Source organism: Pseudomonas hygromyciniae, assembly GCF_016925675.1.
Classification (GTDB): domain Bacteria; phylum Pseudomonadota; class Gammaproteobacteria; order Pseudomonadales; family Pseudomonadaceae; genus Aquipseudomonas; species Aquipseudomonas hygromyciniae.
In genome coordinates this window covers 2,189,239-3,111,984 of the sequence record NZ_CP070506.1, presented here as the reverse complement: position 1 = coordinate 3,111,984, position 922,746 = coordinate 2,189,239, and the positions used below count along the sequence as shown (strand labels likewise).

The 922,746-nt window shown below is 60.6% G+C and carries 686 protein-coding genes, 3 tRNA genes, 91 pseudogenes and 2 riboswitches (2 of these 782 cut by a window edge); of the genes and pseudogenes, 371 read left to right on the top strand and 409 right to left on the bottom strand.

Annotated elements, in window-relative coordinates; genetic code table 11:
- Window positions 1-1,392 (bottom strand): annotated as a pseudogene (locus tag JTY93_RS13605) (multidrug efflux RND transporter permease subunit) (it extends 1,703 nt beyond the left edge of the window).
- An 18-nt stretch (window positions 1,393-1,410) separates the two neighbouring features.
- Entirely contained in the window at window positions 1,411-2,568 is a 1,158-nt protein-coding gene (locus JTY93_RS13600; RefSeq protein ID WP_205480742.1) for an efflux RND transporter periplasmic adaptor subunit, read from the bottom strand.
- A 305-nt stretch (window positions 2,569-2,873) separates the two neighbouring features.
- Here JTY93_RS13600 and JTY93_RS13595 point away from each other — a divergent pair, with 305 nt between their 5' ends.
- The 5 genes and pseudogenes from JTY93_RS13595 to nudC all read left to right on the top strand — a co-directional run bounded on the left by JTY93_RS13595 (window position 2,874) and on the right by nudC (window position 8,108).
- The gene (locus tag JTY93_RS13595) at window positions 2,874-3,575 is read left to right on the top strand and encodes a response regulator (RefSeq protein ID WP_205480744.1); all 702 of its coding nucleotides are present in this window, start codon (window positions 2,874-2,876) and stop codon (window positions 3,573-3,575) included.
- A gap of 4 nt (window positions 3,576-3,579) precedes the next feature.
- Window positions 3,580-4,875 (top strand): ATP-binding protein, encoded by a 1,296-nt coding sequence (locus JTY93_RS13590; protein WP_205480746.1) that lies wholly within the window; start codon window positions 3,580-3,582, stop codon window positions 4,873-4,875.
- A 145-nt stretch (window positions 4,876-5,020) separates the two neighbouring features.
- Window positions 5,021-6,171: pseudogene (locus tag JTY93_RS13585) on the top strand (integrase core domain-containing protein).
- Between the two features lie 284 nt (window positions 6,172-6,455).
- Window positions 6,456-7,268, top strand: a complete 813-nt coding sequence (locus tag JTY93_RS13580) for a crotonase/enoyl-CoA hydratase family protein (RefSeq protein WP_205480306.1) — start codon at window positions 6,456-6,458, stop codon at window positions 7,266-7,268.
- 6 nt (window positions 7,269-7,274) lie between these two features.
- The gene (nudC, locus tag JTY93_RS13575) at window positions 7,275-8,108 is read left to right on the top strand and encodes an NAD(+) diphosphatase (RefSeq protein ID WP_205480322.1); all 834 of its coding nucleotides are present in this window, start codon (window positions 7,275-7,277) and stop codon (window positions 8,106-8,108) included.
- On the opposite strand, the gene JTY93_RS13570 is transcribed toward nudC, so the two are convergent.
- Entirely contained in the window at window positions 8,076-8,855 is a 780-nt protein-coding gene (locus tag JTY93_RS13570) for a TSUP family transporter (protein ID WP_169995397.1), read from the bottom strand. The two genes, nudC and JTY93_RS13570, sit on opposite strands and share 33 nt — an antisense overlap.
- Before the next feature lie 268 nt (window positions 8,856-9,123).
- Here JTY93_RS13570 and sfnG point away from each other — a divergent pair.
- A pseudogene (gene sfnG, locus JTY93_RS13565) lies at window positions 9,124-10,238 on the top strand (dimethylsulfone monooxygenase SfnG).
- On the opposite strand, the gene JTY93_RS13560 reads toward sfnG, so the two are convergent.
- The gene (locus JTY93_RS13560) at window positions 10,227-11,318 is read right to left on the bottom strand and encodes a GNAT family N-acetyltransferase/peptidase C39 family protein (RefSeq protein WP_205480324.1); all 1,092 of its coding nucleotides are present in this window, start codon (window positions 11,316-11,318) and stop codon (window positions 10,227-10,229) included. The pseudogene sfnG and the gene JTY93_RS13560 sit on opposite strands and share 12 nt — an antisense overlap.
- A gap of 92 nt (window positions 11,319-11,410) precedes the next feature.
- On the opposite strand from JTY93_RS13560, the gene JTY93_RS13555 reads away from it, so the two are divergent.
- Window positions 11,411-12,997, top strand: a complete 1,587-nt coding sequence (locus tag JTY93_RS13555) for a RimK family ATP-grasp domain-containing protein (protein ID WP_240344649.1) — start codon at window positions 11,411-11,413, stop codon at window positions 12,995-12,997.
- 220 nt (window positions 12,998-13,217) lie between these two features.
- Here JTY93_RS13555 and map read toward each other — a convergent pair whose 3' ends face one another.
- Both map and JTY93_RS13545 read right to left on the bottom strand, forming a co-directional pair.
- Complete coding sequence (map, locus tag JTY93_RS13550) at window positions 13,218-13,973, bottom strand: type I methionyl aminopeptidase (protein ID WP_205480333.1); 756 nt, start codon at window positions 13,971-13,973, stop codon at window positions 13,218-13,220.
- Window positions 13,970-14,173, bottom strand: coding sequence for a ParD-like family protein (locus JTY93_RS13545; protein ID WP_205480343.1), 204 nt, complete (start codon window positions 14,171-14,173; stop codon window positions 13,970-13,972). Before JTY93_RS13545 ends, map begins: the two co-directional genes overlap by 4 nt.
- Window positions 14,174-14,423: 250 nt before the next feature.
- Between JTY93_RS13545 and ilvA the strand changes: the two genes are divergently transcribed.
- The gene (gene ilvA, locus JTY93_RS13540; RefSeq protein ID WP_205518862.1) at window positions 14,424-15,440 is read left to right on the top strand and encodes a threonine ammonia-lyase, biosynthetic; all 1,017 of its coding nucleotides are present in this window, start codon (window positions 14,424-14,426) and stop codon (window positions 15,438-15,440) included.
- A 180-nt stretch (window positions 15,441-15,620) separates the two neighbouring features.
- Here the strand turns inward: ilvA and eco are convergent, their stop codons facing one another.
- The gene (gene eco / locus JTY93_RS13535; protein WP_205477635.1) at window positions 15,621-16,103 is read right to left on the bottom strand and encodes a serine protease inhibitor ecotin; all 483 of its coding nucleotides are present in this window, start codon (window positions 16,101-16,103) and stop codon (window positions 15,621-15,623) included.
- A 268-nt stretch (window positions 16,104-16,371) separates the two neighbouring features.
- On the opposite strand from eco, the gene JTY93_RS13530 reads away from it, so the two are divergent.
- A complete protein-coding gene (locus JTY93_RS13530) occupies window positions 16,372-16,629 on the top strand; it encodes a DUF1652 domain-containing protein (protein WP_029291551.1) in 258 nt (85 codons plus the stop codon).
- On the opposite strand, the pseudogene JTY93_RS13525 reads toward JTY93_RS13530, so the two are convergent.
- Window positions 16,630-16,815 (bottom strand): annotated as a pseudogene (locus JTY93_RS13525) (hypothetical protein); the annotation flags it as partial.
- 91 nt (window positions 16,816-16,906) lie between these two features.
- On the opposite strand from JTY93_RS13525, the gene aqpZ reads away from it, so the two are divergent.
- A complete protein-coding gene (gene aqpZ / locus JTY93_RS13520; protein WP_205477636.1) occupies window positions 16,907-17,596 on the top strand; it encodes an aquaporin Z in 690 nt (229 codons plus the stop codon).
- 13 nt (window positions 17,597-17,609) lie between these two features.
- On the opposite strand, the gene JTY93_RS13515 is transcribed toward aqpZ, so the two are convergent.
- The 10 genes and pseudogenes from JTY93_RS13515 to JTY93_RS13470 form a co-directional block, all read right to left on the bottom strand.
- The gene (locus JTY93_RS13515; protein ID WP_205477637.1) at window positions 17,610-18,551 is read right to left on the bottom strand and encodes a carbohydrate kinase family protein; all 942 of its coding nucleotides are present in this window, start codon (window positions 18,549-18,551) and stop codon (window positions 17,610-17,612) included.
- Window positions 18,552-18,563: 12 nt separating this feature from the next.
- Window positions 18,564-20,046: pseudogene (xylB, locus tag JTY93_RS13510) on the bottom strand (xylulokinase).
- Window positions 20,047-20,183: 137 nt separating this feature from the next.
- Window positions 20,184-21,665, bottom strand: a complete 1,482-nt coding sequence (locus JTY93_RS13505) for a mannitol dehydrogenase family protein (protein WP_205477639.1) — start codon at window positions 21,663-21,665, stop codon at window positions 20,184-20,186.
- A gap of 17 nt (window positions 21,666-21,682) precedes the next feature.
- Window positions 21,683-22,786, bottom strand: a complete 1,104-nt coding sequence (locus tag JTY93_RS13500) for an ABC transporter ATP-binding protein (protein WP_205477640.1) — start codon at window positions 22,784-22,786, stop codon at window positions 21,683-21,685.
- Between the two features lie 26 nt (window positions 22,787-22,812).
- Window positions 22,813-23,643: a carbohydrate ABC transporter permease gene (locus JTY93_RS13495; RefSeq protein WP_169904489.1), complete on the bottom strand. Its 831-nt coding sequence runs from the start codon at window positions 23,641-23,643 to the stop codon at window positions 22,813-22,815.
- Between the two features lie 10 nt (window positions 23,644-23,653).
- Entirely contained in the window at window positions 23,654-24,541 is an 888-nt protein-coding gene (locus JTY93_RS13490) for a carbohydrate ABC transporter permease (protein WP_205477641.1), read from the bottom strand.
- A gap of 160 nt (window positions 24,542-24,701) precedes the next feature.
- Window positions 24,702-26,012 (bottom strand): ABC transporter substrate-binding protein, encoded by a 1,311-nt coding sequence (locus JTY93_RS13485; protein WP_205477642.1) that lies wholly within the window; start codon window positions 26,010-26,012, stop codon window positions 24,702-24,704.
- Window positions 26,013-26,252: 240 nt separating this feature from the next.
- Entirely contained in the window at window positions 26,253-30,884 is a 4,632-nt protein-coding gene (locus tag JTY93_RS13480; RefSeq protein WP_205477643.1) for a dermonecrotic toxin domain-containing protein, read from the bottom strand.
- Window positions 30,885-31,274: 390 nt separating this feature from the next.
- Window positions 31,275-32,259: pseudogene (locus tag JTY93_RS13475) on the bottom strand (AraC family transcriptional regulator).
- Between the two features lie 66 nt (window positions 32,260-32,325).
- The gene (locus JTY93_RS13470) at window positions 32,326-33,618 is read right to left on the bottom strand and encodes a glycosyltransferase (RefSeq protein ID WP_205477644.1); all 1,293 of its coding nucleotides are present in this window, start codon (window positions 33,616-33,618) and stop codon (window positions 32,326-32,328) included.
- A 168-nt stretch (window positions 33,619-33,786) separates the two neighbouring features.
- On the opposite strand from JTY93_RS13470, the gene tpx reads away from it, so the two are divergent.
- From tpx to JTY93_RS13435, 7 genes and pseudogenes are all read left to right on the top strand, one after another.
- On the top strand, window positions 33,787-34,287 hold the full coding sequence (tpx, locus tag JTY93_RS13465) for a thiol peroxidase (protein WP_205477645.1): 501 nt from the start codon (window positions 33,787-33,789) through the stop codon (window positions 34,285-34,287).
- Between the two features lie 233 nt (window positions 34,288-34,520).
- Entirely contained in the window at window positions 34,521-35,825 is a 1,305-nt protein-coding gene (locus JTY93_RS13460) for an MdtA/MuxA family multidrug efflux RND transporter periplasmic adaptor subunit (RefSeq protein WP_205477646.1), read from the top strand.
- Window positions 35,822-38,923 carry an MdtB/MuxB family multidrug efflux RND transporter permease subunit gene (locus JTY93_RS13455; protein ID WP_205477647.1) on the top strand — a complete coding sequence of 1,034 codons (3,102 nt, stop codon included), beginning with the start codon at window positions 35,822-35,824 and terminating at the stop codon, window positions 38,921-38,923. The genes JTY93_RS13460 and JTY93_RS13455 overlap by 4 nt, the downstream gene beginning before the upstream one ends.
- A pseudogene (locus tag JTY93_RS13450) lies at window positions 38,920-42,028 on the top strand (efflux RND transporter permease subunit). The gene JTY93_RS13455 and the pseudogene JTY93_RS13450 overlap by 4 nt, the downstream one beginning before the upstream one ends.
- Entirely contained in the window at window positions 42,025-43,551 is a 1,527-nt protein-coding gene (locus tag JTY93_RS13445) for an efflux transporter outer membrane subunit (protein WP_311136314.1), read from the top strand. The pseudogene JTY93_RS13450 and the gene JTY93_RS13445 overlap by 4 nt, the downstream one beginning before the upstream one ends.
- Window positions 43,552-43,933: 382 nt before the next feature.
- Window positions 43,934-46,027: pseudogene (locus tag JTY93_RS13440) on the top strand (putative bifunctional diguanylate cyclase/phosphodiesterase).
- Window positions 46,028-46,114: 87 nt separating this feature from the next.
- Entirely contained in the window at window positions 46,115-46,861 is a 747-nt protein-coding gene (locus JTY93_RS13435) for an SDR family oxidoreductase (RefSeq protein ID WP_205477650.1), read from the top strand.
- 902 nt (window positions 46,862-47,763) lie between these two features.
- Here JTY93_RS13435 and JTY93_RS13430 read toward each other — a convergent pair.
- The 5 genes from JTY93_RS13430 to JTY93_RS13410 form a co-directional block, all read right to left on the bottom strand.
- Window positions 47,764-48,042: a hypothetical protein gene (locus JTY93_RS13430; RefSeq protein WP_240357212.1), complete on the bottom strand. Its 279-nt coding sequence runs from the start codon at window positions 48,040-48,042 to the stop codon at window positions 47,764-47,766.
- A 267-nt stretch (window positions 48,043-48,309) separates the two neighbouring features.
- On the bottom strand, window positions 48,310-49,719 hold the full coding sequence (gene mapR, locus JTY93_RS13425; RefSeq protein WP_205478426.1) for a GntR family transcriptional regulator MpaR: 1,410 nt from the start codon (window positions 49,717-49,719) through the stop codon (window positions 48,310-48,312).
- A 126-nt stretch (window positions 49,720-49,845) separates the two neighbouring features.
- Entirely contained in the window at window positions 49,846-51,261 is a 1,416-nt protein-coding gene (ccoG, locus tag JTY93_RS13420; protein ID WP_205478431.1) for a cytochrome c oxidase accessory protein CcoG, read from the bottom strand.
- A gap of 196 nt (window positions 51,262-51,457) precedes the next feature.
- Window positions 51,458-51,697, bottom strand: coding sequence for a DUF3203 family protein (locus JTY93_RS13415; RefSeq protein WP_205478432.1), 240 nt, complete (start codon window positions 51,695-51,697; stop codon window positions 51,458-51,460).
- A gap of 167 nt (window positions 51,698-51,864) precedes the next feature.
- Complete coding sequence (locus tag JTY93_RS13410; RefSeq protein ID WP_166647845.1) at window positions 51,865-52,023, bottom strand: hypothetical protein; 159 nt, start codon at window positions 52,021-52,023, stop codon at window positions 51,865-51,867.
- 200 nt (window positions 52,024-52,223) lie between these two features.
- Here JTY93_RS13410 and JTY93_RS13405 point away from each other — a divergent pair.
- The 5 genes and pseudogenes from JTY93_RS13405 to JTY93_RS13385 all read left to right on the top strand — a co-directional run bounded on the left by JTY93_RS13405 (window position 52,224) and on the right by JTY93_RS13385 (window position 64,281).
- Window positions 52,224-54,196 (top strand): annotated as a pseudogene (locus tag JTY93_RS13405) (alpha-1,4-glucan--maltose-1-phosphate maltosyltransferase).
- A 155-nt stretch (window positions 54,197-54,351) separates the two neighbouring features.
- Complete coding sequence (gene treS, locus JTY93_RS13400) at window positions 54,352-57,669, top strand: maltose alpha-D-glucosyltransferase (protein ID WP_205478434.1); 3,318 nt, start codon at window positions 54,352-54,354, stop codon at window positions 57,667-57,669.
- A 52-nt stretch (window positions 57,670-57,721) separates the two neighbouring features.
- Complete coding sequence (gene glgB / locus JTY93_RS13395; RefSeq protein WP_205478435.1) at window positions 57,722-59,950, top strand: 1,4-alpha-glucan branching protein GlgB; 2,229 nt, start codon at window positions 57,722-57,724, stop codon at window positions 59,948-59,950.
- Between the two features lie 163 nt (window positions 59,951-60,113).
- Window positions 60,114-63,686, top strand: coding sequence for a hypothetical protein (locus tag JTY93_RS13390; RefSeq protein WP_205518861.1), 3,573 nt, complete (start codon window positions 60,114-60,116; stop codon window positions 63,684-63,686).
- Window positions 63,637-64,281, top strand: coding sequence for a hypothetical protein (locus JTY93_RS13385; protein ID WP_205518860.1), 645 nt, complete (start codon window positions 63,637-63,639; stop codon window positions 64,279-64,281). Before JTY93_RS13390 ends, JTY93_RS13385 begins: the two co-directional genes overlap by 50 nt.
- Before the next feature lie 9 nt (window positions 64,282-64,290).
- Here the strand turns inward: JTY93_RS13385 and JTY93_RS13380 are convergent, their stop codons facing one another.
- From JTY93_RS13380 to JTY93_RS13315, 14 genes and pseudogenes are all read right to left on the bottom strand, one after another.
- Entirely contained in the window at window positions 64,291-66,873 is a 2,583-nt protein-coding gene (locus JTY93_RS13380; RefSeq protein ID WP_205478438.1) for an autotransporter family protein, read from the bottom strand.
- 241 nt (window positions 66,874-67,114) lie between these two features.
- Window positions 67,115-67,876 (bottom strand): PIG-L deacetylase family protein, encoded by a 762-nt coding sequence (locus JTY93_RS13375; protein WP_205478452.1) that lies wholly within the window; start codon window positions 67,874-67,876, stop codon window positions 67,115-67,117.
- Between the two features lie 174 nt (window positions 67,877-68,050).
- Window positions 68,051-68,710, bottom strand: coding sequence for a glycosyltransferase family 2 protein (locus JTY93_RS13370; RefSeq protein ID WP_205478439.1), 660 nt, complete (start codon window positions 68,708-68,710; stop codon window positions 68,051-68,053).
- Window positions 68,707-69,306: an SAM-dependent methyltransferase gene (locus tag JTY93_RS13365; RefSeq protein WP_205478441.1), complete on the bottom strand. Its 600-nt coding sequence runs from the start codon at window positions 69,304-69,306 to the stop codon at window positions 68,707-68,709. The genes JTY93_RS13370 and JTY93_RS13365 overlap by 4 nt, the downstream gene beginning before the upstream one ends.
- Window positions 69,303-70,063, bottom strand: a pseudogene (locus JTY93_RS13360) (PIG-L deacetylase family protein). The gene JTY93_RS13365 and the pseudogene JTY93_RS13360 overlap by 4 nt, the downstream one beginning before the upstream one ends.
- Window positions 70,060-71,062: pseudogene (locus tag JTY93_RS13355) on the bottom strand (acyl-CoA dehydrogenase family protein). Before JTY93_RS13355 ends, JTY93_RS13360 begins: the two co-directional pseudogenes overlap by 4 nt.
- Before the next feature lies 1 nt (window position 71,063).
- Window positions 71,064-73,204, bottom strand: a pseudogene (gene glgX / locus JTY93_RS13350) (glycogen debranching protein GlgX).
- A 117-nt stretch (window positions 73,205-73,321) separates the two neighbouring features.
- A pseudogene (locus JTY93_RS13345) lies at window positions 73,322-73,553 on the bottom strand (DUF2934 domain-containing protein).
- 23 nt (window positions 73,554-73,576) lie between these two features.
- Window positions 73,577-76,321: pseudogene (locus JTY93_RS13340) on the bottom strand (malto-oligosyltrehalose synthase).
- Window positions 76,318-78,402 carry a 4-alpha-glucanotransferase gene (gene malQ / locus JTY93_RS13335; RefSeq protein WP_205478121.1) on the bottom strand — a complete coding sequence of 695 codons (2,085 nt, stop codon included), beginning with the start codon at window positions 78,400-78,402 and terminating at the stop codon, window positions 76,318-76,320. Before malQ ends, JTY93_RS13340 begins: the two are co-directional and overlap by 4 nt.
- A pseudogene (treZ, locus tag JTY93_RS13330) lies at window positions 78,399-80,157 on the bottom strand (malto-oligosyltrehalose trehalohydrolase). The gene malQ and the pseudogene treZ overlap by 4 nt, the downstream one beginning before the upstream one ends.
- Before the next feature lie 14 nt (window positions 80,158-80,171).
- Window positions 80,172-81,735 (bottom strand): annotated as a pseudogene (glgA, locus tag JTY93_RS13325) (glycogen synthase GlgA).
- Window positions 81,736-82,277: 542 nt separating this feature from the next.
- Window positions 82,278-83,231 (bottom strand): D-2-hydroxyacid dehydrogenase family protein, encoded by a 954-nt coding sequence (locus JTY93_RS13320; RefSeq protein WP_205478118.1) that lies wholly within the window; start codon window positions 83,229-83,231, stop codon window positions 82,278-82,280.
- A 26-nt stretch (window positions 83,232-83,257) separates the two neighbouring features.
- Window positions 83,258-83,783 (bottom strand): annotated as a pseudogene (locus JTY93_RS13315) (alpha/beta fold hydrolase); the annotation flags it as partial.
- A 65-nt stretch (window positions 83,784-83,848) separates the two neighbouring features.
- Between JTY93_RS13315 and JTY93_RS13310 the strand changes: the two are divergent.
- Both JTY93_RS13310 and JTY93_RS13305 read left to right on the top strand, forming a co-directional pair.
- Complete coding sequence (locus JTY93_RS13310) at window positions 83,849-84,121, top strand: CopG family ribbon-helix-helix protein (protein ID WP_205478117.1); 273 nt, start codon at window positions 83,849-83,851, stop codon at window positions 84,119-84,121.
- Window positions 84,121-84,396 (top strand): type II toxin-antitoxin system RelE/ParE family toxin, encoded by a 276-nt coding sequence (locus JTY93_RS13305; protein ID WP_205478116.1) that lies wholly within the window; start codon window positions 84,121-84,123, stop codon window positions 84,394-84,396. Before JTY93_RS13310 ends, JTY93_RS13305 begins: the two co-directional genes overlap by 1 nt.
- An 11-nt stretch (window positions 84,397-84,407) precedes the next feature.
- Here the strand turns inward: JTY93_RS13305 and JTY93_RS13300 are convergent, their stop codons facing one another.
- The 3 genes from JTY93_RS13300 to JTY93_RS13290 form a co-directional block, all read right to left on the bottom strand.
- The gene (locus tag JTY93_RS13300) at window positions 84,408-84,839 is read right to left on the bottom strand and encodes a YqaA family protein (RefSeq protein ID WP_205478115.1); all 432 of its coding nucleotides are present in this window, start codon (window positions 84,837-84,839) and stop codon (window positions 84,408-84,410) included.
- Window positions 84,840-84,842: 3 nt separating this feature from the next.
- Window positions 84,843-85,289 (bottom strand): DUF411 domain-containing protein, encoded by a 447-nt coding sequence (locus tag JTY93_RS13295; protein WP_169995498.1) that lies wholly within the window; start codon window positions 85,287-85,289, stop codon window positions 84,843-84,845.
- Window positions 85,290-85,455: 166 nt separating this feature from the next.
- On the bottom strand, window positions 85,456-85,905 hold the full coding sequence (locus tag JTY93_RS13290; protein WP_205478114.1) for an SRPBCC family protein: 450 nt from the start codon (window positions 85,903-85,905) through the stop codon (window positions 85,456-85,458).
- Window positions 85,906-86,175: 270 nt separating this feature from the next.
- On the opposite strand from JTY93_RS13290, the gene JTY93_RS13285 reads away from it, so the two are divergent.
- Window positions 86,176-86,601, top strand: coding sequence for a hypothetical protein (locus JTY93_RS13285; protein WP_205478113.1), 426 nt, complete (start codon window positions 86,176-86,178; stop codon window positions 86,599-86,601).
- Window positions 86,602-86,655: 54 nt separating this feature from the next.
- Here the strand turns inward: JTY93_RS13285 and JTY93_RS13280 are convergent.
- From JTY93_RS13280 to arnC, 12 genes and pseudogenes are all read right to left on the bottom strand, one after another.
- Window positions 86,656-87,808, bottom strand: a pseudogene (locus tag JTY93_RS13280) (acyl-CoA dehydrogenase family protein).
- Window positions 87,809-87,811: 3 nt separating this feature from the next.
- Entirely contained in the window at window positions 87,812-88,918 is a 1,107-nt protein-coding gene (locus JTY93_RS13275) for an enoyl-CoA hydratase/isomerase family protein (protein ID WP_205478111.1), read from the bottom strand.
- A 159-nt stretch (window positions 88,919-89,077) separates the two neighbouring features.
- Complete coding sequence (locus JTY93_RS13270) at window positions 89,078-89,782, bottom strand: HPP family protein (RefSeq protein WP_169995508.1); 705 nt, start codon at window positions 89,780-89,782, stop codon at window positions 89,078-89,080.
- A 223-nt stretch (window positions 89,783-90,005) separates the two neighbouring features.
- Window positions 90,006-90,224 (bottom strand): type VI secretion system contractile sheath small subunit, encoded by a 219-nt coding sequence (locus JTY93_RS13265; protein WP_240357211.1) that lies wholly within the window; start codon window positions 90,222-90,224, stop codon window positions 90,006-90,008.
- 152 nt (window positions 90,225-90,376) lie between these two features.
- Entirely contained in the window at window positions 90,377-91,984 is a 1,608-nt protein-coding gene (locus JTY93_RS13260) for an ArnT family glycosyltransferase (RefSeq protein WP_205478110.1), read from the bottom strand.
- Window positions 91,985-91,987: 3 nt separating this feature from the next.
- On the bottom strand, window positions 91,988-93,361 hold the full coding sequence (locus JTY93_RS13255; RefSeq protein WP_205478109.1) for a UDP-glucose dehydrogenase family protein: 1,374 nt from the start codon (window positions 93,359-93,361) through the stop codon (window positions 91,988-91,990).
- Complete coding sequence (gene arnF, locus JTY93_RS13250) at window positions 93,358-93,771, bottom strand: 4-amino-4-deoxy-L-arabinose-phosphoundecaprenol flippase subunit ArnF (RefSeq protein WP_205478108.1); 414 nt, start codon at window positions 93,769-93,771, stop codon at window positions 93,358-93,360. Before arnF ends, JTY93_RS13255 begins: the two co-directional genes overlap by 4 nt.
- Complete coding sequence (gene arnE, locus JTY93_RS13245; RefSeq protein WP_205478107.1) at window positions 93,768-94,115, bottom strand: 4-amino-4-deoxy-L-arabinose-phosphoundecaprenol flippase subunit ArnE; 348 nt, start codon at window positions 94,113-94,115, stop codon at window positions 93,768-93,770. Before arnE ends, arnF begins: the two co-directional genes overlap by 4 nt.
- A complete protein-coding gene (gene arnT / locus JTY93_RS13240; RefSeq protein WP_205478106.1) occupies window positions 94,112-95,767 on the bottom strand; it encodes a lipid IV(A) 4-amino-4-deoxy-L-arabinosyltransferase in 1,656 nt (551 codons plus the stop codon). Before arnT ends, arnE begins: the two co-directional genes overlap by 4 nt.
- Window positions 95,764-96,651 (bottom strand): 4-deoxy-4-formamido-L-arabinose-phosphoundecaprenol deformylase, encoded by an 888-nt coding sequence (gene arnD, locus JTY93_RS13235; RefSeq protein WP_375373160.1) that lies wholly within the window; start codon window positions 96,649-96,651, stop codon window positions 95,764-95,766. The genes arnT and arnD overlap by 4 nt, the downstream gene beginning before the upstream one ends.
- Entirely contained in the window at window positions 96,648-98,651 is a 2,004-nt protein-coding gene (gene arnA, locus JTY93_RS13230; RefSeq protein ID WP_205478104.1) for a bifunctional UDP-4-amino-4-deoxy-L-arabinose formyltransferase/UDP-glucuronic acid oxidase ArnA, read from the bottom strand. Before arnA ends, arnD begins: the two co-directional genes overlap by 4 nt.
- Window positions 98,648-99,682 carry an undecaprenyl-phosphate 4-deoxy-4-formamido-L-arabinose transferase gene (gene arnC, locus JTY93_RS13225; protein ID WP_205478103.1) on the bottom strand — a complete coding sequence of 345 codons (1,035 nt, stop codon included), beginning with the start codon at window positions 99,680-99,682 and terminating at the stop codon, window positions 98,648-98,650. Before arnC ends, arnA begins: the two co-directional genes overlap by 4 nt.
- Before the next feature lie 453 nt (window positions 99,683-100,135).
- On the opposite strand from arnC, the gene JTY93_RS13220 reads away from it, so the two are divergent.
- Together JTY93_RS13220 and JTY93_RS13215 are read left to right on the top strand one after the other, a co-directional pair.
- Entirely contained in the window at window positions 100,136-100,936 is an 801-nt protein-coding gene (locus JTY93_RS13220; RefSeq protein ID WP_205478102.1) for a M949_RS01915 family surface polysaccharide biosynthesis protein, read from the top strand.
- A gap of 108 nt (window positions 100,937-101,044) precedes the next feature.
- Entirely contained in the window at window positions 101,045-101,959 is a 915-nt protein-coding gene (locus tag JTY93_RS13215) for a site-specific integrase (protein WP_205478101.1), read from the top strand.
- A gap of 850 nt (window positions 101,960-102,809) precedes the next feature.
- Here JTY93_RS13215 and JTY93_RS13210 read toward each other — a convergent pair.
- Together JTY93_RS13210 and JTY93_RS13205 are read right to left on the bottom strand one after the other, a co-directional pair.
- Window positions 102,810-105,377: a fimbria/pilus outer membrane usher protein gene (locus JTY93_RS13210; RefSeq protein ID WP_205478100.1), complete on the bottom strand. Its 2,568-nt coding sequence runs from the start codon at window positions 105,375-105,377 to the stop codon at window positions 102,810-102,812.
- Window positions 105,378-105,465: 88 nt separating this feature from the next.
- Entirely contained in the window at window positions 105,466-105,762 is a 297-nt protein-coding gene (locus JTY93_RS13205) for a fimbrial biogenesis chaperone (protein ID WP_375373159.1), read from the bottom strand.
- Window position 105,763: 1 nt separating this feature from the next.
- Between JTY93_RS13205 and JTY93_RS13200 the strand changes: the two genes are divergently transcribed.
- Window positions 105,764-106,792 carry an IS30-like element ISShes10 family transposase gene (locus tag JTY93_RS13200; RefSeq protein WP_011711660.1) on the top strand — a complete coding sequence of 343 codons (1,029 nt, stop codon included), beginning with the start codon at window positions 105,764-105,766 and terminating at the stop codon, window positions 106,790-106,792.
- Between the two features lie 29 nt (window positions 106,793-106,821).
- On the opposite strand, the pseudogene JTY93_RS13195 reads toward JTY93_RS13200, so the two are convergent.
- The 12 genes and pseudogenes from JTY93_RS13195 to JTY93_RS13145 all read right to left on the bottom strand — a co-directional run.
- Window positions 106,822-107,328 (bottom strand): annotated as a pseudogene (locus JTY93_RS13195) (fimbrial biogenesis chaperone); the annotation flags it as partial.
- A gap of 73 nt (window positions 107,329-107,401) precedes the next feature.
- Window positions 107,402-107,998, bottom strand: coding sequence for a fimbrial protein (locus JTY93_RS13190; RefSeq protein WP_205479894.1), 597 nt, complete (start codon window positions 107,996-107,998; stop codon window positions 107,402-107,404).
- Between the two features lie 147 nt (window positions 107,999-108,145).
- Window positions 108,146-108,793 (bottom strand): response regulator, encoded by a 648-nt coding sequence (locus tag JTY93_RS13185; protein ID WP_205479896.1) that lies wholly within the window; start codon window positions 108,791-108,793, stop codon window positions 108,146-108,148.
- Window positions 108,794-108,833: 40 nt separating this feature from the next.
- The gene (locus tag JTY93_RS13180; RefSeq protein WP_205479898.1) at window positions 108,834-112,016 is read right to left on the bottom strand and encodes a hybrid sensor histidine kinase/response regulator; all 3,183 of its coding nucleotides are present in this window, start codon (window positions 112,014-112,016) and stop codon (window positions 108,834-108,836) included.
- Window positions 112,017-112,098: 82 nt separating this feature from the next.
- Window positions 112,099-113,292, bottom strand: coding sequence for a response regulator cyclic di-GMP phosphodiesterase PvrR (gene pvrR / locus JTY93_RS13175; RefSeq protein WP_205479900.1), 1,194 nt, complete (start codon window positions 113,290-113,292; stop codon window positions 112,099-112,101).
- Window positions 113,279-116,089 (bottom strand): ATP-binding protein, encoded by a 2,811-nt coding sequence (locus JTY93_RS13170; RefSeq protein WP_205479907.1) that lies wholly within the window; start codon window positions 116,087-116,089, stop codon window positions 113,279-113,281. Before JTY93_RS13170 ends, pvrR begins: the two co-directional genes overlap by 14 nt.
- A gap of 64 nt (window positions 116,090-116,153) precedes the next feature.
- A complete protein-coding gene (locus JTY93_RS13165; protein WP_205479909.1) occupies window positions 116,154-117,140 on the bottom strand; it encodes a fimbrial protein in 987 nt (328 codons plus the stop codon).
- A gap of 23 nt (window positions 117,141-117,163) precedes the next feature.
- Window positions 117,164-117,700, bottom strand: coding sequence for a fimbrial biogenesis chaperone (locus JTY93_RS13160; RefSeq protein ID WP_240357297.1), 537 nt, complete (start codon window positions 117,698-117,700; stop codon window positions 117,164-117,166).
- Between the two features lie 7 nt (window positions 117,701-117,707).
- A complete protein-coding gene (locus JTY93_RS29080; protein WP_240357296.1) occupies window positions 117,708-117,890 on the bottom strand; it encodes a fimbrial biogenesis chaperone in 183 nt (60 codons plus the stop codon).
- Window positions 117,891-118,201: 311 nt separating this feature from the next.
- Window positions 118,202-118,591, bottom strand: coding sequence for a DUF4238 domain-containing protein (locus JTY93_RS29585; protein WP_205479912.1), 390 nt, complete (start codon window positions 118,589-118,591; stop codon window positions 118,202-118,204).
- On the bottom strand, window positions 118,548-119,057 hold the full coding sequence (locus tag JTY93_RS29580; protein ID WP_205519030.1) for a DUF4238 domain-containing protein: 510 nt from the start codon (window positions 119,055-119,057) through the stop codon (window positions 118,548-118,550). The genes JTY93_RS29585 and JTY93_RS29580 overlap by 44 nt, the downstream gene beginning before the upstream one ends.
- A 167-nt stretch (window positions 119,058-119,224) precedes the next feature.
- Window positions 119,225-120,235, bottom strand: a complete 1,011-nt coding sequence (locus JTY93_RS13145; RefSeq protein WP_149278425.1) for a site-specific integrase — start codon at window positions 120,233-120,235, stop codon at window positions 119,225-119,227.
- A 186-nt stretch (window positions 120,236-120,421) separates the two neighbouring features.
- Between JTY93_RS13145 and JTY93_RS29960 the strand changes: the two are divergent.
- The 4 genes and pseudogenes from JTY93_RS29960 to cysN form a co-directional block, all read left to right on the top strand.
- A pseudogene (locus tag JTY93_RS29960) lies at window positions 120,422-120,529 on the top strand (DNA-binding protein); the annotation flags it as partial.
- Between the two features lie 209 nt (window positions 120,530-120,738).
- Window positions 120,739-121,461, top strand: coding sequence for a coiled-coil domain-containing protein (locus tag JTY93_RS29070; protein ID WP_240357295.1), 723 nt, complete (start codon window positions 120,739-120,741; stop codon window positions 121,459-121,461).
- Window positions 121,462-121,655: 194 nt separating this feature from the next.
- A complete protein-coding gene (gene cysD / locus JTY93_RS13135; protein WP_149278422.1) occupies window positions 121,656-122,573 on the top strand; it encodes a sulfate adenylyltransferase subunit CysD in 918 nt (305 codons plus the stop codon).
- Window positions 122,574-122,585: 12 nt separating this feature from the next.
- The gene (gene cysN, locus JTY93_RS13130) at window positions 122,586-124,517 is read left to right on the top strand and encodes a sulfate adenylyltransferase subunit CysN (protein ID WP_126325322.1); all 1,932 of its coding nucleotides are present in this window, start codon (window positions 122,586-122,588) and stop codon (window positions 124,515-124,517) included.
- A gap of 269 nt (window positions 124,518-124,786) precedes the next feature.
- Here cysN and nhaR read toward each other — a convergent pair.
- Window positions 124,787-125,700: pseudogene (gene nhaR / locus JTY93_RS13125) on the bottom strand (transcriptional activator NhaR).
- Window positions 125,701-125,824: 124 nt separating this feature from the next.
- Here nhaR and hpf point away from each other — a divergent pair.
- The 13 genes from hpf to JTY93_RS13055 all read left to right on the top strand — a co-directional run bounded on the left by hpf (window position 125,825) and on the right by JTY93_RS13055 (window position 136,492).
- Window positions 125,825-126,148, top strand: a complete 324-nt coding sequence (gene hpf, locus JTY93_RS13120) for a ribosome hibernation-promoting factor, HPF/YfiA family (RefSeq protein WP_205477296.1) — start codon at window positions 125,825-125,827, stop codon at window positions 126,146-126,148.
- Window positions 126,149-126,248: 100 nt separating this feature from the next.
- A complete protein-coding gene (locus JTY93_RS13115; protein WP_205477297.1) occupies window positions 126,249-126,779 on the top strand; it encodes a hypothetical protein in 531 nt (176 codons plus the stop codon).
- 62 nt (window positions 126,780-126,841) lie between these two features.
- Entirely contained in the window at window positions 126,842-127,801 is a 960-nt protein-coding gene (locus tag JTY93_RS13110) for a TerC family protein (RefSeq protein ID WP_205477298.1), read from the top strand.
- A 1-nt stretch (window position 127,802) separates the two neighbouring features.
- Window positions 127,803-128,657: a DUF6671 family protein gene (locus tag JTY93_RS13105; RefSeq protein ID WP_205477299.1), complete on the top strand. Its 855-nt coding sequence runs from the start codon at window positions 127,803-127,805 to the stop codon at window positions 128,655-128,657.
- A gap of 10 nt (window positions 128,658-128,667) precedes the next feature.
- A complete protein-coding gene (gene pyrC, locus JTY93_RS13100) occupies window positions 128,668-129,729 on the top strand; it encodes a dihydroorotase (protein WP_205477300.1) in 1,062 nt (353 codons plus the stop codon).
- An 85-nt stretch (window positions 129,730-129,814) separates the two neighbouring features.
- Window positions 129,815-131,494: a dihydroxy-acid dehydratase gene (ilvD, locus tag JTY93_RS13095; RefSeq protein ID WP_205477301.1), complete on the top strand. Its 1,680-nt coding sequence runs from the start codon at window positions 129,815-129,817 to the stop codon at window positions 131,492-131,494.
- A 9-nt stretch (window positions 131,495-131,503) separates the two neighbouring features.
- Window positions 131,504-131,767 carry a hypothetical protein gene (locus JTY93_RS13090; RefSeq protein ID WP_126325320.1) on the top strand — a complete coding sequence of 88 codons (264 nt, stop codon included), beginning with the start codon at window positions 131,504-131,506 and terminating at the stop codon, window positions 131,765-131,767.
- Between the two features lie 88 nt (window positions 131,768-131,855).
- Entirely contained in the window at window positions 131,856-132,851 is a 996-nt protein-coding gene (locus JTY93_RS13085; RefSeq protein ID WP_126325319.1) for an L-threonylcarbamoyladenylate synthase, read from the top strand.
- Window positions 132,848-133,369 carry a hypothetical protein gene (locus JTY93_RS13080; RefSeq protein ID WP_205477302.1) on the top strand — a complete coding sequence of 174 codons (522 nt, stop codon included), beginning with the start codon at window positions 132,848-132,850 and terminating at the stop codon, window positions 133,367-133,369. The genes JTY93_RS13085 and JTY93_RS13080 overlap by 4 nt, the downstream gene beginning before the upstream one ends.
- Window positions 133,366-133,659: a Mur ligase domain-containing protein gene (locus JTY93_RS13075; protein WP_205519028.1), complete on the top strand. Its 294-nt coding sequence runs from the start codon at window positions 133,366-133,368 to the stop codon at window positions 133,657-133,659. The genes JTY93_RS13080 and JTY93_RS13075 overlap by 4 nt, the downstream gene beginning before the upstream one ends.
- A gap of 74 nt (window positions 133,660-133,733) precedes the next feature.
- Window positions 133,734-134,747 (top strand): UDP-N-acetylmuramoyl-tripeptide--D-alanyl-D-alanine ligase, encoded by a 1,014-nt coding sequence (locus JTY93_RS13070; RefSeq protein ID WP_205519034.1) that lies wholly within the window; start codon window positions 133,734-133,736, stop codon window positions 134,745-134,747.
- Complete coding sequence (locus JTY93_RS30270; RefSeq protein ID WP_240357294.1) at window positions 134,747-136,006, top strand: sodium-dependent bicarbonate transport family permease; 1,260 nt, start codon at window positions 134,747-134,749, stop codon at window positions 136,004-136,006. The genes JTY93_RS13070 and JTY93_RS30270 overlap by 1 nt, the downstream gene beginning before the upstream one ends.
- 279 nt (window positions 136,007-136,285) lie before the next feature.
- Window positions 136,286-136,492 (top strand): hypothetical protein, encoded by a 207-nt coding sequence (locus JTY93_RS13055; RefSeq protein ID WP_126325314.1) that lies wholly within the window; start codon window positions 136,286-136,288, stop codon window positions 136,490-136,492.
- A gap of 202 nt (window positions 136,493-136,694) precedes the next feature.
- Here JTY93_RS13055 and JTY93_RS13050 read toward each other — a convergent pair whose 3' ends face one another.
- From JTY93_RS13050 to JTY93_RS13030, 5 genes and pseudogenes are all read right to left on the bottom strand, one after another.
- The gene (locus tag JTY93_RS13050) at window positions 136,695-137,054 is read right to left on the bottom strand and encodes a hypothetical protein (protein ID WP_126325313.1); all 360 of its coding nucleotides are present in this window, start codon (window positions 137,052-137,054) and stop codon (window positions 136,695-136,697) included.
- Between the two features lie 230 nt (window positions 137,055-137,284).
- Entirely contained in the window at window positions 137,285-137,647 is a 363-nt protein-coding gene (gene tnpC / locus JTY93_RS13045; protein ID WP_126325312.1) for a Tn3 family transposase post-transcriptional regulator TnpC, read from the bottom strand.
- Window positions 137,644-140,663: pseudogene (locus tag JTY93_RS13040) on the bottom strand (Tn3 family transposase). Before JTY93_RS13040 ends, tnpC begins: the two are co-directional and overlap by 4 nt.
- A gap of 364 nt (window positions 140,664-141,027) precedes the next feature.
- The gene (locus JTY93_RS13035; RefSeq protein ID WP_205478167.1) at window positions 141,028-142,368 is read right to left on the bottom strand and encodes a sensor histidine kinase; all 1,341 of its coding nucleotides are present in this window, start codon (window positions 142,366-142,368) and stop codon (window positions 141,028-141,030) included.
- Complete coding sequence (locus tag JTY93_RS13030; RefSeq protein WP_205478166.1) at window positions 142,365-143,024, bottom strand: response regulator transcription factor; 660 nt, start codon at window positions 143,022-143,024, stop codon at window positions 142,365-142,367. Before JTY93_RS13030 ends, JTY93_RS13035 begins: the two co-directional genes overlap by 4 nt.
- Before the next feature lie 131 nt (window positions 143,025-143,155).
- Between JTY93_RS13030 and JTY93_RS13025 the strand changes: the two are divergent.
- The 8 genes and pseudogenes from JTY93_RS13025 to JTY93_RS12990 all read left to right on the top strand — a co-directional run bounded on the left by JTY93_RS13025 (window position 143,156) and on the right by JTY93_RS12990 (window position 149,417).
- A pseudogene (locus JTY93_RS13025) lies at window positions 143,156-143,481 on the top strand (PepSY domain-containing protein).
- A gap of 85 nt (window positions 143,482-143,566) precedes the next feature.
- Complete coding sequence (locus tag JTY93_RS13020; RefSeq protein ID WP_205478164.1) at window positions 143,567-144,037, top strand: DUF2271 domain-containing protein; 471 nt, start codon at window positions 143,567-143,569, stop codon at window positions 144,035-144,037.
- Window positions 144,038-144,062: 25 nt separating this feature from the next.
- Window positions 144,063-146,243: a PepSY domain-containing protein gene (locus JTY93_RS13015; RefSeq protein WP_205478163.1), complete on the top strand. Its 2,181-nt coding sequence runs from the start codon at window positions 144,063-144,065 to the stop codon at window positions 146,241-146,243.
- Window positions 146,233-147,231, top strand: coding sequence for an FAD:protein FMN transferase (locus JTY93_RS13010; protein WP_205478169.1), 999 nt, complete (start codon window positions 146,233-146,235; stop codon window positions 147,229-147,231). Before JTY93_RS13015 ends, JTY93_RS13010 begins: the two co-directional genes overlap by 11 nt.
- A 3-nt stretch (window positions 147,232-147,234) precedes the next feature.
- A complete protein-coding gene (locus JTY93_RS13005) occupies window positions 147,235-147,936 on the top strand; it encodes a VIT1/CCC1 transporter family protein (RefSeq protein WP_205478162.1) in 702 nt (233 codons plus the stop codon).
- 95 nt (window positions 147,937-148,031) lie between these two features.
- Window positions 148,032-148,478 (top strand): annotated as a pseudogene (locus tag JTY93_RS13000) (pyridine nucleotide-disulfide oxidoreductase); the annotation flags it as partial.
- Between the two features lie 82 nt (window positions 148,479-148,560).
- Window positions 148,561-148,995: a YeeE/YedE family protein gene (locus JTY93_RS12995; protein WP_205478161.1), complete on the top strand. Its 435-nt coding sequence runs from the start codon at window positions 148,561-148,563 to the stop codon at window positions 148,993-148,995.
- Window positions 148,996-148,997: 2 nt separating this feature from the next.
- The gene (locus JTY93_RS12990; RefSeq protein ID WP_205478168.1) at window positions 148,998-149,417 is read left to right on the top strand and encodes a DUF6691 family protein; all 420 of its coding nucleotides are present in this window, start codon (window positions 148,998-149,000) and stop codon (window positions 149,415-149,417) included.
- 230 nt (window positions 149,418-149,647) lie between these two features.
- Here the strand turns inward: JTY93_RS12990 and JTY93_RS12985 are convergent, their stop codons facing one another.
- Window positions 149,648-155,590, bottom strand: a complete 5,943-nt coding sequence (locus JTY93_RS12985) for a peroxidase family protein (protein WP_205478160.1) — start codon at window positions 155,588-155,590, stop codon at window positions 149,648-149,650.
- A 73-nt stretch (window positions 155,591-155,663) separates the two neighbouring features.
- Here JTY93_RS12985 and JTY93_RS12980 point away from each other — a divergent pair.
- Window positions 155,664-157,153: pseudogene (locus JTY93_RS12980) on the top strand (sensor histidine kinase).
- Here JTY93_RS12980 and JTY93_RS12975 read toward each other — a convergent pair.
- Window positions 157,154-157,849: pseudogene (locus JTY93_RS12975) on the bottom strand (response regulator).
- Between the two features lie 313 nt (window positions 157,850-158,162).
- Between JTY93_RS12975 and JTY93_RS12970 the strand changes: the two are divergent.
- The 3 genes and pseudogenes from JTY93_RS12970 (at window position 158,163) to JTY93_RS12960 (ending at window position 162,588) form a co-directional block, all read left to right on the top strand.
- On the top strand, window positions 158,163-159,920 hold the full coding sequence (locus JTY93_RS12970) for a type I secretion system permease/ATPase (RefSeq protein ID WP_205519027.1): 1,758 nt from the start codon (window positions 158,163-158,165) through the stop codon (window positions 159,918-159,920).
- Window positions 159,914-161,249, top strand: a pseudogene (locus JTY93_RS12965) (HlyD family type I secretion periplasmic adaptor subunit). Before JTY93_RS12970 ends, JTY93_RS12965 begins: the two are co-directional and overlap by 7 nt.
- A 1-nt stretch (window position 161,250) precedes the next feature.
- Window positions 161,251-162,588 (top strand): TolC family outer membrane protein, encoded by a 1,338-nt coding sequence (locus JTY93_RS12960; protein ID WP_205478157.1) that lies wholly within the window; start codon window positions 161,251-161,253, stop codon window positions 162,586-162,588.
- 198 nt (window positions 162,589-162,786) lie between these two features.
- Here the strand turns inward: JTY93_RS12960 and JTY93_RS12955 are convergent, their stop codons facing one another.
- From JTY93_RS12955 to JTY93_RS12940, 4 genes are all read right to left on the bottom strand, one after another.
- Window positions 162,787-164,052, bottom strand: a complete 1,266-nt coding sequence (locus JTY93_RS12955; protein WP_205478156.1) for an MFS transporter — start codon at window positions 164,050-164,052, stop codon at window positions 162,787-162,789.
- 15 nt (window positions 164,053-164,067) lie between these two features.
- Window positions 164,068-164,352 carry an Atu1372/SO_1960 family protein gene (locus JTY93_RS12950; protein WP_205478155.1) on the bottom strand — a complete coding sequence of 95 codons (285 nt, stop codon included), beginning with the start codon at window positions 164,350-164,352 and terminating at the stop codon, window positions 164,068-164,070.
- Window positions 164,353-164,906: 554 nt separating this feature from the next.
- On the bottom strand, window positions 164,907-165,527 hold the full coding sequence (locus tag JTY93_RS12945; RefSeq protein ID WP_205478154.1) for a dTMP kinase: 621 nt from the start codon (window positions 165,525-165,527) through the stop codon (window positions 164,907-164,909).
- Complete coding sequence (locus tag JTY93_RS12940; RefSeq protein ID WP_205478153.1) at window positions 165,524-165,865, bottom strand: lysozyme inhibitor LprI family protein; 342 nt, start codon at window positions 165,863-165,865, stop codon at window positions 165,524-165,526. The genes JTY93_RS12945 and JTY93_RS12940 overlap by 4 nt, the downstream gene beginning before the upstream one ends.
- Before the next feature lie 112 nt (window positions 165,866-165,977).
- Between JTY93_RS12940 and JTY93_RS12935 the strand changes: the two genes are divergently transcribed.
- Window positions 165,978-166,631, top strand: coding sequence for a TetR/AcrR family transcriptional regulator (locus JTY93_RS12935; protein WP_205478152.1), 654 nt, complete (start codon window positions 165,978-165,980; stop codon window positions 166,629-166,631).
- A gap of 10 nt (window positions 166,632-166,641) precedes the next feature.
- Here JTY93_RS12935 and JTY93_RS12930 read toward each other — a convergent pair whose 3' ends face one another.
- The 3 genes from JTY93_RS12930 to JTY93_RS12920 all read right to left on the bottom strand — a co-directional run bounded on the left by JTY93_RS12930 (window position 166,642) and on the right by JTY93_RS12920 (window position 168,507).
- On the bottom strand, window positions 166,642-167,109 hold the full coding sequence (locus JTY93_RS12930; protein WP_205478151.1) for an Atu1372/SO_1960 family protein: 468 nt from the start codon (window positions 167,107-167,109) through the stop codon (window positions 166,642-166,644).
- 25 nt (window positions 167,110-167,134) lie between these two features.
- On the bottom strand, window positions 167,135-167,938 hold the full coding sequence (locus JTY93_RS12925; protein ID WP_205478150.1) for a glycine betaine ABC transporter substrate-binding protein: 804 nt from the start codon (window positions 167,936-167,938) through the stop codon (window positions 167,135-167,137).
- 98 nt (window positions 167,939-168,036) lie between these two features.
- Window positions 168,037-168,507, bottom strand: a complete 471-nt coding sequence (locus tag JTY93_RS12920; RefSeq protein ID WP_205478149.1) for a VOC family protein — start codon at window positions 168,505-168,507, stop codon at window positions 168,037-168,039.
- 140 nt (window positions 168,508-168,647) lie between these two features.
- Here JTY93_RS12920 and JTY93_RS12915 point away from each other — a divergent pair, with 140 nt between their 5' ends.
- Together JTY93_RS12915 and JTY93_RS12910 are read left to right on the top strand one after the other, a co-directional pair.
- Complete coding sequence (locus tag JTY93_RS12915) at window positions 168,648-169,028, top strand: RidA family protein (protein WP_169870955.1); 381 nt, start codon at window positions 168,648-168,650, stop codon at window positions 169,026-169,028.
- A 94-nt stretch (window positions 169,029-169,122) separates the two neighbouring features.
- Window positions 169,123-171,127: pseudogene (locus tag JTY93_RS12910) on the top strand (peptidase U32 family protein).
- A gap of 72 nt (window positions 171,128-171,199) precedes the next feature.
- On the opposite strand, the pseudogene JTY93_RS12905 reads toward JTY93_RS12910, so the two are convergent.
- Window positions 171,200-171,527 (bottom strand): annotated as a pseudogene (locus tag JTY93_RS12905) (EamA family transporter); the annotation flags it as partial.
- Window positions 171,528-171,613: 86 nt separating this feature from the next.
- Between JTY93_RS12905 and JTY93_RS12900 the strand changes: the two are divergent.
- Window positions 171,614-172,060 carry an Lrp/AsnC family transcriptional regulator gene (locus JTY93_RS12900; RefSeq protein ID WP_205480493.1) on the top strand — a complete coding sequence of 149 codons (447 nt, stop codon included), beginning with the start codon at window positions 171,614-171,616 and terminating at the stop codon, window positions 172,058-172,060.
- 117 nt (window positions 172,061-172,177) lie between these two features.
- Window positions 172,178-176,029: a hypothetical protein gene (locus JTY93_RS12895; RefSeq protein WP_205480496.1), complete on the top strand. Its 3,852-nt coding sequence runs from the start codon at window positions 172,178-172,180 to the stop codon at window positions 176,027-176,029.
- Between the two features lie 30 nt (window positions 176,030-176,059).
- Here the strand turns inward: JTY93_RS12895 and JTY93_RS12890 are convergent, their stop codons facing one another.
- Window positions 176,060-176,605 (bottom strand): hypothetical protein, encoded by a 546-nt coding sequence (locus JTY93_RS12890; protein ID WP_205480498.1) that lies wholly within the window; start codon window positions 176,603-176,605, stop codon window positions 176,060-176,062.
- A gap of 375 nt (window positions 176,606-176,980) precedes the next feature.
- Here JTY93_RS12890 and JTY93_RS12885 point away from each other — a divergent pair, with 375 nt between their 5' ends.
- The 3 genes from JTY93_RS12885 to JTY93_RS12875 all read left to right on the top strand — a co-directional run bounded on the left by JTY93_RS12885 (window position 176,981) and on the right by JTY93_RS12875 (window position 180,806).
- Complete coding sequence (locus tag JTY93_RS12885; protein ID WP_205480501.1) at window positions 176,981-178,390, top strand: circularly permuted type 2 ATP-grasp protein; 1,410 nt, start codon at window positions 176,981-176,983, stop codon at window positions 178,388-178,390.
- A 2-nt stretch (window positions 178,391-178,392) separates the two neighbouring features.
- Complete coding sequence (locus tag JTY93_RS12880; RefSeq protein ID WP_092236664.1) at window positions 178,393-179,343, top strand: alpha-E domain-containing protein; 951 nt, start codon at window positions 178,393-178,395, stop codon at window positions 179,341-179,343.
- 1,043 nt (window positions 179,344-180,386) lie between these two features.
- Window positions 180,387-180,806 carry a nuclear transport factor 2 family protein gene (locus JTY93_RS12875; RefSeq protein ID WP_205480551.1) on the top strand — a complete coding sequence of 140 codons (420 nt, stop codon included), beginning with the start codon at window positions 180,387-180,389 and terminating at the stop codon, window positions 180,804-180,806.
- Here JTY93_RS12875 and JTY93_RS12870 read toward each other — a convergent pair.
- The 3 genes and pseudogenes from JTY93_RS12870 to JTY93_RS12860 form a co-directional block, all read right to left on the bottom strand.
- Window positions 180,803-181,738, bottom strand: coding sequence for an alpha/beta fold hydrolase (locus JTY93_RS12870; protein ID WP_205480548.1), 936 nt, complete (start codon window positions 181,736-181,738; stop codon window positions 180,803-180,805). The genes JTY93_RS12875 and JTY93_RS12870 overlap by 4 nt on opposite strands.
- Window positions 181,739-181,817: 79 nt before the next feature.
- Window positions 181,818-184,070: an ATP-dependent DNA helicase gene (locus JTY93_RS12865; protein ID WP_205480545.1), complete on the bottom strand. Its 2,253-nt coding sequence runs from the start codon at window positions 184,068-184,070 to the stop codon at window positions 181,818-181,820.
- Window positions 184,067-185,717: pseudogene (locus JTY93_RS12860) on the bottom strand (VRR-NUC domain-containing protein). The gene JTY93_RS12865 and the pseudogene JTY93_RS12860 overlap by 4 nt, the downstream one beginning before the upstream one ends.
- A gap of 188 nt (window positions 185,718-185,905) precedes the next feature.
- Here JTY93_RS12860 and JTY93_RS12855 point away from each other — a divergent pair.
- Entirely contained in the window at window positions 185,906-186,130 is a 225-nt protein-coding gene (locus tag JTY93_RS12855; RefSeq protein ID WP_205480534.1) for a YgdI/YgdR family lipoprotein, read from the top strand.
- A 43-nt stretch (window positions 186,131-186,173) separates the two neighbouring features.
- Here the strand turns inward: JTY93_RS12855 and JTY93_RS12850 are convergent.
- The 10 genes and pseudogenes from JTY93_RS12850 to JTY93_RS12805 all read right to left on the bottom strand — a co-directional run bounded on the left by JTY93_RS12850 (window position 186,174) and on the right by JTY93_RS12805 (window position 204,278).
- Window positions 186,174-188,023 (bottom strand): annotated as a pseudogene (locus JTY93_RS12850) (polyurethane esterase).
- A gap of 484 nt (window positions 188,024-188,507) precedes the next feature.
- Window positions 188,508-191,587: pseudogene (locus JTY93_RS12845) on the bottom strand (autotransporter outer membrane beta-barrel domain-containing protein).
- A gap of 85 nt (window positions 191,588-191,672) precedes the next feature.
- A complete protein-coding gene (eprS, locus tag JTY93_RS12840; protein WP_205479252.1) occupies window positions 191,673-194,597 on the bottom strand; it encodes an autotransporter serine peptidase EprS in 2,925 nt (974 codons plus the stop codon).
- Window positions 194,598-194,663: 66 nt separating this feature from the next.
- Entirely contained in the window at window positions 194,664-196,001 is a 1,338-nt protein-coding gene (locus tag JTY93_RS12835) for a TolC family outer membrane protein (protein ID WP_205479230.1), read from the bottom strand.
- 2 nt (window positions 196,002-196,003) lie between these two features.
- Window positions 196,004-197,326: an HlyD family type I secretion periplasmic adaptor subunit gene (locus JTY93_RS12830; RefSeq protein WP_205479232.1), complete on the bottom strand. Its 1,323-nt coding sequence runs from the start codon at window positions 197,324-197,326 to the stop codon at window positions 196,004-196,006.
- Window positions 197,323-199,074 (bottom strand): type I secretion system permease/ATPase, encoded by a 1,752-nt coding sequence (locus JTY93_RS12825; protein WP_205479235.1) that lies wholly within the window; start codon window positions 199,072-199,074, stop codon window positions 197,323-197,325. Before JTY93_RS12825 ends, JTY93_RS12830 begins: the two co-directional genes overlap by 4 nt.
- A gap of 177 nt (window positions 199,075-199,251) precedes the next feature.
- Window positions 199,252-199,620, bottom strand: coding sequence for an AprI/Inh family metalloprotease inhibitor (locus JTY93_RS12820; protein WP_205479237.1), 369 nt, complete (start codon window positions 199,618-199,620; stop codon window positions 199,252-199,254).
- 221 nt (window positions 199,621-199,841) lie between these two features.
- On the bottom strand, window positions 199,842-201,290 hold the full coding sequence (locus JTY93_RS12815; protein WP_205479240.1) for a serralysin family metalloprotease: 1,449 nt from the start codon (window positions 201,288-201,290) through the stop codon (window positions 199,842-199,844).
- 520 nt (window positions 201,291-201,810) lie between these two features.
- Window positions 201,811-202,905: a DmpA family aminopeptidase gene (locus tag JTY93_RS12810; protein WP_205479242.1), complete on the bottom strand. Its 1,095-nt coding sequence runs from the start codon at window positions 202,903-202,905 to the stop codon at window positions 201,811-201,813.
- Between the two features lie 9 nt (window positions 202,906-202,914).
- Window positions 202,915-204,278 (bottom strand): annotated as a pseudogene (locus JTY93_RS12805) (APC family permease).
- A 289-nt stretch (window positions 204,279-204,567) separates the two neighbouring features.
- Here JTY93_RS12805 and JTY93_RS12800 point away from each other — a divergent pair.
- A complete protein-coding gene (locus JTY93_RS12800; protein WP_205479244.1) occupies window positions 204,568-205,362 on the top strand; it encodes a helix-turn-helix transcriptional regulator in 795 nt (264 codons plus the stop codon).
- A gap of 159 nt (window positions 205,363-205,521) precedes the next feature.
- Here JTY93_RS12800 and JTY93_RS12795 read toward each other — a convergent pair whose 3' ends face one another.
- From JTY93_RS12795 to JTY93_RS12780, 4 genes are read right to left on the bottom strand one after another with little or no spacing between them, the layout of a single operon-like run.
- On the bottom strand, window positions 205,522-206,601 hold the full coding sequence (locus tag JTY93_RS12795) for a polyamine ABC transporter substrate-binding protein (RefSeq protein WP_205478306.1): 1,080 nt from the start codon (window positions 206,599-206,601) through the stop codon (window positions 205,522-205,524).
- A gap of 60 nt (window positions 206,602-206,661) precedes the next feature.
- A complete protein-coding gene (locus JTY93_RS12790) occupies window positions 206,662-207,003 on the bottom strand; it encodes a cupin domain-containing protein (RefSeq protein ID WP_205478307.1) in 342 nt (113 codons plus the stop codon).
- A 27-nt stretch (window positions 207,004-207,030) separates the two neighbouring features.
- Entirely contained in the window at window positions 207,031-208,437 is a 1,407-nt protein-coding gene (locus JTY93_RS12785; RefSeq protein ID WP_205478308.1) for an NAD(P)/FAD-dependent oxidoreductase, read from the bottom strand.
- A 49-nt stretch (window positions 208,438-208,486) separates the two neighbouring features.
- Entirely contained in the window at window positions 208,487-209,311 is an 825-nt protein-coding gene (locus JTY93_RS12780; protein ID WP_169997375.1) for a helix-turn-helix domain-containing protein, read from the bottom strand.
- A 257-nt stretch (window positions 209,312-209,568) separates the two neighbouring features.
- Here JTY93_RS12780 and JTY93_RS12775 point away from each other — a divergent pair, with 257 nt between their 5' ends.
- Window positions 209,569-209,841: a DUF1652 domain-containing protein gene (locus JTY93_RS12775; protein WP_205478309.1), complete on the top strand. Its 273-nt coding sequence runs from the start codon at window positions 209,569-209,571 to the stop codon at window positions 209,839-209,841.
- Window positions 209,842-210,070: 229 nt separating this feature from the next.
- On the opposite strand, the pseudogene JTY93_RS12770 reads toward JTY93_RS12775, so the two are convergent.
- A pseudogene (locus tag JTY93_RS12770) lies at window positions 210,071-212,539 on the bottom strand (UvrD-helicase domain-containing protein).
- A gap of 226 nt (window positions 212,540-212,765) precedes the next feature.
- Between JTY93_RS12770 and JTY93_RS12765 the strand changes: the two are divergent.
- Complete coding sequence (locus tag JTY93_RS12765; protein ID WP_205478313.1) at window positions 212,766-213,461, top strand: pirin family protein; 696 nt, start codon at window positions 212,766-212,768, stop codon at window positions 213,459-213,461.
- A gap of 77 nt (window positions 213,462-213,538) precedes the next feature.
- Here the strand turns inward: JTY93_RS12765 and pgm are convergent.
- The 4 genes and pseudogenes from pgm to JTY93_RS12745 form a co-directional block, all read right to left on the bottom strand.
- Window positions 213,539-215,186, bottom strand: a pseudogene (gene pgm / locus JTY93_RS12760) (phosphoglucomutase (alpha-D-glucose-1,6-bisphosphate-dependent)).
- A 114-nt stretch (window positions 215,187-215,300) separates the two neighbouring features.
- Window positions 215,301-216,701 (bottom strand): aminotransferase-like domain-containing protein, encoded by a 1,401-nt coding sequence (locus tag JTY93_RS12755; protein ID WP_205478329.1) that lies wholly within the window; start codon window positions 216,699-216,701, stop codon window positions 215,301-215,303.
- 43 nt (window positions 216,702-216,744) lie between these two features.
- Window positions 216,745-218,154 carry a hypothetical protein gene (locus JTY93_RS12750; RefSeq protein WP_205478318.1) on the bottom strand — a complete coding sequence of 470 codons (1,410 nt, stop codon included), beginning with the start codon at window positions 218,152-218,154 and terminating at the stop codon, window positions 216,745-216,747.
- 701 nt (window positions 218,155-218,855) lie between these two features.
- On the bottom strand, window positions 218,856-219,878 hold the full coding sequence (locus tag JTY93_RS12745; RefSeq protein WP_205478320.1) for a zinc-dependent alcohol dehydrogenase family protein: 1,023 nt from the start codon (window positions 219,876-219,878) through the stop codon (window positions 218,856-218,858).
- Between the two features lie 247 nt (window positions 219,879-220,125).
- On the opposite strand from JTY93_RS12745, the pseudogene JTY93_RS12740 reads away from it, so the two are divergent.
- The 11 genes and pseudogenes from JTY93_RS12740 (at window position 220,126) to JTY93_RS12695 (ending at window position 233,679) form a co-directional block, all read left to right on the top strand.
- A pseudogene (locus JTY93_RS12740) lies at window positions 220,126-221,041 on the top strand (LysR family transcriptional regulator).
- Window positions 221,042-221,657: 616 nt separating this feature from the next.
- A complete protein-coding gene (locus JTY93_RS29060; RefSeq protein ID WP_240357290.1) occupies window positions 221,658-222,113 on the top strand; it encodes a hypothetical protein in 456 nt (151 codons plus the stop codon).
- A gap of 406 nt (window positions 222,114-222,519) precedes the next feature.
- Window positions 222,520-224,277, top strand: coding sequence for a PD-(D/E)XK nuclease family protein (locus JTY93_RS12735; protein WP_240357289.1), 1,758 nt, complete (start codon window positions 222,520-222,522; stop codon window positions 224,275-224,277).
- Window positions 224,277-227,450: a UvrD-helicase domain-containing protein gene (locus tag JTY93_RS12730; RefSeq protein WP_205478322.1), complete on the top strand. Its 3,174-nt coding sequence runs from the start codon at window positions 224,277-224,279 to the stop codon at window positions 227,448-227,450. The genes JTY93_RS12735 and JTY93_RS12730 overlap by 1 nt, the downstream gene beginning before the upstream one ends.
- A gap of 54 nt (window positions 227,451-227,504) precedes the next feature.
- Window positions 227,505-228,716: a phospholipase D family protein gene (locus JTY93_RS12725; protein WP_205478324.1), complete on the top strand. Its 1,212-nt coding sequence runs from the start codon at window positions 227,505-227,507 to the stop codon at window positions 228,714-228,716.
- Window positions 228,717-229,075: 359 nt separating this feature from the next.
- Window positions 229,076-230,305 (top strand): ABC-three component system protein, encoded by a 1,230-nt coding sequence (locus JTY93_RS12720; RefSeq protein WP_205478325.1) that lies wholly within the window; start codon window positions 229,076-229,078, stop codon window positions 230,303-230,305.
- The gene (locus JTY93_RS12715) at window positions 230,295-230,960 is read left to right on the top strand and encodes an ABC-three component system middle component 1 (RefSeq protein WP_205478326.1); all 666 of its coding nucleotides are present in this window, start codon (window positions 230,295-230,297) and stop codon (window positions 230,958-230,960) included. The genes JTY93_RS12720 and JTY93_RS12715 overlap by 11 nt, the downstream gene beginning before the upstream one ends.
- The gene (locus JTY93_RS29940; RefSeq protein ID WP_205519026.1) at window positions 230,935-231,129 is read left to right on the top strand and encodes an AAA family ATPase; all 195 of its coding nucleotides are present in this window, start codon (window positions 230,935-230,937) and stop codon (window positions 231,127-231,129) included. Before JTY93_RS12715 ends, JTY93_RS29940 begins: the two co-directional genes overlap by 26 nt.
- The gene (locus JTY93_RS12705) at window positions 231,129-232,145 is read left to right on the top strand and encodes a hypothetical protein (RefSeq protein WP_205519025.1); all 1,017 of its coding nucleotides are present in this window, start codon (window positions 231,129-231,131) and stop codon (window positions 232,143-232,145) included. The genes JTY93_RS29940 and JTY93_RS12705 overlap by 1 nt, the downstream gene beginning before the upstream one ends.
- The gene (locus JTY93_RS12700; RefSeq protein WP_205519024.1) at window positions 232,138-232,509 is read left to right on the top strand and encodes a hypothetical protein; all 372 of its coding nucleotides are present in this window, start codon (window positions 232,138-232,140) and stop codon (window positions 232,507-232,509) included. The genes JTY93_RS12705 and JTY93_RS12700 overlap by 8 nt, the downstream gene beginning before the upstream one ends.
- Before the next feature lie 18 nt (window positions 232,510-232,527).
- Window positions 232,528-233,679: pseudogene (locus JTY93_RS12695) on the top strand (IS3 family transposase).
- A gap of 547 nt (window positions 233,680-234,226) precedes the next feature.
- On the opposite strand, the gene JTY93_RS12690 reads toward JTY93_RS12695, so the two are convergent.
- Together JTY93_RS12690 and JTY93_RS12685 are read right to left on the bottom strand one after the other, a co-directional pair.
- Window positions 234,227-237,892 carry a hypothetical protein gene (locus JTY93_RS12690; protein ID WP_205477597.1) on the bottom strand — a complete coding sequence of 1,222 codons (3,666 nt, stop codon included), beginning with the start codon at window positions 237,890-237,892 and terminating at the stop codon, window positions 234,227-234,229.
- A 181-nt stretch (window positions 237,893-238,073) separates the two neighbouring features.
- A pseudogene (locus JTY93_RS12685) lies at window positions 238,074-238,357 on the bottom strand (IS5/IS1182 family transposase); the annotation flags it as partial.
- Between the two features lie 743 nt (window positions 238,358-239,100).
- Here JTY93_RS12685 and JTY93_RS12680 point away from each other — a divergent pair.
- Window positions 239,101-240,699, top strand: coding sequence for a hypothetical protein (locus JTY93_RS12680; RefSeq protein ID WP_205477596.1), 1,599 nt, complete (start codon window positions 239,101-239,103; stop codon window positions 240,697-240,699).
- Window positions 240,700-240,738: 39 nt separating this feature from the next.
- Here JTY93_RS12680 and JTY93_RS12675 read toward each other — a convergent pair whose 3' ends face one another.
- Complete coding sequence (locus JTY93_RS12675; protein WP_205477595.1) at window positions 240,739-241,986, bottom strand: MFS transporter; 1,248 nt, start codon at window positions 241,984-241,986, stop codon at window positions 240,739-240,741.
- Window positions 241,987-242,089: 103 nt separating this feature from the next.
- On the opposite strand from JTY93_RS12675, the gene JTY93_RS12670 reads away from it, so the two are divergent.
- Window positions 242,090-243,058 carry an AraC family transcriptional regulator gene (locus tag JTY93_RS12670; RefSeq protein WP_205477594.1) on the top strand — a complete coding sequence of 323 codons (969 nt, stop codon included), beginning with the start codon at window positions 242,090-242,092 and terminating at the stop codon, window positions 243,056-243,058.
- Window positions 243,059-243,086: 28 nt separating this feature from the next.
- Here JTY93_RS12670 and JTY93_RS12665 read toward each other — a convergent pair whose 3' ends face one another.
- From JTY93_RS12665 to JTY93_RS12645, 5 genes and pseudogenes are all read right to left on the bottom strand, one after another.
- Window positions 243,087-243,848 carry an SDR family oxidoreductase gene (locus JTY93_RS12665; protein WP_092236603.1) on the bottom strand — a complete coding sequence of 254 codons (762 nt, stop codon included), beginning with the start codon at window positions 243,846-243,848 and terminating at the stop codon, window positions 243,087-243,089.
- Between the two features lie 29 nt (window positions 243,849-243,877).
- Window positions 243,878-244,704: pseudogene (locus tag JTY93_RS12660) on the bottom strand (EamA family transporter).
- A 74-nt stretch (window positions 244,705-244,778) separates the two neighbouring features.
- A pseudogene (gene gcvA, locus JTY93_RS12655) lies at window positions 244,779-245,685 on the bottom strand (transcriptional regulator GcvA).
- 57 nt (window positions 245,686-245,742) lie between these two features.
- A complete protein-coding gene (locus JTY93_RS12650; RefSeq protein ID WP_205477593.1) occupies window positions 245,743-246,939 on the bottom strand; it encodes a GGDEF domain-containing protein in 1,197 nt (398 codons plus the stop codon).
- A 108-nt stretch (window positions 246,940-247,047) separates the two neighbouring features.
- Complete coding sequence (locus JTY93_RS12645; protein ID WP_070994912.1) at window positions 247,048-247,530, bottom strand: Lrp/AsnC family transcriptional regulator; 483 nt, start codon at window positions 247,528-247,530, stop codon at window positions 247,048-247,050.
- 195 nt (window positions 247,531-247,725) lie between these two features.
- Between JTY93_RS12645 and JTY93_RS12640 the strand changes: the two genes are divergently transcribed.
- Entirely contained in the window at window positions 247,726-248,766 is a 1,041-nt protein-coding gene (locus JTY93_RS12640) for a zinc-dependent alcohol dehydrogenase family protein (RefSeq protein WP_205477592.1), read from the top strand.
- A 57-nt stretch (window positions 248,767-248,823) separates the two neighbouring features.
- Here JTY93_RS12640 and JTY93_RS12635 read toward each other — a convergent pair whose 3' ends face one another.
- Window positions 248,824-249,759 carry an AraC-like ligand-binding domain-containing protein gene (locus tag JTY93_RS12635; RefSeq protein WP_070994914.1) on the bottom strand — a complete coding sequence of 312 codons (936 nt, stop codon included), beginning with the start codon at window positions 249,757-249,759 and terminating at the stop codon, window positions 248,824-248,826.
- Window positions 249,760-250,281: 522 nt separating this feature from the next.
- Between JTY93_RS12635 and oxdA the strand changes: the two genes are divergently transcribed.
- The 10 genes and pseudogenes from oxdA to JTY93_RS12590 all read left to right on the top strand — a co-directional run bounded on the left by oxdA (window position 250,282) and on the right by JTY93_RS12590 (window position 260,079).
- On the top strand, window positions 250,282-251,349 hold the full coding sequence (gene oxdA, locus JTY93_RS12630; RefSeq protein WP_205477591.1) for an aliphatic aldoxime dehydratase: 1,068 nt from the start codon (window positions 250,282-250,284) through the stop codon (window positions 251,347-251,349).
- Window positions 251,346-252,215: a transporter gene (locus JTY93_RS12625; RefSeq protein ID WP_205477590.1), complete on the top strand. Its 870-nt coding sequence runs from the start codon at window positions 251,346-251,348 to the stop codon at window positions 252,213-252,215. Before oxdA ends, JTY93_RS12625 begins: the two co-directional genes overlap by 4 nt.
- Before the next feature lie 117 nt (window positions 252,216-252,332).
- A complete protein-coding gene (locus JTY93_RS12620) occupies window positions 252,333-253,847 on the top strand; it encodes an amidase (RefSeq protein WP_205477589.1) in 1,515 nt (504 codons plus the stop codon).
- 80 nt (window positions 253,848-253,927) lie between these two features.
- The gene (nthA, locus tag JTY93_RS12615) at window positions 253,928-254,530 is read left to right on the top strand and encodes a nitrile hydratase subunit alpha (RefSeq protein WP_205477588.1); all 603 of its coding nucleotides are present in this window, start codon (window positions 253,928-253,930) and stop codon (window positions 254,528-254,530) included.
- A 39-nt stretch (window positions 254,531-254,569) separates the two neighbouring features.
- Complete coding sequence (nthB, locus tag JTY93_RS12610) at window positions 254,570-255,232, top strand: nitrile hydratase subunit beta (protein WP_205477587.1); 663 nt, start codon at window positions 254,570-254,572, stop codon at window positions 255,230-255,232.
- Window positions 255,229-256,479 (top strand): GTP-binding protein, encoded by a 1,251-nt coding sequence (locus tag JTY93_RS12605; RefSeq protein WP_205477586.1) that lies wholly within the window; start codon window positions 255,229-255,231, stop codon window positions 256,477-256,479. Before nthB ends, JTY93_RS12605 begins: the two co-directional genes overlap by 4 nt.
- Window positions 256,480-256,507: 28 nt before the next feature.
- Window positions 256,508-257,440: pseudogene (locus JTY93_RS29575) on the top strand (PAS domain-containing protein); the annotation flags it as partial.
- 48 nt (window positions 257,441-257,488) lie between these two features.
- Window positions 257,489-257,758 (top strand): annotated as a pseudogene (locus tag JTY93_RS29935) (methyl-accepting chemotaxis protein); the annotation flags it as partial.
- Window positions 257,759-257,851: 93 nt separating this feature from the next.
- Window positions 257,852-259,492 carry an AMP-binding protein gene (locus tag JTY93_RS12595; RefSeq protein ID WP_205477584.1) on the top strand — a complete coding sequence of 547 codons (1,641 nt, stop codon included), beginning with the start codon at window positions 257,852-257,854 and terminating at the stop codon, window positions 259,490-259,492.
- Window positions 259,489-260,079 (top strand): TetR/AcrR family transcriptional regulator, encoded by a 591-nt coding sequence (locus tag JTY93_RS12590; protein ID WP_479560604.1) that lies wholly within the window; start codon window positions 259,489-259,491, stop codon window positions 260,077-260,079. The genes JTY93_RS12595 and JTY93_RS12590 overlap by 4 nt, the downstream gene beginning before the upstream one ends.
- 22 nt (window positions 260,080-260,101) lie before the next feature.
- On the opposite strand, the gene JTY93_RS12585 is transcribed toward JTY93_RS12590, so the two are convergent.
- The 9 genes from JTY93_RS12585 to JTY93_RS12545 all read right to left on the bottom strand — a co-directional run bounded on the left by JTY93_RS12585 (window position 260,102) and on the right by JTY93_RS12545 (window position 271,866).
- Window positions 260,102-261,520: an aldehyde dehydrogenase family protein gene (locus JTY93_RS12585; RefSeq protein WP_205477583.1), complete on the bottom strand. Its 1,419-nt coding sequence runs from the start codon at window positions 261,518-261,520 to the stop codon at window positions 260,102-260,104.
- A 14-nt stretch (window positions 261,521-261,534) separates the two neighbouring features.
- Window positions 261,535-262,860, bottom strand: coding sequence for an omega-aminotransferase AptA (gene aptA / locus JTY93_RS12580; RefSeq protein ID WP_154905869.1), 1,326 nt, complete (start codon window positions 262,858-262,860; stop codon window positions 261,535-261,537).
- Entirely contained in the window at window positions 262,857-264,374 is a 1,518-nt protein-coding gene (locus JTY93_RS12575) for a serine hydrolase domain-containing protein (protein ID WP_205477582.1), read from the bottom strand. Before JTY93_RS12575 ends, aptA begins: the two co-directional genes overlap by 4 nt.
- Window positions 264,375-264,441: 67 nt before the next feature.
- The gene (locus JTY93_RS12570; protein WP_205477581.1) at window positions 264,442-265,722 is read right to left on the bottom strand and encodes an OprD family porin; all 1,281 of its coding nucleotides are present in this window, start codon (window positions 265,720-265,722) and stop codon (window positions 264,442-264,444) included.
- Between the two features lie 130 nt (window positions 265,723-265,852).
- Window positions 265,853-267,484, bottom strand: a complete 1,632-nt coding sequence (locus tag JTY93_RS12565) for an ABC transporter ATP-binding protein (RefSeq protein ID WP_205477580.1) — start codon at window positions 267,482-267,484, stop codon at window positions 265,853-265,855.
- 2 nt (window positions 267,485-267,486) lie between these two features.
- Window positions 267,487-268,356: an ABC transporter permease gene (locus tag JTY93_RS12560; RefSeq protein ID WP_205477579.1), complete on the bottom strand. Its 870-nt coding sequence runs from the start codon at window positions 268,354-268,356 to the stop codon at window positions 267,487-267,489.
- A complete protein-coding gene (locus tag JTY93_RS12555; protein ID WP_169997442.1) occupies window positions 268,353-269,294 on the bottom strand; it encodes an ABC transporter permease in 942 nt (313 codons plus the stop codon). The genes JTY93_RS12560 and JTY93_RS12555 overlap by 4 nt, the downstream gene beginning before the upstream one ends.
- 11 nt (window positions 269,295-269,305) lie before the next feature.
- Window positions 269,306-270,874 (bottom strand): ABC transporter substrate-binding protein, encoded by a 1,569-nt coding sequence (locus JTY93_RS12550; RefSeq protein ID WP_205477578.1) that lies wholly within the window; start codon window positions 270,872-270,874, stop codon window positions 269,306-269,308.
- A 125-nt stretch (window positions 270,875-270,999) separates the two neighbouring features.
- Entirely contained in the window at window positions 271,000-271,866 is an 867-nt protein-coding gene (locus JTY93_RS12545; RefSeq protein ID WP_205477577.1) for an alpha/beta hydrolase family protein, read from the bottom strand.
- Between the two features lie 131 nt (window positions 271,867-271,997).
- On the opposite strand from JTY93_RS12545, the gene JTY93_RS12540 reads away from it, so the two are divergent.
- Window positions 271,998-272,876, top strand: coding sequence for a LysR family transcriptional regulator (locus JTY93_RS12540; protein ID WP_205477576.1), 879 nt, complete (start codon window positions 271,998-272,000; stop codon window positions 272,874-272,876).
- Between the two features lie 113 nt (window positions 272,877-272,989).
- On the top strand, window positions 272,990-273,556 hold the full coding sequence (locus JTY93_RS12535) for an apolipoprotein L family protein (protein ID WP_205477575.1): 567 nt from the start codon (window positions 272,990-272,992) through the stop codon (window positions 273,554-273,556).
- A gap of 87 nt (window positions 273,557-273,643) precedes the next feature.
- On the opposite strand, the gene JTY93_RS12530 is transcribed toward JTY93_RS12535, so the two are convergent.
- The 6 genes from JTY93_RS12530 to JTY93_RS12505 all read right to left on the bottom strand — a co-directional run bounded on the left by JTY93_RS12530 (window position 273,644) and on the right by JTY93_RS12505 (window position 279,640).
- Complete coding sequence (locus JTY93_RS12530; RefSeq protein ID WP_205477574.1) at window positions 273,644-274,405, bottom strand: 1,6-dihydroxycyclohexa-2,4-diene-1-carboxylate dehydrogenase; 762 nt, start codon at window positions 274,403-274,405, stop codon at window positions 273,644-273,646.
- A 10-nt stretch (window positions 274,406-274,415) separates the two neighbouring features.
- Complete coding sequence (gene benC, locus JTY93_RS12525) at window positions 274,416-275,438, bottom strand: benzoate 1,2-dioxygenase electron transfer component BenC (RefSeq protein ID WP_205477573.1); 1,023 nt, start codon at window positions 275,436-275,438, stop codon at window positions 274,416-274,418.
- A gap of 10 nt (window positions 275,439-275,448) precedes the next feature.
- Window positions 275,449-275,937, bottom strand: a complete 489-nt coding sequence (gene benB, locus JTY93_RS12520) for a benzoate 1,2-dioxygenase small subunit (protein WP_169871501.1) — start codon at window positions 275,935-275,937, stop codon at window positions 275,449-275,451.
- Window positions 275,934-277,310 carry a Rieske 2Fe-2S domain-containing protein gene (locus JTY93_RS12515; protein WP_205477572.1) on the bottom strand — a complete coding sequence of 459 codons (1,377 nt, stop codon included), beginning with the start codon at window positions 277,308-277,310 and terminating at the stop codon, window positions 275,934-275,936. The genes benB and JTY93_RS12515 overlap by 4 nt, the downstream gene beginning before the upstream one ends.
- A gap of 107 nt (window positions 277,311-277,417) precedes the next feature.
- On the bottom strand, window positions 277,418-278,365 hold the full coding sequence (locus JTY93_RS12510; RefSeq protein ID WP_205477571.1) for an AraC family transcriptional regulator: 948 nt from the start codon (window positions 278,363-278,365) through the stop codon (window positions 277,418-277,420).
- A gap of 699 nt (window positions 278,366-279,064) precedes the next feature.
- Window positions 279,065-279,640 (bottom strand): TetR/AcrR family transcriptional regulator, encoded by a 576-nt coding sequence (locus JTY93_RS12505; protein ID WP_205477441.1) that lies wholly within the window; start codon window positions 279,638-279,640, stop codon window positions 279,065-279,067.
- Window positions 279,641-279,818: 178 nt separating this feature from the next.
- Here JTY93_RS12505 and JTY93_RS12500 point away from each other — a divergent pair, with 178 nt between their 5' ends.
- Both JTY93_RS12500 and JTY93_RS12495 read left to right on the top strand, forming a co-directional pair.
- On the top strand, window positions 279,819-280,607 hold the full coding sequence (locus JTY93_RS12500) for an SDR family NAD(P)-dependent oxidoreductase (protein WP_154905860.1): 789 nt from the start codon (window positions 279,819-279,821) through the stop codon (window positions 280,605-280,607).
- A gap of 60 nt (window positions 280,608-280,667) precedes the next feature.
- Entirely contained in the window at window positions 280,668-281,666 is a 999-nt protein-coding gene (locus JTY93_RS12495; protein WP_205477442.1) for an NADP-dependent oxidoreductase, read from the top strand.
- A 7-nt stretch (window positions 281,667-281,673) separates the two neighbouring features.
- On the opposite strand, the gene JTY93_RS29045 is transcribed toward JTY93_RS12495, so the two are convergent.
- Both JTY93_RS29045 and JTY93_RS12490 read right to left on the bottom strand, forming a co-directional pair.
- Window positions 281,674-282,213, bottom strand: a complete 540-nt coding sequence (locus JTY93_RS29045) for a P-loop NTPase family protein (protein ID WP_240344411.1) — start codon at window positions 282,211-282,213, stop codon at window positions 281,674-281,676.
- A gap of 28 nt (window positions 282,214-282,241) precedes the next feature.
- Window positions 282,242-283,225 carry an Lrp/AsnC family transcriptional regulator gene (locus JTY93_RS12490; RefSeq protein WP_205477443.1) on the bottom strand — a complete coding sequence of 328 codons (984 nt, stop codon included), beginning with the start codon at window positions 283,223-283,225 and terminating at the stop codon, window positions 282,242-282,244.
- A gap of 97 nt (window positions 283,226-283,322) precedes the next feature.
- Here JTY93_RS12490 and JTY93_RS12485 point away from each other — a divergent pair, with 97 nt between their 5' ends.
- The gene (locus JTY93_RS12485) at window positions 283,323-284,612 is read left to right on the top strand and encodes an MFS transporter (protein WP_070996232.1); all 1,290 of its coding nucleotides are present in this window, start codon (window positions 283,323-283,325) and stop codon (window positions 284,610-284,612) included.
- Window positions 284,613-284,696: 84 nt separating this feature from the next.
- Window positions 284,697-286,109 carry an amidase gene (locus JTY93_RS12480; RefSeq protein ID WP_205477445.1) on the top strand — a complete coding sequence of 471 codons (1,413 nt, stop codon included), beginning with the start codon at window positions 284,697-284,699 and terminating at the stop codon, window positions 286,107-286,109.
- A gap of 170 nt (window positions 286,110-286,279) precedes the next feature.
- On the opposite strand, the gene JTY93_RS12475 is transcribed toward JTY93_RS12480, so the two are convergent.
- Window positions 286,280-286,810 carry a hypothetical protein gene (locus JTY93_RS12475; RefSeq protein WP_205477446.1) on the bottom strand — a complete coding sequence of 177 codons (531 nt, stop codon included), beginning with the start codon at window positions 286,808-286,810 and terminating at the stop codon, window positions 286,280-286,282.
- A 50-nt stretch (window positions 286,811-286,860) separates the two neighbouring features.
- Complete coding sequence (locus tag JTY93_RS12470; RefSeq protein WP_205477447.1) at window positions 286,861-287,301, bottom strand: PACE efflux transporter; 441 nt, start codon at window positions 287,299-287,301, stop codon at window positions 286,861-286,863.
- Window positions 287,302-287,416: 115 nt separating this feature from the next.
- Between JTY93_RS12470 and JTY93_RS12465 the strand changes: the two genes are divergently transcribed.
- Window positions 287,417-288,310, top strand: coding sequence for a LysR substrate-binding domain-containing protein (locus JTY93_RS12465; protein ID WP_205477448.1), 894 nt, complete (start codon window positions 287,417-287,419; stop codon window positions 288,308-288,310).
- A 101-nt stretch (window positions 288,311-288,411) separates the two neighbouring features.
- On the opposite strand, the gene JTY93_RS12460 is transcribed toward JTY93_RS12465, so the two are convergent.
- Complete coding sequence (locus JTY93_RS12460; RefSeq protein ID WP_205477449.1) at window positions 288,412-289,302, bottom strand: LysR substrate-binding domain-containing protein; 891 nt, start codon at window positions 289,300-289,302, stop codon at window positions 288,412-288,414.
- Window positions 289,303-289,431: 129 nt separating this feature from the next.
- Here JTY93_RS12460 and JTY93_RS12455 point away from each other — a divergent pair, with 129 nt between their 5' ends.
- Window positions 289,432-290,829, top strand: coding sequence for an MFS transporter (locus JTY93_RS12455; protein WP_205477450.1), 1,398 nt, complete (start codon window positions 289,432-289,434; stop codon window positions 290,827-290,829).
- A gap of 50 nt (window positions 290,830-290,879) precedes the next feature.
- Here the strand turns inward: JTY93_RS12455 and JTY93_RS12450 are convergent, their stop codons facing one another.
- Together JTY93_RS12450 and JTY93_RS12445 are read right to left on the bottom strand one after the other, a co-directional pair.
- Window positions 290,880-292,025 (bottom strand): serine hydrolase domain-containing protein, encoded by a 1,146-nt coding sequence (locus JTY93_RS12450; RefSeq protein ID WP_205477451.1) that lies wholly within the window; start codon window positions 292,023-292,025, stop codon window positions 290,880-290,882.
- Between the two features lie 130 nt (window positions 292,026-292,155).
- Window positions 292,156-293,225: pseudogene (locus JTY93_RS12445) on the bottom strand (fatty acid desaturase).
- A gap of 317 nt (window positions 293,226-293,542) precedes the next feature.
- Between JTY93_RS12445 and JTY93_RS12440 the strand changes: the two are divergent.
- Both JTY93_RS12440 and JTY93_RS12435 read left to right on the top strand, forming a co-directional pair.
- Window positions 293,543-294,106 (top strand): recombinase family protein, encoded by a 564-nt coding sequence (locus JTY93_RS12440; RefSeq protein WP_205477453.1) that lies wholly within the window; start codon window positions 293,543-293,545, stop codon window positions 294,104-294,106.
- Between the two features lie 163 nt (window positions 294,107-294,269).
- Entirely contained in the window at window positions 294,270-295,250 is a 981-nt protein-coding gene (locus tag JTY93_RS12435; RefSeq protein WP_240344412.1) for an NAD-dependent epimerase/dehydratase family protein, read from the top strand.
- Here the strand turns inward: JTY93_RS12435 and JTY93_RS12430 are convergent.
- Complete coding sequence (locus JTY93_RS12430; protein ID WP_205477454.1) at window positions 295,216-295,605, bottom strand: MerR family transcriptional regulator; 390 nt, start codon at window positions 295,603-295,605, stop codon at window positions 295,216-295,218. The genes JTY93_RS12435 and JTY93_RS12430 overlap by 35 nt on opposite strands.
- Window positions 295,606-295,846: 241 nt before the next feature.
- Here JTY93_RS12430 and JTY93_RS12425 point away from each other — a divergent pair, with 241 nt between their 5' ends.
- From JTY93_RS12425 to JTY93_RS12415, 3 genes are all read left to right on the top strand, one after another.
- Complete coding sequence (locus tag JTY93_RS12425) at window positions 295,847-296,362, top strand: sigma-70 family RNA polymerase sigma factor (protein ID WP_240357288.1); 516 nt, start codon at window positions 295,847-295,849, stop codon at window positions 296,360-296,362.
- Window positions 296,359-297,321: a FecR domain-containing protein gene (locus JTY93_RS12420; RefSeq protein ID WP_205477456.1), complete on the top strand. Its 963-nt coding sequence runs from the start codon at window positions 296,359-296,361 to the stop codon at window positions 297,319-297,321. Before JTY93_RS12425 ends, JTY93_RS12420 begins: the two co-directional genes overlap by 4 nt.
- Before the next feature lie 97 nt (window positions 297,322-297,418).
- Window positions 297,419-299,884, top strand: coding sequence for a TonB-dependent siderophore receptor (locus JTY93_RS12415; protein ID WP_205477457.1), 2,466 nt, complete (start codon window positions 297,419-297,421; stop codon window positions 299,882-299,884).
- 128 nt (window positions 299,885-300,012) lie between these two features.
- Here JTY93_RS12415 and JTY93_RS12410 read toward each other — a convergent pair whose 3' ends face one another.
- The 5 genes from JTY93_RS12410 to JTY93_RS12390 are packed head-to-tail and all read right to left on the bottom strand — an operon-like array spanning window position 300,013 to window position 304,772.
- Window positions 300,013-302,040: an LTA synthase family protein gene (locus JTY93_RS12410; RefSeq protein WP_205477458.1), complete on the bottom strand. Its 2,028-nt coding sequence runs from the start codon at window positions 302,038-302,040 to the stop codon at window positions 300,013-300,015.
- Window positions 302,040-302,624, bottom strand: a complete 585-nt coding sequence (locus JTY93_RS12405; RefSeq protein ID WP_205477459.1) for a hypothetical protein — start codon at window positions 302,622-302,624, stop codon at window positions 302,040-302,042. Before JTY93_RS12405 ends, JTY93_RS12410 begins: the two co-directional genes overlap by 1 nt.
- Entirely contained in the window at window positions 302,624-303,910 is a 1,287-nt protein-coding gene (locus JTY93_RS12400) for a sialidase family protein (protein WP_205477460.1), read from the bottom strand. Before JTY93_RS12400 ends, JTY93_RS12405 begins: the two co-directional genes overlap by 1 nt.
- A gap of 50 nt (window positions 303,911-303,960) precedes the next feature.
- The gene (locus JTY93_RS12395; RefSeq protein WP_205477461.1) at window positions 303,961-304,506 is read right to left on the bottom strand and encodes a cytochrome b/b6 domain-containing protein; all 546 of its coding nucleotides are present in this window, start codon (window positions 304,504-304,506) and stop codon (window positions 303,961-303,963) included.
- Window positions 304,506-304,772 carry a PepSY domain-containing protein gene (locus JTY93_RS12390; RefSeq protein WP_065894972.1) on the bottom strand — a complete coding sequence of 89 codons (267 nt, stop codon included), beginning with the start codon at window positions 304,770-304,772 and terminating at the stop codon, window positions 304,506-304,508. The genes JTY93_RS12395 and JTY93_RS12390 overlap by 1 nt, the downstream gene beginning before the upstream one ends.
- Before the next feature lie 158 nt (window positions 304,773-304,930).
- Here JTY93_RS12390 and JTY93_RS12385 point away from each other — a divergent pair, with 158 nt between their 5' ends.
- The 5 genes from JTY93_RS12385 to JTY93_RS12365 all read left to right on the top strand — a co-directional run bounded on the left by JTY93_RS12385 (window position 304,931) and on the right by JTY93_RS12365 (window position 311,056).
- Window positions 304,931-305,593: a response regulator gene (locus JTY93_RS12385; RefSeq protein ID WP_092236509.1), complete on the top strand. Its 663-nt coding sequence runs from the start codon at window positions 304,931-304,933 to the stop codon at window positions 305,591-305,593.
- Window positions 305,590-306,975, top strand: coding sequence for a sensor histidine kinase (locus JTY93_RS12380; protein ID WP_205477462.1), 1,386 nt, complete (start codon window positions 305,590-305,592; stop codon window positions 306,973-306,975). Before JTY93_RS12385 ends, JTY93_RS12380 begins: the two co-directional genes overlap by 4 nt.
- 52 nt (window positions 306,976-307,027) lie before the next feature.
- Window positions 307,028-307,199, top strand: a riboswitch (yybP-ykoY riboswitch).
- Between the two features lie 6 nt (window positions 307,200-307,205).
- The gene (gene mntP / locus JTY93_RS12375; protein ID WP_205477463.1) at window positions 307,206-307,769 is read left to right on the top strand and encodes a manganese efflux pump MntP; all 564 of its coding nucleotides are present in this window, start codon (window positions 307,206-307,208) and stop codon (window positions 307,767-307,769) included.
- A gap of 131 nt (window positions 307,770-307,900) precedes the next feature.
- The gene (locus tag JTY93_RS12370; RefSeq protein ID WP_205477464.1) at window positions 307,901-310,306 is read left to right on the top strand and encodes a glucose/quinate/shikimate family membrane-bound PQQ-dependent dehydrogenase; all 2,406 of its coding nucleotides are present in this window, start codon (window positions 307,901-307,903) and stop codon (window positions 310,304-310,306) included.
- Window positions 310,307-310,429: 123 nt separating this feature from the next.
- Window positions 310,430-311,056: a LysE family translocator gene (locus tag JTY93_RS12365; protein ID WP_169997484.1), complete on the top strand. Its 627-nt coding sequence runs from the start codon at window positions 310,430-310,432 to the stop codon at window positions 311,054-311,056.
- A 21-nt stretch (window positions 311,057-311,077) separates the two neighbouring features.
- On the opposite strand, the gene JTY93_RS12360 is transcribed toward JTY93_RS12365, so the two are convergent.
- The gene (locus tag JTY93_RS12360) at window positions 311,078-312,082 is read right to left on the bottom strand and encodes a hypothetical protein (RefSeq protein ID WP_240344413.1); all 1,005 of its coding nucleotides are present in this window, start codon (window positions 312,080-312,082) and stop codon (window positions 311,078-311,080) included.
- A gap of 100 nt (window positions 312,083-312,182) precedes the next feature.
- On the opposite strand from JTY93_RS12360, the gene JTY93_RS12355 reads away from it, so the two are divergent.
- Together JTY93_RS12355 and JTY93_RS12350 are read left to right on the top strand one after the other, a co-directional pair.
- On the top strand, window positions 312,183-313,274 hold the full coding sequence (locus JTY93_RS12355; RefSeq protein ID WP_205477465.1) for a helix-turn-helix transcriptional regulator: 1,092 nt from the start codon (window positions 312,183-312,185) through the stop codon (window positions 313,272-313,274).
- A complete protein-coding gene (locus tag JTY93_RS12350) occupies window positions 313,271-314,230 on the top strand; it encodes an arsenic resistance protein (protein WP_205477466.1) in 960 nt (319 codons plus the stop codon). Before JTY93_RS12355 ends, JTY93_RS12350 begins: the two co-directional genes overlap by 4 nt.
- Here JTY93_RS12350 and yddG read toward each other — a convergent pair.
- Entirely contained in the window at window positions 314,227-315,117 is an 891-nt protein-coding gene (gene yddG, locus JTY93_RS12345) for an aromatic amino acid DMT transporter YddG (RefSeq protein ID WP_205477467.1), read from the bottom strand. The genes JTY93_RS12350 and yddG overlap by 4 nt on opposite strands.
- A 499-nt stretch (window positions 315,118-315,616) precedes the next feature.
- Between yddG and mexE the strand changes: the two genes are divergently transcribed.
- Genes mexE through JTY93_RS12330 form a run of 3 tightly spaced genes read left to right on the top strand, consistent with a single transcriptional unit; the run spans window position 315,617 to window position 321,468 of the window.
- A complete protein-coding gene (gene mexE, locus JTY93_RS12340; RefSeq protein WP_205477468.1) occupies window positions 315,617-316,861 on the top strand; it encodes a multidrug efflux RND transporter periplasmic adaptor subunit MexE in 1,245 nt (414 codons plus the stop codon).
- Between the two features lie 15 nt (window positions 316,862-316,876).
- The gene (locus JTY93_RS12335) at window positions 316,877-320,056 is read left to right on the top strand and encodes an efflux RND transporter permease subunit (protein WP_205477469.1); all 3,180 of its coding nucleotides are present in this window, start codon (window positions 316,877-316,879) and stop codon (window positions 320,054-320,056) included.
- Window positions 320,053-321,468, top strand: a complete 1,416-nt coding sequence (locus tag JTY93_RS12330) for an efflux transporter outer membrane subunit (protein ID WP_205477470.1) — start codon at window positions 320,053-320,055, stop codon at window positions 321,466-321,468. Before JTY93_RS12335 ends, JTY93_RS12330 begins: the two co-directional genes overlap by 4 nt.
- Before the next feature lie 290 nt (window positions 321,469-321,758).
- Here the strand turns inward: JTY93_RS12330 and JTY93_RS12325 are convergent, their stop codons facing one another.
- Window positions 321,759-322,775: an AraC family transcriptional regulator gene (locus JTY93_RS12325; RefSeq protein ID WP_205477471.1), complete on the bottom strand. Its 1,017-nt coding sequence runs from the start codon at window positions 322,773-322,775 to the stop codon at window positions 321,759-321,761.
- 209 nt (window positions 322,776-322,984) lie between these two features.
- Here JTY93_RS12325 and efeU point away from each other — a divergent pair, with 209 nt between their 5' ends.
- The 6 genes and pseudogenes from efeU (at window position 322,985) to JTY93_RS12295 (ending at window position 329,814) form a co-directional block, all read left to right on the top strand.
- Window positions 322,985-323,818, top strand: coding sequence for an iron uptake transporter permease EfeU (gene efeU / locus JTY93_RS12320; protein WP_205477472.1), 834 nt, complete (start codon window positions 322,985-322,987; stop codon window positions 323,816-323,818).
- A gap of 85 nt (window positions 323,819-323,903) precedes the next feature.
- Window positions 323,904-325,031 (top strand): iron uptake system protein EfeO, encoded by a 1,128-nt coding sequence (gene efeO / locus JTY93_RS12315; protein ID WP_240357287.1) that lies wholly within the window; start codon window positions 323,904-323,906, stop codon window positions 325,029-325,031.
- A 14-nt stretch (window positions 325,032-325,045) separates the two neighbouring features.
- Window positions 325,046-326,336 (top strand): annotated as a pseudogene (gene efeB, locus JTY93_RS12310) (iron uptake transporter deferrochelatase/peroxidase subunit).
- A 25-nt stretch (window positions 326,337-326,361) separates the two neighbouring features.
- Entirely contained in the window at window positions 326,362-327,174 is an 813-nt protein-coding gene (efeO, locus tag JTY93_RS12305; RefSeq protein WP_205477475.1) for an iron uptake system protein EfeO, read from the top strand.
- Between the two features lie 313 nt (window positions 327,175-327,487).
- A complete protein-coding gene (locus JTY93_RS12300) occupies window positions 327,488-328,450 on the top strand; it encodes an IS110 family transposase (protein WP_205518957.1) in 963 nt (320 codons plus the stop codon).
- Between the two features lie 164 nt (window positions 328,451-328,614).
- Window positions 328,615-329,814 (top strand): MFS transporter, encoded by a 1,200-nt coding sequence (locus JTY93_RS12295; protein ID WP_205477147.1) that lies wholly within the window; start codon window positions 328,615-328,617, stop codon window positions 329,812-329,814.
- A gap of 29 nt (window positions 329,815-329,843) precedes the next feature.
- Here the strand turns inward: JTY93_RS12295 and JTY93_RS12290 are convergent, their stop codons facing one another.
- From JTY93_RS12290 to pssA, 4 genes are all read right to left on the bottom strand, one after another.
- Window positions 329,844-331,061 carry a hypothetical protein gene (locus JTY93_RS12290; RefSeq protein WP_205519023.1) on the bottom strand — a complete coding sequence of 406 codons (1,218 nt, stop codon included), beginning with the start codon at window positions 331,059-331,061 and terminating at the stop codon, window positions 329,844-329,846.
- Window positions 331,021-331,818, bottom strand: coding sequence for a hypothetical protein (locus JTY93_RS12285; RefSeq protein ID WP_205519022.1), 798 nt, complete (start codon window positions 331,816-331,818; stop codon window positions 331,021-331,023). Before JTY93_RS12285 ends, JTY93_RS12290 begins: the two co-directional genes overlap by 41 nt.
- A gap of 22 nt (window positions 331,819-331,840) precedes the next feature.
- On the bottom strand, window positions 331,841-333,685 hold the full coding sequence (locus JTY93_RS12280) for a hypothetical protein (RefSeq protein ID WP_205519021.1): 1,845 nt from the start codon (window positions 333,683-333,685) through the stop codon (window positions 331,841-331,843).
- A gap of 158 nt (window positions 333,686-333,843) precedes the next feature.
- The gene (pssA, locus tag JTY93_RS12275) at window positions 333,844-335,187 is read right to left on the bottom strand and encodes a CDP-diacylglycerol--serine O-phosphatidyltransferase (RefSeq protein ID WP_205477146.1); all 1,344 of its coding nucleotides are present in this window, start codon (window positions 335,185-335,187) and stop codon (window positions 333,844-333,846) included.
- Between the two features lie 123 nt (window positions 335,188-335,310).
- Here pssA and JTY93_RS12270 point away from each other — a divergent pair, with 123 nt between their 5' ends.
- On the top strand, window positions 335,311-335,874 hold the full coding sequence (locus tag JTY93_RS12270) for a TetR/AcrR family transcriptional regulator (protein WP_205477145.1): 564 nt from the start codon (window positions 335,311-335,313) through the stop codon (window positions 335,872-335,874).
- A gap of 31 nt (window positions 335,875-335,905) precedes the next feature.
- Window positions 335,906-336,385 (top strand): nuclear transport factor 2 family protein, encoded by a 480-nt coding sequence (locus JTY93_RS12265; protein WP_169996973.1) that lies wholly within the window; start codon window positions 335,906-335,908, stop codon window positions 336,383-336,385.
- Window positions 336,386-336,415: 30 nt separating this feature from the next.
- Here the strand turns inward: JTY93_RS12265 and JTY93_RS12260 are convergent, their stop codons facing one another.
- From JTY93_RS12260 to JTY93_RS12245, 4 genes are all read right to left on the bottom strand, one after another.
- Complete coding sequence (locus JTY93_RS12260) at window positions 336,416-337,573, bottom strand: PQQ-dependent sugar dehydrogenase (protein ID WP_205519020.1); 1,158 nt, start codon at window positions 337,571-337,573, stop codon at window positions 336,416-336,418.
- 19 nt (window positions 337,574-337,592) lie between these two features.
- Window positions 337,593-337,910 (bottom strand): hypothetical protein, encoded by a 318-nt coding sequence (locus tag JTY93_RS12255; protein WP_205477143.1) that lies wholly within the window; start codon window positions 337,908-337,910, stop codon window positions 337,593-337,595.
- Between the two features lie 145 nt (window positions 337,911-338,055).
- On the bottom strand, window positions 338,056-338,955 hold the full coding sequence (gene lpxO / locus JTY93_RS12250) for a lipid A hydroxylase LpxO (protein ID WP_205477142.1): 900 nt from the start codon (window positions 338,953-338,955) through the stop codon (window positions 338,056-338,058).
- 279 nt (window positions 338,956-339,234) lie between these two features.
- Window positions 339,235-340,578 (bottom strand): Wzz/FepE/Etk N-terminal domain-containing protein, encoded by a 1,344-nt coding sequence (locus tag JTY93_RS12245; RefSeq protein ID WP_205477141.1) that lies wholly within the window; start codon window positions 340,576-340,578, stop codon window positions 339,235-339,237.
- 401 nt (window positions 340,579-340,979) lie between these two features.
- On the opposite strand from JTY93_RS12245, the gene JTY93_RS12240 reads away from it, so the two are divergent.
- Complete coding sequence (locus JTY93_RS12240) at window positions 340,980-341,390, top strand: TIGR03067 domain-containing protein (protein ID WP_205477140.1); 411 nt, start codon at window positions 340,980-340,982, stop codon at window positions 341,388-341,390.
- A 126-nt stretch (window positions 341,391-341,516) separates the two neighbouring features.
- On the opposite strand, the gene JTY93_RS12235 is transcribed toward JTY93_RS12240, so the two are convergent.
- On the bottom strand, window positions 341,517-342,329 hold the full coding sequence (locus JTY93_RS12235) for a class I SAM-dependent methyltransferase (RefSeq protein ID WP_205477139.1): 813 nt from the start codon (window positions 342,327-342,329) through the stop codon (window positions 341,517-341,519).
- Between the two features lie 468 nt (window positions 342,330-342,797).
- Between JTY93_RS12235 and JTY93_RS12230 the strand changes: the two genes are divergently transcribed.
- Both JTY93_RS12230 and JTY93_RS12225 read left to right on the top strand, forming a co-directional pair.
- Window positions 342,798-344,384, top strand: a complete 1,587-nt coding sequence (locus JTY93_RS12230; protein ID WP_071610063.1) for an ABC-F family ATPase — start codon at window positions 342,798-342,800, stop codon at window positions 344,382-344,384.
- A gap of 496 nt (window positions 344,385-344,880) precedes the next feature.
- Window positions 344,881-346,055, top strand: a pseudogene (locus tag JTY93_RS12225) (MFS transporter).
- On the opposite strand, the gene JTY93_RS12220 reads toward JTY93_RS12225, so the two are convergent.
- Both JTY93_RS12220 and JTY93_RS12215 read right to left on the bottom strand, forming a co-directional pair.
- Window positions 346,049-347,086, bottom strand: coding sequence for an alpha/beta hydrolase family protein (locus JTY93_RS12220; protein ID WP_205477138.1), 1,038 nt, complete (start codon window positions 347,084-347,086; stop codon window positions 346,049-346,051). The pseudogene JTY93_RS12225 and the gene JTY93_RS12220 overlap by 7 nt on opposite strands.
- Before the next feature lie 201 nt (window positions 347,087-347,287).
- On the bottom strand, window positions 347,288-347,899 hold the full coding sequence (locus JTY93_RS12215) for an FMN-dependent NADH-azoreductase (RefSeq protein WP_205477137.1): 612 nt from the start codon (window positions 347,897-347,899) through the stop codon (window positions 347,288-347,290).
- Between the two features lie 126 nt (window positions 347,900-348,025).
- Here JTY93_RS12215 and JTY93_RS12210 point away from each other — a divergent pair, with 126 nt between their 5' ends.
- Together JTY93_RS12210 and JTY93_RS12205 are read left to right on the top strand one after the other, a co-directional pair.
- On the top strand, window positions 348,026-348,934 hold the full coding sequence (locus JTY93_RS12210; RefSeq protein ID WP_205477136.1) for a LysR substrate-binding domain-containing protein: 909 nt from the start codon (window positions 348,026-348,028) through the stop codon (window positions 348,932-348,934).
- A gap of 11 nt (window positions 348,935-348,945) precedes the next feature.
- On the top strand, window positions 348,946-349,293 hold the full coding sequence (locus JTY93_RS12205) for an MmcQ/YjbR family DNA-binding protein (RefSeq protein WP_169906923.1): 348 nt from the start codon (window positions 348,946-348,948) through the stop codon (window positions 349,291-349,293).
- A gap of 11 nt (window positions 349,294-349,304) precedes the next feature.
- Here JTY93_RS12205 and JTY93_RS12200 read toward each other — a convergent pair whose 3' ends face one another.
- Window positions 349,305-349,688 (bottom strand): DUF1294 domain-containing protein, encoded by a 384-nt coding sequence (locus tag JTY93_RS12200; RefSeq protein WP_205477135.1) that lies wholly within the window; start codon window positions 349,686-349,688, stop codon window positions 349,305-349,307.
- The gene (locus JTY93_RS12195) at window positions 349,688-350,518 is read right to left on the bottom strand and encodes an undecaprenyl-diphosphate phosphatase (RefSeq protein ID WP_205477134.1); all 831 of its coding nucleotides are present in this window, start codon (window positions 350,516-350,518) and stop codon (window positions 349,688-349,690) included. Before JTY93_RS12195 ends, JTY93_RS12200 begins: the two co-directional genes overlap by 1 nt.
- Window positions 350,519-350,768: 250 nt before the next feature.
- Here JTY93_RS12195 and JTY93_RS12190 point away from each other — a divergent pair.
- From JTY93_RS12190 to JTY93_RS12180, 3 genes and pseudogenes are all read left to right on the top strand, one after another.
- Window positions 350,769-352,404: pseudogene (locus tag JTY93_RS12190) on the top strand (methyl-accepting chemotaxis protein).
- Window positions 352,405-353,298: 894 nt separating this feature from the next.
- Window positions 353,299-353,862: a nicotinamide riboside transporter PnuC gene (gene pnuC / locus JTY93_RS12185; RefSeq protein WP_169997002.1), complete on the top strand. Its 564-nt coding sequence runs from the start codon at window positions 353,299-353,301 to the stop codon at window positions 353,860-353,862.
- Window positions 353,859-354,383, top strand: coding sequence for an AAA family ATPase (locus JTY93_RS12180; RefSeq protein WP_169997195.1), 525 nt, complete (start codon window positions 353,859-353,861; stop codon window positions 354,381-354,383). The genes pnuC and JTY93_RS12180 overlap by 4 nt, the downstream gene beginning before the upstream one ends.
- 5 nt (window positions 354,384-354,388) lie before the next feature.
- On the opposite strand, the gene pvdQ is transcribed toward JTY93_RS12180, so the two are convergent.
- Entirely contained in the window at window positions 354,389-356,689 is a 2,301-nt protein-coding gene (gene pvdQ / locus JTY93_RS12175; RefSeq protein ID WP_205477132.1) for a bifunctional acylase PvdQ, read from the bottom strand.
- Window positions 356,690-356,941: 252 nt separating this feature from the next.
- On the opposite strand from pvdQ, the gene JTY93_RS12170 reads away from it, so the two are divergent.
- Complete coding sequence (locus JTY93_RS12170; RefSeq protein WP_205477131.1) at window positions 356,942-357,334, top strand: fe2+ zn2+ uptake regulation protein; 393 nt, start codon at window positions 356,942-356,944, stop codon at window positions 357,332-357,334.
- Here the strand turns inward: JTY93_RS12170 and JTY93_RS12165 are convergent.
- Window positions 357,324-357,518 carry a hypothetical protein gene (locus JTY93_RS12165; RefSeq protein ID WP_038441147.1) on the bottom strand — a complete coding sequence of 65 codons (195 nt, stop codon included), beginning with the start codon at window positions 357,516-357,518 and terminating at the stop codon, window positions 357,324-357,326. The two genes, JTY93_RS12170 and JTY93_RS12165, sit on opposite strands and share 11 nt — an antisense overlap.
- Before the next feature lie 466 nt (window positions 357,519-357,984).
- Between JTY93_RS12165 and JTY93_RS12160 the strand changes: the two genes are divergently transcribed.
- Window positions 357,985-361,329, top strand: a complete 3,345-nt coding sequence (locus JTY93_RS12160; RefSeq protein WP_205477130.1) for a TraB/GumN family protein — start codon at window positions 357,985-357,987, stop codon at window positions 361,327-361,329.
- Window positions 361,330-361,375: 46 nt separating this feature from the next.
- Here the strand turns inward: JTY93_RS12160 and JTY93_RS12155 are convergent, their stop codons facing one another.
- From JTY93_RS12155 to JTY93_RS12135, 5 genes and pseudogenes are all read right to left on the bottom strand, one after another.
- Window positions 361,376-362,149 (bottom strand): enoyl-CoA hydratase, encoded by a 774-nt coding sequence (locus tag JTY93_RS12155; protein WP_169997012.1) that lies wholly within the window; start codon window positions 362,147-362,149, stop codon window positions 361,376-361,378.
- A 14-nt stretch (window positions 362,150-362,163) separates the two neighbouring features.
- A pseudogene (locus tag JTY93_RS12150) lies at window positions 362,164-363,292 on the bottom strand (acyl-CoA dehydrogenase).
- Between the two features lie 9 nt (window positions 363,293-363,301).
- Window positions 363,302-364,495 carry an acetyl-CoA C-acyltransferase gene (locus JTY93_RS12145; RefSeq protein ID WP_205477128.1) on the bottom strand — a complete coding sequence of 398 codons (1,194 nt, stop codon included), beginning with the start codon at window positions 364,493-364,495 and terminating at the stop codon, window positions 363,302-363,304.
- Window positions 364,496-364,507: 12 nt separating this feature from the next.
- On the bottom strand, window positions 364,508-365,275 hold the full coding sequence (locus JTY93_RS12140) for an SDR family NAD(P)-dependent oxidoreductase (protein WP_205477127.1): 768 nt from the start codon (window positions 365,273-365,275) through the stop codon (window positions 364,508-364,510).
- Between the two features lie 21 nt (window positions 365,276-365,296).
- Window positions 365,297-366,950 (bottom strand): annotated as a pseudogene (locus JTY93_RS12135) (AMP-binding protein).
- A gap of 415 nt (window positions 366,951-367,365) precedes the next feature.
- Here JTY93_RS12135 and JTY93_RS12130 point away from each other — a divergent pair.
- From JTY93_RS12130 to JTY93_RS12115, 4 genes and pseudogenes are all read left to right on the top strand, one after another.
- Window positions 367,366-368,259, top strand: a complete 894-nt coding sequence (locus JTY93_RS12130) for a bestrophin family protein (RefSeq protein ID WP_205477125.1) — start codon at window positions 367,366-367,368, stop codon at window positions 368,257-368,259.
- A 75-nt stretch (window positions 368,260-368,334) separates the two neighbouring features.
- Complete coding sequence (locus JTY93_RS12125) at window positions 368,335-369,393, top strand: tetratricopeptide repeat protein (RefSeq protein ID WP_205477124.1); 1,059 nt, start codon at window positions 368,335-368,337, stop codon at window positions 369,391-369,393.
- A gap of 142 nt (window positions 369,394-369,535) precedes the next feature.
- A pseudogene (locus JTY93_RS12120) lies at window positions 369,536-371,039 on the top strand (ATPase domain-containing protein).
- Entirely contained in the window at window positions 371,036-372,706 is a 1,671-nt protein-coding gene (locus JTY93_RS12115; RefSeq protein ID WP_205477122.1) for an ATP-binding protein, read from the top strand. The pseudogene JTY93_RS12120 and the gene JTY93_RS12115 overlap by 4 nt, the downstream one beginning before the upstream one ends.
- Before the next feature lie 56 nt (window positions 372,707-372,762).
- Here JTY93_RS12115 and JTY93_RS12110 read toward each other — a convergent pair whose 3' ends face one another.
- The 6 genes from JTY93_RS12110 to JTY93_RS12085 all read right to left on the bottom strand — a co-directional run bounded on the left by JTY93_RS12110 (window position 372,763) and on the right by JTY93_RS12085 (window position 380,070).
- Window positions 372,763-373,323, bottom strand: coding sequence for a DUF8038 domain-containing protein (locus JTY93_RS12110; RefSeq protein ID WP_205477121.1), 561 nt, complete (start codon window positions 373,321-373,323; stop codon window positions 372,763-372,765).
- A 185-nt stretch (window positions 373,324-373,508) separates the two neighbouring features.
- A complete protein-coding gene (locus tag JTY93_RS12105) occupies window positions 373,509-373,886 on the bottom strand; it encodes a response regulator (protein WP_169997032.1) in 378 nt (125 codons plus the stop codon).
- 78 nt (window positions 373,887-373,964) lie between these two features.
- Window positions 373,965-375,158, bottom strand: coding sequence for a hybrid sensor histidine kinase/response regulator (locus JTY93_RS12100; RefSeq protein ID WP_170060956.1), 1,194 nt, complete (start codon window positions 375,156-375,158; stop codon window positions 373,965-373,967).
- On the bottom strand, window positions 375,152-375,757 hold the full coding sequence (locus tag JTY93_RS12095) for a chemotaxis protein CheB (RefSeq protein ID WP_205477120.1): 606 nt from the start codon (window positions 375,755-375,757) through the stop codon (window positions 375,152-375,154). The genes JTY93_RS12100 and JTY93_RS12095 overlap by 7 nt, the downstream gene beginning before the upstream one ends.
- On the bottom strand, window positions 375,754-376,569 hold the full coding sequence (locus JTY93_RS12090) for a CheR family methyltransferase (protein ID WP_205477119.1): 816 nt from the start codon (window positions 376,567-376,569) through the stop codon (window positions 375,754-375,756). The genes JTY93_RS12095 and JTY93_RS12090 overlap by 4 nt, the downstream gene beginning before the upstream one ends.
- The gene (locus JTY93_RS12085; protein WP_205477118.1) at window positions 376,570-380,070 is read right to left on the bottom strand and encodes a response regulator; all 3,501 of its coding nucleotides are present in this window, start codon (window positions 380,068-380,070) and stop codon (window positions 376,570-376,572) included.
- A 225-nt stretch (window positions 380,071-380,295) separates the two neighbouring features.
- Between JTY93_RS12085 and JTY93_RS12080 the strand changes: the two genes are divergently transcribed.
- Window positions 380,296-380,658 (top strand): response regulator, encoded by a 363-nt coding sequence (locus JTY93_RS12080; RefSeq protein WP_205477117.1) that lies wholly within the window; start codon window positions 380,296-380,298, stop codon window positions 380,656-380,658.
- A 168-nt stretch (window positions 380,659-380,826) separates the two neighbouring features.
- Here JTY93_RS12080 and JTY93_RS12075 read toward each other — a convergent pair whose 3' ends face one another.
- From JTY93_RS12075 to nirA, 3 genes are all read right to left on the bottom strand, one after another.
- Window positions 380,827-381,504: a DUF3313 domain-containing protein gene (locus JTY93_RS12075; RefSeq protein ID WP_205477116.1), complete on the bottom strand. Its 678-nt coding sequence runs from the start codon at window positions 381,502-381,504 to the stop codon at window positions 380,827-380,829.
- Window positions 381,505-381,600: 96 nt separating this feature from the next.
- Entirely contained in the window at window positions 381,601-382,095 is a 495-nt protein-coding gene (locus JTY93_RS12070; RefSeq protein WP_205477115.1) for a DUF934 domain-containing protein, read from the bottom strand.
- Window positions 382,092-383,762 (bottom strand): nitrite reductase NirA, encoded by a 1,671-nt coding sequence (gene nirA / locus JTY93_RS12065; RefSeq protein ID WP_205477114.1) that lies wholly within the window; start codon window positions 383,760-383,762, stop codon window positions 382,092-382,094. Before nirA ends, JTY93_RS12070 begins: the two co-directional genes overlap by 4 nt.
- A gap of 239 nt (window positions 383,763-384,001) precedes the next feature.
- On the opposite strand from nirA, the gene ccoN reads away from it, so the two are divergent.
- Together ccoN and JTY93_RS12055 are read left to right on the top strand one after the other, a co-directional pair.
- Window positions 384,002-385,429, top strand: coding sequence for a cytochrome-c oxidase, cbb3-type subunit I (gene ccoN, locus JTY93_RS12060; RefSeq protein ID WP_205477113.1), 1,428 nt, complete (start codon window positions 384,002-384,004; stop codon window positions 385,427-385,429).
- A complete protein-coding gene (locus tag JTY93_RS12055) occupies window positions 385,429-385,650 on the top strand; it encodes a cbb3-type cytochrome c oxidase subunit 3 (RefSeq protein ID WP_205477112.1) in 222 nt (73 codons plus the stop codon). Before ccoN ends, JTY93_RS12055 begins: the two co-directional genes overlap by 1 nt.
- Window positions 385,651-385,769: 119 nt before the next feature.
- Here JTY93_RS12055 and JTY93_RS12050 read toward each other — a convergent pair whose 3' ends face one another.
- Window positions 385,770-386,264: a hypothetical protein gene (locus JTY93_RS12050; protein WP_205480788.1), complete on the bottom strand. Its 495-nt coding sequence runs from the start codon at window positions 386,262-386,264 to the stop codon at window positions 385,770-385,772.
- 119 nt (window positions 386,265-386,383) lie between these two features.
- Between JTY93_RS12050 and JTY93_RS12045 the strand changes: the two genes are divergently transcribed.
- A complete protein-coding gene (locus JTY93_RS12045) occupies window positions 386,384-387,085 on the top strand; it encodes an aspartate/glutamate racemase family protein (protein WP_205480790.1) in 702 nt (233 codons plus the stop codon).
- Here JTY93_RS12045 and JTY93_RS12040 read toward each other — a convergent pair.
- The 3 genes and pseudogenes from JTY93_RS12040 to JTY93_RS12030 form a co-directional block, all read right to left on the bottom strand.
- Window positions 387,073-387,586: pseudogene (locus JTY93_RS12040) on the bottom strand (GNAT family N-acetyltransferase). The gene JTY93_RS12045 and the pseudogene JTY93_RS12040 overlap by 13 nt on opposite strands.
- Window positions 387,587-387,646: 60 nt before the next feature.
- Window positions 387,647-388,795: a glycerate kinase gene (locus JTY93_RS12035; RefSeq protein WP_205480776.1), complete on the bottom strand. Its 1,149-nt coding sequence runs from the start codon at window positions 388,793-388,795 to the stop codon at window positions 387,647-387,649.
- 156 nt (window positions 388,796-388,951) lie between these two features.
- Window positions 388,952-390,059, bottom strand: a pseudogene (locus JTY93_RS12030) (sugar diacid recognition domain-containing protein).
- Between the two features lie 170 nt (window positions 390,060-390,229).
- On the opposite strand from JTY93_RS12030, the gene JTY93_RS12025 reads away from it, so the two are divergent.
- A complete protein-coding gene (locus JTY93_RS12025; RefSeq protein ID WP_205480771.1) occupies window positions 390,230-391,540 on the top strand; it encodes an MFS transporter in 1,311 nt (436 codons plus the stop codon).
- Between the two features lie 151 nt (window positions 391,541-391,691).
- On the opposite strand, the pseudogene JTY93_RS12020 reads toward JTY93_RS12025, so the two are convergent.
- Window positions 391,692-392,400, bottom strand: a pseudogene (locus tag JTY93_RS12020) (SDR family oxidoreductase).
- Between the two features lie 101 nt (window positions 392,401-392,501).
- On the opposite strand from JTY93_RS12020, the gene JTY93_RS12015 reads away from it, so the two are divergent.
- From JTY93_RS12015 to JTY93_RS11970, 10 genes are all read left to right on the top strand, one after another.
- Window positions 392,502-393,404, top strand: a complete 903-nt coding sequence (locus tag JTY93_RS12015; RefSeq protein ID WP_205479713.1) for a LysR family transcriptional regulator — start codon at window positions 392,502-392,504, stop codon at window positions 393,402-393,404.
- A gap of 233 nt (window positions 393,405-393,637) precedes the next feature.
- Entirely contained in the window at window positions 393,638-395,767 is a 2,130-nt protein-coding gene (locus tag JTY93_RS12010) for a TonB-dependent receptor family protein (protein ID WP_240344627.1), read from the top strand.
- Window positions 395,768-395,783: 16 nt separating this feature from the next.
- Window positions 395,784-397,496, top strand: a complete 1,713-nt coding sequence (locus JTY93_RS12005) for an ABC transporter substrate-binding protein (RefSeq protein WP_205479711.1) — start codon at window positions 395,784-395,786, stop codon at window positions 397,494-397,496.
- Window positions 397,493-398,416, top strand: coding sequence for an ABC transporter permease (locus JTY93_RS12000; RefSeq protein WP_205479709.1), 924 nt, complete (start codon window positions 397,493-397,495; stop codon window positions 398,414-398,416). Before JTY93_RS12005 ends, JTY93_RS12000 begins: the two co-directional genes overlap by 4 nt.
- A gap of 163 nt (window positions 398,417-398,579) precedes the next feature.
- On the top strand, window positions 398,580-399,821 hold the full coding sequence (locus tag JTY93_RS11995) for an acyl-CoA dehydrogenase family protein (RefSeq protein WP_205479700.1): 1,242 nt from the start codon (window positions 398,580-398,582) through the stop codon (window positions 399,819-399,821).
- A gap of 14 nt (window positions 399,822-399,835) precedes the next feature.
- Window positions 399,836-401,164 (top strand): LLM class flavin-dependent oxidoreductase, encoded by a 1,329-nt coding sequence (locus JTY93_RS11990; RefSeq protein WP_205479697.1) that lies wholly within the window; start codon window positions 399,836-399,838, stop codon window positions 401,162-401,164.
- Window positions 401,161-402,012: an ABC transporter permease gene (locus tag JTY93_RS11985; protein WP_205479695.1), complete on the top strand. Its 852-nt coding sequence runs from the start codon at window positions 401,161-401,163 to the stop codon at window positions 402,010-402,012. The genes JTY93_RS11990 and JTY93_RS11985 overlap by 4 nt, the downstream gene beginning before the upstream one ends.
- Entirely contained in the window at window positions 402,009-403,649 is a 1,641-nt protein-coding gene (locus JTY93_RS11980; RefSeq protein WP_205479693.1) for a dipeptide ABC transporter ATP-binding protein, read from the top strand. Before JTY93_RS11985 ends, JTY93_RS11980 begins: the two co-directional genes overlap by 4 nt.
- Window positions 403,650-403,657: 8 nt before the next feature.
- Window positions 403,658-404,830 (top strand): acyl-CoA dehydrogenase family protein, encoded by a 1,173-nt coding sequence (locus JTY93_RS11975; RefSeq protein WP_205479691.1) that lies wholly within the window; start codon window positions 403,658-403,660, stop codon window positions 404,828-404,830.
- Between the two features lie 54 nt (window positions 404,831-404,884).
- A complete protein-coding gene (locus JTY93_RS11970; protein WP_205479689.1) occupies window positions 404,885-405,892 on the top strand; it encodes an aldo/keto reductase in 1,008 nt (335 codons plus the stop codon).
- A 1,428-nt stretch (window positions 405,893-407,320) separates the two neighbouring features.
- Here the strand turns inward: JTY93_RS11970 and JTY93_RS11965 are convergent.
- On the bottom strand, window positions 407,321-407,797 hold the full coding sequence (locus JTY93_RS11965) for an Lrp/AsnC family transcriptional regulator (protein ID WP_205476486.1): 477 nt from the start codon (window positions 407,795-407,797) through the stop codon (window positions 407,321-407,323).
- A 133-nt stretch (window positions 407,798-407,930) separates the two neighbouring features.
- Between JTY93_RS11965 and rarD the strand changes: the two genes are divergently transcribed.
- Window positions 407,931-408,812 (top strand): EamA family transporter RarD, encoded by an 882-nt coding sequence (gene rarD / locus JTY93_RS11960; protein WP_205476485.1) that lies wholly within the window; start codon window positions 407,931-407,933, stop codon window positions 408,810-408,812.
- A 47-nt stretch (window positions 408,813-408,859) separates the two neighbouring features.
- Here rarD and hppD read toward each other — a convergent pair whose 3' ends face one another.
- Window positions 408,860-409,936, bottom strand: coding sequence for a 4-hydroxyphenylpyruvate dioxygenase (gene hppD, locus JTY93_RS11955; protein WP_169997085.1), 1,077 nt, complete (start codon window positions 409,934-409,936; stop codon window positions 408,860-408,862).
- 309 nt (window positions 409,937-410,245) lie between these two features.
- Between hppD and JTY93_RS11950 the strand changes: the two genes are divergently transcribed.
- From JTY93_RS11950 to JTY93_RS11940, 3 genes and pseudogenes are all read left to right on the top strand, one after another.
- The gene (locus tag JTY93_RS11950) at window positions 410,246-410,440 is read left to right on the top strand and encodes a hypothetical protein (RefSeq protein ID WP_205476489.1); all 195 of its coding nucleotides are present in this window, start codon (window positions 410,246-410,248) and stop codon (window positions 410,438-410,440) included.
- Between the two features lie 210 nt (window positions 410,441-410,650).
- A pseudogene (locus JTY93_RS11945) lies at window positions 410,651-412,193 on the top strand (EAL domain-containing protein).
- Between the two features lie 198 nt (window positions 412,194-412,391).
- Window positions 412,392-412,758, top strand: a pseudogene (locus tag JTY93_RS11940) (histone-like nucleoid-structuring protein, MvaT/MvaU family).
- A 201-nt stretch (window positions 412,759-412,959) separates the two neighbouring features.
- Here JTY93_RS11940 and JTY93_RS11935 read toward each other — a convergent pair.
- Entirely contained in the window at window positions 412,960-413,496 is a 537-nt protein-coding gene (locus JTY93_RS11935; RefSeq protein WP_205476482.1) for a DUF4946 domain-containing protein, read from the bottom strand.
- 192 nt (window positions 413,497-413,688) lie between these two features.
- On the opposite strand from JTY93_RS11935, the gene gloA reads away from it, so the two are divergent.
- Window positions 413,689-414,210, top strand: a complete 522-nt coding sequence (gene gloA, locus JTY93_RS11930) for a lactoylglutathione lyase (RefSeq protein ID WP_169997091.1) — start codon at window positions 413,689-413,691, stop codon at window positions 414,208-414,210.
- 123 nt (window positions 414,211-414,333) lie between these two features.
- Here the strand turns inward: gloA and ahpF are convergent, their stop codons facing one another.
- The 3 genes from ahpF to JTY93_RS11915 all read right to left on the bottom strand — a co-directional run bounded on the left by ahpF (window position 414,334) and on the right by JTY93_RS11915 (window position 417,643).
- Window positions 414,334-415,887: an alkyl hydroperoxide reductase subunit F gene (gene ahpF, locus JTY93_RS11925; protein ID WP_205476481.1), complete on the bottom strand. Its 1,554-nt coding sequence runs from the start codon at window positions 415,885-415,887 to the stop codon at window positions 414,334-414,336.
- Window positions 415,888-416,014: 127 nt separating this feature from the next.
- Window positions 416,015-416,578, bottom strand: coding sequence for an alkyl hydroperoxide reductase subunit C (ahpC, locus tag JTY93_RS11920; protein WP_010210361.1), 564 nt, complete (start codon window positions 416,576-416,578; stop codon window positions 416,015-416,017).
- A gap of 132 nt (window positions 416,579-416,710) precedes the next feature.
- The gene (locus JTY93_RS11915) at window positions 416,711-417,643 is read right to left on the bottom strand and encodes a site-specific integrase (protein ID WP_205476480.1); all 933 of its coding nucleotides are present in this window, start codon (window positions 417,641-417,643) and stop codon (window positions 416,711-416,713) included.
- 198 nt (window positions 417,644-417,841) lie between these two features.
- Here JTY93_RS11915 and JTY93_RS11910 point away from each other — a divergent pair, with 198 nt between their 5' ends.
- Window positions 417,842-418,849 carry a DNA-binding protein gene (locus JTY93_RS11910; protein ID WP_205476479.1) on the top strand — a complete coding sequence of 336 codons (1,008 nt, stop codon included), beginning with the start codon at window positions 417,842-417,844 and terminating at the stop codon, window positions 418,847-418,849.
- Here the strand turns inward: JTY93_RS11910 and gorA are convergent, their stop codons facing one another.
- The gene (gorA, locus tag JTY93_RS11905) at window positions 418,850-420,208 is read right to left on the bottom strand and encodes a glutathione-disulfide reductase (RefSeq protein ID WP_205476478.1); all 1,359 of its coding nucleotides are present in this window, start codon (window positions 420,206-420,208) and stop codon (window positions 418,850-418,852) included.
- Between the two features lie 101 nt (window positions 420,209-420,309).
- Window positions 420,310-421,149, bottom strand: a complete 840-nt coding sequence (galU, locus tag JTY93_RS11900) for a UTP--glucose-1-phosphate uridylyltransferase GalU (protein WP_029294645.1) — start codon at window positions 421,147-421,149, stop codon at window positions 420,310-420,312.
- Window positions 421,150-421,458: 309 nt separating this feature from the next.
- On the opposite strand from galU, the gene JTY93_RS11895 reads away from it, so the two are divergent.
- Window positions 421,459-421,644 (top strand): hypothetical protein, encoded by a 186-nt coding sequence (locus tag JTY93_RS11895; RefSeq protein WP_029294643.1) that lies wholly within the window; start codon window positions 421,459-421,461, stop codon window positions 421,642-421,644.
- 145 nt (window positions 421,645-421,789) lie between these two features.
- Window positions 421,790-422,071 carry a YgdI/YgdR family lipoprotein gene (locus tag JTY93_RS11890; RefSeq protein WP_169997101.1) on the top strand — a complete coding sequence of 94 codons (282 nt, stop codon included), beginning with the start codon at window positions 421,790-421,792 and terminating at the stop codon, window positions 422,069-422,071.
- Window positions 422,072-422,080: 9 nt separating this feature from the next.
- Here the strand turns inward: JTY93_RS11890 and JTY93_RS11885 are convergent, their stop codons facing one another.
- The 4 genes and pseudogenes from JTY93_RS11885 to JTY93_RS11870 form a co-directional block, all read right to left on the bottom strand.
- Complete coding sequence (locus JTY93_RS11885; RefSeq protein ID WP_169997103.1) at window positions 422,081-422,311, bottom strand: hypothetical protein; 231 nt, start codon at window positions 422,309-422,311, stop codon at window positions 422,081-422,083.
- 74 nt (window positions 422,312-422,385) lie between these two features.
- A complete protein-coding gene (locus tag JTY93_RS11880; protein WP_205476477.1) occupies window positions 422,386-423,309 on the bottom strand; it encodes a c-type cytochrome in 924 nt (307 codons plus the stop codon).
- Window positions 423,306-423,957 (bottom strand): annotated as a pseudogene (locus JTY93_RS11875) (c-type cytochrome). The gene JTY93_RS11880 and the pseudogene JTY93_RS11875 overlap by 4 nt, the downstream one beginning before the upstream one ends.
- A 183-nt stretch (window positions 423,958-424,140) precedes the next feature.
- Window positions 424,141-424,491, bottom strand: a complete 351-nt coding sequence (locus JTY93_RS11870) for a hypothetical protein (RefSeq protein WP_029294633.1) — start codon at window positions 424,489-424,491, stop codon at window positions 424,141-424,143.
- Between the two features lie 213 nt (window positions 424,492-424,704).
- Between JTY93_RS11870 and JTY93_RS11865 the strand changes: the two genes are divergently transcribed.
- The 11 genes and pseudogenes from JTY93_RS11865 to JTY93_RS11815 all read left to right on the top strand — a co-directional run bounded on the left by JTY93_RS11865 (window position 424,705) and on the right by JTY93_RS11815 (window position 435,045).
- Window positions 424,705-425,007, top strand: a complete 303-nt coding sequence (locus JTY93_RS11865) for a DUF1883 domain-containing protein (protein WP_003173824.1) — start codon at window positions 424,705-424,707, stop codon at window positions 425,005-425,007.
- Window positions 425,008-425,035: 28 nt separating this feature from the next.
- On the top strand, window positions 425,036-425,203 hold the full coding sequence (locus JTY93_RS11860; protein WP_205476475.1) for a hypothetical protein: 168 nt from the start codon (window positions 425,036-425,038) through the stop codon (window positions 425,201-425,203).
- A 32-nt stretch (window positions 425,204-425,235) separates the two neighbouring features.
- A complete protein-coding gene (gene alkB, locus JTY93_RS11855; RefSeq protein WP_205476474.1) occupies window positions 425,236-425,904 on the top strand; it encodes a DNA oxidative demethylase AlkB in 669 nt (222 codons plus the stop codon).
- A gap of 523 nt (window positions 425,905-426,427) precedes the next feature.
- A complete protein-coding gene (ada, locus tag JTY93_RS11850; RefSeq protein ID WP_205476473.1) occupies window positions 426,428-427,504 on the top strand; it encodes a bifunctional DNA-binding transcriptional regulator/O6-methylguanine-DNA methyltransferase Ada in 1,077 nt (358 codons plus the stop codon).
- A 70-nt stretch (window positions 427,505-427,574) separates the two neighbouring features.
- Window positions 427,575-428,640: pseudogene (locus tag JTY93_RS11845) on the top strand (NAD(P)H-dependent flavin oxidoreductase).
- A gap of 113 nt (window positions 428,641-428,753) precedes the next feature.
- A complete protein-coding gene (gene modA / locus JTY93_RS11840) occupies window positions 428,754-429,509 on the top strand; it encodes a molybdate ABC transporter substrate-binding protein (protein ID WP_375373139.1) in 756 nt (251 codons plus the stop codon).
- Window positions 429,510-430,190: a molybdate ABC transporter permease subunit gene (gene modB / locus JTY93_RS11835; RefSeq protein ID WP_205476470.1), complete on the top strand. Its 681-nt coding sequence runs from the start codon at window positions 429,510-429,512 to the stop codon at window positions 430,188-430,190.
- Between the two features lie 5 nt (window positions 430,191-430,195).
- Window positions 430,196-431,275 carry a molybdenum ABC transporter ATP-binding protein gene (gene modC / locus JTY93_RS11830; protein ID WP_205476488.1) on the top strand — a complete coding sequence of 360 codons (1,080 nt, stop codon included), beginning with the start codon at window positions 430,196-430,198 and terminating at the stop codon, window positions 431,273-431,275.
- A gap of 66 nt (window positions 431,276-431,341) precedes the next feature.
- Entirely contained in the window at window positions 431,342-432,358 is a 1,017-nt protein-coding gene (locus JTY93_RS11825; RefSeq protein ID WP_205476469.1) for a DNA topoisomerase IB, read from the top strand.
- Window positions 432,359-432,625: 267 nt separating this feature from the next.
- Window positions 432,626-434,260, top strand: a complete 1,635-nt coding sequence (locus JTY93_RS11820; protein WP_205476468.1) for an ABC-F family ATP-binding cassette domain-containing protein — start codon at window positions 432,626-432,628, stop codon at window positions 434,258-434,260.
- A gap of 80 nt (window positions 434,261-434,340) precedes the next feature.
- Window positions 434,341-435,045 (top strand): YoaK family protein, encoded by a 705-nt coding sequence (locus JTY93_RS11815; protein ID WP_205476467.1) that lies wholly within the window; start codon window positions 434,341-434,343, stop codon window positions 435,043-435,045.
- A 137-nt stretch (window positions 435,046-435,182) separates the two neighbouring features.
- Here the strand turns inward: JTY93_RS11815 and JTY93_RS11810 are convergent, their stop codons facing one another.
- The 4 genes from JTY93_RS11810 to JTY93_RS11795 form a co-directional block, all read right to left on the bottom strand.
- On the bottom strand, window positions 435,183-435,536 hold the full coding sequence (locus JTY93_RS11810; RefSeq protein ID WP_205476466.1) for a hypothetical protein: 354 nt from the start codon (window positions 435,534-435,536) through the stop codon (window positions 435,183-435,185).
- A gap of 81 nt (window positions 435,537-435,617) precedes the next feature.
- The gene (locus tag JTY93_RS11805; protein ID WP_205476465.1) at window positions 435,618-435,929 is read right to left on the bottom strand and encodes a branched-chain amino acid transport AzlD family protein; all 312 of its coding nucleotides are present in this window, start codon (window positions 435,927-435,929) and stop codon (window positions 435,618-435,620) included.
- Window positions 435,926-436,621: an AzlC family ABC transporter permease gene (locus JTY93_RS11800; protein ID WP_205476464.1), complete on the bottom strand. Its 696-nt coding sequence runs from the start codon at window positions 436,619-436,621 to the stop codon at window positions 435,926-435,928. The genes JTY93_RS11805 and JTY93_RS11800 overlap by 4 nt, the downstream gene beginning before the upstream one ends.
- A gap of 91 nt (window positions 436,622-436,712) precedes the next feature.
- Window positions 436,713-436,928, bottom strand: a complete 216-nt coding sequence (locus JTY93_RS11795; RefSeq protein ID WP_003212603.1) for a hypothetical protein — start codon at window positions 436,926-436,928, stop codon at window positions 436,713-436,715.
- Window positions 436,929-437,102: 174 nt separating this feature from the next.
- Here JTY93_RS11795 and JTY93_RS11790 point away from each other — a divergent pair, with 174 nt between their 5' ends.
- The 8 genes and pseudogenes from JTY93_RS11790 (at window position 437,103) to JTY93_RS11755 (ending at window position 445,308) form a co-directional block, all read left to right on the top strand.
- Window positions 437,103-437,459, top strand: a complete 357-nt coding sequence (locus tag JTY93_RS11790; RefSeq protein WP_205476463.1) for a metalloregulator ArsR/SmtB family transcription factor — start codon at window positions 437,103-437,105, stop codon at window positions 437,457-437,459.
- A gap of 18 nt (window positions 437,460-437,477) precedes the next feature.
- On the top strand, window positions 437,478-438,761 hold the full coding sequence (locus JTY93_RS11785) for an arsenic transporter (protein WP_169997141.1): 1,284 nt from the start codon (window positions 437,478-437,480) through the stop codon (window positions 438,759-438,761).
- Window positions 438,762-438,773: 12 nt separating this feature from the next.
- The gene (locus tag JTY93_RS11780) at window positions 438,774-439,244 is read left to right on the top strand and encodes an arsenate reductase ArsC (protein WP_205476462.1); all 471 of its coding nucleotides are present in this window, start codon (window positions 438,774-438,776) and stop codon (window positions 439,242-439,244) included.
- A 94-nt stretch (window positions 439,245-439,338) separates the two neighbouring features.
- Window positions 439,339-440,166 carry a helix-turn-helix domain-containing protein gene (locus JTY93_RS11775; RefSeq protein WP_205476461.1) on the top strand — a complete coding sequence of 276 codons (828 nt, stop codon included), beginning with the start codon at window positions 439,339-439,341 and terminating at the stop codon, window positions 440,164-440,166.
- A gap of 44 nt (window positions 440,167-440,210) precedes the next feature.
- The gene (locus tag JTY93_RS11770; RefSeq protein ID WP_205476460.1) at window positions 440,211-440,822 is read left to right on the top strand and encodes a LysE family translocator; all 612 of its coding nucleotides are present in this window, start codon (window positions 440,211-440,213) and stop codon (window positions 440,820-440,822) included.
- A gap of 309 nt (window positions 440,823-441,131) precedes the next feature.
- Entirely contained in the window at window positions 441,132-441,416 is a 285-nt protein-coding gene (locus tag JTY93_RS11765) for a hypothetical protein (protein WP_205476459.1), read from the top strand.
- Between the two features lie 203 nt (window positions 441,417-441,619).
- A complete protein-coding gene (gene mgtA / locus JTY93_RS11760; protein WP_205476458.1) occupies window positions 441,620-444,331 on the top strand; it encodes a magnesium-translocating P-type ATPase in 2,712 nt (903 codons plus the stop codon).
- A gap of 247 nt (window positions 444,332-444,578) precedes the next feature.
- A pseudogene (locus JTY93_RS11755) lies at window positions 444,579-445,308 on the top strand (PA4824 family protein).
- 52 nt (window positions 445,309-445,360) lie between these two features.
- Here the strand turns inward: JTY93_RS11755 and JTY93_RS11750 are convergent.
- Entirely contained in the window at window positions 445,361-446,095 is a 735-nt protein-coding gene (locus JTY93_RS11750; RefSeq protein ID WP_205476456.1) for a tellurite resistance TerB family protein, read from the bottom strand.
- 295 nt (window positions 446,096-446,390) lie between these two features.
- On the opposite strand from JTY93_RS11750, the gene JTY93_RS11745 reads away from it, so the two are divergent.
- On the top strand, window positions 446,391-446,675 hold the full coding sequence (locus JTY93_RS11745; protein WP_205476455.1) for a hypothetical protein: 285 nt from the start codon (window positions 446,391-446,393) through the stop codon (window positions 446,673-446,675).
- On the opposite strand, the gene JTY93_RS11740 is transcribed toward JTY93_RS11745, so the two are convergent.
- Window positions 446,672-447,565 carry a LysR substrate-binding domain-containing protein gene (locus tag JTY93_RS11740; protein WP_205476454.1) on the bottom strand — a complete coding sequence of 298 codons (894 nt, stop codon included), beginning with the start codon at window positions 447,563-447,565 and terminating at the stop codon, window positions 446,672-446,674. The genes JTY93_RS11745 and JTY93_RS11740 overlap by 4 nt on opposite strands.
- Before the next feature lie 107 nt (window positions 447,566-447,672).
- On the opposite strand from JTY93_RS11740, the gene JTY93_RS11735 reads away from it, so the two are divergent.
- Window positions 447,673-448,275: a glutathione S-transferase family protein gene (locus tag JTY93_RS11735; RefSeq protein WP_205476453.1), complete on the top strand. Its 603-nt coding sequence runs from the start codon at window positions 447,673-447,675 to the stop codon at window positions 448,273-448,275.
- On the opposite strand, the gene JTY93_RS11730 is transcribed toward JTY93_RS11735, so the two are convergent.
- Both JTY93_RS11730 and JTY93_RS11725 read right to left on the bottom strand, forming a co-directional pair.
- On the bottom strand, window positions 448,268-448,696 hold the full coding sequence (locus tag JTY93_RS11730; protein WP_205476452.1) for an MAPEG family protein: 429 nt from the start codon (window positions 448,694-448,696) through the stop codon (window positions 448,268-448,270). The genes JTY93_RS11735 and JTY93_RS11730 overlap by 8 nt on opposite strands.
- Window positions 448,693-449,004, bottom strand: a complete 312-nt coding sequence (locus JTY93_RS11725) for a DUF2834 domain-containing protein (RefSeq protein WP_205476451.1) — start codon at window positions 449,002-449,004, stop codon at window positions 448,693-448,695. The genes JTY93_RS11730 and JTY93_RS11725 overlap by 4 nt, the downstream gene beginning before the upstream one ends.
- Window positions 449,005-449,188: 184 nt before the next feature.
- On the opposite strand from JTY93_RS11725, the gene JTY93_RS11720 reads away from it, so the two are divergent.
- Window positions 449,189-449,998 (top strand): helix-turn-helix domain-containing protein, encoded by an 810-nt coding sequence (locus JTY93_RS11720; protein WP_205476450.1) that lies wholly within the window; start codon window positions 449,189-449,191, stop codon window positions 449,996-449,998.
- Between the two features lie 115 nt (window positions 449,999-450,113).
- Here JTY93_RS11720 and JTY93_RS11715 read toward each other — a convergent pair whose 3' ends face one another.
- From JTY93_RS11715 to eutH, 8 genes and pseudogenes are all read right to left on the bottom strand, one after another.
- A complete protein-coding gene (locus JTY93_RS11715; RefSeq protein WP_205476449.1) occupies window positions 450,114-452,951 on the bottom strand; it encodes a TonB-dependent receptor in 2,838 nt (945 codons plus the stop codon).
- 97 nt (window positions 452,952-453,048) lie between these two features.
- Window positions 453,049-454,015, bottom strand: a pseudogene (locus JTY93_RS29740) (FecR domain-containing protein).
- Window positions 454,012-454,519, bottom strand: a pseudogene (locus JTY93_RS11705) (sigma-70 family RNA polymerase sigma factor). The pseudogenes JTY93_RS29740 and JTY93_RS11705 overlap by 4 nt, the downstream one beginning before the upstream one ends.
- Before the next feature lie 75 nt (window positions 454,520-454,594).
- On the bottom strand, window positions 454,595-455,620 hold the full coding sequence (locus JTY93_RS11700) for an LLM class oxidoreductase (RefSeq protein WP_205476447.1): 1,026 nt from the start codon (window positions 455,618-455,620) through the stop codon (window positions 454,595-454,597).
- A gap of 23 nt (window positions 455,621-455,643) precedes the next feature.
- A complete protein-coding gene (locus JTY93_RS11695) occupies window positions 455,644-456,279 on the bottom strand; it encodes a glutathione S-transferase family protein (RefSeq protein WP_205476446.1) in 636 nt (211 codons plus the stop codon).
- Window positions 456,280-456,517: 238 nt separating this feature from the next.
- Window positions 456,518-457,369, bottom strand: coding sequence for an urea carboxylase-associated family protein (locus JTY93_RS11690; protein ID WP_205476445.1), 852 nt, complete (start codon window positions 457,367-457,369; stop codon window positions 456,518-456,520).
- 164 nt (window positions 457,370-457,533) lie between these two features.
- The gene (locus JTY93_RS11685) at window positions 457,534-457,890 is read right to left on the bottom strand and encodes a DUF1937 family protein (protein ID WP_169999434.1); all 357 of its coding nucleotides are present in this window, start codon (window positions 457,888-457,890) and stop codon (window positions 457,534-457,536) included.
- A gap of 56 nt (window positions 457,891-457,946) precedes the next feature.
- On the bottom strand, window positions 457,947-459,191 hold the full coding sequence (eutH, locus tag JTY93_RS11680) for an ethanolamine utilization protein EutH (protein WP_205476444.1): 1,245 nt from the start codon (window positions 459,189-459,191) through the stop codon (window positions 457,947-457,949).
- 386 nt (window positions 459,192-459,577) lie between these two features.
- Here eutH and JTY93_RS11675 point away from each other — a divergent pair, with 386 nt between their 5' ends.
- Window positions 459,578-460,357: a DeoR/GlpR family DNA-binding transcription regulator gene (locus JTY93_RS11675; protein ID WP_169999432.1), complete on the top strand. Its 780-nt coding sequence runs from the start codon at window positions 459,578-459,580 to the stop codon at window positions 460,355-460,357.
- 4 nt (window positions 460,358-460,361) lie between these two features.
- Here JTY93_RS11675 and JTY93_RS11670 read toward each other — a convergent pair whose 3' ends face one another.
- Genes JTY93_RS11670 through JTY93_RS11660 form a run of 3 tightly spaced genes read right to left on the bottom strand, consistent with a single transcriptional unit; the run spans window position 460,362 to window position 464,437 of the window.
- Window positions 460,362-461,777, bottom strand: coding sequence for an FGGY family carbohydrate kinase (locus JTY93_RS11670; protein ID WP_104912215.1), 1,416 nt, complete (start codon window positions 461,775-461,777; stop codon window positions 460,362-460,364).
- 25 nt (window positions 461,778-461,802) lie between these two features.
- Complete coding sequence (locus JTY93_RS11665; RefSeq protein ID WP_240344241.1) at window positions 461,803-463,041, bottom strand: NAD(P)/FAD-dependent oxidoreductase; 1,239 nt, start codon at window positions 463,039-463,041, stop codon at window positions 461,803-461,805.
- Entirely contained in the window at window positions 463,028-464,437 is a 1,410-nt protein-coding gene (locus tag JTY93_RS11660) for an NAD(P)/FAD-dependent oxidoreductase (RefSeq protein WP_205476443.1), read from the bottom strand. Before JTY93_RS11660 ends, JTY93_RS11665 begins: the two co-directional genes overlap by 14 nt.
- Window positions 464,438-465,220: 783 nt before the next feature.
- On the opposite strand from JTY93_RS11660, the gene JTY93_RS11655 reads away from it, so the two are divergent.
- A complete protein-coding gene (locus JTY93_RS11655; protein WP_205476442.1) occupies window positions 465,221-470,224 on the top strand; it encodes a glycosyltransferase in 5,004 nt (1,667 codons plus the stop codon).
- 90 nt (window positions 470,225-470,314) lie between these two features.
- Here the strand turns inward: JTY93_RS11655 and JTY93_RS11650 are convergent, their stop codons facing one another.
- Window positions 470,315-471,643, bottom strand: a complete 1,329-nt coding sequence (locus tag JTY93_RS11650) for an aminotransferase-like domain-containing protein (protein ID WP_205476441.1) — start codon at window positions 471,641-471,643, stop codon at window positions 470,315-470,317.
- 94 nt (window positions 471,644-471,737) lie between these two features.
- Here JTY93_RS11650 and JTY93_RS11645 point away from each other — a divergent pair.
- The 3 genes and pseudogenes from JTY93_RS11645 (at window position 471,738) to yghX (ending at window position 474,109) form a co-directional block, all read left to right on the top strand.
- Window positions 471,738-472,629: pseudogene (locus JTY93_RS11645) on the top strand (DMT family transporter).
- Window positions 472,630-472,681: 52 nt separating this feature from the next.
- On the top strand, window positions 472,682-473,176 hold the full coding sequence (locus tag JTY93_RS11640; RefSeq protein ID WP_205476439.1) for a PaaI family thioesterase: 495 nt from the start codon (window positions 472,682-472,684) through the stop codon (window positions 473,174-473,176).
- A gap of 45 nt (window positions 473,177-473,221) precedes the next feature.
- Complete coding sequence (gene yghX, locus JTY93_RS11635) at window positions 473,222-474,109, top strand: YghX family hydrolase (RefSeq protein WP_205476438.1); 888 nt, start codon at window positions 473,222-473,224, stop codon at window positions 474,107-474,109.
- 226 nt (window positions 474,110-474,335) lie between these two features.
- Here yghX and JTY93_RS11630 read toward each other — a convergent pair whose 3' ends face one another.
- Window positions 474,336-475,220 (bottom strand): LysR family transcriptional regulator, encoded by an 885-nt coding sequence (locus tag JTY93_RS11630; protein WP_205476437.1) that lies wholly within the window; start codon window positions 475,218-475,220, stop codon window positions 474,336-474,338.
- A gap of 132 nt (window positions 475,221-475,352) precedes the next feature.
- Here JTY93_RS11630 and ampC point away from each other — a divergent pair, with 132 nt between their 5' ends.
- Window positions 475,353-476,495, top strand: a complete 1,143-nt coding sequence (ampC, locus tag JTY93_RS11625; RefSeq protein WP_205476436.1) for a class C beta-lactamase — start codon at window positions 475,353-475,355, stop codon at window positions 476,493-476,495.
- A gap of 252 nt (window positions 476,496-476,747) precedes the next feature.
- Here the strand turns inward: ampC and ubiT are convergent, their stop codons facing one another.
- The 7 genes and pseudogenes from ubiT to norR form a co-directional block, all read right to left on the bottom strand.
- Entirely contained in the window at window positions 476,748-477,224 is a 477-nt protein-coding gene (gene ubiT / locus JTY93_RS11620) for a ubiquinone anaerobic biosynthesis accessory factor UbiT (protein ID WP_205476435.1), read from the bottom strand.
- Window positions 477,218-478,108, bottom strand: coding sequence for a U32 family peptidase (locus JTY93_RS11615; RefSeq protein WP_205476434.1), 891 nt, complete (start codon window positions 478,106-478,108; stop codon window positions 477,218-477,220). The genes ubiT and JTY93_RS11615 overlap by 7 nt, the downstream gene beginning before the upstream one ends.
- 10 nt (window positions 478,109-478,118) lie before the next feature.
- The gene (gene ubiU / locus JTY93_RS11610) at window positions 478,119-479,114 is read right to left on the bottom strand and encodes a ubiquinone anaerobic biosynthesis protein UbiU (protein ID WP_029294516.1); all 996 of its coding nucleotides are present in this window, start codon (window positions 479,112-479,114) and stop codon (window positions 478,119-478,121) included.
- A gap of 55 nt (window positions 479,115-479,169) precedes the next feature.
- On the bottom strand, window positions 479,170-480,405 hold the full coding sequence (locus JTY93_RS11605; RefSeq protein WP_205476433.1) for a molybdopterin molybdotransferase MoeA: 1,236 nt from the start codon (window positions 480,403-480,405) through the stop codon (window positions 479,170-479,172).
- On the bottom strand, window positions 480,402-480,956 hold the full coding sequence (gene moaB / locus JTY93_RS11600; protein WP_169999419.1) for a molybdenum cofactor biosynthesis protein B: 555 nt from the start codon (window positions 480,954-480,956) through the stop codon (window positions 480,402-480,404). Before moaB ends, JTY93_RS11605 begins: the two co-directional genes overlap by 4 nt.
- A gap of 92 nt (window positions 480,957-481,048) precedes the next feature.
- A complete protein-coding gene (gene pdxH / locus JTY93_RS11595) occupies window positions 481,049-481,696 on the bottom strand; it encodes a pyridoxamine 5'-phosphate oxidase (protein ID WP_205476432.1) in 648 nt (215 codons plus the stop codon).
- A gap of 100 nt (window positions 481,697-481,796) precedes the next feature.
- Window positions 481,797-483,315: pseudogene (gene norR / locus JTY93_RS11590) on the bottom strand (nitric oxide reductase transcriptional regulator NorR).
- Between the two features lie 190 nt (window positions 483,316-483,505).
- Here norR and JTY93_RS11585 point away from each other — a divergent pair.
- Window positions 483,506-483,943 (top strand): annotated as a pseudogene (locus JTY93_RS11585) (hemerythrin domain-containing protein); the annotation flags it as partial.
- 124 nt (window positions 483,944-484,067) lie between these two features.
- Here the strand turns inward: JTY93_RS11585 and JTY93_RS11580 are convergent.
- Both JTY93_RS11580 and JTY93_RS11575 read right to left on the bottom strand, forming a co-directional pair.
- Window positions 484,068-484,499 carry a hypothetical protein gene (locus JTY93_RS11580; RefSeq protein ID WP_205476429.1) on the bottom strand — a complete coding sequence of 144 codons (432 nt, stop codon included), beginning with the start codon at window positions 484,497-484,499 and terminating at the stop codon, window positions 484,068-484,070.
- A gap of 10 nt (window positions 484,500-484,509) precedes the next feature.
- Window positions 484,510-485,697 carry an NnrS family protein gene (locus tag JTY93_RS11575; RefSeq protein ID WP_205476428.1) on the bottom strand — a complete coding sequence of 396 codons (1,188 nt, stop codon included), beginning with the start codon at window positions 485,695-485,697 and terminating at the stop codon, window positions 484,510-484,512.
- A gap of 514 nt (window positions 485,698-486,211) precedes the next feature.
- Between JTY93_RS11575 and JTY93_RS11570 the strand changes: the two genes are divergently transcribed.
- Together JTY93_RS11570 and JTY93_RS11565 are read left to right on the top strand one after the other, a co-directional pair.
- Window positions 486,212-486,913, top strand: coding sequence for a Crp/Fnr family transcriptional regulator (locus JTY93_RS11570; protein WP_029294499.1), 702 nt, complete (start codon window positions 486,212-486,214; stop codon window positions 486,911-486,913).
- A complete protein-coding gene (locus JTY93_RS11565) occupies window positions 486,910-487,110 on the top strand; it encodes a protein DnrP (RefSeq protein WP_170058035.1) in 201 nt (66 codons plus the stop codon). Before JTY93_RS11570 ends, JTY93_RS11565 begins: the two co-directional genes overlap by 4 nt.
- Here the strand turns inward: JTY93_RS11565 and JTY93_RS11560 are convergent.
- The 4 genes and pseudogenes from JTY93_RS11560 to JTY93_RS11545 all read right to left on the bottom strand — a co-directional run bounded on the left by JTY93_RS11560 (window position 487,104) and on the right by JTY93_RS11545 (window position 491,541).
- Window positions 487,104-488,946 (bottom strand): annotated as a pseudogene (locus JTY93_RS11560) (nitric oxide reductase activation protein NorD). The gene JTY93_RS11565 and the pseudogene JTY93_RS11560 sit on opposite strands and share 7 nt — an antisense overlap.
- Window positions 488,947-489,005: 59 nt before the next feature.
- Window positions 489,006-490,442, bottom strand: coding sequence for a cbb3-type cytochrome c oxidase subunit I (locus tag JTY93_RS11555; protein ID WP_205519017.1), 1,437 nt, complete (start codon window positions 490,440-490,442; stop codon window positions 489,006-489,008).
- 3 nt (window positions 490,443-490,445) lie between these two features.
- Entirely contained in the window at window positions 490,446-490,886 is a 441-nt protein-coding gene (locus JTY93_RS11550; RefSeq protein ID WP_029294425.1) for a c-type cytochrome, read from the bottom strand.
- Between the two features lie 187 nt (window positions 490,887-491,073).
- On the bottom strand, window positions 491,074-491,541 hold the full coding sequence (locus JTY93_RS11545) for a GNAT family N-acetyltransferase (protein WP_205476425.1): 468 nt from the start codon (window positions 491,539-491,541) through the stop codon (window positions 491,074-491,076).
- Between the two features lie 223 nt (window positions 491,542-491,764).
- Here JTY93_RS11545 and JTY93_RS11540 point away from each other — a divergent pair.
- Window positions 491,765-493,018, top strand: a pseudogene (locus JTY93_RS11540) (ribonucleotide-diphosphate reductase subunit beta).
- 135 nt (window positions 493,019-493,153) lie between these two features.
- Here JTY93_RS11540 and JTY93_RS11535 read toward each other — a convergent pair.
- A complete protein-coding gene (locus tag JTY93_RS11535) occupies window positions 493,154-493,453 on the bottom strand; it encodes a putative quinol monooxygenase (RefSeq protein ID WP_205479778.1) in 300 nt (99 codons plus the stop codon).
- Window positions 493,454-493,536: 83 nt separating this feature from the next.
- Window positions 493,537-494,547, bottom strand: coding sequence for a zinc-binding alcohol dehydrogenase family protein (locus JTY93_RS11530; protein ID WP_205479781.1), 1,011 nt, complete (start codon window positions 494,545-494,547; stop codon window positions 493,537-493,539).
- A 112-nt stretch (window positions 494,548-494,659) separates the two neighbouring features.
- Between JTY93_RS11530 and JTY93_RS11525 the strand changes: the two genes are divergently transcribed.
- The 3 genes and pseudogenes from JTY93_RS11525 to JTY93_RS29030 all read left to right on the top strand — a co-directional run.
- Window positions 494,660-495,550, top strand: a complete 891-nt coding sequence (locus tag JTY93_RS11525) for a LysR family transcriptional regulator (RefSeq protein ID WP_169998878.1) — start codon at window positions 494,660-494,662, stop codon at window positions 495,548-495,550.
- Between the two features lie 36 nt (window positions 495,551-495,586).
- Entirely contained in the window at window positions 495,587-496,075 is a 489-nt protein-coding gene (locus tag JTY93_RS11520; protein ID WP_169998876.1) for a DUF1289 domain-containing protein, read from the top strand.
- A gap of 395 nt (window positions 496,076-496,470) precedes the next feature.
- A pseudogene (locus JTY93_RS29030) lies at window positions 496,471-496,569 on the top strand (DUF1289 domain-containing protein); the annotation flags it as partial.
- Window positions 496,570-496,700: 131 nt separating this feature from the next.
- Here the strand turns inward: JTY93_RS29030 and mdeB are convergent.
- Window positions 496,701-499,380 (bottom strand): annotated as a pseudogene (gene mdeB / locus JTY93_RS11515) (alpha-ketoglutarate dehydrogenase).
- 192 nt (window positions 499,381-499,572) lie between these two features.
- Between mdeB and JTY93_RS11510 the strand changes: the two are divergent.
- Both JTY93_RS11510 and pcsA read left to right on the top strand, forming a co-directional pair.
- Window positions 499,573-500,511, top strand: coding sequence for a class I SAM-dependent methyltransferase (locus tag JTY93_RS11510; RefSeq protein WP_205479788.1), 939 nt, complete (start codon window positions 499,573-499,575; stop codon window positions 500,509-500,511).
- Window positions 500,512-500,661: 150 nt separating this feature from the next.
- Entirely contained in the window at window positions 500,662-501,384 is a 723-nt protein-coding gene (gene pcsA, locus JTY93_RS11505) for a phosphatidylcholine synthase (RefSeq protein ID WP_029295130.1), read from the top strand.
- 193 nt (window positions 501,385-501,577) lie between these two features.
- Here pcsA and JTY93_RS11500 read toward each other — a convergent pair whose 3' ends face one another.
- Window positions 501,578-502,363, bottom strand: a complete 786-nt coding sequence (locus JTY93_RS11500) for a sulfite exporter TauE/SafE family protein (RefSeq protein WP_205479790.1) — start codon at window positions 502,361-502,363, stop codon at window positions 501,578-501,580.
- Window positions 502,364-502,566: 203 nt separating this feature from the next.
- On the opposite strand from JTY93_RS11500, the gene JTY93_RS11495 reads away from it, so the two are divergent.
- The 6 genes from JTY93_RS11495 to JTY93_RS11470 all read left to right on the top strand — a co-directional run bounded on the left by JTY93_RS11495 (window position 502,567) and on the right by JTY93_RS11470 (window position 506,842).
- A complete protein-coding gene (locus JTY93_RS11495) occupies window positions 502,567-503,088 on the top strand; it encodes a DUF3455 domain-containing protein (RefSeq protein WP_205479800.1) in 522 nt (173 codons plus the stop codon).
- 90 nt (window positions 503,089-503,178) lie between these two features.
- Window positions 503,179-503,718 carry a sigma-70 family RNA polymerase sigma factor gene (locus JTY93_RS11490; protein ID WP_205479801.1) on the top strand — a complete coding sequence of 180 codons (540 nt, stop codon included), beginning with the start codon at window positions 503,179-503,181 and terminating at the stop codon, window positions 503,716-503,718.
- Window positions 503,715-504,407: an anti-sigma factor gene (locus tag JTY93_RS11485; RefSeq protein WP_205479804.1), complete on the top strand. Its 693-nt coding sequence runs from the start codon at window positions 503,715-503,717 to the stop codon at window positions 504,405-504,407. Before JTY93_RS11490 ends, JTY93_RS11485 begins: the two co-directional genes overlap by 4 nt.
- An 84-nt stretch (window positions 504,408-504,491) precedes the next feature.
- The gene (locus JTY93_RS11480) at window positions 504,492-505,049 is read left to right on the top strand and encodes a UPF0149 family protein (protein WP_205479806.1); all 558 of its coding nucleotides are present in this window, start codon (window positions 504,492-504,494) and stop codon (window positions 505,047-505,049) included.
- A 102-nt stretch (window positions 505,050-505,151) separates the two neighbouring features.
- Window positions 505,152-506,408, top strand: a complete 1,257-nt coding sequence (aroA, locus tag JTY93_RS11475) for a 3-phosphoshikimate 1-carboxyvinyltransferase (RefSeq protein ID WP_205479808.1) — start codon at window positions 505,152-505,154, stop codon at window positions 506,406-506,408.
- A gap of 32 nt (window positions 506,409-506,440) precedes the next feature.
- Window positions 506,441-506,842 carry a hypothetical protein gene (locus tag JTY93_RS11470; RefSeq protein WP_205479810.1) on the top strand — a complete coding sequence of 134 codons (402 nt, stop codon included), beginning with the start codon at window positions 506,441-506,443 and terminating at the stop codon, window positions 506,840-506,842.
- Between the two features lie 448 nt (window positions 506,843-507,290).
- On the opposite strand, the pseudogene JTY93_RS11465 reads toward JTY93_RS11470, so the two are convergent.
- Window positions 507,291-507,972 (bottom strand): annotated as a pseudogene (locus tag JTY93_RS11465) (GNAT family N-acetyltransferase).
- 28 nt (window positions 507,973-508,000) lie between these two features.
- Complete coding sequence (locus tag JTY93_RS11460) at window positions 508,001-508,906, bottom strand: LysR family transcriptional regulator (protein ID WP_205477676.1); 906 nt, start codon at window positions 508,904-508,906, stop codon at window positions 508,001-508,003.
- Window positions 508,907-509,024: 118 nt separating this feature from the next.
- Here JTY93_RS11460 and JTY93_RS11455 point away from each other — a divergent pair, with 118 nt between their 5' ends.
- The 6 genes from JTY93_RS11455 to JTY93_RS11430 all read left to right on the top strand — a co-directional run bounded on the left by JTY93_RS11455 (window position 509,025) and on the right by JTY93_RS11430 (window position 516,951).
- Complete coding sequence (locus tag JTY93_RS11455; protein WP_205477677.1) at window positions 509,025-510,245, top strand: MFS transporter; 1,221 nt, start codon at window positions 509,025-509,027, stop codon at window positions 510,243-510,245.
- A 54-nt stretch (window positions 510,246-510,299) separates the two neighbouring features.
- Entirely contained in the window at window positions 510,300-511,010 is a 711-nt protein-coding gene (locus tag JTY93_RS11450) for a FadR/GntR family transcriptional regulator (protein WP_205477678.1), read from the top strand.
- 109 nt (window positions 511,011-511,119) lie between these two features.
- Window positions 511,120-512,313 (top strand): L-2-hydroxyglutarate dehydrogenase, encoded by a 1,194-nt coding sequence (lhgD, locus tag JTY93_RS11445; RefSeq protein WP_205477679.1) that lies wholly within the window; start codon window positions 511,120-511,122, stop codon window positions 512,311-512,313.
- A 105-nt stretch (window positions 512,314-512,418) separates the two neighbouring features.
- The gene (locus JTY93_RS11440; RefSeq protein ID WP_029295104.1) at window positions 512,419-513,747 is read left to right on the top strand and encodes an MFS transporter; all 1,329 of its coding nucleotides are present in this window, start codon (window positions 512,419-512,421) and stop codon (window positions 513,745-513,747) included.
- Window positions 513,748-513,827: 80 nt separating this feature from the next.
- On the top strand, window positions 513,828-514,679 hold the full coding sequence (locus JTY93_RS11435; RefSeq protein WP_205477680.1) for a CAP domain-containing protein: 852 nt from the start codon (window positions 513,828-513,830) through the stop codon (window positions 514,677-514,679).
- A gap of 85 nt (window positions 514,680-514,764) precedes the next feature.
- The gene (locus JTY93_RS11430; protein ID WP_205477681.1) at window positions 514,765-516,951 is read left to right on the top strand and encodes a response regulator; all 2,187 of its coding nucleotides are present in this window, start codon (window positions 514,765-514,767) and stop codon (window positions 516,949-516,951) included.
- A 2-nt stretch (window positions 516,952-516,953) separates the two neighbouring features.
- On the opposite strand, the gene JTY93_RS11425 is transcribed toward JTY93_RS11430, so the two are convergent.
- Both JTY93_RS11425 and JTY93_RS11420 read right to left on the bottom strand, forming a co-directional pair.
- Complete coding sequence (locus JTY93_RS11425) at window positions 516,954-518,081, bottom strand: GGDEF domain-containing protein (RefSeq protein ID WP_205477682.1); 1,128 nt, start codon at window positions 518,079-518,081, stop codon at window positions 516,954-516,956.
- A gap of 145 nt (window positions 518,082-518,226) precedes the next feature.
- Window positions 518,227-518,454, bottom strand: a pseudogene (locus JTY93_RS11420) (amino acid transporter); the annotation flags it as partial.
- A gap of 154 nt (window positions 518,455-518,608) precedes the next feature.
- Here JTY93_RS11420 and JTY93_RS11415 point away from each other — a divergent pair.
- The gene (locus JTY93_RS11415) at window positions 518,609-519,151 is read left to right on the top strand and encodes a hypothetical protein (RefSeq protein WP_205477683.1); all 543 of its coding nucleotides are present in this window, start codon (window positions 518,609-518,611) and stop codon (window positions 519,149-519,151) included.
- A 196-nt stretch (window positions 519,152-519,347) separates the two neighbouring features.
- On the opposite strand, the gene JTY93_RS11410 is transcribed toward JTY93_RS11415, so the two are convergent.
- Window positions 519,348-519,830, bottom strand: coding sequence for a VOC family protein (locus JTY93_RS11410; RefSeq protein ID WP_205477684.1), 483 nt, complete (start codon window positions 519,828-519,830; stop codon window positions 519,348-519,350).
- Between the two features lie 55 nt (window positions 519,831-519,885).
- Window positions 519,886-521,097: an EAL domain-containing response regulator gene (locus tag JTY93_RS11405; protein WP_205477685.1), complete on the bottom strand. Its 1,212-nt coding sequence runs from the start codon at window positions 521,095-521,097 to the stop codon at window positions 519,886-519,888.
- Between the two features lie 386 nt (window positions 521,098-521,483).
- Here JTY93_RS11405 and JTY93_RS11400 point away from each other — a divergent pair, with 386 nt between their 5' ends.
- Together JTY93_RS11400 and JTY93_RS11395 are read left to right on the top strand one after the other, a co-directional pair.
- Window positions 521,484-522,704, top strand: a complete 1,221-nt coding sequence (locus tag JTY93_RS11400) for a multidrug effflux MFS transporter (protein WP_205477686.1) — start codon at window positions 521,484-521,486, stop codon at window positions 522,702-522,704.
- 15 nt (window positions 522,705-522,719) lie between these two features.
- A complete protein-coding gene (locus JTY93_RS11395; RefSeq protein ID WP_205477687.1) occupies window positions 522,720-523,331 on the top strand; it encodes a TetR/AcrR family transcriptional regulator in 612 nt (203 codons plus the stop codon).
- Window positions 523,332-523,516: 185 nt separating this feature from the next.
- Here JTY93_RS11395 and JTY93_RS11390 read toward each other — a convergent pair whose 3' ends face one another.
- Complete coding sequence (locus JTY93_RS11390; RefSeq protein WP_029295077.1) at window positions 523,517-523,870, bottom strand: PM1101 family membrane protein; 354 nt, start codon at window positions 523,868-523,870, stop codon at window positions 523,517-523,519.
- Between the two features lie 301 nt (window positions 523,871-524,171).
- Between JTY93_RS11390 and JTY93_RS11385 the strand changes: the two genes are divergently transcribed.
- From JTY93_RS11385 to JTY93_RS11380, 3 genes are all read left to right on the top strand, one after another.
- Window positions 524,172-524,258 (top strand) — tRNA-Leu (locus JTY93_RS11385).
- Window positions 524,259-524,480: 222 nt separating this feature from the next.
- Complete coding sequence (locus tag JTY93_RS29025; protein ID WP_375373155.1) at window positions 524,481-524,618, top strand: N-acetyltransferase; 138 nt, start codon at window positions 524,481-524,483, stop codon at window positions 524,616-524,618.
- A 120-nt stretch (window positions 524,619-524,738) separates the two neighbouring features.
- Entirely contained in the window at window positions 524,739-525,176 is a 438-nt protein-coding gene (locus JTY93_RS11380) for a hypothetical protein (protein ID WP_205477688.1), read from the top strand.
- 123 nt (window positions 525,177-525,299) lie between these two features.
- Here the strand turns inward: JTY93_RS11380 and JTY93_RS11375 are convergent, their stop codons facing one another.
- The 3 genes from JTY93_RS11375 to JTY93_RS11365 all read right to left on the bottom strand — a co-directional run bounded on the left by JTY93_RS11375 (window position 525,300) and on the right by JTY93_RS11365 (window position 528,723).
- Entirely contained in the window at window positions 525,300-526,553 is a 1,254-nt protein-coding gene (locus JTY93_RS11375) for a ferredoxin reductase family protein (RefSeq protein ID WP_169999352.1), read from the bottom strand.
- Window positions 526,554-526,736: 183 nt separating this feature from the next.
- A complete protein-coding gene (locus JTY93_RS11370) occupies window positions 526,737-528,056 on the bottom strand; it encodes a sensor histidine kinase (RefSeq protein ID WP_205477689.1) in 1,320 nt (439 codons plus the stop codon).
- Window positions 528,049-528,723, bottom strand: a complete 675-nt coding sequence (locus tag JTY93_RS11365) for a response regulator transcription factor (protein WP_205477690.1) — start codon at window positions 528,721-528,723, stop codon at window positions 528,049-528,051. The genes JTY93_RS11370 and JTY93_RS11365 overlap by 8 nt, the downstream gene beginning before the upstream one ends.
- A 270-nt stretch (window positions 528,724-528,993) precedes the next feature.
- On the opposite strand from JTY93_RS11365, the gene JTY93_RS29020 reads away from it, so the two are divergent.
- The gene (locus JTY93_RS29020; RefSeq protein WP_240344436.1) at window positions 528,994-529,383 is read left to right on the top strand and encodes a hypothetical protein; all 390 of its coding nucleotides are present in this window, start codon (window positions 528,994-528,996) and stop codon (window positions 529,381-529,383) included.
- A 276-nt stretch (window positions 529,384-529,659) separates the two neighbouring features.
- On the opposite strand, the gene JTY93_RS11355 is transcribed toward JTY93_RS29020, so the two are convergent.
- On the bottom strand, window positions 529,660-530,268 hold the full coding sequence (locus JTY93_RS11355) for a LysE family translocator (RefSeq protein WP_169999349.1): 609 nt from the start codon (window positions 530,266-530,268) through the stop codon (window positions 529,660-529,662).
- A gap of 181 nt (window positions 530,269-530,449) precedes the next feature.
- Here JTY93_RS11355 and JTY93_RS11350 point away from each other — a divergent pair, with 181 nt between their 5' ends.
- Both JTY93_RS11350 and JTY93_RS11345 read left to right on the top strand, forming a co-directional pair.
- On the top strand, window positions 530,450-530,716 hold the full coding sequence (locus tag JTY93_RS11350; RefSeq protein ID WP_205477691.1) for a hypothetical protein: 267 nt from the start codon (window positions 530,450-530,452) through the stop codon (window positions 530,714-530,716).
- Between the two features lie 53 nt (window positions 530,717-530,769).
- Window positions 530,770-531,654 carry a LysR family transcriptional regulator gene (locus JTY93_RS11345; protein ID WP_205477692.1) on the top strand — a complete coding sequence of 295 codons (885 nt, stop codon included), beginning with the start codon at window positions 530,770-530,772 and terminating at the stop codon, window positions 531,652-531,654.
- A gap of 32 nt (window positions 531,655-531,686) precedes the next feature.
- Here the strand turns inward: JTY93_RS11345 and JTY93_RS11340 are convergent, their stop codons facing one another.
- Window positions 531,687-532,796 (bottom strand): alkene reductase, encoded by a 1,110-nt coding sequence (locus JTY93_RS11340; RefSeq protein WP_205477693.1) that lies wholly within the window; start codon window positions 532,794-532,796, stop codon window positions 531,687-531,689.
- A 314-nt stretch (window positions 532,797-533,110) separates the two neighbouring features.
- Window positions 533,111-533,515: a hypothetical protein gene (locus JTY93_RS11335; RefSeq protein ID WP_205477694.1), complete on the bottom strand. Its 405-nt coding sequence runs from the start codon at window positions 533,513-533,515 to the stop codon at window positions 533,111-533,113.
- A gap of 220 nt (window positions 533,516-533,735) precedes the next feature.
- Between JTY93_RS11335 and JTY93_RS11330 the strand changes: the two genes are divergently transcribed.
- Window positions 533,736-534,134 (top strand): VOC family protein, encoded by a 399-nt coding sequence (locus JTY93_RS11330; protein ID WP_205477695.1) that lies wholly within the window; start codon window positions 533,736-533,738, stop codon window positions 534,132-534,134.
- A gap of 59 nt (window positions 534,135-534,193) precedes the next feature.
- On the opposite strand, the gene JTY93_RS11325 is transcribed toward JTY93_RS11330, so the two are convergent.
- Window positions 534,194-534,472 (bottom strand): hypothetical protein, encoded by a 279-nt coding sequence (locus JTY93_RS11325; protein WP_240357285.1) that lies wholly within the window; start codon window positions 534,470-534,472, stop codon window positions 534,194-534,196.
- Between the two features lie 304 nt (window positions 534,473-534,776).
- Here JTY93_RS11325 and JTY93_RS11320 point away from each other — a divergent pair, with 304 nt between their 5' ends.
- The gene (locus JTY93_RS11320; RefSeq protein WP_205477696.1) at window positions 534,777-535,397 is read left to right on the top strand and encodes a LysE family translocator; all 621 of its coding nucleotides are present in this window, start codon (window positions 534,777-534,779) and stop codon (window positions 535,395-535,397) included.
- Between the two features lie 111 nt (window positions 535,398-535,508).
- On the opposite strand, the gene JTY93_RS11315 is transcribed toward JTY93_RS11320, so the two are convergent.
- Window positions 535,509-536,399 carry a LysR family transcriptional regulator gene (locus JTY93_RS11315; RefSeq protein ID WP_029294881.1) on the bottom strand — a complete coding sequence of 297 codons (891 nt, stop codon included), beginning with the start codon at window positions 536,397-536,399 and terminating at the stop codon, window positions 535,509-535,511.
- A gap of 165 nt (window positions 536,400-536,564) precedes the next feature.
- Here JTY93_RS11315 and JTY93_RS11310 point away from each other — a divergent pair, with 165 nt between their 5' ends.
- The 5 genes from JTY93_RS11310 (at window position 536,565) to JTY93_RS29930 (ending at window position 542,035) form a co-directional block, all read left to right on the top strand.
- A complete protein-coding gene (locus JTY93_RS11310; RefSeq protein WP_169999339.1) occupies window positions 536,565-537,647 on the top strand; it encodes a 4-oxalomesaconate tautomerase in 1,083 nt (360 codons plus the stop codon).
- Between the two features lie 43 nt (window positions 537,648-537,690).
- Window positions 537,691-539,004, top strand: coding sequence for a dicarboxylate/amino acid:cation symporter (locus tag JTY93_RS11305; RefSeq protein ID WP_205477697.1), 1,314 nt, complete (start codon window positions 537,691-537,693; stop codon window positions 539,002-539,004).
- Between the two features lie 133 nt (window positions 539,005-539,137).
- The gene (locus JTY93_RS11300) at window positions 539,138-540,442 is read left to right on the top strand and encodes a CitMHS family transporter (protein ID WP_205477698.1); all 1,305 of its coding nucleotides are present in this window, start codon (window positions 539,138-539,140) and stop codon (window positions 540,440-540,442) included.
- Window positions 540,443-540,537: 95 nt separating this feature from the next.
- Window positions 540,538-541,782, top strand: a complete 1,245-nt coding sequence (locus JTY93_RS11295; RefSeq protein ID WP_375373156.1) for an OprD family porin — start codon at window positions 540,538-540,540, stop codon at window positions 541,780-541,782.
- Window positions 541,706-542,035, top strand: a complete 330-nt coding sequence (locus tag JTY93_RS29930) for a DUF6124 family protein (protein WP_375373785.1) — start codon at window positions 541,706-541,708, stop codon at window positions 542,033-542,035. The genes JTY93_RS11295 and JTY93_RS29930 overlap by 77 nt, the downstream gene beginning before the upstream one ends.
- Window positions 542,036-542,105: 70 nt before the next feature.
- Here the strand turns inward: JTY93_RS29930 and JTY93_RS11290 are convergent, their stop codons facing one another.
- Together JTY93_RS11290 and JTY93_RS11285 are read right to left on the bottom strand one after the other, a co-directional pair.
- Window positions 542,106-542,429, bottom strand: coding sequence for a hypothetical protein (locus tag JTY93_RS11290; RefSeq protein ID WP_205519016.1), 324 nt, complete (start codon window positions 542,427-542,429; stop codon window positions 542,106-542,108).
- Complete coding sequence (locus JTY93_RS11285) at window positions 542,422-542,679, bottom strand: hypothetical protein (RefSeq protein ID WP_205519015.1); 258 nt, start codon at window positions 542,677-542,679, stop codon at window positions 542,422-542,424. Before JTY93_RS11285 ends, JTY93_RS11290 begins: the two co-directional genes overlap by 8 nt.
- A gap of 550 nt (window positions 542,680-543,229) precedes the next feature.
- Here JTY93_RS11285 and JTY93_RS30265 point away from each other — a divergent pair.
- Window positions 543,230-545,224 carry a methyl-accepting chemotaxis protein gene (locus tag JTY93_RS30265; RefSeq protein WP_205477701.1) on the top strand — a complete coding sequence of 665 codons (1,995 nt, stop codon included), beginning with the start codon at window positions 543,230-543,232 and terminating at the stop codon, window positions 545,222-545,224.
- 152 nt (window positions 545,225-545,376) lie between these two features.
- Here JTY93_RS30265 and JTY93_RS29915 read toward each other — a convergent pair.
- Window positions 545,377-545,529 (bottom strand): annotated as a pseudogene (locus JTY93_RS29915) (DNA polymerase V subunit UmuC); the annotation flags it as partial.
- 72 nt (window positions 545,530-545,601) lie between these two features.
- Between JTY93_RS29915 and JTY93_RS11275 the strand changes: the two are divergent.
- From JTY93_RS11275 to JTY93_RS11265, 3 genes and pseudogenes are all read left to right on the top strand, one after another.
- Window positions 545,602-546,846, top strand: coding sequence for a M20/M25/M40 family metallo-hydrolase (locus tag JTY93_RS11275; RefSeq protein ID WP_205477702.1), 1,245 nt, complete (start codon window positions 545,602-545,604; stop codon window positions 546,844-546,846).
- Window positions 546,847-547,099: 253 nt separating this feature from the next.
- Window positions 547,100-547,324 (top strand): annotated as a pseudogene (locus tag JTY93_RS11270) (SOS response-associated peptidase family protein); the annotation flags it as partial.
- Window positions 547,325-547,861: 537 nt separating this feature from the next.
- Window positions 547,862-548,161 (top strand): hypothetical protein, encoded by a 300-nt coding sequence (locus JTY93_RS11265; RefSeq protein WP_205477703.1) that lies wholly within the window; start codon window positions 547,862-547,864, stop codon window positions 548,159-548,161.
- A 760-nt stretch (window positions 548,162-548,921) separates the two neighbouring features.
- On the opposite strand, the gene JTY93_RS11260 is transcribed toward JTY93_RS11265, so the two are convergent.
- Together JTY93_RS11260 and JTY93_RS11255 are read right to left on the bottom strand one after the other, a co-directional pair.
- Entirely contained in the window at window positions 548,922-549,443 is a 522-nt protein-coding gene (locus JTY93_RS11260; RefSeq protein ID WP_205477704.1) for a DUF2846 domain-containing protein, read from the bottom strand.
- Window positions 549,444-549,508: 65 nt separating this feature from the next.
- The gene (locus JTY93_RS11255) at window positions 549,509-550,111 is read right to left on the bottom strand and encodes a hypothetical protein (protein ID WP_205477705.1); all 603 of its coding nucleotides are present in this window, start codon (window positions 550,109-550,111) and stop codon (window positions 549,509-549,511) included.
- Between the two features lie 143 nt (window positions 550,112-550,254).
- Here JTY93_RS11255 and JTY93_RS29005 point away from each other — a divergent pair, with 143 nt between their 5' ends.
- Entirely contained in the window at window positions 550,255-550,449 is a 195-nt protein-coding gene (locus JTY93_RS29005) for a DUF6124 family protein (protein ID WP_240357301.1), read from the top strand.
- Window positions 550,450-550,494: 45 nt separating this feature from the next.
- Here the strand turns inward: JTY93_RS29005 and JTY93_RS11245 are convergent, their stop codons facing one another.
- The 3 genes from JTY93_RS11245 to JTY93_RS11235 form a co-directional block, all read right to left on the bottom strand.
- Window positions 550,495-550,695 carry a hypothetical protein gene (locus JTY93_RS11245; RefSeq protein ID WP_205477707.1) on the bottom strand — a complete coding sequence of 67 codons (201 nt, stop codon included), beginning with the start codon at window positions 550,693-550,695 and terminating at the stop codon, window positions 550,495-550,497.
- A 32-nt stretch (window positions 550,696-550,727) separates the two neighbouring features.
- Window positions 550,728-551,297 (bottom strand): DJ-1/PfpI family protein, encoded by a 570-nt coding sequence (locus tag JTY93_RS11240; RefSeq protein WP_205519014.1) that lies wholly within the window; start codon window positions 551,295-551,297, stop codon window positions 550,728-550,730.
- Window positions 551,298-551,437: 140 nt separating this feature from the next.
- On the bottom strand, window positions 551,438-551,890 hold the full coding sequence (locus tag JTY93_RS11235; RefSeq protein WP_205480229.1) for a hypothetical protein: 453 nt from the start codon (window positions 551,888-551,890) through the stop codon (window positions 551,438-551,440).
- A 500-nt stretch (window positions 551,891-552,390) separates the two neighbouring features.
- Here JTY93_RS11235 and dapF point away from each other — a divergent pair, with 500 nt between their 5' ends.
- From dapF to JTY93_RS11190, 9 genes are all read left to right on the top strand, one after another.
- The gene (gene dapF / locus JTY93_RS11230) at window positions 552,391-553,206 is read left to right on the top strand and encodes a diaminopimelate epimerase (RefSeq protein ID WP_205480230.1); all 816 of its coding nucleotides are present in this window, start codon (window positions 552,391-552,393) and stop codon (window positions 553,204-553,206) included.
- Between the two features lie 786 nt (window positions 553,207-553,992).
- Window positions 553,993-554,199, top strand: coding sequence for a hypothetical protein (locus tag JTY93_RS11225; protein ID WP_205480228.1), 207 nt, complete (start codon window positions 553,993-553,995; stop codon window positions 554,197-554,199).
- Between the two features lie 262 nt (window positions 554,200-554,461).
- Window positions 554,462-556,471 carry an AAA family ATPase gene (locus JTY93_RS11220; RefSeq protein WP_205480227.1) on the top strand — a complete coding sequence of 670 codons (2,010 nt, stop codon included), beginning with the start codon at window positions 554,462-554,464 and terminating at the stop codon, window positions 556,469-556,471.
- A gap of 310 nt (window positions 556,472-556,781) precedes the next feature.
- Window positions 556,782-557,237, top strand: a complete 456-nt coding sequence (locus JTY93_RS11215; protein WP_205519013.1) for a hypothetical protein — start codon at window positions 556,782-556,784, stop codon at window positions 557,235-557,237.
- 191 nt (window positions 557,238-557,428) lie between these two features.
- The gene (locus JTY93_RS11210; protein WP_205480223.1) at window positions 557,429-557,965 is read left to right on the top strand and encodes a DUF6998 domain-containing protein; all 537 of its coding nucleotides are present in this window, start codon (window positions 557,429-557,431) and stop codon (window positions 557,963-557,965) included.
- A 23-nt stretch (window positions 557,966-557,988) separates the two neighbouring features.
- Entirely contained in the window at window positions 557,989-558,228 is a 240-nt protein-coding gene (locus JTY93_RS11205) for a hypothetical protein (protein WP_205519012.1), read from the top strand.
- Between the two features lie 88 nt (window positions 558,229-558,316).
- Window positions 558,317-558,862, top strand: a complete 546-nt coding sequence (locus JTY93_RS11200; RefSeq protein ID WP_205519011.1) for a hypothetical protein — start codon at window positions 558,317-558,319, stop codon at window positions 558,860-558,862.
- A gap of 208 nt (window positions 558,863-559,070) precedes the next feature.
- Window positions 559,071-559,172, top strand: a tRNA-Ser gene (locus tag JTY93_RS11195).
- 770 nt (window positions 559,173-559,942) lie between these two features.
- The gene (locus JTY93_RS11190; protein ID WP_205519010.1) at window positions 559,943-560,116 is read left to right on the top strand and encodes a hypothetical protein; all 174 of its coding nucleotides are present in this window, start codon (window positions 559,943-559,945) and stop codon (window positions 560,114-560,116) included.
- A gap of 210 nt (window positions 560,117-560,326) precedes the next feature.
- On the opposite strand, the gene JTY93_RS11185 is transcribed toward JTY93_RS11190, so the two are convergent.
- The gene (locus JTY93_RS11185; protein WP_205480210.1) at window positions 560,327-560,536 is read right to left on the bottom strand and encodes a hypothetical protein; all 210 of its coding nucleotides are present in this window, start codon (window positions 560,534-560,536) and stop codon (window positions 560,327-560,329) included.
- A 489-nt stretch (window positions 560,537-561,025) separates the two neighbouring features.
- Here JTY93_RS11185 and JTY93_RS11180 point away from each other — a divergent pair, with 489 nt between their 5' ends.
- The 3 genes from JTY93_RS11180 to JTY93_RS11170 are packed head-to-tail and all read left to right on the top strand — an operon-like array spanning window position 561,026 to window position 562,960.
- Window positions 561,026-561,370, top strand: coding sequence for a hypothetical protein (locus JTY93_RS11180; protein WP_205480208.1), 345 nt, complete (start codon window positions 561,026-561,028; stop codon window positions 561,368-561,370).
- Window positions 561,371-561,407: 37 nt separating this feature from the next.
- Complete coding sequence (locus tag JTY93_RS11175) at window positions 561,408-562,436, top strand: IS30-like element ISShes10 family transposase (RefSeq protein ID WP_011711660.1); 1,029 nt, start codon at window positions 561,408-561,410, stop codon at window positions 562,434-562,436.
- A gap of 56 nt (window positions 562,437-562,492) precedes the next feature.
- Window positions 562,493-562,960, top strand: a complete 468-nt coding sequence (locus tag JTY93_RS11170) for a hypothetical protein (protein WP_205477752.1) — start codon at window positions 562,493-562,495, stop codon at window positions 562,958-562,960.
- A gap of 9 nt (window positions 562,961-562,969) precedes the next feature.
- On the opposite strand, the gene umuC is transcribed toward JTY93_RS11170, so the two are convergent.
- Complete coding sequence (umuC, locus tag JTY93_RS11165; protein ID WP_205477751.1) at window positions 562,970-564,244, bottom strand: translesion error-prone DNA polymerase V subunit UmuC; 1,275 nt, start codon at window positions 564,242-564,244, stop codon at window positions 562,970-562,972.
- Window positions 564,237-564,662: a LexA family protein gene (locus JTY93_RS11160; protein WP_205477750.1), complete on the bottom strand. Its 426-nt coding sequence runs from the start codon at window positions 564,660-564,662 to the stop codon at window positions 564,237-564,239. Before JTY93_RS11160 ends, umuC begins: the two co-directional genes overlap by 8 nt.
- A 101-nt stretch (window positions 564,663-564,763) precedes the next feature.
- Between JTY93_RS11160 and JTY93_RS11155 the strand changes: the two genes are divergently transcribed.
- On the top strand, window positions 564,764-565,465 hold the full coding sequence (locus tag JTY93_RS11155; protein ID WP_205477749.1) for an SOS response-associated peptidase family protein: 702 nt from the start codon (window positions 564,764-564,766) through the stop codon (window positions 565,463-565,465).
- On the opposite strand, the gene JTY93_RS11150 is transcribed toward JTY93_RS11155, so the two are convergent.
- The 37 genes and pseudogenes from JTY93_RS11150 to JTY93_RS10975 form a co-directional block, all read right to left on the bottom strand.
- The gene (locus tag JTY93_RS11150) at window positions 565,462-565,647 is read right to left on the bottom strand and encodes a hypothetical protein (protein ID WP_205477748.1); all 186 of its coding nucleotides are present in this window, start codon (window positions 565,645-565,647) and stop codon (window positions 565,462-565,464) included. The two genes, JTY93_RS11155 and JTY93_RS11150, sit on opposite strands and share 4 nt — an antisense overlap.
- A gap of 84 nt (window positions 565,648-565,731) precedes the next feature.
- Window positions 565,732-566,526, bottom strand: coding sequence for a DNA adenine methylase (locus JTY93_RS11145; RefSeq protein ID WP_205477747.1), 795 nt, complete (start codon window positions 566,524-566,526; stop codon window positions 565,732-565,734).
- 149 nt (window positions 566,527-566,675) lie between these two features.
- Window positions 566,676-567,188 (bottom strand): lysis system i-spanin subunit Rz, encoded by a 513-nt coding sequence (locus tag JTY93_RS11140; RefSeq protein WP_205477746.1) that lies wholly within the window; start codon window positions 567,186-567,188, stop codon window positions 566,676-566,678.
- The gene (locus tag JTY93_RS11135) at window positions 567,185-567,718 is read right to left on the bottom strand and encodes a glycoside hydrolase family 19 protein (protein WP_205477745.1); all 534 of its coding nucleotides are present in this window, start codon (window positions 567,716-567,718) and stop codon (window positions 567,185-567,187) included. The genes JTY93_RS11140 and JTY93_RS11135 overlap by 4 nt, the downstream gene beginning before the upstream one ends.
- A 51-nt stretch (window positions 567,719-567,769) precedes the next feature.
- Entirely contained in the window at window positions 567,770-568,147 is a 378-nt protein-coding gene (locus JTY93_RS11130) for a tail fiber assembly protein (protein WP_205477744.1), read from the bottom strand.
- Window positions 568,144-569,322, bottom strand: a complete 1,179-nt coding sequence (locus tag JTY93_RS11125) for a hypothetical protein (RefSeq protein ID WP_205519009.1) — start codon at window positions 569,320-569,322, stop codon at window positions 568,144-568,146. The genes JTY93_RS11130 and JTY93_RS11125 overlap by 4 nt, the downstream gene beginning before the upstream one ends.
- A gap of 181 nt (window positions 569,323-569,503) precedes the next feature.
- Window positions 569,504-569,713 (bottom strand): annotated as a pseudogene (locus JTY93_RS29000) (phage tail protein); the annotation flags it as partial.
- A gap of 11 nt (window positions 569,714-569,724) precedes the next feature.
- Window positions 569,725-570,324, bottom strand: a complete 600-nt coding sequence (locus tag JTY93_RS11115) for a YmfQ family protein (protein WP_170060901.1) — start codon at window positions 570,322-570,324, stop codon at window positions 569,725-569,727.
- Entirely contained in the window at window positions 570,312-571,352 is a 1,041-nt protein-coding gene (locus tag JTY93_RS11110) for a baseplate J/gp47 family protein (RefSeq protein ID WP_205477743.1), read from the bottom strand. Before JTY93_RS11110 ends, JTY93_RS11115 begins: the two co-directional genes overlap by 13 nt.
- Window positions 571,342-571,740, bottom strand: a complete 399-nt coding sequence (locus tag JTY93_RS11105) for a phage GP46 family protein (protein WP_205477742.1) — start codon at window positions 571,738-571,740, stop codon at window positions 571,342-571,344. Before JTY93_RS11105 ends, JTY93_RS11110 begins: the two co-directional genes overlap by 11 nt.
- Window positions 571,737-572,249, bottom strand: coding sequence for a phage baseplate assembly protein V (locus JTY93_RS11100; protein WP_205477741.1), 513 nt, complete (start codon window positions 572,247-572,249; stop codon window positions 571,737-571,739). The genes JTY93_RS11105 and JTY93_RS11100 overlap by 4 nt, the downstream gene beginning before the upstream one ends.
- Entirely contained in the window at window positions 572,246-573,361 is a 1,116-nt protein-coding gene (locus JTY93_RS11095) for a phage baseplate assembly protein (RefSeq protein ID WP_205477740.1), read from the bottom strand. Before JTY93_RS11095 ends, JTY93_RS11100 begins: the two co-directional genes overlap by 4 nt.
- Before the next feature lie 3 nt (window positions 573,362-573,364).
- Window positions 573,365-574,675, bottom strand: a complete 1,311-nt coding sequence (locus JTY93_RS11090) for a DNA circularization protein (RefSeq protein WP_205477739.1) — start codon at window positions 574,673-574,675, stop codon at window positions 573,365-573,367.
- Entirely contained in the window at window positions 574,672-576,795 is a 2,124-nt protein-coding gene (locus JTY93_RS11085) for a phage tail tape measure protein (RefSeq protein ID WP_205477738.1), read from the bottom strand. Before JTY93_RS11085 ends, JTY93_RS11090 begins: the two co-directional genes overlap by 4 nt.
- 130 nt (window positions 576,796-576,925) lie before the next feature.
- Window positions 576,926-577,222 (bottom strand): phage tail assembly protein, encoded by a 297-nt coding sequence (locus JTY93_RS11080; protein WP_205477737.1) that lies wholly within the window; start codon window positions 577,220-577,222, stop codon window positions 576,926-576,928.
- Complete coding sequence (locus JTY93_RS11075) at window positions 577,219-577,566, bottom strand: phage tail tube protein (protein ID WP_169889953.1); 348 nt, start codon at window positions 577,564-577,566, stop codon at window positions 577,219-577,221. Before JTY93_RS11075 ends, JTY93_RS11080 begins: the two co-directional genes overlap by 4 nt.
- Window positions 577,567-577,625: 59 nt before the next feature.
- Window positions 577,626-579,122 (bottom strand): phage tail sheath subtilisin-like domain-containing protein, encoded by a 1,497-nt coding sequence (locus JTY93_RS11070; RefSeq protein ID WP_205519007.1) that lies wholly within the window; start codon window positions 579,120-579,122, stop codon window positions 577,626-577,628.
- Window positions 579,122-579,304, bottom strand: a complete 183-nt coding sequence (locus JTY93_RS11065; RefSeq protein ID WP_205477735.1) for a DUF2635 domain-containing protein — start codon at window positions 579,302-579,304, stop codon at window positions 579,122-579,124. The genes JTY93_RS11070 and JTY93_RS11065 overlap by 1 nt, the downstream gene beginning before the upstream one ends.
- On the bottom strand, window positions 579,301-579,891 hold the full coding sequence (locus JTY93_RS11060) for a phage tail terminator protein (RefSeq protein WP_205477734.1): 591 nt from the start codon (window positions 579,889-579,891) through the stop codon (window positions 579,301-579,303). Before JTY93_RS11060 ends, JTY93_RS11065 begins: the two co-directional genes overlap by 4 nt.
- Window positions 579,892-579,951: 60 nt before the next feature.
- A complete protein-coding gene (locus JTY93_RS11055) occupies window positions 579,952-580,476 on the bottom strand; it encodes a hypothetical protein (protein WP_205477733.1) in 525 nt (174 codons plus the stop codon).
- The gene (locus JTY93_RS11050) at window positions 580,469-580,831 is read right to left on the bottom strand and encodes a phage head closure protein (protein WP_169889942.1); all 363 of its coding nucleotides are present in this window, start codon (window positions 580,829-580,831) and stop codon (window positions 580,469-580,471) included. Before JTY93_RS11050 ends, JTY93_RS11055 begins: the two co-directional genes overlap by 8 nt.
- A gap of 1 nt (window position 580,832) precedes the next feature.
- Complete coding sequence (locus JTY93_RS11045) at window positions 580,833-581,420, bottom strand: hypothetical protein (RefSeq protein ID WP_205477732.1); 588 nt, start codon at window positions 581,418-581,420, stop codon at window positions 580,833-580,835.
- A 2-nt stretch (window positions 581,421-581,422) separates the two neighbouring features.
- Entirely contained in the window at window positions 581,423-581,785 is a 363-nt protein-coding gene (locus JTY93_RS11040; protein WP_205477755.1) for a hypothetical protein, read from the bottom strand.
- A 59-nt stretch (window positions 581,786-581,844) separates the two neighbouring features.
- Window positions 581,845-582,507, bottom strand: a complete 663-nt coding sequence (locus JTY93_RS29570; RefSeq protein ID WP_275899798.1) for a phage major capsid protein — start codon at window positions 582,505-582,507, stop codon at window positions 581,845-581,847.
- Complete coding sequence (locus JTY93_RS29565) at window positions 582,491-583,162, bottom strand: phage major capsid protein (RefSeq protein WP_275899797.1); 672 nt, start codon at window positions 583,160-583,162, stop codon at window positions 582,491-582,493. The genes JTY93_RS29570 and JTY93_RS29565 overlap by 17 nt, the downstream gene beginning before the upstream one ends.
- 78 nt (window positions 583,163-583,240) lie before the next feature.
- Window positions 583,241-584,224: a S49 family peptidase gene (locus JTY93_RS11030; protein WP_205477730.1), complete on the bottom strand. Its 984-nt coding sequence runs from the start codon at window positions 584,222-584,224 to the stop codon at window positions 583,241-583,243.
- A complete protein-coding gene (locus tag JTY93_RS11025) occupies window positions 584,221-585,492 on the bottom strand; it encodes a phage portal protein (RefSeq protein ID WP_205477729.1) in 1,272 nt (423 codons plus the stop codon). The genes JTY93_RS11030 and JTY93_RS11025 overlap by 4 nt, the downstream gene beginning before the upstream one ends.
- 2 nt (window positions 585,493-585,494) lie before the next feature.
- Entirely contained in the window at window positions 585,495-585,683 is a 189-nt protein-coding gene (locus tag JTY93_RS11020) for a hypothetical protein (RefSeq protein ID WP_205477728.1), read from the bottom strand.
- Window positions 585,680-587,503 carry a terminase large subunit gene (locus tag JTY93_RS11015; protein ID WP_205477727.1) on the bottom strand — a complete coding sequence of 608 codons (1,824 nt, stop codon included), beginning with the start codon at window positions 587,501-587,503 and terminating at the stop codon, window positions 585,680-585,682. The genes JTY93_RS11020 and JTY93_RS11015 overlap by 4 nt, the downstream gene beginning before the upstream one ends.
- On the bottom strand, window positions 587,466-587,999 hold the full coding sequence (locus tag JTY93_RS11010; RefSeq protein WP_169990309.1) for a P27 family phage terminase small subunit: 534 nt from the start codon (window positions 587,997-587,999) through the stop codon (window positions 587,466-587,468). Before JTY93_RS11010 ends, JTY93_RS11015 begins: the two co-directional genes overlap by 38 nt.
- 171 nt (window positions 588,000-588,170) lie before the next feature.
- A pseudogene (locus JTY93_RS11005) lies at window positions 588,171-588,490 on the bottom strand (HNH endonuclease).
- Window positions 588,478-588,825, bottom strand: a complete 348-nt coding sequence (locus tag JTY93_RS11000) for a phage holin family protein (RefSeq protein ID WP_205477726.1) — start codon at window positions 588,823-588,825, stop codon at window positions 588,478-588,480. The pseudogene JTY93_RS11005 and the gene JTY93_RS11000 overlap by 13 nt, the downstream one beginning before the upstream one ends.
- Before the next feature lie 646 nt (window positions 588,826-589,471).
- Entirely contained in the window at window positions 589,472-589,960 is a 489-nt protein-coding gene (locus JTY93_RS10995; RefSeq protein ID WP_205477725.1) for a hypothetical protein, read from the bottom strand.
- Window positions 589,961-590,288: 328 nt separating this feature from the next.
- Window positions 590,289-592,979, bottom strand: coding sequence for a bifunctional DNA primase/polymerase (locus JTY93_RS10990; RefSeq protein ID WP_205477724.1), 2,691 nt, complete (start codon window positions 592,977-592,979; stop codon window positions 590,289-590,291).
- A complete protein-coding gene (locus JTY93_RS10985) occupies window positions 592,976-593,179 on the bottom strand; it encodes a TraR/DksA C4-type zinc finger protein (protein ID WP_060767181.1) in 204 nt (67 codons plus the stop codon). Before JTY93_RS10985 ends, JTY93_RS10990 begins: the two co-directional genes overlap by 4 nt.
- The gene (locus JTY93_RS10980; protein ID WP_205477723.1) at window positions 593,172-593,660 is read right to left on the bottom strand and encodes a phage regulatory CII family protein; all 489 of its coding nucleotides are present in this window, start codon (window positions 593,658-593,660) and stop codon (window positions 593,172-593,174) included. The genes JTY93_RS10985 and JTY93_RS10980 overlap by 8 nt, the downstream gene beginning before the upstream one ends.
- 140 nt (window positions 593,661-593,800) lie before the next feature.
- Complete coding sequence (locus tag JTY93_RS10975; protein ID WP_205477722.1) at window positions 593,801-593,998, bottom strand: helix-turn-helix domain-containing protein; 198 nt, start codon at window positions 593,996-593,998, stop codon at window positions 593,801-593,803.
- 101 nt (window positions 593,999-594,099) lie between these two features.
- Here JTY93_RS10975 and JTY93_RS10970 point away from each other — a divergent pair, with 101 nt between their 5' ends.
- From JTY93_RS10970 to JTY93_RS10915, 12 genes are all read left to right on the top strand, one after another.
- A complete protein-coding gene (locus tag JTY93_RS10970) occupies window positions 594,100-594,780 on the top strand; it encodes a LexA family protein (protein ID WP_205477721.1) in 681 nt (226 codons plus the stop codon).
- Between the two features lie 138 nt (window positions 594,781-594,918).
- Entirely contained in the window at window positions 594,919-595,119 is a 201-nt protein-coding gene (locus tag JTY93_RS10965; protein WP_205477720.1) for a hypothetical protein, read from the top strand.
- Window positions 595,116-595,697: a deoxynucleotide monophosphate kinase family protein gene (locus tag JTY93_RS10960; RefSeq protein ID WP_205477719.1), complete on the top strand. Its 582-nt coding sequence runs from the start codon at window positions 595,116-595,118 to the stop codon at window positions 595,695-595,697. Before JTY93_RS10965 ends, JTY93_RS10960 begins: the two co-directional genes overlap by 4 nt.
- 11 nt (window positions 595,698-595,708) lie before the next feature.
- On the top strand, window positions 595,709-595,984 hold the full coding sequence (locus JTY93_RS10955; RefSeq protein ID WP_057024004.1) for a hypothetical protein: 276 nt from the start codon (window positions 595,709-595,711) through the stop codon (window positions 595,982-595,984).
- Complete coding sequence (locus tag JTY93_RS10950) at window positions 595,981-596,358, top strand: hypothetical protein (protein WP_205477718.1); 378 nt, start codon at window positions 595,981-595,983, stop codon at window positions 596,356-596,358. The genes JTY93_RS10955 and JTY93_RS10950 overlap by 4 nt, the downstream gene beginning before the upstream one ends.
- Window positions 596,355-596,597, top strand: a complete 243-nt coding sequence (locus JTY93_RS10945) for a pyocin activator PrtN family protein (RefSeq protein ID WP_205477717.1) — start codon at window positions 596,355-596,357, stop codon at window positions 596,595-596,597. The genes JTY93_RS10950 and JTY93_RS10945 overlap by 4 nt, the downstream gene beginning before the upstream one ends.
- A 60-nt stretch (window positions 596,598-596,657) precedes the next feature.
- Window positions 596,658-597,008: a YfdP family phage-associated protein gene (locus JTY93_RS10940; protein ID WP_205477716.1), complete on the top strand. Its 351-nt coding sequence runs from the start codon at window positions 596,658-596,660 to the stop codon at window positions 597,006-597,008.
- Between the two features lie 45 nt (window positions 597,009-597,053).
- Window positions 597,054-597,863: a DUF2303 family protein gene (locus JTY93_RS10935; RefSeq protein WP_205477715.1), complete on the top strand. Its 810-nt coding sequence runs from the start codon at window positions 597,054-597,056 to the stop codon at window positions 597,861-597,863.
- 73 nt (window positions 597,864-597,936) lie between these two features.
- On the top strand, window positions 597,937-598,287 hold the full coding sequence (locus JTY93_RS10930; protein WP_205477714.1) for a hypothetical protein: 351 nt from the start codon (window positions 597,937-597,939) through the stop codon (window positions 598,285-598,287).
- On the top strand, window positions 598,284-600,365 hold the full coding sequence (locus JTY93_RS10925) for a DNA cytosine methyltransferase (protein ID WP_205477713.1): 2,082 nt from the start codon (window positions 598,284-598,286) through the stop codon (window positions 600,363-600,365). Before JTY93_RS10930 ends, JTY93_RS10925 begins: the two co-directional genes overlap by 4 nt.
- Window positions 600,365-600,601: a DUF4224 domain-containing protein gene (locus JTY93_RS10920; RefSeq protein WP_205477753.1), complete on the top strand. Its 237-nt coding sequence runs from the start codon at window positions 600,365-600,367 to the stop codon at window positions 600,599-600,601. Before JTY93_RS10925 ends, JTY93_RS10920 begins: the two co-directional genes overlap by 1 nt.
- A gap of 3 nt (window positions 600,602-600,604) precedes the next feature.
- On the top strand, window positions 600,605-601,669 hold the full coding sequence (locus tag JTY93_RS10915; protein ID WP_205477712.1) for a tyrosine-type recombinase/integrase: 1,065 nt from the start codon (window positions 600,605-600,607) through the stop codon (window positions 601,667-601,669).
- Window positions 601,670-601,687: 18 nt separating this feature from the next.
- On the opposite strand, the gene JTY93_RS10910 is transcribed toward JTY93_RS10915, so the two are convergent.
- The 3 genes from JTY93_RS10910 to ggt all read right to left on the bottom strand — a co-directional run bounded on the left by JTY93_RS10910 (window position 601,688) and on the right by ggt (window position 604,905).
- Window positions 601,688-602,605, bottom strand: a complete 918-nt coding sequence (locus JTY93_RS10910) for an AbiTii domain-containing protein (RefSeq protein ID WP_205477711.1) — start codon at window positions 602,603-602,605, stop codon at window positions 601,688-601,690.
- 272 nt (window positions 602,606-602,877) lie between these two features.
- Window positions 602,878-602,951 (bottom strand) — tRNA-Cys (locus JTY93_RS10905).
- A gap of 229 nt (window positions 602,952-603,180) precedes the next feature.
- On the bottom strand, window positions 603,181-604,905 hold the full coding sequence (gene ggt / locus JTY93_RS10900) for a gamma-glutamyltransferase (RefSeq protein WP_205477710.1): 1,725 nt from the start codon (window positions 604,903-604,905) through the stop codon (window positions 603,181-603,183).
- Window positions 604,906-605,050: 145 nt separating this feature from the next.
- On the opposite strand from ggt, the gene JTY93_RS10895 reads away from it, so the two are divergent.
- The gene (locus tag JTY93_RS10895; protein WP_205477709.1) at window positions 605,051-606,337 is read left to right on the top strand and encodes an MFS transporter; all 1,287 of its coding nucleotides are present in this window, start codon (window positions 605,051-605,053) and stop codon (window positions 606,335-606,337) included.
- A 333-nt stretch (window positions 606,338-606,670) separates the two neighbouring features.
- Here JTY93_RS10895 and JTY93_RS10890 read toward each other — a convergent pair whose 3' ends face one another.
- The 6 genes from JTY93_RS10890 to nosR form a co-directional block, all read right to left on the bottom strand.
- Window positions 606,671-607,174 carry a nitrous oxide reductase accessory protein NosL gene (locus tag JTY93_RS10890; protein ID WP_205480468.1) on the bottom strand — a complete coding sequence of 168 codons (504 nt, stop codon included), beginning with the start codon at window positions 607,172-607,174 and terminating at the stop codon, window positions 606,671-606,673.
- A 25-nt stretch (window positions 607,175-607,199) separates the two neighbouring features.
- Window positions 607,200-608,030 carry an ABC transporter permease gene (locus JTY93_RS10885; protein WP_205480466.1) on the bottom strand — a complete coding sequence of 277 codons (831 nt, stop codon included), beginning with the start codon at window positions 608,028-608,030 and terminating at the stop codon, window positions 607,200-607,202.
- Window positions 608,027-608,938: an ABC transporter ATP-binding protein gene (locus JTY93_RS10880; protein ID WP_205480470.1), complete on the bottom strand. Its 912-nt coding sequence runs from the start codon at window positions 608,936-608,938 to the stop codon at window positions 608,027-608,029. The genes JTY93_RS10885 and JTY93_RS10880 overlap by 4 nt, the downstream gene beginning before the upstream one ends.
- Window positions 608,938-610,197 (bottom strand): nitrous oxide reductase family maturation protein NosD, encoded by a 1,260-nt coding sequence (locus JTY93_RS10875; RefSeq protein WP_240344655.1) that lies wholly within the window; start codon window positions 610,195-610,197, stop codon window positions 608,938-608,940. Before JTY93_RS10875 ends, JTY93_RS10880 begins: the two co-directional genes overlap by 1 nt.
- A 137-nt stretch (window positions 610,198-610,334) precedes the next feature.
- The gene (gene nosZ / locus JTY93_RS10870; RefSeq protein WP_205480462.1) at window positions 610,335-612,257 is read right to left on the bottom strand and encodes a TAT-dependent nitrous-oxide reductase; all 1,923 of its coding nucleotides are present in this window, start codon (window positions 612,255-612,257) and stop codon (window positions 610,335-610,337) included.
- 38 nt (window positions 612,258-612,295) lie between these two features.
- On the bottom strand, window positions 612,296-614,476 hold the full coding sequence (gene nosR / locus JTY93_RS10865) for a transcriptional regulator NosR (protein ID WP_205480460.1): 2,181 nt from the start codon (window positions 614,474-614,476) through the stop codon (window positions 612,296-612,298).
- Window positions 614,477-614,699: 223 nt separating this feature from the next.
- Between nosR and JTY93_RS10860 the strand changes: the two genes are divergently transcribed.
- Window positions 614,700-615,491 (top strand): MipA/OmpV family protein, encoded by a 792-nt coding sequence (locus JTY93_RS10860; protein WP_205480458.1) that lies wholly within the window; start codon window positions 614,700-614,702, stop codon window positions 615,489-615,491.
- A 256-nt stretch (window positions 615,492-615,747) separates the two neighbouring features.
- On the opposite strand, the gene JTY93_RS10855 is transcribed toward JTY93_RS10860, so the two are convergent.
- From JTY93_RS10855 to JTY93_RS10845, 3 genes are all read right to left on the bottom strand, one after another.
- On the bottom strand, window positions 615,748-617,031 hold the full coding sequence (locus JTY93_RS10855) for an ATP-binding protein (protein ID WP_205480669.1): 1,284 nt from the start codon (window positions 617,029-617,031) through the stop codon (window positions 615,748-615,750).
- A 4-nt stretch (window positions 617,032-617,035) separates the two neighbouring features.
- Window positions 617,036-617,743 (bottom strand): winged helix-turn-helix domain-containing protein, encoded by a 708-nt coding sequence (locus JTY93_RS10850; RefSeq protein ID WP_205480670.1) that lies wholly within the window; start codon window positions 617,741-617,743, stop codon window positions 617,036-617,038.
- A gap of 149 nt (window positions 617,744-617,892) precedes the next feature.
- Window positions 617,893-618,495 carry a MiaE family protein gene (locus JTY93_RS10845; RefSeq protein ID WP_029294839.1) on the bottom strand — a complete coding sequence of 201 codons (603 nt, stop codon included), beginning with the start codon at window positions 618,493-618,495 and terminating at the stop codon, window positions 617,893-617,895.
- Between the two features lie 154 nt (window positions 618,496-618,649).
- Between JTY93_RS10845 and uspL the strand changes: the two genes are divergently transcribed.
- Window positions 618,650-619,513: a universal stress protein UspL gene (gene uspL, locus JTY93_RS10840; protein ID WP_205480679.1), complete on the top strand. Its 864-nt coding sequence runs from the start codon at window positions 618,650-618,652 to the stop codon at window positions 619,511-619,513.
- 251 nt (window positions 619,514-619,764) lie between these two features.
- Here uspL and JTY93_RS10835 read toward each other — a convergent pair whose 3' ends face one another.
- Window positions 619,765-620,235, bottom strand: a complete 471-nt coding sequence (locus tag JTY93_RS10835) for a DUF1289 domain-containing protein (protein WP_029294834.1) — start codon at window positions 620,233-620,235, stop codon at window positions 619,765-619,767.
- 395 nt (window positions 620,236-620,630) lie between these two features.
- Between JTY93_RS10835 and acnB the strand changes: the two genes are divergently transcribed.
- Window positions 620,631-623,240, top strand: a complete 2,610-nt coding sequence (acnB, locus tag JTY93_RS10830; protein WP_029294832.1) for a bifunctional aconitate hydratase 2/2-methylisocitrate dehydratase — start codon at window positions 620,631-620,633, stop codon at window positions 623,238-623,240.
- Between the two features lie 399 nt (window positions 623,241-623,639).
- On the opposite strand, the gene JTY93_RS10825 is transcribed toward acnB, so the two are convergent.
- Entirely contained in the window at window positions 623,640-624,917 is a 1,278-nt protein-coding gene (locus JTY93_RS10825) for an HAAAP family serine/threonine permease (protein ID WP_205479283.1), read from the bottom strand.
- 633 nt (window positions 624,918-625,550) lie between these two features.
- Here JTY93_RS10825 and JTY93_RS10820 point away from each other — a divergent pair.
- The 3 genes and pseudogenes from JTY93_RS10820 to JTY93_RS10810 all read left to right on the top strand — a co-directional run bounded on the left by JTY93_RS10820 (window position 625,551) and on the right by JTY93_RS10810 (window position 628,486).
- Window positions 625,551-626,505, top strand: a pseudogene (locus tag JTY93_RS10820) (2-hydroxyacid dehydrogenase).
- Window positions 626,506-626,634: 129 nt separating this feature from the next.
- On the top strand, window positions 626,635-627,702 hold the full coding sequence (locus JTY93_RS10815) for a phosphotransferase family protein (protein ID WP_205479290.1): 1,068 nt from the start codon (window positions 626,635-626,637) through the stop codon (window positions 627,700-627,702).
- A 16-nt stretch (window positions 627,703-627,718) separates the two neighbouring features.
- On the top strand, window positions 627,719-628,486 hold the full coding sequence (locus JTY93_RS10810; RefSeq protein WP_104912158.1) for an SDR family oxidoreductase: 768 nt from the start codon (window positions 627,719-627,721) through the stop codon (window positions 628,484-628,486).
- 97 nt (window positions 628,487-628,583) lie between these two features.
- Here JTY93_RS10810 and JTY93_RS10805 read toward each other — a convergent pair whose 3' ends face one another.
- From JTY93_RS10805 to JTY93_RS10795, 3 genes are all read right to left on the bottom strand, one after another.
- Complete coding sequence (locus JTY93_RS10805) at window positions 628,584-630,257, bottom strand: hypothetical protein (RefSeq protein WP_205519006.1); 1,674 nt, start codon at window positions 630,255-630,257, stop codon at window positions 628,584-628,586.
- A gap of 100 nt (window positions 630,258-630,357) precedes the next feature.
- Complete coding sequence (locus JTY93_RS10800) at window positions 630,358-633,723, bottom strand: calcium-binding protein (RefSeq protein WP_205479294.1); 3,366 nt, start codon at window positions 633,721-633,723, stop codon at window positions 630,358-630,360.
- Window positions 633,724-633,841: 118 nt separating this feature from the next.
- Window positions 633,842-634,282, bottom strand: a complete 441-nt coding sequence (locus JTY93_RS10795) for a carboxymuconolactone decarboxylase family protein (RefSeq protein ID WP_205479296.1) — start codon at window positions 634,280-634,282, stop codon at window positions 633,842-633,844.
- Between the two features lie 163 nt (window positions 634,283-634,445).
- On the opposite strand from JTY93_RS10795, the pseudogene JTY93_RS29910 reads away from it, so the two are divergent.
- From JTY93_RS29910 to JTY93_RS10785, 3 genes and pseudogenes are all read left to right on the top strand, one after another.
- Window positions 634,446-634,675, top strand: a pseudogene (locus JTY93_RS29910) (GntR family transcriptional regulator); the annotation flags it as partial.
- An 80-nt stretch (window positions 634,676-634,755) separates the two neighbouring features.
- Window positions 634,756-635,881: pseudogene (locus JTY93_RS10790) on the top strand (aminotransferase-like domain-containing protein); the annotation flags it as partial.
- A gap of 83 nt (window positions 635,882-635,964) precedes the next feature.
- A complete protein-coding gene (locus JTY93_RS10785) occupies window positions 635,965-636,372 on the top strand; it encodes a cupin domain-containing protein (protein WP_205479306.1) in 408 nt (135 codons plus the stop codon).
- Window positions 636,373-636,375: 3 nt separating this feature from the next.
- Here the strand turns inward: JTY93_RS10785 and JTY93_RS10780 are convergent, their stop codons facing one another.
- Window positions 636,376-637,038 (bottom strand): DNA-3-methyladenine glycosylase I, encoded by a 663-nt coding sequence (locus JTY93_RS10780; RefSeq protein ID WP_205479308.1) that lies wholly within the window; start codon window positions 637,036-637,038, stop codon window positions 636,376-636,378.
- A 232-nt stretch (window positions 637,039-637,270) separates the two neighbouring features.
- Here JTY93_RS10780 and JTY93_RS10775 point away from each other — a divergent pair, with 232 nt between their 5' ends.
- Window positions 637,271-638,581, top strand: coding sequence for a C4-dicarboxylate transporter DctA (locus JTY93_RS10775; RefSeq protein ID WP_240344600.1), 1,311 nt, complete (start codon window positions 637,271-637,273; stop codon window positions 638,579-638,581).
- Between the two features lie 12 nt (window positions 638,582-638,593).
- On the opposite strand, the pseudogene JTY93_RS28995 reads toward JTY93_RS10775, so the two are convergent.
- Window positions 638,594-638,719, bottom strand: a pseudogene (locus JTY93_RS28995) (outer membrane lipoprotein carrier protein LolA); the annotation flags it as partial.
- Between the two features lie 12 nt (window positions 638,720-638,731).
- Here JTY93_RS28995 and JTY93_RS10770 point away from each other — a divergent pair.
- The gene (locus JTY93_RS10770) at window positions 638,732-639,433 is read left to right on the top strand and encodes a FadR/GntR family transcriptional regulator (RefSeq protein WP_169998685.1); all 702 of its coding nucleotides are present in this window, start codon (window positions 638,732-638,734) and stop codon (window positions 639,431-639,433) included.
- Between the two features lie 15 nt (window positions 639,434-639,448).
- A complete protein-coding gene (locus tag JTY93_RS10765) occupies window positions 639,449-640,126 on the top strand; it encodes a GntR family transcriptional regulator (protein WP_205479310.1) in 678 nt (225 codons plus the stop codon).
- Window positions 640,127-640,398: 272 nt separating this feature from the next.
- Here JTY93_RS10765 and JTY93_RS10760 read toward each other — a convergent pair.
- A pseudogene (locus tag JTY93_RS10760) lies at window positions 640,399-641,623 on the bottom strand (IS3 family transposase).
- Between the two features lie 120 nt (window positions 641,624-641,743).
- Window positions 641,744-646,603, bottom strand: coding sequence for an NAD-glutamate dehydrogenase (locus JTY93_RS10755; protein WP_169998681.1), 4,860 nt, complete (start codon window positions 646,601-646,603; stop codon window positions 641,744-641,746).
- 511 nt (window positions 646,604-647,114) lie between these two features.
- Here JTY93_RS10755 and JTY93_RS10750 point away from each other — a divergent pair.
- The 13 genes and pseudogenes from JTY93_RS10750 (at window position 647,115) to JTY93_RS10690 (ending at window position 667,076) form a co-directional block, all read left to right on the top strand.
- Window positions 647,115-648,809 (top strand): dermonecrotic toxin domain-containing protein, encoded by a 1,695-nt coding sequence (locus tag JTY93_RS10750; RefSeq protein WP_205480685.1) that lies wholly within the window; start codon window positions 647,115-647,117, stop codon window positions 648,807-648,809.
- Window positions 648,810-648,990: 181 nt separating this feature from the next.
- Window positions 648,991-649,344, top strand: a complete 354-nt coding sequence (locus tag JTY93_RS10745) for a hypothetical protein (RefSeq protein ID WP_205480682.1) — start codon at window positions 648,991-648,993, stop codon at window positions 649,342-649,344.
- Between the two features lie 257 nt (window positions 649,345-649,601).
- Window positions 649,602-650,561 carry an AAA family ATPase gene (locus JTY93_RS10740; RefSeq protein ID WP_003218556.1) on the top strand — a complete coding sequence of 320 codons (960 nt, stop codon included), beginning with the start codon at window positions 649,602-649,604 and terminating at the stop codon, window positions 650,559-650,561.
- 5 nt (window positions 650,562-650,566) lie between these two features.
- The gene (locus JTY93_RS10735; RefSeq protein WP_205480136.1) at window positions 650,567-651,499 is read left to right on the top strand and encodes a DUF58 domain-containing protein; all 933 of its coding nucleotides are present in this window, start codon (window positions 650,567-650,569) and stop codon (window positions 651,497-651,499) included.
- Window positions 651,496-651,991 (top strand): annotated as a pseudogene (locus JTY93_RS10730) (DUF4381 domain-containing protein). The gene JTY93_RS10735 and the pseudogene JTY93_RS10730 overlap by 4 nt, the downstream one beginning before the upstream one ends.
- Window positions 651,984-653,072 (top strand): vWA domain-containing protein, encoded by a 1,089-nt coding sequence (locus JTY93_RS10725; RefSeq protein ID WP_205480133.1) that lies wholly within the window; start codon window positions 651,984-651,986, stop codon window positions 653,070-653,072. Before JTY93_RS10730 ends, JTY93_RS10725 begins: the two are co-directional and overlap by 8 nt.
- Window positions 653,069-654,805 (top strand): tetratricopeptide repeat protein, encoded by a 1,737-nt coding sequence (locus tag JTY93_RS10720; RefSeq protein WP_205480131.1) that lies wholly within the window; start codon window positions 653,069-653,071, stop codon window positions 654,803-654,805. The genes JTY93_RS10725 and JTY93_RS10720 overlap by 4 nt, the downstream gene beginning before the upstream one ends.
- Complete coding sequence (locus JTY93_RS10715) at window positions 654,802-656,442, top strand: BatD family protein (RefSeq protein ID WP_205480129.1); 1,641 nt, start codon at window positions 654,802-654,804, stop codon at window positions 656,440-656,442. The genes JTY93_RS10720 and JTY93_RS10715 overlap by 4 nt, the downstream gene beginning before the upstream one ends.
- Window positions 656,443-656,622: 180 nt before the next feature.
- On the top strand, window positions 656,623-660,498 hold the full coding sequence (locus JTY93_RS10710; RefSeq protein ID WP_205480128.1) for an immunoglobulin-like domain-containing protein: 3,876 nt from the start codon (window positions 656,623-656,625) through the stop codon (window positions 660,496-660,498).
- A 540-nt stretch (window positions 660,499-661,038) separates the two neighbouring features.
- Window positions 661,039-661,341, top strand: coding sequence for a DUF6124 family protein (locus JTY93_RS10705; protein WP_169852582.1), 303 nt, complete (start codon window positions 661,039-661,041; stop codon window positions 661,339-661,341).
- Window positions 661,342-661,596: 255 nt separating this feature from the next.
- Window positions 661,597-662,839, top strand: a pseudogene (locus JTY93_RS10700) (exonuclease SbcCD subunit D C-terminal domain-containing protein).
- The gene (locus JTY93_RS10695; RefSeq protein ID WP_205477857.1) at window positions 662,836-666,474 is read left to right on the top strand and encodes an AAA family ATPase; all 3,639 of its coding nucleotides are present in this window, start codon (window positions 662,836-662,838) and stop codon (window positions 666,472-666,474) included. Before JTY93_RS10700 ends, JTY93_RS10695 begins: the two are co-directional and overlap by 4 nt.
- Window positions 666,471-667,076 (top strand): glutathione S-transferase, encoded by a 606-nt coding sequence (locus tag JTY93_RS10690; protein WP_205477856.1) that lies wholly within the window; start codon window positions 666,471-666,473, stop codon window positions 667,074-667,076. Before JTY93_RS10695 ends, JTY93_RS10690 begins: the two co-directional genes overlap by 4 nt.
- 212 nt (window positions 667,077-667,288) lie before the next feature.
- Here JTY93_RS10690 and JTY93_RS10685 read toward each other — a convergent pair whose 3' ends face one another.
- The 3 genes from JTY93_RS10685 to JTY93_RS10675 all read right to left on the bottom strand — a co-directional run bounded on the left by JTY93_RS10685 (window position 667,289) and on the right by JTY93_RS10675 (window position 669,067).
- Window positions 667,289-667,468 carry a hypothetical protein gene (locus JTY93_RS10685; protein ID WP_092235762.1) on the bottom strand — a complete coding sequence of 60 codons (180 nt, stop codon included), beginning with the start codon at window positions 667,466-667,468 and terminating at the stop codon, window positions 667,289-667,291.
- A gap of 161 nt (window positions 667,469-667,629) precedes the next feature.
- The gene (locus tag JTY93_RS10680) at window positions 667,630-668,793 is read right to left on the bottom strand and encodes a lactonase family protein (RefSeq protein WP_205477855.1); all 1,164 of its coding nucleotides are present in this window, start codon (window positions 668,791-668,793) and stop codon (window positions 667,630-667,632) included.
- On the bottom strand, window positions 668,780-669,067 hold the full coding sequence (locus JTY93_RS10675; protein ID WP_205477854.1) for a DUF5629 family protein: 288 nt from the start codon (window positions 669,065-669,067) through the stop codon (window positions 668,780-668,782). Before JTY93_RS10675 ends, JTY93_RS10680 begins: the two co-directional genes overlap by 14 nt.
- Window positions 669,068-669,220: 153 nt before the next feature.
- On the opposite strand from JTY93_RS10675, the gene JTY93_RS10670 reads away from it, so the two are divergent.
- Together JTY93_RS10670 and JTY93_RS10665 are read left to right on the top strand one after the other, a co-directional pair.
- The gene (locus tag JTY93_RS10670; protein ID WP_205477853.1) at window positions 669,221-673,867 is read left to right on the top strand and encodes a hypothetical protein; all 4,647 of its coding nucleotides are present in this window, start codon (window positions 669,221-669,223) and stop codon (window positions 673,865-673,867) included.
- Between the two features lie 182 nt (window positions 673,868-674,049).
- On the top strand, window positions 674,050-678,954 hold the full coding sequence (locus JTY93_RS10665) for a hypothetical protein (protein ID WP_205477852.1): 4,905 nt from the start codon (window positions 674,050-674,052) through the stop codon (window positions 678,952-678,954).
- 100 nt (window positions 678,955-679,054) lie between these two features.
- Here the strand turns inward: JTY93_RS10665 and JTY93_RS10660 are convergent, their stop codons facing one another.
- The gene (locus JTY93_RS10660; protein ID WP_169998647.1) at window positions 679,055-681,430 is read right to left on the bottom strand and encodes an efflux RND transporter permease subunit; all 2,376 of its coding nucleotides are present in this window, start codon (window positions 681,428-681,430) and stop codon (window positions 679,055-679,057) included.
- A 15-nt stretch (window positions 681,431-681,445) separates the two neighbouring features.
- Complete coding sequence (locus JTY93_RS10655) at window positions 681,446-682,486, bottom strand: WD40/YVTN/BNR-like repeat-containing protein (RefSeq protein WP_205477859.1); 1,041 nt, start codon at window positions 682,484-682,486, stop codon at window positions 681,446-681,448.
- Between the two features lie 429 nt (window positions 682,487-682,915).
- Between JTY93_RS10655 and JTY93_RS10650 the strand changes: the two genes are divergently transcribed.
- Window positions 682,916-684,031, top strand: coding sequence for a Gfo/Idh/MocA family protein (locus JTY93_RS10650; protein ID WP_205477851.1), 1,116 nt, complete (start codon window positions 682,916-682,918; stop codon window positions 684,029-684,031).
- Window positions 684,032-684,153: 122 nt separating this feature from the next.
- Here JTY93_RS10650 and JTY93_RS10645 read toward each other — a convergent pair whose 3' ends face one another.
- The 10 genes and pseudogenes from JTY93_RS10645 to JTY93_RS10600 form a co-directional block, all read right to left on the bottom strand.
- On the bottom strand, window positions 684,154-685,857 hold the full coding sequence (locus JTY93_RS10645) for an AMP-binding protein (RefSeq protein WP_169996315.1): 1,704 nt from the start codon (window positions 685,855-685,857) through the stop codon (window positions 684,154-684,156).
- 30 nt (window positions 685,858-685,887) lie between these two features.
- Window positions 685,888-687,195, bottom strand: a pseudogene (locus tag JTY93_RS10640) (acetyl-CoA C-acetyltransferase).
- Window positions 687,192-688,094 carry a MaoC/PaaZ C-terminal domain-containing protein gene (locus tag JTY93_RS10635; protein WP_205477850.1) on the bottom strand — a complete coding sequence of 301 codons (903 nt, stop codon included), beginning with the start codon at window positions 688,092-688,094 and terminating at the stop codon, window positions 687,192-687,194. Before JTY93_RS10635 ends, JTY93_RS10640 begins: the two are co-directional and overlap by 4 nt.
- A 2-nt stretch (window positions 688,095-688,096) precedes the next feature.
- Window positions 688,097-689,440, bottom strand: coding sequence for a 3-oxoacyl-ACP reductase (locus JTY93_RS10630; RefSeq protein ID WP_205477849.1), 1,344 nt, complete (start codon window positions 689,438-689,440; stop codon window positions 688,097-688,099).
- An 82-nt stretch (window positions 689,441-689,522) separates the two neighbouring features.
- The gene (locus JTY93_RS10625) at window positions 689,523-692,048 is read right to left on the bottom strand and encodes an acyl-CoA dehydrogenase (protein WP_205477848.1); all 2,526 of its coding nucleotides are present in this window, start codon (window positions 692,046-692,048) and stop codon (window positions 689,523-689,525) included.
- Window positions 692,049-692,353: 305 nt separating this feature from the next.
- Window positions 692,354-693,793, bottom strand: coding sequence for an outer membrane protein transport protein (locus JTY93_RS10620; protein WP_205477847.1), 1,440 nt, complete (start codon window positions 693,791-693,793; stop codon window positions 692,354-692,356).
- Between the two features lie 128 nt (window positions 693,794-693,921).
- Window positions 693,922-694,431, bottom strand: coding sequence for an alkane oxidation protein activator PraB (praB, locus tag JTY93_RS10615; protein WP_205477846.1), 510 nt, complete (start codon window positions 694,429-694,431; stop codon window positions 693,922-693,924).
- 129 nt (window positions 694,432-694,560) lie between these two features.
- Complete coding sequence (gene praA / locus JTY93_RS10610) at window positions 694,561-695,055, bottom strand: alkane oxidation protein activator PraA (RefSeq protein WP_169996329.1); 495 nt, start codon at window positions 695,053-695,055, stop codon at window positions 694,561-694,563.
- A 146-nt stretch (window positions 695,056-695,201) separates the two neighbouring features.
- Window positions 695,202-696,479, bottom strand: a complete 1,278-nt coding sequence (locus JTY93_RS10605) for an alkane 1-monooxygenase (protein ID WP_205477845.1) — start codon at window positions 696,477-696,479, stop codon at window positions 695,202-695,204.
- 326 nt (window positions 696,480-696,805) lie between these two features.
- Window positions 696,806-697,804, bottom strand: coding sequence for an alpha/beta fold hydrolase (locus JTY93_RS10600; protein ID WP_240344451.1), 999 nt, complete (start codon window positions 697,802-697,804; stop codon window positions 696,806-696,808).
- A 303-nt stretch (window positions 697,805-698,107) separates the two neighbouring features.
- On the opposite strand from JTY93_RS10600, the gene JTY93_RS10595 reads away from it, so the two are divergent.
- The 3 genes from JTY93_RS10595 to JTY93_RS10585 are packed head-to-tail and all read left to right on the top strand — an operon-like array spanning window position 698,108 to window position 701,393.
- Window positions 698,108-699,664, top strand: a complete 1,557-nt coding sequence (locus JTY93_RS10595) for a flavin-containing monooxygenase (RefSeq protein WP_205477843.1) — start codon at window positions 698,108-698,110, stop codon at window positions 699,662-699,664.
- Window positions 699,661-700,557 carry an SDR family NAD(P)-dependent oxidoreductase gene (locus tag JTY93_RS10590; RefSeq protein WP_205477842.1) on the top strand — a complete coding sequence of 299 codons (897 nt, stop codon included), beginning with the start codon at window positions 699,661-699,663 and terminating at the stop codon, window positions 700,555-700,557. The genes JTY93_RS10595 and JTY93_RS10590 overlap by 4 nt, the downstream gene beginning before the upstream one ends.
- Entirely contained in the window at window positions 700,557-701,393 is an 837-nt protein-coding gene (locus tag JTY93_RS10585; RefSeq protein ID WP_205477841.1) for a metal-dependent hydrolase, read from the top strand. The genes JTY93_RS10590 and JTY93_RS10585 overlap by 1 nt, the downstream gene beginning before the upstream one ends.
- 188 nt (window positions 701,394-701,581) lie before the next feature.
- Here JTY93_RS10585 and hemN read toward each other — a convergent pair whose 3' ends face one another.
- The 3 genes and pseudogenes from hemN to JTY93_RS10570 all read right to left on the bottom strand — a co-directional run bounded on the left by hemN (window position 701,582) and on the right by JTY93_RS10570 (window position 704,807).
- Complete coding sequence (hemN, locus tag JTY93_RS10580) at window positions 701,582-702,967, bottom strand: oxygen-independent coproporphyrinogen III oxidase (protein WP_240344569.1); 1,386 nt, start codon at window positions 702,965-702,967, stop codon at window positions 701,582-701,584.
- Window positions 702,954-704,281: pseudogene (locus JTY93_RS10575) on the bottom strand (oxygen-independent coproporphyrinogen III oxidase). The gene hemN and the pseudogene JTY93_RS10575 overlap by 14 nt, the downstream one beginning before the upstream one ends.
- 82 nt (window positions 704,282-704,363) lie before the next feature.
- Window positions 704,364-704,807, bottom strand: coding sequence for a CopD family copper resistance protein (locus tag JTY93_RS10570; RefSeq protein WP_205478908.1), 444 nt, complete (start codon window positions 704,805-704,807; stop codon window positions 704,364-704,366).
- Between the two features lie 320 nt (window positions 704,808-705,127).
- On the opposite strand from JTY93_RS10570, the gene JTY93_RS10565 reads away from it, so the two are divergent.
- Together JTY93_RS10565 and JTY93_RS10560 are read left to right on the top strand one after the other, a co-directional pair.
- Window positions 705,128-705,733, top strand: a complete 606-nt coding sequence (locus JTY93_RS10565) for an SCO family protein (protein WP_169996344.1) — start codon at window positions 705,128-705,130, stop codon at window positions 705,731-705,733.
- On the top strand, window positions 705,733-706,203 hold the full coding sequence (locus tag JTY93_RS10560) for a copper chaperone PCu(A)C (protein WP_205478906.1): 471 nt from the start codon (window positions 705,733-705,735) through the stop codon (window positions 706,201-706,203). The genes JTY93_RS10565 and JTY93_RS10560 overlap by 1 nt, the downstream gene beginning before the upstream one ends.
- Before the next feature lie 393 nt (window positions 706,204-706,596).
- On the opposite strand, the pseudogene JTY93_RS10555 reads toward JTY93_RS10560, so the two are convergent.
- Window positions 706,597-706,925, bottom strand: a pseudogene (locus JTY93_RS10555) (DHCW motif cupin fold protein).
- Window positions 706,926-707,019: 94 nt separating this feature from the next.
- Here JTY93_RS10555 and JTY93_RS10550 point away from each other — a divergent pair.
- A complete protein-coding gene (locus JTY93_RS10550; protein WP_205478913.1) occupies window positions 707,020-707,178 on the top strand; it encodes a hypothetical protein in 159 nt (52 codons plus the stop codon).
- On the opposite strand, the gene JTY93_RS10545 is transcribed toward JTY93_RS10550, so the two are convergent.
- Complete coding sequence (locus tag JTY93_RS10545; RefSeq protein WP_205478904.1) at window positions 707,159-707,629, bottom strand: GNAT family N-acetyltransferase; 471 nt, start codon at window positions 707,627-707,629, stop codon at window positions 707,159-707,161. The two genes, JTY93_RS10550 and JTY93_RS10545, sit on opposite strands and share 20 nt — an antisense overlap.
- A 193-nt stretch (window positions 707,630-707,822) precedes the next feature.
- Between JTY93_RS10545 and JTY93_RS10540 the strand changes: the two genes are divergently transcribed.
- Window positions 707,823-708,158, top strand: a complete 336-nt coding sequence (locus tag JTY93_RS10540) for a hypothetical protein (RefSeq protein WP_169996354.1) — start codon at window positions 707,823-707,825, stop codon at window positions 708,156-708,158.
- On the opposite strand, the gene JTY93_RS10535 is transcribed toward JTY93_RS10540, so the two are convergent.
- Window positions 708,148-709,761, bottom strand: coding sequence for an ATP-binding response regulator (locus JTY93_RS10535; RefSeq protein WP_205478902.1), 1,614 nt, complete (start codon window positions 709,759-709,761; stop codon window positions 708,148-708,150). The two genes, JTY93_RS10540 and JTY93_RS10535, sit on opposite strands and share 11 nt — an antisense overlap.
- A gap of 113 nt (window positions 709,762-709,874) precedes the next feature.
- Here JTY93_RS10535 and JTY93_RS10530 point away from each other — a divergent pair, with 113 nt between their 5' ends.
- Together JTY93_RS10530 and JTY93_RS10525 are read left to right on the top strand one after the other, a co-directional pair.
- Entirely contained in the window at window positions 709,875-710,477 is a 603-nt protein-coding gene (locus JTY93_RS10530; RefSeq protein WP_205478900.1) for a LuxR C-terminal-related transcriptional regulator, read from the top strand.
- Window positions 710,478-710,820: 343 nt separating this feature from the next.
- On the top strand, window positions 710,821-711,312 hold the full coding sequence (locus tag JTY93_RS10525) for a GNAT family N-acetyltransferase (RefSeq protein ID WP_205478898.1): 492 nt from the start codon (window positions 710,821-710,823) through the stop codon (window positions 711,310-711,312).
- Between the two features lie 14 nt (window positions 711,313-711,326).
- Here JTY93_RS10525 and JTY93_RS10520 read toward each other — a convergent pair.
- Window positions 711,327-712,539 (bottom strand): annotated as a pseudogene (locus JTY93_RS10520) (TPM domain-containing protein).
- 131 nt (window positions 712,540-712,670) lie between these two features.
- On the opposite strand from JTY93_RS10520, the gene JTY93_RS10515 reads away from it, so the two are divergent.
- The gene (locus JTY93_RS10515) at window positions 712,671-713,486 is read left to right on the top strand and encodes an alpha/beta fold hydrolase (protein WP_205478894.1); all 816 of its coding nucleotides are present in this window, start codon (window positions 712,671-712,673) and stop codon (window positions 713,484-713,486) included.
- Window positions 713,476-714,657 (top strand): PAS domain-containing sensor histidine kinase, encoded by a 1,182-nt coding sequence (locus tag JTY93_RS10510; RefSeq protein WP_205478892.1) that lies wholly within the window; start codon window positions 713,476-713,478, stop codon window positions 714,655-714,657. Before JTY93_RS10515 ends, JTY93_RS10510 begins: the two co-directional genes overlap by 11 nt.
- Here JTY93_RS10510 and JTY93_RS10505 read toward each other — a convergent pair.
- The gene (locus JTY93_RS10505; protein WP_205478889.1) at window positions 714,648-715,031 is read right to left on the bottom strand and encodes a fimbrial protein; all 384 of its coding nucleotides are present in this window, start codon (window positions 715,029-715,031) and stop codon (window positions 714,648-714,650) included. The genes JTY93_RS10510 and JTY93_RS10505 overlap by 10 nt on opposite strands.
- A 147-nt stretch (window positions 715,032-715,178) precedes the next feature.
- The gene (locus JTY93_RS10500; RefSeq protein WP_205478885.1) at window positions 715,179-716,744 is read right to left on the bottom strand and encodes a L,D-transpeptidase family protein; all 1,566 of its coding nucleotides are present in this window, start codon (window positions 716,742-716,744) and stop codon (window positions 715,179-715,181) included.
- Between the two features lie 37 nt (window positions 716,745-716,781).
- Between JTY93_RS10500 and JTY93_RS10495 the strand changes: the two genes are divergently transcribed.
- From JTY93_RS10495 to JTY93_RS10485, 3 genes are read left to right on the top strand one after another with little or no spacing between them, the layout of a single operon-like run.
- Entirely contained in the window at window positions 716,782-717,480 is a 699-nt protein-coding gene (locus tag JTY93_RS10495) for a murein L,D-transpeptidase catalytic domain family protein (RefSeq protein ID WP_169996371.1), read from the top strand.
- Between the two features lie 44 nt (window positions 717,481-717,524).
- The gene (locus JTY93_RS10490) at window positions 717,525-718,274 is read left to right on the top strand and encodes a creatininase family protein (protein WP_205478884.1); all 750 of its coding nucleotides are present in this window, start codon (window positions 717,525-717,527) and stop codon (window positions 718,272-718,274) included.
- Window positions 718,275-718,332: 58 nt separating this feature from the next.
- Window positions 718,333-718,608 (top strand): hypothetical protein, encoded by a 276-nt coding sequence (locus JTY93_RS10485; protein ID WP_205478882.1) that lies wholly within the window; start codon window positions 718,333-718,335, stop codon window positions 718,606-718,608.
- On the opposite strand, the gene yfcF is transcribed toward JTY93_RS10485, so the two are convergent.
- Window positions 718,583-719,200: a glutathione transferase gene (gene yfcF / locus JTY93_RS10480; protein WP_240344570.1), complete on the bottom strand. Its 618-nt coding sequence runs from the start codon at window positions 719,198-719,200 to the stop codon at window positions 718,583-718,585. The genes JTY93_RS10485 and yfcF overlap by 26 nt on opposite strands.
- A gap of 124 nt (window positions 719,201-719,324) precedes the next feature.
- The gene (locus JTY93_RS10475; RefSeq protein WP_205478880.1) at window positions 719,325-719,870 is read right to left on the bottom strand and encodes a DUF924 family protein; all 546 of its coding nucleotides are present in this window, start codon (window positions 719,868-719,870) and stop codon (window positions 719,325-719,327) included.
- Window positions 719,871-720,003: 133 nt separating this feature from the next.
- Here JTY93_RS10475 and JTY93_RS10470 point away from each other — a divergent pair, with 133 nt between their 5' ends.
- The gene (locus JTY93_RS10470) at window positions 720,004-721,155 is read left to right on the top strand and encodes an acetyltransferase domain-containing protein (protein ID WP_205478879.1); all 1,152 of its coding nucleotides are present in this window, start codon (window positions 720,004-720,006) and stop codon (window positions 721,153-721,155) included.
- A gap of 424 nt (window positions 721,156-721,579) precedes the next feature.
- Here JTY93_RS10470 and metE read toward each other — a convergent pair whose 3' ends face one another.
- Both metE and JTY93_RS10460 read right to left on the bottom strand, forming a co-directional pair.
- Complete coding sequence (metE, locus tag JTY93_RS10465; RefSeq protein ID WP_205479314.1) at window positions 721,580-723,868, bottom strand: 5-methyltetrahydropteroyltriglutamate--homocysteine S-methyltransferase; 2,289 nt, start codon at window positions 723,866-723,868, stop codon at window positions 721,580-721,582.
- A 119-nt stretch (window positions 723,869-723,987) separates the two neighbouring features.
- On the bottom strand, window positions 723,988-724,893 hold the full coding sequence (locus JTY93_RS10460) for a hypothetical protein (RefSeq protein ID WP_205479316.1): 906 nt from the start codon (window positions 724,891-724,893) through the stop codon (window positions 723,988-723,990).
- A 206-nt stretch (window positions 724,894-725,099) separates the two neighbouring features.
- Between JTY93_RS10460 and JTY93_RS10455 the strand changes: the two genes are divergently transcribed.
- On the top strand, window positions 725,100-726,197 hold the full coding sequence (locus JTY93_RS10455) for a carboxynorspermidine decarboxylase (RefSeq protein WP_169996387.1): 1,098 nt from the start codon (window positions 725,100-725,102) through the stop codon (window positions 726,195-726,197).
- 29 nt (window positions 726,198-726,226) lie between these two features.
- Window positions 726,227-727,471 (top strand): saccharopine dehydrogenase family protein, encoded by a 1,245-nt coding sequence (locus JTY93_RS10450; RefSeq protein WP_169996389.1) that lies wholly within the window; start codon window positions 726,227-726,229, stop codon window positions 727,469-727,471.
- A gap of 75 nt (window positions 727,472-727,546) precedes the next feature.
- Here the strand turns inward: JTY93_RS10450 and JTY93_RS10445 are convergent, their stop codons facing one another.
- A complete protein-coding gene (locus JTY93_RS10445; protein WP_205479326.1) occupies window positions 727,547-730,528 on the bottom strand; it encodes an amino acid adenylation domain-containing protein in 2,982 nt (993 codons plus the stop codon).
- Window positions 730,529-730,803: 275 nt separating this feature from the next.
- Here JTY93_RS10445 and JTY93_RS10440 point away from each other — a divergent pair, with 275 nt between their 5' ends.
- From JTY93_RS10440 to JTY93_RS10430, 3 genes and pseudogenes are all read left to right on the top strand, one after another.
- Complete coding sequence (locus tag JTY93_RS10440; protein ID WP_205479328.1) at window positions 730,804-731,310, top strand: sigma-70 family RNA polymerase sigma factor; 507 nt, start codon at window positions 730,804-730,806, stop codon at window positions 731,308-731,310.
- A pseudogene (locus JTY93_RS10435) lies at window positions 731,307-732,267 on the top strand (FecR domain-containing protein). The gene JTY93_RS10440 and the pseudogene JTY93_RS10435 overlap by 4 nt, the downstream one beginning before the upstream one ends.
- A gap of 102 nt (window positions 732,268-732,369) precedes the next feature.
- Complete coding sequence (locus JTY93_RS10430; RefSeq protein ID WP_205479332.1) at window positions 732,370-734,814, top strand: TonB-dependent siderophore receptor; 2,445 nt, start codon at window positions 732,370-732,372, stop codon at window positions 734,812-734,814.
- 206 nt (window positions 734,815-735,020) lie between these two features.
- On the opposite strand, the gene JTY93_RS10425 is transcribed toward JTY93_RS10430, so the two are convergent.
- Together JTY93_RS10425 and JTY93_RS10420 are read right to left on the bottom strand one after the other, a co-directional pair.
- Window positions 735,021-736,202 (bottom strand): sugar transporter, encoded by a 1,182-nt coding sequence (locus tag JTY93_RS10425; RefSeq protein ID WP_205479334.1) that lies wholly within the window; start codon window positions 736,200-736,202, stop codon window positions 735,021-735,023.
- Window positions 736,203-736,289: 87 nt separating this feature from the next.
- Window positions 736,290-737,288, bottom strand: a complete 999-nt coding sequence (locus tag JTY93_RS10420; RefSeq protein WP_169996402.1) for a bile acid:sodium symporter family protein — start codon at window positions 737,286-737,288, stop codon at window positions 736,290-736,292.
- 85 nt (window positions 737,289-737,373) lie between these two features.
- Here JTY93_RS10420 and JTY93_RS10415 point away from each other — a divergent pair.
- Window positions 737,374-738,156, top strand: a pseudogene (locus tag JTY93_RS10415) (AraC family transcriptional regulator); the annotation flags it as partial.
- 324 nt (window positions 738,157-738,480) lie between these two features.
- Here JTY93_RS10415 and JTY93_RS10410 read toward each other — a convergent pair.
- Complete coding sequence (locus tag JTY93_RS10410) at window positions 738,481-739,509, bottom strand: LacI family DNA-binding transcriptional regulator (protein WP_205478539.1); 1,029 nt, start codon at window positions 739,507-739,509, stop codon at window positions 738,481-738,483.
- 214 nt (window positions 739,510-739,723) lie between these two features.
- Between JTY93_RS10410 and JTY93_RS10405 the strand changes: the two genes are divergently transcribed.
- Window positions 739,724-741,055: an MFS transporter gene (locus tag JTY93_RS10405; RefSeq protein WP_169996409.1), complete on the top strand. Its 1,332-nt coding sequence runs from the start codon at window positions 739,724-739,726 to the stop codon at window positions 741,053-741,055.
- A gap of 13 nt (window positions 741,056-741,068) precedes the next feature.
- Complete coding sequence (locus JTY93_RS10400; RefSeq protein ID WP_205478537.1) at window positions 741,069-742,436, top strand: amidase; 1,368 nt, start codon at window positions 741,069-741,071, stop codon at window positions 742,434-742,436.
- A gap of 303 nt (window positions 742,437-742,739) precedes the next feature.
- On the opposite strand, the gene JTY93_RS10395 is transcribed toward JTY93_RS10400, so the two are convergent.
- From JTY93_RS10395 to JTY93_RS10365, 7 genes are all read right to left on the bottom strand, one after another.
- The gene (locus JTY93_RS10395) at window positions 742,740-743,975 is read right to left on the bottom strand and encodes a Zn-dependent hydrolase (protein WP_205478535.1); all 1,236 of its coding nucleotides are present in this window, start codon (window positions 743,973-743,975) and stop codon (window positions 742,740-742,742) included.
- Window positions 743,972-744,463 carry an L-2-amino-thiazoline-4-carboxylic acid hydrolase gene (locus tag JTY93_RS10390; protein WP_029292963.1) on the bottom strand — a complete coding sequence of 164 codons (492 nt, stop codon included), beginning with the start codon at window positions 744,461-744,463 and terminating at the stop codon, window positions 743,972-743,974. The genes JTY93_RS10395 and JTY93_RS10390 overlap by 4 nt, the downstream gene beginning before the upstream one ends.
- 186 nt (window positions 744,464-744,649) lie before the next feature.
- Window positions 744,650-745,789, bottom strand: a complete 1,140-nt coding sequence (locus tag JTY93_RS10385) for a branched-chain amino acid ABC transporter substrate-binding protein (protein ID WP_205478533.1) — start codon at window positions 745,787-745,789, stop codon at window positions 744,650-744,652.
- An 84-nt stretch (window positions 745,790-745,873) separates the two neighbouring features.
- Entirely contained in the window at window positions 745,874-746,590 is a 717-nt protein-coding gene (locus tag JTY93_RS10380; protein WP_092235636.1) for an ABC transporter ATP-binding protein, read from the bottom strand.
- On the bottom strand, window positions 746,583-747,356 hold the full coding sequence (locus JTY93_RS10375) for an ABC transporter ATP-binding protein (protein WP_029292970.1): 774 nt from the start codon (window positions 747,354-747,356) through the stop codon (window positions 746,583-746,585). Before JTY93_RS10375 ends, JTY93_RS10380 begins: the two co-directional genes overlap by 8 nt.
- Window positions 747,353-748,453 carry an ABC transporter permease subunit gene (locus tag JTY93_RS10370; protein ID WP_169996423.1) on the bottom strand — a complete coding sequence of 367 codons (1,101 nt, stop codon included), beginning with the start codon at window positions 748,451-748,453 and terminating at the stop codon, window positions 747,353-747,355. Before JTY93_RS10370 ends, JTY93_RS10375 begins: the two co-directional genes overlap by 4 nt.
- A complete protein-coding gene (locus JTY93_RS10365; RefSeq protein WP_205478542.1) occupies window positions 748,450-749,397 on the bottom strand; it encodes a branched-chain amino acid ABC transporter permease in 948 nt (315 codons plus the stop codon). Before JTY93_RS10365 ends, JTY93_RS10370 begins: the two co-directional genes overlap by 4 nt.
- 208 nt (window positions 749,398-749,605) lie before the next feature.
- Between JTY93_RS10365 and JTY93_RS10360 the strand changes: the two genes are divergently transcribed.
- The 3 genes and pseudogenes from JTY93_RS10360 to JTY93_RS10350 all read left to right on the top strand — a co-directional run bounded on the left by JTY93_RS10360 (window position 749,606) and on the right by JTY93_RS10350 (window position 751,534).
- Window positions 749,606-750,511, top strand: coding sequence for a LysR substrate-binding domain-containing protein (locus tag JTY93_RS10360; protein WP_205478530.1), 906 nt, complete (start codon window positions 749,606-749,608; stop codon window positions 750,509-750,511).
- A 73-nt stretch (window positions 750,512-750,584) separates the two neighbouring features.
- Window positions 750,585-751,038, top strand: a pseudogene (locus JTY93_RS10355) (thiol-disulfide oxidoreductase DCC family protein).
- Between the two features lie 67 nt (window positions 751,039-751,105).
- Entirely contained in the window at window positions 751,106-751,534 is a 429-nt protein-coding gene (locus JTY93_RS10350) for a hypothetical protein (protein WP_169996427.1), read from the top strand.
- Window positions 751,535-751,670: 136 nt separating this feature from the next.
- Here the strand turns inward: JTY93_RS10350 and JTY93_RS10345 are convergent, their stop codons facing one another.
- Entirely contained in the window at window positions 751,671-752,150 is a 480-nt protein-coding gene (locus tag JTY93_RS10345) for an Lrp/AsnC family transcriptional regulator (protein WP_029292979.1), read from the bottom strand.
- A 161-nt stretch (window positions 752,151-752,311) separates the two neighbouring features.
- Here JTY93_RS10345 and JTY93_RS10340 point away from each other — a divergent pair, with 161 nt between their 5' ends.
- From JTY93_RS10340 to JTY93_RS29905, 10 genes are all read left to right on the top strand, one after another.
- Window positions 752,312-754,126, top strand: coding sequence for a tyrosinase family protein (locus JTY93_RS10340; protein ID WP_205478527.1), 1,815 nt, complete (start codon window positions 752,312-752,314; stop codon window positions 754,124-754,126).
- Window positions 754,123-755,868, top strand: coding sequence for a DUF8225 domain-containing protein (locus JTY93_RS10335; RefSeq protein ID WP_205478526.1), 1,746 nt, complete (start codon window positions 754,123-754,125; stop codon window positions 755,866-755,868). Before JTY93_RS10340 ends, JTY93_RS10335 begins: the two co-directional genes overlap by 4 nt.
- Before the next feature lie 158 nt (window positions 755,869-756,026).
- Window positions 756,027-757,625, top strand: a complete 1,599-nt coding sequence (locus JTY93_RS10330; RefSeq protein WP_205478525.1) for a hypothetical protein — start codon at window positions 756,027-756,029, stop codon at window positions 757,623-757,625.
- On the top strand, window positions 757,622-758,443 hold the full coding sequence (locus JTY93_RS10325) for a hypothetical protein (protein ID WP_169996435.1): 822 nt from the start codon (window positions 757,622-757,624) through the stop codon (window positions 758,441-758,443). Before JTY93_RS10330 ends, JTY93_RS10325 begins: the two co-directional genes overlap by 4 nt.
- A gap of 176 nt (window positions 758,444-758,619) precedes the next feature.
- Window positions 758,620-759,339, top strand: coding sequence for a response regulator transcription factor (locus JTY93_RS10320; protein WP_205478524.1), 720 nt, complete (start codon window positions 758,620-758,622; stop codon window positions 759,337-759,339).
- Window positions 759,336-760,676: a sensor histidine kinase gene (locus JTY93_RS10315; RefSeq protein WP_205478523.1), complete on the top strand. Its 1,341-nt coding sequence runs from the start codon at window positions 759,336-759,338 to the stop codon at window positions 760,674-760,676. The genes JTY93_RS10320 and JTY93_RS10315 overlap by 4 nt, the downstream gene beginning before the upstream one ends.
- A 194-nt stretch (window positions 760,677-760,870) precedes the next feature.
- Window positions 760,871-761,158 (top strand): iron transporter, encoded by a 288-nt coding sequence (locus JTY93_RS10310; protein ID WP_205478522.1) that lies wholly within the window; start codon window positions 760,871-760,873, stop codon window positions 761,156-761,158.
- The gene (locus JTY93_RS10305) at window positions 761,155-762,693 is read left to right on the top strand and encodes a PepSY-associated TM helix domain-containing protein (RefSeq protein ID WP_205478520.1); all 1,539 of its coding nucleotides are present in this window, start codon (window positions 761,155-761,157) and stop codon (window positions 762,691-762,693) included. The genes JTY93_RS10310 and JTY93_RS10305 overlap by 4 nt, the downstream gene beginning before the upstream one ends.
- A 1-nt stretch (window position 762,694) precedes the next feature.
- Entirely contained in the window at window positions 762,695-762,931 is a 237-nt protein-coding gene (locus JTY93_RS10300) for a DUF3325 domain-containing protein (RefSeq protein WP_311136339.1), read from the top strand.
- The gene (locus tag JTY93_RS29905) at window positions 762,909-762,965 is read left to right on the top strand and encodes a hypothetical protein (protein WP_375373787.1); all 57 of its coding nucleotides are present in this window, start codon (window positions 762,909-762,911) and stop codon (window positions 762,963-762,965) included. The genes JTY93_RS10300 and JTY93_RS29905 overlap by 23 nt, the downstream gene beginning before the upstream one ends.
- Window positions 762,966-763,238: 273 nt before the next feature.
- On the opposite strand, the gene JTY93_RS10295 is transcribed toward JTY93_RS29905, so the two are convergent.
- The 8 genes from JTY93_RS10295 to JTY93_RS10260 all read right to left on the bottom strand — a co-directional run bounded on the left by JTY93_RS10295 (window position 763,239) and on the right by JTY93_RS10260 (window position 773,095).
- The gene (locus JTY93_RS10295) at window positions 763,239-764,306 is read right to left on the bottom strand and encodes an NAD(P)-dependent alcohol dehydrogenase (RefSeq protein WP_205479004.1); all 1,068 of its coding nucleotides are present in this window, start codon (window positions 764,304-764,306) and stop codon (window positions 763,239-763,241) included.
- A gap of 114 nt (window positions 764,307-764,420) precedes the next feature.
- Complete coding sequence (locus JTY93_RS10290; protein ID WP_169996450.1) at window positions 764,421-764,927, bottom strand: GNAT family N-acetyltransferase; 507 nt, start codon at window positions 764,925-764,927, stop codon at window positions 764,421-764,423.
- Window positions 764,928-764,986: 59 nt separating this feature from the next.
- The gene (locus JTY93_RS10285; protein ID WP_205479006.1) at window positions 764,987-765,997 is read right to left on the bottom strand and encodes a PLP-dependent cysteine synthase family protein; all 1,011 of its coding nucleotides are present in this window, start codon (window positions 765,995-765,997) and stop codon (window positions 764,987-764,989) included.
- 37 nt (window positions 765,998-766,034) lie between these two features.
- Window positions 766,035-767,156: a histidinol-phosphate transaminase gene (gene hisC, locus JTY93_RS10280; protein WP_240344583.1), complete on the bottom strand. Its 1,122-nt coding sequence runs from the start codon at window positions 767,154-767,156 to the stop codon at window positions 766,035-766,037.
- Between the two features lie 14 nt (window positions 767,157-767,170).
- On the bottom strand, window positions 767,171-768,562 hold the full coding sequence (locus JTY93_RS10275; RefSeq protein WP_205479010.1) for an MATE family efflux transporter: 1,392 nt from the start codon (window positions 768,560-768,562) through the stop codon (window positions 767,171-767,173).
- On the bottom strand, window positions 768,550-769,554 hold the full coding sequence (locus tag JTY93_RS10270) for a hypothetical protein (RefSeq protein WP_205479012.1): 1,005 nt from the start codon (window positions 769,552-769,554) through the stop codon (window positions 768,550-768,552). The genes JTY93_RS10275 and JTY93_RS10270 overlap by 13 nt, the downstream gene beginning before the upstream one ends.
- Before the next feature lie 30 nt (window positions 769,555-769,584).
- Entirely contained in the window at window positions 769,585-770,931 is a 1,347-nt protein-coding gene (locus JTY93_RS10265) for an alanine racemase (protein ID WP_205479021.1), read from the bottom strand.
- Window positions 770,932-770,935: 4 nt separating this feature from the next.
- A complete protein-coding gene (locus JTY93_RS10260) occupies window positions 770,936-773,095 on the bottom strand; it encodes a TonB-dependent siderophore receptor (RefSeq protein ID WP_205479023.1) in 2,160 nt (719 codons plus the stop codon).
- A 179-nt stretch (window positions 773,096-773,274) separates the two neighbouring features.
- Here JTY93_RS10260 and JTY93_RS10255 point away from each other — a divergent pair, with 179 nt between their 5' ends.
- Window positions 773,275-773,643, top strand: a complete 369-nt coding sequence (locus tag JTY93_RS10255; RefSeq protein ID WP_205479037.1) for a cupin domain-containing protein — start codon at window positions 773,275-773,277, stop codon at window positions 773,641-773,643.
- Here the strand turns inward: JTY93_RS10255 and JTY93_RS10250 are convergent.
- The gene (locus JTY93_RS10250) at window positions 773,640-774,203 is read right to left on the bottom strand and encodes a helix-turn-helix domain-containing protein (protein ID WP_205479025.1); all 564 of its coding nucleotides are present in this window, start codon (window positions 774,201-774,203) and stop codon (window positions 773,640-773,642) included. The two genes, JTY93_RS10255 and JTY93_RS10250, sit on opposite strands and share 4 nt — an antisense overlap.
- A gap of 92 nt (window positions 774,204-774,295) precedes the next feature.
- Between JTY93_RS10250 and JTY93_RS10245 the strand changes: the two genes are divergently transcribed.
- The 7 genes from JTY93_RS10245 to JTY93_RS10215 all read left to right on the top strand — a co-directional run bounded on the left by JTY93_RS10245 (window position 774,296) and on the right by JTY93_RS10215 (window position 781,475).
- Window positions 774,296-775,219 carry a DMT family transporter gene (locus JTY93_RS10245; protein ID WP_205479027.1) on the top strand — a complete coding sequence of 308 codons (924 nt, stop codon included), beginning with the start codon at window positions 774,296-774,298 and terminating at the stop codon, window positions 775,217-775,219.
- Window positions 775,220-775,399: 180 nt separating this feature from the next.
- Entirely contained in the window at window positions 775,400-778,327 is a 2,928-nt protein-coding gene (locus JTY93_RS10240) for a monovalent cation/H+ antiporter subunit A (protein ID WP_205479029.1), read from the top strand.
- Window positions 778,327-778,671: a Na+/H+ antiporter subunit C gene (locus JTY93_RS10235; RefSeq protein ID WP_003202835.1), complete on the top strand. Its 345-nt coding sequence runs from the start codon at window positions 778,327-778,329 to the stop codon at window positions 778,669-778,671. Before JTY93_RS10240 ends, JTY93_RS10235 begins: the two co-directional genes overlap by 1 nt.
- Window positions 778,668-780,350: a monovalent cation/H+ antiporter subunit D gene (locus JTY93_RS10230; protein WP_205479032.1), complete on the top strand. Its 1,683-nt coding sequence runs from the start codon at window positions 778,668-778,670 to the stop codon at window positions 780,348-780,350. The genes JTY93_RS10235 and JTY93_RS10230 overlap by 4 nt, the downstream gene beginning before the upstream one ends.
- Complete coding sequence (locus JTY93_RS10225; protein ID WP_205479034.1) at window positions 780,347-780,835, top strand: Na+/H+ antiporter subunit E; 489 nt, start codon at window positions 780,347-780,349, stop codon at window positions 780,833-780,835. The genes JTY93_RS10230 and JTY93_RS10225 overlap by 4 nt, the downstream gene beginning before the upstream one ends.
- Window positions 780,832-781,110 carry a K+/H+ antiporter subunit F gene (locus tag JTY93_RS10220; protein WP_017527140.1) on the top strand — a complete coding sequence of 93 codons (279 nt, stop codon included), beginning with the start codon at window positions 780,832-780,834 and terminating at the stop codon, window positions 781,108-781,110. The genes JTY93_RS10225 and JTY93_RS10220 overlap by 4 nt, the downstream gene beginning before the upstream one ends.
- Entirely contained in the window at window positions 781,107-781,475 is a 369-nt protein-coding gene (locus JTY93_RS10215) for a Na+/H+ antiporter subunit G (protein ID WP_169996472.1), read from the top strand. Before JTY93_RS10220 ends, JTY93_RS10215 begins: the two co-directional genes overlap by 4 nt.
- Window positions 781,476-781,611: 136 nt before the next feature.
- Here the strand turns inward: JTY93_RS10215 and JTY93_RS10210 are convergent, their stop codons facing one another.
- Window positions 781,612-782,049 (bottom strand): DUF3995 domain-containing protein, encoded by a 438-nt coding sequence (locus JTY93_RS10210; protein ID WP_205476336.1) that lies wholly within the window; start codon window positions 782,047-782,049, stop codon window positions 781,612-781,614.
- 90 nt (window positions 782,050-782,139) lie between these two features.
- On the opposite strand from JTY93_RS10210, the gene JTY93_RS10205 reads away from it, so the two are divergent.
- Window positions 782,140-782,529 carry a DUF2946 family protein gene (locus JTY93_RS10205; protein WP_205476335.1) on the top strand — a complete coding sequence of 130 codons (390 nt, stop codon included), beginning with the start codon at window positions 782,140-782,142 and terminating at the stop codon, window positions 782,527-782,529.
- Window positions 782,530-782,624: 95 nt separating this feature from the next.
- Complete coding sequence (locus tag JTY93_RS10200) at window positions 782,625-784,739, top strand: TonB-dependent receptor (RefSeq protein WP_205476334.1); 2,115 nt, start codon at window positions 782,625-782,627, stop codon at window positions 784,737-784,739.
- A gap of 146 nt (window positions 784,740-784,885) precedes the next feature.
- Here the strand turns inward: JTY93_RS10200 and JTY93_RS10195 are convergent, their stop codons facing one another.
- The 3 genes from JTY93_RS10195 to JTY93_RS10185 form a co-directional block, all read right to left on the bottom strand.
- Window positions 784,886-785,902, bottom strand: coding sequence for an ABC transporter substrate-binding protein (locus JTY93_RS10195; protein WP_205476333.1), 1,017 nt, complete (start codon window positions 785,900-785,902; stop codon window positions 784,886-784,888).
- 116 nt (window positions 785,903-786,018) lie between these two features.
- Window positions 786,019-786,216 (bottom strand): hypothetical protein, encoded by a 198-nt coding sequence (locus JTY93_RS10190; RefSeq protein ID WP_169996480.1) that lies wholly within the window; start codon window positions 786,214-786,216, stop codon window positions 786,019-786,021.
- On the bottom strand, window positions 786,216-786,665 hold the full coding sequence (locus tag JTY93_RS10185) for a hypothetical protein (RefSeq protein ID WP_205476338.1): 450 nt from the start codon (window positions 786,663-786,665) through the stop codon (window positions 786,216-786,218). Before JTY93_RS10185 ends, JTY93_RS10190 begins: the two co-directional genes overlap by 1 nt.
- 390 nt (window positions 786,666-787,055) lie before the next feature.
- On the opposite strand from JTY93_RS10185, the gene JTY93_RS10180 reads away from it, so the two are divergent.
- Window positions 787,056-787,322, top strand: a complete 267-nt coding sequence (locus JTY93_RS10180; protein WP_169996313.1) for a hypothetical protein — start codon at window positions 787,056-787,058, stop codon at window positions 787,320-787,322.
- Window positions 787,323-787,389: 67 nt separating this feature from the next.
- Window positions 787,390-787,626, top strand: a complete 237-nt coding sequence (locus JTY93_RS10175; RefSeq protein WP_205476332.1) for a DUF2789 domain-containing protein — start codon at window positions 787,390-787,392, stop codon at window positions 787,624-787,626.
- Window positions 787,627-787,633: 7 nt separating this feature from the next.
- Here the strand turns inward: JTY93_RS10175 and JTY93_RS10170 are convergent, their stop codons facing one another.
- From JTY93_RS10170 to JTY93_RS10155, 4 genes and pseudogenes are all read right to left on the bottom strand, one after another.
- On the bottom strand, window positions 787,634-787,837 hold the full coding sequence (locus JTY93_RS10170; RefSeq protein WP_029293050.1) for a hypothetical protein: 204 nt from the start codon (window positions 787,835-787,837) through the stop codon (window positions 787,634-787,636).
- 125 nt (window positions 787,838-787,962) lie between these two features.
- Window positions 787,963-789,183: a methyl-accepting chemotaxis protein gene (locus tag JTY93_RS10165; RefSeq protein ID WP_375373137.1), complete on the bottom strand. Its 1,221-nt coding sequence runs from the start codon at window positions 789,181-789,183 to the stop codon at window positions 787,963-787,965.
- A gap of 630 nt (window positions 789,184-789,813) precedes the next feature.
- A complete protein-coding gene (locus JTY93_RS10160; protein WP_010173153.1) occupies window positions 789,814-790,218 on the bottom strand; it encodes a TraR/DksA family transcriptional regulator in 405 nt (134 codons plus the stop codon).
- 439 nt (window positions 790,219-790,657) lie between these two features.
- Window positions 790,658-791,567 (bottom strand): annotated as a pseudogene (locus JTY93_RS10155) (ABC transporter permease).
- Between JTY93_RS10155 and JTY93_RS28980 the strand changes: the two are divergent.
- Window positions 791,449-791,721, top strand: a complete 273-nt coding sequence (locus tag JTY93_RS28980; RefSeq protein WP_240357307.1) for a hypothetical protein — start codon at window positions 791,449-791,451, stop codon at window positions 791,719-791,721. The pseudogene JTY93_RS10155 and the gene JTY93_RS28980 sit on opposite strands and share 119 nt — an antisense overlap.
- Here JTY93_RS28980 and JTY93_RS10150 read toward each other — a convergent pair.
- The 9 genes from JTY93_RS10150 to JTY93_RS10110 all read right to left on the bottom strand — a co-directional run bounded on the left by JTY93_RS10150 (window position 791,718) and on the right by JTY93_RS10110 (window position 802,472).
- Window positions 791,718-793,256 carry a sugar ABC transporter ATP-binding protein gene (locus JTY93_RS10150; RefSeq protein ID WP_205476329.1) on the bottom strand — a complete coding sequence of 513 codons (1,539 nt, stop codon included), beginning with the start codon at window positions 793,254-793,256 and terminating at the stop codon, window positions 791,718-791,720. The two genes, JTY93_RS28980 and JTY93_RS10150, sit on opposite strands and share 4 nt — an antisense overlap.
- A gap of 62 nt (window positions 793,257-793,318) precedes the next feature.
- Window positions 793,319-794,254, bottom strand: coding sequence for a sugar ABC transporter substrate-binding protein (locus tag JTY93_RS10145; protein WP_205476328.1), 936 nt, complete (start codon window positions 794,252-794,254; stop codon window positions 793,319-793,321).
- Window positions 794,255-794,302: 48 nt separating this feature from the next.
- A complete protein-coding gene (locus tag JTY93_RS10140) occupies window positions 794,303-794,476 on the bottom strand; it encodes a hypothetical protein (RefSeq protein WP_166647900.1) in 174 nt (57 codons plus the stop codon).
- 144 nt (window positions 794,477-794,620) lie between these two features.
- On the bottom strand, window positions 794,621-795,667 hold the full coding sequence (locus JTY93_RS10135; RefSeq protein WP_205476327.1) for a Gfo/Idh/MocA family protein: 1,047 nt from the start codon (window positions 795,665-795,667) through the stop codon (window positions 794,621-794,623).
- Window positions 795,668-795,716: 49 nt separating this feature from the next.
- Window positions 795,717-796,727, bottom strand: coding sequence for a bifunctional inositol 2-dehydrogenase/D-chiro-inositol 1-dehydrogenase (iolG, locus tag JTY93_RS10130; protein ID WP_205476326.1), 1,011 nt, complete (start codon window positions 796,725-796,727; stop codon window positions 795,717-795,719).
- Between the two features lie 19 nt (window positions 796,728-796,746).
- Window positions 796,747-798,678: a 3D-(3,5/4)-trihydroxycyclohexane-1,2-dione acylhydrolase (decyclizing) gene (gene iolD, locus JTY93_RS10125; RefSeq protein WP_205476325.1), complete on the bottom strand. Its 1,932-nt coding sequence runs from the start codon at window positions 798,676-798,678 to the stop codon at window positions 796,747-796,749.
- 33 nt (window positions 798,679-798,711) lie between these two features.
- Window positions 798,712-799,506, bottom strand: coding sequence for a 5-deoxy-glucuronate isomerase (iolB, locus tag JTY93_RS10120; RefSeq protein ID WP_205519005.1), 795 nt, complete (start codon window positions 799,504-799,506; stop codon window positions 798,712-798,714).
- Window positions 799,503-800,396, bottom strand: coding sequence for a myo-inosose-2 dehydratase (gene iolE / locus JTY93_RS10115; protein WP_205476323.1), 894 nt, complete (start codon window positions 800,394-800,396; stop codon window positions 799,503-799,505). Before iolE ends, iolB begins: the two co-directional genes overlap by 4 nt.
- Window positions 800,397-800,534: 138 nt before the next feature.
- A complete protein-coding gene (locus tag JTY93_RS10110; protein WP_205476322.1) occupies window positions 800,535-802,472 on the bottom strand; it encodes a bifunctional 5-dehydro-2-deoxygluconokinase/5-dehydro-2-deoxyphosphogluconate aldolase in 1,938 nt (645 codons plus the stop codon).
- A gap of 242 nt (window positions 802,473-802,714) precedes the next feature.
- Here JTY93_RS10110 and JTY93_RS10105 point away from each other — a divergent pair, with 242 nt between their 5' ends.
- Window positions 802,715-803,635, top strand: a complete 921-nt coding sequence (locus JTY93_RS10105) for a MurR/RpiR family transcriptional regulator (protein WP_169996503.1) — start codon at window positions 802,715-802,717, stop codon at window positions 803,633-803,635.
- Window positions 803,636-803,779: 144 nt separating this feature from the next.
- On the opposite strand, the gene JTY93_RS10100 is transcribed toward JTY93_RS10105, so the two are convergent.
- Window positions 803,780-804,667, bottom strand: coding sequence for a hypothetical protein (locus JTY93_RS10100; RefSeq protein WP_205476321.1), 888 nt, complete (start codon window positions 804,665-804,667; stop codon window positions 803,780-803,782).
- Between the two features lie 388 nt (window positions 804,668-805,055).
- On the opposite strand from JTY93_RS10100, the gene JTY93_RS10095 reads away from it, so the two are divergent.
- Both JTY93_RS10095 and JTY93_RS10090 read left to right on the top strand, forming a co-directional pair.
- Window positions 805,056-805,739 (top strand): response regulator transcription factor, encoded by a 684-nt coding sequence (locus JTY93_RS10095; RefSeq protein ID WP_092235523.1) that lies wholly within the window; start codon window positions 805,056-805,058, stop codon window positions 805,737-805,739.
- Window positions 805,717-807,105 (top strand): sensor histidine kinase, encoded by a 1,389-nt coding sequence (locus JTY93_RS10090; protein ID WP_169996506.1) that lies wholly within the window; start codon window positions 805,717-805,719, stop codon window positions 807,103-807,105. Before JTY93_RS10095 ends, JTY93_RS10090 begins: the two co-directional genes overlap by 23 nt.
- An 18-nt stretch (window positions 807,106-807,123) precedes the next feature.
- Here JTY93_RS10090 and JTY93_RS10085 read toward each other — a convergent pair whose 3' ends face one another.
- The 3 genes from JTY93_RS10085 to JTY93_RS10075 all read right to left on the bottom strand — a co-directional run bounded on the left by JTY93_RS10085 (window position 807,124) and on the right by JTY93_RS10075 (window position 808,547).
- Complete coding sequence (locus tag JTY93_RS10085) at window positions 807,124-807,540, bottom strand: SRPBCC family protein (protein ID WP_104912077.1); 417 nt, start codon at window positions 807,538-807,540, stop codon at window positions 807,124-807,126.
- 70 nt (window positions 807,541-807,610) lie between these two features.
- On the bottom strand, window positions 807,611-808,066 hold the full coding sequence (locus tag JTY93_RS10080; RefSeq protein ID WP_169996508.1) for a DMT family transporter: 456 nt from the start codon (window positions 808,064-808,066) through the stop codon (window positions 807,611-807,613).
- Window positions 808,067-808,070: 4 nt separating this feature from the next.
- A complete protein-coding gene (locus JTY93_RS10075) occupies window positions 808,071-808,547 on the bottom strand; it encodes a DMT family transporter (protein ID WP_169996510.1) in 477 nt (158 codons plus the stop codon).
- Between the two features lie 116 nt (window positions 808,548-808,663).
- Between JTY93_RS10075 and JTY93_RS10070 the strand changes: the two are divergent.
- Window positions 808,664-809,597: pseudogene (locus tag JTY93_RS10070) on the top strand (LysR family transcriptional regulator).
- Between the two features lies 1 nt (window position 809,598).
- Here the strand turns inward: JTY93_RS10070 and JTY93_RS10065 are convergent.
- Together JTY93_RS10065 and JTY93_RS10060 are read right to left on the bottom strand one after the other, a co-directional pair.
- Window positions 809,599-810,918, bottom strand: a complete 1,320-nt coding sequence (locus JTY93_RS10065; protein WP_205476319.1) for an Nramp family divalent metal transporter — start codon at window positions 810,916-810,918, stop codon at window positions 809,599-809,601.
- Between the two features lie 113 nt (window positions 810,919-811,031).
- Window positions 811,032-812,607, bottom strand: a pseudogene (locus JTY93_RS10060) (DUF726 domain-containing protein).
- A gap of 181 nt (window positions 812,608-812,788) precedes the next feature.
- Here JTY93_RS10060 and JTY93_RS10055 point away from each other — a divergent pair.
- The gene (locus JTY93_RS10055; protein ID WP_205519004.1) at window positions 812,789-814,597 is read left to right on the top strand and encodes a monovalent cation:proton antiporter-2 (CPA2) family protein; all 1,809 of its coding nucleotides are present in this window, start codon (window positions 812,789-812,791) and stop codon (window positions 814,595-814,597) included.
- A 73-nt stretch (window positions 814,598-814,670) separates the two neighbouring features.
- Entirely contained in the window at window positions 814,671-815,255 is a 585-nt protein-coding gene (locus tag JTY93_RS10050) for a DcrB/PsbP domain-containing protein (RefSeq protein WP_205476316.1), read from the top strand.
- A 151-nt stretch (window positions 815,256-815,406) separates the two neighbouring features.
- On the opposite strand, the gene cobF is transcribed toward JTY93_RS10050, so the two are convergent.
- Entirely contained in the window at window positions 815,407-816,162 is a 756-nt protein-coding gene (gene cobF / locus JTY93_RS10045; RefSeq protein ID WP_205476315.1) for a precorrin-6A synthase (deacetylating), read from the bottom strand.
- Window positions 816,163-816,209: 47 nt separating this feature from the next.
- Window positions 816,210-816,761, bottom strand: coding sequence for a histidine phosphatase family protein (locus JTY93_RS10040; protein WP_205476337.1), 552 nt, complete (start codon window positions 816,759-816,761; stop codon window positions 816,210-816,212).
- Window positions 816,762-816,863: 102 nt separating this feature from the next.
- Window positions 816,864-817,068: riboswitch (cobalamin riboswitch) on the top strand.
- Window positions 817,069-817,160: 92 nt separating this feature from the next.
- Here JTY93_RS10040 and JTY93_RS10035 point away from each other — a divergent pair.
- The 3 genes and pseudogenes from JTY93_RS10035 (at window position 817,161) to JTY93_RS10025 (ending at window position 820,375) form a co-directional block, all read left to right on the top strand.
- On the top strand, window positions 817,161-819,101 hold the full coding sequence (locus tag JTY93_RS10035) for a TonB-dependent receptor plug domain-containing protein (protein WP_205476314.1): 1,941 nt from the start codon (window positions 817,161-817,163) through the stop codon (window positions 819,099-819,101).
- Window positions 819,101-819,460: a (2Fe-2S) ferredoxin domain-containing protein gene (locus JTY93_RS10030; protein WP_205476313.1), complete on the top strand. Its 360-nt coding sequence runs from the start codon at window positions 819,101-819,103 to the stop codon at window positions 819,458-819,460. The genes JTY93_RS10035 and JTY93_RS10030 overlap by 1 nt, the downstream gene beginning before the upstream one ends.
- A pseudogene (locus JTY93_RS10025) lies at window positions 819,457-820,375 on the top strand (ABC transporter substrate-binding protein). The gene JTY93_RS10030 and the pseudogene JTY93_RS10025 overlap by 4 nt, the downstream one beginning before the upstream one ends.
- Before the next feature lie 195 nt (window positions 820,376-820,570).
- Here JTY93_RS10025 and JTY93_RS10020 read toward each other — a convergent pair.
- From JTY93_RS10020 to JTY93_RS10000, 5 genes are all read right to left on the bottom strand, one after another.
- Window positions 820,571-821,002 carry a chemotaxis protein CheY gene (locus tag JTY93_RS10020; RefSeq protein ID WP_205476311.1) on the bottom strand — a complete coding sequence of 144 codons (432 nt, stop codon included), beginning with the start codon at window positions 821,000-821,002 and terminating at the stop codon, window positions 820,571-820,573.
- Window positions 821,003-821,123: 121 nt separating this feature from the next.
- On the bottom strand, window positions 821,124-824,762 hold the full coding sequence (locus JTY93_RS10015; RefSeq protein WP_205476310.1) for a transporter substrate-binding domain-containing protein: 3,639 nt from the start codon (window positions 824,760-824,762) through the stop codon (window positions 821,124-821,126).
- Between the two features lies 1 nt (window position 824,763).
- Complete coding sequence (locus JTY93_RS10010) at window positions 824,764-825,390, bottom strand: response regulator transcription factor (RefSeq protein ID WP_169996537.1); 627 nt, start codon at window positions 825,388-825,390, stop codon at window positions 824,764-824,766.
- A 596-nt stretch (window positions 825,391-825,986) separates the two neighbouring features.
- The gene (locus JTY93_RS10005; RefSeq protein ID WP_029293117.1) at window positions 825,987-826,703 is read right to left on the bottom strand and encodes an MgtC/SapB family protein; all 717 of its coding nucleotides are present in this window, start codon (window positions 826,701-826,703) and stop codon (window positions 825,987-825,989) included.
- A gap of 323 nt (window positions 826,704-827,026) precedes the next feature.
- Window positions 827,027-828,364: a lysine N(6)-hydroxylase/L-ornithine N(5)-oxygenase family protein gene (locus tag JTY93_RS10000; RefSeq protein WP_205476309.1), complete on the bottom strand. Its 1,338-nt coding sequence runs from the start codon at window positions 828,362-828,364 to the stop codon at window positions 827,027-827,029.
- Between the two features lie 385 nt (window positions 828,365-828,749).
- Here JTY93_RS10000 and JTY93_RS09995 point away from each other — a divergent pair, with 385 nt between their 5' ends.
- Genes JTY93_RS09995 through JTY93_RS09985 form a run of 3 tightly spaced genes read left to right on the top strand, consistent with a single transcriptional unit; the run spans window position 828,750 to window position 833,322 of the window.
- Complete coding sequence (locus tag JTY93_RS09995) at window positions 828,750-829,922, top strand: efflux RND transporter periplasmic adaptor subunit (RefSeq protein WP_205476308.1); 1,173 nt, start codon at window positions 828,750-828,752, stop codon at window positions 829,920-829,922.
- Entirely contained in the window at window positions 829,923-831,896 is a 1,974-nt protein-coding gene (locus JTY93_RS09990) for a MacB family efflux pump subunit (RefSeq protein ID WP_205476307.1), read from the top strand. It begins immediately after the preceding gene.
- Between the two features lie 7 nt (window positions 831,897-831,903).
- Window positions 831,904-833,322 carry an efflux transporter outer membrane subunit gene (locus JTY93_RS09985; RefSeq protein ID WP_205476306.1) on the top strand — a complete coding sequence of 473 codons (1,419 nt, stop codon included), beginning with the start codon at window positions 831,904-831,906 and terminating at the stop codon, window positions 833,320-833,322.
- Between the two features lie 303 nt (window positions 833,323-833,625).
- Here JTY93_RS09985 and pvdP read toward each other — a convergent pair whose 3' ends face one another.
- A complete protein-coding gene (gene pvdP, locus JTY93_RS09980) occupies window positions 833,626-835,254 on the bottom strand; it encodes a pyoverdine maturation tyrosinase PvdP (protein WP_205476305.1) in 1,629 nt (542 codons plus the stop codon).
- Window positions 835,255-835,448: 194 nt separating this feature from the next.
- Between pvdP and pvdM the strand changes: the two genes are divergently transcribed.
- The 7 genes from pvdM (at window position 835,449) to JTY93_RS09945 (ending at window position 866,276) form a co-directional block, all read left to right on the top strand.
- Window positions 835,449-836,810, top strand: a complete 1,362-nt coding sequence (gene pvdM / locus JTY93_RS09975; RefSeq protein ID WP_205476304.1) for a dipeptidase — start codon at window positions 835,449-835,451, stop codon at window positions 836,808-836,810.
- Entirely contained in the window at window positions 836,807-838,066 is a 1,260-nt protein-coding gene (gene pvdN / locus JTY93_RS09970; protein ID WP_205476303.1) for a pyoverdine-tailoring periplasmic protein PvdN, read from the top strand. Before pvdM ends, pvdN begins: the two co-directional genes overlap by 4 nt.
- 28 nt (window positions 838,067-838,094) lie before the next feature.
- Window positions 838,095-838,973: a dihydropyoverdine dehydrogenase gene (gene pvdO / locus JTY93_RS09965; RefSeq protein ID WP_205476302.1), complete on the top strand. Its 879-nt coding sequence runs from the start codon at window positions 838,095-838,097 to the stop codon at window positions 838,971-838,973.
- 138 nt (window positions 838,974-839,111) lie between these two features.
- Window positions 839,112-840,761, top strand: a complete 1,650-nt coding sequence (locus tag JTY93_RS09960; RefSeq protein WP_205476301.1) for a cyclic peptide export ABC transporter — start codon at window positions 839,112-839,114, stop codon at window positions 840,759-840,761.
- A 370-nt stretch (window positions 840,762-841,131) separates the two neighbouring features.
- Entirely contained in the window at window positions 841,132-853,449 is a 12,318-nt protein-coding gene (locus tag JTY93_RS09955; protein ID WP_205476300.1) for a non-ribosomal peptide synthase/polyketide synthase, read from the top strand.
- Complete coding sequence (locus tag JTY93_RS09950) at window positions 853,449-865,256, top strand: non-ribosomal peptide synthetase (protein WP_205476299.1); 11,808 nt, start codon at window positions 853,449-853,451, stop codon at window positions 865,254-865,256. Before JTY93_RS09955 ends, JTY93_RS09950 begins: the two co-directional genes overlap by 1 nt.
- Before the next feature lie 57 nt (window positions 865,257-865,313).
- The gene (locus tag JTY93_RS09945) at window positions 865,314-866,276 is read left to right on the top strand and encodes an alpha/beta hydrolase (protein ID WP_205476298.1); all 963 of its coding nucleotides are present in this window, start codon (window positions 865,314-865,316) and stop codon (window positions 866,274-866,276) included.
- A 71-nt stretch (window positions 866,277-866,347) separates the two neighbouring features.
- Here JTY93_RS09945 and JTY93_RS09940 read toward each other — a convergent pair whose 3' ends face one another.
- The 9 genes from JTY93_RS09940 to JTY93_RS09905 all read right to left on the bottom strand — a co-directional run bounded on the left by JTY93_RS09940 (window position 866,348) and on the right by JTY93_RS09905 (window position 894,570).
- Window positions 866,348-868,882 carry a TonB-dependent siderophore receptor gene (locus tag JTY93_RS09940; RefSeq protein WP_240357284.1) on the bottom strand — a complete coding sequence of 845 codons (2,535 nt, stop codon included), beginning with the start codon at window positions 868,880-868,882 and terminating at the stop codon, window positions 866,348-866,350.
- A 310-nt stretch (window positions 868,883-869,192) separates the two neighbouring features.
- Window positions 869,193-871,328 (bottom strand): TonB-dependent siderophore receptor, encoded by a 2,136-nt coding sequence (locus tag JTY93_RS09935; protein WP_240357283.1) that lies wholly within the window; start codon window positions 871,326-871,328, stop codon window positions 869,193-869,195.
- Complete coding sequence (locus JTY93_RS28975) at window positions 871,325-871,720, bottom strand: STN domain-containing protein (protein ID WP_240357282.1); 396 nt, start codon at window positions 871,718-871,720, stop codon at window positions 871,325-871,327. Before JTY93_RS28975 ends, JTY93_RS09935 begins: the two co-directional genes overlap by 4 nt.
- Before the next feature lie 107 nt (window positions 871,721-871,827).
- Entirely contained in the window at window positions 871,828-872,760 is a 933-nt protein-coding gene (locus JTY93_RS09930) for a FecR family protein (protein ID WP_205478424.1), read from the bottom strand.
- On the bottom strand, window positions 872,757-873,263 hold the full coding sequence (locus JTY93_RS09925) for an RNA polymerase sigma factor (protein ID WP_205478422.1): 507 nt from the start codon (window positions 873,261-873,263) through the stop codon (window positions 872,757-872,759). Before JTY93_RS09925 ends, JTY93_RS09930 begins: the two co-directional genes overlap by 4 nt.
- A 126-nt stretch (window positions 873,264-873,389) precedes the next feature.
- On the bottom strand, window positions 873,390-876,560 hold the full coding sequence (locus tag JTY93_RS09920) for a non-ribosomal peptide synthetase (protein ID WP_205478419.1): 3,171 nt from the start codon (window positions 876,558-876,560) through the stop codon (window positions 873,390-873,392).
- A complete protein-coding gene (locus tag JTY93_RS09915) occupies window positions 876,557-880,885 on the bottom strand; it encodes a non-ribosomal peptide synthetase (RefSeq protein WP_205519003.1) in 4,329 nt (1,442 codons plus the stop codon). The genes JTY93_RS09920 and JTY93_RS09915 overlap by 4 nt, the downstream gene beginning before the upstream one ends.
- Complete coding sequence (locus tag JTY93_RS09910; protein WP_205519002.1) at window positions 880,782-882,293, bottom strand: condensation domain-containing protein; 1,512 nt, start codon at window positions 882,291-882,293, stop codon at window positions 880,782-880,784. The genes JTY93_RS09915 and JTY93_RS09910 overlap by 104 nt, the downstream gene beginning before the upstream one ends.
- The gene (locus tag JTY93_RS09905) at window positions 882,286-894,570 is read right to left on the bottom strand and encodes a non-ribosomal peptide synthase/polyketide synthase (RefSeq protein WP_205478412.1); all 12,285 of its coding nucleotides are present in this window, start codon (window positions 894,568-894,570) and stop codon (window positions 882,286-882,288) included. The genes JTY93_RS09910 and JTY93_RS09905 overlap by 8 nt, the downstream gene beginning before the upstream one ends.
- 196 nt (window positions 894,571-894,766) lie before the next feature.
- Between JTY93_RS09905 and JTY93_RS09900 the strand changes: the two genes are divergently transcribed.
- Together JTY93_RS09900 and JTY93_RS09895 are read left to right on the top strand one after the other, a co-directional pair.
- The gene (locus tag JTY93_RS09900) at window positions 894,767-895,018 is read left to right on the top strand and encodes a type II toxin-antitoxin system HicA family toxin (RefSeq protein WP_169997548.1); all 252 of its coding nucleotides are present in this window, start codon (window positions 894,767-894,769) and stop codon (window positions 895,016-895,018) included.
- Window positions 895,015-895,380 carry a type II toxin-antitoxin system HicB family antitoxin gene (locus tag JTY93_RS09895; RefSeq protein ID WP_205478406.1) on the top strand — a complete coding sequence of 122 codons (366 nt, stop codon included), beginning with the start codon at window positions 895,015-895,017 and terminating at the stop codon, window positions 895,378-895,380. Before JTY93_RS09900 ends, JTY93_RS09895 begins: the two co-directional genes overlap by 4 nt.
- A 1-nt stretch (window position 895,381) precedes the next feature.
- Here the strand turns inward: JTY93_RS09895 and JTY93_RS09890 are convergent, their stop codons facing one another.
- Window positions 895,382-896,554: an MFS transporter gene (locus JTY93_RS09890; RefSeq protein WP_205478404.1), complete on the bottom strand. Its 1,173-nt coding sequence runs from the start codon at window positions 896,552-896,554 to the stop codon at window positions 895,382-895,384.
- Window positions 896,555-896,696: 142 nt separating this feature from the next.
- Between JTY93_RS09890 and JTY93_RS09885 the strand changes: the two genes are divergently transcribed.
- The gene (locus tag JTY93_RS09885; RefSeq protein WP_205478401.1) at window positions 896,697-897,281 is read left to right on the top strand and encodes a TetR/AcrR family transcriptional regulator; all 585 of its coding nucleotides are present in this window, start codon (window positions 896,697-896,699) and stop codon (window positions 897,279-897,281) included.
- Window positions 897,282-897,473: 192 nt separating this feature from the next.
- Here the strand turns inward: JTY93_RS09885 and JTY93_RS09880 are convergent, their stop codons facing one another.
- The 4 genes from JTY93_RS09880 to JTY93_RS09865 form a co-directional block, all read right to left on the bottom strand.
- On the bottom strand, window positions 897,474-898,997 hold the full coding sequence (locus JTY93_RS09880) for an MDR family MFS transporter (RefSeq protein ID WP_205477786.1): 1,524 nt from the start codon (window positions 898,995-898,997) through the stop codon (window positions 897,474-897,476).
- A complete protein-coding gene (locus JTY93_RS09875) occupies window positions 898,987-900,138 on the bottom strand; it encodes an HlyD family secretion protein (protein ID WP_205477785.1) in 1,152 nt (383 codons plus the stop codon). The genes JTY93_RS09880 and JTY93_RS09875 overlap by 11 nt, the downstream gene beginning before the upstream one ends.
- Entirely contained in the window at window positions 900,135-901,613 is a 1,479-nt protein-coding gene (locus JTY93_RS09870; protein WP_205477784.1) for an efflux transporter outer membrane subunit, read from the bottom strand. Before JTY93_RS09870 ends, JTY93_RS09875 begins: the two co-directional genes overlap by 4 nt.
- Window positions 901,614-901,727: 114 nt before the next feature.
- Complete coding sequence (locus JTY93_RS09865) at window positions 901,728-902,474, bottom strand: AraC family transcriptional regulator (protein WP_205477783.1); 747 nt, start codon at window positions 902,472-902,474, stop codon at window positions 901,728-901,730.
- A gap of 162 nt (window positions 902,475-902,636) precedes the next feature.
- Here JTY93_RS09865 and JTY93_RS09860 point away from each other — a divergent pair, with 162 nt between their 5' ends.
- From JTY93_RS09860 to JTY93_RS09850, 3 genes are all read left to right on the top strand, one after another.
- Entirely contained in the window at window positions 902,637-903,437 is an 801-nt protein-coding gene (locus JTY93_RS09860) for a glucose 1-dehydrogenase (protein WP_205519001.1), read from the top strand.
- Window positions 903,430-905,256 carry a glycoside hydrolase family 15 protein gene (locus tag JTY93_RS09855; protein ID WP_205477781.1) on the top strand — a complete coding sequence of 609 codons (1,827 nt, stop codon included), beginning with the start codon at window positions 903,430-903,432 and terminating at the stop codon, window positions 905,254-905,256. Before JTY93_RS09860 ends, JTY93_RS09855 begins: the two co-directional genes overlap by 8 nt.
- 327 nt (window positions 905,257-905,583) lie before the next feature.
- Entirely contained in the window at window positions 905,584-906,120 is a 537-nt protein-coding gene (locus JTY93_RS09850) for a GNAT family N-acetyltransferase (RefSeq protein ID WP_205477780.1), read from the top strand.
- Window positions 906,121-906,126: 6 nt separating this feature from the next.
- Here JTY93_RS09850 and JTY93_RS09845 read toward each other — a convergent pair whose 3' ends face one another.
- A complete protein-coding gene (locus JTY93_RS09845; protein ID WP_205477779.1) occupies window positions 906,127-907,095 on the bottom strand; it encodes a GlxA family transcriptional regulator in 969 nt (322 codons plus the stop codon).
- Between the two features lie 91 nt (window positions 907,096-907,186).
- Between JTY93_RS09845 and inhA the strand changes: the two genes are divergently transcribed.
- Window positions 907,187-907,867 (top strand): isonitrile hydratase, encoded by a 681-nt coding sequence (gene inhA / locus JTY93_RS09840; protein ID WP_205477778.1) that lies wholly within the window; start codon window positions 907,187-907,189, stop codon window positions 907,865-907,867.
- 124 nt (window positions 907,868-907,991) lie between these two features.
- Here inhA and JTY93_RS09835 read toward each other — a convergent pair.
- Window positions 907,992-908,622, bottom strand: a pseudogene (locus JTY93_RS09835) (LysE family translocator).
- Window positions 908,623-908,781: 159 nt separating this feature from the next.
- On the opposite strand from JTY93_RS09835, the gene JTY93_RS09830 reads away from it, so the two are divergent.
- The 11 genes from JTY93_RS09830 to JTY93_RS09780 form a co-directional block, all read left to right on the top strand.
- A complete protein-coding gene (locus JTY93_RS09830; RefSeq protein WP_205477776.1) occupies window positions 908,782-909,297 on the top strand; it encodes a sigma-70 family RNA polymerase sigma factor in 516 nt (171 codons plus the stop codon).
- Complete coding sequence (locus JTY93_RS09825) at window positions 909,284-910,252, top strand: FecR domain-containing protein (RefSeq protein ID WP_205477775.1); 969 nt, start codon at window positions 909,284-909,286, stop codon at window positions 910,250-910,252. The genes JTY93_RS09830 and JTY93_RS09825 overlap by 14 nt, the downstream gene beginning before the upstream one ends.
- Before the next feature lie 98 nt (window positions 910,253-910,350).
- Window positions 910,351-912,834, top strand: a complete 2,484-nt coding sequence (locus JTY93_RS09820) for a TonB-dependent siderophore receptor (RefSeq protein ID WP_205477774.1) — start codon at window positions 910,351-910,353, stop codon at window positions 912,832-912,834.
- A gap of 400 nt (window positions 912,835-913,234) precedes the next feature.
- Window positions 913,235-914,674 carry an undecaprenyl-phosphate glucose phosphotransferase gene (locus tag JTY93_RS09815; protein WP_169997582.1) on the top strand — a complete coding sequence of 480 codons (1,440 nt, stop codon included), beginning with the start codon at window positions 913,235-913,237 and terminating at the stop codon, window positions 914,672-914,674.
- Window positions 914,674-916,137, top strand: coding sequence for a mannose-1-phosphate guanylyltransferase/mannose-6-phosphate isomerase (locus JTY93_RS09810; protein ID WP_205477773.1), 1,464 nt, complete (start codon window positions 914,674-914,676; stop codon window positions 916,135-916,137). The genes JTY93_RS09815 and JTY93_RS09810 overlap by 1 nt, the downstream gene beginning before the upstream one ends.
- A complete protein-coding gene (locus tag JTY93_RS09805; RefSeq protein ID WP_205477772.1) occupies window positions 916,137-917,048 on the top strand; it encodes a glycosyltransferase family 2 protein in 912 nt (303 codons plus the stop codon). The genes JTY93_RS09810 and JTY93_RS09805 overlap by 1 nt, the downstream gene beginning before the upstream one ends.
- Before the next feature lie 6 nt (window positions 917,049-917,054).
- The gene (locus JTY93_RS09800; RefSeq protein WP_205477771.1) at window positions 917,055-917,870 is read left to right on the top strand and encodes a polysaccharide biosynthesis/export family protein; all 816 of its coding nucleotides are present in this window, start codon (window positions 917,055-917,057) and stop codon (window positions 917,868-917,870) included.
- A gap of 64 nt (window positions 917,871-917,934) precedes the next feature.
- Window positions 917,935-919,914 carry a GumC family protein gene (locus JTY93_RS09795; RefSeq protein WP_205477770.1) on the top strand — a complete coding sequence of 660 codons (1,980 nt, stop codon included), beginning with the start codon at window positions 917,935-917,937 and terminating at the stop codon, window positions 919,912-919,914.
- On the top strand, window positions 919,914-921,095 hold the full coding sequence (locus JTY93_RS09790; RefSeq protein WP_205477769.1) for a glycosyltransferase: 1,182 nt from the start codon (window positions 919,914-919,916) through the stop codon (window positions 921,093-921,095). Before JTY93_RS09795 ends, JTY93_RS09790 begins: the two co-directional genes overlap by 1 nt.
- On the top strand, window positions 921,092-922,432 hold the full coding sequence (locus JTY93_RS09785; protein ID WP_205477768.1) for an alpha-amylase family protein: 1,341 nt from the start codon (window positions 921,092-921,094) through the stop codon (window positions 922,430-922,432). The genes JTY93_RS09790 and JTY93_RS09785 overlap by 4 nt, the downstream gene beginning before the upstream one ends.
- A gap of 25 nt (window positions 922,433-922,457) precedes the next feature.
- Window positions 922,458-922,746, top strand: partial view of a glycosyltransferase family 4 protein gene (locus tag JTY93_RS09780; RefSeq protein ID WP_205477767.1) — the 5' portion only. Its footprint extends 926 nt past the window's final position; the window shows 289 of its 1,215 coding nt (coding positions 1-289); the start codon lies at window positions 922,458-922,460; the stop codon falls past the right edge of the window.

Here is a 922,746-nt window from a genome sequence, read left to right as displayed (position 1 = left end):
CACCCCCACCGAGCCGGGCATAAAGGCCATCGGCAGGAATACCGCCACCAGCACCAGGGTTATCCCGATGATCGCGCCGGTGATCTGGCCCATGGCCTTGCGCGTGGCTTCCTTGGGCGACAGGCCCTCGGTGACCATGATCCGCTCGACGTTCTCCACCACCACGATTGCATCGTCCACCAGGATACCGATGGCCAACACCATGCCAAACATGGTCAGCACGTTGATCGAGAACCCCAGCAACAGCATGGTGGCGAAGGTGCCCATCAGCGCAATCGGCACCACCAGCGTCGGGATCAGGGTGTAGCGGATGTTCTGCAAGAACAGGAACATCACCGCAAACACCAGCGCCATCGCCTCCAGCAGGGTGTAGATCACTTTGGTGATCGAGACCTTGACGAACGGAGAGGTGTCGTACGGGATCTTGTACTCGACATTGGCCGGGAAATAGCGCGACAGCTCATCCATCTTCGCCCGCACCAGGGTCGCAGTGCTCAAGGCGTTGGCGCCCGGCGACAGCTGCACGCTGACGGCGGTAGACGGCTTGCCGTTCAACCGCGTGGAGAACTGGTATTCCTGGCTGCCGATCTCGACCCGCGCCACATCGCCAATGCGCACGGTGGAGCCGTCCGGGTTGGCCTTGAGCACAATGTCGGCAAATTCGGCTGGGGTGGAGAGCTGGCCCTTGACCAGAATCGAGGCGGTGATTTCCTGGGTGTTGGTGCCCGGCAAGTCACCAATGCTGCCCGCCGAAACCTGGGCGTTCTGCGCGGTGATCGCGGCATTCACGTCGGCCGGGGTCAGGTTGAAACCGATGAGTTTCTGCGGGTCGATCCAGATCCGCATCGCCCGTTCGGCGCCATACAACTGGGCCTTGCCCACCCCGTCCAGGCGCTTGAGCTCGTTCATCACGTTGCGCGCCAGGTAATCGCTGAGCGCCACGTCGTCGAGCTTGCCGTCACTGGAGGTGAGGGTCACCAGCAGCAGGAAACCGGCGGACACTTTCTCCACCTGCAGGCCTTGCTGGGTCACGGCTTGCGGCAGGCGCGGCTCCACGGCCTTGAGGCGGTTCTGCACATCGACCTGGGCCATTTCCGGGTTGGTGCCTGGCTGGAAGGTCGCGGTGATGGTGGCCGAGCCGAGGCTGCTCTGGGATTCGAAATACAACAAGTGGTCGGCACCGTTGAGCTCCTGCTCGATCAGGCTGACCACGCTTTCGTCCAGGGTCTGCGCCGAAGCGCCCGGGTACACCGCGTAGATTTCCACCTTCGGTGGTGCGACGTTGGGGTACTGCGCCACCGGCAACTGCGGGATGGCGAGGGCGCCCGCCAGCAGGATAAACAGGGCGACCACCCAGGCGAAGATCGGGCGGTCAATAAAGAACTGCGGCATTGTCTCTGATCCCTTTGATTACTGGCCGGCTGCCTGAGCAACAGGCTCGGGGCTGGCATCCACTTCGACTTTTTCACCGGGGCGCGCATGTTGCAGGCCTTCGACGATGATGCGGTCACCGGCCTTCAGGCCGCTGTTGACCACCCAGCGATCGTTGACCGCAGCGCCCAACTCCACCGGTTGCTGGCTGACGTTCTGTTCGGCATCCACCAGCAACACCATGGGGATACCGGCGCTGTCGCGGGTGATTGCGCGCTGCGGCACGCTCAGGCCTTGCTGGTCGACCGCCTGCTCCAGGCGCACACGGATAAAGCTGCCGGGCAACAGGTCGAGGTCCGGGTTGGGGAATTCGCTGCGCAGGTTGATCTGCCCGGTACCGGGGTCCACGGAAATCTCCGCGAACAGCAACTTGCCCGGCAGCGGGTACAGGCTACCGTCATCCTGGATCAGCGTGGCCTTGGCCTGGTCATGGCCCACTTGTTTCAAATGCCCGGCGCGAAAGGCCCGGCGCAGGTCATTGAGCTCGCGGGTGGACTGGGTGAGGTCCGCGTGGATCGGGTCCAGTTGCTGGATCAATGCCATGGGCGTGGCTTCGTTCTGGCCCACCAGTGCGCCTTCGGTCACCAGCGCCCGGCCGATGCGCCCGGAGATCGGCGCTGTCACCGTGGCATAGCCGAGGTTGAGCTTGGCGCGTTGCACCGCGGCCTGGTTGGCCGCGACATCGGCGGCAGTCTGCCGGGCGGCGGCGCGGGCGTTGTCGTAGTCTTGGGCGCTGATGGCATTGCCTTCGACCAACTGGCTATAGCGCTGCTCTTGCAGGCGCGCCTGGAAGGCATTGGCTTCGGCCTTGCGCAGGCTCGCCTGGGCGCTGTCGAGGTCAGCCTTGAAGGGCGCCGGGTCGATACGAAACAGCACGTCGCCCTGTTTCACGTCGTGGCCTTCGTTGAACACCCGCTGCAAGACCACGCCGGCGACCCGTGCGCGCACCTCGGCAATGCGCGGTGCGGCAATTCGCCCGCTCAGTTCACTGCTGATGGACAGGGGTTTGGCTTCGAGGGTTTCGATCCGTACCTTGGCGAGGGGCATTTGCGGGGCCTCGTCCGCGGAGTTGCCACAGGCACCCAGGGCCAACGTCAGTGCCAGCAGGCAAAACGGCGCAAACAGATTCTTTGACATGCTCTTATCCCAATATTGACTGGCGCATCCTACGGGCGCGCCCGGCTCAGTGCTGTGAAGCTGTGTAGGCGGTGTGTGAAGAAATGTAAGGTGCGGCGCACGCCGAGGCGCGTGCGTATATCCTTCACGGCTGCGGATCCTAACAAGCTCTTCTGATCAATGACGATCTAATGTAGGAGCGGGCTTGCCCGCGATAGCGCTGTATCAGTCGCCGGATGTATCAACTGACACACTGCTATCGCGGGCAAGCCCGCTCCCACATTGGATTTGTGTACGACAAAAAAACCGTATTAATTGGAAACACCATGCCCAATATCCTCCTGGTCGAAGACGACGCCGCGCTGTCCGAGCTGATTGCCAGTTACCTTGAACGCAATGGCTATCATGTCAATGTGCTCAGCCGGGGCGACCATGTGCGCGAACGGGCCAGGCTCAATCCACCGGACCTGGTCATCCTCGACCTGATGCTGCCTGGCCTTGACGGCCTGCAAGTCTGCCGCCTGCTGCGCGCCGACTCGGCGGGCCTGCCGATCCTGATGCTGACCGCGCGCGATGACAGCCATGACCAAGTGTTGGGCCTGGAAATGGGCGCCGATGACTACGTGACCAAACCCTGCGAGCCACGGGTATTGTTGGCCCGGGTACGCACCTTGTTGCGCCGAAGCAGCCTCAGCGAGCCGCAGGCGGCCAATGACCAGATCCTGATGGGCAACCTGTGCATCGACCTGTCGGAGCGCTCCGTGACCTGGCGCGACCAGTCAGTAGAGCTGTCCAGCGGCGAGTACAACCTGCTGGTGGTGCTGGCCCGGCATGCCGGCGAAGTGCTCAGCCGCGACCAGATCCTGCAACGCCTGCGCGGTATCGAGTTCAACGGCACCGACCGTTCGGTGGATGTGGCCATTTCCAAGCTGCGCCGCAAATTCGACGACCATGCCGGCGAGGCCCGTAAGATCAAGACAGTGTGGGGCAAGGGCTACCTGTTCAGCCGCTCCGAGTGGGAATGCTGACACTATGTTCCGCGTCCTGATCCGCCTCTACCTGCTGACCATCGTGACCTACAGCGCGGCTATCTACCTGATTCCCATGGGCATCATCGAGGTCTTCCACAACCGCTACATGAACTACAACATCGAGCAATCCCGGGGCTTGCAGAGCCTGATCGTGCGCCAGTACCACAGCCGTCCGGTGGAGCGCTGGTCGGAGGTCACCGCCCAGTTGGGCCGGGACTTCGCGCCGTTGAAGGTGCAATTGCTGCATCGCCAGGACGCCCGCTACACCCCAGCCGAGGAGCGGTTGCTGGAGCAGGGCAAACCGGTGATCCGCCTGGGGGAGTGGGGCTGGATGGAAGAAATCAGCTCGCCACTCAATGAGCAGTTGGCGGTCAAGCTGACCATCCCCCCCGACCCGATGGACATGAACCTGCTGTATTGGAGCATCAACGTATTGATCGGCGCGGCGTTGCTGGGTGGGCTGTTGATCTGGCTGCGCCCGCACTGGCGCGACCTGGAACGCCTCAAGGCCACTGCCGCGCAACTGGGCCGTGGCCATCTGGAAGAACGCACGCACATTCCGGCGAGCTCCAACATCGGCAGCCTGGCGGCGGTGTTCGACACCATGGCCAACGATATCGAACACCTGCTTAATCAGCAGCGCGACTTGCTCAACGCCGTCTCCCACGAACTGCGCACCCCGCTGACCCGCCTGGATTTTGGCCTGGCCCTGGCGTTGTCCGAAGACCAGCCGGCCGCCAGCCGCGAACGCCTGCAAGGCCTGGTGGCGCACATCCGTGAACTGGATGAACTGGTGCTGGAACTGCTGTCCTACAGCCGCCTGCAAAACCCGGCGCAACTGCCCGAACGGGTGGACGTGGTGCTCGATGAGTTTATCGACAGCATCCTAGGCAGCATCGACGATGAGCTGGAAAACCCCGAGATCGTGATTGATGTGGTGCTTGATTGCGCCGTGGAGCGTTTTACCCTCGACCCACGCCTTACCGCCCGCGCCCTGCAAAACCTGCTGCGCAATGCCATGCGCTATTGCGAACGGCGCATCCAGATTGGCGTCAAGGTCTGCGCCAAGGGCTGCGAAATCTGGGTGGATGACGATGGGATTGGCATCCCCGAAGAACAGCGCGCACGGGTTTTCGAGCCGTTCTACCGCCTGGACCGTAGCCGCGACCGTGCCACCGGTGGCTTCGGCCTGGGCCTGGCAATCAGCCGCCGGGCCGTCGAGGCGCAGGGTGGCACACTCACCGTACAAGCCTCGCCACTGGGCGGCGCGCGGATGCGCCTGTGGTTGCCTACCTGAGCAGTGTGGCCAGAGGGCTTGTTGTGGTTAGGCGCGCTTGTTGTGGCGAGGGGGCTTGTCCCGGTACAAACCGGGGACATCGTTTACATTTCTAACCGGGGACATGGTTTACAGGTTAATACGCATGGTCAGGAGGTATCTGATCATGCCCTGGAACCAAGAGTCCCCCATGAACCAACGAATCAAACTGGTCGCTGACTGGCTTTCTGGCAACTACACGAAAACCCAGTTGGCACACCGATTCAATGTGAGTCGGCCTACCGTCGATAAATGGATTGCCCGGCATGACGGCGATTTGAAGTCGTTGTCCGAGCTCTCCCGACGACCTCATAACAGTCCAAACAAAACCGACGATGAGATCTTGGCCCGCGTGGTGGCCATGAAGGAAGCCCACGATAAATGGGGGCCGAAGAAGCTTCTCGAGCTATTGCGAATCGAGGATCCAACCATCACCTGGCCTGCCCCCCAGCACGGCAGGGCAATGGCTTGATCGGCTTGGATTGGTCAGCAAACGGCGCTTCAAGCGTCGACACGGCACTTCCCACGCCCCCAATGCGAGAAGCCAACGAGCCCAACAAGACGTGGTGTGCTGACTACAAAGGGCAGTTCAAGATGCTTAACGGGCAGATGTGCTTTCCTTTGACCGTGACTGACCACGCATCGCGCCTGATTCTGGCGTGCAGGGCCCACCCCAAGATCATGACACAGCCTGTAAAACAGGCATTTGAGAGGCTTTTTCAGGAATACGGCATGCCGCAAGTCATTCGTTCTGACAACGGTGTTCCATTTGCCTCTCCTGGTCTGGCAAGAATGTCTACATTGGCGGTTTGGTGGATCCGTCTGGGCATCTACCCCGAGCGAATCATGCCTGGAAGACCCGCGCAGAACGGTCGCCACGAGCGAATGCACCGCAGCTTGAAATTCGAGTTGCCTTTAGGACGCGACTTGCTTGAGCAACAGCTGTTGCTGGAGCATTTCAGGAATGAATTCAATTATATACGACCACACGAAGCGCTCGGCATGAAACGTCCGGGAGAGTTGTATGTGCCATCTACTCGGCCTTACCCCGGATGCTTACCCGCCGTGGAATATCCGGCAGACATGCAGGTTCGAAGTGTCAGACAGGACGGCTCTATCTTGTGGAAGAACAAGCTGATATTTGTCAGCGAGGCTTTATCTGGAGAACGGATAGGGCTTAAAGAGGCTGAAGAGGATGTTTGGGATCTGTACCTATGTGACTATCCCTTAGGCAGACTTGGACGCGGCAAGAGCCGCATCCAAGCTTCAAATGTGTAAACGATGTCCCCGGTTTCAGATGTAAAGGATGTCTACGGTTCTACACCCCCGTTGGGCTGCGTAGCAGCCCCAGTCCCTCAAGCTCTCCGAGTTTTTTCAGACAAATAGAGGTGGCTGGTTTTGGGGCTGCTGCGCAGCCCAACGGGGGACAAGCCCCCTCACCACAACACGCCCACGGCGTGCAGTTATGCAGTCCTGCTTTTGGCATATGCGCAGCCTTACCGCCCCTGACGCACCCTTGCTATAGTTCGGGCCTTATCAGCCGCCAGCCAAGGATCACTGCCATGTCCGAATACCAAGCCTTTGTCGTCGAACTCCACGGCAACGTCGCCCATGTGCAGATTAATCGCCCAGAAAAAATCAATGCTATGAACGCGGCGTTCTGGAGCGAAATCATTGAGATTTTCCAGTGGGTCGAAGACACCGACGCCGTGCGCGCGGTGGTGTTGAGTGGCGCAGGCAAGCATTTCTCCTCGGGCATCGACCTGATGATGCTGGCCTCAGTGGCCAATGAGTTTGGCAAAGACGTGGGGCGCAATGCGCGCTTGCTGCGGCGCAAGATCCTGCAATTGCAGGCCTCGTTCAATGCCGTCGACAACTGCCGCAAGCCGGTCCTGGCGGCGATTCAGGGCTACTGCATCGGCGGCGCCATCGACCTGATCAGCGCCTGTGATATGCGCTACGCCGCTGACGACGCGCAGTTCTCGATCAAGGAAATCGACATTGGCATGGCCGCCGACGTCGGCACCTTGCAACGCTTGCCGCGCATCATCGGCGACGGCATGTTGCGGGAGTTGGCCTACACCGGTCGCACCTTCGGCGCCGAAGAGGCGCGCAGTATCGGCCTGGTCAACCGCACCTTTGCCGATCACGAAAGCCTGCTGGCCGGGGTCATGGAGCTTGCCGCGCAAATCGCCGCCAAATCACCGATTGCTGTGACCGGCACCAAGGCCATGATCAGCTACATGCGTGACCACAGTATCAACGATGGCCTGGAATACGTTGCCACCTGGAACGCTGCTATGTTGCAATCCAACGACCTGCGCGTGGCCATTGCGGCCCATATGAGTAAGCAGAAACCCGAATTCGTGGATTGACTGAACATGACCCCAGGCTGGATTACCACAACGCTGCTGGACAACGACGCCCCTGGCGGCTGGGCTGTGGCCCGTAGTCGCGAAGGTTTTTTACTCGATGACAACGGACCGCTGTTTCCCAGGGAATGGCTCAAGCGCCAGGACCTTTCGGTGTTGGCCGAGCACGGCATTGGCCATCTGGACGGTGAGCCCGTGTATCTGCTGGAACTGAACAGTCCAGGCGATGTGCCAGGGTGTCGCTGGCACGGCTTGCGGGCTTTTATGCTGCAAGGCGACCACCGTTTGTACAAAGTCCTGGGCTATGCCGCGCAAATCGGTACCTGGGCCCGCGAACATCGGTTTTGCGGCAGTTGCGGTCAGGCGATGGTGCAGGTGCCCCGGGAGCGCGCGATGTTCTGCCAGGCCTGCGACCTGCGCAGCTACCCGCGTATTTCCCCGAGCATGATTGTGCTGATCACCCGTGGCGATGAGATTCTGCTGGCCCGTTCACCGCGTTTCGTCACCGGGGTCTACAGCACCCTGGCCGGGTTTGCCGAGCCGGGGGAATCTGCCGAAGACTGCCTGATCCGCGAAGTGCGCGAGGAAGTGCAGGTCGAGGTGCAGAACATCCAGTATGTGGGCAGCCAGTGCTGGCCGTTTCCCCACTCCATGATGTTGGGCTTTCACGCCGAGTATGCCGGGGGTGAGATCGTGCCCCAGGCCGATGAGATTGAGGATGCGCAGTGGTTCAACATCCACCAGTTGCCACCGCTGCCGGCGTCGCGCTCGATTGCCCGCTACCTGATCGACCTGTATGTGGCGCGCCGCTTAGGCCACGCTGAACCAGTGCTGCCAGGCTAGGCGCACGGTCAGGCCGAGGACCACGGTGATAAACACCGGGCGAATGAATTTGGCGCCGCCGCTGATGGCACTGCGGGCGCCAAAGAACGCACCGACCATCACCGACAGGCCCATGCTCAGGCCGACAATCCAGTCTACCGAACCATTGAAGATAAACACCGACAGCGCTGCGGCGTTACTGACGAAGTTCATGCTGCGTGCCACACCGCTGGCCTTGACCAGGTCGACGGGGTACATCAGCAGGGTGCTGACGGTCCAGAACGCGCCGGTGCCGGGGCCGGCCACGCCATCATAAAAGCCCAGGCCGAAGCCCTGGGTTGATTGCCATTTCTTCTTGATCGGCGCATCAGCGTCCAGCGGCGCCTTGGGCGTGCCGCCAAACAACAGGTAGATGCCGCACGCGAAGACAATCACCGGCAGCATCTTGTTCAGCCATTCGGCGGGCAGGTAGTGGGCGACAATGGCCCCCACCAGCGCGCCGACCAGGGTGCCAACAATGGCATGCACCCATTGGCGCGGGTGGAACAGCTTGCGCCGGTAGAAGGTGAAACTGGCGGTGGCCGAGCCAAAGGTTGAACTCAATTTGTTGGTGCCCAGTACCAGATGGGGCGGCATGCCGGCGGTGAGCAAGGCCGGGGTGGTGAGCAAACCGCCACCGCCGGCAATGGCATCGATAAAACCGGCGATAAAGGCAACCACGGCGAGAATGGCCAGGGTGGTGAGGTCAACGCTGAGTTCAAAAGGCATGGAGTCGACTTATTTTCGGCGAGGCGCAGAAAGGGGCTGCGCGAAAGTTCCATAGCTTACCCATAACCAATTGTTACGGCGACTGTTGCAACACACCATCACCTGAAAGTGTTGTGCCAGCAACAGTGATCCAACAAATTCTCCACCGGGGCAACATTGCCCCGTCAGGGCTCGGAGTGGCCGCACGCGCCTGCCACGGGGCTTTGCCCACGATGGCACGGTTGCTGCTCCATAACCTGCACCATCCCTGTGTGCGAGGTACCGAACGATGACTCAGCAAGCCGTGAAATTCGCCTATTGGGTGCCCAATGTCAGTGGTGGCCTGGTGGTGAGCAAGGTCGAACAACGCACCGACTGGGGCATCGACTACAACCGCAAACTGGCCCAGTTGGCGGAGGAAGCGGGGTTTGAGTACGCCTTGACGCAAATCCGCTTCACCGCCGGCTACGGCGCCGAGTACCAGCATGAATCCGTGGCCTTCAGCCACGCGTTGCTCGCCGCCACCAGCAAACTCAAGGTCATCGCGGCGATCCTGCCGGGGGCCCCTGGCAGCCGGCGCTGGCGGCCAAGCAACTGGCGACCATCGATCAACTGACCCATGGCCGGGTGGCGGTAAATATCGTCAGTGGCTGGTTCAAGGGCGAGTTCCAGGCCATTGGTGAACACTGGCTGGAGCATGACGAGCGCTACCGGCGTTCCGAGGAGTTCATCCGCGCCTTGAAAGGCATCTGGACCCAGGACGACTTCACCTTCAAGGGCGATTTCTACCGTTTCAACAATTACAGCCTCAAACCCAAACCCCTGGGCCAACCGCACCCGGAGATTTTCCAGGGGGGCAGCTCCCGTGCGGCCCGGGATATGGCGGCGCGGGTGTCGGATTGGTATTTCACCAATGGCAACACGCCGGAGGGGATCAAGGCCCAGGTCGACGATATCCGCGCCAAGGCGGCGGCCAATAACCATTCGGTCAAAGTCGGGGTCAATGCGTTTGTGATCGCCCGAGACACCGAGCAAGAGGCTCAGGCGGTGTTGGCCGAGATCATCGACAAGGCCGACCCGCAAGCGGTCAATGCCTTCGGTGATGCCGCCAAACAAGCGGGCAAGGCATCGCCGGAAGGCGAGGGCAACTGGGCCAAGTCCAGTTTCGCCGACCTGGTGCAGTACAACGACGGTTTCAAGACCAACCTGATCGGCACGCCACGGCAGATTGCCGAGCGTATCGTTGCGCTCAAGGCGGTGGGCGTGGACCTGGTGCTGGCGGGCTTCCTGCACTTCCAGGAGGAGGTGGAGTATTTCGGCCAGCGCGTGTTGCCCCTGGTGCGTGAGCTGGAAGCCAAGGCCGCGGCGACCGGCAACGCCAGGCCGGTGGCGTTACCGGTATAGCACCAGCGCCGCCCGTAGCTGGTTATTGCCAAAGCGGCACATCCGCTCGAACTCCCCGTGGCTGACCGGCAAATGCTGGCAGTCCATGGGCTGGCGGTGCTGGCTATGGTCCACGTCCGGATCATGCAGGTAGACAAACTCTTGATCGCAGTCGGTCACGATCACCCAGTGCGGTGACTTGGAACGCGTCAGCCGGTAGCTGCTGATCAGCACCAGGGGCTGACCACCGGCGTTCAGGACCTGCGACAGATCCAACGCGCCGCCAAACACCTGCTGCACATCACTATTGGCCAACTCTTCCTCGAACCCCTCATGTACCAGGCGCATGACCTCTTTTTTATGCGGGTCGCGCACCCCATCGAGAAACAGCGGCCCACGGACGTTGACCTGCATGTGCACGCGAAAGCCCCGGCGCCAGGCGGCCAAGGCCAGGCCCTGGGGGCTGCAACCGCCGTGGCCGGCGGTCATGAACACGGTGGTTGCCTCGCGCCAGATCTGCAGTTCTTCGCGGCGCACAGACTCACGCCCAGGTACCAGGGCGCCCATGGCCATCAGCAGGCAGGCGGCGCCGCAGGTGAAGTCGGTGGTCTGCTGGTAGTAGGGCACGCTCAAGGCCCGCGCGTCAGCGTGCTGAAGGATACGTTTCTCCAGGCGCAGGGCGTCGGTATGGTCGGCGTAATAATCGTTGATCAAGGCAAAGCGCCGGTAGCCACTGCGTTCATACAGCGCGATGGCACCTGGGTTATCGGTACGCACCTCAAGGCGCAGGTACGCACAGTCGTGCGCCAGCGCGCAGGCTTCGATGCGCGCCAGCAATTGCTTGCCCAGGCCCATGCCCCGAGCCGGCGCGGCGATGGCCAGGGAGTACAGGCGCGCCAATGAGGTACCGCGATGGAACAGCACCAGGGCATAACCCAGCAATTGTCCGGCGTTTTCAGCCACCAGTAACTGCGCGTGGGCGCGGCTGATCATCCACTGGAAACTGCGGGAAGACAGCCGGTCTGTGGTGAAACAGTGCTGTTCCAAGGCCACCAGTGCTGGCAAGTCATCAAGGGTTGCAACGCGAAAAGAAAGAGTCATATAACCGCCGTAAAAGTTGCGTAACTAAACGAGACTTCTCTGAAAGATCGTGCTTAATAGAAAAGGTCAAGTTCTCTAGCGGATCAATCAATATGTCAGCGGTACACAGTCATTGGCGAGAAGTATCCGAGCAAACTGTCGCGGCGACAATCACCTCCGGCGGATATTTTTCTACACCGCCCAAGAGTGCAAGCCAAGTGGTGATTATTGTTGAACGCAAGGAAGATTGGGCCTCGTACTTCCCCAGTGAAGATATTGTCACTGCCCAGGAGTACCTCGAACACCCCCGGGAGAACGAGGCCGGCAAACGGGTGCAGGTCATCAACCTGTGCCGCAGCTACAAGTACCTGGGGCACGGTTACTACTGCTCGCTGCTGGCCGAGGCGCGGGGGCACAAGGTAATTCCGTCGGTGCGCACCATCAGCGAATTGACGAAAAAATCCTTGTATGGCCTGGCCCTGGACGACCTGGATAAAACCCTCGATAAAGCATTGAGCCATCACCTTTACAGTAATACCGAAGGTTTTACCCTGACACTTTATTTTGGTCGAACCAATATCGATCCGTTGCAGGATTTAGCCCGGCAGTTGTTTGAAGCCTTTCCGTGTCCGATTTTGTTAGTTGAGTTTCGCAAGAATAACGGCTGGCATATCGAAGGCATCAAGTCCGGGGTGTTACATAAGTTGCGTGATGACCAGGAAGATCAATTCGCCCATGCGCTGGACAACTTCAGCCGCAGGATCTGGCGTCAACCGCGTTCCCGGCGCCTGGCCCGTTATGACCTGGCGATCCTGCATGATCCCCAGGAGCAGTTGCCACCGTCCAATGCCAAGGCCCTGGAAAATTTCGTGCGGGTGGGCAAGGGCCTGGGCATCGATGTGGAGCTGATCGAACGCAAGGATTACGCGCGCCTGGCCGAATACGACGCCTTGTTGATCCGCGAGACCACCAGTGTCGACAACCACACCTATCGTTTCGCCAAGAAAGCCGAAAGTGAAGGGCTGGTGGTGATGGACGACCCGGCGTCGATCCTGCGCTGCACCAATAAGGTCTACCTCACGGATATGCTCAAGAGCCATCAATTGGGCATGCCCGCCACCGAGATTCTGTACAAGGAGCGACCGGAAGATTTCGAACGGGTGGGTGAACGCCTGGGCTTCCCTCTGGTGCTGAAAATCCCTGACGGCTGTTTCTCCCGGGGGGTGATCAAGGTGGAAAGCCAGGAGGCGCTGCTGGCCGCCACCGCCGAGCTGTTCGAACATTCGGTGTTGCTGCTGGCCCAGGAATTTTTCTATACCGAGTACGACTGGCGCATTGGCGTACTCAACCGCAAGCCGATCTTTGCCTGCCAGTACTTCATGTCCAAAGGCCATTGGCAGATCTACAACCACAAGGCCATCGGCCAGGACATCAACGGCGAGTGCCGGACCCTGGCGGTGCACGAGGCCCCCAAGGCCGTGGTGGAACTGGCCGTCAAGACCGCCAACCTGATTGGCGATGGGTTGTACGGCGTGGACTTGAAGCAGTCCGGCGACAAGGTGGTGGTGATCGAAGTCAACGACAACCCGAACATGGATGCCGGGATCGAAGACGCCTACCTGCAAGACGACCTGTACTCCTTGGTGCTCGAAGAGTTCGTGCGCCGCCTGGAGCTCAAGCGCCAGGGCCAGGTCTGGTGATCCGCTTTGAACTCAACGAGGGCGCCCTGCGCCGCACCTAGCGCGAAAGTGCCGAGATCCTGCTGTTCAACAATCCTGACAGCGATGAGCGTGAGTGATTTCGCGAACGCTACACCGTTGATGAGCACGCGCGGGGAATGGTGCTGGGGCTCCGGCGGATTGCCAGGGGCGGCGGCAAAGCGGGGTGACAGGCCCCCACATTTGCGCCGGTGCTGGGGGTTTAGGCGTTCGCTTGCAGGGTCAGCACTTCAAAACCATCAGCGGTGACGGCCACCGTATGTTCCCACTGGGCCGACAGGTTGTTGTCGCGGGTCACCACGGTCCAGCCGTCCTTGAGGCTGCGCACCTTGGCGCTGCCCTGGTTGAGCATCGGCTCGATGGTGAACACCATGCCTTCGCGCAGGGTCAGGCCTGTGCCCGGGCGGCCGAAGTGCAGGATTTGCGGCTCTTCGTGCATTTCCCGGCCAATCCCATGGCCGCAATACTCGCGCACTACGCTGTAGCCGTTGGCCTGGGCGTGGCTCTGGATCGCATAGCCGATATCCCCCAGGCGGGCGCCGGGTTTGACCTGGCGGATACCGGCCCACATCGCTTCGAAGGTCTGCTCCACCAGGCGCCGGGCCTTGGGTGCGACGGCGCCGATCATGTACATCTTGCTGGAGTCGGCGATAAACCCGCCTTTTTCCAGGGTGATGTCGATATTGACGATGTCGCCATCCTTCAACACATCCTTGGCATTGGGCATGCCATGGCACACCACTTCGTTGATGGACGTGTTGATGCTGAAGGGATAGTCGTATTGCCCAAGGCTGGCGGGGCGTGCTTGCAGGTCATTGCGGATAAACGCCTCGACCGCCGCATCCAGTTCCAGGGTGCTCTGGCCGGCGCCGACCCGGTTGTCGAGCATGCTGAATACCTGGCCCAGCAGGCGCCCGGCTTCGCGCATCACGGCAATCTGTGTAGGGGTTTTGATCATTGGCTGCGCCCCCGGATCAGGTCGGGTTTGTCGAGCAACAGTTTGTTGATCAAGTCGTTGTAGGCCAGGTGCGGGTTGAGCTCGGCCAACAGGCCGATCTTGATCCAGAACTCTGCCTGGGCGTTGATGGAGCGGTCCATGGTGGCGCTGGCCAGACGGATTTGCTCATGCAAGTGATCAGTAATTTTGACGATGCCCATGAGCTTCACTGTGTAGGGTGGATATACAAAGCGTATATGTTTCGTATATCGCAAGTAAACCCCGCAGTTGACTTGTAATAGGCCGACGGTTAGTTTCGTTGCATGACATTTCAAACCTATCGTTCCCAGCCAAGCATTATTACCGCCATTCCTCATATGGCGGGATAGCGTTCGGCTGTACCCAAACCCGCCCTAGAGGCGGGTTTTGTTTTTCCGTCTCCAGGGCTCTGTCAAACGCCAGGAGACACCCATGAGTAGCCCACTGCCGCAGTCCACGCTCGACGATGGCTTGCTTGAGCATTACGTAAAGAAAATCCTCGCCGCGCCGGTCTACGACCTGGCGGTACGCACACCGTTGCAGCCGGCCCCGGCGTTATCGGCGTTGCTGGGCAATCAGATCCTGCTCAAGCGCGAAGACCTGCAGCCGACGTTTTCCTTCAAGATCCGCGGTGCCTATAACAAGCTGGTGCAGCTTAGCGATGAGCAAAAGGCCTGCGGGGTGGTCACTGCGTCTGCTGGCAACCATGCCCAGGGCGTAGCCCTGGCGGCGCGTGAACTGGGGATCAAGGCGACGATTGTGATGCCCAGCAGCACCCCCGAATTGAAAGTATTGGGCGTGCGCTCCAGGGGTGCCGACGCCGTGCTGCACGGGGCCAGTTTCCCGTTCGCCCTGGCCCATGCATTGCAGTTGGCCGAACAGTCGGGCGCTACCTTTGTGTCGCCCTTCGATGATCCCGACGTCATTGCGGGACAGGGCACCGTCGCCATGGAAATCCTGCGCCAGCAACAAGGCGCACTGGACGCGATCTTCGTACCGGTGGGTGGAGGCGGGTTGATCGCCGGCATCGCGGCATACATCAAGTATCTGCGCCCCGAGGTGCGGGTCATTGGCGTGGAGCCTGAAGGCTCCAGCTGCCTGCTGGCGGCCTTGCGTGCAGGCGAGCGGGTGATATTGCCCAGCGTGGACAGCTTTGCCGATGGTACCGCCGTGGCACAGATCGGCGCCTACGGCTTTGAAATCTGCCGCCAGCATGTCGATGAAGTCATCACCGTCAGCAACGATGAACTGTGCAGCGCGATCAAGCTGATCTACGACGATACCCGTTCCATCACCGAACCCTCAGGCGCCCTGGCGGTTGCCGGAATCCGCCGCTATGTGCAACGCAACGGGGTGCTGGGGCAGACGTTGGTGGCGATCAACTCCGGGGCCAATATCAACTTCGATAGTTTGCGCCACGTGGCTGAGCGGGTGGCGGCACAAGCCTGACGCCCCCCCTTGTGGCGAGCGGGCTTGTCGGAACGCCGCATCGCCCGCGCTGGGCTGCGAAGCAGCCCCAAACCAGGCGCTACGGAGAATCTGATACAGCGCATTCGGCTGAGGGGGGCTGCTTCGCCGCCCAGCGCGGGCGATGCGGCGTTCCGACAAGCCCGCTCGCCACAGAAGGCGTTACTGCTCGCTGGCCTTCTCGACCGTGGTCGATGCCGACCAGATGCGGTAACGCACTTCGACATCTTTTGGAACATATACAACGATGGGCAACTTGCTGTTGTAGCGCAGCACAAAACCGTCGCCGACCACCGGCACAAAGTCCTCGCGGGTCTTGCCATCGGGGCAGGCCATCATCGTGCTCATGGGGCCGCTGACCTTCTCCAGCCGGTAAAACGGGTAGCCCCAGCCTTCGAGGTTTTTCTCTTCCAGAACACCGCCCAGGCGCTGCTGGTTGCAGTCCACCAGCAAGGTTTTGCCGGCGAGGATTTCGACCTTGAAGTCCTGTTCCTGGGGCTTTGCCGGCAAGTGGATGACCTGGCGAACATGCCCGGCGTCGGCCTTGGGGTAGGGCGCGATATCTTCAAGTTTGGCGGCATTGGCCTGGGCGGCCAGCACGCTCATGGCCAGTACCGAAAGGAGGTTGAGAGCAGAAGAGGTCATGGGACTTCCTTATCTTAGGGGGTAATAAAACAGCGGCTGCCACGATGCACGCCAACGTCCGGCAGTGCAAACCGGCAGCAACTTATATAAGGGTTGCTGGTGCTTATGAGGAAAGGATCCTACGCCGACAGACACAAGGAGTAGGCTTTGCAGTTGAAAGCGCCTGCCAGGGTTGGCAAGGCGTGAAGTCAACCGTCCTGACGCGGCGGTCAGACTATTGATATCTATAAAAATTCATTGGCGGTCTCAAAAAAGGAGAGGTTTAGCCATGCTTTCTGAATTGGAATTACGCGGCCTTATTGAAGGCAGCTTCCTGCCCAGACGTTGTGAATGCATCAAGGCACAGGATGCGTCGTTGACCATCAAAATCTACGATGACGACGGTACGGATGTCACCTTCACCGGCATCCAGGCCCACGAACTCAACAGCAGCCGAGCCATCTGCAACCTGATCACCGAGCTGCGTGAGGATCTCAAGCATGCCCATGCCCCGGCTCCGCGCAGAGCGGGGGCGAGGTTGTACTGATCAGCTTACGGCAGGATTGCGGGCCTGGATAAACCCCAGGCCCAGCAGCAACTCTGTGCCCACGGCCAGCAAAATCCCTGGGCCGGCATGGCCATTGAGCCATTCGCCGATCCCCAGCACCGCCAACCCCAGGCAACCGACGGTAAACCCTGAAACCAGTGCGCTGCGCGTGGGGGGATGGGGGGCGTGTGGCAAGCCTCAGACAAATCCGATACGGCGCCGCCCGCTTGCGCTGCTACTGTCCAGCCACATCTGTCGCCAGTGGCTGAGGTAGGGCGTGCAACAAAAAATCGCAGCAGAGTTTCTCGGCACTTTCTGGCTGACCTTCGGCGGCTGTGGCAGCGCCATTCTGTCGGCCGCATTTCCCGGCCTGGGCATTGGGTTTGCCGGGGTGGCCCTGGCGTTTGGCCTGAGTGTGCTGACCATGTCCTACGCGGTGGGCAGCATCAGTGGCGCACATTTCAACCCGGCGATCACGGTCGGCCTGTGGGTTGGAGGACGACTGCCGGGAATGGATGTTCTGCCCTACCTCATTGCTCAGGTCGCTGGGGCAACAGTCGCGGCGGCGATCCTCGCGCTGGTCGCCAGCGGTCGGCCGGGCTTTGCACTCGGCGAGTTTGCCGCCAATGGCTACGGTGCGCTGAGTCCGGGGCAGTACAGCCTGCTGGCCGCCATGGTGGTAGAGAGCGTGGGGACGTTCTTCCTGGTGTTTATCGTCATGCGAGTGACCGCGCCAGGTGCCGCGCCAGGGTTTGCGTCGATCGCCGTGGGCCTGACGCTGACCCTGATTCACCTGGTGTCGATGCCCGTCACCAACACCTCGGTCAACCCGGCGCGCAGTACCGGGACGGCGCTGTTTGCCGGTACCGAGTACCTGATGCAGCTCTGGTTGTTCTGGCTGGCGCCCCTGATCGGCGGCATCCTCGGCGCCTGGGTGGCCCGAGGCGTGCGAGTGACGACGAAGTGAAATTGCGCGGGGTTTACTCGTTTAATTGATGACGATAGGGCAGGTCTGGCCCGGTCTTGCCGCAGGTCAGCGCGGCGGCGCGAATGGCGAACTTGAGCATGCCGTCAATCTGCTCCCGGCCCAAGCCCTGCACACCTTCCACCGAATCCAGCTGCTGCTCGGTGAGCCAGGCGATCAAGGCCGCCTGGAAGGTGTCGCCAGCACCCACCGTATCGGCCATCACCACCTTGACCGCCGGTGCCGACCATGTGCCGTGCTGGCGACTGAACACGCTCGCACCATCGCCGCCACGGGTCAGGAAAATCAACTGGCAGCGGTGCTGTAGCCAACCCTGCAACACGCTTTCCGGCGCCTGGCCGGGGTAAAGCAGGTGCAAGTCTTCATCGCTGACCTTGATCAGGTCGGCGTAGCGCACCAGTTCAGCCACCCGCTGGCGCCACAGCTCGATATTCGGCTCGGGGTTCAGGCGCACATTAGGATCAAGGCTGATCAAGCGCTTGCCGCTTTCCCGGCGGATCAGGGCCAACAGGCTGTCAGCGACCGGCTGCACCACCAGGGAAAACGAACCAAAATGCAGACCGCGTACGCGCCCATCGAGCACCGGCAGATGTTCGATCTGCAACTGCCGATCGGCACAGCCTGCGCCGCGAAAGCTGTACTTCGGGGAACCGTTGGCCCCCAGGGCAACCATTGCCAGGGTGGTCGGCGCGGCAAACTCGACCAAGTAATCGTCGCGTACCCCTTCATCCTTGAGAACCTGGCGCAGGCGCTGGCCCAGGTAATCGCTGGACAGCCCGGCGAACAACCCGGCTTCGATCCCCAGGCGGCGCAGGCCCACGGCGACATTGAACGGCGAACCGCCGGCAATCGCCTTGAAATTGACGTGGGACGCCGGTGCGCTGGCATCCTCTTGGCTGAAAAAATCAAACAGCGCTTCGCCACACACTAGATACATAGTTATTCGCTCTTAAAGGGTTGCCACAAGCTGTTGATAGCGCTCATAGGCCTGCTGATAAGCCCTGACGCTGGCGGCGACGGGTTGAGTGCGGCTGGCCGGGTCGACGCTGACGCAGCGTGCACACAGCGCCTGCAGGCTTTCGCCAGACTGACACCACGCGGCCTGGATTGCCGCGCCCAGGGCCGCCGCTTCGCTTTGTTCGGTACACACCACTTCGGTGTCCATGATATCGGCGATCATCTGCCGCCACACCGGGCTTTTCGAACCGCCGCCGGTCAGGCGGATGCTGTGACTTTGCAGGCCAGTCTGGCGCAACAGGTCCAGGCCTTGGCGCAAGCCAAAGGTGGTGCCTTCGACCACTGCGCGGCACAGGTTGCCACGGGTCAGGTTGGTCATGGTCAAGCCATGCAGGCTGCCGGTGGCGTGGGGCAGGGCGGGCACGCGCTCGCCATTGAGGAACGGCAGCATGCTGACGCCCTCGGCGCCAATCGGGGCCTGGGCCACCAGGGCATTGAACGCTACCAGGTCCAGCTCGAACAATTCGCGGATGACCCCGGTGGCATTGGTCAGGTTCATGGTGCAGATCAGCGGCAGCCAGCCACCGCTGGAGGAACAGAACGTCGCCACTGCAGCCTCGGCGCTGACCGTCGGTTGATCGGCAAACGCATACACGGTGCCCGACGAACCAAGGCTCATGGTAAACACCCCCGGCACGATGTTGCCGGTGCCAATCGCCCCCATCATATTGTCGCCGCCGCCACTGGACACAATGGCCCCAGGGTTGATCCCCAGGCGTTCGGCGATGGCCGGCAGAATGCTGCCCACGGGCTGGTCGGCCTCGATCAGCGCTGGCAAAGCCGCCTCCAGGCGCCCGCCGGCATCGATGTGACGCAGTAACCCAAGGTCCCATTGGCGGGTGCGCACATTGAAATAGCCGGTGCCCGAGGCGTCGCCGTACTCGGCGCAGGCGCGGCCAGTGAGCCAAAAGTTGAGGTAATCGTGGGGCAGCAGGATGTGGGCGATGCGCGCAAAAACATCCGGGTGTTGTTCCAGTGTCCATAACAACTTGGACACGGTATAGCCCGGAGCAATCGCGACGCCCAGCCGCTCCAGGGAGCCGCTTTCACCGCCCAGGTGCTCGAGTAAACGGGCGTTTTCGGCGCTGGTTTCGGTGTCACACCACAGCTTGGCCGGGCGCAGTACCTGGCCGTGCTCGTCGAGCAGCACCAGGCCGTGTTGCTGGCCGGAAACCCCGATGCCGAGGATGTCCTGGCCGTCCACGCCTGCTTGTTGCAAGGCGCGGTGGGTGGCCTCGGTAAAGGCGTCCAGCCACTCCTGAGTGTGCTGCTCGCGCCGGCCATTGGCGCCGCTGATCAGGGGTGTGGGCAGCCGCGCCCAGGCCCAGCACCTTACCGCTGGCGGCGTCGAGGACGATGGCCTTGGTGCCTTGGGTGCCGCAGTCGATGCCGAGGAATAGAGATTGCCGGGTCATAGTTATCGCTCAATGGAACGCGGTCAAAATGTGGGAGCGGGCTTGCTCGCGAAAGCGGCGTATCAGCCAAACATCTATCAACTGACCCACTGCTTTCGCGAGCAAGCCCGCTCCCACATTATTTTGCTCAAGTTGTGTCAGTGAAGGTTGGCGAGCAGCTGCTTCAGGGTCTCTGCGACACCTTTGTCACGCAAACTGGCAAAACACCGCTCAAACGCTGCCACAAACTCAGGTGAGTTGGGAATCGCCTGGCCAAAAATCTCTTCCACACTCAACAGCCGCTGACTGACGCAAGCGTCATCCACCACCAGTGCCCGGCAGAAGTCGGCGCGCGGGTCGGGGATGCGGTAGCGCACGCCGTTCTCGTCCACACCTTGCAGGTACAAGGCCCAGGCCGCCACCACCAGCGCTGCTCGCTCGGTGTCGCGACCCTCGGCAATCAGGCGGTTGATGGTCGGTACGGTGAACTTGGGAAACTTCGACGAACCATCGGAACAGACCCGCTCCAGTTGATCGGCAATCGCTTGATTGGAGAAGCGCTCCACCAAGGTCTGCTTGTACTGGTCCAGATCGATGCCCGGCACCGGCGCCAGGTTGGGGGTCACGTCCAGGTCCATATAGGCGCGCATATACGCGACAAACAGCGGGTCGTTCATGGTCTCGTGGACAAACCGGTAACCCTTGAGAAACCCCAGGTAGGTCAGGGCCAGGTGACTGCCGTTGAGCAAGCCGATCTTCATTTCCTCATAAGGTGTGACGTCGTCGGTGAACTGCACACCCACCTGCTCCCAGGCTGGCCGGCCGTTGACAAACTTGTCTTCCAGTACCCATTGCACAAAGGGTTCGCACACCACCGGCCAGGCATCATCGATGCCGTGTTCATCATGCAGTTGCAGGCGGTGGGCGGTACTGGTCATGGGCGTGATGCGGTCGACCATGGCATTGGGGAAACTCACGTTGGCCTGAATCCAGTCATGCAGATCGGCATCGCGCAACGCGGCGAACGCCAGCAGCGCCTTGCGGGTCACAGCACCGTTGTGCGGCAGGTTATCGCAGGACATCACGGTAAAAGCCCGCACACCTGCAGCACGGCGCTGGCTCAGGGCTGCGCAGATAAAACCGAATACCGTCTGCGGCGCGGTAGGGTGAGCCAGGTCATGCTGGATCTGCGGCAGGTGGGCCATGAACTCACCGTTGCTGTCGTCGATGCAGTAGCCGCCCTCGGTAATGGTCAGCGACACGATGCGGATTTCAGGGCTGGCCAGTTTGTCGATCACGGCCTGGGCGCTGTCCTGCGCCAGGAGCATGTCGCTGATGGCGCCGATCACTCGCACTTCGGTGTCGTCGGTGTCGCCCAGTTCATACAGGGTGAACAGATAGTCCTGGCCGGCCAGGTCATCCCGCGCCTTGCGGTCTTCGGCGCGCAGGCCAATGCCGCAGATGCTCCAGTCCAGGCCGACACCGGTGTTCATCAGGGCGTCGGTGTAATAGGCCTGGTGTGCGCGGTGGAAACCGCCGACGCCGATATGGGCGATGCCCTGGCGCGTGTCGGCGAGGGCGTAGGTCGGCAGGCGCACTTCAGGTGCCAACACGTTGAGGTTGTGTTTATTGAGTTTCATCAAAAGCTCTCGCGAAATCAGGCGGCAGCGCGCAGTGGGCGGGCCACCGCAACACCGTCGGTGTCGAACAGATGGCAGTGCGCCGGGTCCAGGTGCAATTGCAGGGTCTCGCCATACTGGCTGGCCATGTCGCCACGGATCCGCATGGTCAGCGGCTCGCCACTGGCGGTGAGCACATGGCAGAACGTGTCGCTGCCCAGGCGCTCGCCAACGTCGGCGGTGACGGTGAGGGTGGTATCGCCCGGTGCGGCCAGTTCCAGGTGCTCGGGGCGAATGCCCAGGGTCACGGCACTGCCCACGCTCAAGCTGGCACTGTGCAACGGCAGGCTGATCAAGGTGCCGGCATCCAGTTGTACTTCGCAGCCTTGGCCTTCGACCCCGGTGACCTTGCCCTTGAGAAAGCCCATTTTCGGCGTGCCCAAAAAGCCCGCGACAAACAGGTTGGCTGGTTGGTGATACAGCTCCAGTGGCGAGCCGACTTGTTCGATGCGCCCACTGTTGAGCACCACCACCTTGTCGGCCAGGGTCATGGCTTCGACCTGGTCGTGGGTTACGTAGATCATCGTCGCTTGCAGTTCTTTATGCAGGCGCGCCAGTTCCAGGCGCATTTGCACGCGTAGGGCGGCGTCGAGGTTGGACAGCGGCTCGTCGAACAGGAAGATTTTCGGGTTGCGCACGATCGCCCGGCCAATGGCCACCCGCTGGCGCTGCCCGCCAGACAACTGCTTGGGCTTGCGCTCCAGCAGCGGGCCCAACTCCAGGATACGTGCGGCCTCACTGACTTTGCTGTCGACGATCTGCCTGTCCACGCCCGCCAAATCCAGGGCAAACGACATGTTCTTGCGCACGCTCATATGCGGGTACAGGGCGTAGGTCTGGAACACCATGGCCAAGTCGCGCTTGGCCGGGGTCACCTCGGTGATATCGCGGCCATCGAGTTCGATGGTGCCTTCGCTGACTTCCTCAAGGCCGGCAATCAGGCGCAGCAGCGTGGACTTGCCACAGCCCGAAGGCCCGACAAAGACCACGAACTCCTTGTCGTTCACTTGCAGGTCGATGCCCTTGATGATGGAGAAACCTTCGAAGCCTTTTTGCAGATTCTTGATTTTCAGGTTGGCCATGATGGGCCTCCTTTTATAAGGGGTCGTTATTTCACTGCGCCAAAGGACAAACCGCGCACCAACTGCTTCTGGCTGATCCAGCCGAAGATCAGGATCGGCGCGCAGGCCAGGGTCGAGACGGCGGACAATTTGGCCCAGAACAAACCTTCGGGGCTGGAGTAGGAGGCGATCAGCGCGGTCAAGGGCGCGGCGTTCGACGAGGTCAGGTTCAGCGACCAGAACGCTTCGTTCCAGCACAGGATCAGCGACAGCAACACCGTGGAAGCCAGGCCGCCCTTGGCGATGGGCAGCAGCACCCGCACCATTTCCTGCCACAGGGTGGCGCCATCCAGGCGTGCGGCTTCGAGGATGTCCTTGGGAATGTCCTTGAAGTAGGTGTAAACCATCCACACCACAATCGGCAGGTTGATCAGGGTGTAGATGATGATCAGCGCGATGCGCGTATCCAGCAGCCCCATGCTCTTGGCCAGCAGGTAGATCGGCATCAGCACACCCACTGGGGGCAGCATCTTGGTCGACAGCATCCACAGCAGCGTGCCCTTGGTACGCTGGGTTTCGTAGAACGCCATGGAGTAGGCCGCCGGCACTGCAATCAGCAGGCACAAGGCGGTAGCGCTGAAGGAAATCACCACCGAGTTCCAGGCGAAGCTGAAGTAGTTACTGCGCTCGTTGATGTGCAGGTAGTTCTCAAGGGTTGGCGTGAAAATGAACTGCGGCGGCGTGGCAAACGCGTCGATTTCGGTCTTGAAACTGGTAAGTACCATCCAGAAGATCGGGAAGAAAATCACGATCGCGATGGCCCAGGCCAGGGTGCCGAGCAACAGGCTTTGCAGGCGGCGGGATTGTTGAAGCGTCATGGCGCGGCCCTCAAGGTTTGTCAGTCAGGTTTTTGCCGAGCATCCGTACCAGGATGATCGCCGCGATGTTGGCAATGACCACGGCAATCAAGCCGCCGGCCGAAGCCATGCCCACGTCGAACTGCACCAGCGCCTGGTTGTAGATCAGGTAGGCGAGGTTGGTCGAGGCGTAGCCGGGGCCGCCGTTGGTGGTGGTGAAGATTTCGGCGAACACCGAGAGCAGGAAAATCGTCTCGATCATCACCACCACGGCGATGGGCCGGGCCAGGTGCGGCAGGGTCAGGTGCCAGAAGATCGCAATCGGGCCGGCACCGTCCAGGCGCGCGGCCTCTTTCTGTTCCTGGTCCAGGGACTGCATGGCGGTCATCAGGATCAGGATGGCGAAGGGCAGCCATTGCCAGGACACAATGATGATGATCGACAGCAGCGGGTAGTGCGCCAGCCAATCCACCGGCTGCGCGCCAAACAGCTTCCACACCGCCGCCAGCACGCCGGACACCGGGTGGAAAATCAGGTTCTTCCAGATCAGCGCACCCACGGTGGGCATGATGAAGAACGGCGAGATCAGCAACACCCTTACCAACCCGCGACCGAAAAACTCGCTGGCCTCCAGCAAGGCGCTGATCAAGACGCCCAGTACCACACTGATCAGCAGCACGCTGCCCACCAGCAACAGGGTGTTGGTGGCGCCGGGCAGGAAGCCGGAATCGGTGATGAAGTAGGTGAAGTTCTCCAGGCCCACGAATTGGTTTTCGCCGGGGTAAAGCAGGTTGTAGCGGATCAGCGAAAAGTACAGGGTCATGCCCAGGGGCACGATCATCCACAGCAGCAACAGGGCCACCGAGGGGCTGACGAGGAACCAGCCGGGGTTGAGCAGGCGGCTTTTAGACGTATTCATGGCAATCAAAACCCAATGGAGGCAGACAGAACCCGCCTTGAAATGCAGTCAATGTGGGAGCTGGCTTGCCTGCGATAGCGGCCTGTCAGTGGATGAAAGTTGACTGATCGACCGCTATCGCTGGCAAGCCAGCTCCTACATTTACGGGGGTGAGGCTGGGTTATTTGGGATAGCCGGCGCGCTTCATTTCCCGCTCGGTGGTGGTTTGCGCGGCCGCCAGGGCCTGGTCCACTGTCTGCTGGCCGGTCAGGGCGCCGGAAAAGAACTTGCCCACCTGGGTGCCAATCGCCTGGAACTCAGGAATGGTCACCAACTGGATACCGATATACGGTACCGGCTTGAGGGTTGGCTTGGTCGGATCCGCGACCTTCAACGACTCCAGCGTGACCTTGGCAAAGGGCGCGGCCTGCATGTACTCCTCGCTGTAGGTCGAGGCGCGAGTGCCCGGCGGCACGTTGGCGATACCGTCGGTCTTGGCCACCAGCGCGCCGTACTCCTTGGAAGTGGCCCAGGCACTGAAGAGCTTGGCCGCGTCCTTGGCCTTGGAGCTGGTCGGGATCGCCAGGGACCAGGAATACAGCCACGAGGTGCCCTTGTCGGTGACCTGCTGAGGGGCAAAGGTGAAGCCGACGTGCTCGGCGACCTTGCTCTGGGTCTTGTCGGTAACAAACGAGCCGGCGACGCTGGCATCTACCCAGATCGCGCACTTGCCGCTGTTGAACAGCGCGAGATTTTCATTGAAACCATTGCTAGACGCACCCGGTGGGCCGGATTTCTTCATGTTGTCGACGTAGAAGTTCAGTGCATCCTTCCATTCGGGCCCGTTGAATTGCGGTTGCCACTTTTCATCGAACCAGCGTGCGCCATAACCGTTGGCCAGGGTGCCGATCAGTGCCATGTTCTCGCCCCAGCCGGCCTTGCCGCGCAGGCACAGGCCGTATTGCTCCTTGCTCTTGTCGGTGAGTTTTTCGGCAAACTCGCCAATCTGCACCCAGGTCGGATGCTCAGGCATGGTCAACCCGGCCTGCTTGAACAGGTCGGTACGGTAGTAAGTGATGGAGCTTTCTGCATAAAACGGTAGGGCGTACAGCGTGCCCTTGACGGAAAGGCCGTCGCGCACGGAAGGGAACACATCGTCCAGGTCGTAGGACGCCGGCAGATCCTTCATCGGTTCCAGCCAGCCCTTGGCGCCCCAGAGTGCGGCTTCGTACATGCCGATGGTCAGCACATCGAACTGCCCGCCCTGGGTGGCGATATCGGTGGTCAGGCGTTGACGCAGGACGTTTTCTTCCAGTACCACCCAGTTCAACTTGATCTGCGGATGCTCGGCTTCGAAGGTTTTCGACAGCTTTTGCATGCGGATCATGTCGCTGTTGTTGACGGTGGCAATGGTCAGGGTCTGTGCGCCCAGGCTGGCGGCGCTGAGGGTCATGCAGGTACAGGCAAGCAGTGCTTTTGCTGGGAAAGTCATCGCGCACTCCGTTTCTGCGCCCAAGGGCTACAGAAGGACAGTTATTGTTGTTGTGTCTTCCATGGCTGCAGGAAGAGTGTGCGTTGATTACAGCCTTCTAAAGGCGTGGTGACAAATCCTTGAGCGCACTTGAACTGATACTTTTTTGCACTCTATTGCGCAGCAATAGAGATGCTTGATGGGGACCTGGAAATGCAGCAGGCGTTACCGTTGCCTGCTGCAGCTGCGGTGTTAGGCGAATTATTCGGCGAAGTCGAACACGTTTTTGATCATGGGTTGAGTGAAAGTGCCCTTACCGGTCCCCTCGATCAGCTTGTAAGTACCATCGGGATTGATATCCACACCCAGTGAGCTGGCGATGATGGTCTCCACGCCCGGCTTCTTAAGTATTTCTAACAGCGGTTTTCTACCTTGGACCTCCTGCCCCAATACGACCCCCATGCCGACGGATGATTGAGAGTCCACACCGCCTACGAATATGACCTTGCCGCCTTTGGCTAATGACTTCTCCAACTCATCCACTGCCTGGGCGGCGTTTGCGTCGAACAGGCCAAACTCCAGGTTGCTGCCGGTCAGGTGCATTAATGTGCGCTTTTGATAAACCCCATCTTTTAGGTCTGTCAGCACGGCAAGGGCGGAGCAGTCTGTCAGACTACGGGTCGATAGTACCGAGGTTGAATTTTCGATGGTGTGAGAGTAGCCCATCAGCACTTCTATCGGTTTCACCGGTGCCGTTTTGGTTTTCGGATTTCCAAAGGTACGAGGCTGATAATCGACCCGTGTTCTATAAAGCACAGGCTTTTCATCGCTGCCTATATTAATTTCAATTTCCGTGCCGTTATCTTTGTTGATGTTGAAGTCGAGGTCACGCCCCGCAAGCTTGCGGTTCAGTTCTTTTTCGGCCAAGAGATGAATATCACTGTCACTGAGGGCTGGATATTGTTGGTGATAGCGTTTCGATGCATCTTCGTAGATCAAAAACGGGTCTTCACCGTCAACACCTTTGTAATCTACGATAATCTCCTTACGGAAGCCTTTGACGCGCACGCCCGTGAGCGTCTGAAGCTGCGCGGCAAGTGATTGATCACCGCCACTGCTGGAATAACAGGATAACAGCCGTACCTCGCTGTAGTTTCGAATGTCTATGCCGCGGGCCAGCAATTCCTGGTTGATATCTTCAGCTGCGTAACTTTTGTTATCTTCTCCTAAAATGCGCGATGCCCCGTCCCCACTTGGCTCCTCGGCGTGGCCCATGATGTTAAGACGCTGCTCGCCTTTGTAAGTATCCACGAAGACTTGAATATCACCAGGCAGCGGTTTGATATCCACCGGTCCTCCCAAGACAATGCGGTTTTTTGCCGGTGCTGCAGTAGTTGCCACTTCATCAATTAACATGCTTGTGCTATGTGGCGCTCGAGTCGAGCCGCCGAGGGCACGCTCGCTCGATGAGCGTACTTTGAAGTGAATCAATAAAGACGCAAGGTTTACCAGCAGATCAGTTAGGGCCGCCTCTTTGTTTTTCACGTCATCAGCGCTCAGGACGTGTGCGTCGTTGAGGATACCGTCAGCTTGTAGCAGCACACCCAGTGTGGCACCGGGGCCACGCATCGCTGGCAGTAGAGCATTGAGTAATAGAAACCCACCCTCTTTCAGGGACGCCCAGCGGCTTTCTGCATCGGATGTCGATTGTTGTTTAGCCAGTGTTATCAAGTTCTGAGCGTTAGCCGTGTACAGGTATTCAATCAATTTACCGTCGTGCAGCGCTTGCTGCAGACGATCATCCACCGCGAGGGGAATGGTTGTATTCAGGCTCGTAGATCCAAGGTTGTAACCGAACAGCACTACGTTGGGGTGTGTGAAACCGTTGCCGCGGTAAAGCTGTCGCGTGCTTTCGTCAGGTAGCCACGCGAGGGTGTCGGTTTGCAGTTTGCCTCTCTTTTGTATGGCTTCCAGCAACGCCTGGCGAGAAGGGAACTGCATAAGTGGTGCATCGGCAATCAACGGCCGATATAAGATATGGGGGCCGGTGGCACTGTCCTTGGGTTCGATCAGGTAGGCACCCTCGACCACATCGATTTTCCCATTGGCCGTGTTATCAAAAGCCAGCGGACGGATCACGATTTCCTTGCCGTCAACCATCCTTGGGGCGGGCCCCGGGTTGAGTATTTCCTGGATGAAACGAAAACCTGTAGTGGTAACCCCGGCTGTTCCCTTTATGCTCAACTCCAGTGCTTTCATCTGCAGTTCGATCGGCACTTGCTGTGCGAAAAGCGCTTGACGCTCTGCGGTTTTGACGGGCTCGTCGAGCAACTTTTGTTTCAGCAAAGCAGGATAGGTTTTGCCGATATCAAGATCGTCGATCATTTGTTTGAGCACTCCCTCTTTTTCCAGCTGGGGAACCCTGACTTTTATGTCGACTCCATTTTCCTTGAGCCCTGTCTTGGCGAATACTTCTATCTGGCCATTCGGCAGCCCCGACAAGTTCTTCAGCATCATGTCGGTCAGGCTCATTGACTGGCGATCGATAAAGCCTGCGGTCATTGGTGCGCCATAGGGCACTTTGAAGACCACCTCCAGTTGATTGGCGGCATACCGGGTTAATTTGTTTTTTTTAGGCAACCTGTCGAACTTCTCCTCTGCGAAGGTGCGGATGTCCTTGATATCGCTGTTGTACGTTTGTCCCTTGTTCAATAGCAGGAAGTTAGCTAACTCGAGGCTGAGTTCATGGAACACAAAACGTTGTGCGTCGCCGGCTTTACTCATCCAATCGGGCAGCTTGGTTTTAGATTTGTCGTCATATAGCGGTGGGGCGGCGGACAAGCTGTTCCCTTGATGCTGTTTGATAAGAGCGTCGGCCTGCGCATCGAAGGTATTGCCGTTTTGAATTGTCAGGTTCCGTCTTGCGTACGGTAGGTCGTCCCAGGCGTTATAAGCGGTGATTTTTCCGCTGGGTTCCACTAACAGGAGTATCTCGCGGTGGGGTTGCGACAAGTAGCGATGAATCAGTATGTTCGGTATGGGGCCAGGGGCGGCATAGACGTCGGCGCCAGAGTTTGTGGGGTCAAGGGGGAGGGCGCGCGTCGAACCGTTCGGACGCATCGTGACCATGGCCACGGTTTTACGTTGTTCATCATCCAGGCCAGGTTGCTTCAGGCCAGCTTGCTGCAGGTTGCTACGCAATATGCTGCTAATCAAGTCACGGTGGCTGCCGGGAAAGGCGGTGCCATTAGCAGTTGGGGTACTGAAGGCCGGTTTATTCCAATAGGCTTGTGAATCGACGGTTAACGCCTCGTTCAGTTGGGTTGGCAGTGCGCGCAGTGCCGCGCTGAGTGCCGGTAAATCCAGGCTCAGTGGGACGCCAGTATCGTTGCCTGTATGCTCCAGCAGGTTCGGGCGGGTATCAAACGCTCGATGGCCATTGGTGAAGTCGGGTGCAGGGCCGCCAGCCAGGTAGTCCATGACCAGTGTCATCAGTTGCGTTTTCTTGAACTGCCCTGGATGTTGCGGGTCGGGTGTGGCAATGGCGATCTGGTTGGCGTCGACATCCAGTCCAGGAGCTATCGCTTTTATCCTGTCGCTGACCAATTGGGAGGTCACCGAATGCAACGTAGGCTCACGGCTAAACTGGCTGCGTGCGAGATCGGCCATAGGATTAATGGCCTGGGCTGGTTTGTCAGTGGGTAAGACGGGGTTGGCGAGCCGTTGGATAGCGGCATCTTGCCGTCGTCGGACCGCAACGGAGCGTTTATCAGTTGGCGGATCGGCTTTGCTCAACGCGTGAAAGCCTTGGCGTGTGAGTGATGAGGTATGTTTGAGCGCGCCTTCCAATGTGCCATCGCTGGCCGGTTCGCCATAGAACCTACCGATCCAGTCGAGTGTCAGTCGGGTGTCTTTACCACGCGGCTGCGTTGAGTTGCGCAGGGTTTGCCCAAGTGTTGAGTGTTCAGGTATTTCAGACACCGACAAAGTCGCGCGCGGTGCATTACCCAGGTGCCCCATTTCCGGTCTGAGGCTAAGTGCGGCTCTCCCGTACAACCGTGCTAACGCCAAGTCGGCTTCCTCAACTGACGACTTTGGATTGGGGGCGGCGAGTGAAAACCGTTGTGGATCGGCTGCAACTTTTGCAGATAACGCCTCTATTGCCTTTTCTTGCTGCTGGCGGACCGGCAAATGTGTGGGACGGTTGAACGCAGGCGCTGTGGAGTCCGGTTCGCGCAGAGCGTCGAACGAGCCATGCTGGTTCTGCAGGGCGATTAGATAAAGCTTATCGGCTTGCGTGCCGTTGTTGCGTGCGGCATAGAAATCACCAATCACCTCTGCGGGCGCACTAGTTGCGCCGGTGTATTCAACGTCCAGCTTGAGTGTCGGGGTAAGCGCCCGAGCGGCCTCTGTCACTGCTGCGGTAGCCTTCCACCAGCCAGGCGTGTATTGCGAAAAAGAGGCAGGTTTTCCGTCTGCAATACAATCAAGCGTCCATCCATCGCGAGTGTTCAGCCGTAGGGTGCCTGGCTCGATCTTGTGTACCCTGGCGAAAGTCGCAAATGGCTCGCTTTGAATGGCTTGGGTAAGCTGACTCCAGGCCATACCGAATGTGGATAAGGGTGGAATATTCGACACCGTTTTGCCAGCTGGCTTTGCTTCCCCGTCGGCGGGGCTAGCGAGGATTTGTTCCATTAATGCAGCATTGAGTTGGTAAGCGAGCGTCGCGTCGCCCGACCTGATGAGTTCGGTGGCAAGTTTTTTGTTCTCTTGGGTTATTGCCTGATTCGTACGTTTGACACGTATTAACCCAGGAGCGGTATTTTCAAACGCAGAGTCGGTGGTATTTGCAATAGGGGAAGTTACGGGCGTACGCAATGATTCGACTTTCATGAGTAGTAACTACCATTGAAGGGAAATAATGATAAGGGTGAAATAATCAAAGTTTGAAACAGGCGTTTTGTTTAATCAGTGAAGTCGAGTTTCTCTCTAATCATATCTGTGCTTGCGCCTGCAATAGTGCCTCTCTCGGTACTATCCAGCGTTGGGTATTACTCGGTTTGAGGGCGCAGGAAAAGCCTGGACATCCTTGTGCCCCTTATAAAGGGCTTGGATAGTTTGGGGCGTCACTGAATCGGTATTGCCGGGAAGTGGGTTTAGTTTGTTCGGGGGGAGAAGAGGGGGGGATGTATGACGGATTAATGCTGATCATGGGGCTGCCTCCTACCAGGTCATTTCATAAATACCCCGTCGGTTAGGCGAGCGAGGTACTTAGATACGTGGTCAAGGCTTCGCTGATCGTTCCTGTATCGGAGAGTGAAATGCCTGCGTGATCTGTAAGAAATCGTTTGGGGCGTGTATTTTGGACAGGTTCTGCTCTGTGAGCCGCTGGACCGCCAGGCGCCGATAATGGGAAGGTGTCATGCCCTTGAGTTGCTGAAAGCGCCGGTTGAAGTTGGAGATATTGTTGAAACCCGATTCAAAGCACACATCGGTGACGGCCTTGTCACCATCGGCCAGCAGCTCACAGGATTTACTGATGCGCAGGCGGTTGACGAACTCGATGAAAGTACGCCCGGTCGCCTGTTTGAACACCCTGGAAAAGTACGTCGGCTTCATTCCTAGATGGTCGGCCACTTCTTCCAGGGGCAACTCCCGGCCGTAGTGGGCGAAGATATAGTCCACCGCGCGGTTGGTGCGGTCGATGCTGTGCTCATCGGCCAACTGCGGCGTGGTCACCCCAGACAGCAACTGGTAATCCTCACAGGCACTCAACACTTCCAGCAGGATAAAAAAGTGCCCTAGCCGCGCCACGCCGCGCGCGTTTTCGATCTGCTGCATCAGCGTCATGGCCTGGGCGATGGTGTGCTTGCAGCGAAACTCGATGCCGTACTTCGCCCGCTCCAGCAGCGGCGCCACAGCCTTGAGCTCACTGGAAGACCGGAACCGCGCTATCAAACAACTCGTCGGTAAAGTTCACCAGCATGTCGCGCTTGGGCACCACCTCATCTTCGGCCACCTGGCTGATCCAGTTATGGGGCAGGTTGGGCCCGGTGAGGAACAGGCTTTCGGGATAGAAGTTGCCGATGTAGTCGCCAATAAACACTTTGCCGCAGCTGGCAATAATCAGGTGCAGCTCGTATTCCTTATGGAAATGCCAGCGCACCAGCGGGCAGGGGAAACCGTGCTGGCGATAGATGATGGACAGGCCATTGTGGTCGTCCATCAATTCATAGGAGGGGTCGGTGATTCGCGCGGCTCGAGTCATGCTGGCATCGCTTTTATTGTGGTCGCGTAACCGATAATGCCCCGTTGCGCAGCACCTCGCCAGTATTTAGCGCGTGCGGTTTTTTGCCTCGATCCACTGCGCCATGTATTGGGTACTTTTATGCAGATGATGGCGCAACATGCTGCCGGTAAAATTGTTGCGCCGATGTTGTGCCAGTTCGTCACGGCAGTGCTGCAGGCGTTCGACCAGCGCAGGGCCGTGGAGTGACGCGCTATAGCGCTGGGCGAGCAGCAGGCGGCCATGTTCCTGCGCCTCGGTCCAGGCTTGCCGGTCCTGGTACAAGGCCACGGCGGCATCGGCCAGGGCCGTGGCACTCTGGGCGATCAGCCCTGGCCACGGTTGTTCGTCGGTCATGCCTTCGGCGCCGATGGGCGTGGTGATACTGGGCGTGCCACAGAGCATGCCGTCGGCCAGCTTGCCCTTGATTCCGGCGCCGAAGCGCAATGGGGCCAGGCAGATGCGGGCGCCTGACATGACTTGCAACGCGTCTTCTGCCCAGTTCATCACATGAAAGCCCTGGGCCGGGTTATGCAGCGCAGTGGCCTTGGGCGGTGTGTAGGCGCCATAGATATGCAACTGGGCACCGGGCAAGCGCTGGCGAATCAATGGCCAGATGCCGTTTTTCATCCATAACACCGTGTCCCAGTTGGGCGCATGGCGGAAATTGCCGATGCTCAGGAAATGCGCGCGGTCTTCATAAGGCACAAACGCCTCGGTGGCCGGCGCGACCATCAACGGGCACCAGTGGAGCAGGGCAGCGGGCACCTTGAAGTGTTCGGTCAGCAACTGGATCTCCACATCGGAAATCATCAGGCTGATATCGCAGCGGTAGATCGCGGCGATTTCGCGCTTGGCCAGGTCGGTATCTGCCATCAGCTGGAATTCGGCGTCCAGGGCCGGGGCGAATAGCGGGCCGAAGTCATCTGCCGCCGGATGGTCCTTCAGGTAATCCTTCAAGCGCTGCTGGCGGGCATCGCGCAGGCTCTGCAAATCGGAGGTTTCCAGCACGCGCAAGGCATCTGGGCACTGCTTCTCGACACGCCAGCCGAACTGCTCTTCCATCATGAAGCGATCGAACAGCACGATATCCGGGGCCAGTTCCCGGATAAATTCGTCGAAACTGCTGTTATTGAGCTCAATGGCGCATTCGCGAATGCCCAGTGCGCCGAGGTCCGCCTTGTGTTCGCCGATCGCTGCCGGGCTGCCGAAGGTTATTTCCCAGCCTTGAGTAAGAAAACTCTCAAGGATCTGCATCATATGCCCGCCCGCAGCCGAGGAGCGGGGCTCGGGCCAGACATAACCAATGACCAGAACGCGGGTGGCAGACGGATTGTTCAACGATGAATTCCTTCAAGGGCAGGGCAAAAGCGGCGCAATTAAACCACAGCCGCCCGGCCCGGGCGCAGTCATGACATTTTGTGTTCGGCCATAGGTGTCAATCGCACTTTGTGGTTAACTTCGGCCTTTCGAATTCGTTTCATCTAACCCAGCATAAGGATTCCGTTCATGGCTCAAGTCACCCTCAAAGGCAACCCGGTCCAGGTTGAAGGCGAGTTGCCGCAAGTTGGCACCCAGGCCCTCGACTTTTCCCTGACCGCAGGCGATCTGTCGGACGTCACCCTGGCGACCTTCGCCGGCAAGCGCAAAGTACTGAACATCTTCCCAAGCGTTGACACCCCGACCTGCGCGACTTCGGTGCGCAAGTTCAACGCCCAGGCCAACGACCTGAACAACACCGTTGTACTGTGCATCTCCAGCGACCTGCCATTCGCCCAGGCGCGCTTCTGCGGTGCCGAAGGCCTGGAAAACGTGAAGAGCCTGTCGGACTTCCGCAACGCCGATTTTGCCGTTGACTACGGTGTATCCATTGCCGAAGGCGCCCTCATGGGCCTGACCGCCCGCGCCGTGGTGGTCCTGGATGAAAACGACAAAGTGCTGCACAGCGAACTGGTTGGCGAGATCGGCAATGAGCCAAACTACGACGCGGCCCTGGCTGTGCTGAAGTAATTGTTCCGGCGCGTTACTGTCGCTTTGCAGTAACACGTATGATGCATGCTTGCGGCCTGGCCTAGTCCAGGCCGTTTTTATTTGTGCTTCAGCGGTTTAGCCCAAATTGCTGAGGTTTCACCTCGAAAAGTAAATGTTTGTAAGCCCGAAGGTAAATAGCCGGTAAAGGCGCTTTTCTTAACGCGCCTCAGTGCTTATCTTTCAGCCTCCCAAAGAAGAAGCCCTCGCATCCAATGGTTGATCAATCCATGCAATCGTCTCCCCGTAGTTCCCGCCGCTGGCTGTTTGGCTTGTTTGTCCTGTTGGTGATTGCCGGCCTGTGCTGGAAGTTCTGGCCCACAGGCTCTGCCCAGAAAGAGGCCCCGGCGGCCAGGACCAGCAAGACGGGGATGATGCGTCCCGGCTTCGGCGGCTCCGGTGCTGCGGTGCCCGTGCGAGTCGCACCGGCGGTCACTGGCGATTTCCCGGTGTACTACAAGGCGCTTGGCACCGTGACGGCGCTGAACACCATCAATGTGCGCAGCCGGGTCGGGGGAGAGCTGGTCAAGATCGCGTTTGAAGAAGGGCAGATGGTCAAGGCCGGCGACCTGCTGGCGCAAATCGATCCGCGCAGCTACCAGAACGCCTTGCTCCAGGCCCAGGGCACGCTGCTGCAAAACCAGGCCCAATTGAAAAACGCCCAGGTCGACCTTGAGCGTTATCGCGGCCTGTATGAACAAGACAGTATTGCCAAGCAGACCCTGGACACCGCCGCCGCGTTGGTCCTGCAATACCAGGGCACAGTCAAGACCAACCAGGGCGCGGTGGATGACGCCAAGCTCAACCTTGAATTCACCCAGATCCGCGCGCCGATCTCCGGCCGTGTCGGCCTGCGCCAACTGGACGTCGGCAACCTGGTGGCAGCCAACGACACCACCGCCCTGGCAATCATCACCCAGACCCAACCGATCAGCGTGGCCTTTACTTTGCCGGAGAACAGCCTGCAAACCGTGCTGGCCCGCTATCGCACCGGCAACAAGCTGCCGGTGCAGGCCTGGGACCGTGGTGACCTGCAACTACAGGCCACCGGCGTACTGCAGAGCCTGGACAACCAGATCGACGTCGCCACCGGCACCCTGAAATTCAAGGCCCGTTTCGATAACCAGGACCAGGTGCTGTTCCCCAACCAGTTCGTCAACGTGCGTCTGTTGGCCGACACCCTGAAAAATGTAGTGCTGGTGCCGTCGGCGGCAATCCAGTTCGGCACCAACGGCACTTTTGTCTATGCCCTGGACGGTGACAAGAAGGTCAAGATCCGCACGCTGGTCATTGGTGATACCGATGGCCAGAACACCGTGGTCAAGGACGGCCTGGCTGCGGGCGACCGCGTGGTGCTGGAAGGCACCGACCGCCTGAAGGACGGCACCGACGTGGAAGTGGTCAACGACAGCAACCAGGTGCCCACCACACCCACTGAACATTTGCAGGGCAAGCCCGCGGCACAAGGCGAAAGCAGCCCGGCGGCGGATGCCGGCAAGGCGCAAAAGGCCGGCGCATGAACCTGTCACGGCTGTTCATCCTCAGGCCCGTCGCCACCACCCTGAGCATGCTGGCCATTGTCCTGGCTGGCCTGATCGCCTATCGCTTGATGCCGGTGTCAGCCTTGCCCCAGGTGGATTACCCGACCATCCGCGTCATGACCCTGTACCCCGGCGCCAGCCCGGACGTGATGACCAGCGCGGTCACCGCGCCCCTGGAGCGCCAGTTCGGGCAAATGCCCGGCCTGACGCAGATGGCCTCGACCAGTTCCGGTGGCGCCTCGGTGCTGACCCTGCGCTTCAACCTCGACGTCAATATGGACGTCGCCGAGCAACAGGTGCAGGCGGCGATCAACGCGGCGAGCAACCTGCTGCCCTCGGACCTGCCGGCGCCCCCGGTGTACAACAAGGTCAACCCGGCCGACACCCCGGTGCTGACCCTGGCCATCACCTCCAAGACCATGCTGTTGCCCAAGCTTAATGACCTGGTCGATACGCGCATGGCGCAAAAAATCGCGCAGATCAGCGGTGTCGGCATGGTCAGCATCGCCGGCGGCCAGCGCCAGGCGGTACGGATCAAAGTCAATCCCGAGGCCCTCGCCGCCAACGGCTTGAACCTGGCGGACGTGCGCAGCCTGATCGCCGCCTCCAACGTCAACCAGCCCAAGGGTAACTTCGACGGCCCGACACGGGTGTCGATGCTCGATGCCAACGACCAGTTGGTATCGCCCGAACAGTACGCCGAATTGATCCTGGCCTACAGCAACGGTGCGCCACTGCGCCTCAAAGACGTCGCGCAGATCGTCGATGGCGCCGAGAACGAGCGCCTTGCTGCCTGGGCCAATGAAAACCAGGCCGTGCTGCTCAATATCCAGCGCCAGCCGGGGGCCAACGTGATCGAGGTGGTGGACCGGATCAAGGCGCTGCTGCCCAGCATCACCGACAACCTGCCCGCGGGCCTCGACGTGACGGTGCTCACCGACCGCACCCAGACCATCCGCGCCTCGGTCACCGATGTGCAACATGAATTGCTGATCGCCATTGCCTTGGTGGTGATGGTGACGTTCCTGTTCCTGCGCCGCTTCAGCGCCACCATCATTCCGTCGATTGCCGTGCCGCTGTCCCTGATCGGCACCTTTGGCGTGATGTACCTGGCCGGTTTCTCCATCAACAACCTGACCCTGATGGCCCTGACCATCGCCACCGGGTTCGTGGTGGACGATGCCATCGTGATGCTGGAGAACATTTCCCGCTACATCGAGGAAGGCGAAACGCCACTGGCGGCCGCACTCAAGGGCGCCAAGCAGATCGGTTTCACCCTGATTTCCCTGACCCTGTCGCTGATTGCGGTATTGATCCCGCTGCTGTTCATGGCCGATGTGGTCGGGCGGCTGTTCCGCGAGTTTGCCATCACCCTGGCGGTGGCGATCCTGATTTCCCTGGTGGTGTCCCTGACCCTGACGCCGATGATGTGCGCGCGCCTGCTCAAGCGCGAACCCAAGGAAGAAGAACAGGGCCGCTTCTACAAGGCCAGCGGCGCCTGGATCGACTGGCTGGTGGCTGCCTACGGGCGCAAGCTGCAATGGGTGCTCAAGCATCAACCGCTGACCCTGCTGGTGGCCATCGCCACCCTGGGCCTGACGGTGGTGCTGTACCTGGTGGTGCCCAAGGGCTTCTTCCCGGTGCAGGACACCGGGGTGATCCAGGGCATTTCCGAGGCGCCGCAGTCGATTTCCTTTGCCGCCATGAGCCAGCGCCAGCAAGAACTGGCGAAGATCATCCTCGAAGATCCTGCGGTGGAAAGCCTGTCGTCCTACATCGGGGTAGATGGCGATAATGCCACCCTCAACAGTGGCCGCCTGCTGATCAACCTCAAGCCCCATAAAGAGCGGGACTTGAGCGCCGTCGAGGTGATTGCGCGCCTGCAGCCGACGCTGGACAAGCTGGTGGGCATCCGCCTGTTCATGCAGCCGGTGCAGGACCTGACCATCGAAGACCGCGTCAGTCGTACCCAGTACCAGTTCAGCATGTCCTCCCCGGATGCCGAGCTGTTGGCGCTGTGGAGTGGCAAGCTGGTACAGGCCCTGAGCCAGTATCCGGAACTCACCGATGTGGCCAGTGACCTGCAGGACAAAGGCTTGCAGGTATACATGGTGATCGACCGCGATGCCGCCTCGCGCCTGGGCGTGTCGGTAGCCAATATCACCGATGCGCTCTACGACGCCTTCGGCCAGCGGCAGATTTCCACGATCTACACCCAGGCCAGCCAGTACCGCGTGGTGCTGCAGGCCCAGTCCGGCGAAACCCTGGGGCCGGATGCGCTGAACCAGATTCATGTGAAAACCACCGATGGCGGCCAGGTACGCCTGTCGAGCCTGGCCCGCATCGAGCAGCGCCAGGCCCAGTTGGCGATCACCCATATCGGCCAGTTCCCGGCGGTGATGATGTCGTTCAACCTGGCTCCCGGCGTGGCCCTGGGCAAGGGCGTGGAACTGATCAACCAGGTGCAGAAGGACATTGGCATGCCGGTCGGCGTGCAGACCCAGTTCCAGGGCGCCGCCCAAGCGTTCGAAGCTTCGCTGTCGAGCACCTTGCTGCTGATTCTGGCGGCGGTAGTGACCATGTACATCGTGCTTGGCGTGTTGTACGAGAGCTACATCCACCCCATTACCATCCTCTCGACCCTGCCATCGGCAGCGGTGGGGGCCCTGTTGGCGCTGCTGCTCACGGGCAACGACCTGGGGATGATCGCGATCATCGGCATCATCCTGCTGATCGGCATCGTGAAGAAGAACGCGATCATGATGATCGACTTCGCCCTCGATGCCGAACGCAACCAGGGCCTGGACCCGCAGACTGCGATCTACCAGGCGGCGCTGCTGCGCTTCCGGCCAATCTTGATGACCACCCTGGCGGCGCTGTTCGGTGCGGTGCCCCTGATGCTGGCCACCGGTTCCGGCGCCGAGTTGCGCCAGCCCCTGGGCCTGGTGATGGTCGGCGGCTTGCTGTTGAGCCAGATCCTTACCCTGTTCACCACGCCGGTGATTTACCTGTACTTCGACCGCCTTGGCCGTCGCTGGCGCAAGGCGCCAGAAACGCTGGAGCCGGTTGAACCATGAACCTGTCCGGACCTTTTATTCGCCGGCCGGTAGCCACCATGCTGCTGAGCCTGGCGATCATGTTGCTGGGGGGCGTCAGTTTCAACCTGCTGCCGGTGTCGCCCTTGCCGCAGATCGACTTCCCGGTGATTGTGGTCTCCGCCAGCCTGCCTGGCGCGAGCCCGGAAGTAATGGCGTCTACCGTGGCGACGCCCCTGGAGCGCTCCTTCGGTTCGATTGCCGGGGTCACCACCCTGAGCAGTTCGTCCAGCCAGGGCTCGACCCGGGTGATCCTGGCATTTGATTCCGACCGCGATATCAACGGCGCGGCGCGGGAAGTGCAGGCCGCGATCAACGCCTCGCGCAACCTGTTGCCCAGCGGCATGCGCAGCATGCCCACCTACCGCAAGATCAACCCGTCCCAGGCACCGATCATGGTGCTGTCGCTGACCTCGGACGTGTTGCCCAAGGGCCAGCTGTATGACCTGGCCTCCACCATCCTCTCCCAAAGCCTGTCCCAGGTGCCGGGTGTGGGCGAAGTGCAGATCGGCGGCAGCTCCCTGCCGGCGGTGCGTATCGAACTGGAGCCCAAGGCCCTCGACCAGTACGGCGTATCCCTGGATGAAGTACGCGACACCATCGCCAATGCCAACGTGCGCCGGCCCAAGGGCTCGGTAGAAGATGGCGAGCGTAACTGGCAGATCCAGGCCAATGACCAGCTGGAAAAGGCCAAGGACTATGAGCCGCTGCTGATCCGCTACCAGGACGGTGCAGCGTTGCGCCTCAGTGACGTGGCGAAGATCAGCGATGGCGTCGAAGACCGCTACAACAGCGGCTTCTTCAACAACGATGCGGCGGTGTTGCTGGTGATCAACCGCCAGTCCGGCGCCAATATCATCGAGACTGTCAAGCAGATCAAGGCGCAGTTGCCGGCGTTGCAGGCGGTGCTGCCGTCCAGCGTCAAGCTCAACCTGGCCATGGACCGCTCGCCGGTGATCACCGCCACCCTGCATGAGGCGGAAATGACCCTGCTGATTGCCGTGGCCCTGGTGATCCTGGTGGTGTACCTGTTCCTCGGCAATTTCCGCGCCTCGCTGATCCCGACCCTGGCGGTACCGGTGTCGCTGGTGGGCACCTTTGCGATCATGTACTTGTACGGTTTTTCCTTGAACAACCTGTCGCTGATGGCCCTGATCCTGGCCACCGGCCTGGTGGTGGATGATGCCATCGTGGTGCTGGAGAACATCTCGCGGCATATCGACGACGGTATCGCGCCGATGAAGGCGGCGTACCTGGGGGCCAAGGAGGTCGGTTTTACCCTGCTGTCGATGAACGTGTCGCTGGTGGCGGTGTTCCTGTCGATCCTGTTTATGGGCGGGATCGTCACCAGCCTGTTCCGTGAGTTTTCCATCACCCTGGCGGCGGCGATCATCGTTTCGCTGGTGGTCTCGTTGACCTTGACTCCGATGCTCTGCGCACGCTGGCTCAAGCCTCATGACAAAGGGCAGCAGACTGGCTTGCAGCGCTGGAGCCAGAAGGTCAACGACCATATGGTCGCTGGTTACGCGCGCAGCCTGGATTGGGTGCTGCGGCACAAACGCCTGACTCTGCTCAGCCTGTTTGTGACCATCGGGGTGAACATCGCGCTGTATGTGGTGGTGCCAAAAACCTTTATGCCGCAACAGGACACCGGGCAACTGATCGGTTTTGTACGCGGCGACGACGGCCTGTCATTTAGCGTCATGCAGCCGAAGATGGAGATTTTCCGCAAGGCTGTGTTGAAGGACCCCGCAGTAGAGAGCGTGGCCGGCTTTATCGGGGGCAGCAACGGCACCAACAACGCCGTGATGTTGGTGCGGCTCAAACCGATCAAGGAGCGCAAGCTGTCGGCCCAGGCGGTGATCGAGCGCCTGCGTAAAGAAGTGCCTCTGGTGCCTGGTGGCCGCTTGATGCTGATGGCCGACCAGGACCTGCAATTTGGCGGTGGCCGCGACCAGACGTCCTCACAATATTCCTACATCCTGCAAAGTGGCGACCTGGCCGCCTTGCGCCTGTGGTACCCGAAAGTGGTCGCCGCGCTGCGTGAACTGCCGGAACTGACCGCCATCGACGCCCGCGAAGGCCGTGGCGCGCAACAGGTGACGCTGATTGTCGATCGCGACCAGGCCAAGCGCCTGGGCGTCGACATGAACATGGTCACCTCGGTGCTGAACAACGCCTACAGCCAGCGGCAGATTTCCACTATCTATGACAGCCTCAACCAGTACCGGGTGGTGATGGAAGTCAATCCGAAATACGCCCAGGACCCGATCACCCTCAATCAGGTGCAGGTGATTACCGCCGACGGCGCACGGATTCCGCTGTCGACCATCGCCCACTACGAAAACAGCCTGGCCGACGACCGCGTCAGCCACGAAGGGCAGTTCGCCTCCGAAGACATTGCCTTCGACATGGCCCCCGGGGTCACGGTGGAGCAGGGCACGGCCGCTATCGAGCGGGCGATTGCCAAGGTCGGCTTGCCCGAAGACGTCATCGCCAAGATGGCCGGCACCGCCGATGCCTTTGCCGCCACCCAGAAAAGCCAGCCGTTCATGATCCTTGGCGCGTTGGTGGCGGTGTATTTGGTGCTGGGGATTCTGTATGAGAGCTACATCCACCCGCTGACCATCCTCTCGACCCTGCCGTCGGCCGGGGTCGGCGCGCTGTTGTCGATCTATGTGCTGGGCGGCGAGTTCAGCCTGATCTCGCTGTTGGGCCTGTTTCTGCTGATTGGCGTGGTGAAGAAAAACGCGATCCTGATGATCGACCTGGCGCTGCAACTGGAGCGCAAGGAAGGCATGCAGCCTCTGGAATCCATACGCAGCGCATGCCTGCTGCGCTTGCGACCGATCCTGATGACCACCCTGGCGGCAATCCTCGGCGCCTTGCCTTTGCTGCTGAGCACCGCCGAAGGCGCGGAAATGCGCCAGCCCCTGGGCCTGACGATTATCGGCGGCCTGGTGTTCAGCCAGATCCTGACCCTTTACACCACTCCTGTGGTTTACCTCTATCTCGACCGCCTGCGCCACCGTTTCAACGGCTGGCGCGGGGGTGCGTACCGACGCTGCCCTGGACACTCCGCTATGACCGCAACGCACCTGCCTGTAGGCGCTGGCTTGCCAGCGAAAATCTCCAACGAAAACGCTGGGCACCTGACTCACCGCCGCGCCCTCAGGTTTTTCGCGAGCAAGCTCGCTCCTACAGTGTTTTGCGCCATGCTCCTGAGTGCCTGCGCCATTGGCCCGGATTACCAGCGCCCACAAGTGGCTGAGCCGGCGCAGTACAAAGAAGCCCAGGGCTGGCGCCAGGCCGCGCCCAGCGATGCCCTGGCCCGTGGCGCCTGGTGGGAGTTGTATGGCGACCAGCAACTCAACAACCTGGTGGACAAGCTCAACAACGCCAACCAGACCGTGGCCCAGGCCGAAGCCCGCTACCGTCAGGCCCAGGCTACTGCGCGCAGTTCCCGTGGCGCCTTTTTCCCCACGGTCGACCTGAGCGCCGGTAAAACCCGCGCCAGCCAGGGCACCGGTAGCAGCAATGCAAGCCTGAGCAGCTCCAGCAGCGGTATCCGCGACACCCTCAACACCCAGTTGGGTGTCAGTTGGGAAGCGGATATCTGGGGCAAGTTGCGCCGAGGCCTGGAAGCCAGCAACGCCAGCGAACAAGCCAGCGCCGCCGACCTGGCCGCCATGCGTTTGAGCCAGCAGTCGGAGTTGGTGCAGAACTACCTGCAACTGCGGGTCATGGACGAACAGACCCGCCTGCTGCAAAGCACCGTCGAGACTTACCAGCGCTCGCTGCAAATGACTGAAAACCAATATCGCGCCGGTGTCTCCGGCAAGGACGCTGTGGCCCAGGCCCAAACCCAGCTTAAAAGCACCCAGGCCAGCATGATTGACCTGATCTGGCAGCGCGCACAGCTGGAAAACGCCATTGCGGTGTTAATTGGCGAGCCTCCCGCCACGTTCAACCTGGCGGTGAGCAAGGAAATTCCCGCTTTGCCGCAGATCCCTGCCAGCCTGCCATCACAATTGCTGGAGCGCCGCCCGGATATCGCCTCGGCCGAGCGTGCGGTGATCGCTGCCAACGCCAATATCGGCGTAGCCAAAACCGCCTACTACCCCGACCTGACCCTGAGCCTGGCCGGTGGTTATTCCAGCAGCACCTACGCCGACTGGATCAGCCTGCCCAACCGTTTCTGGTCGGTGGGGCCAAAACTGGCGATGACCCTGTTCGACGGCGGGCAGCGCTCGGCGGAAGTTGACCGCGCCGAAGCCTCCTACGACGAAACCGTGGCCAAGTACCGCCAGACCGTGCTCGATGGCTTCCGCGAGGTGGAAAACTACATGGTCCAGCTCAAGGTCCTGGAAGACGAGGCCGGCGTGAGCAACCAAGCCCTGGAATCTGCCCGTGAATCCCTGCGCCTGACCCAGAATCAGTACAAGGCTGGCCTGATTGCCTATCTGGATGTGGTTAACGTCCAGGCCACGGCATTGAGCAACGAACGCACCGTGTTGACTTTGTTGCAGACCCGGCTGGTGGCCAGCGTGCAGTTGATCGCCGCATTGGGCGGCGGATGGGACGGCCAGATGCAGCCACGCGAAGAGTAATCGGTATCTCTGACAGCAGTTGGTGAGATCCAGCGCGGGGCACAAAAAGTCAGCGTTGCGCAGCAAACTCCAGGCTGCCACCCCCCCTGTGGCGAGGGGGGCTAGTCCCCCCGTTGGGTGGCGAAGCCGCCCCAAAACCATCCCCCCTCGGTCTATCTGACAGCAGTTGGGTGAGGCCATTGGGGCGGCTTCGCCACCCAGCGCGGGGCAAGCCCGCTCGCCACCGACAAGAGCGCTCGCCACAGAGAAGGTTGTTCGTCAAAGGGCGATTTCAGGTGATGGCCTTGTGACAATATTTCACCTGTCCAAGAATTTTTGTCGCTACAATCCCGGCTTTTCCCGGCATGGATGCCGCTCGCACTGTCATCCCTAGAGAAGCCCCATGCTTACCGGCAGTTATTCCCCCCGCACTGGTCCTGATTTCCCTACTGGTGGCGATCCTAGCTTCCTATACCGCCCTTGACTTGACCGGCCGCATTGCCACGGCCAAGGGGCGGGCGGTGTACCTGTGGATGGCCGGCGGGGCACTGGCCATGGGCTGTGGCGTATGGTCGATGCATTTTATCGGGATGTTGGCGTTTAGCCTGCCCATCAGCCTGGGCTACGACATCGGCATTACCGCGCTGTCGCTGCTGATCGCCATGCTGTCCAGCGGCTTTGCCCTCTGGCTGGTCAATCAGCCGCGCTTGCCGGCCTGGCAACTGGGCTTCGGCGCCTTGATCATGGGCGCCGGCATCAGCGCCATGCACTACACCGGCATGGCCGCCATGCGCATGACCCCGGGGATCGACTACGACCCCACTTTGTTCGGTGCCTCGCTGCTGATCGCCGTCGGTGCTTCGGCAGCTGCCCTGTGGATTGCCTTCAACCTGCGGCGCAATACCCCTATGTACGCCTGGCGCGGGGCGGCGCGGCAGTGGTGATGGGCGTGGCCATCGTCGGCATGCACTACACCGGCATGGCGGCAGCCCGTTTTGCCGATGGCAGCTTTTGCGGGGCGTCGGTGGACGGCCTGAGCGGCAGCGGCCTGGATAACCTGGTACTGGTGACCACCCTGGCGGTGCTGGCCATCGCGCTGTTGACCTCGTTGCTCGACGCGCGTCTGGAAGCCCGTACCGCCTTGTTGGCCGATTCCCTGTCCCAGGCCAACCAGGAACTCACCCATCTGGCCCTGCACGACCCACTCACCGGCTTGCCAAACCGTACGCTGCTGGCCGATCGCATTCAGCAGGCGATGCAGTTGGTGGCGGAGCAGGGCGGCTGTTTTGCCCTGATGTTTATCGACCTGGACGGTTTCAAGCCGGTCAACGATGCCTTTGGCCATCATCTGGGCGACCAATTGTTGCGCGAAGTGGGCCTGCGCCTGCGTGAAGACCTGCGCAGCCAGGACACCCTGGCCCGGATCGGTGGCGATGAGTTCGTGTTGCTCGTGCAATTGAGCCAGCCCGACGATGCACTGCGCCTGGCCGAGCGCCAGGTGGGCCTGATCAACAAGTCGTTCCGGGTGGCCGAGCATGACTTGAACATCTCTGCCAGCGTCGGTATCGCTCTATTCCCCGGCAACGGTGCAACGCCCCAGGAACTGCTGATGAATGCCGATGCGGCGATGTATCACGCCAAGAGCATGGGCAAGAACGGCTACAGCTTTTTTGATGTATCGATGAACACCAACGCGCGCCGGCAGCTGCAACTGTTGCAGGATTTGCGTAATGCGGTGGAGCAACAGCAGCTGCGCCTGCATTACCAACCCAAGTTCGACGCCCTCAGTGGCCGCGCTGTCGGTGCCGAGGCCCTGTTGCGCTGGGAGCATCCACAACATGGCTTGTTGCTGCCGGACAAGTTTATCGAGCTGGCGGAAAAGACCGGGGTGATCATTGCCATCGGCGACTGGGTACTCAACGAAGCGTGCCGGCAAATGCAGGTGTGGTACGCCCAGGGGTACCGGGACTGGCGCATCGCGGTCAATCTGTCGGCCCTGCAGTTCTGCCATGCCGGGCTGGTCTCCAGTGTGGCCAACGCCCTGCAACGTCACCAGTTGCCGGCCAATAGCCTGACCCTGGAAATCACCGAAACCACCGCCATGAGCGATGCCGATGCGAGCATGACGGTGTTGCAGAAGCTCTCTGAAATGGGCGTGGACCTGTCCATCGACGACTTTGGCACCGGTTATTCCAGCCTGATGTACCTCAAGCGCCTGCCGGCCAACGAGCTAAAGATCGACCGTGGTTTTGTGCGGGACCTAGAGCATGACAGTGATGATGCCGCCATCGTCTCGGCCATTGTCGCCCTGGGCCAGGCCCTCGGCCTGCGCATCGTCGCCGAAGGGGTCGAGACCGACATGCAACAGGATTTCCTTACGCGTCTGGGCTGTGATTCGTTGCAAGGCTATCACCTGGGCCACCCGCTGCCGCCGGATACCTTCATGAGCGCGATCATGGCCAAGGAGCAATTGCCCCCGCCGCCTACCCAACCCTGAGATCAATTGACCCCGGTCCATGCAAAACCTGGCAGGCGCAGGTATTCTTGGATCCAACAGCTCAGGTTGAACGGGGAGTCAGTACACATGGACAAAGTCGTCATCATCACCGGTGGCAGTCGTGGGATCGGGGCCGCCACGGCGTTGCTGGCGGCCCGCCAGGGCTATCGCATCTGCATCAATTTCCAGTCTGACGAAGAAGCCGCCCTGCGTGTGCTGGAGCAGGTCCGCGCACTTGGCGCCCAGGCCATCGCGGTGCGCGCCGACGTGAGCATCGAAGACGAAGTGATCAGCCTGTTCCACCGCGTCGATACCGAGTTGGGGCGCGTCACCGCGCTGGTCAACAATGCCGGCACCGTGGGGCATAAGTCGCGGGTCGATGAGATGTCCGAGTTCCGTATCCTGAAAATCCTCAAGACCAATGTGTTGGGCCCGATCCTGTGTGCCAAGCATGCATTGCTGCGCATGTCACCCAAGCACGGTGGGCAGGGAGGCAGCATCGTCAATGTGTCCTCGGTGGCGGCACGCCTGGGGTCACCCGGTGAGTACGTGGACTATGCAGCCTCCAAGGGCGCGCTGGACAGTTTCACCATTGGTTTATCCAAGGAAGTGGCGGGCGAGGGGATCCGGGTCAACGCGGTGCGTCCGGGTTATATCTTTACTGACTTCCATGCCTTGAGCGGCGACCCGGATCGGGTCAGCAAGCTTGAATCAGGCATCCCCATGGCCCGTGGCGGGCGTCCGGACGAAGTGGCCGAAGCCATCATCTGGTTACTGTCGGACAAGGCCTCGTATACCACCGGGACCTTTCTTGATCTGGGCGGCGGTCGCTGATCCTGCCTGGGTGCTGAGAGCCCCCCAACAAAGGGGGGGCTACCTGGCTTTTCGTGGCGAGCGGGCTTGCCCCGCGCTGGGTGGCGAAGCCACCCCAATCGCCTCACCACGTTGTGCCAGATATACCGAAGTGGCTGGTTTTGGGGCCGCTGCGCAGCCCAGCGGGGTACAAGCCCCCTCGCCACAGGGGGCGTTGCAGCAGGTGGGAACTTACTGTGGATCGCAGACTTTCTGTGGCGAGCGGGCTTGCCCCCGCGCTGGGTGGCGAAGCCGCCCCGATAGCCTCACCACGTTGTGCCAGATATACCGAAGTGGCTGGTTTTGGGGCCGCTGCGCAGCCCAGCGGGGGACAAGCCCCCTCGCCACAGGGGGCGTTGCAGCAGGTGGGAACTTACTGTGGATCGCAGACTTTCTGTGGCGAGCGGGCTTGCCCCGCGCTGGGTGGCGAAGCCGCCCCAATCGCCTCACCACGTTGTGCCAGATACACCGAAGTGGCTGGTTTTGGGGCCGCTGCGCAGCCCAGCGGGGGACAAGCCCCCTCGCCACAGGGGGCGTTGCAGCAGGTGGGAACTTACTGTGGATCGCAGATTTTCTGTGGCGAGCGGGCTTGCCCCGCGCTGGGTGGCGAAGTCGCCCCAATCGCCTCACCACGTTGTGCCAGATATACCGAAGTGGCTGGTTTTGGGGCCGCTGCGCAGCCCAGCGGGGGACAAGCCCCCTCGCCACAGGGGGCGTTGCAGCAGGTGGGAACTTACTGTGGATTGCAGATTTTCTGTGGCGAGCGGGCTTGCCCCGCGCTGGGTGGCGAAGCCGCCCCAATAGCCTCACCACGTTGTGCCAGATATACCGAAGTGGCTAGTTTCCCAGCGGGAGCGCCCTCTCACCAACGACACGAGCCTGTGTCAGAAGCTGCCTAACGCCTGATACCCCTGGCGCGCAAACTGGTCCAGGCGGTCTGCCTCCGAGTCATGCAGGATGGTGACGCCCAAGTCGGAAAACCCGTCGATCTTGCCGTTACGTTCCTCGCTGCCCTTGAGCTTGTCTTCGTCCAGGTTATCAATGAAGCGCAGCACTTTTTCCAGGTTGTAGGCCGCATCGGCGCGGGCCTGGGGGTCTTTGTTGGCCTGCGTCCAGTCCCCCCACGTGGCGCTTGAGGTCCGGCTGGAGCTGAAAGCGATCATTGCCTGCAAGGAAGTCCCTGAGCACCGGGCTCTGTTCGATAATCCTTTCTGCCGAACGATGGTCACCTGTCGGGCGCCCGGTTGGCCCGTTCAACTGGCGAACTTCGCGCTGTTCAGCCACCCGCATGTAGTTGGGTGGGAGCGGCAGCGGAAGATGGAAGAAGGGCGGCAGTACACCTCGCATGAAACGTTTCCTTAGCTATGGAGAAAATGGACCCTCCTACGTGGTACGTTTCAGTGTTTGGTTCCATGTTCAAGTACCGGCCCTTAAAACGAACGCACAATGCGCCCCAACGTTTCCATGGCTTTTTCCGCCGCCTCATCCCACGGACTGCCGTAATTCAAGCGAATGCAGTTGCGAAAGCGTTGTGTCGGCGAAAAAATCGGCCCCGGCGCGATGCTGATACCTTGGGCCAGGGCCATCTGGAACAGTTTCAACGAGTCGGTCTGTTCTGGCAGTTCCAGCCACAGGAAATAGCCGCCAGCGGGCTGGCTGACCCGGGTTTGCGGCGGAAAGTAGCGACCGATGGCCGCGAGCATGGCACTTTGCTGCTCTTCCAGGGCATAGCGCAATTTGCGCAGGTGCCGGTCGTAGCCGCCGTGTTGCAAGTAATCGGCAATCGCCGCCTGGGCGGGCATCGAGGCGCATAGCGAGGTCATCAGTTTCAAGCGTTCGATTTTTTGTGCATAACGACCTGCCGCCACCCAACCTACACGGTAGCCAGGGGCCAGGCTCTTGGCGAATGAACCGCAGTGCATCACCAGGCCTTCGGTGTCGAACGCCTTGGCTGGCTTGGGCGCCTGTTGGCCGTAATACAACTCGGCGTATACGTCGTCCTCGATCAGCGGCACCTGATGGCCGCGCAACAACTCAACCAACGCCTGCTTCTTGGCCTCGGGCATCGTTGCACCCATGGGGTTCTGGAAACTGGTCATACACCAGCAGGCCTTGATCGGGTAACGCTCCAGGGTCTGGGCCAGCGCCTGCAGGTCGATGCCATCGCGTGGGTGTACGGGGATTTCCACGGCCTTGAGCTTCAAACGCTCAAGCACTTGCAGGCAGGCATAAAACGCCGGGGCCTCGATGGCCACCAGGTCGCCCGGTTCGGTCACCGCCTGCAGGCACAGGTTCAGCGCTTCGAGGGCGCCGTTGGTGATCAGCAATTCCTCCATGGGCAGCATCAAGCCGCCGACCATATAGCGCAGGGCAATTTGCCGGCGCAGTTGCGGGTTGCCTGGCGACATGTCGGTGACCACCATGCGCGGGTCCATCTCGCGGCTGGCGCTGGCCAGGGAGCGGGCCAGACGTTGCAGGGGGAACAGCATCGGGCTGGGGAAGGCCGAGCCGAAGGGCACGGTCTGAGGGTCCTTGATCGAATCGAGTACCGAAAACACCAGCTCACTGACGTCCACCTCAGTGGACTCGTGGACATGGGCGCTGACCGCCGGCTCCGAAAACGGGCTGGGGGCATGGGTATTGACGAAATACCCGGAGCGCGGCCGCGCGCGGATCAGGCCACGGCGCTCCAGCAGGTAATAGGCCTGGAACACCGTGGATGGGCTGACGCCGTACGTCTGGCTGGCATAGCGCACCGACGGCACGCGCTGGCCCGGTCCGAGGACACCGGAGCGGATCAGTTCAGCGATGTCGTCGGCAAATTTCTCGTAGCGTTTCATCGTGATCCTAGGTCTACACAGGTCAAAGTGTGGGAGCGGGCTTGCCCGCGATTGCGGTGTATCAGTAGCAGATAGTTCGACTGACACACCGCTATCGCGGGCAAGCCCGCTCCCACAGGGGGGGTATCAGCGGTTCAGCGGCGCCACAAAACGGCTGTCGGCGACACTATAAACACTTGGCTCATCCATATCCGTCACCTTGAAACGGATGGTTTGCGAGCTGCTGCTCGGTTTGTCACGGGTCAACGCCACCGAAACCGGCAGATCCGTGATTTCCCCTGGCGCCAGGCTGACCTCGGTCTTGCCCTGCAGCTCGAAGCCCTCGCCATCTATCAGCTCCACGCGGTAATCCTGGCGCTGTTGGGTCTTGTTGATGATCTTCAGGCTGTAGATGTTCTCGATCAGCCCCTGACTGTTTTCCCGGAACATCCCACGGTCCTTGGTCACGTCAAGCGAGACCATTGGCCGCTGCACCAGCGCCATTACCAATGCGGCGATCATCACCAACAGCACCGCACTGTAGCCGATCAAACGCGGTCGCAGCAGGTGGGTCTTGCCACCCTGCAACTGATGTTCGGAGGTGTAGCTCACCAAGCCGCGGGCATAGCCCATTTTGTCCATGATCGAATCACAGGCGTCGATGCAGGCGGCGCAGCCGATACATTCCATCTGCAGGCCGTCGCGGATATCAATGCCGGTAGGGCAGACCTGTACGCACAAGTGACAGTCGATGCAATCGCCCAGGCCGACCTCGGCCGGGTTCACATCACGTTTGCGCGGGCCACGGCTTTCGCCACGGGCAGCGTCGTAGGAAATGGTCAGGGTGTCCTTGTCGAACATCACGCTCTGGAACCGCGCATACGGGCACATGTGCATGCACACCGCTTCACGCAGCCAGCCGGCATTGATGTAGGTGGCGCCGGTAAAGAACAGCACCCAGAACAGGCTGACACCGCCCATCTGCCAGGTCAGCAGCTCTTCGGCCAAAGGCCGGATCGGGGTGAAGTAGCCGACAAAGGTCAAGCCGGTCAGTACGCTGATCGCCAGCCACAGCGTGTGCTTGGCGGCGCGGCGCGCCAGTTTGTTCACGCCCCAGGGCGCAGCCTGTAGCTTGATCCTTTGGTTGCGCTCGCCTTCGGTGACTTTCTCGCACCACATGAACAGCCAGGTAAACGAGCTTTGCGGACAGGTGTAACCGCACCAGACGCGGCCGGCAAACACCGTGATCGCAAACAGGCCAAAGGCACAGATGATCAACAATGCCGACAACAGGATGAAGTCCTGGGGCCAGAAGGTCGCGCCAAAGATATGAAACTTGCTTTCAGCCAGGTCCCACAACACCGCCTGGCGCGAGTCCCAGTTCAGCCACACGGTGCCAAAAAACGCCAGGAACAAAAAGCCTGCGCCACTGATACGCAAGTTGCGGAACAGGCCGCTGAAACTGCGGGTGTGGATCTGGTTGTCGCTGGATTTGGCCTTCATCTTCTTTGGATGTGCAGGCTCGAAATTTTCTACTAATCGGACGGGGATTCTATCGCTCATGGTCTTTCGCTCATCAGCCTCCATCAGGCGGATGAACTATGGGCCCCGATCTGTTTGCATAACAGGCTCAGGTAAATCGATAAAAAGCGGATCAGATGGGTTTTTACGCCGGCCCTGCGACAATGTGCAGCACCCCCGCAAGCCGTGGGGCCGGTGCCTGGATCAACAGTGCCCACAGCATGCTGATCCAGATCAATCAAATCACCGAATCACCGTCGGTGGCCTTGAGGTGCTTACGCCCATCGATGGCGCCGGCGACGGTCAAGGCGTCGGCTTCAGCCTCGGTGATATAAATCCGTTGGCCGTCGATCTCCACTGCAGACATGGATTTATCACTGTCGGTGATCACCATCACATCCCCCACAGGAAGGCTGCGCTCTTCGCCGCTGTCATCGATCTTGAAGTAACTGGTCTGGTTTTCGGTACGTACGGGCATGGTGTTCTCCTGGTTGCAGGGCTCTGTTCTTTAGGTCCCGGCCCCTGGTCAATGGTTCGGCGCAACTGACTGGCGGTCGTTGCTGTCCATCTCCTATCCGCCCATGAAAATGTTCAGCGTGATGCCAAGGATTGTGAAGCTATTGGACAAACCTTAGCTGCAGGCTCCTACACGATAACCGGCGGCATCGTCGTCGGCGGCTCTTCCTTTGCCGGTGGCACGCTTTCTGGAGGTTCCTGCTCAGGAATCGGCTCAGGCTCGGTCGGCGGCAGGGTGGGTTTGTCGATATTCGGATCTGGGGTTTCAGCTGGAATCGGGATGTTCATCGCAGTGGCCTCGTTTGTGCTTTGCTCAGTCGGTGGACAACCGTCATGGCCGTTTGATTCCCGCCCGGTGGCGGTACATCCACCTGAACTTTTCCAAGGCCACCGGGCTCGGACCATATGTAGCCGGCTCAGGAAGAGCCCGCTTGCGGCACTGACAATCAAGCACAAGAGCGTCCATGGGGCGTAAGGGGAGATGCTCGATGACTGCTGAAAGACCCGCACTACCACTGTCCCAGGCACTGTTGCTGCCCAGGATCGCCATTGAAGACACCACCCCTGTGATCGACGCCGGCGCCTTTGCGGTCAAGGCGGTGCAAGGCCAGCGTATCCAGGTGACGAGCAACGTGTTTGCCGATGGCCATGACCAGTTGGCGGTCGTGATCCGCTGGCGGGCCTTGAGTGAGGACGACTGGCACCGCGTGCCCATGAGTGACCAGGGCAACAATGCCTGGCAGGGCGCGTTCAGCGTGATCGAGCAAGGCCCCCACCAGTATTGCGTCGAAGCCTGGATCGATCATTTCGCCAGTTTCTGCTACGAGTTGGGCAAAAAACACATGGCCGGCGTCCCCGTCAGCCTGGAACTGCAGGAAGGTCGCAACCAGGTCCTGCAAGCCGCTGAACGCAGCGAAGGCGAGTTGCAGGAGCACCTGCAGCAATTACACCAGCAGCTCTCTGGGCTGCTGGAAACCGAGCAGGTCGCGCTGTTTCTGCACGAAGACAGTGCACAGTTGATGGCCCAGGCTGATTTGCGCCCCTACCTGAGTATCAGCCCGGTGTATGCGCTGGATGTGGAGCGCCCACAGGCACTGTTTGCCAGTTGGTACGAGCTGTTCCCTCGCTCGATCACTGACGACCCAGCGCGCCACGGCACCTTCAATGACGTGCATTCGCGCCTGGCGATGATCCACGACATGGGTTTTGACGTGCTGTACTTCCCGCCAATCCACCCCATTGGCCGTAGCCACCGCAAGGGCAAGAACAACTCATTGAGCGCCGGCCCCGATGATCCCGGCAGCCCGTATGCCATCGGCAGCGAGGAGGGGGGCCACGACGCAATCCATTCGCAACTGGGTACCCGCGAGGATTTCCGCCGCTTGGTCGCGGCCGCCGCCGAGCATGGCCTGGAGATCGCCCTGGACTTTGCCATCCAGTGCTCCCAAGACCACCCGTGGCTCAAACAACACCCCGGCTGGTTCAACTGGCGCCCGGACGGCACGATCAAATACGCGGAAAACCCGCCGAAAAAATACCAGGACATCGTCAACGTCGACTTCTATGCCGCCGATGCGATCCCCAGCCTCTGGCTGGAGTTACGCGATATCGTGCTGGGCTGGGTCGAGGAGGGGGTCAAGACCTTCCGCGTCGATAATCCCCACACCAAGCCGCTGCCATTTTGGCAATGGCTGATCAGTGACGTACGGGCCCAGCACCCTGAGGTGATCTTCCTCGCCGAAGCCTTCACCACGCCGGCGATGATGGCGCGCCTGGGCAAGGTCGGTTACTCCCAGAGCTACACCTATTTCACCTGGCGCAACACCAAGGCCGAACTCAGCGAGTACTTCACCCAACTGAACCAGTCGCCCTGGCGCGAATGCTACCGGCCGAACTTTTTCGTCAATACCCCGGACATCAACCCAGGCTTCTTGCATGAATCCGGCCGCCCGGGCTTTTGATCCGCGCCGCGCTGGCCACCATGGGCTCGGGCCTGTGGGGTATGTATTCGGGCTTTGAACTGTGTGAAAGCGCACCCGTACCGGGCAAGGAAGAGTACCTGGACTCGGAAAAGTACGAGATCCGCCCCCGGGACTTCAGCGCCCCCGGCAACATCATTGCCGAGATCGCCCAACTCAACCGCATCCGCCGGCAAAACCCGGCGCTGCAGACACACCTGGGCCTGACGCTCTACAACGCCTTCAACGACAACATCCTGTACTTCGGCAAGCGCAACGAGGATGGCAGCAACTTCATCCTGATCGCCGTCAACCTCGACCCGTTCAACGCCCAGGAAGCCCATTTCGAGTTGCCGCTGTGGGAGATGGGCTTGCCGGACGACGCCCAGGTCCAGGGCGAAGACCTGATGAATGGCCATCGCTGGACCTGGTACGGCAAGACCCAATGGATGCGCATCGAGCCTCACATGCCGTTTGGCATCTGGCGCATCACCCATTCTTGATGCTGGCGGCGATCAAATGTGGGAGCGGGCTTGCTCGCGAAGGCGGTGTGTCAGTCAAGTATCAACTCACTGATCAACCGCCTTCGCGAGCAAGCCCGCTCCCACCTAGATCGAGCCCAGTGTCTGAGTTTTTTTGAATTTTCCAGGAGTTTCCAATGGCGAAGAAACCCAAGGCTGCCACCTTTATCAAAGACCCGCTCTGGTACAAGGACGCGGTGATTTACCAGGTTCACGTCAAATCCTATTTCGACTCCAACAACGACGGCATCGGTGACTTCCCCGGGCTGATCGCCAAACTCGACTACATCGCCGACCTGGGCGTGAATACCATCTGGCTGCTGCCGTTCTATCCCTCGCCACGGCGTGACGACGGCTATGACATCGCCGAATACCGTGGCGTACACAGCGACTACGGGACCATGGCCGACGCCAAGCGCTTTATCGCCGAGGCGCACAAGCGCGGCCTGCGGGTGATCACTGAACTGGTGATCAACCACACGTCCGACCAGCATCCCTGGTTCCAGCGGGCACGCAAGGCCAAGCCCGGCTCCAGTGCGCGGGACTTTTACGTGTGGTCCGATGACGACCAGAAATACGACGGCACCCGCATCATTTTCCTCGACACCGAAAAATCCAACTGGACCTGGGACCCGGTCGCCGGCCAATACTTCTGGCACCGTTTCTATTCCCACCAACCGGACCTCAACTTCGATAACCCGCAAGTCATGAAAGCCGTGCTGTCGGTGATGCGCTACTGGCTGGACATGGGCATCGACGGCCTGCGCCTAGACGCCATTCCCTACCTGATCGAGCGCGACGGCACCAACAACGAAAACCTCCCCGAAACCCACGATGTGCTCAAGCAGATCCGTGCCGAGATCGACGCCAACTACCCCGACCGCATGCTGCTGGCCGAAGCCAACCAGTGGCCGGAAGATACCCAGCTGTACTTTGGCGACCAGAAGGGCGATGACGGCGATGAATGCCACATGGCCTTCCACTTCCCGCTGATGCCGCGCATGTATATGGCCCTGGCCCAGGAAGATCGCTTTCCGATCACCGACATCCTGCGCCAGACCCCGGAAATTCCCGCCAACTGCCAATGGGCGATTTTCCTGCGCAACCATGATGAGCTGACCCTGGAAATGGTCACCGACAAGGAGCGCGACTACCTGTGGAACTACTACGCCGCCGACCGCCGCGCGCGTATCAATCTGGGTATTCGTCGACGCCTGGCGCCATTGATGGAGCGCGACCGCCGACGCATCGAGCTGCTCAACAGCCTACTGCTGTCGATGCCCGGCACGCCGACCCTGTATTACGGGGATGAAATCGGCATGGGCGACAACATCTACCTGGGTGACCGCGACGGCGTGCGTACGCCGATGCAATGGTCCATCGACCGCAATGGCGGGTTTTCCCGCGCCGATCCGGCCAGCCTGGTGCTACCGCCGATCATGGACCCGCTCTACGGTTACCAGTCGGTCAACGTCGAAACCCAGGCCCAGGACCCACACTCACTGCTGAACTGGACCCGCCGCATGTTGGCGATCCGCAAGCAGTCCAAGGCATTTGGCCGTGGCAGCCTGAAAATGCTCTCACCGAGCAATCGCCGGATCCTCGCCTACACCCGCGAATACACCGGCGCCGACGGCAAGCACGAAATCATCCTGTGCGTGGCCAATGTGTCGCGCACCGCCCAGGCGGCGGAGCTGGACCTGTCAGCCTTCGCCGGCATGGTTCCGGTGGAAATGCTCGGTGGCAATGCATTCCCACCCATTGGCCAGCTGAATTTCCTGCTGACCCTGGCGCCCTATGGCTTCTACTGGTTCGTGCTCGCCACCGAAAACCAAATGCCCAGCTGGCATGTGGAACCGGCCCAAAGCCTGCCGGATTTCCCCACCCTGGTCCTGAAAAAACGCCTCGAAGAGTTGCTCGAAGCGCCATCGCGCACCACCCTGGAGCAAACCTCGTTGCCTACCTGGCTGCCCAAGCGGCGCTGGTTTGCCAATAAGGACGCGGCCATAGACAGTGTGCGCATCGCCTATGGCGTGCGGTTTGGCGATGCGCAGCACCCGGTGCTGCTCAGCGAGATAGAAGTGACCAGCGCCGGGCAGACCAGCCGTTACCAATTGCCCTTTGGCCTGCTGGGCGAAGACCAGTTCACCAGCGCCTTGCCGCAACAACTGGCCCTGGCGCGGGTCCGCCGGGTGCGCCAGGTGGGCTTGATCACCGATGCTTTCAGCCTCGACAGCTATATCCGCGCCGTTATCGAAGGCCTGCGTGCGCAGACCGTACTCAGCAGCAGCGATGGCGAGATTCGTTTCGAGCCGACCCCGCAATTGGCCGATCTGCCGGTGGGGGACGAGTTGCAAGTGCGCTACCTGGCGGCTGAACAATCCAACAGTTCGGTGGTGGTGGGCGAAAGCCTGGTGCTGAAGTTGATTCGCAAAGTCAGCGCCGGGGTCCACCCGGAACTGGAAATGGGTGCCTACCTGACCGCCGCCGGCTACGCGCATATCTCGCCCTTGCTGGGCTCGGTGATCCGTCGCGATGCCGAGGGCCAGGACAATCTGTTGATGATTGCCCAGGGCTATCTCAGCAACCAGGGCGATGCCTGGAGCTGGACCCAGAACAACCTGGAGCGGGCGATCCGCGACGAACTGGCCCAAGCCATTTCCGAACAGGAACAGCACTACAACGCCCTCGGTGAACTGGCCGACTTCGCCGGGTTGCTGGGGCAGCGGCTGGGGGAGATGCACAACGTCCTGGCCGCGACTACGAGCAATCCGGACTTCCAGCCTGAAGTCACCTCGGCCAAGGACTGCCAGGGTTGGGCCAAGCAAGTGGGGGCCCAGGTCGAGCGCGCCCTGCAACTGCTCAAACAGCATCAAAGCCAATTGAACCCTGACGATCAGGCGTTGGTCACTCAACTGCTGGCACAGAAAAAGTTCATCGCCAGCCATGTGCAGGATTTAGCGAAAGCCACCCTGGGCGGTTTGCGCATTCGTGTGCATGGGGATTTGCACCTGGGCCAGGTGCTGGTGGTCAAGGGCGATGCCTACCTGATCGACTTCGAAGGCGAGCCTGCCCGGCCGCTGCACGAGCGCCGGGGCAAGCACAGCCCGTACAAGGACGTCAGCGGTGTGTTGCGTTCGTTCGACTATGCCGCCGCCATGGCCCTGAATGTGCAAGCACAAGGCCTGGATCACTCGGCCGACGCCGATGCGGCACGCCTGCGGGTCGCCGATCGTTACCGCAGTGAAGCGCAACAGGCATTTATCCAAGCGTATCAACAGGCTACGTCTACACTGGCGCATGATTGGCAGAATGCCAAAGGGGCGCAGGCGGCATTGGCGTTGTTCAGCCTGGAGAAGGCTGCGTACGAAGTGGCCTACGAAGCGCAGAACCGTCCGACCTGGTTGGCGGTGCCATTGCGTGGGTTGCATGGGTTGTTGGCCAGCCACATTTAGGAGGCTTCCTGTGTCAGACCCTTATTCAAAACCGCAAGCAGTGGGAGAAATCATGAGTTTTACACACAAAGAACCGCTGCAATCGACGTTCAAGATCATGCCTGCCCCCAAGGATATCGAAGCCCTGGTGCGAGCCGAGCACCCGGATCCGTTCGCGATCCTCGGGCCCCATGAGGACGAGGCGGGCGGTCAGGTCATCCGCGCGTTTTTGCCCGAAGCCCTGAGCGTCGAGGTGCTGGCGCGTGGCAGTCACGAGGTCCTCGGCAGCCTCGACGCCACCCCGGTCCCAGGTTTGTTCATTGGGCATTTCGCCACACGCCAGGGCTACCTGCTGAAGATCCAGTGGGCCGGCGGCGAGCAGATCACCGAAGACCCCTACAGCTTTGGCCAGTTGCTCGGGGAAATGGACCTGTACCTGTTTGCCGAAGGCAATCACCGCGACCTGAGCAACTGCCTCGGCGCCCAGGTGATGAGCGTTGACGGCATTCAGGGCGTGCGTTTTGCGGTGTGGGCGCCGAATGCGCGGCGGGTCTCGGTGGTGGGCGATTTCAATATCTGGGACGGGCGCCGCTACCCGATGCGCCTGCGTCATCCGGCCGGGGTGTGGGAGATCTTTATCCCGCGTCTGCAACCGGGGGCGGCCTACAAGTACGAAATCCTCGGCGCCAGCGGCATCTTGCCGCTCAAGGCCGACCCCATGGCCCTGGCCACGCAACTGCCGCCCGACACCGCGTCGAAAGTCGCCGCACCGTTGCAGGTGCAATGGGCAGATGAGGCGTGGATGCAAGCCCGGGGTGAGCGCCAGGCGGCCAGCGCGCCGCTGTCGATCTACGAACTGCACGTCGGCTCCTGGCAATGCGAACTCGACGAGTTGGGCGAAGTGGCGCGCCAGTACAGTTGGCGCGAGCTGGGCGAGCGGCTGATTCCCTATGTGCAGGAACTGGGTTTTACCCATATCGAGTTGATGCCGATCATGGAGCACCCCTTCGGTGGCTCCTGGGGCTATCAGCCGCTGTCGCAATTTGCGCCCAGCGCGCGCTTCGGCTCGCCCGATGACTTTGGCGCGTTCGTCAACGCCTGCCATCAGGCGGATATCGGCATCATTCTCGACTGGGTGCCCGCGCATTTCCCCACCGACACCCACGGCCTGGCGCAGTTTGATGGCACTGCACTGTACGAATATGGCAACCCGCTGGAAGGCTTCCATCAGGATTGGGACACCCTGATCTACAACCTGGGGCGTACCGAGGTTCACGGTTTCATGCTGGCCTCGGCGTTGCACTGGCTCAAGCATTTCCATATCGATGGGCTGCGGGTGGATGCGGTGGCGTCGATGCTGTATCGCGACTATTCGCGCAAGGCCGGCGAGTGGGTGCCCAATCGCCACGGCGGGCGTGAGAACCTGGAAGCCATCGACTTCCTGCGCCATTTGAACGATGTGGTGGCGCTGGAGGCCCCTGGTGCCCTGGTGATTGCCGAGGAATCCACGGCCTGGCCCGGTGTCAGCCAGCCGACCCAGCAGGGCGGCCTGGGCTTCAACTACAAATGGAACATGGGCTGGATGCACGACTCGCTGCATTACATCCAGCAAGACCCGGTGTACCGCGCCCACCATCACAATGAACTGAGTTTCGGCCTGGTGTATGCCTGGTCCGAGCGCTTTGTACTGCCGATCTCCCATGATGAAGTGGTGCACGGCAAACACTCGCTGATCGACAAAATGCCCGGCGATCGCTGGCAGAAATTCGCCAACCTGCGCGCCTACCTGAGCTTTATGTGGATGCATCCGGGCAAAAAACTGTTGTTCATGGGCTGTGAGTTCGGCCAATGGCGCGAATGGAATCACGACCAGCAACTGGATTGGTACCTGCTGCAATACCCCGAACACCGGGGCGTGCAGAAACTGGTGGGCGACCTCAATCGGCTGTACCGCGAAGAACCGGCACTGCATGAACAAGACGATGCGCCGCAAGGCTTTCAGTGGTTGATTGGTGACGATGCGATCAACAGCGTGTATGCCTGGCTGCGTTGGGGCAAAAGCGGCAAGCCCGTGTTGGTGGTGGCCAACTTCACCCCAGTGCCCCGTGAGGCGTACAAGGTGGGCGTGCCCCTGGCCGGCCGCTGGAAAGAGCTGATCAACAGTGATGCCGACACCTATTCCGGTTCCAACTACGGCAATGGCGGCGAAGCCTTTACCCAGGACGAGCCGCTCCATGGGCAGGCGGTATCACTGTCGTTGAATCTGCCGCCATTGGCGGTGCTGATTTTGCGTCAGGAGTAAGCACCAAGGAGCCGGCTTGCCGGCTCCTACAAATACAGTTACCACTCTCTTTGGAACATTTTCCTACGTCAGATCCACACATTCGTGCCGGTGATCAAGCGTAGGTTCCTACTTCCCTCGTACGTCGCCGTGTCTGTGTATCACTGCCGGAGACGAACACACCATGACGTCAGTCCACCTCAACGCGCCACGTACGGCCGTGACTCCTCTCAACGTGCAACCCGTAGCCACCCACGACAAGCCTGGCTTGGCGTTGATAGCGCCAGCCGAGCAACCCAGCGGTTGGCAACGGGCCGCGGTGCGCGGAAAGCTGGCGGACCTGGACGAGATATTGAGGGTTCTACACGAGCTGAAAGCCTCGAAGGATCCCGGTGGCTTTTCCAAAAAACATTTGTTTCTCAACAAAGACTCACCGCTGATACCGCCCAATGGCTCTACCCAGCCTGGCACCAACCGCCTCGACAACATGCTCAAGTTCTACGGCGTGGTGCCGTCCGCCCCCAACACCCCCGCTCAAGTGCAGGCGGCAATTGATGCCGCGCAAGATGCCCGCAGCGAAATTGCCTTGGGCCTGGACGATCATTCGAGCGATGTGGACGGCTTGCTGCAGCAGAAAAATGACGGCGCAATTGCCCAATGGGTGAGTGAGCTGGAGACAAAGTACAAAAAGCCTTTGCTCGGCCTTTTGACCGAAGGCCTTTCCCCCCAGACGCTTGCCAACGCCCAGGGCACGCCCGCTGCGGTGCTGGAACAAATACTCAAGTCACCCAAGGCCGATGATCTGATTCAACAGTTACTGAGGAAGCTGAGCGGGACGGGGCCTGCGTTGGATGGCATTGTCGCGCCAGAGGTCAAGATCAAGTTATTGATCAAGGCGCTGGCCCTAAGCCTGGACCCGGTGCCGGGGCGTAAAAACGCGCAGATTGCCGGCTTTGATCTGGCGTCCAGCGCCCATTGGAGCCAGGGCTACCCGGCGATCAATGCGCAGTTCAGGCAACACCTGGTCGATTCAAAGCAACTATCTGCCGAACAGGCGTATCTGGCGGCCTATCTTCTGCGGCCACAGTTTCCGGCCGACTTTGCCGTGCGCGATATTCCTGCAGACCTGCCGTACAAAGGAACCGCCGTATCCGTGAACTTTCAGCACGGTGTCAGACTGGCCGAAGCCCTTGAACCGGGTTCATCGCGACGCATGGGGTTTCAAGCGCTGGTTGATCTGCCTGGCAAGCTCAGCCAACAAGCGACCACCGACGAGCAATGGTCGCTTATCGCCTCGACCCGCATTCCGGCGACGTTGGACTGGGCTGTGGCGCAAGGTGTACTGCCACAAAAGGCCGACTATTCGTCGCAAGAGATTAACCAGGCGGTTGAGGCATTTGATGCCCATGTCGATACGGTGGTAGAAGCTACCCAGCAACTGGGGGCTGACGTGCCCATGCGCAAAAATTATTTCGAACGCATGGCAAAGGGCACCTCACGCACTGAAGTGCTGTCCCTGGTAAGTCCGCTTTTTGCCCTATACAGGTATCTCAGTGGCGAAAAACTCACCCCTGCCGAAGTCCGCTATCAATACCCTGTTTATGACGAAGACACATTCAAGGCGAAGTTTGACAAATACCTGGCCGATACCAAGACAGCCTATGGAAAACTGGTTTGCAGTTACTTGTCCCAGTTGCCAGTACAGGACCGCAGGGCGATTGAACAGGGTGACGTTACGGTTTATGCACTGCGCACCAAACCCGGCTCCGACAATGAAAGCGATGACGAGAAAAAGGCGGCAGTGACGCGCCCGGCGTTTGTGCTCAAGACGGTGCATGAGGGCGAAACGAGCTATTACGAAGTCAATCCGGTCAAGGGCATTGCCCGGCGTCGCGACGACTTGAAACCTATTCTCGAATCCTACAATCACGCCGATAAAAGCTATGGCAAAGACTTCATTTCAATCGAACACACCACCGAGGGCGAACCGTCTGAAGAGTTGGTGGTGCGCAATACCAGCCCAGACAGCAAGGCCAGGTTCAAGGCGCAGTGGGCGGCCTACAAGGCAGGCATTGGCCCTAAACCCCCAAGTTTTTCTATCGTTGTGCCACAGCAGCTCGCACACTTTTCGGCGTCGTCCGCCCAATCTAACAGTGCAATGCCGCAAACCCTGACGTCCGAACGGTCTGCGGCAATCGCGGTGACCGTTACTGAAAAATTGTTTTATGTCGATCCAGACACTTTAAAGGCATGGGCAGCGTCGGACCCCGAAAGGGAAAGCGAGGCGCAGAAAAATGATGAGATGTTCTGGCAGCGCGTCAAAGGGACTGCCCAGATGGTTATTCCGTTCTGGAGTGGCATTGAAAGCCTGGTCAACGGTGATACCAAGCAGGGTATTTTGGATCTCGCCGGCGATGGACTGATGACGTTTGCGGGCCCAGCGGGCAAGTTTGCTGCGGGTTCGGTGCGCCTTGTATCCACCGCGGGCAACATCGGTTTACGTGCACTGCTGCCAAAGTTTGGGCCGCTGGTAAAGAAGTTCGCAGTTTCAGTCGTGCGCAATTTGAATCCCCTTGATCCGGTAATGCCCGCTTTCAACACCAAGGCAGGCAACTTTCTCAGGTTCAAGGGCGCGGATATCAAAAGTATTCAGGCTGGCATCACCCAGTTCAAACAATCCGCCGCTCTCAAGTTGCCCGGCAGGGGCCGTTACGACATTACCCCGCACATTGCCTTGACGCCCAGGCCCTTGGCGCATGGGCAGACCTTGCGCGTGGCCGAAGGTCTCTCCAGCGATCAGGTGCGCGTGTTGACGCGACACAAGTACAGCGACGTCATCGTGGGCGATGACGTTTATCGCTATAACCCGGAAAAGCCCGAGAGCCTGATCAAACTTGGCGGCGCGGATCATACCGGGCCGCTCGAAGACTTGGTGCCAACCTGTGGCGCTGGGGGCAAGAGGTCCAGGCGTGACGTCAATGACCTGTGCTACACCAAGCAGATCGAGCCTGGCGGAACCTCAGTATTCCAGGACGCCCAGGCACTTGAACATCGACGCCTGATTCCCGGTGCCGGGCAGGCCAACGGGCCACGGACCGTGATTCATGAGCACCGCCGTTACCGCGTCAACGAAGCGGGCAACCAGGAACTGTTGCCGCTGGCGAGTGCGCAACCTGTGGCCTACAAGGCGCGTACCACCGGGACCCTGGTCAACGAGCCGGATTTTGGCTACGACGACTTTGGTCTGCCCCGGGCGATCAACCGCGAAACCGTGGTGATCAAGATGGATGTGATCAGCGACTTGAGCAACGATCAGCGGGTTGTCAGAGGTTTCAAGATCAACCATGACAATCGCCAATACGTGGTGGTCGAGGCCGATACCGGTGTGCATTACTACAGCGAACTCAATGGTAACGGCCAACTTGATTTTCATCGCATGACCCGTAACGACCCGCTGGACGTTGAATTCATCAAACAGTACGACCAATACAAGGATATTTACGGTTTTGTGGCCCAAGGCCTTCCAGACAATCCGTTGGTGGTATTGCCCAGCCTTGAGAGCCTGATCAAGAAAATCGTTGCCGACGAACCCATGTCGCCCGCAGAAATCAGCCATCTTGCCAACGTCTTGAAGGGGCTTTCCCCCGAGAAACAGCGCGAAGTCCTGATGGGGGGTGTACGCGGCGGGAAGCAACCCCGGACATGTGGTGGTCGCGGCAAAACCGATTCGACTTGCGCCGATCAAGAAACCGGCTGACTTCGCCCAGTTGCCGGTCGAACAACAGAATCGCGTGTATGCACAAGAGGCCAGGGCAGCGGTTGACGAGCAGTTCCAGGCCACTGGCATCCGCTCAGCCAATCAACAGGTTCCCGGACTTGCCGGTGAGGTCGTGCGTAGCGAGACGGCAACGCAAATGGTGGGTTGGCTTTACACCCGCACGGGCGCGCCGAACTATAGCGAAATGGTGCTCAAGACCGGTGCCGGCAATTGTGACCAGATGGCCAAAGTCGCGGTTGATACGATCAATGCCAGTGGTGGCCGTGCACGGATCGCCCAGGTCAAAGGCCATACCTTCGCGATTGTCGGCGGCCCACCGGGGCAGCCGCGCAGCAAAGGCTTTGTGGGGACGGAGTGGGACGACGCCTGGGTCGTCGATCCCTGGGCCGGTATCACCTGCCGGGCAGCAGATTATCCCGCCGCGTTCAAGGCGCGGATGCAGGAGTGGAGCCAGTCGGGCAGGCGCATCCTGATCAGTGATGGAGGGACGCCACCGCGTTCGGTATGGAGCGATCCCATGGAGCCGCGCTGGATAAGCGCAACCGTCGATGGCGAAGCCCAAGTGTTCCAATAACCCTGCGCCCTAGAACTCCATCCTGACGCCAACGGTGCCCTTGCGCCCATCCAGGGCATTGCTGTCCAGATTGCGCTCATAGCCCAACTGGCCATACAGGCTGATCTGCTCGGACACCTGCAGGGTGGCGCCTGCACTCAGGTCCAGGGTGGTGGATTTTTGCTCGGTATCGATATCCGTCACACCGTTGAAACGCACCCGATTGGTTCCTGAGGAGGCATGCCAGACATCGGCGCGCAGGTAGGGCTGGACCGGCATCGAGGCCAGGGTATAACTGCCTCGCAGCCTGGCGCCGAGCCGGGTGGTGATGGCGGTATCGGCGGAAAACGACACGTCGGAGACCCCGTCATTCTGGCGATCGAGCCGGGTTTTATTGGCGATCACCTGCAATTGCGGCTCCAGCACCCAGTTTGGCGCGACGGGCAGCGGTATGCCCACTTCCACCGAACCCAGGACATCGTGACCCTTGGTCTTGAGCTTGAGGCCCCGATCAGACTCGCTGCTGCCATGGAGGCGGGTGCCCATCAGCACGGCATCGACGTACCAGCCATACGGGTCGATCAAGGTCCAATACACGCCCAGGCTATCGCCACGCAAGGTGGTGTTGCCGGCATCCAGATGCTGCCAGCCGCGGTTGAAACCATCGATATTGCCCCGCAGGCGGCTATGGCCGACGAAGAAACCTACACGCTGTGTCTGGCCGTTGGCCGTGCTCCAGGCATGCAGGTCGCTGCCCACCTGGAAGCCTGTGACCGAGCTGTCCAAGCGCGGGCTGACCGTGCCGGCATAGGCCTGGCGGCTGCTATTACCATAGACCCGGCCCCAGCCCGCCGGGAATGAACCGCTGGCGGTCTGGCGCGCCTGGTCGCCCATGCGCTCATGGTAGGTGCCGAGCATGGCCCGCACCGTCTGCTGCGCCGCCGGAAACAGTGCCGAATACACCGGGACTTCGGGGCGATAGATCGGGATCGGCGCGTCACCGGGAACCGGCGTTGGCAAGTCCACCGGCGTGCCTTCGCCGGGAACCGGCACCGGCAATGGCTCCACAGGCTCCTCGGGGGTGGGGAGCGGAGCCGCCACAATGGCCGAGCGCAAATACCACTGCTGCTCGGAGCCTGCGCTGACACCGCCTTTGAACAGAAAGTACTCGTACGCCCCAGCCGACACTGAGCCTCCCGCCAGGCTGAAGGCCCGATCGCTCCCCGTCGCCCCGTTGAGTGCTTCGACCACCTGGATGCCGTTGCTCAGGGTTTCGGCGCCAGCCCCACCCAGATTGCTGACGTTGAGGGTGGTGCTGCCCTGTAGCGTGCCCAGGTTCACCACCAGTTTGTCACTGGCCGAGCCATCGCCGGCCAACACACTTTGCAGCGCCATCTGGCCATTGTTGCCGGTGTAGTTGCCATTGACCGTCAAGCTGTCGGTGGCGCTGGTGCTACCGCTGGTCATATCGATCAGGCCGCTGTTGTTGAGGGTGGCCAACTGCCCGGCAGTGATGGGGCTGATGGCGCCCAGGCTGACCGACAGCACACTGCTGCCGTCGATATTCAAGGCGCCGGTACCGGTGCCGGTATCGCCGAGCTTGAAATCCCCAGCCAGGGTAAAGCGCGAGCCATTGTCCAGGTTGACCTGTTCCCAGTTGGCGTAGCGCTCGGCGTTGGTGGCCTGGGTGTTGTCAAAGGTCAAGGTATCGAGGCCCAGGCCGCCATCGATCAGGGGCGTCGCGGCGAGGGTGGCTTGCGTCAGGTTCTGCAGCAGCGCGGTGTCGTTGTCCGGGCCCATATTGACCGTCGAATTGATCGTGCCGGCGCCGATCCAGTTGAACTGGTCGTTGCCAAAGCTCATGAGCACCTGGCCGTTGACCACGCCGCCGGTCAGGGTGAACAAGTCGTTGCCGCCGCTGACACTGACGTTGCCGCCGATATAGCCCCCGGAAATGCTGATGGTGTCCAGGCCAAACCCGGTCACCAGGTTGCCGTTGATCCGCCCTCCCAGCAGGGTGTAGAAGTTGTTGTCGAGCTTCATGTCGACCCGGCCGATAGTGCCCGCCGATTGGGTGGCCACATCGCCATCTTCAAACGCCCCCACGATCTCGCCGCCACTCATATTGAACGTATCTCGACCGTCGCCCTGGGCCAGGCTGGCGACACGACCGCCGCTTTGTGCGTAGGCATCGATGCCATCGCCCTGGCTGATCGCGCCAACAGTGCCGCCGCTGACTTGGATGCTATCGGCCCCGTCGCCCTGGGTTACTGCGCCCACGACCGCATCCAGTTCCACCCGGAAAATATTCGCCCCGTTGCCCATGTTCAGCGCGCCCATGCTGCCCGAATGCGCTTGTACCAGATCGTGGCCGTCGCCAAATGTCACGGCGCTGGTAATTGCGCCATTGCCACCGGCAGGCAGGTTGAGAGTGTTATTGCCGTTGAGATCGGTAAAGCCGGGCGTAGTGCCACTGTCGCAGGTGGTGGTGTCGTCGCCGACCGTGATCACAGGTGTACAGGCCGCGTAGGCCGGTAGCGAGAGGGTTGTCATCAGGGTCGCGCTGGCCGTCCAGGCGCTCAGGTGCAGCAGAGAATATCGCCGTGTGCTCATGATCCATCCTCGGTCGATGGCAGCTGACATCCCGTCGCCTGCAGGGGGCAGGCACGGTACGGACCATGGCAACAGGAAGCACGATAACGATAAGGGACGGCTGGTTCCGTTTCGTAAAACATCGCCAATGCAAGGGGTTGGCATGGCTTTCTCGACTGCACCTGAACCTGTGCAGTGCTTGTTCCACGTTAGCAACAGCCGCAAAGGGCTGCCACTGTCAGAATTAACAGGTATAGACCAGTTACAGGAACACAATCTCGTAGGGCTCGCGCATCCGCTCCAGCAACACCGGTGGCAGCATCGGCGCCAGGCCGATCAACGGATCGCCCAGCAATTGGCTGGCGTAGGCATGGGCGGCGTGGCGTTTGCGCGCCACGCTCCAGGTGTCGAGGCGCACCTTGCGCGCGCACTGCCAAGGCATGCGCCCGGCCTCGCGGGCGGGCCGATGCCAGGCCCAGATCGGCAACTCCAGCAGACGCGCGCCGGTCAGCGCACAGGCAATGGCGGTGGCGCGACCGACGGCATCGTGGTCGTCATTGCCGTCATTGCGCCAGGTGGTAAACACCGCATCGCCAGGTTGCAGGTAGCGGGCGATGAATTGGCTCAAGAGCTGTTCGCGACCGGCCAGGTCGTTGTCGCCAAAGCCACCGCGAATCCACTTCAGGCTGTGCAGCGGCAAGCCAAGGCGACGCAGGGCCTCGACACTTTCCTGGGGGCGAAACACGCTCAGGCGTTGCGCCGACCACTGGTTGGAACCCGGATGACTGGCACTGCCGTCGGTGATCGAGATCAACTTCAAGGGATAGTCAAGGGCACTGAGCAGTTGCAGCAAACCACCGCAGGCCAGCACTTCGTCACCCGGGTGTGGGGCGACTACCACCACCCGTGAGCCGGCAGGTACCAAGAGGGAAGGGCTGATGGTGGGGATTTGTGCCAGTTGCGGCGCGCTGTTCCAGATTTGCGCCGGCGTAGGGCGACCGTCGTTCAAAGTGGCGGGTTTGATCAATGTCACATCCTTGTCCTGATGATGCAGGTCGTGCCCCGTTAACGGGTCGACTCTCCTTTTTTATCGCGCAGGCACCAAGGCCTGAGCGGCACACTGGCACTTCGAATCCTGAATTGCCGTGCATTAGTATTGTTCATCAGCCGGATTTCGCCGAGTAAAGTTGCAATTTTTTCAAGATGGCTGCATCAGGCCTTTCAAATAGTCGCCAAAACCGCCCTGTGCGCGGCAGTCCAGGCGCGCACTGGTGATGACTTGGGGCGCATGGCTCCAGGCAATGGTTGCGCCACAACGCTCCAGTTGGCGAACCAATTGCACGTCTTCATGACAGGGCAGGGGCTCAAACCCGCCGGCGCGCACATAGGCACCGGCACTCACGCCCAGGTTGGCCCCATGGATATGTCGATGCCCATCACAGGCTTGGTAGGCCTGGTGGTAGCGAATCTGTGCCGTCTGGTCAAAGCCTTCGCTCCAGGCATCCACCGTGACCGTGCCGCAGACCGCATCTACGCCCAGGGCCAGTTGCGCCACCAGCCAATCGGCGGCGACGCGGCTGTCGGCATCGGTGCACGAGATCCAGCGGGCGCCATGGTTGAGCAGGTATCGCGCACCCACCCCGCGTACTTGGCCGACATTACGGGCTTCCACGCAGAGGCTGTGCACCCCGAACGCCTGGGCAATGGCGCTGCTGCGGTCGGTGCAGCTGTCGAGAACCACCAGGATCTGCACCTCCTCGCCGAGCAATCCCGGATGGCTGGCGGCGATCATCGCGGCCTTCAGGCACTCGGGCAACAGCGCCTCTTCGTTGTGCACCGGGATCAGAATGCCGATCATCGCAGGCCCTCACGGTGGGCGACCGAGGCGCTTTCGCGGGACCACAGGTCGAGTAGGAAATCACTGTCAGCCACCTGCGCCACGCGCGACATGCCCAGGCGTTGGTGCAACAACTGGTGGACCTGTTCCGCCGTCTGTGGGCAGCCGTCGATAGGCGGGCGCCAGTGGCAGGCCAGCACCTGCCCATCGTGGGTCAACGCCGCCAGGACCTGCTCGATCAACACGCACAGGTCGTCGTGGTCGAGGTAATAGCACCACTCACTGAGCACGATCAGCTCGAATCGACCTTCCGGCCACTGTGCCGGCAAGCGGCTCTGGCGCACCTGGGCGTGGGCAAAGCCCTGCAGGCGCGCCCGGGCCAGGGCCACCGCCTGGGCTGCGGTGTCGCAACACAACAGCTGATCGCAGCGCGGCGCCAGTTCGGCGCTCAATTCGCCATTGGCGCAGCCGGGTTCGAAGATCGACGTATAACGGGGTTTGCTCAGCAATCCCAGGGTCAAGGCGCGTTTGCGCTGTTCATACCAGCGCTGGCGAAAGGCCCAAGGGTCGTCATTGTCAATAAACAGCTGGTCGAAATAGGCGGTGGCAACACTCATACAAACACCACTTCAAAAGGTTGCAATAGCCGCTCCAGCACATGGGGCGGCAATACGGGCGGCAAGTCGATCTGTGGGTCACCCTCCAATTGGCTGGTGAACGCGTGCAAAGCATGGCACTTGCGCGCTACGGCAGCGGGCGCCAGGGCGATTTTGTGCGCACGGTGCCACGGCACCCGTGGGTCCTCGGGGGTTGCCCAGTGCCAGGTCCACACCGGCAATTCGATCAACTGTGCGCCCACGGCCCGAGCGGCCTGGGCACTGGCGCGGCCCACGGCTTCGTGGTCGCAATGGCCATCTTCGCGCCAGGTGGTGAACACCACGTCCGTGGGCTGCAGGTGCTGCTGGATAAACTGCGCCAATGCCGGTTCCCGCGCCTGTACCTGGCTGTCGGAGAAACCGCCGCGCAGCCAGGTCAGGCGCTGTTGCGGCCAACCCAGGCGTTGCAGCGCCTCGGCGGACTCCAGGGGGCGCACCTCGCGTAAGCGCTGGCGGGGGCCAGCGGGCCGAGCCGGGGTGGCTGGCGCAACCATCGGTCACCGACACCAGCAACAATTCGCGCCCCAGCGCGGCCAGGCCTTCTAACAGGGCCGCCGCAGCCCAGCACTTCATCATCCGGATGGGGCGCGATGATCACTGCGCGTGCGCCTTCGGGCACCAACTGCGCCACGTTGACCAGCGGTAGCGCGGCGACCCGCGCTGAATCTTGCCAGGCGCGCAGTGGGGTGCCCTGGCCGACAATCGGGTTGGCTTTCACAGTTGCCACGTTCCTGCAGATTGCTGCGACAGCTGCTGGCCGAGGGCCGCCAGGTCTCGCTCGGCATGGCTTTGGCGCAAGTACACCGGCAAGTCGGCGATCAACTGGGCAAAGTGCGGGTCCAGGCAATATGGCCCGGCCCCCATGGCCCGCCCAACATGATGGATGACCTCGTTGGCGGCGGCTTCAATTGCTGCCCGCGTGCGGCGTGCCAGCAATTGGGCATTGGCCAGGGGCTGATCGTCGATCTGCCGTGCAGCCTTACGCAACACGGTCGCGGCGGCGTACAACGCCATATCCACCGCGCCCAGATGCGCCAGTGCATGGGGCTCCTCGCGACGGTGACAGTGTTCGCGCAGCGCTTCGGCCAAACGTTGCGCCGCGCCGTACCAACACGCGGCGATGCCGACCCCGCCTTGCCAGAACCCCGGGCGCTGCAGGTAATCCCCGGGCCCGCCGACGGCAACCGCGACGGCGTTGTCGAAAACCACCTCGACACTCGCACAGGCCCCTCATGCCCACGGCTTGCCAGCCGTCGCCGGTCACGTCTACACCCGGCTGATCCATCGCCACCGCGACCAGCTGCTGGCGTTGCTGCTCATCCCAGGTGGTCAATAATCCATGGCTGACCACCGCAGCGCCGGAGCACCAGGCCTTGCGGCCCACCAGCCGCAGTTGGGTGCCAACAGGTCTGACCTGCACCCGTGCCGCCGGCGGTTCGGCGGCCCACATGCCCCAGGTGCTGCCCGCTGGTGGGGCTTGGGCATTGAGTTCGGCCATGATTGCCAGCGCGTCTGTGTGCCCTTCATACAGCTTGCACAGGCTCAAGTTGTGGCCGGCCACCTGGGCCAACTGACTGAAGCGCAGCAGCGTTTGCCCGCCACCGGGGCGCGGCAATTGGTCAAGGCCAGCGTCCACCATGGCTTTGAGCGTCAGGCCAACGCCCTCGATGTCAGCCAGTTCGTGGCGATTGAGTTGGAGAAAATCGTGCAACGCCATTTCACACCTCTTCCTCATGTTGTAGCTCGAACAGTAGCAGCGAGCGTCCGGTCACGGCGTATTCGTGATCAAAGTCGAAACGTTCCTGGCCGCGCACGGCCGGCTGGTTGGTGTCGACCATGCAAGTCCAGAAGCCGCCATCGGGCACTTGGGGCAAACGGAAATTCACCAGGTCATGGTGCGCGTTCACCACCAGCAGCAGCGTGGCATCGGCCCCTGGCCGGCGAATCCCGGTTTCCTGGGCGCGGCCATCCATCAACATCCCCAGGCAACGGCCCTGGCTGTCCTCCCACTGTTCGATGGTCATTTCGTTGCCATCGGGAGCCAGCCAGGTCACATCCTTGACCCCGATGTCTTCGTTGTAGTCGCCCACCAGGAAACGCCCGCGACGCAGAATGGGGTAGGCCAGGCGCAGCTTGATCAGGCGCTTGACGAACTTGAGCAAGGACTTGCCATCTTCATCCAGCTCCCAGTTGACCCAGCCGATTTCGCTGTCCTGGCAATAGGCGTTGTTGTTGCCGTGCTGGGTGCGTGCGAACTCGTCCCCGGCCACCAGCATCGGCGTGCCCTGGGCCAGCAACAGGGTGGCGAAGAAGTTGCGCATCTGGCGCAGGCGCAGTGCGTTGATCTCGGGGTCTTCGGTGGGGCCTTCGACGCCGTGGTTCCACGACAGGTTGTTATTGCTGCCGTCCTGGTTGTTCTCGTCGTTGGCTTCGTTGTGCTTGTCGTTGTAGGACACCAGGTCGTGGAGGGTGAAGCCATCGTGGGCGGTGATGAAGTTCACCGAACTGTAGGGGCGCCGCCCGCGCTGGTTGAACATTTCGCCGGAAGCGGTCATGCGCCCGGCAAAGTCGGCCAGTTGCCCATCATCGCCTTTCCAGAACGCGCGCACGGTGTCGCGGAAACGGTCATTCCATTCCACCCAGCCTGGCGGGAACTTACCAACCTGATAACCGCCGGGGCCCACATCCCAGGGTTCGGCGATCATTTTCACCTGGCGCAGCACCGGGTCCTGGCGGCAGGCGACCAGGAAGCTGTGGCGCTCGTCGAAACCACCGTGATAACGCCCGAGAATGGTCGCCAGGTCGAAGCGGAAACCATCCACATGCATCTCCGTGGCCCAGTAGCGCAGGGAGTCGGTGACCATTTGCAGCACGCAGGGATGGCTCAGGTCGAGGGTGTTGCCGGTCCCGGAGTCGTTGATGTAGAAGCGCTTGTCGTCGGGCATCAGGCGGTAGTAGGAGGCATTGTCGATGCCGCGCATGGACAGCGTCGGGCCCTGCTCGTTGCCTTCGGCGGTGTGGTTGTAGACCACATCGAGGATCACCTCCAGCTTGGCTTCGTGCAGGTGCGCGACCATTTCCTTAAATTCGGCGATCTTGCCACTGGCCAGGTAGCGCGGGTCGGGGGCAAAGAACGCGATGCTGTTGTAGCCCCAATAGTTGGTCATGCCTTTTTGCAGCAGGTGCTGGTCATTGACGAAGGCGTGGATCGGCAGCAGTTCCACCGATGACACGCCCAGTTGGCGAATGTGCTTGAGCACATCGTCGACCATCAGCCCGGCGCAGGTGCCGCGCACAGCCTCAGGGACCGAAGGATGGCGCATGCTGATGCCGCGCAGGTGGGTCTCGTAGATGATGGTGCGGTCCCACGGTGTGCGCACGGGCTGGTCGTTGCCCCAGGTGTGGGCCGGGTCAATGACTTTGCATTTGGGCACGAAGGGTGCGCTGTCGCGCTCATCAAAGCTCAGGTCGGCATCCGGGTGGCCGATGGTGTAGCCAAACAGGGCTTCGGACCACTTGAGCTCGCCCACCAGTTGCTTGGCGTAGGGGTCGATCAACAATTTGTGATGGTTGAAACGATGGCCATTGGCAGGATCGTAGGCGCCGTAGACGCGGTAGCCGTAGATCAGCCCCGGGTGGGCGTCGGGCAAGTAGCCGTGGAAGGTCTCGTCGGTGTATTCCGGTAGTTCGATGCGCTCAAGTTCCACTTCGCCGGTATCGTCGAACAGGCACAGCTCGACTTTGGTGGCGTTGGCCGAGAACAGTGCGAAATTGACCCCAGACCGTCCCAGGTCGCGCCGAGGGGGAAGGGCAAGCCTTCACGAATCCGCGATGGCTCGGTATCGGGTGTCTTGGTCATAGTGGTGTTGCTCCTGCAAAGTTTTTTCGGGCCGAACGGGGCCGTGCTGACATCAGGTCAGATCAATCGTTGAGCTGTTTTGTAGGAGCCGGTGCGCCGGCTCCTACGGGAGGGTGGTCAGCCGACGGGCTTGCGTGGGGCTCGGGGCTTTTTGGCGGCGGCGGGTTTTTTCAGCCGCAGGTTTTGCCTTGGCCTTGGTGCCGGCCTTGGGTTTGGTGGGGGTCAGTGCCTCGGCTTCGGCCAGTTTGCGGGCCATTTCCCAGTGACGGGCTTCCTGGCCTTCGGGCTTACCTTCGGACTCCCAGATCTGATACGCGAATTCACGGACGCGCTTGTCTTCGGTGCTCATCGCAATGCTCCTCACAGAAAATTTCAGCTTTCTCGATCGTCAGAATGGATAAAGACATTCACCGACATCCCCCAGGGCTGCGCTGATCAGTAGCTCCTTGTTGGGTGTGACTACACCTGTTTGCAAAAGTCCCTTCCAATTTTGCATCGTGGCGTCGAACGGTAATTGGATCCGGGTATCGCCCCAAACCTGCGCATCCACCCGGGGTTGGGCGCTGTTTTCAAGCAGCGCGTGGGTCCAGCGCGGCACCACCACCAACAGCCATTGGCCCTGATACTCGCGACTGAAGGCAACCACCCGTTGGGCATGCCTGCCCAGCACTTGCAGTGGTTCATAGCGGCCCCTGGCAAACAACAGTGGGTGGGCCTTGCGCAGGTTCAGCACCTGGGCAATCAACGCCTGTTTCAGGTGCCCGTCACGCCAGCGCTCAAGCAAGTCGCCCGGTTCTGCCGCCAGTGCCCGTTGCCGGGCGCTGAAGTCCACCGGCCGCCGGTTGTCCGGATCCACCAGGCTCAAGTCCCAGAATTCGTCGCCCTGGTACAGGTCCGGCACACCTGGCACGGTGTTGCGCAGCAAGGATTGCGCCAGCCCGTTCAGTGCTCCGGCGGGGCGTGATGGCCTCGGCGGCAGCGTGGATCGCCGTGCGCAAGGGCAGGCCGATCGGGTCGAGCAACAGGCGCGTGAGGAACGCTTCGACACCCTGCTCATAGAGGTCGTTGGGCGCGCTCCAACTGCTGTGCAATTTGGCTTCGCGCAGGGCTTTTTGTTGCCATTGCCAGAGGCGTTGCTGGTAGTCGTCGATGTCTTGCAGGTCCAGGGGCCAACTGCCCAGCAGCACCTGGTAGAGGATCAGCTCATCGCCGGCCGAAGGAATGCCCGGATCTTCGCGCAACGGCATAGCCAGCCGGCGCCAATGCTGCACCTGCTCGACATACCACGGCGCACATTCACTGAGCACCGCCAGGCGCGCGCGGCTGTCTTCGCCGCGCTTGTGGTCATGGGTGGCGGTGGCCAGCAGGTTATCGGGGAAGGTCTGCAGGCGCTGCTGATTGGCGGCATGAAAGTCAGCCAGGGGCGCGCTGAACTGCTCGGTACTGAAGCCTACGTCATTGCGCGAGAGCAATACCGCCGAGCGGTAGAAGGCGGTGTCTTCCACGGCCTTGGCGGCCGCCGGCGAGGTCAGTTGCTGGAAGCGCACGCAGGCGTGCTTGAGGATCTTGCGCGGTTGCCCCACGGGACGCTCGCGCCAGGGTTGGCCACCGAGCCATTGTTGCAGGCAGTCGAGCACTGGCCAGTCGGCTTCGCTCAAGGTCCCTCGGGCGCCGGCCAGGGCCTGCTGGAACACGCTTTCGTCAGCGGCACCACGGCCACAGGCGCTGATATAGGTGCGGTATACCGGAAAATGTACGACCAGTTCCTGTAAGGCGCGGCGGATCGCGCCCAAGGTCAGGTCACGGCTCATCACGTCCGCACGGGCCACTTGCAGCAGGGCCTGGGCCACGCTTTCAAAATCCCCGGCCAGGGAGCCGTTGAGGACCTGTTGCCGGGCCAGCCAGGCTTCCTCGATAAATGCCGAAGGCCGTTCAGTGGCCTCGCGCCAGAGCCGGGCCAAGGCGTCGAAACCCTGTGGGTCGTGCTGCACCAGCGACACCTGGTTCATGAATTCATAGCCGGTGGTGCCATCTACCCGCCAGTCTTCGCGCAGGGTTTCGCCGGCGCCGAGGATCTTCTCGACAAAGATCGGCAAGTGGCGATCTGGTGACAATCCATCCACGCGCCGCCGCAACTTGCGGCAGTAACCCCGTGGATCGGCCAGGCCGTCGATATGGTCGATGCGCAGGCCGTCCACCAGGCCCTCGCTGATCAGTTGGAAGATCTTGCTATGGGTGGCCTCGAACACCGTGGTGCGCTCCACCCGCAGGCCGCCGAGCTCGTTGACGTCGAAAAAGCGCCGCCAGTTGATGTCATCCGCTGCCGTGCGCCAACTGGCCAGGCGATAGGCTTGTTGTTCGAGCAACTGATGCAGGCGGGCAAAACCCTGGGGGTGGCGCGCATCAAATATTTCCAGGGCCTGTTCGATGGCCGTCAGGGTCAGTGGGTCCTGCGCCCGCTGCGCCAGTGCCTGTTTCAGGCTGGCGGCCTGGGGCCAGGCATCGGCCTGATACGCCAGGGCGCTGAAGCGGTCGGCCAAGTCTTTGAGGGGGGATGGGCGCGCAGGATATCGCCGTAGTCACTGGGGCAGATCGGGAAGCGGTGTTCGTAGTGTTCGACAAAAAACTGCCCTGGGCTGGGTCAAAACCCAGGGGCAGCGCGCCGCTTTGCAGGGCTTCGCCGTAGTCGCTACCGAGGAAGGGCATCAACAGTTGGCCCTTGAGCAGCGGGTCCGGTGAGTGCCACTGGATATCGAAGAACTCGCTGTAGGGACTCAGGCGCCCCCATTCCAGCAGGTCCAGCCACCAGGGGTTGTCGCTGCCGCCGACGGCCATGTGGTTGGACACGATGTCCAGAATCAGGCCCATGTCGTGTGCCCGCAGGGCGGCCACCAGGCGGCGTAGCGCCGGTTCGCCGCCAAGCTCTGGGTTGACGGTGGTCGGGTCGACCACATCGTAGCCATGCATCGAGCCAGCGCGGGCCTTGAGCAGGGGCGAGGCGTACAGGTGGCTGATGCCCAGGCTGGCGAAATACGGCACCAGCGGCACCGCATCATCGAGGGTAAAGCCCTTATGGAACTGCAGGCGCTGGGTGGCCCGTAGCAACACGGCGTTCATCGGTCACGCTCTAGGGCCTGATTGCGCGCCACAGCCAGCAACTCCAGGCGCCGCGAGGCGTTTTCATCTTCGAGCAACTGCGCAGCATCCCTCGGCAAGCGCCGGCGCCAGTTGGGATGGGTGTCGATGGTGCCGGGCAGGTTGGCTTGCTCTTCGACGCCCAGGGCATCTTCCAGGGGCAGCAACACCAGCGGCGCACGGGTGTGGCCGAGGTAGCGCACGCTGGCATCAAGCATCTGGTCGGTTTCGTTGCGCAGTTCATCGCGCAAATTTTGCGGGTCTTGCACCAGGGCCTGGCGCAGTGCCTCGCGCTCACGCTGACGGTGTTCGCTCCATTGTTCCACCGTGGGCGTGTCGATCAGCCCCAATTGCACATTCCAGTCGATATCGCGGCTGTGCCACCAGCCATAGAGTGTCGGCAGGTCATGGGTGCTGGTGGTGGCCAGGGCGTTGTCCGGCCAGTCGAGGATCGGCGTGAAGCGCCCGCCATGGTCCTGTTCAAACAACAGCACGCGCATGCCAAGCATGGCGCGGGCGCTGAGTTTTTCCCGCAGACCCTCGGGCACCGTGCCCAGGTCTTCGCCCAGCACAATCGCGCGATGCCGGCTGGATTCCAGAGCCAGCAGGCGCAGCAAATCGTCTACCGGGTAATACAGGTATGCGCCATGTTTGGGCGAGGCGCCCTTAGGGATGACCCATAGCCGTTGCAGGCCCATCACATGGTCGATACGCAAACCGCCGGCATGGGCGAAGTTGGCCCGCAGCATTTCGATAAACGCCCGGAAGCCATTGCGCTTCAGGCCTTCGGGGGAAAACGCGGAGATGCCCCAGCCTTGGCCGGCACGGTTGAGGATATCCGGTGGTGCGCCCACGGTAAGGTCGGCCAGCAGTTCATCCTGCCGGCTCCAGGCCTGGCTGCCGGCACCGTCGGCGCCCACGGCCAGGTCGGCAATCAGGCCGATACCCATGCCACTGCCCCGTGCAGCTTGCTGCGCACGTTCAAGGCAGCGGGCGATCAGCCATTGGTTGAAGACATAAAAACCGATCGCCTCGGCCTGTTCGGCGGCAAAGTGTGCCAACGCGGCGCTACCGGGGTCGCGCCATTCCTCGGGCCACTGGCGCCAGTCGAGGCTTTCACCGTTGGCGGCGCGTACGGCCTGCACGGCTTCAAAGCGGCAATGGTTTTCCAGGGCCTCGCCACCGGCCTGACGGAAACTCTGGAAGTCCGCCTGCTGCGGGTGTTCGCCCTGGCAGAAGTCCTCGTACAGGGCCCGCAGTAGGCGTTGCTTGGCCTTGGCGGCGGCGGGCCAGTCGATCAGGCTTTGTTGTTCCAGTTCTTGCAGTTCATCGGCCAGCCCCGTGGATTCGATGGCGCTGCGCAATGCGCGTTCGCCGAGGATGCAGCCGGGGGAGGCATACAGGCTGTTGAGGAACAGGCGACTGGACGGTGAATAGGGGCTATAGCGCTCGGTATCGGCACCGAACATCGCGTGCAGCGGGCTGATCGCCAGGGCATCGACGCCCCGTTCAGCCGCGGCGCGGGCCAGTTGCTCCAGGGCCTGGGTGTCACCGAACCCACCGTCGCCGCTGCGGCGCAAGGCATATAGCTGGGCGCTCAGGCCCCAGGCGCGGGCGGGCTGACTGTCCACCGCCTCGGCGACACTGAAACACTGATGAGGGGCAACGGCCAGGGTGAAGGACTGGTCGGCGATATGCACCTGGTGGTAGCCCACGGGCAGGACGCCGGGCAGTGTGGCTTCGGCATCCAGCGTCAAGCTTTGGGTGTTGCCGTCTTCAAGGTGAACCTGGCACGGCGTGTGGGGGGTGAAGTAAGCCGCCAGGTCAAGGCCGCTGCCAACGTCCACGGTCAACAGCGGCGCCAGGTGCCTGTCTTGCTGCACGCGCTCGAGGTCTTGCAGGCTGGCGGCGATGGCGGCATCGGTGTCGGCGGGGTGGCCGAGGCCTTGGAGTACGGCGCGCAACGCGTCGGCACTGACATGCTGCGGGCGGCCGTTGGCGTCGATCCAGTCCACCGCCAGGCCCGCACGGCTGGCGAGTATTTCCAATTGCGCTTCGCTCAAGAGTGCTCTCCAACAGATGATGAGGTGTCACCCGGCGTCAGGCTGACGCGGGCAGAGAAGGGCGTGAGTAACTTAGGGTCGCTGCTGGTGCTGAACAGTTCGTGGATGCCGGCCGGGTGATGCAGGGTGGCCGGGCTCAGGTTGAGATCGATCTGCAACAGGCGGCCGTTGCCCAGGCGCCAGCGTGCCGACACCGCGCCCTTGCCCAGGATTTGCACGCCGAGGGCGGTGCTGCCGGGCAGATGGGGGCACGATATGCTGCCGGCGCAGGCCCAGTAGTTGCCGATACAGCACCGCCGGCGCCTGGGTAAACCGTGGCATGGAGCGCTCAAAGGTCTGCAGCGCGTTGGGGTCGGGAATCTGCGCACGGCGTGCGGGGTCACTGAAGGCGGCGAATTCAGCAAATTCATTGCGCCGGCCTTCGCGCACCGCCTCGGCCAGTTCGCCGTGATGGTCGGTGAAAAACAGAAACGGCTGTGGGGCGTTGACTTCATCCCCCATGAACAGCAGCGGGATCATCGGCGACATTAATAGCAGCGTGGTTGCCGCCTCCAAGGCCTGGGGCGAACACAGTTGGTGCAAGCGCTCGCCAAGGGCGCGGTTGCCGATCTGGTCGTGATTCTGCAAAAACAACACAAAGGCGCTGGGCGGCAAATGAGCGCTGGGCTCGCCGCGCCGGGTACCGTGGCGCGTGGTTTCGCCCTGGTAGATAAAACCTTCGCCCAGGCAGCGGGCCAGTTTGGCGGTGGGGTCGTCGGCAAAGTCGGCGTAGTAGGCGTCCGTCTCGCCGGTCAACAGCACGTGCAGGGCGTTATGCCCGTCATCGTTCCATTGCGCGTCGAAGCCCTGCTGCAACAGGCCGGCCTGGTTGAATTCGTTTTCCAGCACCAGCCACACGTGGCGCCCCGGGTCTACCTGCTCACGTATCCGTTGGGCCAGCGCCGTCAGGAACGTCGGATCGTTGATGGCATGCACCGCGTCCAGGCGCAGACCGTCGAAGCGGTAGTCCATAAGCCACATCAGGGCGTTGTCGATAAAGAAGTCGCGCACTTCGCGGCGGCGAAAGTCGATGCCGGCGCCCCACGGGGTGTGGCTGTCTTCGCGGAAAAAGCCTTTGGCATACTGGCCCAGGTAATTGCCGTCGGGACCAAAGTGGTTGTAGACCACGTCGAGGATCACCGCCAGGCCATGCTCATGGGCCGTGTCGATCAGGTGTTGCAACTGCTCGGGTGTGCCCAGGGATGCCTGTGGTGCGTAGGGCAAGACCCCGTCGTAGCCCCAGTTGCGTTCACCGGGGCATTGGGCCAAGGGCATCAGCTCGATGGCGGTAACGCCCAGCTCTGCCAGGCGTGGCAGGTGCTGCTCCACAGCGGCGTAGCCACCCAGTATCCCCACATGCAGCTCGTAGATCACCGCTTCATGCCAGGGCCGGCCTTGCCAAGTGCTGTGGCGCCAGGAGTAGGCCTGGGGATCGACCACCACGCTGTCGCCATGCACATCAGCATGCTGCAGGCGTGAAGCAGGGTCCGGCACGTCCCGCTCACCATCAACGGTGTAGTGGTAGCGGGTGCCGGCCCCACAGCGTACATGGGCGACAAACCAGCCCTCTGCCTGGGGCAGCATGGGCACTGACTGACCATTGTGCAGCTGGACGCTGACATCAGACGCATCAGGCGCCCACAGGGCGAAGCGGGTATGTTGCGCATCCTGCATGATCGCGCCGTGGGGCCATGTTTCCAGAGTCCGTAACGGCATCTATTCCAACCTCTTTATGCTTTCGCTGATTTTCCCAGCGCTTTCGCTACCAGTTGCTCGTAAAGTTCCGCATAGGGTTCTACCGCCTGGCACCAGTTGAACGGCGCGGCCATGGCTCGGCAGCGCATGGCGTTGAACAGGCCTGGGAAGGCAAACACCTTGAAGGCGCGGGCGAGGGCGGCTTCGTAGCTTTGCACGGTGGATTCGTCGAACAAAAAGCCGGTCACGCCGTCTTCGATGGTGTCAGCCAGGCCGCCGGTATTGCGCGCCACCGGCAGCGAGCCGAAGCGCTGGGCGTACATCTGGCTCAGGCCGCAAGGCTCGTAGCGCGAGGGCATCAACAAAAAGTCGCTGCCGGCAAACATGCGGCGGGCATCGGTTTCGTTAAAGCCGATTCGTACCCCAATGCGCCCGGGGAACCTCAGGGCCAAGGCACGCATGGCTTGTTCTTCTTCCGGCTCGCCACGGCCGATAATCGCGATCTGCCCACCGTTTTCCACAATAAAGCCGGCGACGGCCTCGGTCAGGTCCAGGCCTTTCTGGTACACCAGGCGCGACACCACGGCGAACAGCGGGCCGGTGGACGCGTCCAGGCCGAATAGCTTGCGCACATGGCTGGCGTTGACCGCCTTGCCTTGCCAATCGCCGATATTGAAGGGGTGATCCAGGTGCGGGTCGGTGGACGACTCCCAGCTTTCATCGATGCCGTTGGGAATACCACTGAGCAGACCTTGCTGGGTCTTGCTGGCAAGGAAGCCATCCAGGCCGCAACCGAACTCGGGGGTGGTGATCTCCCGGGCGTAGGTGGCGCTGACCGTGGTGATATGGCTGGAATACGCCATGCCGGCCTTGAGGAAGGACATCTTGCCGTAGAACTCCATGCCTTCCTGTTGCAAGGCATGTTCGGGAATCCCCAGCTCCGGGGTCGAGGCCAGGCTCACCACACCCTGGTAAGCCAGGTTATGAATGGTGAACAGGGTGGGGGGTGCGTGACCCACGCCAGTGCATATAGGCCGGCGCCAGGCCGGCTGGCCAGTCATGGGCGTGCACCAGGTCCGGGCACCAGTGGATTTGCGCGAGGTTGGCGGCAATATCAGCGGCGGCCAGGCCCAGGCGGGCGAAGCGGATGTGGTTGTCAGGCCAGTCGCGACCGTTGTTGGCGCCATACGGCGTGCCTTCGCGCTCGTACAGTTCGGGGCAGATCAGGACATAGATGACCAAGCCATCCTTGAGGTCCATGCGCCCGATCTTGCACGGCGGCAGCGCAGCATGGCCGCCGAGTTCGCCGATGATATGGATCGGGTTGTCGCTGTCCAGCACCTGGCGGTAGCCCGGAATCAGCACGCGCACATCGTGTAGGTGCGCCATGGCCCGGGGCAGGGCTGCGGACACATCTCCCAGGCCACCGGTTTTCACCAGATCGGCCAGTTCCGAGGTTACAAACAGGACTTTCTTGCGATTGGGGTTTTGAGACGAGACCGGCCGCACCACTGTGCCAGGCAGGTCAACCAAGGCGGTTGGCCCCTCGACCGGCTGACTGAAACGCTGTCCCTGAATTCCCGAAGTGGCACTGATCATAATTCTCTCCCATGTGTGAGTCAGCCGAGAGCCTGGCGCCCTCAGCGAAAGTCAACCGCGTCCTGCGGTCACGCGCACTAGCACTGCACAGACTGGCAAGGCTTATGCCAATTGCACCGAACTGATAAATAGATTGGATGGGCGGACGTCCGGCTGGCGCCGGTAGCGTGCGTCCTACCTTAAACCTGACCTACGGCAGAGTTGGAAAGTTTAGATTTATTGCGGGGGCTTTTATTCTGATCGTGACCCATCGGTCATGAGTCTAGGGCACAGGCCAGAGCACGCAAGGGCTGTAGGATAATGCTGTAGGACAATTTTATTTTTTCAGCCGGGCGCTTCCCTTGCCGGCGCTGAGGCCTTCGTCAACGGCGCACTTCTCAAGGTCGCCATCGCCGGCAAGCCGGCTCCTACAGGGAAATGCCTCTTCGTGGGGCATCGGGGTTGGGCTGCTCGATAGAGTGCAGTCGCCTACTTAAAGTGATTTGTTAAGAGTTTATATCTATATAAATCAATATCTTACTATATGTACTTAAAGTAAATAATCAGATCAGGCTGCGCAATGCCTGCCCACTGGCCCACGCCTGGATGTCGTCGATCATCTGCCCATAGAACTGCCGGTAGTTGTGCTCGCTGACATAGCCCACATGGGGTGTGGCCAATACATTGGGCAGATGGCGAAACGGGTGATCGACTGGCAACGGCTCATGTGCGAACACATCCAGCGCCGCGCCCGCCAATCGCCCATGGCGCAGCGCATCGATCAACGCCGCCTCATCGACGATCGGCCCGCGTGCGGTGTTGACCAGGCGCGCGCTGGGTTTCATCCAGCCCAGGGCCTGGGCATCTACCAGGCCACGGCTGCGCTCGCTGAGTACCAGGTGAATCGACAGAACATCTGCCTGCTCGAACAGCTCGCGCTTGCTGACCCAGGTCACCCCGACAGCCGCCGCCCGTTCTATGGTGAGGTTTTCACTCCACGCAATCACGCGCATGCCAAACACTTGGCCAAACTGCGCCACGCGCTGGCCGATGCTGCCCAAACCGAGGATGCCCAGGGTCTTGCCATGTAGATCGCCGCCCAGCCCTTGCTGCCACTGGCCGGCGCGCAAGGAATTCGCTTCGGCCAGTAGATTGCGGGTGGAAGCCATGATCAGGGCCCAGGTCAGCTCGGGCGCCGCGTGTTTGTAGCTGTCGGTGCCACACACCTGGATGCCCAGGGCCTTGGCGGCGGCGAGGTCGATGGCCGCGTTGCGCATGCCGCCGGTGACCAGCAATTTAAGGGCCGGCAGTCCCTGCAACAGCGCCTTGTCGAAGGTTGTGCGCTCACGCATCAGGCAAATCACCTCAAAACCCTGCAAACGCTCGATCAGGGTCGCGGTGTCGGCGGGATAGTCATGCAGGAAGTGCACCTTGCCGATCGCTTCCAGGGCGGACCAATCCACTACGTCACGTGCCACATTTTGCCAATCGTCAATGACTGCTATCTGTACTGACATGCACACCTGCCTAGGGTTAAGTGGAATTAGAGCGCCTTGAGTCCTTGCAACAGCGCCTGGTGAAAGTGCGCGGGTTCTTCCATCTGCGGGGCATGGCCCAGGCCTGGGAACTCCACCAGCGTTGAATGGGGAATGAGCTTGGCCACCTGCTTGCCCAGTTCGTTGTAGCGGCCGATCCTGGCCTTGACCTCGGGCGGTGCGTTATCACTACCGATGGCGGTGATATCAAACGTACCAATCAGCAGCAGGGTGGGCATCTGCAGGTCCTTGAACTCGTAGTACACCGGCTGGGTGAAGATCATGTCGTAAATCAACGCCGAGTTCCACGCCCCTCGTTTGTGGCCAGAGTGTTGATTGCCAGCTGCTGGAAGCTGTACTGATAGTGCTCGGGCTTGCTGGAGGTGCAGAAGCCGATCTGGTACGGCGCGATCAACCCGGTAACCGGCTTCACCGACGCCTCCCAAGTCGCGCCACAGAAGTTCTTGTCGTGCATCAGCGGTCATTGGCAGGGCTTTTGGCGGGCACGTCCATATACGTCAACCTGACGGCGCGCTTGACGATGTAGAATTATTTACTACGATTAACTTTGAATCGATTAACTATCAGGAGCCTCTATCATGGCAACCCCAGGGAAAACCCGATCTGTCACGGCTCACGTCCCTGAGCAACTGGCCCAAAAAGTCGATTTGATGGCAGAACGCCTGGAGCGCTCCAAAAACTGGATCGTCAGACAGGCGCTCTCCGCTTGGATCGACCAGGAAGAAGAACGTAGCCGACTGACACGCGAAGCCTTGGCAGATGTTGACGCTGGACGCGTCATTGATCACCAAGCAGTCCAAGCCTGGGCGGACAGCCTAAGCACCGACGCGCCATTGCCGGTACCACGCTAATGGAGTTGAAGTGGACGAGCAGCGCGCTGTCCGACATTAGCCGGCTTTATGAGTTTCTGGCCGCGGTGAATCAATCTGCCGCCGCACACGCCGTGCAGCGCCTCACAGCCGCGCCAACGACGCTGTTGGCCAACCCACGCATCGGCGAACGTCTGGAAGAGTTCGAAGCAAGGGATGTGCGCCGAATTCAGATCGGCCAGTATGAGATGCGCTACGAAATAGTGGACTCCACAATCTATCTACTGCGCCTGTGGCACACCCGGGAGGATCGGTAACCTGTTAACTGTTACATCCAGTGCAGCGTCAGCATTGCCACCACGGCATAACGAGCCGCCTTGGCCAGGCTGACGATTAACAAAAAACGCCATAGCGGCTCCTTCATCACCCCGGCCACCAGGGTCAGTGGATCGCCAATGATCGGTACCCAACTGAGCAGCAGCGACCAATGTCCCCAGCGTCGATAGTGGCTACGGGCCTTTTCCAGTTGTGCGGTGCTGACGGGAAACCAGCGGCGGTCCTTGAACACTTCGACCGAGCGCCCCAACAACCAGTTGACCAACGAGCCCAAGACATTGCCCAGGGTCGCGATCCCCAGCAGCAACCCTACCGAGTAGTTGCCATTGAGCAGCAGCGCGACGAGTACCGCTTCCGATTGCAGTGGCAACAGCGTGGCGGCGCCGAAGGCGCTGAAAAACAGCCCTGCATAGCCTGCGAGCATCAATCAGTGGGCCGGGTATTCGGCGACCACTACATCTTTGCCTTCGCGGGTCAGGCCAATGACTTGATAGGCGTCGCTCATGCCATCCATTTCCATGCCCGGCGAGCCCATGGGCATGCCCGGTGCGGCGATGCCCAGCAGGTCGTCACGCTTGCGCAGGGCCAATACCTGATCGGCGGGTACGTGGCCTTCGACGAATTTGCCGTCGATCACCGCGGTATGGCAGGACGCCAGGCGGGGTGCTACGCCCAGTCGCTGTTTGACCGAACTCATATCGGCTTCAACATGGTCGTTGACCTTGAAGCCGTTGCTTTCCAGGTGGCTGATCCACTTCTTGCAGCAGCCGCAATTGGCATCACGGTGCACGTCAATCGGGATCAACTCGGCGGCCTGGGCCAGGGTGGATATGAACAGGGCCGACAGCAACGTCAGGCGCAGGGTGGTTTTCATAGACGGGTCCCATGGGGTACGGAGTGCGCAAAGAGGGCGCATTGTCCGCGCTTTTGCGCAGCAGGTCAGGTGGTTATGTTTCGAAATTATACGAGCACGCGACAGCCCTGCAGCTTAGTGCCCGCAGCTTTCAGCAAGCTGAGAGAAACATGACAAGTTTGTCAGTTCAGGAGGTTTCCAGGCGCTGCTTGAGCTGGTCCAGGGCCTTGTCAGACAGCTCAATCATGCGTATTCGCAAGGTTGCCAGCTGCAGTTCGGTGTCATAGCTCAGGACACGTTTGAACAAGGTGCCACTGCCATGGGGCTGGAGGAAGTAGTGAATGCAGCCGTCGACGACAAGGGAAGTGAACACGGTCTTGAACTCCCGTGGCCGCACCGCAATCTGCACTCGGTAACTCATGGTGACACGTACCCCCATCAGGTCGATGACCTCAGTAAACCGCTGGCCGGCGGGTAATGAACCGCTGGTGCCGGTGTCTGCGCTCAGGGAGGTGGGGTGCCATTCGTGCCAGCGGTCGGGCTGGGTGACGTAGTCGTAGACGGTTTCGATGGGGGCTTGGATGAAGCGTTCCTGGCTGATTAGCTCGACGCGGCGCGAGTGCTCGACTGCATTCATGACACACCTCCTGTGTGGCTAGGAACTGTCAGAATAGTCGCACTTGCCAAGAGTGCGCGGTGTGATCGGCTTTTATTGCTGGCTGATAATGATGCGGGGCGGCGGGTAGAACCTGCGCAAGATGAGTCATCTGATTGCACCCTGCGCCTGTAGAATCGCAATTAAAAATGCACTTTTTAGACTGTCATATCTGACAGTTTCAATTAACGGTGACTCGCCTTTTAATAAGCATGTTCCTCATTTGCCCAACCATCATGCAGGGTGAGAAAAATGCCTACTAATGCGCGTCCGGAAATCAAGAGCAGCGAAGTTAAATCAAATGGCACCATGGAAGGTGAGGTTTTCATCGACACCGTTTATAGCTATCCATTCAAGGCGAACTTTGTTCATTACGTGAACAATCAGTCCCTCATACAACTGTATGGCAGCCAAGGGGAGTCACAGGACAGCACAATTATTGCTGTATCACTAAGAGCGAGAACCCCCTCAGGCTTTTATGAGTTTGATGGGCCGGAAATCACCGATATGAGCTATTCCCCACCGAGTGGAGAAGACCCATGGATGGTGACCGGTGGTGGCCTCGCCGTCACATTTAATGAAGATGGAAAACGGGCTAGCGGAACCCTGCAAGTTTTGGCCAAGCGTGGATCTAAAAAACTGGATGCGACGGTGAAGTTCAATATAAGCAATCAATGAAAAACACCTTGAGTGATGATTGTTCCCGATCAAGAGGACAATCATCAATTTCGCTCAGATCTGATAGTTCTTCAGTTCCCGTGCAATCACCATCCGCTGGATCTCACTAGTCCCCTCATAGATCTGGGTAATCCGCGCATCCCGGTAGTAGCGTTCTACTGGGTAGTCTTCCAGGTAGCCATAGCCGCCATGGATCTGCATCGCCGAAGAGCAGACCTTCTCGGCCATTTCCGAAGCGAACAGCTTGGCCTGGGAGGCCTCCGACAGACACGGCTTGCCGGCACTGCGCAAGCGCGCGGCATGCAGGATCAGCAGGCGCGCCGCATTGAGCCGGGTCTGCATGTCGGCCAGCAGGTTGGCCACGCTTTGGTGCTCGATGATGGCCTTGTCGAACTGCACCCGGTCACGGGCGTAGGCCAACGCGGCTTCAAAGGCCGCACGGGCGATGCCCAGGGCCTGGGCGGCGATGCCGATGCGCCCGCCTTCCAGGTTGGACAGGGCAATGGCCAGGCCCTTGCCGCGTTCGCCCAGCAGGTTGGCTTCGGGAACTGTGCACTGGTTGAGGGTCACTGCGCAGGTGTCCGAGGCGCGGATGCCCATCTTGTGTTCGGTGCGGTCCACGGTAAAGCCTGGGGTGTCAGTGGGGACGAGGAACGCCGAAATACCTTTCTTACCCAACTCTGGGTCGGTCACCGCGAACACGATTGCCAATTTGGCACGCTTGCCGTTGCTGACAAACTGTTTGGCGCCGTTGATCACCCACTGGCCATCACGCAGTTCGGCACGGGTGCGCAGGTTGTGGGCTTCGGAGCCGGCCTGGGGCTCGGTCAGGCAGAAGCAACCGATGGCCTGGCCACTGGCGAGCTGGGCCAGCCAGGTCCCTTTCTGTGCAGGTGTGCCGTAGTTGAGGATTGGGCCGCAACCCACTGAATTATGGATACTCATCAGCGCGCCTACCGCACCGTCACCCGCCGAAATTTCCTCGACGGCCAAGGCGTAGGCCACGTAGTCCACGTAGGTGCCACCCCCATTCTTCCGGTACCACCATACCCAGCAGACCCAGCTCGCCCATCTTGGCCACCAGGCCATCATCGATCCAGCCGGCTTTTTCAAAGGCCTGGGCATGGGGAGCGATTTCGCCTCGGGCAAAGTCGCGCGCCATGTCGCGAATCATGACTTGTTCTTCTGTAAATTCAATATCTTGCATAAGTTAGTTTCCGTTCTTCGCGAAGTCTTGGAAGAAGCTGTCGACGTGGTTCTGGTCCAATGCCGCTAACGTTGGCGGGTTCCAGCGCGGGGATTTATCCTTGTCGATCAATAACGCACGCACGCCTTCGATCAGGTCGCCACGGGCAAACCATTGGCGGTCCAGGTGCAGTTCCAGCGCAAAGCAGTCCGCTAGAGGCAGGCGCCGGCCACGTCGCAGCATCTGCAGGGTAACGGCCATGGCCAACGGGGAGCGAGTCTGCATCAACTGGGCGGTAGTCACGGCCCATTCATGGCTGTCGGCGACGGTCACTTGCTGCAATTGCTCGACAATGCTCGGCACGTCCGGCTGGGCAAAGAAGTGATCGATGGCCGGGCGCAGGGCGGCCAGCGGCGCATCGGGCAGTTGTTGCACCGCAAGCTTGGCCAGCAGGCCTTGCAAGTCCTTGAGCGCTGAGTCGTTCCATTGCAGGTGGTCAAGTTTCTGGTCCAGCTCCGCAAGCTTCGCGCTGTCCAGGTACCAATCGGCGAGCCCGCAATACAACGCGTCGGCGGCGCGGATCTGCACGCCAGTCACGCCCAGGTAAATCCCCAGCTCACCGGGAATGCGCGGCAGGAAATAGCTGCCGCCCACATCCGGGAAATAACCGATGGCCACTTCCGGCATGGCCAGGCGACTGCGCTCGGTCACCACCCGCAGATCGGCGCCCTGGACCAGGCCCATGCCACCGCCCAGGACAAAGCCGTCCATCAGGGCAAGGACTGGCTTGGGGTAGTGATGAATGGCCAGGTCGAGGGCATATTCTTCGACAAAGAAGTCTTCATGCAGCGTGTCGCCGCTCTTGAAGCTGTCGTACAGCGAGCGGATGTCGCCACCGGCGCAGAACGCCTTTTCACCGGCGCCGCGCAGTACCACCGCGTGCACCTGGGGATCAGCGGCCCAGGCGTGCAAATATCTCGACAGGCTACGGACCATATCCAGGGTGATGGCGTTGAGGCCGGCGGGGCGGTTGAGGGTCAGGTGGCCGATATGGTTGCGTACTTCGGCCAGGACGCTGTCCTGGGAGGACTCGGTGCTGCGTGTCGCCTGGGACTGAGCCTGAGCAGTCATCTGTAACTCCCTGCTTTTATTGTTCTTTATCAAAATGTTCGCGGGCGAACCCTCTCCGGATCGTACCAGTGCAAATTTGCCCAGTACAAGCCGGAATCCTGCAGGTCATCTTTGCATTTATGCAGGGGGGTATTCGATAAAAAACCAGGGGCGCCGCGTTTAGACCCGGCTGGCCAGTACCTGGCCAATGCTACGGCGGCGGGCATGGTCTTCGGCGATATGGATCAGCTCTTCGAGCTCGGTGGGGGTGACGTCGAAAAACTGCTCCATTTGCGCCAGCGCCTGCTCCAGGTCCACTGCGGTGATTTTTGCATCCACCTGCGGCGACGCCGAAGGCACCATCACCGGCGCCTCGGCGGGGCCCTTGGGGTAGCGGGTGCGCGTCAGGTTGTTATAGGCCAGGGCCGAGAGCAATAACGTGGCAGCGCCCAGCATGACCGGCCCGACTTCTTGCCAGCCCAGGGCGATGGTGGCCGGGTCCGCCAGGACCAGGGTCATGGCCAGGCCACCCGAAGGCGGGTGCAGACAGCGCAGCCAGCACATCAGGATCAAGGCCATGCCCGCTGCGAGGCAGGCGCTGCCCAGAGTCCGTCCCAGTACGCGGGCCACCAGCAAAGCCACCACGGTGGCGCACAGGTAGCTGCCGATGATCGACCACGGCTGGGCGAGGGCGCCCGATGACACGGCGAACAACAGCACAGCGGAGGCGCCCAACGGGCCCAGCAGGTGCATGGCCACTTCCAGGCCATACACCTGGGCGCAGAGCCATACGGTAAACAGGGTGCCCAGGGCGATGCCGATGGCGGCACGGCTCCATTCGGCGGGACGGGTATTGATGGCAGCGGGTAACCAGCGAGCGAGCATTGCGGGGCAGTCCAATCTTAAAAGGCGATCAAAAACGATGCGGGCCAGCGCCTCCAGTAGGTTTGTGCATAACTGAGTGGCATCGGGCAAAAAAAGGGCTTTGCGGTGTTCCGCAAAGCCCTTCGAAAGTTCCAACATTTGGGGGAGGAACCGGTGCAGTGTGCCGTTCAAACAAAACTGCCGCCAATGCATATTAATGCAGGTTAAGTGCAGTAATTTTGCATCAAACCGGCTCGTGCCCTGGGCCGACCTTGCCCAATACACGGTCGTGGTTTTCGGTGCTGTCCAGCGACTTCTGCACGCTTTCCCGCAGCCGTGGGTCGCTGGCCAAGGGCCCCTTGAGGGCGACAAGGGCGTCGCGCAGCTCCATCAACCGAGCGAGGGTGGGTAGCGGGATATAGCCGATGTGTACCGGCTCGATAGGCAAGGGCTCGTCAGGCACGGCAGCAATCCTCTGAGGCGTCTTTTTGAACGCCGACGGTAACTATGTGGCGCAATGTAAAACGAGTGTAACCCTGGGGTCATAGGGCTGATAGAGGCGCTGCTACCGGCATTTACGGATACAAACGTAGGAGCTTTCTTGATAAATGGCCCTCAGTCAGCAACCCGCTCCAAATGCAGCAACACATAGGTGTTTTTATCGAACTGCCCTGTGAGAACCGGCGTCAACCCGTGCCAGCGCGGCTCGTCGAGACGCATAAAGTCCGCCTTGTCCATCACCAGCCATGCTGGCACCGGCAGCGCAGCCAGGTCGGCAGGGGTCTGGGTGAACAGCGGCACCCGATCACACTCCACATTGACCATGAACTTGATGGCCTTGGCGTCTTTACCCAGGCCATGCAATACCAACGGCGCCGGTTGTTGCCGGATCAGCGCATGAGCCGCGCGGGAAAAGGTGCGGGTGTCGTACAAGCGCCGCTCCAGGGGTTCGACCACCAGGATATACACGCTCCACACCGCCAGCACCGCACAAAACGCCGGCGCGACCGGGCGCCAGCGCCATTTGAGGAGTATCCCGGCGACAAGGATCTGCAAGCCCATCAACAGGCCCAGCACGCTGTTGAAATGCTCCAGCTGCGCACCAAAGCGATGGCGCGCTACCAGCAGCGCACCGATCAACAGCCCCGGGGTCAATGCCCATAACCCCAGCATCAAGCCCCGCAGCCCTTTGAACAGACGCCCATTGGCCGTATGGAACGGGTACGCGGCGATGATCGCCACCATGGGCATCATGGGCAACACATAACGGGCTTTCTTCGCCTCGGGGATCGACAGGCCGAGCATCACGATCAAGCCCGCCGCGGTACAGCCCACCAGCAGCTGCCAGCCGCTATCAGTCGTGCGCCGGCCATTGAACAGCACCGCAAGCAGCGCCAGCAGGGCCAACGGGTATGCCAGGGCGTAGTTGCCCAGGGAGCTGGTGAAGTAATACAGCACGCTGCTGGAACCTTCGCGGCCATCCATGCGCCCGAGGAACTGCATGCGGATCACGTCCTGCATAAAGGCCTCACCGCCACTGACCTTGGCCAGCAACAGCAGCAGGCCCACGCATGCCACCAGCAACGCCAGGGCCAGCAGGCCGAAGCTGAACAACCGGCGCCACTGGCGGTTGAGCAGGTAATAGCTGCACAACACGCCAGTCGGGATCACCAGGCCGATGGGCCCGCGAATCGCGAAACCGAGCAATAACAGGAGCAATAGCCACGGCAGGCGCCGGGGGCTGGCGAAGTGATCGTGGGCATAGCCCAGGTAAAACACTGCCAGGGTCACCGCCGCCAACATCTGGTCCAGGGATACCGAGCGGGTTTCGCTGATAAATGTGCTGCTGAGCAACAGCAACGCAACACTCAGCAACGCCCAGCGCCGGGAGTAGGGCGCGGTCAGGCGGTAGACCAGGGCGACGATGAGTGCCGACGCAATCGCCGTCGGCAACCAGGCACTGAGGCTGGTGACGCGCCCCAGGGGCAGCGACAACAGCCAGGTCAACAGGGTTGAGGTGGACAGGTAATCGGCATACGGCTGGCCATAGGTCGTGGGGAAAAACCCTGGCCCATAGCGCAGCATTTCCTGGGCGAACAGCACGAAGCGCGAGTCGAAGCCGATAATCGACTGGTCCCAGTTGCCGGCGATAAACAGCAGCAGTGCCAGCAGCCCGACGGCCCAGGACTGGCGGCGCAGGGTTGCGCCGAGCAGGTTGTCCACGCCTCAGACCTCCGCCAACTGTGGCGTCCACTGTTGTTGCGGGATCGGCAAGTCGCACGATTGCCCACGGCCCATGGGGAAGTAATGGAAGCCCTTGCGCGCCAGGCGCTCGGCGTCATACAGGTTGCGCCCGTCAAAGATCACCGGCGCCTTGAGGCGTGCGTGCAGCAGGTTGAAGTCCGGCGCCTTGAATTGCTGCCACTCGGTGCAGATGATCAAGGCATCGGCCCCGCCCAGGGTCGATTCCGGGGTGCCCATCAGCATCAGCCGCGGGTCATCGCCGTAGAGTTTCTGGGTTTCCTGCATGGCCTCGGGGTCAAAGGCGCGTACGTTGGCGCCGGCGGCCCATAGCGACTCCATCAGCACCCGGCTCGGCGCGTCGCGCATGTCGTCGGTATTGGGCTTGAAGGCCAGGCCCCATAAGGCGAAGGTCTTGCCGCGCAATTCGCCTTTGTAGAACGCGCGGATCCGCTCGAACAGCTTGCTTTTCTGCCGCTGGTTGATGGCTTCCACCGCTTCGAGCAGGTCACTGGAGCAATTGGCTTGGCGGGCGCTGTGGATCAGCGCGCGCATGTCCTTGGGGAAGCACGAGCCACCGTAGCCGCAGCCAGGGTAGATAAAGTGGTAGCCGATCCGCGAATCGGCACCGATGCCCAGTCGCACCGACTCGATATCGGCCCCCAGGTGCTCGGCCAGTTCGGCGATCTGGTTGATAAAGCTGATTTTCGTGGCCAGCATGCAGTTGGCGGCGTATTTGGTCAGCTCGGCGCTACGCACATCCATGAAGATGATGCGGTCATGGTTGCGGTTGAACGGCGCGTACAGGTCGCGCATCGTATCGCGCACCTCTTCGCGTTCGCAGCCGATGATGATCCGGTCGGGGCGCCGGCAGTCGGCCACCGCAGAGCCTTCCTTGAGGAATTCCGGGTTGGAGACGATATCGAACACCAGGCTGCGCCCGGCCAAAGCCTTGTCGATATGCGCACGCAAGGTGTCGCCGGTACCCACCGGGACCGTGGACTTCTCCACCAGGATCACCGGCTCGACACGATGACGGGCCACCGCATCGCCCACCGACAGCACGTACTTCAAATCGGCCGAGCCGTCTTCGTCCGAAGGCGTGCCGACCGCAATAAACAGCACTTCGCCATGCTCGACCGCGAGTTTTTCCTCGCTGGTAAAGGTCAACCGGCCATTCTCCAGGTTTTCCCGGACCAGGCTGGCAAGCCCCGGCTCGAAAATGCTCACATGGCCCTGTTGCAGCAGGCGCACCTTGTTTTCGTCAACGTCCATGCAGATCACATCGTGACCGACCTCGGCCAATACGGTGGCCTGTACCAGGCCAACGTAACCACTACCAAATACGCTGATTTTCATGGGGCATTCCTGGGGCTTGTGTTGCCAATACGACGGGAGTTGATTGTCAGGACGCCGAGGATGACCAGTGCCACCCCCAAGGTCCGCGACAGGGAAAAGGGTTCGTTGAAGCCCGGCAGACAGACCGCCAGCAGGTACACCAGGACGTAGCTGATACTCAGCAACGAATAGGCACGTCCCAGGGGCAGGTGCTGCAGTGCGCCGAGCCAGCAGAGCATCGACAGCGCGTAGGCCACAATCGCCATGGCCACTATGCCCAACGCCAGCGGATCCACGGTGGCGTTGCCGAGCGCAGTGAGCCAGTCGGCGGGCAAGGGCAGGCGCGTCATGCTCCAGCGCATGCCCAACTGGGCGACGCTGACCAGCGCCACGCTGGATAACGCCAAGGTAAAACCGCGCAACCGGCTCATACCTGGCCTCCCAGCAGCAGCACGCCCGCCATCACCAGGGCCACGCCAAGCCAGTGGCGGCGATCCACCGCTTCATGGAACACAAAGCGCGCCACTAGGGTGATCAAGACAAAATTCAGGCTGAGCATCGGGTAGGCAATCCCCACCTCCAGGCGTTGCAGCACCAGCAGCCACACCAGCAGGCCCAGACCCAGGCACAGCAGGGCCAGCCACAACCAGGGCGAGCGCAGTTTCAAGGCCCAGCCCGCGGGCAACTCACGCCAGCCTTCGACGGCATACTTTTGTGCGATCTGGCCCAGGCAGGTCAGCAGGCACGCGGCCAGAAGCAGCAGCAAGGTGATCACGGCACCACCTGTGGGAACACCAGGATCACCATGTTGCCTTGCTCATAGCGTTTGCCATCTTTGGGCAGCAACTCGACTTCGCGTACTTCACTTTCACCCTTGACGCGCATCACCACGCCCACCGAGCCCTGTTGGCGGGCCTCGGTCATCCATTGCTGGACTTGAGTGGTGTCGACCCGGCGCTCGGCGCTGTCGGGGTAGGCCAGGCCGTATTTGACTTCGCCCTGGGCGTCGTACAGCGTCACGTCCGGGCGCTTGAGCCGCCACGCCAAGGCTGACGCTGCGCCCAGGTCGTTACTCAGCAAACGGTTGGTACCTGCCAATTCTTGGGCATGATCATTAATGAACGGGTCCGGTGTCTTGTTATTGACCACCGAATGCGGCAACGCCGCTGGCACCAGGGCCACCAGCAACCAACTGCCCAGTGCCGGCGCCGCCCACAGGCGCAACGGGCGTGCCGCCTGCAGCAGGTTGGCGATGATCCAGCCCAGCAGCACGATAAACACCAGCACCAGGCTCGACAGTTCCTGCTGGTGGGCATAGATCGGCTTCTTCAATTGGAAGTACACGATTGCCAGCAGGCCCAGCACCCCGAGGATCAGGTTGAGCCAGCCATTGATCCGCAACACCCGGCCACGGGCCTGGGCCAGTTTGTCGGCCAGGGTATAGCCCATCAGCAATGCCAGCGGCAGCAGGCACGGCAGGATATAAGCCGGCAGCTTGCCCTTGCTCAGGCTGAAAAACGCCAGGGGCATCAGCAGCCACAACAGCACAAAGCCGGTCTTGTGGGAGCGTTTGTCCTGCCACGCCTGTTTCAGGGCGCAGGGCAGCAGGGCCAGCCATGGCAGGCTGAACGCCGCCAGCAACGGCAGGTAGTACCACCAGGCTTCTTCGTGTTGGGCATCTTCACCGGCAAAACGCTGGATGTGTTCGTGCCAGAAAAAGAAGTTCCAGTAGTCGGGCTCCTGGGCATGCACCATCAGCGCCCAGGGCAGGCTGACCACAATTGCCACCACCACCGCGACCAAACCATAGGTCAGCAACTCACGAAAGCGTTTTTGCCAGACCATATAGGGCAGGGCGACCAGCACCGGCAGCAGCCACGCCAAAAAACCCTTGGTCATAAAGCCCATGGCGCAGGCAAATCCCAGCAACGCCCAGGCGCCAAGCCGGGCGCGCCGGCTGCGGCTGTCGATACACAGCCACAAGGCCACGCCGCTGAGGTTGACCCAGAAACTGAACTGCGGGTCGAGATTGGCGTAGCCACCGGACATCGCCACACTGACGAAACTCATGTACAGCACAGCGCTGACCAGGCTCTTGCGTGGGTCATTCCACAGGCGTCGGGCCATGAAGTAGACCAAAAGGATGCTCAAGCCGGTGGCCAGCGCAGAGGCCACGCGCACACCAAACAGGTTTTGCCCGAACAGGGCCTGGCCGAGGGCGATCATCCAATAACCGGCTGCCGGTTTTTCGAAATAACGGATGCCCATAAAGTGTGGCGACGCCCACTTGCCGGTCAGCAGCATTTCCTGGCTGATCTGCGCATAGCGGGTTTCGTCCGGGATCCACAGGCCATGGGTCACCATCGGCAACAGGTAGCACAGGCCGAAGACCAATAGGAGCAGGGGCAGGGCCCAACGTCGGATCATGCCTGTTGTACTCCCAGCCAGCCTTCGCGGCCGCCGAGTACGCCGCGTGTCAGATGCGCCTGGGGCAGGCTCGCCGGGTCGGCCGGCAACAAGTTGCCCAAGGGCTGGAATTGGATGCCGCGCTGCCCTGCCTGGGCAAGCAACTGGCGAAATTCGTTGGCCATCAGAATCCCTTCTACTTCTGCGTGGATCGTATAGACGTTGAGTGTCGATTCGGTGAACCGATCAAGAATGAAGCCGTTGAAGTCCTTGGCCGCGACCTGTGGCCCAACCACCTCGTCGAAGGTCGGCAAGTCCACCGGGATCTGTGGCGTGCCGGCACTGCCGTCGGCGAGTGTCGGGCGAAACAGGCTGGTGCCGCGACAATCGCTGTTGTAGCGCAAGCCAAAGCCTTGCTTGGCCTGCACCACACGCTCGTCGGCGCGCCAGCCAGCAGCGGCGGAACACTCCACCGGGGTACCGAGGATATCCCTCAGGGTGTCGAGCCCACGGCGTACCTGTTCCACCAGTTGCGCATCGCTCCAACGCCCGGCGTTGGCCTGCCAGCCATGGTGATCCCAGGCGTGCAGGCCCACTTCGTGCCCGGCGGCCTTGGCCTGGCGCATCAGGTGCCCCAGGTCGCGGCCAATGGGCTTGCCCGGCCAGGCGGTGCCGGCCAGCAGGATGTCCCAGCCGTATAGCCCGGCCGCGTTGGAACGCAGCATCTTCCACAGGAACTGCGGGCGGATCAGGCGCCACAAATGTCGGCCCATGTTGTCCGGGCCGACACTGAAGAAGAACGTCGCCTTGATGCCGGCCTCGTCCAATAACTCCAGCAACCTTGGCACCCCATCACGGGTGCCTCGGTAGGTGTCGACGTCAATGCGCAGACCTGCCTTCATTATTTGCCTGCTTCGCTGGACTGGGCGATTTCCAGCATCGCTTCACGCAGGAAGAAGTCCAGGGTGTTGCCGATGGTTTCGCTCATTTCCACGCTCGGCTCCCAGTTCAGCAGGCGCTTGGCGTTGGCAATGCTTGGCTTGCGGTGCGCCACGTCCTGATACCCGGCGCCGTAGAACGCCTTGCTTTCCACTTCGCGAAAGCCGGCGAACGGTGGGAAGTTGCCACGCAGCGGGTGGGCCTCGAACTGGCGCAGCAGCTCTTCGCCCAACTGGCGGATGCTGGCTTCGTTGTCCGGGTTGCCGATGTTGATGATCTGGCCGTTGCACGCATCGTTATCGTTGTCGATGATCCGCGCCAGGGCCTCGATGCCATCGGCGATATCGGTGAAGCAACGTTTTTGTTCGCCGCCGTCAAACAGGCGGATCGGCGTACCTTCCACCAGGTTGAGGATCAACTGGGTGATCGCCCGAGAGCTGCCGATACGCGCAGAGTCCAGGCGATCCAGGCGCGGGCCCATCCAGTTGAATGGGCGGAACAGGGTGAAATTCAGGCCCTTGGCGCCATAAGCCCAGATCACCCGGTCCAGCAGTTGCTTGGAGACCGAGTAGATCCAACGCTGCTTGTTGATCGGCCCCACCACCAGGTTGGAGGTGTCTTCGTCGAAGTTCTGGTCCTGGCACATGCCATAGACTTCGGAGGTCGACGGGAAAATCACGCGCTTGTTGTACTTGACGCAGTAGCGCACCAGCTTGAGGTTTTCTTCGAAATCCAGCTCGAACACGCGCAGCGGGTTGCGGGTGTATTCGATTGGCGTGGCGATGGCCACCAGCGGCAGGACCACGTCGCATTTCTTGATGTGGTACTCGATCCACTCGGAGTGAATGCTGATATCGCCTTCCACATAATGGAAGTTGGGGTGGCTGCGCAGGCGCTCGATAGCGTCGCAGCCGATATCCAGGCCGTAGACTTCGTAGCGATCATCACGCAACAGGCGCTCGGACAGGTGATTGCCGATAAAGCCGTTGACGCCCAGGATCAGCACGCGGGTACGCCGTGGCTTGCGGCCCGACTCGGCGCCACGCAGCAACGAGCCATCCACCAGACCCAGTTCGTCCGCCAGGGCAGGGCCTGTGAGGTACAGGCCGTGGTCATTGCGCTGGCCGAAGTTGATCACCAGGGAATCTTCACCGCAGGCAATGCGCAGCGGGTTGACGCTGATCACGCGGCCGGGCGCCTGGCCTTCGTTGCCCTGGACCACCTCGGCTTGCCACACGATCAGTTTGTGCTCGCCCACGGCACAGAAAGCACCGGGGTATGGCTGGGTCACGGCGCGCACCAGGTTGAACAGCTCTTCTGCGGGCTTGCTCCACACCAGCTTGCCGTCTGCGGCGGTGCGGCGACCAAAGCAGGTGGCCTGGCTTTCGTCCTGGGCGGTTTCGCTCAGCTTGCCCTGGGCCAGTTGCGGCAGCGCATCGCGCAGCAACTGGGTGGCCGCCTCGCGCAGTTTGGCGTGGAGGGTCAGACCGGTGTCGCTGCGCTCGATCATGACCTTTTGCTGGGCGAGAATCGCGCCGGCATCGGCACGCTTGACCATGCGGTGCAGGGTCACGCCGGTTTCGGTTTCACCGTTGACCAGCACCCAATTGGCCGGCGCGCGGCCACGGTATTTGGGCAACAGGGAGCCATGCAGGTTGAATGCGCCCTGGCGTGCGGTGGCCAACAGCGCCTCGCCCAGCAGGTTGCGGTAGTAGAACGAGAAGATGAAGTCTGGGTTCAGCTTGGCGACACGCTCGACCCACAATGGATGGTTGGCGTCTTCCGGCGCGTGCACCGGGATGCCGTGGCGTGCGCACAACTGGGCGACCGAGCCGTAGAAGGTGGTTTCTTTGGGATCGTCGGCATGGGTGAACACTGCCGCAATGTCGTAACCCGTAGCAAGCAGGGCTTCAATGCCTGCACAGCCAATATCGTGGTAAGCGAAGACAACAGCTTTTGAACTCATGACGGAACCTGACTGGAAGGTGAAGTGGAAGACTGGGAGGAGGGCAGGCCATCGACTATGACCACCGGCGCGGGTGCTGCTGGCTCATTGCGCAGCACCTTTTCAATAAAAAAGCGTGGGCGGGCGCGCACATCGCTGTACATGCGTCCCAGGTACTCGCCCAGCAGGCCCATGCCGATGAACTGGCCGCCGGTAAACACAAACAGCACGGCGAACAGCACGAACAGGCCATCGCCGGCCCAATCGGCACCAAAGGCCAGGCGCATGACGATCAGGGCGAACGCAAACAGCATGCCCAGGGCCGCTAGGCTGAAGCCGACGATGGACAGCAGGCGCAGGGGCGTGGTGGTCATGCAGGTCAGCAGGTCGAACATCAGGCTGATCAGGCGCATGGGGCTGTATTTGGATTCGCCGTGTTCGCGCTCGGCGTGGTGGACCGGGATCTCAGTGGTATGGCGCGCAAAGCCGTTGGCCAGGATCGGAATAAAGGTACTGCGTTCACGGCAGGCGAGCATGGCGTCGACGATGGTGCGCCGGTAAGCACGCAGCATGCAGCCGTAATCGGTCATGGCCACCCCGGTGGAGCGCTGCACGGCCAGGTTGATCAGACGCGAAGGCCAGCGACGGAAGGCTGAGTCCTGGCGGTTGTTGCGCACGGTGGCGACCACGTCGTAGCCCAGGGCGGCTTGCTCGACCAGGCGCGGAATCTCTTCGGGTGGGTTTTGCAGGTCGGCGTCGAGGGTAATCACCACCTCGCCCCGGCATTGTTCGAAACCGGCCATGATTGCCGCGTGCTGGCCGTAGTTGCGGTTCAGGATCACGGCGACCACAGGGCTGCCTGGCTCGCTTGCCGCGTCTTCCAGCAATTGAGCGGAACTGTCACGGCTGCCGTCGTCCACCAGGATGATTTCGTACTCATAGGCCAACTGCTTGCACGCAGCACGGGTACGACGCAGCAATTCGGGCAAGCTCTGTTCTTCGTTGTAGACCGGAATAACGATCGACACGCAATGAATAGGGTAGGGTTTCAAAGATTCATGACCTCGGGTTAGAGCAACTTTGAGCGCAGAAATGACAACAAGCAGCGGATGAAAGTGCGGGCGACTCAATAAAAAAGAGCCGCTTGCAGAAAGCACCCTGAGTAAAGCCCATAACGGCCAAAGGTAAAGCTTTATCAAAGGGTTAGTCAGCAAAATCCGACTTGCCCCAAGTAATGCGGGCAAGATTAAGCGCAAATGTGTCCAACGAATATGAAAGGCAGATGAAAAACTCGTTTATTTGGTGGGCAGACAGCTAGTGTTCAGCTAGACAATAGCAACGCAGACAAACGATAACTGTTTGCACTGTAGTCAGTATCTGTAAGTGCCTTAGTGCGTATTCACGTTGAATTAACCCGCTTTTTTAATTCATGGTGCCTGCAGAATCTTCTCTGCATCCCCCTGCCAGTCCCGGTAAAGTAAGCGGTCTCTTGCCTGGGTAGTCGGATGAATAGCGTGCAGTTTTTACGCGGCCAGTTACGGTCGGTCTTGGTGTTGGTGTGGATGACGCTCGGGGTCGCGCATACAGCTGCGGCGGACGAGGAAACACGGCTGACGCCGCTGGACCAGGTTCCGCTCGGGGTCGAGGTCCGGGGCAAGCAGGTGGCAGCATATAGCTGGGACGATCGGCAGGGCCGCAACCTGCTGGTATTGGCCGAACAGGAAGCCGGCGAGCGCGATGATGACGGTACGCAGTCGGCGTCCATCTATGCCGCCCAGTATCTGTTGGAGGGGGATCGCCCCAAGCGCCTGTGGATGCTGCATGACGATGTGCAGCGCTGCGAATTCGACGCCAGCCTGCACTTCGATAACACCGCGACCCGCGTCACCGACCTGCTGGGTGACGGCCTGAGCCAAGTGACCGTGGGCTACGCGCGCACGTGCACCAGCGATGTCAGCCCCCGTGAGTTCAAGCTGATCATGCACATCGGCAAGTCACACAAATACGGGCTGCGCGGTGTTGACCGCTATGGTGCCAGTTGGTGGGACGAAGAGGCCGGCGCGCTGCGCGGCATGCCGCTGCCCACCGATTGCAGCGTTGCCGGGCAGCAGGCGTTGGTCAGTCAATACAAGGAGCAGGGCACCGACCTGCCTTTGCCAGGCTGCTACACCGACGAGCAAGACTTCGCCAAGGCGCCCGCCAAGCTGTTGGCGTTCATGCGCCAGCAGTGGTTTGCGTTGATGCAAAAACAAGACGCTGACTGGAGCCAGCAGCAAAGCCCGGCACCGGCCGAGGATGAGCCCTAGTTTGGTATGCAGCGCCGACCTGCGTTAGACTCGGCGCTCGCCAAACCACTAAATATCGAGATTAAACATAGGCTTAGTCTCGATATTTAATCTCAAGGCTGATCTATTTTGACCGAGATTTCCCGCAATCCCCTGACCCTGTATCTCGCGCGCCTGGCGCCTTCCAGCCAACTGACCATGCGCTACGTGCTGCAAGATGCTGCCGACCGCCTGGGTTTCGAAGAGATCAACCTGGAAGATATCGACTGGCACCTGCTGCAACCGGAACACGTGATGGCCTTGGTCGCCGTGCTGCGTGAAGACGGGTACGCGCCCAACACGTCATCGCTGTACGTCAATGCCGTGCGCGGGGTAATGAATGAAGCCTGGCGCATCAGCCTGATCAGCCAGGAACACCTGCTGAAGATGCGCTCGGTCAAAGCCACCGCCGGCACGCGCTTGAGCCAGGGGCGCAACCTGCGCCGCACCTTGATCCGCGAGTTGATGGACGTCTGCGCCGCCGATCCAAGGCCACAAGGCCTAAGGGATGCGGCCGTGATCGGGATCCTGTATGGCTCGGGGATGCGCAAGTCAGAGTCGGTCAACCTCGACCTGGCCCAGGTGAACTTTGCAGAACGCAGCCTGCGGGTGATGGGCAAGGGCAATAAAGAGTTGATCAAGTACGCGCCCGCCTGGGCGTTTGCCAAGTTGCAGGCCTGGCTGGAGTTTCGCCGCGAGCATTTAAAGGAAGGGGAACAGGACGATACCTTCCTGTTCAACCGCATCCGCCGGGGCAGCCATATCACCCGCGAACGCATTACCAAACATGCGATTTACTACATCGCCCGCCAACGTGGCGAACAAGTGGGCGTAAAGATCATGCCCCATGATTTCCGGCGCTCGTTTATTACCCGGGTGATCGAGGAACATGACTTGTCGATTGCGCAGAAACTGGCGCACCACACCAATATCCAGACCACCGCCAGCTATGACGTGCGTGATGATAACGAGCGGCGGCGGGCAATTGATCGGTTTGATCTTTGATCGCTGGAGAGCGAACACCCCCCTTGTGGCGAGCGGGCTTGCCCCGCGCTGGGTGGCGAAGCCGCCCCAATAGCCTCACCCCGTTCTGCCAGGTACACCGAGGTGGCTGGTTTTGGGGCTGCTGCGCAGCCCATCGGGGGACAAGCCCCCTCGCCACAAGGGGGAGTTTTAGCAGTCTGAAACCTGTTGTAGACCGCTAGCTTTTTGTGGCGAGCGGGCTTGCCCCGCGCTGGGTGGCGAAGCCGCCCCAATAGCCTCACCCCGTTCTGCCAGGTACACCGAGGTGGCTGGTTTTGGGGCTGCTGCGCAGCCCATCGGGGGACAAGCCCCCTCGCCACAAGGGGGAGTTTTAGCAGTCTGAAACCTGTTGTAGACCGCTAGCTTTTTGTGGCGAGCGGGCTTGCCCCGCGCCGGGTGGCGAAGCCGCCCCAATAGCCTCACCCCGTTCTGCCAGGTACACCGAGGTGGCTGGTTTTGGGGCTGCTGCGCAGCCCATCGGGGACAAGCCCCCTCGCCACAAGGGGAGCTTTAGCAGTCTGAAACCTGTTGTAGACCGCTAGCTTTTTGTGGCGAGCGGGCTTGTCCCGCGCTGGGTGGCGAAGCCGCCCCAATAGCCTCACCCCGTTCTGCCAGATACACCGAGGTGGCTGGTTTTGGGGCTGCTGCGCAGCCCATCGGGGGACAAGCCCCCTCGCCACAAGTGGGAGCTTTAGCAGTCTGAAACCTGTTGTAGACCGCTAGCTTTTTGTGGCGAGCGGGCTTGCCCCGCGCTGGGTGGCGAAGCCGCCCCAACAGCTTCACCCCGTTCTGCCACAGCGCTCCCACTTAACCATGAGCCAAAAGCTGCTTTTTAAAGACCTTGAACGCTGTGGCACACCAATGCCTGGCGCTCGTAGTTCAGCGCCCTGTTTTGTTCGGGCAATGCATACGACGCAGTGCATTGCTTATCATCCCACTTGATCGTCAGGCTGCCCTGGTCCTCTTCGACCAGTACCAAGGCATTGCCGCTGGGGTCGGCGATGGCCAACTGCTTGCCGCTAGCGTCTTCCAGTGAGGCGCCGAACGCCATGGGCTGGTGCTGTGCATCAAACAGTTCAAACAGCACGCGCCGCCCGGTTTTGCCGCTGTAGCGGGCCAATACCACCGCACCGCGGCGCGGCACCAACTGCTGCGTGGCCTGGGTGATTTCAACATCACCGCCCAAGTCACGGGTGTCGAGGCTGATCCAGTTCACCCGATAAGGCTGTGCCGAGGGCACGACGGCATAGCCGTTGCGCCCGGTTTCAACCCCGCTGTAGCTGCTGACTTTAGCCCCGCTGATGCCCGGCACCTGGACCAAGGCAAAGGTTTCGCTGACGGTCTGCCCCAGGTTGATACCACCGGCGTGCGCCACCACCGAGCCGGCAACGTTAAGGTTTTGTGCGTCATACCCACGGCCCTGGCTATACCCCAGGCTGATATCGGCCATGGACGTGCGGCTGTTAATGTTGGCCGATCCCGATTGGCCACCCGTTCGGCTATGCCCGGCCTGGACCGAATAGAACACATCGCTGGTATCGGCCACATAGCCGTTGATACCTGCCTGGGTGCTGGTGTCGCCTCGCTGCGTGCTGGTGGTGACGAATGCGCGCGGCGCCCGAGGCTGACTGCCCAGGGGGAACGAAAAAGACAGGTTGAACTGCGTGTCGGAGTCGGGTGCCCCCCAACTGACAATTTGCTTGGTGCGGGTCACGCCCAGGTTGTAGCTCAGATCGCCCCAGTTGTTGTTGTACCCAGCCGAAAAGCTTTGGGAGCCGCCACGGTTCCAATAGCGCTGGTCGCTGGCGTTTAAGTAGAGGCTACCGAACTCGCGGTTGCGCCCGATGCTTTGGTTGATCGTCAGGTCGGTGCGGGTTTTCGAGTTGCCCGTACGCTTGACGGCATCTTCACTGGTGTCCTCGACGTGGTCGGTCAGGGTGCGGTAACCCTCGGTCGAGTAACGATAGGCGGCCAGGGTGAAGTTGGTGTCGGTACCGGCAAAGGTCTTGGCATACAACGCGCGCACGCTGTTGCCCTGGGTCGTTTGCCCTTGGGCAGCGCTTGAGGAGTGAGTGACGTCCATCGACACGGCGCCCAGGGATGTGTTCCTGCCAACACCCAGGGAAAGCGCCTTGTAGTCTTCGCTGACTTGCAGGCCGACAATCGCGCTCAGGTTGCTGGTAACGCCGTAGGCGAGGGTGCTGCTGACAAACTGCGGGCTCGCCAAGCCGTCAGCATTGCTGCTGAATTTACCGGCCGACACGCTGTATTTGACCTGGCCTTCACGCACCATGATCGGCAGGCTGGAGAACGCCTGGGTGGTCACGCGCCGACGGCCGTCGGCCTCGATGATGGTGATTTCCAGGTCGCCGTTCGAGCCGCTGGGGTAGATATCGTTGATTTCGAAGGGCCCGGGCGCGACGTTGGCGGTGTAGAGGATGTAGTCGTTCTGGCGGATTTCTACCGTGGCGTTGGTCTGCGCCACGCCCCGAATCACCGGCGCATAACCGCGCTCGCTGTCGGCGCGCATGCCTTCATCGGACGCCAGTTTCAGGCCTCGGTATCGCACGCTGTCGAACAGGTCGGTATCGGAAAAGATCTCACCGGCACTGAACTGGCCCTTGAGCGCCGTCACGTCATGCTGCACATAGCTGCGGTTGCTGGTGAAAGTGCTCGGCCGCCCGGTGCCGCTGCTCAGGTTCGATTCGTTACGCAAGCGCCACGCGCCCAGGTTGATGCCGTTGCGCAGCCCCAGGTTGTTGTTGATGCGCGTCTCGTAGTCACCACCTGTGCGGCTGCTGTTGAGTTGATAGTTGATAAACGCCGCAGGCACGCCTTCGTCCCAAAGCTCTGGGTCGACATAGCCGCGTATACCCCGTTGCATCGCAACCTGCGGAATGCTCGCCGCCAGGCGCAGGCGACTGGCGTCATAGCGCAGGGTGGCCTGGTCGATCAGCGTCGGTAGGTCATAGCAGTCCTGGGGCTGGCTGGAGTCGAGCTTGCCTTGGGTTTGCAAGAGGGTCAGGTCGATCCCCAGTTGCTTGAGCAAGTCCACCGTCAGGCACGCATCGACCCGGCCAGTCTGTGGGTTGCGCTTGAAGTCGATGTCGCGACGGCCCACCAGCACTTCGTTGCTGTACAGGTCAACCCGGTAGTTACCGGGCAGCACGCTGTTGGCCGACAGCAGTTGCTGCAGGTCTACCGACGATTGTGCGCCCTGCAAAAAGGTGGTGTTGAACATTTTCAGGGACGGCTCATCGGCAATGGCCCAAGCGGGCGAGCCGACAAGAATGGCCAGTGACAGCGTACTCAACTTAAGTGAAGTGCAAGTTGAGTACGCGCGTATCGTGCGCTCGCTAGATAGGTAATGATTGGGCCTGCTGCCTGGAAGAAAAAACATGCAAAGAACCTATATCATCTCTGTTTATCGGACAGGCGAGGCTCGCGAGTACGCACTCGAATCGAACCTGAGGAATTAACGGGAATACTTATTGCCTGATACGCGTCTCAGTGGCCTTGGCCGCGGTGCGCGTCGAAAGTTGCGCGCTGTATTTATCTTGTGCGCCATAGTCGTTAATACTGGAAAAAGACAGCTGTAAAGTATCGTGGCCTTTCAGCTGTTTAACGCTGAACTGTTTTTCGGCGCCCGGCGCAATCATTGTCGAGTCGCTAGCCAGTTCCGATTGTTGCCCGGCCTGCAGTTTTATATCGGCCATGGATACGTGATACAGGGCGGCCGCAAAAACTGAGTGCAACACCTGACCTTTCCGGTACGGTGCTGCCACTATGTCCTATCACGAACTCAGTATCCCCGAACGTGCGACCCTTCAACTCGGCCTTGCCCAAGGTTTCAGCCAGCGGCGAATTGCCCGGATGCTCGGCCGCTCCCCCTCGACCATCAGCCGGGAGCTGCGCCGCAACCGGGCCCCTGGCACCCGCTACCAGGCCTGTGCTGCCCAGCAGCAGATGCAGGTCCGCCGCCAGGTCTGCAGGCCTCAGTGCAAGCTGCTGCCGGGCAGTGAGCGCTTCGAGCTGGTCGTCCATATGCTGCGTGAGGGTTTGTCTCCCGAGCAGATTGCCGGCAAGCTGCGCAGCATGAACATACCCAGCCTCAGAGAGGCCTACGTCTGCCGCGAGACGATCTATAACGCGATCTACGCCCTGCCGGTCGGTGGCCTGCGCAAGGAGCTGATCATCTGCCTGCGCCAGGGCAAGACGAGTCGCAGGCCGCGCTCTGGCGGCGTCGATCGGCGCGGCCAGATCCCTGAAATGCTCAGCATCCACGTGCGCCCGCCGGAGGTCGAAGACCGGCTGATGCCAGGCCATTGGGAGGGCGACCTGATCAAGGGCAAGGCCAATGCCTCGGCGGTGGGCACCTTGGTGGAGCGTACCAGCGGCTACCTGATGCTGATCAAGATGGCCGACGCGACGGCGACCTCGGCGCTGGAGGGCTTCAGTGCGGCGCTCAATGGCATGCCGCTGGCGGTGCGCAAGAGCATGACCTACGACCAGGGCCGGGAGATGGCGCGGCACGCCGAGATCACCCAGCGGACCGGGGTGGCGATCTACTTCTGCGACCCGCACAGCCCCTGGCAACGCGGCAGCAATGAGAACATCAATGGACTGATCCGCCAGTACCTGCCCAAGGGCACGGACTTGTCGGTGCATAGTCAGGAAGCCCTGGACGCCATCGCTTTGCAACTGAATATGCGACCGCGCAAACGCTTCGACTTCAAATGCCCGATCGAGGTGATGGGCGAAGTGATGCAAGAAGCCGTGGTGATGCGGCATGATGCTCCCGCTTCAATTCAATAACCGTGTTGCACTCAGATCCTGCAACCGCCCAGGGTCGGGTTTTTTACCGTCAGCAACGACTCTGCGCCGCGCTTGACCAGTTGCCACTCCAGTTGCGTGGGGGCCACCAAGGCACTGCCTGGCAAACCGGCGGGGCGGAAAAAAATCTTGATGCGCTGGCGTACCGCCAACTGCAAGGTGTTTTCGGTGGTAGCGGCCTGCGGAATTTCCTGCACATTGAGCCAAACCACTGACTCACGATCCGTCGGCATGCCTGCACCCTCGTAGAGAATGCGCAGCAGTTGCTGCTCCTTGGCAAATATCCGCGCCAACGGCGGGGTCACGGCGAAGGGAGCTGCATTGGCTTGGGCATCACTGGCGTCGACCCAGGATTGAATCAATACATCCTGATTGCCGTTACGCACGGTGATATTGGCTTCCTTATGATCGCCATCGAAGACGATACGGGTGGAACTCAATGAAATGCTGGCGGCGACCTGAGTGGCCACAAGCAGAGTCAACAGCCCCAGGCCTGCGGCAATGGAACGAGGCAACATGATGTCTACCGTTTGGTGGTCGGATGAAGAGCGAGGCCCGAAGGCCCCGCATGTGTCGGGTAACGCGTGGGGTTTATTCGTATTGCAGGATGAACGGCAGGGTGGCATCACCGCGACCAGCCGTGGAGGCGCCGGCTGCACCGGTGGTGACGTAGGCTGCGGCAAAGCTCAAGGTTGCGTCGCCGCCCTCGGTGCCTTGGCCGTGAATGCCGCTTTCGATGCGCGCGGTCGCCGCAGAGCTGAGGTCGATCAGTGCGCCTTTGCTGTCAAGCAGGGCGATACCGACGTTGCTTGCGCTGCCGTTACCCGGAGTCAGAGCGAGGACCTTTTTACCAGTGACCAGGCCCGAGCCGCCGCTGTTGGCGTCAAAGATCATCGCCACTTTGGTGCCCTTGTTGCAGTTAATGCTGAGATTGAAGTCCTTGGCTGTCACGCGGCCCGCTGCCGGGTTTTCAGCGGTGCCCATGTCTTTGATCGAGACCGCGCCCATGTCTACCGAGATCTCGCGAGCGGCGTTGGCACCGTCAACCGAGCAAGCGTCGTTGTTGATCACGCCGGTGAAGGTGATTTTGCCGCTGCCGCCCAGGGTAGGGGTCGACGTGCCGTCGGCAAATGCACTGGCGCTAGCAATAACTGACACAGCGATAAGGGCCAGGGAAAACTTCTTCATGATGATGTCCGTTAGTGTTGGTTGTAGAGAGGGGTTGAAACTGCCAACGAACAATAGTGATTCTGTGCCTTAGAGAGAATAAGACGATTCTTATAAAGCACTGCGGGGTGAATTAGTTAAAGGCGGCAATACTTGATAAAGCGCGGACTAGTTGAAGATATTTTGCGCCAGGCAATAAGCTAACAAGTCCTGATCACTACTAACTTCAAGTTTGCGCATGGCGGAAATTTTTTGCGCACTGATAGTCTTTGAGCTTCTATTCTGGCTGCGCGCTATATCACTGACACTTCTGCCTGAAATAAACAAACGCAATATCTCGAATTCCTTCGGCGATAGAGTCGAGAAGCGCTCATCGATCGCGGTCATCGACTCGACAACCGAAGTCTTGGCCGGCTCCAGGCTGCGATATAACGCCTGTTGCGCAATTGACTTGAGGGCCACCTGGATTTCGGTATGCAACTGGCTTTTCTGGATGACGCCCACCACGCCCATCTCTTGTAGACGGGTCAGGATCAGATGATTGGAGATCATGGTCAGGATCAGAATCTGCACCTGGGGGAAATGCCGCTTAAGGTATTCCACCAGTTTTAAACCATCGCCGTAGGGTGAATCGCCGGGCATGTTGTAATCAGTAATCACGATGTCGATGGGCTGCTGTTCAAGCAAGCCGATGAGGCCCGCCGAACAGACCGCTTCGCCAACCACTTGAAAGCGCGCGTCTCGCTCGACGAGCTCTCGCACCCCCAGGAGCACGATGGGGTGATCGTCCGCAATAACCACAGTGAAGGTTTTCATAAGGGGTGCCCGTAATGCTGGTTCTGTAAGTGAGAAAGGCTCATGGCTGCACGCTGAGCAAGGCTGAAAGTCTACTGCTGACCTGGTTTATGCGCATCTCCAGCGCGGGGTTGAGCCGGCCGCAGGCCAACTGGCTTTCCAGTTCGATACACGCCTGGGCCAGATCCAGCGCTTGCACCGCCCCCAAGGCGCCGGCCACTGAGTGCAAGGTTTCGGCCAGGCGCCGGCAATCGCGTTGCTCAAGTGCGGCGCTGATGCGCTGCAGATCGTGCTGCACGCTGCTGACAAACAGCGGGCGCATTTTTTCCGACATCTGCACCGTGTCGATCACCGCTGGCAAGACGCGTATCGTCGGTTTGCACAGCTTGATCAATTGCGCGCGCAGGGTTTGCAGGCTCAAGGGCTTGACCAGCCACGCATTCATCCCGACTGCCAGGCAACGCACGCCTTCTTCGCGCATGGCATTGGCGGTGACACCGATGATCGGCAACTGAGGGTCGTGCTCCCTGAGGGTGCGGGCCAGTTCGTAGCCATTCATCAACGGCATGTTGACGTCCGTCAGCACCAGGTCGAAAGCCTGGGGTTGCCACAGGTGCATGGCCTGCTCGCCATTGTCTGCCAAGGTTACGGTGCAGCCCAGCGCTTCCAGTTGCTCCTGGATGATGGCCTGGTTCACCGGATTGTCCTCGGCGACCAGAATACGCAGTTGCAACTGCCCGGCGCTCTGTTGTTCGGCGTGCTGCACGGCCTCCCGCTTACCCTGCTGCGCCAGCGAGACCACCGAGGCAATGGCACGTACATCATGTATATCCACTTCCCAGCCTTTGGCAGTATGCAGCGGTGGGCTGTGCGCGCCCGCCACACACAATACCCGCGGCCCGGCCCAGGCCAATGGCGGGCCTGCGGGCAACATATCCACCAGCACGGCCTGCAGACTCTGTTGGGCCAGGGGCAGCCCTGCCACTGAGGCCTGGATACCCAGGCGGCCGAGCCAGGCGCACAGCGACTCTGCCAGCTCGCGCACCGGCGCCTGCACATACACCGGCGTAGTGCTCGGTTCAAGAGGCGTTAGCCCCGGCAACTCCCCCCGGCCTAACGGCAAGCTCATCTTCAGGGTGAAACTGCTACCCAGGCCAGGTTCGCTGACGACCTTGATCTGGCCGTCCATCATCTCGGCGAGCCAGCGGCAAATCGGCAGGCCCAGTCCGGCGCCGCCTTTGCCGGCGGTGTCCGGAGCCTGGTAGAACAAGTCGAACAGCTTGGCTTGCTGCGCCTGGCTGATGCCCACGCCAGAGTCGGTCACTTGCCACTCCAGATCCACGCTATCGGCCCCTCGGCGAAGCGCCCGGGCGCGAATCACCACGCGCCCTATGTCGGTAAATTTGAGCGCGTTGCTTACCAGGTTGTTGAGAATCTGGCGGATACGCATCGGGTCGCCGACCACGCAGTCCGGCAACTGCGCATCGATGCAGCCATACAATTGCAGGCCCTTGCGCTGAGCGAAGGCGGTGTAGGTGTGCAAGGTGTCTTCGAGCATGTCCAGCGGGCAAAACTCGATGGATTCGATTGCCATCTGCCCGGATTCGATTTTCGACACGTCGAGCACATCACTGATCAGTTGGAACAACGTGGCAGATGAGCGTTGGATGGTGTGCAGGTAGGTTTTCTGGCGCGGGTCCAGGGCCGTCAACCCGAGCAGCTCCAGGGTGCCGAGCACACCGTACAAAGGTGTGCGGATTTCATGGCTCATGGTTGCCAGGAACAGCGTCTTGGCTTCATTGGCCGCATCGGCGGCGCGCCGGGCATCTTCCAGGGCCAAGGCATCCTCAATATGCCGGGTGACGTCATTGAACGCATAAAGCCGCACATCCTGGCCTTGATAACGGGTCGAAACAAAGCCGACCTGCAGGTGCCGGCCTTCGATTTCCAGGTGGGTTTCGCCACTGTCGGCGCTGTCGTGGACACGGCTGAGGGCCGCCACCAACCTGGCGGTGCCGGGCCATTGTTGGGCGCGCTGGTTCTCGATCAATACCTGGCCATCGGCGCGGCCCACCACACACAGGCCGGTAGGCGCGGTGTCGATAATCACCCGACTGAACGCTACGCTTTCGGCAATACGCTCATGGGCCTGGCGCGCCGGACGAATCACTTGCTTGCGATACCAGCGAGTGCCCGCCCAGACGATGGCCAGCACTGCACAGAGAAACAGCGCGAGGCTGGTCAGCGGCCACACGGCATAGCGGAAGAAATGTTTGTAGCTGACCCCATAAATCGCAGTCCACTGCGACTCGCCATTGCCGGTCATTTTGAACTCCAGGCCGCTGGTGCGCAGATTCAGCCCTTCGCTAAGGGACGACGCCAGAACCTGGGGCCCCGTCAGCGTCTGCCCGGCAGGGGAGATCAGGCTGAACCGATCGTAGATGGACGACTCCATGGTGCGTTCCACATCGTTGACGTGCGCCATATCCAGCAAAGTGGCAACCACCACCTGGTTATTGCCTTGACCCGCGCGTATTACCTGGGGGTTCAGGGTTACGCCGATATACGCCAATAACTGCGGAGTCGCAGGGGCCTTCTCGGAGGGGGTGTAGGCTTCCCAGTAAAGTCGGTCATCCACCCGGGGCAACTGCTCAAGCCTTTGCTGCACTGCGTCGGCCTGTTCGGCCGTGGGGCCATTGAACGGGGTTTTGCCGCCACGCTGGTAGCCGACCGCAGGCACCGCAATGTGGTAGTTGACCAGACGGTTGAGGATAAAGACGTGGGGCGATGCGTAAGGCGACGATGACCAGAAAGCGCTGTAATAGCTGGCCAGGTGCACCCCAAGGGCAAAGATTTTCTGCTGTTCGCCAGGCGTGACCCGTTGCGCCTCGAACCGCACACTGAAGGGCACCGAAAAGGCGAACTCGCGACCTTCATAGAGGGTGTCGTGCATGTCCAGGCGTTGGCTCTGAAGGCTGGCCTGGGTGTTTTTGTCGCTGATCAGTTCCCGTTGGATAGCCGGCTGCGCCAGGACCCGGAGAAAGGTTTCCTGCTCCTGGATGTTTTCCATCAGCCGGGCAAAATGAAACCCCACGGCGGCATACTGTTCATCGACGATCCGCTGCAGCGCCCAATAACTGGTGCCTGCCAGCAAAAACGCGACGCCGAGCACCCCCATGAGCCCTTTGTTCAAGCGCAGTGAGCTGCGGGTGAATGCTTCCAGGATCGCGTTGTTGTGCTTCATTGATGGTTTTCGCAGGCGGCTGAGAAATCGGCGCTGGATGGAGTTTACTCCTTATACAGGTTAGACAAATCCGGGGCGTGGGCTAATGAGATATCGCTGGGCCATCATTGTTCAACAGTTGTTGAAATTGTTCTGACGACACCGCGTGGGAAATCAGAAAACCCTGCACCTGGGTGCAATCGATTTTGCGCAGCAGTGCCAGTTGCTGGGGTGTTTCCACACCTTCGGCCACGACAGTAAGACCCAGTTTGCGGCCCAGTGCGATGATGCTGGCCAGGGCCGAAGCCATGCCTTCGTTGTCATGGCAGCCCTGCACCAGCGCCTGGTCGATCTTGAGTTCGGTAAACGGGGTCGACACCAGGTTCAGGTAAGAGCTGTAGCCCTTGCCGAAATCGTCCTGGGACAGGCCAAAACCCTTGATGCGCAGGCGGCAGGCGCCGGCGTAGAAGTTGCTGATGTCCTGGGGCACCGAGCATTCCATCAGCTCGAAGCAGATCATCCCCGGGATGCCTTGGTGGTCCAGGACGAACGCCAGCAGGCGGTCTGCCAAGTCATGGCTGTTGAGCAGGTGGGTCGGCAAGTTGATCGACACTGGAATCTCATAGCCGCGCTGGCGCCAGCGTTCCTGGGCATGGATCGCCTGTTTGAGCACCAGCCATAGCAGGCGTTCTTCCAGGTCGAAGGTCTTGATCGCCGGTAAAAACGCGGCGGGCAACATCACCCCTTGCTCGGGGTTCATCCACCGCACCAGCGCTTCAGCGGCGACAATCCGGCCGTTGGCCAAGGATTTTTTCGGTTGGAACCAGGCCTGGATCTGCCCGTTGCCCATGGCCTGGAGGAGGGTGTGCCGGTCAATGGCCGGCGGCGTAGCTGGCGCGGGGGACGGGCTGCGATCCTTGTGGTTGAGCTGGCTGACCAGGCTGCGCAAGGCGTCGGCCGCGACCGGCTTGGAAATCAGGCCGATGACTTTCACATCGAGATTTTTCGCCACCAGGCTGGCCGCCATCAACATACGCCGAGAGGCGGCACTCATGATGGCCAGGGCAGGCTTGCAACGCAGGGTCGCCAGGCTCTGGATAAATTGCACACCATCCATGCCCGGCATCAGCAGATCGGTCAGCACCAGATCGAAATCACGCTGTCGCAATCGCTCCAGTGCCTCGTTCCCATCCTGGGCAGACTCCAGCATAAAGTCGCCCAATTCATTGAGCAGGTTCTGCAGGTACAGGTGCTGCAGGGGATGGTCCTCGACGATCAAAATACTATAGGGCTTCATGGGGGATCCGTGTGTAGGGCTCCAGGTAGTTGAAGAGGGCCCGCAACGCAAAGGGTTTGACCAGGCAATGGTTCATTCCGGCGGCCAGGCACAAGTCAGCCTCGCCGCGCATGGCGTTGGCGGTTGCGCCGATGATGGGCAGCGCGCAACCTTGGCTGCGCAACTGCCTGGCTAATTCATAGCCGTTGACTCTGGGCATATTCACATCCGTCAGTACCACATCGAAGTTGGAGGCCTTGCACAACTGCAGCGCTTCATGACCATCGCAGGCCAACTCCACGGTGCAACCCAGCTCCTCAAGCTGGTCACGCAAAATCAGTTGATTGATAACGTTGTCCTCGGCCACCAGCACATGCAGGTCGAGCTTGCGCAGTTCGCGCTTTTGCACCTGCTCGTCGACCCGGGCGACCCACAATCCTTGAGCCTGGCTGACCGCCTGGTGAATTGCGCTTAGTTGGTTGAGGTTGGCATGCCACGCGCCGGTCTCGGCGTTCTGGCCATTGCTGCTGTTGCCACTGACCAGGATTACGGGGCCAGGCCAGTCGGGCATCAGGGGCTGTTCGATGGCGCCGGGATGCAGCTCTAGCAGCAGTTGACCGTCGGGGTGGGTGGGTTGGCCGGTCTGGGCCCGGGCGCCCCAGCGACGCAACCAACCGCTGATGGATTGAGCGAGTTCGGGAATCGGCGAAACCACGTAAATCGTCTCTGCGAGCAAGCTGCCCATGGGCGCGCAGGGCGCCACTTCGAGGGGCAGGGTCAGGCTGAAACTGCTGCCCAGGCCCAGTTCGCTGACCATGCGGATATGCCCATTCATCAATTGCGTCAGGCGCTGGCAAATCGGCAGACCAAGCCCGGTGCCGGCCACGACGTTGGTGTTGCCTTCGCTTTGATAGAACGGCTCGAAAATCATCGCCTGGTCTTCCTGGGCAATGCCTTTGCCGGTGTCGGACACTTGCCACAACACGCTGGAGCGCTCGTCGTCGCGGTCGAGCAACTTGACCCGTAGCACCACGCGCCCGTAGTCGGTGAATTTCACCGCGTTGCTCAATAGGTTGTTGAGGATCTGCCGCAGGCGGGTGACATCGCCCATCAGCCGTTCGGGTAACTTGGGGTCAAAGCAGGCGTAGAGCTGCAAACCCTTGCCCATTGCTGCCGCGGCGTAGCCTTGGATGATTTCATTGACCAGGTCCAGGGGCGAGAACTCGCTCAGTTCCAGCGCCAATTGCCCCGCCTCGATCTTCGACACATCCAGCACATCGCAGATCAGTTGCAGCAAGGTGGCCGAAGAACCCTCTATGGCATGCAGATAGTCTTTTTGCTGGGCATCGAGGCTGGTACGGGCCAACAATTCCAGGGTGCCCAACACGCCGTACAGCGGTGTACGGATTTCGTGACTCATGGTCGCCAGGAACAGGGTTTTCGCGGCATTTGCCGCGTCAGCTGACTGTCGGGCTTCTTCCAGGGCCGCTTCCACTTGTTTGCGCGCACTGATGTCGCTGAATGCACAAAACAGCACGTCCTCACCTCGATAGCGGGTGGGTGCGCTGCTGAGATAAAGGTGGCGGCCGTCGATGGTCTCGAAGTAGTCACAGTCTCCGGAGGGCTCACCATCGAATGCCTGGCGGATCCAGCCGGCGCACAGTGTTTCACGCTCCAGGCCGTTCCCCAGCCACTGCTGGGCCAGGGTGTTTTCCAGCACCACTTGGCCGTCGGTGCGACGCAGCACGCACAAGGCCACCGGCGCAGTCTGGATCACGTCGCGCCCGAAGGCTTCGCTTTCAATCAGCGCCTGGATGCTATTGATTGACGGAATGATGAAGCGTTGATTGACCCGGCGCATCAGCAGCCAGATCAACGTTACGCTGAACAGGCAAAACACCAGCGACCCGAGCAACTCACGCCATAACCCCCGCACCACATCGCGCAGGTTGATCGTGTACATCAGTTGCCAGTCCGAAGATTTCAGTTGCTTGCGGATCACCAGGTGATCCGGCACCAGGCCATCGCCGACAAAACCGAAAAAATTCTCGCCCTTGGGCTTGAGCAAGGACTGGTCCTGCCGTGGGTCATGGCTATTGGTAAACACCAGCATGCCCTGGGAGTTGAGCATCATAAATTCGCCCGCACTCTGGTCATTGAGGGTCGTGGAGACCTCTTGGCTTTCCATCTCCAGGCCCAGCCAGCCGGAGTCGGGGTCGCGCTCATCCAGCAAAATGAACAGGTAGAGGTGGGAGTGCCCCTCGGTCTGATCACTGAGCCAGAGTTCGCCGGGGTCCAGTGGGTTGTGTTGCTTCAACGCCCTGAGGCGGTTAAGCATGCACTTGGAAAACGGCAGTACCTGCGGCGTCGAGTCGTAGAGCCGGGTCAGTTGCGGATTGGGGCCGGCAGTCACGTAGAGCAGGTTGACCTGCTTGGTCTTTAGGTAACTGCGCATGCGCGAGGTCAGCCAGATGCTCCACTGATGGCTTGGTGTGTTGCCCAGCAGCAGACGCTGCTCTTCGCTGGAGGCTGGATAAACCTGGGCCTTGGCCTGGGTGGATTTGCGCACCGCCGACAGGCTCAGGCTTTCGAGCAGTGCTTCACGGGTGGTGAAAAAAGTATGAGCCTCGGCAATGGCGCTACTCATATAGCCACGCCGCTGGGAGATGTCATTGTTGAAGGTGGAGAGCAGGAACGTGTAGACACCGCTCAAGATGCCGACCAGTAAAACGGCGGCAAAAAGACGAAGCAGCCTTCTGGCTGCTTCGGGACGGGACAGGACGGGATTGATCTGCAGCAGATAACTTTTAAATCGCATCGGCGGATTTTAATCGGCCACCCAGTGCCTGGGCATAAGACGATCCTTAAAAGCCGCCGCGCTCTTACTTGTAAAACATATCGACCACGACCGCTGCATCGAACGCACCGGGAACGGGCAGGGTGCGCCACTTCAAGTCAGCCCTGAAGTCTTGGCGAGTGGTTTGGTTGGCACCCTTCATCTGGGCCAGGGGGAACCACTCATTGAAGGGTAGGTTCTGGTTCGTATAGTCCCAGGACAACGCGATGCCCACGGAGCTGTTATTGGCGGGCACCAACAAGCCATTGATCACGTTACCGCCGCCCGGGGTGGTGGCGAAGCGTGCGCTCACCGTATATGGGGTATCGCAGGCTTTACGCAGGCTCAAGCTGAAGGCAGCGGTGCTGGCCACTTCGCCGATCTGCGCCTTGCGCGAGGGCTTGGGGAAGCTCACCACATTGGGCGTTATCGTCAGGTCGGGGGTGCAAGGCACGAAGCGGATGTCGTTTACGCCGGTGACGATGTAGTTGAGGTTGCTGTTGGGGCGGTTGTTGAGACCGGTAATACCGTCCAGTTGAAACACCCGGTATTGCGACAGGGTACTGGCCTGACCGTTTTGTGGGGTGGTACCAAATTTCTCGATAAACACGCTGAAGTTGAGGGTGAACCGGGCCTTGTCCCAACCGACGCAATTTGACAGGGTGCAACCGCGGTCGGAGTAGAACCCAGTCCCGTACTTGCCACTGCTTTGGGTGATGGGCACCGAGTTATAGCGAATCCCGGCGCGAATGCCCTGGCCAATACTGACGCTTGCCGGGTTCAGGTAAAAATACACTTCCTCGCGCCCATGGTTAAAGTCGTCCTTGCAAATCACATTGACCGAGCGTGGGCCCGACTCCCAGATAATCGTGCCATCTGGCGCATCGGCCGCCACCGCCAATGCGGTACCCAGGGGGGCGGTGTCGGCGACCGAGCCGCTACCGTCCACCCGGCAGGCCAACGCGTAGCTGGTAGCGGGGAGGGCGGCGCTGGCAAGCAGGGTGGCTACGAGCAAGTATTTAAGAGGTGACATAGGTCGGTATTCCCCGCGATCTATCACTTGAGGGCCGCACGATGGCGGGCCTGCAAGCCGATATCGGTGATTTCGGTAAAGTTGATTTGGCTTCCGGCGCTGATGGGGGCCTTGGTGGTGAAGACTTTGCGTTCACCGGGCTTGAGCAATATGTAGTCATCCAGCGCCTGAACCTGGCCGCCGGAATCGCTCTGCACATCCACCAGGGACAGATGAAACGCGGTTGGATTGGTGACGGTTACCGATTGCTCATCGGCGCGGCTCCACACCAATTGCTGCACGGCCTCGGACGAGCTTCCCACAAGCCCAGGCGGGCGATAGAACAGCTTGAGGCGCTGGCGCACGGCAAATTGCACGCTGTCGGCGGCTTCCGGTTTCAGCGGGATTTCCATGACGTTGAGCAGGAACATCGATTCCACGTCGCCGGGCAAGCCTTCGCCGGCGTACAGAATGCGCAGCAGGTGGTGCTGTTGAGCATCCAGGCGAACCAGCGGCTGAACCACGGCGAAGGGCACCGGCAGGGTCCCGTCATCGTTCTCGCGAGTGACCCAGCTTTGCACCACCAATTCACTGGGGGGACTGATTGACGATATTGATGCTGGCTTCTTTATATTGGCCGAAGTAAATCAGGCGCGTGCCTTCAATCTTGACCGCCGCCTGCGCACACGGCGCCAAGGCCAGCAGCGCGGTAAACAGCGCGCTGATCCAGAGCAGGGAGCGGCACAATGGCAAATGGTTGAGAGGTGACATGAGGGCCCGTAGCTTTCGGAGTGGCTTCGGGGGGCATGTTAGGAGGTGGATGCCGGGGATTCTCTCAGGCGATTCTTAAAAGGGAGAATTGCAGGCTCAGGGCTGGGGTGCTTTCTGCTTGACACCACCTCCCGACGGGCGCATCAGGCATCTGCTCGATAAAGCCAATGGCTGCCGGCTCGCGTTTCTGCAGTGCACCCAAGCCAAAGCACAGGGCCTTGAGCCGTTGACCTAAACCTATTATAACTAAACTAAACGACTATTTAGTTTAGTTATAATTGAAAGGAATATGTCCAGCGGGAGAGGGCACCTCAAAGAACTTTCGGCAGTTCCGTGCCATTCAGCATCTTATTGCCTGGGCCTATGAATTCGAATTCATCGCTGTAAGCGTAAATTTGTCTAGTGGCATTGCGAATAGTGCTGCTATTAAGTGCAGCAACAGCTTCTCTGTCTAATGAAATTATTCTTTCTGTTGCCTCATAATCACCGATTACAGCAAAATTCTTATTCAGTGGAATAAATACGCTCACATCTTTTAATGCAAAACCGAGCCCCCAACCATCGTCAATTCGAGATGGGTGAGGTATTAGGTTTACGGGGTAATCTGAGGTGACAAACCCTGGTGAATCTTCGCCAGCTTTAAGGAAAATCCATTTTCTATCGAGTAGGCATTGATGAATATCTCCAATAATATTCAGCATCCAGTGATGCATGTTTAGATGTATTCATCTCTAAGGCAGCAGCAGCCCCTGGTGATTTCAAACCGTCCTGTCCCAAAGCCGAGATAATAAGTATCTGGTTAAGAGGTTGGACGCTCTCCGCAAATGATTGCCTATCACGTGGGTTTCTAGTCGCGAAAAGTGAAAAAAGTAGCAGGACAGCCTCACGATCCAACGCATTTGAAAAATTACCACATTCTAAAACTCGCTTGAGTGCACTAAGTGAAGGTCCCTCAAGCTCATTTGCATAGGTTGTCTCAAGAATATTGGGATCTGGATGGCCGTCTAGCCGGTTAAAGTGATCCTCTCCGGCGACCTTTTTTACGTTTTGCGGAAATCCTTTTTTGGCATCCAGGTCAACGCAATGGACGACATAATGCTTTCCTGATTTCGCAAAGCCTCTCAAATATCCAGCTGAAACATAGTGGTGGTAGATCGGTTCGTTCATATCAGACTCATGGTCGTGCCATTCGATGTGTTGAAGGTAACTGGGGTTGTGCCGAGATAAAGGAAATTTAGGACATTCGTCCTGTAAATGCCTGTAATTACGTTGTTTTTTGTTTGTTCTATTTGCGGCTTAAGCCAATGCCTAAAGGGCTGTCATCCCGTATCTAGCTATGGCTTGCGCCGCAGTAACGAGCCAGCCGCATTCTCCTCGAAGGCTCTAGCCTCTTCGATATAGCCGTGGACGGTGCTGTCGTGCCGCCAGCCACCCTGACGCTTGATCTCCAGAAAGTCCGCCCCAGCCCGATGGGCGCTGGTGGCCAGTCCACGGCGCAGACTGTGGCTGCTCATCTTGGGCACATACGACAGCCCCGCTGCTTCGGCACGGGCCGACAGGATGGTATTAACGCTACCCTCGTGCAGCGCCACCTCGCCGATCACGCCCCAGCGACTGATGCGCCGGAACAGTGGCCCCTGCTCAATCTGAGCGGCATCCAACCAACACCGTAGCGCCTTTGCCGGGCAGCAGACGCAGTCGCCGAACGGAATCGCCTTGTCCAGTCCCTCGCCCTCCTGATCGGTCTTGGAGCGCGGCAGCGTGATCCGCAGACCTTCCCGCTCCCACTGAAGGTATTGCACCTCCAGCGTGACCAGCTCGCTGCGGCGGAACGCACCGAAGTACCCCACCTGTAGCAATGCGCTGTCACGCAGCGCGGCGAGCCCTTCGAGCGCGTCCAGATGCGTCACGATGAGCTCGAGATCCTCCAGCAGCAGCGCCTTGGCTTTGTGTCGCGGCCGCCCATGGACTCGCTCAATCCCGCGCATGGTCTTGCGGACGGTGGCGCTGGCGGCCGGATCGGGAAAGCCCTGATAGCGGTGCCATTGCGACAGCGCGGTGAGGCGCAGCGCCAGGGTCCGCGGGTTCAACACTACCGCGAAGGCCAGCAGGTAGCGAATCAGCGCCGCTTCATCGCACGGCAGGACGCCGCCCCAGGCCTGAAAGTGGCGGATCGCCGAGCGGTAGGTGCGTCGGGTGTTGTCGGAGGTGGCCGCCGCAAGAAAACGCTGGTGTTGCTGGGCCAACTGCTCGGGCGTGGCAAGCGTACCGGAGGTACGCGCCGGCCCCGCTGGTTCGTCGAGTGGTAGCGAAGGGAGGTTTTCGTCGTGATTGCTGGTCTTCATCCAGAAACGCCTGTTTAGGCCGTGTGTACCGCAGATTATAGGCGCGAACATTGATCGTGAGTATTTAACCCACGATAACTGAGCTTATCGTGGCTTAGCTGGCGGTCTCACCGGGCTTAGCTATTCTGTACTTAAACCGATGTATTACGTTGTCCGTAATACGGTACGAAAAAATCCGAGGTAGTGATGGCCCGTTCTGGCGTCCTTTATGTGCATGTCGCCCAGGCGGCGGCCCGGCTCGTGGCCGCGGGCCACAGCCCGACGATCGACCGCATCCGCGCCGACCTGGGCGGGACCGGCAGCAAAAGCACGATTGCCCCCCTTGTTAAAACGCTGGAAAAGCGCGCATCCCGGCACGGTCGCGCAGGCCGAACTGGGATTGCCGGCGGAGCTCGTCCTGGCGGTGAAAGGGGTGTACGAAAAAAGTTCAGGCGGATGCGGTCCTGCAAGTCGAGCAGGCTGAGCAGATTCATCAGGCCGCCACCGCGGCATTGCAGGAGCAGTTGCAACAAGCTTTCGTGGAGCACGACGCGTTACTCACCGTTCAGGCGCAACAGGCCCAGGCGTTTATTGAGGCAAACGCGCGCATCCAGGTGCTGGCTGAAACTGTGCACCGTCAGGAGATTGCTCTAGCGAGCCTGGGCAGTGAGAAGCTCGGATTCGAACAGCGCCTGACTGATCGCGCCTGCGAGGTGGCCTCACTGACCCAACAACTGCAGCAAGCGCAGGTGCAATCTGAGCATTACCAGGTATCGGTTGCTCAGCAACGCGCCGACGAGCGCCAGAGCGCTGAACAACGCCACAATCACCTGGAACAAGAATTGAGTGCGCTCCGGCAACGCCTGCTCGCTCAGCAAGCACGTCTGGGCGAGCTGCAAGCTCAGGAACAACGCTTGGCACAAGACAACGATCGCCTACAGAGCGCCCTGCTCACGACCCAGGACTCGCTGACGCAGAGCCGCAGCGCGCATGAGCAGGCAGCGTTTCAGCTCACCGAGCTGAAACGAATCCATCAGGCACTAGAGCAGCATCATGGCGCTAATGAGCAGCGTTTGGCTGAGAAACGGACGAGCCTGGCTGTGACCGAGAAGGAACGGAGTCTTCTGGCAGAACGCTTAACCCGAGCTGAAACCCAACTGACCGAGGTGACCACAGACAAGCAGCTCCTCCTGCAAGAGAAAGCTGTGCTGTCCAGTCAACTCGCGGAATTCAGAGCGCAGCCGTGAGCGGTCTTGTATGGCTAATGGCGCGCTCACTAGGCATGCGCCACAACGGAGCGAAAGAGGCTCGACGCAATGGCATAAATATAGATATTTATGATCTAAGCAGTCGTCCATTTAGAAGATTGTGCCGTGCTAGAGTCCTCACGCTCACGCTCACGCCCCGCAAGCCGTAACCCAAAAGAAATCTGAGAGTAGCCATGCTCGATAAACTGACCCACCTGAAACAGCTGGAGACGGAAAGTATCCACATCATTCGTGAAGTGGCCGCCGAATTCGACAACCCGGTGATGCTCTACTCCATTGGTAAAGACTCCGCCGTGATGCTGCATCTGGCACGCAAGGCATTCTTTCCCGGCAAGCTGCCGTTCCCCGTGCTGCATGTCGATACCACATGGAAATTTCAGGAAATGTACCGTTTTCGCGCAAAGATGACTGCCGAGATGGGGCTGGATTTACTGGTGCACATTAACCAGGACGGTGTGGCGCAGAACATCAACCCCTTCACCCACGGCAGCGCCAAGCACACCGACATCATGAAGACCGAGGGCTTGAAGCAGGCCCTGGACAAGTATGGTTTCGATGCCGCCTTCGGCGGTGCCCGTCGCGATGAAGAGAAATCCCGCGCCAAGGAACGCGTGTACTCGTTCCGCGACAGCAAGCACCGCTGGGACCCGAAGAACCAGCGCCCCGAGCTGTGGAACGTCTACAACGGCAAGGTCAAGAAGGGCGAGTCGATCCGTGTGTTCCCGCTGTCCAACTGGACCGAGCTGGACATCTGGCAGTACATCTACCTGGAGCAGATCCCGATCGTGCCGCTGTACTTCGCCGCCGAGCGCGAAGTGATCGAGAAGAACGGCACGCTGATCATGATCGACGACGAGCGCATCCTCGAGCACCTGTCGGACGAGGAGAAAGCCCGTATCACCAAGAAAATGGTGCGTTTCCGCACCCTCGGCTGCTACCCGCTGACCGGCGCGGTGGAGTCCACTGCGACCACGCTGACCGACATCATTCAGGAAATGCTCCTGACCCGTACTTCCGAGCGTCAGGGCCGCGTCATCGATCACGATGGGGCCGGTTCCATGGAAGAGAAAAAACGTCAGGGCTATTTCTAAGCAGGGGTTAATATGTCGCACCAATCCGATCTGATCAGCGAAGACATCCTCGCCTACCTGGCCCAGCACGAGCGCAAGGAATTGTTGCGTTTCCTCACCTGCGGCAACGTCGACGACGGCAAGAGCACCCTGATCGGCCGCCTGCTGCACGACTCGAAGATGATCTACGAAGACCATCTGGAAGCCATCACCCGTGACTCGAAGAAAGTCGGCACCACCGGTGATGATATCGACCTGGCATTGCTGGTCGACGGTCTGCAGGCCGAGCGCGAGCAGGGCATCACCATCGACGTGGCGTACCGCTACTTCAGCACCGCCAGGCGCAAATTTATCATCGCCGACACCCCCGGCCATGAGCAGTACACCCGCAATATGGCCACCGGTGCTTCCACCTGCGACCTGGCGATCATCCTGATCGACGCCCGCTACGGCGTGCAGACCCAGACCAAGCGCCACAGCTTTATCGCCAGCCTGTTGGGCATCAAACACATCGTTGTGGCCATCAACAAGATGGACCTCAAGGGCTTCGATCAGGGCGTGTTCGAGCAGATCAAGGCCGATTACCTGCAGTTCGCCGAGGGCATTTCGCTCAAGCCGAGCTCGCTGCACTTCGTGCCGATGTCGGCGCTGAAGGGCGACAACGTGGTGAACAAGAGCGAGCGTTCGCCTTGGTACACCGGCCAGTCGCTGATGGAAATCCTCGAGACCGTGGAAGTCGCCGGTGACCGTAATTTCACCGATCTGCGTTTCCCGGTGCAGTACGTCAACCGTCCGAACCTGAACTTCCGTGGTTTTGCCGGCACCCTGGCCAGCGGCATCGTGCGCAAGGGCGACGAAGTTATCGCCCTGCCGTCGGGCAAGGGCAGCAAGGTCAAATCCATCGTCACCTACGAAGGTGAGCTGGAGCAGGCCGGTCCGGGTCAGGCGATCACCATCACCCTGGAAGATGAGATCGACGTATCGCGCGGCGACATGCTGGTGCATGGCGACAACCGCCCGCAGGTGGTCGATAGCTTCGACGCCATGCTGGTGTGGATGGCCGAGGAGCCGATGCTGCCGGGCAAGAAGTACGACATCAAATGCGCCACCAGCTACGTGCCGGGCTCGATTGCCAGCATCAATCACCGGGTCGAGGTGAATACCCTGGAAGAGGGCGCGGCGAGCAGCCTGCAGTTCAACGAAATCGGCCAGGTGCGCATCGCTCTGGATGCACCGATCGCGCTGGACGGCTACGCGCATAACCGCACCACCGGCTCCTTTATCGTCATCGATCGCCTGACCAATGGCACCGTCGGTGCCGGTATGATCATCGCCGAACCAGTAGGTGCTCAGGGTTCTGGCGGCCATCACGGCAAGCTGACTCACGTTTCCACCGAAGAGCGCGTCAGCCGTTTCGGTCAGCAGCCCGCCACCGTGCTGTTCAGCGGCCTGTCCGGCGCTGGCAAGAGCACCCTGGCTTACTCCGTGGAGCGCAAGCTGTTCGATATGGGTCGTGCGGTCTATGTCCTGGATGGCCAGAACCTGCGTCATGACCTGAACAAGGGCCTGCCGCAGGACCGTGCCGGGCGTACCGAGAACTGGCGTCGTGCCGCCCACGTGGCGCGTCAGTTCAACGAAGCTGGCCTGCTGACCCTGGCCGCGTTCGTCGCCCCGGATGCCGAAGACCGTGAGCAGGCCAAGGCGCTGATCGGTGCCGAGCGTCTGATCACCGTGTATGTGCAGGCTTCGCCGCAAGTCTGCTCCGAGCGTGACCCGCAAGGCCTGTACGCAGCTGGTGTCGACAATATCCCGGGTGAGTCCTTCCCCTATGACGTGCCGCTGAATGCCGATCTGGTGATCGACACGCAGAGCCTGTCGGTGGAAGAAGGCGTCAAGCAGGTGTTGGCGCTGCTACGTTCGCGCGGGGTCATCGGATCAACACACCTTCTGGATCAAACCGTGTAAAAGACCGACAAAAGGCATTCAGCAAATGGCTCGACGTGTTCGAGCCATTTGCTTTTCCCCTTGAGCAACGAACAATCACTGATCCTCGCCCAACGTATTGACTGATCGTTCGGGATCGTAGGCCTCTAGAGTCAGGTTTACTTCCGTACAGGCGCTCTTCAATGTTGCAAAAAGTTCGTGTCGCCTTTTGATATCGAGCCAGACACACGACAGAAACTCGCGCTGAGGGAGCGTGAGCTAAAGCGAACACCACACTCAAGAACACCACGCTACCGAACAGGATCGCCTTCGACGAACAAGGATTGCTTCGCCGCCTCACTAACCGCCACGACGGCGGGATGGGTCAGTCTGCGCTCAATGGAGATTGCGTAGTAGCGCACCATGACCTCATGGGCGCAGCCTATGACCTCGACCCCATACTGATCCCCAATTTCATTGCTCAGTATTGCCGGCGCAGGGAAAATGCCGGCACCGGCCTTGCCGAAGGCTTTCATCAGTGCGCTGTCGTCGAACTTACCGATGATGTGTGGCTGGATCTGTTGCTCGTTAAACCAGCGCGTCAGCGGTGCCTGCACCGCCACCTTATCTCCCGGAAGTAAAAAAAGGGGCACCGTCCAGGGAGCGCGGAAAAAGTCGATCGGTAGCGCGCGGCCAGTTCCGGCACCGCATAAAAGGCGACGGTGCATCGCCCCAGCTCGTGGTTATAGCCTTTCACCCCCAGCTCGGAGGGCAACGGCCGATCAGCGATCACCAGGTCGAGTTGGTGGATGGCCAGTTCTGCGAACAATCGCTCTAACTTGTCCTCGTAGCATATGAGACGCACAGGCTCTGCGAGTGCCATTGCTGGTGCCAACAACTGATAGGCGAGCGATTTGGGCACGGCGTCGGCAACCCCCACCCGAAACGACTGTTCTCCGCTGCCGGCACCACTGCGTAACGATTGTTCGAGTTCGTTGCCTATCTGGAAGATCTCGTCGGCATGGGACAGCGCCAGTTTTCCCGCAGACGTCAGTTCGAGACGCCTACCAATACGGCGGAACAGATCCGTGCCCAATGAACGCTCAAGCTCGGCGAGCTGACCACTAATCGTCTGGGGAGTGAGATGCAGCCGTTCGGCGGCACGCGTGATGCTTCCGGCCTTAGCGACGTTCCAAAAATAGTGAAGCTGTTTGTAGTTCAGCATGGGCAGTGAGGCTCACTATCAGTCTGTGGCGAATTAATCGCAAAGAATAATCTGCTTTTCTTGATGCAGAAGCAAACCTAGGATTACCCCATGTAACCCCGCATTGGGGTTAAAGGAGTATGGGATGCAAATCGACATCCAGACCCGCGATATCACGCTGACCGAGGAGTTGCGTGCCCATGTAGAGCGACGGTTGCAGTTCGCCCTAAGTCGCTTTCAGGATCAGGGGCTGCTGATCACCGTCTGCCTGTCCGGCGTGAGCGGGGGCAGCGGGGAGGATCGCCACTGTTACCTGCAAATTCGTGCCGAGGGCTGCCCCGATGTCTCCATCGAAGACACCGAGGCAGACCTCTATATCGCGATCAATCGCGCAGTGGAGCGCGCCGGACGAATGCTGGAGCGCCAGTGGCAGTGTGCCCACAATCATTTGAATGGCCCGTTTCAGTGAGGTTGATATGAGTGGATTTGATAGGCCTGGATTTCTTGCGCAAGTGGCATTGAGTTTTAAGCGAATACGGGCGCGCACCTGGCTGATTCTGGCGGCGGTGATGCTTGCTTTAATCGGCCTGCTGGTTTGGGCTGGCATTGCGCTCCTGTCCTGGTTGTGGACTCAGGGGTCGGTCGTGACCGACGCGGGCAAGCGTTTCGCCGGTGACGCCATGACCCAGGTCGAACAGGTTGCGCCCGGGCTGCGAGAGCAGGCCGAGCAGTGGGTGCCTGCGGGGGTGAAGGAACAGGCAGGCAAGTGGTTGCCAGGGCTAGGCACGGATCTGCCAGCGAATGACGTCAGTGGCAACGACGTCGGGCCAGTGTCGCGTTTCCCCGGCTTGGTGCGCAGCCACTTTGCGCGCGACGGGCAGACCGTCGAGGTGCGCTACGCAGGGGGCGCGCCATTCGAAGCGGTGTTGGCGCACTACGTCGCAGGCTTCGCCGCAGCCGGGTATGCCCAAGAGGTGATGTCCGCTACCACCGAGGGCGAGCAACACCGCTTCAGTCGTGGCGAGGAATCTATCGACCTCTCACTGCTGCGTCACCGCAGTGGCCAGGTAGAGGTTCGTTTGAAACTGTCGTCACCGTGATTTTTGAGGTGCTCTATGCGATGCGCGAAAGCCCTCTTTGAAAAACAACCCAGGACTTTGATATGAGCCCTACTATCTCCATCGGCGAACCCTGGATGTGGGCCGTCTTCATCGCTTTCGTTCTGATCATGCTGGCGCTGGATCTGTTCGTGTTCGGCGGCAACAAGGCGCACAAGGTGAGCGTCAAGGAAGCGGGTGCCTGGACGCTGGCCTGGGTGAGTCTCGCGCTCGCGTTCGGCGTCGGCCTGTGGTGGCATTTGAACGGCACGGTGGGGCCGGAGATCGCCGACCAGAAGGCGCTGGAATTTCTCACCGGCTATCTGATCGAGTGGTCGCTATCGGTGGACAACGTGTTTGTCTTCCTGCTGATCTTCACGGCCTTCCACGTCCCAGCCGAATACCAGCGCCGGGTGCTCATCTACGGTGTGCTCGGTGCCATTGTCATGCGCGCCATCATGATCCTCGCCGGAGCCTGGGTGGTGCGCGAGTATTCCTGGGTGCTCTATATCTTCGGTGCCTTCCTACTGATCACCGGCATACGCATGCTGGTCATGGCGGAGAAAGTGCCCGATCTGGAGCAGAACCCGGTTCTCAAGTTCGCGCGCCGGCATCTGCGCATTACCGAAGACTATCACGGCGAAAAATTCAGCGTGCTCAAGGATGGCGTGCGCTATGTCACGCCGCTGTTCCTGGTGCTGATCATGATCGAGGTCACCGACCTGGTGTTCGCGGTGGATTCCATTCCAGCCATCTTCGCCATCACCACCGACCCCTTCATCGTCTTCACCTCCAACATCTTCGCCATCATGGGCCTGCGCGCGCTGTATTTCCTACTCGCTGACGTGGCGGATCGTTTCCATCTACTGAAATACGGCCTGGCCATGGTGCTCACCTTCATCGGTGCCAAGATGCTGATCGCGCCCTGGTATCACGTACCGGTGCAGGCTTCGCTCGGCATCGTCGTGATCTTGATCGGCTCGAGCGTAATTGCCAGTTTGGTCGCCACGCGCAGAGCAAACTGATATGCACTTTACCCACCATCTCTACCGGGGTCAGCGCGTCGCGCTGCTCACCCAGCACGGCAAGGAAAAGGTGCTCGCGCCAGTGCTGGAACTCGCGCTCGGTTGCAGGGTGGAGCTTGTCACCGGGTATGACACCGACCTGTTAGGTACCTTCACCCGCGACATCCCCCGTGCTGGTTCGCAGATAGAAGCTGTGCGCCAGAAGGCGCGTATCGGCATGCAGATTTCCGGACTGCCACTGGGGCTTGCCAGCGAAGGCTCCTTTGGCCCTGATCCGTTCGCGGGAATGTTTCCCTGGAACATGGAATTGCTGATTTTCATAGACGATATCCGCGCAATCGAGGTGGTCGGCGTCGCCCAGGGCAATGCAAAGAGCGCCCACCTGCTGACGGCCAGCTGGGCTGAGGCCGAATCCTTCGCCCACCAAACGGGATTTCCCGAGCACCATCTGGTGCTGCGTCCTGACAGCGAGGCCGATCCGCGTATTCGCAAAGGCATCGCCTCTTGGGCGACGCTGGAGGCCGCCTTTGCCTGGGCGCGGGAGCAATCGGCCAGCGGCAGGGTTTTTCTCGAAACCGACGGGCGCGCCCATGCCAATCCCACGCGTATGGAGAATATCCGCCGTGCGGCTGAGGATCTGGCAAAAAAGCTCTGCTCGCTGTGTCCAGCCTGCAGTACGCCGGGGTTCTGGATCGTCGAGCGCGTGCCTGGGCTGCGTTGTACGGACTGTGATGCGCCGACCCGCGAAACCCGCGCCGAGGTTCATGGATGCCTCAAGTGCGCGCATCGCGAGACCCGCGAGCGCACCGACCGGCAATACGCCGATCCGCGCTATTGCGACTACTGCAATCCCTGAGGAGCCATCCATGAGTAAGACGCGCCTGACCTTGACCCGCCCCGATGACTGGCACCTGCATCTACGCGATGGTGACGTACTGGCCTCGGTACTCCCCGACACGGCGCGGCGGTTTGCGCGCGCCATCGTCATGCCCAACCTCAAGCCGGCCGTGATAACCACGGCGCAGGCGCTGGCTTACCGCGAGCGCATCCTGGCGGCGTTGCCGGCGGGGATGTCATTCGAGCCGCTGATGACGCTCTACCTCACCGAGGCCACGCCGCCCGAGGAGATCGCACGGGCCAAGGCGAGTGGTGTCGTGCATGCGGTCAAGTATTACCCGGCCGGCGCGACGACCAACTCCTCAAGCGGTGTGAGCGACCTGAAACGCATCTACTCGGTGCTCGCGGCAATGGAGCGGCACGACCTGCCGCTGCTTATGCACGGCGAGGTGACCTCAGCGGACGTCGACACCTTCGACCGCGAAGCGGTGTTTATCGAGCGCCATCTGGAACCACTGGTGCGTGAGTTCACCGGCCTGCGCATGGTGCTGGAGCACATCACCACCGCTACGGCCGCCGATTTCGTCAGCGAGGCCCCGGAAAACCTCGCAGCGACCATCACTGCGCACCATCTACTGCTTAACCGCAACGCGATGTTCGAGGGGGGCTTGTGGCCGCACCATTACTGCTTGCCGCTGCTGAAACGCGAGACGCACCGTCGCGCGCTGGTTGCCGCTGCCACCGGAGGCAGCCCGAAGTTTTTTCTCGGCACCGACAGCGCGCCGCACTCGCGTCACGCCAAGGAGTCCGCTTGCGGCTGCGCGGGCATTTATACCGCGCACGCTGCGATCGAGCTCTACGCCGAGGTCTTCGAGCAAGCTGCAGCGCTCGAGCGGCTGGAGGCGTTCGCCAGCTTCCATGGGCCTGACTTCTACCGGCTACCGCGCAACAGCGACAGCATCACCCTGGAGAAGCAGAGTTGGACTGTGCCCGAAACGGTCCGTTTCGGGAATGAAACGGGCCTACCATTGCGCGCCGGGGGAACGATTGCGTGGAGACTCATCGAAGCATTGCCTATGCAGGCGAGATGATGTGGGACGTGCTCGCTGCTAGCAGCCTGTTGAGCCAGCGCGGCATGCCTGTATGCTCGCGATAACCACTTCAAGGATTTTCGAGATGACTGAGATCACTGACAACATGCGCAAATATTCCTCCCTGGTGGTGGATGGCGTCGAGGCCGCCCCGGCGCGCGCCATGTTGCGCGCCGTCGGCTTCACGGATGATGACTTCAAGAAGCCGCAGATCGGCATCGCCTCGACCTGGGCCAATGTCACGCCCTGCAACATGCACATCAACAAGCTCGCGGAAGAAGCCGAGAAAGGCGCGAATGCGGCCGGCGGCAAGGGTGTGATCTTCAACACCATCACCATATCGGACGGCATCGCCAATGGCACCGAGGGCATGAAGTATTCGTTGGTGTCGCGTGAGGTCATCGCCGACTCCATCGAAACCGTGGTCGGCTGCGAAGGCTTCGACGGTCTGGTCGCCGTGGGTGGCTGCGACAAGAACATGCCCGGCTGCCTGATCGGCATGGCACGGCTGAACCGACCCGCAATCTTCGTCTATGGCGGCACCATCAAGCCCGGCTACGGCCACACCGATATTATCTCGGTGTTCGAGGCCGTAGGGCAGCATGCCAAGGGCGACATCGACCTGCTCCAGCTTAAGCAGATCGAAGATACTGCGATTCCGGGCCCAGGCTCCTGCGGCGGCATGTACACCGCCAATACCATGGCCTCGGCCATCGAAGCCATGGGTATGTCGCTCCCTGGCTCCTCCGCGCAAAACGCCATCTCGGCTGACAAGGCCTCGGACTGCTTCCGTGCCGGCCAGCAGGTGCTGGAACTGCTCGCGCGCGACATCAAACCGCGCGACATCATGACCCGCAAGGCCTTCGAGAACGCCATCTGCGTCATCATCGCGCTGGCCGGCTCCACCAACGGCGTGCTGCACTTGTTGGCCATGGCCCACGCCGTGGGTGTGAAATTGACCCTTGATGACTTTATCGAGATCGGCAAGACCACGCCGGTGCTGGCCGACCTGCGTCCTTCTGGCCAGTACATGATGTCCGAACTGGTCGCCATCGGTGGCATCCAGCCGCTGATGAAGCGCCTGCTCGATGCAGGCCTGTTGCATGGCGATGTGCTCACCGTCACCGGCAAGACCCTGGCCGAGAACCTCGCCGACGTCGCCGACTATCCGGTCGATCAGGACATCATTCGCCCCTTCGACAACCCGATCAAGAAGGACTCGCACCTGGTCATTCTGCACGGCAACCTGTCGCCGACCGGTGCGGTGGCCAAGATCACCGGCAAGGAAGGTCTGCGCTTCGAAGGTACTGCTCGCGTCTACCACGGCGAGGAAGCCGCGTTGGCCGGCATCCTCAACGGCGAAGTGGTCGCCGGCGATGTCATCGTGATCCGTTACGAAGGCCCCAGGGGTGGCCCGGGCATGCGCGAAATGCTGTCGCCGACCTCGGCTGTGATGGGCAAGGGGCTCGGCAAGGAAGTCGCACTCATTACCGATGGCCGCTTCTCCGGCGGCTCACACGGTTTCGTGGTCGGTCACATTACACCGGAAGCCTTTGATGGCGGTCCGATTGCACTGGTCGAGAACGGGGATGCCATCACCATCGATGCCGAAACCCGCGAGATCAGCGTTGCTGTGTCGGATGCCGTGCTGGCCGAACGCCGTGCACACTGGACACAACCGGCACCGCTCTACACCCGAGGCGTGCTGGCCAAGTACGCCAAGCTGGTATCCAGCGCATCGGAAGGTGCCGTCACCGACAAGTAAGAGGTTGCCATGAATAACTGCAGCGTTTGGACGACGGCCTTGGCGCTTGAGGCTATTGGTTATGCACGCAATGCCAGAGTGGATAAGGGTGATTTTCTGTCGGCTGAAGGACGTGGCGGGGGCTTGTTCTCCGTTGCTGACGAACGAATTGATGCGGACCGAGCCAAGGCCTGGCAGGGCTCTTCGGCCGGGTTTGAGATAGCCCCGCTCTTGGCTCAGATGACAATCTACATAAATGAAAAGGTGCAGTTATGGCCCCGAAAACACTGGTAGTTGATATGGGCGAACCCCTGGAAGAGGGGCTGGAAATTTGGGTCACGTGCGGAGTGCACAGTTCCCTGACGTTCACTGGAGTCTGAGCATGACGCTGTATGGAAGTATCCGGGAAGAAATATTGTACGCCGCCGGAGTTTTGCGCGGCGGCGGCTTGGTAGCCTTCCCCACCGAGACCGTCTACGGCTTGGGGGCAGACGCCGCCAACGAGCGCGCTGTGGCGAACATTTTCACTGCGAAGGGCCGCCCCGCAGATCACCCCCTCATTGTCCACCTTGCCGCGGCCGATGAGATCGAGCGCTGGGCGCGGGATATCCCCGACTCAGCCTGGAAGCTCGCAGAACGCTTCTGGCCCGGTCCGCTCACGCTGATCCTCAAGCGCGCGCCGGGCGTGCTGGACGCGGTGACCGGTGGCCAAGACACGATTGGGCTGCGAGTGCCGGATCACCCCGTGGCGCTGGCGTTACTCAAAGCGTTCGGCGGTGGCATCGCCGCACCGTCGGCCAACCGCTTCGGCCGCGTCAGCCCCACCTCGGCAGCCCACGTGATCGCAGAGTTTGGAGATGCGGTGGACTGCGTCATCGACGGTGGTTCGTGCAAGGTGGGCTTGGAGTCCACCATCCTCGACCTCAGTGGGGAGTACCCGCGCGTGCTGCGTCCCGGGGCGGTGATGCCCAACGTGCTTACTCGTGTCCTCGGCGAATTGCTCACCGTGAGCGCGGGCGGTGGCCCACGGGCACCGGGTTGCCTGGCCTCTCATTACGCCCCGGATACCCCGCTGCAACTAATAGATGCGACGGAAATCGAGGCAGCGGCCCAGTCGTTTCTGAACTTCGGACAATCGGTTGCAGTTCTGTCAATGCATCCGCCGGCAACCAACGAGGTCGGCTGCCGCTGGCTAATGATGCCCGCCGATCCCAAAGAGTACGGGCAGGTGCTTTATGCGCTCCTGCGCGAAATCGATACCTGGGATTGTCACTGTGCTCTAGTCGAATTACCGCCCGCCAAAATGGAGTGGGAAGCGGTGCGCGATCGCTTGAAGCGTGCTGCTGGCGGCAGGCAGGCCGAACGGGGTTGCGCATGAGCATGTTGATGCTGGTTCGCAGCTTGGAGGATTTGGCGTGTAGCTGTATTGAGCTGAACGACTTCTTCTCATTTAGACGCAAATACTATCCGGAAACGGTTCTCGAAACGCTGCTGGGGATATGGATCGATCCGCGCACGGCGGCGGAACCTCCGGGCGCACTGCTGCATAACCAAGCCGCCTATCGCCCCGTTCGCATCAGGGAAACCGTCGGGCTACAGGCCATCTGGACGCTTTGCTGGCTTGAGACGCCAGCCGGAGAAGACCGCGGCGAGGTGTCCCGCCGCGATCTCTTGGGCGCGTTGATTGAGTCAGCCAGCCTGTGGCAGGACGGTATGCCGTCAGGGCGCTTCATTCCTGTATTCCCCAGCGAAGCACCTTCGTCTGAAGCGCAAATCGAGATGCGGAGTCTGCTGGCGCGGTACTCGCAGCACCTGATGTCACCCTGGTTTCAAGACTCTGCCACGGGACTGCTGATCCATCCGGATGTGTACGACACTGCGCAGGAGGGGATATGAATAGCCGAGGGTTGCGTTTATCCGAAGTCGCGCACTGGTTTGGTGTTACGACACCTGAGCCGGATGCGTTTGTGCGAGGCGTGTGCATCGATAGTCGGTGTGTGCGGCGCGGCGATTTGTTTGTTGCACTGCCGGGTAAGCAGCATGACGGCCATGATTTCTTGACTGAGGCCAAGCGTCGAGGTGCGGTCGCCGCAGTGGTCAATCGGCAAGGGCATGCCGATTTCTGCCAGTTAGTGGTGCCCGATACTGTATCGGCGCTGGGGGCTGATGGCTCGCGCGTGGCGTAGCAGATTCGAGATTCCGTTGATCGCGGTCGCCGGGAGCAACGGGAAAACCACCGTTAAGGAGATGCTGGGGGGCAATCCTGCGCAGGGCCGCCTCGGTTGCGGTTTTAGTGACACACGGCAATCTCAATAACGAGATCGGCGTTCCGCTGACCTTATTGCGCTTGCGCGATCGACACCGTTTCGCGGTGATCGAACTGGGTGCCAACCACCCCGGTGAGATCGCGTTGCTAGCCGACCTCGCCCGCCCCACCCTTGGGTTGATTACTAACGCAGGACTGGACCATATCGCGGGCTTTGGTGGTTCGGAGGGGGCGGCACGGGCCAACGGCGAGATGTTCGCGGCGATGGATGACGCCGGAATTGCGCTGCTCAACGCCGACGACCCTTGCTTCCCTATCTGGACAGCACTGGCGAACGGACGTCGGATCATCGGTTATAGCCTGTCGAGCGCGCAAGTCGATGTACAGGGGGCGTGGCATTCCACGGCATACGGCGGGCGGCTCGTGATCCAATCACCGTGGGGGGGCCTCGACATCGAACTGGCGCTGACTGGCCGACACAATGCTGCCAACGCCCTGGCGGCTGCTACCGCGGCGCTGGTGCTTGGGGTGCCCGCGAACGTGATCGCGGCGGGGCTTGCCGAGGTACAGCCCATCAAGGGACGGATGCAGCCACTGGTTGGTTTGCACGGCGCCCGACTGATCGACGACAGCTACAATGCCAACCCTTCATCGTTGCATGCGGCCTTGGCCGTGCTCGCCGACACCCAGGGAGAGCGGGTGCTGGTACTGGGGGACATGGCCGAGTTGGGTGAGACGGCCATGGAGTGGCATTGTCAAGCGGGGCGATCCGCCCGCGCTGCGGGCGTCAACCGATTGTTCGCCCTCGGGGAGTTGTCGCGACATGCCGTTGACACCTTCGGGCAGGGCGCGCGGCACTTCCAGAGCCACGAAGCGTTGGCGTCCGCGCTGCGCGACACCCTGCATGCCAATATCACCGCCTTAATCAAAGGATCACGCTGCATGCATATGGAGAATCTAGTCGACGACTTAATTTCACATCCATCGAAACGAAATAGAGAACAGTAATGAATGTAATCGATCCTATTATCCTGTTTTTTCTGCTGGGTCTCGTCGCCGGTCTGCTGCGCTCGGAGCTGCGTCTTCCGGCCGCGATTTACGAGTTCGTGAGCATTCTGTTGCTGCTCTCCATCGGCCTCAAGGGTGGTATCGAACTCGCCAAGCAGCCGTTCGGTGACTTGCTGCCGGATATGCTGGCCGTCGTGGCGATGGGCTTTTTCCTGGCGCTGCTTGCCTTTCCCGTGCTTCGTTACGTGGGCCGTTTCAAGCGCGCAGATGCGGCCTCGATCGCAGCTCATTACGGCTCGGTGAGCGTCGGTACCTACGCCGTCGCGGTTGCCTATCTTGGCTCCCGCCAGATTGCCTTCGAAGAGCACATGCCACTGCTTCTGGTGTTGCTGGAGATTCCCGCCATTCTAGTCGGCATCATACTGGCGCGCGGCCTGTCACGGCAGACGCGATGGAGTGAGGTTGCCCATGAAGTGTTCCTGGGGAAAAGCATCGTGTTGCTGGTCGGCGGCCTGCTTATCGGCTGGGCAGCCGGACCTGACGGATTGTCTTCGATCAAGCCGTTGTTCTTCGATCTCTTCAAGGGCATTCTGGCCCTGTTCCTGCTGGAGATGGGCTTGATCACCGCGACACAGGTGGGCAGCCTACGCCGGTACGGGCTATTTTTGGTTGCCTTTGGCATTGGCATGCCCCTGTTTTCTTCGCTAGTGGGCATCGGGCTGGGGCTGGCACTGGGCTTGTCCGTCGGGGGGATAGCCATGCTTGCCACGCTGGCCGCCAGTGCTTCTTACATCGCGGTACCCGCCGCCATGCGCATATCGGTGCCCGAGGCCAACCCCCACCTTGTCGCTGGCCGCTTCGCTGGGCGTCACATTCCCGTTCAATGTCTTGGTGGGTATCCCAATTTATTATGCGCTCGCCGTGTGGGCGCACACGTCCCTGGGAGGATGAAACTAATGGAAGGACATACGCGCAAGCTGTTGACCATCGTCACAGAAGCAGCAGTCGAGGGCACTCTGATCCGGGATATCGAGCGGTTAGGTGCCCACGGATACACCATCACCGACGCTCGTGGCAAAGGCGGTCGTGGCGTTCGCAATGCCGGCTGGGAGGCGAGCGGTAACATCCGCATTGAGGTGGTGTGCGATGCCGATACAGCCTCAACAATCGCCACCTACCTGCAGACGCATTACTACGACAATTACGCCATGATCTTGTTCGTGAGCAGCATCGACGTGCTACGGTCAGAAAAATTCTGAGCGAGAAGGGTAAGGGCTGTCGTGGTGACGGGATGGCACGAAAGTATACGCATGTGTTACAGCAGCGCTTTCGTGCTCGGAGCTTTGACTTGATTGATCTTTAGTATCAATTACTTAAGGTTGTTTTGGCGGTTTTGGCGCGAATCCCGGCCAACCCTCAGGCTGAGCCATGGCAACGTTGCTTGGTCGCTGATGGCCCATCCGAGACACTGGCTGTCACCATTGCGGCCATCACCCGTGAGACGTGGGCATTCACAACCTGAATTGGAGAAGGCCACCATGTCGCCGAAAGAACTCAAGGTTGATCGGGAGTTCCTCGGAGACGGTTCCGTCGCTTACAAACTGCGCGATGTCGAGATGGGTGAACTGGGACACATTCTGTTGCAGCCCACCCATCAGGGCGACTGCAATGCATACGAAATGATTTACCTTACCGATGGACACTTCGAAGAGAGGAAAGCAATTCTGCCCCCATCGATACCGTAATGGCAGCTTTGAAGATGACCCGCCGCCAGCTCCGAAATCTTAGCGGGCGCAGAGCATCACATGGAGTTCAGAGCAGTCACCGGCCATGGAGGCCAGCACGAAAACGACGCCCTCCTCAGTAGTTCCGAAGGATCGCCGCCATTCGGGGTAGCGCTTCTGCTCGGGGTTGGAAACAGCAAACCAGTGAATCTTACTTGCTCATCTACTTAGTCTTGAAGGGTAGCAATGTCGAATGCGGCAGAGGGTATCCCTCGACCGCTGCAAAAACTTGATCGAGCACGTCCTCGGGAGCATCGAGTGTGCCTAGGATCACGTAGAGTTCGGATAGCAGCTTGCCTTTGGCCGCTCGGTCGAAACCCGCATCGCCACCGACTGATTCAGCACCATCGAAGGCCTTGGACACCGTGTCTTCGGCAATTAGGTAACGGGCCCCGCAGTCACAGAGGAAGGGGTGTTTGGCGTTGTAAAACCGATCCTGAGCCTCCCAGCCATGCAGTCTGATTTCTATGGGTTTTCCGCACTGGGGGCAGAAGGTTGGTTGGACGTCCGTGAGATAGAGCATATGTAGTGGCAATACCTTTCCTGGTTCGCCCCCTCTGAGTTGGAGGACGACGCGATACGCGGTATTGTCGAGCGCCTGCTTTAGCCATGTCTAGGAAAGGTACAAATGTCCCTCACGATAGGGGCTCCTGAGGCGGCGAAAGCTAATTGAACTTCGTCGAGCACCTCCTGCGAAATGCTTGCTGAGCCCTACGTCATGCGGCGCCGTTGTAGTTGCCTATTTCCAAGGGCTTACTGCTCATGGTCGGGTGTTAGATTGACCAAAGGGGATATCGCTGCTTGGGCAGAATGCACCCACCCAGCGAGGGCCTCAAGATCCTGTTGTAGCGATTCGGCCTCCGACCAGATGCAGGCATTCTCAGTAGGTACAGTCAGTGGAGCGCCCTCTACAAGGGTTAGGGTCATCGCGTGGAGCTTCAGCAACTCATCACGGACAGCCACAACTCCACCCAGCTCAGCCAGACAGGTATCCAGTCGATCCACCAACAGCAGAATCTGGGAGGTGTCAAAGCTATCTCGCAACCTGTCCAGTGCAGCGGCATCCACTTCGCCGTAGGGCGTCACTCGAAACGAAGCGGGTGGAATGTGCATCAGTTCGTCTCCTCAACTCTGTTATTGGGCATCGTTTGTCCACGAATTGAACCCGCGGCCTGCTGGAAAATGGAATCCTTGATCCAGGGTTCCGGTGGACGCTTGAGGCTGAGATTGAATTCGCCAAAGCGTTTGACGTTGCTGGTCAGGTAAGGGCTGAGAAACGATACGTCTTCATCGGTAAACTGCCAACCATCACGGGCTAGCTTCTGCAGGATCCGCATCATGTCGACGGTGTTCTGCAAGATCACCGAGGAAGCGATCATATCGTTGTAACGCAAGCGCTTCTGTTGCTCATCTGGATCGTTCTCGGCGATGACATCGCCGCCGAAGGATAGCCACTTCGAGAAACCGTTGTAGGACTCGATCTTGTTGGTATTGGCGGTTACTTCTTGGCGCAACTCTCGGTTGCCGATCCATTTGAGCAGGAAAATGGTCCGGATCACACATCCCAGCTCCTGCGCTGCATGGTAGAGCTTGTTGCGCCGACTGTAAGAACCGAGTTTACGCAGCAGCATTGGCGAAGATATTTTGCCGGCCTGAATCGACAGCGCCACCTGCATCAGATCCTGCCAATGGGTTTCTATTTGGCTCCAGTTGACGGTATCAGTGAAGAGGCTGTTGATATGCTTGTACTTGGCCGAGCGATCGGGCCGATACATGACCAGGTTGCGCCAGTTGCGGATGCGAGGCATTAGATTGATGCCCAGCAAATGGGTGAACGCAAACACTGTTGCGGACTGGCCTTGGGTGTCTGAATAGACCGTATCGACTTCAACGCTATGATCCGCTTTCAACAGGCCCTCGATGACATAGATGGCTTCCCAGATGCCAGGTGGAATGAAGTGCTGAAAGACTGCGATGTAGTTATTTGCCACATGTCGGTAGGCGACTGCGCCCATCTTCCGGTAACGGAAGTGGTAGCCGGCGAGCAAGTTTTCATCGTAGAAGTCGAATTGAGTCCCGTCGGCCGCGACCGCCTTGCCGTCACCCCAGAGCTTGGGCAGATCGAGCTGGAGATAAAGTTCGACCAACTCCCGGTTGGCCTTATCCAGCTTGTCGAGTGGCAGGTGCCGACGATTGGTGTAAGACAACATGTGCGGGGTCACGTTACCCGCCAGGTGGCGAGCGGCCTGGTTCGGCCCTAGGTTGCAGCCCATGGCGAAGATCGTCATCAGGTAGCGCTCGGCCGGCTCCTTCAGTTTGGGATCGCTGCCGGACATCGGCCCGAAATGCCGGGTGAACTGAATCCAGTGTTCGATGTTGGCCATGATGTCGAGCACATGCCTGGCAGGCATACGCTGTGTGATAGCCGTTTGTAGCGAGATTGCTGAAGGCGGGATGTCACGGGCGACCACTCGGCGCAGCACAGGATCACCGGCCTCATTAATCGACACATCACCGCGGCAACTGGGAAACTTGTCATCCAACTGCTGAGCGGTACTCTCAAGTTGCTCCTTCAAGCTGGCGACAAACTCTTTGGCGGTACTCGGCAGGCCAACCTTTGCGCAGTACTCCGGCAGACGCGCCAGACACTCATCCCAAGGCAGTAACTGTTTGCGGTAGTCAGCAAACGACTCCGAGCCAAGTACACAGATATCACCCGAGCGAAGCTCATTGGCCAGATGGGAAAAAACGCAGACTTCCAGGAAGCGCCGATTGGTCGGTGGCCCTTCGCTGGCGGCGCGACGCACAACTTTGATCCAACGATCCGAGGCGAACGCCAGGTCCACATGCTCGTCGATCCATTCCCTATGCAGGATCTCGTTGGCCTGGACCAAGTGCAGCGCCTCGATAAGCGAGCGATCCTGGGTGGTTGGCTCCAGTTGCAACAGAAGACTCAGGCGGAACAGCAGTGATCGATGGGATTTGAAGTGCTTCCAGAGTAGTGGGAGATAGTTACTGCCGCCTGTGGCCTGGACTTCGGCGCAGGCCTCGCGAAGGTGATCAAGACTCCCTTCGGGAGACAGATACTCGCGAATCAAGCTGCCGGCTTCCTGATCACTTGGTTCTTGGCTGAGAATTTGAATCACGCCATCCAAGGTGGCCACGAGCAACTCTAGCTTTTTGCGCTGACGTAGCTGGATTTGCTCCAACTCTTCCTTGGCTCGCTTGTGAATCGTCGCGATTCGCTTGATGAACATCTCAGCAAGGTGATCCCGTGCTCGTACACGCATCAGGTAGATCAGAGCCAGCATCAAAGTGTAGCGCTTTGGAAGCGAACAATCCTTAAGCTCTGAAACATCCGTTTTCTCCGCTTGATTCGCAAAAAACCAAATCTTGGTATCAACGATTCCCTCAAAGATGGCGTCGAGGTCACCGAATCCCCCCAACCAACTTAAGTGGTCGATCAATATCTCCAAGTGTTTGCGAGAGGGCTTCTTGGGGACCTGCTTCAGGGCATTGAAATCGCTTTGGCAACGACCGAAATCGGTGTCAAGAAGCTCTCTGAGACGGTAGATCACATCTATCGGAGCTCTATCGACGACTCGATTGAAAATCTTTTCCTGGAGAGCAACTTGGGCGTCTTCAGCTGCGTCATTGAGCGTCGAGTAGGCCGGGAGTTCGTAGCCTCGCTCAAGCAGCTCGCCAATCAGGACATTGATGACATCAACGCGCTGATCAAGGACCTCCGCCGCTTCGTGGGCAGTTTTCTCGGCAATTTTCAGAGCATCGCTCCCATAAAACAGGGGTGATCTGTAGATATTGACGGATAGCTGTTTGATGGCGATACAAGGTTCGGGGGGTTCGCATAACGAGGCGCTATACGAACCCCGTAACGGAGGCAAGACCTGACATGATTGACGATTTCAGTTGGAATCTCTTCAAGACTGGGGAAGTAATGAAGCTGTTGGAATGTTTTCAGCAGAACGGCTAACCCAATGGTAAGAGCAGGGCTTTTAGCCGTTCTAGAGAGCCATTCGAGCTCAAATTCTGAGAGCGAATAGCACTGATGAAGTTCTTTCGTCGACAGGTGCGCTGGCAGCTTCGGATAGGCTGTGCGCTCCAGAGAGGCCATAGGGTTCGTCCCTCAAGGAAAAGCAAAAGCTTCAGCATAGACGGCTAAACTTGGGACGAGGAAAGGCAACACAGAAAAATATTTAAATCCTAGCAACATCATAAGGTTACAGAGCGAATGTCCTAATTTTCCCTTATCTCGGCATGACCCCTAATTCATGTCCCCCCGATTTTCGCGTCCGCGAAAACGCCGGTGTGAGCCAGTGCCAAGCTTCAAATCTGACCGCCAGAGCCCCCCAGCTCCGTACATGATGGTTCGCATAATGTATATTATGTTAAACGATAGCTCATATCATGGATGTCCATGAGCTGCCTAAGCCACTGACTCGCGACTGTCTGTGCTTTGTCTCTATAAAGAATGCTGATCAGCGCTCATTTTTTGTATCTGCACAAAACTGGACCCTCACTTCAAAACCCTCCTCCCTTCCAGTCGCCGGCGAAACCAAGGTCATGGTGGCGCCAACACCTTGCACAATGGTTTTAGCAATCGCCAATCCCAATCCGGAACCGCTGACTTCGCTGCGCCCCCGAACAAAGCGCTCCGTCAATTGCTGCAATACCGACTCGGGCACTACTGGGCCACCATTGACCACACGCAGCAGCGCCTGTCCCGTGATGCTGACTTCGACCGGTTGGTTCACAGCGCCGTACTTCAAGGCGTTCTCGATCAAGTTGCGCACCAGAATGCCGAAGGCATCTGGATCAATCGCCGAGTACACACTGGCCTCGTCTGGCAGTTGCAACCCGATCCGGTGCCCGTTGCTATGGTTCCACTCATCGACCACATGGGCCAACAATGGGATCAAGTCCTGGGGCGCTTCGGCCAACAGCCCGCCGCCCTCGGCCTTGGCCAGTTGCATGAGTTTTTCCGAAAGCCGCGCCAGGTCACGCAGCGAGTTTTCGATCTTTGCCGCTCGCAACCGCAACGATCCTTCGGGCGCTTCGTGATGCAGTCTCTGGATTTGTGCCAACGTCGCCGCCAGCGGTGTACGCAGTTCATGGGCGCTGTTGGCCGTGAAGCTTCGCTCGGCCTCCAATGCCTTGCGCAAACGCTCCAGCAGGTGATTGACCGCGTCAGCCAAGGGGTCGATTTCTGCCGGCAGTCGCGCCACTTTGATCGGTGACAGGTCGCCGGCACCTCGTGCTTCCACGGCACGACGATAGGCCAACACGCTGCGCAGACTGATGCGGACAAATAACCACGTGCCCAACAGGCTGATGGGGATCAGCGCCAACAATGGCAACAGCAAGGCAAACAGGGCTTCGCGCGCCGCTTCACGACGATGCCCGAGAGGTTCGGCGATCTCGATAAACAGTGTCCCTCGCAGCGCTGAAGCAGCGTACAGACGGTACTTTTCAGTGGTGGAAAATCCTTCGCGCAGTTGTTTGTTGAAGATCTTCGGGTTGGCGTCATGGGACTGCATCAGAATCTCGCCTTTGGCGTCGCGGACCAGGTAGGTCAGATATTCCTTATGCACTTTCAGGGTGGCGATGTGTTGGGCCTCTCGGGACTCCTCACGGTTGCTGATTTCGAGCACCGCCAAGGGCAGGATGCGTTGCGCGGTCTCTTCGAGCGCGCTGTCGAACGCCTCGTTCAACTCATGCTGCACGACCAACCAGGCACCGACGGTCGCCCCCAGCCAGAGCAAGGTCATGCCCAGTGTCAAACCCAGGCCCAGGCGCTTTTGCAGGCTTGAGGACTTCATACAGGCATCAACCGATAACCCATGCCGCGCACGGTTTCAATCAGCTCGCGCCCAAGCTTTTTGCGCAGGCGACTGATATAGACCTCGATGGTATTGCTCTCGATTTCGGCGCCAAAGGCATACAGGCGTTCCTCGAGTTGCGACTTCGACAGCAATGCCTTAGGGCGCTGGACAAAGGCTTCAAACAGCGCCCACTCTCGGGCCGTCAGGTCCACGGTAGCACCGGCACGCTGTACCGTGCGGGCGCTCATATCAACCTGCAAATCACCGAGCCTGATCTGCGGGTTGGGATTACCGCTGTAGCGTCGCGCAACAGCGGCCACCCGGGCCGAGAGTTCGAACAGGTCAAACGGTTTGACCAGGTAGTCGTCGGCTCCCGCATTGAGCCCGGCGATGCGATCGGAGATCTGATCCTGCGCGGTCAGGATGATCACCGGGGTCACGTCTCCGCCAGAACGCTGCTGCCGCAAGAAATCCAGTCCGCGACCATCCGGCAGCATCAGGTCCAGCAAAATCAGATCGTATGGCGTGGTGCGCACGCTATTGCGAGCATGTTCCAGACGCTGCACCCAATCCACGGCGTGGCCGTCATCAGCGATCTGCTCGCGCACCGCCTCCCCTAGCCCAGGCGCATCCTCGACCAATAAAACCCGCATCTGACTCCTCCTGTGATGGTTGTCGTGCAGCACCCTAACTGCCTTACCTGACGCGAATCTGAAGATTCAGCTGGTTGTCAGGAATGCTCCTTAGGGTATGCCACTGACGCCGAGACGGCAGGAGACAGATCATGAAATCAGCGTTTATCGCCAGTACCGCTCTGTTGAGCGCGCTGCTCAGCGGTTATGCCTTGGCCGATGACGATTGCAGCGACCCGGTCAGCGACTGGCAGCCGCGCGAAATCTTGCGCCAGCAGGTGGAGCAGCAATGGGGCTGGAGCGTACAGCGCATCAAGGTCGACGACGGTTGCTACAAGCTCAAGGGCGCCGACCGCAAGGGGCAACACCATCGAAGCCCGCTACGCCCCCCGCCTCCCTGCGGTTACGCACGTTGCAAATCAATTTCGGCGATGACGGCGACGCCCGGGACTACCTCGCCCGCCCTGCCCGCGAATGATCATTGCTGATGGTTCACGGCTGTTCAGGTTGCTGTCAGCCAGCAGGTTCAGGCTCTAGCCATATCTCACATACAGGACATCCCAATGAAAAAGATCATCGCTGCAACCTGCCTGCTCGGAGCCATTGCCCTGCCTGGCTTGGCCCAGGCCCGTGAAGTAACCCTGACGACCCAACTGAAAAACTACAGCGGGAACGATGCGTACCTGGCGATCTACGTCACCGACGCCAATGGCCAATACCAGAAGACCCTTTGGGTGGCCGGCAAGAAGGCCAAGTACTACCGGCACTTGACTGACTGGGCTCGTGGCAGCGGCATGAATCCGAGTGAATTTGACGGCCTCAGCGGCGCGAGTGTTGGTAGCGGGCAGACGCTCAAGGTCAGCGTTGAACTGGCAGACACCTTGATTGATGCCGGCTACCAGATCCGCATCGACAGCGCCGTGGAGGACAAGCGTGACGCCCGAGCCGACATCAGCGTGCCTCTGACTTCCAAAGGTTCGGGCACACCGGCGACGGGCAGCACTTACGTCGATGCCTTTACCTACGACCTGTAGTTCCTGCAACCACTGGAGGCTGAACATGCTTCGTCAGTTCCATTCTCTGCCCGGGCTGATTGCTGCCCTGCTGGTCATGTTATTGGCCATCAGCGGTGCGGTAATGTCCGTCAATCCAGCACTGGAACGCCTGCAAAGCACGCCGGCGGCCGCCGGCCAACTGAACGTCGGCCAGTTGGCCGGGCGCGTCGCCACGTACTTTCCCGGTGCGGAACAAATCCAGCGCACCGCCTCAGGAACCGTCATCGTCTACTACAACCAGGACGGTCGGTCCGGGGCCGAAAGGGTCGATCCAATGACCGGCCAAGGCCTGGGCACTTATCAACCATCTGCCTTCTCACGCTGGATGAAAGACCTGCACCGCTCGCTGTTCATGGGGACACCGGGCCACGGGGTATCGGGCTTGGGTGCGCTGTTCATGTTGATCCTGTCGGTGTCCGGCGCTGGGCTGCTGGCCCGACGTCTGGGCGGCTGGCGCAATCTGCTGCGGCCACTGCGCGGTACGTTCAGCCAGCGCTGGCATGCTGAAGTCGGCCGCCTGGCCCTGCTCGGGCTGTTATTGTCGGCCTTAAGCGGCCTCTATATGTCCGCCACCACCTTCGGTCTGATCCCTGACGGCACTCAGAACGAGCCAGCCTTCCCCACTCACATTAGCACCGGCCAGGCAGTGTCGGTGGCGAACCTGCAAGCCTTGCAAGCCACCGACCTGAAGGACCTGCGTGAACTGGTCTACCCGAGCCCCGGCAACCCACAAGACGTGTTCTCATTGCGCACCAGCCAGGGCGACGGTTATGTGGACCCGGTCAGCGGCACCTTGTTGTCCTGGCAGGCTCACGACTCGATGCACAACGCTTACGAACTGATCTACCAGTTGCACACCGGTGAAGGCCTTTGGTGGCTGGGCCTGCTGCTCGGGCTCTGCGCGCTCTGTGTACCGTTGATGAGTGTGACCGGCATCTTGCTCTGGTGGCGCCGCCGCAAATCCGTCCCGAACATCCGCCACAACAGCCCCGCGCACTCCGCCGACAGCGTGATTCTGGTGGGCACTGAAAACAACAGCACGTGGGGCTTTGCCAACACCTTGCATGAAGCGCTGCTCCACGCCGGGCATCGCGTCCACAGTGCGGCAATGAATGATTGGCAAGGCGATTACCGCAGCGCCGAACGGCTGTTCATCCTTACTGCAACCCATGGCGACGGAGATGCGCCGGCCTCGGCGTCGCAATTCCTGACACGACTGAGCAAAGTCGGCGCCAAGCCTGGCCTGCCGTTCGCGGTACTGGGTTTTGGGGACCGACAGTTTCCACAATTCTGTCAGTACGCCCTTGAAGTGGAGGACGCGCTGGTTCAGGCCGGTGGCACGGCACTATTGGGGCTGGAAAAAATAAATCGTCAGTCCCCTCAAGAATTTTCGCGGTGGGGCCATGCGGTGGGTAGTGCACTGGGACATGATCTGACCCTGGTCCATACCCCGGAGCAACCGCGTACCCATCAACTGGCGTTGCAGGAATGCATTGTCTACGGTGAGCAGGTCAATGCGCCGACTCACATTCTGCGCTTCACGGCACCGGGCGAGATGCCGGCCTTTCAGGCTGGGGATCTGGTTGGGGTACTGCCGCCGGGGAGCGCTGTCCCACGCTTCTACTCATTGGCCAGCGGCTCCGACGACGACGTGCTGGAAATCTGCGTGCGCAAACACGAAGGCGGTCTGTGCTCGACATTCTTGCATGGCCTGAAAATTGGTGCGTCGATTGAAGCGTTCATTCAGCCCAACCCACAATTTCGACCAGCTTCGGGCACGCACCCGGTGATCCTGATTGGCGCCGGCACCGGGATAGGTCCCTTGGCCGGGTTCATCCGTAACAACAAGTCCCGACACCCGATGCATTTGTATTGGGGCGGACGCAACCCCGACTCGGATTTTCTCTACGAACCGGAGCTCAACCGCTATCTGGCGGATCGACGCCTGACTGCTTTACGCGCCGCGTTCTCACAAGTCCAGGACCGCAGTTACGTGCAAGACCGGTTGATCAGTGATGCCCTGGCCTTGCGTCGGCTGATTGAAAAAGGTGCTCAGGTGTTGGTGTGTGGCAGCCGCGAAATGGCCAAAGGCGTGATGCATGCTCTGGATGAAGTGTTGGCGCCGCTCAACCTGAGTGTGCTGACCCTCAAGTCACAAGGACGCTACCGTGAAGATGTCTACTGAGGTGCAACGCTACAGCCTGAACGGCGAGACCATGGGCACCCGCTACACCGCGCTGTTCTACGCCAATGCGGGCATCGATACCGACGAAGTCGGCCGTCGTCTGGCCCAAGCGGTCGACCGTGTGGACCAGCAAATGTCTAGTTGGCGAGCCGATTCCGACCTCAACCGCCTCAACGCAGCCCCCGAACAGGAGTGGTTGGCGGTGCACAAAGAACTGATCACGGTGCTGGCTGCCGCGCTGCGGGTCAGTCAGCAATCAAGCGGCGCTTTCGACATCGCTGTGGGTGATCTGGTGGACGCTTGGGGATTTGGTCCCGGCCAACAGTCGATCACCGAGCAGGCAATGGCGTCAGCTCCACCGCGCGCCCGGATGTCTGCCAGCGCTGCGTTGGTGGTGGACCTGCAACGTAATCAGGTGCGCAAACGTGCGCCGCTGCACCTTGATCTGAATGGCATCGCCAAGGGCTTCGGCGTCGATGAGCTGGCACGCTGCCTGGAGGGCTTTGGCATCACTCGCTACCTGGTTGGCATCGACGGCGAGATGCGCGCCCGCGGCCTCAAGCCTGATGCACAACCCTGGGTGGTGGCCATAGAAAGGCCCTGCCGGGGCGCGCGTGAAGTTATGGGTGTGATGGAACTTAGTGACGCCGCCATCGCGACGTCTGGAGACTATCGACAGTGGGTTGATGTGGGTGGGCAAACCTATGCCCACACCATGAACCCGGCCACCGGCGCCCCGCTGCGCAACCCATTGGCGGCAGTCAGTGTGGTGGCGTCCACGTGCATGCTCGCCGATGCCTGGGCCACGGCGCTATTGGTGCTGGGCGAAATCGAAGGCCCGCGGCTGGCTCAGGAGCGTGGGATGGACGCGTTGTTCGTGCTGCACGACGGTGACCAGTTCAAGGAAATTTCTATAGTCGGCGGCCGATTGCAGGCGCACATTGAACACCGTCCGATTGATCCGTCCAACGACAGTGAGTCCCGCTAAACCATGAAATTCACGTACAGGCACACCGAGTCTCATCGCAGCGATCGTATCGGCTGGCTGCGCGCCGCCGTTTTGGGGGCCAACGACGGGATTGTGTCAACCGCCAGCCTGTTGATCGGCGTCGCTGCCGCTAACGCCAGTCACTCCACTTTGCTGGTCACCGGGATGGCCGGGCTGGTCGCGGGCGCCATGTCCATGGCGGCGGGGGAATACGTCTCGGTGCATTCCCAGGCGGATACCGAGCAAGCCGACCTGTCTCGGGAACGGGCCGAATTAGCGAGCAACCCAAAGGCCGAACACATTGAACTGGCGAACATTTACATCCATCGCGGCGTATCGCCCGAACTGGCGCATCAAGTGGCCGATCAACTCATGGCCCATGACGCGCTGGGCTCCCACGCCCGGGACGAACTGGGCATCAGCGAGGCTCTCACGGCCAAACCGCTACAGGCCGCCCTCGCCTCGGCTGCCAGTTTCGTGGTCGGCGCAGCATTGCCGCTGGCGGTGACCTTCATCACCCCAGCAAACAGCGTTGTGCCTTGGATTGGCGGCATGTCGCTGGTTTTTCTCGGCAGTCTGGGGGCGATTGCGGCCAGGGCTGGCGGTGCCAGCGTGGTGACTGGTGCCTGGCGCGTGACGTTGTGGGGCGTGTTGGCCATGGGCATCACGGCGCTGGTGGGGTCGTTGTTCGGGGCTGTGGTCTAGAACACCGCCGCTTGAGCAACATCAACAAACGTGCGCTTCGAATGGATTAACTTAACCTGACTTTCGCTGACCCAAGGAGTCCCCATGCCTGCCAGAGACGAGTGCTATTCGAACGCGCCACCGAGCGCTGGAAAGCGCAGCTCGCCGGCATTGTCATTGAACAACCCGTGGGTGGCTTGGGCGATATCGTGATGGTGCCGCCAGTCGTCGAGGCTCGGGAGCGCGGCGTGCTGCACGCGGTGCGGCCGTTCGTGCGTTTTACCGAGACCGGCGTGATATGGGCTGATGGCTCGCAAACGCCGTTCGACGCGGTGATCTGGTGCACCGGCTTCCGCCCTGCCCTCGGCTATCTGGAATCACTGGGCGTGTGTACCGCCGACGGGCGCGTGGCCGTCAACGGTACGCATTCGATTCAAGAACCGCGTTTGTGGCTGGTGGGTTATGGCGACTGGACAGGCGCCGCTTCCGCGACACTGATTGGCGTGACCCGAACGGCGCGCAGTACCGTTGCGCAAATCGAGCGCTTTTTGATGGAACAGTGAGTCGGCGCACCTCAGTTCAGTCAACGCTTATTTACGTCAGTATCAACGTCCTTTATCAGCACTTCTGCGCAGGAGACGCAAAATGAGCATTGATTGGGTCAACTTTACGCCATGGTCATCCCTGGGCGGAGGAGCCTTGATTGGCCTGGCCGCTAGCTTGTTCGTTCTCGTAAATGGTCGCATCGCAGGCATCAGTGGTTTGATTGGAAGCGTGATGCAATTGAGCAGCGAAGGTTGGAAAGAGAAGGCGCTATTTCTTCTTGGTCTGTTGCTTGCGCCATTGTTGTGGGGAGCATTTACCGTGTTGCCGGAGATAGCGATTAGCGCAGAGTGGCCCACGCTGATTATTGCGGGGCTGCTCGTGGGCGTGGGAACCCGTTATGGCTCCGGCTGTACTAGCGGTCATGGAGTTTGTGGGATCTCTCGGCTGTCAGCCCGATCCATCACGGCAACGATGTGCTTCATGTTCGCCGGCTTTGCAACTGTGTACATCATTCGTCATGTGGTGGCAGCATGAAATTGATCAAGTTGACCGCGTTTTTTGCCGGCCTGATCTTCGGCGTTGGTCTTCTCCTGGCAGGCATGGCGAACCCCGCCAAAGTATTGGCTTTTCTTGATGTGGCCGGGGCCTGGGATCCGTCGCTCGCACTGGTGATGGGTGGGGCCATCGCAGTAGCGCTTATCCCCCTGAATTGGGCGCGTAAGAGCAAGCAGTCTTTGCTAGGTGCCCCCATGCAGCTACCGATGAAAAGAGAGTTGGATGCCCGCTTGATCGGCGGCAGTCTTATGTTCGGTATAGGTTGGGGAATTGCGGGAATCTGCCCCGGGCCAGCGGTCGCTATTTTGCTGACAGGGCACGCACAGATCATCATATTCGTATTGGCCATGTTAGCCGGTATGTACTTGTTCTCTTTATTGGAACGTCGACGCACGACCTGATCAGGCGATCCCCGTGAAAGCGAGTGACGCAAGCGCAATCAGGCTTTTACACCCGCTGAGATGACAACGGCCCGACCGGCTAAGCCTGGCGCGTGACATTGTGGGGCGTATTGGCGATGGGTATCACGGCGCCGGTGGGGTCGTTGTTCGGGGCTGTGATCTAGAACACCGCCGCTGCTCGATAAAAAAGGCGCCCGATCCTCGATGGGGCGCCTTGGTTGCGTTGACGACTAGACCACGCCGACGAAATCGCTCGCGGTCAGCGCGATATGCCCGACCAGATCGATCTGGATATCGGCCGCATTGCCAGTGTTGACGTTGCCCTCCACATACGTGTGATCGACCCCGCCGACATTGACGAAGTGGTACTTCAATTGCGCCTGGTTGTTGAATTCGTTGCCGGCGCCATTCCACTCGCCAAGGAAGGTGAAGTCCTGATTGCCTGCCGCTCCAGCGCCGGAGGTCCGAGCATCGATCAAAGACAGATCGATGTGGTCGGTTCCGTGCACAAAGTCGGTGATCACGTCGCGGCTTGCGGTCGATGTACCCGAGTCGTTGACCGAGCTGAACACAAACATGTCCGCCCCTGCGCCACCGGTCAACGTATCGCGGTTGCCATTACCGGTCAGCGTGTCGGCGCCGCCACCGCCGCTCAAGGTGTCGATGCCACCCTGGCCGGTCAAGGCGTTAGCGTTGTTGTCGCCGGTCAAACTGTTGGTGCCACTGCTGCCGATGACATTTTCCACGCCGACCAAAGTGTCGTTACCGGTTTGCGAACTGCTGGCCAGGCCGGTGCCCAGGTTGACCGTGGCGTTGGACGAAGTGCCCGACAGGTCGTAGGTGTCGGTGCCAGCGCCGCCGTCATAGGTGTCGTTGCCATCGTTGACCGACGCCAGGAAGGCGTCATTGCCCAGTCCGCCGTACACATTGTCCAGGCCTTGCCCACCGACGAGGGTGTCATCACCACTGCCGCCGTCGATCCAGTCGTTGCCGCCCTGCCCCTGCACCAGGTTGCTGGCCGCATCGCCCTGGATATGGTCGCTGCCCGAGCTGCCAGTGACGTTCTCGATTCCGGTCAGGCTGTCGCTGCCGGTCTGCGCGCTGGCTGACGTGGCGGCCTGCAAGTCCACCGTGGCCGCCGCCGAGGTAGCCGACAGGTCGTACGTGTCGGCGCCCGAACCACCGTCGTAGTGGTCGTTGCCATCATTGATCGACGCCAGCAGCGTGTCGTTGCCCGCTTCGCCGAAGACGAAGTCATTGCCCGCCAGACCGCTCAACAGGTTGTTCCCACTGTTGCCATGGATGGCGTTATCCAGTGCGTTACCCGTGCCGTTGATGTTGTTCGAACCGAGCAGGGTCAGGTTTTCGACGTTGGCGCCCAAGGTGTAGCTGAGCGACGACATGACAGTGTCGGTGCCCTCGTTCAGATTCTCCTGCACCACGTCGCCATTGGCATCGACCATGTAGATGTCATTGCCGGCATTGCCGCGCATGGTGTCGTTGCCGGTACCGCCGTCCAGCAGGTCGGAACCGAGGCCGCCATTGAGCACATCGTTACCCGAGTAGCCCATCAGGATGTCCTGATAGTTGGTGCCATTGAGTGTGTTACTGAAGAAGTTGGTGCCCTCGATGAAGCGTCCAACCGCCTCCGACGGGTCGGACGTGAGTTGCTCCACCGTGCCGTTGTTATCGGTGTAGGTCGTGACCACCCGCAGTTGCTGACCAAACTGTGCCGCGGTCGGCGCAAAGGTCGACGCATTTGCCCCGGCGATACTCAGCCAGGGGGCTCCTACCAGCGCTTGCCACTGATAGGAAAACCCACTTGGCCCGGGCAAACCGTCGGCGTCCTGGATCGCCGAAGTGTTGGCGGTCAGTCGGTATTGTGCAGGCACCGGACGACCGGGGGTGGTCGGCGCAGTGGCAAAGCCCGCCAACTGCACATTGCCAGTCGGCAGATGGTTGGTGATGTTCAGGTTGATCGTGCGGTCGGCGAAACGCAGCTTTTCCACACCAATCACGATGTCGGTGCCATCGACATTCGCTGCGCCCACCCGCAAATCGACAACTTTGAACGCAGTGATGAGTTCACCGCCGGGGCGCGTGTCAGTGAATTTGGTGATGCTGTAGTCGGCAAAATTGCCACTGTACAGCGCCGCATCCGCAGCGCCGTCAGCGGTGCCGGCGGCTGCATGGTTGTCACCCAGAATGAAATCAGGGCGAGTCGATTGCAGGCCAGTAAAGTGTTGGGCAAAGCCCTGACTGGCGAGCAAATGGTTCAGATCGGCCAGCTTGATCGAGTCACCGACGATCACGTCATTGCCGCCATTGCCTTGGGAAACATCATCACCACTGCCGCCAATCAGCCAGTTCTCCGTGGCATTGCCGATCAGACCCGCCAGAGGATTGGCCGGGGTAACCATGTTCGGCCGGCTATCACTGAAGTGCGAACCGATAAGCCCTTCGACATCCGTCAGCAAGGCGTTGAACGGCTGGAACAGCACGCCCGTACCCGGTGCCGCCACGACGTTCTGATTGTTCAGGTCAGCCGCCGCGTCCAGTGCAATATTCACATCGCTGAACGCCGCAATATCGAAACCGACATCCCCAATCGCTTCGTCACCATCGCCCTGGCCGGGTGCACCGCCGAGGCCCGGCAACAGAATGTCGTCACCGGCACCACCGAACTCCTGGTCACCCGTGGAGCCACCGGAAATGATGTCGTCGCCGTCTTCACCGAACAGAATGTCCGGGCCGTCACCGCCGTAGATCTCATCGTTGCCGTCACCGCCATGCACCAGGTCGGTGTCGCCACCGGCATCGATGTAGTCATTGCCGGCGCCACCATATAGTTCGTCAATTCCGGCTTCGCCATAGAGGTGATCGTTACCGCCACCGCCAATCACCACATCCAGCACACCGGCGCTGGTCCCGGCATAAATGGTGTCGTCCCCTTCCCCGCCATCGAGGAAGTCTTCGATGTCACCGCCGTAGATCACGTCGTTGCCGTCGCCGCCGTAGATATGGTCGGCGCCGGACTTGCCGTCAAGGATATCGTCGCCACCTTCGCCGTAAATCGTGTCATCGCCATCACCGGCGTCGAGCCAATCGTTGTAGTCGGTGCCCACCAACACTTCGTGGGAGTTGTAGCCCACTGCGGCCGTGCCGTCGGGGTTCTGCCCTTGGTCTGGACGATAGTCGCGGATGTAGGTTTGCGCCACATGGGTTTCCGGGTTGGCCAGACTCATCAGCAGACCGTTGCCGCCGATACCGCCGCTGCCGCCAGTGGAATAAACGCCTACATGGTTGGCTGCGATCAGGGTGCCGTACTTGTGCTCGCTCTTGTACGCGGTGGCACTGGCGCCGGAATCGGTGTAGCTCAGTTCGATGTAGCTGTCGGCATAGCCGAACACATCACCGGCCAGGTGCCGGGCGTCGGTGGTGCGCTCGATAATGTCCTTGAATTGCTCGGTGACCACCTGCTCGTTAAGGTTGGTCATCGCTGGCAACCCGAGATCGAGGCGGTACAGGTAGTAGAAGCGGTCGCCGTCCATCAACCGTTCCATTTGATCTTCGAAGATCGCGTTGAAGGTGGTGCCGAGTTGACCGGTGTAGACATGTTTTTCCGCCAGGCCACCGATCCACAGGTCGATCGCGTTGTAGCCGTCATAACCGGCCACGTGATTGCCGTTGGCGTCCGCCGCGCCGGAAAGGAAATACGCCGCCTGTTCGGCCGTGACGCTGCCGCCGGCATAGTTGACGGTGAGCCCTGAAATATCAGCATCGATAATCGCCTGGGCGTGGGCTTTATCACCGTCGAAGGAATATGCAGCGATGAAGTTCACCAGGGATTCAGGATGAATCATGTTGTTGGCGAAGTCGCTCCAACTGGTATAGGGCGTCAGGCCATCGACAATCAGGTTGGTGTGATGCTGCGCCCCGGCCGGAGAGGCGCGCTCGGCAATCAGTGCGTCGTGAATCTGCTGGCGTGCCTGGTTCAGGGTCGGCAGACCCAAATCGCGACCACGAGCCAGGTTGATGGTCGCCAGGTCCAGTGGCTGGCCGAGCAAACCCTGTTGCAGCGCCGGAGTCACGAACTCGTCGATTTCGTTGCTGATCTGCCGGGTCATGCCCAGGGCAATCGCGGTCGGCCCCACTTCGGCAAAACCGCCAGGATTAAGGAACGCCTGTTCCAGTGCGTAGTGGGTAATCGCACCGGTCAGGTCGTAGCCTCCGCTGGCATTTTTCTCTAGGGCATCGATGGTTTCGCGCAGTTGCGAGTGGCCGAAGCGGAATGCGGCCTGACCATATTCCAGCGAGATATTGGTGTTGATGCCCGAGTCGTAGGTCACGAACTCAGGCAGGTCCGGGGTGATCAGGCGTGCGTACTGGTCGATCGCCACGTGCTGGTATTCCATTTCTACGGTGAGCTTGGCGGCATAGAACAACTTGTCCTGATCCCACGACACGGTGACGCCGTCAGCCAGGGTGAAGTTGCCGTTGGCATCGCTGTAGAAACCACCGCTGCCGTTGCTCACTTGCACCTGCCAGTTGTGCCGCACCGTGGCATCGGCTTGTGCCAGCACCTCGTGCTGCAGGTTGATCAGTTGCACGTTGTGGTCTTCGTGGAAGACGTGGTGAATGGCGGTCAGGCCGAAGTTTTCGTTTACCCGACCGTCACCGGCAATATAGTGATCGCCCACCGATTGCAGCAGCAACTCGTTGGCCACGGCGAAATCGGCACTGCCGGTGGCGCTGATCGAGAAGTCGGCGAAGTTGACGAAACTGAACAGGTTCTTCGGCCCGGAGTTGTCGTAGTTGAAGACCATGCCGTAAGGGTTGTTCGCGTCGAAAGTGATGCTGGTGATGTGCGCATCCAGCGACATCAGTTTCGCCTGATCGATGTGCGCATCGTCGAAGTGCGGGTTCATGTCCAGCAAGATGGCTTCGCGGGTGTAAACGGCCTGCACACCGGCAGTGGTTGGGTTGGCATCGAGCACATGCCCATGGGCATCGCGCACACGGAAGTTGGCGATGTCGTCCCAGGTCAGGTCGTCACGACCGGTGGCCAGGACATGGGCGCGCAATTCGCTCAAGGTCGGCAACGTCTGGTGCGTCACCACGCCATTGAGCGTCCAGGCTGCTTCGTCACTGAGCGTAGTGCCGTCGAACAGCGCCGCCCCGGCAATGAATTGACCAGGATGATTAGGGTCCGCCACCCACTGGCGCAGCAATTGGGTCACGGCGTCGTTGGCACCGTAAGTCTGGTTCTGATCGATGTAGGGCGAGTCGAGGTTGACGTATTGCGCCTGGCCTTGGCCGTCCACTTCGCTGACCGTCGCGCGATGAACCTTGATCGAATACACCGGTTGACCATCTGGGCCGATGGAGCCGTACAGCGGATCATTCGGGGCCAGAGGAATGGTGATCGTCGCGTTCTGGTTCGGTTTGTTGATGAAGTCCAGGCCATGGTCGAAAAACTGCCCGAACAGGGTGAACCAGCCGGTGGTAGACGGGTCGCCCGACACCGTGTTCTGGTTACGAATGTAGTACTGGCCGGAGTCCGGCGACGTGGTATCGAGTTCGCCGATGGCGCCGAGAATGCCAGGATCGGTGACGATCGCCACACCCGTTGCAGTGTGCTGGATGTGCCCATTGGCATCAGTGGCGAACGTCACCCCGCCACTGACAATCGTCTGGCTGATCATCCGGGGCGTGTAGTCCACCAATGAGGCTGTCGGATCGCTATACAGTGAACTATTGTCAGTCATGAGTGTGGCGCCGACAGGTACGCCCTGCCCGGTCAACGCCGCGTTGCTCAGATTCTGATGGACGTAGTGCGTGTAGTCGGCATGGGTCAGGCGAATGAAATCCTGGCCAAAACTGCCCCAGGCTTGGCCATCCTGGGTCAAGTTGTTGAAGTGCCCGGAAACGTTGCGCAGGCCGATCGGGTCGCGCGCGCCGTTGTACCAACTGGTTTCACCAGGCGGAACATCCAGCGGGTTGAAGCTGCCCAGCAGACCGAGCACATGCACGTTGCCATCGGAACCGTCGTAGCCATACAGCGGCTCACCCGCAGTGTTGTAGCCCACGATGTGGATGGTCGGGAAAGACACCTGCTGCTCAAGGAACGAAATATCGTTTTGATTGAGGGTGAAGCGCTTTAGCTCATACATGGCAATCTCCAGATATCCGCTGAGTAGCGAGGTATTCCAACCGACTTATCACGATCATCACGGAACCGACGTCATGGCAAAAGATGCAAAAGTCGAATCAAAAAAGCAGACTTTTGTCGGTGATCAGACTGAGACTTTGGTCCAGCCCGCCGCTGCTGTCGGGGCCGGCAACACCCGTCACTGGTTCCAACGAATCAAGACCCAGACGCGCAACCTGAGCCGCTCCACCCAGTTCGTGATTGCCGCCGCACTGATCCTCGGACTGACGATGTTTTTCGTCGGCAAATTGGTCAGCACAAGGATCGAACGGGCAGCCGTGCAAAGCGCAGCCGAGGCCGGCGCCCACTACATGGAGGCGTTTCTGGAGCCCTACGTGCAGGAGATGAGCCGCGATAACGGGCTGTCGCCTCTCAGTATCAAATCCCTGGACCGGCTCATGGAAAGCCGTTCGCTGAAGCGCCACATTGTCTCGATCAAGATCTGGCGAGCCGACGGCACGGTGGTGTACAGCAGACAAATCGATCACCAATCGCAAGTTCCCGATGGACGAGATCGCCGAGGCACTCAAGGGCAACGTGGTCACGGACCTCGAGGATCTGGATCAGGAAGAAAACGAATTCGAACGCCGGATGAACGTGCCGCTTTATGAAATTTATGCGCCGCTGCGCGAGTTCAACACCGGAAAAATTATCGCGGTGGGAGAGTTCTATGAACGAGCCGAGAGCCTCGAGCAGGAAATCAACCGGGTGCGCCAGCAGGTCTGGATGGTGGTAGGCGCCGCAACCCTGGCGATGCTGATGCTGCTTTTTTTCCTGGTAAGAGGCGGAGACAAGATCATCCAGCGTCAGCAAGTGGCGTTGCGCCTGCGTCTGCTGGAACAAACCCGGTTGCACGTCAGCAATGCCGCACTACAGCGCAAGATGACCACCGCGACTCAGGAGTTTTCACGGATCAACGAACTGACCCTGCGCCGTATCGGCGCGGACTTGCACGACGGCCCGGCACAGTTGCTGACACTGATTCTGATCCGGCTTGACGACCTGGCCGAGAATTGCTCGGAGGTCGATCAGGAGTCGATGGAAACCATTCGCGGCGCGGCGACCGATGCGTTGCGCGAGGTGCGGGACTTGTCTCGTGGACTGGCCCTGCCAGAAATCAATGAACTGACGCTGCGCGAGGAATTGCAGTTGGTGGCCCAGCGGCACGAGCAGCGCACTGGCACCAAGGTCGAACTGATACTGGGGCCGCTGCCCGATACCGCGCCCCTGCCGCTGAAACTGTGCATCTACCGGTTTGTGCAGGAAACCTTGAACAACGCCTATCGGCATGCGCAGGGCCAAGGGCAGGTCGTGAGTGGGAACCATCTCAACGGCAAGTTGATGGTGACGGTCAAGGACGACGGCCCGGGCATGGCCGCTGACGCGCTGCTGATCGACCCTCACGGCCGGACGCGGCTGGGGCTGGCGGGTTTGCGTTATCGTGTCGAATCGCTGGGGGGGGCAATTCAGCGTTGATTCATCCCCCGGCAAAGGCACCTCGGTGAACGCACAACTCAAGCTGTAGTCAGGACCCCCTGCGTGCGTCCATAGGCGTCGCCGCACTGATGTGCAGCCGGTCAATGGCTTCGTGTTCCCAATAGCGGCGCAGGGCAGTGACGGCTTCCACCCGATTGCGCGCATGCAGCTTCTGCATCACACAGGTCATGTAGTATTTGACGGTTTTTTTCGCTGATCAACAACTTGGACGCGACTTCCTTGTTAGTCAGGCCTTTTGAGACTTCACGAATGATCTGCTCCTCCCGATGGGTCAGGTCGATCTTGTGTACTTGCGCTTCATGTTTTTGAAATTGCTCAGCAACTTGTTGGCGAACTCCGGGGTGATGTAGGTATCGCCCCGGGCGACCGAGCGGATCGCCAGCACCAGGTCCGGCCCACTCACGCCTTTCAAAACATAGCCGCGCGCCCCGGCTTCCAGCGCGGCGTAAGCATCATCCTCAGACTCGGACACCGTCAGCATCAGCACCTTGACGTCCGGCAACTGCGTGGCAATGAACCTCACTGTGCCAAACACATCCCCCGGCATATTGACGTCCATCAGCATCACATCCGGACGCGAATGCATCGCAATAGTCCGGGCATCGTCGGCACTGGCGCCCTGCTCCACCACTTGCAGGTCTGTTCTTTTTCTCAAGGTATTGGCCACACCCTCACGCAACAACGGATGGTCATCAACAATGCCGATACGGATAAACGGGTTCATGACGCGCTCCTGGGCGGGCAAGTGTGCGGACACCATTGATTAATAGCAGCTAACCCGCCCGAATGTGAGGCGTTTGTCGGAGAAGCCGGGGCTCGGGGCTTGGAAAATTAGACTTAGGTCGCACGAAATTTTCCCGCCAAACATCCGTCTTCCTGACAATTTTGTGAAACAAACGCTGGCAACTCTCTGTTTATCAAGGATCTAAAAACCGCCAATAAAACGCCGCCAACACAAACCCGGCCCGCGCGCCCATCCGACCAACAGTCGCTCTCCTACGCTGAGGGACATAAAACCTCAGCATTGGAAACTTCCGATGGACAAGAAAACCCGCCCGAGATCCGAGCTTGCCGAGGTGCTTTTCCGGTTGCGCCACACCTTCTATGCGCTTGCCGGGTTCAGCGGTGTGATCAATCTGCTGATGCTAGCGCCGGCCATCTACATGCTGCAGGTGTATGACCGGGCATTGGTCAGCAGCAACCTCACCACGTTGCTGATGCTGACGATCTTGATGATCGGGTTGTACACCCTGCTGGCGATGCTGGAGGTGGTGCGCACGCGCGTGTTGATCCGGGTCGGCAATCGACTGGACATGGCCCTGAACCGGCGGGTGTTCAACGCTTCGTTCGAACGCAACTTGCAACGAGCTGGCGGCAGCCCGGCGCAGGCTCTGCAAGATCTGGCGCAAGTACGCCAGTTTCTCACTGGCAACGGACTGTTCGCGTTCTTCGACGCACCGTGGACACCGATTTACCTGTTTGTCGCCTACTTGATTCACCCCCTGCTCGGAATCGTAACCCTGTGCGGGTCGCTGATCCTGGTGGCCCTCACCTGGCTCACCGAAATCGCCACCAAAAAACCGTTGGCCGAGGCCGGGCTGGCCGCGCAAGTTTCCGGCACATTCGCCAACAACAACCTTCGCAACGCTGAAGTGATCGAAGCCATGGGCATGTTGCCGGCGATCACCCAACGCTGGTTCGCCAGCCACCTGCGAATCCTGGAAATGCAAACCCTGGCCTCAGACCGGGCGGCCTATATCAGTGGCCTGGGGCGTTTCGTGCGGATCACCCTGCAATCACTGATTCTCGGCACGGGCGCTCTACTGGCGATCGAAGGCTCGATCACCCCCGGTATGATGATCGCGTGCTCGATCCTCAGCGGCCGGGCGCTGGCACCGGTCGAACAACTGATTGGCGCATGGAAACAGTTGCTGACCAGCCGCCGCGCCTGGTCGCGGCTCAAGCACCTGCTGCAAGAATTTCCGTCCCGCGCCGATGCGATGAAGCTGCAACGACCGTTGGGCATGCTCACGGTGGAGCACCTGCACGCCGGGGCGCCGGGCATGAGCCAATCGATCATTCGCGGCCCGCACTTCAATCTGTCGCCCGGTGAGTCTCTGGGCATCATCGGCCCCTCCGCCTCGGGCAAATCGACTCTGGCGCGGTTGCTGGTGGGCATCTGGCCGCCGCAAAGCGGAAAGGTGCGCCTCGATGGTGTCGACGTTTACCTCTGGAACAAGGAAGAGCTCGGCCCTTGGGTCGGTTATTTGCCCCAGGATGTGGAATTGTTCGAAGGCAGCATCGCCGACAACATCGCCCGCTTCGGCGAGGTCGACAGTGACGCCGTGATCGTCGCGGCAAAACGGGCCGGCGTGCACGATATGATCCTGCGCTTGGCCCACGGTTACGACACAACCCTGGATGTGGACGGCAACCCGTTGTCCGGCGGGCAGCGCCAGCGCATCGGCCTGGCCCGAGCGCTTTACGGCGAGCCCGCAATCATCGTGCTCGACGAGCCGAACGCCAACCTCGACGACGCCGGGGAAAAAGCCCTGATCGAGGTCCTTGAAGATCTGAAGATTCGGGGGTGCACCACGGTGCTGATCTCCCATCGTCCGAGCATCCTAGGCACCGTCGATAAAGTTTTGATGCTGCGTGAGGGCAGCACCCAACTGTTCGGCCCCCGCGAGGAAGTGTTTGCCACGCTGCGCCAGACCAGTGTGCTGCCGACCGTGGGCGCCCCCCACCCTGTCAGCCGTTCGCGGGAGAGAATAAATGAGCGCCTTGAGTGTTGATCCTCGCGGCCAGGAACTGGTGCGCGCGGGGGGCCAATATTGATGTCGATGACCATCGCCCGGCGCGCTGGGGCGTGTTGTTGGTGATCCTCGGGTTTGGCGGTTTCCTGCTCTGGTCGTGGCTGGCGCCGCTGGACGCGGGCATCGTCGCCAACGCTACCGTCAAAGTGACCAGCAACCGTAAGACCATCCAGCACCTCACGGGCGGCAGCGTCGAAGCGATCCTGGTGCGCGAAGGTGACAACGTCAGCAAAGACCAGGAACTGGTGCGGCTCGACGCCACACAAGCACTCTCGGAACAAGGGGGTGGTCAACGCGCAGTTCATCGCCACCATGACCATGGAAAACCGTTTGGAAGCGGAGCGTGACGGCTTGCCTGACGTGGTATTCGCCCCGGCGATGTTGCAGCGCTTCGCCGGCAATGAACACCTTAACAACGCCATCAACCTGCAACGTCATCTGTTCACCACGCGCCGCACCAGCCTGGAGGGTGAGGTTGGCATCCTGCGCGAGTCGCTCATTTCCGCCGAAACGCAGATCAAGGGTTTGCAGCGCATCTACGGTGCCCGTTCGGCGCAGATCGGGTTTCTCAATCAGGAACTGGTCGGAGTGCGCCAACTGGCGGCCGAAGGCTATGTGCCGCGCAACCGGATGCTGGAACTGGAACGCGCCGGTTCGGACCTCAATGCCTCCCAGGCTGACAACCTCAACAACATCGCTCGGGCCAAGGGCCAGGTGGCCGACATCAAGTTGCGCATCCTTCAGCGCGAGTTCGATTACCGCAAGGAGGTGCAGTCGATGCTCGCCGATGTGCAAAAGGAAAACAGCGCCCTCACTGACCGCTTGCAGGCCCTGGATTATCAGGTGCGGCACACGGTGATCCGTTCGCCTATCGACGGCATGGTCCAGGGGTTGAGCATCTCTACCATCGGTGGCGTGATCGCCCCCGGTTTCAAGATCATGGAAATCGTTCCGGCCCACGAACCGTTGCAGATCGACGCGATGATCCCCGTGCAAGCCATCGACCGCATGACGCCGGGTCTGCCGGTGATGATTTCGTTCCCGGCGTTCAACCATGTGCAAACACCCAGCATCCCGGGGAAGGTGCTGACCATCTCCGCCGACCGCTTGCTGAACGAGGAAAACAAGCAGCCGTTTTACCTGGCGCAAATAGAAGTGACGCCGGCCGGCATGGCCATGCTCGGCAGCAACCACATCCGCGCCGGCATGCCCGCGTCGGTCACCATCAAAACCGGTGAGCGCAACATGCTGAGCTATCTGCTCAAACCACTGCTCGACCGCGTCAATAGCGCCTTCAAGGAGCAATGACATGCCCGACGCCCGCCTGCTCATCGCTGTTTTGGTTTGCGCGGCATCGTCTGCTCAGGCGCTGGACCTGCGCGAAGCCTGGAACTTGATGCAGTTTCAGGGTCCGACTTACCTGTCCGCCGGGCACGAACGCGATGCCGCCCTGGAAAACCGAGCCATTGGCCATTCCGGGGTGCTGCCCAAAATCGGCATCACCGCCTTCGACAACCACATCAACGGCACGCAACAACAGCCGGACTTTTACGGCAACAGCCACACCAACGACCTGAACTACAATTCCCGTGGCGCGACCCTGCAATTGCGCCAAACCCTATTTAACAAACAGAAAATGGCTGAGTACCGCCAAGTCGAGTACCAGGCCGACTACGGCGTGGCAGTGTTCGATGGCAAAGCGCAAGATGCGGCGGTGAAACTGGCCGGGCGCTATTTCGACGTGCTGCTGGCCCACGAAACCGTGGAGCTGTCGATGGCCAAACTCAAATCGTTCAACGAGCAAGTGGCCTCGACCCAACGGCGTAAAGACCTCGGCGATGGCACCATCACCGACGTAGACGAAGCGGCCGCCCGACGCGACCTGGCCCAGGCTGAACTGATCGAGGCCGAGGACAGCGTCACCGTGGCCCGACGCCTTCTGCAGGAATACCTCGGCCAGCCGCCCGAAGACATCGCCACACTGCAGGACACGTTTCCGACCCCGCCCCTGCAACCGGACAACTTGCAGGAATGGATCATCCGCGCCGGCACCGACAGCCCTTCGATCCGTGCCCGGCGCTTGAACGTCAACACCGCCGACGAAGAAGTCGCCAAGGCCAAGGCCGGGCACTGGCCAACCCTTGATCTGGTGCTGGGTTACACCGCCGCCGACAGCGAAACCCTGTCCACCCAAAACCAGCGCAACCGCTACACCTCGGCCGGGCTGGAGTTGAACATTCCACTGTACAGCGGCGGCTACGTCAGCGCCCGCGCCCGGCAAAGCGTCGCGACCCGTGATCAGGCCGAAGAAGACTTGAACGCCACCCGCGAAGAAATTATCTCCAGCACCACCCGGGAGTTTCACGGCGTACAAAGCGGCGAAGCGCGCATCCACGCCTTGGAAAAAGCGGTCAAATCCAGCGAACGCTCACTGGACTCCTCGAAAAAGGGTTTCCTGGCCGGCAGCAGTACCAACGTCGACATCCTCAATGCCCAAGAGCAGATCTACACCGCTCGCCGCGACCTATTCGAAGCCAAGCTGCGTTACCTGCTGACCAAATTGCGGCTGGCGGCCAATGTTGGTGCCCTGGGAGACGATGACATCGCCAGTGCCAATGCTTATCTGGGACCGAAACTAGCGTTTTGAGCCTATTCACGGGATGCTTGGGTAACATCAATAAGTACCCGCTCCCTAAGGATTACGTCCCCGATACTGCATGGCCAGCATCACCGCAAGGCACATGGCGCCTGAATACGTATTAGTGACCAGAACATCGAAGTGCTGTGGGGCTTGCACAGCAACTCCTTCTGCCTCGGGGTACGCAAGTGGGTGCAACTCCCCCCATCAGTTTGGCGCCTCAAGCACATCCGGACGGTACCCTCCGCGTTGGCGTGAGTAGAGCCACAGACTGGCAAAGGCGATGATAAGCACCCCCGGCAGTAAGGCGACCACCAACAACGCCCTAGCTGTGTCGTATTGATCCATTAACGAACCGATTGCCGGTACAGCGACCATCACCGACAGCATTCCCGCGCCGCCCATCAGGTTGATTAACAACGCTCCGCCCTTGGGCAGCAATTCGCTGGTTATGGCGAGCATGGTCGGCCAGAAGAAGGTTTTGCCAACTCCGAACGCCGTTACGCAGAACAGCGCCACGGCGCCCGTCCACCTGCCCTGCAGAGCGCTTTGTCCTGACAAACCGAGGCCGAGCAAGCCTGCCAATGTCAGTACCGCACTCAGGGTCAACACAGCAAAGGGCGAGTAGCGCGCGAAGATCCAACCCGATGCGTATTGCCTGAGAATGAACATCAAGCCTGCGGTGTACACCAAGAGCAGGATGCTGTTGCTGCCTAATTGAGGTAGCAGGTCAACCATGATTTTCGCGAACCATTGGTCAGGCGCCAATTCGGTTGCCGCCGTCACCCACATCAGCAGCATCAGCAAAATGAACAGCGGACGCTTGATTTGGGCGAACATAACCGCGCTGGACACCCTGGCGCTGACCCGTTCGGTACTGGGGTACTGCAAAGGAATGACCAACATCAGGTAACCAAGGGTCGGCAAGGTCACCACCGCCAATTTGACCTGCCAGGACAGGCCCAACTGCCCTAGGGCCCAGGCGATCAAGCCACCCACAATCAGGCCCATCGGCCACCAGGCATGCAGCCGGGTGAGCATGCGGCGTTTGTCACGCTTGAACAGCGTAGCGACCAGCGGATTGGTCACGCCTTCCACAATGCCCTGGGCAATACCCGTGAGCAGAAACCCCAAATACAGCACGGTAGTGCCCGTGGCCGCAAACACATCGTCAATGGGTTGGCCGCTGCTGTTGGCCGGAGCCAGTAGAATCAAGGCAATACCCAGCAGATAACCCAGCCCTGACGCGATATGCAGGCACTTCATCCCCAACCAATCGACAATCAGGGCGCAGAAAATAATACCCAGGGTAAAGCCCCAAAACACCGATGAAATCGTCAAGCCGATCATCGCGTTGGACAAGTGGTAGTCGGCGCTGATCGATTGCAGTACGTCCGCGCGGATGGAAAAAATCATTGAAGTCACCAGGAGCGACAAGCAACTGGCGAAGAACAGTTTATTGGCCTGAATCATGGTCCCGCCTCCTGTTCACTGAGCTTCTATTTCGGCAAGCCGGTAGGCCAGGCAAAAGCCGTCCATGGGCATCACCGGGCAGCCCCCAATCATGCGTGTATGCCGGGCGTGTTCGGCAAGGATCTCGACGAACAGGTCCGAAGCACCGTCAAGGACCTTGCTCGTGGGAAACTGTCCGGAGGTCATCAGCGTGTTACCTACAATGTTCCAGGGCACACCGTTGCCCAGCACAGGTGCCGGGCGTGGCTGGTGTAAGTCGGGGGCCTGCAGGCGTAGTTCGGGTGTATTGAGAATATTCATGGTGAGGTCCTATGCTGTTGTTATTGTCAAGCACGCCGACGACGCGCCTGGACGCTATACCGAGGTAAACTCTGTTGCTGATTAGCTAAGTGGGACGAGCCAGCAGAACTGCAAGGACGACGCCGCCCTGCAACACTTGCGCAATGACGCAATGATCTGAGGGATGAGTCGCCCAAGAAACACGCCCCCCAACGATTGCAACCGCAATTGGACCTGATCCAGCCCTTCACAACGCAACGACATGTGGTCGAGCTGTAACGCGCCCATGGCTTTTCCTGGCATTGATTGAGCGACGAGTTGAAGCGCCGGCGCATGGCATGGGCTGCGCGGATCGACAATTAATTATCGGTCGATAAATAAAATAGGGCAACAAGTTATCTATTGATAATTTATATCGGCAGTATGAAAACACTCCCATCCGTGGGTATTCGGGATGGGAGCCGCTTAGATGGAGTCAGCGCCTGGGGCGTAGGAAGATTGTCGTCGGCCACTGGACGCGCGCAGTACCACGGTTAAGCAGGCTGAACTGATCCAGTTTTGCGCTGCAGTTGCGGTCAAGCCCGGATGGCAAGCACGCGATAAATCTCAGAAACCACCTGCGCCGTTGCGTTTTCGATTGTTCCTTCATTACGACATGAAACCCAACCATGATCTGCGACCGCTCGCTCGAACGTCTCGGTACAAGCAACATGTTCTTCCAGCCTATGGATCACCGTACTGTTCAGCCCACGCCGTCGCGCCGCAGCCCTCGCCCATGAAATATCCGGGGCGGTGACAATCCCCACATGCAGGTCTGGCACTTGCACGTTTCGATCAATGTTCAATTGCAGAATCTCTGCAAACGGGATTATCCGGCGGAATGCGGCATCAGATGGGTACCAGCGATCAATCAGCACAATGCTATCGGGTGGCTGTTTAGCCAGCACGTGTTGGGAGATCCACGCACGGCTGTCAGCGAGGCGCGCACAAATCTCCCACTCCAGGTCCTGGGAGGGATTTCTGATGAGTCTGTTAACGAGGGTCATTGTCGCCCCCCTAAAGGGATCGCTTTTTTTCTCGCAAAGTCGGATCACCTTTTTGTCATCGGCCCTCAATACTTGCGTAACGGCTTCTAGCAGTGTGGTTTTGCCGGTGCCCTTGGGGCCATCCAGAGCTACAAACAGCGCACGACTCATTGTCGCAGTTCAACCAACCGCTGGTTGTAGCTGTCACGTACGCACGCCTGTTTGTCGTCTGCCTTCCAGCAATCGTTGCGCCCCTTGATCCAGCCACGTTGCTCCGCCTTGAGCCGCTTGGCCTGGCTGCCGGCCTTTTCAAGGGCTGCGCTGTAGGTGCTCGCCATTTGGCGATCCAGGATGGAAAGCGCTTCGCTGCCACAAATCAGTGTCTCTATTGAACTGGACAGGTTCGCGCTGCAATTGAACGAAGGTCCCGTCTGGGCTTGTGCGTTGAGGGCCAATCCTGCTGCGAGCATGGCCACTGGTAACAGCGCCGTCCGGGTAATTGAATGCATAATGGTGTTCCTGTAAGGGTGTGAATGAGCGGCGCGATACGGGCCCACGGTGGCGGCTGCAACGCGTATGATTCTTGCACGCTTTCTATATGTGGCACTGCATAGGTCGACAATGGCAAAAATCAGCGTTAGCAACAAGGCGACCACGCCAAGCCGAAAAAATCTCGCGGCCGCCGATCGTCAGCAGCAGATGGTCGAACGGGCGATCACCCTCTTCGCCCAGAAAGGCTTCGCGCTGACTACCCGTGAGTTGGCTGAGGGGCTGCAGGTGACCCAACCCCTGCTCTATCGCTACTTTCCCAGCAAGCAATTACTGATCGAGCAGGTGTACCAGCAGGTGTTCATGAACCGCTGGGAGCCTGAGCTGGAGCAGCAGCTCAAGGACCGTACGCGTCCTTTAAGGGAGCGGCTGATTGATTACTTTATCGGTTACACCCGGACCATCCTGAGCAATGAATGGGTGCGGATCTTCCTGTACGCAGGCCTGCAGGACCCGGAGTTGAACCAGCGCTATCTCAAACAATTGCACGAGACGGTGTTCCTGACGATCATCGAAGAACTGCGTCATCAGAAGCAACTGACTGCACCGCTGGATAAACATGCGCTGAGTCTTGAGATTGAAGTGCTGTGGGGCTTCCACAGCAGCTTCTTTTACCTGGGGGTGCGTAAGTGGGTGTATCAGATGCCTGTCCCTGAGGATCTGCCCGAGCTGATTACCCTGCGGGTCAATGCTTTCCTCGATGGTGCCCTGCATAACAAGGCCTAGTGAAGGCTGTTTACGGGGCTTCGATTTCCGCAAAGAGATACACCAGGCAAAAGCCATCCATGGGTATGACCGGGTTAGTCCAGATCATGCGCGAATGCCGGGCTTGTTCGGCGAAGATTTCGACCAGCACGTCAGACGCGCCATCCAGAGCTTTGGGATGCTCATGGAAGTCCTCCGCCACATTCAGTACACCTTCCAGCCGATACACCTGGCGGATACGGCTCAAATCTCCCACCGCATCCTTGAGCTGGGCAATTGCATTCAATGCCGCCAGGCGGCAGGCCGCGTACCCTTGCTCCAGGTTCAGGTCGCGGCCCAGGCGTCCACGGTACAGCAGCCGGCCATCAATCCAGGGGAATTGCCCGGAGGTCATCAGCGTATTGCCAACAATGCTCCAGGGCACGTAGTTACCGAGGGCCGGGGCGGGAACGGGCAAGCTGATGCCGGCGGCCTGCATTCGCGATTCAGGGGTGATCATGATGTTTTCCTGTTTTTTTTTGTGTTCAGGCCAATGGAGCCAGCCAGGAGGCAAGAGTCTGCGGGTTGTTCAGTAGCCAGGCCTCAGCCGCCTGGTCCGCACTTTTACCCTGGCGACTGATGGCGTAATCCAACTCGGCGACAATTGCATTGCTCAGACGAATATTATCGAGCACCTGCAGTTGCGCCTCGCTGAACCGCCCCAGACGATCAACCCGTGCCAACAGCACCGCGCGGTCGACACTGCCCAGCAGCCCTTTGGGGTCCTTGAGATCGCGGATTCGATGACGGAAATGCAGGAACTGTGGATGCCAAAGTGGCACCACGCCCCATCTGCCCTCCTCGACCAGCGCCTCGAACGCCGCCACGCATTCTTCCTGGGTGCCGGTGCGAAACTGGTAGCCCGCCGCCCTAAGGCCGTAGTCCTCCATCATCCGCAACGAAAATCGGGTAATCCCGGCGCCCGGTCCAATCCCCTGGATCAGCGTGCGCATACGGGCGATAACCTCGGGCTTGCGCAGGTCGTCCACATAGTCCACCTCTGACACAGGCACATAGTCGGGCACTCCCCACAACGCATACGGGGTGTAATGCAGGCCCAACTCGCGGGTGGCGACCACCTCTTCCACACGGGCTTTGTACATCCCGTGGCTGGACGGAATCCACGCCGAGGCAATCATGTCGATACTGCCAGCGCGCAACTGCTCGAAATTGGCCTCGTGCAGCGCATACGAACGCTCCACCATAAAACCCATACGCTGCAACACCGAAGCAACCACCGCAGCGGTCGCGCGATGAAAGGACAGGTCAGTCACACCGAGTCGCACCATGGCTGGGTTCCTCTGAGGGTTATTGCCACGGGCCAGCAGCGGCGCCAATAGCGCTGCGCTGCCTAAGGCTTGAATAACACGTCGACGTTTGAAGTCCATCAGCAACGTTCCGCAGACGGGCCAATGGCAAGGCTCGCCATGGCTTCGCCGACAATCCGGGTCCCCGGCACATAGTCAAAGATCATCTCGATGGTGATGCCGTTGGGGTCTTCAAGAAACAGCTGGTGCTCTCCAATCTGCGGAATCACCCGTTCACGAAAGGCGATGCCCATCGATTGCAGGCGGTTCTGGACGGTTTCCAGCCCTTCGCAACGCAGCGATACATGATCGAGGGCGCCCGACCCGTAGCCACCCTGCTTGTCACCCAGATAGGCCTGCAGGTCCTTGTCACCGCCCACCACACTGGCGATATGCAGGAGTGGACGGCCGCCGGCATACATCCAACAGCCGGGGAAACGAAAATCCGGGCGGGGCCCAGGTGACAGGCCAATCACACGCTCAAAAAACTCGGCGGTCTTGCCCCACTGTTCAGTGCGAATGGTGAAATGGTCGAGCGCTATTACTCCCATGTTCCCTCCTGGCGTTACGGATCAGAGACGTTGTGGTTGTATATTTTATCATCCGATAACTTATTTCAAGAGGTAATTTATCAACCGATAACTTGTGCCCAGGGTTTACTATCACGCTGTTCATTCATCTAGAGTTCCCCATGGCCAACCACGACCTCAGCTTCACCCCCGACCTCGATCCCGACTCGATCTCTTCCGACGTCATTGGCTTCAACGGCATCCTGGTCTCCACACAGATTCCGGTGCGCGCCGATGGCAGCCTGGAACTAGGCGATATCACCGCGCAAAGCGAATGCACCCTGCAAGCCCTCAAAGTCGCGCTAGAACGCGCCGGCAGCAGCATGGACCGGGTCATGCACTTGACCATCTACCTCACCGACATGGCCGACCGCGCCGCATTCAACGAGGTGTACAAGCGCTTCTTCGCCAAACCCTGGCCAGTCCGCGCGGCAGTTGGCGTGGCGGCATTGGCGGTGGACGGCATGCGCGTAGAAGTCACGGCGATGGCGGCCAAGGGCTGAGCCCAGCGCGCCATTGGGCATCCAGCGGGTGCCCACCCGGCAATTCACGGCTACAATGCGCGCCTCAACCGTGACAAGCCTGACTAAAAAAACTATGTCCTTGCCCAAGCATCACCTGGAATTGCTCAGCCCTGCCCGCGATGTCGCCATCGCGCGCGAGGCTATCCTGCACGGCGCCGACGCCGTGTACATCGGCGGCCCAAGCTTCGGTGCGCGCCACAACGCCTGCAACGACGTGAGCGAGATCGCCCAACTGGTGGAGTTCGCCCGTCGCTATCACGCCCGGGTGTTCACCACCATCAACACCATCCTGCATGACGACGAACTGGAGCCGGCCCGCAAGCTGATCCACCAGTTATACGATGCCGGGGTTGATGCGCTGATCGTCCAGGACCTGGGCGTGATGGAGCTGGATATCCCGCCCATCGAACTGCATGCCAGCACCCAGACCGACATCCGCACCCTGGCCCGGGCCAAGTTCCTCGATCAGGCCGGGTTCTCCCAACTGGTGCTGGCCCGCGAGCTGAACCTGCAGGAAATCCGCGCGATTGCCGATGAAACCGATGCCGCCATCGAGTTCTTCATCCACGGCGCGTTGTGCGTGGCGTTCTCCGGGCAGTGCAATATTTCCCATGCGCAAAATGGCCGCAGCGCCAACCGTGGCGATTGCTCCCAGGCCTGCCGCCTGCCCTACACCCTCAAGGATGACCAGGGCCGCGTTGTTGCCTTTGAAAAACACCTGCTGTCGATGAAAGACAACAACCAGAGCGCCAACCTGCGCGCCCTGGTAGATGCCGGCGTGCGCTCGTTCAAGATCGAGGGCCGCTACAAAGACATGGGCTATGTGAAGAACATCACCGCCTATTACCGCCAGCGCCTGGACGAAATCCTCGAGGACCGCCCGGACCTGGCTCGTGCCTCCAGCGGCCGCACTGCGCATTTCTTCCTGCCGGACCCGGAAAAGACCTTCCACCGGGGGCAGTACCGACTACTTTGTCAGTGACCGCAAAATCGATATCGGCGCCTTCGACACCCCGACCTTTACCGGCCTGCCAGTTGGCGTAGTGGAAAAAGCCGGCAAGCGCGACTTGCAGGTCATCACCCATGAGCCGCTGTCCAACGGTGACGGTCTGAACGTGCTGATCAAGCGCGAAGTCGTGGGTTTTCGCGCCAATATCGCCGAGCCCAAGGGTGAGTTCGAAGAAGACGGTGCAAAACGCTACCGCTACCGCGTCGAGCCCAACGAGATGCCGGCGGGCCTGCACCAGTTGCGGCCCAATCACCCGCTCAACCGCAACCTGGACCATAACTGGCAGCAAGCGTTGCTCAAGACCTCCGCCGAGCGCCGGATTGGTGTGTCCTGGCAAGCCTGCCTGCGCGAAGACCAGTTGCAACTGACCGCCACCAGTGAAGAGGGTGTGAGTGCCAGCACCACCCTGCCCGGCCCGTTCGGCGTGGCCAACAAGCCGGAACAGGCGCTGGACACCTTGCGCGACCTGCTCGGCCAACTGGGCACCACCCAGTATCACGCCACAGCCATCGAGCTGGATGCGCCGCAGGCGTACTTCATCCCCAACTCGCAGCTCAAGGCCATGCGCCGCGATGTGATCGAAGCGCTGACAGTGGCCCGTGTCGAGGCCCATCCCCGTGGTGGCCGCAAAGCTGAAACCACACCGCCACCGGTGTACCCGGAGTCGCACCTGTCGTTCCTGGCCAACGTGTACAACCAGAAGGCCCGCGATTTTTACCACCGCCATGGCGTGAAGCTGATCGACGCGGCCTACGAGGCCCACGAAGAAACCGGTGAAGTGCCGGTGATGATCACCAAGCATTGCCTGCGCTTCTCCTTCAACCTGTGCCCCAAGCAGGCCAAGGGCGTGACCGGTGTACGCACCAAGGTTGCGCCGATGCAGCTGATTCATGGCGATGAGGTCCTGACCCTGAAGTTCGACTGCAAGCCTTGCGAAATGCACGTGGTCGGCAAGATCAAGGGCCATATCCTCGACTTGCCATTACCGGGCAGCGGTGTGCAGCAACAGGTCGTGGGGCATATCAGCCCGGCCGACCTGCTCAAGACCATCCCCCGCGCGCCACATTGAGTAAACCCACGTCCCTGTAGGTGCCGGTTCGCCGGCGCCTACAGGGGGGCGTTTGGATGGCGCCAACTCTGGCTTGACACGCCACCACCAACCCCGCTGCAACCCCGCCGCCGCTAGCAATATCGCCGCAACCCCCCAGCCATTGTGCCCAGCCCAAGCGATGCCCGTAGGCCATCCAATCAATCAGGATCGCCGCAATCGGGTAGATGAACGACAGCGCCCCGGTCAATGCCGTCGGCAGCTTTTGGATCGCCCCATAGAGCAGCACATACATCAGTCCCGTATGCACCACACCCAGCGTCAACAGCGCACCCCAAGCATCGACGGGCGCCGATAGGCTGTGCCACGAAACCAGCGGCACCAGCAATACCGCACCGGTACTCACTTGAATCAGCGCCAAACAGGCTCCAGCGCCTGTAGAAGGCAAAAGGTGATCCTTACCTATTCTTATTAGGCAAAACCGCAAATCTGCTTAAGGAGCCCAGGATGATTGATGTTATCGACCAACAACTGATCGCCGCCCTGATGGACGACTCGCGCTGCTCGCTCAAGACCCTGGCGGGCATTACCGGCCTGTCCTCGCCCAGCGTGGGCGAACGTTTGCGACGCCTGGAGGAGCGCGGAGTCCTGAAGGGCTACACCGTGGATATCGACCCGAAACACTTTGGCTATATGTTGCAAGCCATCGTGCGCATCCGCCCCCTGCCCGGCCAATTGCAGGAGGTGGAACGCCAGATCCAGGCGATTCCGGAGTTTACCGAGTGCGACAAAGTCACTGGCGATGACTGCTTTATCGCGCGACTGCACGTACGCACCATGGACCAGTTGGATACCTTGCTCGATCGTCTCAACGCTTACGCCGAAACCAACACCGCCATCGTCAAGAAAACCCCGGTCAAGCGCCGGCTGCCGCCGTTGGCCGACGGGCGTTAGCCGTCCAGACCTGGGCGTAACCACGGAAAACCCCTGCGACAATAACGCTGGAATCCAAAGTCAGGTTCACGTCACACATCGCTTTTGCAACGTGTGGAAGTGAACATGGCAATGGAAATGTCGAATACCGCAGCACCTCAAGGAACACAGGAACCACCCCAAGGATTGGGCGCCATCCCCGGGCAAGACGCCACGCCAAGGGAAGCGGCAGATAGAGAACTGGCGCAGCTCTATGCCCGGCAACTATTGGAATGCGCCCGGGTCCAGGAAGTGGTCGATCCGGGCGCGTGGGTTTTACTCGCCCTACCGCCCGGCTCAGCCTTCGCGCAGTGGCAAGCGCACCTGCATGCACTGCTTTACAGCGACCCCTTTAAAGTCTGGGCCGATGAGCAGCAGGTTGACCTATCCAAAACCATCCGGCTCGACAGTCAATCGGGACACATCGCCTTTAACGTCAACGGCACTGACAAGCTGTTTGGCGACCCGGCCAGCGATGTCCCCTTGCCTGCAATCTGGCCGCTGCTGGCCAGTACTGCCCAGGCGTTCGGTGCAGGCAGCTTTGTGCTGCCGGCGGACCCTCGCGCCAAAGGTGCATCCCTCGCTGCCGTCGGTCATTTTTATCAAGTGCCGGTCATGACGACCAAGACCGAACTCGAGCAGCAGGCAGCGCTGGTGAGCCATCGCGACTTTACGCCCTCGGCCACTCTCCAGGCGGCAAGATCCGAAGAGGCCTTCGCCGAGGCACAGCGAACATTCGGTGATCTACTTAACCTGCATACGCTATCTGTGCAGCTTGCGGCCCTGGCGCAAAACGCCAGCCCCTTGCCCGACAGCTTGAAATCCACGCTGTTTACTCTGGCCGCCCACTCTTCTGCGCTGAGTCGGGAACCGCTGGCGCCTGGTATGTCTTCCAGCCTGCAACGGTTTATCGAACGCAGCGGCTTTTTACAGCCGCAGAACGCGGCGCAGTTGATCAATCTTGCCAGTTACCTAAAGCGCCCGCCGCTGAGTAGCCCCGAGCATGGCAACTTTGGCGGCGCTCTCGCCTGGCCGATTCCGCCCAACGAAACCCAACGCCGCGAATGGATTGAACGCCTGCAACAAAGCGCTCATTACACCCCGGGAAATGGCGTACTCGATTACCTGGCAACCCACGTCACGCCTGGCGCTCCCGCAACCCTGCACGCCACCCGCAGCTGGCTTGGCCGCATGCTGCGCAGCGCCGAGGCAAAGACTTTGGGCGAAACGTTCCAGGGTATCTCGCTGCTTTCGCCCGACACTGACCTGTTACTCGCGGCGATCAGTGCAGACCTTGATCGCCAGACTGACGTCGATGGCAAACCAGGACGAAATATCGTCGCCGGGTTTGACCTGGCCCAAAGCACGCACGGGTGCGCCCACCCCTCAAGCGTGGTCGATAACTTGCTGGAGCACCTGATTGGCAAACGCTCGATGACCCGTGACAAGGCGCCCATTGCAGTCTGCTTGTTGCTGTCTCACCGAGCGCCCGCCTTTCTCGTCAAGGAAATCCCCCGGCATGTAACCTGCGGCTCCCACACATGGGCCACCTTCTCAACCGCCGTCGCCCGTATCGAAGCGCAGGCTCCTGGGGCGTCGGCGGCCATGGTTTTCTCCCAGGTCATGGCCTGGGCGGACCTGGCACCTGTCACCGCGCAGCAGGCAGCGGTTGAGCAAGCCGCCCAGCGCGTGGCGCTCAAGGACTGGGGCGTGGCCCAGGGATTGCTGGCACACAATGCCCAGGACAACTACACCGACGACCAGCTTGAGTCCCTGCGCGAGGCGTTCAATCGGCAGCTCGACGAACTGAAAGCGGCCTCCACCGCCCTGCAGATCGGCATGCCCCAGCGCAGGAAGATGGCCTTGGCCGAGCTGCAAAAGGTGTTCGGCGAACAGATCCCCTTTGACGACAAATGCATCACCGACGCCGGGGCACATCGCGACTATCGCGGGCCATATTCGGTACTGGACCTCTACATGGCCGGGAAACTGGACCGTCCCAAAGGCATCATCACTGCGCGTCAGGCCGGCCTCGGCGCCCTTGGCACGGCATCACAGCACACGCGCTTGAGCCTCAACTACTGGGTTTCTTCCAAGGCTGGCGTGGATATCAGCAGGATCCTGGCATCCCGTGCGCAGTTGCCGGACGTCGACCGCTTGTTCCGCCTGGCCTTTTACGCCTACAAACCGACACTCAGAAAAAACTTGCCCGTCATCGGCAAGCACCTGATATCGCGTTTGCCCCTGGACGCACGCCGGCGCCTGGAGTTCGGCAAGCTGCAACTGTTCAAAGTCAGCAAAGCCACAAAACAGCCTTCCCTGCATATTTCCAGCAGCCCCATCTACCACTACGCCCTTGAGCCGCATCGTCTGTTGCTAAAAACCACCCTTGCCGGCGTTGCGCAAATGTTCGAGTACGACGTCAAGCAGCAGAGCATCGTGCGCCGCCCCGAGATGGACAACGCCCAGCGCGGGCTGCTGAACGAATACAGCAAGGACACTCTCTATCTGCAACCGTTTCACCCCCAAGGTGCATTTGCCCCTCCTATCACCCAGGCAACCCCCGACACAGGCCTGGTACCTTCCAGCTATTTCAGTGCCAGGACGGCGTACATCGCCGCTGCAATGGTCCAGGAACGGGCACTCAACACGATGCAGGCCCAGGCAAAAGGCCTGACCACGTTTGACACGGAATTCAACGCCGCCAAGTTTCTTCACAACACCATCATGAGCTTGATTCCGCTGCGATCGGCCATCGCCAACTTCCAAGAAGGCAACGTCGGCGCAGGGCTGGTGGATCTGTTCCTGGATATCTTTGGCCTGGTGATGGCGATCAGCAGCGCTGGTGCTTCGCTGGGCGCCAGGGCCACGATCAACCACGGGCCCAAGGTCATTCGGCTGCTCAACAGTGCAAAACGAGTCGCTCTGGTGACGATCAACGTCCTTAACCCCCTCGGCGGTGTAGATGATCTGGGCCGGTTGATTATCTGGGGAAGCAAACAGGCGTGGTTCTGCGCCGGCAAACTGGCCGGGAAAGTCGCCGATATCAGCGGGCTGACCGGGCAGGCGCGGCGGTTGGGGGCCCTGGAAAAATACGACTTGCTCGCCGCGAGTAAACGTTTTGATGCGGCGGCCACCGGCAACTTCAAGGTCATCGATGAGCTGTTCGAAGGTACGGCGGTATTTCATGCCGGCAAGTGGTTTGCCTACAACCCCGTCACCCGCGCGCCCTATGGCAAGCCCCTGGCCGTGTTCAACCCGAAAAGCCTGGCCATGGGCGGTACCGTCAAAGAAGTCCGGGCCTTGGGCGAAGGTTTTCTGATGTTTGAAGATATCCACCGGGGTTGTCGTCGTTTAAGCCTGGACGCCCATGGCGTCATCGCGCCGGGCCATGAGGCGGCCTCGATGAAAATCAATGGCGAACTCATGAGCCCCAACGAGATGCTCGACTACCTGAAGGCCTGCGGGGTGAAAATTGATCACTATGACGAAATACGCCTGACGGTATGCGACTCGGCAACCGGTGGCGAACAATCCTTTGCCGCACGCCTGGCACGGCAGATAAAAAAACCGGTCAAGGGCTACGAGGGTTCTATGTATGTCGATCCCAATCTTGAATCAATCCACCTGGACAATTTCGTCAACCGTGCGGCACGCCGGGATTACCTGGAGCGCACCTTCCTCGACACACCACGTAAGGTGCAAAACAAGTATGTGGAAATTGGTCGGCTAGACGATGGGGTCATGAAATACCATCCCGACCCCCGTTACAAACCGGTGAACTTTTCACCTGAGGGGGTCGCACTGCCCAGGAAAAAACGGGCCTCAAGGCCAATGACCGAAGGGGAAATTGAGCAACACGAGCGCCGATTGGCCGCAGCGAACAAGCAGCACGACGAGCTCAACAACAACATCACGGATTTCAGCGAGTACGACGACTTCAACCGTTAAAACATCGTCCGGGCGCTGCTGGTCAACCGGTCACGCCCCCGGATTATCCACCTGGATATAAAACGCAAACGCCGCCAGCAGCATCCAGAACACCGTGAACAACCAGGGTGTACGCACCGAAAACAGCAACGACTTGCGATAGCCCTTGTGCGACGACTCGGTCTCGCAGAACAACGGCGATTCATCGTAAGCCAGGCCCATCACCGGTTCACTGCGCAACAGTTCGCTTTGCTTGAAGTGCCAATGGTCAATGATGTCGTAGGCCGCACGAATGCCGGGCCAGGCGTTGAGCGAGCTGAACACGCCGAGCATCGCCAACAACAGCGGCACCACCAGGGTAAACAGCTTGCCCCACTCGGGGTTGAGGTTGCCCATGCAGGACACAAAGGCAATCACCAGGAACGACTGCGCCGTCAGGTAGGCATCGGTGCGGTTGGCAAGGATGGAGGTTTCGTATTGGATTTCCCGGCGATAGAAATCCAGGCGGTCCTTGGGCGAACCAAAAATCTTGGCGTCGTGTTCGGTATGGTCGGTCAGCGCCGATTCGGGGCTATGGGGGGAGATGATCCTGGGCACGATCGGTAATCCTTACGCTGCGTAATCCCCTTAGAAGAACCGGCGATGCCCGAAGTTCAGGTCAATTGCCCGCACCGTTGTGGAGCATGGCGCATGCCTGGCGCGCACTGCACTTGCGCAGGCCGCCCCGATATCGGGCTGGTACACCGTTTAATCCCTATAAACGCGGTTTCGGCACAGCCATTGCTTTACTCCTCAAACCCCCTGCCTGCCCAGGTGAACACAGGAGCAAACGTTACCCCCCGACTCAGAGCCGACTCCAAAAGAAAGTAAGGACAAGGTCCGTTGGCGCCAAAAGCCACGGGCTCATAACAATGCGGTTTTTAAAGCGGCAGTGCCTGCAACGCTACACCCGGCACTGACAAGGTAATTGGAATGGCTCGATCTTTCTTTGACGAAATGAATGACGCAAATGGCGTGTGCCGTGCGCACTACCAGGATTTTTCCCGCTGGCTGGCCAACACCCCACCGGAACTGCTGGCCCAGCGCCGTCGCGAGGCCGACCTGCTGTTCCACCGCGCCGGGATCACCTTCACCTTGTACGGTGACGAGCAAGACACCGAACGCCTGATTCCCTTCGACATCATCCCGCGCAGCATCCCCGCCAGTGAGTGGAGCGTGATCGAGCACGGCTGTATCCAACGGGTCAATGCGCTGAACATGTTCCTCGCCGATATCTACCACGACCAGCGCATTATCAAGGCCGGGATCATTCCCGCTGAGCAGGTGCTGGGCAATGAAGGCTATCAAAAAGCCATGGTCGGCCTTGACCTGCACCGCGATATCTATTCCCATATTTCCGGGGTCGACCTGGTGCGTGATGGCGACGGCACCTACTACGTCCTCGAAGACAATTTGCGCACGCCCAGCGGCGTGAGCTACATGCTCGAAGATCGCAAAATGATGATGCGCCTGTTCCCGGAAGTGTTTGCCAAACAGCGCATCGCGCCCGTGGATCACTACCCCAACCTGCTGCTCAAGACCCTGAAAAGCGCGAGCCGCCTGGACAACCCCAATGTCGTGGTGCTGACCCCTGGGCGCTTTAACAGTGCGTTTTTCGAGCACGCGTTCCTGGCCCGGGAAATGGGGGTGGAACTGGTAGAAGGCGCCGACCTGTTCGTGCACGACCTCAAGGTGTTCATGCGCACCACCGATGGCCCGAAAGCGGTGGATGTGATCTACCGGCGCATCGACGACGCCTTCCTTGACCCCCAGGCCTTCAACCCAGAATCCATGCTCGGCGTCCCCGGCCTGGTCGCTGCCTACTGCGCCGGCAACGTAGTGCTGGCCAATGCCATCGGCACCGGCGTGGCCGACGACAAATCCATCTACCCCTATGTGCCGGAGATGATCCGCTTTTATCTGGATGAAGAACCGGTGCTGCAGAACGTGCCGACCTTCCAATGCCGCAAGCCCGCTGAGCTGTCCCATGTCCTGGCGCACTTGCCCGAACTGGTGGTCAAGGAAACCCAGGGCTCCGGCGGCTACGGCATGCTGGTGGGCCCGGCCGCCTCGGCTGCCGAAATCGAGGACTTCCGCCAACGCATCAAGGCCCGGCCCCATGCCTATATCGCCCAGCCGACGTTGAGCCTGTCCACCTGCCCGACTTTTGTCGAAAACGGCATCGCACCACGGCATATCGACCTGCGCCCATTCGTGCTATCGGGCAAGGAAACCCGCCTGGTGCCGGGCGGCCTGACCCGAGTAGCGCTGCGCGAAGGTTCATTGATCGTCAACTCGTCGCAAGGCGGCGGAACCAAGGACACCTGGGTGGTGGAGGGCTGAGTATGCTGAGTAGAACCGCCGCAGATCTGTATTGGATGTCGCGCTACCTGGAGCGCGCGGAAAACCTGGCGCGCATGCTGGAGGTCAGCTACTCGCTGTCGTTGATGCCCCAGGCCGGACGCAGTGATGGCCTGGACGAACTGGCGATGTCGCTGCTCAGCAGCGGCACCCTGGACAGCTATCTGGAGCGCCATCAACAGCTGGACGCCGAGCGCATGCTGCACTTTTTCGCCCTCGACGAGGAAAACCCGGCCAGCATCTACAACTGCCTGCGCGCTGCCCGGGGCAATGCCCATGCGGTGCGCGGGCGGATCACTGCCGACATGTGGGAAAACCTCAACGCCACCTGGCTGGAAATGCGCAGCATCGCCGCCGGCGGCCTGGCGCGCCATGGCATCAGCCACTTCTGTGACTGGGTCAAACAGCGCTCGCACCTGTTTCGTGGCGCCACCTCCGGCACCATCATGCGCAACGATGCCTATCGTTTTATCCGCCTGGGCACCTTTGTCGAACGCGCCGACAACACCTTGCGCCTGCTGGATGCGCGCTACGAGATGTTTGGTGAAGAGTCCGAAGAAGTCAGCGACCTGTCCGCCCGCGGTTACTACCAGTGGAGCGCCCTGCTCCGTGCCTTGTCGTCGTTCGAGGCCTATACCGAGTTGTACCCCAATGCGCTGAATGCGCGCTCGGTGTCGGAGCTGCTGCTATTGCGCAGCGACGTACCGCGCTCGTTGCATGCGTGTATCGAGGAGTTGAGCCATATCCTCGCGGATCTGCCGGGCAGTTACGGCCGCACGGCCCAGCGTCTGGCTGCGGAGTTTGAAGCGCGGCTGCGTTACACCGGTATCGACGAGATCCTCGAAGAAGGCCTGCACACCCGGTTGACGGAGTTTATCGACACCGTGCGCGAACTGGCGCGGGCCATCCACAGTTCGTACCTGGAAGTGGTGTAGGCATCGCTTCGCCTTGTAGAAGCGGGCTTGCCTGCGATGGCCATGAGTATCTACACAACTCTTTGGTGGTTTTTGGGGTTGGGTACATATCCGTTGCTGCGGTCATGGCGGCTATGGGTTCCGCCCTTACGGCGGGTCACTTTTGGAAAAGAGCCCGGAGTGCCGGCCCAGCCAAAAGTAACCAAAAGGGCTCTTGCCCCACCACTCGGCACCTCGCCTAGGCTCGGTGTGCCCGTAATCCGACATTGATTTGGGGGGCCGCCGCGATGGGCCATCCATGGCCCAGCGCGGCTAAACCGGCGTCCTGCCGGTTTACCCCCCAAATCAATATCGGATTGCGGCCAGCGTGGTTTGATGGGGCGCCTAAGATCAAAATCACAAGCAAAACGAGGCGGCCTGACAGCCGACCTGATCGTCGAAGCGTGCGCGTACCCTTGTGGGAGCGGGCTTGCTCGCGAATGCAGTCTGTCAGTTGATAAATGTATTGACTGACACTCCGCATTCGCGAGCAAGTCGAATCGTCGCACCGCCGCTCCCACAGGGGAAAGCAGCTCCGCGCTCTGGCGTTGCTGTTGCTGTTGCTCTGTTTTTGATCTTGGGCGCCCCGTCAAACCACGCTGGCCGCAGGCAGGTATTGCGCAGTGGGCACCCCGGCAGGATGCCGGGGTAGCCGCGACACGGCCATGGATGGCCGATCGCGGCGGGCCCACGGAGCAATGCCTGACTGCGGGCATGCCGAGCCTAGGCGAGGCACCAAGTGGTGGGGCAAGAGCGTTTTGCTTACTTTGGACTGGGCCGGCACTCCGGCTCTACAAAAGTGAGCCGCCGTAAGGGCGGAACCAATAGCCGCCGTAACCGCAGCAACGGATATGTACCCAACCCCAAAAACCACCAAAGAGTTGTGCAGATACTCATGCCCATCGCGATCAAGTCCACACAGCTCTGCTGTTTGCTCCAGCCATATAACTGTCAGTTTGGATCATTGATCCCCCCTCGCAGCTGCTCTTATGGTTGCTCAACACTCATAAGAACAGGTACAGACCATGTCCGAAGCTCTGCAATTATCCCCTGGGGCCGCCCATACCCTGAAGCGCTGGCACACCATGCTGGCCACTGCCGACCTCAAGGCCCTGCCCGAACTGCTGGCGCCTGACGCGGTGTTTCGCTCGCCGATGGCCCACACCCCCTACCCCGGCGCCGCCGTCGTTTCGATGATCCTCAACACCGTGTTTACCGTATTTGAGGACTTCCGCTACCACCGTGAACTGGCCAGCGCCGACGGCCACAGTGTGGTACTGGAGTTCAGCGCGCGAGTGGGCGACAAACAGCTCAAGGGCATCGACCTGATCCGCTTCAACGAAGAGGGGCAGATCATCGAATTTGAAGTGATGGTCCGCCCGTTGAGCGGCCTCCAGGCCCTTGGTGAGGAAATGGGCCGACGTCTAGCGCCTTCCAAGGGCTAACTCTGCAGGAACGCCAGCATCAACGTATTGACCTGCGCGCCCTGCTCCACCTGGATCCAGTGCCCGCAGTTGGCAAGCACCTGCTGCTCCAACTGTGGCACCACCTCGGGCATGCGCTTGAGGGTGTGCGCCTCAAACACGCCCACTGGATCACGGTCGCCGATCAAAAACAGCGTCGGTTGCAACACCTGCCGGCCCGCCAGAAACTCGGTGCGCTGCCAGTTGCGCTCGAAGTTGCGATACCAGTTCAGCGGCCCGCGAAAGCCATTGGCAAAGGTTTGCACATAGATATCCAGATCCTGCCGGCTGCACCAGGCCGGCAAGGCACCCGGCAGCGCGACGCCGTCCAGCAAGGTGGCGGTGGCCGGCTTTTGTTGCAGGAATACATCCTGATCCTGCATGAACAGACGCAAGGTGCGTTCGATATCGGCTTCCAGTTCCTGCTCCGCCACGCCGGGTTGCTGGAAGTACAGGATGTAGTTGAACCGGTCGGCATACAGCTCGCGCATGATCTCGATCACCGGTCTGCGGGGGCGACCGGCGAAGGGCACCGACATCGTGACCAGGGCGCTGATGCGTTCTGGTTCCAGCAAGGCCAGGTGCCAGGCCACCACTGCGCCCCAGTCATGGCCGACCATCGCTACCCGGTGGTGGCCGAACAGGTCCATGGCCCCCTGGATATCCGCGCACAGGGTCAACAGGTCGTAGTCGGCAATCTCGGCAGGCGCGCTGCTGCGCCCATAGCCCCGCATTTCAGGCACAAATACGCGATACCCGGCGGCTGCCAGCACGGGGATCTGCTGGCGCCAGGAGTGCCAGCATTCGGGAAAGCCATGGAGCAGCCACACGGGCGGGCCGCTCTCGGGGCCGGCGATATGCAGGCTCAATTGAATGCCGTTGACCTGGATCGTCTGTTGTTCGATAGCACTCATCACACAGCTCCATGGGGGGACTGCTGCAGACTGCCCCACCGGCGCACCCCGCGCCAGCATCATTGACGGAGCAAATACCTCAGGTCACCGACCACCAGCGCGGCAGCAATGGCCGTACCTTGGGTTCGGCAAAACGGTCATCGATCAGCATCACCACCCCTTGGTCCTGCTGGGTGCGAATCACCCGGCCTGCCGCCTGCACCACCTTCTGGATCCCGGGATACAGGTAGGTGTAGTCATACCCCGCCCCGAACATCGCACCCATGCGCAGTTTCATCTGCTCGTTGACCGGGTTGAGTTGCGCCAGGCCCAGGGTGGCGATAAAGGCGCCAATCAGGCGCGCGCCAGGCAAGTCGATACCCTCGCCGAACGCCCCGCCCAGCACGGCAAACCCCACACCCTGGCTGTGCTGGGTGAACTGGTCAAGGAAGGCCTGGCGCTCGGCCTCGGCCATGCCCCGTGATTGATGCCAGGTAGGAATCGACGGATGCCGTTCAGCCAGCAACTGCGCCACTTGCTGCTGGTAATCGAAACTGCTGAAAAACGCCAGGTAGTTGCCCGGCGTACGTTCGAACTGCTCGGCGATCAGCGCGACGATGGGCGCCAGGGACGCTTGGCGATGCACAAAGCGCGTGGAGATGCGGTCGATGATGTGTACCTGCAACTGTGCGGCATCGAATGGCGATTCCACGTCGACCCATGCGGTATCCAGCGGCAAGCCCAGCAGGTTGGCATAGTAATGCCGGGGGCTCAGGGTCGCGGAAAACAGCACGCTGCTACGGGCCGCCGTCAAGCGTGGGCGGATAAATTCGGCCGGCACCACGTTACGCAGGCTCAAGCGTGAGAAACGCCGCTTGGCCTGTGGATCGCGCTGAGCGATATCAAAAATAAACTGCTCGTTGAACAGCTCCGCCACCTTGGCGAACTGCAACGCCTCGAAGTAAAAGCCTTGCAGCTCGCCCGTGAGCGCCTGGGGGTGATCATTGAAATACTCGCCCATGGCACTGGTACACAGGGCCAGGGCCTGCAACAGCTTGTCCGGTTTGCTGGCATAGGCCTGATACACCTTGACCTGCTCCTTGTGCAGCGCATTCCATTCACGGTTGAGCCGCTGCAACGGTTTTTTCAACGGCTCGGGGGCGGCATCGCGCAAGGTCTTGAGGGAAAATTGATCGAGGTCGGCGCTGTACATCGCGCGGCCCCGCTCCACCAGGTTATGGGCTTCGTCCACCAGCACCGCGACCCGCCATTGGTTGAGCTGGGCCAGGCCAAACAGCATCGCGCCAAAATCGAAGTAATAGTTGTAGTCGGCGACCACCATGTCGCACCAGCGCGCCATCTCCTGGCTCAGGTAATACGGGCACACCCCATGGGCCAGTGCCACCTCGCGTAGATTGCGTTGGTCCAGCAACCGGACCTTGGCTGCCGCCTCGCGCGCGGCCGGCAGGCGATCATAAAAGCCCTTGGCCAGCGGGCAGGAGTCACCGTGACAGGCTTTGTCCAGGTGCTCGCAGGCCTTGTCCCGTGCCACCAGCTCCAGCACGTGCAATGGCAGGTCGGCACTGGCGTGCAGTATCTGCACTGCGTCCAGCGCCAGTTTGCGGCCAGGGGTCTTGGCCGTCAGAAAGAACAGCTTGTCCAACTGCTGCGGCGCCATGGCCTTGAGTATCGGAAACACCGTGCCAATGGTCTTGCCGATCCCCGTGGGCGCCTGCGCCATCAGGCAGCGCCCGGTGCTGACGGCCTTGTACACCGACTCGGCGAGGGTACGCTGGCCCAGGCGAAAGGCCGCGTGGGGAAAAGCCAGGGCGGTGGCGCCGGCGTCGCGGGCCAGTCGCCGTTGCGCCTGCTGCTCGGCCCAGCCGAGAAACAACGCACACTGGCGATTGAAGAACGTCTCCAGGTCATCAACCGCACACACTTGGCTTACTACGGTTTCGCGCTCGCTGACGATATCGAAATACACCAGCGCCAGCCCGATCTCGGGCAGCCCCAGCTTGCTGCACATCAGCCAGCCATAGACTTTGGCCTGGGCCCAGTGCAGTAGCCGATGGTTGGCCGGCTGGGCATCCAGGTCGCCACGGTAGGTCTTGACCTCTTCCAGCACATTGCGATCCGGATCATAGCCATCGGCGCGGCCGCGTACGGTCAACTGCTGGTAGAGGCCTTCCAGGGCCACTTCACTCTGGTAGTGCGCGCTACGGCGGGACGCCACGGTACGGTGGCCGAGCATGCCTTCCTGGGCACTGGGTGAGGGGGTGAACCGCAGATCAAGATCACCCACCTTGGCGGTAAACTCGCACAATGCCCGTACCGCAACGGTGTAGCTCAAGCGCCCTGCTCCGCCCAGCGTACATAGCACACGGTAACCGGCATCTGGTGCTCGCTGCAGAACTCCAGCCAGCGCAATTGGTTGTCCTGCAGGCGGTCGCCCGGGCCTTTGACTTCGATCATGCGGTAGGTTTTTTGCGCCGGCCAGAACTGGATCAGATCCGGCATGCCGGCACGATTGGCGCGGATATCCAGCAACAGGCGGTCGAACCAATGCCGCAGGTGCGCGGCAGGCAGGCAATCGAGCGCCTGCTCGAGCAACTCTTCGCTCAACACATTCCAGAACACAAAGGGCGACTGGATCCCCCACTTTTCGGCGTAGCGCTGGCGGATCGTGGTTTTGTAGCGCTGGTCATGCAGTTGGTCCAGGCAGGCGGCGAACAGGTCGGCGCGGCGCTGCTGGAAGTCTTCACTGTGCAAATCCACCGGCCCGCGCTGGAACGGGTGAAAGAACGAGCCAGGCAACGGCGCGAAGATCGCCGGCCAGCACAACAGGCCGAACAGCGAGTTGATCAGGGGTGTTCTCGACGTAGTGCACCGGCCCCGCTTCATCCTCCAGATGCGCCTGCACGCAGAACTCGACGGCGGCCACCGGTTCCGGGAATGGCAGTTCCAGGTCCAGGCGCTGGATCACCTGGGGTTTGGGCTTGGGCTGCGCCGGCTCGCCCAGTTTGCGCCGCAACCGCGGCAGGACCCGCAACAGGTGCTGCTGCTCGGCCGCGCTTTGTGGCGCGGCCTGGGCCTCCAGGGCCAGGACCATCGCCTGGGCGAAATGCTCCTGACGCTCGAGCACCCGGATCAGCCGTGCGCGGGCGCCGGGATAGGCACACTCGCGATAGATCACCTCGGCCAGGGCCAGTTCAGCAAGCCGTTCGCAATGCTGGCCAACCTGGAACAGCAGCTTGGCCCGACGTTTCTCCAGCCAGGGGTTATCGGTGCTCAGCGTGGCAATCTGCGCCAGCACCTCTTCCAGCGGTTCGCCCGCCTCGAAGGTCTGCTGGCATTGATGCAGGAACAGCAGGCCAGACACATCGTCACGATGGCGCAGCCCCCGGGACTCGGCACAGAACTCAACCTTTTCGTAGGTGTAGATCCCCAAGTCCGCCAACACAAATTCCGACCAGTCCTGGTACAGGTTGCCGAAGAACATCAGGCGCAGGCGGTCACACAGGTCCATCACCGTCAGGCTGTAAAGGCGCTCGTCCAATTGCGGGCACCACTGTGCAAACGTCCGTGGCTCGGTGAACCGCGTCGATAAGCCGGGTAGCCAATCGGATTTCTTGCCCCTGGGCAGCTCGATCCAGGGCTTGAACGCCTGCAGAACCTCGCCTTTTTGCAATTGCCCCCACACCTCTTCAATCGACAGCAGGCCCTGCTCACTGACCCAACCGTGGGCCAGCAACGGCTGCACGGCCAAATCAGCCGGGCCGATCTCGACGTAATTGAGCTTGCTTGCCCGAAAATGCACGCCCTTGCGCATCACCATGCGCACCAGCAACGCTTGGGCCGGTTGCGGCAACTGGCTGAACCGCGCAATGAAACGCTGTTCTTCATCATCCAGCACGTCGGCATAGCGTTGCCCGAGCCAGTCGAGCACTTGCTGGAAGTTATGCAGGTAGTAGAACGGGTCTTCGAGGGGGTTGGACATGACGGGCACTTGGGCAAACACTGGTTATGCATACAGAGTGCCGTCGCCAGGCCCGCGTTGCAATCGCTAATAGATCAGTGGCGCACGCAACTTTTTGTATAAAAGTGATCAGATGGGGGTGGATCCGCGTAACATTTGTTGCCCGCAGCCGTTGAGCACGGGGTTTTCGAAAGATGAGAGTAAGGGTTATGAACATGAAGAACTGGTGCCTGCCGCTGGCTGTGATGACGTTTCTGGCATTGGCCGGTTGCTCGACGCCGACCGTCGTAACCTTGCAGAACGGTACTCAGTACCTGACCACAGACACGCCGAATGCCAAGACGCCTGATGGTTTTTACGAATTCACCGATATCGCCGGCAAGCGCGTACGGGTCAAGGCGGCGGATGTCGCGACGGTGCGCAAGGAAGACTGACCGAACACTGTAGGAGCCGGCTTGCCGACTCCTACAGTTTGTTTTAGGTGATGACGAACGCCTGCGCCGACAGGCTGCCAAGTCCCACTCCCACCAGCGTCACCGAGTTATCGCCGAATGTCAGCAGCGTATCGCTGCCCACGGCCTTGGCATGGTCGAGGTAGTTGTACTGCCCGTCCACCCCCCCGCCAACCCCATGAACACCAGCTTGTCCGTCGACTGATAGCCCAGGATCCGGTCCTGGCCGAAGTCGCCGTCGAACAGGAAGGTATTGCGCCCGCCGCCCCCTTCCAGCAGGTCATTGCCGGCACCGCCCACCAGTACATCATTGCCCTTGCCGCCGATCAGGTGGTCATTACCCTCCAGGCCAAACAGCCACTGCCCGCCATCGCCCGCCTTGAGCACATTGGCGCCGGTATCGCCCTTGAGCGACGTCGCATAGCCCGTCAGGTCCTTACCCGCCAGCAGCCCTTTGTCGGTCACGCTGTGGGTCACATCCTTGCTCAACAGCAACAGATAGCTTTCCTTGCTCACTAGCGCGCCCATGTCGCGGGTCAGGCTGATGCCGCCTTGGCCGTCGCGGATATACAGGGTGCCCGCGCCATCGTTGGCCACCTCGACGTTTTTCAGCGACTGCTGCAAGTCCAGGGTATTGAACCCCGAGCCGCCGAGCAGGATGTTGTAGCCACCGCCATCACGAAAAGTATCGTTGCCTGCACGGCCCTCCAGGTAATCGTTGCCCCGGCCGCCCTGGATCAGGTCATTGCCGTCGCTGCCGATAATGAACGTGCTGCCCTGGTGGGCTTCGGCGTTGCGATTGAGGTCCTGCACCCAGGTATTAGCGCGGGCCGGGTCGGACAGATTGGCGACGACGATCGTCGAGTCGCGGCTGGTCAGTTCATAGAACTTCGACTCAAGGATGCGGCTCATGCCATCGCCATAACCCGTGGGTAAATGGGAGATCCACGTCGGCAGGTTGAGGATGGAAAACGGCAGGATGTTCCACAGCGTCGAGGCGTAATGGTCGTTGAAGCTGACGATGTTGTCGGCACTGGAGGCGTGCGGTTGGTCGTGCACGCCCAGGGACGACAGATTGAACGCCGAACCGTCGAGGGCGCGATAAACCGGGTCGTTTTCGTAGCCGATGTTCAGCACCTTGTCGCCACTGCTCTGGGTCGGCGAGGCGTAGGCGACATAGTTGGCGTCCTGGTAGAACCCCGCCCAGGTGTGGTTGCTCAAGTCCGCCATGCTATTGACCGCCAGGCCACCGAGGCTATGGCCGCTGACCAGTACATCCTGGCCGCTCAGCCCCTGCGCGCTGGCATACGCGGCGACTTTGCCCAGCAAGGTGCCAAACGCCTCGCCTGCGTAGTTTTTGGCATAGTCCGCCGGCCCGAACGCGGCCAGTAAGTCACTGATCACATCGCCGATAGAGTCGACAATCAGGTTCTCCCTGGGGCCCGATGTGCCACGGAAGGCGATGCCGATTTCCAGCAGTTTGCCGGCGTCATCGTATTTGCCCAGGACCTCGACCTGGGCACTGGTATAACCGGCTTTCTCGCCAAAGAAAGTGCCTCGGGCATCGACCTTGCCGGCATAGTCCAGGGTGCTGGCGCTGATGGGCGTCCAACCGGCCTTTTGTACCGCGTCGAGGGCGGCTTTTTCCGAGTCCGGGTTCCACGGGATGCCGGGGATCACGCCCTGGGAGTCGGTGCTGCCCAGCAACGCCTGCACCAGGGTGGCCGGCAAGCCCAGGCCGAAGCCGTTTTGCTGATAACCCACGGCAAAGCCGTTATCCAGGTTGTGGTAGGAGTACAACGTGATCGCCATGGCGTCGGCGAACAGGGCTTTGGAGTCTTCGGTGGTTAGGTTTTTGTAGTCATAGACACCCATGGTATTGCCTCTCTTTTGTTGGAATTGTCGAGAAAGCCAAGACAGCTGGAATGCGGTAATAGTGGGGGCTGCGGTGCGACTTGCCCGCGATGGCCATGTATCTGCACAACTCTTTGATGGTTTTTGGGGGGGGTGTACATATCCGTTGCTGCGGTTACGGCGGCTATTGGTTCCGCCCTTACGGCGGCTCACTTTTGTAGAGCGCAAAAGTAAGCAAAACGCTCTTGCCCCACCACTCGGTGCCTCGCCTAGGCTCGGCATGCCCGCAGTCAGGCATTGCTCCGTGGGCCCGCCGCGATCGGCCATCCATGGCCGTGTCGCGGCTACCCCGGCATCCTGCCGGGGTGCCCACTGCGCAATACCTGTCTGCGGCCAGCGTGGTTTGACGGGGCGCCTAAGATCAAAAGCCAGATCAAAAGCTGAGCAACAGCAACAGCAGAGCCAGAGTGCGCAGCTGTTCCCACATTTTTTGGATCTTCAGGGTCTAGAACGCCCAGTCGAGGCTCAAGCCCACGCCATGGATTTTTCTCCTTGCTGGCCAGCAGGCCGTTGTAGTCAACGTTAAGCCGCGCATCCTTGCTCAGCGCCAGGCTGGCCCGTGCGCCGACCAATGCGGCATCGCGCACCATCGGTGAGCTTTCCACGGCAAACGCGGTGCTGCCCGAGGCAAACGCCAGGTGGCGCTCGGAATCGGTGGCGCTGAGGTTGTGCTGCCAGCCCAGGGTGCCGGAAACGTCCAGAGCGTGATGGTCGCTGGGGTTGAAGGTCTTCAAAGCACGCACGCCGAGGGTGCTGAGCACCAGGTCGCGGGTGTCATCGCCGCCCTTGAGCGCCGCCGCATCGCCTTTCTCGCTGAAGCCGTCGCTGTCCAAGTGCACATAGGCCAGGTTGGCGAATGGCTCCAGCGCCAGCGGTTGCAGGTTCAGGCGATAAGCCGCTTCGGTGAAGAGCTGGGTGCTGCGGGCATCGACCTTGGCTTTCTGCTTGCCGGCGACTTCGCCGTATTGCAGCTCACGCTTTACATCGGCGCGATGCCAGCTGTAGGTCGCCCCGCCGCTCAGGCGCCAGGCGCCGATTTCGTGCCCGGCATAGGCGCCAAAGTGGTAGCTGTCCACCGATGCCCGCGAATGGGTGCCATCGCCCATGTTCAGCGAGGTATCGCTGTAGCCGGCGACCAGCCCCAGGCGTGTGTCTTCATCCAGTGCACCGTCCACACCCGCGAGCAATCCGCCGATGGAAGTGGTGTAGCCCGCCGTGTCGCTGCTGCTGTCGGTTTTACCCCAGGCGCCAAGGGCCTTGACCCAGACATTGCCGCGGGTGTCGATGGTTTGTGGCGAGGCGCCCATTTCACCCTGCTGTAGACGTTCGCCCACCGCTTCGCGCAGGTAGCGGTTGTCATTGATCAGGGCGGTTTCCAGGGCCGGGTAGATTTCCCCTGACAACTGTTGGAACGCCCCTTGCGCCGAGGCCGCACTCGGCGCCAGCAGCAGGCTTTCATAGACGCCATTACCCGCGCCCAGTTGTTCGGCAGCGCCCGCCACGGCGCGCTGGTTATCGGTTGCCGCCACACTGGCGAAACTGTTGGCGGTCCGCGCGACATCCAGTTGCACGCCGTTGGCGCCATAGTTCAGGTTGCCGCCCACAAACAGGTAGTTGGGCAACACCTGCGCGAAGCTGCCGGTAACTCCCCCAGCCGCCTGCAGGATGTTGTACTGGCGACCGATCAGGCTTTGCGCCTCGGGCTGGCTGAGCAGTGTCGGGCTGTTTTCCAGGGCCAGGGTCACGGTGCCGCCGTTGAGGGTGGCCTTGCCACCGGCGACGATACGGTCGCTGCTGCTATTGGACAGCTCTACCGCATAGGTGGAGCCGGCGTCGAAGTTGATATCCCCGGCCACGTTCAATGTGCCGATGGAGTTGCCCGGCGCTACCGTACCGCCGTTTTTCGCGTGCAGCGCGCCGATGCTGCCGGAGCCGCCCAACACGCCGCTGTTGCTCACAGTGACCTGCGATGCCAGCGAGCCATTGACCGCCAGCAGGCCTTGATTGACCAGGGTCGGCCCGCTGTAGGTGTTGTTGCCGGTCAGCACCAGCGTACCGATGCCCTGCTTGGTCAGGCCACCATGCCCGGAAATGTCATTGCTCCACACATCCCGCCCGCAGTGCACATCGTCACACAGGCGCTGGGTGGGCTTGCCGGCGTCGACCACCGCCCCTACCCCCCGGCAAGTCCGCGACAAACTGGCCGCTGCCGTAGCCGCCCTCGACGCGGAATTCGGCCGGAATGTCCTCGGCAGTGATGAACATCCCCGGCCCGCTGACCGCCTTGCCCAGGTTGATCATGCCCCAACCGTATAGCGCGTCGATGCCCGGCGCCCCCAGGTCGGTGGCGGTGGTCTTGAGCAGCGTGGAAATCTGCTCGCCGCTCATATACGGGAAACGCTCCATCAACACGGCGGCGGCGCCTGCCACGTGGGGTGCGGCCATGGAGGTACCGTTTTTGTTGTTCCAGCCCAGGGTCATGTTATCGACCGTGGTGCCCACCATCACCGAGCTGTAAATCGCCGTGCCGGGGGCCGACACACAGAAGCTGGCGGCATAGCCGCAACGGGACGAGAACGTGCTGATCACATAAGGGTTGGGGCTGTTAGTGTCCGCGTTGCGTTGCAATGCCGCCACCGACAGCCAATTGGGCGTGATCTCGGGTACGAAGTACGCCAGACCGGAAATCGCATCGGGGTTGTTCAGGTTGTAGTCGTTGCCGGCCGCGAAGATCGTCAGCACCCCGCTGCGCGCCGCGTTGATCGCCCCGGTGTAAGCGCCACCTGGCGCGGTGCCCAATAACGGCTTGATCTGGTCGAACTGGGCCTGCGCGTCGCTCAGGCCGAAATGGGGGAACGCTGGATCCTTGCCACCCTTGGCAAACTGATCGCCAATGCCGATGCCCCAGCTGTTGTTGATGATGCGTGCGCCGTTGGCCACCAGGCTGTCCCAGCCGGCCTGGTACACCGCACCGTCGTTGCCCAGGATGATCCCGTCTTCGGGGCCCGGGTCGCCGTTCTCGGCACTGAGGATCTGCGCGTTATAGGCCACGCCGTGCATCGGCCCGCCGTTGCGATCGCCAGCGGCGATGCCACCGACATGGGTGCCGTGGTCGCCCAGCTTTCCGTTGGAGCCCTGGGACGGTGTGCCGTCATAGCGGAACGGGTCACCGGCCTTCACTGGGATATAGGGGTCGGTGTATTGGCGGATCCCTTCAGTGACCAGGGTCTGCACCTTGCCCGGGCTGGAAAACTCGGGATGCAGGGCATATACCGGCTGATCGAAAATCCCCAGCTTCACGCCCTTGCCACTGTAACCGGCGGCATACGCCACATCGGCATTCACCGCCCCCAGGCCCCAGTCGGCCTTGAATTCATTGCTGCGCCAACTGGCGACATCCCCCAGTTTGCCGGTTTCGACGTAGGGTGCGGCCTGGGCGGTACCCAGGCTGGCCAGGCAACACAGCAACGCGCCGTATGGCACGCGACTCAAGGCTTTGAGCGGGTAGCCCGGGCCTGTTGGGATGGCGGAGTGAAACCCTCGTTGTTTTGCGTTCACGGTGACCTTCCTTAGTTTTGTTGCGTTTGTTGTTCTTGTTGTTGGAGCCGATTCAGAACTGCCAGTCGAGGCTCAGCCCCACCCCTTGATTGTTTTCCTTCGCGCCCAGTTGGCCGTTGTAATCGAGGTTGACCCGCGTGGTGTCACTCAATGCCAGGCTGGCTTTCAAGCCCACCAACGCGGCGTCGCGCTGCAACGGTGTGCTGCGCACGGCAAACGAGGGGCCGCCAGCGACAAAGGCCAGATGTTCCTCGGACTCAACCGGCGTAAGGCTGTGCTGCCAGCCCAGGGATCCGGAGAGTTCCACTTGCTGCTGGTCATTCAGAGACAGGGTTTTGAGGGCGCGCAGGCCCAGGGTGCCAAGGGTGGCGTCGCGCCGATCACTGCCGCGTTGCAGGGCTGCGCCAGCGCCTTTTTCATGGAACCGTTCGCTGTCCAGGTGTACGTAGGCCAGGTTGGCGAACGGTTCCAGGGCCAGGGCTTGCAGGTCCAGGCGATAGGCCGCCTCGGTGAACACCTGAAGGCTGCGCGCATCCAGCTTGGTTTTTTGCTTGGCGCTGACGTCAGCGTATTGCAGGTCACGCTGCACATCGCCGCGATGCCAGCTGTAGGCACCGCCCAGGCTGACGCGCCAGTTACCCAGCTCACGCCCGGCATAGGTGCCCAGGTGATAGCTGTCGACATCGGCCGACGAATGCGTGCCATCGCCCATGTTCAGCGAACTGTCGCTATAGCCCGCCATCACACCCACACGGGTCTGCTCGTCCCACTGGCCATCGACCCCCAGCAACATCCCGCCGATAGAGCGGGTGTAACCGGCGTATTCGCTTTGGCTGTCGGCCTTGCCCCAGGCACCGAGGGCCTTGATCCACAGGTTGCTTTCGCCCGTGACAGGCACATGGCGCAAGCGCTCACCGACGGCATCGCGTACATGGCGGCTGTCGTTGATCAACATGGCGCCCACCGCCGGGTAGATCTCGCCAGACAACTGCTGGAAGGCTTGGCGGGCAACCACGCTGGAATCACTACTCAGCACGCTTTCATACACTGGGTTGCCAGCCCCCAACTGCTCGGCAGCCGCGGCCACGGCGCGCTGGTTGCGGGTCGCCGCGACGCTGGCAAAGCTCGCATCATTGCGGGCGATCGCCAGTTGCACGCCGTTGCCGGTGTAATCGAGGTCGCCACCGAGAAAAAGGTAGTTGGGCATTACCGCAGCAAAACTTCCGGTGATACCGCCCGCCGCCTGCAAAATGGTGTACTGGCGACCGATCAGGCTTTGCGCCTGAGGCTGGCTGAGCAAGGTCGGGCTGTTTTCCAGGGCCAGGGTCACGGTGCCGCCGTTGAGGGTGGCTCTGCCGTCGGCAACGATACGATCACTGCTGGCGTTCGACAGCTCCACGGCATAGGTGGAACCAGCGTTGAAGCTCACATCGCCACTCACGTTCAAGGTGCCGATGGAGTTGCCCGGCGCCACCACGCTGCCGCTATTGGCCTGCAACGCGCCAATGCGTCCGGAGCCGCCCAAGGTCCCGCCATTGTTGACCGTGACCGCCGAGGTCAACGAACCATCAACCTTCAACACTCCGCCATTGACCGTGGTCGGGCCGCGATAAGTGCTGTCGCCACTGAGCACCAGGCTGCCGCCGCCGGACTTGATCAGGCTGCCTTGATACACACGCAGGGCGCCAGCCGCATCACGGGCCATGCCCACCGCGTAGTCCGTCTGTTCCTGCTGGCTGGCGCCGGCGCCGATGCCATTTCCCCAGCCCTTGTCCTGCAAGGTCTGTTGCCAGGCCAGGTGTTCGGCGCGGTCTTCGGCCTGGCGCTGCAGCAGCGCCTTGTCGGAGATGCCATTGCTCCACACATCGCCCTGCCCGACAGCCAGGTTGACGTCCATGGGGCCGAGCAACTGCCCTGGCCCATGCATCGCCCGGCCAAGGTCCGGCACGCCCCAGCCGACCTTGGCGGTCGGCGCGTCGGTCAGCGAACCATCCAGTTGCGTGGCCGTTGTCAACAACACCTGCAAGGCCTGCTCGTTGTTCAAGTACGGGTAGCGCTCCATCACCAGCGCCAAGGCGCCCGTAGCATGGGGGGCCGACATCGAGGTGCCGGATTTGACCGCGTAACCGCCGCCGGGAATGGTGCTGTCGATCTTCGCGCCGGGGGTGGAGATGCACCAATACTTGGCGATGCCACACTGGTTGTACTTCTGGTTATTGGCCTGGTCCAGGCCCGACACCGCCAGCCAATGGCCTTCGAGTTCCGGTTCAAAGTACGGCAAGGCTGAGCGCACGCTGGCGTTGGCGTAGCCGCTGTTGCCGGCGCTGAACACATTGATCACCCCGGCCCGGGCCACATCGGCAGCGGCTTCCAGCCAGGTACCCTGGTTGAAGTGTTGGGCGTAGGCCGCGTGCAGGTCGCCCAGGGTCTGGTAGCTGACATCCTTGGGCTGGCTGCCCCAGCTGTTGTTGATCGCGCGCACCCCGGAATCGACCATGGCGCTGTACACCGCCTTGAAATACTGGGGATCGGGCGTCGGGCCAAACAGAAAGCTGTCGTTGGCGTTGGTATTGCCCACATAGAGCTGCGCGTTGTAGGCCACGCCATGCATGCCAATGCCATCACGCGCAGCGCCCATGGTGCCGGTGACGTGGGTGCCGTGGGAGTCGTTGTTGGGGCTCAACGCACCGGTGGTGGAGAACGGGCTGCCATCCACATAGGTGCCGTTGGCTGTCACCGGGTGAAAGCGCTCCGGGGACGCTTCGGGGTGGCTGGCATCGAAGCCCGAGTCCAGCGCGCCAATCTTGACCCCGGCACCGCTGATACCCGCCGCATAGGCTTGATCGGCCTGCATGCGCCCCAGGCCCCAGTCCCTTTGATACTCCGCCGAGCGCCAACTGGCGGGGTCGCCCGGCTTGCCGGTTTCCACATAGGGCGCGGCCTGGGCAGTGCCCAGGCTGGCCAGCCCACACAGCATGACGCAGTGATAGCCTCGTTGTTTCGCGCTCACGGTGACCGTCCTCACTTTTCTTGTGTTTTTTATTCAGCGCGGGGCTGGGCCGAAGGCTTCGTCGACCTTGGCCAGGTCGGTGTCGCGCAGGTTGCCCGCGTAGTAATGCAACTTGGTCCAGGCCATCAGGTAGTCGTAACGGGCCTGGGCCAGGTCGCGGCGGGTGCTGTACAGCTGCTGCTCGGCGTTGAGGGCATCGAGATTGACGCGCTCGCCGCCGAGGATGCTTTGCTTGGTGGACACCACCAGCGCTTCGGCCGAGGTCAGGGCTTTTTGATAGGCGCGCAGCTTGCTGACCCCCGACAGGCAGGCACTGAACTGGCGTCGCAACTCGATCAGGGTCTCGCGGGTCTTGCCCTCCAGTTCGTACTCGGCCTGCTCCATGGAGCGACTGGCCTGGCGGGTGGACGCCGATACGCCACCCCCGGCATACAGCGGCACGCTGACTTCAATGCCGATGGTGTTGGTGTCGTAGCGCTGGTTGTAGGTGTTGCCGCTGTCGGATTCCTGCTGGCGCGAACTGGCATACGCAGTGATCCGCGGCAGGTGCCCGGCGCGGTTGCGTTCCACTTCATAGCGCGCCACTTCCACGGCCTGGCGCTGGGAGGCCAGGGTCGGGTTGTTGGTCAGCGCCAGTTCGTGCCAGCTGTCGTAGTTGGCCGGGGCCAGGGTGAAGGCGGCAAAGTCGCGGCTCAGTGGCGCCAGGTCGGCGATATCGACGCTCTGTACGCCAAGCAATGCGCCCAGTTCGCGCAGTGACGCGTCCTGCTCGTCAAGCGCCTGGATCTCTTCGGCGGTCGCCAGTTCATAACGGGATTCGGCCTCCAGAATGTCGGTACGGGTGCCCTCGCCTTGCTGGAACAGGTGCTGGTTCTGCTGGAACTGCTGCTCGTAGGCTTTCTTTTTTGCCCGGGCGATATCGATCTGGTCCTGGGCGAACAGGGCCTGGGTGTAATACGTCAGCACCCGCACCAACAGTGCCTGGCTTTTGTCGCGAAAACTCTCGTCGGCAAACAGCGCCTGGGCCACGCCCTTGCGGTAGTTGGCATAGGCTTCGTAGTCGAACAGCGGCTGTTGCAGGGTGAAGGTCGAGCCGAAGCTGTTGTAGTTGCGGTCGTCGTGATAGTGGCCGCCACGGCCATCGGGCAGGTTGGCCTGGGAGTTGTTGCGACCCTTGTTGTAGTTGTACGACAGCCGGGGCAACAGGCCGGCGCGGCCAATGGTGCGGTTTTCCAGGCCGGCGTCACGCTCCTTGATCGCACCGAGGAACACTGGATCGTTTCGCAGGGCCAGTTCATACACATCGAACGGGCCCATGGCGGCCTGGGCGCTGCTGCAGGCGAGGAGCAAGGCGATGAACAGTGGCTTCATGCTCATTCCTCGGTCAACGCCGAGCCGGCACGGTCGAGCAGCGGCTTGAACAGGTAGTTGAGCAACGAGCGTTCGCCGGTACGCACAAACATCTCGGCAGGCATGCCCGGCTTGATCACCAGGCCCTGGAGTTTTTCCAGGGAGGCATCGCTGACCGTGGTGCGCAGCACGTAATACGGCGCGCCGGTTTTTTCATCGAGCAACTGGTCGGCGGAGATCAGGCTCACTTCTCCCGGCACTCGAGGCGTGCGGCTCTGATTGAAGGCGGTGAACAGAATGTCCACGGGCAGATGGCTGCCGACCTTGTCCACCAGGTTCACCGGCAAACGCCCTTCCACTTCCAGGCGCGTGTCCTGGGGCACGATTTCCAGCAGGGTTTCCCCGGCTCGCACCACGGCACCCTCGGTATGCACCCCGAGGTTGACTGCGATGCCATCGGCCGGCGCGTTGATTTCACTGTGTTGCAGGTCAAAGCCGGCGGAGGTCAACTGCTGCTCCAGGGTCAGGCTGCGTAGCTGCGCGTCGGCCAGTTGGCTGCGCACTTCCTTCTGGTACTCCTCGCTGTGCTGTTGCAACTTGAGGCGCGATTCGAGAATGCCCTGCTCCAGGCGCCCGCTTTCGCCGCTGTTCTGCGCCAGGTCCTGCTGCACCTGGGACAGTTGACGCTGGTACTCCAGCAAGCGGTTGCGCGGGATGTAGCCGTTGTCGGCCAAGGGTTGCAGGTTGGCCAGTTGATCACGCAGCGATTGCGCCTGGGCGCTCAGGTCAGTGCGGGCGCGGCGCATGCCGTTGAGTTGGGCGCTGGCGCCTTCGATGCTGGCGCGGATCCCCGATTGCTCGCGGGCAAAGGCATCGCGCCGGCTGCTGAACAACTGGCGCTGGCCTTCAAGCACCAAGGCCAGCGCAGGATCGGCGGCGCTACTCAGTTCAGCGGGAAAGACCACCGCCGGTAAGTTATCGCGCTCGCTCTGCCAACGGGCGACGCTGGCCCAGGCCATGCGGTATTGGGCTTGCAGGGAATGCACGTCGGCCTGGCTTTGGGTCTGGTCGAGGCGAAACAGCGGCTGGCCCTGTTTGACCACCTCGCCTTCGCGCACCAGGATCCGGCTGACCACGCCGGGGCTCAGGGTTTGCACGGCCTTGCGCTTGCCGGACACCACCACTGTGCCCTGCACCGGGATCCCCTGGTCCAGCGGCGCGAGGCTGGCCCAGAGGAAGAATCCCCCCGCGCCGACCACCGTCATTACCCAGCCCAAACGGGAGAAAAAGCGCGCATCGCGCTCGGGAAAGGTCTGCTCTGGTTGCAGGCTGTTCTTGGTACTCATTGGCCTGGATTCCTTGCCGCAGGATATTGACGGTTCAAGCTGACGCCGGCCTTTTCACGGGGTGGCTCCGCTTGCCCGGACAGCGCCCGCAGCACCTCTTGGCTGGGGCCAAACGCTTGCAGGCGGCCTTCGTTGAGCACCAGCAGCTTGTCGGCCTGGGCCAGCGCCGAAGAGCGGTGGGTCACCAGGATCACGCTGCTGCCCTGGGCTTTCATCTGCATGATGGCGCTGGCCAAAGCGGCCTCGCCCACGGTGTCGAGGTTGGAATTGGGTTCGTCGAGCACAATCAGGCGCGGCCCGCCATACAGCGCACGGGCCAGGGCCACCCGTTGTTTCTGCCCGCCAGACAGGCCGCTGCCGTCGTCGCCCAACACCGTGTCGTAGCCTTGGGGCAAGCGAAGAATCAGGTCATGCACCCCGGCTTGCTGGGCGGCCTGCACCACCCGCTCCGGGTCAGCCTGGCGAAAACGCGCGATGTTGTCGGCGATGCTGCCGCTGAACAGTTCGATGTCCTGGGGCAAGTAACCGATATGGGGGCCGAGGTCGTCGCGGTCCCAGCGATGGATATCGGCACCGTCCAGGCGCACCGTGCCAGCCAGGGTTGGCCACACGCCCACCAGCACCCGCGCCAGGGTCGATTTGCCGGACCCGGAAGCCCCCAACACCCCCAGCACTTCACCGGCCGCGAGGTTGAAACTGACCTGATGCAAGGTGGCTACGCGCCGCCCCGGAGGGCCGGCGCTGACCTGCTCGAAACTCACCTGGCCCTTGGGCGGCGGCAACGCCATGGCCTGCGCCCCGGGCGGGAACGCCTGCAACAGCTCATCCAGGCGCTGGTAGGCCAGCTTGGCCGAGCTCCATTGCTTCCATACGGCAATCAACTGGTCGATGGGACTCAACACTCGGCCCATCAGGATGGTCCCGGCAATCATCATCCCGGCGGTCATCTGGCCCTTGATCACCAACAAGGCACCGAGCCCCAGCACCAGCGATTGCAGGAGCAGGCGCAAGGACTTGCTCAGGGAGCTGATCACCGAACCGGTGTCGCTGGCCTGGTTCTGCAAGCCGAGAAACCGCGAATGCACCTGGAACCAACGAGCGCGCAGCGCCCCCAGCATGCCCATGGCCTGGATAGTCTCGGCATTGTGCAAGTGGCTGGTGGCCAATTGGGTGGACTGTTGCGAGTAGCCGCTGGCTTCGCGCAACGGCTTTTTGGTGAGGTATTCGTTAAGGCATGCCAGCGCAATCAACAGCACAGCCCCAGCCGTGGCCAACACCCCAAGCCACACGTTAAACAGGAAGATCACCAGCAAGTAGATCGGGAACCACGGCGCATCGAAGAACGCAAACAACGCCGGCCCGGTGAGGAACTGGCGGATATGGGTCAAATCCCCCAAGGATTGCCCGGCGTGACCTTCGCCCTGTTGCAGGTTGCGCTCGAAGGCGGCCTTGTAGACCTGCAGGTTGAACCGACGCTCCAACTGGCTGCCGATGCGGATCACGATAAAGCTGCGCACCACTTCCAGGGTGCCGATAAAGGCGAAGAACCCCACCACCATCAGGGTCAACATCACCAAGGTGGTTTCGTTCTGCGATGACAGTACCCGGTCATAGACTTGCAGCATATAAATGGACGGCACCAGCATCAGCAGATTGATCAACGCAGTGAAGCAACCGACGCTGATCAGGATACTTTTATAATCGCCGAGGGCTTTAAACAGTGGAGCAGTGGGAGTGGTCTTCGCCATGTTGCCTGATCTTCCCTGAGCTGAAATACGCGCAATAGTCTGCCGAGCGCCCCAAACAAGGGGGCGGGCAACTATTTCAATAGTGCTTGATATGTTGGAAGTGACAGGCCGATATAGGTCGCGACCAACAAATACATCTATATCTGGCAGTTATAAGCCTATAACCGCATTACTTGATTATTGTGTGCGTTGCAGTAACAGCTCTAATCCAGAAGCAGAACGCGCGGTATATTCGCCTTCTTTCTGCCGATTCAAATGGGTTATACCGGTGCCCTCGGCATTCATCAGCCAGATACCGTCCGGGGTGGGTAACCAGGTCAGGGGTTTTTGCCCCAGCCACTGTTGCGCACAATCAATATCACCGGCCAGGCTGTTGGGTTGGGCGATCAGATCCAGCTCGCAGACCTGCTCCTGCTGGCGCAGTTGCCAGTGTCCAGCCAGTTGATCGGTGCTGGGTAAAACAAGGCTGCTTGCCATTGCGTGGGCTCCTGCCGACACGAGCAACGCCGGGATCAACCAGGCGGTTGCGTTACGAAAAATAGTCATCACCGTTACCTGTTTGCGATGAGCGAGGCTGTTGTGGTGAGCGGGGCTTGTTGTGGCGAGGGGGCTTGTCCCCCGGTTGGACGGCGTAGCAGTCCCATTTTTTAGGGCCGCTTCGCGCCCCAGCGCGGGGCAAGCCCGCTCGCCACAACAAGCCCCATTGCCACAACAAACAAGCCCTCCCACAACAACAAACCCCGCTCACCACAGGTCCTACGCCTTGATCAAGCCACGATATCGCTATAGGCCGCCTGGCCTACGGTGGTGACGAGGAAATCCGCCACGCCGTGCCCGGAAAAGTCCACCGCCAACGTGCCCAGGTTGGTACCCGAGGCATAGGTCAACACAGCATCACCGGCAGCACCAGTAAAGGCGTTGACGAAATGCAGGCCACCGCCTTTGGTGATGCCGGTCAGGTCGATCTTGTCCGAACCCGAGGTGAAGTCAAGGATCTGGTCCGCCGCACCTGGCCGGGAATCAGAGCTGGCACCAAACACAAAGGTGTCCGAGCCCGCGCCGCCCCATAGCTTGTCGGCCCCGCCACCGCCGTAGATCAGGTCGTTACCGGCACCACCCTTGAGGGTGTTGGCCACTGCGTTGCCGATCAGCAGGTCGTTGCCCGAACCGCCAAAGGCGTTTTCCACGGTCACGCCCTGGGCAATCGACACGTTACCCACCAGGCCGCCCACGTCGGAGAACGACGTCTCGTTGAGGTTGATTTTCTGGTTCTGGGTAAAGCCGGAGAAGTCCAGGGTGTCGTTGCCGCCACCGTCCCACACCGAGAACACCAGCTTGTCGGCATTGGAAGTGGCGCTGAGGTGATCACGCCCGGTGTTGGAGTTGAAACCGTAGGTGGTGTCACCGGCACGGGTGTTGTAGTTGGCACCGTAGAGCTTCTGGATCGCCGCGATATCATCGATCAGCGGGCCGGACGCATAGGCCTCTACCCCGCCTTTGGTGAAGTTCTGGTTGGTGTTGTTTTCACCCCAGTAGCTCATCACGCTGTAGCCACGGGTGTCCTGGCCGTAGTCCGCATCTTTGTAAGACGGGTTGCCGGTCCCGGCGTTGTAGTCGCCAGGGTGATCCAGGCCCAGGGTATGGCCGATCTCGTGGGTCAGGGTCTGGCGCCCGTAGTTGTTCAGGCCAGGGTTGATGTTGGCGGTGTAGCTGTTGTTGATCAGGTACCACGAGGTGCCATCCGTGCCGCTCGTGTGGTACTTCTCATTGGTGCCGGGCAGGTAGGCAAAGGCGGCGGCGCCGTCCTGGCCTGCGCTGTAGTTGCCGAAGGTCATGTGGAAGTCACCGCCCGAGGCTTTCTCGGTGAAGGTGACATTGGCCACGTCGGCCCAGGATTGCATGGCCAGTACGGCCTGGCCTTTTTGCAGGTTGCTGAACTGGCTGAACCCGGAGATGCCATGCTTGTTCATGGTTGCCGAGGAAGCCGAGGTCAGGAAGGTGTAGGTCAGATCGATTCTGCCGTTGCCGTCAACGTCCCGGTATGCCGCGTTTTCGCGCAGCAAATGGTCGGCTGCCTGGTCGACAGAGAACGAAGGTTTGCCATTGACCGTGAGGTTGCCGCCACGGTCGTACAAATGGCTAAAGCTATCGATTTGTGAATAGGCACTACTTGCTTGAGCTGCCGAGACAATAGCTTTGTCTTTTACTTTCGACATAAACGTACTTCCTTGTTTGCAAGTGGAACAGTTTTTGTCCGATATGACGCTCTCTGGCGAGATCGTCCTATCACTCGCCTCTTATGAAGGCGAAAGAAAACTGACACAATTCGAAATCACACGTCCAGTATTTTTTTTGCTGGAAAAGTGCACGAAGGGAATAACGCCTGCAAACACTGGGCAATAAGTGTTTATATTCTTTTTTTTAGACGGGATACCGGGAAGTTGGTTATTTAAATATTAAATAGTGCTAAATGATTAAATGCCAGACAGGTCACACTTTAATATTAAATGGATCCAATTAATTGATTGGGCTCCAATTTAAAAGTGTCACCGTGTCATTAACAACAATACATCCTGTGGCGAGCGGGCTTGCCCCGCGCTGGGGTGCGTAGCAGCCCTAAAAGCAGGCACTGCGGTTTACCTGAACGTCCGTGGAAGTCCTATTGGGGCTGCTGCGCAACCCAGCGCGGGGCAAGCCCGCTCGCCACAGACACAGACACAGCCGCGCCTCACCCCTTTAGCGCCAGCCTGTCTGGCGCATTGCCTCCAGCAGCGTCTGCCCATCCAGGCCCGGCACCAGCACGCCATCGGCGGTGGTCATGTCTTCCCCGGCGAGGATCGCGTTGATGATCGCCTCTTCCACCGCCTCGGCCGCGGCACTGAACAACGGTGAAATATGATCATTGTTGACCATGCTCAACGCCGTACTCAGGGGCAAGTCCTTGCGCCCGTAATCCGCAGGCGGCAGGTCATGATTGCCGGTGGCAAACGCCAGGAACAAGTCGCCACTGGAATCCTCGGTACCGCCGCCGGTGCGGGCAATACCGATGGAGGCGCGTTGCGCCAGGCGCTGGCACTGGTGCGGCAGCAATGGCGCATCGGTGGCGATGATCACCACGATGGAGCCCATGCCTGGGGTGCCACGCTCGGCAAACGGCGAGGCAATTTCCATCAAGTGCCGCCCCACCGGGTAGCCATCCACCCGCAGTTCCTGGCGCTTGCCGTGGTTGGCCTGCACCAGCACGCCAACGGTCCAGCCGCCCTGCTCCGCCGGCAACTTGCGCGAGGCGCTGCCAATGCCGCCCTTGAACTCATGGCAGATCATCCCGGTGCCGCCGCCGACGGCGCCTTCCTGCACCGGGCCGGATTCTGCATTGGCCATGGCCTGGAGCACATGCTCGGGACCGATGTGCTGGCCCCAGATATCGTTGAGCAGGCCGTCATAGGTCTCCATCACCACCGGCATGCACCAGTACACCGCCGGGTCAGCCAGGCTGTCGCGCTCCAGGGCAATCAGGGTGTCACGCACAATGCCCATACTGTGGGTGTTGGTGATCGCCAGCGGCGTGGTCAGCAGCCCGGCTTCGCTGATCCATTCCAGGCCGGTGGCGTCGCCATTGCCGTTGAGCACGTGATACCCGGCGAAGCACGGCTGTAGCCGCGCAGCACCGGCCCGCGGCTGGATCAGCGTGACCCCGGTGCGTACCTGCTTGCCATCGATCTGCTCCTTGAGCGTGCTGTGGCCGACCCGAACCCCGGGGACGTCGGTAATCGCATTCAATTCGCCGGGTGTGCCCAACCCCAACGTAATGCCCAATTGACGTGCGCGCATAACCACTCCTTACAGTTTCTGGAACGCCGGACTCGTCCGGCCGCTGATGCAATAGAGGATCACCGACAAGGCCAGCAGGCCGATGATAATCATGATGTCGCGCATGGACGCCGCGATAAACAAGGTAAACAACAGATAACCCGCGCCCGCCACCGCCAGCAACGCCGGCACCGGCCACAGGGGCATGCGGTACGGGTGCTCGCGGTCGCGCAGCAGCACCCGGCTCATCAGCGCACTCAGGGCGACGATCAGGTACACCAGCATGATCAACAACACACTGAAGGACGTCAGGTCCGCCAGGTTGGAGCTGAAGCTGAGCAGTGCCGAAGGGATCGCCAGGAACAGCGTGGCCAGCCATGGCGAATCCCAGCGCGGGTGGATACGGGTGAAGAGTTTATTGATGGTCGGCGTCCACAGCGCATCGCGGCCACTGCTGAACACGACCCGGCCGATCTGGATAACGATGGCAACGATGGCGTTGAACACTGAGAGGAAGATCCCGGCACTGACCAGCCGCGACAGGGTTTCATTGCCATGACTGGTCAGCAGGTAACCGATGGGATCCGGGCTGCTGATCATCTCACTGAGGGATGGGGCACCGATCAACAGTGCGGTAATTGGTACCAACTCGATCACCACCACCAGGCCCAGGGACCACAGCACCGCCTTGTGCACGCCCTTGCCACCGCACTTCATGTCTTCGGCCAACAACACCGCCGGGCCATAGCCGTTGAACGAGAACAGGCCGATGCCCACCGCGCCGATCACCAGGGCCCAGGGCGCCAAATGCAATACACCGTTTTCGACGATTTGCGGCTGGAACAGCACACTGGCCGGCTGCACCGGGTTGCCAAAGCCGATAAACACGATCACCAGCAACGCCGCCACTTCCAGCAACAGGCAGGTGCCGGTGATCCAGGCATTGAGCTTGATATTGAGGATGCCCAGGGCGTAACTGCACACCACAATCACCAGGGCCACGGTTTGTGAGTCGAACTTGGTGCCCAGGGCATTATTGAGGTACGTCGCCGCACCGGTGGCCAGTACCGGCGGGATAAACAGCAACATCACCAGTACGGTGAGGAAGGTCGCGTAGCCCGCCATTCCGCCGAACACCCGCTTGGCGTACACATACTCGCCACCCGCGCTGTTATGGGCGCGCCCCAGTTCGGGTAGCAAAAGGCGAACATCAACGCCAGTAACCCGGCCATCACAAACGCCAGGAACACGCCACTGCCGGCTTGCTGGATCGCAAACGGCGCAATGACAAACACGGAACTGGCCGGAGTCACCGCCGAAACAGTAATGGCCACCACATCGAACACACTCAAGGTAGGTTTCAGCACGCCGTCAGGCGCGGGGGTTGTGCTCATATCGTTATCCTCTTGTTTATTCTTGGTTTGAGGCAGAAACGAAAAAAGGGACGCCGGGAAATTTCGAATTGTTGTGTAGGAGCTAGCTTGCTCGCGAAAGACGTCAACGCAAACGCGTGCTGACTGGGTAACCGCAGCGCGCTCAGGCTTTTCGCGAGCAAGCTCGCTCCTACAGGGAATGTAGGGGTTGCCACTGCACCGGCCAATTCCCCTATTGGAGTACTCCCCTTGACGGGACGGGGTAAAAACCGAACTCTTGGCCGATCTTTCAGCCATCGGAACCCATCACATGAGCCTGTTTCGGGAAATCGGCATGCATGCGGGCCTGGGTCGCACCGTGTCGCAAATTGGCACCGAGCGTTTCTGGAAGCAATTGGTGCTGTTGCTGCACCAGAACCTGGCTTTCGATAACGCCCTGGCGATCTTCTACCCGCTGGATGGCCCGCCCCAGGCGCTGGAAGAGTACGACGCGCAGCCCACCAGCAAACCAGCGTCGATGCTGGTGTACCTCAATGGTTTGTACTTGCTCGACCCGTTCTTCCAGGCGTGCCGCGAAGGCTACGCCAGTGGCGTATACCGTCTGGAAGAGGTGGCGCCGGACCATTTCCGCCAGAGCGAGTATTTCCTCAATTACTTCCACGACAACGTGCTGGAGGATGAAGTGCAATTCATCCTGCAACTGCCTGGGGCAGGCACCTTGTCGTTGTCATTGGGGATGCAGCGGGTATTTACCGCGACGCAAACCGGGCTGCTGACGCTGTTGGCGGCGTGGGTGCTGCCGTTGATGCAGCAGCATTGGCAACAGATTACCCAGCGCGCACCGGCCGGCGAGGCGATGGCCAGCCAGATACGCGATGCGTTGAGCCATTTCGGCAGTGGCGTGCTGTCCGAGCGCGAACTGGAAATCGCCCGCCTGGTCCTGCGCGGGTTCTCGTCCAAGGCCATGGCCGAACGCCTGAGCATCTCGCCAGACACGGTCAAGGTGCATCGACGCCACCTTTACGCCAAGCTGGATATCTCGTCGCAGCCGGAGTTGTTTTCGTTGTTTATCCAGTCGCTGGGGCACGACCTGGATAACCCCTAGACCCGGTTGTGGCGAGGGGGCTTGTCCCCCGATGGGCTGCGCAGCAGCCCCAAAGCCAGCCACCTCGGTGTCTCTGATGAAACTGAGGGGACCTTATTGGGGCTGCTGCGCAGCCCATCGGGGGACAAGCCCCCTCGCCACAACAAGCCCCCCACCATGTCAGCGCCCGGTGCGGATGGTGTTCCAGATCCGTGTGCGAATGCGGTCGATCTTCATCGGCATGGCTTCGAGGGCGAACAGCTTGCCCATCATCTCCTCGCTCGGGTACACCTTGGTGTCGCTCTTGATCACCGGGTCTACCAGGCTGTCGGCAGCGCTGTTGCCGTTGGCGTAGTGCACGAAGTTGGTGATACCGGCCATCACGTCCGGGCGCAGCAGGTAGTTCATGAAGGCATAGCCGGCTTTTTCATCCGGGGCGTCGGCGGGCATGGCGACCATGTCGAACCAGATCGCGGCGCCTTCCTTGGGGATGTTGTAGCCGATCTTCACGCCATTCTTGGCTTCCTTGGCCCGGCTTTCGGCCTGCAGCACGTCACCCGAGAAACCTACCGCCACGCAGATGTCGCCGTTGGCCAGGTCGCCGGTGTATTTCGAGGAGTGGAAGTACGCAATGTATGGCCGCACTTTGAGCAGCAACGCCTCGGCCTTCTTGTAGTCCTTAGGGTCCTTGCTGTGGTGTGGCAAGCCCAGGTAGTTCAGGGCGATCGGCAGCAATTCCGGACCGTTGTCGAGGATCGCCACCCCACATTTGCTGAGTTTTTCCATGTACTCGGGCTTGAAGATCAAGTCCCAGGAATCCACCGGCGCGCCGTCGCCCAGCACTGCCTTGACCTTGTCGATGTTGTAGCCGATCCCGGTGCTGCCCCACAGGTACGGGAAGCCGTGTTCATTGCCCGGGTCGTTGGTTTGCAGGGCCTTGAGCAGCACCGGGTTGAGGTTCTTCCAGTTCGGCAACTGGCTCTTGTCGAGTTTTTTCAGGGCCCCACCCTGGATCTGCCGGGCCATGAAGTGGTTGGACGGGAAAACCACGTCGTAACCCGAATTGCCGGTCATCAACTTGCCATCCAGGGTTTCGTTGCTGTCGTACACGTCGTAGCTGAAACCGATCCCGGTTTCCTTCTGGAAGTTCTTGGTGGTATCCGGCGCGATGTAACTCGACCAGTTGTAGATTTTCACCGTCTCGGCGGCCTGGGTCAGGGACGCCACCAACATCAAGGGCAATAGGGCAATGGGTCTCATGGTTCGATTTCCTGGCGGTTATAGGGCTGTTTTTATGGCAGGCGATCAAGGATCAAAAGATTAGAGAATCAACACATAGGTCTTGCGCACGGTCTCCTGGATATCCCAGATCCCCGTGCTGTTGGCCGGCAACATCAGTGCATCGCCGGCTTCGATATGCAGGGTTTCACCGTCATCGGGGGTGAAGGTGCAGCGGCCCTGGATAAAGTGGCAGAACTCCTGGGCCACGATCTGGCGCCGCCAGCGGCCCGGGGTGCATTCCCAGATGCCGGTTTCGACGCCATCGCTGCGCTCCACGCTGAGGGTGGACGCCACGGCAATCGGGGTGCCGAGGGGCACAGCCACCGGGCTTGAGTCCGGCAGGTGGCGGTTAAGTGTGTCTTTGAACTGGGTAATGCTCATGGTCATACCTGCGGTGATTGAAGCGATTTAGTGCATGAAACCTTCCATGAAGCCGGCAATCCCGCTGGCCAGCTTGCGCCGCCAGGGCGCGGTGTGCGGATCGGCCAGGGTCTGGTCCTCGTGGACGAAGCTGCGAATGATCGCGTTGTAGCCCAGCCAGCGACACGGCTCCGGTTCCCAACCCTTGAGGGCTTTCAGGCCGCCATCGCGCAGCACCCACGGCTGCTGGACCAGCGGCGTATCGCGCCCCAGGATCAGGTCGGCCAGGGTTCGGCCACCCAGGTTGCTGGCGCCGACACCCTCCCCGCCATACCCTCCCGACAAGGCGATACCGCTCTGCGGGTCGCACAGCATGTGTGGCCGAAAGCGCCGCGACATACCGAGGTTGCCACCCCAGGAATGGGTGACGCGCACATGCTGCAGTTGCGGGAATAGCTCGCAGAACAGATAGCGGCGCAACTCCACCTCGCTTTCGGTGAGGTCGAAGTTGTGACGCAACTTGCCGGCAAATTGATAGCCACCGCGGGCACCGAACACCAGGCGGTTATCCGCGGTGCGCTGGCCGTAGGTGACCTGGCGGCTGCTTTCACCAAACGCCTGGCCCTGATCCAGGCCGATTTCCTCCCAGGTACTGGCAGGCAAGGGTTCGGTCGCCACGATCAGGCTCTGCACCGGCAGTTGATAGCGGCCCAGGGGCTTGAGCGTCGGGGCATAGCCCTCCACCGCCGGCACCACCCACGAGGCCCGGACCTGGGCCTTGTCGGTGCGCAGGCTGGCGGACTGCCAGTGGGTGACCGGGCTGTTCTCGTAGATCGCCACGCCCATGGCCTCGACCACCCGCGCCAACCCGCGCACCAGCTTGGCCGGATGGATCGTCGCGACATGGGGCGTATACACCGCGCCATAGGCCGAGGCGATACGGATCTGCCCGGCCAGTTGCTCGGGGCTTAGCCAGCGGTAGTCAGCGTCGGTCAGGCCTTGGCCATGGAGCTTGGCCAGGTATTCGCGCAGGCTGGCTTCTTGCTCGGGGTAGCGGGCGGCACAGTGCAGCGCCCCACCCTTGCGGTAGTCGCAGTCAATGCCTTCGCGCTGCAGAACCTGGCCGACTTCATCGGGGATGCCATGCAGCAGGTCAAACGAGGCCCGGCGCTGCTCGGCAGGTAAGCCGGCGAGCAAGCGGTCTTCGCCCAAGAGGTTGCCCATCAACCAACCACCATTGCGCCCGGAAGCCCCAAAACCGGCAGTCTGGGCCTCGATGATCACCACCTTGAGCTGCGGCGCGTGGCGCTTGAGGTAATAGGCGGTCCACAGCCCGGTGTAGCCGGCGCCAATAATGGCCACATCGACATCCAGGTCCTGCTCCAGGGAAGCACGCGCCTCCAGCGGCTCTTGCAGCTGGTCCATCCATAAACTGATCTTGCGCCATGCGGGCATGCCCAAACTCCACCACCAAACGTCGATGGCGTGATCCTAGTGCCTGGCTTCAGTCCTCGTCTTGCGCGCGTGCACGCAGGGAAATTTGTTTCACGTAGGCCTTGGGCGACAAGCCGGTGTGCTGGCGGAAACAGCTATAGAACGCCGATAACGAGTTGAAACCGGCGGCAAATGCCAGTTCATCAATGCGGATCGGCGGCGTGGCGCCATCCAGTGCCGCCAGCAAATGCTGCAGGCGGGCCTGGTTGACGTAGCGGTAGAAGCTTTGCCCCAGCACCTGGTTGAGCAGGTAGGAAATCTGGTTGCGACTGTAGCCACACTCCTTGGCCACCCGTTGCAGGTCCAGTTCAGGGTCGAGATAAGGCTGTTGGCGCTGGAAGTACTGCTGCAAATCGTTGGCCAGGTAGCTTAGTTGCTGGGGCGACAAGCCCAGGCGGCTGACGGTCGGCCGCGTGGCCTGGGACTGGGAGCGGCTGGTGGCGGGCTCGTGGACCAGGGAGGCATATTCGTTGACACGCCAGATCAGCCCGTCGCGCACGGTGATCGCCTCACTGGTACGAAACGACACCAGGCCCTGGCCGCCACGCAAGGTCACGCGGTACTGGATAAATGCGGTATCGCCATCGGTGCGGATGCGATCAGTGTGCTCGATGGCCTCGTCGGGGTCGCGGGGCATGCTGGCTTGCAGGTACTCACGCAACTGGTCGAAGCACACCACGCGGTTCTGGAAGAAGTCGTGGTACTGGATATCCGGGTGATAGTGCGCCATGACCCCGTCCAGGTCGCGGTGCTTCCAACACAAATGGTGGCGCAACACCACGTCGGCGGTCACTTGCGTCTGTTGCGGGCTATCGGCCGGGACGGTCTGTGACATACAACACTCGCAAACGGCTAAAGCCTGGAGCTTGCACAACTTTGCCGGGGGCTTCAATGGTCAAGTGACAGTTTTAAGTAATGGCCTTTTGCCTAAGCATTTGTAAGATATGACCCACGTCATACTTCCTGCAAGGAACTGCCGAACGGGTGGGAAAAACCCCGGTGCCAGTTGCGAGTGAGTGCTACTTTCTAAGCTTCACGGTCAGGACCATTGATGGGCCTGACACCCTTGCCGCGAGCTAAAGGAAGTGCTCAATGAACAAGGTTGGTCACATGAACAAAGTGACGTTCCCCAATGCATGCCAACTGATGCGCTGGCATTTTCACCCGGTAGGGTTTGAAGGCAGCATGGATGCGCCTGGCAGCATGATCGCGCGCTTGTTTGACCGAGCAAGTGGCGAAACCCTGATTGCCATTGCTGGCATTCCCTGTACCACGGTGATGAACGCCACGGAGGTGGAGCGGATTATCGAAGCGATTGAGCTGGAGCTTGAATCGTTCGTACGCCCGCAGTTGCGGCAGGCGTAGTTGCAGGGCTTATTGTGGTGAACGGGCTGGCTTTGGCAAACGGGCTTCTTGTGGCGAGCGGGCTTGCCCCGCGCTGGGCTGCGCAGCAGCCCTAGAACTGACGCCCTCGGTTTGCCTGACTAAACTCGTTGAGCTTATTGGGGCTGCTGCGCAGCCCAGCGCGGGAGCAAGCCCGCTCGCCACAAGAAGCGGGCTTGCCACAATAGGCCCACTTGCCACAGCAAGACCTCTATTTCACCTTCGCCACCCGGCGGTCATCAAAGAACACTTTGCCCCCCGCCACCCGATCCGACGCCCTTGGCGCATTGGTGCCCTGGCCATCCTGCCCTTCGACATACCAATAGCAATGGCTTACTGCCCGAGTAATCCCGACATAGGCCAGACGCAGTACCTCGTCTTTTTGCGCATTGTCGTAAGGCTCCGCATCACCATCCTTGCCAAGCCCAGCCATGCGGTAGACCTGGTTCTTGTACGGCGAGCGGGTCAGGTGCTGGCAGTCACCCAGCAAAAACACCGCGTCCGCCTGCAACCCCTTGGCGCTGTGATAGGTCAGTTGTTTGAGACGGCGCAGGGTCGGCGGCAAGCTAGAATCAAGATTAACTACTGACTGAATATGCTCTTGAATCAATAGCTTATCGCTGCCTTTTCGATACAACATTAATACCGATTCGCCCCGCTGATAGTGCGCCTGCAACTGCTGCCCCAGAGCGGCTTCGTCCCGATCCAGCACCTGCACCGGTACCAGCGCCCTGGCTGCGCCGCTGGCCTTGGCCTTTTTACCGCTGATCGCCGGTGCGGCTTTAACGATATGCTCGGCGGCATCAATGATGTGCTGATGGCTACGGAAGTTCTCCCCGAGCATCACCCGGGTGGTGCTCGGGGATGGGAACTCCTTGTTGAACGCCATGAAGTACTTGGGCGAACTGCCACGCCAACCATAGATCGACTGCCAGTCATCCCCCACGCATAACAGCGAGGAATGCTGGGCACCACGCCCCACATGCATCGCTGGCCCACGGCTGCGGATCTCACGCAGGCTGGCACGGATCCACGAGACGATCTGCGGCGAAACGTCCTGGAACTCGTCGATCATCAAGTGCGACAGCGGGCGCAACAAGCCGTCGCTGAGCAACTTGAGGTTCTCCGGAGTGTTCTCGCCAAACAGCGAAAACATGCGGTTGTAAGTCATGATCGGTGGCGACTGGTCCAGCAGGTGATCTTCCAGGGCCTTCCAGAAAATACTCAGGGCCTCGAAGAAACCACGATCCGGATCATCCTTGGCAAAGCTCATCTGGCCTACGGCGGTGGGCACGTCCAGGCCGAGGTTTTCGATAAACCCGGCGGCGGTGACAAAACAGTCCAACAATGGCGCCGAAGCCAACTCGCCCTTGACCTTGTAATCAAAGCCCGGACCTGAGGTGGCGTCCCCGGCCAGGCTGCTCAACAGACGCTTGGATGATTCATAGTTATCTAGCCATATCAATGGCTTGCGGCAGAATGCTTGAAACAGTGTGCGCTTGACCGCCCATTCGGCGCGTACCGACAGCTTGGCCCCTGGACGGGCGATCTGCGGGTTTTCCCTGGCATCGAAGCCCAGCACCACCCAGGCATCCAGTTCGGCGCTGTAGCCGTGGCAGTGGAACGACGCACCATTGATTTCAACGCTCTGACGGTTCGGTTCGATGCCCTTGATCGGCCATGCGCCGGCGCGGAACCACAGGTCCTCGATCACATCGCACAGCTCTTCGTCACGCTTGGCCGCCAATTCGGTGACTGCCACGCGCTTTTGCACATCCGGGTGGTCGCGCTCCAGCTCCTTGAGCTGCAAGGCGTGCCGCGCCATGGGCGTAATCAGCTCGCGAAAGCGTGTGTGCCGGCCATAGAGCCCGTGATAACAGGCATTGAGCTGCTGGCGCTGGGCATCGTTGATGCGCAGGTCGAAGGGGTTGCTATCGGCCTCTTCATCATAGGTGCCGCTGTGCAGGTTCTCGAACGCCTGTAACCGCTCAAAGCCCGGCAGGCTGCGGACCATGGGCAGGATGCGTGAGTGAAAGGTACGCACCACGGCCTGGGCCTCTTTCAAACCAAGGGGTTGGCCCCACAGGCTGAGAATCTCCATGAGTTTGCTGATGAAATCCTTGCGCGACTCGCGGGTGAAGGTCACCACGGTCATGGAGCTCAGCTCAAAGCCCAGGTAATGACTCAGCAGCAGGATCCGCAGCACCAGCGACGTGGATTTGCCCGCCCCGGCCCCGGCAATCACCGAGGTTGATGGGGTATCGCTAAAGATCATCTTCCATTGGGCCACGCTGGGCTGGGCATGGGCCGGTAGCAAGCGCGCCACGTCGGCCTTGATGCGTTTTTTTCAGCTCTGGGGGTCAGTGGCAGGCGCCAATCGTCGAACAGGCTGTCGTCAACGCCGGGGGGCGCGGTGCTCATCGCTGCGAAAGTCACGAATCAACAGGACCTGGCGCCCTTCCTCGATGCCGTCACGCTTACCTTCCTGGTAGCCATACTCCACGCCAGCCTCATGCCCACTGCGAAAACCATCCGCCTGGCCATGCAGCCACGAAAAACGGTGCTGGGCCCGCAGGCGTGTCAATCCGTGGCCAAACAGCCGAGCAGCCAAGCGTTTGAACAGCGGCATTTGCGCCAGGGGACGCAGTTCGGGGGGCAGATCGGGGGTGTGTTGCGGCACGCGGACTCCTGCGGGGGTTGAGCGGACAGAGCGCCTATGGTCGCCGTTATGCCGCGACAGTTCCAGCCAATTGCTTTGGCTTCATGCAGTTAGGCGATGAAGTGAATATCAGGTCTAGTTCGGGATCTCGCAAACCAATCGAATAATCAGATGGGAATCAGGTATTTTTTACGCTTTTTATCGATCATGCCCTGGCGGATGATAGCCCCATCAACAGGAGACGATCATGCTTGAACTTCGACCTTTTACTTCCCTGGGCGGTGCCAATCACGGTTGGCTGGATGCCCATCACCACTTCTCGTTCGCTGAGTACCATGACCCCCAGCGTATGCACTGGGGCAACCTGCGGGTGTGGAACGATGACATCATCGCTCCAGGTACAGGCTTCCCACAGCATCCGCACCGGGACATGGAAATCATCACCTATGTGCGCGAAGGTGCTATCAGTCACGCTGACAACCTGGGCAACAAGGGCCGTACCGAGGCCGGCGACGTGCAGGTGATGAGCGCGGGCACCGGGATTGCCCATAGCGAATACAACCTGGAAGCCACGCCAACCAAGATTTTCCAGATCTGGATCATCCCCAATGAAGCGGGCCTGCCCCCTTCCTGGGGCGCCAAGCCTTTTCCCAAGGGCGAGCGCGAAGGGTTCGTGACCTTGGCCAGCGGCAAGCATGGCGACAATGAAAGCCTGCGCATCCGTGCCGATGCGCGCCTGGTGGCGGCCAACCTGAAGGCTGGGGAAAGTGCCGAATACCACCTGGATGCGGGACGTCGGGCGTACCTGGTGCCGGCAACCGGTGTGATCGAAGTCAATGGCTTGCGAGCGCAGGCACGGGATGGCGTCGCGGTACAGGATGAACGCGTACTGCGGGTGACCGCGATTGAAGACAGCGAAGTGGTGCTGGTGGACCTGGCCTGATCTTAAGCCAAACGCAAAAACCAATGTGGGAGCGGCGGTGCGACTTGCCCGCTCCCACATTTTTTTACAGCGGGGTGTCAGTTGGGGGTGATCGCACCATCCACCAACACCTGTGCCTCTTCCACCAGACGCTTGAGGTGATCCTCGCCAATAAAGCTCTCGGCATAGATCTTGTAGATATCCTCGGTGCCCGACGGCCGTGCGGCAAACCAGCCGTTTTCGGTCATGACTTTCAGCCCGCCAATCGCCTGGTCGTTGCCCGGTGCATGGCTGAGGACCTGCTGGATGCTTTCCCCGGCCAATTGCGTGGACGTAACCTGCTCCGGCGCCAGCTTGCCCAGCAGTGCCTTCTGCGCCGGCGTGGCCTTGGCATCCACACGGATGGCGAACGGTTCACCCAGGGCGTCGGTCAGGCCACGGTAGATCTGGCTTGGGTCCTGGCCTTTGCGCGAGGTCATTTCCGCGGCCAGCAATGCCGGGATCAGGCCGTCCTTGTCAGTACTCCACACGCTGCCGTCCTTGCGCAGGAACGAAGCCCCCGCGCTTTCTTCGCCGCCAAAACCCAGGGAGCCTTCGAACAGGCCGTCGGCAAACCACTTGAAGCCCACCGGCACTTCGTACAGGCGCCGGCCAATGCGCGCCGCCACGCGGTCGATCAAGCCACTGCTGACCACGGTTTTACCCACCGCTGCATCAGCACGCCACTGGGGACGGTTCTGGAACAGGTAATCGATGGACACGGCCAGGTAGTTGTTCGGCGCCAACAGCCCGCCAGACGGGGTAACGATGCCGTGACGGTCGTGGTCCGGGTCACAGGCAAACGCCACGTCGAAGCGTTCCTTGAGGCCGATCAAGCCTTGCATCGCATAGCTTGAGGAGGGGTCCATACGAATCTGGCCGTCCCAATCCACGCTCATGAAGCGGAAGGTCGGGTCGACTTCGGTATTCACCACTTCAAGGTTCAAGCGGTAATGCTCGGCGATGGCCGACCAGTAGCGCACCCCTGCTCCCCCCAACGGGTCTACACCCAGGCGCAAATCGGCGCTGCGGATGGCGTCCATGTCGATGACATTGATCAGGTCCGCCACGTAGCTGTTGAGGTAGTCATGGCGATGGGTGGTATCGGCTTTCAATGCCTGCGCATGGGTGATGCGCTTGACCCCGGCCAGCTTGGCTGCCAGCAGTTCGTTGGCCTTGGCCTCGATCCATTTGGTGACGTGAGTATCGGCCGGGCCGCCGTTAGGCGGGTTGTACTTATAACCGCCGCTCTGGGGGCGGGTTATGGGACGGGGTGATGACAATGCCATCGGCCAAGCCGCTGGTACGGCCACGGTTGTAGCAGATGATGGCGTGGGAAATCGCCGGGGTCGGCGTGTATTCGTCACCTTCGGCGAGCATCACATGCACCCCGTTGGCCGCCAGCACTTCCAGCGCACTGGCGCCTGCCGGGGTGGACAGCGCATGGGTATCGAGGCCCACAAACAGTGGGCCGGTGATGCCTTGTGCTTCGCGGTACAGGCAAATCGCCTGGCTGATGGCCAACACGTGCCATTCATTGAAGCTCAAGTCAAAAGAGCTGCCACGGTGCCCGGAAGTACCGAAAGCCACGCGTTGAGTGGAGATTGCTGCATCGGGCTGGCCGGTGTAATAGGCCGTTACCAGTCGCGGGATGTCCACCAGCAATTGAGCTGGCGCCGGTTTGCCCGCAAAAGGACTGAGAGTCATGCAAAAACCTCTGAAAAGAAGGATTCGGGAAAAGGATGCAGTTTACGAGGTGTTCGACCGCTATGGGGCGGTATCTATCCCATAATGATCAGCGATATTTCCTACAAAGCCAATTCATCCGTGCTGTCCCTGCTTGAGCGCCTGCGCCAACTCCTCCAACACCAGGTCCAGGCTGTGATGAGTGCTTGCCACATGGCTCAACCGAAAATTTTGCTGGTATAGGCCGCTCACGCTGAACAACTCGCCAGGGGCAATCACCACCTGGCGCGCCAGCATGTTTTGAAAGACCCGACGCATATCGACGGCCTCGGTGGAGCGCAACCAGTAGGTAGCGCCCGCCTGGGGCGCCCGGTACGTCACACGCTCGCCCAGATGTTGCACCAGGCGCCCATGCATTGCGTCGGCGTGCCCCTTGAGCAGTTCGCGCAACTGCTGCAAGTGCTGGTCAAAACGGCCATTGTGGTACAGCCGGGCGATTGCGCGCTGGCGAATGGAGGACAAACGGAACGCACGCAACAGGAACTGGCGCTGTAATTGCGCGCTCAGGTGCCGCGACAACAAATAGCCGTAGGGCGCTTCGGGGCCCATGACTTTTTCCAAGGAGGAAAACACCATCAGCCGCTCAGGATTAACCAGATCGCGTAGGTAGCGGCTGCCCGCCTCGAATTCCAGCCCGCCGTGGATATCGTTCTCCAATACCCAGCAACCCGCGTGCTCCAGCAACTGCGCCACTTGAGCCTGATCCGCCTGGCTCAAGGGCGCCCCTGTGCCAAGGCCCGGGGTCGAAGACAGCACCGCCAGTTGCACCTCCTCGGCCCGCAGTAGCTGCTGCAAATAGCCAAGGTCGAGCCTGCCCTGCTCGTTACACGGCCACTCGATCACACGCACTCCGGCGTCTTGCAGCAGTCGCAGGACAAGCCAGTCACAAGGCGACTCCACCAGTACCGCAGCCCCTCTAAGCGCCAACACCTCGATCAGAATGGCCAGCACTCCCCGCAGGTCAGCACCGATATACACGTCATCGGCCTGCCAGCACCGTGTGGGCGAGTGGGTATAACGCGCCGCCAGCGCCGCCCGCAGCTCCCAGATGCCGCACGGCTGGGAATAAGGCTGCAACTGGCGCGGGTACTGGCGCACCAGCTCACGCTCCAATTGCAGCAACGGCGCGTCCAGGGACAGCAACTGGGCCGGCTCATCGGCACTGAGTACCAGCATCCCCGGCCTGCGTGCCCCGACATACAGGCGCTCGAGTAGATCCCCCGCCGTGCAGCACGGTGTAGTGCTGGCAATGGGCAAGGCGTAGTAGCCGGACTTGGCCACCGAGTACACCCTGCCCTCCTTTTCCAGAAGCGAGTAGGCGTATTGAATGGTGGAAATCGATACATTCAAACGCTCTGCCAAGTGCCGCAAGGACGGCAACTTGACCCTTGCTTCGGTGCCCACTTCATTGATCAGGTTGATCATGTAGCGATAGACAGCCTGATAGGCGAAGTCAGCCTGTTTATCCCCCCTCATGACCTTTTCTGCCGGGGCAATGGCCGGTGTGGCACGCCCACCCTCAGTGCCCTGGCGCGCCATGCGGCACCGTGGCCTCATCCTCGCTGTTGATACAAGCAGCATTGGCCGCGACATGGGCGCAGTACAGGTGCTGCAAAAGCGCCAGGGGCAAGCCACTGGTATCGACAATCCAGTGCTGGATCAACTCTGCCGAAGGCTTGCCCTCAAGAGCCTTGTGCAGTTCGGGCAGCGCCACCAGCATGCCCGGATGACAGCGGCGCAAGAAGGCTTCCAGGCGCTGCCCTTGCTGGATAAACGGTGAAAACAACAGGCATACCAGTTGGCTATCCTCCAGGCCAAAGAACTCGCGAGCATAGGTCGCCGCCAGCACGCGCCCGTCCCGTGTCCCGGCTTGAGCAATCAGCAATTCAGGGATTTGCTTACGGCGCATAAAGCCGATGGCCTGCTCGATAAACCGCGTGACACCCTGCTGATAGTCCAGGCCCTGCAGCACTTGGGCGTGCAGGCCGTGCAGGTGAGCCATCAGCAACGGGTTGGCGTAGGCCGGGTTGCTGAACTGAAAGGCGAACTCATCTTGCTTGTAACCCATGAAATCATTGAGCAATGCCGTGCTGCCCTGCTCCGTTGCGCGCAACAGGTCGGCCACGCCAATGTAGGCCAGGTGACGGTGCACCTCCTTGGCGGACGCATCCTGTGCCGCGTAATGTTCGCCATACACATCGCGGTAATACCCGGCGCTGCAATCGTCCATGCGGGTGAACAGCGCGTTGAGCGCCAATGGCTGCCCGGAATGGCCTTTCATGCCCGCAGCGCGAGTGGTCCTGGCCAGCCACGCCAGGTATTGATTCTGCTTGCGTGGAGAATCACTGCTGACCAACGCGTGTACCCCACCGTCCCATGCAGTGATGCGACGATAGAAATCCCCCAGGGACAGGTAGCCGTCGTTGCACAAACTGGCGCGGATATCCCCCGAACTCATATGCCCGACCATCAACATGTTGCGCCGCCCCACCTCCTGCCCTGCGCTTGACGCCGGACGCAGGTGGTTGAAAGGCAAAACCTCCTGGTTTTCCACCATCAGCAGCTCGACCCTGGGGTCGTCATGGAAAAACAACGCGCTGTAACCACGGTGAATGCTGTCCAGCGCCGCTTGCGTCATCCCCGTATGGCGCAGGGTTGCCACACGCAATTGAAAACTCCTCGGCGCGCGTCCCGCGATGGTCAATTGCGCAGCACGCAGGAAGGCCAGTGCATAACTGCTGCTTTTACCGCCCCCATGAGCGACCAGCACCTTGTAGTCGCCGATCTGCTCCAGGCCCCCGGCCGCCACAATCAACCGCTGAATCAATAACTGAAGTGCGGTGCGCTCCGCCCGCGAGAAGTGGCTCAGCAATCGCTGCAAAACTTGCTGGTAAACATAGTTCATGGCTTGTTCGTGAATAGCGCTCATAGCTTTACTACCTGAGGTTAACTGTCAGTTTCGGGCATGCAGTTAGGCGTGCCTGTCCGATCTGCTGTTTACTTAGAGTTGACGCCTGTTGCGATTAAGGCTGATAGCTAAATGTTAGCACCGCACAACAAAGCGCCAGTTGGAACATCCTGGCGAAGATGCCATCACCTGCGAAGGAAAGCCCCTACACCGGCCCATTAGCCAGCCTAGGAATGGTCTTACAACCTCCTACTAGTCTTTAACTCGAATATTAAAGAATGATCTGACATATGCGCCGCAGGGTAAAAAAGGGATTTAGTTCGCGCACACTTAAAGGCTCTTTCTGCGGACCCATATCCTTGGGCCGGCATACAAGGCGATTTATTAGTTTCGGCGAAACGCTGTTTTGAGTTGTTTTCTGCAATCATTGCTCAGTCCTTGAGATGAAAGTGACCGGGCAATTATCAGCGCTTGATTGATGATTAAAAGATACAGACTCAGCGCAAAAACCAGTGCAGTTCGGTGGGCGGGGATTGAGTGCAGCGCCCAAGAAAAACGCCGCTGCTCTGGGATTCAGGGCAGCGGCGGGATCAAGGGCAGGTTTTGCAGGAAAAGAATCCCGGTACAAGGCTCAGCAAGGAGGTAGATCCAGTCCTTCTAAATGGCGTATTTGCCCCATGGCAAACACCCGTAGAATGTCCGTTTGCGAACATTCCCACAGATCAAACGGCTTCAACCTGCAACGCTACCCGCTCGCGGCACGGGCATTCATCCATATAACGATGGGCTTCGACGAACTGGTTGAAGGCAAATACCCGGGTCTTGAGCGGCACTAGCATGCCGTCTGCGGTCAACTGGTTGATCTCACGCAGGGCCCGCTGCAGCGCGGCCTGGTCCTGGGCAATACCAAGCTCGGGCTTGCCGGTGAAGTTGCCGATGCAGTGCACAAAGAACTGAATGTTCTTCTGGAACGCGGCACAGGCCGGGAACGGGGTCTGGTTGCCACCTTGCAGGCCGTACAACACCAGGCTGCCACGGGGCGCGAGAACATCGCCCAACAGCGACATCTGCGGGCCGCCCAGGCCGTCAAACACCACGTCCACACCGCGCCCATCCGTGAACTTGTTGATTTGCATCAGCAAGTCCTGCTCTTCGGTAACGATGACCTTTTCGGCGCCCAAAGACAGCAGGTATTCGCGCTCGTCAGGGGACTTGGTGGCAGCGATCACCCGCACACCCAGGGCCTTGCCCAATTGCACGAACGACGGCCCGGCACAATGGCTGGCATCCGTGACCAGGGCGAACTGCCCAGGTTTGGCCCGCGCCAGATCGATGTAGGCAAAGTAGGCAATCAACAACGGCGTGTAATGCACACTGGCCTGCACCGGGCTCAACACGTCCGGGTAGCGGGTCAGGGCCGAACGAGGCAGCACAATCACCTCGCCATACACCGGGTAATCATTGGGGCTTTCCGCCGGAAAGCTGGCAACCTTGTCGCCTACCACCAGATCGTCGACGCCCTCGCCTACCGCTACGACCACGCCCGCCATTTCATGGCCAAGGCCCGAAGGCAAGCGGGCATGGGAGGACGCCAGGTTCTGCCGCCAGAGAATGTCGTACCAACTGATGCCAATCGCTTCGACACGCACCTGCACTTCGCCCGGTGCGGGCAACGTGGCTTCATGCTCTTCGCACTTGAGCACCTCGGCCGGACCAAACTTGTGAAAACGAATCGTGCGGGACATCGCAAACCTCGCCAAAGTAACCTCTAATGCCATGAACTTTATCTGGGCTTTCGGGGCAAGGCCACCGGTCGCCATTAATAGTCGTCATGTCTGTCATTGATTCCACTGCCTAGGAAAATACGCCAGGCAGCGTAGGAAATCTGAATTAGCCGGTGCAGAGTACCAGCCTTTCCCCGTAAGATTCATGCCGGCCATTGTTGTCATGTGGCCGTTCACGTCAAGTTCGCTGAATCTGCCAGGACACAAGATGAACCGTAACGACCTGCGTCGTGTCGACCTGAACCTGTTGATCGTATTCGAAACCTTGATGCATGAGCGCAGTGTGACCCGCGCCGCCGAGAAATTGTTCCCTCGGCCAGCCGGCCATCAGCGCGGCCTTGTCGCGTCTGCGCGGGTTGTTCGATGATCCGCTGTTCGTGCGCACGGGGCGCAGCATGGAGCCTTCCGCCCGGGCGGTGGAGATTTTTGCCCTGCTTTCGCCGGCCCTGGATTCGATTTCCACCGCTGTCAGCCGCGCCGCCGAATTCGATCCAGCCACCAGCACCGCAGTGTTTCGCATCGGCCTGTCGGACGATGTGGAGTTCGCCCTGCTGCCACAACTGCTCAAACGCCTGCGCGCCGAAGCGCCAGGCATCGTGCTGGTGATCCGTCGCGTCAACTACATCCTGATGCCCGGCCTGCTGGCCTCCGGGGAAATCTCCATTGGCGTCAGCTACACCGCCGACCTACCGGCCAACGCCAAGCGCAAACTGCTGCGCCGCAGCCTGCCCAAACTGCTGCGCGCCGACAGCGTGCCCGGCGCCCTGAGCCTGGACGACTTCTGCGCCCGCCCCCACGCCCTGGTCTCATTCGCCGGCGACCTCAGCGGGTTTATTGATGAAGAGTTGGAAAAGCTCGACCGCAAGCGCCATGTGGTGCTGGCCGTACCGCAGTTCAATGGCCTGGGCACCCTGCTCGCCGGCACCGACATCCTGGCGACCGTGCCCGACTACACCGCCGAAGCCCTGACCGCCGCCGGCGGCCTGCGCGCCGAAGACCCGCCGTTGCCGGTGCGCAGCTTTGAACTGCATATGGCGTGGCGAGGGTCGCAGGACAATGACCCGGGGGAGCGGTGGTTGCGTTCGCGGATTCAGATGTTTTTTGGGGATCCTGAGAGTCTTTAGGTGTCGTTGGGCAGGCTGTTTAGCTGATCATTTCTGGCTTTCCACAAACCATGGAGCTCCATTCACTTCCAGTGGATTGCTACATTGGGGGCATATCTGAGGGCATACGTTGGATGGTTTGAAAAGGATGCCCCCAGCCTGAAGTCCAACAGTTCCCTTCTAGAAAAGTCACCCGTTGTTGTTCCCACACACCGCGGTGTGAAGGTAGGCCGATGAGATGCTCCCCTCTGCCCAAGTGCGTGAGCAACCGAGTGATACCTCCTGTGCAGTTAATATTTCAAGTGTAAGTCGCCAAGCTGAATTCAGGTATTACTCCGACGCTTTTCAAAACGCTGTCAAAAGTCGGCTGCTCACTCCAGGGGGCCAGCAGGCTTTACCAGACCTCTAGTTGGACAAAAGCTGCTAACGGTAAAGAGCAAAAATTCAGTAGGCGCAGTTCCTTGTCTGCCTTGCTGCGATATCTGACACACAGGCAGTCGTGGTCTGACAGCCGCTCTCAGCAATTTTCCGTCGTACGTGAATGGTTGCTTTCGGTTAGTCTTGTCGACTAGGAGCAGGGGAACAAGATGCAATAGGACGCCTGCATTGGATTGTCGTCAAGGAAGTCAACCGTAGCATGCACATCACTTTTGGCCTTTTCTTGGATACCCGTCAGGGTCCGTCCCCGACGAACTTCTTCAACACCCCGATAGTGGGCCGCCTCGGATTCCTGTCCCTGCTGGAGACCTACCTTGGTCTAAGCGCGCCAGAAGCGTCCAAGGCCAGGCGCGTGACCATCTACTCTGGCCTGCTGCGCGTCCATGACAACAACTCGCGCTTCTACAGTGAGTCCCTGAAGGCCGACAGTATTGGTACGGCTGCGCGCCTCATGGCCTGGCGTGACGAGTGGCGGCTTGGCGGTTGGGACGGCAGCGCGAATCCAGAGCATACTTCGCGAATCCAGGAGCTTGCCGCCATTGAAAAGGCAGCTCTCGAAACGCTGCCGCCCGGAGAGGCCGAGCGCTTGCACCTGGTGATACAGGCTCTGAGTGCGTCCGGCCCCCGGCCCCATCAAGTCAGTTCACCTGGTTGACCCGCCCGAGGACTTCCCGCTTCTCTGGCGGCAGGTGCTCGAGCGCCTGCCAGCGGTCGAAGTCCGACTTCCCGAGCCACAGGGAGAAGGCCAACTCCGTGCGTTGCAAGAGCAAGCCCTAACCGTTCTGGCTGGAGGCTCCGCGGGCAATCTGACCGTGCAGACCGACGGGAGTGTCTTGCTAGTGCACGCTCTCGCGGCCACGACCGCCGAACACTGGTTGAGCGCACAACACTCGCACCAGCCCGGCGACCGGCTGATCCTGGCTGAGGAGGCCGGCGACTCGCTAGATGTGTCGCTGTCCGCGACCGGCGGGGTCAACTGCGGGTTCGAACGCCCTAGTCAGCTCCGCCCAGCCCTACAGGCACTAATCCTTGCCTTAGAAATGTGCTGGGAACCAATAGACATGAACCGACTGCTGGATTTCCTGACGCACCCAGTTGGCCCATTCAGTCGTCCTGCGAGAGGCAGGCTCGCTCGTGCTGTCGCCAAGCAGCCTGGAATTGGGAGCGAAGCCTGGACGGCGGCTAAGGCCAAGATCGCAGCGGGTAACGATGCCCAGGAAGTAGCAGATGAAATTACCTTCTGGCTGGAGTCAGAGCGCTGGTCACGCACCGATGGAGTGCCGGTCGATGCACTGATTGCTCGCGTCGCCCGGATGAAGGAGGCTATGCGGCTTCGCCTCTCAGGTGAATCCGCTGATGCGGCGAGCTTTACGGCGGCGCATAGCCAATGTGCGGCCGTCCATGAAGCATTGATCGAGCTGGCTCGGCAAGGGTTGGCCACGGTGCTGCCTCGGCAAGTCGAGCAGTTGGTCGCCCACGCCACGCCCGCCGGGGCAACCAACCCCGCTGCGGTTTCCCATGTCGGTTGCATGCGCTCGACCAGCACGGCAGCCGCGTGCATCGAAGCAGCTGATGAGGTGATCTGGTGGATGCCATCTACGCCTGCCCTGCCCTCGCCTCTGCCTTGGTCTCCTGCCGAGGTGAACGCTCTTACTCAATTAGGTGTGCAGTTGCGAGACCCGGCGCGTGAGCTTGTATCGTTAGCACTGAAGTGGCTGCGGCCACTACTTGCTGCGAGAAAAAGATTCATCATCGTCTGCCCTCCCCCCGGTACAGAAGTACATCCGATTCGCCAGCTTCTTAAGAAGCTCGTACCGGATATCGAGTCCGCTTCGCTTGACCTGGACATTGCACTCGACTCCACACTTCTCGGGGTAACCGCCGAGGTGCTTGCACCTCAGTCGCTGCCCGCTACTCCACGACACATCCAACTCCCTCATCCCGTGCAGCTCGGCGACGCTTTACAGTCGTTCACTACGCTCAACGAACTCTTCAATGACGCAGCCCTATTCGTTCTGAAACGAGTGGCGAAGCTGGATCCGACCTCCGTCCTGGCGGTGGATGAGGACAACCGCCTGCTGGGTATCCTCGCTCATCGGGTGCTCGAGAAACTCTTCGCGCACAACGATGCCTTGAGTTTGTCAAACTCCGATGCCGTTGCGTGGTTCCGCGCCGAAGCAGACTCGCTCTTGCTGACTGAAGGCGCTGTACTACTCATGCAGGGTGCAGGGGTAACGCAGCAGCACTTCCGGAAGGTTTGCGAACTAGCCATCTGCAGTCTCCTCGATCACCTCAGGCTCGCTGGTGCCGTTCAGGTTCAGACGGAGGTGGAGTTCAGAGGAACCTTGGGAGCAGTCCCGCTGATCGGCAAAATTGACCTCTTGGTCACGCTTGGTGACAAGCGAACTGTCGCCGTGGACATAAAGTGGAGAGGCGATACCTACTACGCCGGGCTGCTTCGCTCTGGCGAGCACCTACAGTTGGCGCTCTACTCCAGCCTCATAGAGCAAACAAGCGGTATCGCACCCGCCGCGCTTGGCTATTTCATCCTGGAAAGTGGCGGGCTGTACATCACCGCTGCCGACATCTTCCCAAAAGCGCAAGTCAGAAGACCGCCGGACGGCGTAACCGTCTCCAATCTACTGGACCGCGCGCGCTCTACCTGGAAGTGGCGCAAGCAGCAGCTGGACGCCGGGACCATCGAAGTCGTTCCGGAAGATCCGAACGACGAGTACCAGGGCCCTGAGGGAACCCTTCCGGTCAACGGTCCAAGCAAATGGGACCGAGACCACCTTATCTTGCTGGGAGGCTGGAAGTGATGAACAACATCGAATTCATCAGCGCAGGTGCCGGCAGTGGCAAGACCTACAAGCTGACCGAAACTCTCGCACAAGCCCTCGAATCTGGCACGGCACGGCCTCACGCCATCTTGGCCACGACCTTCACGGTGAAGGCCGCTACCGAGCTGCGCGAACGCGCCCGCTCCTGGCTTCTTGAAAAGGGCCGTATCGACCTCGCCACCGCCATAGGCCAAGCCCGCTTGGGCACCGTCAACAGTGTCTGCGGTCAGATGCTCAAGCGGTTCTGCTTCGAGTTGGGCCTGTCTCCCGACCAGACTGTCCTGGGTGAAGGTCAATCCAAGAGACTGCTCAAAGCCACGCTGGCCGAGTCGATGGATGCCGACGCACAAGCGGAACTAGTTTGGCTCACAGAGCGGTTCGGCATCGAACAGGCGGACTGGTCCAAGACTGTTGAGGCTGTCGTCAAGGCCGCGCTCGATAACGACATTGAGCCAGGGGCGCTTCGCGTGATGGGTACTCAGAACGCGGACGCTATGCTCGCGAACTGGCCTGTTCCAACTGCGGGGCTGAACCCGACCATGGCGTTGGCCACCGCGCTGGCCAAGGCGCACCAAGAAGTAACCGCCTACGTAGAACAGCAGCAGGCTGTCGGCGCCAAAGTTGCAGACAACCTCTTAAAAGGCCTCGACGGGCTGCAAAAACTGGATCGCCTCTTCCGTGAAGGACGCTGGTGCTGGCCCGACTGGATCGGCGCAGCAGGGTTTGACGCCGGCGCTAAGGTCAGGGATATCGTGGCACCAGTCAAGTCCGCAGCTCAGGCCCACGAGTCTCACCCGGCCTTTCATGCCGAGGTCCGTCGGTACCTTGACAAGGTGTTCAAGCTGGCCGCCGACGTTCTCGACGCCTACGAGCAGGCCAAGAAGGCGCTGGGTGCAGTCGACTTCAGCGACCAAGAGGTGTTGCTGCTACGTGCATTGAGGACAAAGCCAGCCGTCCGTGAAGTGTTGGCAGCAGAACTGGATCTCATCATGGTCGATGAGTTCCAGGACACCAGCCCGCTCCAACTGGCGCTTTTCGTCGAGCTGGCCAAACTGGCTAAGAAGTCGGTGTGGGTCGGCGACCCCAAGCAGGCTATCTACGGCTTCCGCGGAACTGACTCAAGCCTCATTTCCGGCGTTCTCAGCGCCATCAAGGGCTGGGGCGGAGTCATAGGGAAGGCTCTGGACACCTCCAGGCGCTCCACCGAAAGCCAGGTCTTGCTCACTAATAGTGTATTCAACTCTGCGTTCGAGCCCGACCTGACGCCTGAGCAGGTTCGGTTGCAGCCTCTGCGGAAGGACATCCCGGACCAGCCCGCGCTGTTGAACTGGAACTTCGAGAGCAGCCGAAACGACTCGGACTACCTAGGCCTTGGCCAGGCCATCCGCGAGCTGCTCGAGTCCGGGGTTAAGGTCGAAGACAAGGACACCAAGGAGCTCCGTCCGATTCAGGCCGGCGATGTCGGAGTGCTGTGTCGCTACAACGACCAGGTCGAATTTGCCGTCACGTCGCTCACGCGCTGGGGCATCCCGTCAGCCAGCCCACGTTCCGGCTTGTTGGGGACTGCCGAAGCCATCTATGTCATGGCCTGTCTGAGGCGCATGAACGACCCAACCGACACCGTCGCCACGGCGCTGGTTCTAACCCTGGCCGATGGCACTCCGATCGAGACCTGGCTTGCAGACAGGCTGCAATACCTAGCCACCGATGGGGTGAGGTCACACGAGTGGCTGACGAAGGGTGACAGCGCCCATCCGCTACTGGCCCGATTGGAAGAGCTGCGTCCAACGCTAATGGCTTTGACGCCACAGGAAGTACTGCGACTTGCTGCTGCCGAGTCCCAAGTGGTGCGGCTGGTCGGCCAATGGTCCACCTCCCCTCACGAGAGCCGCAATAGGCTGTCCAATGTCGAGGCACTGGTCGAGCTCGGAAAGACCTTCGAGGACGAGTGTGTCGCCGCGAAGCGACCGGCGACCGTCAGCGGCATGCTTCGTTGGCTGGACGAACTCGCCAGCGCAGAGGACGATAACCGGGCCATTTCAGAAGACAACTCGGTCTCAGTCCTCACCTATCACGGGGCCAAGGGGCTGGAGTGGCCAATCGTCGTGCTGACAAGCCTCGATGCGACAGCACGCAGTTCACTTTGGGGCGTGCGCGCGAGGACAGTTGGGGGCTTCGATCCGCAGCAGCCGCTCGCCAACCGCTTCGTACACTGCTGGCTGAAGACCTGGGGCAAGCGGTCCCAGCCCCAAGCCGCCCTCAACGCCGAAGCCAGCGCCACTGGTCAAGCCATGCAGGCAGAAGCCCTGGCGGAGAACAAGCGCCTTCTCTATGTGGGCCTGACCCGCGCGCGTGATATGAACGTCGCAGTGTCGTTCGTTCGCAAGTCAGGGGCGGGGCGCGCCTGGGTCGGCGAAATTCAAGGCGCAGCCGACCTGTTGTTCGGCGACTCAGGAACCATAGCGATACCCGACGGCCAGCAGCTCTCCAGATTATCGAGGTCGTGGAACAAGGATGACTGCTCAACCGAACCACCTGCCAAAGCCTCCGAGGCCTGCCGCTGGTTCACAGCTCGTCCGCGCGTGCAGGCCGAGCCGTTGTGGCATCGACCGAGTTCTGCCTCGGGCGGCACGTTCAAGGTAGTCGAGACTGACGCAGTAGGAGTCCGGCTAAGCTTGGCGGGCAAGCCCGACATGGCATCGCTGGGCACGGCGCTCCACCTGTGCATCGCTCGCGCCGGCGTGCTTGGCGGGATTTCAGCCCCTGACGTCGAACGAATCCTGATAACCTGGGCCGTGGCTCATTCTGTGGATAAGGAAGCCGTTTGCGCCCAGGCCAGAGCGTTCCAAGCTTGGGTAGCCAAGCGCTGGCCTGCCTGTCCCGTTTACGTCGAAGTGCCCATCGAAGCCAATGGCCCTAACGGCACTCGTATCCGGGGCCGCATCGACTTGCTGGTTGAACTGCCAGATAGTTGGATTCTCATGGACCACAAGTCGAACCCCGGTGGCTCAGCCAGAGACGAGGACCTGGTGGCTGAGCACGGCCCGCAGCTCGAGTCCTATGGTCATGCCCTTCTCAACGCGACCGGCAAGCCCGTGAGCGAGCGATGGCTCTACATGCCGGTCGCTGCACGAGCAGTCCGCCTCTGCTGACGCTCCTAGAAGCCCACTGGACTTAGTTAAATAGAAACACGAGGAAAAGCAGAGATGGATGTGAAGTTCCTGTCGGCTTCGCAGACGCAATCGACACTCATAGCACTGGTTGAGAACTGCGAGTCGATGCAATGGGCAGTAGCCTGGGCGACCGAGAACGCAGTCTTCGAGGCAGCGATGAAAGACAGCTCGAAGTTCGAGAACTTCGTTGTCGGCACTCATATGTTCCAGACGCAGCCCGAGGTGCTTGAGCGGGCGGCAGCGCTAGCGGCCGCAGCCGTCGTTCCTCCTACGGGCGACCTGTTCCACCCGAAGGTCTACCTGTTTCGTAACGGGCAACGCATACGCTGCGTGGTCGGGAGCCCAAATCTCACGAAGGCGGCGATGATCCGAAACGTCGAGGCGAGCGTGCTGCTTGATGGCTCGCTCGACGATGCAGCGCTGCTAGAGCTCAGTCGCTTCGTCGCAGAAGCGTGGAAGGGGGCGGAGGACATCTCTCACGAGTTCCTCTTTCGGTACCGTCACCAGTACGCAGCTAAGACGGCTGCGCGACAGGAACTGATCAAGTTCGCTGACGTTCGGCCACCTTCTAAGCCGAATACCAAGCGCGCGCCACATGATATGAGCTGGGCGGACTACCTCGTGCAGGTCCGAAGCTCATCACACCCGTCTGCGCACCTGTTTAAGGAGCGCTTGGGCGTTCTGACAAAGGCTCGCGCCCTTTTCGCGACTGGCATACCCTACGCGAAGTGGAACGAGGACGACCGCAAGCTGGTCGCCGGCACTCTCGGGCGCAAGAAGTCTCAGCAGCCAGGCGTGGACTACGGGCTTTTCGGGAGCATGGGCGCAAGTGGGACGTTCGCGAACCTGGTCATCGAAGCGCCCACAGGTCTCTCCCACGCCCTCGATTTCATCCCGTTGATGGGCGCGGTCACGCAGGGCGACTACGACCGCTACTGCAAAGCGTTCAGAGCAGCCTTCGATCAGGACGGGCGAGTCGGCGGACTACCGACCGCGACTAGGCTCTTGGCGATGAAGCGGCCTGACGCATTCGTGTGCATTGATTCGGCCAACCGGAAGGACTTGTGCGAAAACTTCGGTGTCAGCCCGAGCACAACGAACCTGGAGAACTACTGGCAGCGCATCATTGAGCCGATGCACGGTGATCCGTGGTGGAGACATCCGCAGCCGAGCAATGCGGCTGACGCAGAAATCTGGTTGGGACGTGCAGCGCTTCTGGACGCCATCTACTACACGCCCCGTTGAGTATGCCGCTCTTCGACTTCCTGCGGACGCAGGACACGTCCATCCCCTCTTGAAACCGCCGAGGTTCACCGATGGTGAAGAAGTCGCTGACTTGGTCATCGTCAAAAAAATCTACATCCTGGCAAAGCCTATATAAATTAATAGCTTAATCTTAAATCCAGCCCATCAAACCGCACTTTTCGCGTATCGCAGTATCACTAGACCACCGCGCTTAAACGTTAAAGCCAAGCAATAGAACAACTTTCCGGCGTCAGAAAACCAACAGAATCTCTCCAATCTGTGGTTTACAAGACGACATTTACATGGTGATATCTTTGTGCCATTTATGAGTATCATATCTATACGTGAAGGGAGTCAACGTGAGCGTCAAGAGCAAAGGCTATCCAGCCACCGCTGTGTCTACGTGGAGCGGCTACGTCTACCAAGGGAAAATTGCACTCTATCACTCCCTCAAGTTAATCCATCAGGGCGACTTAGATTTTGAGCTTCAACTAGATAGCAGCGACGATTTCGCCATTTACAAAAGCGGCGCACTTGTAAGCGCCCATCAAGTAAAAGCCAAGATTGGCACGTACAAAAGCGAGTATATCGAGGCACTGGAAAAATCTTCTGCTGTCGAGTACGATCGAGTTAAAGGCGTATCACGATACTTCCATGTATCGGTCCAACTCAACGATACCGATGATTACACCGGAAAGAACAACGAGCTGGTTAAACTCTACTCGTACGGGAACAACAAATATTGCGGTCTAGGCGAGATCGAAGGCCTCACAAAAGCTGTTATCAAAGAAATATGCAGCAGCAACTCCATCCTGCTAACCGACGAGCTCTTGCACTACAACTACTGCCTTCTGTCTGAAAAGATAAGCACACAAGCAGTCGCGATTCACCGAATGGTACAGGTCGACCGAGAAAAGGCCAACAAGGCAGCGTATGAAAGCCGTATTACAGCTCAGAGCCTAATAGACGACATTGTTAACAAGAACCCATACAACAACACTGAGTATTATGCGATCGATCTGAAGGCAAAGCTGCACAGTCATCTAGAAGACAGACTCGATCAAGCCTTACCTGGTATGAGCGACGCCTCGTACGGGCGAGCGCGTCGGCTCTTCGAACATATTCGGGATTCAGAAGCCAGCGACATGCAGACGCTTTGTCAATTGATAAAGCCATCAGAGCGTTTCTCCAGCATACAAAAAGCAGATATCCGGCGTTATTCCGGCCTTATCGAGGACATGTCGATTGAGCCGATTTTTAAACAATTCCCGCACTATCTGGACAGTGACAAGCGATTCTATCTTCCGACGGCCCTCGACCTTCCCTTCGTTGATGACCACGAGGGTTGCACTGTAGACCTGCTGGGAGAGATGGATACCAACGGAGATTTACTCAAGCTGCTGTTTGAGTACAACAACCTCATCCCCAGCAGATCTTCCGAGTCTTTCATCATCAATACCAAGTTCACGCACCCCAACGACCTTGACGATCAGCAGGTCAGAGACCGCATTGACAGCAACATTCTCAAATCATTTTGTTTAAGCATCGTGACTAAAGAGGACGCAGAGGCTCGCTTGAATGATAAATAAAATTATTGATGAGGCTCTCATTTATCATGGATTCACCAAAGACTTTGAAACCGACCTTACGAGCTTCTACGTTCGGGAATCCGGCTCCGCCATCCGCTTTGCGATTTTGCACAAGCTGGATCACTTACCCAGCCCCACCGAACTAAATACTCTTATTAATCAATCGGCCCCCGACTCCTTTCTGAACCATCCAACATTCAAGAAAAACTGTGACCTCATCTGCATTCATCACCTGAACCACCTAGCTGAATTCAAAGACCAGGAAGAACAGATTTTTGCGATTGAAGAGGACCCTCACTTTTTCAAGAAATATGTACTTTACTACAGCGATACTGAGCAGCATGCCATCCAGGACTATACCTTCAACGAACTAGTGGCCACTGTCTCGGACAAGAACCAGTTCAGCAACTACAAGGAAGACCCTCTGGCCGCTACGCACTACAGTGTTGCAGCAAAGATTTTCATCAAGCTTCCTTTTCTTGAGCTCCCGTTCACCCGACGTGAGCTTATTTCCTTGCGCCTGCAAGCAGCCGACGCCGTAGCCGAAGCAGGCCTTGATGAAACCTACACAGTCATCCAGAAACTCACGTCGAATAACGCGGAAGAATTGATCACGGAGCTGATGAGCAATGAAATGGAAAATAGCGCGGATTGAAGTTTCTCGATTTAAGGCTTTTAAACACATCAATTTGGATCTTGGCACCTCATCGCTGCTAACGCTCGACGGGCCGAACGGGTACGGAAAAACCAGTGTCTTCGATGCTGTCGAGCTGTTACTCACGGGTCAGATCAAGCGGATCGACAATCTTTTTTTTCGACATTGATGACGAAGCTCAAAACAAACTATGACGACAACCTATTCTGGAACCAGCGCACCGATCAAAAAGACCTGAGCATCAAAATCGAATTCCATGATGGGGACAAACGCTTGGTTCTGGCCCGGCATGCGCCCGTAAAAGCGTTCGACAAGAAATCGAACAACCGAGCCGACAAGTTCAAGCACTTCAAGCTGTATGAACTTCCCGATTTCGAATCGAAAGCCTTCACGCCGGTCAACCTGCGTGAGAACGAGTTTCTAGACGAAGTCTTCGGCAGAAACTTCCGGGAAAATTTCACCTTCCTCAACTACCTTGAGCAAGGGCAGAACAAACTGCTTCACACGCGAGTAGACGAGCGTAAAGACCAGCTTGGCAACCTGTTCAACATCAACGATGTTGCAGCTGAGATTGAAAATTGCCGCTCACTCTCGACAAGGTTCACAAAATTTTTAGGGGACGAAAAACGCAAAGCTGATGAAGAAGCGCTTAATAATGAGTGCACAGCCCTGCGCGCGATGGTGCAAGCCGATCTGGGAAATATTGATTACAAAAAGCTGTCCACGGTTGAGGTTGGGCCGGGTTGGGATAAGGAAGATCCCTTCCCCACCTACGACTCAGAGATTCACACCCAGTTCTCGAACGCCATTCGCAAGCTAAATGGCTTGCTCCCTCAGAAAGCAGCCATTCGGGTCAGAGCTCAGAATGATGCCATCAATGCGGACATCGAGTCGCACTCGGAGTCGCTGAGCAGCTTGGCACTGCTGGGCACCGACTTGAACAAACTAGATGACCTTCAACAGATCAAAAAGGAGCTCGACGGGCTCGATAAAGCAGCCAAAATCGTCAAGAAAGGTGCTTCCGCCATCACGGCAGAGCAGGCACGAACACTGCCAAGTTGGGCTGCTGGTCGACTTGAATGGTTTGAAGAGCAAATCAAAGCGCGTAATGACCTGAACATCAAGAACACAGCCAATGACAGTGCCGCTGCCGAACTGGCCCTGACTGAAGCAGCAGTTGCTTGATGAGCACGCCAAGCTCTATCCGGACGACAAGTTTTGCCCGTTGTGCGGGAATGACTGGAGAACTCACGTTGCAATGCTCGAAGCGATTGAGGTCAGAGCCCAAAAAATCTCTGACACCTTAGGAAAGGATGGGAAAGCACTCGTCGCGCTGACCACTGCGATGACCACTGAGTTGGGCACCATAGATACATTCATTCAGGGGCGCGAAACGATCCTGAAACCTGGGTACAACGAGGCACTGCATCAGGCACTGGCCAAAGTTGAAACCCGCCTCCCTGGGATCCAGCAGCTCCTGGAACGGCTAAGGGGCGAAGGCATTCTGAATCGCCCCGGGTTTCGTAGACACCTCCATGCCTTAAAATGAGGCCAATCAGGAGGTGCCATGAGCAACCCGCGTTATCCCGAAGAATTCAAAATCCAAGCAGTCAATCAAGTGACCGAAAAGAAGCTGCCTGTCGCTGAGGTAGCCGCCCGTCTCGGCGTGTCGACGCATAGCCTCTATGCCTGGATAAAGCGCTACAGCAAACCTCAAGAAGAACGGCAGCAGGATGATGATCAGCACGCTGAGCTACGTCGTCTGCGAGCGGAACTCAAGCGCGTCACTGAAGAGCGAGACATATTAAAAAAGGCCGCCGCGTACTTTGCCAAGGAGTGCGGCTGAAGTACGCCTTTATCAAGCAGCGCGCGGGCGACTATTCGATTCGACGGCTTTGCCTGACGCTGAAAGTCCATCCCAGCGGTTATTACGCCTGGCTGTCTGAGCCGCAATCTGTACGCGCCAAAGACGACCAGCGACTGCTGGGTTTGATCAAGCATTCCTGGTTGGAGAGCGGTGGCGTTTATGGCTATCGCAAAATCCACGACGATCTGCGCGAGGTCGGTGAGGATTGTGGTCGTCATCGTGTGGCGAGGCTGATGCGTCTTGAAGGTCTGCGTTCTCAGACAGGTTATCGACGCCGCCCTGGAAAGTACGGCGGTAAGCCAGCGGTCGTCTCACCCAATTTGCTGAAGCGCCAGTTCGATGTTGTGGAACCCAACAAGGTTTGGGTAACCGACATCACGTACATTCGTACGTATGAAGGCTGGTTGTATTTGGCGGTGGTACTGGATCTGTTTTTCTCGGCAGGTCGTTGGCTGGTCAATGAAGTCGCAGATGACCAGTGATTTGGCTATTGATGCGTTGTTGATGGCGGTTTGGAGGCGTAAACCGAAGCAAGAGGTGATGGTTCATTCCGACCAAGGCAGCCAGTACAGCAGCTCCGATTGGCGCAGCTTTTTGAAGGCAAACAATTTGGTTGCCAGCATGAGTCGCCGAGGCAACTGTCATGACAACGCCGTGGCCGAGAGCTTTTTCCAGCTTCTGAAACGGGAACGGATCAAGCGAAAAATCTACACCACGCGGGAAGATGCTCGGAGTGATGTGTTTGATTACATCGAGATGTTCTACAACGTAAAACGCCGCCATGGTTTCAACAATCAGCTGTCACCGGTAGAGTTTGAAAAGCGTTACGCAATGAGCTTGCAAGGTGTCTAGAGAATCCGGGGCGATTCACAACGCTTGGCCAAGCAAGCGTCCTAATGGTCACCGCGTAGCAATTCAGCGACAGGATTAACCGGAGCGAGTCATCGATACTGACGCCTTCGAGGTCGGGGTGCATGGAGCGCCCCGGGTACATAAATGCTGCGACATTACTAAGCAAAATCAATGATGACCGCGCGAAGCCTCGATATCTAGTGCCTATTGTCCGCAGCCGGCGCAAAGATCATTTTGTAGTGGTCAACTAATTGCGAGCCTCAAATACATAGCTAAGTGCTCTGCCTATCTTTGGCTAGGTGGAGTTCATGGAACGCTTACATCGGAAGCACATCGTCGGTCATTAGATTTTGGCTTAGAATGTGGGCCTCATGGCGCACTTACGATTGTTCAGGGCTCTTGCCCGGCAGACGAGTTTGAGAAAACCCAGATCAAGCTGAAAAGCATGGAGCAGGCATTGTTTGCCGGCTCTACGGTTTAATTAGGTGGGTGATCAATTCCGCGACACCGGAACCTTGGCATGCCGTTATTTCAGTATCGCAGATTGTCAGGATTGCAGATTCAAGAGCTGGTGATAAAACGTGACCGGAACCTGATTCAGTAGCCGCACCTCTTTGTAGTAACGAATGTGAGGACTACTTCGGGTCAAGATCCTCGCAAGCGACGAATGAGCCACCCTTTCAAATCCATCATAAGAAAGACCCTGAATAAACTTGCAATATCTATCGGACAAGTTCGCAAAATTAGCAGCGGTAGCATAGACAATGATAAGTACCGTGCTGCAACCAACCGAGTTATAGAGGTGAATCTTGTTCATATGCTCGCGGATAATGTTTCGCTCAACCGCTTTCAGCCTAAAGGCCTCTATAAGGGCTATATATCTGTCGCCCTTGTCCATTATCCAAGCATCTACTTCTCCGACCTCATCACCTGACGCAGAACTGCCGCTACGCGACTGGTCGCGAACCGTCCAGCCAGCAAAATTCATGCGATGGCGCATCAATGAGACGAGCCAGTCATTGATTGAGTTCTCTTTTACTAGAGAACTCACCTTGGAAGTTGTCACTTTATATGAACGCCTCAAATGCATGCGCCGCAACAGCAACTCCAACCCAATTTGATCAACCACATCAAGCACATATTCGTCTAGAGTATTGGCATTGTTACTGAAAATTTTCACCTGATCAACGGCTTGCATATTACAAATACTATGCCATGCATTTAGCGAATCTTCCCCCGATGAAAAAAGGCCATTGGTTCCGAGAGAAATCGTGCTTGCCTCAGACAACTCCCCCTCGAAACTCGAAGCCCTTTTTTCTATTTCTTCCGGTAGATCCTTATGAAGCTGTCGCATACGTTTCATGCGGTCAAGCGCTTCACCTGTGCGCCCGACATATTTGAGATACTCACACCTTAACAATGAGATTTCAACGTTGTCCTGCTGTTGAATAGAGGCCAAACTCCAGAATCTCTCAAACACCTCCAGGTTAAATATTTTAAGACTTAGTTTCAGAATATAATAGAGATCCATATTCTCCAGCGAGGATAACTTTAGGTTTTCATAGGCACTCACCCATCGCTCACAGTACAAGCGCCCCTCGATATTACCGTCGGTTTTTGCTTTTTCGAGCGCGGCCCTGATAAGCCCGCTCATCTCCCTGATTGCTCGTGGCCGGAGTGACATGCGCTCAAAACGCCGAAGCGCACTTGACGCATCAACTTCTATCTCAGCGGTCGCCAGGAGATATTCGCAATAACGCTCGACTCCTGACGCGTGCATATCATCGCTACATCTCAACTCCTTCAATTTTTCGAATCGCTCGACAGCAGACAGACTAGCGTCGTCAAAGACCTGTTTGAGTTGAATTTGCGCGGACAAATTGTTTAACCGTGCGTCATGCGATTTATGGCTACTCTTCCTCGCATACTCAATATAATAGCTCGCCATTTCGTGCTGACCATTATTGGCTGCCATGGTAATCAACTCGTAAAGTTGCGGCATCCAATGAGGTTTTTCGGACACAGCCGCTCTATTGGATATCTCCGCTTCGATCAGCGCTTTACGCCTCGGCGCCTCGGTTCTTTCAAGCAATGTAAATATCGCCGTCAGTGGAACGTGCTCGCTCGAAACGAGCTTCACTAAGCGCTCAAACATGCTGTCTTTAAATAGATTGGCTGCCGCGCAGATCTGTTGCCACACTCTAATCGGACTGTGCTCAGAATTGTCTATGAAGTAATCCAGCGCGCCCGAGTAACGGCCATCACTAAAGCCAAATTTTTCAACTATTGAAACTATTTCACCTTCGCCATCGGATACGCTCTCCAACTCTGTTTCGGCAGCATGTAGAGTCAGCAGCAACCTCAGGTGCATTCTAACGCCCGCGATAAAACTCCTCAGCTTATTTGGGTCATCGCTCATGTCATCTATGCACAGGTCTTCGAAAACATAAATTAACTTCGCCTTTTGACCTTTTGGCAAATGGCGATATAAGCACGCCCAATCAAGTTCTTCGAAAGCAACAGGAGCCTCGCGCTCGCTGCACTTTTTCTTGACCAATGTATTCAGCACCGTCAAGTAACTTTTTGCCAACTGCGTAGAAACAGATCGAAGCGCGGATGCCTTATCACCCTGCATGCCTGTAGTTTCTTTCAGCATCCAAAAAAGGGCAATCCACTCCCCTAGCGGGATTTGGCCAGGCGTTTTATTTCTTTTCTCCAAACGAGACTTGAGAATTCCCATGAACGGCTCAACGTTATGTGAAAACAGTTGAACCCGCGAACCCGAGCAATCCACATAATGAATGGACATGATCGCTTTATTAAAGGAGGGTAAACAGGTATCGTCAATGGATTTTCCATGCAAAGAACCACCCAACTCACCCTCTACAAACCACGCAATAGCTTCAGCTAAATTTTCCAGCCCGCTTATCACTTGCGCTGCATTCAAATAGTCGGAATAGGAGTCAACGTATATCTCTAACGCTTGAGTCCACAGAAGATTTTTCCAGATCTTGTCATAGGCAACCTTTGACGAATTCAGCTGACGGATTCGCTGTATTCCCCCATAAATCTCGATCAGGCCAATGTGATTAGTGGGGAAAAACGAAAGCAACATGCATAAATATTTTTTATCTATTGCAGACTCGAGTAACATCCCGATCAGTCTTGGAAGTTTCGGCGCACACTCAAGCAGCTTTTTGGTCAAGGGAAAACTGCTATCTTCACTGTATAGATTATTCTCGCTTCGAATGATAGTGGCAACCAGGCTCCCACTTATTTCCCCACCGCTATGGTTTCCCCATCGCGTGGTATCGGCCCACCATTGAGCCTTTTCATATAAAGAGTCATCTTCGCCTGCAGGATCCAACAAGCCTTTGATCAACCCCAGATCTAATTGATCGGGATGCTTGCGTCGGCCTGCTCCTTCACTGCTGGCAAGTTGTCGCACGCCGCGCTGGGCAAGTACCACATCTACGGCACATATGGACCAGTCATCATTCAGGGATTGGTCGTTCAATAAATAATCAACACCTGCTTTCAGGAATTCTTCCTGATCGATCTCAGGCCTATCAAAGTCTAAGTCAAAGATGTAATTCCACCCCGTCACCAACCTCATTTTCAGGGTATAGGTCGCGAACGCTTCGTCTACAGTATTTGATGATCTCAACAGCTCCCAGACTTGCGACCCGACACTCTCCACTTCGCGCGTATCTATTGAGAGTAAAGCGTAATCACCCCGACGCTTCAGATACGGTTCCAGCACCACCAGGTCATGAGCGTTCAGCGCGCTGCAGGCGATTTGTAATTTAGGAGCCAGCAATCCGTCCCATCCGGCCTGTACATCACGCAAGAACTGAAGCGCATTGAGCTGGGCTATCAATTTCGCTGGCATGTCTAATGCCACCTCCATTGAGGCCAAAACCTTGAGATAACCATTCGGAAAGCTGATCGCTCTAACGGCCTCCAGCGCCTCAATATCAATGGTGTAGGCTAGGAATAACTCGCCCCCGTCTTCGGTAGGCCAGCCTTGCCGGCCCTCCAGCAATTCTTTTACCGCTCCGCGATTCAATAGGGGTGGGTAAATCTCGGACGCAGCAATCAGTTCGGCAACACGTTGATGCTTTTCGTTGAAAATTTGTCGGCTGGGTGGGTGATCGTGCTCATAAAGGGACAGCTTCCGTTCCAGATCTTTAATTAACTCGTACGATCTCATCTCTGTTTCCAAATCTACCAGTACGCTGCGTGTTTTTTCGCTCTATCGGAGGGAAGCGTTACTCCGCTTCACCCGCTACGGTTTATCGCCCAGTTTTGCATATCGCCTCCGCGCCTTCACTCATTGATCTTCCACGCGTTGAAATGACCAGCACAGACTCAGATCAGTAGGATCGGTTGCAGGGATGACGCTGCTCTGGCAAATGGCGACGGTGTGCGTCGGTGTAGCCATAGGACTTGCGGAGTTCTGGAGACTGAAAGCTGCCCTTGGCTCGCTCCTTTACACGAGTAATTCCGGCCAGCTTCAACGCCTCTGCAAAGGTGCCAGGAGGCGCTGTGATCCCGGTTTCGGCATGAAATGCCAGCGCCAATTCGGCCTGGCTGGAATAAGGGGGCGTATGAGCGAGCTTGACCAACAGTGGGTATGCTCCAGAGCGATAACGGGAGGGCGTCCGATTCGGGGCATGGTGGCAATACTGCGCAGTGAAGAAGCAAGAATCTTACTTGATTTTGTCTACACCCTCCTAAGGCACTAGACGCCCCTGATGTAATCGCAGAGCCAAGGCCGGCGTCGGCATAAGCGGTACCTGGGCACTCGGGCGCTCGCATTCGACCGCCCGCGCGCTGCGCCTCGCTACCCTACACGTGTCGAAACCGAACCGGCCACTTTGCATTAGCAGAGCCGAACAAGAATTGGGCTACGCATAACCTGCTTTGGTTTCCAGTTCACCGAGGGAGAACCTCTGAGCATGTCACTCCCCTACCCCCCCCAGCCAACCCCAGCTTCGGCGTACACTCAAAGCCACACAAAGCCATACTGGACTTCGTCAGGAATCACAATTCGTGATCGCTCATGTGCGGCGTCTGAGTGGGGGCAAAATTGGGGGCATATTAAGATTTTTTCAAACTGAAACTACCGATCTAGAGCCTAGTCAAAATGTTCTTTGGGGATCCTGAGAGTCTTTAGGTTTCGTCGGTCAGGCTGTTTCGCTGATCATTTTTGGCTTTTCATAGGCCAGGGAGCTCCATTCACCTCCAGTGGATCGCTACATTGGTGGCACATCTGAGGGCACGCTTTGGATGGTTTGAAAAGGATGCCCCCATTCGTCAGTACAAACTTCATCTTCTGGCACGTATCGCTGTTTTGATACTTAGTGAGAAGCTCTCATTTCCCTAGGATGGGGATGAACTCTCTATAAGGAAATGACCATGCTACCCACCACTGATCAACTGCCGACATTAGGTTTCCTGCACAAAGCCGTATGCGACTGCTTAGGCCTGTGGAACAGTGAAAACGATGACTTCACCTTCCACGTATCCGCCACCGAAAAAGAACGTCGCGCCGCGTTACGGCAGGCCTTTAAAGCAGTTGAAAAAGACAACGGCACCTTTGGTTCTCTCGATGACCTTGCAGTCGTCACTGCCCAGCTAGCACCAAAGGATGCGCAGAAGGTTAAGAAGAGCAGAACGATTCAAGCCTATGTGAATTACCTGTCCAAATCAGATTTTGAATCGTTCGATGAATACTTGGAGTTGAGCCAATACATCCAGACTTTAATCGCTGAACGTTACGCACGTTGGAATGTATCCGAATTCGCGATCGACTTTTATGTGTCGGCCTTTGCCCATTACCGGGAGTTTGTCAGGGAATATGCTTGCAACACACACAGCCAAACATCCAGCTACCAGTGGTTTCTCAGCCAAGATTTGATTGAATTGACGAAGGTGCTCGCCCGCGCAACGTCACATGGCAATACTTGGCCGGCAGAGGATCAGGACGAACAGTGGCCGTTAAGGAGCTTCGCCGACCTGGCTTGCAGCATAACCGGTATCTCGCTGCACAAACTTCATCAGTATCACCAGTTTCAGCTAGACGCGCCGCTCGGGGAGCAAGCTTGGAATTGTGATTTCACCTCCCAACTCGTGAACACTCAGTCGAAACAGGTGATCGATCGACTACGCAAGCCTAGCCGTGTGAAATGGGAAATATTTTATCCAACCCTTCAACCGCTGACCTGCCAGCTGCCGGAGGCGATCGATAAGAAAGCATTCGCAGTGCACGCCTTCGCGGCCATGATCGCTCACAACCTCAATATCCATGTGGCAGATTGCGGGACGTTTGAACGTGAGGCGAGGAGCCGCTCCAAAACAGCGCCGGTTGACCTACGTCATGCAATACCGAGTAGCGACTGGCTCGAATTGTTATTCAACCAGTACCCCCTCGACGATGAAGCGTTTGCCCAGCAGGCTTCCCTGCGTTACCAGGCACAGCTTGACGGTATCAGGCGTTTACCGGGCTCACTGAACAGCGCTGCAGAGATTCCAAGCTGCCTGGATCTCGCATATAGGAACGAACACAAGCTGTTTGCGCAAGGCGCCTGGCACATCGCGTCAGGGAGAGTACCGAACTGGCTTAACGAATGGAAATTCGCCCAGGATGCCATGTATGCCGGTGACGACAAACGAGCGCTCGTGCACTTCGTCGCCGCGCTCGAACAGGCCAAACACAGAGCGGGACCGTTGTTCATCCCTTTTTACATACAGCTATGTGCGTTCAGCAAAGCGCAATATCGCCTGCTTTCAGAACGAAAAGAGGAGGAGCTATTCGAGCGCTTCTACGAAAGCCTGGTTAGCAACGCCGCGCTTTACGCAGGATTGGTAGGCTACACCCCACATTTCGTAAGAGATCCTCAGACGTTGTTACCCCAATGCACCCTGCCACTGAAGTCGAAGTGGATAATTGGTGAAACCGAAGTGTTGGCTAGATTCCTGATAAATCGGTTATCTGCGGGCGAGAACCGATCATAAGGAGCTACATCGTAATCAGCCTGCTCTTTGTGCCATGAGTCATGGGCCGAGTCCTTTCCACGATGGAACGCCCCGGGCAGAAGGGACGCGGACCCGCAGCGCAATCAACAGCGCGGCCAGCAGCATCAGCACAGCCGCTGCGACGAATACGCCTGCGCTGCCACCGAGGCTGAACACTGCACCGCCAGCGGCGGCGCCTGTTGCGATGGCCGATTGCACAGATGCCACCACCATGCCTCCGGCGCTTTCCGCCTGATCAGGTACCGCACTGGCAACCCAGTTCGACCACGCTACCGGCACACCACCAAAGGCCAAGCCCCAGATCGCCAGGAGTATCGCCTGCCCCGGCAACGATGCCGGCAACAGCACCAACGCCAGTGCTGCAACACCGACCAGGGCGGGCATCAACACCAGAGTGGCCAGCGGGTGGCGCTCCAGCAGCCTCCCGGCCAACAGCGTGCCGACGAAGTTGGCCACACCGAACCCCAGCAACATCAGTGACAGCCCTTGCGAGCCGATGCCCGTAGTCCCTTCAAGGAATGGCCGAACATAGGTGAACATCGCGAAGTGCCCGCTGTGCACCAGCACGCAACCGAACATCCCCATGGCGATGCCTGGGCGCTGCAACACCTCTAAAACAGTGCGCAGTCTTGCCGGCCGACGCGGCGCGAGGCGCGGCAGAGTGAACGACTGAAAAGCCAGGGTCACCATGCCTACCGCCGCCGCTGCAAAGAACGCGCTGCGCCAGCCATAAAGCCCGCCCAGATAGCTGCCCAGCGGCACTGCAACGACCGTCCCGATAGCAATGCCGCTGAAAATGATCGATAGCGCCCGAGGCAATAGAGCACTCGGCACCAACCGCATCGCGACCGCCGCCGCCATGCTCCAGAACCCGCCAAGGGCGATACCCAGCAAGATGCGCATCAACAACAGCACCGCGAAGCTGGAGGAAACGGCGACCAACAGATTGGAAGCGACCATCAACGTGGAAAACCCCAGCAACACCCAACGCCGGTCGATGCCACGGGTCAGGCCTGGCACCAACAAGCCGGCGAACAGCGCTACGACGGCTGTCACCGTTACCGCCTGGCCAGCCAGCGCTTCGGACACTCCCAGGTCAGTGGCCATCAGCGTCAACAAACTGGCCGGAAGATACTCAGCGGTCAGTAACCCGAACACCCCCATTGCCAACGAAAAGACGGCCATCCACGCGGGGGTCGCAGGCTCAACATCTAAGTCGGCGCCAGGATGGCGGTCAGGGACGGCATTACATACACAGTCGGTCATTTGTACGGATCTCCCAATCTTCATTACGAACCGAAGTCTAGGCGCCGTAAGCTGGATGATCTATGATTGAAAATCTCTACTTTTTGACCAAAACACCTGAACGATGCCTGCTGACCAGTTTGCTCTCTCCTCAGACCTCATCAACGAGCTATTGCGTGGCATGCGCCTGCGTGGCGTCGAATACCGGCGTATCCAGGCAGGCCCCGCCTTCGGTTTGGGCTTCCCGGAAAAACCTGGGCACGCCTGGTTCCACTTCATCGCCGTCGGTAACGCGGTGCTGCGCATGGAGGATGGCACCACCTACGAGCTGTCTGCCGGCAACGCCGTGTTCATCTCCCATGGCGCGGCCCATCAACTGCTTTCACATCCGCACGCGCCTGTTATAGACATCGACCGTCTACACGGCGCCCCGCTCGGTGACACCGTCAGCGCAGTGGATGCCGACGCCGATGCCAGCCCCACGCCGAGCACTATTTTGTTCAGTGGTTGTATGGAGTTTGAACTGGGCAGTATCCATGGCCTTGGCAAGCTGATGCCGGGCCTGATGCTGATTGATGCCGGCGGCCAGCGTTACCCCGGCCTGGTACCGATCCTGACAACCATGGAGCGCGAAGTTAGCGCCGCACGTATCGGCTTCGCCGGTATCCTCGCGCGCTTGGCCGACGTGGTGGCTGCCATGGTCGTGCGCGGTTGGGTGGAGTGCGCCTGCGGCAATGCCTCGGGCCTGGTCGCCGCCTTGCGCGATCCACGCTTGGCCGGCGCGCTGCTTGCGCTCCATCAGCAACCGGGCCGCGACTGGACCGTTGCGCAGTTGGCAGAGCACTGCAATACCTCACGCTCGGTCTTCGCGGACCGCTTCCAACTGACGATTGGCATGGCCCCGCTACGCTATGTCACCGAACTGCGAATGCGGCTTGCGAGCCAGTGGCTGACCCTCGAAAGGCTACCGATTGAGGAGGTAGCGCAGCGTTTGGGCTATACATCGCAGGCCGCTTTCAGTCGTGCATTCAAGCGCATCACGGGCAAAACACCTGGATTGAGTCGTAAGGTGAGGCAACCCGCTGTTACTTGAAACCGAGTCGATGATCCGTGCCTCTGACTCATTTACCGCCCGTTACGTCCAGGAATGTACCGGTAACGAACGATGCCTCGGCGCTCGCCAACCATAGAATCGCACGGGCCACTTCCTCCGGCTGTCCGCCCCGCCCCATGGGGATCGAGTCCTTGACACGATCGACCCGCCCCGGCTCACCGCCACTGGCATGCATGTCGGTATAAATATGTCCGGGGCGAATACAGTTGACGCGTATGCCTTCCCGAGCCACTTCCTTTGCAAAGCCAATGGTGAACGTCTCCAACGCCCCCTTTGACGCCGCATAGTCGACGTACTCATTGGGGCTGCCAAGGCGCGCGGATGCCGATGAAACATTGATCACCACGCCGCCCGGGCCGTTGTGACGGTAAGACATGCGCTTTACCGCCTGTTGCGCGCAGAGAATTGGCCCAATCGCATTGACCGCAAAGATGCGCTGCATACGCTCGAAGCCGAGCTCTTCCAGGCGTGACTGAGGCGCCAGCATCCCGGCGTTATTGACCAGGACGTCAATGCGGCCGAACGTGCGATCGATGGCCGCGAACAAATCGGCCACCTGCTGGGGGTCCGCACTGTCTGCCCGCATCGCCAAGGCTTTGCGCCCCAACGCTTCAATATCCGCAACCACCGCCCGCGCTGCGGGCTCGTTGGCAACGTAGCTGATAGCCACGTCATAACCTCTTGCCGCAGCCAGCCGGGCGGTTGCGGCCCCCACTCCACGACTTCCACCCGTGATCAGAATCAGCGGTGCCTGTGAGACGTTGACCATGAGATATAGCTCCTGCGCTGTTGGCTGTATCAGCCGATGATGAGGGTGCCGCTGGCGATCACTGCGCATGCCAGTATCCGGCGCGCGGTGAGCGTCTCGCCGAGAAACACATAGCCGATCAACACCGCAAACAGCACGCTGGTTTCGCGCAATGCCGATACCGCCCCCAAGGGCGCTTCGGTCATGGCGTAGATGACCATTCCATACGCAAGCAAAGAGACCAGCCCGCCAACCAACGCGGTCACTGTTCCGGGCCGGACGCAGAACAAGCTGCGGGTGTCACGCAGGCCGATGTAGACCACTGGCATTAGCACGCCCCACAGAGCGCACATCCACACGGTGTACGCAAGCGGCGCGCCGGAGAGCCTGGCGCCGATGCCGTCGACCACGCTGTAGGCCGCGATAAAGCCGCCCGTACCCAGCGCATAGGGCAAGCTGGGAACCGACAGACTGCGCCCTCTGAAGGCCAACGAAATAATCCCGCCTGACACCAGCGCAATCCCCAGCAATTGGCCGGGCGTGATGCTTTCTCCGGCAAAAACGGCGGCCCCCAAGGTAACCAGCACCGGCGACGAACCCCGTGAAATCGGATAGACCTGCCCCAGGTCGCCGACCCGGTAACTGCGCACCAGGAACAGGTTGTAGCCCACATGCAGCAACGCCGAAAGCACCGCGTAGCCCCAGCTCTCAATCGCGGGGGCACCATGAACGCTGCGGCGACGACACTGGTAATGGCGATGGCAATGCACATCACCGTCATGGACCACAACCGATCGGCACCGCTACGCAGTAGCGCATTCCAGCTGGCATGCAGGAGCGCGGCGAAAAGCACGAGGAAGATGATAGGAATAGGCATGCGCCACTTTAGGCAATGCCGCGCCGGGACTAAAGCGAAGTCTCCTCATCGCAGCATGAGCGGATACTCATAATTCACTCATCCAGCCGTTGGACTTTAAGTGCCTCGCCGACCAACCATTGGCGAAAGCTGGCGATGTGCGGCTGCGATTCGATGCCCTTGGGGCAAACGAAGTAGTAAGCCAATGGCGATGGAAGCGGCACATCAAACAACCGCACCAAACGGCCATCGCTGATTTCGTTCTCGACGTGCCCGCTGCGCACCAATGCAACGCCCTGGCCGAGCAAGGCCGCCTCGACCGTCATGTTGGTATCGCCAAATCTGACGCTCTCCTTGAGCGGCAAATAGGCCAGCCCGACGGCTTGAAACCATACCTCCCATTTAGGCACCAACTCGGCACCATCGCGCGTCAGCAGCGGGAAATGCAACAGGTCTGCGGGGCTCTGCGGAGTCCCGACGCGCCGCAACAGTTCGGGGCTGGCCACAGGAAACACCTGCTCCCCAAACAGGAACTCAGAATGCAGACCGGGGTAGTTGCCCTTGCCGAGCCTGATCGCAACATCAGCCTGGCCGTGGGAGAAGTGGATTATTTTATCCGTGGTGTCCAGCGAGACCAGCAGCTCGGGGTACTGACGAGAGAGACGCGGCAAGCGTGGCAGCAGCCATTTGAGCGCGAAGGAATAGGTGGTGCTGACGCTGAGTCGAACCCCTGTCTTTTTGCTCGCGCAAATCCCCCAGAGTCGCCTCCAGGCTGATGAAAAACTCCCGCACGATCGGCGCCAGCGCAGCCCCCGCAGCCGTGAGGCGTAACGCCTTGCCACGCTCAAACAACTGCACGCCCCACAGCGCCTCAAGGTGCTTGAGCTGGTGACTGACCGCGCTTTGAGTAACATGTAGCTCCTGCGCGGCCGACGTAAAGGTCAAGTGCCGGGTGGCAGCTTCAAATGCGCGCAAGGTGGCGGTGGGCGGCAGGTCTCTCATAGGGGCAGGATCCAGCGAATTATCAGGAAGGCGCATGCATGAACGTTAGCTCATGTTTCACCTAGCGCTCAATGACGTGAGCGGTGCCGTGTTATCGCGATGCACCTGCGGCGGTGCCAAACACAAAGTATTGCGCCCCAACCCCTTGGCTTCATAAAGAGCGGCATCCGCACGGGCAAGCAGGCTGGCCGTGGTGTCATCTTCGTTTGGCATCACGCAGCAAACACCGATGCTGATGCGCAATGGGATGCTTGCCTCGCCAAACCGAGCCGGAGACTCAGCGACCGCCCTGCGCAACTGGTCCAGAACCGCCACGGCGTTTTCGGGGCTGGTGCGGGGAAGCAGCACCAGAAACTCCTCACCACCATAACGACCGATACTGTCGGACTCACGAATTCGCTGGGTGAGTTGATTGACGCAGTGGCAAATCACCTCATCACCCGCCAGGTGCCCATGTACATCATTGATTTGCTTGAAATGGTCGATATCGACCATGGCCACCGCCAGGTAGGAGGCGTCTCGACGCGCGCGTTCCAGTTCTTTGGAAAACTGCTCGAGGACGGCTCTGCGATTGAGAATGCCGGTCAGCACGTCACGCAACGCCAGGCGCTGGAATAACGACTCACTGCGCTCTTTGGCCAGCAGCACCAGCCCGAGGGAGATCATCATCGCGGTGAACGTGCCAATGCTGACTGAGATGGTTTGCTTAAGGTTACTGACGTCATAGCGCATCTCGGCAGCCCCTCCGCCGATGATGGCGATCACCCGCATGCCCAGGCCGATCAGGCTGATACTTGATCCAATGATCAACAGCATGCGCGCACGCCCCTGAGCGGGTACGTAGCGGCGCGTCCAATAGATGATCAAGGCGCACTGCACCATCAACACGAGCGTGGCGGCGAGCATTCGCGGCTCCAGCGTATCGATCAGACTTGCCATCAATACGAGCATCAATGCAGCAGGCGCAAATATCCGCCACCAGCGGACGCGCAACTCAACGATCCGAAATACGCTGGCCCCGTAAAAGGCCAGCGCGACCGCCAACAATGTGTTCGCAGCCCCATAGGTCAACCACAACGGGGCGTGGCCGTACAAGGTATAGCCAATGTAGGCCAGGGCATGTGCCAGCAAACCAAAGCCAATGGTCAGCAAGCCGTCACGCTGGTTGAACTGGCCGACCAATATCAGACAAAACGCCATGATCGTCGCCACTAAGGCGACGCAGGCAAAAAGCGTGGGGGTATGGGCAATCATGACGTCTCACCAGGCGCTGTCGGGAGCAGCTCTGGTGGAGTTTAGTTGAGTCGGCTGTCAGTTTGTCAGCCACCTGCAGCATTATCTTCGCGTCTGTCCTGACAGCATTCAGATACTCAAGAGCTCGCTGACGGGCAGCCGATTGGTGGTCTTCACCTCTCGCAGGGAGAGGTTGGAGCGAATACTTAAAACGCCAGGGAGCTTTCTCAGCACTTTTTCGACAAAGCGGCTATAGCTGTCCAGGTCCCGGGCAACTACCTCAAGCAAAAAGTCCGCCTCGCCCGTCGTGTTGTGGCAACTCAGGACCTGTGGGGCCGCCAGAATAATCTTTTCAAACGTCGCCGTGGCTTCTTCGCTGTGATCAGTGCAAGAGATCTGAACAAAGGCCTTCAGGCCTAGCCCTAGTTTTTTTCGATTGAGAATGGCTTGGTACCCCTCGATAACACCGCATTCCTCAAGCCGTCTCTGCTTGCGCCAACAGGATGCTTCGCTGAGGGACAGTTGCTCGGCCAGCTTGACATTCGACAGCTTGCCGTCGCGTTGCAAACGTTCCGTTATTGCAATGTCTGCCTTATCGAGCTGCTCGATCATGAAATAACTCCTCATATTAAGGCCAAAAAACGAAGATTAATTTCAGATCTATTGATCCGTCAATTGCAACTTGAAGGGTAATTTCAAGGCGTTCATTCATAATTGGCAATGCCTGGATCATCACGTTTCGAAGCGAACCGAGGATGACCAGCAGCCGGTTGAGTCGCACCGCCCATCCAAACATAGGTAATTTGAATGAAAGCAGTCGTCTACGAAGCCTTTGCCAAACCGCCGCGCCTGATGAACGTGGCAGATCCTTCTGCGCAACGGCATGGTGTGGTGATTCAAGTGCTTGGCACCGGCGTATGCCGCAGCGACTGGCATGGCTGGAAAGGCCATGACCCCGACATTGAACTGCCGCATGTACCCGGGCACGAGCTGGCGGGCATCGTGGCCGAGGTGGGTAACGATGTCACGCGATGGAAGGTCGGTGATCGCGTGACCGTGCCGTTCGTGGGCGGGTGTGGTGCTTGTGCCGAGTGCAACAGCGGCAATCAACAGGTGTGCCACACGCAGTTCCAGCCAGGCTTCACTCACTGGGGCTCTTTTGCCGAATACGTCGGTATCCATCAGGCCGATCTGAACCTGGTCGCGCTGCCTGAAAGCATGGATTTTGCTACCGCTGCAAGCCTGGGTTGTCGCTTTGCCACCTCGTTCCGTGCAGTGGTTGACCAAGGCAAAGTCAGCGCCGGTCAATGGGTCGCGGTTCACGGTTGCGGCGGAGTAGGTCTGTCTGCGGTGATGATCGCCCACGCCATCGGCGCGAACGTGATCGCCATCGATATTTCCCAGGATAAACTCGACCTGGCACGCGTACTCGGCGCTGTCGCCACCCTGAATGCCCAGTGCGTCGCGAACGTCACCGAAGCCGTGCTGGAAATCACCCAGGGCGGTGCCCACGTATCGCTGGACGCATTGGGTCACCCAACCACGTGTTTCAACTCCATCAGCAACCTGCGCCGTCGCGGCAAGCACGTCCAGGTGGGGCTGATGCTGGCTGATCACGCCACGCCGGCAATCCCCATGAGCAAGGTTATCGCGCACGAACTTGAAATCTACGGTAGCCACGGGATGCAAGCGCATCGCTATGGGGCAATGATCGAGATGATCACCTCAGGCAAGCTGGCGCCTGAAAAACTCGTGGGTAAGACCATCAGCCTGGAGCAGTCTATCGACGCGCTGACCAATATGGACCGGTTCGAGACGGCTGGAGTAACGGTCATTACCGAGTTTTAATGCCTGTGGCCGTGGCGAGCGGGCTTGCCACAGGATAATTGTCAGTGTCTGGCAGTTTCAATCGCGGCGTAAAAGCGTATTCGGCGCCACACCGAACGCCTTGCGAAACGCATGGCTGAAATGGGAGAAATCAGAAAACCCGAAGTCCAGCGCCGCCTCGGAGACACTGCGCACCTGGCCGCGCTCGATCGCTTCACGGCTAGCATTCAGGCGTTCCTTCCAAATCTCTGCAACGGGGGTTTTCTGGTAACGCGCAAAGGCCCGCGTGACGGTGCGGGTGGACACATTGTGGGCCTGGGCGATGACTTCAATCGACAGGTCCGGCTCGGTCAAGTGCCGTTGAATGTACTGCATGATGCGGCCATAGAGGTCCAGCTCCTGGTGGGTAGCCTTCAGGTCCTGGAGCTCCAGGCTGATTACCAGCAGGTCGAGCAACGCCTCTGAATAACGATTGGAGATGGAATCATCCTGCAACGATGCCGGGGCGCTCGCCGCCTGGCGCAACATTTCGCGCAAAGGAATCACCCCTGGCCTGCGGTCGTCGAGGACCATCGCGGTGTATTCCGCAATACGCGGCAGGCGTTCGGTCAGCAATGCTCGCGGAATACGGACCAGGTGGTTTTCGGTACCACCGAAGCTGAATCGGAACGCTTGAGTTGCGTCATAAAGAAACAAATTGCCAACTGCCAGGCTGGCTTTTCTTGCGCCCTGTTCAATCTGGCCATGGCCATTTCGCACGAAACCCAACCATAAATCTTCGGCGGGACCGCTGCGCAGATGCCGTTCGGAGCGTTCCCAATAATGCAGTGGCGATGACAGTGAACAGATGTCCAGACCGCCCAGGCTGTTGATCGCCAGCGCGCCATCGAAACTGCTCTGGGACAAGGGTTTGCTATCGGCCGCCAGGCAGTGGCGGCAGACCACTTCTTTCCAGTAATCAAAGCGACGTGGTGCAGCAACGGCAAGGGTTGAATATTGAGTGCTTGGATTCATGGCACTGGCCTCGGTACAGCAATGCAGTAAGCGCTGGAAAAAGTGTAACCGGCGTGTCAGCGCTAGCAATTAACAGGCCAAGCACATTCAGGGTCGCGCTCACGTGTGCATCGCGGCGCCCTGCCCCCTCACTGTCACCATTAAGAGGCACAGAACCCTGAGCGTTGGAGGCTGGCGCACCAACGCGGATCACCGCTGTGGCGCCCATTGCGGCGTTGTCTTTTCCAACCAAGCGGTTGTCTCGACGAACCAAGCGGCCCCTCGCCGTCACGCCTAGTTTTCTCCTCACAGCAGCCCTACCCCCCGCTGATGAGGCACGCCATGCATCGAGACTATTCACAACGATTGGCTGATTCCTCCTGGCTTTTGCACAGGCGCGATCTGGCCCCCGAAGAGTCGGCTTGTTGGTTGATTGAGTGGGGGTCCATGAAGCTGCTGCACCGACGCCAGATCGCCAAGCGCGGTCAATCAAGCAAGCACTGAAGCCCAACCGTAGGCCTGAACCATAACGAGGAGCTCAAGATGGAATCTGCAATCGACACACATCTCAAATGCCCACGCACCCTATCGCGCCGTGTACCCGACGAGTATCAACCGCCGTTCCCGATGTGGGTCGCACGCGCCGACGAGCAGCTGGAACAAGTGGTGATGGCCTACCTCGGCGTGCAGTATCGAGGCGAGGCGCAGCGCGCAGCGGCACTCCAGGCCATGCGGCACATCGTCGCCAGTTTCGACCTGGCCGATGGTCCACAGACCCATGATTTGACCCACCACACCGACAGCAGCGGCTTTGATAACTTGATAGTGGTCGGCTACTGGAAGAGCCCGGCGGCCCACTGCCGCTGGTTGCGCTGTGCGCCGGTGAACGACTGGTGGACGTCACAGGACAGGCTCAACGACGGCCTGGGCTATTTCCGTGAAATCAGCGCACCGCGTGCTGAGCAGTTCGAAACACTCTACGCCTTCCAGGACAACCTGCCCGGTGTCGGCGCAGTCATGGATACAACCAGCGGCGAAATCGAAGAGCACGGTTACTGGGGTTCGATGCGCGACCGTTTCCCAATCTCGCAAACGGACTGGATGAAGCCAACGAGCGAGCTGCAAGTGATCGCCGGTGATCCTGCCAAAGGCGGACGGGTCGTGGTACTGGGGCATGACAACCTCACGCTGATTCGTTCCGGCCAGGACTGGGCCGACGCCGAGGCGGACGAACGCTCACTGTACCTCGACGAGATCCTGCCGACGTTGCAAGACGGCATGGACTTCCTGCGTGAGAACGGCCAAGCGCTGGGCTGCTACAGCAACCGGTTCGTGCGCAATATCGACCTGGACGGCAACTTTCTCGACGTCAGCTACAACATCGGTCACTGGCGCTCGGTGGAGAAACTCGAACGCTGGGCCGAATCCCACCCCACCCACCTGCGTATCTTCGTGACGTTCTTCCGCGTGGCCGCGGGCTTGCAGAAGTTGCGGCTGTACCACGAAGTGTCGGTATCGGACGCCAAAAGCCAGATCTTCGAGTACATCAACTGCCACCCGCACACCGGAATGCTACGCGATGCTGCTGTCGCGCAAGGAGAGCGACCATGAAACTGAGTCGACTCGTACTTGTACTGGGGATGTTGCCGTTTGCAAAAAGCCAGGCCCTTGAAGTATCGCCGGGGGATTTCGAACCGCTGCCCGCAGGGGCCGATGCCGTGCTGTTTTACTACCAACACGCCGACAGGTCCGATCTTTATCGCAACGGCCATCGAACCTCCGACAATGCCAAGCTCAGCTCCGACGTGGGCATCCTGCGTTATATCCATGCCATAGGGGTTTCCGAGAACCTTTCATGGGAACCGCAGATTCTGCTGCCGTTCGGCTATATGAACGCCTCGGGCGATGTCGGCGCGCTGGGCCACACCCATGGCGTGGGTGACCCGATCATCACCGCCCCTCTGAAGTGGACATTACCTACCGCAAACAAAGATGTGTTTGCCATCGCCCCTTACCTCTACATCCCCGTCGGCAGCTACAACAAAAACGATGGCTTGAACCTGGGCGAGAACCGCTGGCGGGCGACGTTGCAAGCGGCCTATATCCACCACTTCTCCGCTCAGTGGGCGTTGGACACCGTCGCCGACGTGTCCTGGGTCTCGGCCAATAACGACTTTGGCGCCACCCGCGCAAAACTCGAAGAAAACACGCGCTACGAGTACCAGGCGGCCGTGCGCTACAACTGGACGCCAAGCACCACATTCGCACTCGGCGGGGGTTACGTCAGCGGGGCCGCGACCACCGTGGACGGTGTTGACCAGCACGATGGTGTCTCGACCTCCTACGCCCGCTTCACGGTCACTCATTTCATCGACCCAACCCTGCAGATCCAGGCCCAGCTGGGCAAGGACATCGAGGTTGAGCAAGGCTTCAAGGAAGGCGCGCGCTTGAATCTGCGCGTGTTGAAAGTGTTCTGAGTCCCGATGTCTTTCTCAGCCAAATGAGTGTCCTGCTCAACCATGCGCATGCGGCAATAGAAGCCTAATTTGGTCGCTATTGCTACCCGGACTGAACTGATAAAAGACAGGAAAACCATGGCCATTATTCGTCCCACACTTGATCAACTGCTAGCCATCGCGGCGCAGTTGAACATGCAGTTGACCCACGAGCAGGCAGCGTCCTACCTGGAGCTGATGCAATCGAGTTTCGATGCATACGACCTGGTCGACGAGCTGTGTGATTTCGTGCCCCCCATCCGTTACGACCGCAGTGCGGGCTATCGCCCCTCGAACAGGGAGAACCCGCTCAATGCCTGGTATTACCGCACCGAAGTCAATGGCGCCCGCGACGGCCTGCTGGCGGGCAAAACCGTCGCGCTCAAAGACAACGTCTCCTTGGCCGGCGTGCCAATGATGAACGGTGCCGCACCGCTGGAAGGTTTTGTGCCGGGTTTTGATGCCACCGTGGTCACGCGTTTGCTCAATGCCGGCGCAACCATCCTCGGCAAAGCCACGTGCGAGCACTACTGCCTGTCGGGCGGCAGCCACACTTCCGATCCCGCCCCGGTGCACAACCCCCATCGCCACGGTTATGCCGCGGGCGGCTCGTCGTCGGGTAGTGCCGCACTGGTCGCCGCCGGCGAAGTGGATATCGCCGTAGGCGGTGACCAGGGCGGCTCCATACGCATCCCATCGGCGTTCTGCGGGACCTACGGCATGAAGCCGACCCATGGCTTGGTGCCCTACACCGGCATCATGGCGATTGAAGCCACCATCGATCATGTCGGCCCCATCACCGCCAACGTGCGCGACAACGCGCTGATGCTGCAGGCCATGGCCGGTTCCGATGGTCTCGACCCGCGCCAGGCGGCGCCTCAGGTCGATGACTATTGCAGCTACCTGGAACGGGGGGTGAGCGGACTCAGAATTGGTGTGCTGCAGGAGGGATTCGCGCTGGCCAACCAGGATGCCCGTGTGGCGGACAAGGTGCGTGAGGCTATCGCCCGCCTTGAGGCGTTGGGTGCGCATATCGAGCCAGTATCCATTCCCGAACACGACTTGGCCGGGGCACTGTGGCACCCCATCGGTTGCGAAGGCTTGACCATGCAAATGATGCATGGCAACGGCGCAGGCTTTAACTGGAAAGGCCTGTACGACGTCGGCCTGCTGGACAAACAAGCCGGTTGGCGCGAGCAGGCCGACCAATTATCCGCATCGCTCAAGCTGTGCATGTTCGTCGGCCAATACGGACTGAACCACTACAACGGGCGTTACTACGCCAAGGCACAAAACCTCGCCCGCTTTGCCCGGCAAAGCTATGACAAGGCGCTGCAGACCTATGACCTGCTGGTGATGCCAACCACTCCCATCACGGCCCAACCCCACCCGGCCGCAGGCTGTTCGATCAGCGAATACGTGGCGCGGGCACTGGAAATGATCGGCAACACAGCGCCACAAGACATCACCGGGCATCCGGCCATGTCGATCCCTTGCGGCCTGGTAGACGGCCTTCCCGTGGGGTTGATGCTCGTCGCCAAACACTATGGCGAAGGCACGATTTACCAAGCAGCGGCAGCATTTGAGGCCTCGGCGGACTGGCGCACGCTCTGAGTGGCTTACCTGAAAAACAATAACAAAGACCGGCACGTTTCAATCACACCACAACCGCGTTGACTGATAGGAGATACCCCATGAGTGCATCCACTTCTACGCCTGCGAGCACTTCAACCCCCGGTGAACGGGCCTGGGCATTGTTTCAAGTGCTCAAGAGCAAGGAACTCATCCCGCAGGGCTACGTCGAGCAGCTCACGCAATTGATGGAACACGGCTGGAGCCCTCAAAACGGCGCCCGCGTGGTCGCCAAGGCCTGGGTCGACCCGCAGTTCCGGGCGCAGTTACTCAAGGACGGCACCGCTGCATGCGCCCAGTTCGGCTATACCGGCCCGCAGGGCGAATACATCGTCGCCCTGGAAGATACGCCTGAGGTTAAGAACGTCATTGTCTGCAGCCTGTGCTCCTGCACCAATTGGCCTGTGCTCGGCCTGCCACCTGAGTGGTACAAGGGCTTCGAGTTCCGTGCCCGCCTGGTCCGGGAGGGCCGCACCGTACTGCGCGAACTGGGCACCGAGTTGCCCAGTGACGTGGTGGTCAAGGTTTGGGATACCAGCGCCGAAACCCGCTATCTGGTGTTGCCGCTAAGGCCTGAAGGCAGCGAGCACATGAGTGAGGAGCAGCTTCAGGCACTGGTGACCAAAGACGTGCTGATTGGCGTCGCCCTGCCCCGCGCTGACTGAAAAACAGCGCATCTTCGTTCAATTCCCGGAGTTTCTATTATGGATGGCTTTCACGATCTCGGCGGTTTCCAAGGCTTTGGCAAAGTCCCTCACACCATCAATAGCCTGAGTTACAAACAGGTGTTCAAGCAGGACTGGGAGCACCTGGCCTACAGCTTGATGTTTATCGGTGCCGATCACTTGAAAAAGTTCAGCGTGGACGAAGTGCGTCACGCCGTCGAACGCCTGGATGTTCGCCAACATGTCGGCACCCAGTACTACGAACGCTACGTTATCGCGACCGCCACCCTGCTGGTCGAAACCGGTGTCATCACCCAGGCTGAACTCGACCAGGCGCTGGGTTCGCACTTCAAGCTGGCGAACCCGGCGCACGCTCAAGGTCGAGCGGCGATCACCGGTCGCGCCCCCTTTGAGGTCGGCGACCGAGTGGTGGTGCGGGACGAATACGTGGCCGGGCATATCCGCATGCCGGCCTACGTGCGCGGCAAGCAAGGCGTGGTATTGCATCGCACATCAGAAAAATGGCCATTCCCGGACGCCATAGGCCATGGCGATACGAGTGCGGCGCATCAGCCCACCTACCATGTCGAGTTCCACACCAAAGACCTGTGGGGCGATGCGGCAGACGAGGGCTTCGTGGTGGTCGACCTGTTCGAAAGCTACCTGGACCACGCCCAGGGCAATCGAGCGGTGAAGGTATGATGGACGGCGCCCAGGCGGGCCGACTGCCGGTGACCGTGCTTTCCGGCTTCCTCGGCGCCGGCAAGACCACCCTGCTCAACCATATCCTGCGCAATCGCGAAGGGCTGCGGGTAGCGGTCATCGTCAATGACATGAGCGAGGTCAACATCGATGCCGCAGAGGTGCAGCGCGATGTGTCGCTGCACCGTGGCCGAGATGAATTGATCGAGATGAGCAATGGCTGTATCTGCTGCACGCTGCGCGCTGATTTGCTGGAGCAGATCAGTGCCCTGGCACGTCAGCAGCGCTTCGACTACCTGCTGATCGAGTCCACGGGGATTTCCGAGCCGATGCCGGTCGCAGAGACATTCGCCTTCCTTGACGCCGAGGGTTTCAGCCTCAGCGAACTGGCGCGGCTCGATACCTTGGTGACGGTGGTCGATGCCAGCCGTTTCCAGGCGCTGTTGGAGTCACCGGATACCGTGGCCCGCGATGACGCACAGCAAGACGCCCCCCAACGCCATCTGGCCGATCTTCTGATTGAGCAGGTGGAGTACGCCAACGTCATTCTTGTCAACAAACTGGACTTGATCGACGAGGCCGCTTACCAGGCGTTGCACGCGATCCTCACCGGTCTTAACCCCAGTGCGCGGATCGTGCCGATGGCCCACGGCAACGTTGAGCTGCCCGCCATCCTCGGTACGCACCTGTTTGATTTACCCAGCCTTGCAGCGTCGCCGGGCTGGATGAAAAGCATGGAGGCCAGCGATGCCCCCGCCTCCGAATCAGACACCTATGGCGTGACTTCCTGGGTGTACCGCGAACGAGCGCCCTTTCACCCACAGCGCTTGCTCAACTTTCTCGAGCGCCCCTGGTGCAACGGGCGGCTGCTGCGCAGCAAAGGTTACTTCTGGCTCGCCAGCCGACACCTGGAAACCGGCCTGCTGGTACAAAGCGGCAAACAGTTCCAATGGGATTACGTAGGGCACTGGTGGAACTTCATCGAGCAGCCGCAATGGCCACGGGATGAGTATCGGTTGCACAGGATCATGGCCAAGTGGGACAGCGTTGTCGGCGACTGCCGGCAGGAGTTGGTCTTTATTGGCCAGAACCTGGACACCCACGCGTTGCAGCGCGAGCTGGACAATTGCCTGCTGAGTGCTCGGGAAATTGCCGGCGGCCCCTCGGCCTGGCAAGCCCTGCCGGGGGCGCAAGCTTTTGACGCCCGGGTCTTATCAGCACGCCCTACGTCCCGCCTTGCAAGCTGACCCCATTTGACCGTGAAAGAGGTGTTCCATGCTTTTTTTTAGCCGAACCACCCGCTGGGTTCTGGCGTCACTCGCAGACAGGCTGGAGCAGCCTGACAAGGCGAGCACGCCTTTATCATCAAGCAACCCCTTGTTGCGCCCCATCCTGGCAAGCGTCGAGCACCTGCTGCAAGAGCGACGGGACCTCAAGGAGCAGGCCCGGGCGCAGACCTTGCAAATCAGTCAACTGGAGGAGCGCCTCGCTGGTAGCGACAAGGCATTGCGCCAAGCGCAGGCGCATTGGGCGCTGATAAGCCACGGCGCAGGCGAACGGTTTTGGTCATTGGAGCTGAATGGGGCTGGTGCACCTGCGCCGGAATCTGCGCTGACGTGGACGGGCGAAGGCCCAGATCAACTGGGGAGTTGGAGCGAACGGTTGCATCCGGCTGACCGGCAACCGCACTTGGAGGCGCTCGCCAGGCACCTGGCCGATCGCAGCGAACGCCCCCCCTTTACGCTGCTCGCAAGGATGAAGCCTGCAACAGGTGGTGACTATCGCTGGTGCAGGATCAGCGGTGCTTCAAGACGCGACGCGCAAGGCGTGGCGCTGGCCATCGGCGGAAGCGTGCGTGACGTGCATGAAGAGCACCTGCACAACGAAGCGCTCGAACTGGCCGCCACACGTTTCGATATCTCCCGGGAAATGCTGCATGACGGGCTCTGGGACATCGAGGTGGTGGCCGGCGACCCGGCGAACCCGAAAAACACCATTTGGTGGTCTTCACAAATGCGCCGGTTACTGGGGTGCAACACCGTCGAGGAGTTTCCTAACACCCTGGAGAGCTGGACCTCGCGCTTGCATCCCGACGACAGCGCACGGGCCATTGCGGCGTTTGTGGCACACGTCGACGACCGCAGCGGTAAAACGCCGTTCGATGTGGACTATCGACTCAAGCACAAAAATGGCACTTACCGCTGGTTTCGCGGCCGTGGGCAAACGCGCCGTGCCCAGGACGGGTCCCCGCAACGGGTGGTGGGCGCCATCACCGATATCCATGCCCACCATGAAGAAAGCACGATGCGCGAGGCGCAGGCACAGCAGCATCGGATGATGCAGGAAACCCTCAGCAAGCTGACGCAGATCGTCTCCACCATCCAGGGCATTGCCAGCCAGACCAACCTGTTGGCGTTGAACGCCGCCATCGAGGCCGCACGGGCCGGCGACGCCGGGCGCGGGTTTGCGGTGGTCGCAGATGAAGTACGCAAACTGGCCACCCGGACCAGCCAGGCGACCCAGCAAGCGGCCGAAATGATGGACAGCTAGCCACACCCGGACACCTGCGCGATGGGCGCGGGTGCAGAGCATATTTCAACAAAAACAATCAGGTATGTTATGCGCGATTACGACTCAGCAGTGACCTCCTTCGACTATCTGCAACTGGCCGCCCAGGACTTGCACGGCGAGCTGGATGCCTTGAACGCGTGCATCGAATGCTGCGACCGGCACGCCCACGGGGATGCCGTGGCGTTGTACTGCGAAACCCGGGATGGCCGTGCCACGCACCACACCTTCAGCGAGCTGCAGGTACACGCTGCGCGCTTTGGCAATTTTCTGCGAGAGCAAGGGGTGCGCCCGGGAGACCGTGTCGCGGGCCTGATGCCACGCACGGTTGAACTGTTGATTGCCATTCTGGGCACCTGGCGCATCGGCGCGGTCTACCAGCCGCTCTTCACCGCCTTCGGTCCCAAGGCCATCGAGCAGCGATTGGGCTGCTCCGAGGCGCGCTGGATAGTGACCGACGCCCAAAACCGCCCCAAGCTGGACGAAGTCACTGACTGCCCGTCCATCATCGTGACCGACGGTGCGCCGCAGCGCCCCGGCGACTACGACTTCTGGAGCGCATTGGAGCGCCAACCAGCGGATTGCGCGCCTGAGTTGCTGGACGCCAACGCTCCTTTCCTGCTGATGTGCACCTCGGGCACTACTGGGCCGGCCAAGCCCCTGGAGGTGCCTTTAAGCGCCATCCTGGCGTTCAAGGGCTATATGCGCGACGCCATCGACCTGCGCAAGGACGACCGTTTTTGGAACCTCGCCGACCCTGGCTGGGCGTACGGCCTTTATTACGCAGTGACCGGACCACTGGCGTGCGGCCGGGCCACCCTCTTCTATGATGGCCCGTTCAGTGTCGAAAGTACCTGCCGAGTCATTGCCAAGTATGCGATCAGCAACCTGGCCGGCTCGCCGACAGCGTATCGCCTGCTGATCGCTGCGCAGGCCGAGTTCGCCGACGCGGTGCGCGGCCATCTGCGTGTCGTCAGCAGCGCCGGCGAGCCGCTCAACCCGCAAGTCATTCGTTGGTTTAGCGAACAGCTCGGCGTGGTCATTCATGATCATTACGGCCAAACCGAGATCGGCATGGTGCTGTGCAACCACCACGGGCTAAGCCATGCGATACGCGAGGGCTCAGCCGGTTATACGGTGCCGGGGTACCGGATTGTCGTGCTCGATGATGCCCATCGGGAGTTACCGACGGGTCAGCCGGGCGTGCTGGCGGTGGATCGTGAGCGCTCGCCCCTGTGCTGGTTCAATGGCTACTACGGCATGCCCACCAAAGCGTTTGTCGACCGCTATTATTTGAGCGGCGATATCGTCGAGCTTAATGACGACGGCAGTATCAGTTTTGTCGGCCGCAACGACGACGTGATCACCACGTCCGGCTATCGCGTCGGACCTTTCGATGTCGAAAGTGCGTTGATCGAACACCCAGCAGTCGTCGAAGCCGCGGTGATCGGCAAGCCCGACCCGCAACGCACCGAACTCATCAAGGCGTTTGTCATGCTCAACTGTCAGTACCTGCCCAGCGCCGAACTGGCGGAAGTCCTGCGTCTGCATGTCCGACAGCGCCTGGCCGCACATGCGTACCCCCGGGAAATCGAGTTCGTCGAACAACTGCCCAAGACCCCCAGTGGCAAGTTGCAGCGGTTCATTCTGCGCAATCAGGAAATAGCCAAACAGCAGGCACTCGACACATGACCCATGGGCGGATGGTACCTGTGCTGAGCCGATCGGAGTTTCAGCGCAGAGCCCTGGAGTTGTTCAAGGAGCGTAGTTTCAGTCAGGTCAGCATGCGTGAACTGGCGTCGCATGTCGGCATCAGCCCGGGAGCGATTTATCATCATGTAGAGAGCAAGGAGGCAATGCTGTTTGAATGGTTGATGGAGCTGTACCAGGCGTTGCTGTCCCTTGTCGAGCTGGTCAAAACGCGAAGATTGACGCCCGCACAACGTCTGACGAAGCTGATCGAAGGTCATCTTCAACTGCATGAACACATGACCGGACACTTCACGTTGGCAGTCAGGGATGCCCATTGTCTGGGCGCCCCGATGCAGGCAAGCGTCGAGCGGTTGAGGCTGGCCTATGAGGCAGAATTCATGAAATTGGTCGGCCAGCTAGGCCATCAGCCTGGCGGGCCGTTGCGCGAGGGAGCGCTCGTAGCCATTTTGCCGATGCTCAACAGCCTGCCTGCATGGTTAAGCCCCATGATTGACAACGCTCAGCGTCGCGTTATTACAAAGACCATCGCCGATGCGGTAGTACGAGCAATAAACGCTCTTCCTTGAGCGCCCCTCGCCAGCGGTGAAATCAGTAGCCAAACAGCGACTTGCTCTCCAGATACTCGTCAAACCCGGACTCCCCCCACTCGCGGCCGTTGCCCGACTGTTTGTAACCGCCAAACGGCGCGGCCTGGTCGGCGCGGGCGCCGTTGAGGTGGACCATGCCGGTACGCAGTTGCCTCGCGACTTGGCGGCTGCGTTCGAGGTCGGCCGAGGTGACGTAACCGGACAAACCGTAGGGGCTGTCGTTCGCGATGGCGATTGCCTCGGCTTCGCTGTCGTACGGGATGATTGCCAAGACCGGGCCGAAGATTTCCTCGCGGGCCACCAGCATCTGCGGGGTGACGTCGGCAAATAGCGTCGGTTGCCCATAGTAGCCACGCTCAACGCCTGCTGGCCGCCCCAGCCCCCCGGCGATCAACCGCGAACCTTCGGCGATGGCCTGGGCGATCATGTCTTGTACCCGCTCCCACTGCATGGCGTTGGCTAGAGGGCCGATGGCGGTGATCGGGTTACTGTCGTCGTAGCACACCTGCGCGAGTACTTGCTGGGCGATCTCAATCACCGCCTGTTGCTGCGCACGCGGCACCAACAGCCGCGTAGGTGCATTGCACGATTGGCCGCTGTTGCGCATGCAGCCCAACACCCCATGGCGCACCGCGCTGGGCAGGTCGGCATCGTCGAGCAGGATATTCGCGGATTTGCCGCCCAGTTCCTGGGACACACGCTTGACCGTATCCGCCGCCGCCTTGGCCACTGCAACGCCGGCACGGGTTGAGCCGGTAAAAGACACCATGTCCACCTCGGCATGGCGCGCCAATGCGGCACCCACCCCTGGCCCGTCGCCGTTGACCAGGTTGAACACCCCCGCTGGCACCTCGGCCTCATGCAGTACCTGGGCAATGATCCTGGCTGACAACGGCGCCCGCTCACTGGGTTTGAGCACCACGGTGCAACCCACGGCCAGCGCGGGGGCGAGTTTGCAGGTGAGTTGATTGAGCGGCCAGTTCCAGGGCGTGATCAGGGCGCACACGCCAATCGGCTCGCGCACCACCAACGTATTGCCCACACGACGCTCGAATCTGTACTCGCGCAACACATTCAACGCCTGCACCAGATGGCCCAGGCCTGCCGGCACATGGGCGCTGCGGGCTAGGGACAGCGGCGCGCCCATTTCCAGGTGAACCGCTTCGATCAGCGCTTCGCTGTGGCGCTGGTAGGCTTGGATGATGCGTTGCAGCAGGTCGATACGCGCCTCCAGCGAACTGGCGGCGAACCCCGCAAATGCTTGCCTGGCCGCGCCGACTGCGCGGTCTACATCGTGGCTGTCGCCAAGGATGATGCGCGCAACCACCTGCTCGGTGGACGGATTGACCACGGTTTCAACGGCCGTGCCGTGGGGCTTGACCCAGGCACCGTCAATGTAGAACTCAAACAGATCCGACATCCCTTGGACTCCCTTCAGGCGACGTGTTTCAGGGCACTCGCCAGGGTGTCGAACACCTGGGCGATCTCTTGTGGGCTGATGACCAGCGGCGGCGAAATCACAATGGTGTCGCCCGAGCCGCGCACCAGCACCCCGTTGTCGAAGCACCACTGCGCGACCTCGCTGCCACGGGCGCCGGGGAAACCTGGGCGTGGCTCGAGTTCCACCGCGCAAAGCAGACCGATCGCGCGGACGTCCAGCACCGCGCCGACACCTTGCAGCGCGAGTGCGGTCGACTGCCACAGCCCACTTACCGCGTTGACGTGCTGGTTGATACCCAATTCACGATGCACCTCCAGGGTCGCCAACCCGGCCGCACACGCCAATGGGTGCGCTGAATAGGTGTAGCCGTGCATCAGTTCGATGACATTCTGCGGCCCGGCCATGAACGCTTCATACACCGCGCCACTGACCAGCACGCCGCCCATGGGCACGGCGCCGTTGGTCAGGCCCTTGGCGGTGGTGATCAGGTCTGGCAGCACGCCGAAGGCTTGCGCGGCAAAGGGCGCGCCGACGCGGCCAAAGCCGGTGATTACCTCGTCGAAAATCAACAGCACGCCGTGCCGTGTGCAAATCTCGCGCAAGCGTTGCAAATAGCCTTGGGGCGGCGCATAAACCCCGCCGGAGCCGGTCACCGGCTCGACAATCACCGCGGCCACTGTGCTCGGGTCCTGGATATCCAGCAGTTGTGTCAGCGCATCAGCGTAACTGGCGCCCTGCTGTGGCTGACCGGCGCTGAAACGCATGCTTGCGTCATAGGGCAATGGCAGGTGCGAGACCTCCCCCAGCAGCGGGCCAAAGTCACGTTTCTGGCGGCCGATACCGGATACCGACAGCCCACCGAAGCCCATGCCATGGTAGCCCTTGGCACGCCCGATAAATTTGGTCCGACGGCAATCACCACGCGCCTGGTGATAGGCCCGCGCAATCTTCAGCGCGGTATCCACCGCTTCAGAACCGGAGTTGGTGAAGAACACCTGCTCCATACCGGCGGGGCTGATGTCGATCAGGCGCTCGGCCATTTCCAGGGCCTGGGGGTGGCTCATCTTGAACGACGAGACAAAGTCCAGGCGCCCCGCCGCTTCGCGAATGGCTTCGACGATTTTTGGCTGGCCATGCCCGGCATTCACGCACCAGAGCCCCGCCATTGCGTCGAGTACGCGGCGCCCATCAGTGGTGGTGTAGTGCATACCGTCGGCGCTGGCGAACATCATCGGTTGTTGCTGGAACTGGCGCATCGGGGTAAATGGCGCCCAGAACGCGCCGCGCGCGGAAACTGAAGGGTTGGAAAGATCGTTCATGGCGACTCCTGCAAAGCGAGGGTTGGATGGCCGGTCAGCGTCGGGCGCTGCAACGGGCCTGCGTTTACGTTGACGCTGCGTTCTACGTACAAGGTGCCGTGTTCGATACGGCAGGTGACCCGATCACAAAACGCCGTCTCGACAAACTGCCAGGTCATGCTCAACACCCCGTCTTCGGTCCAGCGCGCCTGCGCCACCACCGGGGTGAGTGCCGGCTGGTATTGGTGATGCAGATAGTGGCCGGTCATGCTGGTCTGGGTTTCGATGCCGGCGCTCAGCCCGGCCCGGATGCAATGGGTGCCACGGGGGTCGGTGAGGTAAAAGTCACAATGCTCAGGCCCGAAATCCAGCCGCACTTCGCTGACCTGGTCTTCGTTGGCCTGCATGGCAAACGTGCCATTGAATTCAGCCTGGCGCGGCGAACTGGCGGCGCCAGACATGACCGGCCGTTGTTGATGGGCCAGCAGCGCCGCCAGCGCGGCATCCGCCAAGCCTTCGCTGGGTACGTCCAGCGCCGGCAAAAGATGCTCCCAGAGCAGGCTGTGCAAGCGCCGCTCGCCCAGGGCAAGGCCTGCGGTAAAGGCAATCACCGCGTTATGGCGCGGTAACACAATGCACTGCTGGCCAAACACGCCGGAGGCGTAATACCCACCGTGCTGGGTCATCCACCACTGGTAGCCGTAGCCTTCGCGGCGCGTGACAGCCGCGTCGCTCGACTCGTCGCGGCTCAGGTAGCGCTTGCCATCGAAAGCACCCATCCAAACATCATCGACGTGCCCACGGGTCGCTTCGGCCACCCATTCCCGGGACAGTAATTGCTGACCTTCCCAATTGCCGTGTTGCAAGTGCAATACACCGAATTTGAGCAAGTCTTCGGTGCGGCAACTGAGGCCATTGCCACCGGTGTTGAAACCACCAGGAGCCAGGTCCCACTCGATGGGGCCCATGCCCATGGGTTGGAAGATACGTGCGTCGCACAGCTCGAACGCCGTCTGGCCGCTGACTACGCTGACAATCGCCGAGAGCATGAAGCTCGACGCACTGCTATAGATAAACCGGTGCCCTGGCGGGTCTTCAACCGGCTCATTGAGGAACAACCGTACCCAACTGTCACTGCGCCCGCGCCAGGCGCCACCAGAAATGCCCTGGCGATGGCCGGTGCGCATGGTCAGCAAATCCCGCACCGTCATGGCCGCCAGGTTGGCGCTGATGGATGCCGGGCAATCGGCGGCAAAAAAATCCACCACCTTGGCGTCCAACGACAGCGCGCCGTCATCCACCAACAACCCGACGGCCATGGACACCCAGCTTTTGGTCGCCGAATGCTGGACATGCAGGCGTTCGGCGCCATAAGGCGCCCAAAACGCTTCAGCTACCACCGCGCCATCGCGGTACAGCATGAAGCTGTGCAACTCCAGGTCCGCAGCGTTCACCGCTTCGATGAAATCACTTACGCCACGCGCCGATACGCGTTGTTGACTGGGCAGTGCCCGCCGCAACGGCAAACTCGTCATCTGATCTATCCCCTCATTTCCACTGCTTGGGCGTGCAACAGGCTGTTGCTGTTGCACGCCATTACCGCTACCAGAGCGCCACGGTGTAGCCCAGGATCACTCTGTTTTCGTTGGTGTCACGGGCGAAGTTGCTCGTGGCGCTAGCGTTCTGCCAACGCAGCGAGACATCCTTGAACGTGCCGCTCTGCACCACATAGCCGAGGCTCAAGTCCCTCTCCCACTCGCGTCCTTCGCCGTTGAAGCCGATGACCTTGGCGTTGTCGCCCTTGGCATAACGGGTCGAGAACAGCAGGCCCGGAATGCCCAGCGAGGCGAAGTCATAGTCATAACGGGCATGCCACACGCGCTCGCCGGTCTGGGAGAAGTTGGCCAGTTGGTACTCGGTGAACAGGTAGGTGTTGGTGCCGTCCACATAGGTGAACGGCGTCGAACCGTACTGTTCCTGATAGCCGCCGCTGAGGTTGTGGCCGTTGAGGCTATAGCCGATGCGCGTGCTCAACGCCCGGTTATCCACCTTGCCGGCCAGGGCCGCAGCGTCTTCAGTGGCGCTGAAATAGCGGATATCGGTCTTGAACGTGCCAGGGCCCCACTTGAAGCTGTTTTTCAAGCCCAGGTAATGCTGTTGGTACAGGCTTTCCAGTTGCGCGAACTGGTAGGTCACAAAGGTCGTCGGCGTAAGTGCGTACTCGCCGCCGGCGTAGCGGAACTCATCGCTCTTGGCGCTGCTTTTGTAGGCGCCGTACTGGCTGGTAAGCCCCATATCCTCGTAATGGGTTGAGTCGCGCTGCTTGACCTGGTCCAGTTGGCCGGCGGTCAGTGTCAGCTTGTCGATGTCCTTGGAGGTGACTGCGGTACCGCTGAAACTCTGCGGAAACAGGCGGCTCAGGTTCGGCTGCAGCGTCGGCAGGTCAGGCACCATGTAACCCACGCGCAACTCGCTTTTGGCCAGGCGCGCCTTACCGGTGAGGCCCAACTTTGAGTAGTTGTCATGGGCGCGGCGGGCGTAGCTGGGGGAGCCTGGCTCGGCCATGCTCGAGCGTGCCAGCAGCCCGGTGCCGGAGTTGTCCGGGCTCGAATCGAGTTTGATGCCCAACATGCCTACGGCGTCCAGGCCAAAGCCCACGGTACCGTCGGTAAAGCCCGATTCGACCTTGAGGATAAAACCCTGCGCCCATTCGGCACGCTTGTTCTGCCCGCTGGACTCGCGGTAGTCGCGGTTGAAGTAGTAGTTCTTCAACTCCAGCGCCGCTTTGCTGTCGGCGACGAAGTCGGCCTGGGCAAACAAGGGCATGAAACCGGCGCCCATGACGCTGGCACTGGCGACAACTTTGTTGATGCGGTTATTCATGTGTAGGTTCCTGGCAGACAGGTTGAGTGGGGTTGTTTTTGTTTTCTTCGGCCATGGCTTCGCCCGCTTCGCAAATCGTCGATTTGCGAAGGGTTGGGTTTGAGTGCCGTGGCCTGGGGTGCAGCAGTACCTAAATCACGCTGGCACGGAGGCGGTAGCTGCCGTCCGCACGTTTCTCCAAGGGGCTGGCCGCGGCCAGTAGCCGACGGGTGTAAGGGTGTTGTGGGGCATCGAAAATCGTGTCACGCGGGCCCATTTCGACCACCTCGCCCTGGTTCATCACCGCCACGCGGTGGGCGATGCGTTCCACCGCCGAGAGGTCGTGGGAAATGAACAGGCAGGCAAAGCCGTATTGGCGTTGCAAGCGCTCGAACAGTTCGAGGATCTGCTTCTGGATGGTCATGTCCAGTGCCGAAATCGGCTCGTCGGCAATCACCAACTTGGGCCGGCGCACCAACGCCCGGCCAATCGCCACACGCTGGCGCTGACCACCGGAAAGTTGGTGGGCAAAACGCTCGCGAAACTGTTCGGGCAAGCCCACGTCGACCAGGGTTTCGGTGACCCGCTGACGCTTTTGCGCGGCCGTCAGAGCGGGTTCATGGCGCAGCGGCTCGGCGAGGATCTGGCCCACAGTCATACGCGGGTCGAGGGACGAATACGGGTCCTGGAAGATCATCTGGCATTGCAGGCGGTGTGCCCGGTTGGCGGCTTTGAGGATATCCACGCCCTGGAACAGGATCGCCCCTGCGCAGGGGTTGACCAAGCCGACGACCGCACGCCCGAGGGTGGTCTTGCCCGAACCGCTGCCACCGACCAGGGCCAGGGTCTCACCCGGCGCGATACTCAGGTTCACCGAGTGCACCACGCGCTTGGGCACGCTGCGCCCCCAGAAACTGCGCGGCCCCGGGTGTTCGATACACACATCGCGGACCTGCAACAAAGCGCTGTCGGCCGCCGGCAGTGGCACCAGTTGCCCGCGCCGTGGCAGCGCCTCGAGCAATTGCCGGGTGTATTCGGCCTTGGGGGCAAAGAGGATGTCTTCGATACGGCCCTGCTCTACCGCCTTGCCCGAACGCATCACCACGACTTTGTGGGCATAACGCGCCACCAGAGACAGGTCGTGGCTGATAAACAGAATCGCGGTGCCCTGCTCGCGGGTCAGTTCCAGCATCAACTCGATTACGTCCAGTTGCGCCAGGCAATCCAGGGCCGTGGTCGGTTCGTCGGCAATCAGCAGCGCCGGGCGCAGCAACATCACCGAGGCGAGCATGATGCGTTGGCGCATGCCACCGGAGAATTGGTGCGGGTAGGACGCCAGGCACTTTTCGGCGTCCTTGATGCCAATGCGTTGCAGCATGGCGATGCAGCGCTCATGGATCGTCGGCGCATCCAGCGTGGTATGCAGTTTGAGTGCCTCGCTCATCTGCCGGCCAATGGTCAGCGCGGGGTTGAGCGAGACCATCGGCTCCTGGAACACCATGCCGATCCGCGCACCCCGCACTTCACGCATGGCCTTGGCATTGCTGCTGTCCAGCGCCTGGCCCTGGAAGACGATGCGCCCACCGCACACCTGCATTGGTGCCGGCAGCAAGCCAATGGCAGCGCGGGCGGCCATGGTCTTGCCGCTGCCCGACTCGCCCACCAGGGCGACGATTTCGCCGGGGGCCATGGTGAAGCTGAAGTCGTCGACGGCCAGCGGACCATCCACGCCGACGCGAATCTGTAGATTTTCAACGGCCAGTAAAGGCACTGGAGCGCTCATGCTCATTTCCTCATGCGCGGGTCGAGACGATCACGCAAGGCATCGCCGAACAGATTGATAGCCAGCAACGTCAGGCTGATAAAGATGCCCGGGAAGATCCCCAGCCACGGCGCCGTCGAGATGTAAGTGCGGCTGGCCGAGAGCATGCTGCCCCAGGTCGCGGCCGGCGGTGGAACCCCAAGGCCGAGGAAACTCAGGGCACTCTCCGAGAGCAACGCCCAGCCAAACATGCTGGTGGCCAAGACACACAGCGGCGCCAGGCAGTTGGGGGTGATGTGACGGAACATGGTGTACAGCTCGGAGTTGCCGATCACCCGCGAAGCCTCGATGAACTCCAACTCACGCAGCGACAGCACGCTGCCACGTACCACTCGCACCACCGAAGGGGTGTAGGCGATACCCAGGGCGAGCACGATGCCGTACTGGCTGGCGCCGACAATTGCCATGATGCCCAGGGCCATAAGGATGCCGGGGAACGCCAGCAACGCATCGTTGAGCATCATCAGCACCCGGTCGGTCCAGCCGCGCAGGTAACCGGCGAGCATGCCGATCAGCGTGCCGCAGATCACCGCTACGCTGACCGAGAGCAGGCTGATCCACAGGCTGGTACGTGCACCGATGATCAGCCGGCTGAACACATCACGGCCAAATTCGTCGGTGCCCAGCCAATGCACAGCGCTCGGTGCGTGCAGGCGTGAGAGCAGGTCCAGTTTGAGCGGGTCGTAAGGCGTCCACACCACGCCGAGCAATGCCAACAACACCAGTGCCGCGAGCAGGCTGGTGCCGATCAGGGCGTTCAGCGGCGGGTAACGCCGGCGCCGCCGAGGCGGGATCGCCGCCACGCTGGACAAGGCAGGAGTCTTGAGGTTCATAGCTTCACCCTTGGATCGAACAGCGGATACAGCAGATCCACCAACAGGTTGACCACCACATAGATGCAGGTAACCAGCAGCAGGCAACCCTGCAACACCGGGTAGTCACGGGAGAAAATCGCATCGACCATCAATCGGCCGATACCTGGCAGGGTGAACACCGTTTCCAGCACCGCAATGCCGCCCAGCAAGTTGCCAAGGATCAGGCCAATCAGGGTCCAGGTCGGTGCAAACGCGTTGCGCAAGGCGTGCCTGCACAGCACCGCGCCTTCCGACAACCCTTTGGCCCGGGCATGGGCGATGTACTCCAGGCGTAGCACCTCAATGGTGCTGGCCCGTGCCATCCGGGCAATGGCACCGAACTCCACCAGCGTCAGGGTGATGATCGGCAGTACCACATAGGTCAGCGCTTTCATCGGGTCGGTGGCAAAGCCGACGTAACCGATCACCGGCAACCAGCCCAATTGAATGCCGAAGACATACAGCAGCAACAAACCCAACCAGAAGCTGGGTACCGACAGCAACAACGTTGCCGTCGCCACCAGGCCCAGGTCCATGGCGCTGTTTTGCTTCCAGGCTGCGAGCAAGCCCACCGGCACTGCAAGCAGGGTCGCCAGCAATACCGCCACCAGCACCACGGTCGCACTGACGCTGAAGCGCTCGAGCAGCAACTCCAACACCGGCTGGCGGCTGCTGATGGACACGCCGAGGTCGCCACTGAGCACCGACTTGATCCAGATCAGGTACTGGGTCACCACCGAGTGGTCAAGCCCCAGGCTGCTGCGCATATCGGCCAGGCTTTGCGGGTCGGCCATGTCGCCGAGCATCAAGAGTGCCGGGTCGCCGGGGATCAGGCGGATCAAGGCAAACACAATCACCGAGATCAGCAACAGGGTCGGCACCGCCATGCCGAGCCTGTGCAATATGAATCGAAACATAGCGCTACGCCTTACTTGGAAGTGTCGAGCAGCTTCACGCCCCACAGGCGCGGCTTGGCAACAGGCCAGGAACGATACCCCTCGACGCGCTTGCCCATGGCGCCGATGGCCGTGCCGTTATAGATAACCACCATGGGTACATCCTTGAGCATCAGCGTGTGCAGCTGGTCGAACAGTGGCTGGCGCTTGGCGGGGTCAACTTCACGCTGGGCCTCACGCAAGATGGCCAGGGCTTGGGGGTTGTCCCAGACCTTACGCGGTTCCTTGGCCTTGTCGCCGATCACCGATTCGTAGCTTTGCGCCGCATCGAAACGTCCCGAGTAGGAGAACGACATCATCTGGTAGCTACCGGTCTGGTAACGCTCCAACTGTGTGCCCCACTCCAGGGTTTCCATCTCGATGTTCAGCCCTGCCGCCTGGGTCATGGCCTGGCTGAGCAAGCCCATGTCGAACATCTGCGGGTAGCGCTTGTTGACCAGCATGCGGATTTTTTCACCGCGGTAGCCGGCTTCCTTCAACAGGCGCCGGGCCTCGTCGAGGTTGTAGGTATAACCCTGGTGCGCGGTGCTGTCGTAGTACGGGCTCGCCGTGGGAATGATTGAGTTGTTGACCACCGACAAACCATCGGACAACGCCGCCACCATCTGCGCGTAATCCAGGGACAACGCCACCGCGCGACGGATGCGCACGTCCTTGAGCAGCGGGTCGCGGGTCTGGAACAGCAGCCCGCTGATGGTCATGATCGGGCTGACCTGGATCTGCAGGTTCTTGACCTGCTTGAGTTGTGCGGCATCCATTGCGGTCACGTCCGGCAGCAGGTCCACGCCACCCGACAGCAACGCTGCCTTGGCCGAGGCCGAATCGGGGATCACCTCAAACCGCACGGTGTCGACAAACGCCTGCTTGTTGCCGGTGTAACCATCCGCCTTGTCTTCGGCACGTGGGGTGTATTGCTCGAAGCGATCCAATTCGACGTACTGGCCCTTCTGCCACTTGCCCAGGGTGAACGGGCCGGTGCCAATCGGTGCGCGCCAACTGCCATCGGCGGCCAGGGAGTCTGGATGCAGGATGCCGCTGCCCGCGCAATCGGGGCGGGCCATGGCGGCCAGGAACAAGCCATTGGCCTGATCCAGGGTGAATACCACGGTTTTCGGGTCGGGGCTGGCGATATCAACGATCTTGGCCGCACCGCGCCCATCGAACTCTGCCAGGCAACGCCATTGGGTCTTGGGGTCCAGGTAGCGCTGCCAGGTCCATTGCACGTCCTTGGCCGTCAATAGCTGGCCGTTGTGAAAGTGCACGCCGTCACGCAGGGTAAAGGTGTAGCGCAGGCCATCCGCCGACACGTCAACCGCGCTGGCGAGCATCGGGGCGATGCTGGTGTCTTCACGGTACGCCACCAATCCTTCGACGATATGCATCATCACCGCGTCGGTGTTGTCGTCACGGTTGACGCCTGGGTCGGTGCTGCGGATATCACCGTTGAGCCCGACGCTGATGACCTTGTCCTGGGCAACGGCCATGGAGACGGTGCACGCCGACATTACGACGGCCAATGCCGTCTTTACGTAACTATTCACGGGAGAAAGACTCCTTGAAGGAATTTTCCGGTCAGTGGCGGGAGCCAAGGCAGGACCGGCATCAGAATGAGTGAATCCTTGGTTATTGTTATGCGGTCTGTTCTGAGTGCATCACTTGCGGTGTATCAGCCCAGGCTGCGCTTGTGGCGCAACACCTTGGCGAAAAAATCCTGGGCAGCCGGCATGGCCTTGATGCCCTGGTGCGCGACGTTGGGCAGCAAGTCGAAATGCACCTGCACACCGGCAGCCTCGAAGCTGGCCTTCAAGGTAGCCAGGCGCTCGGGGCGCGTACGCCCGGCAGCGTTGGCACCGGCCATGAAGTGTTTGCCGCCTTCACGGTGGGTAATTTCCCAGGTTTCGAGGTCCGAATCACCTACCACCATATGCACGGGCAATCGCTGCAAGGCTGGCAGGTTCAACGGTTTGCCAAAACGCGTGGCAAAGTCCCGCACGCCGACCCACCAGTCCTGATCGGCATCGAGCAGGGTCACCGAGCCCGGCGCGCCGATGGACGCCGCCCAGAGCTTTTCGGGGTGCAGGTAGCAGAAGCGATGGGTGAATTGCCCACCACCGGAATAGCCGAACAGTGCAAAGGTCTCGAAGCTGCGACCGTAGCGCTTGCCAACGCTGGCAATCATGTCCAGTAGTACTTGGTCGTAACGGATATCGCCTTCGACTATCTGCTTGTAGCCATCACCATTGCCGTCGCCCAGCACGCCGACCGGGAACAGCGGCGACAGGATCACACAATCGTTCCAGCGGCCAAATTCCGCGAAGCCATTGCGGTAAATCTCCATCGCACGGGTCGAGCCGTGCAGCGAGACCACCAGGTCTACTGGCCGGGCGCTGTCCTCGATGGCTTCAGGCACGTAAAGGGTGTAGGCAAACCGGCTGTCCCCAGGGTGGGAGTACACGGTGGTCGCGCCGAGGTGATACACGTTTTTTGCCGCACGTAATGCTGCGTCTTCAGGGCTGATATCTGGATTGCTCATTTGGAAAGTTCGCCGAGTCAGTTCGGACTTGAGTATTGGTCGAGCACTATAAAAAGAAAAACTAATTTAACTTTAGCCAGAGTAAACAAAACCTTTACCATGCAGTCACCCCCATGAACACGGTCCTGCCCATGAGCAACATTCGTTTCTTCAAGACGTTTATCGCCGTCGCCGAGTACGGCAGTTTTGCCGCCGCCGCCGACCGTGTGGCCCTCACCAACGCCGCCGTTGGCCAGCAAATGCGTGCCCTCGAAGAAGAGATGCGCCGACCGCTGTTCGACCGCAGCCAAAGACAGGTCAAGCTGAGCCGCGATGGCGTGTTGTTGCTGCCCAAGGCCAAGCGCCTGTTGGCGGACTACGAGCAAATGATTGCCGAGGCCCCCGATGACATGGCCATGGAGGGTGAAGTGTCCATCGGCGGCATTACCTCCGGCATGGGCCTGCTCGCCAATTGCCTGGTGCAACTGAAAAAGCTGCACCCGCGCATATCGGTCAACCTGATGACCGCCCGCTCCGAAGAAGTGGTCAGCCTGGTCCACGCCGGCAAGCTCGACGCGGCATTGCTGATCGAGACGGCGCGGCAGAACTTCGACGGGTTGAGCTGGACCCTGCTCTACAACGAGCCCATCGTCATGCTCGCCAACACCGCGCAAACCTCCGGTATCGACGACGCCGTGGAATTGCTCAGGACCCAGCCGTTCATTCGCTATGACCGCTCCACCGCCGTAGGCCGCAAGGTGCAGTCGATCATCAAGAGTGAATCGGTCGAACCGTTGGAAATCCTCGAGCTGAACTCGATCATCGGCATCGCCGACCTGGTGCGCCAGCAAGTCGGCGTGGCGATCGTACCGCTGCTGAAGAACTTTGACTGGCACAAAGACCCCAGCCTGCGCGTATTGCCGCTGCCGGGGGACCTGGCGGTACGCCGGGTAGGGATTCTGGAGCAAGGCACCAAAAGTGCGATTACCGGGGAAATTCGCAAGTTGCTGATGTCGGCGGTGGCGAAGTGACCGTGACCGCATCATTGCCGGTGGTCGGGCTGCACAGGGGTTGAGGATCAAGCGTCGGGTTCATCGTTACGGGCGCCACGCGCAAGGGAGAGGATAAAAAATCCACCACCTATTTGACCGGCGGCACCTCGCTGTTGATGACGGCCGCCCTTGTGGGACTTGCCGCGTCTTCTCTCGTCACCGGCATTGCCTCATTGATTGTCAGAGACACCGCCCCCGAGGCGTCCAGCATCCTGGCTTGGGTGTCATTGGGCACCGGAGCGTTAGGCGGACTGGCCACCGTGGCGGGCAAAACGGCGCAGTTAACCGCCTACCTGGGACGGTCTTTCCCGGCAGCCGCCAGGAACCTCATCAGCAAGGCGTCCAAAGCGCTGATCAGCCCCCTGAAGCAGTCCAGCCTGGGCCGGGGGTTTGAACGCTTCTGGGCAAAAGCGCTGCCCAGCCCCGCCGTCAGCATGAATGGTCCCTACGGTGAACTCTCACTGACATCATCACAGGGACTTTCTGGTCTATTCGATCTCGGTGATGTGAATACCCTCTCGTTCGTAACCGCCGGAGTCCTGGGGAATCTGGAACTCCTGGAATCTGAACCCGCTCAACTGGCCGACACATTTGTCGGCGATATAACCTGGTTGCCCTTCGGCAGCTGGGGATCGTTATGGCTGGTCAGGGGCCGCTGAATCCGGTCCGGGGCGCACACAAGCGAGCAGGGCCTGACGCCCTGCCCGCTTGGTGTTGTGCGTCAATGTCTGCAGGTAAAACGCGAATCAGCCGAGGTCGCCACCGCCTACCGGCAAGGTCACGCCGGTGATATAGGAGGCTTCGTCAGAGGCCAGGAACAGGATTGCGCCCACTTGTTCGTCGATGTTGGCGTAGCGCTTCATCAGGCTGCTATCCAGGGTCTGGTCGACGACCTGCTGGTACCACACGCGCTCCTGCTCGCTCTGCGGCTGGTTATTGCGCGGGATGCGCCGCGGCGGTGCCTCGGTGCCACCGGGCGCGGTGGCGTTGACGCGAATGCCACTGCCAGCGGTTTCCAGGGCCAGGCAGGCGGTCAGGGCATTCACCCCGCCCTTGGCCGCGCCATAGGGCACGCGATTGATCCCGCGCGTGGCGACCGAAGACACATTGACGATGGCACCGCTGCCCTGCTCCAGCATGTAGGGCAGCACGCAATGGCAGCACCACAGGGTGGGGAACAGCGAGCGGCGCACTTCGGCTTCGATTTGCGCCACCTCGTAGTACTCAAAGGGCTTCGCCCAGAGGGTCCCGCCGACGTTGTTGATCAGAATGTCGATGCGCCCAAACCGTACCTTGGCGGCGGCCATTACCTCGGCACACTCGGCATGCTGCTCAAGGTCGGCGGTCAGGGCCAGCAGCCGGGCGTGCTGCAACTCGTGCACCAGTTCCGAGCGATCGACGGCGACCACCCGGGCGCCCTCCTCAAGCAACCGTTCGGCAACGCGCCGGCCGATACCCTGGGCGGCGCCGGTGACCAGCGCAACCTTGGAGTCAAAACGTGGAGTCATGCTGATTTCCTCAGGCCGCATCAGAGCTGGCGACAACGTTGGGGGTAAATTTCTCGTAATGAAAACAGGCCGGGGTCACACCCAACTGCTTGAAGTACTGGCGCACCGCATCAACCATCGGCGGCGGCCCGCACAGGTAAACGTCCACATCGCCGCCATTGAGAACGTCGCTGGCCATATGCTGGGTGACATAGCCCTGGCGCGGGTGCGCGGTCTGCGGGTCGGCCACGCAGGTGACAAGCGTGAGGTTGGGCAACCGCCCGGCGAAGGACTCCAGGGCCTTGACCAGCACCAGGTCCTGATCCCGGGTCACGCCGTAGATCAGCGTGATCGGCCGGGTTTCCCCGCGCAGGGCCAGCACTTCAAGCATCGACAGAAACGGTGCCAGGCCGGTGCCGCCGGCCAATAGCAGCAGCGGCCGCTGCACCTCACGCAGGTAAAAACTGCCCAACGGCCCGGTCATCGCTACGCTATCGCCCGGCTGGGCACGCTCCAGCCAGCCGCTCATCAACCCGCCCGGTACATGCTTGATCAGGAAACTGGCGTGGGTGTCGCCAGGGCGGCTGCTGAATGAATAGGCGCGCGTCTGCCCGCTGTCGGGCACGCCGATATTCACGTACTGGCCTGGGAGAAACACCGGAGCCTGATCCAGTTCGAAACTCACCTGCAGTGCGGCATCGGCGTGGCGGGTGATGCCGGCCAGCGTCGCGACGAACTGCGTAGTGCCGGTCTTGCATGCACTGGACGGCACGGGCACGGCAATCACGCAATCGGACTGCGGCACCATCTGGCAGGTCAGTACTTGGCGCTCCTGGGCTTCGTCCGCGCTCAGGGCGTCTTCGATATAGTCGTCGCCCAAGTCGTAGGCGCCGGTTTCACAGCGGCATTTGCAGGTGCCGCAGACGCCATCCGAGCAATCCATGGGCAGGTTGATGCGTTGGCGAAAGGCGGCGTCGAGCACCTTCTCTCCCACCTTGCAGTCGATGAAGCGGGTCACCCCATCTTCGAAGTTCAGGGCAATGGCATACGTCATGGCGGTGTCCTCAGATGTGGTAGATGTCGATGACCTGGTGGATGTAATCGTTTTTCAGCACCACCTTCTTGCGCGTGATCAGCGGCTGCTCGCCGCGTATATCCAAGGCATAGAACGAGGTGCCGAAGTAGCTGTCGGTGGTCTTGTAGCGGTGGCTGAGGGTGTGCCAATTGAAGCGCAGCTCGACCTGGGCACCATCGTCGGCCAGCACTTCGAGGTTGCACAGCATGTGCACGGTGCGTGGCTCGGGCGTGCTGGCGCTGGAGCGCTCGGTCTTGATGCGGAAGATGCGGTCTTCCAGGCCGTCACGGCTGGGGTAGAAGATCAGCGAGATTTCGCTGTGCGGATCTTCGGTGAGGGTGTCGTAGTCATCCCAGGCGGGCATCCAGAACTGCGCCTTGGGGGAATAACACGCCAGCCATTCATCCCACTGGCGGTCATCCAGCAGGCGGGCTTCGCGGTAGAGAAAGTCCAGCAGGCGCTCACGGGACAGGCTCATGGCTGCACCTCCCGGTCGCTGGCGATCAGGCCTTGCTGTTCACGCTCGATCGCGCGCTGCAGGCTCTGGGCCCAATGCGCATGCTGGCGTACGAACAAGCCTTCGTCTTCGGTCTTCACCCCGCTCAGTTGCGGCTGCATGCCCATGGCCCTGGCGTTGTCGTCCGCCCCCTCGACCCACTGCTTGGCACCCCGGCTCAGGTCATTCCACAAGGTGCTCGCGCCCTGGTAGCCGGTCTGGCAGGCACGGAACTCTTCCAGGTCATCTGGAGTGCCCATGCCGCTGACGTTGAAGAAGTCTTCGTACTGACGGATCCGCGTCGCCCGCTCCTGGGGGCTTTCGCCAATCGGCGCCATGCAATAGATCGTCACCTCGGTTTTGTCCACCGCCAGCGGCCGCACCACGCGGATCTGCGTGGAGAACTGGTCCATCAGGTACACATTGGGGTAAAGGCACAGATTGCGGGTCTGGTCGACGATAAAGTCGGCGCGTTCCTGGCCCAGGCGTTCGGCCAATGCCGCGCGGTGGGCATGTACCGGCCGCACCTCGGGGTTGAGCAGGCGCGTCCACAGCAGGATATGCCCATGATCGAAGGCGTAGACCCCGCCCAGGCTTTTCGACCAGCCATTGGCATCGACGGTGCGCGTGCCTTCGGCCTCGTAATTGCGCCGGCCCATGGTTGCCGAGTAGTTCCAGTGCACGGAGCTGACGTGGTAGCCATCGGCGCCGTTCTCGATCTGCAGCTTCCAGTTGCCGTCGTAGACATAGGACGAACTGCCGCGCAGCACCTCCAGGCCCAGGGGCGCCTGGTCGACCATCTGGTCGATGATGACTCGGGTTTCGCCCAGGTAATCGCTCAGTTCCGGCACCGCCTCGCTGAGGCTGCCGAACAAAAAGCCGCGGTAGTTTTCAAAGCGCGCCAGGCGCTTGAGGTCGTGGGAACCCTCGCAGTCGAAGCTGTCCGGGTAGGCACCGGTCTTCCCGTCCTTGACCTTGAGCAGCTTGCCGGCGTTGCTGAACGTCCAGCCGTGGAATGGGCAGGTGAATGAGCCTTTGTTCCCCTGTTTGCGCCGGCACAGCATGGCGCCACGGTGGGCACAGGCGTTGACCAGGCCATGCAGGATGCCCTGCTGGTCGCGGGTGATGACCACCGGTTGGCGGCCGATCCAGGTGGTGTAGTAGTCGTTGATCTCGGCTACTTGGCTTTCATGGGCCAGGTAGATCCAACCGCCTTCGAAGATGTGCTTGATCTCGAGGGCAAACAGGTCGGGGTCGGTAAAAATGTCGCGGCGGCAGCGAAACACCCCGGTCGCGGGGTCTTCCTGGACGGACTCGCGCAGTTGTACGGCGAGGCGGTCGAGTGTACTGGTCATGGGGCAGGCCCTCCGTTGTTCTTGTATCAGGCGCCCTCACCGTACGTGTTCGTCCCCTGCCCCAATATCCACTTCCTGCAAACCTGTATCCGGCTGGCGCAAGCGGCTCAGCGATGGCGCTTCCAGGTCTGCGAAGGCAGCTCGCCAAAGCGTTTGCGATAGGCCTCGGAAAAACGCCCCAAGTGCACAAAGCCATGGTCCAGCGCCACCTCGGTCACGCTACGCGCGCTGGTCAGTTGCAGGCGCGCATGCACCCGTTCCAACTTGCGCCGGCGCATATAGTCACGGGGCGAAAGGCCGACCTGACGCTCGAACAGGCTATACAGCGAACGCTCGCTGACCTTGGCCACGGCCATCAGTTGCTCGACGCTGATGTCTTCGCTCAAGTGCTCCTCGATAAACTCGCGCACCGCCTCGAAGCCGCCGCCTTGGCCCACCTGGGGCACCACCCGCAACACGTTACTGGTCAGCAGCGCCAACAGCTTATTGGCCACGATCCGCTCGTAAAGGCCTTGTACTTGCGGCTCGGCGGCGTTTTCCGCTTCGTGGCAGATCAACCCGAGCAACTGTAGGAAGCCGTCCATTTCACTCAACGCGTGGCGCGCCGCGGCAAACCGGATACCCGCTTGGGGCAGTGTCCAGTGCTGCGCCAGGCAAGCGTTTTCCAGCAGGCGCACCGGCAACTTGATGATGAATTTCTCGCAATCGGCGGAATAGGTCAGGTCCACCGGGTCATCGGGATTGATCAGCAAGATCTCGCCCGGCCCGAAGATAAGCACCTCACCCCGGGAATTGGAGCGGCAGTGGCCTGTCAGCAGGATCTGCAGGTGGTAAATGGTTTCCAGCGCCACCGACGTGACCTGCACCGGCGCGCCGTAGCTGATACGGCACAGGTCCAGGCTGGAAAAAGTCCGGTGGCTGATACTCGCCATGGGCCGGCCCTTGGGCGGCAGGCGAATACAGTGGCTGCCCACATGCTGGTTGACGTAATCCGACACGACATAGGCATCGGCACCCTGGAAAATCTGGCTGCGCTCACTCAATAGCACGGTCATGGTGCGCCTCTTTATAGTTATTGGCCTCAGGCTGAGGCGTGGCGTGGCGAGCGTCCAATATGGATAAGGTCTAAAGGGATACCCTGGAGGTATGGTGGGCTGATTGCGGCTTGATAATGCGCACTAGGCCGGGCATCAGGCGGCGGGCCACCGGCTGCATGGCGACACGTCTTGATACGTGTTGGCCGATGCCGAGTTGCGAAGAGGGGGCCCCCCGCTGGACTGCGCAGCAGCCCCGAAAACAGCCACCTCGGTGTATCTGGCGGAGCTGGGTGAGGCTATTGGGGCGGCTTCGCCACCCAGCGCGGGGCAAGCCCGCTCGCCACGAAAAGCCAGCTGTTCACCCCCTGTGGCGAGGGGGCTCGTCCCTGTTGGGCTGCAACGCAGCCCCAAAACCAGCCATCCCGGTATATCTGGCAGAACGAGGTGAGGCTATTGGGGCGGCTTCGCCACCCAGCGCGGGGCAAGCCCGCTCGCCACGAAAAGCCAGCTGTTCACCCCCCTGTGGCTAGGGGGCTTGTCCCCCGCAGGGTTGCGTAGCAACCCCAAAACCAGCCACCTTGGTATATCTGGCAGAACGGGGTGAGGCTATTGGGGCGGCTTCGCCGCCCAGCGCGGGGCAAGCCCGCTCGCCACAGGTCAGTACTGGCCCTTAGTTCAGGGCAATTGGGCAAACAGCTGTTTATGAAAGGCATGAGCCTACGACTGAGTAGGTAATGATTCGCTCATTTGCGTGTGACACACCGCCAGAATTTCATCGGCCAACGCCGAGTCGTCAGGGCAGGCGCGCGACAACATGATCGCACCGACCGCGCGCGCCAGCAGGTCGATCATCTTCACCCTCGCCTCCCCCGGCGCCGCATCCGGCCCGGTCGGGTATTTTTCACCGAGCGTTTGCAACATGTGCTCGATACCTTCAGCGAAGGCCGATTTCAACTCGGTGGACTGACGCGCCGCGTCACCGCACAACGCTGCCAGGGTGCAACCCGTGGAGCGCCCGTCGCGATGCTCCCTGGACACGTACACGTCAATGAAATCCTTCACGCTCATGGCTTCGGCGCTGGCCAATGACTGCGCAAGACTGTTGGCCGACGCTTGCGCCATCAGGTCAGCCTTCGAGCCAAAATGTTTGTAGAAACCGCCGTGGGTAAAACCGGCGGCGGCCATCAGGTCGGCCACGCCGACACCATCAAAACCGCGCTCGCGAAACACCTCTGAGGCTGTTTCGACGATGTGCTCCCGATTTGCCTGGGCCTGGGCCTTGGACACTCGCATATTCGATACCTCTGCACCGCTGAAATTCATCAGCCGATCATACATAGATGCTGATCATAATCAAAACTGTTGACAGCTTAGATTTCGATCATCATCCTAAATGCCAGCGACATGCCCACCGAATCAGGGTTATCGCTGCAGCAATCCCAATCCATATTCCAGACCAAGAGCCCACATCATGACTACTCGCCCTACCGTTCTCATCACTGGCGCGTCCACTGGCATCGGCGCGGTTTACGCCGAGCGTTTCGCCCAACGCGGGCACGACCTGGTGTTGGTCGCCCGCGACCATTCGCGCCTGGAAACGCTGGCTGCGACGTTGCGTGGCGAACACAGCGTCGCCATTGAAGTGCTTCAGGCCGACCTGACTCAACTCAGCGACCTGCACACCGTCGAAGCGCGCCTGCGTGATGACGCGCGCATTGGCATCCTCGTCAACAATGCCGGCGCCGCACAGTCCGGCACGTTCATCGAGCAAAGCACGGATAGCGTTGCGCAACTGGTGGCCCTCAACACCACCGCGCTGGTGCGGTTGGCCAGCGCCATCGCACCACGCCTGGCCAAAGCAGGTGAAGGCGCGATCATCAATATCGGCTCCGTGGTGGGGCTGGCACCGGAGTTCGGCATGTCGGTCTATGGGGCGACCAAGGCGTTTGTGCTGTTCCTTTCCCAAGGCCTGAGCCTGGAGCTTTCGCCTCAGGGGGTTTACGTGCAAGCCGTATTGCCAGCCGCCACCCGCACAGAGATCTGGGACCGCGCCGGTATCGACATCAATACCTTGAGCGAAATCATGGAAGTGGGTGATTTGGTCGATGCGGCGCTGGTCGGCTTCGATCGTCGCGAACCGGTGACCATTCCCGCGCTGCAGGAAGGCGAGCGCTGGGATGCCCTGCAAACCGCACGTCAGGGCCTTTTGTCGCAAATCAGGCAATCCGCCGTGGCGCAACGCTATTTGACGCAAGTCTGACGATTATCGAGCCGGCCGGCCTCACCCCACTCTCGATCCACCGACAAGGGCAGCTGCAACATGAAGGCATTTTTTATCGAACGCTACGGCAAGCAGAACGCAATGATTGGCGACATGCCTGACCCGGCGGTGGGTGCGCACGACGTGCTGATCCAGGTGCATGCGACCAGCGTGAACCCGTTGGACTCGAAGATTAAAACGGGGGACTTCAAACTGATCCTGCCCTATACCTTTCCATTGGTACTGGGCAACGACCTGGCCGGAGTGGTCATTCGCACAGGCGCGGCGGTGGAGCGATTCAAGCCGGGAGACGAAGTCTATGCACGGCCCCCCGAGGCGCGGATCGGGACGTTTGCCGAAATGATCGCCGTGGACGAAAACGCCCTCGCGCTAAAGCCGTCGAACCTGGACATGGCCCAAGCGGCGTCCATCCCCTTGGCCGCCTTGACGGCCTGGCAGGCGCTGGTCGAGACCGCCCAACTGAAAAAAGGCCAAAAGGTGCTGATTCATGCCGGATCCGGCGGTGTCGGCACGCTGGCCATTCAACTTGCCAAACACCTCGGGGCCTTCGTCGCGACCACCACCAGCACGGCGAACGTCCAATGGGTGAAAGCACTCGGGGCGGATGTGGTGATTGATTACACACATCAGGATTTTGCACACGAGTTGCGCAATTTCGACGTGGTGTTGCACAGCCTTGGCACCGCGCTACTGGAGAAGTCGCTCAAGGTGCTCAAGCCGGGCGGACAGCTTATTTCCCTTTCGGGGCCGCCGACTGCGCAATTTGCCCAAGCGCAAGGCTTGTCCTGGGTGCTGGGGCAAGTGATGCGCCTGCTGAGCAGCGGCATTCGCAGGAAAGCGCGCAAACAGGGGGTGAACTATGCATTTTTGTTTATGCGTGCCAACGGGACACAACTGCAGAAAATCACTTCGCTTATCGAGACAGGTGTCATCAAGCCGGTCATTGACCGATCGTTCCCTTTTGAGTCCATAGCAGAGGCGCTGCGGTACGTCGAACAGGGTAGATCGAGAGGCAAAGTCACCGTGACAATCAGGTAAGCGCCGATCAATCTCGCGGAGCCGGGCGAGTCGAACTTCCAATGCTTGCGAGAAAAATCCTGGTGTCCCGATTGGACCGCAGATGAACCACACGGCAAGCGGCTGGTGCAGTTGCCACGAGGTGCTGCATCTTTGCCCGCGCTGATTTTTTCGTCCGCCACATGAATGCAAAAAACTCCGGCAGGTTCGCCAGCAGTTCGGGGCAGCTCTCGGGCAAGTCAGGCCGAGACTTCCCGCGATGGAGCAGCGCTCTGAGCAGGACGCGCAAGAATCGAAGCGGCGCTGAACGATCAATCCAGATCAAAAGATCTGCACGGGCCACTCGGTTGTCCCACGTGGCTGAATGGCCACCCTCGAATATCCAGTTATCGCGGGCCTCGACCTCAAGACAAAGCCGCGTCTTCTCGTCCCAGGTTCGTTCAACCCATCCTGGCTGCCAGTGGATAGTGTCGATATGAACCACTGGCAATCCGGTGCACTGGCCAAGCTTACGCGCCAACGTGCTTTTGCCAGACCCAGGTTGGCCCACAATCATCACACGTTGCATACAAACTCCTTGTCGATGGGCCGCAACACTACTCAACCATAAGCCCGCGACGCACGCGCCCCGCTCTTTTGTAGGCTCTTACCACCGTATTGGTCTCACAAGAAATGATCCCCTCCAGGGCCCCCATTCGCGTGGTTGAGACACTCCACAGATCATGAATATCGCGACACAACACATGCCAAAACAACTGCGAACCGCCACTGGTACCAAACAGGCAACGCGTGTGTTCATCCTTTGCCAGCGCCTGGGCAATCCCCTCCGCCGCACCCGGTCGGGTTTGCAGCGACACAATCGCCTCGACCCCGTAGCCCACCAACAGAGGCTCCAGTTCCACGCGAAATGTGAGGGCATTACTGTCGACCAGCCCACTTAGCATGCGCTGAACCTTCGGTTCACTGACGCCGCAGGTTTCAGCAAGCACGCCCAGGCTGGCCCTTCCATCCAGCATTAACGCGCCCAATAGCCGCATTTCGTTAGCACTCAGGCTTACCGGCCCGGCCTGCACCGGCTCAGTCGGCACCGAACCATCGATACGCCAGCGACTGGCTCGTCTAAACGATCTGAGGACCACTTGCGTTTGCACCTGCCTTACCCCCGGCACCAGCGGCAACTCCTGCACCACCATGTCAGAAAGCGCTTGCACACTGGGTAAGTTGATCTCGGTGAAGATGTCGAACTCTCCCGTTGTCGCCATGACCACCTGGGTCTGCGGCAACTGCGCCAGATGCTCCGCCACTTCCCGCTGGCGCCCGTCGGCTACCCGGATCCATGCATGCAGCACCGGGCCGCTCCCGACGACAACCGGATCAAGCTCGCCGATGACCCGGATGTAACCACTGTCCATCAAGCGTTGCAGGCGCCGCGACAGCGTACGCTCCGCCACATCGCAGCAGGCACTCAGATCCCGCCAGGTGCCACGAGGATTGGCTTGCAGTGCAATCAGGCAGGCCAGATCCGTTTCATCCAGCGCAACATGTCTTTTTTCATCCGTATCAACGGTTGACGAGACCATATTCTTACAATACCTTCGCTCAAGTGGCTAAATTAAAACAAAACAAGGCCGCACATGTCTAAAAATAATTACAATTCAAACCCAAAGGCACAAGCCAATGAATTATGCGACTCAAACGTCCCACGCGGCAAAGCCGCAGGTATCAACCGCGCGCAAAATTGCTGCTGGCAGCATTGGCAATGCGGTGGAGTGGTTTGACTGGACGATCTATGCCTCGTTCGCGGTGTTCTTTTCCACACAATTCTTTCCGAAAACTGACGAAACGGCGTCACTGCTAGCGACTTTCGCTATTTTCGCAGTAGGTTTCTTCATGCGCCCCATCGGTGGTTGGGCCCTGGGAATCTACTCTGATCGCTATGGCCGCAAATCAGCTTTGGGGGTCACCATCATGCTGATGGCCGGCGGATCACTGATGATCGGCATTACCCCCACCTACGAGCAGATCGGCCTGCTGGCGCCGGTTTTGCTGGTGATAGCGCGACTGATGCAAGGCTTGTCGTTGGGCGGTGAATACGCGTCAGCCTCTACTTACCTGGCCGAGTTAGCACCAGACCACCGTCGCGGCTTCTTTTCGAGTTTTGTATTCTTTAGTTCCGCCGCGGGCATTCTGACCGCTTCGGCGATTGGCTGGGCGCTGACCACCGTGCTCACCGACGAGCAGATGCGAGAGTTCGGCTGGCGCATTCCGTTCTTGCTCGGCGCCTTGGGCGGTATCGCAGGCATTTGGTTGCGTATGTCGGTGCCTGAAGCAGAAGCCTCAACGCAAAAAACCAAGAAGGTAGAGAAGCAACCGCTGCGCACCCTGCTGCGTGATTATCCGCGCGAAACCCTGCGGATCGTCGGCTTTTCGATCCTCAGCACCTTTGCCTTTTACCTGTTCGTCATCTACATCCCGACCTATGCCATCCGGGCACTGCACGTAGAGTCCTCCACAGCCTTTGCGGCGAATACGGTGGCAATGGTCGCGTTCATGCTCGTGCACCCACTCTTCGGCATGCTCTCGGACAAGTTCGGGCGCAAGCCGCAACTGATCGCTTTTGCCTTGGGTTACCTGCTGTTCTTCTACCCGATTATCACCAGCATGCAGCCGACGTTCTCATCGATCCTGATGGTGGAGTTGTTCGGCCTGTTGCTCTACGCGCTTTATACCTCGATTGCGCCCGCAATCATGTCGGAACAATTCCCGAGCAGCGTTCGCGCCGTTGGTATTGGTGCGCCCTACAACCTGATGGTGGCATTGCTCGGCGGTACCACGCCTTATCTGCTGACCTGGCTGCAGAGCCACGGTCAAGAGAGCTGGTTCTTCTATTACGTGCTCGCAGGCGCAGCGCTCACCCTGATTACGTTCATCAAAATGCCAGAAACAGCCGGGAAACCACTGAAATAGCCACTGGCTCGAACACCGCGATGCGATCCCCGTGAACGACTGTCGAACACGGGGATACCAATCCACATATCTTAGATAGAAATTATGCACGAACCATCCGAAGCCCTTTGTTTCCAGACTGCCCTGCAGATTGCCCATCTGATCGCTACCCGGCAGACCACCTCACGCGCGGTCACGCAGTACTTTCTGGACCGTATTGCTTGCAGCAGTGCGCTGAACGCCTTCACCGTCGTCTTCGCCGAGCAAGCCCTGGCGGCAGCCGATGCCGCCGACCGCGCACTCGATAGCGGTCACCCATTGAGCCCCTTGCATGGCGTACCGGTTGCCATCAAGGACAATATCGAAATCGCCAACACCCTGGCGTCGGCAGGTTCGTTGAGCCGCCTGACCACGATCAGCGCCGTGACCAGCACCGTCGCGCAACGATTACAGGCGGCTGGAATGGTGATCGTGGGCAAGACTCAAATGACCGAATTTGCCTTCGGTTTATCCGGCCAGAATCCGACCCGAGGCACGCCCTGGAATCCATGGGACGCCAAGCTGCATCGCGCCCCGGGCGGATCTTCTTCAGGCGCGGCGGTAGCTGTCGCAGCAGGACTTGTACCCATTGCCGTCGGTGGTGATACCGGCGGATCGATACGCGCTCCCGCCTCGTTTAATCATTTGGTCGGTTTCAAACCGTCCAGCGGGCTCATCAGCTTGGACGGTGTTGTTCCACTCGCGCCAAGCCTGGACGTGCTGGGCCCAATCGCCCGCGACGTTTACGACGCACATGCACTCACTGCCATCATCGCGAGCCCGTATACCGGCAATGGGTTGAACGTTCAGGCTGAACTCGCAAATGAGCTGGTGCCAACCCAGCCGGGCACAGTGTGCGTACTGGACCCCCGTGCGTTCCCCAGCGCGCTGTGCATCGGCGCACGCCGGGTATGGGATCAAGCCTTGATCAACCTGAGCACGGCCGGCTGGACGCTGGAGTACTGGGTTCCAAATGATGAGTTGGAGATCGGTCGGCTTTCCGAGTGCAACTCGATGATCATTGCTTATGAGGGATATCGCGAGTTTGGCCACCTTGCACATGACCCCGCGCAGTTACTCTGGAAGGTTGTACGCAATCGAATCCTTGCCGGCGCGGATATCAGCCGTGACGCCTACGAAAACGCGTTTGCGCAGCGTGCACATGCAGCCGAGGCATTCACGCGAGCGATCGGCTCATCCGGCGTTCTGTTGATGCCTGTCAGCGGTCACGGCGCCCTGCCCCTTGATGACCAGGACGCTGATCACGCCAGTATCGGCAAGTTCAGTCGAGCCAGTAACTACCTCGGCACACCGGCAATCGCCCTCCCCGCTGGATTCGATGAAGCCCAGATGCCGATTGGCGTGCAGTTGCTTTCCCCAGTATTTACTGACATGCACTTACTGAACATCGCGAGCGCGATGGCACCTGCACTGTTACTTGACGAACGCAAGCCTGAGCTTGGGCGATGGGGGCTTTAAGCCGCACCTGACAGAACCTCTCCAGTAAGGCTTGCGCAGGTGTAATCCACGCAGGCCATTGTAGAGGGCTGCACTTTATTGACTTATCAAGCAGCAGGTCGCATGCCAGGTAGTCGCAAGCGATCCAATTTCTGGATGCGCTTGAGGTGGGCAAACAATATCGATAGGGATCATGTAGCAATGTAGGCAAGAACCGGCTGGAGGCAAGTGAGCGGCGGTGCCGACTCAAGCATGTCGGTAGATTCACACCATGGATAGCTGCGACCTTGAAGCCAATCCATTATTTTGCGCATATGCAGGGAAGGACACTCCAACATGTGTTCGATCGTAATGGACAGTTGAATAGCCAGGCCGCTTTGCGGTGAAAAGACCCAATGATATTCCCCGCAGCCTACACGTAACTCTCCAGTCGCCTTTGTTGACATGCCAACCAGCCATTTGCACTTATGAACATTTGCGTCGGGCTTTGGAGGGGTACCGAAGCAGAATGTATAAACGTTCTCATATTGCAGGCTAAAGCTGCGTACCAGTACTTCAGCAATATCTTCGCGGCCCTGGACGCTGGGAGGAAACAGGATGGTGCTTGTCTTCACTAACACGTTAAGAGTGGCGTCTGGACTGAAAGCATGCTGCAACAAGTCAGGCCGATTTCCGTCCTTGCCGAAGATGTAGTTCTCAATCGCGCTGGTTGCATTGTTCATGTACAAATCCTAGTACTGCTACAGGTAGGCCAATGGGGATTTCGGGCGGGTTATTGGTTAACCGAAACCTCCCCCTTCGCGGACGTTGGTACATCAAACACCCTATCAAAGACCCACTGAAACACCAGCGCGTAAAAGAAGAAGAACACGAACAGCCCCAGATCAGTGACCAGTGCAGCCCACCAAGAAATCTCCAGCCACCATGCCACCAGTGGCACCAACAGTAGAACGAGACCCCCCTCAAAACCCAGTGAGTGGAGCAACCGTCTGCCCAACGTGCGAGCACGCTGCGGCTGACGCGCTTCCCAGCATTCAAAAACGTAGTTGAACAGCACGTTCCACAGCAGCGCGCATACAGACAACATCAACGACAGCGCACCCGCATGGGCCAGACCTTCGTCGTATATCAACGAGATGCTGGGCGACAGCACCGCAATAGCGATTGATTCATAGAGGATGGCTTGAAGAATTTTTCGCGAAGGTCCTTGCATGGTGTTTTCCGCAGGTTGAGTAGATCGAATATCTGCGACGGTATCGCTGCGTACACATCAAGAAAAATGAGATAAATTGAACAGTCATCAATTCAATTCATCTAGGGAACGAAGCGTGTTTTCGACTCTTGCGCTTAACGCGCTGCGCACCTTCGAGGCGGCTGCGCGACTGGGTAGCTTTAAAGCGGCAGCAGAGGAACTCTCTGTCACCCCGGCGGCCATTTCCCATCAGGTCAAGACGTTGGAAGCCCGCCTCGCAACGATGCTGTTCAAGCGATCAGGACAAGGTGTGGTGTTGACCGAAAAGGGTGAGTTGCTATATCGCCAGACTCATCGCGCCTTATTAGACATTCGCCGCAGTCTGGAGGCTTTTTGTCCGGACACTGTTCCCCAGACCCTGACCATTTCCACTACGCCGGGCTTGGCGGCAGCCTGGCTGATTCCACGGCTGGGTGGTTTCTATCGAAGTTTTCCGCAATTCAATGTGCGGGTCGATACGCGTAACGAACTAGTCGATCTGCTGCGTGATTCCAGTATCGATGTTGCTATTCGCTCGGTCAGTCGCGATGACCCGAAGTTGTTCCGTCAGGAGTTGATGAACGAGCAATTCTCGGTTTACGGCGCCCCGGATCTGGTGGCCTCGCTGAACGTAAATCAGATCGAATTGATCAACCTTCACTGGAAAATCCCGGGAGCATTTTCAATCAATTGGGAAAGCTGGTGCGCGGCCGCCGAATGCCAGGCCTGGCTTGAAACCGCGCAGATGCGTGAGTTCGACGATGAGCATTTTGCTTTGAGCGCTGCGGTCGCGGGTCATGGGCTGGTGCTGGCAAGCAATGTATTGGTGGCCGACAGCCTCAGGCGTGGAGAATTAGTGGCCTATAGACCAGAAGTAAGCCTGCTGGGTCCGCGTTACGTTGCGGTGTGCGTGCCAGGGTGGGAGCGGCAGGAACACGTGAGCGCGTTCCTGATGTGGCTGGCAGGTGTCGCTGTACAGGATGACGCTTGACCGTTTCACGACACAAACGGCCGGTTGCGAACGCCAGCTTTAGTCGGTTACTTCATCTACTGATTTCAGACTTTTGCCCCTCGTAGCCAATTGGCCTGGGACTAGGTCGTACCCTGCGCCTCTTCGATAACCCACTCCACAAACGCCTTGACCTCATCACGTTGCATCGCCTCCGGCCGGGTCACGACGTAGTAGGCAAATCGTGCAGGCCAAGGCTTATCCAGGACTTGTACGAGGCGGCCCGCAGCAATTTCCTCTTTCGCATATTCCACTGGCACCAGGGCGAGCCCCTGCCCGGCTTCTGCTGCGCGAATTAGCAGGAAGTCATCTTCGAAAGCGCTCCCGCGTTCGGCCCGTGGGTCGTTGCCAACGCCATGGGCCGAGAGCCATAAGGACCAATCTGCGCGGTCTGAGTCGTGCAACAGAGGGTACTTGAGGCAATCCTGCGGCTCAGTGAGCACGGCGTTTGCCAGCATAAGAGAGGGGCTGGCCACCGGCACCAATACCGGCGCCATCAAGCGCGTGACGTGCAGGTTGGGATAGAGCCCAAGCCCATGGCGTAATGCAACGTCGACTCGATCTCGGCGCATGTCCGCGATGGCGGACGTCGCTTCGACCCGCACTTCGATGTGCGGATATCGCTGGTTGAAACGGCCCAGGCGCGGCACTAGCCACGACGCCGCGAACGTAGCAACGGTACTGACCGTCAGGGTTTGCCAGGTTTTGGCTTGTTCCAGCGACAGCAGCGTCTCCTGGATCTGTTCGAACGCCTGGAGCAAGGCGGGATGCACGCTGGCCCCGGCCTCAGTAAGACGCAAACCGCTGCGCTCACGGGTGAAGAGCGGCATGCCGACCCGATCCTCCAAAAGCCGAATCTGTTGGCTGACCGCACCCGATGTGACGTTCAGGGCCTGGGCGGCCGCCTTGATACTGCCGCGCTGGCCCACCTCAACGAAGGTACGTAACGCCAGATAAGGAAGGGATGTGGCCATGAAGTTTAGTTTTCCTAAATTCAGCGACTAAAAAGGATCGTTTCCACTGTGCCGACGGGCGTCTGATGATAAGCCTTGTTTAGAGAAGTTAAACATCATTAGAAAAACTATATCAATCAGGATACCCCTATGAATCACCCTCGTTGGCGGCTCTGCCTCATCTTGTTGTGCACGACGCAATTCGTCGCCCTGCTCGACTTCTCCATCACCATGATCCCTTTGCCGCAGATCCAGGAAAGCCTGGGCTTTACGCCCGGCGCCTTGCAGTGGGTCATCAACGCGTACGGCGTCGCCATTGCAGGCTTTTTGCTGTTGGGGGGGCGCGCCGCCGACATGTTTGGTCGCCGTCGTGTGTTCCTGCTTGGGTTGGTGATCTTTACCCTGGGCTCCCTGCTCGGCGGCTTCTCACAGACCCCTGCCATGCTGATCGCCACTCGGGCCATGCAAGGCTTTGGCGCGGCTTTATTTTCGCCCGCCGCATTTTCGTTGCTACTGGCGCTTTTCCCCGATCAGGCCTCACGTAATCGAGCCCTGGGTGCCTGGACTGCGGTGGCTGCGAGCGGATTCGTCGCAGGCCTGATCCTCGGCGGGATGATCACCGACCTCATGGGCTGGCGTTGGGTGCTGTGGATCAACGTGCCCGTGGGTATGTTGGTGATAGCCCTGGCAGGCAACCTGCCGGTGGGCCAACGCGATGCGGCAATGGGCGCAAGGCGCCTGGACATAGGCGGAGCGATTCTGGTCGCTGCGGGTGCCGCAACACTGGTGTTCGCGTTTGCCAACAGCGAGCACGTCGGCCTTTCGTCTCCCGTCACCTATGGGTTGATTGCTTTGGCCATGGGGCTACTGGCCTTGTTCGTCTGGGTCGAAAGCAAAGTTGAATACCCGTTGATGCCCCTTCCGATTTTCTGCAGGCGCCTGACGGGCGGCGCGAACCTGGTGTCGCTGTTGGCGAACACGGCACTGGGGCCGACGTTTGTCGTGGTTGCGCTGTATATGCAGGAAATCCTCGGTTTTACGGCCACCCAGACCGGCCTTGGGCTGCTCCCGATGGCGGTCGCCTTCACCCTCTCCAGCGCCTGGGCCGGGCCGGCACTGATTGCCAGGGTAGACACCAAGCCAGTCATTCTCGGCGGCATGACCCTGTTCATTGCCGGCCTTGCGCTGCTGGGCATGTCGTTGGCCGTGGATACGTCCTGGGCCCTCTCCATCCTCCCCGGCACGGTGTTGGCAGGCGTGGGTTATGGCATCGCGTTTCCGGCGTGGACCGTGGCCGGTATCGAGGGCGTGGCTGAAGTGGATCACGGGCTGGCGGGAGGCATGCTGACCACGACCCAGGAAGTCGGCTCTGCGGTGGGCCTGGCGGTGGGTGTGGCCGTGAGCATTGCAGTGCTCGCCGGCGGAGGAAGCTCGGTACAGGGCTTTAGCTATGCCATTTTGGTGTCCGCGTGCATGGTCGTGCTCGGCTTGATAGGTGCGGCGCTCATCCTGCCGGGCAAGGCCAGCACGCTGGCGCTTGCACGATGAACGCCTCTGCGCCAGTTGAAAGATCAAGCACGGGTGAGCATTAACCCCCTTCAAAGCGCCGCATAAACAAGAGCCGATAGCCGGCCAGGACGGGGATCAATCATCGTATGGCTGCCCGAAGTCGTAGTGACAAAACCAAAGCTCACGCGACTTTCGGGATCGGCGAAACTCACCGGACCGCCAAGCCCGAGATGGCCAAAGGCATTGGGGCCCATGGCCAGAGAAGCCGTCGGATCGATTTGCTGCTCCAGCATGCAACCTAATCCATAACGCATTGGGCGCATCCATGTCCGGTCCATGCCGTGACTGTGCTCTTGGGTGAACTCGTTGAGCAGTTCGGGACCGATAAAATTTCCCGCCAGCAAGGCGCTATAGAAACCGGCCAGGCCGTGAGCGGTGCCGTGTCCACACACCGCCGGTTGCCGATACGCCCACCAGCGAGGGTCATTGGTGCGTCTAGGCACCATACCGGGGTTGGTAAAGGCAAATGTCGCGATATGCAATGGTTGGTTTTTCAGCACGGTCCGCAACGCTTGTGAGTAGGGATCACCGACCCGGCCTGTGGCATTGTCGAAACGAGCGATACGGTGAAAGTGCTTTTCGTCCACGCCAAGGTGAACGTCGAGGTCATGGGGGTCCAGAATCTCTTCGTGGATAAAGACACAGGCATCGCGCCCGTCCACCCTGCGAATCAACTCGCCGAGAATCCAGCCGAAGGTGGTGGTGCCATACCCCAGGTCTGTGCCCGGCTCCCACCACAGCGGCTCGGCCTCCAGGACCCGTATCATATGGTCCCAGTCAAACATCATGGGGTTATGGTCGGGTGCTCGCAGCGCCGGCAGGCCAGCTGTGTGGTTCATCACCTGGCGCAAGGTCACCTTGGCTTTGCCACTTTGGGCGAACTCGGGCCAGTAACGGGCCACCGGCGCATCCAGCTCCAGCTTGCCCTGCTCGACCAACATCAGCACAGCCACCGCGACATAGGGTTTTACAACGCAAAAGGTATTGGCCAGCGTGTCACGCGTCCAAGGCTTGGTCCCCTCTTGATCCGCCATACCGGCCCACAGGTCGACAACCCTCTCTCCATTTACCTGCACGCACAGCCCGGCGCCTCGCTCTTGTGGATCATCAAACATGTCCTCGAAGGCTTGCTGGACCGCTTCAAACTGCTTGGCACATATCCCTTGCGCTTTCATGCATCAGACTCCTGGTATTTGAAGTACTGCCCTTGGTTTGCCAGGCGGCAGGAAAGATCCTGCTGCCTGGCAGGCCCGTATTAAAACAACACTACTTTCGCGGACCACATCATTTAATGTTTGGGGGAACTCAACCCCGCGAACGCGTTTGAGAGTGGTCCATCGAAAAACGGTTCGCGCGTTTATAGGTGCCGAAGTCATTGAATCTGACACCTGCCTGCGCCATGACTTTATGCGCATAAGGGGCCGTCATCTGACGCAGGTAGAATGGGTCTCGCACAACAAAGTGGTGAATACTGTGAGTGCTGCCGAAGTTAAAACAGAACATCTGGAACGGCCACAACCACCAAGGGTTCATTACCTGGGTTTGTTGTAATGCATTACGCGGGGCAACATCACCGTAGTAATGCATATTGGAGCTGATAAAGAACAGGCAGAACTGCCTTATAAGATTAGGAGCGATCAGAATAACGACTACGCTATTGACGACTTCCATTAACGCCAATGTCGTAGCTGAACTATGAACCTCCTCTCCCACGATTGAACCAAACCAGACATACAGGTGGTAACCGAGGAACACATACCAGCACCCCCAATACAAAAGCCCGAAAGGTGTATTGAGTCGAATAATCTTGCCTAACAATCTTACCTTTTGCCGCCACCCCGGAGCAAAAACCGCATTCAGGAAACCAAATACAAACCCATCCATCAGTTTCAATAACCGGAGCATTCCCCAGGGGCTACCACTGGTGATAATCCAGGCCTCCACATCCGATTCAGTTCCGGACTCTTTATGGTGGTGAAAGTGCAGACTGCGCCTTAGCCAAGGGCTGGGCATTCCCGGTCGAGCCAACCAACAAAAAAACATCATGGCATTATGGGCCAGCGGTTGTTTTCTGAAATAAAGCCGATGAATCAAGTCATGTTCGATTTCATGGATAAAAGAAGTCAGCAGAGCATTGATAAAAATACACATCCACCCCGGGATAAAACCCTTGATGTAGAGCCCTCCCGTGACCGCCATCCCTACCAGGGAAAACGCCATGACACCCGCCCCCCAAAGCATCCTGATGCTGCAGGATCGGGTAGCGCTTGCGCAGGTAGTTCCCATGTTCGGTGATTCGCCGGGTGACATTATCAATCTTTTTCCTGATCGGTACTTTGGCGGTCAATTCCGCTGGTGTCTTCCAAGACTTTCATCCATTCATCCTCTGTTTGCGTCGGGGAATTACCAGCTTCGTCAAGCCGGTCAAGTCAGTTGTTCGAGCAATAAACAGCTGGCATTCAAATTTATTGGGCAAACTCACTCGCGCCACTCAATAAATATGAAATCGACTGTTTTCAAAAAACTTGTTAGGATCATTCCAAGCTTCAAAATGATAAGACAACTTCAGTTCTTTGCAACTGTGTATTTTGGGCGAGCTTAGTGTTACAGGCATTTGTGTAATTTTTAATAATTTAGTTACAGTTTGTACAAGGATAAAATAACTGCGTACAAGTATTGCCAAGGAGGCACCATGAGATTGCATCGCATCAAATATTTTCGGCTCTCTCTACAAGAATCCGAGGGTAGCGCGGAGAAAAAAACGAGCCATGATGTATTTGACGCAGTGTTTTGCGATGACCCTGCAGACCCTGCCGCGAATCGCCCAGGCCTGGAAAGGCTGATTCGCTACACACAGTGCGGGGACACTGTGGTGGTCGACAGCATGACATCGCTCACCTCAAGCACCGAGCAACTGTGCACCATCACTCGCCGGCTGATTGAAAAGCAGGTAACCCTGGATTTTTTGAACGAAAACCTGGTCTTTCGGCATGATTGCCTTGAAGTCATGGAGCCCATCATTGCGGTAATGGAACTGATCGCAGAGTTCGAGCGCGCAGCAACGAGGGAAAAACAGGCAATAGGCATTGCCAGCGCAAAGATGCGTGGGGTTTACAGAGGGCGCAAGAAAAAACTGTCTGACAATCAGGTTGTAAGCTTAATTGACCGCGCCGGTACTGGAGAAAGTAAATCTAAACTAGCGCGTGATTTTGAAATAAGCCGCCAGACACTTTATCGGTACTTGAGATCTACTTAGAGGGCCAGTTACCTGCGGTGCAAATATGGGTGGCTGCAGGCGTATTCAAACCTGCGCCGCCTGCGCACAAGGCACATAACCATCACACTTGACTCTGTCCCTTGGGACAAGCTCTACCCTGCCTTATCTATTTCAGTTTCATCGTCAGCGGATAAGGCAACCCATGAGTACGTTATCGATGGTCACAGGTGCCAATGGGCATTTGGGCAACACCCTGGTGCGGGCGCTGATCGCCCGCGGGCAACGCGTGCGCGCCGGGGTCCGTGACCCGGAGCGAAGCACCGCTCTGGCAGGGCTCGACTGCCAGGTAGTGCGCGCCGAACTGCAAGACCCCCACTCCTTGCGCCAGGCCCTGCAAGGAGTGGATGTGCTGTACCAAGTGGCGGCGGTGTTCAAGCACTGGGCGAAGGATCCACAGGCCGAGATCGTCGAGGTCAATGTGCAAGGCACGCGCAATGTTCTGCGTGCCGCCGCCGAGGCTGGGGTTCGGCGCGTGGTGTATGTCAGCTCCGTGGCGGCCGTTGGGCACAACGGTCAGTTTTTGGATGAGCACAACTGGAACACTGGTCAGCAAAACCCCTACTACCGTTCAAAAATTCTCTCTGAACGTGCGGCCTGGGAAACCGCCCAGGCCTATGACCTGCCCCTGGTCAGCGTGTTGCCCTCGGCAATTATCGGCCCCCATGCCACGCGGCTTACCGACACCATGGGCTTTCTGGCGGCCGTACTGGCGCGCAAGTTGGTGCTGGACCCGAACTTTCATTTCAACTTTGTCGATGTACGCGACGTGGCCGATGGACTGATCCGCGCGGCGGAAAAAGGCCGGCCTGGCCAGCGCTACTTACTGGCCAATCAACAGGCCTCATCACTGGCGCAGGTGATCGAGGCCCTCGGCAGCCTTCGCCCTGGCTACCCAATGCCGCGCCGTGCCCCCAAATCCCTGTTATTGCTGATCGCCTGGTTGCAAGAGCTGCGGGCACGCTACACCGCACGGCCAGCTGAATTGTTGGTCAGCCAGGTACAAATGTTTTATGGGGTGCGCCAGCTTTATTGCATCGACAAGGCGGTCAACGAACTGGGTTACCAGCCGCGCTCGCCGCAGGACGCCCTCACCCAGGCGTTTGCGCATTTATTGGCCCGCTGAGGCTGGGGGCAAATTGCTGGTTGATCTGGTGTTGCAACTGCGTCAGGTGCTGCTGCCGATCCTGCAAAGCCAGGATCTGCGCGTGCAACTCCAGGCGCTTGGCCTCGATACCCTGATTGGCCAGTGCCAGGGGAAACGGGGCCTGGTGTTGCTTGGCGGCCAGCAGCTCGCTCAGTTCACCCAGCTTGAACCCCGCCGCCTGGGCGCGACGAATCATCTGCACCAACTTCAGGTGATGGGCCGTGTACAACCGGTAGCTGCCCCGGCGCTGCGGGGTCAGCAGGCCCAGTTGTTCGTACAGCCTTATGGCTTTGGGCGTGCATCCTGTCAGCTTGGCCAGTTCACCTATGTACATAGAGCGCCTTCTCCCTGATTCGACGTCGGCCCGCAGTTTACTGGGTTGGGCTTGCGGTGGGTAATACCGGCTTTGAGGGACACGAACGATCCCATCCGCCGGATGATCGTGCAGGCACCACCACGCAAATGCGCCAGCTGGTTTATCCGGTTAGTTAGCAACTTTGCTTGCTGAACACCAACGCCCACACTAAGATGCGACGAATTCTCAAATGCACCCAGTTATCGCGCGGAGGCTTTTCGTGTCGTCGCCATCCATTCCTTCAGCCCCTCACGCCGAAATCCGCACGCTGTACATCGATCATCACGCGTGGTTGCTGGACTGGTTGCGCAAGCGGCTGCGCCATGGCGACAACGCCGCGGACCTGGCTCACGACACCTTTGTGCACATCCTCGGCAAGCCGGAGCGGTTGCAGGAGTTGCGTCAGCCACGGGCCTGGTTGAGTACGGTGGCTCACGGGCTACTGGTAGATCGCGTGCGGCGCCAGCGAGTCGAACGGGCTTACCTGCAAGCCATTGCCCACCTCCCGGAAGCTGGGGTGCCGTCACCGGAGTCGCAGTTGATCCTGTTGGAAACCCTGATGCGCATCGACGCATTGCTCGATGGCCTACGGCCCAAGGTGCGCATGGCTTTCCTGATGTCGCGGCTTGAAGGTCTCAGTTACAAGGCGATCGCCGAACGCCTGGCCATCAGTCTCAGCTCGGTGGAGAAGTACATGGCCACTGCCATTCGCCACTGCTACCTGGCGCAACGATGAGCGCGCCAGATGAGGTGCTCGACCAGGCGATCGGCTGGCTGGTGCGGATCGAGTCCAACGGCGCAACCCCAAAGGTCCTGGCGGCCTGCCAGCGCTGGCGCCAAGCCGATGCGCGGCATGAAGCCGTCTGGCAAGCGCTGCAAAAAAGCAACGCCCCCTTCCAGAGCCTGGCCGCGTTGCCCGGCACCGTGGCCCTGGATACGTTGGAGCGCCTGAGCAGCAATCACCACAGCCGGCGCCAGGCCCTCAAGCTGCTGGGGGTGGGGCTGCTGGCCTGTGGCGTTACCGGCTGGTCACTGCGGGAAAGCACGCTGGTGCCCTGGGGCGCGGACTATGCCACCGGGGTGGGCGAACGGCGGCAGTTCCTGCTGAGCGACGGCACCCGCCTGCAACTGAACACGGCCAGTACGGTGGACGTGCAATTGGGCGCCCAGCGTCGGCTGATTACCCTGCGCCGTGGCGAGATTTTCATCGATACCGGCAAGGACAGCGCCGAACCCGGTGGGCGCCGCAGCTTCTGGGTCAGCACCCGCCATGCGCAGTTGCAAGCCATCGGCACCGCCTTTGCAGTGCGTGACGAGCAACAGGCTACGCGCCTGCGGGTCGAGGATGGCATGGTGGCCATTCAAGGTGCTGGCGAGCCGATCCTGGTTGCCGCCGGTGAGGAGTACCTGATTGATGCCAACGGCAGCCACCGTGTCCAGGTCAGCACCCTCAACGCCAGCGCCTGGACCCGCGGGCAATTGGTCGCCAAACGTATGCGCCTGGGGGACCTGAGCGCCGAACTGGCGCGTTATCGCCATGGCTGGTTGCACTGCGATCCAGCCATCGCGCAGTTAGAGGTGTCAGGCGTATTCCAGCTCGATGACATCGACCGCGCCTTGAGCGCCCTGAGTGATTCGCTGCCGGTACGCATCGAGCGCTTTACGCCGCTCTGGACCCGTGTCGTCGCGCGTTGAGCCTGATGAGAAAAAATCGCAAAAACTTTTACGGGTTTTGCCCAGCCCTTCGACAGACAGGCAACACACCTCGTCATTCGAAAGGAGCTCGCCGTTCATGTCCCAAGCGTTGATTCCCCCTCGCCCCCTGCATCGCAGCGTTCTGGCGCTAACCCTCCAGAGCCTGTTGCTGGGCGCCGCGACTGGCCTGCCGCTGGCCAGCTTTGCCGTACAGGCCGAACAGGCCGAGAGCCGCCATTACGACCTGGCCGCCGGGTCGCTGGAAGAGTCACTCAACAGTTTCGCCCAGGTGGCCGGGATCACCCTGCCCTTTGATCCGGCCCTGGTGCAGGGCAAGCGCGCGCCGGCGCTGCGCGGTGACTTTGGGGTGCATGAGGGGCTGGACCGCCTGCTGGTGGACAGTGGCCTGGCCGTTACGCGCAATGCCAGCGGCAACTACCTGCTGATACCGCGCAGCCAAGCCAGCGGCGCTGTCGAGTTGGGCGCGACCACCGTCAGTGGGCTGGCCCTTGGGTCGACCACTGAAAACAGCGGGTCCTACACCACCGGGGCGATGCAGACCGCGACCAAGCTGCCATTGTCCCTGCGCGAGACGCCGCAATCGGTCACAGTGATCACCCGCCAGCGCATGGACGACCAAGGCATGCGCAGCCTCGACGACGTTGTCCAGGCCACGCCTGGGCTGCGATTGTCGGCCTCGCGCCCGGCCAACAGCGAGTACTTTGCCCGGGGTTTTCCCATCACCAACCTGATGTTCGATGGCCTGCCCACCACCTATAACGCCGACTGGGTGGCAGCCGCCGACCTGGCCCCCTACGACCGCGTCGAAGTGGTACGCGGCGCCACCGGCATGATGCAAGGCGCCGGCAACCCTTCGGCCGCCATCAACATGGTGCGCAAGCGTCCCACCAAGGAGTTCCAGGCCAGTATCACCGCCAGCGCCGGCAGTTGGGACAACTACCGCAGCGAACTGGACGTTTCCGGCCCGGTCAATGCCAGCGGCACCGTGCGCGGGCGCTTTGTCGGTGCCTACAACGACAAGGACAGCTATCAGGACTACGCCGGGCGCGAGCGCGGCGTGTTCTACGGGATCAGCGAGTTCGACTTGAGCGACAGCACGACCCTGACCGTGGGGGCGTCCGACCAGAACGACAATAACAACATCAACTGGGGCGGCTTGCCGGTGAATCCGGATGGCAGTCATATGGGTTTCTCCCGCTCCAAGACTTTCGGGTATAGCTGGTCGCACCAAGACGTCCACAACAAGACGCTGTTCGTCGAGCTCGATCACCGCTTGGACAACGATTGGCGCCTGCACCTGGGCGCCTCAAAAAACTGGTCCGAATTCAAGATGATGGGCGGCGTCCTCGAACGCAATAACGACGCCACCTACCGCCAGCGCATCTTCAACCAGGGCCGTGACTTCGACCAGTCCACCTATGACTTTTTCGCCAGTGGCCCCTTCTCGCTGTTGGGCCGCCAACATGAACTGGTGGTGGGCGCCAGCAAGCGCCAGCTCAAGACCGAGGCCACCGGCGGCCACGTGTTCGTCGGCGTGCCCGACATCAACGGCTTCAGCCCCAAGGGCCTGGCTAGACCAACCGTTCCGCACGTTTACTCCCTCAATGACAAAGTGGATCAGGAAGGTCTCTACCTGACCACCCGCTGGAACCTTGCCGACCCGCTGAAAGTCATTCTCGGCGCACGCCTGGACTGGTACGACGCCACGTCAATCTATGACCAGACCAACGATCAGTACTACACCTCGGGCAAAACCAAGGAAGTGCGCCACGTCACCCGCTATGCCGGGGTTATCTATGACCTGGACGACAACCACTCGGTCTATGCCAGCTACACCGATATCTTCCAGCCCCAGACCGAGAAGAATGGCGAAGGTACCGGGATCAAGCCGATCACCGGCGAAAACTACGAAGTGGGTATCAAGGGCGAGTACTTTGGCGGCGCGCTGAACGCCAGCGCTTCGCTGTTCCAGATCGACCAGCTCAACCGGGCGGCGGAAGTGGCCGACTCCAGCGTCTGCCGGGTCATCCCCGTCGGCAGCTACGGCTGCTATGAAGCCGCCGGCAAGGTACGCAGCCAGGGCCTGGAACTGGAGATCAACGGTGCCCTGACGCCTAACTGGCAAGTGGCTGCCGGCTACACCTTCGCCCAGGCCAAGTACGAAAAAGATGCGGACAAGAGCAAGGAAGGCACGCTGTTCGACACCGACGTCCCGCGCCATATGTTCAAGGCCAATACCACCTACCGTCTGCAAGGCGACATGAGCCAATGGCGCGTCGGCGCCAACCTCTATAGCCAGAGCGCGACGTTCAACAAAGGCAGCAACGTGTTCGGCAAATTCCATATCGAGCAGGATGCCTACGCGCTGGTCGGGCTGATGGCGGGTTACCAGGTGAACAAACACCTAGATACCCAGCTGAACATCAACAACCTGTTCGACAAGAAGTACTACCAGGGCATCGCCAGCAACTCGACCTGGAGCCCATACGACGTGTTTGGCGACCCGCGTAACTTTACCGTTACGGCGAAGTATTCCTTCTAAGCGCCTGCACGAGCCGGCTTGCCAGCAATAGCCAAAGCAGATAGGGCAGCTGTGGTGAGCGGGTTTGCCGGAACTCCGTATCGCCCGCGCTGGGCTGCGAAGCAGCCCCAAAATGGCGATGCCGGACCTCAACGCACATTGCGGTACAACATCAGCCGCGCGCTTTCATGCAGGCCCCGGGTCAATTTGACCAGACGCTGGAATTCATCGGGGTTTTGCCCGGCCACGTTGTCCAGGGGGGTCAGGGAGCGTAGGTCGTGCAAGGTCGGCGCACTGCCGTCATGCTGCATCTGCAACAGATAATCCTGGGTGACCCCGCCGATCAGCGGGAAAGTGCCCTCACGCAAGACCAGCGGTACCACACGCTCGCCCTCCGGGGCCGGTTGCTGTATATCGCGCCCCATCGCCCGATTGTTGAACGCCACGCCCACCATCCCCGCGACCGTCGGCAACAGGTCCGCCAGCCCCACCGCCTCCTCGATCACCCTGGGCTTGAGCAAGCCCGGGGCGTGAATCAGCAGTGGCACATGGTTGCTTTCCAGGCCCAGTTGCTCGAAAGCCGGCGGCATATGGGGGATCTGGCTGATACGGGTGTTGTGGTCACCGAAGAACACGAAAATCGTGTTGTCGTAGTAACCACCCGCCTTGGCCATTTCCATCAACTTGCCGATATTGAAGTCCAGTAGGCGCACCGCGTTGTACTGCTCGACACTGCGTGAGCCGGCGGTTTGCACTTGCTCCAGGGACAGGTTGCTGCGCTTGAAACCGTCATTGTCTCGAGGAACGGTAAACGGGCGATGATTGCCCGCCGTCTGGACATAGGCAAAAAAGGGCTGGTCCCGCGGCAGATCGCGCAGGATCCGGTCGCTTTCCTTGAACAGATCAAGATCGGAAATGCCCCATACATCGACTCGAGGTGAGTGCCAGTGGCGCTCTTCATACAAGCGCACGCCGTCGATGCTCTGCTGGATCAAGGCATTGATATTGGCCCATCCGGCATTGCCGCCAATCATGTACAGCTTCTGGTAATTGGTGAAGGCATTGATAAGCGTGTGCTGGCGTGTGATCAGGGGATGGCGGGTCGCCGTTTCCTGGCGCGTGACATCCGGGACGCCGGTGATACTCGCCCACACGGTCTTTGCGGTGCCAGTGACCGGCACGTAGAAGTGTTTAAAGAACCAGCTCTGGGTCGCCAGCCGGTCGAGGTTGGGCGTCGGGTCTAGAGGGTTGCCATAGGCGCCGACCGCACTGGTGCCCAGGGATTCGAGCATCACAAACATCACGTTCGGCGTTGCGCCCAGGCGGTACGGCTGCGCGGTTTGCTCACGCTCGAACGTCAGGCTCTGCGGATCGGGGCGGTCCACCCCCAGGTAGTGGGCAACCACTGGGTAATGTTCACGCACCTGTGGCTCATCGAACTGCGCCTGGCCGGCCTTGAGTGTGTCGTAGAAAAACAGCACCGGATTCAGGCCCAGTGCCGCGATCTTGCCGTTGCCAGAGAAAAACGCATCGCTCCAGCGCAGTGGTACCGGGTTTTGCAGGTTGAGACTTTCCACTCGCCCAAGCAGCGCCAACAGCACAGCGATCAACCCCAGACCGCTGCCGAACGCCAGCGAAGCGCGTCGAATGGCCCGAGGTGGACGCCCCAGTGTCAGGCGTTCCAACCTCACAAAAGCGCAGAACCACACACCCAGCACCAACAACCAGGCAAGGACGATCCACAGCACCGGATAGGTCTGCCAAACCATCTGCTGCGAAATTTGTGCGTCTTCCAGGTAGCGCAACACGCTGGCGTTAAGCCTCACCCCAAGATAGGCGTAATGGCCGAAGTCGATGATGTACACCCAGCCGACGAAGCCCAGCGTCAGCAGCCAATAGCCCCGTGCCACAACGCGCAAGCCCGCAACGCGCACCAGGTTCCAGCGCGGCATCCACGCTAGCACCGCCAACGGCAACACCAACAACACCGCCAGGCGCAGGTCGAAACGCAAGCCGATGCCCAGGGTGTCGAACAACTGCCGGTTATCAGCGAACTGCGCCGGATCGATGCCGGAAAACCCCAGCACAAACACCAGCCGCAACCCTGCAAACAGCAAGAACGCCAGACCTGTCGCCCCTACGCCATAGCGCAGTCGCCGCGATTGCAACCAACCCATCATTGACCTCTATGTAGTTTGACGCTCTTGACGCAGAGCACGCTGCCCGCCACCAGGCAATAGCCCACCAGCAGCGGATCGATCAGGTAGTCCCAGTAGTTTTCCGACGCTTTCAGGCGTAACGCAAAGGCCAGTGTGCCGAGCGCGAGCATCCACACGGCCAACGTATTGCGCAGCCACAACAGCCCCAAGGCGAGCAGCGCAACCAGCACAATCATCGGCCTTGGATTGAAGCCCCAGCGATAGGGATCGAAGTAAGTCAGGCCCATGGTGGCCGGGTACAGCAGCGCCGCTAGCAGCCCAAACAGCACCAGCATCTGGGCGCGCGCCCGAGGCGCTTGCGGCTCGACCAGCCCCAACCGCACAAGGCTTACCCAGCCCAGCAACACCAGGGTGCTGATTGCCAAATCATCGGTAAAACTGCGCACGTACGCCGCCAGCGGCAGGTCATTGAGGGGGATAAAGCTGACCAACGCCAACCCTGGCAACAACCACGGGCGCCAGGGCTGTAGGCAACGCAACGACCCGAGCAGGACAAAACCCAGGAGGATGAAGGTCAAATGGGCCTGCCACAGCATCATCATTACAGGCGCTCCGCCAGCCAGGCTTCGTTGAAGCTGACATGCTTGATAAAGGTGTTATTCCATGAATAAACCAGGTGATACACGCCGTCCTGGCCACGGCTGAAATACGGGTACTCGTACTCGAAATCACAGCCCCGAGGCTTGCACACCCGGTAATCCAGGTTACTGAGGAAACGCTGCTCCAACGGCAAGCGCCGTGCGCCGCTGGAGGCGCGAAAGCCGGCGCCGATGATCGCCTTGTAGGCCTCGGGGGCGAAGGGTTGGCCAAGCGGATCCGGTGATTGATCCAACTCGATTACATTGCGCCAGTCATTGAGGTCCGCGTCGGTGCCATACAGGCTGAGTTTGAAGCGCCCGTCACGCAGGTCATTGAGCGCCACCAACAAGCCGTTATCGGCAGTGCCGACCGCGGCCAGGGATGAGTTGGGATTGGCCGGTTCCAGAGGGTAAGGCTCACTCCAGGTCTGCCCGGCATCGTCGGTGCGGCTGGCCAGCACGCGATGATGGGTATCGCCGGCATAACGCAGCATCGCTACGGCGCGACGCTCGTCCAGGGGCACGATGGTCGGCTGCAGCGAATGCTTGCCCCGGCTGATGCGGAATTTATCAATCACTGCGCCATCCGCGCTCAGGTACAGGTATTCGGAAAACTTACCCATGAGTTCGTGATAGACCGGCAACCCAATCGAGCCATCGGCATGAAAAACCGGCGCAGCACGCACCAGGGTGCTGACATTGAAAAACGGTGAGGTGATCAGTTGCCGGGGCGCAGACCAGTTGCGCCCCAGGTCTTCGGACACCATCACATTGATCGCGCTGGTCGCCCAGCCCCCCACCGACACCGACACATAGAACATCCACAGGCGCTGGTCCGGCGCCAGTGCAATCACCGGGTTGCCCAACTTGCGGATGTAGCGCCCGGTGCCATCGCGAGTCGACTCGCGGGTCGCCAACACATGCTCGGCGCCCCACTCCGTGGTCTTGGCGTCGAACCGCGCAGTACGGATTTGTACATCGGCGGCGCCTTCACGCGAGCCGGCAAACCACACGGCCATCAAGTCGCCGCCCGGCAGTGCGGTAACCGACGACGAATGCACAAAGTCATCCAGTTGCGAGGACACGAACCGGCTGTTGTAGACCGGCTCGGCGCTAGCGGCCAAGGGCGCGGCAGGCCGGGCGAAAGGCGCCAGGACATGGGCCGGATGACTGCGCCAGGCCGCCCAGAAGACCAGGCAGAGCGCCAGGCTGGCGAGAATGAATTTCAAGCGAAAAGACAGCACGCGCATAGTGAGCTCATGGCAAATGCAGGGTGGGGAGTGGAGACAAGACAGCGGTGTCAGTGCGCAGAATCATCCGGCAACCGACGCCGGCGACCGGTCAGCATCGATAACGGCAGGTTGTCGCGTACCTGGAAGCTTTCAAACACGGCCGCTGCGATATGCAAGCACACCAGCACCAGCAGGCCATTGACCGCAGTTTCATGCACTTGCAGCGGCCAATCGGCGCCCCATAAGGCATCGACCTCCTCCATGGCCCAACCGCTCAGGCCCGCCGTCAACATCGCCAGGAGCATCAAAATCATCACCAATGCACCCAACGGCGAGTGACCGAGGCGATGTTCCGGGCGCCTGGCGCGCAGGGAGCGCACATGGGCGGCGAGCCTTGCCGGGGTCGGCCAGAAGTCCGCCCAGCGCGCACTGCGTGGCCCGACAAATCCCCACAGCAGCCGTACCAGCAACCAGCCCATGGCGTAATAGCCGAGCCAGACATGCCAATCGTCGCCGGCCTCAGTGAAGAAGTAGTTGGCGACAAAGACCCCGGCGATGGACACGTGAAACAGCCTCACCAGCGGGTCCCACAGTGCGATGGAGTTGCCTGGCATCAGCCCTTGATCTCGGTCTTGACCGCTTTGCCGCTGACCGGGTCGTGGTAGATCTCGACCTTGCGCTTGTCCTTGTCGAACCCGTAGATCTCATAGCAGTTGCCATCGGTGATCTTGAACTTGCTGATCTCGTAGCCCTGGGCTTTCAACTGGTCCTGGAACGCCTGCGGGTCTTGCCATTGCGCGCGCTGCTCCGTGGTGCATTGCGGGCCGGCAAGGGCCAGGGGGCTGGCAACAATCAGCGACAACAACAGAATTTTGCGCATGATGACACTCTCGCTCGTTGAGGAAGGTCTCACTGTGCAAAACCAAGCTTAATGAAGTCTTAGCTGGTAATGAGTGGTTACATGTTTCTCGTCGCCCGGCCTGCCACGCCCGTCTCGGCAGCGGCATGATGCCGCCGATATCACATCGGGAACACACCATGCGCCTATTGTTGGTCGAAGATGATCGGGCCCTCGGCCAAGGCATCCGCGTCGCCCTGAGCAGCGAGGGCTACACCCTGGACTGGTTGCACGACGGCGCCAGTGCGCTACATGCGTTACGCAGCGAAAGCTTCGATCTTCTGCTGCTCGACCTTGGCCTGCCGCGCCTCGACGGCCTGGCCCTGTTGCGTCAATTGCGCGATCGGCAACAGGACCTGCCGGTATTGATCCTGACCGCCCGCGACGGCACCGCCGAACGGATTGCCGGGCTGGATGCCGGCGCTGACGACTACCTGATCAAACCCTTCGATGTCGACGAACTCAAGGCCCGCATCCGCGCTTTGCTGCGGCGCAGCCAAGGCCGCGCGCAGCCACTGCTGGAGCATGCGGGCGTGTGCCTGGATCCGGTCGGCCAGCAGGTCACCTGGCACGGCAACCCGGTGGTGGTGACGCCGATGGAGTACCAGTTGCTCCATCAACTGTTGGCGCGCCCCGGCAACGTGGTGACCCGCGAACGCCTGTCCCGGGCCTTGTATGGTTGGCAGGAAAAGGTCGAGAGCAACACCCTGGAAGTGTTGATCCATAACCTGCGCAAAAAACTTTCGACCGAGCTGATCCGCACGGTGCGCGGCGTCGGGTATGTGATGGAGCTCAAGCCATGACCTCGATACGTACACGCATCCTGGTGCCGGTGCTGATCCTCGTTCTGCTGGGCGATGTGCTGATCAGTTGGCTGGTGCTGCGCGACAGCCACCACGAGATCGAAGAAGTGTATGACGCCCAGCTCGCGCAAAGTGCGCGCCTGCTGCAAGGGGTGCTGGCACAACGTGCGCCGGGGGACAACGATTGGAACCGGCTCTACCAGGCCTTCGACGCAGCCATGAGCCGCGTGGGCGACACTGGAGCAGCGCACCCTTACGAAACCCGCCTGACATTCCAGGTGTGGCGCACTGACGGCCAATTGCTGGTGCGCTCGGCCGAAGCCCCGGAACTGAAGGCACCACCGGCGACCCTCGGCGCCCACGACCTGATGGACAACGGCCACGACTGGTGCGCCTTCCTGCTCAAGGACCCACAGCAAGGACTGCTGATCTGGGTGGGCGAGCGTGATGACATTCGCCAGGACCTGATCCAGCGCATCGTCGGCCATACGCTGTGGCCCAGTGTGATTGGCGTGCCGCTGCTGGCCACCTTGATCTGGCTGACCATCGGCTGGGGGTTGCAGCCGTTGCGCGCAATGGCCCGTACCATCCGTGGACGCACTACCGAAACCCTCAAGCCGCTCAACCTGCGCCCCCTGCCCCACGACCTCGAACCCATGCAGACCGCGCTCAATCGCCTGTTGCAACAGATCGATAACCTGCTGGCGCGAGAACGACGTTTTATCGCCGATGCCGCCCACGAGCTGCGCACGCCTCTGGCGATCCTGCGGATCCATGCGCAAAACGCCCAGATGGCCGGCACCCCACAGCAACGGGAGGAAGCCCTGGAGTTTCTGGTCAGCGCCGTCGACCGCGCCACGCGCATCGCCAGTCAGTTGCTGACCATGGCGCGTATCGAGCCGCGCCTGGCCAACCCCGAGCGATGCGAAGTGGAACTGACCGAGCTGGTGCGGGAGGAACTGGCTGAACTGGCACCGCTGGCGCTGGCAAAGGATATCGAGCTGATCCTCGACAGCGACCACCACTGCCTGGTCAAGACCGACCCCGTCGCCCTGGCGATCGCCCTGCAGAACCTGGTGACCAACGCCCTGAACTTCGCCCCGCCTGGCAGCGAGGTCAGGGTCCAAGTACAACCGCAGGGCTGCGGGGCGGTGTATATCAGCGTCGAGGATGCCGGCCCCGGTATCGATGAGGGTGAATATGCGCGCCTGTTCGAGCGCTTCTACACCCAGGGGCACGGCAACGGCGCCGGGTTGGGACTGGCGATTGTGCAGATGATCGTCAGCAAGATCGACAGCAGCCTGCAGTTGTACAACCTGCCCCAGGGCGGGCTATGCGCTGAACTGCGGATCAACCAAGGCGCGCCGCTTCATTCACATTGAGCGGCTTGCTGCCGGGCTTTGACGTTTTTTTCATGTTTGTGCGCATAAGATCCCGGACCTCGTTGGGGAGTAGCCTGCTTGTGAGCCTTTCGCAAGCGTTCGTATCAACATTCTCGGCAACCTGCCGTGGTACGAACACCTTTTGGTTGGTGAGACCAGCGACACATCCATGCCTAAAGTCGGGCGTGTGGTTGTGTCGTTGACTCATAGCCCGACTGGAAGACCCACCCGTGAATCCTGTTTCCCTCATTCTCCTCGCCCTGGCCATGTCCACGGATGCCTTCGCCGCCGCTATTGGTAAAGGCTCCAGCCTGCACAAACCTCGCCTGGCCGAAGCGCTGCGCACCGGCCTGATTTTCGGCGTCATCGAAGCCATCACCCCGATCATCGGCTGGCTGATCGGCCAAGCCGCCACGCGCTGGGTGGCAAACTGGGACCACTGGATCGCCTTCACCTTGCTGGGGGTCCTGGGCCTGCACATGATTTACAACGGCCTCAAGCACGAAGACGAGGCCGAAGAGAAAAGCGCCCAGCACTCCTTCCTGGTCCTCGCCGTCACTGCTTTCGCCACCAGCATCGATGCCCTCGCGGTCGGTGTCGGCCTGGCGTTTGTCGATGTGAATATCTGGGTGGCCGCTGCCGCCATCGGCCTGGCGACCATGACCATGGTCACTATCGGCGTGATGCTCGGCCGGGTCCTGGGCACCGTGTTCGGCAAGCGCGCAGAGATCGTGGGCGGCGTGGTACTGATGATCGTCGGTGCAACGATTTTGTATGAGCACCTGTCCGTCTGACTCGCGACCTTGTACCAAGCAAAGCCCCGGTTAACGGGGCTTTTGCATTTGTGCGCAGACAGAATGTACCAACCGGTTAATTAGCTTGCTATCATTCGCCCCCTGGACCATCACCCTCGGGCTTTCTCGACATGAAACACACACCCCGCGCCACTGGCGCCTCTCGATTCCTGTTGCTGGGTTTGGGCGTCATTATCGTCCTGCTCGGCGTGGCCTTGGCTGTCGGCGGGGCAAAACTGCTGAGTCTGGGAGGCTCGGGCTACTTCCTGGTCGGCGGCGTGGCCATGGCCATCGCGGGCCTGTTGATTGCACAGCGAAAACCGGCGGGTGCCTGGTTGTTCGCGGCATTTTTGCTCGGCACTGCCGTGTGGGCGGTATTGGATGTAGGCCTGGTGTTCTGGCCGTTGTTTTCGCGGTTGTTCATGTTCGCCGTCATTGGCCTGGCGGTGGCGCTGGTCTATCCATGGCTGGCACCGGACGCGGGCCGTGGCGCCTACGGCGTGGCGGGCGTGCTGGCGGTGGCATTGGCCGTGGCGGCTGGCAATATGTTTGTCGCCCACCCCAGCGTCGCACCAAACGGCGATGGCCCAGGCCTGACACCCGTTGCGCCGGCACAAGCGCAGAAGGACTGGGCACACTACGGCAACACCGAAGGCGGCAGCCGTTTTGCCGCCCTGGACCAGATCAATCGCAGCAACGTCGACAAGCTCAAGGTGGCCTGGACCTATCGCACCGGTGATGTGGCCATCAGCGACGGCAACGGCGCCGAAGATCAACTCACGCCCCTGCAGATCGGCAACAAGGTGTTTATCTGCACGCCCCATAACAACCTGATCGCGTTGGATGCCGACACCGGCAAAGAGCTGTGGAAGAACAACATCAACGCCCAATCGGCGGTGTGGCAGCGCTGCCGTGGCATGGCCTATTTCGACGCCAGCGCGCCTATCGCCCAACCGACCCAGGCCAACAGCTCACCGATCATTGCCGTCAGCGTGCCCGCCGGTGCGCAATGCCAGCGGCGCCTGTTGACCAATACCATCGATGCACGCCTGATTGCGGTGGATGCCGATACCGGTGAGTTCTGCGAGGGTTTTGGCAACCACGGCCAAGTAGATCTGAAAGCTGGCCTGGGCAATGTGCCGGACAGCTATTACCAGCTGTCTTCAGCGCCATTGATCGCCGGCACCACCGTAGTGGTTGGCGGGCGCGTCGCCGATAACGTCCAGACCGATATGCCGGGCGGCGTGATCCGCGGTTTTGATGTGATCAGTGGGCAGATGCGCTGGGCGTTCGACCCAGGCAACCCTGAAGACAAGCAGGCGCCAGCCGCAGACAGCACGTATGTGCGCAGCACCCCCAACAGCTGGGCGCCGATGTCCTATGACCCACTGATGAATACTGTATTCCTGCCGATGGGCAGCTCGTCCACCGATATCTATGGTGTCGAACGCACCCAGCTCAACCACAAATACGGCGCCTCCGTACTGGCGCTGGACGCCTCCACCGGTGAAGAAAAGTGGGTGTACCAGACCGTGCACAACGACCTCTGGGACTTCGACCTGCCCATGCAACCCAGCCTGATCGACTTCACCCTGGCCGACGGCAAAACCGTACCGGCCGTGGTGATCGGCACCAAGGCCGGGCAGATCTATGTCCTGGACCGCGCCACTGGCAAACCGCTGACCGCAGTGGAAGAAGTGCCCGTCAAGGCGGCCAATATTCCCAATGAGCCGTACTCCCCCACCCAGCCAAGGTCCGTGGGCATGCCGCAGATCGGTGCGCAGACCCTGAGCGAATCGGACATGTGGGGCGCAACCCCCTATGACCAGTTGCTGTGCCGCATCGACTTCAAAAGCATGCGCTACGAAGGCTTGTACACCGCACCGGGTACCGATAAGTCACTGAGTTTCCCGGGCTCCCTGGGCGGTATGAACTGGGGCAGCATTTCCACCGACCCGGTGCATGGCTTTATCTTCGTCAACGATATGCGCCTGGGCCTGTGGATCCAGATGACCCCGTCGCAGAACAAGGCCCAGGCCTCCTCCGGTGGCGAAGCGCTGAACACCGGGATGGGCGCGGTCCCCCTCAAGGGCACGCCTTACGCCGTGAACAAAAACCGCTTCCTGTCGGTGGCCGGTATTCCGTGCCAGGCACCGCCGTTCGGTACCTTGACCGCCATCGACATGAAAACCCAGAAAATTGCCTGGCAAGTACCCGTTGGCACGGTTGAAGACACCGGCCCGCTGGGCATTCGCATGCACCTGCCGATCAAGGTTGGCCTGCCGACCCTGGGCGGTACCCTGTCCACCCAGGGCGGCCTGGTGTTTATCGCCGGCACCCAGGACTTCTACCTGCGCGCCTTCAACAGCGCCAATGGCGAAGAAGCCTGGAAAGCCCGACTGCCCGTGGGCAGCCAGGGTGGGCCGATGACTTACGTGTCGCCCAAGACCGGCAAGCAATATGTGGTCATCACGGCCGGTGGCGCGCGCCAGTCCACCGACCGTGGCGACTACGTAATCGCCTACGCACTGCCTTGATCCCCGCTGTTTGAAGGTGGGAGCCGGCATTCCCGGCTCCCAGGCAACTGGATTGAGCTTGATCAGGGTTGCCTGATTGGAACACCATGGCGGACTACAACCGTTGACGAAAGGACTGTCGTTATGTTCCCACTGGATATCTGGCTGACTTATACCGCTGCCTGCCTGTTGCTGGTGCTCTCCCCGGGACCGGACAACCTGCTGGCAATCGCCAGGGGCCTGAGCCAGGGGCGTATGGCCGCAGCCATTTCGGGTATCGCGTCGGGCACCGGGATTCTGTTTCACGTGGCGACGGCATCGCTGGGCTTGACCCTGTTGATGCAGACGTCCGCCGTGGCCTTCTGGGTAGTCAAAGTCATCGGCGCCAGCTACCTGTTGTGGCTGGGCATCAAGGTCCTGCGTTCGCGCAGCCTGATCAACTTCAAGCCGGCGGCGCGGCAACCGCTCAAAAGCATCTTCCTCACTGGCTTCCTGTCGGCGGCGCTGAACCCCAAGCCGGGGTTGTTTGTGCTCGCATTCATCCCACAGTTCGTCAACCCGTCATTGGGCTCGGTCACCGTGCAAATGATGGTCTACGGTGCCTGGTTCGCCGCGTTGACCGCACTGGGCTTTGCGCTCATGGGGATTTTTGCGACGCGGCTGTCGACCTGGCTGCAGCGCAAGCCAAAAGTGGTCAATGGCCTGAATGTAGGCGCCGGACTGACCTTCGTCGCGTCCGGGCTTTCGGTAGCGGCACTCAGCCAAAAATAGACCGGCCTAAAGATGCTATTGCTAGCCTGGCACCCGTGCCTTGGCCAGCATGTCATCCAACTGCGCAATCAGGTCATCGGCACTGACCTCGACAAAATTCCCACGGGCAGCCGCTAGGATCTTCTCGGCAAACTCGGCGCTGTATTCCTGGTATGGCGCCTCGGCTTCCTGGCCCAGGTCATAGCCAATCATAAACAGCGCCGCCTCCATGGCACGCAATGGATCATTCGGCGCCGCCACCTGCTGGAAGCGGCTGCCGGCAGCGTCAGGATGCTTGAGCACGGCACTGAGCAACCAGCTGGCGCGCAGGTTCCACATGGCATGGTGGTGCCCGGAGCGCAAACCCGTGAACTTGAACCCCTCGCCACCGGGATTGCGGCGTTTTGGCGCGAGGGCATCCTTGTCTTCCTTGGCGTTGGCCCAGGGGAAGCACAGGGCCGGCGGTACTTTTACCAGGTCGTGTGCATGACAGTATTTCACCACCAACCAGCCCAGGCCTGCGGCCACGCGGCTGTCGTAGATAATGAAGTCCTTGCACAGCAGGGAATACACCTTGGTCATCCCGGCGTTGAAGCGCAAGTGGTCGGAACGCAACACCGGTGCACGCTCATCACCGGCGTCCAGCGCTGCCACGACGGTTTGCAGCAGACCGGCCAGCCCAACCTTGTTTGTCTGCAACCAGTCCACGTTGTGCGCCGTGACCCCACCCCAACGCATGACATCGCTCGCCGCTTCAGCGCAGCGGGAATCGTCGCCGGCAGCCGCCAGCAGGTCTTTACGCAAGGCCGCCAGGGCCGTCCCGTTGCTGAGCGCACTGGTGCCTGGAGCAAAGTCCAGGCGCGCATTGCCCGGATGGTTCCAGCGATAGTGTTCGAATGCGTTGTACAAGCTGCTGCACGACCAATGCACGCCGGTTTTGCGGTTGACGTACTCATGCTTGAACAGCACCGTGGATTCAAGCTCCGAGGCCAACCAGCGAGTGAACGCAATAACGTGTGGCAGGGCTAGATAGGTTTTGCAGTTCATGAAATGCTCCTGTGGGCTGGCGCTCTAAATCGCGGGTTTGCTTGCCAGCGAGCACATAGTCCCAGCGAATAAACCCACTTTTTGTCTTTGAGTATCGGCCATGATCAATTATCACCGACGCCGCACCGCGCTGCGCAAGATTCTCCAGCGCAGCGGCACGTCGATGAAGACCGCAGACATCCATACCGCCCTGTGCCAGTGGTTCGACGACTTCAGCCTCCATGGCAAAACCACCCTGCGTGACCTTGAGGCCCTCGCCGAAACCGAACTGGTCACAGTGGGTGAAAAAGGCCCGGATAAAAAAGCCAAGTACTGGAAATCCGGCCGCGAGAGTTTCGACCTGACGCTCTCTCCCACCGAAGCCATGACCCTGGCGGCGATTTTCGAGCATGCCCAGCGTTTTGGGTTCAACGCCCATACCGCGCAGCTCGGTGAACTGCGCGAATACGCGGCGTCGGAGATGACCAAGCACTCCGCACGCCCCCAGGCCTGGTCCCAACGCATCACCAGCGGCACGCGGTTTACCCTGCTCAAACCCGGCAAGCACGACCCGGCGCACCTGACCACGATCCAAGCGGCGATCCTCGAAGACGCGTCGCTGGAGGTAACCTACCTGCCCCGGGACGCCGACGGCGTCGAGTGCCGGTACCTGCTCAAACCTTTGGCTCTCTCCTATCAGGACTCCAATGTCTACCTGTCCGCCTACGTGGTGGAAGAGCATTGGCCCGCCGGGTATGTGCCCACGGAGCCACGTGGCAAGTACAGCAGCAACGGCCCGCACTCACTGTGCGCACTGATGCTGCATCGCATGCTGGCCGTGAAGACAAGCTGGCTGGATGTGCCCGGCCCGGATCACTACGATGTCAATTCGCTGGAAGCGCAAAAGCACCTGATGACCATCCATGGCGAGGCACCGGTGCCGCTCAAGCTGCGCCTGAGCGCCAATCTGCATAATCGCTTGAGCGAGAACCCGCTGACCGACGACCAAGTGATCGTGCCTCATGGTGAACAGCATTGGGACTTGAGTTGCAGCCTCTACGACACCCAGGGCCTGCGCCTGTTTTTGCTGAGCAATGCGGCGGATATTGAAGTCATAGCGCCGGCCACCCTGCGCAGCCACGTACACCAAACACTGCAGCGTGCCGTCACGCTTTACGCCAGCAATGAAACCGCGCCAAAGGACACTCCGTGAACCGAGACCAGCTTGAGCAGCACCAAATCGCGATCTATTTCGTGGCGGTCATTATCGCCGCCGTCGGCGGCCTGCTCGCCCCTCAGGCAGCGCAGGGCCTGGGGGGCCTCGTCACCCCGGCGATTGCCGTGTTGATGTACGCGATGTTCCTGCAAATCCCGTTTCTGCAACTGCGCGAGGGCCTGGCCAACAGACGCTTCATCGCAGCGTTGCTGGTGGCCAACTTTGTGTTGATCCCCCTGCTCGTCTGGGCGCTTACCCTTGGCCTGCACGATCAACCGGCGATCCTGATCGGCGCGCTTCTGGTGCTGCTGACACCCTGCATCGACTACGTGGTGGTGTTTACCCATCTTGGCAAAGGCGACGCCCGATTGACCCTGGCCGCCACGCCTTTGCTGCTGTTGCTGCAACTGGCGCTGCTGCCGTTGTACCTGACACTTATTCCAGACAGTGAGACGGCGGTAGTGATCGCCCTCGGGCCGTTTGTCGAAGCGTTTGTGCTGCTGATCGCCGTACCTTTGCTGCTGGCGGTGCTGACGTGTGCCGGGGCCCGGCGCTCGCCCCATATTGCGCGCTGGAACCAGGGCTGGGCGTGGATGCCAGTGCCCGCCATGGCGACCGTGTTGCTGGTGGTGATTGGCTCGCAGATCGCGTTCGTGGCGCGGGAGCTCGAGCAGTTGTTGCCCGTGATCCCGGTATACCTGGGCTTCATGTTGCTCGCACCGGTGGTTGGCGCCCTGACGGCACGGGCGTTCCGGCTGCCGGCGGCCACGGCGCGTTCAGTCACCTTCAGCAGTGCCACACGCAATTCGCTGGTGGTCCTGCCATTGGCGCTGGCCTTGCCGGAAGACATGCGCATGCTGGCCGCAGCGGCGATCATCACCCAGACATTGATCGAATTGGTCTGTGAGCTGATCTATATCCGGGCGATCCCGGCCCTGGTCTGGCGAGACTAGGCCTGCTCGCGCGTAGCGTGCCAGCACAGCAGCGAACCTGCCGTGACCAACACCGCGCCCTGCCAGAATTGCGGGGTGAGGTGGGCGCCCAGCCACAGCGCGGCGAAGGCCGACGACAGCACCGGCGCGCCGTAGGACGCGGTGGCCAGCAAGGTCAGGTTGCCGCGCAGGATGCCGATATTCCACAGGGCATAACCGCCGGCCATGGCGATGCCCGTGGCCAGCAATTCCAGACTGCTGCCCAGGCTAAAGGCCGGCAGGACTTCGGCACTGAAGGCGTATTTCACCCACAGCACCGCCGCAGTCAGGATAAAAAACAGCACCACCAGGTTTTGCCCACCCGCGTAGCGTCGTGTGACGTTGCAATACAAGGCAAAGGTAATCGCGCAACCCAGGGCCAGGCTGTAGCTCAGGGGGTTGGATTGCACATTGGCGACGATGGTTGCCAATGCCAGGCCATCGCCACTCACCACCCAAAGAATGCCAAACAGCGCCAATGCACTGCCCGGCACGATGATCCAGCGGGCCTTTTGTCCGTTCATGACAATCGCCAGCAGCACCGTCAGGCACGGCCATAGGTAATTCACCACGCCTAGCTCGATGGCCTGGTTGCGACTGCTGGCAAACCCCAGGGCCAGAGACAGACAGACCTCGTAGGCCACAAACAGCCCGCTGCCCATGATCAAGTAGGACCAGGACGTGGCGCGCAAGCGTGGACGTCCGAGCCAGGACACCAGCAGAACCGCACCCAACGTATAGATCAGTGCCGCGCCGCCCAGGGGCCCGAACACCTCGCTGACGCTGCGGATCAACCCGGCGGCGGTGCTCCATAAAAGGATTGCCACCAAACCACACACCGTCGCGGCCCGCTCTCCCCTGATCTGCATGGATGCCTCTCTAAGAATGTCCACAGCCACAGCACCTGCGGCACAAAAGCCGCAACGGTACACGCTGGGGTATTGCTTGTCTCCTTGTGGGAGCTCGGTGGGTCAATTGATGCTTTTCTGGCTGAGCGGGCGCCATCGCGGGCAAGCCCGCTCCTACAGGGGATCTTGGTGGTACTGAATATTTGGGCCACACCACAGAACAAAGGTGGGAGCTGGCTTGCCTGCGATGGCGATGGGTCAGTTGATGCATTTCTGGCTGAACTGACGCAGCCCCACAGGGGATCTCTTCAAGGTAGGCAATCGAGATTGGCTGCAGATCGCGCAAAGGTGTTTTGCTATCAATGGGATTGATAGCACCCTAACGAAAACCCCATACTAGAGGGCTTTCACCAGGCTTATATCATTCCGAATGATAGTTACCTTTGTTTCATTCGATTCGTGAGATAGCACACCGCCGAGCATGATCCGCCCATCTCAAATACATCGGCGGATGCACCTCATGGAACAGACACTCAAACATTTGCGCTATCCCCTGGCCCTTTTGGCCGTGCTGGTGATGAGCGCATGCGGTAAGGCCCCCGAGCAAGCGGCCGCCATGCCCGCCAGCAAAGTCAGCGTTGCCAAGGTGCTGGAACAACCGGTCAATGAATGGGACGAGTTCACCGGCCGCCTCGAAGCCCCGGAAACCGTACAAATCCGCCCACGGGTGTCGGGCCAGATCGACCAGGTAGCCTTTACCGAAGGCGCGCTGGTGAAGAAAGGCGACCTGCTGTTCCAAATCGATCCACGTCCATTCCAGGCCGAAGTGCGGCGCCTTGAAGCCCAGCTCCAACAAACCCGAGCCGCGGCATCGCGCAGTGACAACGAGGCCCAGCGTGGCGAGCGCCTGCGCCAGAGCAATGCGATTTCCGCCGAGCTGGCCGACTCCCGTACCACTGCCGCCCAGGAAGCCCGCGCCGCCGTGGCCGGGATCCAGGCGCAGTTGGACCTGGCCCGCCTGAACCTGAGTTTCACCCGCGTCACCTCGCCCATCAGCGGCCGTGTCAGCCGCGCCGCAATCACCGCCGGCAACCTGGTCACCGCCGATGTCACCGAGCTGACCAGCGTGGTCTCCACCGACAAGGTCTACGCCTACTTCGACGCCGATGAACGCGTGTACCTCAAGTACACCGAACTGGCGCGCCAGGGCCGTCGCGGCGCGACCACCCCGGTGTACCTGGGCCTGTCCAACGAAGAGGGCAACCCGCACCTGGGCCAGATGAACTTTGTCGACAACCAGGTCAACCCGGCCACGGGCACCATCCGTGGCCGTGCAGTGTTCGATAACAGCGACGGGCGCTTCACCCCAGGCCTGTACGCGCGCCTCAAGTTGGTGGGCAGCGGCACCTACTCCGCCGTGCTGATCACCGACGAGGCCGTGGGCACCGACCTTGGCAAGAAATTCGTACTGGTGATGGATGGCGACAATAAGTCCGCCTACCGCGCCGTTGAGTTGGGGCCAAAGATCGAAGGTTTGCGCATCGTACGCAGCGGCCTGAGCAAGGACGACACCATTATCGTCAAGGGCCTGCAGCGGGTGCGCCCGGGATCGCCGGTCGCCCCGGAAACGATCCCGATGGCCAGCCAAGCCACCCTCGCCGCCTTGGCCCAACAACGACAAGCGCTTGAAGCCAGCAACCTGGAACAAGTGGCGCCGGATAAAGCCGCGCCCAAGCTCGCCAGTGTCGCGACTCCACGCGGTTAAGGGACTACACACAAGATGAATTTTTCCAAGTTCTTCATATCGCGGCCGATCTTCGCAGCAGTGTTGTCGCTGCTGATCCTGATCGCCGGCGCGATCTCGCTGTTCCAATTGCCCATCAGCGAATACCCGGAAGTGGTACCGCCAACCGTGGTGGTGCGCGCCAACTTCCCGGGCGCCAACCCCAAAGTCATCGGCGAAACCGTGGCCTCACCGCTGGAGCAGGCGATCACCGGCGTCGAGAACATGCTCTACATGTCCTCGCAGTCGACCGCCGACGGCAAGTTGACCCTGACCATCACCTTCGCCCTGGGTACCGACCTGGATAACGCCCAGGTGCAGGTGCAAAACCGCGTAACGCGCACTCAGCCAAAACTGCCTGAAGAAGTGACGCGCATCGGTATCACCGTGGACAAGGCCTCCCCCGACCTGACCATGGTGGTGCACCTGACATCCCCGGATCAGCGCTACGACATGCTCTACCTGTCCAACTACGCGATCCTCAATATCAAGGATGAGTTGGCACGACTGGGTGGCGTGGGCGATGTGCAGCTGTTCGGCATGGGCGATTACTCCCTGCGGGTATGGCTGGATCCGAACAAGACCGCCTCGCGCAACCTGACTGCCACGGATGTGGTGACCGCGATTCGCGAACAGAACCGCCAGGTGGCCGCCGGTGCCCTGGGCGCGCAGCCTGCGCCCAGCGACACCAGCTTCCAATTGTCGGTCAATACCCAGGGCCGCCTGGTCACTGAGGAAGAGTTCGAAAACATCGTGATTCGCGCCGGCGACAACGGCGAGATCACGCGCCTGAAAGACATCGCCCGCGTTGAGCTGGGCTCCAGTCAATATGCCCTGCGCTCGCTGATCGACAATCAACCGGCGGTGGCGATTCCGATCTTCCAGCGCCCTGGCTCCAACGCCATCGATATCTCTAACGATGTGCGCAGCAAAATGGCGGAGCTGAAAAAGAGCTTCCCTGAAGGCATGGATTACCGCATCGCCTACGACCCGACCGTGTTTGTGCGTGGCTCGATCGAAGCGGTGGTCCACACCTTGTTCGAGGCGTTGATCCTGGTAGTACTGGTGGTGATCCTGTTCCTGCAGACCTGGCGTGCGTCGATCATTCCCCTGGTCGCGGTGCCGGTATCGTTGATCGGCACCTTTGCGGTGATGCACCTGTTCGGCTTCTCCCTCAATGCGCTGTCGCTGTTCGGCCTGGTGTTGGCCATCGGCATCGTGGTGGACGACGCCATTGTGGTGGTGGAGAACGTCGAACGTAACATCGAGCTGGGCCTGGAGCCCTTCCCGGCCACGGAAAAAGCCATGAGCGAAGTGACCGGGCCGATCATTGCCACGGCGCTGGTGCTGTGTGCGGTGTTTATTCCGGCCGCCTTTATCAGCGGCTTGACCGGGCAGTTCTACAAACAATTTGCGTTGACGATTGCCATCTCCACCGTGATCTCGGCGTTCAACTCCCTGACTCTGTCGCCGGCCCTGGCAGCGGTATTGCTGCGTAGCCATGACGCGCCGAAAGACCGGTTCTCCCGGTTCCTCGACAAGCTCTTTGGTGGCTGGCTGTTCCGTCCATTCAACCGATTTTTTGAAAAAGCCAGCCATGGCTACGTAGGCACCGTGCGCCGGGTGATTCGCGGCACCGGTATCGCGCTGTTCGTGTATGGCGGCCTGATGGTGCTGACCTTCTTCGGCTTTGCCCATACGCCGACCGGTTTCGTACCGGCCCAGGACAAGCAGTACCTGGTGGCTTTCGCCCAGTTGCCGGACGCCGCCAGCCTGGACCGCACCGAAAACGTGATCAAGCGCATGTCCGACATCGCCCTGAAACAGCCCGGCGTGGAAAGCGCCATCGCCTTCCCGGGCCTGTCGATCAACGGTTTCACCAACAGCCCGAACAGCGGCATCGTGTTCGTGACCTTGAAGCCCTTCGGCGAGCGCAAGGATCCGAGCATGTCCGCCGGGGCGATTGCCGGAGCGTTGAACGGCAAGTACGCCGATATCCAGGAAGCCTACATGGCGATCTTCCCACCGCCGCCGGTACAGGGCCTGGGCACTATTGGCGGGTTCCGCCTGCAAGTCGAAGACCGCGGCAACCTGGGCTACGAAGAACTGTACAAAGAAGTGCAGAACGTCATCGCCAAGAGCCACAACGTGCCGGAACTGTTTGGCCTGTTCACCAGCTACACGGTCAACGTGCCCCAGGTCGATGCGGCTATCGACCGTGAAAAGGCCAAGACCCACGGCGTGGCGATCAGCGACATCTTCGACACCCTGCAGATCTACCTGGGCTCGTTGTATGCCAACGACTTCAACCGCTTCGGCCGTACCTATCAAGTCAACGTGCAGGCTGAGCAGCAGTTCCGCCTCGACCAAGACCAGATCGGCCAGCTGAAAGTGCGCAACAACAAGGGCGAGATGATCCCGCTGGCGACCTTTATCAAGGTCAGTGACACCTCGGGGCCGGATCGCGTGATGCACTACAACGGCTTTATCACCGCCGAGATCAACGGCAACGCGGCCCCTGGCTACAGCTCGGGCCAGGCTGAGGCGGCGATCGAGAAACTGCTCAAGGAAGAACTGCCCAACGGCATGACCTACGAGTGGACGGACCTGACCTATCAGCAAATCCTCTCGGGCAATACCGCACTGTTCGTGTTCCCGCTCTGCGTACTGCTGGCGTTCCTGGTACTGGCCGCTCAGTACGAAAGCTGGAGCCTGCCACTGGCGGTGATCCTGATCGTCCCGATGACTCTGTTGTCGGCCATTACCGGGGTGATTCTGTCCGGTGGTGACAACAACATCTTTACCCAGATCGGCTTGATCGTACTGGTGGGCCTGGCCTGTAAGAACGCGATTCTGATCGTCGAATTCGCCAAGGACAAACAGGAAGAAGGCCTCGACCCGCTGGCTGCGGTACTGGAAGCCTGCCGCCTGCGTCTGCGGCCGATCCTGATGACCTCGTTCGCCTTCATCATGGGCGTGGTGCCCTTGGTGTTCTCCAGCGGCGCGGGTGCCGAGATGCGGCACGCCATGGGTGTGGCGGTGTTCTCCGGGATGATCGGGGTGACCTTCTTCGGCCTGTTGCTGACGCCGGTGTTCTACGTGTTGATCCGCCGTTATGTGGAGCGCAGCGATGCACGCAAAGCGGCCAAGGCCTTGAAGCTGGAGACACAGCAATGAGTGTGAAAGTGTTCTTGCCGAGCCTGTTGGTATTGGCGCTCGCCGCCTGTGCCGTGGGCCCGGACTATAAAACCCAGCAGTTGGAGGCGGCCACTATCACGGCCGCCGCCGATGCCAAGCAGTACGACCACGCCAAGTTCGAAGGTATCTGGTGGCAGCAGTTCGAGGACCCGATCCTCAACCAGTTGGTGACGCAATCGTTGAGCGGCAACCGCGACCTGCGCGTAGCGTTTGCCCGCCTGCGGGCCGCCCGGGCGATTCGGGATGACGCCAGCAATGACGCAATGCCCACCATCACCAGCCGCGCCAGCAGCGACTTGGCCAAGGGCCAGATCCCTGGCCAGACCACGCGCCGGGTCAACAGCGAGCGCTATGACCTGGGCCTGGACATGGCCTGGGAGCTGGACCTGTTTGGCCGCATCCAGCGCAACCTGGAGGCCAGCGACGCCGACCAGCAAGCCGCCGAAGCCGACCTCTATCAACTGCAAGTCAGCATGATTGCCGAACTGGTGGACGCTTACGGCCAATTACGTGGTGCGCAGCTACGGGAAAAAATCGCCCTGGCCAACCTGAAGAACCAGCAGGATTCGCGCACCATCACCGAAAGCCTGCGCGATGCTGGCGTCGGCGACCAACTGGACGTGGTACGTGCCGATGCGCGCCTGGCAGCGGTTGAAGCCAGCGTGCCGCAATTGCAGGCCGAACAGGTGCGCGAACGCAACCGCATCGCCACCCTGCTCGGCCAGCGCCCGGACAAACTCACGGTAGACCTGAGCCCGGCCGACCTACCGGCGATTGCCAAGGCCTTGCCGATTGGCGACCCGGGGCAACTGCTGCAACGGCGCCCGGACATTCTCAGCGCCGAACGCAAACTGGCAGCGGCCACCGCGCGTATCGGCGTGGCCAAGGCCGACCTGTTTCCGCGGGTCAGCCTCAGTGGCTTCCTCGGCTTTACCGCCGGCCGAGGCTCGCAGATCGGCTCGTCTGCCGCCAATGCCTGGGCCCTGGGCCCGAGCATCACCTGGGCCGCCTTTGACCTGGGCAGCGTACGCGCCCGTTTACGCGGCGCCGATGCCGAGGCCGACGGCGCCCTGGCGACGTACGAGCAACAAGTGTTGCTGGCGCTGGAAGAATCCGAGAACGCATTCAACGACTACGGCAAACGCCAACAGCGCCTGATCTCGCTGATCCGCCAAAGCGAATCCAGCCGTGCTGCGGCCGACCTGGCCGAGATCCGCTACCGCGAAGGCACCGCCGACTTCCTCGTGCTGCTCGACGCCCAGCGTGAACGCCTGGCGGCCGAAGACGCCCAGGCCCTGGCCGAAGTGGACCTGTATCGCGGCATCGTGGCGATCTACAAGGCATTGGGTGGCGGTTGGCAGCCACAGACTACGGTCGCCAGCCTCAAGTGATGTAAAGAGCTCCTTTGGTTGGTCGCATCCAGCCAATTTTTAGCCCCGTGGTCCATTCGGTCACGGGGCTTTTTTTGCTCTGGTGTTTGCAGCGGCTTTTGTGGCGAGGGGGCTGTCGTGGCGAGGGGGCTTGTCCCCTCGCTGGGCTGCGTAGCAGCCCCAATAAGATCACCGAGGTGTGTCAGGTCAACCGAGGGTGCAGGTTTTGGGGCTGCTACGCAGCCCAGCGGGGGACAAGCCCCCTCGCCACAGAAGCTCTGTTGCCATGCAGGCTGCGCAGTGCCGACGGCTTAGTTGGCGTCATTAAGAATCAAGCTACGATAATGCCCAGGATTGGACCCCGACCACTTGCGAAACGCCTTATAGAACGAACTTACATCGGCAAAACCCAGGCGGCTGGCGATCTCGGCGAAGCTGATATCAGCCTCGGCCAGCCAGACAACCGCCAGTTCCTTGCGCACGCTGTCCTTGAGCCCCTGGTAGGTCTGCCCTTCTTCGGCCAGGCGCCGGCGCAGGGTGGAAGCCGACATGCACAACTCTTGGGCTAGGCTTTGGGTTTCCGGCCACTGCTGGGCCGGGCGTTGGCGCAGGTCGTGCTTGATGCGCATCGCCAGACTGTCGGGGTCGCGGTATTTGACCAGGATATTGGCCGGTGCATGGGCCAGGAAGCGCTTGAGTTCTTCGGGGCTGCGCTTGACCGGCAGGTCGAGGCAGTCTGCCGAGAAGATCATCCGCGTACGGGTGCGATCAAAACGCAGGTTGTCGGAAAACATCACCTGGTAATCATCACAAAAGGCCGGCTGCGCACTGCGCAATTCGATGGCCAGGATCGGAATCCGTCGGCCAGCCAGCCAGCAAGCGACGCCGTGGACGATCATCCAGTAGCAAAAATAGGTGAACGCCCGTCGCGGTTCGGGCTCGGGCTCCAGCAAGACAATTTCCGCCAGGCTTTGCTGGCGTACCAATTGGGCAGGCAGGTGTTCGAGCATCAGCGACAGGAAGCCCAGGCCGGTTTCCAGGGCTTCGCCCAGGGTGGGCTGGGCCATGGAGGCGCGACACAGGAACGCCAGGCTGCCGGACTTCAACTTGCGCGGGTCCATGCCAAAGAACTCATCATCCCGGCGGCGCGCCAGCAAGCGCCAGAGCCGCGCGTACGCCAGGGCCGGAACCCGGGCGGCGGGCTGCTCCAGCAACGCTGGGTCAATCCCTACCTTGTTCAGGGCCTCTCGCGTCGCCGCACCGGGGGCGCAACTTTGCAACAAGGCTTCGCGAACCAGGTGGATGGAGATTGTGTCTTTTTCCGACATGGGCAAGGGCTCAATCTTGTAGGTCGGCCATTGTAGGAGCGTGCTGGCCTGGAAGGAACAGAGAGGCCTGGCATTTCATCAATCCTTGCAGAAGCCAGGAGATAGAGGGCTGTTCAGCGGCTGTTCAGGAAAGGTCAAGATCCTCTGTTTAGCAATGAGTATCATTATGTTACAACTTAGCACCCTAACTAATTACGTTGCGGTGCCCGATGCTCGTTCCCTTTCTCATCATGCTGCGCGAAGGCATTGAAGCCGCATTGATCGTTGGCATCATCGCCAGCTACCTGCAACAGACCGGCCGTGGCCAATGGATGCCGGCGGTTTGGATTGGCGTGTTTCTGGCCGCTGCCCTGGCCCTGCTGATCGGCGGTGGTCTGGAGTTGGTCAGCGCCGAGTTTCCGCAAAAACAGCAAGAACTGTTCGAAGGCATTGTCGGCCTGGTGGCCGTGGGCATTCTCAGTTCCATGGTGTTCTGGATGCGTAAAGTCGCGCGCTCGATCAAGCACTCCCTGCACCAATCCCTGGATCACGCCTTGGCCGGCTCGCGCAACCAGGTGATCGCCCTGATCGCCATGGTGTTTTTCGCCGTGGCCCGCGAAGGCCTGGAAACCGTGTTCTTCCTGCTCGCGGTGTTCCAGCAAAGCGAAGGTCCGGCAGCGCCCATCGGCGCCCTGCTCGGCCTGGTGCTGGCGATTGTCGTGGGGTTCCTGATCTACAGCGGCAGCATGCGCCTGAACCTCGGCGCGTTTTTTCGCTGGACCGGGCTGTTCATCCTGGTTGTGGCCGCCGGCATCCTCGCCAACTCGGTGCAGGCCCTGCATGAAGCCGGGGTGTGGAACCACTTGCAGCGCGTGCTGTTCGATTTCAGCGCCACATTGCCGATGGATGGCCCGCTAGGTTCGGTACTGGCCGGCATGTTCGGCTATCAGGATGCGCCGACCGTCAGCACCCTGGGTGCCTACCTGATTTATCTGGTGCTGGCGTTGGTGATGTTCTTTATGCCCGCCGCGCCAGCCACCTCCTCTTCCGTCTCCAGCCAGTAAGGTCGTCCCTTGCCAAACCAAGCCCCTGCCCCCCGCCTCGCCACCCCGCGCCTTGCGGTGGGCGCTAGCCGGCTCGGTGATCGTGATGATCGCTGCCGGTGGCCTGTTCTACTACGCCTCGCAATTGGCCGCGGCCAAGCGCCAGGTCAATCACAACGAAATCGCGGTAATCATCCACGCCCAAGCCTGCGAACCCAACGCCCTGACGGTGCCGGCCGGTCGTGCGAGTTTTCGCATCATCAACCGCTCCGATCGCGCAGTGGAGTGGGAAATCCTCGACGGCGTACTGGTGGTCGAAGAGCGTGAAAACATCGCCCCCGGCCTGAGCCAGGTGATCAACGCTAACCTGTTGCCGGGCGACTACGCCATCACCTGCGGCCTGTTGAGCAACCCGCGCGGCACCTTGCATGTGACCCCGACCGCCGAGTCCGATGCCCTGGCCAAAGCCAAGCCGTCGATGGTGGCCTTTATCGGCCCGCTGTCGGAGTTTCGCGTGTACCTCAATAGCCAGGGCAGCGCCTTGATCAAGGCCGTCAGCGCGCTCGAACAAGCGATTGCTGCGGGCGACCTGAGCCAAGCCCAGGCCCTGTACCTGCCGGCACGCGAGGCTTACCAGCGCCTCGCCCCGGCGGCCCAACGCCTGGCCGAGCTGGACAACGCAATCAATGCCCGCGCCGATTACTTCGAAAAACGCGAACAGGACCCGGCCTTCAGCGGCTTCCACCGCCTGGAGTACGGCCTGTTCGCGCAGCACAACCTCGACGGCCTGGCACCGATTGCCCAGCGCTTGCTAAGTGACGTCACCACCCTCAAGCAACAGTTGCTCGCGCAGTCACTGCCGCCCGAGCAACTGGTCAGCATCCTGGTGCGCAACCTCAATAGCCTGGCCGACGTGCGCGCCGCGAGTGGCGAAGAGGAACGCTACAGCCACTTGGACCTCAATGGCTTTGCCGCAAACCTGGCGGTCACGCGCAAGGTGGTTGAGCTGATGCGTCCGCTTTTGACCAAGTCCGCTGCCGACCTGTTGCCAGGTATCGATAGCGCGATCAGCGCCTTCGCCGTGCAACTCGACGGCCTGCAGGTCGATGGCAACTACCGCACCTATGACAGCGTTACCGCCGATCAGCGCCAGCAGATCGCCGACAAGGCCAAGGCTCTGGCCGCCGCACTCGATGGAATCGACCCAGCCCTTGGCCTCACAGGCCTTAAGTGAAGACGACCGAACAAATGAGTGATTCAGAACAGTTCAACGCCCAGCGCCGCCGCGTGTTGCTGGGCATGGCCGCCACCGGTGCGGCGATTGCCGGCAGCAGCCTCAGTTGCCCGGCAATAGCGGCCGGCGCGGCCCAGGTCACCGCTGCCCCCCAGCAGCGAGAAAACCCAGGACCACCACGCCTTCCACGGCAAGCACCAGAGCGGCATCGTCACCCCGCGCCCGGCCTGCGGCATGCTGGTGGCGTTCGATGTGTTGGCCAGCGACCGCGAAGACCTGGAGCGGCTGTTTCGCACCCTCAACGAGCGTATCGGTTTCCTGATGACCGGCGGTACGGTGCTACAAGTCGATCCGAAACTACCGCCCACTGACTCCGGGATCCTCGGCCCGGTGGTCACCCCGGATAACCTGACGATTACCGTGTCGGTGGGTGAGTCGCTGTTCGACGAACGTTTCGGCCTGGCCGGCGCCAAGCCCAAGCGCCTGAGCCGCATGGTCGGTTTCCCCAACGATGCTCTGGAACCTGCGCAGTGCCATGGCGACTTGAGCCTGCAGTTCAGCTCCAACACCCCCGACACCAACATCCACGCCCTGCGCGATATCGTGAAAAACCTGCCGGACCTGCTGCTGGTGCGCTGGAAACAGGAAGGCAGCGTACCGCCCCAGGCGCCCGCCCGGGCCGGGCAACCGGCACAGAGTGCGCGCAACTTCCTGGGTTTTCGCGATGGCTCGGCCAACCCGGACTCCAACGACGCCAAGGCCATGGACCAACTGGTCTGGGTCCAGCCCGGCAGTGACGAACCCGCCTGGGCAGCCAATGGCAGCTACCAGGCGGTGCGGATCATCCGCAACTTCGTCGAACGCTGGGACCGCACGCCCTTGCAGGAACAGGAAAGCATCATTGGCCGGATCAAGACCAGCGGCGCGCCCGTAGGCGGTCACAACGAAGCCCAGGTGCCCGACTACAGCACAGACCCAGAAGGCAAGCTGACCAAGCTCGATGCCCATATCCGCCTGGCCAACCCGCGCACCGCCGCAACCCAGGCCAACCTGATCCTGCGCCGGCCGTTCAACTACTCCAACGGCGTCAACAAGAACGGCCAGTTGGACATGGGCCTGTTGTTTATCTGCTACCAGGCTGACCTGGAAAAAGGCTTCATTACTGTGCAAACCCGGCTCAATGGCGAGCCGCTGGAGGAGTACCTCAAGCCGGTGGGCGGTGGGTACTTCTTCACGCTGCCAGGCGTCACCGGGCCGCAGGATTTCATCGGCCGCACCTTGCTGCACAGCACTGCCAACACCTAAACCCCATCCCAGCGGAAACCGTCCCATGAAGATGTCGTCTCTTGCGTTGTTGTTGACCCTTTCTCCGCTCGCAGCCTTTGCCGCGACGGCGCCCCTGGACCTGGTTGGGCCGGTGTCGGACTACAAGATCTATGTCACCGACAAGATCGATGAACTGGTCACCCAGACCCAGGCCTTTACCGACGCGGTGAAAAAAGGCGACCTGGCCACCGCAAAAAAACTCTATGCCCCCACCCGCGTGCACTATGAGTCCATCGAGCCCATCGCCGAGTTGTTCAGCGACCTCGATGCCTCGATCGACTCACGGGTCGACGATCACGAAAAAGGCGTGAAGGCAGAAGATTTCACCGGCTTCCACCGCATCGAATACAGCCTGTTTGCCGAGAACAGCACCCAGGGCCTGGGCGCCTTGGCCGATGGTTTGAACAAGGACGTCAAGGACCTGCAAACCCGCGTCGCCGGCCTGACCTTCCCACCAGAAAAAGTCGTCGGCGGAGCTGCCGCATTGCTCGAAGAAGTGGCCGCCACCAAGATCTCCGGCGAAGAAGACCGCTACAGCCACACCGACCTGTATGACTTTCAGGGCAATATCGACGGCGCGAAGAAGATCGTCGACCTGTTCCGTGGGCAGATCGAGCAACAGGACAAGGCGTTTTTGGCCAAGGTCGACAAGAACTTCGCCACCGTGGACAGCATCCTGGCCAAATACAAAACGGCTGATGGTGGCTTTGAGACCTATGACAAGGTCAAGGAAAACGACCGCAAGGCCTTGGTCGGCCCGGTCAACACCTTGGCCGAAGACCTGTCGACCCTGCGTGGAAAGTTGGGCCTTAACTGACAGAAAGACTTAGGCATCCACACCCCCTGTGGGAGCGGGCTTGCTCGCGAAGGCGTCGGCCCAGCAAACATTGATGTTGACTGACCCACTGCTTTCGCGAGCAAGCCCGCTTGTATGTTTAGACTTGAAGGGGTGGGCGGCGACTAAAAGCCCGATTCCGACTCTAGCCAGTACGGACCGTGGGAGACTTCTCGTCCCGCCCTTTCTACCCTAAGCGCCGATAAGGAATTCATCGGGAAAACCGACAATAGAGGCAAGCCAGCGCTGGGATAGACCCCGACAAGCCCTTAAACCCTAGCTCCGAGGATTAGTTATGACAATCCTTACTTCACCAACGGTTGTGGGTATCGATGTGGCCAAGGCCGAAATCGTTGCCTACCGCGAAGACCTCAACGCCACTCAAGCCATTGCCAACGACCGCGATGCTCTTGGTCGCTGGCTCAACACATTACCTGCCAACAGCTCAATTGCCCTGGAAGCCACCAGCACTTACCACTTGGACACAGCTGAACTCGCCCATGAAATAGGACATCGGGTTTACGTTGTAGACGCTTATCGGTTGAGCCATTACCGCGAAAGCATTGGCCAGCGGGCGAAAACCGACCCTTGTGATGCACGTTTATTAGCGCGCTACCTGAGCAGCGAGCAGAAACGGCTACGGCTCTGGAGTCCACCTCCGCAGGCTTACAAGTTATTGAAAAGCTTGCTACACCGACGTGCAGAGCTTATCAACTTGCGTGTAAGCCTTACACTGAGCTGGTCAGGCGAACCGCTTTTGAAAGACGAGTTGGCCCAGCAGTTAAAGTCCTTCAAACAAGCTGAGCAGGTCATTCAGAAGTTGCTGCACAAGGTCAGTAAAGAGGCGGGCATCACCGAAAATATCAAGCGCTGCAAAGCCATTGAGGGAGTGGGTGATCTTACGGCTACTGGTCTAGCGACAGCCTTCATGCGCGGTCAGTTCGCCAATGGCGATGCATTCATCGCTTTCTTGGGGATGGATCTGAGACCAAAAGATTCCGGAAAAAAGGCCGGCCCTCGGCACTTGAGTAAAAAGGGCGATTCAGAGTTGCGGCGCCTTGCTCACAACGCAGCGATGGCCGCTAGCCGATCTGCGACCTGGAAACCGTACTACGAGTCTTACCTGGCCCGGGGACTGGCAAAGACCCAAGCCCTGGTGATCCTCGCCCGCAAGCTCTGCCGGGTGGCATTCGCGCTGATGAAAAACCAGAGCGAATACCAGCCGAACTTAAAGTTGCAGGGTTTACCTGCAACATAGAATCTCCCACATTTGATCTTCGCTGCTTTGAGCATTGCGTTCGCTTACTGATCGGCATTAGGGCGCAGAGCAGTTGTAGATCTTCATCATTGCGGCTAATCGCGCTTTGCGTTTAATCGTCTTACCTATAACGTTCCATCAATCCAACTCACGGAAGATGTCCCATGCCCAATCCGGCCACCAGCATTGATGCTGCTTTGCCCACCTCGGTGTCATTCAACCTGCGTCCCCTGCTGATCGCCAACATGGCCTGCACCATGGCGATGATGGCGTTTGTCTCGCTGATCGGTCCCATCGCCCGCGTGCTCGGGCTGGCGACCTGGCAAGCGGGTGCGGCCGTCACGGTGTCCGGGGTGATCTGGATGCTGTTGGCGCGGCCCTGGGGCCAGGCCAGTGATCGCCTGGGGCGCCGCCGGGTGCTGCTGTTGGGCACCGGTGGATTCACTCTGGCGTACTGGGCGCTGTGCGTGTTTATCGACGCCTCCCTGCAACTGCTACCTGCGGCCACGCTGGCGTTTATCGGGTTGGTGCTGGGCCGCGGCTTGATCGGGGTGTTTTACGCCGCGATCCCAGCGGCCGGCTATGCGCTGATTGCCGACAATATCGAGCCGGCCCACCGTGCCAAGGCCATGGCCTCGCTGGGGGCAGCCAACGCCTGCGGCTTGGTGCTGGGGCCGGCGATTGCCGCGCTGCTGGCGCGCTACAGCCTGAGTCTGCCGTTTTATGCGATGGCGCTGCTGCCGATGCTGGGCTTTGTGGTGTTATTGACCAAACTTGCGCGCCAGGAACTGCACCTCAAGCAACCGCCCAAGGCCGTCAACCTCTCGGACCCACGCTTGCGACGCCCGCTGGTGGTGGCCTTTGCCGCCATGCTGTGTGTGTCCATCGCCCAGATCACCGTGGGCTTTTTCGCCCTGGACCGTCTGCAGATGAACCCCGCCGACGCCGCACAAACCGCCGGGATTGCCCTGACGATGGTGGGCCTAGCGTTGATCTGCTCGCAATTGTTGGTGCGCAAACTGGAGTGGCCGCCGCTGCGGATGATCCGCGTCGGCGCCCTTGTCTCGGCCCTGGGGTTTGCCGGCAGCATGTTCGCGGATACGGCGTGGATCCTCTGGCTCGGTTTCTTCGTCTCGGCGGCCGGTATGGGCTGGATCTTCCCGTCGTTCGCCGCACTGGCGGCCAACGCGGTGGAGGCCTCGGAACAAGGCGCCACCGCAGGTTCGGTCGGTGCAGCACAAGGCTTGGGGGTGGTCGTCGGGCCTCTGGCCGGGACGCTGATCTATGCCGTCGAACCGCGACTACCCTACCTGGTAGCCGCCGCCCTGCTGCTGCTCATTGCGCTCTGGCCGGCACCGCGCTGAACGACTGGCGGCCCTCCCCTGAGCGGTTATCACGTCTGACGCTCTGGCGTGAAGTCCTCAAGGGGAGCGCCAGTAGGTTTAAGGGTCGCCGGGTTGATCGCATACCACTTGCTGTTCATGTTCACGGCGTAGACCGCGCACTGTTGGCTCACGCCCAACTGACCTACCCGTTGTGGGTCAGCAGGCGGCTTGCCACGCAGCGCCTCATAGGCGCCCAGCCCCCAGCGGCACTTTTCAAAGGCGGTGGTAGGCAGATAAATGCCTGAGCCGACCCCCATCAACTCCCCTGACAACACCCTTTTGCTGCGCTCTGTGATTTTAAGCGCGGACTTGAGTACATCGACGCTGCCGTCCAGAGGGTTGAACATGCTGCGCACCAGCAGTCCGCTCTCCTTCATCAGGCCCTGACCAAATGCACGACCGCTATAGGGCACAATCGCCTTGATCCCCTTGAAGAATGACCTGGCTGCAGCCAAGCCGCCTGTCGCTGCAAATGACGCGAAGTCGATCAACAGGCCTTTGAGACCGTCCTTGATATTGCCATCGGCAATGTCCGCAACCGCACCTACAAATGGGATAAGACTGAGGACCGTTCTAAGGTTCTCCTGGGTCAGGATCTTGCCGGAATCGAAAGGGTAGCTGCGGCGCTTCTGCAGCCGTGTGGGTTGATTGGCGTACTCCAGCAGCAACTCGCGCTTGTCCTCGAACGTGTTGTCGAGCACGGTTCTGGTGATATCGCGTGTTCTTGTCGAAGCCCAACTGTTGGGGACATAGACCGGCGCGGGGCCGGGCCACTGCGACAAGACCTGACCGGGCAACGGCTCGCGGGCCTTCTCGATAATGACCCTGGACTCTACCCCCGGACGCGGCTCGGTGCCCTGGGAATAGGCCTGGAAGTCGAACTTCTCCAGCTTTGCATGACGAAAATCCCGTTGGACAAAGGCAAAAGGCCCGTAGGGCACACTGCCTTTTTGGGTCACGCCATTTAACCCAAGTCTGTAGCTCAGATCGTCACGCCGGATCATTTTCATTGAACCTGGAAACACTTCGTAGTAGCCGAATCTCGGGGTCGCCGCCCCGGTTTCGTAACGCATCAACAGGCCATGCCTGCCCTTTTTTTCCTGCACCTTGGAGTGCTCGCCCTGTTCGTCCTCCACGGGTTGCCCGGTCTCCTCGCGCAAGGTAAAAAACTCCAGCTTGCCGACCTCAAATGCCCGGCGTACCTCCAGCGGCGCGTTGGCGATCATCAGGCGGATCACCGTGGCCTGGGCGCTGCGGGTATCGGCAATGTATTGGTCCACAGCCGGTGCGACCAACGGGGCAATTGGCGGCAGGTTTTTTGATTCTTTCGTTAAAGGCTTCCTGGGAAATTTTAGGGTGAATAAATTTGTACTTTTTTTCGTCACCAAAAAGACGGCTCACCCAATCGCCAAAGGCAACCAGCGGATCCTTTTCAGCTTGTTGAGTCAGGATCACGTCGGTCAAGTAGGGCTGACGGGTCTCCAGGTGCCCGTGTTGCCTTGGGTCAAAAGGCACGTCGGTATCCAGCTCAAGCTTGAAATTGCGGATCTCGTCCTCGGTCAACTCGGGAAACAGCTTCGCCAACTGTTGCACTAAAAGACTTGTTTGAGTGGGTGGCTCGCTCGTGAGGGTATTGAATGCCTCGCGAGTGCGGTTTTCCCGGTCGGTGAATGCCTGTGTGGCAGCCGAATAATCCCCTGGCGAGTAGCGCCCATCGGATGACTTGGGAAAAATCCCGGCCATCACCGCCCAGTCCAGCAAGGGCTGGGCGCCAAGGCTTTTGATCAACTCTGCCTGCGCAGGCCCTGTCGCATCGAGTCGGCTCAGGTCCAGGGCTTGGGTGATAGTCAGCGCCCGCGAACTGCCCGCCCCACCGAGTTTTTCAGCCATGGCAGTGCCCAGGCGCAGGTTCAGCCAGGCGGTCGAGCCGATGGTCACCTGCCCAGGCTGCAACATCAGTGCTTGAGGTGCGAGTGCCGACACACTGCGCGTCTTGATCAGAAACTCAGGGGGCTGCCTGTGCCAGCAACAGGTGGGCAACCAACGGCGCGGCGCTGGCGCTGACCGCCTTGTGGTCAATCAAATGCGTTTCTATCTCCTCGCGCACCTGGTTTATCGTGCGCCCCAGGTTGCTGGGATGATAGATCTCGTAGCCGGCAACCACGCCGGGCGCGCCGGGCACATCGACGGCCACACTGGCCTTGATCGCGGCAGCCAGCAGTTGGTGGCGAGAAGCCCTGGACAGGGGCGCGCCACCGGCGACCTCCGCCATATTCAGCACGCCCGCCAATTGCTGCGCCTTGGCCATGGCCTGGGGCGAGTCGAAGAACGCCCGAAGCCGCAAATCCGGGTCGGCGGGCAGGTCCGCCCCGTCCGCAAAATCGCGCAACAGTTCAGTGACCGAACCCGGCCCGGCGGCTTGGGTTCTGAGCACCGTCAGGTCGTTGGGTGACAACGCCCCAGGTCCCCAACTATAGGGCGTTAGACTCGCGTAGTCCGCCGCCAGCGGCGCCGGAGGCAATTGATTGTTCAGCCAGCCAAGCGCGACGCGTGCTTGCGCGACGGAGCCAGGAGACCCCAACCCGGAATACTCCAGAACCTGGCGCAGGTCATATTGGGGGATGGAATACAGGGCGTCGCCGGTTTCCTTGCTCATGCCCACCAACTGGTTGAAGTTGGCATTCAGTTCGAGAATGCGCGCCTTTTCTTCTGCACTGCCTGCAACCAGGGTCTTGCTGATCTCTTCATCGAGAAAGGCTTGCAGATTAGTCCAATGATTCGCCGAGTCCCGCAGTTCCAGCTGCCCGTCGCGAATGCGGTAAACGTGATCGCCCTGGCCAAAACCGATTTTATCGACGAACGCTCTGAAGGCCGGGGTTGCCAGGAACTGAGCAAAACTCGCCCGTGGCTGATGGCTTTTCTGTGCCAGTCTCGACTGGGGGTCGATATCCACAGTCTGCGCAGTCAGGTCGAGATCGGCGTCCTCAGCCTTTGCATCGACCAGCGCCTGCAACTGGGGAGCCAGGCGCGCACGGACATCCTGGTCGCGACTCTGCTGCACGAGTTGGTCGAACTGCTCGCGCCAATCGGTGCGCTTTTGCTCGGAAATCCCGGGCCAGCCCTCCTCCGTAAGCTGCCTGCCAAGCTGCGCGGCACCGCCGCTTTCGTTAGGTGTCTTGACGCCGTAAAAATCGAGAATGACGTCAACGTGATTAAAATCGCCCGTTTTCGGGTCTGGTAGCAGAATCCCCAGATCGCTGGGAGACAGGTAGCGCACAGCCGCCCTGACCTTGCCACTCACTTCCCACCAACCAGACCCATCGCTGGTGGTAAATCGCTGCTTGGTCTCGACGCCATCGCGAATCACTATTCCCTCTACGCCGTCGCGGTCAATGCGCACGGTCGACCCTTTGAAGCCTTTGCTCGCAAGCCAGTCCTGCACCGCCGGCTCTTTCACCGCGTCGCGATAAAGGTCCACGTAAGGTTTGATCGAAGCATTGTCGGGGATGGGTTTGCGTTTCAGCTTGCCGGTGGTCACCCAATGAGTGAGGGTGTCCTGCAGCTTTTCATCGCCTTTCGCCGCATCGACGGACGATGGAAAAGCAGGCAATGGCGTCGCGTCGCGTTTTTTGCGCTGCGCCGCCAACTCGAGCCTTGCTTGCGTCAACCTGCCAGGCATCGAGGGGCTGCGTGGGGTTTGCTCAGATGCTGGCCAGTGTTGGCCTTCGGGCGCAGACGGCGCTTCGGACGACGGCATCGAGGCTGTCGGCTCAGGCTGTCGATAGCCCTGCCCTGCACCTGTCACAACGTTAAACGGCGTGCCTGCACTCTTTACACTGTATGTCGACATTTCCAGTTCTCTTCACCTAAGGGAGGGCGAGAGTTCTTTTCCGTAAGAACTGTCAATGCAACGCTACAAAACCCAGCCTAGAGGGGTTATAGGAAGAGTCCGAATACACCAAAGACGGTGCTAAGTGTTTCAAGTGTGCCGAGAAAATGGCAGGTCAGTTACAGGATCCGATACAACAAGCGCTCGACCCGTACCCGGCTGACCCGGCGCAAGAACTTGCCGACGGCTTCGGGGTAATCCACCAGCGTCTGTAACTGCTGGTAGCCCTGGATCCGCTTGGCGTGCCGGAAAATCTCCTCAAGCTCGCTGCGCCGTGGCGCCAGCCACTGGCCTCGGGGATCGTCGATCAGCAAGGCGTTTTCCAGGTCCAGGCGGAAGGCACGGGGGTTGAGGTTGTTGCCGGTGAGCAAGGTATAGCGCTCGTCGACCCACATGCCCTTGAGGTGGTAGGTGTTATCACCGTCACGCCATAGGTGCAGGTTGAGCTGGCCACTGTCAATCATGCGCTGGTGGCGCTTGGCAAAGCGGCGCAGGCTGATTTCGTAGAGATACGGCAGCGCGGCGATGATCCTGAACGGCTCGCTGGGCGGGATATAGAAGTCGTTGGCGGTTTTGTCGCCGACAATGATGTCGATCTTCACCCCACGGGCCAGCGCGCGGTTGATCTCCCGGGTTACCGGTAGCGGCAGGTTGAAATACGGGGTGCAGATGGTCAACTGCTGCTGGGCGCTGGCGATCAGCTCACAGATCACCCGGCTCAGCGGGTTGTTCTTGCCCACCCCTAGCAGCGGGCTGACCGACAACTCGCCGATGCCAGCCTGGCCGGCCGTGGTGTCATAGGTCGCGTGCTTGAGCCGGCTGCGCAAGTCGCCAATCTCATTGCGCAGGCTGCGAGTGGTGGGCAGGTTGGGCAGGTCCAGGCGGTGGACCGCCTTGGAGGCCACCAGCCCGTGCTCCACCAAGTGTTGCATGGAGTCAGCCAGTGGTTTGTTGTGGATCAAGTGATAGCGATCAAAACGATATTTGTCGAACTTGTGCAGATACACATTGTTCAGGCTGGCGCCGCTGTACAGCACGCTGTCATCGATCACAAAGCCCTTTAGGTGCAACACGCCAAACAACTCGCGGGTCTGAACCGGCACCCCGTATACCGGCACATGTGTCGGGCGCGACTGGGTCATCGCCTGGTACCAGGCGCTGTTACCCGGCTGCTTGCCCGCGCCGATCAGACCGCGTTGGGCGCGCAGCCAGTCGACCATCACCACGATATCCAGTTCAGGCCGTGCGGCCTTGGCGGCATGCAGCGCGTCAAACACCTCCTGGCCCGCTTCGTCCTGTTGCAGGTACAAGGCGACGATATAGATACGGTGTTGGGCCTGGGCGATTTTCTCCAGCAGGCAGCGGCGAAACTCGGCAGCACCGCACAGCACCTCGATCGCATCGGTGGCCAGGGGGAAACCGCGCAACTTGGGCAACAGAGAACGTTTGAATAACGACGGCATAGGGCTCGCAATGATCGAATCCGAAGAGCCCGAGAGCTTACACCATGGGGGTGCTCAGGTCTGCCTGCGGAACATGGAAAATAATTCATTGACCATGAAGAACGATCGTTCTACTGTCGCAACATGAACGATATAACCAACAGTGAAACCCGCGACATTATTCTCGATGTCACCGAAAAGCTGCTCTACCGGCACGGCATCGCGGCCACCGGCATGGAACTGCTGGTGAAAACCGCCGGGGTCTCCAGGAAAAGCATCTACCGCTATTTCGCCAACAAGGACGAATTGGTGATCGCCGCCCTGCAGCGGCGCGACGAGCGTTGGCTGCAGTGGCTGCGCAGCGAGGTCGAACAAGCGCCAGACAGCGGTGCGCGCTTGCTTGGGGTGTTCAGCGCGCTCAAGGCCTGGTTCGCCTCTACGGACTTTCGCGGTTGCGCCTTTATCAATACCAGCGGCGAGACCGGCAACCCGCAAGACCCGGTCCGTTTGTTGGCCAAAGCGCATAAACAGAAACTGTTCGAGTACCTGCTTGAACTGTGCAACGCACATGGCACCCCAGCCCCGGAGAAACAGGCCGCGCAACTGCTGATCCTGGTCGATGGTGCCATTACCATGGCCCTGATAATGGGCGATGTAACCGCCGCTGATAATGCGCAATGCATGGCGCAAACGTTATTGGCACTTTGAAAGTCACTGGGATTCAAGAAGGAATAATCACATGTCAGACACTGCCCACGTACGTGCGCCCTTGCCGCCCTTTACCGAACAATCGGCCATTGAAAAGATCCGTCTCGCCGAAGACGGTTGGAACTCCCGTGACCCACAGCGCGTATCGCTGGCCTACACCCTGGACACCAAATGGCGTAACCGCGCCGAATTCGCCCATAACCGCGAACAGGCCAAGGACTTCCTCACCCGCAAATGGGCCAGGGAACTGGACTACCGCTTGATCAAGGAATTGTGGGCCTTTACCGGCAACCGTATCGCCGTGCGTTATGCCTATGAATGGCACGACGACTCCGGCAACTGGTACCGCTCCTACGGCAACGAGAACTGGGAGTTTGACCAGGACGGCCTGATGTCCAACCGGCATGCGTGCATCAATGACATGCCGATCAAAGAGAGCGAACGCAAATTCCACTGGCCCCTGGGGCGGCGCCCGGATGATCATCCGGGGCTGTCCGAACTGGGGCTGTAGGTGCCGGCAAGCCGGCTCCTACAGTGCCAGTCAATCCTGCTTCAGTCCCACCTGATACAACACGCCATCATCCTCATCCGTCAGTACATACAGGAAGCCATCCGGCCCCTGTCGCACATCACGGATACGCGCCTTCAACTCGCCCAGCAGGCGCTCTTCGTGGACCACCTTGTCGCCATCGAACTGCAGGCGGATCAGCGCCTGGCTGGCCAGGGCGCCGATAAACAGGTTGTGCTGCCAGGCCTTGAAACGGTCGGCATCGTAGAACGCCATACCGCTGATGGCCGGTGACTTTTCCCACACATGATGGGGCGCGACCGTGCCTTCGGCAGTCTTGCCCTTGGCTTCTGGAATCGGCAACAACGAATAGTTGATGCCATGGGTCGCCAGGGGCCAGCCGTAGTTCTTGCCACGCTCGATGATATTGATTTCATCACCGCCGCGCGGGCCGTGTTCGTTTTCCCAGAGGGTGCCGGTCCAGGGATTCAGCGCCGCGCCCTGGGGGTTGCGCTGGCCATAGGACCAGATCTCCGGCCTGGCCCCAGGCTGGCCGACAAACGGGTTGTCATCCGGTACGCGACCGTCCGGGTAGATCCGCACGACCTTGCCTTGTAGCTTGTCCAGGTCCTGGGCCGTAGGGCGATCATTGTTCTCGCCCAGGGTCACAAACAGGTAGCCATCGCGATCAAACACCAGGCGCGAGCCGAAGTGATTGCCGGTAGACAGCTTGGGCTCCTGACGCAGGATTACCTGGAAGTCCTTCAAGCTGCTCAGGTCATCGCTCAAACGGCCACGCCCTACCGCCGTGCCGGCCTTGCCGCCCTGGCCGCCACCTTCGGCGTAGGACAGGTAGACCAACCGGTCTTCCTTGAAATCCGGCGACAGCACCACATCCAGCAAACCACCCTGCCCCTTGGCCCAGACTTGCGGCACGCCGCTCAGCGGCGCAGACAATTTTCCATCACTGCTCACAAAGCGCAGCGCACCCGGCCGTTCGGTGACCAGGAAGCCTTGCTTGTCTGGTAAAAAAGCTACCGCCCAAGGGTGGTCCAGGCCTTTGACAATCGGGGTCGCGGTGATGCTGCCTTGCTCGCTGGGGAACTGCTGGGTATCGGCGGCCAATACCGGACACGCCGTTGCCAGGGCACTGGCGCAGCAGGTCGCTAAAAAGGTTGTGCGTAGAAACATACCGTGGGGCTCCTTTCGTTCAGGGCCGGCGATTGCCATTGGCGTCTTGCGTCGGGGCTGAGGGTTGGGTGGCAGGACGTGCGGGAGCAGCATCACGCTGCGGATAACGATTGCCGATGCCGCCGTTTTCCAGGGTTGGCGGGCGAGGCACCGGCGCGGTATAGGTGCCACGCATCGCCGGTGTATTGGGCTGGGTGCCCTGCATGCTGTTGGGATTGGCCCGCTTGATCGGGCTGTTATACGGATTGTTGTTGCCGGGTAGGTTCTGCGCCTGCACCCCACCACTCAAGGCAAGGCCCAGGACCAACACCACAAGGCTGCGTGTACGACTGCTCATGACAAAACCTCTCTGGGGCGAGGAATACCAGCATTCGATAACACGCTACGCGCAGGGTTCGGATTTGGTAACTAAATAGTTTCCGCGCAGGTGTAACACGGCTTGTCCAACGCCACTGCGGTGCTTGCCACGAAGGGGCTGACGATCAGATCAGTATGAAAATCGCCGCCAGGCCGGCAAAAATCGCCCACTTTTCCAGGTAGTAACGGGTGCGGTTACGCTTTTTCAGCTCCTTGCCCCGCAGGCGGATCTTGTACAGGCGGGTAAAGGCGCGGTTCAAGCCACCGGTCTTGTCCCCGGCATCGTTGGGCGAACCGGCGGCAGCCATGACGTTGCGGCTGAACCAGCGATTGAACGCCGCCGCCCAGCGATACTTCATCGGGCGCTCAATATCACAGAACAAAATGATGCGGTTCTGCGCCGTGGTGTTTTCGGCGTAGTGGATGTAAGTCTCATCGAACATTACCGCCTCGCCGTCACGCCAGGAGTAGTTCTCACCGTCCACATTGATGTAGCAGCCTGGATCGTTGGGTGTATCCAACCCCAGGTGGTAACGGTAGGAGCCGGCATAGGGATCACGATGGCGCACCAACTTCGAGCCTGGCGGCAGTTCGGCAAACATCGCGGCCTTGATCGAACCGATGCTTTGCACCAGTTCGGTGGTGCGCGGGCACAGCTTCATCGCCGAAGGGTGACTGTCGCCGTACCACTTGAGGTAGAAGCGCTTCCAGCCCGACTTGAAAAACGAGTTGAAACCCACGTCGTTGTATTGGTCCGAGCGCTTGATCTCGCCAGCGCGCATCAGCTTCTGGCCCTCCTCGCGAATTTCCTGCCAATGCTCCTGGAGTGGACTCAGGTCGGGAAAGTCGCTGGGCGATAGGTACGGACGGCCGGGCAGTTTGGAGAACAGGTAGAGGAAGCAATTGACCGGTGCAAGGAAGGTCGAGTGGTCGCTTAGTTGACGCCCCAGTTTATGTCGCACCCTGCCACGCAGGTGGACATACGCGATGGAGATAACGTAGAGAGCAACAATGATGAGTTTCACGGGAATTCGTCACATGTCAGAAGAGTACAGGCTGCTCCTCCAGGCCGGGCCGGGGAGGAAAAATGCAGCACCTGAAATCACAATTCATTAACAGGCCCACGAGTGCCTTGGAGACAATTCGGATAGTGGCCAATGGCAGTTATTTTAGCCATAGATTGTAACCAAAGGTTAACTAAGAATTGTGAAAAGGTGTCTTCCAACTGTGTAGCCGCGACACCTCGAAAGCACGGTGACGGGTCTGCCGGGCTGCGATGCAGCCCGGGAAAGGAGCGGCGTAACTCAGCCCAATGGCTGGTCATCCTTGCGTTCTCGCCGGGTAAAACGGTCGTCGTCCAATGGCGAATAGGCCACTGCTTTGCCACGCTTGAGGACCAGATGGCGGACCAGCGCGATGAGCATCCCCAGCAGCAGGCCGACCGCCAGGCTCAGCGCAACCACCAGGACTTTTTTCGGCTTGATCGGGCTCAGCGGCTCCTGGGCGCGCCGGTCAATTGTCACCAGTTTCAAGGCGCTCATGTCGATATTCAGGCCACGCAGGCGCGCCACTTCAGCACGCAACGGCTCGACATCCTGCAGGAAAATATCTTCATTGCCCCGCCGCTTCATGACCTCGACCTGGCGATTGACCTCCAACAACTGCAGCTCTTTGCCGATTTCCGCGACACGGCTGTTGGTGAAATCATCGTTGGTGCGCTGTTGCAGGGCCGTACGCTCGGCTTCCAGGGCGTCGGTGCCAAGGAAGTACAAGGGGACCTGCTGGTTGTTGATCTCGGTGCGCATCACCTGGCTGGAACCGCTACGCCCGGCGTCGGCCATGGACGAAGGCGTAGTCGGATTCTTAATGCCCATGGACTTGGCAATCGAGATGGCTTCACTCAACTCTGCCAGGCGGTTGGAGCGCTGCATTTTCATCTGCAGGCGCAGGGCACTGAGTTCATCTTCCAGCTGCGCACGCTTGAGCTTGTCGCCTTCCAGCAGCTTGGCGATTTTCGATTCCTTGTCGGTTTCGTAATTGGAGCGCGCCGCATCAATCTTGCCTTTGAGCTCGGCGAGACGGTTGTTGACGATCACTTTAAGATCGGCGCCCACCTGCTCGCGTTCTGCAGCGATGGCGTAGTCGACAAATCCGTTGAGAATCGCGACGCCGTCGATATCCGTGGGGTATTGCAGTTCAAGGCGGATATAGCTGCTCAACGAGTCCGCTTTCTTCGGGTCAGGCAGAATCAGGTTGATCGAGTTGCGGTTGAACGCCTCGAAACTCTGCTCCAGGCTGCGCCCCGGTTTCTGGAACGCTTCGAACAAGCCAGGGTTGGCTTTGAAGAAATTCAGCCGCGCATCATACGAGTCCAGTTGCGCGCCCACTTTGGCCAGGGCATCCGCCGGCGGCAACTTGTAGACCTCCGAGCGATTGAGTGCATCCAGTTCATTGATAGCTGCCGGACGCAGCACGCTGCTGACCTGATACTCGCGGGGAGCCAGCAGCGCGTAACCAACTCCAACAAGGCCCGCAAAAAGAGTGCAGCCGATGACCAGTTTCTTCTGCCGCCAAATCGAGTGAAATAGCTCAAACAAATCAATTTCGTCAGACGCCACGGGGGCTTGAACCTGGGGAGTTCTATTCAAAATGGGGACACCCTTCAAAAAGTGGACGCTGGCTGTCCACTACACGATAGATCTGAATAACCAACTGAAAATACAGGGACAACGCCCTGGATATTGCTAATGCGACATAAGGCAACGCTTATCCGACCCTTGAGTCACTGAAAAAATCCCTACAGCATTGAGATTGTTTTCCTTCAGAAAGAGTAATGTCATATAGACATTGCTTAGCGTAGACGACATATCGAGAAACATCGCTCTCACGATATGTCAAAACAGCTTTAAATATCTGCTGGCAAAGGAAAAAAACCGACCAAGCCACAACTTTGGGAAATTTCCCGCAAAACCTATTAATCAACCTTGATAGGAAGCATTTCTTGATGTTGGCGGTGCTTCATTTGCGCCTTATCAAACAGGAGTTGTACATGTCATCGCCCTCTACCCGCACCACCCCTTGCCCGACGGAGCTGGACAGGCAAGCCCTGCAAGGCACGTGGGAGCAAATCGCCCTGGAAGACAGCGGCATCGCCAACCCGCCGGATGAGCACAGTGCGCCCGGCGCGCTAACGACGATTGAGGGAAATCAGTTCCGGGTCATGACCCTGGATGGCGAGGTATTACTACAAGGGTGTTTTGCCCTGGATGCCAGCACCACACCCAAGAGCATCACCTGGATCGACGCCATCGGGGCTGACGCAGGAAAGCGCCTACCCGCCAGCTACACCCTGGATGACGAGCACTTCGTTTTTATTGCGGCCGATGAAGGTATGCCCCGGCCGACGCATTTCAGTACGACGCCTGGGCAGACGATGCGCACATTCGTGCGCAGGTCTTGAACAGATAAGAGGTATTCGTTTTTACGACGAGGTTTTCACAAACTCTTCACGTTTGGCGCGATAGGTTAAATCCAACTCCTCAGATGAATCCCTTGGCCCGCCGCCCCAGCGGGCCTTTTTTTGTCTTCAGGCCGAGCGCTTGACGGCAGTCAGGGTGTAGCACATCGGCAATTGCGCCGACTGGTTCTCGTACCGGTCGTAGAGTTCTTCGCGGTTGGAGTGCGGGTACTCCTGCAAATGGCTGATCTGCAGGCCCGCGGCGATGGCCGCGCTGATAACTTCCCCAAAGGTGTGTACGAACCAGTACGACGCAGCGGTTGCGCCCTGGCTCGCCCCTTCATAGACAATCGCCTCGTGCTGCACAAAAGGCTCGCGGCGAAAGTATGAGGTGACTGGCAGCATCGGGTTGGCCGCTTCTGGATCGAATACCTCCAGAAACGGATGGGTCTCGTAGATCACCAGCGTTCCGCCCTCCTTAAGGGTGCTGGCAACATGCCGCATAAACAGCACGATATCCGGCATCCAATTCAGCACGCCGATGGTGATCAGCGCAAGGTCGAAGCGACCCTGCAAATGCTCGGGCAAATGATGAATATCGGCTTCGATAAATTCAGGTGAGTGCGGTGAGCGACTGGCCAGTTCCGCCGCCTGCGCAAGAAACGCATCGGATTGGTCGATCCCCACCACGCTATTGGCGCCAAGGCCATACAGCGAGAGACTCTCACGCCCGTTATTGCACCCCAGTTGCACCGCATCCCGGCCCTTGATTCCGACCTGCTGCAGCAGGGAGGTCAGCGTGGGGTCCAGGCAGTTGAAACCGCGCTCGCCTACAGCGGCGAGCAGGCTTTGCCAGTGGGCGCTAGCTTTATGATGCTCGGCGGATTCGTTCCAGGCGGCCTTGTTGCTGGCGATAGCCTGTTGAGCAGACAGCGTGTCCATTGCGTCTCCAAAGCATTGAGCGTGCGCAACAGGATGGCAATGAGCGCCGTCAAAAATAAAGAAGGGGGTTCGCCCCGCACCGATAGCCTCGCCATCCTTGAACCGGTAAAGAGCTATCACTGCAGGGCGAACGGAGGGAAATTAATCCACGGCCATGGGATGTTCAACTGTTATCAATTACAGAACCGACAACCGATACAACTTCGATACAAATCGCTGCTTTTTGTAGAGTTTTTACTCAAAACAGACAAGCCGGGCATTTCTCACCGCCCCACACGCCGGCCTGTCATATAACTCGCGCCTCACATATGCGACAATGCGCGCCAAATTCCAACATGCACCCATATTTTCTGCTCGGCGACTGGGCTTTACGCCTTGATGTCGCTGTTGACGCATGCCCGTTGGCCCGGGCTCCGAATGGGTCCCGGCCCAAATAAGCGCACCCCAAGCTATTGATAGGTAAAGTAATTGATCTCCACAGCTAACATCACCATGCAGTTCGGCGCCAAGCCGCTGTTTGAGAACGTCTCGGTCAAGTTCGGCGCCGGTAACCGTTATGGTTTGATCGGTGCCAACGGTTGCGGCAAGTCGACCTTCATGAAAATCCTCGGTGGCGACCTCGATCCGTCCGGCGGCCAGGTGATGCTGGAGCCGAACGTGCGCCTGGGTAAGTTGCGCCAGGATCAGTTCGCCTACGAAGAATTCAACGTGATCGACACCGTGATCATGGGTCACGAAGAGCTATGGAAGGTCAAGGCCGAGCGTGATCGCATCTACTCGCTGCCGGAAATGAGCGAAGAAGACGGCATGGCCGTGGCGGAGCTGGAAACCGAGTTCGCCGAAATGGACGGCTACACCGCCGAATCCCGTGCCGGTGAATTGCTGTTGGGCCTGGGTATCGGCATCGAGCAGCACTTCGGCCCGATGAGCGAAGTGTCCCCAGGCTGGAAGCTGCGCGTATTGCTGGCCCAGGCGTTGTTCTCGGATCCGGAAGTGTTGCTGCTCGACGAGCCAACCAACCACCTGGACATCAACACCATTCGCTGGCTGGAAAACATCCTGACCCAGCGTAACAGCCTGATGATCATCATCTCTCACGACCGTCACTTCCTGAACAGCGTGTGCACCCACATGGCTGACCTGGACTACGGCGAGCTGCGCCTGTTCCCGGGCAACTACGATGAGTACATGACCGTAGCGACCCAGTCCCGCGAGCAATTGCTGTCGGACAACGCCAAGAAGAAAGCGCAGATCTCCGAACTGCAATCGTTCGTCAGCCGCTTCTCGGCCAACGCCTCGAAAGCCAAGCAGGCCACTTCCCGTGCCAAGGCGATCGACAAGATCCAACTGGCCGAGGTCAAGCCTTCGAGCCGTGTGAGCCCGTTCATCCGTTTCGAACAGACTAAGAAGCTGCACCGTCAGGCAGTCATCGTCGAGCGTATGGCCAAAGGCTTCGACGGCAAGACGCTGTTCAAGGACTTCAGTTTCCAGGTTGAAGCGGGCGAGCGCGTGGCAATCATCGGCCCGAACGGTATCGGCAAGACCACCCTGCTGCGCACCCTGGTCAACGAACTGACCCCGGACGCCGGTAGCGTGAAATGGACCGACGCGGCCGAGCTGGGCTACTACGCCCAGGACCACGCCCATGACTTCGAAGACGACGTCACGCTGTTCGATTGGATGGGCCAGTGGGCTCAAGGCGAACAAGTGATCCGCGGCACCCTCGGGCGCATGCTGTTCTCCAACGACGAAATCCTCAAGTCGGTCAAGGTCATCTCTGGTGGTGAGCAAGGTCGCATGCTGTTCGGCAAGCTGATCCTGCAAAAGCCCAACGTACTGGTCATGGACGAACCGACCAACCACTTGGACATGGAATCCATCGAGGCGCTGAACCTGGCGCTGGAGAACTATCCAGGCACGCTGATCTTCGTCAGCCACGACCGTGAGTTCGTATCGTCCCTGGCCACCCGCATCATCGAGCTGAGCCCAAGCGGCGTGATCGACTTTAGCGGCACCTATGACGACTACCTGCGTAGCCAGGGTGTGGTGTTCTAAGCACAACAACACAGCAAAAAGTGGCGAGCGGGCTAGTGGTGACAAGCAGGCTTGTGGTGGGGCTTGTTGTGGCGAGCGGGCTTGCCCCGCGCTGGGTGGCGAAGCCGCCCCAATGGCCTCACCGACTGCTGTCAGATAGACCGAGGGGGATGGTTTTGGGGCGGCTTCGCCACCCAACGGGGGACTAGCCCCCTCGCCACAGGGGGTGGTGTGGCAGCCTGGAGTTTGCTGCGCAACGCTGACTTTTTGTGGCGAGCGGGCTTGCCCCGCGCTGGGCTGCGTAGCAGCCCCAATCACTAATCCCCCCGCATTTCATCAGATACACCGCGGGTGCAGGTTTTAGGGCTGCTACGCAGCCCAGCGCGGGGCAAGCCCGCTCGCCACAACCACAACCATACCCACCACAACAAGGCGGCGCCGACAATCGTTAGCCTGCTTCCTTTTTCCCCAAGCCCTTGCCATGATGCGTTCACCGCCCTGCCGCGAATGAGCCTCCATGCCTACCGCTCCCAGCTCCCTGTCGATCACCCTGCAGATCGTCTCCATCGTTTTCTATACCTTTATCGCGTTCATCTGCATCGGCCTGCCGATTGCCGTCATTCCAGGCTACGTCCACGAACAACTGGGCTTCAGCGCCGTGGTTGCTGGTCTGACCATCGGTTCGCAGTACCTGGCCACCCTCCTCAGCCGTCCCATGGCCGGGCGTATGTCGGACAACGTCGGCACCAAGCGCGCGATCGTGCTCGGTTTGAGCGGCATCCTGCTCAGCGGCGTGTTGACGTTTATCGCCACGCTGCTGCAGAGCCTGCCCAACCTGAGCCTGGGAATTCTGATTGTCGGCCGCGTGCTGCTAGGCGTGGCCCAAGGCCTGATTGGCGTCGGCACCATCAGTTGGTGCATGGGCCAGGTTGGCGCCGAACACACCGCACGCTCGATCTCTTGGAACGGCATCGCCTCCTACGGCGCCATCGCCATTGGCGCACCACTGGGCGTGGTGATGGTCGCGCAATACGGCTACAACAGCCTGGGTATTGCGCTGGCGGTGCTGGCCGGGCTTGGCCTGGTACTGATCCGCAAAAAGCCCTCGGTTCCCGTGGTACGCGGCGAACGCCTGCCGTTCTGGGCAGTGTTCGGGCGGATCGCGCCGTTTGGCGCCAGCCTGTGCCTGGCCTCCATTGGCTACGGCACCCTGACCACCTTCATTACCCTGTTCTATCTGAGCCGAGGCTGGACCGGCGCTGCCTGGTGCCTGACGGTGTTTGGCATCTGCTTTATCCTTTCGCGCCTGCTGTTTATCTCTAGCATCAACCGCTTTGGCGGATTCCGCGCAGCAATTGCCTGCATGACCCTGGAAACCGTCGGCCTGGCGCTGCTGTGGCTTGCGCCCTCTCCCGCCATCGCCCTGATCGGCGCCGGTCTCACCGGTTTTGGCCTGTCGCTGGTGTACCCGGCGTTGGGCGTCGAGGCCATCAAGCAGGTGCCCAATAGCAGTCGGGGAGCCGGGCTGAGTGCCTATGCGGTATTTTTTTGACCTGGCGCTAGCGATTGCCGGGCCGTTGATGGGCGCGGTGGCGTTGAACCTGGGTTATTCGTGGATATTTTTTCTGTGCGGCGCTACTGTCCGTCACGGGCCTGGGCCTGACCTTGTTGCTGATGCGCCGGGCCTACTGATCTGCAGTCTGCATCCCAGCCCGCGAGTGCTGGCCGAGGGTGCGCCCGAAAAAACGCCCGGCCTCGGAGATCAGGTCGCGGTGAATACCCTCGCGGTCCACCCCATCGGCATCTGTACACAGCGCCGGCATCAGCGCCAGTTGCTCATCATCGCAAGGGGCCATGAAGATAAAGTGCCCAGCGCCGGCCAACAGTTTGAAATCCGGTGGCTGCGGCAGTTTGCGCGCCAGGGCGGCAGCGTTTTTATCCACGGCCACCAGTTTGTCGCCATCGCCGCTATACAGCAGCACCGGTACATGCACGTCAACCAGGGTGTGCCGACCAAACATCAGACTCAGCGGCGCCATCAGCATCAATGCATGGATCCGTGAGTCAGCCTGGGGTTGCAGATCATCGCGGTCGACCACCAGCTCACCCTTGGTCGTACAAGCATCACGGTCTTCGGGACGTTCCTGGCAATAACGGCGCAAGCGCTCGAAATCCGGCTTGGCCCCGGCCAGGATCAGCGCCGTCTCGCCACCCGCCGAATAGCCGATTACACCCACCTGGTCCACATTGACGAACGGCGACAACATCGCGTCGCCAAGGGCCGCAGTAATCGCTGCAGAAATCTGGATCGGCCGGCCATACAGATTGCTCAAGGTGCCCAGGCGGCTGTGATCCTTGTAGTTATCGCCGGGATGCAGCACCGCCACCACCACAAACCCTTTGCGCGCCAGCGATGTCGCCAGATCGTGCAAAGCCAGGGGTGTCCCGGTGTTGCCATGGGACAGCATCAGCAGCGGGAAACGGCCAATGGCGACCTTGGCATCCTCGGTGGCGGCGACGCGATAGGCGCCTACTTGGCTGATATGCTCGCGACCCGTGGACGGATAAAACGCGATGGCCTTCATCGGCTGCGAATCCAGCGGGTCGAGAAAGCTCATCCGGTGATAGCCCACGCTCCAATGGGGATGCGGGGCCACGGCGGCGTGCACTGAAACAAGGCCGCCGAGCAGGGAAACCAGCAAAACTGCACAAAGACGCATCATGGGGATGTCCACCTGTGCTGTGTGACGCCTGCAAGTCGGTTCAGGCGCGGACGGTATGATCCTGTACTGCATAAGCTGCGCCAGATTCGCCCGCTCAAAGCAAAAAACTCCGTATTCCGCTGGTTTTCAGGCCAACAGAATACAGAGTTTAGGCGCCTCTAATCAGATTGATAGCGAGTCGCGGTGAAATTTACACAGGCCTTACGCAGCGACGAACAATTGCTCGGCGATCAGCGCATTGGCGTCGTTCAGCGCCTTGCTGCGCGCTTCGTCACCGTAGGCCAGGCCATGGGCACGGACGAATTCAATATCGGTGATGCCGAAGAAGCCCAGCAGTACTTTGAGGTAGTCCTCGTGCCCCACGCCGGTAGGTTGGCCAACATGCAGGCCACCGGCGGTAGAGACCACGATGACCTTCTTGTTGCCGCACAGGCCTTCCGGGCCGGCTTCGGTGTAGCGGAAAGTCTGGCCGGCGACGGCAATGCGATCGATCCAGGCCTTGAGTTGGGTGGGGATGGTGAAGTTATACATTGGCGCGGCGATGACCACTGCGTCGGCAGCCAGGAACTCGGCCAGAGTCGAGGCGCTCAGGTCGGCCTCGTGCTTTTGCACCGCATCACGCAACTCGGTAGCGGTACCCAAGGCGCCCAGGGTAATCCCGGAAAAATGGTTGATCCCTTCGCTCGCCAGGTCGCGGTAGGTCACTTCCACACCCGACTCGGCCGCTTGCCAGGCCTTGACCACTTCGCGGCTCAATTGACGGGACACCGAGTTGTCACCAAGGATGCTGGAATCGATATGCAAGAGTTTCATGTGGGATCTCCAAGTGAGGACCGCCACCGGGCGATCTGATGGGGAGAATCCTACAGATCAACCCAATAGCCGATTAGCCGGTTAAAATGCGATAGTTCGTCCCACTGACAGGACAATAGGCCCAACATGCAAGACCTCAATGACCTCTACTATTTCGCCAAGGTGGTTGAAGCCGGTGGCTTCGCGGCGGCTGGCCGGCTGCTGGGGATCCCCAAGTCGCGGCTGTCGCGGCGCATTGCCGAACTGGAAGAACGCCTCGGCGCCCGCCTATTGCAGCGCACCACCCGACAATTGACCCTGACGGCCGTCGGAGAACGCTACCTGGGGCATTGCCAGGCGATGCTGCTGGAAGCCGAAATGGCCGACGAAGCGGTGGCCAACATGTCCAGCGAGCCCCGGGGCCGCCTGCGGGTCAGTTGCCCGGTGGGCCTGGCCCACGAAATCCTGCCGACCGTAGTGGCGCAATTTCTCGCAGCGCACCCGCTGGTGCAGTTGGAAATGATGCTGATCAATCGCCGCGTCGACCTGGTGGCCGAGGGCGTAGACGTGGCCTTGCGCGTGCGTGAACTGGGGGATGAAGACCCGCTGTTGGTGACTCGCCGCCTGCGTCAGGCACAGACGGCCATGGTCGCCAGCCCCGAGTTTGTGCATGGCCGCCAGATCAACACCCCGGCCGACCTCAAGCAACTGCCCGTATTGGGTGCCCTGGAAGCCGATCGCCTGGTCCACCTGCGTATGCTCGACCCGGCCGGCAATGCCACCGACCTAGCCATGGAGGCACGCCTGGGCATCGACGACTTCCTGGTACGCAAGGCCAGTGCCCTTGCCGGTCTGGGTTTCACCGTGCTGCCGATGATGTATTGCGAGCAGGAGCTGAAAACCGGGCAACTGGTGCAATTGCTACCTGAGTGGTCATTACCCGGAGGTTGGCTGCAAGCGGTGTACCCGCACCGACGCGGCGTATCCCCAGCGGTACGCGCCTGGATCGACTTTCTGGCCCATGCTTTCAACAATTGCGGAGATCGCCTGCTATGAGTAGCCGGATCATGAGCGAAAACGACGTCGCCCAGTTCTGCCTGGGCCTGCCCGGAGCGCGGGAGGATTACAAATGGGGCGGTGTGCGGGTGTTCTCGATTGCCGGCAACAAGATGTTCGCCCTGCAGAACCTGCGGGGTGATTCCCTGGCGTTCAAGGTCGACAAGGAGCTGTTCCTCGGCCATGTGGACCGCCCGGGCATCCACCCGGCGCCCTACCTGGCGCGAGCGCAGTGGATCATCATGCAAGTGCCCTACCCGCTGGGCGGCGAGGAACTGCGCGACTTGTTGCAGCGCTCCCACCAGTTGGTGGTGAGCAAACTGCCCAAGCGCACGCAGATCGGGCTCAGGCTGGTGTAGGCGCTGGCTATCTAGAAGACTGACAGCAGCGTGCCGCCAAGAAACAGCTGGTCGATCCAGAACACCTGGTGCAACAACACGATCAGCCAGAACACCACCTGGTACGACACCTTGCGTGTCTTGTGGCGAAACACCTGCTGCGCGACCAGGCCGCCCGGCCAGCCACCGGCCAGCTCCATGGCATGCAGGATCTTTTCCGGGGTACGCCAACTGTCGCTCTGGGCCTTGCGTTTGTCGCTCCAGTACAGGCAAAACGTCACCACGCTGACCAGCCCATAGGCCGCCAGCGGGATCAGCGACACCCCGCGGTACGCCAGCAGTGCCGCGCCAAACAGCGGCACGGCACACAGCAGCACAAACACCAGGGCCTTCAAGCGCAGATGCTGAATGCTCATCACGCCTTGGCCGCCGCCCAGTCAATCCAGCCGAACTGCCAGGTGGCCAGGATCAGCAAACCGAACGCAATGCGGTACCAGGCAAACACTGCATAACTGTGGCTGGCGATGAACTTGAGCAAACCGCGCACTGCAATCATTGCGAAGATGAACGAGACCACAAACCCGACGGCAAACACCGGCAGGTCCGCAGGCTGGAACAGGTCACGGTACTTATAGCCCGAATACACCGCCGCCCCGACCATGGTTGGCATCGCCAGGAAGAACGAAAACTCGGTCGCCGTCTTGCGCGACAGGCCGAACAGCAAGCCACCGATAATCGTCGAACCCGAACGCGAGGTCCCCGGAATCATTGCCAGGCATTGGGCAAAGCCCACTTTCAAGGCATCTTTCCAAGTGATGTCATCAACGGTTTCGGCATGGACGGTATGTTCGCGGCGCTCGGCCCACAACATGATCACCCCGCCGATCACCAGCGCGGTGGCCACGGTGATGGGGTTGAACAGGTATTCGTGGATCAGGTCGGCAAATATCACCCCCAACACCACCGCCGGCAGGAACGCGATCAGCAGGTTAAGCGTGAAACGCTGGGCGTTGCGCTGGGTCGGCAGGCCGGTGACCACGTCGAGGATCTTGCGCCGGAACTCCCAGACCACTGCCAGGATGGCGCCCAATTGAATGATGATGTTGAACGCCATGGCGCGTTCGCCACCGAAGTCGAGCAAATCGGCGACGATGATCTGGTGCCCGGTACTGGAGATCGGCAAGAACTCCGTCAACCCTTCGACAATGCCAAGTATCAATGCCTGAAAGGCGGTCCAAAGATCCATTATTCCCCCAAAAGGTCATGCGACGGCATGCCTCGTTGATATTTTCTAGGTGTTCACTAACGATGAGCACGCTGCAAGGCCGCGTGCAGGATCAAGGCTGAACTGCAAAAATTCTGTGAAAAATCAGGCAGCACTCAGGTTTTTTGATTCCGGGCCGAAAGCCTATCAGACAAGCCCGAATTTCGCTTCGCGTTATCACTGGCCGATCAACGCAGCACCGAAAATTATAAGAACGCGGAGTGACAAGACTATGAACAGTTTGCGCAATATGTCGATCAGCCGGCGCCTCTGGATGATCCTGATAGTCGCCGTGTTGATGTTGTTGACCCTGGGTTTGCTGATGCTCAAGCAGATCCATGACGATCTCTTTCAGGCCAAGAGCCAGCAAACCCAGCATGTGGTACAGACCGCCAGCGGGATTCTGAATTTTTATCACGGCCTCGAAACCACCGGCGTGCTGACCCGCGAAGCCGCGCAGAAGCAAGCCCTGAGCGTGGTGCGCGGCCTGCGCTATGACCAGGACGACTATTTCTGGATCAATGACCTGACGCCGGTGATGATCATGCACCCGGCCAACCCCAAGCTTGACGGCCAGAACCTCTCGGCCATCCGCGATCCGGACGGTTTTGCGATCTTCAATGAGTTTGTCACCCTGGCCAAGGCCAAGGGCGCCGGCATGGTCGATTACCGCTGGCCCAAACCGGGAGCGGATGCGCCGGTGGCCAAGACCTCCTATATCCAGTTGTTCGAACCCTGGGGCTGGATCATCGGCTCCGGCGTCTACGTAGACGATGTACAGGCGCAGTTCCGTGGACAGGTGTGGCAGGCGTCCCTCGTTGGCCTGGGCATCGCACTGATCATGACCCTGCTGGTGGTGCTGATTGCCCGCAGCATCGTGCGCCCGCTGCAGGAAGCGGTACACGCCATGGCCAATATCGCCAGCGGCGAAAGCGACCTGACCCGCAGCCTCGACACCCACGGCCAGGACGAAGTCACGCAGCTGTCCCAGCACTTCAATACATTCACCGCCAAACTGCGCCAGGTGGTCAGTCAGTTGCAGGTCTGCGCCAATGCCCTGGGCCAGTCGTCCGCCGAACTGGGCAGCAACGCCAGCCAGGCCCATGACCGCAGCCAGCAGCAGTCCCAGCAGATGGAGTTGGTGGCCACGGCCATCAATGAAGTGACCTACGGCGTGCAGGACGTGGCCAAGAATGCCGAACACGCCGCCAGTGAAATGCGCGATGCGCAAATCCAGGCCGAACAGGGCCAGGTGAACATCGACGGCAGCCTGCAGCAGATTGATGCGCTGTCCGGGACTATCAGCCAGGCGGTGGAAGTGATCCGTACCCTGTCCTCGGAAAGCACGCAGATTGGCGGGGTGCTGGAGGTCATTCGCTCGATTGCCGAGCAGACCAACCTGCTGGCCCTCAATGCCGCCATCGAGGCGGCCCGCGCAGGCGAACAGGGCCGTGGCTTTGCCGTGGTTGCCGACGAAGTACGCCTGCTGGCCCAGCGTACGCAAAAATCCACCGCCGAGATCCAGAGCATGATCGAACGCCTGCAGGGGGCATTCCGAAGCGGCGGTCAAGGTCATCAGCGACAGCCACCAGGCCTCGCAACTGACCATCGAGCAGGCCGGCCAGGCGGGCGCCAGCCTCACCGCCATCGGCCAGGCCCTGCGCAACCTCAACGGCCTGAACGCTTCGATTGCCAGCGCAACCCTGCAACAGGCCCACGTGGTGGAAGACATCAACCAGAACGTGACGCAGGCAGCCGGCCTGTCCCACAGCACGGCGCTGGCGGCCCAGCAATCGAGCGTAGCCAGCGTGCAGCTGAAGGATTTGAGCGAAGAACTCAACGGCTTGTTGCGCCAGTTCAAGGTCTAGACAGGGGGACTGTGGGGTTCCTGTGGTGCGGCAAGCCCCTGTGGCAAGGGGGCTTGTCCCCCGTTGGGCTGCGCAGCAGCCCTAAAACCGGGCACCTCGGTTTGCCTGCCGGCACCTGGTGAGGCTGTTGGGGCGGCTTCGCCACCCAGCGCGGGGCAAGCCCGCTCGCCACAGGAAAGTCATCTACCTACAGACTGCCGCAAGCCCCCTGTGGCAAGGGGGCTTGTCCCCCGCTGGGCTGCGCAGCGGCCCTAAAACCAAGCACCTCGGTGTGCCTGCCGGAGTCTGGTGAGGCTGTTGGGGCGGCTTCGCCACCCAGTGCGGGGCAAGCCCGCTCGCCACAGGAAAGCCAACTGCCCATGTACTGCCGCAAGCCCCCTGTGGCAAGGGGGCTTGTCCCCCGCTGGGCTGCGCAGCGGCCCCCAAAAACCAGGCACCTCGGTTTGCCTGCCGGCATCTGGTGAGGGCGTTGGGGCGGCTTCGCCACCCAGCGCGGGGCAAGCCCGCTCGCCACAGGAAAGCCAACTGCCCATGTACTGCCGCAAGCCCCCTGTGGCAAGGGGGCTTGTCCCCCGTTGGGCTGCGCAGCAGCCCCTAAAACCAGGCACCTCGGTTTGCCTGCCGGCACCTGGTGAGGCTGTTGGGGCGGCTTCGCCACCCAGCGCGGGGCAAGCCCGCTCGCTACAGGAAAGCCAACTGCCCATGTACTGCCGCAAGCCCCCCTGTGGCGAGGGGGCTTGTCCCCCGTTGGGCTGCGCAGCAGCCCCAAACCAACCACCTCGGTGTGTCTGACAGAACGTGGTAAGGCTGCCACGACAAGCAGCGCAACCGGCAAGATTTTGCCCCGTCGGTTGGGTACAATCGCCCTCCTCTTCGACTCTCCCAAGGAATCCCATGTCCGGGCTTGAACTGTTTGCCGCCGCGCTGGGGGTGATTGCCGTCTGGCTGACGGTCAAGCAGAACCCGTGGTGCTGGCCGATCGGCCTGGTCATGGTGCTGCTGTACACCTGGGTGTTCTTCGAGGTGAAGCTGTATTCCGACATGCTGCTGCAAGTGGTCTATGCCGGCCTGCAAGTCTATGGTTGGTGGCAATGGACCCGCGCCGGCGAGGTCAAGCAAGGCCGGCAAGTCACCAGCCTAGGCACCCAATCCATTCTCCTGAGCCTGGCCATTGGCGCAACGGGCAGCCTGCTGCTGGGCGCTGCCATGGCGCACTGGACCGATGCCGCGCAACCCTGGCTGGATGCCGCGCTGACCGGCTTCAGCCTGGTGGCGCAGATGTGGATGGCGCAAAAACGCGTGCAATGCTGGGCGCTGTGGATCGTGGTCGATGTGATTTTTGTCGGTCTGTTTGTCTACAAAGGGCTGTACCTGACAGCCGCGCTCTACGCCTTGTTCACCGTGATTGCCGTGCAGGGCTGGCGGGAATGGCGCGCCGACCCGGCGTTGCGCACATGAAGGTGCTGGTGATGGCAGGCCCTGAGTCCAGCGGTAAAAGCTGGCTGGCCGAGCAGTTGCAGGCGCATTTCGGTGCAGTGCTGGTGGGGGAATACGTGCGCTATTTCATCGACCACTATCAGCGTGACACGACTCTGGCCGATATCCCGGACATCGCCCGTGGCCAACTGGCCTGGGAAGATGCCGGCCGCGCCCGGCAGCCGCAACTGTTGATCCTCGATACCCACCTGCTGACCAACAAACTGTGGAGCCTGACCCTATTTGGCGATGCTCCGGCGTGGCTTGACGAGGCGCTGCTGGCCCGCCACTACGACCTGCATCTGCTGCTGTCACCCGAAGGCATTGGCTGGACCGCCGATGGCCAGCGCTGCCAGCCAGACCTGGCTGACCGCCAGGCCTTCTTCCAGGCCAGCCGCGACTGGCTGGAGCAGCATCAGCAGCCTTTCAAGGTGATTGGCGGGGATTGGCAGGCGCGCCATGACCAGGCCTTTGCCGCCGTGACGCAACTGCTCGCCGAATAAATCCCCTATTCGTGAATCACCTGCTGTTGATACAGCGGATCAGCCTTGATCTGCTGTTCGGTAAACGGCAACGGGCTAAGCTGTTTCGCAGAAAAGGCCTGGGTCTGATCCTTGAAGTGCGGCGACGCCGGGTCGCTGGACAGCGAGAACGCCAACACTCCTTCAGCCTTCGGCCCCTTGTCGTCAAAGGTCACGATCTGCAAGTAACTGCTGCCGCTGACCACCTCACGCTTGCCATCGGCTCGCGGCACACTCTGCATGGCGTTGTAAATGCCAAGTGCCTGCGGCCCGCCATGCATCGGGGTGCTGCCAGATACCTGGATATCGCCCCAACGCGCGCCCTCCTTCAAGCCCGACTCACTCACCTGCTGCATCGAAGCCAGCATCGCCTCACGCAACGCCTTGGCCACCTCCGGCCGTTCGATGGCCAGCCCGCGCGGGGTGGTTTGCGCCTGTCTCGGGTCAAACGCCACACGCCACACATCCGGCATGTGCTGCACTTGCTCCATTACGTGGATGAAATGCACCAGGCCCAGGCCGCTATCAAGGTTGGCTTTCTGGTCCCAGTCCTTGAGGCGGGTGCACGGGACTTTCAGGGACTCATCCGGCTGTTGCGCGCAGAATGTGAGCAGATCCGGCATCACCTGGCCGGCCAGGTACACCCGGTTGTCCAGCACCATATGCTGCAAATCGGCAACGGTGATCGGCTGCTTCTCCAGGCCCTGCAAACGTTGCAAGGCAAACCGCGCGCGCGCGCCCAGGGCGATCTGATCCTGGCTGATCAACGGCGAAAAACCGGTCAACGGCGCCTTGGGGTTGGCCATCCACGCCGAGTCGTTGGAATGCTGCACGTAGTCCCGACGCTCCAGTTGCGGCAGTTGATCAGCGGCGAAGATCCCTGGCTGCGCCGCCCGCGGATCGATATCCCAGGCGCAGGCACTATGGGCACCGTCGAGCACGATCAACTCCAGGCCTGCCCGTGGATCGCTGCACTGCTCGAGTTTTTTCGCACTGACGTTGGGCACCACCGACAGGTTCATGTACAGGCTTTGCCCCTGGTCATCCGCCGCCAGCGTATTGACCCACGGAATGCCTTGCAGGGTGTGCACCGAGGCTTGCAAGTCCTTGAGGCTGCGGGCCTGGTTCATCGCGTACCACTGGTGCAAAACACGGTCGTTGCCCAGGTTGGCGTCGCGCAGGCTGAAGGCGTATTGCCCGTCCCAGTCCAGCTTGCCCGGCCATTGCACCACCGGCCCGAACTGCGAACTGTAGACCGTTTGCGTGTGGTCCTTGAGGCTGCCATCGGCGCCCTTGACCTGCACCGTTACCTGGGTTTTCTGCAGAGGGATCGACTTGCCGTCCAGCAGGTAACGGGTCGGGTCTTTGGGATCAAGCGTCAGGCGATACAACGTGAAGTGCTTGGACGTATCGACCGTGTGCGTCCACGCCACATGCTGGTTAAAGCCGATATTGACCACCGGCAGGCCCGGCAAGGCGCCACCCATCACATCCAACTGGCCAGGGATAGTCAGGTGCATCTGGTAAAAGCGCATGCCGCCAATCCACGGAAAATGGGGATTGGCCAACAGCATGCCGCGCCCGTTGAACGAGCGCTCGCCGCCCACCGCCACGGCGTTGCTGCCGCGATCCAGGGCAAAGCGCTGCTGATTCAGGGTGGCGAGCTCAAAAGCCCGCGCACTGCGCTGCACCGCCACGCCGGGTTGGGGCGGTGTCGCGCCCACCAGGGCCTCGGCAAATTGCCCCACTCCACCTTCCACCAACAGGCGCCGGGTCAGCTTGACCAGGTCAGCCGTGTTGATCGGGCGCACCCAAGCGCCCTGGCACTGCATTGGTCGGCCCTTGGTCCCGCGCTCCTGCAGATAACGGTTGTACCCCGCCACATATCCCTCAAGACGCTGCTGCACTTGGGGTGTCTGCGCCGTCCAGAAGGTCGCCACATCCTCGGGCGTATTGAGCCAGGTAAAGAACACATCACTGGTGAGGTTGTTGCGCTCTTCCAGGGTTGCCTGCTCCGCGCCGAAATAGCGAGCACGCTGACCGTTGACGGTTACCACTTCATTGGCCAGCAGGCACAGGTTGTCTTGCGCGTAGGCATAACCAATGCCATAGCCCAGGCCGCGCTCATCGCTGGCGCGAATATGCGGGATACCAAAACCGGTGCGGCGGATATCGGCGCTCATCGCACCTGCCTGTACTTCACTCACCTGGCGGGCCGTCGCACACAGGCTTACCCCCAGCAACACAGCAACCACGCACACCCTGGACAACCCGTTGGAAATAATCACGCAGACCCCATCATCAAGCCAAATTAAACGCCCAAGGCGGGGCCGACTCGCCAACGCCAGCCCATGAATAAAGACGTAGAAATGCGCAGAAATTTAGGCCGCACGCGGCTTATTTACCGGCGCCAGGAATGTGACAGACGTGTTACTGACAAAATTTATACCGGTTGGACTTCATGATTTGCGCGACTCATACGTCTTATTAACTAAGAGCACCATCACTTTCCTGATCAGGCTCTGATAAGGAGTTTTTGCATGTACAACCCGCAACTGCCCACGGATGGACATTCTATGGCCCACGACGCCGCCTTTGGCTCGGGCAGCCAGGCTTTCGCCAAGGCGCCCGAGCAACAAGGCAACCAACGCATCCGGCATCTACTCAAGTGTTTTGGATTGCGCACCAGCCTGATCAGGCTGAAAGTCATCGACGCCCTGCTCACGGCCGCCGATAACGGCCGCACGCTAGGGGTCCGGGGTGTGCACAGCCATTTGCTGGGACTGGGCATCCCGCTATCGTTTCTCAGTGTGCGCGAGGTGCTCAAGCGCCTGTGCAGCGAGGGTGTGATCACGCTTAACAGCGATAAAAGCTACAGCCTCCATGAAGAGGCTGCCAAAGTCCTGGCCGCAGGCGTAGGACTCAACGATTAGGCTTGACCTTACGGCGCATGATGCCGTTGATCACCACCACGATCACCGCCACGGCAATGGCGATGTACTGGAACGTCTTCTCACTGATGGCGCCGATGTTCTGCAAATAGGACAGGCCAAACATCGTGCCGAGGACGACCAGGGAAATCAGAATCGAGTAAATCAAGCGTTGCTTCTGGGTCATGACGGGTTCCTGAAACCTGAAAAATTGTATCCGCGCTGTAGCGCCAGCCAGGCTGACCGCCTACCGGTTGACGGGGATGGGTCTGCTAAAACGGGACTTTATATTACAGACCATGAGTCGCTTTGGCTTGTCTTCTGCCCGAATCAGTGGAGTTGGGTGCAGATAGGCCCTATCTGAACACTCGCCCGTTTTCTGCGCTAACAATTCACCTGTGGATACGTCGGATCGACTTCACCACTGAACATGGGAAAACCGAAGGCCAGAGGGTCTTCAGGTGTTTGGTCCCACACAGGTGAACAGTCATGACTTCAATAGCCGTCCAGCCTTCCATGCCGAGCTTTGCCCCCCTCCTTACACAAGACGTGCCCCCCAGCGTCCGCCCAACAGCCCCGCGCCGCCTGCTGCGCCAGAAACGCCCAGCCCTGCCCTCCAGCAAGCCCTGGGCGATCAGCGCAACTGGCAAGCCTTGGCGCAGCAGCTCAAACAGGCGGCCCAACCACTGACCGGCGAAGCTGACGCGGGTGCGGTCGCGTCAGCCTTGGCGGGAATATCTATCACGCCTGACGCCGACTCTTCCTATGCCCGACACCCCGTTGCCCGGGACGAAACCTGCGTCGACCTGGAACGTTTTTTGCTCAAGCATGGAATAACGCTGCCGCGCAGCCGAGCCGAACTGCTGGACCTGGCCCAGGCCGTGGAAATCCGGTCTCTGCAGCATCCCTACGCCAACTACGGCGGCGGATTGTCCTGGCCTTTACCCTTGAGCGTTTCACAGCAGCAGTCTATCGGCACACTCTTGCGCACTCACTCGCCAGGCTTGTCGGGCCTGCCATTGACCGATCAAAGCGCCGGAGCACTGGGTTATCTGGCCAGCGCCGTAGACTTGTCCGAGGACGAACTCAAAGCCCCCGGCAAGGCACTGGAAAAGCTCATCCAGTCACCCCGTGGGCAGGCATTGGGGCAAGCGATACAGCAACAGCTCAAAGGCATCGCGACGCCAAACAGCGTCAGCGACTATGTGCTGGCAGCGATCAATCTGGGGCTTGACCCAGAGTCCATCAACCAACCCCGCAGAAACACAGTCGCCGGCTTTGACCTGGCGCAGGAACAGCACTGGGGTAAATCGCCTGCTTCCATCGTCAACGCCCTGAGCAACCATTTGCGCCTGAGCGGCAAGACCACGGCAGCCACGGCCGGATTCGGCGCGCACCTGCTATTGGCACGCATCGCACCGCAGTTCCTGGTCAAGGACATCCCTGCCAACCTGACCTATGGCAGCCAGGCGTGGGCCAGCTTTCAGTTGGCAGTGGCAAAGATAGAAGCCGGCACCCCCGGGGTGACACCACAGATGAGTTACGCCCAGATCATGAGCATCGCCCATACAATGCAGGCGCCTGTGGATGATGCCATTCAGACGGCCGTCTTGATTGACTGGGCGGTAGCCAACGGCATTCTCGATAAAAAACACGACAGCCTTTACAACAGCGATGAGATTGAACGTGCGCGCACTGACTTCAACCAGCAATTGCAGGAGCGAGCGACCGCCTCCAGCCAACTGCGCACGCCCCTGCCCGAGCTGAAACAGATCGCCCTGGCCAGACTCGAGCAGTTGTTTGGCAAAGGCATTTCCTTCGAAGAAAAATGCATACAGGCCGACTATCCGTTTCGTTCCACCCGGCTTTTTCAGGGCACTTACTCGATGCTGGACATCGCGATGATGGAGCGTCAGGACATGCCAACCTGGAAAACCACGGACAGTCGTATTCCCATCGACAGGCTCAACAAACAGCAGGACCTCAACGTCTTCAACCGTTTCAGAACGCAATTGGACACGGTTATCAGCCTTCAAAAACAAGGCCTGAAAACCACGATCAAACACATGATTGCGCAATTGCCATTAGCCGACCGCCACAACCTTGAGCACGGGCAGATCGATTTCTTCCAAGACCGGACCTACACCATTGCAACCGGTTTTTTTTCGGCGCCCACCCTTACCTCAAAAAGCCCCAAGTTACTGATCAAGGCCGTGCGTGATGGTTGCACCACGGTGTATGAGGTTGATCTTGCCAAGGGCGCGATCAGCCGTGGAAAAATCTCGCCAGGGGAGTTTCGTACCGGCAACAGGTTACATAGGACCGAGCCATTCAACCTGGGCGGTGGCGACCGCTTGAGCCGTCTCGACGCTACAGCTGGCAGTGCGTCGCCGCCCCGCAGCTTTTCCAGCGCCAGGAGCCAGGATATCGCCAATGCGTTTGTCGAGGTGTTTGATCTGGATAACGCAGACGCACTCAAACAGGCCAAGGGCGTCACCACGTTTGACGAGGAAAAAGCCTCACGAGAGAAGGTCCAGGACTTCCTGTTGAACCTGATTCCACTACGGTCGGCCATCGTCAATTTTAAAAAGGGCGACTACGACGAGGGCATTATCGATTTGGGCCTGGACCTGCTGGGTTTTGTCACCGCCGGCGCGGCAACCTCGGCAAGAGTAGGGAAAGTCGCGGCCACGGCACTGTCCAGCACGGCCAAGGCGCTGGGCCTTGCCAAAGCGGTTGGCGTCGGCGCCATCGAGGCGCTCAACCCTCTGAGCGGCGTGGGCGATCTGCTGATGGGCGCTGGGCGGCTCGCCCGAGCCAGCGTCAAAGGTGCCGCGCACAAGATACAAGTGCTGCGCGGCACCGCAGACAGCTATGACCTGCTGGCCGCCAGCCAACGATACGAGGGCGCGGCAACCGGGACCTTGAAAATTGCCGACCACTCCGGCGATGTGCTTGCGGTGCAGCAGCAGGGCAAGTGGTACGCCTACGATGACGTGGCGCAGCAGGCATACGGCAGCCCCCTTGAGGCCTTCACCCCCACAAATACGCTGATGCCCGTCAGTCGGCGCGTAACGCATCGCGGTGGCCAACGCTACGAGCCGCTGGATAGAAACTGGCGACTGGTCTACCCAAACACTCCACCGAAGCCGTCAAAATCAGAAGCACTCCCCATCGAAGATTACGCCCTCGCGACAAAAGGCAAGTGGCGTTGGGACGACTTCGCAACCGCAGCGGCAAGGAAGGAGGTGTCGCAGAAGTTTGAGAACGATATGGTCGCTTACTACAAGTCGGTGAAAACCGCGGACATTGCGGCCCGCCCTGCTATCCCCTCGATCCCCGAGCCAAGGCCCTCATCAGAGGTAATCACTCGAGCATTGCAGGCATCCAATGGCGTGATATTTGGAGAGAACCACGCGGAAATCGCCAGTTTCCAATTGCTGTTTGACCATGTCGATCTGTTCGTTCAACAAAAGGTGAAGAGGGTCTATTTCGAAGGGGTGGCCGATTACCCGTCAGGCGTCAGAGACGACGGTATTGGCTGGCTGGGAGACACGGGGAAGAAACGCGACAACCCAAGCTTTGAAGAACTTAAAGCCAAGTTCGAAAAAAACGGCATACAGGTGCTTCCTCTGGAACATATTTACTTAACCCAGCGGCATGCACCCGTTACCCAAAGCAAAACCCTGGACCTTGCCGAGGCCAAAGAGCGCCTGGCCAGATTCAACTATTACGCCGCGCAAACCATCAAAGCCACCAGCGGCGGCGAAAAGTGGATTGCGTTGGTAGGCAGGGCCCATACCAACACCCAACTTGGGGTACCAGGCATGGTCGACTTGACCGGTAGCCTCAGTATCGGTGTATTCCCCAAGAGAAAGGCCGGGCCAAGCGTTGGGTCGACCAATACGGTTACCGTCCCCCCGACCCAGGCCCTGGCCCCACAAACGCCGATCGGTGACCTGACCATCGCTCATCAGGTCATGCCCGGCACGCCTTGAGCAGGCCCCAGGCAGCAAGCACAGGCCCGTGACCGGGCCTGTTGTTTTACTTATCCACGAATGCCGGAGCGCGCTTGGCCACGAACGCCGCCATGCCTTCCTTCTGGTCCTGAGTGGCAAAGGCGGCGTGGAACACCCGGCGTTCAAAGCGCACGCCTTCCGACAGGCTGACTTCAAAGGCGCGGTTGACGCTTTCCTTGACCATCATGCTGATGGGCACCGATTTGCTGGCAATCAGCGCAGCGACCTTGAGGGCCTCTGCCAACAGTTCGTCCGACGGCACGATCCGCGCAACGATGCCGCAACGTTCCGCTTCCACCGCATCGATAAAACGCCCGGTCAGGCACATTTCCATGGCCTTGGCCTTGCCCACCGCACGGGTCAGGCGCTGGGTGCCGCCCATGCCCGGCAGCACGCCAAGGTTGACTTCCGGCTGGCCAAACTTGGCGTTGTCGCCGGCCAGGATGAAGTCGCACATCAACGCCAACTCGCAACCACCGCCCAGGGCAAAGCCGTTGACCGCCGCAATGATCGGCTTACGGCGGTTGGCTACACGGTCGCTGTCGCTGAACAGGTCGTCGAGGTAGATCTGCGGGTAGGTCAGATCCGCCATTTCCTTGATATCGGCACCCGCGGCAAAGGCTTTTTTCGAACCGGTCAACACAATGCAGCCGATCTCGGGATTGGCTTCCAGGCTGTCCAGGGCCTGATTCACTTCGCTGACCAGTTGCGCGTTCAAGGCGTTCAACGCCTCGGGGCGATTGAGGGTAATCAGCCCGACGCGGCCTTGGACTTCAAGCAAAATGGTTTGGTAACTCATCGATCCGTTCCTCTTCAAAGATTGCGCGAAATAACCATGCGCTGAATATCACTGGTGCCTTCATAAATCTGGCAGACCCGCACATCACGGTAGATCCGCTCCAGCGGGAAGTCGCTCAGGTAACCGTATCCACCCAGGGTTTGCAAGGCGGCAGAACAGACTTTCTCGGCCATCTCCGAAGCGAACAGCTTGGCCATGGACGCCTCCACCAGGGCCGGTTTGCCGCTGTCGCGCAGGGCGGCGGCGTAATGCACCATCTGCCGGGCCACGGCGATCTGGGTGGCCATATCGGCCAGGCGAAACGCCACGGCCTGATGCTCGATCAAAGCCTTGCCAAAACTCTCGCGCTCACGGGCGTAATCCCGGGCCGCTTCAAACGCCGCACGAGCCATACCCACCGATTGCGAGGCGATACCCACGCGGCCGCCTTCCAGGTTGGCCAGGGCAATCCGATAACCTTCGCCCTCCTCGCCCAGGCGGTTGGCCACCGGCACCCGCACATCCTCAAACAGAATCTGGCAGGTGTCGGACGCATGTTGGCCGAGCTTGTCCTCGACCCGCGCCACCTTATAGCCGGGCGAATCCGTGGGCACAATAAACGCGCTGATCCCACGCTTGCCCGCCGCAGGATCAGTCACCGCAAACACAATCACCACCCCGGCGTTTTGCCCGGAGGTGATGAACTGCTTGCAGCCGTTGAGCACATAGTGATCGCCTTCCAGGCGCGCACGGGTCTTCAGGCTGCTGGCGTCGGAGCCGGCCTGGGGCTCGGTCAGGGCAAACGCGCCGAGCATCGCGCCGCTGGCCAGGGGCTTGAGAAACTGCTCTTTCTGCTGGTCATTGCCGAACTTGAGGATGGGCACGCAACCCACCGAGTTGTGCACGCTCATGATGGTCGAGCAGGCCCCATCCCCCCGCCGCGACTTCTTCCAGGGCCATGGCATAGGCCAAGTAGCCGGTGTCGCAACCGCCCCATTGCTCGGGCACCAGCATGCCGAAAAAGCCCAGTTCGGCCATTTCGCCGATGGCTTCCTTGGGGAAGCGATGTTCGCGGTCCCACTCGGCAGCGAACGGCTTGAGCCGCTCCTGGGCAAATTGCCGGGCTGCATCGCTGATTTGCAGTTGTTCGTCATTGGGCAACATAAGAATTCCTTAATCCAGGCACTCGACGGCCATGGCCGTGGCTTCACCGCCGCCGATGCAGATGGCCGCCACACCGCGCTTAAGCCCTTTCTGGCGCAGGGCCGACAGCAGGGTCACGAGGATACGCGCGCCAGATGCGCCAATCGGATGCCCCAGAGCGCACGCGCCTCCGTGGACGTTGACCTTGTCGTGGGGAATTTCCAGCTTGCTCATGGTCACCAGACTGACCACGGCAAACGCTTCGTTGATCTCGAACAGATCCACATCACCCAGGTTCCAGCCGGTCTTGCTCAGCAGCTTGCGGATCGCCCCCACCGGCGCCACCGGGAACAACCCCGGCTCATCGGCAAACGCTGCATGGCCATGAATCACTGCCAGAGGCTTGAGCCCGCGTTTTTGCGCTTCGCTCTGACGCATCATCAGCAAGGCCGCCGCGCCGTCGGAAATTGAACTGGAGTTGGCCGCCGTCACCGTGCCGCCTTCGCGAAACGCCGGCTTCAAGGTGGCGATCTTGTCCAGGCGCGCCTTGGGCGGCTGCTCGTCGTCAGTGATGGTCTTTTGTTCCTTGCCCACGGTGACCTGCACCGGGACAATCTCGGCACTGAAGCGACCGGCACTGATCGCCTGTTGGGCACGGGTCAGCGAGGCAATGGCAAAGGCATCCTGGGCCTCACGGGTAAAGCCGTTGGCCTCGGCGCAGTCCTCGGCAAAGGTGCCCATCAGGCGGCCCTTGTCATAGGCGTCTTCCAGGCCATCGAGGAACATATGGTCAAGAACCCGACCATGGCCCATGCGGTAACCACTACGCGCCCGATCCAGCAGGTACGGGGCGTTGGACATACTCTCCATGCCCCCGGCGATCACCACCTGCACGCTGCCGGCCAGCAGCGAGTCATGGGCGAGAATCGCCGCTTCCATGCCCGAACCGCACATTTTGTTGAGGGTCGTGCAGCGGGTCGATTTGTCCAGGCCAGCGCCCAGGGCGGCCTGGCGTGCCGGGGCCTGGCCGAGACCGGCGGGCAGTACGCAACCGAACAACACTTCATCCACGGCGTCGTGGGCAATACCCGCGCGCTCGACGGCGGCACGAATCGCGGCGGCGCCCAATTGGGGCGCGGTCAAGCTCTTGAGTTCGCCCTGGAACCCGCCCATGGGCGTGCGTACGGCGCTGACAATAACAATCGGATCGTGGAGCTGGGTCATGACAAAACCTCCTTACTTGGCCGCCATACGCAAGGCACCGTCAAGACGGATCACCTCGCCATTGAGCATGCTGTTTTCAATGATATGTCGGGCCAGCGCAGCGTATTCGGCCGGTTTGCCCAAACGTGGCGGAAAGGGCACGCCGGCCGCCAGGGAATCGCGTACCTCTGGGGTCATGCCGGCCATCATCGGCGTTTCGAAAATACCGGGGGCGATGGTCATCACGCGAATACCAAAGCGCGCCAGCTCCCGCGCCGCTGGCAGCGTCAAACTGGCAATCGCACCCTTGGAAGCCGCATAGGCTGCCTGGCCGATCTGGCCGTCAAAGGCCGCCACCGATGCGGTGTTGATGATGACGCCGCGCTCACCCTCGGCATTGGCCTCGGATTCAGCAATGGCCGCCGCCGCCAAACGCAACAGGTTGAAGCTGCCGATCAGGTTGACGTTGATCACCTGGGCAAAGCTGGCCAAGGCATGTGGCCCGTTCTTGCCGAGAATTTTCTCGCCACGCACTACGCCTGCGCAGTTGACCAGCCCGTGCAAAGCGCCAAACGCCGTAACGGTGGCCTGTACTGCCGCTTCGGCGGCCGCTTCCTGGCTGATATCCGCCACCACGCTACGCGCCTGTGCGCCCAATTCAGCGGCCTGGGCCGCCACGGCATCGGCATTCAGGTCCACCAGCATCACTTTGGCGCCCGCCGCCACCAACATTTGGGCGGTGGCCGCGCCGAGGCCCGAAGCGCCGCCGCTGACCATAAAGACCTTGTTTTCAATCTGCATCATTGTTTCCTTGAAGAGGGATCAAGCCGTGGTCGCTGCCTGGACCTTGGCGATTTCCTGGTTACGCAAAAATAAACCGTTGCAGCTTGCCGCTCGGGGTCTTGGGCAAGTCGCTGACAAATTCGATTTCCCGCGGGTAGGCGTGGGCCGCCAGGCGCTTGCGCACGTGCTGGCGCAACTCCTCGGCCAGCGCGGCGTCGGCACGGTACTGGCTGTTGATCACCACGAAGGCCTTGACCAGCTCGGTGCGCTCCGCGTCCGGTTTGCCGACCACGGCGGCTTCAATCACGGCGGGGTGTTCGACCAAGGCGCTTTCCACATCAAATGGCCCCACGCGGTAGCCGGACGTGGTGATGACATCGTCGCTGCGCCCGACAAAGCTGATGCTGCCATCGGGGTTCAACTCCACGGTGTCACCGCTCAAGTAGTACTTGCCGACAAAGGCCTTGGTCTTGACCCCGTCGTAGCCGGCGAACCAGCACATCGGTGACTGCTCGCGGTCGATGGCGAGGATGCCGGGTTGGCCGGCGGGCAGTTCCTGATAGTTGTCGTCCAGCACCACAATGCGGTGCCCAGGCGAAGCAAAACCTGCGGAGCCGACATGCACCGGGTGCTCCAGGCCATGGTGGTTGCACAGGACCATGCCCAGCTCGGTCTGGCCGTAGTGATCGTGGATAGTCACACCCAGGTTGTCGGCGAACCAGCGGATCACTTCCGGGTTCAGCGGCTCGCCGGCGCTGCTGACGATGCGCAGCCGGCCCTTGATCGAACGCGCAAACTGCTCGCCACCGGCGATCAGCAGGCGGTAGGCCGTAGGCGACCCCGTGAGGTTGGTGATCCCGTACTTATTGATGACCCGGCAGGTGCTTTCCAGGGTGAACGGACCATCGTAGAAGGTGATTGGGTGGCCCATGGACAACGGCCCGGTCACCCCGAAATAGATGCCGTAGGCCCAGCCCGGATCGGCCACGTTCCAGAACGCATCCTCAGGGCGCAGGTCCACGGCGTCGCGGGTGTAGCTCTGGAACGCGACCAGGGCCTTGAGCGGCACGGCCAGGGCTTTCGACGGGCCGGTGGTGCCGGAGGTGAACATCAGCAGGAACGGATCATCGGCACCCAGCAATACCGGTTCGCAGACATTCGAATAGTTGGCCAGCTCGGCCCAGAAGCTGAAATCCCCGCGCACAATGCCTTCGCCCTTGGCGCCGGCCACAGTGACGATAGTCGGGCAATCGGCAACTTCGGTCAGCTTGCTGCGGTTGACCGCGTCGGTCACCACCAACGCCGCGCCGCTGCTGTTCAAGCGGTGTTCGATGGCCTTGGGGCCGAACGCGGTGAACAAGGGTTGATAGACCGCACCGATGCGCCAGGTGGCCAGCACCGTCACCAGCAATTCAGCGGTGCGCGGCAGCAGCCCAGCGACCTTGTCGCCATGCTTGACGCCCTGAGCCAGGAGGAAGTTGGCGAAACGCGCCGCCTGATCCTGCAACTCGCTGAAGGTCGAGGTGGCGCTGCGGCCATCCTTACCCTCCCAGAACAAGGCAATACGCCCCGGCAGCGCGTGCCGGTCGCAGCATTCGACGCAAGCATTGAGCCCTTGCAGATGGCCGGCCAGTGCGGCCTCGACGGTTTGCTGGTAGTTGAACTGGGTGGTCGCAGCCAAATAATCGCGCATCGTGGCAAATCCCTGTGTCTTTTGTTGTTTTGGGGGGCGTGCTTTTGCGGGGTGAAGCTGCGCAAATAGTGGCGCCAGAGCGGCGCACGGACAATGGTCAAAGCTTTCAATGTGACTGACTGGTTTGGCCAATGGTGCGACCTGTAGAGCTGCTGTCTGTGGCGAGCGGGCTTGCCCGCGCTGGGCTGCGGAGCAGCCCCAAAACCAGCCGCTACGGAGAATCTGATACACCGCATTCGGCTTATTGGGGCTGCTTCGCAGCCCAGCGCGGGCAAGCCCGCTCGCCACAGGGGGTGTTCAGTTGTTTAGATGCTAATGCCCATAGAGCCAGACAATCAGCCAGTCAACGCTAGCGATTGGACGCCCTGCCTGCCAGCTTCTAATCTGAGGGCCTGCGCCACCGAAGAAGCCCTCGATGATTGTTCGCCCCAAACCCAACCTGTTCGGCATCCTGTTCTCCCTCAAGGGCTCGATTGCCAAGCGCATTGCCCTGCGCAGCCTGCTGGTCACGCTGCTGGCCTCGGTGATCGTACTGGTGGAAACCCTGCACCCAGCCTATTTTTCCAAGGTCAACGCCACGCCGTTCACCCTGCTGGGGCTGTCGCTGTCGATCTTCATGAGCTTTCGCAACAACGCCTGCTACGACCGCTGGTGGGAAGGCCGCAAGCAATTGGGGCAGATGGTCATCGAGATCCGCTCGCTGATCCGTGAAAGTCAGATTTTTACCCTGCCCGGCGAGCGCGAAGGCCTGTTGCGCGGCCTGTGCGGCTTTGCCCATGGCCTGGTTGCGCGTCTGCGCCTGGAAGACGAGGCCCGTGCCATCAAGCCGTGGATAAGCGTGGAGTCCAGCCACCCGAACCTGCCCGACAGCATTCTGCAAGCGCTGGGAGCCCGCTGCTCGGACGCTGCCCTACAGGGTCGGATCAGCGACTGGCGCTACACCCTACTGGAAACCCGCCTGGTGGGCCTGAGCCAGGTACAGGCCGCTTGCGAGCGGATCAAGAGCACGCCACTGCCCTTCCCCTACACCCTGCTGCTGCACCGCACCATCTACCTGTTCTGCATCCTGCTACCGTTTGCCATGGCCGAGCCCCTGGGTTGGCTGACGCCGATTTTCACCGCCATCGTCAGCTACACCTTCTTTGGCCTGGATGAAATCGGCGACGACCTGGAGGACCCGTTCGGCTTCGACGAAAATGACCTGCCCTGCAATGCCATCGTGCGCACCCTGGAACGGGAGATCCTTGCGGCACTGGGCGAAACCGTACTGCCGCCCCCTCTGGAGCCCGTGGACTATGTACTGACGTGACACGGGTTTGACACTCGCCGGTGTCTGGCCGAAGCTGACTACTTTGCACTAGCTGCCCAGCTTTCGGACGCCTGCATGTCAAAGTCACGCCGTTACGCGATCATCGGCCTGAGCGCCCTGTTGTTTGTCGCACTGATCTTTTGGTATTTCTCCCGCACCCCCAGCGTGTCCGTCCCGCCGGCGATTGCCCACGGTTACTCCAAGGCCCTGAAACAGGCACATAACGGCGAGCCAGGCGCCGCACGGGTGCTGTATCAACAATTGGGCCGGCCAGATCTGTCCGACGCTCGCCGCGCCGCCCTGCACAGCGAATTGCACAATTATCCAAGCCCCCAGGCATTGAAGCTGGCCGACAAGGACTTGAGCCACGAATCGGCACAGGTGCGTCAGGCGGCCATTGCCAGCATCGTCGGCCTGGTACCCAGCGGCCAGCGCACCCTGTTGCTCGGCCCCTTGCTCGAGGATGACGAGCAAAGCGTGCGGTTTGCCGCCGCCAATGCCCTGCTGGGGCTTTCCCCCGACACCCTGGGCCTGTACTTCGGCCCCTTGCAGCAAGTGCTGGATGAGTATGTGAAATATCTCAAGGCCCAGCCCGAAAGCCCTGAAGGCTGGATCCAGCTGGCACGCCTGTACATTCACAGCGCCCTGCTGCCAGAGGCGCAACATGCCCTGGAACAGGCATTGCGCCTGGACCCGGAGAACCTGCCGGCGGTGGTGGCGCGCATTGAGTTGCTGGACAAACAGGGCAAGGTCGATGACTCACGCCAGGTGCTGGCCACCCAACTGCAAGCCCACCCCGAGTCGGCCTATCTACAACATGCCCTGGGCATGTGGCTGCTGCACCATGGCGAACGCGAGTACGCCCTGCTGGGCCTGTCCAAGGCCGTGGAGCTGGAACCCGACAACCAGGATTATCGCTACGACCTGGCCACCACCCTGCATGACCAGGAAGAACTGGAAGCCGCCCAACGCCAACTGGAAGAAATCGTCCAGCGCCATCCCGCCAATCGCAAGGCGCGGGTGCTGTTGATCAACTATTGGCAAGAAAGCGGCCAGTTGCAGAACGTTCAGGTGCTGTTAGCGCAGTTGGAACAGCAAAATCCGGACGATCCGGCCCTGCAGCAAGGGCTTTGAAAGGCGCCAGCCGTTGAAAACTGCGTGCTGGCCAGCACAATTGCAAGAAAACGTTGAACCGCCCCACAGCCCAAAGGTCAAGTGAATATGGCGCGCCTCAACCGGCACGCCCATACACTCATACGTGACCCGAGGGCACTTCTTGTCTACATCCAAAGAGCTGTTCACAGTAAAGGCGGCCACCGGCATTGAAGGTCTTGATGACATTCTTGCCGGGGGGCTATCGCGTAGTCATCTGTTCCTGCTCGAAGGTGAGCCCGGCACTGGCAAGACCACCGTGGCCCTGCATTTTCTCCAGGCCGGCGCCAAGGCCGGGGAACGATCGCTGTACATCACCCTTTCGGAAACCGAGCGCGAGCTGCGCCAGGGCGCCAAGTCCCACGATTGGAACCTGGATGAGCACATCCATATCTTTGAACTGACACCGCCCGAAAGCCTGCTCAATGCTGAGCACCAGCAGAGTCTGTTGTACTCCTCTGACCTGGAACTGGGCGAAGCCACCCGCCAGATCTTCGAAGTGGTGGAACGGGTCAAGCCGACCCGCGTGGTCATCGACAGCCTTTCGGAAATCCGCCTGCTGGCGCAAAGCTCATTGCGTTACCGCCGGCAGATCCTGGCGATCAAGCACTACTTTGTGCGCTACGACGCCACCGTGTTGCTGCTGGACGACCTGACCACCGAATCCCTGGATAAAACCGTGCACAGTGTGGCCCACGGGGTAATCCGCCTGGAAGAGCTGACCCCCAACTACGGCGCGGAACGGCGCCGGGTACGGATAGTGAAGTACCGGGGGCAGAAATACCGCGGCGGCTTCCACGACTTCACCATCATGCGCGGCGGTATCCACGTGTTCCCACGACTGGTGGCAGCCGAGCACCGCAGCGGCTACAAACGCCAGACCCTGACCAGTGGCATTGGCGAGATGGACGCGCTGCTGGGCGGCGGTATCGAGACCGGCTCCAGCACACTGATCCTCGGCCCGGCGGGTACCGGCAAATCGTTGATTTCGATGATCTTCGCCGCCGCCGCAGTGGCCCGTGGCGAAAAAAGCCGCGCTGTTTATCTTCGATGAAGAGCTGGGGCTGCTGTTCGACCGCATGAAAAACATAGGTATCGACCTCGCCGCGCTGCAAGCCACTGGCAACCTGTTGATCGAACAGGTGGACGCCGCCGAGCTGTCACCGGGCGAGTTTTCCCACCGGGTGCGGCGCTGCGTGGATGAGCGCCAGATCAAGACCGTGGTGATCGACAGCATCAACGGCTATCAGGCCGCCATGCCTGAGGAAAATGCTCTGGTGCTACACATGCACGAACTATTGCTTTACCTCAATCGCCGGGGCGCGGCGACCTTCATGACCGTAGCCCAGCACGGCCTGGTGGGCGATATGCAGGCGCCGGTGGATATCACCTACCTGGCCGACACGGTGATTCTGCTGCGCTACTTCGAGGCATTGGGCAAGGTTCGCCGGGCCATTTCCATCATCAAGAAACGCACCGGCAGCCATGAATCGACTATTCGCGAATACCGCATCGGCAGCCAGGGCATGACCATCGGCGAACCCCTTGAAGCCTTTCAGGGCGTACTACGTGGGGTGCCCACCTACATGGGGGCCGGCAACCCGTTGCTCAAGGATGAGGGCTTGTGAGTAGCCTGCCAGCCGTTTCCGAGCGCGCGATTGTGCTAGCGCCCTTGGGACGGGACAGCTCGCTGGCGCTGATGATGCTTAGCGAGGCCGGTTTCAGCGGTACCGCCGTCACCAGCCTGCCGGTGCTCTGCGACGAGCTGGCGCAAGGCGCGGGCCTGTTGATCATCGCCGCCGAAGCACTGCACGGGGGCGGGCTGGAGCCGCTGTTGGACTATCTGCACCAGCAACCGGCCTGGTCAGACCTCCCCATCGTGCTGCTGACCCACCATGGCGGCAATGAACAGAACGCCTCGTCCCACTTGAGCGCCAGGCTGGGCAACATCACCTTGCTGGAGCGGCCATTTCACCCCGTCACCCTGATCAGCCTGGTGACCACCGCCCTGCGCGGGCGCAGAAGGCAGTACGAGGCCCGGGACCGCCTGATCGACTTGAGCCAGAGCGAACTGCGCCTGCAACGCACCCTGGAAACCCTTGAGCAGCAAGTCGAGGAGCGCACCGCGCAATTGCGCAGCAATGAAGAGGCCTTGCGCCAGTCCCAGAAAATGGAAGCCGTTGGCCAATTGACCGGCGGCATCGCCCATGATTTCAACAATATGCTCACCGGCATTATCGGCAGCCTGGAACTGCTGCGCCGACGCCTGGCCCGAGGGCGCCTGGACGATCTGGACAGCCTGATCGACCTGGGCGTGACCTCCGCCAACCGCGCCGCCGGCCTGACCCATCGCCTGCTGGCGTTTTCCCGCCGGCAGTCGTTGGACTCCAAACCGGTGGAGATCAACCAGTTGGTGACGTCCATGGGGGAACTGCTGCACCGCAGCCTCAACGAAAGCATCGCGCTGGACATGCAACTGAGCGGGCAACTGTGGACCGCCGAAGCCGACCCCAATCAACTGGAAAGCGCCCTGCTCAACCTGGCCCTGAATGCCCGGGATGCCATGCCCGAAGGCGGCAAGATGGTCGTGGAAACCCGCAATCGCCACCTCGACAACGTCTTCACGGCGGCCTACGGCACCCTCACACCGGGCGACTACGTGGAACTGAGCGTCAGCGACACGGGCTGCGGGATGCCAGAAAACGTGATCAACAGGGCCTTCGACCCGTTTTTCACCACCAAACCCATCGGCCAGGGCACCGGGTTGGGGCTGTCGATGATCTACGGCTTTGCCCGCCAGTCCCATGGGCACGTGATCATCCACAGCGAGGTGGGCAAAGGCACAACGGTGAGCCTGTTCCTGCCGCGCTTTATCGGTGAATTCACTGCCGACGCGCCCCTCAACCCTGCCCAACTGCCCTTCGCCAATGCGGGTGAGACCGTACTGATCGTCGAGGACGACCCGGCGGTGCGGGTGCTGGTGAGCCAGGTGTTGAGCGAGTTGGGCTATGCGTTTGTCGAGGCCGGGGATGCCGACAGCGCGCTGCCGATTATTGAGTCCAGCCAGCGCATTGATCTGCTGATCAGTGACGTGGGGCTGCCAGGAATGAATGGGCGGCAACTGGCGGAAATTGGCCGGCAGATCCGGCCGGACCTCAAGGTGTTGTTCATCACCGGCTATGCCGAGCATGCGGCGGTGCGCGGCGGTTTCCTGGATCCGGGCATGCAGTTGATCACCAAGCCGTTTACGTTTGACCTGTTGACGGCGAAGGTGCGGGAGATGATTCGGGCGTGAGGCCTATAAACAATGCGCGAGCATTTGCGTAGAAATGCTCGCGCAGCGCGCAACGATCAGGCTACAGGCGCCCGTGCATTGGCCTCCAGCACGCTGGACTTGGTGAAAACAACCTCATGCTTGTTCTCGACCAGCCACTGCTGAAGCTTTTCCAGCCTGCCACTGTCTAGCGGATAAACGGTTGAGCGGCCGACGACCGTGGGTAGCGTGTTTTTTTCCGCGAGTGCGACATCCAGCGTAAATGAGTTGCTGTGATAGAAAACCAACTCCCCAGTGTCTGTTTTATGGATATAGGCCGTGTGAAAGTAATTGCCACCCTCGTGCCCATACTTGAAGTTGACTATTCCAGACTCAGTGACCTGACTCATATCGAGTGCCTTTTGGGGGCTGTCGTCTGTAATCCCCATCAACCGCTTATAACCCGCCGTATAGCTTGTACCCCTTATGGGTGCTTCTTTAGTTGCTCGCCGCACCGCATCGACAGTGGCCTTGGATAGTTTTTTCTCTGCCGATCCTATAAGCAGTGCGCTCTCATAACAGACACTGTCAATAACAGCAATATTAAAGGCGCAACCGTTGATACTCGGAGCCCTTAATATTGGCCAAATAGCAGTCATCACTATTACTTAAGGCAGATCATCCTGAAGTGCGACTTATAAGTCGTCCAAAACAAGCACCACGTTCCATGGAACATATGAAAGGATGTAAATAGTGCGTTATCGGGGAATGCGCAAGTGTATGTTCGCGGGGGCGCTCAAGTAGGGATCAGGCTCTGCAAAAGCCTGAAGCCCCACGGTCACTTTCAGGCGAGTAGTCTTTGGATATGCTCTTGCAGCGTATCCAGGTCAAACGGCTTGGCCAGGATCGGTGCATCGCGCGTGATCGGGCTGTTGCAGTCGAGAATCTCCTGCGGGTAACCACTGATAAAGATCACCTTCAACTCCGGTCGCAACATAATCGCCGGCTCGGCAATCTGCACTCCGGAAATGCCGCCAGGCAGGCGATAGTCGGTCACCATCAGGTCCAGGTGCGGCTTGGTAGCGAGGATTTCAAAGGCCTGCTCGCCGTCGATAGCCTTGAGTACGCGATACCCCAAGCCCGCGAGGTATTCGCCCAATACGAACATGATCGACTCGTCATCCTCGACGATCAGTACAACATCTTGCGCATCTTCACTCATGGGAAGCCTTTGTCCGGTCAATTGCTGCAGATACGACCATTGGGTCACACAGAGGTTGCGTCAGGGTGACGATTGATTTCACGCGCCAGCTCCCAAAGGCAGGCACACACGGAACAACGCGCCCTCGCCGATCTGGCTCTCGACTTCGATCGTGCCTCCATGGGCCGCGACGATCTGCTCGGAAATAAACAACCCCAGTCCCAGCCCGGCCACCGCATGGTTGACCGATACACGCTCGAACTGTTGGAAAATCCGCTTCTGGTTTTCTTGGCTGATACCGATCCCACGATCACGTACTTCGACCCTGGCCTCGCCATGTTCGGCGTACACCCGCACATCCACCGGGCTCTTGGCGCCATAACGCAGGGCATTGGTCAGCAGGTTCGACACCACTTGCTCGATCCTGAATTCATCCCAATGTCCCTCCACAGGCCCCTGCTCGACCAACTGAATCGTAGACTCGGCCGCCGCCACTTGCGGGGCGAAGTTTTCCAGCAGGTTGCGCACCAACAGCGTCAGGTCAAACAGCGCCGGGCGGATCGACAGCTTGCCGGTGCGAATGCGCGAGACATCGAGCATGTCTTCGATCAAGCGGATCAGGCTTTGGATCTGCCGCTCATCACGGTCGACCATGGCGTGCATCTTGTCCAGGGTAAAGGCCGCCGCGTTATCCCGGGCCAGGTGCATCTTGCGCAATTGGGTTTCCAGGATCAGGCCGTTGAGGGGCGTACGCACCTCATGGGCGACGATCGACATAAAGTCATCGCGCATGCGCACCGCCTGCTCCAGCTCCGCCTGGGTCGCCTGCAGGCGGTTAAGCAATAGCTCCTGCTCGCGGCGGCTCTGCTCCAGGGCTTCGACCTGCAACTTCATGGCCTTGCTCTGGCGATACAGGTCGACGAACACATTGACCTTGCTCTTGACCGCGTGGATGTCCAGCGGCTTGTGCAGGAAGTCCACCGCGCCGCTCTCGTAGCCCTTGAAGGCGTAGTTGAGCTCACGCCCGGCGGCGCTGACAAACACGATGGGAATGTTCTTGGTCTTTTCAGTGCCGCGCATCATCTCGGCCAGTTCAAAGCCGTTCATGCCGGGCATCTGCACGTCGAGGATAGCCATGGCGAACTCATGCTCGAGCAGCAGCGACAAGGCCTCGTCGGCGCTCAATGCCTTGTAGACCTGACGGTCTTCGCGCTTGATCAGCGCTTCAAGGGCCAGCAGGTTTTCCGGCAGATCGTCGACGATCAGCAGTTTGGCCTGGATAGTACTTAACATGGGGAGGATTCCAGGGAAGCCAGCAAATCGCCAATGCGGCTCAAAGTGAGAATATGGTCAGGTGTATGCAGCGCCAGCGCGGCCTGGGGCATCACGGGCACTCGGGCCTGCGCAGGGTCCTGGACCACGGTGATGCCGCCGCACCGCTTGACGTGGGCCAGGCCGCGCGCTCCGTCGTGGTTGGCGCCGGTCAGCAGGATTGCCACCAGGTTCGGGCCATAGGTGTCGGCGGCCGACTCAAACAAGTAATCAATGGCCGGGCGGGAGTGATGCACGCGCTCTTCCTGGCTCAGGGACAGGCTGCGGTCGTGCTCCACCGATAAGTGATAGCCGGGGCCGGCAAAATACAGGGTGCCGGGCCGTATCGTTTCCTTGTCCTGCGCTTCCACCACCCTCATTGCCACGCGCCGGCCAAACACCTCGGCCAACTGGCTGCGGCGCTCATCCGGCAGGTGCAGCACGGTAATGATCGGCAGGCTGAACCCTGGCGCCAAGCCAGCAAAAATGCTCAGCAACGCCTCGACCCCACCGGCGGATGCGCCGACGACGATGGCTTGGACGCCCGACACAGACGCCGGGCTGGCAGCAGCTTCATTCATGATTTGCGGTAGATCCGTTCTTGCTTGACCAAGGGTTCGAACTGCTTGCTGTAGGCGGAGAAATCCAGGGTTTCCTTACTGCCCAGCACCAGGAAGCCGCGATGGCAGAGCGACTCATGAAACAATCCAAACGCCCGGTCTTGCAACTTTTTATTGAAATAAATCAGAACGTTACGGCACGAAATTAATTGAGTTTCTGAAAAGACACTGTCGGTGGCCAGGCTATGGTCGGCGAACGTCACGTTCTCGCGCAGCGTCTTGTCGAAGATCGCGTAATCGTAGGCCGCCGTGTAGTAGTCGGCAAACGACTGCGTGCCACCGGCCTGCTGGTAGTTGTGGGTATAGGCCCGCACGCTCTCCAGGGAGAAGATCCCCTGCTTGGCCTTTTCCAGGGAATTGGGGTTGATATCGGTGGCATAGATGATCGTACGGTCGAGCAACCCCTCCTCGCGCAGGAGGATGGCCATGGAGTACACCTCCTCCCCGGTGCTGCACCCGGCGATCCAGATCTTGATCGACGGGTAGGTCTTGAGCAGCGGCACCACCTCCTGGCGTATCGCCAGGAAGTGCGAGGGGTCGCGAAACATCTCGCTGACCGGGATGGTCAGGAACTGCAGCAACTGCATGAACGCTGTGGGGTCGTGCAACACCCGCTCCTGCAAGGCCGAAATGGTCTTGCAGTCGAACTGGCGCAACGCATGGGTCACACGCCGCTTGACCGAAGCCCCGGAGTAATCGCGAAAGTCATAGCTGTACTTGAGGTAGATCGCCTCGATCAACAAGCGCAGTTCAATATCAGTACTTCGGTCCACTTAAATACGTTCCATCTTTGGCAACCACACGCGGATCAGCGAAAACAGCCGATCCAGGTCAATGGGCTTGGCCAGGTAATCGTTGGAGCCCGCCGCGAGGCAGCGCTCCTGGTCGTCCTTCATGGCCTTGGCCGTCACCGCAATGATCGGCAGCTTGCGCCAGCGCGGGTCCTGGCGGATCAACGCGGTGGCCTCGTAACCATCCATCTCCGGCATCATCACGTCCATCAGTACCAAGTCGATGTCCTCGACCTCATTGAGTCTCTCGATGGCTTCACGGCCGTTACGGCCAATCACCACAATCGCGCCCTTGTGCTCCAGGGCACTGGTCAGGGCGAAGATGTTGCGCACATCGTCATCCACCAGCAACACCTTGCGGCCCTCGAACACCTTGTCGCGGCTGCGGGCGGTCTTGAGCATCTTCTGCCGTTCCTGGGACAGCTGGGATTCGACTTTGTGCAAAAAGAGTGTCACTTCGTCCAGCAACCGTTCAGGTGAGCGGGCGCCCTTGATGATGATCGAGCGCGAATACTTGCGCAGTTCCGCCTCTTCATCGCGGGTCAGGTTGCGCCCGGTGTAGACAATCACCGGCGGGAACGAGCAGATATCCTCGGTAGCCATGCGCTTGAGCAACTCGTTGCCGAGCATGTCCGGCAGCTTGAGGTCGATGATCATGCAGTCGTAGACCGTGTTGCGCAGCAGGTCCAAGGCCTCCTGGGCGAAGCCTACGGCGGTGATCTCGATGTCATCGTCGCCGATCAGGCGGGCAATGCTGTCGCGCTGCAAGTCGTCGTCTTCCACCAGCAGGACGCGCTTGACCTTCTGCGTCAGCTTGGCCTCCAGGCGCGCAAACACGTCCTTGAGCTCTTCGCGGGTAGTGGGTTTGACCGCATAGCCAATGGCGCCCATGTGCATGGCCGCTTCCACGCGGTCCTCCACAGAAATCACATGCACCGGGATATGCCGAGTCTCGGCATGCTCCTTGAGGCGTTGCAGCACGGTGAGCCCGGAGTGATCCGGCAGGCGCATGTCCAGCAGGATCGCGTCGGGCAAGTATTGTTCGGCCAGGGTGTAGCCCTCGTCCGCACCGTGGGCCACCAGGCAGTGGTAACCCAGCTCGTGGGCCAGGTCGTAGAGGATGCGTGCAAAATTCGGCTCGTCTTCCACCACCAGGATGCAACGGGTAGTGAACGGGGCTTGCTCGCGGTCGTCGGCAAAGCGTGGGATCAGCGCTTCGTCAGCCACCGGCAACGGAGAAATCTTCGGCGGTGCCACCGGTGCCGGAGTCACCACGGCGACCCGCGCGTGCTCGATGTCGGGGGCATCTTCATCGCGCTCGACATACTGTTCCGGCAGCACCAGGGTAAAGATGCTGCCCTGACCCGGCTCACTGGTGACATTGATGTAGCCGCCCAGCAGGGTAGCCAGGTCGCGGGATATCGAGAGCCCCAGGCCCGTACCGCCATAACGGCGATTGGTGGTGCCATCGGCCTGGCGGAAGGCTTCGAAGATGCTTTGCTGCTGGTCCAGGGCGATGCCGATCCCGGAGTCGCGCACGGTAAAGGCAATGCCCTCCCCCGGCTGGCGGGAAATGGTCAGGCTGACCTGGCCCTTCTCGGTGAACTTGACCGCATTCGACAGCAGGTTCTTGAGGATCTGCTCCAAGCGCTGGCGGTCGGTGAACAACATCAGCGGCGCGCCGGCCTGTACCTCCACCTGGAACCCCAGCTTGCGATCCGCCGCCAATGGCTCGAACATCCCGCGCAAGCCTTCGGCCAGGCGCGCGACGCTGGTGTTCTCGGGGCGCACGTCAAGCTTGCCGGCCTCGACCTTGGCAATATCCAGGATGTCGTTGATCAGGTTGAGCAGATCGTTGCCCGCCGAGTAGATCGACTCGGCAAACTTGACCTGTTCGCCCGTAAGGTTTTCCTCAGCGTTCTCCGCCAGCAACTTGGCCAGGATCAGCGAGCTGTTGAGCGGTGTGCGCAGCTCGTGGGACATGTTGGCGAGGAATTCGGACTTGTATTTGCTGGAGCGCTGCAACTCATCGGCGCGATCTTCCAGCTCGACCTGTACGCGGTTGAGCTCCACGTTCTTGCGGTCCATGGCATCGCGCTGTTCGGCGAGGATCTGGGCCTGCTCGGCCAATTGCTCGTTGGTCTGTTCCAGCTCCGCCTGTTGGGTTTCCAGGTGGGCTTGGGATTCCTTGAGGATGCGCGACTGCTCTTCCAGCTCCTCGTTGGCGGTCTTGAGTTCTTCCTGCTGCACCTGCAGTTCTTCATTGAGTTGCTGGGTCTCGGCCAGCACTTCCTGCAAACGCTGGCGGTAGCGTGCCGCTTCGATGGAGGTGCCGATATTGCCGGCGATCAGTTCCAGCAGTTCCACATCGCGCTCATCCAGCGGGCGCAAAAAGCCCAGCTCAATGACCCCATTGACCCGATCATCGTCGCTGGTCGGCACCACCAGCACACTGCGCGGCGCACCCTCACCCAGGCCGGAGCTGACCTTGAAGTAGTCCACGGGCACATCGTCCAGGCGAATCAAACGGTGCTGCTGGGCGGCCTGACCGACAATCCCCTCGTCGCGGTAGATCGCCTGTTCCTGCTGCTCCTGCTCCCGTGAGAAGCCATAGGCGGCCACACGCTTGAGGCCGCCGTGTTCTTCACGCACATACAGCGCGGCAACCACCGAGCCCATGTACTGGGCGCAAAATTGCAGGATATTGCGCCCCAGCAGGTTCAGCGTCAGTTGGCCCAGCACCTGTTCAGCCAGTTCGGTCTGGCCATTGCGCAGCCAGGCCTGTTGCTCCAGGCGCTTGGCGATCTTCAGTTGCGAGGCCAGGTTGGCGCTGTAGCTGTCTGAAAGGGCTAATAGGTTTTTCCTTCCGACATACGCCAAGAAGCCACTCAGGCCCAGGACGAACAGCAGGTAAACCACCACGCTGAACACCGTGGTGCGGGTCACGTCCTCATTGCGATCAAGCCGGAACTGCTGCTCCATCGCAATCGCTGCATCGTACTCCTTGCGAATTTCGTCGGTCAGGCGCTTACCCCGCCCGGCCTTCACCGCGCCGCGGAAATCGCCGTTTTGCCGTTGCATATCAATCATCGACTGGGCGTAGTTGTTCCACTCCAACTGCAACGACTCCAGGCGCTTGAGTCGGTCCACTTGCTGGGGGTTATCCGCGACCAGACCCTGCAAATTGCGCAGGTCGGAAATGATCCGTGGCTTGGCTACTTCGTAGGGGTCGAGAAAATGCTCGTCGCCGCTAATCAGGAAACCGCGCATGCCGGTTTCCTGGTCGACCGTCAGTTTTGCGGTTTCGTTGAGGTTGTTGATCACCCGGTCGGTGTGCTCGACCCACTGGATCACCGACAAAAGGTAGGTGATCAGGCACACGAAAAACACCGCACTGAGAATACCCACACCCAGTGGCAAAGCCACGTTGCGGCTCAGAAGTTTGCGGAAGCTGTTTTCATCGACTGACGAAGCGGGAGTCATGGGCGTGCCTTGGCCAAGTACGGAAAAACCGGAAGTTTGCCCCAAAATCAAAGGCGACGGCTATGTTTCTGAGGTATTTGAACGACACATTCAGGACTTTACGCCTGATTATCGGCACAATGCCGGCCCGATTTTGGGAACTTGCCGGGATCGACATGACTCACTAGAGGATGGTCTTTCAACTGTTCAAGACCTGTACCTCCACTGCCTCTGGGAACCTTTATTATGTCCGCTGCCTCCACCATCCTCGTAGTCGAAGACGACGCCATCGTGCGCATGTTGATCATCGATGTGCTTGAAGAACTGGAGTTCAAGGTGCTTGAAGCGGCAGACGCCGAAGCGGCGCTGGCATTCATAGAAGAATGCAACAAGGTGATCGACCTGATGATGACCGATGTGGGCTTGCCAGGCATGGATGGCAAGGAGTTGGCGCGACAGACCCGCGTATTGCGCCCGGAACTGCCCATCTTGCTTGCCAGTGGCTATGCCGAGAATATCGATTTGCCCGCCGGCGTGCAGATGATTGCCAAGCCATTCTCCATCGATCAACTGCGCGATAAAGTCAAAAGCATGCTGCAAAGTCGCTGACATCCCTATTCAGAATAGGCACATGGGTTGAGGTGGCGAGCGGGCTTGCCCCGCGCAGGGCTGCGTAGCAGCCCCAACAAAACCACCCTGGGTACACCAGGCACACCGAACACGCAGGGTTTCGGGCTACTTCGCCACTCCCCCGCCATGCCCCATAGGTCAGTGCCCCTAGCGTGACTTGCCCTTCAGTTTGAGATAGGACTGATGCAGATCCGCCGCCCAGCCATCCATCACCCCCTTCACATCTGCCGCTTTCATCACCTGGCTATCGTTGTCCAAGGGTTTGCCCGTGCCTTTGCGCACGACCTGGGCAATCACCCGGCCACTGCCACCATCAAGAAACTGCGCCTCGGTGCCCAGGGTGGTTTCCTGATCGCGGATCCCGGTACCGGTACTCACCGCTGCCGCCACCAGGGCCACCGGAATGAACTCATAAGGCTTGAGGCCTTCAGTCTTGCGGCTGACCGCCGTGATCGCCGCCCGCACCACAATCACTCCCGGGCCCGGCGCGTTGGCCAGGGGCAGTGACTTGACCAGTTCACGCTGGAGCGCCTGGTTGTAATACGCGTTGATGCCGCGCAGCGTGTCCTCGGGGATTTGCGCCGTGGCCTGGGGCTTGGGGAAAAATTGCGTGGGCTCAATAAATACTGAGGTGTAGCTGTTCAGATTCAGCTTCGGATCGACCCAGCGCATCACCTCTGCGCCCGATGGCGACTTGGCTTCCCGCAATTGGCTGTAGTCCGAAAGGAAACCCGAATACTCGTCCGGCTGGGGGACTTTACTCGCACACCCGGTGATCCCGAGTGATACAGCGCACAGCGTGCTGATCATTAGCCCAAGCTTCATGGCGCAACTCCTTGACGTTTCTCGTCGACACGTAAAGTTACAGGTATAGACAACTCTGGAAAAATAGCCTGCTTTACCGGTTGCCCCTACACCCAATCAACGCCGACGAAACAACGGCCGTGGCTCAATCACCGAGCGGCCATAGCTCACGCTCACGCCCGCCAGCCCCTTGAGGGCGTCTGCGGCCGATTTGTCTTCACGCACGGCAAACCCATCAAACCCGCACTGGCGCATATGGCTGAGTTGATCGCGCAGCACATCCCCCACCGCCCGCAATTCACCCTGCCAGCCCAGGCGGGTGCGCAGCAGATAGGCCTGGCTGTACGCACGGCCATCGCGAAAACTGGGAAAATCCAGGGCAATCAACGGCAACACCTCCAGCCACGGCTGCAGGTGTTCCACCTCATCATCCGGGCCGAGCCATACCGCGTCCTGCGGCGGGTCTGGCGCAATGCGCCGGCTCAGCCACAGGGCCAACGGCAGGATCAGCGCGCCCTCGGGCAGCGGGGCGTCGGCATCGCGCACCAGGGTCCAGGGATCATCCTGTGTGATACGGGCTACGCCCTGCTCCAGGCTCAACAGATTGTTCATGCCGATTGCACCACACCGCCATACACCCGCTCCTTGAACGGCTCCAGGCCGATGCGTTGCACGGTGTCGATAAAAGGCTCGTCACTCTCCCGGTAGCGCACGTAAGTGGCGATCAGGCGTGAGATCACATCAGGGATCTGTGCGGCGCTGAACGCGGGGCCAATCACCTTGCCCAGCGCGCTGGCTTTGCCCTGGGCGCCACCGAGCGTGATCTGGTACCACTCGCTGCCATTTTTATCGACACCCAGGATCCCGATATTGCCGATGTGATGATGCCCGCAGGCATTGATACAGCCGGAGATGTTCAGGCTGATGTCGCCCAGGTCATGCAAGTAATCGAGGTTGTCGAAGCGCTGCTGGATCGCCTGGGCGATGGGGATCGACTTGGCGTTGGCCAGGGCACAGAAGTCGCCGCCGGGGCAGGCGATGATATCGGTCAGCAAGCCGACATTGGCGTTGCCCAAACCCTGCTCACAGGCCAGGGACCACAAGGCATGCAGCCGCGCCTTGGGCACGTCCGGCAGCACGATATTCTGTTCGTGGGCGATGCGGATTTCACCGAAGCCGAACTGCTCGGCCCACTGCGCCACAGCGTCCATCTGCTCGGCCGTCACGTCGCCCGGTGGCGCCGCAATCCCTGGCTTGGTGGAGAGCACCACACTGGTGTAGCCCGGCACTTTGTGGGGCTGCACATTACGCGTCACCCAGCGCGCGAACGCCGGGCTCTCGGCCATCTGCGTGCCATAGTCCAGGTCGGTGTCGGGCAGTGCCTGATAGTCCGGTGGCACAAAGGCCGAGGCCACGCGCTGGTACTCATCCTCGGTCAACTGCGCCGGGCCGTCGCGCAGGTGCTGCCACTCCTCTTCCACTTCCCGGGCAAAGGCCTCGATGCCCAGGGCCTTGACCAGGATCTTGATCCGCGCCTTGTACTTGTTATCGCGCCGGCCATGGCGGTTATACACACGCAGCACCGCCTCGACATACGACAGCAGGTGCTGCCAGGGCAAGCCATCGCGGATCTGCAAGCCGAGGATCGGCGTGCGCCCAAGCCCGCCGCCCACCAGCACGCGCAACAACATCTGGCCGCCGGCATCCTGGTAAAGATAGAGACCGATGTCATGCATCATGATCGCCGCCCGATCCTGGTGCGCCGAGCAGATGGCGATCTTGAACTTGCGCGGCAAGAACAGGAACTCGGGGTTGATGGTCGACCATTGCCGCAGGATTTCCGCAAGTGGGCGCGGGTCCAGCAGCTCGTCGGCGGCCACACCGGCAAAGGCTTCGGTGGTGATGTTGCGTACACAATTGCCGGACGTCTGGATCGCATGCATGTCGACTTCGGCCAGGCGCTGGAGGATGTCAGGCACCTGCTGCAACTCGATCCAGTTGAACTGCATGTTCTGACGTGTCGTGAAGTGGCCGTAGCCCCGATCGTAATCCCGGGCAATGCTCGCCAAGGTGCGCAACTGCTGCGCACCGAGGGTGCCGTAGGGAATCGCCACCCGCAGCATAAAGGCATGCTTTTGCAGGTACAGACCGTTTTGCAGGCGCAGCGGCAGGAATTCTTCTTCGCTCAAGTCGCCAGCGACAAACCGTTCGACCTGATCACGAAACTGCGCCACCCGCTCGAAGACCAGGGCCCGGTCGTACTCATCGTACCGATACATCTCGCTACCTCATCATGGCTGACCGCGCTCGACGGCCGCGGTTTCTATGGGGGCGACTATGCACCTGCAGCTCAAGACGTCACAGATTCAGCTAAAAACTAAAAAACCATATCAGCCTGTAAATACCCCAATCTTTAGTGGATAAATTCTGATCCGTATTAATGTAGTTTTTCTGAGCCTGTTTTGTTTTTCATGGATTTCCTACAGTGCCCGGGACTTGAAACCGTGGAAGACTGACCATGAGCACAGCATCAACCGGGCAGGCCTATAACTATAAGGTTGTCCGTCAATTCGTCATCGCCACCGTAGTGTGGGGCGTTATCGGCATGGCCATGGGGGTGTGGATCGCCTCGCAATTGGTGTGGCCAGACATGAACCTGGACCTGCCCTGGACCACCTTTGGCCGGTTGCGCCCACTGCACACCAGCCTGGTGATTTTCGGCTTTGCCGGCAGCGCGCAATTTGCCGCCAGCTACTACGCGGTACAGCGTACCTGCCAGGTGCGCCTGTACTCCGATTGGCTCGCCGCCTTCACGTTCTGGGGTTGGCAATCGGTGATCGTGATCATGCTGGTCACCCTGCCCCTGGGCTACACCACCACCAAGGAATACGCCGAGATCGAATTCTCCGGTGCGGTGTGGATGACGGTGGTGTGGGTGGCCTATGCGATTGTGTTCTTCACCACCGTGGTGCAACGCAAGACCCAACACATTTACGTCGGCAACTGGTTCTTCGGCGCGTTTATCGTGGTGATCGCCATGCTGCACGTGGTCAACCACCTGTCGATCCCGGTGGACTGGTTCAAGTCCTACCCGGTGTACTCCGGCGCTACCGACGCCATGGTGCAGTGGTGGTACGGGCACAACGCGGTGGGCTTCTTCCTGACCACCGGGTTCCTGGGGATGATGTATTACTTCGTGCCCAAGCAGGTCGGGCGGCCGGTGTATTCCTATCGCCTGTCCATCGTGCACTTCTGGGCGCTGATCACCCTGTATATCTGGGCCGGCCCCCACCACCTGCATTACACGGCGCTGCCGGACTGGGCGCAGTCGTTGGGCATGGCCATGTCGCTGATCCTGCTGGCACCCAGCTGGGGCGGGATGATCAACGGCATGATGACCCTCTCCGGCGCCTGGCATAAATTGCGCACCGACCCGATCCTGCGCTTTTTGGTGTTGTCGTTGGCGTTCTACGGCATGTCGACCTTCGAAGGGCCGATGATGGCGATCAAGACGGTCAACGCCCTGTCCCACTACACCGACTGGACCATCGGCCACGTACACGCCGGCGCCCTGGGCTGGGTGGCAATGATCACCTTTGGCTCGCTGTACCACATGATCCCCAAAGTCTTCGGCCGCGAGCAGATGTACAGCGTGCCGCTGATCAACCTGCACTTCTGGCTGGCCACCATCGGCACAGTGTTGTACATCGCCTCAATGTGGGTCAACGGCATCACCCAGGGCCTGATGTGGCGGGCGGTCAACGACGATGGCACCCTCACCTACTCCTTCGTCGAAGCGTTGCAGGCCAGCCACCCGGGGTTTGTGGTGCGGTTTGCCGGCGGCGTGTTCTTCCTCAGCGGCATGTTGCTGATGGCCTACAACACCTGGCGCACGGTACGGGTGGCGGATTTGAAGGTGGCGCACAGTGATGCGCAGATCGCCTGATGTGGGAGGTCATTTTTAACCTGGCGGCGGTGATCTGCCTGTATGGCGCCGTGGAATATTGCCTTCGGGGTCAGTCGGGGGATGCGTTGGATGAGGCCAGTCTGATTCCGTTTGCCGACGACCCGGAAGTGGCACGCCGGGTGGAGCTGGCGACGGGCAAGCAGGTCAAGGCGGTGACGCCTGAGGAGGCCAAGCCAGGCTGGGGTAATGTAGAGGTCTGAGGGGATATTGGGCTTTTTGTGGGAGCGGGCTTGCTCGCGAATGCAGTGTGTCAGTCAAGTAGTTCTAACCTGACACACTGCATTCGCGAGCAAGCCCGCTCCCACATTTGCTAGGGGGATCAGCCGCGTTCGCGAGGAATCAGGCTCTGTAACTGCAGGGCCAGGAAATTGGCATCGAACGCAAACGTATCCGGATCTTTAAGGCCATTGGTCTTCTTCCACAACCAATCATTGGAGCCCGGCAACAACACCAGAGAAATACTGCCGTGACGGGCCGCGGTCAGCCCCATGACCGACAGCGAAATCAAGCCACCCGCCCCCATCACTTGCGGCACAAACTCCACCGGCTTACCCGCGATATGAATGGTCAGCTTCTCGGTCTTGAATGTCGAAGTCTCCACCGGCACGCTCGGCCCGGACGCCACATAGGCCTCACGCTGCACCTCCAGCAAACCATCACGCTTGACCGGCGCCAGCCACTGCTCGATCTGACCGTACAGCTCGGTGATTTTCTGGGTCCAGTGGGCTGACTGCACCTCGAACTGTTGGCGTTTGTGCGCTTCGCTGTCGGCGTAATGGCGAAGCATCTCGCCCAGTTGCTGTACATCGTCCATTGCGGTGTTCCTCGGGAGCTGCAAACAACGATCATGGCAGATGCAGCCACCGCGCGTATGACTAACGCTCGCGGGTTGAGTAAGGTGTGGCTTTCACCCAACAGCTTGGAGAGTTTCGCATGCGCACCATCGGCCTTATCGGCGGCATGAGCTGGGAGTCCAGCGCCGAGTACTACCGGATCATCAACCAGCAGGTCCGCGACCGATTGGGGCCGTTGCGCTCGGCACAAATGCTGCTGTACAGCGTCGACTTCGGCCCGGTGGAGCAGGCTCAGCACGCCGGGCGCTGGGATGACGCGGCGCTGATCCTGCAAGACGCCGCGCGTCGTCTGCAAGCCGGTGGCGCCGACTGCATTGTGCTGTGTACCAACACCATGCATCTGGTCGCACCGCAGATAGAAGCGGCTGTGTCGGTGCCGTTCCTGCACATTGCCGATGCGGCGGGCGCGGCGGCGGTCAAGGCCCAGACCCTGACCGTCGGCCTGCTGGGCACGGCGTTTACCATGGAACAGGATTTTCTCAAGGCACGCCTGGCCGCTCAGGGCCTGACCGTGCTGGTGCCCGACGCACAAGAGCGCAGCGCCGTGCACCGGATCATTTATGAAGAGTTGTGCGTGGGGGTGATCAGCGAAGCGTCACGCCAAGTCTACCAACAGGCCATCGCGAACCTCGCCGCCCGTGGCGCCCAGGCAATTATCCTGGGGTGTACCGAGATTGGCCTGTTGATCAAGCCCGAGCACAGCGACCTGCCCTTGCTCGACACCACCGAGCTGCATGCGCAGGCTGCGGTGGCGTTTGCCCTGGAGGATCAGGCGGTCTGACGCAAGCGGGCCATGCTCAGGGCATCGACCAATACGCCGTCACGCACGGCGTAATCGCGCAACCGGCCTTCGGTCTCGAAACCGAATTTGCGGTACAGCGCCTGGGCCGGCTCATTGTCGACATACACCGTCAGCTCCACCCGGTGCAGGTTCATCCAGTTGTCAGCCACCTCCAGCGCCGCGCCCAACAGCTGGGTGCCCACGCCCTTGCCCTGCCAGGCCACCGCCACCCCCCATGCCGATGCTGCCGACATGGCTTTGGCGACTGCGCCCATACTGCTCCAGGGTGCAATTGCCAATCACCTCCCCCGCCTGCACCGCCACCAGCCTGAACAGTCGCTCATTGGTATCGGCCAGGCGCTTGCGCCAGACCTCCAGTGACTGGAAAGGCATCTGCAGCACCTGACGGCACACGGCCGGGTCGTTGTAGAGCGCGAGCATGCCTTCGAGATGGCTTTCGGCAAAGCGCTGGATCACGATCTTGGAGTCAGGTGTAGGCATTGTGTTTCATCCTTTGAAAGACAAGTGGCCGATCAGTGTAGGCGGCGATAACAAGCGCTGTCATCCACGACTGCGTTGCGCGCCCAGCCGCCACACCCGCGCAATATCCGCCGCCCGTTCACGCAACAGCCTCGGCGCTTCGCGGCAGGCCTGCTCCAGGCTCATCGGCCCACCTGGCAAGGCGAACGCAGCGTCGACGCCATGTGCGTACATCTGTTCGTAGCCCTCGCCCAGCGTCCCGGCGATCACAATCACCGGAACGCCGTGCTGCTTGGCCACCCGCGCCACGCCAAACGGGGTTTTGCCGCGCAGGGTCTGGGCGTCGAAACGACCTTCGCCGGTGATTACCAGGTCGGCGCCGCGTACCGCATCTTCCAGCCCCACCAATTCGGCGACCACGTCCACACCCGCGCGAAACTGCGCACCGAGGAAGGCTTTGGCAGCAAAGCCCAGGCCTCCCGCGGCGCCGCTGCCCGGTTCGTCGCGCACGTCCCGGGGCAACACCTCTGCGCAGTGGTCGGCGAAGTGTCCCAGGGCCTGGTCCAGTTGCTCGACGTGGTGTGCAGTGGCGCCTTTTTGCGGGCCGAAAATCGCTGACGCGCCGTGGGGGCCGCATAGGGGATTGTTGACGTCGGCGGCGATGTCGAAACTCACCTGGGCCAGGCGTGGGTCCAAATGTTCAAGATTGATCCGTGCCAACTGCGCCAGCGCCAAGCCGCCACGCACCAGGCTTGTGCCCTGGGCGTCCAGCAACTGCACGCCCAAGGCCTGCATGGCACCGGCGCCGCCGTCATTGGTAGCACTGCCGCCAATCGCCAGGATGATCCGCGCCGCCCCGGCATCCAGGGCGGCGCGGATCAGTTCACCGGTGCCGAAAGTGCTGCTGGAACAGGCATCGCGCTGCCCCGGCGGGACCAGTTGCAAGCCGCTGGCTTCGGCCATTTCGATGATTGCCGTGGCGCTCTCGGCCAACCAGCCCCAGCGTGCCTCCACGCTCCCACCCAACGGGCCTTGCACGGTGCAACTGCGCAATTGGCCATGGCAGGCAGCGAGTACCGACTCCACCGTGCCCTCACCACCGTCCGCCATCGGGCACTTGATCAGTTCGGCATCGGGCCAGACCTCGGCCACCCCTTGGGCAATGGCCTGGGCCACGCCTTCGGCACTCAGGCTGTCCTTGAACGAGTCGGGGGCGATGATGACTTTCATGGGCTTTCTCCGGTTTTTATGACGCCCATGCTGCCAGTTGGCACCGGCAATGACGCCTGTCCGATGCACAAGCGTGGCTGGGGTTTGTTGTTCATTTGGACAAAATGGCTTGTCTGTGGCGAGCGGGCTTGCCACAACCACAACCATAGCTATGGATCAGAGGTGCGGGCTTTGGGGCAGCAGTTGCACACCCAGGTACAGCGCAAGCATGCCGTCGAGGGTCAAGGGGTCGACACCACTCAATTCGGCAATGCGCTCCATGCGGTAACGCAGGCTGTTGCGGTGGATGCCCAAGGCATCGGCGCAGGCCTGGCTTTGTCCGTCGTGCTCGCACCAGCTGCGCAGCGTGGCCTGCAACTGGCCATTGCTGTCCTTGGCCAGGACCTTGCGCAACGGGTTGAGCAATTCGTCGAGAGCGTCGTCGTTGCGATGGCGCCAGAGCATTACCGGCAACCGGTAGCGATTGAGGGTCAGCAGGCGCGACTGGGGCAGCACGTCGCGGCCATAGGCGAGCAAGTCCGCTACGCGCCGATAGCAGCGGCGCAACCCGGCCAACCCGTCGGCCTGGCCACCCACGGCCACCCGCAGGATGTTCCAGCCCGAGGCCTCAAGTTTTTTCCAGCAGGCGCGGGTTGTCTAACGGCACCGACGCCGGGCGGCACCACAGCAACGAAAACTGTGCGGAGCTGACGCACCAGCTATCGGGGTAACGGGAGGCCAGCCAGGCCGCCAGGGCTTCGGCGCTCTGGCCCGGGCCCAGTTCAAACAAATAGGGGGTGCGCGGCAACCGCGGTTTGAGCCCCAGTTGCTGGGCCTCATCCACCAGGCGCGGCGATTCGCCGCTGTCGGCCAGCAGCAACGCCAGCAGATCATCACAGCGTTGGCGCCGCCACTGCTGTTCGGCCTGTTGATGGCGTTGGCTGACCAGCATCTCGGCGGTCATGCGCACCAGTTCGGCATAGGTGCGCAGCAGCTGCGGTTCGCCACTGATGCCCAGCACGCCGATCAGGCGCTGGTCATGCAGCAACGGCAGGTTGATCCCCGGCGCCACGCCCTTGAGGTGCTTGGCGGTCTGGCTGTCGATTTCCACCACGCGACCGTTGGCCAGCACCAATTGCGCGCCTTCATGGCGGGTATTGATCCGCTCCGGCTCGCCGCTGCCGAGGATCAGGCCCTGGCTGTCCATGACGTTGACGTTATAGGGCAAAATGGCCATCGTGCGATTGACGATATCCTGCGCCAGGTCATGATCGAGTTCGAACATGGGGCTAAATTCCTTGAAAGCGCTGCATTAAGCGATTGTTCAAAGGCACAGCGCAATGAATCGATCGCTGTGCGGGGGCACAAAGACACGGCACCGTCCCGTGACCGAGACTCTTGGGGCGATCAACGTTACCCGCGCATCGCGAAAAATCATAATAAAGAGAGAACGCCATGTCACAGAGCGCCGCCGCTACCCTGGCCAACGATGACGACAAAAACGCCGTCTACAAGCGCATCACCCTGCGCCTGATCCCCTTCATTTTCATCTGCTACCTGTTCAACTACCTGGACCGCGTCAACGTCGGCTTTGCCAAGCTGCAGATGCTCGACGCCTTGAAGTTCAGCGAGACCGTGTACGGCCTCGGTGCCGGGATTTTCTTTATCGGCTACGTGCTGTGCGGCGTACCCAGCAACCTGGCACTGACCAAGTTCGGGCCACGGCGCTGGATTGCGCTGATGATGATCACCTGGGGCACCCTGTCCACCTGCCTGTTGTTTGTCACCACACCGACGCACTTCTACACCTTGCGCCTGTTTACCGGTGCCGCCGAAGCGGGCTTCTTCCCGGGGGTGGTGCTGTACCTCTCGCAGTGGTTCCCGACCTTCCGCCGTGGGCGGATCATGGCGCTGTTCATGTCGGCAATCCCGGTGTCGGGCCTGCTCGGCAGCCCGTTCTCCGGCTGGATCCTCAATCACTTCGCCGCAGGCCAGGGTGGCCTGGCGGGCTGGCAGTGGATGTTCCTGCTGCAGGGTGTGCCAACGGTCATCCTCGGTGCCCTCGCCTACTTCCTGCTCAGCGACAGCTTTGCCAACGCCAAATGGCTGACCGCCCATGAGCGCGCGGTGCTCGAGGCCGACCAGGCCACCGACCTGGCCAACAAGCCCAAGACCACCACTGATTCGCTGCTGGAAGTGTTCAAGAACCCGGCGATCTGGGCGTTCGGCCTGATCTACTTCTGCATCCAGAGCGGCGTATACGCCATCAATTTCTGGCTGCCGTCGATCATCAAGAACATGGGCTTTAGCGATAACCTGATGATCGGCTGGCTCAGTGCGATTCCCTATCTGCTGGCGGCGGTGTTCATGCTGCTGGTCGGTCGCTCTGCCGACCTGCGCAAGGAGCGGCGTTGGCACTTGGTGGTGCCGATGCTGATGGGCGCTGTCGGCCTGATCATCGCGGTGAACTTCGCCACCACACCGGCCATCGCCATCCTCGGCCTGACCATCGCCACCATGGGCGCCCTCACCGGCCTGCCGATGTTCTGGCCGGTGCCCACTGCCATGCTCAGCGCCGGCGCGGCAGCGGGAGGCCTGGCGTTGATCAACTCCATGGGCCAGATGGCGGGCTTCTTGAGCCCGTATGTGGTGGGTTTTGTAAAGGATGCTACCGGGTCGACCGACCTGGCGTTGTACTTGCTGGCAGCGGTGATTGTCGCCGGTAGCGTGCTGGCATTGCGCATGACCCGTACCCTCAAGGCCTGACGCGCTCAAAAAAAATGTAGGAGCCGCTTTTTTGTGGGAGCGGGCTTGCTCGCGAAGGCGGCGTTTCAGTCAATACATAGGTTGACTGATCCAACGCCTTCGCGAGCAAGCCCGCTCCCACACAAGCCCGCCTCCAGATTGAGTTCGGTGTCTACAGCAAACCGCCGCCGTCGATATCGATCACGCTGCCGGTGATAAAGCCATTCTCCATGGCCATCAAGTAACCCGCCGCCACCTCATCCGCCTGCCCCCACACGCCCCCACCGGCAACACGCCGCCCACCTTGGTGAACATCCCCTGGCGCTGCTCCTCGGACAAACCTGCATAGGCCGGCGTATCGATCACCCCCGGACTGACCACATTGACGCGCCGTGGCGCCAGCTCCTTGGCCAATTGCTTGCCCAACGCTTCGGTCGCGGCATTGATCCCGACCTTGATAAATTGCCCCGGCGCCAGCTTGCGCCCCCAATTGCCCCCGAGGTCAGGACGACGCTGCCACGCTCATCAAGAAATGGCAGGGCCTGTTGAATAGCGCGCAAGGCACCCCAGAGTTTTACATTGAAGTTGTCCTGGGCCAGTTGCAGATCGCTGTCCTGCAGGGGCTTGGCCTGTACCGCCGGGCCCGAGGTGAAGACCAGGTGATCGAAGCGCCCCACGCTGTCAAACAGGCGTTGCAGGGAGCTGCTGTCGGTGACGTCTACCGGTTCGCTGCGCACGCCGTTGTCGACCGTCGACGCCAAGCGCCGCCCGGCCAGTACCACCTGCGCGCCGCGTGCTACCGCTTGCCGGGCCACCGCCGCACCGATGCCGCTGCTGCCGCCAATAACCACCACAGTTTTGCCCTTGAGGGGAGATGTCATGGGAAGTGCCTCATGCTGAAAAAATGAGCGTTCATCTTCCCAGCTTGGCAATCACGGAAAAATCCCGGTAAAACGACAGGATCTTTAAAGGATTTTTACTAATGAGCTCAATCCTCGACTTGGAAGTGTTTGTGCGTACCGCCGACAGTGGCAGCCTTTCAGCGGCCGCCCGCAGCCTGAGCCTGACCCCGGCCGCAGCGAGTATCGCCCTCAAGCGCCTGGAAACCCGCCTGGGCATGCGCCTGCTGGCCCGCTCCACGCGCAGCATGCGCCTCACCGAAGAAGGCCGGCGCTACCTGGACAGCGTACGGGTGGCCCTGGAAGCCCTGGCGGAAGGCGAACAGGCGATCAAGCAACACGGCCAGAGCCTCAGCGGCTTGCTGCAACTGTCCGCGCCCTCGGATTTCGGGCGCAACGTGCTGCTGGGCTGGCTGGATCTGTTCAAGCGCGAACACCCCAATATCCGCCTGCAGTTGTTGCTCAACGACAGCAACGCCGACCTGTTCCGCGAAACCGTGGACATTGCCCTGCGCTTCGGCGTGCCACGGGATTCGAGCCTGGTGGCGCTGCCGGTAGTCGCCCATCACCGGCGTATCGCCTGCGCCAGCCCTGCATACCTGGCGCGCCACGGCACACCCCAGGTACCGGCGGAACTGGCGCAGCACAGCACGCTGCGCTACATGCGCCAGGGCCGAGCCAATAGCACCTGGTACTTTCGCCAGGGCACCTTGCTCGAAGAGGTCGAGGTGGGCGGCGATTACCTGAGCGATGACGGGGAAATCGTCAGGCGCTGGGCCCTGGCCGGCCACGGCATCGCCTACAAGGCCAATCTGGATGTGGCCGGCGATATCCAGGCCGGGCGCCTGGTGCCGTTGTTCAGCCAATGGCAAGGCGAACCCACACCCTTCAACCTGATGTGCCCCCATCGCTTGCAAGTGTCGGAGCGGGTCAAGGTCCTGCATCGCTTTCTACAGGCGCGCTGTGCCGAGTTGCTCGGCGAATGATCTAACCTCATAACCAAAACCGCTCTAGTACGGGCTCTCCAGCACTGTTCAAAATCGAACAGCAGTTCAACACAGGTGTCGTTTTTTGGCATAAGCAACACGCTGATTAAAACCAAATACCCCACAAAAACCCGCTTTGGCGCTTGGCATGCTTTCTGCTCTATCCCTGCCAGAGATTGACTATACGAATAGAAACTCGCCTCCACTCGTAGCCAATCACAGGGAATGCCCAATTGAAGCTGATCTCAAGGCCTCTGCCTCAACTCTCCTCCAGCTCGTTTAAAACCGTCAGCACCCTGACCTTGATCCTCGCCTCGCAATGGGCCCACGCCGAGGAGTCGCGCCTTGAGACCGTAACGGTCCAGGCGAGCAAGGTCACCGCCAGCGAAGAAGCCCAGCTCAAGCTCGACGAGGTGGCCGGCGGCGTCAGCCTGGTCAAGGCTGCCGATGTCGAACGCGGCCGCTCGGCGACGCTGGAGGACACCCTCGCCTATCAGCCCGGCGTGTACGCGCAGTCGGCGGGCGGCAACGATGCAATCAAGATTTCCATTCGCGGCTCCGGGGCCAACACCTCGCCGGGGTATTTTCGCGAAGGCACCAAGTTCCTGTTCGACGGCCTGGCCCTGACCGGCTCCGGCGGCACGCCTTATGAGCTTTTGGAAACCCAGGGCCTGGACTACACCGAAGTACTGCGCGGGGCCAATGCCTTCCAGTACGGCGCGCTGTCATTGGGTGGCGCAATCAATATGGTGACCCACTCTGGCCTGACTGCACCGGGCAATCACGCGCGCTTCGAGGCCGGCAGCTTTGGCTGGCGCAAGCAGCAACTGAGCACTGGCGGCGCGGTGGACAACGCTGACTACTACATCAGCCTGAGCAACTCCGAACGCGACGGTTATCAGGACTGGACCTTCACCAAGGCCAAGGGCGTGGTCACCAACTTCGGCTACCGTTTCAACCCCAAGCTGCAAACCCGCCTATTCGTGCGCTACCGTGAGGAATACCACGAAAGCTCCGGCACCCTGACCAAGGCCCAACTCAAGCACGACTCTTCGCAGACCAACCCGGTGGCCCTGGCCAGCCGCGATGACTCGACCAAGCGTGGCTCGACCTGGGTTGGCAGCAAGACCACCTACACCTTCGACGATGACGCGACCCTGGATTTTGGCCTGGTCTATCACAACTATCCGCAGGTGCTGTACCGCAAGAGCACGGTCAACCCCAACTACTGGGACTGGCGCGACTTGAACCTGTCGCTGACCTATAACCGCAGCGACCAGATCCAGGGGCACACCAGCAACACCTCCCTGAGCCTGACCAGCACCCAGCACCTGCAAGCCGGGGTCAAGACCTACAACGGCAACCCGGCCTCCAGCACCTACGGCGCCCTGCAAAAACAGTCACGCTACACCGGCTCGTTCGACCGCGTGTTTGCCGCCGGCAATGACCTGCAACTGACCGACCGCCTGTGGTTGTCCACCGGCCTGTCGTTGAGCCAGATCAAGCGCGATATCGAGGTGCGCTACTCGGACCGCGCCAATACGTCGCCCTACCCAGCCCACTACAAATACGACAGCTGGAACGTCGCGCCGCGCCTGGGCTTGCGCTATGAAATCACCCCGGACTTCCAGGTGTTCGGCAACGTCAGCCGCTCCATCGACCCGCCCAGCAGTTGGTCGTCGTCCGGCTCTGGGGTAGCCAGCAACTACGCCAAGACCCTCACCGAGCAGAAGGCCAATACCGTTGAATTTGGCGTGCGCGGCAAGGCCGGGATTTTCGACGGCAGCCTGGCGGTGTACCGCTCATGGATCAAGGATGAATTGCTCACCGTCGAAGTGATTCCGGCCACCCGGACTACGGCGGCGGTCAACTCGACGTCCAACGCCAGCCCGACCATCCACCAGGGCATCGAAGCCGGCCTGGATACCGAGTTGTGGCAGAGCGAGCGTGGCGAAACAGTCAGCCTGCGCCAGGCCTACACCCTCAACGACTTCTACTACCGCAACGACGCACGCTTTGGCTCCAACGAACTGCCGGGCCTGCCCAAGCACGTGTACCAGGCCGAACTGCAATACCGCCATCCCGACGGGTTCTATGCCGGGGTCAATGTGCGCTCGGTATCGAGTACTGCCGTGGACTACGCCAACACCCTGTATGCGCCCTCCTACACGATCTTCGGCGCCAAGCTGGGGTATGAAGCCCCGAGCAAGAAATGGCAGGTGTACCTGGACGTGAAAAACCTCACCGACCAGAACTACGTCACCGCCATCCAGCCGATCTACGACGCCCAGGGCAAGGACGTTGCCGCGCTGTATCCAGGGGATGGTTTTGGCGCCTTCACCGGTGTGGCGTTCAACTTCTAAGGTGGGAGCCTTCACGATGTCGATCAATCACTGGAGCAGGTTCGGCCTGCTCCTGGGGTTGCTGCTGGTGAGCGCCTGCTCGCCGGACGCCCCACCGCCCAGTTCAGTGCAACGAGTGGACGGGCACCTGGATGCCCAGGGCCTGCTCAGCTATGACCCCAGCGACTACCACGAAACCCGCCAGGGCACGCCGGGCGGTACCTTGCGCGTGTCGGCGGCGTTGGATACCGGCACCTTCGATGTGCATTCCAGCTACCACGGCAACGTGCAATGGCTGGCGCGCATCGTCTACGACTGCCTGCTGTACCAGGATGAGAACGGCAAAATTTCACCCTGGCTGGCCAAGTCCTGGGACGTTTCCGAAGACGGCAAGACCTACACCTTCCACCTGCGTGACGACGTGACCTTCAGCGATGGCGAAAAATTCAATGCCGAGGCGTTGCGGGTCAACCTGGAGCATATGCGCGACCCGGCCACCAAATCACCGCTGGCGGCTGCGTACATCGCGCCCTATATCGATGGGCGGATCATTGACGACTACACCTTCGAGGCCCGCCTGCGCGAACCCTACTCGCCGTTCCTGTATGTGTTGGCCCAGTCCTGGCTGAGCATGGTCTCGCCCAAACAGATCCGTGAAGCGCCCAAAAGTATCGCCGAGCACCCCATCGGTTCCGGGCCGTTCGTGCTGCAAAGTTATACCCGCGAACAAGGGGCGACCTTTACCAGGCGCGCCGACTACCACTGGGCACCACCGGTTACCCGGCACATCGGCCCGGCTTACCTGGACCGTATCGAGCTGAGCATCGTCCCCGAGGCCATGACCCGCTACAGCACCCTGCAGTCCAAGCGTTCGGACTTCACCCTGGATGCCCCAGCGCAGAATACGGCGGCGATGCGCGCCTCGCAGAACCTGGTGGTACGCAACCGGATTCGCATGGCCAGCCCTTACCGCAGCCTCACGTTCAACACCCTGCGCTTGCCGTTCGACGATGTTCGGGTGCGCAAAGCCGTCGCCCAGGCCATCGACCGTGACGGCCTGGCCTGGATCGCCGGGTTCGGTGAGTTCCTGCCCAAGAGCGATTACCTGGCGGTGAACACGCCGTTCTACGATCCGGCCTACCGCGATGTATTGAAATACGACGTCGACGCCGCCAACCGGCAACTGGACGAAGCCGGCTGGACCGAGCGCGATGCCCAGGGCTATCGGGTCAAGAATGGCCGGCGCCTGTCGGCGCAACTGCTGGGCTTCGAGAGCCCGTCATTCCCCAGCAACGTCGCGGTTGCCGTGCAGGCGGACGTGAAGAAAGTCGGCATGCAACTGACCATTCAAATGATGCCCCTGGCCCAACTGACCGACCGCCGCACAGCCGGCAATTACGACGCTATCGGCGGCGGCTATTGGCACACCAACACGCCCGACGGCCTGTACATCCTGTACCACAGCGACTCGCGCGCCTCGCCCACCAAAAGCGGCAACAACCTCAGCAACCTCAGCGACCCGCGCCTGGATCAACTGCTCAGCGCCGCCCGCCGTTCCCATGACCCGCGAGAACTGCAGGCCCTGTACAGCGCCGCGCAACAACGCCTGACCGAAGTGGTGCCGGCGGTGCCGGACTTCGAAAGCCAGGTGCTGATTGCCTATCGCAGGGCGGTCAAGGGGCTGATCTTCGACACCGTGCACAACACCCCATTCTTTACCAGCGTGTGGCTGGACCAGGAGGCACCATGAAACGGCTTGCCGCTCGACTACTGGCCAGCGTGGGCGTGCTGTGGGGCGCGGCCACCCTGACCTTCGTCGCCATTCATTTCAGTGCCGGCGACCCGGTGCTGGCAATTCTCGGCGGGCCGGATGCCATTCCGACACCTCAGCAATTGGCCCAGGTCCGCGAGGAGTACGGCTTTGACCAACCATTGTGGGTGCAATACGGGCGCTACGTGGGGCGGGTCGCCCAGGGTGATTTTGGCGAGTCGTACCGCCTGCGCATTCCCGTCACCGAGGCCATCGGCAAGCAGATCGGCGCCACGCTGCAACTGGCCCTGAGCGCGGCGCTGTTGGCCATTGGCCTGGCGCTGGCCAGCGCGGTGCTCACCGCCAAGCGCAACCCCTGGGTGCGCCGCGTGGCGTCGGCCAGCGAGTTGGTGCTGTCGTCATCGCCGTCGTTCGTGCTGGGGATTTTGCTGTTGCTGGTGTTTTCGTTCCAGTGGCCGGTGTTGCCGCCGGCAGGCTCCAACGGCTGGCAAACCCTGATCCTGCCGACCATCGCCCTGGCGCTACCGATTGCCGGGATGCTCAGCCAGGTGCTGCGCCAGGAACTGGAAGACATCCTCGAACAACCCTTTATCGCCATGGCCCGTGCCCGCGGCCTGTCGCAGACCGCCGTGCGCCTGCGCCATGCACTGCGCCACGCCCTGGTGCCGCTGGTGACCCTGTCCGGGTTCATCTTCGCCAGCCTGCTGGGGGGAGCGGTGGTCACCGAAATGCTGTTCGCCCGCCAGGGGATCGGGCGAATGATGCTCGATGCCGCCGTGGCCAAGGATGCGCCGGTGGTGCTGGGAATCACGTTGTTGGCGGCGCTGGTTTATGTGGTGGTGAACCTGTTGGTGGATGTGCTCAACGGGTTGATTGACCCACGGGTTAAACCGCGATGAACACCGGCTTGTGGGGGGCTAGCTTGTGTGGGAGCGGGCTTGCTCGCGAAGGCGGAGGGTCAGTTGATAAATATTTGACTGATACGCCCCCTTCGCGAGCAAGCCCGCTCCCACAGTGGATCACCGACAGCTTCAAATACTGTATTCAAGTAAGGAACAGAATATGAGCGACACCCAACTGCACGAACGCTTCGCCCCGGTTTTCCAGCGCATTGCCCAGGGCGCGGTGCAACGTGAGCAGGAGCGTACCCTGGCCTTCGACGCCGTCGGCTGGTTGAAAGACGCCGGCTTCGGTGCCTTGCGCGTACCCCGTAGCCAGGGCGGTCTGGGCGCCAGCCTGCCCGAGTTGTTCGCCTTGTTGACCGAGTTGGGCAGCGCCGACTCGAACCTGCCGCAGATCGTGCGCGCGCATTTCGGCTTCGTCGAAGGCCGGCTGGTGAGCCAGGACCGCGATTCCCAGGCGTACTGGTTTCCCAAGGTCGTCGCCGGGCAGTTGTGGGGCGCAGCCATGGCCGAGCGCAGTGACACCACCACCAACTCGGTGACGCTCAAACCCACCGCGCAAGGCTGGCAACTGGACGGCCAGAAGTATTACTGCACCGGCACCCTGTATGCCGACTGGATCGCCGTGGCCGCCGCCGACGGTGCCGACTTTATCAGCGTGGTGGTGCCCACCGATGCGCCCGGCGTGACCCGCGTGGATGACTGGGACGGTTTTGGCCAGCGCCTGAGCGGCAGCGGCACCACGCGCTTCGAGCAAGTGGTGGTGCCCGAGCATCAGGTATTGCGGCGCTTCAAGCCCGGCGAGTTGCGCGCCGAGTCGTATATCTCGGCGTTCTACCAGTTGTTCCACCTGGCGACCCTGGCCGGGATCGCTCGGGCCGCGTTGCGTGATGCCGTGGAGTTTGTCCAGGGCCGCACCCGCGCCTTTGGCATTCCCGGGCAATCCAGCCCGCGCCTGGACCCGCTGGTGCAACGGGTGATCGGCAAGCTGTCGAGCCTGTCCTATGCCGCCGACAGCCTGGTACAGGCTACCGCGCAGGTGCTGCAAACCACCCATGAGGCCGTGCTCGACGGTTCCATCAGCGAAGCGCACTACGTCGACGCCGATGTGCGCACCTACCAGGCACAACAAGTGATCCTGCCGCTGGTGCTGGAAGCCACCAGCCTGCTGTTCGAAGTCGGCGGCGCCTCGGCCACCAGCCAAGTGCGGCGCCTCGACCGGCATTGGCGCAATGCCCGCACCCTGGCCTCGCACAACCCGGCGATCTACCGCGAACGGGCCCTGGGCGATTTCTACCTCAACGACGTCAGCCCCGCTGCCGCCTGGCGCGCCGCCCAGGAACAGGCCGTGGCCGACCACCCCGAGCATGCCAGCGCGCGCGATGAAGCCAGCGCCGTCTAACCCCAGGAACTTGCATGAAAAAGCACATGAGCATTGGCATGAACATCCTCGGTTTCGGCGCGCACGCGGCGGCCTGGCGCGTCGGCGAAGTGCCGGCCGATGCCTACCTGGATGTGGAGTACTACCGCAATATCGCGCGTATTTGCGAGCGTGGCTGCCTGGATGCGATCTTCCTGGCCGACGGCCCGGCGCTGGTGGGCGACGTGGCCACGCAACCGGTGGGCCGCCTGGAACCGACCATCCTGCTGACCGCCGTGGCCCTGGCCACGCAGCATATCGGCGTGATCGCCACCGCCTCCAGCACCTATAACGATCCCTACAACCTGGCCCGCCGCTTTGCTTCCCTGGACCATATCAGCGGGGGCCGCGCGGCCTGGAATGTGGTGACCAACGCCACTGACGCCGCCGCGCAGAATTTCGGCCTGGCCAACCAGCTGCAGCACGCGCAGCGCTATGGTCGCGCCGAGGAATTTATCGACATCGCGTGCAAGCTCTGGGACAGCTGGGAGGACGACGCGATCATCGGCGATGCCGGTACCGGGCGCTATGCGCACCCCGGCAAGATCCACACCCAGGACTTTGTCGGCCAGCACTTCTCCATCAAGGGCCCGCTGAACCTGCCCCGCTCACCCCAGGGCCGTCCGGTGCTGGTGCAGGCAGGCTCGTCGGAAGGCGGCAAGGCCCTGGGCTCGCGCTATGCCGATGCAATTTTCACCACCCAGACCAGCCTGGAAGATGGCCTGCACTTCTACCGCGACATGAAGCAGCGCGCTGAGCAATGGGGACGTAACCCCGAGCACCTGAAAATCATGCCGGGCCTGTCCACGGTGATCGGCAGCAGCGAGGCCGAAGCCCATGCGCGCTTTGATCAACTCAATGCCTACCACGGCGAACATGGCCTGATTCAGCAAGTGGCCGCACGGATCGGCATCCCGGCTCAAGAGCTGGAACTGGATGCGCCGCTGCCATGGGCGCGGATCGGTGAGGTCGGCACCTATGAAAAAGGCTCCCAAGGGTTTCTCGAAGCCCAGCTCAACCTGGCCCGCCGCGAAGGCCTGACGGTGCGCGAGCTGTCCCGGCGCATTCTGGTCGGCCATCGGCTGCTGGTGGGCACCCCGGAACAGGTGGCCGACACCCTCGAACATTGGTTTCTCGCGGGCGCGGCCGATGGCTTCAACATCATGCCGGACATGTTTCCCTCGGGGGGCGAGGTGTTTGTCGATGAGGTAGTGCCGCTGCTGCGCAAGCGCGGGGTGTTCCGCCATGAGTACAGCGCCAGTACGTTGCGTGAGCACTTGGGGTTGCCGTACCCGCAGAGTCAGTATGCGAGGAGCCTGGCATGAGCACCTCTACCCTGCCCTGGCGCTTGACCCTAGCGTTGCCGAGCGCTTTTCGCCCCGGTTTGTCACTGGCCTGGCTGTTTGTGATCGGCTTGTTGATCGCGGCGCTCGTGCCCCATTGGCTGACCGGCACCGACCCACTGGCCGCCGCTGCCCGCAACGCCTACCTGCCACCCAGCAGCAGCCACTGGCTGGGCACCGATGAAAACGGTCGCGATGTACTCGCCCGCTTGATCCACGGAGTACGCCCTTCACTGTTGATGGGCCTGGTGTCCACGGCCATTGGCCTCGGCGCCGGGATCATCCTCGGTTTGGCGGCGGGACTCGGCCCGCGCCTGCTGGATGGCGCGATCATGCGCTTGATCGATGTATTGCTGGCGTTTCCCGACCTGCTGTTGGCCCTGGTGATCATCACATTCTGGGGCCAGGGCCTGTGGATCACGCTGATCGCGGTGGGCGTGGCGAGCATCCCGCGTTTTGCGCGGATGGTGCGTGCGCAGACCCTGGTGGTGCGCGATGCGCCCTACGTCGAAGCCGCCACCACCCTCGGCCGGCATCGTGCCGCCGTGGTGTTGCGGCATGTACTGCCCAATGCAATCAAGCCGATCCTGATCCTCGCCACCATTGGCATCGGCCACAACATCATCACCGGCGCGGCTTTGAGTTTCTTAGGCTTTGGCGCCTCGCCGCCCGCGCCGGAATGGGGTTCGATGCTCGCCATGGGCCGCAATTACTTGGCCAATGCCTGGTGGCTAGTGGCCTGGCCGAGCGTGGCAATCATCCTGACCGTGGTGTCGATCACCGCCATTGGCCGAGACTGGCTGGCGCGTAGCGAGGGTAAATCCCGATGAGTACGTTAGTGGATGTGCAAGACCTGCGGGTGCAGTTTGGCCACACACCGATTATCAACGGCATATCGTTCAGCCTGGCCGCCGGCGAATGCCTGGCGCTGGTGGGCGAGTCTGGCTCGGGCAAAACCGTCACCTCACGCACCCTCAGCGGCCTGAGCGGCGCCGGATCAAAGGTACAGGCCGAACGCCTGGCGTTTGCCGGCATCGACCTGCGCCAGTTGGACGACCGTGCCTGGCAGACCCTGCGCGGTGCGCAGATCGGCTTTGTGATGCAAGACGCCCTCGGCTCCCTCGACCCGCTGCGCCCGGTGGGCAAGGAAATTGCCGAACCGTTGCGCTTGCACACGCAACTGGATCGCGATGCGCGCCAGGCACGGGTCATCGAACTGTTGCGCGCGGTCGGCGTGCCGCAACCGGAGTTGCGCGCCTTGCAGTACCCCCATCAATTGTCGGGCGGGCTGCGCCAGCGGGCCCTGATTGCCTCGGCGATTGCCGCAGGCCCACGGCTGTTGATTGCCGATGAGCCGACCACGGCGCTGGACGCCACGGTACAGGCACAGGTCCTGGCCCTGCTGGAATCCCTGCGTTCCCAGGCCATGGCGATGCTGGTGGTCAGCCATGACCTGGCGGTGGTGTCGCGCCTGGCGGACCGGGTGGCGGTGATGCATCACGGGGTGATTGTCGAGCAGGGCCCGGTGGAGGCGATCCTGCATGATCCGCAGCACCCTTACACCCAATCGCTGCTGCGGGCCGGGCGCGCCGTGCATTTCCAGCGACCGACCCGGGCGGCGCCGAAGGTGGCCAGTGTCGAGCGTTTCGACCTGCCGTTGATCGAGGCGCGCAACCTGCAAAAAACCTTTATCGGCCCCGACGCCCAGCCCCATGTCGCGGTGCACAACGCCAGCTTCAGCCTGCGGGCCGGGGAAACCCTGGGGATTGTCGGCGAGTCCGGCAGTGGCAAGACCACCCTCACCCGCATGCTGCTGGGGCTGGAACGCCCGGACGCCGGCGATGTGTGGCTCAACGGGCGGCCTTGGAGCGCACTCAACGATCAACAACGCCGCCAACTGCGCCAGCGCATCCAGGTGGTGTTCCAGGACCCGCAAAGCTCGTTTGACCCGCGCTACACCGTGGCCCGGGTGCTTAACGAGGCGCTGCAAGTGGCGGGCCTGCCACGCCGGGAATGGCCGGCACGCACCCTGGAGCTGCTGGCGTTGGTGCGCCTGGATCCCAGCGTGCTCGAGCGCCGCCCCCTGGAGCTTTCCGGCGGCCAGCGGCAACGTATCGCCATTGCCCGGGCGCTGGCGCCCAACCCCCAGGTGCTGGTGTGCGACGAGCCGGTGTCGGCCCTGGATGTGTCGGTGCAGGCGCAGGTCCTCGCGCTGCTGGCCGACCTCAAGTCACGCCTGAAACTGGCCTGCCTGTTCATCTCCCACGACCTGGGCGTGATCAACCAGGTCAGCGAACGGGTGCTGGTGATGAAGGACGGCGAAGTGGTGGAAAGCGGCACGGTACGCGACGTATTTGACCACCCCCAACATGCGTACACCCGCGCCCTGCTCGATGCCATCCCGCAGATCGACCGGCCTGCCCCGGTGCCCGAACACCACTTCATTACCTATGCCATTGCCATATAAGGATTGTCATGAGCTTTTTGTCCGTGCCAGAGCTGTTGCAACGTGCCGCTGTGTTATTGCCACAGATCGCCGAGGGCGCCGCCGAACGCGAGCGCACCCGGCAACTGCCCCATGAGCAGATCCGCCAACTGGCCGCAGCACGCCTGTTGACCCTGCGCATTCCCCAGCGTTACGGCGGCAGCGAGTCCAGCGTGCGCGAGGTGGTGCAGTTCGTGATCGACCTGGCGGCGGTGGATTCCAATATCGCCCAGTCCTTGCGCCCCAGCTTTGCCTTTATCGAGAGCTTGCTGGTGCAAAAGTCCGAAGCCGAGCGCCAGTTATGGTTTGCCCACTACCTGCAAGGCGAGGTGTTCGGCAACGCCGGCTGGGAAATCGGTGGCGCCAACGGCCAGGTCAGCGCGCGGATTGTGCCCGAGGGCGAACACTTTCGCGCCAATGGCAGCAAGTACTACAGCACTGGCGCGCTGTACGCCGATTGGGTCAGTGCAGTGGCACTGGATGAAAACGAGGAACCGGTTTCGTTCGTCGTGCCCCGCGACCGCGAAGGCCTGGAACTGGTGGATGATTTCGACGCCATGGGCCAGCGCCTGACCGCCAGCGGCACCACGCGCCTGAACAACGTACTGGTGCGCCGCGAGGAAATCCGCACGCGGGTGGTGGAGGAAGGCCAGCGTTCGATCATCACCCCATTCCTGCAACTGTTCCTCGGCGCAGTGCAGGCCGGCATCGCCCGCAATGCCTTGAACGATGCGGTGGCCTTTACCAAGGAGCATGCGCGGCCGATCAAGCACAGCAGCGCCAGCCGCTCGGTGGACGATCCCTATGTGGCGTTTTCCGTGGGTGAGATCTCGGCGCGCGCGTTTGCCGCTGAAGCCGTGGTGTTGCGTGCCGCTGACCGCATCGACGCCGCGTGGGCCAAGGGGCTGGATCACCAGTCGGTGACCCGCGCAGCCATTGACGTGGCCCAGGCGCAATACATCACCGCCGAGTCGGCACTCAAAGCCGCTGAACTGCTGTTTGACGTGGGCGGGGCTTCCACTACCGGACGCAGCCATAACCTTGACCGGCACTGGCGCAATGCGCGCACCGTGGCCAACCATAATCCCCGGCACTGGAAGGCCGCGGTGGTCGGCGCCTATCGGCTCAAGGACACCGAGCCACCGACGTCGGGCTTGTTCTAGAGCCTTGCTCTCTGGTATTGCATAGCAACTGTCTGCGCTTTTGAGGAGTTCACCATGATTTACCGCACACTGGGCCAGTCCGGGCTCAAGGTCAGCGCACTGACCCTGGGCACCATGATGTTTGGCGAACAGACCAACACCGAAGACTCGCTGCGCATCATCGACAAGGCCTGGGACCAGGGCATCAACTTGATCGACACCGCTGACGTCTACACCGGCGGGCGCTCGGAAGAAATTGTCGGCGAGGCCATCGGCCGCCATCGCGACGATTGGGTCGTGGCCTCCAAAGTTGGCTTCGGCCCGCCGGACGGCTTGCCCAACCGCAGTGGTTTGAGCCGCAAGCGCATTTTCAACGCACTGGAGGCCAGCCTCACCCGCCTCGACACTGACTACCTGGACATCTACTACCTGCACCGCGAAGACCACGCCACCCCATTGGAGGTCACGATTTCGGCGATTGGCGATCTGATCCGCCAGGGCAAGATCCGTTATTGGGGACTGTCCAACTACCGGGGCTGGCGCATCGCCGAAGTGGTACGCGTGGCCGAACGCCTGGGAGTGGACCGGCCGATCATCAGCCAGCCGTTGTACAACATCGTCAACCGCCAGGCCGAGGTGGAACAGATCACTGCAGCGGCGGCCTATGGCCTGGGCGTGGTGCCCTACAGCCCGCTGGCCCGTGGCGTGCTCAGTGGCAAGTACGCACCGGACATCACCCCCGAAGCCGGCAGCCGCGCCGCCCGCCAGGACAAACGCATCCTGGAAACCGAATGGCGCGTGGAATCGCTGCGCATTGCCCAGCAGATCCAGCAATACACCCAGGGGCGTAGCGTGGGGATTGTCGAGTTTGCGATTGCCTGGGTCCTGAACAACCAGGCGGTCAGTTCGGCGATTGTCGGCCCGCGGACCGAGGCGCAGTGGGACGCCTATACCGGGGCGCTCGAGGTGAAAATCAGTGCTGAGGATGAGGCGTTTATTGATTCGCTGGTGACGCCGGGGCATGCGTCGACGCCGGGGTTCAATGATGTGGGGCACTTTGTTTCGGGGCGTATTGCCCGTTGATTGAATAAGGGCCAAGGGGGGGGAATCTGTGGCAAGGGGGCTTGTCCCCGCTTGGCTGTAGAGCAGCCCCAAAACCAGCCACCTCGGTATAGCTGGCAGAACGCGGTGAAGCTATTGGGGTGGCTTCGCCACCCAGCGCGGGGCAAGCCCGCTCGCCACGATAAGCCAGCTAGCCCCCCTTGTGGCGAGGGGGCTTGTCCCCCGTAGGGCTGCGCAGCAGCCCCAAAACCAGCCACCTCGGTATATCTGACAGAACGCGGTGAAGCTATTGGGGCGGCTTCGCCACCCAGCGCGGGGCAAGCCCGCTCGCCACGATAAGCCAGCTGGCCCCCATTGTGGCAAGGGGGCTTGTCCCCCGTTGGGCTGCGCAGCAGCCCCAAAACCAGCCACCTCGGTGTATCTGGCAGAACGCGGTGAAGCTATTGGGGTGGCTTCGCCACCCAGCGCGGGGCAAGCCCGCTCGCCACGAAAAAGCCAGCTAGCCCCCCTTGTGGCAAGGGGGCTTGTCCCCGCTGGGCTGCGCAGCAGCCCCAAAACCAGCCACCTCGGTGTATCTGGCAGAACGCGGTGAAGCTATTGGGGTGGCTTCGCCACCCAGCGCGGGGCAAGCCCGCTCGCCACGAAAAGCCAGCTGACCCCCCTTGTGGCAAGGGGGCTTGTCCCCCGCTGGGCTGCGCAGCAGCCCCAAAACCAGCCACCTCGATGTATCTGGCAGAACGTGGTGACGCTATTGGGGCGGCTTCGCCACCCAGCGCGGGGCAAGCCCGCTCGCCACGATAAGCCAGCTAGCCCCCCTTGTGGCGAGGGGGCTTGTCCCCGCTGGGCTGCGCAGCAGCCCCCAAAACCAGCCACCTCGGTATATCTGACAGAACGTGGTGACGCTATTGGGGTGGCTTCGCCACCCAGCGCGGGGCAAGCCCGCTCGCCACGATAAGCCAGCTAGCCCCCCTTGTGGCGAGGGGGCTTGTCCCCCGTTGGGCTGCGCAGCAGCCCCAAAACCAGCCACTTCGGTATAGCTGGCAGAACGTGGTGAAGCTATTGGGGCGGCTTCGCCACCCAGCGCGGGGCAAGCCCGCTCGCCACGCAAAGCCAGCTAGCCCCCCTTGTGGCGAGGGGGCTTGTCCCCCGTTGGGCTGCGCAGCAGCCCCAAAACCAGCCACTTCGGTATAGCTGGCAGAACGTGGTGAAGCTATTGGGGCGGCTTCGCCACCCAGCGCGGGGCAAGCCCGCTCGCCACGCAAAGCCAGCTAGCCCCCCCTTGTGGCGAGGGGGCTTGTCCCCCTGCCGCTGCGCAGCAGCCCCAAAACCAGCCACTTCGGTATAGCTGGCAGAACGCGGTGAAGCTATTGGGGTGGCTTCGCCACCCAGCGCGGGGCAAGCCCGCTCGCCACGATAAGCCAGCGGTTTGCCTTCAGCGCATGGATGTCGTCAGCCCAGCGGCACATCCAGGCTGACCTTGACCCGGTCCATCACCACGATGCTGCGAAACCATTTGATATTGCGGTTCTCGTAGAACAGCGTGCGCGCCAGGGTTTCGTAGGCCTTCATGGTTTCCACCACGACCACCAGCATAAAGTCGGCATCGCCGGTGACGTAATAGCACTGCTGCACCTCGGGAATCGACATCTGCACCTTGAGCACGTCGAGGTCTTCGATATGGGTACGCTCGGCGTGCACCTCCACCAGGATCGTGATCGGCTTGCCCACCGCATCCTGATTGACCACCGCTGTATTCGCGCTGATCGCCCCGCTCTGCTCCATGCGCTTGATGCGCCGCTGCACGGCGGCGGTCGACAGGTTGACCTGTTCGCCAATTACCCGCAGCGCGGTGGTGTTGTCCCGTTGCAGGTGCTTGAGAATCGCGCGGTCGAAATCATCCAGGGGCGACGGAGGGCTGATGGGCATGCTGGCGAACCTTGGGTGTGAGAAAATTTCCCATAAGATGCCGTAAAACAGAGCAAACGTCTCACCTCAAAAGCAATATATTCCCACCTGAAATTACCCCCTCTTTTGTTTGAATCGGTTTGGCGAGGACTGCGTGTCTAAAGGCGTTGTTTTATCGGTAGCGGCCTCGGTGTTGTTTGCCGTGATGTATTACTTCACATCACTGCTCACGCCGTTGAGTGGCCTGGAGATTTTCGGTTGGCGCATGTTGCTGACCGTGCCGTGCATGACGGTGTTCATGGTGTTCAGCGGTGAGTGGCGCCAAGTGTGGGAATTGCTGCGCTTGCTCGCGGGCAAGCCACGGCTGATCGGTGGGATTGTGCTGTCGTCGGTGCTGCTGGGGGTGCAACTGTGGCTGTTTATGTGGGCACCGCTCAATGGCCGCAGCCTGGATGTATCCCTGGGTTACTTTCTGCTGCCACTGACCATGGTCCTCACCGGGCGCCTGGTGTATGGCGAAAAACTCTCGCGGCTGCAGCTGATCGCGGTGGTGTTTGCCGCGATTGGCGTGCTTAACGAGTTGTACCAGGTGGGCGGTTTCTCCTGGGCGACGCTGCTGGTAATCATCGGTTACCCGATCTACTTCGTGCTGCGCAAACGCCTGGCGACCGACCATTTAGGTGGCCTGTGGCTGGATATGGCGCTGATGCTGCCGGTGGCGCTGTGGTTTGTGCAAAGTGGCGAGCAGGGCTTCGCCGTGCTGGATGCGCACAAAGGGTTGTATGGGTTGATCCCGATGCTCGGGCTGATCAGTGCTTCGGCGCTGGTGTGCTACATCATCGCCAGCCGGCTGTTGGCGTTCAGCCTCTTTGGCCTGCTCAGCTATGTGGAGCCGGTGTTGTTGCTGGGGGTGGCGTTGCTGCTGGGGGAAAGCATCGGCCCGGGTGAGTGGCTGACCTATATCCCGATCTGGCTGGCAGTGATGGTGTTGGTGTTTGAAGGATTCAAGCACCTGATGCGTCAGCGTAGAGCCTGACCCGATAACTGTAGGAGCGAGCTTGCTCGCTCCTACAAAAAGCCATGTCAGTCGGTGGTCAGTACGCCGCGACGAACCTGGTCACGCTCGATGGATTCGAACAGGGCCTTGAAGTTACCCTCGCCGAAGCCGTCATCCCCCTTGCGCTGGATGAATTCGAAGAACACCGGGCCCATCAGGGTTTCCGAGAAGATCTGCAACAGCAGGCGCTTGTCACCGGCCACGGACGAACCGTCCAGCAAAATACCCCGCGCCTGCAATTGGTCCACCGGTTCGCCGTGGTTTGGCAGGCGACCTTCGAGCATTTCGTAGTAGGTATCTGGCGGCGCCGTCATGAAGCGCATGCCGATCTTCTTCAACGCATCCCAGGTCTTGACCAGGTCTTCGGTGAGGAAGGCGACGTGCTGGATGCCTTCGCCGTTGAACTGCATCAGGAACTCTTCGATCTGGCCTGCACCCTTGGACGATTCTTCGTTCAGCGGGATGCGGATCATACCGTCCGGGGCGCTCATGGCCTTGGAGGTCAGGCCGGTGTATTCACCCTTGATGTCGAAGTAGCGCGCTTCGCGGAAGTTGAACAGCTTCTCGTAGAAGTTGGCCCAGTAGGCCATGCGCCCACGGTAGACGTTGTGGGTCAGGTGGTCGATGACCTTAAGGCCAGCGCCCACGGGGTTGCGGTCCACACCTTCGATGAATACGAAATCGATATCGTAGATCGAACTGCCTTCGCCGAAACGGTCGATCAGGTACAGCGGCGCGCCGCCGATGCCCTTGATGGCCGGCAGGTTCAGTTCCATCGGGCCGGTTTCGATATGGATCGGCTGGGCGCCGAGTTCCAGCGCGCGGTTGTAGGCCTGCTGCGAATCCTTGACACGGAACGCCATGCCACACACCGATGGACCGTGCTCGGCGGCAAAGTACGAAGCGATGCTGTTGGGTTCGTTGTTGAGGATCAGGTTGATCTCGCCCTGACGGTACAGGTGCACGTTTTTCGAGCGGTGGGTCGCAACTTTGGTGAAACCCATGATCTCGAAGATCGGTTCCAGGGTGCCCGGGGTCGGCGATGCGAATTCAATGAATTCAAAGCCCATCAGGCCCATTGGGTTTTCGTATAGATCTGCCATGATTTGGCGCCTCATCATCTTTTTAGAATTAAGTAAATTAATTGCCAGCAAGGATGAGGTGGGTCGGTGGCGCACAGGAAATGCCGCGCACGCTGCGGGCGAGGAAGTCACCGTAGATGAGTTGGAACCCGAGTAGCTTCATGGTTGGATCATTCTCTTACGGGCGTCTCTGACGGACGAGGCCTGCATGGAAACAGGCGCTTATTCTTGTATGCGTAAATCGATTCTACACAGCGTAACCAGGTTTGTCCGTATTCCTTATCAAATCCCTATGCCCTGGCGGGCGCAAGGGGTTTATTGCACAGGTAGATGCTCAGCAGGATCAACGCCGCGCCAAAGAACATCGGCGGGCCGGCACATGATGTGCAGCGGCCATTAGCGCCCAAGGTGGTGCGACAAATCGGTTTGGCGGTGCTGGACCGACGCCAGTCATCTGCGGCGACCCTGGCTTTTATCCAGATGGCGCAACGCTTAACCTCTGTTTTTTGTAATGGCATTCACTAATCCAGGCAACGACGCAATAGACCAAACAGTCTTTCCCCGTCAAAATGTGTTGCAAAGTTTGGCAAAGCTAAACCCACGCACAACGAATCAAGTGGCTAGTTCCACGTGTAGTAAATGCTAATTTCCATAGGCCAACTATCCTCCAGTTGTCCGACGTATTGCCTGTAGCCGTTACCAGGCGTCTCCCTTACTTCGCTACAGGCTGCATACATGCCACTTACCCTCAAAGGCCCGCGCAAACGCGCCGCCCGCTACTCGATCTCACTCGTGTGCGGCCTGCTGCCGATTCTGCTGGGTGTAGTCATTCTTTATATGCAGGCCCAGCGCACTCTGGAACAAAGTACCGAGCACACGGCCATTGAGGCCGTGCGCCAATTCGACCTGATGCTCGATAACACCGCCCTCGCCGCCCAGCAATTGCTGCCATTGGCAGGCAAAGACTGTGACAACGCGACGCAACTGGCGCTGCGCGAGCAAGTCACCCGCCGCCCATTCGTGCGCGCAACCACGTTGTCCTGGCAAAAAAGAATTTACTGCAGCTCGTTGTTTGGCGACGCCAATGTGTCATCGGTCAATCCTGACGACTATGTCAACGGTCGCCTGTGGCTGATGAATGGCAATCCGGTCACGCCCAATACCGCGCTGCTGGTGTACCGCCTGGTGGAAGGTGATAAGGCGGCATTCGCCTCGATTGACGGCTATCACCTGACCAATGCCCTGCGCCTGATCAGCCGTTATACCGACCTGGTGTTGCAGGTGGGGCCCAATTGGCTAGGCAGCGATGGCAAAGTTCACAGCAGCGCGCTGCCGGTATTTGCCGTGGCCCATCACCAACTCGCCTCCCAGCGTTATGACTACAGCGTGGAAGCCGGGATGCCCGAAGGCGAAGTATGGCGCTTTATGGAAACGCGTTACCCAGCCTTGTTCAGCCTGGTGGTGTTTTTCGGGGTGCTGGCAGGCGTGCTCGCGCATTGGCTGCAAAAGCGCTCTTCGGCCCCCACCCATGAACTGCAGCGGGCGCTGGGCGCCAATGAGTTCGTGCCGTACTACCAACCGGTGGTTCGCGGCGACAGCCTGCAATGGGCTGGCTGTGAAGTCCTGATGCGCTGGCAGCATCCAAAGGAAGGCCTGGTACGCCCGGACCTGTTTATCCCCCTGGCCGAGCACTCCGGGCTGATCGTGCCCATGACCCGCGCGTTGATGCGCCAGGTCGCTACACAACTCGCGCCCCATGCCGATCGCCTAGGCGAGAATTTCCACGTGGGCATCAACATCACCGCCCGGCATTGCCAGGACCTGGAGTTGGTGCAGGACTGCCGGGAGTTCCTCGCGGCCTTCAAGCCGGGCCAGGTCCTGTTGACCCTGGAGCTCACCGAGCGCGAACTGATCGAACCCACCGATGTGACCCGCCAGTTGTTCCAGGCCTTGCACAAACTGGGGGTGATGATCGCCATTGATGATTTCGGCACTGGCCACTCCAGCCTGGGTTATTTGCGCAACTTCAATGTTGACTACTTGAAGATTGATCAAAGCTTCGTAGCGATGATCGGGGCCGATGCTTTATCGCGGCATATACTCGACAGCATCATCGAGTTATCGGGCAAGCTTGACTTGGGCATCGTCGCCGAAGGCGTGGAAACCCAAGAGCAGTGCGATTATCTGATGGCACAAGGCGTGGACTTTTTGCAGGGTTACCTGTTTGGCCGCCCAGTGCCTTTTTGACGCATTCATTAAGTCGTTGCATAGCGCTTGAATATCGATCTAGCATCATTGTGAAATATTGTTATTTATACAAAAGACATGATTTACTCGTGGCTCATTAACTACTACAATTTTTCCTGCCTGCGCTGAATTGGCAGGAGAGCCACATTTACCGAGTCATGCTGAGGCTCTTGGCTTATAGCTTTGTTTACAGTTGGTATCAGCCAAATACACTATTGGAGTAAAGATTTTGTCCAGACTCGCCGAATTTCGCGCAGCAGAAAAAAGCCCTTCAAGAGCAGCTCGCCCAGCTGGAATCCCTGAAGAACGACGCTGGCTTGAAGAAAGAAATCGAATTTGAAGAAAAGCTTCAAGGGCTGATGAAAACCTACGGCAAGAGCCTGCGCGACATCATTTCCATCCTTGATCCAAACCCGGGCAAATCGGGGATTCAAGTGGCAGCTGCCCCTAAAACCCGTCGCGCACGTGTGGTCAAGGTGTATCACAACCCGCACACTGGTGAACTGATTGAAACCAAGGGCGGTAACCACCGCGGCTTGAAGGCCTGGAAAGAACAGTACGGCGCCGCCACTGTAGACACCTGGTTGCGCGGCTAATACCGGCGCACTAATAAAAGCCCCGCAGCTGCGGGGCTTTTTTTGTGCGCTGCGATGTTCACGACCTGCAGCTTTCACAAGTGAACTTCTAAATACATTCCACTTCGTACACATTTACCCGCCAGTGGCTCTACGCTGCGGCCCTGTAGTTATGTGTTTTTTTTTCGCGCCAGGCCATGCCAGGCATCTAGCCATCACCGATCAAAGTTTCAGGCTTGCACGCACCGAGCTGACTTCGTCCCTGCTCGACTCATAAGCCTGGGCTTGTCCAGCGTATGAAAAAACATAGGCCTTATTGGTATCAACAGCGCCCACCAGTGTTTGCGAGAGCACATGCCGACCATTCTCGGTAATCACGCAGGTAGTTTCCAGCGCTTCAAGATGACTTAAGGTGGTCGCGTGCATCTTGTTGCAGACACTTTGATAACCACTGCGGGCAAAGTCCTTCTGGATTGACTTGCGCATCTCCAGCAATACACCTTGCAGATTGACCACATGCCCTGGCTCGATCGGCGTGCCCGTCAGCTCCATGACCATCAGCGTCTGGCCATTTTCATCGTTCTTTATTGCGCGCTGGCGGGAAACCGGTGACGGTGTAGCCGGAGCATCGGCATCCGCGACAACCTCCTCCACCTGCCAGCCGCTGGGCCAATGAATTTCGGGCTCGACCGCCAATACAGGGGTACAACCGAAGATCAGGCAAAAGGTGGTCAACAATGGTTTGCTCAATCGGCTCATTGCAAAAAACGCTCGAAGTTCAAGCCGCAAAGTTTGAGCCTGACCATGGGATGCTCGCAAGGCCCGCGTGAGTTTTTCATTTGGCGCGGCCGGCGTAGCTTGCGTATCATGGTTTCGCTGCACAGATCTGCCGCAAGCCAAAGGGCCGCTCAATCCACGAGCTGCGCCTGCCCCATATTTTCTGGAGGGCCCATGAGCCTGCACGAATTGAACACCTTCCCGGGCGTCACCGCCCAACCCGACACCGCCACTTCGAACTTCGTGTTCAACCACACCATGCTGCGGGTCAAGGACATCACCAAGTCACTGGACTTCTACACCCGCGTCCTGGGTTTTTCCCTGGTTGAGAAACGCGACTTCCCGGAAGCCGAATTCAGCCTGTACTTCCTCGCTCTGGTCGACAAGGCGCAAATCCCCGCCGATGCCGCCGCGCGCACCCAGTGGATGAAGTCTATTCCGGGCATCCTGGAACTGACCCACAACCACGGCACCGAAAACGACGCCGACTTCGCCTACCACAATGGCAACACCGACCCACGTGGCTTTGGCCATATCTGCATTTCGGTGCCGGATATCGTCGCGGCCTGCGAGCGTTTCGAAGCACTGGGTTGCGACTTCCAGAAGCGCCTGAGCGATGGCCGCATGAAAAGCCTGGCATTTATCAAGGACCCGGACGCCTACTGGGTCGAGATCATCCAGCCAGCGCCGCTGTAAAACGGGCGCACGCCTCTGTAGGAGCCGGAGTACCGGCGCCTGCATCGCAGGCAAGCCAGCTCCCACAAAAGCAACAGTCACAAAAAAACCCATGAGTAATCATGGGTTTTTTGGTTTCAGGCCTTACGCTCGGATCAGGTGATCAAAAGCACTCAGGGAAGCCTTGGCGCCCTCACCCACGGCAATCACGATCTGCTTGTACGGCACAGTCGTTACGTCACCGGCGGCAAATACGCCTGGCAGTGAAGTCTCGCCACGGGCATCGACAATGATCTCACCACGGGGCGACAGCTCCACGGTGCCCTTGAGCCAATCGGTGTTGGGCAGCAAACCGATCTGCACAAAGATGCCTTCCAGGTCGATGGTCTTGAACTCGCCGGTATCGCGGTCCTTGTAGGCCAGGCCGGTGACTTTCTGGCCGTCACCCTTGACCTCACTGGTCAATGCACTGGTGATCACGTCAACGTTCGCCAGGCTGTAGAGCTTGCGCTGCAACACCGCGTCGGCGCGCAACTTGCTGTCGAACTCGAGCAAGGTCACGTGGCTGACAATACCGGCCAAATCGATGGCCGCTTCCACACCGGAGTTACCGCCGCCGATCACCGCCACACGCTTGCCCTTGAACAGCGGACCATCGCAGTGCGGGCAGAAGCACACGCCCTTGGCCTTGTATTCCTGCTCGCCCGGCACACCCATTTCGCGCCAGCGCGCACCGGTCGCCAGGATCACGGTCTTGGACTTGAGGGTCGCGCCGCTTTCAAAACGAACTTCGTGCAAGTCGCCGGGATTTTTCGCCGGGATCAAGCTGCTGGCGCGCTGCAGGTTCATGATGTCCACGTCGTACTGACGCACGTGGGCTTCCAGGGCGCTGGCCAGTTTCGGACCTTCGGTTTCCTGTACCGAGATAAAGTTCTCGATGGACATCGTGTCCAGCACTTGCCCACCAAAACGCTCGGCGGCCACACCGGTACGGATGCCTTTACGCGCGGCGTAGATGGCAGCGGCAGAACCGGCTGGACCACCACCGACGACCAGCACATCAAAAGCGTCTTTGGCGCTGATTTTCTCGGCTGCTTTTTCGATACCGCTGGTGTCGAGCTTGGCGAGGATTTCTTCCAGGCCCATGCGGCCTTGGCCGAAGTTCACGCCGTTGAGGTAGACGCTGGGTACTGCCATGACCTGGCGTTCGTCGACTTCAGCCTGGAACAGCGCACCGTCGATAGCGACGTGGCGGATGTTCGGGTTGAGTACGGCCATCAGGTTCAGCGCCTGGACCACGTCCGGGCAGTTCTGGCAGGACAGCGAGAAGTAAGTCTCGAAGTTGAACTCACCTTTAAGGCTACGAATCTGTTCAATCACTTCGACACTGGCCTTCGAAGGATGGCCACCGACTTGCAGCAGGGCCAGCACCAACGAAGTGAATTCATGGCCCATGGGGATGCCGGCAAAACGCAGGCTGATATCGGCACCCGGGCGGTTGATGGAGAACGATGGCTTGCGCCCGTCATTACCATCGGTGTTCAGGGTAATCAGCGTAGTGAGGCTGGTTACGTCCTGCAAAAGGGCAAGCATTTCCTGGGATTTCGCACCGTCGTCGAGGGAGGCGACGATCTCGATCGGCTGGGTGACCCGTTCCAGGTATGACTTCAACTGAGCTTTAAGATTGGCGTCCAACATACGGGCGATTTCCTATTAATTCGGTTTATTGCGGACAAAAAAACGCCCGAGCGAATCTCGCCCGGGCGTTTTGAGGGCGGATGCAGCTTACTTAGGTGCGGTAATCCGCCCTTGATACATCACAGACTTAGATCTTGCCGACCAGGTCCAGGGACGGAGCCAGGGTGGCCTCGCCTTCTTTCCACTTGGCTGGGCACACTTCACCTGGGTGGGCAGCGACGTACTGGGCAGCCTTGATTTTGCGCAGCAGCTCGGAAGCGTCACGGCCAACACCGCCGTCGTTCAGTTCAACGATCTTGATCTGGCCTTCCGGGTTGATCACGAAAGTGCCGCGGTCTGCCAGGCCTGCTTCTTCGATCAGCACGTCGAAGTTGCGGGAGATGGTCAGGGTCGGATCGCCGATCATGGTGTACTGGATCTTGCCGATGGCTGGCGAGGTGTTATGCCAGGCAGCGTGGGCAAAGTGGGTGTCGGTGGAAACGCTGTAGATCTCGACGCCCAGTTTCTGGAATTCGGCGTAGTTGTCAGCCAGGTCTTCCAGTTCGGTTGGGCAGACGAAAGTGAAGTCGGCTGGGTAGAAGAACACGACAGACCACTTGCCTTTCAGGTCAGCGTCCGACACGTCTACGAAGTTGCCGTTTTTGTAAGCGGTCGCTTTGAACGGTTTTACTTGGCTGTTGATGATAGGCATCGTTGACTCTCCGTCAGGGGTTAGTAAGTTGATGGGTGAATCCTACCCAGTCTCATTGCCGATGGCTCATTGGCAAACCTGATGCTGCCGATTGGTTTTGGCTATCAACCAACTGTATTAATAGAAGAAATCTTAAAGCAGCGGATCGCGGGCCAACGTCATGCCAAGAAAGGGCGTCGCTTCAACATAGCGCATGGCTGACTTCATGTCCTTCCAGCCGACATACGCCATCAACGACTTCAAATCCCAGCCGCTGCGATGGGCCCAGGTGGCAAAGCCACGGCGCAGGGAGTGGCTGGTGTACTGCTCGGCGGCAATGCCTGCTCGCTCAAGGGCCTGGCGCAGCAATGGGATCACGCTATTGGCATGCAACCCCTCCTCGCCCAGGTTGCCCCAGCGATCGATCCCGCGAAACACTGGGCCGCGCACCAGGGCCGAGGCGCTCAGCCATTCGCTATAGGCCTGCACCGGGCACAGTCGCAGCAGCGCCGGGGCTTGATAGGTCTTACCGAGGTTTTCCCGATCACTCTTGCTGCGTGGCAAGTACAAGGTGATGCCCGCGCCCGACACCGCCTGCACGTGCTCGATCTGCAGCCGACACAACTCATCACTGCGAAAGCCGCGCCAGAATCCCAGCAAGATCAAAGCTGCATCGCGTTTGGCGCGCAGCCAGCGCGGTCGATCGCCCTCTGCCCGCGCCTGCTCAGCTTCACGTTCAAGGCAGCAGACCACCTGCTCCAGATGCTGGAGCTGCAAGGGTTCGGCCTGTTTTTCCTGGGCAGGATGCAAAGCGCGGATGCCCTTGAGCACTTTGCGCACCACCGGCGCCTTGGTGGGGTCTGGAAAGCCCTGGCTGGTGTGCCATTGCGCCAGCGCCGACAGCCGCAGCTTCAACGTATTGACCGCGAGCACCCCGGCATAGGCCACCAGGTAACGCGCCACGCTGTCGCTGGTGGCAGGCAGGAAGCCACCCCAACTCACTTCAAAGTGCTCGATGGCAGCCCGATAGCTACGACGGGTGTTATCGCGGGTTGCGGCGTTCAGGTAACGATCTAGTTCACTCATGCCGCGATCGCCGGCAAGCCGGCTCCTACAGAAGGTTGGTGTACGGGTATTGGCCTCGGACGGGGTCCGGCAGCCAATCACACGGGATAATACGCCAATATCCCAGGTGTTAAATCATGAATTTAAACGTATTTTTTATTCGTGATACAGTACGTAAATACATAATACATACCACAGTATTAAATCGACGGAGACCCCATGGCTCGCGGCGGCATCAACAAAGCAGTAGTTCAAACGGCACGCCTGGCAATCCTCGCCCGCGGCGAAAACCCCAGCATCGACGCCGTACGCATCGAGATGGGCAATACCGGCTCGAAAACCACCATCCATCGCTATTTAAAGGAGCTGGACGAGAGCGAAACCCGGCTCACCATCACCGAAGCGCCCATCGACGATGAGCTTGGCGAACTGGTCGCACGCCTGGCCCAGCGCCTGAAAGAGAAAGCCCAGGAGCCCATCGACCTGGCCCTGGCACAGTTCGAACAGCACAAAAGCGCCCTGCTCGCCCAGGTAGAAACGCTGGAAGCAGCGCGCAGCCAACTCCAGCAGCAACTCGATATCCAGGCAGCCGCCCTCGCCGAAGAAAGCGCCGCCCTGCAAACTGCCAGCACCAGCCTGCAGACCGAGCAAACCCGTAACGCCGGGCTTAGCCAAGCGTGCAGCGACTACGAGCTACGGATTTCGGACAAGGACGAACAGATTCGTTCACTGGAAGAAAAACACCTGCACGCCCGCGATGCCCTTGAGCACTACCGCAACGCGATCAAGGACCAGCGCGAGCAGGAACAACGCCGCCATGAAAGCCAGTTGCAGCAGCTCCAGGCTGAGTTGCGCCAGGCACAGCAGAGCGCCATGGTGCGCCAGGATGAAATCACCCAACTGCATCGTGACAATGAACGGTTATTGATTGAGCATCGGGTCACGGCCAAGGAATTGAGCGCCCTGCAGGAACAAAGCCGCAAGGATCAGGCCCAGCAGTTGAAGTTAAGCGAACAGGTGAGCCTGATTGATAGCGAACGCACCCTGCTCCAGGAGCGTCTGCGGGTAGCCGTGCTGGACAGCCAGTCACGCCAGGAGGCACTGGCCGAGCAACAGCACACCCACAAAACCCTGGAACTGGACCTGATCAAGGCCCAGGCCACCATTGAGGCGCTGCGCCTGGCCACCGTCGTTGCAACGGCGCCAGAGGCAGCAACCGAGGGCTGATCAGCCAGCCACTGGCGTGCGCATGGTAACGAATTCTTCCGCCGCCGTAGGATGCACGCCGATGGTTTCATCGAAATGCTGCTTGGTCGCCCCCGCCTTGAGGGCGATCGCCAGGCCCTGGATGATCTCGCCCGCATCCGGCCCGACCATGTGGCAACCTAGCACCTTGTCAGTGTCGGCATCGACCACCAGCTTCATCAGCGTGCGCTCCTGGCACTCGGTCAGGGTCAACTTCATCGGCCGGAAGCGGCTTTCGAAGATCTGTACGTTATGCCCATCGGCCCGGGCCTGCTCTTCGCTCAGGCCCACGGTGCCGATATTCGGCAGGCTGAACACGGCGGTAGGAATCATCGCGTAGTCCACCGGGCGATACTGCTCAGGCTTGAACAGACGACGCGCCACGGCCATGCCTTCGGCCAATGCCACCGGGGTCAGTTGCACGCGACCAATTACGTCACCAATGGCCAGGATCGAAGGCTCGGCAGTCTGGTACAGCTCGTCGACTTCGACAAAACCACGCTTGTCCAGTTTGACCCCTGTGTGTTCCAGGCCCAGGTTATCCAGCATCGGGCGCCGACCGGTGGCGTAGAACACACAATCGGCCTCCAGCACACGACCGTCTTTCAAGGTGGCCTTGAGACTGCCGTCCGCCTGTTTGTCGATACGTGCGATATCGGCGTTGAATTGCAGGTCCAGGCCGCGCTTGGTCAGCTCTTCCTGCAAGTGCTTGCGCACCGCGCCGTCGAAGCCGCGCAGGAACAGATCACCGCGATACAGCAGCGACGTTTGCGCGCCCAAACCGTGGAAAATCCCGGCGAACTCCACCGCTATATAACCACCGCCAACCACCAGCACCCGCCTGGGCAGCTCTTTAAGGAAGAACGCCTCATTGGAGCCAATAGCGTGCTCATGCCCTGGAATCTCGGGAATCTGCGGCCAGCCGCCGGTGGCGATCAGGATGTTCTTGGCGGTGAAGCGCTGGCCATTGATCTCGACCTCATGGGGCCCCGTCAAACGCGCATGGCCTTCGTGCAGGGTCACACCACTGCTGACCAGCAGGTTCCGGTAGATACCGTTAAGGCGATTGATCTCGCGGTCCTTGTTGGCAATCAGTGTCGCCCAATCAAAGTCCGCCTCGCCCAGTGACCAGCCAAAACCGCTGGCCTGCTCGAAGTCTTCGGCAAAGTGCGCACCGTACACCAACAGTTTTTTCGGCACGCAGCCAACGTTGACACAGGTACCGCCCAGGTAGCGGCTTTCCGCCACGGCGACCTTTGCGCCAAAACCTGCGGCAAAGCGTGCCGCCCGAACGCCACCGGAACCGGCGCCAATCACATAAAGATCAAAATCGTAGGCCATTTCACTCTCCTCGGCAGGGCATCAGGATACCCGCTTGCGCCCAAAAAACCAGAAAGCCACCCGAAGGTGGCTTTCTTGAGACTCAACAGACAATACTTAAATCAGTAAGCCTTGCCAGTCTTATAGAAGTGCTCGTAGCAGAAGTTGGTCGCCTCGATGTAGCCTTCAGCGCCACCGCAGTCAAAACGACGACCCTTGAACTTGTAGGCAATCACGCAACCGTCCTTGGCCTGCTTCAACAAGGCGTCAGTGATCTGGATTTCGCCGCCCTTGCCTGGTTCGGTTTCTTCGATCAGCTTGAAGATATCCGGGGTCAGGATGTAGCGACCGATGATCGCCAGGTTCGACGGGGCATCTTCCGGCGCCGGCTTCTCGACCATGTCGCGTACACGGATCAGGCCATCGCCAATGTCGTCGCCTGCGATCACGCCGTACTTGTTGGTTTCCGAAGGATCGACTTCCTGCACCGCAACGATGGTGCAGCGGTATTTCTGGTACAGCTTGACCATCTGGGTCAAGACGCCGTCACCTTCCAGGTTGACGCACAGGTCGTCCGCCAGGACCACAGCAAACGGTTCATCACCGATCAGTGGGCGACCGGTAAGGATGGCGTGGCCAAGGCCTTTCATCTGGGTTTGGCGAGTGTAGGAGAACGAACACTCGTCGAGCAGCTTGCGGATACCAACCAGGTATTTTTCCTTGTCGGTGCCCTTGATCTGGTTTTCCAGCTCATAGCTGATGTCGAAGTGGTCTTCCAGGGCGCGCTTGCCACGACCGGTAACGATCGAGATTTCGTTCAGGCCGGCATCCAATGCCTCTTCGACGCCGTACTGGATCAGTGGCTTGTTTACCACCGGCAGCATTTCTTTAGGCATGGCCTTAGTCGCTGGCAGGAAGCGAGTACCGTAACCGGCTGCTGGGAACAAGCATTTCTTGATCATAAAAGTCCTTAATAAGGGCTGTGCGTACGAAATTCGGCGCAGTCTAATCAGGCCGCAGCGACCTTACAATGGGCGCTGCTGGCGTTGCGATGTCAACATAGAGAAAAAATGTCGGCGTTAGTTCCGCCCGTGTGTAAACAAGCGAACCCAATGGCTGCGGAAAATATCCACGCCCCCCCGGTTCCAAAGGGTCATATCCTTTTTAGCACGCTTTAGGGGGTTCGGCACTGACCTGCAACAACTTGCGCCCCCCCATGGCATTTGGCGCTATCATTGCCTGCTTGAACCAGACCACGAGATTGTTAATCGATGTCAGAACCAAAAGGCGTAAACGGCTACCTGATCACCAAGCGAGCAGACGGCTGGCACCTGATCAACTTCCATGGCGACAGCGTTGCCGGGGCATTCGCCACCGAAAGCCAGGCGATTGCCGTTGCCGAAGTATTTGTGGATGAAGCCGGCCACGCGTCGAGCAAGCGACCAAAGGGCAAATAAGCCTTTGCGATTGCGCATAGAGCCCCGATGAACGGGGCTTTTTTGTGTTTGTCTGTACCTTGATGGCCGTTAGCTATAATCTCGCTGAAAACGCCCCACAACAGTGTCAGCGCGCCCCTTAACACTTCTCAACGACGAACCTTACATGAACAAGATTCTGGCACTGACCTCGGTACTGGCGCTCGCCGGCTGCACCACCACTTCTGACATTTACCTGAAAAACGGCGAACAAGGCCTGACCATTGACTGTTCGGGCGAGGCCAACTCCTGGGCCAGTTGCTACGAGAAGGCCGACGCGTCCTGCGCCGGCACCGGTTACCGTATCGTTGGCACCGAAGGCACGCCAGCCTTGAAGGACAGCGACAAGACCCTGGGCGCCGACGTGGGCAACTTCAAGGGTCGCAGCGTGGTAGTGGTCTGCAAGTAATCCGCGCGTCTACATGTGAATTTCGGCGAACTTGATGCCAAGGCCGCGGATGGTGTCGATCAAGTCATCCAGCTTCTCAAAGGATTCGACCTCGTCATGATCATCCACCAGGAAAAAGCTGCGCCCGCCGCTTTTCTTGAAGAATACGATCCACTCCCCTGAATTGGCCGGATTTTGAATCACATGGGTCGCAGAGATGTGACCCTCTGCATGCCGCTCTTTGACATGTGCACGTTTCATAATTGGTTTTCCAGAATGACAATGCCGCTCAAACCCCGGGGTTTGAGCGGCATTTTTTGTGTTCAGGCAATAGTTTAACGGATGCCTTGGCCAATCAGCACGCCATCAACCGTTTGCCCGTACAGGTTCACCCCATCATTGGCGTGAAACTTGACGCGGGTTTTCTCCACCGAGCCGTCCACCAACCGAGGGTCCTGTGGGCGCTCATGGCGGTTGACGTAGGCCGCCACGTCCCAGGCCTGCTGGTCGGTCAAGCTCCCGCCCTTGCCCAGCGGCATGTTGTGCTTGATAAAAGAAGCCGCCGTGTTGATCCGGTGCATGCCCGCGCCCCAGTTGTAGGAATCCTTACCCCACAGCGGTGGCATCACGTAGCTGTCACCCACCTTCTGCCCCTGCCCCTCGCCGCCATGGCACACCGCACACTGCGCCTTGTACACCTGGGCACCTTGCGCCAGGTTGTAGCCTTTGGCCGGCTGTGGCACCTCGGGATAGCCGCGCCCCGGCAACTCCACGCCCAAGGGTGCCTTGCTCGCCAGCCAGTAGGCATAAGTCGACAGCGCGGTAATCTCATGGCTGTCGGCTGCCGGCGGCTTGCCGCCGTTCATGCTGAACTGGAAACAACCCTGCAAGCGTTCGGCGAAGGTATTGACCTTGTCATTCTTCTTTCGATAGGCGGGGTACATCGGGTATGCGCCCCACAGCGGCGCCGAATTGGCCAAACGCCCCTGATCCAAGTGGCAGTTGCTGCAGTTAAGGCCGTTGCCGACAAACTGTGGCGCCAAACGCTTGGTATCGACGAACAACGCATAGCCCTGCATCACCAGCTTGCCGTAGGCATTGTCGGGCAATTCGCTTTCCAAAGGCGGCTGGAACGCCGTGGCGGCAGGCACCGCAGCGGGCACCTTCAGTTGCGACTGATCTTCCATGGCAATCGGCGCCGCCCACGTCGGCACACTGATCAACACGGCGAACACGGGTGCAAATGACAGGTTCTTCATGGCTTGACCTCCTGGCCAGGCAAGGAGGCGAAGTAGTTTGCGATCCCCTGCACTTCATCATCGGTCAGGGATTTGGCCACATGCCCCATCAAATCATTGGGGTCATTGTGCCGAGTGCCACTGCGCCAGGCATTGAGCTGGGCAGCCAGGTAAGCCGCAGACTGCCCGGACAACGGCGGGAACGCCTCGCCGACGCCCACACCCGAGGGGCCATGGCAACTGACACACGCGGGGATCTGCCGTTCCCAGGCGCCTTGCAGCGCCAGCTTTTCGGCCGAATTGGTGGGGGGTAGCGCTGCGATGGCCGGCTGGCACGACCGGCGCCGGCATGGCCGCCAGTGTCTGGGTCACCGCAGCGATTTCTTCATCGGTAAGCGCCTTGGCCAGCGACGTCATCACCGGATTGCTACGCGTCCCACTCTTGAAATCATGCAGCTGTTTGCTCAAATAAGCCGCCGGCAGCCCCGCCAGCCTGGGAAACCCCGCAGCAGCCAACCCCAGGCCATCGGCCCCGTGGCACGCCATACACGCCGCAGCACCAGGTTGCGCACCACCTTCATTGAAAACCTTTTTGCCCTCCAGCGCCTGCGCGCTGCCGAGCATGAGTAGCAAGGCGCCACCCATCAACACTCTCTCCACAGACATCATCACGACTCCATTTTTTATAGTTATATGCTTAGACCTACAATGCATAAGCCTACAAATGGTAGGGTAATGAGCTAACAGTCACAACTGCCACGTAAGAAATTTCAGACAATAAAAAGCCCGGCGCTGCAACCGCAGGCCGGGCTTTTTGATCGGAGTTGATCGCGTATGAGCGGCGCCGTGAACTCAGCCGGAAATGCAGTCTTCCGCAGCCTTCTTCACGTCACCCGGACGAATCGGCACATTGGACATGCTCTCGTAGAGCTTGATGCTGCTACCGCTGGAGCGGTCTTCAATTTCAAAAATGGCCGAAGGGTCAGCCGAAAACTTCTGCGGCACAATCACCCGCACACCTTCCTTGTGAGGCTCGATCTGCGACGGACGACGGGTCGACGACAGTTTTTGTACCACGCATGCCGCGTATTCCTGCGGTTTTTTCCCGGAGATAACCGCCAAGGTTGGCGGTGTCTGCTTGATGTCTGAAACCGAAGCACATCCACCTATTGCCAGGGCCAGAACCAATACACTCCACTTCATACAAAACCTCCGATAAAGACCCTACGACAGCGGAGATGGTATTTTTCTCCCGCCCACGTAGGATTTATCCCTGATATATCGGTAAATAACTGTTTTAAATTGTCGAAGACGTCGACGACGACCCGATAATAAACGTGCTGGGGCTGATAAACTCCATCTTAACCTACGTATCGTTCTGATTTTTCAGAAAAAGCCCTTCTGGAGACACCCCCCATGAAATTCATCCACCAGCGCGAACACTTGAACGAAGGGGATATTGTCGTCATTGAATGCTCGCAGACCTGCAATATTCGTCTGATGAGCGATGCGAATTTTCGCAGCTTCAAAAATGGCGGCCGCCACACTTATCACGGTGGTGCATTCGATAAGTTCCCGGCCAAGATCACCGCGCCGAGCACCGGGTTCTGGAACATTACCCTGGACGTGGTGACCCGCCGTGCCATCAGCGTTACGCGCAAGCCGGCGTTGTCCCATAAAATCCGCATTGTTCGCCGCACCAGCACCAAACTCAGCTGATTGCGCGCCCCAAGCCACAGGAACGACCGTGACTCAAACCACCAAATACGTCATCAAGTACAAACTCAACGGCGAACGCCGCTTCGAATTTGCCCAGTTGCAGGCGGCGAGCGTCGAAGAAGCCCAAGAGGCCTTGGCCAAGATTCACGATGCCAGTGACCAAATCACTGAAATCACTGTGAGCAAAGCCCTGTAGAATCCTCACCAGCAGCTGAGTGATTGTGCACCATGGACCCTCATTCCACCGGTGATCTGTTCAGCGACGAGGCCTTGCAACAGCCGGCCCGTCGCGAGCAGATTGGCGAACAGTCCTACGTCTTCAGGGGCTATGCCCTGCCCTGGCTTGAGCGTGTATTGCCCGAACTGCGTGCAGTACTGGCCCAGTCACCGTTCCGGCAAATGGTCACCCCCGGTGGCTTTACCATGTCGGCGGCCCTGAGCAGTTGTGGCGAGCTGGGTTGGACCACCGACCGCCAAGGCTATCGCTACAGCCCCCTCGACCCCGAGCGCCAGCAACCCTGGCCAGCATTGCCGAACGTCCTGCGCGAGTTGGCGACAACCGCAGCGGCCGCTGCGGGGTTCGAGGGCTTTGCCCCGGACGCCTGCCTGATCAACCGCTACGTTCCAGGCGCAAGGATGTCGCTGCACCAAGACAAAAACGAGCGCGACTTCAGCGCGCCTGTGGTCTCGCTCTCCCTGGGGCTGCCGGCGGTGTTTCTGTTTGGTGGTCATCAGCGCAGTGACAAGACCCAGAAAACTTCCCTATTCCATGGCGATGTGGTGGTCTGGGGCGGTGTCGACCGCCTGCGCTTTCATGGCGTACTGCCAGTCAAACACGGTGTACACCCGCGCATGGGCCCACAACGGATCAACCTGACGTTTCGCAAGGCAGGCTGACCCTTGGTAGAACTTGGCGGGGCTCTTGGGGCTGCTGCGCAGCCCAGCGCGGGGCAAGCCCGCTCGCCACAGGAAGCCTGCGATCCACAGTAAGTTGCAACCCTGTGGCGAGGGGGCTTGTCCCCCGCTGGGCTGCGGCAGCAGCCCCAAAACCAGCCACCTCGGTGTAGCTGGCAGAACATGGTGAGGCTATTAGGGCGGCTTCGCCACCCAGCGCGGGGCAAGCCCGCTCGCCACAGGAAACCTGCGATCCACAGTAAGTTCCAACCCTGTGGCGAGGGGGCTTGTCCCCCGTTGGGCTGCGGCAGCAGTCCCAAAACCAGCCACCTCGGTGTAGCTGGCAGAACATGGTGAGGCTATTGGGGGCGGCTTCGCCACCCAGCGCGGGGCAAGCCCGCTCGCCACATTGAGCGCGCTACGGCAAGCGTCATTGCCAGGGTGAATTCGACCGCAAGTAACGGAGTGTCCAACTCCACCTCAGCGGTTATTCTGGGTGCCACTGTTGCGTTGTCGAGCCATTGCCATGACCACTGAAGATGACCTGCGCTGGGCCGCGATTGTCGCCCGCGATGCCACAGCGGACCTGAGGTTCGTCTACGGGGTCAAGACCACCGGCGTGTATTGCCGCCCCAGCAGCAGCGCACGTCAGCCACTGCGCAAGAACGTCGAGTTTTTCGACACCCCGCAGCAGGCCGAAGCAGCCGGCTACCGCCCCAATAAACGCACCTCGGCCGATCAAACCCAGGTCGCGCAGCGCCATGCGCACCTGGTCGCTGCGGCCTGCCGGCAGATCGAGCGGGCCGAGGCGCTGCCCTCCCTGGAGGACCTGGCCAACGGCGCCGGCCTGAGCCCGTTCCATTTCCATCGGGTGTTCAAGACCCTGACCGGGTTGACGCCAAGGGGCTACGCCCGCGCCCATCGCTCACGCAAGCTCAGGGCGCACCTGCAGGACAATCTGTCGGTGACCGACGCGCTGTACGATGCAGGCTTCAACTCCAACAGCCGCTTCTACGCGTCAGCCAACCAGTTGCTTGGCATGAAGCCCAGCGACTACAAGGCCGGTGGCACCCATAACGACATTCACTTCGCTGTCGGCGAGTGTTCGCTGGGCGCAATTCTGGTGGCCCAGAGCAATCGTGGCGTGTGTGCCATCTTGCTGGGCGATGATCCGGATCAACTGGCGCGCGACCTGCAAGACCAGTTCCCCCAGGCCAATGTGATCGGCGCCGACCCCGACTTTGAACAGTTGATTGCCCAGGTGGTGGGGTTTATCGAAGCACCCGCCCTGGGCCTGAACCTGCCCCTGGACCTGCGCGGCACCGCCTTCCAGGAGCGGGTCTGGCAGGCCCTGCGGGAAATTCCGGTAGGCAACACGGCCAGCTATGCCGAGATCGCCCAGCGCATCGGCGCACCCACGGCCTTTCGCGCCGTGGCCCAGGCCTGCGGCGCCAATTGCCTGGCCGTGGCGATTCCCTGTCACCGCGTGGTACGCAGCGATGGCCATCTTTCGGGTTACCGGTGGGGCGTGGAGCGCAAGCAGCAGTTGCTCCAGCGTGAACACAACACCCCGCATGAACAATCGTCGACGTCCAGTGAATAATACAGACTGGCCTTGCCTGGGCCGCCCCTGTTAAAAGGGCCAGACCGTTAATCCACTGGAGAAGCCCCCCATGAGCACCTGGCCAGACACGCGGATTCTTGACCTGCTGGGCATTGAATTGCCGATCATCCAGGCGCCCATGGCCGGCAGCACCAGCCCGCAGATGGTGATCGCCGCGAGCCAGGCCGGCGCCTTGGGCTCCATGCCTGCCGCCACCTTGAGCATCGATCAACTGCGCCAGGCCCTGACCACTATTCGCCAGGCCAGCGAGCGCCCGCTGAACGTCAATTTCTTCTGCCATCAGTCGCCAGCCCACGACCCCGAGGGCGATCGCCAGTGGAAGCAGCTCCTGGAGCCGTATTACCGTGAATTGGGCGCCGACTTTGATGCGCCGACACCCGTCTCCAATCGCGCACCGTTCGATAATGCCGCCTGTGAAGTGGTGGAAGAGTTTCGCCCGCAGGTAGTCAGTTTCCACTTCGGCCTGCCGGAAAAATCTCTACTCGATCGGGTCAAAGCCACAGGTGCCAAAGTGCTGTCGTCCGCGACCACGGTTGAAGAAGCGATCTGGCTGGAACACCACGGCTGCGATGCGATCATCGCCATGGGCTATGAGGCCGGAGGGCATCGCGGGATGTTCCTCAACGACCGCCTGACCAGCCAGATTGGCACCATGGCCCTGGTGCCCCAGGTGGTGGATGCGGTCAACGTACCGGTGATCGCCGCCGGCGGGATCGGTGATGCGCGGGGGATCGTCGCCGCGTTCGCCCTTGGCGCCTCGGCCGTGCAGATCGGCACGGCCTACCTGTTCACGGCCGAAGCCACCATCACCCCCCTCTCACCGCCAGGCGCTGCACACGGCCAAGGCCAGCGAAACCGCCTTGACCAACCTGTTCACAGGTCGCCCAGCGCGGGGGATCGTCAATCGGGTGATGCGCGAACTGGGGCCAATCAACCCTACAGCCCCGTCGTTTCCATTGGCCGGTGGTGCATTGATGCCGCTGCGGGCCCTGGATGAAGCCGACTTCAGTAGCCTATGGGCCGGCCAGGCGCTGCGCCTTGGCCAAGACCTGCCAACCCACGAGTTGACCCTGAGGCTGGCCCGCCAAGCGCTGGCGCAACTCATCAAGGGCTAGGCCCCTGAGGCAACTTTGCACTGTACCGACGATGGCGAACCGCTATATATTCACGTACATAGCGATTAACCCTAACAAGCCGCCACGTCGGCACCCCAAGGAGCTGCTTCATGATGATCTGCGCCTCACGCCTGGCCCCTACCGCCCTGATCGCCCTCTTTACCTTGGGCTCGGCCCAGGCCGACGAAGTCCAGGTGGCGGTCGCCGCCAACTTCACCGCGCCGATCCAGGCCATTGCCGCAGACTTTGAAAAGGATACGGGCCACAGGTTGGTCGCTGCCTACGGGGCCACCGGGCAGTTCTATACCCAGATCAAGAACGGCGCGCCGTTCGAAGTGTTCTTGAGTGCCGACGACACCACCCCGCAAAAACTCGAAAGCGAAGGCGACACCGTCAAGGGTTCGCGCTTCACCTACGCGGTGGGCACCCTGGCGCTATGGTCGGCCAAGGAAGGTTATGTGGATGCCAAGGGCGCGGTGCTGAAGAAAAATGAATACCAGCACCTGTCCATCGCCAACCCGAAAGCCGCACCCTATGGCCTCGCCGCCACCCAGGTGCTGGCCAAGCTGGGCCTGACCGAGCAGGTCAAGAGCAAGCTCGTCGAAGGGCAGAACATCACCCAGGCCTATCAGTTCGTGTCCACCGGCAATGCCGAATTGGGTTTTGTGGCCTTGTCGCAGATTTATAAAGACGGCAAAGTCAGCAGCGGCTCGGCATGGATCGTTCCTGGCCAGATGCATGACCCAATCAAACAGGACGCGGTGACCCTCAACAAAGGCAAGGACAACCCGGCCGCCAAGGCACTGGTTGACTACCTCAAGGGGCCTAAAGCCGCTGCCGTTATCAAATCCTACGGTTATCAACTGTAAATGCCCCTATCGAGTGCCGACTTTTCCGCGATCTGGCTGACCCTCAAACTAGCCTCGCTGACCACTGTAATCCTGCTGATCATCGGCACTCCCATCGCCCTATGGCTGTCGCGCACCCGCTCCTGGTGGCGCGGGCCGATCGGCGCGGTGGTCGCCCTGCCCCTGGTGCTGCCGCCGACGGTGATTGGCTTCTACCTGCTGCTGACCATGGGGCCCCACGGTTACCTCGGGCAGTTCACCCAATGGCTGGGGCTGGGCACCTTGACCTTCAGCTTTGCCGGCCTGGTGATTGGCTCGGTGATCTACTCGATGCCGTTTGTGGTGCAACCGTTGCAGAACGCGTTCTCGGCCATCGGCAGCCGGCCCCTGGAAGTCGCAGCCACCCTGCGAGCCAATCCCTGGGATACGTTTTTCAACGTGATCCTGCCGCTGGCCCGCCCCGGATTTATCACCGCGTCGATCCTTGGCTTTGCCCACACCGTGGGCGAGTTCGGCGTGGTGCTGATGATCGGCGGCAATATCCCCGACAAGACCCGCGTAGTCTCGGTGCAGATCTACGACCATGTCGAAGCCATGGAGTACGCCCAGGCCCACTGGTTGGCCGGGGCCATGGTGGTGTTTTCTTTCCTGGTGTTGCTGGCGCTCTACTCCAGCCGTAAAACCAAGGCAGGCTGGAGTTGATGTCGATGATCGAAGTGCGCCTGCAACTGAAGTATTCCGGGTTTGCCCTGGATGTTGACCTGAAGCTGCCGGGGCGCGGTGTCACCGCGCTCTACGGGCACTCGGGCTCGGGCAAAACTACGTGCCTGCGCTGCATTGCCGGGCTGGAACGGGCCGGCGATGGGTTTGTGCAAATCAACGATCAGGTCTGGCAAGACAGCCGCAACGGTGTGTTTATGCCGCCCCATAAACGCGCCCTCGGCTATGTGTTTCAAGAGGCCAGCCTGTTTCCCCACCTGTCGGTGTTGGCCAATCTGGAGTTCGGCCTCAAGCGTATCCCCAAGGCCCAACGCCGCGTAGATATGGCCCAGGCCACGCAACTGCTGGGCATCGGCCACCTGCTGGATCGCCACCCCCAGCACTTGTCCGGCGGTGAACGCCAACGCGTCGGCATCGCCCGCGCTCTGCTCACCAGCCCCCAACTACTGTTGATGGACGAGCCCCTGGCCGCCCTCGACAGCCAGCGCAAAGGCGAGATCCTGCCCTACCTGGAACGCCTGCACGATCAACTGGAAATCCCGGTGCTGTACGTCAGCCATGCCCAGGATGAAGTGGCGCGCCTGGCCGATCACATTGTCCTGCTCAGTGAAGGCAAGGCCCTGGCCAGCGGCCCGATCGGCGAAACCCTGGCGCGGCTCGACCTGCCCCTGGCCCGCGGCGACGATGCCGGCGTGGTCATCAACGGAACGGTCAGCGGCCACGACGCCCATTACCAATTGCTGACCCTGCAACTGCCCGACAGCCCGCTGCAAATGCGCGTGGCCCATGCCCCGCTCGATCTGGGCAAGCACCTGCGCTTCAAGGTCAAGGCCCGGGATATCAGCCTCAGCCTGCAACCCGGGGAGCACAGCAGCATCCTCAACTGCTTGCCCGTGACCGTGACCCAGGAGATCCCCGCCGACAACAGCGCCCATGTGCTGGTGCGCCTCGACGCGGCAGGCACGCCGCTGCTGGCGCGGATCACCCGTTACTCGCGGGACCAATTGCAGGTGCATCCCGGCCAGGCGCTGTGGGCACAGATCAAGGCGGTCGCGGTACTGGCTTGAACGGACGGCACAGGGCTGCGGTCAATCAGCCATACCGGCCTGATTTGTTGCCAAGGACTCTGCCCCATGCCCGACTCCAGCCTGCCCGTCGACCTGCCCCGTGACCTGCATTACGTTGACGACAGTCAACCGGGCTTGAGCCGCCGCAAACTGCGGGGCAAGTTCCAGTATTTCGATCGCCACGGCCAACGCCTGACCGACGCCGCCGAAATCCAGCGGATCAACGCCCTCGCCATCCCGCCGGCCTATACCGACGTATGGATCTGCGCCGACCCCAAGGGCCATCTGCAAGCGACCGGGCGTGATGCCCGAGGCCGCAAGCAATACCGCTATCACCCACGCTGGCGGGAAGTACGCGACAGCGACAAGTATTCGCGGCTGCAGGAATTCGGCAATGCGCTGCCCAAATTGCGCAAGCAACTGCAAGCCCAAGTCGATGCGCCAGGGTTCAATCGGGAGAAAGTCCTGGCCACCGTGGTGCTGTTGCTCGATGCCACGCTGATCCGCGTCGGCAATAGCCAATACGCCCGCGATAACCGCTCCTACGGCCTGACCACCCTGCGCACCCGCCACGTAGATATCAAGGGCAGCGAAATCCAGTTCCAGTTCCGTGGCAAGAGCGGTGTCGAGCATCAGGTCAGCATCAAGGATCGGCGCCTGGCGACCGTGCTCAAACGCTGCCTGGAGTTGCCGGGGCAGAATCTGTTCCAGTACCTGGACGCAGAAGGCGAGCGGCATACCGTCAGCTCCACCGACGTCAACGCGTACCTGCACAGCCTCACTGGCGCGGACTTTACCGCCAAGGACTATCGCACCTGGGCCGGCAGCGCACTGGCCCTGGCAGTGCTGCGCGAACTGGCGTGGCAACCGGAGTCGGATGCCAAAAAGCATGTGGTGGAGATGGTCAAGAATGTCGCCCGGCAGTTGGGCAACACCCCGGCGGTGTGCCGCAAGTGTTACATCCACCCCGCCGTGCTGGAGCACTTCAGCCTGGGCCATTTGGCAAAGCTGCCCAAGCCCAGGGTGCGCAAGGGCTTGAAGGCCGAAGAAGTGGGGCTGGCGATGTTTCTTGAGCAACTGTAGGAGCGAGCTTGCTCGCGAAACACTTGAGGGCAACGCGTTTAACCTGCATACACGCGTTATTATTCACGCGCTTCGCGAGCAAGCTCGCTCCTACAGGGTCATTGCCTTGCCACAGGCGTAGGAAATATGACGCAACTGCGCTAGGCTACCGATCCTTTCCTACCGCAGGACGACCGCCGACGTGAACAACTAAGCCTTCCAACATGTAAACGCAACGAGCCGCCTGGCGCGCTTGTTGGCTTGTGCCACATTGTTCTGGAGGTGCTGATGACTGACGTCAACCGGCTGCCTGTACTTGTTTCCTTGCATCACGTGGGTTTCCAGTTCGCCAATGGCGAGACGCTGTTGGAAGACCTCAACCTCTCTATCGATCACACACCCACCGGGATTGTCGGCCGTAACGGCATGGGCAAGAGTGTGTTGGCCCGCCTGCTGGCCGGCGTACTTGAGCCATCCCATGGCGTTATCAAATCCTCGGCCAATGTCGCCTACGTCCCACAAACCATTGAGCTGTTTGCGGGGCAGACCGTGGCCCAGGTCAGCGGGTGTGCGCAAATCCTGGCCGCCCTTGAACGCCTGGCAGCGGGTCAAGCGCAAGCTGAAGACCTGGAACTGATCGATGATCACTGGGACTTGGCCGAACGTCTGCGCCAGGCCCTCGACGGTGCCGGCCTGGCGCAGATAAGCCCCGATCAGCCTGCCGCACAACTGAGCGGCGGCCAACTGGCCAGGATCGCCCTGATTGGCGCCCTGCTGTGTGCGCCGCAGTTGCTGATTCTCGACGAACCCACCAACCATCTCGACAACGCCGGCCGCGACTGGCTGCTGGCGACCCTCAGTGCCTGGCGCGGTGGCCTGGTGGTGGTCAGCCATGACCGGCGCATGCTCAATACCCTGGGGCGAATCATTGAGCTGTCACCCCTGGGGGCCCGGCTCTATGGCGGCAACTACGACGACTATCGTGCGCAGCGCGATGCCGAACAACACGCCGCCCAAGCGGCCCTGGAACATGCCCGGCTGGATCGGCGGCGTGAGCATCAGCGCCTGAAAAAGGATATCGACAGCTTCCAGCGCCACGCCGCCAGCGCCCGTAAATATGCAGAGACCGCCAATGTCGACGCCTTCACCAAGTCCCGGTGGAAAGGCGCCGCCAACGAAATCGTCAGCAACGTGCGCAGTGCCCATGTGCAGCAAAAGCAGGCCTTGAATGAACGCGTACGCACCGCCTACGAACGGGTGGTGGACGAAACGCCGACCTTCCTCGGCTTGCCCGGCACACCTCTACCGGCAGGCCGCCAAGTGGCAACCCTTGTCGACTGCCAGTTGCCCTGGTTCGATCCCCGCGCGCCGAGCACCTTTATTAACGCGAGCCTGACCGGGCCGGTTCGGGTCGCGGTCCACGGGCCGAATGGCTGCGGCAAGTCCACGCTGCTCAAGCTGCTGGCGGGTCAATGGCAACCTGTCAGCGGCCAATGCACGGTTCATGTGTCCTGTGCCTATCTCGACCAACAGTTGACCCTGCTCGATGACCGGCAATCGATTGTCGAACAACTCAAATTGATCGACACGCCTCTGGCCGAAGCCGAGCTACGCACCCGCCTGGCGCTGTTGCAACTGGACGCATTGCGCGTCACCCAACCCATCGGCCAGCTCAGCGGTGGTGAGCGGTTGAAGGCCGCCATGGCGATGGCCTTATGGCGCAAGGTCCCGGCGCAACTGCTGCTCTTGGACGAGCCCACCAACCACCTGGACCTGGAGTCGGTGATGGCCTTCGAGCAGGCTTTACAGGGGTTTTCCGGCGCGCTGATTGCAGTCTCCCATGACGCGGCGTTCCTTAACGCGCTCAAGCCGACTCATGTTCTGACGTGGGGCGCCATGGGCTGGCGCCTGGAGGTGCACTGAAGGATGTGCCAAGTCATTGCAGTCGACAGGAAAGCGTCCTACGGTAGTGGCCGGATAATCTCATTGAGGAACCTCTCGCCGTGCTGCCCTCCTCCCCTAAACCCATGGTCAATACCGCCCTGCAGCACCAACACAAATGGCGGGGGCGCATCGGCCTGACGCTGGTGGCCAGCCTCTCGGTGCTGGCCGGCATGACCGACGCCATCGGCTTTATGGCCAGTGGTGATTTCGTCTCGTTCATGAGTGGTAACACCACGCGGCTGGCGGTGGCGATCAGTGAAGGCGACCTGGGGCTGACCGGGCGCCTCACTCTGCTGGTGGCGACGTTTATCCTGGGCAACGCGCTGGGGGTGATCATCAGCCGCGTCAGCAAGCGCCATGCGTTGCCGTTGTTGCTGTGTATTGCCACGCTGTTGTGCGGCGCGGCGGCGTGGCCAATCGCCGAGCAGTTGCCGGCCGTGCTGGCCGCGATCATCGCCATGGGCATGCTCAATGCGGCGGTGGAACAGGTCAACGGCCTGCCCGTGGGGCTGACTTACGTGACCGGCGCGTTATCGCGTTTCGGTCGCGGGCTGGGACGCTGGATGCTGGGGGAGCGCCGTAATGGCTGGCGCGTGCAGTTGATTCCCTGGGCCGGGATGTTTGTCGGCGCGGTGATCGGCGCCTTGCTCGAGCATCAGTTGGGGATCAAGGCCCTGCTGGTCAGCGGCCTGTTGTCGGCGCTGCTGGGCTTGGTGTCGCTGAAAATTCCGCGGCGCTGGCACCTGGGCTATATGCCACGCTGAAAAGGTGCTTGCCCGACATTTAGGCCTCGACGTCCATGTACTGGTAAAGAACCATCACGTCGGGCAAGCGCTGGCATTTTAAGGCAAAGCCGGCGGTGTGTCCGCCGGGTATTTCTGAAGAATTCTAAGGAAGTGACTTACAGACAGGTCGCAGCTGCGGCCAGGCGGCGTTTGGCGGCGAAATTGTCTTCGGCGGCGTAGTAACTGACGGTGGTGCTGCTGCCGGCACTGCGCACGTCGACAAAGTAGTCACCGCCCGTGGTGTAGACCGTATGCCCCCCGCCTTGCGCCGGCTCCATGAAGCCGCCGGCATCCACACCGAACACCGCCTCGTCCTGCCAGCCGAACTGGATGCACTGAGCGACGACCAACGCGGCCTTGTCAGAGGCCAGGGTTTTATAGGGTGCGCCGGCGCGCGCGTCTTTCATCTTCGAACTTGCGCAACCGGCCAGCGCCGCCACGACCAGAGCACCTATCACCACCTTCCGCATGCCATCGCTTCCTTGAAAAAAACGCGACTGTACCATTGAAACCTTGTGGTGAGTGGGTGGCGATAGCGCTCACAAGGACACTTAAAACAACCAGCGAAACAGATAGAACAGCGCCATGCTCAGCAGCACCGTCGTCAACACGCTGCGGGTCCAGAACATCAGGGCCACCGCACAGATCCCGGCCAATAGGTAGGGGTTGGTGGGGCTCAGGTTGAGCTTGTGCTCGGCGAGGAAAATGATCGGCCCGCAAATGGCCGTCAACATGCCGGGCACCGCGAACCCGAGAAACTCCCGCGCGCCGCGATTCAGGCGCACCGGCAAGCGCGGTTCCAGAAAAAGGTAACGGTTGAAAAATACCGCTAGGCCCATGCCGATAATCATCACAAAAATCATCGTTGCCCCACTCCCAAGCGTTTGCAGGCATACCCTGCACTCATCCCCAGCAACCCCGACACCACCACCGCCGACTCCCAGTGCCAATAGCTGAGCAACACCGAAAACAACAGGGCCACGGCCACGCACACCACCGTTGGCACATCGCGCACTACCGGGGTGATCAGGGCGATAAAGGTCGCGGCGATGGAAAACTCCAGGCCCAGTTGATCGAGGTTGGGGATGCTTTTGCCGAGCACGATGCCGGCCAGGGTGAACAGGTTCCAGGCCACGTAGAACGTCAGGCCCGCGCCCAGGGCATACCAGCGGTTGAAGGTCTGGCGATCGTATTGGCTGACCAGGGCAAAGAACTCATCGGTCAGCAAAAAGCCCAGGCTCATGCGCCACCGCGCCGGCAAGGGCGACAGGGTGGCCCGCATGTGCATGCCATACAGCAAGTGCTGGGAGGTCAGCAGCAAGGTGGTGAGCAAAATGGCAATCAGGCTGGCGCCGCTCTTGACCATGCCAATGGCCACCAACTGCGCGGCACCGGCGAACACAATGACCGACAGGCCCTGGCTTTCCAGCGGGGTGAACTGGGCGTCAATCGCCAGGGAGCCGGCCAACAGGCCCCATGGGGCACAGGCCAACGACAGAGGAATGATCGCAATCGCGCCACGGGCGAAGGCGTAATGGGGAACGGCAGTAGGCATGGACAACAGGCTCATCGACAGACAGCCCATAAGCATGCCTGCCGGTGTGGCGAATGTCTTGAACGATATTGCTCGCAGCCACGCCGCCGATTCAGGCCAGCTTGACCGACACCCGCTCCACCGCATCCCGCGCCTCACGCAGTTCGTGGGCGTCCTGGTTGAGCCGGTGGATGGTGTTGAGCAGGCGCTGACGCAGCACTTCGTCGCTGAGTTTTTCGACCGCACGCATCAAATCAAAGGCCGCGGTTTCGTTGTTGTCCGCGACAGAATCGAGGGTCTTGCGCAGGTTGCGAGTGGCACGGGTCACACAATTACTTCCTTTATCACCAATGGCGGGCACTGTAGGACAGTTGTGTTTCATTTTAATTTCAAGCACTTGCCGGCAATCCTCGGAGCGTTGATGCAGATCAACAGATTCAGCGCTTGCTCGATATATATGGATATCCGTATATTCGGACACCCTAATATCAGCCGGGCCATCATGACTGATCTTTTTTCTCCCCCCGATGTATTCAAATGCCTGGCCGATGCGACCCGCACACGGTTGACCTTGTTGATCCTGCGCGAGGGCGAACTGTGCGTCTGCGAGCTGATCCATGCCTTGGATGACAGCCAGCCAAAAATTTCCCGGCACCTGGCACAACTGCGCAGTTGCGGGCTGCTGGTGGACCGTCGCCAGGGCCAGTGGATCTACTACCGCCTCAACCCACAGTTGCCGCAATGGGTGAACACCGTGCTGGAAACCACCTTGCAAGCCAACCAACCCTGGCTGCATAACGACGCGCAACGCCTGGATGCCATGGGCGACCGACCACAACGGGCCAGCACCTGCTGCTGACCTTTGGAGAACATTTTCATGCTGATCGCATTCGCGATATTTCTAGTCACCATCGTGTTGGTCATCTGGCAACCCAAAGGCTTGGGGGTCGGCTGGAGCGCATCAATAGGCGCCATCCTGGCCCTGGCTTGCGGCGTCATCAGCCTGGCGGACATCCCCGTAGTGTGGCAGATCATCTGGAACGCCACCGGCACCTTCGTCGCCCTGATCATCATCAGCCTGATCCTCGACGAGGCCGGCTTCTTCGCCTGGGCCGCGCTGCATGTGGCGCGCTGGGGACGTGGCCGTGGTCGCCGACTGTTCGCCTATATGGTGCTGCTGGGGGCCCTGGTCTCGGCACTGTTCGCCAATGACGGCGCGGCGCTGATCCTTACGCCGATTGTCATGTCGATGCTCCTGGCCCTGCGCTTCTCGCCAGCGGCGACCCTGGCATTCGTGATGGGTGCAGGGTTTATCGCCGACACCGCCAGCCTGCCGCTGGTGGTGTCCAACCTGGTGAACATCGTCTCGGCGGACTACTTCAAGATCGGCTTCAACGAGTACGCGGCAGTAATGGTGCCGGTCAACCTGGTCAGCGTCGCCGCAACCCTGGCGGTGCTGCTGTGGTTCTTCCGCCGTGATATCCCGCAAAGTTATGACCCCGCCGACCTGCCCGAACCGGCCAGCGCCATTCATGACCCGGCGACTTTCCACGCCGCCTGGTGGGTGTTGGGCATCCTGCTGGTCGGCTGCTTTGCCCTCGAGCCCCTGGGCATTCCCATCAGCGCCATCTCGGCCGCCTGCGCCCTGCTCCTGCTGGTGATCGCCGCCAAAGGCCACAAGATCTCCACACGCAAGGTGCTCAAGGAAGCGCCCTGGCAGATCGTGATTTTTTCCCTGGGGATGTACCTGGTGGTGTATGGCCTGCGCAACGCCGGCCTGACCACTTACCTGGCCACCTGGCTCAACACCTTCGCCGATTACGGCGTGTGGGGCGCCGCGCTGGGCACCGGGCTGCTGACGGCGCTGCTGTCTTCGGTGATGAACAACCTGCCGACGGTGCTGATCGGTGCGCTGTCCATCGACGCCAGCCATGCCGTGGGGGTGGTCAAGGACGCGATGATCTACGCCAATGTGATCGGCAGCGACCTGGGGCCGAAAATCACCCCGATCGGCAGCCTGGCAACTTTGCTCTGGCTACACATTCTGGCGCGCAAAGGCATTCGTATCACCTGGGGGTATTACTTCAAGGTCGGCATCGTCCTGACCCTGCCGGTGCTCTTGATCACCCTGGCCGCGTTGGCCCTGCGCCTGAGTCTTTAACGGAGAGTTGCCATGAAAGTCCTGTTCATCTGCACCGCCAACAGCTGCCGCAGCATCCTCAGCGAAGCCCTGTTCAACCACCTCACACCACCAGGGTTACACGCCGTCAGTTCCGGCAGCGTTCCCAAGGGCCAGGTGCTGCCTCGCACCTTGAGTACATTACAAGCTGCGGGTATCAGCACCGACGGTTTGTACAGCAAAGGCAACGACGCGTTTGCAGGCAGCCCGCCAGACATTGTGATCAGCGTGTGTGACAAAGCCGCCCAGGAAGCCTGCCCGGTGTACTTTGGCCCCGCAATCAAGGCGCATTGGGGACTTGAGGATCCATCGGCCCTACACGGCGATGAGGCCCAGATTGACGCCGCCTTCCAGGCCACCCTGCAAATCATCGAAACCCGCTGCCGGGCGCTGTTCGCCATCCCGTTCAGCCGCCTCGATGCGGCACAGATCAAGGCTGAACTGGATCGTATTGGCTCGTTATAAGCGCAGCATGGCATGACTCGGCCTCTGCACCCGTCGATTCAGGCAGCATTAGGCGCGTATGCTTTCACCACCTGCGACCACCCGAGTCCTTCCCATGAGTTCCCTGCACCACGCCTGGCTGGGCCCTTACGAAATCAGCAGCACCACCTGCAGCGGCCTGACGTTTGCCCGTCATAGCCACGACGAGTGCGTGATTGGCGTCAACCTGATCGGTGAGGAAAAGGTCTGGCTGGACCGCCACACCTTCGAGGCCGGGCCCGGCAGTATTACCCTGTACAACCCCGGCCAGATCCAGGGCGGCGGCGCTGCCCAGGGCGCGCCCTGGCACTTTGTCAGCCTGTACGCCGGTGCCGACCGCCTGGCCGCCGACCTGGGGCTGGCGCACCTGGAGTTCGACCGCGCGCTATGTTTTGCCCCCGCTTTGGCGGCGCAACTGGCGCAGGCCGCCAAGGGCGCATTAAGCGCCGACCCGCTGGTGCGCGGGCTCAGCGAAGATGCGCTGGTGTTGAGGCTGGCCGAGGTGGTCAGGCTCAGTGGTGTACGCCTGCCGGGAAGTGCCAGCGCGGGCTCACAGTTAGTCGCCCAGGCCCAGGAATTGCTCGCCGCGCAGTTACAGCAGGGCGTGGCCCTGGATGCCCTGGGCGACGAGTTGGGCCTGTCCAAATTCCACGTCTTGCGCACCTTCCAGAAAGAAACCGGCCTGAGTCCGCGCCAGTGGGCCATGCAACTGCGTACCCGCCGCGCACAAGGCTTGTTGCGCAGTGGCCTGGGCGCCGCCGAGGTCGCCCATGACCTGGGGTTTGCCGACCAGAGCCATCTCAATCGCCACTTCCGTGCGGCGTATGGCATCACCCCAGGACGCTATCAAAGCGCAATCCGGTCCAAGACAGTTCGGCTCCCCCAGCCTCAAACTGACCTGTAGGAGCCGGTTCCTACAGGAGTTAGTGGTTAATTTTGGGGGTGGTGATGTTGACGATCTTTTTTTCCGCGTTGGTGTTCGGCTTTGTGTTTTGCCTGTCCCCCGGCGCCGTGCTGGCGGAAACCCTGCGCCGTGGCCTGTTGCACGGATTCACCCCGGCGCTGCTGGTGCAGATCGGCTCGCTGGTGGGCGACGCGACCTGGGCGGTGATTGGCCTGACCGGCATGGCCCTGTTGATCCAGCACGAAGCGGTGCGCGTGCCGTTGACGGCTGTTTGCGCGCTGTACCTGGCCTGGCTCGGCCTGCGCAGCCTGCTGGATGCCTGGCGCCTGCCGCAACCCGACAGCGCCCCGGCCAGCACCGGGCGCAATGCGCTGATGGTCGGGGCCGCCATCTCCTTGGCCAACCCGAAGAACATTGTGTACTGGGGCGCCTTGGGCAGTGCTCTGTCAGGCATCGTTGGCGCCACCCCGAGCCATGGCCAGACCCTGATGTTCTTCTCAGGTTTTATGCTGGCCTCGATCCTGTCGTGCTTTTTGATCGCGGGATTAGTGAATGTTTTGCGAAAGAACGCCTCGCCAACTTGGCAACGGATCAGTCACGGTGCATGTGGGCTGGTATTGATCTATCTGGCGTTACTGGCCGCCTATAGTCTTTGAACTTATATGTTGAACAGTGCCAATCTGAATGAAGTCTGAACGGGCAACAAACAAGTTGATGAGTGTTTGACATCCACTGCCTGTCTGAGTAGATTGCCCGTGCCTGCAACTCGGGCCTTTTTTCAACCTCACAAAAGAAGCCAATGGACACAGTATCTAGTTGCTGTCCTTCACCCGCGAATGCGGGGGTCGGGCGCCAAACCCAGAGTAATGACGGGACTCGCCTTCCAGGCCGGGTACGCTGCGCTAGAGCTTGATGCTCCAACGTAACTGCCTTGCACCGGCGCCAGTCCGGTCCCGAGGTGTGTTATGAATTTCCAGACCCTTGTTCTACCTGATGTACGCACGCTGGCCTCAGCCCTGCGTGCCAAGCTGTGCCGTGCTGATAGGGGCGTCGCCCCTGTGCGCACGGCCTTTGCCTCCCCTTCCCCGCATATCAGCCAGGCCCACCTGCAGGCGCACTGGCGCCTGTGCCCCACCACCGGCCATCTGGTTCAGCAATGGGACCACGCCGACCCTCAAGATCCGCAGAGACGGAGCGTTTCCAGCCTGCTTGCCCAAGCGCGCCTGATGCTGAGCGCTCGCGCGGCATAAGCTGACTGGAAACAGCAACTTCCTGATTATTGGTCAATTAATTAACTGGCGTTCCTTGCGAACTAAGCCAGCCGTAGTTTTCTGCGCGCCCGTTAATTAACTCACCTCTTTAAAGTTATTGGAACTGATCGCAAACATTGCGAATCGGCATACTTGCGCTCGCCTGCCAGGCAAGTAACGGGTATGTCGACAGGAGTAAAACCATGAGCGCCGTAAACACTAAACAACGTCCAGACAACACCACCGCCAACGCCAGCAAACTGTCGATGCGCGCCGCCCGCGAAGCGCAAAACGGCCTGGCGGCCACCCTGGCCAACGTCCGGGCGACCAAGGACGGCCTGACCGAACTGGACGCCAACGCCCGCCTGCAGCGCGAAGGCTATAACGAGGTGGCCCACGACAAGCCGCCCCACGCGATGGTGCAGTTCCTCCAGGCCCTGAACAACCCGTTTATCTACGTGTTGCTGACCCTCGCGGTGATCAGCTTTGTCACCGACTACTGGCTGCCGCTGCGCGCCGGTGAGGAAGTGGACCTGACCAAGGTCATCATCATCATGACCATGGTCGCCCTGAGCAGCCTGCTGCGCTTTTGGCAGGAACACCGCTCGGCCAAGTCCGCCGAAGCCCTCAAGGCGATGGTGCGCACCACTGCCACGGTGCTGCGCCGTGAGCAGGTCGGCGCCAAGCCCACCCTGCGCGAAGTGCCGATGCGTGATCTGGTGGCCGGCGATATCGTGCAACTGTCGGCTGGCGACATGATCCCGGCCGATGTCCGCCTGATCGAGTCCCGCGATCTGTTTATCAGCCAGGCTGTGCTAACCGGTGAAGCCTTGCCGGTGGAGAAGTACGACACCCTGGGCGACGTCACGCAAAAATCCGCCACCCTCGGCGCCGCCGACCAGAGCAACCTGCTGGACCTGCCCAACATCTGCTTCATGGGCACCAACGTGGTCAGCGGCCGCGCCCAGGCGGTAGTGGTGGCGACCGGGCCACGTACCTATTTCGGTTCGCTGGCAAAGGCCATCGTTGGCTCGCGGGTGCAGACTGCCTTTGACCGCGGGGTGAACAGCGTCAGTTGGCTGCTGATCCGCTTCATGCTGGTGATGGTGCCCATCGTGTTTTTCCTCAATGGCTTTTCCAAGGGCGACTGGGGCGACGCCTTCCTGTTTGCCTTGGCGGTGGCCGTGGGCCTGACCCCGGAAATGCTGCCGATGATCGTCAGCGCCAACTTGGCCAAGGGCGCCAACGCCATGGCCAAGCGCAAAGTGGTGGTCAAGCGCCTGAATGCGATCCAGAACTTCGGTTCGATGGACGTGCTGTGCACCGACAAGACCGGCACCCTGACCCAGGACAAAATCATCCTCGAACACCACGTCAATGCGTTCGGCCAGCGGGATGACCAAGTACTGTCCCTGGCCTGGCTCAACAGCCATCACCAAAGCGGCATGAAGAACCTGATGGACCAGGCGGTGCTTGCATTCTCCCAGCACAATCCAAAGTTCCAGGTGCCGTTTGCCTACAGCAAGGTCGATGAACTGCCCTTCGACTTTGTCCGCCGCCGCTTGTCGATTGTGGTCAAGGACAGCCATGGCGATCACCTGCTGGTGTGCAAGGGCGCCGTGGAAGAAATGCTCGATATCGCCACCCATGTGATGGAAGGCACTAGCGCCGTGGCCCTGGATGAGCGGCGTCGTCAGGAGTTGCTGCACACTGCCAGCGAGTTCAACGAAGACGGTTTCCGCGTGTTGGTGGTGGCCACCCGCAACATTCCCAAGGCCCTGGCGCGCCAGCAATACACCCCCGCCGATGAACGCAACCTGGTGATCCATGGCTTCCTGACCTTCCTCGATCCGCCGAAGGAAACCGCCGGCCCGGCCATTGCAGCGCTGCAAGAGATCGGTGTCGCCGTCAAAGTGCTGACCGGCGATAACGCCGTGGTCACCCGCACCATCTGCCGCCAGGTCGGCCTGGAGCCCGGCGAGCCGCTGCTGGGCGTGGACATCGAGGCCATGGACGATGCCACTCTCAAGCAGCAGGTCGAACAGCGCACGGTGTTCGCCAAGCTGACCCCGCTGCAAAAGTCCCGGGTGCTCAAGGCCCTGCAGTCCAACGGTCACACCGTGGGTTTCCTCGGCGACGGGATCAATGATGCGCCAGCCCTGCGCGATGCCGACGTCGGCATCTCGGTGGACAGCGCAACGGATATTGCCAAGGAGTCGGCCGATATCATCCTCCTGGAAAAGAGCCTGATGGTCCTCGAGGAGGGCGTACTTAAAGGCCGCGAGACCTTCGGCAATATCATGAAGTACCTGAACATGACGGCCAGTTCCAACTTCGGCAACGTGTTCTCGGTGCTGGTAGCCAGTGCGTTCATTCCCTTCATGCCGATGCTGGCGATCCACCTGCTCCTGCAAAACCTGATGTACGACATCTCCCAACTGGCCTTGCCGTGGGACAAGATGGACAAGGAATACCTGGCCAAGCCACGCAAGTGGGACGCGCAGAACATCGGGCGCTTCATGATCTGGATCGGGCCGACCTCGTCGATCTTCGACATCACCACCTTTGCCCTGATGTGGTACGTGTTTTCGGCCAATAGCGTGGAAATGCAGACCCTGTTCCAGTCCGGCTGGTTCGTCGAAGGGCTGCTCTCCCAGACCCTGGTGGTGCACATGCTGCGCACCCGCAAGATCCCGTTCTTCCAGAGCACGGCGGCCTGGCCGGTGTTGCTGATGACCGGCCTGGTGATCGCGCTGGGGATCTATGTGCCGTTCTCGCCCCTGGGCACCCTCGTGGGCCTGCAACCGTTGCCTTGGGCGTATTTCCCATGGCTGGTCGGCACCCTGCTCGCCTACTGCTGCGTGGCGCAACTGATGAAGACCCTCTACATCCGCCGCTTCAAGCAGTGGTACTGAGTTTGCGGCGCTAAGCGGGCCTGTTGTGGCGAGCGGGCTTGTCGGAACGCCGCATCGCCCGCGCTGGGCTGCGAAGCAGCCCCAAAACCTGCCACCTTGGGCTATCTGATAGAACTCATTGACTCTATTAGGGCTGCTTCGCAGCCCAGCGCGGGCGATGCGGCGTTCCGACAAGCCCGCTCGCCACAAAAAAACGCTCGCCACGCCCAATTACTACAGATAACTCGTTCACTTGGAACATGAGCCCATGCACAAACACTCCCTACTTTCGGCCTTCACCTGGCTACCGGCGTCGCGGCAACGGGCGCTGCGCCGCAACCTGATCTTTATCGTCACCACCCTGGCCGTCGGCCTGCTGTCCAAGGCCTTTGCCGCAGGCGGTACTTATGTGGTGGACGATGGCGCGATCAACGCCCCTGGCGAATGCAATGTCGACGCCGGCTACACCCGCTCACCCCAGCGCAGCACCCTCTCCGCCGCCTGCACATCCAGTGCATTGCCCAACCTGCAATGGGGCGCTGCCATCGAGGATGACCCCGAGCAGACCCAGCTCAGCCCGCAGCTCAAGGGTTCTTTGTGGGCCTGGCAGGATGCGGGCGTGGAGATCGCCTGGGCGGCGGCGGCGCATATCGCAGTGGACCGCCGGCACCCATTCGACGGCGCAGACCTGGGCGTGCCGCTGACTTGGCAAGCGTTTGAGACGCTGCGCCTGAACCTCAATGTCGGCTGGAGCCACGCCTATGACGATGGCGAACAAAACCAGCGGCTGACCTGGGGCACCGGCCTGGAATACCGCTTGGCGGACTCGCTGACGCTGCTGGCGGAGCGCTATGGCCAGCAACACGGCGACCAGGCCTGGCAGGCCGGGCCGCGGCTGCATCTGGGGAAGCAGGTGGATGTGGATCTGGTGGTCGGACGCAACCTCACAGGGGATCGCGACCGCTGGCTGACCACGGGGGGCGACTCTGCGATTCTGAAAGACTGATGTAGACGCTGTTTCGCTGCGCGAGGCAGCGTCTATAGGGGGTATCAGGCTGGTTTGGCTTGCTGTTCGAGGTGCAGTTGCAACTCAGGCTCGATGCCCAGCTCAGCCGCCAGATCGTCCAGGTAGCTGCGCTCGGCCTCCTGCTGGTCATCCACCAGCATTACGCTGGCCAGGTAGACCTCAGCGGCTACTGCGGGGTCACCGGCATATTCGGCAAAGTCTTTCGCATCCAATCGCTTGGCGACTTCGGCATCGAGCCATTGCTGCAAGTCGGGATCGTCGGTGTGGCGCTTGATCTCCGTTGAGATCAACAACTCTTCTTTCTCATCAATCCGCCCATCTGCCTTGGCCGCCGCGATCATTGCACGCAGCACTGCATGGCTATGCGCCTCGACGTCGGCGCCGGAGAGTTGATCAACCGTCTGCAACGCCTGTTGCGGCGCCGAGGCCTGCTGGCGTTGCCAGGCTTGATACGCCTGGAACGCCATCATCCCCAATGAGGCCAAGGCCGCATAATTGGTGCCGCCGCTACGTGTCTGGGTCGAACCGCCCGTCTGGGTCCCGCCCAACATCCCACCCAGGCCACCCAGCAGATCGCCCAGGCCACCACCGCCGGACGCAGAGGGTGCGGAGCCGCCGCCCCGGAGCAAACCACCGAGCAGACCGCCCAACCCACCGAGCCCTCCCGCGCCGCCCTGGGATGCCGCCGAACTGCCTTGCTGGGACATCGAGGCTTGACCTGCACGTAGCAGTTGTTCTAGTAGAGCACTGGTGTTCATGGTATCGCCCTCCTATGGGCTGTGCGCCAGACAACCAACAATAGTCCCTGCTGCCTATAACGCCAAGATCAGCCAGCAAGCGTGGTTTTGCCGGCGGGCCTGCGCCCCAGCAAATCCGCCGCGGGCCTGTCACGGCTGGGAGAATTCTTCAGATTCGACGCGTCAAGACATGGGGTGAACGCTGGCCAGCGCGTGCGGTCGGAAATATAAGGGCACGGCCTCAACCGGTCTGGCCTTGAGCGCGAGCATCACCCGATTTACGGTGCCGCGTACCCTTACAGAAGGAGACGCTGACATGGTCACTCACTTCAAGGTCGCCGGGCACCTCGCTTGCGGCCATCACGGCAATAACCTCACCTGCACGGTCGAATTGAACCGGGTCAAATGCCGCACCTGCCGTAACACCGACGCCTACAAAGAGGCCCGCCGCAACCAGCGCAATGCATCGCGCCGCGCGGCACGCAAGGCCCGCTCGGGCCAGGCCAGCAATGACTGGCGCAGCGCCTGGACCCAACGCCTGACCGCCCTGCCCGGCCTGCAGCGCCTGCCACGCGGGTTCAGCGGCCAGCCGTTCGTCTAGCTCGCCAATTGCGCCGTATAGCACTGCACTTGCCCATGCAGCCACTCGGAAAACACCCGCTGTTTGCTTTCCGAGCTTTCCCGAGGTGGCCAGGCCAACCAATACGGGTAGGCATACGGCGCGCTGATATCGCACAGCTGCACCAGCTCCCCGCGCACGATGGCGTCATGCACCAGGCTACGCCGCTCCAGGGCGATGCCCTGGCCCAGCCGGACCGCTTCCAGTACCAGGTTGGAGTCATTGCTGCACAGGCCTTTGCGTTCGGTGCTCATTTCAATGCCAGCGGCCTGGCACCACGGCTGCCAGGATTCGTTGCTGTAGATAATCGGGCTGCGCACGATTTGTTCGGGGGTTCGCGGCAATTGCCCGCCGTTGAAGTGGGGCGCCGCGACCACCACCACTTCGTCGTGAAACAGCAGTTTTTGCTCCACCCCTTCCCATTCGCCCTTGCCCATGCGGATCGCCATGTCCACCGACTCTTGATGCAAGTTGGTAATAGCCAGGGTGGCTTGCAAGCGAATGCTGATATGCGGATAAAGGCGCTGGAACGCCGGTAGTCGCGGCAGCAGCCAGGAGCGTCCAAATGAGGGCAACACCGCCACCACCAGCTCATCGCGCTTGGGCTGGGCCTGGATCAAGCGTGTCGCGTCGGCGATATCGCCCAGGGCCTGGCGGATCTGCAACGCATACAACCGGCCATCTTCACTGATCCGCAGACCGCGCCCCTCGCGCACAAACAGTGTGAGCCCGACGATTTGCTCCAGCACCTTGATCTGCTGACTGATGGCCGAATGGGTGACATGCAACTCCTTGGCCGCCAGGGTGACGCTACCGAGCCTGGCGGTGGCTTCGAAACTGCGCAGGGAGGTCAAGGGCGGAAAAGCACTCATGTAAGTTCGACTAACCTTTTAAGGTAAAAAATATGGATATTGAAAGGACTTTGGCCGCTATAAAGTAATCCGCAATTAACAATCACACCATCAGCAATGGAGGCTTCATGAAACTGGTTGGCATGCTCGACTCACCTTATGTGCGCCGCGTAGCGATTGCCCTGGATCTGTACGGGGTCGATTTTGAGCAGCAGTCGCTGTCGGTATTCAGCACCTTCGCCGAATTTTCCAGAATCAACCCAGTGGTCAAGGCCCCGACACTGGTACTCGACGACGGCACGGTGCTGATGGACTCCAGCCTGATCCTGGATTACTTCGAAGCCCTGGCGCCAGCCGATAAAAAGCTGCTGCCCCAGACCGCTGCCGCCCGCGCGCGGGACCTGCAAGTGATCGGCCTGGCCTTGGCTGCCTGTGACAAGAGCGTGCAGATTTACTACGAACACAACCTGCGGCCCGCAGAAAAACTGCATCAGCCGTGGCTGGAGCGGGTGACCGGGCAACTGCTGGCGGCCTATTCGGGCCTGGAAAAACTGCTGACCAACGCTCCAGGCCAGTCTTTAAACCAAGCGTCGCTGAGTGTCGCGGTGGCCTGGTCGTTTTCCCGGTACGCCGTGCCCTCGGTGGTCAAGGCCGAGGACTTTCCCAACCTGCAACGCCACGCCCAATGGGCCGAGCAACACCCGGCGTTCGGCAAATACCCTATCAAATAGGCAACAGCGCGGCGCCGATCAACCCCGCCAGCCCCAGCAGACATGTCAGGCCAACGCCATAGGCCAGGGTGCGCCAGGGCTGGCGGCCGCCCAGGTACATCAAGGTATGCACTACTCGCGCGACGGTGAACAGGCCAAACAGCCAGGCCGTCGCGACTGCCGGGGCGTCCAGCGCCAGGCACAGCCCGCCGAGAACAAAAAACAGCGGAATGTTTTCCAGGTCATTGGCCCAGGCTTTCGCCGCCCGCCTGACCGGCAGCAGTTCCTGCCCATGGGCCTGGCGCTGGAAGAAACCGGCATCCTCAGGATTGGTGAACGCACGGTGCCTGAGGCGGAAAAAACCCTGGTAACAGGAGATCGCCAGCATTTTGATAAACAGCACCAGCACACAGAGGGCGAACAGCTGCAGGGGGCTGTTCATTGCCGATCCCTGGCAAAGCCGTTGACCACGATATACAACAGTGGCCCGACCGAGACGAAGACCGCCGTCAGCAGCCAATAAGGCAACACACTGGCCAGCGAGCGGCCCCTGGCGCGGGCGTCGCGGCACATCCACACACAGGCCAGGGCCGCCATCAGGTACAGGTCGATCACCACCTGGGCGGTGTCGGGCCTGGATAGCAACTCCAGGCCGAACGCCAGCAGCGACTGCTCGGCCCAGAGCAAGGTGCCCAGGGTGTAAAAGGAAAACGCCAACAGGCTGGCAAGGGCGATGTAGGGTCTGTGCATAGGGTCCTTCCTCTAATCAGGTAATGGTGAAGCGGGCGACTGTGGCAAGGGGGCTTGTCCCCCTCTCCACAAAAGAGCCTCTCACCGGAGCGAGGGGCCCAATAAACTGCACATTAGTGATAACGTCGCCAACCTCTCAATGACCTGTGAGGTCATGCCGCCCCCACCCAGCCAGAGTCGACCCATGAGCCGCCCACCTTTCCCCCGAGCCACGCCCGATACCGACGCCGGTACGCAACTGCGGTTGCTGCGTCGCCAGGCGAAGTTGAGTCAATTGCAGTTGGCGCTGATCAGCGGTATTTCCCAGCGCCACTTGAGCTGTATCGAAACCGGCCGGGCCAAGGCCAGCCCTGGCACGTTGCACAACCTGCTCAGCGCCCTCGACGTACCGCTGGAGCGCTGCAACAGCCTGTTCCTCGCGGCCGGTTACGCTCCACGCTATGAGGCCACGCCGCTGGCTGCGCCGGCGATGGATGCCATTCGGGAGGCCATCAACCATGTGCTGAAGGCCAACAATCCGGCGCCGGCCATCGTGCTGGGCAGCCACTGGGAAGTGCTCGCCGCCAACGCCAGTACCCAGGTCCTGTTTGACCTGGTGGGCCTGGCGCCCGACGCAGCACAAGGCCTGAACCTGTTGACGACCCTGCTGCAACCGGGTGGCCTGGGCGACCATTTGCTCAATGCCGACGAAATCCGCAACCTCGCTTGGCAACGGGCGGCCCGTGAAGCGTTGGGCAACCCAGCCCTGGCCACGCTGCTGGAAAGCCTGCCGGTGCCGCAAGGCTCGACAGCACTGACCGATGAGTTGCCGCCACTGGTGCTGACGCGCATCAACTCGCGGCAGGGCCAGTTGGACTTCATGTCCACCTTCACCACCTTCGGCATGCCCCAGGACATCACCGTCACCTCATTGCGCATCGAGCATCTGATCCCGGCCAACCCCCACACCTGGCACGTCATGACCGCCGCCTACGAGCATTCTCTAACCTTGTAAAAGCGGGGTTTCAGTACAGGCATCCGCTGCTGATGCACCGTTTTCGCGAGCAAGCCCGCTCCCACAGGGGATCTCTGCCGGGCGTAGCATTTGGCCATACCACACACCCAGGCAATCAGAACTTGGTCACCACCCCCATGCGCAACGTGCGCCCCGGCGCCGGCATGAAGCTCTGGGCCAGCGGGTCCAGGTAATAGCGGTCCGTCAGGTTCTGCAGCGACAGATTAACGTTGGTGTGATCCTGCCATTTGTAGTTGAGGAACAGATCAAACAGCGCCACCTCGCGGTAGACCAACTGCGGCGTGGTGGCACCGGTTTGCCAGTTTTTGTCGGCTGTGACTGTCGGCCCAGAGGTGTAAGTCAACCGTCCGCCAACGGTCAACGTCTGGTCAAAGAAGCGCAACCCCGTGGTCAGGTTGCCGGAAGTCCGTGGGGGGTTCTGTGTATTGGTGTATGAGCCCATGAAACTGCCCGGCGTGCAGTTGGGCGTGGCGCTCAGGTCATTCCAGCGAGTGCTGCTGGCGCGCAGACGTGCGGCGAAAGCCGAATCACAGGTCTCGGTCTTCAGATAGTAGGTCGCGGACAGGTCGGCAAATACCCGTCCGGCGTCGTAGTTCGATTGCAGTTCCAGGCCGCTGGTCTTGAAACTGTCGGTGTTGCTGAAGTTCATCAGGCCATTCTTGCCGGGGCTTGGGTCGTAGTAGCGGGTGATGTAGTTCTTGATGTTGTTATTGAAGTACACCAGCTTGATCGCCGCCGAGTCGTTGTCGGCCAACAGGCCTTTTTGCAGGGTGCTCGCGCCGATTTCCCAGTTACTGGAGCGCTCGGGCTTGAGCCCTTTGCCGGGCAGGGTCTGCAAAGTGCCCAGGCTGCTTTCGAACAACGAGGGCATGCGCAGTCCCTGGGTGTAAGAGGCATAGAGGAAGGTATCTGGCGCCACTTCGAAATTGACGCCAAAGGCCGGAGAAAATGCACGGGCACTGTCACTTTGCTTCTTAGCGTACGTATAACCGGTGACCACCTCTCCTACACTCGCCGGGAAGACTCGTGTGCCCGAGCCGCCATAGTCGTTGTACGGTGTGCCTTCGAACGGATGGTTGGTGTTACTGAAGACAATCCCGTTGTTCAACCGTGGGTCGGTGGCATCGGTGTACTGCCCGTGCTCGTCGGGGAACCACATCATGAAATCGTAGTGTCCCGGCTTGATGACGTTCACATAGCGCGCCTCACGCTCCTCACGCTGGGCGGTGACGTGCGGCACGTGGTCTTTGCTGCGGTAGTCGGTATAGCGCCCGCCACCCCACAACGTCAGCTCTTCAACCGGCTTGTACTCCAGCTTACCGTTGAGGCTGAACTCCTTGCGCGAACCGTCGCGCAGGCTGCGATTGGCGTTGATATCGTGCTGCGTGGTGACCACGCTCTTTTGCGGCTGCAGTTCCTCGAGCTGGAACGAGCCGCCCAGGTCCAGCTTGAAATCGCCGTATTGCGTGTCAAATCGCGAGGTATTGGCCAGGTCCCCGCCGATGCGCCGGTCGGCCTGGCGGGTCCAGTTGCGATCCGAGCGATAGGCCTGGGATTTGGGCGCCATTACCGAGGTCAACTGACTGGTCTGGGCGTCGGTCATCCATAGGCTGGTCGTCAGGTCCACCAGCATATTGCCCGTGGGCAGGTAGTGATAGCGCGCGGTGTAGGTGTCGATCTTGGTGCGACCGCGCGGGTATTGGTAGATACCGCCGGTGCCGAAACGGAAGATGTCCGACGGCATGATCTCGCCTATGCGCCCGTCGTATTGGCTGTAGCCGAAGTCGAAGGTGTGGTCGTCGGCCGGTCGCAGGGTGGTCTTGAACAGGATCGATTCGGTCTCTGCCGAGGAGTTGAGCACTTCTTCACCGGGGTTGTAGGTGGTGGCCACCGTCATGTTTTCGCGGCCATAGCGGTCATAGGTGCGGTAGCGATCCTGGCCGTGCTTGCCGGAGAAATAGTTGCCCTGGTTGCGATGGGCGTAGGCCGCCACCACGTCGAACAGCTCGTGGGTGTAGGCAAACGCCGCGCTGCCCGACTCCGAATCGGAACCGAACAGGCCGCCACGGCTCTGGTGCGGCTCGGCGTACAGGCTGTCGCTGGTCGAGTGGCTGCTGCGCGAGGCCGGCTCGACACCGTTGTTCCACAAGTCGCCCTTGAGGCGCAGGCCCACGTTCTTGCCATCACGCAGGATGTCATCGACACCCAGGGTGCGAATCGCCACCGTGCCGCCGATGGCGCTGGAGGTCAGGCTGGGGCCCTTGTCGATGGCCACATCGCTGATCAGGTCGGGGTCGATGTAACTACGCTGTTGCGTGCCCGCATAACCGCGATAGACATCCAGCGCCTGTTGCGAGCCATCAACCGTGACCGCCACCCGGCTTTGCCCCTGGATCCCGCGGATGTTCACATCCAGGCCACCGCCATTGCGGCTGTCGCCCACCTGCACCCCAGGCTGGCCCTTGAGCAGGTCGCCGGGGGAGATCACGCCAAAGCGCTGCACTTCTTCCGGGGAGATGTAAACGAACGAACGTGGCGCGGAGTAGACGGCTTTCTTCTGCAGGTCTTCGCCCGTGACTTTCTGCGACGGCAGCACCACCGCGCTGGTCGCCGGGTGCAATTCAAAGCTGCCATCGGCCTGGCGCTGAAAACTCAGGCCGGTGCCTGCCAGCAACTGCGCCAGGCCCGCTTCGGTGCTGAAATCGCCGTGCAGGCCGTTGCTGCGCTTGCCCGCCGTCAGGGTCGAACTGCCCGCCATGCTGATGCCCGCCTGCACGCCGAAACGCGAGAGCGCCTGGTCCAAGGGACCGGCGTCGATACTATAGGGCTGACGCTCGGCCTGGGCGAAAACCGCGGTGCTGTACAACGGTTGCAGGCTGAGTAGCAACAGACCCAATGTGCGGGTGCGCAAGACACTTGCGGGAGAAATCATGCAGGGCTCCTAGAGGTGAAGGCCCACCTGTTTCGGTGGGTTATTCCCATAGGCCAAGCGAGTTTTGAAAAACTACGGGGGGAACGTAAAAAAATTTTCAGACCGGCACCACAGTCACCCAATAGCGGGTACGACGCTCGATACGCACCGGCAGCGCATGGGCCACCAACGCCAGCGCGGCATCGGTGTCGTACAGCTGGAAGCTGCCGGTCACCCGCAACGCCGCGACCTGCTCGCTGCAGCGCAAGACGCCCGGCCGGTAACGGGAAAGTTCGGCCAGCAGCACATCCAGGCGCATGCGCTCGGCAGGCAGAATCCCGCGCAGCCAGGCCTGGGCCAGTAACCCATCGGTGCGCTGTGGCGCGCCCACACCCTGGCGATCCACCCGGGTCTGCCACCCCGCCGCCACCGCGACCGGTGACGGGTTGCGCGGCGAACTCACGTCGACCAGGCCGCGCAATACGGTAATCCACGTACCCTGCTGATCGTGGCGCACCAGCAGATTGGCCTCCCGGCTGCTCAGGAGCGCATCCGGCGTAACCAGTTGCACCGGGTGCGATTCGACCTGTGCATCCAGCGCCATCTCGCCCTCGATCAACTGCACGCTGCGCAGGTTTGCGCTGAAGTCCAGGCTGACGGCGCTGGCGGTGTTCAACCACAGCGAACTGCCATCGGCCAGGGGCCCAGCGACGGCGCTCACCGGTCGCTGTGCGGTACGTGGCAAACGCTGAGCGCACCAGCGTTGAATCGGCGCTCTGCCAGGACAGACCACCCAGCAGCCCCAGCCCCAACAAGCACTTGAGCACCTGCCGGCGCCGCAGCGGATCAGCTCCGGCAGCTTCCAATGCCCGCCGCGCGGTGGCATCCGCCAACAGGTTGGCGCCGGGCTGCAGCGCCAGCGGCAAGCTGGCGACGCGTTGCCAGGCGTATTCGTGCTCGGCGCTCGCCAGGCGCCATTGCTGCAACGCCTGGTGATCGGCCGGGCTCATCATTCCGGACTCAAACCTGACAATCCAATCGATGGCCGTTTCGCGGATGTTCGGCGCAACCGCAGCACCCTTCATTCAAACCGGCTCGCGTAGCACACGCTGAAAGCCTTGCCCATCGCCCGCTGTACCTGGGCCACGCTCAAGCTCAATTGCGTAGCGATCTGCGGGTACGTCAGGCCATCGAGTTGGGACAAAAAGAAAATCTTGCGCACCTGCATCGACAAGCCCACCAGCAGCGAGTCGAGTTGCAACAGGGTTTCGATCATCAGGTAACGGGTTTCGGGCGACGGTTCCTCGCCTTCGGGGCGTGCGGCGAGCGCCTCGAGGTAGGCCCGCTCAATGGCCTGGCGACGCCAGCGGTTGATCAGCAAACCATTGGCAATCGCGGCAAGAAATGCCATGGGCTGGCGCAACTCCCGCACATCCTGCTGCGTGCGCAACACGCGGATAAAGGTGTCGTGCGCCAGGTCCTCGGCATCGGCGCAGTGCCCCAGGCGACGCTGCAACCAGCCGCGCAGCCAGGGGGTGATGACGGGTGTAGAGTTGTTCGACGGGCGAGACGAGGCTGTCGTCGTACATGTCAGGTCCAATGAGCGGCAATGATAATACTTCTCATTTTAGTGGCCGACCCTGACGCTTGTACAGCGCCCGCTGCTACCACTGTTGCAGATGGGGCTCCGGGCCTGTCGGTGTCGGAAACAGCGGCAACACTTCTTGCGCCAGTTCCTCGATGATCTCGGCCACCGGGCGCTGGGCCATCTGGATCCCGAGGGCGGCATGATTGACGCCCGCTTCACGCCACTCGCCAAGCAGTTCGATCAGGCCCTTGCGCCCGGTCTTGAGCACGTAGCCACCTTGCATGGGGGTACGCGGGAAGTCCGGATCATCGGCCAGGTCTATCCATTCATTGGTCATATGCGGGCGGAAGCCACCGCCTGGAATCCCATCACGCCAGGAGCGGATTTTTTCCGCCAGGCGCCTTGGCCCCATCACGTTATGGGTGCTGTCCGGGTAGGTCAGCCAGCCATCGGCCTGCTCTCCCAGCCACTGCATCGACTGGCGGGACGAACCGGTGACAATCAAGGGAATGCGCCCCGTCACCGGCTTGGGCAACAAGTACGCATCACTCAACTGCCCAAGGGGTGACTGAATATCTGGCGCCGTTGCCGCCAGTAATTGCCGGAAGTAATCCACCGACTGGGCAAAACGCTCGGCACGCTCGCCATGCTCCAGGCCATAGGCCGGAAACTCCACGGCACGGTCGCCCGAGGCTATGCCCATCACCAGCCTGCCACCGGACAATCGGTCAATCGTCGCAGCGGCTTTTGCCAGGTCAATCGGATGACGCAACGAGAACACTGCACTGCCGGTCACCAGGGCAACCTGCCGGGTATGGGCGGCCAGGTAGCCCAGATAGGTAAAGGGGTCGAACACTTGCCCCGCATCGCCAAACGAAGGGTCGAACAACGGCACATCGCGCACCCAGACCGCGGCAAAACCCAGGCGGTCAATCTCGCTGACCCATTGCGCCTGGCCGACGAGGACAGCCATGTCACCCTCATAGAAACGCAGCGGCAGGAAGATCCCCAGGGTCAGTTGATCAGGCGCGAACATGCGCCGGTAGCCGGGGTGGTTGGCAAAGGCCGACGCGTCCGCGCCACTGGTGACGGTGCAATTCATACAGACTCCTCGGAATGTGCCACTCATGGCCCGGTGGCTGGAGCAGGCAAGCGGATGCCGCGCTGCACGGCTGGGCGCAGGTTGACCCGCTCATACCATGCGCTCAGGTGGCGGTACTGACTGAAATCGAAGGCAATCACCCGGGCAATGTGCATCCAGCCAAAGGTCGCGATATCCGCGATGGAATAGGCCTGGCCCGCCAACCACAGGTTGGCGGCCAATTGTTGGTCGAGGGTGGCAAAGGCCGCTTCGGTCAGTTGCCGATAACGCTGGATTGCCGTGGCGTTGCCACTGTCGTCGAACAGTTCGAAATGCACGCGCTGGCCCAACAACGGCCCCACGCTTGAGCTGTGAAACATCAGCCAGGTAATCGCCGCCCAATGCGCCGGGCCGGCCTCGGGCAACAGTTGCCCGCTCTTTTGCGCCAGGTACAGCAAGATTGCAGCGGATTCGAACAGGGTGATGCCAGCGCCGCGATCAACCAGCACCGGAATCCGCCCATGGGGATTGAGCGCCAGAAAGTCGGGGTGACGATGCTCGTCGTGATCGATCTGGACATGACGCAGGGTGTAGGCCAGGCCCATTTCTTCAAGGGCGATGGTGATCTTGAAACCATTGGGCGAACTGTCGGTGTAGAGCACCAGATCAGGGGTGTGCATGGCCGGTTTACCTCAGTCAAGCTAACTACGGCGAAATTGCTTGAACGCCATACTAGGGAGGTAAAAGCGGGCGTGGAAACGATACGTTCTTAACCACTGCTTTAGATTTTCTAAACCCACCCTGTGGGAGCGGGCTTGCTCGCAAAAGCGGTGAATCAGTCGCTGGATGTGTTGAATGACACACCGCATTCGCGAGCAAGCCCGCACACATAAAGCGATACCGCGTTCCTTCACACCATTATTTTTCCCACGCGGCCTTGGGAATCAACAAGCCGTGGTTGCCGTTGTAAGCGGCGCGCGCGGGCGATTGCCAGCCCTGCAGCAACGCCTCGTCGAGCCGGTAGACTTCCACCCCCAGCGGGCGGCACACCGTCAGCGGATCCTGGGCATCCGGGCCCCACATCGGCAGCGACAGATCGCCGCCCGGGCAGGTGGACAGCGCACACAGCAAGTCGATTTCGGCAAAGAACTCCAGGTAATCGCCTTGCTTGGCCGGGCATGCCTTCATGAAATACATGTCGTCGTGATTCAAACCGGTGCACTGGAAGATATTCAACACATCGTGCACATCAAACTCGGTCAGGCCATGGGGCAACACGGCGCGGGTCAGGTTGGAGTGGCAATGATGGTGGAAGTCCTCACCGGTGAGCATCTTGTTCACGTAGGGATCGCAGCGCGTGCCCAGCAGATCGTGCAAACGCCCGCCGTGCTCGTCGATGCCGTAACCGGCCAGGCTGTCGTCGGTGATAGTGACCATCGGCCGCAAGAACGGCAGGTTCGACCACAGGCGGTCATAGGTGCTGACATGGGCGCCTTGTAACTGGCGGGTGCGGGCGGCCCACATGCGCTCGCGCGGATCGTTGGCATTCCACACGTTGAAGTCGCCGACCTGCGGGCCGACCGGGGTGGTCACGCGAAACACATGGCCGGCCGGTACTTTCCAGGCGCGACCGGTTCGGATCGGTACTTCGAACTGCTCGACCAAGGTGCGCCCTGCCCCGCCCTCGCGCACACGATCATAAAACGCCTGGTCGACCTGCAAGGCTGCACCTTTGCTGACTTGATAGGCGGCGGGATAGTCCTTGTACATAGCGCGGTCCTCGTTGGCAGGGTTTGGCAAAACCATACTTGAAGAGCACACACAAACCAATGTGGGAGCGGGCTTGCTCGCGAAAGCGGTCGATCAGCCAATACATTTATCGACTGATACACCACTTTCGCGAGCAAGCCCGCTCCCACAAGGGTCGTGCGTTGTCAGATGAACTCGTTAGAAACTTCCGACCACAGGCTGACCTTCTGCCCACGATTCTTGAAGAACTCGATCTCGCGCTTGATCCCCGAGCTCAAGTCCCAGCCCGGCAAATCAAGGATGATCAGTTCTTCCATCATGTCCATGAACAGCGCATCCACCGGCGCCCACAGTTTGCCGATGGTGGCGCTGTCCTTACCTTCAAACGCCAGGTTGATCGGGTGCGACATCGACACCTGACTGAACACCCCATGGCCCGACTCGATGATGGTGGCCGCCACCTTGTTGCACTGGATAAAGCGCTCATGGGTGACCGATGCATCGGCATGGCTATAGGGGCAGGCCAGAAAGATCTTTCTCATTGTTACCTCAGGGCAAGGCAAGGGCTCGCACCCTTGCGGTGTTTAAACAGTTGGCGTTATGCCGGCTGGGCTGCTGGCAGACCCGCTGCGTCGGCCTCTTCGCGCTCGCGCTCCTGGGCTTCGTAACGCTGGGCAGCGGGCACGGAGATCTTGATCGCGATGGCTACCGCAAGCAGGCCGCCAAACAGCTTGGCCAGCAGGATCGGCATGATCAGCGTCGGCTGGAAGTTCGCGGTAAAGGCCAGGTGATCGCCAATGGTGGCCTGCGCACAGACGCCCAGGGCCACGCACAGGACCTTGTCCCGGGCATTCATCTTCTTGAACAGGTGATAAACCGCGATGATATTGGCAAACACCATGATGAACGCCGCCGCGCCATCGGCCGACAGCCCGATGTGCCTGCCCAGCACTTGCATGGGTTTCTTGCAGTAGCGATTGAACAGGTAGCAGATCGGGAAAGTACCGGCGAGCATGATGCCGATGTAGCCGGCAATCTCGATGGCCCGGAACAGTTCCTTCTCGTCGGCGAACATCGGGTCGAAGCCCCACACGCCGAAGTTTTTCATGAAGAAGCCGGTGAAATGCTCGACGATGGCCAGCGCCAGGACGATCTTGATAAACGCGTCCATCAACTTACCGAACACCAGAAACCCGGCCACCATCCACGACGCCCGATAGCGCAGGCCGGCAGCCAGCAGGAAGCAGAACACAAACAATGGCGCCAGCAAGCGCACGCAATCGACAAAGCCCAGGCTCAGGTAATGCAGGGCCGGTGAGGTGGTGGAGACGATGTCGCGCACCGGCAGGTTGAAGGCCGTGATCATCATCAGCGACGCAAGCACCGCAAACGGGATGCTGATCAGCCCGGCCATGGCCCCCAGGGCCAGGTACTTGTGGTCCTTGCGCTCGAGCATCATCAGGCCGACCGGAATCAGGTAGACGATGGTCGCACCGGAGGTGTAGCCGACGATCATGGCGGTGATCCACATGTCGCGGTTCGCCGCCAGGGCATCGGCAAGCTGGTAGCCACCCATGTCCACGGCAATGATCGACAGCGCTGCAATGGACACGTCGGAACCCATCGCACCAAAGTACGGCCCCAGTGCCACCTCGATGAACTTGGACAGGTACGGGATCGCCACCATGATGCCCGCCTGCGCCAGGAACACCGGGCCAATGGAGTGGATGCCGTTGACAAACTCCTTGCCCAGGCCACTGTCGGGCTTGATCACAGACGCAAAGGCGCCCACCACCGCGCCGATCATGATCAGATAAATAACGTAGTTGCCGAATTCCGCCATTGCTTTCGCTCCATCTGTACTGAATCAATTGTTTTTGTAGGAGTACGCCCCAGTTCGGTCGCTCCATTGGCCAAACGCGTTTTACAGCCCCATTTGTGGCGCTTTCACACCCTATAACTAACCACTTCCCATGCCAATCGTGTGTTTCTTGTGGTTTTGCGGGTTAAACACACTGGAATCGGTCAATTCTATTGCGTAATCTCTGGTCACACCTTTCAAGGCAGCGGACTCTATGGCCGTGAACGGCAAACGGCAATACCAAGTTCACACCACTCGCGCCGGCGCTCAGGCGCCCCACCGCGTGCTGCTGCGGCATCATTTGAGTGCCTCGGTAACAGCGCTGCGCTCCTGTGGCGCACTCACGTAGCATCAAGAGGAGATTGCCCATGCGCCCCAATGAAAGACGCCAACATATCCTTGAACTGCTACGCCAGCGTGAACGCATCTCGGTCGACGAGTTGGCGCGCACCCTCGCCACTTCGCAAGAGACCATTCGCCGCGACCTCACGGCCCTGGCCGACGCAGGCCAAGTCACCAAGTTCCATGGCGGTGCCTCGCTCCCCCCCAGCGGCGAACATGAGAACGCCTTCCAGACCCGGATGAACGAATTCTCCCAGGAGAAACGTGCGGTGGCGCGGTTTGCCGCAGGGCTCTATGCGCCGGGCGACAGCCTGCTGATCGATACCGGCACCACCACCCTGTTCTTTGCCCGTGAACTGGCAAAGCTCAACCGCATCACGGTCATTACCAATTCGTTGTTGATCGCCGCCGCCATTGGCGCCAGCGGTAATCGCGTATTCGTGATCGGCGGCGAATACCGCCCCGAATCGGAACAGAATATCGGCGCCCTGGCCATGGAGCAGATCGCGCGCTTCAACGCCGAGCATGCGGTGGTCACCATTGGCGCCTTGAACACCGACGGCGCCTTTGACTTCTCCATCGAAGAAGCGGAAATCACCCGCGCCATGATCGCCCGCACGCGCTACCTCACGGTGATTGCCGATTCCTCGAAGATGGGCAAGCGCGCGCTGTTCCAGGTATTCCCCCTGGAACGCATCGACCGCCTGATCATCGACCGCAAACCCTTGGGTGAACTGGCCAAGGCCCTGGCCGAGGCCCAGGTGGAAGTCCTGGAGGCCCCTGCCCTGACCCGGCCGGAGTGGTAAGCCGTCAGCGCCAGTCGCGGCAACGGGTCACCGCATCGCTGAACGTGGCACGCCACTGCTGGGCTTGCGCGGCACTGACTTTCGGGTGAAAGCTGGTGCTGGTGTTACGCGGCGGCTTGAGGGCCACGCCCAGGCCTTTGGCTGCCAGCGCAGCGCAGCCGAACGCCGTCAGCTCATCGAAACGCTGGGTGACGATGCAGCGCTGCAAGGCATCGGCGAGGAACTGCGCAAAATATGGGCTGCGCGCCAGGCCGCCATCAATGGACAGGTGATCGGTGACACTGAGAAAACCGTCCATGGCCGTGATCACTTCAACACTGCGCAACGCCACGCCTTCCAGCACGGCCTGGCACATATCCTGGCGCGTGGTGCTGCCATTCATGCCGACCCACAGGGCTGCCGCGCTGCGGTCCCAGTGGGGGCAAGCGAGCCCGGACAACGCCGGCACAAACGCCAGTTGGCGGCCAATGGCCGGTGGTTCGTCAAATGCCGCCAGTTCCGAAAAGTCGCTGAACAAGCCAAGCCGTCCTGCCCACTCCACGGCGGCGCTGGCATCGTAGACGCCACCGTCCATGGCATACGTGGGCTTGCCGTCGATCTGCCAGGCAATGGTGGCCAACAGGCCCTTGTCTGGCGCCCGGATGATCTGCTCGCCGGTCAAGGTCAGGGCGAACGCCCCCGTACCGTAGGTGATCTTGGCGTCGCCCTCATTGCGGCAACCATGGCCATACAGTGAGGCTTGCTGGTCGACAATCGAGGCGGTGACCGGCGTAGCGCCGATCTCGCCAAAGTGCCCGACGGTATCGCGGATCTGCGGCAGCGTTTCCATGGGCACGCCAAACAGCTCGCAGAGCTGGCTGTCCCACTGCCCGGTCGAAAGGTTCATCAGCGAAGTGCGCGAGGCGGTCGTGACATCGGTGGCAAAGACCCCGGTCAGGCGGTCGAGAAAGTACGCATCGGTGGTGCCCAGGCGCAGCCGTCCGGCTTTCAAGGCGCTTTGCGCCGCCGGCAGGTTGCGCACGATCCAGGCCAGCTTGCTCGCCGAAAAATACGGATCCAACGGCAAACCCGCACGCTCCAGGGTCAGGGCTTCGCCCCCGTCGCCGCGCAACTGGGCGATCTCGGCCGAGGTGCGATTGTCCTGCCAGACGATCACCGGGGATAACGGCTCGCCGGTCTTGGCATCCCACGCCAGGCAACTTTCACCCTGGTTGGCAATACCGATGGCATCCACTTGGCCGGTGGCCTCCAGGCAACGCTGCAGGTTGTTGAGCAATTCCAATGGATCGTGCTCCACCCAACCAGGGTGGGGATGGTGTTGCTGATGGCGCAACGAGAGCTGGATATCAGCAGACCCATTGTCACTCACCACCAGTACACGGGTGCTGGTGGTGCCTTGATCGAGCGCGGCAATGCGCATGTTAAAGACTCCTCGGCAGGTCTTGTTATGGGCCGACAAAGTCGACTTCGAGTTGCTGTACGCCCTGGGGCAAGTTCAGGCCGGCGATGGGGATCAATATCCGCCGCTCTGGCAACCAACTGCCGGTGCGCGACCAGATTTGCGTACCATCGGCCCGTACCACCAGGCGCCCTTTTACCCCACAGCTGACCCGCAGTTGCAGGTGCTGCATGCCCGCCACAGCGGACGGGCTCAGGCGTTGTGGCACACAGAGTTTCACGTCGCCCTGGCAGGCGATCTCGATGCTCGGCGCGCCAGTCGGCAATTGCCCCTGCAGGTCGCGGGCGATCATCGTAGCGATCTTATGGCCTTCGCGAAACGACCAACCTGCCGTCTCGACGGGACGCAGCAGATTACCTGCGGCAAAGTAGGCCGGATCGCTGCAGCGCCCGTATTGATCGATGTGCGGGCCACCGCTTTTCGGGTCGAGCCGCAGCTCGCTCAAGCGTACCAGGCTGGATTCGGGGGTGAACTGGCCGGTGAGCAGCACGCCGTCACAATCAAAGGTGGTGGTCTGCCCGTTGGCCAGACGCACGGTCGCACCCTCCACCCGCCCAGTGCCGTGGATCTGCAGCAGTTGCGCGCCCAAATGCACCGGCACCCCGCACAACCGCGGGAACAGCGACAACGGCCAGCGCGCCGTGGCCCGCTGATTGGCCTCGATCATCGCCACCGGCTGAATCCCGGCACGTCGGCAACTCATGACCGCCGACAGGCTGACCAACTCGGTACCGACGATCAACGGGCGCTCAAAAGGCTTGAGGTGCTCCAGGTACAGATAGGACTGGAACGCGCCGGTATTGATGACCCCCAGCGGACGATCGCCGCCCAGCAGGCGCGCCGAACGCGGCGTTTCCCGGGCCCCGGTGGCGATCAGCACCCGACGCGCCTGGATAACCCTGGCGCCATCCGGGCTTACCAGTTCCAGGCGCCCGCCCTGGCCCATCTGCGTCACCGAGTGCTTGACGCGGATCTGCACCCCCGCCTTCAACGCCTGCGCGACATTTTTGCGCGCATACACAGGCCCCGTGTAGAGCCTGCCGTATTCACGCAGGCCAAAAGGCGGATGCCCACAATGGCGCGGGATGCCGCCAGCCTCAGGCTCACGCTCAAGCACCACGACCTTGTCGACGCCCAGCTTGCGCAGGGTGATCGCCGCCGACAACCCCGACGGGCCGCCACCGATAATCGCGACATCAACGTTTTCGATTTCAATGGGCGGCATGACAAACACCTGTCGCAAGGGGAATGGCCAGATGGCCAGCGCTCAACTCAGCCACGCGTGCGCCACAATAAAAACCCTGGCAGCGCCCCATGCAGGCTCGCGTGCGGCGCTTCAAACCACCCAGGTCACCGGGCGGCAGCGCGCTGGCCAAGGCATTTTCGATTTCCCGCAGGGTCACCATTTCACAATGGCAGACGATTTCGCCGTAGCCCGGGCTCTGGTAATCGCGCGGCAAATGCTCGGCGAGGTTGGGCAGCTTGGGCCATTGCAGGATTTGCGCAGGCACCGCTGTGTGCTCGCGCTGATAAAGACTGAACACGTGCCGGGCAATGCCCAGCGCCGCCGTAAGGCCGGTGGAGCGGATGCCGCCGACGCTGATCCAGTTCTTACCTTCGACCCGCTGCACTCGGTACTCTTTCTTTTCCGTGGCCGGCCGCAGCGCGGCATACGTGGCGGTGACCGGCATGCCTTCGAGCGCAGGAATCCGCTCGACGGCGGCGTCCACCAGTTGGCGCAACACATCGCTGTCGAGGCCGGCGTGCACGCGGTCTTCCTGTTCCTCGGCGGTAGGCCCCACCAGCAGGTTGCCGTAGACCGTACGGGTCAACACGATGCCCTTGGTACGTTCATTGGGCACCGGCAAGATAATGTTGCCCAGATAGCGCGCGGCCGCCTTGTCGAACACCACGAACTGACCTTTGCGCGGGTGAATGGAGAAACTCGATGCGCCCAGCAACTGTTGCTCCAGCACATCGCCAAACAACCCGGCGCAGTTGATGATCGTGCGCCCCCGGATAAACCCGTTGGTGGTCTCCAGGGCCCAGAGTTCGCCGTTGAAGTAGCCGCCGTTGACCTCGGTATTGAAGCGCACCTGCGCCCCATGGATCATCGCCTGAAGCAGGTAACCCAGGGGCGCCGACCACGGATCGATAAGAAACTCACCAGGAACCTCGACCGCTCCCAGGGCGTTATGTGCCAGGTTCGGCTCCAGGGCGCGCACCCGCTCGCGGCCAATCAGACTCACATCGGCAATCCCATTGGCGTGTGCCTGCTCGACGATGCCTTGCAGCTTGCCCAGGTCTTCCTCGTTCCAGGCCACCACCATCGCACCGGTCTTGAGCAGCGGCAGTGACATCTTCTGGTGGATTTGCAGGTATTCCTGGTAGCCGTCCTTCATGCATTGCAGCTCCAGGCTGCCGGTCGGCGCATCGAAGCCGGTGTGCAAAATCGCGCTATTGCCTTTGCTCGCACCAGACAAAATGTCCGGGCTTTTTTCCAGCAACAGCACTCGCGCCCCCTCCAGGGTAAAGCGCCGGACCATCGCGCATCCCACAACGCCACCGCCCACAACGATGACGTCGTAGATACCACTCTGATTCGGGAAGGGTTTGGTCATTATCAAGCCTGTAGTGAAGTGAGCGCATGAGTTGCCTAGGGTGGGTGCAGGGCATATGCCACTGACCGAATCTTGGTTGGAATGACCGTTTGACCATGGCCGTTCACTCACTGCCCGGAAACCGTGTCGCAGAAGCAGCGCTTTCGACCCCGCAAAATCCCAATGTTTATTGCAGATACTGCCTTGAAAAAGACTGACCGGTTGGTTGCGCACAGAGCTGACTCCGTCAAAAAGGCGTTACTGCGGACTCGGTCAACAGCCGAAAACACGCTACATAGCTACACACCAAATTTTTATAGGGTTACTTTTCAACACACTTAGGGCATATCCCAGCCTGTTCCCCTACGGCCATACCGCGCTTAACCAACGTCACCAGTCATAAAACCAACCAAATTTGACCGATACCAAAAATTAACCACATACACCTCGCTTGTTGACGATGTGCAGCCTTCTTTCTTCGACTCCTTCTATAAAGACGTTGAAGGGACCGGTTCTGAGACCTCTTCCTTACAGCGCTTTGAAAAACAGTCTTTTGGCTAATAAGGGGAGCACCGACCTGTGGCGAGCGGGCTTGCCGGAACGCCGTATCGTCCGCGCTGGGCGGCGCAGCAGCCCAACGGGGGATCTACCGTTACCGTTTTTTGAGAGAAATCAGAGGAAATACATAGCAACAACCTATTGACAGAATGCGGGAATCAATTCGGACAGAACGCTACACACGGTTGATGCCACGGCAGCCGCTTCAACCCAGCACAACTCCCGAATCTTCAGGCCGCAGACCTTATGAACAACATTTCCAACCAGCTCAGCGCCACCCCTCAACCCTCCCCCATTGGCGACACTCAACAGGCACAATCACTTTCCCGACAAAAGCGTGAGTCGTCCGCCTCGCCAGATTGCGCCGCGAGCTCTCGCGCCGCAGGTGATCGCGCACTGGCAATGGAGTACCACTCGGCACTGCTCAAGCTTGCCAACCGAGAGCGAAATGTCACGATCAACACCGTTGCGCCTGACTCCACCTTCGGCCAGTGGTGGAGCCATTTACGAGACACCCTCAAATCACCCGAAGTCCGTCAGTGGATGGAAGAACAAGGCGTCAACCCGGGGTCGATCACCCTCAACCTGCAGACCGGTGACATTTCTTTCAAGCGCCAGCGCCATCTCGATCCGGAGCAAAAACAGCACACCGTTGGCCAAAGCGACAGGCACTGGGGCGCGATCAGCGGGCCTGTCCTGGAGGCCGCACGCGTCGTCTCAGCCGGCCACGCCGATACGGCATTCACGCCCCCGCAAAGTGACCTCGATGAGCCCGTTGCGCATTGGCGGGTCGGGCGCTTTTACCAGGAGCCGCAGAACCTCACGGGGCCGGCAATGCGTCAGCGCGCGGCACAAATCGACCGGGATCAAGGGTTTGGGAAACTGGATCCGGTGACCTCTGCCGATTTGATTAAATCCCGCAGCGAGGACTCGATCCAGGTCCAGAAAGCGTACTTGGGTGACGTGCATAACCGCAGCCTGGCCGCCGGCCAATTGCGTCAGTTGGCGACCTCGGTAAAAGAGGCCCCGCACGCTGTCGGGCCCATAAAGGATGAATTGCAGAAGATCACCCTCGAGCTGTCATACGACAGCAGCTATCAGCCAGCCAATACCGGCCCTGGGAACAGCATCAGCCTGCTGAAATTTCTGGAGGATCACGGCTGGGATATCCCCACCGACCACGAGCAACTGGAAAACCTCGTAACCGCGCTGTCTACCCCAACACCCAAGGCCGCCATCCATGGCAACCTGGGTGGCGCACTGGCGTGGCCTGCGCCCGTGGACCCGAGCAACCAGGCCCAACTGATGGCGGATATAGGCACCGGCAAATTCGGCGCTACGACGCTCACGCCCTTCAAGAGCGTGCTGGACTACCTGCTGAACAGCAGGCCCATTACCCCCGAGGCGCTGCGCAACCCTCGCGCGTTGATTGACAGCCTGGTCAATTCGCCCAGGGGCCAGGAACTGGGGAGTGCCATGGCGTCCCTATTCGAGGCGCGCAACGTCAAAGGCAGTGCCAACGACTGGTTGTTAGCCAGCTTGAATGTGGAAATCGACAACAGCGCTGGCGGCCCCGCAGACCGCCAGGGCCAGGTCGCAGGTTATCGACTGGTCTCGCCCGTCAATACGGGAAAGTCTGCCGCCACGATCACCCAGGAACTCGCCGCTCACCTGCTCGCCACAGGTAAAGCATCGAGCCCAGAGAAAGCCGCGCTCCAGGCGCATCTGCTGTTGGCCAATCAGGCGCCCGAGTTTCTCGTCAAGGACATTCCCAGCCAGGTGGTGGTCGGCACCCACAGCTGGGTCAGTTTCGTCACGGCCACCGCGCGCCTTGAAGCAAAGGCGCCAGGGGTCACGGCAACGATGAGCTACGTGCAGATCATGCTCGAAGCCGGAACCGCACCGATCACCGATCAAGAGCGCCAGGTTGAATATGCGGCGCAGAACGAAGCGATCATGCAATGGGGGGTGGCCAACGGCATGGCTTACCCGCAGACCAAGGCCGCAATCGACAGCGTGCGTGAGGCGTTCACAGCACAAATTCGTGAACTGCGGGAAGTGTCCGAATCGCCCCTCGGCGAGATGCCAACGACCAAGGCTTTTGCGCTGCAAGCGCTGAAAAAAGCGTTGCCGGACATGGACCCGAAACTGTTCGAAAAAAAGTGCATCGCGTCACAGCCCTCGAGCGTACATTTCCCGGGGCCTTACTCGATTCTGGACCTGTATATCGATGGACGCGCATTCCAAGGTGCGCCTGACTCGGCCGATGGCTGGGGAGAACGAGGCCGCGCCTTTGTGAAGGTCATCACGGCAGGGCAAGTCCATATTGAGCGTGATGGTCAACCAGCTACATGGGTGAGCTCCTCGGCAGCCATCAACATCAACGAAATCATCCCCACACTCAAAGACCTGCCACGGCCGCTGGAGCGCTTCAAAACCTCATTTAACGAGTACGCCGCTACGGTCAAAAAGGCGACGGGCGCGCAGCTCAAAATGCTGATTTCAAAACTGCCACTGGAAGACCGCGAAAATCTTGAGTTCGGCAAAATAACCATCCGCAAGGAAATACGCTACGACAGAGACGATCTTCCCATTCGTGTGGCACCGGGCGTGCTGCTGGTACAGACCGAACGCAACGGCAAAGTCATGACGTATGCAATCGATCGATTGCAAGGCACCGTGACTCGCAAACCGGACCAGCAATACAAGGAATACGAGCCCCGCAGCAGCTTTATGCATTCCTCGCCAGGGAAACGCTTCGATGTGATAAGACCGACTGGTCAGGCGGGCATCGAGGATGAAAACAAAGCGTCACAAGGCGCACCCAATAGCTTCGCCAGCCCCAGGACCCAATACATTGCAGATGCGCTGATCGCGGATATGGAGCTGCCTGCTGTCGAGCGATACGCACGGGGTGCCACAACCTTTCAGACGGAAGTACCGACCTACAAAGTACTGGAAGAAATTGCATTGAATCTGATCCCGTTCCGGTCAGCCATCAAGAACTTCATAGACGGAAAAATTGGCGAGGGAATTGTTGACCTGGCCTTTGATATCTTCGGTTTCGCCGTCGGCCTGGGGGCTGCGGCCAAGGGCGCAAAAGCCGTTGCCGTCGGGGCATCGACACTGTCAAAGGTCGGCAGGGTTGGCAAGATCGTCGGCCGGGCTGCGGTGGGTGCACTCAATCCATTGGGCGGCGTTGATGACTTGGCGCGGGGTGTCGTGCACCTGGGTCGTGCCGGGTATAAGGGCGTTAAATCCCTGCGCGGCTCTTACCGCAGCGTCAATCTGCTGGAGCTGGCAAAAAAACCGGACCTGGCCGAAGGCACCTACAAAGCGGCCAATAGCGCCCTTGAAAGTAAAACCCTGGCCAAGTTCGATGAGGCGACGCACCAGTGGTACGCCTTCGATCCCCGCACCCAGCGGGCCTATGGCAAAGCACTGGAACACTTTGCGGTTGACCCACCGAAGGTAAACGACCCCAACAGCTTGGCGGCCATTGCCAGCAATGATGGGATAAAAGCCGTGAGTCAGCAGCAAGGGCTGGCGGCAAGCGGCACGTTCAAGGTTGGACAAGAGACCGTTGAAGGCAACGTCGTGATGTTTCAAGGCAACTGGCATCAATACGACCCCCTCAAGAAACGCGCCTTCGGCCCTCCGCTCAAGGATTTCCAGCCTAAACAGGTGGCGGCCAATGGCGAGGTGAGGTCACTCAATTCCGACCTATTGGGCTATGAGGCAAAATACATCGCGCCCGATGAGCTCAAGCCCAAGGGTTTGCAAAGTAATGTCTATGTAGGCCGCAGCAACAAGGAGTATGTGAACGTTGATGGGGTGCTGTATGAATCGCGCGTGGCGGATGGCCAGCGCGTCATCCGCCACGCAGCAGGCGCAGGCCCGGATATACCGGTGAGGGAACTGGGCGTCGCCGGGTGGGAGCCCCTATCGAGGGGCAACCGTCTGCTTGGCGGTGCGGGAAGTGCACCAACGCCCTGGAGGCTCGCTGACAGTACTTATGTCGTGCCGATGGACGATATCACTGCGAACCAAAACTTGAACGCTCACTTTACCGTCAATTACAAGGGCGTGGATCATAGCGTTCGCTTCGACAGTTCAGCCGGCGCATGGAAAGCCACCAACGTCTCGACGGGTGTTGAGGGGACCAACCCTATGTATTTCTGGCGCAGCGGCAAAGGCAAATGGCAGCGGGGAACATTCAATGAGCTGAAAAAGGCCAAACAAATCGACGCCCATCGATTCCAGTTTGTCGATGTTGCCTCCTCCGCCACCATCGCCGTCCCCAAGGATGCAAGGCCTTTACCCAAAGCGCTGCACTATTTTTGGGCTGGTCAGGAAATCCCCCCTCACCTGGTCGACAAGATGGTTGAAAACGCGCGCAAAGCCTCAGGGTATAAATCCGTCGTTCACGTAGATGCCGACAACCCGGCCATTTTTCAAAAAATAAAGAGTGAACTGGAGAACAAAGCCCCCGGCATGACGGTGGCAAACCTCAATGACGACGAGATCTTCAAAGAGTTGAAAAACAGCGAGCTCTACAGCTTTTTCCGCCAGGGCCCAGGCAAAAACCTGGCGGCCGCATCGGATGTCGCCCGCTATCCAATCATGAACAAACACGGCGGGATTTATCTCGATACCGATGACCTCATTCAAGCCAATGTCGGCAATGCGACAGTCATGGCCGGCGCCAATGACTTCCTCCTCAATAAGCCTGTTGTTCATTACGTCAATGACTACAAAACGTTCTACAACACCAGCAACTTTGCAACGCAACCCGGCAATCCAGTAATAAGCGACATAATCACCGAAATGAAGCAACGGTTTAGCAAAAACAAGCCCTATTTCGCTGCCAATCGACCTATCGCCACCCGCCGACCTGATGGATCGATTATCTACACACCGGAATTCAAAGCGTATGAGCGTAAAATTTTTGAGACCGTGGGGCCCAACCTGTTTAACGACACCCTGAAAGCGAAAAGGCCTGATATGTATGATCTGGGCTTCGATGGAATGACCCGGCAAGCCAAAGCTGTCGAGGGAGAAAAAGAACTGGTCGCCATCGGACCGGTGGTCAATGTCCTGGACAACGCCCGCAACGCCTACGCAAGCAAGGGGATTGTGTCCCCCGACCTTCTGGGCCTACAACTCCTTAGAGCCAAGGAACACTATTTACCGCTTTTTCACACGTTCAACGTCAAGATTGGTGCTGAACACTCGTGGATCGGCGCCTAGGCGCGCCCGTTTCCTGATCCGGTGCAGTCAGTCCCAGTAGCAATGGGGCTGCTGTGGCAAGGGGCTGTTCCCTTGCCACAGCAAGCCGCCTCAATAACCCGCCACCACCCACCGCACCCTCAACAAGGCCGCACGCAACGCACCTTTATCCACCGAGCCCAATGCCAGGCGTATCGCATGGGGCACATGGTCCGACACCGAAAACGGCTCTGCGGTGGACACCGAGATATTCTCCCGCGCCAACGCCATGGCGATCTGATCGGCCCGCACGTCTTCCCCCAGCGCCAGCCATAAAAAGTACGACGCGGGATGGGCAATGTAATCCAACCCCGCCAACACCTCAGCCGCCATCGCTTGCCGGGCCCGGGCGTCCTGGCGCTTCTGCGCTTCCAGTTGCAACACCGTGCCATCTTCGATCCAGGCCGTAGCAAGGCCGGTCATCACGCCAGGCGCATTCCACACGGTGGCCATGATCGTACGCTCCAGCGCCGGCACCCACGCAAGCGGTGCCACCACGAACCCCACGCGCAGGCCCGTGGCGACGCTCTTGGACAGTCCGCCCACGTAAACCGTGCGCTCCGGCGCCAAGTGCGCCAGCGGTGGCGGCGCGTGTTCGGCGAGGAACGCGTAGGCGGCGTCTTCGATCAGAATCAGCCCATGCTCGCGGGCGATGCTGACCAGTTGCTCGCGCTGCTCGATCCCCAGCACCCAGCCCAGTGGGTTATGCAACGTCGGCATGCAGTACAGCGCCCGCACTGGCCGGCGCCGGCACAGCTGCGCCAGCGCCTGCAGATCAGGGCCGCTCGGCGTGATTGGGATCGCGACGATTTCCAGGTGCAAGGTCTCGGCCAGCACCTTGAACCCCGAATAGGTCAGCGCATCCACCGCGATCACGTCTCCCGGCTTGAGCAGCGCCATCATGCTGACCGCCAGCCCGTGTTGCGCACCGCTGACCACCAGCACCTGCTCGGCCGCAACGCTCAACCCTCGGTGTAGCAGATGCCGCGCCATCACCGCCCGTTCATGGACGCGCCCGGCGTGGGGCTGGTAACGCAGCAGCGCCTCCAAGTCGCCGGACAACGCCAACTGGCGCAAGGCGGTGCGCAGCAGGTCGGCCTGGCCGGGCAAGGACGGGTAGTTGAAATTCAGGTCGAGCATGCCCGCCGCCACGGCCATCTGCCCGCTGCCCTGGCCCGGCGCCAGGGCAATTTCGCGCACAAAAGTGCCACGCCCAGTCTCGCCGCTGACCAGGCCCATGGCCTCCAGTTCGCTATACACCCGGCTGGCCGTGACCAGGGCCAGGCCGTGGCTGGCCGCCAATTGGCGGTGGGTGGGCAGACGCGTGCCGGGCACCAGGGTGCCGGCGCGGATATCTCGGGCAAAGCTATCTACCAACGATTTGTAACGGGCGCGGGGCATGGGCGATGTATCCATGACAATTTTTTTGATTGTCGAAATCTTCAGCCCCTAGGATGCCCCAAACGCAACCCTCCCTTATCGAGCGCCCCCCTGCATGGAACAGACTTCCCGGATCATCCCCCCGAACATAGCCGCAGCGCCTGGATCAATGGCTTGATCGGCGTGCTGATTTTCAGCGGTTCGCTGCCCGCCACCCGCGTGGCGGTGCTGGAGTTCGACCCGGTGTTTCTGACCGTGGCCAGGGCGAGCATCGCCGCCGTACTGGGCCTGTGCCTGTTGTGGCTGCTGCGCGAAAGGCGCCCGGTGCACGAACAGTGGGGGGCCGTTGCTGATTGTGTCCCTGGGGGGTGGTGATCGGCTTCCCGCTGCTCACCGCACTGGCCTTGCAGTATGTGACCTCGGCCCACTCCATCGTGTTTATCGGCCTGCTGCCCCTGGCCACCGCCGTGTTTGGTGTGCTGCGCGGCGGCGAGCGACCGCGCCCGGTGTTCTGGCTGTTTTCGATCCTCGGCAGCCTGTTGGTCATGGGCTATGCCCTGGCCCAAGGCCTGAGCGCCGCCCCCGCCGGCGACCTGCTGATGCTGCTGGCCGTGCTGGTGTGCGGGCTGGGTTACGCCGAAGGGGCCAAGCTGTCGCGCACCCTCGGCGGCTGGCAGGTGATCTGCTGGGCGCTGGTGATGGCGCTGCCGGTGGTCGCGCCATTGACCTTGCTCCTGGCCCCCGCGTCCTTCGCCGGGATCAGCCTGCCGGCGTGGTTGAGCCTGGGTTACGTCGCGTTGTTCAGCATGTTGATCGGCTTTGTGTTCTGGTACCGCGGGCTGGCCCAGGGCGGTATCGCTGCAGTCGGCCAGTTGCAGTTGCTGCAACCGTTCTTCGGCCTGGCGCTGGCCGCCAGCTTGCTGCATGAACAGGTGAGCCTGGGCATGCTGGCCGTGACCGTCGCGGTGATTGCCTGCGTGGCCGGGGCGAAGAAGTTTGCACGGTAGGGGGGCGCGCCTTTAGGCTCGTGGATTGGCCCCAGAACAATAAGGATCGACGATGCACACCCCTTCCCTGCAAGACACCACCGCGCCAGACGGCGTCTGTTACGGCTGCGGCCCGCGCAATGCCCATGGGCTGCACATCCAAAGCCGCTGGGATGAAGACGGTGTCCACATCGTCGCCGAGCACCTGCCCGAGGCTCAATATTGCGGCTGGCCGGACCTGGTCTATGGTGGCCTGATCGCCATGTTGGTCGATTGCCACTCCAACTGGACGGCCATGGCCTATCACTACCGTGCCGAACAGCGCGAACCGGGTGTACTGCCCCGCATCGACTGCGTGACTGGCAACCTGGGCATCAAATTTATCAAGCCGACCCCAATGGGTGTGCCACTGACTTTGCGCGCCAGGGTCGAGGGTGAGGTCGGGCGCAAGAGCCGCGTGGTATGCGAGGTGTACGCCGATGGAGTGCTGACGGCGATGGGCGATTCGATCTTCGTGCGGGTCGATACCGGGCAACTGGCGAACGCCGCCCATGGCCGGCAAACCTGACAATGGTCTACATTCAACGCCACACGCCGCTATAGGAGCCTGCCGATGCCTCGCCTGACCGCCAAAGACTTCGCCCCTGAACTGCTGGAACTCTACGACGGCTATGCCCACGGCAAGATCAACCGCCGCGAGTTTCTCGACCGTGCGGCCCTGTTCACCTTTGGCGGGCTGACCGCCTCGGCGTTGCTGGCCTCGCTGAGCCCCAACTACGCCCTGGCCGAACAGGTGAAGTTCACCGATCCGGACATCGTTGCCGACTACATCACCTACCCCTCGCCCAAGGGCAATGGCCAAGTGCGTGGCTACCTGGTGCGCCCGGCCAAGGTCGAGGGCAAACGGCCGGCGGTGGTGGTGGTGCACGAAAACCGTGGGCTCACCCCCTATATCGAAGACGTCGCCCGACGCCTGACCAAGGCCGGATTTATTGCCCTGGCCCCCGATGGCCTCAGCTCGGTGGGCGGTTACCCCGGCAATGATGAAAAAGGCGTGGCACTGCAACAGACCGTCGACCCGACCAAGCTGATGAATGACTTCTTCGCCGCCATCGAATGGCTGATGCACCACGACGCCAGCACCGGCAAAGTGGGGATCACCGGCTTCTGCTACGGCGGTGGCGTGACCAATGCGGCGGCAGTGGCCTACCCGGAACTGGGCGCGGCGGTGTCGTTCTACGGACGCCAACCCGACGCCAAGGACGTGCCGAAGATCAAGGCGCCGATCATGTTGCACTTTGGCGAGTTGGACACGCGGATCAACGAAGGCTGGCCGGCCTATGAGACCGCCTTGAAGGCTGCTGGCACGACCTATGAAGGGTATATCTACAAGGGCGCCAACCATGGCTTCCACAACGACTCGACCCCACGGTACGACGAAGCGGCAGCGAACCTGGCGTGGGAGCGCACGTTGGGGTGGTTCCGCAAGTACCTTGCCTGATCAGTAATGTTGGTGTTGCGGTTGCGGTTGTGGCGAGCGGGCTTGTCGGAACGCCGCATCGCCCGCGCTGGGCTGCGAAGCAGCCCCAATAAGACCGCTGAGTTGTATCAGATAGACCGAGGGTGCAGGTTTTGGGGCTGCTTTGCAGCCCAGCGCGGGCGATGCGGCGTTCCGACAAGCCCGCTCGCCACAAGAAGCCCGCTCGCCACAACCACAACAAGGGCGCTCAAGCCAGCTCGATCGCCGTCACCTCCTCCAGCCATTGCCTGAACGCCAGCATGGCAGGGGTTTCTGCGCGCGACTGCAAGCGCGTCAGCCAATAGCTACCCGTGGTGATCCCCACCTCGAACGGCTGGCGGATCACATCCTGGGCCAACTGGCGCGAGAACATCATTGCCGGCGCCAGGGCCACGCCATTGCCCTGTAACGCCGCTTCCATCATCGCCAGGGAGGAGTCGAACACGATACTGCGCGGCACCAGGGTGTCGGCGGGCAACCCGGCGGCCTGGAACCAGAGGCTCCACTCATCCGCCCGATAAGAGCGCAACAACGTGTGCTTGAGCACATCGCCCGGGCCTTGCAACTGGCGGGCAATCGCCGGCACACACAATACCGTCAGCGGCGCCGCCAGCAACTCACAGGCGTGGGTGCCATGCCACGCGCCGGCGCCAAAGCGGATTGCATAATCCAGACCTTCGGCTGCCACATCCACGCGGTTGTTATGGGTCGACAGGCGCAGATCGATAAACGGGTAGCGCGCCTGGAAATCCGCCAGGCGCGGCAGCAGCCAGCCCACCGCGAACGTGCCCACCGCGCCCACCGTCAGCACTTCGCGGTAGTGCCCGGCCTGGAACTGGCCCAGGGTCTGGGCAATACGGTCGAAGGACTCGCGCAATACCGGTAACAATGTCTCCCCTTCGCGGGTGAGCATCAGGCCACGGGGCAGGCGCTTGAACAGCGTGACGTTGAGCTGTGCCTCCAGGCTCTTGACCTGATGGCTGACCGCCGCCTGGGTCACGCACAGCTCGATGGCCGCCCGGGTAAAGCTCAAATGCCTGGCGGAGGCTTCGAACGCACGCAGTGCGTTAAGGGGCAGATGGGAACGCAACATGGTTTAAGCCCAAATTTTTCTAATGACTGGTGCGAGATATCATCGGTTGTCCAGGGTCGGAAAACTGCCTATCTTGGCCACGCCTGCGCAGGCCGTGATACATCCGATCATCCTCATGGAAGCGACCTCATCATGTACCAACACGTGCGTAACGTCACGATTCTCAGCCTATTGCTCGGCGCCGGCAACTGCATGGCCGCCGACACTCTGCGCCAGGTGGTGGACGCCACCGTCAAGCCCCTGATGCAGCAACAGGCAATTCCCGGCCTGGCAGTCGCCATCGTGCAGGACGGCAAGGCCCGATACTTTAACTACGGTATCGCCGCCAAGGACAGCCAGCAGCCCGTCAGCGAAAACACCCTGTTCGAGATCGGCTCGGTGAGCAAGACCTTCGCCGCCACCCTGGCCGGCTATGCCCAGGCCACCGGCAAGCTGAAGCTCTCTGCCCCGGCCAGCGACTATTTGCCGGCCTTGCGCGGCAGCCTGTTCGACCACATCAGCGTGCTCCACCTGGGCACCTACACCGCAGGCGGGCTGCCGTTGCAGTTCCCCAACGAGGCGGACAATGCCCAGCAGATGATCGGCTACTTCCAGCACTGGAAAGCCGCTTTCGCACCCGGCACCCAGCGCCAGTATTCCAATCCCAGCCTGGGCCTGTTCGGCTACCTGGCGGCGCAAAGCCTGCAGCAACCTTTCGACGTGGCGATGGAACAGACCCTGCTGCCCAAGCTTGGGCTCAAACACACCTATCTCACGGTGCCCAAGGCACAAATGGGCCTGTACGCCCAGGGTTATGACAAGGCCGGCAAGCCGGTGCGCGTCAGCCCAGGCGCACTGGACAGCGAAGCCTACGGCGTGAAAACCAGCCCTGCCGACCTGGCTCGCTACATGGCGCTGAACATGAACCCGACTTCGCTGGAGCAGCCGCTACAACAGGCGATTGCCGCCACGCACACGGGTTATTACACCGTGGGCAACACTACCCAGGGACTCGGCTGGGAGATGTACCCTTACCCGCTGAGTGTCGACGAACTGCTAGCTGGCAACTCGACGCCCATGGCCATGGAACCGCACCCGGTCAAGTGGCTGACACCGGCACAGCCACTGCGCGCCAACACCCTGGTGAACAAGACCGGCTCGACCGGTGGTTTTGGTGCCTATATCGCTTATGTGCCGAGCAGAGGCATCGGAGTGGTGATCATGGCGAACAAGAACTACCCCAATGCCGAACGGGTGAAAGCGGCCCATGCGATCTTGCGGGCCATGGAGCAATGACCCCATAGCACCGCGCTTGTTTGTGGCTAGGGGGCTGGCTATGGAAAGGGGGCTTGTTGTGGCGAGGGGGCTTGTCCCCCGCTGGGCTGCGCAGCAGCCCCAACAAGATCGCTGAGTTGTATCAGAGAGACCGAGGGCGCAGGGTTTGGGGCTGCTTCGCAGCCCAGCGCGGGGCAAGCCCGCTCGCCACAAGCAAGCCCGCTCGCCACAACAAGCCCCCTATCCATAGCCAGCCCTCTAGCCACAGGGGTATCAGGCAGCTCCTGTCGCCAGGCCTTTACCGGCCCGTTCCAGATTGCGCCACAACCAGGGCGGCAACACGTCCGGGTCGAGGCTGTCGATCAGGTTTTTCAGGCCCAACCCCAACTCCGTATCCCCCTCGATCACCAACCGCCGGCGGAAGAACAAGGTGTCCGGATCTTCCTGCCGACTGGCCAATAACAGGAACTCGCGCCAGTTACCGCTGATGGTCACCTGGGCCTCGGCCCGTTCGGCGATGCGTAGCCCGTCGCGGCTCAGGGTCAGGTACCAGCGCAAGCCCAGGTCGGGAATGCGCAGGCACATCCAGCGCCCACGCAGCAGTTCAAAGCCGCCATCGCCCAAGGGCTCGGCCAGGCAGCGATTCAATGCCTGTTGCAGCGCCAGGCGCTGCACCACAAACGGCACCTTGCGCATCAGCGGCAATAAGCGGTCGGCGCCCTTGAGCAGCCATTGCTTACGATTCAGCACAGCCCCACCTCCTCGACCCGCAACATCCCGGCCTGACCATGCCAGTAGCCATTGCAGCCTTCGACAAATACCGGCGGCGTGGCGCCCTGGCGCACCCGATCAAAAGCGTCGACGATGCCCAGCATGCCCTGCGCCCTTGGGCTCAGGCGCAGCAGGTCGGCGCCGCAACTCACAAGCCCCGGATAGTCGGCCAGCAGGTTGGTGACATCCGCCGACATGGTCTGGATGCCATTCAACGTAAACAGCGCCTGCCCTTCCTGGCTGGTCAAGGCCATGCCATCGGGGTAGTTCAGGCAGCAGAACTGGCAGTCATCCTTGGGCCGGTTCTCCGCTCGGGCAGTGAAGCAGCGCGCCGAGTAGGCCAGGGGCAAGTGCCCATAGGCAAAGACTTCAACCTCCGGCAACGGCCGACCCAATTCACGCACCTGCTCCAACACATCACCAATCAGCGCGGCCGAGCACTCCACCGGCGGCACCCAGCGCATCATCCCGGCATCCAGCAGTTGCACCAGGGCATGGCCGTTATACAAATTCAACGCCGGCCCACCGACAAAGGGCAGCTTGCGCTCGGCAAGCAGTTGCACGGCGCCCATGTCATTGGCCTCGACCAGCACCTGGCCGTTGTCACACAGGCGGCGCAGGCTCGACAGCTCCGATGCGGCCTCGATCAGGGTCAGGCTCGACAGCACGATTTGCGCGTGGCCCGCCGCCTGCAATTCGCGGCCCAGGCCCAACCATTGATCAAGGTTGAACGCGCGACGCTTGGAGCACACGGTTTCCCCCAGGTAGATCACATCCAGCGGCAAGCTGGCCATCTCGGAGTAGAACTGCCCCAGTTGTTGCTTATCCCAATAAAACAGCACCGGTCCCAGGCTGAGTTTCATGTGCGGTTCCTCATTGCCACGAACGATGGTAGGCGCCCAGGGTGGTCTGGCTGCCTTCGGATAGACCGGCCAGCACGCTGCGCCACTGGTCCTTGACCACAAAGCGTTCCGGCGCACTGCGGTGGGCGTCCAGCGCGGCGCGCCAGACCCCGGTGACTTGCTCGACATACGCCGGGCTGCGCTGGCGGCCTTCGATTTTTACCGCTTCCACGCCCATGGCGATCAACTCGGGGATCAGGTCCAGGGTATCGAGGCTGGTGGGTTCTTCGAGGGCATGGAAGCGCTTGCCATCGACCATGAAACGGCCCTTGCACAGGGTCGGATAGCCCGCCGGTTCGTCCGGGGTATAGCGGTCGATCAACACTTCGCTCAGGCGTGCGCTCAGGCCGTCGGCGTCTTCGCTCCAGCGCACGGCCTTGGCCGGCGAGCACACGCCGCACAGGTTCGGGGATTCGCCGGTGATGTACGAAGACAGATGGCACCGGCCCTCCGCCATGATGCACAGGCTGCCGAAACCGAAGACCTCGATCGGCACCGAACTGCTGGCAGCCACGTGCTTGACCTGGGCCAGCGACAGCACCCGTGGCAGCACCGCACGGCGGATGCCGTAGCGCTCGGCGTAGAACTGCAACGCTGCCGCATGGGTCGCCGAACCCTGTACCGAGAGGTGCAAGGCCATCTGCGGATGACGGCTGCTGGCGTACTGCAGCACGCCCGGGTCACCTGCAATCAGCGCATCCACGCCATGGTCGGCGGCGCGATCCACTGCCCGTTGCCAGCGCTCCCAGCCTTTGGGCTGCGGGTAGGTGTTGACCGCCACATACAGCTTGCGCTGGTGCTGGCGGATATGGGCGACGGCGCCGTCGAACTGTTTGTCGTCCATGTTCAACCCGGCAAAATGCCGGGCGTTGGTGTCATCGCGAAACCCCACATACACCGCATCGGCACCTTGGCGCACGGCGGCTTTAAGCGCAGGCAGGTTCCCTGCCGGGCAGACCAGTTGCATGGTTGATCCTCATCAGAAAATACATCACCAACACCACATTGATTACCGCCGACAGTTACTGCATCAATTCGGCAAAAGACACGAACCGCACCAGGCCGCCCTTCTCCACCAACTGTTCGCGCTCCACAATCGCCAAACCATCGGCCCAGCACGCCGCGCTCAACATCGCCGAGCTTTGCCGTGGGTGCAGGGTGACGCGCGCCTGGCCATCGATGCCCGGCGCCAGGCGTGCGCGCAGGTATTGGCGGCGGCGGTTGCGCTGGGTCCAGGTAAAATCGGCGGGCAGCAACATCGGCACCGACGTGACCTCAGTCACACCCTGGGCGCGCAACAGAAACGGGCGCACCACCACCAACGCGGTAATCAGCGCCGCCGACGGGTTGCCGGGCAAGCCGATCCACGGTTTGCCCGCCACGTCACCAAATGCCAGGGGTTTGCCCGGCTGGATCGCCAAACGCCAGAAATCCACGCGGCCCAGTTCCTTGATGGCTTGCTTGAGGTGATCTTCCTCGCCCACCGACACTCCGCCAGAGGTCAGCAGCAGGTCACATTCCGAAGAGGCCAAGGTCAACGCATCGCGGCTGACGGCCAGTTCGTCGGCCATCACCCCATAGTCATGCACTTCCACACCCCAGCCTTGCAGCAGTGCTGCCAGGCAGTGGCGATTGCTGTTGTAGATCTGCCCCGGCGCCAGGTGATCGCCCGGCTCACGCAGTTCATCGCCACTGCTCAACAGGCACACCCGCAGCGGTCGGTAGACCTTGATCTGAGCCAGGCCGGCCGCCGCGAGTAAGCCCAACTCCTGGGCGCGCAGGCGCTTGCCGGCCGGCAGCAGCAAGGCGCCTTGGGTCACTTCTTCACCCTGCTTGCGCACGTGTTCGCCGGCGCGCATGGGTGGGCACCAGATACGCTGGCCATAGACCCGGCAACGCTCCTGGGGTACCACGGTGTCGGCCCCGGACGGCAAGGGAGCACCGGTAAAAATGCGCATGGTCTGCCCGCTGCTTAACGCCGTCGCGGCGGCGTCGCCAGCAGCGATGCGCCCGGCCAGGCGCAGGTAGCCGCCCTCGGCCGGCAAGTCCGCGGCACACAGCGCGTAGCCGTCCATGGCGCTGTTGTCCCAGGCCGGCAGGTTGACCGGGGAAAAAATATCGCTGGCCAGCACCCGGCCCAAGGCCTGGGCGGTTTTCACCTGCTGGGTGGACGGTGGGGGTGGCGCCTGGGCCAACAGGCGCTCGATGGCCTCGTCCACCGGGATCAATTCGCCACTTTCACACACCGATAGGCTCATGACCGCGCCTCGCAGGGTGCTAGCGCTTGCGCAGCCTGGGGCTTGAGGTGCGGGGCGAAATTGCACGGCCCGGTGCGGCTGTCCAATTGCCCCAGGAGGATCTTGTCCCAGCCGGTGCGGCACGCGCCGGGGGAGCCGGGCATGCAGCACACCAGCACGCCGTTGCTCATGCCGGCCAGCGCGCGTGATTGCAGGGTCGACATGCCGATCTCTGGCACGGAGACCTGGCGAAACAGCTCGCCAAAGCCTTCGACATGTTTGTCCAGCAACGGCAGTACCGCTTGTGGGGTGTTGTCCCGCGCAGTGAAGCCGGTGCCGCCGGTGGTGAGGATCACCTGCACCTGTGGGTCGGCGATCCACTGCGAAATGCGTGCGCGGATCTGGTAGATGTCGTCCACCACCAGGGCCCGGTCGATCAGTTCGTGCCCGGCCGCCTGCACGCGGTCGCACAGGGTTTGCCCGGAGGTGTCGTTGTCAAAGTTGCGTGTGTCGCTGATGGTCAGGACGGCGATGTTCAGTGAGACAAAATTGCGTTGAGTCAGGTGTGCCATGGTGAAAATCCCGGGATAAATGAGCAATGGCCCAAGCCTGCACCGCAAAGGCCGGCGGGCCTATTCCTCCGAGGAGGTACCTCTAGGCGGATTCAGGGGGCCAGGCGGCTGCGCTGCCAGGTGCCGGCGTGGCGACGGTAATCGAGGCGGTCGTGCAGGCGGTCGGGGCGGCCTTGCCAGAACTCCACGCGCTCGGGTTGCAGGCAATAGCCACCCCACTCCTCCGGGCGCGGCGGTTGTTGGCCGGCAAAGCGCTGGGTGACGTCGCGCAGGCGCCCTTCCAGCTCCGCGCGATGGGTCAGAGGCTGGCTTTGCGGCGACGCCCAGGCGCCGATCTGGCTGGCCAGCGGCCGCGAGTGGAAGTAATCGTCGGACAGCTGCGGCGCCAGGCGCGTGACGGTGCCTTCAATGCGCACCTGACGCTCCAGGCCCGGCCAGAAAAAGGTCATGGCCGCGCTGGGGTTGCTCGCCAGTTCCTGACCCTTGGCGCTCTGGTAGTGACCGAAAAAGGTGAAGCCTTCGGCACTGAAGCCCTTGAGCAACAGAATCCGACAATGGGCGCGGCCCTGGGCATCGACCGTGGCCAGGGCCATGCTGTTGGCCTCCACCGGCGCCACTTCGGTCTTGCGTGCCTGCTCCAGCCACTGGCCGAACAACACGAGGGGATCGTCCTGTACCAGGTCATCCCGCAAACCGTACAGGGTGTAGTTGCGGCGCATCTGCGCCAGGGAAAGGGGCATGGGGCGAACCTCCGGTCAGTTCGCCACAGTCTGATCAGCCGAGGCGCCCGGCACCTTGACCGCGATCAACTGCGCGCCGCGGCATGGCGTCGCAGCGCCGCTACTTGAGGCCCAGGCGCCGCGCCAATTTGTGCAGGTTGCTGGAGTCCAGGCCGAGCATACGCGCGGCGCTCGCCCAGTTATCGCCCGACAAGCTCAACGCCTGACGCACCTTCTGGCGCTGGCAGTCGTCCACTGCGTCGCTCAGGGTCTGAAATACCGGTGCAGAGGCTTGGGCCACAGGCGCCTGGGCCAAGGGGGGCGCTGTCCAGGTCCAACAGTTCGGCTTCCAGGGTCATGATCTGGTTGCGATTGCCGCCACGGCTCAGTTGCTTCAAGGCGGCGCGGCTGATCACATGTTCCAGCTCGCGCACATTGCCCGGCCAGGCATAAGCCAGCAGGGTCTGTTCGGCCGCCGACGACAGGCGCAAACCGCGCAGGCCCAGCCGTGCACGGTTGAGCTCAAGGAAGTGCCCGGCCAACAGCAGCACATCGTGACCGCGCTCGCGCAAGGCCGGGATCGGCACCGGGTACACCGACAGCCGGTGGTACAGGTCGGCGCGAAACAGCCCTTCACGAATGCTCTCGGGCAGATGGCGATTGGTGGCGGCGATGATCCGCACATCCACATGCAGCGGCTTGTCGGCGCCCAGGCGCTGGATCTCGCCGTTCTGCAGGGTGCGCAGCAGTTTGGCCTGCACGCTCAGCGGCAGCTCGCCCACTTCATCGAGGAACAGCGTGCCGCCGTTGGCCGCATCAAAACGCCCGGCACGGTCACTGGTAGCCCCGGAAAACGCGCCTTTGACATGCCCGAACAATTCGCTCTCGGCCAAAGACTCCGGCAGCGCCGCGCAGTTGACCTGGATCAGCGGCTTTTTGCTGCGCCGCGACAGGCGATGCAGGCGCCGCGCGAACAGCTCCTTGCCCACTCCCGTTTCGCCGAGCAACAGCACCGGCAAGTCCGAGTCGGCGAGCACATCCAGCTCGTTGAGCAGTTGATGCAGGACCGGGCTCTGGCCGAGGATCTCGCCATCTTCGACGCTGGGCGCACCCGCCACCGGATCGCTGCGCGACAGGCGCAGGCTGCGGTTTTCCTGCTCCAGGCGCGTGACCCGCACCGCCGCCTCGATCTGCAGGGTGCAGCGTTTGAGTTGCTCGCGGGCATTGGCATCGAAGGTTCCGGCATGCAGCGCATCCAGGGTAATCGCGCCCCAGGGCCGGCCTTCGACGAACAGGCTCACGCCCATGCAGTCATGCACGGGCAGCGGTTCACCGATCTGGCTGTCCAGCAGCCCGTCGTACGGGTCCGGCAGGCGGCTGTCGGGTTCGAACCAGGTCGGTTCGCGAGAAGCCATGATCGCCGCCAGCCGCGGATGTTGGGCAATCACAAAGCGCCGGCCAAGGGCTTCGTGCACCAGCCCCACTGTGGCCACGGGGCGCAGGCTGTCGTCGCCATCCAGGCGCAGCAGGCCCACGGCGCCGCTATGGAAATATTCGCGCAGGGTCTGCACCAGGCGTTGCAGGCGCACCGCGTTGGGCAATTCGACAATCAGGTCGGCCGACAGACTTTCACGCAGCATGGTCATTACTACCCTTGTATGGTCGGTTCTACCGTGCAGCATCAGGGTGATCCTGACCACTACAAAAAATTAATCTCGTTTTTTCAACAAGTTGCCAATGGCACACGGCATGCAATCACCGCTTCATCTGTTCACTTGATGAGGAAAACCGATGAACGCCATCGCCCCCCACAGTCTGTCCCAGGCGCAACTGATCGACCATTTGCTGCAGCGCTACCACGCCCGCCACCGCGAACAACTGCCGGAACTGATTCGCCTGGCCAGCCGTGTCGAGCAGGTACACGGTCACCACCTTGCCTGCCCCAATGGCCTGGCCGACTTGCTGCGCGATATCGAGCAGGAACTGGAGGGCCATATGCTCAAGGAAGAACAAGTGCTGTTCCCGATGCTGCAGATGGGCCTGGGCCCCCAAGCTGCGCCGCCGATTCAGGTCATGCGCTTTGAACATGAGCAACATGGCCAGGCTTTAGAACAGTTGCAGGCGCTGACCAACCACATCCAACCGCCCAGCGATGCATGCAATACCTGGCACGCCTTGTATCACGGGCTGGAGGTGTTTCATGGGGATTTGCTGGAGCATATTCATCTGGAAAATGACGTGTTGTTTGTCCGCGCACTAAAGGCCTGACCGACCTGTAGGAGCGAGCTTGCTCGCGAAGAACATCAACCAAAACGCAGGCTGCCTGGGTAGACGCGTTGTCCGTGAGTTTTTCGCGAGCAAGCTCGCTCCTACAGGAAGGGATCACGGTGTCTTAACGCAGCATCAGCTTGGCGAGGATCACGATCAGTACCATATGCCCAAGGATACTGCGGCGAATCCACACCGCTCGCAGCGGGCTCAGGCGTTTTTGCGTCAACCAGTACGCGAGCAACAGGTAGTGCCCGATGATGCTCACCGCCAATACGATCTTCAGGCTCAACATCGCCGAAAAATGGCTGGCCCATGGCGCGCCCAGCACACCGCGGTAATGCCAGGCCAGCCCGATGCCCGCGCCATACAACAGCACCACCACGCCATGCAGCACCTGCCGCGAACGCCGGGCAATGGCTTGCTCGCTGGTGAACTGCGCCGACCACGCCAACTCTTCACGGGCGCGGTGCCAGATGAAAACCTCGAAGAACAGCGTGCCGATAAAGGCAATGGCCGCCAGCAGATGCACAATCAATAGCCACGAATACAGCATTCCCGTTCTCCTAGCCCGGATGGCCGTCAACCCGCGCATGCCACAGCATCGGGGCATAGCGCCATAGATACACACCCAGGCCCAGGGTCCAGCACAGGCCCGCCAGCCACAGCGCGGCGTATGGCCAGATCAGTACCAGCAGCACCCGGCTCAGGCAGGCCAGGTTCAACAGGGTGAAGGCCAGGGTCATGCCCTTGGGCGGGGTCAATGGCCGGCCGGTATGGCCCAGGCTGACCCGTGCGATCATCGCCAGGATCAAGCCGCCCATCGCCCCTACCGTCAGCGCATGCACCGCCAGGCTTGGGTCCAGTGGCACGCCCACATGCCACAGCGCCATGCCCAGGCAAGCCATGGCCAGCCAGGCATAGGCCAGGTGCAGCGACCACAGCAGCGGCACGCGCCACAAGCCACGGTCATGCCAGCGCACCAGGCGCACCAGGTGGCCGATCCCCAACAGAGCAAACACCAAACCAACCCAGAGGCTGGGCATCAGCGCGACACCGCTGGCATACAACAGAGCGACCAGCACCGAGCCTGCCAACAACAGGTAATCCAGCCACGGCCAGGGCTTCACCGCTTCAGTGCGCCCCAGGCCACGCTGGGTGAAGAATGGAATCACCCGGCCGCCGATCAAGCCCATCATCGCTGCCACCAGCCACAACCCAGTCAACACCGCCTGGCGCTGCCAGCCTTCGTCACCGCGCAGCAAGCCATACAGGGACAGGCCATCGGCCAGGGTCAACAGCAGTAACACCAGCACGATTGGGTAGTTGCGCTGTTGCCGCACTTTCCACAAGGTCCAGCCCATCAAGCCGGCGACGGCCAGGGGAAAGGTCAGTTCCAGCACGGCCAACAGCGGCCATGGCAGGTTGAACAGCCAGGCCAGGCGTGCGGCCAGCCATAACCCAGCCAGCACCGCGAGGGGCGTACCGCTGATGCCGGGGCGACCGGTCCAGGTCTGCACCGCCGTCAACAGGAACCCGCCGATGATCGCCAAGGCGAAACCGAACAGCAGTTCATGGCGATGCCACGCCAGCCAGCCTCCCGCCGGCTGCCAGCCTGCGTCGCCGGCCAGGGCCAGCAACCACAGGGGAATCGCCAGCAACGCCAATAGGCAGCCACCGAGGAAAAATGGCCGGAAAGCCAGGCGAAACAACGGGGTTATCGACATGGCCTTGCGTCGATCCAGCACTTGCATACCACCACTCCTCAAGTCATTGCCGGCCCGATCATCCGGGATTGCCCGCGCCCGGCCCTTGTCGCAGATCAAGCAGGGCTTCGAGGCGGCGCAATATCCTGGGGGCCGTCGCGGGATTGGCATTGCAAGGGCCGGGCCGAACTCCCGGGTGCGCCGCCACCCTATGTGGGAGCTGGCTTGCCTGCGATGGCATCGCTGCGGTTTAACTGGAAGACCGAGGTGCCTGCATCGCAGGCAAGCCAGCTCCCACATGGAATCGGCGCTGACAATGAGGGTTTTAATGACCATTACAGGGTTAAAAAAACCCTTATTGATAGGGTCATTCAAACCCTGATGACGCTACAGCCCACATTCTGCAACGCCCTCTCTTTGGCCCAGCTCTTGCTCTACCCGGTTATCCCGTCATTACCCTGCCCCACGGAGTCCCCATGAAAAAAGTCATCCAGCCCCTGGCCTGGTTTGTGATCCTCGGTTCGATGATGGCGGCGGCCAGTGGCCTGTCGTTGTGGCTTGTATGATCACCGACGCACCGAGGGTCCTGCACCGCGTGCATCACCAGATCCTGCGCAGCCATCACCTGTTCGAGCCGCTCAACGAAGAGCAGATGGATGAGTTGATGGCCAGCAGTCAATTGCTGAGTGTCGACAAGGGCGAACCATTGTTCCGCCAGGGCGAGCCGGCCGAGGGGTTTTACTTCGTGATTGCCGGCGCGGTGAAGATCTACCGCCTGACTCCGGACGGCCAGGAGAAAGTCTTTGAAGTGATCGGCGAGCGGCAGACCTTCGCCGAGGCGATGATGCTCATGGACACCCCCAACTACGTGGCCTGCGCCGAGGCGGTGTGCCCGACGCAGTTGTATCGCCTGTCCAACGCCACCTATATGCGCCTGCTCCACAGCAACAGCCGCCTGACCTTCGCCCTGCTGGGCAAGTTGTGTGTGCGCCTGCACCAGCGGGTCAACGAGATCGAAACCCTGTCCCTGAAAAACGCCACCCACCGCGTGGTGCGCTACCTGCTGACGCAACTGGTGCGCCTGCACAGCGCCGACAGTTCGTTCGAACTGCCCATGGCCAAGCAGTTGATCGCCGGGCACCTGTCGATCCAGCCGGAGACGTTCTCGCGGATCATTCGCCGGCTGATCGATGAAAAAATCATCACCCAGGACGGTCGACAGATCGCCATCCTTGATCGCCTGCGCCTGGAGCAATTCGAATGAGCGCAGCGCGAGTCTGCCTGTACTGCCAGCATGCCAACCCGCCGCCGCACGCTGCTTGCGAACGCTGCGCCATGCCCCTGCCCGCCTCCACCGCCAGCCTTGAGGCGCGGCGGCTCAAGCGTTTCCAATGGTTCTGCCTGGGGCTGGCCGTGTTCTGCATCACGATGTTCTTCTGGCTGCCCCGGGACTTCTACTGATCTTCGGTCAACTGCCGGTACAGCTGCGGCAAGCGCAGAGGCAGTTGCTCCGGCTGGCGGATCAGGGTGTAGCCATGGGCGCCGAACATATACGGCAGGTAATCTGCGGCCTGTTTGTCGATGGTGATGCAGAACGGCACCAGGCCCTGGCGCCGCGCCTCCATCACCGCCTGGCGGGTGTCCTCTACGCCATAGCGCCCCTCATACAAGTCCAGGTCGTTGGGCTTGCCATCGGTCACAATCAACAGCAGTTTGCGCCGTTGCTTGCACGCGCCAAGGGTCTGGGTGGCGTGGCGGATAGCCGCGCCCATACGGGTGTAGTAACCCGGTTTGAGGCCCTGGATGCAGCCGCGGGTATGGTCGTCATAGGGTTGCTGGAACGACTTGAGCTGTTGCAGGCGCACCTGCTGGCGGCGCAAGGATGAAAACCCATACAAGGCAAACGCATCACCCAGGCCCGCCAGGCTCTCGCCAAACAGCAACAGGCTGTCGCGGATCACGTCGATGACCTTTTGCGTATCGTTGAGGTGGGCGTCGGTGGACATCGACACATCGGCCAGCAGCAAACAGGCCAAGTCACGCCGGGTGCGGCGCTGCTCCTTGAACAGACCGCGCTCGGCGCACGCGCCGTGTTGGCGTTCGACGTGAAAATCCAGCCACGCCTGCAGGTCCAGCTCCGCGCCCTGGGGCTGTTGACGCAGCCATTGACGGTCGGTGCGCAGTTGCTGGAACTGGCGGCGCAACCGCGCAGCCTGGGGCAGCAGGCGCGCCGGCAGCGGCTGGGGCGTGCTGTCGCGCGGTTGCATCAGTTGCAGGTTGACGAAGTTGGCGTGCAGGCATTGTTGCCGGTAGTCCCACTCCGGCAGTTTGATGCCTGCGCCCAGGGGAATGTCGTCGACGTCGGCCGGGGGGCAGGTCCAGGTGCAGCTTCAAGCCGCCACTCTTGCGCACGCGCTGGCGTGACAGGCTCAACTGATCGAGGTCTTCGGCGACCCGCGCGGCATCTTCGTCCTCGGAGTCATCGGCCCAGCGATCGAGGTCGACGTGTTCGGTCCAACTGAACAGGTTTTCCAGGCGCACCACCAGCAGCCCGCCGTCGCGGCTGTTGTCGTCGACTCGGTTGGCTTGCTTGGGCGCGCCCTGTTGTTCGCCGGGACGGGTTGCCAGGTCATCGCCCTCGTCATCCAGATCGCCGGCCTGCGGGCTGTGCAGGTGCAAGGGTGGATACAGCCATAGGGGCAGCGGCCAGGCGGCGCGCTCGCTGCGGGGTAACTGGCGGATACTGCCGGGTTCGCGCAGGGCCTTGCGCAAGGCCTTTTCCACGGCAGCTTCAGATGGGTTGAGGCTGGCGGGATCCGGGCGCAATTGCAGGTGGGCGTCCACCAGGCACTGATAGCTGGGGAGCATGGCCGGGTAACGCTGCAACAGCAGCCAGGTCCAGCGCTGGTTGTCCCGGGCCCAGTGGGTCATCGGCCCGGCATGTGCGGCCAGGAGCGCCAGCCAGCGGTACAGTTCCAGGTTCAGGGCGGCCGAGGGAAACACCGCCAGGCTTGCCGGCAGGCGCAGGCGATGGCCATCGCACGAGGCCAACGGGGCTTGCCGGCAGGTGCCGGCGATGCGCATCAACAGGTTGCGCCGCAGCAGCAGGTCGCGCTCGCTGGCGGCCTCCAGGGCAATCCCGTGGGCGCCGCCCAGGGCGCGGAACAACACGGCCAGGCTGCGCTGGCGGTCGACCAGGTCGACCCGCGCCTCGGGGAAGTCCGCACTGGCGCGGCGGGTGATAAAGCGGTGCCAGACACTGCCGACCCACTCTTCCAACTCAAGGGTAAAGGCCATGTGAAGTGCTCCAGACATAAAAACGGCCCGCACTACCTGCCGGGCCGCCCTCTTGGGGATTAACGTTGACCGCTCACGCAGTCACGGGGGACGGCAGAGTCCAAGCCCTTGCCCCGCTGCCGGAAGCTCCACAGGTAGCAGAGCAGGCCCAGCAGGAACACCACGCCACTGGCCAGTCGCGCCCAGAACAACACGGTCAGGTGATCCATGGTGGCCATGAACGGCAGTGCCACACCGTCTACCTGCCAGCGCTGCAACCAGACTTGCACGGCACCGGCCGCCGTCAGGAACAGGGTGATCATCACCATCGACAGAACCATCATCCAGAAGCCCCAGATCTCCAAGGTCTGCGAGCGTGCATCCGGCGCTTCACCGATACCGCGCAAACGCGGCATGGCGTAGCTGATCAGGGTCATCACGATCATCGCGTAGGCGCCGAAGAACGCCAGGTGGCCGTGGGCCGCAGTCAGTTGGGTGCCGTGGGTGTAGAAGTTGACCGGTGCCAGGGTGTGCAGGAAGCCCCAGACCCCGGCGCCGAAGAACGCCGTGACGGTGGTGCCCTTGGCCCACAACGTGGCCGCCCGGTTCGGGTGCTGGCGCCGGCGCTGTTTGACCATGGTGAAGGCAAACATCACCATCGCCAGGAATGGCAGTGGCTCCAGGGCCGAGAAGATCGAGCCGACCCACAACCACACCTCGGGCGCGCCGATCCAGAAGAAGTGGTGACCGGTGCCGATGATCCCGGTGATCAGGGCCATGGCGATGATCACGTACAGCCATTTCTCCACGACCTCACGGTCGACACCGGTGACTTTGATCAGTACGAAAGCCAGCATCGAGCCCATGATCAGCTCCCACACGCCTTCAACCCAAAGATGCACCACCCACCACCAGTAGAACTTGTCCCGTGCCAGGTTGCCGGGGTTGTAGAACGAGAACAGGAAGAACACCGCCAGGCCGATCAGCCCGGTCATCATCACCATGCTCACGGTGGTCTTGCGACCTTTGAGCAGGGTCATGCCGATGTTGTAGAGAAAGCCCAGGCACACCACCACGATCCCCATCTTGGTGATGGTCGGCTGCTCCAGGAATTCCCGGCCCATGGTGGGCAGCAGTTCGTTGTGGGTCAGCCTGGCCAGGGCCGCATAGGGCACCAGCAAGTAGCCGAGGATGGTCAACACTCCCGCCACGGCGAACACCCAGAACAGCAGGATTGCCAGCTTGGGACTGTGCAACTCGCGGTCGGCCTCTTCCGGCACCAGGTAGTAAGCGGCGCCCATGAAGCCGAACAGCAGCCAGACGATCAGCAGGTTGGTGTGGACCATGCGGGCCACGTTGAAGGGGATCAACGGGAACAGAAAGTCGCCGACCACGTATTGCAGGCCCATGATCAAACCGAACAACACCTGGCCCAGGAACAGGATCAAGGCGAACACAAAGTAGGGTTTGGCCACGGCCTGGGATTGGAATTTCAGATATGGATTGACGGTACGCATCCCTCAGCCCTCCTTGTTTGGCGGCCAGCCGTTGGTGTTGATCTTCGAGCTCCATTTGAGGAACTCGGCCATATCGTCCACCTCTTGGTCGCTGAGGTTGAATTGCGGCATCGCGCGCCGGCCGGGAACGCCCAACGGTTGCATCTTCATCCAGGCATGCAGGAACGGCTTGAACGCTTCCTCGCCGCCACGGCGGTTGAACACGTTGCCCAGTTCCGGCGCAAAGTACGCGCCTTCGCCCAGCAGGGTGTGGCAGCCGACACAGTTGTTGCGCTCCCAGACGCCCTTGCCACGCACCACTGATTCGGTGAGTAGCTCTTGATTGCTGCGAGAGGGAAAGGTTTGTTCGGTGTGGTAGGTCAGGGCCAGGAATATCAGGAAGAAGAACACGCTTCCTCCGAAGTAGATATTCCTGGCCATGCCCTTGGTGAAGGTCTCTGACATGGTCGCTTCCTCATTGCTTGGCGGGGACCATGATAGGAAGTGAGGGGGTAAAAGCTGCTTGATGGCGATCAAGAAATGCCGATGGTTTTGGTCGGGTATTGGGTCATGACGATTGGCAGCGCGTTGTTCCTGTCTTCCAGAGCGGACGTATTGCACGGCTATAAGGAGCAACCGCTGGAGCACGAAGCTACAGGCCGCGCTCCATCTTGATGATCTCGATGGACACCGGGCTATTGCCACGGCTGAAGGTGCCTTCGCCGATCTTGCGAAAACCCTGCGCGGCGTAGAATTTTTCGGCGGTCAGGGTCGCTTCCAGATAGGCCCGGCCATGCCCAGCGGCGGCGATCCGCTGCAAAGCCTCGGCCAACAGACGTGCACCGAGCCCCCGCCCCGCTGCCTCCCCGCGAATAAACAACTTGCTGACTTCATTACCGTCGATCTCCACGAAGCCCTGGAGCGTGTCGCTGCAAGCCAGCCACAGGTTGCCTGCGGCGATGGCCGGGCGGTAGGTCTCGGGTGAGCGACCGTCCAGCCACATGGCGATCTGCTCGGGACCGTAGTCGGCGCTGCACAGGTTTTCGACGGAATTTTTATGCACCCGGAAGATGCTCTCGGCGTCTTCTTGGGTGGCTGGGCGGATCAGTAGATTTTTCATTCCCTTGAGATTCCAAGTGTGGCCAATAAACTCAGGCGTTATAGCTGAACTTACGCCTGGCAGCGACCGAAAACCGCACATCCTGTGCGTTGACCATCCTTCCTACACACCATATAGTGTGCCCACCCACGCAGCCGACCACTACATAGTGTGCGACGCCGGTAATTATCGAGTTTTCTGGACGGACTCATCACCGTCAGAACAGACCAGGAAGGAGTATTTCATGCTGAGTTGGGATGAAGTCGACAACGAAGACACCGGTGCGGCAGTAGTCCGTGGCGCCAACGCCGGCCACGCCACCGAAGCCAACATGGACCGCCTCGATGGTGCCGGCGCTGCCGCCGCCATCGAAGCACGCGCCGTGACCGCCAATGACTCCGCCGCCATCGTGCGGGCCAAGGCCGCCCTGGACAAACTCGACATCGCCGAAGGCCTGGCTGAGCTTGAGGGCGCTAGCGCCCGTGTCGCCGTTGACGAAAAGCGCATGATCAACTGCCGCGCCGACCTCAACCAACTCGTGCCGTTCAAGTACGACTGGGCCTGGCAGAAATACCTCGACGGCTGCGCCAACCACTGGATGCCGCAAGAGGTCAATATGACCGCCGACATCGCCCTGTGGAAAAACCCCGAAGGCCTGACCGACGACGAACGTCGCATCGTCATGCGCAACCTGGGCTTCTTCTCCACCGCCGACTCCCTGGTCGCCAACAACCTGGTCCTGGCGGTGTACCGCCTGATCACCAACCCGGAGTGCCGCCAGTACATCCTGCGCCAGGCCTTCGAGGAGGCGATCCACACCCACGCCTACCAGTACTGCATCGAATCGCTGGCCATGGATGAAGGCGAGATCTTCAACATGTACCACGAGATCCCATCGGTCGCTAAAAAAAGCCGCCTGGGGGCCTGAAATACACCCGCTCGATTTCCGATCCGAAGTTCGAAACCGGCACCGTCGACACCGACAAGGAACTGCTGCGCAACCTGGTCGCCTACTACTGCGTGCTGGAAGGTATCTTCTTCTATTGCGGCTTCACCCAGATCCTGTCCATGGGCCGCCGCAACAAAAATGACCGGCGTGGCCGAGCAGTTCCAGTACATCCTGCGCGATGAGTCGATGCACCTGAACTTCGGCATCGACGTAATCAACCAGATCAAAATCGAAAACCCACACCTGTGGGATGCCGAAATGAAGGAAGAAGCGACCCAGATGATCCTGCAAGGGACCCAACTGGAGATCGAATACGCACGCGACACCATGCCGCGCGGCGTGCTGGGCATGAACGCGGCGATGATGGAGGACTACCTCAAGTTCATCGCCAACCGTCGCCTGTCGCAGATCGGCTTGAAGGAAGAATACCCAGGGACGACTAACCCGTTCCCGTGGATGAGCGAGATCATGGACTTGAAGAAAGAGAAGAACTTCTTCGAGACCCGAGTGATCGAGTATCAGACTGGCGGGGCGTTGAGCTGGGATTGATTGACCCACACCATCTGTAGGAGCGAGCTTGCTCGCGAAGATCGTCAACGATAACGCAGGCATCCTGGATAAACGCGGTGCCTAGGCGTTTTTCGCGAGCAAGCTCGCTCCTACAGTCAGTTGCGGTGTGTTGCGTCAGTTGGACACTTGCTCAAGAAAGATCAGTTTCAGCGGTTCCTGGAGCAAGTCGTCCGCCGTAGCGGCAAAGCGCTGGAAGTACGGCATTGCAAAATGCGCATCGAGGGCCATCTGGTTCTTGAATGCCTCACGCATATAGAACGTGCCGGGTTCATCACGCAGTTCGAACAACACGTAATCCAGGTTGCCAGGCTCGGTGCGGGTCGGCTCGACCAAGGCCAGCAGGCCAGCCTTGAGCGCTTGTTCCTGGCCAGGCTTGGCCTTGAGTACAGCGATGGATATCAAAGGTTTGGTCATGCTGGCGACTCCATTGGTAGGTTGACTGGCGCATCCGGCAAGCATTACGCACAGCGATAAGCCCAGGGCTTTGATCAGGGTGTTCATTGGAAATCTTCAAGCACAATCTTGCCTCGCGCCTTGCCGCTTTCTACCAGGGCATGGGCGCTGCGCATGTTGGCCGCGTTGATCGCACCAAAATGCGCGCCGAGGGTGGTGTGCAATATACCTTGGTCGATCAGTTGTGCCACCCGGTTGAGCAGATGATGTTGCTGGATCATGTCCGCGGTCTCAAACAGCGAGCGGGTGAACATCAGCTCCCAGTGCAAGGACAGGGATTTGAGCTTGAGCGGCATGACGTCCAGGCTGGCAGGATCGTCGATCAAACCCAGCCGCCCTTGGGGGCGCAGCACTTCCACCAGTTGCGGCAGATACTCCTCGGTATGGGTGAGGCTGGCGACATGGCTGACCGCGTCAATTCCCAAAGCTTGGAGCTGGGCCAGCATCGGCTGACGATGGTTGATCACATGATGGGCCCCCATGCGCTGAACCCACCCGATGGTTTCCGGGCGCGAGGCGGTGCCGATCACGGTCATGTTGGTGAGTTGACGGGCCAGTTGCACCAGGATCGAACCCACGCCACCACCAGCACCAACCACCAACAGCACCTCGCCCTCGCCGCCGCCTTCGGTCACGCCAAGGCGATCGAACAGCAACTCCCAGGCAGTGATCGAAGTCAGCGGCAAGGCGGCGGCGTGGGCCGCATCCAGTGTGCGCGGCCGGTGGCCGACAATGCGCTCATCGACCACCTGGTATTCGCTGTAGCTGCCGGAACGGATCAGGGAGCCTGCGTAGTACACCGCGTCGCCCGGTTTGAACAGGGTGACGTCGGCGCCCACCTGGCGCACGATGCCCGCCGCATCCCAACCGAGGATTTTCGGCTCCTTGGCGAAAGTACCGGAGCGCACCTTGGTATCGACCGGGTTGACCGCCACGGCCTGCACTTCTACCAGCAGGTCCCTGGGGCCTGGCTGGGGAACATCGATATTCACGTCGATCAGCGAGCACGGGTCGTCAATGGGCAGGCCATGTTGGGTAAAGGAGATTGCTTTCATGGGAACTCACGGTTGATGAGGGACGATGGCCCTCGATGGCTTGCATCTTTACCGTTCCCAGCGCGAAGAAAAATCGACAAAATGCAGCAACACTTTCATCCCTGGAGTGAAAATGATCCGCATCGATGATCTTGGGCTGTTCCTGCGCAGCGCGGCCCTGGGCAGCTTCACCGCCGCAGCGGTTGAGGCCAACCTGTTGCCTGGCCAGGTTGCGGCAGCCATCAAGCGCCTGGAACGGGAACTGCAGGTGCGCCTGTTTACCCGCACCACCCGCAGCCTGCGGTTGAGTGCCGAGGGCGAACAGTACTTACCGACCGCCCGTGCCGTGCTGGAGCAGTTGGAGCTGGGCCGCGAACGCTTGCGCGGCGATGACGCGCCGCTGCGGGGCACACTGCAGATTGCTGCGCCTTCGGACCTGGGGCGCAACATCCTGCTGCCGATGCTTACCGAGTTTCGCCGCCTACACCCTGGGCTGACCTTGCGTTTTCTGGTATCGGATCAGGTCACCAACCTGTTTCGCGACCCGGTGGACGTGGCCCTGCGTTATGGCTGGAACGAGGATGCCAACTATATCGCCCTGCCCTTGGCGCCATGGAATCGCCGGGTGCTGGTGGCATCGCCCGATTACGTGGAACGCCACGGCGCACCGACCTCCGTCGAGGACCTGCCCCACCACCCGTGCCTGCTGTACCTGCAAAACGGACGCCTGCATAACCGTTGGGAGTTGGGCGAGCAAACCGTGCAGGTCTCCGGGCCCTTGTTCAGTGATGACGCCGACGTAGTGCGGCGCTGGGCCGTCGCCGGTGAAGGCATCGCCTACAAGACCTGGCTGGATGTGTACGCCGATGTGCAGGCACAGCGCCTGGTGGTGCTGCTGCCGGAAACTCCCGGGGATGTGTACCCCTTGAGCTTCGCCTGCCCCCATCGCGGGCAGATGTCGCGGGCGGTGACCCAGTTGTATCAATGGTTGAACCAGCGTTTCAGCGCCCTGGAGCGCCTGTGAACCCTTTTATAGCGGATTAGGAAAGACGCGGTTTTTATGCCCAATCAAACCATCAAGACGCCGTGTGTCGGCCTGTGTTCCACCGTGTATGGCGACCTGGTGTGCCGTGGCTGCAAGCGTTATCACCATGAAGTCATTCAGTGGAATGGCTATAGCGCCGAGGAAAAACAAGCGGTCTGGCTGCGCCTCGAACAATTGCTGGTGCAGGTCATGGCCAGCAAGCTGCAAGTGCTGGACGCCCCGCGCCTGCGCCAGCAGTTGGAAGCGCGCAAGATCCGTTTTATGCCGCACCAGTCGCCTTACTGCTGGGCCTATCAGTTGATTGCCCGCGGTGCGCGGGTGATTTCCAGGCTCGATGCCTATGGCCTGGCGCTGCTGCCGGAGTTTCGTGAGCGGCACCTGGCGGATTTGCGTGATGCGATTGATCGGGAGTTTTTCCTGTTGTCGGAGGCGCATTACCAGCGCTATATCGCGCCGCAGTTTTTGCATGAGGCGTTTGGGCCCCAGTTGATAGCCACTCTCTAAAGCCCAGCACAAAACCCTGTGGGAGCGGGCGTGCTCGCGAAGGCGGTGGGTCAGTTGATGCATAGTTGACTGACCCACCGTCTTCGCGAGCAAGCCCGCTCCCACATTTGCTCCTCATTTATCTTGAGAGGTCATGTGCAGGCCGTAGCGCTCGATGGCCTGTTTGTCAGAGGCGCATTCCCAGCGCTATATCGCGCCGCAGTTTTTGCGAGAGGCATTTGGGCCCCAGTTGATAGCCACTCTCTAAAGCCCAGCACAAAACCCTGTGGGAGCGGGCGTGCTCGCGAAGGCGGCGGGTCAGTTGATGCATAGGTGACTGACCCACCGTCTTCGCGAGCAAGCCCGCTCCCACATTTGTTCCTCATTTATCTTGAGGGGTCATGTGCAGGCCGTAGCGCTCGATGGCCTGTTTGTCAGAGGCGCATTACCAGCGCTATATCGCGCCGCAGTTTTTGCGTGAGGCATTTGGGCCCCAGTTGATAGCCACTCTCTAAAGCCCAGCACAAAACCCTGTGGGAGCGGGCTTGCTCGCGAAGGCGGCGGGTCAGTTGATGCATAGGTGACTGACCCACCGTCTTCGCGAGCAAGCCCGCTCCCACATTTGTTCCTCATTTATCTTGAGGGGTCAGTGAGTCCAGGACGCCGCGCGCTCGGTGTGCAAGCCGTAGCGCTCGATTGCCTGCTGGCACACTTGCGCCTGCAGGCTGCCCTGCTCCACCAGGGCCGCCAGCGCGGCGAGGACGATGTGGTGGCGGTCTACCTCGAAGAAGTCGCGCAACGCCGCACGGGTGTCGCTGCGCCCGAAGCCATCGGTGCCCAACACGGTGTAGCTCGACCCCAGGTAAGAACCAATCATCTGTGGCACCGCACGTACGTAATCCGACACCGCAACCACTGGCGCGCCGTGGGGCAGGCAGGTCGCCAGGTGGCTGTGCCGTGGGCTTTGCAGGGGGTGCAGGCGATTGTGGCGCTCCACCTCCCGCGCTTCGCGGGCCAGTTCGCTGAAGCTGGTCACGCTAAACACCTCGCTGTCGATCTGCCAATCGTCTGCCAGTAACTGCGCGGCAGCCTGGGCCTCACGCACCAGGGTGCCGGAGCCGAGCAGGCGCACCTTGGCGCCGGCTCTGCCGTCGAGGCGGTACATGCCTTTGATAACTGCCGCTTCGACGCCCTCGGGCAGGCTCGGCTGCGGGTAGTTTTCGTTCATCAGCGTCACGTAGTAGAACTCGTCGACGTCGTGCTCAAGCATCTGGCGCATGCCGTGGTCGAGGATCACCGCAAACTCGCCGGCGAATGCCGGGTCGTAGGCGCGGCAGTTGGGCACGGTCGCGGCCATCAGGTGGCTGCTGCCGTCCTGGTGCTGCAAGCCCTCGCCGCCCAAGGTGGTACGCCCCGCCGTGGCGCCCAGCAAAAAGCCGCGGGCGCGCTGGTCGGCGGCGGCCCAGATCAGGTCGCCCACGCGCTGGAAACCAAACATCGAGTAGTAGATGTAGAACGGCAGCATGCGCAAGCCATGCACCGAGTAACTGGTAGCCGCCGCGACCCAGGAGCTGATGGCGCTGGCCTCGCTGATGCCTTCTTCAAGGATTTGCCCGTCGGTGGCTTCGCGATAACTGAGGATCGAACCGATATCTTCCGGCTCGTAGCGCTGGCCGACGCTGGAATAAATGCCGATCTGCTTGAACAGATTGGCCATGCCAAAGAGTACGCGCCTCGTCGGCGACAATCGGCACGATCCGCGGGCCCAGAGCCTTGTCCTTGAGCAGGTTGCTGAGCATGCGCACAAAGGCCATGGTGGTAGACATTTCCTTGCCTTCGGCCTGGGTGGCGAAACCGGCGTAGCCACTCACGGGCGGAACGGGCACCGGCTCGGCGCTCTGGCTGCGGCTAGGCACGTAGCCGCCGAGGGCCGCGCGCCGTTGGTGCAGGTAGCGCATCTCCGAGCTATCGGCGGCGGGTTTGTAGAAGCTCAGGGACTCGGTCTGCTCGTCGGTCAAGGGCAACTGGAAGCGGTTGCGAAAACCGATCAACGCCTCGCGGTCGAGTTTTTTCTGCTGGTGGGTGGTCATCTTGCCCTGACCGGCCTCGCCCATGCCGAAGCCTTTCTTGGTCTGGGCCAGGATCACCGTAGGGCGCCCCTTGACCCGCCGCGCAGCGTGATAGGCGGCATGGATTTTCAGCATGTCGTGGCCGCCGCGCTTGAGCCGGTCGATCTGCTCATCGCTCAAGCCAGCCGCCAGCTTGGCCAAGGATTCATTTTGGCCAAAGAAGTGCTCACGGTTATAGGCGCCGTCCTTGGCGGCAAAGGTCTGGAACTGCCCATCCACGGTCTGGGACAAGGTGCGCACCAACGCACCGTCTTCATCCTTGGCCAGCAAAGCGTCCCAGTCCGAACCCCAAACCAGCTTGATCACGTTCCAGCCGGCACCGGCAAACAATGCCTCCAACTCGTCGATGATTCGCCCGTTGCCGCGCACCGGGCCGTCGAGGCGTTGCAGGTTGCAGTTGACCACCCAGGTCAGGTTGTCCAAACCTTCGCGGGCAGCCAGGGTCAGGGCTGACATGCTTTCCGGCTCGTCCATCTCGCCGTCGCCGAATACCCCCCAGACGTGGCGGTCGGTGGTGTCCTGCAAGCCGCGATGGTGCAGGTAACGCATAAAGCGCGCCTGGAAGATCGAGCTGATCGGGCCGATGCCCATGGAACCGGTGGGAAACTGCCAGAAGTCCGGCATCAACCACGGGTGCGGATAGCTGGACAGACCACGGGCGCCCGCCTTGACGGCGCCCAGTTCCTGGCGATAGTGGGCCAGGTCCTGCTCGCTCAAGCGGCCTTCAAGAAACGCCCGCGCATAGATGCCAGGCGCGGAATGGGGCTGGTAGAACACCAGATCGCCGCCCTCATTGTTGTGGCGCGCACGGAAGAAATGGTTGAAGCCCACTTCGAACAGGTCCGCCGCGCTGGCATAGCTGGCGATATGGCCGCCCAGTTCGCCATAGGCCTGGTTGGCCCGCACCACCATGGCCAGGGCATTCCAGCGCACCAGCGAGGCCAGGCGTTCTTCGGTGGCCAGGTCGCCGGGAAAGTGGGGCTGCTGATCCACGTCGATACTGTTGATGTACGGCGTGCCATGGCGCGGCTTCCAGCCAATGGCCGGGGTATTGCCGGCGTCGGCCAGCATATCGAGGATCTCCCGCGCGCGCTCAGGGCCTGCATGGCGCACCAGTGAGTCCAGGGCATCGCGCCACTCGGTGAGCTCCTGCTGGTCAATGGCTGTTTGATTGACTGTCTTTACGAAACCGTTCATGGGCACCTCCGAGCTGTTTTTTCCAGTTTATGTCTGCCCAAAAGGATTTTTTGACTGTTCTGGGTAGGTCAAAGGGCGATTTTCAGCACAAAACACCGAAACACCGCTGATTAAAAGCACGTTGTGCTTCTACCACCTGAAACACCGCAATTGTGTTTAAAATGCCGCCCGTTTAACGATCGACGCTGCCCGATGACCCCAGACGCCCTCGCCCTGTTGCACACCCATTTGCTCGCTGCCCTGCGCGACGCTCCCGCAGAAACCCGCCGCCTGTTCCACGGCCGTGGGCGCTGCTGGCCGGGCCTGGAACAACTGACCGTGGACTGGCTGCAAGGGGTGGTGCTGGTCTCTTTGTTCAAGGAGCCCGAAGCGGTGCAACTGGATGCCTTGCAGCAATTGCTGCGCAACCTCTGCACCAGCAGCGAATGGCAGCAGGCCGGCGCACACACTCTGGCGTTGCAACATCGCTATCTGCCGCAAAGCACCACCGAATGGTTGTGGGGCCAGATGGTCGAGGAGCTGACCATCACCGAAGGCGGCCTGCTGTATCGCATCGACCTGGGCAAAAAACAGAATAGCGGGCTGTTTCTGGATATGCGCTACGGGCGCAATTGGGTACGCGAACACGCCCGTGGCCTGCGGGTGCTGAACCTGTTTGCCTACACCTGCGGGTTCTCCGTGGCCGCCATAGAGGGCGGGGCCGAGCATGTGGTCAACGTGGATATGGCCCGTGGCGCCCTGAGCCGGGGCCGCGACAATCACCGGCTCAATGGCCATGACCTGGGCAAGGTGAGTTTCCTGGGCCACGACTTGTTCAAGTCCTGGGCCAAGGTCACCGGCAACGGTCCCTATGACCTGGTGATCATCGATCCGCCGTCCTTCCAGAAAGGCAGCTTCCTGCTGACCAAGGACTATCAGCGCGTACTTCGCCGCCTGCCAGATTTGCTGACGCCCCAGGGCACCGTATTGGCCTGCATGAACGACCCGGCGTTTGGCGAAGACTTCCTGATCGAGGGCGTCACCCGCGAAGCGCCGGGACTGCGGTTCGAGCAGCGCCTGGCCAACCCGCCGGAGTTTCCCGATATCGACCCGCAAAGCGGCTTGAAGGCCCTGGTGTTCCGTCAGGGCTGATGCCGAATCCGTCGACGCTTGCTACGCTAAACCTAACGCCGTGGTGGTGAACCTTATCCCCACCTTTCCGGTCGATACCTGCATCCCTTGGCCAGATTCGACGCTCAATCGCCGTCGGCTGCCGTGTTTCACCTTTTGGAGAACGCCCCTGTGATATCGACCCTGCATGTAGCCAGACTCAAAGCCTGGGGCGCCCATGGTTTTACCGCCACCGGCGTGGTACTGGCCTTCCTCGCGACGCTGGCGCTGCTGGAGAACCAACCCAAGGCCTGCCTGCTGTGGCTGGGCCTGGCATTGATCGTCGATGGCGTGGATGGCTCGCTGGCGCGGCGGGTCAATGTGCAGACCGTGCTGCCAAGCTTCGATGGCTCGGTGCTGGACCTGGTGATCGATTACCTGACGTATGTGTTTATCCCGGCGCTGTTTATCTACCGCTATATCGACCTGCCGGACTTCACTCACCTGTTCACCGTCTCGGTGATCCTGGTGTCGTCGCTGTTCTGCTTCTGCAACGTCAATATGAAAAGCAAGGACAACTACTTCCAGGGCTTCCCCGCCGCCTGGAACGTGGTGGCGCTGTGTGTCTACATCATTGATCCGGACGCCTGGATCACCCTGGCCACGGTGATCGGCCTGGCGCTGCTGACGGTGACGCCGATGAAGTTCCTGCACCCGTTCCGGGTCAAGCGCTTTATGCCGATCAACATTGCAGTGACCACGGTGTGGCTGCTGTGCAGCCTACTGCTGGTGATCGACCAGCCGTACACCAACAAGCTGACCATGGGCTTGTGGTTGTTGATGTCGGCGTACTTCCTGGGGATTTGTATCTGGCGCACGGCGGTGGAGTGGTTGGATAAATCGCGTAAGGCATAAGGCTTATCGTGGCAAGCGGACTTGTTGTGGGAAGCGGGCTTGCCCCGCGCTGGGCTGCGCAGCAGCCCCCCCCAATAACCCCAGAAACACCGCGCAATCCGGTTTTGGGGCGGCTTCGCCACCCAACGGGGGCGATACGGCGTTCCGGCAAGCCCCCTCTCCACAAAAGCACCACTGCCACAACATAGCGCAGTCAAAACGCCAGCTTGAAGCCAATCAACCCCAGCATCACCGCCAGGCACGGGCGCAGCAGTTCATCCGGCACCCGGCCTGACATATGGCTGCCAAAGTAGATCCCCGGCAGCGACCCCATCAGCAAGAACCCCAACAAATGCCAGTCCATGTTACCCATGCTCGCATGCCCTAGGCCTGCGACCAGGGTCAGCGGCACTGCGTGGGCGATTTCCGTGCCTACCAGGCGCTTGGTGGCCAGGAATGGGTACAGGATAAACAGCGCCACGGTGCCCAGGGCGCCGGCACCGATGGAGGTCAAGGCGACCATGGTGCCGAGGATCGCACCGGTGAACACTGTCAGCCCGTTGAGGTTGCGCGGGCGCATATGGTAGTTGTCGCCCGCATGGCGCTGGGCAAAGGCCAACAATCGCTTCTTGAACAAAATCGCCAGGGCCGTGAGCAGCAGCACCACACCCAGGGCTTGCTTGATCACCTCGTTCATCGCGCTGGGATCGGTGTGCAAACTCTTGAGGAACCACAGCGTCAGCAACACCGCCGGGACGCTGCCCAGGGTCAGCCAGCCGGTGATGGTCCAGTCGATGTTCTTGTTCTTGCCATGCACCAGCACCCCACCAGCCTTGGTAATGGCTGCATACAGCAAGTCGGTGCCCACCGCTGTGGCGGGGTTGATGCCAAACCACAACAGGATCGGGGTCATCAGTGACCCACCACCCACGCCAGTCATGCCGACGATAAAACCAACGATCAGGCCTGCCACTACAAAACCAAAATTACCCACATCCATTACAACTACCTGCGGCCTTATAAAATTCTGGCGGCAGCATAGCGATATTTCTTATAACGACTTATATCAATACGATCTGACTTTATTCCTTTTGCGTCTCAGACATTTATTTATCGCGCCGTGCATCCAGTCAGCCGTGTCGTGAGTAGTACAGGTAGTAGCCATAACGCTGCTCTGCTGTTCACCCCTACGGAGAGACACCGATGAACACTAAACCCCTGCTCTGCCTGACCGTCCTGCTGCTCGCTGCACCGGCGGCCTTTGCCCAGACCAGCCTGCCCGATAGCATCAAGGTGCCGGACGGACACAAGGTGACCATGGAAACCACCGGTGTCGGCGAAATAACCTACGAGTGCCGCGACAAGGCCAACGCCGCCGGCCAGACCGAATGGGTGTTCGTCGGGCCCAAGGCAGTGCTCAATGATCGCAGCGGCAAGCAGGTCGGCACCTACTTCGGCCCGCCCGCTACGTGGCAGGCCCAGGACGGTTCGAAAGTCACCGGCACGCAATTGGCCGTGGCGCCGTCCAGCGCAGGCAACCTGCCCTATCAACTGGTCAAGGCCAACCCGGCCGAAGGCAAGGGTGCAATGAACGGGGTCAGCTATATCCAGCGCGTGGCGCTCAAAGGTGGCGTGGCGCCAAGTGCCGAATGCAGTACCGCCAACAAAGGCAAGCAGGAAGTGGTGAAGTACCAGGCGGATTACATCTTCTGGGCGGCCAAATGATGCACCCGGCAAAAAAAGTCGTCTAAGCTGCTGCGTTAGCACCCCGGCCACTCGCGGCCGGGGCTTGACCTTCAAAGGCGTCCCCCATCCTTGCCCGAACCTCTCTTTGACTATGAAGCCTGCCTGTTGGCTTGCGCCCGCCGCGAACAGCAAGCCTTGCGTCAGTTGTATGAACAGGATTGCGCCCGGCTGCTCGGCGTGGCCAAGCGCATTGCGCGGGACACAGCCCTGGCGGAGGACATCGTGCATGAGGCATTTATCAATATCTGGAACGGCGCCGGCGGCTTCGACCCGCGTCGGGGTTCGGCCCGTGGCTGGGTCTATAGCGTGACCCGGCATATGGCGCTCAACGTCATGCGCAAAAAGGGCCGCGAAGTTGCGCTCAGCGATGAGCACGAACACACATTGGTGGCTGAACCCAGCACCGAGCATTTCGAGTACCGCGCCCGCAGCGGCAAGGTTTACCAGTGCCTGGAACACCTGGAACCGTCGCGTCGCAGTTGTATATTGCATGCGTATGTCGACGGTCTGTCCCACAGTGAAATCGCACAGAAACTGGGCACCCCGCTGGGGACTGTCAAAGCCTGGATCAAACGCAGCCTCGCGGCATTGCGTGAGTGCATGGCATGAGCCCCGAAGAATTGGATGAACTGGCCAGCGAATACGTCCTGGGCACCCTGGCGACCGAGCAACGCCTGCAGGTGCAGCAACGCCTGGAACACGATGCACCCTTGCGCGCGGCGGTGGATGCCTGGGAACAGCGCTTGTTGCCGCTGACCGAGTTGGCCGAGCCGGTGGCGCCTTCGCCCTATCTGTGGCGGCGCATTGAACGCAGCCTGGGCCATCACGCCATGGGCGACACGCCGTCGGTGCCATGGTGGAACCTGCTTGCGCTGTGGCGTGGCCTGGCCGGCGCAGGTTTATTGGCCAGCTTGGTGCTGGCTTCGCTGTTGCTGACCCGCCCCGCCGCCATCAACCCAACGGCCTACGTGGTGGTACTGATGGCGCCACAAAGCCAGGCGCCAGGCTGGGTGGTCCAGGCCAGCAACGATCAGCAAATCCAGTTGATCCCCCTGGGCGTCATGCAGATACCGGCGGACAAGGCATTGGAGTTCTGGACCAAGGGTGACGACTGGCAAGGCCCGGTTTCCCTCGGGCTGGTCAAGCCGGGGCAGAGCCTGTCGATCCCCCTGGATAAACTGCCGCCGCTGGCACCCAACCAACTGTTCGAGATGACCCTGGAAGGCCCCAATGGCTCGCCGACCGGTAAGCCGACCGGGCCGATCCAGGCGATTGGCCGGGCTGTAAAGGTGATCTAGCACTGGATTAAAACGCCGACTCGCGCCATCCTCCGCGTTTTACGCCGCCTTATCTGCGGCGCTTGACGCTCAAAGGATATTTTCATGCACGACCCAGCCCTCGCCCCTGCCGATTTCGAGTTCATCGAAGACATTCTGCAAAAGTACGGCGACGACAACTCGGTACTGAACCTGGCCGAGCTCGATGGCTACTTCACCGCCCTGGTGTCCGGCCCTGCACCGGTGGATGTTGCCATCTGGTTCCCGGACATCTGGGGCGACCAGATCCCGGCATGGGAAAGCAAGGCCGAACTGGAGCAGTTCATCGACCTGTGCACACGCCATATCACTAGCATTGCCCAGCAGTTGGCCAGTGATGCCCAGGGCTTCCAGGCGCGCTTTGAACACACCGAACACCAGGGCCTGCCGCTGACCCTCGCCGAGGAATGGTGCTTTGGCTATATCCGTGGCGCCGCGGTCAGCCAATGGCCAGCCCTGCCGGCCGAACAAGCAGCGCAGTTGGAAGCCATCTCCTGGTGCGCCGAGCAGGACAACTTCCAATTGCCGGCAGACCTGGATGTGGCAGTCCATCAACAACAGGTAGCACGCATCGAACCGGCGGCCAGGGCCTTGCACGCCTATTGGTTGAGCCAGCGCGGTTAAACCTGCGCCATGATTTGACCCTAGCGTGCCGGATGGTCGATTATTCGTCTCCGCCAGCCGGCCACTCCCAGCCACCGCGCCTTGAATCAGGAGCCTTGTACCTTGAGTTCGCAGAAAACCGTGACCGTGACACCGCCCAACTTTCCATTGCACGGCAAGGTAGCGCCTCCCGGCTCCAAATCCATTACCAACCGCGCCCTGTTGCTGGCGGCCCTGGCCAAGGGCACCAGCCGCCTGAGTGGTGCGCTGAAAAGCGACGACACCCGGCATATGTCCGTGGCGTTGCGCCAGATGGGCGTGACCATTGATGAGCCGGATGACGTGACCTTTGTCGTCACCGGCCACGGCAAGCTGCAACTGCCGGCGCAACCATTGTTCCTCGGCAACGCCGGCACCGCGATGCGCTTTCTCACGGCCGCCGTGGCGACCGTGGAAGGCACCGTGGTACTGGATGGTGACGAGTACATGCAAAAGCGCCCCATCGGCCCGCTGCTGGCGACCCTGAACCACAATGGCATCCAGGTTGAAAGCCCCACCGGCTGCCCGCCTGTGACCGTGCACGGCACTGGCCGCGTGCAGGCCAAGCGCTTCGAGATCGATGGCGGCCTGTCCAGCCAATACGTCTCGGCACTGCTGATGCTTGCCGCCTGTGGCGAAGCGCCGATCGAAGTAGCGTTGACCGGCAAAGACATCGGTGCCCGTGGTTACGTCGACCTGACCCTGGACTGCATGCGCGCCTTTGGCGCCCAGGTGGAAGTGGTCAACGACAGCACCTGGCGCGTGGCCCCTACCGGCTACACCGCCAATGATTACCTGATCGAACCCGACGCGTCTGCCGCCACCTACTTGTGGGCTGCCGAAGTGCTGACCGGCGGCAGCATCGACCTGGGCGTCGCCGCACAGGATTTCACCCAGCCCGACGCCAAGGCCCAGGCCGTGATCGCCCAGTTCCCGCAAATGCCGGCCACGGTGGTCGGCTCGCAGATGCAGGACGCCATCCCGACCCTGGCGGTGCTGGCGGCATTCAACAACGCCCCGGTGCGCTTCACCGAACTGGCCAACCTGCGGGTCAAGGAGTGCGACCGCGTCCAGGCCCTGCATGACGGCCTCAACGAAATCCGCCCGGGCCTGGCGACCATCATCGGTGACGACTTGCTGGTGGCCAGCGATCCGGCATTGGCGGGCACAGCCTGCACCGCGCTGATCGACACCCACGCCGACCACCGCATCGCCATGTGCTTTGCCCTGGCGGGCCTGAAAGTCTCGGGCATCCGGATCCAGGACCCCGACTGCGTGGGCAAGACCTATCCTGAGTACTGGAACGCCCTGGGCAGCCTGGGCGTGCAACTGACCTACTGAGCCGTCAGCACCAGCGTGGGGAGGGAGTGATCATGACAATTCGCCAACCCTGCCCACCTGCTGTGTGTGATTGCGAGCGCGAGCAGTTGCTCGATGCGCCCGGCGCCGACCAGCGCATCCTGCAACTGACCCGCCAGGAAGAAAAAAAGCTGCTTGAACGCCTGGAAAACCTGCAAAGCCTGGCTGATCTTGAGCGCATGCAACACCTGATGCACCAGCAATTGGGCATCCACGTGCACATCGCCCCAGGGCATACCGAAGTCAAAAGCATGCGCGGGATCCAGATCGTCATCGACGAACTGCCGGGGTTGTGTCGCAAGACGCGTCAGTCGATTCCGGCGGCGATTCGCAAAGGGCTGGAGAAGCGGCCGGAGATTGCGTATCGGTTGCTCGATGCCCACGACCTTTTCCGCGACAGCCCGCCTTTGTTGTGACGGACCGGCTTTATCTGGCCCTGTGGGGGGGGCAGTTGTGGAAAGGGGCTGATGTGGCTAGGGGGCTTGCCGGAACGCCGTATCGCCCCCCGTTGGGTTGCACAGCAGCCCCAAAACCTGCCACCTCGGTGTGTCTGGCGGAGCATGGTGAGGCGGTTGGGGTGGCTTCGCCACCCAGCGCGGGGCAAGCCCGCTCGCCACATAAAGCTAGTGGTCCACAGTAAATTCGAGGGCGCTGCAAGTTTCCTGTGGCGAGGGGGCTTGTCCCCCGTTGGGTTGCGCAGCAGCCCCAAAACCTGCCACCTCGGTGTGTCTGGCCGATTATGGTGAGGCGGTTGGGGTGGCTTTGCCACCCAGCGCGGGGCAAGCCCGCTCGCCACATAAAGCCAGTGGTCCACAGTAGGTTCGAAGGGGCTACAAGTTCCCTCCCCACAACAACGGCTCCCAGTCAGGCCAAGCGGCTCTGCACGAATACCTTGGCCTTGCGGGTTATCTGGTCGAAATGCCGGTCGCGCTGTTTCTCGGCGTCGATCATCGCGCGCTTGCCGTGCTTTTGCAGCAGGTAGGTGTGGATCTGCCGCACTTCCAACGAGCTGTAGATCGACGCTACGTCCAACACGCCCATCAGGCCATCGGTGCTGTAGTCGCGGGTGTTCATCAACACCTGGGTGCCACGCACGCCGCGCACCTGGAAGCCCATGGCTTCGAACGCCGGGACTTTTTCCACCGCGCAGGTCAGTTCGCCATGGGGGTAACGGCTGAGCATTTCATTCATCATCGCCCGCGCCACGCCCTGGCGGCGGTGGCTGGCATGCACGGCCATATAGGCCACGCCGCAAGCCTGGGGATCGTCCTTGACCGGCAGGTACAGCAAGAAGCCGATGACCTTGGCCGGATCCTGCTCATCGGTCGCCACAATCAGCTCGACCGCAATGCCCTTGGCCCCGCCCAGCGCCTCCAGGTACAGGTGCACTTCGTAGCCGATTGCATACTGGTAGATGTTGTACAGCAGGTTGCTCGGCGGTAAGGCGACCGAGCTGATATCGGTCAGGTAGTCGACCACCATCTGCAGGATCTGGCTGTTGACGGGCTCGGGGCATGGGGGTGGTGTAGTGGGTAAGGGTGAACATCGAATTCCTGTTTCCTGGTATTTCGCAATCAAGGCAGCGGGGATTGTACCTGTTCTGCGCCACATACCTGGCGCAAACAGCCGCGCAACCAGCGGTGCGCCAGGTCTGCATCCAGGCGCGGATGCCAGAGCATCGCCACGCTGAACGGCGGCACCTGCACCGGCAGGGCAAAACTGAACAGGCCATCACGCAGGCCGCTGGTATAGCGCTCGGGAACGCTGGCAATCAGATCAGTCCTTTGCGCCAAGGCCACGGCCGTGGAAAAGCCGGTGACGATGGTCTCCACGTCTCGCGTCAGGTGCAAGGCCTCGAGGGCGTCGTCGATCTGCCCGCGTTCGCGCCCGCGCCGAGACACGTAGATATGCCGGCCAGCGGCGTAGCGTGCGGTGGTGATGGGGCCTTGGCTCAATGGGTGGTCGGCGCGCACCACACCTATAAAACGGTCGCGAAACAGCAACTGGGTGAGGACTTCCGGGTTGGCGCTGCTATCGACAACGCCGGTTTCCAGGTCCACGCCGCTGTCGCGCAGCGGTGTACCGGGCTTATGCACAAAGTGCAGGCGCACGCCGGGCGCCTGCTCGGCAACACGGGCGATCAGCGCGGGGCCGAAACTTTCGACGAACCCTTCGCTGGTGCGCAGCACGAAGGTCCGCACCAGGCCCTTGAGGTCCAAGACCTGCAGCGGACGCAGCAACGCTTCGGCCTCCTGCACCAGTTGGCCGACCCGTTCGCGCAGTTCCAGGGCCCGGGGGGTCGGCACCAGGCCGCGTCCGGCGCGCACCAGCAGCGGATCGCCAGTGGTTTCCCGCAGCCGCGCCAACGCACGGCTCATGGCCGAGGGGCTCAGGCCCAGGCGTTGGGCGGCACGGGCGACGCTGCCTTCGGCCAGCAGTACGTCCAGGGTGACCAGCAGGTTGAAGTCCGGTAGCGACACGGCGGTAATCCTCATCAGGCGTTTGACGCACGTATAGAGTGCAACTGATGCGTCTTCCGCCATGTTAGGCGACGTCGTAGATTGCGGGCAACGACCACGGTCAGAACAAGGAAATCCCATGACGTCCCCTACCCCACGCGGCGCGCTCGCCGGTTTGTCGTTGTGCATGCTCCTGGCTTCACTGGGCACCAGCATTGCCAATGTCGGCCTGCCTCAAATGGCCGACGCCTTTAGCGCAGCCTTTGCGGCGGTGCAGTGGGTGGTGCTGAGTTACTTGCTGGCGATCACCGCCGTGCTGGTAGGTGTCGGTCGCCTGGGGGATCGTTTCGGCCATCGCCGCCTGCTGTTGGCGGGCGTGCTGGTCTTCGCCGTGGCTTGTGCCCTGTGCAGCGCCGCGCCTTCTCTTGGCGTGCTGGTCGCGGCGCGGGCGCTGCAAGGGTTTGGCGCGGCGATCATGCTGGCAATGACTATGGCGCTGGTCGCGGCCACCGTGCCCAAAGCGCAAACCGGGCGCGTCATGGGGTTGCTGGGGACCCTGTCAGCGGTGGGCACCGGCCTGGGACCGGCCATCGGTGGCGCACTGATTGCGGCGTCTGGCTGGCGTGCGCTGTTTCTGGTGATGTTGCCGTTGGCCGCCCTCGCCTTTGCGCTGGTGCAACGCACCCAGGCCGATAGGGATCCGCAACCACCGGGCGCCGTGCGCTTGAGTGTCTTCGCGACACTCCATGACCGCGCCCTGGGCGTCGGGCTTGGCATGAGTACGCTGGTGGCTGCGGTGATGATGACCACCCTGGTCGCCGGGCCTTTTTACCTGAGCCATGGCATAGGACTCGATCCCGCGCAGATGGGCCTGGCGATGGCGGTAGGTCCGTGTATCGCGGCGCTGGCGGGTGTACCGGCCGGGCGCCTGACCGACCGCTGCGGCAGTTACGCCACCACCCTGGGCGGACTGCTGTGCATGCTGGCCGGCTGCCTGATGCTGGGGTTGATGCCCCTGGGCGCCGCCGGTTACATCGGCGCGCTGGGGATCCTCACCCTGGGCTACGCGCAATTCCAGGCAGCCAACAACACGGCGGTGATGAGCAATGTGCCGGCGGATCGACGCGGGACGATTGCCGGCTGGCTGAACCTATCGCGCAACCTGGGCTTGATTGTCGGCGCGTGGGCGCTGGGTGCGGTGTTTGCCTGGGGCATGGGCGATGTCCATTCGGCCCTGCCCGCAGCAGTTGGCCGAGGGTTTCACCTGGCGTTCGGGGTGGCCTCGGGGCTGGTCGCACTGGCGCTGCTGCTGGCCTGCGCGCGCCGGGTAAAAACGCTGCAGGCCAGCACAGCGCCTTGACAAGGGAAAATCGTAACAGCTATTGTCTGACAACCTGATTACCTAGGTTTTGCCATGCTTGAGCTCCAGCGTCCAGATTCCCTCGTCGTGCGTGTTGTCAGCGCCATACGGGCCGAGATTGACTCCGGACAACTGGCGCCCGAGTCGCGCCTGCCGACCGAGCAGCAACTGGCCGAACAGTTGAATGTCAGCCGTTCGGTGGTGCGCGAGGCGATTGCCCAGCTCAAGGCCGATGGCGTGCTGACCGCCCGGCGTGGCCTGGGCTCGTTTATTTCGCAGACCCCGGCCGGTACGGTATTCCGCTTTCCGGAAAAGAACGGCCGGCGCCCTGACCTCGCGCAAATGTTCGAAGTGCGCTTGTGGATCGAAACCCAGGCAGCCTCCATTGCCGCCCGACGCCGCGATGCCGACGACCTGCAGCGCATGAAACGGGCCCTGCAGGAAATGCACGACAAGCGCGCAGACTTTGCAGCCGCCGCCCTTGCCGACGTGGAGTTTCACCGGGCCATCGCCGACGCCAGCAAAAACGAATACTTCGTCGCCTTCCACGACTTTTTGCGCAGCCAGTTGGCCAGCGCCCGCAAGACCGCCTGGGAAAACTCGGCGTCGCGCTTTGCCAGCGGCTCGGCCGACGCCACCCAAGAGCACCAGGCGCTGTACCAGGCCATCGTCGACGCCGATCCCCAAGGCGCCGCCGCTGCCGCCGAGGCGCATTTGCGCGCTGCCGCCAAACGCCTGCAACTGGAGCTGCCCGCAACCCACTGATGGACCCAACACCGATAAAGCGTGCCTGCGGGCACGCCGTTTTTTTAACAAAAACATTAGTCTGACAACCTGATAAGCAGACTGAAATGTACTGATTTAGGTAGCCCACATGATTTATGACTTTTGCATCATCGGCGGCGGGATTGTCGGCCTGGCCACCGCGATGGAGCTGCTCAAGCGCCAGCCCAACGCGTCCCTGGTGATCCTGGAAAAGGAAGCGCTACTGGCCAAACACCAGACCGGTCACAACAGCGGCGTGATCCATGCCGGCATCTACTACGCGCCGGGCAGCCTGAAGGCCGACCTGTGCAAACGCGGCGCCGAAGCCACCAAACAGTTCTGCAGCGAGCATGGGATCAAGTTCGAGGTGTGCGGCAAATTGCTGGTGGCCTCCACCGCCCTGGAAGTGCAGCGCATGGAAGCGCTCTATGCGCGCTCGCAACTCAACGGGATGAAGGTCGAGCGCCTGGACGCCGAGCAACTGCGCGCCCGCGAGCCGAATATCGTCGGCCTGGGCGGGCTGTTCCTCGACGCTACCGGGATTGTTGACTACCGCCAGGTCTGCGAGACCATGGCCGAGGTAATTCGCCGCAATGGCGGTGAGATCTGCCTGGAAAAAACCGTCACCGCGATTGCCGAAGACACCGACAAAGTCACCGTCAGCACCCACGATGGCGCCTGGCAGGCGCGGCACCTGGTGGTGTGCGCCGGCCTGCAATCGGACCGCCTGGCGACCCTGGCCGGGATTGATATCGACCACCAGATCATCCCGTTCCGTGGCGAGTATTTCCGCTTGCCGGCGTCGAAGAACAACATCGTCAACCACTTGATCTACCCGATCCCGGATCCGGAATTGCCGTTCCTGGGGGTGCACCTGACCCGCATGATCGATGGCAGCGTCACCGTCGGCCCCAATGCCGTGCTGGGCCTGGGCCGGGAGAACTACAAGAAGTTTTCCATCAACTGGAAGGATGTGGCCGAGTACGCGCGCTTCCCCGGGTTCTGGAAAACCATCTGGCAGAACCTCGGCTCCGGCAGCGTAGAAATGAAGAACTCATTGTTCAAGTCCGGCTACCTGGAGCAGTGCCGCAAGTATTGCCCATCCCTGGAACTCGACGATCTGCTGCCCTATGAAGCCGGGATCCGCGCCCAGGCGGTGATGCGTGACGGCACTTTGGTACACGACTTTCTGTTCGCCCAGACGCCACGCATGTTGCACGTTTGCAACGCGCCGTCACCGGCGGCCACCTCTGCCATTCCGATTGGCGAAATGATCGCCGACCGCATGTTCACCCCCAACTGAATACCCCCTGTAGGCGCTGTCTCGCCCCGCAAGGCTCGACAGCTCCCACAGTTGAACGCGTTCGCAACACCCTAATAAATATAATGACTGAGAAGGAAGTACAGCATGACGGCAAAAGCCCACAACCCCGCCACGGTGGAAACCCCGGCACAAACCAAGAAACGCCTGCGCAAGGTCGCTGCCGCCACCATCTTTGGTTCGATGCTGGAGTGGTATGACTTCTACCTCTACGCAACCATGGCGGCGATTGTCTTTTCGAAGATCTTCTTTGATAACAGTGATCCGAAGACCGCGACCCTGATGGCGTTCTCCACCTTCGCCATCGGCTTTATCGCCCGCCCCTTCGGCGGCATTCTGTTCGGCTACCTGGGCGACAAGTTCGGTCGTAAACATGTGCTGGTGTTGACCTTCTGCATGATGGGCGTGTGCACCACGCTGATCGGTCTGATCCCCAGCTACGCGTCGATTGGCATCTGGGCGCCAATCATTCTGGTGTTTATCCGCATCATCCAGGGCCTGGGCGCCGGTGCCGAGTTGTCGGGCGCGGCGGTCACTTCCTACGAGCATGCTTCAGAAGGCAAGCGCGGCAGCCAAGGTGCCTGGCCGGCGCTGGGCTTGAACCTCGGCCTGCTGCTGTCATCGCTGACCGTGTACCTGCTGACCATCAATGGCAATGAGTTCCTGCTGGCCGGCGGCTGGCGCATCCCGTTTATCTGCAGCATCGCCCTGGTGGGTGTGGGCCTGTGGGTGCGTAACAGCATTCCGGAAACCCCGGAGTTCAAGGAGTTGAGCCAGGAGCCGGCCAAGGCCAAGGTCTCGCCGCTCAAGGCCCTGTTCAAGAACGACCTCAAGGGCCTGGCCGTGGTGTTCTTCGTGGCTATTGGCTACAACGCCCTGAGCTACATCTTCAAGACCTTTTCCCTGGCCTACCTCACCCAGTTCAAGGGTGTCGACGTGCATGTCACTTCGCTGTCGGTAACCATCGCCAGTCTGGTCGCCATTGTCGCCGTGCCGTGCTTCGGCTGGCTGTGTGACAAGTGGAGCAGCAAGTCGGTACTGGTGCTTGGCGGCGTGCTGTCGCTGCTGTTCGCCTACCCGTTCCTGGCGCTGTTGAACACCGGTGAAAGCCTGATGATCTACCTGGCCATCGGGATCGGCACCGGGATCCTCGCGCCAATGATGTTCGCCCCCCAGGGCTCGTTTCTCAGCCGCCAGTTTCCGACGCAGACCCGCTCTTCGGGCTTTGGTACCGGGCGTGAAATCGGTACGGCCATCGCCGGTGGCTTGGCGCCGCTGGGTGCCTTGTCGATGGTCGCAGCCTCGACCACGCACTCGACAGACGGCGTGGTAATCATCCTCGCCATCGCCTCGGTGCTGGTGGTCGTGTTTGCCCTGTGTGACCAGGGCCGCAAGCACTCGGCATTCAAGAACTGAGGGCAAAATGTTGCCCAAGGGGTGCATCTGCGCCCCTTGATCGCGCATCATGGGCACTTTCATGCTCAAGGGAAACGTCCATGCGCGTTCTGTCATTGATGATGGGTGTTACCACAATGGCCGCCAGCCTGGTGTTTTGCGCCACCGCGTCGGCGAGCGAAGAGAGTCAACTGATCGACTCCATCAACCAGTACCGCAGCCAACTACAGCGCTGTGGCGACCAGGGTTCCCAGGAGTTGCCACCGCTGGCGGTCGACCCGCGTCTGGTATTGCCAGTCAATAATGTCGGCGACTTGCAACAGGCCTTGGCCCAGGCGGCCTACCCAATGGTGAATGTGCAGGCGATCAGCCTGTCCGGGCCTCGCGACGCGCAATCGGCGATGAAAGCGGTGCGCGAGAGTTTCTGCCGGGTGGTGCTGGACCCGCAGTTCGTCGATATCGGCGTCAGCAACAATGGCCAGGACTGGCGCATCGTCCTCGCCCGCCCGCTGTTGAGCCGCGGCCTGGCCAGCTCACAGGAAGCCGGCCCGCAATTGCTGGAGATGGTCAACGCCGCGCGCAAGCAGCCGCGCCAATGTGGTGAGCAGGCCTTCGAGGCCACCACGCCACTGGCCTGGAACGCGCAACTGGCGAGCGCCGCCGACAGTCATGCACGCAACATGGCCAACCACAATTTCTTCGACCACTTGGACCGTGACGGCCGCACCCCAGGCGATCGCGCGGAACTGGCTGGCTATGTGGCCCAGCAGGTCGGTGAAAATATTGCAGCGGGCCTGGATACGCCGCGCAAAGTGGTCGATGGCTGGCTCGCCAGCCCCGGGCATTGCGCCAACTTGATGAACCCACGGTTTCGCGAATTGGGTGCCGCCTATGGGCTGGATCCGAAAAGCGACGCGGGGATTTACTGGACGGCGCTGCTAGGCGCGCAATAGCGCTGAACTGCCGGACATTGGACGGGTCTGTTATTTGATATTGCGGTGCTATATCGCAGCGTGGGACGAACTAGGTATTGAGTAGATGACAGACTGGCTACAAGGCTGCGGTGAGATGGCCGAACGGGTTCGCCGCCATGACTGGGCCAATACTCCCCTGGGGTCGATGGACCAATGGCCGGATGTGCTCAAGACTACCTTGTCGTTGAGCCTTGCCTCCCATTTCCCCCAGGCGATAGTCTGGGGTCCCGAGTTGATCACCCTGTACAACGACGCGTTCCGCCCGATCCTCGGTAACAAGCCCGACGCACTGGGCCAGCCCTTCAGTACGATCTGGCAGGAAGCCTGGCGCCAGATCAGCCCGATCGCCGATGCCGCATTTGCAGGTCACGCAACGTTTATCGAAGACTTCCCGTTGATCGTCGAGCGTGGTGCTGCGCCGGAACAGGCCTATTTCACGTTTTGCTACAGCCCGATCCGCGATGCCTGCGGCAGCGTCGTAGGCATGCTCGATACCGTCACCGAAACCACCAGCTCGGTGTTCATGGCCCGCCGCCTCTCTGTGCTGGATGCGATCAGTAACGGTGTGGCCAATGCCACCGATCCTGCAGCGATCATGGCGGCCACCACGCAGATACTGGCGACCCACCTGAACCTGTCCAACTGCGCTTATGCCGACATGGACGCCGATGAAGACGGCTTTACCATTCGCGGCAACTGGGCCGCCCCAGGCTCGCCCAGCATTGTCGGGTATTACCGCCTGGCGGACTTCGGCCAATTGGCGGTCGAGCGCCTGCAAGCCGGTGAGCCGTTGATCATTAATGACAACCTCACGGAACTGACGCCCGAGGAAGCCGCGACCTTCCAGGCTATTGGCGTGACGGCGACGATTTGCATGCCGTTGATCAAGTCCGGACGCTTGACCGCGCTGATGGCCATTCACGACCGCGTGCCGCGCCGCTGGTCTTCCTACGACCTGGCGCTGCTGGGTGAGGTCACGGAGCGCTCTTGGGCGCATATCGAACGGGTACGCGCCGATGCCATCGTGCGCGAGGGCCTGTCGGCGCTGGCCGATTTGAACGCGACTCTGGAACAGCGAGTGGTGGAACGCACCACCCTGCTCAACCAGACTGAAGCGGCGTTGCGCCAGTCGCAGAAGCTTGAAGCCATCGGCCAGTTGACCGGAGGCGTGGCCCACGACTTCAACAACCTGCTGACGATCATCCGCTCGTCGGTCGACTTCCTGCGCATGCCCAACCTGCCCGAAGAGCGCCGCCAGCGCTATATGAGTGCGGTGACCGATACCGTAGAGCGTGCCAGCAAGCTGACCAGCCAATTGCTCGCATTCGCCCGACGCCAACCGCTGAACCCGCAAGTGTTCAATGTGGGCCAGCGCGTACAGAACATCGGTGACATGCTGGAGACGGTCACCGGCGCGCGGATCCATGTCAGCGTGCAATTGCCGCAACTGGCCTCTTACGTCTGCGCGGATTCCAGCCAATTTGAAACCGCCTTGATCAACATTGCCCTCAATGCCCGGGATGCGATGGACGGCCAGGGCACGCTGGTGTTGCGCCTGGAAAGAGACCAGCCACTGCCGTGCATACGCGGGCATGGCGGTTCAGCCAAACCTTTCGTGGCAATCTCCCTGGCAGACACCGGCAGCGGAATTGCCCAGGCGACCTTTGAACGCATCTTCGAGCCGTTCTTCACCACCAAGGAGGTCGGTAAGGGCACCGGGCTCGGGCTGTCACAGGTGTTCGGGTTCGCCAAGCAGTCGGGGGGCAACGTGGATGTGGCCAGCGTGCTGGGCCAGGGCACCGTATTTACGTTGTATCTGCCACAAGTGGAGCCTGAGTCGATCCTCGACAACACGGTCCAGACGGCGCTGGAACTGAACCCCGACGCCGCGCGGCGGCGCATCCTGATCGTGGAAGACAATCTGGAAGTAGGCCGCTTCGCCAACCAGATCCTGCAGGACCTGGGTTACCAGACCGTCTGGGCCACCCATGCCGAAGAGGCCCTGGAGATGATCGGCCCGGATGCACGGGCGTTCGACGGGGTGTTTTCCGACGTGGTGATGCCGGGCATGGGTGGCGTGGCGCTGGCCCGGGAGTTGCGCCGACGCCGGCCCGACCTGCCGGTAATCCTCACGTCCGGCTACAGCGCGGAACTGGCCAGTTGCGGCTATGACGGCTTCGAGTTCCTGGCCAAGCCTTACTCCGCCGACCAGATTTCACGGGTACTGGCCAAGATCATGGGCAAGGATTGAGGCTAGGACGCAACCGCCACCTGGTTGCGCCCCATGGCCTTGGCGCGGTACAGGGCTTGGTCGGCGGCATTCATCAAGTGCTGCAAGTCGTCACCCACAGCATAGTTCGATGCCACTCCCAGGCTCGCACTCAATACCTGTACCGGGTCGATGCTCAAGCGAGCAATGGCGCGGATCAGTTGTTCGCCGATCTCTCGCGCCACTTCCAGGGTGGTATCAGGTAGCAACACCGCAAACTCTTCACCCCCCAGCCGCCCGTAGATATCCGACTGGCGAAAAGACGCGTTGATCACCTGGCCGATCTCGCGCAACACCTGATCCCCGACCTGATGTCCATAGTTGTCGTTGATCGCCTTGAAGTGATCCATGTCCAGCATCAGCGCACATAACGGCTGGTGAGTGCGCTTGCATTGGTCATAGAGCACCTGGGCTTTTTCGAAGAACGCGCGGCGGTTCATCAGCCCGGTGAGTTCATCGGTTTGCGCGGCGCGCGTTGAAATACTGTGGGCCCGCTCTATTTCGCGGGTCAGGCGAAACGCCGTCTCCAGAGCCTCGGACAATTTACGCGAAGCGCCCACGACAAATGACGAGAACACCAGCACGGCAACAGCCATGCCCATCTGCATCTTGGAAGGTTGAAACAACAACCACAGGGTGCACGGCAACAGCACCAGGGCCATGGACACTATGGTCATGTAACGGTAGGCCGAGTAGCACGACACCGCGCTGACCGACATGCCCACGGCAAAGAGCATGACCAGGGCCTGGGTCAAGCGGTCATCGGCGGGCATCACGGCAAAGGCCCCCATGCCCCAGATCCCGGCCGACAACACCAGGGTGATCCAATAATGACGCTCCCAGCGCTGGGGCGTGCGCTCGCTGCGGGGGCTGCGAAAATACTGGAGGAACATCGACAAACGCAGGACCGACGAGCCGGCCAGCAATACCAGCCAACCGATCATCAGCCGGGGTTCAAGCCGGTCCCAACATAGCCAGCAGAGCATGCCTGCGGCCAGATAGCTGCCAAAAACCGCAGAGACGGATTGGCGAAACAACTGACGCAGGCGATCAGTGCGCACCTGCTCTTCGATGAAAAAATCCTGGTGCTGCTCACGCCCAAGGCCATTCATTTGGTTCGCCTGATCCTAGTGCTGCGACAAAATGGCATTGTGGCACCCTGCCAGCACTCAGGACAGCGAAATTCGTTGCAGGTACGGGGTAAAAGCCCGCGTTAAAGCTATCGGGCTACTGAAGGACACGGTTTGCTGGCGATCCTTACAAGGAGTGAGACAACGACCAGCGTTTTTTAAAGGTCGAGAGCTGATAGGCAATCGCCAGCCAGATAAACCACCCCGGCATGACACACAGTGCCAATCGGGTATCCGGACGCAGCGCCAGCAGGCCCAGGACGAACCCGAGGAACGCCAGGGAGCACCACGCCATCGGTACGCCGCCAGGCATCTTGTAGTGTGACGACGCATGCAGGTCAGGTCGTTTCTTACGCGTGCTGCGGCGCCAAGTGAGTGAGGGCTGCGAGCCTAAAGACTCACGCTCATCTGCCGATAGCGAAGTCCTTACAACGTTTCATCCGTAAGGTCTGTCACTTGCAAGAGGCAATAGACAGTCAATATGTTCGAATTGACGAGGATAGTTTCAAATGATTTTTTTGGTTATGGCCGCCGTAGGGGCACTGCTTGTTTTTTACAAGCTATGGAGCGCAGCCCCTGCAGAGCAAAAGTATGAAAAATTCAGCGCAGTCTCATCTTTTTTCACATTGGCGGTTGCCTTTAGTGCGGCATTCGTTGCCTACGACCAGTTGAATGAATCGAAACTGGCTTCGGCCAAGTCGATCTACAAAGACTACATTTCTCTGGCCTTTGCAAACCCGAAGTTTTCCGCAGCCTCCTACCCCATTGAGTCACCGCGATTCGAGCGCTTTAAGCCGGGCAGCGAGGAATATGAACAATATGAGTATTTTGTTGGGTTCCTGCTGTACTCCGCCGAATCGATCTTGCCGCTGGTGGGGGATGATGAAAACTGGTACTCAACATTGAGCGACCAGTTGATGTACCACGCGCTTTATCTGAAAAGCGGCAAGGCCAATATCAAGAACTACTCACCACAAATCGACAGCATCGTGAATGAAGCAATAAGGCGCTACGAGCAAGAGCCCCTGCAGAAATGCCCACAACCGTCGTAGCCGTGAACGAGTCCGTCTCTACGCAGTTCTGAGCCATGGCCAGCGAGCCTGATAGCTCCTGGCTTTGTGCTCGAGCAGCTCTGACTGCGGGGTGATGGGGTTGGCCATCGCCACTTCGACCAGCCTCTGGGCTGTCAACTTCATACGCATTCCCTTGCCGTTACTACGGGTTGAAAACACAGCTTATACCAGGGTCTCATCCCTCCTTGAGCGCCGCCTCAATGCCAGCGATGTCGATTTTCACCATGCCCATCATTGCATTGAATGCGCGTTTGGCCGCCGCAGGATCGGGATGGATGATCGCTGCCGTGAGCACCCGCGGGGTGATTTGCCAGGAGAGGCCCCACTTGTCACGGCACCAGCCACAGGCAACCTCCTCGCCCCCATTGCCGACAATCGCCTGCCACAGGCGATCCGTTTCGCCCTGGTCATCAGTGGCCACCTGGAATGAAAACGCCTGGTTGTGCTGGATACCCGGCCCGCCATTGAGGCCCAGGCACGGGATGCCCATGACGGTGAACTCGACGGTCAGGACATCGCCCTGCTTGCCCGCGGGATAATCGCCTGGGGCTTTATGGACGGCGTCTACCGTACTGTCCGGGAATGTGCGGGCGTAGAAGTTGGCAGCCTCCAGTGCGGCGCCGTCGAACCAGAGGCAGATGGTGTTTTTGTGGGGCATCTGGGGTCTCCAAGAAAGGCAAGTGAGCTTTGAGTCTAGCCCCTGTTTTCCAACATCAGAGCGTGCTGTGTGATGCCAGTTTTATTGCCAGCCACGAGAGCGTACGCGTGGCGTCCATGGGGCGTGCGCAGAGATAGCCCTGGCCCTGAAGGCAGCCCAAGTTGAGCAGGTGCTGGCGCTGGCTTTCGTGCTCTATGCCCTCTACTACAACCGCCATATCCAGCGCTTGAGCCAATGCCAGGGTGCTGCTGATCACTGCACGGTTACGCCGGCTGCGATCAAGGTCGCGCACAAAGCATGCATCGAGCTTGATCTCGGTGAATGGCAACAGGCACAGGCGCTCCAACGACGAGTAGCCAATACCAAAATCATCTATAGACAGGCCGGCGCCCATCATCCGCAGGCGGATCAAGGTTTCGAGCACTCGGGGAGAGACTTCCAGCAGGCCGCTTTCGGTGATCTCGAACGTCAGGCACGACGCCGGTATGGCGTAGCGCTCCAACGCCGAGGCTAGATGCGCCAGCAGTGACTCATTGGACAGTTGCTGTGCGTCCAGATTAAACGCCAGTGACAATACCCGCCCCTGCGTCTGCGCCGTTTGCAAGAAGGCTAAGCCCTGGTCCAGCAGGGCAAAAAACAGCTCATCCATCAAACCGAACTGGCTGACCTGGGGCAGGAAGCCCGCCGGCCCTAGCACGCCGTACTGCGGATGCTGCCAGCGCGCGAGAACTTCGAGGCTGGCGACTTCACCGGTCGCCAAATTGAACTTGGGTTGAAAAAATGCCTTGAGCTCATGCCCGGCAATGGCCTGTTCCAGGCGCGCCTGGCTGACGCTCCTGTAGCGAGCCTTCTGCGGTGCGTGCTTGGTGGAAAGGGTGGTTTCCAGATATCGGCTTAACAGCGGCGTTATCGACCCAGCGCGCACCGGCACATCGACATACCCCAGGACGCTGACCCCAAGCATGCCGACCATACGCTCAATGGCGTCCTGCAGGTCTGGGGCAATAGCACTGCAAATGATGAGCGCCTTGAACCGATGGCTACGGCCAAGTAGCTCAAGCGTCGCCAGCCCCGGCATGCCCTCCTCCTTCAGGGCACAGAGCACGATATCCACCGCCCCTGTGTGGTCCAACAACTGCAGCGCTGCGCTCACATCATCCACGCCCAGCACGCTGTCACATCCTGCCTCCTGGAAGGCCTGAGTGGCAACGAGCTGCTTGAAGGGGTGATCTTCGACGACCAGGACACGAATCGGCAGAAAGGACATGACACATCACAGATGAGATAAAAGTGCGCCCATTCTCACGACACCTCCTACCGGCGTATTTAGGAAAACGCCCAAATCGAAATCGAAAATTCCACGGGGCTTGAAAACTCGGCCAATCAACCGGGGGAGCTGGCTTGCATGCGATGGCCACCGGTAGCTACACAATTGTCAGAAGCTGACGAATTTCCCTGTGGCGAGTGGGCGGGCGTCCAATTCAATCGAAAGACTAAAGAGACACAACTGAGAACGGCGCCCATTCCCCCCAGCAAATGGCACTGCAACCGTGTGAATCCCCTTGAGTACTGTGGCGTTGACCGACTTATGAGGTATCGCTATCATGCGCAAAACCTACCGACCGGTAGGCTGTTTTTATGGCTGGAGACTATATGAATTCGCAACCCACCCCCAGGGTCGCCCTGAGGCTGGCTATTGGCCTGGGACTGATCGGCGCCCTTGGCCCATCGGCTGTCGATATGTACCTGTCGAGCCTTCCCGAGATTGCCCGCGAATATCAGAGCAGCTTCGCCAGTGTGCAGTTGACCCTGACGTTCTTCCTCCTGGCCATGGGCGCCGGCCAGTTGATCTTCGGGCCTATCGTCGACGCCTACGGACGCCGCCGGCCCCTGCTGGCCGGCCTTGTGGTGTTTACCTTGTGCTCATTGGGCGCAGCATGGGCACCGACGCTTGAGACGCTGATCGCCCTACGCTTCGTCCAGGGGCTTGGCAGCGCCCTGACGCTGGTGGTGATCATGAGTATGGTCCGCGACGTCAGCGAAGGCGTGGCCGCGACCAAGCTCTTCGCATTGCTGATGACCATCGAAGGCGTCGCGCCTATCTTCGCCCCGGCACTGGGCGGGGTCATCGACACTCACTACGGCTGGCGTGCGGTGATGCTGGTGCTCGCTGCATTTGGCCTGGCGGTACTGGGCAACAGCTGGCTGTCGCTGCCGGAAACCCTGGCCGTCAGTCAAAGGGAGCCCTTGCGCCTGGGCGCTGCCTGCCGCACTTACCTGACGATTGCCAGGGACCGGCATTTCCTGCGACCGACCCTGGCCGTGGCCGCCGTGTTCTTCTTTCTGTTTGCCTACATCGGCGGCGCGACACTGGTCTACCAGCAGACCTACGGCCTGAGCCCACAAGCCTTTGGCATGCTGTTCGGGGTCACGGGTGTAGCCATCCTGATCGGAGCGATGAGCGCCGGCAAACTGGTCAGTCGGCTAGGCTTGGGCCGCCTGTCGCTGATCGGCGTGTCATGCATGGCCGGTGGCTCGGCAATCGCGATGGCATCCACCCTGACCGACCTGGGTCTGCCCGGTATAGTGGCGGGCATGGCCCTTGCCCTGTTTGGCCTGGGCATCGCCGAATCCACGCTGATGTCGCTGGTGATGTCCTCGCAAAAGCGCGCGCTGGGATCCACCGCTGCACTGCTGGGCGCGTTTCAACTGTCCGTTTCCGCGAGCGCGACGCCACTCTCTGCATTGGCGCTGACCTATGGACCGGTGGCTTGGACAACACTGCTGCTGGCCAGTGCATTGCTGACCTGCCTGCTGACGACCATCAGCCTGCCCCGGGGGCCGGGCGAAACCTTTGACCTGGCCGGGCACTGATTAAGGAAGAACGATATGACATCCACCACCCTGACCTCGGCAGCCGAACGCATCGCGTATCTGGCACTGGACCAATTTGCCGAGCATGGTTATGACGCCGCGTCGCTGAATGATATCGCCGTGCGCGCGGGCATCAAAAAGGCCTCGCTGTACGCGCATTTTTCGAGCAAGGATGCGCTGTACGTGGTCGCACTCGAACTCGCACTGCGCGCCGAACTGGACTACGTGCAAAGCCAGTTTGCGAAAAACTCACGATCGATCAAGGCCCCCGGCGAGGTCTACATCGACAACCTGCAACGCCGCTACAACCAGAATGAATCCCTGCGATTTTTGCTCAGGGCCGCATTTTATCCGCCGACGCCGCTGAGGGACGTGGTCATGTCCGGGTTCAATGACTACATGGCCACGATCCGCAGTCACTTCCAGAAAGGCTTACTTAAAGCCTATCCAGGCGTAGAGGACCAGGCCAGTGAAGCACTGGCAGAGGCCTATCTGGTGACGATCGACAGCCTGCATGTCGAGCTGACCTATGGTGACGCAAAGGCCTATTCCCGCCGCCTGGATGCACTGCAACGATTGTCGCAGGCGGTCGGGTACGAGGAGATTATTCGGCGACTACACGGGTAAATGCCGGGCTGGGCTTGGCGAACATCTCGCACAAGCCCTCTCGGTTTACTTGCTCACCCGCCGATCTCTTTCAATGCGTATCGAATGACACTGGGGGCACAACAGCCCCAACCGCACCGTACGCGTGAAGCGATGCTCGCACTTCTTGCAGCGGAAAAAATAGGGTGGCCTGTCGACAAAACCGCTCATGACTGTTTCTTTTTCAGGACCATTTTCCCGGCCTCGAAAGAGATCTCCTCATAACCCTTGAACAGGGCAATGATCAGCCCGAGCCCCAATGACGCTGCTGTAATAATGGCCGCGACTTCAAGCCCAGTCAGCGTGGCGATAGGCACAGCCGCTGCCATCGAAAGACCACCCGTAAAGGGCACAGCCGCCAATGCAGTGGCCAACAGCCCAACCGTGATCGTCCCCGCTACCGCGATCTTCTTGGACGATTTGAGCTTGTTCGCAAGCTCACCTTCAACCGTGATCTGCTCGTACCCGGCATTCTTGGCAGATTCAAGTTCCGTTTTGGTTCTCACCGTGATGACGCGCATGCCACTTTCCTATTCAAGTGCTTTAAACGTGAATGATCGCACAATGCCATGCGTTAAACTGCAGCCACCGGCCCTGTCTGGTGCCAGCCTGGTTGACGCGCAGGCGAATCGTCCACCCGCACCTGCAAATGTAGATCACTGATATAGCGAGCTTTTTTCCAAAGCCGACACACGCGATCAAGTCGAAAAAGAGCGCATGCAAACTTGCGCCACGGTGCCTTGATCTATATATTCCCTAGCCTGCTGCACCGCTCAAGCGCTTTGCCAGGCAAAGCCCATTGAGTCGCTTCACCGCGCTACCGCCCGAATGGCGAAACTGGTAGACGCATGGGACTTAAAATCCCCCGCTCGTAAGGGCGTCCCGGTTCGATTCCGGGTTCGGGCACCATAGATATCAAGGGCTTGCATGATGAACTTCATGCAGGCCTTTATCTTTTCTGCTCCGCAATTTTAGACGCTGCTCCGCAATTCTCTTTCCGGCGTCCTGCCGACCGCCCCCCCCCTTCATTTGCAAGCAACAGACCATAGCTGATCAAGTCTTGTCGTATATGGGAAGCAGCTTCAATTCCTTCAAGACGCAGCGAAAACCCGCAAAGAGGGTTTCTTATGGCTGGACGTACTGAAGACCAATTCAAACGCGCAGCGCTTCTATGAGCGCTTCGGATTTAGGGCATTGGGCGAAATTCCCTTCAGTACCGACATAGCTCAGATCGGAATGGTCGTGATGGGCCACGACCTTTCCCGGTAGGCGCGTTCGATTGCCTCCCACTCGGGTTGCTTGGCTGTCACGAACCCACTCTGACACTTGAAATCGTGGCGGGTTGCCGGTATTGGTGGTGTAACTTAAAAAGTAAGGAAGCTCCGTTCAATGTCCCGTATTCAGTCAACTTCTCTTATCGCGTTGGCGCTTGCCGCCGCAACTCTTTCAGGATGCGTTACCCCTCCTACCTGGGTTAACAGAGGCCCAGTCGATATGGATGTCTGGAACGGCCTGATGAACTGCTACACCGATGCCAATATCATCGACGGAGAAAGGATGGAGGGTACGTTCTGCGCCACGCAGGAGTCTGGCTTCTTCGGAGGCGGCGAGCCTGAAGTCTATTTCGGACCATGGAATCGGAAATTCATGAAAGAGTACGCCAGCGCAGCCACTGCTGGGATAGCTCAGGACTGGAACGGTAAAAAAGTGTTCTTGCAATGCGCACCTACGCTCGCGGCTGATAACAAAACAGTTACGAAGCGCTTTTGCAAAGTCACGGTCAACGATCAGTTGCTAGTGAGTGCAACCGTAAAATACGTGAAGTAAAACACGGTGGTCGGCAACCCTGATCGCAAGCTCAGGAACCGTTGTTTGTGCATTCACAGCAACCGTCTTGATCGCTGACCCGGCGCATAGGCCCAAGCCAGCTAAGCCCACCATCCTGCTGAATCAACGAAACTCGAACAGTTCGAAGTGAAGATTGGCTTTCGGAATCCGATTGATTTCCATGAGTTCATACACCTTGTCCAGCAGGCCTTTTGGACCGCAAAAACTTACATGAATCTGCTGTGGTTTGGTTTGAGCCACCGCCTCACGCAAGGTTTCAGCCAATTGCTCAGTGCCGCCTGTATTACGCACAAATTGCGCACCCCGCATCGCGGTCATGCTTTCCAACTCTTCGGATGGCGGAAAAGCGCGCGAGGGTGTGAAGCAATAGACCAGGGTTGCCCTTTCGAAGTCTTTGCCATTCGGATCCTGCAACCAGGAAATGAAGGGTGAAATCCCCACACCTGCGCCGATCCAGATTTCCCGCTCGGCTTCAGAGACCCGTTTAAACCTCCCATAAGGGGCGTATATCGTGGCAAGCATTCCGGCTTTCGCGCACTCGCACAGCTTTTTGGTGTAATCCCCAAGCCCTCTGATGATGAACTCAACCTGCCCATTTTGACCGCCAGCACTGGCTATCGTGAACGGGTGGGGTTCACGCAACCCTTTTTGCTGCATTGCCAAAAAAGCAAACTGCCCAGCGCTGAAGTCGAACCCCTTATGAATGGGTTCCAGCGTCAAATGCAGCGCCCTATTTCCCCTGTTGACTGCTGTGACCTTGTACTCGCCAGCACGTGCAACAAATGGGTAAAGAACCAGTTTGTAGAGGGCCGCTAGTACACCCAATCCGCAAGTCAGCGCCAGCCAGATACCAGAGGGACTGAATAACGTTATCGGCGATTTGAAGCTAAGCCAGTGCAAGATCACGATCAGGAACAATGGTCCGGAGAGCTTGTGCCACCACCGCCATAAGCTGTAAGGAATATTGCGGTTCAGCGCAAGTAGGACGATGAGGCCCAGGGCCACATAGCTCAACTGGCGCACGAGACGTGTCCAATATTTTGGTAGCTCCAGGATCGGAACGCTGTTCCAAACATCCAGATTTGCCTTGAACACAAAGTGATAAGTAGCAAATACGAGAGCCCAGATACCTAACCATTTGTGCGACTCATAGACCCGGTCCAGGCCACCAAATAGATTCTCAACGACACCCCAGCGACTGGCCAGCAGGCAGGAAGCTGCCATGTAGACCAATGCACAAGTTCCCAGTATCAGGCTGAGAGTTGCCGACGTAAGCCAGGTATCAATAGGTATTTCAATCAGCAGCGTTAGTGTAGTAATCACCAAGATACCGATTATGCAGTGCCAGCTCTTCACCGTGAATGCTCCAATCATCAACATGATGCTGTGGGCCGAACCTGATCCTCCCTGGACGTGTCAGCGGCTTAATACGCTAGCAGACTACTGAAATAGGGCCGTGACCCAGATCATAACTAGGGACCACAGCCTAGCCGTGTACGAATCCCCCCCGGGGTAGAGCCTGACCTATGCCGTTTTTTTCTAAGCGCTTGCCGGCTGACTCTCGATAGCCTGCAACGTCGTGAAGTCCAGAACCACAGTAAAACGTTGTTGCTCAAGTATCACTTCGATCTGCCACCCCAATTTCGCGCATAGCTCACGCATCAACTGTAACCCCAGACCGTAGCCAAAATCGCTGGACTCCTCCCTCGGCTTGACCTCCCTGATGTGGTTGGCAATCTGCAACCGCGGGTAGTTGAAGCTGATTTCGACCTGACCTTCTTCGGCATATTGCAGCGCGTTGCGCAGGAAGTTGCCGATCACTATGCGGCACGCGGTGGGGGGCAGTCGGCAAGGTTGGTTGTGGATGTCGACCAGCAACTCGATATCCCGCTTGCCGATCAGGTAGCGATGCTTGTCAATCAGCTCGCCCACCAGCTCGCTCAGGTCAATGTCTTCCTCCGGCAACGGCTCGGGACGCTCGCGACTCATCCACAGCAAGGTCTCGGCGATAAGCTGCATGTTCAGCACCGAACGTTCAATGCGCTGCAGGGGGGATGGCAGGACACCGCCGGCCTGCAGGGTCAACAGCTCTATATTGGCCTTGAGCACTGCCAGCGGGGTGCGCAGTTCATGACTGGTGTAGCGCAACAGTCGACCTTCGCGCTGACTGGCGGCCTGCACCTGCTCCACGCTCTGGGCCAGGGCGTCGGCCAGCATGTTGAACTCCTTGAAGCTGAAATCAGGGCGCTCGCCGGCCATTGCATCCGGGTTTTGCAGCGTACTGGACCATTGCGCCAGGCGCCCCAATGGCCGCACCAACCACCAGACCAACAGGGCGATAATGATCAGCGCCGGTACGAACACCGCCAGGCTGATGAACGCAACGCCCTGCAGTACCTGGTCAAAGTAGGCATCGGACAGCGGCGTCTCGACCTCGCCGCCCTCTTCGTGGTCATGGTCGATGTCATACATATATAGGGTCTTGCCGTCACCCAGGGGTTGGGAGAGGACCGCCCGGACCTCAGCGTCTTCGTCATCGGAGTCGATATCACCGAACACCTGCACCGCGCCGAAGGACATGCTCGGCGGTGCCTTGAGCAGCTCGCGCACGCTTGCCGGCAAGGCTTCCTTGCCGATGACGGCCTCGAAGAAGTAGTTGTGCGGCGGTGGCGTGGTTGGGTCCTTCTTGTAGTGCCTGACGAAGTACTGGGCCTCTTCTTCCATCATCGCGCTGGCGGTGTAGAGCAGGCCGCGTACGGTGTATACCGGCAACAGCTGGCTGTAGATCAGTAGCACCACGGCAATCAGCAACAGGAAGCTACCGCTGATCACCCACTTCAGGCTCAGACCATTACGCATGCGACTTCACCTGTATACCAACCCCGGGCAGGGTGTGGATCAGCGGCCGGCTGAAGGGTTTGTCTACGGCCTTGCGCAGCCGGTGCATGTGGACTTTGAGGGTATTGCTGTCCGGTGGCTCGTCGCCCCAGATGGTGGTTTCCAGGCGCTCCCGTGGGACGGGTTCAGGGCTGGCACGCATCAGGTATTCCAGCAGGGTCCAGCAGATGGGCGACAGATGCAGCTCCTGCCCGGCACGGCTGACTTTGCGGGTGGTCAGCTCCATCACCAGGTCATCCACCTGCAGGCGGCTGCTCTGGCTGCTGCGGCGCATGCTCAGGGCACGAATCCTGGCCACCAGTTCGGCCAACTCGAATGGCTTGACCAGGTAGTCGTCGGCGCCCGCGGTAAAGCTGGCGAGCTTGTCCGAAAGGGCATCCAGTGAAGTGAGCATCAAGATCGGCGTCTGGCTGCCTTGCTGGCGTAGCCGTTCGCACACTTGCTGGCCGTCGAGGCGCGGCAGCATGATGTCCAGCAGAATCACGTCGTAATGCTGGTCGAGTGCCAGATTCAGACCGGCCTGGCCATTACTGACGTGGTCGCAGACCATGCCGCTGATTTCCAGGTATTCGATGACGGTGGTGGCCAGATCGAGGTTGTCCTCGACCAGCAGCAGGTGAATATGCACGGGAAGGTCCCCTCGGACAGGTGTTGCGCAGAGGTTTGAAGGATAACGGAAGTCGAGCGATTTCCCGCTGATGTTTACCTCGCGTTAACCCGGCACTCTCTAAGCTGGGGCTCCCATATCCAGAGGTCATCACCGTCATGAACCTTTACGCGATGGTCAAAAGAGTCCTGTTGGCCTTGATTCTCTTCGGCCTGATGGCCAGCATCCTGCCGTCTCGCGGGCAACTGGTAACCCTAGGAGGCGGGAGCCGGTTTCTGGTGGGCCAGAGTATTGAGCAGGCAGCTGCGTGCTGTGTCGCCAGTGCGTCGCGATAACGGGGGCGCCAGTTACACCTGGCAGTTACTGGTCTGCCTGGGCCTGATTATGGGTGTGTCGATTGCCATGGGGATCTATATCGTCCACTTGAATGCGCGCATTGATAAGCAGCGAGAACTGTCGCCGGTGTATCTGCACGAATGTGGCAACGGGCGCGGCGGTTTTATCGTCTACCCCGACGGCAGGCGCAGCAGCGACAATTGCTACCCACTCGATGAAGCTGAATCGACAGCCGCCGACCCGACACCGGCCCTGCCCAGCTCACACCGAACAGAATGGCTCAAATATGTACTACCCGCAGTGGAGCCAGCCCCAAGAGCCCCGAAGGTGCCGCGTACAGTCTGATCAGTACCTCCAGGCGCCAGCCCTACCCCCGGCACACCAGCCTGCAAGCGGTATCTGATACGCTTTTTTCTTTACCACCTGCATCTGTACCGAACAGACCATCCCCCCGACAATGGCTTATCGGCAGGAACTCTCCCGCCGCCCTTGCGCCTTTTGGAGGCCCCATGGCTAAGATGGCATTTTTTCTTTTAGGGTTTCTGGCACTGACCGTTGGAATCGGCCTGCTGGCCACGATTTCACCGGTCTGAGCCCTGGTTCGTCAAAGCGTCGGCTCTATTAGCCGGCAAAAAACATCGGGTACAACGACAACACCAACAGCCCCGCCATCGACCAGTTGAATAGCTTCAACCAGCGCGGCTCACGCAAGACGTTGCGCAAAGCGGTGCCGCACCCCGCCCACACGCACACACTCGGCAGGTTGACCACTGCAAACACCACGGCGATAACCAGCACGTTGGTGAAGTAACCTTGCGCTGGTGTGTAGGTGGTGATCGCCCCCAACGCCATGATCCAGGCCTTGGGGTTGACCCACTGGAACACCGCGGCGGCGAGAAAGGTCATGGGTTTGCTCTTGCGGTCGGTGTCGTCCGACATCGCGCTGGAAGTCGCAATTTTCCACGCCAGGTACAACAAGTATGCCGCCCCGATATAGCGCAGCGCGGTGTACGCCCAAGGTAACGCCTTGAACACTTCCCCCAGGCCCAGGCCAACTGAAATCACCAACACCATAAAGCCCACGCTGATCCCGAGGGCATGGGGAATCGAGCGGCGAAAACCGAAGTTCGCTCCCGATGCCAACAGCATGGTGTTATTGGGGCCAGGGGTAATCGAAGACACGAACGCAAACAGCGCGAAGGCTGAAAGCAGGCTGGTGGACATAAACATGGTGCGTCATCCGGCGAATTATTGTCGCCCTGACAGTAGAGGGTTCTGTGGCGCACCGCCCCGTACAGCTAGGGGCAGATCGAGAGATACAATTGGCGATCAAAGGGAGGTTGACCTGTGGCGAGGGCGCTGGCGCCTAAACCTGCAAGGGCTTCTAGCGCACATCGCCCGCACCCTGGAAATGCAAGCGCCCCGCCGCCATCTGCCCCTGGGCCTGCTCAGATGGCTACTGAAATTACCGGGCGTGGCAGCGTACTTCGGCACCAGCCCAGAGTCCCTGAACGTCATCCAGACCGAGCGATTCGATATGCATCAAAGCAGAGAACTGGAGAGCCGCTATCAGCTCAAGCATCCTGATACGCAAACAACGTTGGAGAACACTGCGCATTTCGTCAGACGTGAACTGCGGGTTTTTACCCTCTGTAAAAATGCCATGAGCGCTATCTAGTGCTGGCGTAGAATCCGGCTAAAAGCACAATCATATTCAGGGGAATCCGGATAATGCTCTTCGAGAACCTCGCGTTGTTTCTATTGATTGTCGAAAAAGGCGGATTGTCGGCCGCAGGCCGTGAGGTCGGGCTTTCGCCTACGTCTGTGTCGGAACGGCTCGGGGCGTTGGAAAGGCATTACGGGGCAACATTGCTGACCCGTACCACACGCTCGATCAGTTTGACGGATGAAGGGCGGATGCTGATGGACGGCGCACGGCGCCTGCTGGCAGAAGCGGAAGATATCGAGAGCAATATCAAACTAGGCACCGAGCGGATCTCGGGCCTGATACGCCTGAGCGCTCCCGTCGACCTGGGCCGTAACCGCATCGTGCCAATCCTTGATGATTTTCTGCAAGAGCATCCCAATGTAAGCCTCGACCTGAACCTGACCGATGGCTACCTGGATCTCGCGGGGCAAGGGATTGATTTCGCTATCCGGTATGGCGCCTTGTCCGACAGCACCCTGCGCGTCAGAAAACTCAGCGAGGGCCGTAGGGTCGTATGTGCATCCCCGGCCTACATTGAGGCCCACGGAACACCCCAGCATCCATCCGACCTGGCACAGCAGCAGTGCATCCTGATGCGCTTTGGCAGCAATATCCACCGGGAATGGCAGTTCCGCGCCGATGGCCGTACGTTCAAAGTTCTGGTGTCGGGCAGGCGTATTGCCAATGACGGCGATCAGGTGCGCCAGTGGTGCCTGGCAGGTCACGGCATCTGTATCAAATCCTACATTGATGTACGCGATGATTTACAGGCAGGTCGGCTGGTCGAGGTGCTGCAGAGCTACTCACTGCAGGGTGTGGATTTGCAGATTGTTTACCCTTCCGGCCACGCGGTGCCGCGTCGGGTCAAACTGCTGATGGACGAAATCTCCTTGAAGCTGGCGACCTGAGCGCACTCCAAGGAGATGTTTGTGGATCTGGCCTATGGGTTTGCGCCCGACTCAGCCCAGGCGGAAAAATCCGAGTAACCGCGCTCGGTACCGCCAAACAACTCGGCCCCTTCCAGGCCGGCCAATGGGTACCCCTTCTCCAGCCGCAATGGCAGATCCGGGTTGGCTACAAACTTACGTCCGAATGCCACAAAGTCTGCGTAGCCTTTTTCCAGGACCCATTCTGCAAGCTCCACGTCGTACTTACCGGCCACCACAATCGCATTACGGAAGCGCTCGCGCACGGCTTGGCGGAAATCCTCGGGAAACTTGGGGGCATCGTCCCAGTCCGCTTCCACCAGGTGCAGGTAGGCAATGCCCTTGCCCTGCAGATAGCTGGTCGCTTCCAACAAGGTGGGCAGAATGTCCGGGCACGCCATGCCGCGGGCGGTAAGAAACGGCGCAACACGGATCGCCGTGCGGGCGGCTCCCACTTCATCAATCACCGCATCCATGACTTCCTTGAGAAAGCGCAGGCGGTTCTCGCGCGATCCGCCGTATTCATCCGTACGAACGTTAGAGGTGGTACGCAGGAACTGGTCGATCAGGTAGCCGTTGGCTCCATGCACTTCAACACCGTCGAAACCCGCCGTCATGGCATTACGCGCAGCCGTACGGTAATCGTCGACAATCGCGTGGATTTCGTCGCGCTCCAGCGCCCGTGGTGTCGGGCATGGGGCCATGCTGCCAACACCGGACTCGGCATCCACCTTCCAGATGCTGCCATCGAAAGGAATCGCAGAAGGCGCGACAGGTAAATCGCCATTATGGAAGTCAGGGTGCGACATACGTCCTACGTGCCACAGCTGCAGGAAAATTCGCCCACCAGCGGCATGTACGGCATCGGTCACCAGGCGCCAGCCGGCGACCTGTTCGTCACTGTAAATTCCTGGGGTAAAGGAATAGCCCTTGCCCTGGGGCGAAATCTGCGTGGCCTCAGTAACAATGAACGCCGCCGAAGCCCGCTGTGCGTAGTAGACCGCGTTCATGGCATTCGGCACATCGCCAGGCTGGGTGCTGCGGGAGCGGGTCATGGGCGCCATGACCACGCGGTTGGGCGTGCTCAGTTGACCCACAACGCCTGGGGTAAAAAGTCTGGACATCGGTGTCGCCTCGTAGATAGTCGGTGGTTGCGATGGACACAGGATATCTACCAGGTTTTTTTTGATAATCGCCCCGATCCGGGAAACATATTCCGGTGAATCCGGATAATGCGCAGTGCTATTTGTCTACTCGAAAGGGTGTCAGGCAAACCTTTTCTTATTGGGCATCAACGTCAAATCGAGCTGCTGTGGCAAGCCCGCCCGCCACAGGGAAGTTCGTTAGTTTCTGAACGTTGTGTAGATACCTATGCTGCGATGAGCGTCGTACTCGACAGCACTTACAACGCGCACGGGAGCTTTGCAAGGTGTGCTTCTCATAGAGTGATTGCCGCCGCAGGATAAAAAAGCATATTGAGCACAAACAGCATCATCCAGAAGCCGATCTCCAGGGTTTCAGTAATAGGCTGGATACGTTTTAACGCGCCGTACACATGCACCACAAACATCAATAAGAAAACCACGAACAGAATATCGAAGGCATAACTAAAGCTGGTGCCCGTGGTTGCAGAGCGCAACATCGCTACTTCCACCACCAGAATAAACGCCCCCAGGCAGCGTCCGAAATAGATTGCCAGGTGCTGGTGTTCGGGAATCGTCCAGCGCATCGCCCGGGCCCAGGCAATCGGCGCGATAAAGATCGGCAAGGCAAAACACACGGTGGTGACGATCATCAGCGTCGTGATGTAGTACTGGCTGTATTGCGCGTAGTAACCGAGCATCAGGCGATTCCTTATCCTTGAGAATAACCCCTTGAGGGTAGAGCCCAAGAATCACAGCCGCGCATTCCGGTGTCCAACGTAAGCAGGTCGCGGGATACCAAAGAGAATGGGCTTGGGTAAATGGGATTACTACCGAAGATGCGATGCGTAACCGCCTACTCTGCTAGGGTACGGTCATCTGAAAACCCGGCTGTTGCACAACAGCCCACAAGGAGTAGGTATGTTCAGCCACGTCACCGTCGGAACCAACGATCTGGACAAAGCCGCCCAGTTCTACGACGCCATACTCTTCCCACTGGGTCTGTGCCGGCGCCATGTGACCCCGGATGGCGGGCCGTCTTCTGCCTGTTGGATCACCCCGGGTAGGCCGTTGCCGCGTTTCTATGTCTACACCCCCTACGACCGCCAGGACGCCACAGTGGGTAATGGCAGCATGCTGGCGTTCTCTGCACCCTCGCCAGAGGCCGTCGATGTGGCCTATGCCGCTGGTGTGCTGGCTGGCGGAATCGACGACGGTGAGCCCGGCCCGCGCCCACATTATGGCGACGGTTACTACGGCGCCTATCTGCGCGACCCGGACGGCAACAAAGTGCATATCGTGCATCGTGGCGATATATAGGACTATTTACACCATCACGGGCCTATGACCTCTCGTCTACTGAAGGCGAGATCCCCAGGCTAGGCCCTGCGCTTTCGCTGGTCGATCATGATGCCAACCCCCGCCAGCACCAGCGCCAGGATGTAGGCAAACAACCCCATATTGATCCCTATGATCAATTTTTCTGACCCATCAGAAAGAACCATCGACCCGCCATAACCATCCCGCAGCCAATAGGCCAGTAAAAAACCACCGGTGACAAACAGCGTAAGCAAACTTGCCAGCTTGAGGTTACTTCTCCCCCACATCAGCCAGACGCTATAGAGGCCGATGGCCGTATTGGTAAATAACTGCCACACCTCATGCTACCTGGCATGAGGCGAGCATGCCGAGTTGAAAACATGGCTGCCGTTGACCTCCAATACCGACTCCCTTCCTGTGTAAATTCCCATTCAAGCGAGTGTCAGCAGCATCCCGAAGCTCACCAGCAAGGCACCAAAAACCCGGCCCTGGACTCATATGCCAGTAACGTGATGGTGATTACCGCTATCCATTCACCCATGCTATCCACACAAGCCCAAGGTAATAAGGTCCGATTAGCGGGCGATAGCATCTACAGCGCTTCAAATATAGGATTGATGCAAAGCAACTCTGGAGATGCATATGGACTTGGCAACACTAGCGTTATTCCTGCCCGCATGCTTTGCGCTGAACATGGCGCCAGGGCCCAATAATCTGCTGTCCATCAGCAATGCAACACGCTACGGATATCGCACAGCCTGCATGGCAGGCGTAGGTCGTTTGCTGGCATTCACGATCATGATCGCACTTGCCTCGGCGGGCTTGGCCGTCGTGTTGCAAACCTCAGAACTTGTCTTCTACGGGATCAAAATAGTTGGCGCGGCATACCTCTTTTACCTGGCGTATCAACTGTGGAACGCCGCACCACAAGTAGAAGCCGAATCAGACAATGCTCAGGCGGGGTTGTTGGGGTTAGCAAGACAGGAATTCCTGGTCGCGGCTGGCAACCCCAAAGCCATTCTGATCTTTACCGCGTTCTTGCCTCAATTCGTTGACCCCACGGTAGATGTCGGCTCCCAATTCACACTGCTTGGCTTGCTGTTCCTGGCACTGGAGTGGATTGCGATTGGCATCTACGCGTACATAGGATTGCACATGCGCCGCTGGTTTACGCAGCCTCGCGGCAAGAAGATTTTTAATCGTTGCTGTGCCGGTTTGTTGTCCGCTGCGGCCTCAATGTTATTGATGGCGCGGCGCGCCTGATCACCATCAAAAAATACAAAAACGGACAACATGAGGGGCCGATTTACGCTCGCAGAGCGGGCGCCTTTTTAGATAAATAAATCTGTCCCTTTGTGCTCGATAAGCCCTGGCTCACTGCGGCCATTGCTCCAGCAGTATCGAGACGAATTTTTCCGCCGCTGGAGAAAGCGATGAGCCGCGGCGGTAGACCAAGCCCAAAGAGCGGTTCACAACCGGCTCAATCAAAGGGACGCTGACCAAGGTTGGATGATCTTCAGCCGGCATGGCCAGGCTCGGCATCGCCGAAACCCCCAAACCAGCCTCCACCAGGCCCAGCGAAGTGGAGAGATGCTGGACTTCGTAGAACCATTGCGGCCGCCAACTCAAGCCCGACAAGGCGTGATCGAGCAACATACGGTTGCCGCTCAGGCGCCCTACCCCGATAAGACGGTAATCGCTCAACTCAGACCAGGTGACCGAACTGCGTCCAGCCAATTCATGATCACGCCGGCATGCCAATACAAAAGGTTCGCTGACCAATGGCACGAACTCGATGTCCGGATGCTGCCCACTCATCATGTTGATCCCAAAGTCGGCTTCCCCCCGCAGTACCGCTTCAAGCCCCTCATTGGCACTCAAATCCAGGAGGCGGATGCGGATTTTTGGGTAGCGCTCGTTATACAGGCGAATGACTGAAGGCAAGAAATAGAAGGCGGCAGTGGGGATACATGCCAGGGTTACCCGGCCAATCTGGCGTTCGGCCAGTTCACGGATATTGAGAATCGACTCATCGAAGTCATCCAGCAGCCGACGTGCCTTGGGAAGAAAATCACGCCCGACGCTCGTGAGGCTGACCTTGCGTGTGGTGCGGTCAAGCAAAGAAGTGCCCAACCCCTCTTCCAGTTTTTTTATCCGGCGACTGAGTGCAGGTTGGGACAGGTGCAAGGCATCAGCCGCTTCGTGAAAGCTGCCTAGTTCGGCGATTTTAACGAAAGATCGAATATCGTTCAGCTCATAGTCCATTTCTTGTCTCATCAGCAGAAGGCACCAGAAGAAAACTCAGCGTAAATTTATCATTCGCAAAACGCAATAATCTCTTCAATCTTTGCATTTGATAGATCTTTTAAAGCTTGAGACTCTTGCTCCAAGAACATCAATTACGTCGATTGATCAACAAGAGTCAGTACCATGCAAAGAATTCCCTGTGTGCTGATGCGCGGTGGCACCTCCAAAGGCCCAGTCTTTCTCGATTGGGATTTGCCGACAGCCATTGAGGCCCGTGACGAACTGCTGCTCAACCTGATGGGCTCCGGCCACGAGCTGGAGATCGACGGAATCGGCGGTGGCAGCCCGCAAACCAGTAAGGTTGCGATTGTCAGCCCATCGCTGCACCCGGACGCCGACGTTGACTACCTGTTCGTGCAAGTGATGGTTTCGCAACGTCGGGTCGACAGCGCGCCCAACTGCGGCAACATGCTGTGCGCCGTCGGCCCGTTCGCCATCGAACAGGGCCTGGTCAAAGGCACGCCGGACCGCACCCGTGTGCGCATTCGCAACGTCAACACAGGGACCTTTATCAACGCCGACGTGTACACACCGGATGCCAAGGTCAGTTACGAGGGCGACACCGCCATCGATGGCGTGCCGGGTACGGCAGCGCCGGTGCAACTGACGTTCCTCGATGCGGCCGGCAGCAAGACCGGCAAACTCTTCCCGACCGGCAATACACAAGACGTGATCGACGGTATTGCGGTGACCTGCATCGATATGGCAATGCCCATGGTGCTGATCGAGGCCAGCCAACTGGGCAAGCGTGGCGATGAAAGCCCGGCCGAACTGGACGCCGACAAAGACTTCCTGCGACGCCTTGAGTCGTTGCGACTTCAGGCCGGCCGGGCCATGGGCCTGGGTGATGTCAGCGACAAAGTGATCCCAAAGCCGGTACTGGTCTCACCTGCCAAAGCCGGCGGTACGATCCAGGTTCGCTATTTCATGCCACATAACTGCCACCGCGCGCTGGCCATTACCGGCTCGATTGGTTTGGCCACGGCGTGCGTAGTTGAAGGCAGCATCGTCGCGCAGATGCTCGGCGGGATCAGTACGCCGCGCCTTGAAGCGGTGCGTATCGAGCACCCAAGCGGAGGAATTGATGTCGTATTGTCCTACACCGGCGTCAACGGTGAGACAATTCAGGCCTCGGTCGTTCGCACCGCGCGCAGGCTTTTTTCCGGCTACGTCTATGCCACGGACTCTCAGCGCCTCGCCGGATAATTCCGGCGGTCGTTGGCATTTTTGCATCCGCACAATACTAAAAATGGGTGATGCCATGAAAGTTGTAAAATCGCTCTACTTCCAGATTCTATGCGCCGTGGTGCTGGGCATCGTGGTCGGGCACTTCTGGGCCCAGCAGGCCGTTGCACTCAAGCCGCTGGGCGATGCGTTCATCAAGCTCATCAAGATGATGATTGCTCCCGTGGTGTTCTGCACCATCGTCACCGGCATCGCCGGGATGAGCGACAAACGCTCGCTCGGCCGCCTGCTCAGCAAAACCATGCTGCTGTTTTTCGGCCTCACGGTGATCAGCCTGGTGATTGGCCTGGTGGCGGTGTACGTGTTCCAGCCGGGTGCCGGCATGAACATCGATCCCAGCCAACTGAGCACCAAAGGCCTGGCCCAGTACACCGAGTCGGCGGCGAAGCTTGGGGTTGTGGAGTTTTTCATGCACATCATCCCGGACACCTTTATCGGTGCCTTCAGTAAAGGGGAAGTGCTGCCGGTCCTGTTTATCGCGGTGTTGTCCGGCTTCGCCTTGTCATCCCTGGGCGAACGTGGCAAGCCCGTGCTCGATGTACTCGAATCCGCCTCGCACATGGTGTTCAAGATCTTCGCGTACCTGATGCGTTTTGCACCGATCGGCGCTTTCGGGGCCCTGGCGTTCACCGTCGGCCAGTACGGCATCACCTCGCTGGGCTCGCTGGCGAAACTGATCATGACCTTGTACATCGCCTGCGGCTTCTTCGTGTTCGTCGTCTTGGGCAGCATTTGCCGCGCCAACGGTTTCAGCCTGTGGAAACTGCTGCGCTACTTTCGCGAAGAGTTCCTGGTGGTGCTCGGCACCTCCTCCACGGAACCGGTCATGCCGCGCATGCTGGAAAAACTCGAAGCGCTGGGCTGCAAAAAAGGCGTCGTGGGCCTGGTCTTGCCCACCGGCTACTCGTTCAACCTGGACGGCACGGCCATCTACCTGTCATTGGCGGCGATTTTCATTGCCCAGGCCTGCAACATTGACCTGAGCCTGACGCAAATCATCACCATGCTGGCGATCATGCTGCTGTCCTCCAAAGGCGCGGCCGGCGTGACTGGCAGCGGGTTCGTGGCACTGGCCTCGACCCTGACGGTCATTCACGACATCCCGTTGGCCGGCCTGGCGCTGCTGATCGGCGTTGACCGCTTCATGTCTGAAGCGCGTGCCCTGACCAGCCTGGCCAGCAACGCGGTCGCGACGGTGGTGATTTCGATGTCTGAAAATGCCTGCCACCGCGAAACACTGACGCGAATGCTCGACGCAAAACCCAACGCGGCGCAGGCAAACGCCTGGGAAGACCAGAAGGTCGCCAACCGCGTCTAACGCAAACCACAAACACCTACCCCTGACTTGACTGAATCCCTTCCCCGCCAGGCGCCATTGTGCCGCCCGGCGGGTCAGGGCTCGTGCGCCTCGGCGTCAGCCATTCTTACGATAACAACAAGAGAATCGTCCTATGCTCGCTTTCCTTGGCTTGGCCATGGTGGTCGTATTCACCTTCCTCATCATGACCAAGCGCTTGTCGCCAATCGTCGCACTCACCGTGGTGCCTATCGTCTTCGCGGTTATTGGCGGCTTCGGCGGCACCACCGGCAAAATGATGCTCGACGGCCTGAAAATGGTCGCACCGTCTGCCGCCTTGCTGCTGTTTGCCATCCTGTTCTTTGGCCTGATGATCGACGCGGGGTTGTTCGACCCGCTGATCCGCAAGATCCTCAAGCGGGTCAATGGCGACCCGATGAAAATCGCGGTCGGCACCGCCCTGCTGTCATTGCTGGTCGCACTTGACGGCGACGGCACCACCACCTACATGATTACCTGCGCGGCGATGCTGCCGTTGTATAAACGCATCGGCATGAACCCGATGATCCTGGCGACCATCTCCATGCTGTCGTTGAGCATCATGAGCGGCATGACCCCTTGGGGCGGCCCCGCAACCCGGGCCATCGCCGCACTGGGCCTGGATGCCGGCGAATACTTTGTGCCGTTGCTGCCGACCATGATCGGCGGCGCCCTGTGGGTGGTCTTCACCGCCTTCATACTGGGGCGTGCCGAGCGCAAGCGGATTGGCAACGTGCAACTGCAAAGCGGTGGTGGAGATTGCTACATCAACGCGATTCTTGAAGACACTCCGCACAAACGTCCGAAGCTGGCCTACGTCAACCTGGTACTGGTGATTGCGGTATTGATCGCCTTGGTGATGGGCCTGATGCACTCGGCAATCCTGTTCCTGATCGGCTTTGTGCTGGCGCTGATGATCAACTATCCGCAATTGGACATTCAGAAAGAACGCATCCTCGCGCACTCGGGCAACGCCATGACGGTCGTGCTGCTGGTATTCGCCGCAGGGATTTTTGCCGGGATTTTTTCCGGCACCAAAATGGTCGACGCCCTGGCACAGACCCTTGTCGACTGGATCCCGCCGTCTTGGGGCCACCTGTTCCCACTGGTGGTGGCAGTCACCAGCATGCCGCTGACCTTCGTGCTGTCCAATGACGCCTACTACTTCGGTGTGGTGCCGATCCTGGCCAATGCCGCCGCGGCTTACGGCATCGATCCGATAGAAATCGCACGGGCCTCGATCCTCGGGCAACCCGTACACCTGATGAGTCCGTTGGTGGCCTCGACCTTGTTGCTGGTGGGCATGGTCGACCGCGACATCGGCGACTTCCAGAAAGCCACCGTCAAATGGGCGGTGCTGACCTCCCTGGTCGTTACCGCGCTGGCCTTGCTGACCGGGGCTATCAGCCTGTTTAACTGATTCATCTTCCTGCTGCGTTCCAACGCGCCTCGCTCACGGGGCGCGTGCTGCCCTGCACGCCAAATAACAACAACGAGACGTCTGCCATGAACCCTATGTATACCCGCCGGGCCCTTTTTTGCGCGTTCGGCCTGCTACCCATCGCCGGTGCCAATGCCGAAGGCTTTATTGATGACAGCAAACTCAAGCTGCAACTGCGCAATGTGTATTTCAACGAGAACTTTCGCGACGAACACGGCATGAGCGCACGCGCCGCGAGAACGGCAAAAAGCGAGCGCACCGAGTGGGCCCAGGGTTTCCTGCTCGACTATCAGTCCGGGTTTACCGCAGGCACCCTCGGCTTCGGCGTGGATGCCCTGGGGCTCTATGGCGTCAAACTCGACTCAGGGCGCGGTCGCAGCGGCACCGGGCTGATGCCGGTGCATGACGACGGCCGCGCAGCCGGCGAATTTGCCAGCGCTGGCGCCACCGCAAAAGCGAGGTTCGCCAAAACCACCGTCAAGTACGGCACCCTGCTGCCCAAAACACCGGTGCTGATTTACAACGACGCACGCCTGTTGCCCCAGACCTACCAGGGCACTCAGATCAGCAGCAACGACATCGAAAACCTGACCGTCACCGGCGGGCACCTGGACCGTTTCAAATTGCGCGATTCCACCAACAGTGTGCCGATCGTACCTGACGGCTACAGCGGGGAAAAATCCGGGGACTTCAACTATGCCGGGGCCGAGTACAAATGGGGAAAAAACACCCGCTTGAGTTATTACTACGGGGAACTGGAGAACTTTTACCGGCAAAACTTCGCCGGCATCCAGCACGACCTGCCGCTGGCCGGTGGCGTGCTGACCGGCGACCTGCGTTACTTCAACAGCGTAGATAGCGGCTCTGCCTACGCAGGCAAAATCGATAACGACATGCTCAGCGGCCAACTGTCCTACGCGATCGCTGGACACACCGTCGGCGGCGGCTACCAGACCCTGCGCGGTGATGCCGGCTTGCCCTACATCAGCGGCGCCACCGTGTACTCGTTCAGCAACGCCGGCATTGGCAAGTTCATCGAGGAAGACGAAAAGACCTGGATGCTCAACTACGGCTTCAACTTTGCCGCCATCGGCGTGCCCGGCCTGACCTTCACTGCGCGCTACCTGAGCGGCAATGACGGCAAGTCCACCAGTACGGTCAACGAGTGGGAGCGCGATACCGAACTGGCCTACGTGGTGCAGGCCGGCACGTTCAAGGGGCTGGGTGTGCGCATGCGCAACTATGTCTACCGCTCTGACTTCTCCCGCGGGCGCGACAGCAACCGCCTCTACCTCACCTATGACATTGCCCTCTGGTAAGTCGACGATCGCGGCCCTACTGTCGAGCGCCTGCTCGATGAATCGGCGAGATGTGGTGTTGTCGATTCACCAGTTAAGTGAGTTGGGGGTTTTATTGGTGGATAAACTGATGGCGCGAGAAGCTCGCGTACAAGGAGCTGACCTTTTTAAATTTTTAGCTGATAGATCGCCGAGTCGTAACAAACCCATTACCACGACTCGGCGACTTGCTATTACTTCACCATTTTCCAGTCTGCGAATGCTGAACGGATAAACCGCTCCAAAAGAGCACTAACTCAACACTCAACTGATGAATCACGAAGATCTTGTTGATCCAGTCATTTTTACTGCCATGCTCGTGGAAAAATGACTGCATCTAAATTTCCAAAATAAAATACATTTTCCTTTCCATAAGTCTTTGATCTTAGCGTGACGCTTTCATCACTGAAAGTCACAAGGGTTCCTTCCTCTATCCTAGCAGAACTGGGTAATGGATACTGAAGATGAATATAAGTCCCCAAGGGTATATCTTTAAAGACATCACCTACAGGGCGACTCCAACCCGCACTTTTTATTTCAGGAGCAGGGACTTCGTAAGCGTCACCATTCGGCGGCAGGTTCGGCGGCTGATAGAGGGTTTTTCCAGTTGAATTATATCTTTCAAACAACACCCCCACCTGGCTCACACTCAAATGTATAGTAAAAAAAATCAGCTCTAAAATTGCACACACCGTTATAAACAGCTAACTGCTGGTGCGAGTTATAGATATCCTCCACGAGAATTTTATAATTCAAAATATCTTCCGATTCGCCCACGCGAAGAATGCGCCTCGCAGTTTCTAATCGGTGAGTGACTAGATTTTCACTCCACTTATGATATTCGTGCGCAGACTTAATCACAGTCGCAATCTTAGCCATTTTACTTTCTCCAGTTATATCCACCTTTATGATTATCACTGCTCAACTCCAAACGCACACCTGTAAAAAATGACAGTCCTTTATACAAATTCGCAATTATAGATCGATTCATTATCGTAAACGTAAAGAAAAATGAAGATCAACTTTTGCACGGGCGTGGTTACCAGTAGAGATGGTTTCAACATTGTTGCGCTCCTCGGGACCACCGATGAGTCACAACGCGCCATCATCCTGGCGTTGGTTTGGCGGCAAGGGCCGAGGTCAGGAAAAATGGACACCCGAAGAAGGTTAAGTAAGCAGTAAAAAGGGGACGGATTTATTTGAAAATAGATCCGTCCCCTTTTCGGTCGAAAATAGATCCGTCCCCTTTTCGCCTTTTCGGTCCTTTTCCGTACCCAATGGGAGACCTCGCCGCTCAAGCGCGCAAGGTCACCGTCAAGCCGCTTAACTTTGTACCATCGTACCTAAAGCTCTTCCTTACCAAGCCGATAACCCGACGAAGCTCTAATAAAGCCGCGTCGATAATAAATGCTTCGTAAGGACGACCTCCATGCCCACACTGCGCTCCATCCAAACCCGCTATACCCTGTTCCTGGTGCTGTTCGTCCTGGTGTTATCGGTACTCACCGTCGTGGGCATCGGCCAGTTGGTCGCCCCCACGTTAAAACACACTGAAGAACAGGTGGTGCTCAACCGCATCGCCGAGGTGGCTGTGCAGATCCAGGGCGAACTCAACAAGGTTCAGGCCCAGCAACGCACCATCACCCAAACCATCCCGCTGCTCGACAGTGACGCCATCGACAAGGTGCTGCCCGGTCTGGTGGATCAGTATGGCGAGCTGAAAGTCTTCGGCGGCGGTATCTGGCCGCTGCCCAACCAGCGCACGCCGGGGCGCAACAAGCACAGCACGTTCTGGCACCGCGATGCCTCGGGCAAGCTGGCGGTGAATACGTTCTGGAACAGCGACGCCGCACCCAATTATTACGACCAGAGCTGGTACAAAGGCGGCCTCGCCTCGCCGCGTGGCCAATGCGCCTGGGCCGCCGCCTACAAGGACGACGCCAGCCAGGAGCCGCGCACCAACTGCGCCATGGCGATCCAGCGAGACGGCGCGGCCTACGGCGTTGCCACCATCGACGTGACCCTGGGCTTTTTCAATGAGCTGGTGGCCAGCAAGGAAAAAGACATCGGCGGCCAGATGCTGATTGTCGAAGGCGACGGCAAGATCATCAGCAACAGTACGCGCATCAACAGCCCGGTAGTGCTCAAGAACATCAGCGAACTGACCGGCACCTCGGCGTTTGCCGCCCAGGTCAGCAAGGCCCTTGCCCATCGCGACCAGGCGCTGCAGCGCGGTGAATTCGACAACCAGGGCGTGTCCAGCACTTTTTACATGCGCCCAATCGAGGGCACCCCTTGGTTCCTCGCCACCGCCCTACCCACCTCGCTGATCACCGCCCAGCGTGACGATGTGCTCGGCAGCCTGGCGCTGCTGCAAATCCCGATGGTATTGCTGCTGGTGCTGCTGGCGTTCTATGCGATTCGCAAGCTGGTGCAACGCATGAAGTCACTGCGCACCAATATCGACGCGTTGTCTGCCGGCGATGCCGACCTGACCAAGCGCATCACCATCCGTGCCGAGGATGAAATGGGCGCCATCGGCCACTCGGTGAACCGCTTTATCATCTACCTGCAGAACATGATCGGCGAAGTAACCCAGGCCACGGGCGCCATGGCCTCGGGACTTGAGCAATTGCAGCAGACCTCGGCGCAGACCAACCGGATTCTGGTGCGCCACGCCTCGGAAACCGATCAGACGGTCACGGCCATCACCGAAATGAGCTCCACCGCCGACACCGTCGCGCAAAACGCTGCTGAAACCGCCTCGTTCACCCAGCGCGCCAACGAACACGCCGACCGCTCCCGCGTGGTGGTGGGCGAAGCCTCGACCAGCGTCAGCGCTCTGATCGGCGAAGTGGCCAGCGCCACCCACACCGTGGAAAATATGCGCCAGGACGCCGCGCGTATCACCGAAACCCTCGGCGTGATCGGCGCGATTGCCGGCCAGACCAACCTGTTGGCACTCAACGCGGCTATTGAAGCGGCGCGCGCTGGCGAGCAAGGCCGAGGGTTTGCGGTGGTCGCCGACGAAGTCCGGGCGTTGGCCGCACGCACCCAAGCCAGCACCTCGCAGATCAACGAGATGTTGGCGCGCCTGACCACTGGCGTGAGTTCGTCGGTGACGGCAATGGAAAACACCCAGGCCAGTTGCCAGTCGGCGGCGGATGCCACGGCACGCGTCAACACGGGCTTGGACGAAATGGCCGGCTCGGTCAGCCATATCAACAACCTCAGCACCCAGATCGCCACCGCCGCCGAGCAGCAAAGTGCAGTGACCGAGGAGATCAACCGCAGCATGGTGCAGATCCGACATATGGTCGAAGAGCTGGTGGAAAGTGGCCATGCCACTCAAACCAATACGCAAAGCCTCTTGGATGCCAATGGCCGGGTGATTACGTTGATGAACCGTTTCAAGGTGCGCTGATAAATGAGTGAAACACTCCCGTGCAAAACACGGGAGTGTGACTCTCCTGGCAGGTCTCAGTGCAAGCTCTCGCCACACAGGAGGTGTTTCATGCACGCTGCTGAGCATTCTCTCCGTTTGGAGCGGATCCTTTAGTCGTCTACGACTGCGTGACCCAACCCGACCGCTGGCACAAGTGGCATCTCACGGGCAATGACACAGCCATCACGGTTGCTCAGTACTACGATGGGCGCCCTTGCTAAGCCTGGCCGGAACACACGCTCGCAACTGGCGCATAAGCTGTTTGTCTGCGTGAACGCCCGCAGCGATAGATGGCGTTGACGAAATTTATGGGGTAAAGATGGCGCTTCAATTCGCAATGATCTGAAGGAGCCAGCATGCTTATGCGACGTTCATCCATCGCCGCCGCCCTCTCGTTTTCATTCTTATCCTGTAGCGCATTCGCTACCGATTTGGCCCCCCAATTACTGAAAAAAGCCGAGGCCGAACAAAAATCCTATCTTGCCACCGTCAAAGAGCTGGTGGACATTGATACCGGAACCGGCCAGGCGCTCGGCCTGAAAACCGTTAGCGCGATGCTGGTTGAGCGACTCAAGGGGTTGGGTGCTGAAGTCACCACAACACCTGCGACCCCCTCCGCTGGCGACAACATCGTGGGCACTTTCAAAGGCACTGGCAGCAAGAACTTTCTGCTGATGGTCCACTACGACACGGTGTTCGGGCCAGGTACAGCGGCGAAACGCCCGTTCAAGCTCGACGGCGAGCGCGCCTATGGCCCCGGTGTTGCTGACGCCAAAGGTGGCGTGGCGATGATTCTGCATTCATTGCAGCTGCTGCAGGATCAGAAGTTCAATGATTTCGGTACCCTGACAGTGCTATTCAATCCCGATGAAGAAACCGGCTCTGCTGGTTCGAAAAAAATCATCGCCGAGCTCGCTCGTCAGCAGGACTACGTGTTCTCGTACGAGCCACCGGACACAGACGCGGTAACCGTCGCTACCAACGGCATAAACGGCGTGTTTCTCGACGTGAAGGGCAAGTCTTCGCATGCAGGTTCTGCACCTGAAGCCGGGCGCAACGCGGCCATGGAACTCGCGCACCAGATGTTGCAACTCAAGGACCTCGGCGATCCGGCCAAAGGCACCACGGTCAACTGGACGTTGGTAAAAAGCGGCGAGAAACGCAACATCATTCCTTCCAGCGCCTCGGCCGAGGCTGATATGCGTTACGCCGATCTGAGTGAAACTGACCGCGTACTCGCCGACGCCCAACGCATCGCTGCAAAAAAACTCATCGATGGCACTGAAGTGACATTGCGCCTGGAAAAGGGTCGCCCACCGCTGGCCAAGAATCCGGGCTCCGAAGAACTGGCGAAAGTCGCACAAGCTCTTTACAGAAAAATAGGCCGCAACATTGAGCCTATCGCCATGCGCTTTGGCACCGATGCGGGCTACGCATACATGCCTGGGAGCGCGAAACCGGCTGTGCTGGAGACGATGGGTGTCGTCGGTGCCGGATTGCACGCCGATGACGAATACATCGAGCTGTCGAGCATTGCTCCGAGGCTTTACCTTACTGTGGCACTGATCACCCGGCTGTCCGGCGCTGACGTAGCACCGTAACTACGACGGTTTGCGCAACCACAGGCATACAAAATGCACCGGCTGATCTGCTCGGTAACGGTGCTCTGCTGCTCGGCGGCAGTGGCGATTTGGTGGTTCATGCCGTTGATCCGCTCGATCATGGTTACTATCGTGCTTAACGCGTCACCGGCCTCGGGAACGCCGGACACCGACTGCGCACTGGAGCGCTTGCTGCGTTGCATATGCAGCGAGGTCTCGTCGGCAATGTTCTAGCCCCTCAATCTTTGAGGTGGCCGACAGTGCAGGCGGCATGGTCGATGTGCACGATCGGCAGCCGGTGGTGCTGGCTCAGGACCTGGCCCAGGAATGGTTGGACCCAGCCACAACAAAGGAGCAGGCGGAACAATTGGCGCTGAACCTGGGCGAGCCCTCAGAGGTCTTCGAGTGGTATGGGGTGAGCACAGCTGTTGACAATGTGCGCAATCAAGGTCCTGAGCGGATCCATCCGACTCAATGATGAGTAGCGCCCTCGTCGCTTAGGGCTTTGTGTTGGCACTCCCGAACCGACTCGACCAGAGACTCAGCCTCTAGCCAAAAACGCACCGCCTCTTCTGTGGAGACTAGAGAACTTCGCCCCCCCCTGTTAGTTAGTCAAGGCAGTTTGGCTCGCTTCGCACACAGTACCTGCCGCGAAAATTTTGTCGACAGCCCGAAATAGGGAATCGCGAAACTTTATAGAAGCGCATAAGAAGTATCGTCACTCTTAAATTTAGTGCGAAAAACAGGAGCTTCCCACGGCGCACGGCCTTATTAAAGTGCAAAGCAAAACTTCTTCACTCTCCCGAACAAGAAACAAATTGCAACAAAGACCTATTGAAATATTCTAAACACCAAGAAACCAACATTTACTGAGCAAAAATGCGAAGCCTTGCCGTTTATAGCTGGATGGAAACCCAGTTCAATAAAACTACACCTAATGGTAACGTATGCTTTCGCATCGCTCAGAATAATAAAAAACATGAGCAAACTTGTTGATTGAATAAAGGATTAAAGAATGACTATCGAGCGAGAGATTTTCTCGGCCCTTATCGCGCAGAACGCATTTCAAGGTGAAAAACCAAGCGTACAAAGCTTCGCCCAGCTAGCGGTAGACAAGGGCTTTAGAGCGCTTTCGTCAAGGCAGCAGGCGGTGGTAAGCCCCTTCCTGAAAAAACAATGCGAGGGGATAAAAGAACCAAATGAAAAGCATAACAACTGCCAAAACAGCATAGGCGGTCGTGATTTGGTTACAGCGCTTGAGAAATCCGAAAGTTATAAGGGATGGCGCTGCGAGAGCTGCCGAAGCGCATCTTAAAAATAATAAAGCAACATAAGAGAGTAGCGATCTAATAATCTACAAAAACAAAAACACTATTGCTCTCGCTACTCCTGAATGTTACTGCAGCAGGCCACCACGGCCTGCTCGCAGGTCTTTCTTTTCTTTAAGCCCTGATCAGCCCACCATCACATCGCCGCTCACTCGTCACGCACCTGAGCGCTTCGGAAAAAATACTGCACGATGCAGCCAAATCCTGCGTGTCTATTTTTTCAGAGAGAAATAGTGCCCATATATCAGATAGCACTACTGGTTGTTTTCGGTATCGCCACACTCTGGTTGGGCTACCAATTGGATAAGAAGAACCGTCAAAAAGAGCTGGCCGCCAAAACACAAAGCGAAACCCTGGCCTCCTAGGGTCGCTGGCAGACGTCCCTGATATACGTCTGCGCCGCCCTCAAGGCTGCTTGGTCGGCAATGAGCCCTGCCCTGATATCGAAAACCGTTAGAAAAATAAATCTGTTTCAGCCACTGATATCGGGTACACAGGGCGCCCCGATACGTCCTCTTTCCCTCTTATGGCGGAGCGCCGGAGAATATTTTCCTTTGGCTAGCTGCATTGGTAGAGCGTCCTGACCTGACGCTTGATTTCCATCTGACGGCGTGTCCATAGCTGGCAATCGGTACTCCAGACCGCTCTCCAACGCAGCCCCGTAGGGCTGGTCGGATTTCCCCTCAGCAACCTATCCTGCCACGGTGGGCTTGGAACGGGGCTGGCCGGAGCATGGGCTTCGCATGGTTACGGTGCGGTTGCCGGCAGCTCTTGGCACCACTTGATAGAACGCAGCGCTTCCTCGGCAGGCACAAGCGCGTAGCGCGAGTAAAACATTGTTCCACCGAAACGACCGTCGTCGACTTCGCCCAAGGTCTGTCCGTCCTTGTAGGCAGAAGTGCTGAGTTGGTCTGCGATGTAATACACCTTTCCATTCTCGACGGTGATATCGAAACGCTTGTTAACCATACCGCTGATGAAAGGTGGCGAGGTGGAGGCCACGCTGTGCTTGCCGGCGGGAATGCCGGCTTTGAAAAAACTACCTGAGGGCAAGGTGCCGATGGTGCGGCCATCGACCAGAATAGTCGGGGCGACCCCATTACCGATGCTGGCCGACGTGCGATAGAAGTACACTGTGGCCTCATCCGGACGGGGTTCTGCAGGTGACGTGAAGAACGGTTGGCCTGTCAGGTCCGGACCGCCGATACAGCCGGTCAGTAAGGCCAGGCCCGCGAACAGGCTGGCCCAAAGTAGCGTACAGCGCTTCATAGCATGAAACTCCTTGAACTTGGATCAATGGGCGTCGGGTTCGATGACTGTCACCGATACCGGATTCAGAGCGTGCAGAGCCCTTTACCGAAGTCAGTGGCATCAGAACTCGGCCAAGGCGCAAAACCACTCGTTGCCGTCAGATTCACGATGTTTCGGTCTTTGAGCATCGGGTACTTGCGCTTCAGCTCCTGCAAAGTGTTCTCGGCATTGTTCACGTTGGACAGGCAAAAGCGCAGTGCATCGGCGCGCAGATCGCCGATATAGAGGGTTTCCCCGGCCCTCACCGAGAAAACCGCAGGCACAGGGCGCGGCATCGATCTTCCCGCGTAATGCACGTAATGCCACTGCGTGTACTCATACTCACCAGGCGGCACTTCATACATGAAGTAATGGCCCAGCACATGGGGTGATGGCTGATCATCTTCATTACCCAACGTCGTCAGCCGTAATGCGGTGCCGGGTGCTCCCTGTTGTTTGATCTCAACCACCAGCCCATGCGGCGGCATCATCACATGGCTCTCACCAATCGAACCCACGATGACCGCCTTACTCGGGTCCGGCGCGTGCTTGCCGTCGTAGCGCGACGTCGCGCACCCGGACAGAAGGCTCGCGCAGAGTGCAACCGCGCCCCAGACGAGATATTTTTTGCTGACTTTCCCTAGCATTGGTCTTTTTCCGATAAGTAAACTTGCAGTTCGTAGATCCCAGCCGAGCGAACCAAAAGTTCGCACACCTGGTCCTTCGTTGCCGGCTCGTCCGGACCTACTGTCCAGCTACCAACACCTTGATAACAACCCACTCTTGACCAATCAACGCCAGCAACGAAACCCTCATCATCCACAGCTACGAAACCTTTACCAGCGTCAGCACCCTGCTGCTCGACCTGTCCGACGACCTCAACGGCAAACACCGCGATATCGCCCTGGCCATCCACCAACTGAACGAACTGGGCGTACTCCTCACCGCCAGGCTCCTCGACCGCGAAGCGCCCTGCCCTAGCTAATGACTTACCCAGCAACTCACTAGCCCGATGGCTCGCCCCGTCGTCTTAACCCACATACAACGACTCGCCGACCTGTCTCTTGATGGCCTTGGTGGATTCCAGCCCCGGCACAAAACCCTCTGCCTTGCCGCCGGCGCGGTTGAGTTCTTCGCGACGCGATAAATCGCCGCATATGGCGTCGAGAAGCTTGGTCCGGACGACTAGAACGGTGACTGCTTCCGGCAATGAGCGGCCACTCGAACACATCACCTAACCGGCTGTTTTGTAGGACGACGCAGTCACCGATGTTCCGCTGCCAACATTGTTCTGAATTGAAAAGTGGTCTCGGAAGATAGCCCGGCGGCTTCGAACACTGCGCAGGTGAAGCTAACGGGTGCAGGGCCTGGAGCAGTTATGATGCGGTCTGCAACCACAGCAATTGGGCTGCTTCGATAAAGCGTGCCCCCCTCATAACCCATGGCATTCTGTTGCAGGAAGTCGGCGCTGTTCGATGTATGAGGAACGGTGTCGAGAAGACTGGCCCTGGCAAGTGCCAGCGTTCCCCCACAGATACCGGCAATTGTCGCTCCACTTGCACGACTAGCATGAAGAAACTCCCGAATATCAGGTGCTTCTGCACCTTCCCAGACCATTCCTCCAATCACGACTACAACGTCCGGTTTCCAGTCCAGACATTGTTGCAAACTGCTCTCGACCGTTACCGCCAATCCACCCTGCGAGCGAAACTGCCCCGTAGCAGAAGCGAAAAACCTGACATCGATCCCGTAAAACGGAGACGCAGTTCCAGCAATGAAAGCGTATTCCCAGTCCGCAAAACCGGGTGCCAGTATCAATCCCACACGTGCCATCAGTCAGAATCCTCCATGAATGCCAATAACATATGGCGACAACACGCATACATCAAGGGCAGCTATGGGTCGAAAACAGCTTTTCAAGATCGGCAGCTATTGGCCGACAGACGTCTATCATGACAGACAGAAACCGCGAGTTAGGAGCCATTTGGTGTGGCGTGTAAGAACTTACCGCCTTTAGCCTCAACTGCCGAGCGAACTGCCGCGGCATCTGATGTCGAGCCGATAAATGCAAGTTGCAACTTAGGGAGCATGCTTGATGTATTACTTAAAGCGGCAATAGCTGAGTTGGCTGCAAAAGAACTATTGGTTCCTGAGATGGCGACACGAACATCAACTTTGCTTGCAGGGGCAATTACTTGGTAGATGCTTGAAACAATTGGAGATTCTAAACCTGCACTTCCGATAAGAGCGGATGCCATAGCTCCGGAAATGCCGTTATTCGCTGCGGGAACCCAAACTAAATTGAATTTTTGCTGCTCAAATAAAATTGCTGCAGATTGCGCAGCTTGCTGTGGCGATTGGCTCCCAGTTGTAGCGCATCCTACTAATGCAAATAACAAAATCGTGAATGCCGCGAAAAGTTTCATAATTGCTCCTGAATATTTATTAGGCGACGGTTCTGTCGCGGAATTGCTGAGTGTATGTTGTATGACTTTCCATCGCTACACATAACCTGTTGATCATCATAAAAGGTGATTTTGTAAGCGCGACAATACAGCGTAAGAGCGCGACAGGCTGGGCGCATCATTACTGATGCATTAGTAGACTGCCCACCGTCTGCTTTGGGCCCGACCTACACGTCGCGCCAAGCCTTAGTTGTCGCCTTACTCCTGAGTTATGCGACGACTCATTCGGGCCTGATGGCAAAGGCATTTCGATGTCGCGTTAGTGCGGATTCGCTGGGCCGTTTGCTTTCCTCCGTGAGGGGCAGGACCAATAGCAGCCGGTGGCGAATCAAACACAACCATGGTCCAGTCTGCCCAACACATTCTGCTCAAGAGCTTCCACACAGCTTGCTAAAATCATGCAAATAGGGATAGATCGCTCTAAAACCTTAATTGATCATGTCTCGCCGCCAGGTCTATTTATGCCGCTGGATTTTCATAAAATGCACGCCAATGGCGATGACTTCGTTGTCGTGGACTCGCGAACGTCCCCCAATCCAGTCACAAGCAATTTGGCTGGGCTATTGGGAGATCGCAACCGAGGAATCGGCTTCAATCAAATCGCGGTGATGCTCGATTGCGATGATGCAGATGCGCGCTTGATCTTCTGGAATGCAGATGGCTCATCGCTGGACGCTTGCGGCAGCGCAACGCGGGGGGCGGCGGATGTATTGATGCGCGAATCCGATATCACTTCGGTAACCCTGCGAACCAACCGTGGCCTGCTGACTTGTGAACGTACGTCAACCGGAGCCATTTCCGTCAATATGGGAAAGCCGCTTTTCAGTTGGTCAGATATTCCTCTGGCTCTTGAAATGGATACTTCGGTGTTGCCACTTGCCGGTGACCCAACGGCTTGTAGCATGGGAAATCCGCACTGCACCTATTTTGTGGATGACCTGCCAGCCGTTGAGATAGCGGCGATTGGACCAGTAATTGAAACCAACCCTTTGTTTCCCCTAAGGACGAACGTGCATTTCGTCCAGATCATTGACCGAGAGCACATCCGGTTGCGTATTTGGGAGCGCGGAGGGAGCATTCCGCTGGGGTCAGGTTCCTGCTGTTGTGGCGCCGCGGTTAATGGAATTCGTCGTGGATTTTTAGACAATTGCGTTGAGGTTGAATGTGACGGCGGAACTGTAACGGTTCAATGGGATGGCGTGGGACCAGTCTTTCTCACCGGGCCGGTGGAGACGATCTTTTCCGGAATAATCACGGATACGCTGTTGAAAGCCTGAGTTTAGATGGCCCGCTATCTGAGGCAACGGGGCTGAGGGAAAGCCAAGGAACAGACGGGACAGGACAGATTTATTGCCCCCTGCCCTAAATTTCCGTTATTGACCGTTAGTGGACGCACAGGCTCCTTAGTCTCGAGCACAACCCCACGTCCAATCGAGGAGAGGCATACCGATAACGGCGTCTTTAATTTCGCGAAAAAAGGTAGGGTTGCGCAAGCGATCCGAGAAATTGCGGAAGTGATCGTCAAATCTTAGGCAATAAAAAACCCCGTAGACGTTAATCTACGGGGCTTTCAAGAGTGGAGGCCGAGGTCGGAATCGAACCGGCGTAGGCGGATTTGCAATCCACAATATTTTATCTATAAATCAACAACTTAAAACGATAAAAATTCCGCATCGCAGCTATTTTCAAGTGGCTGTAACGCAGGCAGGCCAAGCTTGCCGTTTTGAGTTGCGGAACTACTTTTGTGCGCCTCCTTGATCCCCCCACTGCCCTGGAACGAGCCCTCAGTACAGAACGATTTACCTAAAACATGGAGCCGCCCTTTGGGCGCCGGCCTTAACCGGTTTTCAAGACCGCTATGCAAACTCCAGCGGGCTGCTGCGTTGAAGCGTCTTGGCGTTCCATTACTGGCGGAAATCTACCGGGCTTCAGACCGCATTCTACAAGGGGTGCAGTTTTAGTTTTGGAACTCTTTTCACCCCTCCCCGGCGTCCTGCCGACCGAACACAATCCACCACCAAGCGACCCAACTGCTACGCTGTTCAGTCCGAGGAGGAACACCAATGCCGAACTCAGACCTACTCCCTTCCCTTTTGTCTAAAATCAACGAAAACCAACTCGCCCTTGAAGCGGCCATCATGGAGTTGACGAACTGGGTTGAGCGGCAAGGCGGGATCGAAATCGCCGACAACGTTCGCGGCGCGCTGGACGCCATCGACCGGAACGAAGAGTTCATCAAGCTAGCTTTGGCCGTTCTCAATACCCGCTGATCGCTCACTCGGGCATCTACAGCCCATTGCCCAAATCGCACAACCTGCAAACCTGGATGACGCAAAAACGCCTATTGAATCGCCCCAGGTCTCCTAAACTCATCGCGCGTGTCCGTTTCTGGCCGATTGCTGTCTGTCGTGAGGGGCAGCAATCGGCCAAAAGCGGACTGCCGTTAAGAGTAGCCACGTCTACGTAGACGACGTGATGGCTTTTCGCTTACCTTCGTGCCCATTCGCGTTCGATCAACAAGGACAAACGGACATGCTGTTGACATCTGTAAAGGTTGGCCCTTTCCGCTCAATCAATGAGCAGCAGACAACTGAGATCGACCCCCAGGTCACTGTCTTGGTGGGGATGAATGAAGCCGGAAAGACGGTCTTTCTCAGAGCTTTGCATAAAGCCAAGGATGCGCTGGACAAAGAGAAATTCGACATCACCGAAGACTATCCACGCAAAGACCTGCTGACATATAAGCGACGCCACGAGGAGTCGCCTGAAGATGCCGTCATTCTAACCTACGTAATCGACGACGCTGAGGCATCTGAAATCAACGCCAAAATCGGTTGTGACATAAAGGCCGGATTCAGCTTCACAGTGTCACGTAACTACAAAAATGCTAGTACAATTGGGTTGAGCATTCCCGAAGCGCCAATACTAAAAAACTTGGCAATTACCGTAGGGCTGAGCGAAGGTGCAGTAGCTGTCCTCAGCAAAGCCACTTCGCTGAGAGAAGCACTATTAGGCCTGAAAGGCATCAGCCTGACGAACGAGGCTGACACAGAATTCGTCCAAGGGCTCGAAACCCGTGTGAGCGGTGCCCGTGCGGACTGGTCGTCAGTATGTACCTACGAAGCTTGGCAGTTGCTATCACCCCAGATTCCTAGCTTTCTTTACTTCAGCGACTACGACCTTCTGCCTGGAAAACTCAATCTTAAAGATCTTGCGAATCGCTTAGCCGCCGCAAGCAAAGATCCGGCTAATGCCCACAAGCAGATCGAGCCAAAGCATCAAGCAGTGATCGCCCTACTACGCATGGCGGGAGTTGAACTGGACGACTTCTCGAATGGCACCTCCTATGAAGAACTGAAGGCACAGATCGAATCGGTATCGATCAACCTAACTGATCAGATTCTGGAATTCTGGAAGCAGAACGAAGACCTCGAAGTCGAGATCGATATTCGGCCTGATGCGTCAGATGCCGCCCCATTTAACGACGGGCCTAACCTCTACCTGCGGATCAAAAACAAAAGACATCGTGGAGTTACCACCCCATTCGATCAGCGCAGCCGAGGCTTCATCTGGTTCTTTAGCTTTTTAGTGTGGTTTGACAGCGTCCAGCAGCAACTCAGCGTGGTCGGCAGTACAACCAGTAACAATCTTGTGCTGCTTCTGGACGAACCGGCCCTGGCTCTGCATGCCCTCGCTCAATCTGATTTTTTGCGTTACATCGACGATCTTGCTGAGACCCACCAGGTCATCTACACGACTCACTCACCGTTCATGGTGAATTCAGATCGCCTGTACCAAGTGAGGGTAGTGGAAGACAAGCCACGCCAAGGGACAGTGATTTCTTCTAACCTTTCCGGGTCGGATTCCAAGACAATTTTCCCACTGCAGGCCGCCCTAGGTTGGAATATTGCTCAAAACCTATTCATCGCCGAGCGAAACTTGCTGGTCGAGGGCATTTCGGAACTCACTGTACTCCAAGCGATGTCTAGAGCCGTCGAAGAGACTGGAGGAGTAGGACTTGATCCCCAAATCACGATCGTCCCCGTGGGGGGCTTGAGCAACGTAGCGACCTTCGTGTCACTCCTGGGAGGTAATGGGTTAGCATTTGCTGTTCTGCATGACTACAGCGGCAAGAGTGATCAGAAGCTCGACGCCATGGTGCAGCAAAAATTGCTAAATCAAAAACAAGTCTTTAATTTCTCACAATTCAAAAACCTAGGAGCGGACGAAGCGGTCGCTGTTGCCACCGACCTCGAGGATCTCCTAGACCCCAAAGCGTATCTCGAACATTTCAACGAGGTCTATTCCAAAGCTCTTGCTGGAACAGTCTTAAAACTGGAGGATCTGCCGCAAGCAGATCGGATCGTACAAAGGATTGAGAAGCAGCTGATAAGCAGTCAGGTCAGCGTTCGACCAACTCCTGGATACAATCATTTTGCAGTGGCTGCTGCTTATGTGGCGGTACCGCCTAAGAAGATCAGTAAAGACGTAATTCAGCGATTCTCGAAGCTTTTCGAGACGATCAACCAAGCATTGCGCTGATTTTTTTGGTCGCCAACCTAAAGCATAAACCTTGCTGTTCCGGCCTCATGCCATGTGAGCTATCAGGCCATGGTCACTTGCAGTAGGTTGCCCAAAGCTCATTAACTCCGGTAGCGAAGCTTTGGCTCATCATAGCGATAAACGAGGGAAATCAGATGTCAGCTTTGGGTCGACTCCTGCCTGCCATGAAAGACTGCGATCAACATGATAGAGGGCCTATCAGCCGTTACCAACGAGAATTACTAAAGGGCACCCTCATTAGCTATATTGCAGCATCAGAATGAGAGTTTAAGAAGGAAAAATTTTGGACATGTCTGAGGTAGAGGCTGAACTGGAGGCGGTGCTTCAGGATTTCGGGGCTCGTCCCTATGGTTTTTTTTCCATTCTGGACGATTCAGACAACCCGAACCTCAATCTGCGCAAGCAGAACACTGACTGGGACTTCATAAAATCCGAGTGCTGGCACAGCCTTGATCTGTCCAGCTACATGCTATGGAGCATTTCTGACAACGGAGATCTGCTTTGGTGGAATGGTGAGCAGACAATCGCGATGAATCCGAGGGACGGTACTTACCTGTCCGAGCCCATCAGCCCGCGGGGGGTTCATTCGTCTTGTGGGGCTGAACAAGGTCGGAAGACTGTTCCCGGACTTTTGAATGGTCACATGCTGGCCGGTTTCTGCCTGTCGCCAACGTCAGCTGTGGGTCGTTTTCCGCCGGTCGCGACAGGCAGAAATCGGCCAATAGCAGACGATGGTAACAGTTAGAAATTGGCCAAAGTCCGATGGTGGACACGATTGCCATGTATCCGTAATGTATCTAAAGGTCATGACTCTTTTCCTGATCGCCAATGTCGCGCTTCTAGCTCGACTTCCAGCCGGACCAAGGAGTTACGTATAAATATGGAACGTTATCCGGCATCAATGTCGTCTAATAATAATTAGAAACCTTTAACAATATGAACCTAGCCGACCTATCAATATCTGAGTTGCTCAAGCTGCACGCTACCGCAATTGAAGAGCTTAAAAATCGTGGCGTACTTAGAACAAAAAACAATCCTGTTGGGGATTACGCCGAATGGTTGGTCTCATCGGCCTTTAACCTAACCCTTGCAAATAATTCAGCCGCAGGCCACGATGCCGAATCCAGTGATGGGAAAAAGATTCAAATCAAATCACGTCGCATAACCAAAAATAACCATTCAAAGCAGTTAGGCGTCATACGAAACCTCGAAAAAAATGATTTTGATGAACTTATAGCTGTTATTTTTAATGAGTCGTATGAAATCATCGAGGCGTATTCAATTCCACACTCTACAATCTCAAAATACAGCGCGCATAGAGCACATGTTAACGGCCACATTTTGCACCTGCGCGGAGCCTTGCTGCTAGACAACAGCGTTCTGAACATTAGTGACAAGTTGAAGGCTTCTACCAATTCGCTCAAATCACTCGTTTCAATCGCTGGGACCGGCGAAGCCGATCCCTTAGCTTAATCGTTAGACATTAGAGCCATAAAATGGAATTCACTGATCCAAAAGTTCAATCGGCACTGATCGCGGCAGCCGTTACAATAGCCACGCTTCTCTTGCGCGCCATAACAAAGCCGATATGGGAACGTAATTTCCATAAATTCAAACTCGAAAGCGATTACACATATGATCAGCGCAAAAAAGTTAAAGAAGCAATTTCAAAGCACAAGGTACCACTGCTGAACTCAGCTGAGTCGCTTAATCATCGGTTATGGAATTTTTTCTAAAAATGCACCACAAGCATGGCACATTCAAAGAGATGGAGAAAATATTTCAGATAAATACTACCTATTGTCATTTTGTTATAGGTTTTTATTGTTTTTTTCTCTTTGTCGCAAAATCGACCTAGAGCTTGTATATCTTGATAGCACAGTCAGCACAAAGAAAGACCTCGACTTTCTAAAGTATCTAAAACTCTTCCCGCAAATATTTAGCGATACCGAAATTTTTACAGGTACAGGCTACAACCCGTCAGTAGCCACTGATCATTTTTTTAGCGATGAATTCCGAGAGTTGGTCAGGGAAATGAGCAGCGATGACAGAATGCTGAGTTACTCCGAGTTCAAGAAAAAAGTCGAAGAAAAAGAATTCACACATTTGATCACTTATTTTTCAGGTATTTCAGTCGACCACAGTTGCCTTCGCTGGCAAGTGCTAAATAGCTTTCACTTCATACTCATGGCATTTCTAAATGACTATGGCTATGATTTTCAAAAAACATCTAAAGGAAAAATTTCGGGTTTAGCCAAAAGCCTACCCTCAAATAGACTTATTAAAAACGCTTATACATTCATCGAACGAGCATGCCTAAACAACAACAAAGAAGTCCGTAACGCCGTGTCCGCGCTGTCTGGTGTCTAATAATCGGTTCAAACCGTTCGCTTCGCTCACTGGGTCGGGCTCATGCCTGCCCCTTGACCATAGGTTATGGCCACAGGAATAAATGTGCGCAAAGTACTAAAGATCGATTCCATCGACGCTCTGAAAAAGCCCGGTTCTTTGCGAGCGAGCCAAACGAGCTCATGGAGGCAGGTCGCAAGAATTTGTCATATTAGAAAATGGGCATGAAGCGGGCTTGCTGTCATACGAAGATTGGAACCACCAAGCTGTCGGCTTCATTTATCAGCTTCCCAAGCTGATAACGAGGGTTCGACTCCCTTCACCCGCTCCACTATTTTCAAGGCCTCCAGACTTCCCCGCGTCAACAAGGTGTCTGTTAAGGTGTCTGTTTCTGGTTTTCCCAGATTCAGAACGGAAAGAAACATTCACCTCCGAGATTATTGCATACCTACAATACTACTCGCGGGAGTAGCTACGCCTGTCTATATTTGAAGCGAAAAAGCCCACGCGTTGAGGAATTCGACGCTACGCTTCTCAGGGTAAAACCTCCTCAGGCTGCATCACTCAATAGCCTGGTAAAAATCAAGCTAAGAGGCATGAATTCGTGATCAATTTTCGGAAAAAATTCGTGTGTGCACTGGTATTCGTTATACCTGGATATGCGCTATCTGCGGAGATTGCCACTATAGAAGGCAATTGGTCGACATCACCTGAAGCATATGAAACTCTAATTTCTAGCTCCACATCTCAAACAAATAAGATGATGATAATTCGCAGAGATGGTGGAACTGTAAATCAGACACTAATTAACATAACTGTCGATGGAATTCCATTTTCAGGCCCATTGCACCAAGGAGGGGAAATACTACTAACTGGTAAAAAAAATAACATTAAGTCAATCGCCTAAAGACACCCTCCGCGCCGTGGGCACATGGGCATTAATCGACAGAGCGCAACAAACCATGATAACTACAAAATGGAGTGTTTCGCCATCCTCAGGGAGATAGCCACACTATCATTGCGGCGCTTGATGAACCACATGAATTTGTTATTCGATACTATCAGGGCTCCGGTTGTACCGGTGGTCGAATGAGTGTAAGAGTGGATCAGAAATTTATGGATGCAGCACCTGGCAATGATGCGGGAACAATTAGATTTTTACCTGGAAGTGCCGTTATTGGAAAAGGTAAATACGTAGAAATTTTTCTATCAGGAAAATGCGAAGGAGACAATTCTCATACTGGGTCGTTTTCTTTACTACCACTTACTCCTTGACTATACGGCGTTAATCTCGATAGTAATCGAACGGAGATTCCGCTAGACAGCAACTTGGAGGAAGCGGAGGTAGAGTGAGCACGGCTGGAACGCTGTGAACTGCCCACATGCTGTGCTCGCTGTTATACGAACATGAAAAGAAGATTATCTTGCCGTTCGGGCTGGTTATGAAGACGTGCCTCTCGACTCAATCACACCATAGTTGAAGTGCTACGTATGTGTGTGATTTTGAGGCACCAGCGCGTGGTTATTGGCTACGACGGTTGTCCACAGCAGGTCGCATAGATGCATAAATGCATTGGGCGGCGTCCGGTTTGCCCCATTTTTGCCCCACGGAATTTCATCGAACATCAACTCATCCCCCCCACGCGCGAGCAGGTCAAAGCCTGCCCAGCCTTGAAGACTACGCAGTTGCTGCACTAAATCGCTCCAAAAAATCACTGCCCTTTCTCTCTGCCACGCCCTGATTGCGTGTCAATATTCTCAATGCTCGACTCAATAAGACGAAGATAGTCCCGGCATTTCTTCTCATTGAAAGCATCAACACTCATCTATACATCTTCAGCCAGGGCCACAGCATCACGAATACACAGATCCAAGTGATCGCGTTGACTGTTCAGGAACTCGATCATCAATGCTGCCTCAGGCGAGCCACTAGAAGAGCAAAGACGGACTCGTTGAATCAATGAGTTATTTTCGTGATTGAGCTTGTACCACGCGGATCGCACAACCTCTGCTTTCAGCTTCGGCGACGGAGCCATATTTGATAGCTGCATGGACGAGACCAATGAGCATCAGCGCAGCTAGGATCAAATGGAAAGAAAATGATAATCGACGCTTTCTAACCTTCATCGGAACGACTATTATTTATGGCACAGCAATTCACAGCCACTAATATCGAGGACGAACATGCTTTTCGCAAAAAGCTGCATGAATGATTTTAATATAAAGAATGGCACTATTAAGTTAGGCACACTTTATGAGTATCGTGAAACAGAGCTACAGCATATCGCAGATAAAGAAGAGGGTCTTCTACGCTTCCAGCTCAGCTTTGAATCCGGGGTAACAGTCCCAGTAGACGTTTTCAATACATTTGCTAGCCCAGCCATAAATATAGGTAACGGGGGCTACAGATTCCCAGGCAGAACCAACGCAACATTACGACCTATGGGATTCGAAAAAATCGTCGGCAACATGATAACAATGAAAAAATCTCATGCAACTATAGAAAGGCACGGCGGCCGCAAAAACTGAGTGCAACACCTGACCTTTCCGGTACGGTGCTGCCACTATGTCCTATCACGAACTCAGTATCCCCGAACGTGCGACCCTTCAACTCGGCCTTGCCCAAGGTTTCAGCCAGCGGCGAATTGCCCGGATGCTCGGCCGCTCCCCCTCGACCATCAGCCGGGAGCTGCGCCGCAACCGGGCCCCTGGCACCCGCTACCAGGCCTGTGCTGCCCAGCAGCAGATGCAGGTCCGCCGCCAGGTCTGCAGGCCTCAGTGCAAGCTGCTGCCGGGCAGTGAGCGCTTCGAGCTGGTCGTCCATATGCTGCGTGAGGGTTTGTCTCCCGAGCAGATTGCCGGCAAGCTGCGCAGCATGAACATACCCAGCCTCAGAGAGGCCTACGTCTGCCGCGAGACGATCTATAACGCGATCTACGCCCTGCCGGTCGGTGGCCTGCGCAAGGAGCTGATCATCTGCCTGCGCCAGGGCAAGACGAGTCGCAGGCCGCGCTCTGGCGGCGTCGATCGGCGCGGCCAGATCCCTGAAATGCTCAGCATCCACGTGCGCCCGCCGGAGGTCGAAGACCGGCTGATGCCAGGCCATTGGGAGGGCGACCTGATCAAGGGCAAGGCCAATGCCTCGGCGGTGGGCACCTTGGTGGAGCGTACCAGCGGCTACCTGATGCTGATCAAGATGGCCGACGCGACGGCGACCTCGGCGCTGGAGGGCTTCAGTGCGGCGCTCAATGGCATGCCGCTGGCGGTGCGCAAGAGCATGACCTACGACCAGGGCCGGGAGATGGCGCGGCACGCCGAGATCACCCAGCGGACCGGGGTGGCGATCTACTTCTGCGACCCGCACAGCCCCTGGCAACGCGGCAGCAATGAGAACATCAATGGACTGATCCGCCAGTACCTGCCCAAGGGCACGGACTTGTCGGTGCATAGTCAGGAAGCCCTGGACGCCATCGCTTTGCAACTGAATATGCGACCGCGCAAACGCTTCGACTTCAAATGCCCGATCGAGGTGATGGGCGAAGTGATGCAAGAAGCCGTGGTGATGCGGCATGATGCTCCCGCTTCAATTCAATAACCGTGTTGCACTCAGATCCTGCAACCGCCCACTCTCTAAACGGATTTATTTTCTGTATGTCAATGGTCGACGACCCTAAAGAGTGCTCGAGCATATTCCCTGAGTACAACGACTCATGGTTTCTATCGGAGCACTGGTCTCGCCATTTTGGATTTGAGCTCGGTGGCATTTTGAGAGAAGCCATTATCAACGGAAGAAACACAGGAAATCATGTAATTCCATATGACATCCCACTGCATGATATCTCCGTTGACTTGACAATGGGTGCAATTAAATACCTCCCAAGAGAAGCGCACTTCACCAGCTCAAATGAAACTGACATCACGAACTATCTGGCGCTCATGAGCGACCTAGTTTTTATCAAGCCGCCATCCCCCTTCGCAAAGGAGAAAGAATATCGATTCAGCTACACAATAATGTCAGGAAACAGAGTGATCGAACCGTTAGTGAAATCCATAATACTAGACTCTACATCTCTTATTCCGTTCACCATGCAAGTCAAATTCAGCAAGAACAAGGACTAACTTACGAAGTTATGTAGCATAAACCCTCCAGAGCTGGTTAATACTGGTAGTATAGGGCTGACTCATCATCTCCCGGCGCATAGCCCAGGCTGGGTTACTGGGCACGCGGGCTGACCGCAGCGCTCCCCTGCCCCACCGTCCATTTATCTCGTCCAGCACGGCCATAACTCGGGCGGACTCGGCAGGCTGCGAAGTAGCGAACAGATGATCGGTGTATTCGCCGGGCTGACACAGGTTGAGCAGCATCACTTCAGCCTTACTGTATTTAAAGCCTGGCCGGTAAATAAGGTCGACAGCATCAACAGCCGCCTTTGTCAGCAGTCGCACGTCATCGGTGGGATACGGCATGTCTACCACTACCCCGCTGGCATACTTCGCCTCCTCTGGATTGAACATGCCCGTGCGGATGCATACACGCACCTTCTTGCACAGCGAGTTCTGGGCGCGAAGCTTTTCAGAAGCCCGCATCATGTAGGTCGCCACAGCCTCTCTGATAGGCGGCAGCTCCGTCAGCCGCTGGCCGAACATGCGACTGCAGCAAATCTCCTGCTTTGGCGGATCTGGCTCGTCCAGCTCCAGACAAGGCGTGCCGCCCAGCTCCCTGGCCGTCTTCTCGATCACAACGCTGAACCTCTTGCGCAGCGTCCACGGATCCGCCTTGGCCAGGTCCATTGCCGACTTGATACCCAGGGCGTCGAGGTGAAGTTTCATTTTTCGTCCGACACCCCACACCTCGGCCACGTCGGTATTGCGCAGCACCCAGTCGCGCTTTGCCGGATCGGTGATGTTCACCACGCCACCGGTCTGGGCCTGTAACCGCTTTGCCGTGTGGTTAGCAAGCTTGGCCAAGGTCTTTGTAGTGGCGATACCTACGCCAACCGGAATGCCGGTACCGCGCAGCACCTGGGCCCGAATCTTTCGCCCGAGGGCGTCCAGGCCATCAATGCCAGTCAAATCGGCGAATGCTTCATCAATACTGTAGATCTCGACCGCAGGCACCATGCTCTCGATCACAGTCATTACCCGCTCACTCATATCCCCATACAGGGCGTAATTTGAGGAAAACGGGACGATGCCGTGCTGCTTTAGCTTGTGCTTGATCTGGAAATAGGGCTCGCCCATTTTGATAAAAGGCTTCGCATCGTAGCTGCGGGCGATAACACAGCCATCGTTATTGCTGAGTACTACGATAGGCACCTTGGCCAGGTCGGGGCGAAAGACCCGCTCACAGCTCGCATAGAAGCTGTTGCAGTCGATCAGAGCGAACACAGGCGCCTTAGACATGGCTGCGCACGGTGCTGGTAATCACCCCCCAGATTGAAAGCTCGTCGCCTTCCAGGATGTAGCGCGCCGGATACTTCGGGTTTTCCGACAACAGGATGACATCTTTCCCACGCTTGCACAGGCGCTTGCAGATGGGCTCATTGTTCAGTAGGGCTACGACCACATGCCCGTGGACCGGCTCGATGGCACGATCCACCACGGCCAGATCGCCCTCAAAGATCCCCACCCCTTGCATGCTCTCGCCAGTGATCACTACCAGGTACACATGAGGCGCACGGATGTTCAGGACCTCATCCAATGAGATGTGCTGCTCGATGTGATCCGCTGCCGGCGATGGAAAGCCGGCCGGAACCTGAAAGGAACACAGAGGCAGTTTTGCGCCGGCTTCGGCGATGGGACCTAGAATGGTAAAGCTCATGGCGCGCCTTTCTACAAATACTGTACGAATGTACAGTTAACTTTGTAGGCCGCTTGCGGTCAATTTTTCTGTGGGATATTTCGACAGGCGGAGGGGTGCGTATGTGCGGGAGATTCGTGCAGTACGAGGGGATGGCGATCTTTATCGAAGAGTTGAACCCACAGATAGAGCTATTCAGTGGGTATGACGCCGCGCCGATCAATCGCTACAACGTCGCTCCTTCGACACGGGTGCAACTGCTGCACACCGTAAAGGATCGCCTGCATATCGATGCAGTCAAATGGGGATGGGCGCCGTTCTGGGCCAAGGACAAACGCCCAGACCCGATCAACGCTCGCGTGGAGACTGTCACCACGGGCAAGTTCTTCAAGCAACTGTGGCCGAATGGCCGCGCCGTGGTGCCAAGTGAAGGGTGGTATGAGTGGGTCAAAGACCCCGATGAGCCGAAGAAAAAACAGCCTTACTTCATTCGCCTGAAAAGCCAGAAACCCATGTTTTTCGGAGCACTCGCCCAAGTGAGCCTGGGCATGGAGCCCCAAGAAGGAGACGGTTTCGTGATCATCACCGCTGCCAGTGACCAGGGGATGGTGGACATCCATGACCGCAAGCCTTTGGTACTGACACCTGAGCATGCCAGGGAGTGGCTGGATCCAGGTCTTGCGCCAGAGCGGGCCGAAGAGATAGCCAATGAGTGCTGCCAACCCACTGAGGATTTTGAGTGGTATGCGGTTGGCAAAGAGGTGGGGAACGTGAAAAACCAGGGAGCTGAATTATTGCTCCCTTTATCACCGGAGGATGATTAACCCTGCCGGCGCTGTTCGAGCAGTCGAGCGGCCGCCGGGAAGCCTACCCAGGTCGCGTTGAGGTCAAGCCCACGGCCAGCCAACACAATAGCTGCCAGTTCGTTAAGGTCAATCTCACCTCGCGAGGCCGCCGCAAGAAGCTCAGAGGGGAAGACATTCAAATAGTGGTCGGCGGTTTCCATGGGGTTCATCCTTCGTTTGCGTGACCACAGTAACGCTCTACCGTAAACACATAGCAAGCCGATCAAGTCGACTGATAGCGATCATTAAAACAGCCCCCCAAAAGCTGCAGGCTCCCAGTTCATAATCACCAATTCTCCGCTGACATCGGCCTTTCCCTGCCGTTGGTTTGTGTTGCTATAGCGGATGTCCACTGTTTCAAAATGGAAGCCGGCAAAGACTCGGCGAATGTCCGGGTGATCATTGATGCTGACCATGACCTTGCCACTGCAGCGCCTCATAAAGTCAGCCATACGCTCGTAATTCTCAAAGGGGAAATCCACGCCATAGCCGGCCGTCTGCCAGTAAGGCGGATCCATGTAGTGAAAGGTATGAGCACGGTCGTAGCGCTCGGCACACTCAAGCCAGCCCAGGTTTTCAACATAGGTACCGGACAACCGCTGCCATGCTGCAGATAGATTTTCCTCGATCCGCAGCAAATTTATGGCCGGGCCAGTAGTCGCGGTACCAAACGTCTGCCCCGTGACCTTGCCGGCGAAGGCATGGTGCTGCAGGTAGAAAAACCGGGCGGCACGCTGGATGTCGGTGAGGGTTTCAGGGCGGGTCATCTTCTGCCACTCGAACACTTGGCGGGAACTCAGCGCCCATTTGAACTGGCGCACGAATTCCTCCAGGTGGTTCTGCACTACGCGGTACAGCGTCACCAAGTCGCCGTTGATGTCATTGAGGACTTCAACCGGCGCTGCCTGGGGACGCATGAAGTACAGCGCGGCGCCGCCGGCAAATACTTCAACGTAGCATTCGTGTGGCGGAAAGAGCGGGATAAGGCGATCGGCTAGGCGGCGTTTGCCGCCCATCCAAGGGATGATGGGTGTGGACATATAAAAGCAAGACCTTTGCTGTATGGATAAACAGTGCTAGGCTCGCTCCGCTTTGTGCACGAAGCAGGAGCCTTGGCTGGACTTGCAGGGGTAATCTGCGAGGAAGGTGGCCGGGTTGGATGTTGACGCATCCTGCCCGGCCGCTCCTTTTACTTTGGTATAGAGACTTCTTTTGCGTAGTCCTGACAGGCTCGCAGGGCGATCAATCCTTGGTCGCCGGCATCGGTGATTCCAATAATTCGTTGAGCATGCGCTGGGTCAAGTTGGGCTCTTGTGGGGCCATGAACCACGCCGCTGGAGGCGGAGGCGGCAGGCACGTTGCAATAGCTGGCTGAATCCGTGGCGTCGAGAAGGACTGACAGCCGCATATCAGCAGTAGCAAGGCGGTCACGCAGTAGAACCTGGTTGCGTTGAGCATCGGATAGTTCTCGGGTGTGTTGTTGATCGGATGTGGCCAGCGTCTTCTCCAGGGCTAGGCGCCTGCCCTGCTCGTCGCTCACCTGCTTGGCGGCCACCGCGCTGACCAACCCAAGGTCTGTTTGAAACTGGGCCCCCTGCTCCGCCAACTGCTTGCCCATGCGCCAGTCCTGCACCTGCCATGTGCCCGCGGCGCTGGTGGCCATTGCCAGCAGCACCACAGCCAGGATCTGGCCGAGGGTCATGCCAGCACCTTCTGCGCCTGGGCGTATAGCCGCTGGCGATCCTCAAGGCCATTCACCCCGCCATTAATCCTCCGGGTGATCTTCAAGAACTCACCTTTGTCCGCCAGGGTATTAAGGCCCTTCGTCGACCAGAACCACGCCGCCGACATCGAGGCGTGCTGCGATTGCTCCAGCAACTCCGGGTGATTGATCAAATCCAGGGCCAGCGCTTCGCCGCACGCAGCGTAGTTTGCCCGGCCGGTAATCTGGATTAGCCCCCGGCCACGGTACTTGGAGCCGTCCCCCTTCACGGTATTGCCCAAATCAGCGCGGCCCTCGTATCCGGCCTGCTGTGCAGTAGGCCCCCAGATCTCGCGCACGTAGCGCAACTGGCCTGACTCGTGCCCGACCTGGGCGATGAATGCGGCGATACGCAGCTTGGTCACGATCCCGTACTTGCCCATAGCGGCGTTCAGCACAGGAACAAAAACGCCGGCTTGGCGGCCGGCGTTCGGGAGGATCTGCAGCAACTGTTGCTCGGTTATCGGCATAGCTTTCTCCAGACGAAAAAAAACCGCTCAATAGCGGCCCGAATTTGTGATTTATTCAGATGGCTGCGGTGGCCAGACTATCGTGTGAGGATAAGCTGCCTGGTCAGTAACGCGATTCACTAATACCCGGTACTTCTTCCAGCTCTTCAAACTGGCGATGTCTGCCTCGGTAGCCTCCTCCAAATCCACTGCATCTTGCAGCGGGTTGACTCGAAGCGTGGCAAAGGTCAACAACATGTCCCGATGACTGTTTGCAGCAGCAAGAATCTCTTCTGGCGAAGCTATTGGAATAGGTGGGGTATCTTGCGAAAACTCTTCGGTTTCATAATCAGGATAGATCCAGTCTTTGTTTTCCGGATCAGCTTCTGAGCCATCAACCGAACGCCACCCCTGCCCATCTTTCCGAACTGCGTATCCGCCATAAATCATAAATTATCCTCCCAACCCATACATTGAAGAATAGATGAGGCGCCCGTGGCGCAGTACATAACCGAGAGACTTCTCAAGTTAATCGTACCAACGGCTGTTGGCACGGGGCTAGACGCGTTATACCCACCAGCAAATGGGAATCCATTGGGCTGGGATGGGCTCAGGTAGCCCGCACCAGGCGTCGAAACAAACCCGCCGGCTGGGGCGAATCCAATGTAACCGCCGTTCGCCGTCCCCCCTACCAAGTGCGCATACTTTGCTGTCGGCGGCACCAAGCTTGCTAGAGATACGGTGATTGCAGTGCTGGCTGCGCCCGTTGCTACAGTCGGGAATGAAGGAACATTACCACCAAGGTCGTAGTGGGCCCTCTTTCCAAACTGGGAGAAGCGAAGCGGATAAAGACTTGCATCTGTTCTGAGCCACCCGATGCGTGCTTTGTGGGTATACCCAGCAGGCAATGCAGGTAAGTTGACGTTGATAGATAGAAGCCCTGCCACGACACTCCCTGTCGCATTACTAATGGCCCAAATGCTATACCACGTAGACGCCGTGGCCGAACCAGAGTCCAGGCCATTGGCGCCGTATGCTGTCGTATCTATCGTCAGAGAGATGTTACTCAGCTTTAGGAAAAAGCCACTAGTATCTTCCACCAACAACTCATCAATAGCCGCCGACACATAACGGTCAGACCCGCCAGAAGACAATGCAAGGTTCTTAAAAGAGCCTTGGATACCGATAAGGTTGCTTTTGGATGCTACATACGCGGCCAGTTTCTTTGGGGTGATAACCACATCATCCGCTGCACCTGTGTTCGTCTGTGCCTGCGTTGCAATCCTTACAAGTCCGTGAGCCGATTCTGTTGCGGAAGTCAAAGAATTAGAGACAAACGCGGCCAGTTTCTTTGGGGTGATAACCACATCATCCGCTGCACCTGTGTTCGTCTGTGCCTGCGTTGCAATCCTCACAAGTCCGTGAGCCGATTCTGTTGCGGAAGTCAAAGAATTAGAGACAAACGCGGCCAGTTTCTTTGGGGTGATAACCACATCATCCGCTGCACCTGTGTTCGTCTGTGCCTGCGTTGCAATCCTCACAAGTCCGTGAGCCGATTCTGTTGCGGAAGTCAAAGAATTAGAGACAAACGCGGCCAGTTTCTTTGGGGGTGATAACCACATCATCCGCTGCACCTGTGTTCGTCTGTGCCTGCGTTGCAATCCTTACAAGTCCATAAGCGGACTCCGTTGCCGCTGTCAACGCAGCAGTTATTGCCTGAGCCACGCGAAGTGGACTCATCACTTTAACCTCGTTCACTCCACCCACCGCCTCCGCCTGGCTGGCAAACTCAAGCGCCACGCCCTCGACAAGACTCGAAATAGCGGCCAAGAGCTGGGCGTTGTCATCCTCGTCTGGAACCAGACCTGCCGCCTGGAGTACATTTAAAATTTCTAAAGTAACTGCGTTGCCCCACGCAGAAGGGATGAGCGATCCAGGAGTGCCTGACAGAGCGTCCTCATCAATAAATTTGCCATCTACCAACCCAACGCTGGGCACACTTTTCGGAAAATCCACGGTTTTACCCCTCAGTCGTAATTGATATGCACAACGGTGTGCGCCGGCGCCGGCCTACGGATCAGGCACTCAAGCGCGTCACCTGGATTGGTACCGAACCGCTCCCCCCAGAAGCTCGCGCCGAATCGTCGGCCTGCACGCTGACGCCCACCGGTGTTCAGCACCCAAATAAACTGGGCACCCCAGGTTCCGAAGTGCGCAGCGCCAAAACGAGAACGCCCCATACGGGGCGCTCGATATTCAGTGATAGTTGCGCCGGGGTATCCCTGGCTAACGGCGATCTCAATGAAGTACGCACGGCTCTGTCCACCGACCTCCACCAAACGCCGGCGAACCGCCAGGCGCCGATCCTCAAACGCTGGATTCGGACCCAGGCATTCGTCTGGCAGACCCATTACCTTTTCCCAGTCGGGCACCAACTCGCTCACACCACCCAGGTCCATCTCATTGAGCATGTCCGACGCCCTGCCCTCCAGCCTTGCAAACTCCAGCGATACCCCCGATAGAATCAGCCGGACCTCGGGGACCAGCTCCGGATCCCATGCAGGACCAGCGGGTAGCAGTGCTTGCAGTTGGGCACGGTATTGCTCGGCGGTCCTTAATCCAGCCATAGGCAACCCCCGAAAGTCAGCAGTTGATTGCTGGCGGCTGCAACGTCAGTCGTTGGCGCTACCAGCTCATGATCGGTCTCCCCGACGGCGCTGCTGATCGATTCGCGAATGTGGCTGATCAGCAACTTATCGCCCAACCCTGCCTCACGGCTGTGCAGGTCCTGCAGCTGCACTGCGACAGCCGCACGAACGGCACTGGTGTCTGGCGTAAGGCGAATCTGGTACACCACCGGCACCTGCACCGGGGCAAGCACGTACAGCTCGGCTGTGACGGGCCGCAACGGCTCGATATAGGCCTTCACCTCCGCGAGCTGCGCGGCATCGGGGATCGGATTGGCGTCTTCGTCGCTCATGACAAACAGCCCGACGGTACCAGGCCCTAGGAAGTTTCGTCGGCACCAGGCGCGAGTTACACCGGGCACCTCCAATGCCCAGGTTTCGTAGTCGTCCGCCGAGCCGCCGCGGGGTATCACGCGATACGATCGCACCACCCGCGCACGTAGCGACTCGACGCTTTCCTGGGCGATACCGCCGATTAACCCAGGGGCCAACACCGTGAAGGTGCTGGCAAGCCCCTCGACGGGCTGAATTAACGTCAATACCGTACCGGATTCGATGTTGCCCAGCGTGCCCGCATCCAACGCTTCCAGCTTGGCGGTATTGGTACCCGCGACCGTTGGCACGCTTTCGGTAACGCGATAGGCCCGGCCGTCATTCGATTGCATCACCGTATCGACATCCACCACCCGGCCAGCGGCAGCCGTGAAGCTGGCAGTACCTTCTGCCGCCTGGGCTGCCTTACGCGGTTGACTCAAGCGCAGGCTGGCAATGCGCTCCAAAGTTTCTTCATCCGCTGTGTCGGGCAAGATCTGTTCGGCAATCCAGTCCAAGTAGCCATACAGCCCATAGACTGCGCCACTCAATGCTCGCGACAACACTTGCGCATCGGAGCGTCGCAGCGCGTCCCCGGCCAAGTCACTCTGGGTACGGTTGACCAGCACCGGGAGCGAAGGAGTATCAAACGGCATAGATCACCTGCCAAAGTTGGCTTGAGTTGATTTGCAGACGGGCGCCGCTGGGTACCGTGAGAATCACGCGCAGGTTGAGGCGGTGACTGTTAGCGCGTTCAGTGAGCACCTCGACCTCCAGCACCTGCTGATCATCGAGCAGCCATTGCAGCGCTTCCCGTGCGTAGAATTCGGCATCACGCTGAGTGTCCGAAGTGAGCTTCACCCGTCGCAGGAGCCACAGCCGCGAGCCGATACGGTCGTCGGCGATGGTTGGATAGCTATCACCCCACCAGCCGAAGCGCTCATCGTCGTCCACCGGGTCATCGGTCGCGGCGCGGCGCCAGGTGAACAGGCTGATCACCACAGCGCGAATCAGTGAAGCCTCTAGACTGGGTTCGACGATCATCCGCCACCCCCTATCGGAGCCCCTGACTGGTCACCGCCACGCAGCACCCCGCCGTGCGGGTGATTGATCTGACTGACGCCACCGGCCACCTGATCGCCATCTGAGGTGATCGTGCCGGTCTGGGTGATTGCCGGCGTATCAAAGTTCACCGCCGTAGCGGCTTTGAAGTTGATGACATCCGCCTCGATGTCGATGATGCGCCCGCGCTTGAGATGTATCTTGGCGCCTTCGTCCGTGTAGATGGCCACCTCCCCAGGCTCCAGACCCTGAATCCGGTACCGACGATCCGCCACCACCAGCAGCACCCCGTGGGAGCGGTCACCACCGATGAACGCGGCGATCCCCTCGGCACCCGTCAGCGGATTGCTGGTGAAGCCATAAGGCTCAAAATGTTCCAGGCCGTCTTTGACCTCCCCAGCAGTGAGGCGCATCTGCAGGGCTTGCAGCTTTCTGGCTGAGTCCACCAGCACCACGGTGCCGCGCACCAGCATTCGGTTGAGTAGGCTCATTCGGTGGGTTTCCAATCAGCAGGCAGCAGGTATTCGAAGTTGTCGGCCTTGCCGCCCTTCTTGAGTTTTCTGTTTTTGTGCGGGTCGTGCGGCTCGGGCTCAAAACCATCCGGCGGGCCCACCAGCATGGTGGTGATCGTGCCTTCGGGCCCCAGGGAATAGGTGACCTCGGCAATCAGCATGTCGCGGTCGAAGCCGATCACCGGATCGACAACACGCACCAGCATGTTGTGACGCCAAAGCGCACCGTTCGATTGCCGCCAACCCTGCACTTTGTAGGTGGTGGCCAGCGCCTTGCCCATCCGCTGGCCACGCTCCCAGTTGGCCCGGCTCTGGGCCAGGGTCGAGGTCATTTGCCCAGTTTCGTGGATGATCAACACGCGCTTGCGTGTGGTGCGGCCATCGCTGACGGTTGCCGCCACCTCGGCGGCCTGCTCACCGAATTCGTCGTCGGTACCGCTGCGCTGGCCCAACACCCGGTATTCCGAAAACACCATGGAAAAGTCCAGTTCAGCATTGGCCGACAACACGTTCTTGCCCAGCTCCAGGGCGTCCACTGCCCTGCCCTCACTTCCAGGCTTGGCCAACACCACCATGCCCTTGGCATCGTCGGTGGAGAACACTCGAAACAGAGTCAACAACCGGTCGATGGATTCAAACGCGGTCTCACCTGGCTCGATGGTGTGATCCGAGAGCTTGCCGGTTTCGGCAATCTCGCTGCGCACGGCCAGCCCGTAAGGCGCCGCCAGTGCCTTGACGATGCTGAGGACGCCCTGGTTTTTCCACTGCCCAGGCTTGTTCACGGCTGCGCAGTCCACCAGGTCAGCGGTCAGGGACCGACCGGAGATCGACAAAGTGATTTGTTTATCGTCGTAGCTGATCGGCGTGGCGAACACCCAACCGGTGAGAATCAGATCCCCACCAATACGCACCATGCATTTGGCACCCTGGCGGATGGGGATCGAAACCGCCTGCCCTGGCCAGCGCCATGTGATCGACAGATTGAAGTCACGGGCCTGACGTTCTAGGCCCGCCGATATCGACACCGATTTCCAGCCGCCATAATCCAGGCCGTCAACGGTCAGGCTGACGGCATTCGCGGTATCAAGCATGGGTTACTCCTGAGCGATTTTCAGCGGTACCGCCGGCACAAAGCCTGGGTGTTGAATGCGATTGCGCTGAACCACCTCACCGGCGCGCGTGGCGTCACCGAAGCGGCGGTAGGCCAACACCAGGGCCGGCAAGGTTTCAGCCGGCGTGATATCCACCAGTCGCACGCCCGAGGCCGCTACGGCGGTCAGGTGCTTGACCAGCGCCTGGCGCAGCGTGTTGAGCGCCTGGTAGTGCTCCGGGTCGGCTTTGAGAGAGGCTTCCCAGATGGCCTCACTCAAGGCGTCACGCAGCTCGATCACATCATCAGCTACCGGCACTTCGGGCCGCTCGACCGGCTGCACCGCCTGGTGGTCAATCGACGGCGTGGACTCCACCGTCACTGGCTGGGTGGCCACCGGCATTTCGCTGATGATCAAGGCCACCTGTACCAGCAGTGCATCCTGTACCAGATCTGCCACCGCCTGGGCTGCGTCGGTGGTGTCCACCCCACCGGCCTGTTGGACTGTATTGATACTGGTCACTGCCTCGGCGTGCTGCGAAGCCACCGCGACCGAGTTGCGGTAGCTCGGCGCAGTCACCATGCCGGCTCCGCTCGTACCCTGCCCGCTGGAGCTGCTGGAGCGACTGACGCCAGTGCGGAACAGCCCCGACGTGGAGAAGTCGCTGAAGTAGCTGGAAAACAACGCACTCAACGCCGATGGAGAGTTCACCAGCGACTGGATAAACCCGCTGAGGTTGGTGAACAGCCCCAGGAACGGCGTGAATTGCCGCTGGATGATCGCGTAGACATTCGACAATCCATTGCGCAGGCCGATCATGTTGATCCGTGCCTTGTCCACCAGCGCCATCGCCGCCTTGTAACGGCGCAGCGCCGATTGCAGCAGCGTCTCCGACGACTTGACCACTTGCTGCTGGGTGTTCGCTGTGCCGGCGGGAAACTTGCGCGGCTTGCTGGGGTAGAACGTCAGCTCCAACCGCGCCATGCCACCTTCGGGCCGACTATGGGAAAGGTCACACTCGCCCACATCGACCTGCATCCGGCCCAACCACGGGTGGACCAGCTCGCCGGGGCCTTCCTTCTCCAGCGCTTCCAGCAGCTTGTCACGGCGCTCAAAACAGTCGGCGCCGATTACGAAGGCGCTCACCCTGTGCACCTGGGATTGCTTACCCAGCGATTCGAAGAACGGCTCATCGCGCTGGGGGTACTCATGCAACTGGCCTTTGCGGCCAACCGGGACCGTTGCCTGCTCGATCAGGAACTTGATTCCCCTGAAGGATGCAGGCAACAAGTCGTCGCGCCAGGTCTTTGTCACTGCGTTCCTCCAGAGCCCAGTGTGCGATAGCCCACGCTGGGCTTGACGCTCAGTCCGGGCTGATTGGTTTTCGGTGGATCCACCCGTAACCCGGGCGGGGCGTTGCTGAAGCGGATGTTCATCTCGCCTGTGAGTTGGGCGCGATTGTTTTGGGCTGCCTGCTGCGGGACGCTGCCGGGCGCAGCCAGTGTTCCAGGTCGAGTCAGCAAAGAGCCGGAGTTGCTGGCCGCCAACAGGTTGACCGGCGGCGACTGGTCGGGCCGACGTAGCAACTGCGACACATCAGCACCGCCCTGCGTGACGTTGCGAAACGTCTGTTGATTCCGGACGACCTGCGCGGCATTGGCCTTGAGAAACTCTCCAGTACCACCGCCCTCACCTGCGTTGCGGATCCGCTGCGCTTCGGCGAAGTCATTCGCCTTTGCAGTGGCGGTTTTGATCAGGCCATCACCGCCCTCGCCTCCTCCGAAGAATTTCATCATCGGTTCGATGATGGGCCGAAGCTCATCCCAGAGGCTCCTGAACCAAGCGCTGATAGGCTCCCAGTTCTTGACGATTAGCCCTAGCGGCGACCAATCAAATATCACTTTTAGGAAGTCCATCACCGGCGTCGAGAGCGCCACAACAACACCCCACAGCGCTTTGAAGAATCCCGTAAGGGGCTCCCAGTTGGCGACGATCAAGCCTATGGGCGTGTACGCGGCAAAGGCCTTGAGCAGCTCCCAGACCGCCAGTGTGGGGCCCCGGATCTTGGCCCACATGGCACTAAAGTATGGAGCAAGGGCCGACCAGTTCGTAACGATCAACCCGGCAGCAAGAGCGATCGCCGTCGCGGCGATGCCGATTGGATTGGCCTTCATAGCAAACGACAAGAGCTTGGTGGCGACGATGGTCGTAACGATACCAAGGCGCAGCGCCGTAAACGCAATACCCGCTGCCGCCACACCACGGACCACATCCGGGTTGGCTTCGATCAGCTTGCCAAACTGCACCACCATAGGCCGCACCACATCCACCACCGCGTTGACCGCAGGCAACAGAGCATTACCAATGGCCTTCGACACGTTGCTGGTTGCATTGCGCAGCAACCCTAGGTTGTTTTCGGTGGTCGCTGCACGGGCCGCGTACTCTTTCTCCATTGAGCCCGCATACAGGGATGCATCACCGACCTTGTTCAAGTTGCCCTTGAGCAAGTCGAGGTTGGTGAGCAGCGAGGCAATTGAGGTCACCGACTCCGACCCGAACAGTTGCGTTAACAACCCCACCCGCGATGCGGCGTCAACCTTGCCGATCCGCTCAAGGATGTTCAGGATCGTGCCCTGCGCATCTGTCTGCATCGACTTGGCGACTTCCTTGGAATCCAGGCGGATCGCCTTGAACGCTTGCGACTGAGCCTTGGTGGCCGAAGATCCCTTAGTCATCGCCAACATAAAGTTCTTGATGCCGGTGGCCGCCACTTCCTGTTCCACACCCACACCGGCCATCGTCGCGCCCAACGCCGCAATCTGCCCCGAAGCGAGGCCGGCCACCTCACCGAGAGGGCCGATCCGGGTGACAATATCGGAGATTTTCTTGGTATTCGCCGGACCGGTGTTGCCCAGATAGTTGATGCGATCGGCAAGGCCGATCACATCGCCCTGAGTCATTTTGAAGGACGTGCGCCATGTGGCCATCATGTCGCCGCTTTGATCGGCGGTCTGGTCAAAGGCAACGCCCATTTTGAGCGCCGCTTCAGCGAAGCCCAGCAGCTCGTTTTGCGCGAACCCCGCCTGGCCACCAGCCGCGACAATCTTGGCGATATCACCCGCCGCCATGGGCAGAACTTCGGACATGCGGGTGATGTCCTCCCCCATCTGCTTGAATTGCTCTGGGGTTTTGAAGTCAACGACCTTGTTGACGTTAGCCATCTCGGACTCAAAAGCGATTGCCGATTTGACCCCGACAGCAAACGGCGCAGCCATAGCCCCGCCGGTCACCAGATCTTGGATACCAATTTTCCCAAGACCCGTCTTTTCGAGGTTTTTCCTGAACGAACCAACATTTTTCTGGATGCCGGCTAATTTTGGCGACAACTTGTCGACGCCAGTGATTAACGCCTTGAGCTGAAATTTATCCGCCATTACGGTTCCTGCCGGTGTGCATTGATTCGCAGCGCCTGTTCCTGCGACTCGATGATGAGGTCCAACGATCTGGACATCATCACTTCAGGGTCGACCCTCCAGTACCAGGCCAGGTCGTAACTGACGGCAATCAGGTCTTCGGCTGAGGTGACGCCGACTTCATGAAAAAACCGGCCACTTCCCAGCACAGGGTATTGAAGTCAGCGAGGTCCAGCTGGTTGACTGAGGAAGGTGGAATGCCCGCGCAAACGGCGATGTACTTGGCTGCAACATCCGTATCGAGCGTAACCTCTTCATCCTTACCGACTTTGTACGGCATGGCCTTAATCGCCCGTACCTCCTGCACCGTCGGCCGGCGCAGGGTCAGTTCGCTCAGTTGCTCGCCATGGGCATCAATTGGCCCGCTCAGCTTGATCGACTCACTCATTGCCACGTCCCCTTGATCCCATCGAATTGCAGCTCAATGCTGCCGTCGTCGCCCTTGGAGCTGGGCTCGTCCACCAGGTAGGCACCAGCCAGCACGTAGACCTTGCCGTTCTTGAACTCGACGGTCACCGTCATATCCGTGCCATTGACCAGCTTCTTGATATCCAGGTCCGACGTGTGCACCGCCGTGAACTTGACCCAAGGGGCCACGTCTTCTTCCTTGTAGTATCCAGGCACCACCGTCTCACGCTTTACCTCCATCAGCGGGGCCTCGGCGCCACCGTTGATAGTCAACTGGGAGCCGTCTACTTTGACGTAGGCGGTACCCGCTACTTTTTGTCCCATGGTTTATCTCCGCGCATAAAAACGCCCGCGCTGGGCGGGCCTGGTGTTCAGGGGCAACGTTACGCCGCAGCGTCATACTGCAGGCGGAACTGGTTGAGCAGCGCGAAGACACGCAAGCCGTTGATATAGTCCGGCGGAAAAAGCACGTTGACCCGGCTAGGGTCCTTGCCATCACGCTCGACAATCAGGTGCTGGGCGAACAGTTCGGAGTTCTCCACATGCCCTTCCAGCTCCAACTTGGCGTACTGGGCAATCAGTTCGCCACGAATAGTGCTCGGCGTCACGATGGGCGCCCCAGCACCGAAGCGGGTACCGTCGTTCGCCAGTTTGTGGCGGCCGTACTTGCTGGTGATCACACCTTGGAGCCGGCGAATGATAAACGCCGACTGATGCATCGTCTCGCTGTCCAGATAGGAGTTGTCCGGCTGCCCATAGGCGTTCTTCTGGTAGGTGGTGATCGACCGCTGGATGCGAACGTAACCGCCCTCAAAGTACGCCGTTGCCATACCGTAACTGAGCAACGATTGGCGCTCGGTCAACGTGAAACGCTCACTGGCCGGTGCAGGATCCAGGCCCGGCATACTGCCGCTCTGGGTCGGGCGACTAGGATCGGCCGAGATAAAAACCGCCGTACGCGCAGCCAACGATGCAGCCTGTACCCAGAACGGTTGCGGCACACCCGCCTCCATGGCCTGGATGGTCATGTGCTGGTCATTGCGCACCTGGCCCGCCGCCACCAGCGTACCGAGGGTGCCACGTTTGGCATTGTAGACGTGGCCGAACAACTGCTTGGCCCAGCTCCAGCGGCCCACGCTGTCGTCCATCGCTGCCTTCCAGGCGTTGAGGCTGGTGGTGTCGGACCAGGGCATGCAGATGAACTCGAAAGGTTCGTCGCCCATGGCAGCAAGCGCCGCTACCTGATCGGGGGCCCCCGTACCAGTGGCCATAGGGGTAACTACTGCAGTCAAGCCAGCAGGCACTGCCTCACCATTGGTTTTGCCGAGACGATTTAGCTGCAAGCTGATGTCATTGCCGCTCTCGCCCTTCCATTTACAGGTCAGGGTGACAACCGCCTCGGCCGCCGCAGCGGTGACAGGCAAATCTGGGGTCGCGTTGATTCGCACAGCTAAGGCAGCCGCCGCCTGCGTCGCGGTTGCGGCACTGGTAATCGTTGTCTGGACCCGAACGCCCGCGACATACAGGGTCAGCAAACCTGCCTCCGTGGCAGCGCCGGTCAGTGTAACGGTGGCCTTGGCTGCTGCGCCTTCGGCCCCCTGCAACGGCAAACACCAGACTTCACCCACAGGATCAACCTTGCGCCAGGCCTCGTACATCGCCGCCAGCATCGAACCTTGACCGCCAATGGTCTTGGCCAGGGCCAAACTGGGCACCAACACCAGGGAGCCAACGTCGGCACTATCGGCCCCCTCATTGACCTGACCGACAATCAGCCGGCGCATGGTCGACGACGCACTGTTGGCCGCCGAGTTGTCCATCTCCGCATAAAACAACGGAACACGCAGATCGGCCGGGATATTGCTGAATCCGATGGACATTATTTAGCCCCCTCTTGTTTCGCCGCTTTCGCAGCCTTGGTTGTCACGTCGCCATCCGCCAGACGGCGGCGCCACCAGGCGTTGTCTGGAACTTCCCGCCCCGCAGCCGGCAACAGGTCGCCCGCCTCAGGATCAGGTACGGCCCGGCCATCGGCCGGCACCACGGTGATGCGCTTGCTCATGGTGTTACATCTCCTGAGAATTTCACTTCGATACGCCCATCCGGGCCGGGGGATTGCAAGTTGGGGTCTGCCGGGTCGATGCAGTCCATGTCGATGGTCATGCCGGTAAACGGTGGCAGGCCGTCAAGCTCGTACTCGTGCCAGGTCTCAGCGGGCTGATCGGAGCTGTTACGCCCCAACTGGAAGTCCGAGGCGAAGGTGAAGCGGTAGATGGTGCGATTGCGGTTGATCGAGATCAGTTCGCCGCCTTCGTACTCGATCAGGTCGTATTCAGGCCCGGGTTTCCAGCCGATCAACGCCCGCCACAACTCGGCACGGAACACATGCACCAGGTCCGCAGCTTCCTGGCCGCGCTCATCCTGAGTGTCGAGGACCAGCACTACATCGAACTTGTCGCTGATGTCCTGCCGTACACCCGTTTGGATATCGTTGTTCCCGGCCTTGTCTCCGATTGGAATCACATAAGCCGAAGGCCGACTCAGTTTTGCACTCGCAGCAACGGCCTCAAAATCAATCCCGCCCGCCACGCGCTGGGCGAAGCTGGGGCAGTACTCGCGCAAGTGCGCAACTATCGGGGTGACCTTCATCGGCAAAATCCAAGAATAAAAAAACTCGCCAAGGCGAGTTTTTGAGAGGGTAAGAACCGTCTATCCAAGCGCATCAGCAAATGCCCTGGACAGAATCGCCCGCACATCCGAGCCAGCATCCTGCAGCGCATCGCTCATGTAATTCGCCCGAGGTTCAATCCGCCATCCGTTTGCCTTGCGAGCCGCCACATGCTTGGACCGCTCCCCGCGCGCGCGGCGATTGCTCTTGCCCCGACCCGCGCCGGCCGCTAATGGTTTGAGGGCATTACCCTGCCTGACCCCGAAATGCAGATAGGCCGGGTAAAACTCCTTACCCATAGCGGAGGTCAAGTACGGCGCGACCTTTACCAGAAACCCCGAGCGGGAAAGCTTGAAGTTGATGGAGTCCTGTAGCGCTCCACTTCGATTGACCGGGTAACTGTCCTGTCCACGGGCCAGACCGACGTTCATCTGGGCTTTCTGCCGTACCAGCTTGCCGACCTTGCGCATGGCGGCGCGGATCTTTTTCTTGTCGAAGGCTTCGCGCTCGAACTTCTCGAAGCCCTCGATATGAATGTATCCGTCCACTCCCACTGAGTTAGCCATAGATGCTGTCTCCCGCCAGGGACTCACCCTGTTCCTCAACTTCCAACATGGTGAAGCGGTGGGTGCCGTTCATGTCAGCACTGCGTTTGACCCGGTAGATGGTGCTTCCATGCACCACTTCATGGGCATCGGTGACACCCTTCAGGAACCGCAAGGTGATGCGGTGAGTGAGCTTGTTTTCGGTCTGTACACCCTCTGCATACACCGCCGTGCCAACCGGCTCGATCCTGGCCCAGCGCACCTTTCGCTCGGAGAACACCGAGTCCAGCCCCATATCAGCGGCTGGCAGGTCTGCACGGCGCCGCACCCTCACCCGCCGGTTCAGTTCACCGGCACCTGGTTCACGAATCGCCATGTCAGATCCTCGGCGGAACGGTGATGCCATCCACCAGTGTCAGCAGATAACGTTCCGGCAATTCGTGGAGCGTCTGCCCAATGGACAGCAACTCACGGTGCCGATAAGCCCAGGCAGCAGCCAGCAACAGGTAATGGCGTACCGAGGGGTGCTGGTCGATATCGATGCCTGCAAGGTAGGTGACCATCATCCCTTGGGGGCTGCTACCCGCCACATCTCGCCACGGTTGACCTTGCTGGGTGTAAAGCAGCGATTCCTTGCCGATGTTGACCAGGTAGCAAAGCGCAGCATCCAATGCCGGTGCCCCCGGTGTAACGCCCAGGACGATGCTTTCCAGCTCATAAGCCTGGCCCGTGGTGATTGCAAACACGTTGCTGGCCGGAATCACCGGCAAGTGATCGCGGTAGCGCCCCTTGCGGATCGCCGCACCCGTGGTCCGCTCGACCAGCCCGCGTGCCGCCGGGATGATGATTCGCTCGATCAGATCGCGCTCGGCTGTGTCCTCATCATCAGGGTCGAGGTGGCACTGGATCACCACATCCTCGTAGGTCAGGGGCTCGGGGCCCGTATGGGCGAGCAGCAGAGACATGGCTAGGGTTTCTCTTCTTCAGGCTCATCCTGCTGCACTTCATCCGCAGGCGGCGGATTTTCTTCATCTTCGAGCAGATCAGTATCGTCTGCAGGAGGGTTTTCGGGATCCACCACTGTAGACTTGGCCACCTCGGGGGCCTTGGTCTGTTTCTTTGCTTTTGCAGCCGGTGGTTTCGGCGCGGGAGCGACGGCCTTGGTCTTTTTCGCATTGGCCTGCGCATCGGCGTCGTACTCGACCGCGTATCCGCCCTCGATCAACGATTCGGCTGTTGCCTCGTCAAAACCAGCGGTTTCGCCAGCGGCGTAAGCCCGCCAGTTTTTCGTGAACAGGACAATTATCAGAGCAACGATTGCTTTGGTCATGGGGAGTAAACCTCTAAACAACAATGAAGGATTGGCCCGGTTCCCCAGGCCAAGGTGTGTTAGAGCGTGGCGCCCCATTTAACGCCGGTCATCACCGCCACCGACTCGACGTGGCGCGGCCCGAAGTCATGCTTGGCGATAACACGCACCAGCGTTTGGTCGCGCTGGAACGCGCTGACCATATTGCCGCTGGAGTCCTTGTAGGTGGCTTCCTTGCTGAAATCGATGACCATGGCGTCGTCTTCGCCGATGAAGCAATCGCCGAAGTCCGCAAAGTGGATCTCCGATTCATCGCCATCAGTGCCCAGGTTGATAGGCACCTGAGTGGTGGTACCGACCGGAAAGCTCTTGAGCATGTTCAGGTCCAGCTCGGGATACGCCTTGGCGCCGTTACCGTCGCGCAGTGCAGCCAACCAGCGCTTGGTACGTGGCGCCATGATGAAACCTGGGGCGATCATGTTGGAGTTGGCATTCTCCAAGCGCAGGATCAGCGCGGACAATGCCAACTCGACCGCCGCCAAGGTCATCTCGGCCGGCGCCGCAAACACGTTGAAGGCCGGGGCCCAGAAGCGCAGGCCCTTCGGCAGGTTGCCGGTGCCCGCCCCACGAATGAACGACAAGTCCTCGGCAGTGGCGACAGAGCTGGTCAAGTCGTTGACCACCATGCGGTCTACGTTCGGGTTGACCCCGGAGTAACTGAGCAGGTCATTGCTGATCGGCACCAGGGCAGCGAGTTTTTTTCGACGACAGTTTCAAATCGTCGAACTGCATACCGGCGGTCGGCATATCATCGTCGCTACCAATGTAGCCCACCACCGCCCCGCCCTTGATGCGCGGAATGGTCAGGTTGCCGTTGTGCAGCGGCAGCGACACAGCACCCAGGTTGCGCACCACCGATTTGGGTCGCAACAGTTCAATGACCTCCGAGGAAAAACCCTGGGGCACCAGTACACCACCGGCCCCCGGTGTAACGGTGCTGAGGGCCATGGCAATTTCCGGGTTCATGCCTGCGTCGTGGGCCATCTTGGCTGCCGCATGTTGGTCGCCACGGGTGGCTGCCAGTACGCGAACCATTTGCGCCATGTTAGCGCCGAGCACTGGCTTGGCGGCATATGGGCCGCTGATATGGGTTTTGGGTGGGCCGGTAATACCCTGGGCACTGACATCAACCTCTACTGCCGCACTGGCCGCTGCACGCTCGGCGGATTCGGCCCGGGCGATCTTGTCACCGAGGCTGTTGAAGTCAGCACTGAGCTGAGTGAATTGGCCGAGCTGCTCGGCGGTGAGAGAGCCGCCACCGGCCTCGATCTGGGCCAGGGCCTGGATCTGTCCATTGAGCTGGGCGCGTTCGCTACGCAGTTGGGTTACTAAGGACATGCTGCCTCCTGGGCATTAAAAAACCGCCACTTGGGCGGTCGGTATCACTGCCGCGAACGCGGTCAGAGTGTGTCGGTGTTAGAGCTGCGCCTGGATGTTCATGGCGGCGGCCTGGACGCTGATGCGTTGGCGGGCCTGCACACTGCTCTGGCGTTGGGTGCGGCTGGCCGCGACGGCGCGGGACAGGTTGTCCACGGTGAGCTGCGGTGTTTGCAAGCGATCCGCAAGACCAGCAGCGAGCGCGGCCGGACCTCGGTAGCAGGCCGCTTCGGTGGCGATGATGTCGGCCACATCACGGTTCCGATACTCGGCGACATGGCTGGTAAAGAGCTGATAACTCTCCTGCACCAACGTGTTGAGCACCTGCAGCGACTGATCGGTGAGCGGCTCATCGGGGCTCATGTCATTCTTGTGAGCCCCTGCATACACAGTGGTCACTTTCACTCCCGCCCCTTCCAACATGCGGGAACGGTCCATGTGACTGGCGATAACGCCAATGGAGCCGACACCTGATGTGAGGCTAACCACCACTTCCGTGCATGCCGCCGCCAACAGGTAGCCGCCGGAGTAAGCCATGAAGTTGACCAAGCCGGTAATGGGCTTGATCTGGGTGGCCGCACGGATATCGGCGGCCAACTCAAAGGCCCCGACCGCGCTGCCGCCCGGGCTGTCGATATCGAGCACGATATGCTCGACCATCGGATCGGCCACCGCTGTGTTGATCATTCGCCGCAAATCTTCGTAGCTGGTCATGGTTTCACAAGCAGCCAGGTGGCTGCCGCGACTGACCAGTACGCCAGAGACGGGGATCACTTCTACACCGGTTTGCCCAATGGCCGCCCGGCGTTGCTCTTCCCGCTCAATCACTCGGCGTTCGTAGTCATCATCGTCATAGAACAGCTTGGGTTCGGCAGACATGCCGGACAGTGCGCCCATATCCAGATTGACGATGTTCAGGCTCATTGTGTTGTTGGCCCAGCGCATGCCCAAGTCGAGCATGTCCGGGGTGACTAGCAGCGGCTGATTGAACAGCAGGCTGGCAGCCCTGAGGTGTCGTTTCATGCGGCAAGCATCCTCACGATGTCGTCGCGCTGCTGCTCCAGCTGTGCGCGGACGTTGGGGTTGTGCATATTGGGCAGCTCGTTGGCGACGTCAGTCATGTTCAGCGGCTGCAGGTAAATATCGCCATTGGCCACCGGAGGCATGTTTTCCAGCCGGCGGATGTCGTTGATTGACAGCCAGCCCCACTGACGGCCAACGGCGTAGGAGTCGTAGCGACTCTTCTGGTCGCCACGCAGTAACCCTGAAAGGTTGAACTCGATGAAGTATTGACGGCGCTCCCCAGGCAGCAGGAAGTCACGCATCATTGCTTCTTCGTGGCGCTTGACCCAGGGCATCAGGGCAAAGATCACGTACTGGATCAGCAACTGTTCCAGGCTGTTGTAGCTGGCCTTTTCCAGATCGTTAATCATGTGCGGCGGGATCTTGTAGATTCTGGCCAGGTCGGTGCCGGTAATCTTGAGAATGCCCAGCAGCTCGGCATCGACGTTGCTCATCGACAGCGGCTTAAAGGTCATACCCTCTTGGAGCATCGCGACCTTTTTCGCGTTGTCGACGCCGGAGAACTTCTCGCCCCACTGGTCAACGATGCGCTGGATGCTGCTTTCGTCCTTGATCGCCACCGATTCTTTCGGCCGCTCGATCACGCCACTGACCGCCGTGCCGTTGGCAAATGACTTGCTCGCGTAATGCCGGACGGCCTGGGCCAGGCCCACCGCATCGGCGTGTAACTCAATGGGCGACATGCCGGTGTAATGGTTTTTCGTGTGCCAGCGCACGTGATGCACCAGGCGCATGGGCAACGGGTCATGGCCGCCCACGCGGTAATACGGCAGGAGATCCGGGCCTTTGAGCACCGTCACCTTGTCGTTGTGCATCGGATACAGCGCCTTCACCGATCCATCGTCGTGACGCTCGATGAAGCTGTAGGCATTGCCGCGTAGGCCGCATGCGAGCTGACTGCACTCGCGGTACTCATAAGGCGTCTGCCAGGGGTTCGGCTGGTACCGCAACACGTCATACAGCGGGTGATTCGACGCTGACTCGCGCTTGCCATCGCCCAGGCGGCGGTACATCTCAAGAGGCAGTTGGGCCACGCTCTCGGCCAGCAGCGTGACGCAGTTTTGCAAGACCGTGATTGCCAAGGCGCTGTCGGGCGTGACCTTGACCCCGGCGGCCGACCTGCTCCGACCGATCATGCTGCTCCACAGGCCAGTGCCGTCATTGGTCACCAGCCCTTGGTCAGCGCCACGCAGGTTGCTGAAGAACATGATCAACCACCTTCCGGCGAGGGTTTACGGCTCATGGAGGCGGCTGCTCTATCAGCAATGTACGCCCAGCCCAACAAGCCAATGCCCGCAACGATGAACGCGGCGGGAACATGGATCAGCGCGATGCCGGCGATCAACAGGCCAAAGCCCAGCAAGCCGGCGAGCCAAGAGGCCCAGGTGATAAGTTTCAAATGCCAACCCCTTGGTCGTAGATGGATTTTCCGCTGTCGCTGGCCGACACCGAGTTGCTGATGCCCACCGACATGACGGCGCCGACGATGCCGTCGATTCGGCCAATGGCCTTAGCCTTGTCGACCTTGCGGTTGTTGGCCGGGTCAGCGGTGACCACGGCGTTACCGGCGCACCAGGTCATCACCGGGTTGCCATCGTGGCGCAGGGTCTCGACCGTGCTTTCAGCGATGATCTCCGCATCCTCAACATCAGGATCAATGGTGGTGGCTTTCGCCTGGGCCAGGCCCAGCAGACGCCGCTCAAACTCATCCACGGCCGGGCCCATGTCCTTGTAACCCTGACCGAAGGGCGCCATTTCCGGCAACGCGATGTCGTGTTCATCCATCAGTTGTTTCAAGTCCTCGATGCGCCAGCGGTCATAGGCGATCTTGCGCACACCGAAGTACTCGCAGATAGTCACCAGACGGCGCAGCACAAAGAGCTTGCTGATGGCCCGGCCGGGTGTGGTTTCGAGATCCCGCGACTTGATCCAGGCCTTGTACGGCACCTTGTCGCGCTTCTCACGCTCATCCAACTCAAAGTTCGGGATCCAGAAATACGGCAACAAACGCCAGTGCGGATCCTCATACGTCGGGTAGAACAGGATGACGAACGCAGTCAGGTCCGTGGTGCTGGCCAGGTCGAGGCCGGCAACGCAGGTGCGGTTGCGCAGCATCGACATCGGCACCCGCTCCTGGGCCTGGCTCCAGACATCCCACGAGATCCAAGCCGTGGTGGCCTGGGTCCATTCGCAGAAGTTGAGCCGCCGGACCACCGCCTCTTTCGACGGCATGCCACGGGCTTCGGCGACCTGTTCGCGTAAGTACTTGCGACCGGGAATGCCATCGGCCTGCCCTTCCAGCTTGAAATCCAGGCTCGGGTTGACCTTGGCCCAGCAGTCTTCACTCAGAAACGGGTCATCACCTTTGTCCAGGCTGCAGATGAAAGCGAAGAAGCTGTCGTTTTCTTCTTTGCCGGCGCAGATCCGCGAGCCCAGCTCATGGTGCTCCCAGCAAACGCTGTTCTTGTCCGAGCCGCTGTTGGTGATCATCACAATCAGCGCTTGCTTCCGGTGCTTGGTACCGGCGCGCATCATGTTCACGACAGTGGCGGTTTTGTGTTCGTGGATCTCATCGAGCAGCGCCATGTGTGGACGCGGGCCGGACTGGCCATCGTCGGCGCTGATCGGTTTGAAGAACGATCGGGTGTTCGGGTAGTACAGGTTCCATACCTTGTCGCCGGTACCGGACTGGTGCAGCCGCGAGCCCAGGTGTTTCGACAGGTCGACCATGGCCACGGCATCGCGGAACAGGACCATGGCCTGATCCTTTTTCGTGGCGGCGGCGTACACCTCGGCGCGGGCTTCGCCATCCGCGACCAGCCCGTACAGTCCGATGCCAGCCGCCAGGGGTGACTTACCACTGCCCTTCCCTGTTTCGATGTACGCAATCCGGAACCGGCGAAAGCCGTCTTCGGTTTTCCAACCGAACAGGCTGCCCACAACGAAGGCTTGCCACGGCGCGAGGATGAAATTCAGCCCCTCATAATCGCCGCCGTTGAGGAACAGCACGTCTTCAAAAAAGCCGATGGCGCGGTTGGCCGCTTCCAGATCCCAATACAGACCACGCTTGTGCCCGGTGCGCAGGTCACGCAGGTGTCGCCGGGCGGCGTTGCGCACATCCGGTCCCGCGACAATCTGCTTGGCCTTCACCGCACGAGCGAACGCGGTAACGCGGTCATCCTCAGGAGAAGTACTTGTTGGCGGCGTCTCGTTGTTCATTAGGGAAGAGGTCACCTTGTGGAGGTGCCACCTTCAGGTTGCGTCGCGCCATAGGCGAGAACCCGAACATTGCACCCGCAGCGTTTGCACGTTTCTCGGCATCGTTCGCCAACTGGCGCCAGACGGAGATTTGAGTGGCGCCGGTTTTGAACACCTGGATGTCACCTTTGTCGGCAGCACCCTCCTGGCTTGCGTTGGCATCAGCGATGCGGCGCCGGAATCGCTTCCAATCCGCGACCGCTTCGCAGTAGGTGGCCAGCGCCATCATGTCCAGTTTGGAAATCAGCCCCAGCAGGATCAGGTCAGGAACCAGGCGCTCCCATTCCGCTACGGCGTCGTCGGTCAAACAGTCAGGCATCGGCGGGGCCTGAACCGGAACAGACGGAGAGGTAAGGTCATCCATCAACGCACCGAAGGCTTTTTTGCCTTTGTTACCGTCCAGCAAATGCAACACAGCTGGCTTTGCTGGCCTCCCAGAGTTTCCGTTTCCAGCCATACAAACCTCCTGTTAATCCGTTATTTACCCCCACCTATTGATACCCCCCCTTCCCATTTTTCGCGGCTTTGCACAGAGAGAGGGGCGATCGGTCTAGAGTGTTTTTGCCAAAAACTTTTCCGCCCCCCCTACCCGCTGGAAGGCCTAAAAATGCACGTTTCTGGTGCAAAATCAGCGGTTCCAGTGATGCCCAGGATCCAGCGGTTTGCCGCCCTGGTCGCACCCGATCTCGCGGCCCGACTTCTCCAGGCGCTGCTTGTACGAGTTGTGGCAAGGACCACAGAGCGACTGCCAGTTGGCACGTTCCCAAAACAGCGTCATGTCACCACGGTGCGGGATGATGTGGTCGACGATACAGGCCGGCTCTACTATCCCCTGGCGCTGGCAGCGAGCGCACAGGGGGGGTGCTTGCGTAGGAAGCCTTCGCGGGCTTGTTGCCAGCGGTAGTTGTAGGGGCTGGAAGGCTTGGCCTGGCCGCTCACTGTCCCGATTCACCCTTTGGCGCTACTACCTCGCAAAAACCCAACCGCTTGGCGGCCCAGCGCTCGTACAACCCGATAGCAACATCCGCACCGGCCATCGCCGTCAGGCATCCCAAGGCGCCCGCCGTCCAGAGCGACATGCCAGCAGCGATCATCAACATCATCGCCGACACCCCGCAGACAACGCAGGCACCTGATCGAAGTGCCAGCCTGCGCAATAATACCCAGCCACGCGCCCCGTCCTTATCTGCCCTCCACATCTCCCCCGAAACACCGCCGACCAGAGACAGGAGGATCACTAACCAGATTGGCATCTCTGCCAGCGCTTGCTGCTCGTTCGTCATTGCGTCCTCTCATTCATTAAAGACTTCGATAATTGGTTTAACTCTGCTTCAAACTTTGCTGAAAATTGAGCGGGATATTGATTTGTTGGCAGCACACGGAATGCTTAGGATGGGTGTTATTACCCAAAGCACGAGAAGGACAAAAATGGAAAAATTTCTAGTCATCATCGGACTGATGTTTACTTACTACGCCATTCCAAAGGATCGACTAATTGATATGAAGGTCATGATCACCTGGGTCTCACTGTTGGTAATGATGATCAGTCACCTTCACAGCATCTACTCAATCGCTAGTAACACGGGTATGGATTTTTGGGTTCGTTATGTCGGTCTGAATTTGGCGGTTCTTGGAGTCCCAGTACTTTTGGGGACCGCATATGTTTTCAAAAAACACCTACGAGAGATGCTGGGGGACAAGTAGTAAAAGAAAACCCCGCCGAAGCGGGGTTGGTGACCAGCTCAGGGTTGGCCGGTTAAAGCTGCACAGCACGTGCGAGGTCAGCGCCAAGGCGCAAATTCCATATCGTGGGGACTTTTTACCCCTCTCCGGAAAAACCGAAAAGGGGTGTTTTTCGGTTGATCCGCTCGACGCAACTTTGACTCACTTCGACGCAACTTTGAGGTAAACCATCCAGACGAACGGCAGTCAGCAAGATCTGACGCGAGCCACTGTTGAAGCCCGGGTTAAATCAGTGACGCGAGACTTCACGCGCTTATTCCGTGCCCGACCTGGCGCACTGCGTACGGTCAAGATCAACTGCACCTGCTGATGCAGCGCATGGACCCAGTTCCTGTACGTTCGATCCGCGTCATCACCCAGGCCCAGCAGTACTAACTGGGATCGAACCGACCACGCCGGCCGAGGCAGATAACGGTTACGTGCCAGCTTCGCAAGCAACGCCCCTTTCTCGGACTGGCGCTCCAGCTGCGCAAGAGCCGCAGCGACCTCCATTGCGGCATGATCCATCCCGCCACCGGAAGCCATCATCAAGTCACGCGAGCCCGGGGTGCCGCGAGGGGCAGAGCCGCCCCACTCCATAATCGTCGCCATTGGGCTACCCAACCCGCCACCATCACCTACCTGGTTGAACTGGTTACCCCAATGCTGCATGAGCTCTTCAATTTCCTCGATCATCGACCCACTCTCCCGCTTAGATCCCAACCCAACACAAAAAACGCTATACCCGACACAAACCCAACACACACAAAATCCTTTAAATTCAATAGCTTTAAATAGCCTGTGTTGAGTGTGTTGGGTGTGTTGGGTTTAACGGTCCTCGCATAAGAAAAAAATCTTGCTGCCATGGATTCAAACAACGTCGCCCATGCGCGTGCGCGACGCCAAACCCAACACACCCAACACACAAGCCGGAAAGCCGCGAAATAGAAGGCTTTAAATTGTGTGGGGTATAGAAAATCAACCCAACACACACCCAACACACCCAACACACTTTTGGTCGGACTCATGCTGCAGCCGCCTTGATATGGTCCCAGCTGTCGACGCTCCAGCCCGCCAGACGCGCCGCTGCCCGCCAGGCAACCACCGCCTTGCCCAGATCGGCTGAACTGACTGATGGGGGCTGGGAAGCCTGCTCATCGCGAGGGAAGAAGAACGCCCCGAACTTGCGATTGCTGCCGTCGGTCCAGGGGATAGCTCGCGTCTTATCCACCTCCGAGCTGATGAAAAGCGAGAACTTTGTCTGACTCATCACATGCTCTTTGTTGCGGTGGCACCACTCCAGGAACATCGCGTAAAGATCGGTCGACAAACAAGCGCCCCACACACCGCGCCCCAGCTCGCCGTATTGCCAGAGGAACAGAAAGGTCTGCCAACTGGCACGACTCAATGCCACCAACCGCTCGCGTGCCTCAGTGCTGGGCGGTCTGGTGCGCTGGTCGAAGTCGCCCAGGTCGACGGACAACAACCATGCGTACAGAGCCGCGACGCCACCATTCTCCAGCTCGCGACCCACCGCCTTCTGGCGTTCCACCGGAAGCGTCTCCATCGGCCACAACACCAACATTCGCCGGTCACTGGGCGCGATCGGCCAGGGCATAATCTCGTTGCTGAGGAACGCGGCGTTCATGTGGTTGGCCTCCTCCCAACCATTGATAAACTTTGACTCCATGCGCACCGTCTTGCCCGTGACCAGGTGCTTGATCTTGCCAACCTGGTTGTAACGTTGGTCGCGGCTCACCACCTCCTCAAACACTGCCCAAAGCTTGCGGCTTTGCCAGGCGTTGAAGTTGCTCTCCAATTGTGTCTGCCCGACCGTGGCCGCGTATTGGCCGTAAAGCAGCCCAAAGGCGTCAGCGAACAGCAGGCTTTTGCCAGAGCCCTCCATGGTCGAGTGAGCCAACACTGCCGTATCCATTTTCGCACCCAGGTGCTGCAACGGGTACGCCAACCACCGCACCAGCCAATCGTTCGACGACTTGTCGTGGTTGCACAGGAAAGAGATCAACCACCGCAGGTTCTCGCACGCCGCGTCATCGCGGCTCGGCTCCATGGGCAGTCCGTCGAAGGTGTTGATATAGACGTTTGGGTCTTTGGTCATCGTCGGGTCGAACACGATGTTCTCCACGTCAACCACGCGGCGCTCCGGGCTGTTCAACCACATGCCGTACATATCACCGAGAGCCATCTTTACCGCGCCCTCAGGAACACGCCGCTTCTTTTCGCGGTCCCAAACGTCCTTGGTGCCGTCGATATAGATATAGCGCTCAATCGGCTCAAGGTTAAGCGCGCCACCCTTCTTGCCCGCCATCTTGCGGGCTTGCTCGATCTCCCTGACCTTGTCATCCGAGATCAGCTTTTTACTGGTGTCGTCTACCCATTGCTTTGCCAATGGCTTGCCAACGCGAGCCTCAAACGCGGTTTTCTTCATCACCCGCGCCTTGTCAAGATCCCACACATGCGTGGTGCCCTCGACCAGCACGTATCGGCGCAACACTTGCTCGTAGGTCAGCACCTCCCCCGCCCCCCCGTCTGTAGCAGGAGCGGCCTCACCGGACGCCACGCTGGAGTCCTGCTCGCTGGCATCCGCTGATGGGGCTGGGGGAAGATCTTGTGGGGCTGGGCGCGACGCGTGCTGCATGCCCAACATTCGGGCGGCCTCCTTCACCGCCCTCGACTGGTCGCCATCGTGATCTAGCAGGCAAAACACCTCAAACGCGTCATTCTGGTGACCATTGGCCAGCGGATCCGCGCCGTGGTGCGAATAGACCTTGCGGTCGGTGACCGTCACACCCGGTAGCCCGGTGCTGCTATGTGGATACAACCATTTACTACCACGCTTGATGTAATCGTGAGCGCGCAATAGCTCTTCAACATCGTGGCAGCGGTTGAACTCATCAATCACCGAGGGCTTGCCGTCAGCGGGTGGAGCGCGCTTGATAGGTTTCGCAACAGGCTTCTTTGGCTTCGGCGCCCAGGGGCACGCGGCCTCGGCGTTGCGCTTGAACACATCCCAATTCTGCCAAATGTTCAACAACTCGTTGGTCAAGACTGGCAGGCCATCAGCACCATTCGGCGGCGTGCGCCATGAATACGGCTTTCCAGTGCCGGGATGGATCGATGGCGGGAGTACGTCCTGCACCAGGCCCGCACGCAGCTCAAACACAGTGAAGCGCTTGTACTCCTCTGCCTCGGCTTTTGCAGCCGCCTCACCAGCTGCATCCCCCTGCTCTTTCGCAGCCTTGACCCGAGCCATTAACGCCTTGTGAATAGACCCATCAGGGTCTTTCTCATTGGGCCACGAAAGCGAGTGGCGCGTCAGATCGATGTCATCCGGCATTTTGAACAGCACGCGGAACCGCAACGGATTGCCCACGATGGTCGGATAGACCACCGCCATGGCATCCAGATCGAGGCCCATCTGGTCGAACAACACCAACCGCGTCCACTGCACATCGTCAACGTCCAACGAGCAGACGCGGCTAGGCCCGAGTACTACGCCCAGGTTGTGATTTGGATTACGTTGCCAGAATGCTTCGGCGGCAACCGGGTCGGTGATGTAACCGCCTGGCTTGTTCCAGCCCATACCCTTCGGCGCCTTTTCGCCTGGGTCAATCGGGACCAGGGCAAGGTTGAAGGTTTCGATGTAGCGGCGCGCCCAGGACGATATCGCCGTGCTGGTGGATTGCTCACTCATCGCCGCCGCTCCCGCAACCCCTGACAACTGGCGCAGGTCGCACAACCCTGGACTGCCTGTTGACGAAGTAACGGGATGGGTTCGTCGCAATCCTCACAGAATTGCGCACTGACAGCGCACGTTGGTCGCGGACGGCGATCCAGCGCAACCTGTAGGAAGTACTCGGCCTGGTCGTTGGCCACGTCGATGATGTCAGTCATGCTTGCGGGCCTCCATTGCTTCCCTGGCCCCGGCCATAATGCCCAGCACCGCGCGGATCACATCAGCTCCATGCTTCTCCAGCAGCTGCACTTCGTGTGGTTCCCAGACATTGTCGGCCGCACCATCATGCATGCTGGACACGAACAGCCCCGTCTCGTGCAGCACCTTGCTCACAGCCAGCAACGCCGTCTTGGTCGGCGCAGCGGCTTCGGGTTTGTACCAGACCATGCCCGCTGGCCTCATGAGCGCATCCAGCAACAATGGATTGCCCGTCAGGCGGATCAACTCTTCAAGCTCATCAGGATCTAGCCAACGCTGTTCAAAGTCGTGCTTGACCTTCTTTTGCAGACTGTCGTAATCCATCACCATATCAAGCGCCAGAGCGGTGACACCGCCATGATAATCGTGCGCCGCGCGATAGATTGCTTTGCGAAGAGGAAGAACCGGCACGTTAGCCGGTGATTGTTCTGTTCGACTCATAACCGTAATTACCCCGTTTACGGTCTAGCCATAGAAACGGGCACACCCTATCCTACGACCACGACCGATGTGCATGTGCTGTGTATCGTCGTAGCCGGACTGGGGGATCTTTGGTGAGAGGCCCCAGCTCCGGCACCCATTCAAGCTGCCGCTTTAAGACCCGCAGCGTCTTTTTCCTGGAAGTAAAGGCACTCAATAGCCTTCCCAGTTACATACCGTACATCCGCACCTTTGGCTGCCCGGTTTATAGTTGGTTGCGTCGTGCCGACTCGCTCCGCAATGACACGCTGGGAAAACCCCGCGCTCAGCAATTCCGCGAGCATTTGTTGAATAGTCATATGATTCACCGATGCGCTTTCGCATTGGAGACAACAATACACAAACGTATTGACCAATTCAATACAATCGTCGATACGTTTATGAATCAAGGCAGAAAAAAGTGATTGGCGATCGCATTGCTCAGCGCATGCAAGAGATGAACTTGTCAGAGGGCGAGCTTGGCCGCCGCTCTGGGGTACCCCAGCCGACGATACATAGGATCGTGACAAATGCTGTCGCCAGCCCCCGCCATCAAAATGTTGAGAAAATAGCGAAAGCCTTAAAGGTCACCAGCAATTGGCTTTGGGGGGGAGATAGCCCGAAAGAGCGTGACTCGGATCAATTCAGCCCCTCCGCGACTACTGAATCCAATGTTGAGTCTGGGCCCGCAATTAAGGGATATGTACCGCTGATTTCCTGGGTTCAGGCTGGAGCTTGGTGCGAAGTTGAAGATGTCAAAACACTTGACGACGCCGAGATCTGGCTGCCCTGCGCAGCATCCCACAGCAGTCAAAGTTACGCTCTGCGGGTAAGGGGACTATCGATGTTTAACCAGCACGAGCGCCGCTCTTTTCGTGACGGGGACATCATTTTCGTAGATCCATCCAAGGACGCTGAAAACGGATCGCTGGTTATTGCAAAGCTGGTCGATAGCCAGGAGGCCACTTTCAAACAATTGGTGATGGAAGGCAGCCGACGCTTTCTCAAGCCATTAAACCCCTCGTGGCCGGAGCCAATCATCGAGCTCGGTCCGGACGCCATTATATGCGGCGTGGTTTTCTCCAAGCTCGAAATATTCTAAATAGCAGAAGACGCGTATAGACCCGCAATCAGTGGGTCTTTTTTTGCAACTCCATAAAATCAATTCAAATACGTATTGACTGGACCAATACGTATTTGTATCGTTTGCACCGTTCCCTCTCACCAAAGAGTACGAGACATGCAAACGACACAGCACAGCAACACCCGCTGCCCGGTCTACCTTCACCCGGCAGCGGCACCCGGCCCAGCCGCCGTAGAACGTATCCAACGCAGTACCGGCCTGTTGGTCATCGTCAATCTGGGTCGCGCCACCATTGCACCCGCCCCCGTAGCCGTCGAAAACGATGACCAGGGCCCATGGGGAGGCGACGCAGCATGAGACCGATCCTAATTGGTCTCACCGGCCGCGCTCGCTCAGGCAAGACAACTGCCGCCGAACACTTGGCGCGGACTTACCTGCTGGAGCAATACGCCTTCGCCGACCCGCTCCGTGACGGCCTGATGGCAATCTTCAACCTCGACCCAACCGACTTTGAAGGTGACCGCAAAGAGCAGCCGCTCGGCTGGCTGGACTGCTCGCCGCGCCAATTGATGCAGTCGATGGGCACCGAGTGGGCACGCAACACCGTGCACCCGGATGTCTGGGTGAAGCTCGCGGAACAGAACCTTGAATACATGACCAAGGCGCTGGGTGCAGTGCTCGGCTTTGTAGTCAGCGACGTGCGCTTCGAAAATGAAGCTGACCTGATTCGCCGTCGCGGCGGCACGATCATTCATATTTTTCGTCCAGACGCACAAGACGTGAACCCTCACATAAGCGAAGCCGGAGTAGCAGCTCATACGGATGATCTGACCCTGCCCAACTTCGACACGGTCGAGGAGTTCCTGCGTTCACTGGATGAGGTGTTCCTAATAGCTCGCGGCCTGCAGCAACAATCTCAACAGCTCTCAGCCTGAGGCATACCGCCATGAACCGCACCCTGGATCAAACAGCCGCTTTGCTCGGGCTCAAGCCCCGCGCCTTCCGCACCAGGTTGCGGGACCTTGGCGTGTTGAATTCGTCTGGCGACCTAGCCAGCGCACACCGCGAGCGCGGCTACCTGTTCTCCGACCCACGCAGCCGCTGGAATCCAACACTCCGCAACTACACCCACTACTCCGTAGTGATGGTCAAGGAAGCGGGCGTTGAGTGGATCGCCAAGAAGCTGGACATCACCATCACCAAGAAGGACGCCGCCGCATGAAGACGCCGAACGCCATCAACTCCGCTGTAGGCGCCCTGAAATTGGTGCCGATGTACCTCAATCATCCAACCGTAATCAGCCGCGCCACGCTGATTGGCGCGTCGGCCGAAGCTGTCGGGCTATTGGAGTCATTGCCCTGTGTTTCGGTCGAATTGGCCGAGGTGTTCCGCTGCGTTGACGCGGTGATAAGTGACGGCCAAGTCGCCTACGTGACTCCGGTCAAATGCCCGGAGTACCCATACGGCGCCGTCGTCGCGGACGCCAAGGGCAACGTCCTGGCAGCGGCCAAGGGCAAGAGCAAAGAAGGTCTCGCCGAACTAATCCGCCTCAAGCTGGTGCCCCAAAAGGAGGGGCATGGGGAGGTGCGCGCGTGACCACCACCCTGGAACAGCTCCGTCGCCAGTTCGCCACGCCGTGCCCAACCTTGACCGCCGTGCGTGAACAGTACTTCACGCACATCCGCACCGATCGCTACCTACTAAGCGAAATCAAGGCAGGTCGGATCGAGCTAGTGGTGAAGCGCCTGCACTGCTCGGCCCGTGCCAAGCCAGTCGTTTACCTGCACGACCTAGCCGACTACCTCGACGCCCAGGCGACGAAGCAAGCGGCCTGATTCAAACGGTAGTCCTTGCCGACCAGGGGCAAATAGCAACTCATCAATGAGGCACAGCATATGAAAGCTACCAACACCGCAGAGTTTATCGGAGAGCTCAACGCCGGCGTCTTCGCCAGCCAAATCGGTCACGCGCTCTCGGAGGTCGCGGCCGGCGTGGTCGACAACAAGAAGGTCGGCACAGTAACGCTCACCTTCACCATGAAGCAGATCGCCGACAGCCACCAGGTGACCGTCAACCACAAACTCGCCTACAAGGTGCCGACCAAGCGCGGCAGCCGCAGCGAAGACACCACCCTCGACACACCAATGCATGTGGGCTCGGGTGGCTGCCTCACGCTGTTCCCAGAAACGCCGCACGCCGATCAGATGTTCTCCCGCGATGCCGCACCGATTCACGCCAAGTCGTAACACTTCACCATTCCATACCTCTCACCAAAACAGGAAATAGATCCAATGGAAGCCAAAGCAATTCAGTTGATTCAAGACACCGCCCTGCTGGCCCATGCCAAATCGCTGAGCACTTTTACTCCAGTCCTAGCACTGCCAGTGGATGTGAAGCTGCATAGCATCGAGAAGTTTCAGGAACTGCGCAGCCGCTTCCGGGGCGCTCTGGCAACGCATTCGCTGAAAGACTTTGCGGACTACGTGATTGCAGCCCAAGGCCCAGCAGTCGCGGGCTTTGTAGACGGTGACTCGATGGCTTGCACCGTTTACTTCAACCTCGGCACCGCGGCAGAGCCTGGCCATGGCGACTACACAGCAACCCTCGGCCTGAAAAAGACTGCCGCGTTCCTGGCACTTGAATCTGCCGCACAACGCCAGCACGCCCAGAAGGATCTCAGCGACTGGATCGAGGACTGGGCACCGAACCTCAAGGCCCTGGATGCTGACGATAAAGAAATTGACCTGCGCAAGGCAGCTGGAGCGATTCGCTCCATCTGCATCGAGCAAGCGCGCAAGAGCGAACACGTAGTTGGCGACATGAGCACGTCCCGTTCGGCGATGGACCAGATTGAAGCCAAGTCGGCCGAAGGGCTGCCGGCTGAATTCCTGTTCACCGTAGTCCCCTACGAGGGCTTGGTCGCGCGCACCATCCGCTTGCGCGTAGCCGTACTGACTGGCGGTGACAAACCTGCACTCCGCCTGCGCTGGATTGGCGAGGCACAACTTCGCGAAGACCTGGCGCAAGAGTTCAAACAAGTCGTTCAACAAAAAGTCGGCGGTTCCGCGACCTTGACGATCGGCACTTTTAACCTAGGTTAACCACGCGCAAAACCCCGCCGCCGTCCTCTCACCAAAACTGTCCGGCGGCGGGCTCTGACGAGGCATACAGCACATGCAAATCGAGACCTACATCATCGTTGCCGGCCTGATTGTTGGCTGGATTGCGACCGCTTTTTTTATGCTCAAAGCCGGAAGGAAAGCATACACACGCGGCTTTAATCGGGGCGTCAACCTAGCCCGAGAACAGCACGCTAGCTCGCCGACTTGCACCATTGCAGACCATGAACTAATGGCGAATATCACCACGTCGTTGGCGCTAGCCGTGGAAACCTGGCAGGCGTTCCCAGGCGCAGAAATTATGGTCGCCAGGGTGAGCAAACAGCACCGACAACTCACCGCCTTCGCCGCGAAGATGTGGCTGGCGGCCTACCCCGCACCACTCAATGCGGAGGATGCGGCATGACCTCTTTTAAAAAGCAGCCGTTCGACTTCAAGACTCAATACGGCCTGGGTTTCAACGCCCAAGACGATGAAATTGTCGTGGACTTCTTTTGTGGCGGTGGCGGCGCCGGTACCGGCCTGGAGATTGGTCTGGGCCGCGCGGTGAGCGTGGCGAAAAACCACAGCCCGCAGGCGATCAGCATGCACACCGTCAACCACCCGGGCGCCCAGCACTTCACCACCGACGTTTTCGAGGGTGATCCTGACACCGAGTGCGGCGGCAAGGCCGTGGGCTGGTTCCACATGTCGCCGGACTGTACGCACCACAGCCAGGCAGCCGGCGGTCAGCCGCGCAAGCGCGAGATCCGCAACCTCTCATGGATCGGCTTGAAGTGGGGAGGCAAGAAGCGCCCCAGGGTAATCAGCCTGGAGAACGTGAAGCAGATCCTGCAATGGAGCCGGTTGATCGCCAAGCGCGACAAGGCCACCGGCCGCGTGGTGACGCTGGACCAGGTTCCGCACCCGACCAAAAAGGGAAAGACCACCAACCGCGTGGCAGCGCCGGGAGAGCAAGTCCCGGTGTCTAATCAGTTCCTTGTGCCCGACCCAAAGCAACGCGGCCGCACCTGGCGCCGTTTTGTGGCCCTACTGGAAGGCATGGGCTACGTCGTCGAGTGGAAGGTGATCAGAGCATGCGACTTCGGCGCGCCGACCAGCCGAGAGCGCCTGTTCATGATCGCTCGGTGCGACGGCCAGCCGATTGTGTGGCCTGAGCCAACTCACGCAAAGATTCCGGCCAAAGGCCAGCAGAAGTGGACAACCGCCGCTGACTGTATCGACTTCAGTGATCTGGGCAAGAGCATCTTCGGGCGGAAGAAAGACCTGGCAGAGGCCACGCTTCGCCGTGTCGCCAAAGGCATGAAGAAGTTTGTCATCGACAGCCCGGCACCGTTCATTGTGCCGATTGCGAACTGGTCGGGGGAAGCCGTGCAATCCGCCAGCGAGCCACTGCGCACGATCACCTCCTATCCAAAGGGCGGCGCGTTCTCCGTAGTCAGCCCGGTTATCGCGCCTGCAACGCACCAGGGCAGTGACCGGATAAACGACCCGCTCGACCCACTGCCCACGGTGACTTGCGCGAATCGCGGTGAGCTGACGCTGATCAGCCCAGTAATGGTTGGTGCTGGTGGGCCGGTGTATGCCGGTCACCCAGTAGCAGCAGACCATCCGGTCGGCACGATTATGACTCGCAGCCACCGCGCGTTGGCATCAGCCTGCATCGTCCAAGCCGGGCACGGCGAAGGCTCGGGCGCAAATAAACGCCGCTCCCACGGGGTGAACGATATCTGCGGCCCGGTGGGCACAGTCACTGCCAGCGGCGGCGGCCAGTCCGTCAGCGCGGCGGTGATGATCCAGGCCAACGGCGGATTCAACACCGTGCATGCCAAAGATATCCGCGACCCAATGACCACGGTGACCAACACCGGCAGCCAGCAGCAACTGGCGACGGCGCACCTGGTGCATATGCGCGGCAACTGTGATGCACGGGACGCTAACGACCCGCTGCACACAATCAGTGCCGGCGGCCAACACCACGGGATGGTCAGCGCATTCATGGAGCGGGCGTTCGGCGGCAGTATTGGCCAGGGCCTGGAAGAACCGGCACCGACCATTACCGCCGGCGGTGGCGGCAAGAGCTCCCTGGTATCGCTCCCCCTGTCGCCCGAGCATGAAGCTGGTGCGTTGCGCGTTGCAGCCTTCCTGATCAGCTACTACGGCACCGAGAACGTCAGCGCTTGCGATGCACCGGCTCCCACGATCACCACCAAGGATCGCCTGGCACTCGTCACGGTGATGGTCCAGGGCACGCCATACGTGATCGTCGATATCTGCCTGCGGATGCTCAAGCCGGCTGAGCTGTACAAGGCCCAAGGATTCCCGGCCGACTACATCATCACCTACGGCGCCGACGGCAAGCCATTCACCATCACCCAACAGGTGCACATGTGCGGCAACAGCGTCAGCCCGCCGCCGATGGCAGCGCTGGCACGTGCAAATGACCCATGGCAAATCACCCTGCAACAACGGGAGGCAGCATGATGGAATTCCAAAGCGAAACCCTGGCCGACGAAGAGCTGACCACCATCACCGGCTATCAGATCCCGTCGAAGCAAATCCAGTGGTTGACCGACAACCACTGGGAGCATGTCTTGACCGGCGCCCGCCGCCCAATCGTGGGCCGAGTGTATGCCCGAATGAAACTGGCTGGCGTTACCCCTTCTGCCGTGAACCCAGCGGCCGAAACCTGGACGCTCGACCTGGCAAACGTGAGCTGATCAATGCGCCAGAAATCAGCAGCAAACCGAGACCTACCCCCACGGATGATCCGTCGATGCCACAAGCGCAAGAGCGGGAAAACGTGGATCAGTTATTACTACAACGGCAGAGACGCCCAGGGCAAACGCAAGGAAATCCCCCTGGGCGCCGACCTCGACCAAGCCAAAGTCGAATGGGCCAGGCTGGAGCGTCGAGGGCCGCCCAAGCCCAGCCATCTGCTGGGCTCTTTGTTCGACAGGTACGTCAAAGAGATCATCCCCACCAAAGGAATACGCACCCAATCCGACAACATGAAGGAACTAAAACAGCTCAGGAAAGCGTTTGAGAAAGCCCCCATTGACTCGATAACCCCCCAGGTGGTTGCGCAGTACCGGGACGCCAGGACAGCAAAGGTCAGGGCCAACCGGGAAATCGCGCTGCTGTCACACATGTTCACGATCGCACGCGAGTGGGGCCTGACCAACAACGCCAACCCTTGCTTCGGTGTAAGACGCAACAAAGAGACTCCACGGGACTATTACGCTGGCGATATCGTATGGAATGCCGTGTACGGCGCAGCCGTACAGGAACTCAAGGACGCTATGGACCTGGCCTACTTGACTGGTCAGCGCCCCGCCGACGTGTTGAAAGTGGCTACCACTGATCTAAACGCCGAGTTCCTGCTGGTCAAACAGGGCAAGACCGCGAAGAAACTTCGCCTACGGCTGGAGGATGAAGGCGTGCAGTCCGGGTTGAGCACCTTTATCAATGACCTGCAGGAGCGCCGCGCCCTCAGTGGAATAAAAACATCGAGGCTGATCACCAACACATCCGGACTTCGGATGAGCCAGCAGATGCTGCGCAATCGCTGGGACGAAGCCCGCGAGAAAGCTGCCATCAAAGCCGGCGCCGACGGTGACACTGACTTGGCAGTGCTGATCCGCCAGTTCCAGTTCAAAGACATCCGCCCAAAAGCTGCCAGCGAGATCGAGCTGACACACGCGAGCCGCCTGCTTGGCCACACCACGGAAGAGATGACCAAAAAGGTCTATCGACGTGTCGGGGAAATCGTTAAACCAACAAAGTGATTTTATCCGCTTAACAACTCACATCCCAAAGAACTTTGTCAACGCAGAGGTCAGCACGCCAGCCCCCACCTGAGCCGGTATCTCCCACGCTGGAGTACCGGCTTTAGAAATCATGCCGGCTAGCCAAGCGCGTACACCAGGCCCAAAATTCTTGCTATCGGATTCAGGATCAAGGTCATCGTCTTTAATGGCGACTTGCAACTCTGCCACATCCGCCTCTGCAACCTTGTTCCTTCTTAGCTCACGAATCAAAGATGGCAAATCCTTTGTGCCAACCGTTGACTTATTATGCGATGCTTGATTCCCCTCACCGATAGCCAAACTTATATTCGCACCATCTCCAAAAACGGCGCCTTTGAACATTTCACTTAGCCCTTCAACCTTAGGCATGACCTTGGGTTCAGCGCCCGCTTCAGTTTCAGGTAAGACATGTTCAAGGTTTAACAAAAAGTCCAGCAGTCGGGATCTTGCCTCGTTTAAAATCTGCTCAAAACAACCAGCAGGGGGCTTTCCCCACGCGCTTGAAATGCCGAATGATTTCTCTATTCCTTGCCGTAAGAATGGGAAAAAACGGTGATCAATACTTACTATGAGGTCATCGGCCTTTTTGGAAAACTCTTCAATTACGGCAATACTTTGACTGTGCCGGACAACCAATACTCTTTCTACCATGTCTTCAGGCATGCCACCAATTGGCAACTTATAGTTTGTATAACGTTTGACTCCATTCTCAACATTGCCGTACGGAGTTAAATTTGAGATACGATATTTTGGAAGCTCATCGTCGTCTCCGTACCCCTGTATTTCATCCTTCACCCACTTTGCGAAGTCTCTGTTCTGCAGTTTATGCGCAATAACTTGAGCCTTAAAAAAAGCGTTTGCCAGCGGCTGATTAGCATCACTGAGAATATCTATCGCTTCGTCTACTAGCTTCATTGAGTCCCTCAAACCTTCGTGTGGTTGCAGCGCTTTCGGCTGTATGTCTCACGACATCCCTACTGACATCATGCGAGCCATCACGCGCTCAAATCAAGTAGTCAATTCAAAGGTTCACGGCGCTTGCGACTTGAAATCCCACCGCATTGAGTGCTCTCGGACTTGCAGAAATCAGGGCCTAGTTGCGGAATGCATGACGAAAGTTGCGGAACGGTTCTTAAATTGCAGGCAATAAAAACCCCGTAGACCATTGATCTACGGGGCTTTAAGAGTGGAGGCCGAGGTCGGAATCGAACCGGCGTAGGCGGATTTGCAATCCGCTGCATAACCATTTTGCTACTCGGCCTCAAACGATCAATGCCAGAACAACCGACATTCACCGCATATAAACTTGAGTGGGCTATGTGAAGCTTGCCTCTACTCTATCTCATTGAAAACATTGAAGTTTTTTATGCCTCAGTGCGTTCGATGGCGGCAATTATGTACTGATTTGCCGGGACTGGCAACCCCTTGATTTCAAAAAATATTCTTCTGTGAAGCAGAGCAGAGGCGGCTGGCCCCTGCCCTGTCTACGCTTAGTAGCCCAATGACAGCCCGGTGTTGCGCCGTGGGTCGTTGGCGCCGTAGAAGCGGTTGTTGCCCACGGGTTTGCCGTCCAGGGATGGGGCGCCGACGAGGATCGCGGCCAGGTGGTTGGCGTCTTGGGGGCCGGCGAATTTGTGGCCCCAGCTTTCGAGGATTTTTTGGGTGTCGGGGCTCAGGGCGAAGGTTTCGAGGTTGGTGCTGTCGGGCATCCACTGCTGGTGGAAGCGCGGGGCGTTGACGGCTTCCTGGATGTTCATCTTGTAGTCGATGACGTTGAGGATGGTCAGCAAGGTGGCGGTGATGATGCGGCTGCCGCCCGGTGTGCCGATGACCATCACGGCCTTGCCGTCTTTGGTGACGATGGTCGGGCTCATGGATGACAGTGGCGCCTTGCCTGGGGCGATGGCGTTGGCTTCGCCCTGGACCAGCCCGTACATGTTGGGCACGCCGACCTTGACGGTGAAGTCGTCCATTTCGTCGTTCAAGATCACCCCGGTCTTGCTGGCCATGACGCCAGCGCCGAACCAGTCGTTGAGGGTGTAGGTCACCGAGACTGCGTTGCCCCACTTGTCGACGATGGAGTAATGGGTGGTGTTGCTGCCTTCATGGGGCGCGACGCCGGGCTTGATGGCCATGGAGTCGCCGGCCTTTTGCGGCTCGATGGCGGCGCGCAGTTTGGCGGCGTAGTTCTTGTCCAGCAGGTGCTCCACCGGGTTCTGTACAAAGTCCGGGTCGCCCAGGTAGCTGTTGCGGTCGACGTAGGCGTGGCGCATGGCTTCGATCTGGTAATGGGTGCCCTGGGCCGAGCCGTAGCCCAGTTCGGCCATGGGGTAGCCTTCGAGGATGTTCATGATCTGGCAGATCACCAGGCCGCCCGAGCTGGGTGGCGGCGCCGAGACTACGTGGTAGCCGCGATAGTCGCATTCGATGGGCGCCAGTTCGCGGGTCTGGTATTTGTCCAGGTCGACCTGGGCGATGATGCCCTTGCCGGCCTGGCTGGAGTCGACGATGGCCTTGGCCACCCAACCTTTGTAGAAGCCATCGGTGCCTTTGGCGGAAATTTCCCGCAGGGTTCGGGCCAGGTCTTTTTGCACCAGCTTCTGCCCGACCTGCAGCGGCTCACCTTTATTGAGGAAGATGCCACGCAGGTCCTGGTCTTTTTTGAACTCTTCGGTAGCGCTGTGCAGCATGTCGATATCGCCCTGGTCGAGGGCAAAACCGTCTTCCGCCAGCTTGATCGCCGGCGCGATCACTTGGGCGCGCTTGAGGGTCCCGTATTTGCTCAGGGCCAGTTCCATGCCGGAGACGGTGCCGGGCACGCCGACTGCCAGGTGGCCCTTGGCGCTCAGGCCTGGGACGACGTTGCCGTCCTTGTCCAGGTACATGTCGGCGGTGGCCGCCAAGGGGGCTTTTTCGCGGAAGTCGAGGAAGGTCTTGCGCCCGTCCGCCAGTTGCACAGTCATGAACCCACCGCCCCCTAGGTTGCCCGCTGCCGGGTAGACCACCGCCAGGGCGTACCCCACGGCGACGGCCGCATCCACGGCGTTGCCGCCGGCCTTCAACACATCGACACCCACATGGGTCGCCAAATGCTGGGCCGTCACCACCATGCCGTTTTCACCGGCCACCGGGGCCTGGGAGGCCGCCTGCACACCGCTGAATGTCAGGACCAGGGCCGTCGCGATCAAGGTTCGGGTAAAGGGTTGGTAGTTCATCCGTGGATACTCTGTTTTATTAGAAGCGTTAAACGTAGCTTCTTTCGCACACCAACCCCAGTCAGTTGGCGCGTTTCAGACAGAGCTTGTCGGTGACGGAATGCTATATTCGCCCCGCCCAACTCAATGCCCATGAGACTCACCGATGCCCACGGTCGCCGACCCGGTCCACGCGCTGTACCACAAGATCACCTGGAAGCTGATTCCCTTCCTGTGTTTCTGCTACCTGGCCGCCTATCTGGACCGGATCAACATCGGTTTTGCCAAGTTGCAAATGCAAGACCAGTTGCAGTTCAGCGAAACCGCCTTCGGCCTGGGCGCCGGCCTGTTTTTTGTCGGCTATATCCTGTTTGAAGTGCCGAGCAACCTGATTCTGGAGCGTGTCGGCGCGCGGATCTGGATTGCCCGCATCATGATCACCTGGGGCCTGCTCTCGGCCTGCACGCTGCTGGTCACCTCCACCACCCAGTTCTATGTCCTGCGCTTTTTGCTCGGCGTTGCCGAGGCCGGGTTCCTGCCGGGGGTGTTGTATTACCTGACCACCTGGTTCCCCACCCATCGCCGGGGGCGGGTGATTGCGCTCTTTATGATCGGCCTGCCGCTGTCCAGTGTGATTGGCGGGCCGTTGTCCGGCTGGATCATGAGTCACTTCGACCAACTGGGCGGCCTGCGTGGCTGGCAATGGCTGTTCCTGCTTGAAGCACTGCCCAGCGTGCTGTTGGGAGTGCTGGCGTTTTGGGCGCTGCCCAATACCTATCACCAGGCCAAATGGTTGTCTGGCGCTGAAAAGACCTTGCTGCAACAGCAACTGCACGCCGATGCCAGCCAGGCCAGCCACAGCCCGCGGCGCTTTCGTGATGGGTTCTTCAACCTCAAGGTGTGGATGCTCGGCGGGATCGATTTTTCGATCTTGCTCAGTGCCTATGCCATGGGTTTCTGGATGCCGACCCTGATCCGCAACGCGGGGATCAGCGACACCTTCCATATCGGCCTGCTCACCGCCCTGCCCAGCATCGCCGCGCTGGCCGGCATGCTGCTGATCGGCGCCAGTTCCGACAAATACCGTGAGCGCCGCTGGCACATTATCGTGCCGTTTCTGGTGGGCGCCGTGGCCATGGCCAGCAGCACGTTCTTCACCCATAACGTGGTCGCGACCGTGGCCCTGTTTGCCGTGGCTTCGGCGGCCATCCTTGGCGCGGTGCCGGTGTTTTTCGCCTTGCCGGCGACCTTCCTCACGGGCACCGCAGCGGCTACCGGCTTTGCCCTGGCCTGTTCCCTGGCGAACATCGCCGGGCTGGTCAGTAACTCCTTGATGGGCCTGGCGATAGATATCACCGGCAGCGCCGCCGGGGCCATGTGGTTCTTTGCCGCCAGCTTGCTACTCAGTTGTTTGCTGGTGATTGCCTTGCCGGCGAAGCTGGTCAACCGCTAGGCTGTGGGAGCTGGCTTGCCTGCGATAGCCATAAGTATCTACACAACTTTCAGAAACTGACGAACTCCCCTGTGGCGAGCGGGCTTGTCCCGCGCTGGGCTGCGAAGCAGCCCCAATAAGCCGAATGCGTTGTACCAGATACACCGCAGCGGCTGGTTTTGGGGCTGCTTCGCAGCCCAGCGCGGGACAAGCCCGCTCGCCACAACTGCGCTATCTGCCTGTTGCGGCAAAGTTGTGTAGATACCTATGCTGCGATAGCGGTGTGTCAGCCGCCAGAAATGCTGACTGAACTGCCGCTATCGCGGGCAAGCCCGCTCCCACAGGAGAGCAGCCTCAATGACCGCTATGGGCCATGCCACTCGGCTGCTGCAACAGTGCCAGGTCGATCTCCTCAAAGCGCAACACCCGCCCACCGGTGTCCGCCGCGACTTTCTGTGCCACCGCCTGCTCAGCAAACGAGGCCAGCACCACGCCCATGGCGCCCTTCAACCCGGTGCCGAGCACGTAGTACGCCGTCCTGGCGTCGATCAGATGGGCATCATCCGGGGTGTCCCAATGACTGCGCCCCATGTCATGCACATACAGCTTTGACTGGGCATGATGATTTTCCGGCTGTAACCACCAGCCGAGCATTTCTGCGGTCGAGCAAAACTTCTTCGCCGCGCCCTGCTCCACCACCTCGCCCTTGGGCCCAGGGAATTCGCTGATCACCATGCCGCACACATGGCATTCATCGGCCGGATGAAACGCCACCGGCCCCTCACCTGCGCCCGCCGCCACTGGCTTGTCACACCCGACCAACAGCAGGCTCAACAGCAATACCAACCCGATTTTCATGCTTATCTGCTCCACCAATAAAAACTCAGGCTGCGCGCCGCCCAAACAGCCAATAGGCCCAGGCCAGCGGCCCTGCGACCCATAAAGCCAGGCACAACCACAACACCGCCGTCGGCACTGCCAGGTCGCCCGCCAACGCCATCACGCCCACCGACGCCGGGCCGGTATCGAAGCCCGACAGGTTGATCAGCCGGTACACATCCGCCGGGTTGAACATCAACAACCAGGGCAGCAGCGTCGGGCTGAACTGGCCCTCGCTGATGACCAGCAGCGCCAGCAACGCCAGGTCGAACACCAGGACAAAAAAGAACCACACGCCCAGGGCCAGCCCGGCCGCCGTGGACTTCTCTGCCGAAACGCTGCTCAACACATACGCCAGCCCCAGAAAGCCCCAGCCGAGCAAGGTCGACGTCAGCATGAATCGACCAAAGGCCCAAAGCAGCAGGCTGAACTCGACGTCATCCACCAGCAACGCAATGGCGAGCATGGCGCAACCAAATCCAATAAAGGTCGCCAGGGCCAGGATCAACCCATGCCCCACGAATTTGCCCAGCAGGATCTGCCCGCGCCCCAGGGGATAAGTGAGCAACAGCAGCAAGGTGCCGCTTTCGTCCTCGCCGACAATCGCGTCATAGGCCAGCAACAACGCAATCAACGGCATCAGAAAGGTCGCTAGGCTGGCCAGGCTGGCGATGGTCGCCGGGATCGAGGTGAAGCCCAGTTGCCCGGACGCCGCCGCACCGAGCCAGGCAATGCCGATGGCCAGTACCGCGAACAACAGGCTGATCGCTAACAACCAGCGATTGCGCAGGCCATCGCTGAATTCCTTGCGGGCCATGTTCCAGATCGGCGTCATAGGGCACGCTCCGCAGGGCTGTCCATGTAATGGCGGTACAGGTCTTCCAGGGACGGCACGACGATTTCCACATCACTGGGGTTTTCCTGGTCGAGCAACTGACGCAACAGGTCCAGCTTGTTGCCATTGAACGCAGCCACTTGCAGGCCCTCCGCGCCCCAGCGCCGGGTCACGTGGCCGGCCTCGCTCCAGCGTTTTTGCAAGAGCGCCGCGCGTTGCAGGCCACTGCTGCGGATCAGGGTCGGCAGCCCGGCTTCTTCGCGCAACGCCGCCAGGGTGCCGAGGGCCAGCAGGCGGCCCTGGGTGAGGATCGCGGCGCGGTTGATATGGGCTTCCACGCCCGGCAGCACATGGGAGCAAAGGATGATGCTGGTGCCCTGCCCGCGCAGGCGGTCGAGCAAGCGATACAAATCCTGGGTGGCGATCGGGTCGAGGCCCACGGTGGGCTCGTCCAGCAGCAGCAAGCGTGGTTCGCCAAGCAGCGCCTGGGCCAGGCCGAGGCGCTGGCGCATGCCCTTGGAATAGGTCTTGACCCGCCGCCGCGCCGCCGCTGTCAGGCCAACGTCTTCGAGCAGCGTCGCGACCTGGTTCATCGACGCGCCCTTGAGCCGGGCAAAATGCTGCAAGGTCTCCAGGCCGCTGAGTTGCGGGTAGAAGGTCACGTTTTCCGGTAGATACCCGAGCATCTGCCGCACCTGGGGATCGCTGGGCGCCCGGCCGAACACCCGCACCTGGCCGCTGCTCGCCTGCAACAGACCGAGGATCAGCTTCATGCTGGTAGTCTTGCCCGCGCCGTTATGGCCGAACAGGCCCAGCACCTCTCCGGGCGCCAGGCTCAGGTTGAGGTCATGCAGCACAGTGGCGTGCCCATAACGCTGGGTCACGCCTTGGATTTCGACGACAGGCATCATGCGGGCTCCTTGAGCAGGGAAAGCGTGGGGTCTTTCATCAGCGGATGGCTGTCCATCACCCCCGCCGACTTGATCACCGGAAACGCCCGTTGCACCCAGCGCAGCAACTCGATGCCGGGGCTGTTCATCAACAGGCGCACCTGGGGATACAGCCACAGCAGGCGGTCGACGTTATCGTTGGGTTCGTAGGCCACATCCCCCAGGCCATCGCTGTTGCGGTCCCAGCCCAGGTAGTCGCTCCAGTAATTGCCCCGGCCATCCGCCGACCACTCCTGCAAGCGTGTGGCCACGTACTTGACCTGGCGCTGGTTGCCGACAAAGGCGTTGCCGGCAATCCGGTTGTCTTCGGAGCCGGCCGTGAGGTGAATGCCCACCGCACTGCGCCCGAAGTGGTTGTGTTCGATGCTGTTGAACAGCGAGTTGTAGATAAACAGTGCCTTGCCTTCGGCACCGGTGATCATGGTGTCGCCCGTGGTGCCGTCGCGCACATCGTTGACGACGTTGTCGCGCAGGGTGGAATAGGTGATGTAGTTCATCAGGATCCCGTAGTTCTGGTCCTCTTCGGAGCGATTGCCGATCACCGTCAGCTTGCGGCTTTGCATCAACGCGTAGCCGGTACGGGTGCGGCGGGTGATGTTGTCGAGCACCTGGTTGTCATTGGCGAACATGTAGTGGATGCCATAGCGCAGGTCTTCCAGGGTGTTGCCTTGCAGCAGGTTGCCATTGGAGGTGTCGATGTAGATGCCGTCGCGGGCGTCGCGCACCTGGTTGCCGATCACTCGCGCGCCCTTGACCGCGTACAGGTGGATGCCGTTGCCCCGGTCCTGGGAGCGCAGGGTTGGGTCGCCCTGGATCTGGTTGTCGATCACGCTCACGTCCGCCGTGCCATCGACCCACACGCCAAAACCCTGGCCGCGCATATGGTTGCCCTTGATCAAGGTGCCGTGGGCCTTGGGTTGGATGAAGATCGCCGCGTTCATCGCGGTGAGGTCGTGGCCCCAGTCGAGGAAGGTGCAGCCCTCGACGGTGACGTCGGCAGCGCTGATCAGCAAGCCGTTGCCCAAGCCCTGGCTGTGGATCACCGCACCGGGTTCGCAGGTGAGTTGCAAAGGTTGGTCGATGCTGAAGGAGCCCTGGTAGTCGCCGGCGGGCAGGCGCCAGTGCTGCGGGCCTGCGGCTACCAACGGCAAGTCGGTGATGGGCAGTACAGCGGCGCTGGCGGTGGCCGAAAAAAACAGCCACGCACACCCGATCAATAACGTGCGGGGTCGAGCCACGGAGTATTCCTTTTGATCAAAACAGATCCCCTGTGAGAGCGGGCTTATTGTGGTGAGCGGTCTGTTGTGGCGAGCGGGCTTGCCCCGCTCGCCACACTTTTGGTGGGTGCTCGCCGTTAAGCGCGCTCCACCAACATGCGCCCTACCATCTCCATATGCAGCGCATGGCAGAACCAGCTGCAGTAGTACCAATGCAGCCCCGGCTTGTCGGCGATGAAGGTGATGGAAGACGTTTGCTGCGGGCTGATTTCCATGCTCACGCCATGGTTGGTCATGACAAAGCCGTGGGTCACGTCCTCGATCTGGTCGATGTTGGTAATGGTCACCGTGACCTCATCGCCCTGCTTGACGGTAAATTCGGTGAGGCCGTAAGTCGGCGCCATGGAGGTCATGTACACCCGCACTTTCTTGCCGTCGCGGATCACCTTGTTATCGGTCTCCAGCTTGATGCCGTCCTTGGCGGCGATGGCCACGGTTTCGGCAAAGAACGGGTCGTTGCGCTCCCAGATTTTCTTGGTCTTGATCTGGTCGCGCCGCGCCATTACGCAGTCGTGGGGTTCGGCGAAGGTCGGGCCGTCGTGGACCAGTTTCATTTCATCGCCCGAGATATCGATCAACTGGTCGTTTTCCGGGTGCAACGGGCCGGTGGGCAGGAAGCGGTCCTTGGAGAACTTGCTGAGCACCACCAGCCATTGGCCGTCGGCATCCCGGGTTTCGGTCAACGACGCATGGTTGTGGCCCGGTTGGTAGTGCACATCGAGCTTCTGCTTGATGTAGTTGACCTTCTCGCCGCCATAGGCGCGGATGGCTTCGGCGATGTTCCACTTCACCACCTGGCTGTCGATAAACAGCGTGGTGTAGGCAAAACCCCGACCATCGTAGGTGGTGTGCAACGGGCCCAGACCCAGCTCCGGCTCGCCGACGACCACGCCGCGCGGGTCTTTGATCTTGTCGTTGAACAGGTCGTCGAGCTTGTCGATGGCGATGATGGTGCAGGTCGGCGACAGCTTGCCGTTGGCGATAAAGTATTTGCCGTCCGGCGAGGTGTTGCAGCCATGGGGGTTCTTCGGCACCGGGATATAGCGGGTGAATTCACTGTCCTTGCCATCGTCGCCCTTGCGCCCGTCCACCACCGGCACCTTGACCCCGTCGAGGTTGATGAACTTGCCGGCCTTGATCGCCGCCTCGATGCGCGGAATGTTGAACACCACCACCCAGTCGCGCTCGTTGCGCATCATGCCGCCCAGGTCGGAGGCCTTTTCCGAGTTGTAGCACGTGGCCGCCGCGTATTTCCCGGTGTAGTCCATGTCGGCGTTGTCGAGGTTGCCATCGACGATGACCTGGAAGGCCATTTCCATTTTTTCTGCGTCGATGGCGTTAAACATGGTGAAGCTGTTTTTGTCTTGCAGGTCGAAGGTGTGGCCGTCGTTGGGGTGCGGGATGATGAACTCGGCGTTGCAGAACACGTACTTGGTGTAGGGCACCTTTTGCAGGCGCAGGCCGTGGATCGCCTGGGCGTTGGGCACGGTGACGATCTTGTCGCACTTCATGATGTCCAGGCGGATCCGCGCCACGCGGGTGTTGGCCTTGTCGTTGATAAACAGGTATTTGCCGTCGTAGCGGCCATCGGTGGTGGACAAGTGCGGGTGATGGCAATCACCGTTCTGGTACTTGGCGCCCTCGCCAAGGATGCGCTTGCTCTCGTTGGTCAGGCCCCAGCCGGTGGCCGAATCGACGTTGAATACCGGGATGCGCATCAGCTCACGCATCGACGGCACACCCAGCACCCGCACTTCGCCTTGGTGGCCGCCGCTCCAGAAACCGTAGTACTGGTCCAGCTCACCCGGGCCCACATGGATCTTCGACTTCGCTTCCTTGGCCGCCGCCGCAAAGGACTCGCGGGTAAACACCGTACCGCCGATGGCCGAGGCGCCTGCCAGCACCGCGCCGGTCACGGCACCGGTGCCGAGGAAACCACGCCGGCTCATGCCTTCGGGTTGCGCAGTAGCCCCGGTTTTTTTCGATTCGCTGTCGTTCATGATGTGCTCCAGAGGGGAAAAGTGGGTGCCCAAGGCCGTCATTCAGGCACCGCCACCTGCACCACCGGGATCAATTGCCCAGGGGTGGGTGCGGCCTTGTTGCGTTTCTTGCGCTTGTTGATCAGTGGCGGGCATTTATGGTCGTTGTGCCAGGTCATCTGGCAATCGAGGCAGTAGTGGCATTCATTGGCGTTGATATGGCCGTCGGGATGGATCGCCTGGATCTCGCATTCCTTGGCGCACAACTGGCACGGATCGCCACATTCCTTGCGGCGCTTGAGCCAGTCGAACAGGCGGAACTTGCTGGGGATCGCCAGTGCGGCGCCCAGCGGGCAGACATAGCGGCAATAGACCTTGCGCGTGAAAACGTTGATCACCAGCAGCCCCAAGGCATAGGCCACGAACCACCATTGGCGGTCGAAATGCAGGGTGATGGCGGTCTTGAACGGTTCCACTTCGGCAAACCGTTCGGCAGTGGCCATCGACTCCAGGGACAGGCCAAACAACCCCAGCAGGATCAGGTACTTGATCGCCCACAGCCGCTCGTGCACGGCAAACGGCAGTTCGAACTGGCGCACCTTGAGCTTGCGCGCCGCCTCGTTGATCAACTCCTGCAGCGCCCCGAACGGGCACAACCAACCACAGAACACTCCACGCCCCCACAGCAGGATGCTGGCGGCGGTGAATACCCAGAGCATGAAGATCAGCGGATCGGAGAGGAACAGCTCCCAGCGGAACTGCTGGAACAGCGCATGCACAAAGGTCAGCACATTGACCACCGACAACTGCCCCAGGGCGTACCAGCCGATAAACACCACGGTAAACAGCAGATAACCGCGACGCACCCAGTGCAGCAGACGCGGGCGCCGGGCCAGGCTGTCCTGCATAAACAGAATCACCGTCAGCAGTACCAGCGCGGCGCCCAGCACCAGGACTTGCACCTGTTTCTGGTACCAGATCGTCAGCCACATCGGCCGGTTGGCTTCGTCGATGGCGGCCTGTTCGGCGGCGGTCGGCAACGGGCGCTCCAGATACGCCTCGGGCATCTGGTAGGGCAATTCAAAGCTGGTGAAGGTGCCGCTGACCGGGCCGGTCTGGCGCCGCACCAACAACTCCAGGGTCCACGCCGAGCCTGGGTCGAACGCGGCCTGGGGGCGCACGATAAACACCGACATTTCCTCGAACTCGGGCATGCCCTCGGCGAACACGTCATACAGACGCTGGTGGTCCATATCGCGGAAGCTGATGACGTTGCCGAACTGACGCAACTGCACCCGATCAAAAATCCCACCGCGCACGTAACCCGAGCCCTTGAACGAAAACAAACCACGGCCCAGCACCGCAATGGCCTGCTCGCCGGGCTTGAGGCCCTGCATCAGCACCCGGTATTGCGCCTCGCCCAACAGGTTGCGGCCGATGGACGGCGCGTTGAGATCCGCCACATACAAGTCGATAAAGGTCTCGTCTGCCTGCCCCGGCCCCGCCACTTCCACACCTTCGGCGTCGGTGCCCTTGAAGGCATCGTCCACTTGGCCGCGTGTCAGGTGCAGGCGGCGCACTGCGCCATTGCCGGTCAATTGCGCCCAACTGGCAGGCTCGAACAGGTCGGCGCGCACTAGTGCGACTTTCTGCGCCGTGCGGGCCGTGTCCTCGATCAGCTTGAGCGACACCGCCACTTCATGGGCCGCACGCATAATCACTTCATTGACCACCATGGCCGTAACGGTGGCACCGGCCACCGCATCCACGGTCACCGCCTGGCTGTCGCTGGAGCGCCCCACCACCACCCGTTGCTTGACGTTGATCCCGCTGTAGCGCGCGGTGAAGTCATGCAACTTGGCCTCGGGAATGCCGATCAGCAGGATCGGCTCGTGGTGCTCCAGCACATAGGCATCACGGATCACCCCGGCCGGGTCGAGGATCACCTGGGTGTTGATCGGTTTGCCGGAATACGCCGGAATATCCACCACATCCAGGCTCTGGAACACATAGCCGATCACCGCACCGTTGGCCGACAGCGTGCGCACCTTGAACTTACCTTCAGGGGCGGAAATGGCGTCTGTCTGGGGGAAAATCTTGTCGATGCGCTGCTGTTCAATAGCGCCGTAGGACTTGGCCTGGGCCGGGCCCACCAGACTGAACAGTAAAACCAGAACAACCAACCAGGTGACGGGACTTGCCGCCAGGGTAGCGAGGGTCGAGGGCTTGGGGCGGTTCATGGGCTCACTGACTTCAACGGCCGGGATATGCAGCCGATGGTAGGTGGCAGGTGGCCATTGAGCCCTTGATTGAAATCAAGTCTGGGGGCGGTGCGGCGTTTGGGCGCTGGGCAGGCAGCCCAGGGGTTTAACAGTCTTTGACAGTTTTTCGACAAAGCTGTCAAAGACCCCTGCCCACGCCTTCCCTAGGATTCGAGCCTCCCATGGAACGACGAAGGCCATTATGCGTTCAAGAACGATCTACCTCGCTGCCACCTCTGTGTGCCTGCTCACCTGCACCCAACTGTCAGTCGCCACCGACTGGCAATACAGCCTGCAAGCCGGGGCGGCCAACCTGCCGCGCTACAGCGGCAGCAATGAACGGATGACCGCGCCATTGCTGGGCGCAAACGTCGTCAGCCCATGGGGGATTTTTCTCGATACCAACAAGGGGCTGGGCTGGGGTTATGAGGATGACCAGCTCAGTTTCAGCGCCTATGTCGGCGCCAGCACCGCGCGCAAGGACCAGAAGAAAAGCACCCACCTGGGTTCCGACCGGCTCAAGGGCATGGGCGACATCAAGTCGCGGCCACAGTTTGGGGTGAGTGCCAGCTATACCCTAGGCAGCGCGATCCTGAGCGCGACCCTGGAACATGCCTTGGAGCAAGACGATAAAAAAGACAGCGGCAAGGCCTTCACCTCATTGGAATTGAGCATCGGCACCAACCTGTATGACGGCGACTACGGCACCGTGGACGCCAGCCTCAACAGCCGCTTTGGCGATAGCAACTATGTACAGACCTGGTATGGCGTGACCAGCGGCCAAGCCCAGCGCAGCCGCTTTCGCGCGTATGACGCCAAGGGTGGAATGGTCAGCCGGGGGCTGAACCTCGATTGGAGCGTGCCCCTGGGCGAGCACACCACATTCTCGACTTTGCTGGATGTGCAGTACTTGTCGGGTGACGCGGGCAAAAGCCCGATTGTGGAGCGCAGGATGCAGACTTCGGTGATGGGTGTGCTGAACTACACCTTCTGACGATTTGCCTGTGGTGAGCGGGATGTTTTGACAAGTGGGTGGCTGTGGGGAGTGCGCTGTTGTGGCGAGCGGGCTTGCCCGCGCTGGGCTGCGGAGCAGCCCCAATAAGTCCGCGCGTCTCTTCAGACATACCGCGGTGGCCGGGTTTGGGGCTGCTCCGCAGCCCAGCGCGAGGGCAAGCCCGCTCGCCACAACAGCCCTCTCTCCACAACAGCTCACTTGCCACAACAGCCCGCTCGCCACTACAGGTACAAATCTACAGTTCGGTGTAGGCCCAAGTCATGCGGAACGACGCCCCGCCCCACTGCGAGTCCAGCACCTGCACCTGCCCGCCATGCCACTGGCTGACCCGCTGGACCAGCGCCAGGCCCAGGCCAAAGCCGCCGGTGCGGCGGTCGCGGCTGGCGTCCAGGCGCATAAACGGCTGGAAGATTTTCTCCCGGCCATCCTCAGGTACGCCGGGGCCGTCATCGCAGACGCGTACCTCATAGCCACTGCCGAATTTGACCAGCGACACCTCCACCCGATGCTCAGCGTAACGAATGGCATTGCGCAGCAGGTTGATCACAGCGCGCGCCATAAACCGTGGCTCAATCTGGATGAACTCCACTTCACAGGTGCGCAGTGACAACTGCACGCCTTCCGCTTCCGCTTCCAGGGCGACGCTGCCGATCACACTGTCGAGCCAGCTTTGGGCCTCGATGTTCTCGCGAGTGACCTGTGTGGCACCACGCTCAAGGCTGGCGTAGGTCAACAGCTCGGAAACCATGTCTTCCAGCTCGCCAAGGTCGGCGTACATGTCGCCAATCAGCGCGCGGCTCTGGCGCGGGTCCGCTTCCTGCTTGAGTTGATCGAGTTCAAACGACAAGCGCGCAATCGGTGTGCGCAATTCATGGGACACCGCGTTGGTCAGCTCACGCTGGTTGGCGATCAAGTGCTCGATGCGTTCGGCCATCTGGTTGAAGTGCCCGGCCAACTCACGCACGGTGGAGCGACGCGGCAACAGGATGCGCGAGCCCAAGTCATTGTCACCAAAACGCTGGGCCGCCAGGCGGATGTGCTCAAGGTCACGCCAGTGCGGGCGCACCCAGAAATACAGGACGATGGCCAGGCACAGGCCCAACAGGCTATAGGCCCACAGGTACAGCCAGCGTGGTTCCACCGGTAGCTTGATCTCAAGCAGTTGCGCGCCGCCGTCGATTTCAGTGATGAACTCCATGAAGTCGCCGCGCACCACCAACTTGCCATCAGCCAGCAACTGTTGCTCGCGGGGGTCAAGACCGGCTGCGTCGCGGTCAATAAACCCCAGGCGCAAGCCATAGTGCTTTTGCAGCTCGGCCAGCCGCGCCTCGCGGGCCGGCCCGGGCGGCAATGGACGCAACTGCTCCACCAGGCCGTAGGCCGGGCCGCGCATGGCTTCACGGTTGTAGGTTTCGTTGGCTTCGGGCAGCAATTCGTCAAAGGTGTAGTTCACCAGCCAGATCGCCCCCGCCAACCCCAGGGCCAGGATGATGTACAGGCGCAGAAACAGGCGCAGCATCGGGCTAGACCTCCCAGGCAAACGGATTGAACAAGTAGCCCTTGCCCCAGATGGTCTTGATGCACACCGGCTCTCGGGGGTTGTCGTTGAGTTTGCTGCGCAGCTTGCTGATATACACATCGACACTGCGGTTGAGCCCATCGAAGGCAATCCCGCGCATGCGGTTGAGGATATCGTCGCGCGAGAGGATCTTCCCCGCACTGCTGGCCAGCAACCACAGCAGCTCGAACTCCATGGTGGTCAGGTCGATCTTCTCATCACCCAGGCTCACGCCCCGGCAACTACGGTCAATCGCCAGTTGGCCGAACGCCAGCGAGCCGCGCACCGTCGGCTCCGGCAGATGGCGGCGCTGCAAGGCTCGAAGACGTGCCAGCAGTACCGGCGGCTTGATCGGTTTGATCACGTAGTCATCGGCGCCGGATTCCAGGCCGAGGATATGGTCCAGGTCATCCTCCTTGGCGGTGAGGATCACGATGGGTGTGTCAGACACATTGCGGATCTCGCGACACACATGCAGGCCGCTCTGGCCCGGCAGCATCAGGTCGAGCACGACGATCTTCGGCTTGAAGGCCAGGAACGCCGCCACGGCCTCATCGCCCCGGTGAACCACGCGCACTTCAAAGCCATGCTGTGCCAGGAAATGCGCGATCAGCCCTGCCAGCTTCTCATCGTCCTCAACGAGCAGGACCTTGCCCAGACCCAGGTTTTCCATAAGTTTCCACTGCGCGCGCCGATTGAAGTGCGCGCATTATAGTGGGCAACCGCGCTCCAAAAGCGCATGCAAAGCCCCTTACAGCGAGGCTTCGACGCAAACTTCATGTTTTTAAGAGTTTTTTACAAATAGCCCGCAGTCTTTCACGCTCAGGCCGGTACGCCGCTGTGGAAACGGAACTCGACGTCCGGTGATTCGATCAGTTCCTGCTCGGCGGCGCGCACCCGCTCGATCACCTGCGCCACATCCTTGGCATCGCCGTACTGATAGGCCAGCTTCAGATAGCCCTGGAAGTGTCGCGCCTCGCTTTTCAGCAGGCCAAAGTAGAACTTGCCGAGTTCCTCGTCCAAATGCGGCACCAGTGCTTCGAAACGCTCGCAACTGCGCGCTTCGATAAAAGCGCCCACCACCAGGGTGTCCACCAGCTTGACCGGCTCGTGGCTGCGCACCACCTTGCGTAAACCCGAGGCATAGCGGCTGGCATGCAGCTGACGCAGTTCGATCTTGCGCTTTTTCATCAGGCGCATGACCTGCTCGTGATGCACCAGCTCTTCGCGGGCCAGGCGCGACATCATGTTGATCAGGTCGACATGGGAGTGGTACTTGGCAATCAGGCTCAATGCAGTGCTGGCGGCCTTGAACTCACAGTTCTTGTGGTCGATCAGCAGGGTTTCCTGGTCGGCCAGTGCGGCCTGGACCCAGGCATCGGGGGTGCGGCAACCGAGGAATTCATGGATTTCGGGCAGGTTCATCGGGCTCACGGGCAAAGGATCACAAAAGGCCGCCGATTATACCGACCCGGCTGCAGACCACCAGTCACGGGCCTTGATGTGCATCAACATGCCGCACGCCAGGCAACAACTATAGTTGTTCCAAGCCCTGTCCTTCCCCTTGGAGATCCCGCTCATGAACGAAATTGGCAAAATCCTCGTGATCATCGAGCCCGAACACTCGGAGAGTCTGGCCCTCAAGCGCGCCAAGCTGATCGCCGAGGTGACCGACGCACACCTGCATTTACTGGTGTGCGATAAAAAACATGAGCATTCGGCATTGTTGAGCTTGCTGAAGGAACAACTGTTGGCAGACGGCTACAAGGTCAGTACCGAACAGGCATGGAGCAACAACCGGCACGAAACCATCATCGACGTGCAGCAAGCCGAAGGCTGCGCACTGGTGATCAAGCAACACTACCCCGACAGCCCGCTGAAAAAGGCCCTGCTGACGCCGGATGATTGGAAGCTGCTGCGCTTGTGCCCGGCGGCAGTGCTGTTGGTCAAGACCGCGACCCCATGGACCGATGGGGTGATCCTCGCGGCCATCGACGTGGGTAACCTCGATAACGAGCATAAAGCCCTGCACGCCGCCATTATCGACCATGGTTTTGACATTGCCAGTCTGGCCAAGGGCCAATTGCACGTGATCAGCGCCCATCCATCGCCCATGCTGTCGGCAGCCGATCCGGTGTTCCAACTCAAGGAAACCATCGAGGCCCGCTATCGCGAGCAGTGCAAGGCGTTCCAGGCCAAATTCGACATCGATGACAGCCACCTGCATATCGAAGAAGGCCCGGCCGATGTGCTGATTCCCCATGCCGCCCATAAACTGCGGGCGGCGGTCACGATCATCGGCACCGTGGCGCGCACCGGGATTTCCGGGGCGCTGATCGGCAACACGGCGGAAGTGGTGCTCGATGCGCTGGAGAGCGATGTGCTGGTGCTCAAGCCCCAGAGCATCATCGATCACCTGGAAGAACTGGCCAGCCAGGAATAACCCACATCAAGAGTGTGAGAGCTGGCTTGCCTGCGATGGCGGTGGGTCAGCTGATACAGCTCTGTCTGAACGGACGCCATCGCGGGCAAGCCCGCTCCCACAGGGATCTTTGTCGGGCAGAGTATTTTGGCCACACCACAAATCAAAGGTGGGAGCTGGCTTGCCTGCGATAGCGATGGGTCAGTTGATACATCTCTGCCTGAACGGACGCCATCGCGGGCAAGCCCGCTCCCACATTTTGATCGGTGGCGTCAGCCAGAAAGTGCATCCTTGAGGAAGCCAGGCGCGATGTAACGCTGGTAATGCGCCTCGGACAGGATAAAAAACTCCCGATCAATGGCATCGCGCAGTTCCGGCAGATTCCAGTCGCGAAACTCCGGCATGAGCACCATGCCATAGGCTTCCAGGTTGTTGATCACCCGCGCACCCCGGGCGATCAACTGGTAGGCCCAGCAGTATTCGGACTGGTGCGGCACAAAGCGGATTTTGCGTTGCTCCAGCTGCCAACGCAGCTGTTTGGGGTCGAAGACCTCCAGTTTGCCCGCCATCACCTGCACCAGCAGTTGCTCAAGCCGCAGCCATACGGCGCGTTTTTCTTCCTCGCCATAGCCGTTCCACTGGATCACTTCGTGGTGGAAACGCTTGCAGCCGCGGCACACGAGATCGCCGTAAACCGTGGAGCACAGGCCGATGCAAGGGGTCTTGATGGTTTGGTTGGACATGGGTGGCAGCGCACAAATCAGCGAAACAGTGGCCCATGTTAGCCCTTTGTCTAAGGTTCATCACCCTGCAAACTTGCTGCGGCAACTTACCTTTAGAATTTTTTTGCCGTAGAATCATCCGGCCTTGTAAGGCGCCAAATAATCCGTTGGAAGCTGTTTTCAAAGCGTCACGAGCACAGTCGTTCCTTCAGAACGGTGTTGGCGCTGGTTGTTTACCCTTCAAATAACCAGCACCAACCCTCATCAGCTCCGTTCTGCAGGCGTAAAACTTTGAAAGCAGCTTCTGTGAGAAATGCCGGCAGCGCTGGCTCTACGGCCCAAAAAGCCCTCGAGCGCATGCGTGCCGTGCATGTCTGGATGAGCGTCCCGTGGGACCACTGATGAGGGTAATAACTGTGCTTGAAGCCTACCGCAAACATATCGAAGAGCGTGCAGCCCTGGGTATCGTTCCCCAGCCGCTAAACGCCGAACAAACCGCAGGCCTGGTCGAGCTGCTGAAAAATCCCCCGGCTGGCGAAGAAGAGTTCCTCGTTGACCTGATCACCAACCGCATTCCACCAGGCGTTGACGAAGCGGCCTACGTCAAGGCCGGTTTCCTGTCTGCCCTGGCCAAGGGCGAAGTTTCTTCTCCCCTGATCGACAAAAAACGCGCTGTTGAACTGCTCGGCACCATGCAAGGCGGCTACAACATCGTGACCCTGGTCGAACTGCTGGACGACGCCGAACTGGCCGCCGTTGCAGCTGCCCAGCTCAAGCACACCCTGCTGATGTTCGATGCTTTCCACGACGTCGCGGAAAAAGCCAAGAACGGCAACCAGCACGCCAAGGAAGTGATCCAGTCCTGGGCCGACGGCGAGTGGTTCAAGAACCGCCCGACCCTGGCCGACAAGATCAGCCTGCGCGTATTCAAGGTCACCGGCGAAACCAACACCGACGACCTGTCCCCTGCTCCCGATGCCTGGTCCCGTCCTGACATCCCGCTGCACGCCCTGGCCATGCTGAAAATGGCCCGTGAAGGCATCGTGCCGGACGAGCAAGGCAAGACCGGCCCGATGAAGCAGATCGAAGAAATGCGCGGCCAGGGTTTCCCGATCGCCTACGTCGGTGACGTGGTCGGTACCGGTTCTTCCCGTAAGTCGGCGACCAACTCGGTGCTGTGGTTCTTCGGCGACGACGTCCCGTACGTGCCTAACAAGCGCGCTGGCGGCTTCTGCTTCGGCAGCAAGATCGCTCCAATCTTCTACAACACCATGGAAGATGCTGGCGCACTGCCAATCGAATTCGACGTCACCAACATGCACATGGGCGACGTGATCGACCTGTACCCGCATGCTGGCAAAGTCTGCAAACACGGCACCGATGAAGTCCTGACCACCTTCGAAATGAAGACCCCGGTCCTGTTGGACGAAGTACGTGCCGGCGGCCGTATCCCGCTGATCATCGGCCGTGGCCTGACCGACAAGGCGCGCGCCGAGCTGGGTCTGGGCCCTACCGATCTGTTCAAGCTGCCTGAAGCACCTGTGGACACTGGCAAGGGTTTCACCCTGGCCCAGAAAATGGTCGGCAAGGCTTGCGGCCTGCCAGAAGGCAAAGGCGTTCGCCCAGGTACTTACTGCGAACCGAAGATGACCACCGTCGGCTCCCAGGACACCACCGGTCCAATGACCCGTGATGAACTCAAAGACCTGGCATGCCTGGGCTTCTCCACCGATCTGGTGATGCAGTCCTTCTGCCACACCGCGGCCTATCCAAAGCCGATCGACGTGACCACCCACCACACCCTGCCTGACTTCATCATGACCCGTGGCGGTGTATCGCTGCGTCCAGGCGACGGCATCATCCACAGCTGGCTGAACCGCATGCTGCTGCCAGACACCGTGGGTACCGGTGGTGACTCCCACACCCGTTTCCCGATGGGCATCTCGTTCCCGGCCGGTTCTGGCCTGGTCGCGTTCGCCGCAGCCACTGGCGTAATGCCACTGGACATGCCGGAATCGATCCTGGTGCGCTTCAAAGGCAAAATGAAACCTGGCATAACCCTACGTGACCTGGTTCATGCCATCCCTTACTACGCGATCCAGTCCGGCCTGCTGACCGTTGAGAAGAAAGGCAAGAAAAACGCCTTCTCGGGTCGCATCCTGGAAATCGAAGGTCTGAACGACCTGACGCTGGAGCAGGCTTTCGAGCTGTCCGATGCCTCGGCCGAACGTTCGGCTGCCGGTTGCACCATCAAGCTGTCGAAAGACTCCGTCACCGAGTACCTGAACTCCAACATCACCCTGCTGCGCTGGATGATCGGTGAAGGCTACGGCGATGCGCGCACCCTGGAACGTCGTGCCCAAGCGATGGAAGCCTGGGTTGCCAACCCTGAGCTGATGGAAGCCGATGCCGACGCCGAATACGCCGAAGTCATCGAGATCGACCTGGCCGAAATCAACGAGCCAATCCTCTGCGCGCCAAACGACCCGGACGACGCCCGTCTGCTGTCCAGCGTTGCTGGCGAGAAGATCGACGAAGTGTTCATCGGTTCGTGCATGACCAACATCGGTCACTTCCGCGCTGCCGGTAAGTTGCTGGAGCAGGTCAAGGGTCAGCTGCCAACCCGTCTGTGGCTGTCGCCGCCGACCAAGATGGACGCTCACCAACTGACCGAAGAAGGCTACTACGGCATCTACGGCAAGGCTGGCGCGCGCATGGAAATGCCGGGCTGCTCGCTGTGCATGGGTAACCAGGCACGTGTTGAGCCGAACTCCACTGTAGTGTCGACTTCGACCCGTAACTTCCCGAACCGTCTGGGTGATGGCGCCAACGTCTACCTGGCTTCGGCTGAGCTGGCGGCAGTCGCTTCCACGCTGGGTCGCCTGCCGACCGTCGAAGAGTACATGGGCTACGCGGCGAAACTGGACACCATGGCCAGTGATGTCTACCGCTACCTGAACTTCGACCAGATCGCCGAGTTCCGCAAAATCGCTGCAAGTGCCAACATTCCGGTGGTTCAAGCCTAAGGTCTGCTGACAGAAAAAACGCCGCGTATCGCAAGGTACGCGGCGTTTTTTTATGCCTGGAGAAATGTGGGGCTGTTGTGGCCTCATCGCGGCATCGGTATCTACACAACTTTGCCGCAGCGCATAAATCCAGGCAGATAGCGCAGTTGTGGCGAGCGGGCTTGCCCCGCGCTGGGCTGCGAAGCAGCCCTAAAACCAGCCGCTACGGAGTATCTGATACACCGCATACGGCTTACTGGGGCTGCTTCGCAGCCCAGCGCGGGCGATGCGGCGTTCCGACAAGCCCGCTCGCCACAGGAGAGTTCGTCAGTTTCTGAAAGTTGTGTAGATACCGATGCTCATCGCGGGCAAGCCCGCTCCCACACAAAACCACCTTTTAGCGCTGTACAGCCTTGAGGCTTAGCTCAACAGGGAGTACACCACCGCTGTGATCGCCACCAAACCTACCGCCGTGACAAACACATTGGACGCCTGCCCACGGTATTTGGCCATGGCCGGCACCTTGCGAATCGCGTACATCGGCATCAGGAACAGGATCGAGGCGATGATCGGCCCACCCAGGGCCTCGATCATTCCCAGGATGCTTGGGTTCAAGGTGGCCACGATCCAGCACACCACCAGCATGAAGCCTGCTGTCATGCGGTCCAGGGCCTTGGCACCCGGGCGGCGGCCACTCTTGACGATCAGGCCCTTGAGGCCTTCGCTGGCGCCGATGTAGTGGCCCAGGAACGACTTGGCAATCGCCACGAACGCAATCAATGGCGCAGCAAAGGCGATGGTCGGGTTATCGAAGTGGTTGGCCAGGTAAGACAGGATCGACAGGTTCTGCGCCTTGGCTTCTGCCAGTTGGCTTGGCGACAAGGTCAGCACGCAGCTGAACACGAAGAACAGCACCATCGCCACCATCAACAGGTGGGCGCGGGACAGGATCTGCGAGCTACGCTCTTCGGCGTGGGCGCCGTACTGGCGTTTCTGGTCAACGGCGAAGGCCGAGATGATCGGCGAGTGGTTGAACGAGAACACCATCACCGGAATCGCCAGCCACAGCGTGTGCAGCAGCGCCGACGGTGCCGGCACAGTGCTGGCGGTGCTGAGGATGCCGCCGTTCCAGTGCGGCACCAGATACACCGCCAGAAACAGCAAGGCAACAATAAACGGATACACCATCAGGCTCATGGCCTTGACGATCACCTGCTCGCCACAACGCACCACGGCCAGCAAGCCCAGGATCAGCACGAACGACAGCAGCGCCCGTGGCGGTGGCTCGATGTGCAACTGGTGCGACATGAAACTGCCCACCGTATTGGTCAACGCCACGCTGTAGATCAGCAGGATCGGGAAGATTGCAAAGAAGTACAGCAAGGTGATCAATGCACCGGCCTTGATGCCGAAGTGCTCTTCGACCACCTCGGTGATGTCCGAGCCCGCACGCCCCGACAACACAAAACGGGTCAGGCCACGGTGCGCGTAGTAGGTCATGGGGAACGCCAGCAGCGCGAGGATCAGCAACGGCCAGAAGCCGCCCAGGCCTGCGTTGATGGGCAGAAACAAAGTACCGGCGCCAATCGCCGTGCCGAACAGGCCAAGCATCCAGGTCGTGTCCTGGCGGCTCCAGCCCGTGAGGGTTACAGGTGTCGTTGCGTAGCGTTCATCGACGCTATTGGCCTGATCATTCATCCGCTCGGTTCTCCGCTTTCATACGATCGCGGCGAGTCAGAAAAACCTGACAGGCAGCGCCACGACCGTAACAGGGGGCGCGATTGTCCGGGATTCGCCTGCATAAGCAAAGACTTAGCTGACGAATGCAGCGCAGCCGAGACCTGCCGGGCGCAACTGATCCGAGGTGGTTATATTGCAAGAGTTATTCAGGCGGGAACGTTTGCGGTGCATCCACCACCCACAGGACGCATCGCAGTGCCCGCGCCCCGCGAGGTAACGCGGGCGCGTGGATTCTACTGACCCTTTGTACCTGGAGTGCAAACCATGACCGCAGTACTGCCCAATGTTTACTCGACCTTCTTCAATGCCGGCCTGGTGGTGGACAGCGTCTCGCAACACATCGAGGCTCAAATCAACCAGAACAACGCCCCCCGCGCCCACGCAGCCCGAACTGCCGAGTTTTCCGTTCAATGGCACCGAGTACCGGGCACGACCTTCCAACCCCACCCTGATTCCCACCCCGCGCATCGGTTAAGCCTGCGTAAACAGCGCCGGGCATCTGGTCCGGCGCTTTTTCTGCCTCGCGGCGCCGACGTCGCAGCTAAAATGTGCATACTCTCTTCCATCAAAGCCCTCTGGAAGAGCCCTCCCATGCCCGTTACCGTTCTGGTCCTGGTCGAAACCATCAACGACTACCTGTCGATCATCGAAAGCAACGACTTGCATGTCATCCTCGCCCCTACCCCCAACCGAACGCAGACAAGCAATCGAAACCCATGGCGGGCAGATCCAGGCGGTCCTGACCCGTGGCCCGCTGGGCCTGCATGCCGAGGAAATCGCCGCGCTGCCGTTGCTGGAAATCATCTGCGTGATCGGCGCAGGCTACGAACAGGTTGACCTGCAGGCCGCCAGCAATCGTGGGATCGTGGTGACCAACGGGGCCGGGGTCAATGCGCCGTCGGTGGCGGATCACGCCATGGCGCTGTTGCTTTCGTTGGTACGGGACATTCCACGGGCCGACGCGGCGGTACGGCGCAGTGAATGGCCGAAGGTCATGCGCCCCTCACTTTCGGGCAAGCACCTGGGGATCCTGGGGCTCGGCGCGGTGGGCATGGCGATCGCCAAGCGCGCGGCCCTGGGTTTCGACATGCAGATCAGCTACCACAGCCGCCAGCCCCGCAGCGATGTGGACTACACCTACTGCGCCACGCCGGTGGAGTTGGCACGTACGTCGGACTTCCTGATCATCGCCACGCCTGGCGGCCCCGGCACCCGCCACCTGATCGACCGCCAGGCCCTGGATGCCCTTGGCCCCAATGGCTTTCTGGTCAACATCGCCCGTGGCAGCGTGATCGTCACCGCCGACCTGATCAGCGCCCTCGAACTGCGGCGCATCGGCGGTGCGGCGCTGGATGTGTTCGACGATGAGCCCAACGTACCCGACGCCCTCAAGCGGCTCAACAATACCGTGCTCACCCCGCACGTGGCCGGGCTGTCGCCGGAAGCGGCCCATGACACCGTGCAACGGGTGGCGGACAACCTGATGGAGTACTTCGCCGGGCGCCCGGTACTCACGCCAGTCGCCTTGCCGCCGCCCGAAAAGTGACCGATCAGGCACGCTGATTATCATCCAACACGCTAACCTATTAAGCCGTGCCAGCCTTGTGGCGGGTCGGCTGTGCGCATTAGATTAGCCAATAGTCCAAGGCCTCAAGAATAAGCAGAAGGGATAAGCATGGCGCTCAATGACCAATCCACCCAGATTCGCCCTGGCGAAGAACTGGATGCCAGCCTCATCGACCCCTACCTCAAGGCCCATATCCCTGGCTTGAGCGGCAGCGCCACCATCAGCCAGTTTCCTGGCGGCGCGTCCAACCTGACCTACCTGTTGGAGTACCCCGGCCAGGAGTTCGTCCTGCGCCGCCCGCCCTTTGGCCACAAGGCCAAGTCTGCCCATGACATGGGCCGCGAATTCCGCATCCTCAATCAACTCAAGGACGGCTTCCCCTACTGCCCCAAGGCCTACCTGCACTGCACTGACGAATCGGTGATCGGTGCCGAGTTCTATGTGATGGAGCGGGTCAAGGGCATCATCCTGCGCTCGGACCTGCCGCCGGAGCTGGGTCTGGACGCCGGGCGCACCGAAGCCCTGTGTAAAAGCTTCATCGACAAGTTCGTCGAACTGCACCAAGTGGACTACCACGCCTGCGGCCTGGCCGACCTGGGCAAGCCCGAAGGTTACGTGGCACGCCAGATCAGCGGGTGGAGCGATCGCTACGAAAAAGCCCTGACCCCCGACGCCCCGAAATGGGAAGCCGTGCGCGCCTGGCTCAACGACAAGATGCCGGCCGATCACCCGACTTCCAGCATCGTGCATAACGACTACCGTTTCGACAACGTGATCCTCGACCCCAACAATCCGATGCAGATCATCGGCGTGCTGGACTGGGAACTGACCACCCTCGGCGATCCGCTGATGGACCTGGGCAACAGCCTCGCCTATTGGATCGAAGCCGCCGACCCTGCGCCCGTGCAACTGATGCGCCGCCAGCCGAGCAACGCGCCCGGCATGCTCACCCGCCGCCAGTTTGTCGATTATTACGCCGAGCGCTCAGGCATCCAGATCGACAATTTCGACTTCTACTACACCTACGGCCTGTTTCGCCTGGCTGGCATCGTGCAACAGATCTACTACCGCTTCTTCCATGGCCAGACCCAGGACAAACGCTTTGCGCAGTTCATCCAGATGAACAAGCTGCTGGAGCAGATGAGCCTGAACGTGATCAACAAATCCACCCTTTGACCGACAAGGAACCACCATGTCCAAGACCCACCTGTTCGACCTCGACGGCAAGATCGCGTTTGTCTCCGGCGCCAGCCGTGGCATCGGTGAGGCCATTGCCAAGTTGCTGGCCCAGCAAGGCGCCCATGTGATTGTGTCGAGTCGCAAGATCGATGGCTGCCAACACGTGGCCGACGCGATCATCGCCGCCGGTGGCAAGGCCACGGCCATTGCTTGCCATATCGGCGAGATGGAGCAGATCACCCAGGTGTTTGCCGGGATTCGCGAGCAGTTCGGGCGCCTGGACATCCTGGTCAACAATGCCGCGACCAACCCACAGTTCTGCAACGTACTGGACACTGACCTGGGGGCCTTCCAGAAAACCGTCGACGTGAACATTCGCGGCTACTTCTTCATGTCGGTGGAAGCCGGCAAGCTGATGCGTGAAAACGGGGGCGGCAGCATCATCAACGTGGCTTCGATCAACGGCATTTCTCCCGGGCATTTCCAGGGTATCTACTCGGTGACCAAGGCCGCCGTGATCAATATGACCAAGGTCTTCGCCAAGGAATGTGCGCAGTTCGGCATTCGCTGCAACGCCCTGCTGCCGGGCCTGACCGACACCAAATTTGCCTCGGCACTGGTCAAGAACGAATCGATCCTCAACATGGCCCTGGCGCAGATCCCGCTCAAACGCGTAGCCGACCCAAGCGAAATGGCCGGCGCCGTGCTCTACCTGGCCAGCGACGCCTCGACCTATACCACAGGTGTGTCGCTGAATGTCGATGGCGGCTTCCTGTCCTGACACCCGCAGCTCGTGCGGCGAGGTGGAGCTTATGTGGCTAGGGGGCTTGTCCCCTAGCCACAACAACCACAGCTCTTCCCCCCCCAGCCACACCCCCTCAGCGCACCGGGCTCATATCAATCTTGAACAAATACTGAGTGCCATTGGATGTCGTGGCGCCGATCAGCTTGAATAACCGTTGATTGCTCAGCGCCTGTCTGACGGCAACCCCAGCCTGTGACCTCGCGACCTCGGAATGGGCGAGCACCGCTTCTACCCAGCGGTCCTCCATCTGCCAGTACCCACCCCTCATCGCCATACTGACAGGAGACAAACGGTCCGGGTTGCCCGGTGGACTATGTTTGACTTCCAGCAGATAAACCGCCCCCGTCGGCCCCGTGAATACCAGGTCAAAACCGTACTGCCCCCCACCGTAGGTGCCTCCTGAAAGAATCTGGTAGCCATCGTCGACCAACATCTGCTGGTACATCAGCTCATTGGCCTTTCCACGCGCTGCCGTAGCTTGGATACTCAGGGCACTCCACTGCTCGAATAACCTTTGATGGGCATCACTTCGTTGACGCCTGGGGTAGTGCAGTTGGTCGTGGCGGCTGACGATCTGGAGATTGAAACTACCACCCTCGCGCGCGCTGACCGTGGCCATGCCCTGCAACGGGTCGAACTGCGCAATGCCCACCGGCAAGGCCCGGCCATCGGCTTGGGCGCTGATGGCCTGTCGCAGGCGATCATAGGGATAACCATGGCGCCAGATATGCTCGTCAATCAGGCGATCCCGATCCCGCACCGACGCCTCGCGTATGGCCCGGGTGTCAAATACGATCAGTTGTCGCGCGTATTGCTGCATATAGCGGTAAGTGTGTTTGTCCATGGTCGACATCAGCCCCTGGCTCATGTCGCTGCTGACCCCGGTGTAGCCCAATACCCTGCGCGCATCCGCAATAATGTCGCCGATCTCGCGCAATCGAAGCTCCGGCACCCATGAGCTCAAATGGCCGCCGGTATCCAGATAAATCGGCTCAACCCCGTTGCCGTACAGCCGCCATTTATTGCGCACCGTATCGACCTCCACACGGCTGGTGACACCACCGATAGGCAGATAGGTCAATGGCGCCATGCCCAGCCGGAAGATGCCGTCTTCGGCCACTGAACCCTGGTTGCGCAAGCGACCGTTGGCGTCGCGTTGCATGATATGACTGTGCTGGCTCTTGTAGGCCTTCAAGACGAACCGCATATCGACGTAGTAACGCTGGCCTTCCACCACAAAGTCGTGCATCCCTGGCATAGGCAACGGCGGCACGCCGCGCGCCTGGCTGACGTCATACCGCTGCAGATCCCACACTGGGTCCAGGCGCCCTCTGACAGTGACCGGGACCGATATCGCCTGCGGGACAGGCGTCGCAGCGCCACTCCTCGTCCAGGTTGAAGTGCCCGCCACCCGCTGCAGCGGCGCCCCCGTGGCGGCCAATTGATGGGGGGCGCGCTCGCGGAACTCACCGGTGGCCGGGTCGCGAACGGCCAGCACCGTCTCGCGGGTGACCAGCTCAAGATAGGTCCGACCGTTGTGGCTCAGCACGCCATCGGCGCTCGGCGCGGACAGCTGCGCCCCGGGGACCAGTACGGCCATTGGCGGCATCGGGCCCGGCACATCCAGGTCACTGATCTGCGGTACGGTAAACGAGGCTTCGTAGCCCCCACGTCGGCGGGCGGCTCGCCCGATGTTCGGCGTGGGGCGTGCGGCCCAGGGGGCCGAAGTCCCTGACCAGGCCGGCATCGATCCCCGCCTCGACGCGAGTCGCCAGCCCATCGGCCAGCCTCGATGGCCCAGGCCTGGGGGAATGAGGTGTCTGTTGCATAGAAATCCTTTTCCAGAGTTAGTTAAGTGACGCGCTTACACGCATCAGGTCAGCCGACGTCACGTTGCGCGCGGGATCAAGGTCGGCGCCCCAACGATCGAGCAGCATGTCGTAATGAATGGCGCTGGCGGTGCCGTCCGCCAGTTGCACACCGAGCACCCGCAAGCGGCGCGCGGTCAAGGTTGAGTACTGGCGCCGCAGGCGCAGTTGCTGCCAGACATCGGCAATGGTCAGGTAACGCGAGGCATCCAGTTGCACCAGGAAAACGCTGCCCAGATCGAGCCGGATCTCGTACCGATCACCTTCGAGGGTCAGCACACTCAATTGCTCCAATGGCACCTGCGGGTCCGTGACCACTGGCAGGTTCAGCGTCACGCTGCCCACCTTGAGCGTGTGATCGACGAGGCTGATCTGGCTGTGGTCGATGACCTCATCCAGGCCGCTGGTGTTGATCAGCCATGTGGACGCATCCGAGGTTTTCGCCAGGGCACCGGGCGTCGACAAGGCAATGGTCACCCCGGTGCTGGGGTACACCGCGTATACCGACCCGCGCCCCACCAGGGCGTAGGACTGACGATGGGGCTCAGCCGGGATACGCAGGGTCTGCGGCTGCGATTGCAGCCATACGCCTTTGGCACTCGGCGGCCGGAAAAACCCATAGGCGCCGACCCTCGCCACCAACGCCGGCCGGCCTTCGAAGGCCCTGAAGCCTGGCTGGGCACGGTCTTGCAGGTAGGATTGCTGCAGTGCCTGGACTCGATAAGACACGCCATCCTTGAAGACCAGCACGAACTCACAGTCGAGCTTCAGGCTGGCGGCGCGGATGTTGGAAACGACAGGGGTGCGCATTGCCGCGCGGTCGCTGGCGAAATCGGCCAGCACCAACCGCCCGCCATCCGCGAAGGTCAGCGTCAAGGTCACATCGCTGTAAGTCAGTGAGTCGACCGCATTCTGGCTGCGCAGGGTCACGCGATACCCGGCCATAACCTCGATCAGTTCCTCGGTGCTGTAGTCCAGGTACAGCGTACAGGCGGTGGCGCCGCCGTGGATTCGCACCCGCGCACGCTTCTCGGCCGCGCCGCGCTCGACAAAGCAGCGGGTCGACAGGCCGAACGGCACCACAAATTCGCCGCCCGCCAATACACGCTGAAACGTCGGCGCAGGGTTGGCCGAGCGGGCAGCCACCTTGATCGGCTGATCGCCCTGCGCACTCAACAACGGGGGCAGAACCGGCTCCAGCGTGTAACCGTCCGCCGTCAGCAGGCGCAGGTTATGGCGGGCCAGGCGCCGCTCACCAGACTCACACAGGTAAAGGTTTTCAATCCTGACCAGGCGCTCTGGCAATTCGCCGTCGAGGCCGCGCAAGGAGCGGATCACCAATGCGCAGTCCTGGATCACCCAGGCGGCAATGGTGGACAGCTCCCACCCCAGCTCGATCAACGTGTCGTCCTGCCAGTGTTGCTCATGCAGCGTGACGGTGCCTCGGTTGCTGGCGATGATGTAGCGGTCGTTGCCCGCCCCACCGTCGACCCAGGCATCGGCGCCGTTGACGATGATCGTGTCATCGCCGGCCCCCGCCTCGATCCGGTCGTTGTTGCCTTCGGCGATCAGGAGATTGGCCTGGGCCGAACCTTTGACATGACTGGCCATACCCGCCGGGGTCGCGACGTTCTCGATCGAGTCCAGGTTGATCTGGTTCGACAGCCCGCTGCGGCCGGCATCTTTGCGCCGGGTGACGCGGCCGGCATCCAGGTCGATGGCAAACCCCTCAATGCCCTCGGCATACGATTGAGGGTTGCTCAAATGCAACGTATCGCTGCCACTGCCACCGTGCAGTTCGCTCGCCACACCGGGGGTGGCAACGGCATCTAGCGTATCGGGCGACAGGTCAAACACAAACTGGTCATCGCGTATCCCTCCGGTGAGTCGTTTGTGCCCCGCACCGAACTGAAAGATATTGCGCATCTCCAGCAGGCCCCGAATGTCGTCGTTGCCCCCGCCCAGGCGCCAGAGAATCGCTGCATGGGTGAACGGCGCCCCGAGTACCACCCCGGGCAATTGGCTGACCCCGGCGTGGGAGCCATCGAACACATCGTCAGCGTCATGGATGGCCGGTGCAGTACTGTCCACATAGGGCTGCTCTCCCGCCGCCTCGTCCCAACGGTGCTTCCACTGCCGCACGGGGATCATGCGCACCTCGAACCGACCATTGACCACCGCGTGTACGGTGCTCTTGAGCGCGCCGCGCATCCACTTTTCGGCCACGTCGGTGAGATAGGCAGCGTGCTGTTTTTCCATCCTCGCCAGCAGATAGCGGTTGCGTACATCCTCGTCCAGCTCACGGCCTGCAAACGACAGCCAGCCGGCCCTCAAGCGCTCAGACACGCTCAGCTCGATGTAGTCGTCAATGTCATCCACCTGGCGTACCGCGCTGTAGATCTGCGCCCCGAGCATCAGGACGACGGCTGCGGCAATCCCCAACGGCCCGGCATAGCTGAAGCCTGCCAGCGCGGCGATCCCCAGCACCACGCCCAGTGCCGCACTGGCCAGGCTGAAACCGGCATTGACGTAGTGGTCCATCGCCTCCTTGCCCTGGGACTTCGCCGCGTCCTTGAGTGACTGCACCGCACTGTAGATGTCGAACGGCAGGGTTAATACCTGGGCAAACAGGCCCGCGCCGCGCCGCAATAATTGGCCTACGGTGCTCGCACAAAACCCCTTGAACACGCGCCCGCCGTTCTCCAGCATGCGCTTGCCCAGGCGCTCCAGGGCCAACTCCAGCGCGTTGGATGTCAGCTCGGCGAGCAACTCGGCACCGGCGGCCAGGGTCTGGCGAATGTCACCGGTCCTGATGGCCTGGGCCAAGGCGTTGATTGCGCTGTAATAGCCATAGACCTGCAGGCCGGTACCCATTGCTTCCAGGGTACGGCTTCGAGGGGTGTCCACCCAGGCGGGCAGGCCTTCACGCTGTAGGATCTGATTGAAGTTGGTGTTCTGCACGGCGCGCAGCAAGTTGTCGAGCCGGCTCATCGTGTCACTGCTGTCCGGGCCCGGCGCCATCTCAAGCAGCGGCTTGGCCGGGGTGGAGCGTAATGCGGCGAACTCGAACAGCAGGCTAGCGCTGTTGTCACTGCCGGTCACGTCCGCGCCCAGGAATGCCTTGAGTTGCGGGGCCGCAAAGCGAATCGAATCAAGCAGCGTCTGGTCAGCCTCGCGCCTAGCCAGGTGTCGCGCGCTGATGGGCTTGCCCTCTATCTGTGCGCCCATTTCAGCCAGGACGGTACGGCGAACGGGTAAAACACCGACCAGCAGATCCCCCAGCCGGGTGTCCAGATCGGCCAGTTCCAAGGATGCGTCCACTGCGGGTGTATCGGGTTGAGTCATGAGTCGTTCCCTATGCCATGACGTGGGTCATATGGTTTGCCGGCAACAGGTGCCTGGCATAGGGCGATGGTGCTACGGCCCACTAGCGCCGCAGTGGTAGATCTTTATCCCGGGGGGGTTATTCTGGCGGCAACTGGCCAAAGGCGACGGCCAAGCGATTCCAGCCGCTGATGGTCGTAACCGCCATGGTCAGGTCCACCAGGGCCTGCTCGCCGAACTCGGCGCGGACGGCGGCGAACAGCGCGTCCGGCACGCCCGCGCACGCCAGCAGCGCCGTGGCCTCGCTCCATTCCAGGGCAAGTTTTTCGCGGCGGCTGAACAACGGCGAATCGCGCCACACACACAACGCCAACAAGCGCCGCGTGCTCTCGCCCCGCGCCAACGCCGCCATGGCGTGCATGTCACTGCAAAAACCACAGTGGTTCAGTTGCGAGACGCGAATCCTGATCAGGTCCAGCAAAGGCCTGTCGATGGACAGCTCAAACAGCGTCGCTTCGAGCACCATCATGCCTTTAAGCGCTTGGGGCGAAGCCGTGTAGTAGTCCAGACGCGGTGGCATAGGGGGCGGCCTCGATGGGCAAAGACGATGGCCGCCAGCTTAAAACCGCGCAGGCCCCAGCCCTATAGCCAAAGTGACGCTTTATGCCTAGACCGCCTTGGCCGTAGGCGCGCCCTGAGGTTGCGGGTAATCTGGGCGCAGTCTGACCGCCTCTGGATGCACCATGGAATTACACGTCGTCATCAATGGCCGCAAGGATCTGGCCGAACAGCTGTATCGGCAATTGCTCGCGGCCATCCAATCCGGGCGCCTGGCCTCGGGTGCGCAGCTGCCGCCCAGCCGCCTGCTGGCCGAGCAGTTGGGGGGTGTCGCGCAAGACCGTCTCCGACACCTATGCGCTGCTGACCTATGAAGGGCTGCTGGTGGGGAAGATCGGCCGTGGCACCTTCGTCAGCAGCCAGGCCAACCGCCCTGCCCGGCGCCAGGACGCTGCCGACCTGGCCTGCGCCGCCCACCTGGCCAAATGGCAGGCACTGCCCTCGCCCATGCGCCACCCGACCCGCGACGGCACCTTGCGCTGCGAGTTCATCGGCGGCGCCACCACCCGCAGCCTGTTCCCCCCAGGACGAATGGCGGCGCTGTACCCTCGACGCCTTGCGACGCACGGCCCAGAACAGTGGGTTTTATAGCCAACCCGAAGGCCTGCCGGCCCTGCGTAGCGCAATCGCCGGGCACATCGCGTTTTCCCGGGGGGTCAACTGCCGCGACACCGACATTGTGGTGTGCAATGGCGCCCAGCAAGCCTTGGACCTGATCGCCCGGGTGGTGCTGGAACCCGGCAGTCTGGTGGCCATGGAAGACCCCGGCTACACCCCCGCCCGCTTGATGTTCGAGGCCGTAGGGGCGACGGTGGCCAGCGTGCCGGTGGATGCCGAAGGTATCCAGGTCACCCAGATTCCCCAGGGCACACGGCTGATCTATGTGACGCCCTCACATCAATTCCCCCTCGGCATGCCCATGAGCCAGGCTCGTCGCGAGGCGCTGCTGGCACGCGCGCTGGAATTGGGCGCGATCATCATCGAAGACGACTACGACAGTGATTTCCGCTATGAAGGCCGACCCACCCACTCCCTGCAAAGCATGGACGAGCGCGGCATTGTGGCCTACGTCGGGACCTTCTCCAAAACCCTGCTGCCGGACCTGCGCCTGGGCTACGCGGTACTGCCGCCGGCGATCCATGGCGCGGTGGTCAAGGCCAAGCAACTGACCGACCAGCACACCTCGACACTGCCGCAATGGGCACTCGCCAAGTTCATCAGCGAAGGCTACCTGCTCAAGCACATCCGGCGCTGTCACACCGTCTACGCTAACCGCCGCGAGCGCATCCTCAGCCGCCTGGCCGGCGACTTGTCACCCTGGTTCGAAGCCGTGCCCAGCGTGGCCGGGTTCCACCTGGCAGCGCTGTGCAAGAGGCCGGTGAACATTCCCTTGCTGATCGAGCTGGCGCGCCAAATGGAAGTCGGGCTGTACCCATTGGATGTGTTTTTTCATGAGGCACCGGTGCAGTGCGGCCTGATGATCGGCTTTGGGGCCATCGAGACCCTGGATATCGACCCATCGCTGGACAAGGTGCGCGATATCCTCCAGCAGATTGGCTAAGGGGTTTTCCATAGGATTGGCTATAGGTGCCTCACGGTGCCGGGCGTAGGGTGATGGGGTCTGTAATCCTAGAGAACTGCACCATGAAAATACTCCTCGGCACTACCCTCCTGCTGGCTTCGCTAAGCGCCTTTGCCCATGGGCCGGTCTACAACCAGGAAGCGATCAAGGTCCTGCAAGAGCATGCCTTGAGCAACGTGCCTGGTAAGAAAACCACCATGCTCACCGTGGACTACGCACCGGGCCAGGCCACCGTACCCCATAGCCATACCGGCACGGCGGTGGCTTATGTGCTGGAAGGTGAAATCACCTCGCGGGTCAACGATGAACCGGCCATTACCTACAAAGCCGGGCAATCATTCTACGAACCGACCGGCTCGCGCCACTTCGAATCCAGCAATGCCAGCCAGACCCAGCCGGCCAGGTTACTGGTGGTGATGGTTATGGATGACAAGGCTGATGTGCTTACGCCCCTGCCAGCGCAGAACTGATTGCTAGACGCGGGCTTGATAGAGCCCCTGTGGCGAGCGGGCTTGCTTGAACTGGCGCCGCAGGTCTTCGATCGGCTGCCGGCAGGCGCAGCCTTGCAGGTGGTCGTTGACCATCCCCATCGCCTGCATGAACGCGTACATCGTCGTCGGCCCCACGAATGTCCAGCCGCGTTTCTTCAAGGCCTTGGACAAGCGCACCGAAGCTGGCGTCGTGGGGTTGCCCGTCCAATAGGCCATATCCACCAGCGCCGGACGCTCGTCGGCCCCAGGTTCGAAAGCCCATAGCCACGCAGCCAGCGAGCCGTACTCGTCCACCAACTCACAGGCGCGGCGCGCATTGTTGATGGTCGAGAGAATTTTGGCGCGATTGCGCACGATGCCCGGGTCGGCCATCAGGCGCTGGAGGTCTTCCTCGGTGTACTGCGCCACCCGGCGAAAATCAAAGCCCTCGAATGCCCGGCGAAAGTGCTCGCGCTTGCGCAGGATGGTGATCCACGCCATGCCGGCCTGGAAGCCTTCCAGGCAGATTTTCTCGTACAACGCAGTGTCGTCGGCAACCGGGACGCCCCATTCGTGGTCGTGATAATCGGGGTATTCAGCGGCGGCCGTACGCCAGGTACAACGGGTCTGGCCTGTTTCGTCGGTTGTCAGTCCGGGCATATCCATGCGTCACCTCAGCAGCCAAGCCTGGGATGATAAGCGAAAAAAATTCCACGCCGCCAACCGCTCAAGCATCAGGGTTACCGAGCAACTGGTATGACCGGCTCCGTCAAACCCCCTCTTCACCCCTTGTGATTTGCAAAAAGCCAAGCGTAGACTGGCCACGCACTGGACTTACCGGTCAGACCACAACAATTAAGCCCTGGACCCACCAGGGCACCGAATAGAGATCCTTCCCATGCTCAGATGGTGCTCGCGTTCGATTTTCCTGCAAGTCGTCATAGGCCTGATGCTCGGCATCGCTTGCGGCTTGGCCCTTCCCGAATTCTCCACACAGCTCAAACCCCTGGGCGACGGCTTTATCAAGCTGATCAAGATGCTGATCGGCCTGATCGTGTTCTGCGTGGTGGTCAGCGGTATTTCCGGGGCCGGCGACTTGAAAAAAGTCGGGCGCATCGGCCTCAAGTCGGTGATCTACTTTGAAATCCTCACCACCATCGCCCTGGTGCTCGGTCTGGTGCTGGCCTTCAGTACCGGGATCGGCAGCGGCGCCAATATCCACCTGGAGCAATTGTCTTCGGCCGGCCTCAATGAACTGGCCGACCGTGGCCAGCATATCAAGGGCACCAGCCAGTTCTTGATGGACCTGATCCCCAATTCGGTGATCGGCGCCTTTGCCGACAACAACGTCTTGCAGGTGCTGTTGTTCTCGGTGCTGTTCGGCAGTGCGCTGAACCTGGTGGGTGAAGCAGCCTCGGGCATTTCGCGACTGATCAATGAGTTGAGCCATGTGATCTTCCGCATCATGGGCATGATCGTGCGCCTGGCGCCGATTGGTGTGTTCGGTGCCATCGCCTTTACCACCAGCACTTACGGCCTGGACTCGCTGCAACACCTGGGCAGCCTGGTGGGCTTGTTCTACCTCACGTGCATGGCCTTCGTCGCCATAATCCTCGGTGCCGTGATGCGGTTTTCGGGCCTGCGGATGTTGCCGCTGCTCAAATACCTGCGCGAAGAACTGCTGATCGTGATGGGCACCGCCTCGTCCGACGCCGTGTTGCCGCAGATCATGCGTAAACTGGAGCACCTGGGCATTGGCAGTTCCACCGTCGGCCTGGTGATCCCCACCGGTTACTCGTTCAACCTCGATGGTTTTTCGATCTACCTGACCCTGGCCATCGTGTTTATCGCCAACGCTACCGGTACGCCGTTGTCGATGACCGACCTGCTGACCATCCTGCTGGTATCGCTGATTACCTCCAAGGGCGCCCACGGCATACCGGGCTCGGCTCTGGTGATTCTGGCGGCGACCCTCACCGCAATCCCCGCCATCCCGGTAGTGGGCCTGGTGCTGGTATTGGCGGTGGATTGGTTTATGGGGATCGGCCGGGCGATGACCAACCTGATCGGCAACTGCGTGGCCACCGTGGCCATTGCCCGCTGGGAAAAGGACATTGATATCCAAAGGGCCAACAAGGTGCTGGAAGGGCAGCAAGGGTATGCATTCCAGGCCAAGAAGCCGGTGCTGCCGGCGCACCAGGAGTTCTGAACCTTCCCCACACACTGTCGGAGCGAGCCTGCTCGCGAAAAACTTCAAGGCACCGCGCGCACCCAGTCTGCCCGCGTTATCGTTGACGATTTTCGCGAGCAAGCTCGCTCCTACAGTTGATGGGTTATTTAAATTCAAGGAGCCCACGACGTGATCAGCACTTCAACCGTCGTCAATTCAGTCGTAGAAAAACTGCGCGCCGCCCTGGCGCGAGGCCAATGGCAGCGCGGGGAGATGCTCCCCGGCCAGCGCGAACTGGCCGAACAACTGGGCATCAGCCGCCCCAGCCTGCGCGAAGCGGTGATCGTGCTGGAAACCCTCGGCCTGGTGCGCTCGATGCCCGGCAAAGGCGTGGTCGTGCTGGAAACCAGCGTCAACGATCCCCAAGCCCATGACGCGGTGGCCGATGCCAGCCTCGCCGACATCCTGCAACTGCGCTACACCCTGGAGCCGTTTATCGTCGGCCTGGTAGCCCAGTCCATCACCAGCAAGGAAATCGGGCAACTGCGCCTGACCTTGATGGACATGCGCGAAGCCCTGGAAGCCAACGACAGTGAAGCGGGGATGAACGCCTACATCGCTTTCCACGAAGAGTTGTTCGCCCTGACCTCCAACCCGATCTTCCAGAACGTGGTGCAACAAACCAGCAACGCCCTCAAGCAAAGCGCCCAGGTGTTGCGCAACTCGCCCGAACACCTGGCCGAACGCCTGCAGGAAAACGAAGCCGTGGTGCGCGCGATCCGCAACAAGAACAGCGCCCTGGCCAGCGCCGAAATGCGCCGCCACATCCTCAACGAGGGCCAGCGCATGGGCACGGCCCTGAACATTCCCGACGATCATCTCGGTAGCTGACTTTGGAGACTGGCCATGAGTGCTCACGCCTTGCAACGCAACATCGTTGTTACCGCCCCGCCGGCCATGCGCCTGGTGCCCGGCAAGCGGCCGTCGGTGGAAGACCTCTACCCGCGCCTGTTCGATGCCATCCTGGAACAGCGCATCGTACCCACCAGCCGCTTTACCGAAGAAGGCCTGGCCCAGGAATTTGGTGTCAGCCGCAGCGTACTGCGCCGGGTCCTGGCACGCCTGGCCGAACAGCAAGTGATCATCCTGCGCCCCAACCTGCGTGCCCAAGTGGCGGCGCCAGATGCCGAGCAGGTGAAACATATTCTTGAGGCGCGGCGCTTGATGGAAGTGACCGTGGTGCAACTGGCGTGCGTACAGGCCACCCCTGGGCAGGTGCGGCGCCTACGCGAACTGGTGGCCCGCCAGCGGGCGTGCGTCGAACAAGGCCAGCAAGGCCCGGCCATCCGCCTGTTTGGGGAGTTTCACCTGTCGCTGGCAGCCATTGCGGGGAACCGACCGCTGGCGCAGTTCCTCAATAGCCTGGTGCCGTTGACCTCGCTGATCATTGCCCGGCAAGGGGCGTTCTCCGGCGCCTGGCGTGAGCAGGCAGAGATTGTCGAAGCGGTGGAGCGCAGGGATGCGGGCGCGGCCGCAGGATTGATGAGCCGGTATCTGGATCACCTGGAGTCGAAGCTCTCGTAAGCCCGTGGCGATCAACATGTGGGAACTGGCCTGCGATAGCGGTGGGTCAGTCGATGCATATGTGGCTGAACCACCGCCTTCGCGAGCAAGCCCGCTCCCACAGGGGGTCTTTGTCGGGCAGAGTATGTTGGCCACACCACAAATCAACTGTGGGAGCTGGCTTGTCGGATCGCCGCACCGCTGCGATGGCGGTGGGTCATCTGATACATCTTTTGGGCTCCTACATTGAACCGGATGTCTAGTCCTGAAATAGGTTTACACCTGTTTCAGTCTCAAAACGCCCGATGCACCGCATCGGGCGTTTTGTATTTCAGGGACAGGTGTGGCCGTTCCCCGTTGTAGATCAGCACCGATTCATCCACCATTTTCACTGCTTCCGCCAGGTTTTTTAGGGCGGCACAGCAAAAGCTCGGTCTTCAAGATCCCGTTTATCCTTTCTGCCAGAGCATTCTGGTAGCAGTCATATCCGTCGGTCATTGAGCATCTAACGTTATGGCTAGCGTGCAAGCGCTGGTAAAGCTCGGAGCAGTATTGGGCTCCACGGTCTGAGTGATGGATCAGTGGCAGCTTGCTTCGACGTTTGCTAATTGCTTTTTTCCATCGCTTTGATCACCGACTCGGTATGCAAGCTCTCATGCACATGATGGCCTACGATCTTGCGCGAGTAAGCGTCTGTCACGAGGCTCACGTAGGCGACGCTTTCCTGTGTCGGAAGGTAGGTTATATCTGCGACCCAGACATGCTCGGGCCTGCTGGCAACGATTTGTCCTGGACCCTCTTTGAGCAAATTCGGATGGCGGCGAAAGCGGTGATGGCTGTCCGTCGTTTTGTGGTAAGCCCGTTTGCGCACCACCAGTTCTCGAGCGTTGCGCAAGATGCTAAACAGGCGGTCTCTACCGACCCGCACTGGCGCGCCAACTTCGACGCTCATCAGGTAATGCAGCTTGCGCGTGCCTATCCTGGGCTGGCGGCGGCGCTTTTCAAGAACAAAGTCCATGACCTCTTGATCTTGACGAGTCCTTGCGTCAAAAGCTCGATTACGTTGGTAATACGCTTGGCGCGAAATGCCCATGAACAGGCAAGCCCTGGTGATGCTCAGGTCTTGGATTTGCCCTTGCGAGAGGACTTGCCGAGTCGCTTTTTTACGACGCAAACACCGTAGTCATTCTTCAGAACATTCACGACGGCTTCGAAGAATTGCGCCTTCTGATTGCTTAGCGCCAGCTGTTCTTCGAGCTCTTTGATCCGCTGCTCGGGTGTCAGCGGGAGGGTTTGCTCGGTCATGGACCTGCTCCTCGGCTCTCGAATTGAGGCGCCTTGGCTCCAGTCCTGCCGGCCATGCTTGCGTAGCCAGACCAGTACCGTGGACCGGCCCTGAATGCCGTAGCGCCGTTGAGCCTCTTTATAACTCAACTCGCCCTTTTCGACCTGGTCTACGACCGATAATTTAAAGGCTAGCGTGTAGTCACGCTGGCTCCGCCTTTTGCCCGAATCCATTGGTTCCTCCTGAAGATAGGTCAGAAGGTGTAAACCTTATTCAGGACGGGACAGGATGAAAACAAAAAGCCCCGTATCTCGCGATACGGGGCTTTTTGTTTTTAGCGCTCTAGCGGCTGATTACAGCACCGCTTGACCACTCATTGCCAGGTCCAGTAGTTCACGGTTGGCCACTGCGTACATGGCGTAGTCCGTACCCACCGCAGCACGGATTTCCACCATCATCGCGCGCCAGCGCTCGACCATGCTCGCGTTCTGCTCCAGCCACAGGGCCACGCGGGCTTCCATGTCTTCTGGCGCATCGGCCATTTGCAGAACCTTGATGGTGATCGCCCGTTGCTGCCAGTCCACGTCATCGCGGAAGGCTTCGCGGGCCTGGGCCTGCCAGTTGTTGCCCACCGGCAGATCGCTGATCTGCTGCAGGTACCACGGCAGGTCCAGGGCGCTGCCCACGGCGAAGTAGGCCTTGGCCACATCGGCGGCGCTCTGGCCGGTCACGTCGGCGGCTTCGATGATCGGCAGCAGGGTGTACAGGTGCGTGGTACCCGCAACCATACGCGCCAACAACTCCGGAACGCCGGCTTCAACATAAGCCTGGTAACGGTTCTGCCAGCCTTCGCGGGTCGGGCCTTCCAGCAGTTCGTCGAGCTTGAGGCCCAACGCTGCCAGGTGCGGACCGAAGTGCGCCACATCACGCGCCGCATCCTGCTCGTTGCGACGGCTGCGCAGGAACCAGCGCGTGGCACGGCGCCCCAGGCGCATCAGCTCATCCATCAGCGCCAATTGCACTTCAGCAGAAACCTGGTGGTCCAGGGCTTCGATCTGACGGAACCAATGCGGGAGGTGGAAGATGTCACGCACGATCACATAGGCGCCGGCCACGTTGGCCGGGCTCATGCCGGTCGACTCTTTGAGTCGTTGCACGAAAGTGATGCCCATGTGGTTGACCAGGTCGTTGGCGATCTGGGTGCTGACGATCTCGCGCTTGAGGCGATGGCGACGCATGGCCTCGGAGAACTTGGCCACCAGGCTCGGCGGGAACGCGGTCTCCATGTCACGGGTCAGGTAGTCGTCATCCGGGACCAGGGACTTGAGCAGGGCTTCCTTGAGGTCGATCTTGCTGTACGAGATCAGCACCGACAGCTCTGGACGGGTCAGGCCCTTGCCGGTCGCGGCGCGCTCGACAAGCTGCTCTTCGGTCGGCAGGTACTCGATGGCGCGGTCCAGCTTGCCACGGCCTTCCAGGTCGCTCATCAGGCGCTTGTACTCGGCAGCACGCTCGTAGGCTTTGCGTGCGGCCAGGGACAGGGCCTGGGTCTGCTTGTAGTTGTTGCCCAACACCAGGCTGCCGACTTCGTCGGTCATGCTCGCCAGCAACTGGTTGCGCTGCTTGTCGGTCATGTCGCCAGCCTGCACCACTTCGTTGAGCAGGATCTTGATGTTCACTTCGTGGTCGGAGCAGTCCACACCACCGGCGTTGTCGATAAAGTCGGTGTTGGAGCCGCCGCCATTGAGGCCGAATTCCACACGACCCAGTTGGGTCATGCCCAGGTTACCGCCCTCGCCCACGACCTTGCAGCGCAGCTCGTTGCCGTTGACGCGCAGCGCGTCGTTGGCTTTGTCGCCCACGTCGGCATGGCTTTCGGTGCTGGCCTTGACGTAGGTGCCGATACCGCCGTTCCACAACAGGTCCACCGGCGCCTTGAGCAAGGCGTTCAGCAGTTCGGTCGGGGTCAGCTTGTCGGCCTGGATGTCGAAGCGCTCTTTCATCTGTGGCGAGATGGCAATGCTTTTGGCGCTGCGCGAGAAGATCCCGCCGCCTTCGGACATGATGCTGGTGTCGTAGTCGCTCCAGGCCGAACGCGGCAGCTCGAACATGCGCTGGCGCTCGACGAAGCTGGTGGCCGGGTTCGGGTTTGGATCGATGAAGATATGCAAGTGGTTGAAGGCCGCGACCAGTTGCAGCTTGTCGGACATCAACAAGCCGTTGCCGAACACGTCACCGGCCATATCGCCGACGCCCACCACCGTGATGCTGTCTTGCTGCACGTTGATGCCGCGCTCACGGAAGTGACGCTGCACACCCACCCACGCGCCCTTGGCGGTGATGCCCATTTTCTTGTGGTCGTAACCGGCCGATCCACCGGAAGCAAACGCGTCGCCCAGCCAGAAGCCGTAGTCGATGGCGATGCCGTTGGCGATATCGGAGAAAGTCGCGGTGCCTTTGTCGGCCGCCACTACCAGGTACGGGTCATCGTTGTCGTGGCGCACCACGTTCAACGGAGGCACCAGAGCGCCGTCTTTCAGGTTGTCGGTAATGTCCAACAGGCCGGAAATGAAGATGCGGTAGCAGGCGATGCCTTCGGCCGCGATCTCGTCCCGGCTGCCGCCCAATGGCAGGCGACGCGGCAGGAAGCCGCCCTTGGCGCCGACCGGCACGATCACCGAGTTCTTCACCTGCTGGGCTTTTACCAGGCCCAGCACTTCGGTGCGGAAGTCTTCTTCACGGTCGGACCAGCGCAGGCCGCCACGAGCGACGTTGCCAAAGCGCAGGTGCACGCCTTCGACGCGCGGCGAATAGACGAAGATTTCAAACTTCGGTACCGGCTTGGGCAGCTCGGGAATCGCGTGGGGGTTGAACTTGAAGCTGAAGTACGATTTGTTCTGGCCGTTGGCATCAGTCTGATAGAAGTTGGTGCGCAGGGTGGCCTTGATCAGGTCCAGGTAGCGCCGCAGGATGCGGTCTTCGTTGAGCACCTGCACATCGTCCAGGGCGCTGAGGATCGCTTGTTCCAGGCGTTGCTGCTTGTCTTCCAGGTCATCGGCGGTGAGCTTGCGCGCCAGGTAGAAGCGGGTCTTGAACAACCGGGTCAACTCGCGGGCGATGTCGGTGTGGTTGTTCAACGTACTGGCGATATAGCCGAGGTCAAAGCCCAGGCGGATCTGCTTCAGATAACGGGCATAGGCACGCAGCAGCGCCACGTCACGCCATGGCAGGCCGGCGGTCAGCACCAGGCGGTTGAACGCATCGTTCTCGGCGTCGCCGTTGACGATATGCACGAACGCGTCCTGCAGGGTGTCGTTGAGTTGCTGGATATCGAGGTTCAGGCCTTCGGCGGCGGTGAACGCAAAGTCGTGGATCCAGAACTCGCGGCCATTGGCGTGGCGCAGACGATACGGGAACTCACCGAGCACGCGCAGGCCAAGGTTTTCCAGGATCGGCAGCACGTCGGACAACGCCAGTGGGGTGTCGGCGTGATACAGCTTGCAATGCAATTCCTGCTGGCCGGTCACGTGGCCCAGGGGCTGATAGAAGCTCATCACCAGCGGCTTGGCTTCGGTCAGGTTGAGCAGGTGTTGCATGTCGACCACGGCCGAATGCGCAGCAAAGCGCTCGCGGTAGCCTGCGGGGAAGCCTTTGGGGAAATCCGCCAGCACGTTGGTGCCGTGGGCCTCGCCGAAGCTCTCGACCACAAGGCTGGCGTAATCGTCCTGCCAACTGCGGCAGGCCTGCACCACTTCTTTTTCCAGTTGAACCGGGTCGATATCCAGGCGGTTCTTCGGGTCAACCCGCAGAATCAGCTGTACACGAGCCAGCACGGATTCGGAGAAGAACGTCCAGAACTCACAGTCCGAAGCCTTCAGGCGATCCATCAGCACTTGCTGGATCTTCTGGCGTACTTCGGTGGAGTAGATATCACGCGGCACGTAGGCCAGGCAGTAGCAGAAGCGACCGTACGGGTCTTTGCGCAGGAACACACGGATCTTGTTGCGTTCCTGGATCTGCACGATGGACATCACGGTGTTGAACAGCTCGTCGACCGGGGTCTGGAACAGGTCATCACGGGGCAATACCTCAACCACCTGAGCCAACTCTTTGCCCAGGTGAGCCTTGGCCTGGAAGCCCGAGCGGCGTTCGATTTCCGCGACCTTGCGGCGGATATAAGGGATCACCCGTACGCTTTCGCCATACACCGACGAGGTGTACAGGCCCATGAAGCGGTGTTCCTTGATGACCTTGCCGTCGGCACTGATCTCGCGGATCGACACGTAGTCCGGATACGCCGGACGGTGCACACGGCTTGGGTGCGCAGCCTTGGCGAACGAGAGCACGCTCGGTTCACGCAGGTAGGCCACGGCATAGTCTTCGATGCGCAGGTCTTCGGCGGTGAGGCCGGCACGCAGCAACTTGGTCAGGCCGAGGAAGGATTGGGCGTCATATTCAATATGACCGCCATCCGCCCCGTCACGTACCACGAACTCTTCGTAGCCGAGGAAGGTGAAGTGGTTGCCCACCAGCCACTCCAGAAAGTTCTTGATCTCGGCTTTTTCTTCGCCGTCGATAGCGAACTGGCTGGCGTCGATACCGGCCAGCAGGTCTTGGACCTTGGCTTTCATCGGTTCGAAGTCGGCCACGGCCACGCGCACTTCACCCAACACCTGCTCAAGCTCTTTGCTCAGCACGTTCAATTCGGCGGCATTGGCGCAGCGGTCGATTTCCAGGTACATCAACGATTCTTGCAGGACGTCTTCGCCCTGGGTGCCTTTTGGCAGGATTTCCAGCAACTCGCCCTTTTTGCCACGGCGCACACTGAGTACGGTGGTTTGCAGAGTGTGGATGCTGTAGCCACGGCGGTTCAGCTCGGTGCGTACCGAGTCCACCAGAAATGGCAGGTCATGGTGCAGCACTTCGACCGCAGTATGGGTCGACTGCCAGCCATGACGTTCGTAATCGGGGTTGTAGACCCGCACTTGCGGTTGGGTGTGATCAAAGCGCTCAAGCAGGCGCCAGGCAGACAGGGTGCAACCGGCCAGGTCGGAAAGGCGACGCTGTGTCAGTTCGTCCAGGGAAATGATGCCGAAGAATTGTTCAGCGAACAGCGCCACTTGTGGCAGTGCCTGTTCACTGATGTGCTGCGCCAGTGCCGCTTGCAGTTGATGCTGGAAGTCGGCTTTGCTGGCTGCGGTGAAGAACGCCATCTGTGGTACTCCGCTTGGGCTTGTTATTGATGGAAGCGTCGCGTGTTATCCCCTTGCGGGGAGACCGTCAGCGCTGTTCGTCGATACTGATAAATAAGCACCATAAACGAATCAGGGTGACAGGTGGGTGAAGCTGGACAAGACGATCAGGTCACATCGGATGTGCCACTGGCCAGGCGACGGAACGACGGGCAGGTCAGGGCCATGGCAGTGCTCACAATAGGCAGGCACATCCGTTGAGCAGCTTAACGAGTGTGCCGACACGCGTGCTTGCCCCTCTGCGACATATTCGGTCAACGCTAGGTAGCCGATAACACCACCCCTCAACCCGCAAGCCTACTGTTGGCGTATCGATAGTCTGTATTGCAAGAGCCGATAGTTTTTGGCAATGGAGTTTATTGCTGCGCATTCGCCAATCAAATCAGGACCGCACAGGCCGTCTTGGCGGTTGTACTCCAAGTAGTCCCGTCACCAAGGACGGCTCATTCCTGATAAAAGAGTGAGGCTCGCTATGAATTCCATTTATTCGCAATTCAGCCCCAATCTGTTTGCCCTGCACATGGCCATCCAAAGTGCCGTGGTGCCTGAGCAGAAAACCGCCCCCGAAGCAGCGCCTTCCACTCCAGTTTCTTTCACACCAAACAGCGAGGCCCTGCAGAATCCCAGGTGGATTTCCCAGTATGCAAAGTGGAAAAAAGATAGCTTTGGCAAGACCGATCAGTGGAAAGATGCAAATATTGCGGCGCACCTGAAAGTTTTTCGCGAGCATGATAAATCGGTGCAATCAGAACTCGGCATTAAAGACTACGCCCTTACCTACCATGTAGAGACGCCCGAGGGGCGTGCGAGTACGCGGGAACAGATAAGGCTTCATTACGAAAAGAAATATGGGATTGATCCCGACAAAACCTTCCTGATGACATTTGCCTACAATGTCAGAGGCCACACGCCCCCCTATCCTGGAACTGTAGTCAGCAAAATATCCCTGACCGATGCCGCTATAAAAAACCTACAAGACACCCCTGGCCATCCTCAATTGCCGAAGACCTCATTCAACAAACATGCCAGTAACCCACCGCCCATCGAAATCGTAGATAGCTTGACAATAGGCAGCCAACGCAACTCAGGACGTCATGGTTACCTCAATAATTCGAAGGGACTCAATACCCAGCAATATGAAGGGATTTATGTTGAGCCTGGCGCCGGAAAAAAAATCTACGATGCCTCCAATCAATCCCCTATCAGCCCCAAATCATTCCGTGAATACGTGTGGGATACCAGCTTCAGCAAATCCCACAAAGCCAATCTGGATAGCTTCTGGAACGGCTACAGAGATACGTACACCACCCTGTCCAAGATGTCTTTTACCAGCGCAGCGCACAAGCAATTTGCAGAGGGCTCGCTGACCCGGGAAGGTCGAGATATCGCGTTGCGTGCAACCAACATCAGCACAGATAAACCCCTCGACTCTTTGACGGCTAAAGACTTTCAGCAAGCCTATGCCCAAGATCCCAACCTGGACATAAAAGAGCTCGCTTTTGAAGGGCGCGTCGCTTCGGGCATCATGTCTGTGACAGATAAAACGACACAGAAAACGCTGCTCTATATTCCAGGCAACTCGTCTCCCATTCATGAATTCGCCAACCTTACAATGATGCGCAAATGGTTGACCGAGCAAATGACGGACAAGGCAAAACGCGATCAGTTTGCTGAACACTTCAAACTCAGCGATCGCACGGACAGTGTGTGGGAATCCGGAATTGACGTGCACCTTGAAAAGGTCGGTCGGTTTTCAAGCCTGCATACCGACTGGCCCGAAGACAAACCCTTTGGCGGTAAAACCATCGAGGGCGATCCATTCCAACATATACAGAGCCGTGTTGAGGCCTATACCTATAACAACACGGATGCGGGATACGTCAGCAACGACGACGTGAAGAAAAAAAATGTACTGACAGAGCTCAAGAGTATTAGCGGCTCCCTTATTGTACTTGCCCCGGTGTCATTGGCTTTTCCACCCTTGGGGGTAGCCCTCTTACTGTTTGATGGGGGCATAGCCGCGACAGAGATAGGCTTTGGTATTGATGACCACGTCAAAAACCGACCTGGCGCGGCTGACCGTATTACCTTTGGGTCCTTGAACGCAGTGGAGATAGTGACCAACGACTTGCTCGGAAGAACGGTGACGCCCTTTATAAAACCCTAGATAGAATCCAGGATCGTCCCGCTGCTCGTACCACAAATTAACCCTGTGACTTAACCCTTTCGCTCACCGGTAGATGATGCCCTGTACTCCTGAGCAGGGCGTCATCTGCATCCCTGAGCAAAAAAACGCCATAATAGTGAACTTACGCCCCAATTCGCCCTTATTGCTCTAGGCCTCCTTAATGAACCTGACCACCCCTCACCTGCTCGTCAACCCGTGCGACGACGAAGAAAACAACATGGCCATGCTCTGCTGCCACGGCACCAATGGCGAGATGTTCATGTTGTCCCGTTATCCGGATGAGGACGAGGTGGAACTCACCTGGGACTATGAGCCTTCAACGCTGGACGGCTTGAAGATCACCTTGGGCGCGACCACTCTGCTGGTGGAGATTGGCGCGGGGGACAAGGACGCACTGGGCGGCAGCGATCACCTGCAGATCAAGCACAGCACACCGGAATCGGACCTGGCCGAGGTAGAAGAAACCTTGCAGAACATTCTCAAGGGCACCGGCACTTACATCCGCACGCCTTGATTGGCGGCTGCAAATCGCTATCGTGGGCAAGCCCGCTCCCACATTTGAACGCGCCACAATCCAAATGTGGGAGCGGGCTTGCCCGCGATGAGGCCCTCATCGACGCCAAAAACCTCAGACCTTTCCCACAAACCCCCAAAAAAATACCCCCCCCCCGGTTCGTTAGTCGCCAGCCCCTCCAATGCATTAAAGTAAGCCCCCCAGGCCCTGGCATTTTTTCACACGCCCCAGGCTCATCTTCCCAGGAACCGTCATCGATGGAACATCGTGAAGCGCTGCTCGCGCTGCGAACCTTTCTTTCTACGCAGATTCTCGGCCAGGAAAAACTCATCGAGCGCCTGCTCATTGCCCTGCTCGCCGACGGCCATATGCTGGTAGAAGGCGCTCCCGGCCTGGCCAAGACCAAGGCCATCAAGGAGCTTGCCGAAGGGATCGAAGCACAGTTCCATCGTATCCAGTTCACCCCCGACCTGCTGCCCGCCGATATCACCGGCACCGAGATCTATCGCCCGGAAACCGGCAGCTTCGTGTTCCAGCAAGGGCCGATCTTCCACAACCTGGTGCTGGCGGACGAAATCAACCGTGCCCCGGCCAAAGTGCAGTCGGCCTTGCTCGAAGCCATGGCCGAGCGCCAGGTCAGCGTCGGGCGCAGTACCTACGAGTTGTCGCCACTGTTTTTGGTGATGGCCACGCAAAACCCCATCGAGCAGGAAGGCACCTATCCTCTGCCCGAAGCCCAGCTCGACCGCTTCCTGATGCACGTCAAGATCGGCTTCCCCGATGCCGCCGTGGAGCGGCGCATCTTGCAACAGGCCCGTGGCGAAGCGCTCAACGGCGAAACCAAGCCCGAGCGGCGGGTCAGTCAGCAGGCGATTTTCGCCGCGCGCAAGGAAATCCTCGGCCTGTACATGGCCGATGCCGTGGAGGAATACCTGGTGCAACTGGTCATGGCCACCCGCACCCCCGCCAAGTTCGACCCGGAAATGGCCGAGTGGATTGCCTACGGTGCCAGCCCACGGGGCTCGATCGCCCTCGACCGCTGCGCCCGGGCCCACGCCTGGCTGGCCGGACGCGACTTTGTCAGCCCGGAAGATATCCAGGCGGTGCTGTTCGACGTGTTGCGCCACCGCATTATCCTGTCCTTTGAAGCCGAAGCGGCGGGCATCGACCAGGATCGTGTGGTGCAACGCATTCTCGACGTCGTTGCCGTCGCTTGAGCCCCATGAACGCCGGCGATGGAATCCGTATTACCCTCAGCGAATTGATCGAGATGCGTCATCGCGTGCGGGAGGTGCAACTGTTTTCCACGCCGAGCCAGCGCAGCCCGTTGATCGGCCTGCACCATTCCAAATTGCGCGGGCGCGGGGTCGACTTCGATCAGGTGCGGGTGTACCAGGCCGGCGACGACGTGCGCACCATCGACTGGAGGGTCACGGCGCGCACCCAGGAACCGCACACCAAGCTGTTCCATGAAGAGCGCGAACGACCGATCTTTATCATGGTCGAGCAAAGCTGCCGGCTGTTCTTCGGCTCCGGGCTGATGTTCAAGTCGGTCCTCGCAGCGCAAGCGGCAAGCCTGATCGGCTGGGCCGCGCTGGGGCACAACGACCGGGTCGGCGGCCTGGTGTTCGGCGATAACGAGCACTATGAAATCAAGCCACGACGCAGCAAACAAAGCCTGCTGCAACTGCTCAACCGCCTGGTGCGGGTCAACCAGAGCCTCGACACCGAGAGCCGCCCTGAGGCCGACGCCCTGGGCATGGCCCTGCGCCGTGGCCGCGAAGTGCTGCGGCCCGGCAGCCTGGTGATCGTGATCTGCGATGAACGCGCCCTGACCGAAGGCGCCGAACAACAACTGAGCCTGTTGTCGCGCCATTGCGACCTATTGCTGCTGCCAGTCTCGGACCCGTTGGACCACGCCCTACCCGCCGCCGGCCTGCTGCGCTTTGCCGAACGTGGCGCGCAACTGGAAATCGACACCTTGAACTTCGAATTGCGCCAGGCCTACAAGGCCCAGGCCGAAGCACGTATCGCCCGTTGGGAATTGCTCGCGCAGAAGCTACGGGTCTTGCTGATGCCCTTGAGCACCCAGAGTGAAATGGTCGAGCAACTGCGCGAGTACCTCAACCCACAACGCCCGGTGAAAAAGCCATGAGCAGCCTGGACCAACTGCAGCCGCTGATCGCCCCGCCGGCCATCGGGTTCTGGCCTCCGGCACCGGGCTGGTGGCTGTTGCTGGGCTTGATCCCCCTGGCGGGTTGGGGTTTGTGGTGGCTGCGCCGCTTCCTGCCGGGCAAACGCCCGCTGGCCCGGGCCGAACAACCCCTGGACCCACTGCGCATCGCCGCCCTCGCGGAACTGGCGCTGATGCCCAAACCCTACGATGGTGCGCCGGCCGGCGCCTGGCTGCAGCAGCTCAATGGCCTGCTCAAGCGCCTATGCCGCAACGACTACCCCCTACAGCCAGAGCCACACCCTCAATGGACGCAAATGGCTGGCGTTTCTCGACAACCGCTGCCCGGCGGCCGGCTTGACGCGCTGGATGGTCCTGGTAGAAGGCGCCTACAAGCCCGAATGCAAACTCGACGACAAAGCCATCGCCGGCCTCACGCAAGCCGTCGACACGTGGATTCGCAAACATGTTTGAGTTCGCCTGGCCGTGGATCTTTGCCCTGTTGCCCCTGCCATGGGTGATGCGCCTGATCCTGCCGGTAGCCGACAGTGGCGAGCCGGCCTTGAAGGTCAGTTTCCTCGGCGACCTCGAAGGGCTGGCCCGGCGCCGCGCGCGCATCAACCTGCCGGGTTGGCGCCAACAAGCGCCGTTCGTGGTGCTGTGGCTGTTGCTGCTGACCGCCGCCGCCCGCCCGGAATGGCTCGGCGAGCCGCTACCGATCGCCGCCAGTGGCCGCGACCTGCTGGTGGCGGTGGACGTGTCGGGTTCCATGGATTTTCCCGATATGCAATGGCAGGACGAAGACGTCAGCCGCCTGAGCCTGGTCAAGCACCTGCTGGGGGACTTTCTGGAGAGCCGCGAGGGTGATCGCGTCGGTCTGATCCTGTTTGGCAGCCAGGCCTACCTGCAGGCACCGCTGACCTTCGATCGGCGTACTGTGCGCACCTGGCTGGATGAAGCGCGTATCGGCATTGCCGGTAAAAACACGGCGATTGGCGACGCCATCGGCCTGGCTCTCAAACGCCTGCGCCAACGCCCGGCGCAAAGCCGGGTGCTGATCCTGGTCACCGACGGCGCCAACAATGGCGGGGAAATCGATCCATTGACCGCCGCGCGCCTGGCTGCCGAAGAAGGCGTGAAGATCTACCCCATAGGCATCGGCGCCAACCCTGAGCAGACCGGAACCTTGGGCATGCTCGGCCTCAATCCAAGCCTGGACCTCGACGAACCGGCGCTCAAGGCCATCGCCCAAGCTACCGGCGGGCAGTATTTCCGCGCCCATGACGGTGCTGAGCTGCAAGCGATCAAGGAAACCCTCGACCAGTTGGAACCCGTGGCGCAACAACCGACCCAGGCCCGCCCGACCCAGGCGCTGTACAGTGGCCCGCTGGCCCTGGCGCTGTTTCTGAGCCTGTTGTTGGTGATCCAGGAACGCTGGCCGAGCAACGCCCTGCAACGCCTGCTCAATAAACTCTCGACCAAAGGCCATTTCCTGCAGCAGCACCCACAATGGCGCCAACGCCTTCAACGCCTGCGTTTGCGGAGGCGTCGATGATCGCTTTATGGCCGCACTGGTTTCGTCCCTGGTGGCTGTTGCTGCTGCCCGTACTCGGCTGGTTGCTATGGCAACTGTGGCATCGGCAAAAGCGCGCCGGGCGCTGGCAGATGATCCTGCCACCGGCCTTCCATGCGGCCCTGCTCAGTGGCGGCAATGGTCGGGAAAGCAAGTCGCCGTGGTTGTTGCTGGGCCTGGCCTGGTTGCTGGCGGTCCTGGCTTTGCTTGGCCCCGGCTGGCAACGGGTGGAGCAGATCAGCCAGAAACCCGCCGACCCGCTGGTGGTACTGCTGGAACTGACCCCCGAGATGCTCGCCACCGACAGTCCGCCCAACCGCCTGGAGCAGGCGCGGCGCAAGCTGGTGGATCTGCTGCAGGCGCGCAGCGATGCGCAGACCGCCATCGTCGTGTATGCCGGCAGCGCTCACACACTGGTGCCGCTTTCGGACGACCTGGCCACCAGCCGCAACCTGCTGGATGCCCTGCGCCCCTCGATCATGCCCGAGGCCGGCCATCGCGCCGATCTGGCGGTGGAAAAAGCCCTGGACCTGCTCAAGCACGGCGGCCTCGGCCAGGGCCGTTTGCTGTTGATTGGCTCGTCGTTGTCCAAGCAAGAGCGCCAGGGCATTCGCCTGCTGCTGCAAGGCCAGGCGCCGAGCCTGTCGATCCTCGGCATTGGCAGCCGTGAAGGCACGCCGGTGACCCAGGAAAGCGGCGAGTTCCTCAAGGATGAGCAAGGCGCGATCCTGATCCCACGCCTGGACAGCCCGACGCTCAAGGCCTTCGCCAGTGAAATGGGCGGCCGCTATCGCCAGGCGCGCCTGGACGACAAGGACCTGCGCAGCCTCGGCCTGCTGGACGGCCCGCAAAACCTGCGCGACGACGGCCAACGCCTGCAACTGGACACCTGGGCCGACCAGGGCTACTGGCTATTGCTGCCCTTGCTGCTGCTTGCCGCCTGCGCCGGGCGCCGTGGCTGGCTGTTCTGCCTGCCGCTGCTGCTCCTGGCCGCACCGCAACCCAGCTACGCGTTCAGCTTTGATGACCTGTGGCTACGCCCCGACCAACAGGGTCAATACCTGCTCAAGCACAAACGCCCGGCCGAAGCCGCCGAACACTTTGAAAACCCGCAATGGCAAGGCGTGGCTCTGTATGAAGCGGGCAACTACGCCGAGGCCGCCCGGTGCTTTGCCGAGGGCAGTGATGCCTACTCCCACTACAATCGTGGCAATGCCCTGGCCCGCGCTGGCGAGCTGGAAGCGGCGATAGACGCGTATGAACAGGCCCTGGAGGCCCAGCCAGACTTGCAGCCGGCCCTGAAAAACAAAGCCCTTGTCGAAAGCCTGTTGCTGGAAGAACCGGAACCCGAGCCTCCAGCCCCCGAAAAAAACGAGGATGACGAATCCGCCCAACCCGGCCAAACTGCGCAACCAGGCGATGACGGCCAGCACACCAGCGGCGGCGAGCAATCGCCCCAGGGCGCAGGCCAGGCTGGCACTGGCGAAAAACAGGCCGGCCCCCCGCCGCCTGCGGGCAACAACGAAGTACCCGGCAGCGAACTGGGCGACGAACAGACCACCACGCCCCCCCTGCGCCCAACAGACGCCAGCCTCGGCGACGAACACCGCCAGGCCCTGGAACAATGGCTGCGACAGATCCCGGACAACCCCGGCGAGTTGTTGCGACGCAAATTCTGGTACGAACAGCAACAACATCAGGACAAGACTCGATGAGCCGCTGCACCCCATTTGTCTTATTGCTAGCGCTGTGGGCCGGTCACGCCCAGGCGGCCGATCTGGCCGCCAGTATCGACCGCAGCCGCGTCAATTCCGGGGAAACGGTGGAGCTGACGATCGAGTCCAACGACGTCACCCAATTCGGCAAGCCGGACCTGTCGCCCCTGGACCCGCTGTTCGACGTGCGCGGCACCCGCCAGATCAACCAGCTCACCACCCTCGACGGCAGCAACCACGCCACCACACGCTGGATCATCACCTTGCAGCCCAAGGCCACCGGCACCGTGGTGATCCCACCGCTGCAACTGGGCGAACTCAAGACCCAGGCAATCAGCCTGCAAGTGGACCAAACCCTGGGCCAGGACAGCGACAACCAGTTGCAACCGGTGTTCATCGAAGCCAGCCTCGACCAGGACACGGTCTACGTGCAGGCCCAGGCCCTGTTGACCGTGCGTATCTACCATTCGGTGGCGCTGTATGACGACAGCAGCCTGGCGCCTTTGCAGTTGCCCGATGCGCGGGTCGAGCAAGTGGGCGATTCACGCACCTATGAGAAGGTCATCAACGGCGTGCGCCATGGCGTGATCGAAATGCGCTACGGGATCTACCCGCAACACAGCGGGCAATTGCTGATCCCCGCGCAGATATTCAGCGCCACCATGGTCGAACCACGCGGCGCCCAGGACACTGCACCCCAGGCCTCCAAGCCTGGCAAGCTGCTGCATGTGAACTCCACCGAGATCCCGCTGACGGTCAAACCCAAACCGGCCCTGTACCCAGCCGACGCCCCCTGGCTACCGGCCCGCAGCCTGAGCCTGGGCGAAAGCTGGAACCCGGAACCTGCGAACGTACAGGTCGGCGACTCCCTGACCCGCATCCTCACCCTCAAGGCCGAAGGCCTGGCCAGCGCCCAGTTGCCCGCGCTGCCCAGCACCGAAATCGCCGGCCTGCGGCGTTATCCCGACCAGCCGGTGCTGAGCAACCAGAACAGCGAACGCGGGGTGATCGGCAGCCGCGAAGACCGCGAAGCCCTGGTGCCCAACCGCGCCGGCGCCCTGGAATTGCCCGCCGTGGAAGTGGTGTGGTGGAACACCCACGAGGACCACCTGGAACGTACCAGCCTGCCGGCCCGCACGCTTGAGGTGGCGGTCAACCCGAGCCTGGTGGTCGACACCCCAGCCACCCCCACCGTGATCACCGCACCGGACGATGGCCGCCTGTGGATCTGGCAGCTCACCAGCCTGCTGCTGGCCTGCACCACCCTGCTGGGCTTCGGCCTATGGTGGCGGGCCCGCTCACGGCCGGCGATCCTGCGCGCGGCCCAGACCGGGCCCAGCCCCCGCACCTTGCTCGACGACCTCAAGCGCGCCAGCCAGGCCAACGACCCCCAGGCCACGCGCCAAGCCCTGGATGCCTGGGCCCGCCAGCAACCGGAAACCCTGGCCGACATGGCGGCGCGGTTCGTACCGCTGTCGGATGCCCTGGACGGGCTCAATGGCGCGCTCTACAGCGAGAGCGGCCAATACTGGCAGGGCGAAGACCTGTGGCGCGCGATCAAAGCCATCCCGATGGCCGAACGCGAACTGGCGCCAGTGACAGACAGCACCAGCTTGCCGCCGTTGTATCCGAAGTAACCGCGACCCAACCCACGGACACCCTGTGGCAACGGGCTTGCCTACAAGCCCACTCGGTACAACCACTCGTCGGCACTGTCAATTCTGACAGCTAGGCGCGCCGCCCCTGCGGGTGTTTGATTTTCCTTGCCCATGCGCGCCGCGATAACTGCGCGCTTCTTCCCGCAAGGAGTGTCTTCAATGTCCCATTTACCGATAGATCCTTCCAACGAAGCCTCTGCTGAGGACGTGCCGCTGTCGTCGCCCTCACAAGAGCTGATCCTCTATAACACCCCTGAAGAACCGCCCACCCGATTCGAAGACCTTGACCCACCGTACTCTGAATACCCCGCCGTGCCGCTGGGCACCGCCTTGTACCCGGAAAACGCCGTCTACGCCCTGGGTATTCGCCAGGTGATGCCTTACTCGCGCTGGGTATTTGAAAAATGGTTCAACTGGAGCTCAGGCGACTACTACGCCATTTACATCAATAACTTGGTCAGCGCCGCAGCCAGCGACACTGCAACCGAGGACGAGCCCCGCTATAACTTGATCGTGAATGAAGAACACATGCCCAGAGGGGAAGTGACCCTCTACGGTCGGGTCATGCGCATCGGCAGTTTTCAGGAAAGCACCTCGCCCCTGCAAACCGTTCTGGTCAAGACAGACCGTCCTGGTGGTATCGATCAGGACCCAGGCCTGGAGTGGCATACCCGCTTGGTGATGTCGATCGAAGGCTTTCCAGAAAACTCACTGATCAACCAAGACAATGCAGCAGCCGGGGTGTGGGCCTTGATCGAGCCCTATCCGAACATGCGCAAGAACGACAAGATCGAATGCTCCTGGGATGGCGTCATTGTTATCCATATCCTCAGCCCTGAAGAGGCCGCGGGACTCACACCGATCCGCATCTGGATCAGCAAGGCCATCATCGATCAGGGCGGCCTCCAGGGTAAGTTGACCTTGCGCTTTCGCGTACAGGATGTGGCAGAAAATTTCTCCGGGGAAAAATACCAGTACTCCAAGCCCTACTTCCTGCAGAGCGAACTGGATCCTTCGCTAAGCCCTGCGCCGTTCTTCCTGATCGACGGCGTAGAGTCCAGCCAGGTGGACTTCGATACTCAAAGCGATAAAAAATTCGCCCTGTCGTGTTACACCGGCCGGGACACCCCCGCCCCTATTAATCCCCACAAGGTTACCGTCACGCTCTACGCCACACTTATCGACGGTTCACCCAAAACATTTACCCTGGCGTCAGTGCCCGCGACCAACCAGTACGTGACCGTGGTGCCCATCTCCCGCGAGATCATTGAGCAAATCGTCGGTGGCTCCTTGCGCGCGTCGTTCCAGATCCATACCTCCACAGGCGGCTTCCTCGAGCAATCGGGCAGCGTCACCGTCACCGTGGTTGGTACGCCAGTGAGCATGCCGGGCGTGAGCATCACGCCGATCGAACTGGGGCTGATTGACCCGAACAACGACATTGATGTCCACATCCCCTTCTACGAACCTCACGACCCGGACTGGCTGGAAACCCTAGTGATCGAAACCCGTGAGCCAGGCGGTGGCAACGAAGTCTATACCGAGTCGCAACTGGCAGGCCCCCAGGGCGGCAGTTACCACATCACCTCGCAAGTGCTACAACCGTTCAAAGGTAAAACCGCTTACTTCTATTACCTAGTGAATGACGGTGCGGTGCACATCTTCGGCGGCCAGGCCCTGGCCATACGCAAGTCACTGGAAGTCGGCGCGCAAGTGGGCGAGCGCGTGGCCACTCTGCCCGCCCCTGAACTGCAATACGCACAAGGCAACAACATCAACCCGGCCCACGTACCCGGCTCGAATCTGTTGTTGACCCTGCCGGATACCGGCAGCGAAAGCGGCGACCTGGTGCATTGGTTGGCCTTCGGTTCCGCTGTCGGGGGCTCGGCCAGCGGCACCATCACCATCAACAGCGCTACTGCTGGAAAGCCGCTGGTGTTTGCACTCAATCGCAACCTGGTCGACATCAACCTCAATGGCAGCCTGCGCATCAGCTACAGCCGGCAACGCGGCGGCCCGTCTGGTTTTATAGTGCGCTCGGAGGTCCTCGACCTCACGGTCGGCGTCGGTGTGCAACTGGAACGGCCGATCATCGAAGGGGCCTCCCTGCTGCCGGATCGGCTCAATCCGCTGGCGGCCGTGGCCGGTACCTGGGTCATCGTGAAGTTTATGCCCATGCTCGCCACCGATCAGATTGACGTCGACTGGCTGACCAGCGACGGCACCGGCAGCTACACCGCGCAAGTGCAGGGCAACCCTGGCACCAATGAAGTGCGGGTGTTTATTCCACCGGAAATCGTGGCCAAGGGCATTCGCCCAGGCGGCAACCAGGTCAGCGTGCAATACCGCTTTACCCGCGGCACCTTCGTCTATGAGTCGCAAGTCGTGGACCTGGAACTGCAACCGTTGACCGGGCTGCCCACACCGAGCATCGACGGCATCGGCGACAGCATGGTGCTGGAGTTGTCGCAATTGAATGAAGAGGCACGCACTCGGATAGCCAAGTGGAGCTTTATCGCCCCCAACCAACGGATGTGGATGACCTACGAGGGTACTTACAACGACAACACGCCGTACATCGAAGATACCTACACCGCCAACCTGGTCACGGCGGCCGGGGTGCTCAACGGTATTTCCCCGCCCACCCCGGTAGACAAGCTGCGTCGTCTCAAAGATGGCTCGCAACTGATCATTCGTTTCTGGGTCAGCCTGTCGGAAAGCGCCGACAAGATCTCGGCGGTGCTGTTTGGCGTGCGTGTGCACAGCATTCAAGCAATCCCATCGACCTTGCCACGGCCGCAATTTGCCAACCTGTCGGGTGAAGTCATCAACATCGACCCACTGACCTATGAAAACAACGCTTCGGTGGCTGTGGCCTACCCCGGTATGAATTCGACACATCGAATCAAACTGCTGTGGATACCGCCCAATGGTGATATCCCGTATATCGCCGACAAAGACGGCCTGGCCGGAGGCCGGGTGGACTTTTTGATCAGCCCGGCGATCATGGCTGCCAGCGTGGGCAAGAAAGTGACGGTGCGGTATATCGCGACAATTAACGGAGTGGAGGTCGACTCGTTTGCTCAAGAGGTCAATGTACAAATCATTCAGCCAGCTAACTTGCCACGGCCGTTGATCAACAACATTGCCAACGGTGGCACGCTGGACCTCAACACCTTTAGCGGCAATGCCACCGCCTCTGTCGCCAAGTGGCGCTTGAGCGCGGCCAAGCAGCGGGTGTGGTTGACTTGCAGCAGTGCGGGTGTGGCTGATCTGGAAGCACTTAAGGGGGTGGAGATCAGTGCAACGGAAGCGGCGAATGGGTTGGTGAATAAGGCTGTGTTGCGTAGTTGGTTGAACCAACTAGCTACGGGTCGTCAGATAACTGTGACATGTAAGGTCACGTTTGATGGGAGTCCGGATAAGTCGCAGGCGGTTGATTTCCAAAGTACGACTTATTCGATGGTGAGCTACCCACCATTGACCATCGGTACAAATGTGATGACATTTAGTGGGACGTTGTATCAAATCCCTTCAACATTACGTTGGGCAAATAGGGGCTTTAGGCTTACACAGCAGCGCACAGCCCAGGGTGGTTTGCCGCCCTATACCTACACATCGTCCAACCCAGCAATAGCAGCCGTTGCCAGTAATGGAACAGTCACGGGATTGAGGGCTGGGACGGTCACTATTACCGTGAAGGATAGCGCTGCAAACACAGCCAGCTATACAGTACAAAGCACGATAGTTAATTATGAAATATTGCATAGCTCGTACTATATGTATGGCGCCGCCTCTGTCAATTGGGTCAATTCAGTCGGGGGAACAACCGTAAATACAATTGCCAACTTCTTCAATGACATAGATCGGCAGTACTCTGGTACTACCGGTAATAGGCAAGGAATCTGGATGGGCGTATTTGTCAGCGCGGATTCTGGCGGACTCTATTACTGCTTCATTCCGGACGAATGGCGTCTTCGCAGTGAAGTGGGAGCCACTCATTATCTTGCTACCATTTGCGCAAAAAGGACGTAGCAATCACAAATGACTAGCAATTGAAAGTTGCTCGAACTAAAAAACGGGACAGATCTATTTAAAAGACCTGTCCCGTTTTCATTTCATTAGACACACCAAAAAACGGGACAAATTTACTCAGGCCATGACTGTGTATCAGCCAGCCCATCTTCGACTGACACACCGCCATCCCAGGCAAGCCAGCTCCCTCCCTTGATCTGCTTCACCGGGAATACCCCGTCATGCATTGTCAAAGGCCAGCAAACCAAATCCCTTTAATTTGCAGGACGTTTCCTAGACAATCCTTCGGCCTTGCGCCTGCTCACACCACTGGCTAGCCTCTGCTCCGTCGCTGCACATCAGCGATCGGGGGTGAGATCCCGCAAACCAGTAGGCGCATTGCGCCACAACCGTCTGCAACATGCTCTATGGCGGCTGTGTGCGGGCAGACTTCGGTCTGGCCGGGTCCTACTGTCCGGTATCTCACCCCCGCACATAGCTGCCACCTTTCGTCGAGTGAGATCGGCAAAAGATGGCTTCCAACCCAGTAGGAGCTTACGCATGAACAAAATCGTCCCCGACCCACCCCGCCTCCCCTCCGACCGCGAGTGTTTCGACCGCGCCTTGAGCCACTACCTGCAACCCGCCTCGCCGCCGTCGTTCACCGCGCACCAGGACCTCAGCTTCGAAGACGCTCTGGCGCAAATCTGTGACCTGCTGCGCTGCGCAGCCGCCACCGCAGCCGGCACCACCCAGGGGCTGATCGGCGACCAACGCCACATAGCCGGCGCCACTGAACACTTGATCGACATGGCCAAAACCCTGGCCGACCGCGCGCTGGACTGCCTGCAACCCAAGGTGTAACCCCACCTCACAAACATCGCAAAACCCCAGTGGGAGCGGGCTTGCTCGCGAAGGCGGGGTGTCAGCTGGCAGCTATTTCAACAGACCCACCGCTTTCGCAGGCAAGCCAGCTCCCACCTTTGATTTGTGCAGCCCTGAAGAGAAAGCGGTGTGTCAGCAGGCAGTTTTTTCAACTGACCCACCGCCTTCTCAGGCAAGCCAGCGCCTACACAGGTAAACTCCTCCCCTCTTTACCTCTTCCCCACGGAGTTCGCCTTGCGTCTGTTCCACACCTCCGACTGGCACCTTGGCCAAAACCTCCACGGCCAGGAACGCGACTTCGAGCACGCCTGTTTCCTCGAATGGCTGCTGGGCCAACTGAAGCAGCATTGCCCCGATGTGCTGCTGATCGCCGGCGATATCTTCGACACGGTCAACCCGCCGCTCAAGGCTCAGGAGCGCTTGTATGACTTCATCATCAACGCCCACGAACAAAACCCGACGCTGACCATCGTGATGATCGCCGGCAACCACGACTCCGGCTCGCGTATCGAACTGCCCGCGCCGTTGATGCGCCGTTTGCGTACCCATGCGTTGGGTCGGGTGCTGTGGCTCGATGATGGGCAACTGGATGCCGAACGCCTGCTGATCCCGCTGCCGGATGCCAAAGGCAAGATCGCCGGGTGGTGCCTGGCATTACCGTTCTTGCGCCCGGCAGAAGTGACCGGCGCACACCTGGGTGATGACTACCTGCGCGGTATCGGCCAGGTACATGAATGGCTGATTGCCGCCGCCAACGCCAAACGCAAGAAAGGCCAGGCGCTGATTGCCATCAGCCATGCGCACATGGCTGGGGGGTTCGGTGTCGGAAGACTCCGAACGTAGCCTGATCATCGGCAATGCCGAGGCGCTTCCAGCCAAGCTGTTCGACAAAAGTATTGGCTATGTTGCCCTCGGCCATTTGCACAAGCCGCAAAAGGTGAATGGCGAAGAACGGATTCGCTACAGCGGCTCGCCGATTCCGCTGTCATTTTCCGAAATCGGCTACAAGCACCAGATTCTCGATGTGACATTCCAGGGGCAAATGCTGGTCAGCGTCGAACCCCTCCTGATTCCGCGCTCGGTCGACCTGCAACGCCTGGAAGCCGCGCCGTTGGCCGATATTCTCAAGACCCTGGCGGATCTGCCGGATATCGACCTGCTCGCCGAAACCCAGCGCCACCCTTGGCTCGAAGTGCGGGTGCGCCTCGACGAACCGCAACCGGACCTGCGCCAGCAAATCGAAACCGCCCTGCTCGGCAAGGCCGTGCGCCTGGTGCGCATCGCTGCGGAGTACGCCGGTCAACGCGCCAGCGATACCGGTGACGAAGACAGCCTGATCGAACTCGACCAGCTCACCCCCCAGGAACTGTTCAGCCGCGCCTGGCAAGACAGTTATGGCAACGAAGTGGATGAACAGACCCTGAAGGATTTCGCCGTGCTGCTCCAGGAAGTGCAACAGGAGGATGAACAGCCATGAAGATCCTCGCCATCCGCCTGAAAAACCTCGCCTCACTGGCCGGGCCGTTCGAGATCGACTTTACCGCCGAGCCCCTGGCCAGCGCCGGGTTGTTTGCGATTACCGGACCCACCGGCGCCGGCAAAAGCACCTTGCTCGATGCCTTGTGCCTGGCGCTGTTTGGCGCCGTGCCACGCCTGGGCGATACCGGCCAGGCGAAAATGCCCGATGCCGATACCGATATCTCCATTGGCGACCCACGCACCCTGATCCGGCGCGGCACCGGTGGGGGTTATGCCGAGGTCGACTTTATCGGCGTCAATGGCCGCCGCTACCGTGCGCGCTGGGAAGCCAACCGCGCCCGCGACAAGGCCAGCGGCAAGCTGCAACACAGCCGCCAGAGCCTGATCGACCTGGACAGCGAGCAGCTGCTGGCCAGCCAGAAAACCGAATACAAGACCCAGCTGGAACTGGCCCTGGGCCTGAATTTCGAGCAGTTCACCCGGGCGGTGTTGCTGGCGCAAAGTGAGTTCAGCGCGTTTCTCAAGGCCAACGACAACGAGCGCAGCGAACTGCTGGAAAAGCTCACCGACACCGCGCTTTACACACAACTGGGGCAGCGCGCGTTCATCAAGGCCCGGGAGGCCAAGGACGCCCACAAGCTGCTGCAGGACCAGGCCACAGGTGTCACGCCGCTGCCGGCCGAGGCCCGCGCCGAGCTGGATCAAAATTTGAGCGCGGCCCAGCAGCAGCTCAAGACCCAGCAGGCCCAACTCAAGCAGCTGGAACTGCAACACACCTGGCTCAAGGAACTGCGCGAGTGGCAGGAGCGCCAGCACAGTGCGGTCGAGCAACTGCAACAGGCCGAGCAGGCGTGGCACAGCCAGGCCCCGCAACGCCTGGACTTGAGCCGCCTGGAGCAACTGGCGCCGCAGCGTCATCATTTTGCGCGGCACAGCGACTTGACCGGCCAGTTGCAGCCCCTGGCGGCGCAGATCCGCCAGCACCTTGAGCAGCAGACAGCCCTGCACGCGCGTCAGGAGCAATTGCAGCAACAGCAAGCCAGCGCGCACGCCGCCTTGGCTGCGGCCCTGCAACAACAGACCGAGGCGGTGCCGTTGCTGCGCCAGGCCTTCGAGGAACACAGCACCCTCGCCCGCCTGACCCGCGAGCTGGCCCAAAGCAGCGAACAACAACAGCTTGGGCAAGCCGCCTGCGCCGAGGGCCAGGCCAGCCTGGAGGCCTTGCACACCCAGCAACAGCAGGTTGCCAGCCGCCTGCAACAACTGGCCGCACAACTTGAACGCAGCGCCGCCCTCGCGCCCTTGAGTGATGCCTGGAACGCCTACCGCGACCGCCTGCAACAACTGATGCTGATCGGCAATCGCCTGAACAAAGGCCAGGCCGAACTGCCGCAGCTTGAGGAACGGGCCAACCGCACCAGCGAACAATGGACTCAACAGCGCACAGCTTTGGACCTGCTGTATCAGGAAGCCGGCGCCGAACCCCACGCCGTGGCCGAGCAGATCCAGTTGCTCGACAGCCTGCTCAAGGACAATCGCAAGCAACAACGGGCCTTCGAGGACTTGACGCGGCTCTGGGACAGCCAGCAGCAATTGGACCAGCAGCAAAAGGAACTGGCCCTCAAGCAGGCCACCGCCCAGCAACAGCGCGAGCAACTGAACCAGACCGGCCTGCAAGCCAAGGCCGAACTGACGGTGGCCGAGCAGACCCTGAGCGTGACCAAGCAGCTATTGGAGCGCCAACGCCTGGCACGCAGTGCCAGTGTCGAGGAGTTGCGTGGGCAATTGCAGGATGAGCAGCCGTGCCCGGTATGCGGCAGCGTCGAGCATCCCTACCACCAGCCCGAAGCCCTACTGCACAGCCTCACACGCCATGATGAAAACGAAGAAGCCCGTGCGCAGCAAGCCGTCGACAGCCTCAAGGAAAAACTCACCGAACTGCGCGGTGAAGTGGGTGGATTGATCGCCCAGCAAAAGGAGTTCCTGCAACAACAGGAACAACTGGCGACCCAGCTCCAGGCCCTGGCGCCGAGCCTCGAGGCCCATCCGTTGAGCGCCGCCTTGTTCAACCAGGACAGCAGCAAACGCAGCGCCTGGCTGGCGCAGCAACTGGGCCAGCTCAACCAGAGCATCACCCAGGACGAACAGCGCCAGGGCGCCCTGCTCAACCTGCAACAAAATGCCGGGCGCCTGCAGCAACAGGTGCAAGCCGCCCAGGACGCCAGCCAGCAAGCCCGCCAGCAGTTGATCGACCAGCAACGGGAACTGGCCAGCGACCGCGAGCGCCTGGACGAAGAGCTCAACGCCTTCGCCAGCCTGCTGCCGGCCGAGACACTCGCCGGCCTGCGCACGGAGCCGGCGGCAACGTTCATGCTGTTGGACCAGCAGATCAGCCAGCGCCTGGAGCAATTGGGCTACCAGAAGGATGAACTGGCCGAGCAGCAGCAACGCCAGCAAGCCATCGAAAAAGAACAAGACCGCCAGCAGCATCGTCAGCAACAGTTGGACGTGCTGCACCAGCAATTGGCACAGTTGACCATCCAACAGCAGGCCGCCCAGCAAGCACTCAGCGCACTGGTGGGCAGCCATGACAGCGCCGAGCATTGGCAGCAGCAACTCGATCAAGCCGTGGAGCAAGCCCGCCTCAGCGAAACCCAGGCCAATCAACAGTTGCAGGACACCCGCAACGAACTGATCCAACTGGCCGCCGACCTCAAGTCCCGGCAAGAGCGCCAGCACGCCCTGGACACCGAGCTACAGGCGCTGAACAGCCGTATCAACGACTGGCGCGCCCAGCATCCGGAGCTGGACGACACGGGCCTGGCACACCTGTTGGCCTTCGATGAGACCGGCGTCAGCGACCTGCGCCAGCAGGTACAGCACAGCGAAAAAGCCATCGAACAGGCCAAGGTGCTGCTGCAAGAGCGCGAGCAACGCCTCAAGGACCATCAGGCCCTGCACAACGGCAACCTCGACGCCGAACAGTTGGACAGCGCCCTGGCCGATCTCAACCAGCAACTCAACAGCGGCGAAAAACACTGCGCCGAACTGCGTGCCCAGCAAGCCGAGGACCAGCGGCGCCAGGACGCCAACCAGACCCTGGCGCTCACCACCGCCAAAGCCTATGAACAATGGCAGCGCTGGGCCCGGCTCGATGCGCTGATCGGGTCGGCCACCGGTGACAAGTTCCGCAAATTCGCCCAGGCCTACAACCTCGACCTGCTGGTGCACCACGCCAACGTACAACTGCGCCAACTGGTGCGCCGCTACCGTCTCAAGCGCGGCGGCAGCATGCTGGGCCTGCTGGTGCTGGACACGGAAATGGGCGATGAACTGCGTTCGGTGCACTCGCTGTCCGGTGGCGAGACGTTCCTGGTGTCCCTGGCCCTGGCGCTGGGGTTGGCGTCGATGGCCTCCAGCACCCTGAAGATCGAATCGTTATTTATCGACGAAGGCTTCGGCAGCCTGGATCCCGAATCCCTGCAACTGGCGATGGATGCTCTGGACGGCCTGCAAGCCCAAGGGCGCAAGGTGGCAGTGATCTCCCACGTGCAGGAAATGCACGAGCGCATTCCCGTGCAGATCCAGGTCAAGCGCCAGGGCAATGGTTTGAGCACCCTGGAGGTGAAGTGAGCGAGGCACTGCTGTATTCGTTTCGCCGCTGCCCGTACGCCATGCGCGCACGCATGGCGCTGCGCTATTGCGCGGTGGCGGTTCAGGTTGTCGAGGTCAGCCTCAAGGCCAAGCCGGCCGAGATGTTGGCCCTCTCACCCAAGGGCACGGTGCCAGTGTTGAAGGTCGGCGACCAAGTGATCGACGAAAGCCTGGCGATCATGGGCTGGGCGCTGGCGCAGAACGACCCCGAGGACTGGTTGCTCAAGGATGATCCCGCGGCGCAGGGGCTGATGGCGCAGCTGATCGAGGAAAATGACCAGGTCTTCAAGGTGCATTTGAATCGCTATAAATACGCCGAGCGTTACCCAGAGCAGCCGATGGAACACTACCGCGCCGAGGGCGAAGTGTTTTTACACAGGCTGGAGGCGTTGCTGGCGCAGCGCGACTACTTGCTGGCCGATCACCTGAGCCTGGCGGATGTGGCGCTGGCGCCGTTTGTGCGGCAATTTGCCCATGTGGATCGGGAGTGGTTTGCCGGTGCGCCTTATCCGCGTTTGCAACAGTGGCTGGAGCGTTTTTTGGCGTCTGAGCTGTTTACTGCGGTTATGGCCAAGCGTTAGGCCGGTGGCTAAGCCCCGGCCTTTTGTAGTGACAGGGTTTGTTGTGGCAAGGGGGCTTGTCCCCCGCTGGGCTGCGCAGCAGCCCCAATGTAAGCCCCACCGAGGAGTGTCAGGCACACCGAGGGGGATGGTTTTGGGGCTGCTGCGCAGCCCAACGGGGGACAAGCCCCTCGCCACAGAAAGCCCCATTACCACAACACCAGCAGCAGGGCTCAGGACTGGACCTTGTGGTCCAGCGCCGCGTAGAAGTTGGCACTTTGCTGCAGGTATTTCTGGGTGTAGGCGCTGGTGCTGGATTTTTTGCTGCTGATTTCCACGCTGGCGCTGGCTGGCAAGGCAACGGTAGCGGAAACGGCGGAAGCGGCGATGATCGAGAAGAGATTGAAGTTCATGGCGGTAACCCTTGTGTTCGGTTGGTCAGTGGCCCGTGGAGGCCTTGGAACCCAACTTACGCCGAGGGGGTTAAACGCAGAAATGCTTTGAAACAGTAGCTGATATCACCACGATTAATAGAACACCACAGGCCCCGAAGCACGGAGCCTGTGGCGGATTGTCACATCAAGAACTTGAGGTCGCTGGGCGCATCAATCGCCAGCTTCTGCACGGTTTTACCCAGCAGGCCGGTCTGGGGGTCGCGTTCGAGCACCACGATCTGGTTGCTTTTCTGGTTGGCGACCAGCAGGAACCTGCCGCTGGGATCGAGGCTGAATTCACGGGGGTGATCGCCTTCCACGGAGCGGCGCTGGATTTCCTTCAACTGGGCTGTCGCCGGGTCGATGCTGTAGACCAGCAGCGTATTGGCCGCACCCCGATTGCTGACATACAGAAACTTGCCATCGGCAGAGGCATGCAACGCCGCGCCGGCCTTGTCCGATGTCGGTTGCCCGGCTGCCATGTCCACCAGTTGGGTGCGGGTCAGTTGGCCGTCCTGATAGTCGAAGACGGCAATCTGCGCGCTCATCTCCATGGTCAGCCAGGCATGTTTGCCGTCGGCGCTGAACAGCAGATGGCGAGGCCCGCTGCCCGCTGGCAGTTGCACCACGGCCGCCGGGAGCAGCGGACGCTCGGGGTTGGCCTTGGGGTCATAGCGATAGACAAAGGTCTTGTCGGCCCCCAGGTCATTGGCAAACACGTACTTGCCATCCGGCGAAGACACCACCGAATGCACGTGGTTGGACGCCTGGCGCTCGGGGTTGACCCCACTGGCGGGATGGGAGCTCAGTTGCACCGGTGCCGCCAATCGGCCCTCGGCATCCACGGGCAGGATCGCCAGGCTGCCGCCCGGATCTTCCAGCACGGAGTAGTTGGCCACGAACAAAAACCGGCCATCGGCTGCCAGGCTGGAGTGCGTCGGCTCATTGCCCAGGCTCTGCACCTGGTTGATAAGCTGCAACTGGCGGTTGTCCGGGTCGATGCGGTAACTGCTGACGCGCCCGACCGTGTCCTGCTGGCCGGGGCCGTTTTCGTTGACCACGAACAGTCGCTGGCGGTCGCTGGACACCGTCAGCCACGACGGGTTCTGCGTCTTCGCGGCCAGCACTGGAGTGCCGGCAAATTGCCCGGTGCGGCTGTCGAACTGCACCCGGTAGATGCCTTCGCTGGCACCTGCGGTGTAGCTGCCCACCAGCAGTTCGTGGATCTGGGCCGGCGCGGCCTGGACCGACATCGCGCCAACACTGCCGGCCATCAGCAAGGGCCAGAATTTACGCATCAGCATCGTCTTCATCCTCGTCGTGGTTGCTGCCGCCGATCCCGCTCATGCACACCAGACGGTGCTCGCCCGAGTCGCCCATGAGGGTCCAGCTTTGCAAGGTTTCATCGAAGACGGCAGCCGATACCTGCTCTGAAGTAAAGCTCCAGCGCTTCTCGGCGCGACCATCCATGCAGGTGATCTGCAGGCCTTGGTCCCGCTTGAAGTCAAAGGTATACAGGCCGTCGATTTCGAGCATGTTGCTGGTTTCAAGGACAGTCGGCAGGCTAACGGCAGTCATCACATTCAGTCATCTGTTGGAAAAAAACAGATGATAGGCCAATCCCTGGGTTGTTTCTCGTTCCATGTGGAGGCGTGGTAACCGGCTACCGCCTCGACCCCGGCGACAACCGCCACTGTTGGGCTCCATCATCCCCACAGAACGGAATCTGTCATGCCCCCTGTTTCCCTGGCCGCCCAGGCCGTCAGCCAGCAATTTGCCAGCCGTCAGACCCTGGACGCTGCCGTCCAGGCACTGTTGCAGCGCAACCTCAGCGAGCGCTACCCCAGCCTGGTCATCGATCTGCAGCAAATCCAACTCGCCGAGCCACAACCCGGCCGCAGATGGCAGTTCAAGCCCCTGATGAGCGTGGTCCATGACTATCTGGGTAGTGGCGTGCAGCTGGACTTCAGCGAGCGTCACGAGCTACTGCCTTACCTCTCGCAAACACCTCCCAAGCGTTTGAAACTGCCCGAGAGCAATCAGAACATCGATATGCAGGTGGTCGAAGGACTGATCCGCGAGCTGCCCTCCCTGCTGCCCATCGCGCTGCAAGACGCACTGGTCGATTACTGGAATGCCAGCGGCCCCAGTGGCGTCACGCGCTGGCGCTGGCTCGGCGATTGGCTGATGAATACCCTGCGCACCAGCGGCCTGAAGCAGCCGGGCCTGGATGCCGCCTCGCGACAAATCCTCGACCAGCTCGTCAGCTTTCCCGAACGCACCCAGCGCATCGCCCGCCACGGCGAACAGGCGGTGATTGCCTACAGCCTGGAGACGGTGGTGGAGCACAACGGGCAAAGCACGCGCCTGTTGTCGGAGCATCTGGTCTTGACCCGCCCCACGAATGGCCAGGCCCCGGTGCTGCTGTGCGCGCCCAACGGCCATGTCGAATGTTTTGCGTCCATGGGCGAGTTCAACACCGCCTGGAGCCAGCGCCTGAATGCGCGCTTTGTCGCGCAGACCTTCACCACTCACCGCTACGAGCCCGAGGGTTCGATCTTCGAGCACCAGGCCAGCCTGCTGCTCAATCAACAACTGGAAGACCTCGGCGCTCTCAAGCTGCCCCTGGGCAAGGACTGGCACAGCCTGCAAAGCCTATACACCGAGCTCACGGAGCCGGCGCATTACTTTCTCGATGCCGACGAAACCCCTTACGCCCACCTCGACAACCTGCGCCCCCATATGCCGGATCCGCTGCGCCACGCCACACCCTCAGAGCGCTATCGCTACCGGCAATTGAGCCTGGAGCTGGCCAGTGCCCGGCAGCGCGCCGGCGACGAGACTTACCTGAGCGGCATCGACGATCTGCGTACCTATACGGTCAACGCCTTGCAGCGTGAGTTACAACGCCTGGCCACCCAGGCGCAGGATGGCGCCGCCCTGCCCCATCCCGATGAGGTACTGCTGACCTTTACCGTGGCTGCCGGCTATCCAGGAGGGGCCGGCATTGTCGAGCGGGTGCCCATGAGTCTCACGGACCTGGCGATCCGTAACCTGGCCGCGCGCCCCAGCGGCCAGGTGGCGATCACCCACCGCCATGCCCACCCCCTGCCGGCCTGGCTGACCGTCGATGCGGTGGTGGGCAGTGACGGCCTGATCGAGCAGGTCAACATCGGCAAGTACTATCCACTGCTGCTCAAGGACGCGCTGTTGAGCGACACCCCCCAGGCCCAGCGCCGCGAAAAGCTGTTCAGCGAGCAACAGGTGTTGCAATTGCCGCTGTTGGCCCTGGAGCTGAGCCTCAAGCACGAAGCCGGTATCAATGCAGAAGGCGCACGCATGGTCGCGGCCCTGATGCAGCCCGACCCCGGCAACCAGCAGGTCGACCAGCGCACGGTGGTGATTCGTCACCTGGCCCTGCTGCGCAGCCCCAATGCGTCAGCCGACAAAGTCGAGAACATGTACCTGATCGAGTACCAGAGCCCCCCAGGCCCGGTGCTGCTGTATCGGCCGCTCTACGCCACGTCCTTGGAGCAATACGCCAACCGCGCGGCGCTGTTTGAGGCGATTGCACAGCCGGGCCCGTTGCAGACCAGTGTGCTGACCTGGCTGGCTGACAGTGCGCGACCGATCTACGATCACGGCGGCTTTCGCGAGCCCCACTATCTGCGTTTTGGCCTGGGCAGCGAGTTCGCGCCGATACGCACGCCGCCGCCGGCAACCCTGGGCTACGCTGGGCTCAACGAAGAGTTGCAACAGTGCCTGGTGACCGGGCGGCTGATGCAGTACCTGTTCAGCGAACATAGCCGCGCCTTGGTCGACCAGGCCGAACGCGAGTCGACCTCCAACCATGAGAGCCGGTGGCAGGTGTTGATGGAGGGCGCCAGTCTGCTGTTCGGCAGCCTGCTGTTGCCGACATTGCGCGGCCCGGCGGTGCTCGTGGGGTGGTTACTGGCGATGAACGCAAGCTTCACCCAGACCATCCAAACCATCGTCAGCGACGACACCAGCGCCAAGGAGCAGGCAACGATCGATCTGTTGCTCAACGTCGCGATGTTGCTGCTGGACTTCCCGCCGGCCAAGGCGTGGTCAGTACCCGAGCCGCTGCTCAGGCAGCAGGCCTTGGGCACAGCGCTGCGGCGCCGTGAAAGTGATCCGTGGCCAGTGCCGCCTGCGGCGCAGGTGCGCCAGGGCACGGTAGGACTGCCGGGGGAGTTGGCGCGCGGTAACAACACCGCGCTGGATTTCAGCTTCGCCCAGGCCCGTCATCGCCTTACCCCCAACCAACTGTCACGCCTGCAATCGTTCAAAGTTGCCAACGCGCCCCAACTGCCCGCGCCGCAATCGAGTGGACCACGCAAAGGCTTGTATGCGATCGAGGACCGCTGGTACGCCGTGGTCAATGGCGATCTGTACCGGGTCAGCCTGGATGAGGACGCCAACGTGGTGATTGTCGATGTCGTCGACAACTTGCGGCGCGGCCCCTACCTATGGGCCGATGAGCAGGGGGTATGGACGGTCGATACGCGGTTGCGTCTGCGCGGCGGCATGCCGCCCAAGCGTATTGCCGCCGAGCGCCTGCGCAAGGCGCAGCGCGTCGAAGCACTGAAAGCCGAATATGAGCGCTTGCGGTTGCTCCAGCCGGCTTGGATCGCGGCCACGGATAAGGCGCAGCGCGCCATGCTGGACCTGGAACAGCAACCGCGCCCCAACGAGGTACAACTGGCCAATGCCCGTCGACATTTCGATGCCACGCTCAAGGAGGAAACAGCCGAGTACCAGCAGATCCTCGATAGCCACAAGGAACGCGAGGCGCTCAACATCCCGCTGCCGCTCAAAGACACCCTCGCACTGTTGGAAAACGCCATCAAGAATGGTCGCAAACAGGTGATCATCGCGCAAAAGGATCGGCTGGCACTCTATCGCACCTATCAGCGTTTCGGCGTCGAGGGCCCCGCGCTGGGGTTGGTGATCTTGCGGGATCAGGCCGGCTATCAGCAGTTCCTGGTGCAGTTGCTGGAGGTCAACGAGCGCACGATCCAGGGGCTCGAACTGCAGGAACGTATGCTGGAGCAGTTATTCGGGTTGGGCTCAAGCGGTGCCGAGGCATACAACCGCCTGACCGAGGACCGGGCGAACGAAATCACCGCCCTGGCCGTCAAGGACCTGCAGATCCGTGGGTTGAAACGCATGATCGTCAAGGACTTCGCCCACCCGCTGTTCAACGCCCTGGACAGCATCGTCTCGCCCCTGCAGCAGCATGTGCGCACCCACGGTGAACTCAACAGCCTGGAGCTTTCAGCGAGCGATCGCATGAGTGTGCTGGAGAGCCTGATGGAGCACTACGGCAGTGCCCTGGACGGTCTGCAGGGCCTGAATATCGTGGATGCCGAAGTGCTCGACCCGGTGTACACCCACAAACTCATCGGGGTGATCGAGGCGCTTTACCAGAACGTCGCCCAGCGCCTGGCCAATGAAGTCAAACCTGCTGCGCAACCTGCAAGACGCCCGCCCAGACGCCCGGTTGTCAGCGCTGGAAGGCCCGTGAAGCGGGTGATCAAAACCCAGAGAAAAGGCACGTTTATCGGTCAAGTCAGTTCCCTCGGCAACCTGGAAGTGGTGGAAGTGCGAGACGAGGTCAACAATCAGTTGCTGGGCATGTATTCGCAACGTGGCGAGGAATGGGTCGAATTCATCGAAGCCCCAGCGCCGCCGCCGCCCCTTACCACCCGTGCAGTCAGCGTCGTCAAGGGCGAGGCGCGCAAGTTGCTGGCAATGCTGGATAACCACCTGCGCCGGGCCGAGGACTACCGGAAAATCTCTCGGCATCCGCAAGAGATCGAAGAGGTGCTGCAATACGAGGCATCGCGCTACGACAAGCTGGCCAGCGAACTGGACCGGGCGATCCAGGCCCAGGCCGAAAGCGCGCGCACCGCCGCCGACCAAAAACTGGCCAGCGACCTGCACCAGGCCTCAGCGCGCTTGAGCACTCGGGGCCAGGCACTGCGCAGCCAACTGTGCCTGGAATTGCCGCCGACCCACGGCAACCTGGAATACCTGCTCGCACAGGGACAGGTCGGCGTGGCGAAACTGGGCGAGCGTCTGCAATTGAGCGGTGCGCGGCGGGACTTTATCCAGGAGTACGCGATCAACGACCGTGGTGGATACCCGTTGTGGTACGCGCACTTTCACTACCCTGCGGCGGACACGCCCAAGACCGACTACAGCGCCGCCCACCTGAAGACCCGCGAGCAACGCCGGCAAAACTACTACACGCAGCTGGACAAGGCACAAGGCACCCAGGCGGTGGTAGACATACACCGTGGGTTGATTGGCAAGGCGTTGGCCGAGCGTTGGTTTCTGTCGTTTGAACGGTAGGGTTTAGGCGGGTTGCCCCATCGGCATGGCGACTGCAAAACGGCCGATTTCCCCTGTGGCGAGCGGGCTTGCCACAGGGACATTCCCCTTCCCGTCGCCCGCCGATAACCCGCTACCGCATCAGCCGCGCAGTTGTCTTTACTTTACGAGGGGACAGCTACCTCACGTAAAGGACAACTTCTGTGCCCGCCCCAACCGAAAACCCGGTAAAGAATGCAGTGCAAGCGCACTTCTCCACTCGCCCTTCCTTGCGCTCAGTGATCGCCCAAATGCTGGCCGATACCTTCGCAGAAAAATTTCCTCCCTTATCTATTCCCCCCGCCGATCTTTACCTGGCAGTTCCCCGCGACGGTGGCGGTCGAGCCTTGCGGCCCCTGCTGAAGGTGGCACTCGAGCAGGTGGCCGACGGCAGCTTCCCCGACCTGTCGACGCGCCACAACCTTGACGCTTACCTCAGTGATGCCACAGGTACACGGCTGAGCCCCCCAAGCAACGGTGACACCACTGACTACGACCTGAACGTCGTCAAAGCCGCAGTACAGGAGTTGCCCTCGATTGTGTTTGTCGGCTTTCAAGAAGCGTTGGCGGCCTACTGGAGCCAGGACAGCAACACCGGTGGCAGCCGCTGGCAATGGCTGGCCGGCGTACTGCAAGGTCAACTGAGAAACGCGGCCATTCGTGAGTCCGGCGATGACAGGCACCAACTGAAGGTGCTCAGCACCTTGGCCAACTACCCCTCCCGGGAAGCCAGGGCCGGCCTCGCAGGGCCGCAGAACGCCCTCCACGTCTACACCCTGGAAACGCGCCTGGTACGCGAAGCCACCACCCTGACGGTGCAGTCCAGCGATGTTCTGGTGGTCAATGGCACGCGTGCATGGCTGTATGCCGTGTCGGGCCGGATCGAGTCCTTCGCCAACCTGGACGCCTTCGGCCAGGCATGGGGTGAGCGCCTGGCCCGGCAGTTCCTGGCCGACACCATCACCTGGCACCGGTACGAACCCGACGGCGATATTTTCGAGGTCCAAGCTGCGCTGGCCTGCAACCAGCAATTGGAAGATCTGGCAGCCCTGTCACTGCCGGCCGGCACCTCGGTAGACGATGTGCAGGCGCTGTTCGAGTCACTCACCAACCCGGCCAATCTGTTTGACGCCTCGCCAGTCACTGCACCGCAAACCTTGTCGCCGATCCAGGCTGCGCTGCCCGGCTGGCTGCACGACGCCTCGCCCGCCGACCGCTTCGCCTATCGCCAGTGCCTGCTGGAGCAGGCCAGCCTCAGGCACCTGACGCGGGGTGAAGGTTACCTGGATGAGCTGGATGATATTCGCACCTATGCCGCCACGCACTTGAACCACCAGTTGTGCCTGGAGCGCAACGCGGCCCTGCACGGCACGCGCACCTGCACCGACCTTGAGCAATCGAAGTACCGGGCCCAAGACCTGGAACTGACCTTTCATGTACCCGTGGGCACGTTGCAAAGCGGCTACATCGACAAAGTCGTCATGAGCCTGGTGGATCTGGCCCTGAAAAACCTCTCAGGACGGCCCGCTGGCCGCATGACCGTGCGCCACACCGCAGGCCAGGCCATTGAGGCGTGGCTGACCCCGGAGTACCTGCTCCAACTGATCCAGCGTGTCAATGTGGGCCTGAACTACCCGGCGTATATTCAACAGGCGTTGCTCAGTGACACCGCCGAGGCGCAAAAGCGCAAGCGTCAATTCTGCGCACAGCGCCCCATCGACCTGAAAACCCAGGCCCTGGAGCACAAAATCAGAGGTGAAGCAGGGCTGACAGCCAGGGGGGTTCGCTGTATCAACGCCGTGGTCGCTACCCAGCGCGCAGATCGCTGGGTGGACACCGATGAAATCGTCATGCGGGCGTTGGCCTTTCAACGCAAACCCGGCGCCAAGGCCGATGTGGCGCAGAACATGTTCATTATCGAACCGCGCGACCCGCAGTCCGGGCCACACCTGCTTTATCGTCCAGCCTATCGAGATGCGGTGCTCGAATTTGCCAGCCGCGACAGCCTGCTGGCGGCCATCGCCCAGCCTGGGGCGATCCAGGAGAGCGTACTGGCGTGGCTGTCGGATGACGCCCGGGTGGTTTACAGCAACGGTGGTTTTAACGAACCGCACTACGTGCGCATCAGTGGTCTGGGTGCGGACTTCCCACCCCTGCCCCGCGTCCCGAAACCGGCGACACTGGCCGATGCCGAGGATGAACACAACGACCCGATCCAGCAGACCCTGGACAGCGGTCAATTGATGGAATACCTGTTTGTTTGCGAAGCCCGGCAGTTGCTCGACCAGGCCGACCGCGAGTCGACATCCAACGCCGAAAGCCGCTGGGCGTTGATTCTCGAAGGGCTGCAACTGGGCTTCAATACCTTGCTGATGCTGGTACGCGGACCGCTGGCGGCCGCCGGCTGGCTCATACAACTGGCGCAGAGCCTTAAACAGGACCTGCCGGCCCTGGAAAGCAACGACCCCATTGCCCGGGAACAAGCCTGGGTCGATCTGCTGCTTAATATCAGCATGGTGTTGATCCACCATGGCTTGCCGCCTCAAGTCCCGGGCCCGCCCGTGGCCGAAAGCCGCGTGGCCCCACAGGCGCGCTTGCCCTTGCGCCGACCCGCCGGCCAGGCCATCAGACAGCAACCGGTGATTGAGCGAGGCCGGGTTGGCCTGCCCTCCGAGCCACCGGGCGGCGGCCGCACCTTGCTGGACTTTGACCGTTCCCTGGCCAGCGACAGTGCCTCGGCACGTTTGCTGGAAAAGCTGCTGGAGTTCAACATTCCTTGGCCGGAACCGGCGCCCGAGCCCGTGGCAATTGGGCCGGCCAAGGGTTTGTTCAAGGTCGACAACCTCTGGTATGCCTCAGTGGCGGGCCTGTTTCTGCGGGTCAAGATCGTCCCGGGTTTTGGCGATGTGTTCATTATTGATCCCACCAAACCCGATCACCCCGGCATCCAGCTCAGAACCGACGGCAACGGCCATTGGACCCTGGACCGCGGGCTGAAACTGGCAGGCGGTGGCCCCAAGCAACTGGCCCTGTTGCGCGAGCAGAATCAACGCAAAGTCGAAGAGTTGGCGGTCCGTGCACGGGCGCTCAATATCGAGCTGACGCCGCTCTTGCTCGAACTCAACAAATCCCAGGACCGCATGTATTGCGCCAAGGCAGAACTGATTAGCCAAGGTAATCTGCTGAAACTGATCTGGAGAGCGCTGGAAAACGCCAGCGCCGCCCAGCAACCGGTCATTCAAAGGCGCCATCAATCCGAGATGCGAACCTACGCAACACGCTATACCCAGTATGAAACGCTGCTGGGAACCCTCGAAGAACGCTTTACAGACTTGCTGCCGCGACGCCTGGAATTGGCCAAAGTAGGCCTGGAGCTGGAAAAGCTCAGCAAGTCTCAGATCACTGTCCACGACCGCGCAAAACTACTGAAAACACTCTGGGAGCAACAGTTCGCCGTCCATAACTTTCTGGGCACGTGGGCAGACGCCCTTCGCTTTACCGAGCGTGGCGAACCCATGCGTGACCTGGCCAGGCGGATGGTGTTGGAAAGAGCGCTCGGAAACTCGGCGCCCTATGACCAAGTCGTAGCCAGAACCATTGAACTGGCGGACACCGAACAGCGCATGGCCGTAGCGTCCCATGGGATGGAGACCATCCTCGAGGCGTTGGAGCAAGACTCAGTGGCAGGACGGGCGATACGTGAAGAGTTGCTGGCAGCCATCGTGCGCCCGCAAAGATTTTTTTCCGAAAGTGTGAAACTCAACGCGCTGATCCCCCTGTCGTGGATCGCCGTTGAACCGATACGTATGGGGCCGTCCCCACAGGAGGCGTTGTATGTCGAACACCTGCACTACACCCGCCTGTCCCAGGCCCTGCTGTCTCACATCGAAGTGCGCAGCAGCAGCGGCTATCCCCTCAATGAACAGCGCCAGGTGTACAACACGGTCCTTGAGCAGTACCGCAGTTATGAAATCGCTATGCACGCCCTCAAACTCATCAACCCCGCACGGGTCCACCCGGTGGCCGAGCGACTGCTCAAGGAACTGCAGCATGCCCGGATGTTGGTCGAGGACGAGCTGGAAACGGTACTGCGCAAACAGGAAGAACTGGAGGTAGACCAGGCGCGCTCAAAAAACCTGCGCCCGAAAGCACCGACCAAGCGCATTTTCAAAACCAGTAACCGCACCTATCTGGTCGGCGACCTCACGCCGGCCACTGAGCAGATCAATCGCGAGCATCTCACCCTGAGCGACGGGGTGACCGGCGAAACCATCAGTGCGTTCCGCCAGCAGGCCGGCACTTGGGTCGAGATCCACGAAGACGCCGCGCCCCCACCACAAGTCCAGAGACCGGTAACGTCACTGGCTTCGCTCAAAAGCCAGGGCCAGGCGCTGATCAAACAACGTGCAGGTATTGAACAGGTCATCGCCGCCCAACAGCGGTTGCTGGAATCACCCCGCACCCGGCAAGCGGTCGACCCGGGCGACTGGGATCAACTGCTCACCGAACAAGCCCGCCAGCTCACGGACGTGGCCGATGAAATTGCCCGCGACCACCTCAACCAACCTGCAGCGCAGGCACTGATCGACGACTTCCAGGCACACGCCAAAGACATGCAGCGCACGGCACAGAACCGCTGCAGTGCCGCGTACAAACGGCAACTGCCGACGCTGGAAAGCCTCGATTATTTGTGGCGCCATAAAGAAATCGATATCAACCTGACCAGCCTGGCCGACCCACAGCGCCCAACCCTCAGCGGCGACTTCTTCACTGAGTACGCCGTGTATGACAAAGCTTTGCGGCCTCCCACCGTGTTGTGGTACGCCCATTTCCACTATGCCAGCGCCGATGCACCACCGGCCCAGTACACCCGGGCCCATCTGAAACTGGCCAGCCAACGTAAATACACACAAAAAGACCTGCTCAAACAACACGTGCAAGCGCAGTTGCGCGCTCAGCTAGAGCCTGGGGCCGAGTCCATCGAGACAATCGTGTATGTGCTGCTCACGCCGCCCCAGGACCAACTGTTTTTAGCCATCGCGCCGGCTTCACAACCCCGGGTCGTTTGACCCTGGCAGCGTCTACAGGTTGATCGCTATCGCTGGTTGAGGGCGGGGAGTGGTGAGGGACAAGCTCCCTCGCCACACCCCGCACTCGATCAATTGCTGATCAGTGGGCAAACAACGAGTTGCCCTTCTGCCCCGCCAGTTTCTCGGGTTTGATCAAGAACCGCGCCAGTGCCGGCAGCAGCCACAGGGCGCCAAACATGTTCCACAGCAGCATGAAGGTCAGCATCAGGCCCATATCGGCCTGGAACTTGATGGCCGAGAAGATCCAGGTGCACACACCGATTGCCAGGCACAGGCCGGTGAACAATACGGCTTTACCGGTGGACTTGAGCGTCTGGTAGTAGGCTTCCTGCAACGGTAGACCGGCACGCAGGAAACTTTCCAGGCGGCTGTAGATATAGATGCCGTAGTCCACACCAATGCCCACACCCAACGCCACCACCGGCAAGGTCGCAACCTTGACGCCGATGCCCATGAACGCCATCAGCGCGTTACCCAGCACCGAGGTCAGCACCAGCGGCAGCACGATGCACAGGGTCGCCGCCCAGGAGCGGAAGGTGATCATGCACATGGTCGCCACGCACAAGTAGACCAGGATCAGGATGGTCAGCTCGGCTTCCTTGATCACCTCGTTGGTGGCCGCTTCGATCCCGGCGTTACCGGCGGCGAGGATGAACTCCAGGCCTTCCTTGTTGTTCTCCTTGGCGAAGTCCTGCACCGCATGCACCGCACGGTCGAGGGTTTCGGCCTTGTGGTCGTTGAGGAACACCAGCACCGGCGCCAGGGAGCAATTGTTGTTGTACAGGCCGTCGGCACGGGCGATGGAGTTGTTCAGCACATCCGGGTTCCGCGACAGGGTTTCCCATTTCAGGTTGCCCTCGTTCATGCCCTTGATCATCTGCTTGGACACAGTCACCAGGGAAATTGCCGACTGCACACCCTCGGTGTTCTGCATCTTCCACATCAACTGGTCGATGGGCGCCATGGCTTCGTAGCGCGAGCAGCCTTCAGCCTTGGTCTTGACCATCACCACCAACACATCGGAGCTGGTGGAGTAGTTGTTGATGATGAAGTTGTTGTCTTTGTTGTAGCGCGAGTCCGGACGCAGTTCCGGAGCGCCCTGGTCGAGGTCGCCGATTTTCAGGTTCTGGCTGTACCACAGGCCGCCACCGAAGGCGATCAGGGCCAGGGCAACGGAGATTGGCGCGACTTTGGGGCTGGCGAAGTTCGACAACAGGCGCCAGAACGGATGGTCGCGGTTGGCGTCTTTTTTGCTCTTGGCGATCGCGCGTTTGCTGATGCCCACGTAGGAAATCGCGACCGGCAGCAGGATCAGGTTGGTGAACACGATCACCGCCACGCCGATGGAGGCGCCGATGGCCAGCTCACGGATCACGCCGATATCGATGATCAGCAGAGTGATGAAGCCCACCGCATCCGCGAGAATCGCGATCATCCCCGGCAGGAACAGTTGCCGGAACGTGCGCCGCGCCGCTGTCAGGGCGTTGTCCGCCTCGCTGGATTGCAGGGCGATGCCGTTGATCTTCTGTACGCCATGGGAAATGCCGATGGCGAAGATCAGGAACGGCACCAGCATGGAATACGGATCCAGGCCGAACCCGAAAAAGTGCATCAACCCCAGTTGCCAGACCACGGCCACCAGCGTCGTGATCAGCACCGCGACCGTACTGCGCAGGCAGTTGGTGAACCACAGCAGCAGCACCAGGGTGATCACGAACGCGATGCCGAAGAACAGCACCACCATGATCAGGCCATCGATCAAGTCGCCGACTTTCTTGGCAAAACCGACAATATGGATCTGGACGTTGGGGTTCTGTTCCTGGAATTTGGTGCGGATCTTGTCTTCCAGTTCATGGGAAAACTTCTGGTAGTCCAGGGCCAGCAACTTGCCCTGGTCCTGCGGGTCCGGGTAGGACTCCAGCAGCGGGATATCGACGATGCTCGACTTGAAGTCGTTGGCCACCAGGCGCCCGACCTGACCGGACTTGAGCACGTTGTTGCGCAACTGGTCGAGGCTTTCCGGCGAGCCGTTGTAGCTCTGCGGGATCACTTCGCCGCCGGCAAAGCCTTCTTCGGTCACTTCGGTCCAGCGAACGCTGGGGCTCCACAGGGACTTGAGGCCGGAACGGTCGACGCCGGAGATGTAGAACACTTCGTCGTTGATCTGGCGCAGGGTCTCCATGTACTCCTTGGAGAAGATGTCACCGTCCTTGGCCTCTACCGAGATACGCACGGTGTTGCCCAGGTTCGCCAGGTCGTTGCGGTGCTCCATCATCTTTTCGATGAAGGGGTGCTGCAGCGGGATCATTTTTTCAAAACTGGTGGACGGCCGGATCAAGGTGGCCTGCCAGAACAGGAAAATGCTCACCAGCAAGCAGATCACGATCACTGCCGGGCGGTTGTTGAAGATCAGGCGCTCAAGAAAGGTCGCTTTATCGTTGTGATGACTGCTCATTCTATCCCCGCCTTCTTATTGTTTTTTGCGTTCGGCGCCGGTGGGCTCGGCGACGCGTACGCCACCCTGCCCCACCAGAATCAAGTCGCCATTGCCCGCCGCCGTCACCGCCGAGAGTGAAATACGGTCCGGGCGGTTGAATACGCTGAACGTCAGGCCATCGTCGTGGCTGACCACCACGCTGCCACCGTTGCCGACCACCACCAGGGTGCCGTCGTCGAGCAGAGTCGCGCCCGACAGGCCAAATTCCAGGGTGCCACGGGCGGCCTTGAGCTCCACCGGCCTCCAGGTGTCACCAAAATCGGTGGAGCGGAAAAGATTGCCGCGCAAGCCGTAGGCCAGCAGGGTCTTGGGCTGGGCGGTGCCAATCACGCCAAACAGCGAGCCCTCGTAGGGGCCTTCGAGTTTTTCCCAGGTCTGCCCCTCATCGCTGGAGCGGAACATGCTGCCCTGCTCGCCGACGATAAACAGGCCCGCGTCCTTGACCTGGGCGATGGCGTTGAGGTGGTACTGGTCTTCGTTGTCGAGGCGGTCGCTGACATCGGTCCAGGTCTTGCCCGCGTCGGTGGTCTCGATCAGCGCACCGTAGGCGCCCACCGCAAAGCCGTGGTTGGGGTCGTTGAACAGCACGTCCAGCAGCGGCGCCTCACGGCTGAGGTCTTTGAACTGCTCAGTCCAGGTGGCCCCGGCGTCGGTGCTGGCGAGGATCTTGGCGTCATGCCCCACCGCCCAGCCGTGTTGGTCGTCGATGAAAAACACTGCCGTGAGCAACTGCCGGGTCGGCACCTTGGCTTGCACCCAGGTGGCGCCCTGATCATCGGAATAGAGGATATGCCCGCGATCACCGACCGCCACCAGGCGCTTGCCGGCGTGCGCGACGTCGATCATCAGGCCTTTTGCGGCCTTTGGGGATTCAATGGCAAATACCGCAGGTTCTGCGGCTTCGGTTGCAGCCTGGGCAGCCGTCGACACCGCGACAGCCCCCAGCAGCGAGAGCGCTGTAGCCAGCACCGCGAACTTGCGCGACGCGAGCGGGCGGCAAAAACCCACACCCATGACAGGCTCACTCATAGACCTTTCTCCCATTTATTATTGTTAGGTCGTAACACCTTCCAGGGTGTTCGCAGTGCGCAAACCTGCAATCTAGAGCCCCTTGAGGAAGCAGGGGCCATCCTATCGGGCTTTCGAATCGTCTGACAATCGGCGCTACGTTATCTTTTGTTAACTGAAGGCCTTCTGCCTGCTGGCTGAATATAGCCGCATTCGCCGAAATGATGACTTCGTACATTCCTCTGTAGGAGCGAGCTTGCTCGCGAAAACCCTCAGAGCACCTCGGGCGCCTTGAGCCCTGCGTCATCATTGACGACCTTCGCGAGCAAGCTCGCTCCTACAAGCAAATAATATTTATATTCCACGTATTGATGATTGTGAATTTTTATTCTATTAATTGCCTTCCTGAAAATAACAATCAAAAGGACCATCGCCATGCGCGCACTTGGAATCGGCCTGATCGGTACAGGCTTCATGGGCCGTGCCCACGCACTGGCGTTCAATAACGCCCGCACGGTATTTGATTTGCCCTTCGACCTGACGCTGGCGGCCTTGGCCGATGCCGACACCGAGCGCGCGCAGCGCTGCGCTAGCGCCTGGGGGTTCGCCAAGGCCCATGGCGACTGGCAACAGTTGATCGATGACCCGCAAGTGGACCTGGTGGCGATCACCACCCCCAATCACCTGCACTACCCCATGGCCATGGCCGCACTGGCGGCGGGCAAGGCGGTGTATTGCGAAAAGCCCCTGGCCGTGAGCCTGGAACAGGCCGACACGATGCGCCGCGCCGCCCATGAGGCTGGAGTGGTGACGCGGGTCGGCTACAACTACCAGCACAACCCGATAATCGTCCTGGCGCGGCAGATGATTGAAGCGGGCGAACTGGGGCAGATCATCAGTTTCCAGGGCGAGTTCAGTGAAGACTTCATGGCCGACCCGGCCTCGCCCTGGTCATGGCGCTGTGAGGTTGGGCATGCCGGTGGCGCCCTGGCGGACCTCGGCAGTCATCTGCTGGCAATGGCGCGGTATCTGGTGGGGGATGTCACGCACGTTTGTGCCGACAGCCAGACGGTACACGGTCAACGACCTGCCAGCCTTGGCAGTAGCGAGAGGCGGCCGATCGAGATCGACGACCAGGTGCATGCCTTGCTGCGCTTTGCCAACGGCGCGCGCGGGACCGTCAGTAGTAGTTGGCTAAAGCGTGGCTACAAGAACCATTTGAGCTTCGAGATCAGTGGTACACAAGGCACGCTAGCCTTCGACCAAGAGCGCTTGAATGAACTGCGGGTATGCCGGGCTGGCGCAGACAGTTTCCAGCGTCTACTGGCCGGCCCCGCCCTGCCCGGCTATGCCGCGTTCAGCCCGGCGGCGGGGCATCAGTTGGGGTACAACGAGTTGAAGACCCTGGAGGTGCAGGAATTGATCATGGCGCTGGCCGGGCAAGGCGCGACGGGTACTGATTTTGAGGCGGCGTGGGAGGTGGAGCGGTTGGCGACGGCGATTCGGATGGCGGCGCGGGAAGAGCGGTGGGTCAACGTGGACCAAGTCTGAAAGGTGGGGCTTGCCTGCGATAGCGGTGGGTCAGTTAATACATCTCTGACTGAACCACCGCTTTCGCGAGCAAGCCCGCTCCCACAGGGGATCTCGGCAATGCAGAATATTTTGCCCAGAATTTAGCGCAGGGCTCGGCGTAGGACCTTGCCAACGGTAGTCTTGGGCAATTCCTCGATGCGGAACTCGACAAACTTAGGCACCTTGTACCCCGTCAGGTACTCCCGGCAATGGGCCAACAGTTGCTCCTGGGTCAAGGTCGGATCGCGGCGCACCACCACAATTTTCACCTTCTCCCCGGTCACCCCATCTTCAACGCCAATCGCCGCCACTTCCGCAACCCCCGGGTGCAACGCCACTACGTCTTCGATTTCGTTGGGGTACACGTTGAAGCCCGACACCAGGATCATGTCCTTCTTGCGATCCACCAGGCGGATAAAGCCCTGCTCATTCATCACCCCGATATCCCCGGTCGACAGCCAGCCCTCGGCATCCAGCACCTCGGCGGTTTCCTTGGGACGTTGCCAGTAGCCCTGCATCACCTGCGGGCCGCGCACTTGTAGTTCGCCCTGCTCGCCGATGTCGGCCACTTCGCCGTCCTCGCGGATAAAGCGCACCCAGGTCGAAGGCAACGGCACGCCGATGCTGCCGGTAAATTCCATGTCGCGCATGCGCGAGATATCGATGGGGCTGATGCTCACCACCGGCGAGCATTCGGTCAGGCCGTAACCCTCGATAATCGGCAGGCCGGTGACTTCTTTCCAGCGCTTGGCCACCGCCGTGTGCGTGGCCATGCCCCCGGCGATCACCAGGCGCAGGTCGGAAAAGTCCCGGGCACGGAACTCCGCGTTTTCCAGCAAACCGTTGAACAGGGTGTTGACCCCGGCAATCCCGTTGAAGCGCTCCTTGCGCAGGATCATCTGCACCCGTTTCACATCCCGTGGGTTGGCGATCAGGATGTTGCGCCCGCCCAGGCACATGAACATCAGGCAATTCACGGTCAGGGAAAAGATGTGGTACAGCGGCAACAGGGTGACGTTGGTTTCCTGCTGGTTCTGGTCCAGTTGATCGCCGACCCACGCCTTGGCCTGCAACAGGTTGGCGATGATATTGCGGTGACTGAGCATCACGCCCTTGGCATCGCCGGTGGTGCCGCCGGTGTATTGCAGGAATGCCAGTTCCTCACGCGCCAACGGCACCGGCGTATGGGTCAGGCCCCGGCCCTGCTTGAGCGTCTGGTTGAAGCGCACCGCGCCCGGCAGCTTGAAGGCCGGCACTTGCTTCTGTACACGGCGCAGGATGAAGTTCATCGCGGCGCCCTTGAAGGTGCCGAGCAGGTCGCCGATAGCGGCAATGACCACACGCTTGACCGTGCTGCCGGCCACGACTTTTTCCAGGGTATGGGCGAAGTTTTCGAAGATCACCACGGTCTCGGCGCCGCTGTCCTTGAGCAGGTGCTTGAGTTCGTGGGAGGTGTACAACGGGTTGACGTTGACCACCACCGCACCGGCAAGGATGGTGCCCAGCAGACAGATCGGGTACTGCAAGCAGTTGGGCATCATCAACGCCACGCGATCGCCCTTGCGCACGCCCTGGGCCTGGAGCCAGGCGGCAAAGGCGATGCCCTGGGCCTGCCAGGTGGCGTAGGTCATTTCGGTGCCGATGCTGACGTAGGCCACACGGTCGCGGTACTTGTGCAGGTGCTCCAGGAAGACCTCGCGCAACGATGGGTAATCCTCAATGCCGGCATCGATGTCCGTGGGCACCCCGGGCAGGTAGGCGTTCAACCAGATACGTTCGGTTTGTTCCTGGCTCACAGCGTTCATGGCAGTCTCCTTGTTGTTGTTTTTGTACGGCTACTTTTCAACGATGGCGGTAATGCCCAGGCCGCCGGCGGCACAGATGGAAATCAAGCCGCGCCCGCCACCCCCGCTGGTGGATGGCTTTGGCCAGCGCCGCCAACTGGCGGCCACCGGTGGCGGCGAACGGATGGCCACAGCCCAGGGAGCCGCCGTTGACGTTCATTTTGGCGCGGTCGATGCTGCCCAGCGGCGCGTCCAGCCCGAGGCGTTCGCGGCAGTAATCGGCATCTTCCCAGGCCTTGAGGGTACACAGCACCTGGGCGGCGAAGGCTTCGTGGATCTCGAAGAAATCAAAATCGGCAAAGCTCAGACCCTCACGTGCCAGCATGCGTGGCACCGCATAGGCCGGGGCCATCAGCAGGCCTTCGCTGCCGTCAACAAAATTCACCGCTGCGGTCTCGCCGGTACGCAGGTACGCAGGTACGCCAACACCGGCAGGCCGCGGGCGGCGGCCCACTCCTCACTGGCTAGGAGCACCACCGAAGCGCCATCGGTCAGGGGGGTGGAGTTACCGGCCGTGAGAGTGCCGTTCTGCCGATCGTAGGCCGGGGCCAGGCTGGCGAGCTTCTCCAGGCTGGCATCGGCGCGCAGGTTGTTGTCCCGAGCCAGGCCGCGATAGGGGCTGATCAGGTCGTCGAAAAAGCCGTTTTTATAGGCCGCGTCGAGACGCTGGTGACTGCTGAGGGTCAGTTCGTCCTGGGCCAGGCGTTTGATCTGCCAGCGCTTGGCCATTTCTTCGCAGTGCTCGCCCATGGACAAGCCCGTACGCGGCTCGCCATTGCGCGGCAGCAGCGGCTTGAAAAACATCGACGGGCGCACCTGCAACAGGCTGCGCAGTTTGTTGCCGCTGCCCTTGGCGCGGTTGGCCGCCAACAGCGTGCGGCGCAGGGATTCGTTGATACCGATGGGCGCGTCGGAGGTGGTGTCAGCCCCCCCGGCAATGCCCACCTCAATCTGGCCGAGGGCGATTTTATTGGCCACCAGCAGCGCCGCCTCCAGCCCGGTGCCGCAGGCTTGTTGCAGGTCGTAGGCCGGGGTCTGGGCAGACAAGGTGGTGGACAGCAGCGACTCGCGGGCCAGGTTGAAATCCCGTGAGTGCTTGATCACCGCGCCGGCAGCGAACTCGCCCAGGCGCAGGCCGTGGAGGTTGTAGCGGTCCACCAGGCCTTGCAGCGCGGCCACCAGCAAATCCTGGTTGCTGTCGTGGGCGTATACCGTGTTGGAGCGGGCAAACGGAATGCGGTTGCCGCCGACAATCGCCACCCGGCGCGTCGGGGCGGGGCTGAAGCTGTAGTCACTCATGGACGACTCTCATCAAAACGTGGATGCCAGATAAACAGGCCGCGCATATGGGGCTTGTCGCCCGCCGGGTTGCGCACCTCGAACGCGCGGTTGGGGCCGTCTGCCGGGGCATTCCACAGGGCGACCTGGCCGGGCAGGAAGATCGGCAGCTTGAACTCGCAATGGGCCTGGGCCACGTCCAGCCCGCCTGGCGGTTGTTGGGCGGCCAGGGCGCGGCCCAAGGTCCACATGCCATGGGCGATGGCCCGGCGAAAGCCGAACAGGCGCGCACCGATCAGCGAGGTGTGGATCGGGTTGAAATCCCCCGACACCTTGGCAAAACGCCGCCCCAGATCCGCTGGCAACACCCAGCGCTGAGTGCGCCGCAAGCCTTCTTCGGGCAAGGCCAGGCTGTCACCCCAAGGCTCGCCCACCGGGTTGGCCACATCCCGGCGCAGATACAGGCTGTCGCTTTGCCACACCAACTCGCCAGCGCTGTAGGCATGGGTGGCGATGCTCAAGGCCTGGCCCTTGGCATGGGCCACCCAGCGTTCGGCAAACACTTCCAGACGCAGGGCATGGCCTTCCTGCAGGCGCCGATGCTGGCGAATACGATTGGCCAGATGCACCATGCCACTGGCCGGGTACGGGAAGCTGGGGCGCGTCAGCAGCATCAAGTGCAGGGGGAATGCCAGCACATGGGGATAGGACAGCGGCACACCTTGCTCACGCCGAAAACCACAGGCCCGGCCATAGGCGGCAATCTCATGGGCGCACAATGGCACCGCCGAGCGCACCAGGCGCTCCTTGGGCAAGCTCGGCACGCCTTCAAGCGTAGGCTTGCGCAGCGCCAGCAGGCCGTCGAGCAGCAGGCGATTGCGCGACGGTGGCGGGTCGATAATCTGCGTCACGTAGTCCATGTTCAGGCTCCCAACAGGCTTTGGCCGCACACCCGCACCACTTGGCCGTTGACCCCGCCCGAGGCCGGGTGCGCCAGCCAGGCGATGGTTTCGGCGACGTCGATGGGTTGCCCGCCCTGGGACAGGGAGTTCATGCGCCGCCCCGCTTCGCGAATCATCAGCGGGATTTTCGCGGTCATCTGGGTCTCGATAAAACCCGGTGCCACGGCATTGACCGTGACCTGCCGCGCCGCCGCCACCGGCGCCAGGCCCTGCACCAGGCCAATCACCCCGGCCTTGGAAGTGGCGTAGTTGCTTTGCCCCAGGTTGCCAGCGATCCCGGAGATCGACGACACACAGACAATCCGCCCACCGGCATTGAGCCCCTGCCCTTGCAGCAAGGCCTCGCTCAGTTGCAACGGTGCTTCAAGGTTGACCGCCAGCACACTGCGCCAGGCCGCCTCGGTCATCTTGGCGATGGTCTTGTCGCGGGTGATCCCGGCGTTGTGCACCACCACATCAAATGCGCCGTGCTCGGCGACATAGGCCTGCAACTGCTGCACCGCATCGGCGGCGGTGATATCCAGCGCCCAGGCGTGGCCGTCGACACTGCTGGCCGCCTGCTCCAGGGATGACAACGCTTGCGGCACATCCACGCAGACCACCTGCGCGCCATCACGGGCCAGGACCTGGGCGATGGCCAGGCCGATGCCACGTGAGGCGCCGGTGACCAGGGCGCGGCGGCCGCTCAAGGGCTGGTCCCAGTTGATGACAGGAGCGCCGTCCACCGGTTTTTCCAGGCGCACCACCTGCCCCGAGACATAGGCCGAACGCCGCGACAGGAAGAACCGCAGGCTGCTTTCCAGCGCCTGCTCGGCCCCCGGTGCGACATAGATCAACTGCACAGTGATCGCCCGCCGCAGTTCCTTGGCCAGGGACCGCACCAAACCCTCCAAGGCGCGCTGGGCGATCGCCTGGGGCAAGTCCTGGCAGTGTTCGGGCGCGGTGCCCAGCACCACCACCCGAGCGTGTTGCCCCAGGCGCCGGGCATTGGCGTGGAAGAATTCGTAGAGTTCGTCCAGTTGCTTGAGGTCCACCACGGCGCTGGCATCGAACACCGCGCCCTGAACCTTGACCGTGGACGGCGCCTTGAGCGTGGCGGCCTGGGCCGGCACGGTGTCGGTGGCCTTGAAGATGCGCCGCACTTCCTCGGCCAGGCGCCCTGCCCCGGCGATGATTACCGGGTTGGCCAAGCCTTGTTGGCCGCTGCGGTGGCGTTGCAGGGGCAAGGGTTGTGGCAAGCCAATGGTCTGGGCCAGGCGACGGCCCCAGGCGGAATTAACAAAAGAGAGGTAGTTGTCGCTCATAAATCGATCCGTTTTCCTGACCTGCAAACCCAATCTCCTGTAGGAGCTGGCAAGCCAGCTCCTACAGGGCGCGTGTTGGTGCTTAGTTCACCGGGGCGTTTTCACGCTTTCTGGTGCTGGGCTTGGCTGCTTGTTCCAAGGTTTGCTGGCGCTTTTGCAAGGCCTCCAGCAAGCCAAAGTCCTGCGGGAAGTCGTCCACCTGGATACCGTGGTCGGCGTACTCCACATAGCGCGCCAACAACGCGTCTTCGTCGGCGCTGATCAAATCCAGGGCGCGGGCCTTGATGCGCCAGGCGGTGAAGGCCGTGGTGCTGATCGGCATCGGTTCGAGGGTGCCTTGCTTGACGGCCGCCTTGAGCCGCCCTTCGATCAACTCCACCTGTGGCAACAGGCGGAACGCCAATTCGCCGTAGGCCAGCTTGTCGATTTCCGGACGTGGGATGTAGGAATTGGCCAGCAAACGGTCGCGGCTTTCGCCGGGGGTCTGCACCAGTTCCGCGACCTGGGCCAGCAAGCGATCGGACGGCTTGCGCTGGGGAATGCCGAACGGGAAGCTCAAGCCACGAATCACCGCCGCCGCCGGCTTCGAGGGGTAATTGTCGAGCACCTCGGCCAAGGCTTCATGGGCCCGCAACAATGCATCCTGGGCCGACCAATGGACCAACGGCAGATCGGCCTGGGGCCGGCCATCATCTTCAAAGCGCTTGAGCACGCAGGACAGGATGTAGAGCTGGGAGAGAATATCGCCCAGGCGGCCGGTGATGCTTTCCTTGCGCTTGAGCGCACCGCCCAGCACGCCCATGGAGATATCGGAAATCAACGCCAGCACCACCGACAGCCGATTGGCCTGGCGGTAGTAGGACGCCACCGCTGGGTCGGTCTTGGAAGGCACGGCAATCAGCCGCCCGCCTGTCAGGGAATGCACTGCCGCCCGTACGGTATTGGCCAGCACAAAGCTCAGGTGCCCGAACATGGCACTGTCGAACGCCAGCAACGCCTGGCGATTATCGGTGTTGCGCGCCGCTTCCATCTCACGGAACACGTAAGGATGGCAACGGATCAGGCCCTGGCCATAGATGATCAGGCAGCGGGTCATGATGTTTGCGCCTTCCACGGTGATCGCGATCGGGCTTTGCTGATAGGCACGGGCCAGGAAGTTGTTGGGCCCCATGCAGATACCCTTGCCGGCGACGATGTCCATGCCATCGTTGACGATGATCCGCGCACGCTCGGTGACGTGGTACTTGGCAATCGCCGAAATCACCGAGGGTTTCTCGCCGGCATCCAACGACGCTACCGATACCTTGCGTACCGCATCGCAGGCATACAGGTGCCCGGCCATGCGTGCCAAAGGCGCCTGTACCCCTTCAAATTTGCCGATCGGCAGGCCGAACTGCTTGCGCATCGCCGCGTAGGCCGTGGTGCCGCGTACCGCCACCTTGCCCAGGCCGACGTTGGCCGACGGCAGGGAAATCGCCCGCCCGGCCGCCAGGCATTCCATCAGCATGCGCCAGCCGTTGCCCACTTGCTCGCGGCCGCCGATCACCCAGTCCAGAGGGATAAACACGTCCTTGCCGGTGGTCGGGCCGTTCTGGAACACCGCATTGAGGGGCCAATGGCGGCGACCACTGTTCACCCCGGGATGGGACGTGGGAATCAAGGCGCAGGTGATGCCCAGCGAACCGGGCTGGCCCAGCAAGCCGTTGGGGTCTTCGGCGCGAAAGGCCAGGCCCAGCACCGTGGCGATGGGGCCGAGGGTGATATAGCGCTTGTCCCAGGTCACGCTGAAGCCCAGCACTTCCTGGCCTTCATGCATGCCCTTGCAGACGATGCCCAGGTCCGGAATCGCCCCGGCGTCGGAGCCGGCATAGGGGCTGGTCAGGGCAAAGCATGGAATGTCTTCGCCACGGGCCAGGCGCGGCAGGTAGTAATTGCGCTGGGCGTCGGTGCCGTAATGCAGTAACAGTTCGGCAGGGCCCAGGGAGTTGGGAACCATCACCGAAATCGCCGCCGCCGAGCAACGGGTCGACAGCTTCATCACCACCTGCGAATGGGCATAGTGGGAGAAGCCCTTGCCGCCATATTGCTTGGGAATAATCATGCCGAGGAAACCGGCGTCCTTGGTGTACTGCCAGCCTTCGGGCGACAGGTCCTGCCAGACCTGGGTGGTTTCCCAGTCGTTGGCCATGTCGCAGAGGGTTTCCACTTCGTTGTCGAGGAACGCCTGTTCTTCGGCGCTCAAGCGCGCCGGCGCAGCTTGCAGCAGGCGCTGCCAGTTGGGTTTGCCGCTGAACAGCTCGGCGTCCCACCACACGGTGCCGGACTCGATGGCCGCGCGCTCAGTGTCGGACATGGCCGGCATGATCGTGCGAAACAGGCCCAGGGCCTTGCTGGTCAGCAGCGCACGGCGCAGGGGCTTGATGCTCAGCAGCAGCGCCGGCAGCACCACCAGCAGCGCCGCAACGCTCAGGCCAAACCCTGCGACCACACTGAACAGATAGCCACCGGCCAACCAGGCCAGGCCAGCGCCCAGCCACAAGGTGGCTGCCGCTTGTCGATACGCCAGGGCCGTCGCCGCAGCGAGTCCCGCCAGTAACCAGATAACCATGGAGATACCTCTACTTATTCAGGGCAACTTATTCAGGGCACGGCATGCAGGTCAGCAAGCCGGTATGACCTGCGACTGATCACCACACTACAAACTTGAAAAGCTAAATTCAAATTTTGTTTTGAAATTTTTATTTAATCGGTTCGCGAAAAAATTCATGGCCGAACGCGTCAGCCGAAATGTCGAAGTGCAAGGAAATCACAAGGGGTCGCGTGGGCGACCCATGGATGCAGCACCCGGTAAACGCAGTAGAAAGATGCGCTGACTATGCGTTTACCCAGGCACTACACAGATACAACCTCAGGTCAGAAGGCGTAGGTCGCCGACAGGCTGACCACTTCACCCTTGGCCTCGGATTTACCGTCCAGCGAACCTGCGCCAAGCCGATCAACGTTCTTGGTCTTGAGCTTGACGGTTTCCACAAACTGGCGGGAATACGCGCCGTCGATGCTCAGGCCAGGAATGGCGCGGATGTTGTAGCCAAAGCCCAGGGAGGCGAAGGTGCGGTCACCATCCGGGATGCGTGGGTCACGGGTGGAGTTGCGGGTTGGGGTCTGGTCGAAGGCCACACCGGCGCGCACGGTGAAGTCATCGGTGAGTTTGTAGTCGCCGCCGAAGGAGTACATCCAGGTGTTCTTGTACTTGTACGGGATCGACACGATGGTGCTGCCATTGGACTTCAAGGTCAGCGCCTCGAAGGATGACCATTGGGTCCAGGTCACACTGGCGCCCAGGGTCAGGCGGTCAGAGAAGTCGTGTACCCAGTCCAGGGACGCGTTGGCAGGGATATCCAGTTGCGTGGAGGCCTTGGCACCGCCCGGATACAGTTTCAGCCCGGGGTAAGCCAGCTCGACCAGGGTTTTACCGTCGACCACCGGAATGGTCATCAGTCCTTCCGAGGTCGGGTCAGCGTACATGTTGTACTTGCCCTCCAGCTTGTTCTTGATCTTGGCGTGGTAGTTCAAGCCCAGGGTGTCTTGCGCCGTAGGCTTCCAGGTCATCCCTGCAAACCAGCCCAGGGAATTATTGTCGACCTTCACACGCATCAAGGCGAAGCCCTGGCCGGCCGGGAACGGAATCATCCCGAAGTCCGGCGACTGCGCAGCAGCGGCATACAGGTCGACGTTCTGGCTCACAAAACCTTTGGTGTGCTGAAGAATCGCACCACCGCCGATGGAAAACTCATCATTAACCTTGAACGACAGCGAGCCAGTCAGGCCAACGGTTTCAATTCGGGTGTCCACTGCAAAGTCGCGGCCTTTCCAATCCTGGTCGTACGTGGTGCGGGCGCCCATGGGCACCACCTGGCTCAGACCAAAGGCGAAACGGTTATTGATTGGAATCACCAAAAAGCCCGTAGGCACCCACGCCTCGAAGCCGGCCTGGCCACCGTTACCGGTACGATCGTTGTAAGTGGGGTTGTAGTTTTCGTCGAAGGTAGTTTCGGACATTGGACGGCCAGAATAGTCGTAGGCCGACCCTTTGTACTTGATGTCGATATTGGCGAAGTTGAGGGTGAACTGCGAAATGGTTTTGTCAATGAAGGCCATTGCAGCAGGGTTGTTGTAGGCCGCTGACGGATCGTTCTTGAACATCGAACCACCACCAAACGCCCGGCCCCAACCCGCCGTGTTCGAGGTCGGAGTCATGAAACCGCCCGCCTGAACCGGACCGGCCACAGCCATTAGCCCCCCCAACAATGCCAGACCAAGTAACGCCTGAGCCTGCTGTTTCTTGTTATTCATGCTCCACTCCTTTTTATTTTTATCTACCAGAGTCGGCCTTACCGATCCGGGTTGCCTCAACAGGTGCCTCACTAGAGGCACCTGTCTTTCAGGGGTGATCAGCCCTTTGCACTAATAAGTGCGATGGTTTAAGGAGCCAGGGTCAGAGTCGGTGCTTTAACTTTCAAAGACTGCACGGAGCAGTTGCCGGAGAGCGGCTGATTGGCGGCGGTCAGCATCTGCGTTGCCTGGTCCCAGGCGACGTTGATAGTGCCTGCGCCGCAGTTAGACGGTGGGAACACAACAGTCCAACCTACTCGCTCAACAATGCCTGTGCCCGCACCAGTACTTGGCGTAAAACCGGTAGCCGTCAACTTCCACCCCGGAGATGGGATATTTTTCAAGGTAGGCAATGCGCACAGCCCACCCCCGGTCAGACTTGCTGCAGTAATAGTCGCGACGCCTGCGGTAACAGTACCGCCGAACGTAATGCCACAAGTGATTGGAGCCCCACCGGAAGACGGCGACGTGACAACAATGGTGCCTGGGTCAGTGGTAAACGCGCCATTTGGGGTAATCGACGCCGCACTGGCCATCGAAGCCGCGCCAAAGCACAGAGCAAATGAACTTACACAAACGAGGGTTTTGAAACTTTTCATTATTTTTCCTCACATGTATGGCGAGTCATTTCGCCGGGGTAATGGCCATGATCGAGAGGTCACGGAGAAACAGCAGAACTTCCCTTTCCAGCCAAATTTCAATGCAATTACCGCTACAACTTCGGGTGATTACTCGACGACTTTGAAAGTCGGCGGCATCTTGATCGACACACTCTTGATCTTGCAGTCTTCGCCAATCGGCACATTGGCCGCCTCCAACTTGCCGGTGGCGTTATCCCAGGTGCCTTCGGCGGTGGATGGGCCGCACTTGCCGCCCAGGCCAAAGGCGTGCACGTCGACGCTGATCTTCGACATAGAGCCGCTGGTGGTGTCCTTGGCCACCAGGATCCATGGCAAGTTGATGGCTTCGACACGGCTGCATTTGAGGCCGCCGTCGAACTCGACCTTGTCGACATTGACTTGCGAACCATCGGCCGCAACCTTGCCGGCCACTTTGATGGTGCAATCGGCGCTGATCAGCGCGCCCTTGGAAAAGCTGATGGGGCCCTGAGCTGTGAAGGCACTGCCGGCGGGCTCGATACGTGCGGCCTGGGCCTGGTGATAGGCGATAAGGCCCAGTGCGGCGAGCACGATATGCGTAGTGAACTTGGCAGGTGTTTGCATGGTGTACGTCCTTCCCTTGATTTTATTTTTGTTAGGGTCAAACAACTTTCTTGCAACTAAGCAGCACTCGAAACCGGCAAACCGTGGGCGATAAAAACCTGCGCGATACACAGATCCCGAGTGCGCCCTACAACGGTTGATTCACATTAGAAGGTGCTGGTTTTGCCGTACTTCTCCAGTATCTTCAAGCGTTTGGATGGCTGGATATTGGCCAGGGTGACATCCCCCGAATAGTGCCGCAGTACCCGATGATCCATGCGCCGGCGCCACAAGTAAGGGATATAGGCCCAGACGATCATGCTGGCGTAGCCATAGGGCAGTTGCGGCGATTCATCAAAGTGGCGCAACGACTGATAACTGCGGGTCGGGTTGGCGTGGTGATCGGAGTGGCGCTGCAACTGGAACAGAAAAATATTGGTGACAATACGGTTACTGTTCCAGGAGTGGCGCGGCGAACACCGCTCATAACGACCATTGGGCAACTTCTGGCGTTTAAGGCCGTAGTGCTCGACATAGTTCACCACTTCCAGCAACGAGAAGCCGTAGATGCCCTGGATCAACAGAAAGGGAATCACCGCCACGCCCAGCCAGGCAATCATTGCGCCCCACAACACCACGCTGTACATCCAGGCGCTGAGCACGCCGTTCTTCCAGTGCCAGGCTGGCAAGCCAAGCTTGCGCAGACGTTCGCGTTCCAGGTTCCAGGCCGAGCGCGCACTGAACCACACCGAGCGCGGCAGGAACGCCCAGAAACTCTCTCCCAGCCGCGAGCTGGCCGGATCTTCCGGGGTGGCGACGCGCACGTGATGGCCACGGTTGTGTTCGGTGTAGAAGTGCCCGTAGAAAGTCGGCGCCAGGGTGATCTTGGCCAGCACGATCTCCAGCAGGCGCGGCTTGTGCCCCAGTTCATGGGCGGTGTTGATCGCGATGCCGGTGGCGGCGCCGGTGGACATGGCCATGCCCAGGTAGGTGAACCAACTGACTTCACCGTGCAGTTGCACCCGGGCAGTCAGGAAGCTGGCGGTTTGCGCCATCCAGCTCGAAGGGTCCATGGACGCCGTGAGTTGCAGCAGCCCACCGTTGATCATCCAGTCGATGCCGCTGACGGCCAGCCAACCGGTAATCACCAGGGAGGAGATAACAAGCAACACGCCGGTGTAGACGATCCAGCGGTAGTACTTCTGCGATTCAAGGCCGCTGACCGCAGATTCCGGCGGGTTGCTGACGTCTTCGCCGAGCAGGCCGTCGATCAATGGAATCAGGCCGAAAATTACCAGTACGCCGACCCACCACAGTTCTTGCACACCGGTGGTGATGGCCAACGCGCCGGACAATAGCGGGGTTGCCAAAGGCATGATGCCGAGCCACCACAGGTGGCGCTTACCGTCAGTCCAGACGTGCGGGGCGGCCAGGGTCTGATTCATGGCAGCCTCCGGGCGCTCTGCGCGGCAGGGAGGGAGGGCGAAGCAAAAGAGGCAAACAGGTTCAGGCGGCACTGAAAGCCGCTTGAAATCAACCATGCGATAAAAGGCGTTTTTTTTCATTATTTTATTCGCTCTTAGGCATTTCAAAAATCATTTCAAAATAAATATTGAAATATTTTTTTTAAATAAATAGCGCGGAACCGTTAGGTCGTCAACTACTTTTTTCGAAGCCTTTTCTACGTGACCGGGCAGTCTCTTTTTCATCCATTCGGTCAGGTGTCTAGGGCAAGCGTTACCGACTCTCGACCACGCCGTGGGGTGCACGATTATTTGCTCGCCAGTGCAAATGGCGGGTGCAGGACGGTGGCGCTTTCTACCGGCTTGCTGCGCTTGGCCACCTGCTCCACCAGGGCTGCCACCCGTTCGGTGGCGGTGATTGGCAGCATGTGGCCGCGGCCTTCGACCACCTGCATTTTGAGCCCCGGCACCTTGTCCGCCAGGGCCTGGCCGTGTTTGCGAAAGTCCAGCACCTTGTCCCGCGAGCCATAGATCAGGCCGATGGGCAGGCGTAGTTGGGGGTAGCGCTTGACCATATCCGGCAGGTAATCATTGATCAGGCCGATTTCGGTGGAGGCGGCATAGAAGTTGTCGGGGCGCATCCCCAGCATCCCACCGCCACGGGTGGCGAAGTCGGCCGGGGCCGGGTCGGGGGCAAACACCGCCTTGACCACTGCGCCGCTGGTGAGCATGCCGATGGGCACCGTCAGCGTTCGTGAGACCCAGCGCCGCAGCCAGCCCGGGCGCACCGCCAACGATAGAAACACCAGGGGGATCATGCGCTGGGGGTGGGTCAGCGGTGCCACCAGCACCAGCCCGGACACCGCATGGGGATGATCCAGGGCCAATGCCAGGGAAATCGCCCCGCCCAGGGAATGCCCCAGCACCAGGGGCTGGCCCAGGTCCAGGGTCTGGATAAAGGTCGCGACTTGCCGGGCCTGGCTTTGCAGGTCGGCACCGGTGCCTTTATGCCGGGTGGAATAGCCTGAGCCGGGGCGGTCCAGGGTGATCACCCGAAAGTGCTCGCGCAATTGGGCAGACAAGGCATAAGTCAGGTTGCGACTGCTGCCCATGAGGCCGTGGATCATCACCAGCGGCGGCCCTTTGCCCTCTTCTACATAATGAAAGCGCTCGCCATCGACCTCCAGAAAGCGCCCGTTACTTGGAACAGCCGCTTCGATACGGCGCGTCATCCAGGCACTCAAGCCCCATAACGCCGCACTCGCAGCTATAAACACACCCGCAGCGACAACCCACTCGACAGCCATAGCTCGGTCCTCGGCTTCCCTGCTGCTGGCGATCCGACCGGTATTGGTCAGGACCTCAGCCATCGTCCACACCCTGGACTTCAACTGCGTGCGTAAAGGCTCGTCCGTCGGACAAATCGCACATAAAAGACAAGGTTCTAGCGTAGGCGATATTTTTCAGGTAGATTATTTAAAATCTTTTTTAAAATAATAAATACAATTTTTTCTTTGCAATGGTGTTCTATCTAAAAGCCAAAAAACAAAAAAGGAGCACATCCGATGTCAAAAACCCGTAAGGCGCCCACAGCCCACGAGGGACACCCTATGAATGCCTCTACCCAGCCGAGCGGCCCGGCAGATTGTGTGGATATCGCGATCATTGGCTCAGGCTTTGCCGGCCTGTGCATGGCGATCAAACTCAAACAAGCCGGGCTCGACGACTTCTTCATCGCCGAACAGGCTGATTCCCTGGGCGGTACCTGGCGCGACAACCACTACCCTGGCTGCGCCTGTGATGTGCAATCCCATGTCTATTCGTTTTCGTTTGCGCCCAACCCACACTGGACCCGCCAGTTCGCCCCCCAGGCGGAAATCCGCGCCTACCTGGAACACTGTGCACAGCGCTTCGAGCTGGCGCCGTACCTGCGTTTTGGCATGGGCCTGAAACGGGCGGTGTTCGATGAGCAACTGCAACGCTGGCAATTGCAGTTCAGCAATGGCCGCCACGTCAGTGCGCGGGTGCTGGTGTCGGGGATGGGCGGCCTGTCGCGCCCGGCGCTGCCGGATATCGCGGGGTTGGACAGCTTCAAGGGCAAGCGCTTTCACTCCCAGCAGTGGGACCACGACTATTCGTTGAAGGGCAAGCGCGTGGCCGTTATTGGCACGGGCGCCAGCGCCATCCAGTTCGTGCCGCAGATCGCCCCGCAGGTGGCGCACCTGGACCTGTTCCAGCGCACCCCGCCGTGGATCATGCCCAAGCCGGACCGCCCCATTTCACGGGTCGAACGCTGGGCTTTCAAACACTTGCCGTTTACCCAACGCCTGGTGCGCGGGACCTTTTACTGGGCCTTGGAAGGTCGGGTGGTTGGGTTTGCGCTGCACCCGAGGCTGATGAAAATGGTGCAGAAAATCGCCCTGCGCCATCTGCACAAACAAGTGGCGCGCCCTTCCCTGCGCAAGATCCTGCGGCCGGACTACACCATTGGCTGCAAGCGCGTGCTGATTTCCAATGACTACTACCCGGCGCTGTCGCGCAGCAATGTCGAGGTGGTCACCGACAACGTGCTGCGGATCGAAGCCGACGGGGTCGTCACCGCCGATGGCATCAAGCACCCGGCTGACTGCCTGATCTTCGGCACCGGGTTCCAGGCCAGCGATCCCCTGCCCCGCGACTGCATCATCGGGCGCGATGGCATCGACCTGATGGACACCTGGCGCGAGGGCGCCCATGCGTACAAGGGCACCACCGTGCCGGGTTATCCGAACCTGTTCCTGATCGTCGGGCCCAACACCGGGCTGGGCCACAACTCGATGATTCTGATGATCGAGGCGCAAGTCACCTACATCCTCGATGCCCTGCAACAGATGCGCCGCCAACAAATTGCCACAGTGGACGTCAAGCCGGCGGTGGAAAGCGCCTACAACCAGCAGATCCAGCAAAAGCTCCAGCGCACCATCTGGAACACCGGTGGCTGCCGCAGTTGGTACCTCGACCCGCGCACCGGCAAAAACACCACGTTGTGGCCCGGTTCGACCTGGCGCTTCAAACAGGTCACCCGCCAGTTCGCCCTGGGCGACTATCAGGTCACGCCGCTGGTGACCGGCACTGCGCCGCGTCCCCTCGCGCAGCCTCACGCCACTGCAGAAGGAAGCCTGTCATGAAGTCATTCAATGGCCGTGTGGCGGCCATCACCGGTGCCGCGTCCGGCATGGGGCGTGCCCTGGCCCTGGCCCTGGCGCGCGAAGGTTGCCACCTGGCGCTGGCGGACAAGAACCTGGCGGGCCTGCAACAAACCGTGGAATTGATCCAGCACGCCACCCTGGCGCCAGTGCGCGTGACCTTTCGCGAGCTGGACGTTGCCGACCGCCAGGCCATGGAGGATTGGGCGGCCAGTTGTGCGGCGGAGCACGGCCAGGTCAACCTGATTTTCAACAATGCCGGGGTGGCCCTGTCGAGCACCGTGGAAGGGGTGGACTACACCGACCTGGAATGGATCGTCGGCATCAACTTCTGGGGTGTGGTCTACGGCACCAAGGCGTTCCTGCCGTACCTCAAGGCCAGCGGCGACGGACATGTGGTCAACACGTCCAGCGTCTTCGGCCTGTTCGCCCAGCCTGGCATGAGCGGCTACAACGCCACCAAGTTCGCGGTGCGCGGCTTCACCGAGGCCCTGCGCCAGGAGTTGGATTTGCAACGCAGCGGCGTCTCGGCCACCTGTGTGCATCCTGGTGGGATCCGTACCGATATCTGCCGCAGCAGCCGGATCGACGCGAACATGACCGGGTTCCTGATCCATAGCGAACAACAAGCCCGCGCCGACTTCGAGAAGCTGTTTATCACCGACGCCGACCAGGCTGCCAAGGTGATCCTGCACGGCGTACGCAAAAACAAACGCCGCGTATTGATCGGCCGCGATGCCTATGCCCTGGACTTGCTCGCACGCTGGCTGCCGGCGGCGTATCAGGCGCTGGTGGTGTTCGCCAGCCGGCGCATGGCACCGAAAAAGCGCAAGGCCCCGCTGCCCAACCCCATCACTGAACAGGAGTCGCCATAATGCTGCCCATTCGCCGCGACCTGCATTTTGCCCTGCCCGCCGAACGCATCAAGGACTGGCACGAGCAAGGCCCTTTCATCACACATTTTTTCAATGCCCTGTCACTGCTGTTTCCCCAGGGCGAACTGTTCTTCATGGACAGCGTGCGCCACTATCGCCAGCGCATCGACGATCCGGCGTTAAAGAAGGAGATCCAGGGTTTTATCGGCCAGGAAGCCATGCACAGCCGTGAACACGTGGCCTATAACGAGCTGCTGCAAGCTGCCGGGTTGCCGGCCCATCTGCTTGACCGGCGGTTGAAATTCATCCTCGACCTGCAAAAGAAGCACTTGCCGCCGTCCTTCAACCTGGCAGTGACCATCGCCCTGGAACACTACACGGCGATGCTCGCGGAAATCCTGCTCAGCGACCCCACGCGTTTCGGTGATTCGCTCAAGGGGTATCAACAGATGTGGTATTGGCACGCCCTTGAGGAAACGGAGCACAAGGCCGTGGCCTTTGATGTGTGGAACCGCGTGATCAAACCGGGGCCCAAGCGTTACCTGCTACGCACTGGAACCATGCTGTTTACCACGGTGTTTTTCTGGCTGGTGGTATTTGATTTCCACCTGCGCCTGCTGATCGCCGACCGCCGCGCGGGCGGGCACCTGAAAGGGTTCTGGCGGATGCTGAAGTTTCTCTACGGGCCCAAGGGCGTATTCCCGCGCATGGCGCGGCCGTGGCTGCATTACTTCAAGCCGGGGTTTCATCCGTGGGATCACGACAACCGCGCACGGCTGGAAGGGATCGATAAGCTGGTCGAAGAGATAGAGCGCACTAACAGCGCCTATACCTGACCTGTGGTGAAGGGGCTTTTTGTGGTGAGGGGGCTTGTCCCCCGCTGGGCTGCGCAGCAGCCCTAAACCCAGGCGCTGCGGTCTGCCTGATAAAAAGCGGCGGTCTTATTGGGGCTGCTGCGCAGCCCAGCGGGGGACAAGCCCCCTCGCCACAACAAGCACGCTCGCTACAGGAGGGTGCTGAGTGATTAGACCGTACGAGAAAACTGCCCCTTCTGCTGCCCACCCAAGTACGCATCGAACGCCATCGCCACGCTGCGCACCATCAACTGCCCCTGGGGCAGCAACTGCACGGCATCGTCCTGGATATGCAGCAAGCCATCCGCCACTTGCTCATCCAACCGCGACAACGCCTGGGCGAAGTATTCGGTAAAGCGGATCGCATGCCCGGCCTCGACCCCGGCAAAGTCAATGCGCCCATGGCACATCAGGCCGTTGATCACGTCGCGGCGCAGCACGTCATCGGCGTTCAGGCGGTAGCCGCGCTGCACCGGCAACAACCCGGCGTCGATACGTGCGTAGTACTGGGACAACTCCTTGACGCTCTGGCTGTAGCTGTCACCCACCTTACCGATGGCCGAGACGCCCAGCCCGATCAGGTCGCAATCGGCATGGGTCGAATAGCCCTGGAAATTGCGCTGCAAGGTGCCATTGGCCCGGGCCAGGGCCAGTTCGTCGTCGGGCAAGGCAAAGTGATCCATGCCGATATACACATACCCCGCCTCGGTCAGCCGGCGAATAGTCAGCTCCAGCAGTTCCAGCTTGCGCTCGGGGGGGGGCATGTCTTCGGGGCGGATCATGCGCTGGGCGCGGATTTGTGTCGGCAGGTGCGCATAGCTGTACGCCGCCACGCGGTCCGGGCGCAAGGCAATCAGCTTGCCCAGGGTCACGTCGAAACTGGCCACAGTCTGCAACGGCAGGCCGTAAATCAGATCCACACTGATCGACTTGAACTGCGCCTCACGCGCCGCCGAGACCAGTTGCACGATCTGCTCTTCGCTCTGCACACGATTGACTGCCGCCTGCACATCGGTATCAAAATCCTGCACGCCAAAACTCAGGCGATTGAAGCCCAGCCCGCGCAGGTTGTGGATCCGCTCGACGCTGATGGTGCGCGGGTCCACCTCAATGGAAAACTCGTGGCGATCGCTGCTATCCAGGCTGAAGCCTTGGGCCAGGCAGTCCATCAATTCGGCCAGTTGCCCATCGTCGAGGTAGGTCGGCGTGCCGCCCCCCAAGTGCAACTGGGTCAGTGGCCGCGCACGGTCGAACAGCGCCGCCTGCATCTGGATTTCGCGCTTGAGGTAGCTCAGGTACTCTACGGCGCGGTGGGTCTTGCGCGTGATGATCTTGTGGCAGCCGCAGTAGTAGCAAAGGCTTTGGCAGAACGGGATATGGATGTACACCGACAACGCCTTGGGCGTCACCGCGTGGTTGCTGGCGGCGACCGCCTGCTGGTAATCGTCCAAAGCGAAGGCTGCGTGAAACTGCGGCGCCGTCGGGTACGAGGTGTAGCGCGGCCCCGGGCGGTCGTATTTCTGCACCAGGGCCCGGTTGAACTCAAACGCTTTCATGGTCGATGGTCTCATCGTTGGAGCAAGGGGGGACGGCGCTGCCTGCCCGGTCAAACAGCGCACAGAGGGCTTCGACCCGGTGCCGGCCAGCGGGCAGTACACAGAGGAAACGCTCGGACAGATCGATCAGGCCGTCCTGATGCAAATGCTCCAGCAGTGGCCAGATCGCCGAGAAGTAGCAGGGAAAAAATTACCCCATAGCGGCGCTCCAGGGGCCTGGATATCCAACTCCAGGTCACAGGCCAGGCGCTCCATGACGTGCTGGCGGATCTGGTCGCCGGCCTCGCAACGCCAGCCACGGGCGGTGGGCAGCAGGTCGCTGTCCAAATGCTGGCGATAGCGCGCCAGGTCTTCGGTGTTTTGCGCATACAGGGTGTCGAGCTGGCTGATGGCGCCCAGGCCAAAACCGATATGGTCGCAGTAGCCGTGACGGGTAAAACCCTGGCAATTGCGGCTCAGGTGCCCGCGCTCCTGGGCCAGCGCCAGGTCGTCGTCGGGGCGCACGAACTGTCCCAGGCCGATGTAGTGATAACCGGCATCTTCCAGGCGCTGGAAAGCGATGCGGCGCATGCCACATTTGTCGGCATTCGACGACAGCACACGCCGTGGCTGCTGCTGGTAGCGCCGTGGGGCCCGGGCATAATCGAAGACTTGCAGGCGGTCCGGTTCCAGGGCGATCAGGCTGGCCAACTTGGCTTCAAAACTGTCGCAAGTCTGCCAGGCGTGGCCGTAGCCCAGGTCAACATTCACCGAGCGAAAGCCGAAGGTGCGCGCCGCGTCGATCAGCGACTGGATCGGCGCCGGATCCTGATAACCGGCCACCGACGGCGTGGCCTCGGCACTGGCATCCGGCACACCGATATTGATGTGATTGAACCCCAGGTCGCGCAACAGACCCATGGTTGCCCAGTCCGTGTGCAACGGGTCGAGGTCGAGGCTGTAGTCACCTTGGTCGTGATCAAGAAAGTGCAGGCGACTGCGCAGGTGCGCCATCAAGCGTTGCAGGTCGGCAATGGCCGGGGTGGCGCCGCCCAGATGGAATTGATCCACTGGTTGCCGGCCGCCCACGTGGCAACCAACCAGGTGGATTTCCTGTTCCAGCGCGCCGAGGTAGGTATCCGCCACCAGGCCCGCCGGCCACTGCAGGTTAAGCGCCAGGGGCCGTTGCCGCTGGCGGCTGCTGCGCAGGGCGCGCAGCAAGTCAAGGGAACCGATGCCCGTATGAAATTTGCCGATGTCGACCTGGCCCTGGTCCAGCACGCTTTGGTCACGGCGCAAGCGCCACTCGCGGGCGGGATGAATGACAGTGAGCATGACGGCCTCCGGGTCTGGCTACGGTGGATCATTGTGCGGTGCGACCGGACAGCGCACCTTGATATGCATCAAGCGCCGACGTTTACCACGTGATGTAGAACATGCTCTTGGCCAGCAACACAATGGCGACCATATGGCAGAACAGGCTCAGATGGACAAAGCGCAGGTAGGCCGCGCTGACCCGCCCACGGCGCATCAACCAGACGGTCAGCAAAAAATGCATCAGCACGCTGGCGGCAAGGATCAGCTTGAGAGTCAGCAACGCGCCGAATGCCGAGCTGGACGGCGCCGCCAGCACCGGCAGGTAACGCAACCAGACCATGCCGATGCCGGCGCCAAACAGCACCAGTAGCACCCACGGCATCAAGGCCCTGGCACGGCGGCCGATGCCCTGCTCCACCAGCAGCATGACGCGGGCCGGCAGTTGCTTGTGCACACTGGCGAGGATCAATACTTCAAAGAACACCGTACCGATGAATATCAGCGCGGCGAATAGATGGGCCAGCAGGAATAGGAGATAGAGCATCAGAACCTCACGGTGCTTGTACCGTGACTGTGCCCACCGCGGACGTGCGTTGCCTTGATGCGGGTCAAGGGCCTTGATAATCGTTGAAACATTTGCCCCAAGCCTTGTGCGGCGGGCCTTTGCCAGTGTCTGCGACAGTGTGCCACAGACTCAATCAGCGCCCTGGCTGATAAGGTGGCCACCGCCCCTGTGGCAGAACGTCGCAGATTATCAAGCGCGATCAAGGTCGGTAGACTACCCAGCCTTCCTGTTCACCGCTTTTCAAAGCCTGACTGACCTGTTATGCGCAGCCGTCAGACGCTTCACGGGACGCCCATTTCATGAGTACGTTATTCACCCGCCGCAAGGTCCTCACCGGTATGGGCCTGCTGGGCCTGGGTCTGCTGAGCGGCTGCGACACCAGCCCCAAGCTGAACTTCAAGTACGGCAAGGACTTGAGCAACAAGATCATGGGCCGCACGTTCAAGCTTAAGAACACGGCCGGCGAAACCGTCACCCTGAGTTCATTCCGCGGCTTGATGCCGGTGGTGTTCTTCGGTTTCACCCAGTGCCCGGCGGTGTGCCCCACCACCCTGGCGCGCATGGCCCAGGCCAAGAAGCTGATGGGCCGCGACGGCGAAATCATGCAGGTGATCTTTATCACCCTGGACCCGGAACGCGACACACCTCAGGTGCTTGATGCGTACGTCAAAGCCTTCGACCCCAGCTTCGAAGCGCTCTATGGCACCCCGGAAGAAATCGCCGTGGCCGCCAAGGAGTTCGGGATTTTTTATGAAAAGATCCCCGCCGGCGATACCTACACCCTGTCCCACACCGCCACCAGCTTTGTGTTCGACACCCGCGGCAACCTGCGCCTGGGCCTGTCGGCATCCCTTAACGCCAAAGAGTGCGCAGAAGACCTGCTCACCGTCATGGAGGTCTGCTAATGACTGCTGTCCACACCCTCAAGCGCATCGCCCTCGGTCTTTCCCTGCTGGGCCTCGCCGCCCACGCCAGCGCACAAGTCGTGGTCAGCGACGCCTGGGCCCGCGCCACCGTGGCCGGGCAGCATTCGAGCGGTGCGTTCATGACCCTCACCGCCGACAGCGACAGCAAGCTGCTGAGCGTCAAGTCGCCGGTGGCCAAGGATGTGCAGATTCATGAGATGAGCATGAAGGATGATGTCATGCGCATGGGCCCGGTGGACTCCGTGGCACTGCCAGCCGGCCTGGCGGTAAAACTCGACCCTGAGGGCTATCACGTGATGCTGATGGGCCTGAAGGGCCAGATCAAGGAAGGCGACCAGGTGCCGCTGACCCTGACCGTGGAAGATGCCAAGGGCCAGAAGCAGGACATCCAGATCCAGGCCCCGGCCCGCAGCCTGGGCAGTGCTGACGGCCATCACATGAACCATTGATCCTGCTCCCACAAGGGGGGCGTTGCTGGCCACAGAGTATTGGCCGCCCCCCAATCAACTGTGGGAGCTGGCTTGCCTGCGATAGCGGTAGACCTGCCACCCATGAATTGACTGAACCACCGCTTTCGCGAGCAAGCCCGCTCCCACAGGGGGATATCAACGAAGCTGGGAATTGTGGCCGCACCACCTATCAACTGTGGGAGCTGGCTTGCCTGCGATAGCGGTACACCTGCCAGCCATGAAGTGACTGAACCACCGCTTTCGCGGGCAAGCCCGCTCCTACAGGGGGGGATCAGCGAAGCTGGGAATTGTGGCCAGCCCCCCCTCAATTTTGCTGGGGCACCGAACTCTGAAAACCCCACGGTGGATGCATTTGGGCAGAGGTACGACTGATCAATCCACAATAAACAGCTTGGCCCCGGTGGCTGTGCTTGACCGGTGTCCGTCCCTGTCATTGCCCACCTGATAACTCATCCCCGCCGTCAGGGTGAACTGGCGACCATCCTCCAGTTCCGTCTGCAGCTCCCCTCCAGGCATAACAACACATGCCCGCGCCAGCACCAGTGGTCCGCCAGGTAGCCAGGGCTGTATTCCACCATGCGCACGCGGGTGGTGCCGAAATGGCAGGTGCGCCATAGGGCGCTGCCGGTTTCGCCAGGGTGCAACTGCGCTTCGACGGTCGACCAGTCGGTGGTGCCAAAAGGGGTAGCCAGTAGATCCATGATTGCCTCAGCGTTAGAGCAAAGGGCATGACGGTACCCACAAGACACGCCCGTCGAAAGACACAGATCGCGCCCATTTCTGGGATACAGGGGGTTGCCTTTGGTATCCTGCCGGCCCGACCTGCCCGGTTATTTGATGCTGGGGGCCAAGACTCCGATCAGCTCGTTGGCTGACCTGCCGGACGCGGCCGGGCTTTCGGTGCCGACCGTGATCGAACGCCTGCGTACGGCGTTCAAGCAGACAGGCGCTTGACCATCGGGATACACGCCAGGTCCAGCCCCGTAGGCGAATGATAGATGGACGGCTCGTTGCCTTCATAACCACGGCTGCGGTAGAAATCCGCGGCATTGAGCGTCGCATCCAGCACCACCTCCTCAATCCCCAACGCCAACGCCACTTGCTCCAGGTGCTCCAGCATCTGCCCGCCAATCCCGCGCCCGATAAAACCGGGCAGTACAAACAGCGCACCGACTTCCCGATGGTCCGGGTCGAGCATGCCGGTGGCGACCGGCTCACCCTCGACGCACCCCAGGTAGAACGGCTTGGCCATCAGCGCGGTGTAACCGTCCTCGGCTGCGCCACGGGTCCAGGTCAGCATCTGCTCGGCGGTGTAGGCACCGATGCATTGGCTGCGGATCGCTTGCAGGCGGATCTCGAAGGCGATGGGGCCGTCGTCGTCGGTGGCGCGTCTGATTTGTAGCATTCGAATCTCCCTGAATTAACCCTGTTTACCGTGACCTCAAGGTGCCATTAGCACACTTGTGCTAATCGACCCCGCAGGCACCCGGCGCTATATTCGCCAGCACCCCCAATGCTCCCCGCCAGCACGTCGAACCCGCCGTGCAAGGGATCGTTGCGCGTGAAAAAAACCAAAACAACCCCAAGGAAGAAGCGCCATGAAACTGCACTCCCCTGTCACCCGCCTTGCCCTGCTGGGCGCCCTGATGATCGGCGTTGCCGGTTGCAGCAATATCAAGCCCACCGAAGACCATCTCAAGACGCTCTCGGAAACCAATCTGGGTGAGCCGGTCAAGCGTGTTTCCAATGTCCGCAGTGACTCCATGACCACCTATTACATCGCCAGCACCGCTTCTGGTGACTACAACTGCTCGGTGCCCAGTGGTGCCAGCGGTGGGATGTTTGCCGTGGCCAGCTTCGGCCTGATGAAACCGGCTGCCTACTGCCAACCCAAGGGTGCCCGGGGTAACGGGTTGACGCCGTTTAACCAGTAACCGGCCCCTGGCTGAGCTCGCGCAGGGTGCCCCGTAGTTCAGCGGGGCGCACTGGCTTGGACAAAATGGCGATCTGCCGGTCGTGCAGGGCCGCCTGGATCCTCTCCACATCATGCCCGGTCAGAATCAGCGCCGGCACCGCCACGCCGCGCTGTGCACGCAGTTGGTCGATGCACTCGATACCGGTGGCGTGGTTGCCCAGGTCATAGTCGGCGACGATGATGTCGCAATCGCTGACCAGGTTATGCCCGCTCGATTCGGCCTGCACCTCGCAGCCCCACCGCTCCAGCAATGCCTGGGTGGCCAGCAGTACGTTATGGTCATCTTCCACCAGGCACACTTTCAAACCGGTCAGCAGCCCCGCCTGGCGTGCATCGTCGCGCACCACAGGTTGATGGGGTGCGGTCGCCAGGGCCAAACCGCGCAGGCTGACCGAGGTGCCACGGCCCACCCGCGAGCGCAGCCCCACGTCCATGTCCATCAACTGTCCCAGGCGCTTGACAATGGACAAGCCCAGGCCAACGCCTTCAACGTCTTTGTCGCGCAGGTGGCGGACCCGATAGAACTCCTCGAAGACCCGGGGCAGATGCTCCTCGGCAATCCCCCGTCCCTGGTCGTGAATCTCCACCACCAGCCCACCGCTGCGCTGGCGCACGCCGACCAGCACCGGGCGCTGGCCGCCGTACTTGAAGCAATTGGAGAGCACGTTCTGCACCATGGTAGCCAACAGTGCCGGATCAACCTGCACCCAGTGGGCACAAGGGCGCAGGCGCAGTTCTACCCCGGCCCAACGCGCGGCTTCGGTGTTCTGGCGCAGCAAGTCAGCCAGCCACTCACCCAGGTGAACAACCTGGTACTTGGGGAGCAAGCGGCCGTTGTCCAGGGTGTAGAGGTCGAGAATGGAGCGGAACAATTGCGAGACGTTAAGCAGCGAACGGTCGATATTGTCCACCAGCCGCCGCTCTTCATCGCCCAAGCGTGCTTCGCGCAGGCACGCGGTAAACAGGCCGATGGAGTGAATGGGCTGGCGCAAATCATGGCTGGCCTGGGCCAGGAAGCGCGACTTTTCCAGATTGGCGGCGATGGCCTCTTCGGACGCCTTGCGCGTGCGTTCCAGCAGCAGGTGGGCGTAGACCGGGATCACCGTGCTGGTGATCATCAGCATCAACACCATAAAGGGCTGCGCCTGCCACAGTGGTGTCAGACGATACACGATCAGCAGCGCCAGCAATGCCAGGCCCGTGGCAATCGCCAGATAGCGCGAACCATAGCGCATGCCGTTGCCAAGGTTGACCCAGACCATCACCGCATACAGCGGCAACGCCGCCTCACCGCCGACCACCAGGCCGAACGAAGTGCCGGTGTAATCGTGGATCATCCCGAAAATCCGCCGCGCCGGGTAATGCCCGGGCCAGCGCACGATCACCTGGCGCAGCACAATCGAGGCCAGCAGGAACAGGCCGATATAGATCATCACCGGCACATAATGCGCCACCGACTGCCCCGGCAAAAAGCCCAGCAGGCCGATGTAGACCATGGCGCAGCCGGCTACCACAATACGCAGGTTGGCTTGGTCCAGTTCGGCGTCTTTCACGAACTTCATGGGCAACGTCCTTGTACGGTCATCGTCGAATCGGTGCTCCCGGCAGGCAGGCGGTGAACAGAGTGGTAAAGTAGCACGCCACAGGACAACCTGGCCTCAGGGAGGAGCACACCATGACATGCCGGATCATCATCGCCGACGACCACCCCATGTTTCGCGAAGGCATGCTGCGCACGGTGCAACGCCTGCTGCCCGAGGCTCACGTGGAGCAGGCCGGCGACCTGGACACGGTGCTGCAAATGCTCAAGGGCGGTGGCGAAGTCGACACGCTGATCCTCGACCTGCGCTTCCCCGGGCTGACTTGCATCAGCCAGTTGGGCGAACTGCGCCAGCAACTGCGGCGCACCACGTTGATCGTGGTGTCGATGGTCGATGACCCGCTGTTGATCGAACAGGTGATGGCAATCGGCGCCGATGGCTTTATCGGCAAAAACATCGCCCCCGAAGAGATCGGCCAGGCCCTGCTCGCCATCCGCCAGGGCGAAGTGCTGGTCAAGTTCGCCCCCTCGGGGCTATTGCCCCTGGACACCCACACCCTGACTGCGCGCCAGCAGGAAGTGTTGCGGCTGATCGCCCAAGGCAAGACCAACAAGGAAATCGCCAAGGCCCTGGATATTTCGCCGTTTACCGTGCGTATCCATGTGTCCGGGTTGCTGAGAAGCCTGAACGTGCCATCGCGGGCGGCGGCAGCCGTCAAATACACCTCGCCCTTGTAGGAACCGACTTGCCGGCGATGGGCATAGGTATCTACAAAATCCAAGCAGATAAGGCTGTTGTGGCGAGCGGGCTTGCCCCGCGTTGGGCTGCGAAGCAGCCCCAGAACCAGCCACTACGGAGTATCTGATACACCGCATTCGGCTTACTGGGGCTGCTTCGCAGCCCAACGCGGGGCAAGCCCGCTCGCCACGGGGGACTTCGTGAGTTCTGAAAGTTGTGTAGATGCCTATGCCCATCGCCGGCAAGCCGGCTCCTACAGGGGTGGGTTTTGTTTGTGGGATTTTCGTCAGCGGCCCTACCCCGCTATCATGCTGCCCCTCGCTCAACCGCCCAGGAACCACCATGCCCGCCCTCACCCTACGCAACGCCATCCCGGCAGATGCCACTCGCTGCTATGAGATCGAAATCAGCGCCTACGAAGGTGATGAAGCCGCGACCCTGGAGAAGATCACCACGCGCATCGCCTTGTACCCGCAAGGCTTCCTGATCCTGGAAGTGGATGGGCAGGTGGTGGGCTTTATCAACGGCGGTTGCGCCCATGACGTGGTGATGTCGGATGAAGCCTTCAAGGAATTGGTAGGGCACGCGGCAGATGCGCCAAATGTTGTGATCATGTCGGTAGTGGTGGACCCTGCGCACCAGGGCAAGGGCTACGCCACGCAATTGATGACGGCCTTTGTGCAACGCATGCGCGGGATGGGCAAAGAGACCATCCACCTGATGTGCAAGGAACAGCACGTGCCGCTGTACACACGCATGGGTTACCAGTATGTGCAGCCCTCGGCGTCAGATCACGGCGGGATGGCTTGGCATGAGATGGTGATGACGCTCTGAACCGGCAGCGGGCTTCACCAACTCCCCGAAGCCCCGCCGCCACCGCTGGAGCCACCGCCACCGGAAAACCCGCCACCGGAGCTTGAGCTGGAACTGGAACTGGAGCTTGAGCGGTCGCTGGAACCTGTGCCCGATCCGCCCGTACCCTGGCCATAAATGAACAGCGCCGCGAATGAGCTGATGGGCAAGGCGAACAACCAGCCATCAAGCCCCAGTTCCAGCAAATACCCGGCGGCGCCATACACTCCCAGCACCATCACCGACTGTATGCAAAACCCCACCCGGCTGTGTTTCCACGCGGCCCTCATCACCGCGAATAGAATCAAGTACAGGCCCAGCACCACCAGTGCGGCCATTGGCCAAGCCAGCCAATTCATAAAGGACACTTCGGCCAGGTAGTGATCCACCAGCCCCAGGCCGATGCTGTAAGCCATCAACGCCAGTACGCAATAAAACACCACCTTGGCCTGCCACAACGCGCCGAATATGGCCGCGCTGATCGACATGCAAAAGGGCAGCGCCAGCACATAGATCGGCCAGGCCTTGCCATTGATTGCGGCCAGCGCGGTCAGCAGCACGGTCACTAACAGGGCGGCGATCAGACCGCGTCGCCAATGCAACTTGCCCGAGGCCAGCAGCACCCCGCCGACGGCGCCGAGGATCAGGGCCAGCAACACCGCAGCCTCATCTACCGTCTCCCTGGACTCGTCCACCGCTGGCAAGTCGCCCCCCTCGACCAACACGCTCAGGGCATCCACCGCGTGTTGCACGCCGGCGGCGTAATCGCCCTGGCGAAACGCCGGGGTCAGTTGCTCCTCGATAATCCGGTGGCTCAACAGGTCCGTGACTACGCCTTCCAAGCCGTATCCGACTTCGATCCGCACCTTGCGGTCATCCTTGATCACCAGCAGCAAAATACCGTCGTCGATGCCCTTGCGCCCCAATTTCCAGGCGCGCAACAGATCGGTGGTGAACGTTTCAAGGTCGGCGTCCCCCCGTAGTCGGCAGCAGCATTACGCCGATCTGCGCGCCCTTGCGTTGCTCCAGCGCCGCGAGTTGGTCGGTCAGGCGCTGCTGGGTCGAGGTATCCAGGGTGTGGGTCAGGTCGATCACCCGCTGGTTCAGCGCCACGTTCCCCCATGGCGACGGCGCCGTTTGCGCCAAGGCCAGCGCAGCGAACACCATGACCAACAGCCCCAAGGCCGATTGCCGTAAAAACCGCGCCATACTGGTTACCTGACGTTTCGTCCTGAAAGCGCCGACTTTATCCTATCAACGCTATATCTAGTGACCCTATGCGGTTGACTCTCTAAACTGACGGCAAAAGTTCATAGCACCACGCCACTACGAGCACGCCCATGGATATTCGACATCGCAACAACGTCAACGTAGTGGGCAATGGTTCCTCGACCCTGGTGTTTTCCCATGGTTTTGGCTGCAACCAGGCCATGTGGAATTACCTGCTGCCCCATTTCGTCGAGCGTTTTCGCGTAGTGTTGTATGACCTGGTAGGCGCTGGCTTGTCCGACCTGAAGGCCTATCACAAGGAAAAATATGCCTCCCTGGGCGGTTACGCCGCCGATCTGAACGAGATCATCGATGGGTTCGCCAGCGGCCCGGTGATCCTGGTCGGCCACTCGGTCAGCGCCATGATCGGCACCCTCGCCGACCGCGCCGTCCCCGGGCGCATCGCCGCCCATGTAATGATCGGCCCCTCCCCCTGCTACATCGATACCGACGACTACGTGGGTGGGTTCAAACCCGACGATATCCAGTCGCTGCTCGACACCCTCGACAGCAACTACCTGGGTTGGTCCAGCACCATGGCCCCGGTGATCATGGGCGCACCGGGGCAACCGGCCCTCAGTGAAGAACTGACCCACAGTTTCTGCCGCACCGAGCCCGAGATCGCCAAGCAGTTTGCGCGGGTGACGTTCTTGTCGGATAACCGCGCCGATATCGGCGGCCTCACCACCCCCACACTGATCCTGCAATCGAGCGATGACCTGATCGCCCCGGTCTGCGTGGGCGAGTACCTGCACCGTGCGTTGCCCCACAGCAGCTATTGCCTGATCGACAATGTGGGCCATTGCCCCCATATGAGCGCGGCACCGGCCTGCGCGGCCGCGATGGATAACTTCCTGGCGCCATGGGCAGTTGTCCATGGTCAATGACCAGATGCTGTTCGACGGCGCGGCCTGTGCGCTGGCCGTCACCACCGAAGACGGCACGCTCCTGCGGGTAAACCAGTGCTTCAGCGACTGGTTGGGCATGACGGCGGCCGAGTTGCACGGGCGGCGTTTCCAAGACCTGCTGACCATGGGCGGACGTATTTTTCATCAGACTCATCTGGCCCCATTGATGCAGGTACAAGGCCGCGTCACCGAGGTCAAGCTCGACCTGCGCCATCGTGACGGCCACACCGTGACCGTCCTGCTCAATGCCATCAAGCGCGACCACGCCAGCGGCGTGCGGCACGAACTGGCGCTGTTCGGTACCACCGACCGCGACAAGTACGAGCGCGAGCTGCTCAATGCACGCAAGTTGGCCGAAGCCCTGCTGCTGGAAAAAACCGCCGCGCAAACCGCCCTCCAGCAAGCCCAGGCAGAGCTGAACCAGGCCTATATCAAGGCCCAGCGCCGAGCGCTGTTTGCCGAGCAAATGGTCGCCATCGTCAGCCACGACCTGAAAAACCCGCTGACCGCGATCAAGATGGCCTCCGACTTCCTCGTCCGGGGCGCGCGCACCGCCAAGGAAACCCAATTGATTGGCCATATCGGCCAGTCATCGGAGCGTGCCCAACGGATGATCGCCGACCTGCTGGACTTCACCCAAGCGCGGGTCGGCGTTGGCATAGCCGTCACCCCCACTGCGCTGGACCTGCATGAAGTGACCCGGTGCGCGGTAGATGAGCTGCGGGTGGCCTTTCCCCGGGCGACTCTGGTGCATCACACCGTGGGCGCTGCCGATACCTGTCTGGATGGCGACCGCCTGCAGCAAGTCATCGGCAACCTGGTGGCCAATAGCGTGGCCTACGGCGACCTGCAACAACCGATCACCATTACCTCGCAACTGGATCACCACGGCGCCAGCCTCTCGGTGCATAACCATGGGCCGGTGATTGACGATGCGCTGATGAGCGTACTGTTTGAACCCATGACCCGCGGCACCGACCAAGACACCGATGTGCGCAGTGTCGGGCTGGGGTTGTTTATCGTGCGGGAAATTGCCAAGGCCCATGGTGGGGATGTGACGGCAAGCTCCCAGGTGGGCAGCGGCACAACGTTTACCGTCTGTTTCCAGACTAACGCGACACCCCCCACCTTTGATCGTTTTCAGGGATAACTCAGCGTCACCAGGTAAGCCCCTGAGCGCAACGGCTTGCCCGCCCCATCGTTCAAGCTGTAGCGCCGATCGAAGTAACGGCCATCCCCCGTGGTTTCGGTCACCAGCTTGACCTTGACCGCTGTGTGGTCCAGCGCTCTGACCGTAGGTACCGGCTCGACGCCACGGGCGCTGATGCTGCTTGCGGATGCAAACGTCGGGCAACCGCTCAGTGCCAACGTTGCCCCAGACCCGCCGCCGGCAGTGCACGTTGCCTCGACGATGCTGCCGTGAAACTGGATAACGCCGTGGCCCACGGTGGTTGCTGCTTGGCCACTGCCGCTGACGAGCACGAAAAACAGGCTGATACCGACTGCCAAACCTTGACTGCTCATGTTGAACGCTCCTGGGTATGTACCCATCACGTCGGCAAGTCTGGTTGGTTTCTTGAGGGTTTAAGAAATATCTGATGGATATTTTTTCAAGGATGCCAACCGGGTCTCATATTGCGCAGATCCCCGGCGGCTTTTAGCTGGGAGCGTCTATAGGACCGCGCCCAGCGCCTTCAACAACACGCCATCGCGGCTATAGATATCCGGCGCGTACAGCAACGCACCCTGGCTATCCACTTGCACTGTCCAATAGCCCAGCAACACGGGGACCGGCGTAGCCAGGCGGAACTCGTGGGTCACCCCGGTCGCCAGCAACTCCTCGGTACGCGCCCTTTCAGCCGGGCTCACCAGCAGATCGCGCAGCAACATCGGCTGCTCCACCCGCACACACCCCGAGCTGAACGCCCGTGGCCCCTTGCTGAACAACGGCTGGCTGGGCGTATCGTGCAGGTACACGGAAAACGGGTTGGGGAAACGCATGACAATCTTGCCCAGCGGGTTGCGCGGGCCGGCGTCCTGGCGCAGGAGGATATTGCCGGGGTGCGACCAATCCACCTGCTCGGGCGAGAGTGCGCGACCTTCGCTGTCGAGTACCTTGAGGTTCTGCTGGCGCAAGTACTCCGGGTTCAGGCGAATGGCTGGCAGCTTGTCCTCGCGCATGATCGTCGGTGGGATCGTCCAGGTAGGGTTGAGGGTCAACCGCGTGATGCGCGACTTGAGCAGCGGCGTTTGCCGTTCGGCGCGGCCCACCTGCAAGCGGGTCTGCCACACGGGGACGCCGCCCTGGTAGACGCTTAACTGCGCCGCCGCGACGTTGACCAGGATGCCGTCCGGCTCCAGGTCCTGGGCCAACCAGCGGAAGCGCTCGAGATTGACCCGCAGTTGCTCGCGCCGCACCGCCGGGCTGACGTTGAGTTCGGCCACCGTCCCCGGGCCGATCACCCCATCGGCTTGCAGCGAATGGCTGGCCTGGAAGCGCTTCACGCCCTCCACCAACTCATTGGCGTATTGATTGCCCTTGGGCACGCTCGCCAGATAACCGCCACTGACCAGGCGTCGGGCCAATGCCGGCACCCGTGGGTCGTCCCGGCCAGGGCGCAACAACGGGCCGTCGGCAATCACGCCCCATTGCGCCAAGGGTTGCAGGCGCTGGGTGGCGTAGGCCGTGCGCAGGCTGCGGTACAGCTGTGCGCTGGGCCTGGCCTGGTCGAATGCCGCAGGTATGTCGGCAAGCCCGGCGTTGGCCAGGGCCAGCACCGCGAGGGCTGGGTCCTCGCTCGGCGGCTGGGAATGCCACAGCGGCTCGTAATGGGCCTGCTGCAAACGGCCATAGTGCAAGTCATGCAGGGCTTGCAGATAGTGCTGACTGGTTTCGAAGTCGGTACACAGCACATTGCCGGTGCTTGTCGTATCGGGCAGCCGATAATGCGCCGGGTCGAGGCCGTCGTCGGCCAGCAACAGCAACTGGTCCTGCAACGCCTGCCGGCGCCCCTCCACCAACCAGAGGGCGGTATCGCCTTGTTGCTGGTAAAAAGCCTGCAGCCGCAACTCGGCTGGCGTATCCAACTGGGTGGCTAAACCGGGGCAGACACTCGACAACTGCCCAAGTGCCAGCTGTACTGGGTTTGACGGCTCGACCGGCACTTCATCGGCCGTGGCGACCAATGGTGCTACGAGCAAGCAAAGGCTCAAGTAACATGCAGTTTTTTTGAACAATGGCTTAGCTCCAATCTACGGCGGAGATGCTCGATAAATGCTGAATATTGACTGCCGACTCGGCCTGATCGCCGCCATTCTGGCCGCGTTTTGTACGGGTGCCTTCGCAGAGAATGCCAAACCTCATACCTTGTATAGCAGCCTGGCGCGCTCGGCTCCAGAACTCAACCCCACCGTACTCAAAAGCGCCCTCAGCGCGATGCAGTGTGCCGTCAATAATGGCCAGGAACGCTCCGAACGGCTGGCAGTGATCGACTATTCACAACCTTCGACCGCCCGTCGCCTGTGGATTTTCGATCTGCGCCAAAAAAAGCTGGTGCTGCGCGACCTGGTGGCCCACGGGCAAAAATCCGGGGAAAACTTCGCCACCCAATTCTCCAACAGTGAAGGCAGCCATCAATCCAGCCTCGGCCTGTTCCGCACCCAGGAAAGCTACCAAGGCACCCACGGCTACTCGCTGCGCATGGACGGCCTGGAGCCGGGCTTCAATGACCAGGCCCGCGACCGCGCCATCGTGATCCATGCCGCCGACTATGTCAGCCCGTTGTGGAGCAAGCGTGAAGGCCGCATCGGCCGCAGCCAGGGTTGCCCCGCCGTGCGCCCGCAAGTGGCGCGCCAGGTGGTGGACAAGCTCAAGGATGGGCAGTTCATGTTCTCCTGGTACCCCGACCAGCGCTGGCTCAAGTCCTCGGCCTACCTCAATTGCAAGCCGCGCCAGATCGCCAGCGCCGGTTGAGGTAGTATCTGGCAGGCCGAGCCTGACCAGAGAGAGGACCTGAAATGCTTTTGCACCAGTCAACGTGGATCGAGATTGGCCAATTTCTCGACCGCAGCCGCACCGTGGTGATCCCCATCGGTTCCAACGAACAACATGGCCCCACGGGCCTGTTGGGCACCGATTGGATGTGCCCGGAAATCATTGCCCATCAAGCGCAAAAAGACGCCGATATCCTGGTCGGCCCGACGTTCAATATCGGCATGGCCCAGCATCACCTCGGGTTCCCCGGCACCATCTCCCTGCGTCCGTCGACGTTCATCGCCGCCATTGGTGACTGGACCCGCTCCCTGGCGGCCCATGGCTTTGAGAAAATCCTCTTTCTCAATGGCCATGGCGGCAATATCGCCACCATCGAAGCCGCCTTTTCCGAGCTGTACGCCGAAGCCAGCTTCGCCGGCCGCCCCGCCGGCTTCGCCTTGAAGCTGTGCAACTGGTGGGACCTGGAAGGCGTTGGCGAACTGGCACGCGCGCAGTTCCCGACAGGACATGGCACCCATGCCACGCCCTCCGAGATCGCGATTACCCAGTGGGCCTATCCCGACTCGATCAAGACAGCCGAGTACTCGCCCCGGATTGCGCCCGCCGGCCCGATCCGCGAGGCCCTGGACTTCCGCGCCCGCCACCCGGATGGGCGCATGGGTTCGGACCCGGCTCTGGCAACCCCGGCAAAAGGCGGTGAACTGGTGGCCCTGGCTGCCAAGGGGTTGGTAGCGGCGGTGCATGCCTTCAGCGGCGAAGCCATGCCTGACTGACGCCATCCCCTGTAGGAGCCGGCGTACATACAACAAAATCTATAAGAAGGACCTGTCCATGAAGCCCCATCAGAAGACTTTTGATCGCATCCGCAACGCTGTCCTGCCGGAGTTTCGCGAGCGCGTTGCCGACTATTTGGTGGAGTACGAAACCGTCCTCCAGGCCCCCACCGTCGATAATCTTCAGGCCTGCGCCGCCGCCCAGCAGCTGCGCGGTTATCTGCGCGGCCTGAACACCACCCGGGTGCTGGGCATGGAAGACTGGGAAGATCTCGATCGCCGCGTCGCGCAGGAATGGCCGCTGGGCCCTACAGCGCCGGGCGTGCCTGGCTGACCCACGCCTGCACCGAAGGGCGCTGCCACTGACGCTGGGCGTACGCCACCAACGGCGCGGGCACTGGATCGCCGTTGAGGATCAGCCGGTTGAGCATCACGGCCAGGTCCAGATCGGCAATCGACCATTGGCCGAACAGATAATCATCGCCTGCGGCCAGCCAGCACTGCGCAGCCGCAATCAGTTTGTCCGCCGCCGCCTGGGCCTGGGTGGATAACGGGCCGTACTTGGCCCCGCAAAACACCACCAGCGTGGAGCGCTCCTGGCGGATGGGCAGCAGGTCACTGCGCAACCACGCCTGAATCTGCCGCGCCCGCGCGCGCAGGCGTGGCTGCGTGGGGTACACCGGCACATCCGGGAACATCTCGTCCAGATACTCGGTAATCGCCGACGACTCGGACAAGGCAAACCCATCCTGCTCCAGGGTCGGCACGCGCTGGGTCACGGAAAGCCCGGCAAACGCCGGCGCCTGCTGCTCCAGCGCATCCAGGTCGAGGGTGCGCACCTCGAACGGCAAGCCTTTTTCCTGCAGGGTCACAAACACCGACATCGCATACGGGCTAGTGAACAGGGCATCGACATACAAGCGCATCGGCAGATTCGTCACGGCGGCATCTCCTTGGGTGAACAGCCACGCTACGAGATGTGCGGCGACAAATACAATGCAGCTTTTTTATGGGGGCATTCCTCGGCGGAATACGACCGGTTCCTACACCCTATCCGGAAAACCCACCACTCTGAAGAAACGCCTCCTCTTCCTCAGTCGTCACCCGGCCCAACGCTGCATTGCGATGAGGGAACCGGCCGAATCGCTCGATGATGTCGGCATGTTCCTTGGCCCAGTGGTAGGTATTAGCATCGAGTTGTTTGTTCAATGCCAGGGAACGCTGCTGGTCATCGGGTTGTTCTGAATGCTCAAAGGGCAAGTAGCAGAACGCGCGCAATGCCGGGTCGATCAGCCGGTCCATCCCCGCGTCGATCATACGTGCGGCGTAAGCCCTGGCCAGTGGATCGGTGGCAAACATATGGGCGGTGCCGCGGAAGGTATTGCGCGGGTATTGATCGAGCAGGATCAGCAACGCCAGCGCGCCTTCGGGCTCGTTCATCCAGTGCTCCAGTTCGCCCCTGGCCGCCTGGAAGTGGGCCTCATGGAAACGGGCGCCGAACTCGGCATCGAACTGTGCATCTTTCTTGAACCAGCGTGATGGGCCCGCCGCCGTCCAGAATTGCACGACAGCTTTGAAATCAATCGGGTCGCTCATAAATGACTCCTGGGTCGTCAAGGTCCATGCCCTACCCTAGCATCCGCAGGGTGCGATTCCGACTCAGAAATCCACGACTGCCGATCAATGTTATAAGATAACCACCCTTCCCTTCCGTCGACGATCTTGCCCCATGACTGACGCTGTTCCCCGCTCACGCCTGCTTTCCATCGACGCCCTGCGCGGCCTGGTGATCCTGTTCATGTTGCTTGACCACGTGCGCGAAACGTTTCTGCTGCACCGGCAAGTCAGCGACCCGATGAGCATCGACACTACGGAGCCGGCGTTGTTTTTCAGCCGTACCCTGGCCCACTTGTGCGCGCCGGTATTTGTGTTGCTGACTGGCCTGTCGGCGTTTCTGTACGGCGAAAAATACCAGGGCCGTGGTGACGTCTCGGCGTTTTTGTTCAAGCGCGGGCTGTTTCTGGTGGTGCTGGAATTTACCCTGGTGAACTTCGCCTGGACCTTCCAACTGCCTCCCAGCGTCATCTATATGCAGGTGATCTGGGCCATCGGCGTAAGCATGATCGCCCTCGCCGCGCTGGTTTGGCTGCCACGCCCGTTGCTGATCGGCCTGGCTCTGGTGATCATTGGCGGGCATAACCTGCTCGACGGCGTGCACTTCGCAGCGGGGTCGGCGCTGCACGTTCCATGGGCGATCTTGCACGAACGCAGCTGGATCGAAGTAGGCGACAGTCTGCGCCTGCGCACGACGTACCCGGTGCTGCCGTGGATCGGGGTGATTGCCCTGGGTTACGGCATCGGCCCGTGGTTTTCCGGCTCGATGGCGACGGCGCGGCGTCAGCGGTATCTGTTACTGGCGGGCGTTGGCGCGCTGGTGGGCTTTGTGGTGTTGCGCGTAATCAATGGCTACGGTGAAGCGCCATGGCAGATGTACGACAGCCACGTGCAGACGCTGATGAGTTTCTTCAACATCACCAAATACCCACCTTCACTGCTGTTCCTCGCGCTGACATTGGGGGTGGGGCTGTTGTTGCTGCGGGGCTTCGAACGCGCCGGGCAACCACGCTGGATCGGCACCCTGGCGGTGTTCGGCGCGGCGCCGATGTTCTTTTATTTGCTGCATTTGTATGTGTTGAAGGTGCTGTATGTGATGGGCGTGGCCTTGTTTGGCCTGAACCAGGGGACGCATTTTGGCTTCGACAGCGTGGCATCGGTGTGGCTGGTGGCGTTGTTGCTGCCGCTGGCGTTGTACCTGCCAGTACGCTGGTTTGCCGGGCTGAAGGCTCGGCGGCGGGATATTGCGTGGCTCAAATACCTGTGACCCTAGAGATCCAACTGCAGGGGCACCGCACATCAACTGTAGGAGCCGGCTTGCCGGCGATAGCGGTGCACCTGGCACCAAAAAGGGTGACTGAGCCAACGCTTTCGCGAGCAAGCCCGCTCCCACAGGGGGATCTCGGTGCGGCAGGGAAATTTGCATACGCTGCAAAACAAAGGTGGGAGCTGGCTTGCCTGTGATGGCGGTGCAACTGCCACCAACGAGAGTGACTGAACCACCGCTTTCGCGAGCAAGCCCGCTCCCACAGGGGGATCTCGGTGCGGCAGGGAAATTTGCATACGCTGCAAAACAAAGGTGGGAGCTGGCTTGCCTGCGATGGCGGTGCAACTGCCACCAACGAGAGTGACTGAACCACCGCTTTCGCGGGCAAGCCCGCTCCCACAGGGGGGGGTGGGGTTAGCTGCTGCTATGCCAGTTCGGCGCGCAGTTGCCGTGCAGCCGCCACCATATGAATCAGCGCTGCCTCCGTCTCCGGCCAGGCGCGGGTCTTCAGGCCGCAGTCGGGGTTGACCCACAGCCGCTCGGCCGGGATGCGCTGGGCGGCCTTGCGCAGCAGGTTGGCCATTTCCGAGGCGTCCGGTACCCGTGGCGAGTGGATGTCGTAGACGCCCGGGCCAATGTCATTCGGGTAAGCAAAGGCTTCGAACGCATCCAGCAATTCCATATCCGAACGTGAGGTCTCGATGGTAATCACGTCGGCGTCCATCGCCGCAATAGACTCGATCACGTCGTTGAATTCGCTGTAGCACATATGGGTATGGATCTGGGTTTCGTCCCGCACACCAGAGGCGCACAGGCGGAAGACTTCGGTGGCCCAGTCCAGATAGTGCTGCCATTGGGCCCGGCGCAGGGGCAAGCCTTCGCGGAACGCCGCTTCATCGATCTGCACGATCTTGATACCCGCCGCTTCCAGGTCCAGCACTTCGTCACGAATCGCCAGCGCCAGTTGCCGGGCCTGCACTTCGCGGCTCACGTCTTCGCGGGGAAATGACCACATCAGCATGGTCACAGGGCCAGTCAGCATGCCTTTCATCACCTTGTCGGTCAGGCCTTGGGCGTAGCGGATCCACTCCACCGTCATGGCTTTCGGGCGGCTCAGGTCGCCGAAGATCACCGCCGGTTTCACGCAGCGCGAACCGTAGCTCTGCACCCAGCCAAAGCGGGTGAACACGTAGCCATCCAGTTGCTCGGCAAAATACTCAACCATGTCGTTACGTTCGGCTTCGCCATGCACCAGCACGTCCAGGCCGAGGTTTTCCTGCACTTCAACGGCGTGTTTGATCTCGCTGTGCATCGCCTCGACATATTCGGCCTCTCTCAACTTGCCGGCCTTGAACGACTGGCGTGCCAGGCGGATCGATGCGGTCTGCGGGAACGAGCCAATGGTGGTGGTCGGAAACAACGGCAGGTCGAGGCCGGCGCGCTGCTTGGCGATACGCTGGGCAAACAGCGACTGGCGCTGGCTGTCTTGGGCGGTGATGGCCGCAACACGCGCTTGTACAGCCGGTTTGTGGATCCGTGGCGAAGCCGCACGCGCTGCCTGCACGGCACGGCTTTGGGCCAAGGCCGCCACGACGTTCGCGGCTTCTGGCTGGTTGATGGCCTGGGCCAGCACGGCCACTTCTGCGCACTTCTGCACGGCGAAGGCCAGCCAGCTTTTCAGTTCGGCGTCGAGCTTGTCTTCACGCCCCAGGTCAACCGGGCTATGCAGCAACGAGCAAGACGGCGCGACCCATAAGCGATCACCCAAGCGTTCATGGGCATGTTGCAAGGTGGCCAGGGCATTTTCCAGGTCACAGCGCCAGACGTTACGCCCGTTGACCACGCCCAGGGACAGCACTTTATACGCCGGCAGGCGATCGAGAATCGTCGGGTACTGCTCAGGCGCACGCACTAGGTCAATGTGCAGGCCATCGACCGGCAAGTTGGCCGCCAGGCCGAGGTTCTCTTCCAGGCCGCCAAAGTAAGTGGCCACCAGTTTCTTCAGGGGGTCACGCTGGATCAGGTTGTAGGCGCGCTCAAACGCATTTTTCCAGTCCTGGGGCAAATCGAGCACCAGGATCGGCTCATCAATCTGCACCCACTCCACGCCCAGGTCCGCCAGGCGCTGGAAGATCTGGCCGTACAGCGGCAGCAGGCGATCGAGCAGGTCGAGCTTGTCGAAGTCAGCGCCCTTGGCCTTGCCCAGCCACAGGTAAGTCAGTGGCCCGATCACTACCGGCTTGACGGTGTGCCCCAGGTCGCGGGCTTCTTTGACTTCGTCGAACAGTTGATCCCAGCCCAGATGGAACTGCTGGTCAACGCTGAATTCGGGCACCAGGTAGTGGTAGTTGGTATCGAACCACTTGGTCATCTCCTGGGCGTGGGCGCCGCCGCAGCAACTGTCGCTGACACCGCGGGCCATGGCAAACAGGGTGTGCAAGGTGGCATGGCCGTCGGCCGGACGAAAACGCTCGGGGATCACCCCGAACATCAGCGAGTGGGTCAGCACCTGGTCGTACCAGGCAAAGTCGCCGGCGGGCAGCAACTCGATGCCGGCCTGTTTCTGCAGGTCCCAGTGAGTCTTGCGCAACTCACGGCCGACAGCGCGCAGGCCGGCTTCGTCTAACTCGCCCTTCCAAAACGCTTCTTGCGCTTTTTTCAGTTCACGATCGCGTCCAATGCGCGGAAATCCGAGGGAATGAGCGACTGCCATGACAAAAAACTCCAATGTGTTGATAGGGGAGCTATTGTCGGCAGATGGTCATAGTGAGACAAACTCATTTTATTTTAGATGATCACGAATATTCCTCATGAAGATGAGTGCGAAGTTTTCTACTCATTCACCGGCGTTCGGGCCACGTGCTTTTCCTTGGAAAATTCGAGAAAAACATCCTTGGCCTTGCGCTCGGTAAACTGCTGCTGGGTGAATAGATCGCTCAATGCCAGTAACTGTTGATGCTCACCGACGACAAACTGCCGGGCAAGTTTCGCCGTCATACTATTGAGTCCGATTGCAGCTCCCCCTGCTGCGCGGCCACACTTAAGTTGCCAAGTGATTTGCGCAGGGTTCTCTGGAGGGCAACCCGATAAAAAATGATCTGGCGTCAATGGGATCACGACGGTTTGGAACTGGCTGTCACTCATCGTCATGTCAAACAATGGGCGATCCCCTATCAGCAACCGCTCAGCCATCCCACTGTGGAGCGCAAAGTCCCAGTTCTTGAATTGCTCAAGCTTTGCCGCATGCAGGCTTCTAAAGTGATCCACGACCCAACGGCCGATTACCTCATCCGAACTGTCCGGGTTTTCACGCCTTAATTTCATTTCCATACAATCGAACTCGTAGGCACTACGAAAGCCCAGCATGATCGCTGCGGTGATGAAATTGTCCCGCGCTTTGTCTTTTACTGCTGCGAATTGGCCACTCGATAGCTGTTTCGTGACAACCACCAAGTCACTTTCGCCCTGTGAGAACCAATCCTCCAGCCATTCGTCCCGATAGGCTGTGCCCTCCGGCGTATAGCGCACTGGCACATACCGAAATTCCTTGATCGCAAAACTGGCGCCATCGCCTTTACGGAACTGGACGTTGCCCGAGTTGCAATCCAGCACCCAGTATCCTTCCTGTTCGTCTTTCTTCGTCAACCACTGCTTGAGCAACCCCTTGGGTACCGTGCGGTTTTTATGCTTGGCCGATTTGCCAGCCAGGTTGGTCGTAACACCCTTTTTCTTTGCCATGAAACAGTCCTTTGATCGCACGGTAAAAACTGGCCACACAAAGATGGATCATCCACCCCTGCGCGCCACGTCGAGGTTAAACAGTCATAGTGACAGACTACAGTGGCCACTACCCTGCAAAATCCGCTGACGAACCTTTCGATCTGCCCCAAGTGCGGGCACAATGCCTGTCCTTTTTTGGCAGGCTCCGCCACAGGCTCTGAAAAATGATCAAAACCCCGTATTACCTCATCGACAAACAGAAACTTCTGACCAACATGCAGAAGATCGCCTACGTGCGCGAGCAGTCCGGCGCCAAGGCGCTGCTGGCACTCAAGTGCTTTGCCACCTGGTCGGTGTTCGATCTGATGCAGGAATACATGGACGGCACCACGTCCTCGTCGCTGTATGAGCTCAAGCTCGGTCGCCAGAAGTTCGAAGGTGAAGCCCACGCCTATAGCGTGGCCTGGGCCGACGATGAGATCGAGGAGATGCTCGCCAACTGCGACAAGATCATCTTCAACTCCATCAGCCAACTGCAGCGCTTTGCCGAGCGCAGCGAGGGCAAGACCCGCGGCCTGCGCGTCAACCCGCAAGTGAGCAGCTCCGACTACCTGCTGGCCGACCCGGCGCGCCCCTTCAGCCGTCTGGGCGAGTGGGACCCGGTGAAGATCGAAGGCGTGATCGAGCAGATCTCCGGCTTCATGTTCCACAACAACTGCGAGAACGGTGATTTCGAGCTGTTCGACAAGATGCTGGGCACCATCGAAGAACGCTTCGGTGCGCTGCTGCACAAGGTCAACTGGGTCAGCCTCGGCGGCGGCATCCACTTTACCGGTGAAGGCTACGCGATCGATGCATTCTGCCAACGCCTGAAGGCGTTCTCGCAGAAGTACGACGTGCAGGTGTACCTGGAGCCCGGCGAAGCGGCGATCACCAACAGCGCTTCCCTGGAAGTCACCGTGCTCGACACCCTCTACAACGGCAAAAACCTCGCCGTAGTCGACAGCTCCATCGAAGCCCACTTGCTGGACCTGCTGATCTATCGCCTCAACGCCAAGCTGGCGCCAAGCACCGGCGAGCACACGTACATGGTGTGCGGCAAGTCGTGCCTGGCCGGGGACATCTTCGGCGAATACCAATTTGATCAGCCGCTGGCCATCGGCGATCGACTGTCGTTCATCGACACGGCAGGCTACACCATGGTCAAGAAAAACTGGTTCAACGGCCTGAAAATGCCGTCCATCGTAGTGAAACAACTCGACGGTACAGTCGAAGTGGTTCGTGAATTTGGTTACGACGACTACCTGTCCAGCCTTTCGTAAAGCGGACAGATAAAGGAGAGATAAAGCAATTGAAAAAGAACGTTCTTATCATTGGTGCAGGAGGTGTCGCCAAGGTGGTGGCCCACAAGTGCGCGCAGCACAACGACGAACTCGGTCGGATTGCTATCGCGTCGCGCAACATCTCCAAATGCCAGGCCATCATCGACAGCGTCAAGGCCAAGGGTAGCCTCAAGGTACCTGCCCAGATCCAGGCCTTTGCGCTGAACGCTTTGGACGTGGAAGCGACCAAGGCACTGATCCGCGAAACCGAATCGCAGATCGTCATCAACGTCGGCTCCGCGTTCCTCAACATGTCGGTACTGCGTGCCTGCATCGATACCGGCGTGGCTTACCTCGACACCGCGATCCACGAAGAGCCGGGCAAGGTCTGCGAGACCCCGCCGTGGTACGGCAACTACGAGTGGAACCACCTGGAGGAATGCAAGCAGAAGAACATCACTGCGATCCTCGGTGTGGGTTTTGACCCAGGTGTGGTCAACGCCTATGCGGCGCTGGCGCAACAACAGCATTTTGACCGCATTGATTCGATCGACATTCTCGACGTCAATGCCGGCAGCCACGGCAAATATTTCGCCACCAATTTCGACCCGGAAATCAACTTCCGCGAATTCACCGGACAGGTGTGGAGCTGGCAGGACAGCCAGTGGACCAGCAACACCATGTTCGAAGTCAAACGTACCGACGACCTGCCGGTAGTCGGTTCGCAGAACCTGTACCTGACCGGCCACGATGAAGTGCACTCGTTGTCGAAAAACCTCGACGTGCCCAACGTGCGGTTCTGGATGAGCTTCGGCGAACACTACATCAATGTGTTCACCGTGCTGAAAAACCTCGGCCTGCTCTCCGAGAAACCGGTCACCACCGCCGAAGGCCTGGAAGTGGTGCCATTGAAACTGGTCAAGGCCGTGCTGCCTGATCCGTCTTCCCTGGCACCGGGCTACACCGGCAAGACCTGCATTGGCGACTTGGTCAAGGGCACCAAGGATGGTCAGCCGCGCGAGCTGTTCATCTACAACGTGGCCTGCCACGAAGAAGCCTATGCCGAAACCGATAGCCAGGGCATCTCCTACACCGCCGGCGTACCGCCTGTAGCCGCAGCGCTGCTGGTTGCCCGTGGCGAGTGGGACGTGCAACGCATGGCCAACGTTGAAGAACTGCCAGCCGAGCCGTTCCTCAAGGCACTGGACGTGATGGGCCTGCCGACCCGTATCAAAGACGAGAAAGGCGACCGCGCCTGGGATGCTATCGCCTGATAGCGTCTTGCTCGGATCACTCCCACGTTTTGTGGGAGTGATCACGGCTTGCCGCACGTGGTTCTTAAACGGGCCCTATACCTTGCTTTGCCCGCCTAACCGATTAAGGTAAATGGCCAGCACTTCACCACTGAACTCCGACTCTTGGATATCACTCCCCTCCAGCAATGCCTGCACCTGGCTCCGATCCCAATCGTAGTTGTCTTGATAGAGTTCCAGAATCGACTCCCCCGCGTGCATGTCATCCTTGAATAGACCAAGCAAGGGATACAGTGGCTCTTTCTGATTGCCCGCCCACAATCCAACCCACTCTTTAAACGCCACCACCGGAAGCTCGCGACCGTAGTAGCGCCCTACCCGCCGGCAAAACTCCTTGAGATCAAGATTGGTGCGATCCGTTTGGCAAAGATTAAGTTTCTTACCCAACGCTTCAGGTTTTCGGGAGATATGCGCGATGGCAGCCACCATGTAGTCAACGGTGGTCAATCCTTCGCGCATATTGTGCAGGTCGGGTACTGCGTTATGTGCCAGGCACGTTTGAATGAAACGCCCCCACCACTGATAGTTGGCACACACACCCGTGCGACTGTGACAGGTGGCGTAGCCGAGGCGAAACGTCACGACAGGAAGGCCTTGGGCGCCAGCAAGATCGGCGAGCTTTTCCATCACCCACTTACTCTGCACATACCCCAGATCCTTGCGAATCGCGCCCAGGTTCTGGTCAATATCGTCCTGCTCATAGGCCCGGGTTCGACCGGTAAAACGATGGCCCCAGCTGTAAATGGAAATGGTCGACATCAGCATCAACGGCTTGGTTTTGCTTTCGCTGCAAAACTGTATGACGTGACGCATGCTCTGCACGTTGTCTTTCTTCATAGAGTCGTAGGGCATGATGAAATTGACGGCACTGGCCGAGTGATAAACCAGATCGACTTCTTCAGCCAAGGCTGCATAGTCTTCTTGCGCCATCCCCAACATCAATTGCGATAAATCACTGACGTAAACGCGTACTCGCGACCAATCCTGATCGTCGATAACGATTTGATAACGCTCGGCGATGTGCTGCAACCGCACACCGCCCGCGCTGGGACTCTCACAGCGAATGGGGCAATGGACAATGGCGGTGCTGGTGCGCAGCAATTGCTCAAGCAGATGAATCCCTACGAAACCGGTGGCTCCCGTCAACAGCATGTGACGTGGCTCGGTCAGTTGAATCGGATCAATATCTCCAGGCAATTGGCTACCGGGCAACAGCCAGACGTCATCCTCAAAGCTGTTTGCGGTGGCGATCTCGACGTCCGATGATGAGCTGCACTTGCGCCGGCGTATTTCGCCAGCCTGGTCGGCGAACACCAAGTGCTGGTAAACATCTTTAACCGACACCTTTATCAGAAAGGTATCTGTCAACTTGCGCGCCAATGCTGCAGCGCGCAATGAATGCCCTCCAACTTCGAAAAAACTGTGGTGTGGCTGAAAGTCATCGTGTTCAAGCAGCTCATACCAAACCTGCCCTAACGCCCGCTCCAGCTCATCATTAAAGCGTGTGCCGTCAAACGATGCCGCTGGCTGGGCAGCCAAAAATGCGAGCAGCGCCTGCTTATCAGTTTTGCCATTGCTGTTCGCGGGTAACGTCTCAAGGCAATAGTACTTTTCGGGAAGCATGTAATCCGGCAAGTCCACTTCCAGGCTGCGCCGCAGGCTGGCAATCAATTGTTCTGAATGCTCGTGTGGGTACAGCTTGACAACAAACGCCACCAGCCGCTTTTGCGCCTGCGACCCTGAATCCTGAACGACCACTGCCACCGAATTGACTCGCGGTTCCTTGAGTAAGCGGGCTTCAATTTCACCCACCTCTACGCGATATCCACGAATTTTCACCTGACCATCCTTACGCCCCAGAAACTGCAGGCTGCCATCGTCCAGGCGCAGGGCCTGATCACCGCTGCGATAAATGCGACAGCCCAACTGTTCTACATACATAAATCGCTCAGCCGTCAACTGCGGCGCCCGCAGATACTCGCGGGCCAGGCACGGTCCAGCGATACACATCTCACCGACTTCGCCTACCGGCAACTCTTGAAGGTTGTCGTCAAGGATGTAAATCCGGCATTGGCCGATGGGAAAACCGATGGAGGGCGGTTTATTCAAACGTTGAGTTTCCACCACCTTTGAGGTCACAAAAATGGTGGCTTCCGTGGGCCCGTAACAATCGATCAAACCATAGGAAAGATGCTCGACGTCAACCGGGTGCAGCTTCTCGCCGCAGGTATACATGTATTTAAGACTCAACCCTTCAGGTTGCGCAGCATTCACTACGTCATAGACCTTCAACGTGGGGACAAACGCGTGAGTAATAGCATTAATCACGCAAAAATCTAAAAACGCCTGACTATTGAGCAGTGATTGCTGGTCCAGTAAGTAAAGACAGGCCCCGGCAATCAGTGCCGACCAGATTTCTGCCTGGCAAAGGTCAAAGCCAACCGCCGCCATCATTGTTTGGCGGCTGGACGAATCAATGTGCAGATCAAGATTATGTTGAAGCAACAACGCCGTGACACTGTGATGCTCAATCACCACGCCCTTGGGATTGCCCGTTGTCCCGGAGGTAAAAATCACGTACATCGCATCGCCGGGATCAACAGTGACGTGGCTAGCGGGACTGGCTGGCGCATCAAGCAGCTGCTCGACCGTTATCACCTCGCATCCCAATAACGGCCCATCGTCTTCACTGCTGGTACACAGCACACAGGACGCCAGACATTGGGCACCAATGTACTCCTGGCGCGAGTGTGGCAACTGCCGATCCAGGGGTACAAACGCAGCGCCGGCTTTCAATACACTCAGCATTGCCACCACCAATTCGATGGAGCGCTCTGCCCGGATCAGCACCCGATCGCCAACACCGACATTGCGTGAGTGCAACCAAGCGGCCACTTTTGCACTTCGACGATCCAGTTCGGTGTAGGTAATGCGTTCTTGCAAACCGACGATCGCCAGGCGTTGCGGATCAGCCTGCACCTGGCGTTCGAACAAACTAACCACAGTATCCAGCGACATGGTCAAACCTCCTTGGCCAGCGGTAACTGACGCCCTCCGTCCAGCGAGAGACTGCCTGAGCAAGGTCAACCCCGTAACTGTCAAAACTCACAGTTCTTTATAAAAAAATCAAACTATCCGCACGTCCTCTGGCCCACGCAAAGAATAAAGCCTCAGGTTCAACTCGCGTGTTCGGCAGCCACGCGTCTGTCGGTCTCCCGGGTTATTGCAAGCGCCCTCACGCAAAAGGTAATATTGAGAACGATTCACAATACCACCCTTGAGAAAGTCGACCCGTGCAGCCACCTCCACTCCGCAAGCTGGGCTTCTTTTTCAATGACCATCACCGGTGGCTGCTGCAACATATCCAGCATCGCGTGCGTAACCACGCCGACGCCGAGGACACCGCCGCCGATACGTTCTGCCAAATGCTCGCCGCGCGTGTCGACCCCGACAGCATTGAGCAACCCCGGGCCTATCTCTCGACCATTGCGCGCCGGTTGATCTTTGATCGTTACCGCCGCAGTCGTCTGGAAACCGCCTATCTGGAGCGACTCGCCGCAACCCCCGAGGCGCTGGCGCCCTCCCCCGAAGACCAACTGCAACTGATCCAGGCCCTGGTGGCGATTGACCGCGCCCTCGATGGCCTGCCGCTGATCGTCAAGGCCACGTTCCTTTATAGCCAACTCGACGGCATGAGCTACGTGGCGATTGCGCGCAAGCTGCAATTGTCCGAGCGCACCGTGAGCCGCTACATGAAACAAGCCCTGCGCCAGTGCTACCTGGCCGAGATGGCGCCATGAGCAAGGCCCGCCTGGACCCGGTCAGCGAGCAAGCCATCGACTGGATGGTGCGCCTGCGCGCCGGCAACCCGGATGCGTTGTTGCAGGAGCGATTCAATGCCTGGCTGGCCACGGACCCGGCGCACGCCCAGGCCTGGACCCGCTTGCAGCAGCACCTGGGCGGGTCGTGGAACACCTTGCGCAGCCTCGACAAACGCCTGCCCGGCGAAGCGCGGCAGGTGCTGTTGCAGCCCCAGGGTTCACGCCGCGAAGTACTGCGCGCCATCAGTGGCCTGGGCCTGCTCGGCGGCGGTCTGTGGCTGGCGGCGCGCAGCCCGCTGGGTGACGACCTGCTGGCCGATCTGCACACCGCGCGCGGCCAGCGCCAAACCTTCACCCTGCTGGACGGCAGCCGCCTGACCCTGAACGCAGGCAGTACCGTCGACCTGCAATTCGACCAGCATCAACGCTTGATCATCCTGCGTCACGGCGAACTGGTGATTCAGGTGGCGACCGACCCCCAGCGACCATTGCGCGTGCGTAGCGCCCAGGGCAGTGTCCAAGCGTTGGGCACACGCTTGCTCGTATCCCAGGAGCCAGACGCCACGCGGGTGGTGGTGCTCGAGCATTCGGTCCAGGCGACCCTGCACAACGGCATCCAGCACACCGTGCTGCAAGGCCAATCGGTGCTGCTCCACGCCAACCGCATCGAACCGCTGCCCGGCAACCAGAGCTACCGCGCCGACTGGCTCGCCGGACATCTGAGCGTGCTGGACGATTCCCTGGAACAGGTGGTCAACGCCCTGCGCCCGTATAACCGTGGTTTTGTGCGCGTCGACCCGCAAGTACGCAACTTGCGCGTGCAGGGTGTATTCCCCCCTCAACGACCCGCACCGCGCCTTCGCTGCCCTGGCCGAAACCCTGCCAATCCGAGTCGAGCATTACAGCACCTGGCTGACCCTGATTCGCGCCAAGTAACCCGGCCCCAAACTTTTTTATGCAAACCACTCTTATTTGTGTCCGGTTTTCATTTCTCGGCCCACCTATCTCCTGACACGTCCACACCTTCAGGAGAATGCTGTGCTCAACCCTTGGCCCCACGCCCTTTCTGTCGCCGTTGCGCTGGCAACCCTGGCGAGCCCTGCCCTGGTGCAGGCCCAAAGCCTGTCTTTCAATTTGCCGGCCGGCCCGCTAGCCCAGACACTGAACGCCATTGCCAGCCAGAGCGGGCGGATTGTGTCCCTGGACCCGGTGTTGGTGCAGGGCAAGCAGGCCCAGGCGGTGATCGGCCAGATGCCGGCCGAACAGGCCATGGACCGTGCGTTGGCAGGCAGCGGCTTGCAGTTGCGTATCACCGGGCAAGGCAACTTCAGCGTCGAACCGGCCACCGACACCGGCAGCGCGCTGCAATTGGGTGTGACCTCCATCGTCGAGCAGAGTATCGACCCCACCACCACCGAAGGCAGCGGCTCCTACGCCGCCCGTGCGGTGACCATCGGCAAGGGCACCCACACCCTCAAGGAAATCCCTCAGTCGATCACGGTGATGACCCGCAAACAAATGGATGACCAGGGCCTGGTCGACCTCAAGGACGCCGTCAACCAGACCACTGGCCTGGTGGGTGTGCAAGGCGTGGGCAAAGGCATGATCATCACCTCCCGCGGCTTCCAGATCGACGACTGGCAGTACGACGGCGTGCCGATCCCGCGTAACACCTATGCCCTGGGCAACTGGGCCACCCAAGACCTGATCTTCTTCGACCGCCTGGAAGTGCTGCGTGGCGCCTCCGGTCTGCTGCAGGGCACCGGCAGTCCCGGTGGTGCGATCAACCTGGTGCGCAAGCGCGGGCAGACGGCGCCCACCGTCGCCCTTACCGCCAAGGCTGGCAGTTGGGACCACTACGGTCTGCAACTGGACGCCGGCGGCCCGTTGAACCAGAGCGGCACGGTTCGTGGACGCATGGTGGCGGACGAAGACCAGAGCGATTCATTCATCGACTACGAATGGAGCAAGACCCACTCGTTGTACGGCGCCCTGGACTTCGACCTGCAAGAAGACACCACCCTGGGGCTGGCCGTCAGCCGCACCAATGCCGAGTCGCGTCCCATGCTGCGTGGCCTGCCACGCTATGCCACCGGCAAGTCGATCGACCTGTCGCGCTCGACCTTCACCGGCTCACGCTGGAACCACTCACAGATCGACGTCACCACCCTGTATGCCGACGTGGAGCACCGCTTCAACGACGACTGGAAGCTCAAGGTCGGCGCGGTACGCATGCATGAAGAAAACACCTCCACCCACCAGCGCGTACAGACCAACAATGAAGGCATCGAAGCCGACGGCAGTGGCGTGTCATATGCCGACTGGTACACCGATTTCGACGGCACCAAAATCGGCCTCGACACCCACCTCACCGGGCGTTTCGAGGCGCTGTCGATGGCGCAGGAAATCACCCTGGGCGGTAACTATTCCAAGTACACCACCAACGACGTCATTGCGCGGACGTTCAATGACAGCGCCGACAATATCTTCGACATCAACAACCACCGCCCCGAAGTCACCTATGAAAGCCTGATGAATACCCCTGGCGGGCGCGCAACACCGAGCAAGTACGACATTCGCCAAAAAGGCCTGTATGGCAGTTGGCGCGTCAAGCCGATCGAGCCATTGACCCTGGTGCTCGGTGCCCGTGCCAGTTGGTATGACTACAGCTACACCTCCTCGTCCGTCATGGCGGTGACCCACGCCACCAGCGTCAACAAACCCAGCACCACCAACGAAACCGGCGAAGTCACGCCCTACGCCGGGATCGTCTACGACCTGAGCCGCGAATGGGCGGTTTACGCCAGCTACACCGATGTGTTCGAGCCACAGACCCAGCGCGACCTCGGCGGTGCGGTGGTCAAGCCGGTGATTGGCAGCAACTACGAAGTCGGCCTTAAGGGCGAATTGATGGATGGCCGGGTCAACACCTCCCTGGCGTTGTTCCGCTACGACCAGGAAAACCGTGCGATCACCGACTACTCCCTGGGCGAAATCTGCGGCGGCACTTACTGCGCAACGGCTTCCGGTAAAGTGCGCAGCCAAGGCCTGGAAGCGGAAATCAGCGGCGAAGTGCTGAGCGGCCTGCAACTGTTTGCCGGCTACACCTACAACACCACCAAGTACCTTGAGGATCCAGCGAACAAAGGCCGGGGCTTCAGCCAGTGGACGCCCAAGCATATGTTGCGGGTATGGAGCGACTACCAGTTCAGCGGCGACTGGAGCAAGGTCAGCGCCGGGTTGGGCTTCACCACCCAGAGCCATACCCTGGGCTACGAGTACACCTATGACGTGGCAGGCTACACGGTGTGGAATGCGCGACTGGCGTATCAGATGACGCCGGAGGTGGGCTTGGCGGTCAATGCCAACAACCTGTTCGACAAGACCTACTACGCCTCCGGGTACAACCAGTTAAATGGCAACAACTTCTACGGCGACCCGCGTAATGTGATGTTCAGTGTCAAATACACGCCGCAGTTCTGAGGCTGACGCAGGCCCGCTGAGGCAACCGGGCTTGATGTGGCGAGCGGGCTTGCCCCGCGCTGGGCTGCGTAGCAGCCCTGAAGCCTATTGATTTAATCCGACTGATAGAACGCGGTGCTCTAATGGGGGGCTGCTACGCAGCCCAGCGCGGGGCAAGCCCGGTTGCCACAGCAAGCCACAGTAGGCTTGCTGCTGGTAACGTCAGGTCAGTTCACCCCACCCTGCCCAAACCGATAAATCGACAGGCAGTACAACCCCAGCGCCGCCACCGCCAGCAAGCCCCCCGCCGCACCAATCCAGGCAAAGCCAAAGTACCCGCCAACCCAACTGCCCAGCAGCGCGCCGCCACCGATACCGATGTTGTAGATCCCGGAAAACATGGCCATCGCCACATCAGTCGCATCCGGCGCCAGCACCAACACTTTGGACTGCAAGGCCAAGCCGAAGGCCATGATCGCCATGCCCCAGAACACGCTCAACACCACCAGGTACGACAGCTCGCCACTCAATGGCAGCAGCAACCCCAGGCACAGCGCCAGCACCGATACCGCCACCAGCAGAAAACGATAGGGATTGAAACGGTGCAGCAGGCTGAACAGCAATGAACCGATGATCCCCGCCCCGCCAAACACCAGCAGCACCAACGTCACCGCATTGCCGCCCAGGCCCGCGACGCGCTCCACAAAGGGTTCGATATAGCTGTAGGCGGTGAATTGCGCAGTGACCACCATCGCCGTCAACACATACAGCGCCACCAGCGCCGGGCGTTTGAACAACAGCGGCAGGCTGCGCAGCGAACCGGAGTTCTGGCTCGGCAACAACGGCAAGGTGCGCGCCAGCCAGAACACCAGGGCCGCAGCGAACCCGGCGATCACAAGGAACGTGGTGCGCCAGCCCATGGCTTCACCCAGCAGGCGCCCCAGAGGAATCCCCAAAACCATCGCCAACGAGGTGCCCGTCGCCAGCAACCCCAGCGCTTGCACCTGCTTGCCCGGCGGCGCCAGACGCACTGCCAGGGACGCGGTGATCGACCAGAACAGCGCATGGGACAAGGCAATGCCGATGCGGCTAACCATCAGCAGGCCAAAACTGTTGGCCACACTGGAGAGGATATGGCTGGCGATAAACATGCCGAACAACACGATCAGCAACTTGCGCCGCTCGATATTACGGGTCAGCAACATCACCGGCAGCGACGTCAATGACACCACCCAGGCATAGATGGTCAGCATCAGACCGACCTTGGCGATGGGCATGTCGAAGCTCGCACCGATGGCACTGAGCAAGCCGACCGGCACGAATTCCGTGGTGTTGAATACAAAGGCGGCCAACGCCAGGGCGATGACCGGTTGCCAGTTGGCGGCGGGGGTTGCGGTGGAAGTACTCATCGACAGGTCGTTTTACTCTGTTGCGCGCTGATCCTGACGGCCCGATGCCAGCCCTTGAGCAGCGCGGAAAAATAGTAACACGATGGTTCAGGGATCGACTTGCGCCATGATCTCGGGAATGGACTCCGGGCGATTGGCATAGCGCTGGGCCAGCACCGCACAGACCATCAACTGGATCTGGTGGAACAGCATCAAAGGCAGGATCAACACGCCCATGGTGCTGCCGGCAAACAACACCTGGGCCATCGGCACGCCCGTGGCCAGGCTCTTTTTCGAGCCGCAGAACAGGATGGTGATGCGATCTTCCTGGTTGAACCCAAAGACCTTGCCCAACAGCGCGGACGCCACCAGCACCAGTGCCAGCAAGACGCAACAGGCCACCAGCAGACCGGCCAATTCCCACAACGGGATCTGATGCCAGATACCTTCATTGACCGCTTCACTGAATGCGCCGAAGACCACCAGCAGGATCGAGCCCTGGTCGACGAACTTCAGCCAGTTCTTGTTACGCCCCACCCACTCGCCGATCCAGCGTCGGGCGATCTGCCCGGCGATAAACGGCAGCAGCAGTTGTACGCTGATCTTGAGGATCGCATCCACGGTGGAGCCACCGTCGCCATGCACATTGAGCAGCAGCGTCACCAGCAACGGCGTAAGGAAAATCCCGAACAGGCTGGACGCCGCCGCGCTGCAAATCGCCGCCGGGATATTGCCCCGCGCCAGCGACGTAAAGGCAATCGCCGACTGTACCGTGGCCGGCAGCGCGCACAGATAAAGCATGCCCATGTACAAATCTTTGCCAATCATCGGCGACAGCAACGGCTTGAGCGCCAGGCCCAACAGCGGAAACAGTACGAAGGTCAGGCTGAACACCAACAGGTGCAAACGCCAGTGCCCCGCGCCGGCAACGATGGCCTGGCGTGATAGCTTGGCGCCATGCAGGAAAAACAGCAGCGCGATGGCCAGATTGGTCACCCAGCCAAACGCCACTGCGGCCTGGCCGCTGACCGGCAGCAAAGAGGCAAGGACCACCGTGGCAATCAAGGTCAGGGTGAAGTTATCGGGTAAAAACCGGGGGCGGGTCATGGGCTGTTCTTTCCAGGGGTTGCCAGGGCGTCATGCCGACTCTAACGTAACGGCTTGTTACCGACTAACGCCAATGAGCCAGTAAATGCCGCCAAAAGGACACGACAAGGCCGTTCGCCGCAGTATTCCTGGGCTCTCCAGCCTGCCGCGCCCGGTGTATGGCCGCACCGAATCCCTGCCCAACCGCGCCCTGACCCGCCGCCATAGCCATCCGTGGGTGCAGTTGTCGTATGCGATTTCCGGGGTGCTGGAGATCCAGACCAGTGCCGGGCGCTTCGTGGCGCCGCCGCAACGGGCGGTGTGGATCCCGGCAGGCATGCCACACCGGGTGTTCAGTTCGCCACACACCGAAATGCGCAGTCTGTACCTCGACTGCAGCGTGACCGCCTGGGCGGCGGAGCGCTGCCAGGTGCTGGCGGTGAGCGACCTGTTGCGCGAGTTGATCCGCCGTTTCAGCGAATTGCCGGTGGAATATGCCGAAGAGGGCCCTGATGGGCGCCTGGCCCAAGTGCTGCTCGATCAATTGGCCGCCGCGCCGCAGGTGGACCTGATGTTGCCGTTGCCGCTGGACAGCCGGTTGCGCCAGATCTATCGCAGCCTGAGCCTGCACCCCGAACAGGCCACCACACTGGGGCAGTGGAGCCAGCGGCTGGGGGTCAGTGAAAAAACCCTGAGCCGGTTGTTTGTGAGCGATACCGGCCTGACATTTCGTGCCTGGCGCCAGCGGCTGAGGCTGCTTGGCGCCCTACCCGACCTGGAACGCGGCGAACGGGTGACGGACGTGGCGCTGGGGTGTGGGTATGAGTCGGTTTCGGCGTTTATCGCCGCGTTTCGACAACAGTTCGATGCGACGCCGGGGGAATTTTTTTCGCTGACTGGATTGACCCGAGGGTTGGCCTCGCACAATCCCCTGTGGGAGCGGGCTTGCCCGCGATGGCCATTGGTATCTACACAACTTTCAGACACTTACGACTTCCCCTGTGGCGAGCGGGCTTGTCGGAACGCCGCATCGCCCGCGTTGGGCTGCGAAGCAGCCCCCAAAAAGCCCGCCGCGTTTCTTCAGATAAACCACGATAGCCGGGTTTAGGGCTGCTACGCAGCCCAACGCGGGCGATGCGGCGTTCCGACAAGCCCGCTCGCCACAAGGGGCCAGTTTGCTGCGCGACAGCGCTATGTCGAAGAGGTAGTGGCTTCAGCGCAACAAAGACGAGCTCGCCCGCACCTGCAACTGCGGCGCCACCATGATCGACTCGCACGCCTCGCCCTCGATGCGCTTGAGCAGCAGCTCCACCGCATGCCTGCCCATGTCTGCCAGGGGCAGGCGCACGCTGGTCAGGGGCACCATCAGTTCATTGGCCAGTGGTATGTCGTTGAAGCCCACCACGGCAATGTCCTTGCCCGGCATCAGGCCCTTGTCACGGGCGGCCCCCATCAAACCGATGGCCAGGAAGTCATTGACCGCGAAAAACGCCTGGGGCCGTGGGTTGAGCCCCAACAGGTACTCGCCCTGGCGGTGCCCGGTAAGGCTGTCAAAAGGACCATTGAGCGTCCATTCCGGGCGCAGCGTAATGCCTTGCTCCCGGTAATAACGGGTAAACCCGCGCGTGCGATCAGCCCCGGTGGAGGCATGCCGTTCGCCCGCCAGAATGGCCACATCGCGACAGCCCAACTGGTACAAGTGCTCGGCCGCCAACCAGCCGCCACGTTCATCGTCGCTGCACGCCGCCAGATGCCCGGCAATCTGGCGACTGACCAGTACGTAGGGAATGTGCTTGCGCGCCAGCAGTTCCAACAGTGGCTGGCTTTCGCCGACATGTGAGTCGCCGACGATCAGCCCGGCCACCGAGCGGCGCAAGGCATGTTCGGCACGGGCCATCTGGCGGGGTTGCTGGTCGTCGGTATTGGAAACGAAGGTCAGGTAGCCGGCCTGTTCGGCCGCACTGTCGATGCTGTCGTAAATGGTCGCCATCACCAGGTCGGTGAGGCGCGGCATCAGCACACAGATTTCCTGGCTTTTGCGCAGTTTCAGGCTAGATGCCTGCGTGTTCGGCCGATAATCCAGCTCTTTTGCCAACTCCCGGATACGCGCCACCACTTCGGCAGACGCCGCTCGCTCGACCCCGGCCGGGTCGCCATTGAGTACCCGGGACACCGTGGAAACATGCACGCCAAGTGCGGTCGCCATGGACTTCAAGGTGGCTGGGCGAGATTGGCTCGACATGTCTTAAGGGCTTCCAACTGTCTGTTTATTGAGCGCGCAGATTCTACCCGAACGGGCGTGGCGTAGCCGCAGATAAATCTTTACCCAAACGTTTGACTAAAATTTTTCACGGCCTTACATTTCGCCAACCCAAACGTTTGGGCAAACCAATAAAAATACGCCGGACGCGGCCGACTTTTTGACTTCTGCCATCATTTTGAAGAGTCAGATCCCTATGAACAGCCCCGCTATCCCGTCTTTCCGCTACCAGATTTTCTTCCTGATCATGCTTATGGCCTTGCTCAACTACATCGACCGTGGCGCGATTGCCTATGCGTCGGCGAGCATCCTTCCCGAGTATGGTTTCGACAAAGCCGACTGGGGCAATGTCCTGGGCTACTTCGGCTACGGCTACATCCTTGGGGCCTTGGTCGGCGGCATTCTGGCCGACCGCTTTGGAGCCAAGCGCATCTGGCTGATCGCCGGTGGCACCTGGTCGATCTTCGAAATCGCCACGGCATTTGCCGGCGACTTCGGGCTGGCGTTTCTCGGCGGCTCGGCCATGGCCGGTTTCGCCACGATCCGCGTGCTGTTCGGCTTTGCCGAGGGTCCGGCCTACTCGGTGATCAACAAGAGCGTGGCCAACTGGGCCACGCCCAAGGAGCGCGGCTTTGTGGTTGCGGTCGGCCTCTTGAGCACCCCATTGGGCGCACTGCTCACCGCGCCCGTGGCTGTAGGCTTGCAAACCCTGACCGGCAGCTGGCGCAGCATGTTCGTGGTGTTGGGCGTGGTCAGCCTGGCGCTGCTGGTGTTTTTCATGACGCGCTTCACCAACACGCCGGATGAAAACCCGCGCGTATCCAAGGCCGAACTCGACTTCCTGCGCAAAGAGCGCGCCGAGGCCGCCAATGCGTCGACGCCCACCACCAGCGTTGCGCCGATCTGGCACTTCTTCAAGAACAAGGACCTGCTGTTCAACGCCGTCGGTTACTTCTCGTTTGTGTACGTGACCTTCCTGCTGCTGACCTGGACCCCCAAATACCTGCAGGACGAGTTCCACTACAACCTGTCGTCGCTGTGGTACATGGGCATGATCCCGTGGACCGGCGCCTGCTTCACCGTGCTGCTGGGCGGCAAGATTTCGGACTTGCTGCTGCGTCGCACCGGCAACCTGAAAGTCGCCCGCAGCTGGCTGGCCGCGACCTGCCTGCTGCTGACAACCTTGTGTTTCATCATGGTTTCCCAGGCCCAGACTGTATGGGGTGTGATTGCCCTGATGACCTTGGCCAACGCGCTCAATGCCCTGCCCAACTCCGTCTATTGGGCCGTGGTCATCGACACTGCGCCGTCCAATCGGGTGGGTGCCTACAGCGGCATGACGCACTTTATCGCCAACACCGCTTCGTTTATCGCCCCCATGCTGACCGGCTACCTGACCGTGCGTTACGGCTATTCATCGATGTTCGTGGCTGCCGCCGTGGCCACGGCGCTGGGCATGAGCGCAATGCTGATGGTGCGCCCGGGCGGGCGTCAGGTTGCCCCGTCCTCTCAACCTGCTGCTGTTTGATGGAGTTGTATTTATGAGCCTGGTGAAGCCTACCCACGCTGGATACTTTTTTGGTCAATCGATCATCACGCTGGCCGCGCGCCTGCGTGCCGGCAGCCTGACCAGTGTCGAGTTGACGCAGGCCGCGCTGGACAGCATCGAGCGCTTGAACCCGGCGTTGAATGCGTTCGTTCACGTCGATGCCGCCGTGGCACTGGCCCAGGCCCGCAAGGTCGACGCGCTGTTTGCCCAAGGCGTGGACCTGGGCCCGCTGCAGGGCATGCCGATAGCGGTCAAAGACAACATCGACACGTCTGACTACATCACCACCTACGGTTCAGCGCATTTCGACCGCTTCAAACCCAGCCACGATGCGTTGTGCGTGCAACGCGTACGCGAGGCCGGGGCGGTGATTATCGGCAAGACCTTGACCCATGAATTCGCCTACGGCCCAACTGGCGACCGCTCGCTGCAAGGCGCGACGCGCAACCCGTGGGATGCGCGCTGCATCACCGGTGGCTCCAGCGCCGGCAGCGCGGCGGCGGTGGCCAGCGGCATGGTGCCGCTGGCACTGGGCACCGACACCGGCGGCTCGATCCGAATTCCGGCGGCCTTGTGCGGCACGGTCGGCTTCAAGCCCTCGTTTGCCAGCGTGCCGCTGGACGGGGTGTTCCCGCTCGCGTCCAGCCTCGACCACGTCGGCCCCATCGCCAACCACGTTGAAGATGCACGCCTGTTGTTCGAAGTACTGGCAGGACGCGCGTGCTTGCCTGCGGCCACGCCGCAAGCGTTGCGCGTAGGCTGGATCACCTGCGACAGCTTCGGCCCGGTGGATGCCGAGCTGTATCAGCAGGTCTACCGGGCGGCGCAGCAACTGTTTGGCGACGCACTGCAGGAAACTGACGCGCTGCAAACAATGGCGGCTGGAATGAAGGACACCTTGCAGACCTTGCAACGTGCCGAGGCTTTTGCGGTACATGCCGAACGCATGCGCGATGCGCCGCACAAATTTGACCAGGAAGTACGCGAGCGCCTTGAGGTGTCGGGCGAGGTCAGAGGCTGGCAATACATGCGCGCACAGGCCAGCCAGGCGCAGTACAAAGCAGCGATGGCGCGCTTGTTCGAAGACTATGACTTGCTGGTTTCACCCACTGTGCCGATTACCGCCACAGCGGTGAATGCGCGCCAGGTGCGGGTTGGCGAACAGGACATTGATGTACGCGCCGCCGTACTCAGCCATACCAGTGCCTGGAACCTCACTGGCCTACCCTCGATCAGCCTGCCGGTGGGACACGTGAGGGGCATGCCGGTGGGGTTGCAAGTGATAGGTGCGGCTGGCGCGGATGATCGGTTGTTGCAGGTGATGGGCGGGCTGTTTGGGCGGATCACGGGGGGTGACTGAACTACCGCTATCGCGGGCAAGCCTGCGATAGCCATAGGTATCTACATAATTTTCAGAACCTGACGAACTCTCCCTGTGGCGAGCGGGCTTGCTCTGCGTTGGGCTGCGAAGCAGCCCTAGTAAGCCGAATGCGGTATATCAGATACACCGTAGCAGCTGGTTTTGGGGCTGCTTCGCAGCCCAGCGCGGGGCAAGCCCGCTCGCCACAGGGAGAGTTCGTCAGGTTCTGAAAGTTGCGTAGATACCGATGCTGCGATAGCGGTGCATCAGCCTACAGAGGTGGTGGCTGAACGCTCCCATCCATCACTCACGCGACGAAGCCAGAATCGCCTGCAACAACACATCCGCCCCGGCCGTGGACCACTGCGGGTGGATCTCTTCGGCCTCGTTATGACTCAGGCCATCCACACAGGGTACAAAGATCATCGCCGTCGACGCGACCTGGTTCAGGTAGCAGGCGTCATGCCCTGCGCCGGAAATCATCCGCCGATGGCTATAGCCCAGCGCTTGGGCTGCGGTCTGCACCACGTCCACGCAATCCTTGTCGAAGGCAATCGGCGCGTACTGGAAGATCTGTTTGACGCTGGCCTGCAGGCCAATCCCATCGGCGATCCGCGCCACGGCTTCGTGCAGTTGCCGGTCCTGCACGCCCAGCACCGCCTCATCAGGATGGCGGAACTCGACACTGAAGAACACCCGCCCCGGCACCACATTGCGCGAATTGGGGAAGATATTGGCCATGCCCACCGTCGCCCGCCCTTCGGCGCCTTGGGCCAGGCCGATCTGGTTGACCGCCTCCACCACCCGGGCAAAGCCCAGCAGCGCATCCAGGCGGTGATCCATCGGCGTGGTGCCGGCATGGGCGCTGCGGCCGCTCAGCTCGACTTCATACCAACGCTGGCCCTGGGCACCGGTGACTACGCCGATGGTCAGGTTCTGGGCTTCAAGGATCGGGCCCTGCTCGATATGCAGTTCATACGCCGCATGCACCGCCTGGCCGCCCACGGGGTGCGGGCCGGCGTAGCCGATCTGTTGCAGCGCCTGGCCGATGGTCACGCCGGCCTTGTCTTCGCGGGACAAACCGTATTCGAGGTCGAATACCCCGGCATACACCCCCGAGGAAATCATCGCCGGGGCAAAGCGCGAGCCTTCTTCGTTGGTCCAGTTGACCACCTCGATTGGCCGGTCGGTCTCGATGCCCAGGTCGTTCAAGGTGCGCAGCACTTCCAGGCCGGCCAGCACGCCGTAGATGCCATCGAACTTGCCGCCAGCGGGCTGCGAGTCACCGTGGGAACCGGTCAGCACCGGGGCCAGATGGTCATGACGACCGGCGCGACGGGCGAAGATGTTGCCCATGGCATCCACACGAATGCTGCACCCGGCCGCCGTGCACCAGGCCACGAACAGGTCACGCCCGCGCCGGTCCTCGTCGGTCAGGGCCAGGCGCGACACGCCGCCCTTGGGCGTTCCGCCGATCTGCGCCATTTCCATCAGCGAGTCCCACAGGCGCTCACCGTTGACCCGCGCCAGGGCGCTCACGAGCGCGGCTCCTGGGGCTTGGCGTGGTAGCGGAAGTCACAGCTTGGCGCGCCGCCCATGATGGTCTGGGTGCGCGTCAATTCAATATTCGGGTTGTAGCCGACGATAAACAGCTCGTCGCGGTTGCACGACAACAGGTGGCCGATCTCGCCCAGGCCCATCTCGTGGTACATCTCGGCATAGCGGCAACGCTTGACGTCATAGTCGTAATGCTCGGCATCGCTGGCGATGATTTCGACTTTTAGCGCGTCGTCCTTTTCCCACAGCACTTGCAGCTCAACGAAGCTCTTGAGGTCGGCGCCCTGCTCTTCCTGGGCGGCAAAGTGCTTGCCGGCCTGGATCGCGGCGTTGCCCACCGCTTCGCCAATCACCGCTGCTGCAAAGGCCTTGCCCTGCTCGCGCACGAGGATTTCGTAGATCGGCTTGATGATCTCGGCTTCGATGCGCCGGCGGGCCAGGATGCCCAGTTCACCTTCCAGTTTGCTCATGGTGTGCCTCATTCAAATGGCTGCGAAGCTCCAATGTGGGAAATCCGAATGTGGGAGCTGTCTCGCCCTGCGAGGCTGCGATGCAGGCACTGCGGTGTAGCAGATACACCGCAGTGATCCCATCGCAGCCTCGCCTGGGCTCGACAGCTCCCACATTTGAGTCTCCAACATTTGATATCGAGCGCGTTACTGTTTGCCGCCGGCCACGCTCACCGGTTGCCATTGATTGGCCTTGACCTGGTAAACGGTGAACGACGGATTCTGCAGATTGCCCTGGGCATCAAAAGCAATGGTCCCGGTTACACCCGGGTAGCTGATGGCACGCAGTACCGGCAGGTACTTCTGCGGATCGGTGGAGTTGGCCTGCTCGATGGCGGCGATCAGCACGCCCACACCGTCATAGGCGAAGGGTGCATGCAGCTCGATGTTGCTCTTGAAGCGCGCCTTGTAGGCCTCTTCAAATGCCTTGCCACCTGGCATCTGCGCCACGGCCAGGCCCGGTTCCAGGGCGATCACGCCCTCGCCTTCGTTCTGTGCCAGTTGCAGGAAGGTCTGGCTGACAAAGCCGCCGGCGCCCATCAATGGCGCCTTGATCCCCAACTGCTTGATACGCCGGGCCAGCGGTGCAGCCTGGGAGTCGACGCCGCCAAAGAAGATCAGGTCGGGGTTTTGCCCGCGGATGTTGGTCAGTACCGCGCTGAAGTCGATGGTCTTGTCGTCCACGTATTCGCGGGCAACCACCTTGGCGCCACCGGCCTCGATGGATTTGACGAACTGATCCGCCAGGCCCTGGCCGAACGCGGTGCGGTCGTCGATCACGGCGATGCGCTGCGCCTTGAGGGTCTTGAGTGCATAGTCGCCGGCGACCTGGCCGCCGTCATCGTCGTGGCCCATGATCCGCAAGCTGGTGTCGAAACCTTGCTGGGTGTAGGCGTGACCGGTGGCCACCGGCGCGACCTGGGCGATCCCGGCGTCATGGTAGACCCGTGCCGCCGGGATGCTGGTGCCGGTGTTCCAGTGGCCGACCACGCCGACCACGCCTTCGTCCACCAGACGCTGGGCGACGGTGACGGCGGTGCGTGGGTCGGATTGGTCGTCCTCGGACACCAGCTTGTAGGTCACCGCTTCGCCGTTGATTTTCGGATGCTTGGCGTTGGCCTGGTCAATGGCCAGTTGCGCGCCGTTTTCCAGGTCTTTGCCGATCCGCGCCGACGGACCGGTCAAGGGTCCGGCCAGGCCGATCAGTACCGTCTGGTCGGCCTGGGCCACGCCGCTCAGGGCCAGGCTCAACAGCAGTACGCGTTTGAAGGGGGCAGTCTTGTTCATGGTTTTTTCCTGTTTCTCATCAGGCCCTCATGGCCTGTGGGGTTGGCGAAACACGCCGGGCGTCCGGTGGCGTTTGTTATGGGGTTATTCACCGAGGTAGGCACTGCGCACCTCGGGGTGGTCGAGCAATTGGTCACTGGCACCGCTGAGGCTGATGCGCCCGGTGTCCATCACATAGGCGCGGTCAGTCACTTGCAGTGCAAGGCGTGCGTTCTGCTCCACCAGCAGCAGGGTCATGCCCTGGCGGCACACATCATCGATCACCTGGAACAGCTTTTCGACCATGATCGGCGCCAGGCCCATGGACGGCTCATCGAGCACCAGCAGGCGGGGCTTGGACAGCAGCGCACGAGCCAGGGCGAGCATCTGCTGCTCGCCACCGGAGAGCAAGCCGGCCGACTGCTGCAAGCGCTCTTCCAGGCGCGGGAAGTGTTCGAACAACTGGCGGATTTCCAGGTTGACTTGCTGTGGGTCGCGGCGCAGGAATGCGCCGGCCTGGAGGTTTTCCAGCACGCTCATGCGCGCAAAAATGCCACGCCCTTCCGGCACCATGGCGATGCCCAGGGTCAGGCGCTCATGGGGCGCCAGGTTGAGGATCGAACGGCCAGCAAAGCGGATCTGCCCCGCGGCGGCCGGCAGCAACCCGGTCAGGGCCTTGAGGCTGGAACTTTTGCCGGCGCCATTGGCGCCGATCAGCGTGACCCGTTCACCTTCATCAATATGCAGGTCCAGGGACTTGACCGCCTCGATCGCACCGTAGCGCACCTTCAGGCCGTCAATCTGCAACAACGCTTCAGACATGGGCGCCAGCTCCCAGATAGGCCTGGATCACTTGCGGGTGGCGGCGCACTTCGGCAGGCGCCCCCACGGCGATCACGCGGCCGTAGTCCAGCACGCTGATGCGGTCGCACACGCCCATCACCAGCTTCACGTCGTGTTCGATCAGCAGCAAGGTATGGCCGTCATCGCGGATTTTTTCCAGCAGGCTGCGCAGTTGCACTTTCTCGCTGGCATTCATCCCGGCAGCCGGCTCGTCGAGGGCCAGCAGGCGCGGTTCGGTGGCCAGGGCACGGGCAATTTCCAGGCGCCGCTGGTGGCCGTAGGACAGGCTGTCGGCGCGGTAGTGGGCAAACCCGGCCAGGCCGACATAGGCCAGCAGGCGGTGGGCGTGGGCGCGGGTCTGCGCTTCTTCCTCGCGCCCGCGCGAATGCCCGCTCAAGGCCGCCCACACGCCGTTATGGGTGCGCACATGGCGCCCGACCATAACGTTTTCCAGGGCGCTCATGGCGTTGAACAGGCGGATGTTCTGGAACGTGCGCGCGATGCCGGCGCGGGCCACCTGGTGCACCGCCGTGGGCTGGTACTCCTGGCCGTCGAGTTGAAAGCGCCCGGAGTCCGGGGTGTACAGCCCCGTCATCACATTAAAGAAGGTGGTCTTGCCGGCGCCATTGGGCCCGATCAGGCCGTAGATTTCCCCGGCCTCGATACTCAAGCTCACGTCATCGAGCGCGGCCACGCCGCCAAACTGTTTATTGACCTTCTCGATCTGTAATAACGGATGGTTCAAGGTGCACCTCCTGTGCGGCTCGGCCAGAGGCCGGCGGGTCGATACAGCATCGCCAGAATCAGCGCCAGGCCGTAGAACAGCTGGCGGATAATTTCCGGGTCCACCAGCACTTGGCCAAACAGCGCCTGCTGCAAGGGGCCCATGCTGGCGCGCAACGCTTCGGGCAGGGCCGCGAGCAACACGCAGCCCAGAATCACCCCGGGGATATGCCCCATGCCGCCGAGCACCACCATGGCCAGCACGGCGATGGACTCATTGAGGGTGAAGGATTCCGGTGAAACAAAGCCTTGGAACGAGGCAAACAGCGCCCCGCTGATACCGCCAAACGCCGCGCCAATGGCAAACGCCAGCAGCTTCAGGCGCAGGGTATTGAGGCCCATGGCCTGGGCCGCCTCTTCGTCCTCGCGGATCGCCATCCACGCACGGCCGATGCGCGAGCGCTCAAGGCGGATGCAGGCAAACAGGATCAGCACCACCAGCGCGGCGAACAGGTAGTAATAGAGGTAGACCGAGGGCAAGCGCAGGCCGAACAGTTCCTGGGTGCGTCCCAGGTTGACCCCCAGCAGCGTCACCGGATCAACCTGGGCGATGCCTTTGGGGCCGTTGGTGAGGTTCACCGGGCGGTCCAGATTGCGCAGCAGGATGCGGATGATCTCGCCAAAACCCAGGGTGACGATGGCCAGGTAGTCGCCGCGCAGGCGCAGGGTTGGCGCGCCGAGGATCACTCCGAACCCGGCCGCCAGCAGCGCCGCCAGCGGCAGAATCAGCCAGATCGAGGTGTGCATGCCCTCGGGCATCAGCGCCAGCAAGGCCGGGAACTGTTGCAACAGATGGGGCGACGAGAGCAATGCCGCCAGGTAGGCGCCCACCGCGTAGAAGGCGATAAAGCCCATGTCCAGCAGGCCGGCATAACCCACCACGATGTTCAGGCCCAGGGCCAACATGATGTACAGCAGGGCAAAATCCAGGGTACGCACCCAGGTATTGCCGCCGGCATGCCCGACAATCCACGGGGCCAACACCAGGGCCAGGGCAAACAGCAACAAGCCAAGGCTGGCGCGTTTGCTCGAAGGACTCACAGCGGTTGCCAGGCTCATGCGCGGGTCGCCAATCGTTCGCCCAACAGCCCTTGGGGACGGAACACCAGTACCGCGATCAACACGATAAAGGCGAACACATCCTGGTAGTTGCTGCCAAACACGCCGTTGGTGGCGGCCCCGAGGTAGCCGGTGCCCAGGGCTTCGATCAGCCCCAGCAGCAGGCCGCCGAGCATGGCCCCCTTGAGGTTGCCGATACCGCCCAGCACCGCTGCGGTAAACGCCTTGATGCCGGGCAAAAAGCCCATATAGAAGTGCGCGCTGCCATAGTTGCTGGCCATCATGATGCCCGCCAGCGCGGCCAGGGCGCCGCCGATGGCGAAGGTCATGACGATGATGCGATTGGGGTTGATGCCCATCAGGCTCGCCACTTGCGGGTTCTCGGCCACGGCGCGCATGGCCCGACCAAAGCGCGTGCGCTCAACCAACAGCAGCAGCCCGACCATCAGGCTCAACGCCACGCCAATGGTGGTCAGCGCGGTGGCATTGGTCACGGCGGCATGGGTGGCATCGCCGGCCAGTACTTCGATGGGTTCCAGAGGCAGCAATTGCGGGAACATCTGCGGGTTACGGGTCCAGACCAACATGGCGACGGTCTGCAACAACAGCGACACGCCGATACCACTGATCAACGGCGCCAGGCGCGGGGCGTTACGCAAGCGCCGATAGGCAATGCGCTCGATCACTACCGCCAGCACTGCACAAAAGGCCATGGCAATCATCGCCGCCGCCAACAGCAACAGCACCGGTGGCATATCCGGCCAGGTCGTTTGCAGTACACGGATCACCGACAGGCCCACCAGCGCGCCAATCATCAACACATCGCCGTGGGCAAAGTTGATGATCCGCAAAATGCCGTAGACCATGGTGTAACCCAAGGCCACTAGCGCGTAGAGACTGCCCGACAGCAAGCCGTTAAGCAGTTGCTGGATAAACGCATCCATGAGAACCATCAACTCCATATACAAAAACGTCGATGCCAGGGCGCATCGACTAAAAGCCCGAGCGCGGAACACTAGTTATTTATTCTGTTTTTATCAAATATCTGAAAGGAATATGTTTATACCAAATACCAAACGCCCTATTTACGGCATTTTTTTCCACGCTAACGCCGCTTTATTTATCTTTTTTACTTGGTATTTAATTCAACACATGAATAATTTAGAACAGTTAGCTAACGATCCACCTTTACGTGCCGTGCGCACCTTCGAGGCCTTTGCCCGCCATGGTGGCGTGAATGCCGCCGCCCGCGAACTGGGGGTGTCGCCCTCGGCGGTCAGTCATCAACTGCACTTGCTCGAGAGCTTCCTGCAACAACCCCTGACGATGCGCCAAGGCCGCAACCTGGGCCTGACCGAAGAAGGTCGCGAGTACTACCGGGCGATTCGCTCGGCATTCGCGGTACTGCGCAGCGCCACCGAGCACGTGCGGGAAAAAAGCGCGACACGCCAGGTCACCATCAGCCTGATCCCGATGTTCGCCACCAACCTGTTCATCCCAAACCTACCGCAGTTTTTGAGCGACAACCCGGCGCTGGACATCAACATCACCTACGCCAACCACCGCAGCTACCCCAGCGATGCCGCCGACCTGTCGATCCGCTTCGGCACCGGGCACTGGCCGGGTTATCACAGCGAGCCACTGATCAGCGGCGCGGTCACGCCGTTTTGCAGCCGCCAATTCCTGCAGCGCCACGGCCCTATCGACAGCCCCCAAGCCCTCAGCGAGCTGCCACTGCTGCACGACGAAGAGCGCGGCACCTGGGGACAATGGTTCGATGTCGCTGAGGCCAGTCACAGCAACACGCACAATGGTCTGTTGCTGGAGGACGGCCAGTTGACCCTGGTCGCCACCCTCACCGGCCTTGGCTGCTCGCTGCTGCGTGCACCGTTGGTGGCGCCCCTGGTGGCCCGGGGTGAATTGGTGCAACTGTTCGACTTGCCGGTGGATGACGGACGCCAGTATTACCTGTGCCGCCGGGCCAACAGCGAGTTGTCGAGTGAGGGCAATAATCTGTATGACTGGATCAAGAGCCGCTTGGGCCAAAGCTCCGTGTAGAAGCTGGCTGGCCGGAGGGATGGTTAAGATGGGGTATGATCCGGGGCCCCAGAGCCTCATTGGACCCACCCTTATGCCCGGTTCCTTTACCCGCCCGACTCCCGCCCCCCTTGCTCAGTCAAGGTGAGACAGTGGTGCTGTTCGACGGGGTCTGCAAGCTGTGCAATGGCTGGGTAAGGTTCCTGATCCGCCATGACCGCCACCGGCGTATTCGCCTGGCGGCAGTCCAGTCGCCCGAGGGCCAGGCGCTGCTCGCTTGGGCCGGCTTGCCCCTGGATCAATTCGACACCCTGGCGGTGATTCGCGACCAACACTACTGGGTACGCTCCAGCGCGGTTCTGCAGATCATCGCCCTGCTCCCCACCGCCTGGCAGCCGCTACAACTGCTGCGTGTACTGCCACGGGTACTGCGCGACTGGGTCTATGACCGTATTGCACGCAACCGCTATAGGCTCTTTGGCCGATACGACAGTTGCCTGTTACCCCATCCTGATCATGCACAACGCTTCTTGAAAACCCCGCGATGAGCACGGATCGTGCTGGTATGATGCCGCGCTTTGAAAAACCAGCTGTAGACCTGCGAGGAAATGCACCTTGAGTAACGACGCAAAAATGACCGGCGACCTGTTCGAAGTGGACAAGCGCCTGTCGCTCAAGCCCGTGGTGGACTTCAATAGCTATCTGCTGGCGGCCTTTGGCGACGGCCCTTGCACCTGCGTGCGCTGTGTTGCCAGCGCGGGTGACGAGAAAGGTTACGAGTATCAGCACAGCTTCAACTTCCAGGGCCAGGTGACCCACCGGCGCTTTGCGTTGACCGCTGGCAGTGATGTGCTGCAGATGTTGAAAAAGGCCTGGCTGTCCTATACCAAGGCCGAACTGCCGGGCAGTGGCGATTTGGCGCTGGAGACGGTAAAGGAGTTTGTCGAGCCGCAGTTGCACAAGCGTTTACTGCCGTTGTTGCTGGCCAGCGGATTGGTCAAGGATGTCGAGGGTGGCTTGCAGCTTCAGGCTGTCGCGGCCTGATAGACAAGCGGATCATGACAGCGAACGCATAACCCTGTGGGAGCGGGCTTGCTCGCGATGGCGGTGGGTCAGCCAAAACAGGTGCTGACTGATCTACCGTAATCGCGGGCAAGCCCGCTCCCATACAAGCCGGCGTCTACAAGTCTGGAGGAAGGTGCTGTACGCCTTGCAGCGGCAGTTCATAAGACTTCTTCACCGTGCGCACCACCAAGGTCGACGAATAGGTGCGGATCGGAATATCCCGATAAGTGTCGAGAAACCGATAGATGTATTCGGTGTACTCCGTGGCATCGCGAAACTTGGCCACCATCACAAAATCAAACTCCCCGGTCATCAGGTAGCAGTCCTGAATCTCCGGGTGGTTGGCCAGGATGTGCTGCATCTTGCGATCAATGTCGTTGCTGTCCTTGTCGAGCTTGATCAAAAAGAACGCTGTGACCTGGATCCCCAGCTTTTTTTCATCCAGCACCGCGACTTTCGCCTTGATGATGCCCACGCTCTCCAGGCGCCGGATGCGCCGGTAACAACTGGTCGAGGACAACCCCACGCTGTCGCTGAGCAGGTCCAGGCTCTGGGTGCAATCCTTCTGCAATTTGCCGAGAATTTTCAAATCCATGGCGTCTGTCATTATTTCCACTTCTTCCTTGAGAAAACTGCAATGAATCCGCCGTAAAGGCCGGCCAATTTGCACAAATCACTGCACAGTGGCCCGTTACTATCAACTCCAGCTTAGCAGCCCCGGAAAATCCAGCATTGGGGCCGCGTGAGAGGGATCTTATGATAGTCGCGAAACCGACATGGGCCGCTGATATCCAAGGGCTTTTCACCGCGCCTTACTGGATACCAACGGCAGATCGCGCCAACGTCGCAGGCTCGTGGGTGCGCTGCATGAACGCCTACGATGTGTTCCTGGAAGACCCCGACTCGGTCAAGGCCTGGTCCGAAACTATCTACCAGCACCTGGCGTCGCGCAACATGCCGTTGACCCTGGACGACCGGCAATTCTGGCCCATCGACGCCCTGGAAACCTTCCGGCTGTGGGTCAACCAGGGCTGGCGCCTGAACAGCTTTTCGCCATTCGATATCGCCGAGCGCATCCCCCCTCCGGATCTGCCGCACCCGGTCAAGCGTGTGCGCCAGGACATCCGCGCGCTGAGCCAGGAGCAACTGGACCTGTACCGTGCGCGGCTCGACGACGTGATGCTAATCGGCAACCCGGACAGTGGCTCGCCCTGGCAGCGCTATGCCTATATCCATACCAACTGGTGCCTGCATTACCAGGAAGCCTTTGCCTTGTGGCATCGCGCCTACCTGCTGTACCTGGAAGCCTTGATCGACTGCCCGATCCCGTATTGGGACTGGATGGCCGAGGACGCCAGTATTGATGGCAGCCCCCAGGCCGGCCTGCCCCAGGCCTTTCTCGATGAAACCTATGTGCACCCGCACAGCGGCGAAGTGCGGCGTAACCCATTGCGCTATGCGGCGGCCAAGGATGGCCGCTCGAAAGTCTGTGCCTCAGGCAATGTCGAGGGCGTGGATTGCCGCTTCGTGCAGCGCAACCCGCTGTTCTACACCCAGGGCGATCAGCAGCGCTTCAAGCGCACCCAGCTGTTTGGCATGAGCCGGATTTTCCAGCAGCAGGTGGTGGATGCCTTGAAATTCAGGACCTTCAGCCAGCCCCAGGGCGTGCCGGGGTATCCCTGGGCCAATATCACCGTGTTTGATCCACCGCAAAAGGACGAGCTGTACCCCAACCGCACACTGAATTTCGATGGCCTGTTTGAACAGCCCCACGACAACTATCACGGCTGGATCGGCGGCGATATGGCCGATAACGCCTACACCGCGTTTGACCCGGTGTTCTGCTCCTACCACGCCAATATCGATCGCGTGCTGGAGATCTGGATCCGCGCCAACCCGGCGGCGCAGTACACCACCCAGTGCCTGCTCCAGCCGTTTGCCGGCAGCCAGGCCGAGTCGATCACATTCACCAGTGCCGATGCCTGGCGCTATACCACCCTGGGCGATATGGCCCAGGACAGCCGGCATATCGGCTACGACTACGGCACCCCGGTGGCGCCACCGTTCGGCTCCCGGCGCGCCAGCGCGAACACCTGCTGCCCGCACAGTGCCGCGCCTGTCCAGGAGCAGGTCCAGGCCAGCGGCCCATGGGTGGTGTTCGACCATGTGCGCTGCACCCACGACACCTACCTGATCGACGTTTTCCTCAACCAGCCCGACGCCACGCCACAGCAGGTCAACGCGGATAACCCGCACTATGTCGGGCGCTTCAGCCGCATCGGCATGGGGTTGGTGGATGACAAGGGCCGTTGCATCACCCACGGCGTCTGCCGCGCGCTGAATGCCGCGCGCAGTGTCTCGGCGTTGCACCTTGGCCCCACGGACGCCGTGCAGTTGAGCCTGCTGGTCACCCATCTCGATAGTGGCCGGGTATTGGCGCCGCAAGAATACGCGCCGCTGCCTGGCTTTATCGCCCAACTGGTGTGGGACGACCCGCGCCAGACCCTCGCCGACCCTCCCCCGAGTGCCGGTTGCTGCTGCGTTTCTACCCCCCATGGAGATTTGTCATGAGCACGCCCTTCAAGCAATTCACCTCCCCCGCTGGGCAAGCGCCAAAGGACTACGACAAGCTGGGCCTGGAAGACCAGTTACCGCAATTTGAAACCGACTGGAACAACGATATAACCGGCTGGACCGAAGCGGCGATCATCGGCAACCCGTGGTCAGGCCTGTATGACGCGCCCCGCTCGGCCTATTACAACCCGCTGGTCGAGGGCTATGGCGACACCACCCTGCCGGCGATTACCTGGCAACCCTTCCCCAACCGGTTGTGGACCTTTTTCTACAACAACGGCACGGCGGTGATTCCGCAACTGGGCAACAAGGCCATGACCCTGCAACAAGTGATGGAGCTGACCGACAACGGCCAGATCACCATCAACGGCACCCTGTACACCCTGTACGACCCGGACAAGAAAGGCACCCTGCTGCAATTGCCAGTGACCCGCTGCCCGACTATCGACTGGAACGGCAAATACAAAGACTTCTCGCCCTCCGGACCACGGGGCTGGCTGGACGAATACTGCGAATGGTCGATCGTGCGCGATACCAACGGCAAGATGCGCAAGATCACCTTCACCAGTGAAAACCCGGCGTACTTCCTGGCCATGTGGCGCATCGATCCGAATGCCGTGCTGGGCTTGTATCGCGACTACATCGACCCGAATGTGCAACTGCAAGATCTCTATCTGCGCTACACCGCCGACTGCAAGACCGGCAAGGCCGGTGACCCGGTGATTGACCCGACCACTGGCCTGCCGGCCTACGACACGGTCAACAAATGGAACTCCGGCACTGCCTGCACCCCCGGCCAGTTCGGCGGCGCAATGCACCTGACCTCGGGGCCCAACACCCTCAGCGCCGAGGTGTACCTGGCGGCGGCGGCCACGATCATGCGCCCCCTGAAAAGCAGCCAGAGCGCCCAGGCCCTGATCTGCTGCGCGCAGTATGGCCAGAACTATCGCAACTCCGACCCCCATATCGGCTTTGCCGCCAATGAGGCGACCAATGATGGGGCCACCCCCAGCCGGATTTCCCTGACCAACCCCATCGCCCTGTACCTGCAACAGCCGACCAACTTCAATGCATGGAAAGGCCCCCAAGGCCAGGATGTGAGCCAGTACTGGCGCATTACTCGCGGCACCGCCAAATCGGCGATCAACGGCTCTGACCAGATCCTGCAGGCGGTGTTTGAGGTCCCGGAAAGTGCGGGGTTCTCGATCAACGACATCACCATCAACGGCCAGCCGGTGAACTATGTGTGGGTAATTGCCCAGCAATTGCTGGTGGGCCTGAGTGTCACCACCATGCCGAGCACCGCGCAGGAGCAATCGCTTTGCGTGCAGGATCGGGTCGATGGCCTACAACCCTGGCCGGTGCAGCTGTTGCCGCTGGACTTGTTCTACGGCCAGTCGCCCACTGACCTGCCGGCCTGGCTGGCCCCAGGCACCAGCGGACAATTCGCGCTGGTGGTACAAGGCGCCGACCTCAAGACCACCGCCGCCACCGCACGGATCCAGTTCAACAACCCCGGGGTCACGGCAGAGGTCACGGAGTTCCTGCCCGACGCCTCGGCCATTCCGGGCCAGACCAATGCGGGCGGTACCCAGGGTTACATCATGACCATCACTGTCGCGAAAAACGCGGCGCCGGGACTGGTGACAGTGCGCGCGCTCAATCCGGGCGAGGCGGATAACGTCAGCGCGGCGGACCACCCTTGGGAGTCCGGGCTGGCGCTGGTGCCATCCCTTTAAGGGCAAACACCACCCCCCTGTGGGAGCTGGCTTGCCAGCGAGAATCCTCAACGAAAACGCGGGGTATCTGATGCCCAGCGGTGCGCTCAGGTTTTTCGCCGGCAAGCCGGCTCCTACACAACGGCTAGAGGCTTCACCTTCATGCAAGGAGCGCGATGATGTACAGATTTCGCTTACGTGGTCTGCTGCTGGTCGGCACGCTACTGTCACTGTTTCTCCTGCCCTCGGCCCACGCGTCCGATGCCGATAACTGCGTCCAGCAGCAACTGGTGTTCGACCCAAACAGCGGCGGGTTTCTACCGGTCAACAACTTCAACACCACCGGCCAGAGCTTTATGAACTGCTTTGGCTGGCAATTGTTCATTGCCCTGAACTGGCCGGTGAACCCTGGATGGCCGGCCGATGCCAGCCTGGCGGGCGAACCGGACAGGACGATCACCGTCAAGCAATTCGGCGTACCCACCACCGCCGGGCAACCGATGAGCGTGGCGCCGGTCTGGGCCAGCTACAAGGACGCCAATGAGATTTTCCTGCCCGGCGCGCCAAAGCCCAGTGATTGGGGGGTGCAAACCCTGGTGCCGGCCAATTGCAGCAGCCAGGGCAGCCTGCAAGCGCTATCGGTCGGCGCACGCAAGTTTATGAACGCCACCTCGGAAAGCGCGACCAACGCCAAGCATCGCTTCCACTTGTCCAGCGGTACCCTGGCGTCGATTCCCGACCCGATCATGGAAGCCGCCGGTGGCTGGCTGACGGACCAGACCGGCAACCTGGTGTATTTCGAGCGCAAGGTGGGCAAGGCCGAGTTTGACTATATCGTCAAGTACGGGCTGTACGATGCCGCCAACCAACTGACCGTGGCACAGAACAGCGATGGCAATCACCCGGCCGGTCTGTCCCTGCCCGCTGGCGAGCTGATGCGCTCGATGCCGACAAAACCCCTGCCCCAGGAAGAACTGGGCGCCCTGGAGCTCAAGGCCGCCTGGCGCATCCTCACTGGCAAACCCCAGCTCTACGGGCGCTACCTGACCACCGTGGCCTGGCTCAAGAACCCCGCCACCCTGCAATGCACCCAACAAGTGGTGGGCCTGGTGGGCCTGCATATCATCAACAAGACCCAGAGTTCACCGAACTTCATCTGGACCACCTTCGAGCAAGTAGACAACGTACAAGAGCCAGGCCAAGTACCTGCGCAACAGACACCGCCCGACGGCTATACCTTCTACAATCCCAACTGCACCGGTGGTCCTGACGTGTGCATGGCGAACGTAGCCCGTATCCAGTGCCAACAGCACCACCCTGATCGCGAATGCACCGAACCCTATCCACGCGACCAGCCGGTGCAGACCACCCGCGAACACCCCTTGCCTTCGGACATACAGGCGCTCAACGGCGCCGTGCAGGCCAGCTTCGCCCAGCAGACCAACGGCCAGTCGGTGTTCCAGTACTACAAGCTAGTCAATGTGCTGTGGATCACCGCCCCGACCGCACCGGACCCGGAGCCGGGCGCGGGTGCGAAGGTGCCCCTGTCCTATGGCGCCTTTATCAGCGATAGCAACGTACCGGTGGCCAATACCACCATGGAGACCTACGTCCAGAGCATGGACTGCAATGCCTGCCATCAGCAGGCGACGATTGCCGGCAGCAGCAACCTGGCCTCGGACTTCTCGTTCCTGTTCAACAACGCCGATTCGGCCAAGCAAAAAAGCCTGATCAAGCGCGTACATGCCTTCGAAACCCTCAAGGATGGCCAACCATGAAACGCTCCCTTGCAACCCTACTGCTTGCGCTGTCGATGGCCCTCGCGCCGCTGGCCTTTGCCCATTCACCCCATGAACTGCACGCCGTCAGCAACGGCGCCGATGCCGATGCGCCGGGCAACCACGGCATGTTCATGGTCGGTTCGCAGACCCTGTTCCTGGTCCACATGCCAATGTTCACCACGGAAAAGCACATGTACCAGATCGTCCTCCAGGCCAGCCTGCCCGCAGACGTAATGGCCAAGTACCAGGCGCTGCGCGCGGCCAACCCGAGCAAGCCGTATAACCTGATCAACGTCGATAACGACACGTTCACCCTGCCTCAGCTCAAGGCCGGTGAAGTGACCTCGTTCAAGGCCACGATCTTTGACGGCTACTCCAACGATGGCGGCGGCACCCCGGGACCGGTGCTGTTTGACAACGTGCCGGTAACGGTCGAATCGGTGGTGATCTACCGGCCATTCAACCTGGGCATCGATCGGCCTAAACAGCTGGTGTACACCCTGTTTGGCCGGGGCAATGAGGCGCACCTGACGCACTACATCGCCCAGGATCCGGACTTCCAGGAAATCATCACCCTGCCTGGGCCACCGGCGCCGTTTTCGGCGGCGCAATTGGTGTCGACGGTAGATTTGAATTTCACCACCGTGCAGTCGTTGCCGATTGTCTGCCAGTCGCCGCTCAAGCCTGGGGTTTACCCGACCTTGCTGGAAGGGCGTGCGGATGCGCCGGTGGCGCTGGATCTGGGACCGGCGGCGCAGCGCGTGTGGTATTCGACGGGGAATCTGTTGAACAAAAACGATCCTTGTCAGCCCTAGGATTTGCCGAAGGGCGCGCGGGCCCCAGGACCCGACTCAATGTGGCGTATGTGGATGATCCGGTGTTCTGCCGGATCATCCGGCAAATACAGCAATAAACCGCAATCAATAGGAATGTGCCGAGAGTTTTGTCAGAATGCGCAACTTAGAAACATTCGCATTCGCAGGAAATTCCCATGCACCCCCCCCACTCGCTCCCCGCTGCGCGCCGTATTCTCGCCGTCGAGGATGATCCGGTGCTCGCCGCCCACCTGGACAGCCACCTGGGCCAGCGTGGCTTCGAGGTCACGTTGCGCCAGAGCGGTGGCGAAATCGTCGAACTGGTGCGCGCGCAACCTTTCGACCTGATCTTGATGGATATCATGCTGCCGGGCTGCAGCGGCCTGGAGGTGCTCACGCAACTGCGCCGGCATCAACGGGTGCCGGTGATCCTGATGTCGGCCCTCGGTGCCGAGCAGGACCGCATCACCGGTTTCAGCCAGGGCGCCGACGATTACCTGCCCAAGCCGTTCAGCATGCTGGAAATGGATGTGCGCATCGACGCGATCCTGCGCCGCGTGGCCTATGAACATGAGGTGCCGGGCACGGCGCGCAATGAGGACCCGCAACTGACATTCGACGAGCAACGCACCGATGTCAGCCTCGATGAGCGGTGGGCCGACCTGACCACCACCGAATATCGAGTCCTGGAAACCCTGGTGGCCCATGTCGATGAGGTGCTGACCAAGGCGTTCCTGTACCAGCAGGTGATGCACCGAGCCTACTCCCGGCATGATCGCAGCCTGGACATGCATGTCAGCCGTATCCGCCGCAAGTTGCAGGCCATCGGCTACACCGCCGGGCGCGTGGAGACGGTCAGGAGTACCGGCTACCTACTGACCCGGCTGGCCCCATGAAGCTGCCCAACCGCCATTCCCTGCTATGGAAACTCAGCGGGGTGCTGGCCGTGCTGTGCCTGCTGGTGGTCAGCCTGCAAGTGGACTTGAGCCAGCGCCTGCTGGAAGCCACCGCGAGGTTGCCCGCCCCGACCCGGCAGGTGCTTGTCGATTATGCGCAGCAGGCCGAAACCGCCTTGCGTGAGCACGGCGCAGCGGGCGTTGACGCGTTCCTGCAGACCTTGCAGGCCCGCGAGCAGGTATGGGCGGTGGTGGTGCATGACCACCAGTCGCTGTCCTCGCAAGCCTTGACCCCAATCGAGCGACGCAAGTTGGATTTCGTCCGCCGGATCGACTGGCCGGTCGGTCGTCCCGGTGGCCGGCCGACGTTTTATATCCCGTTCAGCGATGGCGTATCGCGGTTGGTGATGGAGCTGCCCTTGCATCTGGACCCGCGCAAGGACAACGGGCGCTGGTACATCTTGCTGCAACAGGTACTGCCCACAGGCCTGGCGCTGTTATTCGGCGTGCTGTTGTACCGGGTGCTGATTTCGCCGCTGGTGATCCTGCGGCGCCAGGCCAATGCCTTGAGCGCCGGGGACCTGGCCTCACGGGTCGGGGCCCAGGTGACGCGCCGCCGCGATGAATTGGGTGAATTGGCCCGGGCCTTCGATCATATGGCCGAGCGCCTGGAAAGCACGGTGGTGTTGCAACGGCGCTTGCTGCGGGACTTGTCCCACGAACTGCGCACGCCCTTGAGCCGGCTGCGGGTGGCCGGCGAGCGCGAGCCCGACCCGGGTGCCTTGCGCCAGCGCCTGGAGCGCGAAGTGCAAGGCATGGAACGCCTGATCGGCAGCACTCTGGAGCTGGTCTGGCTGGATACCGAACGCCCCTGCATGCCAGTGGAAGCGGTGGAGATGGAGCCGTTGTGGGATCTGCTGCGCGAAGACGCCTGTTTTGAAAGCGGCTGGTCACGCGAGCGCCTGCGCTGCGAGCTGCCCGCAGGCGTTTGGGTACTGGGCAACCTCAACGGCCTGGCCCAGGCCCTGGAAAATATTCTGCGCAATGCCATCCGCCATTCCCCCGAACAGGGTGTGGTGCGCTTGACCGGTGTGCTTGAGGGCGATTTCTGGCACCTGTGCATTCAGGACCAGGGCAACGGCATCGAGCCCGACAAGCTGGAACAGATCTTCCTGCCCTTCACCCGCCTCAATGCTGCCCGCCCGGGCGGTGACGGTTATGGCCTGGGCTTGTCGATTGCGCGCAGCATCGTGCAGTTGCAAGGCGGTCAGTTGTGGGCGCAGAACACCACACCCGGGCTGTGCCTGCACCTGCGGCTCAAAGTGTATAAGTTGTAAATTGCGTTTACTCCCACATGAGAATCACTAGCATTCGAGCCCTGAATTTCTTGTGACCACTCAACCTATGTGGGATCGGCTTGTATGGGAGCTGGCTTGCCTGCGATGGCATCACCTCAAAATTACCTGATAGACCGAGGCGTCTGCATCGCAGGCAAGCCAGCTCCCACAGGTCTAACGCTGATGAGCCCTCCATGAAAAGCAAATCCCAAGCGTTGCCGACACTCTCGCGGATTGTCGCCGCGCTGATCGGCGGTTACCTGTTTACCTATGCGTTTACCGCCGCCCTGGCGCGCCTGTTGCCCATGGACAAGGTGGACGCGCTGGTGGTCGCCAGCCTGCCCTCCTTCCTGATCTACACCCTGGCGATTCTCTGGGCCTTCGCCTGTCGCAACGCCTGGAGCGCGTGGGCCGGGATGGCCCTGGCGCTGCCGTTGGCCGCCATCGGCTTCTGGCCACACTGGCGTGAGGTGCTGGGATGAAACACAAGACCCTGACCCAATCCATGGCCTGGCTGCACACCTGGAGCGGGTTGATTTTTGGCTGGTTGCTGTTTGCGATCTTCCTGACCGGCACCCTGGCGGTGTTCGACAAGGAAATCGACGGCTGGATGCGCCCGGAAATCCCCGCCACCCGCCTGTCGCAAAGCGCCGCCGCGCAACAGGCCCTCGGCTATCTGGCGCGCCAGCATCCCGAGGCGAAGACCTGGAACATCGGCCTGCCCGGCGAGCGCTCCGACACCCTGACAGTATCGGCCGGCGAACAACGCCGTGGCGGCGGCACCGCGCTCGACCCGCACACCGGCGAGCCCCTGGCCGTGCGCGAAACGGCCGGTGGCGGGTTCTTCTTCCGCTTCCACTTCACCCTCAACCTGCCCCGTGACCTGGGGATCTGGACCGTCGGGCTGGCCGCCATGGCGATGCTGGTGGCGCTGATCAGCGGGATTGTGATTCACAAGAAGTTCTTCAAGGACTTCTTCACCTTCCGCCCGGCCAAGGGCCAGCGTTCGTGGCTGGATGCGCACAATGCGACGGCTGTGCTGGTACTGCCCTTTCACCTGATGATCACCTATACCGGGCTGGTGATTTTCTACCTGATCTACATGCCGGCGGCGGTGGATGCACTGTTCGATGGCGATCGCGACAACCTGGGCCGCGCCCTGCGCGGTGCGCCCGCCGAACAGCAGGTGCGCGGCGAACGCCCCACGCCTAGCGAGGCGGCCGAGCTGACGGCGCTTGGGCCCCTGCTGGCCGAAGCGGAGCGAGCCATGGGGCCGGTGTCCAGTCTGTCGATCCACAATCCCGGACGCAGCAACGCGCGGATCGAGGCGCGCCCGGTGCTGGGCAATCGCATCGAGCTGACCAAGGGCCAGAGCATGCTGTTTGACGGGGTCAGCGGTGAAGTCCTGCGCCAACCCGCCGTCAGCCGGCCAAGCCTGCTGACCCAAAAAGTCATGGCCGGCCTGCACTTTGCCCAGTTTGGCGGCTACTCCATGCGCTGGTTGTACTTTGCCTGCGGCCTGGCCAGTTGCGCGATGCTGGCGACCGGGGTGGTGCTGTTTACCGTCAAGCGCCGGCGGCGACACGATGGCGAAGGGGCTGTGGGCGCCCTGCTCTACCACATCGCCGAACGCCTGAATGTGGCGGTGGTGGCCGGGTTGATGGTGGCGTGCGTGGCCTTCCTGTGGGCCAACCGCTTGCTGCCGGTGGAACTGGCCCAGCGCGGTGGCTGGGAGGTGCGGGTGTTTTTCCTGGTGTGGCTGCTGAGCCTGGGCCACGCGATTATCCGCCCCTGGCGCAATGCCTGGCGCGAGCAACTGGGCCTGGCCGCCGCCCTGTGTATTGGCCTGCCGGCCCTGAGTCTGCTGGGGGAGAGCCTGGGTGATTACGCCTACCTGGAATTGACCAGCGTCGCCCTCGGCCTGCTGCTGGCCTGGCCGTGCTGGAAGCTGTACCAGGCGCCCAAGGAGCGCGCCCCACGGCGCGTGGGCAAGCAACCTGTAGCGGAGGTCAACTGAGATGGCATTGATAGCCGCCTTGTTGCTGGCCTGCGCTGGAATGCTCGGCTTATGCCTAGGTTTGGAACGGCACTACAAACAGCTCTGGCACCGCCTGCCCTCGCCCATGCTGCGGTGTGGCTTGCGGGGAATGGGTTGGGTGCTGCTGACCGCCAGCTTTGCCGTGAGCGTGCAGGTGTGGGGGCTGGGCCATGGGGCCAGTGGCGTGGTTTGGCTTGATTTCACTGGCGGGGCTTAGCGTGGCGTTTCTGTTGCCCTACAGCACCCGCTGATTGGCGGCGGGCCGGTTGTTGTAGTCATATGTGGCGAGGGGGGCGTTGCAGCAGGTGGGAACTTACTGTGGATCGCAGATTTTCTGTGGCGAGCGGGCTTGCCCCGCGCTGGGTGGCGAAGCCACCCCAATCGCCTCACCACGTTGTGCCAGATATACCGAAGTGGCTGGTTTTGGGGCTGCTGCGCAGCCCAGCGGGGGCGATACGGCGTTCCGGCAAGCCCCCTCGCCACAACAAGCCCCATCACCACAGCGGGCTTCTTGGATAGGGCTGTCAGGCCGCCTGGATCTCGCGCTTGAGGCTGTCCATATCGATCACGAAGCGGTATTTCACATCGCCCTTGAGCATGCGCTCATAGGATTCGTTGATGCCCTGGATATCAATCATCTCGATCTCCGAGACGATGCCGTGCCGGGCGCAGAAGTCCAGCATGTCCTGGGTCTCCTGGATGCCACCGATCAATGAGCCGGCCAGGCTGCGGCGCTTGAAGATCAGGTTGAATACCGTGGGCGACGGGTGCGGACTGTCCGGCGCGCCCACCAGGGTCATGGTGCCGTCGCGCTTGAGCAGGTTGAGGAACGCGTCCAGGTCATGGGGCGCGGCCACGGTATTGAGGATGAAGTCCAGGCTGTTGGCGACCTTGGCCATTTCGTCCGGGTTCTTCGACACCACCACTTCGTCGGCCCCAAGGCGCAGGCCGTCTTCGCGCTTGTTCGGCGAGGTGGTGAACAACACCACATGGGCGCCCATGGCATGGGCGATTTTCACCGCCATATGGCCCAGGCCACCGAGGCCGACCACGCCGACCCTCTGCCCAGGCCCGACCTTCCAGTGGTGCAGCGGCGAATAGGTGGTGATCCCGGCACACAACAGCGGCGCCACGGCCGCCAATTGCGCCTCGTCGTGGGAGATGCGCAGGACGAACTTCTCCTTGACCACGATGCTGTCCGAGTAGCCGCCAAAGGTGTTCTCGCCCCCAAACACCGGACCGTTGTAGGTACCGGTAAAGCCGTTTTCGCAGTACTGCTCCTCGCCCTCGGCGCAGGATTCACAGTGCTGACAGCTATCGACCATGCAACCGACGCCCGCCAGGTCACCGACCTTGAAGCGGCTGACATTGGCCCCCACCGCCGTCACCCGGCCGACGATTTCATGACCCGGCACCGACGGGTAAAGCGTGTTGTTCCACTCATTGCGTACCGTGTGCAAGTCGGAGTGGCACACCCCGCAATAGAGGATATCGATCTGTACATCGTCAGCACCGGGGGCACGGCGCTCGAAAGTAAAGGGTTTGAGGGCATCCTTGGCGTCACGGGCGGCGTAGCTGTAAGTCTTGGCCATTGCGGTCACCTGTTTGCATCGACATTGAAGGTCAGTTGACCAGCATAGACGCCCAACCGTTCAACCGAAGTCAATCGGCGGTAATCCAGACAAACACCTACCGGCGCCCACAGGTCAGTGAACCACCGCCCGGGTCACCAAAAAGTTCAACAAATGCGGTTCGTCATCCAACTCAATGGCCTGCACCGGGCGCGGCAGGTTGTCCAGTACGCTGCGCCAGAACGCCTGGGAGGCTTCGTCCTGATCGTAGAAACGCACCAGCCAGTCAGCCTCGCCGCTGGTCAGCACCTGAGTGGCCAGGGCGCGGCCTATGCCCTTGCGTCGATAGCGTTTGAGGATAAACAGGTCCGCCAGCTCCAGAGCGTTGATCCCCGGCAGTTCGCTGCGCTCGATCAGCAGGAATCCGGCGATATAGCCGTCCACCAGCAGCAGGTTGGCGCTCCACTGCGGCTCTTGCCAGTAGCGGGCCAGATGTTCTTCATGGATGTAGAAACGGCCATCCTGCTCGACATCTTCCTGTTCCCAATCCGAGGATTCATAGGCATAGAACTGGTAGAGGTTGCAGATCAGCTCGGCCTGTTCCGGGCCGGTTTGGATCAATTCGACAGTGGTGTCACTCATGGCGGGGCTCACGCGGGCGGGGCGCCACAGTAGCGAAGGCCGGCGCCCCAGGCAAGCCGCTAGGCTTGCTGCTTGAGCGGGGGTAGCGCGCCCAACCACTGCTGCAGTTCGCGATGCACCCGGGGCGCCAGCAACTGCCGGTCTGCCATCCATTGGTCGTTGAATACCGTATCGAGGTATTTTTCGCCGCCATCGCACACCAGCGCCACGATGACGCTGTGGGCCGGGGCGTGCCGCGCCTCGCGCAGGGCCTGGTAGACCACACCGCCTGCCGAACCGCCCAGCAGCAGGCCGTAATGCCGGGCCAGGTAGCGCGCGGTTTCAAAGGCTTGGGCATCGCTGACGGTGAGGCCTTTATCAATCAACTCATAGTCGACCACGGCACCGATTTCCGCGCCTTGCGGGGTGCCGGTGCCGGACTGGTGATACGGCGCACCGGGGCCGCCAAAGATCACCGAGCCGCAGGGTTCGACACCGATCACTTGCAGGCCGTGGGCATGGCGTTTCAAGGCCCGCGCGGTGCCGCACAGTGAGCCGCCGGTGCCCACGGCGCCCACCAGGTAGTGGATTTCATCGCCCAGCACCGCACGCAGTTCCGCGGCCAGTTGTGTGTAGCCGTTGGCATTGGCCGGGTTGTGGTGCTGACGGGTCCAATAGGCGCCCTGTTCGTTGGCGATACGCTCGGCCGTGGCATCGCGGTCGGCGGTGGAGAGCCCGCCACCGGGGTCGCCGACCCGCACCAGTTGCGCACCAAAGGCCTGCATCGCACGCAGTTTGTCGGGGCTGGCGTGTTCGTCGACCACGGCGGTGAAGCGGTAGCCACGCTCGGCGGCCAGCAACGCCAGGCCCAACCCGGTGTTGCCCGAGGTCGATTCGACAATCCGCCCACCCGGCTTGAGCTGCCCCGAGGCCTGCGCCTCGTCGAGCATCTGCCGGGCCATGCGGATCTTGGCGGTGCCGGTGGGGTTGAATTGCTCCAGTTTGAGCAGCACGCAGCTGCCGTTTTCGGTGTCGCACAATTTGAGCAGCGGCGTATCGCCGATCAGTTCGGACAGGCAAGTCTTGATCATGGCAACCTCTGGGCAGTATGAAAAACCGGCGCGGCGCTTATCCGGCCAAGGCCGCGACGGCGCGTTGCAGGCTGGCGAGAAACGCCTGGTTTTCCTGGGTCAGGCCCAGGGACACGCGGATGAAACCGGTGTACCCCGGCTCGCGCCAAGCCTTGACGATGATCCCGTCCTTGAGCAGTTCGTCGACCACTTCCAGGGCGTTGCAGGCAGTATCGATAAACAGGAAATTGGCCTGGGACGGCGCCACACGAAACCCCGCCGCCTGCAACCCTTCGGTCAGGCGTCGGCGCTCGATGGCGACAAACTCGCGGCTGCGAATCACATGGTGCGGGTCGAGCCAGGCGGCCTTGGCCGCCTCTTGGGCCATCTGATTGACGTTGTACGGCGTGCGCACCCGGTGCAGCGCATCGACCAGGCTGGGGTGCGAGGCGATGCCATAGCCGATCCGCAACCCCGCCAACCCATAGGCCTTGGAGAACGTGCGCAGGATGATCCACGGCCGCGACTGTGCGCCAAGGATCGCCAAGGCATCGGCGCCGTCCTCGACGAATTCGAAGTACGCCTCGTCGATCACCAGCAAGGTATCGGGATGGGCGGCGGCGACCAGGGCCGTCAGCTCGGCGCTGGACAGCGCCGTGCCCACCGGATTGCAGGGGGTGCTGAGCATCAACAGCTTGGCCGGTTGCTTGAGCGCCGTGTTCCAGGCGTACAGGTTGACGCTGAAGTCCGGGTTGAGCGGCACCTTGTCCACCGTCGCCCCCATCATCAGCGGCAGGCTTTCATGCAGACTGAAACAGGGTTGCTGGGTCACTACCCGATCCTTGGGATCAAGCAACGCCAGGCACAACAGCTCGAGGATATTTTCCGAGCCGTTGCCGAGGATGAGCCTGGCGGGGTCCACACCCAGCTGCCCGGCAATCAGTTGCCGCAGCGCCCGGCCAGTGGGGTCGGGGTAGCGCGCAAGCCCTTCCCCGCCCTGGCGCGTAAGCATCGCAGCGGCTGCCGGCGACATGCCCAGGGGGTTTTCGCAGTTGGACAGTTTGGTCACCATGGGCGTACCCAACTGGCGTGGATCGGCGCCCGGATCATACAAAGGCAAGCGCCGCACACTGGGCCGCACCAGCGCCTCGATGCATTGCGCGGGGTTGTCTTGATGCATGAAACACCTCCTTGTCATGACAGTGCGATGGCGCCCGCGCGGTCCAGCGCCTTGAGTTGCCGTTCAAACGAGACGATCAGCAGCAACGCCGTGGCCGCCAGGCCAATCGCCAAACCGGCCCATACGCCAAAGATCCCGTAAGGTCTGACAATCCCCAGCAACCAGGCAGCGGGCAGCCCCACCAGCCAGTAGCCGAACAGTGAAATACGCAGCGGCCCCGTCGTATCGCCAATGCCGCGCAGGATGCCGTTGCCGATGTTCTGGCTGGCGTCGAACACCTGCAGGACGATGGCGATCAGCAAGCCGGTGGTCGCCAGACGCACCGCATCCAGGTTGTTGGCGTGTTCGGTGCTGATAAACAAGCCGATCACCTGTTCGGGCAGCAGCGCATAGGGAATCGCAAACAGCAGCATGACCAGCACCCCAAGGCCCAGTCCCAGGCGCCCCAGTTGCCGGGCGCGCTGATACTGCCCGGTGCCGCAGGCCTCGCTGATATGGATGGAAGCGGCATGGGAGATCCCCGCCGAGAACATGAACACGATGTAGATGATCTGGTTGAGCACCGTCTGCGCCGCCAGTGCTTCCATGCCCAGGGTGCCGATCAGCAAGGTCAGCACGCTGAAGAACCCGGCCTCGCTGGCATAGGTCCCGGCAATCGGCAGCCCGAGCTTCCACACGGCCTTGATCGCCGCCGGCGAGAAGCGCAAGTGCGCCAGCTTGAAGTAGCCGGCCAGGCGCCGATGGGTCAGCACCACCGCGAAGAACATCAGGAACGACAACAGGAACACCACCGCGCTGGTGATCGCCACCCCCGCCAGCCCGTATGCCGGAACGCCGAACTTGCCGAACACCAGCACGTAGTTCAGCGCGGCCGTGAGGAAGATCGACACCAGGGTGATTGCCAGCAACGGCCCGGGGAATTTCAGGCCCACGGTGAAATGGCGCAGCGCCTGGAACCACAGGCACGGCAACAGGCCCGGCGCAATGATCAGCAGGAAGTCCATGGCATTGGCCACCACACTCGCGTCCTGGCCCAGCCAGGTCAGCGGCTGGCGCAACCCCAGGAGCACGCCCATAAATACCAGGCCGCTGACGGTCGCCCAGAACAGCCCCGCCACCAACAGCGCCCGCACCTGGGCTTCATCGCCCTGGGCATTGGCCTGGGCCACCAGGTTGCTGACGCCCGTGACCAGCCCGGTGCCGGTGGTGCGCAGTTGGTTGAACAGCGCGATGGCCAGGCCGCCAGCCGCCAGCTCCTTGGCGCCCAGGGTACCGAGCACCACGATATCGATGGTGGTCAGGGCCACATACGCAAGGTTGGTCAGGATCAGCGGCAGTGCCAGCAACAGCAGCGCCCGGCTGTCAGCGCGCCAGGCGCCGGGTTGTGCGGCATTCAGGCCGACCATAGCTGGACCCTCTGCCCACGGTTCTGCGCCAGGGCGCGGTCGGCCATCAGGCGACCGAGGGCGACATCGGTCACCACCATGCCGCTGTTGTAGGCAAACACCACATCATCGGGATGGCGCCGTGCGGGCGCCAGGCCCAGGAGGATGTCTGGCAGTTCGGCGTCCACCTCGGGCAGGCTGCCGTCGGCGGCTGCCAGGTCGGCGCTGGTGACCTGCATTTGCGCGGTGTCGGTGGCGATGCGGTAGTCGGCGCCGTGCAGCACGTCGGCATCAATGCCATAACCCACCAACACCGCCACCGCGCCAGGCTTGAGCCAGGCACGCTGCACTTGCTGGCGCGCCGAAAGCCCGGCGACGCCAAGGATGATATCGGCCTCGCCAGCCGCCGCCTGCAGGTCATCGACCACGATCACATCGCGCAGCGGGTAGTGTTTGTGCAGGTTTTCGCGCACCGCACGCAAGCCCTCGGCGTAGTGCCCGTAGACATACAAGCGTTCCAGGTCCGGCATGGCCGCCAGCAACATCGGCAAGGCGATCTGGCCTTGCACGCCGGTACCCACCACCAGCGCCGTGCGAGCATCCGGGCACGCGGCCCTGGCCATCAGTGCCGAGGTCGCCGAGGTGCGCAGCGGGCCGAGCTTGACCACGTCCATCAGGGCAATCGGGTGGCCGGTGCGGTCATCACACAGGAAGATAAACGAGTGGAACTGATAGGCATCGCGGGTGCGTTGCGGATCGTGTTCGTACACCACCTTGAAGCCCACCGTGTGGCTGGCGCCATCGCGGCCGACCATCGAGTAGCTGATGGAGCGGCGGTCAGCCGGCTCGACAATGGTCTTGAGCGGGTTCTGCGAATCGCCGCTGCGCAAGGCCTTGTACGCCTGCTCGACCACCCGCAACACTTCGCGGTAACTCACGCCCAGGTCTTCGAGCGCGGCCTGGGGCAGCACCCAAAGATCGGCGGGCGCAGCGGGTTTGTTCAAACTGTTCACTCAAGACTCCTTGTTGAAGGGTTTGCACGCTCAAGCCAGGCTGTCCAGCTTCCAGCGCAGGTGTCGGTTACGCAGCTCCAGCACCACTTTGTGTGGCAATGGGGCTTCGTGAAATGACGACTCGTTGGAGTCCATCTGATAACCGGCAGTATTGAGGTAGATAAGCAAGTCACCCGCCTGGACCGGGTAGTCGAAGGCGACTTTGCGCCAGGTCAACATGTCTGACTCCAGGCAGGTGGCGCCGCCGATGCACGCAACAAAGGGCGACCGCGGCCGGGGTGTGGCCGGCAGCAGCAACGGGTCAGGCAGAAATTCGCTGTTGAACCACTGTTCGGAGAGGTTGAAGCTGCTGCCCTGCACGGTGACCAGGGCATAGCCGTCGCTGGCGCTGCGGTCCTTGACGCCCTGCACGCGGAACACGCTGATGCCGGCCTGGTCGAGCAAGGCGCGGCCGGGTTCGATGAGCAGCCGCACGCCGTATTCGATGACTTTTTGCGCCAGGCTCAGGCCGGGGCTGACGGGTGTGGCGAGGATGTCGTCGAGGGCCTCGGCGCCGGCACGCGGCGCACCATAGGGATAGAAACCGGCGAAGCCCTTGTCGCTGTGATAGCGCTCGGCGCAGTCCTCGGCCATAAAGGCCTGCCATTGCGCCGGGTCGACATAACGCACGGCAAAGCCACCGCCTAGGTTGACCGTGCGGCAGTTGTCCAGCTCGCTGGCCTGGCACAGGTCGATCAGGTGGCTGGCGACGTGCGCACGCTGTTGGGTGTCATAGCCGCCCAGGTGAAAAGAAAAGCCTTGCAGGTCCAGATTCGTCGCATGTTGGCGGCAGAACACCAGGGCCTGGTCGCACTCCCGGGCATTCAGGCCGAAACGGCTGTGGGGCTGGTTGCTGGGGCAATAACGCAACAACAGGTGCGCCCTTTGTCGCAGGGATTGCGCCAACTGTTGGATACGCAGCAGTTCCTCCAGGGAGTCCACCGCCAACAGGCACTGATGGCTCAAGCTCAGCCCCAGCAATTGATCGCTCTTGCGCGGGCCGGACACGCCGATATCACTGCCGGCCACCCCACCCGCCAAGGCCTTTTGCAGCTCGCCGACGCTGGCGACATCAACCCCAATCGCACACTGCGCGCAGGCCTGGATAAAGCAGTTGGCCTTATTGGCCTTCTTCGCGAACAACAGGCTGCCGCGCACCTGGGCCTGGGTGAAACTGTGCTGGAAGGCTTCGACATTGGCGTGGAATACCTGCGGGCACAGCAGATGCAGGGGCGAGCCGAGACCGTCAACCAACTCGGTCAACGTGTCCGGATGCTGCTCAAGCAGGCGCTCGACCCACAGGTGGCGCAGGCCAGGCAATGAGCTGGAATACGTCATGGCTCTAGAACTCGAACTTGGCCGAGAGGAATACTTCGCGCTCGCGCCCCACATCCAGCCCGCCTTGATAGTAGGCACTGGCGTAGTAGTACTTGTTGGTCAGGTTCTTGCCGTGCAGGCGGTAGGTCACTGGGGTATCCGCCAGTTTCGAGCGGTAGCTGATACCGGCGTCGAGCAAGGTATAGCTGGGGATGTAGCCGCTGTTCTGCGCATCCACCGGGCGGCTGCCGACATAGCTGACGGTGCTGTCCAACGACAGGCCGGGCACGGCGTCCACCCTGTAAAGGGCGCCGACCGCGCCTTTCCACTTGGGTACGCTTTCGGTGCGCTTGCCGTCCACGGTGACGTCATCCACATCTTCCAGGCGGGTGGCCAGGTAGGTGGCGTTGGCGGTGAGGGTCAGGGTGTCGGTGACTCGATTGGACAGGGTCAGCTCGGCGCCACGGTGGTGGAATTCGCCGTTGCTCACATAAGTGTTGCTGGTGTTCAGGTAACTGGCCTGACGCCGGATATCGAACACCGCCAGGCCCAGGTTCAGGCGATCATTGAGGTCCAGCTTCAGACCCACCTCGTACTGCTTGGACTCGATGGCGTCGGTGGGTTGGCTGGCGTTGGTCGCGTTATGGGGGGCGTAGTCGCCCTTTTCAAAGCCCTTGGAGTAGCTGACGTAGGTCATCAGGCTGTCCCAGGGCCGGTAGATCAGCGCGGCGCTGGGCACGAACACGTTATGGCTTTGCGAAGGCGCGATGGCCGAGAGTTGATCGGCGCGGTACCAGATGTAACGCCCGCCGAGCATCACCTGGAACTGTTCGGTGAGGGAAATCAGGTCGCTGGCAAAGACCGAGGTTTCCTTGATGGAAGACACAAAGTCGGTGGGCTGCTCCGGGCCGAAATGCCATTTTGGCGGGTTGACCGGGTGGCGGATATTGCCCACCGAGACGTCACCGATGCCGATGCCTGGCGTGCCGCTGTCCACCGAATCCCAGAACGGGCTGACGTCCTTGAACTGCTTGTAACCGGTGCCGAAGAACACGTCGTGATAGATGTTGCCGGTGGCGAACTTGCCGGCCAGGTACGACTGCAGCGACCAGGTGCTGAACACTTCGCCACGGGACACATAATAGTCGGCCGAGCCAATATCGCCGTTGGGCTTGATCCCGAACAGGTCGTTGTAGCCGCCATGGCGCTCGACCCGCGAGTAGTTGCCTTGGGTTACGGAAGTCCAGTTGTCATCCAGTTCGTACTCGAACTTGGCGTCGAGGTTGGCGCCTTCGGTCTGGTGGCGGAACCAGGACCCGGTCAGCAGATCCCGGCGATTGACCTTGGGCGGCAGTACATAGCTGGAGGGGTCCAGCGGGTTGGCGCGACCACTCTGGTCGGCCCGCAGCAACGGATCGGAGACCGTGGATTTGCGGGACCAGTCGGCGTTCAGTTGCAACAGGGCACGGTCGTTCAAGCGAAAATCGGTGGCCAGGCCGATGAATTTGCGCTCCATGTCGCGGGCGTGATCGAAGTCACCGTTTTTTTCGTAGCCGGCATTCAGGCGGTAACCAAAGGCGCCGTCGTTGAATGAGTCACTGGTATCAATCGCCACGTAGCGGCCGAGCAATGACGAGCCCTGTACGCTGACATTGAGCAGCGGCTCCAGGGTCGGGCGCTTGAGGATGTAGTTGATGGTGCCGCCCGGCGAGTTGAAGCCGTAGAGGAAACCCGACGGGCCCTTGAGCACATCAATGCGCTCGACGTTTTCCAGGGGCACATCGTGGTGCGGGGCCAGGGTCAGGCCGTCGCGGCGGATGGTGTTGAAGTTATCCATGGCAAAGCCGCGCAGGCGGAAGTTGTCAAAGCCGCTGCCGCCAGACGAGCTGAGCACCGAAGGGTCGAGGCTCAGCACATCCACCGCGGTGCGCGCGGAGCTGTCGGCGATGGTCTTGCTGGAATAGCTCTGGATGGCCAGGGGGATTTCCATGGCGTCCTTGGCGCCGAAACCACCGGCATTGACCTCAAGCGCCTTGTTCAGCGGCGCGCTGACGTGGGTGGCTTCAAGTTCGGTGACCGACTCTTCGCGCTCCTGCGCCACTGCGGGCAAGCCGGTGAGCGAAGACACCAGGCCCGCCGCCAACAAGGTTGAAAACCGCGGAGCTATCCCGTGTAACTGGTTCATCTGCAATCCCTTGAGCCGAAAGTAAACAAGCCGACCTCAGGCATGGCGATACATGAGAATCGTTATTGAAAGATACAATATAACGTTTCTATCGGACTGACAATCGCACGATCATTCAATACCGGTTATCGCGTTGCACTTAAGGTCAGCTCTTTCCCGGATCAACTGAGATGACTGCCATGCCCGCCTACACCGCCATCAACTTTGCGCACAAATACAGCCTGTTCAGCGAGCAATGGACGCCCAAGGTGGTCGCGCAGATGAACGACTACCAATTCAAGGTGGTAAAGATCGAGGGGGATTTTGTCTGGCACAGCCATGCGGATACCGATGAGACGTTTATCGTCCTCGATGGCGTGCTGCGTATTGATTTTCGCGATGGCGCGGTACAGATCGGCGCCGGCGAGATGTTCGTGGTGCCCAAGGGCGTGGAACACAAGCCGTATGCCGAGGGCGAGGTGAAACTACTGCTGGTCGAGCCCTGTGGAGTGTTGAATACCGGCGATCAGGGCGGCGAGCGGACCATGCTCAATGACGTGTGGATCTAGATCACCACATTGCGGATAAACCGCACCGCCACCGCCCCGTCATTGCGATAGGCATGGGGCCGGTGACTGGGAAACATGAAGAACTCACCGGCGGCGATGGTGGTTTCGACGTCGTCCACCACCAGGGTCAAGCTGCCCTCGAACACAAACAACTGTTCGCTCCAGCCTTCCAGGTCGGGGTCCGGACAATAGCGGTCGCCCGGTTCGAGGCGCCACTCCCATAGCTCGACCTCACGCCGGGCGGTGGCCTTGGCCAGTAACACAGCCTTGCTGCCATCGATTTCACCGGCCCAGGCCAGTTCGTTGATGCGGCTATGGTCGCAGGCCTCAGGGGCCTGGATCAGATCGCTGAACGCCACGTCGAGGGCTTCGGCCACACGGTCGAGGGTGGACAGGCTGACGTTCTTTTCGCCTGCTTCGATGGCCACCAGCATGCGCCGGCTGACTCCGGATTTTTCCGCCAGGGCCGTTTGGCTCAGTTCGGCGGCATGGCGCAGGCGACGAACGTTCTGGCTGACGTGCTGCAGGACCGAGGCTCGTTGCGGATTTTCTTTGTGCACTATATTGCTCACTCGATAGGTTTGCGCAGTATACTGCCCAACTGCGGCGCATTGTGCGTTCCGCGCCCTTCCTGTGCAAGACCAGAGCCGCCATGACCACCTCGACCGCCTCCCCGCTGTTTTCCCGCTTCAGCAAAGCCGAATGCGTGCTGGTGCTGATCACCATGATCTGGGGCGGCACCTTTATCCTCGTACAACACGCCATGACCGTCAGCGGGCCGATGTTTTTTGTCGGCCTGCGTTTTGCCGCGGCGGCGCTGGTAGTCGGCGCGTTTTCCCTGCGCAACTTGCGTGGCCTGACGCGGTTTGAGCTCAAGGCCGGCGTGTTCATCGGCACGGCGATCATGTTTGGCTATGGCCTGCAAACCATTGGCCTGCAGACCATCCTCAGCAGCCAGTCGGCATTTATCACCGCGCTCTATGTGCCGTTTGTACCGCTGCTGCAATGGCTGGTGCTGGGACGACGCCCGGGGTTGATGCCAAGCATTGGCATCATGCTGGCCTTCGCCGGCTTGATGCTACTGACCGGCCCGGCCGGCGCATCGCTGAATTTCAGCCCCGGCGAAATCGCCACCTTGATCGGCGCCATTGCGATTGCCGCCGAAATCATCCTGATCAGCGCCTACGCCGGCCAGGTGGATGTGCGCCGGGTGACCGTGGTGCAATTGGCCACTGCGTCGCTTCTTTCGTTCCTGCTGGTAGTGCCTACGGGCGAGGCACTGCCGGACTTTTCCTGGGTGCTGCTATTCAGCGCGGTAGGCCTGGGCCTGACCAGTGCGGTGATTCAACTGGCGATGAACTGGGCGCAGAAAAGCGTCTCGCCGACCCGTGCCACCCTGATCTACGCCGGTGAACCGGTGTGGGCCGGGGTGATCGGGCGGATCGCCGGGGAGCGTTTCCCACCGATTGCCATGCTCGGCGCGGTGTTGATTGTGGCGGCGGTGATTGTCAGCGAGATGAAAACCCGGCAACAGAAATCCAATGGTAGGAGCGAGCTTGCTCGCGAAGAGCGTTAACGATGACGCGGGTAACCTGATGCGCCGCAGCGCTCTGAGGTTTTTCGCGAGCAAGCTCGCTCCTACAGGGACAGATGGGCGTTTTCGGTGCATCTTGTAGGATCCTGCCACAGGTTGCCGTTTGGTAATCCGGATTCCGGCACGTATGATGCATCCCAAACCACCGCAGACTAGAAGCCTATGTCCCTGATAGTTCTACTGCTTCTGCCTTTCATAGGCAGCTGTCTAGCGGCCTTGCTGCCGCACAACGCACGTAACACTGAATCCCTGCTGGCCGGCCTTGTGGCCCTGGTCGGTACTGTACAAGTCGCCCTGCTCTACCCCCAGATCGCCGACGGTGGCGTGATCCGCGAAGAATTCTCCTGGCTGCCCAGCCTGGGCCTGGACTTCGTGTTGCGCATGGATGGCTTTGCCTGGCTGTTCTCGATGCTGGTATTGGGTATCGGCAGCCTGGTGTCTTTGTATGCGCGCTATTACATGTCGCCGGATGACCCGGTGCCGCGTTTCTTCGCGTTTTTCCTGGCGTTCATGGGCGCGATGCTCGGGTTGGTAATCTCCGGCAACCTGATCCAGATCGTATTTTTCTGGGAACTGACCAGCCTGTTCTCGTTCCTGCTGATCGGCTATTGGCACCACCGTTCCGATGCGCGCCGTGGTGCCTATATGGCGCTGATGGTGACCGGTGCGGGAGGTTTGTGCCTGCTGGCGGGGGTTATGCTGCTTGGCCATGTCGTCGGCAGTTACGACCTGGACCAGGTGCTCGCCGCCGGTGACCAGATCCGTGCCCACTCCCTCTACCCCATTCTGTTGACGCTGATCCTGATCGGCGCCCTGAGCAAAAGCGCGCAGTTCCCCTTCCACTTCTGGCTCCCCCACGCCATGGCCGCACCGACTCCCGTGTCGGCCTACCTGCACTCGGCCACGATGGTGAAGGCCGGCGTGTTCCTGCTGGCCCGCCTGTGGCCCTCGTTGTCGGGCAGCGAAGAGTGGTTCTGGATAGTCGGTGGCGCCGGCGCCCTGACCCTGTTGCTCGGCGCGTATTGCGCGATGTTCCAGAACGACCTCAAGGGCCTGCTGGCCTACTCCACCATCAGCCACCTGGGCCTGATTACCCTGCTGCTGGGCCTCAACAGCCCGCTGGCCGCCGTCGCGGCAGTGTTCCATATCCTCAACCACGCCACATTCAAGGCCTCGCTGTTCATGGCTGCGGGCATCATCGACCACGAAAGCGGTAGCCGTGATATCCGCAAGCTCAGCGGCCTGGTGCGCCTGATCCCGTTTACCGCGACCCTGGCCATGGTCGCCAGCGCCTCCATGGCCGGGGTGCCATTGCTCAATGGCTTCCTGTCCAAGGAAATGTTCTTCGCCGAAACCGTGTTTATCTCCTCCACCCAATGGGTGGAAATCGCCCTGCCGGTGATCGCAACCATCGCCGGCACCTTCAGCGTGGCCTATGCCCTGCGCTTTACCGTGGATGTGTTCTTCGGCCCGCCCGCCACCGACCTGCCGCACACGCCACACGAGCCGCCGCGCTGGATGCGTGCGCCGGTGGAGCTACTGGTGTTTACCTGCCTGCTGGTGGGGATCTTCCCGGCCCAGGTAGTCGGCTCGATCCTCGCCGCCGCCGCCCTGCCGGTGGTAGGCGGCGTACTGCCCCAGTACAGCCTGGCGATCTGGCACGGCTGGAACGCACCGATGATCATGAGCCTGGTGGCCATGACCGGTGGCGTGATCCTGTACCTGCTGCTGCGCAAGCAACTCAAGCGCGGGCGCTTCAAGTACCCGCCAATCATCAGCTACTTCAATGGCAAGCGCATGTTCGAACGCTGCCTGGTGGTGATGATGCGCGGCGTACGCAAGATCGAGAAACGCATCAGCACCAAGCGCCTGCAGACCCAGTTGTTCCTGCTGGTGCTGGTGGCGGTGATTGCCGGGATGATCCCCATGCTGGGCAGCAGCCTGAGCTGGGGCGACCGGCCGAAAATCCCGGGTTCCATCGTGTTCGTCACCCTGTGGCTGCTGGCGATTGCCTGTGCCCTGGGCGCCGCCTGGCAAGCCAAGTATCACCGGCTGGCGGCCCTGACCATGGTCAGTGTCTGCGGCCTGATGACCTGCGTGACCTTTGTCTGGTTCTCCGCGCCAGACCTGGCGTTGACGCAACTGGTGGTCGAGGTGGTGACGACGGTGTTGATCCTGTTGGGCCTGCGTTGGCTGCCACGACGGATCGAAGAGGTTTCGCCACTCCCCAGTTCGTTGCGCAAGGCGCGTATTCGCCGGCTGCGCGACTTGCTGCTGTCCACGGTGGTCGGTGGCGGCATGGCGCTGTTGTCCTATGCGATGCTGACCCGCCAGACACCCAACGATATTTCCTCGTTCTACCTCAGCCGTGCCCTGCCTGAAGGCGGCGGCAGCAATGTGGTGAATGTGATGCTCGTAGACTTCCGGGGCTTCGATACCCTGGGCGAGATCACCGTGCTGGGCGCCGTGGCCTTGACGGTGTATGCGCTGCTACGCCGCTTCCGCCCGCCCAAGGAAAGCGAGCAACTGCCCGCGCAACAGCGGCTGTTGGCTCCGGATGTGGACACCGACCTGGTCAACCCACGCCAGGCCAGCGACACCGCCCTGGGCTTCATGATGGTGCCAGCGGTGCTGGTGCGCCTGCTGCTGCCGATTGCCGTGGTGGTGTCGTTCTACCTGTTTATGCGCGGCCACAACCAGCCGGGTGGCGGGTTTGTCGCCGGCCTGGTGATGTCGGTGGCGTTTATCCTGCAATACATGGTCGCCGGTACCCAGTGGGTCGAGGCCCAGATGAACCTGCGGCCGATGCGCTGGATGGGCTTCGGCCTGTTGTCGGCAACATTGACCGGGCTCGGCGCGCTGTTCTTCGGTTATCCGTTCCTCACCACCAGCGCCCTGCACCTGAGCCTGCCGGTGCTGGGCGATATCCATATCGCCAGCGCGCTGTTCTTCGACGTCGGCGTGTACGCCATGGTGGTCGGCTCGACCCTGCTGATGCTCACCGCCCTCGGTCACCAATCGGTGCGGGCCCATAAACCCGGCAACCAGGCGAAAGCCGCCGCCACACCCGCACAAGGAGCTGCCGCCTGATGGAAGAAGTCATCGCAATTGCCATTGGGGTCCTGGCGGCCTCCGGCGTCTGGCTGGTGCTGCGGCCACGGACGTTCCAGGTGGTGATGGGCCTGTGCCTGTTGTCGTATGGGGTGAACCTGTTCATCTTCAGCATGGGCAGCCTGTTTATCGGCAAGGAGCCGATCATCAAGGACGGCGTGCCCCAGGACCTGCTCCATTACACCGATCCCCTGCCCCAGGCCCTGGTGCTGACGGCGATCGTGATCAGCTTCGCCATGACCGCGCTGTTTCTGGTGGTGCTGCTGGCGTCCCGGGGCCTGACCGGCACTGACCATGTGGATGGCCGGGAGCCCAAGGAATGAGCTGGATGAACCAACTGATCATCGCGCCGATCCTGCTGCCATTGCTGACCGCCGCGCTGATGATGATGCTGGGCGAGAAACACCGCCCGCTCAAGGCCAAGATCAACCTGCTGTCGAGCATGACCGGCCTGGGCATCGCGATGCTGATGCTGTACTGGACGCAAAAAGGTGGCCCGGCCTCCATCGGCGTGTACCTGCCAGGCAATTGGCAGGTGCCGTTCGGCATCGTGCTGGTGGTGGATCAACTGTCGGCCCTGATGCTGGTGCTCACCGGGATCATTGGCGTCAGCGCCCTGCTGTTCGCCATGGCGCGATGGGACCGCGCCGGCACCAGTTTCCATGCGCTGTTCCAGATCCAGTTGATGGGCCTCTACGGCGCCTTCCTCACCGCCGATCTGTTCAACCTGTTCGTGTTCTTCGAGGTGCTGCTGGCCGCGTCCTACGGCCTGATGCTCCATGGCTCGGGCCGGGCGCGGGTGTCGTCGGGGCTGCATTACATCTCGATCAACCTGCTGGCTTCGTCACTGTTCCTGATTGGCGCGGCACTGATCTACGGGGTCACCGGCACCCTGAATTTCGCTGACCTGGCACTGAAGATCCCGCTGGTGCCAGAAGCCGATCGCGGCCTGCTGCATGCCGGCGCGGCGATCCTCGCCACCGCCTTCCTGGCCAAGGCCGGCATGTGGCCGCTGAACTTCTGGCTGGCGCCGGCCTACTCCTCGGCCAGCGCGCCGGTGGCGGCGATGTTTGCGATCATGACCAAGGTCGGTGTGTACACCGTGCTGCGCCTGTGGACCCTGCTGTTTTCCGGGCAGGCCGGCGCCTCGGCGCTGTTTGGCGGTGACTGGCTGATATACGGCGGCATGGCCACCATCCTCTGCGCCGCCCTGGCCATGCTCGCCGCCCAGCGCCTGGAGCGCATGGCCAGCCTGAGCATCCTCGTGTCAGCCGGCATCCTGCTGTCGGCAGTGGGCTTTGCCCAGCCCAGCCTGACCGCCGGCGCGCTGTTTTACCTGGTCAGCTCGACCCTGGCCTTGAGCGCACTGTTCTTGCTCGCCGAACTGATCGAACGCTCGCGCTCGGCCAATGAGCTCCCCTTGGACGATGAAATCGAAGTGTTGCCACGGCCGGTGGAATCCCTGCACCCACCCAAGGGGACCAACCTCGATGATGAGCAAAAGGCCGTAGTGGGCCAAGTCATCCCCTGGACCATGGCGTTCCTCGGCCTGAGTTTTATAGCCTGCGCCCTGCTGATTATCGGCATGCCGCCGCTGTCGGGGTTTATCGGCAAGCTCAGCCTGCTCAGTGCCCTGATTAACCCGCTAGGCCTGGGCCATGCGGTGAGTGAGCCGATCCGCCCGGCAGCCTGGGGCCTGGTGGCGCTGTTGATCTTCTCGGGCCTGGCCTCGTTGATCGCCTTTGCGCGCCTGGGCATCCAGCGCTTCTGGACCCCGGAAGAACGGCCGTCGCCCCTGCTGCGCCGCTTTGAGTGCATACCGATCTTCGTCTTGCTCGGCCTGGCGATTGGCCTGACGTTCAAGGCAGAAATGCTCATGCGCTTTACCCAGGACACCGCCGCCAGCCTGAATAACCCCGAGCATTACGTGATGGCCGTCATGGCCACCCGCCCGGTGCCTAGCCCGCAGGCCCAGACCACCGCCATGGAGGTGCAGCCATGAAACGCCTGTTCCCTGCCCCGTGGCTGTCACTGGCACTGTGGGTACTGTGGCTGGTGCTGAACCTGTCGATCAGCCCCGGCAACCTGCTGCTGGGGGCGATCCTCGGCGTCCTTGCGCCATTGATGATGGCCCCGCTGCGCCCGCTGCCGGTGCGTATCCGCCGCCCTGGGGTGATCATTCGCCTGTTCTTCCTGGTCGGCCGCGATGTCATCGTCTCCAACCTGCACGTGGCCTGGGGCGTATTGACCTGCGGCTCACGCCCTCCGCGCTCGCGCTTCGTCAAGATCCCCCTGGACCTGCGCGACGCCAACGGCCTGGCGGTGCTGTCGATGATCACCAGCGTGACCCCCGGCACCGTGTGGTCGGAGCTGGCCCTGGACCGCAGCATCCTGCTGCTGCACGTGTTCGACCTGGATGACGACGCGCAGTTTATCGAGCACTTCAAGCAGGCCTATGAACGGCCCCTGATGGAGATCTTCGAATGAGTGCCCTGCTCGCCAATGCGATCCTGTTCAGCCTGTTCCTGTTTTCCCTGGCCATGGTCCTGACGCTGGTACGCCTGTTCAAGGGCCCTTCGGCCCAGGACCGGGTCCTGGCCCTGGACTACCTGTATATCCTGGCCATGCTGATGATGCTGGTGCTGGGCATTCGCTATGCCAGTGATACCTACTTCGAAGCGGCGCTGCTGATTGCGCTGTTCGGCTTTGTCGGCTCGTTTGCCTTGGCCAAATTCCTGCTGCGTGGGGAGGTGATCGAATGATCAATGTCAGTGAACTGCCGCTGTGGGTGGAAATCGTCGTGGCAATCCTGCTGCTGCTCAGCAGCCTGTTTGCGCTGATCGGTGCGATCGGGCTGTTGCGGATGAAGGATTTTTTCCAGCGCATGCACCCCCCGGCGCTGGCTTCGACCCTCGGCGCCTGGTGCGTGGCCCTGGCGTCGATTATCTACTTCTCGACCCTCAAGTCCGGGCCGGTGCTGCATGGCTGGCTGATTCCGATCCTGCTGGCGATCACCGTGCCGGTGACCACCCTGTTGCTGGCGCGCACGTCGCTGTTTCGCAAGCGCATGGCCGGCGAAGATGTACCGGCCGAGGTCAGCAGCCGCAGGACGGAAAGCGGTAGCTGATCCCTCTGAATATATGCGGTAAACCATGTGGGAGCGGGCTTGCTCGCGAAAGCGGTGGATCAGTTGGTAAATACTTGACTGACACACCGCTTTCGCGAGCAAGCCCGCTCCCACATTTGGTTCTGCATATAGTCACTCAGGTCCAGGCGACGACCAACAGCCCCGCCCCCAACACCAGGCACAGCGGCGAATAGAAAAACGTATCCAGCCGGGCAAACCGCGACCCACCGACTTTCTTGAAAAAACCCACCAGCTCCGAATCACCAATGGCCCGTGCAAACATGATCAAGGCAATCGCGCTGATCCCCCACTGCAGGGCCTGATGCCCCACCGGCTGGAAAAACATCCCAGCCCTCAGGCACACCAACAGCGCGATCAGCACCAGCCCCACGGCCACCAGGAAGGTGCCCAACGCCGACGGCTTGAACGCCGGCCGTGGGCCACTGGCGAACTCGCCGGGCAGTTGCGGGATCGCCGCCGTGCTGCCGAACTTGCCGCCTGCGGCCCAGTACACATGGACCATGCTGATAAACGTAAAGACCCCGACGACCCACCTCGCAATGACAAAGCTCATGGTTGGACACCCCTGGAAAAGTGCGAAAGAGGATAGTCCTTTTCAGATTTTTTGCAGGCATTTAGTCGTCTGATGTTAAAGTGCCGGCCCATGAAACTCGCCCGTGCCGACCGCTCGTTGATTGCCTGGATGCTCTATGGCTGCGTCCTGTTCAACGTGTTCGCCTGCAGTATTGGTCATGGGCAAATGGTCGGCATGCAGCTCAACGGCATTGGCGGCCAGTTCTGTTCCGTAGACCCTCGCACCCAGGCGCCAGCCCCCGTAAACACGGGCGATGAGTCCCTGCCCACACTGTCCAAGGCCTTCGGTTGCCCGCTGTGTTCGACCGGCGGCATGGGCCCGGCGCTCAACTCCAGCCTTAACGTTGCGGTGCTGCCTCAACCCCACGCACCACCACCGGCGGTGGTGCTCACCGCTGACATTCCCGCCCGTTTCACCTGGCCTGCGGCTAATCCGCGCGCCCCGCCCGCCTACGCCTGATACCTGCGCTTTTTGATCTGCACACCGTGCTGTTTCCCCAGGGAAGCACGTGCGGCTGTGCGCTGCTTGCAAGCCATGCTTTTCAGGATTTATCGATGAAACATTTACCTCTATTGGCGGGCCTGTTCGGCTGCCTGCCTTTTTGCGCCTGGGCCCTTGAACTGGCCCCCACCACCATTGACGGCGCCGCCACCAACGAGCCTGGCCTGGCCCTGGACCAATCCAGCGGCATGGCCTCGCGCCTGGGCCTGAGCGTGCGGGAAACCCCGGCCTCGATCAGCATCGCCGACCGCGACGATATCGAGCGTCGTGGCGCCAAGACCTTCCAGGATGCGGCCAACACCTTGCCCGGGGTCAACGCCAGTGCGCCGCCGGGGTTTGGCGGGTTTATCTCCTATCGGGGATTTACCAGCAGCCAGATCACCCAGATGTTCAATGGCATCAACGTCGCCGGAGGCCTGGCACGCCCCGTGGATGCATGGATTTATGACCGGGTCGAACTGGTGGGCGGCCCTTCCTCACTGATCAACGGCGCCGGCTCCGTGGGCGGCTCGCTGAACTACGTGACCAAGCTCGCCACCCGCGAAGAACAGGCCGTCGAAGGCCAGATCAACTACGGCAGCTACGACACCACCGGCATCGCCCTGGGCCTGAACCACGCCCTGACCGCGCCCGGCGCCGAGGTCCAGCACTACGCGCGCCTGGATGTCAGCCGCAACACCAACCACACCCATATCGACCGTCAGCAACGGGATGCCTGGAGCGTGGCCTTCTCCCTGCTCAGTGACTTGACGCCCAACCTGTCCCACACCTTGGCCCTGGAGTATCAGGATGAACACGAGGACAGCCCGTACTGGGGCACCCCGGTGCTCAATCCCAAGGCTGGCGAGCTGAAGATCGACAAGCACAACCGCTTCAACAACTACAACGTCGCCGATGGCCGCTACGAGCAACGCACGATCTGGGCCCGCTCGATCATCGACTACCGGATCAACGACAGCACCACCCTGCGCAACACCCTCTATCACCTCGACAGCCAGCGCGACTACCGCAACCTGGAGACCTACCAATACAGCGCCGATAACAGCGTGGTGAACCGTTCGACGGCCTATCAGGTGCGACATCAGGGCGAGCAGAACGGCAACCAGTTCGAGCTGCGCCATGACAGTAGCGTGTTCGGCCTGGCCACTACCTGGTCCGGTGGTTTCGAATACAAGGTCAACAGCACCACCAACAGCCCGTTGAACGTATCCCCCAAGAACGCGGTGGACCCCAACCACTACGATCCGGGGCATTTCTACGACCTGCCCGGCACCCGGCCCGGCTTTATCAAGGACAAGACCACCGAAGTAACGACCAAGGCGCTGTTCGTCGAGAACCGCCTGGGCCTGACCGACCAGCTGTCACTGCTGACCGGCCTGCGCTATGACGCCATCGACCTGGACGTGACCAGCCATCGCGATAATCAGCCTAACGTCAAACGCCGTTGGGAGCCGGTCACCGGGCGCGTGGGCCTGACCTACCAGTTCATTCCTGCGGCCAATGTCTATGTGCAATACAGCACCGCAGCCGAACAGCCCACCAGCACTACCCAGGTGTTTGATGTCTCCACCGGCAAGCAATGGGAAGTGGGCAGTAAGTTCGATTACCTGGACGGGCGCGGCTCAGCCACCGTTGCTGCCTACCACATCGAACGCAAGGACTTTGCCGTGACCGATCCACAGGACCCCACCCGCAGTATCGCGGTGGGCGCGCAATCGTCCAAGGGCATCGAGTTGGCCAGTTCGTTGCGCATCACTCCCAAGCTGTTGGCGGAAGGCAACTTCGCCTGGGTCGATGCGCAATACGATGACTTCAACGAGAAAATCGCCAGCGGTGCGGTGGTGTCGCGCAAGGGCAATACCCCGACCAACGTGCCGAAACGGGTGGGCAACCTGTGGCTGACCTATGACATCACACCTGCCTGGCAAGGTGGCGTGGACGCGCGGTATGTGGCGCAGGTGTACGCCGACAATGCCAATACCCTGACCGTGCCGGCGTACACCCTGTTCGGCACGTTCCTGACCTACAAGGTCGATCAGCACACCTCGGTGACAGGTCGGGTGCGCAACCTGACCAATGAGGTGTATGCGCAGTTTGCCCATGTGTCGCCGGCGTATTACCTGGGGTCTCCGCGGACCTTTGAATTGGCGGTGCAGACCAAGTTCTAAGGCTGGAATGCGGTTAAACCTGTGGGAGCGGCCTTGCTCGCGAATACGGTGGGTCAGTCTATACATCGGGTGACTGACACTGCGCATTCGCGAGCAAGCCCGCTCCCACACAAGCCCTCTCCCACAGTTTGGTCTTCATATGAGCGTTATTTGAGGCTGGCTTCGACCTTGGCGGCCACATCCTCCGTCAACCAGGCCTTCCACACCTGCGGATGCTCCTTGAGAAACGCCTGCGCCACTTCACGGGGCGGGGTGTGTTTTTCGCTCATGGTCGCCAGGGCCTGGTTGAGCGGTTCAATCGGGAAGTCGACCTTCTCAAAAAATTGCGCTATCTGCGGATATTGCTGCTGGAACGGCGTAGACACGCCAATGCTCAGCTTGGACGCCAACGAACGCGTTGGCTTGGGGGCGGGGTTGTCGGCGTCGGTCAGGGTCTTCCAGGCCTCGGCGTCGAACGGTGGCTCCTCCAGCTGGATCAACTTGTAGCGCCCCATCAGTGGCGTCGGCGACCAGTAGTAAAACAGGATCGGCTTGCCACGGCGGATCGACGAGGCGATCTCGGCATCCAGCGCCGCGCCTGAACCGCTGCGAAAGTTGACGTAGCTGTCGTCCAGGCCGTAAGCCTTGAGTTTTTGCTTATTGACCACTTCCGAGGTCCAACCGATAGGGCTGTTGAGAAAGCGCCCCTTACTCGGGGCTTCCGGGTCCTTGAACACGTCCTTGTAGCGCGCCAGGTCCGTCACGCTGCGCAGCTCAGGCGCCAGCGCAGCGATGCCCTTGGCCGGGTCGCCCTTGATCACATATTCAGGCACCCACCAGCCTTCGGTCGCACCCTTGACGGTATCGCCCAGCCCGACCACCTTGCCTTCAGCTTCAGCCTTGACCCATACCGGGCTGCGTCCCGCCCATTCCTCGCCGATCACCTGGATATCATTTTTGGCCAGGGCGGTTTCCAGGGTGATGGTGGTGCCGGGCAAGGTATCGGTGGGCAAGCCATAGCCCTTCTCGACAATAAACCGCAGAACTTCAGTGATCAGGCTGCCACTTTCCCAATTCAGGTCGGCAAAGTGAATGGGCGCCTGGGCAGCCGTCACCGGTGCGGCCGCCATCGACAGGCCCAGGGTGGTAAGGGTCGCTGCCAACAGCGCTCGAATTGCTTTCATGCCTTTGAACCTCGCGTTTGCACAACCATGGCGGATGGCTTTGCTGTCACACCGCCAAAGCCCTTGAACAGTTAAGTCCACAGAACTGTAGTAGAGGTTCAAACCGTTGCAGGTATTCAGGGCTGCTGATGCAAACGCTGCAGTTCCCGGCGCACCATGCTGGCGTACTCGGCGGGCCGCAGTGCATAGAGTTGACTGGCCACCCAGTTCAACCAGGCACCCTGCAGATCATCTTTGCGGGCAAGCAGTTCGGCGGCCTTGGCTTGGGCCTGCGCCAGGTGTTGCTGGTGAAACAGGGCCCGGCCGTCACTCATTATTCGCTGGCCTTGAAGGTCACCAACTCACCCTTGCGCCACTTGGCGGCCTTGCCGGTCGCGGCCTTGAGGGTTTTGCTCAGGCCTTCCTGCAGTTGTTCATTGGCGGCGAACACCAGCATCACGCTGTGACCTTCCTTGAACACAATGCCCTCGCCCTGCGCCGTGGAAACAAACGCATAGTCCCCCAGGCCATAGACCGTCAACTTGATGTCGCGAAACTTAAGTTCGAACTTGCCACCTTCACGACTGGGCAGTACTGCCGCGCGAAAATGATCGCCGACCTTGAGTTCCAAACGGGGTTTGTCATCTACCACCAACGCTGTTTCAGTATCGATTTCGGCAATGTAAATGCCTTCCGGGGTTTGTTCCGTGATGTAAACAAACCGCGACTGAAACTTTTTAACCAACTTCGCGCGCAAATCACCCAGCACGAACAATGCGTGCATATCCAGATTACTGACTGCCAAGGAAACGCCCCCACATCTAAAAAAGCGCTGCCCGCCCTGGGCAGACAGCACAAAAAAGGCCGATACGGCACGACACATTAAAAACCATACTGAAGTTGATCCCCGGCAGACTCGTACAGCCGGGCCTGACAGTCCTTGTACAAGGTCGTCAGGCAGTGCAGGAAATCACAGGTTTATCGGCCAGAGAATACTGGACGCCCTACTTCAGAGAATACCCCATTTGAAAGGGTGTTTTTCCGACAGCCAAAACAAAGGAAAAACGCTGGATGGAACCGAACGCGGGCTGCCGACAACAATATTAGAACAGCAATACGGCTTAAAACCACCCGAAATGCTGCAAGCAGGTCAACAGATCGACAGGAGCTGGCCATGCAACGAGTTCAACGCCAACCGACACAGACCTCCGGTGCCTTATCCCACAAGGATAGCGCGTTATTCTACAGCGTGTATGCCACGGGCGTGTACGCGGGTTTCGCACTGTACCGGGTGGTCCCGGCAGGGAGGAATTTTTTCCACATCCTGGAAGTGCCCAGCGGCCGGGTCAAAGGCTTTCGCAGCGATCATAACAAGGCCTGCGCCTTGGCCAAGGAGCTAGAAGCGCTTCTGAGCACGTCTGCCCGTCAAGGGGCGGCTTGAGCAAATCGAACTATGCACGCTGGCGCGCCTCCCATACCCGGAGAGACTCACTTTTTTGGAGAATGAAATGGACGCGCCTACCCATACCCTGCACGACCTGTTCGAACAATTGGGGCTGGAGGCCTCGCCTGCGGCAATCGATCGTTTTATCGAGCAACATCCCCTGGCAGAAGATGTAAAGCTGATCGAAGCGCCCTTCTGGACCCCGCAACAGGCGCAGTTTCTCAAGGAAGAGCTGCGCGAAGATGCCGACTGGGCGATTGCCGTAGATGAGCTGAACCAGCGCCTGCACCAAAGCGTTTAACTGCCACTCAATGCAGGCGGTCTGATTGCTCCAGGTCCAGCAATGCCTGCCAGGCGGCACGGCATTCCTGGGCTTCATCGCGACTGGCGAAGGCCGTGCCGCGCTGTTCACCATTGAGCAACACCACCCAGCAGGCCCTCAGGCCCAGCGCACGCAGGGTCTGTGGCACACCACTGCCAATCATCACCGCCACATCGACTTTGCTTTGCATGGAAGTTCTCCGCAGGATTAGCTAGCTTGCTAACAATGTGCAGCATCTTAAGCGCTTCCTTTCACCGGAAAAAGCTATCGGCGTAAAAGCTTCCTTGCATAACGCGCAACAATCGTTGCCTGGGCCTACCGCCCTTCGGGCTTATAGCCCAGGCGCAAGCCACCCCAATGGCGGCCATTGACCATGATCGGCACGGATAAGTCGTGCATCAGCTCCCCGGTATCCCGGGTATAGGTTTGCAATAACACGGCTTGCTGGTGACTGCCGCAGCGAATTCCGGTGCGGTCTTCAAATTTGCGCTTGGTGCGATTGTTCACGGCGTCTACCGCAGCATCGCCGGTCAGCGCCTGGGCAAACGCCTTGTTGTGCGTCGGTACATAGCCCTGTGGTGTGCAGGCAATCGCGAACACCAAGCCTTCGTGACGGGGCAGCAAGGCTTCCTGGATAGCCGGCAGCACCTGGTCGGTGTAGCCGTCGAAACGGCTGTGGTATTTGGTTGGGTGGCTGTTGGCAATCGGGGTGTAGCTGCGATTGAACAAGTCATCGAGGCTGATGCGGTTCTGTTGGACATCCGCCTCGAACTGCGCGCCGATGCGGCTCGCGCCTTCGCGGGCCAAGTCGTAGATTCGTTGGTGATAGTCGTCCAGGCCGACCTCGGCCAGGCGTTCGCTGATCGTTTCGGCCTGCCCTTCCATTTGCACGGCGGCCTCGGCCAACTGCTGGGTCTGCTGGTCGCTGATGGTCAAGTCGCTGCGCATCTGCTCCACCGCATGGAACAGGCTGTCGAGCTGCACCCGATTGGTCTCCGTGCCCTGGGCAATGGCGTTGACCTGGCCTTCCACACCCGCCGCCAACGTGGCAATGCTCTCCAGTTGCTCGCCGGCGTGCTCTACCTGCTCGACGCCAGCCTGCAGATCCACGGACAGTTGGCGGATTTGCTCCACCACCTGGGCGGTGCGCTGCTGGATATCAGCCACCATCACCCCCACTTCATCGGTGGCGGTCGCCGTACGACCCGCCAGCCCACGCACTTCATCGGCCACCACGGCAAACCCGCGCCCATGCTCGCCGGCACGGGCGGCTTCAATGGCGGCATTCAAGGCCAACAGGTTGGTCTGGCTGGCGATGGACTGAATCACCAGGGTCACGCGCTGGATCTCTTCGCTGCGCTGGCTCAGGGCCTCGATCAATTGCCGGCTGTCACTGGCGCGCTGGCTGAGTTGATGCATGCGGCTGATGGATTCCCCCAGCACCGCACGCCCCTCGGTGCTGCGCTGATGGGCCTGGCCCGCCGCGCCGAGGGCTTCACGACTGAGTTGGGATGTCAGTTGCTCGGTGCCAATCATCACTTCGGCACTGCTGACGATTTGCTGGGCGGCGCCCAATTGCGATTGCAACCTGGCCGCCAGTTGCTTGACCGAATAGGCCACGCCAGCGGCTGACAACGCATTATGGCTGGTGGTGTAGGACAGATCACGAGTCAACGCGCCCATGGCATCCTCGGCCACATCAGGTGCGAGGCTGCGCGGCGGTTTTTTCAGGCGCGGCAGCCAGACCAGCAGCAGGGCGACGGGCACACAGAGGTAGATCGACAGGTCGACAAACGCCAGGCCCAACAATATCAGCACCAGGGCGATGCTTTGCAGGAGCGGCGTCACCCAGCCAGGCAGTTGGCGGCTCACCGCGTGAGGCGCCACGGCGGCGCCCATCAGAGATCCATCCCCGGCCATGCTTGTCACCCCACTGCTTGTCATTATTGTCTCTGCATTAAACGCCACTAATTAGCCATTATCTATGGGCCTTTGGTGTTAGGGCTTGCAGCAGATCAATAGACTGGGGGATGAGGTTGCTGACGCTCACATGATATAGGAGCGAGCTTGCTCGCGAAGAACTCAGGGACAACACGTTTATCCAGAATACACGTGTAACCGTTGACGACTTTCGCGAGCAAGCTCGCTCCTACAGGGGCGGACAGATCAGGCTTGGCGCTGATGCTTGTCGATTTGCTCGTGGCGCTCTTGCGCTTCGATGCAGTATTTGGTGGTCGGGCTGATCAGCAGGCGCTTGAGGCCGATAGGCTCGCCGCTGTCGTCACACCAGCCAAAGGAATCTTCCTTGATACGGCCCAGGGCCTGCTCAAGTTGCGGCAGCATGCGCTGGTCGCGGTCGATGGCATTGACCAACCAGGTGCGCTCTTCTTCTACCGAAGCGGCATCAGCCGGGTCAGCCGGGGTGTCCAGGCTTTCAATGGCGATACGGTTCTGCTCAATGCGCTCGTGGTGCTCGACTTTCATGTCTTGCAACAACTGCTCGAAAAAAGCGTGCTGCTCGGCATTCATGTAGTCATCCGCCGGCATGGCCAGCAACTTTTCCTTTGTCATTGATTTCTCTATAAAAAAATACGTGCATTAAGGCGAATAAGGGAGCGTTCCGGCCAACCTGTGCAGATCGGGGAAAGACGCCGTCCATTCCAAGCGCCACCCGGCACTCAATTTACGAGGGGCGGCAGTCTACGGCTGACTTGAGGGCGCAGCAACTGAAATGACAGGCAATTTGTCCGACATTCCCCCAAAAGGCACCAGGACGGGCTCGGCAGGCGGTTATCGGAGTGCGTTTATAGCAAGAAATTCAGTGTCATGGAGCTATATAGAAGACAAACGGTCAGCGAACGGCTGCCGGTGGACAAATGTAGGAGCGGGCTTGCCCGCGATGGCGGTGGGTCAGTCAAATGTTTATCAACTGGCCCACCGCTATCGCGGGCAAGCCCGCTCCCACCCAAGCCAAGCCCGGATTTTGAGCTTTTATAGGCTCAGGACCCGCTCAGCGCTTGAGCTTGCGCTTGTTGCGATACTGGTCGATCACCACTGCCACCACGATGATCAGGCCCTTGATGATGTCCTGGATGTAGGCATCCACCCCCACGAAGGTAAACCCGCTGGCCATCACCCCGAGGATCAGCGCGCCAATCACCGTGCCGGTGATGCGCCCTACCCCGCCCGCCAGGCTGGTACCGCCGATCACCGCAGCGGCAATCGCGTCCAGTTCATAAGACATGCCCATCCCGGCCTGCCCGGTCGCGGCACGTGCCGAGGCCACCACACCCGCAAGCCCCGCCAGCAACCCGGCAATGCTGTAGACGATGATCAAGTGCCGCTTGACGTTGATCCCCGAGGTACGCGCCGCCTGCATATTGCCGCCGATGGCGTAGGTGTACTTGCCGTACTTGGTGTAGCGCAGGGCAATGTGGAAGATCACTGCCACCACCAGGAAAATGATCACCGGCATCGCGCCATGGCCGATGGCCGTATAGGAATCCGACAGCATGCTCACCGGCTGGCCCTCGGTGTAATAGCGCGCCAAGCCGCGGGCCGACACCATCATGCCGAGGGTCGCGATAAACGGCGGGATACCGGTAATGGCGATGATGCTGCCGTTGATCGCCCCCCGCCAGCAGCCCCACGCCCAGCCCCACCACCACCGGGATCCACACCGGCAAGTCCGTCAACGATGGAAACACCGCGCGGGAAAAGTCCGAAGTTTGCGCCAGACTCGCGGCAATCATCGCCGACAGCGCCAGCACCGAGCCCGAGGACAGGTCGATCCCCGTGGTAATGATCACCTGGGTCACGCCAATCGCCAGCAAGCCGATGATCGACACCTGCAGGATCATCAGCACCAGGCGCTGGGAGTTCATCAAAAAGCTCTGGTCCCGCACGATCCAGCCAAACACTTCAAACACCAGGCCGATACCGATCAGCACCAGGAAAATGCTCAGCTCGGTCGGAAACCGCCGCCGACTCTTGACCGGTGCCGTGGCGGGCTTCTTTTCCTCGGGTTTGCTTTCCAGTATTGCGTTCATTACCCGTCACCTTTTTATTGGTTAGTGGACTGCCGTCATACCGGAAGCCAACTGCATGACTTTTTCCTGGGTGGCCTCAGCCCGGTCCAGGGTGCCCATCAAATCGCCTTCGTGCATCACCATCACTCGGTCGCTCATGCCCAGCACTTCCGGCAGTTCCGAAGAAATCATGATCACCGCCATGCCCTCGCTGGCCAGGAAGGCGATCAAGCGATAGATCTCCGCCTTGGCGCCGACGTCGATGCCACGGGTCGGTTCATCGAGGATCAACAGCCGTGGCTTGGTCATCAGCCAGCGCGCCAACAGGGCCTTTTGCTGATTGCCGCCGGACAGGGTGTCGATGCACTGCTCAAGGGAGGGGGTTTTTACCCGCAGCTTATTGCACATGTCTTCGCACAAGGTCCGCAGGGCTTTTTGCTGGATAAAACCATTGCCCGAGTAAAGGGGCAGCACCGCCATTTCCATGTTTTCCAGGACCGACAGACACGGGAACAGACCGGTGAGCTTGCGATCCTCAGTCAATAGCGCAAAGCCCTGCTTGATGGCCATATGCGGATCGCTGATGCGCAGCGCCTGGCCGTCGAGGCGGATTTCGCCGCCGTCGCTTGGGGTAATGCCGAAGATCGTTTCCGCCACATTGGTGCGGCCCGACCCCATCAGCCCGGCAATACCGAGGATTTCACCGGCATGCAGGTCGAAGGACACGCCCTGGAACACCCCATCCAGGCGCAGGTCACGCACCGACAGCAGCAACTCGCCGATAGGTTTGTCGCGCACCGGGAACAATTGGCTCAATTCGCGCCCGACCATCATCGAGATCAAGCTGTCACTGTCCATGCTGTCAGCCCGCTGCAGGCCGATATAGGCACCGTCGCGAAACACCGCCACTTCATCGGCGATGGCGAACACTTCATTCATTTTATGGGTGATGTAGATGATGCCTTTTCCCTGGGCCTTGAGGTCGGCAATGATCGAAAACAGATGGGCCACTTCCTTGTCGGTAATCGCCGACGTCGGCTCATCCATGATCAGAATGTCGGAGTCGTAGGACACCGCCTTGGCAATCTCCACCATCTGCCGCTCGGCAATGCTCAGGTTGCCGACCAACTCCTCGGGGTCGAGGTTGATCCGCAGCCGCGCCAGTAGCTCGGCCGTGCAGCGGTGCATGGCCCGGTGATTGACCAGGCGCAGGCCATTGAGCTGCTCACGGCCAATCCAGATGTTCTCGGCGATGCTCATATGGGGCATCAGGTTGAGTTCCTGGTGGATCATCGCGATACCCGACTGCAAGGCGGCCAGGGGCGAATCAAACACCACCGGCTTGCCCCGCAGGCGGATTTCGCCGGCGTCAGGCTGGTAGATGCCAGCGATGATTTTCATCAGCGTCGACTTGCCGGCGCCGTTCTCTCCCATCAGCGCCAGGACCGAGCCGGGGCGCACCCGCAGTTGCACATCGTCCAGGGCCACCACGCCGGGAAAGCCTTTGCTGATATGGGCGATTTCCAGCAGGTAAGGTTGTTCCAGACCTGTGGGCTGCAAAGCAGTCGCTTGAGCGAGCATATCGGGGCTCCATCGGCAGGGCGATCGTGATCACCCTGCGGGCTTATTGTTGTGATTGAACGCTATTTGAATGACGCGACATTGTCCGGGGTGATCAGTTGGAAAGGCACCACGACGTCTTGCTCGACCGCCTCGCCCCTGGCCATTTTCACCGCAGCCTCCACCGAACCGACCGCCTGGCCCTTGGCATCCTGGAACACCGAGAGCGCCAACTCCCCCTTGGTAATCGCATTCAACCCGTCGGGCGTGCCATCGACCCCGCCAATCAACACGCTGCCCGGTTTGACGCCGGCGGTTTTCAACGCCATGGCCGCCCCAATCGCCATTTCGTCGTTGTTGGCCACCACCGCATTGAACTCGCGGCCCTGGGTCAGCCAATCGTTCACCAGGGTCATGCCCTTGTCCCGCAACCAGATCCCGGTCTGCTCCTGCTCAATCTTGATGTCCGGATACTTAACCAGTACTTCCTTGACGCCCTTGGTGCGATTGGTGGTCGAGTTATTGGCCAGGTCGCCCAGCAGAATCACGATTTTGCCTTTGCCGCCCATCTTCTCGGCCAGGTACTGCATTTGCAGCTTGCCGGCCTCGACGTCATTGGACGTCACCGTCACCACCCCTTTGGGCAGGTCGGTCTGATCCGGGCGACGGTTGACGTAGACCAACGGGATACCGGCCGCCTGGGCAGCGGCGGTGATGCGTGCGGTAGAAGCCGTGTCCACCGGGTTGACCACCATGGCATCGACTTTCTGGCTGATAAAGTTCTCGACCTGGCTCAGTTGCTTGACCACGTCGGCGCGGGCATCTTCGAACTGCAATTGCACACCATCGCCCTTGGGGTAGGACTTGGCCTGCTTGTCCATATCTTCACGCAGGTAAGTGAGAAAGGTGTCGTCGAACTGCGACATGCTGACGCCAATCTTGATATCGGCGGCCGAGGCCACGCCACTGGCGAGCATCATCGACAAGGCCAGCGAGGCGAAACGGATCTGGGTCTTCATGAACGGTCTGTCTCCACTTTCTTGTTGGTTTTCTGGAAGTAGCGTCTATCAGAGCGATGAGTTTGCGGCAGGCAGCCGTACCACCGGCGCGCCTGGAATGCAGCACACCAGGGCGCCCTTGCTTTCGACGCAAAGGACATTGAGAAAAGAAAAATAGAAGGGTCGTGTGCGGGGCGGGAAGGCAGTACGTAACACGCGCAGTACAGCGTTGAAGATTTTCATCTGACGGTACCTGGTTGTTTTTATCTTGTTTTTGTTGAGTCCCCGCGCCTTCTTTATAAAGGAAGGTCGAGAGAGACTTTCGGCAACCTGGAAATGACTTTATTGGAAAATAATTTCCATATCAACTGATTTTAGAATTTTATTCTATTTCCACTCTCGGCCTTCCAGCATCGCCATCTCAACCACTTGCCGGCGCTCGGCGCTGAGCCTGGCGGCATCCAGTACAAGGGTGGTTTCCCAGGCATCCCTGGCCTGTACCGGTAACTCGCCCTGGCCCTGGACGGCGCTTTGCAACTGGCTGTAGAACTGGTTCCAGGCGCCCTTTTCCGAAGGGATACGCTCGCGTTCCGCGCCCTGTTCAAACCAGCCCCAGCGTCGGTGTTCTTCGGCGCCCCAGTGTTCGCCCTCGGTCTTTGGATTCTTGCCGGCCAACAGCGCCTCTTCCTGACCGTCCAGGCCTTCGACGGTATAGCAACCCGCCGTGCCATTGACCCGAAAACGCGGGGCCTGGCAGTTTTGCAGGGCGCTGCCCCACAGATGGGAAATCACTCCGTTGGCGTGGGTCAGGCAGACAAAGAAGCCATGATCGACCGTGGGATGCTCAGCGCTGTACTGCAATTGCGCAAACACCCGCTCCACCGGGCCGAACAGCTGCAAGGCCTGGTCCACCAGATGGCTGCCCAGGTCCCGCAGGAACCCGCCGCCGCTGGTGTTGCCCAGCGCTTGCGGGCTGTAGCGCTCGACTCTGGATTCAAAGCGGGTGATCGTGCCCAGGGCGCCGGCATCCAGCAGCTTGCGCAGGGTCAGGTAGTCCGAATCCCAGCGCCGGTTCTGGTAGACACTGAGTTTTACCCCTTCACGTTCGGCGGCGATGATCAGCGCCTGGGCCTGTTCGGCATTGCTGGCGAAGGGTTTGTCGCTGACCACCGCCACACCCGATTCGATAGCCTCCAGCACCAGGGCCGGGCGGCCCTTGAGGGTGGTGGAAATCACCAGCACATCCACCCCGGCCTCAACGATCTGCGCGATGCTGTCGAAAGCGGGCAATCCGGGATGCTCCGTCGCCAGTTGCTGGCGCCGCTCGGGGGAGCGTGTCACCACGCCAACAAACGTCGCCCCGGGCAATGTGGCAATCAGCGGGGCATGAAAAAAACGGCCACCGTGGCCGTACCCAACCAGTCCGATGCGCATGAACCAACTCCTCTCGTGATCTGCAAACCCAGCTCCTACTTTGACCGCGCTAGCCGTAGAACGCCGGGCGATCCGGCAGGCTGACCGCAACGATCTGCCCACTGCCCTGGGCCTCGATACACGCATCCGCCGCCACCGCCGCGGCAAACCCGTCCCAGGCCGAAGGCCCGCCCACCTGGCCGGCACGCACGCCATCGATAAAGGCCTGCAGCTCGACGTCATACGCCGCGATAAAGCGGTCTTTCCAATCCATCAGAATCGCCGTCGACAGCTTGGCGCCGCTGCGCAGTTGCACCTGGGACGGCTCTGGCAATTTGGCAATGCCGGTCTCCCCCACCACTTCGCACTGGATGTCATAGCCGTACTGGCAGTTCACAAACACTTCCACATCGATCCGCGTGCCCCTGGCGGTTTCCAGCAGCACGATCTGCGGGTCGCGCAAATGGCTCAGGGCCTTGCTGGTTTTACGCGGGAACACCACCTGCACCGACACATAGTCGTCGGCCAGCAGCCAGCGCAGCACGTCCAATTCGTGGATCAAGGTGTCGGTAATGGCCATGCCGGTGTTGTAGTTCTCGCCCACCGTCGGGTTGCGGTGGGCGCAGTGCAGCATCAACGGCTCACCGATCTGGCCGCTGTCGATGACTGCCTTGAGGGCCTGATAACCCTGGTCGTATGGACGCATGAAACCGACCTGGACCAGGCGCTTGCCGTGGGCCACTTCGGCCTCGACGATGTTGCGGCAGCCCCGGGCCGTGACCGCCAGAGGCTTTTCACAGAACACCGGCTTGCCCGCCGCAATCGCCGCCAGCACAAACTCCTCGTGGCTCGGGCCCCAGGACGTGACCAGTACCGCCTCGACCTGCGCCGAATTGATCAGCGCATGACCATCGGCGTATACCTCGGCATCGAGTTGCAGATCCGCCACCACCTGGGCCGCCTGCTCAAGGTTGATATCGGTGACCGCCACCACCTGGCTATTGAGCAAGGTCTGGCTGCAACGGCGGATATGGTCCCGGCCGATCGCGCCCGTACCGATCACACCCAGCTTCAAAGACATGGCAACACTCCTCTTATTGTCAGTACTGCCGGGCCTTGGCCAGGCGTTCATTGAGTTGTTTGGCGCAGGCGTTGGTGCGCTCGCTGGTGGACACCTGGGCCACGCCGACCCGCCACCATGACAGGTAGCCATGGATCATGGTCTTGGGCAGCACCTTGATATCGATCAGCGTCGACACGCTCTGCGTTCGTGCATCAGCCAACGCGGCGTGCAGTTGCGCAAGCGTTGTCACCTTGTAGGTCTTGCAGCCATAGGCCGCCGCGCTCATGGCGAAATCCACTGGCACCAGGCCGCCATCGAGCTTGCCGCTGTCGGGATTGCGGAAGCGGAATTCGGTGCCGAAGCTGTCCATGCCATTGCCCATCTGCAGGTTGTTGATGCAACCGAAGGCCATGTTGTCCAGCAGCACCACGTTGATCTTGCGCCGCTCCTGGATCGAGGTCGCCAGCTCCGAATGCAGCATCATGTAGGAGCCATCGCCGACCAGGGCGTAGACCTCGCGCGCAGGCTCGGCCAGCTTCACCCCCAGGGCCGCGTTGATCTCGTAGCCCATGCACGAATAGCCGTACTCGACGTGATAGGTGTTGACGCCCTTGCTGCGCCAACTGCGCTGCAAATCCCCCGGCAGGCTGCCGGCGGCGGCCACAATCACCGCGTCGTCGGCCAGGGTCTGGTTGAGCACGCCCAATACCTGGCTCTGGGTCAGGCAGGAGCCGGTCAGCTCGATAAATTCGCGCAGCACCGCCGGGTCCATGTGGTCATTGATCTCGGGGATGAAGTCGGCGTCGGTGTAGCGCGCCTGATGGACCCGGTCCACTTCGGCATCCCCCTGCGCGCGGGCCTGGCGTGGCTGCTCGCCCCATTGCGTGGAGTAGTCGCCCAGCGCGTCGGCCAATGCCAGCAGCCCGACCCTGGCATCGGCCAGCACCTGCACACCGTCAAGTTTCAGCACATCGCCGGGGCTGATATTGAGGTTTAGAAACTGCACCTCAGGATGCTGAAACAGCGATTTCGACGAGGTGGTGAAATCGCTGTAGCGTGTGCCGATGCCGATGATCAGGTCGGCGTCCCGGGCCAGCAGGTTGGCGGCCAGGCACCCGGTTTCACCGATGCCGCCGACATTCAAGGGATGGCTGGAGACGATTGCGCTCTTGCCGGCCTGGGTCTCGGCAAAGGGGATCTGAAAGCGCTCGGCAAAGGCCTGCAGCGCGGCATTCGCGCCGGAGTACTTGACCCCGCCACCGCAGATAATCAGCGGCTTGCGCTTGGATCTGAGCAGCGCGACGGCGTCTTGCAGCATCGCGTCGGTAGCCGGGCGGCGATCCAGGCGGTGCACGCGTTTTTGCAGGAAGTAATCGGGGTAATCCCAGGCCTCGGCCTGCACATCCTGGGGCAAGGCCAGGGTCACCGCACCGGTTTCGGCCGGGTCGGTCAACACGCGCATGGCGTGGATCGCCGCACTCATCAACTGCTCGGGGCGGTTGATGCGGTCCCAGTATTTGCTCACGGCGCGAAAGGCGTCGTTGGTGCTGATGCTCAGGTCATGGAATTGTTCGATCTGCTGCAACACCGGGTCCGGCTGGCGGCAGGCATACACATCGCCCGGCAGCAGCAACAGCGGAATGCGGTTGGCCGTGGCGGTCGCGGCGGCGGTGAGCATATTCGCCGCGCCGGGGCCGACCGACGCCGTACAGGCGTAGATCTTGCGCCGCAGGTGCTGCTTGGCAAAACCAATCGCGGCATGGGCCATGCCCTGCTCGTTGCGGCCCTGATGCACCACCAGGTCGCCACTGTCCTGCTCCAGGGCCTGGCCCAGGCCCAGCACGTTGCCGTGGCCGAAGATGGTGAACACCCCGGCGACAAACTTGCTCTGCACGCCATCGACTTCGATGTACTGGTTATCAAGGAACTTCACCAGGGCCTGGGCCATGGTCAATCGGGTTGTGGTCATGTTTCGCACCCGTGTCTTTTGGATTTGGCGTTGTTAGAGATCCAGCAACCAGCTGTGCTGCGGGTCGTTGTGAAAGTGCCAGGCGCGCTTGGGCCCGGCCATCACGTTCAAGTAATACGACTCGTAGCCATACGGCACGCTGACGGGGTGATAGCCCTTGGGCACCACCACCAAGTCGTGGTTTTCCACGGCCATGGCCTGGTCGATGCTGCGGTCGTCGGTGTACACCCGCTGGAACACAAAGCCCTGGGGCGGGTTGACCTGGTGGTAGTAGGTCTCTTCCAGAAAGCTCTGGTGCGGCAGGTCATCGGTGTCGTGCTTGTGCGGCGGGTAGCTGGAGGAATGCCCGGACGGCGTGCGCACCTCCACCACCAGCAGCGAGTGCGCCGGCTCGCTATCGGGCAGGATGTCGCAGACGTAGCGGGTGTTGGCGCCCTTGCCGCGCACGCTGCGCTTGCACTGCTCGGGGCGGATCAGCCGGGGCGCAAGACCAGCGGCAGTGGAGCCCGGCGCAGCGCACACGGCGATCTGCACATCGCTCAGGGCCGTCACCTGGGCAACCGTGTTGGGCGGCAGGTAGGCTGCGAACGGCGATTTATCCTCGAACACGGACTGGCGATCCCCAAGGTTCTGCCAACTGAAACCCTCGCCTTCGATCGTCACCCGACCAGTGAGCAGCACCAGGCACAGCTCTTTGTCGTCGGCAATGACCGGCAGCGTTTGCCCCAGGGCCAGGCGGTAAGCGCTAAACCCCACATACTCCAGGCCGCCGGCCGGCAGCGCGACCAGGGTTTGCCCACGGGGCGTGCTTTTGACCAACAGGCTCATTGTCCGGCCCTCGCGTCCAACAGCGCGCGCAAGGTATCGAAGCCTTTTTTCGCATAGATATAGCTGGGCGCCACAGCCGGATCCTGCTCGGCCTCCACCACCAGCCAGCCGCTGTAGTTGGCGCCCAGCAGCACGTCCAGCAATTCGGCGAAGTCGATATCGCCATCGCCGGGCACGGTGAAGGTGCCGTTGACGATGCAGTCGGGAAAGCTCCACATCTGGTTGCGCGCCAGTTGCACCACCGGTTTGCGTACGTCCTTGAAATGCACATGGCAGATACGCTCCAGGTGCTTGCGCAGCACCTGCACTGGTTCGCCGCCGCCCATATAGCAATGCCCCGAATCAAACAGCAGGCCGACCTCCGGGCCGGTGAGGCGCATCAGGGTGTCGATGTCCTCCGGGGATTCGACATAGGCGCCCATATGGTGGTGATAGGCCAGGCGCACGCCCTGGGACAGGGTAAAGCGCGCCAGTTCGGTGAGTTTGTCGGCATAGGTCTGCCAGGCCTGTTCGCTGTGAAAACGCGGGCGCTCGATCAGACGGATCGGCGAGCCCTGGATCGAGTCGGCCACCTCGCCGTAGACCAGCACCGTGGCACCGTTCTCGCGCAGCAGCTGCACGTGGCTGGCGATGGCGTCGATTTCCTCGGCCACCGAGCGCCGGGCCAGGCGGCTGGAGTACCAGCCGGAGACCAGCGCCAGGTCGTAGGGACGCAACACATCGCCCACGCCCTTGGCGTCCTTGGGGAATTTGCCGTTGAGCTCGAAACCTTCGTAGCCAATGGCCTTGCCTTCGCTGAGCGCGGTGCTCAAGGGCGTCTCGCCGCCCAGGGCCGGCAGGTCGTCGTTGCTCCAGGAGATGGGGTTGATGCCAATACGGATTGCGGGCATGGCTGCACCTTTTATTGTTTTAACCTGAAATCTGCTTGTGTAGGAGCTGGCTTGCCTGCGATAGCGGTGGGTCAGGCACCTAATGTGTATCTGACAGACCGCTATCGCAGGCAAGCCAGCGCCTACAGTTGAGCGTGTTTAAATTCTCGAGCTGCGCCAGGCCTGGATCAGTTGTTCGAAGGTCTGCTGCACCTGCTGGATCAGGGTTTCATCGTCAATTTCACCCGCCATCCACGCCCTGCTCGGCTCCTGGAAGATCGTGCGGCCCACGGCAAACCCACGACAGGTCCGGCTCTGGCTGGCCTGCTGGAAGCCTTCGGCCAACGAGTGCGCCGGCGCATTGAGGCCCAGCAATACCACGCCCCGGCAATAGGGGTCGCGCTCCTCGATCAGCTTATCGAGCTTGTGCCACTGCTCGGCGGTCTGTGCCTCGATCTTCCACCACGCGGGGTAGATACCCAGGTTGTACAGGCGCTTGAGGCTGCGATAGAGCACATCCGGGTAGGTCGAGGGATGATCCTTGGGCGGCACCACTTCCAGCAGCAGTTCATGGCCACTGGTTTGCGCGGCTTGATACAGGGCCTTGAGCTGCGCTTCCTGCTCCAGGCGCAACAGCGGCTCGTCGTCGGGGTGAAACTGCACCAGGCACTTGATGATCTGCTCCTGGGGCCAGGCGATCAGGTTGCTGCCGATCGAGCGACCGTGCTCGAACGCCAGCGGCCGCGAGCCCTGCACCTCCACCGGGCGCGCGACCCACCAGCCACGGCCACTGGCGGCGTTCAGCGCATCCTGGCCAAAACGCTGATCGGCCAAAATGCCCACGTCGGCCTCAACACCCTGCTCGCGCAGTTTGCCTTCAACGCGCTCGACCGCCTGGATAAACAGTTGCTTGATCGCGTTGATCCGCGCCGGGTCCTGGCCGCCTTTTTGCGCCAGTTCCAGCAGTTGCCAGCGATGGTCGAAGGCGAACACAAACAGCTGCTTCCAGGCTTTGCGCGGCACACTGACCTGATGCAGGCGCTGCAATACCGGGTCCTGATCCGGCCGGGTGATCGGCACCGGGCTGTTGAACAAGTAGTCAAGTTCAGCCGGGGTCGGCATCGCCGGCGCGCAGGCATGGCGTGACACCACCAACCCGCCGCAGGCATTGGCCAGTTGGCAGCAACGCGCGTCATCGGCGTCGTTCAACCAGCCACTGAGAAAGCCCGCCATAAACGCATCACCTGCCCCCAGCACGTTAAGCACTTCGACCCGCACACCGGGGTAGATCGCGCCGTCTTCCAGGCGCGCCGGGATGGCCCCATGAATCACCGTGCAGCCTTGCGGGCCGAGCTTGACCACCAACGTCGCCGCTGTCAGTTGGCGCACGGTGCGCAAAGCGCTGAGCAGGTCGTCGCTGGCGCCGGCAATCAGGAATTCTTCCTCGGTACCGACAATCAGGTCAAAGCGCGGCAGGATGCCTTGCAGGTGCTGGCTGACGTTCTGGTCGGCGACAAAACGGGTCTCGCCGTCAGCCTTGCCCGCCAGGCCCCAGAGCACCGGGCGGTAATCGATATCCAGCACGCGCTTGACGCCGTGCCGCTCGGCGTAGGCCAGGGCCTGGAGGCTGGCCTGGTACACGCCATCGGTGGAGAAATGGGTGCCGGTGATCAACAGCGCCTTGCTGCTGGCAATGAAGTCTTCGCGGATATCCGCGGCGCACAGGGCCATGTCGGCGCAGTTTTCGCGGTAGAACACCAGGGGGAAGGTTTCGCGGTCCTTGAGGCCCAGCAGGACCATGGCGGTCAGGCGTTGTGGGTCGACGGTGATACCACTGACATCACAGCCCTCACGCACCAACGACTCCACCAGAAAGCGCCCCATATGATCGTCGCCGACCCGGCTCAACATCGCCGACTTGAGCCCCAACCGTGCCGTGCCGAAAGCGATGTTGGCGGAAGAACCACCCAGGTATTTGGCAAAACTTGAGACATCTTCCAACCGCGCCCCGACTTGCTGCGCATACAGATCGACGCCCAGGCGCCCAAGACAAATCAGATCCAATTGACGCCCACTGGCAAAACGAGTCTGGCCCATGCTGGCTCCTGTTATTTTTATCAGCCCGCGCCTGCCATCGTGATGGCGACGCTCTTGGTGGATGCAGACTAGGACGTCCGGCGCCAGCAATCAATATTTATTCTATAAATATTTTATGTGGAATATATTTTCCATCTGGATATTTTTTTGCCGCCTTCCCTGTAGACTTGCGCCCATTGACCTATTGTCAGGGGCCAGGTGTCCGTCACCTGCCCTGTAAGAACAAGCCAGAAGGATTGCTTATGTCCCGCACCGATCAGCAGGCGCCCGCCGAGACCGAGGCAACCGAGGTTCTCGCCAGTCCCCCGATCAATGCCGAGCGTCTGTTGCAGTTGATCACCGAGGAATACGAAAGCCTGCCCCGCCAGCTCAAGCGCATCGCCAGCTACATGAGCCAGCAGAGCGATCGGATCATGGTTGACCGCATCAGCGATATCGCCCGGGAATGCGAAGTCCATCCTTCGGCCATCGTGCGGTTTTCCCAGCGCTTTGGCTTCAGCGGCTTCAGTGAAATGCAGGCGCTGTTTCGCGAGGCGTATACCCACAAGACCACGCCGGTGCAGAACTACCAGCAGCGCATTCGCAGCATGATCGCCAACAAGTCGCAGAAAGCCAGCGGCGGCGACCTGGCCCGTGAATGCGTGAATGCCACGCTGTCCGGTATCGAGCGCCTGGGCCTGGAGTTGGACGACGCCGCCTTCGAGAAAGCCGTGGACCTGGTGGTCAACGCCGACAACATCTACGTGGTCGGGGTGCGCCGGTCTTTTGCAGTGGCCGACTACCTGGTCTACAACCTGCAGCACACCAACAAGCGCATCCACCTGGTCTCGGGCCTGGGCGGCAGCTACCGCGAACAGATGCGCAGCGTGCGGGCCAATGACCTGGTGATCGCCATCAGCTTCACCCCCTACGGCAAGGAAACCCAGCACTGCCTGCGCATCGCCCAGCATCACCAGGCCAAGACGCTGATCATCACCGACAGCAACCTGTCACCGCTGGCCAAGCGTGCCAACACGGTGTTGCTGGTCAATGAAGGATCGTCGTTTGCGTTCCGCTCGCTGAGCGCCACGCTGTGCCTGTGCCAGGCGCTGTTTATTGCCGTGGCGTACCGGCTGGAGCTGAAGGTCGATGAGATTCACGAGCAGGTGGGGTTTGACGATTAACAAAAAGGCCGCCCCTGCCATGCAGGGGCGGCCTTGATCAAGCGGATACGCGGGTTAGTGCATAAAGATCGCGATCAGGATAATGACCGGGATCGGCACACCGAGGAACCACAGCAGTAATGAGCGCATGACGTTCTCCTTGAATTAACGGATGGTTTCCAGGTACACCACGGCATCCCGACGGCGACCGCCGAAGGTAGCGGCGAAACTGGCAAAGAAGGCACCGAGCAACAGCGCGACGAAGGTCCACAGCGAGGTCACGGCGGCGATTTTGCTGGCCGTGTCGGCGGCCTGCTTGGCCTTCAACTTGGCATCTTCCAGGGCTTTGCGGGCGTCGCCGTAGACCTGGTCGACACGCCGTTCGGCATCGGCCTGGCTGAGGTTGGTGCGCTGGCTGATCAACTGCGCCAGGTAGGCACGGTCTTGGGCAGCCAATTGGCCGTCGTTGCCCAGGGTGCGGGCGAAGATCCGCGCCACCACGCCATGTACCGCGTCATCACTGGCCGCTGCCGGGCGATCATCGCGGAACAGGCTGTCGACGTAATAGCCGAAGTCATCGCCATTGGCCGAGTTGCCCGCAGCCTGGGTCAAGCCGCTGGCGGCACCCGAGACCACGCTCGCACCGGCCTGTACACCACCGCCGACAATGCTGCTGACCGAGCCGACCACCAGGGTCGCAGTCACCAGCGTGGCCACGGCCCAGGCGAGAAAGCCATGGGCGGTGTCGCGAAAGTACACCTCATCGCCATGCATATTGGCCCACTTGACCCGCAGCCGGCCGGCGATATAACCGCCCAGCCCTGCCGCGACAATCTGGGTAAAGGCCAGCCAGACAATCGTGGAGATGCCCAGGCCCTTGGCGCTGATTCCGCTGTCGGCCCACGGCGACACCGCCGAAAAGCCCAGGCCGAAGCCCAGCAGCACCAAAACCAGGGACAGCGCCGCAGCTGCCGCAGCCCCGGCGAAGATCGCCCCCCAGGAAACCCCGGAGAGCGTGCTCGACTCTTGCAAAGTGGATGAGGATGTCATCATTGTTGTTGTGCTCCAGGCATGAAAAATGGTGTTACATCTGTCGAAAAGGACAGTGCAGCCGCCGTGCCAGTCGCCACAAAAATAAAACCCCATTTATTTCAATGAGATAAGCAAGTTGAACTTCCTAGGATCATGCAACTTGCAAGAACGCCGCGTAAGTGGCGGGCGTTATGCATTCCCAAGACAGGCACCGAACCCTGTGGGAGCGGGCTTGCTCGCGAAAGCGGTGTATCAGCCCCGGATGCATTTACTGATACACCGCTTTCGCGAGCAAGCCCGCTCCCACATTTTGACCGAGCCCGCCATGCCTACATGAATTTTCTTTTAGAAACCTCGCGATCATTTTTTGGCAAAATGCCCCTCACTCCAGTGTGACCAGGTAACCCTTATGACGCGCATTTTGACCATCGAAGACGACGCCGTGACGGCCCGCGAGATCGTCGCCGAGCTGAGCAGTCATGGACTGGACGTGGATTGGGTCGACAACGGCCGTGAGGGCCTGTCGCGGGCGGTGAGTGGCGATTACGACCTGATCACCCTCGACCGCATGCTCCCGGAGCTCGATGGCCTGGCCATCGTCACCACCTTGCGCACCCTCGGGGTGGCGACGCCGATCCTGATGATCAGCGCCCTCTCCGACGTGGATGAACGGGTGCGCGGGCTGCGCGCCGGGGGCGATGATTACCTGACCAAACCCTTTGCCTCCGACGAAATGGCCGCCCGGGTCGAGGTGCTGCTGCGGCGCAACAATGCGCTCAAGGCCGCGCAAACCGCATTGCGCGTGGCCGACCTGGAACTGAACCTGATCAGCCGCGAAGCCAGTCGCGCCGACCAGCCGCTGAGCCTGCTGCCCACCGAGTACAAGCTGCTGGAATTCCTGATGCGCAACACCGGGCAAATCCTCTCGCGGATGATGATTTTCGAGGAAGTCTGGGGCTATCACTTCGACCCGGGCACCAACCTCATCGACGTGCACATTGGCCGCCTGCGCAAGAAAATCGACCCGCCGGGCCTGACGCCGCTGATCCGCACGGTACGAGGTTCGGGCTATGTCATTGCTGAACCCGTCTAACGGCTGGCGCTCCTCCAGCAGCCGCCTGCTGGCCCTGTACAGCTCGCTGTTCGTGGCCTGGAGTTGCATCCTCATGGGGGTGCTCTATTACGAAGTCTCGGGGTACCTGGGCGACCTCTCGCGCCATTCGCTGATGCAGCGCCAGCACCTGTTCCAGCGCTTCGAGGGCGCGCAACTGGATGAAGCCCTGGCCACCAGCATGACCTTCGATATGAAGGGCATTGACGCCTATGGCCTGTTCGATGGCCAACAACGGCCCCTTAGCGGCCCGATCCAGCAGATCCCGGCAGACTTGCCCCTCGACGGGCACATCCATGCCCTGGCCAACTGCACCGAATCGGATGACCCGAAACTGCCCCGGGGCAGTTGCGATGCGGTGGCGACCCACACCCAGGATGGCCGCTGGCTGGTACTGGTGCGCGACAACGGCTCGTTGCTGGGCGTGACCCGGATCATCCTGCAAGCCCTGCTCTGGGCGATCTCCCTGACCATCATCCCCGGCGTCGCCGGCTGGCACCTGCTACGCCGGCGCCCCTTGCGGCGGATTCGCGGGATCCAGGCCAGCGCCGAAGCCATCGTCGCCGGCGACCTGACCCACCGCCTGCCGCTGTCCAACCGCCGCGACGAACTGGACATGCTGGCGGCCATCGTCAACGCCATGCTTGAGCGCATCGAAAAGCTGATGAACGAGGTCAAGGGTGTCTGCGACAACATTGCTCACGACCTGCGCACACCGCTGACCCGCTTGCGGGCGCAGTTGTATCGGATCAAGCAGCAGACCGCCGAAGGCTCGCCCCAGGCCTTGCAGCTCGATGAAGTCATCAGCGAGACCGATACGCTGATGGCGCGCTTTCGCGGTTTGCTGCGCATCTCCGAATTGGAGGATCGTCAACGACGCTCCGGTTTCCGGGTCTTCGATCCCCTGCCCTTGCTCCAGGAACTCCATGACTTCTACCTGCCCTTGGCGGAAGAAGGTCAGCTGGAACTGCTGTTGCAAGCCCCCGAAGCATTGCCATCGATTACCGGCGACCGGGCGCTGCTGTTCGAAGCCCTGGCCAACCTGCTGAGTAATTCGATCAAGTTCACCCCACCGGGCGGCGAAGTGCTGCTGCGAGGCAGCAACGAGGCTGGCAGCACGCGCATCGAGGTATTGGATACCGGCCCAGGGATTCCCGAAGCGGAACGGGTGGCGGTGTTCCAGCGTTTTTACCGGGTCGATGACGGGCAGCAGCAGGGCAGCTTTGGCCTGGGCCTGTCGATTGTGGCGGCGATCATCAACCTGCATGGCTTTGGGCTGGAAGTCGGCAGCAGCGAGCGTGGTGGCGCGCGACTGACCCTGGACTGTCGCGCACAAACCCCTCTGTAAGAGCCCCCCCTGTGGCAATCAGGCCGGGAAGTTTTTACGCAGGGCCTCGACGCCGCCGGTGTAAACGCCGCTGAACAGCTCTTCAACCTCTGCATCGGTCACACCGGCAATCGGGGTAAACACGCCCGACCAGGTGACTTTGGCCGAGTGCTCGCCCAGCGCTTCGACCTGCAATGTCGCCAGATACGCACTGACCGGAAACGGCGACTCACTGATGGTGTAGCTGTAGGTGCGCGCCGCGTTATCAAAGGTCTGCAAATGCTCGACCACCACCGCGCCATCCACGGTCTTCAAGTGACGCACACGCCCGCCTTCGCCCGGCTCGCTCTTGGCAATCAGCGGCAACCAATCGGGCAACGAGTTGAACCCACCGACCAGTTGCCAGACTTGATCGGCCGAGACCGGGATTTCAATGACAGCAGCTGCTTTGGCCACGATAAAACTCCACGATAGGGGGAAAAGTCAGGCAGCTTACGCTGCCTGTCGACGCTAGCGCCATTCGCCGTTAATCAACCTGGCGCGTACTGCTGCGATACATGAATACCAAGGCCAACGCCAGACACGCCATTGCCAGCACCCGGCTGGCAGACAGCTCGATGGCGGTGTTGCCCATCCAGCCGAAGTTATCGATCAGCATGCCCATGGCCAGTTGGCCGACGATCACCGCCACCGTCGCCACCGCCGTGCCCACGATCGGTACCGCACCGACCATCACCATCATGTACACCACACCGAACAACGCCCCGGTCAATTGCCACTTGGGCACCTCGAGCAGGCTCACGGCCTGGGCCGGTTCGAAGAACAGAATCAACAGGCCGGTCACCAGCGTGCCTACCGCAAACGTCACCAGGCTGCTGCGCAGCACGCCGACAGTTTGCCCCAGGCGCCCATTGATCGCCGCTTGCACACTCAACACCGCGCCGGCGGCAACCACCAGCACCAACAATAGAATCAGATTCATCGCCTTAACCCCGCGCAATCAAAACAAGAGCCACCACAATCAACAGCAGCGCCATCCAGCGTTCACCGTTGACCCGCTTGCGGGCGGTGCCAAACCAGCCAAAGTGGTCGATCAGCACGCTCTTGCCGACCTGGCCGGAGAGGATCGCAATCATGGTCATGGCAATCCCGATATGGGGCGTGGCCAGGGTCAGCACCACCACATACATCGGCCCAAGAAAGCCCCCGATCAGTTGCCAGCGCGGCAGTTCGTTGAGGGCCGGACCTTTTTGCGGGCCGCTGAACAGCAGCAGCAACAGGAGGATTGCCGTGCCCACCCCGAAGATGCTCAAGGTGGCCCATAAGTGCCCTACCTGAGCGCCCAGGGGCCCCAACAGGCCGGCTTCCACCGACAGGCCCATGCCCGCCAGGATCACCAGCGGCAACAGCAGCAGGCCTAGTCGGTGCTTGGGGCGCGCGGCCTCGAGCGAAGAAGTTTGCATACACCACCTACACGTCAGAGAAGAACAATGGCGCGCATTATCCGGTAGCCCTGCTGTGCGATAAATGGGAGCATGCCGACAACACCTTTGCGCAATGCGCACAGCACGGAGTGATCATGCAGGGCTTCAACGAGTTGAGTTTCAAGGCGCTGCGTCTGTTTGTGGCGGTGCTCGACCACGGCAGTTTCTCTGAAGTCGCACGCCGCGAGGGCCTGGCGCCCTCCTCCATTTCCCGGCAGATCCAGTTGATGGAACAGGCCCTGAGCCAGCAATTGCTCTACCGGCACACCCGTGCGGTCAGCCCCACGGAAGCCGGGCGTTTGCTCGGGCATCATGCGCGCCTGATGCTGCAACAACTGGAAGAGGCCGGGCAGGCCCTGCAAGAACAGGAAAGCGAACCCAGCGGCCTGGTGCGGATCAATGCGCCCATGGTGTTCGGCCAGCGGCACCTGTCGCCCTGGCTGGCCGAGTTGTGCCAGCGTTATCCCAAGCTGCAACTGGATATCCAGCAGACCGACACCTACGTCGACCCCCTACAGGAAGGCGCCGACCTGCTGTTCCGTATCGGCGTGCTCAACGATTCCGGGATGCAGGCGCGCATTTTTGCGCCCCAGCGCTACCGGATCGCCGCCAGCCCCGAGTACCTGGCGCGCTGCGGCACGCCGCGCCATCCCGATGAGCTGCTCAACCACCAGTGTCTGGCGTACAAGGGCGTGAACGGCCAGCAACGTTGGTTCTTTCGCCACGAACAGGGCGACTGGGCGCCCTACACGGTCAAGGGCCCGATCACCGGCAACCACGCCGACACCCTGGCACGCGCTGCCGAACAAGGCCTGGGGTTCGTGGTGTTTCCTTCCTGGCTGATCGGCGACAGCCTGCGCGCCGGGCGTTTGCAGGCGGTACTGACCGACTACGAAGTGGCAACCACCCTGGAGCCGCAGCAGATTGCCGCCCCTGTGGCCCGGCAGCCGGCGGTTGTCGGTGAAGGTACGCACGGTCATCGACTTTTTTGTCGAACGCTTCGGCAGCGTGCCCTACTGGGACCGCTGAATCAGAACAGCCACTGGCCGATCAACCAGGCATTGGCGCCGCTGATCACGCTGAACAGACTCCAGGCCAGGATCCGGGTGGGCAGGCGATTGACGAACGGCCCCATCAATTGCCGGTCGCCGGTCATGCGGATCAGCGGGTACAAGGCAAAGGGCAACTGCAGGCTGAGCACCACCTGGCTGAGGACCAGCAATTTGCCAATGGCATCGTCACCCATCAACCACACCCCGAGGAACGCCGGGATCAGCGCCAGGCCACGGGTGATCAGGCGGCGTTGCCAGCAGGGAATCCGCAGGTTGAGGTAGCCCTCCATGATCACCTGGCCGGCGATGGTGCCGGTGAAGGTCGAGCTTTGCCCGGACGCCAGCAAGGCAATGCCGAACAGGATGCTGGCAAACGCACCGCCCACCAGCGGGTCCAGCAGGTGGTAGGCGTCCTGGATTTCGACCACCTCGGTATGGCCGCTCTGGTGGAACGCCGCAGCCGCCAGCACCAGGATCGCCGAGTTGACCAGCAGGGCCAGGGCCAGGGAGCCGATGGTATCGATGCGTGCGAGCTTGACCGCGTCCTGGCGGCTGGCCAGGTCCTTGCCGAACAGGCGGGTTTGCACAATCGAGGTGTGCAGGTACAGGTTATGGGGCATCACGGTGGCCCCGAGAATGCCGATGGCCAGATAGAGCGGCGCCGCATCACTGATCGCCGAGAGGGACGGCGTGAAACCGCGCATGACATCCGGCCAATAAGGCTTGATCAACACCAGTTCGACGAAGAAACACACACCGATGGTCGCCACCAGCGCCAGCATGATCGCTTCCAGGCGCCGGAAGCCACGGTTTTGCAGAGCCAGGATCAGCAGCGTGTCAAAGGCGGTGATGACAATGCCGGTGGTCAGCGACACCCCCAGCAGCAGGTGGAACGCCAGGGCGCAGCCGAGCACTTCGGCCAGGTCGGTGGCGATGATCGAGATTTCCGCCAGCACCCATTGGGTGCGCGCTGAACGCTGGCTGTAGCGTTCGCGGCACAACTGCGCCAGGTCCTTGCCGGTGGCGATGCCCAGCCGCGAACACAGGCACTGCACCGCCATCCCCGCCAGGCTGGCGAGCAACACCACAAACAGCAAGTTGTAGCCGTAGCGCGACCCGGCCTCGATGGCCGTGGCCCAGTTGCCAGGGTCCATGTAGCCAATGGAGATCAGCAGGCCAGGGCCGGCAAACTGCAGCACCCGTTTGAAAAACGGCGCACGGGGATCGACGGGGATGGTGCCCGCCACTTCCGGTGGGCAGAACGGTGCGGTGGCAATTTTCGGCAGGCTGAATTTCACGTTGGGTACCAGGCAAATATATGGGTATCGGTGTTACCGGTGGCGAGGGGGCTTGTCCCCCGCTGGGCTGCGCAGCAGCCCCAAAACCTGCTATCTCGGTCTATCTGACAAATCTAGGTGAGGCTTACTGGGGCTGCTACGCAGCCCAACGGGGGACAAGCCCCCTCGCCACGGAGATCAAACGCCTCGACCACCTGCATCACCAGATCCATTTCCTGATTCAGCGCCTCACGTTCCATACGCTGGCGAATCACTCCCAGCACCAGCACCGCCAGGGTAGTGATGGAATACGCCGGCCCCGAAAACGCCCGCACCCCGCTCACCAGCAGCATAGCCGCCGCCAACGCCTGCCCCACCACCGGAATCGCCGTGGCCGCACCGCGCCGCACAATGAACCCGGTCAAACCGGCCAGCGCCGTGCCGCTCAAGGCCGTGGTGGCCGAACGGCCGACATCGAATCGGTTGAAAAAGCCCTGCTCCTTTTGCGCCGCGGCCCTGAGTTCGGCCTCGAACACCGCGCGGTCGGCCAGGCTGAGTTTGTCTTTGTACTGCTCGATCAGGGTTTCGGCGACCCGCTCTTCCAGGGTCACCAGGGCCACGCTGTCGATGGGCTGGTCAAACTTCAGACCAACGCGCAGGGCCACATCCTGGGCCAACTGGCGATAACTCACCCCCATGCCCACGGGCCAGGTTCATAAAGCTGTCACCGCCCATGCGCTGCAACTCGATGGCGAGGCGCAATGGGTCGCGCACCTGGGCATCGATGGTCGCACTGCGCTTGGCGGCCATCAGTTCGGCGAGAAACTGCAACTCAGGCGCCCGGGCCTGACGCAGCACCGGCAACAGGTCCACGTCTTCTTCGGCAAAGCGCACCTCGGCGCTGCGCTGGTCGGCACGGATCATGCCGCGGCGTTCGTGCAGCAAGTCGGTGTACTGCACCACGGTCTTCAACTGCGGCCAGTAGGCGGCGTGATCGAAGGTGACCAGATGCACGTTGGTCACTTTGCCCTTGAGGGACGGGGTCAGGGGAATGGCGTAACGGCCAATGCAGCGCTCGGCATCGGGCTTGAGCGCCAGGGCCCAGTCCTTGCTGGAATGACAGTTGATCACCCGCCCCTTGAGCGGCGCCGAGACCTGCTCCCAGGGGCTGGAGGTGCAAATCGCGCCGCCCATCAACAACAGGTGATTGAGCGGCAGCTCCCGGGCCAGCTCCGGGTTGGCCAGCAAGCTCTTGACCAGCAGGCGAGCGCCCAGGGAATGGCCGATCAGGTTGATCTGGCGCACCTCGATCGACTCGGCATGCAGGTAGTTGGCCAGCTCCTCCAGCAGCGTCCTGGCCACTTCGTCCACCCGCGCCTCGACACTTTTGTAGTGGTCGAGAAAATAGCCCACCGCCTTGCCCAGGCCCACGGTCGCCGCGCCCAGGGTGCCGCCGCCGAGCATCGAGGCAATGATGTCCTTGAAGGGGGCGAACAGGTTTTCCAGGAAATGCCCGGCCGGCCAGAACAGCATCAGGTTGGTCGAGCCTTCGATCCCCGCCAGTTGCGCCTGGAAACTGGCCAACTGTTGCTGGTTGAAAAACGCGGAATAACCATGGACATAGAGATTGAGCACCTGCCCCTGGGGCTCGCCGCACAGCACGAACGAGGGCTTGCGGGTGCGGTGCATTTCATCCCACTGATGTTGCATGAGGCGCTGGCTCTTGGTGACGGCGGAGGGCGATAGTAACAGCGTGGATGGCTGTCGACAGCAACCTACTGATGACCGAGCCACCCGCTGGCCATGGTTTAGTAAAAATTCAGATTCAAAATCGCCAAACCGCGTTCTAATAGCGCCCTATCGATTCGCCTCAAAGATCCTGGAGTAAGCGATGCCCCATGAAGGCAACCTGTTACAAGCGGCCGTGGTGTTCCTGTTGGCCGCCGTACTGACCGTCCCCCTGGCCAAGCGCCTGCAATTGGGGGCGGTGCTGGGCTATCTGTTCGCCGGTGTGATCATCGGCCCTTCGGTACTGGGCCTGGTGGGCAACCCGCAAAGCGTCGCGCAGTTCTCCGAGCTGGGCGTGGTGTTGTTGCTGTTCATCATTGGCCTGGAACTGTCGCCCAAACGCCTGTGGGTGATGCGCAAGGCGGTGTTTGGCGTAGGCCTGGCGCAAGTGTTGTTGACCGCCATGGTGATGGGCGCAGTGGCGCTCTGGGCATTTGGCCAGTCATGGAACAGCGCGATTGTGCTGGGTCTGGGGCTGGCGCTGTCCTCCACTGCCTTCGGCCTGCAAAGCCTGGCCGAACGCAAGGAGCTGAACAGCCCCCACGGACGCCTGGCCTTTGCGATCCTGCTGTTCCAGGACATCGCGGCGATCCCACTGATTGCCATGGTGCCGCTGCTGGCCGGCAGCGACCACACCACCACCGCCGCCCAGGACCTGAACCACGGTTTGCAGGTATTGGGCAGCATCGCCGTGGTGATCATCGGCGGTCGCTACTTGCTGCGCCCGGTGTTTCGCATCGTCGCCAAGACCGGCCTTCGCGAAGTATCCACCGCCACCGCGCTGCTGGTGGTGATCGGCACGGCCTGGCTGATGGAACTGGTGGGGGTGTCCATGGCCCTCGGCGCGTTCCTCGCCGGCCTGCTGCTGGCCGACTCCGAATACCGCCACGAGCTGGAATCACAAATCGAGCCGTTCAAAGGCCTGTTGCTGGGGCTGTTCTTTATCAGCGTGGGCATGGGCGCCAATATCGGCCTGTTGTTAAGCACGCCCTTTGTGGTGCTGGGGCTGACCCTGCTGCTGATCGCTATCAAGTTGCCGCTGCTGTACGCGGTCGGGCAGATGGTCGGCGAACTCAACCGCGAGAGCGCAGTGCGCCTGGGTGTGGTGCTGGCGGCCGGTGGTGAGTTTGCCTTCGTGGTGTTCAAGATCGGCCGCGACCAGGGCCTGTTCGCTCCGCACCTGTACGACGTGTTAGTGCTGACCATCACCCTGTCGATGGCCCTCACCCCGCTGCTGTTGCTGCTGTGCCCCAAGCTGTTTCGACCCAAGACCAAACCGGTGGAAGTGCCAGAAGAGTACCGCGCCATCGAGAGCGACGCGCCCCGGGTGGTGATCGCGGGCATGGGCCGTATGGGCCAGATCGTGGCGCGGATCCTGCGGGCCCAGAACATCTCGTTTATCGCCCTCGACACCTCGGTGGAAACCATCGAGCTGACCCGCAGTTTCGGCGGCATGCCGGTGTTTTACGGTGATCCCCAGCGCCCGGAAATCCTGCATGCCGCGAAGGTCGACCAGGCCGAGTACGTGGTCATCGCCATGGATGACCCGGAAATCAACATCAAGACCGCCGAGCTGGTGCGCAACCTCTACCCGCACATGAAAATCATCGCCCGTGCCCGTAACCGCCAGCACGTGCATCGTCTGGTGGACCTGGACGCGTCACCGGTGCGCGAAACTTTCTACTCCAGCCTGGAAATGAGCCGCCGCACCTTGGTCGGCCTGGGCCTGAGCGAGGCCCAGGCCGATGCGCGGATCAACCGCTTCAAGCATCACGACCTGCAACTGCTGACCGCCCAGCACGCGGTGTATGACGATGCAGCCAAGGTGATGCAGTCGGCCCAGGAATCCCGTGCCGAACTGGCCCGTTTGTTTGAAATGGACCGCCTTGAGGAAGAGTCCGGGAAGGTCTGAGGATGGACCTGAACGAAATTGCGAATTTTCTGACAGAATATGCCGCAATTTCGTTCACCCATTGGAAGACCTCATGCTCAGCCTCAGCAAAACCGCCGCCCGCCTGGCCCTGGCGCTGACCGTCAGCCTGGGCGCCAGCCCGCTGTTCGCGGCCGCCAAGCCGGCCGCAGCGCCGCCGGATGACTTCCAGATCGTCTCGACCCTGGACGGCAAGTTCACGTTCACCCTGCCCAAAGGCTATGTCGCCGACGCCTTGCCCCCAGGCGCACAAGCCCAGGGCACCGCTGGCGCCAACGGCACGATGTATATCAACCAGGCGACAAAAAGCGTGGTGGTGGTGGCCCAGACCTTGCGCAATGACGGCATCGACCTGCAGGACAACGAACCGCAGTTTCTTGATAGCGCGGTTGAAGGTTTCCTAAAGGACGTAGGCACCAGCCTGCCGGACTACAAAAAACTGGCGCAGAAGAAACTGCTGATCAAGGGCGTGGGCCTGCGCCAGGTCGATGGCACCGCCAAAATGGGCGGCGGCAAGACCTTGAACTCGACCTTCCTCGCCGGCTCTGGCAACCGGTTGCTGGTGATCCAGGCCATTTCCCGGGCGGACGATGTGAAGGGGCATGAGTTGCTGGTAAGGCAGATCACCAGCGGCAAATAACCCCGCCAGGTCAAACAACAAACATCCAATGTGGGAGCGGGCTTGCTCGCGAAAGCGGTGTGTCAGTCAATACATCGACTGACTGATCCGCCGCTTTCGCGAGCAAGCCCGCTCCCACATTTTTTTGATTGCATTCCAACAGCCAGAACGCCTAAGGCTTGCGCAGCAGGTAAGTATCCATGATCCAGCCATTGGCCTCGCGCGCCGCCTTGCGCACGCGCTCGATTTCCCCGGCCACTTCGGCCACCTTGCCGCTGATCAGGATTTCATCCGGCGTACCCAGGTAAGCGCCCCAGTAGATGTCCATCTGCTGATCCGCGCTCCGGTAAGAGTCCTCGGCATCCAGCATCACCACCAGCGTATCGGCATCACTGGCCTGCCCCGCCGCCAGCCGGCGCCCGGTGGTGATCTCGATGGAGCGGCCGATGCGGTTCAATGGCACCTTATGCTGGGCCGCCAGAACCTGGACGCTGGTGATCCCGGGGATGACCTCGAACTCAAACACGCAGCTGCCACTGGCCAGGATCGCCTGCAGGATACGGATCGTGCTGTCGTACAACGCCGGATCGCCCCAAGCCAGGAAAGCGCCCACTTCACCGTCGGCCATGTGTTCGTTGATCATCCGCTCGAACGTCTGCTGCTTGTCGCGGTTCAGATCCTGCACCGCCGTGGTGTAGTCGATCTCGCCGCGCACACGCTCGGGGCAGTCGGCTTCGACAAAGCGGTAGGCATGCCCGGCGTCGATATAGGTCTGGCAGATTTCCCGGCGCAGGTCGATCAGCTTGTCCTTGCTCTGGCCCTTGTCCATCAGGAAAAACACGTCGGTGCGGTTAAGCGCTTTCACCGCCTGCATCGTGATGTAGTCGGGGTTGCCGGCGCCAATGCCGATGATCAGGATTTTTTTCATGGGGGTGTTCTCTGTGCGGGGCCGGGATTTTGCCATGTTCGCGCCGATCAGGTCTTGTGCGTTTCCAGGCGCAGACGCCAGACGTTGTTGAAGTGCAGTTCGGTGGACGACAGCGGCTCCACATCAATCAGGTAAAACATAGCGATGGGTGCTTGCATGACATGAAGCAAAGCGGCACGAATCACCGATGGGTGCGTCACCGCCAGCACATGGCCGGGCTGCGCTGTGAGGTTTTCCAGCCACTGGCTGACGCGCTCGCACAACTGCAGCACTGACTCGCCACAATGAGGCGCGCTGGCGCTGTCGGTGAGCCAGGTCGTCAGTTCGTCGCGGTCGATGTCATTGATATCCAGGCCGCGCCAATGACCGACATCCATATCGCGCAACCCGTCATCAATCGTCGCGTGCTCACCGAACAGCGTCGCCGTTTGCCGGGTCCTGGTCTCAGGCCCGCACAACAGGCGTGGCGCTTTTTTGAAACGTGCGGCCAGACTCAAGGGCGACGGCGGCGTTTCCAAGGCTTCATCAAGGGCGAAATGCCCACGCTTTTGCGCACGTGTCGCACCATGGCAAATCAGCGTCAATCGGGTGCTCTGCATGGACGTGCGGCTCTGGTGATCAAGCGAAGCAAACATATTACAACGATCCAGACCCACCGGTTCGACCACTAGAGAAGTTGACCAACGGTTGCTGGAATGTTCAGATGCCGCCCTGTTTCAGGTGCCTCATGCCGCCGTGCATGGGGTGAAACGGGAAACCGGTACGCTCGATCGAGCAAGTCCGGTGCTGCCCCCGCAACGGTATTCGCGTGACCCCTTCGACACACCACTGTGGCTAGAACGCCATGGGAAGGTGAAGGGTTCGATACGCGAGAGCCCGGAGACCGGCCTGGAATTTCTGTTTGGCAAAATCCTGCGGTGGGCGGGCATGGGCCGGTATTGGCGTGTGCTCGATACCTTCTCCTGCGTGCTTCTGCGAAGATACTTTTCGAGAAGACTATGATTTTTCAACGCGGCGTCACTTCTGGCCCAACCTTGCTGTTGGGTTGTCTGTTCAGTCCCCTGCTACTCGCTGACAATAGCGCCCTGGAACTCAAGGCACAGACCGTTTCCGCGCCGTCGGTGGAATCCACCACCGTCGCCGACATGGCCCAATACGGCAGCAAAGTCGAGATCGTCACCCGCGAACAGATCGAACGCGCCGGCCCCAGTGCCGATATCACGCGGGCGATGCAGATGTTCATCCCCGGTTTCTACGTGGCCCCGAAAAACGGCCCGTTCGACTACGGCACCTATTCCCTGTTGGGCGGGCGCAATGACGACACCCTGATCCTGCTCGACGGCGTACGCCTGAACAACCGCCTGTACGGTGGCCTGTACCTGGATACCTTGCCGGCCAACGCCGTGGAACGCATCGAAGTGCTCAAGGGCGGCCAGAGCCTGCTGTTCGGCACCCAGGCCGTGGCGGGGGTCATCAACATCGTCACCCGCAGCCCGCAGACGCGCGACGTATCCGGCGAAACCAACCTGGGCGTCGATACCTTTGGCGGTACCACCGGCGACGCCCGGGCCGAGCGAATTTTCAGCAATGGCCTGGGCGACCTGGGCTTGCTGGCCTATGTCAGCCATAACGTGTCCGAGGGCTACCAGCCGTTTCGCAACCGCGACATGAGCAACGTCACTGACAAGAAACGCTCCTACGAAGTCACCACACTCGGCGCCAAGGCCATCCAGTCCTTGGGCGATGACTCGCGCCTGGAGCTGTTTTACCAGTACACCGACGCCAACCTGGACTTCGCCCGCGCCACCCACAACCGCAAGACCACCAACGACCGCGTGCAGCAAATTGCCACGGCGACCTTCGAACAGAGCATCAACGAGCGGCTGAGCTACTTCGTCAAGGGCCATATCAACGACTGGGATACCCGCTACTCACGGATCAACAACACCGCCAACGGCGGCACCGTGGTGCGCAATCACAACGACTACTGGGGCTTTACCGACTGGGGCGTGCAGGCCGAAGGCAAGGCCGAGCTTGCGGGCGGCCATGTGCTGGTGTTCGGTTCCGACAACCAGTGGTTCAAGGGCCAGGACGACGTGCTGGTCATCGATAACAACAAGGCCGAAGCCCACGCCTTGTACACCCAGTTGCGCCCGCAGATCGACGCCCTGCCCGACTGGCACCCGAGCCTTGGCGTGCGCCACGAAACCATGAGCGGCGGCGACAGCGCCACAGTCGGCATGCTCACCTCGCTCTACGACCTCAACGCCAACTGGGCCCTGCGCGGCCAGTACGGTACGGCCTACAAGCTGCCCAATGCCGAGCAACTGTTCGTCAACGAACCCGGCGACGAGCTCGGCAACCGCAACCTCAAGCCGGAGAAAAGCCGCAACGCCGAGCTGGGCCTGGACTACAAGGGCCTGCTGGCCGACCGCGAGTTCAGCGCCAGCGTGACCCTGTTCAAGCGCAAGATCACCGACTTGATTACCCTGGACGCTATCCAGTGGGTCAACGGCCAGGGCCAGATCCAGGTGCGCGGCTTCGAAGCCGATGCCAAGTGGGCGCTCAACGAGCAGTGGAGCCTGCAGGCGGACATGACCCGCAACCTGACCGAGTCGCGTGCCGGGGTGACCATCAATGATGTGCCGAGCTTCTTCGCCCGCTCGCGGGTGGGGTTCGAATCACAGAATCGCCTGTGGGGCGCCGGCGCGGCCATCCGCTATATCCACGATGTGATCAGCTCGAAAAGAGTCGAATACGGCCACTATTCGGTGGTGGACGCCGACGCCTATCGCTACCTCGACAACGCCCACCAGCACCGCGTAAGCCTGCTGGTAGAAAACCTGTTCGACCGAGACTACGTCACCAGCCGCTCCAGCAATGTCGACAACCTGGGCCGACCGTTCACCTCTGAGGTGCGTTACACGTATCGCTTCTGATGACTGAAATCAGCCAAATCGACGGGGTGGACACCCACCCCGACTGGTCCCATATCCCTGAGCATGCCCGCCATGTGCTGCTGTGTACTGGCCCGCGCTGCACCCAGCGGGGCGCCTTGCAGCTATGGAAAACCCTGCGCCGACGTCTCTTGGAGCACCAGCGCATCGAAGTGCCCGGCGGCGTATTGCTGACGCGCACCCATTGCCAGTTCCCGTGCAACCTGGGGCCGGTGCTCACGGTCTACCCGGAGCGCTGCTGGTATGGGATACACAGCAAGGCCGATGCCGTGCGCCTGGTGGATGTGCATCTGGTGGGCGGTGAAGTGGTCGAAGAACTGTTGATCCGGGAGCGCCCATGAAACGCCTGGGAGGGTTGGCCATCGCCCTGCTGTGCAGTGCGTCGGCCCTGGCGGACGGCTATCGCAATTGCCAGCAGGATTGGCAACTGCCCCATACGCCGCCGTCGCGCATCGTCGCCCTGAACCAGCACGCCGCCGATATGCTGCTGGCCCTGGGCGCCGGCCCGGCACTGGTGGGTGTGGCGTACCTGGATGACAACGGCGCCGCGCATCAGCAGGGTAAGTACTTGGGTGTACCGGTCATTGCCCCGCGCTACCCAGCCAGCGAGGTGCTATATGGGCAACGCCCGGATTTGGTGGTGGGCGGTTTTGCCACGGCCTTTGGCAACGGCATCACCTCGCGTACCGGGCTGGCCGGCAATGGTGTGGGCTCGTATCTGCTGGAGTCGGCCTGTGCCGGGCGCTCCCTGGACTACTTCGGGCACATTCGCACCGACCTGCTGACCCTGGGCAACCTGCTGCACAAACCGCAGCGGGCCCGCGAACTGATTGACACTTTGGACGCCGACCTGGCCAGCGCCCAGGCACTGGCCAAGCCGGCAAAACCCTTGTCGGTGTTTTACCTCGACAGTGAAGTCAGCGGCCTGGACAGCGAGGGTCGGCAAGGTTTCGTCACCGCCCTGCTGGCTGCGGCCGGTGCTCGTAACCTGTTAGCCGGGATCAATCAATACCGGGTCACGGTCAGCAGCGAGACGTTATTGATGAGCGACCCGGACGTGATTCTGCTGGCCGATGCCGTATGGTCCCCGGCCAGCCGCAAACGCCAGTTGCTGACCCGCGACCCGGTGCTGTCGCGCCTGCGGGCCGTGCGGGAAAACCGCATGCTCGATATCCCGTTTACCCACCTGGTGCCCAATGTCGGCAGCGGCAAAGGTGGTGCTGGACCTGGCCCGTCAACTCGACGCGCTGCGGTGAGAGGGCTGTTGTGGTTCGCAGGGGCGCTCACAAGCAAAACGAGGCGGCCTGACAGCCGACCTGCCGCCATCGCAGCATCGCAGGCAAGCCAGCTCCCACAGGGGAATGCAGCTTCGCACTCTGGCTCTGCTTTTGATCTCAGGCGCACCTTCAAACCACGATGGCCGCAGGCAGGTATTACGCAATGGGACTGAGCTAAACCACCGGGCTGCGCGCCAGTTCCCGCAGCCACGGCAAGACCCGCAAGCCGCTGGCCGGCGACGGCGGGTCGATGATGTCCATGAAGTGTTCCAGGGTGACGCTGTCGGGCGATCCCGGCAAACGCACCAGAACCAGGGGCGCCAGGGAGGACGTTGGCTTCAGGTCCTGGTCGTCATAGACCAGCACATGGCGCACCTGCTGTTGCTGCGCCAGCGCCAACGCTCTGCCCGCGCTGGCAGCCAGGCCCGCATGAATAATCAGCACATCGAAGGGCTCGGCCGGGATGTCGGTGAGGATCAGCACTTCCTCAAAAGTCTGCACCGGGACGATCCGGTAGTAGCCCAACTGGTTGAGCATTTTTTCGATGTGCAGCCGTTGCAGGTGCTGTTCATCAGCGATCAGGATGGTCAGTGCTTTGGTGGGCATGGCAAGTCCCTGAGCAGGTCGCGCTCGTGGCAAGAAGGAGCGCGCTACTGTTCCAGACATAATTGGACTACAAAATCAGCGGAGTTCCCCCTACTCGTAGGATTTCTCCCAAATCCTACATTTATGCATGATCGCAGTAGTCGGTCAGGGCCTGATGCAACTGGTCAATGGCTTGCTGCACGCTCGCCACCGCAGCGGCCAATGCCTGAGGGTCGCGCCGTTCACAGGCGGCTTCCAGCGCCTCACAGTGGCTGACCAATGCCTGGGCCGAGACCAGACGCGCCCCGCCCTTGGTGCGGTGAGCCAGGTCATGCAACTGGGCGTAGTCGTGTTTTTTGGGCAGTTCCTGCAATAGCGGGCGGTCGGCGGCAAGGCTCTCGAGCAGCGGTGCCAGCAACTCCTTGATGGCGCCCACGTCAGAGCCGGTCAACTTCATCAACCGACTCAAATCCACCCCAGGCACCGCGCCAACCTCAACCCCGGCCTGGACCGACGGCATGGCGGTACGTGGCGCAAGCGCCGCATGCAGGTCCTCCAGCCCCGTGGGCTTGAACAGGCAACCATCCATCCCTGCCGCCAGGCAACGCTCCGTTTCTTCGGGCTGGGCGTTGGCGGTGAAACCCAGCAACAGGCACGGCGCCAATCCCCGGGCACGCTCATCGGCACGGATTTCCCGTGCCAGGTCATAGCCATTTTTCAGCGGCATATTGCAGTCTGTGATCACCCCGTCGAAACGCTCGGCATGCCAGCGCTCCAGGCCTTCCACACCATCGGTGGCGGTAGTGATGCGGTGCCCCAGGAAGCTCAGTTGCCGGGTCAGCAATTGGCGGTTGGCAGGGTAGTCATCCACCACCAGGATGTTCAATGCGCGGGCGGGCGGCGCGTCCAATGCAGCCGGCTCATGATAGGCGCAGGTGCTGGACGCCACCGCCAGTGGCAGCGTGACTTCTACACGGGTCCCCTGCCCCAGTCGGCTGCTCAACTTCAGTTGGCCGCCCATCATTTCACACAGGCTGCGACTAATCACCAGCCCCAGGCCAGAGCCACTGCGTGCCGACTGGTCGGTATTGCGCCCCTGGACAAACGGATTGAACAGCCGCGCCTGGTCCTCGACGCTGATCCCCACCCCGCTGTCTTCCACCACCAGCCGCAGGGTCACGTAGCCATTGGCGACTGCCGGCGAGCCTCTGGCGCACAAATGCACATGGCCCTTGGCAGTAAACTTGATGGCATTGCTCAACAAATTGGAGACCACCTGTTTGAAGCGCAGCGGATCGATCATCACATAACGGTCCACCAAAGGGTCCAGATCCACCTTCAGCATCAGGCCCTTGGACCGTGCCAACCCTTCGAAGATACGGGCCACCGAGGCCAGCAGCTCCCGCGGGTTCGACGGTTCCAGGGTCAGGGACAAGTGGCCGGATTCGATCCGGGCAATGTCGAGAATGTCGCCGATCAACTCCAGCATGGCGCGCGAAGCATCGGAGGCCACCGCCAGGGCGTCGTGGTCGATGCGGCCCTGCTCGGCGTTTTTCAGCGCCAACTCGATCATGCCGATCACCGCATTCATCGGCGTGCGGATCTCGTGACTCATGGTCGCCAGGAACGTGGTCTTGGCCCGGTTGGCGGCGTCGGCCCCTTCCTTGGCCTCTTGCAACTGCCCCAGCAAGCGCTGGCGTTCGCTGACGTCCACCCAGCCGGCAATCATCCCTACTACTTTTTCGTCACCGTCGCGGTAAGGCAGCATCCAGTGATAAATGGTCAGGGTCGCCCCGCCCGGCACCTTGAGCACACGGTCATGGATCTGCGGCTCTCCACGTTCCATCAGGCGCAAGTAGTCTTCGTGGTAGGACTGGGCCTGGGGGTGATTGCCGGTGTCGGTCTCGACCACGGTCTTGCCGATCACATCTTCGAGCCGGAAGCCGAACACATTGAGGTAGGCACTGTTGCACGCCATCAACCGGCCCAGGCGGTCCCGCACGTAGATCGGGTGCGGCGTACCGTCGATCAACACGCTCATAAAGCGCATCTGGTCGCTCAGCGCGCGCTCGGCCTGGCCACGTTTGCGAATCAGGCTGCGCAGGTAAATGGCCCAACCCAGGGTAATCGCCAACAGCAGCGCTGCCACTGAGAACCCCTGGATAATTGTGTTGCGGTGGCGCAGCCAGTAACTGTCATCAATCACCACTTCGCTACGCCAATGATTGGTCAACTCGTCCATTTCCTGGGGCGTGATACTCAAGAGCGCCTTGTCCAGGATCGAGTACAACTCCAATTGACCGCGCCCCACGCCAAAGGTCACTCGCGCGGGCTGCGAGCCGACGGTGCTGGTGATGCGCAGGCGATCCCGGTAGTGCTGGGCAATGATGTAGCGCGCAATAATCAGCGCATTGACCGTGCCATCCGCCGCGCCACTGACGACCAACTCCATGGCCTGCGCGGAATCCTCGGCGTCCACCAGTTGGATATCGGGATACTCGCGGCTGATGATCTCGCGCTGGACGCTGCCGCGGATCACCGCCAGGCGCTTGCCGGCCATGTCCTCGATGGTGATCGGACGGCTGCCATCGTCGCGCGAGATCAGCACAAACGGGTTGTTCAGGTACGGGCGGGTAAAGCGGATCAGGTCCTCACGATCCACGCTCGGGGTAATGAACGCGATCATATCCGCGCTGCCCTCGCTGACCTGGCTGACTTGACGGGGCAGTGACTGACCACGCACCACATCGAACTTCAGACCGGTGCGCAAGCTGATCTGGGCCAGCACCTCGGCGCTCAAGCCTTGCAATTGCCCGTGGTCATTGAAAAAAGACAAGGGCTGAAATTTGTCGAGTGCCGTCACCTTGACCCGTGGGTGCTTGTCCAGCCAACGCTGCTCACTGGCACTCAGGCGCAGGCGCTCGCGGCCAATGACCCCCAGGTTGCCAGAACTCCAGCGCCGCAGGATCTCCATCTGCTCATTGGCCGGAATCATCTCCAACGCCGCATTGAAGATATTCAACAAGTCTGAATTTTCCTCGGCGAACGCGAACGCGAAGGGGTTGACCTCCAGGCTGGAAAAGTCAGCCATGCGCACGTTATTGAGGTGGTTTTTGTTAATCAGATAGTTGGAGCTGATCGCATCGCCCAGATACACATCCGCCTGGCCGAAGGCAACGGCACCAATCGCCTCGAAGGTCGACGAATAGAGCTGCAACGAGGCGTTGGCGTAATAGGACGCCACCGTATTGGCCGGCATGTAGTGATAAAGCATCGCCAGACGCTTGCCATCAAGCTCGCCGCTCAGGGCCTGGCTGTCTCCGACACGCGTCACCAGGGTCGGCTGATCGTTGGCGTACGGGCGCGAAAGCTTCAAATGCGGATCCGCCGCCTCGTAGCCATTGGCCGTGCCCAGGAAGTCGACGTCACCACGCTTGAGGGCATCGATGACCTCATCCCGGTGCTCGTAGCGCTGGACCTGGATGGTCACGTTCAACATCTGCGCGATCAATGACGCGTAATCGGCGGTGATCCCCTCCAGCTCGTCGTTGTTGTTCGTCAGATCGAAAGGGGCATAGTCGGGGGCGGACACGCCCATGACCAGGGTGCGGCGCTCGCGCAGCCACCGCCAGTCCGCTTCTTTGAGGTGCACCTGCGCAGCATCTAGACTCGAGTGCCCCAACAGTTGCAGTTGCTGTGGCGCACCCAGCGCCACGTTGATAGTGAGTGACAGGCTCGCCAGCCAGAGTACCGCGAGCCACTTGCCCAAAGACGTCGGCATGTCAGATCAGATGATTACGCTGGGCGAACTTGGACAGATGAACCACCGAAGACATACGCAACTTCTCCTTCAACCGTGTTTTGTAAGTGCTGATGGTCTTGTGACTCAGCAGCATGTCCTCGGCGATCTCCTTGTTGCCCAGGCCCAACGCCAGCTTCTGCAGTACCGTCAGTTCCCGGTCCGAAAGCGCCTCGACCAGTTGCAGTTCCGTGGTCTGCAAGTCGTCCTTGCGCACGGAGCTGGTCGGCAGGCTGGGGAAACAGCTGTAGTTGGACATGACTGCCTTAATGGCCTTCTGCAACTCATCCAATTCACCGGTTTTCGCGACAAACCCCATCGCCCCGGCACGCATGCAACGAGCCGAGAAAAATACCGCCAGATACGAGGTCAGGACCAAAATCTTGCAGGGCAGGCCCAAAGTCTTGATCCGGCTTATCACCTCCAGCCCGCCCAATTTGGGCATCGCCAAGTCCAGAATGATCAGGTCAGGTCGTTCCTCCCTGGCAATCTGTAAGGCATCAGCCCCGTTGCCAGCCTCGAAAATTTTCTCGAAGCCCTCCTGGCGCAACAGGTACCTGACAGTTGCACGAATGAACGGATGATCATCCACGATTAATGCTTTGCTCATGCGACTCCCTGGAAAGACACCACCGATTAGTTGCATTACTGGCGCACTTCCACTGTTTGAGGCGCCAATACCTTTACACATCGCACGAAACCCCTGTACCTGTGAAAAGTAACAGTTCCGACCAGCGGCACTGTCTACACAGAACGTTTCAACGGAACCTGGCTAGGTGCAACGGCGCAACATTAACAACGCAACGATGCCTTAGCCGAAGGGAAAATCCGGGCATCTTGTAGGACTAATCCTCACCAAAGCGTAGTCAAATACACACAAAAAACCGCCTCCCTCTTCTAAGGCACATCCCTTTCAAGGTGTTTGAGAAACCGCTTTTGACTAGTTCCGATCAGTTGAGCGCAACCGCCGAGCTGTGGGGTGCAGGCTTGCTGTGGAGGACGGGCTTGTTGTGGCGAGCGGGCTTGCCCCGCGCTGGGCTGCGCAGCAGCCCCAAAACCAGCCACCTCGGTGTATCTGATAAAAAATGGATGGGCCATATTGGGGCTGCTGCGCAGCCCAGCGCGGGGCAAGCCCGCTCGCCACAACAAGCCCGCTCGCCACAAAAAGCCCACTCGCCACAGCGTGGCTGGTGTAAGCCTTTGCCATCAGTCCGTGGTGCTGGGGCTCCAGAACGCTTGCACCACCAGAGTCGACTGTGAAATCCGCGTGACCAGAGCATCCAGCTCGTCGCCGTCAACCGAATTGGCCGCCAGGGTGGCCTCGATCTCCACCTCATCACTGCCGAACGGACGGACGTCGACATCACTGGCTGGGTAGTTGCAGCGCGCCAATTCCGACTCCAGCAAGGCCATCACCGCTTGCTGCTGGGTACGCCGCGCAATCACGTAGAGGATGTTGGTGACCTCGGCAGACACCACATCCAGCGGCTGGCGGTTGATGTTATTGACGATCGGGCGCAGCAGCGTGTTGGCCGCCAGCACAAACATCGTGCCCAGGAACGCCTCGAGGATCAGGTCCGCACCGGCACAGGCGCCCACGGCGGCGGACGTCCACAGCGTGGCAGCGGTATTGAGCCCGCGCACGTTGCCCTCCTCGCGCATGATCACCCCGGCGCCGAGAAAGCCAATGCCCGACACCACATACGCCACCACCCGCACGGCGCCTTCGGCCCCGGCCAGGCGGTTGGCCATGTCGACAAAGATCGCCGCTCCCACCGCCACCAGCACGTTGGTGCGCAGCCCCGCCGTACGCTGGCGGAACTGGCGCTCAAAGCCGATCAGCCCACCGAGAATAAAGGCCGCGCTGAGGCTGACCACGGTGTCGATCAGGGAATCGAGATTGATGTTGTTGAGGGCTTGCATGATGAATCTCCCTTTGATTGCCCGCAGAATCAGCGTCGAAAAAAGGGGGATCAGGTAGGAACCAGGACGGTTCGCCACCGAAATACCGCTTCTCGCTTTAACGGCGAGGCAACGGCATGGGGATGCGCGTCAGCTGGCCAAGCCGGGTCGACAACTGTCACTCGAAAGTCTGTTCACGAAAGTCTGCGCTATGGTTGAAAACCGGCGCAGCTTACGCCCGCAGTCTGCGCGAGCAAAGTGACAGTGCGGCGAATCGGCGGCTTCTTCAGCAAGGGTTCAGGCAAGGATCGCTCCCGCAGGCGCGGGAACGATCCGCGGCGCTGTCAGCTCGCGGTGGCCAGCAGCACGTCACGCACCGAACGCCCCTGGCCCAGGCGCCGATCATGCTCATGCAGCGACGCGGCAATCTCGTCGGCACGAATCGGCAGGATCGACAGCAAGGTATCGCTCAAGCCATGACTGGCCTGGCTGAAACCCTGCATGTAGATCCCGGCCTTGCAGCGCTCGTCGGTGACCACGCGGTAGTCGCGACTCACTTCAAACTCACCCATATAGGCCTCGAGCGGCGCCAGCAACTGGCGATGCATCTGCCGCTCATAGCCAGTGGCCAGGACCACCGCATCGTAGTGATTGATCACGGTCTCGCCGGTGGCGTTGTGACGCACCACCAACTCGATGCCCAAAGTCCCGGCACTGGCTTTTTCCACGGTGGCCAGGGTGCGGAAGGCGTGACGGGCGATGCCCGAGACTTTCTGCCGGTAGAAAATCCCGTAGATACGCTCGATCAGGTCCAGGTCCACCACCGAATAGTTGGTGTTGTGGTACTCGTTGACCAGGCGTTCGCGCTCGCTGCTGGGCTGTTGGAACACCAGGTCGGTGAACTCCGGGGAGAACACTTCGTTGACGAACGGGCTGTCATCGGCAGGCTTGAGGGCCGAGCCGCGCAGGATGATATCCACCTGCACCGAAGGGAAGCTGTCGTTCAGATCGATAAACGCCTCGGCCGCGCTCTGCCCTCCGCCGATGATCGCAATGCGCATTGGCTTGCCGTCGACACAGGGCTGCTGGGCCATGCGCGACAGGTACTGGGAATGGTGGAACACTCGCCCGTCATCCTTGAGCGCCTTGAACGCCTCGGGAATCCGTGGCGTGCCACCGGCACTGACCACCACCGAGCGCGCGGTGCGCACCAGTTGCTCGCCGTGGGCATCGCGGGAGATCACCCGCAGCGCCTCGACCTGCTGCTGATGCAGGATCGGCTCGATGGCCAGCACTTCCTCACCATAGCGGCTCTGCTCGGTAAATTGCCCGGCGACCCAGCGCAGGTAGTCGTTGTACTCCATGCGGCATGGGTAGAACGTGCCCAGGTTGATAAAGTCCACCAGGCGCCCGTGGGCCTTGAGGTAATTGACGAAGGAATAGGGGCTGGTGGGGTTGCGCAGGGTCACCAGATCCTTGAGGAAGGAAATCTGTAGCTCGCTCTGGCTCACCAGGGTGTTGCCGTGCCAGCGGTAGTCGGCCTGCTTGTCAAGAAACAGTACATCGAGCTTGCCCTGGGCTTTCTCGCGCTCTTGCAGGGCGATGGCCAGCGCCAGGTTCGAAGGACCGAAACCAATACCGATCAGGTCGTGAACCGCGGGCGATGCAATTGCCTGTGTCATTCCAGTGTCCTCTGGATAAGCCCCGTGGCGGTGGGGCGGAAAGCCTGGGCGACCTGCTGAACAACAGGCCATGTGTTGATAGGAAACGAGGACCATGAAAAAAAATTTAAGGCACGCACCTGATTCATCCCAGCAGCCGCGACAGCGGTTGCCGCGCCGCGCAGTGATGGCAGTTTGAGCCCTTCTAATTTATAGTCATTCTCATCTAGATTTGATTTGCCTCACCTTCGCCGCCCAATACTGGCGTTTCGCCCAGCTGTAACGGCGTATGTAAGCAGTTAAATTTCAGAGCAAATACCTCGTTTACCTGACAGCTTCCCGCGCCTGTCTCTGCCCCTCTGGGCGATTGAGCTGCGGTCCGAACTTTCCTGGCTGGAACCCGTGCATGAACCGTCCCCGACATACCCGGCGCGCTCTGCTGGCAGCACTTTGCCTGATCCCCGTGGCCGCCTTCGCCGCCTGGCAACTGATCCCGCCCGGCCGGGATAAATTTGCCACCCTGCAGGTACACCGCGCCGATATCGAGAGCAGTGTCACCGCCCTCGGCACCCTGCAACCGCGGCGCTACGTCGATGTCGGCGCCCAGGCGTCGGGGCAGATCCGGCGGATTCACGTCGAAGCCGGCGCCCAGGTCAAGGAAGGCGACCTGCTGGTAGAAATCGATCCCGCCACCCAACAAGCCAAGCTCGACGCCACTCGCTACTCCATCGCCAATCTGCAGGCCCAACTGCAGGAGCAGCACGCGCAAAACCGCCTGGCGCAGCAGAAGTTCCAGCGCCAGCAACGTCTCGCGGCGGGTGGCGCCACCCGCGATGAAGACGTGCAAACTGCCCAGGCCGAACTGGACGCCACCCAGGCACGCATCAACATGTTCAAGGCCCAGATCAGCCAGGCCCAGGCCACGCTGCGGGTCGATCAGGCCGAGTTGGGCTACACGCGCATCTATGCGCCGATCTCCGGCACCGTAGTGGCCGTGGATGCCCGCGAAGGCCAGACCCTCAACAGCCAGCAACAGACGCCGCTGATCCTGCGGATCGCCAACCTGTCGCCCATGACCGTCTGGGCGGAGGTCTCGGAAGCCGATATCGGCCATGTCAAACCCGGCATGCAGGCCTATTTCACCACCCTGAGCGGCGGCAACCGGCGCTGGACCAGCACCGTGCGCCAGATCCTGCCGGTGCCGCCCAAGCCCCTCAACGAAACCAGCCAGGGCGGCGGCAGCCCCAGCAGCTCGAGCAAGAGCGGCAGCGGCCGCGTGGTGCTCTACACCGTGCTGCTGGATGTGGATAACGCCGACAATGCGCTGATGGCAGAAATGACCGCCCAGGTGTTTTTCGTCGCCAGTCGCGTCACCAATGCGCTGACCGCGCCGGTTGCAGCCCTGCAAGGCGGCACCCGCCCCGACCTGCAACTGGCCCGCGTGGTAGCCAAGGACGGCAGCATCGAAGACCGTGAGGTGCGGGTCGGTATCAGTGATCGCCTGCGCATCCAGATCCTCGATGGCCTCAACGAAGGCGATCACCTGCTGATCGGCCCCGCCCAAAGCAGCGGAGGCTGAATGTTGACGCCGCTGATCGAACTTCGGGACATCCGCAAATCTTACGGTGGCGGTGATGCGCCCCAGGTCGACGTGCTGCGCGGGATCGACCTGTCGATCCATGCCGGGGAATTCGTGGCGATTGTCGGGGCCTCAGGCTCGGGCAAGTCCACCTTGATGAACATCCTCGGCTGCCTCGACCGCCCCACTGTCGGCCAATACCTGTTCGCTGGGGAGAACGTGGCCCAACTGGACACCGACGAACTGGCCTGGCTGCGCCGCGAGGCCTTTGGCTTTGTGTTCCAGGGCTACCACCTGATCCCCTCCGGCTCGGCCCAGGAAAACGTCGAGATGCCGGCGATCTATGCCGGCACGCCCGCCGCCGAGCGCCACGCCCGCGCCGCCGCCCTGCTGACCCGCCTGGGGCTGGCCGGGCGCACCGGCAACCGCCCGCACCAACTGTCCGGCGGCCAGCAGCAACGGGTGTCGATTGCCCGGGCCTTGATGAACGGCGGCCATATCATCCTCGCCGACGAACCCACCGGCGCCCTCGACAGCCATAGCGGCGCCGAGGTCATGACCCTACTCGACGAACTGGCCAGCCAGGGTCACGTGGTGATCCTGATTACCCATGACCGCGAAGTCGCGGCCCGGGCCAAGCGCATCATCGAAATCCGCGACGGCCTGATCATCAGCGACACCCCCAACACCCACGACCAACCTGCCGCCGAGCTCAACCCCAAGGCTCTGCAAGCGGTGGACCTGCGCCAACGCCTGGCCGATGGCGCCGAGCACAACGGCGCGTGGAAAGCCGAACTGCTGGACGCGGTGCAGGCGGCCTGGCGGGTGATGTGGATCAACCGCTTCCGCACGGCCCTGACCTTGCTGGGGATCATTATCGGCGTGGCCTCGGTGGTGGTGATGCTCGCCGTGGGTGAAGGCAGCAAGCGCCAGGTCATGGCACAGATGGGCGCCTTTGGCTCCAATATCCTTTATGTCAGCGGCTCGGCGCCCAACCCGCGCACACCGCCCGGCATCATCACCATGAACGACGTCGCCGCCATGGCCGCCCTGCCCCAGGTCAAGCGCATCATGCCGGTCAATGGCGCGGAGGCCGGGGTGCGTTTCGGTAATGTCGACCACATGGCCTACGTCGGCGGCAACGACACCAACTTCCCGGCGATCTTCAACTGGCCGGTGGTCGAGGGCAGCTACTTCACCGAGGCTGACGAGCGCGCCGCCGCGACCGTCGCAGTGATTGGCAAACGGGTGCGCGACAAGCTGTTCAAGGACCTGCCCAGCCCCATCGGCCAATACATCCTGATCGAAAACGTGCCGTTCCAGGTGATCGGCGTACTCGCCGAAAAAGGCGCCAGTTCCGGCGACAAGGACAGCGACGACCGTATCGCCATCCCCTACTCCGCCGCGAGTATCCGCCTGTTCGGCAGCTACAACCCTGAATACGTAGTGATTGCCGCCGCCGACGCGCGCAAGGTGCATGAGGCAGAAAAAGCCATCGAGCAACTGCTGCTGCGCCTGCACAACGGCAAGCGTGATTTCGAACTGACCAACAACGCCGCGATGATCCAGGCCGAAGCCCGGACCCAGAACACCCTGTCGCTGATGCTCGGCTCGATTGCCGCCATCTCGTTGCTGGTGGGCGGCATCGGGGTGATGAACATCATGCTGATGACCGTCCGCGAACGCACCCGGGAAATCGGCATCCGCATGGCCACCGGCGCTCGACAGCGGGACATCCTGCGCCAGTTCCTCACCGAAGCGGTGATGCTCACGGTGGTCGGCGGGGTGGCCGGGATCGGCCTGGCCCTGCTGGTGGGTGGCGCGCTGATCCTCAGCAGCGTGGCTGTCGCCTTCTCGCTGCCTGCCGCCTTGGGCGCCTTCGCCTGCGCCCTGGTCACCGGCGTCATCTTCGGCTTTATGCCCGCCCGCAAAGCAGCCCGGCTCGACCCGGTCACGGCCCTTACCAGTGAATGATCGCCCTATGAAAGCGCACTTGACCCTTGTCGCCGCCAGCCTGCTGTTGGCCGCGTGCAGCAATCCGGCGCAGCGCCCGGACAGCGGCTTGCAACCACCGCCCACCTGGGATAGTGCGAGCCAGGCCAACGCCCTGCACGTCAACCAGCAATGGTGGACGGCCTTTGCCAGCCCGCAGCTCGACCAACTGATCGAACAGGCCCGCAGCGCCAGCTTCGACCTGGCCAGCGCCAAGGCGCGGGTGCGTCAGGCCCAGGCCGGCGCGGTGGTGGCCGGCGCGCCGTTGCTGCCCGAACTCAAGGGCGGACTCAACGCCAACCGCCAGAAACTCCTGCGCGGCAAGGGCCACAGCGAACTGGATGACGACGACAACAACAGCAACAACAATGACGCGGTGGACTACTTCAATGCCAGCCTGACGGCCAGCTACGAAATCGACTTCTGGGGCGGCAAGCGCGCCGCGCGCGACAGTGCAGAGCTGGCGGTGCGCGCCAGCGAATTCGAGCGCGCCACGGTGGAGTTGACCCTGCTCAGCGGCGTGGCCACCACCTACACCCAGCTCCTGGCCCTGCACGAGCAACAACGCATCGCCGAACTCAACCTGGCCAATGCGCAGAACGTGCTCAAGCTGGTACAGACCCGGTATGACGCCGGCTCTGCCACTAATCTGGAGCTGGCGCAGCAAAAGAGCCTGGTCGCCGCCCAGCAACGCCAGTTGCCAGAAGTACGCCAGCGCGCCGAGGCTGCGCGAATCAGCCTGGCCGCCCTGCTCGGCCAACCGGTACAAGCGCTGCAACTGACGCCCCAGGCCTTTGATCAACTGCGCTGGCCGAGCATCGCCGCCGGCGTGCCCAGCGACCTGCTCAGCCGCCGCCCGGACATCGCCAGTGCCGAAGCACAACTGGCGGCCGCCCAGGCCGACATCATCGTCGCCCGCGCCGCCATGCTGCCCAGCGTCACCCTGACCGCCAACCTGGGCTCCGGCGCCAACCGCGCCGCCGATATGCTGCGCAACCCGCTCTACAACCTCACGGGCGGGCTGATCGCACCGATCTTCAACAACGGCCGCCTCAGCGCCGAACGCGACAAGGCCACGGCACGCCAGGATGAGCTGCTGCAAACCTATCGCGCAGTGATCATCAATGGCTTTGCCGATGTGGAGAAGGCCTTGAGCAGCATTCGCCGGCTGGACGAACAGCGTCAGTGGCAGCAGGAGGAATTGAGCCAGGCGCAGACGGCGTTCCGTATTGCCCAGAGTCGCTACGAGGCTGGCGCGGAGGACTTGCTGACCGTACTGGAAACCCAACGCACGCTGTATGCCGCCCAGGATTTGAACGTGCAACTGCGTCAAGCGCGGTTGGCGGCGAGTATTGCGCTGTACAAGGCACTGGGCGGCGGTTGGCAGGCATCCGATCTTCAACGATGAGGATCTGACGGTGTGTGGGCTGTATCTGTGGCAAGTATCTGTGGCAACTAGGCTTTTTGTGGCTAACAGGCTTGTCGTGGCGAGCGGGCTTGCCCCCGCGCTGGGCTGCGTAGCAGCCCCCTAAACGCCCCGCGTTTATTCAGACAAACCGAGGTGGCAGGTTTTAGGGCCGCTTCGCAGCCCAGCGCGGGGCAAGCCCGCTCGCCACAACAAGCCCGCTCGCCACAGCAAGCCCCGCTCCCCACAGCAAGCCCGCTCCCCACAAAAAGCCAGCTAGCCACAACAAGGCCACACACGCGGCGGTTAAAGCGTGCGTTCCTTGACCTTCAAATGCCGCGCATACCACGGCCGTTTCGGCACCTTGCGGAACAAGTCCTGCAGTTTGTCGTCGTCAGCACCGAAGGTGATGCGCAACGCCAGTTTCATGGTTTCCGGGTCCATTTCCACGGTGCGGCCCATCTGCAGTCCGGGGGTGGTGCTGCAGCCATGGGTATCCGGCCCCAGCCACGGATCAGCCACCTCGACCCAACGTCCAGGCGCAAACCATGGCACACCGTTGACCTCCAGGCGGCTCAGCTCACCCGGATGAAAGCGTTGATGGGCGCGAAACCAATCCTCTAGCCGGTCATCGATCCAACCATGGAAATGCCAGAACACCGGGTTCACATGGGAAGAAAACGGGTCGCCCAAAAAGTCATTCTCGGGCTCATACCAGCGTGCCGCAAAGTCCGCCGGATCCCGCGCAAACGGCACCGGCGCGCCGTTGGACGGATCCCGTGGCACCGACGCCCAGCGCATGTGCAGCCAATCATGCAGCCCCAGTTCAATCTCCGAGCCGAACTGGCCCAGGGTCAATTTGGCCAGGTAGCGCGGGTCGCGGTACTGCGACTCCCATACCTGGAAGTTACTGTGATAGGTCTCGGCCGCCTTGATCTCACTGACCCACTGGCTGTACTGCTCGTCGCCACTGGCCGTCCAGGTCGGCGGCAGGGCGAAGCCATCGTGATTGTCGAAGTAGCGCGCAAAGCCCTGGCGATCACGCTCAAGCTCTGGCTGGGGCTGCGGGAAGCGCGGCCAGGACGGCAAGTCCTGCAGGGCGCGCGCGGTGCCGAGCATGTGCCGGTGCATGAAGAAAAAGTCGATCCCCGAGCCATTGCGATCCTTGCGCGGGCCGCGGGCGTCGCGTTCGTTATCCCGTGGCCCGGGCTGCCAACCGATACCGCGCAGGGCATTGCGCTTGTCTTCGGGCAGCTTGTGCCACTGGTCCCGCGAGGCGTGCCAGAGCTGGTGGAACAGGCGGTGCTCGGGGGCTATCAACCAGGCCAGTAGCGTCGAGTTGAGGCCGATTCGTTCGCGGGCTTCAGGGAACAACTGCTTGGTGGCGACAAAACGATTATCCAGCTCCAGCAATGCCAAGGGCCGGTCGAGATTGAGGATCTGCCCGCTGAGGGTGCCGCTGCCGGCATTGCCGAAGCTACCCCAGACTTCATCCAGGCGCATCTTGAATTCATAGGCCGGCATGCCGCCCGGCGCGTCGCGATCGATCAGGCGCCAGTACAGCAGCGCCGCATTACCCGGCGCCAGATCCCCGAGAACCTGATAGCGCGGCTCACCCTCTGCGCGCAGCTGTGCGGCCGTATCCAGGTAGCCGCGCACGCCACGGCCACGCGGTGCGATATCAATAAACAGTTCCAGATCGTCGAGGGGCAAGCCTTGCAGACCGGCATCGCGCCCTTCCAGGCGCAGGCTCCAGATACCGCGCAGGCTGTCCGCCAACTGCTGGCCGGCGGCGTCCGCCAGGTCCACCGTGGCTTCCTCGGGCGTGATGGGGAATTCCTCACGCGTCAACTCGCGATGGGCATAAAAGACTGCAGGTACGGCGGCGCCGGTCAGCGCCAGGCCTGCGATAAACCCTCGTCGAGAAATCGTCATGTTCCTACCTGTGTCAGCCCTGAAGCAGGCTTTATCCAAGCTAGAACGTTTTGCCGGACAGCAAATTTACTGTGGGAGCCGGCTCCCACCGTTGATGGAGGGGATACTTAAATTTTCCGGGCTTGCGCTCGTTCTTCCCAGATAGCAAAGGCCCCTTGCGCCTGCACCTCAAAGGCGAACCGACTGAGATGGCAATGACAAAACCACGTTCGAAAAAGGCTCTATTCATCGGCCTGCCCTTGGCCCTGGCCATTGCTGCCGGCGCAGGCTTTGCCTGGGACCACTGGTTTGGCGGCAATGCCGGTTACCCGCTGGAAGTGATCAAGCAGGCCAATGAACTGCAGGACCGCCTGCTCTCGTTCGACAGCCATATCACCGTGCCCCTGGACTTCGGCACCGCCGGCCATGAAGCAGACAAAGACGGCAGCGGCCAGTTCGACCTGGTCAAGGCCAGTCGCGGGCGCCTGTCGGGGGCGGCGTTGACGATTTTCGGCTGGCCCGAGCTGTGGAACGGCCCCAATGCGCCGCATAAACCCACCGCAGGCTTTGTCGACGAAGCCCGACACCAGCAAGAGGTGCGCTACAAGATCATTGCCGGCATGGTTCGTGATTTTCCCAACCAGGTGGGCATTGCCTACACCCCGGCCGATTTGCGCCGCCTGCATGGCGAGGGCAAGTTTGCGATCTTTATCAGCATGCTCAACGCCTACCCCCTGGGTAATGATCTGGATCTGCTGGACATGTGGACGGCGCGGGGCATGCGCATGTTCGGCTTCAGCTATATCGGCAACAACAGTTGGGCCGACTCCTCGCGCCCGCTGCCGTTTTTCAATGACTCGCCGGACGCCCTCGGCGGCCTCTCTCCCATCGGCAAGCAAGCGGTGCAGCGCCTGAACGATCTGGGCGTGATCATCGACGTGTCGCAAATGTCCACCGCCGCCCTCGAGCAAGTGGCGCAGCTGAGCCGCACGCCCATGGTTGCCTCCCACTCCGCGCCCCGCGCCTCGGTGGATATCCCGCGCAACCTCAGCGACAAAGAACTGCAACTGATCAAGAACAGCGGCGGCGTGGTGCAAGTGGTGGCCTTCGGCGGGTACCTGCGCCCGCTGAGCCAACCGATCCAGGACAAACTCAACGCACTGCGCGCGCGTTTCGATCTGCCGCCCCTGCCCAACTTGGCGATGGCCCTGATGCCCGGTGACCCGATCATCGCCGCCTGGCCGGAACAGAAGTTCGGCGAGTACGCCAGCGAGCTCTACTCCATTCTCGAAGAGGAACCCAAGGCCAGCCTCAAGGACCTGGGGGATGCCATCGACTACACCGTGCGCAAGATCGGTATCGACCATGTCGGTATCGCCTCGGACTTCAACGAGGGCGGCGGCGTCAAGGGCTGGAACGATGTGAGTGAGGTGCGCAACGTGACCGCCGAACTGCTCACCCGTGGCTACTCCGAAGCCGATATCGCCAAGTTGTGGGGCGGCAATTTCCTGCGGGTGTGGGAACAGGTGCAACAGTCCGCCAAGCCCGGCGCGTTGCCAAGCGAGCAGACGCCATGAGCGACCGCCGCACCTTTCTCAAACACGCCGGCATTCTCGCCGCCAGCCTGCCGTTGGGGGTCAACCTGCAGGTGCAGGCAGCGCCCACCGATAAATGGGCCGGCCTGCGCCAACTGTTCGACCAGGACCCGAACTACATCCACTTCTCCAACTTCCTGATCACCTCCCACCCAAGGCCGGTACGCGAGGCCATCGAGCGCCACCGCGCCGCCATCGATCGCAACCCCGGCCTGACCATGGATTGGGACCTGCAGGAACCCTGGAAGCGCGAAGGCCAGGTGCGCGAATGGGCCGCGCGCTATCTGCAGACCAAGCCCGGCCAGATCGCCCTCACCGGCAGTACCACCGAAGGGCTGGCGATGATCTACGGCGGCATCCATGTGCGCCCAGACCAGGAAATCCTCACCACCGAGCACGAACATTTTTCCACCGACAGCATCCTCGCGTTCCGCACCCAGCGCGACGCCACCCAGGTGCGCAAGATCCAGCTGTTCGCCAACGCCAGCCAAGTGTCGGTCGATGAAGTGTTGACGAGCATCGAGCGCAATATTCGCCCCAACACCCGGGTGCTGGGCATGACCTGGGTTCAATCGGGCAGTGGCGTGAAGCTGCCGATCAGCGAAATCGGCCAACTGGTCAAGCGCCACAACCAGGGGCGTGACGAAAAGGACCGCATTCTCTACGTGGTGGATGGCGTGCATGGCTTTGGCGTCGAAGACTTGGCCTTCCCGGACATGCACTGTGACTTCTTTATTGCCGGCACCCATAAATGGATGTTCGGGCCACGGGGCACCGGCCTGGTGTGCGCCGCATCGGAGCAGGTGACCAGCCTCACTCCCAGCCTGCCGACGTTCTCCGAAGACACTGATTTTGCTACCTCCTTCTCCCCCGGCGGCTATCACGCCTTTGAGCATCGCTGGGCGCTGGACGAGGCCTTCAAGCTGCACCTGCAACTGGGCAAGGCCGAGGTCCAGCAGCGCATCCACAGCCTCAATACCTACCTCAAGGAGCGCTTGCAGGCGCGACCGAACATCGAGTTGATCACCCCGGCCAACCCGCAGCTGTCGGCCGGTTTCAGCTTCTTCCGGGTCAAGGGCCAGGACAGCGACAAGGTGGCCGCCTACCTGATGCGTAACCGGGTCATCAGCGACGCGGTGAACCGCGACGTCGGCCCGGTGGTACGCACTGCGCCGGGTTTGCTCAATACCGAAGATGAAGTCGACCGCTTCCTGGCGCTGCTCGACAAAACCCTTTGACGCCTTTTTCTTGTTATCGAGACGACTCATGAACGATGAACCGCTCATCCCAACGCTGCTCAAGTCACTGGCCCTGACGGCATTGATCGCCTGCCTGGCGCCAGCCGCCCAGGCCGCAACGCCGCCCAAGCCCGGCACCGTGTTCAAGGACTGCAAGCACTGCCCGGAAATGGTGGTGCTGCCCACCGGCACCTTCAAGATGGGCACCCCGGACGACGAAGTCGGCCGCCAGCCCGATGAAGGCCCGATCCATGACGTGACCTTTGCCAAACCCGTGGCCATCAGCCGCTTCCAGGTATTGGCCGGCGAGTGGGACCGCTTTATACAAGAGACCGGCTACAAAATGCCCGACGGCGACGACCGGCCAGGGCGCAAATGCACGGCTGGCAAGCCCAGCTACCCCATCACCGCCAAGCATCCGGCCGTGTGCATGGACTTTGCCGAAGCCAACGCCTATGTCGCCTGGCTGTCGAAGAAAACCGGCAAGCACTACCGCCTGGTCAGCGAATCCCTGCGCGAGTACGCCGCCCGGGGCGGTACCTCCGGGCCCTTCCCGTTCCCGTTCGACGAGGGCAAGGAATACAGCATCGCCAAGCACGCCAATACCTACGGGCCCGCGGATGGCTACAGCTACACCTCACCCGCCGGTAGCTATGCGCCCAATGCGTTCGGCGTGTATGACATGCACGGCAACGTTTATGAATGGGTCGAAGACTGTGAAAACGACAGCTATGTGGGCGCGCCCAGCGATGGCAGTGCCTGGCTGACCGGGCAATGCGAGGTGCGGCAGATTCGCGGCAACGACTGGGGCGAAGCACCGGTGTTTTCCCGTTCCGGCAACCGCAACAACCTCTACCCCAACGTGCGCGGCGACTGGCTGGGCTTGCGGGTGGCGCGGGACCTGTGAGCCCGCGCAACCGGACGCGAGGCTAAATCGCGCCCCGGTCGACTCGTCCTCCTACTATCGGCCTGCCAGCGGTAAACCTTCGCGCGCAGGCCTTCACTTGCCCACAGCACGTAGCCACGTCGCGATCGAGGTAGTTTCATGACCGCAGCACCGCGCAGCGCCATTCGCGAACTCTTGAGCCTGCTCAAGCCCTATCGACCGATTGTCATTTCTTCCATCACCCTGGGCATCATCGGCGGCCTCAGCGTCACCGCGCTGCTGGCCACGGTCAACCGCGGCCTGCACAGCGCCGACGGCATGGGTACCGGCGTGGTCCTGGCCTTCGCCGGGCTGTGCCTTTTGGCCTTGCTCAGCAGTATCGGCGCCGATATCGGCACCAACTTCGTCGGGCAGAAGGTGATTGCCAAACTGCGCAAGGACCTCGGCGCCAAAGTGCTCGCCGCGCCCATCGAGCAGATCGAGCGCTATCGCACCCACCGCTTGATCCCGGTGCTGACCCATGACGTCGACACGATCAGCGACTTCGCCTTCGCTTTCGCCCCGCTGGCGATTTCCACCACAGTGATCCTTGGCTGCCTGGGCTACCTGGCGGTGCTATCCTGGCCGATCTTCCTGATGACCCTGCTGGCCATCGGTATCGGTTCGGCGGTGCAGTTCGTGGCCCAAAGCAAAGGCATCAAGGGCTTCTACGCGGCCCGCGACGCCGAAGACAACCTGCAAAAACACTACTCGGCGATTGCCGAGGGCGCCAAGGAACTGCGCATCCACCGCCCGCGCCGGCACGCCATGCACACCCGCAATATCCAGGGCACTGCCGACCATATCTGCGATACCCATATCCGCTCGATCAATATCTTCGTGATCGCCAAGAGCCTGGGCTCGATGCTGTTTTTCGTGGTCATCGGCCTGGCCCTGACCCTGCAACAATTCTGGCCCAGCTCGGACCCGGCGGTGATGAGCGGCTTTGTCCTGGTGCTGCTGTACATGAAAGGCCCGCTGGAAAACCTGATCGGCAACCTGCCGATCATCAGCCGCGCACAAATTGCCTTCCGCCGCATTGCCGACCTGTCGGAGCGCTTCTCCTCGCCGGAACCGCACCTGCTGCTCGATGACGCCGACAAAAGCGTGCCGGTGATGAAGCACCTGGAACTGCGCAACGTGCAGTACGCCTTCCCGCCCGTGGAGGGCAGCGAGCCGTTCAAGCTGGGCCCGGTCAACCTGAGCATCGAGCCTGGGGAAATCCTGTTTATCGTCGGCGAAAACGGCTGTGGCAAAACCACCCTGATCAAGCTGCTGCTGGGCCTGTACACCCCGCAGCAAGGCGAAATCCGCCTCAACGGCCTGCCCGTGGACGCACTGGGCCTGGACGACTACCGCCAGATGTTCACCACGATCTTTGCCGACTATTTCCTGTTCGACGACCTGGTGCAGAACGACAAGGCCCTGCCCGACGACGCCAGCCAATACCTGGAGCGCCTGGAGATCGCGCACAAGGTCAGCGTGCGCGACGGCGCGTTCACCACCACCGACCTGTCCACCGGGCAACGCAAGCGCCTGGCCCTGGTCAACGCCTGGCTCGATGAGCGCCCAGTGCTGGTGTTTGACGAGTGGGCGGCCGATCAGGACCCGACCTTCCGGCGGATTTTCTACACCGAGCTGCTGCCGGACCTCAAACGCTTGGGCAAGACCATCATCGTCATCTCCCACGATGACCGTTACTTCGACGTGGCTGACCAACTGGTGCGCATGCAGGCCGGCCGGGTCATCAGCGAAAAAGCCTTTGCCTGATACCTGAAACAGGCCTTCTGTGGCAAAGGGGCTTGCCGGTGGTAATGGCTTGCCTGTGGCGAGCGGGCTTGCCCCGCGCTGGGCTGCGTAGCAGCCCCAGAACCAGCCCCCTCGGTATACCTGACAGAACTCAGTGAGCTTTTTGGGGCTGCTACGCAGCCCAGCGCGGGGCAAGCCCGCTCGCCACAAACAAGCTCCAGCCACCAAAAACAAGTTCCCATCACCACAGACAAGCTCCCACCACCACGGACAAGCTCCAGCCACCACAGACCAGCGCCCTAGCCACAGGCCATTGCGCCTAAATCTCATCGATCGAACTTCGTCTTCCTGACACAGCTTATTTCCTCTGCCGACGGCGACGAGATCGATCATGACCCCATTGAACCAACTTCCCGACGACGACCTGCTGGCCCTGTTGCTGGCCGATGAAGCAGGCGTCGGGCAGTCCATCCAGAGCCTCGCCGGGCATGACCCGGTACCGCTGTCGTTCGCCCAGCAGCGCCTGTGGTTCCTGCAACAATTCGATCCCCAGAGCCATGCCTACAACCTGCCACGGGCGATTGCCCTCAAGGGCCCGGTGGATGCGCGCGCCCTGGAAGCAGCCCTGAACCGGGTGATCGATCGCCACGACATCCTGCGCACGGCCTTTCGCGACACCGACGGCACACCCCTGCAAGTCATCGAACCTGGCGCGCGCCTGACCCTGCTGGAAGAGGACTTGAGCACCCTGGATAACCAGCAGCGCGACCTGCAACTGCAACAGCGCATCCGCCAGCACGCCACCCAACCTTTCGACCTGCGCCAGGCGCCGCTGATTCGCAGCACCCTGCTCAAACAGGCCGAGCAGGACTACGTGCTGCTGCTCAACATGCATCACATCGTCTCGGACGCGTGGTCCAATCCGATCCTGATCCACGACCTGGCCAGCGCCCTGCGCGAACCGGGCCAGGCCCTGCCGCGCCCGGCCATCCAGTACGCCGACTACGCCCAGTGGCAGCGCCAAGACTACCCGCTGACGCCGCAACACAGCGCAGCCGCCGAGTATTGGAAAGCCTGCCTGGGCGATGAGATCCCCACCCTGGAGCTGCCCCGCGAGCGCCTGGAACAGCACGCAGGCGCCGGCCATCATGGGCACGCGCTGCCCGCCGACTTGAGCGAGCGCCTGCAGACCTTTTGCCAGCAACAGGGCCTGACGCCTTTCGTGGTGCTCCTGGGGGCCTGGCAGTTGCTGCTGGGGCGCTACAGCGGCCAGGTCGACTTCACCGTCGGCGTGCCCAACGCCACCCGCAACCAGGCGCAGATCCAGGACCTGGTGGGCTTTTTTGTCAGCAGCCAGGTGTATCGCGCACGACTGGCGCCTGAACAAAACTGCAGCGCGTTCCTCCAGGGCCTGCGCCAGCAATCCCTCGCGGCCCTGGAACATGCCGACTACCCCATCGAGCTGATCCTCGAAGACCTGCACCTGCAACGCAGCCCCCAGGCCAACCCGCTGTTCCAGAACCTGTTCAACTGGCGTGTCGGCGCCGCACAGGAAGCGGCCCTACACCTGGGCCCGCTGCAACTGAGTTTTATGGACAGCCACCCGCTACAGGCCAAGTTCGACCTGTCGCTGGATGTGGAATACAGCCAGCAGCAGATCACTGCGCATTTTGAATACGACGCCGCTTGCTTCGCCCCGGCGACCATCGCCACCCTGGCCGGGCACTTCCAGAACCTGGTGCAGGCGATGCTCGAGCAGCCCCAGGCACGGATCGGCGAACTGCCGATGCTCAGCGCCGAGGAGCGCGGCCAGCAGTTGGCGCAGTGGAACGCCACGGCGGTCGATTACCCCAACGCCGCACCGGTGCATGTCTTGTTCGCGGACCAAGCCGAACGCCTGCCCCATGCCGTTGCCGTGGAGTTCGGCGAGCAGCAACTGACCCTGGACCAGCTCAACCGCCGCGCCAACCAACTGGCCCATAAGCTGCTGGAGCTGGGCGTCGGCCCCAATACCTGCGTGGGCCTTGGCCTGGAACGCAGCCTGGAAATGGTGATCGCCCTGCTGGCCGTGCTCAAGGCCGGTGGCGCCTATGTCCCGCTGGACCCGGCCTACCCCGCCGACCGCCTGGCCTACATGATCAATGACAGCGGCATCGGCCTGCTGCTGACCCAAAGCAGCCTGGCATTGCCCGTCCCGGACCGCCTGGCGTCCCTGAGCCTGGACCAGGACAGCGACTGGCTGGAAGGCTATGACAGCGCCAACCCACCGGTCACAGTCAGCGCCGATCACCTGGCGTACATGATCTACACCTCCGGCTCCACCGGGCAGCCCAAGGGCGTGCAAGTGCGCCATGGCGCCTTGAGCAACCATATGCTGTGGATGCAGGGCGAATTGGGCCTGAGCGCTGCGGACCGAGTCTTACAAAAAACCGCGTTCAGCTTCGACGCCTCGGTGTGGGAATTCTGGCTGCCATTGCTCAACGGTGCGCAGTTGGTCCTCGCGTCCAGCGAGCTGTCCGCAGACCTGTCGATGCTCTGGTCGCAAGTGGCCGCCCAGCGCATCAGCGTGTTGCAAATGGCCCCTTCGCTACTGCAAGCCTTGCTCGCCGATGAACAGGGCGCGCAGATGCAATCCCTGCGCTTGCTGCTGCTCGGCGGCGAAGCCCTGGGCACCGCGTTGGTGACACAGTTGCGCGAGCGCTGGAACGGCCGCCTGTGCAACCTCTACGGCCCAACCGAAGCCACCATCGACACCACGCTGTTTGATGTCGACCGCCTGCCAGAGGGCGCCATTGCCCCTATCGGCCGCCCCATCGCCAACGTACGCACCTACCTGCTCGACCACGACCTGCAGCTGTGCCCGGTGGGCACCCACGCCGAGCTGCTGATCGGCGGCGACTCCCTGGCGCAGGGCTACCACCAGCGGCCAGGCCTGACCGCCGAACGCTTTATTCCCGACCCGTTTGCCAGCAATGGCGCGCGCCTGTATCGCAGCGGCGACCTGACCCGCTACCGCACCGATGGCGTCATCGACTACATCGGGCGCATCGACCATCAGGTCAAAATTCGCGGCTTGCGCATCGAACTGGGGGAAATTGAAGCGCAACTGCTGCAACACCAGGCTGTGCGCGAAGCCGTCGTCGTCGCCCACCCAACCCCGAGCGGCGCGCAGTTGGTGGGCTATGTGGTGCCAACAGAACCCGCAACGCAGATCCCCCACCAGGACGTCTTGCGCGAAACCCTCAAGGCCCACCTTGGCGAACACCTGCCGGACTACATGGTCCCCGGCCACCTGCTGATCCTCGCGCAACTGCCCCTGACCCCCAACGGCAAACTCGACCGCAAGGCCCTGCCGGCCCCCGATGCCAACCAGGCCCTGCACGCCTACGTGGCCCCGCAAAACGAAGTGCAACAACGCATCGCAGGCATCTGGCAAGACGTGCTCAAACTGGACAAGATCGGCCTGAACGACAACTTCTTCGAACTGGGCGGCGACTCCATCATCTCCATCCAGGTCGTCAGCCGCGCGCGCCAGGCCGGCATCCACTTCACCCCCAAGGACCTGTTCCAGCACCAGACCATCCAGGGCCTGGCCAGCGTGGCGAAAAACCAGGGCCAGGGCCTGGCGATCGACCAGGGCCCGGTCACAGGTTTGGCACCGCTGCTACCGATCCAACACCTGTTCTTCGACACCGACATCCCCGAGCGCCACCACTGGAACCAATCAGTGCTGCTCAAACCCGCCACAACCCTGGACCCGCACCTGCTGGAACAGGCCCTCAACGCCCTGATCCAGCACCACGACGCCCTGCGCCTGCGCTTCACCCAGACCGACTCTGGCTGGAACGCTGAATACCGCCCGCAGACCGCGTCGGTGCTGTGGCAAACCCACATCGACGACGCCACACAGTTGCAATCTTTGGGCGACGAAGCCCAACGCAGTCTCAACCTGCAAGACGGGCCGCTACTGCGGGCGGTACTGGTGGGTTTGAAGGACGGCAGCCAGCGGTTGCTGTTGGCTATTCATCACCTGGTGGTGGATGGGGTGTCGTGGCGGATTTTGTTTGATGATTTGCAGATGGGTTATCGGCAGGTGCAAGCGGGTCAAGGTTTCTCCTTACCGGAGAAAACCAGCGCCTATAAAGCCTGGGGCCAGCGTTTGCTGGACTACGGTCAAAGTGCCGAACTACAAGGACAGATCGCCTATTGGCAACAACTGGCCGACGGCTGCGCCGAACTGCCGGTGATACGCGCTGACGCCAGCCTGAAGAAAGCAGACAGTCAGACCGTCAATACCCATCTCAATCAGGATCTGACCCGACGTCTGCTGCAAGATGCCCCGAGCGCCTATCGCACACAGATCAACGATCTGTTGCTCGCTGCACTGGCGCGGGTCATCAGCCGCTGGACCGCCCAGCCGCAGGTGCTGATCCAACTCGAAGGCCATGGCCGCGAAACGTTGTTCGACGACATCGACCTGACCCGCACCGTGGGCTGGTTTACCACGGTGTACCCGGTGCGCTTGACACCCCAGTCCGACCACGGCACCACGATCAAACAGATCAAGGAGCAATTGCGCAGCGTCCCGAACAAGGGCCTGGACTTCGGTGTGCTGCGCTACCTGGGCACCCCCGAGACGCAGCAAGTGTTACAGGCGCTGCCAGTGCCGCGCATCACCTTCAACTACCTGGGCCAGTTCGACACCAGCTTCAACGCCAACGACGATGCGCTCTTTGCTCCCGCCCCTGAAAGCAGCGGTGCTGAACACAGCCCAGAGGCACCCCTGAGTAACTGGTTGACCCTCAACGGCCAGGTGTACGACGGCGAACTGAGCCTGGACTGGACCTTTAGTGCGCAGATGTTCGAACCCGCCGGCATGCAAGCGCTGGCCGATGACTACGCCGAGGAACTGGCACAACTGATCGAGCATTGCTGCGCTCCACATAACCGTGGTGTAACACCTTCGGACTTCCCCCTCGCCCACCTCGACCAAGCGCAATTGGACGCGCTGCCAGTAGCCGCCACACAGATCGACGACATCTACCCACTGGCGCCGATGCAGCAAGGCATGCTGTTCCATTCGCTCTACGAGCAAAACGTGGGTGCCTACGTCAACCAGATGCGCCTGAACGTTACCGGCCTCGACCCGCAAAGCTTGCGTGATGCCTGGCAACAGGCGATGGACGCCCACGATATCCTGCGCACCTCGTTTGTCTGGCAAGGTGAGCTGCAACAACCGGTACAAGTGGTCCACAAGCAATTGACACTGCCCATGGTCTGCCACGACTGGCAGCAACACGCAGACCTGCAACCGGCACTGGATGAACTGGCCCGGGAGCGCTTGCAACAGCGTTTCGACCTGGCTCGTGCGCCGCTATTGGACGTGCAGGTGATTCAGACCGGTGAAGCCCAACACCACCTGATCTATACCGTGCACCACATCCTGATGGACGGCTGGAGCAACTCCCAGCTCATGGGCGAGATCCTCCAACGCTATGCCGGCCAGACCTTGCCGGCCAGAATGGGGCGCTACCGCGACTACATCGCCTGGCTGCAACGCCAGGACAGCAGCGCCAGCCAAACCTGGTGGGCAGCTCAACTGGCGACACTGCAAGAGCCCACCCGCCTTGCCAGCAGCCTGGTCAGCGTACCGACCACCGCCACCGGCCACGGTAACCATTACCAGCACTTCGGTATCGTCGAGACCCGTTACTTCAACGAGTTTGCCCGTCGCCAGAAAGTCACCCTCAACACCCTGCTGCAAGGCGCCTGGCTTCTCCTGTTGCATCACTACACGGGACAGGACAGCCTGTGCTTCGGCGCCACCGTCGCCGGGCGCCCGACAGATATCGCCGGTATCGAGCAACAAGTCGGACTGTTCATCAATACCCTGCCGGTGATTGCCACGGTCAACCCGCAAACCCGGGTCGATCAATGGCTACAGGCCGTGCAAGCGCAGAACCTGTCGTTGCGCGAACACGAACACACCTCGCTGGCCGATATTCAACGCTGGGCCGGGCACAACGGCGAAGCGTTATTCGACACGCTGTTGGTGTTCGAAAACTACCCGATCGCCGATGCTCTTGAACAACAGGCCCCCAAAGGCCTGGAGTTTGGCAACGTCGACACCTACGAGCAGACCAACTACCCGCTGACTCTGGCCGTGAATGCCGGGGAAACCCTGTCACTGCACTACAGCTTTGCCCACGACGCCTTCAGCGAAGCCGTGATCGAACGGATGGCGCAGCACCTGCACAACCTGCTATTGCGCCTCACCGAACGGCCGGACCGAGCCATCGGCGAGCTGAACTTGCTTGACGACAGCGAACGCGCGCAGGTTGTACATCGCTGGAACGATACCGCCAGGCACTACCCGCTGGAACGGCCGGTACAGGCGCTAATCGAACACCAGGTCGAGCTGACTCCCGACGCACCGGCCCTGATATGCGCAGATGTTCGTCTCAGCTACGCCCAACTCAACGCCCGGGCCAACCAACTGGCCCATCATCTGCTCGCCCTGGGCGTAGGCCCGGACCGGCTGGTGGGGATTGCGCTCGAGCGCAGCGTGGAAATGGTCGTTGGCTTGCTCGCCATCCTCAAGGCGGGCGGGGCCTATGTGCCGCTGGATCCTGAGTATCCGACTGATCGCCTGGCCTACATGATCGACGACAGTGATATCGACCTGCTGCTGACCCAACAATCGCTGCTCAGCACCCTGCCATTGCCAGCAACGCTCAATACCTTGTGCCTGGATACCCTGGCACTGGATGCCTTGCCGGACTCCAACCCAGGTATTAGCGTGGCAGCGGAAAACCTCGCCTACGTGATCTACACCTCGGGCTCTACCGGCAAACCCAAAGGTGCCGGCAACCGCCACAGTGCCCTGACCAACCGACTGTGCTGGATGCAACAAGCCTATGGGTTGAGCGGCGGCGACACCGTGCTGCAAAAAACCCCGTTTAGCTTTGATGTATCGGTGTGGGAGTTTTTCTGGCCCTTGATGACCGGTGCCCGCCTTGCCGTGGCCGGTCCTGGGGATCATCGTGACCCGCAAAAACTGGTGCAATTGATCACCGAGCATCAGGTGACGACCCTGCATTTCGTACCGTCGATGCTGCAAGCCTTCCTGCAGGACGATAGCAGTGAGCGCTGCACCGGCCTGACCCGGATTATCTGCAGCGGCGAGGCCTTGCAGGTGGATACGCAACAACAGGTGTTCGCCCGCCTGCCGGGTGCCCGCCTATACAACTTGTATGGCCCCACCGAAGCTGCCATCGACGTCACGCACTGGACCTGCCGCGAGGAACAGGCTCACACCGTACCGATCGGCCAGCCCATCGCCAACCTCAGCACGTTTGTTCTCAACAGCGATCTGGCCCCATTACCGGTGGGATTAGTGGGCGAGTTATACCTGGGCGGTGAAGGCTTGGCCCGTGGTTACCACCGCCGTGCGGGCATGACTGCCGAGCGCTTTGTTGCCAGCCCCTTTACCAAAGGCCAGCGCCTGTATCGCACCGGCGACCTGGCGCGGCAGCGAGCCGATGGCGTGATCGAGTACATCGGCCGTGTCGACCATCAGGTGAAGATTCGTGGTCTGCGCATTGAGCTGGGAGAAATCGAGGCACGCCTGCTGGAGCAGGACGAGGTTCGTGAGGCCGCCGTGCTGGCGGTGGACAGCGGTCGCGGCCTGCAACTGGTCGGCTACGTGGTGCCAAGCGCCAACGCCAACGAAGCACTGCGCGACACCCTCAGGCACACTCTCAAGGAGCACCTGCCGGACTATATGGTCCCGGCACTCTGGGTGTTCCTCGATGCACTGCCGCTGAGCCCCAACGGCAAGCTGGACCGCAAGGCCCTGCCGGCACCAGATGCCAGCCAGGTGCAGGTCCGGTACGTTGCCCCGCAGAGCGAGTTGGAACAGCAAATCGCCAATATCTGGCAAGACGTGCTGAAGGTACAGAATGTCGGCCTGACCGATAACTTCTTCGAACTGGGTGGCGATTCGATCATCTCCATTCAGGTGGTCAGTCGAGCGCGGCAGGCCGGCATTCAGTTCAGCCCCAAGGAACTGTTTGAAGCCCAGACCGTGCAACAACTAGCCACTCTGGCCCGCACCGGCACGCCCGCGCAGGAAATCGATCAACAACCGCTCACCGGGCCGACACCGCTGCTGCCGGTACAGCAGGCGTTTTTCCAGCGGGCGATTCCCGAGCGTCACCACTGGAATCAGGCGGTACTGCTATCGGCCCACGCACCATTGCAGGCCGAAGCGCTTGAACAGGCGCTGCAGGCCCTCATCCTCCATCATGACGGCTTGCGCCTGAGCTTCAGCGCAAACACCGCAGGTTGGCAGGCCAACTATCGTTCAGTGGCGCAACAGCAGCAGGACTGGCAACAGGCTCCTGCCCTGCAACAAGCCTGCGCGCCCTCCACCACGCAATTGGAGAAACTGTGCAACCAGGTCCAGGCCAGTCTCGATCTGAGCCTAGGACCATTGCTGCAGGCAGTACTGGTGACTCTGGCCGATAACAGCCAGCGCCTGCTCCTGGTAGCCCACCATTTGGTGATCGATGGCGTGTCGTGGCGCATCCTGTTTGAAGACTTGCAGACCGCTTACCAGCAAGCCTGCGCAGGGCAGATCATCAGCCTGCCGGTAAAAACCCACTCAAGCAAAACCTGGACCGAGCATCTGCAACGCCATGCCACCCAGGGTAGCCTGGCGGAAGAGCTCGCTTACTGGCAGGCCCAGTTGAAAGATGCCCAGGGCACGCTGCCCGGTGCTCGTTGCGACGCAAGCCTGGAAAGCCGTCATGGTCATAGCGTCAATACCCGGCTGGACAAGGCCCTTACCCGGCAGTTGCTGCAAGAAGCTCCCGCCGCCTACCGCACCCAGATCAATGACCTGCTGCTGACGGCGCTGGCACGGGTGATCAGTCGCTGGACCCACCACCCACACTGCTTGATCCAGCTTGAAGGCCATGGCCGTGAAGAGCTGTTCGAACCCGTGGACCTGACCCGCACCGTAGGCTGGTTCACCAGCCTGTTCCCCGTGGCGCTGACGCCAGTTGCCGATGATCTGGGTGCTTCGATCAAGCAGATCAAGGAACAACTGCGGGCCATCCCCAACAAAGGAATCGGCTTTGGTGCCTTGCGCTATCTGGGTGATGCCCAGGCCCGCGAAAGCCTGGCCGCGCTGCCTGAGCCGCGCATTACCTTCAACTACCTGGGCCAGTTCGATGGCAGCTTCAGCGCCGATGAACAGGCGCTGTTCAGCCCGGCCGGCGAAGGTACTGGTGCCGAGCAAAGCCCCGAGGCGCCGCTGGGCAATTGGTTGACGCTCAACGGCCAGATTTACGCCGGCGAGTTGAGCCTGAACTGGCTGTTCAGCCGTGAGATGTTCGACGATGCCACCATCCAGCACCTGGCTGATGACTACGCTGCTGAGCTGCGCGCCCTCGTCGCCCATTGCATTGATCCGGCCCACCGCAGCCTGACGCCCTCGGATGTGCCTCTGGCGACAATTGGCCAGGCACAGCTGGATCGCTTGCCCGTACCTGCCGCGCAGATCGCTGACCTCTATCCGTTGTCGCCGATGCAGCAGGGTATGTTGTTTCATAGCTTGTATGAACAAGGGACCGGTAACTACATCAACCAACTGCGCGTGGATATCGAGGGGCTCGACCCGCAACGCTTCCAGCAAGCCTGGCAAGCGGCGATGGATAACCACGACATCCTGCGCACCGGTTTTGTCTGGCAAGGGCTGGAGCACCCATTGCAATGGGTGCTCAAGCAAGCACAGGTACCGTTCACCGTATACGCCTTGGGCAGCCACGATGCACCGCAACTCGACGCGCTGGCCCTGGCCGAATTGCAGCGGCCGTTCGAACTGGATCAAGCGCCGTTATTGCGCCTGGTTCTGGTACAGACCGGCGCCGAGCGCTATCACCTGATCTACACCGTTCATCACATCCTGATGGACGGCTGGAGTAACTCTCAGCTCATGGGCCAGGTGTTGCAGCATTACAGCGGGCAAGTCGTAACCGCCAATACCGGGCGCTATCGCGACTACATTGCCTGGCTGCAACAGCAAGACAGCGCCGCTAGCCAGCGCTTCTGGCAAGAGCAGCTGCGCGACCTGGAGTCGCCGACCCTGCTCGGTCAAAGCGTGGTGCAAGTACCTGGAGAAGGCCATGGCGAATACCGCAAGGTCATTGCCTCTGCCACTACCGAGCGCCTCAACACCTTTGCCCGCCAACAGAAAGTGACCACCAACACCCTGGTGCAAGCGGCGTGGCTACTCCTGTTGCAGCGTTACACCGGCCAAGCCACGGTGTGCTTCGGGGCCACCGTGGCCGGGCGCCCGGCACAGCTCAACGGCGTAGAGCAACAGATCGGTCTGTTCATCAACACCCTGCCCGTGGCGGCCAGCCCGCGCCCCGAGCAAAGCGTTGCGCAGTGGCTGCAGCAGGTCCAGGCACAGAACCTGTCCTTGCGTGAGCACGAACACACACCCCTGTTCGAAACCCAGCGCCAGGCAGGTGTGGGCGGCGAAAGCCTGTTCGACAACATCCTGGTGTTCGAAAACTACCCAATCTCCGAAGCGCTGGAGCAAGGCGCACCGCAGGGTCTGCGTTTTGGTCCGGTACATAGCCACGAACAAACCAACTACCCACTGACCTTAAGTGTGGGCCTGGGCGCCAGCCTGACTCTGCAATACAGCTATGTGCGGGAGAATTTCAGCGATGCGCTGATCGAGCAGATCGCCCGCCACATGGATCAACTGTTGAACGGTTTGATGGACAATGCCGATCGCGCACTGGGCTCGTTGAACCTGCTGGACAAGGCCGAACAAACCCTGATCCTCAATACATGGAACAGTGCCCCACTGTCGCTTGCCGATGAACAGTGTATTCACCACCTGATCGACCGTCAGACCCAGGCAACCCCAGGGCAATTGGCGCTGATTGACGGTGATCAACACCTGAGCTATCAGCAACTGGAGCAGCGCGCCAACCGCTTGGCCCACAAGCTGATTGAGCTGGGTGTAGGCCCGGAAGTGCGAGTCGGCGTGGCCATGCCACGTACCAGCGACCTGCTGGTAGCGTTGCTGGCGGTACTCAAGGCCGGTGGCACTTATGTGCCGCTGGACCCCGACTACCCGGCCGACCGCGTGGCCTACATGCTCGAAGACAGTCGCGCGCGCCTGCTGCTGGTTGGCCAACAGCTACCGGATGAATTGCGTGCCAACGCCACCACTCAAGTGCTGACCATCGAGCCTGGTGATGCCTGGCTGGCCGGTTACAGCGGGCAGCAGCCTGTCACTACGGTAACCCCCGACAACCTGGCCTACGTGATCTACACCTCGGGCTCCACTGGCCTGCCCAAAGGCGTGGCCATTGCCCATCGCAACATTTCTGCCCTGGTTCGCTGGTCTGCACAGGTGTACTCACGCGACGACCTGCAAGGGGTGCTGGCCTCGACCTCGATCTGTTTCGACCTGTCGGTGTGGGAGCTGTTCGTGACCCTGGCCTGCGGTGGCTCTATCGTCCTGGCGCGTAATGCGCTGGAACTGCCAACCCTGCCAGCACGCGATCAGGTGCGCCTGATCAATACCGTGCCGTCGGCGATCAATGCCTTGCAGCGCGCCGGGCAAATCCCCGCCAGCGTGCGCATCATCAACCTCGCCGGTGAACCACTGAAGCAGGCACTGGTGGATACGCTCTACGCACAGACCAGCGTCGCCCACATCTACGACCTTTACGGCCCTTCAGAGGACACCACCTACTCCACCTGGACCCGCCGCGAAGTCGCAGGCTCGGCCAACATCGGCCGCCCGGTCGGCAATACCGCCAGCTATCTGCTCACCCAGGATCTGCAACCCGCTCCCCTGGGCGTTGCGGCCGAGCTGTATCTGGCCGGTGCCGGCATCACCCGGGGCTACCTGGGCCGTGCAGCGCTGACTGCTGAAAAGTTCGTGCCCAACCCGTTCTCAGGGAGTGGCGAGCGCCTTTACCGCACCAGCGACCTGACCCGCTACCGCCAGGATGGGGTGATTGAATACATCGGTCGCATCGACCACCAGGTGAAAATCCGCGGGTTCCGTATCGAGCTGGGCGAAATCGAAAGCCGCCTGCTGCAACACCCTGAGGTGCGCGAAGCCGTGGTACTGGCCCAGGAGCATCTGGACGGCCAGCAACTGGTGGCGTACGTCGTCACCCGACAGTCGCTCCCAGACGCAGCATCCCAGGATCAACTGCGCACGCTGATCAAGGCCCGGATCCAGGAAAACCTGCCGGCCTACATGGTTCCTGCGCACCTGCTGTTCCTCGATCAAATACCGCTAACGCCCAACGGCAAACTGGATCGCAAAGCCTTGCCAACGCCTGAGGTCGTCCAGTCGCAACGCGCCTTTGTCGCCCCCCAGACCCCGTTGCAACAACAGATGGCGGATATCTGGCAACAAGTCCTAGAACTGGAGCGCGTGGGCCTGGACGACAACTTCTTTGAACTGGGCGGGCATTCCCTGCTGGTCGTGCGCGTGGTCTCACGCGCCCAACTGGAGTTGGGCATGCAACTGACCCCACAACAACTCTTTCAATTCCCCACCCTGGGCGCTTTCGTCAGTGAACTGCAAAGCAGCGGTGGGCAATTCGATACCGAAAAATTGAGCAAGCTCGAAGCGCTGCTTGACGATATGGAGCAACTGTAATGGACAAGAGCGTCGCCACCCGAATCGCCAAGCGTTTCATCACCCTGCCCCTGGACAAGCGCAAGCTGTACCTGGAAAAGATGCTGGCCGAAGGCGTCTCGCCCGCCAACCTGCCGATCCCCGAAGTGCGCAGCGAATTCGAGGTGATCCCGCTGTCGTTTGCCCAGGAGCGCCAATGGTTCCTCTGGCAACTGGACCCAACCAGCGCCGCCTACCACATCCCCACTGCCCTGCGCCTGCGCGGCATGCTGGACGTGCCCGCACTGGAACACGCCTTCAACGCCCTGGTGGCGCGTCATGAAAGCCTGCGCACCACCTTCCAGCAAATCGATGAGCGCGCGGTGCAAGTCATTGCCCCTCACATGCCCCTCGCGGTGGAATTAGTCCGCCTAGACACACACCTGAGTGAAAGCGAACAGCAGCAGCAGATCAAAGATTTCGTCGAACACGAAACCCAGCAACCCTTCGACCTGCACAACGGCCCACTGCTGCGAGTCAAGTTGCTACACCTGGCCAACGATGACCACGTACTGGCACTGACTCAACACCACATCGTCTCCGATGGCGCCTCCATGCAAGTCATGGTCAGCGAACTGGTGCAGGTTTACGGCGCCTTCGTCCGGGGACAGGACATCACCCTGGCGCCGCTGCAGATCCAGTACGCCGACTACGCCATCTGGCAACGACACTGGATGGAAGCGGGCGAGCGCGAGCGGCAACTGGCGTACTGGAACCAGCAGTTGGGCGGGGAACAGCCGGTACTGGAATTACCGACGGACTATCCGCGGCCGGCGGTGCAGAGTTTTCGTGGGGCACAGTGCTCATTTGAGCTGAGCGATGCACTGGGAACAGGCATCAAACAATTGGCTCAACAGCACAATGTCACTCCGTTCATGGTCCTATTGGCCTCGTTTCAGGCCTTGCTTCATCGTTACAGCCGACAAACGGACATCCGGGTGGGGGTGCCAACCGCCAATCGCAACCGCGTCGAGAGCGAGGGGCTGATCGGTTTTTTCGTCAATACCCAGGTGCTCAAGGCGGACATCTCACCCCTCGGCCCCTTCAGCGAATTGCTTGCCCAAGTCAAACAAACATCCCTTGACGCCCAGGCTTACCAGGAGTTGCCCTTCGAACAACTCGTCGAAGCACTCCATCCAGAGCGCAGCCTGAGCCATAGCCCGCTGTTTCAGGTGATGTTCAACCATCAGAAGACTAGCGTCACCGATCATGATGAGCGTAGCCGTCAACTTTCCGGTTTGATGATGGAAGGACTGAGCTGGGAAAACCCGACCGCACAATTTGACCTGACCTTGACTGCGCTAGAAACCCCACAAGGGTTCTGCGGGTCCTTCACCTACGCCACCGACTTATTCCAACCCGCCACTATCGAACGCATGAGCCGCCACTGGCAATGCCTGCTGACGGCGGTCGTGGCCAACCCCCTGCAATCTGTCGCTCAGCTGCCAATGCTCGACACTGCAGAACAGCAGCTAATACTTGAGAAATGGAACAGAAGTTCCGTCGACTACCCCCGCGAACTGCGGGTTCACCAGCTAATCGAAAACCAGGCCAAACTCTCACCCAACTCCAGTGCATTGGTATTCGCAGAGCAACGACTGACCTACCAACAGCTCAACAGCCGCGCCAACCGCCTGGCAGGCAGGTTGATCGAACTGGGTGTCGGGCCAGACGTACTGGTAGGCATCGCCGTCGAGCGCAGCGTGGAGATGATTATCGGGTTGCTGGCTGTGCTTAAGGCCGGCGGCGCATATGTGCCACTTGATCCTAGCTATCCCGAAGACCGCCTAGCGTACATGATGCAGGACAGTGGGATCGCCTTGCTGCTGACCCAGAGTTTCGTGCTACCCCGGATGCCTGTTCCCAATGGTGTTCAGGCGTTGAATCTGGATCAGGCACAAAACTGGCTGGAAAATTATCCCGACGTCAATCCACGACAACCCCTCTTTGCGGAGCATTTGGCTTACGTAATCTACACCTCTGGTTCGACGGGCAAGCCAAAAGGCGTGATGGTGTCCCACGGAGCCTTGAGCAATTTCGTCACCAGCATGTCGCGATTACCCGGGGTTTCCAGTCAAGACCGAGTCTTGTCGCTGACAACATTCTCGTTTGATATTTTTGGCCTGGAAATCTATGTGCCGCTCTCCGTTGGCGCCCTCGTGACGTTGACCGGCCAGGCGATCAATCAAGACCCTGACTCGTTGCTCAAGCTGGTGCACGAAGAAGAGATAACGGTTCTGCAAGCCACCCCCTCTACTTGGCGAATGCTGCTCGACAGCCCCGACAGTCTGGTGCTGCAGGGCTGCAAGCTGTTCTGCGGGGGCGAAGCGCTGCCTGAAGAACTCGCGCAACGTATGCTCGTGTTGTCGGATCAGGTATGGAACCTCTACGGCCCCACGGAAACAACCATCTGGTCCGCTCTCCACGCTCTGGATCGAACACATACCCAACCTTACCTCGGCCGTCCAATTGCAAATACCGCACTGTTTTTGCTGGATGATGACCTGTGTGCAGTACCTATAGGCGTTGGCGCCGAGCTGTTGATTGGCGGAGAAGGCCTGGCTCGCGGCTACTTCCAGCGACCGGCGCTGACTGCAGAACGCTTCGTGCCTAATCCATTTGGGGCTCCTGGAGCACGCCTGTATCGCACTGGGGACCTGGCCCGATACCGTAACGACGGTGTAGTTGAATACATCAGCCGCCTCGATCATCAGGTGAAAATTCGCGGCTTTCGAATTGAATTGGGTGAGATCGAAGCGAGATTACTTGAGCATCCAGAGGTACGCGAAGCCACTGTACTAGCACAAGAGGGTCCGGGGGGGACACAACTGGTAGCGTACCTCGTCCCCCATTCACTACGGGATGAAAGCGAACTGCGTCAAATCCTCAAGCTGCATCTCAAACAGAGCCTGGCGGACTATATGGTCCCGCCTCACTGGATGTTCTTACCCGCACTGCCACTGACTCCCAACGGCAAGCTTGATCGCAAAGCCCTACCTCACCCGGATGCCGATCAACTGCGCAAAACCTACATTGCGCCGCAAAATGATATCGAGCGCACGGTGGCCAATATCTGGGCAGAAGTGCTGAAGATCGATCAGGTCGGTATGACGGATGACTTCTTCGAACTAGGCGGACACTCATTACTTGCGACTCAGGTGATATCGCGGGTCCGGCAAGCTCTCAAGTGCGATGTCGCCCTGAAAAGTCTGTTTGAACACAGTGAGCTGCAGGCGTTCGTGCAAGCGTTTAAGACATCGTCTAGTGTGCATGTCCCGCTGGTAGCACAAGAACGCAGTACCTCCCTGCCATTGTCATATGCTCAGGAACGTCAGTGGTTCCTTTGGCAACTGGCCCCTGATAGTGCTGCCTACCATATTCCGGCAGCCCTGCGCCTCAAGGGTGATCTCGACGTCCCAGCTCTGGAGCGTAGTTTCAGCTCGCTAATCGAACGTCATGAGACCTTGCGCACCCGTTTTCTCCTTGAAGGCGAACAGGCCGTCCAAGTCATCGATCAGGCGACACCTTTGAGCATAACCCTGGACACGCTGGCACCCACCGATGAGCTAGAACAAGCGATCAAGAAGTATGTTGAAACACAGACTGAAAAATTGTTTGACCTACAATCAGGTCCTCTCCTGCGAGTGAAACTGCTGCAACTAGCTACGGACGACCACGTGCTGGTTATCGTTCAACACCACATCGTTTCCGATGCCTGGTCTATGCAAGTCATGGTGCGGGAGCTGATTGCGCTATACACCGGCCAGATTCAGGGGCTGAATGTTGCGTTGCCGGCATTGCCAGTGCAGTACGCCGACTACGCGATGTGGCAGCGCCAGTGGATGGATGCTGGTGAACGCGAGCGTCAACTCGCATATTGGTCACAACAACTGGGAGGCGAACAAACACTGCTGGAACTGCCTCTGGACCGTCCACGCCCGCTCGAACAGAGCTTTCGTGGCGCGAAGGTGGAGTTCTCCTTATCCGACTCACTGAGCCTGTCGCTCAAACAGCTCGCCCAGCAATTAAACGTGACACCGTTCATGCTGCTGTTAGCCTCGTTCCAGGCGCTGCTGCATCGCTATAGCCGACAAACCGAGATATGTGTCGGAGTGCCTATCGCCAACCGCAATCGCCTGGAAACTGAAGGGCTCATCGGTTTCTTCGTCAACACTCAAGTACTTAAAGCCAATGTGAATGGTCAATTACCATTCAGTGAGTTTTTGCAACAGGTCAAGCACACGGCATTGCAGGCACAAGCGCATCAGGACCTGCCTTTCGAGCACTTGGTCGAGGCGCTGCGCCCGGAACGCACTCTGAGTCACAGCCCATTATTCCAGGTGTTGTTCAATCATCAGAACAGCGGACAACCATCCAAGGAACACCTGACGGAACTCTCCGTTGAGAGCCTGAAATGGGAGACCCGGACCGCACAGTTTGATCTGACCCTCAATACCTTCGAGTCAGTTAATGGTTTTTCCGCGGCCCTGACTTACGCCACCGACCTGTTTGAGCGGGCAACCATCGAACGTATGGTCAAACACTGGCAAACGTTGCTGCAGAGTATTATCAAATCGCCCCAACAGCGTATCGCTGAGTTGGCACTACACAGTGCTGACGAGCTGCAGCAGACGCTTGAAGAATGGAACCCACGTGTCACGCAATATCCTGAGACTGGTTGTCTGCATCAGCTCATCGAAGGTCATGCCACACGTGCGCCGCACGCCATAGCACTGACGCTGGGCACACGCCAGTTAACCTACGAACAACTCAACACACGCGCGAATCAGTTGGCCCATCAACTGATCGAGCAGGGTGTGGGTCCCGAAGTCATGGTGGGACTGGCTAGTGAAAGAAGCCTGGAGATGGTCATCGGTTTGCTGGCGATTCTCAAGGCAGGCGGTGCCTATGTGCCTCTAGATCCGGCCTATCCGAATGATCGACTCGCTTACATGATCCAAGATAGTGGCCTGGCACTAGTACTTATGCAGGCCTCCCTGATTGAACAGATACCGGTGCCATCCAAGGTCCGCATAGTGCTGCTGGAGTCCGACAAGCAAAACCGCTACAGCGTGGAGAACCCCCGGGTCCCGGTAGAGGCAGAGAGTCTCGCCTACATCATCTACACCTCGGGGTCGACTGGTCACCCAAAGGGCGCTCTACTTGCCCATCAGAATGTTCTGCGACTCTTCAGCGCCTGCGAGAAAGAGTTTTCCTTCGACGCCCAGGATGTTTGGAGCCTTTTTCACTCCTACGCCTTCGATTTCTCGGTGTGGGAGATTTTTGGTGCTCTATTGTACGGAGGCCGGCTGGTTATCGTACCCCATGAAGTCAGCCGCTCACCGGAAGACTTCTACACATTGTTGTGCGAACAGCAGGTGAGCGTACTTAACCAGACACCTTCGGCGTTCAAGCAACTCATGCACAGTGTCTGTGCAACGCCGCACTCAGACAGAAAGCTGGCACTACGCTACGTCATATTTGGTGGTGAAGCGTTGGAGATTCAGAGCCTACGCCCTTGGTTCGAGCGGTTCGGCGATAGCTCACCGCAATTGATCAACATGTATGGCATTACCGAAACCACGGTACACGTGACCTACCGACCGCTCAGCCTGGCCGACCTATCGAGCGACGCCACCAGCCCCATCGGGCGGCCACTGAATGATTTATCATGGTATTTGCTGGACGCCGACCTCAATCCTGTAGCCCAAGGGTGCGTCGGAGAGCTATATGTAGGTGGCGCAGGCTTGGCACGTGGTTACCTCAACCGAACAGACCTGAGCGCAACCCGTTTTATCGCCGACCCATTTTCCCGCAGCGGCGCGCGCCTCTACCGCACCGGAGATCTGGCCCGATACCGAACGGACGGGGTAATCGAATATATCGGGCGCATTGACCATCAGGTAAAGATTCGCGGGTTCCGTATTGAGCTTGGAGAAATCGAAGCCGTTCTGTCGAATCTGGAGGCCGTGCGCCAAGTCGTCGTCTTGGCGCAAAAGGGCCAAAGCGGACAGGCGCAGCTCGTTGCCTATATCGTCCCAGACCAAATCACAACCCAAGACAGCATGCGCGGAACTATCAAGGCGCATCTGAAAGAGCACCTGCCCGATTACATGGTGCCAAGCCACCTGCTGTTCCTGCCACACTTGCCGCTGACGGCCAACGGTAAACTCGACCGTAACGCCCTGCCCTCACCAGATACCGGCCTGCTGCAACAAACCTACATCGCACCGCAAAGCGAGATGGAGCAACGCATCGCTGCCATCTGGCAGGATGTCCTCAAGCTCGAAAAGATCGGCATGAACGATAACTTCTTCGAGCTGGGCGGAGACTCGATCATTTCCATTCAGGTAGTCAGTCGTGCCCGCCAGGCAGGAATTGGTTTTACCCCAAAAGAACTGTTCCAGCATCAGACCATCGAGGGCTTGGCTAGGGTAGCAAAGGCTGGCACACAGGCTGTATCAGTCGACCAAGGAGCCGTCAGCGGAACAGCACTACTATTGCCAATTCAACATATGTTCTTCGAGACTGAGATACCAGAGCGCCATCATTGGAACCAGTCCGTGCTGCTAAAACCGAGCACAACACTTCAGGCTGGTTTACTGGGGCGCGCCTTGCACGCTCTGATCCAGCATCACGATGCATTGCGACTGATCTTCCGGGAAAGCGATCATGGCTGGCAGGCAAGTTTCCAAGCCAGTGGTGAAGTTCCGGCCGTCGTTCAACAGATTACCGCCCACGATACCGATGAGATTGCTCGGCTGTGCACCGACGCGCAGCGTAGCCTGGACCTGGCCAATGGTCCTATGCTGCGCGCGCTTCTAATTAATCTGGACGATGGCGGTCAACGTTTGCTGTTGGCAGTTCATCACTTAGTGATCGACGGTGTTTCCTGGCGCATCCTGTTCGAGGATCTGCAAACCATCTACCAACAATTGCAAGCCGCACGATCACTGACATTGCCCAAAAAAACCAGCTCGGTGCAGACCTGGAGCGAGCGACTAAGCAATCATGCCCATAGCGATGCCTTGCGTCAGCAACTGCCCTACTGGCAGGAACAATTGCGTGATGCCTTCGTTGCCCTACCCTGCGACAATAGTGCCGGTAGCCTGGAGCGTTCTCATGGCCGTGGTGTACAAACGCGATTGGACGCTCGACTCACCCGTCAATTGCTGCAAGATGCCCCTGCTGCATATCGGACTCAGATCAATGATCTGTTACTTACAGCGCTGGCCCGCGTTATTGCACGATGGACGTCGCGTCCCGACTGCGTGATCCAACTCGAAGGCCATGGTCGTGAAGATCTGTTTGATGATGTCGACCTGACCCGTACTGTCGGTTGGTTCACCAGTGTTTTCCCGGTAAAACTCTCTACGACCAGCGATTTGGGAGAGTCCATTACCCATGTCAAAGAACAGTTACGCCGCATTCCTGACAAGGGTATTGGCTACGCCACACTACGTTATCTGGGCGATGACCATGCACGCCAAACACTGAGCGCACTGCCCGTTCCGCGACTCACCTTCAACTACTTAGGTCAGTTCGACAGCAGCTTTGACCATGCTAAAGACGCGCTTTTCGCACCGTGCAACGACAGCGCTGGTGCCGAACGCAGTCCGCAGGCCCCGCTGGACAACTGGTTGAGCATCAACGGCCAAGTGTATGGCGGTGAATTAAGTCTTAACTGGGGCTTTAGCGCCCAGATGTTCAAGGAAAGCACTATCCAGCACCTGGCGGATGAATACGCTAGCGAACTTAAAGCCCTCATTGAGCACTGCTGCGATGGCCACTATTCGGGCGTGACACCATCAGACTTCGCACTCGCCGCGCTCAGTCAGCAGCACCTGAATACACTTCCTGTAGCCTCGCAAGACATCGAGGACATCTATCCGCTCTCTCCTATGCAACAGGGGATTTTGTTCCATACGCAAGAGTCTGCGCAGGTTGCGCTCTACATCAACCAGATGTCGGTACCCGTTGAAGGCCTGGATAGTAGCCGTTTCATCAGCGCCTGGAACAGCGTAATCCAGCACCATGAGATCCTGCGAACGGGTTTCTGGTCCTCCAGCGATCTGGCTGAACCGCTGCAAATTGTCTACCGCAAGGCCCGATTGCCCGTTCAGATCATTGATTGGCAGAATCGAGCCGTCACGCCGCAAGACCTTGAACAGTTAGCCAAGGATGACCTAGACAAAGGCTTTGATTTATTACACGCACCGCTGGTCAGGCTGACATTGATCAAGCTCGATGAGCAGCGAATGCATCTTATCTGGACCAGCCATCATATTCTGATGGACGGCTGGAGTAGTTCGCGACTGCTAGGTGAAGTGTTCCAAATCTACAATGGCCAGACTCCAGCGGCTAAGCGAGGCAGTTACCGTGATTACATCCAGTGGTTGAGAAATCAGTCCCTGATTGATCTGGAAACTTTCTGGAGAGGCAAGCTGGAAGGGTTCAGTGGCTCGACGAATCTGGCAAACAGCATCGTCCCGCGTGCGCCATCAGATCTCCAAGGTCATGCGGCGCTATACATGATTTGGAATGCGGATCGAACCCAGTATCTGCGTGAGTGCGCGCAGCGCCTGCGCGTTACGCCCAACACGCTGATCCAGGCTACGTGGCTGATGCTCTTGCAGCGCTATACCGGGCAAGCCACCGTCTGTTTTGGCGCCACCGTCGCCGGTAGGCCAGCAAGTCTGCCCGGCGCTGATGAAATGCTCGGGCTGTTCATCAACACCCTTCCCATCATTCAAACTCCAGACCCACAAGCCTCTGCGCGACAGTGGCTACAAGCATTGCAAAACTACAACCTGGAAATACGCGACCACGAACACGCCTCCCTCGCCGACGTTCAGCGCTGGTCGGGTCAGGGTGGAACGCCACTCTTCGACAGCATTGTCGTGTTCGAGAACTATCCGGTGGATGAACGCCTGCAAGAGGCAGAGCACAACCAGTTACGTTTCGGCGAAATCAGCACCCGCGACGTCACTAACTTTGCAATGGACCTGGCCATCAACCTCGGCAATACGCTGACCATCGAGTTCCTCTACCTGCGCAACCGCTTCACCCCAGAAGCGACCGAGCAAATCCGCACAAGCTTCGAAACCTTGCTGTGCGCCATGCTCGACAACCCCGACGCAACCCTCGGCAGCCTGGCCATGCTCAGCAACAACGAGCAGCAACGCCTCAACCAACGCAACATACTGGCCCCTTTGCAGGAAACGGCGCCGTTGCTGGCCGAGGTCATCCGAAGCCACGCAGCAGCCACACCAGGCGCCGTCGCAGTGGTATGTGCCGACGCTCAGTTGACCTATGGAGAACTGGAGTCCCGCGCCAACCGCCTGGCCCATTACCTGATTGCCCAGGGAATAGGTCCGGAAAGTTTTGTCGGGATTGCCTTGGAGCGCTCGGTTGACGTCATCGTCGCGTTCTATGCGGTCATGAAAACCGGAGGTGCTTATGTGCCGCTGGACATCGACTATCCCCAGGAACGCGTGCAGTGGATCGTCGAAGATTCGGCCATGAGTTTGTTGATCACCCACGAGAGCTTGCATTCGCGCTTCAATCAACCGTGGGCTCCGGCACTGATCGCGCTCGACGGCTTGAGCCTGGACAGTCAGCCCGACCACTGCCCTGCCAGCGCCGTACTGGATGACAACCTTGCCTACCTGATCTACACCTCAGGTTCCACCGGCAAGCCCAAAGGCGTGGCGGTCAGCCATGGGCAGATCCGCATGCATTGCCAGGCCATTGCCCGGCGCTACGACATGGACGCCAACACCCGCGAGTTACTGTTTATGTCGTTTGCCTTCGACGGTGCCCAGGAGCGTTGGCTCTCGACGTTGGCCAGCGGCGCTCGCCTAGTGGTGCGCGACAATCGCTTGTGGACCGCAGAAGAAACCTGGCACGCGCTGCACCAGCATGCCATTAGCATCGCTTGCTTCCCGCCAGCCTATCTGCAGCAACTCGCAGAGTTCGCCCAGACTCAGGAGCAGGCGCCTCCACCGGTACGCATCTACTGCTTTGGCGGTGATGCGGTGGCAGACGCCAACTTCGAACTGGTCAAGCGTGCCCTCAAGCCCCAGTACTTGACCAATGGTTACGGGCCGACTGAAACCGTGGTGACCCCACTGCTGTGGAAAGTCCCGGTAGACGCCGTGTGTGGCGCGGTTTATGCGCCGATCGGCGAGCGTGTCGGAGAACGTACTCTCTATGTGCTGGACGATGCTCTCAATGCCGTGCCGGATGGAGTGGCCGGTGAGTTGTATATCGGCGGCGAAGGTGTGGCGCGCGGCTATCACCAGCGCCCGGGATTGAGCGCAGAGCGTTTTGTCGCTGACCCCTTCTCCACTGCCGGCGCACGCCTGTACCGCACCGGCGACTTGGTGCGCCAACGAGCCGACGGAGTGATTGATTACCTGGGGCGCCTGGATAATCAGGTGAAGATCCGTGGATTCCGCATTGAACTGGGAGAAATCGAAGCACGTTTGCGTGACCTCTCAGGCGTTCAGGATGCTGTGGTGGTTGCCCGGGAAACTGCCGGAGGCAAACAGCTGATCGGTTATGTGGTCGCCAGCGAAGTCGCCGGCCTCGGTGAGCGCCTGCGTGGCGAACTGCAACAGGATCTGCCGGACTATATGGTGCCGGTGCAAATCCTCGTGCTGGAGAGCTTCCCGCTCAACCCGAACGGCAAGCTGGATCGCCAGGCCCTGCCCGACCCGGACTTCAAGGGACGCGAATTCATCGCCCCGCGCAACGCACTGGAAAAAGCATTGGCAGTGATCTGGCAAGAGGTGTTGGAGGTAGAGCAAGTCGGGGTCACCGACAACTTCTTCGAACTGGGCGGCGACTCGCTTCGGGTGCTTAAAGTGCTATCCAAAGTACGCAGCCAACCGGAGTTGGGGCTGAGCCTCAAGCTGCGCGACATGATGGGCAAACCGACCATTGCCGAACTGTCGGGCTACGCTGCGGGCGAACAGAACCTGGACCCACTGCTGCTGCTCAACAATCGGGTGGCCAATGCCGAGCCGCTGTTCTGCCTGCACGCCGGTTTCGGCACGGTGTTCGACTACGAGCCCTTGGCCCGGCGCCTGGACGGCCAGCGCAGTGTCTATGGCCTGCAATGCCGGATGCTGCTGGACCGCGATTGGGAGGATGAATCCTTGCAGGCCATGGCCATCGACTATGCACAGTACATCCGGCAGAAACAGGCCGATGGTCCGTACCACCTGCTGGGCTGGTCCCTCGGTGGCCCATTGGCGTTGCTGGTGGCGCAGGAGCTGGAAAGCCAGGGCCAGGTCGTGGAATTTGTGGGATTGGTCGATGCCTTCAACCCGACCAAGGGCCAAGCGCAACCTGAAAACGACTGGAGCGATGATTTGCGCGGTTTCCTCGCGGTCATCTTCGACGTGGCTGGCGAGCGTTTGCCGGCGATTGAAATTCCGGCGGGCAGCGATATTGCGCGCCTGGAACAGTTGATCGCATCGGTGCAGAGCAATGTCGCTGGCGACTCGGCATACAGCAGCATCAGCACCGAAGAGTTGGCCCATACGTTTGTCGTGGCGATGAAACTCAAGGCGTTGTCCGAACAATTGCAGGTACTGCCAGATACCGGCTGCCGTCCTCATTGCTGGTGGGCCAGCACGCCGCAAGCGGACTTCATCAGCCCGGTGCCTGGTGCTCTGAGCGACGAACTGATTACCGCCGGTCACTACGACATCCTGAAAAACCCGGACTGGCTCCATGACCTCCTGCAACAATTGCCGCAAAACGAAGCCGTGACCCACTGAAACCAACGCCGCCCCTGCACAGGGGCGGCACTGTATTGAATCAATAAGGAACACGTAATGCCCCTGGACCCCGATCTCGAAGGTTTTCTGGAGTTGGCTGAAATGGGTCGCCTGAGTGGCAAGAGTCAGCCCATGCATGCCTTGAGTGTGAGTCAGGCACGGCAGGAGTTCGAGTTGAGCTCGCAGATCCTCGACCCTTCGCCACCCGCAAGCCTGACGATTACAACCTTGCACATCCCGACACGCGACGGCGCAAAGATTGAAGCCCGGCTATACCGCTCGGCACATCACGTCCAACCTTCACAGCCAAGCATTCTGTATTTCCACGGCGGCGGCTACGTGGTCGGCAGCCTTGACTCCCATGACTCGATTTGCCGCCGCCTGGCATCAAGCGGACGCCAAGCTGTCCTGGCCCCGGCTTATCGACTGGCTCCGGAGCATCCCTTCCCCACGGCCGTCAACGACGCCCTGGATTGCGCCAACTGGCTGGCTCGCGAAGCGCATAGCCTGAATTTGGACCCGGACAATGTCAGCGTCGCCGGTGATAGCGCCGGCGCCACCCTGGCAACGGTACTGGCCATCAGCGCCGTGCAGGCACCCGAGCACCGTGCGCTAAAACCCAAGACTCAGTTGCTGTTTTACCCGGTGACCGACACTCAGCGTACACGCCCTTCCCACCAGCGGTATGCCGAAGGTTTCCTGCTGGAAAGCGAGACCTTGCAGTGGTTCTATCGACATTACACTCCCGACGCTGAGCAACGCGGTGACTGGCGTACATCACCGTTATTGGCAAAAGACCTCGGTCCTCTAGCACCGGCCTACGTCAGCCTGGCCGAGTACGACCCGTTGTATGACGAAGGGCTTGAATATGCCCAGTTGCTTCGCGATACCGGGACTGACGTTACTTTGTTGACTCAGCGTGGGTTGACCCATGACTTCCTGCGGATGTCGGGGATCAGTGCGGACATTGGCGGGATTTATGCGGCAGTCGAGGGGTGGTTGGAAAAGCGCACGGACTGAATGTGCTGTGTTGCTCCGCAAGGCATTAAAAAGGGACATCTGGCGATGTCCCTTTTTATTTCAAGCTACGGTTACCAGAAGGTGCCGCGCAAGGTCAGCATGTGATTGCGCTCATCGCCATACCAGTTGCCCGATGCCGAAGACCCCAGTTTGCTGTAGTACTTCTTATCAAACAGGTTGTTGGCGTTGTAGATAACACTCCAGTTTTCGTTAACTCGGTATTCGGCCATGGAATCCCATACGGCATAACCCGCCTGAACGTACTTGTAGTTCTGCTCCACATCGTTCACGAACGTGGTCCCACTGACGTAGGTAGCGCTTTGCAAATTCACGCCACCGCCGATTTTCACGTCGTTGAGTATTCCTGGCAACCGGTAGGTGGACCATAGTTTAAACTGATGTTTTGGCGTAATACTGCTGAATACCTTAGCCGCAGAGCGGTTGCGATTGTGGTTATACGTATAGCCCGCCAGAACGTTCCAGTCCGGCAAGACTTCACCGGTAAACTCCATGTCGACGCCTTTGCTAACGACTTCACCCTGAGGCAAGTAGCAGCAGTTGCCGCCGAAAAGTACACTGGACTCTTCGTAGCGTGGATCCAGAACTGCCTCGTTTTTTCGCGAGGTGTAGTACAACGCAAAGGAAGTATTGACAGCTCCGCCCCACAACTCGCCCTTGACGCCAGTCTCGTAAGTCTTGCCGGTCATGGGTTCCATGGAACTTCCTGGCAATGGACCCTGCATTGTGCTTTGTTGAGGCTTAAAGATCTCGGAGTAGCTGGCGTAAGTCGACCATTCATCCGTCAGGTCATAGACGATACCGCCGTAGGGAACCAGTTTGGTTGCTTCACGGGTCGAGACATCCGACTGCACCTTCCAGGCTCCTTCTTCGATCGCCTGGTACAACTGTTCAAATTTGTACCGCTGCGCACGAGCACCAATGATCAAGTGAAGTGGGTCCGCCAGTTGCAAACGCAATGTAGAGTAAAGACCATATTGCGTCTGGCTGTTGGGGCTGTAGTTACGAATAAAGTTCTTGTCTGTTCCAGGTTGTGGCCAGGGCGTCGCATCCGGGTCAAATACATTCACCGGATTGCCAACCCCGTTGGACGAGGCAGTCCCCTCCCACTGACTGGTGATTTTCTGATGATCCATGCCGACCAGCAACTCATGCTGCAAGCCTGCGTATTCGAACTTCCCAGCCAGGTTTACATCAAGAAGCTTCTGATCGCTGCGATACTGATTGTTAGTGCCGCCAGTTCTCGGACCAGTGAGTGTCACCGGATCGACAGCGCCGAAACTGAAAGCCGCTTTCGAAAACCCGGAATCCAGCGTTTGGGTATAAGAAACGTTGAGCTTCCAGTCATCATTAAGCTCATGGTCGACCTTGGCAAAAATTTCTTGGGATCGACCGTCCAGATACGACCACTTCTGGGTCAGGCTGGTACTTCTGGACAGACCAAGGTCCTTGCCGTTCACATCGCGCGGTAAACCGATCCCCGACCCCGTTTCATGAATACGCTCCGAGCGTCCACCCAAGGTCAGCCGTGTGTCCGGGAGGATATCGGCTTCCAAAATCCCGTAGAAAATCGGCTTCTCGGTACCCCGATCATCCAGCATGTACTGACGATCCGTGTAAGCCGCGACCATCCGGCCACGCAACTTGCCATCAAAACCCAACGGACCGGTGACATCCATTTGGGTGCGATAATTGTCCCAACTGCCCGCCGACATATCGACTTTTAACTGATAGGCATCCAGCGGGCGTTTGCGCACTAGATTGATCATGCCACCCGGGTCGCCGGTACCGCCAAAGAGACCGGAAGCGCCACGTAGGACCTCAACATGGTCAAACTCAACCAGATCGTAGTTTTTGTTGGAGTAGAAGCTGCCAGACGTAGTGCCCAATGCCATCGGGGCAGCACCGTCGATTTGAATGTTCTCAATCTTGAAGCCGCGCGACGAGAAGTCCGACAAACGGAAATTGTTGTTAGTGACCGTGATGCCCGGCGTCACTTTCATGGCTTCAGCCAAGTCAGTCATGCGTTTTTCTTCAAGGACCTGTGCCGTCACCACCGACACCGACTGTGGCGTCTTCCGCAGACTCGTCGGGGTTTTCGAGCCGATGCTGGTCAAGCCCGTGGTGTAGGAGCCGGAGTTTTCCGTCATTTCCCCCATACCTTGACCCTGGATGGTAGTGGCGCCCAGTTCAAGAGTTGAACTCGTACTATTTTCGGGGCCGAGGATGACGGTATTGTTTTCAATCCGGAAAGTCAGGCCCGCGCCTTTGAGCAATGCTTCAAGGGCTGCCTCGGGCTCCAGGGTGCCTTTGACGGCGGTGGACTTCTTGCCGGCAACCATATCCGGCCCGAAAAGCACTTGCAGGCCGGTCTGCTTGCCCAGCTCGGTCAGGGCCTTGTCCAGGGACTGGGCTGGCACATTCACCTGCATGGGCTGGGCGAAAGCCCCGCCGCAGACACTGAGGGCCAACCCCAGGACCGCCACCGACACGCAACTGCGGCAGGAAGCCAGGGGGGTGTTGAAGAGTTTTTGCCTGAACCTTTTGCTCTCGCGCTTCATTGTTTGGTTAAGCCCCAGATATGTCATTAATGTCGAAGGCCTTCCACTCTTGAGGCGGAATGACCTGAATTTAGTTAAACCGTCCGGACTCCACTCCCTGTTGCAGAGGGACGGTTTTGGCTTGAATCGGTGTCGAGCCATTAATGAACGTTCGGGATAAAAATAATTTAGAAGGATTCTCAATCACTTTGTAACAGTCGCAAAACCTTTGCCTTAGGTCCACACCTCATATTGTCAGGCACGCAGGGGAGCACTCAGCTCTAAATCATTCGCGAGCTTGGCGCACGCAAAAAAAATCACCTCAGGTGAGGTGATTTTCTACGACGAAAGGAAAAGCCTAGAACGTACCCCGCACAGTCAGCATGTAGTTGCGCGGTTCACCGTAGTAGTTGCCGTACTCTGAAGTCTTCAGGGTCTCGAAGTACTTGCGGTCAAACAGGTTGTTGCCGTTGAGGGCAACGGTCCAGTTTTCGTCGACTTTGTATTCGACCATGGCGTCCCATACGGCGTAGCCGCCTTGAGCGAAGTCAAAAGGCGTCTCACGGGAAACATCGTAGTAGTTGCCCGTAGGATTTTTTCCATCGACCCGATAAGCAGTTCCGCTGGCATAGCTGGCGCTCTGGATGTTGACGCCCCCACCTACTTTCCAGTCAGAAAGGCGATCAGGCAGTGTGTAAACGGTCCACAACTTCGCCAAATGCTTGGGTGTAACCGTAGTAAGGAAGGTGTCCTTGGTACCATTGTCTGTGAGGTTCAAGGTGTAGCCGCCCATCACCATCCACCCAGGCAACACCTCACCACTGGCTTCTAGTTCAAGACCCTTGCTGATGATTTCGCCTTGAGCCAGATAGCAGCAACTGCCGCCATACAAGACTGATTCCGCCACGTACCGCGGATCTTGAATCGCCTCTTTCTCGCGCTTGGTATAGAACAGCGCCGCCGAAACGTTCAGCGTTCCACCGTAGAGTTCACCCTTTATCCCCGTTTCGTAAGTCTTGCCAACCATGGGTTCCAGAACTTTTCCGGAGTTACTGGGACCTTTTAGCTGCTGGGCCTGGGGCTTGAAGATTTCCGAATAGCTGGCGTACGCCGACCATTCATCATCGAGGGCGTAAACCAAACCACCGAAGGGAACCAACTTGGTCGGTTCACGGTGATTGCTCTGGGACTCAATGTCCCATACGCCTGTATCAGCGTTTACAGCCCTGTAGGTCTGTTCGAACTTATAGCGCTGCACCCTGGCACCGATGATCAACTTGAGCGGATCTGTCAGTTGTAAACGCAAGGTCGAGTACAGACCATACTGCTTACGGGTATTGGGGCTGTAGTCACGCTCAAGCTTGTTGCCAATGCTGTCAGAAGGTAGAGGTGTGAGGTCTGGATTGTAGACATCAACAGGATAGAAGCCCTGCATAGCTTTCGTTGAGCGCCAACGGCTGGTCACCTTCTGTGCATCAGCACCGATCAGCAGTTCATGCTCACGATTGAACGCCGTAAATTTTCCGGAAACGTTGGCATCGAACAGCGTCTGTTCGCTCCAGTTTCTAATGTAACTCCCTCCCCAGGTAGCACCTTCAAGCGTTACCGGATCAGGTGAGCCCCACAGGAATGCACCTTTGGTCTCGGTTTTATCGAAGGTATTGGTCAAGGAAACGTTCAACTTCCAGTCGTCAGCCAATTCCTGGTCGTACTTGGCGAAGATTTCCTGGGAGCTGTTATCGCTATAAGCCCAGTTCGGTGAGTACCAAGTGCGACGACTGAGCTTCAAGTCCTGCCCGGTGCTGAAGCGTGGCAAACCGTCGCCAGTGCCGTTTTCATGAATTTTCTCGTAGCGCCCTCCGACGGTAACCCGCGCCGTGTCTGTTACATCAGCCTCCAACACGCCGTAAATGAAAGGTTTCTCGGTGCTACGGTTATCCATGAAGTACTGGCGATCGGTGTTGGCGACCACCACACGCCCACGCAATTTACCGTCAAAGGCCATTGGCCCCGTCACGTCGACCTCAGTACGGTAATTGTCCCAGGAACCTGCCGATGTATTGAACTTGAGCTGGAAGTAGTCCAGCGGACGTTTACGCACGGCGTTGATGATGCCGCCCGGATCGCCAGTGCCGCCGAACAGGCCGGATGCCCCCTTCAACACTTCGATATGGTCGAACTCAGCCATGTCATAGGTTTTGTTGGCGTAGAAGGTACCGATACCAGAGCCGATATCCATCGGCGAGGCACCATCAATCTGGATGTTGTCGATACGGAAACCACGAGAAATGAACTGCGGCAGGCGGTAGTTGGCGTTTTTGACGGTGATGCCCGGCGTGCGTCGCATGGCATCGGACAGATCAACAATGCGCCGGTCTTGCAGGACCTGTTGGGTGATGACCGACACCGACTGCGGTGTGCCCCTCAGACTGGTAGGCGTTTTTGAACCGGCGCTGACAAGTCCGGTGGTGTAGGAGCCGGAGTTCTCCGTCATCTCCCCCCATCCCCTGCCCCTGAATGGTGGTAGCCCCCAACTCCACCGCCCCTCCCTGCGCCGGCGTTTTTTTCAATCAGGATCACATCATCACTGACCCGAGCGCTCAAGCCGCTGCGCAGTAGCAACCGATCAAGCCCCTGCTGCACCGGGTAATTTCCCTTGAGCCCGTCCGACTGCTGACCCTCCACCCACTCGCTGACGACCATCAATCGCAACCCGGACTGCTCGGCAAAGCGCGTCAGGACCTGGTCCAGTTGGCCGGCCTCGATGTCGTAGGCCCGGGTGTCGGTCTTCTGTTGCTGCGCCGCCTGTGCCGGCAGGCTCATTGCCACGGCACTGGCCGTGGCTAGTGCCAGGCTCAATGCGGTGTGCCTGATCAGATGCTGCATAACGCTCCCCCTGCTGAAGTCAGCCAGATAAAAATCAATCTCAACAGGAAAGACGTCAGCCTTCTGAAACCCGACAGTGGCGGCAAGTGTATTTTTTAAACCCGGAGTTACTGGCGCGGTGAGTCGTCGCGTTCGATTACGGTCAGCCATGGCAGCAGGCGCACGCGTAGTGGCAGCGTGCGTTGCAGCAGTTTCAGTTGGGCGTCGGTGTCGTCGGTGGCGATGATGCCGGTCACGGGCAGGTCGCGCAGGCTGTTGTCGCGGACCCAGATCACGCCGCGATGGTAGCGACCGAGTTGCTCCAGCACCTCGCCCAGGGGTTGGCGGTTGAAGACCAGTTTGTCGCGGCGCCAGGCGGTGGCGGTGCTGACGTCGACCGGTTGGCTGCGTGAGAGGCCGTCCGGGCCGTATTGCACGGCCTGCCCGGCTGCGACGTCGGTGGTCTGCGGGTCGTCGTCCAATGTCACGCGTACCGTGTGTTCGGTGACGACCATGCGTACTTGTTCGCCCTCGCGCCGCACGTCGAAGCCGGTGCCCAGCGCGCGCAAGCTGCCACGGCCGGCGCGGACTTCGAATGGGCGCTGGGTATCGGGGGCAACCTGGACGAAAAGCTCGCCGGTATAGAGATGTAGCACCCGGCGATCACCTTGCATGTCGATGTCCACGCGGGTGTGCGGCGCCAGCTCCAGGTGTGAGCCATCGGCCAGCGTGACGCGGCGGTGCTCGCCCAGGCCGGTCACTTGGTCCGCCATCCAGCCGTGTTGTTCGGCCTGCCAGGACAAACCGCCGGCCAGGCCCAACGCGACGACCAGCCCCAGTTGCAGCAAGCGGCGTGACGATTCGGGTGGACGCTCCAGCGCGCTGCCCAGGCTCTCCCACAACCGTTCCGCCGCATCGGCAGCGCGCTGGTGTTCGGGCGAAGTTTCGCACCACTGCAGGTAGGCCTCCCACGTGGGTGCCTCGGCGGTGCCCGAATGCAGGTCGACCAGCCATTGCAATGCTTGCTCGGTCAACAGTGGCGAAGGTTTATTCAGCGTCACTCGGTCATCCCAAGACGCCGGGCGCAATGCAGCACCGCGCTCATGATGTATTTGCTGACCATGCTGGGAGACACCCCGAGTTGCGTGGCAATCGCCGCATGACCCAAGCCGTCGAGGCGGTTGAGCAGCAAGGCTTGGCGGCTGTTTTCGGACAATTCTCCCAGCGCCTGTTGCAACAGTTGCAGTTGCTGGCGCATTTCCACCAGTGCGGCGGGGCCCGGGCACGGGTCGAGAAGCTCGTGCTGCACATCTTCCAGCGAATCCACAGGCCCACGCCGCGTACGGCTACGGCCCAGGTCGATGATCAGGTTGCGCATAACGCGAATCAGGAAAAATCGCGGATTGGTGATGGTATGGGTACGCTGCTTCCGGTCGAGACCGACGTAGCGCACGAACGTGTCCTGCATGAGGTCGGCCGCCATTTCCCGGTCACCGAGGCGCCGGTAGGCAATCTGCTGCAGTTCGCGATGGTAGAGGCGAAACAACCGATCCAGATGATCCAAATGCACACTCCATGAGCATCCGTGTGCAGGGCACACATAGGGGGCGCTAGACTACAATTTATGAGAATCGCTCGCAACAACATAAAAACTGCGGGCGCTGACTAATCGCCAGCGCCCGCCACTGCCTTAGCTCTGCACCGCCGCCTGTTGGCGCGCCCTGTCCAGCAATGCGGCCTTCTCCTCTGGACTCAATGCATCCAGGCGCAAACGTGCCTGGGCCAGTTTCTCCAGTTGGCCGGGACTGTCTTCCTGGGCACGCAGGGCCTGGGCCAGTGCCCCGGGGCTTGGGTGGTCGAACACGATGCCTGGGTGGACTTCGCAGTGCAGCAGTTTGCGAATCCCCGCCACCAACTTGATCACCAGCAGCGAATGGCCGCCAGCGGCAAAGAAGTCGCGATCGCGGCTCAGGCGTTCGCGCCCCAGCAACTGGGCCATGCGGCTGGCCAGCAGGGCCTCGAGGGCATCCTGTGGTTCGACGAAGCTGTCGTCTTCTTCGATCAGTTCCAGGCGCTGCAAGGCCTGGCGGTCGACTTTGCCATTGCCCAGGCGCGGCATGTGCTGCACCACGTGGTACTGACGCGGAACCATCACCGCCGGCAAGTGCTCGGTCATGTGCTGCTTGAGGGTTTGCAGCCACTCGGCAGGCGCGTCCTGGCTTGGCAGTACAAAGGCTACCGGCTCATCCTGCGCCAGCACCACCACGGCTTCGCTCACCCCAGGGGCGCGCAGCAGGCATTGTTCGATCTCTGCCAGTTCGACACGGAACCCGCGCACTTTCACCTGGTGGTCGCGCCGGCCACACAGCGCAATACCGCCTTGGGGCAGGTAGCGGGCCAGGTCGCCGCTGCGGTAGAGGCGCTCGCCTGGGGCAAACGGGCTGCTGATAAACGCTGCGTCGGTCTGCGCCGGGTCGTTGAGATAGCCACGGCACAATTGCTGCCCGCCGATGTACAGCTCACCCAGTTCACCGCTGGCCACCAGTTGCTGGCCCTCGTTGAGGATGAACAACTGATTGTTGGGCAGGACCTGAGTCAGAGGAATGCCCAGTTGCTGCAAGTCGTGCGGGCTGATGGCATGCACTGCGACGCCGACGGTGGTTTCGGTGGGGCCGTAGTGGTTGAACAGGCGGCAATCGGGACGCAGCTTGAAAATGCGTTCCACCAACCCCTGGCCGATCGCTTCACCGCCGAGGATCAGAGTGGCCGGTACTTGCGGCTGCGGCGCCTCGAGCAAGGCGGCGAGATGGGACGGCACGATCTTCAGGCAGTCGATGCCCTGGGTCTGGATGAACGCTGCAAAGGCCTCGGGATCCTGCATCGTGGCTTCCTCAGCGATATGCAAGGTGGCGCCGTTGTACAGCGCGCCGAACAGGCTGGTATTGCCCAGGTCTGCGGCGACCGTGGAGCCCTGGGCGAAGTGCCGGCAGGCGGCCAGGTCCAGTTCACTGCTGACACCCGCGACATAGTTGAGCAATTGCCGATGCTCCACCACCACGCCCTTGGGCACCCCGGTGGTGCCGGAAGTAAACAGCACGTAAGCCGCGTCGTGGCCTTGCAGGTTGGCGCTGGGCCCTTCCGGCAATGGCTGCTGCAGCGGTTGATCGAGGTCCAGCACCGCGCAGCCAAAAGCAGCCGGCGCCGTGCCCTGGGTGACGAGCAGTTGCGCACCAGCCTGTTCCACCAGTTGCGCCTGGCGCGCCGCCGGCCAGCTCGGGTCCAGGGGCAGGTAGGCGGCACCTGTGCGCCAGGCGGCGAGAATGGTCTGCACCTGCGCCACACCACGCGGCAAGGCCAGGGCGACGATGCTCCCCGCGGTCACGCCATGCTCGCGCAGACGACTGGCCAGTTGACGCACGCCGCCCTCCAGCTCGGCATAGGTCAATGCTTGATCGCCCGCGACCAGCGCCACTGCATCCGGGGTGATTTCGGCCCAGTTGCGAATATGCTCGGGCAACAGCACCCGCTCTTCCAGCACTTGCGGCGCTGGGTTTAAGGCCAATAGGCGTTGGCGTTCCGCCTCACCCAAAAGACTCAGGGTGGCGATAGCTGCCTCCGGCTGCTCAAGCAAACTGGCCAGCAGCACTTGATACTGCGCCAGCAGCGTCTGCATCGCAGCCTGGCTGTACACGGCCGCAGCATAGTCCAACGACAGGCCAGTGACGGCACCGCCCTCCTCCACACGGACGGTCAACGCCAGTTCGAACAGCGGCCGACTATCCGCACGGTAGGCGCAGCGCCAGGTGCTGGTGCCCAGCGTACGCGGGGCCGGTTGCTGGCGCACGCCAAAGCCATGGGTCAGCGGCAGGCCAGCGTCGAGCGGCGCATATTCCTGCCAGGTGCCATGGCTGTCCAGCACGCCCGCCAACTGCGCCAATACGCTGCTGAACGAGGCCGTCGGCGCCAGGTTGAGGTTCAGCGCCAGGGTTCTTTCCAGCAGGCCCACGGTCGGCGCAAAGAACTCATAGTCCTGACGTGCGTCATGCCGCAGGCCAGCGACAAACCCTTCGCGGCCGCTGATCCGCGCCAGCAGCACCCACCACGCGGCTTGCAAGAGCGTGGTCACTTGGATGTCGTGCTGGGTGGCGAGCGAGCCCAGGCGCGCCAACACACCCGGGTCGAGGTCGCTGCTCAAGGACTGCCCAGCAGCGTTGCCCTGCACGGTATTGGCGTAGCGGCCCGGCAAGTCTGGTGCCAGTGCGCCCGCTCCCGGCAGGTAGGCTTGCCAATAGGCTTTGGCAGTGTGCGCGTCTTCGTCCAGCACCACTTCTGCGTGCCATTCCAGGTACTGGGAAAACTGCCCCAGTTCCTCGTCCACACTGCAACTGCCCTGCTCATAGGCCGCACACAGGTCTTGATAGAGAATCCCCAGGCTCGCCTGATCGCCGACAAAACCCGCCAGGCCCAGGGTCAGTTGCCACTGCTGGGTGTCGATACGCTGCAACAGGCCCTCGAAAAACATCCCGGACGCCAGGCTCACCGGGCGCTGGCACCACAGCGCCAAGACCTGCGCCGTGTCGCTGGCCTCATCCACCGTCAATGCCTCATTCGCCGCTCCACCAGCAAAGAACTGCCGCAGTCCACGGTAACCAGGGGCGTTCGCCAAACGAGCGGCTAGCACAGTGTGCCGTTGACGCAAACCGCTTAAAGCCGCTTGCAGGCGTGGCACGTCGAGTGCGCCGCTGATCTGGATCGTCAGCAGGTGCGCGATATCGCCCCAGCTCGCGCCGTCCTGGGCGTCCAGCACCCGCTGTTGCTGTTCGGCGAGCAGCGCCAGGCCTGCATCGTTAAGCGTACTCATGCGTCAGTCCCTTCCGTTTGCATACATGTGGAGGGCGCTACCGTTTCCAGGTCGCGCCGTTCGATCATTTCGCCCATGGCCACGACGATTTTGCGCGGGCCTTCAAAAGGGTCGCGGGCGTGGGCGGCGAGCATGTTGTCCAGCAGGATCACGTCGCCCTTGCGCCAGTCAAAGCGCACCGCGCAGGCCTCGTAGAGTTCGCCCAGTTGCTGCATCACCGCGTCTTCAATCGGGCTGCCGTCGCCGTAATACACGTGGCGCGGCATGCGCTCGGCGCCGAACAGGCCCAGCAGGTCATCGCGCACGTCGGGGTCCAGGCAGTAGATATGGTGCAGTTGCACCTGGTTGAAGAAGGTTTTTTCGCCGGTGGTCGGGTGAGTGATGATCGCCGGGCACGGGGTACGGATTTGCAGCTCGTCGTTGTCCAGCCAGGTCCACTGGATACCGGCCAGGGCGCAGCGCTGCTCGACCTGGGCACGATCTTCAGTCTTGAAGAAGTGCTGCCAGGACACGTCGAGCTTGTCGGCGAAGGTGCGCACATACAGCAGGCCCTTGCTCTCGAAGGTATCGCGCAACGCCTGCGGTAGGCGCTGGTACATCAGCCGGCAATCGACCACCGGCGTGGCCCCGCCCACGGGCGACGGTTGTTCACAGAAGAACAGTTGCTTGCGCGGCCAACGATCCTGGTGCGAGCTCTCGTTGTGGAACAGGATCATTTTCTTTTCCGGGTAAGGCGTGGAGCGGTAGGTGTTCTTGCCGCCCTCTTTCTTCGGCAAGTCGCCGTACTGGCCGTACAGGCCCGGCTGGACCGCTTCGGCAAAGGCCTCGAAGTCGTGGATGTCGCGCATGGCAAAGCCACGGAACAGGATCCCCGCGTGCCGAGCGAGTTTCTCTTCGACCAGGGCGCGATTGGCCTGGACCCAGGTCACCAGGTCGAGCCCCGAATCGTTGGGCTCCATCAGCAACGGGAACACCTGGTCGGCGTTCAACAGCGATTCACGCATGACCGGCAACGGGGCCCTGGCCACCGGGCTCGACGGCTTCTTGAGGAACTTGCCCAGCTTGTCGGCCTTCGGGCTGGCAGGTGCAGCAGGAGCAACAGCGGTATTCGACGGCATGATGATGTCCCCTAATCGGATGTCTGGATCCATGACAATCTGTTGAAGAATTCCCATCCAGGCGCTCACAAGTTCGGTGATGCGCTCTTGTTTGAATAAGTCATTGGCGTACTGCCAGGTGCCTTGCCACTGCCCGTCCTCTTCGTCGATAAACAGCGCCATATCGAACTTGGAATAACCGCCCAGGCTGGGCACCATTTCCACCGCAATGTCGGCCAAGCCCGCACTGTGCACTGGCAGGTTGTTCATCACGAACAGCACTTGCACCAAGGGGTTGAAGCCCTTGTGACGCGGCACGTTGCTGGCTTCGGCGATCATGTCCAGGGGCAGGTCCTGGTGCTCGAAGGCCGTAAGCGTGGTTTCCCGGGCAGCAGCGAGGAAATCGCTGAACCGCGCCTTGGCGTCGAAGCGCGAACGCAGGGGCAGGATGTTGACGAAGAAACCAATCAGGCCTTCCAGCTCGGCATGCTGACGCCCCGCCACATCGGCGCCCACCAGCAGGTCGTCGCTGGCGCTGAGGCGGTGCAGCAACACCTGGAATGCGGCCAACAACGTGGTGTAAGGCGTGACACCCTGGCGTGCGCACAGGCTTTTCAGTGCCTCGCCCAACGCCGGCGGCACGCTGAATGACTCGCTGGAGCCCTCGAAGGACGGCATCGGCGGCCGCGCAAAGTCTGTCGGTAGCAGCAGTTGCCCAGGGTGACCGGCCAGGGCGTCCTTCCAGTAGCCGGCCTGTTGCTGCAACACCCCGGACTGTTCCAACTCCAACTGCCATTGGGCGTAGTCGCTGTATTGCACCGGCAGCGGCGGCAGATCGATGCCACGCCCCTGCTTGAGCGCGGCGTAGTGCTGCACCAGCTCACCCACCAGCACCGCCATCGACCAACCATCGGAGATGATGTGGTGCATCGAATACAGCAGCACATGTTCATAGGCGCCCAGGCGCAGGATCTGCCCACGGAACAACGGCGCCTGTGCCAGGTTGATCGGGCGGCGGGTGTTGTCCAGGGTGGCCTGGGCGACCTGGGCCTCCTGTTCGATCCGGGCCATGTGCGACAGGTCGACCAGGGCGAAGTCCACATTCACGTCAGGCGCGATCAGCGCCAGGGGATCGCCGTCATCGTCGGCGACATAAGCGGTGCGCAGCACCTCATGGCGTTGCACCACGCACTTGAGGCTTTCAATCAGCAACGGCACCGAGACTTCGCCCCGCAAGCGCAACGCCAACGGCATGCCATACGCGCCGTTGCCGGCTGAAAACTGCTCGGCTACCCACAAGCGGCGTTGGGCCAGGGACAAGGGCGCCGTGCTGCGCGGGCCATGGGCGTGCAAGGCAATCTGCGCCGCTGGCGCGGCCGAGCGACTTGCCAGCAAGGCGGCAAAGTCTTCCAGCACCGGAGCATTGAACAGGTCACGCAAACCCGGGCTACTGGCCAGGATGGGCTTGAGCCGCGCGATCACCTGGGTGGCCAGCAACGAGTGCCCGCCCAACTCGAAGAAGTTGTCGCTCACCCCCACCTGCTCCAGGCCCAGCACCTGTTGCCAGACCTCGGCGATCTGCTGCTCCAGAGCGTTGCGCGGCGCGATGTAGTGCTGCTGCAAGGCACTGGCATCCGGCGCCGGCAACACCTTGCGGTCGAGCTTGCCGTTGGGGGTCAGCGGCAGGCTATCAAGGAACATCCAATGGCTGGGCACCATGTACTCCGGCAGGTCGCCCTTGAGCTGACGCTTGCAGGCGTCACGCAGAGCCTGCTCATCGCTCACCGTTTGCATGGCGACCACGTACGCCACCAACTGCGGATGGCCTGCGACGTCCCGCACCACCACGGCCGCTTCGCGCACCTGCGGTTGCTCCAGCAAACGCGCTTCAATTTCCCCCAGTTCGATCCGCAACCCACGGATCTTCACCTGGTGATCCACCCGACCGATGTACTCGATCACCCCATCCGCGCGGTAGCGCGCCAGGTCGCCGCTGCGATACAGGCGCGCACCGGGAGCGCCGAATGGATCGGGCAGGAAGCGCTCGGCGGTGAGTGCCGGGCGCTGGAAATAACCCCGCGCCAGGCCGTCGCCGCCAATCAACAACTCGCCGGTGACCCCGACCGCTACCGGTGCCAGGTTATCGTCGAGGATAGACAGGCGGGTATTGGCAATCGGCCCGCCGAGCCACGGCTGTGGCTGGGTTGGCGCGAGTGGGTACTGCGCCGACCAGATGGTGGTTTCGGTCGGCCCGTAGAGGTTCCACACCTGGGGCGAGTGCGCCAAAAGGCGGGTCGCCAGCTCCAGGGGCAGTGCTTCGCCGCCGCACAATAGCTTGCAGCCCTTGAGGGCATCGGCCTGGGGGTGATCGAGCAGCATGCGCCACGTGGAAGGCGTGGCTTGCAACACGCTGATGCGCTGCTGTTTGACCAGGGTGAGCAAGGCTTGCGGGTCGAGATTGATGTCCTGCCCGGTCAACATCAGGGTGGCGCCGACCAGCAGCGGCCCGTAGATTTCCAGGCCGAAAATGTCGAACGAAAAGGTGGTCAGCGACAGCAACCGATCATGGGCGTCCAGCCCCGGCTGGCGGGCCATGCTGCACACGAAATTGGTCAGGGCGCCATGGCGCACCATCACCCCTTTGGGTTTACCCGTGGAGCCGGAGGTGTAAATCACATAGGCCAAGTGTTCGGCGGTGCTGCGCGGCAGCGGGTTTTCCACGCTGTAGCCATCGAGCCACGCACCCGGCTGGTCCAGGGCCAGCGAAGTGACCCCGGCCGGGATCGGCAAGCGCGCGAGCAACGGTGCCTGGGTCAGCAGCAGGGCCAGGCCGCTGTCTTGCATCATGTAGGCCAGGCGATCCTCGGGGTACGCCGGATCCAGCGGGATATAGGCGCCGCCGGCCTTGAGAATCGCCAGCAGCCCGACCACCAGGTCAACACTGCGCTGCACCGCAATGCCCACCAGCACATCCGGGCCCACACCGCTTTCGATCAGGCGATGAGCCAGGCGGTTGGCCTGCTGGTTGAGCTGGGCAAAGGTCAGCGATTGCCCATCAAACACCAACGCCAGCGCATCCGGGGTGCGGGCGGCCTGGGCCTCGATCAACTGGTGGATGGCGCTGTCACGGGGGGTAGTCGGCGGCGCTGGCGTTCCAGGTTTGCAGCGCCAGGTGTTGTTCGGCGGCGCTGAGCATCGGCAATTGGCCGATGCGCTGCCGGGGATCATCGACCATGCCCTGCAACAAGGCCTGCCAGTGCCGCGCCATGCGCTCGACGGTCGAGGCGTCAAAGATATCGGTGGCATAGGTCAGCGCCGCCGACAGGCCGTCGGGGCCGTCGAAGGTGTTGAGGGTCAGGTCGAACGGCGCACTGAGGTTTTCCGAGTCGACGGGGGTACACAGCAGCCCCCCCAAGGGCTGGCCATCGGCAAACCGCCCCGCTTCCATCTGGTGGTTGAACATGACCTGGAACAACGGCGTGTGCAGACTATTACGCTCGGGTTGCAGCGCCTCCACCAATTGCTCGAACGGCAAGTCCTGCCAGGTCTGGGCCTCGTGGGCGGCCGCCTTGACGGTTTGCACAAAGTCCGCAAACGGCTGCTGGCTGTCGAGCGTGGCCTGCATCACCTGGGTGTTGACGAAAAAGCCGATGACCCGCTCCGTCTCGGCCCGGTTGCGGTTGGCGGTGGGTACGCCGACCCGGATATCCGACTGGCCGCTGTAGCGATGCAACAGTACCTGGAACGACGCCAGCAACAGCATGAACGGACTCACCCCTTGCTGCTGCGCCAAGCCTTTGAGGCCGTCGCTCAAGGCGCGGCCCAACGCCAGCGGCAGGGTCGCACCGCGCTGGTCCGGCGGCGCCAGGCGTGGGCGATCCACCGGTAGCTCAAGCAAAACGTGCTCGCTGCCCAGTTTGCCGCGCCAATAATCCAGCTGCCGACGCCCTTCCCCAGCCTCCAGCCACTGTCGTTGCCAGGCGGCATAGTCGGCGTATTGAATGACCGGCGCCGGCAACTCACAAGACGTGCCCGTGACCTGGGCGATGTACAGCGCCAGCAGCTCATCGATCATGATCTGCATCGACCAGCCATCGGTGATGATGTGGTGCAACGTCAGCACCAGCACATGCTCATCGTCCGCCAGGCGCAACACTGCGGCACGCAGCAGCAGATCGTGTTGCAGATCGAACGGCTGGCTGCTCTGCGCCTGGACAAAGGCCTTGATGGCAGACTCGGAGTCGCCCGCCGCCGCCTCTACCGCGAGTTCCAGCGCTTCGATGGGCCGGATAATGCAACGCACCTGCTCATCTTGTTGCACAAACCCGGCGCGCAACCCTTCATGGCGCGCCAGCACCTGCGACAGGCTCGATTGCAGCGCCTCCACATCCAGCTCACCCTTCAAGCGCAGTGCCGCACTGATGTTATAGGCACTGCCCTGGGGGTCGAACTGCCAGAGAAACCATTGCCGCTGTTGGGCATACGACAGTTGCTGAGGCCCGGTTTCGCTCGCTGGCACAATCGGAAAACGCGCGACATTGACGCCCTGTTGTTCCAGCTTGCTGAACAGTTGCGCGCGCTTGGGTGCGCTCAAGTCCTTGATGCGCGCCACCAGTTCCGCGGTTTTGTTAAGCATTGCTTGCCTCCAGGTTTTCCTGCTCCAGCTCATCGAGAGCATCGAAGATCAGGTCAAAGTCATCGCCCTGGACCGCGCCGGCCAACGTTTGGGCCAAGGCCCCAAGGCTGCCCTGGGCATAAAAGTCCTTCACCGCCACGTCCACCCCAAGCACCGCCCGCACGCGGGACAGCATCACCACCACTTGCAGGGAATGCCCGCCCAGGTCGAAGAAGTTGTCGCCAAGCCCCACGCGCTCGACCTTGAGCACGTCCTGCCAGATGTCGGCCAACTGCTGCTCAAGCGGCGAAACCGGCGCTACATAGGCCTGTTGCATCTGGCTGACGTCCGGGGCGGGCAAGGCCTTGCGATCCAGCTTGCCGTTGGGGGTCAGGGGCATCTGTGGGACAAACACCAGGTGTGTCGGGACCATGTAGTCGGCCAGGTGCTGCTTGAGGCCGGCCTTGATCGACTCGCGCAACGCTGCGTGTTGTTCGGTGCTATCGGTAGGTTCGGCGAGCACCACATAGCCCACCAGTTGTGGTCCGCTGGGGCCGTCGAGCGCGACCACGGCTGCTTCGCGCACCGTGTCCTGGGCCTGGATGCGCGCCTCGATTTCCCCCAGCTCGATCCGGAAACCACGGATTTTCACCTGGTGGTCCAGGCGCCCGAGGTACTCGATCACCCCTTCGACGCGATAACGCGCCAGGTCGCCGGTGCGGTACAGGCGCTGGCCGGGGGCACCGAATGGGTCCGGCAGGAAACGCTCGGCAGTCAGACCAGGGCGCTGGAAGTAGCCACGCGCCAGGCCATCGCCGCCGATCAACAGCTCGCCGGGCACGCCGACCGGGGCCAGCGCGCCGTCCTGGCTGAGGATGTACAACGCGGTATTGTCGATGGGCCGGCCCAGCCATGGCTGGCCGTCGAGGCGATGGGCGGCCGACCAGATGGTGGTTTCGGTCGGCCCGTAGAGGTTCCACACCGCGCCGCCGAGGGCAAGCATGCGTGTCGCCAGTTCATCGGCCAGGGCTTCGCCACCGCAGAGCAAGGTGCAGCCTTGCAATGCCGCCACCTGCGGGCTGTCGAGCAACATGCGCCAGGTCGAGGGCGTGGCTTGCAGGGTGTTGACGCGCTGGGTCGCGACAGTGGTGAGGATTGCGTCCGGGTCGAGGGTGGTGTCTTTGTCCACCAGCACCGCACAGGCGCCGACGGTCAGCGGCAGGTAGATCTCCAGGCCGAAGATGTCGAACGAGAACGTCGTCAGCGAGAGGATCCGTTCACCCGCCGCAAGCCCCGGCTCGCGGGCCATGCTCGCAATGAAGTTGCCGAGGGCGCCATGGGCCACCATCACGCCTTTGGGCTTGCCGGTGGAACCGGAGGTGTAGATCGCATAGGCCAGGTTGTCCGGCCCCGCCGACGCGGGGGGATTGTGGCTCGGATAACCGGCGAACCAGCCCGCCTCGCCCTCCAGCACCAGGGCCTGCACACCGCCCGGAATCGGCAGCGCGCCGAGCAGCGGCGCCTGGGTAATCAGTAACTGCAGGCCGCTGTCTTGCATCATGTACGCCAGGCGATCGGCCGGGTACGCCGGGTCCAGCGGCACGTAGGCGCCACCGGCCTTGAGGATCGCCAGCAGGCTGATGATCATCGGCAAGCCACGCTCCACCGCAATCCCCACCAGATGGTCCGGCCCGACACCTTCGGCCAGCAGCCGGTGGGCCAGTTGGTTGGCCTGGCGGTTCAGCTCGCCGTAGGTCAGCGACTGTTGGCCAAATACCAGGGCGACGGCATCGGGGGCGCGCTCGACCTGGGCCTCGAACAACTGATGAATGCACTGCTCGCGCGGGTAATCCACCGCTGGCGGATTCCATTGTGCGACCACCTGCCGTTGACGGGCCGCACCTTGCATCGACAAGTCACCCAGCGCCAGCCCGGGCTGCTCGAGCATGCCCAGCAGCAGGCGACGGAAATGCTCGCTGAGTTCATCGATGGTGCCCTTGCTGAAATGCGCCTGGATAAAGCGCATATGCACCGTCAGGGTCTCACCCAGGCTGACCAGCAGGCTCAGCGGGTAGTTGGTCTGCTCGACACTGCGTACCTCACCGAACACCAGCCCCTGGGGCGCACCGCGCTTGAGGGTTTCGGCCACCGGGTAGTTTTCAAACACCAGCAAGCTGTCGAACAGCGCGTCACCGCTGTGCCCGGCCCAGCGCTGGATATCGAACAACGGCGTGTGCTCATGCTCGCGCAGGGCCAGGTTTTGCGCCTGTACGGCGTGCAGCCATTGGCTGACGGTTTGCTCGGGGCGCGGGCTGGCAATCACCGGCAAGGTGTTGATGAACAGCCCAACCTGCTGCTCGATACCCGCAAGATCAGCCGGGCGACCGGCAACCGTGGCGCCAAAGGCCACGCTGTCCTGCCCGGTATAGCGTTGCAACAGCAGCAGCCACGCGGCCTGCACCAGGGTGTTGGGGGTGACTTTCTGCTGACGGGCAAACTCGCCCAGGCGGCGGGTTTGCGCCACATCCAGCGTCAGGTAATGATCGCCATGGCCACTGCCAAGCGCCGGCCCCGGGGCGCTGACCGCCTGGGCCAGCAAGGTCGGCTCTTCCAGTGCCGCCAGGTTGGCGCTCCAGAACTGTTGCCCGGCCTGTTGATCCTGGCGTTGCAGCCAGGCGATGTAATCGCGATAACGCCCCACCGACGGCGTCGGCACCTGGCCGTCGTAGCGTTGCAGCACCTCGCCCAACAGCTGGGAGTTGCTCCAGCCATCCATCAGGATGTGGTGGTGGGTGTAGAGCAGCTCGCTACGACGCTCATCCAGGCGCACCAGCACCAGGCGCAACAGCCCGGGCTGGTTCAAGTCAAAGCCCTGGGCCAACTCGGCAGCGGCCAGCGCTTGCAGTGCCGCCGGTTGATCGTTGCGGTCACGCCAGTCGAGCACGCTGAACGGTACTTCAAGCTGCTTGTGCACCACCTGCACCGGCTGCGGCAAACCACCCTGCCAGGCAAAGGCCGTGCGCAGGATCGGGTGAGCATCGACCACCGCCTGCCACGCCGCACGGAAGCGTTCGGGATCGAGGCCATCGATGCCGACCTGCATCTGGTTGACATAATCGCCACCGCCCTGCTCCAGCAGGCTGTGGAACAACATGCCTTGCTGCATGGCGGACAGAGGATAAATGTCCTCGATGGCTGCAGGCACGTCAGCCAGCGTATCCACTTGCACCTGGGTCAACGCTGCCAGCGGGAAGTCCGACGGCGTCACGCCGTGTTCGCCACGGGTCGTGCAATGCTCAATCAGCGCCTTGAGTTCCACGGCCAGGGCATCGGCCAGTGGCTGGATGGTCGCGGCGTCGAACATCTGCTGGCTGAAGGTCCAGCCCAGGCACAGCTCGCCGTCGAACACCTGGCCGTTGAGGGTCAACCAGTTGCCCAGTGGCGCATCCGGGTGCTGTTCCAGCCCGGCGTGTTCACCACTGGGTACGAACAAAGCTGCTTGCCCGCCTTCGAGGCTGCTGTCGAACTGGCCCAGGTAGTTGAAGGTAATACGCGGCACCGGCAGTGCTGCAAGGGTTTGCTGCACGGCAGCGTCGCCCAGGTAACGCAAGGCGCCAAAGCCTACGCCCCGATTGGGAATGGCGCGCAGTTGCTCCTTGACCTGCTTGATCGAATCGCCCAGCGCCTCGGCAGGTGCCAGGCGTACCGGGAACAGGCTGGTGAACCAGCCCACGGTGCGGGTCAGGTCCTGATGGTCGAACAGCTCTTCACGACCGTGGCCTTCGAGCTGGATCAATACTTCGCGGCGCCCGGTCCAGCCCGTGATGACCCGCGCCAATGCCGTCAGCAGCAGGTCATTGACCTGGGTGCGATAGGCCGCAGGTGCCTCCTGTAACAGGCGCCGGGTCAGGTCGGCATCCAGGCGGGTGTTGAGTGTCACGCCATCGCGACTGCGCAGGCTGGCATCTGGCTTGGCGCCTGGCAGATGGTTGTCGGTTGCCTCCAGTGATTGCCAGAACGCAATCTCGGTTTGCAGCGCAGGGCTGCGGGCAAGCCCTTGCAACTGCTCGGCCCAGGTTTTGAACGCGGTGGTCTTGGCCGGCAAACCCGCGGCAGGCTGGCGGTAAGCAGCTTGCAGATCTTGCAGGAGGATGCGCCAGGACACGCCATCGACCACCAAGTGATGGATGATCACCAGCAGGCGCTGGCTGCCATCGGCCTTATCGAACAATACCGCGCGCAGCAGCGGGCCTTGTTGCAGGTCCAGGCTGGCTTGGGCCTGGTCGGCCAGGGCCTGCAGTTGCGCTTCAGTACTGACCCGGTGCTGCCACAACAACTCAAGGTGCAAAGACTCGCCGTGGCTCGCAACCCACTGCTCGCCGTCGTGCTTAAAGTTCAGGCGCAACGCATCATGATGGGCGACCAGCACCTGCAAGGCCTGGGCAAGTCGTGCGCTGTCCAAAGGCTGCTGGGGCGTCAGCAGCACGGACTGGTTCCAGTGCTGGCGCTGGGGAATATCTTCGTCAAAAAACGCCTGCTGTACCGCCAGCAACGGCATGCCACCGGCTACCGGCCCTTGGTCGATGCTCGGCAAGCCATCGCCGCTGCGGGTTACGTGGGCCAGGCCTTGAATGGTCTGCTGCTCGAACAGCGCCTTGGCGGTGAAGTGCAGGCCCGCCTGACGGGCTCGGCTGACAACCTGCATCGACAGGATCGAATCGCCGCCCAACTCGAAGAAGTTGTCGTTCAACCCCACGCGCGGCAGGTTCAACACGGTTTGCCAGATAGCCGCCAGTTGCTGTTGCAGCGCCGTGACCGGTGCCACGTAATCGTGTTGCAACAGGCTGGCGTCCGGCGCAGGCAAAGCCTTGCGGTCGAGTTTGCCGTTGGGGGTCAGTGGCAAGCGGTCGAGCAGCACCCAGTAGGTGGGCACCATGTAATCCGGCATGCTCGCCTTGAGGCTGGCCTTGAGCCGCTCGCGCAAGGCCGGCTCGGCCTGCGCCGGCACAATATAGGCCACCAGTTGCTGGGCGCTTGCGCCCTGATGGGCCAGCACCACCGCGTCACGTACACCGGGTTGTTGCAGCAGCCGCGACTCGATTTCGCCGAGTTCGATACGGAACCCACGGATCTTCACCTGATGGTCGATCCGCCCGCAGTAATGCACCACTCCCGCCGCGTCCCGGCGCGCCAGGTCGCCGCTGCGGTACAGGCGGCTGCCGGCCACGGCGGCGAATGGGTCGGGAATGAAACGCTCGGCGGTCAGTGCCGGACGCTGGTGATACCCCTGGGCCAAGCCCTCGCACGCGGCGATGCACAACTCACCGACCACGTCATCGGGCAGCGGGTTGGCGTCGCGGTCGAGCACATACAGCGCCCGCCCAGGCAAGGCACGGCCAATCGGCACGCCATTGGCCGCGTCGGCATCCATCAACTGGCACACGTGGGTGCTGGACACCACCGTGGCTTCGGTCGGGCCATAGGTGTTGAGCAAGCGCACGCCGCCAAGCCCTGCGGCATGCCAGAGCTTGAGCCCTTCCACCGACATTGCCTCGCCCCCCACATGCACCTGGCGCAATTGCCCGCGACTGCGCTGCGGGTCTGCGGCCCAGTCCTGGGCCAGCAGGAACCAGTACGCCGCCGGCAAGTCGGCCAGGGTCACACCGTGCTCGATGATCTGCTCGTACAGGGTCGCGGTGTCCCAGGTGTCGTCACCGCGCAGCACCAGGCAGGCGCCTTCGCACAACGGTGGGAAGCATTGCTCGACAAACCCGTCGAAGCTGAACGTGGCGAACTGCAGCACCCGCTCCTCGGGGGTGAGTTGCGAGTATTCGGCGGCTATCGTGCAGAACTCGCGCAGCGCGCCATGGGCGATGGACACGCCCTTGGGCTGCCCGGTGGAGCCGGAGGTGTAGATCACGTAGGCCAGGTGCTCGGCCAGCGCCAGGTTGACGAGGTTGGTACACGGGTAGTCGCGCTCCGAACCGTCGAGCAGCAGGCACGGCACGCGGGCATCGGCCAGGGCATCGTCGAGCACACCGGGTTGGCGCAGCAGCAAGTCCATGGCGCTGTCATCAATCATGTAGGCCAGGCGCTGGGCCGGGTAATCAGGGTCCAGCGGCACATAGGCGGCACCCGCCTTGAGGATCGCCAGCAGGCTGGCAATCATCGCCCCACCGCGACGCACCGCCAGCCCGACGCGCTGGCCAGGCATCACACCCTGCTCGCGCAGGCGATGGGCAAGGCGGTTGGCGCGTTGGTTGAGTTCGGCATAGGTCCAGCGCTCGTCACCGCTGATCAAGGCCAGGGCATCCGGGGTCGCCGCGGCGCGGCGTTCGATACGCTGGTGCGCCAGCAGTGGGTCGAGTGCCGGCTGCACTGCGCCTTGCTCCAAGGCTGGATCGCGCAGGCGCAGGTTGCCCAGTGCCTGGCCGTTATCCTCGACAAACTGCTCCAGCAGTTGCAGCAGGCTGGCGCCGATAGTGTGGATCTGCTGCGGGCAGAAGTCGGCCCGGGCATAGCTGAAGTCCAGGCTCAGGGTTTCACCCAGCTCGATGCCCAGGGTCAGCGGATAGCTGGTCTGTTCATGGTTGTGCAGCCCGCTGAAGCTCAAGCCGGCGGGAGCACCGGCTTGCAGCGCCTGGGACACCGGGTAGTTTTCGAACACCAGCAAGGTGTCGAACAGTGCGCTGCCGGGCTGCCCGGCCCAGCGCTGGATGTCGTACAACGGCGTGTGCTCGTGCTCGCGCAGGGCCACGCTGTGCGCCTGCACCTGTTGCAGCCAGTTGGCGACGCTATCGGTGGCATCCGGGCTGCAAATGATCGGCAATGTATTGATAAACAGCCCGACTTGCTGCTCGATCCCCGGCAAATGGGCCGGACGCCCGGCCACCGTAGCGCCAAAGGCCACGCTCGGCTGGCCGCAATAACGTTGCAGCAAAATCGCCCATGCCGCTTGCAGCAGGGTGTTGAAGGTGACTTTGTTGTGCCGGGCAAATTCCCCAAGGCGCGCCGTGGTGCTGGCATCCAGCAGCAGGTGGTGACTGGCATGACCGCTGCCCGCGTGCGGCGTCGGCAAGGCGTTGGCCAGCAGGGTCGGCGCGGGCAGCGCTTGCAGTTGTGTACTCCAGAACTGCTCGCTGGCGTGAGCGTCCTGGGCCTGCAGCCAGCCCACATAGTCGGCATAGCGCCCGCTGACCGGCGCCGGCACCTGCCCTGCGTAACGTTGCAGGACTTCACCAAGCAACTGTGCGTTGCTCCAGCCATCCATCAGGATGTGATGGCTGGTGTAGATCAGTTCATAACGCTGGGCCGCCAGCGGCACCAACATCAGGCGCAACAAGGGGGCCTGGTGCAGATCGAAGCCTTGTTCGCGTTGTTCAAGGGCCAATACGTCGAGGTCGTCGGGGGCCTGGTCCAGCACCGTCAGGGGCAGTTGCACCGAGCGCTGGATCGCTTGCAACGCCTGCGCCTGGCCTTCCCAGACAAACCGTGCGCGCAGTACTTCATGGCGCTCCAGCACCGCTTGCCAGCAGTGGCCAAACCGCTCCACGTCCAGGCCATCGATGGTCAGGCGCAGTTGGTTGATATAGGCGCCGCCCCCGGCGTCGTAAGCGCTGTGGAACAGCATGCCCTGCTGCATCGGCGACAGCGGATAGAGATCCTCGATCTGCGCCAGGGGCAGGCCCAGGCCTTCCAATTGCGCCTGGTCGAGTCTGACCAAGGGAAAGTCCGAAGGCGTGGCGCCGCCCTGTTGTGGATCGAGGCAATGTTCGATCAATGCGTGCAAGGTCTGGGCGCAGTGATCCACCAGGGCCTGGATGGTCTGGCGCCGATAGACTTCGCCACTGAAGCTCCAGTCCAGTTCCAGCTCGCCGGCGTATACCCGCCCTTCCACGCTCAGCCAGTTGGCCAAGGGCGCCTCCAGGCTCTGGGCCTGGCCGCCGCCTTCGCTGGCCGGCACGAACAGCGCATCCTCGCCAAACTGCTGGTCGAACTGCCCCAGGTAATTGAAGGTGATCCGTGGCTGGGCCAGGGCCGCCAACTCGTCAGCCGCAGCGCCGTAGCGCAGCACGCCGTAGCCAATGCCCTTGTGGGGCACCTGGCGCACTTGCTCCTTGATCGCCTTGAGGGTGTCGCCCAGCTCGCCGCAGGGGGTCAGGCGCAACGGATACAGGCTGGTGAACCAACCCAGGGTGCGGGTCAGGTCGATATCGTCGAACAGTTCTTCGCGACCATGGCCTTCCAGCTGGATCAGCGCCGAGGGTTGGCCGGTCCATTGGCAGATCGTGCGCGCCAGGGCTGCCAGCAGCAGGTCGTTGACCTGGGTGCGGTAGGCCGCAGGCGCCTGTTGCAGCAGTTGCCGGGTCTGTTCGCGGCCCAGGCGCAGGCGGACATGCTCAGCCACTGCCTGGGTTTGCCGGCCCTGGGGATTATCCCGAGGCAAGTCGGTTGCCACGCCCTGCACTTGCTCGCGCCAGTACGGCAACTCGGCCAGCAGCGCCGGGCTGCGGCTGTAGTCGTCCAAGCGCGCGGCCCACCGCTGGTAGGCACTGGTCTGGTGCGCCGACACCAGGGGTTCGCCGGCCACGCCCTGGGCGTAACCGCGCTGCAGATCTTCCAGCAGCACACGCCAGGACACCCCATCCACCACCAAGTGATGCAGCACCAGCAACAGGCGCTGGCTGCCGTCGGCCATGTCCACCAGCAGGGCCCGCATCAACGGGCCGTGTTGCAGATCCAGGCTGGCCTGGGCGAGATCACACTGCTCGCGCAAGGCCTCGACGCTGGCGGCCTGACGCTGCCACAAATCCACCGTGGCCGATTCCGCGTGTACTTGCTCCCAGCCGTCCCCCCGCTCGACGAAACGCAGGCGCAAGGCATCGTGCTGTGCCACCAGCGCCTGCAACGCGGCGCTCAGTGCCGCGACGTTGACCGACTGACGGGGGGTGAGCAACAGCGACTGGTTCCAGTGCTGGCGGGCGGGAATATCCTGGGCAAAGAACCATTGTTGGACCGGGGTCAGCAACACCGGGCCCTGGGCCGGTCCTTGCTCAATGGCCCGCGTGGATACTTCGCGGGCGGCAGCGGCCAGGCTGCGCAGGGTCTGGTGGCGGAACAGGTCGCTGGGCGCCAGTTGCAGGCCGGCCTGACGGGCGCGGCTGACCACCTGGATCGACACGATGGAGTCGCCGCCCAGCTCGAAAAAGTTGTCATCCAGGCCGATCTGCGGCAGGCCCAGAATGTCCTGCCAGATTCCGGCCAGCAGCAATTGCCGGGGCTCCTGAGGCGCGCTGAACGCCTGCACCTTGGCCTCGCCGGCCCGTGGCAGGGCCTTGCGATCCAGCTTGCCGTTGGGGGTCGCGGGGAATTGCGCCAGGGCCATGATCACCGTGGGCAGCATGTATTCGGGCAGGGTTTCGGCCAGGTGCGCGCGCAAGGTTTGTTCGAACGCGGCTTGATCCTGCGGCATCGCCGCCGGCACCACATAGGCCACCAGCAACCGGCCATCCTGGGCGATCACCAGCGCTTCCTTGAGCTGCGGGTGGCTGAGCAGACGTGCCTCGATTTCCCCCAGTTCAATACGCAGGCCGCGGATCTTCACCTGATGGTCAATGCGCCCGACGTATTCGATGACGCCGTCAGGGCGGTAACGGGTCAGGTCGCCGGTGCGATACAGGCGCTCGCCGGTGGTGGAAAACGGATTGGGCACATACTTTTCTGCGGTCAAGGCTGCCTGGCCGAGATAGCCCCGGGTGATCCCGGCACCGGCCAGGTGCAACTCGGCAGCGGGCCCGGTGGGTACGGGCTGCAAATCGGCATCGAGGATGTAACCCTGGGTGTTGCTCAACGGCCGGCCAATGCATGGCTGGCCGCCGGCTTCGCGGGGTGTCCAGGTGGAATAGGTGGTGTCTTCGGAGGGGCCGTACAGGTCATAGACCTGTTTGATCGACGACTGCTGATAGAGGCTATCGACCAGCGACTGCTTCAGTGGCTCACCCGCGAGGTTGACGATGCGCACGCTCTCGGGGATCTGCCCGGCACGCTGCAAGGCGTTTATCGCCGACGGCACGGTGTTGATCAGGCGCACCTGGTCGCGGGCCGGCAAGTCCGGCAGTTCCAGGGCATTGCGCGCGAGGATCAGCGAGCCGCCGTTGGCCAGGGTGACGAAAATTTCCCACACTGACAGGTCGAAACACACTGAGGTCGAGGCCAGCACGCCCTGGATATCTTCACGGCTGTAGACCTGCTGCGACCAGTGAATCAGCGCCAGTACGTTGCCATGGGCAATCGCCACGCCCTTGGGCTTGCCGGTGGACCCGGAGGTGTAGATCACGTAGGCCAGGTTGCCGGGCTCGACCTGCGTGACGGGTGCCGTCAGCGGGTAGTCGGCCAGGTGATCCATCAACAGCACCTGGGCCTGGGTCTCGGGCAAGTCTGCGAGCAGCTCGGCTTCGGTCAGCAGCACCTGGGCGCGGCTGTCTTCGAGCATGTAGGCGACACGGTCGGCGGGATAATCCGGGTCCAGCGGCACATAGGCACCACCGGCCTTGAGCACGCCAAGCAAGGCGACGATCAACGCGTCGGAACGCTGCATGGCCACGCCGACCCGCACTTCGGGGCCCACGCCCAGTTCGATCAGCTTGTGCGCCAGTTGATTGGCCTGGCGGTCCAATTGGCGATAGCTCAGGGTCTTGGCGCCATAGGTCAGGGCCAGGGCGTCGGGCTGGCGCTCCACCTGCTCGGCGATCAGTCGATGAATGCTGCGCTGTTGCGGGTACTCAGAGGCGGTGGCGTTCCAGTCATGGATCTGCTGCTGGTAGTCCGCAGCATCCAGCATGGGCAACTCGGCCACACGCTGCTGCACGTTGTCGACCATGCCGCCCAGCAAGTGGCTCCAATGGCGGGCCATGCGTTCGATGGTGGCGGGCGTGAACAGGTCCGTGGCGAAGGTCAGCGCGGCGCGCAGGCTGCCGCCCTTCTCCCAGGTGTCGAGGCTCAGGTCGAATTGGGTGGTGCGGCTTTGCCACTCCACCAGGCTCAGGGACAGGCCGGATTCCAGCACCAGCGCCTCAAGATCAGCCACTTGCGGCTGGTGGTTGTACAGCACCTGGAACAGCGGCGTGTGGCTCAGGCTGCGTTCTGGCTTGAGGGCCTCGACCAGGCGTTCGAACGGCAGGTCCTGGTGGGCCTGGGCACCATTGACCACGTCCTTGAGCACCTGCAGCAAGTCACTGGCCCGCGCCTGCCCATCGACGTGCGCGGCCATGACCTGGGTGTTGACGAACAGGCCGATCAAGCCTTCGGTTTCACCCCGGTGCCGGTTGGCAATCGGCACGCCCACCCGCAGGTCGGTCTGGCCGGTGTAGCGAAACAGCAGGATCTTGAAGGCGCCCAGCAACACGGTGAACAACGACACGTTCTGCTGGCGCGCCAGCAAGCGCGCGCCCTCGGCCAACTGCGCCGGCACCGCGAACTCATAACGCTGGCCCTGATGACTGGCCACCGCTGGGCGTGGGAAGTCCAGGGGCAACTCCAGCACCGGGTGCTCCTCGCCCAGTTGCTCACGCCAGTAATCCAGTTGCCGCGCCTGCTCCCCGGCTTCCAGCCAGCGGCGCTGCCACAGGGCGTAGTCGCTGTACTGGATCGGCAGGGCCGGCAGTTGCGGCGACTGCTGGCGTTCAAAGGCGTCATAGCAACGGATGAACTCGTCGATCAGCACGTTCATCGACCAGCCGTCCGAGACGATGTGATGCAGGGTCAACAGCAACACATGTTCCTGCTCGGCCAGCTTGAGCAATTGCACACGCAGCAGCGGGCCAGTGGCCAAGTCGAAGGGCTGCAGCGATTGCGCGGTGGCGGCGGCCATCACCGCCTGTTCGCGCTCGGCCAGCGGCAAGTTGCAAAGATCCAGAGGTTCAATCGCCAACACAGGCTCGCAGGGCACTTGCAACAGGCGCTCATCGGCCTGGCGCTGGAACACTGTGCGCAGGGTTTCATGCCATGCGATCAAGCTGGCAAACGCCTGCTCGATCGCCGCCAGGCTCAAACGTCCCTTCAGACGCACCGCGCCCGGCAGGTTGTAGGCTGCGCTGGCCGGATCCAGTTGCCAGAGAAACCACATCCGCTGCTGGGCGTAGGACAACGCCTGGCGATCCTCGGCCTCGACCTGAGCCGGAATCGGAAAACGCGAGAAGTCGATCCCTTCTTTTTGCAGCGCCTGGAGGAACATCTGGCGTTTTTCCAGGGGCAACCCGATAAACCGGCGAGCAAGTTTCAAGGAGTCTTCAGCGTTCATTTCTTGGGATCCGGAGCAATAGGCAGGAAGCACAAAGGCACGTCGTCCCTATAAAACGAATCCAGACGGGAAAAATTAGCGCAGGCGAGCGCGGTCATCGGGCGTTACATCAAAGCCGGGAGAAGCCCGCGAAGAGGTCCTATCATTGACGCACAACCACATTTGCAACTACATTTAGTTACACGCAGGGAACGCCGTGTCCAAAAATGAAAAGCTGCTCGCCAAACTGCTCAACCTGCAGATGGCATTTACCTGGCCTGAGCTCATCACGTTGCTGGGCTGGCTGGGTTATCGACAAATCGAAGGGGCTGGGAGCCGCGTCAAGTTCGACATCGGCGACCCGAGTGCAATGATCACCCTGCACAAGCCCCACCCTGGCAATGAGCTGAAACACTACATTCGGCGCCAGATCATTGAACAGTTGGAATCAGGAGGCTTGCTTCAATGAGCAACCAGTTGAAACACAAAGGCTACATCGGCTCCATAGAAGCCAGCGTCGAGGACAATTGCCTGTTCGGCAAGCTGCTGTTTATCCGCGCCCTGGTCAGCTACGAAGGCCAGACCGTGGCCCAGTTGGAAGCGGCCTTTCGCGAAGCCGTGGAGGATTACCTGGCTACATGCCAGACACTCGGCCAGGCACCGGAAAAGCCCTGCAAAGGCTCATTCAATGTGCGGGTCGGCCATGATCTGCACCTGGCCGCGGCGCTGGCGGCGACGCAGAAAAAGGTCACGCTCAACGACCTGACGCGCCAGGCGTTGAACGAGTTCCTGCGTCATCACGCTACGGATATTCACCCCGCCCTGGGGTGACTCATCCCAGGCGGCGGTAGCCCAACACGGCGGCCGCCAGCACCACCGCACCGGCCATCAGCGCCACCCAGAACCCGCTGGGAGCGCCATATTGATCGATCATCCAGCCGGAACTTGCCGCACCGATGGCCACGCCGATGCTCAGGCCGGTGATCAGCCAGGTCATGCCTTCGGTCAGACGGCTGGGGGGCACGACCCGCTCCACCAGCGCCATGGACACAATCAGCGTCGGCGCAAAAAACAGCCCGGACACAAATACCGCCAGCGCCAGCCCGAGGATATCCCCCACCCACAACAACGGCAGCGTGGTCAACGCCGTGGCCAGGCCACAGAGCAGGAACTGCCGGGGCAACGGCATATGCAATTTCAACGCACCAAAAGCCAGCCCCGCCAGGCACGAGCCAATGGCATACACCGACAGCACAATGCTCGCCGCCGCCGGTTGGCCCTGATGCTGGGCGAACGCTACGCTGACCACGTCCACCACACCGACAATAGTGCCCATGGCCATCAGCAGGATCATCAACACCAATACCGAAGGCTGGGTAATCAACCAGCGGCCCTGCTGCTCAAGCTGAGCGTGAATCGCCGGTTCAGTCTGTTTTTGCAGAACGAAGGTGGTTACACCGACCGCCAGCAAGATCGCCCCCACCAGCGGCCCGGCTTCGGGAAACAGCAGCACGCACAGCCCCACCGATATCGGTGGACCTAGGATAAAGCACACCTCGTCGAGCACCGATTCCAAGGCAAAGGCGGTTTGCAAACGGGGCTGGCCACGATAGATCTCGGTCCAGCGCGCACGCACCATGGCCGACATATTGGGCATGCAACCGGCCAGTGCGGCAAAGATAAACAGGGTCCAATCCGGCGCCTGCAAGCGGGTACACAGCAACAGCAGCAGCAACGCTCCCCCGCCAATCATGGCCGCCACCGGTAATACGCGGCCCTGGCCGTAACGGTCTACCAACCGTGAAACCTGGGGCGCGCAAAACGCCGTCGCCAAGGCAAAGGTGGCCGCCACCGCGCCCGCCAGCCCATAACCACCACGCAGTTGGGACAACATGGTGATCAACCCGATACCGGTCATGGAAATCGGCATGCGCGCGAGCATGCCGGCCGATACAAAAGCCCTGGAACCTGGCGCCTGGAACAACTCGGCGTAGGGGTTTGCCATGGTGCGTGACCTCTTGCTGGGAGCCCTGGAGCTTGCCATTCAATGCAATCCGGGCAAAAGATATACGGTGCGTATGTGACAAATCATGAGTAACATACGCAGCGTATGTCAACTACCCATCCGACTAGAACGAGCGTTTTCCATGAGCCGAGCCCGCGCCGAGATGATCGAAGAAACCCGCGCCCGCTTGCTAGCCAGCGCCCGCCACGCCTTTGCGACCCAAGGTTTTGCCAATACCTCGATGGACGATTTCACCGCCCGCGCCGGGCTCACGCGAGGGGCGTTGTACCATCACTTTGGCGACAAAAAAGGGCTACTGGCGGCGGTCGTCGCGCAACTCGACGGCGAAATGGATGAGCACCTGCAACACATCAGCGCCCAGGCCGCAAATCCCTGGGATGGTTTTTGCGAACGCTGCCGCGCTTATCTGCGCATGGCCCAGGACCCGGAAATCCAGCGCATTGTGCTGCAAGATGCACCGGCGGTACTGGGTGCTGACGTCGGTGCCCAGCAGCAATGCATCGAATCCTTGCGCCGGCTGCTGGAGGGGTTGATGCAAACCGGATGGATTGAACAGGCTCCCAGCCTGGCGCTGGCCCGGTTGATCAACGGCAGCCTGGTGGATACGGCGCAATGGATTGCCCACGCCGAACACCCGGATGAATGCCTGGAGCAAGCGCTGCAAGGCTTGGATTTGCTGCTTCGGGGGTTGAAACCTGTGGCCTGACTGCGGTGGCAAGGCGGGCCTGTTGTGGCGAGGGGGCTTGTCCCCCGCTGGGTTGCGCAGCGACCCCAAAAAATGGGCCTGCTGCGCAGTCCAGCGGGGGACAAGCCCCCTCGCCACAACAAGCCCCCTCGCCACAACAGGGCCCCTCTCCACAATAAGCCTCTCACCACACCTACCCCTCGGAAACGAGGCTCAGGTTCGCCGCAACAACAGCGCCGCCACCGCACACAACGTCAGCGCCACACACGCCAGGTAGAACGCATCGCTGTAAGCCATCAAGAAGGATTGGTGCCGTACACCCTGGTCCAGCAACCCCAGCACCTGCTGGTGCTCCGGCCATTGTTCCTGTAGCAAACCGCCGCCCGGCAAGCGTTGCTGCAAGGCTGGCTCGAAAATGTTCAGCGACTCACCGATCCGCGCCGAATGCACCTGCTCGCGCACCACTACCAACTGTGCCAGCAAGGCCGTGCCCACGGCGCCACCCAGGTTGCGCAACATCGAGAATACCGCCGAAGCGGAGCCAGACTCGGCCTTGGCCAGCCCATGCACCGCCAGTACCGACAGCGCCACCATGATCAACGGCTGGCCGATGCCGCGCACCACGATCGAGGGGATGATCACGTTGCTAGCGCTGTCTGCCGACAAATGCGCGCCCATCCAACAGCCCAACGCCATGATCGCGAAACCTGAAGCCACGAGGATTTTCGCGCTCAACCACTTCATCAGCCGTGGCAGGAACGGCGCCAGCACCAGTTGCACCATGCCGTAGGCAATCAGGCTGATGCCAATTTCGCTGGCGTTATAGCCCTGCATCTGGGACAGGTAGTTGGGCACCAGAAACACCAGGCCATAGGTACTGGCGCCGAAGATAAACATCGCCACGCTGGCCACGCCAAAGTTGTAGTGCGCCAACAACCGCAGGTTGATAAAGCTTTTGCTGCCCCACAGTTGCCGACTGATAAACCCTGCCAGCCCGACCACCGCCGCCAGGCTCATCCATACAATAAAGGCCGAGCCGAACCAATCCTTGCGCCCGCCCTCCTCCAGCACGATCTGCAACGCGCCCAGGCCCAGCACCATGCACGCGATGCCCAGCCAGTCGCCCTGGCGCAACAACCCCAGGTTCATCGGTTGGCGATCGATGGACCAGGCCACTGCCGCCAACAGCGCGATGCCGGGGAACAGTTGCAGGTAGAAGATCCAGCGCCACGAATAGACATCGGTCAGCCAGCCACCAATAGACGGCCCTGCGGCCTGGGCCACACTGTTGGCCAGGCTGAACAGCGCCATGCCCAACGGGATCTTGCTGGCGGGCAGTTCAGTGATGATCAACTGGAACGACAACGGAATCAGCACCGCCCCCGCCGCCCCCTGGATCACCCGGATGATGATCATCACCGGCAGGTTCGGCGCCATCGAGCAGGCCACCGAGGCCACCAGAAAGACCCCGGAGCCCCACAGCATCACCCGACGCAACGAGAACACCTGCACCAGCCACGCGGTGAGCGGGATCATGATGATTTCCGCCACCAGGTAGGCCGTGGAAATCCACGAACCCTCCTCAAACGTAGCCCCCAGGGCCCCTTCGATTTCCGGCAGCGCGGCACTGGTGACATGCACGTTCATGCCAGCCATGAAGCAACCGAACAGACCACCGATCACCGCGACCCAGGCGCGAAACGATACCGTCGAAGTGCTGCGCGCATCAGCCCCCATGGGAACTGTCCTGCTGGCGGGCCGGACGGGTATCCACCGTGGCGATCACCGACATCCCCGGCAAGATCGCGGGGGCATTGGCCGCGTCCACGACCAGGCGGATCTTCACCGGAAAGCGCTGCACGATCTTGGTGAAATTGCCGGTGGCGTTGTCCGGCGGTAACAAGGCGAACACCGCGCCGGAACCGGGCGCGATACTTTCCACCTGGCCGCGCCAGCGCTGGCCGGAAAAACTGTCCACCGCAATATCCACCGATTGCCCCGGCGCCATGTGCTGCAACTGGGTTTCCTTGTAGTTGGCGATCACATAGGCCTGCTCCACCGGCACCACCGCCAGTAACGGCAGGCCTGGCATCACATACTGCTGGCGACGGACCTTGCGCTGGCCCACGACCCCGTCGAACGGCGCGCGGATCGCCGTGTCATTCAAGGCATTGCGGGCCAGGGCCAGATTGGCCTGGGCCTCGCCCACCCGAGCCTGAGATTCGGCGATACGCGCCTGGGCCTGTTGGCGACGCGCCTGCAGGACCTGGCACTGCGCCTGCTGCCGGGCCACTTGGGCGTGGGCTTGGTTAACCGCCGCCAGCGCCTTGGCCTGGCCGGCACTGGCAGTTTCCAGGCGCTCACGGGTAGCAATCTGCTGGTCCACCAAATCGCGATAACGCAGGTAGTCCAGGCGAGCACGATGGGCCTCGGCCTCGCTGCTATTCAAGGCCGCCTGGGCCTGGGCGATGCGTTGCTGCTGTTCGCCCAACCGTGCGTTCAGGGTATGCAGGCTGGACTGGCGCGCCGTCGCCGCTGCCCGGGCTTGCTGCAACTTCGCCTCGGTGCTGCGCAACTGTTCGATAAAGTCTCGGTCATCCAGTTGCACCAGCACATCGCCCGCCTTGACCGGCTGGTTGTCCTCCACCAGCACCTGAGCCACGTAGCCAGCGATGCGCGGGCTGACCGCGACCCAGTCGGCGCGCACGTAGGCATCGTCGGTCTCTTCAAGGAATCGCCCCCACTGCCACCAATACCCGGCAAACAGCCCCACCCCCAGCAGCGTCGCCAGGGATGCGCCTGTGAGCAGTGCGCGGCGATGGCGCTGCATCAAGCTGGGAGTGGATTGCAGGATGGCGGGTTCAACAGCCTGGTTCATGGCTTGGCTCCAAGGGCAGCAAGGGGTAAGGGTTGGGGTTGATCGTCACGTTGCCAGCCGCCACCCAGAGCCTGGAACAGGTCGATCTGGCGGTTGATCAAGCGCAGGTCGGCCTGGGCCAGGGTGGCCTGCAGGCTGACCAGGCTGCGCTCGCTGTCGAGCAATTGGAGGGCATCGAGGGCACCGGCCCGATGACTGCGGGTAGCCAGCTCAAATACCTGCTGGCTGTTGTCCAGCGCGGCTTGCAGGGCCTGGCGGCGCTGCTGCTCGCCCTGGTACAGCGCCAGGGCTTGTTCGACCTGCTTCAACGCGCTGAGCACCGTGGCGTCGAAACGCGCCTGGGCCTCGCGCGCCTGGGCCCGGCGCTGCCCCACCTGGGCCTGGGCGACACCGCGATTGGGAAAGCGCCAGGACAGCAACGGCCCCACGGAATACACCAGCGCCTCACTGTCCCCCAACTTGCCCAGGCTGCTCGCCGAAGACTCAAGTGCAGCACCGAACGTCACTCGCGGGTACAACTCGGCGCGTGCGACGCCAATGGCCAGCGTGGCCGCCTGCAATTGGCGCTCGGCACGCCGGATATCGGCACGCCGCTGCACCAGCGCCCAGCCATCTCCCACGGGCAGCGGCGCCTGCAATTGCGGGGGCCGGGCACAGCTGTTGCGTGCTACGTCCTGGGGCCGCATGCCACTTAGCACGGCCAACTCATACAGGGCTGCCTGATGGCGGGCAGTCAACATGGGCAACGGGGCACGGGTTTCTTCCAGCAGGCCATTGAGGCGCGCCAGATCCAGGGCGGTGGCCGCACCGGCCTGCTGCAGTTTGCGAGTGACTTCGACACTGCGCTCCAACACCTGCACCGAATGACGCTGCGCCAGGCTGCTGAAGGCATAGACGCACGCCTGGGCATAGGCCCGTGTGGTCTGCGCGGCCACCATCACCCGCCATTCATCTTCTAGCGCCCGCGCCGCATCCGCATTGGCGCGAGCGGCGGCCAGGCGATAACGCACTTCGCCCCACAGGTCCAGGGTGTAGCTCAGGGAGAATCCGGGAGCATGGCTCCACTCGGCATCGGCACGTTCACCGGTTGCCTGGGCCAGGGTCTGGTCGTCGCGGCTGCGGCCGTAGCCCACGCCGTAAGTCAGCAAGGTCGAGGGTTGGCGCTGGCTGTCAACCTGCTCCAGGCGGGCGAGCAACGCGTCAACGTGAGCGGCGGCGGCCTCAAGGTCTTTGTTGTGGTTCAAGGCCTGCTCGACCAACAGATCCAGTTGCCGGTCGCGGTAAAGCTGCCACCAGCGCTGGGGCAGCGCCTGGGTTGCCGACCCGCTGGACAATTGCGCTGTCGCCTGGGCCATCAACTGCGCTGCTGGTTCGTCGGGCAGGCCGCTGCATCCGGCCAGCGCGCCCAGCAAAAGCAGGGTCAGGGCTGCCGGGAATCGATTGCTAGTGGGGGGATGAACGACAAGGCTGGGCATCACAAAGCTCGCTGAAGAATGAGCTTTGCAGATTAGGCATGCGCCCTGGCAGATTCGCCCGCGCCAGGGCCATGTATCGTCGCCAAATGGACAATAGGGTTACATGAAGCAACATCAGGCCCCGGGGCGGAAATGACTCGGCGGATACCCCAGCGAACGACGAAACATCGCACTGAACGCGCTTGGGCTTTGATAACCATGTTCCAGCGCTACCTCCAGAATGGAAGCGCCCTGGGCCAGTAACTTCAAGCTCAACGCCAGGCGCGCACGCTTGCGCCATTCGCCAAAGCTCATGCCCAGCTCACGCTGGAAAATCCGGCTAAGGGTGCGCGCACTCATGTTCAGGGTGTCGGCCCAGGACTCCAGGCTGCTGTCATCGGCCGGGTTGCGGATAAACCGCGTACACAACTTGGCCAGCCGTGCGTCGCCGGGCACCGGCACGTGCATGGCCACCACCGGCGCGGCCAGCAACTCCATGCGGATCAACTCCACCATCGCCAGCAGGCGCGGGTTGTTGACCTGACCGGCAATCAGTGTGGCGGCCACGATCAGCTCCCGCAGCAGCGCTGAAACCTCGATCACCTGACAAGTGCGCCCAAGGCTAGGCTCCACCTCGGGCATAAGAAACAACGTACGCATATGCACCTCGCCGGCCATGCGAATTTCGTGGGGCGTCTCGGCCGGGACCCACAACGCATGCCCGGACGGCACCAGCCAACTGCCCTGGGCCGTACTGACCACCATCACCCCGGTGACGCCGTGAATCAGTTGCGCCTGGGTATGACAATGGGGATGGACCACTTCGTCGTTGCGGTAGTTGTCGGCATAAGCCTCAAGCCAGGGCCGGTGCGCAGTTGTCATGGGCAGCGTCTCACGTCGTTAAGCCGGTGATTCTAACTAAAAGCCCTTTGGCGAAAACGATAGATATAGACAGCCATCGTCGCATTCCAGACAAACCACTGAACTTGTGCCGCGCACCGTCAGTCAGCTCAATGGACTCCTGGAAAAAAGGTTGGGTGGACAATGCGCATCTCGTTGGAACAACAAGTGGCCGTGGTCACCGGCGCCAGCTCCGGCATCGGCGCGGGCGCCGCCAGGGCTTTGGCCGCGGCCGGCGCGGCGGTGGTGGTGAACTACAACCGTCAGGCAGAGCCCGCCCAGGCCCTGGCGGCGCAGATCAACCAGGGCGGTGGCCGGGCCCTGGCCATCGGCGCCGATGTGTCCAGAGAGGACGACGTCGAGCGCCTGTTTGCGCAGACCCTGGACGCCTTCGGTCATCTCGACATTCTGGTGGCCAATTCCGGCCTGCAAAAAGACGCCGCCATCAGCGACATGACCCTTGAGCAGTGGAATACGGTGATCGGCGTCAACCTCACCGGGCAGTTCCTCTGCGCCCGTGCCGCCCTGCGCATTTTCAACCGCCAGGGCGTGCGAGCAGGCGTATCCCGGGCCGCCGGCAAAATCATCCATATGAGCTCGGTGCATCAGTTGATCCCATGGGCTGGCCACGTCAACTACGCCGCCTCCAAGGGCGGCGTCGAAATGTTGATGCGCAGCCTCGCCCAGGAAGTCAGCCACCAACGGATCCGCATCAACGGCATCGCGCCGGGGGCGATCCGCACGGCGATCAACCGCGCCGCCACCGAGGGCGATGCCGAGCAGGCGCTGCTGAAACTGATCCCCTATGGCCGCGTCGGCGACGTCGAAGACGTGGCCAACGCCGTGGTCTGGCTGGCCAGCGATGCCTCCGACTATGTGGTGGGCAGCACCTTGTTTATCGACGGTGGCATGAGTCTCTACCCGGAGTTCAAAGACAATGGTTGATCTGAAAAACGAATCTCAAAGCGCCATCGATGCCCACGGCATCATCGGCGATATGCGCAGTGCGGCGCTGATCAACGACCAAGGCAGCATCGACTTTTTCTGCTGGCCGGAATTCGACAGCCCATCGATCTTCTGCTCACTGCTGGACTCTCCCGCCGCCGGGATCTTCCAACTGACCCCGGACCTGCCCCAGGCGCGCCGGGAGCAGATCTACCTGCCGGACACCAATGTCCTGCAAACCCGCTGGCTGAGCGATGAGGCGGTGGTGGAAATCACCGACCTGCTGAGCATCAGCGATGACGTCGATGACCTGCCCCTGTTGATCCGCCGTGTGCGGGTGGTCAGCGGCAAGGCCACCCTGCATATGCGCTGCGCGGTACGTCATGACTATGCCCGGGCGCCCACTCGGGCCACGGCGGATAACGCTGATGTGTGCTTCGAGGCGCCGGGCCTGCCCAGCCTGCGCCTGGCCAGCAGCCTGCCGATGAAAATCGAGGACGATGCCGCCGTCGCCTGCTTTACCCTGGATCAGGATCAGGGTGCCGAATTTGTCCTTGGCAGCCTGGACGATGTGCGCGTCGACAGCAGCGGCACCGACCTGTGCCTGCAGCGCACCCTGGCGTTCTGGCGCGGCTGGCTGGCGCAGTCCAACTACCGCGGGCGCTGGCGGGAAATGGTCAATCGCTCGGCCTTGGCCCTCAAGCTGCTGACCTCACGCAAACACGGCGCGATCCTCGCTGCGGCCACCTTCGGCCTGCCGGAAACCCCCGGCGGCGAACGCAATTGGGACTACCGCTACACCTGGATCCGCGACGCCTCGTTCACTGTCTACGCCTTTATGCGCCTGGGTTTTGTCCAGGAAGCCAATGACTACATGCGTTGGTTGCGCGGGCGCGTCAGCGATTGCTGCGGGCAGCCGATGAAAATCAACATCCTGTATGGCATCGACGGCCGCCAGCAGTTGCCGGAAACCGAGTTGACCCACCTCAGCGGCCATGGCGGCGCGCAACCGGTGCGCATTGGCAACGAGGCCTATGACCAGGTGCAACTGGATATTTTTGGCGAACTGATGGACGCGGTGTACCTGGTCAACAAGTACGGCGAAGCCATCTCCCATGAGGGCTGGAAACACACCCTGGAAGTGGTCGATCAGGTGTGCGAGACCTGGAACCAGAAAGACGTCGGCATCTGGGAGATGCGCGGCGAGCAACATCACTTCCTGCACTCACGGCTGATGTGCTGGGTCGCCCTCGACCGCGCGATCCGCCTGGCCTCCAAACGTTCGCTGCCAGCACCGTTCGCCCGCTGGGACCAGACCCGCCAGGCGATATATGAAGATATCTGGAACAATTTCTGGAACGAGGAGCGCGGGCATTTCGTGCAGCACATCGGCAGCACCGCCCTGGATGGTTCGATGCTGTTGATGCCACTGGTGCGCTTCGTGGCGGCCACCGACCCACGCTGGTTGTCGACCCTGGAGGCCATCCAAAAAAGCCTGGTGCGCGACGGCATGGTGTACCGCTACCGCAATGACGACAGCCAGATTGATGGCCTGCAAGGCACTGAGGGAGCGTTTACTGCCTGCTCATTCTGGTACGTCGAATGCCTGGCTCGCGCAGGCCAAGTGGAAAAGGCCCATCTGGAATTCGAGCAACTGCTGCGCTATGCCAACCCGCTGGGATTGTATGCCGAGGAATTCGACAGCCAGGCGCGACACTTGGGCAACACCCCGCAGGCCTTGAGTCATTTGGCGTTGATCAGCGCGGCGACGTTTCTGGATCGTAAGTTGAGTGGGGAGAAAACGGTGTGGCAGCCTTGATCGTCAGATTTTATAGAGCTGCGGCTGACTGGCTGTGGCGAGGGGGCTTGTTGTGGCGAGCGGGCTTGCCCCGCGCTGGGCTGCGAAGCGGCCCCAAAACCTGCTATCGCGGTCTGCCTGATGGAACTCGGTGACCCTATTGGGGCTGCTTCGCAGCCCAACGCGGGGCAAGCCCGCTCGCCACAACAAGCCCGCTCGCCACAATAGCCCGCTCGCCATCGGCAGCACAGAACCTCGACTTCTTTCACAATCGAAAAAAGCCAGGTATATACCGCTGCTCCTGTGCTCACGGAACGAGCATGACTCCCGCCAACCAGGCAACTCGACTTGAATAGCTTCCCCACCCTCTCCACCGAACGCTTGCAACTGCGGGAGTTGACCGCCAACGACGCCCCGGCGCTGTTCGCGATCTATCGCGATGCCGAGGCCATGCCTTGGTTTGGCATCGACCCCATGACCGACCTATCCCAGGCCCATGCCCTGATAACCACCTTCGCCCAGTGGCGCACCCAGGCCAATCCGGGCACGCGCTGGGGCCTGGAGCATGACGGCAGGTTGATTGGCACCTGCGGGCTGTTCAAATGGAATCGCCACTGGAACAGTTGCGCCCTGGCCTGTGAGCTGGCGCCGTCGGCCAGGGGGAACGGTTTGATGAGCGAGGCCCTGCGCAGCGTGCTCGATTGGGGCTTTGCACAGATGCACCTGCATCGTGTCGAAGCGCTGGTCCATCCCCAAAACCGGCCGTCACAGGCACTGCTGGAACGTTTGGGCTTTACTCGCGAAGGAGTGCTGCGCGAGGCCGGGTTCTGGGCGGGGTGTTATCAGGACCTGCAGGTGTTTTCACGGCTGTCACACGAGCATTGAGCTGACTCAAGCCGGCGCCGAAAACCGCTCGCGGTAAACCTGCGGAGTGATCGACAAGGCGCGCAGAAAACTGCGGCGCATGGTTTCTTCGCTGCCAAAACCACATTGCGCGGCGATGCGCTTGATCGCTACGGCGCTGTCGGCCAGTTGCCGGCGTGCGGTTTCCACGCGGATCAGTTCTACCGCTCGCGCTGGAGTCTGCCCGGTTTCGGCGCGGTAATGGCGCACGAAGCTGCGTTCGCTCATGCCGCACGCCGCCGCCAGGGTCGGGATGTTCAAGTCCAGGTGCAAGTGTTCGGCAATCCACGCATGCAATTCGCTGAAGCGGCTGCCGCCCTTTTGCAGGGACAGGGTAACGCTGAACTGCGACTGCCCACCGGGGCGCTTGAGAAACACCACCAGGTGCCGCGCCACCTCCAGGGCCACCGCGCGGCCCAGGTCCTCTTCCACCAGGGCCAGGCACAAATCGATACCGGCGGTGACCCCCGCCGAGGTCCAGACCGACCCCTGCTGGATAAAAATCGGGTTGGCCTCGACCTGCAGACTCGGGTATTTGCGCGCAAGTTCCTCGCAGCGCGTCCAGTGGGTCGCGACACGGCAGCCGTCCAGCAGGCCGCTGGCAGCCAGCAGGAAAGCGCCGGTACACACCGACGTCACGCGCCGTGAGTGCCGGGCTTTGTCCCGCACCCACTCCACCAGGTACGGGTCTTCGGCCGCGCCATAAACTCCCCAGCCGCCGGCGATCACCAGTGTGTCACAGGGCGTCTCGGCGCCAGGCAACGGCTCGGCCACCAGGGCCAAGCCGGCGGAGGTCATCACCGGCTCGGCCTGGGCGGCAATCACGTTGACCGCATAGGGCAACGGCAAGCCTTGCTGGCGCGCCAGGTCATTGGCCGAGGCAAACACCTGCAAGGGGCCGGTGACGTCGAGCACCTGCACATTGGCAAAGGCGAGTACATGGATGATTTTCGGCATGATTGGCGTGATTCGTGGGCTCAATGGCGTATGCGCCAAAGCCTAGGCCACTAGAGTGGAACCGTCCATCCCCCTCTCCTGGAGTTTCACCATGACCTTGCAGATCGGCTTTGTGTTGTTCCCCGGCATCCAGCAACTGGACCTCACCGGCCCCTACGACGTGCTGGCGTCATTGCCGGATGTGAAGCTACACCTGATCTGGAAAGACCTGGTGCCACTCACTTCCAGCAGCGGGTTGGTGCTCTGTCCAACTATCACTTACGACGACTGCCCGGTGCTGGATGTGATCTGCGTACCGGGCGGTTCAGGGGTAGGACCGTTGATGGAAGATGAGCCGACCCTGGGCTTTCTGCGCCAACAATCCCAGACCGCACGTTATGTGACGTCGGTGTGTACCGGCTCGCTGGTGTTGGGTGCGGCGGGCTTGCTGCGCGGGCGGCGGGCTACTACGCACTGGGCCTATCACGACATGCTGGCCACCCTGGGCGCGATCCCGATACAGGAACGCGTGGTGCGCGACGGCAATCTGTTTACCGGTGGCGGCATTACGGCGGGGATCGATTTTGCCCTGACCCTGGCCGCCGAGTTGTACGGCGAGGCGGCCGCGCAACTGGTGCAGTTGCAACTCGAATATGCGCCGGCCCCGCCCTTCAACGCCGGGCGCCCAGACACCGCGCCACGCTCTGTGCTGGACGAGGCCAACAAACGCACCGCGCAATCACGCAAGACCCGCGCCGAAATCACCGCAAGGGCAGCGGCGCGGCTGGGCTAAAGGCCGAACTAATGTGGGAGCGGGCTTGCCCGCGATGGCGTCGTGTCAGTCACCGAATGTTTTGGCTGACCTACCGCTATCGCGGGCAAGCCCGCTCCCACAAGGAGATATACCTGCGCGCCATCTACACCGTGCGCGGCATCAACGCCAGGCGCACGGCCAGCACCGTCAACACCGTGGCCAGCCCCCATTTTTGCAAGCCTGCGGTCTTTTCACTACCAGCAAAAAACCGGCTGATCGCCCCGCCAAAAATTCCCAGCACCGCGTGAAACACGCCCGCAATCAACGTCAGGACCAAACCCAACTGCACTAATTGCAGGGCAATGGGGCCGGCCTCGGGCTTGACGAATTGCGGCAGGAACACCATGAAAAACAACAGCGCCTTGGGGTTGAGCAGGCTGTTGAGCATGGCGCGCATAAACACCCCGCCCAGGCGTACCCGCACAACCTGGGCGGTGTCCAGGGACGGTTTTTTCTGCAAGGTCTTGAACGCCAGCCACAGCAGGTAGACCACGCCGGCATAGCGAATCAGGTCAAAGGCCGGAGGCCAACTGGCCACCAGGGCGGTGACGCCGGTAGCGGTCAATGCGGTCAGCAGCAGGTCTGCCACCCCGATCCCCAGGCCAGCCGCTACCCCCACCACGCCAGCCGTAGCTCACGCCATGGCTGATGACAAAAGCCATGTTTGGCCCGGGAGACAGCAACAACAGCAGTACGGAACCAGAGAAAACCGCCAGAGTTGCGAGATCGATCATGCTCAACTCATCCGCCAGGGAAAACCGTAGATTAGTCCTACCTCAGGCACCGATACCAGTTTGCCGGCGCAGTACCTGAAGATAGGTGATTGCCCAATCCCACAGGCCACGTCTAGAATGCGAACCGTTATCAATTAAGACGCCTGCGCCAGGACGACCATGTCGAGCGACTACCCTCCGGATCATGCGGCAATCGGCCAGCTCTACCAGACCCACCATTCCTGGCTGCGCGGCTGGTTGAAGCGGCGTACCGGCTGTCGCGAGCATGCCGCCGACCTGGCACAGGAAACCTTCGTACGCCTGCTCAATAGCCGCAAGCAGCAGAGCTTGCTGCAACCCAGGGCGTACCTGAGCAGCATCGCCCGCAGCCTGATGATCGACCAGTATCGGCGGCGCGAACTGGAACGCGCCTATCTCGACAGCCTGGCCCATTTCCCCGAATACGAAGCCCCTTCGCCAGAAACCCGCCTGTTGATCCTCGACAGCCTGGAGCGCATTGACCGTCTGCTGGACCAGCTCAAGCCACGGGTGCGCGAAGCATTTTTGCTGGCGCAACTGGACGGCCTGACCTGCCCGCAGATCGCCCTGCGCCTGGACGTGTCCAAGGCCACCGTGGAACGCGACCTGGCCAAGGCGCTGCATGCCTGTTATCGGTTGCGCTATGCCGACTGCTGATCCACGCCTGGTGGACCAGGCCATTGAATGGATGATCAAGCTGCGTTTCAACACTGCCGATGACGCCAGCACCGCCGCGTTTGAACGCTGGCTGGCCAGCAGCACCGAGCATCAGCAGGCCTGGCAGCGGGTCGCGACGATGAATGATGATTTGCACCATCTGCCCGCCCACCTCGGTCGCCAGACCCTGGACAGTGCTCGCCGGCGGATCAGCCGCCGCGAGAGCTTGAAGCTGCTGGGCCTTGTGGCCGGTAGCGCCGGGTTGACCTGGCTGGGCCGCGACTACACGCCGCTGCCGAGCCTGCTGGCCGAGTACCGCACCACCACCGGTGAACAGCGCTGGATCAGCCTGGATGACGGCAGCCGTATCCAACTCAACAGCGCCAGCGCCATCGACACCGCGTTCAACCGCGAACGACGTCTGGTGCAACTGCGCCAGGGCCAGATGCTGATCGATACCGGCCGCGACGGCAGTTCGCCACGGCCCTTCTGGGTACAGACCCACAACGGTTATCTGCGGGCGCTCGGCACGCGCTTTATGGTGCGCGAGGAGCCCCAAGGCACCCTGCTCGCGGTGCAACAGGGCAGCGTCGCGGTGTTTGCCGACCTTCTATCAGGCAATGCCCGCCAGGTGGTCAAGCACGGCGAACAGGTGCTGTTCAACCGCGACGGGATTCATCCCCCGCCCGCCAACGGCCTCGATCCCTGGGCCTGGAGCGACGGCGTGATCAGCGCCCGCGATATGCGCCTGGATGACTTCCTCAGCGAACTGGGCCGCTACCGCCACGGCTTGTTGCGCTGCAGCGAGGCCGTCGCCGGCCTGCGCGTGTCGGGCACTTATCAGGTGGGCGATACCGATCAAGTGCTGGCGTTGGTCGCCCAGGCATTGCCGGTCAGTGTCACCTATCGCAGCCGCTATTGGGTCACGGTTACCCCGCGCACCGCCCGCTCCTGAAAAATAAATGAGGTGAATTCTCATTGCCGTTCGACCTGTAAGGAAAGGCCGATCAACAGGCCCGTTCTGTCCACTTCCTTCAGGAGCAACCCGCGCTCATGCAAGCGTTCCCCTCACAGCGTTCCCCCCTGCGCCAAGCCATCAACGCCGCCCTGCTCAGTGCCTGCCTGGCAAGCACCCTGCCCGGCACCGCCCTGGCCCAGGAGCCGACTCGCGACAGCCAGACGCGCACCTGGAATATTGCCTCCGGCCCACTGGCCAGCGCACTTGACCAGTTCGCCCGCCAGGCCGGCATCAGCCTGTCTTATGACGCCAGCAGCGTGGCCGGCAAAACCAGCGCGGGCCTGACCGGCGCATTCGACAGCCCGCAGGCCCTGGGCCAACTGCTCCAGGGCCAGGACCTGCAAGCCCAGCGCCAGGGCGACAACACCTGGCTCCTGCTGCCAGCGACGGGCCAAACCGACGCGCTGAACCTAGGCGCCACCACCATCACCGGCGAGCGCCTGGGCGCCACCACCGAGGGCAGCGGTTCCTACACCACAGGCGCCGTGACCATTGGCAAGGGCCAACACAGCCTGCGGGAAACCCCGCAATCGGTGAGTGTGATGACCCGCAAGTTTATGGATGACCAGAACATCAACACCATTGATGAATTACTGGAACGTACGCCGGGGATCACCACCTACGAATCACCTATGGGCGGCAAGTACTTCTACTCCCGGGGTTTCAAGATGCTCGGGCAGTACCAGTACGACGGCGTGCCGCTGGACATGGGCAAGGATTATGTCCAGGCCGACAGCTTCAGCGCCAACATGGCGATCTACGACCGCGTGGAAGTGCTCAAGGGTGCTGCCGGCATGCTCAAGGGCGCCGGTACCGCCAGTGGCGCGGTGAATTTTGTGCGCAAGCGGCCTCAGGACAAGCCCACCACCCACCTCGCGCTTTCGGCCGGCACCTGGGATAACTACAAGGCAGAAGTGGATACCGGCGGCCCGCTCAATGACAGCGGCACCGTGCGCGGCCGGGCGGCGGTCAGCCAGCAGAATCGTGCTTCATACATGGATATCGCCAAGCGCCAGGACCAGGCGTTCTACACCGCCCTGGACATGGATATCACCCCCGATACCACCCTCGGTTTCGGCGCCAGCTACGAAGACGTCGATGCCACGCCCTGCTGGGGCGGCATCCCGCGCTTGAGTGATGGCAAGAGCATCGGCCTGAGCCGCTCCACGTGCCTGGGCCAATCCTGGAATGACTGGCAAAGCCGGCGCACCACCCTGTTCGCCGACCTGACCCACCACTTCAATGACGACTGGAAACTCAAGGTCAGCGCGGTCCACAGCCGCAACCTGCAAGACATCAAATACGCCGCCAGCCAAGGCACCATGGCCTATGGCGACCCGGCCCCCACGGTCAACAGCTACGCCGCGCTGTTTGACTACGACCACAAGGACTACGGCCTGGACGCCTACATCGACGGCAAGTTCGAAGCCTTTGGCCTGGAGCATGAACTGATCCTCGGCGCCAACGGCAGCCGTGGCAGCCAGGACGATGTGTACGCGATCCGCAACCTGCCCCAGCGCCAGACCCTCTACCAGCCCAATCACCACATGCCGGAGCCGGCGGACGACACGTTCTGGCCAACCATGTACCGCGGCGGTACGGTCAAGGAAACTGCCACTCAATACGGCACCTACGCCACCCTGCGCCTGCGTCTGGCCGAACCGTTGTTGCTGGTGGTTGGCAGCCGCGTCAGTTGGTTCGAAAACCGCCGCCAATCCAACAACCTGGCCTGGGGCGAGTGGAGCGTACAGGATGCGCGCACCAAGGAAACCGGCGAAGTCACACCCTTCGCCGCGTTGATCTATGACCTCAACGACAACCTGTCGGTCTACACCAGCTACGCCGATATCTTCCAGCCTCAAAGCTCCTACGCCACCGTCAGCGGCGCGGCCCTGAAACCGAAGATCGGCGAGAACTACGAACTGGGGATCAAGGGCGAATGGTTCGACGGGCGCCTCAACAGCTCCCTGGCACTGTTCCGCGCCATCGAGAAAAACGCTGCCCAGACCGACTACCTCACCCAGTGCGGCACCTCGGCCGACGGTTACTGCTACACCGACACCGGCAAGGTCCGCGCCCAGGGTCTGGAGGCCGAGATCAGCGGTGAACTGCTGGAACGCCTGCAAGTCTTCGGCGGCTATACCTACACCCAGACCAAGACCCTCAACAACATCGACACTCAGGCCGAAGGCAGGGCCTCGACCAGCTATGTGCCACGGCATATGTTCCGGCTATGGGGTGACTACCAATTGGACGGCGCCCTGTCGAAATGGACAGTGGGCAGCGGCGTCAGTGCCCAGAGCAGCAACTACCGGCTCCAGACAATCAAGCTGGAACAACCCGGCTACGCCTTGTGGAGCGCGCGCCTGGCCTATCGGGTGGACAACACCTGGACCGTGGCACTGAACGGCAACAACCTGTTCGACAAAAACTACTACCAGACCGTCGGGACCGACTCCTGGGGTAACTTCTACGGCGAGCCACGTAACTTCACCGTGAGTATCAAGGGCGACTTCTGATCCCCATCCCCTGTAGGGGCCGGCCAGCCGGCTCCTATCCCTCTGTCAAAAAAGGTTTTCCTGCCGGCAGGATAATTCCGATTTTTGTTCCTACACTCCAAAAAGCCATCACTTATTCTCGATAAATCTGAGAGTATCGGCAAAATATGTCAACAAACCGTCACAACAAGAGTATCTTATGAAACTCGACGGCAACCACCTTGATAAAAGTCAAAACCTTGACGAGCGAATCAAAAGGAGCCATCATTTAGCCATTACTTTGCAAAAATACCTGCGAGCAGACAGGTAATTGCGCTTTACCCAGCGAAAGCAGTCGTTCGCGTTGCGCCACTTGTAAGCAACTGCCTTATGGATGAGCAACCGAACAGGGAAGTCCTGGTGGTGCATTGAGGGATGATTTATGCGTGAGAAGTCGTCAGTCGACAGCCTGTTCCTGACTCGTACCGGCTTTGTTGAATTCTTTGTGGTTTTCGTCAAATTACTGCACGGCCTGACGGCGGTCCTGCCGGCGATGATCCTGTTGTTCTATCCGGATCCGGTGGACCCGCAAATGCGCAGCCACTACCTGGGCCTGCTGCTGTTCTTTGCGATCCTGACCATCATTCTGTTCCAGGCCCTGGGGGTGTACTCCGAGGACCTGTTCAGCAACCGCCTGCGTTTTCGCGTCATGCTGGTCGCCTGGATCTCCGCCTTTTGCATCCTGCTGTTCATGTACCAGATCCTGCTGCTGTTCCCGCAGTTGAGCCCGCGCAACCTGATGTTCTGGTTCACCCTGAGCCTGTTGTTGTTTGGCGTGGAACGCATCCTGATGCTGCGCCTGTATCGCAACCTGATGAAGAACGGCAAGTTCCTGCAGCGCACGGTGATCCTCGGCTTTACCGACACCGCCGTGCATGTGGCCGAACACTTGTCGCGCAACAGTGATATCCGCTCCGGCCTGATCGGTTTTATCGACGACCGCACCGAACGCATCCCCAACGAACTGAGCAACCTGCCGTTGCTGGGCAACACCCGCGACCTGGAAAAGCTGATCAGGTCCGAACAGGTCAACCAGGTGATGATCACCCTGCCCTGGGCCGCCGAGCAGCGCATCAACGGGCTGGTCAAGCGCCTGCGGCAGATGTCGGTCAACGTCATGCTGGTGCCCGACATGGCCGCCCTGCGCTATGGCCACAACCGCATCACCGATGTCGGCGGCATCCTGATGTTCAACACCTCGCAACTGCCACTGCGCGGCTGGTCACCCTTTATCAAGCGCTGCGAAGACCTGCTGCTGGCCAGTGCAGGGCTGCTGCTGTTGTCGCCGATCATGCTGGTGACGGCCATCGCCATCAAACTCGACTCCAAGGGCCCGGTGCTGTTTCGCCAGAAGCGCTATGGCTACAACGACAACCTGATCCGGGTGTTCAAGTTCCGCTCGATGTACGTCGACCAGACCGACCGCAATGCCGAATGCCAGACCACCCGCCTCGACCCGCGCATCACCCGCGTCGGGCGGATTATCCGCAAGACCAGCATCGACGAGCTGCCCCAACTGTTCAACGTGCTGCTGGGCAACATGTCGATGGTCGGCCCACGCCCCCATGCCACGGCCACCAAGGCCGCGGGGATTCCTTTCGAGGAAGCCGTCAGCGAGTACAGCTCGCGGCACCGGGTCAAGCCAGGCATCACCGGCTGGGCGCAGATCAATGGCTACCGCGGTGAAACCGACACCCTGTTCAAGATCCAGAAACGGGTCGAATACGACCTGGAATACATCGCCAAATGGTCGGTGTGGTTTGACCTGTACATCGTTTTCATGACGGTCCCGGCCGTCCTTTCCACCAAGGAAGTCTATTGATGAACCCCCTCAACGGATTGATTCCCTGCATCATTTCCGGTGGCTCGGGCACGCGGCTGTGGCCGGTTTCGCGGCAGAACATGCCCAAGCCGTTCATGCGTATGCGCGACGACCAGAGCCTGCTGCAGAAAACCTTCCTGCGCGCCAGCCACCTGCCGGGGGTCGACAGCGTGCTGACGGTGACCAACCGCGACCTGCTGTTTCGCACCCTCGACGATTACCGCGCGGTCAATACCGCTCAATTGGGCCTGGATCTGCTGCTCGAACCGTTTGGCCGCAACACCGCCGCCGCCATCGCGGTCGCGGCCCTGCATGTGCAAGAGTTTTTCGGCGGCGACGCACTGTTGCTGGTAATGCCTGCCGACCACCTGATCCTCGATGAAAGCGCCTTCGCCCAGGCCGTGGCCCAGGCCCGTGAATTGGCCGAAGCGGGCTACCTTGTGACCTTCGGCATCCAGCCCGACCGCCCCGAAACGGGCTTTGGCTATATCGAACAAGGCACAGCCCTGGCCCAAGGCTTCAGCGTCCAGCGTTTCGTCGAAAAACCCGACCTGGCCACCGCCCAAGGCTACCTGGACGGCGGCAAGCACCTGTGGAATGCCGGGATGTTCTGCTTCAAGGCCGCCACCGTGCTCGAAGAACTGGCGACCCACGCGCCAGCCGTGCTGGACGCCGCCAAAGCCGCGCTGGAACACAGCACCAGCCTGCAGAACAGCAGCAGTCGCCAGCGCGAACTGAACCCGCAAGGTTTTGGCAGCGCGCCGGACATCTCCATCGACGTGGCCCTGATGGAGAAATCCGCCCAGGTCGCCGTGGTGCCCTGTGACATTGGCTGGAGCGATATCGGCTCTTGGGAGGCCGTGCGCCAGTTGACCCCCAGCGACGACAACGGCAACCAGATCAATGGCGAAGCGATCCTGCACGACGTGCACAACTGCTACATCGACTCGCCCAAGCGCGTGTTGGGGGCGGTCGGGGTACGTGACCTGATCATCGTCGACACCCCCGACGCCCTGCTGATTGCCGACGCCAACCGCAGCCAGGACGTGCGCCATATCGTCGCCGAGCTCAAGCGCCAGAACCACCCGGCATTCAGCCTGCACCGCACCGTCACCCGACCCTGGGGCACCTATACGGTGCTGGAGGAAAGCACCCGCTTCAAGATCAAGCGCATCGTGGTCAAGCCCAAGGCGTCGCTGTCGTTGCAGATGCACCATCACCGCAGCGAACACTGGGTGGTGGTCAGCGGCGCGGCCATGATCACTAATGGCGAGCGCGAGATCCTGCTCAATATGAACGAGTCCACCTATATTCCCGCCGGGCACAAACACCGCCTGACCAACCCTGGCATCATCGACCTGGTGATGATCGAGGTGCAGAGCGGCGAGTACCTGGGCGAGGACGACATCGTGCGCTTCGACGATATCTACGGCCGCGCGCCCGCCGGCGAGCCCCAGCCCTGATGCGTACCTCCCTGATCATCCCGACCCGCAACGCCGCCAGCCACCTCGACCGGCTGCTGCCGGCGCTGCGCATGCAAACCCTGCAGCCCGAAGAAATGCTGGTGGTCGACAGCGCGTCGAGCGACGACACGGTGGCACGCTTTCGCGAGTTCGGCGCCCGTGTCGAAGTGATCGACGCCCGCCACTTCAACCACGGCGGTACGCGGCGCTGGGCCAGCGAACAAGTGGGCGGCGACGCCCTGATCGTGATGACCCAGGACGCGATTCCGGCCGAACCCGAGACCTTCGCCAAGCTGCTCGAAGAGCTGCAACTGGACCCACTCAACGGCGTCGCCTACGGCCGGCAACTGCCGCACCCCGGCGCGGGTGTGCTGGGGGCGCAGTCGCGACACTTCAATTACCCGGCGCACAGCCGCAGCAAAAGCCTGGCCGATGCGCCGCAGCTGGGGATCAAGACATGCTTTAGCTCCGACTCGTTTTCGGTGTACCGGCGCAGCGCCCTGCAGGCCGTCGGTGGATTCCCGGCCGATGTGATCGGCAGCGAAGACGCCTACGTCGCCGCGCGCATGCTGCTGGCAGGCTGGAAGGTGCAGTACGCGGCCAGCGCCCGGGTCTATCACTCCCACGACTACCGACTCATGGATGAGTTTCACCGCTACTTCGACATTGGTGTGTTCTACGGCCGCGAGCCCTGGATTCGCCAAGCGTTCGGCGACGCCGGCGGCGAAGGTAAACGCTATGTACTGGCCGAATTACGTGCCTTGCGCGAGGCCAACGCCTTGCACCGCGCCCCCGAAGTGGTGGTGCGCAGTGCCTTTAAATTGCTGGGCTATCGCCTCGGCCACCTTGAACGCTACCTGCCCAAATCGCTCAAGCAGCGCCTGGGCATGTTTTCCACCTACTGGACTTGAGCCGTCATGAAGACTACCAACCGACGTTCCCGTCTTACCCTGTTCAGCCTGTTGAGTGCCTCGATCTGGCTGGCTGGTTGTTCGACCCCTGCGCGGGTGCCGCTTCCTGATAACAATACGCTCAAGGCCGGGCACCAGGCCGCGCTGGGCCTGGCCGACCTGCCACCGCCGCAGGTGCTGATCCAGAGCGGTGACTTGCTGCGCATCGTGCGCGATGCCCAGGAGCCGGCGGCAGCCGACGACATGACGGTATTTGTCGTGCGTCCCGATGGGGTGATCTCAATGCCCAACATCGGTCGGATCAAGGCGGCATTGCGCACGCCTGAAGACCTGGGCAAGGAAATTACCGACAAGTACAAGCGCATCTACCGCGAACCGGCGGTGACGGTGAACATCGCCAGCGCCCCGAGCAATAAGGTGTTTATCGGTGGTGCGGTGCCTAATCCGGCGTTCTTCGACCTGGCGGGCAATGTCAGTGTGGAGCAGGCGTTGCTTAGTTCAGGGGGAGTTTTGCCGTCGGCTGACAGCTCCAACATTGCCCTGCTGCGCACCGGTGCCGATGGCAAATACAAGATGTACTTCATCAACCTCGAAAGCATGCTGACCAACCCCAATCACCCACGGGTAGCGTTGCAGCGCGGCGATTTGATCTATGTGCCGCAATCGAAGATCGGCGCCACCGTGGAAGCAGTGGATATGTACTTCACCCGTCTATTCCCCATCAACAAAGGCATTGGCGTGGGCTTGAACTACGACTTGAATCAGAGTGACGTTAAAAATAGCGGGAACACCGTCGACTGCCGAGGTGGCACATGCTTTTAGCCACTAATGATCACGCCCTTCCGAAAAATAGAAGTTTTCACCTCCCCATCAATGGAGTGATCCTGTGATCGAAATCCGCTCTCTACGCGACCTCTTGCGGCTGTTTTTCATCTTCCGCCGCGAATTCAAACTGGCCGTGATCACCACGATTGTGGTGGCCGTGTTGGGTGCCTTCCTGTTGCCGGCTCGCTACGAGTCCGACGCGCGCTTGCTGGTCAAGCCCGGGCGGGACAACACCACGTTGCCGATCGAAGCCGCCAACCGCCAGACGCTGATTGCGCCCAGCACCCAGCACGACCCGATCGTGGATGAGGAGAAGATGCTCACTGGCCGCCCCATCGTGCATATCGTTGCCGAGCGCTACCTGGCGATGACGTCCGAGCCGCCACAGGGCTTCTGGAAAGTCACCAAGTTCTACGTCAAGAAAGCCGCCGGCGAAGTGCTCGACGCGGTGCGCAGCGTCCTGCAATTCGTGGGCCTGGCCGAGAAGCAAAGCCCGCTGGAACGCCTGGCGACCAAGCTGGAGAAAAACTTCGAAGCCGGCCACGAACCGGGTTCCTCGGTGATCGAGATTTCCTTCACCTGGGACGATCCGGTCATCGCGCAAAAGGTCGTCGAGACCTGGGTCGATGCCTACCTCGAAGAACGTGCGCGGATTCTCGGGCGCAAGAGCCTGCATACCTTCTATGAGGCCGAGCGCACCAAGGTCGCCACCAATATCCAGGGGCTCAAGGATGAACTGCAAGGCCGCTTGAAGCAGATCGATTCGATCAGCGTGGACGCGCGCCTGAAAAATCTGACCAACCAGATCGACCGCGTTACCGACGCCAAGGTCACCGCACAAAACCAGATCGCGGGGATCCGCAGCTTCCTGGCCAACGCCAGCCAGCAGATCAAGAACCAGCCAGCGGAAGTGGTCACAGGCCGGGAAACCAGCCTCAACCCGACCCAGCTTGACCTCAAGCGCCAGCTCAATGCCCTGCAAGTGGAACGCGCACGCCTGCTGCGCACCTACCTGCCAGGCACGCCGCAGGTCAACCAGATCGAGCAGAACATCCGCGACATGCAAGACCTCAGCGCCCAGGAAGCGACACGCCTGGAACGCTCGCAAAACACCGCGCCCAACAGCCTGGTGATCAACGTCAAGCAGCAGATCATCGACGCCCAGTTGCAAGAGCGCAAACTGGCCGGGGAAATCGAGAACTACGACAAGACCCTCGCCGAACTGCGCGCCCAGCGTGATCAGGCGATGACCGATGAACCTGAACTGAACAAGCTGACCCAGCAACTGCGCACCGCCGAGAAAAGCTACGCGCTGTACTCGGAAAACCTCGAACAGGCGCGCATCGACCACGAACTGGACAGCAGCCAGATCAGCAACATCGCCCTGATCGAACACGCCACCCTTAACCCGGCACGCGTGTTTCCCAAGAGCCTGCTGATTCTGCTGTTCACCATTCCTGCCGGCCTGGCCGTCGGTTTGCTGACCATCTATGTGCTGTACCTGCTGGACCAGCGCATCCACGATGGTGCGCGCTTGCAGGAAGTGTTCGGTGTACCGCTGTGGAGCAGCATCCCCGATGTGCAACACGCCACGCCGGCAGCCCTCACCGCCAGCATCTACCGCCTGTACAGCCTGCTGCCTGCCGAGCGCATCGCCAGCGAAGGCTTTGCCCTGGGCCTGACCTCGGCACGGCATGGCGAAGGCGTGAGCTTTATCATCGAGCAACTCAAGCGCCTGCTCGAAGAGCGTGGCCACCGGGTTTCGGTCAACGGCAGCGAGGCCGCGAAGCCGGGTGAAGTGCTGCTGTTGGACGCGTCTGCCCTGTCGTCCAACCCCCAGGCATTCCTTACCCTGCGCCGCGCCGACCAGATTGTGCTGGTGATCGAAGCTCGCACCAGTACCGTGCCGACCATCGAGAACGCCCTGTCGTTGCTGACCACTGCGTTCGGCAAAGTCGACGGGATGATCCTCAACCGCCGCCGTTTTGAAGTGCCGGCCAATGTCCTGGCGCGGATCAACAGCTGGCGCGGTGCGGCCTGATGCGCATTGCGCTGCTGGCGCCACTGCCGCCGGAACAGACCGGGATCGCCGACTACGCTGCGCATTTGCGCAGCGCGTTGCGCGAACGGGGCCTGGAGGTGCTGACGCCTCTGGAGGGTTGCCTGGACCTGGCGCAACAGCTGCAGCGCCTGCAAGCCTTTGACTGGCGCGGCGTGGACCTGGTGCATGCCGAGCTGGGCGGCGGACGCTTTGCCGAATTCCAGGCCCTGGATTACCTGCGCCGGGCCCAGCCGCAATTGCCGCTGACCGCCACGGTGCACGATCCGGAACGCCTGATCTGGCGCCGGGCCAAGCTGTTCTTCCCATTGACCCTGCTCGAACGCCTGCCCCACCCGCTGCCCCAGGCGGCGGCGTTGCTGGCCGATCCATTGACCCTTTACGAAGAGCGGCGCCTGGCCAAAAGCATGCGTCGCCTGATCACCCTCACCCGCCTGGGTGGCGACTGCTTGCGCCAGCGCATGGGCCTCAAACCCGAGCAAGTGGCGGTGATTGCCCACGGCAACCTGCCCATCGCCCCCGTGGCCTTGCCGCCGTTGCAACCGTTGCGCCTGCTGTACTTCGGCTTTATCTACCGGGGCAAGGGCATCGAAGACCTGCTGCAAGCCCTGGCCCGCGCTCTGGCCGCCCACCCGCAATGCCGTGGCCAGGTGCGCCTGACCCTGGCCGGTGGCACTGCGCCGGAAATGACCTTCGACCCAGCCGGCAACTACCTCGATGGCCTGCGCCAACTGATCGCCACCCTGCAACTGGGCGATGTGGTGGACTGGCAACTGGACCTGCCTTCAGCCGATATCCCGTGCACGATCCAGGCGCACCATGTGATGGTGCTGCCGTACCGCGAATCGAAAAAGCTCGGCTTCCTTGGCCAGATGCGCGGCACCAGTGGCGCGCTGTCCTGGGCCAATGCCTGCGGACGCGGGGTGATTACCTCCAACGCCCGCGCCTTCGCCGAAGAAGTCGCCGGTGGCAATGGCATCACCTATCAACAGGGGGATATCGCCTCGTTGAGCGAGGCCTTGAACCACCTGATTCTCGACCCGCAACAGGCCCGCCAATGGGCCGACCACGCTGCCGACATCGGCCGCCAGCGCCAGTGGGCCAATACCGCCCAACGCTTTACCGAGTTATTCCAGGCCGCAGTCAAGGAGCCTTTGCGATGAACACGTCCTCTACTCGCCCGATGTGGCGCTACTTGCCATTGGTCATTGCCCTGGCCGTGGGCGGCGCGCTGCTGCTCAGTGAAAAGGTCGATGCGGAGCCGGTCAACCTGGCGCCCCAGCGCACCGTGGTCTGGCGCGATTTTTTGGGGGTGAACGCGCATTTTCTGTGGTTCAAGCCCGAGCAGTACCAGAAGCAGATCCGCCAATACCAGAAACTGGGGCTGGACTGGGTGCGTGTCGATCTGCACTGGGACCGCCTGGAACCCAAGGAAGAAGACTATCAACTGAGCACCTTCGACGAACTGGACCGTACCCTGACGACCGAGAAGATCCGCTCGGTGTTCTACCTCGTCGGCTCGGCGCCCTTCATCACCACCGCCCCCAAGGGCGCGCAATTCCAGGACCAGTACCGCCCACGGGAGGCCAACGTGTACGCCCTGCGCCTGGCGCTATTGGCCAAGCGCTACCCGAATATCAACGCCTGGCAGGTGTGGAACGAACAGAACCTGCCGAACAATTGGCGCCCGCAGGTGAATGCCGAGGAATACGCACGCTTGCTGCTGGCCAGTCACCAGGCGCTGAACATCGCCGCCCCGGACAAGATCCAGGTGATGGGCGGCATGGCCTACTACAGCCAGATGCCACCAAGCGGCAAGAGCCTGATGTTCGAAGCCCTCGGCAAAATGGGCGTACAAACCCTGGGCATGGTGGCGGCGTATCACCCGTATTCGATGACCCCGGAAACTGACGAACCAGGCAAGAACGAAGTGCTGCTGCGCGGCGACCAGCTCAACGCGGTGCTGCACGGTGCCGGGATCAAGGATGTGTGGGCTACCGAGTGGGGCTGGTCCAGCTATGCCGGGCCCAAGGAGATGCAGGACCTGATCGGCGTCGACGGCCAGGCCGATTTCACCTTGCGCCGCCTGGCGTTGATGGCGTCCCAGGACTACCAGAAGATCTTCCTGTTTGCCCTGTCCGACCTGGATGAACGCGCCTCCGTGCGTGACCAGCACTACGGCCTGCTCGACCTTAACGGCGAACCCAAGCCGGTCTACAGCGCCCTCGCCCGCTTCCTCGAGATCACCGGGCCGACGCTCAAGCCGGGCGTCACCCCGGTGCTGGAGGACGTACCCAAGACTTTCTACAGCGTGGCCTGGACCCGCGAAGACGGTAAACACCTGCTGATGTACTGGAGCGCTGAAGGCACCAGCATCACCTTGCCCAAAGTACAGCACGCCGAGTTGCTGGACCCATTGACCGGCGCCAGGCAAGCCCTTAACGATTACAACGGCATTCGCCCCGTGGTGAAACCGTCGTTGCAGATACTGGTGTGGTAGCACGCCCAGGCATGGAGAGCTGCACGTGAGAATCCTGTGGATTGTGCCCTATCTGCCGTGGCCGATGACCAGCGGCGGCAAGACCCGGCAGTACCATTTGCTGCGTACCTTGAGTGAGCGCGGGCACCGCATCACCTTGCTGGTGCAATCAAAGACGCCGGCCGACGCCGCCGTGCACGCCGCCCTTGAGCCGTTGCTCGAACGCTTGATCGTGGTACCACGCCGACCGCTGAAACACCCCATGACCCTGCTCGCCGGAGTGTTTGCGCCCTGGCCGTTGTTGACCACGGTCAACGGCCTGTCACCGCTATTGC

Bases quoted from the DNA above. Each gene is read 5' to 3' on its own strand.
- JTY93_RS13600 (WP_205480742.1), bottom strand. From the start codon at position 2,568: ATGTCAAAGAATCTGTTTGCGCCGTTTTGCCTGCTGGCACTGACGTTG.
- JTY93_RS13595 (WP_205480744.1), top strand. From the start codon at position 2,874: ATGCCCAATATCCTCCTGGTCGAAGACGACGCCGCGCTGTCCGAGCTG.
- JTY93_RS13590 (WP_205480746.1), top strand. From the start codon at position 3,580: ATGTTCCGCGTCCTGATCCGCCTCTACCTGCTGACCATCGTGACCTAC.
- JTY93_RS13580 (WP_205480306.1), top strand. From the start codon at position 6,456: ATGTCCGAATACCAAGCCTTTGTCGTCGAACTCCACGGCAACGTCGCC.
- nudC (WP_205480322.1), top strand. From the start codon at position 7,275: ATGACCCCAGGCTGGATTACCACAACGCTGCTGGACAACGACGCCCCT.
- JTY93_RS13570 (WP_169995397.1), bottom strand. From the start codon at position 8,855: ATGCCTTTTGAACTCAGCGTTGACCTCACCACCCTGGCCATTCTCGCC.
- JTY93_RS13560 (WP_205480324.1), bottom strand. From the start codon at position 11,318: ATGACTCTTTCTTTTCGCGTTGCAACCCTTGATGACTTGCCAGCACTG.
- JTY93_RS13555 (WP_240344649.1), top strand. From the start codon at position 11,411: ATGTCAGCGGTACACAGTCATTGGCGAGAAGTATCCGAGCAAACTGTC.
- map (WP_205480333.1), bottom strand. From the start codon at position 13,973: ATGATCAAAACCCCTACACAGATTGCCGTGATGCGCGAAGCCGGGCGC.
- JTY93_RS13545 (WP_205480343.1), bottom strand. From the start codon at position 14,173: ATGGGCATCGTCAAAATTACTGATCACTTGCATGAGCAAATCCGTCTG.
- ilvA (WP_205518862.1), top strand. From the start codon at position 14,424: ATGAGTAGCCCACTGCCGCAGTCCACGCTCGACGATGGCTTGCTTGAG.
- eco (WP_205477635.1), bottom strand. From the start codon at position 16,103: ATGACCTCTTCTGCTCTCAACCTCCTTTCGGTACTGGCCATGAGCGTG.
- JTY93_RS13530 (WP_029291551.1), top strand. From the start codon at position 16,372: ATGCTTTCTGAATTGGAATTACGCGGCCTTATTGAAGGCAGCTTCCTG.
- JTY93_RS13515 (WP_205477637.1), bottom strand. From the start codon at position 18,551: ATGTATCTAGTGTGTGGCGAAGCGCTGTTTGATTTTTTCAGCCAAGAG.
- JTY93_RS13505 (WP_205477639.1), bottom strand. From the start codon at position 21,665: ATGAAACTCAATAAACACAACCTCAACGTGTTGGCACCTGAAGTGCGC.
- JTY93_RS13500 (WP_205477640.1), bottom strand. From the start codon at position 22,786: ATGGCCAACCTGAAAATCAAGAATCTGCAAAAAGGCTTCGAAGGTTTC.
- JTY93_RS13495 (WP_169904489.1), bottom strand. From the start codon at position 23,643: ATGACGCTTCAACAATCCCGCCGCCTGCAAAGCCTGTTGCTCGGCACC.
- JTY93_RS13490 (WP_205477641.1), bottom strand. From the start codon at position 24,541: ATGAATACGTCTAAAAGCCGCCTGCTCAACCCCGGCTGGTTCCTCGTC.
- JTY93_RS13485 (WP_205477642.1), bottom strand. From the start codon at position 26,012: ATGACTTTCCCAGCAAAAGCACTGCTTGCCTGTACCTGCATGACCCTC.
- JTY93_RS13480 (WP_205477643.1), bottom strand. From the start codon at position 30,884: ATGAAAGTCGAATCATTGCGTACGCCCGTAACTTCCCCTATTGCAAAT.
- tpx (WP_205477645.1), top strand. From the start codon at position 33,787: ATGGCTCAAGTCACCCTCAAAGGCAACCCGGTCCAGGTTGAAGGCGAG.
- JTY93_RS13460 (WP_205477646.1), top strand. From the start codon at position 34,521: ATGGTTGATCAATCCATGCAATCGTCTCCCCGTAGTTCCCGCCGCTGG.
- JTY93_RS13455 (WP_205477647.1), top strand. From the start codon at position 35,822: ATGAACCTGTCACGGCTGTTCATCCTCAGGCCCGTCGCCACCACCCTG.
- JTY93_RS13445 (WP_311136314.1), top strand. From the start codon at position 42,025: ATGACCGCAACGCACCTGCCTGTAGGCGCTGGCTTGCCAGCGAAAATC.
- JTY93_RS13435 (WP_205477650.1), top strand. From the start codon at position 46,115: ATGGACAAAGTCGTCATCATCACCGGTGGCAGTCGTGGGATCGGGGCC.
- JTY93_RS13430 (WP_240357212.1), bottom strand. From the start codon at position 48,042: ATGATCGCTTTCAGCTCCAGCCGGACCTCAAGCGCCACGTGGGGGGAC.
- mapR (WP_205478426.1), bottom strand. From the start codon at position 49,719: ATGAAACGCTACGAGAAATTTGCCGACGACATCGCTGAACTGATCCGC.
- ccoG (WP_205478431.1), bottom strand. From the start codon at position 51,261: ATGAGCGATAGAATCCCCGTCCGATTAGTAGAAAATTTCGAGCCTGCA.
- JTY93_RS13415 (WP_205478432.1), bottom strand. From the start codon at position 51,697: ATGCCCGTACGTACCGAAAACCAGACCAGTTACTTCAAGATCGATGAC.
- JTY93_RS13410 (WP_166647845.1), bottom strand. From the start codon at position 52,023: ATGAACATCCCGATTCCAGCTGAAACCCCAGATCCGAATATCGACAAA.
- treS (WP_205478434.1), top strand. From the start codon at position 54,352: ATGGCGAAGAAACCCAAGGCTGCCACCTTTATCAAAGACCCGCTCTGG.
- glgB (WP_205478435.1), top strand. From the start codon at position 57,722: ATGAGTTTTACACACAAAGAACCGCTGCAATCGACGTTCAAGATCATG.
- JTY93_RS13390 (WP_205518861.1), top strand. From the start codon at position 60,114: ATGACGTCAGTCCACCTCAACGCGCCACGTACGGCCGTGACTCCTCTC.
- JTY93_RS13380 (WP_205478438.1), bottom strand. From the start codon at position 66,873: ATGAGCACACGGCGATATTCTCTGCTGCACCTGAGCGCCTGGACGGCC.
- JTY93_RS13370 (WP_205478439.1), bottom strand. From the start codon at position 68,710: ATGATCGGCATTCTGATCCCGGTGCACAACGAAGAGGCGCTGTTGCCC.
- JTY93_RS13365 (WP_205478441.1), bottom strand. From the start codon at position 69,306: ATGAGTGTTGCCACCGCCTATTTCGACCAGCTGTTTATTGACAATGAC.
- JTY93_RS13320 (WP_205478118.1), bottom strand. From the start codon at position 83,231: ATGTCAGTACAGATAGCAGTCATTGACGATTGGCAAAATGTGGCACGT.
- JTY93_RS13310 (WP_205478117.1), top strand. From the start codon at position 83,849: ATGGCAACCCCAGGGAAAACCCGATCTGTCACGGCTCACGTCCCTGAG.
- JTY93_RS13305 (WP_205478116.1), top strand. From the start codon at position 84,121: ATGGAGTTGAAGTGGACGAGCAGCGCGCTGTCCGACATTAGCCGGCTT.
- JTY93_RS13300 (WP_205478115.1), bottom strand. From the start codon at position 84,839: ATGCTCGCAGGCTATGCAGGGCTGTTTTTCAGCGCCTTCGGCGCCGCC.
- JTY93_RS13295 (WP_169995498.1), bottom strand. From the start codon at position 85,289: ATGAAAACCACCCTGCGCCTGACGTTGCTGTCGGCCCTGTTCATATCC.
- JTY93_RS13290 (WP_205478114.1), bottom strand. From the start codon at position 85,905: ATGAATGCAGTCGAGCACTCGCGCCGCGTCGAGCTAATCAGCCAGGAA.
- JTY93_RS13285 (WP_205478113.1), top strand. From the start codon at position 86,176: ATGCCTACTAATGCGCGTCCGGAAATCAAGAGCAGCGAAGTTAAATCA.
- JTY93_RS13275 (WP_205478111.1), bottom strand. From the start codon at position 88,918: ATGACTGCTCAGGCTCAGTCCCAGGCGACACGCAGCACCGAGTCCTCC.
- JTY93_RS13270 (WP_169995508.1), bottom strand. From the start codon at position 89,782: ATGCTCGCTCGCTGGTTACCCGCTGCCATCAATACCCGTCCCGCCGAA.
- JTY93_RS13255 (WP_205478109.1), bottom strand. From the start codon at position 93,361: ATGAAAATCAGCGTATTTGGTAGTGGTTACGTTGGCCTGGTACAGGCC.
- arnF (WP_205478108.1), bottom strand. From the start codon at position 93,771: ATGAGCCGGTTGCGCGGTTTTACCTTGGCGTTATCCAGCGTGGCGCTG.
- arnT (WP_205478106.1), bottom strand. From the start codon at position 95,767: ATGATCCGACGTTGGGCCCTGCCCCTGCTCCTATTGGTCTTCGGCCTG.
- arnA (WP_205478104.1), bottom strand. From the start codon at position 98,651: ATGAGTTCAAAAGCTGTTGTCTTCGCTTACCACGATATTGGCTGTGCA.
- JTY93_RS13220 (WP_205478102.1), top strand. From the start codon at position 100,136: ATGAATAGCGTGCAGTTTTTACGCGGCCAGTTACGGTCGGTCTTGGTG.
- JTY93_RS13210 (WP_205478100.1), bottom strand. From the start codon at position 105,377: ATGTTTTTTCTTCCAGGCAGCAGGCCCAATCATTACCTATCTAGCGAG.
- JTY93_RS13200 (WP_011711660.1), top strand. From the start codon at position 105,764: ATGTCCTATCACGAACTCAGTATCCCCGAACGTGCGACCCTTCAACTC.
- JTY93_RS13190 (WP_205479894.1), bottom strand. From the start codon at position 107,998: ATGAAGAAGTTTTCCCTGGCCCTTATCGCTGTGTCAGTTATTGCTAGC.
- JTY93_RS13185 (WP_205479896.1), bottom strand. From the start codon at position 108,793: ATGAAAACCTTCACTGTGGTTATTGCGGACGATCACCCCATCGTGCTC.
- JTY93_RS13180 (WP_205479898.1), bottom strand. From the start codon at position 112,016: ATGAAGCACAACAACGCGATCCTGGAAGCATTCACCCGCAGCTCACTG.
- pvrR (WP_205479900.1), bottom strand. From the start codon at position 113,292: ATGAAGCCCTATAGTATTTTGATCGTCGAGGACCATCCCCTGCAGCAC.
- JTY93_RS13170 (WP_205479907.1), bottom strand. From the start codon at position 116,089: ATGCGATTTAAAAGTTATCTGCTGCAGATCAATCCCGTCCTGTCCCGT.
- JTY93_RS13165 (WP_205479909.1), bottom strand. From the start codon at position 117,140: ATGTCACCTCTTAAATACTTGCTCGTAGCCACCCTGCTTGCCAGCGCC.
- JTY93_RS29080 (WP_240357296.1), bottom strand. From the start codon at position 117,890: ATGTCACCTCTCAACCATTTGCCATTGTGCCGCTCCCTGCTCTGGATC.
- JTY93_RS29585 (WP_205479912.1), bottom strand. From the start codon at position 118,591: ATGCTGAATATTATTGGAGATATTCATCAATGCCTACTCGATAGAAAA.
- JTY93_RS29580 (WP_205519030.1), bottom strand. From the start codon at position 119,057: ATGAACGAACCGATCTACCACCACTATGTTTCAGCTGGATATTTGAGA.
- JTY93_RS13145 (WP_149278425.1), bottom strand. From the start codon at position 120,235: ATGAAGACCAGCAATCACGACGAAAACCTCCCTTCGCTACCACTCGAC.
- cysD (WP_149278422.1), top strand. From the start codon at position 121,656: ATGCTCGATAAACTGACCCACCTGAAACAGCTGGAGACGGAAAGTATC.
- cysN (WP_126325322.1), top strand. From the start codon at position 122,586: ATGTCGCACCAATCCGATCTGATCAGCGAAGACATCCTCGCCTACCTG.
- hpf (WP_205477296.1), top strand. From the start codon at position 125,825: ATGCAAATCGACATCCAGACCCGCGATATCACGCTGACCGAGGAGTTG.
- JTY93_RS13115 (WP_205477297.1), top strand. From the start codon at position 126,249: ATGCTTGCTTTAATCGGCCTGCTGGTTTGGGCTGGCATTGCGCTCCTG.
- JTY93_RS13110 (WP_205477298.1), top strand. From the start codon at position 126,842: ATGAGCCCTACTATCTCCATCGGCGAACCCTGGATGTGGGCCGTCTTC.
- JTY93_RS13105 (WP_205477299.1), top strand. From the start codon at position 127,803: ATGCACTTTACCCACCATCTCTACCGGGGTCAGCGCGTCGCGCTGCTC.
- pyrC (WP_205477300.1), top strand. From the start codon at position 128,668: ATGAGTAAGACGCGCCTGACCTTGACCCGCCCCGATGACTGGCACCTG.
- ilvD (WP_205477301.1), top strand. From the start codon at position 129,815: ATGACTGAGATCACTGACAACATGCGCAAATATTCCTCCCTGGTGGTG.
- JTY93_RS13090 (WP_126325320.1), top strand. From the start codon at position 131,504: ATGAATAACTGCAGCGTTTGGACGACGGCCTTGGCGCTTGAGGCTATT.
- JTY93_RS13085 (WP_126325319.1), top strand. From the start codon at position 131,856: ATGACGCTGTATGGAAGTATCCGGGAAGAAATATTGTACGCCGCCGGA.
- JTY93_RS13080 (WP_205477302.1), top strand. From the start codon at position 132,848: ATGAGCATGTTGATGCTGGTTCGCAGCTTGGAGGATTTGGCGTGTAGC.
- JTY93_RS13075 (WP_205519028.1), top strand. From the start codon at position 133,366: ATGAATAGCCGAGGGTTGCGTTTATCCGAAGTCGCGCACTGGTTTGGT.
- JTY93_RS30270 (WP_240357294.1), top strand. From the start codon at position 134,747: ATGAATGTAATCGATCCTATTATCCTGTTTTTTCTGCTGGGTCTCGTC.
- JTY93_RS13055 (WP_126325314.1), top strand. From the start codon at position 136,286: ATGTCGCCGAAAGAACTCAAGGTTGATCGGGAGTTCCTCGGAGACGGT.
- JTY93_RS13050 (WP_126325313.1), bottom strand. From the start codon at position 137,054: ATGCTCTATCTCACGGACGTCCAACCAACCTTCTGCCCCCAGTGCGGA.
- JTY93_RS13035 (WP_205478167.1), bottom strand. From the start codon at position 142,368: ATGAAGTCCTCAAGCCTGCAAAAGCGCCTGGGCCTGGGTTTGACACTG.
- JTY93_RS13030 (WP_205478166.1), bottom strand. From the start codon at position 143,024: ATGCGGGTTTTATTGGTCGAGGATGCGCCTGGGCTAGGGGAGGCGGTG.
- JTY93_RS13020 (WP_205478164.1), top strand. From the start codon at position 143,567: ATGAAAAAGATCATCGCTGCAACCTGCCTGCTCGGAGCCATTGCCCTG.
- JTY93_RS13015 (WP_205478163.1), top strand. From the start codon at position 144,063: ATGCTTCGTCAGTTCCATTCTCTGCCCGGGCTGATTGCTGCCCTGCTG.
- JTY93_RS13010 (WP_205478169.1), top strand. From the start codon at position 146,233: ATGTCTACTGAGGTGCAACGCTACAGCCTGAACGGCGAGACCATGGGC.
- JTY93_RS13005 (WP_205478162.1), top strand. From the start codon at position 147,235: ATGAAATTCACGTACAGGCACACCGAGTCTCATCGCAGCGATCGTATC.
- JTY93_RS12995 (WP_205478161.1), top strand. From the start codon at position 148,561: ATGAGCATTGATTGGGTCAACTTTACGCCATGGTCATCCCTGGGCGGA.
- JTY93_RS12985 (WP_205478160.1), bottom strand. From the start codon at position 155,590: ATGTATGAGCTAAAGCGCTTCACCCTCAATCAAAACGATATTTCGTTC.
- JTY93_RS12970 (WP_205519027.1), top strand. From the start codon at position 158,163: ATGGACAAGAAAACCCGCCCGAGATCCGAGCTTGCCGAGGTGCTTTTC.
- JTY93_RS12960 (WP_205478157.1), top strand. From the start codon at position 161,251: ATGCCCGACGCCCGCCTGCTCATCGCTGTTTTGGTTTGCGCGGCATCG.
- JTY93_RS12955 (WP_205478156.1), bottom strand. From the start codon at position 164,052: ATGATTCAGGCCAATAAACTGTTCTTCGCCAGTTGCTTGTCGCTCCTG.
- JTY93_RS12950 (WP_205478155.1), bottom strand. From the start codon at position 164,352: ATGAATATTCTCAATACACCCGAACTACGCCTGCAGGCCCCCGACTTA.
- JTY93_RS12945 (WP_205478154.1), bottom strand. From the start codon at position 165,527: ATGAGTCGTGCGCTGTTTGTAGCTCTGGATGGCCCCAAGGGCACCGGC.
- JTY93_RS12940 (WP_205478153.1), bottom strand. From the start codon at position 165,865: ATGCATTCAATTACCCGGACGGCGCTGTTACCAGTGGCCATGCTCGCA.
- JTY93_RS12935 (WP_205478152.1), top strand. From the start codon at position 165,978: ATGGCAAAAATCAGCGTTAGCAACAAGGCGACCACGCCAAGCCGAAAA.
- JTY93_RS12930 (WP_205478151.1), bottom strand. From the start codon at position 167,109: ATGATCACCCCTGAATCGCGAATGCAGGCCGCCGGCATCAGCTTGCCC.
- JTY93_RS12925 (WP_205478150.1), bottom strand. From the start codon at position 167,938: ATGGTGCGACTCGGTGTGACTGACCTGTCCTTTCATCGCGCGACCGCT.
- JTY93_RS12920 (WP_205478149.1), bottom strand. From the start codon at position 168,507: ATGGGAGTAATAGCGCTCGACCATTTCACCATTCGCACTGAACAGTGG.
- JTY93_RS12915 (WP_169870955.1), top strand. From the start codon at position 168,648: ATGGCCAACCACGACCTCAGCTTCACCCCCGACCTCGATCCCGACTCG.
- JTY93_RS12900 (WP_205480493.1), top strand. From the start codon at position 171,614: ATGATTGATGTTATCGACCAACAACTGATCGCCGCCCTGATGGACGAC.
- JTY93_RS12895 (WP_205480496.1), top strand. From the start codon at position 172,178: ATGTCGAATACCGCAGCACCTCAAGGAACACAGGAACCACCCCAAGGA.
- JTY93_RS12885 (WP_205480501.1), top strand. From the start codon at position 176,981: ATGGCTCGATCTTTCTTTGACGAAATGAATGACGCAAATGGCGTGTGC.
- JTY93_RS12880 (WP_092236664.1), top strand. From the start codon at position 178,393: ATGCTGAGTAGAACCGCCGCAGATCTGTATTGGATGTCGCGCTACCTG.
- JTY93_RS12875 (WP_205480551.1), top strand. From the start codon at position 180,387: ATGTCCGAAGCTCTGCAATTATCCCCTGGGGCCGCCCATACCCTGAAG.
- JTY93_RS12870 (WP_205480548.1), bottom strand. From the start codon at position 181,738: ATGAGTGCTATCGAACAACAGACGATCCAGGTCAACGGCATTCAATTG.
- JTY93_RS12855 (WP_205480534.1), top strand. From the start codon at position 185,906: ATGAACATGAAGAACTGGTGCCTGCCGCTGGCTGTGATGACGTTTCTG.
- eprS (WP_205479252.1), bottom strand. From the start codon at position 194,597: ATGCTGTGTGGGCTGGCCAGCCTGGGCACTGCCCAGGCCGCGCCCTAT.
- JTY93_RS12835 (WP_205479230.1), bottom strand. From the start codon at position 196,001: ATGAAGCCACTGTTCATCGCCTTGCTCCTCGCCTGCAGCAGCGCCCAG.
- JTY93_RS12830 (WP_205479232.1), bottom strand. From the start codon at position 197,326: ATGAGTACCAAGAACAGCCTGCAACCAGAGCAGACCTTTCCCGAGCGC.
- JTY93_RS12825 (WP_205479235.1), bottom strand. From the start codon at position 199,074: ATGGCGAAGACCACTCCCACTGCTCCACTGTTTAAAGCCCTCGGCGAT.
- JTY93_RS12820 (WP_205479237.1), bottom strand. From the start codon at position 199,620: ATGACTATTTTTCGTAACGCAACCGCCTGGTTGATCCCGGCGTTGCTC.
- JTY93_RS12815 (WP_205479240.1), bottom strand. From the start codon at position 201,290: ATGTCGAAAGTAAAAGACAAAGCTATTGTCTCGGCAGCTCAAGCAAGT.
- JTY93_RS12810 (WP_205479242.1), bottom strand. From the start codon at position 202,905: ATGCGCGCACGTCAATTGGGCATTACGTTGGGGTTGGGCACACCCGGC.
- JTY93_RS12800 (WP_205479244.1), top strand. From the start codon at position 204,568: ATGAGCCTGTTTCGGGAAATCGGCATGCATGCGGGCCTGGGTCGCACC.
- JTY93_RS12795 (WP_205478306.1), bottom strand. From the start codon at position 206,601: ATGAGACCCATTGCCCTATTGCCCTTGATGTTGGTGGCGTCCCTGACC.
- JTY93_RS12790 (WP_205478307.1), bottom strand. From the start codon at position 207,003: ATGAGCATTACCCAGTTCAAAGACACACTTAACCGCCACCTGCCGGAC.
- JTY93_RS12785 (WP_205478308.1), bottom strand. From the start codon at position 208,437: ATGCCCGCATGGCGCAAGATCAGTTTATGGATGGACCAGCTGCAAGAG.
- JTY93_RS12780 (WP_169997375.1), bottom strand. From the start codon at position 209,311: ATGTCACAGACCGTCCCGGCCGATAGCCCGCAACAGACGCAAGTGACC.
- JTY93_RS12775 (WP_205478309.1), top strand. From the start codon at position 209,569: ATGAACAAGGTTGGTCACATGAACAAAGTGACGTTCCCCAATGCATGC.
- JTY93_RS12765 (WP_205478313.1), top strand. From the start codon at position 212,766: ATGCTTGAACTTCGACCTTTTACTTCCCTGGGCGGTGCCAATCACGGT.
- JTY93_RS12755 (WP_205478329.1), bottom strand. From the start codon at position 216,701: ATGAGGGGGGATAAACAGGCTGACTTCGCCTATCAGGCTGTCTATCGC.
- JTY93_RS12750 (WP_205478318.1), bottom strand. From the start codon at position 218,154: ATGAGCGCTATTCACGAACAAGCCATGAACTATGTTTACCAGCAAGTT.
- JTY93_RS12745 (WP_205478320.1), bottom strand. From the start codon at position 219,878: ATGTCCCGCACGATTCGTTTTCACAAGTTTGGTCCGGCCGAGGTGCTC.
- JTY93_RS29060 (WP_240357290.1), top strand. From the start codon at position 221,658: ATGCACATCACTTTTGGCCTTTTCTTGGATACCCGTCAGGGTCCGTCC.
- JTY93_RS12735 (WP_240357289.1), top strand. From the start codon at position 222,520: ATGAACCGACTGCTGGATTTCCTGACGCACCCAGTTGGCCCATTCAGT.
- JTY93_RS12730 (WP_205478322.1), top strand. From the start codon at position 224,277: ATGAACAACATCGAATTCATCAGCGCAGGTGCCGGCAGTGGCAAGACC.
- JTY93_RS12725 (WP_205478324.1), top strand. From the start codon at position 227,505: ATGGATGTGAAGTTCCTGTCGGCTTCGCAGACGCAATCGACACTCATA.
- JTY93_RS12715 (WP_205478326.1), top strand. From the start codon at position 230,295: ATGATAAATAAAATTATTGATGAGGCTCTCATTTATCATGGATTCACC.
- JTY93_RS29940 (WP_205519026.1), top strand. From the start codon at position 230,935: ATGAAATGGAAAATAGCGCGGATTGAAGTTTCTCGATTTAAGGCTTTT.
- JTY93_RS12705 (WP_205519025.1), top strand. From the start codon at position 231,129: ATGACGAAGCTCAAAACAAACTATGACGACAACCTATTCTGGAACCAG.
- JTY93_RS12690 (WP_205477597.1), bottom strand. From the start codon at position 237,892: ATGAGATCGTACGAGTTAATTAAAGATCTGGAACGGAAGCTGTCCCTT.
- JTY93_RS12680 (WP_205477596.1), top strand. From the start codon at position 239,101: ATGCTACCCACCACTGATCAACTGCCGACATTAGGTTTCCTGCACAAA.
- JTY93_RS12675 (WP_205477595.1), bottom strand. From the start codon at position 241,986: ATGACCGACTGTGTATGTAATGCCGTCCCTGACCGCCATCCTGGCGCC.
- JTY93_RS12670 (WP_205477594.1), top strand. From the start codon at position 242,090: ATGCCTGCTGACCAGTTTGCTCTCTCCTCAGACCTCATCAACGAGCTA.
- JTY93_RS12665 (WP_092236603.1), bottom strand. From the start codon at position 243,848: ATGGTCAACGTCTCACAGGCACCGCTGATTCTGATCACGGGTGGAAGT.
- JTY93_RS12650 (WP_205477593.1), bottom strand. From the start codon at position 246,939: ATGATTGCCCATACCCCCACGCTTTTTGCCTGCGTCGCCTTAGTGGCG.
- JTY93_RS12645 (WP_070994912.1), bottom strand. From the start codon at position 247,530: ATGATCGAGCAGCTCGATAAGGCAGACATTGCAATAACGGAACGTTTG.
- JTY93_RS12640 (WP_205477592.1), top strand. From the start codon at position 247,726: ATGAAAGCAGTCGTCTACGAAGCCTTTGCCAAACCGCCGCGCCTGATG.
- JTY93_RS12635 (WP_070994914.1), bottom strand. From the start codon at position 249,759: ATGAATCCAAGCACTCAATATTCAACCCTTGCCGTTGCTGCACCACGT.
- oxdA (WP_205477591.1), top strand. From the start codon at position 250,282: ATGGAATCTGCAATCGACACACATCTCAAATGCCCACGCACCCTATCG.
- JTY93_RS12625 (WP_205477590.1), top strand. From the start codon at position 251,346: ATGAAACTGAGTCGACTCGTACTTGTACTGGGGATGTTGCCGTTTGCA.
- JTY93_RS12620 (WP_205477589.1), top strand. From the start codon at position 252,333: ATGGCCATTATTCGTCCCACACTTGATCAACTGCTAGCCATCGCGGCG.
- nthA (WP_205477588.1), top strand. From the start codon at position 253,928: ATGAGTGCATCCACTTCTACGCCTGCGAGCACTTCAACCCCCGGTGAA.
- nthB (WP_205477587.1), top strand. From the start codon at position 254,570: ATGGATGGCTTTCACGATCTCGGCGGTTTCCAAGGCTTTGGCAAAGTC.
- JTY93_RS12605 (WP_205477586.1), top strand. From the start codon at position 255,229: ATGATGGACGGCGCCCAGGCGGGCCGACTGCCGGTGACCGTGCTTTCC.
- JTY93_RS12595 (WP_205477584.1), top strand. From the start codon at position 257,852: ATGCGCGATTACGACTCAGCAGTGACCTCCTTCGACTATCTGCAACTG.
- JTY93_RS12590 (WP_479560604.1), top strand. From the start codon at position 259,489: ATGACCCATGGGCGGATGGTACCTGTGCTGAGCCGATCGGAGTTTCAG.
- JTY93_RS12585 (WP_205477583.1), bottom strand. From the start codon at position 261,520: ATGTCGGATCTGTTTGAGTTCTACATTGACGGTGCCTGGGTCAAGCCC.
- aptA (WP_154905869.1), bottom strand. From the start codon at position 262,860: ATGAACGATCTTTCCAACCCTTCAGTTTCCGCGCGCGGCGCGTTCTGG.
- JTY93_RS12575 (WP_205477582.1), bottom strand. From the start codon at position 264,374: ATGACGAGTTTGCCGTTGCGGCGGGCACTGCCCAGTCAACAACGCGTA.
- JTY93_RS12570 (WP_205477581.1), bottom strand. From the start codon at position 265,722: ATGAATAACCGCATCAACAAAGTTGTCGCCAGTGCCAGCGTCATGGGC.
- JTY93_RS12565 (WP_205477580.1), bottom strand. From the start codon at position 267,484: ATGAGCGCTCCAGTGCCTTTACTGGCCGTTGAAAATCTACAGATTCGC.
- JTY93_RS12560 (WP_205477579.1), bottom strand. From the start codon at position 268,356: ATGAACCTCAAGACTCCTGCCTTGTCCAGCGTGGCGGCGATCCCGCCT.
- JTY93_RS12555 (WP_169997442.1), bottom strand. From the start codon at position 269,294: ATGTTTCGATTCATATTGCACAGGCTCGGCATGGCGGTGCCGACCCTG.
- JTY93_RS12545 (WP_205477577.1), bottom strand. From the start codon at position 271,866: ATGAGCAATCCAGATATCAGCCCTGAAGACGCAGCATTACGTGCGGCA.
- JTY93_RS12540 (WP_205477576.1), top strand. From the start codon at position 271,998: ATGAGCAACATTCGTTTCTTCAAGACGTTTATCGCCGTCGCCGAGTAC.
- JTY93_RS12530 (WP_205477574.1), bottom strand. From the start codon at position 274,405: ATGACTCCACGTTTTGACTCCAAGGTTGCGCTGGTCACCGGCGCCGCC.
- benC (WP_205477573.1), bottom strand. From the start codon at position 275,438: ATGACGTATGCCATTGCCCTGAACTTCGAAGATGGGGTGACCCGCTTC.
- benB (WP_169871501.1), bottom strand. From the start codon at position 275,937: ATGAGCCTGTCCCGTGAGCGCCTGCTGGACTTTCTCTACCGCGAAGCC.
- JTY93_RS12515 (WP_205477572.1), bottom strand. From the start codon at position 277,310: ATGACCAGTACACTCGACCGCCTCGCCGTACAACTGCGCGAGTCCGTC.
- JTY93_RS12510 (WP_205477571.1), bottom strand. From the start codon at position 278,365: ATGACCGTGCTATTGAGTGAGCGCAGCCAGATTTTCCAGGGTGCCGAT.
- JTY93_RS12505 (WP_205477441.1), bottom strand. From the start codon at position 279,640: ATGCGAGTGTCCAAGGCCCAGGCCCAGGCAAATCGGGAGCACATCGTC.
- JTY93_RS12500 (WP_154905860.1), top strand. From the start codon at position 279,819: ATGACTACTCGCCCTACCGTTCTCATCACTGGCGCGTCCACTGGCATC.
- JTY93_RS12495 (WP_205477442.1), top strand. From the start codon at position 280,668: ATGAAGGCATTTTTTATCGAACGCTACGGCAAGCAGAACGCAATGATT.
- JTY93_RS29045 (WP_240344411.1), bottom strand. From the start codon at position 282,213: ATGCAACGTGTGATGATTGTGGGCCAACCTGGGTCTGGCAAAAGCACG.
- JTY93_RS12490 (WP_205477443.1), bottom strand. From the start codon at position 283,225: ATGGTCTCGTCAACCGTTGATACGGATGAAAAAAGACATGTTGCGCTG.
- JTY93_RS12485 (WP_070996232.1), top strand. From the start codon at position 283,323: ATGAATTATGCGACTCAAACGTCCCACGCGGCAAAGCCGCAGGTATCA.
- JTY93_RS12480 (WP_205477445.1), top strand. From the start codon at position 284,697: ATGCACGAACCATCCGAAGCCCTTTGTTTCCAGACTGCCCTGCAGATT.
- JTY93_RS12475 (WP_205477446.1), bottom strand. From the start codon at position 286,810: ATGAACAATGCAACCAGCGCGATTGAGAACTACATCTTCGGCAAGGAC.
- JTY93_RS12470 (WP_205477447.1), bottom strand. From the start codon at position 287,301: ATGCAAGGACCTTCGCGAAAAATTCTTCAAGCCATCCTCTATGAATCA.
- JTY93_RS12460 (WP_205477449.1), bottom strand. From the start codon at position 289,302: ATGGCCACATCCCTTCCTTATCTGGCGTTACGTACCTTCGTTGAGGTG.
- JTY93_RS12455 (WP_205477450.1), top strand. From the start codon at position 289,432: ATGAATCACCCTCGTTGGCGGCTCTGCCTCATCTTGTTGTGCACGACG.
- JTY93_RS12450 (WP_205477451.1), bottom strand. From the start codon at position 292,025: ATGAAAGCGCAAGGGATATGTGCCAAGCAGTTTGAAGCGGTCCAGCAA.
- JTY93_RS12440 (WP_205477453.1), top strand. From the start codon at position 293,543: ATGAGATTGCATCGCATCAAATATTTTCGGCTCTCTCTACAAGAATCC.
- JTY93_RS12435 (WP_240344412.1), top strand. From the start codon at position 294,270: ATGAGTACGTTATCGATGGTCACAGGTGCCAATGGGCATTTGGGCAAC.
- JTY93_RS12430 (WP_205477454.1), bottom strand. From the start codon at position 295,605: ATGTACATAGGTGAACTGGCCAAGCTGACAGGATGCACGCCCAAAGCC.
- JTY93_RS12420 (WP_205477456.1), top strand. From the start codon at position 296,359: ATGAGCGCGCCAGATGAGGTGCTCGACCAGGCGATCGGCTGGCTGGTG.
- JTY93_RS12415 (WP_205477457.1), top strand. From the start codon at position 297,419: ATGTCCCAAGCGTTGATTCCCCCTCGCCCCCTGCATCGCAGCGTTCTG.
- JTY93_RS12410 (WP_205477458.1), bottom strand. From the start codon at position 302,040: ATGGGTTGGTTGCAATCGCGGCGACTGCGCTATGGCGTAGGGGCGACA.
- JTY93_RS12405 (WP_205477459.1), bottom strand. From the start codon at position 302,624: ATGATGATGCTGTGGCAGGCCCATTTGACCTTCATCCTCCTGGGTTTT.
- JTY93_RS12400 (WP_205477460.1), bottom strand. From the start codon at position 303,910: ATGCGCGTGCTGTCTTTTCGCTTGAAATTCATTCTCGCCAGCCTGGCG.
- JTY93_RS12395 (WP_205477461.1), bottom strand. From the start codon at position 304,506: ATGCCAGGCAACTCCATCGCACTGTGGGACCCGCTGGTGAGGCTGTTT.
- JTY93_RS12390 (WP_065894972.1), bottom strand. From the start codon at position 304,772: ATGCGCAAAATTCTGTTGTTGTCGCTGATTGTTGCCAGCCCCCTGGCC.
- JTY93_RS12385 (WP_092236509.1), top strand. From the start codon at position 304,931: ATGCGCCTATTGTTGGTCGAAGATGATCGGGCCCTCGGCCAAGGCATC.
- JTY93_RS12380 (WP_205477462.1), top strand. From the start codon at position 305,590: ATGACCTCGATACGTACACGCATCCTGGTGCCGGTGCTGATCCTCGTT.
- JTY93_RS12370 (WP_205477464.1), top strand. From the start codon at position 307,901: ATGAAACACACACCCCGCGCCACTGGCGCCTCTCGATTCCTGTTGCTG.
- JTY93_RS12365 (WP_169997484.1), top strand. From the start codon at position 310,430: ATGTTCCCACTGGATATCTGGCTGACTTATACCGCTGCCTGCCTGTTG.
- JTY93_RS12360 (WP_240344413.1), bottom strand. From the start codon at position 312,082: ATGAACTGCAAAACCTATCTAGCCCTGCCACACGTTATTGCGTTCACT.
- JTY93_RS12355 (WP_205477465.1), top strand. From the start codon at position 312,183: ATGATCAATTATCACCGACGCCGCACCGCGCTGCGCAAGATTCTCCAG.
- yddG (WP_205477467.1), bottom strand. From the start codon at position 315,117: ATGCAGATCAGGGGAGAGCGGGCCGCGACGGTGTGTGGTTTGGTGGCA.
- mexE (WP_205477468.1), top strand. From the start codon at position 315,617: ATGGAACAGACACTCAAACATTTGCGCTATCCCCTGGCCCTTTTGGCC.
- JTY93_RS12335 (WP_205477469.1), top strand. From the start codon at position 316,877: ATGAATTTTTCCAAGTTCTTCATATCGCGGCCGATCTTCGCAGCAGTG.
- JTY93_RS12330 (WP_205477470.1), top strand. From the start codon at position 320,053: ATGAGTGTGAAAGTGTTCTTGCCGAGCCTGTTGGTATTGGCGCTCGCC.
- JTY93_RS12325 (WP_205477471.1), bottom strand. From the start codon at position 322,775: ATGTCGGAAAAAGACACAATCTCCATCCACCTGGTTCGCGAAGCCTTG.
- efeU (WP_205477472.1), top strand. From the start codon at position 322,985: ATGCTCGTTCCCTTTCTCATCATGCTGCGCGAAGGCATTGAAGCCGCA.
- efeO (WP_240357287.1), top strand. From the start codon at position 323,904: ATGATCGCTGCCGGTGGCCTGTTCTACTACGCCTCGCAATTGGCCGCG.
- efeO (WP_205477475.1), top strand. From the start codon at position 326,362: ATGAAGATGTCGTCTCTTGCGTTGTTGTTGACCCTTTCTCCGCTCGCA.
- JTY93_RS12300 (WP_205518957.1), top strand. From the start codon at position 327,488: ATGACAATCCTTACTTCACCAACGGTTGTGGGTATCGATGTGGCCAAG.
- JTY93_RS12295 (WP_205477147.1), top strand. From the start codon at position 328,615: ATGCCCAATCCGGCCACCAGCATTGATGCTGCTTTGCCCACCTCGGTG.
- JTY93_RS12290 (WP_205519023.1), bottom strand. From the start codon at position 331,061: ATGATCGCCAACGCGCCGCTGGAGGTACGCCGGGCATTTGAGGTCGGC.
- JTY93_RS12280 (WP_205519021.1), bottom strand. From the start codon at position 333,685: ATGTCGACATACAGTGTAAAGAGTGCAGGCACGCCGTTTAACGTTGTG.
- pssA (WP_205477146.1), bottom strand. From the start codon at position 335,187: ATGCCGTCGTTATTCAAACGTTCTCTGTTGCCCAAGTTGCGCGGTTTC.
- JTY93_RS12270 (WP_205477145.1), top strand. From the start codon at position 335,311: ATGAACGATATAACCAACAGTGAAACCCGCGACATTATTCTCGATGTC.
- JTY93_RS12265 (WP_169996973.1), top strand. From the start codon at position 335,906: ATGTCAGACACTGCCCACGTACGTGCGCCCTTGCCGCCCTTTACCGAA.
- JTY93_RS12260 (WP_205519020.1), bottom strand. From the start codon at position 337,573: ATGTTTCTACGCACAACCTTTTTAGCGACCTGCTGCGCCAGTGCCCTG.
- JTY93_RS12255 (WP_205477143.1), bottom strand. From the start codon at position 337,910: ATGAGCAGTCGTACACGCAGCCTTGTGGTGTTGGTCCTGGGCCTTGCC.
- JTY93_RS12240 (WP_205477140.1), top strand. From the start codon at position 340,980: ATGTCATCGCCCTCTACCCGCACCACCCCTTGCCCGACGGAGCTGGAC.
- JTY93_RS12235 (WP_205477139.1), bottom strand. From the start codon at position 342,329: ATGGACACGCTGTCTGCTCAACAGGCTATCGCCAGCAACAAGGCCGCC.
- JTY93_RS12220 (WP_205477138.1), bottom strand. From the start codon at position 347,086: ATGATGCGTCTTTGTGCAGTTTTGCTGGTTTCCCTGCTCGGCGGCCTT.
- JTY93_RS12215 (WP_205477137.1), bottom strand. From the start codon at position 347,899: ATGAAACTCTTGCATATCGATTCCAGCATCCTTGGTGACAACTCGGTG.
- JTY93_RS12210 (WP_205477136.1), top strand. From the start codon at position 348,026: ATGCAAGACCTCAATGACCTCTACTATTTCGCCAAGGTGGTTGAAGCC.
- JTY93_RS12205 (WP_169906923.1), top strand. From the start codon at position 348,946: ATGAGCGAAAACGACGTCGCCCAGTTCTGCCTGGGCCTGCCCGGAGCG.
- JTY93_RS12200 (WP_205477135.1), bottom strand. From the start codon at position 349,688: ATGAGCATTCAGCATCTGCGCTTGAAGGCCCTGGTGTTTGTGCTGCTG.
- JTY93_RS12195 (WP_205477134.1), bottom strand. From the start codon at position 350,518: ATGGATCTTTGGACCGCCTTTCAGGCATTGATACTTGGCATTGTCGAA.
- pnuC (WP_169997002.1), top strand. From the start codon at position 353,299: ATGTCCGGGCTTGAACTGTTTGCCGCCGCGCTGGGGGTGATTGCCGTC.
- JTY93_RS12180 (WP_169997195.1), top strand. From the start codon at position 353,859: ATGAAGGTGCTGGTGATGGCAGGCCCTGAGTCCAGCGGTAAAAGCTGG.
- JTY93_RS12170 (WP_205477131.1), top strand. From the start codon at position 356,942: ATGTACAACCCGCAACTGCCCACGGATGGACATTCTATGGCCCACGAC.
- JTY93_RS12165 (WP_038441147.1), bottom strand. From the start codon at position 357,518: ATGACCCAGAAGCAACGCTTGATTTACTCGATTCTGATTTCCCTGGTC.
- JTY93_RS12155 (WP_169997012.1), bottom strand. From the start codon at position 362,149: ATGAGTTACCAAACCATTTTGCTTGAAGTCCAAGGCCGCGTCGGGCTG.
- JTY93_RS12145 (WP_205477128.1), bottom strand. From the start codon at position 364,495: ATGACCCAGCTCCACGATCCGATTGTTATTGTCAGCGCCGTACGCACG.
- JTY93_RS12140 (WP_205477127.1), bottom strand. From the start codon at position 365,275: ATGCAGATTGAAAACAAGGTCTTTATGGTCAGCGGCGGCGCTTCGGGC.
- JTY93_RS12130 (WP_205477125.1), top strand. From the start codon at position 367,366: ATGATTGTTCGCCCCAAACCCAACCTGTTCGGCATCCTGTTCTCCCTC.
- JTY93_RS12125 (WP_205477124.1), top strand. From the start codon at position 368,335: ATGTCAAAGTCACGCCGTTACGCGATCATCGGCCTGAGCGCCCTGTTG.
- JTY93_RS12110 (WP_205477121.1), bottom strand. From the start codon at position 373,323: ATGACTGCTATTTGGCCAATATTAAGGGCTCCGAGTATCAACGGTTGC.
- JTY93_RS12105 (WP_169997032.1), bottom strand. From the start codon at position 373,886: ATGAGTGAAGATGCGCAAGATGTTGTACTGATCGTCGAGGATGACGAG.
- JTY93_RS12100 (WP_170060956.1), bottom strand. From the start codon at position 375,158: ATGTTAAGTACTATCCAGGCCAAACTGCTGATCGTCGACGATCTGCCG.
- JTY93_RS12095 (WP_205477120.1), bottom strand. From the start codon at position 375,757: ATGAATGAAGCTGCTGCCAGCCCGGCGTCTGTGTCGGGCGTCCAAGCC.
- JTY93_RS12085 (WP_205477118.1), bottom strand. From the start codon at position 380,070: ATGACTCCCGCTTCGTCAGTCGATGAAAACAGCTTCCGCAAACTTCTG.
- JTY93_RS12080 (WP_205477117.1), top strand. From the start codon at position 380,296: ATGTCCGCTGCCTCCACCATCCTCGTAGTCGAAGACGACGCCATCGTG.
- JTY93_RS12075 (WP_205477116.1), bottom strand. From the start codon at position 381,504: ATGAAGCTTGGGCTAATGATCAGCACGCTGTGCGCTGTATCACTCGGG.
- JTY93_RS12070 (WP_205477115.1), bottom strand. From the start codon at position 382,095: ATGAACAATCTGTTGAGCCTGGAGCAGGGCGTAGCCCGTATCACACAG.
- nirA (WP_205477114.1), bottom strand. From the start codon at position 383,762: ATGTATCGGTACGATGAGTACGACCGGGCCCTGGTCTTCGAGCGGGTG.
- ccoN (WP_205477113.1), top strand. From the start codon at position 384,002: ATGAGCACAGCATCAACCGGGCAGGCCTATAACTATAAGGTTGTCCGT.
- JTY93_RS12055 (WP_205477112.1), top strand. From the start codon at position 385,429: ATGTGGGAGGTCATTTTTAACCTGGCGGCGGTGATCTGCCTGTATGGC.
- JTY93_RS12050 (WP_205480788.1), bottom strand. From the start codon at position 386,264: ATGGACGATGTACAGCAACTGGGCGAGATGCTTCGCCATTACGCCGAC.
- JTY93_RS12045 (WP_205480790.1), top strand. From the start codon at position 386,384: ATGCGCACCATCGGCCTTATCGGCGGCATGAGCTGGGAGTCCAGCGCC.
- JTY93_RS12035 (WP_205480776.1), bottom strand. From the start codon at position 388,795: ATGAAAGTCATCATCGCCCCCGACTCGTTCAAGGACAGCCTGAGTGCC.
- JTY93_RS12025 (WP_205480771.1), top strand. From the start codon at position 390,230: ATGTCACAGAGCGCCGCCGCTACCCTGGCCAACGATGACGACAAAAAC.
- JTY93_RS12015 (WP_205479713.1), top strand. From the start codon at position 392,502: ATGAGCTCAATCCTCGACTTGGAAGTGTTTGTGCGTACCGCCGACAGT.
- JTY93_RS12005 (WP_205479711.1), top strand. From the start codon at position 395,784: ATGTCGATCAATCACTGGAGCAGGTTCGGCCTGCTCCTGGGGTTGCTG.
- JTY93_RS12000 (WP_205479709.1), top strand. From the start codon at position 397,493: ATGAAACGGCTTGCCGCTCGACTACTGGCCAGCGTGGGCGTGCTGTGG.
- JTY93_RS11995 (WP_205479700.1), top strand. From the start codon at position 398,580: ATGAGCGACACCCAACTGCACGAACGCTTCGCCCCGGTTTTCCAGCGC.
- JTY93_RS11990 (WP_205479697.1), top strand. From the start codon at position 399,836: ATGAAAAAGCACATGAGCATTGGCATGAACATCCTCGGTTTCGGCGCG.
- JTY93_RS11985 (WP_205479695.1), top strand. From the start codon at position 401,161: ATGAGCACCTCTACCCTGCCCTGGCGCTTGACCCTAGCGTTGCCGAGC.
- JTY93_RS11980 (WP_205479693.1), top strand. From the start codon at position 402,009: ATGAGTACGTTAGTGGATGTGCAAGACCTGCGGGTGCAGTTTGGCCAC.
- JTY93_RS11975 (WP_205479691.1), top strand. From the start codon at position 403,658: ATGAGCTTTTTGTCCGTGCCAGAGCTGTTGCAACGTGCCGCTGTGTTA.
- JTY93_RS11970 (WP_205479689.1), top strand. From the start codon at position 404,885: ATGATTTACCGCACACTGGGCCAGTCCGGGCTCAAGGTCAGCGCACTG.
- JTY93_RS11965 (WP_205476486.1), bottom strand. From the start codon at position 407,797: ATGCCCATCAGCCCTCCGTCGCCCCTGGATGATTTCGACCGCGCGATT.
- hppD (WP_169997085.1), bottom strand. From the start codon at position 409,936: ATGGCAGATCTATACGAAAACCCAATGGGCCTGATGGGCTTTGAATTC.
- JTY93_RS11950 (WP_205476489.1), top strand. From the start codon at position 410,246: ATGCTCAGCAGGATCAACGCCGCGCCAAAGAACATCGGCGGGCCGGCA.
- JTY93_RS11935 (WP_205476482.1), bottom strand. From the start codon at position 413,496: ATGAGCCGATTGAGCAAACCATTGTTGACCACCTTTTGCCTGATCTTC.
- gloA (WP_169997091.1), top strand. From the start codon at position 413,689: ATGAGCCTGCACGAATTGAACACCTTCCCGGGCGTCACCGCCCAACCC.
- ahpF (WP_205476481.1), bottom strand. From the start codon at position 415,887: ATGTTGGACGCCAATCTTAAAGCTCAGTTGAAGTCATACCTGGAACGG.
- ahpC (WP_010210361.1), bottom strand. From the start codon at position 416,578: ATGCCTATCATCAACAGCCAAGTAAAACCGTTCAAAGCGACCGCTTAC.
- JTY93_RS11915 (WP_205476480.1), bottom strand. From the start codon at position 417,643: ATGAGTGAACTAGATCGTTACCTGAACGCCGCAACCCGCGATAACACC.
- JTY93_RS11910 (WP_205476479.1), top strand. From the start codon at position 417,842: ATGGCTCGCGGCGGCATCAACAAAGCAGTAGTTCAAACGGCACGCCTG.
- gorA (WP_205476478.1), bottom strand. From the start codon at position 420,208: ATGGCCTACGATTTTGATCTTTATGTGATTGGCGCCGGTTCCGGTGGC.
- galU (WP_029294645.1), bottom strand. From the start codon at position 421,149: ATGATCAAGAAATGCTTGTTCCCAGCAGCCGGTTACGGTACTCGCTTC.
- JTY93_RS11895 (WP_029294643.1), top strand. From the start codon at position 421,459: ATGTCAGAACCAAAAGGCGTAAACGGCTACCTGATCACCAAGCGAGCA.
- JTY93_RS11890 (WP_169997101.1), top strand. From the start codon at position 421,790: ATGAACAAGATTCTGGCACTGACCTCGGTACTGGCGCTCGCCGGCTGC.
- JTY93_RS11885 (WP_169997103.1), bottom strand. From the start codon at position 422,311: ATGAAACGTGCACATGTCAAAGAGCGGCATGCAGAGGGTCACATCTCT.
- JTY93_RS11880 (WP_205476477.1), bottom strand. From the start codon at position 423,309: ATGAAGAACCTGTCATTTGCACCCGTGTTCGCCGTGTTGATCAGTGTG.
- JTY93_RS11870 (WP_029294633.1), bottom strand. From the start codon at position 424,491: ATGAAGTGGAGTGTATTGGTTCTGGCCCTGGCAATAGGTGGATGTGCT.
- JTY93_RS11865 (WP_003173824.1), top strand. From the start codon at position 424,705: ATGAAATTCATCCACCAGCGCGAACACTTGAACGAAGGGGATATTGTC.
- alkB (WP_205476474.1), top strand. From the start codon at position 425,236: ATGGACCCTCATTCCACCGGTGATCTGTTCAGCGACGAGGCCTTGCAA.
- ada (WP_205476473.1), top strand. From the start codon at position 426,428: ATGACCACTGAAGATGACCTGCGCTGGGCCGCGATTGTCGCCCGCGAT.
- modA (WP_375373139.1), top strand. From the start codon at position 428,754: ATGATCTGCGCCTCACGCCTGGCCCCTACCGCCCTGATCGCCCTCTTT.
- modB (WP_205476470.1), top strand. From the start codon at position 429,510: ATGCCCCTATCGAGTGCCGACTTTTCCGCGATCTGGCTGACCCTCAAA.
- modC (WP_205476488.1), top strand. From the start codon at position 430,196: ATGATCGAAGTGCGCCTGCAACTGAAGTATTCCGGGTTTGCCCTGGAT.
- JTY93_RS11825 (WP_205476469.1), top strand. From the start codon at position 431,342: ATGCCCGACTCCAGCCTGCCCGTCGACCTGCCCCGTGACCTGCATTAC.
- JTY93_RS11820 (WP_205476468.1), top strand. From the start codon at position 432,626: ATGACTGACGTCAACCGGCTGCCTGTACTTGTTTCCTTGCATCACGTG.
- JTY93_RS11810 (WP_205476466.1), bottom strand. From the start codon at position 435,536: ATGCGGAAGGTGGTGATAGGTGCTCTGGTCGTGGCGGCGCTGGCCGGT.
- JTY93_RS11805 (WP_205476465.1), bottom strand. From the start codon at position 435,929: ATGATTTTTGTGATGATTATCGGCATGGGCCTAGCGGTATTTTTCAAC.
- JTY93_RS11800 (WP_205476464.1), bottom strand. From the start codon at position 436,621: ATGCCTACTGCCGTTCCCCATTACGCCTTCGCCCGTGGCGCGATTGCG.
- JTY93_RS11790 (WP_205476463.1), top strand. From the start codon at position 437,103: ATGACTGATCTTTTTTCTCCCCCCGATGTATTCAAATGCCTGGCCGAT.
- JTY93_RS11785 (WP_169997141.1), top strand. From the start codon at position 437,478: ATGCTGATCGCATTCGCGATATTTCTAGTCACCATCGTGTTGGTCATC.
- JTY93_RS11780 (WP_205476462.1), top strand. From the start codon at position 438,774: ATGAAAGTCCTGTTCATCTGCACCGCCAACAGCTGCCGCAGCATCCTC.
- JTY93_RS11775 (WP_205476461.1), top strand. From the start codon at position 439,339: ATGAGTTCCCTGCACCACGCCTGGCTGGGCCCTTACGAAATCAGCAGC.
- JTY93_RS11770 (WP_205476460.1), top strand. From the start codon at position 440,211: ATGTTGACGATCTTTTTTTCCGCGTTGGTGTTCGGCTTTGTGTTTTGC.
- JTY93_RS11765 (WP_205476459.1), top strand. From the start codon at position 441,132: ATGAATTTCCAGACCCTTGTTCTACCTGATGTACGCACGCTGGCCTCA.
- mgtA (WP_205476458.1), top strand. From the start codon at position 441,620: ATGAGCGCCGTAAACACTAAACAACGTCCAGACAACACCACCGCCAAC.
- JTY93_RS11750 (WP_205476456.1), bottom strand. From the start codon at position 446,095: ATGAACACCAGTGCTCTACTAGAACAACTGCTACGTGCAGGTCAAGCC.
- JTY93_RS11745 (WP_205476455.1), top strand. From the start codon at position 446,391: ATGGTCACTCACTTCAAGGTCGCCGGGCACCTCGCTTGCGGCCATCAC.
- JTY93_RS11740 (WP_205476454.1), bottom strand. From the start codon at position 447,565: ATGAGTGCTTTTCCGCCCTTGACCTCCCTGCGCAGTTTCGAAGCCACC.
- JTY93_RS11735 (WP_205476453.1), top strand. From the start codon at position 447,673: ATGAAACTGGTTGGCATGCTCGACTCACCTTATGTGCGCCGCGTAGCG.
- JTY93_RS11730 (WP_205476452.1), bottom strand. From the start codon at position 448,696: ATGAACAGCCCCCTGCAGCTGTTCGCCCTCTGTGTGCTGGTGCTGTTT.
- JTY93_RS11725 (WP_205476451.1), bottom strand. From the start codon at position 449,004: ATGCACAGACCCTACATCGCCCTTGCCAGCCTGTTGGCGTTTTCCTTT.
- JTY93_RS11720 (WP_205476450.1), top strand. From the start codon at position 449,189: ATGAGCCGCCCACCTTTCCCCCGAGCCACGCCCGATACCGACGCCGGT.
- JTY93_RS11715 (WP_205476449.1), bottom strand. From the start codon at position 452,951: ATGATTTCTCCCGCAAGTGTCTTGCGCACCCGCACATTGGGTCTGTTG.
- JTY93_RS11700 (WP_205476447.1), bottom strand. From the start codon at position 455,620: ATGAATTGCACCGTCACCAGTGGCGCGGACGCGTCGGCCTTTGCCAAC.
- JTY93_RS11695 (WP_205476446.1), bottom strand. From the start codon at position 456,279: ATGCACACCCCTGATCTGGTGCTCTACACCGACAGTTCGCCCAATGGT.
- JTY93_RS11690 (WP_205476445.1), bottom strand. From the start codon at position 457,369: ATGTACAAGGACTATCCCGCCGCCTATCAAGTCAGCAAAGGTGCAGCC.
- JTY93_RS11685 (WP_169999434.1), bottom strand. From the start codon at position 457,890: ATGAGAAAGATCTTTCTGGCCTGCCCCTATAGCCATGCCGATGCATCG.
- eutH (WP_205476444.1), bottom strand. From the start codon at position 459,191: ATGGCGGAATTCGGCAACTACGTTATTTATCTGATCATGATCGGCGCG.
- JTY93_RS11675 (WP_169999432.1), top strand. From the start codon at position 459,578: ATGCGCCCCAATGAAAGACGCCAACATATCCTTGAACTGCTACGCCAG.
- JTY93_RS11670 (WP_104912215.1), bottom strand. From the start codon at position 461,777: ATGCGCATTGCCGCGCTCGATCAAGGCACCACCAGCACCCGTGTACTG.
- JTY93_RS11665 (WP_240344241.1), bottom strand. From the start codon at position 463,041: ATGCCGCCCATTGAAATCGAAAACGTTGATGTCGCGATTATCGGTGGC.
- JTY93_RS11660 (WP_205476443.1), bottom strand. From the start codon at position 464,437: ATGACCAAACCCTTCCCGAATCAGAGTGGTATCTACGACGTCATCGTT.
- JTY93_RS11655 (WP_205476442.1), top strand. From the start codon at position 465,221: ATGAACAACATTTCCAACCAGCTCAGCGCCACCCCTCAACCCTCCCCC.
- JTY93_RS11650 (WP_205476441.1), bottom strand. From the start codon at position 471,643: ATGCCCCGCGCCCGTTACAAATCGTTGGTAGATAGCTTTGCCCGAGAT.
- JTY93_RS11640 (WP_205476439.1), top strand. From the start codon at position 472,682: ATGCACACCCCTTCCCTGCAAGACACCACCGCGCCAGACGGCGTCTGT.
- yghX (WP_205476438.1), top strand. From the start codon at position 473,222: ATGCCTCGCCTGACCGCCAAAGACTTCGCCCCTGAACTGCTGGAACTC.
- JTY93_RS11630 (WP_205476437.1), bottom strand. From the start codon at position 475,220: ATGTTGCGTTCCCATCTGCCCCTTAACGCACTGCGTGCGTTCGAAGCC.
- ampC (WP_205476436.1), top strand. From the start codon at position 475,353: ATGTACCAACACGTGCGTAACGTCACGATTCTCAGCCTATTGCTCGGC.
- JTY93_RS11615 (WP_205476434.1), bottom strand. From the start codon at position 478,108: ATGAAACTCAGCCTGGGACCGGTGCTGTTTTATTGGGATAAGCAACAA.
- ubiU (WP_029294516.1), bottom strand. From the start codon at position 479,114: ATGCAACTGGTCTGCCCGGCAGGGAACCTGCCTGCGCTTAAAGCCGCC.
- JTY93_RS11605 (WP_205476433.1), bottom strand. From the start codon at position 480,405: ATGAGCCTATCGGTGTGTGAAAGTGGCGAATTGATCCCGGTGGACGAG.
- moaB (WP_169999419.1), bottom strand. From the start codon at position 480,956: ATGGCACACCTGACTCAACGCAATTTTGTCTCACTGAACATCGCCGTC.
- pdxH (WP_205476432.1), bottom strand. From the start codon at position 481,696: ATGCCCCTTTCCCTGGCGCAGATGCGCCGCAACTACACCCTGTACGGT.
- JTY93_RS11580 (WP_205476429.1), bottom strand. From the start codon at position 484,499: ATGCTGTATTCGTGGCTATTGATTGTGCATCTGCTGGCGGCCATTGCC.
- JTY93_RS11575 (WP_205476428.1), bottom strand. From the start codon at position 485,697: ATGCAAGTGCTGGATCGACGCAAGGCCATGTCGATAACCCCGTTGTTT.
- JTY93_RS11570 (WP_029294499.1), top strand. From the start codon at position 486,212: ATGATCACCGACGCACCGAGGGTCCTGCACCGCGTGCATCACCAGATC.
- JTY93_RS11565 (WP_170058035.1), top strand. From the start codon at position 486,910: ATGAGCGCAGCGCGAGTCTGCCTGTACTGCCAGCATGCCAACCCGCCG.
- JTY93_RS11555 (WP_205519017.1), bottom strand. From the start codon at position 490,442: ATGCGTACCGTCAATCCATATCTGAAATTCCAATCCCAGGCCGTGGCC.
- JTY93_RS11550 (WP_029294425.1), bottom strand. From the start codon at position 490,886: ATGTCAGAGACCTTCACCAAGGGCATGGCCAGGAATATCTACTTCGGA.
- JTY93_RS11545 (WP_205476425.1), bottom strand. From the start codon at position 491,541: ATGAAAAATCTACTGATCCGCCCAGCCACCCAAGAAGACGCCGAGAGC.
- JTY93_RS11535 (WP_205479778.1), bottom strand. From the start codon at position 493,453: ATGACCAAACCTTTGATATCCATCGCTGTACTCAAGGCCAAGCCTGGC.
- JTY93_RS11530 (WP_205479781.1), bottom strand. From the start codon at position 494,547: ATGAAAGCAATCTCCTTTACCCAACATGGCCTGCCCATTGACGACCCG.
- JTY93_RS11525 (WP_169998878.1), top strand. From the start codon at position 494,660: ATGATCCGCATCGATGATCTTGGGCTGTTCCTGCGCAGCGCGGCCCTG.
- JTY93_RS11520 (WP_169998876.1), top strand. From the start codon at position 495,587: ATGCCCAATCAAACCATCAAGACGCCGTGTGTCGGCCTGTGTTCCACC.
- JTY93_RS11510 (WP_205479788.1), top strand. From the start codon at position 499,573: ATGACCCCAGACGCCCTCGCCCTGTTGCACACCCATTTGCTCGCTGCC.
- JTY93_RS11500 (WP_205479790.1), bottom strand. From the start codon at position 502,363: ATGGATGTGGGTAATTTTGGTTTTGTAGTGGCAGGCCTGATCGTTGGT.
- JTY93_RS11495 (WP_205479800.1), top strand. From the start codon at position 502,567: ATGAACACTAAACCCCTGCTCTGCCTGACCGTCCTGCTGCTCGCTGCA.
- JTY93_RS11485 (WP_205479804.1), top strand. From the start codon at position 503,715: ATGAGCCCCGAAGAATTGGATGAACTGGCCAGCGAATACGTCCTGGGC.
- JTY93_RS11480 (WP_205479806.1), top strand. From the start codon at position 504,492: ATGCACGACCCAGCCCTCGCCCCTGCCGATTTCGAGTTCATCGAAGAC.
- JTY93_RS11470 (WP_205479810.1), top strand. From the start codon at position 506,441: ATGACAATTCGCCAACCCTGCCCACCTGCTGTGTGTGATTGCGAGCGC.
- JTY93_RS11455 (WP_205477677.1), top strand. From the start codon at position 509,025: ATGACGTCCCCTACCCCACGCGGCGCGCTCGCCGGTTTGTCGTTGTGC.
- JTY93_RS11450 (WP_205477678.1), top strand. From the start codon at position 510,300: ATGCTTGAGCTCCAGCGTCCAGATTCCCTCGTCGTGCGTGTTGTCAGC.
- lhgD (WP_205477679.1), top strand. From the start codon at position 511,120: ATGATTTATGACTTTTGCATCATCGGCGGCGGGATTGTCGGCCTGGCC.
- JTY93_RS11440 (WP_029295104.1), top strand. From the start codon at position 512,419: ATGACGGCAAAAGCCCACAACCCCGCCACGGTGGAAACCCCGGCACAA.
- JTY93_RS11435 (WP_205477680.1), top strand. From the start codon at position 513,828: ATGCGCGTTCTGTCATTGATGATGGGTGTTACCACAATGGCCGCCAGC.
- JTY93_RS11430 (WP_205477681.1), top strand. From the start codon at position 514,765: ATGACAGACTGGCTACAAGGCTGCGGTGAGATGGCCGAACGGGTTCGC.
- JTY93_RS11425 (WP_205477682.1), bottom strand. From the start codon at position 518,081: ATGAATGGCCTTGGGCGTGAGCAGCACCAGGATTTTTTCATCGAAGAG.
- JTY93_RS11415 (WP_205477683.1), top strand. From the start codon at position 518,609: ATGATTTTTTTGGTTATGGCCGCCGTAGGGGCACTGCTTGTTTTTTAC.
- JTY93_RS11410 (WP_205477684.1), bottom strand. From the start codon at position 519,830: ATGCCCCACAAAAACACCATCTGCCTCTGGTTCGACGGCGCCGCACTG.
- JTY93_RS11405 (WP_205477685.1), bottom strand. From the start codon at position 521,097: ATGTCCTTTCTGCCGATTCGTGTCCTGGTCGTCGAAGATCACCCCTTC.
- JTY93_RS11400 (WP_205477686.1), top strand. From the start codon at position 521,484: ATGAATTCGCAACCCACCCCCAGGGTCGCCCTGAGGCTGGCTATTGGC.
- JTY93_RS11395 (WP_205477687.1), top strand. From the start codon at position 522,720: ATGACATCCACCACCCTGACCTCGGCAGCCGAACGCATCGCGTATCTG.
- JTY93_RS11390 (WP_029295077.1), bottom strand. From the start codon at position 523,870: ATGCGCGTCATCACGGTGAGAACCAAAACGGAACTTGAATCTGCCAAG.
- JTY93_RS11380 (WP_205477688.1), top strand. From the start codon at position 524,739: ATGTCCCGTATTCAGTCAACTTCTCTTATCGCGTTGGCGCTTGCCGCC.
- JTY93_RS11370 (WP_205477689.1), bottom strand. From the start codon at position 528,056: ATGCGTAATGGTCTGAGCCTGAAGTGGGTGATCAGCGGTAGCTTCCTG.
- JTY93_RS11355 (WP_169999349.1), bottom strand. From the start codon at position 530,268: ATGTTTATGTCCACCAGCCTGCTTTCAGCCTTCGCGCTGTTTGCGTTC.
- JTY93_RS11350 (WP_205477691.1), top strand. From the start codon at position 530,450: ATGCAAGCGCCCCGCCGCCATCTGCCCCTGGGCCTGCTCAGATGGCTA.
- JTY93_RS11345 (WP_205477692.1), top strand. From the start codon at position 530,770: ATGCTCTTCGAGAACCTCGCGTTGTTTCTATTGATTGTCGAAAAAGGC.
- JTY93_RS11340 (WP_205477693.1), bottom strand. From the start codon at position 532,796: ATGTCCAGACTTTTTACCCCAGGCGTTGTGGGTCAACTGAGCACGCCC.
- JTY93_RS11335 (WP_205477694.1), bottom strand. From the start codon at position 533,515: ATGCTCGGTTACTACGCGCAATACAGCCAGTACTACATCACGACGCTG.
- JTY93_RS11330 (WP_205477695.1), top strand. From the start codon at position 533,736: ATGTTCAGCCACGTCACCGTCGGAACCAACGATCTGGACAAAGCCGCC.
- JTY93_RS11320 (WP_205477696.1), top strand. From the start codon at position 534,777: ATGGACTTGGCAACACTAGCGTTATTCCTGCCCGCATGCTTTGCGCTG.
- JTY93_RS11315 (WP_029294881.1), bottom strand. From the start codon at position 536,399: ATGGACTATGAGCTGAACGATATTCGATCTTTCGTTAAAATCGCCGAA.
- JTY93_RS11310 (WP_169999339.1), top strand. From the start codon at position 536,565: ATGCAAAGAATTCCCTGTGTGCTGATGCGCGGTGGCACCTCCAAAGGC.
- JTY93_RS11305 (WP_205477697.1), top strand. From the start codon at position 537,691: ATGGGTGATGCCATGAAAGTTGTAAAATCGCTCTACTTCCAGATTCTA.
- JTY93_RS11300 (WP_205477698.1), top strand. From the start codon at position 539,138: ATGCTCGCTTTCCTTGGCTTGGCCATGGTGGTCGTATTCACCTTCCTC.
- JTY93_RS11295 (WP_375373156.1), top strand. From the start codon at position 540,538: ATGTATACCCGCCGGGCCCTTTTTTGCGCGTTCGGCCTGCTACCCATC.
- JTY93_RS29930 (WP_375373785.1), top strand. From the start codon at position 541,706: ATGTCTACCGCTCTGACTTCTCCCGCGGGCGCGACAGCAACCGCCTCT.
- JTY93_RS11285 (WP_205519015.1), bottom strand. From the start codon at position 542,679: ATGGCTAAGATTGCGACTGTGATTAAGTCTGCGCACGAATATCATAAG.
- JTY93_RS30265 (WP_205477701.1), top strand. From the start codon at position 543,230: ATGCCCACACTGCGCTCCATCCAAACCCGCTATACCCTGTTCCTGGTG.
- JTY93_RS11275 (WP_205477702.1), top strand. From the start codon at position 545,602: ATGCTTATGCGACGTTCATCCATCGCCGCCGCCCTCTCGTTTTCATTC.
- JTY93_RS11265 (WP_205477703.1), top strand. From the start codon at position 547,862: ATGACTATCGAGCGAGAGATTTTCTCGGCCCTTATCGCGCAGAACGCA.
- JTY93_RS11260 (WP_205477704.1), bottom strand. From the start codon at position 549,443: ATGAAGCGCTGTACGCTACTTTGGGCCAGCCTGTTCGCGGGCCTGGCC.
- JTY93_RS11255 (WP_205477705.1), bottom strand. From the start codon at position 550,111: ATGCTAGGGAAAGTCAGCAAAAAATATCTCGTCTGGGGCGCGGTTGCA.
- JTY93_RS11245 (WP_205477707.1), bottom strand. From the start codon at position 550,695: ATGTGTTCGAGTGGCCGCTCATTGCCGGAAGCAGTCACCGTTCTAGTC.
- JTY93_RS11240 (WP_205519014.1), bottom strand. From the start codon at position 551,297: ATGGCACGTGTGGGATTGATACTGGCACCCGGTTTTGCGGACTGGGAA.
- JTY93_RS11235 (WP_205480229.1), bottom strand. From the start codon at position 551,890: ATGAAACTTTTCGCGGCATTCACGATTTTGTTATTTGCATTAGTAGGA.
- dapF (WP_205480230.1), top strand. From the start codon at position 552,391: ATGCCGCTGGATTTTCATAAAATGCACGCCAATGGCGATGACTTCGTT.
- JTY93_RS11225 (WP_205480228.1), top strand. From the start codon at position 553,993: ATGCCGAACTCAGACCTACTCCCTTCCCTTTTGTCTAAAATCAACGAA.
- JTY93_RS11220 (WP_205480227.1), top strand. From the start codon at position 554,462: ATGCTGTTGACATCTGTAAAGGTTGGCCCTTTCCGCTCAATCAATGAG.
- JTY93_RS11215 (WP_205519013.1), top strand. From the start codon at position 556,782: ATGTCTGAGGTAGAGGCTGAACTGGAGGCGGTGCTTCAGGATTTCGGG.
- JTY93_RS11210 (WP_205480223.1), top strand. From the start codon at position 557,429: ATGAACCTAGCCGACCTATCAATATCTGAGTTGCTCAAGCTGCACGCT.
- JTY93_RS11205 (WP_205519012.1), top strand. From the start codon at position 557,989: ATGGAATTCACTGATCCAAAAGTTCAATCGGCACTGATCGCGGCAGCC.
- JTY93_RS11180 (WP_205480208.1), top strand. From the start codon at position 561,026: ATGCTTTTCGCAAAAAGCTGCATGAATGATTTTAATATAAAGAATGGC.
- JTY93_RS11175 (WP_011711660.1), top strand. From the start codon at position 561,408: ATGTCCTATCACGAACTCAGTATCCCCGAACGTGCGACCCTTCAACTC.
- JTY93_RS11170 (WP_205477752.1), top strand. From the start codon at position 562,493: ATGTCAATGGTCGACGACCCTAAAGAGTGCTCGAGCATATTCCCTGAG.
- umuC (WP_205477751.1), bottom strand. From the start codon at position 564,244: ATGTCTAAGGCGCCTGTGTTCGCTCTGATCGACTGCAACAGCTTCTAT.
- JTY93_RS11160 (WP_205477750.1), bottom strand. From the start codon at position 564,662: ATGAGCTTTACCATTCTAGGTCCCATCGCCGAAGCCGGCGCAAAACTG.
- JTY93_RS11155 (WP_205477749.1), top strand. From the start codon at position 564,764: ATGTGCGGGAGATTCGTGCAGTACGAGGGGATGGCGATCTTTATCGAA.
- JTY93_RS11150 (WP_205477748.1), bottom strand. From the start codon at position 565,647: ATGGAAACCGCCGACCACTATTTGAATGTCTTCCCCTCTGAGCTTCTT.
- JTY93_RS11145 (WP_205477747.1), bottom strand. From the start codon at position 566,526: ATGTCCACACCCATCATCCCTTGGATGGGCGGCAAACGCCGCCTAGCC.
- JTY93_RS11140 (WP_205477746.1), bottom strand. From the start codon at position 567,188: ATGACCCTCGGCCAGATCCTGGCTGTGGTGCTGCTGGCAATGGCCACC.
- JTY93_RS11135 (WP_205477745.1), bottom strand. From the start codon at position 567,718: ATGCCGATAACCGAGCAACAGTTGCTGCAGATCCTCCCGAACGCCGGC.
- JTY93_RS11130 (WP_205477744.1), bottom strand. From the start codon at position 568,147: ATGATTTATGGCGGATACGCAGTTCGGAAAGATGGGCAGGGGTGGCGT.
- JTY93_RS11125 (WP_205519009.1), bottom strand. From the start codon at position 569,322: ATGATGTGGTTATCACCCCCAAAGAAACTGGCCGCGTTTGTCTCTAAT.
- JTY93_RS11115 (WP_170060901.1), bottom strand. From the start codon at position 570,324: ATGGCTGGATTAAGGACCGCCGAGCAATACCGTGCCCAACTGCAAGCA.
- JTY93_RS11110 (WP_205477743.1), bottom strand. From the start codon at position 571,352: ATGCCGTTTGATACTCCTTCGCTCCCGGTGCTGGTCAACCGTACCCAG.
- JTY93_RS11105 (WP_205477742.1), bottom strand. From the start codon at position 571,740: ATGATCGTCGAACCCAGTCTAGAGGCTTCACTGATTCGCGCTGTGGTG.
- JTY93_RS11100 (WP_205477741.1), bottom strand. From the start codon at position 572,249: ATGAGCCTACTCAACCGAATGCTGGTGCGCGGCACCGTGGTGCTGGTG.
- JTY93_RS11095 (WP_205477740.1), bottom strand. From the start codon at position 573,361: ATGCTTGATACCGCGAATGCCGTCAGCCTGACCGTTGACGGCCTGGAT.
- JTY93_RS11085 (WP_205477738.1), bottom strand. From the start codon at position 576,795: ATGGCGGATAAATTTCAGCTCAAGGCGTTAATCACTGGCGTCGACAAG.
- JTY93_RS11080 (WP_205477737.1), bottom strand. From the start codon at position 577,222: ATGAGTGAGTCGATCAAGCTGAGCGGGCCAATTGATGCCCATGGCGAG.
- JTY93_RS11075 (WP_169889953.1), bottom strand. From the start codon at position 577,566: ATGGGACAAAAAGTAGCGGGTACCGCCTACGTCAAAGTAGACGGCTCC.
- JTY93_RS11070 (WP_205519007.1), bottom strand. From the start codon at position 579,122: ATGTCCATCGGATTCAGCAATATCCCGGCCGATCTGCGTGTTCCGTTG.
- JTY93_RS11065 (WP_205477735.1), bottom strand. From the start codon at position 579,304: ATGAGCAAGCGCATCACCGTGGTGCCGGCCGATGGCCGGGCCGTACCT.
- JTY93_RS11060 (WP_205477734.1), bottom strand. From the start codon at position 579,891: ATGAAGGTCACCCCGATAGTTGCGCACTTGCGCGAGTACTGCCCCAGC.
- JTY93_RS11055 (WP_205477733.1), bottom strand. From the start codon at position 580,476: ATGGCTAACTCAGTGGGAGTGGACGGATACATTCATATCGAGGGCTTC.
- JTY93_RS11050 (WP_169889942.1), bottom strand. From the start codon at position 580,831: ATGGCGATTCGTGAACCAGGTGCCGGTGAACTGAACCGGCGGGTGAGG.
- JTY93_RS11045 (WP_205477732.1), bottom strand. From the start codon at position 581,420: ATGTCTCTGCTGCTCGCCCATACGGGCCCCGAGCCCCTGACCTACGAG.
- JTY93_RS11040 (WP_205477755.1), bottom strand. From the start codon at position 581,785: ATGACCAAAGCAATCGTTGCTCTGATAATTGTCCTGTTCACGAAAAAC.
- JTY93_RS29565 (WP_275899797.1), bottom strand. From the start codon at position 583,162: ATGTCCTTAGTAACCCAACTGCGTAGCGAACGCGCCCAGCTCAATGGA.
- JTY93_RS11030 (WP_205477730.1), bottom strand. From the start codon at position 584,224: ATGAAACGACACCTCAGGGCTGCCAGCCTGCTGTTCAATCAGCCGCTG.
- JTY93_RS11025 (WP_205477729.1), bottom strand. From the start codon at position 585,492: ATGTTCTTCAGCAACCTGCGTGGCGCTGACCAAGGGCTGGTGACCAAT.
- JTY93_RS11015 (WP_205477727.1), bottom strand. From the start codon at position 587,503: ATGAACAACGAGACGCCGCCAACAAGTACTTCTCCTGAGGATGACCGC.
- JTY93_RS11010 (WP_169990309.1), bottom strand. From the start codon at position 587,999: ATGGCTGGAAACGGAAACTCTGGGAGGCCAGCAAAGCCAGCTGTGTTG.
- JTY93_RS11000 (WP_205477726.1), bottom strand. From the start codon at position 588,825: ATGACGAACGAGCAGCAAGCGCTGGCAGAGATGCCAATCTGGTTAGTG.
- JTY93_RS10995 (WP_205477725.1), bottom strand. From the start codon at position 589,960: ATGATCGAGGAAATTGAAGAGCTCATGCAGCATTGGGGTAACCAGTTC.
- JTY93_RS10990 (WP_205477724.1), bottom strand. From the start codon at position 592,979: ATGAGTGAGCAATCCACCAGCACGGCGATATCGTCCTGGGCGCGCCGC.
- JTY93_RS10985 (WP_060767181.1), bottom strand. From the start codon at position 593,179: ATGACTGACATCATCGACGTGGCCAACGACCAGGCCGAGTACTTCCTA.
- JTY93_RS10980 (WP_205477723.1), bottom strand. From the start codon at position 593,660: ATGAGTCGAACAGAACAATCACCGGCTAACGTGCCGGTTCTTCCTCTT.
- JTY93_RS10975 (WP_205477722.1), bottom strand. From the start codon at position 593,998: ATGACTATTCAACAAATGCTCGCGGAATTGCTGAGCGCGGGGTTTTCC.
- JTY93_RS10965 (WP_205477720.1), top strand. From the start codon at position 594,919: ATGCAAACGACACAGCACAGCAACACCCGCTGCCCGGTCTACCTTCAC.
- JTY93_RS10960 (WP_205477719.1), top strand. From the start codon at position 595,116: ATGAGACCGATCCTAATTGGTCTCACCGGCCGCGCTCGCTCAGGCAAG.
- JTY93_RS10955 (WP_057024004.1), top strand. From the start codon at position 595,709: ATGAACCGCACCCTGGATCAAACAGCCGCTTTGCTCGGGCTCAAGCCC.
- JTY93_RS10950 (WP_205477718.1), top strand. From the start codon at position 595,981: ATGAAGACGCCGAACGCCATCAACTCCGCTGTAGGCGCCCTGAAATTG.
- JTY93_RS10940 (WP_205477716.1), top strand. From the start codon at position 596,658: ATGAAAGCTACCAACACCGCAGAGTTTATCGGAGAGCTCAACGCCGGC.
- JTY93_RS10935 (WP_205477715.1), top strand. From the start codon at position 597,054: ATGGAAGCCAAAGCAATTCAGTTGATTCAAGACACCGCCCTGCTGGCC.
- JTY93_RS10930 (WP_205477714.1), top strand. From the start codon at position 597,937: ATGCAAATCGAGACCTACATCATCGTTGCCGGCCTGATTGTTGGCTGG.
- JTY93_RS10925 (WP_205477713.1), top strand. From the start codon at position 598,284: ATGACCTCTTTTAAAAAGCAGCCGTTCGACTTCAAGACTCAATACGGC.
- JTY93_RS10920 (WP_205477753.1), top strand. From the start codon at position 600,365: ATGGAATTCCAAAGCGAAACCCTGGCCGACGAAGAGCTGACCACCATC.
- JTY93_RS10915 (WP_205477712.1), top strand. From the start codon at position 600,605: ATGCGCCAGAAATCAGCAGCAAACCGAGACCTACCCCCACGGATGATC.
- JTY93_RS10910 (WP_205477711.1), bottom strand. From the start codon at position 602,605: ATGAAGCTAGTAGACGAAGCGATAGATATTCTCAGTGATGCTAATCAG.
- ggt (WP_205477710.1), bottom strand. From the start codon at position 604,905: ATGAACTACCAACCCTTTACCCGAACCTTGATCGCGACGGCCCTGGTC.
- JTY93_RS10895 (WP_205477709.1), top strand. From the start codon at position 605,051: ATGCCCACGGTCGCCGACCCGGTCCACGCGCTGTACCACAAGATCACC.
- JTY93_RS10890 (WP_205480468.1), bottom strand. From the start codon at position 607,174: ATGAAAATCGGGTTGGTATTGCTGTTGAGCCTGCTGTTGGTCGGGTGT.
- JTY93_RS10885 (WP_205480466.1), bottom strand. From the start codon at position 608,030: ATGACGCCGATCTGGAACATGGCCCGCAAGGAATTCAGCGATGGCCTG.
- JTY93_RS10880 (WP_205480470.1), bottom strand. From the start codon at position 608,938: ATGCCTGTCGTCGAAATCCAAGGCGTGACCCAGCGTTATGGGCACGCC.
- nosZ (WP_205480462.1), bottom strand. From the start codon at position 612,257: ATGAACGACAGCGAATCGAAAAAAACCGGGGCTACTGCGCAACCCGAA.
- nosR (WP_205480460.1), bottom strand. From the start codon at position 614,476: ATGAACCGCCCCAAGCCCTCGACCCTCGCTACCCTGGCGGCAAGTCCC.
- JTY93_RS10860 (WP_205480458.1), top strand. From the start codon at position 614,700: ATGCGTTCAAGAACGATCTACCTCGCTGCCACCTCTGTGTGCCTGCTC.
- JTY93_RS10855 (WP_205480669.1), bottom strand. From the start codon at position 617,031: ATGCTGCGCCTGTTTCTGCGCCTGTACATCATCCTGGCCCTGGGGTTG.
- JTY93_RS10850 (WP_205480670.1), bottom strand. From the start codon at position 617,743: ATGGAAAACCTGGGTCTGGGCAAGGTCCTGCTCGTTGAGGACGATGAG.
- JTY93_RS10845 (WP_029294839.1), bottom strand. From the start codon at position 618,495: ATGAACCTGCCCGAAATCCATGAATTCCTCGGTTGCCGCACCCCCGAT.
- uspL (WP_205480679.1), top strand. From the start codon at position 618,650: ATGAACGAAATTGGCAAAATCCTCGTGATCATCGAGCCCGAACACTCG.
- JTY93_RS10835 (WP_029294834.1), bottom strand. From the start codon at position 620,235: ATGTCCAACCAAACCATCAAGACCCCTTGCATCGGCCTGTGCTCCACG.
- JTY93_RS10825 (WP_205479283.1), bottom strand. From the start codon at position 624,917: ATGAATGATCAGGCCAATAGCGTCGATGAACGCTACGCAACGACACCT.
- JTY93_RS10815 (WP_205479290.1), top strand. From the start codon at position 626,635: ATGGCGCTCAATGACCAATCCACCCAGATTCGCCCTGGCGAAGAACTG.
- JTY93_RS10810 (WP_104912158.1), top strand. From the start codon at position 627,719: ATGTCCAAGACCCACCTGTTCGACCTCGACGGCAAGATCGCGTTTGTC.
- JTY93_RS10805 (WP_205519006.1), bottom strand. From the start codon at position 630,257: ATGCCGGCCTGGTCAGGGACTTCGGCCCCCTGGGCCGCACGCCCCACG.
- JTY93_RS10800 (WP_205479294.1), bottom strand. From the start codon at position 633,723: ATGACTCAACCCGATACACCCGCAGTGGACGCATCCTTGGAACTGGCC.
- JTY93_RS10795 (WP_205479296.1), bottom strand. From the start codon at position 634,282: ATGCCACCGCGTCTGGACTACTACACGGCTTCGCCCCAAGCGCTTAAA.
- JTY93_RS10785 (WP_205479306.1), top strand. From the start codon at position 635,965: ATGAAAATACTCCTCGGCACTACCCTCCTGCTGGCTTCGCTAAGCGCC.
- JTY93_RS10780 (WP_205479308.1), bottom strand. From the start codon at position 637,038: ATGGATATGCCCGGACTGACAACCGACGAAACAGGCCAGACCCGTTGT.
- JTY93_RS10775 (WP_240344600.1), top strand. From the start codon at position 637,271: ATGCTCAGATGGTGCTCGCGTTCGATTTTCCTGCAAGTCGTCATAGGC.
- JTY93_RS10765 (WP_205479310.1), top strand. From the start codon at position 639,449: ATGAGTGCTCACGCCTTGCAACGCAACATCGTTGTTACCGCCCCGCCG.
- JTY93_RS10755 (WP_169998681.1), bottom strand. From the start codon at position 646,603: ATGGCGTTCTTCACCGCAGCCAGCAAAGCCGACTTCCAGCATCAACTG.
- JTY93_RS10750 (WP_205480685.1), top strand. From the start codon at position 647,115: ATGAATTCCATTTATTCGCAATTCAGCCCCAATCTGTTTGCCCTGCAC.
- JTY93_RS10745 (WP_205480682.1), top strand. From the start codon at position 648,991: ATGAACCTGACCACCCCTCACCTGCTCGTCAACCCGTGCGACGACGAA.
- JTY93_RS10740 (WP_003218556.1), top strand. From the start codon at position 649,602: ATGGAACATCGTGAAGCGCTGCTCGCGCTGCGAACCTTTCTTTCTACG.
- JTY93_RS10735 (WP_205480136.1), top strand. From the start codon at position 650,567: ATGAACGCCGGCGATGGAATCCGTATTACCCTCAGCGAATTGATCGAG.
- JTY93_RS10725 (WP_205480133.1), top strand. From the start codon at position 651,984: ATGTTTGAGTTCGCCTGGCCGTGGATCTTTGCCCTGTTGCCCCTGCCA.
- JTY93_RS10720 (WP_205480131.1), top strand. From the start codon at position 653,069: ATGATCGCTTTATGGCCGCACTGGTTTCGTCCCTGGTGGCTGTTGCTG.
- JTY93_RS10715 (WP_205480129.1), top strand. From the start codon at position 654,802: ATGAGCCGCTGCACCCCATTTGTCTTATTGCTAGCGCTGTGGGCCGGT.
- JTY93_RS10710 (WP_205480128.1), top strand. From the start codon at position 656,623: ATGTCCCATTTACCGATAGATCCTTCCAACGAAGCCTCTGCTGAGGAC.
- JTY93_RS10705 (WP_169852582.1), top strand. From the start codon at position 661,039: ATGAACAAAATCGTCCCCGACCCACCCCGCCTCCCCTCCGACCGCGAG.
- JTY93_RS10695 (WP_205477857.1), top strand. From the start codon at position 662,836: ATGAAGATCCTCGCCATCCGCCTGAAAAACCTCGCCTCACTGGCCGGG.
- JTY93_RS10685 (WP_092235762.1), bottom strand. From the start codon at position 667,468: ATGAACTTCAATCTCTTCTCGATCATCGCCGCTTCCGCCGTTTCCGCT.
- JTY93_RS10680 (WP_205477855.1), bottom strand. From the start codon at position 668,793: ATGCTGATGCGTAAATTCTGGCCCTTGCTGATGGCCGGCAGTGTTGGC.
- JTY93_RS10675 (WP_205477854.1), bottom strand. From the start codon at position 669,067: ATGACTGCCGTTAGCCTGCCGACTGTCCTTGAAACCAGCAACATGCTC.
- JTY93_RS10670 (WP_205477853.1), top strand. From the start codon at position 669,221: ATGCCCCCTGTTTCCCTGGCCGCCCAGGCCGTCAGCCAGCAATTTGCC.
- JTY93_RS10660 (WP_169998647.1), bottom strand. From the start codon at position 681,430: ATGAGCAGTCATCACAACGATAAAGCGACCTTTCTTGAGCGCCTGATC.
- JTY93_RS10655 (WP_205477859.1), bottom strand. From the start codon at position 682,486: ATGGGTGTGGGTTTTTGCCGCCCGCTCGCGTCGCGCAAGTTCGCGGTG.
- JTY93_RS10650 (WP_205477851.1), top strand. From the start codon at position 682,916: ATGCGCGCACTTGGAATCGGCCTGATCGGTACAGGCTTCATGGGCCGT.
- JTY93_RS10645 (WP_169996315.1), bottom strand. From the start codon at position 685,857: ATGAACGCTGTGAGCCAGGAACAAACCGAACGTATCTGGTTGAACGCC.
- JTY93_RS10635 (WP_205477850.1), bottom strand. From the start codon at position 688,094: ATGGACTACGTGACGCAGATTATCGACCCGCCACCGTCGCGCAATCGC.
- JTY93_RS10630 (WP_205477849.1), bottom strand. From the start codon at position 689,440: ATGAGCGACAACTACCTCTCTTTTGTTAATTCCGCCTGGGGCCGTCGC.
- JTY93_RS10625 (WP_205477848.1), bottom strand. From the start codon at position 692,048: ATGGTTATCTGGTTACTGGCGGGACTCGCTGCGGCGACGGCCCTGGCG.
- JTY93_RS10620 (WP_205477847.1), bottom strand. From the start codon at position 693,793: ATGAATAACAAGAAACAGCAGGCTCAGGCGTTACTTGGTCTGGCATTG.
- praB (WP_205477846.1), bottom strand. From the start codon at position 694,431: ATGAAAAGTTTCAAAACCCTCGTTTGTGTAAGTTCATTTGCTCTGTGC.
- praA (WP_169996329.1), bottom strand. From the start codon at position 695,055: ATGCAAACACCTGCCAAGTTCACTACGCATATCGTGCTCGCCGCACTG.
- JTY93_RS10605 (WP_205477845.1), bottom strand. From the start codon at position 696,479: ATGAATCAGACCCTGGCCGCCCCGCACGTCTGGACTGACGGTAAGCGC.
- JTY93_RS10600 (WP_240344451.1), bottom strand. From the start codon at position 697,804: ATGGCTGTCGAGTGGGTTGTCGCTGCGGGTGTGTTTATAGCTGCGAGT.
- JTY93_RS10595 (WP_205477843.1), top strand. From the start codon at position 698,108: ATGAATGCCTCTACCCAGCCGAGCGGCCCGGCAGATTGTGTGGATATC.
- JTY93_RS10590 (WP_205477842.1), top strand. From the start codon at position 699,661: ATGAAGTCATTCAATGGCCGTGTGGCGGCCATCACCGGTGCCGCGTCC.
- JTY93_RS10585 (WP_205477841.1), top strand. From the start codon at position 700,557: ATGCTGCCCATTCGCCGCGACCTGCATTTTGCCCTGCCCGCCGAACGC.
- hemN (WP_240344569.1), bottom strand. From the start codon at position 702,967: ATGAAAGCGTTTGAGTTCAACCGGGCCCTGGTGCAGAAATACGACCGC.
- JTY93_RS10570 (WP_205478908.1), bottom strand. From the start codon at position 704,807: ATGCTCTATCTCCTATTCCTGCTGGCCCATCTATTCGCCGCGCTGATA.
- JTY93_RS10565 (WP_169996344.1), top strand. From the start codon at position 705,128: ATGAGTACGTTATTCACCCGCCGCAAGGTCCTCACCGGTATGGGCCTG.
- JTY93_RS10560 (WP_205478906.1), top strand. From the start codon at position 705,733: ATGACTGCTGTCCACACCCTCAAGCGCATCGCCCTCGGTCTTTCCCTG.
- JTY93_RS10545 (WP_205478904.1), bottom strand. From the start codon at position 707,629: ATGCTACAAATCAGACGCGCCACCGACGACGACGGCCCCATCGCCTTC.
- JTY93_RS10540 (WP_169996354.1), top strand. From the start codon at position 707,823: ATGAAACTGCACTCCCCTGTCACCCGCCTTGCCCTGCTGGGCGCCCTG.
- JTY93_RS10535 (WP_205478902.1), bottom strand. From the start codon at position 709,761: ATGAAGTTCGTGAAAGACGCCGAACTGGACCAAGCCAACCTGCGTATT.
- JTY93_RS10530 (WP_205478900.1), top strand. From the start codon at position 709,875: ATGACATGCCGGATCATCATCGCCGACGACCACCCCATGTTTCGCGAA.
- JTY93_RS10525 (WP_205478898.1), top strand. From the start codon at position 710,821: ATGCCCGCCCTCACCCTACGCAACGCCATCCCGGCAGATGCCACTCGC.
- JTY93_RS10515 (WP_205478894.1), top strand. From the start codon at position 712,671: ATGGATATTCGACATCGCAACAACGTCAACGTAGTGGGCAATGGTTCC.
- JTY93_RS10510 (WP_205478892.1), top strand. From the start codon at position 713,476: ATGGTCAATGACCAGATGCTGTTCGACGGCGCGGCCTGTGCGCTGGCC.
- JTY93_RS10505 (WP_205478889.1), bottom strand. From the start codon at position 715,031: ATGAGCAGTCAAGGTTTGGCAGTCGGTATCAGCCTGTTTTTCGTGCTC.
- JTY93_RS10495 (WP_169996371.1), top strand. From the start codon at position 716,782: ATGCTGAATATTGACTGCCGACTCGGCCTGATCGCCGCCATTCTGGCC.
- JTY93_RS10490 (WP_205478884.1), top strand. From the start codon at position 717,525: ATGCTTTTGCACCAGTCAACGTGGATCGAGATTGGCCAATTTCTCGAC.
- JTY93_RS10485 (WP_205478882.1), top strand. From the start codon at position 718,333: ATGAAGCCCCATCAGAAGACTTTTGATCGCATCCGCAACGCTGTCCTG.
- yfcF (WP_240344570.1), bottom strand. From the start codon at position 719,200: ATGCGCTTGTATGTCGATGCCCTGTTCACTAGCCCGTATGCGATGTCG.
- JTY93_RS10475 (WP_205478880.1), bottom strand. From the start codon at position 719,870: ATGAGCGACCCGATTGATTTCAAAGCTGTCGTGCAATTCTGGACGGCG.
- JTY93_RS10470 (WP_205478879.1), top strand. From the start codon at position 720,004: ATGACTGACGCTGTTCCCCGCTCACGCCTGCTTTCCATCGACGCCCTG.
- metE (WP_205479314.1), bottom strand. From the start codon at position 723,868: ATGGCAGTCGCTCATTCCCTCGGATTTCCGCGCATTGGACGCGATCGT.
- JTY93_RS10460 (WP_205479316.1), bottom strand. From the start codon at position 724,893: ATGGCAAAGAAAAAGGGTGTTACGACCAACCTGGCTGGCAAATCGGCC.
- JTY93_RS10455 (WP_169996387.1), top strand. From the start codon at position 725,100: ATGATCAAAACCCCGTATTACCTCATCGACAAACAGAAACTTCTGACC.
- JTY93_RS10445 (WP_205479326.1), bottom strand. From the start codon at position 730,528: ATGTCGCTGGATACTGTGGTTAGTTTGTTCGAACGCCAGGTGCAGGCT.
- JTY93_RS10425 (WP_205479334.1), bottom strand. From the start codon at position 736,202: ATGAGTACTTCCACCGCAACCCCCGCCGCCAACTGGCAACCGGTCATC.
- JTY93_RS10420 (WP_169996402.1), bottom strand. From the start codon at position 737,288: ATGACCCGCCCCCGGTTTTTACCCGATAACTTCACCCTGACCTTGATT.
- JTY93_RS10410 (WP_205478539.1), bottom strand. From the start codon at position 739,509: ATGTCGAGCCAATCTCGCCCAGCCACCTTGAAGTCCATGGCGACCGCA.
- JTY93_RS10405 (WP_169996409.1), top strand. From the start codon at position 739,724: ATGAACAGCCCCGCTATCCCGTCTTTCCGCTACCAGATTTTCTTCCTG.
- JTY93_RS10400 (WP_205478537.1), top strand. From the start codon at position 741,069: ATGAGCCTGGTGAAGCCTACCCACGCTGGATACTTTTTTGGTCAATCG.
- JTY93_RS10390 (WP_029292963.1), bottom strand. From the start codon at position 744,463: ATGAGCAAACTGGAAGGTGAACTGGGCATCCTGGCCCGCCGGCGCATC.
- JTY93_RS10385 (WP_205478533.1), bottom strand. From the start codon at position 745,789: ATGAACAAGACTGCCCCCTTCAAACGCGTACTGCTGTTGAGCCTGGCC.
- JTY93_RS10380 (WP_092235636.1), bottom strand. From the start codon at position 746,590: ATGTCTGAAGCGTTGTTGCAGATTGACGGCCTGAAGGTGCGCTACGGT.
- JTY93_RS10370 (WP_169996423.1), bottom strand. From the start codon at position 748,453: ATGAGCCTGGCAACCGCTGTGAGTCCTTCGAGCAAACGCGCCAGCCTT.
- JTY93_RS10365 (WP_205478542.1), bottom strand. From the start codon at position 749,397: ATGGATGCGTTTATCCAGCAACTGCTTAACGGCTTGCTGTCGGGCAGT.
- JTY93_RS10360 (WP_205478530.1), top strand. From the start codon at position 749,606: ATGAATAATTTAGAACAGTTAGCTAACGATCCACCTTTACGTGCCGTG.
- JTY93_RS10345 (WP_029292979.1), bottom strand. From the start codon at position 752,150: ATGGATTTGAAAATTCTCGGCAAATTGCAGAAGGATTGCACCCAGAGC.
- JTY93_RS10340 (WP_205478527.1), top strand. From the start codon at position 752,312: ATGATAGTCGCGAAACCGACATGGGCCGCTGATATCCAAGGGCTTTTC.
- JTY93_RS10335 (WP_205478526.1), top strand. From the start codon at position 754,123: ATGAGCACGCCCTTCAAGCAATTCACCTCCCCCGCTGGGCAAGCGCCA.
- JTY93_RS10330 (WP_205478525.1), top strand. From the start codon at position 756,027: ATGTACAGATTTCGCTTACGTGGTCTGCTGCTGGTCGGCACGCTACTG.
- JTY93_RS10325 (WP_169996435.1), top strand. From the start codon at position 757,622: ATGAAACGCTCCCTTGCAACCCTACTGCTTGCGCTGTCGATGGCCCTC.
- JTY93_RS10320 (WP_205478524.1), top strand. From the start codon at position 758,620: ATGCACCCCCCCCACTCGCTCCCCGCTGCGCGCCGTATTCTCGCCGTC.
- JTY93_RS10315 (WP_205478523.1), top strand. From the start codon at position 759,336: ATGAAGCTGCCCAACCGCCATTCCCTGCTATGGAAACTCAGCGGGGTG.
- JTY93_RS10310 (WP_205478522.1), top strand. From the start codon at position 760,871: ATGAAAAGCAAATCCCAAGCGTTGCCGACACTCTCGCGGATTGTCGCC.
- JTY93_RS10305 (WP_205478520.1), top strand. From the start codon at position 761,155: ATGAAACACAAGACCCTGACCCAATCCATGGCCTGGCTGCACACCTGG.
- JTY93_RS10300 (WP_311136339.1), top strand. From the start codon at position 762,695: ATGGCATTGATAGCCGCCTTGTTGCTGGCCTGCGCTGGAATGCTCGGC.
- JTY93_RS10295 (WP_205479004.1), bottom strand. From the start codon at position 764,306: ATGGCCAAGACTTACAGCTACGCCGCCCGTGACGCCAAGGATGCCCTC.
- JTY93_RS10290 (WP_169996450.1), bottom strand. From the start codon at position 764,927: ATGAGTGACACCACTGTCGAATTGATCCAAACCGGCCCGGAACAGGCC.
- JTY93_RS10285 (WP_205479006.1), bottom strand. From the start codon at position 765,997: ATGATCAAGACTTGCCTGTCCGAACTGATCGGCGATACGCCGCTGCTC.
- hisC (WP_240344583.1), bottom strand. From the start codon at position 767,156: ATGCATCAAGACAACCCCGCGCAATGCATCGAGGCGCTGGTGCGGCCC.
- JTY93_RS10275 (WP_205479010.1), bottom strand. From the start codon at position 768,562: ATGGTCGGCCTGAATGCCGCACAACCCGGCGCCTGGCGCGCTGACAGC.
- JTY93_RS10265 (WP_205479021.1), bottom strand. From the start codon at position 770,931: ATGACGTATTCCAGCTCATTGCCTGGCCTGCGCCACCTGTGGGTCGAG.
- JTY93_RS10260 (WP_205479023.1), bottom strand. From the start codon at position 773,095: ATGAACCAGTTACACGGGATAGCTCCGCGGTTTTCAACCTTGTTGGCG.
- JTY93_RS10255 (WP_205479037.1), top strand. From the start codon at position 773,275: ATGCCCGCCTACACCGCCATCAACTTTGCGCACAAATACAGCCTGTTC.
- JTY93_RS10245 (WP_205479027.1), top strand. From the start codon at position 774,296: ATGACCACCTCGACCGCCTCCCCGCTGTTTTCCCGCTTCAGCAAAGCC.
- JTY93_RS10240 (WP_205479029.1), top strand. From the start codon at position 775,400: ATGTCCCTGATAGTTCTACTGCTTCTGCCTTTCATAGGCAGCTGTCTA.
- JTY93_RS10235 (WP_003202835.1), top strand. From the start codon at position 778,327: ATGGAAGAAGTCATCGCAATTGCCATTGGGGTCCTGGCGGCCTCCGGC.
- JTY93_RS10230 (WP_205479032.1), top strand. From the start codon at position 778,668: ATGAGCTGGATGAACCAACTGATCATCGCGCCGATCCTGCTGCCATTG.
- JTY93_RS10225 (WP_205479034.1), top strand. From the start codon at position 780,347: ATGAAACGCCTGTTCCCTGCCCCGTGGCTGTCACTGGCACTGTGGGTA.
- JTY93_RS10220 (WP_017527140.1), top strand. From the start codon at position 780,832: ATGAGTGCCCTGCTCGCCAATGCGATCCTGTTCAGCCTGTTCCTGTTT.
- JTY93_RS10215 (WP_169996472.1), top strand. From the start codon at position 781,107: ATGATCAATGTCAGTGAACTGCCGCTGTGGGTGGAAATCGTCGTGGCA.
- JTY93_RS10210 (WP_205476336.1), bottom strand. From the start codon at position 782,049: ATGAGCTTTGTCATTGCGAGGTGGGTCGTCGGGGTCTTTACGTTTATC.
- JTY93_RS10205 (WP_205476335.1), top strand. From the start codon at position 782,140: ATGAAACTCGCCCGTGCCGACCGCTCGTTGATTGCCTGGATGCTCTAT.
- JTY93_RS10200 (WP_205476334.1), top strand. From the start codon at position 782,625: ATGAAACATTTACCTCTATTGGCGGGCCTGTTCGGCTGCCTGCCTTTT.
- JTY93_RS10195 (WP_205476333.1), bottom strand. From the start codon at position 785,902: ATGAAAGCAATTCGAGCGCTGTTGGCAGCGACCCTTACCACCCTGGGC.
- JTY93_RS10190 (WP_169996480.1), bottom strand. From the start codon at position 786,216: ATGAGTGACGGCCGGGCCCTGTTTCACCAGCAACACCTGGCGCAGGCC.
- JTY93_RS10185 (WP_205476338.1), bottom strand. From the start codon at position 786,665: ATGCACGCATTGTTCGTGCTGGGTGATTTGCGCGCGAAGTTGGTTAAA.
- JTY93_RS10180 (WP_169996313.1), top strand. From the start codon at position 787,056: ATGCAACGAGTTCAACGCCAACCGACACAGACCTCCGGTGCCTTATCC.
- JTY93_RS10175 (WP_205476332.1), top strand. From the start codon at position 787,390: ATGGACGCGCCTACCCATACCCTGCACGACCTGTTCGAACAATTGGGG.
- JTY93_RS10170 (WP_029293050.1), bottom strand. From the start codon at position 787,837: ATGCAAAGCAAAGTCGATGTGGCGGTGATGATTGGCAGTGGTGTGCCA.
- JTY93_RS10165 (WP_375373137.1), bottom strand. From the start codon at position 789,183: ATGATTGGCACCGAGCAACTGACATCCCAACTCAGTCGTGAAGCCCTC.
- JTY93_RS10160 (WP_010173153.1), bottom strand. From the start codon at position 790,218: ATGACAAAGGAAAAGTTGCTGGCCATGCCGGCGGATGACTACATGAAT.
- JTY93_RS28980 (WP_240357307.1), top strand. From the start codon at position 791,449: ATGATCACCTGGGTCACGCCAATCGCCAGCAAGCCGATGATCGACACC.
- JTY93_RS10150 (WP_205476329.1), bottom strand. From the start codon at position 793,256: ATGCTCGCTCAAGCGACTGCTTTGCAGCCCACAGGTCTGGAACAACCT.
- JTY93_RS10145 (WP_205476328.1), bottom strand. From the start codon at position 794,254: ATGAAGACCCAGATCCGTTTCGCCTCGCTGGCCTTGTCGATGATGCTC.
- JTY93_RS10140 (WP_166647900.1), bottom strand. From the start codon at position 794,476: ATGAAAATCTTCAACGCTGTACTGCGCGTGTTACGTACTGCCTTCCCG.
- JTY93_RS10135 (WP_205476327.1), bottom strand. From the start codon at position 795,667: ATGCGCATCGGACTGGTTGGGTACGGCCACGGTGGCCGTTTTTTTCAT.
- iolG (WP_205476326.1), bottom strand. From the start codon at position 796,727: ATGTCTTTGAAGCTGGGTGTGATCGGTACGGGCGCGATCGGCCGGGAC.
- iolD (WP_205476325.1), bottom strand. From the start codon at position 798,678: ATGACCACAACCCGATTGACCATGGCCCAGGCCCTGGTGAAGTTCCTT.
- iolB (WP_205519005.1), bottom strand. From the start codon at position 799,506: ATGAGCCTGTTGGTCAAAAGCACGCCCCGTGGGCAAACCCTGGTCGCG.
- iolE (WP_205476323.1), bottom strand. From the start codon at position 800,396: ATGCCCGCAATCCGTATTGGCATCAACCCCATCTCCTGGAGCAACGAC.
- JTY93_RS10110 (WP_205476322.1), bottom strand. From the start codon at position 802,472: ATGGGCCAGACTCGTTTTGCCAGTGGGCGTCAATTGGATCTGATTTGT.
- JTY93_RS10105 (WP_169996503.1), top strand. From the start codon at position 802,715: ATGTCCCGCACCGATCAGCAGGCGCCCGCCGAGACCGAGGCAACCGAG.
- JTY93_RS10100 (WP_205476321.1), bottom strand. From the start codon at position 804,667: ATGATGACATCCTCATCCACTTTGCAAGAGTCGAGCACGCTCTCCGGG.
- JTY93_RS10095 (WP_092235523.1), top strand. From the start codon at position 805,056: ATGACGCGCATTTTGACCATCGAAGACGACGCCGTGACGGCCCGCGAG.
- JTY93_RS10090 (WP_169996506.1), top strand. From the start codon at position 805,717: ATGTCATTGCTGAACCCGTCTAACGGCTGGCGCTCCTCCAGCAGCCGC.
- JTY93_RS10080 (WP_169996508.1), bottom strand. From the start codon at position 808,066: ATGAATCTGATTCTATTGTTGGTGCTGGTGGTTGCCGCCGGCGCGGTG.
- JTY93_RS10075 (WP_169996510.1), bottom strand. From the start codon at position 808,547: ATGCAAACTTCTTCGCTCGAGGCCGCGCGCCCCAAGCACCGACTAGGC.
- JTY93_RS10055 (WP_205519004.1), top strand. From the start codon at position 812,789: ATGCCCCATGAAGGCAACCTGTTACAAGCGGCCGTGGTGTTCCTGTTG.
- JTY93_RS10050 (WP_205476316.1), top strand. From the start codon at position 814,671: ATGCTCAGCCTCAGCAAAACCGCCGCCCGCCTGGCCCTGGCGCTGACC.
- cobF (WP_205476315.1), bottom strand. From the start codon at position 816,162: ATGAAAAAAATCCTGATCATCGGCATTGGCGCCGGCAACCCCGACTAC.
- JTY93_RS10040 (WP_205476337.1), bottom strand. From the start codon at position 816,761: ATGCAGAGCACCCGATTGACGCTGATTTGCCATGGTGCGACACGTGCG.
- JTY93_RS10035 (WP_205476314.1), top strand. From the start codon at position 817,161: ATGATTTTTCAACGCGGCGTCACTTCTGGCCCAACCTTGCTGTTGGGT.
- JTY93_RS10030 (WP_205476313.1), top strand. From the start codon at position 819,101: ATGACTGAAATCAGCCAAATCGACGGGGTGGACACCCACCCCGACTGG.
- JTY93_RS10020 (WP_205476311.1), bottom strand. From the start codon at position 821,002: ATGCCCACCAAAGCACTGACCATCCTGATCGCTGATGAACAGCACCTG.
- JTY93_RS10015 (WP_205476310.1), bottom strand. From the start codon at position 824,762: ATGCCGACGTCTTTGGGCAAGTGGCTCGCGGTACTCTGGCTGGCGAGC.
- JTY93_RS10010 (WP_169996537.1), bottom strand. From the start codon at position 825,390: ATGAGCAAAGCATTAATCGTGGATGATCATCCGTTCATTCGTGCAACT.
- JTY93_RS10005 (WP_029293117.1), bottom strand. From the start codon at position 826,703: ATGCAAGCCCTCAACAACATCAATCTCGATTCCCTGATCGACACCGTG.
- JTY93_RS10000 (WP_205476309.1), bottom strand. From the start codon at position 828,364: ATGACACAGGCAATTGCATCGCCCGCGGTTCACGACCTGATCGGTATT.
- JTY93_RS09995 (WP_205476308.1), top strand. From the start codon at position 828,750: ATGAACCGTCCCCGACATACCCGGCGCGCTCTGCTGGCAGCACTTTGC.
- JTY93_RS09990 (WP_205476307.1), top strand. From the start codon at position 829,923: ATGTTGACGCCGCTGATCGAACTTCGGGACATCCGCAAATCTTACGGT.
- JTY93_RS09985 (WP_205476306.1), top strand. From the start codon at position 831,904: ATGAAAGCGCACTTGACCCTTGTCGCCGCCAGCCTGCTGTTGGCCGCG.
- pvdP (WP_205476305.1), bottom strand. From the start codon at position 835,254: ATGACGATTTCTCGACGAGGGTTTATCGCAGGCCTGGCGCTGACCGGC.
- pvdM (WP_205476304.1), top strand. From the start codon at position 835,449: ATGACAAAACCACGTTCGAAAAAGGCTCTATTCATCGGCCTGCCCTTG.
- pvdN (WP_205476303.1), top strand. From the start codon at position 836,807: ATGAGCGACCGCCGCACCTTTCTCAAACACGCCGGCATTCTCGCCGCC.
- pvdO (WP_205476302.1), top strand. From the start codon at position 838,095: ATGAACGATGAACCGCTCATCCCAACGCTGCTCAAGTCACTGGCCCTG.
- JTY93_RS09960 (WP_205476301.1), top strand. From the start codon at position 839,112: ATGACCGCAGCACCGCGCAGCGCCATTCGCGAACTCTTGAGCCTGCTC.
- JTY93_RS09955 (WP_205476300.1), top strand. From the start codon at position 841,132: ATGACCCCATTGAACCAACTTCCCGACGACGACCTGCTGGCCCTGTTG.
- JTY93_RS09950 (WP_205476299.1), top strand. From the start codon at position 853,449: ATGGACAAGAGCGTCGCCACCCGAATCGCCAAGCGTTTCATCACCCTG.
- JTY93_RS09945 (WP_205476298.1), top strand. From the start codon at position 865,314: ATGCCCCTGGACCCCGATCTCGAAGGTTTTCTGGAGTTGGCTGAAATG.
- JTY93_RS09940 (WP_240357284.1), bottom strand. From the start codon at position 868,882: ATGACATATCTGGGGCTTAACCAAACAATGAAGCGCGAGAGCAAAAGG.
- JTY93_RS09935 (WP_240357283.1), bottom strand. From the start codon at position 871,328: ATGACGGAGAACTCCGGCTCCTACACCACCGGACTTGTCAGCGCCGGT.
- JTY93_RS28975 (WP_240357282.1), bottom strand. From the start codon at position 871,720: ATGCAGCATCTGATCAGGCACACCGCATTGAGCCTGGCACTAGCCACG.
- JTY93_RS09920 (WP_205478419.1), bottom strand. From the start codon at position 876,560: ATGAGTACGCTTAACGATGCAGGCCTGGCGCTGCTCGCCGAACAGCAA.
- JTY93_RS09915 (WP_205519003.1), bottom strand. From the start codon at position 880,885: ATGATCCCCGGCAGCGCATCGGCCAATTGCCGATGCTCAGCGCCGCCG.
- JTY93_RS09910 (WP_205519002.1), bottom strand. From the start codon at position 882,293: ATGCTTAACAAAACCGCGGAACTGGTGGCGCGCATCAAGGACTTGAGC.
- JTY93_RS09905 (WP_205478412.1), bottom strand. From the start codon at position 894,570: ATGAACGCTGAAGACTCCTTGAAACTTGCTCGCCGGTTTATCGGGTTG.
- JTY93_RS09895 (WP_205478406.1), top strand. From the start codon at position 895,015: ATGAGCAACCAGTTGAAACACAAAGGCTACATCGGCTCCATAGAAGCC.
- JTY93_RS09890 (WP_205478404.1), bottom strand. From the start codon at position 896,554: ATGGCAAACCCCTACGCCGAGTTGTTCCAGGCGCCAGGTTCCAGGGCT.
- JTY93_RS09885 (WP_205478401.1), top strand. From the start codon at position 896,697: ATGAGCCGAGCCCGCGCCGAGATGATCGAAGAAACCCGCGCCCGCTTG.
- JTY93_RS09880 (WP_205477786.1), bottom strand. From the start codon at position 898,997: ATGGGGGCTGATGCGCGCAGCACTTCGACGGTATCGTTTCGCGCCTGG.
- JTY93_RS09875 (WP_205477785.1), bottom strand. From the start codon at position 900,138: ATGAACCAGGCTGTTGAACCCGCCATCCTGCAATCCACTCCCAGCTTG.
- JTY93_RS09870 (WP_205477784.1), bottom strand. From the start codon at position 901,613: ATGCCCAGCCTTGTCGTTCATCCCCCCACTAGCAATCGATTCCCGGCA.
- JTY93_RS09865 (WP_205477783.1), bottom strand. From the start codon at position 902,474: ATGACAACTGCGCACCGGCCCTGGCTTGAGGCTTATGCCGACAACTAC.
- JTY93_RS09860 (WP_205519001.1), top strand. From the start codon at position 902,637: ATGCGCATCTCGTTGGAACAACAAGTGGCCGTGGTCACCGGCGCCAGC.
- JTY93_RS09855 (WP_205477781.1), top strand. From the start codon at position 903,430: ATGGTTGATCTGAAAAACGAATCTCAAAGCGCCATCGATGCCCACGGC.
- JTY93_RS09845 (WP_205477779.1), bottom strand. From the start codon at position 907,095: ATGCCGAAAATCATCCATGTACTCGCCTTTGCCAATGTGCAGGTGCTC.
- inhA (WP_205477778.1), top strand. From the start codon at position 907,187: ATGACCTTGCAGATCGGCTTTGTGTTGTTCCCCGGCATCCAGCAACTG.
- JTY93_RS09830 (WP_205477776.1), top strand. From the start codon at position 908,782: ATGTCGAGCGACTACCCTCCGGATCATGCGGCAATCGGCCAGCTCTAC.
- JTY93_RS09825 (WP_205477775.1), top strand. From the start codon at position 909,284: ATGCCGACTGCTGATCCACGCCTGGTGGACCAGGCCATTGAATGGATG.
- JTY93_RS09820 (WP_205477774.1), top strand. From the start codon at position 910,351: ATGCAAGCGTTCCCCTCACAGCGTTCCCCCCTGCGCCAAGCCATCAAC.
- JTY93_RS09815 (WP_169997582.1), top strand. From the start codon at position 913,235: ATGCGTGAGAAGTCGTCAGTCGACAGCCTGTTCCTGACTCGTACCGGC.
- JTY93_RS09810 (WP_205477773.1), top strand. From the start codon at position 914,674: ATGAACCCCCTCAACGGATTGATTCCCTGCATCATTTCCGGTGGCTCG.
- JTY93_RS09805 (WP_205477772.1), top strand. From the start codon at position 916,137: ATGCGTACCTCCCTGATCATCCCGACCCGCAACGCCGCCAGCCACCTC.
- JTY93_RS09800 (WP_205477771.1), top strand. From the start codon at position 917,055: ATGAAGACTACCAACCGACGTTCCCGTCTTACCCTGTTCAGCCTGTTG.
- JTY93_RS09790 (WP_205477769.1), top strand. From the start codon at position 919,914: ATGCGCATTGCGCTGCTGGCGCCACTGCCGCCGGAACAGACCGGGATC.
- JTY93_RS09785 (WP_205477768.1), top strand. From the start codon at position 921,092: ATGAACACGTCCTCTACTCGCCCGATGTGGCGCTACTTGCCATTGGTC.